A 912,298-nucleotide genomic window follows, 5' to 3' on the forward strand; every position below is an offset into this window, starting at 1 on the left:
TCCCCTTCGTCCCCGTCCGTCCCGCCGTCGTCGGCGTAGCCCAGTTTGAAGAGGGCCAGGGAGGGCGCGTAGCGGCCGCCGGGACAGCGCTCGTCCAGGTGGTGCAGGAGGTCGTAGGCCCAGTCCCGGCCGAGCCGCGCGTGCCATTCGGAGGGGCCCAGCGGGTAGTTGACGCCGAGCCGCATCGCGGTGTCGATGTCCTCGGCGGAGGCCACCCCGCGCGCCACGGCGTCGGCGGTGAGGTCGATCAGCATGGCCACGGTGCGGGCGACGATCATGCCGGGGACGTCGCCGATGACGGAGACCTCCTTGCCGAGCCTCTGGAAGAGGCCGACGGCCTCGGCGAGGGTGCGCTCGCTGGTGTCCTCGCTGACCGAGAGGGCGATCCGGGTGGCCTCGCGGTAGTCCAGCGCGAGGTCGAAGTAGACGACGTCGGTGAACTCGACGGCCGTCTTGCCGTCGGCGAGCACCAGCTGGCCCTCGCCGGGCAGCTGGATGTACGGGCCTCCGTGCGCGGTGGAGGTCACCGCGATCCCGGCCTCCTCGATCAGCTCCGCCAGCGCGGCGGCCGGGCCGAGGTCACCGACGACGGTCACCTTCTCCGGCGCCTCCTGCGGCCCGGCGGTGCTGGGGGCGGGCGGCTGCGCGCCCTCGCCGTACGGGTACCAGCCGTGCCCGGACTTGCGGCCGAGGCGGCCCGACTGGACGAGCCGGCGCTGGGCGAGCGAGGGGGTGAACTTGGGGCTGCGGAAGAAGGACTCCCAGACCGAGCGGGTGACGGCCTCGTTGACGTCCTGGCCGATCAGGTCGGTCAGCGCGAACGGGCCCATCCTGAATCCGCCGCTCTCGCGCAGGACGGCGTCGATGGTCGCGGGGTCGGCGCCCTGCTCCTCGTACACGGCGAAGGCCTCGGCGTAGAAGGGCCGGGCGATCCGGTTGACGATGAAGCCGGGGGTGTCGGCGCAGCGGACCGGGGTCTTCCCCCAGCCCAGCACGGTGCGGTACGCGCGCTCGGCGGCCGCCGGGTCGGTGGCGGAGCCGCTCACCACCTCCACGAGGGGGAGGAGCGGGGCCGGGTTGAAGAAGTGCAGGCCGAGGAAGCGGCCGGGGTGCGCGAGGCCGGCGGCGAGCTCGGTGACGGAGAGGGAAGAGGTGTTGGTGGCCAGCAGGGCGTCCGGCGAAACCACCTCTTCGAGGGCCGCGAAGAGGGCCCGCTTGACGGTGACGTCCTCGACGACGGCTTCGATGACGAGGGCGGCGTCGGCGAGACCGGCCAGGCCGTCGGCAGCCCGGATCCGGCCCGCGGCGTCCTCGGCCTCGGCCCGGTCGAGGCGGCCCTTGGCGGCCATCCGCTCGACCCGGTCGCGGACGAGGGAGGCGCCGGTGGCGGCGAGGGCGCCGTCGATGTCGTGGATCAGCACGTGGTGACCCGCGAGGAGGGCCACCTGGGCGATGCCCTGGCCCATGGTGCCGGCGCCGACGACCGCCACAGTGCGGGACCGCTCGATTGCTGTCATGTCCTGATCCTCCCGCACCGGGTTGTCCACAGGTCCTGCCGGGCCCTCTTGTCCCGACCGATCGTTCGGTTACTCTAACTCCAGTCTGCTCTTCTTCACCCGCCCCTGCCTGATCTCACGCTGAGAACCAGCCTGATCCTGCCCGGCTCAACGAGGAGTTGGTCCCTGATGGCCGCCGAGCTCACCCTCTCCCAGCTCACCGAGAAGCACCGGCCCACCCTGGACCAGGCGCTGGCTGCCATCCGCAGCCGCGCCTACTGGTCCCCGCACCCCGAGCACCCCAAGGCCTACGGGGAGACCGCCCCGGCCGACGGGCTCGCCGCCTTCGAGGCCGTCCGCGGCACCCGCTTCGACCTCGGCCAGCCCGGCACCGACGGCTGGACCGGCGGCGAGGTCTCCCCGTACGGCCCGGAGCTCGGCGTGGAATACCCGCACGCCGACGTGGACGTGCTGCTGCCCGCGATGAGGGCCGGCATCCCCGCCTGGCGGGACGCCGGCCCCGAGACCCGCGCCCTGGTCTCCATCGAGATCCTGGCCCGCATCTCGGCCCGCACCCACGAGTTCGCGCACGCGGTGATGCACACCAGCGGCCAGGCCTTCATGATGGCCTTCCAGGCGGGCGGCCCCCACGCGCAGGACCGCGGCCTGGAGGCCGTCGCCTACGCGTACGAGGAGCAGACCCGGGTCCCCGGCCAGGCGGACTGGTCCAAGCCGCAGGGCAAGCGGGACCCGCTGGAGCTCGGCAAGACCTTCACGGCGGTGCCCCGCGGCATCGCCCTGGTGATCGGCTGCAACACCTTCCCTACCTGGAACGGCTACCCCGGCCTGTTCGCCTCCCTCGCCACGGGCAACGCCGTCCTGGTCAAGCCGCACCCGCGCGCCGTCCTCCCGCTGGCCCTGACCGTCAAGGTGGCCCGCGAGGTGCTGGCCGAGGCCGGCTTCGACCCGAACCTGGTGGCGCTGGCCGTCGAGCGGCCGGGCGAGGGCATCGCCAAGACCCTCGCGGTCCGGCCCGAGATCAAGCTGATCGACTACACCGGCTCGACGGAGTTCGGCGACTGGCTGGAGGCCAACGCCCGCCAGGCGCAGGTCTACACGGAGAAGGCGGGCGTCAACACGGTCGTGGTCGACTCGACCTCCGACTACAAGGGCATGCTGTCCAACCTGGCCTTCTCGCTCTCCCTCTACAGCGGCCAGATGTGCACCACCCCGCAGAACCTGCTGATCCCCCGCGAGGGCATCGAGACGGACGCCGGCCACAAGTCGTACGACGAGGTCGTCGCCGACCTCGCCGCCTCGGTCGGCGGCCTGCTGGGCGACGACGCCCGGGCGAACGCGCTGCTGGGCGCCCTGGTCAACCCGGACGTCAAGGCCCGCCTGGAGGCGGCGGCCGGTCTGGGCGAGGTCGCGCTGGCCTCCCGCGAGGTGGCCAACCCCGAGTTCCCGGACGCGGTCGTGCGCACCCCGGTGATCGTGAAGCTGGACGCCGGCAAGCCGGACCCGGAGGCGGCGTACCTGTCGGAGTGCTTCGGCCCGGTCTCCTTCGCGGTCGCCGTGGACTCCACGGCCGACGCCCTCGAGCTGCTGCGCCGCACGGTGCGGGAGAAGGGCGCGATGACGGTGGGCGCGTACACCACCTCCGCGGACACCGAGCGGGCGATCGAGGAGGTCTGCCTGGAGGAGTCGGCGCAGCTGTCGCTGAACCTGACCGGCGGGGTCTACGTCAACCAGACCGCGGCCTTCTCCGACTTCCACGGCTCGGGCGGCAACCCGGCGGCGAACGCCGCGCTGTGCGACGGGGCGTTCGTCTCGAACCGCTTCCGCGTGGTGGAGGTCCGCCGCCAGGCCTGATCCGCGCAGCCCCGGGCGCCCCGGCCCGGGTGGACGTCCTCCTACTCGCCCCTGAAGGTGCGGGAGGAGCGGTCCACCTGGGCCGCTCTGGGCGCCCTGCTGTCACTGCGCCCGGGGCCCGCCCCAGTGGAAGAGGGTCATGGCGACGCTGGTGGCGAGGTTGTAGCTGGAGACCTGGGGCCGCATCGGCAGTGAGACCAGGTGGTCGGCGCGGGCCCGCAGCTCGGGGGAGATCCCGTGCCGCTCGGAGCCGAAGGCCAGCAGGGCGTCGTCGGGCAGGACCAGGCCGCGGATGTCCTTCCCCTCCGGGTCGAGCGCGTACACGGGCCCGGGCGGGAGCTCTTCCAGCTCCAGCCGGTCCACGGTGGTCGCGTAGTGCAGCCCGGCCCCGGCGCGGACCACGTTGGGGTGCCAGGGGTCGAGGTCGCCGCGGGTCACCACGCCGGTGGCCCCGAAGCCGGCGGCGAGGCGGACGACGGCGCCCACGTTGCCGAGGTTGCGGGGGTTGTCGAGCAGCACGACGGGCGAGGGGCGGGGCGTCCGCGCGAGGGCGGCCCGCCCGGCCTGCCGGTCGGGCCGTACGGCGAGGGCCGCGACCCCGGTGGGGTGCACGCGGGGCAGCAGCCCCTTGAGCGCCCCCTGCCGCACGAGCCGTGCCACCGCGTCCTCCACGTCGGGCGCGAGCTCGGCGGCCAGGGCCCGCACCTCCTCGGGCTCCTCGGCCACGACGGCCACCACCTCGGCCCCGAACCGCAGCGCGTGCTTGAGGGCATGGAACCCGTCCAGCAACACGACGTCGTCCCGCCCGGCGTTCTCGGCCCACTCCCGCACCACACTCATGCCCCCGACCCTAAGGCCGGCCGCTACCCAGCCCCCCCGGCCCTACCCAGCCTCGCCGGCGTTTGAGGCGCTGGGGGCACCCCCAGCGGTAGCTGGGGGAGGGTCTGGGGGCGGAGCCCCCAGGAGGGGGGTCCGGGGCTCAGCCGCGGGAAACGGAGAAAGGGCGGGGCGGGGAGAGGCTCCGCGCAGCGGCAGCGCCACCCGCAGCGCAGCCACCCGCGCCCCCACCCACACCAGCAACCCGGTCGGCAGGAACACCGCGTCGGCGGCGATCATCGCCAGCGAGAAGAACGGCAGCCCCAGCAGTACCGCGATCCCGGCGTGCTCCAGCATCATCCCCGCCAGCAGCACGTTCTTGACCCGCCGGTTGAACAGCGTGAACGGAAACGCGACCTGCACCGCCACCGTCCCGTAGGTCAGCAGCATCACCACGACCCCGCTCCCCGCCAGCACCCCCGACAGCCCCGGCCAGGGGCTGAAGTAGTCCAGCCGCAACGGGTAGTACAGCGCGGTCCCGTCCTGCCACCGCGAGCCCTGGATCTTGTACCAGCCCGCCGTCGCGTAGATCAGGCACACCTCCGCCATGATCACCAGCATCCCGGCGTTGTGCAGCAGGTTCGCGAGCACGTCCAGCGCGGCCCGCCGCTCCCCCTCCGGCTCGTACCGCTCGACCAGCCACCACAGCGCCGACCCCACCCACAGCGCAGCGAACACGGCCGTCCACCCGCCGCTCAGCCGCCCGCTCACCGCCCCGTAGGCCAGGACCGCGCCCAGCACCCCCCAGAGCACCGGCCCGGCCGCCCCCGCCGCGGCGCTGCCCCGCAGCCGGGCCCGCCGCGCGTCCAGCGACCAGACCCGCGCGCAGCGGGTCAGCACCAGGTACACCGCCATCAGGTGGACGACGTTGTCCCCGCCGTCTCCCATGAACACGCTGCGGTTCTGCAGCGACAGCACCCCGACCATGAACAGCACCGACATGGCCCGCGTCCGCCAGCCCAGCGCCAGCAGCGCGCTCGCGGCCACGGCGAGGCCGTAGACGAGCTCGAACCACCACCCCGACGCCGACCACAGCAGCACCGTGAAGGCGTGGTTCCCGGCGACCAGCCGCTCCGCCAGCTGCCAGCTCCACGGCCCGTCGGGCCCGTACAGCTCGTGCCGGTGCGGGAACTCCCGCAGCAGGAAGAACAGCCAGGTCCCGGCGAAGCCGATCCGCACGACGGCGCTCTGGTGCGGACCGAGCGCCTTCCCGCTGACCTTCGCGACCGCCTCCGCGACCGGCTTCGCGACCGGCTTCGCGACTGCCCGCCTCAGACGGTCCACCACGGCAGCTCCCGGTAGTACGTCTGGGTGTCGGTCTTCTCCGCGCTCCAGGCCGGCGCCGCCACGGCCCGCGTCGCCGAGCGCAGCTGGACCCGTACGAGCCGCTCGCCGTCGGCCAGCCCGGCCCCCAGCCGGGCGCCGGCGATGCGCTTCAGGTACGCCTCGGACAGCTCGCCGCGCTCGGCGTCGGTCGCCTTGTTCTCGTCGTCGTGGGAGCCGGTGAAGAAGTCCCAGGCCCGGCGGAGCTCGTTCTGCCGGGTGTGGCTCGGCAGCGGGCTGTGCCGGATCGCGGCCGTGTCCTCGGCGGACAGGTCGCGCCAGCCGGTGGTGACCAGGGCGCCGTTCCCGTCGCGGAGCTGCGCGCGGGCCTCCACGGCGATGTTCTGCTGGAGGGGGTTGGGGGCGAACAGCTTCCAGTTCTGTTCGAACTCCGGGTACACCCAGCCGTCGACCAGGCCGGCGTGCCGTTTGGTGAGCGTGTTGGACGGTGCGACGTGCAGGAACACCAGTCCCAGGTGCAGGCAGGCGGCGACGGCCAGGGCCGCCAGGACCAGCGCGGCGAGGATCCGGTACGGGAGGGACAGGCCGGCGATCCCGGGCGCCCGGGGAGGCGGGGAACCGGGCTCGTCCTCGCGCTCGCGCTCGTTCGCGTCCATCCCGCCCCGATCATCCGGCGTCCACAGGGTTTGCCCACAGAGGTTGACACCCTACGGGCCGCCGTCTCACCATTGAAGAGGATGAACCGAACGATCGGTCGGTCGGGCGGACGGACGGACTCGGACGCAGATTCGGACAGGGAGCCGTGATGGTCGCAGTGACTCCGGAGACGGGGACGTCGGGCGGGGTGGACGGAGGGTCCGCCGGCCTGGGCGCGCAGCTGAGGGCGGACTTCGACGCCGCCGTCGCGGCGGAGGAGCGCGTGGAGCCGCGCGACTGGATGCCCGAGGAGTACCGCGCCTCCCTGGTCCGCCAGATGGCGCAGCACGCCCACTCCGAGATCATCGGCATGCAGCCCGAGGCCAACTGGATCACGCGCGCGCCCTCCCTGCGCCGCAAGGCGATCCTGATGGCCAAGGTGCAGGACGAGGCGGGGCACGGGCTGTACCTCTACAGCGCCGCCGAAACCCTCGGCACCAGCCGCGACGAGCTGCTCGACAAGCTCCACTCCGGCAAGCAGAAGTACTCCTCGATCTTCAACTACCCGACCCTGACCTGGGCGGACGTCGGCGCCATCGGCTGGCTCGTGGACGGTGCGGCGATCACCAACCAGGTGCCGATCTGCCGCTGCTCCTACGGCCCCTACGCCCGCGCGATGGTCCGGATCTGCAAGGAGGAGTCCTTCCACCAGCGCCAGGGGTACGAGCTGCTCCTCGCCCTCTCCCGGGGCACCGAGGCCCAGCACGCCATGGCCCAGGACGCGGTGAACCGCTGGTGGTGGCCCTCCCTGATGATGTTCGGCCCGCCGGACGACGAGTCGGTCCACAGCGCGCAGGCGATGGCCTGGCGCATCAAGCGGCACTCCAACGACGAGCTGCGCCAGCGCTTCGTCGACATCGCCGTCCCGCAGGCCGAGTCCCTGGGCCTGACCCTGCCCGACCCGGACATCAAGTGGAACGAGGAGCGCGGGCACTACGACTTCGGCGCCATCGACTGGGCGGAGTTCTGGGACGTGCTCAAGGGCAACGGCCCCTGCAACGAACAGCGCATCAGCCAGCGCCGCAGGGCCCACGAAGAAGGCGCCTGGGTCCGCGAAGCGGCCACGGCGTACGCGCAGAAGCACAACGGCACCGGACGAGAGGTACAGGCATGACGCAGAACTGGCCCCTGTGGGAGGTGTTCGTGCGCTCGCGCCGCGGCCTCTCGCACACGCACGCGGGCAGCCTGCACGCCCCCGACGCGGAAATGGCCCTGCGCAACGCACGCGACCTCTACACGCGGCGGAACGAGGGCGTCTCCATCTGGGTCGTCCCCTCGGCGCAGATCACGGCCTCCTCGCCGGACGAGCGGGACCCGTTCTTCGCCCCGTCCGCCGACAAGCCCTACCGGCACCCCACCTTCTACGAGATCCCCGAGGGGGTGCGCCACCTGTGAGCGCCGACACCGCCGTCCCGCCCGCGGCCACGGCCGCCGTCCTCGCCCTCGCGGACGACGCGCTGATCCTCTCCCACCGCCTCGGCGAATGGGCGGGCCACGCCCCGGTCCTGGAGGAGGAGGTCGCCCTCGCGAACATCGCGCTCGACCTGCTCGGCCAGGCCCGTGTCCTGCTGTCCATGGCGGGCGACGAGGACGAGCTGGCCTTCCTGCGCGAGGAGCGCGCCTTCCGCAACGTCCAGCTGGTCGAGCAGCCCAACGGGGACTTCGCCCACACCATCGCCCGCCAGCTGTACTTCTCCCTCTACCAGCACGAGCTGTACGCGGAACTGGCCGCCGGCGACGGCCCGTTCGCCCCGCTGGCCGCCAAGGCGGTCAAGGAGACGGCCTACCACCGCGACCACGCCGAGCAGTGGACGCTGCGGCTCGGTGACGGCACCGAGGAGAGCCGCCGGCGGATGCGCGCGGCTCTGGACGGGCTGTGGAAGTACACCGGGGAGATGTTCCGGCCGGTTGACGGCCTGGACGTGGACGCGGCCGCCCTGGAGGCCCGCTGGCTGGCCGCGCTGGGCGGCGTACTGGAGCAGGCCGGCCTGGACCTGCCCGAGGGCCCGCGGACGGGCGCCTGGGCCGCCGGAGCCGGCCGCGAGGGCCTGCACACCGAGCCGTTCGGGCGGCTCCTGGCGGAGATGCAGCACCTGCACCGCAGCCACCCCGGGGCGTCGTGGTGACCGCCGCGGCCGGGACCACCCGTCTGGAGGCGGAGCTGGCCGAGCTGGCCGGCACCGTCCCCGACCCGGAGCTGCCCGTGCTGACCCTCGCCGAGCTGGGCGTCCTGCGCGGCGTGCGGATGCATGACGACGGACACGCCGAGGTGCTCCTGACCCCCACGTACACGGGCTGTCCCGCCATCGAGGCCATGTCCGCCGACATCGAGCGGCTCCTGACCGGCCACGGCATACCCGACGTGCGGGTCACCACGGTGCTGTCCCCCGCCTGGTCCACCGACGACATCAGCGCCGAAGGCCGCCGCAAGCTCGCCGAGTTCGGCATCGCCCCGCCCCGCCCGCACGCCGCGGGCGGACCGGTCCCGCTCACCCTGTCGGTGCGCTGCCCGAACTGCGGCTCGACCGACACCGAGCTGCTCAGCCGTTTCTCCTCCACCGCCTGCAAGGCGCTGCGCCGGTGCGTCGCCTGCCGCGAACCGTTCGACCACTTCAAGGAGCTGTAGATGGCCGCACCCCGCCACGGCGCGTTCCACCCCCTGACGGTGGCGGCGGTCGACCGGCTCACCGACGACTCGGTGGCGCTGACCCTGTCGGTGCCCGAAGCGCTGCGCGCCGAGTACCGGCACGCCCCCGGCCAGCACCTCACGCTCCGCCGCAGGCCCGCCGAGGGCGCGGAGGTCCGCCGGACCTACTCCATCTGCTCCCCCGCCCCGGCCGCCGACGGCCCGGGCCCGGCCGAGCTCCGGGTCGGGGTGCGGCTGGTGGAGGGCGGCGAGTTCTCCACCTTCGCCCACAAGGAGATCGCCGCCGGGGACGTGCTGGACGTGATGGTCCCGGCCGGCCGGTTCGTGCTGGACCCCGCGGCGGCCCCGGCGTCGCCGCACTACGCGGCGATCGTCGGCGGCAGCGGCATCACCCCGGTGCTGTCGATCGCGGCCACGCTGCTGGCGGCCCGCCCCGACGCCCGGTTCTGCCTGGTGCGCAGCGACCGTACGGCGGCCTCCACGATGTTCCTGGAGGAGGTCGCCGACCTCAAGGACCGTCATCCCGACCGTTTCCAGCTGGTGACCGTCCTCTCCCGCGAGGAGCAGGAGGCCGGCCTGCCGTCCGGGCGGCTCGACGAGGCCCGTCTGACGGCCCTGCTGCCCGCACTGCTGCCGGTCGGGGAGGTCACGGGCTGGTTCCTGTGCGGCCCGTACGGGCTGGTGACCGGTGCGGAGCGGGCCCTGGCCGCCCTCGGCGTCGCCCACACCCGGGTGCACGAGGAGATCTTCCACGTCGAGGACACCGCCCCGCAGGACCCCGTGCGGTCCTCGGCTCCGGTCGCGGCCCACGGCCGGGTCACGGCCCGCCTCGACGGCCGCTCGGGCACCTGGGCCGTGCAGGACGGGGAGTCCCTGCTGGACGCCGTGCTGCGGGGCCGCGCGGACGCCCCGTACGCCTGCAAGGGCGGGGTCTGCGGCACCTGCCGGGCGTTCGTGGTCTCGGGCGAGGTGCGGATGGACCGCAACTTCGCGCTGGAGGAGGAGGAGACGGAGGCCGGATTCGTGCTGGCCTGCCAGTCCCACCCCGTGACGGAGGAAGTGGAGATCGACTTCGACCGCTGAGCCCCGCCGGGAGTCCCCCGCGGGCTGGGTTTTTCCCGCCGCCTGCTCTATCTTGACGGCCCGTCAGATCCAGCAGCTGGATCGGAGCCGGTGCACGCGGGAGGACAGGCAGTGGACTTCACCTTCACCGAGGAACAGCAGGCGGCCGTCGAGGCGGCGAAGGCCGTGTTCGCCGACGTCGCCCCCGACGGCGTGCCCAGCCCCGCGCTCACGCCGGGAGCCGTCGCGGAGGAGTTCGACCGGCCCCTGTGGGCCACCCTCGCCGGCTCCGACCTGCTGAGCCTCGTCCTCGCCGAGGAGCACGGCGGGGCCGGCCTCGACACCATCGCGCTGTGCCTGGTGCTGCGCGAGGCGGCCCGGGTACTGGCCCGGGTCCCGCTGCTGGAGCACTGCGCCACCGCCATGGCCGTCCAGGCCCACGGAAGCCCCGAGCTGACCGCCGCCGTGCTGCCCGGCGCCGGGCGCGGCACGCTCGTCCTCACCGTGGCCGCACAGGGCCGCACCGGCCACGACCCCGCCGAACTCGCCGTCGCCGCGCACCGCGAGGGCACGGCCTGGACCCTGGACGGGGTACAGACGGCCGTCCCCTGGGCGCACAGCAGCGACTGGATCGCCGTACCCGCGCACGCCGGCGACGGCGAGGCCGTCCTCGCGCTGCTCCCGCGCACCGCCGGAGGACTCACCCTCGCCGACCAGTACTCCACCAGCGGGGAGAAGTTCGCCGAACTCACCCTGGACCGGGTCCGGGTGCCCGCCACCCACGTGATCGACGCCCCCGGCGCCTGGGAGCGGCTGCGCCAGGTCCTGGCCACCGGCACCTGCGCCCTCGCGCTCGGCCTCGGCGAGGCCGTCCTGGCCATGACCAGCGGCTACACCAGCAAGCGGGAGCAGTTCGGCTTCCCCGTGGCCACCTTCCAGGCCGTCGCGGTCCAGGCCGCCGACCGCTACATCGACCTGCGCGCCATGGAGGTCACCCTCTGGCAGGCGGCCTGGCGCCTCGACGCCGCGACCGGCACGGCGGGCGGCCCGCTGCCCGCCTCCGGGGACGTGGCCGTCGCCAAGATCTGGGCCTCCGAGGGCGTGCGCCGGGTCGTGCAGACCGCCCAGCACCTGCACGGCGGCTTCGGCGCCGACACGGACTACCCGCTGCACCGCTACCACGCCTGGGCCAAGCAGCTGGAACTCCAGCTCGGCCCGGCCGCCGCCCACGAGGAGGCCCTGGGCGACCTGCTGGCCGCCCACCCCCTCGGCTGAGACCGGCCGGGACCGCCGGCCGGGACCGCCGGCCGGGACCACCGGCCGGGACCGCTAGAGGACGAAGGCCGGGTTCCCGTTGTCCGTCACCATCGGGCGCCCGGCGCCCTCCCAGGCCTGCATCCCGCCGGTCACGTTGACGGCGTCGATGCCCTGGCCCACCAGGTACTGGGTGACCTGGGCGCTGCGCCCGCCCACCCGGCACATCACGTACGCGGTGCGGCCGTCCGCGACCGCCTCCGTCACCTCACCGAAGCGCGCGACGAAGTCGCTCATCGGGACGTGCAGTGCGCCCTCGACATGACCGGCCGCCCATTCGTCGCTCTCGCGGACGTCCAGAACGAGGCCTTCGGCGGGTACCGCCGCGGCCTCCACCGAGGGGAGCGGTCCGAAGTTCATGACAGTCGCCTTCTCTCTTCGCGGGTCTGGCCTGCCAACCTATCCGACCCGGGCACCCCGGCTCACGGGGTCGCCAGAGCCGCCAGTTCGGCCTCGCGCTCGGAGACCTCGGCCAGCAGCTGCTCGGCGATCTCCTCCAGCAGCCGGTCCGGGTCGTCGGGTGCCATCCGCAGCATCGCGCCGATCGCGCTGTCCTCCAGCTCCTTGGCCACCATCGACAGCAGCTCCTTGCGCTGCGACAGCCACTCCAGCCGGGCGTAGAGCTCCTCGCTCTCGCTCGGCGCCGCGGCCTGCGGCACCGGACCGGCGTCCCACTCCTCGGCCAGCTCGCGCAGCAGCTGCTCCTCACCGCGCCCGTAGGCGGCGTTGACCCGCGCGATGAACGCGTCGCGCCGCGTCCGCTCGGCCTCGTCCTGGGCGAGGTCCGGGTGGGCCCGGCGGACCAGCTCCCGGTAGAGCCGGCGAACCTCCTCCGAGGGCCGCACCCGCTCCGGCGGGCGCACCGGCCGCTCGGTGAGCATGGCGGCCGCATCGTCGGAGATCCCCTCCGAGCCCAGCCAGTCGTGGAACAGCTCGTCCACCCCGGGCATCGGCATGACCAGCGAACGGGCCTCCCGGGCCCGGCGCAGGTCCTCGGCATCACCGCTGCGGGCGGCCTTCGCCTCCGCGATCAGCGCGTCCAGCTCGTCGAGCCGCGCGTACATCGGTCCGAGCTTCTGGTGGTGCAGCCGGGAGAAGTTCTCGACCTCCACCCGGAAGGTCTCCACCGCGATCTCGAACTCGATCAGTGCCTGCTCGGCGGCCCGCACGGCACGCTCCAGGCGCGCCTCGGGCCGCTCGGCGCCAACGACGCCGGGCTCTTCGGGGGCGGTCTGTCCGCTCTGCTCGCTCACCCGGCCAGCCTACGGCCCGGCCGGGGACGGTCCCACGTGGATGTTTCACGTGAAACCGTCCCGTGCCCGGCGGGACCCTCCCCCGCGGGCCCCTCAGACCCCGAACTCGGCCGCGATCCGGCCCGAGCGCACCGCCGCCACCAGGTCCGCGTGATCGGCCTCGCTGCGGTCGGCGTAGGCCACGGCGAAGGCCGCCACCGCCTCGTCCAGCTCCTCGTTCTTGCCGCAGTAGCCGGCCAGCAGCCGCGGATCGGCGCTGTGGGCGTGCGCCCGGGCCAGCAGGGCGCCGGTCATCCGGCCGTAGTCGTCGATCTGCTCGGGGGTCAGCGCCGCCGGGTCCACGCTGCCCTTGCGGTTGCGGAACTGGCGGACCTGGTACGGGCGCCCCTCGACGGTGGTCCAGCCCAGCAGGATGTCGGAGACCACCTGCATCCGCTTCTGCCCGGCCACCACCCGGCGGCCCTCGTGCTCCTCCGCCGGGGAGTGGAAGCCCAGCGCGGGCAGGTGCGGCAGCAGCACGGAGGGGCGGGCCTCCTTGACCTGGAGCACCAGCGGCTCGCCCCGGTGGTCCAGCAGCAGCACCACGTACGAGCGGGTGCCCACGCTGCCGGTGCCGACGACGCGGAAGGCCACGTCGTGGATCGAGTAGCGGGCCAGGAGCGGCAGCCGGTCCCCCGAGAGGGTGGTCAGGTACGGGCCCAGTGAGGCGGCCACGGCGGCGGCCTCCGAGTCGCCGACCCGGCGCAGCACGGGCAGCGCGTCCACGAAACGGCGGCCGCCGTCCTCACCGGCCTCGGTGGACTTGGCGGCGAACCGGGCCGAGGTGTTGTTGCGGGCCTTCTGCGAGACCCGCTCCAGGGTGCCCAGCAGGTCGCGGGCGTCGGTGTGGGAGACGAGCTCCTCGTCGGCGATGGCGTTCCACGCGTCGAGCGCGGGCAGCTTGGCCAGCAGCCGCAGGGTGCGCCGGTAGGCGCCCACGGCGTCCTGCGCCGCCGCCCGGCAGGTGTCCTCGTCGGCTCCCGCCACGCGCCCGGCCAGCACCAGCGAGGTCGCGAGGCGCTTCACGTCCCACTCCCACGGGCCGAAGACGGTCTCGTCGAAGTCGTTCAGGTCGATCACGAGCCGGCCGCGCGCGTCCCCGTAGAGGCCGAAGTTGGCCGCGTGCGCGTCGCCGCAGATCTGCGCGCCCACCCCGGTCACCGGACCGCCGGACAGGTCGTGCGCCATCAGCCCGGCGGATCCGCGCAGGAAGGCGAAGGGATTGGCGGCCATCCGGCCGACGCGTATCGGGGTCAGCTCGGCGACCCGGCCGACGTTGGACTCCTCCACGGCGCGCACGGCGTCCGGGCGGTCGGCGGGCATGTCGAAGGAGGCGTGGGCGGCGCGCGGTACGCGCAGCCGCAGCGCCCTGCCGGCCTCCTTGGGGGAGCCCGTCACGGCCCTCGGCGCGAAGCCCGGGACGCGCGGGATCCGCCCGCCGGCCCGTGCCGCGCCGGCGGCCGCCGCCGCGTCCACCGCGTACTGTCCCGATGCCGTCACCATCTGCGCAGCCCCCGCACCTCGTCGCGCCCACCGGCGGCTTCTCCGCCGGTCAGATCGGGCCGACCGTACCCCAAGTCCCGTGCACGGCACCGCCACAGGGCCGCCACAGCCCTGCTACAAACCCGCGTCCCGGGCCAGCAGCGCCGCCTGCACCCGGTTCTCGCACTCCAGCTTCGCGAGGATCCGGCTCACGTACGTCTTCACCGTCGCCTCGCTCATGTGGAGCCGGCGGCCGGCGTCCGCGTTGGACAGCCCCTCGCCGAGCAGCGCGAGCACCCCGCGCTCCCGCTCGCTCAGCGCGTCCACCCGGCGCCGGGCCTCCTCGCCTCGGCCCGGGGCCCGCCCGGTGGCCAGCTGGTCCACCACGTGCCGGGTCGCGGCGGGGGACAGGTAGGCGTCCCCGGCGGCGGCCGCCCGGACGGCGCCGATCAGCTCGGCGGGCGCCGAGTCCTTCAGCAGGAAGCCCGCGCTGCCCTGGCCCAGCGCGCGCAGGACGTTCTCCTTCTCCCCGAAGGTGGTCAGGATCAGCGCCCGCGCCCCCGGCACCGCCCGGCCCAGCTCGCCCAGCGCGGTCAGCCCGTCCATCACCGGCATCTGGATGTCCAGCAGCACCACGTCCGGGGCGTGGGAGCGGGCCAGTTCGACCGCCTCCCGGCCGTTGGCCCCCTCCGCGACGACCTCGATGTCCGGCGCCGAGGTCAGGATCATCCTGATCCCGGCCCGGATCAGCGGCTCGTCGTCAGCGATCACCACTCGGATCACCTTGGCTGTCACCCGCGCTCCTACTGCTCGACCTCGTACACCTGCTTCTCGACGAGCTTGCCGTCCCGGAAACAGAACCGGAAAACCGTGTCGGTCGTCATCCTGGAGTCCTCCGTGGACAGCAGGGCGAAACAGTCCGCCCCTGCCGGCCTCGGCGGGCCCTTGCGCTCCAACCCCGACGTCAGGACGCTGTCCCCGTCCGGCAGCCGTTCCCGGACCTCCTGCTCGGACTCTCCCACGTGCACGGCGTCGTAGTCGCTCCGGCTGATCATCGCCTTGTTCACGGAGCCCAGCAGCAGGACCATCCCGGCGCCCAGCACGATGGCCAGCAGCACCAGCGCGGCGACGGCGATCCCGCAGCCCGTCGCGACGCCCCCGGCCCGGCTGCGGACGGGCACCAGCTCGCGGTCCAGCGCCGCCCAGTCCATCGGCGGGGCCGCCGGGTGCACCGCGAAGGCCCGCGCCTGCGACCGCTGCCCGAAGTCGTCGGCGACCTCGTCCTCGACGAGCCCGGCCGGCTCCGTCCCGTACGGGAGCACGCCCGCCACCCGGAACCCGCCGTCCTCGGTGGCGCCCGCGTGCACCATGCCGCCGACCAGGCGGGCCCGCTCGCGCAGCCCCGTCAGCCCCTGTCCGCCGGAGACCACCTCGCCGGAACCCCGGTCGGCCGCCGCCCCGTTGGCGATCTCCACCACCAGCGAATCGTCCTCGTAGCGCAGTTCCACGACGATCGCCGACCCCGGCGCGTGCTTGTAGGCGTTGGTCAGCGCCTCCTGCACGATCCGGTACGCCGCGTGGTCGCAGGCCGCCACCAGCGGCCGGGGCCGCCCCGTCGTGGCGAGCCGTACGTCGGTCCCGGCGGCCCGGGCCGCCTCCACGATGCCCGCGATCCCGGCGACCCCCCGCGCGGCCGGCTGCGCTTCCTCCACGGGGGCCGGTGCCTCCACCCCGTCGCGCAGGATCCCCACGACCTCCCGCAGCTCGTGCATCGCCGCCACCGAGGCCTGCCGCAGCACCCCGACCGCCTCGCGCTGGCGGTCGGTGAGCGAGGGGTCGACCTCCAGCGCCCCGGTGTGCACCGAGATCAGCGCCAGCTGGTGGCCCAGGCTGTCGTGCATGTCCTGGGCGATCCGCTGCCGTTCCCGCAGCCGGGCCTGCCCGGCGACCATGGTCCGCTCCCGCACCAGCCGGTCGTTGCGCTCCTGGAGGGCGCTCAGCAGGGTCCGGCGCTGGTGCCAGTACCGGCTGGCCAGACCGGGCATGACGGTGGCGGCCAGGAACAGCAGGGTGGTGAACACGACCGTCAGCAGGGGCCGCATCTGCGCCCACTGGTCGACCAGCGTGAGGCCGACCGACGCGAGGAAGGCCAGTACGAACGCGCCGAGCGCCCGGCCGAATCCGACGATCCGCCGTCCCGCGGACCAGCCCAGCACGACCGTCACGAGGAACACGGCCGGCAGGAACGCGCTCGCGGCAGCGCCCAGCACCAGCGTGGCCGCCGGCAGCCGCCTGCGCAGCAGCACCAGCGCCACCACGGCCACGACCCCGAGGCCCGTTTTCAGGCCGGAGGTGTGGCTCAGTTCGTCGATGCCGAGCCCCAGCAGGGCCAGCACCCCGGCGATCGTCAGGTCCCCCGCCAGCATGCGCGGGGACCAGGGCTCCGGCCCCTTCAGCCAGTCCCGGCCCGCCCGTACCCTCGCCTCGGCATCCACGCGACCGACCCTAGACAGCGGCGCACCCCGGCACCCGCTCTCTTTCGTCTCGCCCCCCGCGACGAAAGTCGGACGGCCGACCCCGCGACCGTCCCGACGGACAGTCCCGGGAACCATCCCGGCAACCTCCCGGGAACAGCAGGAAGCCCCGATCCGGATTCCGGATCGGGGCTTCCCCGATGTGGGCGAGGGGGGATTTGAACCCCCACGTCCCGAAGGACACTGGCACCTGAAGCCAGCGCGTCTGCCGTTCCGCCACTCGCCCGAGTGGCCCTCCAGTGGATCTTGCCTTTCGGCCCGTTCCCCTGGCGACGTCGAAACAGTAGCACGTCAGACGGGGTGGATTGAAATCGCTTTCCCGTCACCCCTGGTGGACCTCCCGACGGCCCCTCCCGCAGCCCCCTCCGGGTGCGGGACACTGTTCCCGGAGCGCCCCTACGATCCCTTGTGAGGACCAACACTCCTGTGGACAGGAGCGGAGGGGAACCACCTGAATCCGCCACGCGTGGATACGATCAGTAAGCAGTACAGGGCGACAGCGACGGAGGAGGTGCCCGATGGGAGTCCTGAAGCGGTTCGAGCAGCGTCTCGAAGGTCTGGTGAACGGCACCTTCGCCAAGGTGTTCAAGTCCGAGGTCCAGCCGGTGGAGATCGCCGGCGCCCTCCAGCGGGAGTGCGACAACAACGCCACCATCTGGAACCGCGAGCGGACCGTCGTACCCAATGACTTCATCGTGGAGCTGAGCACCGGCGACTACGAGCGCCTGAGCCCCTACTCCGGGCAGCTCGGCGACGAGCTCGCCGGCCTCGTCCGCGACTACGCCAAGCAGCAGCGCTACAGCTTCATGGGCCCCATCAAGGTCCACCTGGAGAAGGCGGAGGACCTGGACACGGGCCTCTACCGGGTCCGCAGCCGCACCCTGGCCTCCAGCGCCTCCCAGGACCCCTCCCAGGCCCCGCAGGGCCAGCAGGGCGGCTACGGCTACCCGCCGGCCGGCGTCCCTCCCATGCCCCCGGGTCCGCCCGCGGGCGCACCCGGCGGCCGCCCCGGCGGCCCCCCCACGTCTTCCGGCGCCCCGGGCACCATGCGCCGCTGGATCGAGATCAACGGCACCCGCCACCAGATCTCGCGTCCCACGCTCGTACTCGGCCGCAGCACCGAGGCCGATGTGCGGATCGACGACCCCGGCGTATCCCGCCGGCACTGTGAGATCCGGACCGGAACACCCCCGACGATCCAGGATCTCGGGTCCACCAACGGCATCGTGGTGGACGGGCAGCACACCACCCGCGCTACGCTCCGCGACGGCTCGCGGATCGTCGTGGGCAGCACCACCATCATTTACCGGCAAGCCGAAGGGTGAAGCGGGGGCAATGTCAGAGCTGACCCTGACGGTCATGCGGTTGGGTTTCCTGGCCGTTCTGTGGCTGTTCGTCATCGTGGCCGTTCAGGTCATCCGCAGCGACCTCTTCGGTACGCGCGTCACGCAGCGCGGCTCGCGCCGCGGCGGCGGGGCCGCGGCGGCGCCGCAGCAGACGGGACGGCAGGCCGCCCCGCCCCAGCAGCGCCAGCGCCGGGGAGCGCCGACCAAGCTCGTCGTCTCCGAGGGGACCCTCACGGGCACCACCGTGACCCTCTCCGGCCAGACGATCACGCTGGGCCGCGCCCACGACTCCACGATCGTGCTGGACGACGACTACGCCTCCAGCCGCCATGCCAGGATCTACCCCGACCGTGACGGCCAGTGGATCGTCGAGGATCTCGGGTCCACCAACGGCACGTATCTCGACCGGACCCGTCTCACCACCCCGACGCCCATTCCGCCGGGCGCCCCGATCCGCATCGGCAAGACCGTCATCGAGCTGCGGAAGTAGTACGAGAATGAGCGAGCGGAGCGAGCGAGCCGCAGTGGTCCGTCCCACCGGGGACACGGGCCCGAGCGCGCTCCCGACCGGAGGGTGGGCAGTGTGGCTCGAGACCGGTTGTACCCCGAGGCGTCGACAGGGCAGGTGCGCATGAGTCTGTCCCTGCGTTTCGCCGCCGGATCGCACAAGGGGATGATCCGCGAGGGCAACGAGGACTCCGGCTACGCCGGTCCCCGGCTCCTCGCCGTCGCCGACGGCATGGGCGGCCAGGCCGCCGGCGAGGTCGCCAGCTCCGAGGTCATCTCCTCGCTCGTCCAGCTCGACGACGACATCCCCGGCTCCGACATCCTCACCGCCCTCGGCATCGCCGTGCAGCAGGCCAACGACCAGCTGCGCGTCATGGTCGAGGAGGACGCCCAGCTCGAGGGCATGGGCACCACGCTCACCGCCCTGCTGTGGACCGGCCAGCGGCTCGGCCTCGTCCACGTCGGCGACTCCCGCGCCTACCTGCTCCGCGACGGCGTCCTCACCCAGATCACCCAGGACCACACCTGGGTCCAGCGGCTCGTCGACGAGGGCCGGATCACCGAGGAAGAGGCCACCACCCATCCGCAGCGCTCCCTCCTGATGCGGGCGCTCGGCAGCGGCGACGTCGTGGAGCCCGACCTCTCCATCCGCGAGGTCCGGGCCGGCGACCGCTACCTGATCTGCTCCGACGGCCTGTCCGGCGTGGTCTCCCACCAGACCCTGGAGGAGACCCTCGCCGACTACCACGGCCCGCACGAGACGGTGCAGTCCCTGATCCAGCTCGCCCTGCGCGGCGGCGGACCGGACAACATCACCTGCATCGTCGCGGACGTCCTCGACACCGACAGCGGCGACACCATGGCCGCCCAGCTGAGCGACACCCCGGTGGTCGTCGGCGCGGTCGCCGAGAACCCGCACCAGCACTTCGACGGCAACGCCATGCAGACCCCGGCAGGCCGGGCCTCGGGCCTCGGCCGCCAGACCCCGCCGGCCCCGGGCGCCTTCGGCCCCCCGGGCAGCGGTGACGCCGCCGGCTACGGATACCCCGACCAGAGCCAGGGCGGCGGCGCCCCGTACGGATCCTTCGGCGAACCCGAGGCCTACGACGCCGACGGCCAGTACGACGACTCCTACGACCACCCGCGCAAGCGGCGCAGCAAAGGGCGCAAGTGGACCACCCGCACCCTGATCCTGCTGCTCGTCGCGGGTGTCGTCGGCGGAGGCCTGTACGCTGCGCACCGCTGGACACAGACCCAGTACTACGTGGGCGTCAAGGGTGACCACGTCGCGCTCTACCGCGGCATCAGCCAGAACCTGGCGTGGATCCACCTCTCTCAGGTCGAGACGGATCATCCCGAGATCGAACTGAAGTACCTGCCGTCCTTCAAGCGGAAGCAGGTCGAGGCCAACATCAGCGAAGACAGCCTCGACGGGGCGCGCAAGAAGATCGACGAGCTCGGCACCCAGGTCTCCGCCTGCAAGCAGGAAGAGGCCCGCCGGGCCGCCGAAGCGCAGGGCGGCCAGACGCCCGGACCCACCCTGACTCCCGCGGAGCAGGCTGTCGTCGGCCAGTGCGAGAAGCAGTAGACATACGCGGGCACAGGGGGCCCGCCACACCATGAGCGTTGTCACCAACACGACCACCATCGGCGCCATCGAGGCTCCGAGCCGGCGGAACACCGAGCTCCTGCTGCTCACCTTCGCCGTGGTCATCCCGATCTTCGCCTACGCCAACGTGGGCCTGTCGATCCACGGCAAGCTGCCCCCGGGCATGCTGGTCTACGGGCTCGGCTTCGCCGTGCTCGCCGGCATCGCGCACTTCGTCGTACGCCGCTTCGCCAAGTACGCCGACCCGCTGCTGCTCCCGATCGCGACCCTGCTCAACGGGCTCGGCGTCGTCCTGATCTGGCGCCTCGACCAGTCCGAGCGGCTGCAGAACCTCGCCAAGCGCAGCTTCGGCACCTTCTCGGAGTCGGCGCCGCGCCAGATGATGTACACGGGGCTCGCCATCGCCCTGTTCGCCGTGGTCCTGCTGGTCCTCAAGGACCACCGCGTGCTCCAGCGCTTCACGTACATCTCGATGGCCGGCGCCCTCGTCCTGCTGATCCTGCCCGTCGTCCCGGGTCTGGGCGCGGACGTCTTCGGCGCGAAGATCTGGATCAGCGTCGGCGGCTTCTCCATCCAGCCCGGCGAGTTTGCCAAGATCGTCATCGCGATCTTCTTCGCCGGCTACCTCATGGTGAAGCGCGACGCGCTGGCCCTGGCCAGCCGCCGTTTCATGGGCCTCTACCTGCCGCGCGGCCGTGACCTCGGCCCGATCCTGATGATCTGGGCGATGAGCCTGCTCGTCCTCGTCTTCGAGAACGACCTCGGCACCTCGCTGCTGTTCTTCGGCATGTTCGTGATCATGCTGTACGTGGCCACCGAGCGGACCAGCTGGATCGTCATCGGCCTGCTGATGTCGGTCGGCGGCGCCACGGTCGTCGGCATGACCGCCAGCCACGTCAAGGTCCGCGTCACCGCCTGGCTCGACCCCTTCGCCTGCTACACCACCTCCGGCGCCTGCGAGCAGGTCGGCCAGTCGATCATGAGCTTCGGCTCCGGCGGCGTCCTCGGCACCGGATGGGGCCAGGGCAACTCGGACCTCATCGGCTTCGCCGCCAACTCCGACTTCATCTTCTCGACCGTCGGCGAGGAGCTCGGCCTGACCGGCGTCATGGCCTTCCTCCTGCTCTACGGCCTGATCATCGAGCGGGGCGTGCGCACCGCCCTCGCCGCCCGCGACCCCTTCGGCAAGCTCTTCGCCATCGGGCTGTCCGGCGCCTTCGCCCTCCAGATCTTCGTCGTCGCCGGCGGAGTCATGGGCCTCATCCCCCTCACCGGCATGACCATGCCCTTCCTCGCCAACGGCGGTTCCTCCGTCCTGGCCAACTGGATGCTCATCGCCATCCTCATCCGGATCAGCGACACCGCACGCCGCCCCGCCCCGGCCCCCGCTCCGTCCCCCGACTCCGAGATGACCCAGGTGGTCCGCCCGTCATGAACAAGCCCCTGCGCCGCATCTCGCTGTTCTGCGGGCTCCTCGTCCTCGCCCTGCTGATCCGGACCAACTGGCTGCAGTACGTCCAGGCCGAGGACCTCAGCACCCGCAAGGAGAACCGCCGGGTCCAGATCGCCCAGTACGCCACCGAGCGCGGCAACATCATCGTCGGCGGCCAGCCGATCACCGGGTCCGCGGTCACCGACGGCAGCGACTTCAAGTTCAAGCGGACCTACGTCGACGGGCCGCTGTGGGCGCCGGTCACCGGCTACGCCTCGCAGGCCTTCGGCTCCACCCAGCTGGAGAAGATCGACGACGGCATCCTCACCGGCAACGACGACCGGCTGTTCTTCGACCGGACGATCGGCATGTTCACCGGGGAGAAGAAGCAGGGCGGCAACGTCATCACCACCCTGAACGCCGCCGCCCAGAAGGCCGCCTTCCAGCAGCTCGGCGACAAGAAGGGCGCCGTCGCCGCCATCGACCCGCGCACCGGCGCCATCCTGGCCCTGGCCAGCACCCCCTCGTACGACCCGTCGACCTTCGCGGGCAACTCGAAGAACGACGAGAAGGCCTGGCGGACGCTGAACGACAGCGCCGACAAGAACCTGGTCAACCGCGCCCTGCGCGAGACCTACCCGCCCGGCTCCACCTTCAAGGTGGTCACCACCGCCGCCGCGCTGGAGCACGGGGTGATCAGCGACATCAACGCCCCGACGGACACCCCCGAGCCGTACATCCTGCCCGGCACGAAGACCCCGATGGTCAACCACGCCACCGGCTGCGAGAAGGCGACGCTGAACTACGCCCTCCAGTGGTCCTGCAACTCGGTCTTCGCGCACATCGGTGACAAGGTCGGCCGCGACGGCATGGTCGAGACCGCCCAGAAGTTCGGCTTCAACAGCACCATCGACACCCCGGTCCGCGCCTTCGCGAGCGTCTACGACAAGACGATGGGCAAGGACGGCAACGCGCTGAGCTCCATCGGCCAGTTCAACACGGCGGCCACCCCGCTCCAGATGGCCATGGTCACCGCGGCCATCGCCAACGACGGCAAGCTGATGAAGCCGTACATGGTCGAGCAGCTCACCGCGCCCAACCTCGACACGATCGAGAAGCACGAGCCGCAGGAGATGAGCCGGCCCCTCAGCGCGGCGAACGCGCAGAAGGTCCAGCAGATGATGGTGAACGTCGTCGAGAACGGCACGGGCACCTCGGCCAAGATCAAGAACGTCAAGGTCGGCGGCAAGACCGGTACCGCCCAGCACGGCGAGAAGAACGCCAAGCGCCCCTACGCCTGGTTCATCTCCTACGCGGAGCTGCCCGACGGCTCCTCCCCCGTGGCCGTCGCCGTCGTCATCGAGGACAGCGACGTCAAGGACCGCGAGGACATCACCGGCGGCGGCCTGGCCGCACCGGTCGCGAAGGCCGTCATGGAAGCCGTCCTGAAGAACAAGGGATGAAACCCGCAGACAGGATCCGAGCGCTCGGTACCGGTCCGATATCAGCCTGTGGTCACGAACCGATCACTGACGATCGGCCGGTAGCCTTGCCGCGAACAGCACACCGCCGGACCACACACGGGTGCGGTCGGGACTGACGGAGAGGGCTGGAACGTTATGGAAGAGCCGCGTCGCCTCGGCGGCCGGTACGAGCTGAGCCACGTGCTCGGCCGTGGTGGCATGGCCGAGGTCTACCTCGGGCACGATACCCGGCTCGGCCGTACCGTAGCCGTCAAGACCCTGCGCGCCGACCTCGCCCGTGACCCGTCCTTCCAGGCCCGGTTCCGCCGCGAGGCCCAGTCGGCCGCGTCGCTCAACCACCCGGCCATCGTCGCGGTCTACGACACCGGCGAGGACTACGTCGACAACATCTCCATCCCGTACATCGTGATGGAGTACGTCGACGGCTCCACCCTGCGCGAGCTGCTGCACTCCGGCCGCAAGCTGCTGCCCGAGCGGACCCTGGAGATGTGCATCGGCATCCTCCAGGCGCTGGAGTACTCGCACCGCGCCGGCATCGTGCACCGCGACATCAAGCCCGCGAACGTCATGCTCACCCGGACCGGCCAGGTCAAGGTCATGGACTTCGGCATCGCCCGCGCCATGGGCGACTCCGGGATGACCATGACGCAGACGGCCGCCGTGATCGGCACCGCCCAGTACCTCTCCCCGGAGCAGGCCAAGGGCGAGCAGGTCGACGCGCGCTCCGACCTCTACTCCGCGGGCTGCCTGCTCTACGAGCTGCTGTGCGTGCGGCCCCCGTTCGTCGGCGACTCCCCCGTGGCGGTCGCCTACCAGCACGTGCGGGAAGAGCCCCAGCCGCCGTCGAACTTCGACCCCGAGATCACGCCCGTGATGGACGCCATCGTCCTCAAGGCCCTGGTCAAGGACCCCGACTACCGCTACCAGTCCGCCGACGAGATGCGGGCCGACATCGAGGCCTGCCTGGAGGGCCAGCCCGTCGCCGCGACCGCCACCATGGGCGCCGGCTACGGCTACCCCGACCAGGGCGGCTACGGGCACCAGGGCTACGACCAGCCCACCACCGCCCTGCGCTCCCCGGACGCCGGCCAGACCTCGATGATGCCGCCGATGCCCCCCGGGGGCGACGGCGGATACGGCTACCAGGACCAGGGCGGCTACGACCAGGGCCACGGGCGCCGCCAGCAGAAGAAGAGCCGGGCCTCGACGATCCTGCTCGCCGTCGCCGCCGTGCTCGTCCTGGTCGGCGCGATCCTGATCGGCAAGACCATCTTCACGCCCACGGACAACCGCCCCGCCGTGCCCAAGCTCGTCGGCCAGACCTTCGAGTCGGCACAGAGCAGCGGCAAGAACGTGGGCCTCACCGTGGAGAAGGAGGCCGAGGAGCCCTGCGTGGACCAGCCCAAGGGCAGCGTCTGCTCGCAGAACCCGGCCGACGGCACCAAGGTGGACAAGGGAACGGTCGTCAAGGTCAAGGTCTCCTCGGGCGCCCCCAAGATGGCCGTCCCGGACGTCGCGAGGCTGAAGTTCGAGGACGCCGAAGCCCTCCTGAAGAAGAACTTCCAGGTCGAGCGGAAGCTGGTCGAGTCCGACGGCGCCAACCCCGGCACCGTGACGGACCAGAGCCCCAAGGCGGGTACCCAGGCCGAGAAGGGCTCCGTGATCACCCTCACGGTCGCCAAGGAGGTCGCGAAGGGCGTCGTCCCGAACCTCGTCGGCATGGCCAAGGAGCAGGCGGTCAAGGCGCTCCAGGACGCCAAGCTCAAGCTGGGCAGCACCACCGAGGTGGACCAGCCCGGGGCCGCGCCCAAGACGATCGTGGCCCAGCAGTACGAGCCCGGCAGGGAACTCCCGAAGGACACCCCGGTCAACGTCAGCATCACCAAGGCCGCCGCCGCGACGCCGACGGTCGTTCCCCCGCTGACGGGCCAGACCGTGGCGCAGGCCAAGCAGACGCTCCAGGCGAGCAACCTGGTCTTCGGCTCGATCCTGGCGGGCCCGACCGACGACAACGCGGTGGTCCTGGACTCCAACCCGGCCGTTGGCAGCCCGGTGCCGGGCGGCACGCTGATCAACGTCCGCACCGTGGGCAAGTCCCAGGACGGCGGACAGAGCGGCGGAGGCTTCTTCGGCGGCCTCACCGGCGGACGCAACTAGGGAACCGAACGCAGAACAGGCCCGGCCCCGGAAAGGGGCCGGGCCTGTCGTCCGTCAGCGCAGTTCCGCCGGAGGCGTGCGCCGGGCGTCCACCTTCTCCGTCCGCACCAGCTCGCCCCAGACGATGTAGCGGTACTTCGAGGTGTAGACCGGGGTGCAGGTCGTCAGCGTGATGTAGCGGCCCGGGGCCGTCTTGCCCGACTCCTTCGGGACCGGGTTGATCACGTCCGTGTTGTACTTCGACGTCTGCGTGAGCTCGGCGAAGACCTTGTAGACGTACCAGGTGTCCTTGGTCTCGAAGACGACCGGGTCGCCCTTCTTCACCTTGTCGATGTTGTGGAACTTCGCCCCGTGGCCGTCGCGGTGCGCGGCCAGCGCGAAGTTGCCCTTGTCGTCCCAGGGCAGGGCCGACTTCACCGGGTCGGTGTAGTAGCCGGCCACGCCGTCGTTGAGGACGTCGGGGGAGGTGCCGGGCTTGACCAGCACCTCGCCGTTCTTCATCGACGGCACGTGCAGGAAGCCGATCCCGTCCTGGGTGTCGAGGTCCCCGGGCTGGCCGGACCCGCCCGCGGCGGCGCCGGGCGTCTGCTGCCACTGCCGGCGGACCTGGTCGCCCCCGGCCGAGGCCTGCCGGTCGGCGAGGACGTTGGTCCACCACAGCGAGTACGCCACGAACAGGCCCAGGATCAGCCCGACCGTGATCAGGAGCTCCCCCAGCAGGCTCAGGGCCCCGGCGACCACACTGCGGTCGGCGGGCGGCGGTGCGGAGCGGCGGCGGGCACGAGACACTGCGGATTCGTCCTTACGGGCTGTTCAGCGGCTGTTCAGCGCGGGCGGAGCACCCTGGCTGCGCGGGCGTTCGTCGACCATCCTGCCCCATACGATCATCCGGTAGGTGCTCGTGAACTCCGGGGTGCAGGTCGTCAGCGTGATGTACCGGCCGGGTCCGGTGAACCCGGAACCCTCCGGCACCGGCTTGATCACGGAGACGTTCGCCGGGGAGGTCTGCGGCAGGACCGAGGTCATCTTGTACGTGTAGTACGCGTCCCGGGTCTCGACGACGATCGGGTCCCCCGGCACCAGCTGGTTGACGTACCGGAACGGTTCGCCGTGGGTGTTGCGGTGCCCGGCGAGCGCGAAGTTGCCCTGCTGGTCGGACGGCATGGCCGTCTTCAGCGCGCCCTCGGAGTAGTGGCCGACCATCCCCTTGTCGAGCACCTTCGCCTTGCTGACGCCCTCGGCCACGGGCACCTTCAGGTCGAGCTTGGGGATGTGGAGGATGGCGAAGCCCTGCCCCGGTTCGAAGGCGGCCACGGGCGGCGCGGCGGCCGCCGGGGGGTGCTCCCAGGTCTGGCGCAGGGAGCCGGCGGCCCCGTCGGCCGTCCGCTCGGCCAGCAGGTTCGTGTACCAGAGCTGGTAGGCGACGAAGAGCAGCATCACCACGCCGACGGTGATGAACAGCTCGCCGACGGCCCGGCTGAGCACGACCACCGGCCCGCCGGACCGCGGGCTCGCGCGCCGGCGTCCGCGACCGCCCCGTCTGCGGGCCCGCGCGTGCGAGCGCTTCGCGGCCTCCTGCGCTGCCCTGCGCCGCGCGGCCCGGCCCTCGCTGGGCGCGGACGGCGCGACCGTCGTCACGCGACGGCCTTGCCCACCACCGGGGCCAGGCCCTCCGACCGGGCGACGGCGCCGGCGTCACCGCAGCGCACGAGCCAGTTGGCGAGCATCCGGTGGCCCCACTCGGTGAGCACCGACTCGGGGTGGAACTGGACGCCCTCGACGTCGTGCTCCCGGTGCCGCAGGCCCATGATGATCCCGTCCTCGGTGCGGGCGGTGACCTCCAGCACGTCGGGCAGGTTCTGCGGTTCGGCGGCCAGGGAGTGGTAGCGGGTGGCGGTGAAGGGCGAGGGCAGTCCGGCGAAGACTCCCAGTCCCTCGTGGATCACGGGGGAGGTCTTCCCGTGCAGCAGCTCGGGGGCCCGGTCCACGACACCGCCGTAGGCGACGGCCATGGACTGCATGCCGAGGCAGACGCCGAAGACGGGGACGCCGGTGTCGGCGCAGTGCCGGACCATGTCGACGCAGACCCCGGCCTCCTCGGGCGTGCCGGGGCCGGGGGAGAGGAGGACGCCGTCGAAGCCGTCCTGGGCGTGGGCGAGCTCCACCTGGTCGTTGCGCAGCACCTCGCATTCGGCGCCGAGCTGGTAGAGGTACTGGACCAGATTGAAGACAAAGCTGTCGTAGTTGTCGACAACCAGAATGCGCGCGCTCACGGAGTGGCTCCCGATCCCTCGTCCACCGTCACATCGTTGAAGGGAAGGAGCGGCTCGGCCCACGGGAAGACGTACTGGAACAGCACGAACACCACTGCGAGGACCAGTACGAGACAGATCAGCGCCCGCACCCACGCGTTGCCCGGCAGATGCCGCCAGATCCAGCCGTACATTCCGTCCGTTTCCTTCGTCGTCCACGATTCCCTCACGCACCGCGGGGGCGGTACCGCACCAGACTACGGGCCGGGGGCCCCGGGGCGGGGGTCACCCGGGCAATCCCCCGGGATCGGCGGGCGCCGCGGCGGTGAGCTCCGCCCAGACGATCAGGCGGTGGCTGTGGCCCCACTCGGGGTCGCAGGTGGTGAGGGTGAGGTACTTGCCGGGGCCGGCGAAGGGGGAGCGGCCGGGGACGGGGCCGACCACCGCCGTCTCGGTGGGCAGGACGCGCAGCGGCTCGGCCCGGACGGTGTAGGTGTAGCGGTTCACCGCGTCGCGGACGACCACGGTGTCGCCGGGGCGCAGCTCGTCCAGGTCCTTGAAGGGGTCGCCGTAGGTGCGCCGGTGGCCGGCGACGGCGAAGTTCCCCTCCGCTCCGGGGCGGGCGGTGCCGGTGTAGTGGCCGAGGCCCTTCTTGAGCAGGCCGGTGTCCGTGCCCTCCAGGATCGGCTTGCTCCAGTCCGCGCCGAAGCGGGGCACGTACATCTCGGCGAAGGCCTGCCCGGCGGGGTAGGGCGGCGGCGGGGGTGCGGCGGGGGCCGGGGAGGCGGAGGGGACCGGGGAGGCGGAGGGGACCGGCGGGGGCGCGGGGGCGGGGGCCGCCGCCCAGCGGTCGCGCAGCCGGGCCCGTTCCCCGTCCATGGCCCGGTCCGCCGTGATCCCGGTCCACAGCAGGACGTACACGGTGAAGAGCACGATCAGCGTCCCTGCCGTCAGGCACAGTTCGCTGAACGTCCGTACCAGCAGGCGCAGTACGGCGTCAGGGCGAGGCGGTCTCCAGCGGCTTCGCATAGTGGAGGTCCACTGTGCCGGAGTAGCCGGGAAGTGTCAGCCGCTTGTCCTCGTCCACTTTCCAGCCGAGCCCGTACGCGTTGACGTACAGCTGGTAGTTCTGGATGGCGGGGGAGTTGTTCAGGGCCTTGCGCAACGCGCCCGGGTCGCCGACCGCCGACACCTTGTACGGGGGCGAGTAGACCCGGCCCTGGAGGATCAGGGTGTTGCCGACGCAGCGGACGGCGCTGGTGGCGATCAGCCGCTGGCCCATGACCTCGACGCCCTCGGCGCCGCCGAGCCACAGCGCGTTCACCACTGCCTGGAGGTCCTGCTGGTGGATCACGAGGTCGTTGGGCTGGGGCTCGGGGACGCCCGGGACGCGGGCGGTGGCGTTCGGCGGGGCGTCGTTGAGGGTGACGCTGAGGCCCTTGCCGGTCAGCTCCTCGGTGCCGGAGGCCTTGCGCAGGGCGGCGAGCTTGGCGTCCTCGGCCTTGGTGCTGCCGTTGTCGCGGTCGGCGAGGGCGTCGACCTGGGCGCGCACGGCGGCGGCGCTCTTCTCCAGCTCGGCGTTGTTGGCGCTGCGCTCGTGGATCAGGTCGGAGAGCTTGAGGAGGGAGGCGTCCGTGCGGATGTTCGTACCCTTGGACGTGTTGAAGCTGGTGACGAAGATGAGGCCCGCCAGGGCGAACACGGCGGCCGTGAGCAGCCGCACCGGCCTGGCCCGGCGGCGGGGACCCGCGGAGGAGTCGTCGGAATTGGTCAACGTACCCTTCTCCTTCAACGCCACAGGTCCACTACGCTAACGGACGCCCGGGGCAGGCAAGGTCCCCCAGCGCATCGACAGGAGAGCCCCTCGTGCCGAAGTCACGTATCCGCAAGAAGGACGACTACACGCCGCCGCCGGCGAAACAGCAGGCGCAGCAGATCAGGCTGGGGAGCCGCGGCTGGGTCGCCCCGGTCATGCTGGCCTTCTTCCTGATCGGGCTCGCGTGGATCGTCGTCTTCTACGTGACCGACACCCAGCTGCCAATCGAGGCGCTGGGCAACTGGAACATCGTGGTCGGTTTCGGATTCATCGCCGCCGGCTTCGGCGTCTCCACGCAGTGGAAGTAGTACACGGATAGGCGAGCGGCGCAACCTCTCCCCATGAGTTATCCACAGCGTCATCCACACCTGAGGAAAAGACAGAAGATCTGTGGATAACTCTGTGGAGAGTTGACGCCGGTGTGATCAGGTGAGTGCGGCCGTCCGCACGATGATCACAGCTACCGTGAGCAGCAGGACCGCCACGCAGACCGCCCCCTGGACCACGGTGCGCCTCCTGCCCGTGGCGGGGGCGAGCAGCCCCAGCGCGACCAGCGCGCCCGTCACCAGGCCTCCGATGTGCGCCTGCCAGGACACCGACCAGCCGCCCCCCAGGGGCACGAAGGTCACCAGCAGCATCAGCCCGAGGGTGATCAGCACCGGGCGCATCTCGTAGCGCAGCCGGCGGGCGAGGACCACGGTGGCGCCGAGCAGCCCGCAGATGGCGCCGGACGCCCCGAGCGTCGGGGTGTTCGGAGCCGTCAGCAGGTAGACCAGGGCACTGCCGCCCAGCCCGGACAGCAGGTAGAGGACCAGGTACCGGGCCCGGCCCAGGGCCGCCTCGAGCGGGCCGCCGATCACCCACAGGGCGACCATGTTGCCGAAGATGTGCCACCACTCGACATGCAGGAACACCGAGGTCAGCAGCCGGTGGTACTGCCCGGTGGAGACGCCCTCCACGGGCGCCCCGTAGTACTCCACGTACCGCCCCAGCAGCTCCAGCTGGACGGCCAGGCCGGGGACGGCGTACGCGGCGAGGAACACCGCCGCGTTGATCCCGATCAGGATCTTGGTGACGAGCTGGGGATCGGCGGCGACCAGCCCGCCCGCGACCGTCCGCGGCGCGTTGGCCGCCGGGGCGTGCCCCGTGCCGGACCCTCCGCGGACGCACTCGGGGCACTGGTAGCCGACCGAGGCGCTGGTCATGCACTCCGGGCAGATGGGCCGGTCGCAGCGGGCACAGCTGATCCCCGTGTCGCGGTCCGGGTGGCGGTAGCAGCCCGGCAGACGCTCGGTGTCCATCGGTCCCCTCGGTCAGCGGCGGGGCAGGGAGCGGGTCCCTGCCGGTCCGTACACGTCCAGTCCGTACACAAGCAGTACGGACGGACGGCCGCGTCGGTTCCCGTCAGCGCGTGGCCTCGCGCCGCTCCACGGACACCGACTGGATGATCACGTCGTCCAGCGGGCGCTCGGTGCGCGGGTTGGTCGGGCCGGACGCGATGGCGTCCACGACCTTCTGGCTGGCCTTGTCGGTGACCTCGCCGAAGATGGTGTGCTTGCGGGTCAGCCAGGCGGTGGGCGCGACGGTGATGAAGAACTGCGAGCCGTTGGTGCCCGGGCCGGCGTTGGCCATGGCGAGCAGGTACGGCTTGGTGAAGGCGAGGTCCGGGTGGAACTCGTCGGCGAACTGGTAGCCGGGGCCTCCGGTGCCGTTGCCGAGCGGGTCGCCGCCCTGGATCATGAAGCCGCTGATGACGCGGTGGAAGACGGTGCCGTCGTAGAGCGGGGACGTGGTCTTCTGGCCGTCCGTGGGACGGGTCCACTCGCGGGCGCCCGTGGCGAGCTCCACGAAGTTCCGCACGGTCTTCGGCGCGAAGTTCTCCAGCAGCTCGATCTCGATGTCGCCGTGGTTCGTCTTCAGGGTGGCGTAGAGCTTCTCGGCCACGGGTCTGCCTTCCATAGTCATCACTGTCGGTCCCGATCCTCCCACGGAGGGCAGTGCCCGGCTGAAATTCCGCCACCCGGATGCCCTCTCGCCACGGATGCCCCGTCACGCATGCCGCGCGCCGCGCCGGCAGGCATGATCCGACAAAGGGTGGAAAGGTGAACTGTGTCCGCCACCGAGGAGGAGGATCCCGTGACCCGCAAGGACAGCGTGAGCCTGGCCGCCGAGAACGCCAGGGACGCCATGAGGCACGCGGCGGAAGTGGTGGCACCCTACGCGGGGACCGCCAGGGACGCGGCCGTCCACTACGCCCAGGAGGCGAACGCACGGCTGGCCCCGAAGGTCTCGTCCGCCGCCGTCCAGGCGTCCCAACAGGCCCGCGCCGCCTATGACACCCATCTGCATCCCCGGATGGCGGCGGCCCGCACGCACCTGCCCCCGAACGTGGACCGGGCCGCCACGAAGGCCGTCCACCAGACGCGGCAGGCGTGCCGGCACGCGGTCGACTACACGGCGCCGCGCCTGGAGAGCGCCCTCGCCGCCGCCCACCCGGTCGCGGAGGAGGCTTCGAGCCGCTCGATGGCCGCGCTGGCCGCGCTGCGCGGGCAGGTCTCCGCGAAGGACGTACAGCGGCTGGTGCGGCGCGGCGAACGGCGTGCGAAGTGCGCGCGGCTGCTCAAGGGGGTCGCGCTCGTCGGCGTACTGGCCGGCGGGGCGTTCGCGGCCTGGAAGTGGTGGGACCAGCAGTCGAACCCGGACTGGCTGGTGGAGCCCCCGGCCGCCACCGAGCTGTCGGCGCAGGACACCGCACCGGCGAGCTTCGACGACGAACTGGCGGCGAAGGAGAAGGAGAACGGCACGCACTGAGCGCGGCCGCCCGCACGCGAACCGGAGAAGGGGCCCGGATCCACCAGGATCCGGGCCCCTTCTCCGGTACCGGCCGCCGCCGCCCGCTCAGCTGGGCAGCGTCAGCACCTGCCCCGGGTGGATGAGGTCGGGGTTGGCGCCGATCACGCCGCGGTTCAAGGCGTACAGCTCGCGCCAGCGGGCCTCGTTGCCGAGCTCGCGGCGGGCGATCGCGGAGAGCGAGTCCCCCGGCTTGACGGTGTACGTGCGCTTCTTGGCGGCCGGCGCCGGCTTCGGCGGCACCGGTACGGCCTTGTGCGCGGCCGACAGGTCACTGGGCTCGGCCGGACCGGGGTGCGGCCGGGTCTGCCCGGTTCCGGCCTTCGGCGGCATGGCCGCCGGCTTCGGCGCCGCGGCCGCCCTGGGCGGGGCCGGGGCGGCCATCCGCTCGGCGGCCGCCTTGGTGGCCGCCGCCGCGTCGGTGTACTTCGAGCCCATGTCGGAGTGCGTCGGCGGGACGGCGCCCGCGCCCGCGGCGGCGGCCTGCTGCTCGGTCTGCTCCTGCTGCTTCTTCTTGTCGTGCTTCAGGAAATCGAAGAGTCCCATCTGCGTGCGCCTCCGGCGTGGTGTGGGTGCCCCCTGGGTGCGTACCTCCCTCCACTGTCGTCCACGGGACGCGCCACGGCCCTGCGACGGGGCCATCCGGGGGACGCAAAAGACCCCCTGACCAGCGTTTTCGCAGGTCAGGGGGTCTTTATGAAGTGGAGCCTAGGAGATTCGAACTCCTGACATCTGCCTTGCAAAAGCAGCGCTCTACCAACTGAGCTAAGGCCCCGTGCGTCCGGACGCGGGCCCTCCCCCGGGAGGGAGTGTCCGTTCCGCAGGACAGAGTACCCGGTGCACCCCCTCATCCCGCAAAATGATGGGGACTCCCGCCCCGCGACCACGCTCCGTAAGATGCTCGCGAGGTTCGCACCAGCGAAGGGGAGTAGTAAGAGTGGACGCAGTGCAGCAAGAGGCCACCGCCAGAGCCCGGGAGCTTCAGCGCAGTTGGTACGGGGAGCCCCTCGGCGCCCTGTTCCGGCGGCTCATAGATGACCTCGGCCTGAACCAGGCTCGCCTCGCTGCTGTCCTCGGACTGTCGGCGCCGATGCTGTCCCAGCTGATGAGCGGGCAGCGCGCCAAGATCGGGAACCCCGCCGTCGTCCAGCGGGTGCAGGCCCTCCAGGACCTCGCCGGACAGGTTGCGGACGGCAGCGTCAGCGCGGGCGAGGCCACGGACCGGATGGACGAGATCAAGAACACCCAGGGAGGGTCCGTCCTCAGCAACAGCGGCCAGACCACGACGAGTTCCGGCGCCCCCACCGTCAAGCGGGTCGTCCGCGAGATCCAGTCGCTGCTGCGGTCGGTCTCGGCGGCCGGCGACATCATCGACGCGGCGAACGCCCTCGCCCCCAGCCACCCCGAACTGGCCGAGTTCCTCAGGGTGTACGGCGCCGGGCGCACGGCGGAGGCGGTGGCCCACTACGAGGCCCACCAGAACTGACGCACCGGGGGGCGACGGGGGACGGAACGGGGGGACGGGCACAGCGATGGGTGAGCTCTTCGCCGGCCGGTACGAGCTGGTGGACCCGGTCGGGCAGGGCGGCGCGGGCGCCGTCTGGCGGGCCTGGGACCGGCGCCGGGGCCGCTACGTCGCGGCGAAGGTGCTCCTGCGGACCGACGCCCCCATGCTCCTGAGGTTCGTGCGCGAGCAGGCCCTGCGCATCGACCACCCGCACGTCCTGGCCCCCGTCGGCTGGGCGGCCGACGACGACAAGGTCCTGTTCACGATGGACCTGGTCGGCGGCGACTCCCTGGCCCATCTGGTCGCGGACTACGGGCCGTTGCCGCCCCGCTTCGCGTGCGTCCTGCTCGACCAGCTCCTGTCGGGGCTGGCGGCGGTGCACGCGGAGGGCGTCGTCCACCGCGACGTCAAACCCGCCAACGTCCTGCTGGAGGCCACCGGGAAGGGGCGGCCGCACCTGCGGCTCTCCGACTTCGGGATCTCCTTGCGCAAGGGCGAGCCGAGGCTGACCGAGACGGGGCTCGCGGTCGGCACCCCGGGCTACTTCGCCCCGGAACAACTACGCGGCGCCGAGCCGGACTTCCCCGCCGACCTCTTCGCCGTGGGGCTGGTCGCCCTGTACCTGCTGACGGGCCGGAAGCCCGATTCCCGTGCCCTGCTCGAACGCTTTCCCGCCCACGGCGTCCCCTGGGCCCCGGAAGGCGTCCCGGCGCCCCTGTGGGACGTCATCGCGAACCTCCTGCACCCGAACCCCGGAAACCGGTTCCGGACCGCCACAGGGGCGCGCAAGGCCCTTGCCGAGGCAGCCCGGTTGCTCCCCGCCCCGCCGGCGGACGAGGAACCGGTGGAGATCTTCGACCAACTGGCCCCCCTCCCTCCGGGCTTCACCCCCGAGGGCCCCGTTCCGCCGCCGCCTCCGCAGCCGGGCTTCGGGCCGCCGCACGACCCACGGGCCGTGCCGGCCGCCTCCGTCCGCGACGACCCGCCGCAGGCACCCCCGCCGGACACGACCGGCTTCCACCTGGCACCCCCGGCCCCCCGGCGCCGCATCCCCCCGCCCACCCCGAGGACAACGGCGGCCATCCTCACGACCGCCCTCCTCTGCTTCGCAGCCGGCACCTGGGCCCTGACCCACCTCTAACCCCCACCACCCCAGGGGCGCGGGGACCTGCGCGGCCAGCCACAGACGCCCGGCACCCAACCACCAACGGCACCACCCCAGGGGCGCGGGGAACTGCGCGACCAGCCCCAAACCCCCCGCACCCAACCACCAACCGCACCCCCCCAGGGGCGCGGGGAACTGCGCGCTCACCCCAGACGCCCCGCACCCGAAGCCCCCAACCCGGCGGAGCCCACGGGTCAGCGGCCCGACCGCCGCGCCAGCAGCGCCCAGCCCCCCAGCGCCAGCAACAGCACCGCCCCCGCCCCGAACCCCGCCCCCGCGACGACCCGCATCGCGAAGCGGTGGTCCTCCAGCGCGGCCGCCGCCTCCGGAGCCGTCAGCCCCTCCCGCGCCGCGTCCCGCTCGGCCTCCCCGACCCCGAACCCGGCGTCCGCCAGGCTCTCCCGGTACGCCGGCGCCCCGCCCGCACCGCGGCCACCACCGCCCGACACCTCCACCCGCAGCGTCAACGGCACCGCCGCCGCGTCCTGCGTGAACTCCCCCACCTTCCCGCCCAGCGTGACCGCGACGTAGTACCACCCGGCCACCCGTACGGCCCGTACGGCCGCCGCGTCGGCGAACCGGTTCCCGTACGCCACCGGCGCGGTCCTCGGCAGCGTGACCGCCGCCTGCTTCCCGTCGTACGAGGTGTCCTTGGAGTCCACCGGCCCCCGGTACGGGCTGTACAGCGCGACGGTGAGCCCGTCCGACGCCGAGCCGTACTCCTTCGTCATCCGGGCCTTCGCGATCTCGGCGCCGACCCCGAGCTGCTGCCCCCAGTCGAGCGGCACCCGGTAGAACCGCGTCTGGCCGGGCCGCAGTTCGTCCCGCCACACCCCCGCGCCCAGCGCCCGCGCGTCGTTGAAACCGGTGCCCCCGCCGCGCGGTACGGGGTCGGTGCCCGGCAGCACCGGGGAGGCCGAGGGCCACACGCTCGGCGCGGCCGTCGGGGCGGTGCCGGCGGCCGGGGCCGGCTCCCGCCGCACCTGGAGCTCCACGGGCCACGCGGCCCGCGGGGAGTCCTTCCCGGCGGCGCTGCGGGTCACCTTCGCGTAGTACGTCCCCGCGGCCTGGCACTCCGCGTCCTCCGCGAGCAGCCGCTGCCCCACCGCCCCGAGCGGGACCGCGTCGTAACCGAACGTCGCCCGGCCGGGGTTGCCCGGGCAGGAGCGGCCCCCGGTGGTCATGACCTCCACCTCCAGGCCGTCCCCGTACCCGGCCGCCGTCCCGGCGGGCGGGTGCAGCACCGCGGAGACGTACACGCTGGAGGCCGCGTCCAGGCTGAGCCGGTACACCCGCTCGCCCGGCGCGAGGGCGTCCTCGTACACCGCACCGGTCTCCAGCAGCGGCGCGTCCGCCGTCGAGGGCTTCCCCTCGATGCGCCGCGCCCCCTCGGCCGCGCGGTACTCCGGCAGCGGCTGCGGCTGCGGGGTGGCCCCAGGGGCCGCCCCGGGGGCCGCCAGGGCGCTCCCGGCGGGCCAGAGCGCCGTCCCCAGGGCCCCGAGGAGGAACGCGGCCCGGACAGCACGAAGCCCCGACTGCAGCGGCAGCCGGGGCTTCATGAGATCAAACGTGGGGCTCACACGCCGGAACCGGAAGGCACGGAGTCGGTTGCCTCCGTCCACAGGTCCTGCTCGGCGCGGTCCGCCTGGATCTGGCGGTACACGAGGAGCCCGCCGATGGCGGCCAGTGCGACCAGGAGCAGCTTCTTCACCGCGCGACCTCGTCTTTCGTTGACGTTGGGGACTTCTGGGCGCCAACAATACACACCGACCGATACCGATCGGTTATCTGGGAGCCCCCCGGACGGTCCAACGGCGAAGACCCCCAGCCCTGGGGGCTGGGGGTCTTCGACTCTGTGGGGCTAACAGGATTTGAACCTGTGACCTCATCCTTATCAGGGATGCGCTCTAACCAACTGAGCTATAGCCCCTCCGCGCCTGCGCGCTGACTCCTGAAGATTAGCGCACAGACGCAGTGGAACCCAAATCCGTTCCGACGGGGCTTTCCCGCAGGTCAGTCAGCGGGTCATTCGTCCTCGGCCAGCGTGAGCTCCACGCCGCCCACGAAGCCCGCGGACAGGTTGTAGATGAACGCGCCCAGCGTCGCCAGGGCGGTCATCAGCACGACGTCGATCACCGCGATGACCGAGGTGAAGATCAGCACGCGCGGCAGCGACAGGAACGACTGGAGGTCGAACCCGTTGCCCTCGTTCGAGCCGGTGGCCTCGCTGATCGTGCCGCCGACGGTCGAGAAGATGCCCATGGCGTCCATGACCATCCACAGCACCGCGGCCGCCACGACGGTGCAGACGCCGAGCGCGATCGACAGCAGGAAGCTGACCTTCATCACCGACCACGGGTCGGCCTTGGCCACCCGCAGCCGCGCCTTGCGCGTCCGCGGGGTCGTACGGGTCCCCGGCACGGGCCCCCGCTGCGCACCCGGCTTCTTGGGGGCCGCGTACGCCTGCGGGGGGTGGTAGGGCTGCCCGGCCGCGTCCTTGTCCTTGTCCGCGGCGGGCTTCTGCTTCTGCTTGGACGCGGACTGCGGCTTGGCCTGCGGCTCCGACTGCGGTCCTCGGGTGTCCGTCACGGTTCCCCCCATGCCCTCGGCGGGGGTGTCCCCGCTTTCGGAGTCCGCGGCGGGGCCACGGGCACCGTTCGCTCCAGTCTTGGCCGGTCCGGCGCCCGTGGCTCCACTCACGACTTACTCCTCGTGCTCCCGATCCGGGGACGTTTCGCCCCCGGCGGCCTCGGCGGCCGTTCCCTCGGCTGCCGCGGCCTCGATCCCTGTCTCGATCTCGTCGACCTCGTCAGCTTCCTGACCGGCCTCGGCGTTGCGGGCGATGCCCACCACGGCATCCCGCTTGCCCAGGTTGATCAGCTGGACGCCCATGGTGTCACGGCCCGTCTCCCTGACTTCGTTGACGCGCGTACGGATCACACCGCCGCCGAGCGTGATGGCGAGGATCTCATCCGATTCGTCCACCACCAGCGCGCCGACGAGCGAGCCGCGGTCCTCCACGATCTTGGCGGCCTTGATGCCCAGACCGCCACGGCCCTGGACGCGGTACTCGTCCACCGCGGTCCGCTTGGCGTAGCCGCCGTCGGTCGCGGTGAACACGAACGTACCCGGCCGGACAACGCTCATCGAGAGCAGTTCGTCACCCTCGCGGAAGCTCATGCCCTTCACGCCGGAGGTGGCGCGGCCCATCGGGCGCAGCGCGTCGTCCGTCGCCGTGAAGCGGATGGACTGCGCCTTCTTGCTGATGAGCAGCAGGTCGTCCTCGGCGGACACCAGCTCTGCGCCGATCAGCTCGTCGTCGCCGCCGTCCTCGGTCTCCCGGAGGTTGATGGCGATGACGCCGCCCGAACGCGGGGAGTCGTAGTCCTTGAGCGCCGTCTTCTTCACCAGGCCGGCCTTGGTGGCCAGGATCAGGTAGGGCGCGGCCTCGTAATCGCGGATCGCGAGGATCTGGGCGATCTTCTCGTCCGGCTGGAAGGCCAGCAGGTTCGCCACGTGCTGCCCGCGCGCGTCGCGTCCGGCGTCCGGGAGCTCGTACGCCTTGGACCGGTAGACGCGGCCCTTGTTCGTGAAGAACAGCAGCCAGTGGTGCGTGGTGGAGACGAAGAAGTGGTCGACCAGGTCGTCCTGCTTCAGCTTCGTGCCGCGCACGCCCTTGCCGCCGCGCTTCTGCGAGCGGTAGTCCTCGGTCTTGGTGCGCTTGACGTAGCCGCCGTGCGTGATGGTGACGACGATGTCCTCTTCGGCGATCAGGTCCTCGATGGACATGTCACCGTCGAAGGGCACCAGCTTGGAGCGGCGGTCGTCGCCGTACTTCTCGACGAGCGCGGCCAGTTCCTCGCTGACGATCGAGCGCTGCTTCTCCGGCGAGGCCAGGATCGCGTTGTACTCGTCGATCTTCGCCTGGAGTTCGTCGTGCTCGGCGACGATCTTCTGGCGCTCCAGGGCCGCGAGGCGGCGCAGCTGCATCTCCAGGATGGCGTTGGCCTGGATCTCGTCGATCTCCAGGAGGCCCATCAGGCCTTCGCGCGCGATCTCTACGGTGTTGCTGCGCCGGATGAGGGCGATGACCTCGTCGATGGCGTCCAGCGCCTTGAGCAGGCCGCGCAGGATGTGGGCCCGCTCCTCCGCCTTGCGCAGGCGGAAGCGCGTACGCCGGACGATGACCTCGATCTGGTGCTGCACCCAGTGACGGATGAACGCGTCGATCGACAGGGTGCGCGGCACCCCGTCCACCAGCGCCAGCATGTTCGCGCCGAAGTTCGTCTGCAGGTCGGTGTGCTTGTAGAGGTTGTTCAGCACGACCTTGGCGACGGCGTCGCGCTTGAGCACGATCACCAGGCGCTGGCCGGTCCGGGACGAGGTCTCGTCGCGGACGTCGGCGATGCCGCCGATCTTGCCGTCCTTCACCAGGTCGGCGATCTTCTGCGCCAGGTTGTCGGGGTTGGTCTGGTACGGGAGCTCCGTGACCACCAGGCACTGGCGGTTCTGGATCTCCTCGACCTCGACCACCGCGCGCATCGTGATGGAGCCGCGGCCGGTCCGGTACGCCTCCTCGATGCCCTTGCGGCCGACCACGAGGGCGCCCGACGGGAAGTCAGGGCCCTTGATCCGCTCCAGCAGCGCGTCCAGGAGCTCCTCGTGCGAGGCCTCCGGGTGCTCCAGCGCCCACTGCGCGCCCGCCGCGACCTCGCGCAGGTTGTGCGGCGGGATGTTGGTGGCCATGCCGACCGCGATACCGGCGCTGCCGTTGACCAGCAGGTTCGGGAAGCGCGCCGGCAGGACCGTCGGCTCCTGGTTGCGGCCGTCGTAGTTGTCCGTGAAGTCGACGGTCTCCTCGTCGATGTCCCGGAGCATCTCCATGGCCTGCGGCATCAGCTTGCACTCGGTGTAGCGCATCGCCGCCGCCGGGTCGTTGCCCGGGGAGCCGAAGTTGCCGTTCGAGTCCACCAGCGGCATGCGCATCGACCACGGCTGGGCCAGGCGGACCAGGGCGTCGTAGATGGAGCTGTCACCGTGCGGGTGGTAGGTGCCCATGACGTCGCCGACGACGCGGGCGCACTTGTAGAAGCCCTTCTCGGGCCGGTAGCCGCCGTCGTACATCGCGTACAGCACGCGACGGTGGACGGGCTTGAGGCCGTCCCGTACGTCGGGCAGCGCGCGGGAGACGATGACGGACATCGCGTAGTCGAGGTAGGAGCGCTGCATCTCCGTCTCGAGCCCGACGGGCTCGATGCGCAGCACGGGCTGCTCCTCCGCAGTGTTCTCAGCGTTCTTTGCGGGTTGGGTGGTTTCGTCGGCCATTGCCGGTCAGAAGTCCTTTCGGGCGGTCAGCGGAGGCCGACTCAGATGTCGAGGAAGCGGACGTCCTTGGCGTTGCGCTGGATGAAGGAACGCCGCGCCTCGACGTCCTCACCCATCAGCACCGAGAACAGGTCGTCGGCCTGCGCCGCGTCGTCCAGCGTGACCTGGCCGAGCACGCGGTGGTCCACGTCCATCGTGGTGACGCGCAGCTCCTCGGCGTTCATCTCGCCCAGACCCTTGAAGCGCTGGATCGAGTCTTCCTTGATCCGCTTGCCGTTCTGCTTGCCGAGCTCGACCAGGGCGTCGCGCTCGCGGTCCGAGTACGCGTACTCGAAGTCGTCGCGGCCCCACTTGATCTTGTACAGCGGCGGGCGGGACAGGTAGACGTGCCCGGCCTCGACCAGCGGACGCATGAAGCGGAAGAGGAAGGTCAGCAGCAGGGTGTTGATGTGCTGGCCGTCGACGTCGGCGTCCGCCATCAGGATGATCTTGTGATAGCGGAGCTTCTCGATGTCGAAGTCCTCGTGCACGCCGGTGCCGAAGGCGCTGATCAGCGCCTGGACCTCGGTGTTCTGGAGGATCTTGTCGATGCGCGCCTTCTCGACGTTCAGGATCTTGCCGCGGATGGGCAGGATGGCCTGGTACATCGGGTTGCGGCCGGACTTCGCGGAGCCGCCGGCGGAGTCACCCTCGACGATGAAGATCTCGCACTTGGTCGGGTCGTTCGACTGGCAGTCCGACAGCTTGCCGGGCAGCGAGGCGCTCTCCAGCAGGCCCTTGCGGCGGGTCAGGTCACGGGCCTTGCGGGCCGCGACGCGGGCCGTGGCGGCCTGGATCGCCTTGCGGACGATGTCCGCGGCCTCGACCGGGTTGCGGTCGAACCAGTCGTTGAGGTGCTCGTGGACGACCTTCTGCACGAAGGTCTTGGCCTCCGTGTTGCCCAGCTTGGTCTTGGTCTGGCCCTCGAACTGGGGCTCGCCCAGCTTGACCGAGATGATCGCCGTCAGACCCTCGCGGATGTCCTCGCCGGCGAGGTTGTCGTCCTTCTCGCGGAGCAGCTTCTTGTCCCGCGCGTAGCGGTTGACCAGGCCGGTCAGCGCCGCGCGGAAGCCCTCTTCGTGGGTGCCGCCCTCGTGCGTGTGGATCGTGTTCGCGAAGGAGTAGACGCCCTCGGTGTACTGCGAGTTCCACTGCATCGCGATCTCGACCGAGAGCATGCGCTCCTTGTCCTCGGCCTCGACGTCGATGACGGTGGGGTGGATCAGCTCGCCCTTGCGCGAGTTGAGGTACTTCACGAAGTCGACGATGCCGCCCTCGTAGTAGTACTTCACCGTGCGGGCCTGCGGCTCGGCCGTGTCCGCGTCCGGGTCGTCCGCGCCCGCCGTGGCCTTCGCCGACTCGCGCTCGTCGGTCAGCGTCAGGGTCAGGCCCTTGTTGAGGAAGGCCATCTCCTGGAAGCGCCGCGACAGCGTCTCGAAGGAGTACTCGGTGGTCTCGAAGATGTCGCCGTCGGCCCAGAACGTCACCGACGTACCGGTCTCGTCGGTCTCCTCGTTCTTGGCCAGCGGGGCCGTGGGCACGCCCAGCTTGTAGTCCTGGGTCCAGCGGTACCCGTCCGTCTTCACCTCGACGGCGACCTTGGTCGACAGGGCGTTCACGACGGAGACGCCGACGCCGTGCAGACCGCCGGAGACGGCGTAGCCGCCTCCGCCGAACTTGCCGCCCGCGTGCAGGACGGTCAGGACGACCTCGACGGCCGGCTTCCCCTCGGACGGGACGATGCCGACCGGGATGCCGCGGCCGTTGTCGACCACGCGCACCCCGCCGTCGGCGAGGATCGTCACGTCGATGGTGTCCGCGTGCCCGGCCAGCGCTTCGTCGACCGAGTTGTCGACGACCTCGTAGACGAGGTGGTGCAGACCACGCTCACCCGTCGAGCCGATGTACATACCCGGCCGCTTGCGGACCGCGTCCAGGCCCTCGAGGACCTGGATCGCACTGGCGTCGTAATTCTTCTCGTTGGAGTCGCCGGAATCGGCCACGAAGCGCCCTTTCTGGCACAGCGCAGCCCGTACTCCGGACCAGCAAGTGCGCCGGCGGGAGCGGCCGCGTCGATCTGCGTTGTCTGCGTGATCCCGCGATCGGGCGGGATTGTCTCCAGTCTACCGGTACCACTGACATGAGTGGGGGTTTGCCGGTGCCTGAGTCCGCATGTGCCGCCCTGAACCTCCTCTGTCCGACTCCCCATATCCGGGGAGGGGCTCAAAGAGGCTCACACGGGCGTCCAGCGCTTCGGCCTGTCAACCCGTGGCTACCGTGAGGGACGCCGCATTCGCCACGGGAACCCCAGCCCTGCGCAGACCGTCCGGCACTGGCCGGATGTTTCCGCCCCGCCGGCCCGGCCCGGGCCTCGCCCGCGTCCGGGGCGGGGGCGTCCGCAGCGGTGGCCCGGGGGAGGGTCCGGGCGGAGCCCCGGATGCGGCGCGGCCGGGCCCGCACCCGCAGCGGGGCCCTATCCCCAGGTGTCCCCGGGGCCCGAGCTCCCCGGCGCCCTCAAGGGGCCGTACCGCTTCGGCCGCCCGCCGGGCCCCTGCACCTTGATCAGCCGCACGGTCCCCTGCCCCAGGTCCGCGTTCAGCCGCGCCACCAGCTGCGGCGCGAGCAGCTTCAGCTGGGCGGCCCAGGCGGAGGAATCGCAGCGGACCAGCAGCTCGCGGTCCTCGTACCGTTCCGGTTCGCAGTGCGCGGCGATCTCCGGTCCGACGATGTCGGCCCACCGCTCCATCACCCCGGCGACCGCGATCGGCATCTCCCAGCCGCGTTCGGTGCGCAGCCGGTCCAGGGCCGCCATCAGCGGCATCGGGTCCCGGCCGTCGGCGCGCGCGCCGGAGCGCAGGCCCGGCTGCTGCTGGCGCTTCTTCCCGCCGACCGCGTTGCCACGGGCCCGGGCCTGCTCGCGCGCGGCGGCCAGGGCCTGGCGGGCCAGGTCCACTCCCGAGGGCTCGGGAGCCTTCCGCTTCTGCTGCTCGCCGTCGTTCACAGCCGGGTCACCTCACCGCCGGACACCGCGTAACGCGTCCCCGTCAGCACGTCCGGCACGTCGTCGTCCACCGCCGCCGTCACCAGGACCTGCTCGCCCGGAGCCACCAGTTCCGCGAGCCGCTCGCGGCGGCGGGCGTCGAGCTCCGCGAAGACGTCGTCCAGGATCAGCACCGGTTCGTTCCCCTCCGAGCGCAGCAGCTCGTACGAGGCCAGCCGCAGCGCCAGCGCGTACGACCAGGACTCGCCGTGGCTGGCGTACCCCTTGGCCGGGAGGTCGCCGAGGCGCAGGAGCACGTCGTCGCGGTGCGGCCCGACCAGCGTGACCCCGCGTTCGATCTCCTGCTTGCGCACCTCGGACAGGCCCGCCAGCAGCACCTCGTACAGCGCCTCGCGGGTACGGGCCTCCCCGCCGTCGGCCGCCTCCCCCGTGGAGGCCTTGTAGGCCAGCCCGAGCGGGCCGCCGCCGGGCGCGAGCTGCTCGTAGGCCTTGTCGGCCAGCGGCAGCAGGGTCGCGATCAGGTCCAGCCGGTGGGCCAGCAGCTCGGCGCCCGCGCGGGCGAGGTGCTGGTCCCACACGTCGAGGGTGGACAGGTCCATGGAGCGGCCGCCGTGCCGGCGGGCCATCGCCGCCGACTTCAGCAGGGTGTTGCGCTGCTTGAGCACCCGCTCGTAGTCGGAGCGGACCGCCGCCATGCGCGGGGAGCGGGCGGTGACCAGCTCGTCGAGGAACCGGCGCCGCTCCCCGGGGTCGCCCTTGACCAGGGCCAGGTCCTCGGGGGCGAACAGCACGGTCCGCACGATCCCCAGCACGTCCCGGGGCCTGACCTGCGAGGACCGGTTGATACGGGCCCGGTTGGCGCGGCCCGGGTTGAGCTCCAGCTCGACCAGCTGCCGGCGCTCGCCCTGGGTGACGGCGGCCCGCACGACGGCCCGGTCCGCGCCCATGCGCACGAGCGGGGCGTCCGAGGAGACCCGGTGGCTGCCCAGAGTGGCCAGGTAGCCGATGGCCTCGACCAGGTTGGTCTTGCCCTGGCCGTTGGGGCCCACGAAAGCCGTGACGCCCGGGGCGAGGGGGACCTCGGCCCGGGCGTACGAGCGGAAGTCGGCCAACGAGAGATGCGAGACGTGCATATGGCGCCGACCTCCCCCGGCTTCCTGCTGCTGTGCTCTGTGGTGCTGTGGTGCGGTTACTTCTTCTCGACCGCGTGGCCGCCGAACTGGTTGCGCAGCGCCGCGATCATCTTCATCTGCGGCGAGTCGTCCTGGCGGGACGCGAAACGGGCGAAGAGCGAGGCGGTGATCGCCGGGAGCGGCACCGCGTTGTCGATCGCCGCCTCGACGGTCCAGCGGCCCTCGCCCGAGTCCTGGGCGAAGCCCCTGAGCTGGTCGAGGTGCTCGTCCTCGTCCAGCGCGTTGACGGCCAGGTCCAGCAGCCAGGAGCGGATGACCGTGCCCTGCTGCCAGGACCGGAACACCTCGCGGACGTCGGTGACCGAGTCCACCTTCTCCAGCAGCTCCCAGCCCTCGGCGTAGGCCTGCATCATGGCGTACTCGATGCCGTTGTGGACCATCTTCGCGAAGTGGCCGGCGCCGACCTTGCCCGCGTGCACGGCGCCGAAGTCACCCTCGGGCTTGAGGGCGTCGAAGACCGGCTGGACCGCGGCGACGTGCTTCTCGTCGCCGCCGTACATCAGCGCGTAGCCGTTCTCCAGGCCCCAGACGCCGCCGGAGACGCCGCAGTCGACGAAGCCGATGCCCTTGGCCTCGAGCTCCTTGGCGTGCTTCTCGTCGTCCGTCCAGCGGGAGTTGCCGCCGTCGACCACGATGTCGCCGGGGGAGAGCAGCTCCGCCAGCTCGTCCACGGTGGACTGCGTCGCGGCGCCTGCCGGGACCATCACCCACACCACGCGGGGGGCCTGGAGGCTGTCCACAAGCTCCCGCAGGCTGTGGACATCGGCGAGGTCCGGGTTGCGGTCGTATCCGATGACGGTGTGGCCTGCGCGGCGGATGCGCTCGCGCATGTTGCCGCCCATCTTGCCGAGACCGACGAGACCGAGCTCCATCAGGTGGGTTCCTTAAGCGTTGGGGCCGTCTGTATCGGGGCTCCCCGGGGGCCGGTGGTTTCCGGCCGTTTTCTCCTGGGTCGCCCGCCGGGTCCGAGCCTACGCCGGGGCGTGGCGGGAGGCCGCTCCGCACGGCGCCGGGCCCGGCCCCCGCTGCTGCGGGACCCCGGGCCCGGTGCCGGCGTGCGGGACGGGGGTCAGCCGGAGAGGCGGACCGGCATGATCAGGTACTTGTAGGCCTCGTCCGCCTCGGCGTCGACCGCGGGACGGCCGCTGAGCAGGGCGGGCTTGGTCGAGGTGGTGAAGCTGAGCTGGGCGGCCGGCGAGTCGATCGCGCTCAGGCCGTCGAGCAGGAAGGTCGGGTTGAAGGCGATCGAGATGTCGTCGCCCTCCAGCGTCGCGTCGACGCGCTCCACAGCCTGTGCATCGTCGCTGGACCCGGCCTCCAGGATGAGGACGCCCTGCTCGAAGCTGAGGCGGACCGGGGTGTTGCGCTCGGCGACCAGGGCCACGCGCTTGACCGCCTCCACGAACGGGGCGGTCTCGATCACGGCGACCGAGTTGAACTCCGTCGGGAAGAGCGTGCGGTACTTCGGCAGGTCGCCCTCGAGCAGGCGGGTGGTGGTGCGGCGGCCCGCGCCCTCGAAGCCGATGAGGCCCTCGCCCTGGCCGGAGCTGGAGAGCGCCAGGGTGACGGTGTCACCGCTGGTCAGGGACTTGGCGGTGTCGAGGAGGGTCTTGGCGGGCACCAGGGCCACGGCCGAGGCGTCCGGGTTCTCCGGCTTCCACAGGAACTCGCGGACCGCGAAGCGGTAGCGGTCGGTGGAGGCCAGGGTGACGCGGTCGCCCTCGATCTCGATGCGGACACCGGTCAGCACGGGCAGCGTGTCGTCACGGCCGGCGGCGATGGCCACCTGGGCGGCGGCGGAGGCGAAGACCTCACCGGGGACGGTGCCGGTGGCGGTGGGCATCTGCGGCAGGGCCGGGTACTCCTCCACAGGCAGGGTGTGGAGTGTGAACCGAGAGGAGCCGCAGACCACGGTCGCCCGTACACCGTCTGTGGAAATCTCCACCGGGCGGTTGGGGAGGGCGCGGCAGATGTCGGCGAGGAGCCGGCCGGAGACGAGGACCGTGCCGTCCTCTTCCACGTCCGCCTCGACGGAGACGCGGGCCGAGACCTCGTAGTCGAAGCCGGAGAGGGACAGGGTGCCGTCCTCGGCCTTCAGCAGCAGGCCCGCGAGCACGGGCACCGGCGGCCGGGCCGGGAGGCTGCGTGCGGCCCAGGCCACCGCCTCCGCGAGTACGTCGCGCTCCACCCGGATCTTCACCGGAACCGCCTCCTGCTGTTGCTCGCTCGTCTGCCGGCCTTCGTCGTCGGTCGTCGATGCCTCGACCGATGCCGGGGACCAGTCTGACGTACGGCGCCGACAGTCGTTGCGGCTGGCGGTCAAGTCGGGAGCGAGGCGTCGGGGCGGCCGTCCGACGAGTTGTGCACAGGACCTGCTTGAAAACCGAATCCGCGCTAACTGTCTATGGGGGTAGTAGTAGGGCCTGTGGAAACGGTGGAAAAGCCTGTTCACGCAGGTCAGCCCCGGTTTTTTATCCCCACACCCTGTGGGTGGCACCGGTGGACAACACGGTGTCTCTGTGGAGAAAGCAAAGTTCTGCACAGGTCGTCCCCAGGGGACCCCCACTACTCCACAGGTGTGTCCCCAGTTTTTCCCCAGAAGTCCACAGCCCAAACGTCGACATCCGTGTGACGGCTTTCACTCTTGACGGTGACCGGAGGGGGCCGGTTGCCGAACAGTGGACAGCCGTGTGGAGAACCGTCGGGAACCTGTGCACAGGATGCGCCAACCTGTGAGTCGGCGGTGGACAGAGGCGTGGACGAGCTTGTGGATGATTTTTCTGTCCACAGCCTGTGGATGGTGCTTGCGCACAATTCCACAGCCGTCTGACCTGGGCTGATGAGGCCTCAACCTGCACTCCTGTGGACAGATTGTGGGTGAGGATCACTGTCCTCAGGCTGTGGACGGAAGAAAGTCGGGGAATCTGTGGACAACTGCCGCTCCCGGGGGCGTATTCGAACAGAGCTGGGGCGCACGAACGACGAAGGGCGCCCCCGGTTGGATCCGGAAGCGCCCTCTGGAGGGGGTCGAGAGGCCCCTGACGCGCCGGCCGGGGGCCGTCCTCAGCCGTTCTTGATGCGGTTGGTGAGCTCCGTGACCTGGTTGTAGATGGAGCGGCGTTCCGCCATCAGGGCGCGGATCTTGCGGTCCGCGTGCATGACGGTGGTGTGGTCGCGGCCGCCGAACTGGGCCCCGATCTTCGGCAGGGACAGGTCCGTCAGCTCCCGGCACAGGTACATGGCGATCTGCCGCGCCGTCACCAGGACCCGGCTGCGCGAGGATCCGCACAGGTCGTCCACGGTCAGCCCGAAGTAGTCCGCGGTGGCCGCCATGATGTCGGCGGCGGTGATCTCGGGAGCGCTGTCCTCGCCGCCCGGGATCAGGTTCTTGAGGACGTCCTCGGTCAGGCCCAGGTCCACCGGCTGCCGGTTGAGGCTCGCGAACGCGGTGACCCGGATCAGCGCCCCCTCCAGCTCGCGGATGTTGCGCGAGATCCGCGAGGCGATGAACTCCAGTACCTCCGGCGGGGCATTGAGCTGCTCCTGGACGGCCTTCTTGCGCAGGATCGCGATCCGGGTCTCCAGCTCGGGCGGCTGGACGTCGGTGATCAGGCCCCACTCGAAGCGGTTGCGGAGCCGGTCCTCCAGGGTGACGAGCTGCTTGGGCGGCCGGTCCGAGGAGAGGACGATCTGCTTGTTGGCGTTGTGGAGCGTGTTGAAGGTGTGGAAGAACTCCTCCTGCGTCGACTCCTTGCTCGCCAGGAACTGGATGTCGTCGACGAGGAGGATGTCCATCTCGCGGTAGCGCTTGCGGAACGCGTCGCCCTTGCCGTCGCGGATGGAGTTGATGAACTCGTTGGTGAACTCCTCCGAGCTCACGTACCGCACCCGGGTGCCGGGGTAGAGGCTCCGCGCGTAGTGCCCGATGGCGTGCAGCAGGTGCGTCTTGCCGAGACCCGACTCCCCGTAGATGAAGAGCGGGTTGTACGCCTTCGCCGGTGCCTCGGCCACGGCCACCGCCGCGGCGTGCGCGAAGCGGTTGGAGGCACCGATGACGAAGGTGTCGAAGAGGTACTTGGGGTTCAGCCGTGCGGTCGGCTCCAGCGGTCCCGACGTGGAGCCGCCGGAGGGGGCCGACGGAGGCGGCGCGGGCGTCGGCCGGCCGGGGGCCGGACGTGCGGGGGACGGCTCGTACGAGGGCTGGTCGTAGGACTGCTGCTCGTACTGCTGGGGCTCGTACTTCTGCTGTTCGTAGGAGGACTGCTCGTACTTCGGCTGCTCGTAGCCGCCCTGCTCGTAGCCGCCGGACTCCGGCTGCTGGAGGTAGCCGGGCTGCGGGGAGGCGTAGGGGTCGCGCTCGGGGAAGCGCTGCTGCTGCCAGCCGTAGTCGTCCTGGCCGCCGCGCGGCCAGGCGCCGGGCTCGGGGCGCGGCTGCTGGTACTCCGGATACGCGGGGCGGGCGGTGGGCAGCTGCTCCTCGCCGGGGCCGGCGCCGGGGCGCGGACCGCCGTACGGCTCGTAGGCCTCGCGGGAGGGGGAGGCGGGCGGGGAGGGGGGCGCGGGCTCGCCCGCGGAGTCGTCCACGGTGATGGCGATCCGGATCGGCCGGCCGCACTCGCGGCTGAGGGCGTCACTGATCAGCGGGGCGAGGCGCCCCTCGAGGACCCGCTTGCCCCATTCGTTGGGGACGGCGAGCAGGGCGGTGTCGGCGACGAGGGCCAGTGGCTGGCAGCGTTCCACCCACTGCTTGTCCTTCGGCTCGATCCCCTGCTGACCCTCCCCGAGCAGCTTCTCGAGCACGCGTGGCCACACTGCGGCAAGATCGGCAGGTACGTCAGCCACAGAGCACGCTCTCTCACAGGTCCCTCGTCCCACGAATGTGTGGTTCTTTGGGACGGTCGGGACAAAAAATCAGGGATCAGGCAACGGTAGTCAGGCCGGTGGGTGCGGTTCAAGTCGTTGTCCACAGCCTGTGCACAGTGTGGGGCAGGGACGCTCGGTTTGACCGGATGGCGTAGCCCCGCGTACCGTAGCGAGGTCGAGTTGTCGATGGCTGCTGCCGCCTGCCTACCGATGGGCGAAGATCACTAATTGTGATCATTTAGCGGTGTCCACTCGGGCGAACACGCGAAGTTCCTCGTGGGCGCACGGTGACAGCCAGGCGATGTACCGCCACAACGATTCATTTTCTGGAGCCCCCGAGTGAGCAAGCGCACCTTCCAGCCGAACAACCGCCGTCGTGCCAAGACGCACGGCTTCCGCCTGCGTATGCGTACCCGCGCCGGTCGCGCCATCCTGGCGAACCGCCGCAGCAAGGGCCGCGCCGCCCTCTCCGCGTAACAACGCGCAGGTCGTGACGTCGTGCTGTCTCCCGAAAATCGGCTGAGGCGGCGCGAGGACTTCGCGAGCGCGGTGCGCCGAGGGCGCCGGGCCGGTCGCCCGCTCCTCGTCGTCCACCTACGTACCAGCGGTGCCACGGACCCGCACGAGCCGGGGGAGACTCTTCCCTCGCCGCGTGCGGGTTTCGTCGTCAGCAAGGCCGTCGGCGTCGCGGTCGTCCGGAACCGGGTGAAGCGCCGCCTGCGGCACCTCGTCCGCGACCGGCTGGGCCGGCTTCCCGCCGGTAGCCTGGTGGTGGTGCGGGCCCTGCCCGGAGCGGCTGACGCCGGCGTCGACGAGCTGGCCCGCGACCTGGACGCCGCCCTCGGGCGGCTGCTGGGAGGCGTGGCTCGATGAAGTACCCGCTGCTCGCTTTGATCAAGCTGTACCAGTGGACGATCAGTCCGCTGCTCGGGCCGGTGTGCCGCTATTACCCGTCGTGCTCGCGCTACGGGTTCACGGCCATCGACCGGCATGGTGCGGTGAAGGGGACGGTTCTGACCGCCTGGCGGATCCTGCGGTGCAACCCGTGGTCCCCGGGTGGTGTCGACTACGTCCCACCCCGTAAACGCCCGCGTTGGCACGAGCAGCTGCGCAGTGCGTTGCGTAGATCTCGCAATGCTCAAGGAGCCTGATTAGTGGACACGATTGCCAGTCTGTTCAGCTTTATCACCACACCCGTGTCGTGGGTCATCGTCCAGTTCCACAAGCTGTACGGGGCGATCTTCGGCGCGGACAGTGGATGGGCCTGGGGCCTGTCCATCGTGTCCCTGGTGGTCCTGATCCGTATCTGCCTGATCCCGCTCTTCGTCAAGCAGATCAAGGCCACGCGCGGCATGCAGGCGCTCCAGCCGAAGATGAAGGCGATCCAGGAGCGCTACAAGAACGACAAGCAGCGTCAGTCCGAAGAGATGATGAAGCTGTACAAGGAGACGGGCACCAACCCGCTCTCCTCGTGCCTTCCCATCCTGGCGCAGTCCCCGTTCTTCTTCGCGCTCTACCACGTGCTCGCGGCCATCGCCAACGGCAAGACCATCGGCGTGATCAACCAGTCGCTGCTGGAGAGCGCCCGCCAGGCCCACATCTTCGGCGCCCCGCTGGCCGCCAAGTTCATGGACAGCAGCGAGAAGGTCGCGGGCCTGAACGCCTCGATCACCGACGTGCGCATCGTGACCGCCGTCATGATCGTCCTGATGTCGCTGTCGCAGTTCTACACCCAGCGTCAGCTGATGCAGAAGAACGTCGACCTCTCGGTCAAGACGCCGTTCATGCAGCAGCAGAAGATGCTGATGTACATCTTCCCGCTGATCTTCGCTTTCATGGGCATCAACTTCCCCGTCGGCGTCCTCGTCTACTGGCTGACCACCAACGTGTGGACCATGGGCCAGCAGATGTACGTGATCAACCAGAACCCGACGCCGGGCAGCAAGGCGCAGGACCAGTACCTGACCCGTCTCCTGAAGCACGTCTCCACCCACGGGAACGTCAAGGGCCGGGGCAAGAAGAAGATCGTCGCGGCCATCGTGGCCAAGGGCCCGGACCGCAACGACAACGAGCGTAAGTTCATCACCGCGCTGTCGAAGCAGGGCATGGCCGCCCAGGCCGACGGTTCCGTGATCAGGAGCTCCGAGGCCACCGCTGACGCCGACGCGGCGAGCGGCGGTGTCGCGACGAAGCGGCAGCAGCCCAAGCGGCAGCCGAAGTCGAAGCGCCAGACGCCCCCCAGCAAGCCCTCGAAGAAGTAGAAGGAGTCCCTCCCGTGACGGAAGGCACCACCACCGCCGCCGCTGAGAGTGGCGACACCCTCACCCGCCTCGAGCAGGAGGGCGAGATCGCGGCCGACTACCTTGAGGGTCTGCTGGACATCGCAGACCTGGACGGCGACATCGACATGGACGTCGAGGCCGACCGCGCCTCGGTGTCGATCGTCAGCGACTCGGGCGGCCGCGACCTGCAGAAGCTCGTGGGCCGTGACGGTGAGGTCCTGGAGGCCCTCCAGGAGCTGACCCGCCTCGCGGTGCACCGGGAGACCGGGGACCGCAGCCGGCTGATGCTGGACATCGCGGGCTTCCGGGCGAAGAAGCGCGCGGAGCTGGCGGCCCTGGGCGCCAAGGCCGCCGCGGACGTGAAGGCCTCGGGCGAGCCGCTGAAGCTGGCCCCGATGACCCCGTTCGAGCGCAAGGTCGTCCACGACGCCGTGGCGGCCGCGGGCCTCAAGAGCGAGTCCGAGGGCGAGGAGCCGCAGCGCTTCGTCGTTGTGCTTCCGGCCTGATCCGGAATGCTGTGAGTCGGCCCCGCCTGTGTCGCAGGCGGGGCCGATGTTTGTAAGCCTGGCAGTTGAACGTCCACGGTTTTGGCGTGAGCGGTTCTGTACGGAAGGACGGTCCCCGTGACGGAGGCAGCGGAGCTTCCCCCGGCGCCTGAAGAGGCGCGCGCGGTGTTCGGTGAATTTTTCCCGGAAGCTGTGCGGTATGCGGAGCTGCTCGCGGACGCGGGTGTCAAACGAGGCCTCATCGGCCCTCGTGAGGTACCCCGGTTGTGGGAACGGCACCTGCTGAACTGCGCGGTGCTCTCCGAGGTGGTGCCCGCCGGCGTCACCGTGTGCGACGTGGGATCCGGGGCCGGTCTGCCTGGTATCCCGCTCGCCCTGGTCCGGCGGGACCTGAAGATCACCCTGCTGGAACCGCTGCTTCGCCGCACGACCTTCCTCCAGGAAGCCGTCGAGCTGCTGGGGCTGGACCACGTCACGGTGGTGCGCGGCCGGGCCGAGGAAGTGCTGGGCAAGGTCCAGCCGGTCCACGTGGTCACGGCACGGGCGGTCGCCCCGCTGGACCGGCTGGCGGGCTGGGGCGTGCCGCTGCTGCGTCCCTACGGCGAGATGCTGGCGCTCAAGGGCGACACGGCCGAGGAGGAGCTGATCGCGGCGAAGACCGCGCTCAGCAAGCTCGGTGTGGTGAAGACCTCAGTGCTCCAGGTCGGCGAGGGCGTGGTCGATCCCCTGTCCACGGTGGTCCGGGTGGAGGTCGGGGAGAGCCCCGGCGGGGTGCGCTTCGCGGCCAAGCGGGCCAAGGCCGCCCGGGTGGGGCGGACCCGCCGGCGCCGCTGACGCCCCTGTCGTGGAGGCGATCCGGGGCGGGTTGCGCCCTATAGGTATGGATTTCGGAGTGTCGTAGCGGGCTGAAGACTCCGTCCCGGCATCGTGTTTCACGTGAAACGTCGCTCTCTGCTGCACGGAATCATCAGCCGCGGCCGGGCTGCTGCGGCCCCCCGTCCCCGCCAGGACCGGGGGGTGACGGAGTTGTCCACAACGGTGGATTCATCCACAGGAGCACGGGCCCCGCTGGTTCGCGACCCGGGTGGCATGGCAGGCTCTGTTCATCGCGAGCCCGCTGCCGAGGAGAGTGACACCGTGCGGTCCGACGCCAACCTCGCGGGGCCGATGGCCGATCCGGTCCCCGGTCCCCGCTCTGAACCGCCAGGCGACGTTTCCCTGGGCGCACCCCCGGCAGCCGCCGGCGCGGAGACGCCCTCGCCCCTCGTGGACAACGACGAGGACACCCCGATCGGCCGAGCCGTCCACCAGGCGGTGGAGGCCGTCGGCCGTACCGGTATCCCCCTGCCCCGGCCGGCGGAGACCCGGATCATGGTGGTGGCCAACCAGAAGGGCGGCGTCGGCAAGACCACGACGACCGTGAACCTGGCCGCCTCCCTGGCGCAGCACGGCGCGCGGGTCCTGGTGATCGACCTCGACCCGCAGGGCAACGCCTCCACGGCGCTCGGCATCGACCACCACGCGGACGTGCCCTCCATCTACGACGTGCTCGTCGACAGCCGGCCCCTGCTGGAGGTCGTCCAGCCGGTGGTGGACGTGGAAGGCCTCTTCTGTGCCCCGGCCACCATCGACCTCGCGGGTGCGGAGATCGAGCTGGTCTCCCTGGTGGCCCGCGAGAGCCGGCTCCAGCGCGCGATCCAGGCGTACGAGCAGCCGCTCGACTACATCCTGATCGACTGCCCGCCCTCCCTGGGCCTGCTGACCGTGAACGCCCTCGTGGCGGGCGCGGAGGTGCTGATCCCGATCCAGTGCGAGTACTACGCGCTGGAGGGGCTGGGTCAGCTCCTGCGCAACGTCGAGCTGGTGCGCGCCCACCTGAACCCGACCCTGCACGTGTCCACGATCCTGCTGACGATGTACGACGGCAGGACCCGGCTGGCCTCGCAGGTGGCGGACGAGGTGCGCACCCACTTCGGCAAGGAAGTGCTGCGCACCAGCATCCCGAGGTCGGTGCGCATCTCGGAGGCCCCGAGCTATGGGCAGACGGTCCTCACCTACGACCCGGGTTCCAGCGGGGCCCTCTCCTACATGGAGGCGGCGCGTGAGATCGCGCTCCGGGGAGCCGGAATCCATTACGACGCCCAGAACGTCCACACGGGCGCGGGCATGAACAGCACGCAGAGCATGGCGGAGGGGATCCAGTGAGTGAGCGACGTAGGGGTCTGGGGCGGGGGCTCGGCGCGCTGATCCCGGCCGCTCCCCAGGAGAAGACGCCGGTGATGGGTGCCGGCTCCACGTCCCCGTCGGCGGTGCCGGTACTGACGTCGGAGCGGGGCATCGCAGCGGCGAAGCTCGCCGCGTTGTCGCAGGCCGATGTTTCACGTGAAACATTGCCTCCGGTGGAGACGGTGGCTCCGCAGGCGGGCACTGCTGTGGTGGAGGGGGCGACCTTCGCAGAGCTTCCGCTGGAAGCGATCTCGCCCAACCCGCGCCAGCCGCGCGAGGTGTTCGACGAGGATGCCCTCGCGGAGCTGGTCGCCTCGATCCAGACAGTGGGTCTGCTCCAGCCGGTGGTCGTCCGGGAGGCAGCTGTCCCGGGGCGCTATGAGCTGATCATGGGTGAGCGGCGCTGGCGCGCCTGCCGCGAGGCGGGGCTGGAGTCCATCCCCGCGATCATCCGGGCGACCGACGACGAGAAGCTCCTTCTCGACGCCCTCCTGGAGAACCTGCACCGGGCGCAGCTGAACCCGCTGGAGGAGGCGGCCGCGTACGACCAGCTCCTCCGTGAGTTCAACTGCACCCACGACCAGCTGGCGGACCGGATCGGGCGCTCGCGTCCACAGGTCACGAACACCCTGCGACTGCTGAGGCTGACTCCGGAGGTGCAGAAGAAGGTGGCCGCCGGCGTGCTGCTGGCGGGTCACGCCCGGGCCCTGCTGGGTGTGGAGGACGCCGAGGAGCAGCTCCGTCTGGCCCAGCGGATCGTGGCCGAGGGCCTGTCGGTGCGCTCGGTCGAGGAGATCATCCAGCTGATGGGCTCCGAGCCGTCGAGCACCGCGAAGCCCAAGGGCCCGCGGGCCGGTGGCAGGGTGTCGCCGGCGCTCAGCGAGCTGGCGACGCGTCTGTCGGACCGCTTCGAGACCCGGGTGAAGGTGGATCTGGGCCAGAAGAAGGGCAAGATCACCGTCGAGTTCGCGTCGATGGAGGACCTGGAGCGGATCCTGGGAACCCTGGCGCCGGGCGAGGGCCGGGTACTGGAGCAGGGCCTCTCCGGGGAGTAGTCCTTCCCCTCCTGTTTTCCCCACTGCCCCCTGTTTCTCGAGATGTCCACCCTCGAAGAAGCAGGGGGCAGTGGTTACGATGCCGTTATGGGTCGTCGGCTCGTACCGCTCACGCTGGACAACCTCCAGGACCTGCCCAGGCGTTGCCGGAGCTGTGTGTTCTGGGAGCTCGATCCCGTCACCGGCGAGGCCGCGGTGAAAGCGGGCACCGCGGAGCTGGAGAAGGAAGCCTGGATCTCGGCGGTCCTCCTGGACTGGGGATCCTGTGGCCGCGTGGTCTATGTGGACGAGGTTCCGGTGGGATTCGTCCTCTACGCGCCGCCCGCCTACGTACCGCGCGCCGCTTCCTTCCCGACGAGCCCGGTCTCCCCGGACGCGGTGCAGCTGATCACCGCCTGGATCATGCCGGGCTATCAGGGGCAGGGGCTGGGGCGGGTCATGGTGCAGACGGTCGCCAAAGACCTGCTGCGGCGGGGGTTCAAGGCGATCGAGGCCTTCGGCGACGCCCGCTGGGAGCGGCCCGCCTGTCTGCTGCCGGCCGACCACCTGCTGTCCGTGGGCTTCAAGACCGTACGCCCCCATCCGGCTCACCCGAGGCTGCGGCTGGAGCTGCGCACCACGCTGTCGTGGAAGGAAGACGTGGAACTGGCCCTGGACCGGCTGCTGAGCGGCGCGAGGGCCCGCAAGGAACCGGCGCTGCGTCCGCTGTGACGGGCGCCGGGCGTGCGAAACGGGGCCGCCCCTTGAGGGGGCGGCCCCGTTTCACGTGAAACATCGAGTGCGTCAGGCGGTCTTGACCTCGATGAAGCCGTCCAGGTCACGCAGGATGGCGGCCTTCGGCTTGGCACCCACGATCGTCTTGGCGACCTCGCCGCCCTGGTAGACGTTCAGCGTCGGGATGGACATGACGCCGTACTTGGCAGCCGTGGCGGGGTTCTCGTCGATGTTGAGCTTGACGATCTCGATCTGGTCGCCGTACTCGGCCGCGATCGCCTCCAGCGACGGGGCGATCTGGCGGCACGGACCGCACCAGGCGGCCCAGAAGTCCACGAGCACGGGCTTGTCGCTGCGAAGGACCTCGGAGTCGAAGTCGGCGTCAGTCACGTTCTTGAGGGTGCCGGCCACAGCGGCCTCCTTCTTTCCTGCGGGGTGGGGTGTAGGGGGGTGGAGCGGGATCAGACGGTCGCGGCGGCGGGCTCGGCGTCCGAGAGGGCGGCGAGGAAGCGCTCCGCGTCCAGGGCGGCGGAGCAGCCGGTGCCGGCGGCGGTGATCGCCTGACGGTAGGTGTGGTCCACGACGTCGCCCGCGCCGAAGACACCGGGGAGGTTGGTGCGCGTGGAGGGCGCGTCGACCCTGAGGTAGCCCTCGTCGTCCAGGTCGAGCTGACCGGTGAACAGTTCGGTGCGCGGGTCGTGGCCGACGGCGATGAACAGGCCGGTCACGGGCAGCTCGGAGGTCTCACCGGTCTTGGTGTTGCGCAGCGTCAGGCCGGAAAGCTTCTGCTCGCCGTGGATGCCGGCCACCTCGCTGTCCCAGGCGAAGCTGATCTTCGGGTCGGCGAAGGCGCGGTCCTGCATGGCCTTGGAGGCGCGCAGGGTGTCACGGCGGTGGATGATCGTGACGGACTTGGCGAACCGGGAGAGGAAGGTCGCCTCCTCCATCGCGGTGTCGCCGCCGCCGACGACGGCGATGTCCTGGTCCTTGAAGAAGAACCCGTCACAGGTCGCGCACCAGGAGACGCCGCGTCCGGAGAGGGCGTCCTCGTTGGGCAGGCCGAGTTTGCGGTGCTGGGAGCCGGTGGTGACGATGACGGCCTTGGCGCGGTGGACCGTGCCGGCGGTGTCGGTGACGGTCTTGATCTCACCGGTGAGGTCCACGGAGACGATGTCGTCCGGGACCAGCTCCGCGCCGAAGCGCTCGGCCTGCGCGCGCATGTTGTCCATGAGGTCCGGACCCATGATGCCCTCCCGGAAGCCCGGGAAGTTCTCGACCTCGGTGGTGTTCATCAGCGCGCCGCCGGCGGTGACGGCACCCTCGAAGACCAGCGGGTTGAGCGAAGCGCGTGCGGTGTACAGGGCGGCCGTGTAACCGGCCGGCCCGGAGCCGATGATGATCACGTTTCGTACGTCGCTCACGGGTTCTTTCCTCGTCTCTGCGGACTTCGTGGTGCCTACCGGGGGCCGGTGCGGACTCTCACCCCACCCAACGGATCCTACGGCGCGCGCATTCCCCGGCCGTCCCCCTCTGCCTCCGGAAGCGCCGGGCGTTGATGTCGGAACCCTTCAGTTGCGGGGATACGTGCGGGTGAGAAGGGGCTTTTCGGGGGGCGCCGAGGGATTGTCGGCGCAGCCGGCGGCCACGAGGTAGGCGTCCACCTGGGCGGGGTCCTGTACATGGGGCAGGACGACGAGGTAGACCGCCGTGCCCTGGTAGCGGCCCGGCTCGGCGGCGAGGGGGGTCTCGGTGCGGCCGGTGGCCTGCTGTACACAGGGGGGCACCGAAGGCTGGGCCGGCTCCGGTGACCCCGGCCGCTCGGCGGGCGCCAGCCCGGGAGAGGCGTTCTCCAGCTCCATGGTCCGGTTCGAGTCCCCGGGAGCGGTCTTGGGAGCGTTCGTGGAGGGAGCGGAGGCCAGGAGCCGGTGGACGTTCTGCTGGAGCCCCTGACCGCTGTACTCCCCGGGGGCGGCCGAGCCGGCGGCCCGCACGGTGTTGTTGCTCGTGCTGGTGTCGTGGGCGCCGGTTCCGGACAGGCCGTTGAAGAGGAGGACGCCGAGCACACAGGCGGCTGCCCCGGCCAGGCCGGTCAGGACCGCGATCCGGCGGCGGGCGCGGCGACGGCCGGGTCCCGTTGCGCCGGACGGGTGACCGGAGGGTCGGTCGGCCCCGGTCCGGCCCGGGCTCGTTTCACGTGAAACATCGCCGAGGGCACGCGGCTCGGGAGCGGCGGCCCCGGCCCGGGAAGCGGTGGAATCGAGGAGGGCTTCGGCGGCGAGGGCCGCGTCGATGCGCCCCGCGATGTCGGAGGGCATCCGCGGCGGTCCGGGCAGAGTGCCCAGCAGGGACCGGATCTCCTCCAGGGAGGCGAGGACATCGGCGCACAGGGCGCAGTCGGCGAGGTGGCGTCGTACTTCGGTGGTACGGGAGGGTGAGAGGAGCCCTTCGGTCAGGTCGGAGATCTCCGAGACCTCCGGGTGCCGGATCGTGCCGGCGCTGCCGGTCGTGGGGGTCACGGTCGTCCACCTCCGCCCTTCACAGGGTCTGGGTCTGGTTCTGGCTGCCTGGGGTCTGCCGCAGATGGGACGGGTGCCCCCGGCGTCCGGTTCCTTCCCCGCTCGGTGGCGGTGTTATCCCCGGCATTCGTGCGCAGATGAGTGAGGAGTGGCAGGAGTTTCGCCCGGCCGCGCGCACACCGGCTCTTCACTGTTCCGACGGGGACGTCGAGAACGGCGGCGGCTTCGGCGACGGGATATCCCTGCATGTCGACGAGGACGAGGGCGGCCCGCTGGTCGGCGGGGAGGGTGGCGAGGGCGGCCAGGAGCTGGCGGTGGAGGTCCTGGCGTTCCGCGGGCGCCTCGGCGGACTCGTGGGGCTCCAGGAGCCGCTCCAGACGGTCGGTGTCGTCCAGCGGGGCGGTCCGGCGGGAGGCGGCCTTGCGGGCACGGTCCAGGCAGGCGTTGACGGTGATCCGGTGGAGCCAGGTGGTCACGGCGGAGTCCCCGCGGAAGGTGTGGGCGGCCCGGTAGGCGGAGACCAGGGCGTCCTGAACGGCGTCGGCGGCCTCCTCCCGGTCGCCGAGGGTCCGCAGTGCCACGGCCCACAGCCGGTCGCGGTGCCGCCGCACCAGCTCCCCGAAGGCATCGGGATCCCCCGCGACGTGCAGGGAAAGGAGCTCCTGGTCGCTGTGGTCGCCGGCTCTGGCTTCGTCCAACGGTCGGCCCCTCCCCTGCCGTGCGTCAGCCCTTGAACTTCACGTCCGTGATGCCCTGCTTGTACCCGGCGCCGCTGTAGTTGTCGTAGCCGGCGTACGGCATTTCTGTGATCCACAGGAGCACGTAGCGCGTCTTGACCGGCTTCTGCACGGTCAGCTTGACGCTGTTGTCCTTCGTGCTGACGCCCGCGATCTTCTTCTTCGGATCGACGGTGTCCTTGAGGTCCTTGGGGCTCAGCGCATCGGTGGCGTAGAGAGTCAGGGTGGTGTGGTCGCCCGCGTGCCTCAGCCCTATCGAGACCTCCTTGACCTCCTGCTCGGAGCCGAGGTCGTAGACGATCCCGACACCGGGCTTGATCACGATCTTCGGGCCGTCGGAGAAGCTCTTGGTGCGCCAGTAGCTGGAGGTGTCCCCGTCGTACGTCTTGTCGACGTCAGGCGCGTTCTGCGGGGTGCCGTCGGGCGCGTACTCCTTCGCGTCCTTGATGGCGAGGGGAGCGAGCTCCTTCTTCTCCGGGGCGGGGCCCTGCTGCTGGGGCTGGGTGGTCTCGCTGTTGTTCTGCTTGCTGTGGCCCAGGAGGGCGTCGGCGAGCTGCCAGCTGCCCAGGCCCAGGGCGGCGATCAGAAGGGCGGCGACGCCCCACTTGAGGACGCGGCCCGTCCGGCTCTGGAGCGGGGGCGGCGGGGGGACGGCGATCGGGGCCGTGGGCATGCCGACGGGAGCCGGGCGGCCGTAGCTGCCCTGCTGGTAGGTGGTGTGCTGGTACTCCGGGGGCGCCGTGAAGGCGGGCTCCGGCGGCTTGATGCGGGGCATCGCCGCGACCGCCTTGGCGAGCTCTTCCGGAGTGGTGCAGGCCGGCTCCTGGCGTGAGGCGGTGGCCCCGTCGTTGGCGAGGGCGCGCATGGCGAGCTCGCCGAGACCCCGGTGGACGCCGGCGCGCACCTGGTCGGGGGCGAGGAGGCCGACGCCCTTGGGCAGGCCGCGCAGGCCGTAGGCGTCGTTCTCGTACGGCCAGCGCTGGGTGAGGGCGGCGTACAGCAGCGCGCCGATGGCCTCGGTGTCCGCCCGCTGCGGGGTGTCGCTGGTGATGCCGCGCAGGGCGGCGTTCACGGCGAGGCCGCGGATGCGGTACTGACCCGTGGAGGTCCGCAGTATCGCGCTGGGCGTCAGGCGCAGGTGGGCCAGGCCCTCGCGGTGGGCGGCGGCCATGGCCTGGGAGACCTGGCTCACCAGTTGGTAGGCCTCGTGGGGCTCCAGCGTCCCGGCCGCGAGGACGGCGGTCAGCTCGGTGGCGTCGGGCAGCCACTCGTGGACGACGTAGACGAGGTCGTTCTCCTCGACGGCGTCGAGGACCTGGACGAACCGGGGGTCGCCGAGCAGGGCGGAGGAGCGGGCCGCCGCCAGGACGGTGCGGGCCCGGGGGTGGTCGGCGGGCAGCAGATGGACCCCGACGGCGCGCCGCAGCTTCTCGTCCATCGCGCGCCAGCTGCTGAATCCGTCCAGACGGGTGACGCACTCCTCGAGGCGGTAGCGCCGCGCGAGCTTGTGGCCGCTGTGGAGTTCCGGCGCGGCCGCGGGGGCAGCGCCTCTGCGTTCGCCGTCCTTCTCGGGCATGGGCTCGTCCGCGGCTCGTCCGTTCTGGGTGTCCACCCCGTCGGCCGTGGCCTTGGCCGCATCTGCGGCCAGCGGCTGGTCGCCGCTGTTGTCGGCCACGTCGACGGCAGCTGTGCTACGTTCCGCCACCGTCGTCCCTGCCTCCCCATCCGTTGCGCGCTGTCGGCCAGTCTGCGAAGCCATGCCAATTGTGCCCACAGTCCGCCGCTATGCACGACACACGATGGGGGCCGACGGTTGTGCGCATCAGCGTCCCAGTCGGCCGCGGACCATTCCGACCATGGAGTTGAGCTCTTCGATGCGCATGCGCTTGGCGGCGAGGAGGAAGACGCCGCCCAGGGCGATGCCGCCGGCGACCAGGGCGGCGAGGGAGCCGAGGGCTCCGCTGCCCAGGACGTGCATGACCCCGTAGGCGGCGGCGCCCGCCACCACTGCGGCCGGGACGCACGCGCCGATCAGACGGGTGTAGGTGCGCATGACGTGTGCACCGTCGAGGTCCCCGCCGAGGCGGGACTTGAGCCGGCGCCAGGCCACGCCGACGCCGACCACGTAGCCGAGGCCGTACGCGGCGGCCATGCCCACGACGGCCCAGCGCGCGGGCAGGACGAAGTAGGCCAGGGCGGAGACACCGGCGTTGACCGCGGCGACGATGACGGTGTTGTAGAAGGGGGTCCGGGTGTCCTCGTAGGCGTAGAACCCGCGCAGGACCACGTACTGGACGGAGTACGGGATCAGGCCGAGGCCGAAGGCCATCAGGACATAGCCGATGTTCACGGCGTCCTTGCCGGCGCTGGCGTAGAGCAGGGTGGCCATGGGGACGCCGAGCGCGAGGAAGGCGAAGGCGCAGGGCACGATGGCGACGGCCGAGGTGCGCAGGCCGTAGGAGATGTCGTCGCGGACCGCGGCGGCGTCGCCGTCATGGGCGGAGCGGGAGATCCGGGGCAGGACGGCGGTCATCACGGAGACGGTGATGATGGCCTGCGGCATCTGCCACAGCAGCAGCGCGTAGTTGTAGGCGGTGATACCGGTACCGCCGTGACCCAGCTTCTCCGCGGCCGTGCCGGCAGCGGTGGCGAGCTGGGTGACGACCACGAGGCCGATCTGGTTGGCGAGGACGAAGAAGAACGTCCACTTCGCCAGGCCGGCCGCCTTGCCGAGGCCGTGGCCCTTCCAGTCGAAGCGCAGGCGGGGACTGAAGCCGGCGTCGCGCAGGTAGGGGAGCATGGCGAGGGACTGGACGGCGAGGCCGAGCAGGGTGCCGATGCCGAGGAGGCGGACGCCCTCGGGGGTGATGGTCGCCTCGGAGACGCCGGAGGCGGTGAACCCGCCGAAGGCCCAGATGAAGGCGCCGAAGGTGGCGATGACGACGATGTTGTTGAGGACGGGGGTCCACATCATCGCGCCGAACCGGCCGCGGGCGTTGAGGATCTGACCGAGCACCACGTGGACGCCCATGAAGAACATCGTGGGCAGGCAGTAGTGGGCGAAGGCCACGGCGACGTCGAGGCGCTTGGGGTCGCCCGCGATGGTCGGCGACATCATGCGGATGAACAGCGGGGCGGCGAGGACGCAGATGGTGGTGACCGCGCCGAGGAGGGTGACGACGAGGGTGAGGAGGCGGTTGGCGTAGGCCTCGCCGCCGTCGTCGTCGTTCTTCATGGCACGCACGAGCTGCGGGATGAAGACGGCGTTGAGGGCGCCGCCGCCGACGAGGACGTAGATCATCGTCGGCAGGGTGTTGGCGACCTGGTAGGAGTCGTTGAGGGTGGCGACGCCGATGGCGCCCGCGATGACGAGGGTGCGGGCGAAGCCGGTGATGCGGGAGACGATCGTGCCGGCCGCCATCACGGCGCTGGACTTGAGCAGGCTGGCCGCCTTGCCGGCGGGCTTGCTCGGGGCCGGGGCGGCGACGGGGGCTTCCTCGGCCGGGGCGCCGGGGGCGGCCTGCTGGTCGCGGTAGAGGTGCGTGAAGGCGTCGGGCTCGGGCTGCTCGTCCGAGGCACTGGTGACCAGCGAGTCCACCCCGACGAACTGCGTCGTCGCCGCGTGGTCGCCGTAGGGCAGGTGGCGGGACGGGCCGTCCGGCTCCGGGGGCGGGGTCTGGGCCCATACGCGTGGGTCGGGACCGTGCGAGGGCGCCTGGGGCGCGGCGTAGAGCGGACCGGGCTCCTGGTAGGTGCCCGGCGGCGGCGGGGGGTGCGAGGCCCGGTCGTAGAGGGCCTCGGTCACCGGGTCCTGGGCCGACAGGTCCTGCGACCGGTAGGGGTCGTAGTCGTAGGCGTCCTGGACGTAGGGGTCGTGGTCCGGTGCGGGCGCGGGCGGCGGAACCTGCCCGGGCACCGGAGTGCCGGGGGCAGTGCCCTGGGCGGGCCCAGGCCCGCCGGCGCCCTGCGCGCGGTCACCGTCGTACGGCGCGTTCATCGCAACCCCACCTCATCGTCCCCAGGCCGGCCGGCCACGGCATCGCTCAACGGTCCACTGTCTCACCCGTTCCGGACCCCTCTGTGCTTTGCGGTCCGGTGTCCGTGGTCTCGTCACTCGGCTGCGTGCTCTCCTCGGCGGCGGCGCGGGCGGCGACGCGCTTGCGGCTGGCGTACATCTTGATGCCGGCCAGGACCAGGAGGAGCACACCGCCGGCGATGACGAGCATGACGGTGGGGGTGATCTCGGTGGCCTCGACGGTGAACTTGCGTTCCTTGCCGTACGGCACGCCGTCCTTGGTGAAGAGGCGTGCGGTGACCTGGACCGGACCACTCGCGGTGGCGTTGGCGGTGAACTTTACCGTCTGGCTGTGGCCGCCCTGAACGGTGACTTCCTGTTCCGATTCGCTGAACATCAAGCGGGTCGGGTTGTCGGATTTGACCCTCAGCACCAGGTTGTGCACGTCCTGGACGAGGCTGTTCTGGACGCTGACCGGGATCGTCGCGCTATGTCCGGACAAGGTGGCGTCCGACTTGGGGACGACCTTGACCTTGTCGGTCAGTCCGAGCAGGTAGGACTGCACCTCGTCACGGTAGCGGTCGGCCTCCTCGGGGCGGCCGCGCCAGGAGGTGGACATCTCCCGGTTGGTGGTGTTGCCGAAGGGGATCTCGACGCGGTCCGGGGCCGTGAGGATGACCTTGAAGTGGTCCAGGGTGTTCTGGGTGGTGCGGATCTTCTCGAACGCCGACACCGGGAGCTCCTGCTTGCTCAGGGCTTCCGGGTACTGGCCCGCGCCGGGCACCTGGGTCGCGGCGCCGGGGTCGGGCTTGGCGGCGGCCGCCGCCTCCAGGTCGGAGGGCTGGGTCCAGCGCGCGGCCTGGAGACCCCGCAGGGCGAGGGCCATCGACTCGGCCTGGCTGGCGGAGGGCCGGCGCTGGGGCGCGACCACGTAGCTCCGCGGTTCGTCGCCGCCCTGGAGGTTGAGCGCCAGGCTGTGGGCGAGGAACCGCTGCACGGCGAGCGTGGAGTTCCCGGCGCCGGCCATGTCGCCCTCGAAGGCGGTGGACAGATCGGCATCGGCGACCACGGCGGTGGTGCCCGCGCCGATGGGACGGGCGGCGCTCGGGGTGTAGCCGAGGGCGCCGGTCTCCTGGAGGCTGTCGCTGCGGGTCAGGACGTTGTGGGCGCCGGCCGAGGTGGCGACGTTCACGATCGACGGGTCGATCGCGCCTTCCACGGGCCAGGAGAAGTCGGTGGAGGCGTTGACGTGCAGCACCGTCTCGACGGCCTGCTTCGCCTTGTCGGTGGCGGGCCGCAGCTGGCCCAGGGTGCCGGAGACGTCCTTGCCGTGGTGGGCGAGGGAGGCGATGTCGGGGTCGGCGTACGGGAGGGCGACGACCTTCTTGCCCTGTACGGCGTTCTCCAGGGCGCTCAGCCACTGCTCGGCGACGGCCTTGTTGCGGCCCTGGACGGGCTTTCCGTCCGGGTCGGGGCTGCGGACCCGGTAGCCCTTGGTCATGGCGTCGACGGTGGCGAGGAGGTCGGGGTCGATGACCCAGGTGACCGGCAGGTCCTTGCCGAGCGAGACCATCCGCTCCAGCCGCCCGCCCGGCCGCAGCTCGTCGGCGAGGGAGTCGTCCATGAAGACCGGGGTCTGGACCTCGTCCGAGCCCGTCTCGGCGGTGACGCGGGTCGTGGAGATCAGCGGCCACACATAGGTGAGGGAGGACCGCTTGGCTGCCGGGTCCGGCTGCCAGGGCAGCACGGTCCGCTGGATGCCGAGCACCTGCTCGGACGGGCGGCTGTCGGTCGTCCCGGAGACGGAGACGCCCAGCTGGTAGACGCCGTCGGCACCCAGGTCGAGCTTGTTGACCGGCACCTTGATCGTGAAGGGCTGGCTGACCTTCGAGGGAAGGGAGTCGATCTTCGCGGCGAAGGCCTGGTCGATCTCTCCCGGGTCCACCCCCGGCCGGAACCCCTTGCGGTCCGCCACCTCGTCGATGGCCGACCGGTCACCCACCATGGGGCCGACCCGCAGCCCGACGTGGGCCCCCTTGATCGTCTCGCGGCCGTTGTTGACCACGGTCCCCTGGATGGTCAGCGTGTCGCTCTTGACCGGAGCGCTCGGTGACACCTCGGTCAGCTGGACGTCGACGGAAGACTCGGCGGCCTCGGCCACGGGGGCGGGGGCGTAGACGAGGGCGGCCAGCACCGGTGTTCCGCTCAGCAGGACGACCGCCCGCCGCAGCCATCGGCGCCGGGCAGGGGGGGAGGCCGCCCCCTGGATTTCTGCCGCCTCGGCCACGCGCTCACCAGTCCCTCGAAGTGTCAGTGGTCGTCGGTTCTGCGTCCACGCATGGTAACGAGACGCGCTGTGCGCGAGTGCCGCGCCTTGCTCCACAAGATCCGTTCCGGGTCCGTTCCGGTTCCCGGGCCCGGGGCTCGGCCCGCGCGGTGCTCCGCCAGGAGAAACCGGGCGGCCCCGGCCGGGCGGGCCACGTACCCTTTTCTGTTGTGCCGAACGCCAATGAAGACAACCCCAGTGCCCTGAGTCAGGTGCAGCGCCGCGCGGTCAGTGAACTGCTGCGGGTCGCGCCCGTCGCCGACGAGCTCGGCCGCCGTTTCCAGGAGGCGGGCTTCCGCCTCGCCCTGGTCGGCGGGTCCGTCCGCGACGCGCTGCTCGGGCGTCTCGGCAACGACCTCGACTTCACCACCGACGCGCGTCCCCAGGACGTACTGAAGATCGTGCGGCCGTGGGCCGACTCGGTCTGGGACGTCGGCATCGCCTTCGGCACCGTCGGCGCTCAGAAGCAGGGCTTCCAGATCGAGGTGACGACGTACCGCTCCGAGGCGTACGACCGCACCTCCCGCAAGCCCGAGGTCTCCTACGGCAACTCGATCGAGGAGGACCTGGTCCGCCGCGACTTCACCGTCAACGCCATGGCCCTGGCCCTGCCGGAGCAGGTGTTCGTCGACCCGCACGGCGGCCTGGAGGACCTGGCCGCCGGGGTGCTGCGGACGCCCGGAACCCCGGAGGACTCCTTCTCCGACGACCCGCTGCGGATGCTGCGCGCGGCCCGGTTCGCCGCACAGCTGGACTTCGAGGTCGCCCCCGAGGTCGTGGCGGCGATGAAGGCGATGGCCGACCGGATCGAGATCGTCTCGGCGGAGCGGGTACAGGCCGAGCTGAACAAGCTGCTGCTCTCCGCCCACCCGCGGAAGGGCCTGGCGCTCCTGGTGGACACCGGTCTCGCCGACCGGGTCCTGCCGGAGCTGCCGGCGCTGCGGCTGGAGAGTGACGAGCACCACCGGCACAAGGACGTCTACGACCACTCGCTGATCGTCCTGGAGCAGGCGATCGCGCTGGAGGAGGACGGCCCGGACCTGGTGCTGCGGCTCGCGGCCCTGCTGCACGACATCGGCAAGCCCCGCACGCGCCGCTTCGAGAGTGACGGCCGGGTCTCCTTCCACCACCACGAGGTGGTGGGCGCGAAGATGACCAAGAAGCGCATGGCGGCGCTGAAGTACTCGAACGACATGATCAAGGACGTGTCCCGGCTGGTGGAGCTGCACCTGCGCTTCCACGGTTACGGGGACGGTGAGTGGACCGACTCGGCGGTGCGGCGCTACGTCCGCGACGCGGGCCCGCTCCTGGACCGGCTGCACAAGCTGACCCGCTCCGACTGCACGACCCGAAACAAGCGCAAGGCCAATGCACTGTCCCGCACCTATGACGGGCTGGAGGAGCGGATCGCGCAGCTCCAGGAACAGGAGGAGCTGGACGCGATCCGCCCCGACCTGAACGGCAACGAGATCCAGCAGATCCTGGAGATCGGCCCGGGGCCCGCGGTGGGCAAGGCCTATGCCTTCCTGCTGGACCTGAGGCTGGAGAACGGCCCGATGGGGCACGAGGCGGCGGTGGCGGCCCTCAAGCAGTGGTGGGCCGAGCAGGCTCCCCAGGCCTGACCGGCGTCCGGCGCGGCCCGTGGGCGGCACTGTTTCACGTGAAACCAGTGCCTATGTTTCACGTGAAACATCGACGCGGTCGCGCCGCCGGCGCAGGAACACCGCCGTGCCGGCGTAGATCAGGGCCGTGGCCAGGAGCAGGGCCACGGACCGGCCGTCGGCGGGGAGCATCAGCGAGGACACCGCGGCCGCTCCGACGAAGGCCACGTTGAACAGCACGTCGTAGACGGAGAAGACCCGGCCCCGGTAGTCGTCGTCCACCCGGGACTGCACCACGGTGTCGGTGCAGATCTTGGCCCCCTGCGTGGCGACGCCCAGGGCGAAGGCGGCGACGAGCATCGGCCCGGGGGCGAAGAAGAGGCCGAGGGCCGGTACGAGGAGAGCCGATCCGGCCGCGCAGGCGGTGATCCAGCCCAGCGGGCCGAGCCGGCCGACCAGCCAGGGGGTCACCACGGCGGCCGCGAAGAACCCGGCACCGGAGACCCCGACGGCGACCCCCAGCAAGGCCAGGCCGTCCGCCTCGTTGTCCGACCACGCGTAGCGGCAGAGCATCAGCAGCATCACGGTCAGGGCCCCGTAGGCGAAGCGCATCAGGGTCATGGCGGTGAGGGCCCGGGCCGCCTCCCGTCGGGCGGCCAGGTGCCGCAGGCCCTCGGCCATGCCCCGTACGGTGAGCGCGACCCCTTCGAGGACCGACGGGCGTGTCCGGCCGGGGGGGTGGTCGGGCCCCAGGAGGTCGACGGCCAGCCGTAGCGCCACCAGCCCCGCACACAGGTACAGCCCGGCGCCGACCAGGACGACGAGCGCGTTGGACCCGGAGGCCAGGATCCGGACGAGGAAGGCCAGGCCGCCTCCGGCGACGGCCGCGAGCGTTCCGGCGGTGGGCGAGAGGGCGTTCGCGGTGACCAGTTCGTCGGCTTCGACGACGTGCGGCAGGGCGGCCGCGAGCCCGGCGAGGACGAAGCGGTTGACGGCGGTCACGGACAGGGCGGAGGCGTAGAAGAGCCAGTCGGGGACGTGCGCGACGATCAGTACGGCGGTGACGCAGGCGAGGAGGGCCCGCAGGACGTTGCCGTAGAGGAAGACCTGGCGGCGGCGCCAGCGGTCGAGCAGTACTCCGGCGAAGGGGCCGATCGCGGAGTAGGGCAGCAGGAGAACCGCCATCGCCGAGGCGATGGCGGCGGGAGAGGTCTGCTTCTCCGGGGAGAAGACCACGAAGGTGGCCAGGGCGACCTGGTACGTCCCGTCGGCGGCCTGGCACAGCAGCCGTACGGCGAGCAGGTTGCGGAAGTCCCTCCGGCGCAGGAGTACGCGCAGATCACGTACGACAGGCATGTGGGCAAGGGTCACATACACCGAGGGTCTCCGGACACATAGTCCGGAGACCCTCGGTGGAAGAAGCGTCGAAGAGCAGGTGTCCCGGGGGACCCTGGACCCGACCGGCGCTGCGACTAGCGCTCGACCTCGCCCTTGATGAACTTCTCGACGTTGGCCAGGGCCTCGTCGTCGAAGTACTGGACCGGCGGGGACTTCATGAAGTAGCTGGAGGCCGACAGGATCGGGCCGCCGATGCCGCGGTCCTTGGCGATCTTCGCGGCGCGCAGGGCGTCGATGATGACACCGGCGGAGTTCGGGGAGTCCCACACCTCGAGCTTGTACTCGAGGTTCAGCGGGACGTCGCCGAAGGCGCGGCCCTCGAGGCGGACGTAGGCCCACTTGCGGTCGTCGAGCCACGCCACGTAGTCGGACGGGCCGATGTGGACGTTCTTCTCGCCGAGCTCACGGTCGGGGATCTGCGAGGTGACGGCCTGCGTCTTGGAGATCTTCTTCGACTCGAGGCGGTCGCGCTCGAGCATGTTCTTGAAGTCCATGTTGCCGCCGACGTTGAGCTGCATGGTGCGCTCGAGGCGGACGCCGCGGTCTTCGAAGAGCTTCGCCATCACGCGGTGCGTGATGGTCGCGCCGACCTGGGACTTGATGTCGTCGCCGACGATCGGGACACCGGCCTCGGTGAACTTGTCGGCCCACTCCTTGGTGCCGGCGATGAAGACCGGGAGGGCGTTGACGAACGCGACCTTGGCGTCGATGGCGCACTGGGCGTAGAACTTCGCCGCGTCCTCGGAACCGACGGGGAGGTAGCAGACCAGGACGTCGACCTGGCGGTCCTTGAGGACCTGGACCACGTCGACCGGGGCCTCGGAGGACTCCTCGATGGTCATGCGGTAGTACTTGCCGAGACCGTCGAGGGTGTGGCCGCGCTGGACCGTGACGCCCTTGTTCGGGACGTCGCAGATCTTGATGGTGTTGTTCTCGCTGGCGCCGATGGCGTCCGAGAGGTCCAGGCCGACCTTCTTGGCGTCGACGTCGAACGCGGCGACGAACTCGACGTCACGGACGTGGTAGTCGCCGAACTGGACGTGCATCAGACCCGGGACCTTGGTGGCCGGGTCGGCGTCCTTGTAGTACTCGACGCCCTGCACCAGCGAGGCGGCGCAGTTGCCCACGCCGACGATGGCTACGCGAACCGAACCCATTCCGGTTGCTCCCTGTCTGTTCTCGGAACGAGGCCTGCGAGATGCAGGTCTCACTTTGCTGTTTCGTCGGGCGGACCGGGGCGTCTCTTGTCCCGTCCCGCCCTCTCGCTCTCGATGAGCTCGTTCAGCCAGCGCACTTCACGCTCGACGGATTCCATTCCGTGCCGCTGCAGCTCGAGCGTGTAGTCGTCCAGGCGCTCGCGTGTGCGGGCGAGCGAGGCGCGCATCTTCTCCAGGCGCTCCTCCAGCCGGCTGCGACGGCCCTCCAGAACCCGCATCCGCACTTCTCGTTCGGTCTGGCCGAAGAAGGCGAAGCGGGCGGCGAAGGACTCGTCCTCCCAGGTGTCGGGGCCGGTGTGGGAGAGGAGCTCTTCGAAGTGCTCCTTACCTGCTGCCGTCAACCGGTAGACGATCTTGGCGCGGCGCCCTGCGAGTGAAGCGGCGAGAGCGTCCTCCGGGGCGTTCCCCGGTTCTTCGATCAACCAGCCGTTGGCGACCAGCGTCTTGAGGCAGGGATAGAGAGTCCCGTAGCTGAACGCCCTGAATACCCCCAGTGAGGTGTTGAGCCGCTTGCGCAGCTCGTACCCGTGCATGGGGGATTCGCGAAGCAGGCCGAGGACGGCGAACTCGAGGATGCCTGAGCGCCTGCTCATCCGCCTGCCCCTCTCTGCCTCTGAGTTTATGTCGAGCTGATGTATCGGCTCGATACATCCAGACCATAGATCGACACGCTTCCGGCGACAAGCCAAGACATGGTGACCGGCGTCACATCACCAATTCGTACGACGCAAGTTGCCTGATTTGGGGTGAACTTCGGCACTGATTGGGTTTTGGTCGTGCGTAGGCTGTGCTGCAGGACCACCGGGGGGAACCGGAATCACCTGCCGCTTCCAGGCCACTCGCCTGCCCGAGGAGTAGTCGTTCGATGAGCGAGCACCGCCGCAAACCGCCGCAGCCCCAGGGCGGCGGCCGCGCCGCGTCCCGCCGGGCTGCCCAGCAGCACCCTGGCCGGGGCGCCGGTCCCGGCCGGGGCGTCCCCTCCGCACCGCCCGGCGGACCCTATGCGGACCAGAGCGCCCACGGCGGTCGCGCGGACGCCCGCAGGGCCGCCCAGCGCCCCGCCGCCGGCCGAGGACGCCCAGGTGGGAAGGGGGGTGGCGGCTGCAAGCGGCTCATCGACTACCCCCGTGCCGGGAAGACCGGCTGGAAGCGGTTCGTGCCCTCCTGGAAGCTGGTCTGCGGCAGCATCCTGGGATTCTTCGCCTTCATCATCGCCGGGGCCGGCGTCGGTATCGCCATGGTCGGCACCCCGGACGTGAACAAGGCCGCCAAGGCGCAGAACAACGTCTTCCAGTGGGCCGACGGCTCCCAGATGGTGGCCACCGGCGGGTCCACGAACCGCCAGATCGTCCCGATCGACCAGATCCCGGTCTCCATGCGGAATGCCGTGATCGCCGCCGAGAACGAGTCGTTCGAAACGGACAAAGGCGTCGATCCCATGGGTATTGCCCGGGCCGTGGTGAACATGGCCTCGGGCGGTTCGACCCAGGGTGGCTCCACCATCACCCAGCAGTACGTCAAGAACATGTACCTCGACTCCGAGCAGACGCTCAAGCGCAAGGTCACAGAGCTCTTCATCGCGATCAAGCTGGGTACCACCGAGAGCAAGGACGTCGTCCTCGCCGGCTACCTGAACACCGCCTACTTCGGCCGCGACGCCTACGGCATCCAGGCCGCCGCCCGCGCCTACTTCGGCAAGGACGCCAAGGACCTCAACCCGTCCGAGAGCGCCTTCCTCGCCTCCCTGCTCAAGGGCCCCAACCTCTACAACCCGGACGGCGGCATCGGCTCGGCGGCCACCCCCGAAGCCAACGAGAAGCGCGCCCGGGCGCGCTGGGCCTGGGTGCTCGACCGTGAGGTCGCCGTCCACCGCATGGAGCAGTCCGAGCGGGACAAGTACAAGGAGTTCCCCGCCCGGGTCGACCTCGCCCAGGCGAGCGGCATGTCGGGCCAGACCGGCTACCTGGTCGAGGTGGCCAAGTCGTACGTCATGAAGACGGCCGACATCAGCGCCGAGAAGATGGCCCTCGGCGGCTACACCATCCGCACCACCTTCCAGAAGCCCAAGGTGGACGCCCTGTCCAAGGCGGTCGAGGACACCCGCAACGACTTCCTCGACGAGAAGAAGCGGCCCGAGTACGACACCTTCGTCCAGTTCGGCGCCGCCTCCGTCGACGTGAAGACCGGGGCGATCGTCGCTCTGTACGGCGGGCCCGGCTGGGACCACAAGTACTTCGCCAACAACGCCAACACCTCCGGCGTCCCCGTCGGCTCGACCTGGAAGCCGTACGTGCTGGCCGCGGCCATGGAGTACGGCACGCAGAACTCCAAGGGCGCGGGCATCTCGCCCAACAGCAAGTACAACGCCAACGACCTCACGGTGATCAACGACCGCTCGGGCAAGCCGCTGCTCGGCCCCGACGGCCAGCCGTTCAAGCAGAAGAACGAGAGCGAGTACCCGTACGGCTACGTCACCCTGAACGAGGCGATGGAGAAGTCCATCAACGTCCCGTTCGCCCAGCTGGTCTTCGACGTCGGCCACAGCAAGGTCCGCCAGGTCGCCAAGGCCACCGGCATCCTCGAGGAGTCGATGGACGAGAACAACAACGCCTCGTTCGCCCTCGGCACCTCGACCCCCAGCGCCATCCGCATGGCCGACTCCTACGCCACCTTCGCCGCGTCCGGGACTCATCACGAGCCCTTCTCGGTCCTGGAGGTCACCAAGGACGGCAGCAAGCTGCCCGGCTTCCAGGCCTCCAAGGAGTCGCGGGCCATGGACAACTCCGTCGCGGACAACGTCACCAAGGTCCTGCGCAACGTCGTGGAGAACGGCACCGGCACCAAGGCCAAGAAGCTGGGCCGGCCCGCCGCCGGCAAGACCGGTACCACCGACCAGAACAAGTCGGCCTGGTTCGTCGGCTACACCCCGGAGCTCTCCACCTCGGTCATGCTCTTCCGCAACGACCCGAACTCCAAGGACAAGAAGCTCATGTCCATGAACCACGTGGGCGGTGTCGACTCCATCCACGGTGGTGACATCCCCGCGGTGATCTGGACCGAGTACATGCGCGAGGCCCTCAAGGGCACCCCGGTGAAGGACTTCCCGGAGGCCGAGGACATCGGCGTCGTCGCCGACGCCGCCGGGGCCCCCTCGCCCAGCCCCTCGGTGTCGGTGTCCCCCTCCGTCTCCCCGTCCACGTCCGTGTCGCCCTCGCCGTCCACGTCGGTGTCCCCCTCCCCGTCCGAGGGGGGCAAGCCGTGCAAGCCCAAGCCGTGGAACCTGAACTGCGACCCGCAGACCGCGGCCGGTACGAGTTCCGGAGCGGGCGGCAACACGACCGGCGGGAACACCGACCCGGCCACCACACCCCCCGCGGGCCGTCCGGGACGCCAGGGCGGCACGAGCAACTGGGGCAGCATCATGGGCGCCCAGGGCTGACCCGCCCCACCCGCACCACCGGAGGGCCGTCGCACACCGTGCGGCGGCCCTCCCCCGTGCCCGGGCCGGTACGGCAGGATGAGCCCATGACCCAGGTGCACGAGGACCCGCCGCCCGTACTGCCCACGCAGCAGGACGAGGTCGCCGCCGCCGGCAGCGAGCTCATCGGCGGACCGGTCGGCCGCCACATCCGGCCGGGAGCCCACTGGCTGTCCCCCGTCCGCGTCGTGGTCCTCGTGGCCCTCGGCATGTTCGCGCTCGGCATGGTGCAGAAGCTGCCCTGCTACGACTGGGCCTGGTTCCAGGGAGCGGGCTCGCAGTACACCCACGCCTGCTACTCCGACATCCCGCACCTGTACTCCGCCCGTGGCTTCGCCGACGGGCTCGTGCCCTACCGCGACAAGTTCCCGGACCTGGCCGTCGACCCGAAGTACGGGGGCATGCAGTACCTGGAGTACCCGGTGCTCACCGGCGCCTTCATGGAGGCGGCCTCCTGGCTGACCCCCTCGTCCGGGACGATCCAGCACCGCGAGCAGACGTACTGGATGGTCAACGCGGGCATGCTGATGGCCTGCGCGGCCGTCATCGCCGTCTGCGTCACCCGGACCCACCGCCACCGTCCCTGGGACGCCCTGCTCCTCGCTCTGGCCCCCGCCTTCGCGCTCAACGCGACCATCAACTGGGACCTGCCGGCCGTCGCCCTCACCGCCGCCGCCATGCTGATGTGGTCGCGGGGTCGCCCGCTGCTCAGCGGGGTGCTCATCGGCCTGGCGACCGCGGCCAAGCTCTACCCCGTGCTGCTGCTCGGCGCGCTGTTCGTCCTGTGCTGGCGGGCCGGGAAGTGGCGGGCGTTCGGCGCGGCCCTCGGCGGGGCGGTCGTCTCGTGGCTCGTGGTCAACCTGCCGGTCATGTTCTACGCCTGGGACGGCTGGAAGCGGTTCTACGTGTTCAGCCAGGACCGTCCGATCGACTTCGGCTCGCTCTGGCTGCTGATCTCCCAGCGCAGCGGCAACCCCCTGGAGGGGGCCAACACCTACGCGACCGGGCTGACCCTGCTGCTGTGCCTGGGCATCGGCCTGCTCACGCTGACGGCCCCCCGGCGGCCCCGCTTCGCCCAGCTGGCCTTCCTGGTCGTCGCCGCGTTCATCCTGGCCAACAAGGTCTACTCGCCGCAGTACGTGCTGTGGCTCGTCCCGCTCGCCGCGCTGGCCCGCCCGCGCTGGCGCGACTTCCTGATCTGGCAGGCGGGCGAGGTCGCCTACTTCCTGGGGATCTGGCTCTACCTGGCCTACACGACCAGCGGGGACAAGCACCAGGGACTGCCCCTGGAGGGCTACCAGCTGGCCATCGTCGTCCACCTGCTGGCCACGCTCTACCTGTGCGCGGTCGTCGTGCGGGACATCCTGCTGCCCGAGCGGGACGTCGTACGGCGCGACGGCTCCGACGACCCGTCCGGAGGCGTCCTGGACGGCGCCGAGGACGTGTTCGTACTCGGGGAAAAGGCGAAGGCGCCGCGGTACGCGGCGCCTTCGGAGGGACAGCGGGTCGCCTGGGGCGTGGACCCCAGGGACTGACCTGGCGGCCGGGCCGGCCGGGCCCGCCCGGCGGGTGCGGGTCAGGCGTCCAGCACCCGGTCGAACTGCGTCGTGGTGTGCCGCAGGTGGGCCACCAGCTCGTCGCCCACCTTCGGCTCGGTCGCGTCCGAGGGCACGAACAGGATCGACACCTGCATGTGCGGGGGCTCGGCGAACCAGCGCTGCTTGCCCGCCCAGACGAACGGCGAGAGGTTGCGGTTGACGGTGGCCAGGCCCGCCCGGGCGACGCCCTTGGCGCGCGGCATGACCCCGTGCAGGGCCTTGGGGGCCTCCAGGCCCACCCCGTGCGAGGTGCCGCCGGCCACCACGACCAGCCAGCCGTCGGAGGCGGCCTTCTGCTGGCGGTAGCCGAACCGGTCCCCCTTGGCCACGCGCGTGACGTCCAGGACCGCGCCGCGGTACTGGGTGGCGTCGTGGTCGCCCAGCCACAGCCGGGTACCGATACGGGCCCGGAAGCGGGTCTGCGGGAACTGCTGCTGGAGCCGGGCCAGCTCCTCGGCGCGCAGGTGGCTGACGAACATGGTGTGCAGCGGCAGCCGCGCCGCGCGCAGCCGGTCCATCCAGCCGATGACCTCCTCGACGGCGTCCGAGCCGTCGGGGCGGTCCAGCGGCAGGTGCAGGGCGAAGCCCTCCAGCCGTACGTCCTCGATCGCGGAGTGGAGCAGGCCCAGGTCCTGCTCGGAGATGCCGTGGCGGCGCATCGAGCTCATGCACTCGATGACCACGCGGGCACCGACCAGGCCGCGGACCCCGTCCACGGAGGACACCGAACGGATCACCCGGTCCGGCAGCGGCACCGGCTCCTCACCCCGCCGGAACGGGGTGAGGACGAGCAGGTCGCCGCCGAACCAGTCCTTGATGCTCGCGGCCTCGTACGTCGTGCCGATGGCCAGGATGTCGGCGCCCATCCGGGTCGCCTCCTCGCACAGCCGCTCGTGGCCGAAGCCGTAGCCGTTGCCCTTGCAGACGGGGATCAGACCGGGGAACTGGTCGATGATCGTCTTCTGGTGCGCACGCCAGCGCGCGGTGTCGACGTAGAGCGTGAGCGCCATGCCCGTCCGGAGCCTCTCTCGGATAGCTGCGTGGTGCAGCGGTGCGGTGTGTGTGGAAGGGGCGGGGTGGGGGTCAGCGGCGCGACATGTAGATGTCGAGCGCCTTGTGCAGCACCTTGTTGAGGGGGAAGTCCCACTCGCCGACGTACTCGACGGCCTCGCCGCCGGTGCCGACCTTGAACTGGATCAGGCCGAACAGGTGGTCGTTCTCGTCCAGGGTGTCACTGATGCCGCGCAGGTCGTAGACGCTGGCGCCCAGCGCGTACGAGTCGCGCAGCATGCGCCACTGCATGGCGTTCGAGGGCCGGACCTCCCGCTTGTGGTTGGCGGAGGCGCCGTAGGAGTACCAGACGTGCTGGCCGACCGTCAGCATCGTGGCGGCCGCGAGCGGTTCGCCCTCGTGCTTGGCGATGTACAGCCGCATGCGGTTGGGGTCCTCGGAGTTGAGGGCCGTCCACTGGCGCTGGAAGTAGCTGAGCGGGCGCGGGCGGAACTTGTCGCGCTCGGCCGTGATCTCGTAGAGGTACTGCCAGGTCGGCAGGTCCTCGTAGCCGCCCTGGACGACCTCGACGCCGGCCTTCTCGGCCTTCTTGATGTTGCGGCGCCACAGCTGGTTGAAGCCCTTGAGGACGTCGTCCAGCGAACGGTTCGCCAGCGGCACCTGGAAGACGTAGCGGGGCTGGACGTCGCCGAAGCCGGCGCCGCCGTCCTCGCCCTGCTGCCAGCCCATGCGGCGCAGCTTGTCCGACACCTCGAAGGCGCGGGGCTCGATGTACGAAGCCTCCACGTCGCGCAGGCGCTTGACCTCGGGGTCCTGGATACCGGCCTTGATGGCGGCGGAGTTCCAGCGGCGGATGACGACGGGCGGACCCATCTTCACGGTGAACGCGCCCTGCTGCTTGAGGTGCGCCAGCATCGGCTGGAGCCACTCCTCCAGGTTGGGGGCGTACCAGTTGATGACCGGGCCCTCGGGGAGATACGCCAGGTAGCGCTTCACCTTGGGCAGCTGGCGGTACAGGACGAGCGCGGCACCGACGAGCTGACCGGACTTGTCGAACCATCCGAGGTTCTCCGAGCGCCACTCGTTCTTGACGTCGGCCCATGCCGGGACCTGGCAGTGGCTAGCCGAGGGCAGGCTCTGGAGGTACGCCAGATGCTGCTCTCGGCTGATGGTGCTCAGGGACAGGCTCATGCGGGGTGTCTCCTCGGGCGGCTTCGCTGCTATGGCGCGAAGCCTACTGCGACGGGGGCGCCACCCATCTGGGGGACGGGCCGTAGCCCGGGCCGGTGTCCGGCCGGCGCCCCGCCGAGGAGGTCCCCCGGTCAGCCCACCCAGCCCCCGAAGAGGCCGCCGTGCGCCATGCCCAGGAAGAAGCCGATGCCAGACGCACCAAGGCCGATGATCAGTGCGAAGCGCTCGCGTGTCGTCGCCGAGATGAACTGTCCGTACGCGCCGGTCACGATCCCGATCAGCCCCGTCCAGGAGCTGAGCAGGTGCAGGTTGTGGAAGAACGCAGTGACGAACGCCACGGCGCCGAGGATCAGGGTGACCGCCACCAGGGCGTCCTGGAGCGGGTGGGGCTTGCCGTCGGTCGCGAGCAGGGAGATGGGCGGACGATCCATTGCCTGTGCCATCGAAAGGCACCTCCTGGCTGAAGCAGAGCGGTGCTGCGGCGTCGCCGACGGCCGGGGCCGGGGGCATAGCACCGAGCACACCCGATGCATACAGATTGTGGCCCCCTCCTGCCGGATTTCAACCGGAAGGATTCGAGCAGGTAGTCTGTACGGTCTGCGCGGTGTCTGCTCTCAGTCACCGTGCGGCACGCATCACGACCCTCCTGCCACGGATCGACCGTGGCCGCTGAGTCCAAAGGAGGTGGGTTCCACATGCGTCACTACGAAGTGATGGTCATCCTCGACCCCGATCTCGAGGAGCGCGCTGTCTCCCCGCTGATCGAGAACTTCCTTTCCGTCGTCCGTGAGGGCAACGGAAAGGTCGAGAAGGTCGACACCTGGGGCCGTCGTCGTCTCGCTTACGAGATCAAGAAGAAGCCCGAGGGCATCTACTCGGTCATCGACCTGCAGGCCGAGCCTGCGGTCGTCAAGGAGCTCGACCGCCAGATGAACCTGAACGAGTCGGTTCTCCGGACCAAGGTCCTTCGCCCCGAGACCCACTGAACTCAGGTTCAGCGGTAATCGGGATCGAGTAGCACAGCAGCCCAGCAGCAATCCCCGCCGAGAGGTTCATCCATGGCAGGCGAGACCGTCATCACGGTCGTCGGCAATCTCGTCGACGACCCCGAGCTGCGCTTCACCCCCTCGGGTGCGGCGGTCGCGAAGTTCCGTGTCGCGTCCACCCCCCGCACCTTCGACCGTCAGACCAACGAGTGGAAGGACGGCGAGAGCCTGTTCCTGACCTGCTCGGTGTGGCGGCAGGCGGCCGAGAACGTCGCCGAGTCCCTCCAGCGGGGCATGCGCGTCATCGTGCAGGGCCGGCTGAGGCAGCGGTCGTACGAGGACCGTGAGGGTGTCAAGCGCACGGTCTACGAGCTGGACGTCGAGGAAGTCGGCCCCAGCCTGAAGAACGCCACGGCCAAGGTCGCCAAGACCACGGGCCGCGGTGGCCAGGGTGGATACGGCGGCGGCGGTCAGCAGCAGGGCGGCGGCAGCTGGGGAGCCCCCAGCGGCGGTCCCCAGGGCGGCGGAGCTCCCTCCGACGACCCGTGGGCGTCCAGCGCGCCGGCCGGCGGCCAGCAGCAGCAGGGCGGGGGCAGCTGGGGCGGAAGCTCCGGCGGCTCCGGCGGTGGCTACTCGGACGAGCCTCCCTTCTAGGGCAGCTCGTAACCCCACTTCTTGATCACACAGGAGAGACACAATGGCGAAGCCGCCTGTGCGCAAGCCTAAGAAGAAGGTCTGCGCGTTCTGCAAGGACAAGACCGCGTACGTGGACTACAAGGACACGAACATGCTGCGGAAGTTCATTTCCGACCGCGGCAAGATCCGTGCCCGCCGCGTTACCGGCAACTGCACGCAGCACCAGCGTGACGTCGCCACGGCCGTGAAGAACAGCCGTGAGATGGCGCTGCTGCCCTACACGTCCACCGCGCGCTAAGGAAAGGGTGACCGACTAATGAAGATCATCCTGACCCACGAGGTTTCTGGCCTCGGTGCCGCCGGCGATGTCGTCGACGTCAAGGACGGTTACGCTCGCAACTACCTGGTCCCGCGTGGTTTCGCGATCCGCTGGACCAAGGGTGGCGAGAAGGACGTGGCGCAGATCCGCCGCGCCCGCAAGATCCACGAGATCGCGACCATCGAGCAGGCCAACGAGGTCAAGGCCCAGCTCGAGGGCGTGAAGGTCCGTCTGGCCACCCGCGCGGGTGACGCCGGTCGTCTCTTCGGTTCCGTCACCCCGGCCGACATCGCCACGGCGATCGAGGCTTCCGGTGGCCCGAAGGTCGACAAGCGCCGCGTGGAGCTGGGCTCCCCGATCAAGACCCTCGGTTCGTACCAGGTCTCCGTGCGTCTGCACGCCGAGGTCGCCGCGAACGTGGGCATCGAGGTCGTCGCCGCCTAAGGGCAGCGCATGAAGGGCCGCACCCCTCCGGGGGTGCGGCCCTTCGTCGTTTCCGGGCGGTGCCGGGAAGGCGTTGTTTCACGTGAAACGTCCGGGGGCCCGTCGTGTTTCACGTGAAACACGGAGCCGGGGCCTGGTGCCCCGGCTAACGGGTGGCGCCGGCCACCAGCCACCGGCCCGACCGGGCGCGCAGCTGGAGGGTCGCCATCCGGACCAGCATCATCAGTGCCATGGCCCACCAGAGCGTCGTCAGACCACCGCCGACGACGGGGACGAGCAGGGCGGCCGGGGCGAACACCGCGAGGGTGAGCAGCATGGCCCGGGCGAGGTAGGGGCCGTCCCCAGCGCCCATCAGCACCCCGTCGAGGACGAAGACGACCCCACACACCGGCTGGGCCAGGGCCACGACCAGCAGTGCGGGGAGCAGGGTGTCCTCGACCACGGGGTCTGCGGTGAACAGCGGGATGAAGACCGGGCGGGCCAGGACGACCAGCAGTCCGAGCACCACGCCCGAGCCGACGCCCCAGCGCACCATGCGGCGGCAGACGGCCTGGGCGCCCAGGGTGTCTCCGGCGCCGAGGTAGCGGCCGATGATGGCCTGCCCGGCGATGGCGATGGCGTCCAGGGCGAAGGCGAGCAGGTTCCAGAGGGACAGTGCGATCTGGTGGGCGGCGATGTCGGTGTCCCCCAGCCGGGCGGCCACCGCGGTCGCGATCATCAGGATGGCGCGCAGCGAGAGGGTGCGGACCAGCAGGGGTGCGCCCGCCTGGGCGCAGGCGCGTATGCCGGCCGTGTCGGGCCGCAGTGAGGCGCCGTGCCGGCGGGCGCCCCGGACCACCACCCAGAGGTAGGCGCCTGCCATGGCGCACTGGGCGACGACCGTGCCCCAGGCCGAACCCGCGATGCCCAGCCCGGCCCCGTAGACCAGGGCCACGTTCAGGGCGCCGTTGAGGGCGAAGCCTCCGATGGCCACGTAGAGCGGGGTGCGGGTGTCCTGGAGGCCGCGGATGACCCCGGTGGCCGCCAGCACCACGAGCATGGCCGGGATGCCGAGCGCGGAGATGCGCAGATAGGTGACCGCGTACGGGGCGATGGTGTCCGAGGCGCCGAAGAGGGAGATCAGCGAGGGCGCGGTGGGCAGGACGACGGCGACGACCGCCGCCCCGAGCAGGAGGGCGAGCCAGATGCCGTCCATGCCCTGCCGGATGGCGGCCTGGAGGTCGCCCGAGCCCACCCGGCGGGCGACGGCAGCGGTGGTGGCGTAGGCGAGGAAGACGAACACGCTCACGGCGGTGGTGAGCAGGGCGGCGGCGACGCCGAGGCCGGCCAGCTGCGGGGTGCCGAGGTGACCCACGATGGCGCTGTCGGCCATCAGGAAGAGGGGCTCGGCGACGAGGGCGCCGAAGGCGGGGAGGGCGAGGGCGAGTATCTCCCGGTCGTGCCGTCTCGGGGTGGCCTTCTCGGCTATCGGGGCCTGTGTCATGGGCTCAATCTAATCTTCCACAGGTAATAGATGCAAGGGCCAGGAGATCCTTACCTATGCGCTGACTTGGGTGTTCTTGGCGCGCGGCTGCGGACGATCTTGAGACAGTGGCCAAGAATTTTCCGCGCAGCTGCCAGTGGAGGAGGAAAACGCAGGTCAGTGCCGGTGTGGATATGGGTCAGGTGATTTTGTCCACAGCGTCGTCCCCCGGTCTGTGCACAGCTTCGGGCGACTTACCCACAGCATTGGGTCCGTCGTCCACATGTCATCCACACAGCCTGTGGATAACAAGATTGGCTGACGTCGTCCGCGGCCCTACCGTTGTGCGTTGCCCGCCGCGCCGAGCGCCGATCCGGGTGTCCCAAATGTCAGAGCCGTGTCGTAGAAAGAGTGACACGGCAAGGTCCGCGTTGCGGACGGGAGGAGGCGGCCCGGTGAGTATGCCCGAGCCCATGGACGACCCCTGGGCCGACAGCGGCCCCAGTGACCGTCTGCCCGCCCGTCCGCGCCGGGGCGCGGAGGGCCGCGGCCGCGGTGGGGACGAGGAGCGTGACCGGGGCCGTGAGGGCGGCTCCTGGGACGGCGGGGGCGGCGGCTTCGAGCGCGTCCCGCCGCAGGACCTCGACGCCGAGCAGTCGGTGCTGGGCGGCATGCTGCTGTCCAAGGACGCGATCGCCGACGTGGTCGAGGTCCTCAAGGGCCACGACTTCTACCGCCCGTCGCACGAGACGATCTACCAGGCCATCCTCGACCTGTACGCCAAGGGCGAGCCCGCCGACCCCATCACCGTCGGCGCGGAGCTGACCCGGCGCGGCGAGATCGGCAAGGTCGGCGGGGCCTCGTACCTGCACACCCTGGTGCAGTCCGTACCCACCGCGGCGAACGCCGAGTACTACGCGGAGATCGTCCACGAGCGGGCCGTCCTGCGCCGCCTCGTCGCGGCCGGTACGAAGATCACACAGATGGGGTACGCGGCTGACGGCGATGTGGACGAGATCGTCAACAGCGCCCAGGCCGAGATCTACGCCGTCACCGAGCAGCGGACCTCCGAGGACTACCTGCCCCTCGGCGACATCATGGAGGGCGCCCTCGACGAGATCGAGGCCATCGGGTCGCGCTCCGGCCAGATGTCGGGCGTGCCGACCGGGTTCACCGACCTGGACTCCCTCACCAACGGCCTGCACCCGGGCCAGATGATCGTCATCGCCGCCCGTCCCGCCATGGGCAAGTCGACGCTCGCGCTGGACTTCGCCCGCGCCTGCTCCATCAAGAGCAACCTGCCGAGCGTCATCTTCTCCCTCGAAATGGGCCGCAACGAGATCGCGATGCGCCTGCTCTCGGCGGAGGCCCGGGTGGCGCTGCACCACATGCGTTCCGGCACCATGACCGACGACGACTGGACCCGGCTCGCCCGCCGGATGCCCGACGTCTCTGCGGCCCCGCTCTACATCGACGACTCCCCGAACCTGTCGATGATGGAGATCCGGGCCAAGTGCCGTCGGCTCAAGCAGCGCAACGACCTCTCGCTCGTGGTCATCGACTACCTCCAGCTCATGCAGTCGGGCGGCTCCCGCCGCCCCGAAAGCCGCCAGCAGGAGGTCTCGGACATGTCCCGAAACCTCAAGCTGCTGGCCAAGGAGCTCGAGGTACCGGTGATCGCGCTCTCCCAGCTGAACCGTGGTCCCGAGCAGCGCACCGACAAGAAGCCGATGGTCTCCGACCTGCGTGAGTCCGGCTCCATCGAGCAGGACGCCGACATGGTGATCCTGCTGCACCGCGAGGACGCCTACGAGAAGGAGTCCCCCCGCGCGGGCGAGGCGGACCTCATCGTCGCCAAGCACCGAAACGGCCCCACGGCCACCATCACCGTGGCTTTCCAGGGCCATTATTCGCGGTTCGTGGACATGGCCAACACGTAGCATCCGATCATGGACGCGTTCTCTGAAGACCTGGAACTCCTGCCCTCCACCCGGCGGGCGCTGAACCACCGGCTCGCCGTCGCGCAGAGCGAGGGCCGGGCCCCGTCCGTGGTGGCCGCGGTCGTACGGGGCGGGGACGTGGTCTGGGAGGGATCGCGGACCTCGGTCGAGGGGCACGGACCCGACGGGGACGTCCAGTACCGGGTCGGGTCGATCACGAAGACCTTCACGGCCGTCCTGGTGCTGCGGCTGCGGGACGAGGGCCTGCTGGCGCTCTCGGACCCGCTGGGCAAGCACCTGCCCGGGACGGGCGCCGACGAGGTGACCATCGCCCAGCTGCTGGCCCACACCGGCGGGCTGGCGGCGGAGACGCCCGGCGAATGGTGGGAGCGCACCCCGGGCGCACAGCGGCCCGCGCTCGCCGACGTGCTCGGCGAGGATCCGTTCAAGCACACGCCGGGGACCAGGCACCACTACTCCAACCCGGGTTACACCCTGCTGGGTTCGCTCGTCGAAGCGCTGCGCGGAAAGCCCTGGGAGGACGTACTGCGGGCCGAGGTGCTGGAGCCGCTGGGGCTGCACCGTACGAGTGCGCAGCCGCAGGCCCCGCACGCGGGCGGCTGGGCGGTGCACCCCTGGGCGGACGTGATGCTGCCCGAGCCGGTGGAGGACCTGGGGCTGATGGCTGCGGCCGGCCAGCTGTGGTCCACGACCCGCGACCTGGCGCGGTTCGCGCTCCTGCTGGCACACGGCGACGAGCGGGTGCTGAGCGCGCAGAGCGTACGGGAGATGCGCACCTCGGTGGCGCCCCCGGAGCCCGGCTTCGCCGACCTCGGCTACGGGCTGGGACTCCAGCTGACGGAGCAGCGCGGGCGCCGGCTGGTCGGGCACAGCGGTTCGCTCCCCGGGTTCGTCGCCGGACTCTGGCTGAGCGAGGCGGACGACATGGCGGCCGTGGTGCTGTCGAACTGCACCTCGGGGCTGCCGGCCTCGACGGTGGCCACCGACCTGCTGGCGATCGTGGCGGACGCGGAACCCAGGTTTCCCACGCCCTGGCGGCCCTTCACGGAGGCCGACCGGGTCCCGCTGGACCTTTGCGGCGTCTGGTACTGGGGCACCGCGCCCCACGGGCTGAGGCTGAAGTCGGACGGGTCGCTGGAACTGGGCCCGGTGGGCGTACCGGGCCGGTCGGCGCGGTTCCGCGCCGAGTCCGACGGCACGTGGACGGGACTGACCGGCTACTACGCGGGCGAGACCCTGCGGGCGGTACGACGGGAGGACGGCGCCGTGAGCCACCTCGACCTGGGCTCCTTCGTCTTCACGCGCGAGCCCTACGACCCTCAGGCGCCGGTGCCCGGTGGGGTGGACCCGCAGGGCTGGCGCGGCATCGGCTGACGTCCCCGCCGCGAGGACGGCCCGCCGTCGCACCGGCGGGCCGGGACCGACGCTGCCGGCCGGCAGCGGCCCGGCCCCTGCCTGCCGGTTCAGAGCTGGAGCTTGAACCCCACGTGGGAGGGGGTGAAGCCGAGCCGCTCGTAGAAGCGGTGGGCATCGGTGCGGGTCACGTCCGAGGTGAGCTGCACCAGTTGGCAGTTCTCCTCGCGGGAGCGGTCGACGGCCCACTCGATGAACCGGGTGCCCAGTCCGCTGCCGCGCTCGTCGGCGTGGACGCGGACGCCTTCGATGATCGAGCGGGTGGAGCCCCTGCGGGACAGGCCCGGCACGATCGTCAGCTGGAGGGTGCCCACGACGCGCTCGCCGCGCACGGCGACCACGACGTGCTGATGCGGATCGTCGGCCAGCCGCTTGAGCGCCGTGGCGTACGGGGCCAGGTCCTGCGGGGACTCCCGGGTGGCGCCCAGCGGATCGTCGGCGAGCAGGGCCACGATGGCGGGCAGATCGGCCTCCGTGGCGGGACGGATGGTCAGCCCGGAAGGTTCGGTCATGGTCGGATGTCCTCTGCTCAGCCGGCGGCGACGGTGAGGGGAGCCCAGCGCCGGGTCCAGTCACCGGGCAGGCCGGGGATGTCCCTGGTCATGACCGCGTTGAAGGCGAGGGATTCCAGACCGCGTTCCTTGAGCCAGGCCACCAGCTCCTCGTGACGCACGTCGACATCGGTGCGCAAGGGGCGGTCGGTGCTCGCGGCCAGGGCCGTCACCAGCGCCTGCGCGGTGGCGGTGTCCCGGGCGATCAGGGGGCCGATGACATGGGTCTCCATGTTGGGCCAGATGGCGGCGTAGCCGATGAGCGCGCCGGATCCGTCCTCGGCGACGAGCAGCCGGTCCGTGAAGGCGGGCAGGCGCGTGATCATGTGGGTCCGGTCGGTGCCGAACACCTCCGTGTCCAGCCGGATGATCCGGGTGATGTCCTCGGCGGTGGCCGGACGCACGGGGACGGTGCCGGAACCGGTCCGCTCGGGATCCGGGAGGAAGGCACCGCGGAGCATCTCCGCCCGGCCGGTGGTGTCGAAGCCGAGCTCCTCGTAGAGCGGGCGGCCGTAGGGGGTGGCGTGCAGGGTGAGCGGTACGCCCGCGAGGACGTCGTCGCAGACGTACTGCATGAGGCGGCGACCCAGGCCCTGGCGGGCGAACCTGTCGGCGACGAGGACCATCCCGATGGCGGCGAGGTCCGGTTTGGCCCGGGTGTCCCCGTACGTGGTCACGACGCAGGCCGCGGCCAGGCCCCGTCCGTCGGGCGCATCGACGCCGTACCCGGTGCCGGCGGTGAGGAGCAGCCCCCACTTGTGGTCCTCGCGGGGCCAGCCGCGGTCCTGGGACAGGTCGGCGCAGTGGCGGAGGTCGTCCGGGGTCAGTGCGCGGATCGGCAGATCGGTGAGCAGTGGTGGTGTCACCGGCCCAGAGTGGATCATCCGCTCGTGGGGCGTCCAGGGGATTCCGGGATCCGGCCGGTCGGTGTTTCACGTGAAACATGACGCCGCTAGCCTCGGCGGCTATGACACTGCTACATCTGTTCGATCTCGACGGGACCCTCATGTACGGCTCCGCCGCACCGGTGGAGATCTCCCGTCAGCTCGGTCTGGAGAACGAGATCGCGGAGCTTGAGCGGGCTTTCGGCGCCCGCGAGATCGGCCCGCAGGACTTCGCGCGGGCGGCACGCGAGCTGTGGTCCGATCTGACGCCCCTGCACGTCCGGGCGGCCTTCGACGGGGCTCCGTGGCTGGCCGGTATCAGGGACGTCTGGCGGGAGATCCGGGAACGCGGGGACTACTGCGCCGTGGTCTCCCTGTCCCCGTCGTTCTTCGTCGAGCTGCTGCTGGAGTGGGGCGCGCACGCCACGCACGGCTCGGTCTTCCCCGAGGTGCCCTTCACGCGGCCCGTCGACGTGACGGGGGCCATGACGCCCGAGGGCAAGCTGACGGTCGCGGACCGGCTGTGCGAGCGGTTCGGGGTGACCCGCGCGGACTGCGTGGCGTACGGGGACTCCATGACGGACGCGGTGCTCTTCGCGGCCCTCCCGCGGTCGGTGGCGGTGAACGCGCGGCCGCACCTCGCGGAGCGGGCCACCCATGTCTACGAGGGCCGTGACCTGAGGGAGGCGTACCAGCTCGTGGGGCAGACGCGCCCGGGAGTCGCAGCATCTTAAGGGGATCGTGGGTTCGAAACGCGGTTTTTCCCCATTCCCCCGCAGTGCCCTCGGTCGGCTGGCACGCTATGAAACCCGGAACCACGGATTCGAGGCCGTGGCGTGTGAGACCCGACCGAGATGCTCGAAGCGAGGCACCGCATGGACCTTCCGCCCACCAGATCGGCGAGACCGACGGGCCGGATACCTTCCGGGGGCGGTGCGACCGAGCCCTCCCCGGACGCCGTCCTCATCCGCCGGACCCTTGCCGAGGTCGCTCCCGTCGCCGACAAGGTCACCTCGTACTTCTACGCCCTGGTCTTCACGGGGCATCCCGAGCTGCGGCAGATGTTCCCCGCGGCCATGGACGTCCAGCGGGACCGCCTGCTGAAGGCGCTGCTGACCGCCGCGGAGCACATCGACGACCCGGCGGTGCTCACCCCGTACCTGCGACGGCTCGGCACCGGGCACCGTAAGTACGGCACCTTGGCCGGCCACTATCCGGCCGTCGGGGAGGCGCTGATCGGGGCGCTGGCCCGGTACGCGGAGCTCACTTGGGGCCCGGAGACGGAAGCCGCGTGGGTGCGCGCGTACACCGCCATCTCCCAGACCATGATCGACGCGGCGGCGGAGGACGAGACGCGGGCGCCGGCCTGGTGGCACGCCGAGGTGGTCTCCCACGACCTGCGCACCTCGGACATCGCCGTTCTGACGGTCCGCCCCGACCAGCCGTACCCGTTCCTCGCCGGGCAGTACACCAGCCTGGAGACCCCGTGGTGGCCGCGCGTCTGGCGGCACTACTCCTTCGCCTCGGCGCCGCGCGCCGACGGGCTGCTGTCCTTCCACGTCAAGGCCGTGCCGGCCGGCTGGGTCTCCAACGCCCTGGTGCGCCGCGCCCGCCCGGGCGACGTTCTGCGGCTGGGGCCGCCGGCCGGGTCGATGGTGGTGGACCACAGCACCGACAACGGGATGCTGTGCCTGGGCGGGGGGACCGGCATCGCCCCGATCAAGGCACTGATCGAGGACGTGGCCGGGCACGGCGAACGCAGGCCGGTGGAAGTCTTCTTCGGGGCGCGCAGCGATGACGACCTGTACGACAAGGACACCCTGCTGGGCCTGCAGCGCTCCCATCCCTGGCTGTCGGTACGCCCGGTGATCGGGGAGGGGATGGCGGGCCAGCTGCCGCACGCCGTCGGCGAGAACGGGCCCTGGAGCTCCTACGACGCCTTCATCTCGGGGCCGCCCGCGATGATCCGCAGCGGTGTGGACGCGCTCAAGCGGATCGGGATCCCGGGCGAACGCATCCGCTACGACGCGCTCGAGGAGCTGGCGGGCGTCGCCGGCTGAGACCGGCGCGGGCCCGCCCGCCCCCCGGCCGCTCAGCCCAGGTCGGGGGCGTGCATGGCGCGCACCCCCTCGATGTTGCCGTCGAGGTAGTGGCGCAGCGAGAGCGGGACGAGGTGGACCGCGGCGATGCCGACGCGGCTGAAGGGCACGCGGACGATCTCGTACTCGCCCTGCGGCTCGTCCACTTCGGGGCCGTGCCGCCGTCCGGGGTCCATCGATTCGAGGTGGCAGACGAAGAAGTGCTGCACCTTGACCCCGGTCACTCCCCCCGAGGCGATGTGCTCGACGGTGTCGACGAAGCAGGGCACCACGTCGGTGATCTTGGCGCCGAGTTCCTCGTCGAGTTCTCTGTGGAGGGCGTCCACGACGGTGGCGTCGGAGGGTTCCACACCGCCGCCCGGGGTGAGCCAGTACGGGTCGACGCCGGGCTTGGTGCGCTTGATGAGGATCAGGTCGTCACCGTCGAGCAGGATCGCTCGGGCGGTGCGTTTGACCACGGGACGTTCGGTCATGGGAGAAGAGTGGCCCACGGCCGGGCTTCTGAAACGCGCCATCGTCCGAAACGCGAGGGGCTCACCAGTGCGCGGCGGCGCGCAGCAGGCGGTCATGGGCGCGGGCCAGGTGGGCGAGGGCGAGACTGCCGGTCCGTACGACGAGGAACCAGGTGCGCAGCGGGGGTACGGGGGGTTCCAGCAGGGCGACGACCTGGCCGTGGTCGAGGGCGTCCTGGCACAGGTAGCGGGGCAGGACGGCGAGTCCGGCGCCGGCCCGGACGCACTCCAGCACGGCCCGCAGGTCGGGTGCCACGACGGTGGCGGCGGTGTCCGAGGCGGAGCCGGGTACGGCGTCGAACACGGCGGCCCAGTAGCGGGTGACCAGCGGCAGGCTCTCGTGGACCTCCACGACGGGGATCCCGTCCAGGGCCTGGGGCCCCTTGGCGAGCAGTTCGCCCGGGTCGGCGAGGGCGGCCCAGTAGGGCGCGGCGACCAGCACCTGCTCCTCGTCGCAGAGGGCGCCCGCGGAGAACGGCCCGCCCCGCGGCCGCGCGGTGGTGACGACCAGGTCGTGCTGGCCGGCGGCGAGCCCGGCGAGGTTCTCCTCGGAGTCGGCCGCGAAGACCGTGCGCAGCGTCTGGCCGTGGCCGACGAGGGGCGCGAGGGCGGGGAGCACCCGCAGGGTCAGGAACTCGGGCGGTCCGGCGAGGTGCAGGGTGCGCACGGTTCCGGCGCTCTGCCGCTCGGTCTCGGCGATCCGCAGCAGGGCGTCCAGGTGCGGGGCGGCCTTGTGGGCCAGTTCGTCGCCGATGGCGGTCGGGGTGACGCCGCGGGCGCGGCGGTGGAACAGGGGGCGGCCGAGCTGCCGCTCCAGGGTGCGGATCTGGGAGGTGACCGCGGGCTGGGACAGCCCGAGGAGCGTGGCGGCCCGGGTGAACGAGCCGGCCCGGTGGACGGCGACGAACGTGCGCAGCAGGGCCAGGTCCATGGCGGCCCCTCTCGGTGGGGGCCTTCAACTATAAATATGCCGATAGGTTCCTGTCGTTACCGTGATTGGACTCTGACGCTGAGTCAACTAGCCTTGTCGACGTGGTTCTTGCGGGCAGAGAACCCGGCGCGGTCCGAGCCACCAGGGGGGAGGCTCGGACCGCTTCCCCTGGCCTCAGGACCCGGAACCCGCCTGGTCCAGGGCCCGGAGCACGTCCGCGACCAGGTCCCGGGGGTCCTCGGCGCCGGCGGAGAAGCGGATGAAGCCCTCCGGCACGGCGTCGCCGCCCCAGCGTCCGCGCCGTTCGGCGGTGGAACGCACCCCACCGAAGCTCGTGGCGTCCTCGACCAGGCGCAGGGCGGACATGAAGCGTTCCGCGTGCGCGCGGTCGGGGAGGGTGAAGGAGACCACCGACCCGAAACCGCTCATCTGCCGGGCCGCCGTTTTGTGGGAGGGGTCCGAGGTGAGCCCCGGGTAGCGCAACCCGGTCACCTCGCGACGGCCGGCCAGGGCCTCGGCGACGGAGAGGGCGTTGGCCCACTGGCGTTCGGTCCGCAGCTGGATGGTGGCCAGGGAGCGGTGGGCGAGCCAGGCCTCCATCGGGCCGGGAACGGCGCCGACGATCTTGCGCCAGCGGCGGACGCCGGCGGCGAGCTCGGGGTCGCGGCAGGCGACGTAGCCGAGCAGCAGGTCGCCGTGGCCGGTGAGCCCCTTGGTGCCGCTGGCGACGGAGAAGTCCGCGCCCAGCTCCAGGGGTCGCTGCCCGAGCGGGGTGGCGAGGGTGTTGTCGACGGCGACGAGGGTGCCCGCGCCGTGCGCGGCGTCCACCAGGCGCCGTACGTCGCACACGTCGAGCCCCGGGTTGGAGGGCGTCTCGATCCACAGCAGCCGGGCCCCGTCGAGGGCCGTGAGCTGAGCGTCCCCGCCGGTGGGCGCGGTGCGCACGCGGACCCCGTACGCCTCCAGCTGCTCCCGGACCAGGGGCAGCGCCTGGTAGCCGTCGTCGGGCAGGACGACCGTGTCCCCGGCGCGGGCCTGTGAAAGCAGGACGGCGGAGACCGCGGCCATGCCGGAGGCGAAGACCACCGTGTCCACGTCCTCACCGCCGGGCGCCTCCAGTTCGCCGATCGCGCGTTCCAGCAGGGTCCAGGTGGGGTTGGTGTCGCGGCCGTAGGTGTACGGGCCCGTCACCTCGCCGGGGAGGTGGAAGTGGGCGGCGAAGACGGGGCCGGGCAGTGGGGGCTCGTTCTTGACGGGTTCGGGCAGTCCGGCGCGTACCGCCCGGGTGCCGTCGCCGTACGGGACCGCCACGGCCGCGTCCTCGGCGGGGTGTCCGGTCACGGCTAGTCCTTGTCGGGCAGGGCCAGGTTCAGGGCCCAGGAGACGACGGAGATGATCAGGCCGCCGAGGACGGCGGTCCAGAAGCCGTCGACGTGGAAGCTGAGGTGGACCTGCTTGGCCACCCACGAGGTCAGCAGCAGCATCAGGGCGTTCACCACGAGGGTGAACAGGCCCAGGGTGAGGATGAAGAGCGGGAACGAGAGCAGCTTCACCACGGGCTTGACGATGAGGTTGACCAGGCCGAAGACGAGCGCGACCAGGATCAGCGTCAGCGCCCGGCGCCCGAGGGTGCTTCCGTCGTCGAGGGTGATTCCGGAGAGCAGCCAGATGGCGACGGCCAGGGCCCCCGCGTTGGCGAGCGTCTTGACTACGAAATTCGTCATGTGTCTGATCGTGGCAGAGAACATCCGGGCCGGACATCGGCAGATCAGCGGATCTCGCGGCACCACTGGGCAAGGGCAAGGGGCACAAGGGACATGAAGGCCTTCCGGCTGGACGAGCTCGAAGCGGAACGAGCTGCCAACGACGGCGCCTACCTGCAGTTCCTGCGAGAGCGGAACATGTCGGTCGGGCTCTACTCGCTGGACGCGGGGCAGAGCGACCCGCAGCAGCCGCACCGACAGGACGAGGTGTACTTCGTGGTGAGCGGCCGCGCCTCGATCACGGTCGGGGAGGAGACGACGACGGTGGCGAACGGCAGCGTCGTCTACGTCCCGGCGGGGGTGGCGCACAAGTTCCACCACATCACCGAGCCGCTCAAGGTGTTGGTGGTCTTCTCCCCGCCGGAGGCCTGAGCAGGCCCGGCGCACTGAGGGTCGTCCCCCTGATCCCCCTAGGGGGCGGGTCAGGGGGTTCCGGGGGCTCACGGGCCCCCGTCCCGCCCTTCCGGCTCCTAAGCTCGAGACCAAGGAAGACGCCAGGGAGACCGCCAGGGGCACCGGCGAGGACGAGGAAGAGGTAAGGGCATGGACGGGATCCGAGCGATGTTCGCGGGCACGCCGTGGTGGGTCAAGTGGGTCGCCGTTCCGCTGCTGGCGCTCTTCGTCTTCGGCGGCATCATCACCACGATCATCGGCACGCTGATCGGCTTCGCCTTCAAGGTGCTGCTGTTCGCGGCACTCGTGGGCGGCCTGATCTTCGTGGTCAAGAAGTTCACGGGCGGCGGGGCGAAGAGCTCCTCCAGCGACTGGTAGGCCGTCCCGGGCCCGTACGGGCATTGCGCCAGGTGGGCGAACCTGCCCCGGCAAACCCCTCATCCCGTGGCAATCGGTGGATAGGCTGGCAATCCGTGCCGTTCCTGGGCGCCGGCGGGCCCCCGGGCCCGCCGCCACGCCTGGGGGTGAGCTGTGTCTCCGGTCCACAATGCCGGTGTGCCGACGCTGATCGGCTCGGTACAGAGGGCGCTGCGGCTACTGGAAGCGGCGGCTTCCCATAGCGGGGGAGCCCCGGCGAAACAGCTGGCGCGCGAGGCCGGGCTCCCGCTCCCCACCGCGTACCACCTGCTGCGCACCCTGACGCACGAGGGCTATCTGCGCCGGGAGGGCGGGGTGTTCGTCCTCGGCGACGCGGCTGCCAGGCTGGGGCACGGGGGACTTCAGCAGAAACGTCGCAGCATGATCCTCGACTCGCTCGCGCACTTCCGCGACGTGGTCGGGGCCCCCGTCTACTTCGCGGTCTACCGCGAGGGTGAGATCGAGGTCGTGGGCGTCTCGGACACCCCGGCGAACCCGGCCTGTGAGGAATGGGCCGACTTCCGCGCCACCGCGCACGCGCACGCCATCGGGCAGTGCCTGCTGGGGCAGCTGGACGAGAAGACGCGCAGGGACTACTACGACCGTCACCCGGTCGAGGGCATCACGCCGTACACCGTGCGGGACATGCACGCGCTGGAGGAGCGGATCGGCTCCCTGGAGCGGATGCAGCCGGTGACCGAGCGTCAGGAGTACGCCCTGGGCACGGTGTGCGCGGCCATCCCGATCACGGCCGGCGACACCGCCGCGACCATGGCCATTTCTCTACCTGTTCACCAAGAGTCGCGCTTGCTCTGTGTAGTCGATCGACTACGGAGTGAAGTAGGCGCGCTGTTGAGCACCCTCTCCTTCTCTATCAGTATCTGAAAACTCACTCCTTGTGATCTGCTGGCGCTTCCACCACCCTTGTCAAGAGGGCCCTGGGGGATCATTCCTGGCCACTTCCACTACAGCGGGGTAGGCAATGCGCGAGTCGGTACAGGCAGAGGTCATGATGAGCTTCCTCGTTTCCGAGGAGCTCGCGTTCCGGATCCCGGTGGAACTCCGGTACGACGCCCGGGACCCCTACGCCGTACGCCTGACCTTCCACCTTCCCGGAGACGCCCCCGTGACCTGGGCGTTCGGCCGGGAACTGCTTCTCGACGGGATCAACGGGCCGTGCGGTGACGGCGATGTGCACATCGCCCCCACCGAACCGGGAGAGCTCTCGGACGTCCACATCCGCCTCCAGGTCGGCGGTGACCGGGCCCGGTTCCGGGCCGGCGCCGCTCCGCTCGTCGCGTTCCTCGACCGGACCGACCGGATCGTTCCGCTCGGGCAGGAGCGCAGCCTCGGCGACTTCGAGGAGACCCTGGACGAAGAACTCGGCAGGATCCTCGCCGAGGCGCAGCAGCAGAAGGAGCAGAACGCGGGCTGAGGGCCCCCTGCCTGCCAGGGGCCGTTCCCCGGGCCCTCAGCGCTTGCGCCGCCGGCCCCGGCCCCGGCGGGCCGGTGGCGCTTCCGGCACGGGAGCGGCCGCGTCAGGGCCGGGCCGGTCCGCGGACACCACCAGCGCCGCCAGCGCCGTGGTGACGGGGACGGAGGCCACGAGCCCGATCGAACCCACGAGGGTGCGTACGATCTCCTCCGCCACCAGCTCGCTGTTCGCCACGGTGCCCATGCTGCTGTTCGCGATGGAGAACAGCAGCAACAGGGGCAACGCGGCACCCGCGTAGGCCAGTACGAGGGTGTTGACTACGGACGCGATGTGGTCGCGCCCGATCCGGATGGCCGCCCGGTACAGCGCGCGCGGGCCCATCTTCGGGTCCGCCTGGTGGAGTTCCCAGACGGCCGAGGTCTGGGTGACCGTCACGTCGTCGAGGACGCCCAGCGATCCGATGATCACGCCCGCGAGCAGCAAACCGCTCATGTCGATGTCCGGGTAGAGCCCGTGGATCAGCCCGGTGTTGTCGTCCGTGTTCCCGCTCAGGAACGCCCAGTCGATGAACAGCGAGCCCAGCAGGCCGATCAGCAGCAGGGAGACCAGGGTGCCGAGGACGGCGACCGAGGTGCGCGCCGTCAGGCCGTGGCACATGTAGAGGGCGATCAGCATGATCGCGCTGGCCCCGACGACCGCGACGACCAGAGGGTTGGAGCCCTGGAGGATCGCCGGGAGGATGAACAGGGTCAGCACCCCGAAGCTGACCACGAGCGCGATGAGTGCGAACAGCCCGCGCATCCGGCCGACGACCACCACGGCGACCGCGAAGATGCCCGCGAGCAGGGTCATCGGGAACTTCCGGTTCAGGTCGATCACGGAGTACTGGAGGTCGCGCGGCGCGTCCGGCGCGTAGGCGACCACCACTTCCTGGCCCTTCGCGAGCTGCCGCGGCGCACCGGGCTGGACGATCTCGAAGAAGACGCGGCCCTTCTCCGGTCCGGTGCCCACCTCGACGGTCGCCCTCTTGCACGCACCGCCCGGCGCCGCTTGCGACGCGCCCCCGGGGGCGGCGGCGTTGCCGGAGGGGGGAACCTGCGCGGCGTTCACCGACTTGCAGTCGATGTCGGCGAGCGCGACCACCTTGCCCTGCTGCGTCTGGCGGTCGAAGCCCACTCCGGTCCGCTCGTGGGCGGGGGCGCCCCCGGGCCACAGCACCACGAGGCCGACGAAGACGGCGGCGGCGAAGGGGATCAGTACGGCGGAGATCACCCGGCGCAGGTGCTTGGAGACCGGGGCGGCGGGACCGTGCCCATGGGAATGCCCGTGGCCGTGGGAATGCCCGGGTGGGCTCCCGGCCGGATGCCCGTGGGAGGCGTGCTCGTGACCGGTGTGGCCACGGGGCTCTGTGGGCTCGTTGGGGGGCGGCGGCGAGGTCGTCACCGGCAGATCATCGCAAGAGATGAGGGGGCCCACTGTTCAGCACGCCACAGATGACGCTAGCGTGGGGGCTACTTTGCACAACGCGGGAGCTCGGAGCACCGGGCTGAGAGGGCGCTGATCACCGTACGCGCAGGAGATTGCGTACGGGAGGAGGCTGCGTCGACCGCCGAACCTGTTACCGGGTAATGCCGGCGTAGGGAGATCAGGTCTCATGACCATTCAGGATGCACGCACGCCTGCCGTCGGCGAGAACGCCGACGGCCAGACCGAGCGCCAGCCCGGCTGGCACAAGGGATACCTGCCGGGTTCCCGCCCCGACATCCGGGTGCCGGTCCGCCAGGTCCACCTCACCAACGGCAAGGACGTCACGCTCTACGACACGTCCGGTCCGTACACCGACCCGCAGATCGAGACGGACGTGCGCCGCGGCCTGCCGCCGCTGCGCGAGAACTGGATCATCGGCCGCGGCGACACCGAGGAGTACGCGGGCCGCCCCGTGCGCCCCGAGGACGACGGGATCAAGCACACCTCGCCGCGCGGCGGCCTCAAGAACCTCGACGCGGTCTTCCCCGGCCGCCCGCGCCTGCCGCGCCGCGGCCGCGGGGGCCAGGCCGTCACGCAGCTCGCGTACGCCCGCCGGGGGGAGATCACCCCGGAGATGGAGTACGTCGCGATCCGCGAGAACGTCTCCCCGGAGGTCGTCCGCGAGGAGATCGCCGCGGGCCGCGCGGTGCTCCCGGCCAACGTGAACCACCCGGAGATCGAGCCGATGATCATCGGCAAGCGGTTCCTGGTGAAGGTCAACGCCAACATCGGCAACTCCGCTGTCACCTCCTCCATCGAGGAGGAGGTCGACAAGATGACCTGGGCCACCAAGTGGGGCGCGGACACGGTCATGGACCTCTCGACCGGCCGCAACATCCACACCACGCGCGAGTGGGTCCTGCGCAACTCCCCCGTCCCGATCGGCACCGTGCCGCTCTACCAGGCGCTGGAGAAGGTCGACGGCCGGGCCGAGGACCTGACCTGGGAGATCTACAAGGACACGGTCATCGAGCAGGCCGAGCAGGGCGTCGACTACATGACGGTCCACGCCGGCGTGCTGCTGCCGTACGTGCCGCTGACCGCCCGCCGCAAGACCGGCATCGTCTCGCGCGGCGGCTCGATCATGGCCGCCTGGTGCCTGGCGCACCACAAGGAGAACTTCCTCTACACGAACTTCGAGGAGCTCTGCGAGATCCTCGCGGCGTACGACGTCACGTACTCGCTGGGCGACGGCCTGCGCCCCGGCTCCATCGCGGACGCCAATGACGCCGCACAGTTCGCGGAGCTGAAGACGCTGGGCGAGCTGAACACGATCGCCAAGCGGCACAACGTGCAGACGATGATCGAGGGCCCGGGCCACGTCCCGATGCACAAGATCAAGGAGAACATCGACCTTCAGCAGGAGATCTGCGAGGAGGCGCCGTTCTACACGCTCGGCCCGCTCACCACGGACGTGGCGCCCGCCTACGACCACATCACCTCCGGCATCGGCGCCGCGATGATCGCCTGGTGGGGCACCGCGATGCTCTGCTACGTGACGCCGAAGGAGCACCTGGGCCTGCCCAACCGCGACGACGTGAAGACCGGCGTCATCACGTACAAGATCGCGGCGCATGCGGCGGACCTGGCCAAGGGCCACCCGGGCGCCCAGGAGTGGGACGACGCCCTCTCGGACGCCCGGTTCGAGTTCCGCTGGGAGGACCAGTTCAACCTGGCCCTCGACCCGGACACGGCCCGCGAGTTCCATGACGAGACGCTTCCGGCCGAGCCGGCCAAGACCGCGCACTTCTGCTCCATGTGCGGTCCGAAGTTCTGCTCGATGAAGATCTCGCAGGACATCCGCCGTGAGCACGGCGGTGACCTGAAGGCCGAGGAGATCGAGGCGGGGATGGCGGAGAAGTCCGCCGAATTCGCCGCCTCGGGCAACCGCGTCTACCTGCCTCTGGCGGACTGACCCGGCCGGACGAGCCGTCCCGCGACCTCTTGGGGGAGGCGCGGGACGCATCCGCTGAGTCGCCGGGCCGTGGACTAGGCCGAAGTCGGCGATGTTTCACGTGAAACAGCCGGTTTCACGTGAAACACCGCCCGGCCCAGCTTCTTCCGAGCGAAGTCCAGGTTCCCCACGACGCGTTCGCGGTGCTCGTCGGGCAGCTTCCCCTCGCTCAGCAGGCGCTCGCAGCACTCCAGGGACTCGCGGTACTCGCCGACCCAGTACGCGGCGATGGCGAGTTCGTCGAGGGCGCGCCACTCGTGCCAGGCGTACTCCACGAACAGGATGTCCTTCGGGTAGGGGATCCGGGCGGCCTCCTTGGCGAACATGTAGGCCAGTGGCCATCGCTCCTCCACTCGGCAGAGACCCGCCAGATCTCCGATCGCCTCGGCGCGCGACGGGCGGCTCTCGAAGGCCCGCAGGTAGCGGTCCATCACCTCGGCAGAGGGCCGTCCCAGCCTCGCGGCGGCCCGTGCGGCGTAGACCCGCGCGAGGTAGGTCTCCTCGTAGAAGCCGACCATGGCCGCCCGGCGGTCGTAGGCGGCGAGGGACTTCTCCTGCTCGCCCGCGTCGCGCCAGCTCTGCCCGAGGTAGAACATGTAGCGGGCGTTCTCGGGCTCTTTGACCAGCCCCTGTTCGAGGACCGCCGCGTCGCGCAGGTACTTCTGACGCTGACCTTCCTCGCGGAGCCGGGCACCTCCGCCGATGCTGAGGATGTGGACGCCTTCGAGCGTTCCGAGGCTGTACTCGCCGCCGCAGTCGATGTACTCGTGGAGCACGCCGACATAACGCCAGGGCAGCCGGGTGGAGACGAGTGCCGCCCGGTAGTGGACGATCGGGCCGTCGTGCAGGGCGATCCGGTAGGCGTCGAGGGTCAGCTCCGGCATCCGGAACCCGGGTTCTGCCTCCATCGCGTCGTCGGCGTCGATGAACAGCAGGTAGTCGGCACTGTCGCGGGCGAGCTCGATGGCCTCGGTCCTGCTGCCGTCGAAGCCCTTCCACGGGCGTTCGTAGAGGGTGCCGGGGAGGTCCCCGAAGCAGTCCCGGATGACGTCCTGGGTGCCGTCGGTCGAGCCGGTGTCCACGATCACCCAGGTGTCGATCAGCGGGCGTACCGAATCGAGGCATTTCCGGATGGTGGGGGCCTCGTCCTTGACGATCATGTTCAGACAGACTTTTGGTCTCACGGGTCCCGTCCGCTGGTGTGGGCCGTACGTTCTCGCGGCCGGCCGGGTCGGCTGGATCGTCGGGGACTTTAGGGAGCGGGGGCAGCGTGCCGGGGGGCGGCACGCCGGGAAAGTCTGAGTTGGCCCGATTGGCGGCACGGGGTGAGCCGAGGCGCCGACACGGTCCTCGCCCGGCGGTCGACGCGGACCGCCAGGCCGCCCGTCCGGACCGGACCGCTCCGGACCTCAGTCCGGCCGGTGCTCCGGGCCGCCGAAGTCCGGGCTGGTGAAGTCCGGGCTGGAGTAGCCGGGCCGCGCTCCCGGCGCGCCGTCGGACGGGCTGCTGAAGTCGGGCCGGGTGTATCCCAGCTGGGGGATGCGCCCAGCCCCCGGCGTACGGGGCACCGGGTAGCCCGTCCCGGCGGTGGGGTCGGCCAGCGCGTCGCGCAGGAACGGCATGATGCCCCGTTCCAGCAGCGCGTTGCGCCAGGCCTCCCGGGCCCGCGCGAGATCGTCGGGTATCGGCACGCTCTCCTCCGCGGCCACCTCGGTGGAGCTGTTGCGGAGGGCCGCCACGAGGAGCGAGACCACCGCGAAGACCAGGGCGACCACGGTGAGCCCGCCGAACAGCCAACCCGCCGTCAGCATCGTGCGTGCGAAGGCAGGTTCGGGATCGACGGCCTTCAGGCAGTAGCCCACCAGCAGGAAGATCAGCATGGCGGCGCCCGCCAGGACCGGTGCGAGGACGGCGACCACGGCACTCACGCCCGCGCCCCCGCCGTCGCCCTGGCCGTCGCCGTCCTCGGCGGTGTCCACGTCGGTGTTCGCGCGGCCCGACAGGGCCTCGTCGCGCAGTTCCTCCCGGACCTTCACGTAGTGGGTGTACTCGGCGGCAGCGGCGGCGGTCAGGAGTGCGATGGCGCTCAGGGCCATGGTGCGCAGTTGTTCGGCGTTCAGCCGTTCGCCGAGGGCGGCGAGCTCGGGCCGTTCGTCCGCCGTGCGCAGCGCCTCGTCGAGGAGCCGGTCGAATTCGGGTCGGTCTTCGGTGAGCAGGTGCGGACCGCTGGTCATGTGCATCCCCCGATGCTCCGTACGAGCCGGTTTGCCCGCGTAGAACCGGGCGCCGGCGCAGAACGGAGGAGAGCCTGCTACGGACAGGGCGATGGTAGAGCGCCCCGGCCATGGGGTGACAGGGACTTTCGGGAAATACCCCGCTCGGTGAACACTCAGTCGCGCAGCGGCAGTTGTTGGACCAGCAGTTTGCCCGCCATTGTCACGCCGCCGTCCATCGCGATGGCGAGCCCGTCCGCGTACACGTGCGGTCCGTCGACGGCTTCCGGCCCGTGTGCCTCGTCGCCGTCCTCGGTGCCCACCTCGCCGAGCAGGTACGGGATGGGGCTGTGGCCGTGGACTACGCGGCTGCCGCCGTAGGTGGCCAGCAGCCGGCGCACGGCCTGCGGGCCCGTCTCCTCGTCGCGGAAGGCGAAGCGCTTGGTGAACTTCCGGAACAGGTCCCAGGTGGTGTCGGCGTCGTTGCGGTTGAGAAGTTCGTGGATGGTGTCGTTGACGTCCTCGATGGAGTCGCCGTAGTCCAGGTACGCGGTGGTGTCGGAGTGCAGCAGCAGGTGCCCGTCCGCCAGGGTGGCCGCGTCCAGCCGGGACATCCACTGGAGGTGGACGTCCTCCAGGCGCTCCATGTCGGCGCGCTGGCCGCCGTTGAGCAGCCAGGCGGCCTGGAAGGTGGCGGTGCCGGCGCCGGAGTTCACGGGGGTGTCGCCGAACCGCTTCGCGCCGATGAGCAGCAGCTCATGATTGCCCATCAGGGCCTTGCAGTAGCCCCCGGCCGCGGCGGCCTCGGCGGACAGCCGCATGACGAGGTCGATGACGCCGATGCCGTCGGGGCCGCGGTCGGTGAAGTCGCCGAGGAACCAGATCCGGGCGTTGCCGGCGGACCACTGGCAGTCGGCGTCGATCAGGTTCTGCGCCTGGAGCTCGTGGATGAGCTCGTCGAGGTAGCCGTGCACGTCGCCCACGACGTAGAGGGGGCCGGGGCCGGCGCCCGGGGCCTCCTGCGGGACGTACTGGACCTGGACGGTGTCTCCGGGCCCGCCCGTCGCGCCGCGCCCGATCACGGGCAGGTCGCGCTGGGTGGGGGTGTAGCCGTCGAGGTCGTCCTCGGGGCCGGCGGCCGGGAACTCCGGGTGGGCGGCGTCGCCCGTGCGCTGCTGCGGAACGGCCTCCGGGGTGTAGTACGCGGGGTACTCGCCGTACACGGGCGTCTCCCCGGGCAGGCCGGCGGACACGGCGTACGGCGCGGGTTCGTTGACGGGCACCCGGAAGTCCCGCAGCGTGTCCGTCCGCATCGCGGGTCCCTGACCGGCCCCCTGAGTCATCGACCCCTCCACCACCGTCGCGCTGCCGTACATCTGCGGACCCTGCTCACCTCTGGGGCGGAGGGTCCGTGATGTCGTGCGCCCATCATAGGAATGCGGCTCGCGCTCTGTGACGCACCAGGGGTGGTGAATCCTGGGCGGAACCAAGCCTTCCTGCCGTTTTCACCCGATATAGGGGTTGTTGAAATCATCGGCGGGGCCGCCCGGCCCCGCCGATACGGCGGTCCGGTGGTCAGTCCTGGGACGGCGAGCGCGGGGGGCTGATGGTGGTCCGGGGGGTTCTGCGCTGCGAGGACGTACGGATGATCAGCTCGGTCGGGACGACCTGTTCGACGGGACGTCCGGTGTCGACCCCCTCGATCGCGTCGATCAGCAATTGCACGACGGCGGTACCGATGCGGCGCGGCTTGAGGGAGAGGGTGGTGATGGGCGGCTCGGTGTTCGCGTAGACGGTGGACTCGCTGCAGCAGACCAGGAGCAGGTCCTCGGGGACCCGCAGCCCGTAGCGCCGGGCGGCGGCGAGGAGGTCGGTGCCGTTCGGGTCGAAGAGTCCGTAGACGGCGTCGGGGCGGTCGGGCCGGGCCAGGAGCCGGTCGGCGGCGACGGCTCCGGCGCAGGGGTCGTGGGCGGGATAGGACTCGTACACCGGGTCCTGGCCGACGCGTTCGCACCAGCTGAGGTAGGCGGTCGTGGAGAGCCGGGTGTAGGTGTCCGTGGTGGTGCCGGTCAGCAGCCCGATACGGCGGGCCCCGGCGGCGGCGAGGTGGTCGAGCAGGCCCAGCACGGCGGCCTCGTGGTCGTTGTCGACCCAGGCGGTGACGGGGAGGGACCCGGCGGGCCGGCCGTCGGAGACCACGGGCAGGCCCTGGCGGACGAGCTCGCTGACCACCGGGTCGTGGTCCGAGGGGTCGATGACGACGGTGCCGTCCAGGGCCACGTTGGACCAGACGTCGTGCCGTGAGGTGGCCGGGAGGATGACGAGGGCGTAGCCGCGTGCGAGGGCGGCGGAGGTCGCGGCCCGCGCCATCTCGGCGAAGTAGGCGAATTCGGTGAAGGTGAAAGGTTCATCCCCGTACGTCGTCACGGTGAGGCCGATGAGGCCCGACTTTCCGGTACGGAGGGTGCGGGCGGCGGCGGATGGCCGGTAGCCCAGCCGGTCGGCCACCTCGCGGACGTGGCGGCGGGTGGCGTCCGGCAGCCGCCCCTTGCCATTGAGCGCGTCGGAGACGGTTGTGATGGACACACCCGCCGCGGCGGCCACGTCCCTGATGCCGGCGCGGCCCTGTCGGCCGCCGACCCGCCGGGTGGTCTCGGCCCGGCTCACGTGATGCTTCCCTGCTGCTGTCATGGCGAGCCGATAGTAGGGCTCGGAGGGCAGGGTGGTTCAGGTGCATATGCACGGGTTGACAGGCACGATTCTGCTTGGTTCGCCACCCCCAATGACCTTGGAATTGAAGGTATTTGGCGATGCGAGCCAAGGGTGGGGCCTGTCGGCGGGTACGAGCATGCCAAAACGCGGCGGCCCCGGACCGTTCGCAACTCACCTGCACGAGGGACGCGCGCCACGGCGCGGGCCACCGGCGCACGCATATATGCGCGCGCTCCCCCTGTGTTCCTGGCGCCCGCCATTCTCGGATCGGCGGAATCCTCATAAGGTGAGCAGTATTGAGTCGACGGAGACGTCGACGGGACGGTCGAGGAGGACCTGCGGTGAGCGAGAAGAGCCCGAAGCTGCGCGCCGAGCTGGACGGCATCCCCACCTACAAGCCCGGCAAGCCCGCCGCGGAGGGCGGGGCCGTCGCTTTCAAGCTGTCCTCGAACGAGAACCCCTACCCGCCGCTGCCGGGGGTCCTGGAGACCGCGGTCGCGGCCGCCCACCGTTTCAACCGCTACCCGGACATGGCCTGCACGGGCCTGGTGAACGAGCTGGCGGAACGGTTCGGCGTGCCGGCCGAGCACATCGCCACGGGCACCGGCTCCGTGGGCGTGGCCCAGTCGCTGATCCAGTCGACGGCCGGCCCGGGTGACGAGGTCATGTACGCCTGGCGGTCCTTCGAGGCCTACCCGATCATCACGCAGATCTCGGGTGCGACGTCGGTGCAGGTCCCGCTGACCGACGGGGACGTCCACGACCTGGACGCGATGGCCGCGGCGATCACCGAGCGGACGCGGCTGATCTTCGTTTGCAATCCCAACAACCCGACCGGCACCGCGGTGCGCCGGGCCGAGCTGGAGCGGTTCCTGGACCGCGTGCCCTCCGACGTCCTGGTGGTGCTGGACGAGGCCTACCGGGAGTTCGTCCGCGACACCGACGTGCCGGACGGCATCGAGCTCTACCGCGACCGTCCCAACGTCGCCGTGCTGCGTACGTTCTCCAAGGCCTACGGCCTGGCCGGGCTGCGCGTGGGCTTCGCGGTGGCGCACGAGCCGGTCGCGGCGGCGCTGCGCAAGACGGCCGTGCCCTTCGGCGTCAGCCAGCTGGCCCAGGACGCGGCGGTCGCCTCGCTGCGCGCCGAGGACGAGCTGATGGGGCGCGTCGGGGCGCTCGTGTGCGAGCGCAACCGGGTGCACGAGACGCTGCTGGCCCAGGGCTGGACGGTCCCGGACACGCAGGCCAACTTCGTCTGGATGCGGCTGGGGGAGCGGACCGCCGAGTTCGCGGCGGCCTGCGAGAAGGCCGGTGTGGTGGTCCGGCCCTTCGCGGGCGAGGGCCTTCGGGTCACGATCGGTGAGACCGAGGCGAACGACCTCTTCCTGCACACGGCGGAGGCCTTCTTCAAGGAGCTGTAAGCCCCTGAGGAGCTGTGGTCGTCAGACCAGTTCCACACGGATGGGGTCGCCGTCGCGGACGGTGGCCAGGAGGCGGGGGTCGCCGTCGAACGAGCCGAGCACGTTGCAGGGGCTCGCCAGGCGGCTCTCGCCTCCGCGTGAGATGGGCGTGGGGCCGTAGGGCAGCGCGAGGGCGTCGCCCTCGGTCCAGAAGGCGACGGTGCCGGGCTCCACGACCTGCCGGGCGTCGTGCTCCAGAGCCACGGAGACGCCCGTGTCGAAGTAGACCTCCTCGCCCCAGGTGTTCGCGGAGGCGGAGATGGGGAGGGCTGCGGCCAGCGCCTTGCTGGTCGGGGTCTCGTCGAGGGTCGCCGTGAGCAGGCCCGCGGGCCATGAGATTCGAATCTGCATGGCCACATTCAACAATCTGTTGAATTTCTTGGCTAGGGGTCCGGGGTGGTAAGCCCCCAAAGGGGCCCCCCCCTCGTTTCCGGCCGCAGCACGTAGGACATAATGCTTGTGAATGTGAACGCGTTCACAAGCGTGTCCTGCTTCCTCCCGCTATGGGTGGAACCCGCCAGGCAGACTGCCCGCTGTGACCACGGCGACGACAAGGAGAAGACGACGTGGACCTAGCTTTGGCGCCTGAGACATTGGCGCGCTGGCAGTTCGGCATCACCACCGTCTACCACTTCCTCTTCGTTCCGCTCACGATCTCGCTCGCCGCGCTGACCGCCGGCCTGCAGACCGCCTGGGTGCGGACCGAGAAGGAGAAATACCTCAGGGCCACGAAGTTCTGGGGCAAGCTTTTCTTGATCAATATCGCGATGGGCGTGGTCACCGGCATCGTCCAGGAGTTCCAGTTCGGTATGAACTGGTCGGACTACTCGCGGTTCGTGGGCGACATCTTCGGGGCGCCGCTCGCCTTCGAAGCGCTGATCGCCTTCTTCTTCGAGTCGACCTTCATCGGCCTGTGGATCTTCGGCTGGGACAAGCTGCCGAAGAAGATCCACCTGGCCTGCATCTGGATGGTCTCCCTCGGCACCGTCCTGTCCGCGTACTTCATCCTCGCCGCGAACTCGTGGATGCAGCACCCGGTCGGCTACCGGATGAACGAGGAACGGGGCCGGGCCGAGCTCACCGACTTCTGGCACGTCCTCACCCAGGACACCGCGCTCACCCAGTTCTTCCACACCATCACGGCCGCCTTCCTGGTCGGCGGCGCCTTCATGGTCGGCATCTCCGCCTTCCACCTCGCGCGCAAGAAGCACATCCCCGTGATGCGCAGCTCGCTGCGGGTCGGCCTGGTCGTCATGATCATCGCCGGTATGGGCACCGCCATCAGCGGCGACATGCTCGGCAAGGTGATGTTCAAGCAGCAGCCCATGAAGATGGCCGCCGCCGAGGCCCTGTGGGACGGCGAGGCCCCCGCGCCTTTCTCCGTCTTCGCCTACGGCGACGTCGACAAGGGCCACAACAAGGTGGCCATAGAGATCCCGGGCGTGCTCTCGTTCCTCGCGAACAGCGACTTCGACTCCTTCGTTCCGGGCATCAACGACGTCAACAAGGCCGAACAGGAGAAGTTCGGCCCCGGTGACTACCGGCCCAACATCCCCGTCGCCTACTGGGGCTTCCGCTGGATGATCGGCTTCGGCATGGCCTCCCTCGGCATCGGCGTGCTGGGGCTGTGGCTGACCCGCAAGCGCTTCCTGCTGCCGCCCGGGCTGCGCACCGGAGAGGACGAGGTTCCCCATCTCGTCCTCTTCAAGAAGGCGCTCAGCCCGCGGTTCGCCCAGCTGTACTGGCTCGTCGCGCTCTGGACCATGTGCTTCCCGCTGCTCGCCAACTCCTGGGGCTGGATCTTCACCGAGATGGGCCGTCAGCCGTGGGTGGTCTACGGAGTGCTGCGCACCAGGGACGCCGTCTCGCCGAACGTCTCGCAGGGCGAGGTGCTCACCTCGATGATCGGCTTCACTGCGCTCTACGCCGTCCTCGCCGTGATCGAGGTCAGGCTGCTCGTGAAGTACGTCAAGGCCGGCCCGCCCGAGCTGACGGAGGCCGACCTCAACCCGCCGGCCCGGATCGGCGGGGACGACCAGAACGCCGACCGGCCGATGGCCTTCTCGTACTGAGGCAGGAAGGAGCACACCATGCAGCTTCACGACGTCTGGTTCGTACTCATCGCCGTCCTGTGGACCGGCTACTTCTTCCTGGAGGGCTTCGACTTCGGCATCGGCGTACTCACCAAGCTCCTGGCGCGCGACCGCGCCGAGAAGCGGGTTCTGATCAACACGATCGGCCCCGTCTGGGACGGCAACGAGGTCTGGCTGCTCACCGCGGGCGGTGCCACCTTCGCGGCCTTCCCCGAGTGGTACGCCACGCTCTTCTCCGGCTTCTACCTGCCGCTGCTGCTCATCCTCGTCTGCCTGATCATCCGCGGCGTCGCCTTCGAGTACCGGCACAAGCGGTCCGAGGACAGATGGCAGACCAACTGGGAACACGCCATCTTCTGGGCCTCGCTGATCCCCGCCTTCCTGTGGGGGGTGGCCTTCGCCAACATGGTGCGCGGTGTGAAGATCGACCAGCACATGGAGTACGTCGGAAACCTCTTCGACCTGCTCAACGTGTACTCGCTCCTGGGCGGGCTGGTCACCCTCACGCTGTTCACCTTCCACGGTGCGGTGTTCGCCTCGCTCAAGACCGTCGGTGACATCCGGGACCGCTCGCGCGCACTGGCCACCCGGCTGGGTGTGGTGACGGCCGTACTGGCCCTGGCCTTCCTCATCTGGACCCAGGTCTCGCGCGGCGACGGCCGCAGCCTGATCGCCATGGCCGTCGCCGTGATCGCGCTGGCCGCCGCGCTCGGCTGCAACCTGGCGGGCCGTGAAGGCTGGTCGTTCGCCCTGTCCGGGATCACCATCGCGGCGGCGGTCGCGATGCTCTTCCTGACGCTGTTCCCGAACGTCATGCCGTCCTCGCTGGACGACGCATGGAGCCTCACGGTCACCAACGCCTCGTCCACCCCGTACACCCTGAAGATCATGACCTGGTGCGCCGGTGTGGCGGCCCCGCTGGTGATGCTCTACCAGGGCTGGACGTACTGGGTGTTCCGCAAGCGGATCGGTACGCAGCACATCGCCGACGCGCACTGATCCGCGCGCGTCACCCCGCCCGATCCTGCCGAGGGGATGTTTCACGTGAAACCGATCGACCCGCGCCTGCTCCGGTACGCCCGTTCCACCCGCCTCTTCCTGGGGGCGGTGGTGGCCCTCGGGCTCGCCGGGGCGGGGCTGGTCGTCGGCCAGGCGATGCTGATCGCCGAGATCGTGGTCGGCGCCTTCGAGCGGGGACTCGACGCCGGGGCGCTCCGGACGCCACTGCTGCTGCTCGCGGCGGTGGCGCTCGGGCGCGCCCTGGTCGCCTGGCTCACCGAACTGGCCGCACACCGGGCCGGCGCGGCGGTGAAGTCGGAGCTGCGCGGCCGGCTCCTGGACCGGGCAGCCGATCTGGGGCCCGGCTGGCTCGGCGGCCAGCGGACCGGCTCCCTGGTGTCCCTGGCCACCCGGGGAGTGGACGCGCTCGACGACTACTTCTCCCGCTACCTCCCCCAGCTGGGGCTCGCGGTGGTGGTGCCGGCGGCGGTCCTCGCCCGGATCGTCACCAAGGACTGGGTCTCCGCGGCCATCATCGTCGTCACCCTGCCGCTGATTCCGCTGTTCATGATCCTCATCGGCATGGCCACCCAGAGCCGGATGGACCGCCAGTGGCGGCTCCTGTCCCGGCTGTCGGGGCACTTCCTCGACGTGGTGGCGGGGCTCCCGACGCTCAAGGTCTTCGGCCGGGCCAAGGCGCAGGCCGAATCGATCCGCAGGATCACCGACGACTACCGCCAGGCCACGATGCGCACGCTGCGCATCGCCTTCCTGTCCTCCTTCGCCCTCGAACTGCTCGCCACCCTGTCGGTGGCCCTGGTCGCGGTGACCATCGGCATGCGGCTCGTGCACGGCGAACTCGACCTGTACACGGGCCTCGTCATCCTGATCCTCGCGCCGGAGGCCTATCTGCCCCTGCGTCAGGTCGGCGCCCAGTACCACGCGGCCGCCGAGGGACTGGCCGCGGCCGAGGAGATCTTCACCGTCCTCGAGACCCCGGCCCCCCGGGCCGGCGCCGGCGCTCCGGTTCCGGCCGGCGGGCCGGTCATCCAGCTCGACGCGGTCGAGGTCCGCCACGAGGGGCGCGCCGCCTCCTCCCCCGGTCCGGTGTCCCTCGTCGTCGGGCCGGGCGAGTGCGTGGCGCTCACCGGCCCGAGCGGGGCGGGCAAGTCCACCCTCCTGAACGTGCTGCTCGGGTTCGTCGCACCGACGTCCGGTCGGGTACGGGTCGACGGCACCGACCTGGCCGGGCTCTCCCTCGAACAGTGGCGGGAGCAGATCGCCTGGGTGCCGCAGCGACCGCACCTTTTCGCCGGAACCATCGCCGAGAACGTCCGCCTGGCCCGGTCCGGGGCCGACGACTCCGCGGTGGAAGCGGCGCTGCGTGACGCAGGGGCCTGGGAGTTCGTCTCCGCCCTGCCGCGCGGGACGCAGACCCTGCTCGGCGAGGGCGGCGCCGGCCTGTCCGCCGGACAGCGCCAGCGGCTGGCCCTGGCGCGGGCCTTTCTCGCCGACCGGCCGGTGCTGCTGCTGGACGAGCCGACCGCGGCACTGGACGGGGAGACCGAAGCCGCCGTCGTGGAGGCCGTACGACGTCTCACGGCCGGGCGGACCGTGCTCCTCGTGGTGCACCGCCCGGCACTGCTGGCCGTCGCCGACCGGGTGGTGGCGGTGGGCGAGGGCGCCACGGACGGTACCGCGGAGGGCGCGCTCGCGGTGCCGGCCACCGCGGCCGCCCCGCGCACCCCGGCGGAAGCGTCCGACCCCGGGGAGTGGATCCTCGGGACCGCGCGGGAGCGGACCGGCGGCGGGAACGCGGACTTGGGCGGCGGCGACCCGCTGCGCCGGGTGCGGGCCGTGGCCGCCGCCTGGCAGGGCCGGTTCCGGCTGGGCCTGCTGCTCGGAGCGCTGGCCGTCGGGTGCAGCGTCGGACTGATGGCCGTGTCCGGGTGGCTGATCTCCCGGGCCTCCGAGCAGCCGCCCGTGCTCTACCTGATGGTGGCCGTGACGGCGACCCGCGCCTTCGGGCTCGGGCGGGCCGTCTTCCGCTACGCCGAGCGTCTGGTGTCGCACGACGCCGTCCTGCGGATGCTCGCCGACCTCAGGGTCGCGGTCTACCGGAGGCTGGAGCGGATCGCGCCCGCCGGACTGCGCGAACAGCGGCGCGGGGACCTGCTCTCCCGGCTGGTGGCCGACGCCGACGCACTCCAGGACTACTGGCTGCGCTGGCTGCTGCCGGTGGGCACCGCGGTCCTCGTCGGTACCGGATCGGTGGCGTTCACGGCCTGGCTGCTGCCGGGGGCGGGCATGGTGCTCGCCGTGGGGCTGCTGGTGGCCGGTGTCGGGGTTCCGCTGGTCAGCGGGGCCTGCGCGCGCGGTGCGGAGCGGCGGCTCGCACCCGCCCGGGGCGAGCTCGCCACCCGGGTGGCCGACCTCTTGACGGGTACCGCGGAACTCACCGTCGCCGGCGCCCTCGCCGAGCGGAAGGCCCGGGCGCGGGACGCGGACGGGGCGCTCACCCGGATCGCCTCGCGCGGGGCCGCGGCCGCCGGACTGGGCGGCGGGCTGTCCGCCCTGGTGTGCGGGCTCACCGTGGTGTGTGCCGCGTTCGCCGGTGCGGGCGCCGTGGCGGACGGACGGCTGTCCGGCGTGGCCATGGCGGTGGTGGTACTGACCCCGCTCGCTGCGTTCGAGGCGGTCGCCGGGCTTCCGCTGGCCGTCCAGTACCGGCAGCGGGTGCGGCGCAGCGCCGAGCGGGTGTACGAGGTCATCGACGCGCCCGAGCCCGTCGTCGAACCGGCCGAGCCGCGGGAACTGCCCTCTTCGCCGTTCCCGCTGCGGCTGACGGGGCTCGCCGCCCGCCACGGCGGCCAGGAGCGGGACGCCCTGCACGGCCTGGACCTGACCCTGGAGGCCGGCCGGCGCATCGCGGTCATCGGGCCCTCGGGCTCGGGCAAGACCACGCTGGCCCAGGTCCTGATGCGGTTCCTGGATCCGAGCGACGGCTCGTACACCCTGGGCGGGGCGGACGCGCGCGCCCTCGACGGCGACGGCGTACGCCGCTTCGTGGGGCTGTGCGCCCAGGACGCCCATATCTTCGACAGCTCGGTACGCGAGAACCTGCGCCTCGCCCGCACCGGCGCGAGCGAGGCACACCTGCGGGAGGCGCTCGCCGCGGCCCGGCTGCTGGAATGGGCCGACGGGCTTCCGGACGGGCTCGACACCCTGGTCGGCGAGCACGGGCAGCGGCTCTCGGGCGGCCAGCGCCAGCGCCTCGCCCTGGCCCGGGCCCTGCTCGCGGACTTCCCGGTCCTCGTCCTGGACGAGCCGGCCGAGCACCTGGACCTGGCGACCGCGGACGCCCTGACGGCGGACCTGCTGGCGGCGACCGAAGGCCGGGCCACCGTGCTGATCACCCACCGGCTCGCCGGGCTGGCGGCGGTCGACGAGGTCCTCGTGCTGGACCGGGGAGCGGTCGTGCAGCGAGGGGCGTACGCGGAGCTGGCACAGGTCGAGGGTCCGCTGCGGAACCTACTGGAGCGCGAGCGGCGGGCAGGTGCGATTCCGGCCGACTGTACGAGCTGACTTTCCCTCCTAAACAGGACTAACTAGGCTCAAGAGCATGTCAGTGGAGGAGTCCCAGGAATCGCCGGAGCCCGCCCGGGAAGCACAGGACCCGATGGAGGCCGCCACCCGGGCGACCCGCAGCCTGCAAGGGCTGTCCACCGAGCTGACCGCCCGGGTACCGCAACTGCTCGAGGCCATGCGTTCCGTCGGGACCGGTCTCGAACTGCACTCCACGCTCGACCGCATCTGCGAGACGGCCGCCGAGCTCGCCGACGCCCGCTACGCGGCGATCGGTGTCGTCGACACGGACGGCCCCGGGCTCTCGGACTTCGTGACCTTCGGCCTCGGCCCCGAGCAGGCGAAGCGGATCGGCCGCCGGCCCGACGGCAAGCGGGGCCTGCTGGGCGCGCTGATCTCCCATCCCGACACGGTGCGGCTCGCCGACCTGTCGAAGGATCCCCGCTCGGCGGGCTTTCCCCCGCACCATCCGCCCATGAAGACCTTCCTCGGCGTGCCCATCAGGGTGCAGGGGGAGATCTTCGGCAACCTCTACCTCGCCGAGAAGAACGGCGGCGGCGAGTTCAACGACTACGACGTCCACATGGTCCGCGTGCTGGCCACGGAGGCGGGCATCGCCATCGGCAACGCCCGGCTGTACGAGGCCGCCACCCAGCGGGAGCGGTGGATCGACGGATCGGTGGCCGTCACGACCGCCCTGCTGTCGGGCGGGGACGCGGACGACGCCCTCGCGGTGGTCGCTGAACAGGCCCGCCACCTCGCCGACTCGGCGGCCGGGATCGTGATGCTGCCGGCGGAGGAGGGCGGCATGGAGATCGTCGCCGTCTCCGCCGACAACCCGGCCACCTCGCTCGGTGTGGTGGTCCCGGCCGAGAGCCCGGTGGTCGTCAAACTCCTCCAGGGCGAACCGGTCTTCGTGGAAGACGTCTCCGCGGATCCCCGCATGATCAGCCGGCTCACGAGCCAGTACGGGCCCTGCATGATGCTGCCGCTGCACAGCGGCGGACGGGTGCTGGGGGCGCTCGTCACCCCGCGGGCCCGGGGGCAGAAGCCCTTCACCGAGGCGGAACGGACCCTGGCCACGCAGTTCGCCTCGCAGGCCGCCCTCGCGCTGATGATGGCCGAGGCGCAGCGCGACCGGGAACGGCTCGCGGTCTTCGAGGACCGTGACCGGATCGCCCGTGACCTGCACGACCTCGTCATCCAGCGGCTGTTCGCCACCGGGATGATGCTGGAGGGCGCGCAGCGCCGCTCGATCGTCCCGGAGGTCCGTGACGGTGTGGGCAAGGCCGTGGACGAGCTGGACGTGACGATCCAGGAGATCCGCACCGCGATCTTCGCACTCCAGCAGGGTCCGGCGGAGGCCCCGTCGGGGCTGCGCACCCGCGTCCTGCGGGAGATCAACATGGCCGCCGTCCCCCTGGGCTTCAAGCCCGCGCACCGGTTCATCGGCCCGATCGACGCGGCCGTGGGTGAGCTGGTCGGCAAGAACCTGATCGCGGCCCTGCGCGAGGCCCTGTCGAACGCATTCCGTCATGCTGACGCATCCCGGATCGAGGTGGTGGTCGACTCCACCATCAGCCTGGCCGACGGCCGGCCGGGGGTGCGGCTGGAGGTCGCCGACGACGGGGTGGGGATCCCGGAGGGCGGGCGGCGCAGCGGTCTGCGGAACCTGCGCCGCAGGGCCGAGTCCCTGGGCGGCTCCAGCTGGTACGGCCCCGGTATCGGGGAGGACGCCGGCGGGACCGCCCTGGTGTGGGAGGCCCCGCTCTAGACCCTGTCCGGGCGGGTCAGGCGTGCGCGGCGCGTTCGGCGAGGATGCGCTCGATCACGACGGCCACGCCGTCCTCGTTGTTGGCCACGGTGCGGCCGGAGGCGGCCGCTATCACGTCCGGGTGGGCGTTGCCCATGGCGTAGGAGGTCCCTGCCCAGCGCAGCATCTCGACGTCGTTGGGCATGTCGCCGAAGGCGACGACCTCGGCCGGGGAGATACCGCGCTCGGAGCAGCACAGCTCCAGGGTGCTGGCCTTGGACACGCCGAGCTCGCTGATCTCCAGCAGGGCGGTCGGGCTGGAGCGGGTGATGGCGGCGTAGGCTCCGGCGGCCGACCGGGCCAGGGCGAGGAACTCGTCCGGGGCCAGCTCGGCGTGGTGCGCGAGCAGCTTCAGGACCGGCGCGGCGCTGTCGTCCGTCTCCTCGCGCAGCAGCTTCTCGGCGGTGGCGACCGTGGCCCCCGGGTCCTGGAAGAAGGGCGGGTAGGCCGGCTCGTAGTTGATGCCGGTGGTCGTCTCGACCGCGAAGGAGGCGCCGGGGACGGCCGCGCGCAGGGTCTCGACCACCGTGAGCGCGGTGGTCCGGGGCAGAGCCCGTACCTGGACGAACTCCCGTCCGGCGTGCAGGTCGACCACGGCGGCGCCGTTCGCGCAGATGGCCAGGCCGTGCCCGTGCACGTGATCGCTGACCACGTCCATCCAGCGGGCCGGGCGTCCGGTGACGAAGAAGACCTCGATCCCGGCCTCCTCGGCGGCGGCGAGGGCGGCTACCGTGCGCAGCGAGACGGATTTGTCGTCGCGCAGCAGGGTGCCGTCAAGGTCGGTGGCGATGAGCCGGGGTGCGGGGAAGGGCCCGTCCGGGCGCTGGGGAGCCGAGGTCACGGCTCCATCTTCGCCCATGGGTTCCCACCCGTTCACCAAGATCGGCCAGAGATGTTTCACGTGAAACGTGGCTCACAGCGCGGGAAGGGTTCGCACCGTAGGCTCAGTGACATGAGTCTTCGCCTGAGCACCGTGATCCTGCCGGTCCGTCCGTGGCACGATGGCGGTCGTGACCAGTGGGAGCGGGCCGAGCAGCTCGGGTTCCACACGGCCTACACCTATGACCACCTGACCTGGCGCACCTTCCGCGACGGCCCCTGGTTCGGTGCGGTTCCCACCCTGACCGCGGCGGCGGCCGTCACGACCCGGCTCCGTCTGGGGACGCTGGTCACCTCGCCGAACTTCCGGCACCCGGTGACCCTGGCCAAGGACCTGATGTCCCTGGACGACATCTCCGGCGGGCGGATCACGCTCGGTATCGGCGCGGGCGGCAATGGCTTCGACGCGACCGCGCTGGGGCAGGAGGAATGGAGCCCCCGTGAGCGCGCGGACCGCTTCGCCGAGTTCGTTCCGCTGCTCGACCGGCTGCTGACCGAGAGCGCGGTGACCCACCACGGCACCTTCTACTCCGCCGAGGAAGCCCGCAACATCCCCGGGTGCGTTCAGCGCCCGCGGCTGCCGTTCGCCGTCGCCGCGACCGGCCCGCGGGGTGTGAGGCTCGCCGCTGAGTTCGGCCAGGCCTGGGTGACCGCAGGTGACCCCAAGGTCTTCGAGGGAACGCCCGAGCAGTCCCTGGAGGCCCTGCGCGGACAGGTCGGCAAGCTGGAGAAGGCCCTGGCCGAGGCCGGCCGGGAGCCCGAATCCATCGAGCGGGTCCTGCTGACCGGGTTCACCCCGGAGCGCGGCAGCATGCTGGAGTCCGTGGACGCCTTCGTCGACTTCGCCGGCCGTCACCGCGAGCTGGGCTTCACCGAGCTGGTCGTCCACGCCCCGATCCCCGACTCCGACTTCGCGGCCGACGAGGCCGTCTTCGAGCGGATCGCCACCGAGGCACTCGCGCAGCTGGGCGCCTGACGGCCCGCTGCCTGTCATCCCGCCGGGGTTCCCGCGCCGCTACTGGAAGCGCAGGAACTCCGGCGGTACGGCGTCGGCCAGCCACACTCCGTTGGCGCTGACCCGGAAGACGTGCCCGGCCGCATACATCGCCGCGGCGTCCACCGGGAGCACCACCGGCCGTCCCCTGCGCGCGCCCACGCGGGCGGCCGTCTCACGGTCGGGCGAGAGGTGCACGTGGTGGCGTGCCATCGGGCGCAGCCCTTCGGCGCGGATCGAGTCCAGGGCCGCGGCGACGGTGCCGTGATAGAGGTACGCGGGCGGTTCCGCCTCCGGCAGGTCCAGGTCCACCGCGACGGTGTGGCCCTGGTTGGCCCTGATGCGGGTGCCGTCGATGGTGAACCGCTGTTTGTCGTTCGTGGCGACGACGTGATCCAGCTCGGCACGGCTGACCGGGAAGCGGTGCGCCGCCGCCGCGCGCAGGAGGTCGTCGATCTCCACCCAGCCCTGCGGGTCGAGCGTCAGTCCGATGCGTTCCGGCTGGTGCCGCAGGTGTTTCGAGACGTATTTGGACACCTTCACGGTGCGTCGGTCATCCATGTCCCCAGCTTGATGGCTCGGGCGGGTACCCGGCAGCGATTTTCCGCCCCCGCGTGACGTCCCAAGGCCGGCACTCCCTCTATTAAGTTTCCAAGATACGGAATATATTTTCCGCTAGAAGCTCATTCGGAGGGAGAAACTATGACAAGTAAGGCTTCACTGCTGCGGCGCACGGCTGCCGAGCTCGTCGGCACCGCGGGCCTGCTCGTGGTCGTGATCGGGTCCGGTATCCAGGCCGCGTCCCTCAGTCGCGACACCGGTGTCGCCCTCGTCGCCAATTCGCTGGCCACCGCCATCGGCCTCGGCCTGATCATCACCCTCTTCGGCCCCCTGTCCGGTGCCCACCTCAACCCCGTCGTCACCCTCACCGCCTGGTGGGCCCGCCGCGCCGGCGGCGAGGGGCTCGCCGCGCGGGAGGCCTTCGCCTACGCCGGCGCTCAGACCGCCGGGGCCATCGGCGGTGCCGTCGTGGCCGAGATGATGTTCGGCCGCACCCCGGGGACCTTCTCCACCCAGGTCCGCGACGGCGGTCACCTGCTGATCGGCGAGATCGTCGCGACCGCCGGTCTCGTCCTGGTCATCCAGGGGCTCGGCCGCATCGGCCGCCCGAGGCTCACCCCGGCCGCGGTCGCCGCGTACATCGCCGCAGCCATCTGGTTCACCTCTTCGAGCTCCTTCGCCAACCCGGCCGGCACGATCGGCCGCGCCTTCAGCGACTCCTTCACCGGCATCGCCCCGCAGTCGCTCCCCGGCTTCCTCGCCGCGCAGCTGGCCGGAGGCGTCCTTGGCCTCGCCCTGGCCACGCTCCTGTACGGACGCGAGCGCGGCCGGGTGACGTCGGGTCAGGCGGCCTCCGGGAACACGCCTTCCGGGGAGGCGGACGCCCAGACCCCCCTGGCCGATATGCCCCGCCCCAGTACCGGGTTCGAGACGACCATCTGACACAACACGCCTGTTGCCCACAGGAAAACGGGAGTTGTCCACAGCCGTTTCGGCGGGTTTCAGTGCTATCTGAGCGATTCGCCCTGGGGATCGCCTGTGGACTACCGATCGAGCATTACCGGCCGCCCCGGCTGGCCAGGTCGTTCATCGTCCGGGCCTGGAGCTCCCGTTCCGTCGCGGCCCGGACGAATTCCGCCACGTGCTCCGGACCCACCAGTTCCTGCACCGCCCGCACCGTCGCGGCGGGCAGGGCCACCGGAGCGGGCCCCGCCGGCTGGACCGCTCCGGGAGCGCCGAGGTGCCGCTGGAGGTGCCGGGTCGCGAACAGCCGCATCGCACGTGCCAGTTCGGCGTCGACCGTCTGCTGGGCCAGGGGCCGCAGCCGACGCACCATCGTCGCCGCCTCCGCCGCGTCCGAGTCCGTCGGCGGAACCTGACCGAGGTAGCGGGCGAAGACGTGCTCGGTGGTGAACTCCAGGAAGCGCGAGGCGATGTGCTCGACCTGTCCGCGCAGCTCCCGCAGATGACCGGTGATCGCCGTGAGGGGCACCCCGGCCGCGTACAGCTCGGCCGCGACCGCCAGCTCCTGCGGGGAGGGCACCAGGAACTCGTCCGGACGGCCCGGGATGCGCTCCAGCACCCCGAGCTCACACGCCTCGTCCACCGCCCCGTCGTCCGGCAGCCCGCCGAACCGGGCATGCAGGTCCTCGCGGCTGATCCGGTCGGCCTCCTCGTCCGTCCACGGCCCCTGCACCTCCGCCACCAGGCCGAGTACGCCGCCCAGCCCGCGCCCCGCGTCCCAGGCCTCGAGCAGTTCCTTGATGGAGGCCAGGGTGTAGCCGCGGTCCAGCAGGTCGGCGATCTGGCGCAGCCGCGCCAGGTGCGTGTCCCGGTACACGTTGGACCTGCCCCGCCGCTCCGGCTTCGGCAGCAGACCGCGGTCCTGGTACGCGCGGATGGTGCGCACGGTCGCGCCGCTGTGGTGGGCCAGATCTTCGATCCGGTACTCGGCTGGCGCCTGATCGGACAATCCCGGCTCCCTACGACATGGCGGCTCGGCCGACCGCGCCCGCCGCGGTCCGGGCGGCAGGAGGCGCCGCCAGGTACTCGACCGCCGTGAGCAGCGAGCCCTCCTGCGAGGGATGGTACGACCGCGGGATGGAGCCGGGTATGTCCGTGCCGGGCTCTGCGCGCGGCGGAACCGGACCCCCGCCCCGTGGCCGCGCGCCGGCCGGGCCCCCGCCCGCCCGGTTCACAGCCGGGGCTCCAGCCGGGCGATCCTCCGCAGCGTGTTCGGCATGAACCGGGACATCCACAGGGCGCCCTTGGACTCGGGGGTCACCGGTACCACCGCCCGGTTCTTCACCACCGCCAGCAGGATCGCGTCGGCGACCTTCTCCGGCGGGAAGTTCCGCAGCCCGTACAACCGCGAGGACCGCTCCTGGCGGCGCTTCTCCTCGGCCGCGTCCACCCCCGCGAACCGGGAGGTGGCGGTGATGTTGGTGTTCACGATGCCCGGGCAGATCGCCGAGACCCCGATCGACTTGGAGGCGAGCTCGGCGCGCAGGCACTCGCTCAGCATCAGCACCGCTGCCTTGGAGGTGCTGTACGCGGGCAGGGTCCGGGAGGGGAGGTAGGCGGCGGCGGAGGCCGTGTTGACGATGTGTCCGCCCTGGCCGCGCTCGGCCATCTGCCGCCCGAAGATCCGGCAGCCGTGGATGACCCCCCACAGGTTCACGTCGAGGACCTTCTTCCAGTCCTCCGAGGCGGTGTCCAGGAAGGAACCCGACAGCCCGATGCCGGCGTTGTTGACCAGCACGTCCACGATGCCGTACTCGGCGGCTACCTTCGCCGCGAGCTTCTCCATCGCCTGCTCGTCACTGACGTCGACGCACTCGCCCCAGGCGTCGGCGGCGCCGACGAGCCGGGCCATCTCCGCGGTGCGGGCCGCTCCCTCGCCGTCCCGGTCCACGGCCACGACCCGGGCCCCGGCCTCGGCGAACGCGAAGGCGGTGGCCCGGCCGATACCGCTCGCCGCGCCGGTGACCAGCACCAGCTGTCCCGAGAACCGGTCGGCGTACTTCCCCGGGGCCTTGTGCTCCGGAGCCTTCGCCATGGGCTCCTCCCGGGCGGCGACGAACTCGCCGATCCAGGCCGCCACCTGGTCGGGGCGGGTCCTGGGGATCCAGTGCTTCGCGGGCAGGGTGCGCCGCACGAGGTCCGGGGCCCACCGCTCCAGGTCGTCGTAGAGCCGCTCGGAGAGGAAGGCGTCCCCGGTCGGGGTGATCAGCTGTACCGGTACGTGCGCGTACGCGTCGGCGCGCGGCCGGCGCAGCCTGGGACGGACGTTGTCGCGGTAGAGCCAGGCTCCGTGCGCCGCGTCAGAGGGCAGCGAGGCCGTCGGGTAGGCGCCGCCGGCCGGGACCTCCTCCAGGCGCGCGAGGATCTTCGGCCAGCGCTTGCCCAGCGGGCCGCGCCAGGCGAGCTCCGGCAGCACCGGCGTGTGCAGCATGCCCACGTACCAGGACTTCGAGCCCTGGTTCAGCAATTGCGCGGCCCGGCGCGGGGTGGGCCGTGTCACCCGCCGCTTGATCCAGTGCCCGAAGTGGTCGAGGGAAGGACCCGACATGGAGGTGAAGGAGGCGATCCGGCCCTCGGTCCGGGCCACCGTCGCGAACTCCCAGCCCTGGACGGAACCCCAGTCGTGGCCCACCAGGTGCACGGGCCGGTCCGGGCTGACGGCGTCCGCCACCGCCAGGAAGTCGTCGGTGAGCTTCTCCAGGGTGAAGCCCCCGCGCAGCGGCACGGGAGCCGAAGAGCGGCCGTGCCCGCGCACGTCGTACAGCACCACGTGGAACCGGGCCGCCAGCCGCTCGGCGACCTCCGACCAGACCTCCTTGGTGTCCGGGTAGCCGTGCACCAGCAGCACGGTGGGCCGGTCCGGGTCGCCGAGCTCGACGACGCACAGCTCGATCCCGCCCGTGCTCACCCGGCGCTCGCGCGCTCCCGCCAGTGCCGTACCGCTCATCCCGCTCATGCCGCCTGCTCCTCGGTCCAGCGCCGCACGTGCGGCAGGTCGTCGTCCAGCCAGAACGCGCTCTCCACGGGATCCCGGGAGTCGGTGACCACCAGGATCTCCTCGAACTTCGCACCCGTGCCCCGGAAGCCCAGATGAGGCTCCACCGCCCACAGTCCGGGCTGCGGCGGGTGGTCGGAGAAGTGGTACGGGCTCCACAGCGGGGACCAGCCCTCGCGGTGGCCGTGCAGGGCGTCGGAGGCCAGCCCCTTGAGTGACTGGGTGCCGAACCCGAACGCGGTCGGGGACCAGCGGCGCTCCTTGACCCGGTCTATCTTGTGCGCGATGACCCCGAAGGGATAGGCCCGGTGGCGGTTGGCGTACCCCTGCCGGGTCATCAGCCGTTCGACGTTCTCGTAGATCTCGCGCAGCGGGCGGCGCTCGCGCACCTGCTCCAGGATCAGCGCGCGGTGCGGCCGCAGGTCGGACATCAGCCGGTCCTGCACCGGATTGAGGCCGAGGCTGCCGGAGTAGCCGATGTCGGCCGCGTACCCCCGGTAGACGGGCGCCATGTCGAGGATGAACGGCATCCCCGGCTCCAGCTTCCGGTTGGTCGGGAAGAACTGGAGCGGGATCCTGAAGCCCGCGAAAGCGGTCCGGTCCCCGAACCATGCGAAGGGAAGGTGGAACCAGTCCCGCACCCCGCGCTCGCGCAGCCACTCGCGCTGCATCCGGGCCGCCTCGCGCTCGGTCACTCCGGGGCGGAGCTGGGCCGCCACCGTCTCGGCGCACTCGTAGGCGAGGCGCTGGACCTCCCTGAAGCCGCGCAGCTCGGCGGCGAGCCGCGCGGAGCCCTGTGCGGCGCGTTCCCCGGTGTCCGTGTCCCCAGCCATGCCAGCCGTCCGTCCTGTCAGCCGTACCGCCGAAAGTTGACACTGATGAATGTGACAATGACCGGAGGTGGCGTCAAGGGTCGTGCACGGACCTGTGGACAACCCGCCCCCTCGCCCGGCCGGTGTCAGCCTTCCGTCAGGGTCCGTAGTCCTCAAGGCGGAGACGGGATCCCGCTCCAGGTCTGACGCTCCGCCCGGGCCCCGGCACTAACGTCGAACCCGTGACTGTCATCGCGACCGAAAGCCTGAGCAAGCGGTACCCCCGAGTGACCGCCCTCGACCGGCTCTCCCTGGACATCGGGCCCGGAGTGACCGGGCTCGTGGGTGCCAACGGGGCCGGCAAGTCCACGCTGATCAAGATCCTGCTCGGGCTGTCGCCCGCCACCGAGGGCCGCGCCGCCGTCCTCGGCCTGGACGTCGCCACGCACGGCAGCACGATCCGCGAGCGCGTCGGCTACATGCCCGAGCACGACGCCTTGCCGCCCGACGTCTCGGCCACCGAGTTCGTCGTCCACATGGCACGCATGTCGGGCCTGCCGCCGACGGCCGCCCGCGAGCGGACCGCCGACACACTGCGCCACGTCGGGCTGTACGAGGAGCGCTACCGCCCGATCGGCGGCTACTCCACCGGTATGAAGCAGCGCGTCAAGCTGGCCCAGGCGCTCGTCCACGACCCGCAGCTGGTCCTCCTCGACGAGCCGACCAACGGCCTCGACCCGGTGGGCCGCGACGAGATGCTCGGCCTGATCCGCCGCGTCCACACCGACTTCGGCATCTCCGTCCTGGTCACCTCCCACCTCCTCGGCGAGCTGGAGCGGACCTGCGACCACGTCGTGGTCATCGACGGCGGCAAGCTGCTGCGCTCCAGCTCCACCAGCGACTTCACCCAGACCACGACCACCCTGGCGGTGGAGGTCACCGACTCCGACGCGCACCCGGACGGCACCGCCGCCCTGCGCAAGGCGCTCACCGCGGCGGGCCTGACCCTCCACGCGGGCGAGGAGCAGGGACTGCCCGGAGCCGGCCACGTCCTGCTCGTCGAGGCGACGGGCGAGGACACCTACGACACCATCCGCGACACCGTCGCCGACCTCGGCGTCGGTCTGGTCCGCATGGAACAGCGCCGCCACCGCATCGCGGAGGTCTTCCGCGAGAGCGACCAGTCCGCGCAGCGCAACCACATCCAGCAGTGGGGAGCCGGTACCGATGGCACCTGAGACCTCGACCCAGATCCACAACATCGGCTACCGGTCCTACGACGGCCCCCGGCTCGGCCGCTCCTACGCCCGCACCTCGCTGTTCTCGCAGTCGCTGCGCGGCGCCTACGGGCTCGGTCGCTCGGCCAAGTCCAAGGTCCTGCCGATGATCCTCTTCGCGGTGATGTGCGTACCCGCGCTGATCATCGTCGCGGTGGCCATCGCCGTGCCCGGCTCCACCGACCTGCCGATCAAGTACACGACGTACGCCCTGACCACCCAGGTGGTCATCGGCCTCTACCTCGCCTCCCAGGCGCCCCAGTCGGTCTCGCGGGACCTGCGCTTCAAGACGGTGCCCCTGTACTTCTCGCGGCCCATCGAGCGGGTCGACTACGTCCTGGCCAAGTACGCCGCCATGGCCTCGGCCCTCTTCATCCTCACCGCCACCCCGCTGCTGATCATGTGGATCGGCTCGCTGCTGGCGAAGTTCGACTTCGGTCACCAGACCAAGGGATTCGGGCAGGCACTGGTGTCGGTACTTCTGCTGTCGCTGCTCTTCGCGGGCCTCGGGCTGGTCATGGCCGCGCTCACCCCGCGCCGCGGGTTCGGGGTGGCCGCGGTCATCGCCATGCTGCTCATTCCCTACGGCGCCGTCTCCACCGTGCAGGCGGTCGCCTACGGGACCGGCAACACCGGTCCCATCGAGTGGCTGGGCCTCTTCTCCCCCATCACCCTGATCGACGGCGTGCAGACCGCGTTCCTCGGTGCGACCTCCGCCTTCCCCGGCGGTGAGGGCCCCTCGGCCGGCACCGGCGTCGTCTACCTGCTCGTCATCCTCGGCCTCATCGCCGGCTCCTACGCCGCCCTGATGGCCCGCTACCGGAAGGCCGGGCTGTGACGACCATCGACATCGACCACACCTCCCGCTGGTTCGGGAACGTCGTCGCCGTCAACGACGTGACCATGCGCATCGGACCCGGCGTCACCGGCCTCCTCGGCCCCAACGGCGCCGGCAAGTCCACGCTGATCAACATGATGGGCGGCTTCCTCGCCCCCTCCACCGGCACCGTCACCCTCGACGGCGCCCCGATCTGGCGCAACGAGTCGGTGTACCGGCAGATCGGCGTCGTACCCGAGCGCGAGGCGATGTACGACTTCCTCACCGGCCGGGAGTTCGTCGTCGCCAACGCCGAACTGCACGGGCTGGACGACGCGGCGGCCCAGCGGGCGCTGGCCACCGTCGAGATGGAGTACGCCCAGGACCGGAAGATCGCCACGTACTCCAAGGGCATGCGCCAGCGCGTGAAGATGGCTTCCGCGCTCGTCCACGACCCGTCGGTGCTGCTGCTCGACGAGCCCTTCAACGGCATGGACCCGCGCCAGCGCATGCAGCTGATGGACCTGCTGCGGCGGATGGGCGGCGAGGGCCGCACCGTCCTGTTCTCCTCCCACATCCTGGAGGAGGTCGAGCAGCTGGCCTCCCACATCGAGGTGGTCGTCGCCGGCCGGCACGCCGCGTCGGGTGACTTCCGCAAGATCCGCCGCCTGATGACGGACCGCCCGCACCGCTACCTCGTGCGCTCCTCGGACGACCGGGCCCTCGCCGCGGCCCTGATCGCCGATCCGTCGACCGCCGGCATCGAGGTCGACCTCAAGGAAGGCGCCCTGCGGATCCAGGCCGTCGACTTCGGGCGCTTCACCGAACTGCTGCCCCGGGTCGCCCGCGCGCACGGCATCCGGCTGCTGACCGTCTCGCCCTCGGACGAGTCCCTCGAGTCCGTCTTCTCCTACCTCGTCGCGGCCTGAAAGGAGCTGGCAACCATGTACAACCCGACCGTCGCCCGGCTCACCTACCGGGCCCTCCTCGGCCGCCGTCGCGCAGCGATCCTCTTCGCGCTGCCCGCCCTGCTGCTCGTCATCTCCGTCGCCGTCCGCTTTTTCACCGGGGTGGACGACAAGGTCGCCTCGGAGCTGCTCGGCGGCTTCGCGCTCGCCACGATGGTGCCGCTGATCGGCGTCATCGCCGGGACCGGAGCCATCGGGCCCGAGATCGACGACGGCTCGATCGTCTACCTGCTCTCCAAGCCGGTGAAGCGTCCGACGATCATCATGACCAAGCTGATCGTCGCGATCGCCATCACGATGGCCTTCTCCGCCATCCCCACCCTGATCGCGGGCTTCATCCTCAACGGCAACGGCCAGCAGATCGCCGTCGCCTACACGGTCGCCGCGCTCATCGCCTCGATCGCCTACAGCGCGCTGTTCCTGCTGCTGGGCACCGTCAGCCGGCACGCCGTCGTCTTCGGCCTGGTCTACGCCCTGATCTGGGAGTCCCTCTTCGGCAGCCTGGTCTCCGGCGCGAAGACCCTCAGCGTCCAGCAGTGGGCCCTGTCCCTGGCCGAGAAGGTCGCCGGAGAGGGATACGTGGACTCCAGCGTCGGCCTGCCCACCGCCGTGCTCCTGCTCCTGGCGGTCACCGTCGGCGCCACCGTGTACGCGGGCCAGAAGCTGCGCCGCCTCACCCTGGCCGGCGAGGAGTAGCCCGCCGCACCGGCCCGAAACCGTGCCCCGCCCGGCCCACCGGCCAGGCGGGGCACGGCCGTACGGGGCATCATCGGGGCATGATCGAGCACACCGGACCCGAGCCGTCCAGGCCTCTGCGGGCCTGGATACGCTCCTCGCCCGGCACACACATATGGCTGCTGATCGTGGCCGTGACCAGTGTCGTCGTGGCGATCGCCCCGGACCGGCTCGACCACGTGCTGCTCCACCGCAACAGCAGCAACATCCACCAGCTGGTCAAATACCCTCTGCGGGCCCTGCTGAGCAGTGCCTTCTGGATCGAGAACCCGGCCTCGCTCGCCCTCTACACCCTGCTCTTCGAGCTCTTCCACGCCACCGTCGAACGCTGGCTGGGCACCCTGCGCTGGCTGGTGATCGTCGCGACCGCCCATATCGTCGCCACCCTCGCCAGTCAGAAGGTCCTCCTCATGGCCATCGAGGACAACCGCGCGCCGCACAGCATGACGCACGTCGTGGACATCGGGGTCAGCTACGGGCTCGCGGCCTCGATCGGCGTCCTGACCTACCGTCTCCCGAACCCCTGGAGATGGCTGTACCTGGCCGGAGCCGTGGCCTTCTTCGGGATCCCCCTGCTCACCGGCGGCAGCTTCACCGACCTCGGCCATGCCATCTCGCTGGCCGTCGGGCTGCTGGCCTGGCCGCTGACCCTCCACCCGGAGCCGCACGGGGTCCATGTTTCACGTGAAACATGAGCGCGTGCGCCCGGCCGCGCGGGCGGGGAGAAATTCGCTGGTAAGGGGCGTGCGCCCCCGGCACAGTGGGAGGTGCGGGGAGCAACAAAAAAGGTCCGGGACAGCCACTTCGAGCGCGCCTCACGGCGCGGGCTGTTCCGGACCTTCTTCCATGAACGGGTGTGGCTCAGGCGGCGCCCAGCAGACGTTCCAGCACCACCGCGATGCCGTCCTCCTGGTTGGAGGTGGTCACCTCGTCGGCCACGGCCTTCAGATCGGCGTGGGCGTTGGCCATCGCGACACCGTGCGCGGCCCAGCCGAACATGGGGATGTCGTTGGGCATGTCGCCGAACGCGATCGTCTCGGCGGCCTTCACCTTCAGCCGGCGTGCGGCGAGCGAGAGCCCCGTGGCCTTGCTCAGTCCCAGCGGCAGGATCTCCACTATCCCCGGACCTGCCATCACGATGTCGACCAGGTTGCCGACGGTCTCCCGGGCCACCTTGACCAGCTCGTCCTCGCCCATCCCCGGGTGCTGGATGTACAGCTTGTTGAGCGGAGCGCTCCACACGGCCGCGGTGTCCTCCAGGTAGAGCGCCGGGAGGCCCCCCTGTACCTGGTAGCCGGGCCCGAACAGGACCTCGCCGTCCACCCCGTCCCGGCTGGCGGCCAGCGCCAGCGGACCCACCTCGGCCTCGAGCTTCGACAGGGCCAGACCGGCCAGCTGCCGGTCCAGCGTCACCGAGGTCAGCAGTCGGTGCGCCCCCGCGTCGTAGACCTGAGCGCCCTGCCCGCACACCGCGATCCCCTGGTAACCGAGGTCGTCCAGCACGCCCCGGGTCCAGGGCACGGCCCGGCCGGTGACGATGATGTGCGCCGCGCCCGCCGCGGTGACCGCGGCGAGCGCCTCACGGGTGCGCTCCGAGACGGTGTCGTCGTCACGCAGGAGCGTGCCGTCGAGATCCGTCGCGACCAGCTTGTACGGGAAGGGGGCCGTGCTCACTTGGCGATCGGCTCCAGGACCTCACGGCCGCCCAGGTACGGGCGGAGCACCGGGGGGACCCGCACGGAGCCGTCGGCCTGCTGGTGGTTCTCCAGGATGGCGACGATGGTGCGGGGGACGGCGCACAGGGTGCCGTTGAGCGTGGACAGCGGGGCGGTCTTCTTGTCCTCGCGGTAGCGGATCTGCAGGCGGCGGGCCTGGAAGCCGTCACAGTTCGAGGCGGAGGTCAGCTCGCGGTACTTGCCCTGGGTCGGGATCCAGGCCTCGCAGTCGAACTTGCGGGAGGCGGAGGCCCCCAGGTCGCCGGTGGCGACGTCGATGACCTGGAACGGCAGCTCCAGGCTGGTCAGCCACTGCTTCTCCCACTCCAGGAGCCGCTTGTGCTCGGCCTCGGCGTCCTCGGGCGCGACGTACGAGAACATCTCGACCTTGTCGAACTGGTGGACGCGGAAGATGCCGCGGGTGTCCTTGCCGTACGTACCGGCCTCGCGGCGGAAGCACGGCGAGAAGCCGGCGTACCGCAGGGGCAGCTTGTCGACGTCGATGATCTCGTCCATGTGGTACGCGGCGAGCGGGACCTCGGAGGTGCCGACCAGGTAGTAGTCGTCCTTCTCCAGGTGGTACACGTTCTCCGCGGCCTGGCCGAGGAAGCCGGTGCCCTCCATGGCGCGCGGGCGGACCAGCGCGGGGGTGAGCATCGGGATGAAGCCGGCCTCGGTGGCCTGGGCGATCGCCGCGTTGACGAGGGCCAGCTCCAGCAGGGCGCCGACGCCCGTCAAGTAGTAGAAGCGCGAGCCGGACACCTTGGCGCCGCGCTCGACGTCGATGGCGCCCAGCGCCTCGCCCAGCTCCAGGTGGTCCTTGGGCTCGAAGCCCTCGGCCGCGAAGTCGCGGATCGTGCCGTGCGTCTCGAGGATGGTGAAGTCCTCCTCGCCGCCGACGGGCACGTCCTCGTGGACGATGTTGCCGAGCTTGAGCAGGAGCTGCCTGGCAGCCTCGTCCGCCTCGTTCTGCTCCGCCTCGGCCGCCTTGACGTCGGCCTTGAGCTGCTCGGCCTTGGCCAGCAGCTGGGCGCGCTCCTCAGGAGTGGCCTTGGGGATGAGCTTGCCGAGGGACTTCTGCTCATTGCGCAGTTCGTCGAAGCGCATGCCGGAGGACCTGCGGCGCTCGTCGGCGGAGAGCAGTGCGTCGACGAGGCCGACGTCCTCTCCACGGGCGCGCTGCGAGGCGCGGACACGGTCAGGGTCTTCACGGAGCAGCCGAAGGTCAATCACCCCTCCAGGCTACCGGTCTGGGCTTCCTGGGATCACACCGATATCACGCTGCGTGTCATTATGTCCCGATTGAGGGGAATGCAAATCACTTGCTCCAGTGGCTGGAAGAGGCCCCCCGGGACGACCGATAAAACCGGCCCGATTCCCCGAAAAGGGGCATGGCGGAGGGCGGCGCGCAGGCCCTGATCAGCGCTGAGGGCTCAGCCTTGTCCACAGGAATTCCACCGGGACTCCCCTTATCCACAGGCTGTGTGCCGCATCTGTGGACACGGAATTAGATCAATAGGGGCCCGTGAGGAGCCGTGCCGGTTCAGGGTTCAAACCGCCCTCACACACTCATTCGGGTGGGAATGGCTCGCTCCAAAGAGTTGGTCGGTGATACAGGGGTGACGCCGTTCACCTGCCGCTCCCCAGCGCGAAACCTGCGCCGCCCGACCGATTTGTCGACCTTGTCGTGCCGCTCTGTCGACTTGTCCCCAGGTCTCTCTCTCGCCCTGTGGATAACTCTGTGGAGAAGCGGAAGAGGTGGGGACGGTCTACGCCCGGCCGTCGAGGCAGCGGGCCAGCCAGTCGGAAGCCTCCGTGAAATCGCCATCGGAGGTGCCCGGCCGCGCCGCCCGCACTTCACTCAGAGCGACGCCGGCGCGCGGGTAGGAGCCCAGGAAGCGGACCTGGGGACAGGTCCGGCGCAGCCCCATCAGGGCTTCGCTCACCCGCCGGTCGGAGATGTGCCCCTCGGCGTCCACGGCGAAGCAGTAGTTCCCGATCCCCTCGCCCGTCGGCCGGGACTGGATCAGCATCAGGTTCACGCCCCGCACGGCGAACTCCTGGAGCAGCTCCAGCAGGGCGCCGGGATGGTCGTCGCCCAGCCACAACACCACAGAGGTCTTGTCCGCGCCCGTGGGGGCGGCCGGCCGGGCGGGCCGCCCGACCAGTACGAACCGGGTCTCGGCGTTCTGCGCGTCGTGGATCTCGGTGACCAGCGCTTCCAGCCCGTACGTGGCAGCGGCGAACTCGCCCGCGAAGGCGGCGTCGAACCGGCCCTCCTGGACCAGCCGCGCCCCGTCCGCGTTGGAGGCGGCCGACTCCCACACCGCGTCGGGCAGGTGCGTCCGCAGCCAGTTGCGCACCTGCGGCTGGGCGACCGGGTGCCCCGTGACGGTCTTGATGTCCGACAGCTTGGTCCCGGGCCGCACCAGCAGCGCGAACGCGATGGGCAGCAGCACCTCGCGGTAGATCATCAACGGCTCGCCCGAGGCCAGCTCGTCGAGGGTGGCGGTGACCCCGCCCTCCACCGAGTTCTCGATCGGCACCAGCGCGGCCGCGGCCTCACCGCCCCGCACGGCGTCCAGAGCGGCCGGGACCGACACCATCGGGACGAGCTCCCGGGTGGCGGCTTCCGGCAGGGTGCGGAGGGCCGCTTCGGTGAACGTGCCCTCGGGACCGAGATAGGTGAAGCGCGTGGCCGACATGCGATCAGCCTAATGCCGGGAGGCTCGCCACCGGGGGGCTGTTCACCCTTCGAGCAGCCGCTGCCCGACGTACTCGCCGGCGCGCGGGCCGGGCGGAACGGCGTACAGGCCGCTCGACTCGTGCCGGATGAACTCCGACAGCGCGTCACCCCGGTCGAGCTTGCGCTGGACCGGTACGAACCCGCGCAGCGGATCGGCCTGCCAGCAGATGAAGAGCAGGCCGGCGTCCGGGGTGCCGTCGGGGGCGATCCCGTCGTGGAAGGAGAACGGCCGCCGCAGCATGGCGGCGCCGCCGTTCTGCGCGGGGGCGGAGATCCGCGCATGCGCGTTGGAGGGGATCACCGGCTTGCCGTCGGGGCCGAGCTTGTCCAGGGCCAGGGGCGTGGTCTCGCCGCCGCCGGTCAGGGGCGCGCCGTTGGCCTTCGTCCGGCCGATGACCTGCTCCTGCTGGGCCAGGGACCGCTTGTCCCAGTCGTCCAGCAGCATCCGGATTCTGCGCACGACGGCGTACGAACCCCCCGCCATCCAGGCGTGCTCCGCCGGTCCGGGCCCGGCGGCGGGCACGAAGATCCGCTTGTCGAAGTCGGGGTCCGCGGGCTTCGGGTTCCCGGTGCCGTCGATCTGGCCCATGAGGTTCCGCGCGGTCATCGGGGAGGCGGTGGCGCCGGGGGACCGGTTGAAACCGTTCATCTGCCAGCGCACCCGCGCGGCCTCCCCGGCGTCCCTCTGCACCGCCCGCAGGGCGTGGAAGGCGACGAGCCCGTCATCCGAGCCGATCTGCACCCAGAGGTCGCCGTTGCTGCGCTGGGCGTCGAGCCGGTCCGAGGAGAAGTCGGGCAGCGGATCGAGGGCAGCCGGGCGGCGGGCGGTGAGGCCCGTGCGCTCGAAGAAGGAGTGGCCGAACCCGAACGTGATGGTCAGGGAGGAGGGCCCGGCGTCGAGGGCGATGCCGCTGTCCGACGTCGGGGCGGTCTCTCCCGCCATGAGCCGGCGGGCGGTCTCGGACCAGCGGCGCATCAGCGCGGCGGCCTCCGTACGCCCCGCCCCCGGTGCCAGGTCGAAGGCCAGGACGTGGCCCTTGGCCTGGAGAGGGGTGGTGATGCCCGCCTGGTGATCCCCTTCGAAGGCGACCGCGGTCGCGCCGAGGGAGGAGAGGGCCCCGGCCGCGCCGGGGGCGCCGGCCGGGGAGTCGGTGACCGCCGAGTGCACGAGGGCACCCCCGGTGCCGCCGAGCGCGAGCCCGACGGCGCCCGCGGCGCCGACCGTGCCCAGCAGCCGGCGCCGGGAGATCTCGATGTCGGGGGTACTGGCGGTGCTGCTCTCGGTCACGCTGTTCAGCCGATCTTCACGTTCTTCTGGACGGTCGTCTGGTCGATGTCGGAGGTGCGGACGGTCACGTCGATGCGCCATTCGCCCGCGAGGGGCAGCTGGACCCCGGACGCCGTCCAGTGTCCGGGAGCGTCGCGGTCGGGGGCCACCGGCAGCGGGCCGATCTCCTTGGCCGGGAGGGTGAAGGAGATCTTGACCTCCGGCAGGTCGACGGGCTGGCCGTCGGCGCCGTCCGCCCACAGGTGGAGGGTGTTGGCGCCGACCCGGCCCGGATCGAGCTCCAGCCGGACCGTGCCCTTGCCGTTCTGGCCGCCGGTGTCGTAGGGCAGAGTGATCTTGATGGGCCGGTTGGGAACGGCAGTGGAGGCCGGGCTCCGCCCGGCTTCCTGCTCCACGGCCCGGCCCGGCTCGGTGCTGGTCAGGACGGTGGTGACGGCCAGCAGGACGACGGCCACCGCGGCCTCGGCCAGGACGGAACGGCGCAGCCCCGAGCGGCCCGGGTCGGCGTCGCGGACCTGGTTCTCCAGGGCCTTCTCACGGGCCGCGCGCTGCCGGGCGAGCTGCGCCGCCCGCTTCGGGTCGGTGGGTTCGGCCGGCTCGGCGGCGGCGTCCCCGGCCGTGGTTCCGGTCCCGCCCGCGGTCGCTGTTTCACGTGAAACATCGCCGCCCGCGCCCACCGCGGCCGGCTCCTCGGCCCGGTCCTTGGCCGCCACGTCGGCCAGCCGGGCCGTCCACTTGCGGGAGACAAAGGCGATGCCGACGAGGACGGCCACCAGGGCGACCTTGATCAGCAGCAGTCGGCCGTAGCTGGTGCCGGTCAGCGCCGACCAGCTGCCGAGCTGCCGCCAGGACTGGTAGACGCCGGTGACGGCGAGGACCAGGACGCTGATGAAGGCGACCCGGGAGAAGCGCTGGACGGCCTCCCGCTCGATGTCCGGAGCCTTGTGGAGGGCGACGAGCAGGGCGGTGAGCCCGCCGAGCCAGGTGGCCACGGCCAGCAGGTGCAGGATGTCGGCCGGCATCGCGATGCCGGTCTGGATGCCGGTGGAGGCGTGCTCGGCGAGCGCCCACGTGGCGGCGATGCCCGCGGCCACGACCGTGCCGCCGATACCGAGCCCGAAGGCCAGGTCGCTGCTGTCCTTCGCCTGCTCGGGGCTCTGCTCGCCGGCGTTCTTCTGCCGGCGCGCGTAGGCGCCGAAGAGGACGGCGATGAACAGGGCGGCCGCGCCGAGCAGCAGCAGCCGGGAGATGAAAGACGCCCCGGTCTTGGTCTCCAGGACGGCCTGGAGCCCGTCGAGGTCGAAGGCGTCGGCGAACTTGCCCGACCCGGTGTACGGCGTGCGCAGCACGAGCATCGCCAGCGTGGCGGCGGTGAGGGTGACCCAGCCGCGCACCACCAGCTTCTGCAGCGGGCGTACGCCGGAACCCCGGCGCCAGCACAGCAGGATGAAGGCGGAGCCGCCGACCAGGACGGTGAACCCGGCGTAGGCGGCGTAGCGGGCGATGCCGTACGCGATGCCGACGGGGCCGCCGCCCACCTTCTGGGTGGGCAGGGAGACGGAGGTGGCCGAGGGGGCACCGACGGAGAAGGTGAAGGCGCCGGAGACCGGGTGGCTGTCGGCGGAGACGGCCTGCCAGGCGACCGTGTAGGTGCCGTCGGGCAGTCCCGAGTGCAGGGCGGTCCCGTAGCGGATGACCGATCCGCTGCACATGTTCCGCAGCTCGCCGGTGTCGACGCGCTTGCCCTGGGGGTCCATGACCCGGATCGAGTCGTCACCCATGGCGACCTCCTCCGAGAAGGAGAGGGTCACCTGGGCGGGCGCCGTGGCGACCACCGCCCCGTCCTTGGGGTCGCTCGCGGTGAGTGCGGCGTGCGCCGTGGCCGGGGCGGCCGCGGTGAACAGGGCTGCCAGCAGGGCTGCGAGAACCAGCGCCAGCCGCGGCAGCGATGCCGTGGCGCGGACGCCGAAAGGAGGGGGAGCGGGGGCGGTGGCCGTCATGGCGTGTCAGTTCCTCGGTCCGTCAGTGGGCGGTGGAGTTCTGGGGGTTGTACGTCCGTTCCTTGACGTCCAGCTCGACCTTGACCGGATCGGCCTTCTCGAAACGCAGCTCGACGGTGACCTTGTCACCGACGTTCGGCTTGTTCTTGAGGCCCATGAACATGATGTGGTTGCCGCCGCGCTCCAGGTTCAGCTCGCCGCCCGCGGGCACGTCCATGGACTGCACCTGCTGCATCTTCTGGTCCTTGGTCTCGTGGACCTGCAGATCGTCCGAGAGCGGGCTGGTCACGCCGAGCAGCTTGTCGGCGGTCTTCGAGTCGTTCTTGATGACCATGAAAGCGCCGGCCATCTTGTCGTTGACCGGCTCGGGCATGAACGCCCCGCTGACGGTCATCTTCGGCTTGGCCGACTCCCCTGCCTTCGTTCCGGCGCTCGCGTTCGACGAGGAGTCCGAGCCGGAGGAAGAGGAGGAGCAGCCGGATATGGCGAGCGCGGCCGTCAGGCAGAGGGCGGCGGCGAGGGTGCGGGTGGTGCGGGCGTTCACGGGTTCTGTCCCTTGATGAGCTTCGGAAGGTCCTTGGTGTAGTCCTCGACGGTCGTGCCCTCGCCGTAGAGGACGTAGCCCTCGTCGGTCTTGGGCGAGAACGCGATGACCTGCGCACCGTGCATGGAGACGATGCTGCCGTCGGGTTCCTTCTTGGGGGCCTCGATACCGATGCCGAGGGAGCGGGCGGCGGCCTGGATCTTGCCGAAGTCGCCGGTCAGCCCGGTGAAGGCCGGGTCCTGGGACCTGAGCCACGCGCCGAGGGACTCCGGGGTGTCGCGTTCGGGGTCCGTGGTGACGAAGACGACCTGGAGCTTGTCCTGGTCCTCCTTGGGGAGCGCCTTCTTGGCGACGGCGATGTTGCTCATCGTCAGGGGGCACACGTCGGGGCAGTTGGTGTAGCCGAAGTAGATCAGCGTCGGCCGGCCCTTGGTCTGCTCGCGCAGGTTCCACGGCTTGCCGGTGGTGTCCGTGAGGACGAGGTCCGGCTTGTCGAAGGGGCGGTCGAGTACGGTCGCGGCTCCGGCCTTCTTCTCGCCGGTGATCTGGGTGACCGACGCGCTGTTCTTGGCCGGCTCACTGCCGCAGGCGGTGAGGGTGAGCGCAGCCGCCGCCGCGAGGGCGGCGACCGTCACACGTGTGGTGCGCATATGGAGATGTCCCTGGGATCGGGGATGGTGCGGATCTCTGGAAGGGGGCCCGGGCGGGGCCGGTGCACGGGCCCTGCGCGGGCCCGTGGACGACGGGCCCGCGGGCCTGGTGGATCAGGCGGAGCGGCGGCGCGAGGCGATGCCGAAGGCCACCCCGCCGAGGCCGAGGACGATGCCCGCGATGCCGAGGGCGCGCGCGGTGGTGTCGGAGCCGCTCTTGGCGGCGGCCTCGTCGTGCTTCTCGTCCTTGCCGGCGTCCGTGCCGGCGTTCTTCGCGTCGGCCGGCTTGGCGGCGTCGTGGTCACCGGCCGCGGCGGCGGCGGTCAGCTTCAGGACGGGCGCGGGGTTCTGCGGCTCGGCGGCGCCCTCCTTGGCCTCCTCGATCCAGCGGACGACCTCGTTGTTGTCGTACGTCTGGATGGCCTTGAAGACCATCTTGTCCGCGTTGTCGGGGAGCTTGCCGACGGAGACCGGGAACTGCTGGAACTTGCCGGGCTCGATCTTTCCGCCGGTCCAGGTCACCTTGGTGACCACCTCGTTGACCTGCTTGCCGTGCACGTTCAGGGGCTTGTCGAGCTTGGTCTTCTCGACGGTGGACGTCCAGCCGGGGATGTCCTGCGGCATCACGGACGTCAGCGGCTGGTCGACCGGGAAGTTGACCTCGAGCTGGGTGGTCGAGGCGTTGTCGCGCTCGTTCGGGACCTTGAAGTTGATCGTCGCGTAGCCGCCCTTGGGGGCGTCGCCGGGCTGCACGCTGACGTGCGCGAATGCGGTACCGGACAGGGCGAGGACGGCGCCGGCGGCGAGGGCGGCGGCGAAGGAGACGCGAGAGGTCTTCATGACAGGAACACTCCACAGAGCAGTGGTGAACGGTGGGACCGCGCGCACGGGCGCGCGCGGAGATCACGGCACCGGTGCTCCCGCCGTGTGTCCCGGGGAGTGGAGGTGCCGCGTCAGGCTGCGAGGACGAGCGCAGCCGGCGGTCCGCGCCGGATCACGGTGTGCAGGAGTGCGTCCCGGCCGGTCGTCGCGGCGGGCGCGGAGGCGGTCCGGCGGGCCCGGGGGCCGTGCGCGGGAGCGCCGGGGAGCCCGGCCGTGAGGGCCCGTACGAAGGCCAGCGCGGCGCGCAGCGGGCGCATCGGGCCGGTTTCGGCGGAGAGCCGGGAGAGTTCGACCAGCCGGAACAGGGCGGCGTCGCCCCGGCCCAGCAGCCAGCCCGCGGTGAGCGCGGCCAGCAGGTGGCCGAGCAGCATGGCCGGGCTGAACAGGCCGATCCCGGGAGCCCCGGCCGGGGCCGCGGACACGTGCATGTGGCCCATGTGGCCCGACGCGGCCGCCTGCGCGGCCAGGGCCGCCGGGTCCAGCCCGGCGGTCTCCAGGATGCGCCGGGCGTCGGCCGGGCTCAGCGGTATGGAGTTGCCCCCGCAGACCAGGCGGGCGGCGAGCGCCGCCAGCGAGGTGTCGGGGCCGGCCGGGGTCTGAGCGGCGGCCTCGCCGTGCTGGCCGAGGCCGAACAGGACGTGCAGCCCGAGCTGGCCCACGGCCAGTCCGGCGGCGATGCCGGGCCGCGAACGGCGGCGTCCCGCGAGGGGGACCGTGACCGCGAAGAGGCAGACGAAAGCCAGGGCCAGTGCCCACCACGGCACGGTCGCGCAGGAGGCCACGGCGTGGCCCGCCGCGGACAGCACGACGCAGACCGCGGTGAACACCGCGGCCCGGGTCGTCCGGAGGCCTGCTCCGGCGCGTGTGGTGTGGGTGGCAGACATGGCCGGGCCATCATCGCACTGGCCCCGGGCCCTGCCTACGGCAGGTACTGGAGGGACCCTATGGTTCCGGTGTGCGACCGCAAGCGCGCCCCTCGCCCGGCAGGCTCGCGACCAGCGCCCCGCCGGGGCCTACGCGCCCGATACACGCCGGACGCACATGCCGCATCGGCCGAATGAGGGCTGTGCCGGCCGCCGGGGGCTTACGTCCCACCACGGGCGGCAATAGGTAACCGTATGAGCATCTGGTGGTCTCTCCACTTGCGGCGCGAAGCCGCGAGCGTGCCGCTCGCCCGGCGACTGCTGCTCGGGACCATGGAGACCGCGGGGGTGGACGCGGACATCTCCTACGAGTTGTCGGTCGCGCTGAGCGAGGCCTGCGCGAACGCCGTGGAGCACGGCGGCCGCGGCGGACCGGCGGGCGGCCCGGTCGGCGTCCCCGCCGACGAGGTCCTGGACGGTACCGAGGCGTACCACGTCACCGCCTACCTCGACGGGGACCGCTGCCGCATCGAGGTCGCCGACTCGGGTCCGGGTTTCCCGGCGTCGACGGTGGCCCGCCGCAGACCCTCCCTGGCCGAGCACGGCCGGGGCCTGCACCTGATCGCGGAGCTCGCCGACCACGTCCGGCTGCGCAACCGGCCGGGCCGGGGCGCGGTGGTGAGCTTCGAGCGGATGCTGAAGTGGCGTGAGGACGCGCTGCTGAGGGTGTCCTAGGACATGCCGACGGGCGGGGGAACCGGCACCGGCTCCCCCGCCCGTGGTCATGTCCGGGGCGTCAGCCCTTGAGCCGCGCCATCCACGCCTCGACCTCGACCGAGGTGCGCGGCAGGCCGGCCGACAGGTTCCGGTTGCCGTCCTCGGTGACGAGGATGTCGTCCTCGATCCGGACGCCGATGCCCCGGTACTCCTCGGGCACGGTCAGGTCGTCGGCCTGGAAGTACAGGCCCGGCTCGACGGTCAGGCACATGCCCGGCTCCAGCGTGCCGTCGACGTACGCCTCGGTGCGCGCGGCGGCGCAGTCGTGGACGTCCAGGCCGAGCATGTGGCCGGTGCCGTGCAGGGTCCAGCGGCGCTGCAGCCCGAGTTCCAGGACGCGCTCGACCGGCCCCTCCAGCAGACCCCACTCGACGAGCTTCTCGGCCAGCACGTGCTGGGCGGCGTCGTGGAAGTCGCGGTACTTCGCACCCGGCTTGACGGCGGCGATGCCGGCTTCCTGGGCCTCGTAGACCGCGTCGTAGATCTTGCGCTGGATGTCGGTGTACGTGCCGTTGATCGGCAGCGTGCGCGTGACGTCGGCGGTGTAGAGGGAGTGGGTCTCCACACCGGCGTCGAGCAGCAGCAGGTCGCCGGAGCGCACCGCGCCGTCGTTGCGGACCCAGTGCAGGGTGCAGGCGTGCGCGCCGGCGGCGGCGATGGTGCCGTAACCGACGTCGTTGCCCTCGACACGGGCGCGCAGGAAGAAGGTGCCCTCGATGTAGCGCTCGGACGTGGCCTCGGCCTTGTCGAGGACCTTCACGACGTCCTCGAAGCCGCGGACGGTGGAGTCCACGGCCTTCTGCAGCTCGCCGATCTCGAAGGCGTCCTTCACCGCGCGGGCCTCGGAGAGGTAGACGCGCAGCTCCTCGTCGCGCTCCTTGGTCACCTTGTCGGTGAGGGCGGACTCGATGACGGAGTCGTGGCCGCGGACGGCGCGGACCGGGCCGGTGGCCTCGGTCAGGGCCTCGGGCAGCTCGCGGACGTCCTTGGCCGGGATGCCCAGCAGCTGCTCGGCCTCGGCGAGGGAGTGGCGGCGGCCGACCCAGAGCTCGCCCTGGCCCGACAGCCAGAACTCGCCGTTCTCGCGGTTCGAGCGGGGCAGCAGGTAGACGGTGGCCTCGTGACCGGTCTCGCCGGTGGGCTCCAGGACCAGGACGCCGTTCTCGGTCTGGTCGCCGGTGAGGTACGCGTACTCGGTGGAGGCGCGGAAGGGGTACTCGGTGTCGTTCGAGCGGGTCTTCAGCCGGCCCGCCGGGATCACCAGGCGCTCGCCCGGGAAGCGCGCGGACAGCGCGGCCCGGCGGTCGGCGGTGTGGCCCGCCTGGGCGATGGGCTCGAGACCGTGCAGCTCGGTGTCGGCCCAGCCGGTGCGCATGCTCTCCGCAAGTTCCTCGCTGACGCCCGGGTACAGCCCGTTCTTGCGCTGCTTGTGCTTCTTCTGGGGCTGCTCTTCTTCCGGGGTCTCCGGGGTGAGCTCGTCAGCCACGTCATCTCCTCAGCCGCTACGACACGCACGGGTCCGGGTGCGAACCCCGTTCATCGTATGTGTGAGGAGACGGCGCCCGGCCAGTCCTGTGACAAACAAGTCAAAACGGGCGCCCGTCGTGGTGTCTGGTCCGGTGTCCCGTCCGGTGTCCCGTCCGGTGTCCCGTCCGGTGTCCCGTCCGGTCAGTCGAACCGGGCCGCGAGCAGGACGACGTCCTCGGTGTCCTGGTACGGATCGGACGCGGCCGGGCGCGGCTCCTCCTCGGGGAGCACGGTCCGCAGGATGTGGTCGCAGATGGCCGCCGGGTCCTCCCGGGCGCTGCGCGGGACCCCCGCGGCCGCTGCGTGGAGGCGGGCGTAGGCCCGGTCCATGGGGTCGCCGGTACGCCGCAGCAGCCCGTCCGTGTACAGCAGCACCGTTTCTCCGGCGGCGGGCTCGATCTCCACGCTCGGTGCTTCCCAGCAGGCCAGCATCCCCAGCGGTGCCGAGAGCGAGGTCTCGACGTACTCGGTGCGGCGCTCGCCGATGAGCAGGGGCGGCGTGTGCCCCGCCCCGGCCAGGATGATCTTTCGGGCGGCGGGCTCGCAGTAAGCGAAGAGGGCGGTGGCCGAACGCGCGGGCTCGGTCAGGCGCAGCAGCAGCTCCAGGTCGGACAGGACCGCGACGGGGTCCTCCCCCTCCATGACGGCGTACGCGCGCAGCGAGGCCCGCAGCCGTCCCATCGCGGCGACGGCGCTGGGCCCGGAGCCCGTGACCGAACCGACGGCGAGCCCCATGGCGCCCTCGGGAAGCGGCAGCGCGTCGTACCAGTCGCCGCCGCCGAGGGGGCCGCTGCGGTGCCGGGCGGCGAGCTGGACCCCGGGGATCCGCGGCAGCCGGCTGGGCAGCAGTTCCTCGGAGACGGTGGCCAGCCGGGTGCGGGAGCGGTCCACCTCCAGCATCCGGGCCAGGTGTTCGGCCGCGTGCCGGACGTAGAGACCGACGAGGTCGCGCTGGCGGTCGCTCGGCTCGGCCTGTTCGTCGTAGAGCCAGACCGCCGCGCCGAGCCGGCCGGTGGCGTCGGCGGTCAGCGGCAGCGCGTAGCTGGCGGCGTAGCCGAGGCGGGAGGCGACCTCGCGGTGACGGGGGTCGACGGGGGGTTCGTAGCCCCCGGCGCCGGGCGTGGCAGTCGTGCCGGGCTCGGGGAGGACCTCGGAGCCGCCGTGGGCGTCGGGGAGTCCGTCGAGGATGCGGCCGTACGAGGTGGCGCTGCGCGGCACCGTCTCGATGTGGCCGAGGTCGGCGCGGCCGAGGCCCAGGCCGATGGTGGAGGTGGGGCCGAGCCCGTCGGAGGGTTCCAGGACGACCAGGCCGCGGCGGGCCCCGACGAGGGCGGCCCCGGCACGCAGGAATTCCCGGAGGGAGGAGTCGAGGTCACTGGCCCGGGCGAGGCGCTCGGTCAGCTCGTGGAGGGTGGTGAGGTCGGAGACCATGCCCGCCAGCCGGTCCTGGATGACGCTGCTCGCGGCAGGCGGGGCGGCCTGGGCGGGGGCGGGCCGGGCGGAGGTGGCCGCTGGGGCGGAGAGGGAACCGGACGCGGGTGCGGGCGCCGCAGTGTGCGCCGACGCTGTAACTGCTGGATCGATTCCAGCCACTTTCGGCAGATGCGGGGCGCTCATGGCGTCCGCCTTTCCACCTGGTGCGATTCGCCATATAGCATCGCAAACCCCCAGATCGTGCTGCGCCGCCATCAATGGATCCACATCTACACGCACCCGAGGATCGATGTCCAGCATTGTCCCGGTGGGAATACTGGTGTCCGTGGGACGGCAACTCACTGTCCAGCCGGGGCTAAAACTTGGCTGGAAAAAGCGGGAAGCGGACGGTTTTTGCGATCGACTGGACAGGCGCTCCAGGGGGTCCGGGTACGTAGTCGGTAGTGCCCGGGGCCAGTTGGCGCCCCCGGTACCGCCGGGAACCGCCCGGCCCGAGCCGTCGTCCTTAGCGGCGGCAGCCGGTCTCGACACCGGTGCGGGCCGCTCGGACCGCACGCTCCGGGCCCCTGCCGGACGTTTGACGGACCCGTAAGAAACTGCACGAAGCGTGTGAACCTGCTTCTGGCGGACTAGTGACGCGAAACGTGTACGTGTGGTGAAACACCGCTCACGTGGTGTGATGTGGCCCTCGACGTTCAACGGAAAGGAACGAGCGCTCATGCGCGAGATCCTCGGAAGGCGTCTCCAGCGGCTCCGCGATCGCTTGAAGTTCCCGCGCGCCGCCTCTCGCCCCGCCGCGGAGGCGGGGGCCGGGGCGGCTCCCTCCCTCATCGAAGCCGCGCTGACCTGCGCCGCCGTCCGGCAGTGGCCCGTGCTGCCGGGCGTGGGCCGGGCCGGCGCCGACAGCCGGCGCTGTGCGTGCCCCGATCCCGACTGCGTGGTGCCGGGCGCGCATCCCTTCGATCCCGGCCTGCTCGCCGCCACCACCGACGCGCGGATGGTGGCCTGGTGGTGGGGCAGGCGGCCGGCGGCCCCGGTGCTGCTGGCCACCGGCGGCGCCGCGCCCTGCGCGGTGAGCCTGCCGGCGAAGGCGGCCGCGCGTGCCGTCGTACGGCTGGACGCTCAGGGGATGCGGCTCGGGCCGATCGTCGCCACGCCCACCCGGTGGTCCCTGCTCGTCGCGCCCTACTCGCTGGAACGGCTCGGCGAACTCCTGTACGCCAAGGACCACGTGCCCTCCTCGCTGCGCTTCCACGGAGAGGGCGGCTACCTGCTGCTGCCGCCCTCGCCCGCGTCCGGCGGGGGTCAGGTCCGCTGGGAGCGGGAGCCCGAGCCGCGGCGGGCCGGTTCGGGCGAGCTGTGGCTGCCGGAGGTGGAGGCGGTCGTGGACGCGCTCGTCGAGGCGAGCAGCAGTGCTCCCGGCGGCGGCAGCCGACTGGCGTACTGACCGGTCCCGCTGACCGGTCCCGCTGACTGGTCCCGCTGACCAGTTCCCGAGCCGGCCCGGGTGCGGAGCTTCCTGCGGCCGGCTGATCACTCGTACGGGTGTCAGCACACCGAGTTTCCAAGGGAATTGGGCGCGGGGATCTCCGCGCCCCTTTCCCGCGTCGCTATCTTCGGCGAATGAATCTCCGCCTGATCGGTATCGGCGCCGGTGTGCTGATCATCTTGTCGCTTCCCCTGGCCGGAGCGATCGCCGGGCCGGATTTCGCCGGTCAGGGCGACGGAAAAGGCGGGGGATTGCTCTCCTCGTTCGGCCTTTCCCGCTCCTCCCGTACGGCGGACCGTGCGCGGTCGGCCGCCCGCCCCGCACGGCCGGGTCCGCCCGAGCAGCCGCGCACCGACTCCCGCTGCGGTCCCGAACTCTCCGCGCCGCAGGGCCTGGAGGCGCAGACGTGCGTGCTGGCGAGCGAGGGACGGACCTGGGGCCGGAGTTACTACCGCAACACCAGCGGCCGGGCGCTGGACGCCGTGCTGACCGTGATGGGCCCGGCGGGACGGACGGTGCAGATCCGCTGCGCCGTGGCGGCGGGGGACGAACCGGGGCTGTGCGAGACGCCCCGGGGGGAGTCCGCGGGGGCGCCGGACGCCTACTCGGCTGTAGCGGAGTTTGCAGTTCCGGATGATGAAGGGCGGCTGCTGCTGCGGTCCGGGAGCAACTCGGCGGCCCCGACGGGCGGTTGAGCGCCGCCGAAAGACAGAGGCCCGGTCGCTGGCGACGGGGGATGCACCAGCGACCGGGCTACAAGAACGGTAACAAGAGATCGCCTGTTCGCAAATTCGATCTCTGATATTCAGACATCGATTTGCAGGCGATTAGCGGGAGTTGTGACACCGGTCACCGGTCACCGGACCCGCGCGCGGCCGTGCGCCGCACGCGGGCCGCGCCCCGTGCCGGGCGGGCGTCAGCTCAGCGTCACCTGGCGGTTGGTGAGCCCGCCGCGCGCCCGGCGCTCCTCCGCGGTCAGCGGGGCGTCGGTGGCGAGGGCCGTGGCCAGGCGCTCCGCGAACTCGGCGGCGGGCTTCTCCACGTCATCGGCGGTGACCCCGGTGGGCAGGTCCCAGACGGGAACCATCAGGCCGTGGGCGCGGAAGGAGCCGACGAGCTTGGTGCCCTCGCCGAGGGAGGAGGTGCCCGCCGCGTGCAGCCGCGCCAGGGCGTCGAGCAGCTTCTCCTCCGGGTGCGGCATGACCCAGCGCAGGTGGTTCTTGTCCGGGGTCTCGCACCAGTAGGCCGCGTCCACGCCCGTGAGCTTGACGGTCGGGATGGCGGCCGCGTTGGCGCGCTCCAGGGAGGCGGCGATCTCCGGGGAGGCGTTCTGGGCGCTTTCCGCGTCCGGAATCCAGAATTCGAAGCCGCTGTGCACAACCGGCTCGAAAACGCCGTCCAGGGCGAGGAGATCCTGAAGTCGCGGACCCTCGGCCGGCACGCGCCGGGCCGGAACCGGGTTGCCCGGCTCGGTGGCGATCGCGCGCTCCAGGGTGTCGGCCATGTCGCGGGCCAGGTCCCCGGAGGTCGACTCGTTCTGCAGGCCGAGCAGGACGGAGCCGTCCTCGCGCCGCAGGGCCGGCCAGGCCATGGGCAGCACGGTCACCAGCGTGACGGACGGGACGCCTTCGGGCAGACCGTCCTTGAGCGTCAGCGGGACGGTGGCCGCGGGGACGAGCTCGCGCAGCGCCACCCAGTCGCACTCGCCCGGCAGCCCCTCGAAGGGACGCCGCACGTGCTCGGTGACGGCGTGCGCGGCGGCCGCGCCGTGACAGGCCTTGTAACGGCGCCCGGAACCGCAGGGGCAGGGCTCGCGCGCGCCCACCACCGGGATCTCCCCGTTGTCGAGCTGCGGCTTCGCGGTCTTCGCGGCGGGGCGCTTCTTGGCCATCGTGGGTGTCTCCCGGTTGCGGCGGTACGGCGGTGTCTCTGGGCGCGAGCCTAGCCGTTCGTACCGCCGGAACCGGTGGGGTGCGGCCGGGAGCACGGTCGGCGTGCGCTCCCGGAAGACCGCGTGTGCGGACGGCCGGTGCCGCTGGTCGGTGCCGCCACTCGGTGCCGCCGGTCGGCGTTGCGGGCGCCGACGCCGGACCGTCAGGCGTCGAGATCGTCGAAAGCGGAGGCGAAGCCGATCGCCGGGGGAGCGACGCGCGTAGCGAAATCGTCGTGCCGGGGTCCCCTGGCGACGACCACCCACACCGTGACCTCGCCCGCTGCCCCGTCCCGCACACCCCAGTCCTGGGCCAGCGCACTGATGATGTTCAGCCCGCGGCCCCCGTGCGCGGTGACCGAGGGCGTGGCCGGGATGGGGCGGGTCGGGCCGCCGCCGTCCGTGACCTCGACCGTCAGGCGCCCCGCCTTGTCGACGCGCCACGCGGCGCGGATCTCGCCGTCACCGACGTCCCGGGCACCCAGCGGTCGGCCGTGCCGGCAGGCATTGCTGAGGAGTTCGGAAAGGATCAGTACGGCATCGTCCACGACCGATTCGGACACTCCGCTGATGCGCAGCTGCTCGCGCATCCGGTGCCTCGCCTCGCCCACGCCCGCAGGACCATGGCGAATGTCCATGCACGACGACGTGGGCACTTCCTGTGCCATCACCAACGCCACCCCCGGAACCTCCTTAGCCCCACGCCATGGTCTGGATGCCCCACTGGCCTGGACCGGAAACCGCCGCTGCGCACCCCTCTGACGCATTCATGACCACGAATGCGGAACGGATGCGCCGGGGCACGCCCTGTCACGGCCGGGGCCCCTGTGGCTGGTGCGCAAAAGGGGACGTCAGCGCCCGAGTTGTGACAGAACCTGACGCGGCCTGTTCGTGATGATCGCTTCTACACCCAGATCAGCGCATAGCTGAACATCATCCGGTTCGTTCACGGTCCATACGTGCACGGAGTGGCCCGCGGCCTGGAGCTTGCGGATGAAGCCGGGGTGGTTGCGCACGATCCGCATGGCGGGCCCCGCGATCCGCACGCCCGCGGGCAGGCGGCCGTCGCGCATCCGGGGTGAGACGAACTGCATGAGGTAGACGGTCGGGACCGTCGGGGCGGCCGCGCGCACCCGGTGCAGGGAGCGCGCCGAGAAGCTCATGACCCGGACGGGGTGGGGGCCGTCGGCGGGCGGGGCGTCCAGCCCGAAGCGCTTGAGGAGGAAGAGCAGGCGCTCCTCCACCTGTCCGGCCCAGCGGGTGGGATGTTTCGTCTCGATCGCCAGCTGTACGGGCCGGCCGGCGTCGGCCACCAGCTCCAGCAGCCGCTCCAGGGTGAGCACGGAGGTCCGCTCCGGGTCCGCGTCCCAGTCGGGGGACTCCTCGCGGTCCTTCCAGGAGCCGAAGTCGAGGGCGGCCAGTTCCGCCAGCTCCAGGGCCGAGACGGCGCCCCGGCCGTTGGAGGTGCGGTTGACGCGGCGGTCGTGGACCAGCACCAGATGGCCGTCGGCGGTCAGCCGGATATCGCATTCGAGGGCGTCGGCGCCGTCTTCGATGGCCTTCCGGTAGGCGGCCAGGGTGTGCTCGGGGGCATCCTCCGAGGCGCCGCGGTGGGCGACGACCTGGATGGGGTGCGGCGTTGCGTGGGTCACCTGGTCATGGTGCCACCGAGGAGTACCCGCATGGCGGGGTGACTCCTGGAGGTCCGTCCCATATGTCGGATATAAAGGTAGGCGGCAGACGCACAGGTCCGGCTTACAGTGCTCTGACGGGTCATGGGAAAGGCTTCACCCTGGAACTTCTACGGTGCGTCGAACGTTCAGTCGGACCGATGCCCGGACGGTACCGGGGCGGTATCGCCTGATATTTCCAGCAGCCGTATTGGCCGTGTAAGCCGTGTGTGACGAGGGAGAGAGCGCTGTGAGCACCGAGAACGAGGGCACCGCGGCCCCGACACCCCCCGCGGCCCCGTCCGCACCTCCCGTGCCGGTGGCCGCCTCCACACCCGAACCGGCCGCGCCGGCGGCACCCCAGGACGCCCCGGCTCCGGGCACCGAACACACCCAGCAGCTCCCTCCCGCCCCGGCGGCGCCCCCGGCCTACGGCCACGAGCAGGCCCCGGCCGCCCCGCCGGCGCCCCCCGCTCACCCGGCGGCGGCCCCCGCCACGGCCCCGTACGGCGCGGAGGCCTGGCCCCCGCCGCCGCCGGCCGTTCCCTCGTACGGCGGTGGCGGCCAGGGCGGCGGCGCCTGGGGCGTGCCGCTCACCGCCGACGGCGCCCCGCAGCCCAAGCCGAAGGGCCGGGGCGGTCTGATCGCGGCGGTCCTCGTGGCGGCCCTGCTCGCGGGCGGCTTGGGCGGCGGCATCGGCTACTGGGCGGCCCAGCGCGACCACAGCGGATCCGGTTCGACCACCATCAGCGCGCCCAACATCCCGAAGGACCTCAAGCGGGACGCCGGCTCCGTCGCGGGCCTCGCCGCCGCCGCGCTGCCCAGCGTCGTCACCATCGAGGCCTCGGCCGGGGACGGCGAGGGCGGCACCGGCACCGGGTTCATCTACGACGAGCAGGGCCACATCCTCACCAACAACCACGTGGTGGCCTCCGCCGCCAACGGCGGCAAGCTCTCCGCCACCTTCTCCGACGGGAAGAAGTACGAGGCCGAGGTCGTGGGCCGGGCCCAGGGCTACGACGTGGCCGTCATCAAGCTGAAGAACCCGCCGGCCAACCTCAAGCCGCTGCCGCTCGGCGACTCGGACAAGGTCGCGGTCGGCGACCCGACCATCGCGATCGGCGCCCCCTTCGGCCTGTCCAACACGGTCACCACCGGCATCATCAGCGCGAAGAACCGCCCGGTGGCCTCCGGCGACGGCTCCGGCGGCAAGAACTCCTACATGAGCGCGCTGCAGACGGACGCCTCCATCAACCCCGGCAACTCCGGCGGCCCGCTGATCGACGGCCGCGGCGCGGTCATCGGCATCAACTCCGCGATCCAGTCCGCCGGCAACGGCGGCTTCGGCGGCGGCCAGGCCGGCTCGATCGGCCTCGGCTTCGCCATCCCGATCAACCAGGCCAAGAACGTGGCCAAGTCGCTGATCGAAACGGGCAAGCCGGTCTATCCGGTGATCTCCGTCTCCGTGGACCTCCAGGCCAAGACCGACGGCGCCAAGATCTCCGAGCAGGGCGCCCCGGCCAACGAGCTGGTAGACCCGAACGGTCCGGCCGGCAAGGCGGGCCTCAAGCCCGGCGACATCATCACGGAGTTCGGCGGGAAGCAGGTCGACAGCGGCCCGACCCTGATCAGCCTGATCTGGACGTACAAGCCGGGCGACACCGTGAAGCTGACCTACCTGCGCGGCGGCAAGCCGACCACGGTCGACATCACGCTCGGCTCGCGCGTCGGCGACAAGTAGCCGCGGAGCGCGAGCCGGCGACAGGTAGCCGCGCACCGCGAGCCGGCGCGTGAACGCCGCTCGACGGTGGCTTGACGGGAGGGGCTGTGGCCGGGAATCCGCCTACGGCCCCTCCCAATATCTGCTTATGCTTCGCTGGTGTTCGATTCACGGCACATACGGACATTCCATGAAGTGGTCGCCGCGGGTTCGTACTCGGCCGCCGCTCGGGTCCTGGGCTACACCCAGCCCGCGATCACCCAGCAGATGAAGGCGCTCGAACGAGCCGTCGGGACACCCCTGTTCACCCGGGTGGGCCGGAGGATGAAGCTCACCGAGGCCGGGGAGTCGCTGGCCCGGCACGCCGAGTCCATCCTCGGCAGCCTCTCGGCCGCCGAGGCCCAGCTGAAGGCGTACACGAGGCTGCGCACCGGGCGCGTACGGGTCTGCGGGTTCCCCAGCGCCAACGTCACCCTGGTCCCCGAGGCCCTCAGCGGCCTCGCCAAGGACCATCCCGGAGTCCAGGTCGAGCTTCTGGAAGGGGAGCCCCCGGAATCCCTGCGCAGGCTCCAGCGCGGCGAGTGTGACATCACCCTGGCCTTCACCTATCCCGGGCTGCACGAGGAGATCCCCGAGGAGGTCGCCGAGGTCAGGCTGCTGGAGGACCAGCTGACGGTGCTGCTGCCGACCGGGCACCCGCTCGCCCGGCGCCGGGCGGTGCACCTGGCCGACCTCGCCGAGGAGCAGTGGATCGCCGGCTGCCCGCGCTGCCGGGCGAACCTGCTGCACGAGTGCGCCGAGCTGGGCTTCGTGCCCGACATCAGGTTCGCCACGGACGACAACCTCGTGGTCCAGAGCCTGGTCGCGCAGGGGCTGGGCGTGGCGATGATGCCGGCGCTGGTCCTGCCCTCGCTGTCACTGAGCCGGGTCTGCGGCCGGGTGCTGGAGCCCGCTGCCCGCCGCCACATCGCCGCGTACGTCTACCGCGACCACCTGCGGATCCCGGCGACCGCCGTGGTCCTCGACGAGCTCAAGCGGGTCGCCTCGAACCGCGTCGGCTGCTGACCCCAGCGAGGTGTCCGCAGCCCCGATCCATAAGCAGAGATTGGGATTTCAGGTCATAACTGTCGTTGGACGTGATGAATCGGCCGTCGGACGCTGCTTGTATGACCACCACCACGCCGGCCCGTACGACCACGAGGATGGCCGCCCTCGTCAGTGAGATCCGCACGGTCGTCGACCGGGGGCTGGCCCCGGACCTGACCGCCTACCTCGTCGGCGAGCGCCTCGCCCCGCATCTCGGCGCGTCCGATCTCCTGACCGCGGAACAGCAGGAGGGCGACCCGCAGCACTACCGCCAGCACATCCTGCACGCCGAGGCGGACGGCAGCTTCTCGGTGGTCGCACTGGTCTGGATGCCGGGGCAGGAGACCTGTATCCACGACCACGTGTCGTGGTGCGTGGCCGGGGTGCACCAGGGCGAGGAGAGCGAGCGCCGCTACCGGCTCGCGCCCGGCGCGGACGCGGCCCGTCTGGTGGCCACCGAGGACGTGGTCAACGCCCAGGGCGAGGTCTGCGGCTTCGCCCCGCCCGGGGACATCCACCGGGTGCGCAACTCCTGTACCGGCAAGGCGATATCGATCCACGTCTACGGGGCCGACGTCTCCCGCCTGGGCAGCAGCATCCGCCGCGTCTACACGCTCCCCGTCGACTGATGGCCCTCCTCCACCGCCCCCACAGCGAGGCGGTCCCCGTTGTTTCACGTGAAACACCAACCCCCTGGCCGGGCTTGGGCCTGGCCGCCGCCGGCGCGCTGGTGGCCTGGTGCGTGCACCGGCTGGTCCCCGGCATACCGATGCTGACCGCCTCGGTGGTGCTGGGCATCGCGGTGGCCCACGTCCCCGGCGTACGGACCGTCGTACGCGGACCGGCCCGCCCGGGTCTGTCCCTGGCCGGGCGGCGGCTGATGCGGATCGGCATCGTCCTGCTGGGCCTGGGGCTCGGCCTGGACCAGGTGCTCCGGCTGGGCTGGGCGACGGTGGCCATGGTGACCGCGGTGGTCGCGGCCACCTTCTTCGGCACCATCTGGCTGGGCCGCCGTCTCGGGCTCCCGGGGGACCAGCCCCTGCTGATCGCCACGGGGTACTCCATCTGCGGGGCCTCGGCCATCGGCGCCGTGAGCGAGGTGTCCGGAAGCAACGAGGAGGACGTGGCCTCCTCGGTGGCACTGGTCACTCTCTGCGGAACCCTCGCCATCGCCGTACTCCCCTTGCTCCAGGGTCCCTTGGGGCTCTCCGACCTGTCCTTCGGCCGTTGGGTGGGCGCCAGCGTCCACGACGTCGGCCAGGTGGTGGCGACGGCTCAGACCGCCGGTCCCGGCGCGCTCGGCGAGGCCGTTCTGGTCAAGCTGATGCGGGTGGCCCTGCTGGCCCCGCTGGTGGCGGCCGTGGCCTTCTCCATGCGGGCGCGGCGTCGCGGCGTGCGCACCTCCTCCGGGAAGCGTCCGGCGCCGGTGCCCCTGTTCGTCCTCGGGTTCCTGGCGGCGGCCGGGCTGCGTGCGACGGGCCTGCTGCCCCACACGGCCCTGGACTGGGCGCACACGGCCCAGGAGGCCCTCCTGGCCGCGGCCCTGTTCGGTCTGGGCAGCGCCGTCCACCTGCCGACCCTGGCCCGCACCGGCGGGCGTGCCGCTCTGCTGGGCCTCGGGGCCTGGGTGGTCGTGGCGGGCGTCTCCTACGCCGGGGTGCTGGTGACCACATGACGCCCCGACCCGGGGGGAGTTGGCCATTTCCTGGCCGGAACCGACCGAACGTCCGGACCGCCCCCTGACTTCTCGGGTTCCCCGTGCGAACCTGCCCGCGCAGACCGAACGGCCGAACACTCGAACAGCCGATCCGCACCGACAGCTCTTCACCCCACCCTGCCCGGATCCGTCCGGTCCGGGCACGGCAGAAGGAGTCCTGCGTGAATCGTCATCGCACGGCGCTGTCCGTCCTCCTCGCCGCCGGCGCCCTGCTCACCGGCGCCCTGACGGCGGCCTCCCCCTCGGCGGCCGCGGAGTCGCCCTCCTCGTTCCGGCCCCGGCAGAGCCCCGGCTTCTGGACGGCCGAGCGGATGCGCCAGGCCACCCCGCTCGACGTGACGGCCATCCCGGGCGGGACGCGCACGCTCCCCGCGCCGGCGGCCCCGCCGACCCGGGTGGCCCCGACCTCCCCCACGGCGTTCCCGCAGGCCGGCGGGGCCTGGACGGGCGGCGGAGCGGTCGTGAAGACCTCGGGCCGGGTGTTCTTCACCTTCCAGGGCCGCACGGCCTCCTGCTCGGGCGACTCCATCACCAGCCAGAACGGCAGCACGGTCATCACGGCCGGGCACTGCGTGAAGTACCAGGGAGCCTGGCACACCAACTGGATCTTCGTCCCGGGCTACGACAACGGCAACGCCCCGTACGGCCAGTGGGCGGCCACCAAGACCCTGGCCACCGACCAGTGGGCGGCGAGCGAGGACATGAACATGGACGTCGGCCTCGCCGTCGTCGCCCCGCAGAACGGACGTACGCTCAGCCAGGTCGTCGGGGCGCAGGGCATCCAGTTCAACGGCGGCTACAACAAGAAGATGTACTCCTTCGGCTTCCCGGCGGCCGCGCCGTACGACGGCACCAAGCTCGTCTACTGCAGCGCCAACACGGGCAAGGACTTCCTGCTCACCAAGGACCACAGCATGTCCTGCAACATGACCGGCGGCTCCAGCGGAGGTCCCTGGTTCCAGGACTTCAACGAGTCGACGGGCCTGGGCACGCAGGTGTCGGTGAACAGCTTCGGCTACAACTTCCTGCCGAACACGATGTTCGGCCCGTACTTCGGCCCGGAGGCCAAGGCGGCCTACGACAAGGCGCAGACCTCCTGACACCCGGACACCCAGACCCCGCCACGGACGACTCCCACCCCACCCGCCCCCACATCCCGGTACTCTGTACCGGCCAGGTGGGTTGCCCGAGCGGCCTAAGGGAACGGTCTTGAAAACCGTCGTGGCGCGAGTCACCGTGGGTTCAAATCCCACACCCACCGCACCAGGTCGGCGCAGGCGCCGACGGGAAGGGGCGCCCCTCGTCGAGGGGCGCCCCTTCTGCGTCTCCTCCGGGCTCCCGTGCCGGGTCTTGGTTCTTCCGGGTGGTGTTTGTCGGAAGATCGGCGTGCGGGATGGGTGGCGTGCGGTTGCGGTCGCATCATGACGAATGTATGCAGATCCGCCCATCGGGACATCGGGAATCGAGGCGTTCGTCATGACCCACCGCAGCAGCACCACGTCGATCTGGACCTCCTTCCTGTCCGTGCTCAGGGCGCTCCTGGGTGCTCTCGGCCTGGTGGGCAAGGCGGCCCCGGCGGGTGCCGAGCCGGCCGCGGTGGCCACTCCTTCGGCTCCCTTCGCGCGGCAGACCGTTCCGGTTGCGCGGCGGACGTGGCGGGCGATGATGCGCGGCGGCTCGCGCCCTCCGACGATCAAGCAGCGGATCCGGGCCGAGGCCCACGGCAAGAGCCCGTCGGTGCGCCGCTCCGCGACCGCCGCCACCCTCGCCCCTGACCGGGATGCGGTCGCGCTCGCCGCGTAGCGGGGGCTTGCTCCGGCGGATTCCGGGGGCGCGTGGGGGGCGTGAAGCTTGGTACGGCAGGGCCGCAGGGCCGGGAGACGGTGGGGTTCCCGGACGGTGCGGCCCTTTTCGGCATGTCCGGGTCGAGTCAGTTTGGCGGAACGATTCTCCTGCCCCTTCCGCGCGGCGGGCGACGTCCGGCCATCGCCGGGCCTCCCGACCTTGACATTCCCGGTGAATCTGACGGACAGTCAGTTTCACTCGGTCCGATGTGAAGCCAGGAGGCCAGCGCCGTGCACCTCGCTCCGTCCGAAGGGCAGTCACGGCTACGCGCCGAACTGCGCGAGTACTTCAGGGACCTGCTGCCCGACGGGGTCCCCGACGACCCGGCGGCGCAGCGCATTCTGCTGCGCCGCATCGGCGCCGACGGGCTGCTCGGGGTGGGCTGGCCCGTCGAGTACGGAGGCCAGGGTCGCGGCCCGGAAGAGCAGTTCGTGTTCTTCGACGAGGCCTACCGGGCCGGGGCCCCCGTCTCCATGGTCACCCTCAACACCGTCGGCCCCACCCTGATGAAATACGGCACCCCGGAGCAGAAGGACTACTTCCTGCCCCGCATCCTGCGGGGTGAGACCGTCTTCGCCATCGGCTACTCCGAGCCCGAGGCCGGCACCGATCTCGCCGCGCTGCGCACCCGTGCCGTCCGCGACGAGAACGGTGACTGGGTGATCGACGGACAGAAGATCTTCACCTCCAACGCCCAGAACGCCGACTGGATCTGGCTCGCCTGCCGCACCGACCCGCAGGCCCCCAAGCACAAGGGCATCTCCATCATCCTGGTGCCCACCGACAGCCCCGGCTTCTCCTGGACCCCGATCGACACCGTCGGAGGCCTCACCACCACGGCGACGTACTACGACGGCATCCGGGTCCCCGCCGGCCACCTCGTCGGCCCCGAGAACGGCGGCTGGGGCCTGATCACCAACCAGCTCAACCACGAACGCGTCGCCCTCGCCGCCATCGGCATGCAGGCCGAGGACTTCTACGAGGCCGCCCGCGCCCACGCCCGCACCCCCGACCCCGCCACCGGCGAACGCCCCGCCGACCGGCCCTGGGTCCGGGCGAGGCTCGCCGAGGCCCACGCCCGGCTGGCCGCCGTGCGGCTCCTCAACTGGCGGCTCGTCCAGGACGTGGGCGCGGGGACCCTGGCCCCCGGCGACGCCAGCGGAGTGAAGTTCCTCGGCACCGAGTCCGCCGTCGAGGTGTACCGGATCTGCCAGGAGGTGGTCGGGGAGGAGGCCCTCGTCAGGGGACCGGAGGCCTTCCTCGGCGGCGAACTGGAACGGATGAACCGCGCGGCCCAGATCAACACCTTCGGCGGCGGGGTCAGCGAGGTCCAGCGCGAGATCGTCGCCATGATGCGGCTCGGCATGAAGGGGAGGAAGCGATGACCGCCGACCGGACGACCACCGGGAAGACGACCGCCGCCGACCGGACGACCGCCGCCGGGATGACGGCCGGCGCCGGGGCGACCGCCGCCGCCGCGGAAGCGGAGCTGCTACGGCGGCTCAAGGCCTTCGAGGGCAGGGCCGCCGCCACTGCGGGCCGCGCCAAGGACCCGGTCAACGAGCCCATGATCCGCCACTGGTGCGAGGCCATGGGCGACACCAACCCCGCGTACACCGGGCCCGAGGCCATCGCCCCGCCGACCATGCTCCAGGCCTGGACGATGGGCGGCCTCTCCGGCCACACCGGCCGCGCCACCGCCCACGACGAACTCTTCGCTCTCCTCGACGCCGCGGGCTGCACCTCGGTGGTCGCCACCGACTGCGAACAGGAGTACCTGCGCCCGCTCCGCCCCGGCGACACCATCACCTTCGACGCCGTGATCGAGTCCGTTTCCCCGCGCAAGACGACCAAGCTGGGCACCGGCCACTTCGTCACGACCCGGATGGACGTCCACGCGGGCGGCGAGCTCGCCGGGACGCACCGCTTCCGCATCCTCAAGTACGCCCCGGCCGCCAAGCGGCCCCCCGTGAAGCCCGAGGCGGAGGCGAAGCCACAGCGGCCCCGCCCCGTGGTCAACCGCGACAACCAGGGCTTCTGGGACGGGGTCCTGGAACACAAGCTGCTGATCCAGCGCTGCACCGCCTGCGCGACCCTGCGCTTCCCCTGGCTGCCCGGCTGCAACGCCTGCTCCTCCCCCGACTGGGACACCGTCGAGGCGAGCGGCGCCGGCACCGTCTTCTCGTACGTCGTCATGCACCACCCGCCCTTCCCGGCCTTCGACCCTCCCTACGCGGTCGCCCTGGTCGAGCTGGCCGAAGGGGTACGCGTGATCAGCAACATCACCGGAGTCCCGTACGACAAGGTCCGCATCGGCCTCCCCGTCCACCTGGAGTTCCTCCGCGTCGACGACACCCTCGAACTCCCCGTCTTCCGATCGGAGGCGGGCTGACATGGACTTCCACCCCACCGAGGAACAGGCCGCCGCGGCGGCCCTGGCCGCCCGGATCTTCGGCGACCTCGCCACCCACGAACGCCTCGCCGCGGCCGGCACCGGCAGCGACGCCGAACTGTGGAAGGCCCTGACCACCGCCGGCCTGACCGCCGCCGTGGAGGAGGTCGGCCTCCTCGGCCTGGTCCTCCTCCTGGAGGAGCAGGGCCGCACCACCGCCCAGGTGCCCTACGCCGCCACCTGCGCCTACGGCATCCTGCCCGTGGCCGCGCACGGCAGCCCCGGGCAGCGCGCCCGCCTGCTGCCGGCCCTCGGCTCGGGCGAAGCCGTCGCCACCGGTGCCTTCCCCGCCCGCCGGTCGGTCACCGCCACACCGGACGGCCGCCTCACCGGCACCGTCCCCGCCGTCCCGTGGCTGCGCGACGCCACCCACGTGCTCGTTCCGGACCGCGACCGGGCGCTGTGGCTCGTCCCTACGGACGGGCCCGGCGTCCAGACCCGGCCGGTGGAGACGACCGCCCCCTGGTCCGCGGGCCGCCTCACCCTGACCGGTGCCCCGGCCGAACGGCTCGGCGGCCCGGACGCCCACGACGCGGTGCTGGCCGCCGCCCGCACCGCCTTCGCCGGGCTCCAAGCCGGCGTCTGCGCGGGCTCGCTCGCCCGCGCCGTCGAGTACACCTGCGCCCGCGAGCAGTTCGGACGCCCGCTGTCCACGAACCAGGGCGTCATGCTCCGCGCGGCCGACGCGTACATGGACACCGAAGCCATCCGGGTGACCGCCTACGAGGCGGCCTGGCGGATCGACGAGGGACTCCCGGCGCACGAACACGCCCTCACGGCGGCCTGGTGGGCCTCGGAGGCGGGCAAACGCGTCGTCCACGCGGGCCAGCACCTGCACGGCGGCATGGGCGCCGACCTGGACCACCCCGTCCACCGGCACTTCCTGTGGGGGCGGCAGCTGGACGCCTATCTGGGCTGCGGCAGCGAGCTGCTGTCCGAACTGGGCGCGCTCATATCCGAGGGGGAGACATCGGACGGGGAGAAAGAGGGGGAGGACGCATGAACGTCGGCGACGCACTGCCGCCGCTGGAGATCCCGGTCACCCGCACCCTGATCGTCGCGGGCGCCATCGCCTCCCGCGACTACCAGGACGTGCACCACGACGCGGAACTCGCCCGCGAGAAGGGCTCTCCGGACATCTTCATGAACATCCTGACCACCAACGGCCTAGTCGGCCGCTACATCACCGACCACCTCGGACCGCAGGCCGTCCTGCGCAAGGTGGCCATCCGCCTCGGCGCCCCCAACTACCCGGGCGACACCATGATCCTCACGGGCACCGTCACCGCCCTCGACGGGAACACCGCCGAGATCCGGGTCGTCGGCGCCAACCGCCTCGGCCACCACGTCACCGGCACCGTGACCGTCACCCTGGGGGCCGGGGCATGAGCGTCCGCCTCCGCGACGACCTGGGCGGTCGCGCCGCCATCGCCGGCATCGGCGCGACCGAGTTCTCCAAGGACTCCGGCCGCAGCGAGCTCAAACTCGCCGTCGAGGCGGTGCACGCCGCCCTCGACGACGCCGGGCTGACCCCCGACGACGTCGACGGCATGGTCACCTTCACGATGGACACCAGCCCCGAGATCACCGTCGCCCAGGCCGCCGGCATCGGGGAGCTCTCCTTCTTCTCCCGCATCCACTACGGAGGCGGCGCGGCCTGCGCCACCGTCCAGCAGGCCGCCCTCGCCGTCGCCACCGGCGTCGCCGAGGTGGTCGTCTGCTACCGCGCCTTCAACGAGCGCTCCGGCCGCCGCTTCGGCTCCGGCGTCCAGCAGCGCGAACCCTCGGCCGAAGGCGCCGCCCTCGGCTGGTCCCTGCCCTGGGGGCTGCTGACCCCCGCTTCCTGGGTGGCCATGGCCGCGCAGCGCTACCTCCACACCTACAACCTGACCCCCGAGGCCTTCGGGCACGTCGCGGTCACGGGCCGCAGGTACGCCGCGAACAACCCCGCCGCCTACTTCCACGGCAAGCCCATCACCCTCGCCGACCACGCCGCCTCCCGCTGGATCGTGGAACCGCTGCGGCTGCTGGACTGCTGCCAGGAGACCGACGGCGGCCAGGCCCTCGTCGTCACCACCGCCGAGCGGGCCCGCGACCTGCGCCACAAGCCCGCCGTGATCACCGCTGCCGCCCAGGGCGCCGGCCGCCGCCAGGAAGGGATGACCTCCTTCTACCGCGACGGCCTCACCGGGCTCCCGGAGATGGACGTGGTGGCCCGGCAGCTGTGGCGCACCAGCGGGCTGCGGCCCTCGGACATCGACGTGGGCATCCTCTACGACCACTTCACCCCCTTCGTCCTGATGCAGCTGGAGTCGTTCGGCTTCTGCGGACCCGGCGAGGCCGCCGACTTCACGGCCGCCGCCGCCCTCCCCCTCAACACCCACGGAGGCCAGCTCGGGGAGGCCTACCTGCACGGTATGAACGGCATCGCCGAAGCCGTCCGCCAGGTGCGCGGCACCTCCGTCAACCAGGTCCCGGGGGCCGAGCACGTCCTCGTCACGGCCGGTACCGGCGTGCCGACCTCCGGGCTGGTCCTGGGCGCCGGCGCCTGACTCCGGTCCTGGTCGCGCGCCCCTCCTCCACCTACAGGAGGTGGGGCGCGGCCGGACCGTACAACCTGAGGGGGACCCGGCTTCGGCACCTGCGGGCGATCCCAGGCGCGGACTCCGCTCCTAGCGTGGAGCCATGACCACGCCTGTGTGCACGCTCGCCTCGAACCCGACGCCGTACCCGTCGTTCTCGGCGTACGTCCGGACCCGTGGCACGGCCCTGATGCGCACCGCGCGCTCCCTGACGGCCAACCCGTGCGACGCCGAGGACCTGCTCCAGACCGCCCTCGCCAAGACCTACGTCGCCTGGGACCGCATCGAGGACCACCGGGCCCTGGACGGCTACGTCCGCCGAGCCCTGGTCAACACCCGCACCTCGCAGTGGCGCAAGCGCAAGGTCGACGAGTTCGTCTGCGAGGAGGTCCCCGAGACCGAGGAGCAATCCTGCGCCGACCCCGCCGAGTCACAGGTGCTGCGCGACGCGATGTGGCGGGCGGTGACCCGGCTGCCCGACCGCCAGCGGGCCATGGTCGTCCTGCGCTACTACGAGGACCTGAGCGAGGCGCAGACGGCCGAACTGCTCGGGGTCTCGGTGGGCACGGTCAAGAGCGCCGTCTCGCGGGCCCTGGTCAAGCTCCGCGAGGACCCGGAGCTCACCCCGGTGCGCTGAGAAGGCCGTGGAGGACCCGTTGAGGGGCTGTCGAGGGGGCTGTGTTTCACGTGGAACACAGCCCTGTTTCACGTGAAACATCGGCCAGAGAAGCGCCCCGAACAGTGATCGACCAGCCTGTTTGTACCTCCGGGTAGTGACATGCCGACCGGTACGTGCGCAGAATCGGCAGCATCCGACAGCCGCCGCAGCGCCGCAGCGCTCACCGGGAGGACGCTTTGCTGAGCACCATGCAGGATGTACCGCTGCTGATCTCGCGGATCCTGGCCCACGGGTCGACGATTCACGGAAACTCCCAGGTCACGACCTGGACCGGCGAGGCCGAGCCGCACCGGCGTAGCTTCGCCGAGATCGGCGTCCGCGCCGCGCAGCTCGCGCACGGCCTGCGCGACGGCCTCGGAGTGCAGCAGGACGAACGGGTCGCGACGCTCATGTGGAACAACTCCGAGCACGTCGAGGCGTACTTCGCGATCCCGTCCATGGGCGCGGTCCTGCACACGCTCAACCTGAGGCTGCCCCCCGAGCAGCTGGTCTTCATCGTCAACCACGCGGCGGACCGGGTCGTGCTGGTCAACGGGACCCTGCTGCCGCTGCTGGCGCCGCTGCTGCCGCACCTGCCGACGGTCGAGCACGTCGTGGTCGTGGGCATCGGCGACCGCTCGGCCCTCGAAGGGCTCGACGTCCAGGTCCACGAGTACGAGGAGCTCCTGGAAGGCCGTCCCGCGCACTACGACTGGCCCGAGCTGGACGAGCGCCAGGCCGCGGCCATGTGCTACACCTCCGGCACCACCGGGGAGCCCAAGGGCGTCGTCTACTCCCACCGCTCGGTCTACCTGCACTCCATGCAGGTCAACATGACCGAGTCGATGGGCCTCACCGACCACGACACCAGCCTGATCGTCGTTCCGCAGTTCCACGTGAACGCCTGGGGCCTGCCGCACGCCACCTTCATGACCGGCATCAACATGCTGATGCCGGACCGCTTCCTGCAGCCCGCCCCGCTCGCCGAGATGATCGAGCGGGAGAAGCCCACCCACGCCGCGGCCGTCCCCACCATCTGGCAGGGGCTGCTCGCCGAGGTGACCGCGCACCCGCGCGACCTGAGTTCCATGAAGCAGGTCACCATCGGCGGCGCCGCCTGTCCGCCCTCCCTGATGGAGGCCTACGACAAGCTCGGCGTCCGCCTCTGCCACGCCTGGGGCATGACGGAGACCTCGCCGCTGGGCACCATGGCGCACCCGCCGGCCGGGCTCACGGCCGAGGAGGAGTGGCCGTACCGCGTCACCCAGGGCCGCTTCCCCGCCGGGGTCGAGGCCCGTCTCATCGGGCCCGCCGGCGACGTGCTGCCGTGGGACGGGGAGTCGGCGGGCGAGCTGGAGGTCCGCGGCAACTGGATCGCCGGCGCCTACTACGGCGGCGCGTCCGGCGAACCCCTGCGTCCCGAGGACAAGTTCAGCGCCGACGGCTGGCTGAAGACCGGGGACGTCGGCGTGATCAGTGCCGCCGGCTTCCTGACCCTCACCGACCGGGCCAAGGACGTCATCAAGTCCGGTGGCGAGTGGATCTCCAGCGTCGAGCTGGAGAACGCGCTGATGGCCCACCCGGAGGTCGCCGAGGCGGCCGTCGTCGCCGTCCCCGACGAGAAGTGGGGCGAGCGCCCGCTGGCCACCGTCGTCCTCAAGGAGGGCGCCACGGCCGACTACGAGGGACTGCGCGCGTTCCTCGCCCGGTCGATCGCCAAGTGGCAGCTGCCGGAGCGCTGGACGATCGTCGAGGCGGTGCCGAAGACCAGCGTCGGCAAGTTCGACAAGAAGGTGATCCGCAAGCAGTACGCGGACGGCGACCTCGACGTCACCACCCTCGCGTAGGGCCCGGGGCGGCGGGTCAGCCGCGCGTCAGCCACGGACGCAGCAGCCGGCTGACGGCGGGCATGGCCACGTAGGTCATCAGGGTGCTGAAGACGGCCGCGAAGGCGGCCGTCCGCAGTACGAAGTTCAGGTTCACCAGGTACGGCCCGAGCACCGCGTTGCCCAGCAGCGAGATCGGGAAGATGGCCAGGCCGGAGCTGATCGCCATCTTCCACCGTGGCGGCGCCGGCCGGGTCGTACCCGGCTTCGCGAACCAGGTTTCCATGCCCTGCAGCTCGCGCCGGGCTATCTCGGTGTGGTGGTGGCCCTCGCAGTTGGCGAACCACTCGGCCCGCTCCGGCGACTCCTGCCACCGCGCGAGCGCCTTCTGGTCGCGGAAGCGGTGGACGAGGAACCACGGCGCGCCCTCCGCCGCGGGCCGGAACAGCCCGTAGCCGAGGTGGTCCGGGAACCGGGCGGCGGTCTCCAGGATGCCGCGCGCCCAGCTCTCGAACGCCTCCTCGTAGCCCGGCTCCACCTGACGCGCGATGAGCAGGCTCACCTCTCCGTTGTCGGCGGGGACGCTGTGCTCGGTCGTGTCGGTGATGGCCATCGGACCAGGATGGCTAGTTGGTGCCGATCTTGGCCAGGAGGTCCACGATGCGGCCCTGTACGTCCGGGGTGGTCGACCGTTCGGCGAGGAACAGCACGCTCTCCCCGGAGGCGAGCCGCGGCCGGTCGCCCGGCTGGATCCCGGTGGCCGTGTAGACGACCAGCGGGGTGCGGTTGAGCTGCCCGTTGGCGCGCAGCCAGTCCACGATCCCGGCCCGTCGGCGCCGGACCTGCATGAGGTCCATGACCACCAGATTGGGCCGCATCCGGGTCGCCAGTTCCACGGCGTCGGTGTCCGCGCCCGCCCGCGCGACCTGGAGGCCGCGCCGCTCCAGCGCGGCCGTCAGGGCGGTGGCGACCTCGTCGTGCTCCTCGATCAGCAGCACGCGGGAGGGGTGCTGCTCGCTGTCGCGCGGTGCCAGCGCCTTGAGCAGGACGGCCGGATCGGCACCGTACGCCGCCTCGCGCGTGGCGTGCCCCAGCCCGGCCGTGACCAGGACGGGGACCTCGGCGGCCATCGCGGCCTGGCGCAGGGACTGCAGCGCGGTCCGGGTGATCGGGCCGGTCAGCGGGTCGACGAACAGCGCGGCGGGGAAGGCCGCGATCTGCGCGTCCACCTCCTCGCGGGAGTGCACGATCACCGGGCGGTAGCCGCGGTCGCTGAGCGCCTGCTGCGTCTGGGGGTCCGGTGCGGGCCACACCAGCAGCCGGCGCGGGTTGTCCAGCGGCTCGGGCGGGAGCTCGTCGTCCACCGGAAGCGGCACGGGACGGTTGACCACCTCGACCGCGCCGCCGGGCCCGTCCAGGGGCTCGGGGCCCTCGGCGGCGCCCGCCTCGGGGGCTCCTATGGCGAAGGCCCGCCCCTGGGGCGCGGGTTCGGCGAGCCTGCGGCGCCGGCCGGAACCGGACCCGCCGGGGCCGGCCGTGCCCGGGTCCACGGCGATGCCCTGGCCCAGGGTGCCGAGTGCGCGCACGCTGATCGGCTGGCCGGCCGCCGGGGCGTCCCCGGACTGCCGGGCGCCGGGTACGGCCGCCGCCGGTGCCTCCGCGTCCTCCGGTGCGGTCCGGGCCGCCGGAACGGGCCAGGCGGGGGTCGCGGGCAGCGCACGGCGCCGTCCGGTGGGCAGTGCGGGATCCTCGCCGCCGGCGGCGGCCGGGGGCTGCGGGTCGGGCGACGCGGGCGAGCCGAGCACGCGGCGGGCACGGCGTCCGCCCGGGCCGTCGGGGTCGGTCTCGCCGGAGCCGCCCTGGGGCGCCGGAGCGGCCGGAGTCGGTCCGGCGGGCAGCGCGAAGCCGCCCTCGGGCGCGATGGGCCGGGGCGCGGCGGGGGGCGCGAGACCGGCCGCGGGTACCGGTCCGCCGGGCTGCGCGGGCGCGGCCACCGGCCCCAGCGCACGCCGCCGCCCGGCCGGATGCTCGGTCACCGGTACGGGGGGAACGGCGGGTACCGGCGGCAGCGCCGGCATGGCGGTGCCCTGCGGGGGCACCGGCCGGCCGGCACCCGGACCGGAGTCCGGTCCGTTGTCGCCGTCACGGCCCCGCCGTCGCCCGGTACCCAGCCCGGCCGGGTTCACCGGGGACTGCGCGAGCTCCGCCGGACCCGCACCGGGGGCCTGCGCGTCCTGCCCGGACGGCAGCGCCAGCGCGACTCCGGCACCGCGTGCCCCGGCCTGCCTCGCTTCGCCGGTGCCGTCGTCCAGGAAGGCGTCCACCCCGCGTCGGCCCCGCCGGCCGCCGGAGACCGTCGCCGGGGCGGCCTCGGGCTCCGGTGCGGGCTCGGGCTCGGGCAGCTCCACCGTCCCGGCCCCGGAGCCCAGCGGCAGCTCCAGCACGTACGCCCCGCCCGGAGCACCGGGCACCTCCACCGTCTGCAGGAGCCCGCCGTGCGCGGTGACGACGCCCCGCACGATCGGCTCGTGCACGGGGTGGCCGCCTTCGTAGGGGCCGCGCACCTCGATCCGTACGACCTCGCCGCGCTGCGCCGCGGCCACCACGATCGTGGAGTCACCGTATCCGCTGCCCTGACGGGTCTTGCCGGTGGCGTCCACCCCGGCGACGTCCGCGACCAGGTGCGCCAGCGCGGTCGCGACCCGCTCCGCGTCCACTTCGGCCTCGATGGTCGGGGCGTGGACGGCGAACTGGACGCGGCCGGGGCCGATCAGCTCGACCGCGCCGTCGATGCCCGCCTTGACGACCTCGTTGATCAGGGCGTTCTGCTTCTTGAGCTTCTCGCGGCCGGAATCCAGCCGCTGGTAGCCGAGCACGTTGTCGACCAGGGTGGTCATCCGCGCGTACCCGGCGGCCAGGTGGTGCAGCAGCTGGTTGGCCTCGGGCCACAGCTGACCGCCGTCGTCGGCGGCCAGCGTGGCCAGCTCGCCGCGCAGCTCCTCCAGCGGCCCGCGCAGGGAATCGCCGAGCACGGCCGCCAGCTGGGCGTGGCGGGCGGCCAGCGCGTCGTAGGGACGCCGGTCGGTGAAGGTCATGACCGCGCCGACGAGCACGTCCCCGTCCCGCACGGGTGAAGTGGTCAGGTCGACGGCGACGGCCTGCCCGGCCTTGTTCCACAGCACCTGGCCGCGGACCCGGTGCTTGCGCCCGCTGCGCAGGGTGTCGGCGAGCGGGGACTCGTCGAAGGGGAAGGGGGAGCCGTCGGCGCGCGAGTGCTGGATCAGCCCGTGCAGCTCGCGGTTGCCGAGGTCGGTGGCGCGGTAGCCGAGGATCTGGGCGGCGGCCGGATTCACGAGGACGACGCGGCCGTCGGTGTCCGTTCCCACGACGCCTTCGGCGGCGGCGCGCAGGATCATCTCGGTCTGCCGCTGGGAGCGGGCCAGCTCGGCCTCGGTGTCCACGGCCTCGGTGAGGTCCCGCACGACCAGCATCAGCAGCTCGTCGCCGGTGTAGGGCTGCGGCTCGCGGTAGGCGTCACGGCCGTCGAGGTGGGCGCTGGTGACCTCGACGGGGAACTCGGTGCCGTCGGTGCGGCGCGCGGTCATGCGCTGCGGCTTGGAGCGGCCCGTCAGCTCGTCGCCGGGGCGGCGCATCGAACCGGGGATGAGTTTGGAGTCGAACTCCGGGAAGAGGTCGAGGACGCCGCGGCCGACCAGACCGGTGCCGGGGCTCTCCATGACCTCGAGGGCGATCGAATTCGCGTTGACGACCGTGCCGTTGGCATTGACGAGCAACAGCGCGTCCGGGAGCGCGTCGAGTATTGCTGCGAGGCGAGCAGCGCCTCGGGATGGCCTGCTGCTCACGACGAGCGTCCTCCCTGACCACGACTACCGGCATGTCACGGGAGGAGTCTAAGGGCACCGTCCCGCAGCGAGGGGGCGGATGAACGGGGGAAACCGTGCATCCGCCGCATCCTCCCAGGTCAGGCACCCGCACTCGGAAGCACAGGTTCCAGGTTGTTCCAGCGGGCGATGTCGCAGCCGTTCTCGCGTCCGAACCAGCTGTCCACCTTCTGTCCGTGCCACGTTCCCGTGATGTGCGCGGTGGCCGGTCCGCCGCTCTGGAACGTGCACATCGCGGCCCTCGGCGCGGCGGCGAACGGGTCCTCCCCCTGCCTCGCCAGCGTGTCGAGGCGGGCACAGGCCTCCTCGGCCTTGGGGTGGTCGCCGCCGACGGGCCGGCAGTCGAGGCGGTACCGGCCGTTGAGGCTGCCCGCCTTGGAGATGTCGATCGTGAGCCGGTCGGGGGAAGCCAGCAGCCGTCCCAAGGGCAGCGGCGGCAAGGGTCCGGCGGCCGCGGCGGCCAGCGCGGAGGTGACGGCGAAGGCGGCGAGACGCAGCATGGGGCACTCCAGGTCGTCCGTACGTCGTACGCCTCACCAACGACCCGACCGCCCGGACGTTGCGAAGAGGGGGCTTAAGGCTTTGCCCTGCGGCCCCGGCTCCTTGTACCGTGGGAGCGGATTGGTGACCGGCCCTGCGGCTGTGTCATCATCTGCACGCACCCTCATCGCAGGGGTGTGCTGGAGGCGTCGCCTAGTCCGGTCTATGGCGCCGCACTGCTAATGCGGTTTGGGGCTTACACCCCATCGAGGGTTCAAATCCCTCCGCCTCCGCACCTCACCGAAGCCCCGGTCCGCATGGACCGGGGCTTCGGTGCGTTCAGGGTCTGTGTTCGGGGGTCTGCGTTCGGGGCCTGAAAGGGGCCCCTGGGGTTTGGGATGACCCTGCGCGGGTACCCGGCGAGGCCTCCCGGCTGCCGCCCGCCGTACCCGGACGATCTTCTTCTGGCACGTTTCCGCAGGTCAGAGGGGTTGGGGCCAATGGATTTCGCGTCCCGGCGAGGTCCATGTATTGTTGTTCTCGCAAGGCCAACGGGGCGAAAAACCCCGGGAAGCCCAAGCACTCGTAGCTTAACGGATAGAGCATCTGACTACGGATCAGAAGGTTGCAGGTTCGAATCCTGCCGAGTGCACAGCCGGAGAGGCCCCCAGGAGAAATCCTGGGGGCCTCTTGCGTGTGTCCTGCGTTTGCCCTGGCCGGCGGGAGCAGCACCTCAGGGGGAGGGGATCCCCCGGGAGGGCTCAGGGGTGAATTGGCTCCTGTGGGAGACGTGGGCGACGGATCCGGGCCGATACGGTTTCCACAGATCGTTCGAAGCTTGATCGGGGGGCTCTCATGGGACTGTTCGGGAACGCGCACCGGGTGGATCCGGCGTCGGCGCAGCGGGACTACGCGCGGCTGCTGGGGAACGGGGAGCAGGTGCATGTGGCGTACCTGCTGGTGCGCGACACGATCCTGTTCACCGACCGGCGGCTGGTGTTCGTCGACAAGCAGGGGATGACGGGCAAGAAGGTGGAGTACCACTCCGTCCCGTACCGGAGCATCACTCACTTCTCCGTGGAGACCGCCGGGCACTTCGATCTCGACGCCGAGCTCAAGATATGGATATCCGGCAGCGCGGCGCCGATCGAGAAGACCTTCACCAAGGGGGTCGACATCTACGAGATGCAGGCGGTCCTGACGCAGTTCGTCGCGCGCTAGCCGGAGGTCTTCGGCAGCGGGTGACGGGCCGGGTCCCGGTGGGAGTGGGAAGGCGCATGGGGGAGGAAGACCGATCGGACGGCATCGAGCGGCCGCTGCCCCGGTGACCGGCTCCGTCGCGGGGTGGCAGTGCACCGGGATCCGGTGGAGCGGAGGGCGGCCCGCCATCAGGTGGTACGGGCCCGGAGGCGCGGAGCGCGACAGTCCGCTCTCCTACGGGCAGCGGCTGGCCTTCGTCGCCAGGGGCGAGCGGCAGTGCCTGGGCGTGCGGCGGGCCGGGAAGCGGACCCCGTGCCCGGCCGGCCGGAGCGTGCCGGGGCGGGCCGGGAGCGCCCAGTGCCCCGAGTGCGCCCGGCTGGACCGGTCCTTCTCGGTGGCGGCCGACACCAATGCCGCCGATCCGCGCCCCTACCGCGTCTACCTGGCGTGGTTCGGGCCCGGGATGGTCAAGGTGGGCATCACCGCCGAGGAGCGCGGCCCGGTCCGGCTGCTGGAGCAGGGGGCCGTGACCTGGACCTGGCTGGGGCGCGGACCGCTGATGGCGGCACGCCGGACCGAGGAGCTGCTGCGCGCCGCCCTCGGGGTGCCCGACCGGATCTCCTACGCCCGCAAGCGCGCGGTGCGGGCCGGGCTGCCTGCGGAAGCAGAGCGGGCGCGGGAGGTGGCCGAGCTGCATGCCCGGGCGGCGGCGCTGCAGGGGTGGCCCGAGTCGCTGGAGCGGCTGGGGTGCGCGGTCACCGACCATGCCGGGCCGTTCGGGCTGGCCGGGCTGCCGGTTCCGGCGCGGGTGGTCACGGAGCTGGTGCCCGGTGCGGGGGTCGTGGGGCTGCTGGCGGGGGCCGCGGGGCCGGACCTGCACTTCGCGGACGGGCTCGTGGTCGACACCCGGCTGCTGGCGGGCTGGGAGCTGGCCTCGGCCCCCGCGGACGCGGTGACCGGCGTACCGCTGGCGGCCATCGCCCCGCCGGCGGAGGCGGGCGGACAGGACGGCCTCTTCTGAGGGCGGGTGCCGCGGCTCCGTGCCGCCTGGCGGACCGGGGCCCGGGAGGGGTGGCACGGTCCTGGGGAGCAAGGTCAAAACTTGGATCCCTTTGGGCTGCCGGGCCTGATTCTGGTGGACATGCCAAGGGGTTGGCGCGGAGGGTGGGGACATGAGCATCCAGCCCGTTCCGGCGTTCGAACCGCCTTATGTCATGGCCGTATTCAGCAGTGTCCGCACTTCCGACGACAGCGGATATCCGGAGACCCTGGCCCGGATGGCCGAGCTCGTCCGGGACAACCCCGGGTTCCTCGGCTACGAGTCCGCGCGCACGCCCGGAGGCCTCGGCATCACCGTGTCCTACTTCCGCGACCACGAGTCCCTCGCCGCGTGGCGCACGGAGCTGGAGCACCAGGCGGCCATGAAGCAGGGCCGCGGCCACTGGTACGAGAGCTACACCCTGCACGTCGCGACCGTCGAGCGGAGCCACGGCTTTGCCCGCGACGCCTGAGACCGTCCGGGCCTTCCGCGAGCGGCTGGGCCTGCCCGGACTGGTGGACGTGCACACGCACTTCATGCCGGACCGGGTGATGCGCAAGGTGTGGGACTACTTCGATGCCGCCGGGCCGCTGACCGGTGTGGCGTGGCCCATCACCTACCGCCACGAGGAGGAGCAGCGGGTCGGGCTGCTGCGGGAGTTCGGGGTCCGGGCGTTCACCTCGATGCTCTACCCGCACAAGCCCGGGATGGCCGCCTGGCTCAACGCGTGGGCGGAGGATTTCGCCGCCCGCACCCCCGACTGCCTGCACACCGCGACCTTCTTCCCGGAGGAAGGCGTGGCGGCCTACGCGGGGCAGGCGGTGGAGCGGGGGGCCCGGGTGTTCAAGGCCCACCTCCAGGTCGGCGGCTACGACCCGAACGACGCCCTCCTGGAGCCGGTGTGGGGGCTGCTGGCCGAAGCGCGCGTCCCGGTCGTCGTCCACTGCGGCTCCGGGCCCGCACCGGGCAAGTACACCGGGCCCGGCCCGGTCGCCCGGCTGCTGGCCCGCCACCCGCGGCTGCCGCTGATCGTCGCGCACATGGGGATGCCCGAGTACACCGACTTCCTCGACCTGGCCGACCGCTACCCCGAGGTGCGGCTCGACACGACCATGGCCTTCACCGACTTCTCCGAGCAGTTCAGCGGCTTCCCGCCCGGGGACCTGGGACGCCTCGCCGACCTCGGGGACCGGATCCTGCTGGGCACCGACTTCCCGAACATCCCCTATCCCTACGAGCACCAGCTGGAGGCCCTGGAGCGGCTCGGGCTCGGGGACGACTGGCTGCGCGCGGTCTGCCACGACAACGCCGCCCGGCTGTTCTCCCTTCCCCCGGCGGGCGACTGAGCCGCCGGGGGCGCCGGGAAGCCTTTCTCAGGAGATTCACAGGTTGGGGCAAGAGCGCTCTCAGAGGCGCGGGCCAGCGTGGGGGCATGACAGCGACGACCACCTCCCATGCGTCCACGTCCACGGCCAACCCGACGGCGCTGACGCGCCCGGACGGCGGCCCCTGCCGGGTCCTCGTCGTCGACGACGAGGCCTCGCTCTCCGAGCTGCTGTCCATGGCCCTGCGCTACGAGGGCTGCGAGGTCCGCAGCGCCGGTGACGGAGCGGGCGCCGTGCGCGCGGCGCGGGAGTTCCGGCCCGACGTGGTGGTCCTCGACGTCATGCTCCCCGACATGGACGGGCTGTCCGTGCTCGGCCTGCTCCGCCGGGAGATCCCGCAGGTCCCGGTGCTGTTCCTGACCGCCAAGGACTCCGTCGAGGACCGCATCGCGGGCCTGACGGCCGGCGGCGACGACTACGTCACCAAGCCGTTCAGCCTGGAGGAGGTCGTGGCCCGGCTGCGCGGCCTGGTCCGCCGCTCCGGCGCGGCGCAGGCCGCCCGCGGCGGCTCGGTCCTCTCGGTCGGCGACCTGAGCCTCGACGAGGACAGCCACGAGGTGGTCCGCGGCGGCCAGGAGGTGCACCTGACCGCCACCGAGTTCGAGCTGCTGCGCTACCTGATGCGCAACCCGCGCCGGGTGCTGAGCAAGGCGCAGATCCTGGACCGGGTGTGGTCCTACGACTTCGGCGGCCAGGCCAACGTGGTGGAGCTCTACATCTCCTACCTGCGGCGCAAGCTGGAGGGCGGCACCGGACTGCCCCCGATGATCCACACCCGGCGCGGCGCCGGCTACCTGATCAAGCCGGCCGAGTAGTGGCCCGCCGCCCTTCCCGGCCGCGGCCCGGGCGGCCCGGGCGGCCCGCACCGTCCGGACGGCGCGGGCCGCGCCGCCGCCGGCCGTGGTCGCTGCGGACCCGGCTGGTGGTGTCGGCGGTGGCGCTGATCGCCGTGGTGGGCGCGGCCATCGGGACCGTCACCACCCTCGCCATGCGCTCCCGGCTGATGGGAGAGCTGGACAAGCAGCTGACCAACTCCGTGGAGATGGTCGTCCGGGGGCCGGGCGCCGGCAAGGCGGCCCGCGAGGGCAGCCTCGGCTTCGTCTTCGCCCCCGGCTCTCCCATGGGCGCCGCCGGGGTCCGTCTGGACGTGAAGCGGAAGGTGATCGGCGGGGCCCGGATCGCTCCTGTGGAGGGCCCGGGACTCGATCACCGGGAGGTCCTGACCCAGGCGCAGACGGAGGTGCTGGAGCAGGTCGCACGGACGGCCGGCCCGGCCGGGTCCGGCAGGGTGGACGTGGACCTGCCGGGGCTCGGCGCCTACCGGGCGATGGCCGCGCCCGACGGAGAGCTGGTCCTGGCCTTCCCCCTCAAGGGCGTGGACTCCACCGTGAACACCCTGATCGCCGTGGAGGTCTGCGTCACCCTGGCCGGCCTGATCGCCGCCTCCCTCGCCGGACAGGCGCTGGTCGCGGTCGCCCTGCGCCCGCTGCGCCGGGTCGCCGCCACCGCCACCCGCGTCTCCGAGCTGCCCCTGCACAGCGGCGAACCGGCCCTGCACGAACGGGTCCCCGAGGCTGAGGCGGATCCCCGTACGGAGGTCGGACAGGTCGGTGCGGCCCTCAACCGGATGCTGGGGCACGTCTCCTCGGCACTGACGGCCCGCCAGCAGAGCGAGACACAGGTCCGTCAGTTCGTGGCCGACGCCTCCCACGAGCTGCGCACCCCCCTCGCCTCCATCCGCGGCTACGCCGAACTGACCCGCAGGGGGCGCGAGGAGCCCGGCCCCGACACCCGCCACGCCCTGGCCCGGATCGAGTCCGAAGCCACCCGGATGACCGGGCTGGTCGAGGACCTGCTGCTGCTGGCCCGGCTGGACGCGGGCCGCCCGCTCTCCCGCGAGGACACCGATCTGGCCCCCCTCGTCGTGGACGCCGTCAGTGACGCCCGGGCCGCCGGCCCCGGCCACCACTGGCGTCTGGCCCTGCCCGACGAACCCGCGCCCGTCCTGGCCGACCCGGCCCGGATCCAGCAGGTCCTGGTGAACCTCCTCGCCAACGCCCGCACCCACACTCCGCCGGGTACCACCGTCACGGCCCGTGTTTCACGTGAAACATCCGCCGTCCGGCTGCGGATCGAGGACGACGGTCCCGGGATCCCCGCCGAGCTGATGCCGCACATCTTCGAGCGCTTCGCCCGCGGCGACGCCTCCCGCTCCCGCGCGGCGGGCTCCACCGGCCTGGGCCTGGCCATCGTCCAGGCCGTGGTCACAGCTCACGACGGGCGGGTCGGCGTGGAGAGCGAGCCGGGACGGACCTGCTTCGAGGTTCTGCTCCCCCTCACCGGGGACCCCCGTCCCATGACACCGGCGGACTCACAGAGGGACCACAGGGTCAGCACACCGAGGTGACAGGGCGCCCGGTGAGGGTCGGAGCATGTCAACCGACACCTCTTCCGACGCCCTCCCGGCCCGGGCGCCCCTGGCGCCCGCGCCCGGCGAGCCCGTACTCGACGTGGTGATCCCGGTCTACAACGAGGAAAAGGACCTCGGCCCCTGCGTGCGAAGGCTGCACGCCCACCTCACCCGGACCTTCCCGTACCCCTTCCGCATCACCATCGCCGACAACGCCAGCACCGACCGCACCCCCGCCTTCGCGGCCGAGCTCGCCGCCGCCGTCCCCGGCGTACGCAGCGTCCGGCTGGAGGAGAAGGGCCGCGGCCGTGCCCTGCGCACCGTGTGGAGCCGCTCGGAGGCGCCCGTCCTCGCGTACATGGACGTGGACCTCTCCACCGATCTGAACGCCCTGCTTCCCCTGGTGGCCCCGCTGATCTCCGGCCATTCCGAGCTGGCCATCGGCACCCGGCTCGCCCGTTCCTCAAGGGTCGTGCGGGGAGCGAAACGGGAGTTCGTCTCCCGCGCCTACAACCTGCTGCTGCGCTCCTCCCTCGCCGCCCGGTTCAGCGACGCCCAGTGCGGCTTCAAGGCCATCCGCCGGGAGGTCGCCGAACGGCTGCTGCCGCTGGTCGAGGACTCCGGCTGGTTCTTCGACACCGAGCTGCTGGTCCTGGCCGAACGGGCCGGGCTGCGCATCCACGAGGTGCCGGTGGACTGGGTGGACGATCCCGACTCCACGGTCCACATCGTCAGGACCGCCACCGAGGACCTGAAGGGCGTCTGGCGCGTGGGCCGGGCGCTGGCCCTCGGGGAGCTCCCCCTGGACCGGCTCGCCCGCCCCTTCGGCGACGACCCGCGCGACCGCACCGCCCTGCCCGGGGTGCCGCGCGCACTGGCCCGCCAACTGCTCGGCTTCTGCGCGGTCGGACTGCTGTCCACCCTCTGCTACCTGGCCCTGTACTCCCTCTTCCGGCTCGCCGCCGGACCCCAAGCCGCCAACGCCGCCGCCCTGCTGGTCTCCGCCGTGGCCAACACCGCCGCCAACCGCCGGCTCACCTTCGGGGTCCGGGGCCGCGACCGCGCGCTGCGCCACCAGGCCCAGGGCCTGGTCGTGTTCGCCATCGGCCTGGCCCTGACCAGCGGCTCCCTGGCCGCCCTCGGCGCGGGCACCGACGATGCCGCCCACGGCACCGAACTGGCCGTGCTGGTCACCGCCAACCTCGCCGCCACCGTGCTGCGCTTCCTGCTCTTCCGCGCCTGGGTCTTCCCCGAGCGCCGCACCACTCCCGTTCCCGTGAAGGACGACCACCGATGACCACGGCCCACCCGCCCTTCGGCGCCCCGTTCCCCGAACGGCCCCCCGCCCCCACCTCCGTCCCAGCCCCCGGCCCCGACCGGGCCGCGGACGCCGCCGCGCGCCGGACCGCCACCGGCCGGCCCCGCTGGGAACGGCCCGCCTACGCCGGGCTGCTGCTGGCCACCGCCGTGCTCCTGCTCTGGAACCTGGGCGCGTCCGGCTACGCCAACTCCTTCTACTCCGCCGCCGTGCAGGCGGGCTCCGAGAGCTGGAAGGCCTTCTTCTTCGGCTCCTCCGACGCCGGGAACTCCATCACCGTCGACAAGCCGCCGGCCGCCCTGTGGCCGATGATGCTGTCCGTCCGGGCGTTCGGGCTCGGCTTCTGGCAGATCCTCGTCCCGCAGGCCCTGATGGGCGTCGCGACCACCGCCGTCCTGTACGCCGCCGTGCGCCGCCAGTTCGGCCCTGCGGCAGCGCTGATCGGCGGCGCCGCGTTCGCGCTCACCCCCGTCGCCGCGCTGATGTTCCGCTTCAACAACCCCGACGCGCTGCTGACGCTGCTGCTGACCGTGACGGTGTGCTGCGTGCTGCGCGCCCTGGACGGGGCGCGGACCGGGTGGCTGGTCGCGGCCGGCGCCGCGATCGGCCTGGGCTTCCTGACCAAGACGCTCCAGGCCTTCGTCATCCTGCCGCCGCTGGTCCTGCTGTACGCCGTCTGCGCGCCGGCCCGGCTGCGCAGGAGGCTCGGGCAGCTGCTGCTCGCCGGGGCCGCGATGGTGGTGACCGGCGGCTGGTGGGTGGCCGTCGTGGAGCTGTGGCCCGCCTCCTCCCGCCCGTACATCGGCGGCTCGCAGCACAACTCCTTCCTGGAACTGACCTTCGGCTACAACGGACTGGGCCGGCTGAACGGCGACGAGACCGGCAGCGTGGGCGGCGGGCGGACCGGCGGGGCCGCCGGCGCGTTCGGGACGTACGGGCTGCCCGAGGGCGGGCCGGGCCTGCGCGGCGGGGGCGGCGGCTGGGGGGAGACCGGTGTGGGCCGGCTGTTCTCCGGCACCGTCGGAGGCCAGATCTCCTGGCTGCTGCCGGCGGCGCTGGTGCTGCTGGTGGCGGGGCTGGTGGTGACCTGGCGGGCCGGCCGGGCCACCGACTGCCTCCAGAGCACGGCCCGCGCGGCCTTCCTGGCCTGGGGCGGCTGCCTGCTGATCACCGCCGTGGTGTTCAGCTGGATGCAGGGCATCTTCCACGAGTACTACACGGTCGCGCTGGCTCCGTTCGTGGCCGCGCTGGTGGGCATGGGCGTGGCCGTGCTGTGGGAGGAGCGGGGCGGCAGGGCCGCCGCGCTCACCCTGTCCGGGACCCTCGCCCTGACCGCCGTCTGGTCGTACGTACTGCTCGGCCGCTCCTCCGGCTATCTGCCGTGGCTGCGCTGGACGGTGCTCGTGGCCGGGCTGCTCGCCGCCGCCGCACTGCCGTTCGCCGCCCGGCTGGGCCGCCGGGTACTGCTCGGCGCGGCCGCGCTGGGGCTGGGCGCGGCCCTGGCGGGCCCGTTCGCGTACTGCCTGACCACGATCGGCACCGGTCACACCGGGTCGATCGTGACGGCAGGTCCGGCGGTGGCCGGCGGGCGGGGCGGCCCGGGCGGGATGCGCTTCGGGCCGGGCGGGGAGGGGTTCGGGGGCGGTATGCCGGGCCTGCCCGGGGGCGGGCCGGGCGGCGGAGCGCCGCAGGGAGGCTCGCAGGGAGCGCCGCAGGGAGCACCGCAAGGGGGCCAAGGGGGCGGCGGTACCGCCCAGGGCTTCCCGCGGGGCGCCTGGCCGGGCCCCGGTCAGGCGGGCGGCGCGGCGGCCCGGTCCGGGACCGGGTCTGGGGCCGGGTCCGGGCGGGGCATGCGGGGCGGGGCCGGCGGGCTGCTCGACGGGGCCCGGGTCTCCGCCGGGGCCGAGGCGGCGCTGCGCGCCGACGCGAGCCGGTACACCTGGGCGGCGGCCGCCATCGGCTCGCAGAACGCGGCGAGTTACCAGCTGGCCTCCGGCCGCCCCGTGATGCCGCTCGGCGGTTTCAACGGCAGCGACCCTTCGCCGACGCTGGAGCAGTTCAAGGCCTACGTGAAGGCCGGGAAGATCCACTGGTTCATCGCCCAGGCCGGCCTCGAAGGCGGCGCGGAGTCCCGGGCGGCCGGTCGGCCGGGCGGTCAGGGCGGCCCCGGCGGTCAGGGAGCCCCCGGCAGTCAGGGAGCCCCCGGCGGTCAGGGCGGCCCGGGCGGGTCGGCCAGTACGGCCGTCGAGAGCTGGGTGAAGGCCACGTTCAAGGCCGTCACCATCGACGGAGCCACCTTCTACGACCTGACGGCCCCTTCGACCGGCACGTCCTGAACCGGCCCCGATCCACGCGGCACCCCCTAGCATCAAGAGGGCGGACCGGGCATTCCGGGCTGATCCCCTTGTGATGAGGAGGGCACCTCGATGGTGACCGAGGCTGATCCGGGCGAGGCCAGGACCAGTGTGTGGCTGGCCGTGCGGCCCGCCGCCCCCGTCAGACGCCGTACCGACGCCCCCTCGGGGCTGGACCGGGACCGGATCACCGCCGCCACCGTGCGGCTGCTGGACGCACAAGGGCTCGGCCGCTTCTCCATGCGGAGGCTGGCGGCCGAACTGGGCGTCACCGCGATGTCCCTGTACTGGTACGTGGACACCAAGCACGATCTGCTCGAACTGGCCCTGGACCGGGCCCTGGGCCAGCAGCGCCTCCCGGCCGGCCCGTCCCGGGAGGAGCCCTGGGCGAGCCGGCTGAGGGAACTGGCCTGCGGCTACCGCAGGCTGCTGGCGGAGCACCCGTGGGTGGCTCCGCTCAGCGCGGTCTATCCCAACATCGGCCCGCACGCACGGGCCTTCGACGCCGCCCTGCACCGGCTGCTGGAGGCCGCCGGCCTGGCGGACGCCTGCCGGACCGGTGCCCACCTCGCCGTGTCGCAGTTCCTGAACGGCTGCGCCCTGCACGGCTGCGGGGGCACGGTCCGGCGGGCGCCCGAGGCGGACTTCGCCCTGGCCCTCGACGTCCTCATCGCGGGCATCGAGGCCAAGGCGGCCGTCCGCGGGGCCCGGGCCTGACCGACCGGAGGACCCGGATCCGGCTGGCCGGCCTCAGGCCTGGGACGGGGCCTTGCCGGAGGCCTGGGCCGGGACGCCGGGGGTGTCTTCGGTGCCCGGGGCGTGGGCGGCCGGCTTCGACTTCAGCGCGACCTCCTTGATGAAGACCACCAGCACCAGCCCGAGCAGCGCGCTCGGTGCGGCGTAGAGGAAGACGTCGCCGACGCCGTGCCCGTACGCGGACTCCATGACCTGCCGCAGCGGCGCGGGCAGCTTGTCGAGGTCGGGGATCCCGCCCCCGCCGGCGCCGCCGTGTGCCAGGGCCGCCGCCTTCGGGCCGAGTGCGGCCAGCCCGTCCTTGACGTAGTGGGTGACCCGGTTGGCCATGACCGCGCCCAGGGCCGAGACGCCCATGGCGCCGCCGAGGGAGCGGAAGAAGGTGACGACGGAGCTGGCCGCGCCGAGGTCCTGGGGGGCGACCTGGTTCTGGGTGGCGAGGACCAGGTTCTGCATCATCATGCCGAGGCCGAGGCCGGTCAGCGCCATGAACAGGGCGATGCGCCAGTACGGGGTGTCGTAGCGCAGGGTGCCCAGCAGTCCGAGTCCGGCGGTCAGCAGCACACCGCCGGAGACCAGGAAGGCCTTCCACTTGCCGGTCTTGGTGATGATCTGGCCGGAGACCGTGGAGGAGACGAAGAGGCCGCCGATCATCGGGATGGTCAGGATGCCCGACATGGTGGGGGACTCGCCGCGGGCCAGCTGGAAGTACTGGCTGAAGAAGACCGTGCCGGAGAACATCGCGATGCCGACGAAGAGCGAGGCGGCGGAGGCCAGGCTGATGGTCTTGTTGCGGAAGAGGCGCAGCGGGATGATCGGGTCGCTCGCGCGGGACTCCACGAGGAGGGACAGCAGGCCGAGCACGAGGGCTCCGCCGGTCATCGCCAGGGTGGTCCAGGAGATCCAGTCGTACGAGTCGCCGGCCTGGGTGACCCAGATGAGCAGCAGCGAGACGGCGCCGCTGATCAGGAAGGCGCCCAGCCAGTCGACCTTCACGTCCCGGCGGACGACCGGGAGGTGCAGGGTGCGCTGGAGCACGATCAGGGCGATCACCGCGAAGGGCACGCCGACGTAGAAGCACCAGCGCCAGCCGAGCCACGAGGTGTCGGTGATGACGCCGCCGAGCAGCGGCCCGCCGACGGTGGCGACGGCGAAGACCGCGCCGAGGTAGCCGCTGTAGCGCCCGCGCTCGCGCGGGGAGATCATCGCGGCCATCACGATCTGGGCGAGGGCGGAGAGGCCGCCGACGCCGATGCCCTGGACGACGCGGCAGGCGATGAGCATGCCGGTGTTCTGGGACAGGCCCGCGACCACGGAGCCGAGGACGTAGACCACCAGGGATATCTGGACGAGCAGCTTCTTGCTGAAGAGGTCGGACAGCTTGCCCCACAGCGGGGTGGCGGCCGTCATCGACAGCAGGGCGGCGGTGACGACCCAGGTGTAGGAGGACTGGGTGCCGCCGAGGTCGCTGATGATCTGGGGCAGGGCGTTGGAGACGATCGTGGAGGACAGGATCGCCACGAACATGCCGAGCATGAGCCCGGACAGCGCCTTCATGATCTGGGAGTGGGTCATGGGCGCGCCGTCGGACGTGGTCTCCGACTGGCCGCCTCCCCGCACACCGGAGGGTGTGGTCGTAGCCATGTGTTTCCTTTGCCTAGAAGCTCGATCGGAGTCGGGCCAGCAGGGTGTTGAGTGCGTCGATGTCCTCGGCCGACCAGTCGGCCAGGGCCTTCTCCAGCGCGTCCGTGTAGCGGGCGCCGAGCTCGGTGAGCACGGCACGCCCCTCGTCGGTCAGGCGCAGGATCCGGCAGCGGCCGTCGCCGGGGTCGGTCTCCCGGTCGATCCAGCCGCGCTGTGCCACGTGGGCGACGTGCCGGCTGCTGACGGAGATGTCGACGGCCATGTATTCGGTGAGCCGGCTGAGCCGCATCTCGCCGTGCCGGTCGAGCACGGTGAGGACGGCGGCGGCGCCGGGCGGGCAGTGCGGGGGCAGGATCCGGGCCAGGTCGCGTTTGACCGCCCCGATGCCGGTGAGCTGGCGGGCCAGCTCCTCGTACCGGGTGTTCTGTGCCGTGTGCGTGGCCACCGGACCCGCCCCCCATCTCGTTGCTTAGGGCAACGATAGAAGAGCATGGTTGCTACAGGCAAATGAATTCGGGGTCGGGGGCGGTAAAGGAATCGGAAAACCCGCTAGGGTCCAGCCATGTCCGCACAGCACAACTCACCTGAAGCCGAGGGCTCCTACGACCCCGCCGGCAGCACTCAGATGTTCCGCGCGTTCGTGGCGGAGGGCGAGGAACAGGCGGCCCGCACCCCGGCCGTGCCGGGCTCGCGCCGCCGGCCCAAGGAGCCGGGCGCCCTGTCCGGGGGCCGGATCGCCCTGGTCCTCGCGCTGGTCCTCGCGCTGGGGGCGGCGCTGTGGGTGGTGCTCCACTGAGGCGCCGCGGCCGGGTCAGCTCCAGGTAGCGGTGACCGTGCGGGTCTCCACGTGCATGCCGAGGGGCACCCGCCAGGCGTCCAGGCACACCGTGTAGGTCTGCGTCCTGGAGGTCCGGCCCGCGATGGGGGCGGGCAGGGGCTGGGTCGTGGTGACCGTGGCCCAGTCGATGCCGAGGGCGCCGATGACGTGCGTCGCGAAGGTGACCGTGCCGGAACGGGCCGCGGTGGTACCGGTGTTGGTGAAGGTCACCGTGACGCGCTCGCACCAGCGGTCGGAAGCCGCCGCGCGGGCCGGGGTGCTCAGGGTGAGGGACGCGGGGGTGGCGGGCGGGGGTGCGGTGCCGCCGCCCGGGCCTCCTGAGGTCCCGGAGCCCCCTGAGGTCCCGGAGCCTCCTGTGCCGCCGGATCCGCCCGAGCCTCCTGTGCCGCCCGAGCCTCCAGTGTCGCCCGAGCCGCCTGTGCCGCCCTGCCCCGGTGTCGGGGTGCCGGAGCCGCCCGTGCCGCCCGGGGTGCCGTTGCCGGTGCCCGCGCCCCCGGCGCCGGGGGCGGTCTCTGGGGTGCCCGGGGCCGGCGGGGTGCCGGGGGCGGGGTCGGAGCCGCCCTGGGCGGTGGCCGTCGCTCCGGCTCCGGCGGAGCTCCCGCCGGGCCGGGACCCCGGCGCGCCGGGCGCCGTAGTGGCGGAAGCGCCCGCGGAAGGGGCGGGGCCGGCCGGCCCGGCCGGCTGGTACTCCACCTGCCCCCGCGGCGGTACGTTCTGCCCCGCGCCCCGCTCGGGCCCGGGGGCCGCGGCGCCCACGGCGGCGTAGCCGTCGCGGACCGGGCCGCCGCATCCGGCGAGGGCGGCGGCGGCCGTGCAGCACAGGGCCAGGGCGAGGGTGCGCGCCGCGCGGGATCCCGTTGGCATCGCGCCAGTGTTCCTGACGTGATGTCAAATGTGAACCCCGCGTCGGCGGACGATCGGGGCGCTACTCGCCGATCAGGCCCGTGCGCAGCTGCGCCAGCGTCCGCGTCAGCAGCCGGGAGACGTGCATCTGGGAGATGCCGACCTCCTCGCCGATCTGCGACTGGGTCATGTTCGCGAAGAACCGCAGCATGATGATCTGCCGCTCCCTGGGCGGGAGTTTGGCCAGCAGCGGCTTGAGCGATTCGCGGTACTCGACGCCCTCCAGCGCGCTGTCCTCGTACCCGAGCCGGTCGGCGAGGGAGCCCTCGCCGCCCTCGTCCTCCGGGGAGGGGGAGTCGAGCGAGGAGGCGGTGTAGGCGTTGCCGACGGCGAGCCCGTCGACGACCTCCTCCTCGGTGACGCCGAGGACGGCCGCCAGCTCCGGCACGGTCGGGGACCGGTCGAGGCGCTGGGCGAGTTCGTCGCTGGCCTTGGTCAGCGCGAGGCGCAGTTCCTGGAGCCGGCGCGGGACGCGGACGGACCAGGAAGTGTCCCTAAAGAATCGTTTGATCTCGCCCACGACGGTCGGCATCGCGAACGTCGGGAACTCCACTCCGCGTTCGCAGTCGAACCGGTCGATCGCCTTGATCAGGCCGATGGTGCCGACCTGGACGATGTCTTCCATCGGCTCGTTGCGGCTGCGGAACCGGGCTGCCGCGTAGCGCACCAGCGGCAGGTTCAGCTCGATCAGGGTGTCGCGTACGTACGCCCGTTCGGGGCTGTCCGGGTCCAGGGTGGCGAGTCGCTGGAAGAGGGAGCGGGAGAGGGTGCGGGTGTCGATGGCTTCCGAGCGGTCGGCCACTGCCGGCAGCTCACGCTCGACGAGCGTGAGTACCTTGGAGCTGCCCTGGTCTACGGACATGCCACCCCCTTGAGGTCGCGGACGGTCGCGTATCGGCGCGTCCGTCGGAGGAACGCAGCCTCCACCTGAATACCGGAGGCGGGGCTGCGGCAAACGCGGTTCCAGCAGAATGTCACATGTCGGCAACACGCTGTAGCGCCATGTCGACAAGTATCTCCAGCGACAGACGACCGACCGAGCGGAATGAGCCGGTTCTGTAGGGAATCGCGGGCCGGGCTCCACCCGATCCGGTTAAGCCTCGATCCTGTTTGCGGATCTCAGACGGGCGAAGCTGCGTGCGAGCAGCCGTGAGACGTGCATCTGGGAGACCCCAAGCTCGGCGCTGATCTGCGACTGCGTCAGGTTGTTGTAGTAGCGCAGCAGGAGGATCCGCTGCTCCCGCTCGGGCAGTTGTACGAGCAGGTGGCGGACGAGGTCGCGGTGTTCGACACCGGCCAGCTCGGGGTCCTCGTAGCCGAGCCGGTCGAGCAGCCCGGGCATCCCGTCGCCCTCCTGGGCGGCTTCGAGGGAGGTCGCGTGGTAGCTGCGGCCGGCCTCGATGCAGGAGAGCACCTCGTCCTCGCTGATCCGCAGCCGCTCGGCGATCTCGGGGGTGGTGGGGGTGCGGCCGTGGAGGGTGGTGAGGTCTTCGGTGGCGGCGTTGACCTGCACCCACAGCTCGTGGAGGCGGCGCGGGACGTGCACGGTGCGGACGTTGTCGCGGAAGTATCGTTTGATCTCGCCCACCACGGTCGGCATGGCGAAGGTGGGGAACTGGACGCCGCGCTCGGGGTCGAAGCGGTCGATCGCGTTGATCAGGCCGATGGTGCCGACCTGTACGACGTCCTCCATCGGCTCGTTGCGGCTGCGGAAGCGGGCGGCTGCGTAGCGCACGAGCGGGAGGTTGGCCTCGATCAGGGCCCCGCGCACCCGGTTGTGCTCGCTGGTGCCCGGCACCAGGCCCTTCAGCTGGCCGAAAAGCACCTGTGTCAGGGCCCGGGTGTCCGCACCCCGGCTCTGCGGTCGCGGCGCGGCAGCGGCGGCCTCCTGGGCCTCGGCGGGAAGCTCGTGCGGCTGTTCCTGGCGGAGCTCTTGCTGGGGAGGCACCTGAGGCGCAGTACTGGCCGGCACGGTCACGCCACCCCTTCGGTCAACTCATCCGTCTCATCCGTCAAAAGCGGTCATAGCATCACAAGAGATGTGCACTATGTGCAAGCACCGTATATAGCCGTGTTGAGGGCAAGTTGGGCATTTAGGGGTATTCTTTTTACCGCCGGGCATGTGAAAGTCGAACGCGAAAGGCCCCCCACCGGCGGAGTGAGGGGCCTGGATGTCCGGAAATCGCTTCAGCGTACGGGTTCAGGTCACCAGTTCGGTGATGAACTCGCCGATGCCGGAGGCGGCATCCGATATGCCCTGGAAGCCTATTCCGACCATCTCCGCCGCCCGCTTGGGCTGGGTGATGATCACGAAGAGGACGAACACCGTGAGGGCGCCCGTGATGAGCTTCTTGGTGTCCATGAACGGTGTCGGCCTCCCCAACCGGTACTGCGAAGTCGGGTGAGTCTAACCGGTCGGGTTTGGACACTCACCTGTCCTTTAAGGACCAATGACCCTGCCGTACGGGCCCTTTGTCGCTGGGTGTCCGGTCGCGGGAGGAGCAGGATGGAACACGAGCCCACCGGTTCTGGCAGGAAACCGGTGGGCGAGGGACAGGACCTCACTGCGGGGTCCGGGCCGCGGGCTTCCCCCTGACCGCGGCCCGGGCCGGCAGGTTCCGTCCTCACCGGGGGAAGTGACGTGTCCCCCCGATGTCACTTCCCCCGTACGCGTGGAAGGCCCCGGCTCCGGTCGGGGCCTTCTTCGTGGGCGGGGGAGCGTGCGCTGCGCGGCCGCGCGTGCCGGGGTACGCGGGTGCCCTACTGGATGGCGCCCAGCAGGTCGACCAGCGGCGCGACGGGGGCGATGGCGGGCTCGAGCTGGTCGGGCAGCGTCGTCAGCTGGTTGAGCTGGTTGGCCCCCTCGCTGACCTTCGCCCCGATCTCCTGGACCGAGGCCGGCGTGGCCCCCGCGGGCATGCCCGGGGCGGCCGTCGGCAGGTCCGGGAGGGTCAGCGGGGCGGGCGGCGCGGCGGAGGCGGCAGGTGCGGCGAGGCCCGCGGCGGCCCCCGCGAGGGCGAAGGCGGCGAGGATGCGCTGGGTCTTGGTCATGCCGTGTCCAACGGCCGAGCCGACGCCCGGTCACGGCGGGCACGCACGAGAGCCCCGGTTCGTACGAACCGGGGCTCTCGTTTCCAGAGCGGTGGTGGAGGGATTTGAACCCCCGATGGGTTGCCCCATACTCGCTTTCGAGGCGAGCTCCTTCGGCCACTCGGACACACCACCGAGAGAGATCCTAGCCGATGGTGGGGAGTGCTTCGCAACTTCCTGCCGAGTGGCCCTGCTCACCCGCCACCGCCCGCCCACCACGGTGCTCACCGTTCCCGGAAGAACTCCGTCAGCTGCCGCGCGCACTCCGCTTCCAGTACCCCGCGGATCACCTCCGGCCGGTGGTTGAGCCTGCGGTCCCGTACGAGGTCCCACAGCGACCCCGCCGCGCCCGCCTTCTCGTCCCCCGCCCCGTAGACGACACGGGCCACCCGGGACTGGACGAGCGCGCCCGCGCACATCACGCACGGCTCCAGGGTGACCACCAGGGTGCACCCCGTCAGCCGCCACTCCCCGAGCCGGGCGGCCGCCCGGCGCAGCGCCAGCACCTCGGCGTGCGCCGTGGGATCCGCGACGGCCTCCCGTTCGTTGTGCCCGGTGGAGAGGAGGTCCCCGTCCGGCCCGAGGACGACGGCACCGACCGGTACGTCACCGGCCGGTACCGCCAGGGCCGCCTCCCGCAGGGCCAGGCGCATGGGGTCCCGCCACGGATCCCGTACCGGGTCGGGCCCGGTACCGGAGCCGTGCGGGTCCCGCGTGCCGTACGTGAGGTCGTGCGCGGCGATCACTAGCGGACGGCCTCCAGTACCTCGGTGGCGCCCAGCGCGTCGGCGATCTCCGAGAGCGCGTCCCCGTCCAGGGACATCAGCTCCCTGTGGCCGACGCCGAGGTCGTCCAGCAGCCGGGGGTCGCCGAGCGGACCGGCCGGCACCGGCTCGGAGCCGGAGCCCGCCCGGTCGTCGTCCGCGTCGTCCTCCTCGTCCGTGTAGGAGGCGACGGGCTCGTCCTCCCCGTCCTCGGTGCCGTCCAGGTCCAGTTCGTCGAGATCGTCGTCCTCGTCGACGCCGCCCAGCAGCTCCTTGGTCAGCATCGATCCGTAAGAGCTCCGGTCGGCGGCGGAGGCGTTCGACACGAAGTACCGGGGGTCCTCCTCTCCGTCCACGCGGACGACGCCGAACCAGGCGTCCTCCTGCTCGATGAGGGCGACCACCGTGTCGTCGTCGACAGCGGCGGAACGTGCGAGATCGATCAGATCACTGAGGGACTCGACGTCGTCGAGTTCCAGGTCGCTCGCTTCCCACCCGTCTTCGGTGCGCGCGAGCAGTGCGGCGAAATACACCGTGACTCTCCCACTGGTCATAGGCGTGCCGGTTGGAGGTCCCCCCGGCCGGAGGTTGGGGTGTGAACGGTCCTGACACAAGCTGTTCGCACCCCGCCCAATCGGCATCGTGGCAGAAACAGCGGCTTTGCGAGAGGTCTTCCGCGCGGCGGCCGTGTCGCGGCGCCGGGCGGAGGGCCGGTCAGGGGGCCGGTCGCTGCCGTGGGCATCGTGTCCGTCACCAACGGAACGTACGCATCCGCATCTGCTGGCGCATCCGGGCCGCCCGGGCACGCCGCGGCTGCACGCGGTCGCGCAGCGCCCGGGCCTCCATCAGGTCGCGCAAGAACTGCGCGCGTCGCGCCCTGCGCTGCGCCGCCGTCTCCGGCGGGTCGTCCGCCTCGCTCCCCTTGCCGTCGTTCACGGGCTGCGTCTTGGGCATCGGCACCACCCCAGGCTGGTCCGGTCGTCCTCCTCCGCCGGCGCGAAGCAGACCCCCCGGCTCCCACCTTCCCCCCGTCGGCGCGTTTGATGCCACCCCTTCCTGGATCGGCCCAGGTCAGCGCATGGGCCGGCTGAAGGGTCAGATCACGCCGCGTGGCCGGAGCCGGCCGGTGGGCTCAGGCCGCCCCGTCGTCGTGCAGCGCCGGGACGACGGCCACCGGGCCGTGCGCGTGCTGGAGGACGGCGTGCGCCACCGACCCGATCAGCAGGGACCGCCGCCGCGGATGGTGGCGGCCCACCACGACCAGCGCGGCCGACCGGGACGCCTCCACCAGCCGCCCCGCCGCGTCCCCGGGCACGGCGGCCTGCTCCACCGGCACGTCCGGGTAGCGGGCCCGCAGCGGGGCCAGCCGCTCCGTCTGGGCCCGCAGCATCTCCCGTTCGGCCGGCACCCCGTCGGCGCCGTCGGCGAGGGCCTCGGGCGGGATCACCGCGAACGGGCTGTCGATCACCATCATCGGACCGGGCGGCAGGGCGTACGCCGAGACCACCTGGACGGTGGTCCCCCGGGCGGCGGCTTCCGCGAACGCGAAGGCCAGTACGTCCTCGGGGGTCTCGGCGGCGTGCAGCCCCAATACCACCCGCCCGGCCGAAGCCCCCTCGGCGTCCCGTGCCGCGCGCCCCTCGTGCGGGACCACGACCACCGGGCAGGACGCGGTGGTGGCCACGGCCCGGCTGCTGGAGCCGAGCAGCAGCGCCGCGAAGCCGCCGCGCCCCCGGGAGCCCATGACCAGCATCAGCGGCTCCTGCTCCGCGCTGACGGCCCGCAGCGCCTCCGGCACGGAGCCCTCCAGGGCCTCGTAGCGGACGTCCGCAGGGAGCTCCGGGCCGGACTCCAGCAGGGCGCGGACGCGGTCGCCGACGGGGTCGGCGTACTCCTCGGGCTCGTTCGGGTCGTGCAGGGCCGAGCGGCGGCCCGCGTACAGCTGGGAGACCTCGGGCAGGACGTGGGCGACCATCAGGCCGGTGCCGTGGCGCAGGGCGGCCAGGCGGGCCCATTCCAGGGCGCGCAGGCTGTGGTCGGACCCGTCGACGGCGGCGATCACCGGACCGCCGCCGCCCTGGCTCCCCTGGCCGTTGCTCATCCGTCAAGGGTGCCGGGCGGCGCGGCGGCCCGCATCCGGAAGGCCCGCGGGCGCGCGCGGGACGCGCCGCGCCGCTTCCACCGCGTAGCCTTTTGGCAGCAGGTCGCGAACAGGCGGCCGTTTTTCGCAGGTAGCAGGGTCGCAGGTCGCAGATCGCAGGTCGAAGCCCGGCTGAGTCTTGGAGGATGTTGTGCGTTTGCAGGTCGTCGATCACCCCTTGGTGGCGCACAAACTGACCGCACTGCGCGACAAGCGCACCGACTCCCCCACGTTCCGGCGGCTCGCCGACGAGCTGGTGACGCTCCTCGCCTACGAGGCCACCCGCGACGTGCGCACCGAGCAGTCGGACATCGAGACCCCGGTCGGCCCGACCACCGGCGTCAAGCTGGCGCGTCCGCGCCCGCTGGTCGTGCCGATCCTGCGCGCCGGCCTCGGCATGCTGGACGGCATGGTCCGGCTGCTGCCGACCGCCGAGGTGGGCTTCCTGGGCATGGTCCGCAACGAGGAGACCCTGGAGGCCTCCACGTACGCGACGCGCATGCCCGAGGACCTGTCCGGGCGCCAGGTCTACGTCGTCGACCCGATGCTGGCCACGGGCGGCACGCTGGTCGCCGCGATCCAGGAGCTCATCAAGCGCGGCGCCGACGACGTGACCGCCGTGGTGCTGCTGGCCGCGCCCGAGGGCGTCGAGGTCATGGAGCGCGAGCTCGCGGGCACGCCGGTGACGGTCGTGACGGCCGCCGTGGACGAGCGGCTCAACGAGCACGGCTACATCGTGCCGGGCCTGGGCGACGCGGGCGACCGCATGTACGGCTCCGCCGAGTAGCGGCGCGGTCCGCCGGTCAGCACTTCTTCGAGGAGGGCGCGGGTGCGGGGTTGGCCAGGACGGCCAGCGCCCTGTCCGCGTCCTCCTTCTTGTTGAGCTCCTTGAAGGAGTCGCCCAGGATCAGGTCGATGTCCGCGCCCTCGCGGGTGTCGGTCTGCTGGGTGACCCCGGTGAGCTGGGTGCCGAGGACGGAGTACGCGGCCTTGTCGGTGCGCGGGGAGCCGAGCAGTATCCCGGGCCCGGGGACCTTCTTGTCGAAGTCGGCGGGGGCGTTGCCGACGTGGCCGACGGTGAAGCCGCGCTTCTTCAGCTCGTCGCCGACGGCCTTGGCGAGGCCCGAGCGCGGGGTGGCGTTGTAGATGTTGACGGTGATCTGGCCGGGCTGCGGCAGGACGACCGCGGGGGCACCGGACGCGGCCGGGCCTGGGTTCGCGGCTCCGGCGGGGGTGGCGGAGGCGGCGCCCTTGGTCGGGCAGTCCTTGGCGGCCGCCGCGCTGTGCTTGCCGCCGTCGCCCCGGAACACGTCGATGAGCTGCAGTGCCCCGTAGCCGAGCAGTGCCAGCGCGAGGACCGATCCGAGCAGGGCGAACACGAGCTTCCGGCGTCGCCGCGGCCGGCTCATGCGGGGGTAGGCGGTGCCCGTGACGCGGTACTTTCCGCCCATACCGGGGGGAGTGAGCATGCTCATGGGCGCAGCGTAGTGCCGTACCGGAACGATGCCTACTAAATGATCTGTTGATCGGGTAAGGCAGACCCGAAAGGCGCAACCGGCGCCCCGGCACGTCCTCCGGCCGGCCGCAGGCAGGTCCCCGGTCAGTCCATTTCGAGGACGCGCGCGTGCAGCACCTGGCGCTGCTGGAGGGCCGCGCGCACGGCGCGGTGCAGCCCGTCCTCCAGGTAGAGGTCGCCCTGCCACTTCACGACGTGTGCGAAGAGGTCGCCGTAGAAGGTGGAGTCCTCGGCGAGCAGCGTCTCCAGGTCCAGCTGTCCCTTGGTCGTCACGAGCTGGTCCAGCCGGACCGGGCGCGGGGCGACGTCCGCCCACTGCCGGGTGGTTTCCCTGCCGTGGTCGGGGTACGGCCGTCCGCTACCGATGCGCTTGAAGATCACACGGAAAGCCTACCGGGCCGGTGCCTCCGGGCGCAGCCTCGCTCCAGCGGTGCAAAAGTGGCACACAGGGCTATTCCGGGAGTGACGCATGAGCCAGAGCATCGATCCGCCCGAGCCGGCCGCCACCGCCGGGGGACAAACGGACCCGAACGGTCCGGCCACCGCCATCGCCGCCGGGTACGCCTTCACGGGGCCCGCGCTGGAGCTGGGGGGCCTGCTCTGGGACGGGGTCTGCGAGCCGTCGCGGCAGATCCGCATCCCGCTGTCGATGCTCAACCGGCACGGGCTCGTCGCAGGCGCCACCGGCACCGGCAAGACCAAGACCCTCCAGCTGATCGCCGAGCAGCTCTCCGCCAACGGCGTGCCGGTCTTCCTCGCCGACGTCAAGGGCGACGTCTCGGGGATCTCCGCCCCCGGCGCGCCGGGCACGAGGGCGCAGGAGCGGGCGAAGGACGTCGGCCAGACCTGGGAGCCCACGGGGTACCCCGCCGAGTTCTACTCCCTCGGCGGGATCGGCCCCGGGATCCCGGTCCGGGCGAGCGTGACCGCGTTCGGGCCGGTCCTGATGTCGAAGGTGCTCCAGCTGAACCAGACGCAGGAGCAGTCGCTCGGCCTGATCTTCCACTACGCCGACTCCAAGGGCCTGGAGCTGATCGACCTCAAGGACCTGCGGGCGGTCGTCGCCTTCCTCGTCTCCGACAAGGGAAAACCGGAGCTGAGGGGGATCGGCGGGCTCTCCACCGTCACCGCCGGGGTGATTCTGCGGGCACTCACCGCATTCGAGCAGCAGGGCGCCTCGGAATTCTTCGGCGAACCGGAATTCGACACCAGTGAATTCCTGCGAACGGCTCCGGACGGACGCGGCCTGATTTCCGTACTGGAACTTCCGGCCGTACAGGACAAACCGCAGCTTTTCTCTACATTTCTCATGTGGCTGCTCGCCGACCTGTACGCCGACCTCCCGGAAGTCGGCGATCTGGAGCGCCCCAAGCTGGTCTTCTTCTTCGACGAGGCACACCTCCTCTTCAACGGGGCCTCGAAGGCCTTCCTGGAATCCATCACCCAGACCGTGCGCCTCATCCGCTCCAAGGGCATCGGCGTCTTCTTCGTCACCCAGACCCCCAAGGACGTGCCCTCCGACGTCCTGGCCCAGCTCGGCAACCGCGTCCAGCACGCCCTCCGCGCCTTCACCCCCGACGACGCCAAGGCCCTCAAGGCCACCGTGCGGACCTTCCCCAACTCCCCCTACGACCTGGAGGAGCTGCTGACCTCGCTCGGCACCGGCGAGGCCGTCGTCACGGTGCTCAGCGAGAACGGCGCCCCCACCCCCGTCGCCGCCACCCGGCTGCGCGCCCCGCAGTCGCTGATGGGCCCGGTCGACCCGGCGGCCCTCGACGCCGCCGTCAAGGCCTCGCTCCTGTACTCCCGTTACGCGCAGCCCGTCGACCGGGAGTCCGCCTACGAGAAGATCACCGCCGAACAGGCGGCCGCCGAGGCCGAAGCGGAGGCCGCCGCCGCGGCGGCCGAGGCCGACAAGCAGGCCAAGGCCGCGGAACGGGCCGGGCGCGGCGCCCCGAAGCCGGAACCCTCACTGGCGCAACAGGTCGTCGGCAGCGGCCTGTTCCGCTCGCTGGCCCGCTCGGTCGGCACACAGCTGGGGCGAGAGATCTCCCGTTCCCTCTTCGGCACGGCCCGTCGGCGCCGCTGAGGGCGGCGCCGAGGGCGCGGCTGGGACGCGGTCCCTCCAGGGGGAATCAAGCGAACCGGTTGTCCGCTTTACGGCAGCCGCTGACAGACTCGTGTCCATGCGGACCGAACTGACCGACACCACGTCCAGCAAGATCGACCGGGCCCTGCTGGCGGCCCGGCGGGCCGTGGGCAGCCCCACCATGGGGCTCGTGCTCACCCTCGTCATCGTCACCGACGAGGAGAACGCCTACGACGCCGTACGCGCGGCCTCCGAGGCCTCCCGCGAACACCCCTGCCGCATCATCGCGGTGATCAAGCGGACCCACCGGGGGCCGGAGCGGCGCCGGCGGACCCGGCTGGACGCCGAGTTGCGCGTGGGCTCGGACGCCGGGTCCGGGGAGATCGTCATCCTGCGCCTGCACGGGGACCTCACCACCCAGGCCGGGTCGATCGTGCTGCCGCTGCTGGTGCCGGACGCGCCGGTGGTCGCCTGGTGGCCGGCCGACGCCCCCGCCGACCCGGCCCGCGACGACCTGGGCGCGCTGGCGCAGCGCCGGATCACCGACGCGCAGGCCGCAGGGGACCCGGTCGGCGTGCTGGCCGAGCGCGCGGCCGCCTACGCCCCCGGCGACACCGACCTGGCGTGGACCCGGCTCACGCCGTGGCGCTCGCTGCTGGCCTGCGCCTTCGACCAGAAGACCTCGCCGGTGACCGCGGCGGCGGTGGAAAGCGAGCCCGACAACGCCAGCGCCGAGCTGCTGGCGCGCTGGCTGGAGGACCGCCTCGGCGTGCCGGTGGCCCGGGTGGCCACCGGCGGGCCGGTCATCACCCGGGTCCGGCTGGAGACCGGCGCCGGGGAGGTCGTGGTGGACCGGCCCACCGGCTCGCTGGCCACGCTGGTCCTGCCGGGCTGGCCGGACCGGAAGGTCGCGCTCAAGATCCGCAGCACGGCGGAGCTGATCGCGGAGGAGCTGCGGCGCCTCGACGCCGACGAGGTCTACGCCTCGGCGCTGCGCAGCAGGCGGCCCGCCCAGGCCTCGCTCTCGGCGTAGTGGTTGTCGTACCTGGGCTGGCTGTCGATGATGTCCTGGACGGTGGCCTCGCCCGCGTGCACCCGGCCGAGCAGGCGGTAGTAGTCGAAGCGGGCCATGCCGGGGGTGAACCCGACGAACACCTCGGCGGTGTGGCCGGCGGCGGGGGCGAAGGCGTGCTTCACGCCGGGGGCGATGCTGATGAAGTCCCCCTCGGAGAGGGTGTGGACCTCGTCGCCGACGAGCACGTCGAGCTTGCCGCCGGTGACGTGGAAGAACTCGGTGGCCTTGGTGTGGAAGTGCACCGGGGCACCGGCGGCGCCGGCCTCGAAGGTGGCCGTGTTGCAGGTGAGTTCCGGGGTGTCGGTGAGCAGGGTGATGACGCTGCCGGGGGCGTCGGAGACGCGTTCGGCGGTGGTGGCGCGGGTGAGGTTCTCGGTCATCCGGCCGACGTTACGCGGTCCCGCGCGCGGGCCCTCCGCCGGGCCGGACGGTCCGTCAATTCAGCGTCCCGGCCTGGCGGCTTGCCCCGGCGGGGAGGCTTTCCTCGGGGAGGTTTTCCTCGGGGAGGTTTTCCTCGGGGAGGTTTTCCGCGGGGAGGTTTTCCTCCAGCCCCCTACTCGGCGGCCTTCGCGGCCTTGGCGGCGGCCTTCGCGGCCTGCTTGTACTCGCGGACCTTCGCCAGCGACTCCGGGCCGGTGATGTCCGCCGCCGAGCGGTGGACGTTCGCGGGGCCGTAGCCCCCGGCCGCCTCCCGCCACCCCTTCGGCCGGACCCCGTACCGCTTGCCCAGCAGGGCCAGGAAGATCTGGGCCTTCTGCTCCCCGAACCCCGGCAGCGCCTTCAGCCGTTCCAGCAGCTCCGCGCCCGTCCCCGCGTCCGCCCAGACCGCCTCCGCGTCCCCCGCGTAGTGCTCCACCAGGTACGCGCACAGCTGCTGGATCCGCTTCGCCATCGACCCCGGGTACCGGTGCACCGCCGGCTTCTGCGAGAGCAGCGCGGCGAACGCCTCCGGGTCGTACGCGGCGATGGCGTGGGCGTCGAGATCGTCGGCGCCGAGGCGCTGCGCGATCGTCCAGGGTCCGGAGAACGCCCACTCCATCGGCACCTGCTGGTCCAGCAGCATCCCGGTGAGCGCGGCCAGCGGGCTGCGGGCGAGCAGGGCGTCGGCCTCGGGCTGCTGCGCCAGCCGGATGGTGATGTCGTCCATGCCCCCAGCCTCCCCCGGGACCGCCCCCCACGCCCGTTCGGCGCGCGGTTGTCAGACCCTCGCCCTAGCGTGAGAGGGACCTACGACACAGACGACACAGACGACACAGACGACACAGACGACACGGACCACACGGACCACACAGGAGTCGATCGACCATGGCCGAGTTCCCGGAAGGCACCCCCTGCTGGGTGGACGCGATGTTCACCGACGTGGAGGCCGCCAAGGAGTTCTACGCCGACGTACTGGGCTGGACCTTCGGTGAGGCCAGCAGCGAGTACGGCAACTACACGCAGGCCTACTCCGGTGGCAAGGCGGTCGCGGCCGTCGTCCCGCCGATGCCGGGCGCCGACGCGCCCTCGCAGTGGTGCCTGTACTTCGCCTCGGACGACGCGGCCGCCACCGCCGAGAAGATCAAGGCCGCGGGCGGCACGCTGATGATGGAGCCGATGCAGGTCGGCACGTTCGGCACGATGGCGATCGCCAAGGAGCCCAGCGGCGCGGTGTTCGGCGTCTGGCAGCCGGGCGAGCACAAGGGCTTCGAGAAGCAGGGCGAGGCGGGCTCGTACGCCTGGGCCGAGGTCTACACCCGCGAGCCCGGCAAGGCCGACCCGTTCCTGGAGCGGGTCTTCCCGTACGAGTCCCAGCAGATGGACACCGGCGGGGCCGAGGGCGACGACGCGGCGGCGGCCGGGATGGACTTCAAGATCTTCAGCGTGGGCGGCGCCGACCACCCGGTGCTGGGCCGGATGAAGATGGGCGACGAGTTCCCGCCGCAGGTCCCGTCCTACGTCCAGGTCTACTTCGGCGTCCCGAACTGCGACGTGGCGGTGGAGAAGGCGAAGGCGCGGGGCGGGCGGGTGTACTTCGGCCCGATGGACAGCCCCTTCGGCCGCTTCGCCGCGCTGGGCGACCCGCAGGGCGCGGTGTTCGCCGTGATCGACATGGACACGCGGGTCGGGGAGATGCCGAAGTTCGCCTAGCCGAGGGGCCCGTGCGCCCGTGTCCCCCGGCCGGGGCACGGGCGCACGGGAGTCTCAGCTGACCCCGTAGACCACGTACGCCGGCTGCACCAGCGGTACGGCGGGCCACAGCAGCGGGGCGAGCCGAGGACACGCTGCGTCACCCGTCTGCCGGAACCGGTTCACCGCAGAAAGGATTGACCGCCGTCCTCGTTCCCCCTGCCGGGGGAGGAGGCGCTGTCGGCACGGCGCCGGGCAAGACCTCGCCGGGCCCAGGTGACGGCCCCTATGACGAGGGTGGCGGCGACCGAGCCGAGCAGGTCGGGCAGGGCGGCGAGGAGGAGCTGCCGGAGGGTGTCGGACATGGGACGTCCCCTTCACGGGAGGGCCGGTGGTGTGAGGAGAGCGTCCGCTGTTTGAGCCCCGTCCCCACGCGGGCAGGGACCGCCCGGGACGGTGAGGGGCGGGGCGGTGCCCCGGCCTGGGGCCGGCGGTGGCCGGACCGGATCGTCCCGGGACGGTCGGGGACCGTCGGGGGCTGTGGGGACGGGCTGGGGGAGGCGGGCGCGGGTGCGGGATGGAGACGTGCGGGACGGGGCCGGCCGGGAGCGGTGGCAGGCGTACGGGGACTACCTGCGGGGGCAGGCCGCGCAGGCGGGGATGGGCTCGCGCGACATGGCGGCGGCCCTCGGGAAGGCGGAGGGCGGCACGATGGCCTCCTCCAAGTCGCACATCGACCGGATCTACGGCGCGCAGGCCAGGCCGAAGCCGCCGGTGGAGTTCACCGTGGCCTTCCTGCGGATCACCAGCATCCGGGCCGGGCTCTCGCAGCAGGAGTTCGGGCGGCGGTGCGAGGAGGCCAAGGCCCTGCTCCGGGCGGCCATCGCGACACCGCCCCCCGTCCTCGTCGTCGCTCCGGACGGGGGGAGCCCCGCAGAGCTGCGGCTGGAACGGGACCTCGCGCGGGTGGAGCGGGACCTGGAGCGCGCCCTGAGGGCCGAGGAGCGGCTCAGGTACTCCCTCCGTGACGCGGAGATCCTCCTCTCGACGCTGTTCCAGATCGCCGATGCCCTGCGGGAGATCATCGTCGGGAACGGCGTCCGCGAGCTGCGGGCCCTGCGGAGCGCCGACGCGGAGGGCCTGGCCCGGGTACGGGCGGAGACCCGCGAAGCCCTGGCCCACCGGTCCACCGGCCAGCGGGAGGCCGACCGGGTCTCGGCGCGGATGCGGGTCCTGGAGGGCCTCTGGGACCGGGCCCGCACCGAGATCCAGCGCCTGTCCGCCCATCCCGACGCCGCACACCTGGCCGTCACCCGGTCCGGGCCCGGCGGGGCGGTCCAGCCGCTGGCCCCAGGCGAGTTGTTCACCCGGCCCGCCCTGGACGACATCGCGGCCGCGCTGGCGAAGGCACACCAGGTGAACGAGCGCGGGGAGCAGACCCTTCAGGACATCGACCGCGCCTTCGCCGAGAGCGGGGGCTTCCTGGAGCCGGACGACGAACTTGCGGTACTGGTCGCGCAGACGCGTTTCCCTGATCCGGAGTTGCGTTATCCACCCATTGCACGGATCGCTTCCGGCTGGCGTCACTCCGATGCGGCCCGGGAGGCGGTCCTCCGGCTGACCTACGATCCCGACGCGGGGGTTCGGGCCTCTGTCGCCAACGGTCTCGGTGACGGCTGGCCGGGTGATCCGGGGGTCTACGAGATGCACCGCGAACTCCTCGGTGATTCATCCGTGATGGTCCGCCTGACCACGGCGAAATCGCTCGCCCGGACGTGGCCCGACGACCTGCTCGCCTTCGAGGAACTCCGGTCTCTCCTCGACGACAGACGCCCGCATTTCCGTGAGAGTGCGGTTGCCGCGCTCGCGGAGTTCTGGCCGGGACACCCCGAAGTCCGTGCCGCCCTGCTGCGGTTCGTCGATGAACCGGGAGGTCAGGACGAGGAGGCCGCCAAGTTGCGCGCGTACGCGGTGACCGCGCTGGCGCAGGGCTGGCCGGATGACCCGCGGACCCAGGAGTGCGTGCTGAGGTCGGCCGAGGACCCGGATTTCCGCGTTCGAAGTGCGGTTGCCGGAGCGGTCTGCACCATCTGGCCCGGCACCCCCTCCGGACGGGACGTGGAGGTCCGGCTCGCAGCCGATCAGAGAGACGGCGTGCGTGAGTCCGTGGTCCACGCGCTCGCGGAGGGCTGGCCCGGAGACCTGACGGCGCGGGGGATCGTCATGGACCTGACCGGGCCTCCGGACGGGCCGCTGCAATTCCAGGCCATCCGCGCGCTGGCGCACGGCTGGCCCGGTGACGGGACGGTGCGCGATGCCCTTCTGCTGATGACGCACGACGGGAGGGAGGCGATGCGCGGGGCCGTGGCGTCCGCGCTTGCCGAGGGCTGGCCGGGTGACCCTTCGGCTCGTGAGGAGCTGGTGCGGTTGACCGGCGATCCCCTCGCGCGGCAGGAGGCCGTCGCGGCGCTCGTGAAGGGATGGGCGGGTGACCTCCAGGGGCGTGAAGCGGTCCTGAGGCTGGTCGGTGACCGGGACGCGAACGTTCGGCGGTACACGGCCACAGCTCTCGGCGGCGGCTGGGCCGGCGACTTGACGGCCCGTGATGCCGTTCTGGGGCTGGCCGGTGACCTGGTTCCCTCCGTTCGCGGGTCCGTGGCCTCTGCGGCGGCCGAGGGCTGGCCCGGTGATCCGTCGGCCGGTGAGGTCGTCCGGGGGCTGGCCGGGGACCGGATCCGGGACGTACGGCAGGGCGTGGCCCGTGCGCTCTCGACAGGGTGGGCCGGCGAACCGGCGGCCCGGGAAGCCCTCCTGCGGCTCGCCCGAGATCCGGACGCCACGGTCCGCGGGGCGGCGGCCGCCGCGCTCGGGGAGGGCTGGCCGGGGGATCCGGCGGCCCGGGCGGCGTTGGGGCGGCTGGCTGCCGATGTGGCTCCGGCGGTGCGGCGGGCCGCCTGGGAAGGGTCGGAGAAGTGGGCGGAGGCCACCGCAGGGGGCGGACCCGGGGGTTCGTAGGGTTCGGCGCATGACGAATCGTTTCAGTGATGCCTTCCTGCTCGAGGCCGAGCGGCATGCCGCCTGGGGTGCGGAACAGCTCCAGGTGCTCACCTCCTTCCTCCCCGAGGGCCCGTGGACGGCCGAATTGTCCTCCTGCACCTACCAGCAGGGCGGGCTGGAGCTGCGGGTCGCCGTGCTCGGGACGTACGACATGGACGAGCGGTCCTGGATGTGGGGCTGGGCCAACCCGGGCTGGCAGGGCGCCGAGGTGGTCGCTCTGACGGAGGCCGTCGGGAGCTACGGGCGGGCGCGCGGGATACCCGAGCTGGCCGACGGGCTCGTCGACCTGGCCGGGTTCGACGACCCGCACCGGGCGGCCGAGATGCTCGCCTTCACCGGCATGGGCGTGGCCGGGGCCCCCGGCTACCTGGGGCAGATGGCCGGCCCGGCCACGAGGGTCTACTTCCTGCCCGACGACCCGCGGGTCCCGCGGGCCGGTCTGGAGCCGGTGACCCTGCCGCGGGTCCTGGTCACCGGCGCGGGGCTGATCGGCCACTCGGCCCCGCAGGTCGTCCGGGGGTTCTTCGAGCACCACCGTGTGCCGCACCGGGTGGAGGCCGACCGGATCGTGGCCGAGCTGCCGGACGGGAACACGGCCGAGGTGGGGTTCGACGGCCTCGGGCGGATCTCCGGCGTGGGGGTCGACCGGATCGGCCGGTGACCGGGTGGGCCACCCCGCTGCCGGCTCAGATGCTGCGGGCGGTGATGTCGCCGTAGGTGGTGGTGGCGCGGAGGGTGAGGGCGGCCGCGGAGCCGTCGGTGTTGTTGAGGGCGTTGTGGATGCGGCCGTAGCCGGTGCCGGCGTCGAGAGTGGCGGAGACCCCGCGGGCAGCGCCGATGGTGATGTCGCCGTGCTGGGTGGTGAGGGTGACGGCTCCCTTGGCGGCCTCGGCGATGGTGATGTCGCCCTTCTGGGTGCTGATCTCCGCGGGCCCGTTCAGACGGCCCAGTACGACGTCACCGGCCTGGACGGTCACCCGCGCGGAGGCGGCCTCGTCCAGCTTGACCTGGGCCTGCGCGCCCTCGAAGACGACGGCCCCGAGCCGTCCGACGCCCCGGAGGTCGGCCGCGGCCGCCTTCGCCTCGACGCGGGAGCCGGCGGGCAGCTGGACGGTCACCTCGACGGCGCCGGAGTGGCCGAGGAGCCGGTTCTTCGCGGGGGCGGCCGCGACCCGCAGCACGCCCTCGCGGAAGTCGACCGTGATCTGCTCGGCCGCTTTCACGTCGCGGCTCTTGGCGGGGTTGGCCGGGCGGACCTCGACGGTGGCGTCGGAGCGGTCCGCGGCGATGAGCTGGACGAGTCCGGCCGGGATGTCGAGGACGGCCGAGACGGGGGCGGTGGCGGCGAACTTCTGCATCGTGGTCTCCTGCGCTCGGCGTTTGCTCTTCTGTGTTTCCGACATGAGAAACGCTATGTTGCGTTCAGGGGAGTGGCAACAGCGGGGTTGCATGACTTTGGTGTATGTGCAGGTCAGAGGCGAGAAATCGTTGCAGTGAGCCTGTGGTTTAACGCAACGAATTCCCGTCGCTCGTTGCAATGGAATGGAAGTGAACGCCACGCCCGGGGCGGGGTCAGGGCCCGCAGGACTCCGCGAGGTACGTCGCGGCCAGGGTGCCCGCGCGGGTGAGCCAGTCGTGCAGTACCGCCACTTCCTCCGGGCTGTACGTCGCGAACAGCTGCGCGAGGAGCGCGTAGTACGGCTCGTACACGTCGCGGACGCGCTGCGCGGCCTCGGGTACGGCGACCACGCGCACGCGGCGGCCGTCGGTGGGGTCGGGCTGCCGGGTCACGTACCCGCCGCGCTCCAGCCGGTTGACGATGCCGGTGACGGCGCCGGTGGTGACGTGGGCGCGGGCGGCGAGGTCGCCGGCGGTGACGGGGGTGTCCCCGGCCTCGAGGACGTACGCGAAGCAGACGAGGTCCGTCGGGCTGAGGCCCAGGTTCCGGGCGAACTCCTGCTGGGCCACCATGCTCGTCGCCATCAGGTCGTCCATCGCGCTGATCGCGGCCGGAACCGACGCCTCGGGGCGGGGCGGGCTGCCCTCCATTGAAAATCCCTTAGTACCTAAGATAAATTGCTTACTGGCTAAGACATCATAGGTCGACAGGGGTGGCGTATGAGCGCACACGGATACGACGAGGGCCACACGGTCGCCGGCTGGGCGGGAACCGCCGTCGCCTGCGCCGGGGCCGCGGTGATCGGCCTGGGGGTCTGCGGTTGGACGCCCGGCATATGGATCGGGCTCGCCGTGACGGCGGCGGCCGCCGTGCTCACCTGGGTGCTGCACCTGGCGGGCTGGGGCAAGGGGCCCGGCCCGCGCCCGAAGGAGCACTGGCCCCTGGGTGCCCGCGACCACACCGCGCGCGAGGGGCACGCCGCATGCCTCGGGTGCCGGATGGCCGGCCGGCGGCCCGTCGCCGCCGGGGCCCTCACTCGATGAAGAGGCTCCGGCCGTGGCCGGTGGTGGTCACGCCCGGGTCGATCTGCTGCGTCACCTGGCCGTCGCAGTCCGTGCCGGACCACACCCACGCCGTCTCGTCCGTGAGGTTGGCGACCTTCGGCGGGGCGAAGTCGCCCAGCCGGTAGCAGCCTGACGGGTCCTCGTGCTCCGTCCCGTCGATGATCAGGGCCCCTGCCGCCGCCTGCGCCGCGCCCGCCGGGGTGGCCAGAGCCAGCAGCGCGGCTGCCGCGCACGCTCCCAGGGCCTTACCCGCGCGTCGTGCCGTTCGCCTCATCCGTCCGTCCGCCTCTCGCCCGCGTGACCAGCTGTCGTCGCTGATGGTAGCGAGCGGTGGCGCAGGGTGACGGTCGCTGTGGCGGCTGGGCGGGGCGCGTGTTCAGACGCCGGTCAGCGCCGGGACGTCCAGGGTGCCGAACCAGACGTGGGTCACCGCGCTGACGTAACGGGCGCCGCAGCGGTCGGACGGGACGACCAGCTGGCTGCCCGTGCCGTCCAGCTCCTCGCCGTCGAGGCGGGTGGCCAGGAGGACCGGGCTCCCGCAGAAGTCGTCGTCCAGCTCCGCCCAGGACAGGACCGTGTGGTGGCCGTCGCCGCCGCTGACCGCGAGGAGGTAGCGGCCGCGGTCCTTGCGGCGGCGGACGTCGAAGACCGGGCCGGCGCCGGAGATGACGTCCCGCAGCAGCACGCCCTCGAATACGTGGTGCTGCGGGCCGTTCGTCGCGCAGTCGAAGACGACCTCCGCCCGGTGCCGGGGCCATCGCCGCAGGTCGGCGACGGTCAGGCGGGCCGGGTGGTCGAGGTCGCCGTGCAGCAGGAGTGAGGCCATGGACCAGTCATGCCCCGCTGGAGAGGCAGTGGAACCTCATCTGCGAGGTTGAGAGGGTCCTATGAGCCGCATCTGTGTGATCAATTGGCGTTTCCGCCTTGCAGCTTCTGGTGGATTGCCCGCCACACCACATCACGTGTCACCGGCAACTCGGTGAAGCGGATCCCCGTCGCGTTCCTCAGCGCGTTCGCGAAGGCCGGAGCCACCGGGTTGAAGGGGCTCTCGCTCATGGACTTGGCGCCCAGCGGGCCGATCGCGTCCGAGGTCTCCATGAAGTGGACCTCCGTGCGCGGGACGTCCGCGTACTGCGGGAGCCGGTAGCGGCGGAAGGCGGCCGTGGTGACCTCCCCGCGCTCGTCCACCCGCACCGTCTCGAAGAGCGTGGCGCCCAGGGCCTGGGCCACACCGCCCTCCACCTGCCCCCGGCACTGCATCGGGTTCATGACCTTGCCCGCGTCCGCCGCGTGCACGCTGCGCAGGATCCTCATCTCGCCCGTGTCCGGGTCCACGGCGAGGCGGAACCACTGGGCGTTGAAGGCGACCGAGCGCGGCGAGCCGCCCCAGTGGCCGTCCGCCGCGATCTCCTCCAGCGCGCCCCGCTCCCAGGCGGCCTCGTACAGCTCCTTGAGGGTGACGACACGGCCCGCGCAGTCGAAGGCCTCGGCCTCCAGCCTGCACAGGTGCCGGGCCACGCCGGTGTGGCGGGCGGCGAAGGTCTTCAGGCGCTCCGCCAGCGCGTCGGCCGCCAGCATCACGGCCTTGCCCGCCACCACCGTGCCGGCCGAGCCGAACGCGCCGGTGTCGTGGCGGACCACGTCGGTGTCGGACTGGCGGACGGTGATCCGGTCGACCGTGGTGTTCAGCGCGCCCGCGGTGATCTGCTTGTGGACGGTGGTGGTGCCGTTGCCGAACTCCGCGGTGCCCACCGCAATGTCGTACGTGCCGTCGCGCAGCAGGCTGACCCGGGCGTCGGCGAAGTGGCCGCCGGGAGGACCGGTCGCGATCATGGCGACGGCCGATCCGGTGCCGGTCAGCCAGCCCTCGGGGACGTCCTCGTGGCTGCGGTCCTCGGCCTCGGCCCTGCGCACGACGTCCAGGCACTGCTTCATCCCGTACGAGGCGATGAAGAGGTCCTGCTCGTGGCCGATCGGGGTCACCATGTGGTCGCCCGCGCCGATCACGTTCTTCTCGCGCAGCACCAGCGGGTCCATGCCGAGGCGGAGGGCGAGCTCGTCCATCACCGATTCGAGGGCGAACAGGACCTGGCCCAGGCCGTAGCCGCGGAAGGCGCCCGCCGGCACGGTGTTGGTGTACACCGAGTACGCCTCCACCTCCTTGTTCGGCGCCCGGTACACCGCGAAGGACTCGCCGGCGCTGTGGAACATGACGGCCGGGCCGTGGTTCCCGTAGGCGCCCGTGTTGGCGACGATGCGCATGCGCAGCGCGGTGAGCGTGCCGTCCCTCTTCGCACCGATCCTGATGGTGATCTTGAACGGATGGCGGGTGGTCGCCCCGTAGAACTGCTCGGCCCGGGTGAACTCCAGCTTCACCGGGCGGCGCAGCTTCAGGGCGGCCAGGACCACGATGTCCTCGGTGAGCATCTCCTGCTTGCCGCCGAAGCCGCCGCCCACGCGGCCCGCGACGACGCGGACCTCGTCCTCGTTCAGGCCGAAGAGCGCGCACAGCGCCCGCCGGGCCAGGAAGGGGGCCTGGCTGGAGGTGCGGACGGTGATGCGTTCGCCGTCGCCCTCCTCCTTGGGTTCGAAGTAGGCCACGCAGCCGTGGGTCTCCAGGCTGGCGTGCTGTACGCGCTGGGTCTGGAAGGTCTCCTCGTAGACGACGTCCGCCTCGGCGTACCCCTTCTCCATGTTGCCGATCGTGCCGTGGACCTCGCCGCACACGTTGTTCTCGGCACGGAAGATCCCCGACTCGGGGCCCTTGGGGTGCAGGACCGGCGCGCCGGGCAGCATCGCCTCCTCCGGGTCGACGACGTACGGAAGCTCCTCGTAGGTGACGACCACGCGCCGGCAGCCCTCCTCGGCGGCCTGCTCGCTGTCGGCGACCACGGCAGCCACGCGCTGGCCGACGAAGCGGACCACGTCGTCCAGGACCCGGGTGTCCATCGGGTCCTCGGTGGGGTGTTCGTGGCGGGCGGAGGAGTAGAGGTGAGCGGGGGCGTCGTGGTGGGTGAAGACGGCGTGCACGCCCGGGACCTGGAGGGCGTCGCGGGTGTCGATGCCGACGATGCGGGCGTGCGGGTGCGGGGAGCGCAGCAGCTTCATGTGCAGCATCCCGGGCACCTCGACGTCGAAGGTGTAGCGGGCGGTGCCGGTGACGACCTGGGGGCCGGCCGGGGCGCCGGGGCTGCGGCCGACGGCCTGGCCGGCCTCGGGCTCCTCGATGTGCCTGACCCCGCGGACGGCGTCCTCGATGGCGCGGTAGCCGGTGCAGCGGCAGATGTTGCCCTTGAAGGCGCGCGGGAGGTCGTCGAGCTTGCCGTCGTCGTGGGCGGTGCCCCGCTCGGCCTGGAGGGCGGAGGTGGTCATCAGGAATCCGGCGGTGCAGAAGCCGCACTGGAAGCCCTGGGCCTCCAGGAACTGCTTCTGCGCCGGGTGGAGGTCGCCGCACGGGGAGGCGAGGCCCTCGACGGTGGTGACGGAGCGGCCCTCGGCGCGGACGGCGGGGTAGAGGCAGCTGTGCACCGGCTGCCCGTCGACGTGGACGGTGCAGGCCCCGCAGTCGCCCTGGTCGCAGCCCTTCTTGACGCCGAACCAGCCGCGTTCGCGCAGGTAGGTGCGCAGGCACTGGCCCGCCCGGGGCTCGTCCTCGAAGCGCTGCTCGTTGATCTCGATCTCGTAGCTCATCGGGGTCCCTCCGGAAGGCAGAGTTCACGGCGGATCTGCTCGGCCTGGAGCAGGGCCATGTGCCGCCGCCACTCGGGCAGTCCGTGGATGTCGTCGAACCACTCGCCGGGGCGGACGGCGGTGTCGATCGCCTCGCGGAGTCCGGCCGCGGTGGGCGGCAGGGCGAACCAGAAGCGGAACGGGCGGGTGGTCGCGGCGGTGACGGTGACGGCGAGGGAGCCGTCCTGGGGGTCGCCGGTGCCGATCACCAGGGAGCCGGAGCGGCCGAGTCCGTAGAGGGAGGCCTGGCGGAAGGCCGTACGGGCCTCCAGGGCGCGGGCGGGCAGGCGGACCGAGCGCAGCATCTCGCCGTCGCGCAGGTCCTTGACGCCGGCGCCGCGGATGAACTCGGTGACGGGCATGCGGCGGGTGGCGCCGTCCTGGCCCTGGAGCAGGACGGTGCCGTCGAGGGCGGCGGTCAGGGAGATGACCGGGCCGGCCGGGAGGCCGTTGCAGAGGTTCCCGCCGACGGTGGCCATGTTCCAGATCTTGAAGCTGGCCAGGAAGGCCCGGCAGCACTGCTCGAAGAGCGGGGCGGCGGGGGCGGGCAGGCTGCGGCCGAAGCGGGACAGTTCGGTGATGGTGCAGGTCGCGGCGATGTCGAGGGAGCCGTCGGGCTGCCAGGACAGCGGTGGCCAGCCCATCCGGGACAGGTCGACGAGGCGGCGGATGTGGGGCTGCGGCTCGGAGAAGAGGTAGGTGCCCCCGCCGAGGAAGGCGTCGCCGGGGCGCCAGGGTTCGCGGCGGCGGGCATCGCGCACGGCGACCACCGTGTTGAGGTCCATTTCGCGCCACCAGCCTCTCTGTCGTCCGGGCGTGGACTTCAGTGAAGCAACGGCGAAGGGGGCGAAACGACTGGTCCAGGCCACGGAAACGAACGAGTCCCGAGGGGGTCGCCCTGGGTGATTCACCAAGGGGCACAGACAGGGCTTAGGCGGGCGGTGTCCTTGCATTTACGATGAGGTTCCTCGTATTCACCTGGCGAATGTGGGCCACCCCCACCGCAAGGAGTCCCTGCCATGCACGTCCTCGACCTGCTCCGGTCCGACAATCTCGGCCTCACCCTGCTCTGGGGCGAAGAAGCGCTTCTCGGCCAGGAGGTCAGCGGGGTCACCGCCACCGACCTGGAGGACCCGGGCCGCTTCCTCGGGCCCGGCGAGCTCGTGCTGAGCGGGCTGGTGTGGTGGGCGGACGGCGACCTGGCAAAGGCGGACCGTTTCGTCTCCGCGCTCGCCGACGCCGGGGCCACCGCCCTGCTGGCCGGGGAGGAGACCCACGGGCGGGTTCCCGAGGCCCTTGTGGACGCCTGCCGGGCGTACCGGGTGCCGATCGTGGCCGTCCCGGCGCGGACCAGCTTCCGGGCCGTCACCGAGGCCGTCTACCTCAGGCATTGGGGGGACCTGAGCCGCCGGCCCACCCGGACCTTCGCCCTCCCCGCGAACGTGCGCGCCGAGCTGAGCCGGCTGCTGGAGAACGGAGCCGGGCCCGGCGAACTGCTGGAGCGGGCCTGCGCGCACCTGGGCCGCGTGGACTGCTACCTGCTCACCGCGAGCGGGCGCACCGTGGCCCGTACGCCCGCCGCGCCGGCGATCCCCGCCCAGCGGGAGGCGTCCCCCTCGCGGGGCGGGCTCACGCTGCGGATCGAGGCCGACGGCTCCCCGTACGACGCCTGGCAGCTCCACGTCCCCGACGCGGACGCGGCTCCCCCGCGCGTGCTGCACGAGATCGCCGAGGTGCTGGCCCAGCACCGCGACGGGCCGGCCCACCGCCGGACCGCCGCCGCGCGGGCGGCCGGGCGGGAGCTGGCCGGGCTGCTGGCCGGCGACTGCGAACCGGCCGCGCTGGACGAGGCCCTCACCGCCGCCGGACTCCCCGCGCGCGGGCCGTACCGGGTGCTGGTGGCGACCTCCGGCCCGGCCTTGGCCGAGGCCCTTGAACACCTGGAGGGGCTGCCGTGGGCGCTGGGCGAGGCACCCGGGGGCGAAGCCGTGGCCGTCCTGTACGAGGACCCCCGCGCGCAGACCGACACGGTGGCCGGGCTGCGCGCCCTGTGGCCGCTGCTCCAGGTCTGCGGGGGCCCGGAGGCCGACCTGCGCCTGGGCGCGGGCGCCACCGCGGTCGGCCCGGAGGACCTGCGGGCCTCCCTGACCCAGGCCCGCTTCGCGCTGACGGCCGCCGACGCGGTGGCCCCCGTGCGGGGCGTCGAGCAACTGGAGACCCTGGGCGGGCTGATGGCCGGGGTGCCCGAGGAGGTCCGGGCGGTGTTCGGCGAACGGGTGCTGGGTGCCCTCGGCGACGGGATGCTGCGGGAGACCCTGGAGGTCTTCCTGGCCAACAACTGCTCCTGGGCCCGGACCGCGCAGGCGCTCCACCTGCACGTCAACACCGTGCACTACCGGATGGAACGGGTGCAGGTCCTGACCGGCCGCGACCTGTCCCGCCTGGACCACAAGCTGGACCTGTACGCGGCCCTCCGCTGCCGCTGACCGAAACCCCTACTGCCCGCCGGGCCCACCGGATCCATCGGGGCTCTTGGGCGCGAGGGGCACGTCCACGTACACCTCCGTCGACTTCACCCGGGCGGTGACGCTGACGCCCACCTCGATGCCCAGCTGCTCCACCGACTCCCGGGTCACCACGGAGACGATCCGGTGCGGACCCGACTGGATCTCCACCAGGGCCGCCACGTCGTCCAGCCGTACCGCGGTGACGATCCCCGCGAAGGAGTTCCGTACGGAGGTGACCGCGGCACGCTCGGGCAGCGGGTGCAGTCCGGCGGCGCGTTCCTTGGCGAACGCGGCGAGCACCGGCCCGTCGACGGCCCGCGTGCCGTCGGGCGCGCGCAGTGCGGGCAGCCGCCCGGAGTCGGCCCAGCGGCGGACGGTCTCGGGACTCACGCGCAGCAGACCGGCGGCCTGACCGATGGAGTACGTGGGCACCCGGCCACCCTATCGGCGGGGGCCCGCGCAACGGCCGGGGCGGAGCACTCGGACGGCCCCTTCCAGGTTGTGCGTCATGCGCTCCAGCACGCCGACGGCCGTCCGGTACTCCTTGACGGATATGCCCGCCGTCGACCGCTCCCGGAAGGCCCCGACGCACGCGCCGGCCTCGGCGAGGCGGTCGCGGCCGCTATCGGTGAGGGCGAGCCGCCCCGGCTGCGGGCGCAGGACCCAGCCGCCCGCGAGGACCGCCTCGATGGCGGCGGTCAGGGCCTGGTCGGTGCGGTTGAGCCAGGAGCCGATGGGTTTCATGGCGGGGAGTCAGCTCCCGGTGAAGGCAGAGGCGTTCTCGGCGGCCCACTGCGCGTAGGTGCGGGCGGGCCGGCCGAGGAGGGATGCGGTGGTGTCGGCGATGGCGGCGGGGCCATGGCATGCGGCGGCCCACAGGTCGAGCAGCGAACCGGCCACCCGCGCGGGCATGAAGGCGGACATCTGCCGCTCGGCGGCCTCACGGGATATCTGCTCGACCGGGATCTCCCGGCCGATGGCCGCGGAGAGCACGGCGAGCTGCGCGCGGAAGGTGAGCGACTCCGGGCCCGTGAGGGTGAGGGAGCGGCCCGTGAGGGAGTCGCCGGTCAGGGCCTCGACGGCGATGTCGGCGATGTCCTCGGGGTGGATGGGCGCGATGTGCGCGTCGGGGTAGGCGAGCTGGACCGGCATCGACCGGCCGACGGGGTACGCCCAGGCGAGGGAGTTGCTCGCGAAGGCGTCCGGGCGCAGGAAGGTGCAGGTCAGCGAGGAGGCCGCGAGGGCGCGCTCGACCTTGAGGCTGTGGCCGGCGAGCGGGTCGGTCTCGGCGTCCGGGCCGAGGACCGAGGAGGAGGACAGCAGCACGACATGCTCGACGCCGACGGCCTCGGCGGCCTTGACCAGCTCCTCGATCCCGGAGGGCTCGGGATAGAGGAAGACCTGCCGGACGCCGTCGAGCGCGGCGGCGAAGGTCTCGGGCCGGTCGAGCGCGAGCTCGAAGACCTCGACCCCGTCCGGGACGGTCGGTTCGGCCGGGCGGGCGCTGGCGGCACGGACGCTGTGGCCGGCGGAGTACAGGCGGGCGATGACGCCCTGGCCGACCTTGCCGCGGGCACCGGTGATGAGGGTGGTCATGGAGAAGGCTCCGCTCCGCTCGACGCGATCGTGGGACCGTGATCGTGGACTGGAATCATTGACTGAAGACATATGCATGCTGTCACGCACACGTTTTCATGTCAACACATGTCTGCGGAGGGTCACGTAGATACGATGGGCCCATGAAGAAGCACGAGGGGGAGTCGGCCGTCGAGGCCGCCGTGGCCGATGAACTGCTGAACGCCGTGGGCCCCGCCTTCGGGAAGCTGCGCCGCTCCTCGCTCCTGGAGGTCGAGCACCCGATCTCCGCGAAGGACCTCAGCAGGACCCTCGTCCTCAACGTGGTCCTGGAGATCGCCCAGGACGACACCCGCGAGGTCACCGTCGGCGCCGTCGGCTCGCACCTGGGCGTGGACCCCTCGGTGGCCAGCCGCATGGTGTCCGACTGCATCTCGGCCGGCTACCTGGTCCGCGCCGCCTCCCAGCGCGACGGCCGCCGCACGGTCCTGCACCTCAGTCCCGGCGGCGAGGAGCTGATGGCCCGCTTCCGCCGTCACCAGCGCTCGGCGTACGAGTACGTCACCGCCGACTGGAGCGAGCGCGACCGGCTGGAGCTCGCCCGCCTGATGGTGAAGTACGTCGCCTCCCAGGAGGCCCTGCGCCGCCCGTAGCCCCCGTCCGGCCGCCCGCGCCGCAGCCGTTCACCGGGCGGCGGCGGCCCCCGCCTGCAGGGAGGCGACGTAGCGGGAGGTGAAGAGCATCGGCAGGACGAACCCGGCGGCCTGCACGGCCGTGGCCGCCGTCGAGTGCCCCTGGCCCGCGTGGGCGAGGAGCGCGAGGGCTCCGGCGGTCAGCGCGAAGGCGGCCGTCCAGACGCCGGTGATGACCGTGTTGGCCCGGACGAAGGGCCGCAGCCCCCAGACCTCGCGCGGGGTGGTGCGCTTGGCGATGCCCAGCGTGAAGGGCCGGCGGATCAGCAGCGAGACGGCGGCGACCAGGGCCAGGACGCCCGAGGAAAGGGCCGCCGAGTAGTCGTGCACGCCCGAGTGCGGGTCGGTGAAGGCGATGCCCGCCAGGGCCGCGAAGAAGACCGCCGAGCCGGTCTCGATGATCAGCGCGTCGAACCCGGCCCCCTCGCGCCGCTGCTGGAGGATCATCGCCACCGCGGCCACCAGTGCGGCGAGCGCGCCCCACTGCCACTGGGCGGACGGGATGACCGCGAAGACGATCCACGGAAGGAAGGTGCGTACGTACGACATCGAAGACCCCCGGTTGCTGCTGCTGCCGCTCGCGCGGCCCGCCGCCCTGACGTTCCTGTTCTGACACCCCGAATGTAGACGTTCCAAGACTGACATGTCAATGTTGGAATGTAAGGTGAAGGGTATGAGCCTTCGACACGCCCTCCTCGGACTCCTCTCCGAACGCCCGGCCAGTGGCTACGACCTGCTGAAGCGCTTCGAGACCTCACTGGCCAACGTCTGGCCCGCCACCCAGAGCCAGGTGTACGGCGAACTGGCCAAACTCGCCGCTGCCGGGCTGATCAGCGTCTCGGCGGAGGGCCCGCGCGGCCGCAAGGAGTACACCCTCACCGACGAGGGACTGGCCGAACTGCGCCACTGGCTGACGGAGACCAAGCCGCAGCGCAACACCCGCAGCGACATCCTGCTGAGGGTCTTCTTCCTCGGCGTCCTGCCCCCCGAGCAGGCCGGCGCCTACCTGACCGGCCTGATGGAACTCTCCGACCAGGAGTACGAGGCCCTGCGCGCCCTGGAGCAGTCGATCGACTGGGGCGCGGACAACCTGTCGGTGCACGGCCGGATCGCCCTGGAGTACGGCCTCCGCTTCAACGCGATGCGCCGCGACTGGGCCCGCTGGGCGGCCGCCCAGCTCGGCTAGGGCCGCCGCCCCCGGCTCGGCAGACGGCGAAGAGGGCCGGACCGCCACAGCGGTCCGGCCCTCTTCGCCGGCGCGGGCCCACAAGGGTGGACCGCGTTACGCCGTCACTCCGTCACTTCGCACCCATCGCGTACCGGTACGAGAAGTGGACGATCTCCCAGACCGTCTCCAGCTCCTGCGCCGTCCTCGGCCCGTACACCAGCACCACGGCCTGGACCGGGTGGTGCACGCCCCAGCCCGCGGCGATCACGTCCTCCTCCGCCTCCTTCGGGAGCGTGAGGTGGAGCGAGCCGTCGTGGTGGGGGTGGATGTGGGCCCACTCCCTACCGCGCTGGAAGGCCTCGACCGGGCCCGTGCCGATGCCCTCGGGGATGAAGAGGGACCGGGCGTGCGGGACCGAGACCAGCGTGGGGGCCATGTAGACGTACGGCAGCGCGCGCATCCGTCCCCACAGCTCCTCCTGCAGCATGATCGGGGAGATCTGCGAGCCCTGGCCGTGCGGGGCAGGGCCGAAGACCCGCGGGGCCGCGCCTTCGCGGGGCGTCAGCGTGAGCATGGCGGTGTTCCTTTCCGGCCGGCGACCCGGCCGCAGCGTGCGCTTCCCAAGGGGGCTGCGGCGGGTGAGCGTCAGGCGTTCGCCTTGGTGGCGAGCTGCTCGAGCACCTGGAGGACCGCGGTGGCGACCTCGGCGTCGTCGCCGGGGTGGGTCTCGGCGAAGCGGGTGACGGAACCGGCGACGGAGAGGCGGGCCTCCTCGAGCACGGCCGCGCCGGCGATGCCGGCCGACTTGCGGGTCTCGTCCTGCGCCCACACGCCGCCGTAGCTGCCGAAGGCGGTACCGATGACGGCGACCGGCTTGCCGGTGATCGCGCCGGTGCCGTACGGGCGGGACAGCCAGTCGATCGCGTTCTTCAGCACGGCGGGGATGGTGCCGTTGTACTCGGGCGAGACGAGCAGGAGCGCGTCCGCGCCCGCCACCGCCGCCCGAAGGTCGGCCGCCGCACCGGGCACGGAACCCTCGACGTCGATGTCCTCGTTGTAGAAGGGGATCTCCGCAAGACCCTCGTGGATCTCGACGGAGACGTGGCCGGGCGCGTGCTTGACGGCCGCCTCGGCCAGTTGACGGTTGTGCGAGCCGGCCCGGAGGCTGCCGACGAGGGCGAGGACGCGCACGGTCATGATCGGACTCCTTGGTGAGAGACGCTGCAGGTCGGATCCCGCGGCGAACACCGCGATCCCGGTCCCGACGGTAGGCGCGGGCGCCGGAGTGCTGCCTGAGCACCGCTTGAGGACCAGGTCACGGGGGGTGCCGCGAACCCGGTCCCGACCGTAGGCGGGGGCGTCACCGGGCGGATCAGTAAGGTTTCTGGCAGGGGCTACGTAACTCCGCCGGGAGCGGCGAGGGTTGCGTAGGTGCGCCGGGGGAGGCGCGGGCAGCGAGGGGGGAGCGGCACATGCTCTACGGGCGGCAGGCCGAGGAAGCGGCGCTCGACGCGCTGCTCGAGGCGGCGCGGGAAGGCCGCGGGGGCGCGCTCGTCCTGCGCGGGGAGGCGGGCATCGGCAAGTCCGCCCTGCTGGACCGCATCCCGGCCGGCCCGGGGCACACGCTGCTGCGGGTGGGCGGCTGCGAGGCCGAACGCGACCTCGTCGGCGCCGCCATGCTCCAGCTGCTGTGGCCCGTACAGGACCTGGTCGTCCAGCTGCCCGGCCCACAGGCGCAGGCACTGCGCACCGTACTCGGCGGCTCCGCCGGGCCCGCCGACCGGTACACGACCGGGCTCGCCCTGCTCACCCTGCTCGCCCGCCTCGCCGAGTCCGGCCCGGTGGTCTGCGTGGTCGACGACGCCCAGTGGCTGGACCAGAGCAGCGCGGACGCCCTGCTCTTCGCGGCCCGGAGGATCGCCGCCGAGCCGGTGGCCCTCGTCTTCGCCGCGCGCGACGAGGGCTTCGACGCGCGCGGCCTGCCCGAACTCCACCTCCCCCGGCTGGACCGGCGGGCCGCCTCCGAACTGCTCGACCGCTACCGGCTGTCCGCCCCGCGCCGCGCCCAGGTCCTGGAGAGCGCGGACGGAAACCCCCTGGCCCTGCTGGAATTCGGCCGCGACGGCCGGGGCGCGGGGCCCTGCGGCGGCCGGCGGGTCACCGACCGCGTGCTCGCCTCCTTCCGCGACACCATCGCCGAACTGGACGAGGACGTACGGCTGCTGCTGCTCACCGCCGCCGCGGACAGCAGCCGTGACCTGGCCTCCGTACTGGCCACCGTCGACGCGCTCGGCGGCAGCGGGCCCGAGGCGCTGGAGTCGGCGGAACGGTCGGGACTGCTCCGGGTCGACGTCGCCGGGGCCGCCTTCCGGCACCCGCTGATGCGCGCCGCCGCCTACCAGGGCGCCGCCTCCGTCCACCGCACCCGCGTCCACCGCGAACTCGCCGCCCGCGCGGCCGACGCCGACGTCCGCGCCCACCACCTGGCCCTGGCCGCCCTCGGACCGGACGCCGCCGTGGCCGCCGAGGTCTCCCGGGCGGCCGACCGCGCCCGGGACCGGGCCGCGCCCGCCATCGCCTGCGACCTCTACCAGCGCGCCGCTGCCCTCTCCACCTCCCTGCCGGACCGCGGACGGAGGCTGCGCCGCGCCGCCGCCGCGGCCGTGGCGGCGGGGGACCTGCCCCTGGCCGCCACCCTGGCCGCACAGGCGTGCCCCCTCGCCGGCACCGGACCGGAACGGGCCGCCCTCGCCGAGGTCCGCGCCGCCGTGGAGTTCGAGCGTGGCGACCAGGCCGCCGCGGCACGGATCCTGGTCGCGGGCGCCCCGGAAGCCGGCCCCGGACCGGCGGCGGCGATGCTGCGCACCGCGGCGACGTACGCCTGGTTCTCCGGGGACGCCGACTCGGTACGCGCCTGCGCCCGGCTCCTCCCCGGCGACCACACCGTCCAGGGCATGGCCGGGCTGGTCGACGGCGACCACCGGGCCGGGCTCGCCGCGCTCGCCGCTGCCGCCGCCGAGGGCGGCCCGGGCATGCGCCCCGTCTACGCGGCGGCCCTGCTCGGCGCCGACGACCGGGTGGAGGAACTGGTCACCGCCGAAGTGGCCCGCAGACGCCGGGAAGGCCTGGTGGGCGGGCTCCCCGAGGCGCTGCAGATGCTCGCCCGGCTCCAGGTGATCCAGGGCCGCCACCGCGACGCGGAGGCGTCGGTGGCCGAGGCCCGGGCCGTCGCCGAGGACTGCGGGATGCCCCAGCGCGTCGGCCGGCTGGACGTGGCCCTGGCCCGGATCGCCGCGGTCGAGGGGGACCCGGAGCGGTGCCGGGCGGCGGCGGGCGGGACCGTCGACGGCGGGATAGCGGTGGCCTGCACGCTCAGCCTGCTCGACCTGGGCCTGGGCCGCTACGAGGAGGCACTGGACCGCCTGGAGTCGGCGTGGACCCGCCCGGGCCACTACATGACGGCCCTGGTGTCCGCGACCGGCGACCTGGTCGAGGCCGCCGTCCGGCTCGGCGCCCCCGAACGCGCCCGGCTCCCGTGGCAGCGCCTGGCGTCCTGGGCGCAGGCCGGCGGGCAGCCCTGGGCCCGGGCCCTCGCGCTGCGCTGCGAGGCGCAGCTGACGGGACGTGAAGGGGCCTTCGCCGAGGCCGAGCTCCTCCACGGGCAGGGCGGCCGCCCCTTCGAGGCCGCCCGCACGCTGCTGGCCCATGGGGAGTGGCTGCGCCGCGCCCGCCGCCAGGCGGAAGCGCGGGCCCGCCTGCACTCCGCCCTGGAGGTCTTCGAGCGCCTGCGCGCAGCCCCCTGGGCCGAGCGCACCCGCGCCGAACTCCGCGCCGCGGGGGAATCCGCCGCCCCGGCCGTCCCCACCGCCCGCGCCCTCGCGGACCGCCTCACCCCGCAGGAGCTCCAGGTGGTGCGCCTGGCGGCCGAGGGCCGCAGCAGCCGCGAGGTCGCCGCCCTGCTCTTCCTGAGCCCGCGCACGGTGGAACACCACCTCTACAAGGCCTACCCGAAGCTGGGCATCCGCTCCCGCACGGAACTGGCCCGCCTGGACCTGGACTGACCGTCGCTACCGCGCCTCCACGAGCGTCGCGAAGCCGGCGCAGAGCAGGCGCAGGCTCCGGGTGAACTTCTCGTCCTGGCTCAGGTGCGGCATCGAGGGGCCCATGAGCAGGGGGAACCGCTCGCGCAGTTCGGCGTGGAGCTCGGGGGTGACGGCGGGGGGCGCGGCCGGCTGGTTCTGTTCCTGGAGGACGAAGCCGGTGACGTGGCTGAGCAGGGTGTCGGCGGCGATGCCGCAGTGTCCGGCGGGCAGGCCGGCGTCGAGGAGGGTGCGCAGCAGCCGTTCCATCAGGGAGAGGGCGCCGGTGCTGAGCGTGCCGGGGCTCTCGGCGAGGAGCTGGGCGCCGCCGGGGTGCTCCTTGATGCTCAGGCGCAGGGCGGTGGCCTGTGCCTCGACCTGCTCCTGCCAGGCGGCTGCGGGCGGGAGGCCCGCGAGGGCCTGCGTTCCGGCGTCGTACGCCCGCCGGCAGACCCGGTCGGCCATCAGCGCGAGCAGTTCGTCCTTGCCGCGCACGTGGTAGTAGAGGCTGCCCGCATGGGTGTCGAGGCGGTCGGCGACCTGGCGCATGGACAGGTTCTGGTAGCCGACCTCTGCGAAGACGGCCATGCCCGCGTCGACGATGCGCTCCTTGGTGAGCTTCATGCGTTCCACCGTACAACGTATTCCAACACTGTTGGAATCTCTGCTAGCTTTGCCCCAACAGATTTTCGAACGGTGTTGGAAACGCCGTCGCCAGGGGGAGGAGCCGGAGCATGGAGGCGATCGTCTTCAACGTGACCACGGCCGCGCTGATGGTCATGATGGTCAACTGCGGGCTCGGCGTGGTCGGGCGCGGCACGCTGCGGTCGCGACCGCTGCCCTGGGCGGCCGTCGCCCTGACCGCCGTCGCCGTCGGCGGGGTCGTGCTCCAGCTGCTGTGGTCCGGGGCCATGGACGCGCTGGACGCGGACCCGGCCAAGTCCGGCTGGTGGCGCGAGTTCACCTCGGTGTTCATGCAGAACGGCGGCCTCTTCGGCGGCCTGTGGAACCTCGTCACCCTGGCCGCGGTCGCCGCGCTCGCCCAGTGGTACTGGGGCGGCCCGCTGACCCTCGGCTTCTTCCTCGCCGGCATCGTGCTCCCCGGCCGGATCGACGCCCTGCTCGGCTTCGGCGGCGGCCCGGGCATCGACCCGCGCAACTTCGCCGGCAGCTCGGGCGCCACCTACTTCCTCGGCGCCACCCTCGCCCTCGCCTTCCTCACCCGCACCCGCCTCCCCAAGGAGATCGCCCTGGCGGTGGGCGTCCCCGCCCTCGGCCTCGCGATGTGGCTGACGCAGGAGAACGGCCACGGCCTGGTGGCCGCCTACGGCTTCGCCCTCGCAGCGGCAACCTGGATGATCCGCCGCCACCTCCCCCACCCCACGCCGACCCACACGACCACCTGACCCCCGCCCGCCCCGAACCGGGGAAACGCCAGAGGGCCGGACCGCTCGCGCGGTCCGGCCCTCTCGCCTGCTTTACGTCTGCTTACACCTGCTTACGGCCCTCGGGGCCGTACCACTGAAGCGGCTGGCCGGTCACAGCGGCGATGCTTTCGAAGTCGTGGTCACAGTGCAGGAGGGTGAGCCCCTGCAACTCGGCAGTCGCGGCGACGACGAGGTCCACCGCACCGGCGCTGCGGTGCTTGCCCTGCTTGGTGAGGGCCTCCTGAACCTGCCAGGCGCGGTCGTAAGCCCGGTCGTCGACGGGGACCCAGCCGAAGAGCAGTCGCACGTCCTCGATACCGCGCGCCCGGTCGGCAGCCGACCGGGCGCTGTAGAAGAACTCCAGCTCGGTGATGGGGCACGTGGCGATCAGGCCGGCGGCCGCCGCCTGGTCCCAGCCGTACTGCTCCGCGTCGCCCCGCATGAAGCGGGCGAGGGCGCTGGTGTCGATCAGGTAGAGAGCGGCGTTCAACGTCGGTAGTTCCGCTTGTCCTCGAAGAGGGTCAGATCGAACGCGCCTTCGTCGGCCGCGGCGCGCAGGCGGGTCAGGGCCAGCGCCCGCCGCCTGTTCTCCAGCACCTCGCGCAGGGCTGTGTTGACCGTCTCCTTCTTGGTGCTGGTCCCCAGGGCCTTGGCCACGTCTGCCACCAGCTCGTCATCGAGGTCAATCACTGTCCGACTCATGATGCACCTCCTTGATATCAAGTATGGAACCAAGTGTATCTCGCGCAGTTCATCGATGCCACGGGCGACGGGGGCGACGCGCACGAGGCCCTGACCGCGGACGGTGCCGGGGAAACGCCAGAGGGCCGGACCGCTGATGCGGTCCGGCCCTCTGGGCTGGCGGAGGATACGAGATTCGAACTCGTGAGGGGTTGCCCCCAACACGCTTTCCAAGCGTGCGCCCTAGGCCTCTAGGCGAATCCTCCGCCGCAAACAATACAAGACGTTGAGGGGTGCTCGCGAACACGATCCGGATCGGGGGGCGGGGCGGGGGAGGGCGGTCGGGGCGGGCTCGATTCCGGGGGGTTCCATCCGCTAGGGTGGGTGCCAGCCCCTCACGTGGCGCTATCTCACCCAACTCCCCCAGGGCCGGAAGGCAGCAAGGGTAAGTGGGCTCTGGCGGGTGCGTGGGGGGCGCTTTGCGTTCCGGGGGCGGCGGCGGGCGGCCGTTGTCGGTGGGCCCGGATAACCTCGTAGACGTGTCGTCCCTTGCGCTGTACCGCCGCTATCGCCCCGAGTCGTTCGCCGAGGTCATCGGGCAGGAGCATGTCACTGTCCCGCTGATGCAGGCCCTGCGGAACAACCGGGTCAACCACGCGTACCTGTTCAGCGGGCCGCGCGGGTGTGGAAAGACGACCAGCGCGCGCATCCTGGCCCGCTGCCTCAACTGTGAGCAGGGTCCCACTCCCGACCCCTGCGGCGAGTGCCAGTCCTGCCGTGACCTGGCGAGGAACGGGCCGGGCTCGATCGACGTGATCGAGATCGACGCCGCCTCCCACGGTGGTGTCGACGACGCCCGTGACCTGCGCGAGAAGGCCTTCTTCGGGCCCGCGTCCAGCCGGTACAAGATCTACATCATCGACGAGGCCCACATGGTCACCTCGGCGGGCTTCAACGCCCTGCTGAAGGTGGTCGAGGAGCCGCCGGAGCACCTCAAGTTCATCTTCGCGACGACCGAGCCCGAGAAGGTCATCGGGACGATCCGGTCGCGTACGCACCACTATCCGTTCCGGCTCGTGCCGCCCGGGACGCTGAGGGACTACCTCGGCGAGGTGTGCGGGCGCGAGGGCGCCGAGGTCGAGGACGGGGTGCTGCCGCTCGTCGTGCGGGCCGGCGCCGGGTCCGTGCGTGACTCCATGTCCGTCATGGACCAGCTCCTCGCCGGTGCGGGCGAGGAGGGTGTGACGTATGCCATGGCCACCTCCCTGCTCGGCTACACCGAGGGCTCGCTGCTCGACTCCGTCGTGGACGCCTTCGCCGCCGGGGACGGGGCCGCCGCGTTCGAGGTCGTCGACCGGGTGGTCGAGGGCGGGAACGACCCGCGCCGGTTCGTCGCCGACCTGCTGGAGCGGCTGCGCGACCTGGTGATCCTGGCCGCCGTGCCCGACGCCGGGGAGAAGGGGCTCATCGACGCCCCCGCCGACGTGGTGGAGCGGATGCAGGCGCAGGCTTCGGTCTTCGGCGCCGCCGAGCTCAGCCGCGCCGCCGACCTGGTCAACGCCGGGCTCACGGAGATGCGCGGGGCCACCTCGCCGCGCCTCCAGCTGGAGCTGATCTGCGCCCGGGTGCTGCTCCCGGCCGCCTTCGACGACGAGCGGTCCGTGCAGGCCCGGCTCGACCGGCTGGAGCGCAGCGGTCCGCCCGCCGGTGCCGCCTTCGCCGGCTCGTCCGCCGGGCCGGTGGCCATGGGGTACGTGCCCGGACCCGACGTCCACGGGATGGCCCCGGCCGGGCCGGGGGGCGGGGTGGCCGCCGCGCGTGCCGCTGTACGGGGCCCCGTGGCGGATGCCGGGCCGGTGCAGGCGCCCGCTCCCGCGGCGGTTCCGGCCCCGGCAGCGGTACCGGCGCCCGTGGCCGAGCCGGCGCAGGCTCCCGTTCAGGCCCCGGCTCCGGTTCAGGCCCCGGCTCCTCCCGTTCAGACGCCGCCCGCGCAGGCGCCCGGGGCGTGGCCCGGTGCCGCGCAGCCCGGCAGCGGCGCGCCCGCGCCCGCCGCGCCGCCCGCCGCCTCCGCGCCCGGTGCCTGGCCCGGAGCCGGTGGTGGCGCTCCCGCCGCGGGGGCCTGGCCCACCGCGGCCGCGCCCGGCAGCGGCGCCCCCGCACGGACGCCCGCTCCGGCCCCCGCGCCGGCGCAGGCCGCGCCCGCCGCGGCCGGTTCCGCCGCGCCCTCCGCCGAGATGGCGGCCGGGGCCGGGCAGGTGCAGGCGATGTGGCCGGGCGTGCTGGAGGCCGTCAAGAACCGCCGCCGCTTCACCTGGATCCTGCTCAGCCAGAACGCCCAGGTCACCGGCTTCGACGGGACCACCCTGCAGCTCGCCTTCCCCAACCCCGGAGCCCGCGACAACTTCGCGAGCAGCGGCAGCGAGGACGTCCTGAAGGCGGTGCTCGCCGAGCAGTTCCAGGTGCACTGGAAGATCGACGCCGTCGTGGGCGGAGGGAGCCCCGCTCCCTCGGCACCCTCGTACGGGGCCCCGGCCGGCCCCGCCTACAGCCCGCCCCCGGCGCCCGCCTACAGCCCGCCGCCCTCTCCGGCGTCATCCCCGCAGGCCCCCGCCCCGCAGCAGCAGCCGTCGCAGCCGCCGGCCCCGCAGGCGGCCCCCGCGCCGCAGCCGCCCGTGCAGCACGCGCCGCCGCCGGTGGCCCCCGAGGACGACGTGCCCGAGGCGGACGATCCCGACCTCGTCGACAGCGCCCTGACCGGACACGACCTGATCGTGCGCGAGCTCGGAGCGACCGTTGTGGAGGAATACACGAACGAGTAGGCCCCCGGTATTGGGGTGGCCGCACGAAACCGGCCACGCCGTCCGGGCTACCCTGGGCGGCGTGAAGGTCCTCGTCATCGGCGGCGGCGCCCGCGAACATGCCCTGTGCCGCTCTCTGTCCCTCGACCCCGACGTCTCCGCGCTGTACTGCGCCCCCGGCAACGCCGGCATCGCCGAGGTGGCCGAGCTGCGCCCGGTCGACGCCCTCGACGGCGACGCGGTCGCCGCGCTCGCCACGGAACTCGGCGCCGACCTGGTCGTCGTCGGCCCGGAGGCACCGCTGGTCGCCGGGGTCGGCGACGCCGTCCGCGCGGCCGGCATCCCCGTCTTCGGCCCGTCCGGCGAGGCGGCGCAGCTGGAGGGCTCCAAGGCCTTCGCCAAGGACGTGATGGCCGCCGCAGGCGTCCCGACCGCCCGCAGCTACGTCTGCACCACCGCCGAGGAGGTCGACGCGGCCCTGGACGCCTTCGGCGCCCCGTACGTGGTCAAGGACGACGGCCTCGCCGCAGGCAAGGGCGTCGTCGTCACCGAGGACCGCGAGGCCGCCCGGGCGCACGCCGCCGGCTGCGACCGCGTCGTCATCGAGGAGTACCTCGACGGCCCCGAGGTCTCCCTCTTCGCCATCACCGACGGCGTCACCGTGCTGCCGCTCCAGCCCGCGCAGGACTTCAAGCGCGCGCTCGACGGCGACGAGGGCCCCAACACCGGCGGCATGGGTGCGTACTCCCCGCTCCCGTGGGCCGACCCGAAGCTGGTCGAGGAGGTCCTGGAGACCGTCCTCCAGCCGACCGTGGACGAGCTCCGCCACCGCGGCACCCCCTTCTCCGGCCTGCTCTACGCCGGTCTCGCGCTCACCGGCCGCGGTACCCGGGTGATCGAGTTCAACGCCCGCTTCGGCGACCCCGAGACCCAGGTCGTCCTCGCCCGGCTGCGCACCCCGCTGGCGGGCGTGCTGCTGGGCGCCGCGAACGGCACCCTGGACACCCTGCCGCCGCTGACCTGGAGCGACGAGGCCGCCGTCACGGTGGTCATCGCCTCGCACAACTACCCCGGCACCCCGCGCACCGGGGACCCGATCGAGGGGCTCGCCGAGGTGGCGGCCGAGGACGGCCCCGAGGCGTACGTGCTGCACGCCGGGACCCGCCGGGAGGGCGATTCCGTCGTCAGCGCGGGCGGCCGCGTGCTGTCGGTGACGGCGACCGGCACGGACCTGGCGCAGGCCCGCGAGAGGGCTTATAAGGCCGTCGCACGGATCCGGCTCGACGGTTCCCAGCACCGCACGGACATCGCCGCGAAGGCGGCCGAGGGCCGCTGACCAGCAGGCCCGTGAGTACCGGGGGCCCGGGGCGCGACGGCGCGCACCGGGCCCTCGCGTGCGCCCGCGTGCGCCTGCCTCCAGCGGCGCTCGAGCGCACCCACCTTTGCCCAAAGCCATTCCATCGGGTGATGGTCCCCTTGTCCGCCTGACGGCCGCGTGCGCCCCAACTAGGGTGCGGCGCAAGCATTCCGGCACATGGCCCACCGGCATTGCGATGTCAGTGGCGGGTGTCACAGTGGGGGAGTGAGCAAAGCCGCCGCAGGGCAGAGGGGGTGAGGTCCGGCCGTGTCCGGAACCGGTTCGATCGCAGAAGTGGGCGTGCCGTCCGCGCGCTCCCGGGCCCTCGCCGTGCTGCGGGTCCGCAGCAGGGCGCTGGCCGCCGTGCTGCTGCCCGCCGCCCTCGCGGTGGTGCTGGTTGCCGCCCGGATGACGGGCCGGCTGGCCGGCGACCCCTGGCCGGCCGTCACCCTGGCCGTCTGCGCGGTGGCCGCGCTCGTGCTGCTGGCGGGCGGGATCTTCGGTGCCGTGGTGCTGCGGGCGAGGCCCGCCGTGACGCCCACCGTGCCGCTGCCCGAGGCCGCCGCGCCCGACCTGTACCGGCTCGTACGGGACCTTGCCGACCGGATGGGCGTGCCCGCGCCCTCCGCGATAGCCCTGACCCCTGACTGCGACAGCTGGCTGGAGGACCGCAGCCACGGTGCGCACCGCCGGGCCGGCGCGCGGATATCCGCCGGCACGAGCGGAGCCGACCGCCCCGAGTCGCAGCCCGGCGCGGCGCCCGTGCTGGTCATCGGCTCGCCGTTCCTGTGGTGGATGCGGGTCGCGGAGCTACGGGCCCTTCTGGCGCCGGTCGTCGCCGGTACCGGCCCCTCCGCGCACCCGGACATAGCCGACGCCCGCGGCTTCGTCCGGGGGCTGGACGCGGCGGTGGACGTGGGCGGACGGCCCGGCCTGGGCTGGCTCGTCGCCCGGCCCGCCCGGCTGCTGCTGCGGCTGTGCGGTGCGGACGCCGCCGAGATGGAGCGCGGGGTGGCCGCGGCGGCCTCGGATCGTGCACAGGGTGTGGACCAGGCGATGCGCACCGCCGCCCAGGAGCAGGTCGGCCTCGCCTACGCGGGCTGGGACCGGCTGCTGACCCGGGTCGCGCTGCCCGCCTGGCGGATGGGCCGCTGGCCCGCGCATCTCGACGCGGGGGTCGTCTCCGCCCTGACCGAGCTGTCCCGGCGCGACCGGCTGGCGGACGGTTTCGCCTCGCGCCTCGGGGAGCGCCCCGCGTGCGATCTGCTGGAGCAGCCCGGGCTGATCGACGAGGCGGCCTCGCTGCTGGCGGCCCGGCTGTTCCACGGCGGCCCGGCGGAGGCCGGCCCGGAGTGGTCGCCGGTGGACTGGGCGGCGTACCCGGAGGAGGTCGTCGACCGCAAGTGGCGCGTGGAGGCGGCCCGGCTCCACGCGGCCCTCGACGCCCTCTCCGTCCCCTCGGGAGCCGGGCCGTCCCCCGCGTCGGCGGCGGCGCCGGCCGGAGCCCGGGCCGAGGCGCCCGCGCCCGGCGGCGGGCAGACGACCCGTGCGGCCGGGCAGCCCGCGGCCCCGGCGACAGCCGCGACGACCGCCCGGTCCGAGACCGCGTCCGGAGCCGCCGAGCCCGCGGCCCCCACCGCCGCGCGGGCGGCCGCCCGGGGCACCGCTCAGGCCACCACCCCCCGGCCCACGCCGCCGCCCGGTGCCGAGGGAGCCCCGCCCGCCCCCGAGGCCGTCCACCACGCCTTCGGCGGGCCGACGCTGGAGCGGGTGCTCGGGTACCTCACGGACCCCGCCGGCGACGGGGCCGCCGGGGAGGCCCTGGCCGGGAGGCTCAGCGGGGACCTCGCGCGGGAGGAACGCACCGCCGACGCCGGCCCGGCCGGCCGCGGCCCCGGCAGGGGTGCCGACGCCCTCCCCCTGTTCCCGCTCCAGCCCCCGCGCAGTGGCCGGGACCTGCTCGCCGACCACGTGACGGCCCTGGTGTGCTGCGCGGCCGTGGACTCGGCGGGCGCCGGCCCCGGCCTGGACTGGCTCGACGGCCCGGTCCTGCTGGTCGACGGCGAGCGCCGGGCGGACCTGGCCCCCAAGGTCCTCTCCCTCGTCGAGGACGGAGACCCGGACCCCCTCCGCGACTGGCTCGCGGAGCTGGGCGTCCGCCCGGAAAAGCCCGTCCGGCTCGTCTGAGCCACCTGATTCGGACCCGTAGCACCCCCGCCTCCGACCCCGGCCCGCCCGCTGCCCCCGTACGCCCAGGGCGGCGGTGCCGGCGGCGCCACCCCGAGGGCCACCCCGGCGCCACCCCACCCGCCACGCGCAAGCGGCGTCCCGGGTTCCGATCCCGTCAATTCGCGACGAACGGTGACGGAGTGAGTGCGTTATGTGATGTGCTGGGATCGGTCGCGACGCGGGTGTCCGAAACCCGCCTCGCACCACCGTGTTCGAGAGACGCGTTCGGGGGCGCGAGGGAGGGGAGCGGAATGGGTTCGGACCAGATCCGGCGGTGGGAATCGGGTGCGCTCGCGCACGCGGTGAACGACCCCTTCGGCCAGGGCCCGCTGCCCTGGTTCCGGGGCAGCGAGGTGTACTTCGACGACACCGGCCAGGTCGTCCCCTGGTACGTGGACCCCGCCCTGGCCCCCGGCCAGACCCCCCCGTCCCGTGGCGGCGGCCCCCGGACCGCCGACGACGTGCACCGGCAGATCAAGGGCTTCACCTCCACCGGGGCCGTCGCCCCGGGCGAGGCCATCGACTTCCACATCACCGTCGACCCGCCCCAGCAGTTCCAGGTCGACGTCTACCGCATCGGCCACTACGGCGGCGACGGCGCCTCGAAGATCACCACCAGCCCCCGGCTGTCCGGCATCGTCCAGCCGCCCCCGCTCACCGCCGACCGCACGGTCTCCTGCCACCACTGGTGGCAGTCCTGGCGGCTCCAGGTCCCCTCGTACTGGAGCATCGGCGCGTACGTGGCCGTCCTCACCACCGCCGACGGCTACCGCTCCCACATCCCCTTCACGGTCCGCGACGACCACCCCGCCGACCTCCTGCTCCTGCTCCCGGACATCACCTGGCAGGCCTACAACCTCTACCCCGAGGACGGCCGCACCGGCGCCAGCCTCTACCACGCCTGGGACGAGGAGGGCCGGCTCCTCGGGGAGCAGGACGCGGCCATCACCGTCTCCTTCGACCGCCCCTACGCGGGCGCCGGCCTGCCCCTGCACGTCGGCCACGCCTACGACTTCATCCGCTGGGCCGAGCGCTACGGCTACGACCTCGCCTACGCCGACACCCGCGACCTGCACGCCGGCCGCGTCGACCCCACCCGCTACCGGGGCCTGGTCTTCCCCGGCCACGACGAGTACTGGTCGCTCCCCATGCGCCGCACCGTGGAACGCGCCCGCGACCACGGCACCTCGCTCGTCTTCCTCTCCGCCAACACCATGTACTGGCAGGTCGAACTGGCCCCCTCCCCCTCCGGGGTGCCCGACCGGCTCCTGACCTGCCGAAAACGCCGTGGCCCCGGCCGCCCCAGCCTGTGGCGCGAGGTCGACCGCCCCGAGCAGCAGCTGCTCGGCATCCAGTACGCGGGCCGCGTCCCCGAGCCCGCCCCCCTGATCGTCCGCAACGCCACGCACTGGCTCTGGGACTCCACCGGCGCCGCCGAGAACGACGCCCTCGACGGCCTGGTGGCGGGCGAGGCCGACCGGTACTTCCCGCGCACCCAGCTCCCCGAGCACCAGGACCGGATCCTGCTCGCCCACTCCCCGTACCTTGACGGCGAGGGCACCAAGCGGCACCAGGAGACCTCCCTCTACCGGGCCCCCAGCGGCGCCCTCGTCTTCGCCTCCGGCACCTTCGCCTGGTCACCCGCCCTGGACCGCCCCGGGCACGTGGACGAACGGATCCAGCGGGCCACGGCCAACCTCCTCGACCGGATCTGCAAGCGCGACTGAGGCGGCCGGGGCGCTCCGGGCCGGGAACGGCGCACCCCCCTGCCCCGGGCACGGCATCCCGTGCGGGAGAATGGTCACGCGCCCCGCGCTCGTACAGAACCACAGGGAGACCCCGTGCCCGGATTCGTCGAAAAGCCCGAGCCGGTGCAGGTGCCCGGCCTCGTCCACCTCCACACCGGCAAGGTCCGCGACCTCTACCGCGACGAGGACGGCAACCTCGTCATGGTCGCCAGCGACCGCATCTCCGCCGCCGACTGGGTGCTGCCCACCGAGATCCCGGAGAAGGGCCGCATCCTGACGCAGCTCTCCCTCTGGTGGTTCGAGCAGCTCGTGGACCTGGTCCCGAACCACGTCATCAGCACCGACCTGCCCGCCGGCGCCCCCGCCGACTGGGAGGGCCGCACGCTGGTCTGCAAGAGCCTCGACATGGTGCCCGTCGAGTGCGTGGCCCGCGGCTACCTCACCGGCTCCGGCCTCAAGGAGTACGTCCAGACCCGCACGGTCTGCGGCCTCGCCCTCCCCGAGGGCCTGGTGGACGGCTCCGAGCTGCCCGCCCCGATCTTCACCCCGGCCGCCAAGGCCGAGGTCGGCGACCACGACGAGAACGTCTCCTACGAGGAGGTTGCCCGCACCACCGGCGCCGAGACGGCGGCGCTGCTGCGCCAGACCACCCTCGCCGTGTACGGGCGGGCCCGCGACATCGCCCGCGAGCGCGGCATCATCCTCGCGGACACCAAGTTCGAGTTCGGCTTCGACAAGGACGGCACGCTCGTCGCCGCCGACGAGGTCCTCACCCCGGACTCGTCCCGCTTCTGGCCCGCCGACCAGTGGCAGCCGGGCCGCACGCAGCCCTCGTTCGACAAGCAGTACGTCCGCGACTGGCTGGCCTCCCCGGCCTCCGGCTGGGACTCCAAGGGCGAACTCCCGCCGCCGGTCCTCCCGCAGGGGGTCGTGGCGCAGACCCGCGCCAAGTACGTCGAGGCCTACGAGCGCCTGACCGGCCAGACCTGGAGCTGATACGCCGAAGGCCCCGATCAACCGATCGGGGCCTTCGTTCGCTGAGCGGACAACGCGACTCGAACGCGCGACATCCACCTTGGCAAGGTGGTGCTCTACCAACTGAGCTATGTCCGCCTGTGCGCCGTAGCGCGAGACCTACTATACCCAACCCCGGGACCGGGCGAGACGCACCGCCGTGTGACGGTTCCCGGCGCCCAGCTTCGTGGCCGCCGAGGACAGGTAGTTCCGCACGGTCCCCGGCGACAGGCGGGCCCGCTCCGCGATCTCCGCGACGGGCGCCCCGTCCGCGGCGAGTTCCAGCACCTCGGCCTCGCGGGCCGTCAGCGGGGAGTCACCCGCGCTGATCGCGTCGGCCGCCAACCCCGGGTCCACGTAACGGCCTCCGGCGTGCACGGTACGGATCAGCTCCGCCAGCCGCTGCGCCGAGACCGTCTTCGGGGCGAAGGCCCGCACCCCCGCCGCGAGGGCCCGCTTCAGATGCCCGGGACGGCCGTGACTGGTCACGATCATGACCTTGCAGTCGGGCAGTTCGGCCCGCAGTGCCGTGGCGACGCTCACACCGTCCGCCCCCGGCATCTGGAGGTCCAGCACCGCCACGTCGGGCCGGTGGGCCCGCGCCATGGCCAGCGCCTCCGGCCCGGAGGCCGCCTCGGCGACGACCGCCAGATCGTCCTCCAGACCCAGCAGGGCGGCCAGCGCGCCCCGGATCAGGTGCTCGTCATCCGCCAGCAGTACCCGTACGGGGCTCACGCCCGCACCTCCACTCGTCGTGCGTCCAGGGGTATCTCGGCCCGCAGCCGGAACCGGCCGCCGCCGGCCGGCCCCGCGTGCAGGGTCCCGCCGACGGCCGCGAGCCGCTCCCGCAGCCCCGCGAGCCCGGATCCGGGCGGTCCGGCGGGTGCCTCGGGCACCCCGTCGTTCTCCACCAGCAGGGTCAGGGTGCCCGCGCCCTCCCGGTTCGTCAGCCGGATCAGGCAGCTGCGGGCGTCCCCGTGCCGCAGTACGTTCGTGGTCGCCTCCCGGACCACCCAGCCGAGCGCCGACTGCACTTCGGCCGGCAGTTCCCGCCCGGCCGTCGCGAACTCGACCCGGCAGTCCATCCCGGCCGCGCTGAGTACCCCGCGGGCGCCCTCCAGTTCCACCGCGAGGTCCGCCTCCCGGTAGCCGCGCACGACGTCGCGCACCTCCATCTGCGACTCGCGCGCGATCCGCTGCACCTCGATCATCTGGTCCACGGCCTCGGGGCGTTCGCGCCGGGCCAGCTGCACCGCCAGCTCGCTCTTGAGGGCGATGACCGCCAGGTTGCGGCCCATCACGTCGTGCAGGTCCCGCCCGAACCGCAGCCGCTCCTCCGCGACGGCGAGCCGGGCCTGGAGCTCCCGGGCGTGGTCGAGCTCGTAGACGGTGCGCAGCAGCCAGCCGGAGAACCCGCAGGTGAAGGCGAGGAAGGCAGAGGCCAGCAGGACGCTGACGAAGTACCCGACGACCTCGTTCGACGGCAGGCCCAGCGCGGCGGCGGCCACAGCGGTCCCGGCCGCGGCGGCCGGGGGCACGTACCTCATGTGCCGGACCTTCTGCAGGGTCATCACGAACGATCCGCAGCCGAAGCAGCTCACCCCGACCACCATGCCGGGCGCCGCGGTCGCGTCGAGCCCGGCGAACCGGCGCAGACAGATGAGGAGGAGCACGGCGGCGGAGGTGAGCACCATGGTCACCACCGCGAGCCGCACGGGCCGTTCGCGCCGGCCGCTCACCCCGTCCAGGGCCCTGGAGGAAAGGAACCCGACGAGGACGGAGTGCGCGCAGACCACCAGGAAGGCCGCGGTGGGGACGGCCGGGGAGTGCGGGGAGAGCTTCCCCTGGACCGTGAAGGCCATCGACCCGAACGAGAAGATCTCCACGAGGACGAAGAAGTGGAACGACCAGCGCGTGTACACCTCGACCTTGCCCGCACTGCTGCGGTTCTTCCACCACCCGGTCAGCTTCGACACGACCCGTCCCCCCGGCCCTTCCCTCGTCCAACGGCGCGGTTCCCACCGGAACCACCGCTGGACAGCATGCTCCAAGGCTCCCGGCGGGCCGGGCGGGGGAGCAGTGCGCGTTGTCATCACCCCCGATGACATTTGTCATCGGGGGTGAGCCGTGCCACAAAGGCGCAACGGCACGACACAACGACAGAGGCCCCGATCGAAGATCGGGGCCTCTGTCATCTGAGCGGACGACGCGACTCGAACGCGCGACATCCACCTTGGCAAGGTGGTGCTCTACCAACTGAGCTACGTCCGCATACCCAGCTACGACCCGAGAGCCGTTGGCTGTGTGCCTCACTCTACCTGATCCACGACCGTGGTCGGTAAAGCGATGCAGAGCGGGTGACAGGGATTGCACACTGCGCCTCCCCCCTGGAAGGGGGGTGTTCTGCTACTGAACTACACCCGCACGACTTCGGTTCCCGGCCTTCCGGCCTGGCCCCTCGGCGTGATCCACACATTAGCCGATCGGAGGGGGTGCATGGCAAATCCGGGGTCAGTGGGCGTCGTTGTAGGCCGCGTAGACCGCCTTCGGGATGCGCCCGCGCGGAGGCACGTCGTGCCCGTTGGAGCGGGCCCAGGCCCGGACGACCGCCGGGTCCGGGGCGACGGCCGTGTGCTTGAAGGCCTTGCCCGAGCGGGACTGGCGGCGGCCGGCGGCCACGAAGGGCGCCAGGCTCTTCCGCAGTTTCTTTGCGTTCGCCACATTGAGGTCGATCTCGTAGGACTTACCGTCCAGGGCGAACGTGACCGTTTCCGACGCTTCCCCGCCGTCGAGGTCGTCGGAGATCGTGACTACTACGCGCTGCGCCACGGATATCGGTCCCTTCGTGCGCCTCGCCGCGCGCGCTGACGTGCGGTGATGTCGCCTGTGTGGATGTTTCGGTGGAATACGTCAAACCGTCGGAATCCCGGCTGATTCCTTTGTACCGCGAATCCCATTGAATTGCGAAGCCCAGTTAATTCCCCCCGCGTGTCCCGCCGCAATGCCGGGCGAGTGGTTTTCCGGTGGATTTTGCGAAGCGTTGGTGAAGCCGAAACCGCGGGCCCCTCGCCCCCGTCCGATATCTACCCGCGTAGAAATTTTGGCCGGGTACGCTGAGGGAACCGCCTTGCACCAACCACCTCATCGGGAGTGCCAGTGGCACGCGTCGTAGTCGACGTCATGCTCAAGCCGGAGATCCTCGACCCCCAGGGCCAGGCGGTGCAGCGTGCACTGCCGCGCCTGGGCTTCGAGGGGATCGCCGACGTCCGCCAGGGGAAGCGCTTCGAACTGGAAGTGGAGGGAGAGGTCGACCAGGCCGCCCTCGACCGCATCCACAAGATGGCCGAAACGTTCCTCGCCAACACCGTCATCGAAGACTTCACCGTGAAGGTCGAGGCCTGACGGTGACCACTCGCATCGGTGTCGTCACGTTCCCCGGAACGCTCGACGACCGTGACTCGCTGCGCGCCGTCCGCCTCGCGGGGGCCGAGCCGGTCTCGCTGTGGCACCGCGACAAGGACCTGCACCAGGTCGACGCGGTCGTCCTCGCGGGCGGCTTCTCCTACGGGGACTACCTGCGCGCCGGGGCCATCTCCCGCTTCTCGCCGGTGATGGAGACCATCACCGAGCAGGCCAGGGCCGGCATGCCGGTCCTCGGCATCTGCAACGGCTTCCAGGTCCTCACCGAGGCCCACCTGCTGCCGGGGGCGATGCTCCGCAACAACCACCTCCACTTCATCTGCCGCGACCAGAAGCTGCGCGTGGAGAACGCGCAGACCGCCTGGACCGGCGACTACGAGCAGGGCCAGGAGATCTCGGTCCCGCTCAAGAACATGGACGGCCGGTACGTCGCCGACGAGCGCACGCTCGACGAACTGGAGGCCGAAGGCCGAGTGGCCTTCCGGTACGTGGACATGAACCCGAACGGCTCGCTGCGCGACATCGCCGGGATCACCAACGCCGAGGGCAACGTCGTCGGCCTGATGCCGCACCCCGAGCACGCGGTCGAGCCGCTGATCGGGACCGGCCGCACCGACGGCCTCCCGTTCTTCACGTCGGTCCTGAAGAAGCTGGTCAGCGCATGAGCCTCGACACCGTAAAGAACGCCACCGAGACCCCGGACGCCTCCCAGCCCTGGAAGGAACTCGGCCTCAAGGAGGACGAGTACGCCCGGATCCGCGAGATCCTCGGCCGCCGTCCCACCGGCGCCGAGCTCGCCATGTACTCCGTCATGTGGTCCGAGCACTGCTCGTACAAGAGCAGCAAGGTCCACCTGAAGCAGTTCGGCGAGAAGGCCCCCGAGAACGACGCCATGCTCGTCGGCATCGGCGAGAACGCCGGCGTCGTCGACGTCGGCCAGGGCTACGCGGTCACTTTCAAGGTCGAGTCGCACAACCACCCGTCGTACATCGAGCCCTACCAGGGCGCGGCCACCGGCGTCGGCGGCATCGTCCGCGACATCCTCGCCATGGGCGCCCGCCCGGTCGCCGTCGTGGACCCGCTGCGCTTCGGCGCCGCCGACCACCCCGACACCAAGCGCGTCCTGCCGGGCGTCGTCGCGGGCATCGGCGGCTACGGCAACTGCCTGGGCCTGCCCAACATCGGCGGCGAGGTCGTCTTCGACGCCTGCTACCAGGGCAACCCGCTGGTCAACGCCGGCTGCATCGGCGTGATGAAGCACGAGGACATCCACCTCGCCAAGGCCTCCGGCCCCGGCAACAAGGTCATCCTCTACGGCGCCCGCACGGGCGGCGACGGCATCGGCGGCGTGTCCGTGCTGGCCTCGGAGACCTTCGACGACAGCAAGCCCACCAAGCGCCCCGCGGTCCAGGTCGGCGACCCCTTCCAGGAGAAGCTCCTCATCGAGTGCACCCTGGAGATCTTCAAGGAGAAGCTGGTCGCGGGCATCCAGGACCTCGGCGGCGCCGGGCTCTCCTGCGCCACCTCCGAGCTGGCCTCGGCCGGTTCCGGCGGCATGCGGGTCGAGCTGGACACCGTCCCGCTGCGCGACGCGACGCTCTCGCCCGAGGAGATCCTCATGAGCGAGTCGCAGGAGCGCATGTGCGCGATCGTCGAGCCGCAGCACGTCGCCCGCTTCATGGAGATCTGCGAGAAGTGGGACGTCATCGCCACCGTCATCGGTGAGGTGACCGACGGCGAGCGCCTGGAGATCTTCTGGCACGGCGAGCAGATCGTGGACGTGCCCCCGGGCACCGTCGCCCACGAGGGCCCGGTCTACCACCGCCCCTACGCCCGCCCCGAGTGGCAGGACGCCCTCCAGGCCGACGACGCGGGCCTGCTGCCCCGCCCGCAGACCTCCGAGGAGCTCCGCGCGCAGGTCCTGGCCCTGGTCTCCTCCCCGAACCAGGCCTCCAAGTCCTGGGTCACCGACCAGTACGACCGCTTCGTGCAGGGCAACACCGTCCTGGCGCAGCCCGAGGACGCGGGCATGGTCCGCATCGACGAGGAGTCCAACCTCGGCGTCGCCATGGCCACCGACGGCAACGGCCGCTACGCCAAGCTCGACCCGTACACGGGCGCGCAGCTGGCCCTGGCCGAGGCGTACCGCAACGTCGCCGCGACCGGCGCCAAGCCGCTGGCCATCTCCGACTGCCTGAACTTCGGCTCCCCCGAGGACCCGGGCGTCATGTGGCAGTTCGCCGAGGCCACCCGCGGCCTCGCGGACGGCTGCCTGGAGCTGGGCACTCCGGTGACCGGCGGCAACGTCTCCCTCTACAACCAGACGGGCGACGTCGCGATCCACCCGACGCCGGTCGTGGCGGTCCTCGGCGTCATCGACGACGTCAACCGCCGCACGCCGATGGCGTTCAAGGAGACCGGCCAGCTCCTGTACCTGCTGGGCGACACGGCCGAGGAGTTCGGCGGCTCGGCGTGGTCCCAGGTCGTCCACGACCACCTCGGCGGCCTGCCGCCCAAGGTGGACCTGGGCCGCGAGAAGCTCCTGGCCGACATCCTGATCTCGGCCTCGCGCGACGGCATGATCGACGCCGCGCACGACCTGTCCGACGGCGGCGTGATCCAGGCGCTCACCGAGTCCTGCCTCAAGGGCGGCAACGGTGCGCGGATCGTCGTCCCCGAGGGCCTGGACGCGTTCACCTTCCTGTTCTCCGAGTCCGCGGGCCGCGCCATCGTGTCGGTCCCGCGCAGCGAGGAGCTCCGCTTCACCGACATGTGCGGCGCGCGGGGCCTCCCCGCCACCCGCATCGGCGTGGTGGACGGCGAGGAGATCGAGGTCCAGGGCGAGTTCACCCTCCCCCTGGCGGAACTCCGCGAGGCCCACGAGGCCACGATCCCGGCCCTCCTGGCCTGATCCCGCCCCGGCGCCCGCCGCACCGAGCCCCCGTCCGGCCCGTCCGGACGGGGGCCCGGCCGTTCCCGGGACCGGTTGGCGGCGAGCCCGGCTCGACGAGGTGTTCAGGGCCTACGCCGCCGCGACGGCCGCACGCCGAGGCTGCACGGGGGCTGAGCCTCCCCCAGTAGGGTCGGGGCATGGCGCCCGGGAAGAAGAAGACGCGTACCTACGACCAAGCGAAGATCCGCGCGGCCGTCACCGCCCAGTTCGGGCATGTCGCCGCAGCCGTGCGGGACTTGGGGGCGGCGGAGCTCGCGCGGCCCAGCGGGGTCGGGGAGTGGAGCGTCGGGGACCTCGCCGGGCACATCGCCTGGATCGCGGACTCGCTGGCCGGGGGGCTGGCCCGGCCGCCGGCCGCCATCGCCGAGCTGAGCGCCGTCGAGTGGCCCTTCGCCACCGCCTCCCTCGCCGGGAAGATCTCCGAGGCCGCCCGGGAGACCCTGGCCGGCGCCCCGCTCGCCGAGCTGTTCGAGCGGGCGGGCGCGCGGATGGCCGAGGCCCTGGAGGCGAACCCCGGCAGCCGGGTGATGCACCTGTGGATCGGGGACATGACCCTCGCCGACTTCCTGGTCACCCGGACCGTGGAGCTCGTGGTGCACACCGACGACCTGAACCGGGCCACCGGCCTGGACATCCCCCTGGAGCGGCAGGCCCTGGCCGCCTGCACCCGGCTGCTCGCCGACGCCCTCGCCGTGAAGGCGCCCGGCGGGGCGGTGGAGGTGCGGATCCCGCCCTTCGCCGTGGTCCAGTGCGTCGAGGGCCCCCGGCACACCCGCGGCACCCCGCCCAACGTGGTCGAGACCGACCCGCTGACCTGGCTCCGGCTCGCCACCGGCCGGACCGGCTGGGCCGAGGCCCTGGAGGAGGCCCGGGTCAGCGCCGGCGGCGAGCGGGCCGACCTGTCCGGGCTGCTGCCGCTGATGAGCTGAGGTGGAACCGGAGGCAGCCCGGGCCCGTCCCAGCGGCATGCGCATCCTCAGGCACCCCGCCGGGCCCGCCGCCGCAGGGCTGGTCCTCGTCCTGGCGGCGCTGACCGGCTGCACGGCGGCCCCGCAGGGCGGGAGCGGCATCCCCGTGACCGGCCGGATCACCGCCACGGCCCCGGAACCGGCCGCCGCCGCCCCGCTGACCGTGACCGACTGGACCGTGACCGCCCTGTCCGGCGCCCCGGTCCCCGCCGGAGCGGCCGGCCGGGCCCGGTTCACCCTGGCCCCCGACGGCACCGCCGGCGGCAGCCTCGGCTGCAACCGGTTCAGCGCCCCGGCCGCCGTCACCGGCGACACCGTCACCTTCGGCCCGGTCACCAGTACCCGCATGGCGTGCGAGGGCCCGCCCGGCGAGGTCGAGCGGACGCTCACCGGCCTGTTCGGCGCGGGCCCGCTCGCCTGGAAGATCCACGGGCGCACCCTCACCCTCACCGCGGCCGACGGCCGGACCCTGACCGCCGAGGCGGCCTCGGCCGCCGAGTGAGCGGGCTCAGGCCGGGTACGGGAGCAGCCCCGCGTCCGTCTTCTCCCAGGCCGCCCGCAGCTCCGCCAGGCGGCCCGGTTCCGCGGCGGCCCGGTCGGCCTGCTCGCGCACGTCCCCGGCCAGGTCGAACAGCTGGTCCCGGCCCGACCTGCCGCGGTAGTACTTCCAGTCGCCCCGGCGCAGCGCCCGCTCCCCGCGCACCCGCCAGAACAGGTCGCGCTCGGCGATCCCCTCGCCGCGCAGCAGGTACCCGGCCAGGCTCACCCCGTCCAGCGGGTACGCCGGGTCCGGGCGGGCCCCGGCGACCTCCAGCAGGGTCGCCGTCCAGTCGGGGCTGAACACCGGGACCCGGCTGACCTGGCCGCCGTCGATCCGGGCGGGCCAGCGCAGGATGTTCGGCACCCTGATCCCGCCCTCCTGGAGGGAGGCCTTGTTGCCGGAGAGCGGCCAGTTGTAGGAGAAGCGCTCGCCGCCGTTGTCGCTGGAGAAGACGACCAGGGTGTCCTCCTCCTGGCCCGAGCGCTTCAGCGCGTCCAGCACCCGGCCCACCGAGCGGTCCAGGTCTTCCACCATCTGCCGGTACTTCTCCACCGAGCCGCCGTCCTGGTGCCACAGCGCCCGGGCATCGCCCGCCTTGATCCGCCGGACGATCCCGGCGCTCTCCGCAGTGTCCCCCTCGGCGATCCACGGCCAGTGCGGGGTGGTGAAGTTCAGGTTCAGCAGCCAGGGCTTGCCGTGGTGGTCACGCGAGACGTACTCGCTCGCCCGCTCCGTGATGATCCTCGTGTAGTAGCGCAGGTCCTTGTACTCGGCGTCGCCCTCGTACAGGTCGTACTCGCCGCCCAGGCCCAGCTTGGAGTAGTACTCCAGCGCCCCGCCGAAGTTCCCGAAGAACTCCTCCCAGCCCGACCGGGTGGGGCTGTAGTCCGGCAGGTAGCCGCAGTGCCACTTGCCGATCAGCGCGGTGGCGTACCCGCCGGCGCGCAGCAGCGAGGCGAGGGTGGGGTGCGTGGGCTCCAGTCCGGCCGACTTGTCGGCGATCGGCTCCGCCAGACCGCCCTTCGTACGGGCCGGGTACCGGCCGGTGTACAGGCTGAAGCGGGTCGGGGAGCAGGTGGCGGAGCCGGAGTAGGCGTCCGTGAAGCGGACCCCCTCGCGGGCGAGGCGGTCCAGGTTCGGGGTCTTGATGTGCGGGGACCCGTACGAGGACAGATCGGCCCAGCCGAGGTCGTCGCCCAGGATGAACAGGATGTTCGGGCGCCGCGAGTGGCGGCCCCGCGCGGCGCGGAACGCGCGCTCCCGAGGGGCCGCACCAGGGGCCTCGGCGGCGTGCGCCGGACCGGCGCCCAGGCCCGCGGCGGCGGCCGCCGCGGTCGCTCCGACGGCACCTCCGAAGGCACGGCGGGACAGCTTGCTGTTGGACGAAGACACGAATACTCCAGGACAGGGCTCGGCAGCCCTCGCCCCGGGCGCGCACGGGACGGCGCGCGGCACGGCGGAGCGGGGCACGGCGGAGCGAAATCAGGAAAAGGGAGAAAGAGTTGTGACTACGCGCAGCGGCGACAGATGGCGCTCGCGACACGGACCAGGTCCACGTGTCGGCGCTCTACGAGGGTGACGGCACGGTCACCGAGGGGCTGCATGGGGCGAGAGCCTGTACGAATGCCCTCGTAGATGTCAACAAAAGATCCGAATACCGAGACGGAGGCATCCGGTCACCCTCTGTGCTGTGACATTTCCCGGCCTTCCCCAATTCGGACCAGTGGTCGATCTCGCCTACACTCGGGAACGTGCCTCGTGGTGATGGACGACTCAACCACGACCTGCTCCCCGGCGAGAAGGGCCCCCAGGACGCTTGCGGCGTCTTCGGTGTCTGGGCTCCGGGTGAAGAGGTCGCCAAGCTCACCTACTTCGGACTGTATGCACTGCAGCACCGCGGACAAGAGTCCGCGGGAATCGCTGTGAGCAACGGTTCCCAGATCCTCGTCTTCAAGGACATGGGCCTCGTTTCCCAGGTCTTCGACGAAACCTCCCTCGGTTCGCTCCAGGGTCATATCGCGGTCGGTCACGCCCGCTACTCGACCACCGGAGCGTCCGTCTGGGAGAACGCTCAGCCCACTTTCAGGGCGACCGCCCACGGCTCGATCGCCCTGGGTCACAACGGCAACCTGGTGAACACCGCCGAGCTCGCCGAGATGGTCGCCGACCTCCCCCGTCAGGACGGCCGCGCCACCCAGGTGGCGGCCACCAACGACACCGACCTGGTGACCGCCCTCCTCGCCGGCCAGACCGACGACGACGGCACGCCCCTGACCATCGAGGAGTCGGCCGCCAAGGTCCTCCCCCAGGTCAAGGGCGCCTTCTCGCTGGTGTTCATGGACGAGGGAACCCTCTACACCGCCCGTGACCCGCAGGGCATCCGCCCGCTGGTCCTCGGCCGCCTGGAGCGCGGCTGGGTGGTCGCGAGCGAGACCGCCGCACTCGACATCGTGGGCGCCAGCTTCGTCCGCGAGGTCGAGCCGGGCGAGCTCATCGCGATCGACGAGAACGGCCTGCGCACCTCGCGCTTCGCAGAAGCGAAGCCCAAGGGCTGTGTGTTCGAGTACGTCTACCTGGCGCGCCCGGACACCGACATCGCCGGCCGCAACGTCTACCTCTCGCGCGTCGAGATGGGCCGGCGCCTCGCCAAGGAAGCCCCGGTCGACGCCGACCTGGTGATAGCGACGCCGGAATCCGGCACGCCCGCCGCCGTCGGCTACGCCGAGGCCAGCGGGATCCCGTACGGCTCCGGCCTGGTCAAGAACGCCTACGTCGGCCGGACCTTCATCCAGCCCTCGCAGACGATCCGCCAGCTCGGCATCCGCCTCAAGCTCAACCCGCTCAAGGAAGTCATCCGGGGCAAGCGCCTCGTCGTCGTCGACGACTCGATCGTCCGCGGCAACACCCAGCGCGCCCTCGTGAAGATGCTCCGCGAGGCCGGCGCGGCCGAGGTCCACATCCGGATCTCCTCGCCGCCGGTGAAGTGGCCGTGCTTCTTCGGCATCGACTTCGCCACCCGGGCCGAGCTGATCGCCAACGGCATGACGGTCGACGAGATCGCCACGTCGCTGGGCGCCGACTCGCTCTCGTACATCTCGCTCGACGCGATGATCGAGGCGACCACCATCCAGAAGCCCAACCTCTGCCGCGCCTGCTTCGACGGCGAGTACCCCATGGAGCTGCCCGACCCGCAGCTCCTGGGCAAGCAGCTCCTGGAGAACGAGCTCGCGGGCGGCACCGACGCCGCCGACGCGCTCCGCCGCCCGTAGGCCCGTGGGCCGGCCCTTCCCGGGCCGGCCCGGCTCCACCTGCGCCGAGCCCTGTCTTTGAGGCTTCTCCCGGGGCCCGGCACCACACGCAGCAACGACACGAAAGCTCTCGCCTGTCATGACTGAGAAGACCACCGGGGCCAGCTACGCAGCCGCCGGCGTCGACATCGAAGCGGGCGACCGCGCCGTCGAGCTGATGAAGGAGTGGGTGAAGAAGACGCAGCGCCCCGAGGTCCTGGGCGGCCTCGGCGGCTTCGCCGGCCTCTTCGACGCCTCCGCCCTCAAGCGCTACGAGCGCCCCCTGCTGGCCTCGGCCACGGACGGCGTCGGCACCAAGGTGGACATCGCCCGCCAGATGGGCGTGTACGACACCATCGGCCACGACCTGGTCGCCATGGTCATGGACGACATCGTCGTCTGCGGCGCCGAGCCGCTCTTCATGACGGACTACATCTGCGTCGGCAAGGTCCACCCCGAGCGCGTCGCGGCCATCGTCAAGGGCATCGCCGAGGGCTGCGTCCTCGCCGGCTGCGCCCTGGTCGGCGGCGAGACCGCCGAGCACCCCGGCCTGCTCGGCCCGGACGACTTCGACGTCGCGGGCGCCGGCACCGGCGTGGTCGAGTACGACCGCCTCCTCGGCGCCGATCGCATCCGTACGGGGGACGCCGTCATCGCGATGGCTTCGTCCGGCCTTCACTCGAACGGGTACTCGCTCGTCCGGCACGTCCTCTTCGACCGCGCCGGGATGTCCCTCGACCAGCACGTCGAGGAGTTCGGCCGGACCCTCGGCGAGGAGCTGCTGGAGCCGACCAAGATCTACTCGCTGGACTGCCTGGCCCTCACCCGTACGGCCGAGGTCCACGCGTACTCGCACATCACCGGCGGCGGCCTCGCCGCGAACCTGGCCCGGGTCATCCCCGACCACCTGCACGCCACGGTCGACCGCTCGACCTGGACCCCGGGTGCGGTCTTCGACCTGGTCGGCAAGGCCGGGAACGTGGAGCGGCTGGAGCTGGAGAAGACCCTGAACATGGGCGTCGGCATGATGGCCGTGGTCCCGCAGGAGTCGGTGGACGTGGCCCTGACCGCCCTGGCCGACCGGGGCGTCGAGGCCTGGGTCGCCGGCGAGATCCTCGACCGGGGCGACCACACCGAGGGTGCGACCCTGACCGGCGACTACGCGGTCTGAGCAGCGCGGAAACCCGGTCCGGGGCAAGGCCCTGGACCGGGTTTCGACGTTCTTGAGCTGTCAGCCGGCAGGAGCCGGCCTGTGCAGATGCCCGAAGCAGAGGTGCTGCGCGTCAGGCCCCACGACGGTGCGCCGTCGGACCGGACTCGTCGTCCTCGTCCTCGTCGTCATCGTTGTAGAGATCCGCGTACTTGGCGTACGGGTCGTCGTCGTCCAGATCGTCATCGACTTCGACCGGCGCGCTGATCAGCGGCTCTGTCGGCGATGCGCCCAGCTCATTGGCCAGACGCGTCAGGTCGGTCCCGCCGCTGTTGTACTTCAGCTGGCGGGCGACCTTTGTCTGCTTGGCCTTGGCCCGGCCGCGCCCCATGGCTCGACCCCCTCGGTGACGGGGCTCGACGGCCCCAGAGTCTGACACGCGTTCATGGTTCGGAGCGGGCTCTCCGTGGAGAGACCGTCCGTAGGGGTTTAACGGTACCTGCTTCCGCGGCCATACGGTACGCCGCCCGCATGACGTGCCTCTCCACAGAACCAGCGGGACACCCCGTACTCGCTGGTCAGCTGCGATTTTAACGCTTTCCTGGCCGCCGACCCGCCGAAGCGCAGTGAGTTCCGTCTCGCCGCGCTCCGGCGGGTCCCCGGCCGGGGTCAGGCGGGCGTCTGCCCGGACCCCGGCGGGGCTATGCCTTGCGGGCCGCCGCGCGCGCGGCGAGGGCGTCGGCCATCCGCTGCTCGGCGATCCGGTCGGCCGCGGCGGCCGGCGGGATGCCGTCTTCCTTCGCACGTGCGAATATCGCCAGCGTGGTGTCGAAGATCTTCGAGGCCTTGGCCTTGCACCGGTCGAAGTCGAAGCCGTGCAGCTCGTCGGCGACCTGGATCACGCCGCCCGCGTTGACCACGTAGTCCGGGGCGTAGAGGATCCCGCGGTCCGCGAGGTCCTTCTCCACGCCCGGGTGGGCCAGCTGGTTGTTGGCCGCGCCGCACACGACCGAGGCCGTGAGCACCGGGACGGAGGCGTCGTTCAGGGCGCCGCCGAGCGCGCAGGGGGCGTAGATGTCCATGCCCTCGGTGCGGATCAGCGCCTCGGTGTCGGCGACGGCCGAGACCCTGCCGCCGGGGTGCTTGTCGAGGATCTCGCGCACGGACTCCTCGCGGACGTCCGTGATCACGACCTCGGCCCCGTCCTCCAGGAGGTGCTCCACCAGGTGGCGGCCGACCTTGCCGACGCCCGCGACGCCGACCTTGCGGCCGCGCAGGGTCGGGTCGCCCCACAGGTGCTGGGCGCTGGCGCGCATGCCCTGGAAGACGCCGAACGCGGTGAGCACCGAGGAGTCGCCGGCGCCGCCGTTCTCGGGGGAGCGGCCGGTGGCCCAGCGGGTCTCGCGGGCGACGACGTCCATGTCGGCGACGTACGTGCCGACGTCGCAGGCGGTGACGTAGCGGCCGCCGAGGGACTCCACGAAGCGGCCGTAGGCCAGCAGCAGTTCCTCGCTCTTCAGGACGGCCGGGTCGCCGATGATCACGGCCTTGCCGCCGCCGAGGTCGAGACCGGCGAGGGCGTTCTTGTACGACATGCCGCGCGAGAGGTTCAGCGCGTCCCGGACGGCCTCCTCGTCCGAGGCGTACGCGTGGAAGCGCGTGCCGCCGAGGGCGGGGCCCAGGGCGGTGGAGTGGATGGCGATGACGGCCTTGAGTCCGGTGGCCCGGTCCTGGCACAGCACGACTTGCTCGTGGCCGCCCTGCTCACTGCGGAACAGGGTGTGCAGGACGCCGTCGGTCATTTCGGTCACGGTGGTGACTCCCATGGAAGAGATGCGGCGGAAAGACGCCCGCCCTGCGGGTGGGGGAGGGCGCGCTGGGAGCAGAGTAAGACCTGCGGCGGGCGCTGGTGGCCGTTGTCCGGGGATCGGAACGCCCCGGGGTCCGGCGCGGGTGCCGCCCCGGTCGCCGGACGGCCTTTCCCGTCCGCGAGTTGGAGGTGAACCGGGGCGCCAAAGCGGGGAGGACGAGGGGGTGAGCGAATCCCCCGACCTCCGGCCGCCGTCGGCGCGGCCCGCGCCGATGGTCCCGTACGCGTCCTACCTGAGGATCTACGAGCCCCTGGCCTCCTTTCCGGAGCCCGAGCGCACCCACTGGGCGGCGTATGCCCGGCGCGGCCCCGCGCCGACCGCGCAGGACGAACTGCGGCGGTCCCTGTCCGACTTGGTCCGGGTCCCGGTGGTCGGCGTGCCCGTGCACGAGAGCGGGGACGCCTTCACCGCCGAGCTGGACGGGGTGCTGCTGGTGTGCCCGTGGCGGACGCGGCTGCGCGGGTGGCTGGCCCTGGAGGAGCTGGTGGCGAGCTTCCCGGCGCCGGTGCTGGACGCGGCGCTGCCGGCGTCGGCCCGGCGCAGGGCCGCCGCGGAGTACGAGGCCTGGCGCGAGCGGAACCCCGACGCGCGGCCGTGGATCCGGACCGGGGTGTGGCAGGTGCCGCTGCGCTGGTTCGTGCTGGTGGCGGACGAGGAGCGGGAGTACCTGCCGGGGGAGCGGCTGCGGTACCGGACGCCGATGGTGCAGGCGCGGCGCCGGCTCGCGCGGGGGCTGCGGACGCTGCGCGAGGCGGAGGACCGGGGGCGGCCGGGGTACGGGCCGCTGGCCGAGGGGCTGGCGGAGGTCGGGCGCTGGCTGGAGGAGTTCCACCCGAGGTCGATGGTCGAACTGGACTACGGCGGGCTGCTCCACACCCTCCCGGCTGACGCACTGGCCGAGGACCGGTCGGCCCGCGACCTCGCGGAGGGGATCGCGGCCCTCCGCGCGGGGGACGAGGAGGGTGCGGTGGCGGTGTACGGGGAACTGGCCCGGCGCTGGAGGACGGTGAGGGAGAGACTTTTCGCGAACTAGAGGCAGCCTTGACCCTTTCCGGAGGCGGGGTCTGCGTAGATCATGGACGTACCTGTTCGGAACCCGTTCGGACGCTACACGTATCGCCCGTATCGGTCATGATCGGCCGAATGGCCCACAAGTCGCAGATCAGGGGCTTGATCACGGTATTAGGGTCTTTGTTCCAGGACCTACGTCCCGATCCGGGCCATTGGCTCAAGCGTGACGGACCGCACTATCCACACCCTTGCGCCCATCCCCTATCCTCATGCCAAAATAGGACAAGGAGTCCGGGGAGGGTTCCTTCCGCCCAACTAAGGGCGGAATGCTCGGTATTGCACTCTATGGGGGGTCTGACGACTCCTGATCGCTCTGTGACTGATCGTCACAGTGGGGTGACTGTCCGTTATAGGGCGGTCCATCGGCTTCCGCCGCTGATGAACACCTCGGAGGGCAATTCCATCGGTTTGGCCGTCGAGGCTGGACGGATGGTGTAGTTGTAGTGCCGAGGACAAGCCGTTCGTCCTATAACCGACTCGGCCTGCGTATGTCCATTTCGGGCAACGTGGGCCAAGGTGCAGAATTTAGAGGAAAGAACCGAGATGGTTCGGTTCTCCCGAGGAGGCCGCTCATGACCGCTCGCACCCCTGATGCCGAGCCGCTGCTGACCCCGGCTGAGGTTGCCACCATGTTCCGCGTGGACCCGAAGACGGTTACCCGCTGGGCCAAGGCCGGCAAGCTCACGTCCATCCGCACCCTGGGTGGACACCGCCGTTACCGCGAGGCCGAGGTCCGCGCACTGCTCGCGGGAATTCCGCAGCAGCGCAGCGAGGCCTGAGGTCCCGCAGCACCACCGCTTTAAAGGGTGCGCATCGGATCCCCCAATCCGATGAACCCACACAGCTTCACACGGCAGGGCCTGCCCCAACAGGCACAGTCGTCGATCGCGCTGGACTCCGCCGGGTCCAGCGCGATTTTTTTGTCCCCGGAGGCGCCTGCCCGGGTAGGTGCCATTGCACATATTAAATCGAGCGGGCGTAGGGCTCCGATAAACGCGCGACTCCCGAAAACTCGTGTGGTGACTCCCGTCACACCTGATGGCTCTTGTACATCCGGCAATGCACCCCGTAAAGGGATGTCCCGCGCAGAGCGCCTCATGCGAATGGGGGATTTCTCCCCTCTGGGCGATGTGCACCCCGAGCCGCCGCAGTGGCCCTGGAAGGCCCGTGGGCGCGAGGGGTGGCCTTGGGGGTCCGGGAGGTCGGCCGGGGCCGCCTGAGGCGCCTCCAGCGGCGCTGTGAGCCCCGCGTGATCACGAGGTGGCGGAGCGCGTCCGCATGGCCGGGGGCTGCCGGAACCGACAACGCGTCAGGGCCCGTATCCCTTGCGGGATACGGGCCCTGACGTTTCTGCGATCCTGACGGGACTTGAACCCGCGACCTCCACCTTGACAGGGTGGCGAGCTAACCAACTGCTCCACAGGACCTGGCACGCGGCCGATCACTCGGCTGCGAGACAGAACTGTACAGCAGCCCGGGGGCGGGGTCGAACCAGGCCGCCCCGCGATCACGGAGCGAGGGCGTCCACCGCCTTCACGATGCGCTTGTCCGAGATCGGGTACGCCGTCCCCAGCGCGTGCGCGAAGTAGCTGACCCGCAGCTCCTCGATCATCCAGCGGATCTCGGTGACCGCCTCCGGCACGGGCCGCCCCTTCGGCAGCTGCTCCAGCAGCCACAGGTACTCGTCCCGCATCTCGTGGACCTTCTCCATGCGGGTGGTGTCGCGCTGGGCGCCCGTCGGCATCTGCTGGAGCCGCCGGTCGGCCGCCACCAGGTAGCGCATCAGGTCCGGCAGCCGCTTCAGCCCGGTCAGCGTCACGAAACCGGCCGGCACCAGGGCCGCCAGCTGCGCCTTCACGTCCGCGACGTTCGCCATCAGGGCCAGGCTGTTGGTGGCCTTCAGCCGCCGCTCGCAGGCCTGCCAGGCCGCCAGGACCTGCTGCACCTGCCCCACGGTCCGCACGGTGGTGTCCACCAGGTCGGCCCGCACCGCGTCGAACAGCCGGCGGAAGCCCGCCTCGTCCCAGGCCGGACCGCCGTGGTCGGCGATCAGCTTGTCGGTGGCCGCGGTCGCGCAGTCCTCGAACAGCGCTTGGATGGAGCCGTGCGGATTGCGGGAGAGGGCCAGCTTCTGCTGGTTGGTCAGCTTGTCCGAGGCGAACTTCGCCGGGTTCACCGGGATGTTGAGCAGGATCAGCCGCCGGGTGCCCAGCCACATCGCCTGCTGCTGCTCGGCCTCGGTGTCGAAGAGCCGCACCGCGACGCTCGTCCCTTCGTCCACCAGCGCCGGGTAGGCCTTCACCGGCTGCCCGGCCCGCCGGGTCTCGAAGACCTTCGCCAGGGAGCCGATCGTCCAGTCGGTCAGCCCGGAGCGCTCCACCGACTCCCCGCCCGCCCGTTCGGCGGTGGCGGCCGCGGCCTTGGACAGGGCCTGGCGGGCCTTCGGCTTCAGCTGGAGGCGCAGGGCCTCCAGGTCCTTGGCCTCGGCCAGCTTGCGCCGGCGCTCGTCAACGATCCGGAAGGTGATCTTCAAGTGGTCCGGGATCCGGGAGAGGTCGAAGTCCTCCGCCGAGACCGGCACCCCCACCATCCGCTGGAGCTCGCGCGCCAGCACCACCGGCAGCGGCTCCTGGAGCGACGGCGGCTTCTCCAGGAAGCGGGAGGCGTAGTTCGGCGCGGGCACGTAGTGCCGGCGGATCGGCTTGGGCAGCGAGCGGATCAGCTCGGTGACGACCTCCTCGCGCAGACCCGGGATCTGCCAGTCGAAGCCCTCCTCGGTGACCTGGTTCAGCACCTGGAGCGGGATGTGCACGGTCACACCGTCCGCGTCCGCACCCGGCTCGAACTGGTAGGTCACCCGGAACTTCAGCTGCCCCTGCCGCCAGGAGTCCGGATAGTCGGCCTTGGTGACCCCGGCCGCCTTCTCCGTCAGCAGCATCTCGCGCTCGAAGTCGAGGAGTTCGGGCTCCTCGCGCCGCTTGTGCTTCCACCAGGAGTCGAAGTGCGCCCCCGACACCACGTGCTCGGGGATCCGCTGGTCGTAGAAGTCGAACAGGGTCTCGTCGTCCACGACGATGTCGCGGCGCCGCGCCCGGTTCTCCAGCTCCTCGACCTCGGTCAGCAGCTTGCGGTTGTCGGCGTAGAACTTGTGGTGGGTGCGCCAGTCGCCCTCGACCAGGGCATTGCGGATGAACAGCTCGCGCGAGACCTCGGGATCGATCCGGCCGTAGTTGATCTTCCGCTGGGCGACGATCGGCACCCCGTACAGGGTGACCTTCTCGTACGCCATCACGGCCGCCTGGTCCTTCTCCCAGTGCGGCTCGCTGTACGTGCGCTTGATCAGGTGCTGCGCCAGGGGCTCCACCCACTCGGGCTCCACCTTGGCGTTGACCCGCGCCCACAGCCGGGAGGTCTCCACCAGCTCCGCCGACATCAGGAACTTCGGCTGCTTCTTGAACAGCGCCGACCCCGGGAAGACCGCGAACTTCGCGGACCGCGCGCCCAGGTACTCGTTCTTGTCGGTGTCCTTCAGACCGATGTGCGACAGCAGGCCGGCCAGCAGCGAGATGTGGATGTTCGTCTCTGCGGCGTCGGCCTCGTTGACGTGGATGCCCATCGTCTTCGCGACCGTGCGCAGCTGGGCGTAGATGTCCTGCCACTCCCGGATCCGCAGGAAGTTCAGGTACTCCTGCTTGCACATCCGGCGGAAGGAGGCCGAGCCGCGCTCCTTCTGCTGCTCGCGGACGTAGCGCCACATGTTCAGGAAGGAGAGGAAGTCGCTGGTCTCGTCCTTGAACCGGGCGTGGTTCTGGTCCGCCTGCGTCTGCTTGTCCGACGGGCGCTCGCGCGGGTCCTGGATCGAGAGGGCCGCCGCGATGACCATGACCTCGCGGACGCAGTTGTTCTTGTCCGCCTCGACGACCATGCGGGCCAGGCGCGGGTCCACCGGCAGCTGGGAGAGCTGCCGGCCCATCGGGGTGAGCCGCTTCTTGGGGTCCTTCTCCGCCGGGTCGAGCGCGCCGAGCTCCTGGAGCAGCTGGACGCCGTCGCGGATGTTGCGGTGGTCCGGCGGGTCGATGAAGGGGAACTTCTCGATCTCGCCGAGACCGGCCGCGGTCATCTGGAGGATGACGGAGGCCAGGTTCGTCCGCAGGATCTCGGCGTCCGTGAACTCCGGCCGGGCGTTGAAGTCGTCCTCGGAGTACAGCCGGATGCAGATGCCGTCGCTGGTACGGCCGCAGCGGCCCTTGCGCTGGTTGGCGCTGGCCTGGCTGATCCGCTCGATGGGCAGCCGCTGCACCTTGGTGCGGTGGCTGTAGCGGGAGATGCGGGCCGTGCCCGGGTCGATCACGTACTTGATGCCGGGGACCGTCAGGGAGGTCTCCGCGACGTTGGTCGCCAGGACGATCCGGCGGCCGGTGTGCTGCTGGAACACCCGGTGCTGCTCGGCGTGCGAGAGGCGGGCGTAGAGCGGCAGCACCTCGGTGAAGCGGAGCTTCTTCTTGATCAGGGCGTCGGCGGTGTCGCGGATCTCCCGCTCACCGGAGAGGAAGACCAGGATGTCGCCCGGGCCCTCGCCCTGGAGCTCGTCGACGGCGTCGCAGATCGCGGTGATCTGGTCACGGTCGCTCTCCTCGGACTCCTCCTCCAGCAGCGGCCGGTAGCGCACCTCCACCGGGTACGTACGGCCGCTGACCTCGACGATCGGGGCGTCGCCGAAGTGGCGGGAGAAGCGCTCCGGGTCGATGGTCGCGGAAGTGATCACGACCTTGAGGTCGGGGCGCTTGGGCAGCAGCTGGGCCAGGTAGCCGAGCAGGAAGTCGATGTTGAGGCTGCGCTCGTGGGCCTCGTCGATGATGATCGTGTCGTAGGCGCGCAGCTCGCGGTCCGTCTGGATCTCGGCGAGCAGGATGCCGTCCGTCATCAGCTTCACGAAGGTCGCGTCCGGGTTCACCTGGTCGGTGAAGCGGACCTTCCAGCCGACCGTCTGCCCGATCTCGGACCCCAGCTCCTCGGCGATGCGCTCCGCCACCGTGCGGGCGGCGATCCGGCGGGGCTGGGTGTGCCCGATCATCCCCCGGACGCCGCGCCCCAGCTCCATGCAGATCTTGGGGATCTGCGTGGTCTTCCCGGAGCCGGTCTCGCCCGCGACGATCACGACCTGGTGGTCGCGTATCGCCTCGGCGATCTCGTCCTTCTTCTGGCTGACGGGAAGGTTCTCGGGATACGTGACCTCCGGCATGCGCGAGGCGCGGCCGGCCAGTCGCGCGGCGGCCTTCTCGGCCTCCGCGGCGATCTCGTCGAGCACGGCCTGCCTGGCCTCGGGCTTGCGGATGCGGCGGGCGCCCTCGAGGCGGCGGCCGAGGCGGTGCGCGTCCCGGAGGGAGATCTCTCCGAGGAGCGTCTGCAGGGCGGCGAAGGAAGTAGACATACCTGCTCGAGGATGTCACCTGTGCCCGGCGGGTGGCGAACGCATTTGTGCCCCTCCCCGTACCATTTCGGGACGAGTCCCCCAGTTCGGCGAGTGAGAGGCAGCCCACCCTTGTCCTGCCGTCGCCGCACCCGCCCGCCGGCCGCCGCACTGTTCGCGCTGGTCATGGGCGTCCTGGCCCTGGTCCTGGCCCTGGCCGGGCCGGTACCGGGTACGGCGGACCGCCACCCCGCGCCACAGGCCGTCGGCGCCCGGGCGGGGGCCGCATCCGCCGCGGCCGCCCCGGCCCCGGCCCCGGCCCCGGCCCCGGCCGGGGCCGGACGGGCGGCCGCCCGCCCGGGTGACGGGCCGCGGGCCGTCCTCGCGGGCGCCGAGCCCGGGCGGGGGCCCGCCTGCGCGCCCGGTTCCGGCGGGGCCGGGACCGAACCCGCCCTGCCGGCCCGGGCCGGGCACGAGCACGGGTCCGTCCTCGTGGCACGGGCCGTGCCCGAGGGGGTGCGGCCGTACCGGGCCGCATGCGTACAGGTGCCCGTGCGCGGGCCCGGCCAGCGGGCGCCGGGGCCGGTGGAGCTGAACGTGATGCGGGTGTAGGGGAGCCGGTCCGCCGGTCCCCCGTACGTCCCGCTCTGGAGCACCCGTATGCCCACCTCCCGCACGTCCTCCCGCAAGCCCCTGCTGTACGCCGCCGGGGTCGCCGTCGCCGCTATCACCCTCGGCGTCGTCTCCTGGCAGGCCACCGCGCCCCAGGACAAGGAACACCGCCCGGCCGCCAGCGCCAGCGCCGGCGCCTCCGCGTCCGACACGCCCGACGCCGACACCGGCGCCTTCGACGAGCTGAAGGCGCTCGCCCGCCGCGAAGCCGGCGACAAGCTCGCCGTGGGCCGCACCGACGCGCCCGTCGTCCTGATCGAGTACTCCGACTTCAAGTGCGGCTACTGCGGAAAGTTCGCCCGGGACACCGAGCCCGAACTGGTGAAGAAGTACGTCGCGGACGGCACCCTGCGCATCGAGTGGCGCAACTTCCCGATCTTCGGCGCCGAGTCCGAGGCCGCCGCCAAGGCGGCCTGGGCCGCCGGGCAGCAGGACCGCTTCACCGCCTTCCACGCCGCCGCCTACGCCGAGGGCGCCAAGGCCAAGGGCTTCGGCGAGGACCGGCTGGTCGAGCTGGCCCGCGAGGCCGGCGTCCCCGACCTGGAGCGCTTCAAGGCCGACCTGGCCGGCGAGCAGGCCGCCGCCGCGCTGCGCCGCGACCGGGAGGAGGGCTACCGCATCGGCGTCCGGTCCACCCCCTCCTTCCTCGTCAACGGGCAGCCCCTCGCGGGCGCCCAGCCCCTCGACGCCTTCACCACGGCCATCGCCCGGGCCAAGGCGCAGGCGAAGGCCGGCCAGTGAGCGGCGGCATCGGGTACGCCGCCGCCCTCCTCGGCGGCCTCCTCGCCCTGCTCAGCCCGTGCAGCGCCCTGCTGCTGCCGGCCTTCTTCGCCTACTCCGTCGACTCCCGCTCCCGGCTCCTGGCCCGCACGGGGATCTTCTACGCGGGCCTCGCCACCACCCTCGTCCCGCTCGGGGCGGCCGGCTCGTTCGCGGGCCGGTTCTTCCACTCCCACCGCGACCAGCTCGTCCTGGCCGGCGGCTGGCTGATCATCGCCCTGGGCCTGGCACAGATCCTCGGCCTCGGCTTCGCCCCGAAGCGGCTCTCCGAGCTCTCGGGGCGGATCCGCCCGACCACCGCCCTGTCGGTGTACGCGCTCGGCGCGGTCTACGGGCTGGCCGGCTTCTGCGCGGGCCCGATCCTGGGCAGCGTGCTGACGGTGGCGGCGGTCAGCGGCAGCCCGGTCTACGGCGGCCTGCTGCTGGCGGTCTACGCCCTGGGCATGGCCGTACCGCTGTTCGTGCTGGCCCTGCTCTGGGAGCGCTTCGACCTGGGCCGGCGGCGCTGGCTGCGCGGCCGCGCCCTGCGCGTGGGGCGCCTGGAACTGCACACGACCTCGCTGCTGTCCGGGCTCTTCTTCATCGCCCTGGGCACCCTGTTCCTGGTCTACGACGGGGCGAGCGCGCTGCCGGGGCTGCTGGACGTGGACGACTCGTACGCGGTCGAGGAGAAGGTGGGCGCCGTCGCGGACGCGGTCCCGGACTGGGCGCTGCTCGGGCTGGTCGGCGCCGGGGCGGTGGCCTTCGGGCTGCTGCGCTGGCGGCGGGCGGCCCGTGCGGAAGAGGCGCAGGCGGAGGAAGAGGAGTGAAACGCGGAAGGCCCCGTCCGGAGACGGGGCCTTCCTTTTGTGGCTGGGGCCGGGGTCGAACCGGCGACCTATCGCTTTTCAGGCGATCGCTCGTACCAACTGAGCTACCCAGCCACGAGACTGTTTCCAGCCTCAGCGATCCTGACGGGACTTGAACCCGCGACCTCCACCTTGACAGGGTGGCGAGCTAACCAACTGCTCCACAGGACCTGGTGTGTGCAAGAGCAAGTCTTGCACATGGTGTTGCGTACCCCCAACGGGATTCGAACCCGTGCTACCGCCTTGAAAGGGCGGCGTCCTGGGCCACTAGACGATGAGGGCTAAAGGCCCGCCGGGCACTTTGCAGCGCGTCGGGGACGTGAGAAGCATATGGGATCGGAGGAGGTATCGCCAAAACGGATTCCGCCCGGCAGGGGGAACGGCCTGCGCGGGGGCGACAATGGCCGGGTGCTGGAGATGACGCGCGAGGAGTTCGAGGAGCTCGTCGCAGAGGCCCTGGACCGGATCCCGCCGGAGCTGACGCGGCTGATGGACAACGTGGCGGTCTTCGTCGAGGACGAGCCGCCGGCCGGCGACCCCGACCTGCTCGGCCTGTACGAGGGGACCCCGCTCACCGAGCGCGGCGAGTGGTACGCCGGGGTGCTCCCCGACCGCATCACGATCTACCGCAACCCCACCCTGCGGATGTGCGAGGACCGGGAGAGCGTGGTCGCCGAGACCGAGGTGACGGTGGTCCACGAGATCGCCCACCACTTCGGCATCGACGACGAACGCCTGCACGCGCTGGGGTACGGGTGACCCGGCCCCTGCCGGGGGCCGAGGCGGTCGATCCGGACGTCGACCTCCACGTCCCGGCCCAGCGCGCCGAGCCGCAGGGCCGCGTCATCGCGGCGGTGGCCGTCGGCGGGGCCCTGGGGGCGTGCGCCCGCTACGCGGTGGGGCTGCTGTGGCCGGCCGCGGCCGACGGGTTCCCGTGGGCGACCTTCTGGACCAACGTGGCCGGCTGCGCGCTGATCGGTGTGCTGATGGTGCTGATCAGCGAGGGCGGCCGGCGCTCCCCGCACCCGCTGCTGCGGCCCTTCGCGGGCGCCGGGGTGCTGGGCGGGTTCACCACCTTCTCGACCTACGCGATGGACTTCTCGCGGCTGCTGGACGCGGGCCGGGCCGGGCTCGCGCTGGCGTACGCCGGGCTGACCCTCGTCGGCGCGCTGGGCGCGGTGTGGGCGGCGGCGTCGCTGGCCCGGCTGGCGCTGCGGCGGCGGGGGGCCGGGTGAACTGGCTGCTGGTGGTGGCGGGCGCGGCCGTCGGGGCCCCGCTGCGGTACCTGGGCGACCGGTTCGTGCAGGCGCGGCACGACTCCGTCTTCCCGTGGGGGACCTTCGTGGTCAACGCGGGCGCCTGCCTGGTGCTGGGGGTGCTCGGCGGGGCGCTCCTGGCCGGCGCGGGGTCCTCGCGGACGTCGCTGCTGCTGGGGACGGGGCTGTGCGGGGCGCTGAGCACGTACTCGACGTTCTCGTACGAGACGCTGCGGCTGGCCGAGCGCGGCTGGAAGTTCCTGGCCGCGGCGAACGTGGCGGCGTCGGTGCTCGTCGGCCTGGGCGCCGTGACCCTGGGCTCGCAGGTGGCGCGGCAGCTGTTCGCCTGACCCGGCGGCGGCCCGTCCGGCTCGCCCGCACAAGGGGCGTGTCTCTTACGGGGTAAAGGGAGTTGGGCTCATTGACCCGCTCACCGCGGACCCCGCCCCGCGTTCCGGAGGTGCCCCCGTGCGCCCGTTGCCCGCTTCCCTGTCCACCACCCTCAGACTGGCCGTCTCCGCCCTCGCGGTCGCGGCGACCGCGGGCTGCATGAGCGTCGGCGAGGACGCCGCGAAACCGGGGCCGGCCGCCTCGGTGGGCGGCAAGGGCGCCGGCGGGGCGGGCGCGGCGGCGGGCGCCGGGCACGGCTCCGGGATCCACGGCAACGGGCACGGGGTGAAGGACGGCACGCCGCAGGACGGGAAGTCCGGTGAGCCGGGGAAGGCCTCCGGGGCGACCGGGGCCTCGCCCACCCCCGGCGCGCCCGCGGGCAAGCCGGGCCAGCCCTCGCCGTCGGCCGGTCCCGGGGGCGGGGCCGGCGGGCAGGGGGGCCAGGCGCCGTCCGGCGGCGGTTCGGGGTCGGGGTCCGGGTCCGGTGCGGGTGGTTCCGGGTCGGGGTCCGGTTCGGGGTCGGGCTCCGGTGGGTCCGGGTCCGGATCGGGGTCGGGTGGTGCGGGCGGGGCCGGTGAGGCCGGTGGGGCCGGCGGGTCGGGGTCGGGCGGTTCCGGGGGGTCCACCCCTCCCGGCGGAGGGGAGTCCACGCCCCCTGTGACGCAACCCACTCCGAGCCAGACGCCGCCGGCCTCACCCGGGCCGAGCGTGGCCTGAGAGCAGGGGCGCGGGGGTGTCGCGGGGGGTGTCGCGGGGGGATCGCACCCCGGCGTCGCGTCCCAGGTCGGAGGGGGTTCCGCAGGAACGACTTGCCAGACCCCCGGGAGGGTGCGTATGGTTATAGATCGTTTGATCCCATTGCCCGGCGCCGAATCCGAAGAGCGCCGTGTGGCGCGTACTCTCCCTAGCCGTGGCTGACCGCATTGAGGCGGTCGATTTGCGATTCACGGAGTTTGGGCGCGTGCCGAGACTCCGGAAGGTTTCGCATTTCGCATGTCCATTTCCAGTTCTGACCGTTCCGTCCTGCCCGAGAACGACTCCACCGAGATCGTCGACGCCGTTGAGGCCCTTGTCGTGACCGAGGCCATGGAGGCCGCGGAGGCGAACGAGATCATCGAGGCGCTCGAGGCCGATGTGACGGCCGACGCCGCCGACTCCGACGAGGACGCCGCCGACGCCGAGCCCACGGTCACCTTCGCGGACCTCGGTCTGCCCGAGGGCGTCGTGCGCAAGCTCGCGCAGAACGGCGTCACCACCCCGTTCCCGATCCAGGCCGCGACCATCCCGGACGCCCTGGCCGGCAAGGACATCCTCGGCCGCGGCCGCACCGGCTCCGGCAAGACCCTCTCCTTCGGTCTGCCGACCCTGGCCCGCCTGGCCGACGGCCACACGGAGAAGAAGAAGCCCCGCGCCGTCATCCTCACCCCGACCCGCGAGCTCGCGATGCAGGTCGCGGACGCCCTCCAGCCCTACGGCGACGTCCTCGGCCTGAAGATGAAGGTCGTCTGCGGCGGTACCTCCATGGGCAACCAGATCTACGCCCTGGAGCGCGGTGTCGACGTCCTCGTCGCCACCCCCGGCCGTCTGCGCGACATCATCAACCGCGGCGCCTGCTCCCTGGAGAGCGTCGAGGTCGCCGTCCTCGACGAGGCCGACCAGATGTCCGACCTGGGCTTCCTGCCCGAGGTCACCGAGCTGCTCGACCAGGTCCCGGCCGGCGGCCAGCGCATGCTCTTCTCCGCCACGATGGAGAACGAGATCGGCACCCTGGTCAAGCGCTACCTGTCGAACCCGGTCAGCCACGAGGTCGACAGCGCCCAGGGCAACGTCACGACCATGACCCACCACGTCCTCGTCGTGAAGCCGAAGGACAAGGCCCCGGTCACGGCCGCCATCGCCGCCCGCAAGGGCCGCACCATCATCTTCGTCCGCACCCAGCTGGGCGCCGACCGCATCGCCGAGCAGCTCGTCGAGTCCGGCGTGAAGGCCGACGCGCTGCACGGCGGCATGACGCAGGGCGCCCGTACCCGCGTCCTCGCCGACTTCAAGGACGGCTACGTCAACGCGCTCGTCGCCACCGACGTCGCCGCCCGCGGCATCCACGTCGACGGCATCGACCTGGTCCTCAACGTGGACCCGGCCGGCGACCACAAGGACTACCTGCACCGCTCGGGCCGTACCGCCCGCGCCGGCAAGTCGGGCGTCGTGGTCTCCCTGGCCCTGCCGCACCAGCGCCGCCAGATCTTCCGCCTGATGGAGGACGCGGGCGTCGACGCCTCGCGCCACATCGTCGGCGGGGCCGGCGCCTTCGACCCGGAGGTCGCCGAGATCACCGGTGCGCGCTCGCTCACCGAGGTCCAGGCCGACTCGGCGAACAACGCCGCCAAGCAGGCCGAGCGCGAGGTCGCCGACCTCACCAAGCAGCTGGAGCGCGCGACGCGTCGCGCCGCCGAGCTGCGTGAGGAGGCGGACCGCCTCGTCGCCCGCTCCGCCCGCGAGCGCGGTGAGGACCCGGAGGCCGCCGTCGCCGAGGTCGTCGAGGCCGCCGAGGCCGAGCTGGCCGCCGCCGTGGCCGAGCAGGCCGCGCAGGCCGCCGCCCAGGAGCAGCGCTTCGAGCGCCGCGACGACCGGGGCAACTTCGAGCGCCGCGACAACCGCCGCGACGACCGGGGTGACCGTGGTGGCGACCGCGGCGACCGTGGTGGCGACCGTGGCGGCTTCCGTCGCGATGACCGTCCGTCGGGTGGGTTCCGTCGTGACGACCGTCCGTCGGGTGGCTTCCGCCGTGACGACCGTCCCTCGGGTGGCTTCAACCGTGACGACCGTGGTGGCGACCGTGGCGGCTTCCGTCGCGATGACCGTCCGTCGGGTGGGTTCCGTCGTGACGACCGTCCGTCGGGTGGCTTCCGTCGCGATGACCGTCCCTCGGGTGGCTTCAACCGTGACGACCGTGGTGGCGACCGTGGCGGCTTCCGCCGCGATGACCGTCCGTCGGGTGGGTTCCGTCGCGATGACCGTCCGTCGGGTGGCTTCCGTCGCGATGACCGTCCCTCGGGTGGCTTCAACCGCGATGACCGTGGTGGCGACCGTGGCGGCTTCCGCCGTGACGACCGTCCCTCGGGTGGCTTCAACCGTGACGACCGTGGTGGCGACCGTGGCGGCTTCCGCCGTGACGACCGCCCCTCGGGCGGGTTCCGCCGCGACGACCGTCCGTCCGGCAACGGCTCCTTCGGCGCCCGCCGCGACGACAAGCCCCGCTGGAAGCGCAACGGCTGACGCCTGAGCAACCCCTGACGAGGAATCGGCCCCCACAGCACCCCGGTGCGGTGGGGGCCGAGCCCTTTTCCGGCCGCTTCCGCCCCACCCGCACCCCGTGGCGGGAAACCGCCGGGGCCACACCCGGCGATACCCGATCGGCCAGCAGCCTCTCTGCGGCTATGCTCTGGGGTGAGCACATGGAGGGCCATTAGCTCAATTGGCAGAGCAGCGGACTTTTAATCCGTTGGTTGTCGGTTCGAGTCCGACATGGCCTACAGCTCGCAGGCGGGGGGCACCCCCTCTGACCTGGCGCTGAGCGCCCCTTCTGGTTTCGGCCAGAGGGGGCGCTCAGTCGTTTCCCGGCCCGTGCGTGAGCGATGCGTGAGCGGACGGCACGTCATTCCCGCCACCGCCGCCGTGGGTGAGCGTGGCCGAGACGTGGCGTAGATCACGAAGGGGGACCCAGCCGGGGGCCGGCGTCCACACCATGACCGGGATGGCTTCTCACCAGTGATGCGCCACCGCTCCCTGCGGGCGTCAGGCGACGACCTTGCCTGCCGCTGGATCGCCGTACGCCACGCCGCCGACCACATCCACATCCTCGCCACCACCGTTCGCGAGGACGGCCGCCGCCCCAAGCGCCACGACGGCGCCATTCGCGTCGGCGACGCATGCCGACACATCGAGAAGGCTGCGGACTGCGCCGCCTGAAGAAGGGCGACCGCACAGGGACCCGCGCCCCACCCCGGCCGAGACGCACAAGGCCGAACGCCTCGGCCGGGAGCAGAGCCCGGCGGGAAGGGCACAGCCCGCCAACCGGCCCGCGTCCTGATCACCGGCCTCCAGCACACCAGTCGACGCAGCCCCTGCCCTGTCTTATGCCCACGGTGGGCCGCCGTGTTCGGTCAGGAGCGAATCCCTGGCCTTGTGGGCAGTAGCCGTGTTTAGCTCTTCTCACCGGAAAGGCCGGGGCCAATAAACCCCTCTGATCCGGAAATTATTGGATAGAGAGGTGATTTCACATGCTGAAGTACTCCAAGCCGGCCGCCAAGACGGTCTCGCAGGGCACCATCCTGCGCATCAACACCTGATTCTGTTCAGGTTAGTTGAAGGTGTGCATGCCCCTTGAGGGGCATGCACACCTTACCGGTGTTATCTGACGTCGGGTGTACGTGAATGTGAAGGAATGGATATGTGCGGTCTCGCGGGCATCGCCCGGCTTGATGGGCAGAATCTTGGGCCGGGAACCGATTCCCTGCTGAACGAACTGGCCGACATGATGCACCACCGGGGTCCGGACGACCGCGAGTTGCTGCGCCGTGGGCCCGTTGGTCTGGCTTTCACCCGGCTATCGCTCGTGAATCCCGCGGACGGCAGCCAGCCGTTGGTGAGCGACGACGGAAACCTTGTGCTGATCGCCAATGGCGAGGTCTACAACCACAAGGAACTCGCCGCCTCACTTCCTTCCGACGTCAAGCTCAAGACCGGCTCGGACTGCGAGGTCCTGCTCTACCTCTACCGCCGCCACGGCCTGGATTTCCTCCGTGATGTACGCGGCATGTTCGCCGTCATTTTGTGGGACCGGGCCAAGGGCCAGCTGATCCTCGCCCGCGACCGGTTCGGCATCAAGCCCCTTTACTACCACCGCAACCAGGAGCGGATCGTTCTTTCCTCGGAGATCAAGGGGCTGTTCGCCGACCCGGCAACCCCCCGTCGATTCCTCTGGGAAGAAGCGCTCACCAACCCGACGATGGCCGCCGCACCGCGGTTCACCGCGCCCCGGATGTCCACGTGGTTCGAGGGCGTGGAGAGCGTGCCGGCGGCGACGATCCTCCGCGTCGATCTCCAGGACGGCCGCACGACAGAGCACCGGTACTGGGAACTGCCCGCGGAGCGCGACGACGCGGCCGACGCGGAGTCGCTCGTGGAGCGCTACGGCGAACTGCTCCGGGAGTCCGTCCGGGAATGCGCCACCGCGGACACCGAGCTCGGCCTCTTCCTCTCCGGCGGGATCGACTCGGCGAGCGTCCTCGCGATGGCCCTCTCCGAGGTCGAAGAGGTACACACCTTCACCGCCCTGTCCGGGGGTACGCGCCTCAACGGAGACGCCGAGCACGCCCACTGGCTGGCCCGCGAACTGGGCGTCCACAACCACCAGGTCGTCTTCGCCGCCGACCACGTGCCCACTCCCGAGGAATGGACACGCCTGCTCTGGCTGACCGAGACCCCCATGACCGGTCCGGAAATCTATTACAAGCACGAGCTGCACCGGTTCGCCCGGACCGAGCGCCCGGAGCTGCGGGGCATGCTCCTGGGCTCCGCCAGCGACGAGTTCAACGGCGGATACTCGGACGACGTCGGCGGGAACTGGGACAAGTTCCTGGCCAACTTGAAGGGCATGGACCGGGAAACCCGGCTCGATCAGCAGCCGGAGCTGCGGCCCTGGTCGTCCGGCGGCATGTCGCTGCTCTCGGACGCAATGCTGGGCGACCTCCAAGGGCGGGGGACGACAGACGTCTACCGCGCCTACATCGAGTCCGAGTACCGCAAGGTCCAGCAGTACAACGTATGGCACGAGGACCGGACCGCCGCCGGCAGCGGTATCGAGGCACGCGTTCCGTTCCTCGACCACCGCCTCGTCGAGCTGAGCGCCGGCATCCCGGAGCGCCTGCGTCCGCAGCTCCTGTGGGACAAGCGCATCCTGCGCGACTCGGTGAAGTTCCTCCTCCCTCAGAGGATCGCCGAACGGACCAAGGGCCCGTTCTTCTACGGCCCCGGAACCCACTACGCCTACCGCATGCTCGTGAACCTGATGCGGAGCAACAACCAGGAACTCGTCGAGCGGGCCCTCTCGGCTCCCGGAGCGGACGCCTATCTCGACGCGGACGCCGTCAGACGGCAGCTGGCCCACTTCGGCAGTGGTGACACCGACTCCGCGTCCGTCGAGCTCCTCATGCGCGTGGTCAACATGGGACTGCTCTCGGAGCTGGTAGAACAGCCCCCGATCCTTGAGAAGATGTCCGCCGGCGCTCCGCGGACCGCTCTGCCGAGCGGACAGGACCCGATCGCCGCGACGGAGGAGCTGTTCGCTCCCGCTCGTGAGTACGACCTCGACCAGATCACCGCACTGGCCGAGGAAGCTCTCCTGCTGTCGGACGAACAGGGGAACTGGTACCTGACGGGCCAGGGGCAGATCGAGTTCGTCCTGGAGGACGGGACTGCGATCCTCGCCGTCCTGCGCCTCATGGACGGCCGGTCCACCCTGGCCACGGCCCTCAGCCAAGCCGGTGTGGCCTTCGACGATGTCCGCGCGGAGCTGGACGCCCTCTTCGAGCAGCGCCTCCTCTCCACCACCGGCTGAAGGCGGCCCCGTGTACCTGCGCGCATTCAAGGAGCAGCTGCTGAGCGGGCCCGTCGAGGCCAGGCCACACGACGGGGAGTACATCAGCCGCTTCGAACGCTGGGATGCCTTGGCGAGTGTGCGCAGGAGGCCCCGGCGGGACTTCGAAGGCAAAGACCCCGGGCACTTCTTCTTCCCGCCGGAGCTCTACCCCGTGGTACTGCACCCGATGGTCGCCTCCCGAGGGGAAGGCGTGGTCAGGGGACTGCTGCTGCAACGTCTCTACGACTACCTGGACTTCACGACCGAGCTGGAGAACCTGGCCGTCATACCCGTAGCGACCAAGATCAGTCGTGGCCGCTCGGGGCTGAATTTGCCCGAGCACATGAGGGCAGATGCTCACAAGATAGTCACCGACGAGGCCTGGCACGCCCAGTTCTCCGATGACTTCGCCCGTCAGATCGCCACCTCGACGGGCTCTGCGCGCCTCGGCGCGGAGAATTCCGCCGGACCCTCGTTCGTCACGCGACTCGACGAACTGCGGGACCAGCTGCCCCATGCCCTCAGGGGCGTGGAGAGCCTGCTCTTCGGGATCGTCAGCGAGACACTGATCTCGGGCATCCTCTCGGACATTCCGAGGGACGACCGGCTGCCCTCCGCCGTGCGGGAACTCGTTCGCGATCACGCCGAGGACGAAGGACGCCACCACGTCTACTTCCGCTCGGTACTCAGGCACCTCTGGCCCGCGCTGACGCCTTCGGAACGACGCGACGTGGGCCCCCTCGTACCCGGAGCGATCCACGCGTTCCTCGAACCGGACTACGACCGGGCCGCTTACCACCTCGGCGGCATCGGCCTGAGCCGCGACGAGATCGATCAGGTCATCTCCGAATCCTGGCCGGCTCACCAAGTCCGGCACGACATCTCCGCAGCGGCGTCCCAGCTCACGCGCTACTTCGCCGAGGTGGGCGCGCTGGACGACGTCCGGACGCGGGACTCATTCGCACAGGCAGGGCTGGTCGGCACCGTCCGCGAGTCCGAGCAGACCGGCTGCACGCCGAGGGAGGTCACGGCGTGACCACAGAGACGACCGCCGCACCCAAGGCCGGCGTGGCTCAGGTGTTCTGGAAGTACTGGCTGGCCACGACGGTCAGCGAGGTCGGCTCGGCCATGACCGCGGTGGCCCTGCCGCTCGTAGCGGTGACGGCCCTCGACGCCACCGTTCTGCAGACGACGCTGCTCGCGGCCACGAGCCAGGTGGCATGGCTGATCCTCTCGCTGCCTGCCGGAGTCATCGTCCAGCGTGCCCCGCTACGGCGCCTGCAGGTGACCCTGGACCTGGTGAGACTGGTGGCGATCGGCTCCGTACCGGTGGCCTGGTGGATGGGGCAGCTCACCTATCCCCACGTCCTGCTGGCAGCCTTCGTCAGCGGCCTGGCAACCGTACTCTTCGCCATCGGAAACACCACGTTCCTGCCGGCCATCATCGAGAAGGACGAGCTGAGCTCCCGCAACAGCCTGATGTCGGGAACCCTCGCGGTCACCCAGACCGGCGGACCTTCCCTGAGCGGCCTGCTCATTCAGCTCACCGGGCCCGTCGGTGTCCTGGCCATCGACGCGGTCAGCTATCTGGTTTCCGCCGTCACCCTGCGGACCCTGCCCGAGCGCAAGCCCGCCGCGCAGCCGCAGGCCAGCCCCCTCCAGCTGATCCGTGAGGGCTGGAACTTCGTGGTCCGCCATCCCGTCATGCGGCCGACCATGGTCTATGCCACATTGATGAACTTCGTGAACGCGGCCCTGGTCGCCCTGACACCGCTGTACCTGGTACGCGAAGTGAAGGCATCGGCCATGGTCGTCGGGCTGGTCATCGCCATGGACGGCGTGGGCGCGCTCCTGGGCTCGACCGTCGCGACGAAGGTGTCCCAGCGCGTGGGAACCGCACGGGCCATGATCGTGGCCAGCGCGTTCGGCGGAACACTGGCGCTGGCCATTCCGCTGACGACCTCGATGACGAATGTCTTCTTCTACGGGCTCGGCATGGCCGGCTTCTCCTTCGGCGCCGTCATCGGCAGCATCATGGCCAGGACCCACAGGCAGACGGACTCGCCCCCGGAGCTCCTGTCCCGGGTGATGGCCACGGTCCGCTTCGTCTCGTGGGGTGCGCTGCCGCTGGGCGCCGCGCTGAGCGGCTTGCTCGCGTCGGCCACGGGAGTGAGGACGGCGCTGTGGGTCACCTGCGCGAGTACCCTCGTCGCGCCCTTGTTCCTCCTGCTGTCCTCGGTGGGTCGTCGCCGTAACCTGAGCGATCACCCCCAGGGCTGACGGGCGTCCGGTAGCAGGAATTGGTAGGTAAACCGGTGAAAGGCCATGGAATGCAGACAGCGACAACAGACGGCTGGCTGGCAGCTGTCGAAGCGAGGAACCTGCTGCCCGAAGGGACCCTGGCGGCGTATGTCGTCGGCTCCACCGCCCGCGGCTGGGACAACGCACGAAGCGACTTCGACATCTATGTCGTCCTCGATGCCGATGAATTGCCGACCACGCCGAATTCGATCCCTCTGCCGCTTGACCCACCCTTTATCCGAAGTGAGGTCTTCTTCGAAGCGGGGAAGCGCTGGGAGGTGACCTACTGGCTCGACAGCCAGATCGACCAGATACTCTCCAAGGTCTCCTGGGAAGCCTACGAAGCAGGCACCATCGCCGAGAACACTCTGGTCAAGAAGGAAGAGCAGTCACTGGCCCGGCTGGTCAACTGCCTGCCGCTCCGCGGCCAGGAATGGCTCGATCAGGCCAGGAAGAAGCTCGCGGAGACGGCCTTTCGGTCGTTCACCGTCGTCCGCTCCCTGGTACTGGCCGATGACGCCGTCGAAGACGCTCTGGGACAGATGGACGCGGGCGACCTGTACAGCGCCACGATGTCGGCCCGCATCGCATTCGGTTATTCGATCGACGCGCTCCTCGACGGAGAAGGAGAATACGGAAGCCACCAGCCCAAGTGGCGCCCCAATCGTTTCAAAGCGGCAGCACCGTCGGCGATTTCGTTCGAGGACTACTGGAAGATCGAGACCATGCAAGATTTCGACCCTGCCGACCCCCGACCGTGGATCACAAGAGTCCTCACCATTTGCCAGGACATTGCCATGCGCGTGGAGACCTCATGAGCGAGCAGACCACGCGCGACCTCGACGCCGTACCCCGCAGGGTGCTCGGCACGCGCATCCGCCTGGTCCGAGGCGACTACTGGATCGGCGGGGAGGGCGACGCCCTCCAGCTCACAGGGCCCGCCAACATCATCTTCGCCGCCCTGGACGGCCGGCGCAGCGTCGCGAGCGTGATCCGGCTCGTCGTCACCGAATACGACGTCGACCCGGAGGAGGCCGCCGCGGACGTCTGGGAGTTCCTCGACGACCTGACGGACAGAGGCATAGTCGCGTGGTAGCAACATTTCCCAGCCGGGCCCCGATGCCTTGATCCGGCTGCAGATCGATGACGCGACTCTGTACAGGACCCGCCTGACGATCAGTCCCCTGTGGGAGACGATCGGCAGCTTGGCCATCCTTGCCCGCTATCGCGGAGACGTCCCGAACCCGTACACGAACTGGGCCCGGTCGGTCCGGCCCGGGATGCCGGCCGAGCTCAGCCGGGACCTGGTGGACGCGATGAGACACCGCGACTCCCTGCTCCTCGATCCGGGCTTCGTCCCGGTGCCGAGTCCGTCCCGCAGCAGCATCACGGACGAGTTGGAACACCTCCGGGCCACGCAGCCCCGTAACGACCGAACAGACCGTGTCATCGGCCTGCTCGAGCGGTACTGGGACTGGGCGATCGCTCCTCACTGGGGTTCGATCAGGTCTTCCCTGGAGGAGGAAACCCTCTTCCGGGGACGCACCCTCGTGGTCCAGGGTCCCGAGGCGATGCTCCACGAGCTGGACGGCCGGGTGATGTGGTCGCACCCCACACTGACCGCGCCCTACCATCACGACCTCGATCTCACCGTGACGCAGTCCCAGTTGCTGCTCGTGCCGACGGTCTTCGCCGGCGGCCTCCGTCTCTTCGGCAGACAGGAGGATGCGATGGCGATGGCCTACCAGGCACGCGCCACCGGCTACTTCCACGTGCTTTCCGAGTCGGTCCTGAACCAGGAGTCCGACGACCGGCTGGCGCTTCTCCTGGGCAAAGGCCGGGCCCAGGTGGTCCGTGCCCTGGAATCACCCCAGACCACGACCTCACTGGCCGGCACCCTGGGTCTGGCGAAGAGCACCGTGTCCCAGCACCTCACAGTGCTGATCGACTCCGGGATCGCATGGAAGCAGCGGGTGGGCGGCCGGGTCTTCTACGAACTCGACAACGACGGGCGGGCGTTGCTCGGACGGCTGGGGCAACCGAGTCGGGTGGCCCGGTCGTCCATCCCCGGGTGAGCAAGGACGACACGGCGGTGCGCAAGGACCGCTCCGGGGGTGCGCAAGGACCGGCCCCGGGGGATCAGGAGTTCACCCCAGCGGACGGCGGCGGACCCGAAACGGAATCATCCACCCGATCGGCAAACGACCGTATTCCCTTGTAACCACCGGCTTTGGCCTCATCGGGCCACCGAAGACTGGAATCGCATTCGGCAATCGGACAACCTGTCATTCACCGCATCTCATTCCCCGAGACATCACAGGTTTACGGTTTACAACCCGCCCACTGCGCCTTTAGGTTCACTTGAGAGTCGGCGGGGGGGCCGAGTTCAGAACCATGGATTCACCGGACAGAACTTGTGTCCCTGGTGCGCGCCTTCCCTCCTTCGATAACGGAACGGAACAGCTCACAAGGGTGGTCGAAGTGCGCGCACAGCAAAACCCTGCGGAATCGGGATCCAGGACCGGACGCCTCGTGGCCGTAATAGGTCTGGACGGAGCCGGCAAGTCGTCCCAGGTACGCATGCTCGGCGAATGGCTCCGCTCCCAGGGCGTCCCGGGCCAGGCCCATCAGAGCGTCACCATGGCACCTGTCCGCAAGGCCCTCAACGCCATGGCCGAACAGGAAGGTCTGGCAGACCACTTGGAGCTCATCGGCGGGGAGACCATGCGTCTCGTCTCCGCCTGCTCCCAGCTGGCCCGGGTCGCCGCGTTCGAGCCGATCCTCAAGACGTCCCCCGACATCGTGATCCTCGACCGCTTCGTCTACTGCCAGTACGCCCTGGCCAAGGCGGAAGGGGTTGGTAGCGTAGATTTCCTGCGCAGGCTCCTCGGAAACGCGCCCAAGCCGGATCTCACAATATTCCTGGACGTATCCCCGGCCGAAGCGGTACGCCGGATCAACATACGCGGAATCGACGAAGAGAGCGCGGAGTTCCTCGAATCCTTCCGGTCCGCGTACATCGATCTCCCCGAGTTCACCGAATTCGTCTCGGTTCCGGGTGACGGCGACTTCGAGACGGTGCAGCTCGCGATGAGACAGGCGATCATCGACGCGTTCCCCGAGAACTTCGCGAACGTCGCGGCCGCCTGAGCCTCTGCTCTCGTCGCCGACCCGTCGGCCGGCGGCTGTATTTCCCGCTGACATACGGAATCGGAATCTGACGGACCAGGCTTCGGGCGGCGCCTGAACAGGCGCCCCGAGCCGCTGTGAGCCGTCCTGATACCTGTCACCCGACACCTCACCAAGGCCCGGCACTCCGAGCCGCTTCGAGCCACGCCACGTCGATTACCTCGGCGATGCCGGTGGCCCTCGTCCTCACGCCCGGCCACTAGGGCCATCGCCCGGCGCCAGCCACCCATGGGCCGCCTGATGCGTCGTCGCCAGCCGCCGTGATCGCAACACACCTGGCGCTGAGCGAACCGCGAGGCAGCCGAACCTGCGGGTTCGACTTCAGCAATGCACCCACCAACGAGGGGATCACGTCATCAAAGGCTCCATCGTTCTGGTCAACGACACTGACGAACTCGAAATCGTGCGGTCCATCCCTCAGGAGCGGCAGCACCGACTGACGCAACTGATCGCCGCACTCCGCCTGTTCTCCCGATGGGGGTACGACGAAGGCGAGGGCTTCGCCGGACACTTCGCGTGCCGGGACCCCGAAGTGACGAACGCCTTCTGGGTCAACCCCGTCGGGGTGCACCTGTCGATGATCGACGTCGACGATCTCGTACTGCTCGACTACGAGGGCAACGTGCTGGCCGGCCACCACCCCGTCAACATCGGCGCTCTGGTGCTCCACTCCCGCGTGCACGCCGCCCGGCCGGATGTCGTCGCGTCAGCACATTTCCATTCCCCGTACGGACGCATCTGGGCCAGTACCGGCCGGGTACTCCCGATCATCAGCCAGGACACCTGCGCCTTCTACCAGGACCAGGCGGTGGACCACGAATTCGGCGGTCTTCCCCACAGCTTCGAAGACGCCCAGGCAACCGCCGAGTCGCTCGGCGATATGAACACGCTGATCATGAAGTACCACGGCCTGCTCACCGTCGGAGCCTCGGTGGAGGCAGCCGCCTGGCGCTACATCACCCTGGAGAGGGCTTGCAAGGCGCAGGTGCTGTCCGCGGGACTCGGGCCGCTGGAGCCGATTCCGCACGATGTCGCCCTCAAAACGCAGCGCTACGTGGCCTCCGAGGAAAGCGCGCGCGTGCAGTTCCAGCCCCTCTACGACTACATCGAACACGTCGACGGGGCGTGGACCACTGACGCGTCCCGCATGCCCGTGGTGCCCACCGCCACTCCGGTCTGATCCCCTCCGCCCTCAGACGGCCTGCCGCAAGGCGAACCGGAGGCCTGGTTACGGCAATTCGTGCGGATCAGCCCACCATTTCAGGAGGACCGTTGAAGACTCAGCTCACCCGGCCGGAACTGGACAGCTTGCCGTCCTACCTGCCCAGCCCCATCCCGCTGGACAGCAGTGGGGCTCCGCAGGTGAACAACGCCGCGAGACTCGCGCTCAACGAGCTCCCTTTCGGGCCGCTGCCCGGCGTTCTCGACGCGATCATCGCCGCCGCCGGTGACACCAACCGATATCCCGACATGGCAGCTCTGGCCCTGCGCAAGGCATTGGCCGACCGACACGGACTGACACCGGATCGAATAGTGACCGGCTTCGGGTCGGTCTACCTCCTTGAACTGCTGCTGAAGGCCGTATGCGCACCGGGCCAGGAGTTCGTGTTCTCCCAGCGGTCCTACGAGGCATATCCAGTCGTCGCAGTGGGCGGCAGCCTGCGGCCTGTAGCAGTACCCTGCACCGATGATTTCCGTCAGGATCTCGACGCGATGGCGGCGGCGATAACCGCCGACACCCGAGTGGCCCTCATCTGCAATCCAAACAACCCGACCGGCACTGCCGTCACCCGTGCGGAGCTCACCAAGTTCATCGACTCCGTCCCGGAATCGGTCCTGGTCGTTATGGACGAGGCCTACGGTGAGTTCGTCACGGATCCCGAGGTGCCGGACGGCTTGGTCGAGTACAGCGACCGCCGCAATGTCGTGGTGCTGCGCACCATGTCAAAGGCCTGGGGCCTTGCGGGCCTGCGCCTGGGTTGGCTGGCTGCCGCACCGGAAGTCGCCGAAGCCATGCGCAAGCTCCTCGCCCCCTTTGCCACGAGCACCATCGCCGAAGCCGCCGCACTCGCCGCTTTCGGGCAGGAGGACGAGGTGCGCCGCCGGGTCGACTGCATCACTGCGGAACGTGCCCGCATGTTCCCGGCACTGAAGGAATTCGCACCCCGGACCCCGGAGTCGCACGCCAATTTCTTCTGGCTCCCCATGGAAGATCCCGCAGCCTTCGCGGCACACTGCGCAGCCGCCGGGGTGCTCATCCGCGACTTTCCCGAAGCCGCCCGCGTGACCGTCGGCAACCCCGCAGAAAATGACCGGCTGCTCGCGATAATAGCCACGGCGGACAGACTGCTGGAAGCCGGGTAAGGATCGACCAGTGTTTATTCCTCTTGACGCCGACGGCTATCTGATAAATCTTGCCGACGCCGAGAAAGTGGACCGGCCGTGGCTCCCGCTGATCGAGAGTCTGGTGGATGAGTACCGGGCACGCTATCCAGATCTCGCCAGCATCTACGTGCGGGGATCGGTCGCCACCGGTACGGCCGTATTCGGATATTCGGATCTCGATCTGATAGCCGTGACGTACGAGGAGAGTGCGTTCGACAGGGTCTGGATGGCCGAGGCTGTCGAACGAACGCTCAGCCGGCACTCGGTTTCGGTGGACATCGATCTCGCGACGACGTCCGCGAAAGCGGTTCTGACGGACCGGAAGAGCGGATTCTACATCAAGACGCAATCGGCTCTGATGTACGGCGAAGACTTTGCGCCACGGATCTCCCCTTATCGGATTGACCCCGACGCGTTCAGTCATCTGTTCAATCTCGAACTCGATCTCTCGGCGGTCCGCTACGCGATGGACGGGGCCTCCGAGGCATTGGCGCAAACCCTGGTCCTGCGACTTGTGAAGCGAGTTCTGCGGGCCGGTCTGGAATTGTTTGCCGAACGGCAGCAGGTATATACGCGCGACCCTCGGACATGCTGCGAGCTCTTCGGGCAACAGTATCCTGAAAAGGCTGCTGCCATGTGGAGCGCTCTGGATCTGATGGCCGGTTCCACCGATCCCGGCGAGTGTCTTGAACTCATCGAATCATTGATTCAGTGGCTGGTGGCCGAGCGGGCGCGTATTTACCCACTGGAAGTGCCGAAGATTGCCTTTATTGACGACCTTGGAGTCTGAGGCGTCGCCGGACCTCGGCGGACCGAGCGGGGCGGCCCGGCATGGTCTTTCCGAAACTTTTCATCTGTTGGCTGTCGGGTCGTCCGCGGGGGCGCGCCACGCCGGAGGGACACCCCTTCGGTCCATTGGTGATGGGCCATCGCGCTGACGCTGCTGCGCGCCTCCCGCTGACCGCGGATATGTCGGTCAGATCATGTGAAAGGAGGCCCAATCAGGCGCTTCCGGGCCCATCTCTTCGGTTCCCCAAGGAGCAACACGCATGAGTCCTGAGAAGAGGACCGCATCCCGTCTCGGCCCCCTCCCCCGGCAGGGGAGGTATCTCGCAGGCAGCGCGGTGGCGTCGCTGGCCGTCGTGGTGCTGGGCCTCGCCACCCCGGCGCTGGCGTACGGCACGAGCCCGCTGCCGTCGGCGTCGGCAGCGGTGGCCGGCGGTGACCGGTGCAAGGAGCACGACCGCGACCACGACGATGACGACGGGGACCGCGCCTCCGCCGCGCGTGGGGTCGCGGGCGGCGGCTACGACGACGACTGCAAGCGCGGGCCGCGGGGTCCGAAGGGTCCGAAGGGTCCGAAGGGCGACACCGGTCCGACGGGTCCGACCGGGCCTACGGGGTCCACGGGCGCGACCGGGCCCACGGGTCCCACGGGTCCCACGGGTCCGACCGGTGCCACGGGTGCGACCGGCGCCGGGTGTGGCATCGGCGTCGACTCGATCCTGTCCAACAACACGGAAGAGTTCGCCGTCGTCCTGTTCAACGGTGTCGCGTACGCCGGGCACCGGGACGACCCGCAGACGGGTCCCTACAAGTTCGAGGCCCTCAACAACCCCGCGCAGAACCCCGGGTACCCCGACCCCTCCATCGTCTGCTCCGCCAGCATTTCGTCCCTGGGCCAGGTGACGAACTTCAAGGTGCTGACCTCGACCGGCTTCCTGTACGAGCTCCAGTGCACGTCCAACGGGACGACCCTGAACTGTGGGTCCACCGCCCCCCTGGATCAGCGGCCCTGGAACGTGGTCCCGCCCCAGTTCGTGGCCAGCGGCCCCTTCCTCGCCGGCGGGGCGCCCCCGAGCTCCGGCTTCGGGGGGAGGGAAAAGGGGCTCTCGAAGAGCGAAAAGCGCTCCTGACCCGCTCGCGAGCCCGCTGACCGTGCCCGCACCCGGGATCGTCCGGGTGCGGGCACGAGTTCCTTTTGGGGCTCTGACCTGCGGTGATGTCGTTCAGGAGGGGTCGCGGCGGGTTAATTGGCGGGAGGCGTCCCCCGGATGCCGTAGAGTTGGGTTTACCGACGCGGGGTGGAGCAGCTCGGTAGCTCGCTGGGCTCATAACCCAGAGGTCGCAGGTTCAAATCCTGTCCCCGCTACTAGAAACGAAGGCCCGGATCCCATGGATCCGGGCCTTCGTCGTGTCCGCCGTCACCCGACCGGTCCGGTCCGGTCGCCGGACGGGGCCCGGGCGGCCAGCCTGGAGGGGCGGGGCTTCCGGGCGGCAGGAGAGCGGCGTGGGGCTGGGCCGGCAGGGCAACGGTGGGAGCGCGGACGGTGCCGCCCGGCGGGTGGTGCGGATCCTGCCCTTCGTGCTGATCCTCCTCGGGCTGGTCTTCGACGTCGTGACCCCGCCCAGCTTCACGGGTTCCCCCTTCTTCTCCGCCGCCCCGCTGATCGCGGCCCCGCTGTTCAGCCTCGGGGCGACCGCGCTGACCGGGATCGTCTCCTCGGCGGCGGTCGTGGCCCTGCACTTCTACAACGGCACCAGCTGGAAGGCGGAGGCGCTGACCGAGCTGGTGACCGTGCTGACCGTCTCGGGGCTGGCCCTGCTGATCAACCGGGTGGTGCGGCGCAGCGGCGAACGGCTCGCCTCCGCGCGCGGGATCGCCGAGGCCGCCCAGCGGGCCGTGCTGCCGACCCCGGCCGAACGGATCGGCGGGCTGCACGTCGCCGCCCGGTACGAGGCCGCACAGGCCGACGCCTTCATCGGCGGGGACCTCTACGCCGTGCAGGACACCCCGTACGGGGTGCGGCTCGCGGTGGGCGACGTACGGGGCAAGGGGCTCGGCGCGGTGGAGGCCGTCGCGGTGGTGCTGGGGGCCTTCCGGGAGGCGGCGGAGACGGAACCGACCCTGGAGGGGCTGGCGCAGCGGCTGGAGCGGGCGCTGGCGCGCGAGGGCACCCGGCGCGACGGCCTGGACGCGGTGGAGGGTTTCACCACCTGCGTGCTCGGGGAGGTCCCGGCCGGCGCCGGACTGCTGCGGCTGGTCAACCGCGGGCACCCCGAGCCGCTGCTGCTCTACGCGGACGGGGGCCTGTCCGTGCTGGCCCCGGCCGAGCCCGCGCTGCCGCTGGGCCTGGGCGAGCTGGCCGAGGGCCGGCCCGACACGGCCGGGGAGTGGCCGTTCCCGGCCGGCAGCACCCTGCTCCTGTTCACGGACGGGCTGACCGAGGCGCGGGACCGGACGGGGGCCTTCTACGATCCGGCGGTCCGGCTGCGGGGGCGGGTCTTCCCCGGGCCGGCGGAGGTGCTGAGCGCGCTCAGCAGCGACGTGCGCCGGCACACGGGCGGCGGGACGACCGACGACATGGCCCTGCTGGCGGTGGGGCGGGCGGGCGAGGGGCAGCCGGAGCGGAGGCGGACGGTCCCGGTGGTGCGCCGTGAGGACGGGGAAGGTGACGGTGCGTAGCTCATGAGGGGCCGAGCGCAAGGTAGTTGACGGCCAGTCGTTTGGCTGCTGTGGCTGGAGTGGCGAGGGAGGGGATTCCCTTTCGTGTTGGTCGTGGGCGTATGCGGCTTATGCGGCGGCCAAAGTTGTTCAGGGGGTGGCCGATTGGCGTTAACGATCATTCGCGTCAGCTTGGAATCACTCCCCCGCGTCTATTACCGTTTGATAACGCAGCGCGGTCGTCCAGCCGTCGGCACGACGGCACCCGTGCGCGTTCTCGTCCCTGAGGAGCGTGCCCCCGTGGCCTCCAACTCGCCTGCCCCCGAAGGCACCGAACTCCAGGAGACGCCCGGCGCGGGCGCCTGGGGCGAGTGGAATCCCACGGAGGACTCCGCCCGTCCGCTCCGCGGCAAGCACCGGGTCCTCAAGCCGCGCGGCGGACTCGCCCGTAGCTCGACCGTGCTCGGCGTCGGCGTGATCGCGGCGGTCGGCGCGGGAGGCATCGCCACCGCGCAGGACCGCCCCCAGGTCGCCATATCCGTGCCCTCCCTCCCGGACCTGCTCGGCGGCGGGGACCACGGCGGTGCGGCCGCCGCCCAGGCCGACTCCGTGACCGTTCCCCGGCAGGCCGACGGGCAGCAGGCCGCCCCGGCCCAGGCGCACGGCGACGCGGGCGAGGCGCTGCGCCACCGCATCCTGCAGCAGGCCGAGTCCCAGCAGGACGCCGCCGAGGCCCAGGCCCGGGCGGACGCCGAGCGGGCCGCGCGCGAGAGCGCCGCGCAGGAGGCCCGCAACCAGAAGGAAGCGGTCGACCGGGAGGCCGAGGCGGTCCGCGCGGCCGCCGAGAAGGCCGCCGCGGAGAAGGCGGCCGCGGACCAGGCCGCCACCGGGCAGGCCGAGACCAAGGCGGCGGCGGACACGGGCTCCGGCGGCGGCCCGGCGGTGAAGGCCTCGGGCGGCTGGTCCCTGCCGACCTCCTCCTACACCCTCACCTCGCACTACGGCGACTCCGGCTCCATGTGGTCCTCCGGCCACCACACCGGCCTCGACTTCGCCGCGCCGACCGGGACCCCGGTCAAGGCCGTCGGCGGTGGCACGGTCGTCTCGGCCGGCTGGTCGGGCGCCTACGGCTACCGGATCGTGCTCCGGCTCCAGGACGGCACCGAGGTCTGGTACTGCCACCTGTCCTCGATGGCGGTGACCTCCGGCGCGGTCGGCGCGGGCGACACCATCGGCCGGGTCGGGGCGACCGGCAACGTCACCGGCGCCCACCTGCACCTCGAGGTCCGCAAGGGCGGATCGACGGTCGACCCGCTGACCTGGCTGACCGCCCGGGGCCTCGACGTCTGAGCCCCGCCCCTACTCCGGGTTCGCGGGGCCGGGGCTCAGACCGGGGCCGCGGAGAGTTCCGCGCGCCTCGGGGCCGGTACGGCCACCGGGACCGCCTGCCGCGCATGGCGCGCGTGGGTCGTGGCCGGTGGGCCGGAGCGCGGCGGGAGCAGTTCCTCCAGCACCGCCGCCCGGGCCAGGGCCGGCGCGGCCGTCGCCCGGCGCAGCCAGAGCCGGCGCAGCAGTTCCCGCTCCCGCTCCGTGAAGCCGGGGTCCCCGTCCGGGCCCGCGTGCCGGGCCTGCCGGCGCAGCAGAGCCAGGGCGGCGGCGTCCGCCGCGTAACGGGACACCGCGCGGGCGGCGGGACGGCCCCCGGTGGTGCGGGCCAGGTCCCGCGCCAGGGAGCGGGCCGGCATCGAGGCCAGCGCCGGCACCTCCGCCGGACCGATCCACCCCGCGGCCGCGTACACCGACAGCTCGGCGGCGATGACCCGCAGCCGCTGGCGCCGCATCCGCACCGCCAGCCACAGCAGCAGCCCGAACACCGGGACCATCACGCAGCCGTAGACCCAGTAGAACCCGTACCTCCCCACGTGCGACGAGCCGTTCCACACCGCGTGCGCCGCCATGGCCAGGGCGAGGCCGAGCAGCGGGAGCCCGGTCCGGCGGGCGCGGCGGGTGCTGAACGCGGCCATGCCGAAGCCGAGGCCCGTGAGCACGGTGAACAGCGGGTGCGCGAAGGGGGAGAGCACGACCCGGACGAAGAAGGTCGCCGCCGTCACCGAGTCCAGGGCGCCAGCGCCCTTGGCCAGGTCCTCCTCGAAGGCGTTGCCCAGGTAGAGGACGTTCTCGGTGAAGGCGAAGCCGGTCGCCGTGAACCCGGCGAAGACGAAACCGTCGGCCGCGCCGGCGAACGGCGGTCTTCGGAAGGCGAACACCGCGAACAGGGCCGCTGCCTTCGCGCACTCCTCCACGACCGGAGCCACCGCCACCGAGCCGAGGAGGTCGGCCGCGGAGGGGTCGGCGGCCTCGGCCATCCACTCCGTCGCGAAACTGTTGGCCAGTATCGCGATCAGCGCCGCGGTGCAGGCCCCCCAGCCGAAGCAGAACAGCAGCTGCCGCCAGGGGCCGGGCGCCGCCCGGCCCAGCCACCGGAACGCCGCCATCAGCGGCGGCACCGGCAGCAGGGCCAGGCCGAGGCCTACGAAGAAGCCGGCCGTACCGGTCTGCTCCCGCACGAGTTCGAGGATCGCGGCCCCGGTCGCGCCGAGCAGGACGACGAGCACGCACGCGCGGGCCGTGCCCGACGGGCGTGCGAGCACACGGGAGAGCGCTCGGAGCACATGATGACCCTACAGAGCCGCTCGGACACTCGGAGTGACGTTTATCGGTTCTTGGGTTCTGCGTTGGGTTCTGTGCGAGTGAAGAGGAGGTCGTGTACGACGTGCCCCTTGTCGAGGCCCTGGCCCTCGAACCGGGTGAGCGGGCGGAACTCCGGGCGCGGGGCGTAGCCGCCGTCGGCCTGGGTGTTCTCGAACTCGGGGTGCGCGGTGAGCACTTCGAGCATCTGCTCGGCGTACGGCTCCCAGTCGGTCGCGCAGTGCAGCAGCGCGCCGGGCGCCAGGCGGGTGGCGGCCAGGTCGAGGAACTCCGGCTGGATCAGGCGGCGCTTGTGGTGGCGGGCCTTGGGCCAGGGGTCCGGGAAGTACACGCGCATCCCCGCGAGGGAGGCGGGCGGCAGCATCTCGCGGAGCAGGATGATGGCGTCGCCGTTCGCCACGCGGACGTTCGTCATCCCGCCGCGCTCGGCGAGGGCGAGGAGGTTGCCCTGGCCGGGGGTGTGGACGTCGGCGGCGAGGATGCCGGTGGTGGGGTCGGCGGCGGCCATCTGGGCGGTCGCCTCGCCCATGCCGAAGCCGATCTCCAGGACTACGGGGAGGCCGCCGAAGAGGCGGTCGAGGTCGATGACCTCGCGGCCGTCGATGTCCAGGCCCCAGGTGCCCCAGAGGCGCTTGAGCGCCTCGCCCTGGCCGGTGGTGACCCGGCTGCGGCGCGGCTGGAAGCTGCGGATCCGGCGCTCGTGGTGCGAGCCGGCGGGGTCGGGCGCAGGGCCGTCGGGAAACCGCGGCTCGGTCCGCCACTTGGGCGGCACGTACGCGTCTGCCTCCGGCGGTGCGTCGGGGAGGCTGGGCTGGGGGTTCAGGGACTCAGACACAATGCGGCCGATTCTACGCCGGGCGGCGGCTTCGAGCCGGGCGGCGGCGGGGTGGCCGGGCCCCTCCCAGCGGTAGCCGGGGGAGATCGAGGCGGGACGGTCAGGCCGACTGGAGGACGCGCAGGGCGCGGCCGGCGATTTCGCGGCCGATCGGGAGGGAGGCCGTCGCCGCGGGGGAGGGCGCGTTCAGGACGTGCACCGTGCGGGGGGCCTCGCGGATGAGGAAGTCGTCCACCAGCGTCCCGTCCCGCAGGACGGCCTGCGCCCGGACCCCCGCCGCGGCGGGGGTGAGGTCCGCTTCCGTGACGGCGGGCAGCAGGCGGCGTACGGCCTCGGTGAAGGCCGCCTTCGACAGGGAGCGGTGGATCTCGCCCGCCCCGTACCGCCAGTGCCGCGCGGCCATCCGCCAGGATCCCGGCCAGGCCAGCTCGGCGCCGAGGTCGCGCGGCCGGACGGTGCTCCAGCGGTAGCCCTCGCGGGCCAGCGCCGGTACGGCGTTCGGGCCGACGTGGACCCCGCCGCCGATGCCCCGCGTGAGGTGCACCCCGAGGAAGGGGAACGCCGGGTCGGGGACGGGATAGACCAGCCCGCGCACCAGCGAGGGCCGGGCCAGGTCGTGGTACTCGCCCCGGAAGGGGATGATCCGCATGCCCGGGTCGTCACCGGCCAGCCGGGCGATCCGGTCGCACTGCAGGCCCGCGCAGTTCACCAGCACCCGCGCCCGCACCACCCGCCCCGAGGTGGTGCGCACCGCGACCGCGGACGGGCGGCGTGAGATCAGGTCCACCTCGGCGCCGTAGACGATCTCCGCCCCGGAGGACTCGGCGAGCTGCGCGGCCACCTGGCCGTAGTCCACGATCCCGGTGGTGCCGACGTGGATCGCGGCCAGGCCGCTGACCTCCGGCTCGTACTCCGCTATCTGCGCCGGTCCCAGCTCGCGCACCGGGATGCCGTTCTCCCGGCCGCGCTGGACCAGGGAGTGCAGGCGCGGCAGCTCGGAGCGGTCCGTGGCGACGATCAGCTTGCCGGTCACCTCGTGCGCGATGCCGTGCTCCGCGCAGAACTTCACCATCTCGGCGGCCCCGCGCACCGCGAAGCGCGCCTTGAGGGAGCCGGGGCGGTAGTAGATGCCGCTGTGGATCACCCCGCTGTTGCGGCCCGTCTGGTGCAGGGCGGGCCCGGACTCCTTCTCCAGCACGGTCACGCGGGTCCCGGGCGCCAGGCTCGACAGGGCATGCGCCGTCGACAGGCCGACGATCCCGCCACCGATCACCAGCACATCGCAGTCCACACCGCCGCCCACGCTGACACCTCCCACCCCTGCATCTTGCACCCCGCCACCGACAATAGGGGCTACGCGGGAGTCACCAGCAGCGGCCGGGCACGTTCGCGCAGCTCGGCGACGCGCGGCTCGTCCCCGTACGGCTCCAGGCGGTGCAGCAGGTCCCGCACGTACTCGGTGGTGCGGGCGGAGGAGATGCGGCCCGCGACCTCCACGGCCCGGGTGCCGGCGGCGCAGGCCGCGTCGAGGTTGCCCGACTCCAGCTCGGCGACCGCGCTCACCACCAGGCGCAGGCCGTGCGAGCGCACGTACTCCTCCGTGGGGCGGGACAGGGCCTGCTCGGTGAAGCGGCGGACCTGCCGGGGGAGTTTGAGGTCCCGGTAGCATTCCGCGGCATCCGCCGCGAAACGGTCGTACGAGTAGAAACCCAGCCAGGTCGGGTCGGGATCCCCCTCGCGGGAGCGCTCCAGCCAGCCCTCCGCCGCACGCAGGGCCGAACCGGCCGCCGCCGAGTCCCCCGCCTTCGCGTGCGCCCGGGCCTCCACCAGGCGGAAGAAGCTCATGGTGCGGGCGGTGGCCAGGCCGCGGTTGCGTTCGACGGCCGCCTGGGCCAGGTCCACGCCCTCGTCGGGGAAGTCCCGGTAGGTCGCCTGGAGGGACATCGAGGCCAGCACGTACCCGCCGAGCGGCACGTCGGCGGCCGCGCGGGCCAGGCGCAGCGCCTGGATGTAGTAGCGCTGGGCCGCCTCCTGCTGGCCGGTGTCGAAGGCCATCCACCCGGCCAGCCGGGTCAGCTCCGCGGTCGCCCCGAACAGGGCGCGGCCCACCTCGTCCGTGTAGGAGCCGAGCAGCAGCGGCGCCGCGTCCACCCGCAGGCACTCGGGGACCATCGACGAACGCCAGTCCCCGCCGCCGTACTTGGAGTCCCAGCGGCGCGCGTCCTCGGCGGCCTCGCGCAGCTTGGTCACGTCGCTGTGGCCCACCCGCTGAGGGGAGGCGTCCGGGAGCACCGCCGCGGGGGCGGCGACCGGTGCCGGCGCGGCGGTTTCCGTCCCGGGGCGGACGGGCACAACGCCCTGCGCGGGGGCTTCCGGAGTGCGCCGGGGCGCGGCGACGGAGGCGGCGCGCACCGGAGCCGCCGTACGTACGGCGCCGACACCGCCCGCGGGGACGGGCGGTCCGGGGTCGGAGGCGGGGCCTGGCTCCCGGGCCACCGAGCTGTCCGCGGGCGATATCAGCCACCGAGAGGCCGGCGTCGCGTAGGCGGACACCGAGAAGGAACCGGCGAGCGACTGCCAGATCCCGCCACCGCCGCGCCGCCCCGCGAGGTCGAGCCGGTACAGGTCCGTCGCCGACCGCACGGCCGCGCCGACGTCGCGCGGGAAGGCCAGCCCGACCTCCGGCGCGGGGTCGGCATCGGCCAGGCCGATCTCGTGCAGCGGCACCGGACGGCCCAGCTTCGCGCCGATCGCGGCGGCGATCAGGTGCGGGGCCGCGCCCTGCGGCACCATCCCCTTCGACACCCACCTCGCGACCGAGGTCTTGTCGTACCGGAGCGTCAGACCGCGCTGCGCTCCCAGGTCGTTGACCCGCCGGGCCAGTCCCGCGTTGCTGATGCCCGCCAGGGCGAGGACGGCGCCGAGCTTCTCGTTGGGCTCGCGGAGCTCCCTGGACATGCGCCACCCCTCGTCACACGCGGAACGCAGACGCCGCCGGGGCATAGGCGCCCGGCATTTCGTAAACCCAGCGTAGTTCCCCGCCTCCCAAGCGTTAAGGCCCCGAGTTCCGTATGGCGAGATTGTTGTCCGTGCGCACCGTCCGCCGGGGCCCGCTCCCCGGGGCGTACGCCTCGGATCGTGCTCCGGCCGTGTGGCCGTGCGCCCGGCCGTGCGCTCTGGCCGCACCCGGGGCCCGGCGATTCGATGTGCCGTGCGTGGGTCGGCCCGCCGGGTGGATCCGGCAGGCCGGGGGATGCCGCTGCCTCAATCCCCGCGGGTGGCGGAACGGTCCGGGGGGTGCGATCAGGCCTCCCGGACCGCGCCCCGCGGCCTCCCGCCGCTCCTCGCGCGAGGACGCCTACGGGCACTCAGTACGGCCGAAGAATGGCCGAAACCGACCTATGGGGCGGTGGGAACGGAACGCCAAAAACCGTGTGGCCGAGGCGTGTTCGTTTACCTGTGCGCCCCCGAAGCCGCTCCCGCACGCCCGTCTCGTGGCAGCATGGACCCCGAGCCACCGGGGTCCCGCCGGCCGCGCCCTCAGCGCCGACCACGTCGTCCGTGCCGCCCGTTGCCCCGGTCATGTGCCCACGGGCTGGGGGAGGCGGCGGTGCGCTGGTTGGTCGGGTGGAGCAGTATCGCCGCGAGCTTCGGCACGGCCGGACGCGTCCCGCCGCCGGCCGGCGGGACCTCGTACGACACCCCCTACGGCGAACCCCTGCACGGCGGGATCGCCGACGCCGCCCACGCCGACGATCCCGCAGGCCAGGACGCCGAACGCACCGTCCACCCGGTCGGCGCCCAGCTCCTGTGGGGCGACCCCGACCCCCTGTGGGCCGTCGGCGACTGGCGCCCCGACGAGATCCGCACCGTCACCGCCGACCCGGCCGACCCCTTCACCCGGCTCGCCGTCCTCGGCTGCTGCGGCGCCACCGACGAGGAGCTGCGCCGCGCCCTGTACGCCGCCCGCGGCGGCGCCCTGCGCCACCTCACCGAATGGCCCGGCAGCTACACCGCCGTCGTCCAGGCCGGCCGGCGCATCACCGTCCTCGGCGACCTCGCCGGCGCCCGCCCCGTCTTCTACACCCCCTGGGCGGGCGGCACCGCGTACGCCACCGCCGCCCTGCCCCTCGCCGACCTCATCGGCGCACAGCTCGACATCGGCCACCTCGCCGCCCTGCTCGCCTGCCCCGACAGCCCCGAGGCACTGGGCGACGGCACCCCCTACGCCGGTGTGCGCCGCATCCCGCCCGGGCACACCCTGATCCTGCGCGAGGGCTCCCGCGAGATCACCGGGTACGAGCCGGTGGCCTCCCTCGCCGTGGCCGCCCCGGAAGCCGACCCGGAGGGGGCGGTCGAGGGAGTGCGGGAAGCGTTGACGGCCGCGGTGCGCGCCCGGCTCACAGCCCCCCGGCATGCTCCCGACACCCTCCTGCCCGACCCCGGACCCGTGCCCGGAATGGGCCCCGCCGACCGCCGCGCCGCCCGCGGCGCCCCCGCCCCCGGAGTCGGCGCCGACCTCTCCGGCGGCACCGCCTCCGCCACCCTCGCCCTCCTCGCCGCCGGACTCCCCGGCGCCCCCGGCACCCTGCCCGGCTCCGGCTCCCGCCTCCTCGCCGTCACCTTCAACGACCTCGCCACCCCGCGCGGCCGCGAAGCCGAACTGGAACGCGCCCACGCCCTCGCCGCCGACCCCCGCCTCCACCACGTCGTCGTGGCCGCCGCCGAGGAAGCCCTCCCCTACGCCGACCTCGACGGCCCCCTCACCGACGAACCCGGCCCCTGCCTCGTCAGCGCCGCCCGCGACCGGCGCCGTCTCGCCGCCGGCTCCGCCGACCACTTCACCGGCCACGGCGCCCGCCAGGTCCTCGACGCCCACCCCGCCCGCATGGCCGACCTCCTGCTCGACCGCCGGCGCCGCCACCTGCTGCGCCCCGTCGCCGCCCTCGCCCGCACCGCCCCCGAAGGCCCCCTGCTCGTCCCCTTCTCCGTCTACTCCGCCGCCCGCCGCCTCGCCCGCACGCCGTACCGCACGGGCATCGAAGCGGCCGCGGCCCGGCTGCGCGAGGGCGGCGTCACCACCGCCGCCTCCGGGCCGGTCGACGCCTCCCTGGCCGCCCTCACCTGGTCCCGGCCCGGACCGGCCGCCGGCTGGCTGACCGGGGAGGCACTGGCGGAAGTATCGATCCGCCTGCGCGCCGCCGCCGGACGCCCCCCGCTCTCCCTGCGGCCCGGCGAGGCCCGCGCCCGCGCCCTGCTGGCCCGCCACGCCGCCGACCACCGGGTCTTCGAGCAGGCCGTCGAGGTCCGCAGCCAGCGCCTGCACGCCCCGTTCCTCGACAACCAGGTCGTACGGGCCGCCCGCGCCCTGCCGGAGTCCCTGCGGGTGCAGCCCGGGGCCCGCGCCGAGATCCTGCGCAGCGTGCTGGCCTCCGCCGGGGTACGGGAGCTCCCGCCCGGCTGGGGGGTCTCCGCGCCGGGGCCGAACGAGACCGCCGTACGGCTGGGGCTGCGGGCCGCCCTCACCTCCCTGCTGGCCCTCTTCAACGCACCGCTGCTGGCCGACGCCGGGCTGGTCGAGGCCCGCGTGGTGCGGCAGGCGTTGACCGACGCCGCCGACGGCCGGCCCGTACCGCTCGACGGGCTGGCGGAACTCGTCTCGATGGAACTGTGGCTCCGCCGGCTGATGTCCCGCCGGGGCACCTGCTGGACGGGCACGTCCACCCCCCGCCGCCGAGCGGTCCCACCCCTCCCGACCCCCCTTCCCCGCCTCACCGCAACCCCCCTCCCACCCCTGCCCCTGGGCGGCCCGACGAGCCGCTAGCGGCCCGGGGGGCCGGGGTCCGGGGGCCGGGGGGCCGGGGGGGCGAAGCCCCCCCAGGGGTCCGGGGCGCAGCCCTGGGGAACGGGCGAAGGGCGGGGCGGGGAGAAAACCCCCGCGGCCCAGCGCAGCGACCCGGCAGAATAGCCCGGTGCGGTACCTCATCCTCGGCCCCACCGAGGCGCGTGACGAGACGACCGGCGCCCCCCTCACCCCCGGCGGCGCCCGCCTGCGCGCGCTCCTCACCGCCCTCGCCCTCCGCGCCGGAACCCCGGCCCCCGCCCCCGTCACCGACCTGGTCGACGAGGTCTGGGGCGACGACCCGCCGCAGGACGCCCCCGCCGCCCTCCAGGCCCTCGTCGCCCGCCTGCGCCGCGCCCTCGGCTCCCGCGACAGCATCCGCACCGACCCCGCCGGCGGCTACCGCCTCGCCGCCGACCGCGAGGACGTCGACCTCCACCGCTTCACCCGCCTCGCCGCCCTCGGCGCCGAACAGCTGACCGCCGACCCCGCCACCGCCGCCACCACCCTCCGCGAAGCCCTCGCCCTCTGGCGCGGCCCCGCCCTCACCGACCTCCCCGAGCCCGCCCGCACCGGCCACGCCGCCGCCCCGGAGGCCCGCCGCACCACCGCCCTGCGCGACCGCGTCGAGGCCGACCTCCGCAGCGGCGCCACCGCCCCGGCCGCACTCCTCCCGGAGATCGAGGCACTGATCCGCGAGCACCCGTACGACGAACCGCTGCGCGCCCTCCAACTGCGCGCCCTGGCCGCCGCCGGCCGCCCCGCCGACGCCCTCGCCGCCTACGAACGCACCCGCCGCGACCTCGCCGAAGGCCTCGGCGCCGACCCCGGCCCGCAACTGCGCGCCCTCCACGCCGAACTCCTCCGCCCCCCGCCGCCCCCGCCCGCGCAGCCCCGCGGCAACCTCCGCCCCCGCCTGACCTCCTTCGTCGGCCGCGAACCCGAACTCGCCGCCCTCGCCGACGACCTGGCCCGCGTCCGCCTCGTCACCCTCACCGGCCCCGGCGGCTCCGGCAAGACCCGCCTCGCCGAGCACGCGGCCGCCGCCCAGCCCGAATCCGGCTGGCTCGTCGAACTCGCCCGCCTCGACCACCCCGCCGCCGTCCCCGGCGCCGTCCTCAGCGCCCTCGGCCTGCGCGAGAACAGCCTCGTCGCCCGCGAGAAGACCCCCGCCGACGACGACCCCACCGCCCTCCTCGTAGAGCACTGCGCACACCGCCGCCTGCTCCTCGTCCTGGACAACTGCGAGCACGTCATCGACGCCGCAGCCGCCCTCGCCGAGCAGCTCCTCACCCACTGCCCCGGCGTCCGGATCCTGGCCACCAGCCGCGAACCCCTCGGCGTGCCCGGCGAGTTCCTGCACCCCCTCGAACCCCTCCCGCCCGGCCCCGCCCACCGGCTGTTCGCCGACCGCGCCACCGCCGCCCGCCCCGGCTTCCGCCCCGACGAGGACCCGGCCGCCGTCGCCGAGATATGCGCCCGCCTCGACGGGCTGCCCCTCGCCATCGAACTGGCCGCCGCCCGTCTGCGCCTGCTCACCCCCCGCCAGATCGCCGACCGCCTGGACGACCGCTTCCGCCTCCTGACCGGCGGCGCCCGCACGCTCCTGCCCCGCCAGCAGACCCTGCGTGCCGTGGTCGACTGGTCCTGGGACCTCCTCGACACCGCCGAACGCACCGTCCTCACCCGGATGTCCGCCTTCACGGGCGGCTGCGACCTGGACGCCGCCGAAGCCGTCTGCGGCCACGGCGGCCTCGACGTCCCCTTCACCCTCGGCTCCCTCGTGGACAAATCCCTCGTCACCGCCGTCCCCGACCCCGACGGCATGCGCTACCGCCTGCTGGAGACCATCCGCGAGTACGCCGCCGGACGCCTGGCCGCCTCCGCCGACGAGGCCCGCGCCACCGCCCGCCGCCACGCCGCGTACTACCTGGCCCTCGCCGAACGGGCCGAACCGCTGCTGCGCTCCGCGGAACAGCTCCCCTGGATCAGGCGCGTCGAGACCGAGTTCGACAACCTCCGCTCCGTCCTCCACACCACCACCGGCCGGGACCCGGACCTGGAGACCGCCCAGCGGCTCGTGACCGCCCTCGCCTGGTTCCTGTGGCTGCGCAACTACCGCACCGAGGGCGCCGAATGGGCCGGCCGGGTCCTCGCCGCCACCCCGGACGACGCCCCCGAGGGCTCCCCCGCGTACTGGCGGGCCATGCGCCTGCGGGTCCTCCACATGTTCCTGCTCACCGAGAGCAGGGGCGCCGCGGGCTTCCGCACGCCCGAGTACGCCACCCTCGCCGCCCGCATCAGGGAGGTCTTCCGCCAGGGCTGTCCGGAAACCACCCGCTTCCCCGGCATGCTCTGGCCGGCGACGGCCTTCCTCACCGGCGACGCCGCCGGCTTCCAGCCCGACCTCGCCCGGTCCGTGGAGAACTGCCGCCGCCACGCGGGCGACTGGGAACTCGGCGTCACCCTCCTGATGCGCGCCCACTCCGCCATCGACATGACCGGAGGCCTCGACACCGTCGACGCCGACCTCGCCGAACTCCACGCGATCGCCCGCCGCTGCGGAGACCGCTGGATCCGCGCCCAGGTGGCCAGCGCCGCCGGGGAGGCCGCCCTCTCCCGGGGCCAGTACGACACCGCCCGCACCGAGTACGAGGAGTGCCTGCGCCTCGCCCGCGAGGTCGGCGCCCAGATCGAGGCGCCCTTCGCCCTCGCCCGCATCGCCGAGGCCGCCTACTGCGCCGGGGACTACGACACCGCCGAACGCCTTCTCGCCGAAGCCGACCGCGAAGCCGACCAGCACGGCGGGGTGTACGACGTGAGTTCGTTCGCCCGGCTCCTGTCGGCGATGCTCGCCCTGCGCCGCGGGGACACCGACCTGGCTCGCACCGAGTGCGCCCGCTCCCGCGCCGAGGCGGCACAGATCAACCCGCCCCCGCAGCTCGCCGCCGGGCTGGAGGTCGTCGAAGCCGCCGTCACCGCCCGCGAGCACGGCCCGCAGGCGGGTCTCGCCAGGATCGGGCCCGCCCTCGCCGAGGCGGTGGCCGCCCACTGCGCGGAACGCGTCCTGGCGTGCCTCGCCGAGACGGCGGCCCTGTTCCTGGACGGTGCAGGCCGGCCGGCCGCGAGCGTACGGGTCCTCGCGGCGGCCTCCGCCTGGCGCGGGGACCACCCCCGCTCGGTGCCGGAGGAAACGGTCCTGGACGGGCTCCCGGCCCGCACCCTCGCCGCCCTCGGCGCGGCAGCCCACGCGGAGGCGGAGGCGGAGGGCCGCGGCCTGACCCCGGCCGAGGTCGTCGCCGAGGTGGCCCGGCACATCCCGCTGCTCAGCGGCAGCTGATCACCGCGTCGGCCCAGCTCGCCAGCGTCGGGAGGCTCCCCTGCCCGGCCTGCTCCACCACCAGCCGCAGTGTCGAACGCCCGGCCAGCGGCACCTGGACGGCCGCCGGGGCGTCCCCGTACCCGAGCACGCCCGAACGCCACAGCCGCTGCCCGTCGGCGTAGACGGAGAACCGCACCGTCCCGTCGGTCAGCAGCGACAGCCCGTCCACCCCGGCCCGCGCCGAGAAGGAGGTGCACTGCCTGTTGAGGGTGATCTCCACCGACGACCGGGAGCTGACGGTGATCCCCTGCCCGAACCGCTGTCCCCCGGCCACCAGCGCCCACCGCTGCCACACCCAGCTGCTGCTCCAGGTCTCCAGCTCCGGACCGGTGTGCCGGCCGAGGACCGAGTGCTCCAGCCGGGCCAGCGGGAACGCCTGGGCGGGCAGCGGCGACGGCGTGGGCCTGGGCCGGGACGACGAGGGCGACGGCGAGGGCTTCGGCCGCGGGGACAGGGACGGGGTCACCGGCGCCGGGGCGGACACCGACGGCGACACGGGCCGAGGAGCCGCCACGGACGGCGTCGCCGTACGCGCGGGCGGTACGGGTCCACCCGCCGCCGGGGCCGGATCCCCCGGCGGGCTCGACTCCGGCGGGGTGGCCGCGGGCGCCCTGGGCACCACCGGCGCCACCGCACTGGGCGCCGACTTCGCCTCCGGCTCGGGCTCGTCCCCGGTCAGGGCGAACACCACCCCGGCGGCGGCCGCGACCGCTATACCGGCGGCGATGGCGGCCTTGGCGGGCAGCCCCAGCCCCTCCGAGACCACCGCCCCGCCGGTCCCCCCGGCGGCACCGGCCCCACCGCCGGCCGCACCCGCGGCCCCGGCAGCAGCCCCCGCGGCCGACGACCCGCCCGCCGCGGCGGCGGCAGCACCCGCGCCTCCCGCGGCGACGACCCCGCCGGCCACCACACCGGCCGCCTTCGCGGCGTACCCGGCGGCGAACCACCCGATGACCGCCACCGGCAGCAGCGCGGGGATCCCCGCGTTCACGTCCTTGAGCTCACCGGCGACCAGCCGGCACTTGGCGCACTCCTCCAGGTGCCCCCGCAGCCCGCGCTCCGCCCGCATCCGCAGCCCGCCCCGCGCGTACGCGCCCAGCCGGTCCGCGTAGCGGGCGCAGTCCCCGCCGGCACTGAGCGCGGAGCTCACGTGCGCCTGGAGATAAGCCTGCTTGAGGCCCTCCCGGGCCCGGCTGGCCAGTACCGCCGTCGCGTTGGCGCTCAGCCCGAACAGCGGGGCGATCGCACTCGGCGAGGCCTCCTCGACCGTGGTGTGCCAGAGCACGGCCTGCCACCGCTCCGGCAGGCTCCGGAAGGCCTGCATCGCGAGGGACCGCTCGGCCTCGTGCATCGCCCGGACGTCCGCGCCCAGTTCCAGGGTGTCGTCCCCGGACAGCCCGCCCAGCGCCCCGCCGCTCTCCGCACCGGCGGCCGCCTGCTCCGCGAACACGGCGAAGTCCTCGACCAGATGCTCCCGCCGGGCCGTCTTCGCCCAGGCCGCCGCGACCCGCCGTACGGTGGTCAGCAGATAGGCCCGCACCGACTGGTCCGGGCCCGCACCGCCCCGCACCGCCTGGAGCGTCCGCGCGAACACCTCGGCGGTCAGGTCGTCGGCGGTGTGCCCGTCCCGGCAGCAGGTCCGCGCGTAGCGCCGGACGGCCTCGGCGTGCCGGCGGAACAGCTCCTCGTACGCGCCGTCGTCGCCGCCGCGCATCCGGGCGACCAAGTCCCCGTCGGACGGCGGCAGCTCGCCGCCGCCCGCCCCGGAAGCGGCGTGCCGCCCCCGGCCGGGCTCGCGCTGGGCCGGGACCTGCCGGGCGGGCAGGCTGCCCGCCGACGCCCCGCCACTTGCGTCACTGACGCCACCGGGAGACTCGTCCCGCCCGTCAACGCTCATCGCGGAAGCCCCCGCACGACACACTCAGACCGGTCCACCGATCCAGCGTGTCACACGGCAGGGCCGCCCCGGCCCGCCTTCCGCGCCATCCACCCATCCGGGGACAATCCGGCGAATCACCGAACCGCTCCTCACCCCTTCGAGTGACCGCCCGCACCAGCCGCCCAGTTGACCCCAGGCAGCCGGACCGCCGGGCCCGGCCGGCCCCCACCCCTGCGGGGACCGGCCGGACCGACGACACGAGACGGCACGAGACGGCACGGGACGCCAGGCCACGGCAGAAGACGACACCGCCCGCGCGGACCCGCAGCCGGGCCCTACGCCGTGCGACTCACGCCGTGCGGGACCGCAGCCCCTCCAGCAGGATGTCCAGCAGCCGGGCCGAAGCGGCGGCCTGCTGTGCCGGGTCCGGCAGCGCGGGCGCGGCGGTCGCGATCACCAGCAGCACATCGGCCACCGTGACATCGGTCCGCAGCTCACCGGCCTCCCGCGCCCGGTCCACCAGCCGGCCGACGACCTCCAGCAGCGCACCCGCGCCCGCGTCCTCCGACGGCTCGTCCTCGACCGGGGTCCGCGCGCCCACGACGCGCAGGTCCGGAGCCCCGCCCGCGACGGCCTGCCGCTGGTGCGGAACCCGGGCCGCGCCCTCGTCCTCGGCGTCCTCCTCGGCCGAGCCGACCCGCAGCACCTGCGGGGGCAGCAGCCGGCCCGCGCCCGAGGCCACGGAGGTGCGCAGGAACCGCGACAGCGCCTGCCACGGCTCCTCCTCCTGGCCCAGAGCGGACTTCGCCTGCTCCGTCAGCCGGGCGGTCTCCTCCTCGGCTATGCGCCGGACCAGCACGTCCTTGCTGGGGAACCGCCGGTAGACCGTCCCGACGCCGACCCGGGCGCGCCGCGCCACGTCCTCCATCGGGGCCCCGTAGCCCAGCTCGCCGAAGACCTCGCGCGCGGCACGCAGGACGTGCTCGAGGTTGCGCTGCGCATCGACGCGCAGCGGCGTCGAGCGGCCCGTGCCGTGGGTGGTCGTGCCCGCGATCACACGGCCGCCGCTCTCTGCGGACAGAGCGGTGGCAGAACCATGGAAATCGGAAATATGCATATGTATCCCCCGGTAATCATTTGTCTCCCCCCGGAGACACTCCCCGCCTTCGTGTCGAGGGGGGCCACGGTCATGAGGGCCCTGGTCCTACTCCTCGACGAGATACGAACATAGTTGAGCCAGAGTCAATTCAGAAGAGGCAGCCCCCGACGGAGCACCGCCCGATCGGAGCATTCACCCCCACTTTTCCGCCGCAAGCCCCCGGAATCACCCCCTCCGCATGCTCTGACCTGCGAACTTCTCACCCGACCCGGCCCGCCCGGCCACCCCGGCCCACCCCCACCACTGGTCACACAATTTGTCGGGCCTGTGGACAAACTCCCGGCCACGTTGCGTCATGGGATGGTGAAGGCTGCTAACTCGCGGGGCGACGCCCCCGGTACCCCGCCCCGCACGCGCATCCTCGTCATCGGCGGCGGATACGTCGGCATGTACACCGCCCTGGGCCTCCAGCGGAAGCTCAGATCCGGCGAAGCCGAGGTCACCGTGGTCACCCCCGAGCCGTACATGACGTACCAGCCCTTCCTCCCGGAAGCCGCCGCGGGCGCGATCTCCCCCCGCCACGTCGTCATCCCCCTGCGCCGCGTCCTCGACCGCTGCCGCATCGTCATCGGCCAGGCCCAGCGCATCGACCACGCCAAACGGACGGCGACCGTCACCACCCTCGCCACCCCCGAAGAGGGCACCGGCGACCTCCAGATCGAGTACGACGAACTCGTCCTCGCCCCCGGCTCCGTCTCCCGCACCCTCCCCGTCCCCGGCCTGGCCGACTACGGCATCGGGTTCAAAACCGTGGAAGAGGCCATCGGCCTGCGCAACCACGTCATCGAACAGATGGACATCGCCTCCTCCACCCGCGACCCCGCGATCCGCGACGCCGCCCTCACCTTCGTCTTCGTCGGCGGCGGATTCGCCGGCGTCGAAGCACTCGGCGAACTCGAGGACATGGCCCGCTACGCGGCCCGGTACTACCACAACATCAAGCCCGAGGACATGAAATGGGTGCTGGTCGAGGCCAGCGACCGGATCCTCCCCGAGGTCGGCCCCGAAATGGGCACCTACACCGTCCGCGAACTGCGCCGCCGCAACATCGACGTCCGCCTCGAAACCCGGCTCGAATCCTGCGAGAACCGCGTCGCCGTCCTCAGCGACGGCGCCCGCTTCCCCACCCGCACCGTCGTCTGGACCGCCGGCGTCAAACCTCACCCCGTCCTCGCCGCCAGCGACCTGCCCAGGAACGAACGCGGCCGCCTGCGCTGCACCTCCTTCCTCACCGTCGAAGGAGTCGAACACGCCTGGGCCGCGGGCGACGCCGCCGCCGTCCCCGACATCACCGCCCAGACCCCCGGCAGCGAATGCGCCCCCAACGCCCAGCACGCCGTCCGCCAGGCCAGACAGCTCGCCGACAACATCGTCGCCGCCCTCCGCGACGAGGCCCTCACCGAATACGCCCACAAATACGCCGGCTCCGTCGCCTCCCTCGGCCTCCACAAGGGCGTCGCACACGTCTACGGACGCAAGATCAAGGGCTACCCCGCCTGGCTCATGCACCGCACCTACCACCTCAGCCGCGTCCCCACCTTCAACCGCAAGATGCGTGTACTCGCCGAATGGACCCTCGCCGGACTCTTCACCCGCGAGATCGTCTCCCTCGGATCCCTCGAACACCCCAGGGCAGAATTCGAACTCGCCGCCGGCGGAGGCCCCCGGCACCACCTCCAGCACCCCGCCCCCAACCCCCCGGCCGACAGCGAGGGCTGACGTTGTCAGTGCGGTCCGCCACACTGGACGTGTGACCATAGGTGGGCTCACACCTGCACAGAGTGACGCCCCACGGAGTGACAGCAGCAAGCGACCGACCACACGGGGCACCTCCCGGCACCACCGGGAGGAGACACCGCGACCACTTGCGACACCACGAGGCTTGAACGCAGTGAACTTCACGCGCTGGAGCGCCCGGCTTCCCGGCACGCAGCGCCGCGCCGCCGCCCGGAACGAGCACGCCGCCGCCCAGGCCAAAAGGGGTGAAGGCTCCGTCCCGGCAGCCCGCGGCGCCGCCGCCCACCCCGCCGCGCCCCCCGAGGGCAGCCCCGCCGACGCCACCGTCTCCGGCACCGGCACGGCCCCGCTCCCCGCCGCACCCGCCCTCGACGAGCTCTCCGTCAAGGAGGTCCTCGGCCTCCTCCCCGCCCTCGTCGCCCTCGTCCACGGCCCCGAGCACCGCGTCGCCTACGTCAACGACGCCTACACCGCCGGCTTCGGCCCCCGCACCACCGGCGCCCCCGCACACCTCGCCCTCCCCGAACTCGGCGAGCTCGGCCTGCTCCCCCTCCTCGACCAGGTCCAGCGCAGCGGCAAACCCCGCACCGCCAAGAACCGCCAGGCCCCCGGCGGCGGCAGCTCCTACACCGTCACCTGCACCCCCGTACGGTTCCCCAAGGCCGACACCGACGGCCGGCCCGACCCCCACCACACCGGGATCCTCGTCCACCTCGCCGACGTCACCGACCACGCCGAAGCCGTCGACCGCCTCCGCGCCAGCGAACGCCGCCAGCGCGAAGCCGCCGTCACCCTCCAGCGCTCCCTCCTCCCGCAGGAACTCGAACAGCCCGACGACCTCCGCATCTCCGCCACCTACCAGCCCGGCGGCACCGAAGCCGCCGTCGGCGGCGACTGGTACGACGTCATCACCCTCGGCGCCGGCCGCACCGCCCTCGTCATGGGCGACGTCATGGGCCGCGGGGTGCGCGCCGCCGCCGTCATGGGCCAGCTGCGCACCGCCGTCCGCGCCTACGCCCGCCTCGACCTGCCCCCGCACGAGGTGCTCCAGCTCCTCGACGGACTCGCCGCCGAGATCGACGCCAGCCAGATCGCCACCTGCGTCTACGCCGTCCACGACCCCAACGAAGGCCTCCTCGCCTACGCCTCCGCCGGCCACCTCCCCATCCTCGTCCGCGACGAGGACGGCACCGTCCGCCGCGCCGCCGACCCCACCGGCCCCCCGCTCGGCACCGGCGGCTGGCTCCACACCTCCGGCACCATCGCGCTGGGCCCCGGCTCCACCGCCGTCCTCTACACCGACGGCCTCGTCGAACGCCGCGGCGAGGACATCGACGAAGGCGTCTCCGCCCTCGAACGCGCCCTCGCCGGAGCCCAGGGCACCCCCGCGATCATCTGCGACCGCCTCATGCGCGCCCTCGGCGTCGACGCCGACCACGACGACGACGTCGCCGTCATGGTCCTCCAGCAGCCCGCCCGCACCGGAGCCGACGCCGAGCTCTTCCACAACGCCGCCCTCGAACTCCTCGGCGGCGTCGAGGCCGCCCCCCGCGCCCGCGCCTTCGCCCAGGGCGTCCTCACCTCCTGGCGCTTCCCCGTCGAGCTCCGCGACCTCGGCGTCCTCGCCGCCAGCGAACTCGTCGCGAACTCCCTCCAGCACGGCACCCCGCCCATGCGCCTGCGCCTGCGCCGCACCGACCGCCGCCTGATCGTCGAGGTCACCGACGGCGACGACCACCTCCCGCGCCGCCGCCGCGCCGAACCGGGCGACGAGACCGGCCGCGGCATCTCGATCATCGCCACCATCGCCTCGGCCTGGGGCTCCCGCCGCACCCCCGGCGGCGGCAAGGCCGTCTGGTGCGAGTTCGCCCTCCCCGACACATAGCCCGCGCACACGGCAGAGGCCCCGGTCCACCAGGACCGGGGCCTCTCCCACCACCACGCCTCTTACACGGCCACCCGCTCCGCCGGCTGCGCCGCACCCTTGCCGGCCACCGCCGGACCCTGCGCCACGACCCGGCCGCCCAGCAATGACGGGTTGTCCTGCGCCGGGCTCAGCTGCCGGCCCAGCCGCAGCGCCAGCCCGGCGATCCCCAGCGACACCAGCACGAAGATCCCGATGTAGAGCATCGGAACCCCGGCGCCCAGCGGCACGCCCAGCGGCCCAAGAGCCAGCGCCATCTGCTTGACCAGCGCGAACGCCGAGTTGTACTGACCGACCGAACCCTCCGGAGCCAGGTCCGCCACCAGCGGCGCCAGCGTCGGCGACAGCATCGCCTCACCGATCCCGAAGAGCGCGTACGTGCTCACGAACGCGGCGGCGGCCATCGTCGCGCTGCCGTGCCCCAGCCCCGAGAACCCGGCGATCAGCCACGCCACGGTCCAGATCAGCCCGACCAGCGCGATGACCCGCGAACGCCGCCGCTTCTCGACCAGCTTCAGCACCACGAACTGCGCCACGACGATCGCACCCGTGTTGGCGGCCAGCGCGAACCCCAGCGTGGACGGGGAGATCCCCGCGGCCTCCGTACCGAAGGCCGCCAGACCCGACTCGAACTGTCCGTAGCAGGCGAAGAAGAGCACGAAGCCCAGCAGGCACAGCTGCACCATCGCCTTGTGGCGCAGCAGCCGCGCCCAGCCGCCACCCGCACCCTGGCCCTTCGGCACCGCGTCCTTGATGCCGGGCGCCTGCGGCATCCGCACGGTGGCGATGACCGCGGCCAGCACCAGGAACATCACGGCCTCGATGCCGAACAGCAGGGTGAAGCTCCCCGGCCGGCTCACGTCGACGATCTGGCCGCCGGCCAGCCCGCCGATGCCCAGCCCCAGGTTCTGCATGAAGAACTGCAGCGCGAACGCACGCGTACGGGTCGACGGGGTCGAGCACCACACGATCATCGTGGCCAGCGCCGGCTGCATCACGGCCTGCCCGGCACCCAGCGCCAGGGCCGACAGCAGGATCGGCACCACGCCGGAGGAGAGCCCGAGGGAGAGCGCACCCGCGGACGCGGCCACGGCCGCACCCATGACCACGGGCACCGGACCACGCCGGTCGATGACCCGGCCGGTGAAGGGCAGCGCGACCAGAGCACCCAGGGCGAACGCCACGAACGCACTCGTGGCGGCCATGGAGCCCAGCCCCCGCACCTGCGCCACATAGATGTAGAGGAACGGAACCGTGAAACCGATGCCGAACGCGGTCAGCGCGTTCCCGGCCTGGATCCGCCGCATCGCAGCGCCCATCACCTTGGTCACTTCTCACCTGCCCTGATAGCTAAAGCCTGAAGACTTCATGCCTAAAGTTCGATGCTTAACTCTACACATCGAAGGAGTTAGACGCCAACGGGTTCATGGGATACTTCGGTCCATGGCTGACACCCCCGACGGCGCCACGCCCGTCCACGAGCCGAGCCTCGACGAGCAGATCGCCGTCTACCAGCGCGAGTTCCAGGACCTGGACCCCCAGGTGGAGAAGGTCGTCTCGGCCCTCAGCCGCCTCAACCGCCGCATGAACGTCGCGTACGGCCGCCAGACGGCCGCCCTCGGCATCAGCAACGCGGAGTGGGAGGTCCTCAAGGCCCTGGTCCTCTCGGGCGCCCCGTACCGGATGGGCCCCAGCGAGCTCGCGAAGCAGCTGAGCCTGACGCCGGCGGCCATGACCCACCGGATCGACCGCATGACGGCCGAGGGCCTGGTCACCCGGGAACGGGACGAGTCCAACCGGGTCCGCGTGATCGTGGAGCTGACGGACGAGGGCCGCAGCAAGTGGCTGGACGCGATGCGCGCGGCGACGGTGTTCGAGGAGGACCTCCTCCAGGACCTCTCCACCGCGGAGCGCGGGGTACTGGGGGACATGCTCACCCGGGTCCTGGCCCGCGTGGAGGACCTCCAGTCCCGCACCTGAGCGACCCCCGACGGGCCCCGACCTCCCGGGTTGACACGCCCCCCGGGGATCCGTAAGGTTCTTCGAGTTGCCCCAGCGCTGGAAGGTTCTGAGGTCAACGAATCCGCCGCCTCGTCGCGGCAACCTACTCAGCACGATCTCCCACCGGGAACGAATTCGGCATGTCCGAATTCATTTCCGAAGGCCCGATTATCGGTTGCCGGGAAAATCCGCTAGAGTTCAGGAGTCGGAAGGGCCCAACAGCCCGGAAGACAAACCCCGCTGACTGGGGGTCAGGCCCGAAAGGATCTGATAGAGTCGGAAACGAAGAAAGAACGAAAGCCCGGAGGAAAGCCCGCGAGGGTGAGTACAAAGGAAGCGTCCGTTCCTTGAGAACTCAACAGCGTGCCAAAAATCAACGCCAGAAGTTGATACCCCGTCCACTCCGGTGGATGAGGTTCCTTTGAAAAAGACCTGTCGGGCCTTCGGGCACTGGCAGGCGACAAACACAGCGAGGACGTTGTGGTCAGTCGGTCTTATTCCGACCGTGACTGGCCCGCTCTTTCGTGCGTGTGCACCGGATTACCGGTAAACATTCATGGAGAGTTTGATCCTGGCTCAGGACGAACGCTGGCGGCGTGCTTAACACATGCAAGTCGAACGATGAACCTCCTTCGGGAGGGGATTAGTGGCGAACGGGTGAGTAACACGTGGGCAATCTGCCCTTCACTCTGGGACAAGCCCTGGAAACGGGGTCTAATACCGGATACGACTGCGGGAGGCATCTCCTGTGGTGGAAAGCTCCGGCGGTGAAGGATGAGCCCGCGGCCTATCAGCTTGTTGGTGGGGTAACGGCCCACCAAGGCGACGACGGGTAGCCGGCCTGAGAGGGCGACCGGCCACACTGGGACTGAGACACGGCCCAGACTCCTACGGGAGGCAGCAGTGGGGAATATTGCACAATGGGCGAAAGCCTGATGCAGCGACGCCGCGTGAGGGATGACGGCCTTCGGGTTGTAAACCTCTTTCAGCAGGGAAGAAGCGAAAGTGACGGTACCTGCAGAAGAAGCGCCGGCTAACTACGTGCCAGCAGCCGCGGTAATACGTAGGGCGCAAGCGTTGTCCGGAATTATTGGGCGTAAAGAGCTCGTAGGCGGCTTGTCACGTCGGATGTGAAAGCCCGAGGCTTAACCTCGGGTCTGCATTCGATACGGGCTAGCTAGAGTGTGGTAGGGGAGATCGGAATTCCTGGTGTAGCGGTGAAATGCGCAGATATCAGGAGGAACACCGGTGGCGAAGGCGGATCTCTGGGCCATTACTGACGCTGAGGAGCGAAAGCGTGGGGAGCGAACAGGATTAGATACCCTGGTAGTCCACGCCGTAAACGTTGGGAACTAGGTGTTGGCGACATTCCACGTCGTCGGTGCCGCAGCTAACGCATTAAGTTCCCCGCCTGGGGAGTACGGCCGCAAGGCTAAAACTCAAAGGAATTGACGGGGGCCCGCACAAGCGGCGGAGCATGTGGCTTAATTCGACGCAACGCGAAGAACCTTACCAAGGCTTGACATATACCGGAAAGCATTAGAGATAGTGCCCCCCTTGTGGTCGGTATACAGGTGGTGCATGGCTGTCGTCAGCTCGTGTCGTGAGATGTTGGGTTAAGTCCCGCAACGAGCGCAACCCTTGTCCTGTGTTGCCAGCATGCCCTTCGGGGTGATGGGGACTCACAGGAGACCGCCGGGGTCAACTCGGAGGAAGGTGGGGACGACGTCAAGTCATCATGCCCCTTATGTCTTGGGCTGCACACGTGCTACAATGGCCGGTACAATGAGCTGCGATACCGTGAGGTGGAGCGAATCTCAAAAAGCCGGTCTCAGTTCGGATTGGGGTCTGCAACTCGACCCCATGAAGTCGGAGTCGCTAGTAATCGCAGATCAGCATTGCTGCGGTGAATACGTTCCCGGGCCTTGTACACACCGCCCGTCACGTCACGAAAGTCGGTAACACCCGAAGCCGGTGGCCCAACCCTTGTGGAGGGAGCTGTCGAAGGTGGGACTGGCGATTGGGACGAAGTCGTAACAAGGTAGCCGTACCGGAAGGTGCGGCTGGATCACCTCCTTTCTAAGGAGCACAGTACCGATTGCAGGCAAATGTTCTGCACGGTCAGCTCATGGGTGGAACGTTGATTAGTTGGCACGGTCTTCTGGATGGATCACGAGTACTGCTTCGGCGTGGAAAGTGAGTCACTGAAAGAGATCGTGCTTGGCACGTTGTTGGGTCCTGAAGGCACGGCCGTCTGGTCAGTCTTCAGTGCCGGCCCCGGTAAAGCTCTGTTTCGGCAGGGTGTGACGGGTGGCTGGTCGTTATTTGAGAACTACACAGTGGACGCGAGCATCTGTGGCCAAGTTTTTAAGGGCGCACGGTGGATGCCTTGGCACCAGGAACCGATGAAGGACGTGAGAGGCCGCGATAGGCCCCGGGGAGCTGCCAACTGAGCTTTGATCCGGGGGTGTCCGAATGGGGAAACCCGGCAGTCGTCATGGGCTGTCACCCATGCCTGAACACATAGGGCATGTGGAGGGAACGAGGGGAAGTGAAACATCTCAGTACCCTCAGGAAGAGAAAACAACCGTGATTCCGGGAGTAGTGGCGAGCGAAACCGGATGAGGCCAAACCGTATGCGTGTGATACCCGGCAGGGGTTGCGCATGCGGGGTTGTGGGAATGAGCTTTCACAGTCTGCCGGCTGTGAGGCGAGTCAGAAACCGTATGGATAGGCGAAGGACATGCGAAAGGTCCGGCGTAGAGGGTAAGACCCCCGTAGCTGAAATCTGTACGGCTTGCTTGCTCATCTCCCAAGTAGCACGGGGCCCGAGAAATCCCGTGTGAATCTGGCGGGACCACCCGCTAAGCCTAAATATTCCCTGGTGACCGATAGCGGATAGTACCGTGAGGGAATGGTGAAAAGTACCGCGGGAGCGGAGTGAAATAGTACCTGAAACCGTGTGCCTACAAGCCGTGGGAGCGTCGGGATCTTCGGATCCTCGTGACTGCGTGCCTTTTGAAGAATGAGCCTGCGAGTTAGCGGTGTGTAGCGAGGTTAACCCGTGTGGGGAAGCCGTAGCGAAAGCGAGTCCGAATAGGGCGATTGAGTTGCACGCTCTAGACCCGAAGCGGAGTGATCTAGCCATGGGCAGGTTGAAGCGGAGGTAAGACTTCGTGGAGGACCGAACCCACCAGGGTTGAAAACCTGGGGGATGACCTGTGGTTAGGGGTGAAAGGCCAATCAAACTCCGTGATAGCTGGTTCTCCCCGAAATGCATTTAGGTGCAGCGTCGTGTGTTTCTTGCCGGAGGTAGAGCACTGGATAGGCGATGGGCCCTACCGGGTTACTGACCTTAGCCAAACTCCGAATGCCGGTAAGTGAGAGCACGGCAGTGAGACTGTGGGGGATAAGCTCCATGGTCGAGAGGGAAACAGCCCAGAGCATCGACTAAGGCCCCTAAGCGTACGCTAAGTGGGAAAGGATGTGGAGTCGCAGAGACAACCAGGAGGTTGGCTTAGAAGCAGCCACCCTTGAAAGAGTGCGTAATAGCTCACTGGTCAAGTGATTCCGCGCCGACAATGTAGCGGGGCTCAAGCGTACCGCCGAAGTCGTGTCATTGCAGCAATAGGGCCAACGCCTGCTGTGATGGGTAGGGGAGCGTCGTGTGCCGGGTGAAGCAGCAGCGGAAGCTAGTTGTGGACGGTTCACGAGTGAGAATGCAGGCATGAGTAGCGATACACACGTGAGAAACGTGTGCGCCGATTGACTAAGGGTTCCTGGGTCAAGCTGATCTGCCCAGGGTAAGTCGGGACCTAAGGCGAGGCCGACAGGCGTAGTCGATGGACAACCGGTTGATATTCCGGTACCCGCTTTGAAACGCCCAATATCGAATCCTCTGATGCTAAGGCCGTGAAGCCGTTCCGGACCCTTCGGGGAAAGGAAAGTGGTGGAGCCGCCGGCCCAAGGTGGTAGTAGGTAAGCGATGGGGTGACGCAGGAAGGTAGTCCAGCCCGGGCGGTGGTTGTCCCGGGGTAAGGGTGTAGGCCGAGGGGTAGGCAAATCCGTCCCTCATATAAGGCTGAGACCTGATGCCGAGCCGATTGTGGTGAAGTGGATGATCCTATGCTGTCGAGAAAAGCCTCTAGCGAGTTTCATGGCGGCCCGTACCCTAAACCGACTCAGGTGGTCAGGTAGAGAATACCGAGGCGTTCGGGTGAACTATGGTTAAGGAACTCGGCAAAATGCCCCCGTAACTTCGGGAGAAGGGGGGCCATTCCTGGTGATGAGACTTGCTCTCTGAGCTGGGGGTGGCCGCAGAGACCAGCGAGAAGCGACTGTTTACTAAAAACACAGGTCCGTGCGAAGCCGTAAGGCGATGTATACGGACTGACGCCTGCCCGGTGCTGGAACGTTAAGGGGACCGGTTAGTGACCTTTCGGGGTTGCGAAGCTGAGAACTTAAGCGCCAGTAAACGGCGGTGGTAACTATAACCATCCTAAGGTAGCGAAATTCCTTGTCGGGTAAGTTCCGACCTGCACGAATGGCGTAACGACTTCTCGACTGTCTCAACCATAGGCCCGGTGAAATTGCACTACGAGTAAAGATGCTCGTTTCGCGCAGCAGGACGGAAAGACCCCGGGACCTTTACTACAGTTTGATATTGGTGTTCGGTTCGGCTTGTGTAGGATAGGTGGGAGACTTTGAAGCAGCCACGCCAGTGGTTGTGGAGTCGCCGTTGAAATACCACTCTGGTCGTGCTGGATGTCTAACCTCGGTCCGTGATCCGGATCAGGGACAGTGTCTGATGGGTAGTTTAACTGGGGCGGTTGCCTCCCAAAGGGTAACGGAGGCGCCCAAAGGTTCCCTCAGCCTGGTTGGCAATCAGGTGTTGAGTGTAAGTGCACAAGGGAGCTTGACTGTGAGACCGACGGGTCGAGCAGGGACGAAAGTCGGGACTAGTGATCCGGCGGTGGCTTGTGGAAGCGCCGTCGCTCAACGGATAAAAGGTACCCCGGGGATAACAGGCTGATCTTCCCCAAGAGTCCATATCGACGGGATGGTTTGGCACCTCGATGTCGGCTCGTCGCATCCTGGGGCTGGAGTCGGTCCCAAGGGTTGGGCTGTTCGCCCATTAAAGCGGTACGCGAGCTGGGTTTAGAACGTCGTGAGACAGTTCGGTCCCTATCCGCTGTGCGCGTAGGAATATTGAGAAGGGCTGTCCCTAGTACGAGAGGACCGGGACGGACGAACCTCTGGTGTGCCAGTTGTCCTGCCAAGGGCATGGCTGGTTGGCTACGTTCGGGAGGGATAACCGCTGAAAGCATCTAAGCGGGAAGCCTGCTTCAAGATGAGTATTCCCACCTCCTTGAGAGGGTAAGGCTCCCAGTAGACGACTGGGTTGATAGGCCAGATGTGGAAGCCCGGTAACGGGTGGAGCTGACTGGTACTAATAGGCCGAGGGCTTGTCCTCAGTTGCTCGCGTCCACTGTGTTAGTTCTGAAGTAACGAACTCGCCTTGCCGGCTTGAGTTCAACTTCATAGTGTTTCGGTGGTCATAGCGTTAGGGAAACGCCCGGTTACATTCCGAACCCGGAAGCTAAGCCTTTCAGCGCCGATGGTACTGCAGGGGGGACCCTGTGGGAGAGTAGGACGCCGCCGAACAATCATTGTGGGAAAGCCCCGCACCAGTCATGGTGCGGGGCTTTTCTGCGTTTACGGCCAGAAGACCGGACGGCCGTAATCTGCATGGATGAGCAGTATGAGCAGCGGGGAGGCTGCGGTCAGCCAGAAGTGGCAGCGGAAGGGGAAGCCGAAGGGGAAGGGGGAAGGGACCGGGAGGGCCGCCGGCTACGACATGGCCGGGGTCGGGCTCCTGCTGCTGGCCGCGGCCGCGGGATGGAGCGACATGGTGCTCCTGGTCTTCGGGCACGTGGTGTCCGGGTGGGTGCTGTGCGTCGTCCTGGTCTGTGCAGCCGTGGTCGCCGCCGGTTTGCGCGCCCTGTGGCTGCGTTCCGAGGCCGGCCGGACGGTGGAGCACAGCCGGTCGGCCTTGATGTCCGGTCTGCGGGTAGTCGCTGCGACCGCGGCGGTGCTGAGCTGTGCGGCCGGCGCCCTCGACGAACTCGGCGCGGAGTACTACGTCCTGCACCCCACGGGCCCCGATGGCTGCACCGCCGTCGTCCGGGAGACCTCGTTCCTCGTACTCGGCAGCGGTGACGTCTATGCGATCGGCGCCAGCCACATCGGCTGGCGGCCGTCGGGCTCCTGGATCGCCGACGACGGCCACCGGCCCATCGCCGCGGGAACGTACGAGCTGGGCTGGCACGAGGACGGCGGCGGTTCGCTGACCGTACACGGGACCCCCGGCGACCCCATCGTCTCGGGGGGCCTGGCGACGCTCGACTGCGGGAGCTGACCAGGGGAGCTGACCAGCCGGCCCAGAGATCGTTTGACATGGAGTGCACTCCAAGTCATAGCGTCGGGGCATACGGTTTTCCAGCTCGGGGGAGGCATCGAAATGATCGACGCAGGCATCCGGTACTTGGGTGAACTCGCTGTGTCCGCACAGGGGTTGGGCTGCATGGGGATGAGCCACGGCTACGGGGACTCGGACGACGCGCAGTCGATCGCGACCCTCAACCGGGCCCTCGACCTCGGGGTGACCCTCCTGGACACCGCCGACTTCTACGGCTCCGGGCACAACGAGGAACTGATCGGGCGGGCCGTCGCCGGGCGGCGCGACGAGGCGGTCATCGCGACGAAGTTCGGCTTCGCCAACCGGCTGGGCGAGCCCACCGTGATCCGCGGCGACGCCGCCTACGTGCGCCAGGCGTGCGAGGCCTCGCTGCGACGCCTCGGGGTCGACCACATCGACCTCTACTACCAGCACCGGGTCGACCCGCAGGTGCCGATCGAGGAGACCGTCGGCGCCATGGCCGAGCTGGTCCAGGCCGGCAAGGTCCGCCACCTCGGGCTGTCGGAGGCCGGTGCGGAGACGATCCGCCGGGCCCACGCCGTGCACCCGATCACGGCACTGCAGAGTGAGTGGTCCCTCTGGACCCGGGACCTGGAGGCGGAAGCTGCCCCGGTCTGCCGCGAACTCGGCATCGGCCTCGTCCCGTTCTCCCCGCTCGGCCGGGGCTTCCTCACCGGCCGCTACAACTCGGTCGAGGGCCTGGCGGAGACCGACCTACGGCGCACGCAGCCGAGGTTCGCCGACGGCAACCTCGACCGGAACCTGGCGATCGTCGCGAAGCTCGAGGAACTGGCCGCGGCCAAGGGCATCACCGCGGGCCAGCTCGCCCTGGCCTGGGTGCAGCACCGCGGCGAGGACGTCGTACCGATCCCCGGCACCCGGCGGGAGAAGTACCTCGAGGAGAACATCGCGGCGCTGTCCGTCGAGCTGACGCCCGAAGACCTGGCCGCCATCGAGGCCGCGGCCCCCAGCGAACAGATCGCGGGCGCCCGCTACGACGCGACGAGCCTGACCTTCGTCGACCAGTGAGGGACGGCCCACGAAGCCACCGCTAGGTGGCCCGGCCACCCCGGACCGTGGCGGGCAGGAAGACGGCGTGGGCGGGCGAGGGGACGGGCCGCCGGCACGCTGGGTCCTCGCAGCGGTGTACCGCCCCGGTACGGGCGGCCGACAGCGCGGCGACGTCCTCGTTCCGCCCCGCGGCCCGTGCCATGTCGGCCAGGGCGACGGCGAGGAAGCCGGCCTCGGCGGCGACGTGCGCGGTCGGACGGGTACGGCGGCGCTCCGCGAGCCTTCGGCGTCCCTCGATGTTCAAGGGGGCGTTCGGTGGTGTCACCGGAGCACCTTGGTGCTTCGGCCGGCCGTGATGGCGGTGAGGAGAGGAAACGCGATGAGCAGCGCTACCGCGACCAGGAGCCCGCTTGCCCAGAGCGGCCCGCGGTCTCCGGCTTCCGTGCCGAGGGTGGCCGCAGCGATGACGGGGCCGACGGCGGCACCCACGTTGAGCGCCGCCGTCGCATACGAGCCGGCCATGGTGGGGGCTTCCGCGGCCTCGTAGAGGACCCGTGTGATCAGCGTGCTGCCCAGCGCGAACGACAGTGCGCCCTGCACGAACACGAGGATGAACAGGGCGACCGGCTCGTTGGCCAGCATCGCCAGGGCCGGCCAGCCGATGAGCAGCAACGGACCGCCGACTGCGATGACCGGACCAGGACGCCGGTCGGACAGCCGGCCGGCGACGGCGACGCCCACGGATGAACCGACGCCGAAAAGCACCAGAGCGACAGAGACCCACAACTCGCCCAGCCCGGCTCTGTCGGTCACCACGGGGGCGAGGAAGGTGATGCTTCCGAAGGTTGCCGCGTTCACCAGCGCGCCAAGCACCATCACCAGAATCAACCGCGGCCGTGCGAGCTGAGCGAGCTCCGCTCGCAACGCCGGCCTTCCAGTCGCCTCATCCCCGTCGCCTCCTGCTGGGATTCCCCTCAGGACGCCGAGAGCTGCCGGCAGGCAGAGAGCGGCGACAGCCCAGAAGGTGGCCCGCCAGCCGAGAACCGTGCCGAGCACCGACCCACCGGGGACACCGGCGATCGTGGCCACCGTCGTGCCGGACAGCAGCACGGCCAGCGCGCGTCCCTTCCTGTCGGGCGAGACCAGCGTGGCGGCAGCCGTCAGAGCGACGGCAAGGAACCCTGCGTTCGCGAGCGCGGCGACGACTCGGGTGGCGAGCAGGACGGGGAAGCTTGTGGTGATGGCGCCCAAGGCGTGAGCTGCTGCGAAAGCGAGGACGAACCCGAGGAGGCTGGAGCGCCTGGGCCAGTTACGGGCAAGCGCGGCCACCAAGGGGGCCCCGACGATCATGCCGGTCGCGAAGGCCGAGGTGAGGGCGCCTGCTGTCCCGACCGTGACGTCAAGGTCCGAGGCGATGTCCGGCAAGAGGCCGGCGAGCATGAACTCCGAGGTGCCCATGGCGAAGACCGCCATGGCAAGCAGGTACAGCGGGAGAGGCATCGAGTGGCTCCGAGGTGAGGAGAGGCACGAGAAGGTCATCTCGTCACCGCGGCCAGCCCCAAGCGCACACTCGTTCCACCGCAGAAAGCGGTGTGCCGCAGGGCTACGAACTCAGTGGTTCAGGGGGCTGACGGCGTGACCGAAAGCCCCCACCTCGTCTGACTCAGGACTCGACATGCCCCGCACGCTATCCGACCGACGCCGGTCGAAGGTATGCGCGCTGGCCACCCTGGCTTCGCCATGCTGGTCCTGGAGAAGATCCGCGCGCCACGGCCAGGGCCGGGCAGTAGCCCCCGCAAGAAGCCGGACAGCCTCGCGCCCGACAAGGCCTACAGCAACGGGCCGTGCCGCGAATACCTGCGACGACGCGGTATCCGGCACACGATCCCGGCCATCCCAGAGCCCGCCCGTCACCGTCGCGTCGATCCGCCTGTAGATCAGGCCACGATCAGGCAGACGAGGTGCTGGTCGTCCGCCCGGTCCCCCTGACACGATCGGGGTGTGACCACGTTGTTCCTGATGGTCGGCCTAGGTCCGGCAGCTCGCCGAGGGGCATGGCGCGAGGAGACGATTCCTATGACCGAGGCCGGCCGGTGGCCGTCGTTCGCGGTGGGCCCGTGATCGATCACGGTATTGCGCTGCCTGAGCACCGCCTGCATATCGTGCCCGCGGTCGTGGCGCTGGCCAGTCCGACGTGGCAGCGGGAGGTGTGGCTCGATCCGGATCGGTTCGAGGACCTCGACTACACCGTGCACGTGCTCTTCGACGACTTCTGCGATGCGGACGACCCTCTGCCCTGGCTGGGGCAGTGCCTCCGCAGCGAGGAAGAGGTCGAGCTGATGGCACGGCTCGGTGCTGCCTACGGCGCGGTACAGGAGGCGGTCGGCGCCGCCGCCCGCGACGAGGTCTATCTGGACTCGCCGGGTTGGCCGGGCGTGGTCGCCGCCGCGGCGCGGCTGGCCCAGGTGCTGGTGGCCAATGACCAGGCGGCGTTGAGCGGGTTGCACGCTGCCGGGCATCGCCGGCCGCCCGGCGCCGAGCCCGTCGACGGCGCTTAGGGCCTGTCTGACAATTCCCGCCGGGTCCCGGCCGCACGCCGATCGCACGCACCGAACGACCCGGCCTGATCCGGCGCGAATTGTCAGACAGACCCTAGTGTCCTGAGTCGGTAATTCGTCGGCAGTACGAGGCGAGGGATTCGAGGATCTGGTCGGCAGTCTTGGTCCAGATGAACGGCTTGGGGTCTTCGTTCCATGAGTCGATCCAGGTGCGGATGTCCTTCTCCAGCGCCTGGACCGACTTGTGGACTCCTCGCCGTATCCGCTTGTTCGTCAGCTCGGCGAACCACCGCTCGACCAGGTTCAGCCAGGACGAGCTGGTGGGCGTGAAGTGCATGTGGAACCTGGGATGGGCCAGCAGCCACTTCTTGACCGCCGCGGTCTTGTGGGTCGCGTAGTTGTCGCAGATCAAGTGGACCTGGAGTCCGGCAGGGATCTCCTTGTCGAGCTTGTTCAGGAACTTCCTGAACTCCTCGGCCCGGTGCCGGCGGTGGAGGGACCCGATCACCTTGCCGGTGGCCGCGTCGAAGGCCGCGAACAGCGTGGTGGTGCCAGCGCGGACGTAGTCGTGACTGGCCCGCTCGGGCACCCCGGGCATCATCGGCAGCACCGGCTGGGACCGGTCCAGCGCCTGGATCTGCGACTTCTCGTCCACACACAGCACCAGCGCCCGCTCCGGCGGATCGAGATACAGCCCCACCACGTCATGGACCTTGTCGACGAAGAACGGGTCCGTGGATAGCTTGAACGTCTCGGACCGGTGCGGCTGCAAGCCGAAAGCCCGCCACACCCGGGAAACGGTCGACTGCGACAGCCCGGTCTTCTTCGCCATCGACCGGGTCGACCAGTGCGTGGCGTTCTCCGGCTTCGACTCCAGCGTCCGGGCGATCAGATCGGCGACCTGCTCGTCCATCACCGTGCGGGGCCGGCCCGGACGCGGCTCGTCCGACAACCCGTCGAGACGGTCCGCCAGGAAACGCTTACGCCACTTCGAGACGGTGTCGCGGGACACCCCGACCCGCTCCATCACCGCACGCGTCGACACGGGAAAGCCGTCCTCCCCGACATCGTCACAGGCCAGGATCACACGGGCCCGCATCGCCATGTCCTGCGCGGACTTACGCCGCCGCACCCACCCCTCCAACACTGATCGCTCAGCATCAGTCAAATCCAGCGGCGCAAGCTTCGGTCCCGGGCGCGTCATGCCTCAACTATATGGAAATTTAAGACTCAGGACACTAGAAGACTGATGAAGATGTTGGGTTCTGGCCCCGCCGCGTCAGCGGTGGGGCCAGACTCGTGTTGTGGTTCAAGGGGAGTGGGTCGGGGAGACGGTCGGACCTGATGTGTGGGCGACGTGCCGGGAGTTGATTCCGGCTGGGAGTGTGTTCGCGTTCCTGGCCGAGCACCGTGGCCGGTTGTTCCCCGCGGCGATGTTCGCGGACATGTATCCGTCGGCGAACGGGCGGCCGTCCATGCCGCCGCAGATTCTGGCCGCGGCGATCACATTGCAGGCCCTGCACGGCATGTCGGACTTCGAGACGGTCCAGGAACTGCGGTGTGACCTGCGGTGGAAGGCCGCGTGCGGGCTGGGACTGCATGACACCGCGTTCGACCCGTCGCTTCTGGCGTACTTCCGGCGCCGGCTGGCCCGCTCCACCAGCCCGAACCGGGCCTTCGAGGCCGTGCGGGAGGTCGTGAAGGCCACCGGTGTCCTCAGGGGCAAGCACCGGCGGGCACTGGACTCCACCGTGCTGGACGACGCGGTCGCCACCCAGGACACCGTCACCCAGATCATCGGCGCCATCCGGGTGGTGATCCGGGAAGTCCCCGGCGGCGCCGAGGCTGCCGCCGCGCAGTGCACCGCCCACGACTACACCGACCCGGGCAAACCCCGCATCACCTGGAACGATGCCCAGGCACGAGCCAACCTGGTCGACGCGCTCGTCGGCGACGCGGTCAGACTGCTCGGGCATCTGCCCGAGCAGGAACTGGGCGAGAAGGCAGCGAACGCGGTCGGCATCCTCGCGCTGGTCGCCGGGCAGGACGTGGAACCGGCCGAGGACTCCGACGGCCGTGACGGCCGCTGGCGCATCACCCAAGGGACCGCCCCGGACCGGATGATCTCCACCGTCGACCCCGAGTCCCGGCACATCCACAAGACCCGCTCCCATCAGCAGGACGGATACAAGGCCCACCTCGCCGTCGAGCCGGAGACCGGGTTATACACCGCCGTCGCCCTGCGGCCCGGGGCCGGGCCAGAGCACCACGAGGCAGCCGTCGGCCTTGAACTGCTGGCCGAGGAGGACACCCCGGTGGACGCCTTCGGTGACACCGCCTACTCCACCGGCGACGCCCGCCAGGCCCTCGAAGAGGCCGGACACCGGCTGTTCCTCAAACCCGCCCCGCTGCGGCCGGCCGTCCCAGACGGCTTCACCCTCGACGACTTCGCCATCGACACCTCGGCCGCCACCGTGACCTGCCCCCAAGGCCACACCGTCGGCCTGTCCGAGCCCGGCGGCCGCCACCACCAGCGCAGGGCCGTCTTCGGGAACGTGTGCACCCGATGCCCGCTGCGTGAGCAGTGCACCAAGGCCAAAGCCGGACGCGTCCTGACCATCCGCCCCCACCACGATCTCCAAGCCGCGGCCCGCCGCCAGGCCGCCACCGACCCCGCCTGGCAGGCCGACTACCGCCGCTGGCGGCCACCAGTCGAACGTGCCGTCGCCTGGCTCGTCCACCACGGCAACCGCCGACTCCGCTACCGGGGCACCATCAGCAACAACGCCTGGCTCCACACCCGAGCAGCCGCCCTCAACCTCCGCCGCCTGATCAACCTCGGACTCACTCACACAGGCGGCACCTGGCACCTCGCACCGGCCATCACATAACCAGAGGGGCCGCCCGGCCTACGGCCGGACGGCCCCTCAACAAGATCTTCATCAGTCTTCTAGGGGACGAGGACCACCTTGCCGCGGTTGCGGCGCTGCTCGATGGCTGCGTGGGCGCGCGCCGCCTCCGCGAGGGGGATCTCCTCGTGGACAGTGGTGCGCAGGGTGCCGGCTGCGCGTTGCTCCCAGAGCTCGCGCTGCCAGCGGGCGTACAGGTCGGGTCGGCCGAGGGCGATGGCCCGCATCTGGAAGCCGATCACCGAGGCGCCGCGCACCAGCAGCTCGTACGCCTCCACCGTGCCGCCGCCGGAGCTGAAGGCCACCAGCCGGCCGCCCATGGCCAGGGCGCGCACGGCCGGGCCCAGCAGCTCGCCGCCGACGCCGTCGAGGATGACGTCGTACGGGGCTCCCCAGTCGGCGTCCTCGTACAGCACGACCGCGTCGGCGCCCAGCCCGCGCACGAAGTCGGCCTTGTCGGCGCTGCCGACGGCGGCGACGACCCGTCCCGCCCCTCCGGCCTTGGCGAGCTGGAGGGCGAGGGTGCCCACCGCGCTGGCCGCCGCCGTGATGAGCACCGACTCGCCGGGCTGTACCCGCCCGGCCTCGAACGCCCCGCGCGCCACGAGCCCGCTGCGGACGAGGGCGACCGCGTCCACGGCGGTGGCGTCGTCCGGGACGGTGGTGGCGAGCGCGGCGTTCAGGACGGCGTACTCGGCGTAGGCGTCGGCGAAGCACAGTCCGGTGACGCGGTCGCCGACGGCGAAGCCGGTGACGTCCGCGCCGGTGGAGACGACGGTCCCGGCGACCTCCCCGCCGAACGAGACAGGCCCGCTGCCCTCGCGGACCTTGCGGACGGTGGGCAGCGTGACGCCGATCGCCCCGGTACGGACGAGCAGCTCCCCGGGGGCCGCCTCCGGGCGGTCGACCTCTTCGGCGAACAGGACTTCCGGCCCACCGTTGACCTCGTGGCGGATGCGCAGCACAGGACCTCCCCCGATCCGTTTTCATTGGGTGCCCCAACGATATGGCTAAGGTCGTGGGGAAGTCCAATGATTTCTGGGTAGGGTGGCTGCATGGTCAAGTCCCAGCCCTCACCGCCCCCTTCGTCCTCGGCCCTCGCGCACATCCAGTCCCTGCCCAGTTGGCTCGTTGGCCGCGTCGCGGCGCGCGGGCGGGGCCTGGTCGCCGACGCGATCGCGGCGGAGGGGCTGAAGCTGATGCAGCACGCGGTGCTGGCCGCAACTGCCGAGTACGGTCCCGTCGCACAGGCGGACCTCGGCCGCCGGCTCGCGGTGGACCCGAAGGACATGGTCGGGATCCTCAACCACCTCCAAGAGGCGGGCCTGGTCCTGCGGGCCCCGGACCCGGCCGACCGCCGCAAGAACGCGGTGACGGTGACCCCGGAGGGAGAGGCGGCCCTGGCCCGCTGCGCCACCCTCGCGGAGGAGGCGAACGAGCAGCTCCTGGCGCCGCTGACGGCGGATGAGCAGGGCGTGTTGATGGAGCTGTTGAGGCGTGTCCATGAGGCCCCCACCTCGTTTTGACACCCCTGGGGGCCGGATGTAGAGTCAAGCGGTTGCCTCGAACCGGAGAGGTTCGGCGACACTCACCCCGCAGCGAATCGAATTCCATGTGGGGTGCACTCGACTCTTCATTCGGAACGTCGAAGCCGGGAAATCCGGTGGAAAACTTCTGATAGAGTCGGAACCGCCGGAAAGGGAAAGCGCGAAAGCGCAGAACCTGGAAAGCACCGAGGAAGTCGGGCCCGAAAGAGTCTGATAGAGTCGGAAACGAAGAAAGAACGAAAGCCCGGAGGAAAGCCCGAGAGGGTGAGTACAAAGGAAGCGTCCGTTCCTTGAGAACTCAACAGCGTGCCAAAAATCAACGCCAGAAGTTGATACCCCGTCCACTTCGGTGGATGAGGTTCCTTTGAAAAAGACCTGTCGGGCCTTCGGGCACTGGCAGGCGACAAACACAGCGAGGACGTTGTGGTCAGTCGGTCTTATTCCGACCGTGACTGGCCCGCTCTTTCGTGCGTGTGCACCGGATTACCGGTAAACATTCATGGAGAGTTTGATCCTGGCTCAGGACGAACGCTGGCGGCGTGCTTAACACATGCAAGTCGAACGATGAACCTCCTTCGGGAGGGGATTAGTGGCGAACGGGTGAGTAACACGTGGGCAATCTGCCCTTCACTCTGGGACAAGCCCTGGAAACGGGGTCTAATACCGGATACGACTGCGGGAGGCATCTCCTGCGGTGGAAAGCTCCGGCGGTGAAGGATGAGCCCGCGGCCTATCAGCTTGTTGGTGGGGTAACGGCCCACCAAGGCGACGACGGGTAGCCGGCCTGAGAGGGCGACCGGCCACACTGGGACTGAGACACGGCCCAGACTCCTACGGGAGGCAGCAGTGGGGAATATTGCACAATGGGCGAAAGCCTGATGCAGCGACGCCGCGTGAGGGATGACGGCCTTCGGGTTGTAAACCTCTTTCAGCAGGGAAGAAGCGAAAGTGACGGTACCTGCAGAAGAAGCGCCGGCTAACTACGTGCCAGCAGCCGCGGTAATACGTAGGGCGCAAGCGTTGTCCGGAATTATTGGGCGTAAAGAGCTCGTAGGCGGCTTGTCACGTCGGATGTGAAAGCCCGAGGCTTAACCTCGGGTCTGCATTCGATACGGGCTAGCTAGAGTGTGGTAGGGGAGATCGGAATTCCTGGTGTAGCGGTGAAATGCGCAGATATCAGGAGGAACACCGGTGGCGAAGGCGGATCTCTGGGCCATTACTGACGCTGAGGAGCGAAAGCGTGGGGAGCGAACAGGATTAGATACCCTGGTAGTCCACGCCGTAAACGTTGGGAACTAGGTGTTGGCGACATTCCACGTCGTCGGTGCCGCAGCTAACGCATTAAGTTCCCCGCCTGGGGAGTACGGCCGCAAGGCTAAAACTCAAAGGAATTGACGGGGGCCCGCACAAGCGGCGGAGCATGTGGCTTAATTCGACGCAACGCGAAGAACCTTACCAAGGCTTGACATATACCGGAAAGCATTAGAGATAGTGCCCCCCTTGTGGTCGGTATACAGGTGGTGCATGGCTGTCGTCAGCTCGTGTCGTGAGATGTTGGGTTAAGTCCCGCAACGAGCGCAACCCTTGTCCTGTGTTGCCAGCATGCCCTTCGGGGTGATGGGGACTCACAGGAGACCGCCGGGGTCAACTCGGAGGAAGGTGGGGACGACGTCAAGTCATCATGCCCCTTATGTCTTGGGCTGCACACGTGCTACAATGGCCGGTACAATGAGCTGCGATACCGTGAGGTGGAGCGAATCTCAAAAAGCCGGTCTCAGTTCGGATTGGGGTCTGCAACTCGACCCCATGAAGTCGGAGTCGCTAGTAATCGCAGATCAGCATTGCTGCGGTGAATACGTTCCCGGGCCTTGTACACACCGCCCGTCACGTCACGAAAGTCGGTAACACCCGAAGCCGGTGGCCCAACCCTTGTGGAGGGAGCTGTCGAAGGTGGGACTGGCGATTGGGACGAAGTCGTAACAAGGTAGCCGTACCGGAAGGTGCGGCTGGATCACCTCCTTTCTAAGGAGCACAGTACCGATTGCAGGCAAATGTTCTGCACGGTCAGCTCATGGGTGGAACGTTGATTAGTTGGCACGGTCTTCTGGATGGATCACGAGTACTGCTTCGGCGTGGAAAGTGAGTCACTGAAAGAGATCGTGCTTGGCACGTTGTTGGGTCCTGAAGGCACGGCCGTCTGGTCAGTCTTCAGTGCCGGCCCCGGTAAAGCTCTGTTTCGGCAGGGTGTGACGGGTGGCTGGTCGTTATTTGAGAACTACACAGTGGACGCGAGCATCTGTGGCCAAGTTTTTAAGGGCGCACGGTGGATGCCTTGGCACCAGGAACCGATGAAGGACGTGAGAGGCCGCGATAGGCCCCGGGGAGCTGCCAACTGAGCTTTGATCCGGGGGTGTCCGAATGGGGAAACCCGGCAGTCGTCATGGGCTGTCACCCATGCCTGAACACATAGGGCATGTGGAGGGAACGAGGGGAAGTGAAACATCTCAGTACCCTCAGGAAGAGAAAACAACCGTGATTCCGGGAGTAGTGGCGAGCGAAACCGGATGAGGCCAAACCGTATGCGTGTGATACCCGGCAGGGGTTGCGCATGCGGGGTTGTGGGAATGAGCTTTCACAGTCTGCCGGCTGTGAGGCGAGTCAGAAACCGTATGGATAGGCGAAGGACATGCGAAAGGTCCGGCGTAGAGGGTAAGACCCCCGTAGCTGAAATCTGTACGGCTTGCTTGCTCATCTCCCAAGTAGCACGGGGCCCGAGAAATCCCGTGTGAATCTGGCGGGACCACCCGCTAAGCCTAAATATTCCCTGGTGACCGATAGCGGATAGTACCGTGAGGGAATGGTGAAAAGTACCGCGGGAGCGGAGTGAAATAGTACCTGAAACCGTGTGCCTACAAGCCGTGGGAGCGTCGGGATCTTCGGATCCTCGTGACTGCGTGCCTTTTGAAGAATGAGCCTGCGAGTTAGCGGTGTGTAGCGAGGTTAACCCGTGTGGGGAAGCCGTAGCGAAAGCGAGTCCGAATAGGGCGATTGAGTTGCACGCTCTAGACCCGAAGCGGAGTGATCTAGCCATGGGCAGGTTGAAGCGGAGGTAAGACTTCGTGGAGGACCGAACCCACCAGGGTTGAAAACCTGGGGGATGACCTGTGGTTAGGGGTGAAAGGCCAATCAAACTCCGTGATAGCTGGTTCTCCCCGAAATGCATTTAGGTGCAGCGTCGTGTGTTTCTTGCCGGAGGTAGAGCACTGGATAGGCGATGGGCCCTACCGGGTTACTGACCTTAGCCAAACTCCGAATGCCGGTAAGTGAGAGCACGGCAGTGAGACTGTGGGGGATAAGCTCCATGGTCGAGAGGGAAACAGCCCAGAGCATCGACTAAGGCCCCTAAGCGTACGCTAAGTGGGAAAGGATGTGGAGTCGCAGAGACAACCAGGAGGTTGGCTTAGAAGCAGCCACCCTTGAAAGAGTGCGTAATAGCTCACTGGTCAAGTGATTCCGCGCCGACAATGTAGCGGGGCTCAAGCGTACCGCCGAAGTCGTGTCATTGCAGCAATAGGGCCAACGCCTGCTGTGATGGGTAGGGGAGCGTCGTGTGCCGGGTGAAGCAGCAGCGGAAGCTAGTTGTGGACGGTTCACGAGTGAGAATGCAGGCATGAGTAGCGATACACACGTGAGAAACGTGTGCGCCGATTGACTAAGGGTTCCTGGGTCAAGCTGATCTGCCCAGGGTAAGTCGGGACCTAAGGCGAGGCCGACAGGCGTAGTCGATGGACAACCGGTTGATATTCCGGTACCCGCTTTGAAACGCCCAATATCGAATCCTCTGATGCTAAGGCCGTGAAGCCGTTCCGGACCCTTCGGGGAAAGGAAAGTGGTGGAGCCGCCGGCCCAAGGTGGTAGTAGGTAAGCGATGGGGTGACGCAGGAAGGTAGTCCAGCCCGGGCGGTGGTTGTCCCGGGGTAAGGGTGTAGGCCGAGGGGTAGGCAAATCCGTCCCTCATATAAGGCTGAGACCTGATGCCGAGCCGATTGTGGTGAAGTGGATGATCCTATGCTGTCGAGAAAAGCCTCTAGCGAGTTTCATGGCGGCCCGTACCCTAAACCGACTCAGGTGGTCAGGTAGAGAATACCGAGGCGTTCGGGTGAACTATGGTTAAGGAACTCGGCAAAATGCCCCCGTAACTTCGGGAGAAGGGGGGCCATTCCTGGTGATGAGACTTGCTCTCTGAGCTGGGGGTGGCCGCAGAGACCAGCGAGAAGCGACTGTTTACTAAAAACACAGGTCCGTGCGAAGCCGTAAGGCGATGTATACGGACTGACGCCTGCCCGGTGCTGGAACGTTAAGGGGACCGGTTAGTGACCTTTCGGGGTTGCGAAGCTGAGAACTTAAGCGCCAGTAAACGGCGGTGGTAACTATAACCATCCTAAGGTAGCGAAATTCCTTGTCGGGTAAGTTCCGACCTGCACGAATGGCGTAACGACTTCTCGACTGTCTCAACCATAGGCCCGGTGAAATTGCACTACGAGTAAAGATGCTCGTTTCGCGCAGCAGGACGGAAAGACCCCGGGACCTTTACTACAGTTTGATATTGGTGTTCGGTTCGGCTTGTGTAGGATAGGTGGGAGACTTTGAAGCAGCCACGCCAGTGGTTGTGGAGTCGCCGTTGAAATACCACTCTGGTCGTGCTGGATGTCTAACCTCGGTCCGTGATCCGGATCAGGGACAGTGTCTGATGGGTAGTTTAACTGGGGCGGTTGCCTCCCAAAGGGTAACGGAGGCGCCCAAAGGTTCCCTCAGCCTGGTTGGCAATCAGGTGTTGAGTGTAAGTGCACAAGGGAGCTTGACTGTGAGACCGACGGGTCGAGCAGGGACGAAAGTCGGGACTAGTGATCCGGCGGTGGCTTGTGGAAGCGCCGTCGCTCAACGGATAAAAGGTACCCCGGGGATAACAGGCTGATCTTCCCCAAGAGTCCATATCGACGGGATGGTTTGGCACCTCGATGTCGGCTCGTCGCATCCTGGGGCTGGAGTCGGTCCCAAGGGTTGGGCTGTTCGCCCATTAAAGCGGTACGCGAGCTGGGTTTAGAACGTCGTGAGACAGTTCGGTCCCTATCCGCTGTGCGCGTAGGAATATTGAGAAGGGCTGTCCCTAGTACGAGAGGACCGGGACGGACGAACCTCTGGTGTGCCAGTTGTCCTGCCAAGGGCATGGCTGGTTGGCTACGTTCGGGAGGGATAACCGCTGAAAGCATCTAAGCGGGAAGCCTGCTTCAAGATGAGTATTCCCACCTCCTTGAGAGGGTAAGGCTCCCAGTAGACGACTGGGTTGATAGGCCAGATGTGGAAGCCCGGTAACGGGTGGAGCTGACTGGTACTAATAGGCCGAGGGCTTGTCCTCAGTTGCTCGCGTCCACTGTGTTAGTTCTGAAGTAACGAACTCGCCTTGCCGGCTTGAGTTCAACTTCATAGTGTTTCGGTGGTCATAGCGTTAGGGAAACGCCCGGTTACATTCCGAACCCGGAAGCTAAGCCTTTCAGCGCCGATGGTACTGCAGGGGGGACCCTGTGGGAGAGTAGGACGCCGCCGAACAATCATTGTGGGAAAGCCCCGCACCAGTCATGGTGCGGGGCTTTTCTGCGTTTACGGCCAGAAGGCCGGTCGGGTCGGGATATTGCGTTGACCTGTTGTGAGCGGCGCGTTTGGATGCGTGCATGGAGCAGCAGAAGAAGCAGCAGCAGCACGTGATCCGGGCCGTGCGGGCCGACGAGTGGCAGAAGGTCAAGGACCTGAGGCTGGACGCGCTGCGTGATCCCGCCGCGTCGCTGGCCTTCCTCGAGACCTTCGAGCAGGCCGCCGCCAAGCCCGACGAGCACTGGCAGGACCGGGCGGCCGGGGCGGCGGAGGGCGTCCACGTCGGGCAGTTCATCGCCGAGGCGCCCGACGGGCAGTGGGACGGGTCCGTGTCCGTGTTCATCGAGGCTGCGGGGACCAGCGACTTCCTCGGCCAGGCCGTCGACGTCGACCAGGCGCATGTCGTCGGCGTGTTCGTGCGGCCCGAGCAGCGGGGCAGCGGGCTGACCGACGCACTGTTCGAGGCGGCGCTGGAGTGGGTGTGGGCGCGGGAAGAGCCCGTGCTGGGGCATGTGCGGCTCTTCGTGCACGAGAAGAACGAGCGGGCCGCCGGGTTCTACCGGCGGTTCGGGTTCCGGCCGAGCGGGCTGGTGATCCCGAAGCCGGACGACCCGTCCGCCAAGGAGCACGAATACCTGTTCACGCGCCCCTGATGTCCTTAGGCGACGGGCCACTCCGGCCAGCGGGCGCGGGCCTGTTCGCGGCTGCGGCACAGGGCCAGGAGGGGGAGCTTCTCGTCCATGAGGAGGTCGGGGAGCTGGGGGACGGGGGCGACGGCCGCCACGTCCTCCAGGACCAGCGTCATTGGTGGGTCGAGCCGACCGTCGGATGACCGTGCGGCCATGCGGCGGCCGTGCTCGACCACGTGCGAGGCGAGTGCGGTGAGCAGGGGCATCACACCCGGCCGGGTGCGCGGGTCCTCCAGGGGCTCACCCACTACGTAGAGGGTGCCCCCTTCGGCTGCGAACGATGCCAGGGTGAGGGCGTCCGTTCGGTTCGGGTTGCAGGCCTCGCGGATGTGGACCGAGGTCAGGCAGGACAGGGCGCGGGCCGTCAGGTACTGGGCCTGCTCCCGGCGTTCGGGGTGGGCGATGAGGGCGCTTTCGAGTTCGCCGGCCGCGCCCGGGGCGGCCTGGGGGTGGGTGCGCAGGACGCGGACCGGTTCCTGGGAGCCGTTGCCCTGGGCCCACCGGGCCAGCTGTTTGAACGGGAGGCCGTCGAGGGCGGCTGCCTGGAGCCAGCTGCGGACGAGGGTTTCGGCGGTGTCCGCGACGGCCGCGTCGAGGCGGGCCTGGGGGCGTACGGGGGCCAGCAGGGCGATCGCCCGGGCGGCGGCGGTCTCGCGGTCGGCGCAGCCGTCGGCGGGGTTCCAGTGCAGGCGGGCCGGGGTGTCGCACAGGTGTGAGGGGTCGTAGAGGAGGACCGGGCCGAGCTTGGCGCGGGCGTCCTTGGTGTCCTGCCAGAGGGCGGGGGAGGACGTGACCACCAGGACGGCGCCTTCGGCGGCGGAGACGGCCTGGGCGGCGAGGCGGTGGCGGTCGGCCGGGGGTGCGTAGGCGGCGCGGGGGGCCGGTGGCGGTGCGGTGGGGCGGGCTGCCGGTGCGTAGCCGAAGCCGTAGCGGTAGGCCTCCTGGGCGGGGGCCGCCGCCGGGGCGGTACGGGCCCGGGGCTGCGCGGGGGCCGGTGCGGAGACGGGGGCGTGCGCGGCGGCGGATACCGGGGTGGGTGCCGGCTGGGCCGGCGCGGGGAGTACGGCCGGGGGCGGGGCCTCGTTCCCGTCGTGGTGGCGGGGTGCGTGCGGGGACGGGGCGGGGTGGGTGCCGGGGTCTGCGGGCGTGGCAGAGGGGGCCGGGTTCGGGCCTGGGGCGCCGTTACGGGCGGCGGTGGGGGCCGGCACCGGAGCCGGGTGCGGTGCTTGGTGGGTGCCCTGGCCGGAGGTGGGGTCCCAGGCCGGGGCCGGGCCGTCGGTCGTGCCGGGGGTGGAAGGGCCGGGGTGCGGGCGGGAGGCCGTGCTGGACGGCGAGTCCGTGCGTGGGCCCGGTGCCGGGTGCGAGGCGGGGACGCGTGCCGGGCGGGAGGTCGGATCCGGGCCGTCGTGCGGGGGCGCCGTGGCCGGGGCGCGGCCTGTGGCGGGCGCCGGGTGGGCGCCCGCGTCCGAGGCCTGGGCGGCACCGGGAGCGGAGAGCGAGTCCGTTGCGGGTGCCGGGGCGGCCGGTGCGGGGGTTTTTGCCTTGGCGCGGGCGCGGCGGGCCTTCGTCCGGGTGAACACGCCCAGGGTGAAGATCGTCAGGACCAGCAGGACCAGGAGCTGGCTGATGAACAGGCCCCAGAACAGGCCCCAGCCGGAGAGTGCCGCCGGGTCGGTGTCGGGCCAGGCGGCCGGGATGTCGTGCGGTTGCGCTATCAGGGCGCGGACCGCGCCCGGGGTGCGGGTGAAGGTGACCGTGGACGGCCAGGCGCCCTTGGCGAAGAGGGCCGCCAGGCCGGTGGCCGACCAGACCAGGACGGCGAGGCCGAGGAGGAAGGCCAGGAGGCCGACCAGTGCTCCGTCGGGGATGCCGCCGCCGCGCGGGCGCGGCTCCCTACCTCTGGCGTCGTGCATGTCGGTCAGGCCACCGTGGTCGCGGATCCGGGGCCGCCGCCCCGCTGGCGTTCGATGTACAGGGCGCGTTCCTCCGCTTCGAGTTCCGCGGCCAGCAGGTCCTCGGGGAGCTGCTGGGGCGCGGAGGACTCCGTCATCGCGCGGTCGGTGTAGACGAGGGGGCGTTCGGTCTCGGTGATCAGGTGTTTGACGACCTGCACGTTGCCGTTGACGTCCCAGACGGCGATGCCGGGGGTGAGGGTCGGGATGATCTCCACCGCCCAGCGTGGCAGGCCGAGGACGCGGCCCGTGGCGCGGGCCTCGTCGGCCTTCTGGGCGTAGATGGTGCGGGTCGAGGCCATCTTGAGGATGGCCGCGGCCTCGCGGGCGGCGGCTCCGTCGACGACGTCGGAGAGGTGGTGGACGACGGCGACGAAGGACAGGCCGAGGCGGCGGCCGAACTTCAGCAGGCGCTGGAAGAGCTGGGCCACGAACGGGCTGTTGATGATGTGCCAGGCCTCTTCGACCAGGAAGATCCGTTTTTTCCGGTCGGGGCGGATCCAGGTGTGTTCCAGCCACACGCCGACGATCGCCATGAGGATGGGCATGGCGATGGAGTTGCGGTCGATGTGGGAGAGGTCGAAGACGATCAGGGGGGCGTCGAGGTCGATGCCGACCGTCGTGGGGCCGTCGAACATGCCGCGCAGGTCGCCGTCCACGAGGCGGTCGAGGACGAGCGCGACGTCGAGGCCCCAGGCCCGTACGTCGTCTATGTCGACGTTCATGGCGAGGGCGGACTCGGGTTCGGGGTGGCGCAGCTGCTCGACGATGTCGGTGAGGACGGGCTGGCGGTCGCGGATGGTGTCGACGACGTAGGCGTGCGCGACCTTGAGGGCGAAGCCGGAGCGTTCGTCCAGGCCGTGGCCCATCGCCACCTCGATGATGGTGCGGAGCAGCGCGAGCTGGCCGGTCGTGGTGATCGCCGGGTCGAGGGGGTTGAGGCGGATCCCGTCGTCGTTGGCGGCGATGGGGTCCAGGCGGATGGGGGTTATCCCCAGGGCTTCCGCGATGAGGTTCCATTCGCCGACGCCGTCTTCGCCCTGGGCGTCGAGGACGACGACCTGGCGGTCGCGGAAGCGGAGCTGGCGCAGGACGTAGGTCTTCTCCAGGGCGGACTTGCCGTTGCCGGATTCGCCGAGGACGAGCCAGTGGGGGGCCGGGAGCTGCTGGCCGTAGAGCTGGAAGGGGTCGTAGATGTAGCCCTTGCCGCTGTATACCTCGCGGCCGATGATCACACCGGAGTCGCCGAGGCCGGGGGCGGCGGTGGGCAGGTAGACGGCCTGGGCCTGGCCGGTGGAGGTGCGGACGGGCAGGCGGGTGGTCTCGACCTTGCCGAAGAGGAAGCTGGTGAAGGCGTCCGTCAGCGCGGACATGGGATCTCGCATGGCGGCCATTCCTTCCAGCTAGCGTCGGATGCCGGTGGCGAACGGCAAGGTGTTGACGAAGGCGCGGTGGTGCTCGCGGTCGCACCACTCGAGTTTCAGGTAGGACTTGCCGGCGGAGGCGCGGATGGTGCGCTTGTCGCGGGCGAGGGCTTCGGGGGAACGGGAGGACACCGTGATGTACCCGACGAGGTTGACCCCGGCAGCGCCGCTGGCGAGATCTTCACCCCTCTGGTCGAGCCGGCCGTGGGCGGCGATGTCGCGGGGGTCGACCGTGCGGTTCATCTTGGCGGCGCGGGAGGCGTCGGCCTCGTCGTTGGTCTTCTCCGTCAGCATGCGCTCGATGGCGATCTCGGTGGGTTCGAGGTCCATGGTGACGGCGACGGTGCGGATGACGTCCGGGGTGTGGACGAGGAGGGGGGCCAGGAAGTTCACGCCGACGGGGGTCATCGGCCATTCCTTGATCCACGCGGTGGCGTGGCACCAGGGGGCGCGGGTGGAGGATTCGCGGGTCTTGGCCTGGAGGTAGGTGGGCTCCACGGCGTCGAGCTCGGCGGGCCAGGCGTTGCGCTTGGTCATGGCCTGGATGTGGTCGATCGGGTGGTCCGGATCGTACACGGAGTGCACGAGGGAGGACAGGCGTCCCTGGCCGAGGGGCTGGCGGACGCGGATGTCGGCTTCGGCGAGGCGGGCGCAGATGTCGGTCAGCTCGCGGGCCATGACGATGGCGAGGCCGGCGTCGCGGTCGAGCTTGCGGCCCTTGGTGCTGCCGGCGCGGGCGATGGTGTTGGCCTCGGCGGCGAGCTCGCGGGTGTAGTGCATGCAGGCGACGAGGTAGGCGCGGTGCTGCTCCGAGGAGGTGGAGACCATCGACTGGAGCTGGTCGTAGGAGTCGCGCAGCCAGCCGGGGGCGGCGGCGTTGCCGCGCTGGGCGACGTCCTTGGCGTGGGCGTCGGGGTCGGCGGGGAGGGTGCGGGCGAGCATCTGGAGGCGGGTGACGAAGCCGTCGCCGTTGGCGACGTGCTTGAGGAGGGTGCCGAAGCGGTCGACGAGGGCTTCCTGGTCCTCGCTGTCGCGCAGGCCGACGCCGGGGCCTTCGATCTCGATGGCGGCGGTGACGGTTCTGCGGTCGGCGTGGAGGAGGACGGCGATCTCGTCGGGGCCGAAGGGGGCGGCGAGCCAGTTGATGCGGCCGATGCCGGGGGGCGGGCCGACCTCGACCTCGCGGCCGTCGGCGGCGCGGGTGCCGGCTTCCATGGCGGCTGAGCGGTAGGTGGTGCCGCGGCGCAGGGTGCGCTTGTAGCTGCGGTTGATCTCGAACCACCGGTAGAAGGTGCGGCCCTTGTAGGGGACGTACACGGCGGCGAGGGCGAGCAGCGGGAAGCCGGCGAGGGCGACGATGCGCAGGGTGAGGTCGGGGACGAGCAGTCCGCTCATCATGCCGAGGAACGCGCCGACGATGATCAGGGCGATCTCGCCGGTTTCGCGGTTCTTGCCGACGATCGCGTTCGGCCGGGCCCGGCCGATGAGATACGTGCGGCGGGGCGCGACCGGGTGGAGCTGGTGGGACTGGGTCGTCAACGCCCGTCACCTCCTGTGTTCCTCGTACTCGAGCCAGTGCGGGGCGGGGGTGCGGCGGGCGGGACGCTTCCGCTGCCGGTCCCGCTGCCGGAGCCGCGGCTGCTGTGGGCGGCCATGCCTCCGGAGATCTGGTTGGCGTCGCCGCCGGTGGGGCCGTTGCCGCCGCCGGCGCGGTGGGCGCCGCCGCGGCTGCTGTGGGTCTTGATGCCCTGGGAGACGAGGGAGGCCGGGGAGCTGATGACGGCGGCCGCCTGGGCTCCGTCGGTGGCCTGCTTGCGGTTGCTGCGGGCGGAGGCGATCTCGTCGCCGAAGCCGGGGACGAAGCGGTAGATCATGGCGGAGGCGAAGATCGCCAGGAGGATGATGGCGAGGCCGGAGACGACGGCGGAGAAGGCGCCCGGGCCCTTGTTGCCGGCGAGGGCGCCGGCGAGGCCGAGGACGATGACGATGACCGGCTTCACGAGGATGACGGCGATCATGATGCCGGCCCAGCGGCGGACGTGGCCCCACATGTTGCGGTCGACGAGTCCGGCGTAGACGACGGTGCCGAGGAGGGCGCCGACGTAGAGGAGGGCGGCGCGGATGACGAGCTCGAGCCAGAGGACGCCGGCGGCGAGGACGGTGACGAGGGCGACGACGATGAGCATGATCGGGCCGCCGCCGATGTCGTCGCCCTTCTTGAGGGCGTCGGTGAAGGAGCCGAAGAAGACGTCGCTCTGGCTGCCGGTGGCGGAGGCGATGACGTCGGTGACGCCGTCGGTGGCGGAGACGACGGTGTAGAGGATCAGGGGGGTGAAGGCGGAGGCGAGGACGGTCAGCCAGAGGAAGCCGATGGCCTCGGAGAGGGCGGTGGAGAGGGGGACGCCGCGGATGGCGCGCTTGGCGACGGCCAGGAGCCACAGGACGAGGGTGAGGACGGTGCTGGCGGCGAAGACGACGGCGTACTGCTGGAGGAAGGCGGGGTTGGTGAAGTCGACGTTGGCGGTGCCCTTGACGGCTTCGCTGAGCTTCCCGACGATCCAGGCGGCCGCGTCGGCGCAGCCGCGGGCGAGGGAGGCGAGGGGGTTGAGGGCGTCGGTACCGGGGTCGCCCGGGGAAATACCCGTGCGCGGTGCGCCGCTGGAGGCGGGACCGTTGCCGTTCTCGCAGTAGTCCCGTGCCGGGGCCTTGATGAGTTCGCAGGGGTTGTTGCTGGGCTGCGGGGTGCCCGCGGGGCTGGCACCCGGGGTCGCCCCCGATGGGGTGGGGGTGGGCGACGGGGCGGCCATCGCTCGGGTGGCGAGGAGCAGGAGGCTGGTGTGCACGGCCGCGAACGCGGCCGTGAGGGACATGCCGCGGCGGATGTCAGCGCGCATAGGTGAGCCCTCCGAACTGCGACACGGCTGCGGACATGTCCTCGGCCGACGAGGCCGTTTGGTCACGGCCGACCGGGGCCGGGCCGTCCTTCTGCGTGAAGCTGGAGACCCACCAGTCGCCGTTCACCCACCGGAGTTCGAAGGTGATCGTGTACCAGCCCTCGGAGACCGGGGACTTCGACCCTTCGCCCGCGAGTCCGAAGAGGGACGAGGACCATACGGAGACGGTCGCGGCGTCACCGTCGATCTTCTCCGTCTTCGTTCCGGCGGGGTTCGTGCGGCTGACGAACACCATGTTCTTGGGCGCCTTGCCGCCGGAGTCCAGGCCGATCCGGCCGAGGAAGCCCGGGTCGGTGTACAGCCGGTCGAGCTCTGCCAGGCGTGCGGCCGCGATGTCGGGGGCGTAGAGGGCCTGGACGATCGCCTTCCTGCGGACGGCATCGAACATCCCGTCGGAACCCAGGGCCACCGCGTAGTTCGCGGCTGCGGACTGGGCGCCCTGTTCGTCGTGGGCGAAGCCCTTGGGGATGCCGGCGGACTTGGTGGTGACCGGGGCCGTGCCCGTGGGGGCGGTGGCGTTGGTGGTGGGGGGTTTGTTCGAGGTGGGGGGTTGGGGGGTGTCCTGGGAGCGGTTCGCGAACGCGATGGCGGAGATGAGCAGGACCACGACACCGACCACCGTGATCAGGCCGCGTGAGGCGCGGGGGGTGCGGCGGGGGGTGCCGTAGGGGTCGGAGGGGGAGTCCGGGAGGCGGGTGCGGGTCTGGCCCGTTCCGCCGACGGCGCCCCCGCCGTACTGGTCGTCGTTGCTCATTGCCTGTCGTCCGCCCCCTCCGCGTCGTACGACGGTAGCGCTCGTTTCCGCGCAGGCGCGGTGTGGTGATTCCTCATCAGGGTGCGGCCGGCCGCGGTGGTTCTGCTAGACGGCCATTCCGTAGACGATCGTGAAGAGGGTGCCGAGGGAGCCGATGATGAAGACTCCGGTGAGCCCGGCCACGATCAGGCCCTTGCCCTGTTCCGCGCTGAACGTGTCGCGCAGTGCGGTGGCGCCGATGCGCTGCTTGGCGGCGCCCCAGATGGCGATGCCGAGGCAGAGGAGGATCGCCACGGCCATGATGACCTCGATCATGACCTTCGCTTCGTTGCCGAGACTGCCGAACGGCCCCCAGTTCGGGGCGATTCCGCCGATGATGGTGGTGATGTCGCCCTTTTCGGCTGCCAGGATCATGTAACTCACCGCCCCTGTATGGGTAGTTCCGGTAGCCCGTGCCCGATGGCAGGGGTCACGCACTATCTTCGCTGATGAAACGTCGGCCGTCGTCGACTTGGCCGGTCTCTTTACCCGATGTCCCGGGTATCGGGCCGTGCGTGCGGGTGCGTGGGGGTGCGGGCGCGCACGTGTGTGCGCGTGTGTGCGGTCGTACGCATGGCCTGACCTGGTCACTCTGTGTATCACGGGGGGTGACCTCGGGCAATGACTGGCGGCTCGGGGGGTGGCGCGCCGTGGGTGTGGCACGGTCGTGGCGCCCGGGGGGCGTGCGGGTGCGTGCGGGGCGCACGGGGGGCGGGGCGGGCGCCGGGCGCCGGGCGGGTGTCTGCCGGGCGGGGTCAGCTCCAGTGGGCGGGGCGGGTGAGGTGGTCGGGGATGCGGGTGGCGGCGTCGCCCTGGGCGGCGTTCAGCTGGGGCTGGGTGAGGAAGAGGGTGTCGCGGAGGTCGGCACCGCGGAGGCTGGTGTCGCGGAGATCGGCGCCGATCAGGTCGGCGCCGCGGAGGTCGGCGCGGGTGAGGTCGGCGGCGATCAGGTAAGCGCCGCGCAGGTTGGCGCCGCGGAGGTCGGCTCCGGCGAGGCGGGCGCCCATCAGGTCGGCGCCGCGGTGGTTCTTCTTGCGGCCCGGGGTCTTGGCGCGGGCCAGTTCGCTGGTCTTGAGGAGGAGGGTGTTGATCTCCTGGCGCAGGGCGGGGACGTCGAGGGCGGTGAGGGTGTCCGCGTCCGCCCGGGTGAGGGCTTCGGTCCTGGTGAGGAGCTCGCGCAGGGCGGGGTGGAGCGGGGCGGCCGCCGGGATGCCGAGGGCGGCGGAGAGGTAGAAGAGGAGTTCGTGGAGCTGGCGCATGACCGGGAAGGCGTCGAACATCGCCTGCCGGGTCCCGGGGTGGGTGCGCCAGTCGCGGCCCTCGAAGGTGACCTGGGAGATCTGCTGGCCGGCGCCGAAGCAGTCGAAGACCGTGCAGCCCGGGAAGCCCTGGTCGCGCAGGCCGGTGTGGATGCCGCAGCGGAAGTCCTGCCGGAGGTTCTTGCAGGGGCTGCCGGCGGCCTTGTTCACGGCGAAGTCGGCGGACTTGGCGAAGGGCAGGGCGACGCAGCAGAGCGCGAAGCAGTTCGCGCAGTCGGCCTGGAGGAGGGGGAGCGCGGGAAGGGCGGGGCGAGGAGAGCTGGACACCCGTCCATTGTCGCTTGAGAGGGTCTTGATCCGCGGACGGGGGGAGGTGAGCATCCGTGCATGACAGAAGTGATCGCGGTTGCCGTCATTACGCTGCTGGCCGTCGTGAGTCCGGGGGCGGACTTCGCGATGGTCGTGCGCAACAGTTACCTGTACGGGAGGTCCACCGGGCTGTTCGCGGCCGCGGGGGTCGCGGCCGGGGTGCTGGTGCACGTCTCGTACACCATGCTCGGGGTGGGGCTGCTGATCGCCTCGTCGACGGCCCTGTTCACGGCGATCAAGCTGGCGGGGGCCGCGTACCTGGTGTGGATCGGGATCCGTACCTTCCGGGCGCGGGCCGAGCTCACCGTGGACCTGGAGTCGAAGCCGGAGCTGACGCGGCTGGGGGCGCTGAGGTCGGGGTTCTTGACCAATGTGCTCAATCCGAAGACGACGCTGTTCGTCGTTTCCACGTTCACGCAGGTGGTGGGTCCGGACACGGCGGCGTGGCGGCAGGCCGGGTACGGGCTGTTCATGTCGGGGGCGCACCTGGTGTGGTTCGGGGCGGTGGCGCTGTTCTTCTCCCACTCCGCGCTGCGCGATCGGATGCTCAGGGCGCAGAAGGCGCTGAACCGGGCGATCGGGTCGGTGCTGGTGGGGCTCGGGGTCGGGCTGGGCCTGGCTCGCTGAGGCGGGTGCGGTGAGGGGCTGGTGCCGGGGGTTACCTGTGGGTAGCGTGCGGCGGCATGGGTGCTGAGGACGGGTTCTACGAGCGGATCGGCGAGGGCCGCTTCCGGGCCACCGAAGCGACGCGCGGGCCGTGGGACCCGGGCGCGCAGCACGCGGGGCCGCCCGCCGCGCTGCTCGGGCGGGCGGTGGAGGAGCGGGCGGGGGCGCGCGGGGACATGCGGGTCGCGCGGATCACGTACGAGATCCTGCGGCCGGTGCCGATCGGGGAGCTGGCGGTGGCCACCTCGGTGCTGCGGGCGGGGCGGGGTACGGAGCTGATCGAGGCGGCGCTCACCCCGGCCGGGGCGGACGCGCCGGTGATGCTGGCGCGGGCGCTGCGGATCAGGGTGGCGGGGGAGCCGGTGCCCGCCGTGGCCCAGGGGGCGCAGGTGCCGCCGCCGGGGGAGGCGGGGGTGGCGCCGTTCTTCCCCGTGCCGTGGGAGACGGGGTACCACTCCTCGATGGAGGCCCGGTTCACGGAAGGGGCCTTCACCGAGCCGGGGCCGGGGACCTGCTGGATGCGGATGCGCGTGCCGCTGGTCGCCGGGGAGGCGGTCCGGCCGCTGGACCGGGTGCTGGTCGCCGCGGATTCGGGGAACGGGATCGCGGCGGTGATGGACTTCGGGCGGTTCGTGTTCGTGAACGGGGACCTGACGGTCCATCTGCACCGGCATCCCGTGGGGGAGTGGGTGTGCGTCGAGGCGCGGACGAGTGTGGACGCGGGCGGCATCGGGCTGGCGGACGCCCGGCTGCACGACGAGAAGGGGCCGATCGGGCGGGGGGTGCAGAGCCTGTTCGTGGCGGCGCGGTGAGCGCGGCGGGCGGGTGAGGGGTGGTCTGGCAGGGGTCAACCCCCTTGGCTGCCTGGGGAATCCGTATGGCAGGCTCGTGCGGATGGAGCCGTTGAGAGACACCGACCCCGCGTACATAGGCACGCACGCACTGCTGGCCCGGCTCGGGGCCGGCGGGATGGGGCAGGTGTACCTAGGGCGGTCACCCGGCGGACGCCTGGTGGCCGTCAAGGTCGTGCGTGAGGAGATCACCGGGCACCCCGAGGCGCTGGCCCGTTTCCGGCGGGAGGCGCAGACGGTACGGGCGGTCCGCTCGGCCTACACGGCGAACCTGATTGACGCCTCGTTGGAGTCGGCCCCGTTCTGGCTGGCCACCGAGTACGTTGCGGGACCCACGCTCGGCAACGCGATCGGCGCCCGGGGGGCGTTGCCCCCGCAGACCTGCCGACGGCTGGGCGCGGCACTGGCCGAGGGTCTGGCGAGTGTGCACGCGTACGGGGTCACGCACCGGGACCTGAAGCCGCAGAACGTCATCCTGGGCGCGCAGGGACCCCAGCTGATCGACTTCGGCATCGCACGCGGGGTCGGCGCGACGGAGCTCACCCAGGACGGGCAGGCTCCCGGCACGCCCGGCTACACGGCTCCGGAGGTGCTGCTGAAGGGTGAGACGGGGGCGGCGGCCGATGTGTTCGCGCTCGGCGCGACGCTGGCGTACGCGGCCACGGGGCGTCCGCCGTTCGGCACCGGGGTGGCGTCGACGGTGGGTTACCGGGCGGTGCACGAGCCGGTCGACGTGCTCGGGGTGGAGCCGGGGCTGGCGGCTCTGATCGAGGCCTGCGTGGCCAAGGACCCCGCCGCGCGCCCGAGTCCGGCGGAGGTGATCCGGCTGTGCGGGGTGCGCGACGCGCTGGTGGACGACCCGGTGTACACGGCGCTGGGGGCGCTCGGGGAACCGGTGCCGCTGCACGAGATGCGCACGCAGGGGCCGGGCTACCCGTACGTCCCGACCCAGGCCGGCTCAGCCGCCGCGGGGCCCGTCCGCCCGGCGAGCCGCCGCACGGCTTGGGCGGTCGCGGCTGTGGCCGTGACCGCAGCACTCGCGCTGGCGGCCTGGCAGCTGCTTCCGCTCGACGGTGGCGGTGGACGGGACGAGCAGGCGCGGGGTGGGGGCAGGACGCCCTCGCAGAGCCCGGCGGCTCCCGGGCAGGGGCCGGCGGGGGCCCCGCAGCCTTCGGCGTCCTCTGGCGGCAGCGGCACGGCAACGCCCGTTGCTTCCACGGGCGGAGCCAGGCCCCCGGCACCGTACATCGAGAACAACCAGATCTCGCACTACTTCTGGAAGCCGTCGGCTGATCCGGAGATGGCCGCCCATGGCGTTGGGCAGTGCAACCAGCCCGCCGAGCAGAAGCCGCCGGGCGCGGACTTCCAGACCACCGCCAAAGTCTCGGGGAACTCCACGACCATCGAGATGCGGATCAAGTACGCGGAGATGAAGCCGACCAAGCCCGATCCGTATTACGTGTCGGTGGCTGTCAGGTCCCCGCACGATCTGGACTTGGAGACGGGCAAGCCCTTCAAAATGGACAACAAGAGCGTCGGGTTCACGAGCAAGCCGATCGACATCTACGGCAAGTGGCCCTCGGGCGAGTTCCTGAGCCTCAGGTATCCGGACGACTTCGCGGATCACACGGCGGGCAAGACGTACCCCGCTGTGCCCGCCACCAACGACCCGGGAGACTGGACGCTGGTCTTCTATCACGTCGAGGATGACCCCACGAAGTACACGAGCATCGGCTGCTCGGGCTTCCGAGTGGGGTAGTAAGCCTGGCGACACGGGCGATTCGCACGTTAAGGCGACGGGGATGGGGGAGTGTTGACGGATGCGCAGATTCTGGATGGCGGGCGGAATCGGGATCGGTCTCTGTCTGGGCTTCCTCGTGCTCCTCGTGGTGGGCACCTACTCGGCCGCGGCCGGTCTCGCCGGTGGGGGCGGAGGCCGGCCCCTCGGACTGGTCAAGGGCGCCGTGCCGGAGAAGTACCAGGCCTTGGTGCAGAAGTGGGGCACCCTCTGCCCGGCGCTGACCCCCGCGCTGCTCGCGGCCCAGCTGTACTCCGAGAGCGGCTGGGACCCGAAGGCCGTCAGTCCGGCCGACGCGCGGGGGATCGCGCAGTTCATCCCCGGTACGTGGGCGGGTCACGGCATCGACGGGGACGGTGACGGGGACCGGGACATCTGGGATCCCAACGACGCCATCCCCTCGGCGGCTTCGTACGACTGCGAGCTGGCCAAGGACGTGGCGGGCGTGCCGGGTGACGCCACGTCGAACATGTTCGCGGCCTACAACGCGGGTGCGTACGCGGTCATCAAGTACGACGGAGTGCCTCCCTACAAGGAGACGCAGGGGTACGTGAAGGACATCCGCTCCCTGGCGAAGACCTTCGAACGCCCCGTCGGGCGGGTGTCGCCCTCGCAGCAGGCCGCCGGGGCGGTGTACTTCGCGCAGAAGCAGCTGGGGACGCCGTACTTGTGGGGTGGCGACGGGACGGCCGCGGACAACGGGCGGTTCGACTGTTCCGGGCTGACCAAGGCGGCGTACGAGTCCGTCGGGGTCGAGCTGCCGCGCGTGGCCAACGACCAGTACAACGCCGGGTCGCACCCCTCGCGGAACGAACTGCTCCCCGGTGATCTGGTGTTCTTCTCCGACGATCTGACGAACTCTCGGGAGATCCGGCACGTCGGGCTGTACGTGGGCGGCGGATACATGATCAACGCCCCGTACACCGGAGCCGTCATCCGGTTCGACAAGATCGACACCCCGGACTACTTCGGCGCGACCAGGGTGACGAAGGAGGGGGCGGAGGCGCTTCCGGAGCGGTCGCCGGGCGCTCCGAAGCCCTCGTAGCTCTCCGTGAAGCACAGGCCCTGAGCTGCGACGATGGGTCACTCTTGGATAACGTTGACGTGATCATCCGGTGGAGAGTGGAACCATGCCCGTAGTACGGGCGTTCCATGGTCACGGGGATTGATCGACGGGGGGGTTTGAGAGGGCGCACGCCGCTGTGCGTCCCCACGGGACCTAGGCAAGCAAGGGGCCGCGTCACATGGCTGGACTCACGACCGGTGGGCCGAATGTGGATGTCAGCCTGCTGTACCGGATCAACAGCATCGCCCGGAACGCCCCCGACTGGCTCGACCGGGGCGTCGGCCTCCTCGCCTCCTACGGCCTGCCGCTGGCCATGGTCCTGCTCGTGCTGTGGTGTTGGCGCGGAGCGCGCCGGCAGGACGAGGCGGCCGCCGCCGAGTCGTTCGCCGCGCTGGTGTGGGCCCCGCTGGCCGCCGCGCTCGCGCTCCTGGTGAACGTGCCGCTGCGCGGCTTCGTGGCGCGGCCGCGGCCGTTCGTCGCGCACGAGGGCCTCGAAGTGCTCGGCGGTGTGAACGTCGGGCCGGACGCCGGGTTCTCCTTCGTCAGCGACCACGCCACCCTCGCGATGGCGCTCGGCATCGGGGTGTTCCTCGCCAACCGCCGGCTCGGCCTCGTCGGGATCGGGCTCGCGCTCGCCGAAGGGCTGTGCCGGGTCTACCTCGGCGTGCACTACCCGACCGACGTCATCGGGGGCTTCGCGCTCGGCACCGCCGTCGTCCTCATCCTCGCCCCGCTCGCCATGGCCGGGCTCACCCCGCTGGCACGGGCCCTCGCACGGGCGCCGCGCCTGGGGCGGCTCGTCCGTGCCGAGGAACGGGTGGTGGCCCGGCCGGTGGAACTGGCGCAGCGGCCGGCCGAGAGCGACCTCGCCGCCTGACGCGCGGCGGGGCGCGGTGCGTCCGGATCCGGTCGCGCGGTTCCCCGCCTCCATGTCGGGTGCGGGGCAGGCAGTTCACGGGTTCCAGAGCGCGAGCAGGAGCGCCAGCACCAGGCACACGCCCGCCGCGCCGAAGCACAGGCGGACCGCCGTCGGGCGGGAGCGGGGCGTCACGGCTCGCCGTCCTCGCCGCTGCCGCCCGGGCGCTCCGCTTCCCCGCGGCGGTAGCGGGAGCGCAGCCACAGGCCGGTGACCGTCGCCGCGGCGGTGGTGAGCCCGATGGCCAGCGCCACGTCGGCCGGGCCGTCCGCCGAGCCCACGGGGCGGGCCCAGGCCGCCGCGGCCGGGGTGAACGCGAGCAGCAGGGCCCAGAGGAGGGCCGCGAGGCGGGGTGCGGTTCCTGGCATGCCTCCAGCGCAACCGGTCCCGCCGCCCCCGGCCAGCCGGGAAGGCCGAACGGGCGGCACGCCCGGCCGCGGGGGGTGCCCCGACGCTGCGGGCCCGGGTGGGACGTGGGCCCCGGGGTCAGTCGGCCGAGGTGTGTCTGGTGGCGTCCCTGCGGGCCAGGTCGCGGGAGCGGCGGGCCGGGCCCGTCCAGCCGCAGCTGCATACGGCCAGGCAGAAGGATCCCCGCTCGGCGGTGCTCGTCGTGTGTCCGGAGGGTGGCTGCGCGGCGGCCGCGGGGTGACGCGGGCCGGGCACAGCGGTAAACGGAGCGACCTGGGTCGCCTTGGTGTGCGGGTCCACCTCTCCACGGTACCGGGGGCGGCCCGGTGCCGGTACGGCCCCTGGCCACTTCCGGACCGTTACGGGAAACCCCGGACCTCGTTAACCGGAGCGGGTGGGGGCCTCGGGCAAACAGCGGTCATGCGTTGGGGGTTGGCAGGCGATGGTGGTGCACCAGCACAGGCGGTGGCGGCGGCGCGCGGGCGAGGCGGTGCGCGCGGTCTGTGTGGCCGCCACCGTGGCCGCGCTGGGCGGCTGCGGCGCCGCGAGCGGCACGGTGGCCGGCGGTGGTCCGGCCGACGCCCGTCCCCCGGGCGACCCCGCGGCGGCGGTCCGCGGGGCGGCCGACGCGCTCGCCGCCACCGGGAGCGCGCAGGCCCGTACGGCGATGGAGATGGCCACCGGCGGGACCCGGGTGACCATCCGGGGCGAGGGCGGGGTCGACTTCCGCAAGCGGATGGGCCAGCTGCTGGTGATGCTGCCCGCCGACGTGAAGGGACAGCCCGAGCACCGGCCGATCACCGAGCTGCTCGTCCCCGGCGCGCTCTACATGAAGAACCGGGGCGCGGGAGTCCCCGACGACAAGTGGGTCCGCCTGGACACGGCGGCCCTCCCCGACGGGAACCTCGTCACGGGCGGGGCCACCGACCCGCTGGCCGCCGCCGAGCTGCTGCGCGGCGCGCAAGAGGTGACGTACGTCGGCGAGACCGATGTGGCGGGGACCAAGGTGCGGCACTACCGGGGGACGACGGACATCCGGCGGGCCGCGCAGAGCGCCTCCTCCGGGGTCAAGGAGGCACTGCAGGCCGCGGCGAAAGGGTTCAGCGAGGACAGCGTGCCCTTCGACGCGTATCTGGACGAGCAGGGACGTCTGCGGAAGGTCCGCCACCGTTTCACCTACGTCAAGAATGGCGTGATCGATGTCTCCTCGACGACGCTGCTGTACGGGTTCGGTACCCCGGTGACCGTCGTATTGCCCGCAGAAGGGGACATTTACGCCGGGAAGATCGCCGAGTAGTCGGCCGGAGCGGCCCGGGCGGTACGTCCGGGCCATGGCCCCACTATCCGGAAATGGTCCATCCGTGTCATGCGCGGCACGAGCGTCGGTCCCTACGCTGGGAAGCCGGGTGCCGGACGGGCGATGGCGGCAGAAAGAGGTGACACGCGTGACTCCCGCAGGCGGTACGACGGTGCAGGACCACGTGGCGCTCGCCGAGATCGAGCTCTGCGGGGAGCTGATCATCGCGGCGTCGGCCGCGGCCGAGGATCGGCTCAGTCAGGACCGGATCGACGAGGTGCTGATGGGGATCGGGCCGTAGTCCTTGTCCGCGGCGGTGCTCCGGGACCGTTCTCCGAAGCCGTTCTGCGAAACCGTTCTCCGAAACCGTTCTGCGTGGCCGGAACTAGCTGCGCAGCAGGCGGGCGATGGCCTTCGTGGCCTCCTCCACCTTCGCGTCGATCTCGGTGCCGCCCTTGACCGCGGCGTCCGCCACGCAGTGGCGCAGGTGCTCCTCCAGGAGCTGGAGGGCGAAGGACTGGAGGGCCTTCGTGCTCGCGGACACCTGGGTGAGTATGTCGATGCAGTACACGTCCTCGTCGACGAGCCGCTGGAGGCCCCGGATCTGGCCCTCGATCCGGCGCAGCCGCTTGAGGTGCTCGTCCTTCTGGTGGTGATAGCCGTGGACGGGAACGGCCCCGGAGCCCTCCGCCTCGATGGTCGTCATGAGTCCTCCCGTGGTCCGGAACGAGGGGGTATATACCCCTCATGGGTATAGGTTACTTCGCCCGGGCCGCAGGGGCAGGGATCCGCGGAGCCCACTCTGCCCCCTCTGCCTGATGGAGGACACCCTGGGACGCCGGTTAGCCGTGGCCGGGGGATACGCCTAGCATCAGCCTGACCGAATCCAATGCACCCCGAGGACCCCACGTGCGATTTCGTCTGACCCCCAGGGAGACGAGCTTCTACGACATGTTCGCCGCATCCGCGGACAACATCGTCACGGGCTCGAAGCTCCTGATGGAACTGCTCGGAGCGGATCCCTCCGCCCGGGCCGAGATCGCGGAGCGGATGCGTGCCGCCGAGCACGCCGGGGACGACGCCACCCACGCGATCTTCCACCAGCTGAACTCCTCCTTCATCACGCCGTTCGACCGCGAGGACATCTACAGCCTGGCCTCGTCGCTCGACGACATCATGGACTTCATGGAGGAGGCCGTCGACCTCGTCGTCCTCTACAACGTCGAGGAGCTGCCCAAGGGCGTCGAGCAGCAGATCGAGGTCCTGGCGCGGGCGGCCGAGCTGACCGCCGAGGCCATGCCGCACCTGCGGACCATGGACAACCTGACCGAGTACTGGATCGAGGTCAACCGGCTGGAGAACCAGGCCGACCAGATCCACCGCAAGCTGCTCGCCCAGCTCTTCAACGGCAAGTACGACGCCATCGAGGTGCTGAAGCTCAAGCAGATCGTCGATGTGCTCGAAGAGGCCGCCGACGCGTTCGAGCACGTCGCGAACACGGTGGAGACCATCGCGGTCAAGGAGTCCTGAACCTCGTGGACACCTTCGCTCTGGTCGTGACCATCGGTGTCGCGCTCGGCTTCACGTATACGAACGGTTTCCACGACTCCGCGAACGCCATCGCGACCTCCGTCTCGACGCGGGCCCTGACCCCGCGCGCGGCGCTCGCGATGGCCGCGGTGATGAACCTCGCCGGTGCCTTCCTCGGCAGCGGTGTCGCCCACACGGTCAGCAAGGGCCTGATCGAGACGCCCCAGGGCAACCGGGGCATGTGGATCCTCTTCTCCGCCCTGGTCGGGGCGATCGTCTGGAACCTGATCACCTGGTACTTCGGCCTGCCCTCGTCCTCCTCCCACGCGCTGTTCGGCGGCATGGTGGGCGCGGCGCTGGCCGGCGGGATCGACGTCCTGTGGGACGGGGTGGTCGAGAAGGTCGTCATCCCGATGTTCCTGTCGCCGATCGTCGGCCTGGTCGTCGGGTACCTGGTGATGGTCGCCATCCTGTGGATGTTCCGGCGCGCCAACCCGCACAAGGCCAAGCGCGGCTTCCGCATCGCGCAGACGGTGTCCGCGGCGGGCATGGCCCTCGGCCACGGTCTCCAGGACGCCCAGAAGACCATGGGCATCGTCGTGATGGCCCTGGTCATCGCCGACGTGCAGGGCGCCGACGACCCGATCCCGGTCTGGGTGAAGATCGCGTGCGCGGTGATGCTGTCGCTGGGTACGTACGCGGGCGGCTGGCGCATCATGCGCACCCTCGGCCGCAAGATCATCGAGCTGGACCCGCCGCAGGGCTTCGCGGCGGAGACCACCGGCGCCTCGATCATGTTCGCCACCGCCTTCCTCTTCAAGGCGCCGATCTCCACCACCCACGTGATCACCTCGGCGATCATGGGTGTGGGCGCGACCAAGCGGGTCAACGCGGTCCGCTGGGGCGTGGCGAAGAACATCATCCTCGGCTGGTTCATCACCATGCCGGCGGCGGCCCTGGTCGCCGCGCTCTGCTTCTGGCTCGCCGACCTGGCCTTCGTCGGCTGAGACGGCGGCCCGGCCGCACGCGGTACGGAAACGGGCCGGCTCCCCCCACCCAGGGGGAGCCGGCCCTCTTTCTTTCTTTCCATCCTGCGGTGGCACCGCCATGCAGCACCGCAGGACGACCGCGCGAGCGGCCCCGGCTGTTTAGCCGAAGCGGCCCGAGATGTAGTCCTCGGTCGCCTGGACGGACGGGTTGGAGAAGATCCGGTCCGTGTCGTCGATCTCGACCAGCTTTCCGGGCTGGCCGACGGCGGCGAGGTTGAAGAAGGCGGTGCGGTCGGAGACGCGGGCCGCCTGCTGCATGTTGTGGGTCACGATGACGATCGTGAACCGCTCCTTGAGCTCGCCGATCAGGTCCTCGATGGCGAGGGTGGAGATCGGGTCGAGGGCGGAGCAGGGCTCGTCCATCAGCAGGACCTGCGGCTCGACCGCGATGGCGCGGGCGATGCACAGACGCTGCTGCTGGCCGCCGGAGAGGCCGGAGCCGGGCTTGTTCAGGCGGTCCTTGACCTCGTTCCAGAGGTTGGCGCCCTGGAGCGACCGCTCGACGATGTCCGTGAGCTCGGACTTCTTGTAGCTGCCGTTCAGGCGCAGGCCCGCCGCCACGTTGTCGAAGATCGACATGGTGGGGAAGGGGTTCGGGCGCTGGAAGACCATGCCGACGGTGCGGCGCACCGCGACGGGGTCCACGTTCGAGCCGTACAGGTTCTCGTCGTCCAGCAGCACCTTGCCCTCGACGCGGCCGCCCGGGGTGACCTCGTGCATCCGGTTCAGGGTGCGCAGGAAGGTGGACTTACCGCAGCCGGAGGGGCCGATGAAGGCCGTCACGGAGCGGGGTTCCACGGTCATCGAGATGTCGTCGATGGCCTTGTGGGTGCCGTAGAAGGCGGAGAGGCCGCTGACGTCGATTCGCTTGGCCATGAGGGGTCACTTCGCTTTCATGTAGTCGCGTCAGCGACCGGTCTTCGGGGCCTTCCAGCGGGCGATGCCGCGGGCCACCAGATTCAGGATCATGACGAAGGCGATCAGGACGAGCGCCGCGGCCCAGGCACGGTCGTAGGAGGCTTCACTGCCGACCTTGTACTGCTCCCAGATGTACAGCGGGAGGGAGGACTGGGCACCTTCGAAGGGGTTGCCGTTGATCAGCTGCGATCCGAAGACCAGCAGCATGATCGGCGCGGTCTCGCCGGCGATGCGGGCGACGGCCAGCATGACGCCGGTGGAGATGCCGCCGATGGCCGTGGGCAGGACGACCTTGAGGATCGTGCGCCACTTCGGCACACCGAGGGCCAGGGCCGCCTCGCGCAGCTCGTTCGGGACGAGCTTGAGCATCTCCTCCGTGGAGCGGACGACGACCGGCATCATCAGGATCGACAGGGCCATCGCACCGCCGAAGCCGGAGGGGCCGAAGCCGAGCATCAGGTTCCAGGTCGTCAGGATGAACAGGCCGGCGACGATGGAGGGGATGCCGGTCATGACGTCGACGAAGAAGGTGACGGCGCGGGCGAGCCGGCCCCTGCCGTACTCGACCAGGTAGACGGCGGTCAGCAGGCCGACGGGCGCCGCGATCAGGGTGGCGAGGCCGACCTGCTCCAGGGTGCCGAGCAGGGCGTGGTAGACGCCGCCGCCCTTCTCGAAGCTGGTCACGCCGTTCATGGAGTGGCTGAGGAAGTCCCCGTCGAGGGCCTTCATGCCGCGGCTGATCGTCGTCCACATCAGGGAGAGCAGCGGGACGACCGCGAGGACGAAGCAGACCCAGACGACGGAGGTCGCGACGCGGTCCTTGGCCTGGCGGCGGTTCTCGACGACCGAGCTGGCGGTGTACGTGATCACGACGAACAGCAGGGCGGCGATCAGGCCCCACTGCACCTTGCTGCTCAGGCCGAAGACCAGGCCGATGACGATGCCGAGGGCGGCGGAGGCCGCGGCGATGCCGGCGGGGGCCCAGCGGGGCAGGCCGCCGCGGGTCAGGCCGGCGGGGGCGGCGGACTTGCGGGCCGGAGCGGGCCGGTGGTCCTGGAGTGCGTGGCTCATCAGGCGTTCGCCCCCGAGAAGTCCTTGCGACGGGCGATGATCAGGCGCGCGGCGCCGTTGACCAGCAGGGTGAGCAGGAAGAGGACGAGACCGGAGGCGATCAGCGCGTCACGGCCGAACTCGTTGGCCTCGTCGAACTTCGCGGCGATGTTCTGCGCGAAGGTGCCGCCGCCCGGGTCGAGGATGTGCCCGGAGATCAGGAAGCTCGGGGAGAGGACGGTGGCCACGGCCATGGTCTCGCCGAGCGCACGGCCGAGGCCGAGCATGGAGGCGGAGATGACGCCGGAGCGGCCGAAGGGCAGCACCGACATGCGGATGACCTCCCAGCGGGTCGCGCCGAGGGCCAGGGCGGCCTCCTCGTTCATGCGCGGGACCTGGAGGAAGACCTCGCGGCTGACGCTCGTCACGATCGGCAGGATCATGATCGCGAGGAGGATGCCGACGGTGAACAGCGAGCGGGCGACGCCGACCTGGGTCTTGTCGAAGACGTAGGTCCAGCCGAGGTACTGGTCGAGCCAGAGGTTCAGCCCGTTCAGCTGCGGCACGAGGAAGAGGGCGCCCCAGATGCCGTAGATGATCGACGGCACGGCGGCCAGCAGGTCGACCACGTAGGCGAGGGGCGCGGCCAGCTTGCGCGGCGCGTAGTGCGAGATGAACAGGGCGATGCCGACGGCGATCGGGACCGCGATGGCCATCGCGATGATCGAGCTGACGACGGTGCCGAAGAGCAGGACGGCGATGCCGAAGACGGGGGGCCGGGCGGAGGCGTTCCAGTCGAAGGTGGTGAGGAAGTTCCCCTCGTTCTTCGACAGGGCGATGCTGGCCCGGTAGGTGAGGAAGGCGGCGATCGACGCCATGATCACCAGGAGCAGGATGCCGGAGCCCTTGGAGAGCCCCGAGAAGATCTTGTCACCGGCCCGGCCGGTGGACCTTCCGCTCTTGGGGACAGGCGGAGCCGTGTCTATGTGGGTGCTTGTGCTGGAAGCCATGGTCTTTCCGGTCTGTGTGGGGGGCGAGCCCCCTGGCGGCGGTGCACCGGATTCCCCCGGGGTGGAGGGGGAGGGTCCCCGGGCCGGCCCGCCCGGACGGGGGCGGGCCGGACCTCGGGGGTCAGGATGGAGCTGTGGAGCTGTGGAGCTGTGGAGCTGTGGAGCTGCGGGCTTCGAAGTCCTAGGCGAGGGACTTGATGACCTCGCGGACCTTGGTGTTGATCTCGGCCGGGATCGGGGCGTAGCCGTTCTCGGTGAGGGCCTTCTGGCCGGCGTCCGAGGCGGTGTACTCCAGGAAGGACTTCACGGTGCCGAGCGTCTCGGGCTTGTTGCCCTTGTCGCAGACGACCTCGTAGGTGACCAGGACGATCGGGTACGCGCCCTCGGCCTTGGTGGCGTAGTCGAGCTTGAGGGCCAGGTCCGAGCCGGTGCCGGTGACCTTGGCGGCGGAGATGGCCTTGGAGGCGTTGTCCGGGGTGGCCTTGACGGGGGCGGAGGCGCCGGTGTTCACGTCGACCGTCTTGATGCTCTGCGAGGTGGCGTACGAGAGCTCGAAGTAGCCGATCGCGCCGTCGACGGCCTTGACCTGGGAGGCGACACCGGCGGAGCCGGACGCGGCCTGGCCACCGGGGGCCGGCCACTTCTTGGAGGCCTCGTAGGACCAGGCGTCAGGGGCGGCGGCCTTGAGGTACTTGCCCAGGTTCTCGGTGGTGCCCGAGTCCTCGGAGCGGTGGAAGGCCTGGATGGCGGTGGAGGGGAGGCTGACGCCGGGGTTCAGCTTCTTGATCGCCTCGTCGTCCCACTTCTTGATCTTGTCGTTGAAGATGTTGGCGATCGTGGCGGCGTCGAGGTTCAGCTTGTCCACGCCGGCGACGTTGAAGCCGAGGGCGATGGGGCCGCCGACCATCGGCAGGTTGATGCCCTGGCCGCCGCCGGTGCAGATCTTCTTCGAGTCCTCGACCTGCTCGGGCTTCAGCGCGGAGTCCGAACCGGCGAAACCGACGGTGCCCTGGTTGAACGCGACGATGCCCTCACCGGAGGAGGAGGACTTGTAGTTCACCTCGACGCCGGAGCAGGCGGCCATGTAGTTCTTGACCCACAGGTCGACGGCGTTCTTCTGGGCGGAGGAGCCGGAGGCGAGCAGCTTGCCCTTGGCGCCGTCGCACTTGATGTCGCCCGGGGCGGGGGCCGAGGCCTTGGTGGTGCCGTCGGCGCCGGTCTTCGTGTTGTCGTCCGAGCCGCACGCCGTGAGGACCAGGGCGCCGGACACGACGAGGGCCCCGAGGGCGGAGGCACGAAGCCGGTTCTTGCGCTGAAGCTTCACTGTTCGGGTGTTCCTTCCGGGGGGCCGCCGGCCGCTTTCTGTATCGGGGCGGCGTGCGAAGAGGACTACGTGATGGGTGGGGCGCGGGGCCGCTCTTTCCTGTTCGGCTCGCACCGTGCGCTACCGAAATTAGGCAGAACAGGTGACGGGGTCGACGGGGGTTGGTGAACGGATGGTGAACCGTGGCGGACGGGCGGGTGCGGATGGGGGGGTTTGTACCTGGGATTAAGCGGGCGTTATCCGCCCGTTATGGTGCCGTGACCTTCCCTGAGCGGGGGCGCGGGGGAGGGGAGCGCGGCGGGGAGTGCGGTCGGGCGGGGGTGGCTGGATCTGGCCGGTGGCGGGGGCGGCGGTGGCCCCGGGGGGGCTGGTCTGGGGGCCGGGCGGCCGGGGGCCGGGCGGGGCCGGGCGGGGCGGGGTCCCGGTGGGGCGGGAGCGGCCGGGCGGGCGGGACCTGGGGTGGGACCGGGTTCCGGCGGGGCGGTCTCAGGGATGGGTTGGGGCTTTCCCGTCAGTCTCATCGTCCTTCCGCGTCGGGCCGCCCTGTCAAGGGCGCTCCTTCGTCGCGTCGCTTCGCGATCGCCTGCGGCGACCCTTGACAGGCCGTCCCGCCGCGAAATGCCGAAGACTGCCGGGAAACCCCCAAAAGGACGGGACGGACGTTCATAGGACATACGGCGGACTCAGCGACCAGCCGGGCGGTCGGGGGCCGCCACGCCAAGCGTCCGGGCCGACAGGATTGCCATCCGGGGCCGCGATCCGCGACAGATCGCTACGCGCTCCTCCCGTCTCAGCGTCCGCCGCCTGTCTGGGGTCGTTGCCCGCACCCAAGGGCGACGGAATCGGCATCGGGGTCCGGCAGGCGCGGCAAATCGCTACGCGCTCCTCTCTCCTCGGCGTCCGGCGGCCGTCCGGGGTCGCTGCCCGCAGGAAAGGGCGACAGATTCGTCATCCAGGACTGGTGGGCGCGGCAAATCGCTACGCGCTCCTCGAATTCCGGCGTCCGCGACCCGTCTGGGGCTGATGCCTGCACCCAAGGGCGACGGGATCGGCATCGGGGTCCGGCAGGCGCCCCAGATCGCTACGCGCGCCTCGAATTCCGGCGTCCGACGACCGCCCGGGGCCGTTGCCCGCACGAAATGCCAACTGGGCCGTCATCCGGGGCCGATGGGCGCGGCAGATCGCTACGCGCTCCTCCCGTCCCGGCGTCCGACGGCCGTCGGGGCTGATACCTGCACCAAATGCCAACCAGAGGAACATCCGGAAGCAATAGGCGCGCCAGATCGCTACGCGCTGCCGAGATCTCGGCGTCCGGGCGCCGTCTTGGGCCGGTGGCGGCACCAAATGCCGGACCGCAGGGCATCCCGGCCCAGGACGGCCGTCGGATGCCGAGGAAACAGGAGCGCGTAGCGATCTTGGGCGCCTGGGGTGGCCGGATGGGCCTCTCATCGGCATTTGGTGCAGGCAGCGGCCCCAGACGGGCAGCGGACGCCGGGACGGGAGGAGCGCGTAGCGATCTGGCGCGCCCTGCCAGACCCTGATGCCGATCCCGCCGCCCTTGCGTGCGGGTGTCAGCCCCGGACGACCGGCAGCCGCCGAGATCCGAGGAGCGCGTAGCGATCTGGCGCGCCCTGCCGGACCCCGATGCCGATCCCATCGCCCTTTGCTGCGGGTATCAGCCCAAGACGGCCGCCGGACGCCGAGATCTCGGCAGCGCGTAGCGATCTGGCGCGCCCGGCGGTCCCGGATGCCCTTCCGGTCGGCATTTGGTGCAGGTATCAGCCCAAGGCGGCCGCCGGACGCCGAAATTTGAGGAGCGCGTAGCGATCTGTCGCGCCTCCCCGTCCCGGATGCCGATTCCGTTGGCTTTTCCTGCGGGCAGCGGCCCCAGGCGGGCGGCGGACGCTGAGACGGCAGGAGCGCGTAGCGATCTGTCGCGCCTCCCGGTCCCGGATGCCGATTCTGTCGGCCTTTCCTGCGGGCAGCGGCCCCAGGCGGGCGGCGGACGCTGAGACGGCGGGAGCGCGTAGCGATCTGTCGCGAATTGCGGCCCCGCATGGCAATCCTGTCGGCCCGGATGCCCGGCGAGGCGGCCCCCGACCTACTCGCCTGGTCGCTGATCCCGCGTATGTCCATCGATGGACCGTGCCGTCCTTTTGGGGGTTTCCCGGCAGTCCTTGTCTTTCCGGTCCGGGCCGTTCTGTCAAGGGTCGCCGCAGGCGATCGCGTAGCGACGCGACCGAAGGGAGCGCCCTTGACAGGGCGGCCCGGGCCGGAAGGACAGTGGGACTGACGGGAAAGCCCCAAGGCTTCTCTGAGACCGCCCGGGGCAGACCCTGCCCTCCACCCGTCCCGGCCGGCTTGTCGCTCCCGCCCCGCCGGAGTCCCCTGCCCCCCGCCCACCCGCACCCGGGAGACGAGGGGGGCAGACACCCATCCGCCCCCCGCCCCCACCCCCCCAGGCCTCACGGCCCCGCCGGGACCGCCGCCGGTTCCCACAGGGTGTGGAAGGTCAGGCGGCTGGCTTCCACCGCGTGGCGTTGGTCGGCGTGGAGGACGCCCAGGGCGTAGGCCGTCGCCGGGGCGATGCGGGGGGTGCGGGCGGCCGTTGCCGAGGCGGTGGCCGCCTCCGCGGCGTCGCGGTGCTGGTTCAGGGCCTCGCTCGCCGCCGCCAGGCGCGGGGCTTCCTCCCCCAGGGCCTCACGGGCGTAGCGGTGCACGCGCAGCAGGCGGCGTACCTCGTGCCAGGCGGCGTCCGCGTGCGCCGAGTACGGGGCGGAGGTATCCGTGGCGGAGAGGGCTCCGACCGCCGCCTCCAGGCGGGTGCGGGCCACCGCCGCGAGCGGGGTGAGGACGTCGTCCACCCGGCCGCCCGCCGCCACCGGGTCCAGCGGGACCTCCGAGGCCAGGACCGCCACCGCGTCCGCCACCGCGTGGAACCGGGCCGAGCCCAGCGCCTGGAGGGTCGCCGAGTGGGCCCGGGTACGGGCCAGCGTGAGCTGGCGTTCCAGCAGGGCGCCCGCGCGCGCCGAGCCGACGGTCAGTGCGCCCGCGGCGCTGCCGCGCGGGGCCGGGACCTCCGGGGAGGCCGAGAGCCGTTGCAGTGCCTCCATCAGGCGGGACAGCCGGGCGGCGTACGCGTGCTCGTCCGCCAGGGTGGAGGACAGCCAGACCAGCTCGGCGCGCAGCGGGTCCGCCCAGGCCGGCTGCGTGACGACCCGGAAGGTGCTCAGGGAGGCGGCGATGCGGCGCGCGGCCCCCCGCAGGCCGTGCGCCGCCTCTGCCGCCTCCGCGGCGTCGGGGCCGCCCCCCGCGCCCGCCGCGCCTGCGTCATGCAGGCGCAGCGCGCGCAGGAAAGCGGTGGCCTGGGAACGCAGGTAGACGCCGAGCACGTCACCTGCGGTCGGGTCATGGTTTGGCTGAGCCACGCCGGCGCCTCCGGGCGTCTATGAGCATCTCCTGTACGTGCCGCAGCGGCTGGCCCTCGGCGTCGGTGCTGTGCCGGGTCCATTCGCCGTCCGGGCCCAGGTGCCAGGAGGAGGTGGCGTCGGACATGCCGGTCTCCAGCATCCGGTCCAGTGCCGCGCGGTGGCCGGGGTCGGTGACCCTGACCAGTGCCTCGATGCGGCGGTCGAGGTTGCGGTGCATCATGTCGGCGCTGCCGATCCACACCTCGGGTTCGCCGCCGTTGCCGAAGGCGAAGACCCGGGAGTGTTCCAGGAAGCGGCCGAGGATCGAGCGGACGCGTATGTTCTCCGACAGCCCCGGGACCCCCGGGCGTACGGCGCAGATGCCGCGCACCCAGATGTCGATCGGGACTCCCACCTGGGAGGCCCGGTAGAGGGCGTCGATCAGGGCCTCGTCGACGATCGAGTTCATCTTCAGCCGGACGGACGCCGGGCGGCCGGACCGGTGGTGGTCGGCCTCCTTGTCGATGCGCGCTATGAGCCCGTCGCGCAGGGACTTGGGGGCGGTCAGCAGCCGGCGGTAGGTCTCGCGGCGGGAGTAGCCGGAGAGCCGGTTGAAGAGGTCGGAGAGGTCCGCGCCGACCTGCGGGTCGGCGGTGAGCAGGCCGAGGTCCTCGTACAGGCGGGCGGTCTTGGGGTGGTAGTTGCCCGTGCCGACGTGGCTGTAGCGGCGCAGGGTCTCGCCCTCCTGGCGGACGACGAGCGACAGCTTGCAGTGGGTCTTGAGGCCGACGAGGCCGTAGACCACGTGGCAGCCGGACTCCTCGAGCTTGCGCGCCCACTTGATGTTGGCCTGCTCGTCGAAGCGGGCCTTGATCTCGACGAGGACGAGGACCTGCTTGCCGGACTCGGCGGCGTCGATCAGGGCGTCGACGATGGGGGAGTCGCCGGAGGTGCGGTACAGCGTCTGCTTGATCGCGAGGACGTCGGGGTCGGCCGCGGCCTGCTCCAGGAAGGCCTGTACGGACGTGGAGAAGGAGTCGTACGGGTGGTGGAGCAGGACGTCGCGCTCGCGCAGCGCGGCGAAGATGTCGGGCGCGGAGGCCGATTCCACCTCGGCGAGGTCGCGGTGGGTGCCGGCGACGAACTTGGGGTACTTCAGCTCGGGCCGGTCGAGGGAGGAGATCCCGAAGAGGGCCGTCAGGTCGAGGGGGCCGGGCAGCGGGTACACCTCGGCGGCGGAGACCTTCAGCTCCTGGACGAGGAGGTCCAGGACGCCCGGGTCGATGGACTCCTCGACCTCCAGGCGCACGGGCGGGCCGAAGCGGCGCCGCATGAGTTCCTTCTCCAGGGCCTGGAGGAGGTTCTCGGCGTCGTCCTCCTCGACCTCCAGGTCCTCGTTGCGGGTCACGCGGAACATGTGGTGCGCGAGCACCTCCATGCCGGGGAACAGCTCCTCCAGGTGCGCTGCGATGACGTCCTCCAGCGGGACGTAGCGCTGCGGGGAGGCCTCCAGGAAGCGGCTGAGCAGCGGCGGCACCTTGACCCGGGCGAAGTGCCGGTGCCCGCTGACGGGGTTGCGCACGACGACGGCCAGGTTCAGCGACAGGCCGGAGATGTACGGGAAGGGGTGCGCGGGGTCCACGGCCAGCGGGGTGAGCACCGGGAAGATCTGGTTGCGGAACAGGGTGAAGAGGCGCGCCTGCTCCTTCTCGGTGAGGTCGGGCCACCGGATGAGGTGGATGCCCTCCTCGGCGAGCTGGGGGGCGATGTCGTGCTGGTAGCAGGCGGCGTGCCGGGCCATGAGCTCGCGGGAGCGGGTCCAGATGAGGTCGAGGACCTCGCGGGGCTGGAGGCCGGAGGCCGAGCGGGTGGCGACGCCGGTCGCGATGCGGCGCTTGAGGCCGGCGACGCGGACCATGAAGAACTCGTCGAGGTTGCTGGCGAAGATCGCCAGGAAGTTCGCGCGTTCGAGGAGCGGGGTGGTGGGATCCTCGGCCAGCTCGAGGACGCGTTCGTTGAAGGCCAGCCAGCTGCGTTCACGGTCGAGGAAACGGTCGGCGGGCAGCTGCCCGTCGTCGTCCTTGTCCTCGTAGGCGTCGAGGTCGGCGTCGAGATCGGGGTCGAGGGGGCGGTGGACGGCTATGGAGCCGAGGCGCGACTTCGACGGTGCCTTTTCCTCTCCCTTGGTCCGCGTTTTGGAGGCGGAGGAGGCCGCGGCGGAGGTGTGAGACGGGTGCTGGGCGGGGACCTCGGTGGGGCCTGCGCTGGGCTGGTGGCTCATGACTCCATTCTTCCGCGCACGGGGGAGGACAGGCGCGTCGGAAGTGTCCGCGGTCAGGCGGAGTCGGGGCTGCATGCTGGGAGGCTCGCAAGCGTGTCTGAATGCCCGGTTAATGGCGTATGGCTTCCAGACTCCGCCTGCGGCAGGATTCCCGCCGACCCCCACCCATACGGCCGTGTGGGTGTCCCCCCTGCCCCGGGCCGCGCCCGACCCGCGGCGGCGGGGCACCCTGACCGCCGGGCCGGTCAGCCTGTCCTGATTCAGGCTGCCGGCCGTGGCCTGGGCGGTGAAGTATGCGGGCATGCTGCTTCTTGCTGGTCAGAGTGGTCCTGCCCCCGGTTTGTTCCTCTTGATTTGGGGATTGCTGGCGATCGTCATGGGCGGGGTGTTCGCGAGGAAAAGGGGAGCCGCGGCGATGCGCGAGCTCGTAGCGAGCAGACTGGAGCGCAGTCCGGGGCAGCAGGCCAAGGCACGTACGGCGCCTGAGGGCCTTGTGCGTTTGATCGGCGGGTTCGTGGCCGTATGCGGGCTGGTGACAGTGCCGGTTTCGCTGGTCATGATGGCCCGCGGTTGACCTTCCGCACCCGCTTCCGGGAGCGCCCCAGATGAGCCTTTGGGGGTCGGCGTCGGCACCCCGGTCCGGCAGTAGTCACGAATCACCGAGCCCCGCCCTCCGGGCGCGGATATCAGCGGCTGGCACCCTCAGGCCAGAAGATCCGGGCGGGGACTCCCATGCGCTCGGCGTACGCCACCACGCCCGCCGTGCCTCCGTATCCCCAGGCGGGCTCCCCGTCCCAGACAGCCACCAGCTCGCCGACCAGTCCGACGAGTACCCCACTGCCGGCCATGTGCGCCGGCGCGTCCCAGGCCGACATTCCGGTGCGCTGGACCTCGGCGGCGGCCCGGCTCAGCAGCCGTTCGTACGTCGGCCAGTACTCCCACGGCAGGCCCTCGCGGTACCACCGTTCGCCTCAGTCGAGCTCCGCGAGCGCGTCCACCAGCGTCCGGCCCTCACACGCCCCCCGCCGGAGCAGCAGCCCGCCGACCCTGTGCAGCTCGGCCCAGGCGTGCGGGCGGCCGACCTCCGAGGCGTCGCCGATCACGCCGAGTGCCACGCTCAGGGCGGCTTCGGCCTCCCCCGCGCCCGCATGAGCATGGGCCAGGCAGGCCCCGTGCCAGGCCCGGTCCCGGCGGAACGCCGGGGCGAACCCGGCCAGCCCCGAGGTCAGGTGCCCGACAGCCCCCTCCCAGTCCCTCAGGTGCAGGTCGGCCATCCCCCGCTGAGCCGCGAACCACGACTCCCCGTAGAAGTACAGCCAAGGCGGCGCGTCGACGGCGTCGGCGATGATCCGCTGTGCCTCATCCAGCCGTGCGTACGCCGCACCGCGCTCACCCTCCAGCGCGTATCCCCGTCCGGCCATCTGCACGGCCATGGCCCGCGTGGCCGCACTCGCCCCCGCCGTCGCCGCAGCGGCCTCACCCAGCCGCACACAACGCCGCCCCTCACTCCCCGACCACGCCAGATGCGCCTTCATGCTCATGGTGGTGGCGGCCATATCGCCGTACCCCGACTCAAGCGCCCAGTCATAGGACCGGTCGAACCACCCCAGCGCCACCGGGGCGTTGTCCTGGTCCTGCGTCATCCAGGCCAGGAACTGCGCGTACTCGGCGAGCAGCTTCACCACCCGGTCCGCGAGTCCCCCCCGAGCCTGCCCGTAGAGCCCTGCCACCTCCCTGAACTGGGCGATGACGAGCGGTGCAATGGTCCGCGACCCCACGGTGTCCTCGGCCCGGCGGTGCACGGCCAACAGGGCATCCATCGCATCCACCGAGGCGACATCCAGCCGCAGCCCACCCGCCTTCACCCGGCCCAGCCGCTCACCGTCGGCCTCCGACACCACCCCAGGCAGCACGAGCGAGGGCAACGGCATCCCTTCCTGCCGGACCCCGAGGAGTTCCACGGGCACGCCGAGCCCGTCGACGATCCGCTGCCGCACCTCGACCGAGGTCACCGCACGCCGCCGGTCCTCGATGGCGGAGACATCGGGCTGCGCCAGGCCCACCAGCGCACCAACCCGACTCTGGCTGCTGCGCGTCAACCTCCGCCACGTCTTCAACAGACCGCCCCAGTCCTCGGCCGCCGCAGCCGCCCGCAGTTCGGGGTGCACCCACACGTCCAGCTCGGGCTCCACCCTCGAAATATAGGACGGCCCTATAGGACGCGGCTGAGCCCAACGCCGAGCTGCTCGACCCGCGTCCGGCCGGGAGTTCACCACCGCCGTCGCCAACGTCCAGCCCGCCTATGACCAGCCCAAGACGGCCGCCGGTCGCCGAGACCTGGGCAGCGCGTAGCGATCTGTCGCGCCCGGCGGTCCCGAATGCCCCTCCGGTCGTCATTTGGTGCGGGTATCAGCCCAGGACGGTCGTCGGACGCCAAATTTCGAGGAGCGCGTAGCGATCTGTCGCGCCCCCCGGCCCTGGATGACGATCTCCTCGTCCTTTCCTGCGGGCAGCGGCCACAGGCGGGCGGCGGACGCTGGGACGGCAGGAGCGCGTAGCGATCTGTCGCGGATCGCAGCCCCGATGCACTGTCTCGTCGGCCCGGACGCTTGGCGGGGCGGCCCCCGCCGCCCCCGAAGGGTCCCTGATCCCGCCGGATGCCTCAGGTACGACCGTGCCGTCCTTTTGGGGGTTTCCCGTCAGTCCTTGTCTTTCCGAGGCGGGGCGGGCTGTCAAGGGTCGCCGAAGGCGATCGCGAAGCGACGCGACGAAGGAGCGCCCTTGACTGACCGGCCCGAACCGGAAGGACAGTGGGACTGACGGGAAACCCCCAGCCCTTCTCTGAGACCGGCCCGCCGGGACCCCGATGACCACCGGCCCCGGTCAGCCGCTCACCCCCCGCCCGGCGGCAGACCGCCCCCCACCCCCCGCCCCGCACCCGGGGAGGCGGGTGGGCAAACACCGGCCGGGCCCGACCCCTCGAGGGGGAGATGGCGGCCCCCCGCCGCGAGACCCCTCAGCTCTCCGTGCGGTACATCAGGTCCACCTCGTGCGTCGTGAACCCCAGCCCCTCGTACACCGCCAGTGCCGCCGGGTTGTCGGCGTCGACGTACAGCATCGCCGTCGGCAGTCCCGCCGCCGCCAGGTGGTGGAGGCCGATCGCGGTCAGGGCCTTGCCGAGGCCGCCGCCCTGGGCGCCCGGGCGGACGCCGACCACGTAGACCTCGCCGAGCTGTTCCTCGGCGTGGACCTTCGTCCAGTGGAAGCCGACCAGTTCGCCCTCCCGCTCCGCCAGGAAGAACCCCTTCGGGTCGAACCACGGCTGCGCCATGCGGTCGTCGAGGTCGCGCTGCGTCAGGGAGCCCTGCTCCGGGTGGTGGGCGAAGGCGGCGGCGTTGGCGGCGAGCCAGGCCGCGTCGTCCTGTCCGGGGACGAAGGTGCGGACGGTCACCCCGGCCGGGAGCGTCGGGTCGGGCAGCGGGGCCGAGCCCGGGCCCAGGGGGCGGCGCAGCTGGCGGAGTTCGCGGAACAGGGTCAGGCCGAGCACCTGGGCGAGGTGCCGGGCGGCGGACTTGCCGCCGTGCGCCCACACCCGGATCCGCTTGCCGGAGGCGCCCAGCAGGGCGGTGCCCAGGGCGCGGCCGTGGCCGCGGCCGCGCAGGGCGGGGTGGACGACGAGCTCGGCGGCGGGGGCCTCCACCGGGTCGGTGTCCTCCAGTTGCCCGTACGCGACGAGCCGGCCTTCGGCGGTGGCCAGGAAGTGGCGGATGCCCTCGCGGGGGCCGCCGCGCAGCTGGAGGCGGCCCTGCTCGGAGACGGCGGTGGTGCCGTCGGTGCGGGCCGCTTCGTGGATCAGGTCGAGGACCGCCCCGGCCTGCTCCTCCGTCAGTTCGTCGAGGATCTCGATGTGCCGTCCCGGCTCGACGGCCGTCGCTGCGTCTGCGTCAGTCATGTTCCGAGCCTACGACCGACACCGCCCGACAGCCGCGCGTAACCAGCTCGCAACCCGGACCCCCCTGTTGGCGCTACGCGCGTTGACCATAGGCTGCGGGTCACCTCCCAGTTGTCTCGCTGTCCAAAAAGGGGAACAGATGTCAGCGAAGCCACAACGGCACCGCACGGCGCGCCGGTTGACCTTCGGCGCCCTCGCCCTCACCGCGGGCGCCGGTGCGATGATCGCCGCAGCGCTGCCCGCCGGTGCCGCGAGTGGCGGCGTTCCGGTCGCCAAGGGCCGGACCGTCGACGTACAGATGCTGTCGTTCAACGACTTCCACGGCACGCTGGAGCCCCCGCAGGGTTCCTCGGGCACGGTCGCCGAACTGCAGGCTGACGGCACCACCAAGTCCATACCCGCGGGCGGCGTCGAGTACCTGGCGTCCGGTCTGCGCGAGGCCCGCAAGGGCCACGAGTACTCCGTCACGGCCGCGGCCGGCGACATGATCGGCGGCAGCCCGATGCTGTCCGGTCTCTTCCACGACGAGCCGACCGTCGAGGCCCTGAACAAGCTGAAGCTCGACGTGACGAGCGTGGGCAACCATGAGTTCGACGAGGGCAAGAACGAGCTCCGCCGGATGCAGTACGGCGGCTGCCACCCGGTTGAAGGCTGCTTCGAGTACGGCAAGACCTACACGGGAGCGGAGTTCAAGTACCTCGCCGCGAACGTGACGGACGAGAAGACCAAGCGTCCGCTGATGTCGCCCACCTTCATCTGGAAGAAGGGGGACGTGAAGATCGGCTTCATCGGCGTCACCCTGGAGGGCACCCCGGACGTCGTCACGGCCGACGGCGTTAAGGGCCTGAAGTTCGGCGACGAGGTCGAGACGATCAACAAGTACGCCGCCGAGCTGGACAAGCAGGGCGTGAAGTCGATCGTGGCGCTGATCCACGAGGGCGGTCTGCCGGCGAGCGGCGCGTACAACTACGACTGCAACGTGCCGGGCGCCGGCGCGGGCATCTCGGGTGCGATCGTCGACATCGCGAAGAACGTGAGCCCGAAGGTCGACGCGCTGGTGACGGGCCACACCCACCAGGCGTACTCGTGCAACATCCCGGACCCGGCGGGCAACCCGCGCACGGTCACCTCGGCCGCCTCGTACGGCCGGCTGTTCACGGACACCACGCTGACGTACGACCGCGCGACCAAGGACATCGTCCGTACGCCGGTGCAGTCGCCGAAGCCGGTGAACAAGGTCGTCAGCCGGGACCTGCCGAAGGCCCCGGACATGACCGAGCTGATCGGCCGCTGGAAGAAGCTGGCGGACCCGGTCGCCAACCGTCCGATGGGCTACATCTCCGCCGACATCGCGGGCCGTGGCTCGGAGGCGCCGGAGAAGCCCCTCGGCGACCTGATCGCCGACGCCCAGCTGGACGCGACCTCCGCGGCCGACAGGGGCGGGGCGCAGCTGGCCATCATGAACCCGGGCGGCATCCGTGCCGACCTGGCGTACAAGGCGGCGGGCAACGAGGGCGACGGGGTCGTCACGTACGGCGAGTCGTACACGGTGCAGCCGTTCAACAACCTGCTGAACGTGGTGGACCTGACGGGCGCGCAGCTGATCACCGCGCTCCAGCAGCAGGTCAGCGGCCCGGTCAACGGCCCGAACCCGAAGATCCTGCAGATCTCGAAGGGTCTGACCTACACCCTGGACATGACGAAGTCGGGCGCGGACCGGATCGTCGTGGACTCGGTGAAGCTGAACGGCGCGGCGATCGACCCGGCGAAGACCTACCGGGTCGTGATGAACGAGTTCCTGGCGGGCGGCGGTGACGGGTTCACCGTCCTGAAGGACCACAAGAACAAGCTGGTCGGCGTGCCGGACCTGGAGGCCTTCAACGCCCTCCTGGCGAAGTCGACGGCGGCGACGCCGATCGCCCCGCCGGCGGCGGACCGGATCACGGTCGTCAAGTAACACCTGAGCAAGTAACACCTGAGCGGACGAGAGGGGCGGCGGGCCGAAAGGCCCGCCGCCCCTCTCTCGCATCCGGGCCCGTCTACCCCTCAGGCGGCCTGGGCCAGGTACTTCGCCACGGCCGCGTGGAAGCCCTCCGGGTCGGTGAAGGGCGCGAAGTGGTCCCCTTCGAGGGCGGTGTACGCGGTGCCGGGGCGGCGGGTGACCATCGCGTCGGCGGTGGCCTGGCTGAGGGCCTGGCTGTGGGTGGCGCGGATCAGCAGGGTGGGGCAGGTGATCGCGAGCCAGGTGTCCCAGTGGTCGCCGTTGCAGGCGCGGATGGAGTCGAGCATGTCCTGGCCGTGGAAGGCGAGCCGCCAGCCCTCCCCGCCGGGCAGCGGGCGTACGCCGTCGGCGACGAAGGGCAGGGCGGCCGGTTCGACGGAGGCGAGGAGTTCCTCGCGGGTGGGGGCGGTGTAGGGGAGCGAGCCCAGGAAGTCGAACCAGTTGGGGCCGTCGGGGACGTTGACGTCCACGGTGGCGTCGACGCCGATGAGGAGGCCGATCCGGTCGGGGTGGGCGGCGGCCAGGTGGTAGGCGTTGAGGCCGCCGAGGGAGTAGCCGAGGAGGGCGACCGGCTCGGTGAGGCCGAGGTGGTCGAGGAGGGCGACGGCGTCGGCGACGTAGCCCTCGCGCCGGTAGTGCGGGGCCCGGTCGGAGTCGCCGTGGCCGCGCTGGTCGGGGGCGATGACCCGCCATGCGTCGCCGAGGGCGGCGGCCAGGCCGGTGAAGGCGTAGGCCTCGGACATCCCGCCATGCAGGGCGAGCAGCGGGCGGCCGGTGCCGCCGAAGTCCAGGTACGACAGCGTGCGTCCGTCGATGTCCAGCGTGTGGCGCATGGTTCGGCTCTCCCCGTTCGTGGCTGGGTGTGGTGCTCGGGTACGGCTTCAGCCTGCCAGTGTTTGGGCAAGCGTGCAAGACGTTCGTATAAGGCAACCGCCCAAAATCCTGTCCCGGGCCCCGGCCGTGCCCCGGCTACGATCCCGGCATGGGAAATCGCGAGGACCTGCTGGCCGGCGCGCGCCGCTGCCTGGAGGAGAAGGGCTACCTGCGCACGACCGTGCGCGACATCGCCTCGGCGGCGCAGGTGAGCATGGCCGCGATCGGCTACCACTTCGGCTCCCGCGAGGTGCTCCTCAACCAGGCCCTGTTCGCCGCCATGGAGGAGTGGGCGGCCGGGGCCGGCCGGCTCACCGGGCAGGGGGAGACCGCCGAGGAGCGTTACGCCGACACCTGGGACCGCAAGATCCGCGACTTCGGCGAGATGAGCTGGCTGTGGACCGCCTCCGTCGAGGCCTTTGTCCATGCGCAGTCCTCGCCGGAACTCCTCGCGATCCTCGCGGAGGGCCAGCGCCGCAACCGGCGCATGGTCGCCGCGGCCCTGCGCGGGGTGCCGGAGGACGCGGTCACGGAGGAGGACGTCCGCTCCCTGGGCTCCCTGCACATCGCCCTGCTGAGCGGGGTCATGGTGCAGGTCCTCACCGACCCCGAGGACGCCCCGACGGGCGCGGAACTCGCCCAAGGGCTGCGCACGATGGTCGAGTTGCTCGGAAAACCCGTCCGTACCGACGGGTAGTAAGTGCGCGCCCCGCACGCCATAATCCGGTCCGGCCACGGTGGCCGGAGCACACCGGATCGCGGACCATCGCGGAATTTCGCGGACCATCGCGGACCATCGCGGCTTCAGCGGACTAAGGGGCGGGCATGGCACTGGACCGACGGACCTTCCTGACCGGCGCACTCGCGGCGGGCGCCGCAACGGCCCTCGGCACCACGGCCACGGCGCCCCCCGCGCACGCGGCCACCAGCACCCTCGGCACTACCAGACCCCACGGCACCCTCGGCCCCCTCGGCACCCCCGCCACCCCCGGCACCCTCCGCACCCTCGGCACCCAGGACTGGATGGCCGGCCTCGCCGACTCCACCGCCCTCCAGCGCATGACCATCCCCGGCACCCACGACTCCGGAGCCCGCCAGGGCGGCCTCTACGTCGCCTGCCAGAACACCTCGATCGCAGAGCAGCTCGACTCCGGCATCCGCTTCCTCGACGTCCGCTGCCGGGTGACGGGCGGCTCGTTCGCCATCCACCACGCCGCGTTCTTCCAGAACCTGATGTTCGGCGACGTCCTCGTCGCCTGCGCGGACTTCCTCGCCGCCCACCCCTCCGAGACCGTCCTGATGCGCGTGAAGCAGGAGTACTCCACCGAGAGCGACGCCACCTTCCGCGCCGTCTTCGACGACTACCTCGACCACCGCGGCTGGCGCCCGCTCTTCCGGATCGCCGACAGCCTGCCCACCCTCGGCCAGGCCCGCGGCAGGGTGGTCCTCCTCGCCGACAACGCCGGCCTGCCGGGCCTGCGCTACGGCGACGGCGGGGTCTTCGACATCCAGGACGACTACAACACCGAGCCCTTCGCCAAGCGCGGCCGGATCGAGGACCAGTTCCGCAAGGCCGTCCAGCAGCCCGGCAAGCTCTTCGTGAACTACACCAGCACCGCCGCCTACATGCCCCCGCGCTGGAACTCCGACCGGCTCAACCCGCAGGTCCACGCCTTCGTCGACGGCTCCGAACTGGCCGGCCGGACCGGGCTGGGCATCGTCCCGATGGACTTCCCCAACACCCGCTCCGGCCTGGTCGCCTCACTGATCCGGCACAACTGACGGCCGCGGCCCCGCCTGGGGGTCCACCGCGGGCGGCTCCATCGACGAGGGCGGCGGCGTCGGCGCGCCCGGGATGCGCAGCACCGCCTCCGTGCCACCCGCCCCGTCCACCGCCGCCCGCAGCTCGGCGGTACCGCCCGAGCGGGCGGCCGTACGGGCCACGATGGACAGGCCCAGCCCGCTGCCGGGCAGGGCCCGGGCGGACTCGGAGCGCCAGAACCGCTCGAAGACGTACGGGAGGTCCTCGGCCGGGATGCCCGGCCCGTGGTCGCGCACCGTCAGCTCGCCCGCGTGCAGCACGACCTCGACCGCGCCGCCGGGCGGACTGAACTTCACGGCGTTGTCCAGCAGGTTGACCACCGCCCGCTCCAGCGCGGCCGCCTCGCCCCGCACGTACCAGGGCTCCAGCTCCGCGGCGAACCGCAGCTCGGGCCCGCGCAGCCGGGCCCGGGACAGGGCCGTCCCGGCGATCTCGTGCAGGGCCACCACCCCGAGGGGCGCGTGCGGGGCGGCGTCGGGGCGGGACAGCTCCTGGAGGTCCCCGATGAGCGAGGCCAACTCCCTCATCTGCGCCTTCACCGAGGCCAGCAGCTCCCGGCGGTCCTCGGGCGGGATGGCCCGGCCGGTCTCCTCGCTGCGCGCGAGGAGCTCGATGTTGGTACGCAGCGAGGTGAGCGGGGTCCGCAGCTCGTGCCCGGCGTCCGCGATCAGCTGTGCCTGGCGTTCCTGGGAGGAGGCCAGGGCCGCCGTCATGGAGTTGAAGGACCGCGACAGGCGGGCGATCTCGTCGTCGCCCTCCTCCGGGATGCGGACGGTGAGGTCCTCGGTGCGGGCGATGTGCTCGACCACCCCGGTGAGCTCGTCCACCGGCCGCAGCCCGGTCCGGGCCACCCACAGTCCGGCCGCGCCCGCACCGATCACGCCGACGCCGGAGACCAGGAGCAGGACCCAGGCGAGGGTGGACAGGGGCTGTTCGACGTCGGCGAGGGGTTTGGCGATGGAGACCCCGAAGGACGCGCCGTTGGTGAGGTGCTTGTTGATCGTGTAGACGCGCATCTTCGTGCCGTCGCCGGTCGTCGCGTCGTGCAGGCTCTTGGCGCTCAGGCCCGCGGCGACGGCCTTGTCGGCCGCCGAGACCGGCAGGTCGCTGCGTCCGCTCACCAGGCAGCGGGCGCCGTCTGCGGTGACGATCTGCACGGTCGGGCCGAGCTCCTCGGCGATGTTCGGCGTACCCACGGCCGGGCGGGTCACGCAGCCCTCGCGCAGGGTGCGCACCACCTGCTCGTCGGGCTGGGTGGACAGCAGCGACTGGTTCAGCTGGTTGTTCAGCTGCGCCCGCACCATCACCCACGACACCCCCGCCACCGCCGCGACCGCGACCGCGACCGCGACCGTCACCAGCAGCGCCAGCCGCGAGCGCAGCGGCAGGCTGCGGAACCTGGCGGTGGGACCGGTCATTCGGGCCCGCCCTCACCGGCGCGCAGCACGTACCCGACCCCGCGCACGGTGTGGACCAGGCGCGCCTCGCCGCCCGCCTCGGTCTTGCGGCGCAGGTACATCACGTACACGTCCAGGGAGTTGGAGCTGGGCTCGAAGTCGAAGCCCCAGACCGTCTTGAGGATCTGCTCGCGGGTCAGGACCTGGCGCGGGTGCGCGAGGAACATCTCCAGCAGGGTGAACTCGGTACGCGTCAGCTCCACGGGCCGTTCGCCGCGGACGACCTCACGGGTGGCGAGGTCCATGCGCAGGTCGCCGAAGGTCAGCACGTCCGCGGGCTGCGCCGGGCCGGCCGCGGGGGCGGCGTAGGAGCTGCGGCGCAGCAGGGCGCGGACGCGGGCGAACAGCTCGTCGAGCTCGAAGGGCTTGACGAGGTAGTCGTCGGCGCCCGCGTCGAGGCCGGTGACGCGGTCGCCGACGGTGTCGCGGGCGGTCAGCATGAGGATCGGGGTGACGCTGCCGCCGGCGCGCAGCCGGCGGGCCGCCGTCAGGCCGTCCATGCGGGGCATCTGGATGTCGAGGACGATCAGCTCGGGGGCGTACGAGGCCGCCTGGTCGAGGGCGTCGATGCCGTCGACGGCGGTCCGCACGTCGTATCCCTCGAAGGCGAGGCTGCGGCGCAGGGCCTCGCGCACGGCCGGCTCGTCGTCGACGACGAGGATCCGCTGCGGGTCGCCTTCGGCGGGATTCATTCGTGGCCCCCAGGGGTGGTGGTCTTTCGCGTGGGCGGGACGGGCCCGGCCGGTCCGGCCCGGTCCCGTCCCAGGGTGTCAGAAGGATCAGAGGGAGATGCCGAACCCGTTGCCGTTGCCGGTGCTGCCGTTCGCGTTCCCGTCGGAGCTGCCGCCGGATCCGCTGCCGCCCTTGCGGAGGCCGGCGAGGTCGCCCTTGATGGTGTTCACGGGGATGGCGAAGCCGAGGCCGACGCTGCCGGCGCTGGAGCTGTCGTTGGCCGGGGAGAAGATCGCGGACGGCATTCCGACGATCTCGCCGTTCATGTTGACGAGGGCGCCGCCGGAGTTGCCGGGGTTGAGGGAGGCGTCGGTCTGGATGGCCTTGTAGGAGGTGGTGTCCGACCCGGTGTTGCCGTTGAACTGCCGGCCGTCGTACGAGAACGGCCAGCCGCCGCCCGCGCCGCCGCCCTGGCGGCGCTGCGGCTGCTGCTCCTCGGACTTGGGCACGTTCACCTCGCGGTCGAGCGCGGAGACGATGCCGCTGGTGACGGTGCCGGTGAGGCGGTCGGGGGAGCCGATGGCGACGACCTGGTCGCCGACCTTGAGGTTGTCGGAGTTGCCGAGCTTGGCGGCCTTGAGGCCGCTCGCGCCCTGGAGCTTGATCAGGGCGAGGTCCTTGGCGGGGTCGGTGCCGACCGTCCGGGCGTTGTACTTCTTGCCGTCGCTCATCGTCACCTGGATCTCGGAGGCGCCGCTGACGACGTGGTTGTTGGTGACGATCTCGCCGTCGGCGGTGAGGACGATGCCGGAGCCGGTGCCCTGGCCGGAGCCGGTGCGGGTGTCGATGCGGACGACGGAGGGGCTGACCTGTTCGGCCACGCCGGAGACGGTGCCGTTGCTGGACTGGGAGACGTTGGTGCCGGTGAAGCCGGCTCCGCCGGTCCCGTTCTGCCCGAGGAACTGCTGCACGGCGGCGGCCGTCCCGCCGCCGACCACGGCCGCCGCGAGGGCGACGGCGGCGAGGAGCGCGACGGGGCGCTTGGCGCGGGGTGCCGGGGCGGGGGCGGCGGGGGCCGCGCCGCCCCAGTGGGCCCAGCCGTCGGCGTTGCCGCCGTGGCCGCCGTGGTGGCCGCCGTGGCCGTCGTTGCCGTCCCCGGAGGGAACGGGCTCGCCGGGGACGACCGTCGCCGCCGGTGGCTGGTGGGCTTCGTGCCATCCCGGGGCGGGGGCGGCCGGGGGGTACGCGGGCGGGGGCGGGTAGGACCCGCCGCCCATCGCGTCCTGAGCCAGCCGGTCACGACCGCGCTGCCACTGCTCGCCGAAGGGCGAGTGCGGGGCCGGGCGGTTCTCCTGCGGGTACTCGCCTTCGCGGCGGAAGCTGTCGGTCATGTCTATGACTCTGTCCGCGGATCATGAGAGCTTCCTGAGTCCCGGCTGAGAAGCCCGACAGAACCGTGTATGCCCGATATAAGGCGAGCCCCGGACCCGGCTCCCGGGGCCCCGCCCCAGGAGCCCCGCGGCGGGCTAGCGGCAGCCGCAGCTGCGGCGGATGACCAGGGCCGAGGGGAACTGCTTCAGGCGTTCCCGGCGCGACCCCGCCACCCGCAGGGCGTCGTCCAGGACCAGGTCCACCGCCGCGCGGGCCATCGCCGGGCGGTCGGAGGAGACCGTCGTCAGCGGCGGGTCCGTCAGCGCCGCCTCCTTCACGTCGTCGAAGCCGGCCACCGCCAGCTCCCCGGGCACGTCGATCCGCAGCTCCCGCGCGGCCCGCAGCACACCGATCGCCTGGTCGTCCGTCGCGCAGAAGATCGCCGTCGGCCGGTCCGGCCGGGCCAGGACCTCCAGGGCGACCCGGTACGCGTCGTAGCGGTTGTAGGGGGCCTCGATGACCCGGCCCTCGACCGACCGTCCGGCCTCCAGCATGGCCCGGCGCCAGCCCTCGACGTGGTCGGCGACCGGGTCGCCGACGGACGGGGTGTTCTCGATGCCGCCGATGCAGGCCACGTACTCGTGCCCGTGCTCCAGCAGGTGCCGGGTCGCGAGCTGGGCGCCGCCGATGTCGTCCGTGACGACGGCCACGTCGTCGATGGCCTCGGGACGCTCGTGCAGCAGCACGATCCGTGCGTCCCAGGCCTCGATCTCCGACGCCGCCCGCTCGCTCATGCCCTGGCTGACCAGGATCAGCCCGGACACCCGCATCCCGAGGAACGCCCGCAGGTAGTGGACCTCGCGCTCGTCGCGGTAGTCGGAGTTCCCGACCAGGACCATCTTTCCGCGCTCGGCGGCGGCCTGCTCGACCGCGTGCGCCATCTCCGCGAAGAACGGCTGGCGCGCGTCCGGGACGATCATGCCTATGAGGTCGGTACGCCGCGACGCCATCGCCTGGGCGACCCGGTCCGGGCGGTAGCCCAGGTCCTTGATCGCGGCGAGGACACGCTCGCGCGTGGCCGGGGCGACCGGCCGGGGTCCGTTGTTGATGACGTAGCTCACGACGGCGGTAGACGTACCCGCAAGTCGTGCAACGTCATCCCGCGTCACCTTGGCCACGCGCGGAAGTCTACGCGGGGTGACCTACCTCTGGGCAGGGCGTCCTGGAGAGTGGATGGTCACAGCGCCTCCTCCTAATGGGGGACGGCCGTCGGGGTCTCGGCCGGCGCTTCGGCGGGCGCCTCGGCGGGAGCCTCGGCCGGGGCCTTCTTCCGCTCGGCCTTGGCCGCCGCCTCCGCCGCCGCCCGCTCGACCTTCTCGGGGGTGACGAAGCGGTAGCCGACGTTGCGGACGGTACCGATCAGCGACTCGTGCTCGGGTCCGAGCTTGGCGCGCAGCCGCCGGACGTGGACGTCCACCGTCCGGGTGCCGCCGAAGTAGTCGTAGCCCCAGACCTCCTGGAGGAGCTGGGCGCGGGTGAAGACCCGCCCCGGGTGCTGGGCGAGGTACTTCAGGAGCTCGAACTCCTTGAAGGTCAGGTCCAGGACCCGGCCCTTGAGCTTGGCGGAGTACGTCGCCTCGTCGACCGAAAGGTCGCCGTTGCGGATCTCCATGGGGGAGTCGTCGGAGCCGAGCTGCTGGCGGCCGGTGGCCAGCCGCAGCCGCGCCTCGACCTCGGCCGGGCCGGCGGTGTCGAGGAGTACGTCGTCGATGCCCCAGTCGGCGGTGACGGCGGCGAGGCCGCCCTCCGTGACGACGAGGATCAGCGGGCAGCCGGGTCCGGTGGACCGCAGCAGCTGGCACAGCGACCGCACCTGCGGCAGGTCGCGGCGGCCGTCGACGAGGATCACGTCGGCCCCGGGCGTGTCCACCAGGGCCGGTCCCTCGGCCGGGGCGACCCGGACGTTGTGCAGCAGCAGTCCGAGTGCGGGCAGCACCTCGGCGGACGGCTGCAGGGCGTTGGTCAGCAGCAGGAGAGAGCTCACGCCCGACCACCTGCCCGGGTCGGATGGTCGTGCTCCTGTTTGCTTCGCTGGTCCATCACGTCGGTTCCTCCTCGGTCCCGTCGAGGACGTGCGTGGTACGGCTTCGTACGACTTGCCTGGCATGCCGTCCGGTCCCCGCGCCCTGAGGTCCGGATGGATACCACTGTTCTCGGTCCGTTCAACGTACTGAAAGCACAAAAGGACCCGGGGGCTACGTTGCCCGGATCCTCTACGCCGCCAGAATAGCCCACCCGCCCTTTCGGGGCCGAGGGCCGCCATGCACCGCATTCTGTGGTTCGCGCCACGCCTTCCTCCTGCGTATGCCCTGGTTTCACCGGATCGGTGGAACCCCAGCGGGCCGCCCGGGCGCACGGACGGCGCGCGGAGGCACGCCGGGGTGACGAGCCAGAGGCGTCATCATGGAGGCCGACGGTAGAGATCTGACGGAGTCCGACACGATAGGAGCTGCAGTGGCAACCGGAACCATCCGCTACTGGGCGGCGGCCAAGGCCGCGGCCGGGACGGCGGAGGAGCCGTACTCGGCACGCACACTGGCCGAGGCGCTCGACGCAGTGCGGGAACGCCACCCGGGGGAACTGACCCGGGTCCTGCAGCGCTGCTCCTTCCTCGTGAACGACGATCCCGTGGGCAAGCGCCCGCACGACGGCGTCCTGCTGACCGAGGGGGGCACCGTCGAGGTGCTCCCGCCGTTCGCGGGCGGGTGAGCGCGGCGATGAGCACTCCCGAGGAGGAGCAGCGCCGGCAGCAGCAGGCCGCCGCCGCGCAGCAGGACCCGTACAGCACGCAGACCTGGCAGGCCGACACCTGGGAGACCGGGTACCAGCCGGTGCAGCCGCCGCTCGGCTCGGTGCCGGGGCAGGCGGCCCCGCCGGTTGCTCCGCAGGGACAGCCGGTTGCTCCGCAGGGGCAGCAGGATTGGCAGCAGCAGGCCGGGGGTAGTGGTGCCGGCGGTGGTGTGCCGTGGCACGACGCCTCCGCCGGGGGCGGTGCCGCGTACCCGGGGCAGCAGGCGCAGCCGCAGGCCGCCGCCGTGCCCGAGTCCTGGTTCCGCGATCCGCAGCCGCAGCCCCCGGCGCCCCAGGCGACCGGTGGCGGTGGTGTGCCGTGGCCGGACGCCTCGTCCGGCGGTGGCGCCGGGTATCCGGGGCAGCAGGCGCAGCCGCAGGCCGGGGCCCTGCCCGATGCGTGGTTCCGCGACGCCCGGCCGCAGGCTCAGGCAGCGCCGGACGCCGTGGCCGAGACGGCGTACCTGCCGCCGGTGCGGGAGTCCGAGCCGTCGCAGTCGGCCGGCGGGGGTTCGCCCTGGCCGGGCGCCGCGGACGCCGTGGCCGAGACCGCGTACCTGCCGCCCGTGCGGGAGCCCGCCGACGCGGCCGAGACCGCGTACCTGCCGCCGTACCCGGGTCCCGCGCAGCCGCAGGGGGCCGCAGTGCCCGAGTCGTGGTTCCGCGACCCCCAGCCGCAGCCCCCGGCGGCGGCTGACGCCGCCGCGGAGACGGCGTACCTGCCTCCGGTGCGGGGTGCGCAGCCTCCCGTCGACGTGGCGGCCGCCGAGACCGCGTACTTGCCGCCCGTGCGTGGGCAGCAGCCTCCGGTCGACGTGGCGGCCGCCGAGACCGCCTACCTGCCGCCCGTGCGCGATGCGCAGCCTTCGGTCGACGTGGCGGCTGCGGAGACCGCGTACCTGCCGCCCGTGCGCGATGCGCAGCCTTCGGTCGACGTGGCGGCTGCGGAGACCGCGTACCTGCCGCCCGTGCGCGATGCGCAGCCTTCGGTCGACGTGGCGGCCGCCGAGACCGCGTACCTGCCGCCCGTGCGGGAGCCGCAGGCCGATGCCGCCGCGCAGACCGCCTACCTGCCGCCCGTGCGGGAGGCCGGGCCGCACGTGGCGGGCGGTGGGGCGGAGTGGTCGCCGCCGACGCTCGGCGGGAACACCCTGCGCGCCGTGGACCCGGCCCAGGCCCGGGCCGAGGGGCGGTCGCCGATCATCGACCCCGGGCCGCAGTCGGCCATACTGACCGCCGCCCTGGGGCTGGTGCTGGCCGCCGCGGCGGCGCTGGGCCAGTACGCGCTGCTGGCGCCGCTGGTCGCCCTCCAGGGCCTCACCTCGGCCGGCTGGTTCCGGCTCAACGGCATGTGGCCGGCCCGCCAGGGCATCGCCCTCGCCTTCGCCGGAGCGCTCGTCGCCGACGCCGCGGTGCTCGCGGTGGACGGTACGTACGGTCCCGGCGCGATCATCGGCACCCTCGGGGTGTGGGTGCTGCTCACGCTGGTCCTCCAGCTGCGCAGCCACGCCGACCCCGACGAGCGGATGTACGGGCTGATGGCCTCGGTGGCCTCGGCCGCGCTGGCCATCGCCTGTGCCGGGTTCCTCGCGGCCGACCGGCCCGCGGTGAGCGCCGGGGCGGCCGCCGTGGCCGTCGCCGTGTTCGCCCGGGCCCTGCCGCTGCCGACCGCGCCCTCCGTGGGCGTCTCCCTGGCCGCCGCGGCCGGTGCGGGCATCGCGGTCGGCGGGCTGGTCGGGCTGGGCGCCGGCGGTGCGCTGGTCGGCCTGGTGGCCGGCGTGTGCGCGCTCGTCGGGCTGCGCGTGGCGGCGTACGACTACCCGTCGAAGTTCGTGCACATGACGGCCGGTGTCGCGCTGCCGCTGGCGGTGGCCGCCCCTGCCGTCTACCTGCTCGGCCGGGTCGTGGGCTGAGGCACCGCGCAGGACGCCAGGGACGGGCGGGGCGGGTGAGACGGGCGGGACGGGTGGGCGCCGGGGAGACGGTGCTCACAAGTCCCGCTCACGGCGCTCCGACCACGATCATGGTCCACTAGAACGCACGTACCGATGAGGAGGGGGAGGCACGTGCGTTTCCTGCGTTTCGTGGTGATCGTCGCAGTGGTGTTGGGGGGTCTGTTCGTCGGCGCCGACCGGTGGGCGGTCGACTACGCCGAGAACCGGCTCGCCGAGCGCGTCCAGGCCCGCCAGGGCCTGGCCGGCAGCGCCGAGGTCGACATCCACGGCTTCCCGTTCCTGACCCAGGCCCTCAGCCACGAGCTCGACCAGGTCGACCTCCGGCTGAAGGACGTCGACGCCACCGCCGACGGCCGCAAGACGCGCCTGTCCCAGCTGGACGCCAGCTTCCGCGACGTGAAGCTGAACTCGAACTACACCGGCGGCACCGCCAAGCGGGCCGAGGGCACCGCGCTGATCTCCTACGCGGACCTCACCAAGGCCTCCCAGACGGGCGCGACCCTGACCTACGGCGGCCGGCCCGGCAAGCTGAAGGTCACCGCGTCGGTGGACTTCCTGGGCCGGACGATCACCCGCAGCGTGATCTCCACCGTCGAGCTCGTCGACGGCAAGCAGGGGCCGGGCGGCGGCAAGACGGTCCGGGTCCACGCGGACTCCGTACCGGGCGAGGGCATACCGGGGATCGAGAGCGCGATCCGCAAGCGGACGGACTTCGACCGCCGCATTGACGACGGCCTCCCGGCCGGTCTGAAGCTCTCCGCCCTGACCTCGGACGAGGCCGGCGTCCACCTCACGCTGACCGGCACGGACGTGAGCCTGGCCGGATCGTGAGACAGTGCGGTCCGATCCGCAGAAGGACGGGCCGCACGAGCAGCCCCGGAAGGCCTGAGGGTCGCCTCCCGGGGCTTTCTCATCCCGCCATTCGGACGATCCTGTCTCGCCATATGACACGCCGGTGACAGGGCGGCCGGTTGCTCCCTACGATCCTGGCTATGAAGCATCAGCAGGCGGACCTCACGAAGCGGCGGGCAGTAGACCTGTGTCGCGTCGCCGCCATGCTCTGTCGCTCCAAGTGAGGCGTGAGCCTTCCCGCTCCGCCGGCCGGACCGACGGCCCTTCGTCCCGCGTGACCGCACCGCACTGCCTCCTGCCCCCTGACCGCCTCCCCGCGCAGGGCAGGAGAGCGACAGCCGGCAGCGGCGCACGCACAGCAACGCCAGCCCCACCGCAGCACAGCACAGCCCCGCCGCACACTGCCCCGGAGGAGATCACCATGAGCCGCAGCGACGTCCTCGTAGACGCCGACTGGGTCGAGGCCCACCTGAACGACGCCAACGTCGTGATCGTCGAGGTGGACGAGGACACGTCCGCGTACGACAAGAACCACATCACGAACGCCGTCCGGATCGACTGGAAGAAGGACCTCCAGGACCCGGTCCGCCGTGACTTCGTGGACCAGGAGGGCTTCGAGAAGCTCCTGTCCGCCAAGGGCATCTCCAACGACGACACGGTCGTCCTCTACGGCGGCAACAACAACTGGTTCGCGTCCTACGCCTACTGGTACTTCAAGCTCTACGGCCACCAGGACGTCCGCCTCCTCGACGGAGGCCGCAAGAAGTGGGAGCTCGACTCCCGCGACCTGGTCGACGGCAAGGACGTCCCGAACCGCCCGGCCACCGAGTACAAGGCCAAGCCGCAGGACACCTCCATCCGCGCCTTCCGTGACGACGTCGTGGCCGCGATCGGCTCCCTGAACCTGGTCGACGTCCGCTCGCCCGACGAGTTCTCCGGCAAGCTGCTCGCCCCGGCGCACCTCCCGCAGGAGCAGTCGCAGCGCCCCGGCCACGTGCCGAGCGCCCGCAACATCCCGTGGTCGAAGAACGCCAACGACGACGGCACCTTCAAGTCCGACGAGGAGCTGACCGCCCTCTACGAGGCCGAGCAGGTCGACCTCGCGAAGGACACCATCGCCTACTGCCGCATCGGTGAGCGCTCCGCGCTCACGTGGTTCGTGCTGCACGAGCTCCTGGGCCAGGAGAACGTCAAGAACTACGACGGCTCCTGGACCGAGTACGGCTCGCTGGTCGGCGTGCCGATCGAGCTCGGCGCCAACAAGTAGTCCCCGCGGCGGGGCGGGCACGCGACGCCCGCCCGTCCGCCCCCTCGCAGCAGCAGAACCTCTCCAGGACAGGACAGAGAACATGTGTGGAGCACAGATCGGCGGGCCCGACCTCGCGACGCTCAAGCCCGGTGAGACCGCGATCCAGGGCCAGGTGACCAAGGACGGCGAGCCCGTCAGCGGCTACGTGCGGCTGCTGGACTCGACCGGCGAGTTCACCGCCGAGGTCCCGACCTCCGCGACCGGCCAGTTCCGCTTCTACGCGGCCACCGGCTCGTGGACGCTGCGGGCGCTGGTGCCCGGCGGCCAGGCCGACCGCGCCGTCGTGGTCGCCGAGGCCGGCGGCGTGACGGACGTCGCCATCGCGGTCTGACGCACGACCGCACCGCTGTACCGGCCGAAGGGCCGCACCCCAGGGGGTTGGACGCCACTGGAACGGGGTGCGGCCCTTCGCGCCGTCCGCGCCCTTGTGTTCGCGGGGTCCGGTCCTACGCTGGAGGTATGTACGCCCGGCGTCGGCGCGCCTACTTCCTGCTCATGGGCGGATGCCTGTTCCTCTTCGTCTCCGCCTGGTCCTTCGTACGCCTCTTCTCGGTCCCGGCGGCGGTCGCGCTGTGCGTGGTCGCGATGCTCATCCCGCCGGTCGCGGCGATGATCGCGAACCGGCGCGGGCCGGACGACCGCTGGTGGGACGACCCGTCGGGGGATCCGAAGTCCGACGAATGGTGGGACGAACTGGACGGAAAGCGGCGCCCGCCCGAGGATTGAACGCGTTCGAGATAAAAGCGTAATAAGGATGCGTACAACGTCCTTGAGCCCCATGGTGTCTTGGATGTGCGCGGGCGAACGCTCCCGCGCCTCCAGGTCTGTGGGGGGACCCCTTTGGAACACGAACAGCAGGAATCCGGTGCGCCGGAACTTCCTCCGGCCGATCCGGGAATTCCGGACACGCCGCCTGCGGCTCCGCGCCGCCGTGGCCGCACGACGGCCCTGATCGCCGCCGCCCTCGTCCTCGGCGCCCTCGCCGGCACGGTCACGGGCTACGCGATCCAGTACCACCGCGAGCCCACGCCCCTGCCGCCGCTGGCCCAGCAGAAGCCGGCCACGCCGAAGGCGCAGGCGCCGAACGACGCCACGACGGTCAAGTCGATCAACGCCAACCGCTGGTACAAGACGGACGACGACCTCACGAAGCTGCTGATCGACGCGCCCTCGGGGGCGAAGGTCGAGGCCGACGGCTACGAGACGATCGACGCCTTCTCGACGGGATTCCGCGAGGCGGACCACGCGCTGCGCGGCCACCTGCAGGACGGGATCCGCCGCGTCGCCACGCGGGTGTGGAAGCAGGGCGACGTGGTCGTGGAGGTCCGGCTCGTGCAGTTCCGCGACTTCTCCGGCGCGGACGGCTACCAGCGGGGCCAGGCCGTGTACATGCCCGACAAGGAGTACGCCGGCAACGGCGGGGCCGTCGTCCCCGGCGTGGGCCCGGGGCTCGGGCACGTCTGGGTCGATTCGGAGGCCGAGGAGAAGCCCGGGTACTACCCGGTCCGGTCGGGTCGCGCCCTCGTCCGCCGGGGCGACATCGTCCTGGACCTCCACTACTTCGACACGCACGGCGGCGGGATCGACGAGGGTTCCGTCCTCGACCTGGCCAAGCGACAGCTGGAGCGACTGTGACCGAGCCGCAGACCGAGGCCCGGACCGAGGCCCAGCCCGAGCCGCAGGCCGGTACCGCCGACCCGGCTCCCGAAACCCCCGCCCCCGCCGGGCCCGCACCGGTGGTGAACCGCCGCAAGCGGGCCGCCGTCATCGCCGCGGCAGTGGCCGGGGCAGTCCTCCTCGGCGGCGGGATCTGGGCGGCCTCCGCCCTCGCCGACGCCGACCGGACCGCGCCGACCGCCTACTGGGTCGAGGCCGGCGGCAAGCTGCCCTCGGCCGAGAACGCCCCGCCGGTGCCGGCCAACGACCTCACCGGCAAGCTCCTGCCGGTCCCGTCCGGTTTCGGACCGGGACCCGACCAAGGTGCCGACGGGAACGACTACTTCGCCTCCGGGGAGAAGGCGGTCGAGACCTTCAAGGAGGCCCGCAAAGGGCTGTCCGGCACCGAGCGCAAGAAGCGCGACGACATGCTGGCCGACCTGAGGCTCAAGGGCCTGGCCGCCCGGACCTACGCCGCCGCCGGCGGCAGCATGGTCGTCGAGATCCGCCTCATGCAGGCCGACCCGAAGGCGGTGGGGGCGTTCTCGGAGGTCACCAAGAAGCTCCTGGACCTCACGGGCGACGACCGCGACGCGCCGAAGGTCGACGGCTACCCCGACGCCAAGTGCTCCCTGCTGGCCGTGGGCGAGCAGAACAAGGAGAAGATCGACTCCCTGTACTGCGTGGCCGTCCAGGGCGACGTGCTGGTCAGCCTCCGCGCCTACGGCCCCAAGGAGCAGGGGTTCTCCAAGCTCGAGGCCGCCGGCTTCCTCAAGAACCAGCTGTCCCGCCTGAAGTCCCCCGGGGAGTCCGTGTGACCGAGCAGAACACCGCCACGGACCCGGCGGCGGCGCCCCCGTCGGCCACCACCCCGGCGGAGCCGGCCCCCGAGGCGCCTGCGGCCGCCACCACGCCGGCCCAGGAGGGTCCCGAGCCCGCCGGCCTTCCGACGGCTCCCGAAGGCCCCGCGGTCCCCGAAGACCCCGCGGCTCCCGAGGCTCCCGCGGCCCCGGAGGCCCCCGCGGTCCCCGCGGCTCCCGCAGCTCCCGCGGCCCCTGCGGCCCCGGAGGCCCCCGCGGCCCCGGAGGCCGCCGCGGCTCCCGAGGCCGAGGCCCCCGGAGCCGCCCCCAAGGACCGCCGCAAGCTGCACGCGGCGCTGCGCTGGACCGCCGCCGTCCTCGTCTTCGCCGCCGCCGGCGCGGGGACCGCGTACGGGATCAGCCGGGCCGAGCGGACCGACGTCCCCGGCCTGTCCACGAAGAGCGACGGCCGCTGGACCTACCCGGCCCTGGCCAAGCCGGCCCTGCCGCCCGGCGCGCCGGTGCCGTTCGCCGTGGACAACCTGGACGGCATCCACTACGCCGACCTCACCCAGCTGACCCTGCCCGCCCCCGTCGGCTCCGCCCCGGACCCCGGGCTGAAGCTGGAGAAGGACTCGGCGGTCACCGTCGACACCTTCCTGGAGGAGTACGACGCCTCCGCGCGAGAGAAGATGAAGCAGGGGTTCGCCGACAACGGGCTGCGCCAGATCGTCGCCCGCGGCTGGACCACGCCGGACGGCACCCGCACCCGGGTCTACCTGCTGCGCTTCCACGCCTCCGGGTTCGCGGACACCTTCACGGGCTGCGGGACCGATCTCAACGGGGTCAAGGGCATCGAGCCGGACAGCGTCTGGGAGCAGGCCCTTACCCAGCCCGCCCCCGACCCCAGCGGCATCTCCGTGTTCCGGGAATCCGTCCCCTTCGGCGACGAGCAGACCAGGGTCGGGTGCGTCCAGTCGGGAGACGTCCAGGCGCTGATCCTCCAGAACCGCAAGGGCGGCGCCGGAGCCGTCCCGATGCACCAGGCGGTGATCCTCCAGCGGCAGCTGCTGAGCTGACCCGGCGGCCCACCCCCGAGGGCCCGGTTCGGCCCACCTCACACCGTGCGCCGGTCCCCGGGCCAGTAGGCTTGGGGACCGGCCCGTCCACCCGAACCGAATCCTCCGAGGAGCACCCCGTGCTTGAGGCCTTCTTCACCTCCCTGCTGGTCCTGGTCTGCGTCGGCGTCCTGGCCTTCACCGGCCTGGCCGTCAAGAAGCTCTACCAGGGTCAGCGCTAACAGCGACCGGCCGACCGCCCCGGAACCCCTCCCACAGATCGCCTGAGCAGCCAACCATGATCCAGATCCCGTCCGACCTGAACCCGGGTCTCGTCCCCCTCGCCTTCCTCCTCGGCACCTGGGAAGGCGCCGGCGTGTTCGACTTCCCCGGCGAGGAGAAGTGCAACTTCGGCCAGGAAGTCGTCTTCAGCCACGACGGCCGGGACTTCCTGGAGTACACCTCCCGCTCCTGGGTGCTCGACGCCGAGGGCGAGAAGGTGCGCCCGCTGGAGTCCGAGTCGGGCTACTGGCGCATCGACAAGGACCGCAAGGTCGAGATCGTCATGGTCCGCGACCAGGGCGTGGTCGAGGTCTGGTACGGCGAGCTCGCCGACCAGAAGCCGCAGATCGACCTCGTCACCGACGCCGTGGCCCGCACCGCCGCCTCCGGCCCGTACAGCGGCGGCAAGCGCCTCTACGGGTACGTGAAGAGCGACCTGATGTGGGTCGGCGAGAAGGCGACCCCCGAGGTCGAGCTGCGCCCCTACATGTCCGCGCAGCTGAAGAAGGTCGTCACCCCGGAGGAGATCGCCGACATGGCGCGCAACCTCCCCGAGCTCCCGGAAGACGGCATCGCCTTCTTCCGCTGAGCCCAGCGACCGCGTACGTGTACGAAGGGGCCCACGGCAGGGCCGTGGGCCCCTTCGCGCGCTTACACTGGCCGGGTGGTGACCACCGACTGGAAGAGCGACCTGCGGCAGCGCGGATACCGGCTGACACCGCAGCGCCAGCTCGTGCTGGAAGCGGTCGACGCCCTGGAGCACGCGACCCCCGACGAAATCCTCGTCGAGGTGCGCAAGACGGCCTCCGGCGTCAACATCTCCACCGTCTACCGCACGCTGGAGCTCCTGGAAGAGCTCGGCCTCGTCTCCCACGCCCACCTCGGGCACGGGGCCCCCACCTACCACCTCGCCGACCGGCACCACCACATCCACCTGGTCTGCCGCGACTGCACCGAGGTGATCGAGGCCGACCTCGACATCGCCGCCGACTTCACGGCGAAACTGCGCACCACCTTCGGCTTCGAGACCGACATGAAGCACTTCGCCATCTTCGGCCTCTGCAAGGAGTGCGCCGCCCGGCGCCGCGACGAGAAGCCCTAGACACCACCGGCACCGCCCAGCGCCCCCGGTGCGCCCTGGGGCCGTCCGTACGGGGTCGTAGGCTTGGTGGCATGACCAGCAGCCCCTTGCTCCATCTTCCCGGCGCCGTAGCGGCCGAAGGCCGTGACGAGGGCGTCGCCGCCCACTACGGAGAGCTCTACGGCGAACAGCGCGCCCTCGCCGACGGCCGAGGCTTCGTCGACCTCTCCCACCGCGGTGTCGTCACCGTCACCGGCCAGGACCGGCTCAGCTGGCTGCACCTGCTGATCACCCAGCACGTCACGGACCTCCCGCCCGGGCAGGCCACCGAGGCGCTGATCCTCTCCGCCAACGGGCACATCGAGCACCAGCTCCACATCGTCGACGACGGCGAGACCACCTGGGCGCACGTCGAGCCCGGCACCCAGGAGGCGCTGATCGCCTACCTGGAGTCCATGAAGTTCTTCTACCGGGTCGAAGTCGCCGACCGCACCGCCGACTTCGCCGTCGTCCACCTGCCGGCCGGCTCCATCGCCGAGACCGACAAGGAGCTCGTCGTCCGGGAGACCCCGTACGGCCGGGACGTGTTCCTCCCGCGTGAGCGGCTGGAGGAGTTCGCCGCCGCGCACGGCCCCGCCGCCGGGCTCCTCGCCTACGAGGCCCTGCGCGTCGAGGCCCACCGCCCCCGCCTGGGCCTGGAGACCGACCACCGCACCATCCCGCACGAGATCGGCCTCATCGGCACCGCCGTGCACCTCCAGAAGGGCTGCTACCGCGGCCAGGAGACCGTCGCCCGCGTCCACAACCTGGGGAAGCCGCCGCGCCGCCTGGTCTTCCTGCACCTGGACGGCTCCGAGGTGCTGCTCCCCGCGCACGGGACGCCCGTACGGCTCGCCGCCGACGGGGAGGACGGCCGCCAGCTCGGCTTCGTCACCACCGCCGTGCGCCACCACGAGCTCGGGCCCATCGCCCTCGCGCTGGTCAAGCGGAACGTTCCGGTGGACGCCCCGCTGCTGGCCGGGACCACGCCGGCCGCGCAGGAGGTCGTCGTCGCCCCGTAGGGGCCCGCGCCCCTACACGTCGCCCTACACGTCGATGACGATGGTGAACGGGCCGTGATTCGTCAGCGAGACCCGCATGTCCGCGCCGAACCGGCCCGTCGCCACCGTCGCGCCCAGCGCCCGCAGCTGCGCCACGACCTCGTCCACCAGCGGCTCGGCCACCGGCCCGGGCGCGGCCGCGTTCCAGGTGGGGCGGCGGCCCTTGCGGGCGTCCCCGTACAGCGTGAACTGGGAGATCACCAGCAGCGGCGCGTCCACGTCGCTGCAGGACTTCTCCGCCTCCAGGATCCGCACCGACCACAGCTTGCGGGCCAGCACCGCCGCCTTCTCCGGGGTGTCGTCGTGGGTCACCCCCACCAGCACGCACAGCCCCTCGCCGACGATCTCGCCGACCGTCTCGCCGGCCACGACGACGCTCGCGCCGTCCACCCTCTGCACCACTGCTCGCATACCACCTGTGTACCAGGCGTGCACCCGTCCGGGGCCGATCGGGTGGCGTGAGACTGCGTCCGCACCACGGAGAGTGGCACCATGCCTGCAGGCGGTGCCTCCAGCACCGGTCGAGGGGATGGACGACGAAACGATGAACACCTCTGCTACCTCCGCACCCGCACCCGCAGCACCCGACGACGCGGCCGCCGCCGCGCCCCAGGTGCGGCCGCCCGCACAGCGCACCGGCGACCCCGAGGGGCTGACCACCCCCGCCGGCACCCCCGCCGCCGCGCTCGGGCTGCCGGAGCTGAGAGCCCTGCGCCGCGACGCCCAGCGTGACGAGGCCGACCTCAGCTACGTCCGCAGACTCCTGCAGGGCCGCATCGACATCCTGCGCGCCGAGCTCGCCCGCCGGACGGACCCCGAGGTGCCGGTGGTGGACCGGCTCTCGGAGATCCTCGCCGACGCCCCGTCCAGCCGCAGCGCCTCCGCCCGGCACGTCACGCTCGGCACCCCGCACAACGAGGAGTTCCGGCTGCTGGCGGCCGAGATGCTCTCGGACGTGGAGCTGTCGGACCTGGACGCGCGCACGGACGCCGAACTGCACGAGGCGATGGCCCGGCTGGTCCGCTACGAGCAGCAGGTCTCGCGGCGCCGCCAGCAGCTCCAGCGGACGGCGGACGACTCCAGCGCGGAGATCACCCGGCGCTACCGGGAGGGCGAGGCGCAGGTGGACGACCTGCTGGCGTAGCCGCGGCAGCGGAGGCGGCCGGGCGGAAATTCGGGCGACTCGGCTCGGTGCGGCCGTTAGCGTGACCGGATATGAGTGCTGACATCCGGCCGATCGCCGAATCCGAACTCCCCGAGTGGATGCGGGCCCTGAACACGGGCTTCCTGATGCCGGCCCCGGTTCCCGAGTCCGACGTGGCGCTGCGCAGCAAGCACTGGGACCTCACCCGTACGCAGGGCGCCTTCGACACCGACACCGGCCGCTGCGTGGCCACCTTCCGCTCCTTCGCCCAGGAACTGACCGTCCCCGGCGGGGCGAGCGTGCCCTCCAGTGCCGTCACCAACGTCAGCGTGACGGCCACGCACCGCCGTCAGGGCCTGCTGACCCGGCTGATGGCGGCCGAGCTGACGGCGGCCAAGGAGCGCGGCGACGTCGTCTCCACCCTGATCGCCGCCGAGTACCCGATCTACGGCCGGTACGGGTACGGGCCCGCCACCGGCATCGTCGAATGGGAGATAGACGTCGCCCGCAGCGGCCTCGACCCCAGCGCCGCCGTCCCCGGCGACGGCGGCCGCATCGACCTGATCGACGCCTCCGAGCTCCGCGAGACCGGTCCCCGGATCCACGAGCGGCTGCGGGCGGCCGGGCATGGCACGGTCAGCCGCAGCGCCCGCTGGTGGGACATCGCCTGTGGGATCGAGCCGGCCCAGGGCCGGCCCTACAAGCCCAAGTTCCACGCCCTCTACCGGGACCCGGCGGGCGAGCCGGCCGGTTTCGCGGTGTACTCGGCCGACGAGACCTGGACGGACGAGAAGCGCCCGCTCAACACCCTCCAGGTCAAGGACCTGATCGCCCTGACCCCGGCCGCCGAGCGCGCCCTGTGGCGGTACCTGTGCTCCATCGACTGGGTGCTGAAGGTCCGCACCGCCTACCGCGCCCCCGACGACCTCCTCCCGCTGCTGCTGCCCGACCCGCGTGCGGCCCGGCCGGTGACCTCGGCCGACTTCGTGTGGCTGCGGCTGCTCGATGTCGAACGGGCCCTGGCCGCCCGGACGTACGCCGTGCCCGGGGTCCTGGTCCTGGAGGTGGCGGACGCGGCCGGGCTCGCGGAGGGCCGCTACCGGCTGGACGCGGCGGCCGGCACCTGCGTCCGTACGCAGGACCCGGCCGACCTGGCCCTCGACGTGTCCGTGCTCGGCTCGCTCTACCTCGGCGACGAATCCGCCGCGCGGCTGGCGGCGCTGGGGCGGGTGGCGGAGGAGCGGGCCGGGGCGGTGGCGCTGGCCGACGCGGTGTTCCGCACGGCCCGGCGGCCGTGGTGCCCGGACGTCTTCTGACCCGGGCCGCGGGTCGTCGCCGTTGCCGTACCGGAAGCCGAGGATGGGACACGTGACATCGATCGTCGAGCAGCTGCGCGCCGCGGGCTGCGTCTTCGCGGAGGAGGAGGCCGGGCTGCTGATCGCGGCCGCCTCCGGCGACGACCGCCGGCTGGCGGGCCTGGTGGCCCGGCGGGTGGCGGGGGAGCCGCTGGAGCACGTCGTCGGCTGGGCGGAGTTCTGCGGGTTGCGCGTGGAGGTCGGCGCGGGGGCCTTCGTGCCGCGCCGGCGCAGCGAGTTCCTTGCCGAGGAGGCCGTGGCGCTGGCCCGGCCCGGCGCCGTGGTGCTGGACCTGTGCTGCGGGGTCGGCGCCCTCGGCGCGGCGGTGGCCGCCCAGGTGCCGGGCGGGGTCGAGCTGCACGCCGCCGACATCGACCCGGCGGCGCTGGCGTACGCCCGGCGCAACGTGGCCCCGTACGGGGGAGCGGTCTGGGAGGGCGACCTGTACGGGGCGCTGCCGGCGGAGCTGCGCGGGCGGGTGGACGTCCTGGTGGTCAACGCCCCGTACGTGCCGACGGGGGAGATCGGGCTGATGCCGCCGGAGGCCCGGGTGCACGAGCCGCTGGTCTCCCTCGACGGGGGCGAGGACGGCCTGGACGTCCACCGCAGGATCGCGGCGCAGGCCCTGCGCTGGCTGGCCCCGGGCGGCCACCTGCTGATCGAGACCAGCGCCCGGCAGGCGCCGCTGACGGCGTCCGCGCTGACGGCGGGGGGTCTCGCGGTGCGGGCGGCCACCTCGGAGGAACTGCACGCGACCGTCGTGGTCGGCCGCGCGCCGGCCGGGCAGGGCGCCGGGCAGGGTGGCGGGCAGGGCCGCTAGGAGGCGAGGCGTTCGGCGAGGAAGGCCTCCCAGGAGCGCTCGCCCACTACCGCGCCGTCGAGGGAGAGGTTTTCCCCGGCGCGGTAGGCGCGGCCGGCCTTCCCGGGCATCCGGACGGGCATCATCAGGCGCCGCTTGCCGCGCGCCCGCAGGTAGTCGCGGCTCAGGTCGCCGAGGGTGCGGACGTCGGGCCCGGCGATGTCGGCGACCAGCCCGGCGGGCTTGCCGAGGGCCAGTTCGACGAGCCGGGCCGCGACCTCCCGGGAGTCGACGGGCTGCCAGCGCACCCCGCCGGGGACCGGGACGACGGGCAGCTTGGCGAGCTTTTCGGCGACGGTGAGGGCCAGTTCGTGGAACTGGGCGGCGCGCAGGGTGGTCCAGGGCAGCCCGGACCCGGAGACGGCCCGTTCCGCTTCGAGCTTGGTCCGGAACCAGCCCAGGGGGACGGTGTCGGCGCCGATGACGGAGATCAGGACGAGGTGGCGCACCCCGGCGGCCTTCGCGGCGCGCACGAGGTTGCGGGCGGCGACGTCGTCGCCCTTGGGGCCGCCGGCCAGGTGCAGGACCGTTTCGACGCCGTCGAGGGCGGCGTCGAGGCCCGCGTCCTCGATCAGGTCGCCGCGTACGTAGGTGACGCCGCCGTCGGCGGCGGGGCGGGCGCTGCGGCTGAGGATCCGTACGGGGACACCGGCCGCGCGCAGGAGCGGTACGACGAGGCTGCCGAGGGTTCCGGTGCCGCCGGTGACGAGGAAGGGGCGGGGGGATCCGGTCGTGTCCGTCATCTGGGTCATCTCCGATCGATGGGACGGAAGTTGACGTCCCGGGCTTGAACCCGTTCGGTTTCACGGGGGTGTGCGGTCTACTGCTCTGACCCGCAGTGAGGAAGGAATGTGACAGGTGGACGAGAACTCGTCGTCGAAGAATCCGACGGACGTGACGGGCGTGACGGGCGTGAGCGACCTGACGGACCTGACGGAGCTGACGGCGCGCTTCGAGGAGCACCGCAGTCATCTGAGGGCGGTGTCCTACCGGATGCTCGGCTCGCTGAGCGAGGCCGACGACGCCATCCAGGAGACGTGGCTGCGGCTGGAGCGCACCGATGTGAGCGGGGTCGAGAACCTCGGCGGGTGGCTGACGACCGTGATCTCGCGGATCTGCCTGAACATGCTGCGCTCGCGCGAGCAGCGGCGTGAGGATCCGATGGAGCGGCTGGAGACGCGGATCCCGGATCCGCTGATCCGCTCCGAGCGCCGGATCGACCCGGAGCAGGAGGTGATACTGGCCGACTCGGTGGGGCTGGCGCTGATGGTGGTGATGGAGTCGCTGTCGCCGGCGGAGCGGCTGGCGTTCGTCCTGCACGACATGTTCGCGGTGCCGTTCGAGGAGATCGCCCCGCTGGTCGAGAAGACCTCGGCGGCGACCCGTCAGCTGGCGAGTCGGGCCCGCCGCAAGGTGCAGGGCCAGGCCCCGGCTCCGGACAAGGACCTCGCGCGCCAGCGGGAGGCGGTGGACGCGTTCTTCGCGGCCGCGCGGGACGGGCAGTTCGAGGCGCTGCTGTCGGTGCTCGACCCGGACGTGGTGCTGCGTTCGGACGGCGGGGCCGCAGGTGCGCTCACCGTGGTGCTCACCGGTGCGCGGACGGTGGCGGGCCAGGCGGTCACGTACAGCTCGCTGGTGCCGTTCGTCCGCCCGGCGCTGATCAACGGCGCCGCGGGGGTCGTGGTGGTCCGCAAGGACCGGGCCGTGTCGGTCATGGCCTTCACGGTCGTGGAGGGGCGGATCGTCGCGATCGACGTCCTGTCGGACCCGGAGCGCCTGGGCGCCCTGGACCTGACGGCCCTGGAGGACTGAGGTCCCGCTGTTTCCGGGGCCCGGGCCGCCGCCGGCCCCGGCCCCGGTCTCAGACCAGGGCCAGAACGGCGGCGGCGGGGGCGGCGTAGATCAGCGCCGGCCGGCCGCCCCCCGGGTGGGCGCTTCTGCAAGCAGGGTGCTTGCAATAGTTAGCAAGGTGCGGCAGGATCGGAGCATGGCATCGCTCAACGTCGGGAACCTCGGCGAATACCTCCGCGAGCAGCGGCGGCAGGCCCAGCTGTCGCTGCGGCAGCTCGCCGATGCGGCGGGGGTGTCGAACCCGTACCTGAGCCAGATCGAGCGCGGGCTGCGCAAGCCGAGCGCGGACATCCTCCAGCAGCTGGCCAAGGCGCTGCGGATCTCCGCCGAGACCCTGTATGTGCAGGCCGGGATCCTCGACGAGCGGGACCGGGACGAGGTGGAGACGCGGGCCGTCATCCTCTCCGACCCGTCGATCAACGAGCGGCAGAAGCAGGTGCTGCTCCAGATCTACGACGCGTTCCGCAAGGAGAACGCGGCGGAGGCCGACCAGGCCCCCGGCGCCGATGCCGATGACGATGCCGGAGCCGATGCCGACGCGGCTGCCGGTACCCGTGCCGACGACGGCGCGGTGCCACCCACGAACTGACCGGATCCGGGAGGACCCGCACATGGCCATCGCCGATGACCTGAAGAAGACCCTCACCGACCCCACCCCCCTCTACTTCGCCGCCGGTACCGCCGACCTGGCCCTTCAGCAGGCCAAGAAGGTGCCCGGCCTGATCGAGCAGCTGCGTGCCGAGGCCCCGGCCCGGATCGAGGCCGTGCTCGACACCGATCCCAAGGTCGTGCAGGAGAAGGCCAAGGTGGCCCAGGAGGCCGTCACGGCCCGGGTCGTCGAGGTCTTCGGGGCGATCGACCCGAAGAAGCTGGGCGAGACCGCCCAGGACCTGGCGCTGCGCGGGGTCGGCGTGGCCGCCGAGTACGCCGTCCGGGCCAAGGAGACCTACGACAAGGTCGCCGAGCACGGCGAGCAGGCCGTCCGCGCCTGGCGCGGCGAGGTCGCCGACGAGATCGTGGACATCGCCGAGATCGTCGAGCCGGAGCCCGCGCGGGCGACGCAGGACGCTCCGGCCGAGAGCGCCGGGGCCGAGGCCTCCGCCGAGGCCGGGGACAAGCCCGCCGCGAAGAAGCCCGCGGCGCGCCGCAACGGGACCAGGAAGGCCGCCGCCGAGGCCTCCGAGGAGAGCTGACCCGTCCGGGGTCGAACCGGGCACCCGCGGGGTGTCCGGTTCGTTCTCGTTTCGGAAGGCCGATCGGACGGTAGCGTGGAGTCGGAAGTGCTGGACGCGAGAAGGCGGTCGAGACGATGCTGATGCAGGGGTTCGATGACGGGGTCCTCCCGTTGCTCGGTTACGCCATGCTGGCGCTCGCCGTCGTGGCCTTCGTGCTCGCGCTGCTGGCGCGCGAGGACGCCTACCGGGCGGCGGACAAGCAGACCAAGACCTTCTGGCTGGTCATCCTGGGTGTCACGGTCCTGGTGGACTTCTTCCTCGGGATGCTGTTCCTGCAGATCGCGGGCCTGGTGGCGACCATCGTGTTCTTCGTCGACGTCCGCCCCGCGCTCAAGCAGGTCTCGGGCGGAGGCGACCGGCGCCGCGGCGGCAGCAGCAGCGACGGCCCGTACGGTCCCTACAACGGCGGCCGCTAGCCGCGCGAGAGCAAGACGAGGGCGACGTCGTCGGTGAGCTCGCCGCCGTTGAGGCGCCGGGCCTCGGTGACGGAGGCTTCCAGTAGGTTCTCGCCGGTGAGCCCGTCCTCCAGGTGCCGGTTGATCATGTCGACCATCCCGTCCTGGCCGAGGCGCTCGCGGCCCTCGCCGATTCGGCCCTCGATGAGGCCGTCCGTGTAGAGCATCAGGCTCCAGGTGCCACCCAGGTCCACCTGGCGGCGGGGCCAGCGGGCCCGGGGGAGCAGCCCGAGGGCCGGTCCGCTGTTCTCGTACGGCAGCAGCCGCGCGGCGCGGCCGGGGCGGGAGACCAGCGGGGCCGGGTGGCCGGCCAGGCACAGGCCCGCGCGGCGGCCGTCGGGGGAGATGTCCACCGTGCACAGGGTCGCGAAGATCTCCTCGCAGGGCCGCTCCACCTCCAGGACCTCCTGGAGGGTGGCGAGCAGGTCGTCCCCGCACAGCCCGGCCAGGGTCAGGGCGCGCCAGGCGATGCGCAGCTCCACGCCGAGGGCCGCCTCGTCGGGGCCGTGGCCGCAGACGTCGCCGATCATCGCGTGGACGGTGCCGTCGGGGGTGCGGACCGCGTCGTAGAAGTCGCCGCCGAGGAGGGCCCGGCTGCGGCCGGGGCGGTAGCGGGCGGCGAAGCGGAGGCCGGAGCCGTCGAGGAGGGGGGTGGGGAGCAGTCCGCGTTCGAGGCGGGCGTTCTCCTGGGCCCGAAGTTTCGATTCTGCAAGCTTGTACTGCGCGATGTCGGCCCGCTTTCTCTCCACGGCGTAGCGGATGGCGCGGCTGAGGAGCCGGCCGTCGAGCTCGTCGCGGAAGAGGAAGTCCTGGGCGCCGACCCGCACGGCCTCGGCGGCGCGTTCGGCGTCGGCCTCGGCGGTGAGCACGAGCACGGCGTGGCGGGGTGCGATACGGAGGACCTCGCGCAGGGCGCCGAAGCCGTCCTCGCCGGGGCCGGGCAGGGCCAGGTCGAGCAGCACGCAGTGCACGTCGGGCGTGAGCAGCCGGGCGGCCTCGGTGAGGTTGCGGGCGGTGCGGAGCCGGATGCGCTGGCCGTCGGCGTCGAGGATCTCGGGGACGGTGAGACCGCCCGCGGGGTCGTCCTCGATGACCAGCAGGGTCAGCGAGGCCGCCGCCTGGGGGGCGGGGCCGTTCTCCGGGGCGGGGGTTTCCCTCTGCCGCGGTACAGGTACGGGCATCGTCTCCGGTTCCTTGCCTCCCCCCGGAAGTGCGCTCATGCCGGGACCCTAGCGGGCGGGGGTGGGGAGGGGGAATGCCGGAGCGGGCGAGTGCCCGCGCCATATGCCCCCATCCCGGCGGAAACCCGCCCACCCGGGATGACCAACGTCACGGCATGGGGAACCGGCCCGAGACCCCGGTCACAGGGGCCGGGGCGAGACCCCGGTCACAGGGGGCCGGGCCGCGGATGCCGCTGCGCGGAGCCGCCTTCCCGCCCCGCCCTTCCTCCGTCGCCCTGGGCTGGTTCCAGTTCCGTCGGCGTTCGAGGCGCGGGGTCTGGGGCGGAGACCGGGAGGCCGGGCGGCCCCGCGCCGCGTAGCGGCAGCGGTAGCCCCCGGAGCCGTACCCCCGCCCGGCCAGGGCCTACGCGTCGGGCCGGACCACGGCCTTGATCGGCATCGAGCCCGCGCCGGCCATCGTCACGGTCCGCCCCGGCCGCGGCGCATGCACGATCGCCCCGTCCCCGACGTACATCCCGACATGGCTCGCGTCGTCGAAGTAGATGATCAGGTCCCCGGGCCGCATGTCCTTCAGCGCGACCTTCGGCAGCAGCCGCAGCTGCTCCTGCGAGGTGCGCGGGATCGGGCGGCCCGCCGCCAGCCACGCCTGTGAGGTGAGCCCCGAGCAGTCGTAGGAGGCCGGGCCCTCCGCGCCCCACACGTACGGCTTGCCCATCTGCGCGGTGGCGAACTGCACCGCCCTCTTCCCCGCCTCCGAGGCCAGGCCCTTGACGTCCTTCATCGCGCCCGACGACAGCCAGGCCGTCTGTGCCTGGTACTGGGCGTCCTGCTCCAGCTGGATCAGCCGGGCCTTCTCCTCGGCCGCCAGCTTGTTCTCCAGGCCCTCCGCCGCCTTGATCTTGCCCTCGATCTCCTTCTTGGCGGCTTCCTTCTTGACCCGGTTGTCCTCCATCTTCTGCCAGACGGCGCCCGCGTCCTTGGCGTACCGCTCCAAGTCGGCCTGGGTGCGGGTCAGTTCCGCCAGCAGGTCCGTGGTGGCCTTCTCGCCCTGCCGCAACCGGCCCGCACCGTCGAGGAACTCGGACGGGCTGCCGCTCAACGCGAGCTGCGCGCCCGGCGGCAGGCCGCCCGAGCGGTACTGGGCGCGGGCGGCGGCGCCCGCGCGGTCCTTCAGGGTGGCGATCCGGTCCTGGCCCGCCACCACCAGGTTGGCGATCTGGACGATCCGCTCGGACTGCGCCTTCGTCTCGCTCTCCGCGAGGTTGTAGGCGTCCGTCGCGCTGCCGGCCTGACGGTAGAGGTCCTCTATCTCCTTGCGGACCTGCTCCAGGGTCTTGGCGCCCGGCTCCGGCGCGGGAGCCGAAGGGGCGGAGGGCGCGGACGGGGCGCCGGGCGCGGACGGGGCGGCGAACGCCGGGCTCGTCGCGAGTCCGGGGGCCGTCAGTATCGCCATCGCGCACAGCAGGGTCAGGGCGGACGCCCCTCTCCGGCGTGACGACGCTCGCTTCACGGTCCCCATGGCTCCCCCAGGCGCCCCGAGTCAGAGCCGATGCCACCGGACATCAGATCTGACTATTCGTCAGTAACTTGGCACTGCCTCCGGGATGGTGCCATGAACCGGCGAATTCCAACACCCTCCGGATTCCGCTCCGATCATGACCGGCCACGCACCGTCCACCCCGCACGACTCAACGGGCCGCCCCCACCCCCGGTTCCCCCACGGCGCGAGGTTCACCCCGCCGGGCGCAACGCCTCCCACCGCACCGTCAGTTCCCCCTGCCTCCACCGCACCGGCCCGTCCGCCAGCGGCCAGTCACCGGCCAGCGCCCGCGCCGTCCGGATCCACCGCTGCCGCGCCCCGTACGAGGCGTACGGCGCCGCCGCCGCCCACGCCCGGTCGAAGTCCCGCAGGAACGCGTGCACCGGCTCCCCCGGCACGTTCCGGTGGATCAGCGCCTTCGGCAGCCGCTCCGCCAGGTCCGACGGCCGCTCCAGCGAACCCAGCCGCGTCGCGAACGTCACCGTCCGCGGCCCCTCCGGCCCCAGCGCCACCCACACGTGCCGCCGCCCGATCTCGTCGCAGGTCCCCTCCACCAGCAGCCCCGCCGGAGCCAGCCGCGCGCACAGCCGCTCCCAGACCGCCTCGACCTGCTCCTCCTCGTACTGCCGCAGCACGTTCGCCGCCCGGATCAGCGCAGGCCGCTCCCCGCCGTCCAGCGGCACCTCGAAGCCCCCGTGCCGGAAACTCAGCCCCTCCCGCTCGTACGGCTTCGCCCCCGCCACCCGCGCCGGCTCGATCTCGATCCCCACCACCCGCACCCCCGGCGCCGCCTCCCGCAGCCGCGCCAGCAGCTCCACCGCCGTCCACGGCGCCGCCCCGTACCCCAGGTCCACCGCCACCGGCGCGTCCGCCCGGCGCAGCGCCGGCCCGTGCACGGCGGCGATCCAGCGGTCCATCCGACGCAGCCGGTTCGGGTTCGTCGTCCCGCGCGTCACGGTGCCCACAGGGCGCTTCGGCGGTGGCGGAGTGCTGCGGGAGACCATGCGCCGAGCGTAAGCGGAGCCCCCGGCCCGCAAAAAAATCCGGCGTCCCGAGCAGGAAGTTCCCGCGCCCCGGAATGCGGGGGACGGCCATCCGGGTTGCACTCCTTGCAGAGCGCCGCGCGCGCTCCCGCAGTCATGCCGCCAACAGCTTCAACCGTGCCGCCCCACCGGCACACCGCCCAGCCCGCCGTCCGCGTGATCCGAGCGCCGCGATCCGAGCGAGAGGAACTGCTCCCTTGAGCCAGTACGTGTCCCGCCTCGGCGGCAGCATCAGCGGCCGCATCGCCGCCGCCCGCGGTGCCCGCCAGGACGCGCCCCGCCTGCGCCTCCCCGCCATGGGGCACCACCGCAAGCCCCGCCGCGTGGCCATGCTCAGCGTGCACACCTCACCGCTGCACCAGCCCGGCACCGGCGACGCCGGCGGTATGAACGTCTACATCGTGGAGCTGGCCCGCCGCCTCGCCGCCATCAACATCGAGGTGGAGATCTTCACCCGGGCCACCACCGGCGGCCTGCCCCCGGCCGTCGAGCTCGCCCCCGGCGTCCTCGTGCGCCACGTGGACGCGGGACCGTACGAAGGCCTCGCCAAGGAGGAGCTGCCCGCCCAGCTGTGCGCCTTCACCCACGGCGTCATGCAGGCCTGGGCCGGCCACCGCCCCGGCTACTACGACCTCGTCCACTCCCACTACTGGCTCTCCGGCCACGTCGGCTGGCTCGCCGCCGAACGCTGGGGCGTCCCCCTCGTCCACGCCATGCACACCATGGCCAAGGTCAAGAACGCCGCGCTCGCCGAAGGCGACACCCCCGAGCCGGCCGCCCGCGTCATCGGCGAGACCCAGATCGTCGCCGCCGCCGACCGGCTGATCGCCAACACCGCCGAAGAGGCCGACGAACTCGTACGGCACTACGAGGCCGACCCCGGCAAGGTCGCCGTCGTCCACCCCGGCGTCAACCTCGACCGCTTCACCCCCGGCGACGGCCGCGCCGCCGCCCGCGCCCGCCTCGGCCTGCCGCAGGACGCCGTGATCCCGCTCTTCGCGGGCCGCATCCAGCCGCTGAAGGCCCCCGACATCCTGCTGCGCGCCGTCGCCGAACTCGTCGACCGCGACCCCGCCCTGCGCGGGCGCCTCTTCGTCCCCGTCGTCGGCGGCCCCAGCGGCAGCGGCCTCGCCAAGCCGGAGGGGCTCCAGAAGCTCGCCGCGAGACTCGGCATCACCGACCTCGTGCACTTCCACCCGCCGGTGGCCCAGGACCAGCTCGCCGACTGGTTCCGGGCGGCGTCCGTGCTGGTCATGCCGTCCTACAACGAGTCCTTCGGGCTGGTCGCCATCGAGGCCCAGGCCACGGGCACGCCGGTCCTCGCCGCGGCCGTCGGAGGCCTGCCGGTCGCCGTCGACGACGGCGTCACGGGCATCCTCGTACCCGGCCACGACCCCGTCGACTACGCCCGCGCCCTGCGCCGCTTCGTCGACGACCCCGGCCTCACCCCCCGCATGGGCGCCGCCGCCGCCCGGCACGCCCAGCACTTCGGCTGGGACACCGCCGCCAGCGGCACCGCCGACGTGTACACCGCCGCGATGCATGATCACCGCCGTCGCGTACGCTCCCACCATGGCTGACACCGCCGCGATCATCGAGTCCACGCTGTCGGGTGCCGAGCTGAGCTGGGAGAGCCCGCAGCCCGGCACGTACGTCGTCCAGCTGCCCGGCACCCGCAAGCTGAGCACCACCTGCTCCCTGCGGGTCGGCCGCCACTCGCTGTCGGTGAACGCGTTCGTCATCCGCCACCCCGACGAGAACGAGGCGGGCGTCCACCGCTGGCTCCTGGAGCGCAACCTCAAGCTGTACGGCATGGCGTACGCGGTCGACCCGCTCGGCGACGTCTACCTCACGGCGCGGCTCCCGCTGTCAGTGGTCACCCCGGAGGACCTGGACCGCCTCCTGGGCACGGTCCTGGAGGCGGCGGACGGCGCCTTCAACACCCTCCTGGAGCTGGGCTTCGCGAGCGCGATCCGCCGCGAGTACGAATGGCGCACGGCGCGGGGCGAGTCCACCCGCAACCTGGACGCCTTCAAACACCTGACCCGCCCGACCGACACCCCTTCCTGACGCCCGCCCCGCGCGCGCCGGCGTGTGAGGCGCGGGTCCGGGCGCAGCCCGGGAAACGGGGAAAGGGCGGGGCGGGGAGACGGTTCCGCGCAGCGGCACCTCCGCACCCCCGCACCTCCGCCCCCCCGACCGGCTATGCCTCGGCAGCGGCCGCCACCGTCGCCGCCCCGCCACCGGCGCCCGGCCCGCTGCCCGGCGCCGCGCTGCGTCCCGAAGCCCGACCGGCACCCACCGGCAGCCCCCGCATCAGGGCCCAGTACCCCCCGGCCGCCACCGTCCCCAGGACGCCCGTCGTCGCCCAGAGCCACCCGGCCCCCCACCGGTCGATCACCAGCCCCGACATCAGCGGAGCCACCAGCGAGGCCACCGACCAGGACAGCGTGTACATCCCCTGGTACCGCCCGCGCCCGTGCACCGGCGACAGCTGCACCACCAGCCCCATCTGCGTCGGAGAGTTCACGATCTCCGCCAGCGTCCACACGCACACCGTCAGCGCGTACGCCCACAGCGGCCCCGCGAACGCCGTCATCGCGAACCCGTACCCCGCCAGCAGCGCCGAGACCACCAGCAGCCGCCGCGGGTCGCGGTGCTCGATGAACCGGGTCACCGGCAGCTGGAGCACCACGATCAGCACCCCGTTCACGGCGATGACCATCCCGTAGTCCCCGGGCGAGAACCCGGCCGAACCCATCGCCACCGGCAGGCCCACCGAGCCCTGCGTGAAGATCAGGGAGATCAGGAACGACAGCCCCACGACCCCCATGAACCGGCCGTCCCGCAGCACGTTCCCCAGCCCGACCTCGGGCGCCGCCTGCGCCACGGAGCCACCCGAGCCACCCGAACCCCCCGCGGCCGCCTCCGGCCGCGACTCCGGCAGCTTCACGAACACCAGCACCGCGCACAGCAGCGTCAGCGCCGCCTCGCCCAGGAACCCCGCCAGGTAGCTGTACTCGGCGACCAGCCCCGCAGCCACCGAGCTCACCGCGAAGCCCAGGTTGATGGCCCAGTAGTTCAGCGCGAAGGCCCGTACCCGGTCCTCCGGCCGGACGATGTCGGCCATCATCGCCTGCACCGCAGGCCGGGAGGCGTTCGAGGCCATCCCCACCAGCATCGCCACCGCCGCGATCGCCGCCGGGTGCTCCATGAACCCCAGCAGCGCCACCGTGCCCGCCGTGGACACCTGCGCCACCAGCATCGTCGGCCGCCGCCCCAGCCGGTCGGTCATCACCCCGGCCCCCAGCGAGGACACGACCCCGCCCAGCCCGTGCAGGGCGGCCACCAGTCCCGCGAAGGAGGCGGAGTAGCCCCGCTCCAGGGTCAGGTACAAGGTCATGAACGTGGCGACGAAGGCCCCGAGCCGGTTGACGAGCGTGCTGGCCCACAACCACCAGAACGCGCGTGGCAGACCCGAGACGCTCTCCCGGGCAGCACGGCTCAGACGGGCAACTGACATAAGGATCCCCCCGGGGATGTAAGAGTCACTGATCCGTCCGGCACATTACGAGAGGGGTCCGCCGCCCGCCACTCAATTGACGCCGCGCGTCAATCGACCCCCGCCCGGACCGCGCGCAGGCGCGCCCGGCCGTCCACTAGGCTCGTACGCATGGCCGACGCACCGTACAAGCTGATCCTCCTCCGCCACGGCGAGAGCGAATGGAACGCGAAGAACCTGTTCACCGGCTGGGTGGACGTCAACCTCAACGAGAAGGGCGAGAAGGAGGCGGTCCGCGGCGGTGAGCTGCTCAAGGACGCCGGCCTGCTCCCCGACGTCGTGCACACCTCCCTCCAGAAGCGCGCCATCCGCACCGCGCAGCTGGCCCTGGAGGCCGCCGACCGCCACTGGATCCCCGTCCACCGCTCCTGGCGCCTGAACGAGCGCCACTACGGCGCCCTCCAGGGCAAGGACAAGGCCCAGACCCTCGCCGAGTTCGGCGAGGAGCAGTTCATGCTGTGGCGCCGCTCGTACGACACCCCGCCGCCGGCCCTCGAGGACGGCACCGAGTTCTCCCAGTCCGCGGACCCGCGCTACGCCTCCATCCCGCCGGAGCTGCGCCCGCGCACCGAGTGCCTCAAGGACGTCGTCGTCCGCATGCTCCCGTACTGGTACGACTCGATCGTCCCGGACCTCCTCGACGGCCACACCGTCCTGGTCGCCGCGCACGGCAACTCCCTGCGCGCCCTGGTCAAGCACCTCGACGGCATCTCCGACGCCGACATCGCGGGCCTGAACATCCCGACCGGCATCCCGCTCTCCTACGAGCTCGACGCCGACTTCAAGCCCCTCACCCCGGGCGGCACCTACCTCGACCCGGAGGCCGCCGCGGCCGCCATCGAGGCCGTCAAGAACCAGGGCAAGAAGTAACCCGTTAGCTCAAAGGGCCCCTCACCTGCCGTTTCCCGGCGGGGGAGGGGCTCTTCGCTCTCCTGGGGCCGCCCGTGGGCCGTCAGACGCGCCGGACGTGCCGGCTGCAGTGGATCTGGACCCTCGACGGGCTTGCCGCCGGGGCCGGGTCCGACCTTGTACCAGCGGTCCTGGATGTGCCCGGCCATCAGGCGGCCTCCTCCCGGTCCGTGGGGGAGGTGACCTACGCGCGTACGTCTTGAGGGGTTGTCCACAGGGTCCGCCACCGGCCCCCGCGCCGTGCTGCTCCCGATCGTGAGCACGGGGTGTGCGACGACGGGCAGGGGACCCTGTCCGGACCGCTCATTCTCCGGCGACAACGAGGGTGTGCACGCGGTCAGGGCGGCCGATTGACGTCCAGGACATCCCGGAACCGTCGTATTGGAAAACGGTCCCGTTAGCGCCCACTCTGTATACCGTGTCGTCGGTGACCGCGCACGAGATACTAAAGTCGCCTATGCGTTCCCAGTTGCCAGGGTTACCGCGATATCGGAATAGCCCATTCGCTACAAATGCGGTAGCGATGAGCCCGAAACCTCCTGCAGTGAGCGTATCGGTACCACCACGGGGACTCCCTATGTCGGTCCAGGAGGTTCCGACGCCGTCGTATTGGAATACCGTGTTGCCGTGAGGTTCCGTTCTGTATACGGTATCGGATGAGACTGCGTACGCACCGCCCTTTTCCCCTATGTGTTCCCATTTACCTGGAGTTCCAGTGTAGAGGAATGTGAGACCGTCGATAGAGTTCGGCATCCGTGCCATCAGCCCAAATCGGCCACCAATGAGTTCGAAGGAAGAATCGCCGATCTTGCTCCACAGCGGACTTCCATCGTCTTCGAAGCCATCGAACTGGAGCACTGCGCTTCCGTCGGCGGACCTTTTGTACACCGTGTCGTCGGTGACAGCGTACGACGCACCACTGAGACTCAGGAATTGCCAGTCGAACGGGCTGCCGTTGTAACTGAACTCCTGATCTGCCGTGGCTCCGTCAGCACTCCCGATGACTAGCCCCCACCCGCCTCCAAAAGTACCGGAGACGGTGACCGGGCCTTTGATTTTAGTCCACGAAGTTCCAAATCCATCGTACCGATAGACGGCGTTGATGCGATTTTGACCGTCGACAGTCACCGCATTAACAGTAAGGGCCATGGTTTCCTCCTGTAAGAATGAGCGGGGCTGCCTGACGGCGGCCCCGCAGGCATGGGTACATTCCGGCGGTCGAACCAATGGAGTTCCGCCGCCTCGGGAGGGGCACCTGACCTCCATCCCGCGCTACCAGTGGGCCGCACTCGGAGTGCCCCGGTCACGTCACGGGACCTCGGACCTTGACGACGAATCTGTGCTGTGGCTGACGAGCGGTGTTTCTGGGAGAGAGCGCGACAGGGTGTGCCGTCCTCCCGCGAAGGCGATCCGACCTTGCAGCCGTGCCGTACTCCCTGCGCCGCGCGGGCGCTTTCTGACCTGCTGAAACGCGTGAGACGCACGGGGCCTCCGGAGTCGTGTGCGCCCCACGACAGGGCGGCCCGTAATGCTCTTGTGGCTGCCCTGTCGCTGGTTGAGGAGTGCTGCGGCTAGTGGAACGCCGGCGGATGCAGGGGCGCGGGAGGTCCCGTCCGGGTGCCGAGGGTCCGGCTGGCTAGGCGGTGGCCGCGGCTCTTGGCTACTCGGATTGCGGCGTGTAGGGCGCCCGTGAGGTCGGCGGCCAGGAGGTGGAGTTCCCCCGGGTCTGCCTCCGTGTCGGCGAGTACTTCACGGGCGTGGTCCAGGAGTTCGGTGCCCAGGCCCAGCTGTATCTCCTCCGTGCTGTCGGCCAGGCGGGAGCGGGCCGTCTCGCGGACTTCGGCCAGGGGCGGGCGGAGTTCGGTCAGGTGGGTCGCTATTTCGGAGGGGGCCGACAGGTCGGCCGGCATCAGGTCGCGGGGGATGTAGATGCGGGACAGGCTCTGCGGCGACCAGCCCTCGTGCGTGATGCACAGGAATTCGGTGAGCAAGGTGCCGTCCGCCACCTTGAGGAGCGTGGTCAGGGGGGCGCGGGCCCGGAGGTTCCTGGCATGGACGGTTGATCGGAGGGGCGCGGAGGGCGTGGTCCAGGCCGAGGGTCGGCCGCCGGTGTACGTGGTCCTGCGCCGTGGGTGGCGGACGAAAGTTGAACGAGATCGGTGACCCGGCACGCTCGGCCGCCGATCTGAATGACGTCGCCGCGCCGAACGCTGAGCGAGGTGATTTCGATGGTGATCGCGAGTGCACCAGTAGCGGACCAGCCTCTCACTGCTCTGCCTCCGGCTGGTTGGCTGCCGGGTGACAGGGGCAGTCGCACACTTCGTAGATCACGGGGATGCCGATCGGGGCCTTGGCCGGAGACGAGTGGGCGCACTCGTGGTGTGTGCCGATCGCGCATGAGGCCGACCGGTAGGCGGGGGTTCTCGCGTGCCCTGTCGAGGGGTGCCGGTTAGCAGACGTGGGTGTGCCGCCTCGGCTGGGCGGCGGGTGTGGCCGCACGCCGGGGTCGGCGTCGTGAACCGGATGGCGGAGATCGGCATCACGGTCAGCCATGCCGTCGAGCAGCCCGAGCCGCGGCATGCGAGTGCTGAGGAGGCCTCGCTCCTCGGGGTCCAGAAGGGCGCACTCGTCACCCACATCCGGCGGACGTACTACAGCGACCAGGGCCAGCCCGTGGAAACGGCGGACATCGTGATCCCTTCCGCTCTGTGCGAGGTCGTCTACGAGATCCCCGTCAGTCGGTAGCCCGGTTCGAAGGGCCCACGGGGGCCGGGCCGTGGGGCCGTCCCCGGGCCGTCGCTGGGCCGTGGAAGGGTGATCGGCGGTGGCCGGCGGTGACCATCGCTGACTGCTCGACCGCAGGTCAGGGCATCTTTACCCGGTAAAGCCCCAGCCCGGAGCAACAACCAGGGCAAGAAAGTAGGTCCTGCGATCACGCCTCCCACCCGCGCGTACGGCGCCGGTGGGAGGCGTTTGCGCGTGCCGGGCCGGCTGAGGAGGCCGCGCGGCACCCCGGCCGGATCAGAGGTGGACGGACGCGGAGCCGCATGCGGTGCAGGCCGCCGTGCCGGTCGCCTCGGGTGCGGCCGCGGGCAGGCTCATCCGGGGTGGTCTCGTCGCCTCGACGTGCAGGGACAGGATGTCTTCGAAGCGTTGCTGGCGCCGCAGTTCGCGGGCGTCCAAGTGGTGCAGGCGGCCAACGCCCGACGAGGTCAAGGCGGTGGCACCCGTGCCCAGTACCGAGCAGATCAGTGCGAACCACACGAGGGTGTCTGTCACTGCGGCTCCTCTCCGGTGGAGGTGATCGGGGGGCGCCCTCCGGCCCCCCGGCGATACCTCGTCATAACGCGAAGGCATATGCCGGGTTGCGCTGCGTCAGCCGTTCGGATGGCCGGGGGGAGTTCCCGGTCGGGGGCGCGCGAGCCGGTGTGAGCGCCCGTGGTGCGGCTCAGTGCGCGGCGTACTCCCCCGGCCCGATGATGTGACCGCAGCGGGCGGGGTGGGGGTCACGGGCGCCTGAGCCGATCGAGTCCGAATCGCACCGATCTGGCTCCGCCTCCCCCGCTGCGAGCTGGCAGGATCGCTGCGCCAACCGGGTGCGGACCAGCGTCCTGGCGGGTGGCCGGTGGGCGTAGAACCGATAAAAGACACTGGTCAACACACGTCTGGTTCGCCACCATCACCTGGACGGAGCACACCCTCGCCGGTATCCGGAGCGTTGGGTGGACTATGACAACAGCACAGCACACAGCAACGTTCCCGTGGGGCGCTCAGAGCGACGTGCGCGACGGTCAGAACCGGGCCGCACGGGTGGGGAAGTGGACGTACACGCCCGTCTCGACGGGCTCGGCCCTGGAGAAGGGCGCGACCCTCCAGTGCGAGGGGCTGGAGGTCGACCTCCAGTACTCGTCCTCGGTGTTCGAGGACTTCCTGGACGTGGTGCGCCGGATCCAGAACGAGTTCAACCGCAGGTCCCAGGAGGCCGCGTCGCTCAAGACGCCGGCCGGCGAGTGCTCCGGGCAGATGTTCCGTGAATGAGCAGTACGGACATTACGCCCCGCAGCCGGAGCCCACCGCGTTCTGGCAGGAGCCGGACCTGACGCAGCAGACCGCCTACGGCTACCCGCTCTTCGGGCTGGGCGAGGCGAACGCCCCCTGGGACCCCGCGGAGGAGCTGGCCCATCTCTGCCGGGAGGCCATGGCGCCGAGTCGGGCGGAGCCGCTCGACCAACTCGCCTTCGGCGAGACCGGCGAGACCGGCGAGACGGTCAGCGGAGCCGGCCTCGCCTCCGGCCTGTCCGCCGGCTTCACCCCGCCCCTCGCCCCGGGCCTCTCCTCCGGCCCGGCCGGCGGAGGGTTCTCGCCGGGGGCCGGGCAACGGCCTCGCACGCCGGCCCCGGGCGGGCACCGCCGGGGGAGCCGGGCGAAGACGTCGGTGGTGGCCCTCCTGCGTACCGGCAGCCTCTGCACCGCCGTGCTGGTCGCCGTCATCGCCGCCGTGGTCAGCATGTACAGCGGCCTGGCCGTCTGCGAGGCCCTGCGCCACAGCGCCGGTCCGCGTACCGCGCACGACGTGGCCGGCTGGTGGCCCCTGCTGATCTACGGGCCCTGGATGGTCGCCTCCCTGTCCATCCTCAGGGCCGCCCTGCACCAGCGCCGGGCCGTGCACTCCTGGTCCGTCGTCCTGTTGTTCTCCACCCTGGCCACACTGCTCTGCGTGGCCCAGGCGCCGAGAACCCTCGCCGCGCAGGCGGCGGCCACACTGCCGCCCATCGCCGCGCTGGCCTGCTTCCAGCAACTCGTACGGCAGATCACCCTGACCCGCCCGCCGCGGCAACTCGCACCCCGGCACCGCAACAGCCGGCCCGCCCAGCTCCGGCCGCAGGCCGCGGCGGGCGGCCCGGACGCCGGGCTCCCCGACTACCCGGTGCGGGACTGGAGGGAATCCCTCCGCGCCTCCACCGGCTACCGGATCCGCTACGGATCATGAGCCCGCAGGGGTCCGAGACGGCGGCCCCGCGGGGCGCGGCGTCGCCGGCACGCGACGCGACGAAGTCGGGCGTCGCTGACTCCTCGGACACCTCGGGCCCCCTCCCGGACTCCAACGAACGTGATCACGTGCATCTCAGGAACGAAGATCGAAACCCATAGGTCACGGGCGGCGCACAGTCTCAGCCCTACGGGTCTCCCGCGCTGACCGGCCGCGACCCCGTCCCGGGACCCCTGCCACCACCAGGGGCCCTGACCCGCCGTGTCCGCGGCGCGGCGGCGCGGCGCGGCGCGCTTCATCCACTCCACACAGACCGAGAGGGCGACACCATGGTCCATGAACTCACCCATGCCGAGCGCATCCGGTACAAGCGGCTCCAGGACACCGCCTACCAGGCCGGTGAGGAAGCCGTCGCGAACCTTCAGGCCGCACTCGCGCTCGCCGGTCTGGTCCTTCCCTCGCTGTGCAACGACGGACCCCTGGGCTGCCGGGGTTTCGTCCGGCTCGGGGGGTGCAGCGTCGCCGTCGCCAACCGGCTCGCCGAGGTCATCGCCGCGGGCGCCCGCGCCCTGGAAGCCGGGCAGCCGTGAGCCCCGTGGCCGGGCCGGAGACCTCCGGCAGGTGACCGGTTCGGAGGAGGCCGCATGAACGCGTGGCAGACCGACCCCTACCGGCTCCCCGGCTTGCGGGGCTTACCGCACGAGGAGGAAGCCGACGCCCGGCTTCCCCCGACCCCCCTGTCGGCTCCCCTCCCCGACCCTGCCCTCCGGCCGGCCGTCCCGGAATCCGCCGACCGCCGGCGCCTCGACCTGCACGCGTGCCTGACCGCCGCGGGCATCCCGCCGCGCGCCGGAGACCTGCACGCCATCGAGGTGCTCACCCTGGTGGACGACACCACCTACGCGGCCCTTCGGCGATGGATCACCGGCACCTCCTGACCGAGCCCCGATCCGGCTCCGCGTCCCCGCCGCCCCGTCTCCGACAGTGCGGTATGAATATGCGCATCCATGCTTTGATCGGCCATTACGGGCCCCAAGCGGACGTCCGGTCAATCCGCATTGGGCCGAACAGGTGGTGCTCGCCATGCGGATGCACGGCCTGTTCGGCCGCGTATGCACAATGCGTCTGTCGGTGTCGACCGTGGGGGTGTGCAGCCTGCGCGTGTTCTGGAGCTGGAGGTAGACCGCCCATGGCGGCGAACGGACATCCCACGGTCAGGAGGCGCCGTCTGGGTGCCGAACTCCGGCAGCTCCGCAAGGCCGCGGGTATGACGTCCACACAGGCGGCAGGCCGTCTGCTGGTGTCGCAGTCCAAGATCAGCCTCATCGAGACCGGCCGCCGCCCCATCAATCCGCGGGACGTGCGCGACCTGTGCCGGCTCTACGGGGTCGCCGACCAGGACGTCATCGAGGCACTGATGCGGGCGGCGAGGGAATCGGGCCAGCAGGGCTGGTGGGTCTCCTGCGGCGACGTCCCCTACGGCGTCTACATCGGACTGGAGACGGGGGCCTCCTCCATCCACACCTACGAGCCGCTCGTGATTCCCGGCCTGCTGCAGACCCGGGCCTACGCGGCCGCCCTCATCGTCGAAACGGTCCCCGGCATCACGGACGAACAGGCCGCCATCAGCCTGGAGGTCCGGCTGCGGCGCCAGCACCGGGCGCACCACCCCGCCCGCCCCTTCCGCTTATGGGCGGTCCTGGACGAATCCGCGCTGCACCGCAGGGTCGGCGACCGCGAGATCATGCGCGAACAGCTGGAGCACCTGAACACGCTCGGCGCCCAGCCGCACATCACCGTGCAGATCCTCCCCCACACCACCGGGGCCCACGCCGGGCTCCTGGGGCAGTTCTCCATCCTCGGGTTCCCCGACTCCGATACGGGAGTCGTCTACCTGGAACGCTTCACCAGCGACCTCTACCTGGAGAAGTACGCCGACCGGTACCCGTACCACGTCATGTACGACCACCTCCAGGCGCAAGCGCTCAACCCCGAGGACACACGGCACTTCGTCAACGACCTCATCAAGGGGCTCCAAGCCGTTCCGCCGGCACGGGCGGGAGATCCGCTTCTCGCACCTACGGGCAGCTCCACCGCCGGATCCGCAGTGTGAGGCGGTACGCGAAAGGGCCCCGTCCGGTGTGGTGGACGGGGCCCTTTCACGGCTTCGCGGGCGGGCAGCGGTGGGGCCGTCAGCCCCCGCACTGGCAGGGGGCGCCGGACTGGCAGCCGCAGCCGCAGCCGGACCCGCAGCCGCAGGCCGCGAGCAGGGGCAGGCGCAGGGGCTCCGGACGGGGCGGCTGCTCCTGCTCCGGGGTGATGGGGACGGGGGAATCGGGCATGGATCCTCCTCGCGGGCGGCGTACAGGACGCCGTACGGGACGGCGCAGTGCCTTCGCCTCATTCATGCCCAGCCACAGCGGCGCGTCAACGGCGCATTGGGGCCCCGCAGGGGCGCGGAACGCCCGGGCGCTCAGATGCCCTCCACCTGCGTCGGCTGCTGCAGCTCGTCCGCGTGCTCGCCCGTCACCAGGTACACGACGCGCTTGGCCACCGACACCGCGTGGTCCGCGAACCGCTCGTAGTAGCGGCCCAGCAGGGTCACGTCCACGGCCGTCTCGATGCCGTGCTTCCAGCGGTCGTCCATCAGGTGCTGGAAGAGGGTGCGGTGCAGCTGGTCCATCTCGTCGTCGTCCTGCTCCAGCTGGAGGGCCAGGTCGACGTCCTTCGTGATGATGACCTCGGCCGCCTTCGCCATCAGGCGCTGCGCCAGCTGCCCCATCTCCAGGATCGTCGCGTGCAGGTCGCGCGGCACCGCGCGGTCCGGGAACCGCAGCCGGGCCAGCTTCGCCACGTGCTGCGCCAGGTCGCCGGAGCGCTCCAGGTCGGCGCTCATGCGCAGCGAGGTGACGACGATGCGCAGGTCGGTGGCGACCGGCTGCTGGCGGGCCAGCAGGGCGATGGCGCGGGCCTCCAGGTCGTGCTGAAGGTCGTCGACCTTCTGGTCGGCGGCGATGACGCTCTCGGCGAGCTTCAGGTCGGCGTCCAGCATGGAGGTCGTGGCCCGCCCGATCGCGGAACCGACGAGCCGGGCCATCTCGACCAGGCTCTCTCCGATCGAGTCCAGTTCCTCGTGGTACGCGTCGCGCATGTGTCCTTCTCCTGCCTGCTTGCCTGCTACTCGCTGTCACTGCTGCTACTGCGGTGTGGTCCGTCGGGCCCCACGTTGACACGTTCGGCCGCCAACGCGTCCGACTCCGGCATCACAAATGAATCAACACCATCGCCAGGGTGAACTCTGGGCGACGACTGTTCGAGCTGCCACCCGAACGGCTGTGGAAGTGTCCTGCCCCCTGCTTAACCTGGACACATGGACGTGAACGCGGCGGTCGCCGCAGCTGCGGCGATCGCCGGTCTTTGCACCGGTGTCATCGCCATGCTGGCGTTCCGCTGGAGCGAGCGCGACCAAGCCCGCCCCACGAGGAGCTCCATGCGCCCCGACATCAACGCGGTGCTCCCGCCCGGCGTGGACACGGTGCTCTCCGTACTCCGCTCCTCCGCCGTCGTCCTCGACGAGGGCGACGCGGTGGTCAAGGCCAGCTCGGCGGCTTACGCCCTGGGCCTGGTCCGCGGCGGGAAGCTCGCCGTGGAGCCCATGCTCCACATGGCCCGTGACACCCGCCGTGACGGTGAGATACGCCAGATCGAGCTCGACCTGCCCCGGCGCGGTACCGGACGCGGCGAGGCCCTCGCGGTCTCCGCCCGCGTCGCCCCGCTGGGCTCCCGGCTGGTGCTCCTGCTCGTCGAGGACCTCACCGAGGCCCGCCGCATCGAGGCGGTGCGCCGCGACTTCGTCGCGAACGTCTCGCACGAGCTGAAGACCCCGGTCGGCGCGATCTCCCTGCTCTCCGAGGCGGTGATGGACGCCGCGGACGACCCCGAGGCGGTCAGCCGCTTCGCGGGCCGCATGCAGATCGAGGCCACCCGCCTGATCAACCTCGTACAGGAGCTCATCGACCTCTCCCGGGTGCAGAACGACGACCCGCTGGAGGACGCCGAGCCCGTACGGGTGGACACGCTGGTGGCGGAGGCCATCGACCGCTGCCGGCACACGGCCACCTCCAAGCAGATCACCATGGCCGCCGGCGGCACCGCCGACCTGCGCGTCTGGGGCAACCGCGGTCAGCTGGCCGCCGCCCTCGGCAATCTGGTGGAGAACGCCGTCAACTACAGCCCGGCCCGCACCCGGGTCGGGATCGCCGCCCGCCGCGTGACCGCGCCGGGCGGGGACCTGATCGAGATAGCCGTGACCGACCAGGGCATCGGCATCCCCGAGAAGGACCGCGAACGCATCTTCGAGCGCTTCTACCGGGTGGACCCGGCCCGCTCCCGCGCCACCGGCGGAACCGGACTGGGCCTCGCGATCGTGAAGCACGTGGCGGCCTCGCACGGCGGGGAGGTGTCGGTGTGGAGCTCCGAGGGCCAGGGTTCCACGTTCACCCTGAAGCTCCCCGAGGCGGCCGCACCGGCCCCCGCGCCCGCCCCGGACACCCCCGGCGGGACGGAACCGGCCCCGGCCCCCGGCCCCGCCCAAGCCCTGCCCGACCCAGAACCAGTCGTCCCCTCCCGGAGGTCCTTCCGTGACCCGAGTGCTCGTCGTCGAGGATGAGGAATCCTTCAGCGACGCCCTGTCCTACATGCTCCGCAAGGAAGGCTTCGAGGTCGCGATCGCCGCGACGGGGCCCGACGGGCTCGACGAGTTCGAGCGCAACGGCGCCGACCTCGTCCTCCTGGACCTGATGCTGCCCGGCCTGCCGGGCACGGAGGTCTGCCGGCAGCTGCGCGGCCGTTCCAACGTCCCCGTGATCATGGTGACCGCCAAGGACAGCGAGATCGACAAGGTCGTCGGCCTGGAGATAGGAGCCGACGACTACGTCACGAAGCCCTTCTCCTCCCGCGAGCTGGTCGCCCGCATCCGCGCGGTCCTGCGCCGCCGCGGCGAGCCGGAGGAGGTCACCCCGGCGGCCCTGGAGGCCGGCCCGGTGCGGATGGACGTGGACCGGCACGTGGTCACCGTCGGCGGGGCCAAGGTGGACCTGCCGCTCAAGGAGTTCGACCTGCTGGAGATGCTGCTGCGCAACGCGGGCCGCGTGCTGACCCGTATGCAGCTGATCGACCGGGTGTGGGGCGCGGACTACGTCGGCGACACCAAGACCCTCGACGTCCACGTCAAGCGCCTGCGCGCCAAGATCGAGCCGGACCCGGGCGCCCCGCGCTACCTGGTCACGGTCCGCGGCCTCGGGTACAAGTTCGAGCCGTAGCCCTGCCGGGTGTGAAAGGGGAAGGGGCCCCGGCCGCGATGCGGCTGGGGCCCCTTTCTCTCGCCTGGCGGCGTCGTGCTCCTGCGTCGCCAGGCGTGCGTGCGCTGCGTCAGTGGCCGGCGCCGTGCGACGCGGAGGCCGAGGGGGAGCCCGACGGGCTGCCCGAGGCGGCACCCGAAGGGGTGGTGCTCGGGGAGCCGGAGGGGCTGCCGGACGGGGAGGCGGAGGCCGAGCCGGACGGGGCCGGGGTGGCGCCCGCGGCCGGGGCCTCGGTGGGGCCGTAGCCGGCGTACATGCCGGTGGCCGGGACGACGTAGGCCTCGAGCTTCACGTCACCGGCGGTGCTGAGCTGGAAGGTCATCTCCTGCACGTTGCCGTTCTGGACGGCCTCGCGGCCACCCTCGACGACGGCGGAAGCGTTGCCCTTGCCGCCGATGACCACGGAGCCGCCGGCGGGCACGGTGATCTTGTCGGAGCCCTCGGCGCCCTTCAGGGTCACCTTGGACTTGCCACCCGCCAGGGTGATCGCGTCCAGGGTCTGGGCCTTGGTGCCGGCGTTGAAGAGGGTCGCCGAGACCGAGGCCGGCCCCTTCTTCTCCTTGTCGCCCTTGGTGATCACCAGGGCGTTCTGGACCTTGATGTCGCCCTTGGTGACGGCGGCGTTGTCCGGCTTGATCTGGAGAGTCTGCGCGTCGTTGCCCGCGCCGCACGCGGCAAGCGAGGCGAGCGAGAACACTACGGCGGAAGCGGCGAGGGCGCCGCGTCGAAGGCTGCGGCTCACGGCGGCGGCAACTCCTTGGACGTACGGACGGGACGGTGGGCTCTCGGAGCGGCCGAGGTAAAGCCGCCCTAAGGGTGTGTCAGCGGGCTTAGGTTACCGAGCCGCCACCCCGCCCCCGCACCCGACCCTCCGCAGCGCGCGCACCGCGCCGCACGCGTGCGCGATCTTGCATTCCGCTATCCCGCCGGAGGGTCCCCCGGTGATCGAATTCAGGCATTCCGTCGAACGCCGGCCCGTGATCAATTCGGGATTGGGCCGGAACCCGCTCCGTACGCGTGCCCGCCAGTCGAACGGAGTACTTCGGTTTCCTGTCCCAGAACCCGGCAAAACGGGACGTACGTCACACCCGTGGGCGCGTCCGCCAGGTGTAACGTGGTTGTTTCGCCCGGTCCGCACAGCGCCTCCGACCTGCGAATACCCCCCTCCGGAAGCCTTCCGCAGCACGTTCGTGTCGCTGTTGTCAAGCCCCGAGATGTGCCCTGACCTGCGAAAACGCCATTCATAACAGTCAGTTCTCGTGTTACCCTGGATAGCCACGGAAGGGGTACCTGTCACATGACGTTCAAGGTTGGCGACACCGTGGTCTATCCCCATCACGGGGCCGCGCTGATCGAGGCCATCGAAACTCGCCAGATCAAAGGCGTGGACAAGACCTACTTGGTGCTCAAGGTCGCCCAGGGCGACCTGACGGTTCGTGTGCCTGCGGACAATGCGGAGTTCGTCGGCGTTCGCGACGTAGTCGGCCAGGACGGGCTGGACCGGGTCTTCGAGGTGCTCCGCGCACCGTACGCAGAAGAGCCCACGAACTGGTCCCGTCGCTACAAGGCAAATCTGGAGAAGCTCGCTTCGGGCGATGTCATCAAGGTCGCCGAAGTGGTGCGCGACCTGTGGCGTCGTGAGCGTGAGCGTGGGCTTTCCGCTGGTGAGAAGCGGATGCTCGCGAAGGCGCGTCAGATTCTGGTGAGCGAGCTCGCGCTCGCCGAAAACACGAACGAGGACAAGGCAGAGGCCCTCCTCGACGAGGTTCTCGCGTCCTGACGCTCGAACCGATCACAGTGTGCCGCGGTGCCCGATGACAGGCCCTCTCCTCCACGAGAGGGCCGTTGCCGGGCGCTGCGGCATGTCTGCGTCCGCGCGTGCTTCCTGGTGTGCCGGGTCCGGGCAGCCGGCTCGACCGGTCGTCACGGAAGGGGCGAGGGCGTCGCACCCGGCACCCTTCAGGCCATACCCATGTCGGCCGAAGTCACAAACCTGGCTCGGAGCTACTGATGTCTGACGAATCCCGCCCCCACCGCACCGCCGCGGTGATCCCGGCCGCCGGCCGCGGGGTACGCCTCGGCCCCGGCGCCCCCAAGGCCCTGCGGGCCCTCGGCGGGACACCGATGCTGGTCCACGCCGTCCGCGCCATGGCCCGCTCCCGCGCGGTGTCCCTCGTCGTGGTCGTCGCCCCGCCCGACGGGGCCACCGAGGTGCGCCACCTCCTCGACGAGCACCCGCTGGCCGGGGGCACCGACGTCCTCGTCGTCCCCGGCGGCGACACCCGCCAGGAATCCGTGCGGGCCGGCCTGGACGCCCTCCCGGCCGACATCACCTCCGTCCTCATCCACGACGCCGCCCGCCCGCTGGTCCCCGTCGACACCGTGGACTCCGTGGTCGAGGCCGTCCGCGGCGGCGCCCCCGCCGTCGTGCCCGCCCTGCCGCTCGCCGACACCGTCAAGGAGGTCGAGCCCGGCCGCCCCGGCGAGCCCGAGCCCGTCCTCGGCACCCCCGAGCGCGCCCGGCTGCGCGCCGTCCAGACCCCGCAGGGCTTCGACCTGAAGACCCTCCTGCACGCGCACGAGACCATCGCCGTCGACGGCGAGGGCGCCACCGACGACGCCGGAATGGTGGAGCGCACCGGGGTCACCGTGGTGGTCGTCCCCGGCCACGAGGAGGCCTTCAAGGTCACCCGCCCCCTCGACCTGGTCCTCGCCGAGGCCGTACTCGCCCGCAGGAGGGCCACCGATGCGTACTAGTCCCGCAGGGTCCGAGGAGTCCGCCGGCGCGGCCGCCGGCCCGGCCCCCGCCGCCCCCCTCATGCCGCTCGTCGGCATCGGCACCGACGTGCACGCCTTCGAGGCCGGCCGCGAGCTGTGGTGCGCGGGCCTGCTCTGGGAGGGCGAGGACGGGCTCGCCGGGCACTCCGACGGCGACGTCGCCGCCCACGCCGCCTGCGACGCCCTCTTCTCCGCCGCCGGCGCCGGCGACCTCGGCGCCCACTTCGGCACCTCCCGCCCGGAGTGGTCCGGCGCCGCCGGCGTCACCCTCCTGGCGGAGGCCGCCCGCATCGTCCGCGCCGAGGGCTACGAGATCGGCAACATCGCGATCCAGGTGATCGGCGTACGCCCGAAGATCGGCAAGCGGCGCGAAGAAGCGCAGAAGGCGCTCTCGGCCGCGGCGGGCGCCCCCGTTTCCGTCTCCGGCACCACCACCGACGGACTCGGCCTCACCGGCCGGGCCGAGGGCCTGGCCGCCATCGCCACCGCCCTCGTCTACCGGACGGACCGGGACTGAGTACGGGGTATGCCCACCGGGCGGCCGTTACGGATGTCAGGCCGCCGATGACCGATGTCACCTCTTCGGCAACAAAGCGTCCCCGCGACCTCAAACGGTCGCGGGGCACTGCCGCAGGCGCACTACCCTGGATGCCGTGACTATTCGCCTGTACGACACCAGCGCCCGGCAGATCCGCGACTTCACCCCGCTCGTCCCGGGCTGCGTCTCGATCTACCTCTGCGGTGCCACCGTCCAGGCGGCGCCGCACATCGGGCACATCCGCTCCGGCCTCAACTTCGACATGATGCGCCGCTGGTTCGCCTACCGCGGCTACGACGTGACCTTCGTCCGCAACGTCACGGACATCGACGACAAGATCATCGCCAAGTCGGCCGACCAGGGCCGCCCCTGGTGGTCCATCGGCTACGAGAACGAGCGCGCCTTCAACGACGGCTACACCGCCCTCGGCTGCCTGCCGCCCACCTACGAGCCCCGCGCCACCGGCCACGTGACCGAGATGGTCGAGATGATGCGCGGCCTGATCGAGCGCGGCCACGCGTACGAAGCGGACGGCAACGTCTACTTCGACGTGCGCTCCTTCCCCGGCTACCTGGAGCTGTCGAACCAGGAGCTCGACAACCTCCTCCAGCCCTCCGGCGAGGGCGAGACCGGCAAGCGCGACCCGCGCGACTTCGCCATGTGGAAGGCCGCCAAGCCCGGCGAGCCCTCCTGGGAGACCCCCTGGGGCCGCGGCCGCCCCGGCTGGCACCTGGAGTGCTCCGCCATGGCCCACAAGTACCTCGGCTCGGCCTTCGACGTCCACGGCGGCGGCCTGGACCTGATCTTCCCGCACCACGAGAACGAGATCGCCCAGGCCAAGGCCTTCGGCGACGAGTTCGCCAACTTCTGGGTGCACAACGCCTGGGTCACCATGTCCGGCGAGAAGATGTCCAAGTCCCTCGGCAACTCCGTGCTGGTCTCCGAGATGGTCAAGCAGTGGCGTCCGATCGTCCTGCGCTACTACCTCGGCACCCCGCACTACCGCTCGATGATCGAGTACAGCGAGGAGGCGCTGCGCGAGGCCGAGTCCGCGTTCGCGCGCATCGAGGGCTTCTGCCAGCGCGTGGTCGAGAAGGCGGGCGGGCCCGTCGAGGCCGCCGCCGAGGTGCCGCCGGCCTTCGCCGAGGCGATGGACGACGACCTGGGCGTCCCCCAGGCCCTCGCGATCGTCCACACCACCGTCCGCCAGGGCAACAGCGCGCTCGCCGCCGACGACAAGGACGGGGCCATCGCCCGCCTGTCCGAGGTACGGGCCATGCTCGGCGTGCTCGGCCTGGACCCGCTCGACCCCCAGTGGGCCGGCGAGTCCGACCGCGGCGAGGAACTGCACGGCGCCGTCGACACCCTCGTACGCCTCGTCCTGGACCAGCGCGAGTCCGCCCGGGCCCGCAAGGACTGGGCGACCGCCGACGCCATCCGCGACCAGCTCCAGCAGTCCGGCCTGGTCATCGAGGACAGCCCCACCGGCCCGCGCTGGACGCTCGGCCCGCGCTGACCCGGACCCGATCCGGACCCGGCCGGGTCCGGTCCGCAGCCGGACCGGACCCGCTCGGACCAGCGCCGTTGTGCCGCTCGGCCCTCCGGGCGGCACACTCTTCATACGTACATATCGCAGCACGAACGAAAACAGGTAGAGGTCATGGCCGGTAACAGCCAGCGCAGGAACCGCCGCACGTCCAACAAGAAGGGCGCCACGGTCGGTAGCGGTGGCCAGCGGCGCCGGGGCCTGGAAGGCAAGGGCCCCACGCCCAAGGCCGAGGACCGCAAGGGCCACAAGGCCTTCCGCGTCTCCAACGCCATGGCCCGCCAGGCCGCCAAGCGCCGCCCCGCCCCCCGCCGCGGCGGCCCCAAGGGCACCAGCGAGATGGTCGTCGGCCGCAACCCCGTGTTCGAGGCCCTGCGCGACGGCGTCCCCGCCACCACCCTCTACGTGCAGCAGTTCATCGACAACGACGAGCGCGTCCGCGACGCCCTCAAGCTCGCCGGCGAGCGCGGCAACATCAACCTGATGGAAGCCCCCCGCGCCGAGCTGGACCGCATGACCAACGGGCTCAACCACCAGGGCCTCGTCCTCCAGGTCCCGCCCTACGAGTACGCGCACCCCGAGGACCTCACCGACGCCGCCTACGACAACGGCGAGGACCCCCTCATCGTCGCCCTCGACGGCGTCACCGACCCGCGCAACCTCGGCGCCATCGTCCGCTCCGTCTCCGCCTTCGGCGGCCACGGCGTGGTCATCCCCGAGCGCCGCGCCGCCGGCATGACCGCCGGCGCCTGGAAGACCTCCGCCGGCACCGCCGCCCGCACCCCGGTCTCCCGCGTCACCAACCTGACCCGCGCCCTCCAGGAGTACAAGAAGGCCGGCATCGCCGTCGTCGGCCTCGCCGCCGAGGGCACCCACGAGGTCCAGGACCTCGACGCCCTCGCCGGCCCCGTCGTCATCGTCGTCGGCTCCGAGGGCAAGGGCCTCGGCCGCCTCGTCGGCGAGAACTGCGACTACCTCGTCCGCATCCCCATGCCGGGCGGCGCCGAGTCCCTCAACGCCGGCGTCGCCGCGGGCGTCGTCCTCTACGAGGCCGCCCGCCGCCGCGCCACCCGCGGCCGCGTCTGACCCGTACGGCCCCTGGGCCGCCGTACGGCACGTACGCCGTACGGCGGCCCCCCGGGCCGTCCGTCAGCCGGCCAGGCCCAGCTGATCGTGCGCACGCTGCATGTGTTCCACGGACGGTCCTCCGGATGTCTGCCGACGCAACTCCCGGGATTCTCACGCCAGATGGGGACGCGCGTCCGAACAATGATTCTGCCGTGACCAAGGTGGCTTGATCTTGACGGGCCTCGGACAGATCCCTGCCGTCAAAGCAGTGTCCTAAACACTGATCACTCGGTTAGATGAGTGTGGACACCAGAACGTCAGGGTTCGACGACCAGCCCGCGCTGAGCATGGTCAAGGTGCCGTGCGACCCCGCACAGGTCATCGTCAACCACGCCAGCTTCCGCGTGCGGCTCGCACCGAGCCCGAGCGCGCGTTCCAAGCCCGCGAATGCCCCCGGCCCCGGCCGCGCACCGGTCCTCGCCGTCGGAGCCGTCGCGGCCGCCGGAGCCACCCGCCGCCGCGCCCCCGTCGTCTGGAGCGGCAAGACCGCCCCGGGCGGCGACGCCGCGGCCACCGGCGGACTCCTCCAGGCCGTCCGCGAAGCCGGACGCGCCCACGACGACTACGACGGCGGCGCCACCCAGACCATCCCCCGGGTGGATCTGGCGCGCGACCTCGCCGAGGACACCCTCGCCACCCCCACCGTCATCGGCCAGCGCACCTACGCCGACCCCGACGAGACCCGCCCCCTGGCCGCCGTACCCGACCAACCGCGCCAGGCCTACGAGCCCTACGAGCCGTACGAGCCCTACGACCAACAGCCCCCGTACCCCGGCGGCCCCGCCGCCGACACCCGCCGCCCCGCCGACACCCGCGCCCAGGCCTCCTACTACCCCGGCCGCCGCATGAACCTCGGCGTCGTGCTGCTCCCGCTGCGCGTCTTCCTCGGCTTCATCTCCATCTACGCCGGCATGGGCAAACTCTGCGACCCCGTCTACTTCGACGGCGGCGAACGCGGCTCCATGGTCACCTGGCTGCGCACCCTGCACCCCTGGGCCCTCGCCGAACCCCTGCGCGACTTTGCCCTCGCCCACCCCGTCGGCGCCGGCCTCACCGTCGCCTTCCTCCAGGTGCTCGTCGGCGTCCTCACCGTCTTCGGCCTCTGGCAGCGCTTCGCCGCCTGCATCGGCGCCCTGCTCTCCGCCGCCCTGCTGATGACCGTCAGCTGGAAGACCGTCCCCGCCTACGACGCCCCCGACATCATCTACCTCGCCGCCTGGAGCCCGCTGATCATCGCCGGCGCCCCCGTCTACTCCCTCGACGGACGTCTCGCCGGCGAAGCCTGGCGCACCCTCGGCCCCCGCTCCGAGGTGTGGCAGCTCCGCCGCCGCGTCCTGCGCCGCGGCACCGTCATGGCCACCGTCGTCTGCGGACTCACCCTCCTCATCGGCTCCCTCCTCGGCGGGGCCGTCCGCTCCAGCACCGTCGTCACCGTCCCCGGCCCCGGCCAGGCCCCCAGCAACTACCTCCCCGGCAGCCCCCTGCCCCAGCCCCCCGCCCACCAGCAGTCCGGGCCGGCCAAGCAGCAGCCCTCCAAGCAGCCCTCCCCGTCCGCCTCGGCCTCCGCCTCCGCACCCGCCGCCAAGTCCGGCCGTACCGCGGGCGGGACCCCCACCCGCGACGGCGCCGCCGCCGGCTCCGGCGCCCCCACCGCCACCAAGGGCAGCAGCAGCGGCCAGAGCCCCCGCAGCAGCACCCCCAGGCAGTCCAGCCCGCAGCAGCCCCCCGCCACCTCGGGCAGCCGCAGCGGCGGCGACACCACCGCCAAGAAGCCCGGCCTCGTCGGCGGCCTCCTCGGCTGACCGGAACACACCGACGGCAAGGGCCCGGCGCGCCAACAGCGCGCCGGGCCCTTCCCACTGCGTCACGCCCGGTCAGGCACCGTCGATACGGTCGAGCAACACGCGGGCCTGGACGGTGCGGGGATGCTCCGCGCCGTAGAAGGCCAGACAGTCACGGTGGGCGGCCGCGGCCAGCGGACGGGCCTGGGCACCACGGCCCAGCCCGAACAGGGCAGCGGCCTCGTTCAGCTCGGCCATCCCGGTCTCCGGGGCATTGAGGGCGTGGGCCAGAGCGAACCGCACCTTCACGGTGAACCGGTCCTGCCCGTCATGAACGGCCAGGATGTTCCGCGCCACCGCCTCCACCGCCGGGTAGTCGCCCTTCATGTCGAGCGCCCGGATCTGCGCGGCCAGGGCGTCCATCGCCACGTACGGCATCTCGGCCCGGCTCGCCGCCCGGCAGACGGCCACGCACTCGGACTCGGACTCGTCGTACCGGCCCAGCTCGTTCAGCACCTCGGCACGGCCCAGGCGCAGCTTCAGGGTCACCCGGTGTTCCTCACCGAAGACCTCGCTCACGACCGGCAGCTGCCCGTCGTACAGGGCGAGCGCCTCGTCCGGGCGGCCCTGAGCGCTCGCCGCGAGCGCGGCGATGCTCAGCCCCATCGGCACGACCAGGTCGTCCGGCTTCCGCCCCGTCGCCCCTGCCACCGAGCGCGCCTCCGCCTCGGCCTCGGCATCGCGCCCCGCGGCGAACAGGGCCCTGGCCCGCGCCAGGAGGTCGTCCGCCCGCTGATTGTCCTCGCGCCGGCCGCGCGACCGAAAGAATGCCGTACCCGGAGCATATGAACGCCGCGTACGTCTGTTCGGGAAACGGGACAACTGGTGCGCGGAAAGCCTCAGACGGCGCTCTGAGCCCCCAACTCCCGTGCCGCCTCGGCCAGGTCCTTCGCCGTGTCGATCGCCCGCCAGTAGGCCCCCTGCGGCAGCGGAAACCCCGCCAGCCGCCGCTCCCGTGCCAGACGCGGGAACGTCGTCCGCTCGTGATCCCCCAAATCCGGGAGCAGCGCGGCGAATTCAGGCGCGAACACATACACCCCGGCGTTGACCGGATAGGGCGACAGCGGCGCCTCGACGAAGTCCAGCACCTGCCCGAACTCGTTCGTCTCCACCACCCCCCACGGAAGCCGCGGCCGCGCCAGCGCCAGCGTCGCCACCGCCCCCCGCTCCGCATGGAAGGCCGCCATTTCCCGCAACGGGAACCGCGTCCACACGTCCCCGTTCGTCGCGTACCAGGCCCGGTCCGGATACGGCAGGTGCCGGGCCGCGTACTTCAGCCCGCCGCCGCGCCCCAACGGCTCCTCCTCCACAACCGTCGTCACCCGCAACGGCAGCACCGCCCCCGCCAGCCACTCCTGCAGCACCCCCGCGAGATGCCCGCACGAAACCACCGCATCCGTCACCCCCTCCGCCGCCAGCCACGCCAACTGGTGCCCGATGATCGGCACTCCCGTCCCCGGGATCTCGACCATCGGCTTCGGCCGGTCGTCCGTATACGGCCGCAGCCGCGAACCCTGGCCCCCCGCCAGGACGACGGCCTGGACGGGCGGGGGCGGGAACGCGGCCGCGCGGTCGGTGGATTGTGCAGCTGGGGGAGGGGTGTCGGTCATGGCCGCCAGCGTAGGGACGGCACCCGCCCCGGAGGGGGCGGCACGGCGGGCGTCAGCCCATCGAGGCGACCCCGGACGCGTACGAGGTGTCACACACCGGACGCGAGTAGGACTGCGCCTTCGTCGGCCCGTACGCCTCGACCGCGGCCCGCCCCAGCGCCCGGGCGATGCCCATGCAGTGCTCGGCGAGCGACGGCCGCCCGTTCACCTGCTCCTGCAGGTGGCCGAGCACGACACCCGGGTTCTCCCCCTGCTGCAGCTCGCTCAGCAGCTTGTCACGGAGCACGTCCTGCGCGGCACGCGGCTTCGCGGGCACGGAGACGTCCTCGGCGGAGGCGGTCAGGACCTGGGAGGGCGAATTGTTCGCCCAGGGGACCATGGTGACCGCGAGGGTCCCGGACAGGACCAGGACGACGGGCAGGACCAGGGCGAGGGAACGGCCGATTCGGCGGGCAGTGTGGGTCACGAGGGCGAGAGTAGCGCTCGGTGAGGATTTGGCGACATTTAGTCACCCGGTCGGGGGATGGTTCGACGCGGCTTTTCGATTTAAAGGTTGACGCATGCGGCCGAATGGCCCGGTCTGCCGGGGTTCATGGGAAACGCTACCCACAACTGCCGTGGGAGGAAGGCCCCTTCACGGAACCTCCCTCCCACGGCGCCCTGCCGGCCTCGTCAGTCGGACAGGCGCGCCCCGGTCGACGTCGAGAACACGTGCATCTCGTCGGCCCGCGGCACCACGTGCAGCGAGGAACCCTTCTCGGGCACCTGGCGGCCGCCCACGCGCACCACGATGTCCTGCCCGTCCCGGCTGCCGTACACGTAGCCGTCCGCGCCCAGCTCCTCGACGACGTTCACGGTGATCGTCAGACCGCCGGTCTCACCGACGTCGAAGTGCTCGGGGCGCACGCCCACGGTGACGGTCTTGTCGCCCGCGTCGGCGGCCGCCGACAGTGCCTCGCGCGACACCGGCACCACGCTGTCGCCGAACTTCACCCCGCCGTCGGTGATCGGCACCTCGACCAGGTTCATGGCCGGCGAGCCGATGAAGCCGGCGACGAAGAGGTTCGCGGGCCGGTCGTACATGTTCCGCGGGGTGTCCACCTGCTGCAGCAGGCCGTCCTTGAGCACCGCCACCCGGTCGCCCATGGTCATGGCCTCGACCTGGTCGTGGGTGACGTAGACGGTGGTGATCCCGAGGTCGCGCTGGAGCGCGGCGATCTGCGTACGGGTGGACACGCGCAGCTTGGCGTCGAGGTTCGACAGCGGCTCGTCCATGAGGAACACCTGCGGCTTGCGCACGATGGCCCGCCCCATGGCCACGCGCTGGCGCTGACCGCCGGAGAGCGCCTTGGGCTTGCGGTCGAGGTACTGGGTGAGGTCCAGCATCTTCGCCGCCTCCTCCACCTTGCGGCGGATGGTGGCCTTGTCCTCGCCGGCGATCTTGAGCGCGAAGCCCATGTTGTCGGCGACGGTCATGTGCGGGTAGAGCGCGTAGTTCTGGAACACCATCGCGATGTCCCGGTCCTTGGGCGGCAGGTGCGTGACGTCGCGGTCCCCGATGCGGATGGCACCGCCGTTGACGTCCTCCAGGCCGGCGAGCATGCGCAGCGAGGTGGACTTGCCGCAGCCGGAGGGTCCGACGAGGACGAGGAACTCGCCGTCCTCGATCTCCAGCTCCAGCTGGTCGACGGCGGGCTTGTCGCCGCCGGGGTAGAGGCGGGTCGCCTTGTCGAAGGTGACAGAAGCCATGGTGATGCATCCCTTCTACCGGCAGGAACGTGCCGGACGATCCGAGTGGAAGGTCTAGTCCAATATTCAGGACTCGGCCCGACGCTACCCGGTGGGAGGGGTTCTGTCAGCAATCTGACGGCGCGGATTCCGGCCCGCTCGCGGGCGGCCCCGCCGGTGCCTGGCGGAGCCAACGGATGGCCCGGGGCAGAGCGCCCTGTGTAGAGTGTTGGCGGCCACGCCTCCTTAGCTCAGCTGGCCAGAGCAACGCTCTTGTAAAGCGTAGGTCGTCGGTTCGAATCCGACAGGGGGCTCTGCTCTCGAAGGCCCCGGACCGCCCTGGTCCGGGGCCTTTTCGTGTGCCTCACGAGCGGCCCGAGATGCGGTTGGCCAGGCGGGCCAGGGGGGTTGTCGTGGGGGTGTGGGTCTTCGATTCGTGGCGGTCCGCTTCGCGGTAGGCCGCGTACAGGGCGTGGACGCCCAGCCAGCGGAGGGGTTCCGGTTCCCAGCGGCGGACGCGGTGGTGGACCCAGGGGAGGGTGGTCAGGGGGGTGGACTCGCCCAGGACCAGGTCGCGCAGGGTGCGGGCGGCGAGGTTGGCGGTGGCCACGCCCGAGCCGACGTAGCCACCGGCCCAGCCCAGGCCCGTGCTGGCGTCCAGGGTGACCGTGGCGCACCAGTCGCGGGGGACGCCGAGGACGCCCGACCAGGCGTGGGTGATCTCCGTGCCGGTGAGGATCGGGAAGAAGGTGAAGAGGAGCTCGCGCAGGGCGTCGATGGTGGCCGGCTGGGTGCGGCCGTCGTGGTCCGTGCGGGAGCCGAAGCGGTAGGGGACCCCGCGGCCGCCGATCGCGATGCGGTCGTCGGCGGTGCGCTGGGCGTACATGTAGGCGTGGGCCATGTCGCCGAGGAGCGGGGCGTCCGTCCAGTGGAGCTGGGCCCAGACCGAGGGCGGGAGGGGGGCCGTGACGATCATCGAGGAGTTCATCGGGAGCCAGGTGCGCTTGTGGCCCTTCAGGGAGGCGGTGAAGCCTTCGGTGCAGCGCAGGACGTGGCGGGCGCGGACGGTGCCGTAGGGGGTGACGGCGCGGCGGGGGGCGAGTTCGGTGACGGGGGTGGACTCGTGGATGACGACCCCGAGGCGTTCGCAGGCGGCGGCGAGGCCGCGGAGGAGTTTGAGGGGGTGGATGCGGGCGCCGTGCGGGGTCCAGCTGGAGCCGACGGCGTCGGCGATGTCGATGCGGCTGCGGGTGTCGGTGGCGTCGTAGAGCTCGCGGTCGGTTTCGCCGAAGGAGAGTTCGGCGGTGTGGAAGGCCTTGAGGCGGGTGAGCTGGGCGGGGGTGCGGGCGACTTCGAGGACCCCGCCGCGGTGGATGTCGGCGTCGATGCCTTCCTTGGCCGCGGTGTCGATGACTTCGGTGACGGTGTCGTTCATGGCCTGCTGGAGGCGTTGGGCGGCGTGGTGGCCGTGGAGTGCGGCGTAGCGGTCGCGGCCGGCGATGCCGTTGTAGAGCCAGCCGCCGTTGCGGCCGGAGGCGCCGTAGCCGCAGAACTTCTGTTCGAGGACGGTGACGCGCAGGTCGGGGGCGGCGCGCTTGAGGTAGTAGGCGGTCCACAGGCCGGTGTAGCCGCCTCCGACGATGGCGACGTCGGCGGTGGTGTCGGTGGTGAGGGGGGCGCGGGGTGGCTCGTGGGGTCCGGTGGTCGCGTACCAGAAGGAGATGCCGCCGTTGATCGTCATGGGGGAGTTGGTACAGGGGGCGTCGGAAGGGTGTCCAGGTGCGGGGTGTCGTGGGTTGGGGGCGGGTTGTGGGCTGGGTGTCTGGTGTGGGGAGGGCTGGGGTGGGCGTGGTGGGGGTCAGGGTTCGAGGACGACCTTGCCGGTGGTGGCGCGGGTTTCGAGGTCGTGGTGGGCGCGGGCGGCTTCGGCGAGGGGGTAGCGCTGGAGGGCGGGGCGCAGGCGGCCGGTGGCGGCTTCGGTGAGGGCGCGGGTTTCGAGGACGCGGAGGGGGTCGGGGGCGCCGACGGCCTGGAGCATGGCGGGGCCGAGGACGTGGTGGGTGGTGATGTGGCGGGCGTCGAGGTCGGCCTGTTCGGCGGGGGTGAGGGTGAGGGGGGTGCCGCTGGACCAGCCGTAGACGAGGTGGCGGGCGCCGGGGGCGAGGAGGGTGAGGGCGGTGCGGGCGGTGGTGCCGCCGACGGAGTCGAAGAGGACGGTGGCGCCGTGGGGGTGGTGGGTGCGCAGGGTGTGGGCCCAGTCGGGGGTGGTGTAGTCGAGGGCGAGGTCGGCGCCGTTGGCGGTGGCGCGGGCGGTTTTGGCGGGGCCGCCGGCGAGGGCGATGACGGTGGCGCCGGCGTTCTTGGCGTACTGGACGAGGAGGGTGCCGATGCCTCCGGCTGCGGCGGTGACGAGGGCGGTGGAGTGGGGGCCGAGGCCGGCGAACTGGAGGATGCCGAGGGTGGTGCGGCCGGTGCCGATCATGGCGACGGCTTCGGCGGGGTCGAGGCCGTCGGGTACGGGGTGGAGCCGGGTGGTGTCGGCGACGGCGTGTTCGGCGTAGCCGCCGGGGTTGAAGCCGAGGTGGGCCACGACGGTGCGGCCGAGCCAGTCGGGGTCGGTGCCGGGGCCGAGGGCGTCGACGGTTCCGGCGACTTCGCGGCCGGGGATGGTGGGGAGTTCGGGCAGGGGTGCGGGCGGGCCCTGGATGCCCTGGCGGAGGGAGGTGTCGAGGAGGTGGACGCCGGCGGCGGCGACCTTGATGCGGACCTGGCCGGGGGCGGGGACGGGGCGGGGTGTCGTCTCGTAGGTGAGGTGGTCGGCGGGGCCGAAGGCGTGGAGGCGGATGGCCTTCATGGTGGTGTCGGTCATGGGGTCAGGTTCTGACCTCGAGCGGAGTTGAGGTCAAGGGGGTGGGGGCGGGTCGGGGCGGGCTGTCAGTGCCGTCGGTCACGATGGGGGTATGGCGCGGAACGGGCGGAGTGGCGGGCAGTCGGTGAAGGCGGCGCGGCGGGCGGAGGTGGTGCTGCCGGAGCTGGTGGTGTGGGAGGGCGGTGAGCTGGAGCCGGACGGGGATTACGACGGGCTGGAGTTCGCCGATCTGGATCTGGCGGGGCAGGAGGCGGTGGGGGCGCGGTTCATGGACTGTGCGCTGCGGCGGTGCGGGCTGGACGGGGCCGGGCTGGGCAAGGCGCGGGTCCTGGATTCGGTGCTGGAGGGCGTCCGGGGGGTGGGCGTGGATCTGGCCGGGGCCTCGTTGCGGGATGTGGAGCTGGTGGACGCCCGGCTGGGTGGGGTGCAGTTGCACGGGGCGGTGCTGGAGCGGGTCCTCGTGCAGGGCGGCAAGGTCGAGTACCTGAACCTGCGGCGGGCGCGGCTGCGGGACGTGGTGTTCGAGGGGTGCGTGCTGGTGGAGCCGGACTTCGGGGGTGCGGTGCTGGAGCGGGTGGAGTTCCGGGACTGTGTGGTGCGGGGGGTGGACGTGACGGGGGCGCGGCTGGTGGATGTGGACCTGCGGGGCGCGGTGGAGCTGGGGGTGGCGCGGGGGGTGGAGTCCTTGGCCGGGGCGGTGATCAGTCCGGCGCAGCTGTTCGATCTGGCTCCGGTGCTGGCGGCGCAGCTGGGGGTGCGGGTGGTGGGGTAGGGAGGGCGGCCGGGCCGTCAGATGAGGTCCGTCTTCGGGTTCACGCACCAGTGGTTGGTGCGGAAGATCTGCCCGGCGAACGGGACGTCGGTCTCGGAGACGGGGCCGTCGTCGGTGTCGTGCGACCAGAGGGTGACCGTGCCCGCCACCACGTCGGGGGTGGCGTCGCGCAGTTTCACGTTCCTCCTGGTGCGTCGAGGGAGGGGGTCGTCAGGCGGGGACGCGGGGGAAGCGGGCCTGGAGGCTCCAGATGACCGGGTTGTCGGCGAGGCCCTCGTGCATGTCGACGAGGTCGGCGACGAGGTCGTGGAGGAAGTCGCGGGCCTCGCGGCGCAGGAGGCGGTGGCTGAAGGTCAGCGGCTCCTCTTCCGGGGGCATCCAGTCGGCTTCGATGTCGACCCAGCCGAAGCGGCGTTCGAAGAGCATGCGGTCGCTGGACTCGGTGAAGTCGAGTTCGGCGTACTGGCTGTGGGAGGAGCGGCTGCCGCGGGGGTCCTGGTCGAGTTGTTCGACGATGTCGCAGAGGGCCCAGGCGAAGTCGAGTACGGGCACCCATCCCCAGGCTGTGGACACCTCGGTGTCCTTTTCGGTGTCGGCGAGGTAGACGTCGCCGCAGAAGAGGTCGTGGCGCAGGGTGTGGACGTCCGCCGAGCGGTAGTCGGTCTGCGGGGGGTCGGGGAAGCGCCGGGAGAGGGAGTAGCCGATGTCGAGCACGTAGCCGATGGTGTCACGGGTGGGTGCGGGGTGGGGGGTCGGGCTCGTGCCGGGGGGTGGGGGGTGGTGCGTCGTGGGGGTCAGGACGGCAGGAGGCGTTGTTCCTTGGCCACCGCCACCGCGCCCGCTCGGGTGTCGACGCCGAGCTTGTCGTAGATGCGGCCCAGGTGGGTTTTGACCGTGGCTTCGCTGATGAACAGGGCGCGGGCGATGTCGCGGTTGCCGAGGCCGCGGGCCAGCTGGCCGAGGATGTCGAGTTCCCGGTCGGTGAGGGTGGGGCGGGTGCCGCGCATGTGGGCCATGACGCGGCTGGCGACCGGGGCGGAGAGGGTGGTCCGGCCGGCCGCGGCCGAGTGGATGGCGGCGAAGAGTTCTTCGGGGCGTTCGGCTTTCAGGAGGTAGCCGGTCGCGCCGGCGCCGATGGCGCGGGTGATGTCGGCGTCCGTGTCGTAGGTGGTGAGGACGAGGACGTGCGGGGGGTGGGGGAGGGCGGTGATGCGGCGGGTGGCTTCGACGCCGTCGATGCCCTCGCCCAGCTGGAGGTCCATGAGGACGACGTCGGGGTGGAGCTTGGCGGCCAGGGCGACGGCTTCCTCGCCGCTGCCGGCCTCTCCCAGCACCTCGATGTCGGGCTCGCTGCCGAGCAGGGCGAGCAGGCCGGCGCGGACGACGACGTGGTCGTCGCAGAGGAGGATCGTCGTCATCCTGTGGGCTCCAGGGGGATCGAGGCCGAGAGGACGGTGCCTTCGCCCGGGGTGGATTCGATGGTCAGGGTTCCGCCGAGCTGGCGCACGCGGGCGCGGATGGCGGGGAGGCCGTGGCCGCGGTCTGTGGGGGTGGCGGAGCCGGTGGGGGCGGTGGTGAAGCCGGTGCCGTCGTCGGCGATGTCCAGGACGACCTGGTCGCCGAGGAAGCTGAGGGTGAGGGCGGCGGTGCGGGCGCCGGAGTGTTCGCGGATGTTGGCGAGGGCGCCTTGGGCGATGCGCAGCAGGGCGGATTCGGCGCGGTCGGGGAGGGGCGCGGGGGTGCCCTCGAGGTGGAAGCGGACCTCGATGTCGGGGCCGGCGTCCAGGGCGCGCAGGGCGTCGGCGAGGCCGGTGCCGTTGTCCAGTTCGGGCGGGGCCAGGTCGTGGACGAGGCGGCGGGCTTCGGCGAGGCCGCGGGCGGCGATGCCGGTGGCGGTGCGGACGTGGGCGCGGGCGGTGGCGGGGTCGGTGTCCCAGGTCCGGTCGGCGGCCTGGAGGAGCATCTGCTGGCTGGAGAGGTGCTGGGCGAGGGTGTCGTGGATCTCCATGGACAGGCGCTGGCGTTCGGCGAGGGTGCCTTCGCGGCGTTCGGTGGCGGCGAGTTCCCTGCGGGTGCGGATCAGGTCGTCGATGAGGGCCCGCTGGGCCTGGGCCTGGCGCTCCATGTGGATGAAGACGGCCGTCGCGAGGGCGGCGATGGCGGGTGGGGCGAGGAGGAGGTTGGGGTCGAAGGCGGTGGAGAGCTTGAGCTGGGCCGCGACGACGAAGACGGTGAGGACGGTGACGAGGGCTGCCGCGGCGCGTGGGGGGAGGGTGCGCAGGGCGGTGAAGAAGAGGGGGACGGCGCACCAGGCGAAGCTGGGTGCGAGGACGACGAGGACCACCCAGGTGGCGACGACGAGGCCCAGCCAGAGCCTCCGGCGGTGGAGGGTGGGGGCGGGGGTGGTGCGTTCGGGGGGTGCGGCTGCGGTGCCGCCCACGGCGGGGCCGAGGACGTAGAGGAGGGCCAGGGTGATGCTGAGGGCGATGATCCAGGGGGTGCGGGGTTCGCCGGGGTGGCGGAGGAGGAAGCGGGCCACGGAGGCGCCGAGCAGGAGGAAGAACGCCGCGTGCATGACGGTGGCCAGGGCGCGGGTGTCGGGTTTCCGCGGGGGGTGGCTCACGGCGGGGCTCCTGGGGGGTGGGGGTGCTGTCCATTTTGCCGTTGCCCTGGCCGGGCGGTTACGGGGTCGGCCGTTGCCCTGGCCGGGCGGTTACGGGGTCGGCCTTTGCCCTGGCCGGGCGGGGTGGGGGCGGGGTCGGGGGTGGCCGGGGTCGGTGCCGGGGTGGGGTGTCGTCCGGGGCGGGCTTCGATGTTCGGCGCTCCGAGCCGGATCACTGCTGTGGGTCGGTACAGGGCGCCGAAGTCATCTCGTTTTAGCCCCGGACGACACCCCACCCCGTCCCCGCCCCCGGCCGGGTGCCCCCACGAAACCGGGCGGCCAGCCCCGCCGCATCGGCCGATCGGATGACCCCCGGGTCAGCCGGTGGGGTCGTCGGGGCGAGCCGGTACGGGGACGGGGCGGGGTGGGGGTGGCGGTGATGGTTGGAGGGAGCCAGTCGAGACCACCAGGAGCAGAGATGAACACCCGTACCCGCGTCCTCACCGGTACCGCCCTCGCCGTCGTTCTCGGCGCCGGGACCTTCGGGGCCGTCAGCGCGAGCGCCACCCCTGCCAAGAAGGACGAGGTCAAGAGCGGCAACTTCACCACCTCGACCCACCTGACCGTCGACGCCGCCACCCGTGCCGCGCAGGCCGCGCTGACGGCCGCCGAGAAGGAGAACCAGAAGGTGACGGTCGCGGTGGTGGACCGCAACGGCAACACGATCGTCACCCTGCGCGGTGACGGCGCGGGCCCGCAGTCGTACGAGTCCGCCCAGCGCAAGGCCTACACCGCCGTGTCCTGGAACGCTCCGACCTCGGTGCTGGCCGGCCGGCTCGCGCAGGCCCCGAACCTGAAGGACATCCCCGGCACCCTGTTCCTCGCCGGTGCCGCCCCGGTGCAGGCCGACGGTGCGCCCGTCGCCGGGATCGGCGTGGCCGGTGCGCCGAGCGGTGACCTGGACGAGAAGTTCGCCAAGGCCGGTGTCGAGGCCCTTGGCAAGTAAGCCCACTTAGGATCGGGCGTGTGGAACTCCGCGCGCTCACCCGTCTCGCCGCCCCCGCCCTCGCCGTCCTGATCGCCCTCTGCGCGGGGTGTACGGGGGCGACGGTGCAGGGGCGGCCCGGCGCGTCGGGGCTGCGGGATCCGTACTTCCCCCGGGCGGGCAACGGCGGGTACCAGGTCGAGCACTACGCGCTGGACCTGGCGTACGACCCGGCCGGCGGGGAGCTGCGCGGTACGGCGGTGATCACGGCGCGGGCCGAGCAGGGGCTCAGTTCGTTCAACCTCGATTTCAGCGGGCTGAAGGTCGAGGCCGTGGACGTGCAGGGTGTGGCGGCGCGCTACAACCGAACCGGCAGCGAGTTGACGGTGCGTCCGGCGAAGGACGTGCGCAAGGGCGAGGTGTTCCGGACGAAGGTGGAGTACGGCGGCCGGCCGAAGCCGCTGGTCGATCCGGACGGGTCCAAGGAGGGCTGGATCAGCACCGGGGGCGGTACCGCGGTCGGTGTGGGGGAGCCGGTGGGGTCGATGGGCTGGTTCCCCGGCAACCACCATCCCAGTGACAAGGCCGTGTACGACGTCACGGTGACGGTTCCGGCGGGGTACGAGGCGGTGTCGAACGGGGAGTTGCTTTCCCGGCGGGACGTGGGGGGCGGGCGGACCGCGTTCGCGTGGCGGAGTGCGGAGCCGATGGCGAGCTATCTGGCGACGGTCGCCGTGGGGAAGTTCAAGGTGACCACGGGGCGGACCGCTTCGGGGGTGTCCGTGTACCAGGCCGTGTCGCCGGGGGAGGAAGAGGCGTCCCGTGCGGTGCTGGCGCGGGTGCCGGAGATGGTGGAGTGGGGGAGTGCCACGTTCGGGCCGTATCCGTTCGGGACGGTGGGTTCGATCGTGATGCCCGCGCGGTCGCTGGGGTACGCGCTGGAGACGCAGACCAAGCCGGTCTACCCGGGTGCGCCCGACGAGGAGCTGGTGCTGCACGAGCTGGCGCACCAGTGGTTCGGGGATTCGGTGTCGCCGAGGTCCTGGAAGGACATGTGGCTGAACGAGGGGTTCGCCACGTACGCGGAGTGGTTGTGGGCGGAGTCCCACGGGGGTGTGAGCGCGCAGCGGCGGTTCGAGGCGTTCCTGGCCGGTGACACGTCCGTGGACGGGCATGCCGGTGTCGACTGGGCGGCTTTCCCGCCGGCTTCGCCGCCCGGCGCCGAGCACATTTCCGATGATCCGGTCTATTACCGGGGTGCGATGGTGCTGCACCGGATCCGGCAGGAGGTGGGGGACGAGAAGTTCTTCGACCTGTTGCGGGGGTGGGCCGCCGATCACCGGTACGGGAACGCGAGCACGGCCGATTTCACCGCGTACGCGCAGCGGCGTACGGGGGCGGACTTGAAGAGGGTGTGGGACGTGTGGCTCTACGGGGACGCGCGGCCCAAGGCGTAGCGGTGGCGTCGGCGGGCGCGGACCCTTCCCGGGGACGGTGGGGAAGGGGCCGCGCCGTGCCCGGTCAGACGTTGACGCCGAAGTCCTGGGCGATGCCGGTGAGGCCGGAGGCGTAGCCCTGGCCGACGGCGCGGAACTTCCACTCGGCGCCGTTGCGGTAGAGCTCGCCGAAGACCATGGCGGTCTCGGTGGCGGCGTCCTCGGAGAGGTCGTAGCGGGCGATCTCGGCGCCGCCGGCCTGGTTGACGACGCGGATGTACGCGTTGCGCACCTGGCCGAAGTTCTGGCTGCGGGAGTCGGCGTCGTAGATGGAGACCGGGAAGACGATCTTGTCTACGCCGGCCGGCAGTCCGGCCAGGTTGACCTTGATGGACTCGTCGTCGCCGGAGCCCTCGCCGGTGCGGTTGTCACCGGTGTGGACGATGGTCTGGTCCGGGGTGGACTTGTTGTTGAAGAAGACGAAGTGGCCGTCGGAGACGACCTTGCCCGTGGCGTCGACCGCGATGGCCGAGGCGTCGAGGTCGAAGTCGACACCGGTCGTCGTACGGACGTCCCAGCCGAGGCCGACCGTGACGGCGCTGAGGCCGGGGGCCTCCTTCGAGAGCGAGATGTTGCCGCCCTTGGACAGGCTTACTGCCATGTGACTGGTGTCCTTCCTCGTCATTCCGGGTGCTCGGTCCCGATGTGGGGTCAAGCTACCGCTGCCCTTCATAACGCGGGGAGGGGGCGTGGAGGTTCCAGGGGGTTCCGCGGGGGCGGCCGGGGCGGGAAATGAGGGTGACGGGGGCGGGGCGGGGGCGGATCATAGGGGGCATGCCTGGTCCCTATGTCATCCGCGGTGCGGTCGTGCTCCCCGAGGCGGAGCTCGCCTGGCGGTTCTCGCGTTCCTCCGGGCCGGGCGGACAGCACGTGAACACCTCGGACTCGCGGGTGGAGCTGCTGTTCGACGTGGCCGCGACGACGGCGCTGCCGCAGGTGTGGAAGGAGCGGGCGCTGGAGCGGCTCGCCGGGCGGCTGGTGGACGGGGTGCTGACGGTACGGGCGTCCGAGCACCGGTCGCAGTACCGCAACCGGGAGATGGCGCTGGTGCGGATGGCGGCGGTGCTGGCGGAGGCGACGGCGGCCCCGCCGAAGGTCCGGCGGCCGACGAGGATCCCGCGCGGGATCAACGAGCGGCGGCTGCGGGAGAAGAAGGCGCGCGGGGAGACGAAGCGGGGGCGCAGCGCGCGGGACTGGTAGGTCCCGCGGCCCGTTCCGGCCGGGTGCCGTTCCGCCGGTCTACGGCAGCAGGTGGCGGTAGCGGCCGCGGAAGTAGGTGAGGGGCTGGGCGTCCGGTGACGGGAACGAGGCCGTCAGGACGTGGCCGATGACCAGCGTGTGGTCGCCCGCCGGGACCCGGGACCGCGTACGGCACTCCAGGGTGGCCAGGGCGCCCGAGAGCAGCGGGGCCCCCGAGGCGGCGCCGCGTTCGTAGGGGAGGTCGGCGAAGAGGAGCCGGTCGCTGATCCGGCCCTTCATCGAGAAGCGGCTCGCGACCTGGAGCTGGTTGTCCGCGAGCACGGACACCGCCCACAGGGGCTGCTCCGCCAGCAGGTCGTCCATCCGGGAGCCCTCGCGGACGCTGACCAGGACCAGTGGCGGGTCCAGGGACACCGACATGAAGGCGGTGGCGGTCATGCCGACGTCCTCGCCGCGCGGCCCGTCGGCGGTCAGGGGCGGTTCGTGGGCGGTGATCAGGCACACGCCCGCCGCCAGCCGGGACATGGCGGCGCGGAACTCGTCGTTGCTCACCCCCTCAGGATGGGGGGAGAGGGGCGCGGCGGGGGAGTAGGGCTGGATTGCGGGGGTCGTCTTCGGCACGTACCGCACGCTAGTGCGGCCCCCGTGCGCCGCACATCGGACGCTGGTCCGAGCCGTGTCCCCGCCGTAGGGCCTAGGCCGGGCGTATCGTTTGCGCGTGGGAAGGCGGGGGAAGGTCTCTCGTCCTCAACGTGCCTACGCCACCGCACTATTCATCTCATGTGACTTGAGTCACAGAGGGCAAGATTTGTTGACCCTGTGTACCTGCCGCACAGCTCACTGTGATTCAGTGGACGGGACACCGCAACGAAACGCCGATGACAAACCTGGAGTTGCTGTCGAGGTCTCGGGGAGAGCGAGCAATGGAGACCGAGTCGGAGCCGTACGTCCGTCTTGCGACCCTGCGGCAGCTGCACCAGGCGGTGGCCGAGCTCAACACGGCCCGGAGCCTGGCGGACACTCTGCAGACCGTCGTGGACGGCATCGTGCGCGGCCTCGGCTACGAGCTCGCCTGCGTCAACCTCGTACGCCCCGACGGCGATCTGGTCGTCGCCGCCTTCGCCGGTGACCCCGCCGCCGAAGCCCTGATCACCGGCCGCGTCGGCTCCCGCGCCGCCTGGGAGCGCCGCCTGACCATGGGCGAGGCCTGGGACGGCCTGCGCTTCATCCCGCACACCGAGGGCTGGGTCCTGCTGGAGGACGACGTACCCCAGTGGCACACGGACGGACCCGATCCGCGCTTCGAGGACGAGTGGCACCCCGAGGACCGGCTCTACGCCCCCATGTATGCGACGGGCGGGGAACTCCTCGGTGTCATTTCGGTGGACAGGCCGCGCAACGGCCGCCGCCCCGGCGCCTGGGGCCGCGAGGCGCTCCAGATGTACGCCTTCCAGGCGGCCATTGCGATCAGCAACGCGCGCCTGCGCGCGAACATGCAGCGGGCCCTGGTCCGGCTGGAGCGCGAACAGCAGGCGCTGCGGGCCAGCGAAGAGTCGTTCCGGCAGGCCTTCGAGTACGCCCCGAGCGGCATGGCCATCGCCGAGATGGGCGGCGACCAGCACGGCCGGCTGCTGCGCACCAACGACGCCCTGTGCCGGCTGCTCGGGCGGCCCGCCTCCGTGCTGCGGCGCTACTCCTTCTCCGACCTCGTCCACCCCGAGGACATCGGGACCCTGCTGCGCACCTCCGCCGAGGGCGGCCGGGCCGAGCTGCGGCTGGGGCGGCGCGACGGCACGTACGTGTGGGTGAGCCTGCGCAACTCCGTCGTCGCCGACGCCGCCGACGGGCCCAGGTTCCTCCTGACGCACGTCGAGGACATCGAGGAGCGCAAACGGCACGAGCTCCAGCTCGCGCACCGCGCCAGCCACGACTCCCTCACCGGCCTGCCCAACAGCGCCGAGCTGCGCGCCCGCCTCGGCGCCCGGCTGTGCCGGCGGCCCCAGTCGGTGCGGGCGGGAGCCGTGGAAGCGCTCGACGCGGCCTTCGAGGGCCGGCCGGAGGGCGTCGGCACCGGCGAGCACGGCTACGGCGGCTTCGCCGCGCCCGCCGCGGGACCGGGACCCGGCGCGGAGGGCTTCGACTTCCCCGGCGACTTCCCCGGCGGCTTCCCCGGGCAGCCCGAGGGCCCGTACGACCACCACGTGCACACGGTGGCGCCCGCCTCGGAAACCGACGACGGCACCAAGGGGCTCGCGGTGCTCTTCTGCGACCTCGACGGCTTCAAGTCGATCAACGACCGCTTCGGACATCACACGGGCGACGCCGTCCTGATCGAGGTGGCCCGCCGGCTGACCACGGGAGTCCGGGACGGGGACACGGTCGCCCGCCTCGGCGGGGACGAGTTCGTCGTCCTCGCCGACGGCCTCGGCGCGGCCGACGCGGCCGATCTCGCCGTACGGCTGCGCAACGCGATCATCCCGCCGATCCGGGTGGACGGGCGGGCGGTGCGCGTCGGGGCGAGTTTCGGCATCGGCTGGGCCAGCTGCGGGATGTCGGCGGACGAGGTGCTGCGCTCCGCCGACCAGCGGATGTACATCGAGAAGAGGTCCCGCTCCAAGGCCCACCGCCGGGCCGGGTGATCGGATCGGCCACCCGTGGGCGCACGTGTTCGGGGTAGGCTCCCGTGGGTCGAAAGGAGTGACCTGCGATGACGACGCCCGCGAACAACGGCCCGCACGGTGGGGCGAACCAGCCCGAGGACGACGACCCGTTCGGCTACCTCTACGCGGACGGCCAGGCCGCCGGAGCCACCCCGCCCGGTCAGGGCGGCGGATACGGCTACCCCGGTCCCGCGGTCGGAGGGCAGCCCGGCGTGCAGCCCGGGGTCCCCCGCACCTCGTACAACCAGGTGCGCACGGTCGGCGAGCGGACCTACGGCGGCCAGCGCGGCGCCGTCCCCCAGCAGCAGCCCCCGCAGGCCTACCAGGCCCAGTACCAGGCCCCCGAGGCCCTTCAGGCCGGCGGCTACGGGGTCCCGCAGCAGCCGGCCCCGCAGACCCGCCAGACGGCCCCGGCCGGCGGCCGCGGCCGCGGGGGCGGTGGCTCCAGCCGCAAGGGCGTGCTGATCGCGGCGGTCGCCGTGGTGGCGGCGGTGGCGATCGGCATCGGCGCGGCCCTGGTCTTCGGCAACAAGGACGACGACAAGAACAAGAACCAGGCCTCCTCCCAGTCCCCGGGACCGGCCCAGCCGAAGGGCAACCAGCCCTCGGATGACACGAGCGCCTCACCGCAGCCGTCGAAGACCCCGCTCCCCAAGGGCGAGGCCGCCGGCGCCGGCATGGCCCTCACCGGTGGCGCGACCCTGCAGAACACGGTGCAGGGCGCCAAGAGCTCCGGCGGTCAGTACGTCGGCAACTTCAACCAGGTCGGGGCCGCGCTGACCTGGACGCTGGACGTGCCCACGGCGGGCCAGTACAAGCTGAAGATCAGCTACGCGGTGCCGGGCAAGCCCGCGAGCACGACGCTGACCGTCAACGGCGAGCAGCAGACCCGCCCGATAAACATGAACAACTTCTCCAACGCCAAGCCGGGCGAGTGGGACAAGTGGACCTATACCCACTCCAACGTGGACATGAAGAAGGGCACGAACACCGTCAAGATCTCCTGCGAGACGGGCAACCAGTGCGACATCATCATCGATCAGCTCTGGCTGGAGCCGCTGTAACCGCCGGCTCGCAGCACGGCTCCCGGCCCGCCTCCCGGCGCGGCTCCGCCCGGCTCAGCCCGGCTGGCAGGGCGTGACCTTCACCGACCCCCGTACCTCCGCGTAGGTGCGGGGGTCGAACTCTCCCGCCGTCGGGGCGTGGACGGTCGCCGTCGCCAGCGCCACCGCGCGGGTCAGCCGGTCCGGCCAGGGCAGGTCCTCCGTCAGGGCCGACAGCAGGCCCGCCACCGCCGAGTCGCCCGCTCCCGTCGGGTTGCCGCGCAGGGTGCGGGGCGGGGTGGCCTGCCAGGTGCCCTCGGGGGTGGCGGCCAGCAGGCCCTCGGGGCCCAGGGAGGTGACCACCGCGTGGGCGCCCCGGCGGCGGGCGTCGCGGGTGGCGGGGAGCGGGTCGCGCGAGCCCGTCAGCTCGGCGAGTTCCGCCGCGTTCGGTTTGATGATCTCCGGCCGGGCCGCGACCCCGCGGCGCAGGGCCTCGCCGCTGGTGTCGAGGAGCACGGGGGCGCCGGCCGCGCGGGCCGCCCGTACCAGGACCGCGTAGGCGCCGACCGGCACGCCCGGCGGCAGGCTGCCGCACAGGGCCACCGCGCGGGCCCCGGCGGCGAGTTCGGTGTAGCGGGCGAGGAAGGCCGACCACTCGGCGGCCGAGATCTGCGGGCCCGGCTCGTTGAACTGGGTGGTGTCGCCCGTGCTTTCGTCGACGACCGCCAGGGTGCGGCGGGTGGGGCCGGCGCAGGGGACCAGGGCGTCCACCACGCCGGCGGATCCGGCGAGGAGGTCCCGTACGACCGCGCCCGCCGGGCCGCCCGCGAAGCCCGTCGCCGTCACCTCGTGGCCGAGCGCGGCGAGCACCCGGGCCACGTTCAGGCCCTTGCCGCCCGCGCGTTCGGTGACGGCGGTGACGCGGTGGGAGGTGTGCGGCAGCAGTCGCGGCACCCGGTGGGTGACGTCGAGCGCGGTGTTGAGCGTCACGGTGAGGATCATGGCCAGCCCCGGTCTTGGTGTGTGCCGGGATCATGCCAAATGGAGGGCGGCCAGCCCAGTCCTCCGGGCCGGACGCCCCGCTTTGCCCTGGCCGAAAGGCCGGTTCAGCCCAGCGGGCTGACGATCCATTCGCCCCTCCGCATGACGCCCTTGACGTCGAACTGCGCATTCAGGACCACCAGGTCGGCGTACTTGCCGGGCTCCAGCGAGCCCACCTCGCCGTAGAGGCCCAGCAGCTTCGCCGGGTTGGCGGAGATGGCCTGCACCACGGACTCGACGGGCAGCCGGTCGACCGTCACCGACCGCTTGAAGGCGGTGTCGAGGGTGAGGGTCGAGCCCGCGATGGAGCCGCCCTCCACGAGCCGGGCGACGCCCTCGCGGACCTCCACCTCCAGCGGGCCCAGGTGGTAGGTGCCGTCCCCGAACCCGGCCGCGTCCATCGCGTCGGTGATCAGGGCCACGCGGTCGGCGCCCGCGTGGTGGAAGGCCAGCTCCAGCATCGCCGGGTGCAGGTGGGTGCCGTCGTTGATCAGCTCGACGGTGACCCGCTCGTCCTCCAGCAGCGCCGCGATCGGACCCGGGGCGCGGTGTTCCAGGCCGGGCATCGCGTTGTACAGGTGGGTGGCGACGGTCGCGCCCGCCTCGATGGCCTGGACGGTCTGGTCGTAGGTGGAGTCCGTGTGGCCGATCGCCGCGATCACGCCGTGCTCGGCGAGCAGGCGCACGGAGTCCAGGCCGCCCGGCAGCTCCGTGGCGAGGGTGACCATGCGTGCGGCGCCGTGCGCGGCGTCGATCAGCTTGCGGACCTCCGCCGGGTCGGGGTCGCGCAGCAGGTCCTCCTTGTGCGCGCCCTTGCGGCACGGGTTGATGAACGGGCCCTCGAAGTGGACGCCCGCGATCTCGCCCTGCTGGGTCAGCTCGGCGAGCAGCGCCGCCCGGCGGGCCAGCTCGTCGAGGTCGCCGGTGACGGTGGAGGCGACGAGGGTGGTGGTGCCGTGCTCGCGGTGGGTCCGCACGCCGGTGAGGACCTCCTCGGCGGTGCCGGAGGTGAAGGAGGCGCCGCCGCCGCCGTGGTTGTGCATGTCCACGAAGCCGGGGACGATCCAGTGCCCCGGGAGGTCCACGAGTGCGGCGTCCTCGTGGGCGCTGCCCGCGATCCGGGCGCCCTCGACGATGACGCGGCCGCCCGCCACGATCCCGGTGGGCAGCACCACCCTGGCGCCGGAGAGAACGGTGCTCTGTGCGCGTCCGGACATCAGGCAGGTACCTCCGTGGCGAGTAGGTCCCAGGCGAGGAGCCCTGCGCCCAGGCATCCGGCGGTGTCCCCGAGGGCGGCCGGAACGATCTCGGGCAGCCGCTGGAACGTCACGCGTTCCCCGACGGCCGTCCGCAGTGGTGTGAACAGGGTTTCCCCGGCCTCGGCGAGCCCGCCGCCGATGATCAGCGTGCTCGGGTCCAGCAGCGTGATCGCGGTGACCAGGCCGTCGGCGAGCGCGCCGATCGCGGCCTGCCAGACCTCCCCGGCACGGGGGTCGCCCGACTCCACGGCCTTGGCGCAGTCGGCGGCGTCGGCCCCGGGGTCGCCGGAGGCGGCCGCCCAGGCGCGCGAGACGGCGGAGGCGGAGGCCAGGGTCTCCAGGCAGCCGTGCTGGCCGCAGCCGCAGGCGGGGCCGCCGGGGCGGACCACGATGTGGCCGATCTCCCCGGCGTAGCCGTGGGCGCCGGCCTCGATGCGGCCCGCGATGCCGATGGCTCCGGCGATACCGGTGCCGAGGGGGACGAACAGGAAGCGGTCGGCGCCCCGGCCGGCGCCGATGCGGCCCTCGGCGAGCCCGCCCGTGCGCACGTCGTGGCCCAGGGCCACGGGGATGCCGCCGAGACGTGCGCCGAGCAGGTCGCGCAGGGGTACGTCGCGCCAGCCCAGGTTCGCCGCGTACACGGCCATGCCGCGCTCGGAGTCGACGATGCCCGGCACGGCGACCCCGGCGGCCGAGGCGGGCGCGCCGAAGCGGTCCCGGCCGAGGTCGTGGAGCTCGGCGGCGAAGTCCAGGATCGTCTCGACGACGGCTTCGGCGCCCCGCTCGCGGCCGGTGGCGCGGCGCGCCTCGTGCAGCAGGGTGCCTCCCCCAGCTACCGCTGGGTGGTGCCCCCAGTCGGCGATGAGGGCGGCCTTCATCCCGGTGCCGCCCACATCGAGGGCGATGACGTGTTTCACGGGTTTCACAGAAGACAGTCTCGCGTGCTCGAAGGGGAAAGGTCTAGTCCATTGGGTGGGATTGTTGAGCGGCCATACAAATCCGGAAGGCCTGTTCGGGCCGCGCCCGGAGACGGTTTGGAAACAGTCCGCGCGCGAGGCCTCCGCCGGATGTGGAAGAGCCGCCAAAGTGGTGTAGACCTTACGTGGATCGTACGTACAACCTGGGGTGGATCGAGAACTGTGAAGGGCCGTTACCTGAGGCTGGCCGCGTCCGGCGCCGCACTGTGGCTGACCGGCGTGACACTGACCGGCTGTGGAGCCGTGCCGGGCCTCTCCGGGGACAACGAGGTGACCCTCCGGGTCGTGGCGGCCGACTACGGCGACAATCCGCAGAACTCCTCCGCCGGCTACTGGAAGAACCTCGCCACCGCCTTCGAGAAGGACAACCCCGGCGTCAAGGTCGAGGTCAGCGTCTACTCGTGGTCGGAGGTCGACGCCAAGGTCGCCGCGATGGTCAAGGCCGGCAAGGCCCCCGACATCGCCCAGATCGGCGCCTACGCCGACTACGCCGAGGCCGGCAAGCTCTACACCGCCGACGAACTGCTGTCCGTCAAGACCGAGGCCGACTTCCTGGCCCCGCTCGCCGACGCCGGCAAGGTCCGCCGCGTCCAGTACGGCATGCCCTTCGTCGCCAGCACGCGGCTGCTCTTCTACAACACCAAGCTCTTCGGCGACGCCGGGATCATCCCCAAGGACGGCTCCACCCCCTGGCAGCCCAAGAGCTGGGCGGACGTCGAGGCCGCGGCCAAGAAGCTCAAGGGCACGGGCGTCCCCACCCCCTTCGCCCTGCCGCTGGGCCGCGAGGAGGCCCAGGCCGAGACGATGATGTGGCTGCTCTCGGGCGGTGGCGGCTACACCGACAACGAAGAGGCCTACGCGATCGACTCCGCGGAGAACGTCAAGACCTTCGAGTTCCTCCGCGACCGCATGGTCGGCCAGGGCCTCACCGGCCCCGTCGACCCCGGCAAGCTCGACCGCCAGGCCGCCTTCGACGCCTTCACGCGCGGCGAGGCCGGCATGCTCAACGGCCACCCGACGCTGCTGAAGCAGGCGGCCGGCAAGGGCGTGAAGTTCGGCATGGTCGCCATGCCGACCATCGACGGCACCGACCACTCCACGATGGGCGTCGCGGACTGGGTCATGGCCTTCAAGAACGGCCACAAGAAGGAGGCCGGCAAGTTCCTCGACCAGCTGTACGCGGCGAAGAACGTGACCACCTTCACCAACCAGTACGACCTCCTGCCCGTCACCACCAGCGGCTACCGCGCGATGGAGTCGGCGCCCGGCGGATCGGCCACCCAGCTGCGCACCTTCCTCACCGCCCTGCCGACCTCGCGGCTCTACCCGGTGGGCAAGAAGTCCTGGGCCGGGGTCAGCGAGGACATCAAGCAGAACATCGGCAAGGCGGTCCAGCCGGGCGGCCAGCCGGCGAAGATCCTGGAACGGATCGCGGACTCGGCGCGCAAGGCGGACGGGGAGAAGTAGCCCGACCGCCGGGGCCTGCCCGCCCCCGCGCGGCGCTCCTGGGGCCCCGCCCCCCCCGCCCCCCGTTCTCCCGGCCTCGCCTGGGGGTACCACCCAGCGGCGGCTGGGGGAGGAACGGTGGAAGGGCGGGAGGGGCAGCCCCGTGCAGCGGCACACCCCCCCGCACCGGCCCGGGCGCTGTCGGCGGGGCCCGTTAGTGTGGCCGTATGACAGACGGCGGCCAGGCGGGTGAGACGGGCACGGCGGCGGAGCAGACGGCCGAGGCCCGCCTGACCGACGCCGAGGCGGCCGTGCTCGCGTACGAGGGCCGCAGCTGGCCCGGCCCCGGGGCCAAGGAGCGCGCGATACGCGAGGGGCTGGGGCTCACCCCGGTGCGGTACTACCAGCTGCTCAACGCCCTCATGGACGACCCCCGCGCCCTCGCCCACGCCCCCGGCACCGTCAACCGCCTCCGCCGCATCCGCGAGGCCCAGCGGGCCCGGCGGTAGGGCGGGCCGGACCGGGCCTGGGCCCCTGCCGTTCACTACCGGGTTCCGGCGCGGGATCGGGCGCGGGATCGGGCGCGGGTTCCGGCGCGGGATAGGGCTGGATCGTGGCTGGAGGGTCTGGGCGGGGTCCCGGCCGCCCCGGTAGGGTCGTGGCCATGGGGAGCCATCCGCACCAACCGCCGATGCCCGTGCCCGCCACCGCCGCCGGACGCGAGGGACTCGAAGCCCTCCTCCGTACACCCCGCAGAGCCGTCATCGCCCTCGACTTCGACGGCACCCTCGCCGACATCGTCCCCGACCCCGACCAGGCCCGCGCCCACGCCGACGCCGTGCCGGCGCTCGCCGCACTCGCCCCTCGGGTGGAGGCCGTGGCCGTGGTCACCGGCCGGCCCGCGGGGGTGGCCGTCCGCTACGGAGGCTTCGCCGGGGTGCCCGGGCTGGAGCACCTGGTCGTCCTCGGCCACTACGGCGCCGAACGCTGGGACGCCGTCACCGGCGTCGTGCACGCCCCCGCCGAACACCCCGGCGTGGCGGCGGTACGGGCCGAGCTGCCCGGCTTCCTCGACGCCATCGGGGCGTGGCGGGGGACCTGGATCGAGGAGAAGGGCCAGGCCCTGGCCGTCCACACCCGCCGGGCGGAAGACCCCGAGGCGGCGTTCCAGGCCCTGCGCGAACCCCTCGCGGAGCTCGCGGCCCGCCACGGCCTGATCGTCGAGCCGGGGCGCGCCGTCCTGGAACTGCGCCCGCCGGGGATGGACAAGGGCGTCGCCCTGACCGAGTTCCTTCAGGAGCGGGACGCGGGGCCGGTCCTGTACGCGGGGGACGACCTGGGCGACCTCGCGGCGTACTCGGCGGTCGAGAAGCGCCGGGCGGAAGGCCTCCCGGGCCTCCTGGTGTGCAGCGGCTCGGCGGAAGTCCCGGAACTCGCGGCCCGCGCCGACCTCGTCCTCCCGGGCCCGGCCGCGGTAGCGGCGTTCCTGGCCCAGCTGGCGGGGGCGCTGAGGGGGTAGGCCTCGGGGCCCGGGCCCGCCATCTCCCCCTCGAGGGGCCGGGGCCGGGCGGGTGTTTGCCAACCCGCCTCCCCGGATGCGGGTGAGTGGGTTGGCGGCGGTCTCCCGCCGGGCGGGAGCGAGCCGCTGAACGGTACCGGTGACCGTCGGGGTCCGAGCCGGCCGGTCTCAGAGATGCCTTGGGGCTTTCCCGTCAGTCCCACTGTCCTTCCGGTTCGGGCCGCCCTGTCAAGCGCGCTCCCTTCGGTCGCGTCGCTTCGCGATCGCCTACGGCGACCCTTGACAGGGCGGCCCGCCCCGGAAAGACAAGGACTGCCGGGAAACCCCCAAAAGGACGGCACGGTCGCACCTGAGACATCCGGCTCCCTCAGCGACCAGCCGGGGGGCCGGGGGCCGCCTCGCCAAGCATCCGGGCCGACGAGGCAGTGCCTCGGGGCCTCTCTCCGCGACAGATCGCTACGCGCTCCTCATATCTCAGCGTCCGCGGCCCGTGGGGGGCCCGACGGGGGATGCCTTAGTGTTCGGCCATGTCCATGCCGTCTTCCTCGGATGCCGCGGTTCCCTCGGGGTCCGTGGAGCAGTCTCGTTCGAACAGCACGCAGGCAGAGCCGCACACCCAGAGCGGCCCCGGCGGCCGCCGGACCGGGAGGGTGATCGGGATCGTCGCCGTCTCGGTTGCCGGGCTCCTGCTCGCGGGCTTCGGGGTGCGCCAACTCGCCTCCAGCGGGCTCCCCGACGCCACCCACCGGCTCACGCTGCCCGAGACCGTGGGCGACGGCACCTACGAGCTGTCCAAGGACCTGTCGCAGACCGAGAGAGCCGACGCGCTCGGCCGCGCGCTCTCCGCCGGTTCGCGCACCCCCCAGGCGGTCATCGCCCAGTACGCGAGCGTGTCCTCGGAAGCACCGAGTGTCCTTGCCCTTTCCGGGGCGTACGGGCAGTTCGCCAACCCCGCGAAGATCCGCCAGAGCATGATGGACGGTGGCGCGCGCGCAGCGAACGCCACCGCGACGGTGGTCCAGCCGGAGGACATCACCCCGACCGGCTCCGACACGACCGTGACCTGCCAAGCCGTCAAGATTCTCAGCACGACGGCCGTCTGGACCGTTCAGCCCATGTGCGCATGGGCGGACGGGAACACGGTGGCCCTGGTGACGGTGCTCACCGCGGAAACTCCGGAGCCGACCCCGGAGAACGTCGACCTCGGCCGTCTCGCCGCCCTGACGGTCAAGGTGCGGACGGAGGCCAGGCAACCGATCGGCTGACGACCATTCGGAAGGTGTCGACGGAGGCCGTCGCGGCCGGTCCGTCGAGTTGGCTCGGGTGGTGCGGGCGGAGGGGTTCGTGGCAGGGTCGCGGGCATGCGAATTCTGGTGCTGGGCGGCGGCTGGTTCCTCGGCAGGGCGGTCATCGAGGGTGCGCTCGCCCGGGGTTGGGACGTTACCGCGTTCAATCGAGGCCGCTCCGGTTGCGTGCCGGAAGGCGTCGAGACGGTACGGGGGGACCGGACCAGCGACGCGGACCTGAAGCGTCTGGCTCAGGCGGGCCTGTGGGACGCCGTCATCGACACATCGTCCGGGGAGATGTCTCCACGCACCGTGCTGGCGGCCGCCGAGGCCTTGCGGCCTGCGGTCGGCCGCTGGGTGCACGTCTCCACCGTCTCCGTCTACTGGGGCTGGCCGCACCAGCCGCTGACGGAGGAGTCGGCCCTGCTAGAGGCGCCGGCCGACGCCGATGAGTCGTTCGGGTACACCGGCGCCGACGGATCGCCGACGAAGTACGGCTTCCAGAAGGCCGGGGCGGAGAAGGCCGTCTGCCAGACGTTCGGCGGTGATGTAGTGATCCTGCGGCCCGGCGTCATTCTGGGACCCGGCGAGTACGTGGGCCGGCTGCCGTGGTGGCTGCGGAGGGCCGAGCGGGGCGGAGCGATCCTCGCCGCCGCGCCGTCCTCGCGCCCGATCCAGCCCGTGGACGTGCGCGACGTGGCCGCGTTCGCACTGGACCAGGCCGCCCGGACCGGCGGCGGAGCGTTCAACATCGCTCATTCCGCTCCGATTTCCATCGAGGAATTCCTTGCCCACTGTCTCGCCGTGACCGGCGGCGCGGGGCGCGTCGTCTGGGCCGACCCGGCCGAGCTGGAGCGGCACGGCGTCCGACAGTGGACCGAAATGCCGTTGTGGCGCACAGCGTCCGGCGTCTGGTCCGTGGACGCGTCCCGTGCCGTGGCGGCAGGATTGTCGTGCCGTCCCCTGACCACGACCATCTCCGACACCTGGAACTGGCTGAAGGCCGACGGCCGCCCGGTGGCGCATCCGCGGGCCTCCGAGCACGGCATCGCTGCGGACAAGGAGAGGGAGATCCTGGCCGCCCTCGCCTGCTGACCGTCAGGCTTCGATGGCTGCTACTCCCCGCCCTGGCGCAAGGCGCCCGTAGTCCTCGATCCGCTCGCCGAGCTCCACCGCCAGCTGGGCCGTTCGCCACGACGGCGCGGTAAGCGCTGATCGGAGTGCCGTCACACGGTCGAGGATCCCGGCAGACCTCCGGTCGCCCGGAAGTTCCCACAGTGGTGTCAGGGCTTCTTCAGCCGCCTCCAGCTCCCCACGCACGAGCAGCGCGGCCGCCAGATCGGCCGACGCCTTCGCCTTCACCGTGGTGGACTGCCGAGCGGGAGGCCGCCCGGACACCAGCTCCAGGGCTCGACGCGCCTGCGCCTCGCCCTGCGACCCGTCTCCGATCAGTAGCGCAGTCGTCGCGGCGGACATCACCAGCCGTTCCTCGTCGAACGCGAACTCACCACCAACGCCGTCATGAAGTTCGTCCCGCGCACCGGTGTCCACCGCGACCGCTGCGGCCGTTGCCCGGCCCGCCTCTTCCCGGTTGCCGAGATGCCCGTAGGCGCGTGCCGCGATCGACAGCAACCGCCGACGGCCGACATCGCCGAGACCTCCGAACGCGAGTGCCGACCGTGCGTGCCTCACCGCCTCCGCAGGGCGTCCGGCGAAGTACGCGACGATGGCAAGCGACCCGGTGGCGTACGCGCGCATCGGATCGAACCGCGCGGTCTCGCCGTAGAGAGCCGCCGACCGTGCCAGCCGTGTGGCGTCATCCAGGGCGCCGAGATCGAAAGCGGCAGTCGACAACAGCGCACACGCCTGCCCCGCCAGGATCAGAAGCTCCTGCTGCTGCGCGGGCACCTGAGTGGCACCGCGCTGATATTCCGCGTCACGGCGAAGTCCCTTCGCCGTGCGGAACACATCGAAGGGCGGCAAGGTCGCGTACGCCGTAGCGAGGGCGGCCACGTCATCGCGGAGCTGGTCGATCGTGGTGTCCGATACGGCCTGCGCGGCTGCGGTGCTCGCCTCGTCGGCTGCGTCTCGTGCGGTCATGGCGATTTCACTTTCGATGTCGTACGTGGTGGGGGCGGCCGTCGGCATGGATCGCGGTGGCGCGGCGAACAGGGCGGTGGCCTCCCTTCCGAACATGGCCTCGAGTACCCGACACGCGTCAGGCGACGGCAGGGTCTTCACCCGTCCCGACGTCCATCGTCGGAACTGGGCCTCGGACAAGCTCTGTGCTCGCAGTCCGACCTTCCCGGCGGCCTTCTCATAGGCGGCCGCGAAGTCCCGATACCGCCAGGACTTCTGTGCTACCAGGACCTTCAACAGCGTCCCCGGAATGGGATCCATACGTCCGCTCCCTCATTGCAGGGGCCGCGATGTCCCTTCGATGATTCCGGCCAACTGTCCGCGTGCACAACGGATTCCGGCCAGAAGACAGGCAGGCGACACCTCCGTGACACCCCATTCCCCCGTACGGGCAACAGATGAGGTCCACGGGGGCGTGGCGGTGACACCCGTTGGCGGCCGAACCTTGGCCCCGTCCCGCTGATTCGGCGCCCGAAATCGGAGGCACCCGGATGACTCAAGCCGCACAAGACGACCCCTGGCCAAGGCCAGAGGGAGCTGCCCGATGAGTGAGCAGTACGAATACGTTCCCCACCGCCTCCTCCGCCGCCGTGTCCGCGACATCGCCTCCGGCGTCGAGGGTGTGTTGATGGCCGTGGTCAACGAGAACGTTTCCGACACCGGAGCCGAGTACTGGATGGAGCTGGCATACATCCGTGCCGCGTCCGGCCGGGAGTTCACCACAGCCGTCGCCAACGTCCAGCCCGCCTATGACCAGCCCAAGACGGCCGTCGGTCGCCGACATCCGGGTAGCGCGTAGCGATCTGTCGCGTCCGGCGGTCCCGGTTGCCCCTCCGGTCGTCATTTGGTGCGGGTATCAGCCCAGGGCGGTCGTCGGACGCCGAATTTTGAGGAGCGCGTAGCGATCTGTCGCGCCCCCCGGTCCCGGATGCCGATTCCGTCGGCTTTTGGTGCGGGCAGCGGCCACAGGCGGGCGGCGGACGCTGGGACGGGAGGAGCGCGTAGCGATCTGTCGCGGATCGCGGCCCCGATGCACTGCCTCGTCGGCCCGGATGCTCGGCGAGGCGGCCCCCGGCCCCCCGCCTGGTCGCTGAGGGAGCCGGATGTCTCAGGTACGACCGTGCCGTCCTTTTGGGGGTTTCCCGGCAGTCCTTGTCTTTCCGGGGCGGGTCGTGCTGTCAAGGGTCGCCGAAGGCGATCGCGAAGCGACGCGACGAAGGAGCGCCCTTGACAGGGCGGCCCGGACCGGAAGGACAGTGGGACTGACGGGAAAGCCCCAACCCTTCTCTGAGACCGCCGAGTGAGGTCCCGGCCATCCCCGGTTCCGGCCGGCTGCCCGCTCCCGTCCAGCGGGGCCCCGCCCCCCACCCACCGCCCCGCACCCGGGGAGGCGGGTGGGCAGGCACCGCCCGGCCCCTACCCCTCGAGGGGGAGATAGCGGGCGCGGGGGAGTGCGACGGGCGTCAGCCCCCCAACGCCTCCAGTTGGGTCGTGAACCATGCCGCCGGGGGGAGGGACGTGGCGGCTGCTGCCAGGCGTTTCGTGCGTTCCGTGCGTTCCGCCTCCGGCATCGTCAGGGCCGCGTGCAGGGCTTCGGCCGTCGCCGTGACGTCGTACGGGTTGACCGTCAGGGCGTCCTGGCGGAGTTCCTCGTACGCCCCCGCCCCCGTCGACAGGACCAGGACGCAGCCCGCCTCCGAGACCACCGGGATCTCCTTGGCGACCAGGTTCATGCCGTCCCGCACCGGGTTGATCAGTGCCACGTCCGCCATCCGGTACGCCGCCAGGGAGCGGGCGAAGTCGTCCTGGACGGAGAGCAGCACCGGCTCCCAGTCCTCCGTCCCGAACTCGGCGTTGATCTCCGCCGCCAGGGACGCGACCGCCGCCGTGTAGTTCCGGTAGACCTCCAGGTCCTGGCGGGAGGGGTAGGCGGAGGCCAGGTGGACGACGCGGCCCCGCCACTCGGGGTGGGCGGTCAGCAGCTCCCGGTAGGCGAGGAGCCCGCGCAGGACGTTCTTCGACAGCTCGGTGCGGTCCACCCGGACGATCGTCTTGCGGTCCCCGACCTCCGCGCGCAGCGCGGCCAGCTTGTCGTCGACCTCCGGCCGGTGGGCCAGGGCCCTCAGGTCGTCGCCGTCGACGCCGAGCGGGTACTGGCCGACGCCGGTGAAGCGCATCTCCCCGAACAGGCCCTCCTCCGTCAGCCTGCGGTGGTGCACCCCGCCCTGGTGCCCCTCGCGGGGGACGAAGCCCTCCGCGACGCCGTGCACGTCGTCCATGGTGGCTCCGCTGATGAACGCGGCGGCCCATCCGGCGGTGTGGAAGCCGAGCTGGTCGGCGCCGAGCATGCCCCACACCAGCCGGCTGCGGATGTCGTCCGGGAGCATGTGCAGGACGTCCGGCGAGGCCCACGGGGTGTGCGTGAAGTGCGCGATCCGCAGGTCGGGGCGCAGCTCCCGGAGCGCTCCCGGGACCAGGGCCAGGTGGTAGTCCTGGACGAGGACGCGGGCGCCCTCGGCGGCCTCCTCGGCCAGGGCTTCGGCGAAGGCCTGGTTGTAGGCGGTGTACGAGTCCCAGCGCCGCCGGAACTCCGCGTCGAAGACGGGCTCGCGGGGGACGTCGTAGAGGTGGTGGTGGGTGAACCAGAGCACCGAGTTCGCGATGCCGTTGTACGCGTCGTCGTACACCGCGCGGTCGATGTCCAGCATGCGCACGCCGTGCTCGGAGACCCCCCGCCGGACCGCTTCGCGGTCGGCCTCGGAGAGGGCGGCGCAGATCCACAGGGCCTCCGGCTGCGCCGCGAGGGCCGCGGACAGGCCGGAGACGAGACCGCCCCCGCCGCGCCGGGCGCTGAGGGCGCCGTCGGCGGCGAGGGCGTACGAGAGCGGGCCGCGGTTGGCGGCGACGAGTACCTGAGAAGCCATGCCGCGAACCTAGCCCGGCACCCGCTCGCTCAAACGTCCGGGAAATGACCGGTTCGTCACCTACCGGATGGAGGGCCGCCCGCCCCCCGCCCGGGCCGTCCCGCCTCAGGCCACGCGGCGGACCGCGTACTCCTCGATCTCCCGCATCGGCGGCCGTTCCTCCGTGTCCACGGGGTAGGTGCGCGGAACGAACCCGTCCGGCCCCCTCTCGAACTGGATGAGCTCCGGACGCACGAGGTGCCCGCGCGAGAGCCGCAGCTGCGCGGTGCGGTAGATCGCCGCGGCCATCCGGCCCAGTGCCTGCCCGCTCTGGTGCTTGTGCAGCCGGACCCCGACGTCCACCTGGGCCATCGCGTCCAGTCCGACGGTGTGCAGCGCGTCGACGAGCAGGCCGAGCTCGACGCCGTAGCCGACGGGGAAGGGGAGACGTTCCAGCAGGGAGCGGCGTACGGCGTACTCGCCGCCCAGGGGCTGGACGAAGCCGGCCAGCTGCGGCCAGTGGAGGTTCAGGAGCGGGCGTGCCACCAGCTCGGTCACCCGGCCGCCCTGGCCGGGAGCGTCCCCGAGGGGGCGGTCGTACATCGCCTTGACGAACTGCACCTGCGGGTCGGTGAGCAGCGGGCCGACGATGCCGGAGACGAAGGCGGACGAGAAGTCGCGCAGGTCGGCGTCGACGAAGCAGACGATCTCGCCGGTGGTGGCCAGCAGCGAGCGCCACAGCACCTCGCCCTTGCCGCGCACGGCGGGCAGGCGCGGCAGGATCTCGTCCCGGTGCACCACCCGGGCGCCGGCCTTGGCCGCGATCTCGGCGGTCCGGTCGGCCGACCCGGAGTCGACCACGACCAGCTCGTCCACCAGCGGCACCGGCAGGCCCTCGATCAGGTCGCGCCGGATCACCTCGACGATCTCCCCGACCGTGGCCTCCTCGTCGAGGGCCGGCAGCACCACGCTCACGGTGGTCCCGGCCGCCCGTTTGCGCTCGAGGAGCTGGTCGAGCGGTCGGTCGGCGGCGGACCAGGAGCGGTCGGCCAGCCAGCGCTCCACCTCATCCAGCACTCTCAGCACTCCCTGGCTACTCGGAGGCGGCATCAGACCCGGCGGTTTTCGGCCGAATCGTGATCCATCTCGCGGTTCGGACGGCTGTCTCAACCCACCGCCCCTTCGGTTACAGTCTTGAACAACGCGAAGGTCCACCGCATGCCGGGGCCTCGCGACAAACGCACCGGCGCGCCTGAGAGCGCGTGTGCCGGTGCCATACCGCTCATCCAGAGGGGCAGAGGGACACGGCCCGTTGAAGCCCCGGCAACCCTCCAGTCGGTTCTCGCTCGCGCGGGGCCCCGGCTAGGGAAGGTGCCAATTCCGTCTCATGGCGAAGTGCGCCATGGGGAAGATGAGGAGAAAGGGCCTCGCCATCATGGCTGCACAGACTGCCGCTACCTCTGCCGCTTCCGGCTCCCACTCTGCCGGGTCCGTCGATCTGGGCCCCGCCACCGGTCTTTCCTGTCGTGAGTGCGGCACCCGTTTCGAGCTCGGCCCCATTTTCGCCTGCGTCGAGTGCTTCGGTCCGCTGGAGGTGGCCTACGAGCTGCCCGCCGGTGACCCGGAGGCCCTGCGCGCGGCGATCGAGGCCGGCCCGAACAACATCTGGCGGTACGCGCCGCTGCTGCCCGTCCCCGCGGACGTGGCCTCCAAGCCGAGCCTGAACCCGGGCTTCACCAAGCTCGTGGACGCGCAGAACCTGGCCAAGGAGCTGGGCGTCACCGGCAAGCTCTACGTCAAGGACGACTCCGGCAACCCGACGCACTCCTTCAAGGACCGCGTCGTCGCCATCGCCGTCGAGGCCGCCCGCGCCTTCGGCTACACCACCCTCTCCTGCTCCTCCACGGGCAACCTGGCCGGCGCCGTCGGCGCCGCGGCCGCCCGCGCCGGCTTCCGCTCCTGCGTGTTCATCCCGCACGACCTGGAGCAGGGCAAGGTCGTCATGGCCGGTGTCTACGGTGGCGACCTGGTCGGCATCGAGGGCAACTACGACGACGTGAACCGCTTCTGCTCCGAGCTCATCGGCGACCCGCTGGGCGAGGGCTGGGGCTTCGTCAACGTCAACCTGCGCCCCTACTACGGCGAGGGCTCCAAGACCCTGGCGTACGAGATCTGCGAGCAGCTCGGCTGGCAGCTGCCCGACCAGATCGTCATCCCGATCGCGTCCGGCTCGCAGCTGACGAAGATCGACAAGGGTCTGCAGGAGCTGGTCAAGCTCGGGCTGGTCGAGGACAAGCCGTACAAGATCTTCGGCGCCCAGGCCGAGGGCTGCTCGCCGGTGTCCACGGCCTTCAAGGCCGGCCACGACGTGGTGCGCCCGCAGAAGCCGAACACGATCGCCAAGTCGCTGGCCATCGGCAACCCGGCGGACGGCCCGTACGTGCTCGACATCGCGCGCCGCACCGGCGGCTTCGTCGAGGACGTCAACGACGAGCAGGTCGTCGAGGCGATCCGGATCCTGGCGCAGACCGAGGGCATCTTCGCCGAGACCGCGGGCGGCGTGACCGTCGGCGTGACGAAGAAGCTCATCGAGAACGGGGTCCTCGACCCCTCGCTGACCACCGTGGTCCTCAACACCGGTGACGGCCTCAAGACCCTGGAGGCGGTGTCCGGCAGCGGCCAGACCGCCACCATCCGCCCGAGCCTGGACGCGTTCCGCGCCGCCGGCCTGGCCTGACCCTTCCCTCGCACTACACGGAAAGGCGGTAGCGCCATGAGCGTCAACGTCCGCATCCCCACCATCCTGCGCACCTACACCGGTGGCGCCGCCGAGGTCCCGGCCGAGGGCGCGACCCTGGCCGAGGTGATCGACTCCCTGGAGGCGAACCACCCGGGCATCGCCGCGCGCGTCCTGGACGACCAGGGCAAGCTGCGCCGCTTCGTGAACGTGTACGTCAACGACGACGACGTGCGCTTCGAGGGCGGCCTGCAGACGGCGACGCCGGACGGCGCCGGCGTGTCGATCATCCCGGCCGTCGCGGGCGGCTGCTGAGCCGTCTGACGCCCCACGGAATCAGAATTGCCCCCTCCGCTAAAAGCGGAGGGGGCAATTCTGCTTGATTGGGCGCGGTAGAGTTGGGGAAGTCCCCTCCGTTGTTCTTGCCCGCCGCATATGAGCGGGCCGCGAGAGGGTTGACATTGAGTCAACATGCGCGTGCCTTTTGGGGCATTGGTGCGGCTTGTCTGGCCCGACTTGCCCGGGAATAGGCCAAATTTTCAGTCCATTTCCACGTTTGCGCGTGTCCAGATTTCTCGTCGGAATGACCTGTTGCAGACAGCAGCGGTGCAGATACATTCAGCCCCGGTCGAGGCGTTCCGGCGCAAGTTCTGACCCGGGTCCGCGAAGTGCGGACCTGCGCAAGGGCCAGTAATAGGGGAGTTAGGCATGGCTCAGGGCACCGTCAAGTGGTTCAACGCGGAGAAGGGCTACGGCTTCATCGCGGTCGACGGTGGTGCGGATGTGTTCGTCCACTACAGCGCCATCCAGATGGACGGGTACCGCACCCTTGAAGAGGGTCAGCGGGTCGAGTTCGAGATCTCGCAGGGCCAGAAGGGTCCGCAGGCTGACATGGTCAAGCTCGCGGCCGGCTGAGTCGAAGCGCGATCGGCCACCGACGCACGCACCAACACGTGAGGGGCCCACATCCCGGACGGGATGCGGGCCCCTCACGTATGTGCGGCATGCCGGCGCGGCGCGGCGCGACGCGCGCGCCGGCCCGACGTGCGCCCGGCATGTCTCGAAGCCGCTTGCACTCGTGGGGGCCGAGTGCTAATCATTGGCGTTAGCACTCTCCGGGTGAGAGTGCTACAAGACGAGGACCGGGTCGGTGAGGCCCGCAGGGTCCGGCGGGAAGGAACCGCCGGGCCGGCAGGCCGTCCGTCGCGGGCGCGGGCGCGGTCCGGAGCAATCCACCCTCCCCTGACGTCTGGCGGCGTAGGGGGAACCCCAGTCCTGGAGGACCACTTCAGATGGCCAAGATCATTTCGTTCAACGAGGAGGCCCGGCGCGGTCTCGAGCGTGGCATGAACCAGCTCGCCGACGCCGTCAAGGTCACCCTTGGCCCCAAGGGTCGCAACGTCGTCCTTGAGAAGAAGTGGGGTGCACCCACGATCACCAACGACGGCGTCTCCATCGCCAAGGAGATCGAGCTCGAGGACCCGTACGAGAAGATCGGCGCCGAGCTGGTCAAGGAAGTCGCCAAGAAGACGGACGACGTCGCCGGCGACGGTACGACCACCGCCACCGTCCTCGCCCAGGCGCTCGTCCGCGAGGGTCTGCGCAACGTGGCCGCCGGCGCCAACCCGATGGCCCTCAAGCGTGGTATCGAGAAGGCCGTCGAGGCCGTCTCCGCCGCCCTGCTCGCCCAGGCCAAGGATGTCGAGACCAAGGAGCAGATCGCTTCCACGGCCTCCATCTCCGCCGCCGACACCCAGATCGGCGAGCTCATCGCCGAGGCCATGGACAAGGTCGGCAAGGAAGGCGTCATCACCGTCGAGGAGTCCCAGACCTTCGGTCTGGAGCTGGAGCTCACCGAGGGCATGCGCTTCGACAAGGGCTACATCTCGGCGTACTTCGCCACCGACATGGAGCGTATGGAGGCGTCCCTCGACGACCCGTACATCCTGATCGTCAACTCCAAGATCGGCTCGGTCAAGGACCTGCTGCCGCTCCTGGAGAAGGTCATGCAGTCCGGCAAGCCGCTGCTGATCATCGCCGAGGACGTCGAGGGCGAGGCCCTGTCGACCCTGGTCGTCAACAAGATCCGCGGCACCTTCAAGTCCGTTGCCGTCAAGGCCCCGGGCTTCGGCGACCGCCGCAAGGCCATGCTCGGCGACATCGCCATCCTCACGGGCGGCACGGTCATCTCCGAGGAGGTCGGCCTCAAGCTGGAGAACGCCGGTCTCGACCTGCTCGGCCGCGCCCGCAAGGTCGTCATCACCAAGGACGAGACCACCATCGTCGACGGTGCCGGTGACAGCGACCAGGTCCAGGGCCGCGTCAACCAGATCCGCGCCGAGATCGAGAACTCCGACTCGGACTACGACCGCGAGAAGCTCCAGGAGCGCCTCGCGAAGCTGGCCGGCGGCGTGGCCGTCATCAAGGCCGGTGCCGCGACCGAGGTCGAGCTCAAGGAGCGCAAGCACCGCATCGAGGACGCCGTGCGCAACGCGAAGGCGGCCGTCGAAGAGGGCATCGTCGCCGGCGGTGGCGTGGCCCTGCTCCAGGCCTCCTCGGTCTTCGAGAAGCTGGAGCTCACCGGTGACGAGGCGACCGGCGCCAACGCCGTGAAGCTCGCGCTGGAGGCCCCGCTGAAGCAGATCGCCGTCAACGGTGGTCTCGAGGGCGGCGTCGTCGTGGAGAAGGTGCGCAACCTGGCCGTCGGCCACGGTCTGAACGCCGCCACGGGCGAGTACGTCGACATGATCGCCGAGGGCATCATCGACCCGGCGAAGGTCACGCGCTCCGCGCTGCAGAACGCCGCGTCCATCGCCGCGCTCTTCCTGACCACCGAGGCCGTCATCGCCGACAAGCCGGAGAAGGCCGCCGCCGCTCCGGGCGGCATGCCGGGCGGTGACATGGACTTCTGATCGGCCCCCGGCTGATCGGCTGTTCTCGAACGAGGGCGGCACCCCTTCCTTGCGGAGGGGGTGCCGCCCTCGGGCGTTTCAGTGGGCGTAGTCCTTGAGCTTCTCGGTGTCCAACGTGATCCCCACGGGGGCGGGCAGCGTGACCGTCTTTCCGTGGGCATAGGACACGGACCGCCGGTACATGCCGTCCTCGGGGTCGCTGTGGACGGTGAGCATGTCCTCGTCCCGGTCGATGACCAGGCACACGGGGATGCCCACCTGGGCGTACGCGGCGCGTTTGTCGCGCCGGTCACGCCGGTCGGCGTCGGGGTGGAAGGACGTGACCTCCACGACCATCAGGGTCCCGGCGGGATCCGCCCACTCGCCGTCCTGGGCGGCGTAGTGGTCGTACTTCGAGCGTGACCGTCTCGGGTGCGCGGCGGGTCAGCGTCTCGAAGTCCTTCAGCGACATCTGGGCGTGTGCGGCGGTGCGGGGGGTCATGGCGTCGCCTCCTCGACACCATGGTGCCCGGGTTCGGCGCCGTCGGAGCGGGGGACTGGTCATCGGCGGTTCCCTTCGCGGATACGGGCCGCGTGGGCGCGGACCTCGGCCGGGGTGAGGGTCGGGGTGAAGACGGGCGGGCGGGGGCCTTGCGGGCGGCAGGCGCGGCAGCGGCCTTCGGCGAAGGCGCCGGGCGGGCCGGGCGCGCGGCATTCGGCGCACTCGGCGCGGACCGGGGGTGCGGGGGCCGCTGCCGGGGCCGGGCCGGGTGGTGCGGCGGGGAGTTTGGACTCCAGGCGCTTGCGGACCAGGGCCGCCGGGTGGTGGACCACGGGCGGCAGCCCGGCGGTGAGGGCGAGCCGGATGCGGTCGGGGGTGACGCCCCGGGCCAGCCAGGGCACGAGGAGCGGGGCGAGGGCCGTGCAGTCGGCCTTGGAGAGCGCGAGGGCGGGGGCGGTGCGGCCGAGCGAGGCGAGGATGCCGTACGCGTCTTGCCCGGCGGGGGCGAGGGCCGGTGGCGGGTCGCTCGGCGGGGTCGGGGCCGGGGCCTGGGCCTGTGGCGTCGGCCGGGGTGGGGGTACCCGTGGGGCGGGCGCCGATGGCGGTGGCGGGGCCTGTGTTGTCGGCGGGGACGGGGGCGGGGCCGGGGCCGGGGGTACCTGTGGGGGTGGTGGTGGGGCGGTGGGTGCGGGGGAATCCCTCTGGGTGAACCGGGCCCACCAGGCGCCGTCGCGGGGGGTGCGGGAGAAGAAGGTGCGGGTGACCCACCGGGTGGCCTCGCCGGGCAGCCGCTGGCGTACGCGGTGCAGGTGCCCGGCGGTGGCCAGCCGGTTGAGGGCGGTGCGCAGTGCGCACTGGCCCCACAGGGGCAGGACGGCCGCGAGGGTCTTCACGCTGATGTCGGCGCCGTCCGGCAGGCGGTCGAGGTACCCGGCGACGGCCGCCTCCCGGGCCGGGAGGTGCGCGAAGTCGCGGGCGGTACGGGGCGCTTGCTCCGGTGCGGCGATTTTGCCGTAGCCGGGCTTGGCGAGGGGGTGCGGGGCAGCACTAAGGTGGCTGTCATCCATGGGATCGACCTTTTCTCGATCTCGATGGTCAGGCCCTCGTGTGGTGTTGGCGCACCAGCGGGGGCCGTTTTCGTTTCCAGCCGCAAGGTAGGGCCTGATGGCCCTGTGTGGCAAGCCGGTCACGGATCGTCATCCGGCCTGGTATGGGAGCCGGTTGGGAGGGTGGTGGGTGGTGGTGGGCTCCGCCCACCACCCATTCCACAGACAAAGCGCTCGGACTCTCGCGGCTTGAGCCTCGGGCGTTTCGGCGACCTCAGAAACCGGTGGTGTCGAGGGAAAGGTCGAACGGTTCCGGGATGGGCAAGGCCTCGCCGAAGGCGACGGTCTTGCGGGACCGGTAGCCCTGCGGGGAGGGGTCGGAGAAGCAGGTGATCTCCGAGTCCTGCATGTCGACCACCAGGTAGACGGGGACGATCCGGCCGTACACGTCCAGCTTCTCCTTCCAGTCGGCGTCCCTGGTCGAAACTGACGTGAATTCGCCGACGAGCGAGAGGGCCCCTCCGTCCGCATGGCGGCCTTCCTCGTCGAAGGCCGACTCGTCCGTGACGAACAGGTCGGGCCCGTAGGCGCGCTTGGCCGCCGGAAACCGGAAAAGGAAGGGGGCGATGTCCGCGACGTGCCCCTCAGGGGCATGAGCCTGCAGCTGCTCGCGCAGCGCACGCATGCAACGGTAGTAGCGGAGCCGCGAAAACGGTGACACGACGATCTTCCCCCGGATGAGCTCGGCCTTGAAGCCGTCTGGCGTGTCCATCTCCGCAACGGCGCGCAGGAGCGTCTCGAACGTTGGCAGCGCCGCATGTTCTATCGGTGTGGCCCGCTCGGTCATGATCGTCACCGTCGTCCTCCGCGTGGCGTGCTGCGCACTGGCTGTGATGCTCGTTCCAGGCTAGTGGCGGGCGAGCGGTTCCGCCCGGTCCCCGAGACGGGTCACCGTCGAACGGGTGGCTTTTGGTTCACTGAAGGCATGAGCGAGCTCTTCGTGAAGATCTGCGGGCTGAAGACCCCCGAGGACGTCGACGTGGCCGTCGCCGCCGGGGCCGACGCCGTCGGGTTCGTCCTCGCGCCCGGCAGCCCCCGCACCGTCACCGCGGCGCTCGCGCGCGAGCTCGGAGCTCGGGTGCCGGACCGGGTGCTCACCGTCGGGGTGTTCCGGGGGCAGCCGCTGGAGGAGGTGCGTCGGCTCGCCGAGGAGAGCGGCGTGCGCGGGGTGCAGCTGCACGGCGACGAGCCCGCCGCGTACTACGAGGCGCTGCGCGCGCCCGGCCGGACCCTGCTGCGGGCCACCGCCGAGCACGTCGCGCGGTGCGGTGAGTACGGCGAGGACCTGCTGCTGATCGACGCCCCGGACCCCGGCTCCGGCAAGCCCTGGAACTGGGGGTCCGCGCAGTTCAAGGCCCCGGAGGGGCGCTGGCTGCTGGCCGGCGGGCTCGGCCCGGGCAACGTCCGCGAGGCGGTCCGGGCCACCGGCGCCTGGGGGGTGGACGTCTCCAGCGGGGTCGAGCGGGAGCGCGGAGTGAAGTCCCCCGAACTGATCCGGGCCTTCATCCACGCCGCCACGCAATCATACGATTACTCTGAGTGAGAACACGCGGATGCCGGGCCGTACGGCGGGCAGGACACCCGTATGGAATCGGACACCTCCGGATGGCTGCGCCGTCTGACCCGCCGCCTCGTCCCCTCGGCCGGGGGCGGGGGCCTGCCGGTGTTCACGCCTCGCGGCGCCCCCGTCCTGACCGCGGACTTCACCTCCACCGCCCAATGGGTGGCGGGCCGCTCCTGGGCCTATCCCGACGGCGGCCCGGTCAACCCGGGCGACAACAAGCTCGACCACCTCACCGCCGACCCCGCCTACAGCCGTGGCGGCACCTTCCGCGCCACCCGCCGCCCCGACGGGAACTGGGACACCGGGCTGCTCACCACCGAGGGCAGCGACGAGGGCTTCATGGTCCGCACCGGTGACGTCCTGGAGGCCCGCGTCCGGCTGCCCGCCGAGACGGGGGCCTGGCCCGCGATCTGGACCTGGCGCGACGGCGGCCAGGAGATCGACGTCTTCGAGTACCACCCCGACAACCCGGACCTGCTCGAACTCTCCAACCACGTCCGCGAGGCCCACCGCTACCACCGCGACCCGGCCGTCCGGCCCGGGGCCTGGATCGACCTCAGGGTCGAGTTCGGCAAGCGGTCCGTCGTCTGGTGGGTCAACGGCGCCCGCGTCTTCTCCGACGGGCGGGGCGTGGGCCGCGGGTGGCGCGCGTACCTCATCGTCAACCTGTCGGTCTCCGCCGGCCGGTACCACCCGGCCCCGGACCCGGAGCAGACGGAGATGTCCTACGAGGTCTCGGAGCTGCGCGTCTACCGGCCCTGAGCCCCCGCCGGCTCCCCGGGCGGCGGCCGGTCCGGCGCCCGATAATGGGTCCGTGGACTCGCCGCGGAAGCCCAGGGCGAAGACGGGCCCGGCGTTCTGGCCGTTCGGCGCACGGGCGGCCGTACTCCTGGCCCCCCTGCTGCTGGTCGTGCTGGTGGTGGTCTGGGCCGCCGCCCGCACGGTGCTGGGCCTGGCCTCCGTACCGGCCGGGTGGGTCCTGCTCGGCATCGTCGGCCTGAGCCTGCTGCCCGTCCTGCTGCTGGTCCTGAGCAGCGCCGCGGCGGGCGGCGGGACGGTCGGGCTCGGCGCCGCCAAGACGGCCCTCAGCGCGGCCGCGGCCGCGCGGCGCGGGCTCGTGGTGCCCCGGAACGTGGCCCCGCAGCCGGCCGTTTCCCCGGCCGACGCGGGCGGAGCCGGGGCCGTCGCCTCCCTGCGGAGCCTGCGCGGCGCCGAGGTGGCCGTCGTGGACCTGGAGGACGGCCACGCCTGGTGGCAGCACCGGCTGTTGCTGCTGTGCGCCGCAGCCGCCCGGCTCGGCCGCCCCCCGGTCGTCGTCTTCACCGCCCAGCGCCAGGGCAGGCCGGGCCAGTTCATCGGCTGGGCCCGCCCGTCCGACCTCCTCGAACGCCTCCAGGAGGCCGACCCGGCCCTGCGCAAGGCGTACCTGGAGGCCTCCGGCCAGGCCGCCGGGGTCCGCCTCGCCGAAGCGTCGGGGCCGGCACCGTCGGCGCGGCTGATGAAGGAGCTCGGCCTGGAGGGCATGCGCGGCCTGACCCACCCGCCGCCGCGCGACGCCCTCAACCCCTTCCTGGAGGAACAGCTACTGGCCCGTGCGGTGAGCGGGTTCGACGCCCTGCCCCACGAGCTCGACGTCCCCCAGCTGGAGCAGCTGTTCACCCCGGTCCTGCACACGACGGCCCTGGAGCACAGCGCCGACGACGCGGCCTGGCTGCGGGCGGCCCTGCGCGACGAGGGCGAGTACATCGCCTTCACGGACTCGGGCCGCTACACGGGGATCGTGCCGGGCGCCGCCGTGCCCCGTGCGGCGCTGCTGGCCCTGCTCCCGCCGGACGCGGGGGCGTAGCCGGTCCGTTTGCCGCGGGTCAGAGCGTGGCGAGGAAGGCGGCCCAGGCCGGCGCGCGGAACACCACGTGCGGGCCGTCCGGGACCTTGGAGTCCCGGACGGGGACGACGTCGGTGTGCGCGTCACAGACCTCGACGCAGTCGCCGCCCGTGCCGTCGCTGTGGGTGGACTTCCGCCAGGTGGCCATCTCCAGGCAGTTGCCGCCGTCACCAGCGCTGTAGCTGGACTTGTGCCAGGTGGCCATCTCCAGGCAGTCGCCGCCGTCGCCACCGCTGTAGCTGGACTTGTGCCAGGTCGCCGCTGACAGGTCGTACTCAGGAATGTTGGGCATGTGCGTATTCCTCCGCCGCGGACTCGATCAGGGCCAGTGAGTCGGTTGGTGACAGCGCACTGGCCGTGAGCAGATCGTAGGTCAGAGCATGACGGGCGACTGTGGCCGGATCATCCAACAGCAGCCCTGTTCCGTTGCCTTGAAGGTAGGCGAGAGGTGGAGCGCTCTCAAAGGCCATCAGCTTGACCGGCCCCATGAGGGCGGCGTGGGCGCCCGCGCTGAACGGGATTACCTGGACGATGATCCTCCGCGCCCGAATCAGCGCCGCGATGTGGTGCAGGGCGTCGGCCATCACCTCAGGACCGCCCACGACCCGTCGGAGTACCGCCTCGTCGAGTACGCACCACAACAGGGGCGTTGCTGGGTCGGCGAGGAGCTTGGCGCGCTCCAGTCGGGCCTCGGTCAGCTCGTCGATGACGTGTTCCGGCGCGGTCGGCTGGTAGGCGCGGAAGATCTCCCGTGCGTACGCCTCCCGCTGGAGCAGGCCCGGGATGACCAGGGGCGCGTACTCCCGGATGGCCAGGGCCTCAGCCTCGGCCTCTGCGGCCGCCACGAAGTGGTCGGGGTACTTGGACTTGCCCTGCTTCGCGCAGTTGCGGACGAAGAATCCGCCGGTCCTCAGGATCTCGTCTATCGCGTTGGCGAGTTCGAGCGTGATGCGGCGCGTGCCCGCTTCCATCTGGCCCACGTACGACCCGCTCACGAACAGCTTCTCGCCCAGTCCGGCCTGGCTCATGGCGGCGCGCTCGCGGGCTACGCGGAGTTCGGCGCCGAGGAGGGCGCGGGGTGAGGAGGGGTCGAGGTTCTTTCCTGGCATGACAACTCCCGGTCCAACAGGTGCGGTTGCTGCGGTGGCCCACTTGAAGGCTAGCCGGGGTGCGACCACTCTGTGTAGGGGAGTTGAATACTCAGAGTAGAAAGGTGACATGTCATGGTGCTCACGCCCCAGGAGCGGATGCAGGCGGCCGAAGAGGCTGTGCGGCAGCTGAGGGAGTCCCTGGCGGGGGTCGGGGTCACGTTCCCCTCGCTGGACGTGGACGGGATCTCGGCGGCGGGGACGTACGGGCTGCCCCTCGTGGACCTCGGCCGCTGCAACCTGGACACCGCCCTCCGGCTGGCCGCCGTCCTGCACGGGCGGGCCGGCGCGTGAGCGATCCGGTGGACGCGGCTCAGTTCGCCTTCGAGCTCGGATGGAAGCTGCGCGGCCTGGAGGCGGCCCTCGGCGAGGGCGGCGGCGCGTGGCGGCGCAAGGGGGCGGGGCTTGCCGTGCGGGCGTGGCGTGACGCGGACGCCGGGCTGTGGACGGCCGTCGGGGACGACGGGGAGCGGCGCGAGGCGCGGACCGCCGGGACGGCGGACGAGGCGACCGCCCTCGTGCACGAGGCCTTCGGGCTCACCGCCTGGCGGCCGCAGCCGCCTCCGCCGCCGGGGTGGCACCGGTTCACACTGGTCCACAGGCCTGTGGACGACTGCCCGGCGCCCGACGACCCGCGCTACGCCCGACTGCGGGCGCGGCCCCCCGAGGGGTGCGTGGCCGAGGAGGCCGACGGGTGCTTCGCGCTGCGCTGCGAGCGGCCGGGGGCGCGGCTGCTGGACGCGGTGGCCGCGACCTGCGCGGAGGTGCGGGACGGGTACGGGCTGCTGCTGGCGGACCTCGGCGTGGCGCGGCCGCAGGAGTGGGCGGCGGACGGCACCGACGGCTGGGGCGCGGAGGCCGTGGGACAGCTGCTGCTGATGGCGGCCGAGCGGGGGCCGAAGCTGGGGTACTCGGTGGAGGACCTGGCCGGGTTCCTGCGGGCCGCGGCCGGGGCCGGGGCGGTGAGGGGGCAGGGCTGACGGAGCGGCCGGTGACCGTCCCCGCTCCTAGGGCGGCCGCACGCCGATCGCACGCACCGAACGACCCGGCCTGATCCGGCGCGAATTGTCAGACAGGCCCCTAGCGGACGAAGTCCTTCAGGGACTCGGTGTTGAGGGTGATGCCGACCGGGGCCGGGATCTTGACGGTGGTCCCGTACGGGAAGGAGGCGCTCCGGTGGTACGCGCCGGTGCCGGGATCGCTGTGGACGGTCACCGCGCAGGTGTCGCGGTCGATGAGGAGGTAGACGGGGATGCCGGCGGCCGCGTACCCGTCCCGCTTCTCGTTGCGGTCTCGCCGGTCGGTGTCACCGTCGTGGGAGGTCACCTCCAGCACCATCAGCACGCCGGTCGGATCGGCCCACTCGCCCGTACCGGCGAACGTGCCGACCGGCGCCAGTACGCCGTCGGGCCGGGCCCGGCCCGAGCGGTACTTCTCGACGGCCAGCCCCCGTTCCGGGTACAGGGCCAGTTCCGGGCGCTGCTGCATGCAGTGCCGCAGTACCCACATGACGATCTCGTCGTGGTCGCCGTCAGGCACGGGCTTGACCTCAAGCTTTCCCTGGATGAACTCAAGGGTTACCGTCTCGGGCGCCGTGCGGGCGATCTGTTCGAACTCCTCGACCGTCATCTGCGGGTGCTCGGCGAAGCTGGGGGTCATGGTGTCGCCTCCTCGACACCATGCTGCCCCGTGGGCCCACTTCCGGATCGACTGAATCGTCATACGCGGCTCCGTTCGGGTGCGGATGCCGCACAGGCTAGGGGCATATGCCAGAGCGCAATGGCCCGAAGACGTTCGGTTAGCCCGATGGTGTGAGTGTGCGTGCCCTCCCCGCGACGCACGCCGTCAGCCTCAGAACGTTCCCCCCGCCGAGGCCGTGCCGTCCGCGGCGACGGACCCGGTCCGGGGTGACGCCGGCCCGGGCGGCGACGACGGCCAGGGCGGCGGCGGCCACGGGCAGGGCCCGGGCGGGACGGTTGCGCATGGCCCGAGGCCACCACGCGCGGCCGGGCCGGTGAACGAGGTCCGGGGTGTGGCGGGGGCACGGGGAACGCACCGGCCGTGCGCCCCCGGTGTGGTGGCGGGCCGTACGGGTTGATCATGCCCGGGCCACCGCGTCCGCGCGGCCGGCCCCGCCCGCCGTCGGTGCACGGGAGGCGGGGTCAGGCCAGCGCCGGTTCCTTCGCCTGGGCGGTGGGGGGTGCCTGCGGGCCGGGGTCGGTGTTGAGCTCGTCGAGCATCCGGCGGGTGAAGCCGAAGAAGTACGTCGCCGCGAAGCCGGCCAGGTAGCCGACCACCAGACCGCCCGCGTAGACGGCGAGGGTCGCGCCCGTGCCGGACGTGCCCTTCAGCAGCGGGAACAGGGCCCAGCCCGAGGGGCCGATGGCCGTCGAACCGAAGGCGACGCCCAGCTGGTTGAACAGGCCGATGAACGCCCCGCCGGCCGCGCCGCCGGCGCAGGCCGTGACGAACGGGCGGCCCAGCGGCAGGGAGACCCCGTAGATCAGCGGCTCCCCGACGCCCAGCAGACCGGCCGGGAGCGCGGAGCGGATCGTGGCGCGCAGCGAGGCGTTGCGCGGCAGGCGGGCGTAGACGGCCAGGGCCGCGCCGACCTGCCCGGCGCCCGCCATCGCGAGGATCGGCAGCAGGACGGTGTAGCCGGACTGTTCGATGAGGGTGGTGTGGATGGGGATCAGGGCCTGGTGCAGGCCGAGCATCACCAGGGGCAGGAAGAGGCCGCCCAGCACCAGCCCGGCGAAGGCGCCGCCGGTGGCGAGGAGGCGGTCGGCGAAGGTGCCGATGCCGGCGGAGACCGCGCCCGCGACGAACATCAGGCCGTAGAGGGTGACCAGGCCGGGGACGAGCACCGTGAGGGTGGGGGTGACCAGCACGTCCAGGGCCTGGGGGACCCGGCGGCGGCACCACCGCTCCACGCGGACCGCTAGGAGGGCGGCGGCGAGGGCGCCCAGGACCCCGCCCTGGCCGGGGGAGAGGTGCTGCCCGAAGGCGTCGGTCTTCGCGACGCCGGGGAAGACGATCACCGCCGCGACGGCCCCGCCGAGTACGGGCGTACCGCCGAACTCCTTGGCGGTGTTGTGGCCGACGAACACGGCGATCAGGGCCATGAACCCCGAGCCGATCGCCGCCAGGGCCGGGACCAGGGCCGAGGCCCAGCCGAGGTTGGCGAGGAGCCCGCCGAGGCCCGCGATGATCCCGCAGCCGATGAGGGCGGGGATCAGCGGGACGAAGACGTTCGCGACGCGCCGCAGGAACTGCTTGAAGGGGGTGGCGTTGCGCGCCGTGCGGGCCTCCTTCAGGGCCGCGCCCCGGGCGGCCAGCGCGTCGGCGGTGACCGGCGCCGGCGGTGTGCGCCCTTCGGCGACCAGGGCCTCGAACTCCGAGGTGACCCGGGCGACCGCGCCCGGGCCGAGCACGATCTGGTACGTCTCGTCGTCCTCGACCACGCCCAGCACCCCGGGTACGGCCCTGAGCCCCGGGCCGTCGACGAGGGAGCGGTCGTGCAGGCCGATCCGCAGGCGGGTCATGCAGTGCGCGACGGAGCCGATGTTGTCCGGGCCGCCGACCAGGGGCAGGATCGCGGCGGCGGTGGCGCGGTTCTTGTCAGTGGTCATGGGTGCGTCGCCTTGCTGTGGGGGAGCCGGAGGGTCAGCGGACGGCGGCGAGTGCCTCGCGGAGGTGGCCGTGCGCGGCGGTGAGCAGGCCGGCGGCGGTGGGGGCGTCCACCCCGCCGAGGAGGACGAGGATCGCGTTCTTGACCTCGCCGCCGGTGGCGGTCAGCGCGGCCTCGATCTCCGCGTCGGGTGCGCCGGTGGCCAGGGCGACGATGCGGCGCGAGCGGGCGCGCAGCTTCTCGTTGGTGGCGCGGACGTCGACCATCAGGTTCCCGTACGTCTTGCCGAGGCGGATCATCGTCACCGTCGAGAGCAGGTTCAGGACGAGTTTCTGTGCCGTGCCCGCCTTCAGCCGGGTGGAGCCGGTGAGCAGCTCGGGGCCCACGACGACCTCGATGCCGTGGTCGGCGGCCGCGGCGAGGGCGGAGCCGGCGTTGCAGGACAGCCCGACGGTGAGCGCGCCGCGCGTGCGGGCGAACTCGACGGCGCCGATCGCGTAGGGGGTGCGGCCAGAGGCGGAGACGCCGACGACGGTGTCGTCGGCGGTCAGGGCGAGGGCGGTGAGGTCGTCGGCGGCCAGTTCCCGGGAGTCCTCGGCGCCCTCGACGGCCTTGGTCATGGCGCCGGGGCCGCCCGCGATCAGGCCGACGACCTGCGCCGGGTCGGTGTTGAAGGTGGGCGGGCACTCGCTGGCGTCCAGGACGCCGAGCCGGCCGGCGGTCCCCGCGCCCGCGTAGACGAGCCGGCCGCCGCGGGCCATCCGCTCGGCGATCGCGTCGACGGCGGCGGCGATCGGCTCCAGCTGCGCGGCGACGGCGGCCGGGACGGTGGCGTCCTCGGCGTTCATCAGCCGGGCGATCTCCAGGGTCGGCAGCCGGTCGATCTCGGCCAGCTCGGGGCGGAAGGCCTCGGTGGTGAGGGTGTCGAGCTGGGCACGGAGGTCGGCGTGGGCGGTCTCGGCGTGGGCGGTCATGGGCGGGGCTCCTGCGGGCGGGGCGCGGCGGCCAGGGCGGTCCGGTGGGAGCCATGGTGCACCGGCGGGGACCGGTCGGCGGGGCGCCGGGCCGGGTGCGGGAGGGATCCCCTCCCCTTTTGGGGCGGTGAGGGGTCAAAATGAGCCCATGGACCACGCGACCCCCCTGGAACAGGCGCTGCATGTCGCCCGCGCACTGGTTCTCGCCGACCTCGCCGCCGGTGAGGTCGCCGATGCCGACGTCGTCTCCCTCGTCGAGGACTCGGTCACGCACCGCCGCTGGTGGGTGGAGCAGTGGCCGGAGGGGGTCGCCTACCTTGCCGGACTCGTCGCGCAGGACGTGAAGGACGCCCTGCTGGAGAAGTACGGGCGCTGGCCGCTGTGCCCGGTGTGCGAGCACGGGGAGCCGCACGCGCTGGACGTGGAGCCGGAGCTTGGGCCCGATCCGCACTGGGTGTGCTCGGAGGCCGGTGTGAAGGTGGCGGCGGTGGGCGGTCTCGGCCCCGTCTTCCACCCGGGCCGGTGAGCCGCCGGTGACGGTGTACATCGACCCGCCGGTGTGGCCGGGGCACGGCCGCCTGTGGTCGCACATGGTCAGCGACGTCTCGTTCGAGGAGCTGCACGCCTTCGCGGCGTCGATCGGCTGCCCGCCGCGCGCCTTCGAACGGGACCACTACGACGTGCCGTCGCACCGGTACGCGGACGCGGTGGCGGCGGGGGCGTTGGAGATAGGCAGCAAGGAACTCGTCCGCCGCCTGACGGAGGCGGGCCTGCGGAGGCCCAAGGGGCGGCCGGTGGCGTAGGCGGCCCCCGCTACCGGCCGGCCGGTTCCGTTTCGGCCGGGGCCGGGGCGGCGCCCGAACCGTTGACCACCCGGGTCGCACCGACCCCCGTACGGCGGTCCACGCGCAGGGCCACGAGGGTCAGGGCGATCGCCGTGACCGTCATCGCCGCGCCCGCCCAGGCGGTGGCGGGGTAGCCGTAGCCCGCGTCGATGACCGTGCCGCCGAGCCAGGGGCCGCCGGTGTTGCCGAGGTTGAACGCGGCGGTGGTGGTCGCGCCGGCCAGGGTGGGGGCGGCGCCGGCGACGTTGAACATGCGGGCGTTGAGGGCGGGGGCGGTGAAGAACGCCGAGACGCCGAGGAGGAAGGACAGCGCGACGGCCGCTACCTGGACCGAGGCCAGCAGGGCGAGGGCCGCGAGGAAGGCGGTGGAGGCGGTGATGCCCCAGAGCATCACCGCGAAGAGGCGGCCGTCCGCGATGCGTCCGCCGACGGTGGTGCCGGCCAGCGCGCCGACGCCGAAGAGGGCCAGGACCCACGGCACCCATGCCGAGTCCAGTCCGGCCACCTCCGTGAGCACCGGTGACAGGTAGCTGAAGGCGCAGAACACGCCGCCGGCGGCGAGGGCGGTGACGGCGACGGCGAGCCAGACCTGGCGGTCGGCGTAGATGCTCAGCTCGCGGCGCAGGCGGGGCCTCTCGGCGGGCAGCGGGATCTTCGGGATGAGCGCCAGGATGCCGGCGAGGGCGATGGCGGAGGCGGCGCCGACGGACCAGAACGCGGAACGCCAGCCGAGCTGCTCGCCGAGGAAGGCGCCGGCGGGGACGCCGAGGACGTTGGCGATGGAGAGGCCGCCGATCATGACGGACATGGCGCGGGCGCGCTGGTCCTTGCCGACCATGGCGATGGCGACGGCCGCGCCGACGGCCCAGAACCCGGCGCAGGCGAAGGCCGAGACGATGCGGGAGGCGAAGAGGAACCCGTAGGAGGGGGCCAGTGCGCCCGCGACCTGGCCGAGGCCGAAGAGGCTGATGAGCGTGATGAGGGTGGTGCGGCGCGGGAGGCGAAGGGTGGCGACGGCCAGCAGCGGCGCCCCGACGACCATGCCGATCGCGAAGGCGGATATGAGCAGGCCCGCCTGCGGGATGGAGACGCCCATGTCCTCGGCGATGGGCGGCAGGAGCCCGGACAGCATGAACTCGCTGGTGCCGAGGGCGAAGACGGACAGGCCGAGGACGTATACGGCGACGGGCATGCGGGACGGGGCGTTCGTTGAGGCTGCGGGCATGCTTCTCACGAACCGGAAGGAAGCGGGGCGCATTCCCGGCGGGGTGTGGGGTGTGTCAGGTCACGGGGTCAGGGTGGCGAGTTCGGCGGCGAGGTTGCGGCGGGCGGGGGCCTCCCAGTGGGCGGCGCCGTGCGGGGTGCGGTAGAGGCGGGGCAGGCCGAGGAGCTGGCGCAGGACGGCGGCGCGGCCGGTGCGGAAGGCCTCGTCCGGGACGAAGGCGTACTCGGCGCGGACGGCGGTGGCGTAGGCGGCGTACGCGTCGGGGTCGCCGGCGAGGACGGCGAGGTCGGCGTCGCAGAGGGCCTCGCCGTTGGTGTCGCCGGGGGCCGGGTCGTGGGTGACGGTGAGCCGGACCAGGCGGGCCACTTCGGCGGTGCGGGCGGAGTCGACGCCGAGCTCGGGGAGGGCGCGCTCGGCGAGGGCGGCGCTGCGCTCCTCGTTCTCGGAGCGGTCGGGGCGGTAGACGGCGTCGTGGAACCAGGCGGCGAGCTCGACGGCGGTGGGGTCGGCGGCGTGCCCGGCGAGCACGTCGACGCGCGCGAGGACGTCGGCCAGGTGGGTGGTGGTGTGGTAGCGGCGCTGCGGCTCCGCCCAGGCGGCGAGGAGGCGGTCCGCGTAGGGGGCGGGGTCCTGGTCGGCGCCCGCCGCGGCGGCGGTGGCGGCCCAGCGGCGGCGGAGTGCGTCCGTGTGGGTGTCCGTGTCGGCGCCCGTGTGGGTGTCCATGCGGACATTGTGCGGGTGGCGCGATCGTGCTGGTGGTGGGTGGGCCGGGGACCGTACCCTTGATATTGGACTAGACCTATTTTCCCTATGTTCCGAAGGATGGGATCACATGAGCAACCGTGCGCTCCTGGAGGTGATCGCCCTCGACGCGGAGGACGCGGTCGCCGCCCAGGCGGGTGGGGCGGACCGACTCGAACTGGTCACCGACATGGCCGCCGACGGGCTCACCCCGTCGCGCGAGACCTTCGCGGCGATCCGCTCCTCGGTCGACATCCCGCTGCGCGTGATGCTCCGTCTGACGGACGGGTTCGCGGCGGGTGACGTCGCCGGGCTGGCCAGGGCGGCGCGGGAGTTGCGGGCGGAGGGGGCGGAGGAGTTCGTCCTCGGGTTCCTGCACCCGGACGGCAGCCCCGACCTGGCGGCCGTCGAGGCGGTCCTGGCGGAGATCGACGGCTGCCGCTGGACCTTCCACCGCGCGATCGACCGCGCGGCGGACCGGGACGGGCTGCGCAAGGCGCTGGCCGACCTGCCGGGGCTGGACACGTACCTGACGGCCGGCTCGGCGGCCGGGGTCCCCGAGGGGCTGCCGGTCCTCCTGGCGGAGGCCGCGCGGCGGGGCGAGCCGGGGTACGGGGCGCGGCTGCTGGTGGGCGGCGGGCTGACGCTGGAGCACGTGCCGGTGCTGAGGGAGGCGGGCATCGACGGCTTCCACATCGGCGGCGCGGCCCGTCCCTCCGGGTGGGACCGGCCGGTCTCCGCGGCGGCCGTCGCGCAGTGGCGGGCCGCCCTGGGGTAGCGGCTGCGGGGGGCCCGCTGCGCGGTGCCGCTCCCCGCCCCGCCCTTCCCCGTTCCCCGGACTCCGCCCGGACCCCCCGGTGCGCTGCGCGCCCGCTCCAGCGGCATTGCGCGGCCCCGCCCGGGACAGCGGCATTGCGCGTCCCCGCCCGGGGCCCTTCCCGGCGGTGGCCGGAGGAGTCGAGGCGCGGGGTGAGGGGGCCGGCCCCGGCCCGGCTACGCCAGGGCCGCCGGCAGGGGGGCCGTGTGGAGGGTTGTGAGGGCTGAGACGGCTCGGGTGAGGCAGACGTACAGGCGGCGCAGGCCCGTTCGTTCGTCCGGTTCGCCGTCCACGATTGCCGCCGGCTCGTCCAGGACGACGTAGTCGTACTCCAGGCCCTTCGCGAGCGACGCCGGGACGAGCGTCAGGCGCGACTGGGCCGTCGTCTCCTCGCCCGGCGCCAGGTACGGCATCCCCGCCGCCAGCAGCGCCTCCCCCAGCAGCGGGATCCGTGCGTCGGCCGCGATCAGCCCGACCGACCCCTCGTGGGCGAGGAAGGCGCGGCACGCGGCGATCACGTCACCCGTCAGGTCCTCCGAGGCGGACACCGTCAGCGACCCCGGGGTCTCGCGCACCGACGAGACCTCAGCCAGCCCCGGCGCGATCGACGGCAGCAGCCGCGACGCGTACGCGATCACCTCGCGCGGCACGCGGAAGCCCGCCGTCAGCTCCTCCAGCACCGCCCCCGGCTTCCCCAGGTGCGCCAGCGCCTCGGTCCAACTGCGCGTGGCCCACGGGGTCGTGCCCTGCGCGAGGTCGCCCAGTACCGTCGCCGAGCCCGTCGTGCAGCGCCGCCCCACCGCCCGGTACTGCATCGGGGACAGGTCCTGCGCCTCGTCGAGGACGACGTGCCCGAGCGAGTGCGTCCGCTCCACCAGGTCGGCGGCCTCGTCGACGAGGACCAGGTCGGCCGCCGACCACTTCGCCGACTTCACGCTCCGGAACGGCTTCGGCCACAGCAGCAGTTTCTGCTCCTCGTCCGTGAGGACGCCCTCGGCGTGCTCCGCCAGGAACTCCGGGTCGGACAGGAGGCGCAGGACCAGCTTCGCCGGTTCGACGGCCGGCCAGATCGCCTTGACCGCCGCCTTCACCGCCGCGTTGCGGGCCACCGCGTCCTGCACCCGGTCGTCCGGGGCCTCGCCCGCCTGCTCCATGCGGACGAGGACGGCGTGCGCGATCCGCTGCGGCAGCGCGTCGCGGGCCGCGCCGTAGCGGATGTCACGGTTCTGGAGCTCGGTGACGATCTCCTCCAGCTCGTACGCCGGCACCCGCCAGCGGCGCGAACCGCGGACCACCATCAGCGGTTCGGCGGGCATGGTGACGTGCGCGCGGACCGCGCGGCGCAGTACCTCCGCCATCCGGGCGTCGCCCTTGACCACGGCGGTCTCGGCGGCGTCCGTGCCGCGCACCTCCAGGCCGGGGCGGGCGACGAGGTCGTCCACCGTGGCCTGCTGGACCTCCAGCTCGCCCAGGGCCGGCAGGACCTGCTCGATGTAGTGCAGGAAGGAACGGTTCGGCCCGATGACGAGCGTGCCGGTGCGGGCCAGCCGCTCGCGGTGCGCGTACAGCAGGTACGCGACACGGTGCAGGCCGACGGCCGTCTTCCCGGTGCCGGGGCCGCCCTGGACGCAGACCGAGCCGGACAGGCCGGAGCGGACGATCTCGTCCTGCTCGGGCTGGATCGTCGCGACGATGTCGCGCATCGGGCCGACGCGGGGGCGCTCGATCTCCTGCTGGAGCAGCCTGCTGGTGGTGGCGGCCTCGGCCGGGTCGGAGAGGTGTTCGTCCTCGTAGGCGGTGAGGTCGCCGGCGGTGTAACCGAAGCGGCGGCGCAGGGCGATGTCCTGCGGGTCGGCCTTGGAGGCGCGGTAGAAGGGCTGGGAGACGGGCGCGCGCCAGTCGATGACCATGGGGTCGCCGTCGGCGTCGTGGACGTGGCGGCGGCCGATGTAGAACTGCTCGCCCGCCGCGCCCTCGGCGAGGTCGGCGCCCGGGGCGTGGAGGTAGTCGAGGCGGCCGAAGAACAGCGGGGTGTGCGCGAGGTCGGCGAGGGCCTTGATGCGCTCGTCGATCTGGGCCTGGAGGACGACGGCGTTGACCCAGTTCGCGGTGACGTCGCGGATGTCGAGGGCCTCGACGTCCTCGCGCATCGCGCGCAGGGCGGCCCGGGAGGCGGCCAGGTGGGCCCGCTCGCGGCCGAGGAGGGCGGCGGTGTCGGCGCCGCCGACGGCTTCGGCGGGGGCGGGCGCTGCGGCGTCGGGCGTGGTGTCGGGGGCGTGCGCGGGCACGGAACTGCCTCCAGCGGGACGGGTGCGGAACAGAAACCCACCGGTTTCCGGCCGGTGGGCGGCTCTCCCCGGTACGGCGGCGGGAGGCGGCAAGAGCGGAGATTCTAGTCAGCGGGCGCGGGCGGGAGCGAATGGATTTCGCGAACGGATTTCGTGAATGGATTTACGGCACGGAGGTCCCGCGGTGTCCCGCACCCCCACCCGCCACGTGGTCCTCTTCGCACGCCGCTCCGCCGCCGCGTCCGGGGGCTGAACGCGGGACCCGGGCCGAGGTCACAGCAACCGGTCGACCAGCCCGTCGATGTAGTCGGGGGTGAGCGGCACCATGCCGAACAGGACGCGGATGTACATCGGGGCCAGGATGTGGTCCAGGACGTCGAGCGCGTCGGGTGCGTCCTCGCCGCGGTCGCGGGCGCGATCGAGCATGGCCTGCAGCTGGCGGGTGCGTTCGGCGCGGAGTTCGGCGCCGGCCTGCAGGCCCTGTTGACCGCTGCTCGACAGGGCGACGGCCAGGTGCAGCACCGCCGGACCGTCGGATCCGGTGATCTCGCGCGCCACTTGGGCCGCGTAAGTGCGCAGGTCGCCGGCGAGGCTCCCGGTGTCGGGCATCGGCGACTGCGCGTTGAGGCGGGTGAGCGCCACGTCGGTGAGCAGGGTCTCCAGGTTGCCCCACCGGCGGTAGATGCTGCTGTCGGCCACGCCTGCGCGGGCCGCGACCTCGCCGACGGTGAAGTTGCCGTAGCCGCGCGCGCTGATCAGTTCGGTGACGGCCTGGTGTACCTGCGCTCCGACGCGGGCGCTGCGCCCGCCGGGCCGCCGGGCTCGCTGTTGATCGTCCATGCTCTCACCTTAACGCAGTTACCACTTGCGTTTGTGTGGCGATCTCTCCTACAGTCACCTAACGCAGTCAGGGGCTGCGTTAGAGCGCAATCGACGATCGAGGGGGATCCCATGGCGGCACCGCATGTGACCGTAGGCAGTCGATCGAACCGGGCCGTGCTGCTCACGGTGACCTGCCTGGGCCAGTTCATGGTCCTGCTCGACAACACGATCGTCGGGGCGGCACTGCCCGATATGCAGCACCGGCTGCACACTCAGCTGACCGGACTGCAATGGATCGTCGACGCGTACGTACTGCTGGTCGCCATGCTGCTGCTGTCCGGCGGTGTCTTCGCCGACCGGTTCGGCCGCAAGCGGGTGTACCTGAGCGGCGTGGCGGTGTTCACCGCCGCGTCGCTGGTGTGCAGCCTCGCGCCCTCGCTCGGCTGGCTGGTCGCCGGCCGGGTGCTGCAGGGCATCGGGGCCGCGGCGCTGAGCCCCGCCTCGCTCGCCCTGCTCGCCGCCGCGCATCCCGTGCCGCAGGAACGCGTGAAGGCGATCGGGCTGTGGGCCGGATTCAGCGGAATCGGCCTGGCCGCAGGCCCCGTGGCCGGCGGCGTGCTGACGGACGCCTTCGGCTGGCCCGCCATCTTCCTGGTGAACCTGCCGATCGGCGTGGTCCTTCTGCTGGTCGGTCTGCGCACCCTTGAAGAGGCCCGCAATCCGGGCGCCCCCGCGATCGACGTCCCGGGGACGGTGCTGTCCGTTCTGGGGGTGGGGGTGCTGACCTACGCACTGATCGAGGGTGGTGCCCGCGGCTGGACGTCGCCGGTGATCCTGGGCGGCTTCGCCGCCGCGGTGGTCCTGCTCGCCGCCTTCGTCGCCGTCGAAGCGCGTCGCTCCGCCCCGATGCTGCCGCTGCGGCTGTTCCGGCAGCGCCTGTTCACCGTGTCCAACACCGCCATGGTCGTGGTGGGGTTCGCGCTCATGGGTTCGTCGTTCTTCTTCTCCCAGTTCTTCGTGTACGTCCAGGGCAGCTCGATCCTGCGCGCCGGCCTGCAGACCCTGCCGGTATCCCTCGCCATGGTGATCGTCAGCCCGTACGCGGGCCGGCTCGCCGCCCGGTACGGCTTCCGCATCGTGGTCACCGGCGGCCTGGTCCTGGCCGGCCTGGGACTGCTGGCGCTCGGTACGGTGCACGCCGACACCGGCTACGGGAACGTGTGGTGGCGGCTGGGAGCCGTCGGCGCCGGCTTCGCCCTGACCATGTCCCCACTGACGGGAGCGGCCATCCAAGCGGTCAGCCCGCAGGAGGGCGGCCTCGCCTCAGGCATCAGCAGCACCACCCGGCAGATCGGCGCGGTGCTCGGCGTGGCGGTACTCGGAGCCGTCGTCCGCACCCGGCAGTCCGGCGGCGCCTCCTTCGAGACCGGCCTCAACAGCGCCTTCGTCGCGGCCGGCGCCGTCACACTGGCCACCGCCGTGTTCACCGGGCTGTGGTCGGCGAGGTCCAGGGCCGCGGAAGGCTCCGTGGCGACGGGGCGTTCCACCGAGCCAGAAGCGGTCAGCCCCTCGAACGTGGGATCCGCGCACAGCAGTTGACGACAACAAACGCCGGCACCCCCCAGGGTGACGCCCCAGGTCCACCAGAGAGGAACCGCCTCCACCATGCCGCCCGTTCCCGCCGACCCCACCGTGCTCCACCCGATGCCCGGGCATCCGCGCGTGGTTCTGCTCAAGCCCCTGGTGAAGTCCCCGCTGATCGAGGTCGGTGACTTCTCCTACTACGACGATCCGGACGACCCGACCGCGTTCGAGACGCGCAACGTCCTCTACCACTACGGTCCCGAGCGGCTCGTCATCGGCAAGTACTGCGCGCTGGGCACGGGCACCCGGTTCATCATGAACGGCGCCAACCACCGCATGGACGGCCCCTCCACCTTTCCGTTCCCCACCATGGGGGGCTCCTGGGCGGAGCACTTCGACCTCATCACCGGCCTGCCCGGCCGGGGCGACACGGTCGTCGGCAACGACGTCTGGTTCGGCCACGGCGCCACGGTCATGCCCGGTGTCCGCATCGGCCACGGCGCGATCATCGCCGCCGGAGCCGTGGTCACCGGCGACGTCCCCGACTACGGCATCGTCGGCGGCAACCCGGCCCGGCTCATCCGCACCCGCTACGACGCCGCGGACGTCGTCCGGCTCCTCGCCGTGGCCTGGTGGGACTGGCCCCTGTCGCACATCACCCGGCACGTGCGGACGATCATGTCGGGGACCGTCGCCGACCTGGAGGAGGCCGCCGCGCAGACCGGCCGTCCCTGACGCCGCGCCCCCGTCGACCTGCTCGTGGAACGGGCGTCAGACCTTCGGCAGAGCCACTAGGGGAAGCCATGGGACGTGAGGAGGAGGCCGGGGCCGGTGAGGTTGGCTCTCCAGACCGATGTGCGGGACCGGCGGAAAACGCACCATGGATCCATGAGCACCGCAACCTTCACCCCGATCCAGGGCGGCCGCCCTAGCGGCGCCACCGCCACCGCCTCCCAGCACTCCCCCCACCGCGTCGGCGGCGTCCTGCGCGCCGTGAAGGTCTTCGCGGCGGCCGCCATGAGCGTCGCCGTCCTCGGCGAGTACTCCGAGGACGCGGGCGTCGTACGCCGCTGAGCAGACTGCCGGCCACGCCGACGGCCACCCCGCTGACCTGCGGCCCCGGCGCGTGGCCTGATCCCGGCGGGGGGTCCGCGCTGATCCACTAGGGTCTCGCGCGTGACCCGCAGCCCCGATCCCGACCGCTCGCCGTCGCCCCTCGCCGGCGTGCTGGTCACCGGGGCGCTGCTCGCCCTCGGCGTCCTGGGCGTCGCCCTGCGCGTCCCGGCCGCCGACGCCCTCCTCAGCGGGTTCTCCGCCGCCGACTGGCATCCGCCCGCCGGCTATCCGCCTTTCGCCGCGATCCTGTTCACGCCCGCCGCCTGGCTGCCGGCCGGCGTGCTGAAGGCCGTCCTCGTCCTCGGCAACGGCGGCCTGCTCGCCCTGCTGGTCCTGCTCTCCTGCCGGCTCGCGGGAGCACGGGCCCGGCCGGGCCCCGTCCTGGCCGCCACCATCGCCGGGCTGTGGCTGGAGCCGCTGTTCCAGAGCCCGCTGCCCGGACAGATCAACCTGGCCCTGGCCTGCCTGGCCCTGTGGGACCTGGGTCGGCCGCGCGCCGCCCTCGGCAAGGGCTTCGCGCTGGGCACCGCCGCCGGGATCACCCTGACCCCGGCGGTGTTCGTCCCGTACCTGCTGCTCACCGGGCGGGCCCGGGCCGGCCTGACCGCCCTGGCCGGCCTCGCCGGCACCGCCCTGCTCGGCGCGCTGGTCCTCCCGGAGGCTTCCGCCGACTTCTGGGCCCACCACCCGCCGACGGCCGACGGGGCCCCGCTGCTGCACTGGCGGCACCTGTGGGTGTGGGCCGTTCCGCCGCTCACCGCCCTCGCGGCCGGGACGGCGACCGCCCTGCGGCGCCACCGCCACCGCGCGGCGGCGGCCCGGATCCCCGCCCCGAGGTCACCCCTGGGGCGGGAGGCCGCAGCGGACACCGCCCGGGTCAGTCGCCCGCGAGCAGCTCGTCGGCGTCCATGATCCGGTAGGCGTAGCCCTGCTCCGCCAGGAAGCGCTGGCGGTGGGCGGCGAAGTCCTGGTCGATCGTGTCGCGCGCCACGACCGAGTAGAACCGCGCCTCGTGCCCGTCCGCCTTCGGCCGCAGCACCCGCCCCAGCCGCTGCGCCTCCTCCTGCCGGGACCCGAAGGTGCCCGACACCTGGATGGCGACCGTGGCCTCGGGCAGGTCGATGGAGAAGTTCGCGACCTTCGAGACGACCAGCACGCTGATCTCGCCCTCGCGGAAGGCGTCGAAGAGCTTCTCGCGCTGCGCGTTGGAGGTCTCGCCCTTGATCACGGGCGCGTCCAGGTGCTCGCCGAGCTCGTCCAGCTGGTCGATGTACTGCCCGATCACCAGCGTCTGCTCGCCCCGGTGCTTGCGCACCAGCGCCTCGGTGACCTTCCGCTTCGTCGCGGTCGTCGCACAGAAGCGGTACTTCTCCTCCGTCTCGGCCGTCGCGTACGCCAGCCGCTCCGACTCGGTGAGGTTGACCCGGACCTCGACGCAGTCGGCGGGCGCGATGTAGCCCTGCGCCTCGATCTCCTTCCACGGCGCGTCGAACCGCTTCGGCCCGATCAGCGAGAACACGTCCGACTCCCGGCCGTCCTCGCGCACCAGCGTCGCCGTCAGCCCGAGCCGGCGGCGCGCCTGGAGGTCGGCGGTGAACTTGAAGACGGGCGCCGGCAGCAGGTGCACCTCGTCGTAGAGGATCAGCCCCCAGTCGCGGGAGTCGAACAGCTCCAGGTGCGGATAGACGCCCTTCCGCTTCGTGGTCAGGACCTGGTAGGTGGCGATCGTGACGGGCCGGATCTCCTTGCGCGTCCCCGAGTACTCGCCGATCTCCTCCTCCGTCAGCGAGGTCCGCTTCACCAGCTCGTGCTTCCACTGCCGCGCCGAGACCGTGTTCGTCACCAGGATCAGCGTGGTCGCCTTGGCCTTCGCCATCGCCCCGGCCCCGACCAGGGTCTTGCCCGCGCCGCACGGCAGCACGACCACGCCCGACCCGCCGTGCCAGAACCCCTCGACGGCCTGCGCCTGGTACGGCCGCAGCGCCCAGCCGTTCTCCTCCAGCTCGATCGGGTGCGCCTCGCCGTCCACGTACCCGGCGAGGTCCTCGGCCGGCCAGCCCAGCTTGAGCAGCGTCTGCTTGATCTGCCCGCGCTCCGACGGGTGCACCGCCACCGTGTCGGCGTCGATCCGGGCCCCGACCAGCGGGGTGATCCGCTTCGACCGCAGGATCTCCTCCAGCACCGGCCGGTCCGTGCTGGTCAGCACCAGCCCGTGCACGGGGTGCTTGGACAGCGTGAGCCGGCCGTAGCGGGCCATGGTCTCGGCCACGTCGACGAGCAGCGCGTGCGGGACGGGATAGCGGGAGAACTCGACGAGCGCGTCGACGACCTGCTCGGCGTCGTGCCCGGCGGCCCGCGCGTTCCACAGCCCCAGCGGCGTGATCCGGTACGTGTGGATGTGCTCGGGCGCCCGCTCCAGCTCGGCGAAGGGGGCGATGGCCCGGCGCGCGGCTCCGGCGAGCTCGTGATCGACCTCCAGGAGGAGGGTTTTGTCGCTCTGGACGATGAGAGGCCCGTTCACGCCTGTCCCTTTCCGGCGGGGTGGCGGCCGCCCGGGCGCGGGCGGCCAAACCTCCAGTCTGCCGTATCCGGCCGGGGCCGTGAGCGCCTGGCCGCGCGGGGCGCGGCCCTTCGCCGGGGGGACGGCCGACTACGCGCCCAGGTGGGGCAGCGGCCCCGACGGGTACGGGGTCTCCACCGGGAGCAGGGCGCGGGCCGCGTCGGTGTCGCCGGCGCGGAGCAGGCCGTGGATCTCGCGGACCAGCGGGGTGACGTCGCGGATGGCCACCGTCCACTCGTCGGCGTAGGCCCGCGACGCCGGGCCCGACAGGCCCAGTTGGAGGGACCGGTGGGGCAGCGGGTTCAGGTGCGGGTCGCGCTCGGGGTCCCACTGGACGCGGACCGGGGAGCGGGACAGGGTCTTCTTCCAGGCCGCGCGGTCGGTGTGCACGCGCGGCGCGTAGTGCGACAGGCAGGCCTGCGCCAGGGCGCCGTCGAAGCCCGCACGGCTGATCTCCACGGCCAGCACGGTCTCCTGGCCCTCCTTCGTGGCCCAGCCGCAGCGGTACATCATCCACAGGAACGACGGCTTGATCCACGTCATCCGCTCCCGCTTCCAGGCGGGCGGGAAGCGGCCGTCGCGGGCCGCCGGCAGGCCCAGGGCGGGGGAGTACGCCTGGTACACGGTCACGGTGGAGGCGGTGTGGACGGCGCGGATCTGGCGGACGGGGGTCTGGCTGACGGCGGCCTGGCTGGCGGCGGTCTGGCGGATAGGGGTCTGGCCGGTTTCCTGCATGCGGCCAGGGTGCGGCGCACGCACCCCTTCCCGCCAGGGGTTTTCCCTCCGCGAGCCGTCCTAGACCTGGTCCTCCGCCAGCTCCGCCACCCCCGTGATCCGGTGCAGGGCGTACGTGCGCACCTCGTCCGCCGTGTGGTCGTAGCCGGTGACGAAGCCGCCCTCCACCCGCACCGGGGCGATGACCCGCTGGCTGGCCGCGCCCTCCGCGTTGACGTACCCGATCCACACCGCCGACCCGGTCAGCGCCGCCGCCTGCACCGTCGCCAGGGTCTCCGCCGCGCTGGTGCGCGGCAGCTCGCCCGGCCCCGGGGCGGCCGACGGCCCGGCCGGCTCCTTGCGGACCGCCGTCGCCGCCAGGTCGCCCGCGCGGATCGCCCGTACCGCCGCGCCCAGCAGCGTCGGGTCCGGAACCGGCGGCCCGTCCGGGACCGGCACCGGGGCCGTGCGCTCCGGGGTGCGGTACGCGGCCGCCCGCGCCACCAGCACGTCCCCCGTAAGGGACTCCGCCGCCGGGGCGTAGCCCATCGCCCGCAGCCCGTCGAGCAGCGCGCCCGGCTCCGCCTGCGCCGCCAGCACCGTCGGCGCGAGCCGGCGCAGCCCCAGGCCCGCCGAGCGCTTGTCGGCCAGGATCTCGCCCAGCATGGCGTCGTCGTCGCAGCGCACGTACGAGGAGGCCGCGCCGACCCGCAGGTGCCCGTGCCGCCGCGCCACGTCGTCGATCAGGTACGCCAGCGGCTGCGGTACCGGGGTGCGGCTGTGCTCGGCGAGGAAGGCGTGCAGGTCGGAGGCGGTCTGCCCGGAGTCCAGGGCCCGGCGCACCGAACCCGGAGTGAACCGGTACACCGTCGCCCCGCCCTTGGACTCCACGTCCGCCAGCACCGCCAGCACGTCGCCCAGCGGCCGGCGCAGCGGCCCCGGCGCCACCGCCGTCAGGTCGGCCTGGAGCAGCACGTGGTCCACCGGCTCCGGCAGCAGCGGCGCCAGCTGCGGCGCCGGGTCGCGGCCCTCCAGCAGGGCCCGGCCGAACGCGCTGAGCGCGCCCCGGCCGGTGACGCCCAGTACCTCGGCGTCGTGCAGGGTCCAGTGCGCGAGCCGGGCCCGCAGGCCGCTCGTCCCGCGCTCCGGGCGCTCCCACGCGAGCCGTTCCAGCAGTGCGTCCGGGTCGGGCGAGCCGCCCTCGGGCAGGGCGGCGAGGAGTTCCAGGACCCGGCGGCGCACCTCGGGCGCGGGCGAACGGTCCAGGTCGGGGCCGAGCACCGACAGGGTGCGGCCCTTGGCGTCCTGCTCGCCGACCAGCCCGGGGGTGCGGGTGGCGGCCAGCCAGGCCGAGGCCAGCGCCGACCAGCGTTCGGCGGGCGGCAGGGCGCACCAGTCGTCGAAGGCGGGGGTGGGCGCGTACCGCTCGTCGGCCTCGCCGTCACTGGCCAGCAGCCCGGCCGCGTAGGCGAGTTCGATCCAGAACGCGGCCGCCTGCTCGGTGGTGTCCAGGGTCGACGCCGCCCGCTTCAGGTCGCGCACGGCCAGCCCGCCGGCCCGCAGCACCAGCGGAGAGGTGTGCTCCCAGGACTTCACCAGCTCCTCGACGGTGCCCAGCGCGGCCAGCGCCTGCCCGGCGGCGTTCGCGTCCACAAGCTGTGGACGGTGCTCGCGGTGCGCGCCGACCGGCGGCGCGACCGGCGCCGTCGCCCGGTGCGCGAGCCCGCCCCGCAGGTGCAGCGCCACCTCGCGCGGCAGCACGACCGTCCGCGGCGAGGCCGGCAGCAGCAGCCCCCGGTCCCGCAGCCAGCGCACGGGCGGCGCCGGGTTCGGCGTCACCTCCCCGTACGGCGGCCCCCACACGAGCCGCCCCAGCACCTGGTGCGCCTCCGCCGGGGCCTGGTCCAGCAGCGCCGACATCCGCTCCGGGTCGGTGAACAGCCCGGTCAGGGCCGCCACCGCCGAAACCGGGTCGTGGGTCGGGGGCAGCCCGGCGGCCGCCACGATCTCCTGGACCCGGGTGGGCGACATCCCCGCCGTGGCCTCGGCGACGGTCGGCCCGAGGCCGGTCGGGGAGGGCCGCTGCGGCGAGGGGGCGAGCAGTTCCCGGGCGGTGCGGACCAGGCGCAGCCGGTCGTCGTCGCCCCACACCAGGGCCTGGTCCCGCAGGGTCGCCAGGGCCCGGGGGAGGGCGTCGCGGGCCGCACCGTCCTTGGCGTCCTCGCCGCCGGAACCGGTGAGCAGCTCCTCCAGCACCGGGTACGGGCACGGGTCGGGGGCCACGGCCAGGGCCTCGGCCGTCTGGAGCGCGAACCGGTCGAGGCGGTCCAGCGCCCGCACGACCGAGGCCCGGGTGCCGGCGCGGGTGGCCAGCTGCGTGACGTCGCCGGGGACCGGGTTCAGCAGGTCGGGACGGGCGTGCAGCAGCGCGGCGAGCGCCGCGTCGTCCCGGCCGCGGAGCGCCTCGGCGAGGGAGCGGGGAGGGGTGGGGGTGGCGGCGGTGCCGGTGGTGGCGGTGGCGGTGGCGGCGTCGACGGGCGGAGGTTCCGGCGTGGCGTGGGCGGTGCCCCGCTGCGCGTTCGTCGCGGCGCTTCCCTGCGGACTTCCCTCGGGCACGGTGCTCGCCTCCTGGTCACGTCGGCCGGTCGTCGGCCGGTCCCCATCCGGCCAACGGTATCCGTTGCGCCGACGGCCGCTCCACGCCCGCACGCGCTACCTTCTGGGGCGTGGGGATCGAGAGCGACCATCTGGTCTACGAATACCTGAGCCGCGTCGGGGACTTGGCGCAGCAGCGGCAGCTGTCGTCGGGGGACCGGATGCGGCTCGTGTCGGGGCTGCGCGACGAGATCGACCGGCGGCGGGCCCGCTTCGAGCCGGAGACGCCGGAGGCGGTCCGCGCCGTCCTGGAACGGCTCGGCACGCCGGAGGAGGTCCTGGACGCGGCGGCCCGCCGGACGGCGGCCGCCGCCGATCCCCTCCCCCCTGCCGCCGTCGCACCGGTCTCGGTCCCGCAGCAGCGCGGAAACCGCCGCTGGCCGTCCCCGAAGCGGCCGGACGTCCCTGGGCCTGCTTCCCCTGCCCCTCCTCTCCCCTCCGAGGGGCGGAACGTGCCGCCGCACCTGGCGGGGCTGGACGAGCTCGGCGGTCCGTCCTCCGACCACGGCGAACCCGACTGGTGGCGGCTGCCGGCCGCCGGGCGCGGACCGCAGGTCGAGGGGTTCGCGGGCGGCATCGAGATCCCCGAGCTGCTGGGACGGGCCGAGGACGCCCCCGGGCCCGACGCCGCCCCGCCGGACCCGCCCGATGGCCCCGGCGGCCTGCTGGCCTACCTCCGCCGGCGCCGGAAGCGGGGTGAGGACGCGCAGCCGCCGGCCGCGGAAGGCGCCGACTCCGCCAAGGCGGCCAAGGTGCCGCGCCCGCGCCCGCACGGCTTCCTCCTGCTGGCGGCGACGCTGCTGGCGGCGGGGGCGCTGACGGGGTACTGGCCGCTGCTCGGCGCGGGCGCGCTGGTGGCGTACGTGTCCCGGGTGCTCGGTCCACGGGAGCGCAAGTGGGTGATCCTGGGCGTGCCCGCCGGGGTGTTCACCGCGGCGGTGCTGTGGCTGTGGGGCCGCACCACGGGCCGGTGGGGCGACCCCCTGCCGGAGGCGCAGCTGGGCCCGGTCTTCCAGTCGATGTGGCCCACCCTGGCCCGCACCGCGAGCGCCACCCTGGCGGCCTACCTCACCTGGCGCAGCCGCCGGAGGTAGGGGTGGGCGGGTCGGGGCCCGGCTCAGACCCCGCCCTCCCCCGACCCCGACCCCGACCCCGCCCCGGCCGGTCGTGGCCGTCCCGCGTGGGTCCCGGGTGCCGTCCGTTCCGCCCGGCCCTTCGTTACCCGCCGGCGGGACGGCTACCGCCCCGCAGCCACCAGATGGCGGGCTTGCGCCATTCGCTCACTTTCCCGTGGGGACGGTTTGGCTCAAAAATGGGGCAAGAGCTGACATTCCGCCAAATAACCTTATCTGATAAGCCAACCTCCGCTTACGCTCCCGCAGGCCGCTGGAGTCTCGGCACAATGGCGCTATGACCTCCCACATCCCCCCACAGCTGACGGTCGGATTCGACCTCGACATGACGCTCATCGACTCCCGCCCCGGCATCCGGGCCGCCTGGCAGGCGCTCGCCGCGAGGACCGGGGCGTTCATCGACGCCGACCTGGCCATCACCCGTCTCGGCCCCCCGCTGGAGGAGGAGCTCGCCTACTGGTTCCCCGAGGAGCAGATCCCTGCGATGCGGGACCTCTACCGGGAGATGTACCCCGACCACGCCATCGAGCCGACGCCCGCGATGGTCGGGGCCCGTGAGGCCGTCAAGGCCGTTCAGGCGCTCGGCGGGCGGGCGATCGTGGTCACGGCGAAGAACGAGCCCAACGCCCGCCAGCACCTCGAACACCTCGGGATAGAGGCCGACGCCGTCATCGGCTGGCTCTGGGCCGAGGGCAAGGCCAAGGCGCTGCGCGAGTACGGCGCGCAGGTGTACGTCGGCGACCACATCGGCGACGTGCGCGGCGCCCGGACGGCCGGGGCCCTGTCGGTGGCGGTGGCGACGGGGCCGTGCGCGGCGGAGGAACTGCGCGAGGCGGGTGCCGACGTGGTGCTGGACGACCTCACCGCGCTGCCGCAGTGGCTGGAGGAGTTCGCCCGCACCCTCGCGGCCTGAACCCGGCCGCAGTACGAGGCGTAAGGGGCGTAAGGGGCGTAAGGCGTGTCAGGCGGCCTGGGATGCCCGGGCCGCCCGGCGCTGGGCCGCCGCCGAGCGGAGGACACCGGCGGCGGAGATCGCGAAGCCGACGCCCATGAGCATGCACACCGCCCACGCGTACGACGGGAACGGGTCGGTGCCCAGGAACAGTGGGGCGATCGTCACGAGGGTCGCCACGGCGCCCACGATGAACACGATGCCGCCCGCCTTGACCAGTCCGTCGCCGGGCCGTGCTTCGTCGGGGTGAGGAGTAACAGTCACCCCACCAGGGTAGTTCCCTGGCCGAAGTGATCGAGCGGGAAGGACCGGGGAACGTCTTGCCACCCGTTTCAGGACCATTAGCCTGGAGGAGGCGGGTCGATGGACCCGCTGTACTGCTATCCGGAGCCGTTCACCTCGGCAAACCGGACCCGACGAGCACAAGGACAGAGGACGGACGTGCCTACCGGCAAGGTCAAGTGGTTCAACAGCGAGAAGGGCTTCGGCTTTCTCTCCCGAGACGACGGCGGAGACGTCTTCGTGCACTCGTCGGTGCTCCCCGATGGGGTCGACGCGCTCAAGCCCGGGCAGCGCGTGGAGTTCGGCGTCGTCGCGGGACAGCGCGGTGACCAGGCGCTCTCGGTAGTCGTGCTGGAGCCGACGCCGTCCGTGGCGGCCGCGCAGCGGCGCAAGCCCGACGAGCTCGCCTCAATCGTGCAGGACCTGACGACCCTGCTGGAGAACATCACCCCGATGCTCGAGCGCGGCCGCTACCCCGACAAGGTGCACGGCGCGAAGATCGCCGGCCTGCTGCGTGCGGTGGCCGACCAGCTCGACGTCTGATCATCTGATCGTTCCCACGCGCGCACACCGGTGCCCCGCCGCCTCGCAAGAGCGGCGGGGCACCGGCGCGTGCGGCCCTGCGTGCGGGAGCGCCTACGGGAAGCTCAGCGCGTCCGGCCCGATGGCCGGAACCAGGCCTTCGGCCGCGGCCCTGGTCAGCAGCCCGCGCACGGCCGCGTAGCCCGCGTCGCCCAGGTCGGCCGTGAACTCGTTGACGTACAGCCCGATGTGCTGGTCGGCGACCTTCGGGTCCAGCTCCTGCGCGTGCGCCCGTACGTAGGGCCGGGAGGCCTCGGGGTCCTCCCACGCCATCCGCACCGACGTGCGGGCCGCCTCGGCCAGCGCGCGCAGGGTGTCCGCGCCGAGGGAGCGCTTGGCGATGATCGCGCCGAGCGGGATGGGCAGGCCGGTGGTGGACTCCCAGTGCTCGCCCATGTCGGCCAGACAGTGCAGCCCGTACTCCTGATAGGTGAACCGGGCCTCGTGGATGACCAGCCCGGCGTCGACTCGGCCGTCGCGCACCGCCGGCATGATCTCGTGGAAGGGGAGGACGACGACCTCGCCGACCCCGGCGGGGAGCACGTCCGCCGCCCACAGCCGGAACAGCAGGTAGGCGGTGGAGCGCTCGCTCGGCACCGCGACCGTCTTCCCCGTCAGGTCCAGCCCCGGCTCGCGGGTCAGCACCAGCGGGCCGCAGCCGCGCCCCAGCGCGCCGCCGCAGGGCAGCAGCGCGTACTCCTCCAGCACCCACGGCAGCACCGCGTACGACACCTTCAGCACGTCCAGCTCGCCGCGCTCGGCCATGCCGTTGGTGACGTCGATGTCGGCGAAGGTCACGTCGAGGGCGGGTGCCCCCGGGACGCGGCCGTGCGCCCAGGCGTCGAAGACGAAGGTGTCGTTCGGGCAGGGCGAGTAGGCGATGTCCAGGGTGCTCAGGGGGGTGGGAGGGTGGTCAGCGGTCGCGGTCATGGCGTTCTCCCCAGGTGACGAGTACGGGGCCCAGCGCGCGGAACCCGTCGGCGAGTGCGGCCAGCGCGTCCCCGATCCGCCAGGCGGCCCGGTCGCGCGGCCCGACGGCGTTGGACACGGCGCGGATCTCCAGCACCGGCAGCCCGTGCGCGGCGGCCGCCTCCGCCACCCCGAAGCCCTCCATCGCCTCGGCCCCGGCGAGCGGGTGCCGGGCGGCGAGCTCGGCGGCGCGGGCGGCGCTGCCGGTGACGGTGGAGACGGTGAGGACGGGCGCGAGGAGCGCCCCGGTGGCCTCGGCGGCCCGGGCGGCCAGGTCGGCGGGCGGAAGGTGCACGCTGCGGCCGAAGCCGAGCTCCTGCACCGGGACGAAGCCCTCGGCGGTCTCGGCCCCCAGGTCGGCGGCGACGAGGGCGTCGGCGACCACGAGCGAGCCGAGCGGGGCGGCGGGGGCGAACCCGCCGCCGATGCCGGCGGAGATGACGAGCGAGTAGTCGGCCAGCGCGAGGGCGGTGGCCGTGGCGGCCGCGGCGGAGGCCGGGCCGACACCGCCGACGAGCACGTCGGCGGCGAGGCCGGGCAGGTCCCGGCGGGTGATGAGGTACCCCCCGGGCAGGGTGCGCGGCTCGGGTGTGACCGGGTCCTGATGAGGGGTGAGCCCGGAGGCCGCGGAGTCGGCCTCCGCGGCCACGGCGGTCACGATCAGCGCGCGCACGCTGCTGTGCCTGCCGCTTGCTACTTCTTGAGCTTGAGCTTGAAGGACCAGACGGCGAGGGGCTTGCCGTCCTGGCCGACCTGGACGAAGCTCAGCATCTTCGACTGGGGCGCCTCGCCCTGGCCGCCGGTCGCGAAGACGTCGGCGCCCGCGAAGCTGCGGTAGGTGTTCGCGGAGGGCTCGGTGATCGGCTGGCCGTCGAGGACCGCCTGCCACTTCTTGCCGTCCTCGACGACCTTCGGCTCGACGCCGAGGCGCAGCGTGTCGCCGCGGCCGTACTCGATGGTCTTGGCGTCCTTGCGGCCGGTGAGGCACTCCTGGACCTTGTCCATGGAGAGCTCCTTGCCGTCGGCGCGGCACTCCGACTCGGCGGACACCGACGAGCTGCCGACGGTCACCGTCGCGAGCGGCGTCGGCTTGTCGCAGGCGGACAGGAGGAGGAGGCCGGCGGACACGGCTCCGAGGGCCGCGACGCTGCGGCGGGCCCTACCCGGGAAAAGCGGTGCGGTCATGAGCCGAAGGCTATCTGGCCGCTGGGCTGCGCCGCCGCACGGGGGGTGTACGGCGGCGTGCCCTTGCGCTCCGCGGGGGGTGGGGGGCCTCGCCGGGGCCCGCGGGCCCCGCCCGCCCGGCACCGCCCCCGCGGGGGCGTCAGGCCACGCTGGGGTGCGAGGAGCGTTGGTGGTGGGGGGACGTCAGGTAGCCGCGGAGGGCCACCGCCGCGCCCAGGGCGATCACCGCCGAGGCGACCGTCATCCCGAGCACCCCGTTCAGCGGCAGGGCGATGCCGATGCCGCCCCCCACCACCCACGCCATCTGGAGCAGCGTCTCCGATCGGGCGAAGGCGGACGTGCGGACGGCCTCCGGGACGTCGCGCTGGATCATCGCGTCGAGCGAGAGTTTCGCCAGGGCCTGGCAGAAGCCGGCCGTGCCGGCCAGTACCGCCATGAACGGGCCGCTGAAGACGAGGGCCGACAGGATCGCCACGCCCAGCGTGGCGGAGAGGACCGTGGCCACGATGGCTTCCGGGGCGCGGGCCCGCAGCCACGCCCCCACCGCCGTGCCGCACGCGTTGCCCACGCCCGCCGAGGCGCCCACGATCCCGAGGGACACCGCCGCGCTCTGGCCGCCCAGCGGCTGCTCGCGCAGCAGGAACGCCAGGAAGAAGATCAGGAATCCGGACAGCACCCGCATCGTCGCGTTCGCGAGGAGTCCGCACAGCACCGGGCGGCTCACCGTCCGCAGGCCGGGACGTTTCGAGTGGGCCTCGTGGGTGGAGAGGCGGGCCCGGCGTTCGCCCTTGGCGTCGTCCACCTTGTGCGGCAGCTGGAACGCCGCGAACGTCCCCCACACGAAGACCGCGCAGGCCCCGTACAGCGGCCACGGCGGCCCGAGCGCGTGCAGGCCCGCCCCCACCGGTGCGGCGGCACCCGTCGCGAGGAGGCCGGCGAGGGTGACCCGGGAGTTCGCCTTGACGAGGGAGAACCCCTGCGGCAGGAGGCGTGGGACCACCGCGCTGCGGACGACGCCGTACGCCTTCGACGCCACCAGGACGCCCAGTGCCGCCGGGTACAGCTCCAGCCCGCCCGTCGCCACCGCGCCCGACATCATCACCGCGAGCAGGGCCCGCGTCAGCATCGCGCCCGCCATCGCCGCCCGCCGCCCGTGCGGCAGCCGGTCCAGCAGGGGGCCGATGACGGGGGCCAGCAGGGTGAAGGGGGCCATGGTGATGCCCAGGTACAGGGCCACCCGTCCGCGTGCCTCGTCCGTGGGAACGGAGAAGAAGACGGTGGAGGCGAGCGCGACGGTGATCATGACGTCGCCGGCGCCGTTGATCGCGTGCAGTTCGATCAGCCGGCCGAGTCCGGATTCCCCGGCGCCGTGGGCGTGCGTGACGCGCCGGATCCCGCGTGCCGTACCGGTGAACGGGAGGTGCAGGGCACGCCCGACCGCCCGGCCGGCCCGCTTGGCCGGTCCCGAGCCGTCTGCGGACGACCGTACGGGAGCCACGTGGACATAGTGCCCCAGACCGTCCGCCGGGACCCGCCCCGGCGCGTCCGGGCGGGGCCGGGGCGGGCCGTGGGTGGGGTGCGGGGCGGGGTGCGGGGGTGGTGCGGGGGTCGTCGATGTCCGCGAATCGGACCTCGCATGTGGGCCGAAGCCGTCGGAGGAGGTAGCGTGCGTAGCGCGCCACCGGCGGTTGCTCTTGGCCGCGCGCCTCTTCGCGATCCCGCAGAATGGATCACATGGGGTGCGCCCGAGGCCGATCGGGGCGCGGACGTCGACGCGGCCCTCTGGTCCGCTCCGCCCGCGCTACGTACGGACGAGACCGACGGGTCGTTGTGGACGACAGTACGGACGGCGCACTCGTGAGACGGCGTAGGAGAGAACGAGACCTGTGAGTGCTGCGACGACGCGAAGCCGTACCCCGCGTACCCCGCGTACCCCCGCCCCCGACCGCCTGTGCGTCGAGGCCGTGGAGCTCGCCCGGGAGGCCGCCGAGGAGGCCGCCTACCCCGGTGCGGTGGGCGAGCACGTCTCCGTCGTAGCGGAGGGTGACCGGGTCGTCACCCACTTCTTCGAGTGCAGGGAAGCGGGCTACCGGGGCTGGCGCTGGGCCGTCACCGTCACCCGTGCGTCGCGCGCCAAGAACGTCACTCTGGACGAAACGGTGCTGCTGCCGGGTGACGACGCCCTGCTCGCGCCGGAGTGGGTGCCGTGGAGCGAGCGGCTGCGTCCAGGGGACATGGGTCCGGGTGACCTGCTCCCGACGGACGCGGACGACCTGCGGCTGGAGCCCGGGTACAGCGGCGAGGACGTGCCGCCGCCGAACTCGGTGGTCTCGGAGGAGATGGCCGAGCTGGTGGAGGCGGAGGACGCCGACGTCACCGACCGGGTGGCCGTGCCGGCGCGCGGGTCCATCACCGCCGTTGCGGAAGAGCTGGGGATGCGGCGTGCGCGGGTGCTGTCCCGGTACGGGCTGCACACGGCCGCCGACCGCTGGGACGAGTCCTTCGGGGCGAAGACGCCCATGGCGCAGGCGGCGCCGGCGTCGTGCGTGTCGTGCGGCTTCCTGGTGGCCATCGGGGGGTCGCTGGGGCAGGCCTTCGGGGTGTGCGCGAACGAGTTCGGGCCGGCGGACGGGCGGCTGGTGTCGCTGTCGTACGGGTGCGGGGGCCATTCGGAGGCGGCGGTGATGCCGAAGCCGCCGAGGCCGGCGGAGCCGGTGCTGGATTCGATGGCGATCGACGAGTTCCCGCTGCGGCCGGCTGCCGCCGATGAAGGCTCGGTGCCGGTCACGGACCTGCCGTCCGAGGACCTGGGGCACTCGTAGCCGGAGCGCTGCCGCTGCGGGGTGCCGGTGCCGCTACGGGGCGCCGTCTCCCCGTCCCGCCCTTCCTCCGTTCCCCCGGGGCCTGCGCCCCCGGTCCCCCGCGCCGCGGTGGCGCCGTACGCTCGACGGCATGGACATGATGGGGATGACCGGGCGGGTGACGGGGACGGTCGGGCCGGGGCTCGTGGGGGAGGTCATCGTCCAGATCCGCGGTGGTGCCGAGCACTTCCTCGCATACCCCGCCCCCGGGGAAGGGCGGATCGGCGTCGGATCCGTCGTCACCGTCGTGGAGTACCAGCCCCCGCGCACGGTCTACGTGATGGGCGTGTACGAGGGCTGACGGCCGGCCGCCCTCGTATCAAGATGGCGACAAGAATGATCCGGCCACTTCTCCACCGCCCCCGAACAGGCGCAGACTCACCCCCGTCGGTGCCGAACGGCACCGCGATAAGGGGGCGTTGCCGATGGCTATCGGCGTCGTGGCGGGAGTGGTTCTCGCCGCAATCATTGCCTTGATCGGCCTGTTCAAGCTCATGTGGCGGGTGGCCGAACCGAACGAGGCGCTCGTCATCTCCGGTTCCACGCACAAGACCGAGGGCATCGGCGAGGGCATGGGCTTCCGGATCGTCACCGGCCGCGGCACCCTCGTGCTGCCCGGGGTGCAGGCCGTGCGCAAGCTTTCGCTGGACCTCAACGAGACGCAGCTGAACGTGGACTGCGTGACCCACCAGGGGATCCCGCTGCGGGTCAAGGGGGTCGTGATCTTCAAGATCGGCGACGACTACGTGTCCATCGCCAATGCCGCGCGCCGTTTCCTCGACCAGCAGAAGATGATGCCCGAACGGGTGCACATCGTCTTCGCCGGCCATCTGCGGTCCATCGTCGGCGGCCTGACGGTCGAGGACATGATCCGCGACCGGGAGAAGCTGACCGGGCAGACGCGGGCGGCCTGCGGGACCGAGATGGAGAAGCTCGGGCTGATCGTGGACTCGCTGCAGATCCACGAGATCGAGGACCCGACCGGCTACATCAAGAACCTCGCGATGCCGCACGCCGCCGCCGTCCAGCGCGACGCCCGCATCGCGCAGGCCGAGGCCAACCGGCTGGCGACCGAGGCCGAGCAGACGGCGTTCGCCCGGATGGCCGAGGCCACCCGGGACAGCGAGATCCTCCAGGCCGGCTACCAGGCCGAACGGGACAAGGCCGCGGCCACCGCCCGGCAGGCGGGGCCGCTGTCCGAGGCGGCCGCCCGGCAGGAGGTCGTCGTGCAGGAGACCCGGGTCGCGGAGCTGGAGGCGCACCGGCGCGAGCAGCAGCTCCAGGCCGACGTGCGCAAGCCCGCGGACGCGGCGGCGTACCAGACGAGGACGCTCGCCGAGGCGGAGCGCGACGCCCGGATCTCGGCGGCGCAGGCCAAGGCGAAGGAGACGGAGCTCGCGGCGGCCGCCGAGGCGACCCGGGTCAGGACGGCCGCGGCCGCCGAGGCCCAGGCCACCGAGGCACGAGGGCACGCGGCGGCCACCGCGACACGGGTCAGCGGTGAGGCGGAGGCGGCGTCCACCCAGGCCAAGGGCTTCGCGGAGGCCGAGTCGGCGCGGGCGAACGGTCTCGCGCAGGCGGAGGCGGCCAGGGCCAAGGGTCTGGCGGAGGCCGAGGCGATCAAGGCGCGGGCCGCGGCGCTGGCGGAGAACCAGGAGGCCGTCGTCGCCCAGCAGCTCGCGGAGAACTGGCCGGCCATCGTCCAGGCGGGCGCGGGCGCCTTCGGCAACGTCGAGCACATGGTGCTGCTGAACGGGGCCGAGGGGATGTCGGAGATGTTCGCGAAGGCCCTGACGATGGGCGGTACGGGGCTGGGCGTGGCCCGTCAGCTGCTGGCCTCGATGGGCGCCCAGCAGAAGGGGGAGCAGAAGGGGGAGGGGGGCCGGGAGGCGAAGGCCCCTGCCGCCACCCCCGTGAACGGCACGGGCCCCGGCCGGACGCCGATCCCGATCGACGAGGACCGGGCCTGACCGGCGGCAGGTGCCGGCTGACGGCCGCAAGCCCGTCTTAGGCCGGTGCCGCCCGGCGGCACGTGCGGTGCGCGCAAGGTTCGTCGGCCTTGCGCGCACCGCGTGTGCGGCGCGGTTCTGCCGGGCTGGTCCCGTAGGCCCGGCGGAAGGCGCGGCCGAGGACGGCGGCGCTGCCGAAGCCCCGGCGGGCGGCGAGGGAGTGCGCGGGCCGGTGGGGCCGCCGCGCGGTGCCGCCCTGGGCGCGGGGGGCCGTCAGCCCTTCGGGCGGCGCCTCAGCAGGCGCTTGGCCGCCAGGGTCAGGGCCGTGGCCGCCGCGAGGACCAGGGCGCCCTTCGTGAAGCCGCCGCCCTTCCCGTCCGCCGGGCCCTGCTCCGCGGCCGAGCCGGGAGCGGGGGGACGGCCCGCCGGGCCCGAGGGGGCCGGGGTGGTGGCGGGGGCCACGGGGACGGCCACCACGCGGCTGTTCGCGCCCTCCGCGCCGAACAGCAGCGTCCGGCCGTCCGCGGAGTACGTCACCGACTCCGCCTGGCCCTGCCAGGGCGCGTCCACCCGTTCGCCCTCCCCCTGCGGGCGGCCGTCCTTCCACGGGTACGTCCGCGCCGTGAAGTAGCCCCGCAGCGTCAGCCGGGTGCCGTCCGGGGAGAACGCCCCGTCCGTCACCCACGGCACCTCCGCGATCCGCCGGAAGACGTTGCGTCCGTCCGGCGACAGCTTCTCCGGGCCCTCGTACAGGCCGCCGCCCTGCTCGTTCTTGCTCGCGATGTACACCCGGCCCGTCACCGGATGGACCATCAGCGCCTCGGCGTTGCGCGGCCCGTCCGCGTAGACGGCCGTGAACTGCTCGGCCGTGACCGTCGCGTCGTGCAGCTCCTTCGGTTCCGGGAAGCGGTAGATCCACACGTGGTCCCAGGTCCCGTCGCGGTTGTCGCCGATGTCCCCGACGTAGAGGTTCCCGTCCGGGCCCAGCGAGATGGCCTCGACGTCGCGCGGGGTGCCGATGCCGGAGAGGGTGATGCGGGCCACCGTCCTGCCCGTCGCCGAGTCCACCGCGTACACGTACGGGCCGTCGTCGCTGTCGTTGTGCGTCCAGTACACGCCCGGGTGGATCCGGCTGGCGGCCAGCCCGCTCGACTCCGTGATCCGCGGATCGCCGATCGTGAACCCGGAGGCGGCGGGCGCCGGGCTGCCGGTGGCCGGGGCGGCCCCGGAGGCCGCGGCTGCGCCCGGCAGCAGCAGGCCCAGGGCGAGAGCGGCGGGAACGGCGGTCGTCGGGACGGTCAGCAGGCGCATCCCCCCAGCCTGCCAGCCCCCGCCCCGTCAGGGACCGTGCCCGCTCCCGCCCCCGGCGTGTCCGGCATCACAGGGGTGCGCGCCGCGTGATCCGCGATGATGACCGGATGCGTTTCATGTTCGTCGGCGATTCCATGACCATCGGACGCGCCGGCGACTTCACCTGGCGCTACCGGATGTGGCAGCACCTGCGCGCCACCCTCGGCGACGGCTGCTTCGAGATCGTCGGACCGCGCAGCGCGCTGTACGACGCCGCCGGTGACACCCCGGCCGGCGAGGGCTACGCCGCCCCCGGCTTCCCGGCGGCCGCCCGCCGCCACCTGGCCGGCTGGGGCGAGGGCTGGCAGCACATGGCCCCGCTCATCGGGCCCGCCGTCCGCGAGAGCGGGGCCGACGTGCTGCTCGTCTCCCTCGGCCTGATCGACCTCGGCTTCTACACGAAGGCCGACCAGACCGCCGAGAACGTCCGCGCGTTCATCGCGGCCGCCCGCGAGGCCCGCCCCGGCATCCGGATGGTCCTCCTGCCGGTCATACCCAACGTCCGCGCCGAGGACGACGCCCCCTTCGCCGCCGAGGTCGTCCGCTTCAACGAACTCCTCGCCAAGACCGTCGCCGACCTCACCGACGCCGCTTCGCCGGTGCTGCTGGCCGCGCGCCCGGAGGCGTACGACATCCACCGCGACACCTACGACGGCACCCACCCCAACGCCTCCGGCGAGCACCGTCTGGCCGGGGAGTTCGCGGCCGTCCTCCACCAGGCCTGGGGCATCGGCGGCCCCTACCGCCCGGCCGACGACACGTAACGCGCCGGAGGAACGGGGGTCTTGCCTCGAGCGCACTCCAAGCAGTTGGCTTGGTCCCCATGAAGTACACGCAGCTCGGACGCACCGGCCTCAAGGTCAGCCGACTCGTACTCGGCACGATGAACTTCGGTCCGCAGACCGACGAACCCACCAGTCACGCCATCATGGACGCAGCGCTCGACGCGGGCGTCAACTTCTTCGACACCGCCAACGTCTACGGCTGGGGCGAGAACAAGGGCCGCACCGAGGAGATCATCGGCACCTGGTTCGCCCAGGGCGGCGGCCGCCGCGACAAGACGGTCCTCGCCACGAAGGTCTACGGCTCCATGGCCCCCGAGGGCGAGCCCTGGCCCAACTACGACCGGCTCTCCGCCCTCAACATCCGCCGCGCCGTCGACGCCAGCCTCAAGCGGCTGCAGACCGACCACATCGACGTCTACCAGTTCCACCACGTCGACCGGCAGACCCCCTTCGAGGAGATCTGGCAGGCCGTCGAGGTCCTGGTCCAGCAGGGCAAGATCCTCTACGCGGGCTCCTCCAACTTCCCCGGATGGAAGATCGCCCAGGCCAACGAGACCGCCGCGCGCGGCGGCCGGCTCGGGCTCGTCAGCGAGCAGTGCCTCTACAACCTCGCCGAACGGCGCGCCGAGATGGAGGTCATCCCGGCCGCGCAGGAGTACGGGCTCGGCGTCATCCCGTGGTCCCCGCTGCACGGCGGACTGCTCGGCGGGGCCATCCGCAAGCAGGCCGCCGGAGCGTCCGAGGGGCGCAGCGCCTCCGGCCGTACCGCGGACGCCCTCGCGGACACCGCGGTGCGGGCGCAGGTGCAGGCGTACGAGGACCTGCTCGACAAGCACGGCCTGGAGCCCGGTGAGACGGCGCTGGCCTGGCTGCTGACCCGGCCGGGGGTCACCGGCCCGATCGTCGGCCCGCGCACGCGGGAGCAGCTGGCGTCCGCGCTGCGGGCGGTGGAGCTGGAGCTGTCGCAGGAGGTACTCGCCGGACTGGACGAGATCTTCCCCGGCCCGGGTCCGTCGCCGGAGGCCTTCGCCTGGTAGGCGCCGGTCCCGGCGCGGCGGCCGTGGGGCGGCCGCGGGGCGGTGCTACTGGCCGACCGCGGCCGCCACGGCGACGACGACGAACATCAGCACGAGCACACCGGCCATGACACGGTTTCTGGTCTTGGGATCCACCCGTCGAGACTAACGCGAAGGCGCCCGGCCCCCGTGCCGGGGGCTGCGAGACTTCCGTCATGGTCACAGTCGACGACGTACGGCGGCTGGCGCTCGCGCTGCCGCGCACCGAGGAACACCTGGTCCGCGACCGGGTGAAGTTCCGGATAGGCCGGATCGTCTACCTCGCCCTCTCGCGGGACGAGACCGAGCTCGGCTTCGCCTTCCCCAAGGAGGAGCGGGCCGCGCTCGTCGCCGCCGAGCCGGAGAAGTTCTTCCTGCCGGGCGCCGGCGACATGCGCTACCACTGGGTCGAGGCGCGGATGGCCGCCCTCGGCGTGGCGGAGCTGGAGGAACTGGTCACCGACGCCTGGCGGATGTGCGTGCCGGCCAAGGTGGCCCGCGCGCACCTGGAGGGCGGGGCGGAGGGCGGCCTGCCGCCCGCGCCGGGGCTGGCCCGGCTGCGGGCCGCGGCCGAGGTGTTCGGGGCGTTCCCCGGGGTGGACCGCAGCTGGCTGGCGCTGTGCGCGGACACCGCGCCCGGGCTGGACCTGTCCGGCGCCGCGCACCGGGCGGCCCTGCACCGCTGGCTCAACACCTGGGGCTGCCGGATCCGCTACCCGCGCGAGGGCGAGCCCGACCTGCTCGGGAAGGGGCTGGAGCGGTGGTGGTCCCGGCACGGGGGCCTGCCCGGCGCCCGGCTGGCGGCCCTGTCCGACCGGGAGATCGGGCTGCTGGCCGCCGCGTTCGGGGAGCTGGCCGCGCTGCCCGTCGGGCGCCGGACCCTCGGTCCGACGGCAGCCGCCAAGGCCTTGTTCGCGTTGCGGCCCGAGACGGTGATGCCCTGGGACGCGGCGATCGCCCAGCGTCTGTGGGGTGCCCGGGACGAGGCGGCCTTCGCCCGTCACCTGACGGCCGGCCGGGCCTGGGCGCGGGCCGCGCTCGCGGAGAGCGGCGGGCTGGACGAGGCCGCGCTGGCGGCGGAGCTGGGGCGGCCGGGGCTGCCGCTGGCCAAGCTGCTGGACGAGTACCTGTACGTGACGATCACCCATCAGGGGGCCTGAGGGCGCGCGGCGGTGCCGCTCCCGAGGGCGCTGCCGCTCCTGCGGGGCGGGAGCGGCAGCGGTGGCGGTACTACGGGGTCATGCCTTGCCCTTGAGGTTCCCGACGAGCTGGTTCGTCAGCTTGGTCGCGCCGGCCAGGCCCTTGTCGGTGCCGCTGCTGCTGACGAGGACGGTCACCACCGAGGTGCCGACCCGGGCGGCGACCAGGGTGGTGCCGCCGTCCCAGGCGGCGCTGGTCTCGGTGATGGCCCAGGCGCCGTCGCCGACGCCGGCGAGGGGCTTCTCGGTGACGGTCACCTTGCCGTGGGTCTGCTCGTCCGTGTAGCTGGGGCAGGCCTTGGAGAGCATGCCGAGCGCGCCGAGGACCTTGGTGGAGGTGGTGCCCTGGTAGACGTCGATCTCCTGGGCGTACTCCTCGGAGGTGTTCTTGTTGACGTACGCGTTCTGCGCGAACGAGACACCGGTGATGCCGGTGATGTTCGTCCAGGCGGTCCCGCCGAGCAGGGTGCAGTCGGGGGTGGGCACGTCGGCGGTGACCGGCTTCCGGTAGGCGGGACCGGTGTCGCGGGCGTCCGCGGGGTCGGCGGTGTAGCCGGTGGCGAAGAAGGAGGCGGGCGCGAGGGCGGCCTTGAGCTGCGTACCCGTCAGGAGGCCCTTGTTGGGGCCGTCGGTGGCCGGGGCGCCTGCGGCGGCCTCGGGGGTGGCGGCCGCCTTGGGTGCCGCGGCCTTGGGGGCGGTGCTCGGGGCGGCCTTCGGGGTGGTGGAGCAGGCGGTCAGCGCGAGCGGGAGGACCGCGACGGCGAAGAGGGTGGCGACGGGAGATATGTGACGCACGGTGTGGTTCGACCTCGTTGTTCGGATGCACGGCTGGTTCCGGTCAGCCGTGCCCCCGGCCGTCCCCCCGGCCCGCGCGGGGGAGCGCGGCGCGTCCGGTTCAGCGACAGGACTCGCGCATCACACCGGGTGGGCGGCGGCGGGGCAAGAGCTGACCGGATCCTTTGCTGCCGGATGTGAAAGGTTTTCCCAAAACCGTGCCTGAGCGTCCGATTAGTGCTCATGCGCGGTCAGGGGCCATGCGCCGACGACCTCGTAGCGCGGCTGCTCCCCGGCGACGCCGGAGACCGGCAGGTCACTGCGGACGAGGCTGAGGGTGTCGACCTGCCAGGGCGTGCCCTCGAACCCGGCGAGGGCGTCGAGGCAGGGCCCGAGGTCGGCGCCGTCGTGGCGGGCGCGGGCGAGGGTGAGGTGCGGGGTGTAGCGGCGGTGCTGCTCCATCGGGATCCCGGCCCGCCGGGCGGCGGCGTCGGCCCGCTCGGCGAGCATCCGCAGCGCGTCGAGCCCGCCCGCCGCGCCGATCCACAGGGCGCGGCGGCCGAAGTGTCCGGCGCCGTGGAGGCGGAGCCGGAAGGGGGCGGTGTGGGCTGCCGCCCGGGCGAGGCGGGCGTGCAGTTCGGGGAGGCGGTCGTCCTCGACCTCGCCCATGAAGGCGAGGGTGAAGTGCCAGCCGGCCTCGCCGGTCCAGCGCAGGTCGTCGGTGCGGGGTGCCGCCCGGACCGCTTCGCGCAGCTCGGCGACGGCCCCCGGCTCGGGCAGCACGGCGGCGAACAGCCTCATGTCCCCGACGATAGCCGCGGGGTGGGTGCTACGCCGGGAAGCGGTGGTCCACCCAGCGGAAGGCGGCTTCGACGAGGGCCGCCGCCGCCGCGGCGATCGCGACCGCGATCCACGGCATCGTGACCCCTTCCAGCCTCAGCTGGAAGAAGTGCTGCAGCCAGGGGACGACCAGGACCACCAGGAACGCCGCCCCCATCGCCGCCACCAGCGCCACCCGCCACCACGTGTAGGGCCGGGCGATGATCGCCAGCACCCACAGCGAGGTCAGGAACAGCGTCAGCGTCGCCGCGCTGGTCTGCGAGGTCAGCGCGTCCGGCCCGGAGTAGTGCGCCCGCGCGATCAGGTACGAGGTGAAGGTGGCCGCCGCCGCGACCGCCCCGCCGGGGATGGCGTAGCGCATGACCCGCCGTACGAAGTGCGGCCGGGCCCGTTCCTTGTTCGGGGCCAGGGCCAGGAAGAACGCCGGGACGCCGATGGTGAGGGTGGACAGGAGGGTGAGGTGGCGGGGGAGGAAGGGGTACTCGACCTGGGAGCAGACCACCAGGATCGCCAGCAGCACCGAGTAGACCGTCTTGACCAGGAACAGGGTCGCCACGCGCGTGATGTTGCCGATGACCCGGCGGCCTTCGGCGACCACGGACGGCAGGGTGGAGAAGCTGTTGTTCAGGAGGACGATCTGCGCGACCGCGCGGGTGGCCTCGGAGCCCGAGCCCATGGAGACGCCGATGTCGGCGTCCTTGAGGGCGAGGACGTCGTTGACCCCGTCGCCGGTCATGGCGACGGTGTGGCCGCGGGACTGGAGGGCGCCGACCATGTCCCGCTTCTGCTGCGGGGTGACCCGGCCGAAGACGGCGTTGCCGTCGAGGACCGCGGCCATCTCCTCCCGTTCGGCGGGCAGGTGGCGGGCGTCGACGGTGCCGGCGGCGCCGGGCAGGCCCAGCTTGCCGGCGACCGCGCCGACCGAGACGGCGTTGTCGCCGGAGATGACCTTCGCCTTGACGTCCTGCTCGTCGAAGTAGCGCAGGGTGTCGGCGGCGTCGGGCCGCAGCCGCTGTTCGAGGACGACGAGGGCGGTCGGCCTGACCCCGCTGGCCACGGCCGGGTCGTCGAGCTCGCGGGCCGAGCGGGCCAGCAGCAGGACCCGCAGCCCCTGCTCGTTGAGGCCGTCGATCTCCTCCAGCGCCGGGTCGCCGCTGGGCAGGAGCACGTCGGGGGCGCCGAGCAGCCAGGTGTTGTTCTCGCCGTCGCCCTCGCTGAAGCTGGCTCCGCTGTACTTGCGGGCGGAGGAGAAGGGCAGCGACTCGGTGCAGCGCCACTCGGCGCTGTCGGGGTAGGCATCGATGATGGCCTGGAGGCTGGCGTTGGGGCGCGGGTCGGACTCGCCGAGGGCGCCGAGGACCTTCTTGACGTAGCCGGGCTCCGCGCCGCCGAGCGGGCGCAGCTCGGTGACGTCCATGCCGCCCTCGGTGAGGGTGCCGGTCTTGTCGAGGCACACGACGTCGACGCGGGCGAGGCCCTCGATGGCGGGCAGCTCCTGGACCAGGCACTGCTTGCGGCCGAGCCGGATCACGCCGACGGCGAAGGCGACGGAGGTCAGCAGGACCAGGCCCTCCGGGATCATCGGGACGATGCCGCCGACGGTGCGGGCGATGGCGTCCTTGAGGTTGTCGTCCTTGACGACGAGCTGGCTGATGATCAGGCCGATCGAGGTCGGGACCATCATCCAGGTGACGTACTTGAGGATGGTGGAGATACCGGTGCGCAGCTCGGAGTGGACGAGGGTGAAGCGGGAGGCCTCTTCGGCGAGCTGGGCGGCGTAGGCCTCGCGGCCGACCTTGGTCGCGGTGAAGGCGCCGCCGCCGGCGACCACGAAGGAGCCGGACATGACCTGGTCGCCGGGCTTCTTCAGGACCGGGTCGGCCTCGCCGGTCAGGAGGGACTCGTCGATCTCCAGGCCGTCGGCCTCGCCGACGATCCCGTCGACGACGACCTTGTCGCCGGGGCCGAGCTCGATGACGTCGGACAGGACGATCTCGGAGGTGGAGATCTCGGCGGTGGTGCCGTCGCGGCGCACGCTCGGTTTCGCCTCGCCGATGACGGCGAGCCCGTCGAGGGTCTTCTTGGCGCGCAGTTCCTGGATGATGCCGATGCCGGTGTTGGCGACGATCACGAAGCCGAACAGGCTGTCCTGGAGGGGCGCGACGAACAGCATGATCACCCACAGGACGCCGATGATGGCGTTGAAGCGGGTGAAGACGTTGGCGCGGACGATGTCGGCGGTGGAGCGCGAGGAGCGCAGCGGCACGTCGTTGACGTCGCCGCGCGCGACGCGTTCGGCGACCTCGGCGGTGGTCAGGCCGCCCGGCCTGAAGCGGGGGGCGGGGGGCTTCACCGGGTGGACGGGGTCCAGCTCGGCTCCCGCGTCGATGGCGGCGCCGGGCCGCTCGGGCCCGTCATGGTCGATCCTCGCCGACTGGGTCATGTTTTCGACGGTAAAGGGCGTTCCTCCGCTCCACCCGCCGAGCGGGGGGAAGATCCGACTTCAGGATGACCGGAATCGTCCCCGGGTCGCCCCCGTAGGGGGCCCTCCGGCGCCCGCGCCCGCCGGCGCCGTGCCCGTCGCCCCCGGGCCGGACTACGCCCCGGGGCCCGCCTGGCCGGCCGGTCCGGCCTGCTGCCCGTCCTCGGCCCGGGCCGCCGCCTCCTGCGCCGCGTGCCTCTTGATCGCGGCGTCGCGGCCGCGGACGTACCAGATGCCGATCAGGCCGAGCCCGCCGCCGGCCGCGCAGGTCCACAGCCACCACAACAGCTCGTGGTCGGCGAACCACCCGTAGAAGGGCAGCTGGACGACGAACATGGCGAACCAGAGGATCGTCCCGCCGGTGATGGTGGCGACAACCGGCCCCTCCAGGGGTTCGGGCGCCTCGTGCGTAGGGGTCCACTTCGCCATGCGGACCAGTCTAGGTGGCCGGATTCGGGGTCTACGCGCGCAGATGGACTGGCATCCGTTCATGTGTTCATACTGAAACGGTTTGCCTACGGCCGGATTCCTTCGTAGGAACCGCTAATTCGACCCAGTTTGAGGACCGCATGACCACCTCGGCACCCCCCGCGGCCCCCACCGGCGGCATCGACCGCTTCTTCAAGATCTCGGAACGCGGTTCGACCGTGGCCCGCGAGGTCCGGGGCGGCTTCGCGACCTTCTTCGCGATGGCCTACATCATCGTGCTGAACCCGATCATCCTCGGCAGCGCCAAGGACATGTACGGGCACCAGCTCGACGGCGGCCAGCTGGTCACCGCCACCGTCCTGACGGCCGCCTTCTCCACCCTCCTCATGGGTGTCATCGGCAACGTCCCGATCGCCCTGGCCGCGGGCCTCGGCGTCAACACCGTCGTCGCCCTCCAGCTCGCCCCGCGGATGAGCTGGCCCGACGCCATGGGCATGGTGGTCCTGGCCGGCTTCGTGGTGATGCTGCTGGTCGCCACCGGTCTGCGCGAGCGGGTCATGAACGCCGTCCCGACCGGCCTGCGCAAGGGCATCGCGATCGGCATCGGCCTGTTCATCATGCTGATCGGCCTGGTCGACTCCGGCTTCGTCACCCGCATCCCGGACGCCGCCCACACCACGGTCCCGCTCCAGCTCGGCGGCAACGGCCACCTGCACGGCTGGCCCGTCCTGATCTTCGTCGTCGGCGTGCTGCTCACGATCGCGCTGCTGATCCGCAAGACGCCCGGCGCGATCCTGATCTCCATCGTCGCCATGACCGTCGTCGCGGTCGCGGTGCAGCTGGTCGCCGACCTGCCGGACCTCGCCTGGGGCCTGACCGTCCCGCAGTGGCCGGGCAACCCCGTGGCCGCCCCCGACTTCGGGCTCGTCGGCCAGGTCAGCCTCTTCGGCGGCTTCGGCAAGGTCGGCGTGCTCACCGGCATCCTCTTCGTCTTCACCGTCCTGCTGTCCTGCTTCTTCGACGCGATGGGCACCATCCTCGGCGTCGGCGACGAGGCCAAGCTGACCAAGCCCGACGGCACCTTCCCCGGCATCAACCGGGTCCTGCTGATCGACGGCCTGGCCGTCGCCTCCGGCGGCGCGACCTCGTCCTCCGCCACCACCTGCTTCGTGGAGTCCACCGCGGGCGTCGGCGAGGGCGCCCGTACGGGCCTGGCCAACGTGGTCACCGGTGGCCTGTTCACGGTCTCGCTGTTCCTGACCCCGCTGGCCACGATGGTCCCCTCGCAGGCCGCCACCCCCGCCCTCGTCGCGGTCGGCTTCCTGATCCTGGCCGGCTCGGTCCGGGACATCGACTGGAGCGACTTCACCATCGCCGTCCCGGCCTTCATGGCCATGGTGATGATGCCGTTCACGTACTCGATCACCAACGGCATCGGCATCGGCTTCGTGAGCTTCTGCGTGCTGCGCCTGGCCACGGGCCGGGGTCGCGGGGTCCCGGCCGCGATGTACGCCGTCTCGGCGGTCTTCGTCTTCTACTACGCGATGCCGGCCCTGGGGCTCACGTAAGCCCGTAGAACTTCTCCGTCTCGTCGACGGCGGCCTTGAACCGCTCGTCGAAGTCATCGCGAATGAGCGTCCGGACGACATAGTCCTGGACGCTCATTCCGCGTTTGGCGGCGTGGTGCCTCAGCCGCTCCAGCAGCTCCCCGTCTATGCGCATGCTCAGCACATGTGTCCCCATGCCGAAAGGGTCGGGCCACAGGGCACGCGCGCGCGTCCCTTTCTGCGCCCGACTCACCCGTACGAGTGATCCGGCCGGATCCGTTCTCCGGACCCCTTCCCCGCCCCGTCCGCCACCCCCTGCGTTCGTTAGCCAGAGTAATGAGTTATTCTAAGTACATGCCCGACCTCTCCCATGGCGACGACGCTGCCGCCGTGAACGACCTGCGCTCCGCCGTGATGCGGCTGGGCCGACGCCTGAAGCACCAGCGCGTCGACGAATCGCTGAGCCCGACCGAGATGTCGGTCCTCGGCACCCTCGCCCGCTGCGGCCAGGCCACCCCCGGTGAGCTCGCCCGCAAGGAGCACGTCCAGCCGCCGTCGATGACCCGCATCGTCGCGTTGCTGGAGGCCAAGGGACTGGTCAGGCTGGAACCGCATCCCGACGACCGCCGCCAGAAGGTGGTCAGCCAGACGGAGGTGGCCGAGGCGATGCTCGAAGAGAGCCGCCGCAAGCGCAACGCCTTCCTGGCCGGGCTCGCCGCAGAGCTCACCGAGGACGAATGGGCCAAGCTCCGCGCCGCCGCCCCCGTCCTGGAGAAGCTCGCGCACCTATAGGAACGACGCCAGGAGGCGAACGCTTTTGAGTACCGGAACCGGAGGGAACTCCGCACCCGGCCACCTACCCACCCCCCAGACCCCGAGCGGGACCAGAGGACCGGGCACCCGCTCGCACTCGACGTTCAGCTCGCTGAAGATCCGGAACTACCGGCTCTTCGCCGCAGGCCAGGTCGTGTCGAACACGGGCACCTGGATGCAGCGCATCGCGCAGGACTGGCTGGTCCTCTCCCTGACCGGCTCCGCGTCCGCCGTGGGCGTGACCATCGCCCTGCAGTTCCTGCCGATGCTGCTGTTCGGCCTCTACGGAGGCGTCCTCGCGGACCGGCTGCCCAAGCGGCCGCTGCTGATCGCCACGCAGACCGCGATGGGCCTGACCGGCGTCGCGCTCGCCGCGCTCACCCTGGCCGGACACGTCCAGGTGTGGCACGTCTACCTCGCCGCGTTCCTGCTCGGCCTGGTCACGGTCGTGGACAACCCGGCCCGGCAGACCTTCGTCTCCGAGATGGTCGGCCCCGCGCAGGTCGCCAACGCGGTCAGCCTGAACTCCGCGAACTTCCAGTCCGCGCGGCTGGTCGGCCCGGCGATCGCCGGCGTGCTGATCACCGCCGTCGGCTCCGGCTGGGCCTTCCTGCTGAACGGGCTGTCGTTCGCGGCGCCGATCGCCGCGCTGCTGATGATGCGCACCCGCGAGCTCTACGCGGTCGAGCCGCGGCCGCGCGCCAAGGGACAGCTGCGTGAGGGCCTGCGCTACGTCGCCGGCCGGCCCGAGCTGGTCTGGCCGATCGTCCTGGTCGGCTTCATCGGCACCTTCGGCTTCAACTTCCCGATCTGGCTGTCGGCCTTCGTCGACGACGTCTTCCACGCGGACGCGGGCACGTACGGCCTGTTCAACACCCTGATCGCGGCCGGCTCCCTGGCCGGCGCCCTGCTGGCCGCCCGGCGCGGCAACACCCGGCTGCGGGTGCTGGTGACGGCGGCGGTGCTGTTCTCCGCCCTGCTGCTGGTGACGGCCTCCGCGCCCGGCTTCTGGCTGTTCGCGGTGCTGCTGGTGCCGGTCGGGATGTTCGGGCTGACGGTCAACGTCGTGGCGAACTCCAGTGTCCAGATGGCCACCGACCCCGAGATGCGGGGCCGGGTGATGGCCCTCTACATGATGGTCTTCACCGGTGGCACCCCCGTCGGCGCCCCGCTGGTCGGCTGGATCACCGACGCCTATGGGGCCCGGCTGGGCATGGCCGCGGGCGGGCTGGTCTCCCTGGCGGCCGCGGTGGCCGTGGGCCTGATCCTGCGCCGCGTGGGCAACCTGCGGCTGAGCCTGAACCGCAACGGCCTGACGTTCGTCCCGGCGACCCCGCAGCGCGAGCTCGCCCCGGCGGCGTAGGCCCACTCCGGCCGGCCGGGCGCGTCCGCCCGCCCGGCCGGCGGCGGGGCCTGCGTCAGTCGAACCACCTGTCCCGCGCGAGTTCCGCCGTGCGGGACGGGTCCTCCAGGAGGGCCGCGACCTCGAAGCGCCGGGGCCACTGGCCCGCCGCCCAGGCCAGGCCCGCCGCCACGCCCTCCAGGGTGGCCGCGTGCAGCACGCCGTCCGGGGTCAGGCGCCAGTCCAGCTCCGTGCCGCCCGCCACCAGCTCCTCGTGCTCCACGTACGTCGCCGGGGCCGAGGGGCCCAGCAGTACCCGTACCGAGTCCGGGACCTCGTGCTCCTCGCCCGGCGTGGTCACCTCCGCCGGGACGGTCTCCGACAGCCGCCGCACCTGCAACAGCTCCGCCAGGTCCGCCGCCCGCGACGGGGCGACGGGGAGCAGGGGCAGGCCCGCCGTCAGCGGCAGCAGGTCGGGGGCGTCGCAGACGACCGCCTCGGCCGCGTCCACGACGACCACCTCGCCGTCCACCACCGCCCGCAGCTCGTCCGGGAGCGTCACCTGCTCCGGGTCCAGGTCGGCCAGCGCCCCGTACAGCCCGTGCAGCTGCCGGCCCGACACCTCGCGGTCCGGGTCGGCGAGCCGGCCCAGCAGCTCGGCCGCGCCGCCCGGCTCCTCCAGCAGGGCGCGCACCGTGGTGCGTACGCCCAGGGCGCGCAGCACCTGCTCGTCCTCAAAGCCCGTCGCGTCCGCCGGGGTGTACAGGCCGGCCAGCAGCGGGTCCCCGCCCGCCGCGCGCAGGCCGGCCGGGCGGCGGCCGTCGAGGACCGGGTGGTCGCGCAGCCACCAGGCGGTGTACGGGCGCACCGACTGCGTGGTGCCGTCGGGGAGCAGGACCCGCACCGGCTGGGTGAGGGCGTCGCGCAGCGGGGGCTGCGCGAGCATCGCCAGGGCCTGGGGCCAGCGGTCGTCGTCGACGAGGTCGAGGTCGCGTACGGCGATCAGCTCGGTGGCGACCGGCGGCACGGGGGAGTCGGGGAGCTGGTCGAGGAGGTCCTCGCACCACACGTCGACCGCGTCGAGCAGTCCGGCGTCGTCGGGCTCGGCGTAGTCGCCCTCGCGGGGCTCCAGCTCGTCCGGGTCGAGGACGACGTCGGTGGCGCGGACCAGCTGGAAGGTGGTCAGCACCCCGCAGGCGGCCAGGGTGTCGGCGTCCCAGCGGGCGGCCAGGTCGGGGTCCAGGTACGGGATCTCGTCCTCGCGGACGACGGAGGCGAGGGGGCTGCCGGCGAGGAGGAGTTCCCCGGCCGGGGTCGGTTCGCCGTCCTCGTCGGGCAGGGCCAGCGCGCCCAGCCACGGTTCGTCGCCGGGGGCCAGGCCGGCGTCGCGGACCAGGGTCAGGACGATCTCGGCGAGCTCGTCGGCGTCGGGGGCGTCGGAGTCCTCGTCCCAGATCTCGCCGACGTCGAGCGAGCCGGCCACCGCGGCCCGGATCTGCGGGGTGGTCAGGACGGCTCGGGCGGTGGCGGGCAGGGCGCCCAGCTTCTCCAGCAGGGGGTGCGCGGCGTCCGGGTGGGCCACCTTCAGCCCCAGCCGGGCCAGGTCGGCGGGGGTGTCGGGGCCGGGCAGCAGGATGTGGCGCGGGCCGATCGCGGTGCGGCCGTCGGCGAGCGGTACGGGCAGCCCGGACAGCCGGTCCGGGTCGACCCCGGCGAGGGTGTCGTAGAGGTCGTGCCACCACTGCGGGGTGCGTTCGATGCCGGCGATCCGCTCGATGGCGTCGCCGAGCGGGAGCCGGCCCACGCCCAGGGTGCGCAGCTCGGGCCGCCGCTCCAGCCCGGCGGGCAGCAGCGTGGGGAGCACGTCGGCGAGGACGCGTACGGTGTCGGCTCCGGCGCCCTCGACCACCTCGGCCTCGAAGGGGCGCAGCCGGGTCAGGTCCTCGGAGGGGGCGGCCGGGGCGAGGAAGGCGGTGCGGGGCAGTCGCTGGAGGACGGCGGCGCGCAGGGCGCCGTCGAGTTCGCCCTTGCCGAGCGGGCCGGGGACGAGGTCCACCAGGGCGGGGGTCACCGGATCCCAGGCGGCGAGGAGTTCGGTGTAGGCGTCGGCGGCGCGCTCCACCAGGAAGTCGGTCAGCGGTCCGGGCGCGTGGTGGCGGCGGGAGGTGTCCATCGGCAGGGAGGCGATGAGCAGGGCCGGGATGCCGAGGGGGTCGTCGGTGGGGGTGGGGGCGTGGACGACGGGCGCGGTGCGGGGGCGTTCGGGGGCGCCGTCGGCGTCGACGGGGACGGCCCAGGTGACGCTCCAGGTGGGCCGCAGCCGTTCCTCCACGGGCCGGTCGGCGAGGAGTTCGCGGGTGAGGGGACCGCTCGCCTGGACGGTGCGCCAGCGGTGGGTGCCGGAGGCGGAGTCCTCGATGACGGTGTAGGGGCCGTCGGTGTGCCGGTAGAGGGTGCGGGTGCCGCCGGCGGGGGTGTCGACGACGACCTCGGTCAGCCCGGGGAGGGTGAGCAGGAGGGCGTCGTCGACCCCGTGCAGCAGGCGTTCGGCGAGGTCGGCGGCGGCCGCGTCGCGCAGTGGGAGGACGACGACGGTGTCGTAGCCGTCGGGGGCGGTGCCCTCGGCGGGCAGGGGCAGGCGCAGCAGCGGGACGTGGCCGTCGCGGCGGCGCAGTTCGTCGCCGAGGCCGGGGCTGAAGTGGGCGGCCTCGCGGGCCATTTCGCGGGCCTCGGCGAGGGACCAGCGCACGCCGCCGTGCCGGCCGAGGACGGCGGGCTCGTCGGAGACGGCCAGGACGGCGGCGAAGCCGACGCCGAACCGGCCGACGGTGTGGGCGGAGGAGGCGCCCTCGCGCTTGGCGGAGGCGCGCAGGGTGCTCAGCGACTCCACGCCCGTCGCGTCCAGCGGGGCACCGGTGTTGGCGACGGCCAGCACGCCGTGGCCGTCTTCGCCGGGGACGGCGGGGTGCAGCGTGAGCCGCAGCCGGCCGGGGACGCGGCCGCGGGCGGCCGCGTCGGAGGCGTTCTGCGCCAGTTCGATCGCGAGCCGGTCGCGGTAGCCGCCGAGCGCCAGGTCCTCCTCGGCGTTGGCGTCCTCACGGAACCGCGCGGGTCCGGCGGCCCACGCGTCCAGCACCGTGCGCCGCAGCCGGGCGGTGCTGAAGGGGTCCATGCCGCTCGGGGCCGCCGTCACTCGCACGTTCACGCCGTTGCCTCCACATGCTGTGCTGACTCCACCTGTTGCTGTGAAGGTATCGCGTGGGCGGCCGGGTCTTGCCCGTGAGGTGGGCGAACACGACGGCGCCGCCGGGGCCCGGGCCCGGAACGGGAGGAGCCCCCGGTGCCTTCCGGCACCGGGGGCTCCCCTCGCGTCAGTGGGCGGACACCGCGGTCAGAGGCGCTCGATCACGTAGTCGATGCACACCGTCAGCGCCTGCACGTCCGCCGGGTCGATCGCCGGGAACATCGCGACGCGCAGCTGGTTGCGGCCGAGCTTGCGGTACGGCTCGGTGTCCACGATGCCGTTGGCGCGCAGCACCTTCGCCACCGCCGCCGCGTCGATCTCGTCGTCGAAGTCGATCGTGCCGATGACCGCCGAGCGCTTGTCGGCGTCCTGCACGAACGGGCCGGCGCACTTCGACGCCTCCGCCCAGCCGTACAGGTTGGCCGCGCTGGCCGCCGTACGGGAGGTGGTGAACTCCAGGCCGCCCTGGCCGTTCATCCACTCCAGCTGCTGGTTCAGCAGGAAGAGGGTGGCCAGCGCCGGGGTGTTGTACGTCTGGTTCTTCAGCGAGTTGTCGATCGCCGTCGGCAGCGAGAAGAACTCCGGGATGTGCCGGCCCGACGCGTGCACGCGCGCCGCGCGCTCCAGCGCGGCCGGGGAGAACGCGGCCAGCCACAGGCCGCCGTCCGAGGCGAAGGACTTCTGCGGGGCGAAGTAGTAGACGTCGGTCTCGGTGATGTCCACGGGCAGGCCGCCCGCACCCGAGGTCGCGTCCACCAGCACCAGCGAACCCGCGTCGGCGCCCGCGACGCGCTTGATGGGCGCCGCCACACCCGTCGAGGTCTCGTTGTGCGTGTACGCGTACACGTCGACACCCGCCTCCGCCACCGGCTCGGGGTGCGTGCCCGGCTCGGAGGAGATGACGGACGGCTCGTCCAGCCACGGCGCGAGCTTCGCGGCCTTGGCGAACTTGGACGAGAACTCGCCGAAGGTCAGGTGCTGGGACTTCCGCTCGATCAGGCCGGCGGTCGCGATGTCCCAGAAGGCGGTGGAGCCGCCGTTGCCCAGGATCACCTCGTAGCCCTCGGGGAGGGAGAAGAGGTCCCGGAGGCCCTGGCGCACCGATCCGACCAGGTTCTTGACCGGGGCCTGGCGGTGGGAGGTACCGAGCAGGGAGTTACCGGTGGCGGCGAGGGCGTCCAGCGCCTCGGTCCGCACCTTGGAGGGGCCCGCGCCGAAGCGTCCGTCGGCGGGCTTGATGTCAGCGGGAATCTGGATCTCAGCCACGTGCGGAGCGTATCGGGTCCCGGACCGGCCGTCGGAAGCGCGTCCACCCGGTGAGACACCGGAGGGTGATGTGCGGCTGATGGGTAGATGTGGCCCGTGACGTCTCCTGGGGAACTCGAACGGACATTGCGGGCCGAGCTGCGCGGGGAGGTGGATTTCGGGGCCGCCGCCCGGGCGCTGGTGACGATGGACGCCTCCAACTACCGGCGCGTGCCCGTCGGCGTCGTCGCCCCGCGCGACGCCGAGGACGTGGCGGCGGCGCTGCGGGTGTGCGCCGACGCCGGGGTCCCCGTCGTCCCGCGCGGCGGCGGCACCTCCATCGCCGGCCAGGCCACGGGGGTCGGCGTGGTCCTCGACCTCACCCGGCACATGAACGCCCTGGTGTCCGTGGACCCGGCCGCCCGCACCGCCGTGGTCCAGCCCGGACTCGTCCTCGACCGGCTGAGGGAGGCGGTCCGCCCGTACGGCCTGACCTTCGGCCCCGACCCGTCCACGCACTCCCGCTGCACCCTCGGCGGAATGATCGGCAACAACGCCTGCGGGGCCCACTCCGTGGCCTGGGGGACCACCGCCGACAACGTGGCCGAGCTGGCGGTGACCACGTACGGCGGCGCCCGCCACCGGCTCGCCGACGGCTGGGCGGGCGCCCCGCCGGGCCTGCGGGAACTGGTCGCCGGGAACCTCGCGGCCCTGCGCACGGGCATGGCCGGAGGGTTCTCCCGCCGGATCTCCGGCTACGGCGGCCTCGACGCCCTCCTCCCCGAACGGGGCGTGCGGCTCGCCCGGGCCTTCTGCGGCAGCGAGGGCACCCTCGGGGTGGTCACCGAGGCCGTGGTGCGCCTCGTGGAACTCCCGCCCGCGCCCGCCCTCGCGGTACTCGGCTACCCCGACGAGAGCGCCGCCGCCGACGCCGCGGCCGGGCTCCTGCCCCACGGGCCGCTGACGGTGGAGGGCATGGCGCAGGACCTCGTCCCCGACACCGCCGGGCTGCCCCGGGGCGGGGCCTGGCTGTTCGTGGAGACCCGGGACGAGGGGGCCGCGCGCGGCCTCGTCCGGGCCGCCGACGCCCTGGACGCGGTGGTGGTCGCGGACCCGGCGGCGCAGCGGGCGCTCTGGCGGATCCGCGAGGACGCCGCCGGCACCGCGACGCGCATGCCCGACGGGAGCATGGCCTGGCCCGGCTGGGAGGACTGCGCCGTCCCCCCGGCCCGGCTCGGCGCCTACCTGCGCGCGTTCCGCGCCCTGCTGGCCCGGCACGGGCTGCGGGGGACCCCGTACGGGCACTTCGGCGAGGGCTGCGTGCACGTCCGGATCGACTTCGACCTGGCCTCCGCCGCGGGCGTGGCCCGCTACCGCTCCTTCTCCGGCGAGCTCGCCGACCTGGTCGTCGCCCACGGGGGCTCCCTGTCGGGGGAACACGGCGACGGCCAGGCCCGCGCGGAACTCCTGCCGCGCATGTACCCGCCGGAGGTGATCGACCTCTTCGCGGCCTACAAGGACGTCTGGGACCCGGCGGGCGGCATGAACCCCGGCATCCTCGTCCGCCCCGCCCGCCTGGACGACAACCTCCGCTTCGCCGTCCTGCCCCGGACCCCCTTCGGGAACGAGGTAGCCCGCTGCGTCGGCGTCGCGAAGTGCCGCTCCCAGGAGACGGGCGGCCCGGCGGTGATGTGCCCCTCGTACCGGGCCACGGGGGAGGAACGGCACTCCACGCGCGGCCGGGCACGGCTCCTGCACGAGATGCTGGCGGGGGAGATCGTCCGCGACGGGTGGCGCTCGCCGGAGGTGGCCGAAGCCCTCGACCTCTGCCTGGGCTGCAAGGGCTGCCGCAGCGACTGCCCGGTGGGGGTGGACATGGCCGCGTACAAATCGGAGTTCCTCGACCGGCACTGGCGGGGCCGCCCGCGCCCCGTGTCCCACTACCTCCTGGGCGGCCTGCCCACCTGGCTCCGGCTGATCGCCCGGCTGCGGGCGGCCGGGCCGGTCAACGCGGCGGGGAAGGTGCTCCGGGTACCGGGGCTGGCCCGGGAGCGGAGGCTGCCCGAGGTGGCGGGGGTGCCGTTCACCCGGGAACGGCGGGCGGCCACCGGGGAAGGGCGTGCGGCCACCGGGGAAGGGCGGGCGGCCACCGGGGAAGGGCGGGCGGCCACCGGGGAAGGGCGGGCGGCCGGGGCGGCCGCGGCGCCACCCCGGGTCACCCTGTGGCCGGACACCTTCACGAACCACCTCGCCCCCGCCGCCGCCCGCGCCGCCGTCCGCGTACTGGCGTCCGCCGGCCTCTCCGTCACCGTTCCCGACGGCCCGGTCTGCTGCGCCCTGACCTACGTCTCCACCGGCCGCCTCACCCGCGCCCGCAAGGTCCTGCGCCGCACCCTGGACACCCTCGGCGAGGCCGCCGGCCCCGTCCTCGTCCTGGAACCCAGCTGCGCCGCGGCCCTGCGCACCGACCTCCCGGCCCTCCTCCCCGACGACCCGCGGGCCCACCGCCTCGCGGCGGCGGTCCGCACCTTCGCCGAGACCCTTGAGGAGTACGCCCCCCACTGGGCCCCGCCCCGCCTGGACCGGCCCGTCGCCGGCCAGACCCACTGCCACCAGCACGCCGTCCTCGGCGACGGCGCCGACCGGCGGCTGCGCGAGCGCGCCGGGCTCACCGGGGAGCTCAGCGGCGGCTGCTGCGGCCTCGCGGGCAACTTCGGCTTCGAGCCGGGCCACCACGCCGTCTCCGTCGCCTGCGCGGAGGAACAGCTGCTCCCCTCCCTCCGGTCCGCCGCCCCCGGCACCGCCGTCCTGGCGGACGGCTACTCCTGCCGCACCCAGATCGCCCAGCTCTCCGGCCACCGCGCGCGGCACCTGGCGGAGCTCCTTGCGGAAGCCCTCCCCCCGGACGAGCAGCCAATGTAAGAGAGAACACGGAGGCACGACCCTTACCGACCCCTTAACCTGGATAAATGCCCGCAGCCTCGCCCTCCCCCACGACAACCCCCGCAACCCCAGCGACCCCCGCCACCCGCACCAAGCCGCAGTCCGCCACCCCCGCCAGTCGGCTCAAGGCCGCCCGCGGCGGCCCCGGCGGCCGCTTCGGCCCGGTGGCCCTCGTGGTCGCGGCCGGGGTCTCGGTGCAGTTCGGCGCCGCCCTCGCGGTCATGATCATGCCGAGGGCGGGCGCGGCCGGCGTGGTCACGCTGCGGCTGGCGGCCGCCGCCCTGGTCCTCCTGCTGGTCTGCCGGCCGAAGGTACGGGGCTACACGCGCTCCGACTGGGGCACCGTCCTCGCCTTCGGCGTGGCCATGGCGGGCATGAACGGCCTCTTCTACCAGTCCATCGACCGCATCCCCCTGGGCCCGGCGGTCACCCTGGAGGTCCTGGGCCCGCTGGCCCTCTCGGTCCTGGTCTCCCGCCGCCTGGTGAACCTCCTGTGGGCGGGCCTGGCCCTGGCCGGCGTGGCCCTCCTCTCCACCCACGGCGGCGGCGGCCTCGGCCTCGGCTCCCTCGACCCGCTCGGCGCCGCCTTCGCGGTGGGCGCGGGCGCGATGTGGGCGGCGTACATCGTCTTCAGCGCCCGCACCGGCCGCCGCTTCCCCCAGGCGGACGGCCTGGCCCTGGCGATGGCGGTGGCGGCGGTGATCTCCCTCCCCCTGGGCGTGGCCCAGTCGGGCTCCGCCCTCCTGGCGCCGGCCACCCTGGCCCTGGGCCTCGGCGTGGCGGTGCTCTCGTCGGTGCTCCCCTACACGCTGGAACTCCTGGCCCTGCGCCGCCTCCCGGCGCCGACGTTCGCGATCCTGATGAGCCTGGAGCCGGCCATCGCGGCCACGGCGGGCTTCCTGGTCCTCCACCAGGCCCTCTCCCTGCTGGACGCCCTGGCGATCGCCCTGGTCATCGCGGCGAGCATGGGCGCGGTACGGGCACAGAAGTCCTGAGGTCCGACCCGTAGGCGCAATCCTCACCCCACCGGCAGCTCCACGTACGAAGGCGTCGGCTCCGGGGAGGTGAACGACAGGGTGGCGCGGGGGAGGTTGGCGTCCGCGTAGAGGGGGTCTCGGGGGGTCAGCGCCAGCATGACGCGGTGGCCCGGCGGGAGGTCGTACGCGGTGGGCTGGAGGTCGATGTCCGCGCTGATCAGACTGTCCGGCGGGGCGTCGAGGTCGCTGAACGGGGCATGGGTGATCAGGCGGGCCGAGCCGTCGGGCGCCAGGTCCAGGAGGTACGCGACGAAGGTGGAGCCGGAGTTCGCGGCCCGGTAGGTGACGCGCAGGCGCGGGGTGCCGCGCAGGCGGGTGGTGTCCGGGGCCGGGGCGGCGGTCCACACGGCGGCCGCCGTGCGGTCCATGGCGGCGGCGGCCGGGTAGGAGCTGGGCCGGCCCGCCAGTTCCGCGGACCCGGAGCGGGCGACCGCCTCCGCGACGGCCACCGGGGCCGCGACCCCGCACAGTACGCCCGCCGCCCAGCCGGGGTCGGGCCGGTCGGCCAGTTCGCCGGTGCCGGTGAGGTGCAGGCGGCGGATGTGGCGGGTGGGAACGGGCCAGGTGGGGGAGGGTTCGAGGGCCCGGCTCCACATCACCTCGGACAGGACCTCGCCCTCCCCGTCGATGCCGTTGCCGTCCCCGCGGAGGTGGTGGCCGAACCAGCGCTGGGCGTCCGTCCAGATCCGGTTCGGCAGTCCGGTCAGGCCGGTCGTCTCGGGGCCGCAGTGGTCACCGATGGACAGGTCGATGCGCTTGGGCCCGCCGAGCTCCTGGAACATCCGCAGCACCTGCCCGGCGGGGAAGAGGGTCTCGTGCCAGGCGTGGGCGCAGAAGACCGCCACCTGGCGCCGTCCCAGCTCCTTGAGGTGCGTGAACGGTGAGCGCGGCTCCGCCCACGCCAGGCTCTCGTGGAGGTCCCGGCCCGCGAGGACGTTCTCCAGGGCGCGCTGCGCCGGCCGGCTCAGCCTGGCCCGGGGGGCGGCCGTGAGCAGGGCGTGGACGGCGGCGGTGCGGCGGGTGGAGTGCTCCCGCAGCACCTCGCCGAGGTCGCCCCAGCCGCTGAGCGCCGCCACCGCGTCGACGCGGGCGTCGTGCGCGGCGACGAGCTGGGCGATGCCGGCGCCGTACGAGACGCCGAGGAAGCCGATCCGGGTGACGGGGCCGGGGGCGCGCTCCAGGAGGTGGTCCAGGGCGTGGCGGCCGTCGGTGACGTCGAGGGGTCCGGCGAAGTCGGCGTGGCCCTCGGAGGCGGCGAACCCGCGCGGGCTGTAGGCGAGGACGTCGTAGCCGCCCACCGCGAACCGGGAGGCCTGGACGGCGTACGCGAGCCAGCCGAGGTCCGTCCAGGGGGCGGGCATCACGACCGCCGGCCGGGGCGCGGACCCGGTGTGCCGCCAGAGCGCGGCTTCGAGGAGGTCACCGTCGGCGCCGGTGACCTTGCCCCGGCTGAAGACGGCGACGGCCCGCACGGCCTCGACGTCGGCGGCGCGCGCGGGCGGCAGTCCGGCGCACTCCCCGCTTTCGAGGGCGGCGGCGAAGGCGCCGAGGGCGGTGGCGTCGAGGTCGGGGTAGAGCGAGTGGGCAGCTGGGTGCACGTCGGATCATCCTCGTCGTCGAGCGGCATGGACGTATTCGGATGCGGGGGGGGGGGGGGGGGGGGGCTGCTTCTGCTCCGGCGGCGTGAGCGGGAGCACTCAGTATCGGCGGGGTGCGCGGGGCGTGTTCGGGGGCTTGTGGGCGTACGGCCGGAATCGCGCGTGCGGGTGCGGGGTGCCCGGCGCCCGGGCCTCGGGGAAGGGGGTGGTGGGGTCAAGTCCCCTGTGTTGCCGGCCGGTTGGCGGGTGGCGGGAATCGGACGCGTTCGGATGGAAATCATGCAAGCGTGCTTGATTGTTTCTCGGGGTGCTGCCAGGCTTCCCCTCACGCCGAGAGGGGAGCACGCCGTGCCCGAGCCGTCCGTCGTCGCCGTCTTCGCCGATCTCCGCGAGGAGGGCCGTGAACTCGACTCCCTCGTAGGGGGGTTGGCCGCGTCCGAGTGGGCGCGGCCGACGCCCGCCGAGGGGTGGAGCGTCGCCCATCAGATCGCGCACCTGCACTGGACCGACCGGGCCGCGCTGCTCGCGCTCACCGACGCCGAGGGGTTCGCACGGGAGGTGGAGGTGGCCCTCAAGGCGCCGGAGTCCTTCGTGGACGAGGGGGCGGAGGAAGGGGCGCGGCTGGCGCCCGCCGAGCTGCTGGCGCGGTGGCGGGCCGGGCGGGAGGCGCTGGACCGGGCCCTGGCCGCCGCTTCGCCCGACGCCCGTTTCCCCTGGTACGGGCCCCCGATGAAGGCCGCCTCCATGGCGAGCGCCCGGCTGATGGAGACCTGGGCGCACGGCCAGGACGTCGCCGACGCGCTCGGCGCGCGGCGGGCCCCGACCGCCCGGCTGCGGCACGTCGCGCGGATCGGGGTGCGGGCGCGGGACTACGCGTACGCCGTGCGCGGACTCGCGGTGCCGGAGGGGGAGTTCCGGGTGGAGCTCACCGCCCCGGACGGGGCCGGGGTGTGGGCGTACGGGCCCGAGGACGCCGGGCAGCGGGTCACCGGGCCCGCGCTGGACTTCTGCCTGCTGGTCACCCAGCGCGCCCACCGCGCCGACCTCGCCCTCACCGCCGAGGGCCCCGACGCCGACCGCTGGCTGGACATCGCCCAGGCCTTCGCCGGCCCGGCGGGTCCGGGCCGCGAACCCCGGGGGACGCGGTGACCGCCCGGCGCCCCCTGCGCATCGGCAACGCCTCGGGCTTCTACGGCGACCGGTTCGACGCGGTGCGCGAGATGCTGACGGGTGGCCCGCTGGACGTCCTGACCGGCGACTACCTCGCCGAGCTGACCATGCTGATCCTCGGCCGCGACCGGCTGAAGAACCCGGACCTCGGGTACGCCAGGACCTTCCTGCGGCAGCTGGAGGAGGGGCTCGGGCTCGCGCACGAGCGGGGCGTGAAGATCGTCACCAACGCGGGCGGGCTGAACCCGGCCGGGCTGGCGGAGGCGGTGCGCGCGCTGGCGGACGAGGTGGGGGTGCCGGTACGCGTCGCGCACGTCGAGGGCGACGACCTGATGCGGTCCGGCGCGGGGGCGGGGTCGGGGGCGGGGGCCGGGGCGTTGGAGGGGGCGCTGACCGCCAACGCCTACCTCGGCGGCGCCGGGATCACGGCCTGCCTGCGGGCGGGCGCGGACGTGGTGGTGACCGGCCGGGTCACGGACGCGGCGCTGGTGAGCGGGCCGGCCGCGTGGTGGTTCGACTGGGGGCCGCAGGAGTACGACCGGCTGGCGGGCGCGGTGGTCGCCGGGCACGTCCTGGAATGCGGCACGCAGGCCACCGGCGGCAACTACGCCTTCTTCACCGCGCACGACGTGCACCGGCCCGGCTTCCCGCTGGCGGAGGTCTGCGAGGACGGCTCGGCCGTCGTCACCAAACACCCCGGCACGGGCGGGCTCGTCTCCCCGGGCACGGTCACCGCGCAGCTGCTGTACGAGACCCAGGGCGCCCGGTACCTGGGCCCCGACGTCACGGCCCGCCTGGACACGGTGCGCCTGACCCCGGACGGCGAGGACCGGGTCCGGATCAGCGGGACGGTGGGGGAGCCGCCGCCGGACACCCTGAAGGTGGGGGTCACCCGGGTCGGGGGCTGGCGCAACGAGGTGGTCTTCGTCCTGACGGGCCTGGACGTCGAGGCGAAGGCGGCCCTGGTGCGCGAGCAGCTGGCGGACGCGCTGGCCGGGGTGGCGGGGGTGTCGTGGACCCTGGCCCGTACCGACCACGCGGACGCGGACACGCAGGAGGCGGCGAGCGCCCTGCTGCGGCTGGTGGTCCGCGACCCGTCACCGGACCGGGTGGGGCGGGAGCTGACCGGGGCGGCGATCGAACTGGCCCTGGCGAGCTACCCGGGCTTCCACGTCACCTCCCCGCCGGGGCCGGCCCAGCCGTACGGCGTCTTCACGTCGGCCACGATCCCGGCGTCCGGGGTCCCCCACACGGCGGTCCTGCCGGACGGCACCCGGATACCGGCCGCCGCCGCCCGCGTGGCTCCCCCCACCCCACCCCTCCCCAAAACCCGGGCCCCAGCCCCGGCCCCGTCGGGCCCAGTCGGCGGGGGCGCCGGCGGGGGGTCCGGGGCGCGACCCCCGGATTCGGCGAGGGGCGCGGACTCCCCCACCCCGCCCCTGCCCGGAACCCGGGGCCCGGCCCTGTCGGCCCCGGCCCTGTCGGCCCCGGCCCCGTCGGCCCCGGCCCTGTCGGGCCCGGTCGGCGGGGGCGTCGGGGGGTCCGGGGCGCGGCCCCCGGATTCGGCGAGGGGCGCGGCGGGGGAGAGCCCCGCCGGGCCCGGGCCGCACGGCGGTCCCACCACCCGGGCTCCCCTCGGGGTGCTGGCCGGGGCCCGCTCCGGGGACAAGGGCGGTGACGCCAACATCGGGGTCTGGGTCGAGACCGACGCGGCCTGGGACTGGCTCCGCGACACCCTCACCGTCAAGCTCCTCCAGAGCCTGCTCCCCGAGACCGCGCCCCTCGCCGTCGTCCGCCACGAGCTGCCCAACCTGCGGGCGCTGAACTTCACCGTCGCCGGGATCCTCGGCGACGGGGTCGCCTCCGGCCACCGGTTCGACCCGCAGGCCAAGGCCCTCGGCGAATGGCTCCGCGCCCGCCACGTCGACATCCCGACCCACCTACTGCCCCCGACTCCGGCCGACGGGCCCCGTCCTCCCGCCCCGCCCCGCGCGGCGTGCGTGCCGGATCCCGACCGGTCGGCGGCGCCGGTGTCGTCCGGGCCTGACGTCGGGGCGACGTCCCAGATGCCACCCACCCCGGAGGGGATCCGTCCATGACCCGTCTCGGTACCACCGTCGACCCCCTCGCCCCCGAGTACGCGCAGGCTCGTTCCGCCGCCCTGGAGCGGCTCGGTGCGCTGGACGCCGAGCACGCCAAGGCGCTCGCGGGCGGCGGGGAGAAGTACACCGCCCGGCACCGGGGCCGCGGCAAGCTGCTGCCCCGCGAGCGCGTCGAGCTGCTGCTCGACCCCGATACCCCGTTCCTCGAACTGTCCCCGCTCGCCGCCTGGGGGAGCGACCACCCCGTCGGCGCCTCGATGGTGACCGGCATCGGCACCGTCGAGGGCGTCGAGTGCCTGATCACGGCCAACGACCCCACCGTGCGCGGCGGTGCCAGCAACCCCTGGACCCTGAAGAAGGCCCTGCGGGCCAACGAGATCGCCCTGCAGAACCGGCTCCCCTGCATCAGCCTCGTCGAGTCCGGCGGCGCCGACCTGCCCTCCCAGAAGGAGATCTTCATCCCCGGCGGGGCGGTCTTCCGCGACCTCACCCGCCTCTCCGCCGCCGGGATCCCCACCGTCGCCGTCGTCTTCGGCAACTCCACCGCCGGCGGCGCGTACATCCCCGGGATGTCCGACCACACCGTCATGATCAAGGACCGTTCCAAGGTGTTCCTGGGCGGTCCGCCCCTCGTGAAGATGGCCACCGGCGAGGAGAGCGACGACGAATCCCTCGGCGGAGCCGACATGCACGCCCGCGTCTCCGGCCTCGCCGACCACTACGCCCTCGACGAGTACGACGCCATCCGCCAGGCCCGCCGCATCGTGGCCCGGCTGAACCACCGCAAGCCCCACCCCGAACCGCCGCGCGCCGAGGAGCCGCTGTACGACGCGGAGGAGCTCCTCGGGATCGTCCCGCCGGACCTGAAGACCCCCTTCGACCCCCGCGAGGTCATCGCCCGCATCGTCGACGGTTCCGACTTCGACGAGTTCAAGCCCCTCTACGGCCCCAGCCTCGTCACCGGCTGGGCCACACTCCACGGCTACCCGGTCGGCATCCTCGCCAACGCCCAGGGCGTGCTGTTCAGCGCCGAGTCGCAGAAAGCCGCCCAGTTCATCCAGCTCGCCAACCAGCGCGACATCCCGCTCCTGTTCCTCCACAACACCACCGGCTACATGGTCGGCAAGGAGTACGAGCAGGGCGGCATCGTCAAACACGGCTCGATGATGATCAACGCGGTCTCCAACTCCCGGGTCCCGCACCTGTCCGTCCTCATCGGCGCCAGCTACGGCGCCGGCCACTACGGCATGTGCGGCCGCGCCTACGAGCCCCGGTTCCTCTTCGCCTGGCCCAGCGCCAAGTCCGCCGTCATGGGTCCCCAGCAGCTCGCCGGCGTGCTCTCGATCGTGGCCCGGCAGTCCGCCGCCGCCAAGGGACAGCCCTACGACGAGGAGGCCGACGCCGGGATGCGGGCCTTCGTGGAGGCGCAGATCGAGTCCGAGTCCCTTCCCCTGTTCCTGTCCGGGCGGCTCTACGACGACGGAGTCATCGACCCGCGCGACACCCGTACCGTCCTCGGCCTGTGCCTGTCGGCCGTCCACAACGCCCCCGTCGAGGGCGCCCGTGGCGGCTTCGGCGTCTTCCGGATGTGAGCCCGCCCATGACGAACCCGATCACCTCCCTCCTCGTCGCCAACCGGGGCGAGATCGCCGTACGGATCTTCCGCACGGCCCGCGCCCTGGGCCTGGCCACGGTCGCCGTCCACTCCGACCCCGACGCCGACGCCCTGCACGTCCGCTCCGCCGACACGGCCGTCCGGCTGCCCGGGGCCGCCCCCGCCGACACCTACCTGCGCGCCGACCTGCTGATCGAGGCGGCCCGCGCGGCCGGCGCCGACGCCGTGCACCCCGGGTACGGCTTCCTCTCCGAGAACGCCGACTTCGCCCGGCGGGTCGAAGCCGCCGGCCTGGTCTGGGTCGGCCCGCCGCCCGGGGCCATCGAGGCCATGGCCTCCAAGACCCGGGCCAAGGACCTCATGCGTGCCGCCGGGGTGCCGCTGCTGGAGCCCGTCGACCCGGCCACGGCCACCGCCGCGGACCTGCCGCTGCTGCTGAAGGCCGCCGCGGGCGGCGGCGGGCGCGGGATGCGCGTCGTACGGGACCTCGACTCCCTCAAGGAATCGCTGGACGCGGCCGCCGCCGAGGCCCTGTCCGCGTTCGGCGACGGGGAGGTCTTCGCCGAGCCCTACGTGGAACGCGGCCGGCACGTCGAGGTGCAGGTCCTCGCCGACGCCCACGGCACCGTCTGGGCGCTGGGCACCCGCGACTGCTCCCTCCAGCGCCGCCACCAGAAGGTCATCGAGGAGGCCCCGGCCCCCGCCCTCCCCCAGGACCTCCGGGCCCGCCTCCACGCGGCCGCCGTGGCCGCCGCCCGGGCGGTCTCCTACCAGGGCGCGGGCACCGTCGAATTCCTCGTCGGCGCCGACGGCCGCCCGTACTTCCTGGAGATGAACACCCGACTCCAGGTGGAACACCCCGTCACCGAGGCCGTCTTCGGCCTGGACCTCGTCGCCCTCCAACTGCGCATCGCCGAGGGGGAGCACCTGGCGCCCACTGCGCCCGAGCCCTCCGGCCACGCCGTCGAGGCACGCCTCTACGCGGAGGACCCCGCCCACGACTGGCGCCCGCAGACGGGAGTCCTGCACACCCTCTCCCTCCCGGACCACGTCCGCGTGGACACCGGGTTCACCGACGGGGACACCGTCTCCGTCCACTACGACGCCATGCTCGCCAAGGTCATCGCGCACGCCCCCACCCGCGCCGAAGCCGTCCGCGTCCTCGCCGACGCCCTCGCCCGGGCCCGGATCCACGGCCCGGCCACCAACCGCGAGCTCCTCGTACGCTCCCTGCGCCACCCCGAGTTCACCGCCGCCCGCCTCGACACCGGCTTCTACGACCGCCACCTCGCCACCCTCACCGACGGCGCCCCCGATCCCGCCCTCGCCTGCCTGGCCGCCGCCCTCGCCGAAGCCGCCCCGGACCCCGGCGCCCCGCTCGCCGCCCGCCTCGGAGGCTGGCGCAACCTCCGCTCCCAGCCGCAGACCCGCCGCTACACCGTGTCCGGCACCGAGCACGAGATCCAGTACCAGCCCGTCGAGCACCCCGGCGTACGCGTGCTGGCCGCCACGCCCACCCTCGTCACCCTCGAAGTCGACGGCGTACGGCGCATGTTCCACGTGAAACACAAATCGAACACCGTCTACGTGGACTCCACCCTCGGCTCACACACCCTGACCCGCTTCCCCCGGTTCCCCGATCCCCAGGACCGCGCCGCACCGGGCTCACTGCTCGCGCCCATGCCCGGCACCGTCGTCCGCGTCGCCGCGGGCCTTGCCCCCGGCTCCGCCGTCACCGCCGGGCAGCCACTGCTCTGGCTGGAGGCCATGAAGATGGAGCACCGCATCCTCGCCCCCGCCTCCGGCACGCTCACCGCGCTCCACGCCGCCACCGGCCAACAGGTCGAGTTCGGCGCCCTGCTCGCCGTAGTCCAGGAGGAAACGCCGTCATGAGCCCCGCCACCACCGAAACCGAAGAACACCAGGCCCTGCGCGCCGCCGTCGCCGCCCTCGGCCGGCGCTACGGCCGCGACTACCTCGCCCGCCTCGCCCGCGAGGGCGGCCACCCGGACGAACTGTGGGCCGACGCCGCCAAGCTTGGCTACCTCGGGGTCAACCTGCCCGAGGAGTACGGGGGCGGGGGCGGCGGCATCGCCGAACTCTCCATCGTCCTGGAGGAACTGGGCGCGGCCGGCTGCCCGCTGCTGATGATGGTGGTCTCCCCGGCCATCTGCGGCAGCGTCATCGCCCGCTTCGGCACCGAGGCGCAGAAACGCGCCTGGCTCCCCGGCCTCGCGGACGGCAGCCGCACCATGGCCTTCGGCATCACCGAACCCGACGCGGGCTCCAACTCCCACCGCATCACCACCACCGCCCGGCGCGACGGCGACGCATGGGTCCTCACGGGCCGCAAGGTCTTCATCTCCGGCGTGGACATCGCCGACGCCACCCTGATCGTCGGCCGCACCGAGGACGCCCGCACGGGCCGGCTGAAGCCCTGCCTGTTCATTGTCCCCCGCGAGACCCCCGGCTTCACCCGCTCGGTGATCGACATGGAACTCCAGGCGGCGGAGAAGCAGTTCGAACTGGTCCTGGACGAGGTGCGGCTCCCCGCCGGGGCGCTGGTCGGCGACGAGGACGCGGGGCTGCTCCAGCTGTTCGCGGGGCTCAACCCCGAACGGATCATGACGGCGGCCTTCGCCATCGGGATGGGCCGCTACGCGCTGGGCCGGGCGGTGGACTACGCCCGCACCCGCCAGGTCTGGAAGGAGCCGATCGGCGCCCACCAGGCCGTGGCGCATCCGCTGGCGGCGGCACACATCGAGCTGGAGCTCGCCCGGCTGATGATGCAGAAGGCCGCGCGGCTGTACGACGCGGGCGACGACACGGGGGCCGGGGAGGCGGCGAACATGGCGAAGTACGCGGCGGGGGAGGCGTGCGTGCGGGCGGTGGACCAGGCCGTGCACACGCTCGGGGGGAACGGGCTCACCCGGGAGTACGGGCTGGGGTCCCTGATCACGGCGGCCCGGGTCGCCCGGATCGCTCCGGTCAGCCGGGAGATGATCCTGAACTTCGTCTCCCACCAGACCCTGGGCCTCCCCAAGTCCTACTGACCCCGCCGCGCGACCGCAGACCCCGTCACCCCGACCCCGCACCCGCCCGGCCCCGCCCAGCCTCCGCAACCCCCTCGACCGGGTGAACGGCGCCCCGGGCGAGGCCCCGTCGGCCGGGGCGGGGGCGGATCGGGGAGCGGAGGGGAGGGGTCGTGCCGCGTACCCTCCCCCGAGGGGGCCGGTCGGGAGGATGGCACCCCGTCAACAGACCCCTCCGGAGGAGACATGGCCCCACTCGTGCACGCCGCCCGGGCGACCGGCATCACCACCCTCACCCTCGACTCCCCGGCCAACCGCAACGCGCTCTCCGCACAGCTCGTCGGCGAGCTGCGGGCCGCGCTCGCCGCGGCCGGCGAGGACGCCGACACCCGCGCGGTGCTCCTCACCCACACCGGCAACACCTTCTGCGCCGGCGCCGACCTCAAGTCCCCCTGCGACCCCGCGGACTTCCTCGCCCTGCTGCGCGAGCTCACCACGATGCCCAAGCCGGTCGTCGCCCGCGTCACCGGACACGTCCGCGCCGGCGGCCTCGGCCTCCTCGGCGCCTGCGACATCGCCGCGGCCGGGCCGCAGTCCTCGTACGCCTTCACCGAGACCCACCTCGGCCTGGCCCCGGCCGTGATCTCGATGACCCTGCTGCCCCGCCTCGACCCCCGCGCGGCCTCCCGCTACTTCCTGACCGCCGAACCCTTCGACGCCGCCGAAGCCACCCGCATAGGGCTGCTCACCCTCCACACGGACGGAGACCCCGACACCGCCCTCGCGCCCGTCCTCGACGGGCTGCGCAAGGCCTCCCCGCAGGCCCTCGCGGAGACCAAGGCGATGGTGGCCGCCGGTGTGCGCGAGGCCCTGGACCGGGACGGGGACCGCCTGACGGAACTCTCCGCGCGGCTCTTCGCCTCCGCCGAGGCCCGCGAGGGCATCACCGCCCGCTTCGAGCGCAGGGACCCGTCATGGGTACGCTGACCGACCCCGAAAACGGCGCCACCCGCACCGGCACCGGCGCCACCCGCACCGGCGAGCCCCGCGCCACCCCCACCCGTGGCCTCCCCAAGCAGGCCCGCAGCCGGGTCACCCGGCGGCACCTCCTGGAGGCGGCCGTCTCCTGCCTCGCCGAGCACGGCTGGGCCGGGTCCACCGTCGCCGTCGTCGCCGAGCGGGCCGGGGTGTCGCGCGGTGCGGCCCAGCACCACTTCCCCACCCGGGAAGCCCTCTTCACCGCCGCCGTCGAGTACGTCTCCGAGGAGCGCTCCACCGCCCTGCGGGAGCTGTTCCAGGCCGCCCCGGCCCCCAGGCCGGCGGTGGTGGAGGCGCTGGTCGACCTCTACACCGGGGCCCTGTTCCGGGCCGCGCTCCAGCTCTGGGTGGCCGCTTCCAACGAGGAGCAGCTGCGGCCCCAGGTGACCGAGCTGGAGGCCAGGGTCGGCCGGGAGACCCACCGCATCGCCGTCGAGCTGCTGGGCGCGGACGAGTCGGTGCCCGGCGTGCGGGAGACCGTGCAGGGCTTCCTCGACATGGCACGGGGCCTGGGCCTGGCGAACGTGCTGACCGATGACACGGCCCGCCGGGAGCGGGTCGTCGCCCAGTGGTCGCGGATCATCGACGCCGCGCTGGGGTGACCGGCGCGGCCGAAGGGCGCCGCACCCCGCCCGGCGCGGGGGTGCGGCGCCCGACGCGGCGGACCGGGCTCAGGCCGGGCTCAGGCCGTGGACGCGATGTCCGTGATGGTGGAGTACCCCTCGATGTCGCGCGGGTCGCGCCGGCCCGGGCCGATGTAGCGGGCCGAGGGACGCACCAGGCGGCCCGTGCGCTTCTGCTCCAGGATGTGCGCGGACCAGCCGGCCGTGCGGGCGCAGCTGAACATGGAGGTGAACATGTGCGCCGGGACCTCCGCGAAGTCCAGCATGATCGCGGCCCAGAACTCCACGTTGGTCGCGAGCACCCGGTCGGGGCGGCGGGCGTGCAGTTCCTCCAGCGCCGCCTTCTCCAGTGCGGCGGCCACCTCGTAGCGCGGGGCGTCCAGCTCCTTGGCGGTGCGCCGCAGGACGCGGGCGCGGGGGTCCTCGGCGCGGTAGACGCGGTGGCCGAAGCCCATGAGGCGCTCGCCCTTGTCGAGGGCCTTCTTCACGTACGCCTCGGCGTCGCCGGTGCGCTCGATCTCCTCGATCATGCCGAGGACGCGCGAGGGCGCGCCGCCGTGCAGCGGGCCGGACATGGCGCCGACGGCACCCGACAGGGCGGCGGCGACGTCGGCGCCGGTGGAGGCGATGACGCGCGCGGTGAAGGTGGAGGCGTTCATGCCGTGCTCGGCGGCCGAGGTCCAGTAGGCGTCGACGGCCTTGACGTGCTTGGGGTCGGGCTCGCCGCGCCAGCGGATCATGAACCGTTCGACCACGGACTCGGCCTTGTCGATCTCCCGCTGGGGCACCATCGGCAGGCCCTGGCCGCGGGCGGACTGGGCGACGTACGAGAGGGCCATGACGGCGGCGCGGGCCAGGTCGTCGCGGGCGGTCCGGACGTCGATGTCGAGGAGCGGTTTCAGGCCCCACACGGGAGCGAGCATGGCGAGCGCGGACTGCACGTCGACGCGGATGTCACCGGAGTGGACCGGGATCGGGAAGGGCTCGGCGGCCGGCAGGCCGGGGTTGAAGGCACCGTCGACCAGCAGGCCCCAGACGTTCCCGAAGGAGACGTGACCCACGAGGTCTTCGATGTCCACGCCCCGGTAGCGGAGCGATCCGCCTTCCTTGTCGGGCTCGGCGATCTCCGTCTCGAACGCGACGACCCCTTCGAGTCCGGGTACGAAGTCGGACATGCGGCGGCTCCCTCAGATAGTGCGAACACGCGCGGTTCCCGGCGTGATTCGCGGTCCGGCGCGGTCATCACCGTTGATGCCCGGCACGGCCGATGGTCATCCGTGCGGGGACCCTCGGACCGGCCCCAAGATTTTGTCCGTTCCGCCGGGCCTTCGGGAAGCGTGACATACGGCACACCCGCTGTCGGGTTACTGGGGCAGGATGGCGTCGTGACCGATCAGGACATTGACCCCGCAGCCATGCGCAAGCAGTACCGTTCCGAGATCGTCGAGGAGTCGGGTCTCGCCGAGGACCCCATGACGCAGTTCGCTTGGTGGTTCCAGCAGGCCGCCGACTCGGACCTCTTCGAGCCGAACGCGATGGTCGTCTCGACCGCCACCTCCGACGGCCGGCCCAGCTCCCGCACCGTCCTGCTGAAGCAGTTCGACACGCGGGGCTTTGTGTTCTTCACCAACTACGGCTCCCGCAAGGCGCGCGAGATCGAGGAGAACCCGTACGTCTCGCTGCTCTTCCCCTGGCACCCGATCGCCCGCCAGGTGATCGTGACGGGCCGGGCGGTCCGGGTCGGCCGTGACGAGACGGCCGCCTACTTCCGCTCCCGGCCGCACGGCTCCCAGCTGGGGGCGTGGGCGAGCGAGCAGTCCCGGGTGATCGGCTCGCGCGCGGAGCTGGACCGCCGTTACGCGGAGCTGGCGGAGCGCTACCCGGAGGGCGAGCAGGTACCGGTGCCGCCGGAGTGGGGCGGGCTGCGGGTGAAGCCCGATGCGCTGGAGTTCTGGCAGGGGCACGAGAACCGGATGCACGACCGGCTGCGGTACGTCCTGGACGGGGAGAAGTGGCGGATCGAGCGGCTCTGCCCGTAGGGGCCCCGCAGGCGGGGGTGCAGACAGGGGCGCAGACGCAGGCGACCCGCGGGCTCGGGTTCCTCTCCTGCAGTGAGAGGAGCCGGCCGGACGTGCCGGCGAGCCCGCGGGTCGGGTGACTGCTTGGGATTGGCGCCGGGCGGTCTCCGCCGGGCACCGCACTGGGTGCGCTGCTGACGACGGGCCCTTAGCCCGCAGCCACCTCACGCGTCCGGTTTCCGTACATTTCGGGAACCACCTCCCTTCTCGTGTACGGCAGAGCCTAGGCCCCCTCCCGGGGGGCCTCAACTTATTTACCGGGTTCCCTATCGGACATTCCGGGATGATTCCGAGAAGCGCATGTGGTCTGGGTCACGTTCCAGTTCAATGATCTGACGTGCCGCACACGCGAACACCTGCAGGGGGTGCCAGGTGAGTGCTTCCGGACGTGGTGAGACCACCGACGATCTGCTCGCAGCGCTGCTCGACGGGATGGACGCCGCCCTGTGCGCGTTCGACGCCGACGGCGTGATCACGCACTGGAACCGCGAGGCCGAGCGGATCCTCGGCTGGAGCGCCGCCGAGGCGGTGGGCCGGCGCGGGTTCGCGGGCTGGGCGGTGCGGGCCGCCGACGCGGACGACGTGCAGGACCGGCTGATGGCGGCGCAGGACGCGCCGGGCCGCCAGGTGCACGAGTTCGCCCTGCTCACCAAGGAGGGCGGGCGGATCCTGGTGCGGACCCAGTCCGCCGGGGTGCCGGGCGCCGACGGGAAACCGGCCGGGGTCTACTGCGCCTTCAGCGAGGTCCACGCCCAGATCGACCTGGAGCGCTCCATCGCCCTCAGCGAGGCGCTGATGGAAGACGCCTCCTGGGGGGTCGTCCTGGTGGACGTGGACCTGCGCCCGGCGGTGGTCAACGCGCACGCCGCCCGCGCCTTCGGGGCCGGGCGCACGACGCTGCTCGGGCGGCCGCTCGGTGAGCTGCTGTCCCAGGGCGTCGAGGAGCTGGAGGGGGCGCTCCAGCACGTGCTGGCCGAGGGGGCGCCGCCCGGGCCGGTGGAGCTGTGGGTGACGGTGCGGACCCCGGAGGGGGAGCGGCGGCGCTGCTGGCGGTGCGGGTTCCTGCGGCTGGCCTCGCCGCTCGCGGAGGAGCCCGTGCCGCTGGGCGTGGGGTGGCTGTTCCAGGACGTCACCGAGGCCCGGCAGGCCGAGCTGGACGCGGGGCAGGTGCGGTTCCGGTCCAGCCAGCTGTACCGGGCGGGGCGGGCCGCCGCCGAGTGCGCGGACCCGGCGGAGGCGGCGGCCGTACGGCTGGACTTCGCGCTGGCCGGGTTCGCGGAGCACGCGCTGGTCGACGTGCTCGTGGGGGACGGGCGGCGGCTGGTGCGGGCGGCGGCGTCCCCGTCGGGGCTGGCCCTCGTCCTCCCCGGCCCGGGCGCGATCCCGGTCCGGTACGAGGCCGCCCACCCGGCGCTCCAGGCGCTGGACCGGATCGGCCCGGTCCGCGCCGGCGCGCCGGGGGAGCCGGGCAGCGAGGCGGCGGAGGGGTGGGCCCGGGCCCGCCAGTGGCCCCCGGGGGCGGCACACGCCCTGTGCACGGTCCTGCGCAGCCGGGGCCGCACGCTGGGCGTCCTGACCTTCGTCCGCGGCCCGTCGCGTCCCGCGTTCGGCCGGGCGGACGCGGTGTACGCGGAGGAGGTCGCGGCCCGGGTGGCGTCCGACCTGGACCTGCTCGGCGCCTGAGCCCCGCCCCGTCCCGCGGGGGCGCGGCGGCGTCAGTGCCGGAAGAAGATCCGGTCCCCGTACTCCCGCATCACCCGCCCGTTCCACTCGTGCCCGCCGTCGACGTTCCCCGAGCGCAGCAACGGCGGCTCCACCCCCCGGGCGGCCAGCTCCCCGGCCGCCGCCGCCATCACCGCCTGCATGATCGCGCTCGTCACCACCGTCGACGCGGGGGCGAACGGCGCCTCGATGCCGTCCGCCGTCAGCTCCGCGTCGCCGACCGCGATCTTGCTGTCGAGGACGATGTCGCAGTGGTCCTTCAGGTAGGTCCCCGACACGTGCCGTGACTTCGTCTCCGTCGCGTACGCCACCGACGTCACGCCGATCACCTTCAGCCCCAGCGCCCGCGCGTTCATCGCCATCTCGACCGGCAGTGCATTGCGTCCGGAGAGCGAGATGACGACCAGCACATCCCCGTCGGAGGCCGGGCTGCTGTCCAGGACCGCCCCGGCGAGCCCGTCGACCCGCTCCAGCGCGCTGCCCAGCGTGGCCGGCATGACGTCCACGCCGGCCGTGCCCGGCACCGCGAGGAAGTTCATCAGGGCCAGCCCGCCGGCCCGGTACACCACGTCCTGCGCGGGCAGCGAGGAGTGCCCGGCACCGAAGGCGAACAGCCGGTTCCCCGCGGCCACGGCCTCGGCGATCACGGTCCCGGCCTCGGCGATCCGTGCGCCCTCCTCGTCGCGGACCCGCTCCAGCAGGCCGATGGCGGCGTCGAAGAACTGCCCGGCCAGCTTGCTCTCGCTCATTCGACGAAGGCCCTTCCAGGGTGGGGTGCGGTGGATGCGTCGTCGGTGGTCCGCCGCTCACCGTGCGGTCTGGACCAAGGACGTGTCAATACGGGCGTCAATCCCGGGACCAAAGCCCTGCGCACCGGGTGTCCGGGGCGCCCGAGCCGGCGTCCCGGGGAGATGTCCCGTACCTGCCTTGACGTCAGGCGCGGGACGGTTGTCGGCCCGATGCGTCAGAATTGGGGACAGGGCCAGCGCACGCAATCCGAGGGGCACGAATGTCCGGACTGATCGATACCACGGAGATGTATCTCCGCACCATCCTCGAGCTGGAAGAGGAAGGCGTGGTCCCCATGCGCGCCCGGATCGCCGAGCGGCTGGACCAGAGCGGGCCCACGGTGAGCCAGACGGTCGCGCGCATGGAGCGCGACGGCCTGGTGGCGGTCGCCAGCGACCGGCATCTGGAGCTGACCGACGAGGGCCGCAAGCTCGCGACGCGCGTGATGCGCAAGCACCGCCTCGCGGAGTGCCTGCTCGTCGACGTCATCGGCCTGGAGTGGGAGCAGGTGCACGCCGAGGCCTGCCGCTGGGAGCACGTGATGAGCGAGGCGGTGGAGCGGCGCGTCCTGGAGCTGCTGCGCCACCCCACCGAGTCCCCGTACGGGAACCCGATCCCGGGTCTGGAGGAGCTCGGCGAGAAGGCCGAGGCCGACCCGTTCATCGAGGACGGCATGGTCAGCCTGTCGGACCTGGACCCGGGCAGCGAGGGCAAGACGGTGGTCGTCCGGCGGATCGGCGAGCCGATCCAGACGGACGCCCAGCTGATGTACACGCTGCGGCGCGCGGGCGTGCAGCCCGGCTCCGTGGTGAGCGTGACGGAGTCCCCGGGCGGGGTGCTGGTCGGCAGCGGCGGCGAGGCCGCCGAGCTGGACGCGGACATCGCCTCGCACGTGTTCGTCGCCAAGCGCTGACGCGGGCCGTGGCCGCAGGGCGGCCACGGCGCGCACACCCGGATCAGGTCACATCTGTCGCAGTTCCCTGAAGACGAGTGGTCCCGGCGCCTCGCGGCGCCGGGACCGTCCTCCCCTGGCTGACCTGGAGCCCCGAGCTCTCAAGGTCATCCCCTTCGGACCGTCTTCCCCGAGCGGCCCGCCTCCCTGTTGAAAGGATCTCCATCGGCAGCGGCGGCCAATCCTTGAGCAAGGTCACTCGAAAGAGCGGTGTTGTCGGCGAGACGCCCGTTTTCGAATGCGGGTTCGATAGTCTGGCCGGGAGCGAAGGGGGTGCATCCTCGGTGGTTCAGCGCATCGATGTCACTGCAGCCGACGGCGTCCGACTGGCCGCCTGGGAGTTCCGTGATCCGCCGGCCGAGCCCCGGCAACCGGCGGTCCTGTTACTGCACGGCCTGATGGGCCGGGCCTTCCACTGGGCAGGCACCGCGAGCTGGCTGGGCGAGCACCGCCGCGTGGTGGCCCTGGACCAGCGCGGGCACGGCCAGAGCGAGCACCCGGCGATGAACGGCCCGGGCATCCAGGGCGGTCCGGGCGGCCTGGGCAGACCCGGCGGACCGGCCGGGCCGGGCCGGCAGGGCGGGCCCGGCGGGCGGGGTGGGCTGCGGGGCCTGAGCGGCCCGACCGGCTTCGGCGCCCCGCCGCCCCTCCCCGCCACCCCGCCGCACTCCCTCGGCCGCGAGGCCTTCGTCGCCGACGCCGAGGCGGCCGTCGAGCAGCTCGGCCTCGGCCCGGTCGTCCTCATCGGCCACTCCATGGGCGCCCTCACCGGCTGGCAGCTCGCCGCCCGCCGCCCCGACCTCGTCCAGGCCCTGGTGATCTGCGACATGCGGGCCTCCGCGCTCGGCGAGGCCTCCCAGCAGGAGTGGGAGGAATGGTTCCGCCGCTGGCCGCTCCCCTTCCCCACGCAGGACGCCGCCCGCCGCTGGTTCGGCGAGGACGACCCCCGGGTGGAGCGCCCCGACCCCGGCCGCGGAGCCTTCTTCGCCGAGGTGATGCACCAGGCCCCGGACGGCTGGCGGCCCCTGTTCTCCCGCCGCCAGATGCTGACGGCCCGTGAGACCTGGGTGCACGACGCCCACTGGGAGGAGCTCGCCCAGGTCCGCTGCCCCACCCTCGTCGTCCGCGGCCTGGACGGCGAACTGGGCCGTGCGGAGGCGCAGGAGATGGTCCGCGTCCTCCCGGCCGGCCAGTACGCCGAGATCCCCGACGCCGGTCACTACGTCCACTACGACCAGCCGGCTGCCCTGCGCGCGGCGCTGGAACCGTTCCTGGAAGGGGTCTCCGGCATGGCCTCCAGATGACCCGAGAGGCCCCCCTTCCGGTCCACCTTCGGTTCGCCGCTCACCCGATGGGGTGGATCGCGGCCCTTCATTGAGCTGCGCGCGGCCCGCCGTACGTGCCAGGCCGCGGCGGCCCCAACAGGCTGTGGCCCGTCCCGTGGGAGCCGCCGGGCCACTGCACGCCGGCGGCGAGCAGACGAAGGGTCTCCATGTTCACGTCCCGCTCCAGGTCCGCGTTCCCCCTCACCTCCTCCGCCACCTCCGCCACCTCCGCCGTCTCCATCGCCGCCTCCACGTACCAATCCCCTTCCGGCGGCAGGAGAGCCCGGCGCCGCAACGCCGTCGCGGTCGCCGCCGCCGGTCTGGCGCTCGTCCTGACCCTGCCCGCCACCGCCCTCGGCGCACCGGGCGACCTCGATCCGGCCTTCGACGGAGACGGCAAAGTCGTCACCGACTTCGGGGGCGGCGGCTACGACGAGAGCCGCGGCATGGTGATCCAGGCGGACGGCAAGATCGTCACCGTCGGCACCACCGTCCCCGCGGCCGGCGGCGCCTCCGACTTCGCGCTGGCCCGCTACAACCCCGACGGCAGCCTCGACCCCACCTTCAACGGCGACGGCGACAACGACGGCAAGATCCAGACCGATCTGCGCGGCGGCGACGACGTGGCCGACGCGGTGGCGGTCCAGCCGGACGGAAAGCTCGTCGTGGCCGGTTACAGCGCGGATCCCGACGTCACCGGGTCGTTCACCGTCGCCCGTTTCAACCCCGACGGCAGCCTCGACACGAGCTTCGACGGCGACGGCTTCACCTTCACCGACTTCGGCACCACGGGCCCCCAGGAGGCCTTCGGGATCGCGATCCAGCCCGGCGGCGCCATCGTGGCCGCGGGCGAGAGCGGCACCGACGTCGCCCTGGCCCGCTACAACCCCGCCGACGGCAGCCTGGACACCACCTTCGACGGCGACGGCAAGGTGACCACCGGCTTCGCCGGCGGCTCCGCGAGCGCGTACGACGTGACGCTCCAGTCCGACAACAAGATCGTCATCGCGGGCCGCTCCGGCTACAACTACCCCTCCAACGACTCCGACTTCGCCCTCGCCCGTTACAACCCGGACGGCAGCCTGGACACCGCCTTCGACGGAGACGGCAGGGTCACCACCGGCTTCACCGGCCCCGACGTCGCGAGCGGGGTCAAGGTCCAGCCCGACGGCAAGATCGTCACGGCGGGCCGCGCCGCCTTCGACTTCGCGCTCGCCCGGTACAACCCGGACGGCAGCCTGGACACGGCCTTCGACGGCGACGGCAAGGTCACCACCGACTTCGGCGCCAACACCCTGGACGGAGCCGCCGACCTGGCCCTCCAGCCCGACGGCAAGATCGTCGCCGCCGGCATCAGCCAGGCCGACTTCGGCGTGGCCCGCTACACCACCAACGGCACCCTCGACACCGGATTCGGTACCGGCGGCAAGGTCCACACCGACGTCTCCTCCGGCTACTTCGACACCGCCAACGCCGTGGCCCTGCAGGCCGACGGGAAGATCGTCGTCTCCGGCAACACCGGCGACGACCGGGGCCTCGTCCGCTACCAGGTGACCACTCCGCCGCCCCCGCCCGGCGTGGACCTCGCCGTCACCAAGACCGGCCCCGCCTCCGTCAGCATCGGCGACCAGGCCACGTACACCGTGACGGTGACCAACACGAGCACGACCACCACGGCCACCGGCGTCACCCTGGCCGACACCCTCACCGGCCCCGGATCGCTCGTGTCCGCCACACCCGCCCAGGGCACCTGCACCCTCACCGCCACCACCGCCAACTGCACCGTCGGCACCCTTTCCCCCGGCGCCCGGACCACGGTCACGTTCGTCGCCGAACCCCGCGCCACCGGCACCCTCTCGGACAAGGCCACCGCCTCCGCCACGCAGACCGACCCGGCGACCGCCAACAACACGGCGACGGCCACCAGCACCGTCAACAACGCCCACGGCTGCACGATCATTGGCACCAGCGGCGCCGACACCCTCACCGGCGGCTTCGGCAACGACGTCATCTGCGCCCTCAGCGGCAACGACACCGTCCGGGCCGGCTACGGCAACGACACCGTCTACGCCGGCCCCGGCAACGACAACGTCGACGGCGGCTTCGGCAACGACGTGCTCTTCGGCGGTACCGGCAACGACACCCTGACCGGGTACTACGGCGACGACCGCCTCGACACCGTCGACGGCGTCTTCGGCAACGACTCCGCCGACGGCGGCTTCAACACCGACACCTGCACCACCGACCCGGGCGACACCCGCATCAGCTGCCCCTGACACCCGCGACGCCCTGACACCCGCGACGCCGCTGACATCCGCGACGCCCTGACACCCGCGACGCCCCCCGGCGGCACCGATGCCGCCGGGGGGCGTCGCGTTCGTTCATCCGGAGACGGACAGCACGATCTTCCCGGTCGTCCGCCCGCTGTCACTCAACTCATGCGCCTTCCCGGCCAGTTCCAGCGGTAGCACGGTGTCGATCTCGGGCCGCAGCAGCCCGGCCTGCGCCAGCGAGGCGATCTCGCGCATCCCCGCCTGGTCCGCCTCCACCGCCATGAACGCCGCCCGCACCCCCAGCGGCCGCGCCGCCTCCGCCAGCCGGGCCTCGGCCGGAGAGGCGAGGGAGACCACGATCCCGCCGTGCCGCAGGGCCCGCAGCGAGCGCGGCCCGTACTCCCCGCCGATGGCGTCGAGTACGACGTCCACCGGTTCGACGGCGCTCTCGAAGGCGACCGCGGTGTAGTCGACCACCTCGTCCGCGCCCAGCCCGCGCAGGAACGCGTGCTTGGCGGCCCGGGCGGTGCCGACGACGTACGCGCCGCGCGCCTTGGCGATCTGCACGGCGAGGTGTCCGACCCCGCCCGCGGCCGCGTGGACCAGCACCCGCTGCCCCGGGCGCAGCCCGGCGGTGTCCACCAGGGCCTGCCAGGCGGTGAGCGCGGCCAGCGGCAGTGCGGCGGCCTGTACGTGGCTCAGCGCGGCGGGCTTGCGGACGAGGTGCCGGGCGGGGGAGGTGACGTACTCCGCGTACGTGCCCGCCGGGACGGGGTGGCGTGGCATCCCGAACACCTCGTCGCCGGGGGCCAGGGTGGTGACGCCGAGGCCGACCGCCTCGACCACGCCCGACACGTCCCAGCCGAGCCGGACCACCTCGCCGGCCAGGCCGCCGGTGGCCCGGTGCCAGGAGTCCGTCGGGTTCACCCCGGCCGCGTGCACCCGTACCAGCACCTCGGCCGGCCCGGGCTCGGGCCGCTCCACCTCGGCGACCTCCAGCACCTCGGGCCCGCCGAACCCGTCCTGAACCACTGCGCGCATGTCCTCACCCCGTTGTCCGCGGGGCCCCGGCGGCCCCGTCCGGAACCAAGGTTTTCGCAGGCCGCTCACCGGAACGAGTGGCAAGAATGCCAGCATCTGCAAAGATCTTGCCATGCCGCCGCAGCCCCCTCCCGTCGCCTCCGCCCCTCCCCACCGCGTGGTCGTCCTGGCCCTGGAGGGCGTCTATCCCTTCGAACTGAGCATCCCGGTCCGCATCTTCGGCACCGCCGAGGACGCCACGGGCGCGCCCCTGTACGAGGTGATCACCTGCGGCCTGGACAGTGCCGGCGGCCAGGTGACGACGAGCGCCGACTTCGCCATCGCCGTCTCCCACGGCACCGAGGCCCTCCACACGGCCGACACCCTGGTCATCCCGCCGTTCACCTGCGGCCCGGACGGCCCCGGCGGCGGAGCGTGGCTGCCCGCCGAACTGGCCGACGCCCTCGCCCTGCTCCCGGCGCACGCCCGCATCGTCTCGATCTGCACGGCCTCCTACGTCCTCGCGGCCGCGGGCCTGCTCGACGGGCGCCGCGCCACCACGCACTGGAACGAGGCGGAGCACTTCCAGCGGGCCTTCCCCCGGATCCAGGTCGACGAGAACGTCCTCTTCGTCGACGACGGTCGGATCCTGACGGCCGCCGGGGTGGCCGCGGGAGTGGACCTGTGCCTGCACCTGCTGCGCCGCGACCACGGCAGCGAGGTGGCCAACCGGGTGGCCCGGCTGTGCGTGGTCCCGCCGTGGCGGGAGGGCGGGCAGGCCCAGTACATCGAACGCCCGATGCCGGAGCCGGAGGCGGCGACGACCGCCGCCACCAGGTCCTGGGCCCTGCAACACCTCCACCGGCCCCTACCCCTCAAGGAGTTGGCGGAGCACGCCCGGATGAGCGTACGGACCTTCTGCCGCCGCTTCGTGGAGGAGGTCGGCCTGCCGCCGGGCCAGTGGCTGGCACAGCGGCGCGTCGACCACGCCCGCCGCCTGCTGGAGACGACGGATCTCCCGGTCGACCGCGTGGCGGCCCAGTCGGGCTTCGGCACGCCGTCCGCCTTCCGCCACCACCTGACCACCACCCTCGGCATCTCCCCGACGGCGTACCGCCGGGCCTTCAGATCCGGCACGAGGGAAGCGGCCTGACCCTCGGCCCCTCAGCCGGCGGCTGCCTCACCCCAGCGGTTGAGGATCTCCGTCCCGGTGTCATAGGTCAGCCAGGTGCCGTCGCCGAGGGGCCGCACGTACCCGGCCACGGGGCCGTCGGGGTAGGCGACCCGGCCGCGTATCCCCAGGGTGTGGGCGTCGAGCAGCCAGTGCCCCGCCCGCTCGGCGTCCTCCTCGTCGCCGTCCTCGCCCGCCGCGGCGATGACGGTGCCGGCGTCCACGAATCCGCAGCCGTAGTCCCAGAACCCAGGCTCCTCGTCCTCCGCGCCGGACTCCGGCTCCGCCGTCGCGAGGGTGTCGCCGTCCAGGGCGTGCAGGCGCAGGTCCGAGCCGTAGTGCTCGATGGTGAGGAAGCCGCGGTGGCCGGGGTGGACGTCGGCCAGGATCCGGTCCATGGTCTCGTTCAGGTCCCAGGCGGTCAGCTTCTCGCCGTCCCAACGCGCCCAGTACAGCAGGATGCCGTCCTGGCCCATGCCGATGGACAGGCCCATGTGGATCCCGTCCGGGTGGGAGACGTGGTTCGAGCCGGCCGCCGCGCTGTCCTCCAGCGGCAGCCGGGCCAGTTCCCGCCCGTCGGCGGCGTCCAGGACGACCCAGTACTCCCGCTCCTCGTGCACGACGTGCGCCCAGACGGTCCGCCCGTCGTCCGAGACCCGGCAGGACCCGTGCTCCAGTCCCCGGCACACCTCCTGCTCGTCCCCGCTGTGCGGGTGCCCCAACTCCGGCCCCCAGCAACCGTGCCGGTACTCCCAGAGCACCTCCCCGCCCACCCCGACGGCCCGCACGGCCCGCTGCCCGGAGAACACGGCGAACCCCCCGTCGGGACTCACGGAGTCGACCCCCCGGTCCCACCCCGGCCAAGGCGCCGGAAAGACGGCGACCGGCGCCAACTCCCCGCCCAACAGCTCGTCAAGGTCGTAGACCTCCACCTCCTCCCCGTTCCGCATCAAGGCCCGCCGAGCCCCACCACCCCGCCCCTCGAACCCGAACCCATCAACAAGCCCGCCCCCACCCACCAGCCCGACCGAGCCCCGCAACACCACATTGATCGCCATACCCCGACGCTAACGGCCCCCACTGACACCCCCCGTCCGGGCCGCAGGGTCTCAGCAGATCAGGGTCCGCTCCGAGACGGACACGTACGGGAAGACCTGGACCTCAAGGCTCCCTGTGGTGTCCTCCGTACTGAACTCCACAACGAGCTTGGAGGATTCGGCACTGTCCGCGATACGGAGGACCGTCGCCCCCTCGCGGAAGGTGCTGAAAACCCCCTTTCCGGGAACTGGGCACCAGGAGACCGCCACGGATCGACCGATGACGTCGTAGGAGACTCCCAGCTCGCCGTCGACGACTTCGGAGAAGTCGAGCCTGTACTGGTACTCCCCGACGAGCATCGTCTCGATTCCGAAGGTATTGACGAACTCCTGGCTCTCTGGGGTGACGAAAGGCATGTGAACTCCGGTGTGACCAGTGGGGAGACTCGAGCAAATCGGGCGATTGGCTCTAATTAATCACGTTCCACCATTTCCCTCCCTTGAATATCACCGTGGTGAGCCGTTTGCTTCCGTCCGGCAGCAGTTGCCACATCGCGTCGGCCTCCCGCATGCCCCATCGGCCTGTGATGACGGAGTGTGTTCTGCCGAAAGTGCCCCACTGATCCGTGTAGACGTCTTCGAACCCGTTCTTGGTCGCGTCTTGAAGGTGCTGGCGGACGTATTCGCGAGAGGCTGGAGTGTCTTCGAAACCGATGCTTCGCAACTGTGCCGCGTTCTGCTTGGCTCGTGCCGTGTTGTGTGGATCGGCCTTGATGTCTTTGTCGAAAAGATAGTCGAGCTTTCCGTCGGACACTTCGGGACAACCCTCGGGCGCCAGACCGAGCGGGTCGGACCAGGTGTGGGGGTTGGTGACGTAGGCGCTGGGAATGGGCGCCGGGGCCAGGCCCAATGGGTCCGGGGAGAGGTAGCGGGCTGTTTCGGGGTCGTAGGTGCGGAAGTAGTTGTGGTGGAGGCCGGATTCCGGGTCGTAGTACTGGCCCGGGAAGCGGAGTGGGGTGTAGGCCGTCGCCGTGCGGTTCCAGGTTGTGGTGCCCCACAGGGTGGTGCGGGTGTGCCACGCCGTGGTGCCGTCCTCGGCCACCAGGTGGGTGGGGGTGCCGATCAGGTCGGTGACGATCGAGAAGAAGCGGTCGTCGATCTCCGGCTGGTCGATGCGTTCCGTCTGGGTGACGGGGTGCAGGCCCTGGTGGGTCCAGGTCAGGGTGACCTGGCCGGTGGTCTCCTCGCAGAGGGTCGTGCCGTCCCAGGTGAAGAGGGTTTCCTCCGCGACCTCGCCGGAGGCGGCAAGGCGTTGTTTGGACGTGCGGCGGCCCAGGGGGTCGTAGGTGTAGCGCCAGCGGGTGCCGTCGGGAGTGATGACGGCCGTCAGCCGGTCCTCCGCGTTCCACTCGTAGCGCCAGGTGTCCGGCTTGCGGGAGAGGCGGGTCTTCTGGCGGAGGGTGATGCGGCCCAGTGCGTCGTGTTCGTAGCGGACCGAGCCGGCGTGGGTGATGCGGGTGCCGGTGTAGGCGCGCTCGCCCCGGGCGTCCGTGCCGGGGTGGTGGGCCGGCCAGGAGGCGCTGGTCTGGTTGCCCGCCTCGTCGTACGCGTAGCGCTCCGACCAGTTCGCGGCCTCCACGGCCGTGACGCGGGCCGCCGCGTCCAGGGTGAAGGTGCGGGGGCCGGTGAGGGAGTCGTCGATGCCGGTCAGGTAGCCGTCGGCGCGGTAGCTGTAGCCGCGCCGCTGGAGGGTCCGGCCGTCCTCGCCGATGACGGACTGGGCGGTGCGGCGGCCCGTCACGTCGTACTCGTGGGTGAGGGAGAGGGACCGGCCCAGTGTGCGGGTCAGCTCCTGGCCCGCCGCGTCGCGCTCGAAGGTGAGGGTGCGGCCCGCCGTGGTGAGGGAGGCGCGGCGGCCCGCGGCGTCGTATGTCCAATGGGACGTGGAGCCGGCCGGGGTCGTGCGGGTGGTGCGGCGGCCAAGGGCGTCGTGGCCGTACGTGAGGGTGCGGCCGTTCACCGTCTCCGACAGGAGGCGGCCCGTGGTGGCGTCGCGGAGCCAGGTGGCGGTGGACTCGGGTGAGGTGGCCGCCGCCAGGGCGTCGAAGGCGTCGTACGCGTACGTGGTGACCAGGCCCGCCGCGTTCTTGAGGATCGGCTGGCCGAGTGCGTTGTGGGCGTAGGTGGTCGTCTCACCGAGGGCGTTGGTGCGGCAGGTCAGGCGGCCCGACGCGTCGTACGCGTACGTGAGCGTGCGGGCGTCGAAGTCCGTTTCCGAGGCGAGTCGGCCGGCCGGGTCGTAGGTGTAGTGCCATGTGAGGCCCTGGGGGTTGGTGACACTGGTGAGGCGGAGCTGGGTGTCGTGGGTGAAGGTGTGGCGGGTGCCGTCGGGGCCCGTGCGGGCCGTGAGGAGGTCGAAGTCGCCGTATTCGGAGACCGTGACGCCGCCGATCTCGTCCGTGTGGGTCAGGCAGTTGCCCTCGCCGTCGTAGGTCCAGGACTCCTGCGTGCCGTCGGGGTGCGCACGGCGCAGGAGGCGGCCCTCGACGCTCCAGGTGAGACGGGTGGTGCGGCCCAGGGGGTCGGTGACGCGGACCGGGCGGCCGAACGCGTCGCGCTCGTAGCTGGTCGTGCCGCCCAGGGGGTCGGTGACCGAGAGGGGCAGGCCGGCCGCGTCGCAGCGGACGGTGGTCGTGTGGCCGAGGGCGTCCGTGATCGATGACGGATGGTTGCGGGCGTCGTAGGTGAAGCGGGTGACCGTGCCGTCCGGGGCGGTCGTCGAGGTGCGGTTGCCGGCGGCGTCGTACGTGGTGAGGAAGGTGAGCCCGTCCGGCCGGGTCACCTTCACAGGCAGTCCCAGGGCGTTGTACTCCGCCCGCGTCTCGCGACCGTCCGGCCGGACGACGCCGGTCCGCCGGCCGTCCTCGTCGTAGGTGAAACGGGTCGTGTGCCCGAGGGGGTCCGTGCGGGTCAGGAGGCGGTTGTGGCCGTCGTACGTGAACTGCGTCGTCGCGCCGGTGGGGTCGGTCTCCGCCGTGATCCGGGCCCGGTCGTCGACCAGGAAGCGGGTGGTGTGGCCGAGGGAGTCGGTGAGGGTGGTGCGGCCCGGCTCGTACGCGAACCGGACGTCGAGGTGGCCGTTGGTGCCCGACTGGGCGACGCAGCGGTGCTGCTTGTCGTAGACGTACGTGAAGTGCCGGTCGTTGGTGTCGGTCCAGGAGGTGATCCGGCCGAGGTCGTCGTAGCCGAAACGCAGGGGGCGGCCGGAGGAGTTGGTGACCGAGGTGAGGTGGCCGTCGGTGTAGCCGTACCGGAGGACCTCCGTGCCGTCGCCGAGGGACAGGGAGGTGATCCGGCCCCCGGAGGAGCTCAGGCGCAGCTCGTACCCGCCGCTGTGCGTGAGGGCGGCGGGGGCGCCGGAGTCGTCGTAGGTGAACGTGATCCAGGCGCCGGAGCGGTCCTCGAGCTGGAGGAGGGCGCCGTCGCCGTCGAAGTGGCGGGCCTGGCCGGACTCGGGGTCCGTGACGGTGTAGCCGCCGTCCGCGTCGAGGGTCAGCGGCCAGCGCTGGCCGAGGGCGGGCAGTACCGGGATGCCTGGCTCGGGGTGCGGGTAGGCGAGCAGGCTGCCGTCCTCGCGGACGAGGACCAGGCCTTCGTCGTCGCGCTCCAGCCGCTGGTCGATCGTGGACGCCCACGTGGGGCCGAACCAGTGGCCCGCCCGGTACGAGGACTCGAAGGTCCGGGTGAAGACGAGGGGCAGCGCGCCCGGGAGGACGAGGTCGGTCTGGGGGAGGACCATGCGGCCCGTGGCCATGTCGACCGGGTCCTCGCGGCACACCTTCTCGCCCTCGGAACGGGCCGAGGCTTCCGGCTCCGCCTGCTGGGCGGCCCGGGCTTCTTTGGAGGCGGCCTTGCCGGCGGACTCCTCCGCCACCCGGGCACCGGCGCGTGCGCCCGCCCTCGCCGCTCCGCCGAAGCCCTCCGTGCCGAGGAGTTCGGGCAGGAGGCGGCCGGTTCCTTCGGCGAGGTCCTCGCGGAAGGGTTCGACGACGGCGGCGGCGACGCGGTCCGGGTGGGCGGGGGCGGCGACCAGCCCTGCCAGCGTCATGCTGGCGTTCTGCTGGTACTCCGCGGGGTGGGTGAGGTTGTAGGTGTCGAACGGCGTGATCCCGCGCAGGAAGTTGACCACCCCGGCGGTGCCCTTGACGACCCCTCCGCTGAGGTGGGTCATCTCCGTGTTGCCGATGGCGGCCGCGTCGAGGGCCAGGGCCATGGCCTGCTCGTGGGACGCCGGCTTGGCCGGCGCGTGCTCCAGCGCCGCCGTCAGGGCCTGCCCCGCGTCGGCGGCGGCGTCGTCGCGCTGGCGGCGGGCCTCCGTGAGGAGCTCCTGGGCCCGCTTGGCCTCGGCGGCGCCCGCGTTGTCGGGCTTGGTGGGCACCGGCCCGGGGTTCTTTCCGGCGAGGGCGGTGGCGTTGTAGGTGTCGACGGCCTTGGCGTACGCGTTGGCGGCGTCCTGGTGGACCTTGAGCGCCGTCTTGTGGAGCGCGATCGCCTGCAGGGCCTGCTTCTGCGCCCACTCGACCGTGTCGGCGTACCGGGTCAGCGCGGCACCCGCCTTCTGGCAGGCGTCGGCCGCGTGCAGCCACTGCGCCGGGTGCATGGCGAAGGCCTTACGGAACGCGTCGGCCGCCGCGCCCTTCCAACTGCCGGCGTCCAGTGCCTTCATGCCCTGGCCGACCCGGTCGAAGGCGGCCTGGAAGTCCTTCATGTGCGCCGCGCAGGCGCGGATGTCGGCCGGAGAGCCGTGGACCAGCTCGTCGGCCTGCTCGGTCTGACCCAGCTGCTGTTCCGCGACGGACGCGCCGAGGTGGGAGGCGAGGCTGTCGCCGGCGTCCTCGATGCCGTCGGCCCAGCGGTCCTGGCCGACCTTGTGGAGGATGCCGCCGATTTCGTCGGTGGCCTTGTCTATGCCCTCGCCGGCCTTCTTCTTTGCGGCGGTCCAGGTGTGTTCCAGCTTGTCCAGGCCCTGGTCGGCCAGTGCCCCCCAGTCCGTCACCGGTGTTCACCGCCGCCCGCCTGGCCCTGGTCGCGGGTGAGGTCGACGAGCTTCCCGTGGACGTTGTGGTTGAGGTCGTCCCAGGTCTGCTGCCATGCCTGGTCGGTGTTCTGCGCGGACTCGAGGGCGGATTCCGCGCTGTAGTCGGCGTCGCGGAGGTTCGTGTACGGGTTGGTGGCCAGGATCTGACCCCAGTCCTTGTCCATGACCTCCTGCTCGGACGCGTACGAGCTGCCCCCGAGAACGGCGTTGGCCAGCACCTTGAAACCGCCCTGGACGTACTGGTCCTGCTCGTGCACCAGTCCCGCCGACAGGCCCACGCCCGCCGCGAACCCGTTCGCCTCCTGGACGAGTGAGCGCACGCCCCAGCCCCACCGTTCGCAGAAGGTGTCCAGCTGTGAGGTCAGGCCGTCGTTTCCGGTCTGCAGGCCGGTCAGTTTCAGCTGGGTGAAACCGCCGCCCGTGTTCCCCAGTCCGGCCGGGCCGAGCTCCCGCAGCTCCGCCAGCGTGTCCGTGATGCCCTTGGCGATCTGCGCGAGCGCCGCCTGTGACACGTCGAGGTCGCCCGGCTCGCCGCTCATGCCGCCACCCCGCCGTAGACCGCCGCGGTGTCCGGCACGATGCCGCGGACCGGCGGGAACAGGACGCCGTCCGGGCCCGCCGCGTCCAGCGCGACCCCGCACGCGAAGTCCAGCTCCGGTATCACGTCGTCCAGCAGGCGTGCGCCGAGCACCCGGTGGTACTCCCAGACGCTCTCCGTCTCGCCTCTGGCCTGTGCGAACCGGGCCAGCGCCTCGTCGTCCGAGAACGCGCAGATCCAGTCCACGCCGCCGAATTGCGAAGTCCAGAGCCCGCCCCGCTCGTCGAACGGCACCAGCACGACCCGGCGCTGGAACCCGGCCAGCCGGCCGGGGAACTCGGCGACCCGGTTCCGTTCCGGCTCCTCCGGTACGGTCGCCGGCTCCGCGTCGATCCGCGCGGCCGCCTCGGCGCGATGCCGGCGCCATTCCTCGTCGAAACCCACCGCGAAATCCCCCCAACCCCTCTGAATCGAACGCACTTTTGCACGGAGGGACGACAGAGGCAAACGCCGTCCGCGTGGCAGCACGCGGATCTGGCCACCAGGGGGAGGCCCGTCACCGCCCGCGCCGGGCGCGGGTCCGGGCTGTTTCGAACTCGGGGGCGGTGGTGGGCTCCGCGTGGAACTCCTCCTGGGCGTTGACCTCCGTCAGGTCCGGGACCGGGACCTTGCCCAGGCCGATGGACTCCTGTGAGGTCTCCCCGCAGCGGGAAGGTCGCCTCGGGTTCCACGCCGAAGCCCGCCACGGCACGCCAGGCCGCCTCGACGGACGGGCCCGGTTCGTTGCCGTGGACCGCCTCCACCTGGAGGTCGGTGTTTCCGATGACCTCGAGGAGGTCGTGCTCGCCGGTTTGTACGCCGTGTCCTTCGTCGAAGACGCCGCAGGGGGTGTCGGCCCGCGGGCCGACACCCCCTGCTGGTGCCGGGCGGGGTCAGCCCTTGCTGACCGCCGTCAGGATTTCCGGGAGCTTGCGCGAGACCGTCGGGGCGGCCAGGCGCAGGCCCGTCCAGGCGGCCAGGGTGCCCCAGGCGATGCCCGCCGGGAGGGCGAGCCAGGCCAGGGTGGCGGGGTCGTCGGAGAAGAAGCTGATGTAGACCGCGAGGACGATCACGGGGGCGCTGATCAGCGCCGAGGCGATCATGCCGCCGAAGATGCCCATCCAGGCCAGGCCCGCCTGGCCCGGGACGACGTTCTTGAAGGCGCCCTCCGTCGGGATGGAGTACGGGAAGTGCGCCGAGGCCAGCGCGCCCGTGCACAGCATCGCGCCCAGCAGGCCCAGCCCCAGCCCGAGGGCCGCCGGGAACTGCGCCCAGTCGCCGACCAGCGCGGCCGTGACGACGGTGACGAGGACGGTGTACGGGACGGTGACCAGGGCCAGCGCCCCGGCGCGGGCGCGGAGTTCCACGTACGCGTCGCGCGGCGAGGAGATGGTCTGGGCGACCATCCAGAAGGCGGAGGTGTCCTGCCCGAACTGGTTGTACATCTGGACGCCGAGCATCCCCGCGCCGAAGCAGGCCAGGTAGACGGAACCGCTGCCCTGGACGGCGTTGAAAATGGGGATGATCATGCCGACGGCCAGCGCCGACACCCACGCCGACTTCGTCTTCGGGTCGCGGACCACGTAGCGCAGGGTGCGCTGCATCGCCGCGCCCGTGCGCCCGTCGGGGAGGAAGGACCGGGCACGGCCCGAACCGCGTTCCTTCTCCGGCTTGGCCGCCGCGAGGGTGGAGCCGTCCGGGGTGACCATCAGCCTGGTCAGGCTCCGCTCCCAGAACCGGAGGAGCAGGCCGAGAGCGGCCAGGGTGATCGCGAGCTGGGCGGCGGCCTGCGCGTAGGCGCCCTTGCTCGCCGAGTCGACCATGCCGACCGCCGTCGCCGGCGGCAGCCAGCGCAGGACCGCCTCGACCGGCTCCAGCGCCGAGAGCCCGCCTTGCTGGACCAGGCGCTGGCTGGCGAAGTTGACCAGCTGGGCGCCGACCGCGATCAGCAGGCCGCTGAGGAGGGCCAGGTCACGGCCCTTGCGGCTGGTCAGCAGCCGTACGTTCGCGGTGGCCACGGCCCGGGCCAGGGCCACGCAGCCGAGCAGGAGGAGCGGTGCGCCGAGCACGGCCGCCACGACGCCCGCCGCGCCGTGCGCCACCGCCGCCACCGAGCCGACCGCCAGGCAGAGCGTGAACAGCGGTCCGATGCCGACCAGCGAGGAGGCCAGCAGGGCCCGGACGAGCGGACGCGGGCGCAGCGGCAGCATCACCAGCCGGCTCGGGTCGAGGGTCTCGTCGCCGGCGGGGAAGAACAGCGGCATCACGGTCCAGGCCAGCGCGAGGATCGCGCCGCCGAGGACGACGACGGTGCCGGCGTGGGTGTGGCCGTGCAGCAGCGCCAGGCCCAGGGTGGCGAGGGCGGAGAAGGCCAGGGAGAGCACCAGGCTGGTGATCCAGACGGCCTTGCGCTTCGAGGAACCCTTCAGCCCGTTGCGCATCAGCGAGAGCTTGAGGCGGACGAAGAGGGGGGTGAGGGAGGCCTCGGCCGTGGCGCTCATCGGGCGCCGCCGAGCCAGTCGAGGGAGTCGCCGGCGGCGTGGTCGCGGGCGCCGACGAGTTCGAGGAAGGCGCTCTGCAGGGAGGGCGCGGAGCCCCGTACGTCGGCCAGCGGGCCCGCGGCGCGGATCTGGCCGGCCGCCATGACGGCCACCCAGTCGCAGAGCGATTCGACGAGCTCCATCACGTGGGAGGAGAACACGACGGTGGCACCGGACGCGGTGTAACGTTCCAGCACCCCGCGGATGGTCTGCGCCGACACCGGGTCGACGCCCTCGAACGGCTCGTCCAGGAAGAGGACTTCGGGGTTGTGCAGCAGGGCGGCGGCCAGGCCGATCTTCTTGCGCATGCCCGTCGAGTAGTCGACGACGAGCTTGTGCTGCGAGCCCGCGAGGTCGAGGACGTCCAGCAGCTGCGTGGCCCGCTTGTCGGTCTCCTCGCCCGGCAGTCCGCGCATCCGGCCTATGTAGCCGAGGAGTTCACGGCCCGAGAGCCGCTCGAACATGCGCAGGCCCTCGGGCAGCACCCCGATGCGCTTCTTCACCTCGACCGGGTCGGACCAGACGTCGTGCCCGGCGACCGTCACCCGGCCCATGTCCGGGCGCAGCAGCCCCGTCACCATCGACAGCGTGGTGGTCTTGCCGGCGCCGTTCGGGCCGACGAGGCCGATGAAGCGGCCGGCCGGCAGCTCCAGGTCGATCCCGCCGACGGCCACCTGCTCGCCGAAGCGCTTCCACAGTCCTTCTATCCGTACGGCGGCACCGGCCGACGCGGGTCGCGCGCCGTCCGATCCGCCCGCACCGCTACCGCCTGCCGCATAACCCTGGTCCGGCATGCGCCTGCCTCTCGTTCTCATCCCCGTGGTCGTACTTTTCCCACGATAGGAGGAGGGGAAGAGGGCTCGGCAGTTACGAATGTCATGAAGTCGCGGACGTCGGCGAGGTCGGCTACGCCTGGCGGCGGCCCCGGGCCGCGGCCGCCTCGCTGCCGCACGCGTACGCGAGGGCGTCGATCAGCTCCTCGGTGTCCGGCAGCCAGCGGTTCGCCGGAGTGGGCTTGCGGGCCCACTGCACCGGCCCCTTGCCGCCGTAGCGGGTCGGCGGAGCCGCCACGTACTCGCCCTCGCCGCGCGCGGTCAGGTCGATGGCGTGCGGCAGCCAGCCCAGCTTGCGCACCAGGTCAGGCACCTTCGCCCCGGCGCCCGGCAGCACGAAGAACAGCATGCGGTGGTCCGGGGTGAGGGTGACCGGGCCGAGGGTGCGCTGCATGCGCTCCAGCCGCGCCAGCGCGAGGAAGCCTGCGGAGTCCGGGACGTCCAGGGCGTCGAAGGTGCGGCCCGTCGGCAGCAGGATGGACGCGCCCGGGTGCTTTCCCCAGATCCGCCGCACCCCCACGGCACTGCCCGAGGCCAGCGAGCGCCAGTCCTTCACCGCCGGGTGCGCGCCGGGCGCCGGGCAGTCGGCGACCCCGCAGGAGCACAGCTCCCGGCCGTCGCCGGGCTCCAGCCAGGTACCGGCGAAGACGTCCCAGTGCCGCTCCTCCACGTACCGCACGGCATGGTCGAGCAGCAGCTCGCCGCGCTGCTGGGGGATGGGTGCGGTCGCCGTGACTCCGATGGTGTCTTCCACGCCCAGCACAACTCCCGCGGTCACCGGGGGTTACGGGGATAAACGCCCCGGGCAGCGGTGCATCGATCCTGCACGTGGGGCGCACGGGTGCACGAGCGGGGGCGCGTAGGAGCCCAGCGCGCGGCCGATGGGTAACGACACGTCGCAGAGAGGAAGATTCTCCGCACTTCAGGCGGGAAGTGATCATTCCAACGATCACCCGCGTCTCAGGGGGTTTTCATGGCAGCCAGGCCTCTCGTCGCCCGCCAGCCGAACGAACGGCTGCAGGCGCTCATCCAGGAAGCCGGGTGCTCCAATGCCGGGCTCGCCCGGCGCGTCAACATGTGCGGGGCCGAGCACGGCCTCGATCTCCGCTACGACAAGACCTCCGTGGCCCGCTGGCTGCGCGGCCAGCAGCCGCGCGGCCGGGCACCCGGCATCATCGCCGAGGCGCTGGGGCGCAAACTCGGCCGGACCGTCACCATCGACGAGATCGGCATGGCCAACGGCAAGAACCTCGCCTCCGGGGTCGGCCTGCAGTTCTCCCCGACCGTCGTCGGCGCCATCGAGCAGGTCTGCGAGCTGTGGCGCAGCGACGTCGGGCGCCGCGACTTCCTCTCCGGGTCGAGCGTGGCCGCCTCCGCGCTCGTCGAGCCCAGCCGCGACTGGCTGATCACCGGGGCCGATCCGCAGGTGGCGCGCAACGGCGGCTCGCGCGTCGGGATGTCCGACGTGGAGGCCGTCCGGGCCACCACCCAGGCACTGACCGACCTCGACCACCGCTTCGGCAGCGGGCACGTGCGGCCCGTGGTCGTGCACTACCTCAACTCCGTGGTCTCCGGGCTGATCGGCGGCTCCTACCGGGAGCCGGTGGGGCGGGCGCTGTTCGCGGCGGTGGCCCGGCTCACCGAACTCGCCGGGTACATGGCGGTGGACACGGGCCAGCCGGGCCTCGCCCAGCGCTACTACATCCAGGCGCTCAGGCTCGCCCAGGCGGCGGGCGACCGCGCGTACGGGGGCTACGTGCTGGCCGCGTCGATGAGCCACCTCGCGGCCGAGCTGGGCAACCCGAGAGAGATCGCGCAGCTGGCGCGGGCCGCGCAGGAGGGCACGCGCGGGCAGGTCACCCCGAGAGTGGAGGCGATGTTCTACGCGGCGGAGGCGCGCGGGCACGCACTGCTCGGCGACGGCCGTTCCACGGCGGTGCTGTCGGGCCGGGCGGTCACGGCGCTGGAGCGGGCCGAGCCGGAGTCGGGCGACGACCCGGTGTGGATCCGCCACTTCGACCAGGCCTACCTGGCGGACGAGCTCGCGCACTGCCACCGCGACCTCGGCCAGGCCGACGCGGCGGGCAAACGCGCGGAGGAGGCGCTGCGGGGGCTGCCCGTGACGAAGGCCCGCCGACGGGCCATCGGCCTGCTGCTGCTGGCCGCGGCGCAAGTCCAGCAGCGGGAGGTGGAGCAGGCCTGCCAGACGGCGACGAAGGCCGCCGAACTGCTGGGGACGCTGCGCTCGCGGCGGGGTGCGGAGTACCTGGACGACTTCCGGGCGCGGCTGGAGCCGTACCGGGAGGAACCGGCGGTGCGGGAGTTCGGGGCGAGGCTGGAGGTTCAGGTGGCCTGACGTCGACACGCCGTGACCGGGTAGCGTGACCCGACGGCTGCGCGGATCCTCCACGGAGCGCGGACGTCGGAGAAGGCGAGAAGGAGTCCCGGTGACGGAGAACGGACAAGGGGGCGTCCCCCAGCCCGGGGCGCCGCAGGCCGGGCAGCCGTGGGCGGCGCCGGGGTACGGGTTCCCGCCCGCGCAGGACCCGTACGGCACGCCGCAGCCGCAGGGGCACGAGCAGGCCCCGGGGTACGAGCAGCCCCAGGGGTACGAGCAGCAGGGCGGGTACGAGCAGCAGGGCGGGCCGGTCCAGGCCGCCTACGTCCCGCCGCCGGAGCCCGGCGCCCCGGCGTACGGCTACCCCCAGACCGGCCACGCCCCCGCCCCCGAGGCCCCGGGCGCGCCGGGCTACGGCTACCCACCGGTGGCGGACGCGGCCACGCAGTACCTGCCGCCGGTCGCGGACGCCCCGACGCAGTACGTCCCGCCGGTGCAGGCGGGGCCGGCCGCGCACCTGTCGCACGCCGCCACGCAGTACGTGCCCCAGGTGGGCGCCGCCGCACCCGGCACCCCGCACGTCCGGCCCGCGGGCCCGGGAGCGCCGGGGGCCATGCTGGCGGGGGCCGAGACCCAGGCCGTGCCGGCGGTGCCGGGAACCCCGGCCGGGGGCCCGCCCCCGTACGACCTGCCGCACGCGGGCGGGGGCGGGCCCGCGACCCAGTACGTTCCGCCGGTCCCGGCGGGCGGCGTGGCGGATGCCGCCACCCAGTACCTACCGCCGGTCCCGGCGGGCGGTGTGGCCGCCGCCGCGACGCAGTTCGTTCCCCCCGTCCCGGCGGGTCCGGCGGGTGGCGTGGCGGATGCCGCTACCCAGTACGTTCCGCCCGTCCCGGCGGGTGGCGTGGCGGATGCCGCCACCCAGTACATCCCTCCCGTTCCGGCGGGCGGCGCGGCAGAGGGCGCGCATCAGTACCTCCCGCCGGGGCCGGGGGGTGGTGTCGCCGAGGCGGCGACGCAGTACCTTCCGCCGGTCCCGGCGGGCGGTGTGGCAGACGCTGCGACGCAGTACCTTCCGCCGGTCCCGGCGGACGGTGGGGCGGATGCCGCTACCCAGTACCTTCCGCCGGTTCCGGCCGGCGGTGCGGCCGACGCCGCCACCCAGCTCGTTCCCCCCGTCCCGGCCGGTCCGGGGAGTGGTGCGGGTGAGGACGCCACGCAGTACATCCCGCCCGTCCCCGCCGACCCCGGCAGGGGAAGTGCCGGTGGGGGTGAGGGGTTCGAGGGGCTGTTCCGGGACGGTGGTGGTGAGGGGGCCGTCGACGGGCGTGCGCAGCAGGGGCCGCCCGTCGCCGAGCCGGCGGCTCGGCGGACGCCGCCGCCCGCGGCGCCGCAGCGGCGCCGGCCGCAGCCGCAGCAGCCGCAGCAGTTCCAGGCTCCCGCCCCGCCCCCGGCGGCCCCCGCGCGCCGGGTTCCGCCCGCGGTGATCGCGGCCGCGGTGTTCGGGCTGGTCGTGGCCGGGCTCGGGGTGGGGGCGCTGCTCAGCGACGGCAAGGCGCAGAACAACGACCCCGTGGCGACGTCCCCGGGGTCCGGGGGAGCCGGCGCCGGCGCCGACGCGCCGGGCGGTTCCGCGCCGGTGGACCCGGCGCGCCCGCAGGCCGTCCAGCTGGACAAGCTGCTCGCGGACGCCAACGACAGCCGGACCGCGGTGATCAAGGCCGTGGACGACATCAAGGACTGCAAGAACCTGGGCCAGGCCGCCCAGGACCTGCGGGACGCGGCCCGGCAGCGCGACGAGCTGGTCACCCGTCTCTCGGACCTGAAGATGGACCTGCTGCCGAACCACGCCCGGCTCTCGGCGGCGCTGACCAAGGCCTGGAACGCCTCGGCCGACGCCGACAACAGCTACGCGGACTGGGCGGACGACGCCGGCCACGACAAGGGCGGCTGCAAGGACGGCAAGGCGAAGCAGACCGACGGCGCGGCCGACGGCAACAAGTCCAGTGCCGAGGCCACCAAGGCGAAGGAAACGGCGGCGACCATGTGGAACACGATCGCCGCCAAGTACGGGCTGACCCAGCGCGACAAGACCCAGCTGTAGCGGGCAGCGGCATCAGGCCGAGCGGGGGGCCGACTCCAGTACCGGGGTCATGTCCTGGTCCGCCTCGCCGGGCTGGGCGACGAGCCGGCCCTGCTGGACGACCTGGAAGCTGACCCGGCCGTTCACCAGCCGGGGGAAGCCGGCCACCGCCCGCATGTCCTGGTAGCGCCAGCTCAGCTCCGGGGTGAGGTTGCCGGTGGAGATGCCGGAGGACTCGTTGAGCATCCGGGCCATCTTGCGGGCCGTGATCTCCTCGCCCTCCTTGAACTTCTGGATGACCTGGTTGAAGACCGTGTAGGCGATCCAGGTGGTCTGGGCCCCGCTGTCGTCGGACTCGACGGTGTCGTCGCCGAAGGCCTGGTCGCTGATCACCTTCCGCATCGGCGCCCACAGGGGGTCGGTCGACACCGGGTACCAGCTGGTGACGAGCGCGCCCTCGAAGGGGCTCTCCTTGCCGCCGGTGCGGTCGACCAGGGCCTGGCTGACGCTGCCGAGGACGGAGGAGATCTGCGGGTTGCGGTGGGTGGAGTCGGCGCGGCGGAAGGCGTCGAAGAAGGTCTCGGTCCGCTCGCCGAGCACGGCCGTGACACAGCTCTTGGACGACGAGGGGCTTCCCTTGGCGGCCGTGGAGGCCGACGGGGAGCCGGCCGACGCCGGCCCGGAGGGGCCCGGGGACGGCGTCGTCTTGGACGAGGGCGTTCCCGTGTCCCTCGTGGCGGTGCCACCTCCGCCCGAGCCGCCGCCCGAGCCGCCCGGAGTGGCCTCGGACAGGGCCTCGCGGGCCTGCGGCATCAGGTCCGCGGCGTCCTCGGCCGCCCGGATGTCGGAGGCCTCCGGGCTGTTGTTGGCCCTCAGCCCCGCGTTCAGCAGCACCGGCATGGTGTCCCCGGCGAGGGTGTCGGGGCGGACCAGGGAGACCTGGGCGCAGGCCTTGCCGAGCTGGTGGCCGGCGCCGGCGAGCAGGGCGGGCTGGCCGCCGTTGACCGGGTAGGACAGGGTGCTCTGGAACTCCTCCGCGGAGACCCCGTAGCCGCCGATGAAGGGGATCCCCTCGGCCTCCAGCGGGGCCATGAAGGCGCGCCCGTACTGGCTGTAGGAGCCGACGACGGCCACCGCCTTCTTCGTGATGGCCTCGCGGGCGCAGTCGGCGGCGCCGGTCGCGGTGTTCTTCTCGTTGCAGGTCAGGACGCGCAGCTTGCGGCCCTTGATGCCACCGTTGGCGTTGATCCAGCGTTCGTACGCCTTGGCCATTCCGGGCATGCCGGGCATGTTGGTGGCCTTGGTTCCCATCGGAGCGAACGTCATGACCGTGAGGGTGTCCCCGGAGTTCCCCGGGCTGCCGGGGAGCACCCCGCACGCTGTGGTGAGACACGCACCTGTCGCTGCGGCAAGTAGCAGGCGGGACAAGGCGGTTGCGCGTCGGCATTTGGTCATGTCCCACGACCATTCCGCCACAGGGGTAACTGGATGCCGAGGTGTACACAACATCCGGTGACGCCCGGGTGAACGCCCGGGGGCGGGGTGCGGATAGGTGCGTCAAGATCGCATTTGTGGGGAACGTACGATCGAAAGCGTGACATTCGCCCAAGGTTCGAAGAACTCTTCCCGCCGCGGCGGCCGCTCCTCCACCATGGGCGGCATGCCCCTCAACGACATGCCGTGGTGGCGCTGGCGCAGCAACGTGCGCTCGGCGCTGCACATGCTCTCCGACCCCGCGTTCCAGCAGGAGGTCTGGCTCGCCGGCGCCGAAGGGTACGGGGACGTCACCGACGCCGTGTACCGGCTCGTCGAGGACACCTGGCTCGACAGCTGGTCCGCCGACAAGTACATCGGCACGATCTTCCGCGACGCCCAGGAGGCGGCCCTGGTCGACCTCGCCGTGCTGCGCGTGCTGCGGATCCTGCACCAGGTCGGCCCGGACGCGCCCGTGAGCGCCTACCTGGAGAACCCCGCCTGGCCCGACGCGGTACGGGCGGCCCGCGAGGCGCACGTGCGGATGTCCGCCGCGGACGGGGAGGACCCGGACGAGCGGCCGAGCTCCGTGGAAGTGCTGAGGATCCTCACGCGCACGGTGTGAAAGGCTATGGGGTCATGAGCGACCCGCAGCCCGGGGCCCGGCCCCTGCCCCAGTACGTCCTGACCGTGTCCTGCCCCGACAAGCAGGGCATCGTGCACGCCGTGTCCAGTTACCTGTTCATGACCGGCTGCAACATCGTGGACAGCCAGCAGTTCGGAGACCGGGAGACCGGCCTCTTCTTCATGCGGGTGCACTTCGAGGCCGAGCCGGAGGTCACGCTGGAGAAGCTGCGCGCCAGCTTCGCCGCCATCGGCGACAGCTTCCGGATGGACTGGCAGATCCACCGCTCGGACGAGCGCATGCGGATCGTGCTGATGGTGTCGAAGTTCGGCCACTGCCTGAACGACCTGCTGTTCCGCACGAGCATCGGCGCCCTGCCGGTGGAGATCGCGGCCGTGGTCTCCAACCACACCGACTTCGCCGAGCTGGTCGGCTCCTACGACATCCCCTTCGTGCACATCCCGGTGACGAAGGACACCAAGGCGGCGGCCGAGGCGCAGCTGCTGGAGCTGGTGCGGGCGGAGAAGGTCGAGCTCGTGGTGCTGGCCCGCTACATGCAGGTGCTGTCGGACACCCTGTGCAAGGAGCTCAGCGGGCGGATCATCAACATCCACCACTCCTTCCTCCCGAGCTTCAAGGGCGCGAAGCCGTACCACCAGGCGCACGCGCGCGGTGTGAAGCTGATCGGGGCGACCGCGCACTACGTGACGGCCGACCTCGACGAGGGGCCGATCATCGAGCAGGAGGTCGAACGGGTCGGCCACGAGGTCACGCCGGACCAGCTGGTCGCCGTCGGGCGGGACGTCGAGTGCCAGGCGCTGGCGCGGGCCGTGAAGTGGCACAGCGAGCACCGGGTGCTGCTGAACGGGTCCCGGACGGTCGTCTTCGCGTAGTCCCCGCGTAGTCCCCGCGGGGGTCCGGGGGCGCTGCCCCCCGACCCCCGCCGGCCGGTGTCACGCGTCCGGGTCGACGCCGCAGTACGAGGCGAAGGCCGTCAGGATGGCCTCCTGCGAGATGCGGCCGTCCGGGCCCGCCAGGGCCGTGGCCACCTGGGCGGCCAGGGGCGGGGCCGTGCCCAGGACCCGCAGGACCCGGGTCGCCGCCGCCGGGGTGGCGCCCGTGCCGTCCTCGTCCGCCACCGCGACCACCGCCGCCAGGAACGGGCGGGCGATCTCGGCGAACCGCTCGGGGTTGTCCCGCAGCCGCTTCGCCGCCCCGGTGACGAACTCCTCGCGGGACACGCGCTGGTCCCCGTCCACGTCGGCGATGCCGGCCATGCCCTGCCAGAACGCCTCCGCCCCGGCGAAGACGGCCTGGCCCTTGTCCGAGCGGGCGGTGACACCGAATTCGGCCAGTACCGCGCGGGCGGCCGTACTGAAGTCCTCGCGGTCGATGTAACCCGACCCGTCCTGGTCGAAGGTGGCGAATCGGGAGGCGATCTTGCGCTCGTACTCTGCGCTGTCCATATGCGGCGTTCCGCCTTCACATGTGCGTTGGGGGTGCACTTGAGGTGCAGATCAAGACAGGCAGGAGCGTAAGCCCTCGATGGCCTGCGCGTTAAGCGGAGCGGTCGACGGGGTGGCCGCATCGAACCCGCGCACGGGGAGCGCGCCGGGGCGCGTACGCATGTGCGGCCGCGCCGCGGGAGGCTGCGGCTAGCACGGGGGTCGCGCTCACGGGGGAGGTTCCCCCAAAACAGGCGCGGTCCGGCCGGTGGCGACTACATTTGACGGGTCGACACACGGCTGGAGGCACCATGGCGAAGGACGTTCCACCGCGCTGGGACCGCCGCATGCAGCAGCGTCTCGCCCGCGGTGAGGCCGCCGCGCTCGGGGAGCTCTACGACCGTTTCGCCTCGCTCGTGCACAGCCTCGCCCACCGGGTGCTCGGTGACGAGAAGGCGGCGGACCGCATCACCCGCGAGGTCTTCGGCTACATCTGGGAGAACCCCGACGCCTACGACCCCAAACAGGGCTCCATGCGTTCCTGGGTCGCCCGGATCACCCAGGGCCAGGCCGTCGCCCGGCTGCGCCAGGCCGAACTGGGCCGGGGCTCGCGCGAGGAACTCGAACAGAAGGTGCGCAGCGCCAACGCCGCCGCCCGCGCCGACTACATCGTCACCTCCATGCCCGCACCCCTGCGGGCCGCCCTGGAACTCGCGTACTTCAAGCGCCGCGACTACCGGCAGGCCGCCGCCGACCTGCAGATCAGCGAGGACGAGGCGCGGCGCCGGCTGCGGCTCGGGCTCCAGCTGCTGTCGACCGCCAACGTCCTCCCGAGGGAGGACCCCGCCCCGCCCGGATACGGCCCACGCGGATACGGAACCACCCGATGACCGGACCCACCGATGACACCCCCGACGACGCGTACGAGCCCCCGGCGGGCGGACCGGCGCTGATACCGGGTCCGCGCGCGGCCGGCGACGACCTCCAGGCGCCCGAGGTCCTGCCGCCCGCACCGCCCTCGCACGCCGTACTGAAGTCCCTGCTCGGAGCCTGGGCGCTGGCCGCCTGCTCCGCCGAGGAGACCCAGGCCGTCGAGGACCACCTCACCGAGTGCGCGCCCTGCGCCGAGGAGGCCCTGCGGCTGCGCGACGCGGTCGGGCTGCTGCACCCCGAGGAAAGCCTCGACCTCAAGCCGCTGCTGCGCTCGCGGGTGCTGGAGGACTGCCTGGGCAAGCGCCCGGCCCGGATCCCGGTACCCGTGTGGGCGAACCCGTACGACACCGAGACCGCACGGCTGGACGCCCTGCTGCGGGACTTCGGGGAGTCGGAGTGGGACACCCCGGTGCGGCTGAAATGGTTCGAGGGGGAGCGCAGGCGCAGCCACCGCACCACCGTGGCGGGGGTGATCGGGCACCTGCTGACGGTCGACGGGCTGGTCGCGACCGCGCTGGGACTGGACGATCCGCTCGGCCCGCAGGCACCGCCGGGCGGTCCCACCGGCCGCACCCGGCACTACTGGAACTCGGCCGGCGACCAGTCCACCCGCAAGGTCCGCGAACCCTGGCGGGAGCAGGGGCACACCCTGGTCCGTACGGTCTCCTTCGCGGGCCGGGGCGTGGCCGAACTGTCCGTGGACTACGGGGCCTTCGCGCTGCCGCTCGGCGACGCCTTCCTGGAGCGGGCCTTCGAGTGCTGGGTGCACGCCTGGGACATCGCGGAGGCGGTGGACTACCCGTACGAGCCGCCGTCCGGTCCGCACCTGCACGGCATGATCGACCTCGCGGCCCGGCTGCTGCCCGGCGCCCTGGCCGGACGCCGCCGCTCGGGCCTGGCGGCCCCGGCGCGCGGGCTGGTCGCGGCGGGGGCTCCGGGGCGGACCCTGCACCTGGAGATCGAGGGCGCGGGCGGGGGCGGCTGGGACATCGCCCTGGACTCCCCGGCGGCGAAGCCCTCGCGGGAGCACACGGTGGCGGAGGTCGCGCTGGACGGGCTGGAGTTCTGCCAGCTGGCCGCCGGGCACATCTCCCCGGAGGAGGCCGCGGTCGGCCAGACCGGCGACCGGGAGGCGATCCGCGACGTCCTGTTCGCGGCGGCGTCGCTGAGCCGGCTGTAGCGGAACGCACGTACGCGGCTCCGGGGATCCGGAGCCGCGTACGGTGGCGAAGGGCCGGGGTCAGACGGTCGGCAGGGCGGTGACGAGGGCGGTCGGGACGCTGACGACGTTGGCGAAGTCGGCCTTGCCGGGGCCGAACTCGGCTTCGGTCATGGCGCGCTTCTTGCCGCCGGTGACCAGCCAGACGGTGGGGTCGCCCTGGGCGAGGAGCATCGTGCCGTCGGCCGGTGCGGCCTTGGCGGCGGCCGCGCTGAGCCAGGTGCCGGGGATGACCTCCAGGGGGCGCTTGTCGTAGCCGAGGCCGGTGAAGTCGGCGTAGGTCAGGGCGACGGCCTTGCCGCCGGCCATCACGTAGACGGTGGGGTTGGCGGCGTCCTTGACGACGGTGCCGTTGACCAGCTGCTTGGCGGTCGCGGCGGCGAGCCAGCTGGTCGGGACGCCCATCAGCGAGCGCTGGTCGTATCCGTTGGCGCTCCACTCGGCGGCGGAGATGTGCACGGCGGTGCCGTTGACCATCACGTAGCGGGCCGGGTCGGAGCCCGTCTGGTCCATGACGACCCGGCCGTTCGACACGGTGCGCTGTACCGCGGCCTGGAGCCAGGCGGTCGGGACGCCCATGTCCGGGCGGGTGTTGTAGCCGTCGGCGGTCCAGTCCTGGCCGCCGATCTTCAGGGCGGCACCGTCGATGACCACGTACCGGTCCGCGCCGCCCGCCTGGTCGTGGACGACGGTGCCGGCCGGCGGGGCGCTCGGCAGACCGTTGAACGCCGAGTCCTCGACCAGCACGATCTTGCCGAGGTCGTAGTGGTCGGGAGTGACGTCGGAGCCGGCGACCGGGACACCGGCACCCTTGATCATGACCTTCACGGTCGGGCCGTTCGGGGACTTCACGAGCGTGCCGTCGGCGAGCGAGGCCGGGCTCGGGTAGGTGGGGCCCGACGGGTACGGGTCGGCGTGATCGGCGCCCAGGCCCGCGGCGGGGCCGCAAGACGGCCAGGCGCCCTGGCCCTGGCCGGCCAGGATCTTCTCACCGGTGAGGATCTGCTGCTGCTTGGTGGCGAGGTCGGGGCGGGAGGCGTAGTCGGTGCCGCCGAAGGCGCGCCACGTCGACATCGATATCTGGAGGCCGCCGTAGTAGCCGTTGCCGGTGTTGATCGACCAGTTCCCGCTGGCCTCGCACTGGGCGACCTTGTCCCAGGTCGAGACGGACGCCGCCGAGGCGGTGGTGCCGGCGGCGAGCGGGGCGGCGATGGCGAGGAGGGCGGTGGCGGTGGCGAGGAGTGCGGACTTCTTGCGGGCGGCGGAGCGCATGACGGTGTCCCTCGGGGTGTCTGTGGCTGCGGGGCGGGGCTGCGGGGCGGCGGCCCGGCGGGGGCCGGGCCGCCCGGCCGGTGGGGGCTGGGCGGCCCGGGGTGTTGCTCAGGAGGCGTTGCTCGGGCGGTGGTGCCGAGCCGCCGTCAGGCGGTGGCGAAGGGCCGGGGTCAGACGGTCGGCAGGGCGGCGATGAGGGCGGCCGGGACGCTGACGACGTTGGCGAAGTCGGCCTTGCCGGGGCCGAACTCGGCTTCGGTCATGGCGCGCTTCTTGCCGCCGGTGACCAGCCAGACGGTGGGGTCGCCCTGGGCGAGGAGCATCGTGCCGTCGGCGGGGACCGCCTTGGCGGCGGCGGAGGCCAGCCACTCACCCGGGATGACCTCCAGGGGGCGCTTGTCGTAGCCGAGGCCGGTGAAGTCGGCGTAGGTCAGGGCGACGGCCTTGCCGCCGGCCATCACGTAGACGGTGGGGTTGGCGGCGTCCTTGACGACGGTGCCGTTGACCAGCTGCTTGGCGGTCGCACCGGCCAGCCACTCGCCGGGGACGCCCATCAGCGAGCGCTGGTCGTACCCGTTGGCGCTCCACTCGGCGGCGGAGATGTGCACGGCGGTGCCGTTGACCATCACGTAGCGGGCCGGGTCGGAGCCCGACTGGTTCATGACCACGGTGCCGTTGGCCGGGGCCTTGGCGGCGGCGGCCTTCAGCCACTCGCCGGGGACGCCCATGAGCGTCTGCTCGTTGTACCCGTCGGCGGTCCACTCCGACGCCGAGATGTGCAGGGCGCCGCCCTCGACCATCACGTAGCGGGCCGGGTCCTTGCCCGTCTGGTCCATGACGACCAGGCCGGTGGCGATCTGGCGCTGAGCGGCGGTCTTCAGCCAGGCGGACGGGACGCCCATGTCCGGGCGGGTGTTGTAGCCGGCGGCCGTCCAGTCCTCGCCGCCGATCTTCAGGGCGGCACCGTCGATGACCACGTACCGGTCCACGCCGCCCGCCTGGTCGTGGACGACCGTGCCGGCCGGCGGGGCGCTCGCCAGGGAGCGGAAGGCGGAGTCGTCCACCAGGACGATCTTGCTGAGGTCGTACTTGTCCGGCGTGACGTCGGAGCCCGCCACGGGGACGCCGGCGCCCTTGATCATGACCTTCACGTCGGGCCCGTTCGGCGACTTGACGAGGGTGCCGTCCGCGAGGGAGGACGGGGCCGGGTAGGAGGGCTTGTTCGTGCCGGCCGGGGAGATGTAGCCGCTGATCCGCTGACCCCAGGGGGAGGAGCCGACCTGCCACTCGTCGGTGCTGTGGGTGCTGACGTGGCCCGGGTAGCCGCCCTGGTTGCCGCCGGTGATGGTGACCCAGTTGCCGGAGATGGCGGTGACGAGGGCCACGTGGTCGTCGGAGTAGCTGCCGCCGTGGTTGTAGACGACGGCGTCGCCGACGTGGGGCGTGCTGGAGAGGGTGCCGTACTTGACGCCGTAGTCGTAGAAGCTGTCCGCCATGTCGCTCAGGGTCGACAGGCCGGTGACCCCGTTGCGGGCCCAGACCCAGCCGGCGAAGTCGGCGCACCAGGCGTGGGTTCTCTGGCCGTTGTAGCAGCTGCTGTTCTGCTCCGATCCGCCCACGTAACCGCCGTGGGCGCAGGCGCCGTTGCCCTCCTCGGCGCGGGCCGTCGCGGCGATGCCGTCGGTGAGTGCCGAGGCGCTGGCCGGCGAGGCGAAGATCATGGTGGCGGCTGTCGCGGCGAGGGCCGAGGTGGAGGCGACGCGGACGGCGGTGGCCTTGAGGTTCTTGGGCATGGCTGAGCTCCTGTGGGCGTGAAGAGACGTGTGGTGGCGCCGCGGGATGCCGCGGGGCGGGGCCTGGTCGAGGCCGGAAGGGGTGGGGCTGCGCACCGTGGTGCCGGTGGGACGGCTGCCCTGCAGGAACAGCGGTCGGCGGACCGGGTGGTGGCGGACGGGGTGGTGCGGTGGGTCAGATGGTGAGCTGCGAACTCAGGCGGTAGGCGCGGCCCGCTCCGGTGCCGAGGACGGCCGTGAGGAGGCTGGACGCCTTCCGGTGGGCCTGGTCGTCGTTCTCTGCGCGGACGAAGAGGGCCACGTTCAGGCCCGTGGGCAGCGGGCGCACCCGTACGTGTTCGAGGGCGTGCTGCGGGCCCGCGTGGGCCCAGAGGGCGTCGTGCAGGAGGCTTGCCCCGCTCTCGGTACCCGGTGCCCCGGTGTGGCTGAGGAGGGGCAGTCGGACGAGGAGCATGCCGGTCAGTCCCAGCTGATGACGTCAGCGCAGGGGGTGTGGGCGGCGCAGGTGCGGATGCGGTGGAGCGGAGCGGTTTTCGGCATGGCGGTGCCCCCTGACGGCTGGTGCTGGTGGACCCGGAAGGCGGATGTCCGGGCGTCGGGGGCGAGTCCCGCCCCTGCGGCCCCGGCTTCGGGTTTCGTTCCCGCCGCCGTTCCGGTGAGCACCATCCTGCTGCCCGCGGAAGGTGCGCGGAAGGGGATCGGGCGGGCACCAAGGGGACTGTCACCTTGGTGCCAGGGGGTGGGTGGGCGGTCAGGAATAGCGCTCGCGCAGGCGGTACTTGAGGACCTTGCGCAGGGCGTCGTTGCGGGGCAGGGCGTCGACGAGTTCCAGCTGTTCGGGGAGCTTGTACGGGGACAGGCCCTGCGAGCGGAGGTAGGCGGTGATCTGGGGGAGGGTCAGGGGGGCCGCGCCGGGGGGCTGCTCGACCACGGCGCAGACGCGTTCGCCGCGCTCCTCGTCGGGGAGGCCGATGACGGCCACGTCGCCGATCCCGGGGAGCTGGTGGAGGAGGTCCTCGATCTCCTTCGCCGAGATGTTCTCGCCCTTGCGGATGATGACGTCCTTGCTGCGGCCGGTGAGCACCAGGTGGCCGGAGGGGGTGAGGTGGCCGAGGTCGCCGGTGATCAGGTAGCCGTCGGCGTCGAAGACGTCCGGGGTGTCCTTGGCGTCCTTCTGCCCGAGGTAGCCCCGGCAGACCGCCTCGCCGCGCAGCCGGACCTCGCCGTCGGTGCCGGCGGGCAGGGGGGTGCCGTCGGGGGTGGTGATGCGGATGGACATGCCCTCCGGGGGGCGGCCCTCGGTGGTGGCCAGGTTCTCGGGGGTGTCGTCCGGGGAGCCCATGGTGATCATCGGGACCTCGGTCATGCCGTAGCCGTGGGTGAGCTGGCAGCCCAGCTCGCGCACCACCGCGTGGTAGATCTCCGGCGGCTTGGGGGCGCCGCCGCCCGCGAGCAGGCGCAGGCTCGGGAGGAGGGGCGTGCCGGGGTCCTTGCGCTGCTCGGCGAGGAACATGGAGTAGAAGGCGGTGGAGCCGCCGGCGATGGTGACCCCGTGGCGGCGGTAGCCGTCCAGTGCGTCCGGCATCGCGAACCGCTCGAAGAGGACCGCCGGGAACCCGTAGAGCAGCAGCATCACCGTGTAGTCGGGGCCGGCTATGTGCGCGTACGGGAAGGCCATCGAGCCCACGTCGGAGGGGGTCAGGCGCAGGGCGTGGGCGAGGCAGGAGCCGCCCGCGATCAGGGAGCGGTCGGTGTGCAGGACGCCCTTGGGGTCGGAGGTGGTGCCCGACGTCCAGTAGATCCATCGGACGGACGTCCCGTCGGCGGGCGGCGGGGGCAGCACGGCCGGGTCGCCGTCGGGCAGGTCCGCGTAGGCCTCGAAGACCCCGCGCGCGTCGAGCCGGGCGGCCATGGCGGTGTGGTCGAAGCCGCGCCAGGTGCCGGGGACGGCGAAGAACTCGGCCTCCGAGGAGCGCAGGGCGAAGGCCACCTCGCGGTCGCGGTAGAACGGGATCACGGGTGACTGGACGGCTCCGAGGCGGGCGAGGGCCGCGGACAGCAGGACCGTCTCGATGCGGGTCGGGAGCTGCCAGGCGACGACGGTGCCGGGACGCACGCCCATGCCGTGCAGGCCGGCGGCGACGCGTTCGGCGCGGTCGCGCAGGGCGCCGAAGGTGAGGGTGCGGTCGTCGGCGGGGTCGTCGGCGGCCTCGATGAGGACCGGGGCGTCGGGGGTGAGGGCGGCGCGGCGGGAGATCAGCTCCCAGAGGGTGCGGGAGCGGCCCAGTCCGGTGGCGACGGCCCTCGCGGCGTCGTCGGTCCTCGCGCTGTCCGTCGTCGTCATCGCGGGCCTCTCCCCTGGGCGTGCCGGCCTGCCGCCAGCTGACGGTCAGTCAGATCAAAGGCAGAGCGTAGGCCTCCGGAGCTTGTCGGTCCAGGGGTGGCGGGGCTAGCTTGTTTCTGACGATCCATCAGATTGGGGAGCCCGCATGGCACTGGAACTGCCTCGGATCATCAGCGTCGACGATCACGTGATCGAGCCCGCCCACCTCTTCGACGTGTGGCTGCCCGCGAAGTACCGCGACCGCGGCCCCAAGCCCCTCACCGCCGGCATCGGCGAGCTGGAGTACACCGGCGGCAAGTACGTGATCTCCATGGACCCCGACGGGCCGCCGACCGACTGGTGGATCTACGAGGACCTGAAGTTCCCGTACAAGCGCAACATCGCCGCCGTCGGCTTCGACCGCGACGACATGACCCTGGAGGGCATCACCCGCGAGGAGATGCGCCGCGGCTGCTGGGACCCCAAGGCGCGGCTCCTCGACATGGACCTCAACCACGTCGAGGCCTCCCTCTGCTTCCCCACCTTCCCCCGCTTCTGCGGCCAGACCTTCGCCGAAGCGCACGACAAGGAGGTCGCCCTCGCCTGCGTGCGCGCCTACAACGACTGGATGGTGGAGGAGTGGTGCGGCGACAGCGGTGGCCGGCTGATCCCGCTGTGCATCATCCCGCTGTGGGACATCGACCTGGCCGTCGCCGAGATCCGCCGCAACGCCGCCCGCGGGGTCCGCGCCGTGACCTTCTCCGAGATCCCCACCCACCTCGGGCTGCCGTCCATCCACTCCGGCTACTGGGACCCCTTCTTCGCCGTCTGCCAGGAGACCGGCACGGTCGTGAACATGCACATCGGGTCCTCCTCCCAGATGCCCGCCGCCTCCCCCGACGCCCCGCCCGCCGTCCAGGCCTCGCTCAGCTTCAACAACGCCATGGCCTCGATGATGGACTTCCTCTTCAGCGGGGTCCTGGTGAAGTTCCCGACGCTGAAACTCGCCTACAGCGAGGGCCAGATGGGCTGGATCCCGTACGCCCTGGAGCGCGCGGACGACGTCTGGCAGGAGCACCGCGCCTGGGGCGGGGTCCGCGGCCTGATCCCCGAGCCGCCGTCCACGTACTACTACCGGCAGATCTTCTGCTGCTTCTTCCGCGACAAGCACGGCATCGCCTCGCTGGACGTCGTCGGCCGCGACAACGCCACCTTCGAGACCGACTACCCGCACGTGGACTCGACCTTCCCGCACACCAAGGAGGTCGCCCTCGACCACGTGAAGGGACTGGACGACGAGACGATCCACAAGCTGATGCGCGGCAACGCCATCCGCATGCTCGGACTGGACCTGGTCTGACATGGACCTCTCCCACACCGAGGAGGAGCAGGACTTCCGGGCCCGGCTGCGCGCCTGGCTCGCCAAGGTGCTGCCCGAGCTGCCCGCCAAGCCGTCGCCCGACGACTGGCCCGGCCGGCGCGCCTACGACCTCGGCTGGCAGCGCCGGCTCTACGACGCCGGCTACGCGGGCCTGCACTGGCCCCTCGACGCCGGGGGCCGCGGCGCCACCCCGACCCAGCACCTGATCTTCCTGGAGGAGACCGAGCGCGCCGGCGCCCCGTACGTCGGCGCCAACTTCGTCGGTCTGCTGCACGCCGGCCCCACCATCGCCGCCGAGGGGACCGCCGGGCAGCGGGCCCGCTGGCTGCCGCCGGTGCTGCGCGGGGAGGAGGTGTGGTGCCAGGGGTTCAGCGAGCCGGGCGCCGGCTCCGACCTGGCCGCGCTGCGCACCCGGGCGGTGCGCGACGGGGACGCCTACGTGGTCACCGGCTCCAAGATCTGGACCTCGCACGCCGAGGTCGCCGACTGGTGCGAGCTGCTGGTGCGCACCGACCCGGCCGCGCCCAAGCACAAGGGGATCTCCTGGCTGGCCATGCCGATGGACGCGCCCGGGGTCACGGTACGGCCGCTGCGCACCCTCGCGGGGTCTGCCGAGTTCGCGGAGGTGTTCCTGGACGAGGTCCGGGTGCCGGTCGCCAACCGGGTCGGCGCCGAGAACGACGGCTGGCGGGTCACGATGGTCACCCTGTCCTTCGAGCGCGGCACCGCCTTCGTCGGGGAGGTCGTCGCCTGCCGGCGCACCCTGGGTGCGCTGGCGCGGGCGGCCAGGGCCAACGGCCGCTGGGACGACCCCGTACTGCGGCGCAGGCTGGGCCGGCTGTACGGGGAGTTCGGCGCGCTGTGGCGGCTCACGCAGTGGAACGTCAGCGAGGCGCAGGGCTCGGGCGGGGTCCCCGGCATCGGGGGCAGCGTGTTCAAGCTGGCCTACTCGCACGCGCGGCAGGAGCTGTACGACGCGGCGGCGGAGGTGCTGGGGGCGGGGGCGCTGTCCCTGGAGGAGGAGTGGACGGCGGAGCGGCTGTCGTCGCTGTCCTACACGATCGCGGCGGGGACCTCGCAGATCCAGCGGAACATCGTCGCCGAGCGGATCCTCGGCCTGCCGAAGGGGCGGTGAGGGTCGTGGACTTCCGGCTGACGGAGGACCAGCGGGACCTGCGGGCGGGCGTCCGCGAGCTGCTCGCGGGGCGGTACGGGCGCGAGGCGCTGCGGGAGTCGGTGGCGTCCGGGGCGGCGGTGGACCGGCGGCTGTGGCGGGAGCTGGGCGAGGCGGGGTTCTTCTCCCTGCGGCTGCCGGAGCCCGAGGGCGGGGTCGGGCTGGGCCTGCCGGAGGCGGTGCTGGTCTTCGAGGAGGCCGGGCGGGCGCTGCTGCCGGGGCCGCTGGTGGCGACGCACCTGGCGGCCGGGGTGGTCCCGGGTGCGGCGACGGGCTCGGCGGTCGTGACGGCCTTCGACCTGGGCGGGCCGCTGGTGGCGCACCTGGGGGAGGCGGACGCGGTGCTGGGGGCGGAGGGGATGCCGCCCGGCGAGCCGGTCCGCTCGGTGGACCCGCTGACCCCGCTGTGGCGGTCCTCGGGGGTGCTCCCGCCGAAGCACCGGGAGGCGGGGGCGCTGCTGACGGCGGCGCTCCAGCTGGGCAGTGCGCTGCGGACGGTGGAGCTGGCGGTGCGCTACGCCGGGGAGCGCGAGCAGTTCGGGCAGCCGATCGGGGGCTTCCAGGCGGTCAAGCACCTGTGCGCGCGGATGCTGGTCCGCGCCGAGGTGGCCCGTACGGCGGTGTACGCGGCGGCGGTGACGGGTGACGCCGCCGAGATCGCGGCGGCCAAGCTCCTCGCGGACGAGGCGGCGGTGCGCGGGGCCCGGGACTGCCTCCAGGTGCACGGCGGGATGGGCTTCACGTGGGAGGCGGACGTGCACCTGCACCTGAAACGGGCGTGGGTGCGGGCGGAGCAGTGGCACACGGCGCGGGAGGCGGAGGAACTCCTGGCGGCCCGCCTCGGCACGGAAGCGGAGGCGGAAGCGGGCGCGGACGCCGAGCCCGACGCGGAGTCGGAGGTGGCGGCGATGGGGTAGCAGCCTGTGACGCAGGGGCACGGGAGGGACGGTGCGGGACTCATGTCCGATTACGGAGAGTTGATATCGGTTTGTGTCCTTCGCCCGCCCCGATCCGGCCCGGAGGCGGGGGTGTGCTCCGGTACGCTCCCACGATGCGAGTGGTTGAGCGGCGCGAGCGCCGCACAGTATGCACCACGCCTACTCCTTCGCGCTGGAATATGCCCGAAGCGCTTGTTGTGGTGACTGTACGTCAACCATGCTGCTCGGCAAGGGGACCACACTCGGTGATCCCGTCCTGTCGCGAGGCGAAGTGTCCGCCGGTTCGGATGGTGTGAGCGGTGCAGGTGCTTCAGGTACAGCTGGAGGTAGGACCCGACCCCGCCGAGGTCGGGCGGGCGCGCCGGTGGGCGCGGTCCCGGCTGGCGGGGTCCGGCATAGGGGACGACGAACCGCTCGCCGAGACGCTGATCCTGCTGATCTCCGAGCTGGTCACCAACGCGGTCGTGCACACGGGCTGTCCGGCCGTGCTGCGGATGCTCCTCGGGGGCCCGGGCGTACGGGTGGAGGTCGCCGACGCGAGCGACCGCGCCCCGGCCCGCCGGCAGGCCGCCGGGGACGACACGGGCGGGCGCGGGCTGGAGCTCGTGGACGGGCTCGCGGACCGGTGGGGCTGGCAGCGCGAGGGTGCGGGCAAGCGCATCTGGTGCGAGATCGACCGGGCGGGCGCGGAGCCGGCGCCGGTGCAGCCGGTGCCCCTGAAAAAAGTACTGCTGAAGCGGGAACCGCGCGTGTACCTCTAATGAGGTGTTGACGGTTCGTCACCTGTTGATCACCCTGGTGTTGAGCGATTCGTCGCGAGGGGACGCCAAGGGTCCTGTGCCTTGACGAGTGCGGGTCGTGGGGTGGCGGCTGCCGTGCCGCGCTCGGGGCGTGCATGCCGCACGCCGCCACCCGCAGGTCCTTCGCCCGCGCGCGCGATGCGCCTGCACGCGATGCCCGCGCGCGTCCTACGCGATGGGGAGGCCCCCCCGGGGTCGCTCCGGTGCGATACGGCGGGAACGAAGCCATGGCTGGCCGGAATTCGCGGGCCGGATTGGTAGGAGCGTACATAAAGACGTGGGGCCCGTTGTCTCCTGGGAAGACGGCTGCCTACGGTGGCGGCGCATTCTCCAGCGGGGCGCCGCCGGTGTACCTCCGGCAGTGTTCCGTGACCCTTAATTACGGCCACAAGCCATCCATGGGAGAGGGGGTACGGCGATGAAGATGCTTTTCGCCATCCGTAATGCCGTTTCCGGTCAGAAGAGCCTCAAGAAGAGCGCCTGGTACTTCTGGTACTAGACCGGCAGAGCCGCCCCGGCCGCTCGTCGGCCGGGGCGACACCGACGGCCCATCGGAGCCCCGTATGCCCCTCTCCTCCCTCCCGGCCACGCGGACCACGCTGTTCGCGCCCCGGCTCGCCGCCCTGCTGCGCGAGCACACCGGCAAGGACGCCTTCCGTCTGGAACCCGACACCATGGGCGTCGCCGGCCACGCCCTGGCCGACCGGATCCTCGCCGCCCGCCGGGCCACCGAGACGGAGCGGCCCACCTTCAAACCGCTGCACGGCCGGTCGATCGGCCGCACCGAGGCGGCCTCCGTGATGCGGGTCATCGGGCGGGACGTCAGGGAAGCCCTGGAAGGCCCCGTGCCGAAGGACGTGGACCTCACCGGCCCGTGGCCGCTCACCGGGCACCTTTTCCTGAGGGACCTCATTCTCGGCGGCGATCCGCGCCGGCTGCGCATTCTGATGAGCCGGAACCTCGAGCTGACCCCGAAACTCACCTGGTCGGTGATAGCCGCGGGTGCGGCCTTTCCCTGGCGGAAAAGGCCCGGGGCGATATCGAGCGGAATTGCCGGACTGCTGGCGGAAGCGGACGGCTACCACGACCGGCGCCACGCGATGGGCATCTACCGGAGGGCGGCCGCGCCCGTCTGCTTCACCGTCTCCACCCTCGTCGCGAACGCCCTCTGGCTGGGCTCGCCCTTCGACGGCGACACCTCCAACCGGAACATCCTCCACGAGGCCGCCCGGCTGCTGCCCCCGTCCTGGAACATCCTGCGCTACGCCTCGCCCGAGTACGGGGCCCTCGACGCGCGCATCGGTGCCGGTGACGACGTACTCGTCCTGCCCCTGCTGTCCCACCGCGACCCCGCGCTGTGGGAGGACCCCGACGTGTTCCTGCCCGGACGGTGGGACCACCTCGACCCCGAGACCGCCCCGGGCTACCTGCCCTTCGGGCACTCCTCCGAGCGGTGCTGGGGGCGGCACATGGTCATGCCGCTCGCCGAACTGCTGCTGGACCTGATCCGCGGCGCCGGGCTGGAGGTCGACCCCGCCCAGCGGAAGGCGAAGGTGCCGCTGGTCGGGCTGCTCGGGGTGGAGGACGTACGGGTGGTCAGGGCGGGGGCACGGCATGGCCACTGAGGAGGTGCCCGTCTCCTTCTTCGACGACCCCCACCCCGCCTGCCGGCGCTGGCGGGAGCTGGAGGGCGGGGCGCACCGGGTGCGGATCCTCGGCGAGGCCCCGCTGGAAGGCTGGGTGGTCACCGGGCACGCCGCATGCCGGGCAGCCCTCGCCGACCCCCGGCTGAGCAAGAACGCCGCGACCGAGGCCTTCGACCGCCGCGACGGCTCCGAGGAGGGTCCGGGCCCGGGCCGGGCGCTGACCGCGCACATGCTCAACTCCGACCCGCCCGCCCACACCCGGCTGCGCAGACTGGTCCAGCAGGCCTTCACGGCGCGCCGGGTGGCGGCCCTGCGTCCGGTGATCGAAGGCCACGTGAACCGCCTGCTGGACGCCCTGGAAGTCCCGGCGTCCCGCGCCGGGGCCCCCGTCCCCACCCGCGCCCCCGTCATCGACCTGGTCCGGGACTTCACCGTCCCGCTGCCCCTCGCCGTCGTCTTCGACCTGCTCGGCGCCTCCGAGGGGGCCGGGCACATCCTCAAGGCCTGGGCCGCCACCCTCAACGGCGAGGAGGGCGACGGCGAGGTCTCCGTCACCACCGCCGAGGCCCTGGTGGGCCACATCCGCTCCCTCATCGCCCACAAACGCGCCCACCCCGGCGACGACCTCCTGACCGCCCTGATCGCGGCCCGCGACGCGGGCGACCGGCTCGGCGAGCAGGAGATCACCTCCATGGGCTTCCTCCTGGTGGCGGCCGGCCACCAGACCACCGCCAACCTGATCTCCAACGGCGTCCACGCCCTCCTCACCCACCCCCGCGAACTGGCCGCACTCCGCGCCGACCCCTCGCGCACGGGCGCCTTCATCGAGGAAGTCCTGCGCCACGAAAGCCCGTTCTCCATCGCGACGATGCGCTACGCCACCGAGCCGGTGACCATAGGCGGCACGGTGATACCCGCCGGGGACTTCGTGCAGATCGCCCTGCTGTCCGCCAACCGCGACCCCGCCGCCTTCCCCGACCCGGACCGCTTCGACCCGGACCGCTTCGACCCGTCGCGCCCGGCGACGGGCCATCTGGCCTTCGGCCACGGCATCCACCACTGCCTCGGCGCCCCCCTGGCCCGCCTCCAGGCCGAAATCGCCTTCACCGCCCTCCTCACCCGCTACCCGAACCTGCGCCTGGCCACCCCGGCCGCCCGCCCCCTGTGGTGGCGCAACCCCCGCCACCGGGGCCTGCGGACCCTGCCGGTGCTGCTGGGCTGACTTCAGGGGGCACTTCCGCCAGTACCGGGGTGTCCAACGTCAGGGCCAGGACGGTCGCGAGTGCCTTGGGGGTGGGGGGTGTCCGTTCACCGCCCGTACCGGCTCGCGATGCCCGCCACGACCAGGGCCAGGCCCTCCTCGAAGCCCTCGTCGTAGTTCTGGAAGAGGTCCGCCCCGGCTTCGGCGGCGAGGGGGAACTCGGCCAGCCGGGCGGCGCGTTCGGTGACGTCGAAGCCTGCGCGGCGTTCGCCGGGGAGGGGTTCGACGCCCTGCTCTTCCGTGACGAAGCCGAGGGTGAAGAAGTACGCCGTGGTGGTGGCGCGGACGGCCTGGGGGAGGGAGAAGCCGGCTTCGGTGAGGGCGCGGAGGCTGTCCTCCATCCCGGCCGCGTGCTCGGTGCCGGTGAAGCGGGAGCCGCTGAACACCTTCGCGCCGTCGCGGTAGCGGAGCAGGGCGGCGCGCAGGCCGCGGTTGGCGGTCAGGAGGCGGTCCTGCCAGGAGAGGCCGGGGGAGGGCGGGGCGTCCGCTGCCATCCGGCGGTACATCTCCGTGGCCATCTCGTCCAGGAGTTCCTGCTTGTTCTTGAAGTGCCAGTAGAGGGCCGGCGCCTGGACGTCGAGCTCCTTGGCGATCGCGCGGAGGCTGAGGCCGTCGAGGCCGACCTCGTTGAGGAGCCGGAGGGAGGCCTCGACGGCCTGCTTCTTGTCCAGCTTCGGGGAGTTGCGAGGGGACACGCTTGACAGCTTAACACCGTTAAGGGCAGGCTCGGGGGAGTCGAACTTAACGCCGTTAAGGAAAGTGCGGGTGGGTGTGATGGGCATGGACGTACATCGGGACGTGGACGTGGACGTGGACGTGGACGCGGACGTGGACGTGGACGTGCTGGTCGTCGGGGCCGGTGCCGCAGGGCTCGCGCTCGGGGTCGACCTCGCGCGGCGGGGCGTACGGGCCCTCGTGGTCGAGCGGGACCGGCGGCTGTTCCCCGGCTCGCGCGGCAAGGGGATCCAGCCGCGGACGATGGAGGTCTTCGACGACCTCGGGGTCGGCGCCGCCGTCCGGGCGGCGGGCGGCCCGTACCCGGCCAGGATGATCTGGCGGGACGGCGAGCGGCTCGGCGAGCAGGCGATGTGGGACCCGACGGAGCCGGAGGAGGGCTCGCCGTACCACGAGCCCTGGATGGTGCCGCAGTGGCGCACCCAGGAAGTCCTCTTCACCCGCCTCGGCGAGCTGGGCGGACGGGTCGCCTTCGGCCGGGAGCTGGTCGGGATCACACAGGACGCGGAGGGGGTGACGGCCCGGTTCGCCGACGGCGCCCCCGTGCGGGCCCGGTACGCGGTCGCCGCCGACGGCGGGCGGTCCACGGTGCGGCGGCTGCTCGGGATCGGGATGACTGGCGAGACGGTCGACCCGAACCCGGTCCTGGTGGCCGACGTGCGCATCAGCGGACTCGACCGCGACCACTGGCACGTCTTCCCGCCCGCCGACGGCGAGGGCTTCCTCGCCGTGTGCCCGCTCGCCGGGACGGAGGACTTCCAGGTCACCGCCCAGATGCCGGAGGGCGGCCCGGCGGTCGACCTCTCCCTGGAGGGGCTGCGCGCGGTCGTGGCCGCGCGCTCGCACCTGGATCCGGGCGATGTGACGGAGGTCCGCTGGGCCTCCGACTTCCGGCCGCGGGCGGCGATGGCCGACCGGTTCCGGGAGGGGCGGGTCTTCCTCGTCGGGGACGCCGCGCACGTGCACTCGCCGGCAGGCGGGCAGGGGCTCAACACCAGCGTGCAGGACGCGTACAACCTGGGCTGGAAGCTGGCCGCCGTGTTGAGCGGCGCGGCGCCGGAGGGGCTGCTCGGCACGTACGAGGAGGAGCGGCTGCCCGTCGCCGCCGACATGCTCGGCCTGTCGACCCGGATCCACCGCGGCGAGGCCCGCCGCGGCGCGGCCACGCAGCAGCTCGGCCTCGGCTACCGGGGCTCCTCCCTGGCGGTGGAGACCCGCACGGCCCTGCCCGCCGAAGCCCTGCGGGCCGGTGACCGGGCCCCGGACGGGGTACGGGGCGGCCTCCGCCTCTTCGACGCGTACCGGGGTCCGCACTGGACCCTGCTGCTGGTCGGGGCCCAGGCCCCGGCGGAGCTGCCGGGCGCGCGGACGGTACGGATCCCGTCGTACGGGGCCTACGGCGACGGGGTGTTCCTGATCCGCCCGGACGGCTACGTGGGCTGGGCGGGGGAGCCGGGAGAGCCGGGGAAGGGCCTGGCGGCGTACGCGGCCCGCGTCGGCCTCTAGGGAGTTGTCCGGCGGGATCAGGGCCGGACCGGGACCCGGCGGGCCGGGGGCGTGCCGTCGGCGGGCACGCCAAGGCTGATGACGAGGGCCTCTCCTGTGTCGGCGAACGGTGCGGTGACCGTGCCGGTCCGCCGGTCCGGTCGCCGGCGGTCACGTACAGTGCGGTCGGCAGGGCGCCCAGGTCGTTCGTCACACAACGATCTCGGACGCCCTGTCTGCGTTCCCCCGCACACCATCAGCATGCGGATTGCCTCGACAAGTCCAAGCAACCACGACAGGGCGGCTGAACGATGACGAACCGCGGGCACTCATCCGATCCCCACCCCACACCGTGGTCGGACACCGTCCCGGCCCACCGGGATCTCGTTGCGGCGAAGGCACTCGTCTACGACCCCTGCGGGTTCACCTGCACGCAGCCCACCCCCGAAGCCGAGGGTGCCGCTTACGCCGCCCACGAGTTCACTCTCGACGGCCTCTCCATCCGGTTCCGCGCAGCCAAGACGACCCCCACCAAGGTCGGCCAGTTCGTCACCGTCTGGAAGAGGTCCCCGGCCGGGCCCATCCAGCCCTTCGACGCCGCGGACCCCGTCGACCTCTTTGTCATCAGCACCCGCGAGCATCACCACCTCGGCCAGTTCGTGTTTCCCATGGACGCCCTCCGCCGGCACGGGGTCGTATCAGCGAGCGGCCGCGGCGGGAAGCGGGCCTTCCGCGTCTACCCGCCCTGGGTGACCACCGCCAACCGCCAGGCCGGCAGTGCGCAGGCCTGGCAGCTGGACTACTTCCTGCACCTGCACCAGGACGGTCCTGTCGACCTGGCCCGCGCCAAGGAGCTCTACCGCTGAGCAAGCGGAACGACTCGTCTAGCGGCGCCAGAACAGGTGGTGGGTCACCCCGCTCGGGCTGGGGACCACGTCCATGTGGAAGCGGTCGAGGAGGTCGTCCGGGGTCTCCCACAGGCGCAGGCCGGGGCCGCCGAGTTCCACCGGCGACACCGCCACGTGGAGCGTGTCGACCAGGTCGGCTTCGAGGAACTCGCGGACCGTGGTCACCCCGCCGCCCAGACGGACGTCCTTGCCCTGGGCCGCCTCGCGCGCCCGGGCCAGGGCGGTGGCCGCGTCGGCGTCGATGAAGTGGAACGTGGTGTCGGAGAGGGTGAGGGACGGGCGGGGGTGGTGGGTCATGACGAACACCGGGGTGTGGAAGGGGGGTTCGTCGCCCCACCAGCCCTGCCAGTCCGCGTGGTCCTCCCAGGGGCCCCGGTAGGGGCTGAACTTGTTGCGGCCCATGATCTCGGCGCCGATGTTGTTCTTGAAGTCCCGGGTGAAGTAGTCGTCCAGGCCGCGGCTGCCGCCGGGGTCGGTGCGGGTCGGCCAGCTCGCGGTGGCGCCGGCCCAGGAGAACAGCTCGGCCGGGTTCATGCCGTCGCCGAAGGGCTGTTCCAGGCGCTGGTTGTGGCCTGCGCCGTAGCCGTCGCGGGTGACGTTGAAGTTCTGGACCCGGAGGAGTTGCTGAGTGGGCATGGGGGTTGGGGCCTTTCCGGTCGTGGTGGCAGTGGCAGTGGCAGTGGCAGTGGTGGTCGTGGTGGTGCTGAGGGTGAGACTGCCGGGGCGGGCGGAACTCATCGGTGCGGGCCCGGACCGACGCGCGGACATGCCGCCTTCGGAGTAATGGCGGGGGCGGGGGCCGACTCCCGGCCGTACCGGCGGGTGTCCGAGGTGGTCGGCCTCGCCCCCGGGGGGTGGCGCCTGAGCCGGGATCGGGTCCGGGTGCGCCAGGATGCTGCGCGGGGGGCCGTGCCAGTCCGCCACCCGGAGAGTGAGCGCCCATGACCGCCGACGCCACCACCCCGGCCCGCGCCGCTTCACCCCTGCTCGGTCTCGTCCCGCCCACCCGGCCGACCCACGTCCTCGACGTCGGCGCCAACCCGGTCGACGGGGACCCGCCCTACCGGGCGATGCTGGAGGCGGGCCTGTGCCGGGTGACGGGGTTCGAGCCCCAGCCGGAGGCACTGGCGGAGCTGCTGGCCCGCAAGGGTCCGTACGAGACGTACCTGCCCGACGCCCTCGGCGACGGCGCCGCGCACACCCTCTTCATCGCCGCGGCCTCCGGGATGACCAGCCTCTTCCGCCCCGATCCGCGGCGGCTCGGGCTGTTCAACGGGTTCGAGGAGTGGGGGCGGGTCGTGGCGGAGGTACCGGTGGTGACGCGGCGGCTGGACGACGTCGACGGCGTCGAGCCCTTCGACCTGCTGAAGATCGACGTCCAGGGTGCGGAGCTGATGGTCTTCCAGGGCGGCAGGCGCAAGCTGGCGGAGGCCGTTGCCGTGCACACGGAGGTGTCCTTCGTCCCGCTGTACGAGGGGCAGCCGGTCTTCGGTGACGTGGACCGGGAACTGCGCGGCCAGGGCTTCGTCCCCCACGCCTTCGCCGCCGTCAAGCGGTGGCCGATCGCGCCGGTCGTCTTCGGCGGCGACTTCCGCCTGGCCCGCCACCAGCTGCTGGAGGCCGATGTCGTGTACGTGCGCGACTTCGGGCGCCCGGAGGAGATGACCGACGGCCAGCTGGGGCAGCTGGCGCTGCTCGCCCACCACGTCTACGACTCCACCGACCTGGCCTACCACTGCCTGCGGCAGCTGACCGCGCGCGGCGTGGCCCGCCCCGGCGCGGCGAACGCGTACCTGGCGGCGCTGGGGTAGAGGGGGCGGGGCGGGCCGGGGCCCGCGGCTGGCATCGCCGCCCGCACCTCCACCGGCGCCCCAGTCATCGAACGCCGCGGAAGACCACCTTGATCGTTCTCGCGACGTGCACGAGGCTTGGAGGCGTGGAATCCGACCGGCGTGACCGACACGGCCCAGCCCCTCGCTCCACTGCCCGACGCCTCGCACGCCTGCTCGCAGCACAGTCCGACGGGAGCACCCGCCACCGCTTACCGGCGCGTCGGGGCCCTTCGCCCACTCCACCACCCGCCTCCCAGAACGGATGCTTCATGCGCAAGCTCACCTACTACGTGGCCACCACCCTCGACGGATTCATAGCGGGACCGGACGGCGCGGACCCGACCGGCCCGCAGGGCTTCTGGCCCATCACGGAGGACTACGTACAGCACCTCGTGGCCGAGTACCCGGAGACCCTGCCCGTCCAGGCCCGGCAGGCACTGTCCGTCACGGCGGAGGGAACGCACTTCGACACCGTGCTGGAGGGGCGGCGCAGCTACGAGATCGGCCTGGCGGCCGGCATCACCGACGCCTACCCCCACCTGCGTCACGTGGTGTTCTCCCGGACCATGACCGAAAGCCCGGACCCGGCCGTCGAACTGGTCGCCGACGACCCGGTGGCGACCGTGCGCGAACTCAAGCAGCAGGACGGCAAGGGCATCTGGCTGGTCGGCGGCGCGGAGCTCGCGGGCGCCCTGTACTCCGAGATCGACACGCTGATCCTCAAGGTCGGCCCGCTGACCATCGGCGAGGGAATCCCGCTGTTCTCCCGGAAGGCCGTCTTCGACCCGTGCACCTGGACCCTCGCGGACCACACGGTCCTCAAGAGCGGCGCGGTGTTCCTCACCTACACACGTGCCCCGGGCCGTGAATAGAAAATGGATCTCGAGCGCTGAATGATCGTGTCCGCGGGACGGGGAGACCTCACGGACGAACAGGGGGCGGTGCTTGAGCCGTGATCCCCCTCACGAGTCCGCCTGCGGTCTTGTACCGGTTCCCCCCCCGAGCGGGGGAACCGGGTGGAGGTCGGCCTCGCAGAGCCCGCCGACCTCGGCGGCAGCGCAACGAGTGGCCGTCGGATCGCCGATGGCAAGATCGGGCCATGGGATTGAACATGGTGGTCGGGGTCCTCGCCGGCGCCGAGGACGACAACTACACCGAGATGGTTCACGCTGACTTCGTCGCGATCGGCGAGCTACTGGAGCGTGCGGGAGCGCGACAGTGGACCGAGCCCGACCTCGATGAGGAGCAGGGCGCGGAGTTCGAGGCGTGGGGTTACTCGGGCCTGCACACCCTTCGCCGTCTCGCTGTCCACCTTGCAGCGGACGGGCGCCTGCCCGAGCCGTTGGACGGCAGCCGGCGGGCGACTGACGACCCGCTCCTGGGCAAGGTGTACGAGGCCCTCCCGAGTGGTCCTCCTGGACCGTTCGACCATCTGGTCCATCATTCGGACTGCGAGGGCTACTACGTCCCCGTCGACTTCGCCCAGGTCATCGTGGACAAAAAGGCGCGGGGAGGCTACCTGGGGTCATCGGCGCGTCTGCTGGAGGAAGCCCGTCGACTCGCTGAAGCGCTCGGTCTTCCGGAAGACCTCGATCCGCACTCCGAAGAGGTCTTCGAGGCCGCCGATGCCGAGGAACCGGCCACCGAGGGGTGGCGACGCTACGGCGTCGAGTCCTATGTATGCCTGCAACTCCTCCACGCTGCGAAGCTCTCGATCTCAACCGGAGCGGCTATTGCCTTCACCTGAGAAGGCGTCGTCAAACGAACGAATGACGACAGGCCTGGGAGCTGGTGGAGAAGGTCCCCGTCGAAGGCGGAAGAGAAGCAGCCCTTGCCCGGGCCGGGAATGAGCCGGGCCTACACGTGGGGTGTTGACCGAGAGAAGTCCGGCCGTCTCGTGTTCCGTACGTCCCCCACGAGCTGGCTCGTCGAGCAGACCAGGTCGCGCTGGTACGAGAAGGCCAGTCGTCCCACCACGCTCTCCGCTCACACGCGCATCTGCGTTGCCGAGCTGGTGATGCCGCGGGAGGCGGTCCCGGCCGATTTCCCCAAGGAGGGCTGGCTGCACCGGTGACCGACACGGCCTGATCCGGAGAAAGACCTCCTCCGCGGCCTCATCGATCTGGATCGACGTGGCAGCCGTGACTTCGAGAACGACCACTGGTCACATCGTTGCGGTCAGGAGATGAGGTGGTCGAACTCGCCTGCCTTGACGCCCTCGATGAAGGCGGCGAGTTTGGCGGGGGTGGTGGTGACGATCTGCGTCGGGTCGTCGCTTTCGCGGATCAGGATCTGGCCGTGGTGGGCGGCGGCTTCCAGGCAGTCGCCCGTGTCGGCGGACTTGGAGGACTTCTGCCAGGGGATGCGCGTGTCCATTCGGTGTCTCCTGTCATCCGCATCCGGCGGCGAGGCCTGACAGTTAGCGTGACGGCTGCGGCGGAGGTGGTGTGAGGCCGCCCCGGGGCTGGAGGGGCTGCGGGCGCCGTACGGAGAGCTCGCGGGGCGGGAGCCGGGGCAGTGGATCGCCGGGTTCGAGGAGTTCGCGGAGCTGGTGAGGGGCTGGGCCGAGGTGGTCCGGGAGGCGGGTCGGCGGCGGTGGGGGTGATCGGCCTGCCGATCCGGTCACCCTGCGGCCTGTGAGGGCCGCCCCCGATGTGAGGGGAGCCCACCGGGCGACGCTGGTGGGCTCCCCTCATGGCCGCGTCCCGGGCCTGGCCGAGCGGGCGGTACGGCGGCCCGGGGGGTGGGCCCTACTGGCCTCCGAGATCCGTAGCGCCGCCGCATTCGTGGTAGACGTACTGATCGATGTCGAGAGAGGCGCGGGCCGCGCCGACCCACGCCATCAGGTCGGGACCGAGGAAGATGCCCTTCTGCTGGGGGTCTTCAAGGTCACGGATCTCCTGGACCAGGACCAGCGAGACGGCGGCCTCCCCGGAATCGACCAGCCGGCCCAGGCTGGCGGCAAGGTCCGGCCCCCACCCGAGCACCACGGGCTCCAAGTGCTCCGGCCTGGCCCCCGCCTCCGTCGAAGCGTGCCGGATCCAGGTCGACTGGGACCGCGGCGGCGACTGAGGACGCCGACGGCTTCCGATCGAGGTCGCCTCGTCGGGCTCCATCCCCAGCCTCTCCGAGACCTCCGCCGGCTGGAGGGACTCGCTGACCACCCTGAGATACATCCGGAACCCGCTCACGGCCGGAACCTGTAATTCGTCGGAACGAGGATCTTCCCGTCCTTGCTCATGAGCACGATCCTGCCATCCCCGTCGCGCACGGCGTCGAACCGCGACACGTTGTTCTTCCCGACCCAGTCGGCCTTGAAGCCGTGCGGATCCTCACCGAGCCCCTCAAGAGCCTTCTCGAGTTGCTTCTCCCTGAGCTTGACCAACGATCCGCGGTCGATGGCCGACGCATCCGGGATGTCCCCGGGGATGAAGTCACACGACGCGTTGTGGACCAGCACGGGCGTGCTGCCCGCCAGCACGTAGTAGGTGTGGAGGTCATTGACGGTCAGGTTGTAGGCAGGTTGTAGGCCCTTCCAGCGTGTGACCGTGGCGATCTCGACAGTGCTGCCATCGGCAGTGCGGAGGGTGTCGCCGACGTTGAGGTCGCCTGCATCGGTCCACTGCTTGGATTTCGTCGACCAGAAGGGGTGGTGAGCGGTGGCGGTCAGCGATCCTCGCCCTGCCCCAGGGCCGAGAGTGATGCGGGTGAAGTCCCGGTCGTCGGGAGTGTAGATGGTGGAGTCGACGCGGCGCGGTCCGGTCGCACCTGTCGTGGGATCGGTGGCGAGGACGGCGTCACCGATCTTGATCTGCTGGATGGGGGCAGCCGTGCCGTCACCCCTCAGCACGAGGGTCCCGGCGGGGAAGCTGTTCGTCTTGCACGGGACCTTGCGCCCCCGACGGGCCGCGCGGATGTCCTCGGGGACGAGCTTGCCGCCGTACTTGAGCCACTTCAGCACCACGGTCGCGCCGAGGGCGCGGTCTACGGGACTCAGGTGTTCACCAGTCACCATGTCCTTGCCGGTGAGAGCGTCGATGACCCCCTTGCCGTCGCTGATGCCGGGGAGGAGATCGAGGAGCATCCCCATCCTGCGGTCCTGCTCGTCCTGTGCAGCGGCCTGCTCGGGCGTCTTTGCGGCCCCGATGCTCTCACCCACGTGAGAGAAGTCGAAGTCGAACTTGAGGTCTGGCACGAGGATGCTGTCCGCAGCCTTGTTGAAGTCGGCTACGGAGGTGTTGACCTGCCCCAGGCCCTCGTTCATCTGGCCCACGCCCGCGTTGAGCTGGTCCATACCCCGATTGGCCTGATCCAGCCCCTTGTTGATGCCGTCGATGCTCTCGTTGACGACGACCATGGTGTCGTTCATCTCGTCGAGCGCCTCGTTCATCTGAGCGAGGCCGGCGTTGATCTGATCGACGGCCTTGCCCAACTCCTTGAGATCAGCCCATATGTCCCAGGACGGACCGCCCTTGGGCGGCTCGATGGGCTTCTCCTTCTCCTTCGGGAAATAGTCTCCGGCGATGACGGTGAAGGCGGCGAGGAGTTCGGGAGACAGGTCTCCGGTTACGTCGAGCATCCGCGACACCGCGATCATGTCGGCCCGGATCTTGTCCAGATTCGGCCTGGCTGCCTTGTACGTCGTGGCGACCTGCCGGAATATCTCGCGCCGCCTCTCGGGGTCGGCGTTCTCATGGTTCGCCTCGTCCAGCAGGGGCTTCAGCTGGTCGACGAGCGCTCCGAGCTCCTTCTTCACCCCGGTGAAGGCGGCCCCGTTGTCCTTCATCGCCGGCATGGAAACGTACAGGAAGAGGCCTACGGCCAGGGCAATCTCGGCCGACCGGAGGGCGAAGTCCTTGCGGCACTGCGGTCGCTGAAGCAGCGGCTTCTGCCTGCACTTCGAGTACTGCTCCACCTTGGCGGCGATCTCCAGGAGCGTGGGCTCACGCTCAGGAGGCCCAGCCGCCGCAGCCGTTCCCACGCCCGAGCCGATGGCCAGACATAGGACGGTGAAAAAGGTGACGATCTTCTGCGATAGACGCTGGTTCATGCATTCCTAACAGCGCGCGTCGAGCAGGACGCGCGTTCCCTGGATGGCAGGGCCACCCTCTTGTTACTCGCGCGTAGCGCGTGGTCGCCGGGCAACTTAGTCCGTTACCGAGGGTCGCCGTCGTTCTCGCTTGGCTACTTTCGGCCAAGGACGGGTGCTGTTTCAGGGGATGAGGTGGTCGAACTCGCCTGCCTTGACGCCCTCGATGAAGGCGGCGAGTTTGGCGGGGGTGGTGGTGACGATCTGCGTCGGGTCGTCGCTTTCGCGTAGAACGATGCGGCCGTCCTTGCGGCCGAGCTCGATGCAGTTCTCGCCGTTGGCCCCGGAGAAGGAGGACTTCTGCCAGGCGATGGATTCGTCCATTCCGCCTTCTCCTGTCGTCCGGTTCGGTGGCAGGTGGGTACTGCTAAGCGTGGCGCCGATATGCCTCGTGTGCGAGAGCCTTGTCGGCCACCTGGAAGTCAAGGCGGCGCAGGCCGTGGGATGGGTGCGGGTGAGGGAGAGGTAGTCGACCGGGCGGACGCGTCATTCGGGGCGGAGGCCGTCGCGGAGGACGATGCTGAAGCCGGCGGTTTCGCGGCGGTGGAGGGCGGCGAGGGCCTGGATGCGGCCGCCGCCGTCGGCCCAGGCGAGGGCCCGGTCCACCTCCGTGGGGGAGAGGGCGAAGGGGTGGGCGGTGCGGATCTGGAGCCGGATCAGGCGGATCGCCTCCTCGGGGGTGTCCAGCATGGTGCGGTCGAGGAGTTCGGGGGGACCGTCGTAGGCGTCGTGGTGGCACAGGGCCTCGAACCAGTAGCCGGTCCGGATCGCCACCGTGTGGTCCTGGGGGGTGGGCGTGGCCGTGGTCATGTGCCGGTCTCCTGCCGTCGCGGAGAGTTGCCCCCTCCAGGCTGTGACGAGCAGCGGGGAGGGGGCAACCGGTGACTCTCCCGAACTGGCGCAGAGCAAGGGAGAGTTATGCCGCCACAGGCCGACCCGGGCGGCGTGATGTGACGCTAGCGCGCGCTGCGGACCCGTATCAACTGTTTGACGTCGTACGGGTGATACGGCATATGCCAACCCGTTGTACGGGGCCGCTATGGGGTCCGGCCTCCTGCCCGTGGAGGGCAGGAGGCCGGGGAAGGTGTCGGGCTCAGGCGAGGTCGTCAAACTCGCCTGCGGCGGCTCCGTCGATGAACGCCCTGAGCTTGGCTCGGGAGGTCCGGATGATCACGGCCGGGTTGTCGCTCTCGCGGATAAGGACCTCGCCGTCCTGTATCGCGACCTCCAGGCAGTTGCCCGTATCGGCGGACCTGGAGGACTTGCGCCAGATGATTTCCACTGTTTTCACGCCTTCACAGTTGTTGCGCCATCTCGCGGATGAAATCGCGAGACCGTTCAGGGGTGTACGACCGCTGCTCCGTCCGATCGAGCACCGCCCGATAGTTGGCGAGCCGAGTCTCGGCGTCGAGCAGCACGGAGCCCGTCGGAATGTCGGTCTGGACGGTGTCCAGCTGGGGCACCGGGCCGTACGCATACAGAGTCGGACCCCCAGCGTTGGGGAAGCCTCCGGCTTCGAAGGGGATCACACGGACGGTGACGTTCTCCCGCTCGGACTGGTCAAGTAGGTACTTGAGCTGGTGAGAGGTCACGTGGCGGCCGCCGAAGTTCATTCGCAGGCCGGCTTCGTGGATCAGGAAACTGCAGCTGAGCGTGTCTTTACGGTCGAGTACGTCACGGCGTCGCATGCGGAGTGAAAGGTGGCGTCGCAGGTCCGTCGGCGTCATTGGAGGAACTGCTTCCTCGAACACGGCGCGAGCGTAGTCCTCAGTCTGTAGCAGCCCGGGCATGTGCATGATCTGCACGCTGCGGAGTGCCTGGGCGTGGTGCTCCAGTTCGCACAGGTCGAGCAAGCTGGCCGGGAGTTCGTCGCGGTAGTCGTCCCACCACCCCCGGCCGCGCTCGTCGGCCATGGCTGCGAGGGCTTCCACGTACTCCAGGTCGGGGCAGCCGTAGTGCCTCGCCCAGGTACGCACGCGCTCGCTACTGACGCCGAAGCGGCCGCTTTCGACGTTGCTCATGTTGGTCCGGTCGGTACTCAGTCGGGATGCGGCGTCGGTCATCGAGATGCCGGCGTGTTCCCGGATCTTGCGGAGCTCGCTACCCAGTCGGCGCTGCCGAGCGGTTGGAGCTTTCCTTGGCGGCATCGGCGCCCCCTCCTGTCGGCTCTCATCTTGGCCTCTGGTCGGGATCAGGGTCCACCTGTCGCCTACGTATTACTGACTTCGTAGAAACTGTGTGACGAAGTCGCTACAGTCAGTGCTTGCACCGCGTCGCACGCCAGTAAGACCGAAGTGCAGCCGCTGACACGCGCCTTGGGGCGCGCGTCACCTGGGGGCGGCCGATGCCACGCATGGCGCAGGCAGCGCGAAACTCGTACCGCGTTGGGAGTGAACCACGATGAACACGAGCGCTTTACGGCATGCCGACGAGCCCGCCCCCGGGGTCGGGCTCAGCTATCGGATGGTCGCGCCGAGTCGGGCCGATACCCCTCGCATCGCCCGGGACTGGGTGGTGTCCGTGTTGCGGAGTGCCGGGTATGCCGGGCTGGAGGAGCGGGCGCGGCTCTGTGCGTCCGAGGTGGTGACCAACGCCTACCGGCACACCGATACGGCCGAGATCGCCGTCGAGGTCGCCCTGGCTCGGGACCGGGTGACCGTTTACGTCTCCGACTGCGCCCCCGAGCACTGGCCGCAGGGTGGTGGGCTCGGGGTGTTCGCCACCTGTGGGCGGGGGTTGGCGCTCGTGGCCGCCTGTGCCGATGACTGGGCGGCGGTGGCGCAGGGGGGCTCCGTGAAGGTGGTGTGGTTCAGTCTCGTCCCCGGGTGAGGTTGACGGAGGCATGTGTTCCGTCGCCGCGGCGGGGGCACATCGTCGAACAGGTGGGCGACGGGGGTGGGGTATGAACAGGGCGGATCGGTGGCTGTCGGTCGGTTCGGTGGTGGGTGTGGGGATATGGGTGGTGCTGGGCTGGATCGTGATGGATTCGGACCTGCAGGGCGTCCAGGAGGCGCTCACCAGCTGGGGGATCGCCGGGCTCGCCCTGGTGCCCCTCCTGCTGATGCCGGCCATCGCGTTCTTCGCCGACGAGCCCGGCAACGGTGAGGCCGTCGCCTGGGCCGACGACGACCAGCCCTCCCGGCAGTGCGGAGGAGCCTGCGGGGGCTGCGGGGGCTGACCGGCTACAGCACCGCCACCGGGGCGACCGGTGTGCCCGTGCCGCCCGTGAAGGGTTCCGGCATGGCGGAGAGGAGGAAGGTGTAGCGGCCGGCTTCCGCACAGGCTGTGGACAGTGGTTCGAGGTTCCAGTTCTGGCCCTGGTGCATGCCCATCTCCACGAGGTGCAGCGCGTGCACCGGGAGCCACAGGTTCTCGATCTCCGGCGGGAAGATCTCGAAGGTCAGGGTGTCGTTCGCGACGGCCGCCACGTCGCGGGCGTGGAACCACTCCGGGGTGCGGACGGACAGGCCCGGGGACGGGAAGCCGTAGCCGTGTTTGTCGCCCGCCAGGTAGGCCTGGATCTGGCCCGTGCGGACCAGGACGATGTCGCCCGCGTGGACGCTCACCCCACCGAACTCCTCCGCCTCCGCCAGGTCCTCCGGGGTGACCGCGTGGTCGCCGGGGAGGCGGTCCAGGCCCTTGGCGCGGGCCACGTCCAGGAGGACCCCGCGCGAGACGATCGGCGTGGCCTTGTCGATGCCGCTGAACTGGGCCCGGGTGTGCGCGGTGATCGTGGTCGCCGGGCGGCCGTTGTAGATGCGGCCCGAGTGGGAGACGTGGGTGAGGGCGTCCCAGTGGGTGGCCGCCTGGAGGCCCATCGTCACGGCGTCGTCGCTGCAGGCCACCGTGCCCGGGCCGAAGAGCTCCTGGTTGATCTGGACCATCGTGTGGAGGGGGTTGATCCGGCCCGGGATCATCCCCGCCTGCACCCCGTCCTCCTTGAGGGGCAGGGCCAGCGGGACGCGGCGGCCCGTGCGGATCTCCGACGCCGCCGCCCGTACGACCTCCTCGGTGATCAGGTTCAGGGTGCCGATCTCGTCGTCGGCTCCCCAGCGTCCCCAGTTGTTGACGCGCTTGGCGATCTCGTGGAACTCGGGGGGCAGGGTCATGGCCGCCATCTACTCCTTGAACGAACAGGGGCTTGTGGGAAGGGATCTGACTGGTCATAGAATCTAACGGACCGTCAGAAAAAGCGGGAAGGGGCCGGACGTGGGGAACTTCTTGGCAGGCAAGGCCGTGGCCGTCACCGGCGCCGGCCGGGGCATCGGCCGGGCCGTGGCGCTCGCCGCCGCCGCCGAGGGCGCCAAGGTCGTCGTCAACGACTACGGCGTCGGGATCGAGGGGAACGCGCCCACCAGTGAGGTGGCGGAGGAGGTGGTGAAGGACATCCTCGCGGCCGGGGGCGAGGCCGTCGCCGTCGCCGACGACATCTCCACCATGGCGGGCGGCCAGCGCATCGTCGACACCGCCCTCGCCCAGTACGGGCGCCTCGACGGGGTGGTGTGCGTCGCGGGCATCCTGCGCGAGCGGATGCTCTTCAACATGTCCGAGGAGGAGTGGGACCCCGTCGTCGCCACCCACCTGAAGGGCACCTTCACCGTGTTCCGCGCCGCCTCCGCCGTCATGCGGCGCCAGGGCTCCGGCACCCTCATCGGCTTCACCAGCGGCAACCACGCCGGCTCCGTCGCCCAGGCCAACTACAGCGCCGCCAAGGGCGGGATCATCTCCCTCGTCCGCAGCGCCGCCCTCGGCCTCAACAAGTACGGGGTCACCGCCAACGCCGTCGCCCCCGTCGCCCGCACCCGGATGTCCGCCAACGTGCCCATGGAGCTCAAGGAGATCGGCGAGCCCGAGGACGTCGCCGCGCTCGTGACCTACCTGCTCAGCGACCGCGCCAAGGCCGAGGGCATCACCGGGCAGGTCTACACGATCGCCGGACCGAAGATCGCCGTCTGGGCCCAGCCCCGCGAACTGCGCGCCGGGTATGCCGAAGGGGCCTGGACCCCCGAGAAGATCGCCGACTTCCTCCCCGGCACCGTCGGCACCGACCCGATGCCGATGCTCGCCCAGCTCGAAGCCATGGCCAAGGCGGCCGCCGCCAAGGACCGCCCGAACGCGTAGAAGGGGAGGGTGGGGCGTGGACTTCAGTTTCGGCGCCGAAGCCGAGGAGCTGCGCGGCCGCGCCCGCGCCTGGCTCACCGACCACCTCGTCGGCCCGTACGAGCAGGCCATCGGCCTCGGCGGCCCCGGCAGCGAACACGAGGGCGTCGGGGCCCGGCGCGACTGGGAACGCGAACTCGGCCGAGGCGGCTGGATCGGCACTGGCTGGGACGCCCCGGCCGGCGCCTACGGCCGCCGTCGGCTCTCCCTCACCGAGCAGGTGGTGTGGGCCGAGGAGTACGCCGCGGCGCGCGCCCCCGCCCGGGTCGGCCACATCGGCGAGAACCTTCTCGCCCCCACCCTCCTCGCCTACGGCACCCGGGAGCAGCAGGACCGCTTCCTGCCCGCGATCGCCCGCGGCGAGGAACTGTGGTGCCAGGGCTACAGCGAACCCGACGCCGGCTCCGACCTCGCCGGACTGCGCACCGCCGCCGTCCGGGACCCGGCGGACGGGCGGCTGCGCGTCACCGGCCAGAAGATCTGGACCTCCCTCGCCCGCGAGGCCGACTGGTGCTTCGTCCTCGCCCGCACCGAGGCCGGCTCGCGCCGCCACCACGGCCTGTCCTTCCTCCTCGTGCGGATGGACCAGCCCGGACGGGTCGAGGTCCGGCCGATCCGGCAGATGTCGGGGACGGCCGAGTTCAACGAGGTCTTCTTCGACGGGGCCGTGGCGGAGGAGGTCGTCGGCGGCGAGGGCAACGGCTGGACGGTGGCCATGGGGCTGCTCGCCCTGGAACGCGGGGTCTCCACCCTCGTCCAGCAGATCGGCTTCGCGGCGGAACTGGAACGCGTGGTCAAGGCGTACGCGGCTTCGGGTGCGCCCGACCCGGTGCTGCGCGAACGCCTCGTACGGCAGTGGGCCGAGCTGCGCACCATGCGGTGGAACGCCCTGCGCACCCTCGGGGAGGCCGGGGACGCCGGGGCGCCCAGCGTGGCCAAGCTGCTGTGGGGCGGCTGGCACCGGCGGCTCGGGGAGCTGGCGGTGGCCGTCCGGGGTGCGCGGGCCACGGCCGGGCCGGGGCTCTGGGCGAGCGGGGTCCCGTACGAACTCGGGCTCGACGAGGAGCAGCGCCTGTTCCTGTTCACCCGGGCCGACACGATCTACGGCGGCTCGGACGAGATCCAGCGGAACATCATCGCCGAGCGGGTGCTCGGCCTGCCTAAGGAGCCCAGATGAGGGGCGTCGTGTTCGACGGCAAGCAGGCCCAGGTGGTCGGGGACCTGGAGGTACGGGATCCGGGGCCGGGGGAGGTGCTGGTCGCGATCGCCGCTGCCGGGCTGTGCCACAGCGACCTGTCGGTGATCGACGGGACGATCCCCTTCCCGCCGCCGGTGGTGCTGGGGCACGAGGGGGCGGGGGTGGTCGAGGCGGTGGGGCCGGGTGTGACGCACGTGGCGCCGGGTGACCACGTGTCCCTGTCCACCCTCGCCAACTGCGGGGCCTGCGCGGACTGCGACCGGGGCCGGCCGACGATGTGCCGCAGGGCGATCGGGATGCCCGGCCGGCCGTTCTCGCGGGGCGGGCAGCCGCTGTTCCAGTTCGCGTCGAACTCGGCCTTCGCGGAACGGACCCTGGTCAAGGCCGTACAGGCGGTGAAGATCCCCGAGGACGTCCCGCTGACCTCGGCCGCGCTGATCGGCTGCGGGGTGCTCACCGGGGTGGGGGCGGTGCTGAACCGGGCGAAGGTGGGGCTCGGGGAGACCGTCGTGGTCATCGGGACCGGCGGGATCGGGCTGAACGTGATCCAGGGCGCCCGGATCGCGGGGGCTTCGGTGATCGTCGCGGTGGACGCGAACCCGGCGAAGGAGGCGGTCGCGCGGCAGTTCGGGGCCACGCACTTCGTGGACGCGTCGGCGGCCGGGTCCCTCGCCGACACCTCGGCGGCCGTCCGCGAGATCCTGCCGACGGGCGCCGACCACGCCTTCGAGTGCGTGGGCAGCGTGAAGCTGATCCGGCAGGCGATCGACCTCCTGGACCGGCACGGGCAGGCGGTGCTGCTGGGGGTGCCGGGGTTCAAGGAGGAGGCGTCGTTCCTGGTCTCCTCGATGTACCTGGACAAGACGATCATGGGCTGCCGGTACGGATCCTCACGCCCGCAGCGTGACATCGCGCTCTACGCCGAGCTGTACCGGCGGGGGGAGCTGCTGCTGGACGAGCTGGTGACGGAGGTCTACCCGGTGGAGGACTTCGCGAAGGCGGCGGACGACGCCCACCACGGGCGGGTGGCGCGGGGGGTGCTCACGTTCTGACGGGCGGTGGCGGCCCGGTGGCCCGGCTCGCGTCACGCGCGCCGGGCCACCCACAGGAGGGCGAGGACCGGGGCCGGGACGGCGAGGACGGTCCACAGGCGGCTGAAACCCGCGACCTCGGTCTCCAGAGCCACCGGCAGCAGAGCGAGGACGCCGAGGAGCAGGATGGCGAGCGCGGGCAGGTGGGTGGCGGGCTCGAAGCGGCGGAGCCGCCGCAGGGCAGCCCGGGACAGCTCCGATTTCACAGAGGCGCCCGCGATGATCAACCAGGGGCCGAGGAGAGCGCAGAGGCCTACTGTGAGCAGTGGCGCCGAGCGGCGGAAGACGGAGCGGGTGCCGACGCCGACCTCGGGGTGGGCGGGGGCGAAGTACACGTCCACGGCCGAGCCCGGTGCAGGAGCGTCCTTCGTGTAGACGGCCTTCACGGGGACCTCGCGGGGCCCGTCGTCGTAGGGGACGCGCAGGACCACGTCCGTCTCGTAGTAGCCGTCGCGGTCGTCGGTCGCAGCGGTGTGGTCCGGCTCGCCGGTCAGCCGGACGATCTCGGCCCGGTGGAGGTCGTACCCGGCCCGCTCCAGGCGCTCGGTGCGCTTGCCGTCCTCGCTGGAACCGGTGGCGGCGACGACGAGCGCGGCCGCGGTGGCGAACGGGACGCCGAAGGAGAGCAGGTAGCGCAGCACGCGGCCCTGGCGGCGCGGTGCGGGGGTCGGCGGGGCCTTGGTCAGTGACACCTTCGGCGGTCTGCGGCCGGCCAGGTACGAGGCCACGGCCCAGCAGACGGCGAAGGCGGTGGAGGCGCCGGCGAGGGCGATCTCGACGGTCAGGGGCGGGTACGGGCTCACCCCGGCCAGGCTGCAGACGACCGCGCCCAGGGCGCTCGCCAGCATCAGCCATCCCGTGGTGGTCGTCCACCCGGTGCGCGCGTGTTCGTACGTCCTCTTCATGGCCCCCCGCCCGTTCGAGACCGGCAGGATAACGGGTGGGCGGGCGGGGGGAGTCAGTCGGCCAGGCGACCGAAGCGGCCCTTGTGGAAGAGGAGGGGGGCGCCCTCGCCCTCCGCGCCCATGGCCTCGACGCGGCCGACGACGATGAGGTGGTCCCCGCCGGTGTGGACGGCGTGGATCCGGCAGTCGATCCACGCCGGCACGTCGTCGAGCTGCGGGGAGCCGGTGGCCGGGGCGGGCCGGTGGGAGACGCCGGCGAACTTGTCGGCACCGCTGACGGCGAAGGCGCGGCAGAGCTCGCCCTGTCCGGCGCCGAGGATGTTGACGCAGAACACCCCGGCGCGGGCGATGCGCGGCCAGGTGGTCGACGTACGGGCCACCATGAAGGTGACCAGGGGCGGGTCGAGGGAGAGCGAGGCGAAGGACTGGCAGGCGAAGCCGGCCGGGCCCTCCTCGCCCTCGGCGGGCGGCGCGGTGATGATCGTGACCCCGCTCGCGAAGTTGCCCAGTACGGCACGGAATTCGGCGGGGCTGACGGGCGCGCGCTCGTCCTCGCCGACGGCCCGCAGGTCGGGGCGCGGGAGGGCGTCGACGTGCGCGGGGACGGGCTCCCGGGCCGTGGAGGTGGGGGAGCCGGCTGACCTGAGGTATCGGACGACGGTGGCCGCCATCCCTGCGTGTCCCATCACCCTTCGATTGAACCTGACGGGTCATCAGATGAGAAGGGGCGGGACGGGTCTGGAAGGGTCGGGAAGGGGGTAGCGGGTGGCGGGTGGCGCCGAACGGGTGAATCCGGGCGGGCATGGCGGCCGGTACGCCGCGAGGGGGGTGGGGGGTGGGCATGGTGGCGAGCGACTGCGTGGCGCCTACCTGTGGAGGACCTGATGCTCGGCACCGACTTCCGTACCGGATCGCCCAACTGGCTCGACCTCGGCAGCCCCGACACCGGCGCGGCCGCCGCCTTCTACCGGGCGGTCTTCGGCTGGGACTTCGTCTCCGCCGGGCCCGAGGCGGGCGGCTACGGGTTCTTCCAGCAGGGCGGCAGGACCGTGGCCGCGCTCGGCCCCCTGACGGAGGAGGGGGCGGACTCGGCGTGGACCGTGTACTTCCAGAGCGACGACATCCGGGTCACCGCCGACGCCGTGCAGCGCGCGGGCGGGGAGGTGCGGGTGGCGCCGATGGACGTGATGGGGGAGGGCTGGCTGGCCCAGTTCACCGACCCGCAGGGTGCGCGGTTCGCCTGCTGGCAGCCCGGGAAGACGGGCGGGCTGGAGGTGGCCTCCGCCGAGAACAGCCTGGTGTGGGTGGAGCTGCACGTGCCGGACCCGGAGGCGGCGCTCGGCTTCTACGGCCGGGTGTTCGGGTGGCGGTCGGCGGAGATGGAGACGCCGGGGATGACGTACCGGGTGCTGAGCCTGGCAGACGGCGACCAGCAGCAGACCTCCTTCGGCGGGGTCGCGCCGCAGGGGGAGGGGGCTGGCGGGGCGTCGAACATCCTGCCGCGCTGGGTGCCGTACTTCCACGTGGCGGACGCGGATGCGACCGTGGCGGCGGTCGAGGGGGCCGGGGGTGCGGTGCTGATGCCGCCGGCGAACGTGCCGGACGTCGGGCGGATCGCCTGGGCGGCGGACCCGGCGGGGGCGGTGTTCGCGGTGCTGAGGCCGGATCCGCGGATGTAGGGGGTGGGGGCGGGGGAGCCCGGGCCGTGTCGTGCGGCCCGGGGGTGGGGGCCCGGGGGTGGGGCCCCGGGGTGGGTGGGGCGTTGGCCCTAGCGGCCTCGGTATTTCGGGGTGCGGCGTTCCACGAAGCTGGCCACGCCCTCGTTGGCGTCGGCGGTGGTCATGTTGAGCTCCTGGGCGGTGGCCTCGGCGGCGAGTGCCGTTGCGCGGTCGCTGTCCAGGGAGGCGTTGACCAGCTGCTTCGTGAGCGCGAGGGCGCGGGTGGGGCCCTGGGCGAGGCGCTCGGCCCACTCCCGGGCGGCCGCCTCCAGCTCGTCGGCCGGGACCACCTTGTTGACGAGGCCGAGGCGGGCGGCCTCCGCGGCGGGGACGGCGTCGCCGAAGAACATCAGCTCCTTGGCCTTCTGGGGGCCGAGGAGGCGGGGGAGCAGGTACGCGCCGGCGCCGTCGGGGACGAGGCCGCGGCGGACGAACACCTCGATGAAGCGGGCCGGTTCGGCGGCGATGACGAGGTCGCAGGCGAGGGCGAGGTGGGCGCCGATGCCGGCGGCGGTGCCGTTGACGGCGGCGATGACGGGTTTCTCGCAGTCGAGGACCGCGGTGACGAGGCGCTGGGCCCCCAGGCGGATCATGCGGGCCACGTCGCCGGCGACACGGTCGGTGGCGGCGGCGGATGCGGGGCCGCTGCGGAGGTCGGCGCCGGCGCAGAAGCCCTTGCCGGTGGCGGTGAGGACGACCGCCCGGGTGGCGGTGTCGGCGGAGGCGTCGGCGAGCAGGGCGATGACGCGTTCGCGCTGGTCCCAGGTGAGGGCGTTCATGGCGTCGGGGCGGTTGAGGGTGATCCAGGAGACGCCGCTCTCGAAGCGGTGCCGGATCTCGTCCGAGGGGGTGTCGGGGGTCATGGGTCTCCGTCGGCGGGGTCGGGCGCTGCCCCGGGGGCGGGGCTGCGGGGCGGGGTCGGTGCGGTTGCCCTGGCCGGGCGGTTGCGGGGGCTGGGCGGGGCCGGGGCGTGCGGGGCCGGGGGTGGCCGGGGCGTGCGGGGTCGGGGCGTGCGGGGCTGGGCGGGGTCGGGGCGTGCGGGGTCGGGGGTGGCCGGGGTCGGTGCCGGGGTGGGGTGCCGTCCGGGGCGGGCTTCGATGTTCGGCGCTCCGAGCCGGGTCAGAGATGCCTGGCTCCCCAGGGCGCCGAAGTCATCTCGTTTTAGCCCCGGACGACACCCCACCCCGTCCCCGCCCCCGGCCGGGTGCGTCCGGATCTGCGGCTGCCGCCCTGGTCGGGTGCGTCCGCTGCTGCGGTCGTCGTCGCGCCATCCGGCTGGTTGGGGGCCCTCCCAGCTGGGCGGAGCCCCGGGGGACGGGGCAAGGGTGGGTGGGGGGGACATCGGACCGGGGTGTGCCACCGGCTAGCGGCAGATGGCCAGGGCGTCCAGGGCTACCGCCCCCTGGCCGCGGGGGAGGACCATCAGCGGGTTGATGTCCAGCTCCGACAGCTCGTCGCCCAGTTCGAGGGCCATCCGCTGGACGCGGAGGACCACCTCCACCAGCGCGTCCACGTCCGCCGGCGGAGCCCCCCGTACGCCGTCCAGCAGGGCCGCGCCGCGCAGTTCGCGGAGCATCGTGCGGGCCTGGTCCTCCCCGAAGGGGGGTACGCGGACCGCGGCGTCGTTCAGGACCTCCACCAGGACGCCGCCCAGGCCCACGGTGACGGTGGGGCCGAAGAGGGGGTCCTGGGTGACGCCGACGACCATTTCGACGCCGCGTTCGACCATCTGGCAGACCAGGATCCCGTCCAGCGGGATGTTCTCGTAGCGGGCGATGTCCGTCAGCTCGCGGTAGGCGTCGCGGATCTGGCTCGCCGAGGTGAGGCCGACCTTGACCAGGCCGAGTTCCGTCTTGTGGGCCAGCTGGGGGCCCGAGGCCTTCATGACGACCGGGTAGCCGACCAGGCCCGCCGCGCGGACGGCGGCCGCCGCGCTGGTGACCAGCTGCTCGCGCGGGACGCGGATGCCGTAGGCGCGCAGGAGCTGCTTGGCGGCGTGTTCGCTGAGCTGCTGGCCCGGGCGCATCAGGGCCTGGGCCTTGCGGTAGGAGGGGGAGGGGGTGCGGGGGGCGTCGTCGAAGGGGGAGCGGTAGGAGGCCGTGAAGCGGTGGTGGCCGAGGTAGGCGCGGACGGCGGTGATGCAGTTGCCGAAGGTGCGGAACGTGGCCACGCGGGAGGAGCCGAGGAGGGTGGCGCGGTAGGCCTCCTCGGTGCCGACGGGGGAGCCCCAGATGACGCAGACCAGCTTGTCGGTGGCTTCGGCGGCGTCGGCCAGGTCCTGGGCGAGCTTGTCGCTCATCGGGGGGAAGGGGCCGGTGATGGGGCAGATCAGGACGCCGACCGAGGGGTCCGCGAGGAGGGCGTCGATGATCTTGCGGCCGCGCCAGTCGCCGACGGGGTGGCCGCCGTTGTCGACCGGGTTGGCGACGTTGAGGTACGGGGGGATCCACTGGTGGAGCTCGGCCTGTTTGGCGTCCGAGAGGGTGGGCAGGGTCAGCCCGGCTTCGGTGGCGAGGTCAGAGAAGTGGGCGCCGGTGCCGCCGGAGATGGAGTAGACGACGACCCCCTCGGCCTGCGGGGGCCTGGCCCGGGCGAGGAGGGCGGCGGTGTCCTGGAGTTCGTCGAGGCCGTCGACGCGGATGACCCCGAACTGGCGCATGGCGGCGTCCACGACGGTGTCGGCGCCGGTCAGCTTGCCGGTGTGGGAGGCGGCCATGCGGGCGCCCGTCTCGGTGCGGCCGACCTTCACGGCGACGACGGGGACCCGGTTGCGGGCGGCCCGGTCGGCGGCGAGGAGGAAGGAGCGGCCGTCCTTGAGGCCCTCGACGTAGCAGGCGATGGCCCCGACCTCGGGCCGTTCGGCGAAGTAGGAGATGAAGTCGGCGGTCTCCAGGTCGGCCTCGTTGCCCGTCGGGGCCCAGTGGGAGAGGCGGATGCCCAGTTCCTGGAGGGTGTAGACGGGGCGGCCCTGGTGGCCGGACTGGGTGATCAGGGCGATGGCCGGGCCTTCGAGGTCGTCGCGGAACCTCTCGAAGGCGTTGAGGTTGGTGTTGGGGCCCAGCAGGCGCAGTCCCGAGCGCTGGACGGCGGCGGTCAGCCGGGCCTGGGCGGCGGCGCCGCTCTCGCCGGTCTCGGCGAATCCGGAGGCGAAGGCGACCGCGAACTTGACCTTGGTGTCGGCGAGTTCCTCGATGACCGGGACCGGGTCGGCGACGAGGAGGACCGCGAGGTCGACCTGTTCGGGCAGCTCGGCGACGGAGGCGTGGCAGGGCAGCCCGAAGACGGCGGTCCGGGTGGGGTGCACGGGGTGGACGCGGGCGCCGACGCGGTCGGCCCAGGCGATCAGCTGCCGGGTGATGCCGGTGTTGGGCCGGCCCTCGGTGTCGGAGGCGCCGATGACGGCCACCGACTCCGGCCGGAAGAACCGGTCCAGGTCGGGTACGTCGGAGTGCAGGGGCCGGCCGCTGACGTCCCGTTCGGCCGTGTCCCCGGCGGCCGGTGCCGTCGTGGAGTGGACGGCCGTCCTGGGGGTCTCCCCGCAGGCCTCGACCCGTGCGCGGAAGTCGGTGGTGAGGGTGCCGTGAGTAGATCCAAGCATCGCTTCGCCCGCCCTGCTCGATGAACCTCGATGGAGTCGTCGGTAGCTGACGTCTAGTCAGATTACTGAACTGACGTGCCGTCAGGAACAGGGATGCGCAGGAAAGGTCGTGGAGGTGGTGTGCCCGAACCGTGGCAGAGGTGTTCGGGCGCAGTCCAGACCGGAACCGGCCTAGGTCCTAGCGGGCGAGGGCCCTGGAGATGCGGCGGGCGTCGCGGGCCAGTTCGCGGAACATGCCGCTGACGGGGTTCGTGTAGCCGGTGAAGTACAGGCCGGGGGCCTGGGGGGCGGTGCGGGGGCCGTGGACGCGGGGGCGGCCCCGGTCGTCCAGGACGTCCAGGTGGCCCACCAGGGCTTCGAGGCCCCGCCGGTAGCCCGTCGCGGCGATCACCGTGTCCGGAGTGATCTCCGTGCCGTCGGCGAGGCGTACGCGGTCGCCGTCGAAGGAGGCCACGGCGGCCACGGGCTCCACCCGGCCGGTGCGCACCGCGTCGATCAGGCCCACGTCCTGGACCGGGATCGCCCCCTGCCGGGCCCTGCTGTACAGGTCCGGCGCCGGGCGCGGGAGCCCGTGCGCCGACAGGTCGGGGATCGAGACCTTCGCCACCAGCGCCCCGAGCCGGTCCACGAGCCGCACCGGGAGCCGGCGGACGAGGATCCCCGTGCGCTGCGCGGGCCAGCCCAGCGTGGAGCGGCGCACGATGTGCGGGGCGGTGCGCACCGCCAGCCGCACCCGGGCCGCCCCGCCCTCGGCGAGGTCCACGGCTATCTCGGCGCCGGTGTTGCCGACGCCGACGACCAGCACGTCCCGTCCCGCGTACGGGGAGGGCTCGCGGTAGCCGCAGGCGTGCAGCAGCCGCCCGGTGTAGGTGGCCGCGCCCGGCCAGTCCGGCAGGTGCGGGGTGTGGTTGAAGCCGGTGGCCACGACCACCGCCCCGGCCGCGAGGAGCCGGCCGCCCGAGGCGTGCAGGGTCCAGCCCCGCCCGTCGGCGGCGCGTTCGATCCGGGTGACCTCGACGCCGGTGACCAGCTCCAGCTCGTGGTGCTGGGCGTACTTCTCCAGGTACCGGACCACGTCGGCCCGGGCCACCCAGCGGCCGAAGCGGCGCGGCATCTTCAGGCCCGGCAGGGCCGACAGCCGGCGGGTGGTGTGCAGCCGCAGCCGCTCGTAGTGGCCCCGCCAGGAGGTGGCGACCGCGTCCGACCGCTCCACGACCACCGCGCGCACCCCGCGGGCGCGCAGCGCGGCGGCGACGGCGAGGCCGCCGGGGCCCGCGCCGATCACGTACACGGGGCGGGGCTGGGTGCTGGTCAGGTCCGGTGCGGGCGCGGGCATGAGGAGTGAGCGTATCGACACAGAGGGTTGATGGGTCTCGGTCGAGGAGGGAATCGATTGCGGATCGGTCACGGGGGCGGGCGCCGGTCGCGCCGGGCCCGGCGCGGCTCGGCCGCAGAGAGGGGCGAACCCTGCCAAAGTGGGGCGTCTCGGTAGTGGAGAGGAGTGTGCGATGTGGCAGCCCGACGGGTGGGACGTACGCGTCCGGCTCGGTGTCCTCACCCCTCACGCCGACGTCGGCCCCGAGTCGGAGCTGCGCGCCATGGCCCCGGCCGGTGTCGGCCTACACTTCGCGCGGGTGCCGTTCGGGGCGATGGGGCGCGGCGGTGCGATGGAGGAGACGATCCCGCTGGCGCCCGTACGGGCCTTCGCCGAGCCCCCGCGGCTGGACGAGGCGGCCGGGCTGCTGGCGGACGCGCCGGTGGCGGTGGTCGCGTTCGCCTTCACCAGCTCCTCGTACGTGATCGGGGCGCGCGGGGAGGCGTACATGCTGGCCCGGCTGCGCGAGCGCGCCCACGGCCTGCCGGTGGTGGCCACCTGTGCGGCCGCGGTCGAGGCGCTGCGCGCCCTGGGGGTGGGGCGGATCGCGCTGGTGGACCCGCCGTGGTTCGACGAGACGCTGAACGAGCTCGGCCGCGGCTACTACGAGGAGGCCGGCTTCGAGGTCCCGTACGCAGCCCCCTGCGGACTGCCGGGCGGGCAGGCGCAGGTCACCCCGCAGGCGCTGCACGACTGGGTGGCCGACGAGGTGGGGGACGCGGCCGAGGCGGTCGTGATCGGCGGGAACGGTTTGCGCGCGGTCGGCGTGATCGAGGCCCTGGAGGCCACCCTGGGCCGCCCGGTGCTGACCGCGAACCAGGTCCTGCTGTGGTCCGCCCTGCGCGCGGCGGGTGCGGGGGCGGACGGGGTCGAGGGGTACGGGCGGCTGTTCACGGAGGTCGCCTGAGGCCTTGCGGGATCGGCGCCGATCCGCTGAACTGACGTACCGTCAGATCAAGTGGAGGGGTGGCGGTCCATGCAGACCATCTGGCTCAGCGGGGCCGAATGGCTCGCCGTGCTGCGCATAGGCCTCGGCCTGTGGTGGCTGGAGAGCTGGCGGCACAAGGACAAGAAGGGCTGGTTCGAGCGCGGCACCGGCATAGCCTGGGCCGCCGACGTCGCCGGCAAGCACCGGTGGTCCTTCGTCCAGAGCGGCTTCGCCTCGGTCGTCCAGCCGCGCCCGCGGCTGATGGCGTACCTCGTCGTCTACGCGGAGCTCGCCCTGGGCCTGGGTCTGGTGCTCGGGTTCCTGACCCCCGTCGCCCTGGCCGGCGGGCTGCTGCTGAACCTGCTCTACCTGGTGCTGATGATCCACGACTGGGCTGAGCAGGGGCAGAACGCGATGATGGCGCTGATCTCGGGCGTCGCGTTCTTCGCCATGGCCTGGCAGACCTGGTCCCTCGACGCCGCGATCGGACTGTTCCTGTGAGCGCCGCACGGTACGACCTCCCCGAGGCCGACGAGTTCACCCGCCCCTACTGGGACGCCGCCGCCGGGGGCCGGCTGCTGCTGCGGCGCTGCGCCGACTGCGGGCGCGCCCACCACTACCCGCGCGAGTTCTGCCCCTTCTGCTGGGCGGGCGAGGACCGGGTGGCCTGGGAGGAGGCGAGCGGCCGCGCGACCCTCTACACCTGGTCGGTGATCCACCGCAACGACCTGCCGCCGTTCGGCGAACGCGTCCCGTACACGGCCGCCGTCGTGGACCTGGCGGAGGGACCCCGGATGATGACCGAGGTCGTCGACTGCCCGGAGGGGGAGCTCCGCATCGGCATGCCGCTGCGGGTCACCTTCCGTGAGGCCGCCGACGGGGTGTGGGTCGCGGTGTTCCGTCCCTGAAGCGGCGGTCCGGGCGGGCTCACGGCCAGAGCAGCTCGCGGGCCCAGGCGTCCGGACCGGTGCGGCGGTAGCGCAGGCGGACGTGGCGGCGGGCGGCGTCGCCCTGGAAGAACTCCGCCTCGGACGGCTCCAGTACGTAACGGGTCCACGTCGGCGCCGGGGCGTCGGGCTCCGCGGCCGCCCGCTCCCAGGCCGCCGCCGAGGCCCGCGCCAGCTCCTCCGCGGAGCCCAGCACCTCGCTCTGCCGGCCCGTCAGCGCCGCCGCCAGCGCACCGCGCGAGCGGACCGCCAGGTCCGCCCGGCTCTCCCGCTCCCCGCACGCGCTCACCCGGCCCCGCACGCGGACCTGCCGCCCCACCGCGGGCCAGTAGAAGACCAGCGCCGCCTCCGGCCTCCCGGCCAGCTGGCGCCCCTTGGCGCTGGTGGCGTGCGAGGCGAAGTGCCAGCCCCGCGCATCCGCCTCGTGCAGCATCACGATCCGCACGTCGGGCCGCCCGTCGGCGTCCGCCGTCGCCAGGCTCATCGTGTGCGGCTCCACCTGCCCGGCCCGCGCGGCGTGCACGAACCACTCCCGGAACAGCTCCAGGGGCTCCGCGGGCGCCGAAGCCGGGTCGAAGGAGGGCAGGGCGGTGTCCCAGACGCGCAGGGAGTGCAGGACCTCGTGGAACTCGGAGTCACCCGTCATCCCGCCAGGCTAAGTGGTCAACTCTCGAAATCCTTCGGGGGTTGATCAGGCTGCCAGGGCGACGGAGGATTCTTCTTGTCGGTCGGCGGGTGTGTATCGGTCGAGTCTGGCCAGCAGATCGTCTAGGTCGGAGGTGGTGAACCTCCACTGGAACGGCTGTGCCATGGCGTTGTAGCGGTCTTCGAAGGCTCGGAGCCGGTCCCGGACCTGGGTCAGGTCCGGGAAGTTGTTGGGTGAGACGACCTTGCGCTGGACGATCGAGAAGAAGATCTCGATCTGGTTCGTCCAGGAGGCGTGGACGGGGGTGTGGACCATTACAGCGTTCGGAAACGCCGTGGTCAGACGGTCGATGGCCTTCTTCCCCCGGTGAGAGGAGCCGTTGTCGACGATCCAGAAGACGCGTTTCGCGCTGGCGTAGGGTTCGGTGGTCATGACCTGCTCGACCAGGTTCATGAAGGGCACGATGCCGGTCTTCGATTCGCAGCGGCCGAAGACCTTCGCGCGATGGACGCCGTAGGCGGCCAGGTAGGCCAGTGCGCCGCCGCGGTCGTATTCGTGGTTGACGCGCATCGTTCGGGCTTGCCCTGGTGCCAGGGTCGGGTGGCAGCGGCAGCGCGCTTGAATTGAGGTCTTCTCGTCCGCGGAGATCACATACTCGTCCTCGCCCAGCGGGACGCCGTCGAAGGTGCGGACGTACAGGTCCATCACGCGCGCGGCCTTGGGCCGGAAATCCGGGTCGCGCACGAAGACCCAGGACCGGTACTGCCAGGGCTTGAGCGCGTCGTCCTTGAGCCAGCGCCGCACGGTGGAGGGGGAGATCGAGTCGGCGATGGACCGAGCAACCACCTCACGGGCCAGCTCCGGACACGACCAGCGCGACAGAGGCGCGCCGGTCTCGGCGGGTAGCTGGCAGGCCAGCGCCTTGACCTCGGCAACCTGCAGCGCGGTGAACGAGACCGGCCGGCCGGACCGCTTACGGTCGGCGAGGGCGGGCAGGCCACCGGCTGCGAACCGGCCCCGCCACGTGCGCACTGTGTCCACGTGCATCCGCGTCTGCGCGGCTATCCGGGCGTTGGAGTGCCCCCGGGCCGCCAGCAGCACGATGGTTGCCCGCTGTCGGGCCTGATGCGGGGTCTTGTGACCGTAGGCCATCTTCTTCAGCCGGTGGCGCTCAGAGGCGGTCAGCGCGACGGGCACGGCGGGGGCGAGGGGCACGGGATGAAGTCGGCCGATCCTTCGAGGGCGACGGGAACGGGCCGGTACCACGCTGCACCCGTCCCCGTATCCTGCGACGGCACGCCAACGCCCAAAGCACCACCCCCGAGTAACTTCCGGGGAGAACTACCGCGACCCCGATTCCGTCCTCGACCAGTCCCCGTCGACGCGCGGATGGACGTCGACGCCGTGTCGGCCCTCTGCCGGAAGCACTGAGCCGGGCTCTCGACGGTCGAGTGCGGGAGCGTCAGTGCCGTGTGCAAGGCTGCTGCGCGATACAGACGATCAAGATTCGAGGGGCGCGGAATGAGCACGAAGACCGGCGGAACGTTCGACCTCACATCATTCGAGCCGGAGGTGCTCGACGAAGGCCCGGGTGCCGCGCTTGGCCGAGTGCGGATCACCAAGACCTTCCACGGCGGCCTGGCTGGCACCAGTACGGTGAGCATGCTGTCGGTGGCCGACATCGAGGGCAGTCCCGCTGCCTATGTCGCCATGGAGCGATTCACGGGCGAACTCGACGGCCGCAACGGTTCCTTCGTCCTCCAGCACAGCGCGCCCGGCAGCCATGGTGAGCGGCTCGCGATCCGCGTGGTCCACGGAACGGGCTCCGGTGACCTCGCGGGGATCACGGGTGACTTCGAGATCATCCAGTCCGAGGATGGCAGCCACTCCTACGTCTTGGAGTACACGCTCGGCTGACGCATGCTCGCCGTCTGGGCCATCGGGGTGTCGTTGACACACTCGTCAACGACACCCCTCACTGCACGACCGGTGACTTGGCCCGGCGAGCAGTATCGGCGGGGGCGCTGATCCGGCTGTGGTTATCCAGACTGTCGTCCTTCTGGCTCGCCGTCACCTTTTCTTTGTGAACCCGCCGTCCTCGGGCCCGACCCTGCTGGCGGCCTGCTCAACAGCCGCACCCCACGACCACCCGCGCCGGTCTCGCCACAAGCCCTCTCCTCGCGTCAACCCCCGAAGGACTTCGAGCGTTGACCACTAAGGGCTGCCCCGTGGCCCGCATCCCCCCGCCCCGTCAGGCGATCGGGACGGCCGTGCCCGTCACCTCGATGCCCGCCGCCGGGTCCGCCGGCACGCCCACCGTGATCAGGCTCGGCCGGCCCATGTCCACGCCCTGGTGGACGGTGAGCACCGCCGGCACCTCCACCAGGCCAAGGCTCCTCAGGTACCCGCCCAGGGCGGCGGAGGCCGCACCCGTCGCCGGGTCCTCGACGACCCCGCCCGGCGGGAAGGCGTTGCGGGTGTGGAAGACCGTCGGCGACTCGCGCCGGACCAGGGCGACCGTCGTCCAGTCCCGGCGGGCCATCAGCGCGGCCAGCGCCGCCATGTCGTAGTCCAGGTCCGACAGCCGCTCCCGGCTCCCCGCCGCGATCACCGGATGCCAGGCCCCCGCGTACGCCGCCCGCGGCGGCAGCGCCGGATCCAGGTCGGCCGCCGACCAGCGCAGCGCGGCCAGCAGCTCCGCCAGGTCGGCCTCCGGGATCTCCGCCGTGCGCGGCGCCACGCTCACCAGGGTGGCGACCACCGCCCCGTCCGGCCCCGTCGAGGTGGTCACCGGCACCGGGCCCGCCTGGGTGTGCAGCACCAGCCTGCCCACGCCGTACCGCTGGGCGTGGGCGACGGCGGTGGCGATCGTGGCGTGCCCGCAGAACGGCACCTCGGCCTGCGGGCTGAAGTAGCGGATGTCGAGCTCCCCGTCCTGCCGGGGCACCACGAACGCCGTCTCCGAATAGCCGACGTCCGCCGCCGTGGCGGCCATCGTCGCCTCGTCCATGCCGGTGGCGTCCAGCACCACACCCGCCGGATTCCCGCCGAGAGGGTCGGTGCTGAAGGCCACGTAGCGCAAGAGATCCATGGGCCGAACGTAACCGCGCGCTCGCGCGGGCGTCAAAAACCTTAGCCGGAAAGGGGGTTGACGTGCCGCCGGGTGCCAGGCCGCGCCCCGGTGAGCAGCTGCCCGTCGTGCGGCGCGCGCAGGGGCGCAGGCGCACTTCGCCCGGCGGTTGCTGGCGACTGGTGGCGGAGCAAGACTGGTGATATCGACGCGAAACGACCGCTGCCATGCGATCCGAGATCGCCCTCACATCAAATGATGAAATGTCAAATGATGAATCTTTAACCGTTGGTCCTCTTGGGCAGGAGGTGCCCCATGAGCAGGGCCCGTCCGATCAACTGCATCATCCCTCCGTACATCCTCGAAAAGCTCCTGGAGAGCCCGGACGGTGACGTCCGCCAGGCCGCCCTGGACACCATGCTGACCACCGCCCGTCTGCGGGGTGAACGCACGGTCCGCGCCTCCCTCGCGGGCGCGGCCGCCACCGCCGGTGACGGCCGGCGCACCATCTTCGACTGCGACGAGGGGGTGACCCTGCGCCGCGCCACTCTGGTCAGGACGGAAGACGGACCGGAGTCCGCCGACACTGCGGTGGACCGGGCTTTCGAGGGACTGGGCCTGACGCGCGACTTCTACCGGGAGGTCTTCCAGCGCAATTCGATCGACGACCAGGGCATGCGCCTGGACGGCTACGTCCATTTCGACGTGCAGTTCAACAACGCGTTCTGGGACGGGCAGCAGATGGTCTTCGGCGACGGGGACGGGAAGGAGTTCAGCAACCTCACCGGCTCCCTCGACGTGATCGCCCACGAGCTCACGCACGGCGTCACCGAGACCACTGCCGGACTCGAGTACCACAACCAGTCCGGGGCCCTGAACGAATCCATGTCGGACGTATTCGGTTCACTGGTCAAGCAGTGGTCGCTGAAGCAGAAGGCGGAGGACGCGGACTGGAAGATCGGCGCCGACGTATGGACCCCGGGAATCGCCGGTGACGCCCTGCGATCGCTGAAGGAGCCGGGGCAGGCGTACAACAATCCCCTGTTTGGCAAGGACCCCCAGCCCGACCGCATGAGCAAGTTCATCCATCTGCCCGACACGCCGAGAGGGGACTCCGGCGGGGTGCACTTCAACTCCGGCATCCCGAACAAGGCGTTCTTCCTGGCCGCAGTGGGCATCGGCGGATTCGCGTGGGAGGCCGCCGGACACATCTGGTACGACTCGCTCAGGGCCTCGACCGCCGACGCCGGCTTCCAGGACTTCGCGGACACCACCTTCCAGAAGGCCGGGGACCTCTTCGGTGCCGGCAGCGCCGAGCAGGCGGCCGTGCTGGCGGCCTGGGCGGGGGTGGAGATCCAGATCAGCGGCGTCCCGAAGGGCCGGGTCTTCGCCGTCGACGGGAACGGCCGCGTGGGCCGCGACGACGGCATCGCAGCCCTGTCCCGGCAGCTCGGGGAACTGAACGCCAAGGTGACGGGACTGGCCAAGGACCTGACCGCGCTGAAGGGCAGCCGGTGAAGGTGACGCTGGAGACATTCGGCGGGCTGGCGGCGACGACCCGCCGCCCGCCGGAGGTCCTGGACACGGCCACCCTGCCCGCCTCCGCCGCAGCGGAACTGACCCGCCTGATCGCAGCCGCCGCAGCGGCTCCCGCAGCAGCCGCGGACGACCGCGCGCGGGACGCGATGAGCTACGCGATCACGATGGAGGACGGACCGCGCACGACGACCCTCGAACAGTCGGACGCCACCATGACCCCGGCCTTCACGACCCTGCTCACCTGGCTCAGGGCACGCACGGCCGGCGAACCCCCTCGTCCATGACCCGCACCCCCATGTGCCAGGCCGACGGGGTCCCGGACGCCCGGCGAGGCGGCCCCCCGACCTCCCCGCCTGGCCGCTGAGGGACCCCCGCCCTCACCCCCGCCCCAGCAGCACCGTCCCCGAAGAGCAGAACCAGCCGCCGGTGCCCGACGCCAGGGCTATCTCCGGCAGGCCACCGCCACCACCGGCGCCGCGCTTCGTGACCTGTCGGCCCGGGCCCGCCTCGCCGCGGAGTTGGCGGACGGCTTCCACCAGGAGGAAGAGGCCACGCATGCCCGGGTGGCAGGCCGAGAGGCCGCCGCCGTCGGTGTTGACCGGGAGTTCGCCGTCCCGCAGCAGGCGGCCCTTCTCCACGAAGGCGCCGCCCTCCCCCTTGGCGCAGAAGCCGAGGTCCTCCAGCGTCACCAGGGTCATGTACGTGAAGGCGTCGTAGATCTCGGCGAGGTCCACGTCCGCCGGGGTGAGGCCCGCTCGGGCGAAGGCCTGGCGGCCCGAGACGGCGGCGGGGGAGACCGTGAAGTCCTCCCACTCCGACATCGTGGTGTGCGAGACGGACGTGCCCGTGCCCAGCACCCAGACCGGGGTCTTCGCGCTGTCCGGAACGTACTCCTCCGCCGCCAGGAGCACCGCGCAGCCGCCGTCGGAGCGGATGCAGCAGTGCAGTTTGGTGAAGGGGTCGGCGATCGGGTCGGACGTGAGGACGTCCTCGACGGTGATCGGGTCGCGGAACATCGCGTCCGGGTTGGTGGCGGCGTTCGCCCGGGCCTGGACGGCCACCGAGGCGAGCTGCTCCAGCGTCGTGCCGTACTCGTGCATGTGGCGGCGCGCGGCCATCGCGTACTTGGCTACCAGCGTGTGCCCGTACGGCACCTCGAACTGGAGCGGCCCGCGCGACCCGAACGACAGGTTCGACCTACGCCGCCGGGCCTTGATGTCGGCGCGGGCCGTCGAGCCGTAGACGAGCAGGACGGCGTTGGCGTGGCCGGCGGCGATGGCGTCGGCGGCGTGGGCCGCCATGACCTCCCACGTGGAGCCGCCGACGGACGTCGAGTCGACCCAGGTGGGCCGCAGGCCGAGGTACTCGGCCACCTCCACCGGCGCGAGGACGCCGAGGCCGGCCGAGGCGAAGCCGTCGATGACGGAACGGTCCAGGCCGGAGTCGGCCAGCGCCCGCCGGGCGGCCTGCGCGTGCAGGGCGTACGGGGTCGGGCCGTCCACCCGGCCGCAGTCCGACAGGGCGACGCCGACCACCGCGACCCGGCGGCGGGGTGCGGGAAGGGACGGGGACACGGGCGGTGCGGACAGGGGTCCAGGCATGGGAGGACGGTACATCTGACATGGCGTCAGATGAAACCCCCACCCACCCCCATTCACTCGCACCGACCCCCCCAACCGCTCCCCGGCCCCACCCCCAAAGCCCGCCCCCCGCCCCCTGTGCATCTCGCCCCCGCCGCTCTAACATGACGGCCCGTCAGAAACGGGGAGGAGCCCGACGATGGATGCCGCCTTCACCGCGGAGCAGGACGAGATGCGCCGCACCCTGCGCGAGATCCTGGGCAAACGCTGCGGCCCGGACGAGGTCAAGGCCGCCGTCCGGACCGAAGCCGGATACGACCGCGAGCTGTGGCAGCAGCTCTCCCGGCAGCTCGGCCTGCCCGGCATCGCCATCGCCGAGGAGTACGGCGGCGTCGGCTGCGCTCCCGCCGACCTGGCGCTGGCCTGCGAGGAGACGGGGCGCGTGCTGCTGCCCTCGCCCCTGCTGGCCACCGCCGCGCTGGCCGCCCCGCTGATCGGGGCCCTCGGTGCCGAGACCCAGCGCACCGCCCTGCTGCCCGCGCTCGCGTCCGGGGAGCTGACCGCCGCGCTCGCCGTGCCCGGGCCCGCCCTGGCCACCGCCCTCGCCCTGACCGGCGACAACGCCCCCGGAGACTGGGCGGGCGGCGGCCGCGCGGGCGGGGTGCAGGCGCGCGCCGACGGCGACGGCTGGCGGCTCTACGGGGAGGTCGCCCAGGTCCTCGACGGGCACAGCGCCGGCCTGCTCCTGGTCGCCGCGCACACCGGCGGCTTCGCCCGGGCCCGGACCCTGCTCTTCCTCGTCCGGGGGGACGCGCCCGGCCTCGTGCGAACCCGGCAGGCCACCCTCGACGAGACACGCCCCCAGGGCCGTATCGAACTGCGCGACGTAAAAGCCGAATTGCTGGGCGCGCCGTTCCAGGACGCCCACGACACCGGGACCGGCACCGACCCGCTCCCCGCCCTGGCCGCCGCCGGACTCCTCGTCGCCACCGTCCTCGCCGCCGAGGCCGTCGGCGCGGCGGGCCAGGCGCTGGCCCGCACCGTGGACTACGTGTGCCAGCGCGAGCAGTTCGGCCGCTCCATCGGCTCCTTCCAGGCGGTCAAGCACCGCCTGGCCGACCTCTACGTCCAGGTCCAGGCCGCCCGTTCGGCCGCCTACTACGCCGCCTGGGACCCCGAACAGGGCCCCCTCGCCCTCGCCCAGGCGCTGGAGGCCCTGCGGATCACCGCCGGAGAGGCGATCCAGCTCCACGGGGGCATCGGCTTCACCTGGGAGCACGACGCCCACCTCTACTTCAAGCGGGCGGCTGCCGACGAGCTGCTCTTCGGCCCGGTCCACCGGCTCCGCGGGCACGCCGCGCAGCAGGCCGGCCTCTTCGCCGCACCCGACCGGTCCGCGACGCCCTCCGCAACGCCCTCCGCGACTCCACAGAAGGCGGCCGTCTGATGGCTCCCGGTGCGACCCTCCCCGTCAAGCTCATACAGAAGGTCTCCTCGACCCTCCTCTTCGCCCGGATCGCACCGCACTTCATCCCCGCCATGGACAAGGCGGTGCACCGCCTGACCGGCGGAAAGGTGCTGCTCAGCGCCCGTATGCTGCCCGGGGTGATCCTCACCGCCAAGGGTGCGAAGAGCGGCGAGCCGCGCACCACCCCGCTCGCGTGCATGCCGGAGGACGGCGGCGCCAGCTGGCTGCTGATCGGGTCCAACTTCGGCCGCCCCGGCCACCCGGCCTGGACCGGGAACCTGCTCAAGCACCCGGACGCGGACGTGAACTGGCAGGGGCAGGACATCGCGGTACGGGCCCGCCTGCTGGAAGGGGCCGAACGGGCGGAGGCGTGGCGGGCGGTACTGAAGTTCTGGCCGCCGTACGCGACGTACCAGGCGCGCATCGAGCGCGAGATCAGGCTGTTCCGCCTGGAGCGGCGCTGACCACTGTTCCGCCTGGAGCGGCGCTGACCCCAGGCGTACGGGAGCCTGCGCCGACGGCGGACCCCCGCGAGGGGTCCGCCGTCACCTGGTCGGCTTCTTGCCGGTGATGCCCAGGTGCACGAGCAGCGCCAGGTTGGGCTTGAGTTCGGCCTGCTTGACGCCCCAGGTCTGGAAGCCCTTCTGGTGCGAGGCGACCGCTGCCAGCATCGCCACCAGTGAGCCGGCCATCGCCGCCGGGCTGAGGTCCTTGTCGACCTTGCCCTTGGCCTGGAGCTCCTTCATCGACTCCGTAAGGGAGTTGGTGACGGAGTTCAGGATCTTCATGCGGATCTTGTAGAACCGCTTGTCGCCCTCGGCCGCGCCGAGGTCGACCACGCGAAGGATCGCGTCGTTGCGGCGCCAGAAGTCCAGGAATCCCTCGACCAGTTCCTCGGCGGCTGCCCAGCCCGCCTTTCCGACCCAGTTGCGGCCCTCGACGAGCGCCGTCAACTGGGTTCCCTCCGTGGCCATTTCCTCGGCGATCTCCAGGACGGCGCCCTCGACGTCCGGGAAGTACTGGTAGAAGGTGGCGGGGCTGGTACCGGCCTTGCGCGCGACGTCGATCACCTTGACGTCGCGGTACGGCGAGGAGCTGAGCATCTCGCTGAGGCAGTCGAGCAGCTTCTGCCGCGTCGCCTGGCCGCGCCGGCCGGCGACACGCCCGTCGACGGTGCGTACTTGTCCTGTCATGCCGTCAGCTTACCGAGGGGGCTCCGGCGCGCTATTCGGCCGCCTGCAAATGGGGTTACGGCCCCGCCGACCAGCCCAGGAGCGACTGCGGGACGTCCCGGGGCAGCGGATTTCGGCCGAATTGCGGCGGCGCCACCCGGGCGGTGAGCGGCGAAGGCGCCGACCCGTCCAACCCCGGTACACCCTGCCCTCCAAGCCCGACGCACCCCCCTCCGTATCCCCCCGTATCCCCCGAATAGTCTTATCAACAGGGTGTGGACAACCTTTCGGGCGGACCATGTCCATCAGGGACAGACCCAGTGCAAACCAGTGCAACCCGGCGCAACCGGAAGGAACCTCCCCATGGTCGCATTCGCGGAAGGCTCCCCCTGCTGGGTCGACGCCTCGCTGCCCGACGTCGAGGCGGGCAAGCGCTTCTACGGTGAGCTCTTCGGGTGGACCTTCGGCGACAGCGCGGGCCCCGAGTACGGCGGCTACACCCAGGCCTACAGCCGCGGCCGCAACGTCGCCGCCCTCGCCCCCAAGCCCGACGGCCGCATGCCCACCGTCTGGGGCATCTACCTCCACACCTCCGACGCCTACGCCTGCGCGGCCCGCATCCGCGCAGCCGGCGGCCAGATGGTGATGGACCCCCAGCCCGTCGGCCCCTACGGCACCGCCGCCATGGCCGCCGACCCGGGAGGCGCCGTCTTCGGGCTCTGGCAGCCCGGCACCCACCACGGATTCGAGGCCCAGGGCGAGCCGTACACCTACTGCTGGGGCGAGCTCTACACCCGCGCCCGCGACGCGGTCGACGTGTTCTACGCCACCGTCTTCGGCTACGTTCCCGAGGACCAGTACGACCCCGACGAGCCGGCTGCCGCCCCCGGTGCTCCCGGTGCCCCCGCCGCCGAGTACCGCCTGTGGTCCCCGCCCGGCTCCGCGCCCGGCGCGGCCACCGCCGTCCTGGGCCGCAGCCTGATCACCGACGCCTTCCCGGAGATCATGCCCGCCCACTTCCTGGCCTATTTCGCCGTCCCCGACTGCGATGCGAGCGTGGCCACGGTGCAGCGCCTCGGCGGCCGCGTGACCGCCGATCCGTTCGACACGCCGTACGGCCGGATCGCCGTCGTGGCCGACAATCAAGGGGCCGTCTTCGCCCTCCTGTCGCCGCCGCGCGCGAACGCGGACCCGGAGCCGGGGCCGGACCAGGCGCGGGCCTGACAGAATCAGGATTGCGCGACTCCTGGCCACGGGCCGGGAGTCGGACGCCGCGCGCGGCGGAACGGGTGCCGTCGGGTGCCGTTCCGCAGGTGGTGCCGTACGGGACGCCGGGCGGCCGTCCGCCGTGCCGGTGCGCGCGCCGGCGGACGCGCTGGGAAAGAGCGGGCCCGGGCAGAGGGCCCGTAAGGGGAGGTGTGGAGGCGAGTGGTGGAGCAGCTGACGCAGCACGACCCGAGACGGATCGGCCCCTTCGAGGTGCTGGGACGGCTCGGCGCCGGCGGCATGGGGCTGGTCTATCTCGCGCGGTCGGCGTCCGGTCGGCGGGTCGCGATCAAGACGGTGCGCACCGAGCTCGCCGAGGACCAGCTCTTCCGCGTGCGGTTCACGCGCGAGGTCGAGGCGGCGCGCGCGGTGTCCGGTTTCTACACCGCGGCCGTGGTCGACGCCGATCCGCGCGCGGCCGTGCCGTGGCTGGCGACCGCGTACGTGCCGGCGCCCTCGCTGGAGGAGATCGTCAACGAGTGCGGGCCGATGCCCGTGCAGGCCGTACGGTGGCTCGCGGCCGGCATCGCGGAGGCGCTGCAGTCCATCCACGGGGCGGGCCTGGTCCACCGCGACCTCAAGCCGTCCAACGTGCTGGTCGTCGAGGACGGGCCGCGCGTCATCGACTTCGGCATCGCGAGCGGCGTGTCCAACACGCGGCTGACGATGACGAACGTGGCCGTCGGCACCCCCGCCTACATGTCGCCGGAGCAGGCGAAGGACTCGCGCAGCGTCAAGGGCGCCAGCGACGTGTTCTCGCTCGGCTCCACCCTCGTGTTCGCCGCGACCGGGCACCCGCCGTACCACGGGGCGAACCCGGTGGAGACGGTCTTCATGCTGCTGCGCGAGGGCCCCAACCTCGACGGGCTCCCCGACGAGCTGCGGCCGCTGATCGACTCCTGCATGCAGATGGACGCCACCCAGCGCCCGACCCCCGCCGACCTCCAGGCGCAGCTCGCCCCGCACCTCTTCGACGGCGGCGACGACAGCGGCACCGCCTCGGCGTGGCTGCCGGCCCGGGCCGTCGCGATGATCGAGGCCCGGCGCGCGGGGCACCGTACTCCGGCCCCCGGCGTCCCGGCCCCGGGCGTGCCGTCCCCGGGCGGCCCCTCCCGGGCCCCGCAGGGCGGCTCCGCGGCAGCCCCGGCCTCGGGCCACGCGCCCGCCTCGGGCCACGCGCCCGCCTCCGGGCACGCCCCGGCCCCCGGCCACGCCCCCGCTTCCGGCCACGCGCCCGCCTCAGGGCCCGCCTCCGCCCACGCCCCCGCCCTGCCGGTTTCCGGCCCCGCCACGCACCGCAGGCCCCCGCGCGGCACCGCCGACCCCTTCACCGACCCGCGCACCGGTCAGGCCCTGCCGCCGCGCCCGGACCGCCCGCCGATGGCGCCGGTCTCCTCGCTGCCGGGCGCACCCGTGCAGCTCGGCGGCTCGCCGGTGCCGATCGGGCCCGGCCCGCGCGCGACGGCCTCCGCCCCGGCCGCGCTCGCCGCCGCGGACTCGGCGACCGGCTGGGTGCGCCCGCCGGCCGGGGTCCCGTCCGCTGCCGCGGCCCCGGTGGCCACCCCGTCCGTGCCGGCCCCCGGCCCGTCCCCGGACAGCGGGCGCTGGCGGCCGTGGCGCTTCCGCATGTCGAACGAGGTGTGGGGGACCCCGACCGTCGCGGGCGACCTGCTGTACGTCACCTCCTTCGAGGTGCACGCCCTGGACGTCGGCAGCGGCCGGCGCCAGTTCAAGACGCGGGACGTCGCCTGGTCCATGGCGGTCGCCGACGGCCGCATCCACGCCTCCGACGGGCCCTCCCTGTTCGCCCTCGACGCCAAGGACGGCTCCGAGCGGTGGCGGCTGAACACCGAAGCCTGGGTGTACGCCCTGCGCGCCGAGCGGGGCACCGTCATCACCGCCACGCGCGGCGGCGGCGTCCAGGGCTGGGAGGCCTCCAACGGGCAGAAGCTGTGGGAGCTGAGCGGAGCCCAGACCGACTTCGAGACACCGGAGGCGGCCCCCGTCCTCCACGACGGCACGGTCTACGTCTGGCAGGACGCCCGGCTGCGCGCCCTCGACGCCCGCTCCGGGCTGGAGGCCTGGTCGTACCCGGTCGGGGACGCGGCCTCCTGCGGCAACGTCCCGGTCCGCGTCACCCCGGCCCCCGACGGCAACGTGTACGTGGCCGCCGGCACCCGGGTGCTGTCCGTCGACCGGGCCTCGGGCCGGGTCCGCTGGCACTTCGAGGCGCCCGCCGTCTTCCTGGCCCCGCCCGCGTTCGCGCCGGGTCCGGCGGTCACGGGCGGCGGGGTCTACCTCGCCGACTACCTGGGCACCGTCTACGCCCTGGACGCCGCCACCGGCAAGGACCGCTGGCGCATCGCCACCGAGCCGCGCCCGGCTGCGGACCCGGTGCTGGTGGCGGGCGGCAACGTCCACCTGGGCGCGGGCAGCGCCCTGTACACGCTCGACGCGGTCACCGGCACCCCGAAGTGGCGGTTCGCGGCGGGCGGCGAGATCACCGGCCCTCCGGTGGTCGCGGACGGCCGGGTCCACTTCGGCTCGGCCGACCACTGCCTCTACACCCTGGACGCGGCGGGCGGGCAGCTGCGCTGGAAGCTGGCCACGGGCGGCGAGATCACCGGCGCACCGGTCGCAGAGGCCGGCGTGGTGTACGCGTGCAGCAAGGACCGCTGCGTCTACGCCCTGGACGCCGCCAAGGGCACGGGCACCCGCACGGGAGCCTGAGCCACCCCCGGCCCCCGCCCCGCCGGCGGGGGCCGGGGCCGACCGGGCCCCCTCAGCCCTCCGGGCCCTCGAAGAGGCCCTCCGCGTCCGATACGGCGAAGGCGAGGTCGATCCACCGCCCAAGGGTGTCGAGGTCGCCACACGCGGCGATCCGCTCCCGGACCTCCTGGGTCACCGCGACTCCGCGGTTGTCGAGTACCCGCAGGACCAGCTGCGCACGCTCTTCGACCCGGCCCTGCGCCTCGCCTTCCAGGTAGGTCTCCTCGATGAGCGTTCCCCGGCCGGGGAAGTAGGTACGCGGCATCAGGTCCCTCCAGGTCTCTCGCGCCGGGGTGTTCCCCAGGCCGATCTCCAGCAGTTCGGAGTAGTAGGCGACGGATTCGGGATCGGCGCTCCCCAGGGCCTCCGCCAGTGCTTTCAGTATGGCCGGAGCGCTCCGGCCGCGGCCATGGGTCATGGCCGAGAAGGTCGCGAGCGGGAGGTCCCGCGCCGCGTCCTCCACGTCGGTGATCACGGGGACGTTCCCGGGGCCCAGCACCAGCGGGTGCAGCGTCAGTGCGTTCCAGCCCTGGGCGCCGAGCGGGAAGGGCCCGGCCGCCCAGCGGGCTGTGCCGTCGTCCTGGCAGATGACGAGGAGCAGGGCCGGGCAGGCGTAGTTCGCCTTCAGGTACGACAGGTAGTAAGCCCAGCTGACTGCCTTGTCCGGGTCGCGGCGGCCCTGGGCCTCGATGGCGAGGAGGAAGCCGCCGACACCGTCCTCCGGCTCGATGCGCAGGACGCTGTCCACCCGCCGCTCCAGCGGACGGATCTCGGTGACGTCGGCCGTCAGGACCTCGACGGCGGCCTTGGCGGGAAGCGGCACGCCGAGGATGCGGAACACCGGGGCGAGCAGCTCCGGGCGGTCCTGGAAGATCCGGTGGGATGCCTCGTGGTGCGAAGCGACCATACGGACGATCCAAGGCGCTCTCGACAAGTGCCGCAGGCATATGTATTTGGTTCACCTGAACGAGCTATGGGCGGTCCGGCGGCGTGCTTCGGGGCCCCTCCGGGTCGCGTTCCGCACCGGGAGTGACAGGATGGGACCCATGAGCAACGTCTACTTCGACATCAACATCGACGGCCAGCCGGCCGGCCGCATCGTCTTCAACCTCTTCGACGACGTCGTCCCGAAGACCGCCCAGAACTTCCGCGAGCTCGCCACCGGCCAGCACGGCTTCGGCTACGCGGGTTCCCCGTTCCACCGCGTCATCCCGCAGTTCATGCTCCAGGGTGGTGACTTCACCCGCCAGAACGGCACCGGCGGCAAGAGCATCTTCGGTGAGAAGTTCGCCGACGAGAACTTCAACCTGAAGCACGACCGCCCGTACCTGCTGTCGATGGCGAACGCCGGCCGCAACACCAACGGCTCGCAGTTCTTCATCACCACCGTCGTCACCCCGTGGCTCGACGGCAAGCACGTCGTCTTCGGCGAGGTCGTCGAGGGCCAGGACGTGGTCGACGCCATCGAGAAGCTCGGCTCCCCCTCCGGCGCCACCCGCGCCAAGATCGAGGTCGCGGCCTCCGGCGTCGTCGACGCCTGATCCCCACCCCGCGCAGGTCGGCCCCGCCCCCCTCAGGGGAGCGGGGCCGCCGCCGTTCGGGGCCGCCGGGGCCGGCTGCGTCCGGCCGCTACGGCCGGTCGCCCGGTCCCCACGGCTCGTGCTCCCCGGCCGGCGGGCGGGCCGGGGGGTCGAGGTCCAGGTAGCGGTCGCGGCCGTGGGGCCGGCGGCGGCGTCCGCGCATGACCGCCGCCGCCAGGAGCAGCAGCGCGCCCGCGCCGAAGGCGGAGGCGAGCCCGTCGCCGATGCCCTGCCCGTCGGCGCCGACCGACAGGCCCCCGGCCGCCTGGCCCTGGCGGACCATCCACAGCACCGCCACCCCCAGCACCACCACCCCCGCCAGCGCCATGAGCGGCCGCGAACGCCGCAGGACCGCGAGCAGCACGAGCAGCGCGGCGAAGAGCATCGGCAGCAGCAGCGAGCCCAGCAGCGCGGGCACGTCCGTGGTGACGCCGGAGCCGGAGAACAGCTCCTCGATGCGGTAGTCGCGGCCGGGGCGGCCGTCGTACCAGGCCCGGAACGGGCTCCAGACGGCGGCGACGGCGCCGATCAGACCCATGAGCGAGCCGATTGCGTTGCGGATCATGCCCGGCCCTCCGGGGTAGCGGTCATGATCCCGACGCTAGCCCGGGGCCCTGGGCGGCGCACGCCGGTCGTGGCGTCCGGAGGCGGGGCCGGCGGGCCCGGGGTGCGCGCGTCAGGAGGTGGCGCGGGCGGCTTCGACGCGCCGGCGAAGGGCCTCGTTCATCGTCGTGAAGTTGCGGGCCGTGCCTTCCAGCAGCTTGCCGAGGAAGGGGACCAGCAGTCCCCGGAACCGTTCGCCGTGCTCCAGCCGGGTGGTGCGGCCCGGGCCCTCGGAGAGCCGGAAGAAGTGCTCGCCGTCGAAGAGGCCCCGGACGAGGAGGCGGCCCACCCAGCGGAGCTCGGCCGCGGGCACGCAGACCCGTACGGTCGGGTGGAAGGTGGTGGGCTTCCCGGACTCCGCGTACATGGTCAGCCGCAGCCGCTCGCCGGGCGCGACCTCGCCGCCGGCCTGCCGGATGAAGGGGTTCCACACGCAGTAGCGCGGCAGGTCGGTCAGGACCGCCCAGACCTCTTCCGGGGTCGCGTCGATGGTGATCTCGGTGGTGATGTTGCGTCGCATTTCGCCGTGTTCCTCGTGGTGACGTGGTACTCGCCGAAGGGACGCGGGGTGTGCGGCTGCCGCCGGGTTCGGTGCTGGGATGCAACCACGGATCGGGCGGTCCGAGACCCGGGGAGGGCAGGTCTTCGCTGGTGGCGAAGAGAGCGGAGGGGAGCCTTCCGGGTGTGCGGTGGTGAATGCCGACACGTCGGGCGTCCCCTGCCGGGGTGCGGCCCGGGCCCCCTGGTAGCGTGACGGCGTTTTGTCTCAGGGGGAGGGACGTGAACCATGCTGTCCGGACGGGTACGCAGGGTCAGATTCGGCGCGGTGCTCGTGGCGGTGGTGCTGTCGCTCACCGGGTTCTCCACGGGCGGGGGCCACGGCAAGAGCGACGGCGGCGGGGGCGGCTGCTCCAGCTCCAAGAGCAAGAGCAAGAGCAGGACCACGAAGACGAGCCAGGGCGCCGGGACCCGCACCGACAGCGGCCCGGCCGCTACCGCCTCGCCCACCGCGAGCACCGGGCCCGCCACCGCCTACGTGGTGTCCTGCATCGACGCCGGCACGGCCCGCCCCTCCAGCACCATCGAGGTCACCTCGCGGCTCGACCGCACCGCCACCTTCTCCGTGACCCTGCGGCGCGAGGGCGTCGGCGCGGGCCTCATCGAGACGTCCACGGTCCTGGTCACCCTGGAACCGCGCCGGACCGCCAGGGAGGTCGTCCCCCTGCGGGCCGAGGACCGGGCGGAGGACGTCAAGGACTGCCGGATCACGGGGATCACCACCGCGCCCGCCACCGTGTCCCCGAGCCCCACGCCGACGTCGCCCACGCCCACGCCCACGTCCGCCGCCGCCCGCAAGCCCTGATCAGCGCAGCCGGAACTCCGACCCCGGCCGGCGCCCCGCGAACAGCTCCGCCTGGCGCTCCGGCGGGAGGTTCCCCAGCGCGATCAGGGCCGGGGCCTGGGCGAGGGACTGCTGCAGCGCGGCCTGCTTCGCCGACCACAGTGCCCGCACGGTGCCCTGGACGCCCTCCGTCGGGAACGCGGCCAGGGTCCGCGCCGACCGCAGCGCCGCCGCGAGCAGTTCCGCGGGCTCGGCCAGCTCCGAAACCAGGCCGATCTCGTACGCCCGGCGCGCGGAGAGCCGTTCCGCCGTGCCCATCAGCGACATCCGGGCGACCTCGCCGAAGGGCATCCGCTGCGCCATGTAGACGGCCTCGTAGGCGCTGACCATCCCGTACGAGGTGTGCGGGTCGAAGTAGGTGGCGGTGGTGGCCGACACGATGAACTCCGCCTCGCCCAGCAGGTAGAAGGCCCCGCCGCAGGCCATGCCGTTGACGGCGGCCACCACCGGCTTCCACAGGTCGTTCGCCTTCGGCCCGATGGCGACGAGGGGGTCGTCGGCCGAGTACGGGGAGGCCGGCTGCGGCACCTGCGCCGAGCGGTCGATGCCGGTGCAGAACGCGGCCGTGCCCGCGCCCGTCACCACCACCGCCCGCACCTCCTCGTCGAAGCGGAACTCCCGCCACACCGACGCCAGTTCGGCCGCCGTGTCGAGGTCGACGGCGTTGTGCCGGTGCTCCCGGTCCAGGGTGACGACCGCGACCCCGGCCTCCTTGTCCCGCTCGACCCGCAGCGTCATGACTTCCCCGGGATCCAGCGCGGCACGGTCATCCCGCCCGTCTCGGTGAACACCACCTGCACCTGCGCCCCGATCCGCAGCCGGGACGGGTCCACCGAGTCGAGCGGGGCGTCCGCGGAGGCGACCAGGTTCCCCGCCAGCCGGATGTGCGGGGCGTCCGAGAGCTCGACCAGGATGACGTTGTACGGCGCCTGCGCCGCGTAGGCCGGCAGCAGTGGGGGGTGCGGCAGGACGTAGGACCAGATCCGGCCCCGCCCGCTCATCAGGCGCCACTCCGACTCGAAGGACCCGCAGTGCGGGCAGCAGGGCCGGGGCGGGAAGCGCAGCCGGCCGCAGGAGGCGCAGGCCTGGACGCGGAGCTCGCCGCGGGCGGCGTACTCCCAGAAGGGGGCGCCGTCCTCGTCGGGGACGGGGAGCAGGAGCTGGAGTTCGTCGGCGCCGGGGGCGGTGGTCATCGTGCGGCTCCTAGGGGAGGGGCTCGGGGCGGGCGCGCGGCTCGGGCGCGTGGCTCGGGGGCGCGGCTCGGGCGGCCGGCTCAGGCGCGCAGCAGGATCGCGGACGTGGGGACGCCCTCACCGGCCGTCACCAGGCAGGTCGCGGCGTCCGGCACCTGGGCGGTGGAGGTGCCGCGGAGCTGCTTGACGCCCTCGTTGATCAGGTTGAACCCGTGCACGTAGGCCTCGCTCAGGCCGCCGCCCCCGGTGTTGATGGGGAGCCGGCCGCCGATCTCCAGCGCCCCGCCCTCGGTGAAGGCGGCGCCCTCGCCGCGCCCGCAGAAGCCGTAGCCCTCCAGGGAGAGCGGGATCAGCGGGGTGAAGGCGTCGTAGATCTGGGCGACGTCCACGTCGGCGGGCCCGAAGTCGGCCTGCTTCCACAGGTGCCGGGCGGCGGTCCAGGCGGGCCCGGACAGCGGGTCGTCGTTCCAGTAGTTGACCATCCCGTGGTGCTGGGAGGGCAGGCCCTGGGCGGCGGAGTGCACGTAGACGGGCTTGTGCCGGCAGTCGCGGGCCCGCTCGGCGGAGACGACCACGCAGGCCAGGGCCCCGTCGGTCTCCAGGCAGTTGTCGAAGAGGCAGAGCGGGTCGCTGATCATGCGGGAGGTCATGTACATCTCGCGGGTCAGCGGGCGTTCGTACATCATCGCGGCGGGGTTCTCGTTGGCGCGGTTGCGGCAGGCCATGGCGACGTTGAAGAGGTGGTCGCGGGTGGCGCCGTACTCGTGCATGTAGCGGCGGGCCAGCATGCCGATCTCGTCGGCGGGCCGCAGCAGCCCGAAGGGGCGGGTCCACTGGCCGGGGGTGGGCAGCTGGACGGCGGTGTTCTTCCAGGGGCGCGGGCCGGAGCCGCGCTTGCGGGAGCGCCAGGCGACGCCGACGGTGGCCTGGCCGGTGGCTATGGCGGCGGCGAGGTGGCCGACGGTGGCGCAGGAGCCTCCGCCGCCGTAGCCGACCTTGGAGAAGAAGGTGACGTCGCCGGCACCGATGGCCTTGGCGACCTCGACCTCGTCGGTCTCCTCCATCGTGTAGGAGGCGAAGGCGTCGACCTCGCCGGGGGCGATGCCCGCGTCGGCGAGCGCGGCGAGGATCGCCCGGCAGGCCAGTTCCTTCTCCGAGGCGGGTAGCCGCTTGGCAAAGGGGGTCTGGCCGATGCCGACGATTGCCGTAGCGTCCTTGAGCGTTGCCGCCATCGCCACCTCCGGGGTGCGTCGGTACTGCTGACAGCCGCGAAGGCTACAGCTAATCTGACGGATAGTCAGCTACCGGGATCCGGCGGAGGGGGCGGTTTCGATGGACCGAGGCGGCGACGACGAACACACGGGCACGAACGGCTCCGCACCCCCGGCCGGCGTGACCGCGGCCGGCGTGACCGCGGCTGGTGCGACCGGGGGCGGTGCGACCGGGGGCGGTGTGCCCCCGGCCGACGAGGCCCCGGCCGGTGTGGCCGGTGGCGACGGGCTCGCCCGCGGCGTGCGCCCCGACGGGGAGGGGGGCGCCGGCGAGGCGGCCGCCGGTGGGTTCGCCGGCGGGTTCGCCGGTGGGGGCGCGGGCTCCGGTGGGGGCGGTCCCGCCGATCCGCGCGGCGACCTGCGCTGGGGGACCGTCGCCGCCCTCGTGCGGGACGCCGCCCGCCGCCACGCCCGCCGGGAGGCCGTCGTCGACGGCCGCACCCGCCTCGACTACGCCCAGCTCGGCGAACGCGTCGAACGGGCCGCCGCCGCCTGCATCGCCGCCGGCCTCGAACCCGGCGACCGGGTCGCCGTCTGGGCCCCCAACACCGTCGACTGGATCGTCTCCGCCCTCGGCGCCGTCACCGCCGGCGCGGTCCTCGTCCCCCTCAACACCCGCTTCAAGGGCGCCGAGGCCGCCTACGTCCTCCGGCGCAGCCGCGCCCGCCTGCTGTTCGTCACCGGCACCTTCCTCGGCACCTCCTACGTGGCCTCACTGCGCCGCGCCGCCGCCGAAGGCACCGGCAGCGGGCCGCTGCCCGGCCTGCCCCACCTCGAACAGGTCGTCGTCCTCGCCGACGACGCCCCCGCCGACTTCCGCACCTGGAAGGACTTCCTCGCCGCAGGCGACGACGTGCCGGCCGCCGCCGTCCGCGCCCGCGCCGACGCGATAGCCCCCGACGCCCCCTCCGACATCATCTTCACCTCCGGCACCACCGGCAGCCCCAAGGGCGCCGTCATCACCCACGCCCAGACCCTGCGCTGCTACGCCGTCTGGAGCGAGCTCGCCGGACTGCGCGAGGGCGACCGCTACCTCATCGTGAACCCCTTCTTCCACACCTTCGGCTACAAGGCCGGGATCATCGCCTGCCTGATGCGCGGGGCCACGATGGTCCCCCAGCCCGTCTTCAACGTGGACACCGTCCTCGCCAACATCGCCGCCGAGCGGATCTCCGTCCTCCCCGGCCCGCCCACCCTCCACCAGTCCCTCCTGGACCACCCCCAGCGCGACCACCACGACCTCTCCGCCCTGCGGCTGGTCGTCACCGGGGCCGCCGTCGTCCCCCTCCAGCTCGTCGAACGGCTCCGCGCCGAACTCCGCATCGCCACCGTCCTCACCGCCTACGGCCTCTCCGAGGCGGCCGGCATCGTCACCATGTGCCGCCGCGGCGACCCGGCCGAGGTCATCGCCGCCACCTCCGGCCGCGCCATCCCCGGCACCGAGCTGCGCATCACCGGCCCCGACGGCACCGCCCAGGACCCGGGCACCCCCGGCGAGGTCTGGGTCCGCGGCCACCACGTGATGCGCGGCTACTTCGAGGACCCCGAAGGCACCGCCCGCACCCTCACCCCCGAGGGCTGGCTGCGCACCGGCGACGTCGGCGTCCTCGACGGCGGCGGCAACCTGCGCATCACCGACCGGATCAAGGACATGTTCATCGTCGGCGGCTTCAACGCCTACCCCGCCGAGATCGAGCAACTCCTCGGGCTCCACCCGGACATCGCCGACGTCGCCGTCGTCGGCATCCCCGACCCCCGGCTCGGCGAGGTCGGCAAGGCCTATGCCGTCCGCCGCCCCGGCTCCACCCTCACCGCCGACGACCTGATCGCCTGGTCGCGCCGCGAGATGGCCAACTACAAGGTGCCGCGCGAGGTGGAGTTCGTCCCCGACCTGCCGCGCAACGCGAGCGGCAAGGTACTCAAGACGGAACTCCGCGCCCGCCGCTGACCCCCGGACGGCCACGACGTCCCCGGCCCGCCCCCGGACACCGCCCCGCGCCGGCGTACGTCAAGCGACCGCCCGCAGGCCGGCCGTGCGCGGGGCGGCGGCGCCCGCGTACGCCAGGTCGGCGCGGGCGGCGCACTCGTGGGCCGCCAGGTCGCGGCCCAGCGGGGACAGGGCCGCGGCGAACAGGAGGGCGCCCAGCGGGATCAGGTCCAGGCTGACGGCCATCACCGCCGTGCCCAGCAGCACCGCCACCGGACGCCACACCCCGGTCCGGCGCTGCACGGCCAGCTGCGTCACGAGCCACAGCAGGCCCACGTAGAACAGCATCGGCCCCACCGAGTAGACGACCGGCTCCACACCCGGCCGGCCCTGGACCTCCTCGAACAGCCGGTCCATGCCCGCCCGGTCGGTGGCCTGGAAGCCGACCACCAGGTCGATGCCCGCCTGCGCCACGGCCGCCACCGCCCCCGCCAGCCCGAGCCCGGTCGCCACACCGGCGCCCGCCCGGCCCGCGCGTCCGGCGGGTACCGCCAGGCGCCGCAGCCCGAGGAACACCGCGCCGAACAGCACCAGCCCGGCCGCCAGGAAGACGTGCCCGACGGTCCAGGCGGGACCCGGCCCGTGGCCCGGGTCGGCCAGCCGGACCACTCCGTACACCAGCACGCACAGCGGCGCGAAGACGAAAGCCGCCCGGACGAACCCGGCCCACCGGGGCCCCCACGGCCGCCGGCCCCCGCCGGCCCGTCCCGAAATCCCGTACACAAAAGCTTCGTTGGTCATACCGCGATCCTCCCCGCCCCCCGCGCCGCCCCGGATCCGGCATCACCCCCACCCGAACCCCAACCTCACCCGGACACCACCCCCACCCGGACCCCACCCCACCCCCCACCCCGAGGCGATCCCGACGCGCCCCCGTGTCGTGCGCAGGGTGGATGTCAGCGGGATACGCAGGGTTATGACAGTGGGATCGCAGAGTCCGTGTCAGTAGGCGGCGAGGTCTCCGAGGGCGTGGTGCTGGCCGGCGTCGGTGGGGTCGATGTGTGAGCGGGCGTGCCCATCTCTGATCACAGGCGTGGGTGGGGAGCCGTCGTCAACGGTGGCGCGCAAGCTGCCCTGACGTGCACCGGCCCGGCCCCGAGACCGGGGCCGGGCCGGTGCGCTCCGACGAGAGCTGTGGGTGTCAGCGCAGGGTGAACGGTGCCACGTGTGTCGTGGTGTCAGCTCCGCTGATGGTGAACTGCAGGTTGTAGCTGCCGTCCGCCAGCCCCCGGGTGGGGAGGTTGACGATGTAGCCGCGAAGTTGCGCGTCATACCGGAAAGGGGTCGTGAACGGCACGGTGGTGGGACCGACGATTTGGCTGGGTGTGAGGGTGATGCCAGGGCTGGACAGGTTGGCGCCGTTGACGTCGCAAATCCGGAGCCTGATCGGGACCGTGCTGTTCCCGCCGCGGATCGGCCGGTTCGGGTCGTAGAGCAGGCAGATCCGGTACGCAACGGTGTACGTGACGCTCTTGGTGGCCGGGTTGGCGGCGACGTCCGTGGCGTTCACGGTGAAGGTGTGCGAGCCGAACGTCGAGGTGTCGATCTGGCTGCCGTTCGGGACTGTACCGACGCAGCTCGCCACACCAGAGGTGGCGTCCGCGCACGCGTAGGACGCCGTGACCGACTGGTGGAACAGGTATGTGGCGGCCGTCGGGCGCACGATGTTGATCGTCGGCGCCGCGGTGTCCAGGCGCACCGTGATCGTCTGGGGCGCGGACGTGTTCCCGGCGTTGTCGGTGGCGGTGAAGGTCACCGTCGTCACGCCGTCCACCGTGATCGGCACGGCGGCGCTCGCGCCGGGCACGTCGGTGGATGCGACCGGCTGGGCGCCGCTCGCGCTGTAGGTGATCTTCTGGATGCCGGAGCCGCAGGATCCGTCACTACCACTGATGTCGACCGTCGCCGGGCTGCTGTTGTTCCAGCCGGCGCCGTTCGGCGACGGCGAGACGCTCGCGGAGGCCGTCGGCGGGGACGTGTCCGCGTCGTATGTGAACCTACCGGCGGCGGTGACCGGGCTGGTGCCGTTGGCGTTGGTCACCGTGACGTCCACCGTGCCCCGCGCCTGCGGGGGCACGTCCGCGGTCAATTCCTCGGGTCCGGTCACGTGCGCGAACGGGGCCTCCACCGAGCCGAACCTGACGGTGGCGCCGCTCGTGGGGAATTCCGTACCGCGCACGGTCACGGTGTTCACGCATTGGGCGAGTTCGGGCGCGTGGTTCGGGGTGACGCTCGTGACGGTCGGCGGGGACAGCGTGACACGGTCCATCGCGGTGCCCCAGTCACCGCCGAAGATCCCGGTGTTGGCGATGGCGCCGATCTGCTGGACGGTCCAGACGTCCTTGGGATTGCTGGGGTCCCGGGCGGTGCCGGAGTAGTCGCCCCAGCGCAGGTCGGTGCCGCAGTTGCACGAGTAGGCCTGGGTGCCTGCTGCGTAGAAGTCGCCGAAGGTCCTGGCGGGGAAGTTGCCGCCCGGGACGGCGATTGCCACTCCGGTGGGGAACCTGCTGGGTGAGGAGGCGGTGAATCCGGAGAACAGGTCGTCCTCGTCGTTCAGGGCCACCGAACCGTAGTAGAGGTATCCACCCACGAGGCCGAGGTTGATGTTGGTCGCGAGGGTCTGGGTCGCGCCGGTCGCGACCTGGACGTAGCGGAGGCAGGAGCGGTCCCCGGTGTCGCCGGTGGGAGTGCACTGGACGTTGAAGACGCCCCAAAGGTGGTTGTTCTGCCACGCGACCGAGAGCATCCGGTCGTCGTTCGTCGCGACGGTGGCGTCGCCCCCGGGTGGCTGAGCCGCGCATCCCCTGTCGCCGCCGCACTTCGGCGGCGGGGCCGTGCTTCCGATGGCGATGGTGTTCTCGGTCTGGGTGACTGTGCTGACGCCAGGCACGCCGGTGAACGTGTGCACCACCACGTTGGTGGGGTCACGCGGGTCGTGCTCCATCGCGAGCTGGTCGTTGATCCCCGACAGCGAGGTGGCCGGGACGATCTGGAACCTGCCGGTGTCCTGGCCGAATGTCGTGAAGCTGACCGTGCCTCGGGCCAGCAGGTCGGCCTTGTTGGCGACCACGGTCACCGCGCCCAGGTACGAATCCGGATCCGTCTCGGGTTTTGTGAGGTCGTAGTTGTTCCAGCTCAGTGTGACCTTGTCGTTGCTGTAGCCGAGCTTCGGCTGGTCCTGCCGGATGTTGGAGGTGTTGCTCCCGGCGATGTAAACGCTCCAGTGCCCGCGAGGGTCGGAGCTGTCGCTGACCGCGACGTCGTTTTCGTCGCCGCCAGCCAGGACTCCCTCGTACGCGGCGAAGAAACGACCGGACCCCGCGTCGTAATGCACCCGCGGATCCCCGCCCGTGCCCGCCGCGAAGCCGAAGAAGGCACCCAGGTCGAAGGGCGCACCGACGGCGTTGCCGGCCTTGTCGTAGACCTGGCCCGAGCGGTTCACGAACTGCACGATGTAGGTGGGGCCGACTGCAAGCTGAGTGTCAGACGGAGGGACGGAGTCCACGTTACCGAGCGTGCTGAAGGTCTTCAGCTGCTGGATGACGGCCGTGGACGGCGCCGCCTTCGGGGATGCGCCGGTCTTCGGCGTCAGGGTCGCGGTGGTGACCGGCAGAGTCGGCTGCCTCATCGGTCCCACCGGCGCCGGGCCCTTCGGAGGGGCGAGGTAGGGCTGCCCCTGCGGCTCGGGGAGGCGCTTCGGCCGGGGCAGAGTGCGCACGTCCACGCGCTGCTTCACCTTGACCCTCGACAGCTTCCCCTCACCGTCCGCCCGCGACGGGCTGCCGGCCGTGGGGGGAATGCCGGGACGCGGCTCGGCCGCCGCCCCGCCGGCGGGTGCGGTCACCGTGAGCGTCACAGCAAGTGTGAGGAGCAGGGCGCGCGGCCAGCCGCGTACGGCGCGCATCACACATCGGTTCACTCGGAGAGGTCGTCTCGACGACACAAGATCCCCCCTTCAGCCCTGGCCCAAAGTGCGGTCCCGCCAGCGGATCGGCAGCGGGCGGTCGTTGTCCTGCAGTAGCCGGTGATCACGGGTGTTTGTCTAGCGCAAGAACCACGGTGCCGGTTCCCGCTCGTAGTGCGGCGTGCCGACGCGTCCCCCTCACGGACCATGCCGGGCTGAGCACCGGACAGGCAGGACATCAGCCGCTTCGCGCCACCAGGTCACACTTCGCGCGCTACGGCACAGCACTGACGGAACCCAGCGCCGCACTGACATCTACTCTGCGCACGACACCCCGGCCGGCCCTGCCCCCGCCGGCGGGCGGGTTAGCCTGCACGGGTGAACGTGCACCGAGCAGTCGTCCGATTCCGTCGGTCCGCCCGGGCGCGGGCCTGGGCTGCCGGTGGGGCGGTCGCCGCCCTGGCGGCCGTCGCCGTGACCGCCCTGCTGCCCGGACCGCCCGCCGCACCCGACGACGACTCCCCGGCGGACGGCCCCGGGCACAAACCCGGACTGACCGCCGCCGTCTCGGCCCCCTTCAACGCGTTCACCGAGGGCTACGACTGCTACCGCACCCCCACCCTCACCACCACCAAGGACGGCACCCTCCTGGCCATCGCCGAAGCCCGCACCACCGGCTGCGGCGACATCGGCGACATCGACCTCGTCCTCAAGCGCTCCACCGACGAGGGCCGCACCTGGGGCCCCCTGCAGATCATCCGCGGCGCCGGCGACCCCGGCGCCTACGGCAACCCGGCCCCCGTCGTCGATGCCGCCTCCGGCCGCATCTCCCTCCTCTACGCCTACAGCACCTGGACCACCGACCCCGACGGCAACCGCGTCCGCGGCCCCCGCGAACTGCGCCTGGCCCACAGCACCGACGACGGCGCCGACTGGACCACCGACCCCGAACCGCAGCCCCAGCTCAAGGGCGCCGACTGGTCCTGGGTCTCCGTCGGCCCCGGCCACGGAGTCCAGCTCACCCCCACCCGCGCCGACCAGCCCGGCCGCCTCGTCGTCAGCGCCGACTACCGCACCGAATCCGGCGAATCCGGCGCCCAGCTCCTCTACAGCGACGACGGCGGCCTCAGCTGGAAGCCCGGCGCCCGGTGGGGCGCCCCCGAAGGCCGCCCCGCCCCCAACGAGCCCGCCCTCACCCAGCTCCCCGACGGCCGGATCTACGTCAACGCCCGCTCCACCGCCACCTGCGGCACCGCCGACCACCGCATGTCCGCCGTCATCGACGACGCCTCAGCGCCCGAGTTCCCCGCGCCCGGCTTCGTCCCCGTCGCCGGCCTCCCCGCCCCGCCCGCCTCCGGATCCGTACTCCAGCTCCCCGGCGGCCCGCTGCTGCTGTCGGCCCCCAGCCGCCCCGGCGCCGAATCCGCCGACCGCTGGACCCTCGCCGTCCGCACCTCCCGGGACGAGGGCCGCACCTGGTCCACGGACGGCGCCGTCGTGCTGCGCGAACGCGCCGGCTACTCCGACATGACGGCACTGCCCGGCGGCCGCGTCGGCCTGCTCTACGAGACCGCCAACGGCACCCCGCACGGCTACATCAAGTTCACCGCCTTCGGCCCCCAAGAGCTCCGGGCCGCCGCCGAGGACCTCACCCCCCGCCGCACCACCGACACCACCCCCTACGGCAACCACGCCGTCGTCCACGGCGCCCCGCGCCTCGGCAACCGGCCCGGCGGCGGCAAGGCCATGCGCTTCGACGGCAAGGACGACTTCCTCCGCCTGATCGACTGCCCCGACGAACTGCGCGTCGGCGCGGACGACTTCGCGGTCGCCACCTGGGTCAAGTACAAGACCCGTGGCCAGGACAAGGAGAGCGGCGTCCGCCAGCCCCTCTTCTGGGCCTACGGCCAGGGCCCCGCAGCCCCCCAGATCCGCATCGAGGCCGACCCCGCCACCGGCCGCCTCGAAGGCACCGTCAACTCCGGAACCGGCCCCGTGGCGGTGACCTCCCGCTCCCGCACCGACGACGACACCTGGCACCACGTCGTCCTCCAGCGCAGCGCCGGCCGTCTCGAACTCTCCGTGGACGGCGCCCCACCCGCCACCGCCCCCACCGGCCCCGCGGGCGACCTCCGCCCCACCGGCCCCTTCACCATCCACCTCGGCACCCAGCCCGACTACAAGGCTTTCTACGCCGGAGCCCTGGACGACGTCCGCCTCTACGGCCGCGCCCTGTCCCGCAACGACATGGCCCGCCTCCGCGACGGCAACGACGTCACCGACCAGGAACGCGTCCACCTCCCCTTCGACCGCATCTGGTGACGCCCCTGCTCCTAGGGCTTGCGCGCCAGCAGCAGACGCCACCTCGGGCTGCCGTCCTCGCGGTGGCCGAAGGGGGAGAGCGGGACCGTCTCCACGGTGAAGCCGGCCGCCTGCAGGTCAGTGCGGACCGGGCCGAACGGGAAGGTGCGGTAGTACATGACGAAGGGCGGCCGCCACACCGCGTTGCGGACGCGCATCACCGAGTCGAAGCCGGCCACCATCCACCACAGGGGCGAGGTCACCGGGACCGGGGCGCCGACCGGGAAGGCGAACACCCCGCCGGGGCGCAGGGCACGGTGGACCCCGCCGAAGAGGGCGGGGCGCTCGGCCGGGAGGAAGTGGCCGAAGGCGCCGAAGCTGACGGCGAGGTCGTACGAGTTCCAGAGCCGCTCGGGCAGGGCCAGCGCGTCGGCCCGTACGAGGTCCACGCCCTCGGGGTGGGCCCGGGCGGCCTCCGCCAGCATCCCGGCGCTGAGGTCGACCCCGGTGACCCGGTCCCGGCAGAGGCGGCGCAGCATTCCCAGGCCGGCGCCGGTGCCGCAGCAGAGGTCCAGGCCGGACCCGAAGCCGCCCTCCTGCTGGGCCAGGGCCTCCTCGACGGCGTCGAGCATCCGGTCCGGGGTGCGGAACGGCGTCCGGTCGAACTTGGGCGCGAGCAGGTCGTAGCCCCGCTCGACGGAGGAGAGGGCCTGGACGGCCAGTTCGCGCAGGCTCGGGCCGTGGGTGGTGAACACGGGTTCAGCGTAGTGCCGGACACGCGGGTACGCGGCGGCCGCGGTGGTCCCCCTCCGGCCACCGCGGCCACCGCTCCCCCGTACGTTCCGTACGTTCCCCCGTGCGGGCTCGCCCGGATTCCCCCGAATCCCCCGTGGGCTCGCCCGCCCGTTCCCCCGTACGCCGTGCTCCTTGCCGGTGGCGCATCCCCCCGGGTGCAGCCCCCGTCGTGCATCCCCCGTTGTGCATCCCGCGCGGTGCCGCCCCCCCCGTGATGCGGCCGCGCGGGCGCTTCCCCCGTGGTGCTTCCCCCGTGGTGCTTCCCCCGTGGTTCCCCCGTGGTTCCCCCGTACGTCCTCGGGCGGTCCCCCCGTACGTCCCCCGTACGACCGCCCAAAGTCCCCCGTACGTCTCCCCCGTGGGTCCCCCGTCCCCCTACGTCCGTCCTGCCGTGGTCCCCGGTCCCTTACGGGCGGGGGCCGGACGCGTGGTTGTCCATCGACACGATGTCGAGGTCCGAGGCGTGGTTGTCCAGCGGCTTCTCGCCGGGCTTGGCCACGGCCGGCGGTTCGGCCGGCGGGGCGTCCAACGGGTTGACGTCGGCGCCCGAGGCGTGGTTGTCGAGCGGTCTGATGTCGCCGTCGAGCGGCAGGATGTTCTCGTTCGTCGCCATCGACTCTCTCCTGATCTCGTGTGGTGCCCGGTGGTTGTCGGGCCCGTTCGGCGATTCCCCCGTGGACCGCCGAACGGGTTGTCCTCCATCCGGCCCGGGTGCCCCCCGACGCCCCGGGTCGTTGCACTCATCCTGCCGCGCGGCGATAAACGAACGATGAACGCGGTCGTCCATCGAGCAGGACTCCAGGTCAGACGCTCAGGCGGCCAGTTCGGACGCCAGCAGGGCCTGTACTTCGGCCAGTTCCGCCGAACCGAGTTGCAGGAACACCGCCTCCGCGTCCCGCCAGCAGGCGCGCGCCCGGTCGGGCTGGCCGAGCCGCCGCAGCGCCTTGCCGAGGACCGTCAGGACCGTCGCCCGGCGCCACTCCCCGCCGATGCCGCGCAGCGCGATGGCCTGTTCGGCGTGCTTGGCGGCCAGGGCGGGCCGCTGGGCGGCCAGGTGGGCCTCGGCGAGCCGGAAGTGCGTCACGCCCTCCCACAGCGGCTGCCGGTTGTCGTGGAACAGCGACAGGGCCTCGCCGAGCTGGTCCAGTGCCTCCGCGAGCCGCCCGGCCTGGGTGAGCGCGATGCCCAGGGCGTAGCGGCCGTTGGCCAGGCGCAGGGTCAGGCCCATCCGGTCGTATATGGCGATGCCCTGCTGGGCGAGGTCGATGGCGCTGGACATCCGGCCCAGGACCACGTGGATGCGGGAGAGGTTGCACAGGGCGCTGGCCTCGCCGATGAAGTTGCCGTCGGCCCGGAAGTTCTCGATGGCCTCCAGCAGGAAGCGTTCGCCGTCCTCGTGCCGCTTCTGGTAGAGGGCGATGATCCCGCGGTCGTTGGGCGCCCAGCAGCTGGGCAGCGGGTCGCCGGCCAGGCGGGCCAGCTCCATGGCCTGGCGGGCCTGTTCGTCGGCCTCCGCGAAGCGGCCCACGAAGAGGTGGACCATGGTGAGGGTGGTCCGTGCGCGGCCCTCGGTGCGCGGGTCCTGTGCGGCGCGGGCGGCCTCGCACACGGTCAGCGCCGCCGACTCGTACTGCTTGGAGTTGGCGCCGGACTCGGAGAGGTCCTTGGCCGCCCATAGCAGGTCCACGGCCCGGCGCAGTGCCTGTGGCCGTCCGGCGGACTGGCGTACGCAGGCCAGCAGCGGGTCGGCCTCGGCGAACAGCCAGTCCAGGGCGGCGCGGGGTTCGGTGAGGACGAGGCCGGGGTGGCGGGTCTCGGAGAGGTGGGCGGGCAGCCGGTCGCCGGGCCGCTCCAGGGCGTACACGCGGGAGGCGGTGGCGAGGTAGAAGTCGAGGAGCCGGTCGAGGGCGGCCTCGCGCCCGCCGTCGGGCCGCTCGTCGCGTTCGGCGCACGCACGCGCGTAGAGGCGTACGAGGTCGTGGAAGCGGTAGCGGCCGGGGGCGGCGGATTCCAGCAGGGAGCAGTCGACTAAGGCCTCCAGGAGGTCCTCGGTGTCGTGCTCGGGCAGGTCGAGGGCGGCGGCCGCGGCGGGCAGGGAGATGTCGGGGCCGTCGGCGAGGCCCAGGAGGCGGAAGGCGCGCTGCTGGGCGGGTTCCAGCTGGCCGTAGCCGAGCTCGAAGGTGGCCTTGACGGCGAGGTCGCCGGACTGGAGTTCATCGAGGCGGCGGCGTTCGTCGGCGAGTTTGGCGGCGAGGACGGAGACGGTCCAGGTGCGGCGGGCGGCGAGCCGGGAGGCGGCGATGCGGATGGCCAGCGGCAGGAACCCGCAGGCGCCGACGACGTCGAGGGCGGCCTGGCGTTCGGCGCCGACGCGTTCGGCGCCGACGATGCGGGTGAACAGCTGCAGGGCCTCCTCGGGGCTCATCACGTCGAGGTCGACGAGATGGGCGCCGGCGAGGCCCGACATCCGGACCCGGCTGGTGACGAGGGCCGCGCAGCCCGCGGTGCCCGGCAGGAGCGGGCGGACCTGGGCGGCGTCGCGGGCGTTGTCGAGGAGGACCAGGACGCGGCGGCCGTCGAGGGTGGAGCGGTAGAGGGCGGCCCGGTCGGCGGCGGAGTCGGGTATGGCGCTGTCGGGGGTGCCCAGGGCCCGCAGGAAGGAGCCGAGGACGGCTTCGGGGAGGGCGGGGCGCGGTTCGGTGCCCTGGAGGTCCACGTAGAGCTGGCCGTCGGGGAAGTGCGGGCGGGCGGCGTGCGCGACGTGTACGGCGAGGGTGGTCTTGCCGACGCCGCCGATGCCGGCCAGTGCGGAGACGGCCATGACCTGCCCGTCGCCGCCGGAGAGGATGTCGCCGAGTTCGCTGACGAAGGGGGCCCGTCCGGTGAAGTCGGGCACGGTGGCGGGGAGTTGGGCGGGTCGCACGGGTGCGGGGGCGGCGGCCGGGGCGGGGTCCTCGGTGCGGGCCAGTTCGGCGTCCGCGTTGAGGATGCGCTGCTGGAGGGCGGAGAGCTCGGGCCGCGGGTCCACGCCGAGTTCGTCGGCGAGGAGCCGGCGGGTGTCGGCGTACACGGCAAGGGCCTCGGCCTGGCGGCCGCTGCGGTAGAGGGCGAGCATCAGGAGCTCGCGCAGCCGCTCGCGCAGCGGGTGGGCGGCGGTGAGGGCGGTGAGCTCGGAGACGGCCTCGGCGTGCTGGCCGACCTCCAGGTCGAGGTCGAGGCGGGTCTCCAGCAGCTGGAAGCGCCATTCGGTGAGCCGGGTGCGCTCGGTCTCGGCGTGCGGTCCGGGGACCCCGGCGAGGGGTTCGCCGTCCCACAGGTCCAGGGCGCGGGCCAGCAGCGTACGGGCGAGGGCGCGGTCCCCGGCGGTGCGGGCCTGCTCGGCGTCGGAGGCGAGGCCGCGGGCGATGCCGAGGTCGAGGGACTCCTGGTGGCGCAGCCGGATGGCGTAGCCGCCGGCGTCGCTGACGAGCAGCCCGGGGTCGAGGATCTTGCGGAGCCGGGAGGCGTAGGTGCGGATGGTGGCGAGGGCCTGCTGCGGGGGGTCCTCGCCCCAGATGGCGTCGATCAGCTCGGGCGCGGTGGCGGTGCGGCCGTCGCGCAGGAGCAGTGCGGCGAGGAGGGCGCGCTGCTGGGGGCTGCCGGAGGGCAGGGCCTGGCTGCCGCGCCAGGCCCGGATGGGCCCGAGCACGGCGAAGCGGTTGTCCCCGGCGGCCGGTGCGGCGGCGGCCGCGGCGGCGGTTCCGGTCATCGGGGTGGTTGCGGCGGCTCGGGGCGCTGCGGTCGGCGCGGTGGTTCCGGTGGCTCCGGTGGCTCCGGTCGGGGCGGCCGCTGCGGTCGCTCGGGCCGCTGCGGTTCCGGTCGCCCGGGCCGCTGCGGTTGTTCGGGTGGCTCCTGCGGTTCCTGTGGCACCTACGGCTCCTGCGGTTCCTGTGGCACCTGCGGCTCCGGCTTTTGCCGCGGATCCGGGTGTTCCGGCCGCGCGGGACCCGCCGGGCGCACCGGGGGCCGCGGTCGTGCCGGGCGCGCCGGCCGTGCCGGGACCGTCGGAGACGCGCGGCTGGTGCGGGATGGCCGGTCCGCCGTCCATCTGTCCTCCCCCTGCCTTCCGTCGGTTCAAGGGCAAGTCTGCCTTGTGTTGAACGTACGCGTCAGCCCGCGGCGGAGCCATCCGCTCCTGGCCGGGGAACGACTGGTGCCCGAATAGCTGACGGTTCGTCAGATCGGCGCTACCGTAAGGGGTATGGAGACCTTCCCGAAGATCATCTCGGTGGACGACCACACGGTCGAACCCCCTCACGTCTGGCGGGACCGGCTCCCGTCCAGATATCGCGACACCGGACCACGGATCGTCCGCGCCCCCCTGAAGGAAATGACCTTCCTCGGCGGCAAGTTCGCCCCCGTCATGGGCGCGAAGGGCGACGAGGGCCCCGTGGGCGACTGGTGGGTGTACGAGGATCTGCACCGGCCGCTCACCCGCCTCGACACCGCCGTCGGGTACGACCGTGACGAGATCAAACTGGAAGTCATCACCTACGAGCAGATGCGCCCGGGCTCCTTCTCGGTTCCCGAGCGCCTTGCCGACATGGACGTCAACCACGTCCAGTCCGCCCTCTGCTTCCCCACCTTCCCCCGCTTCTGCGGCCAGACCTTCACCGAGGCCAAGGACCGCGAACTCGGCCTCCTGGGCGTCCGCGCGTACAACGACTGGATGGTGGAGGAGTGGTGCGGGCCCCAGGCCCGGGGGCGCCTCATCCCCCTGACCCTCATCCCGCTGTGGGACGCGCAGCTCGCCGCCGAGGAGGTGCGCCGCAACGCCGCGCGGGGGGTGCGCGCCGTCGCGTTCTCCGAGATACCGCCGCACCTGGGGCTCCCGTCCGTCCACACCGACGCGTGGGACCCCTTCCTCCAGGCCTGCGACGAGACCGGCACGGTCATCGCCATGCACATCGGTTCCTCCTCGCGCATGCCGTCCACCTCCGCCGACGCCCCGCCGGCCGTCGGCTCCACCATCACCTTCGCCAACTGCTGCTTCTCGATGGTCGACTGGCTGATGAGCGGCAAGTTCGAGCGCTTCCCCAACCTGAAGATCATGTACGCCGAGGGCCAGATCGGCTGGATCCCCTACATCCTGGAGCGCGCCAACGTGGTCTGGGAGGAGAACCGCGGCTGGGGCGGGGTCGCCGACAAGGTCCACCGGCCGCCGTCCGAGCTCTTCGCCGAGCACGTCTTCGGCTGCTTCTTCGACGACGCGTTCGGCCTGAAGAACCTCGACTCCATCGGCGTCGGCAACGTCCTCTACGAGACGGACTACCCGCACTCGGACTCCACCTGGCCCAAGTCGCGGGAGGTCGGCGAGGCCCAGATGGGCCACCTGGACCCCGAGGTGGTCGACCGCATCGTGCGCGGCAACGCCATCGACCTGCTGGGGCTCACCCCGGAGGGGCTCTGGGCGGGGGCCTGAGACGGCGGCAGGGGGGTGGGGAGCCCGGCCGCACCGGCTCCCCACCCCGCCTGCGGCTTCGGCGTCCGGCCCCGCCGGGCCCTCGCGCCTGCTCAGACGCCGGCGGTCGGCACGCGTCCGCCCGTCACCACCGGGCGGACGTGCGTCAGCAGCAGTTCCAGGAAGCGGTCCGGGCGGCGCAGTGCCGCGAAGTGGCTCGCGTCCTCGATCAGCGCGAAGGCCTTCACCGGTGCCTCCACCGCGTCGAAGTAGGCCCGGGCGCGGGCCGCCGGGGTGATCACGTCCAGGGCGCCCTGGAAGACGAAGAACGGCACCTCGAAGCGGGTCCCCTCGGCCCAGTCGTCGAAGCCGTGCGTGCCCGCCGTGACGGGCTGCGAGAAGCCCTGTCCCTTGAAGTAGGCGGCGATCCGGCCGGGGGAGTACAGCGGCGAGAGCCACATGGAGCCGAGGATCACCTTCTTCACGGTGTCGAGGGTGAGCGGGTCGCTGCCGGCGCACCGCTTGTCGTACGAGGACCGCTGCGCCGGGGTCCAGCGGCGCGGGTCCGGTCCCATCGCCTCGATCTCCGCCGCGTCCTTCTTCTTCCCGGCCGCCCGCAGCCGCTCCAGCGTGGCGTCGTAGGCGGAGGTGTCCCGCCCGGGCTCCAGGACGTTCTGGTCGGTGCCGACGTACGCCGAGAACAGCTCGGGGTGGCTGCGGGCCAGCCGGAGCCCGAACACGGTGCCGAAGGAGCTCGGCAGCAGCACCACCCGGTCGACGCCGAGGCGCTCCCGGACGTGGTGGACGACCTCCAGCGCGTCCGCGTACAGCCGCTCGAAGGACGGCTCGCCGCCCTGGCCCGAGGGGCCGCCGTGGGCGAAGGTCAGCCCGCTGCCGCGCATGTCCCAGCGGACCAGGGTGAAGTGCTCCTCCCAGGCCCGGGTGCGGGCCCCGTAGGGGGAGTTGGCCGCGCCGGGGCCGCCGTGGAGCTCCAGCAGCACCGGGTTGGCGCGGTCCTCGCCGCGCACCGAGATCCACTGGTCGATCCCGCCGATGCGGACGAAGCCCTGCTCGTCGATGCCGTTCGGCGTGTCGATGCGCATCAGGCGGGCGTTCGCGGACCGGCGCACGGCGCGGTGGGCGAAGAGGCCGGCGACGGGAGCGGCTAGCGCGGCGGCGGTGACGGCGGTGGTGATGATCCCGAGCATTACTGTTTCCCCCAGACGCTGTTTTGCTGACGAGGGGGAGACTACGGCAACGGCGCGGTTTGTAAAGGGGTTTGACGCGTCGGGGCCCGGCCGGCCCCAAGGGCCGCGATCCCGCCATCCCAGCGGCGCGCGAGGGCCGGACCTTGCACCCCGGGCCGTTGCCGGGGCATGCTTCGCCAGGGCAAAGCGGGAGGGATCATGGCGGTGGACAAGCGGTCCGTGGTGACGGCGGTGCTGTGTGCCGTGGCGGCACTGGGCGCCTCGGCGGCGGTCGCCGAACTCGTCCCGCCGCCCGAGGCGACCGCCCCCGTGCACGCCAAGTCGGCCGCCGCGCCCTCCGGCTCACCGAACGCCTCTTCGCGCCCGCAAGCGTCGAAGCCACAGCTGGGCAAGCCCCGCCAGACCCCCGCCGCGCCCAACCAGGCCAAGGCCGCCGCCTTCACCGGGGCCCTGTTCACCGGCAGCCTGGACGGCGACCACTTCTGCACCGCGACGGTGGTCCGCAGCCCCGGCAAGAACATGCTCGTCACCGCCGGGCACTGCCTCCTGGAAGGGCAGCAGTCCCGCGACGGGGGCGCCGTCTTCGCACCCGGGTACACGAACGGCGTCGCTCCGTACGGGGTCTGGAAGATAGAGCAGGTCTTCGAGGACAAGCGCTGGGCCGACGACACGGACGACGACTACGACCTCGCCTTCGCCCGCCTCGCCCCCGACGACAAGGGCCGCAACATCGAGGACCTCACCGGCGGCGCCGCCCTCGACACCAGCGGCCGCGCGGGCGAGGAGGTCACGGTGACGGGCTACCCCGCCGACCGCAAGGTCCCCCGCACCTGCACGGCGGTCTCCGTACGCACCAGCGAGCGCGAGCAGCGCTTCGATTGCGCCGACTTCCCCGGCGGAACCAGCGGCAGCGCCTGGCTCGGCCGCGACGGCAAGATCATCGGCATCCTGACGGGCGGCGACACGGACGACGTCTCCACGAGCACCATCCTCGGCGACTACGCCGCCCAGCTGTACGCAAAGGCCACCGCGCCCCAGCGGTGACGGGTCCGCGGGGCGGGGTAGCCGGGCGGTCCCGGCCGGCCTCCGGGCGGTCCCGGTGGGCCTCCGGGCGGCCCCGGCTGGTCCCGGGGCGTCCCCGTCGGCCCCAGAGCGTCCCGGGCGGTCCCGGCTGGTCCCGGGGCGTCCCGGGTGATGCCGCCAATTCCGGGGCGGTTCCGGCTGGTCCCGGGCCGATCCCCGGGTGACCTCGGCCGCCCCCAGGCATCCCCGGCCGGCCCCGGGCGGCGCACCCGTCCTCCCTCGGGCGGGGGAGGGCGCCTCCCTCCCGGGCGCGATGTCCGGCGGGTGGTTTCCGGCCAGGATCGGGGGCGACCCGACCGCCGCTCCCGGAGGAGACCACCGCCATGCACCGCACGCTCCTGCTGCGCCTCGCCGCACCCCTCGCCCTCGCCGCCGCCCTCACCGCCACGGCCTGCCTCCCGGCCTCGGCGACGGAGGCGCCCCCGGCGGCGGGGACGTCCTCGGTGGCGGAGGCGTACTCGGCCGTCCCCGCCGGCCCGGGCGTGCCCGCCGGACTTGGCGCCCCCGTCGGCCAGGGCGTCCGCGTCGGGCTGGCCGTCCCCGCCGGCTCGGGCGTCCCCGCCGGACCGGCCGCCCCCGCAGTGGGTGGGATCAGCGGGTGGGCGCGGATGGCCTACGGCGACCCCCGCGACGACGTCCAGATCTCCGTCGACGCCCACGGCCTGTTCGCCCCGGCGGGTTCCCCCACCGCCACCACCCGCTCCTGGGGGGTCTTCCGCATCCAGCACTACTCGCCCGCCAAGGACGGTCAGCCCGCGAACTTCAACTGGGGGGACTTCGTCGTCGACTGCCTGAGGGTGGACGGCACGGAGGTGTCCGTGACGGGCCGGATCGTCGACGCCGGCCCGGCGTGGGAGCCGTTCCTGAACCGCAGGCCCCTGCCGGCCCGCATGGGCCTCAGCTTTCACGTCCCCGGCCCGGGCGGCCGGCCCGACGAGGCGCGCGTCGGCCTCACGCCCCCGGCCGAGGAGGGCACCCCGGACATCCCGAAGTGCTCGACCCGGCCCGCCGACTCGGCCCTGGCGGCGGGCGGCTACCGGCTCCGACCCGGGCTCTAGTATGGGAACGTGCATTCGAATCCCGACGCCGGGCCTGCAGCTCCGGGGCCTCCGGCCCCGGGGGAGCGCCCGCCCCTCACTCCCGCCCTCACCGGTGACGAACTCGCCCGCTGGTACTGGACGCTGGCCGAGCTGACCGACCTGGCCCGGCGGCTCGGCGTACCCCGCGGCGGCGGCAAGGCCGCGCTCGGGGAACGGCTGCGGGCCGTGCTCGACGGCAAGCCGCTCCCCACCGCCGCCGCCCGCCGGCCCGCGGCCGTCCGGCAGCTGTCCGCGCCGGTGGACGGGGACTCCGTCATCCCCGAGGGACAGCGCTGCAGCCAGGTGCTGCGGGAGTACTTCCGGCGGGAGATCGGGCCGGGGTTCCACTTCGACGGGTACATGCGCGCCTACATCGCGGAGAACCCGGGCCGCACCCTGGCCGAAGCGGTCGCCCACTGGCACGCCACCCGGGCGGCGGCGGCCGGACCCCAGGAGATCGGCGCCCAGTTCGAGTTCAACCGCTTCCTGCGCGCCTGGCACGCGGACCATCCGGGCGGCACGAGGGACGAGGCCCTGGCGGCCTGGCACACCCACCGCTCCGCCCCGCGGAAACCGCCGGGGTCGGGCGGGTCCGCGGGGGCCATCGGCACCGCCCGTTCCGTCTGAAAATGCGTTGAGCCGTCCCCGCGGTGCGGCCGAGTATCGGGCCATGGGACATCTCGAAGCCTCGCACCTGGAGTACTACCTGCCCGACGGGAGGGTGCTGCTCGGCGACGCCTCGTTCAGAGTGGGCGAGGGGTCGGTGGCCGCGCTGGTCGGCGCCAACGGTGCGGGCAAGACCACGCTGCTGCGGCTGCTCTCGGGGGAGTTGCAGCCGCACGGCGGGACCGTCACCTCCAGCGGCGGCATCGGGGTCATGCACCAGTTCGTCGGCTCGGTGCGTGACGACCGCACGGTCCGCGACCTGCTGGTCTCGGTGTCGCAGCCGCGGATCCGGCAGGCCGCGGCCGCCGTGGACGCGGCCGAGCACCTGATCATGACGGTCGACGACGAGGCCGCGCAGCTGGCCTACGCCCAGGCGCTCAGCGACTGGGCCGAGGCCCGCGGGTACGAGGCCGAGACCGTCTGGGACATGTGCACGATGGCGGCCCTCGGCATGCCGTACGACCGGGCCCAGTTCCGGGAGGTGCGAACGCTGTCCGGCGGCGAGCAGAAACGGCTCGTGCTGGAAGCGCTGCTGCGCGGCCCGGACGAGGTGCTGCTGCTGGACGAGCCGGACAACTACCTCGACGTGCCCGGCAAGCGCTGGCTGGAGGAGCGGCTGCGGGAGACCCGCAAGACGGTGCTGTTCATCTCCCACGACCGGGAACTGCTGGCGCGGGCCGCGCAGCGCATCGTGGCGGTGGAACCCGGTCCCGCCGGCTCCGACGTGTGGGTGCACGGCGCGGGCTTCGGGACCTTCCACGCGGCACGGGAGGAGCGTTTCGCACGCTTCGACGAACTGCGGCGCCGCTGGGACGAGAAGCGGGCGCAGCTGAAACGGCTCGTGCAGGACCTGCGGCAGTACGCCGCCCGCAGCGACGAGATGGCCTCGCGCTACCAGGCGGCCAAGACCCGGCTGCGCAAGTTCGAGGAGATCGGCCCGCCGCCGGAGCCGCCGCGCAAGCAGGAGATCCGGATGCGCCTGCAGGGCGGCCGCACCGGCGTACGGGCCGTGGTCTGCGAGGAGCTGGAGCTGACCGGGCTGATGAAGCCGTTCTCGCTGGAGGTCTTCTACGGGGAGCGCGTCGCGGTCCTCGGCTCGAACGGCTCCGGCAAGTCGCACTTCCTGCGGCTCCTGGCGGGTGAGGACGTCCGGCACACGGGTGCGTGGAAGCTGGGCGCACGGGTGGTGCCGGGCCACTTCGCCCAGACGCACGCCCATCCCGAGCTGGTGGGACGCACCCTGGTGGACATCCTGTGGACCGAGCACGCCAAGGACCGGGGCGGGGCGATGTCGGCGCTGCGGAGGTACGAGCTGGAACGCCAGGGGGACCAGCCCTTCGACAAGCTGTCGGGCGGACAGCAGGCACGCTTCCAGATCCTGCTGCTGGAGCTGGCGGGGACCACCGCGCTGTTCCTCGACGAGCCGACGGACAACCTCGACCTGGAGTCCGCGGAGGCCCTGCAGGAGGGCCTGGAGGCGTACGAGGGCACGGTGCTGGCGGTGACGCACGACCGCTGGTTCGCCCGCTCCTTCGACCGCTACCTGGTGTTCGGCTCGGACGGGGTCGTCCGGGAGACCGCGGAACCGGTGTGGGACGAGCGGCGGGTCGAACGGGTGCGCTGAGGCCGGGCGGTGGAGGGCCGGCCGGCGGGGCTAGGTGACGAGGCCGAAGTGGACCGGTTCGGCGTGGGCGCCGGCGAGGAGGTCCGGCAGGCGCGGGGGCCAGAGGGGCTCGCCGAGGGTGGCGAGGCGCTCCGGTGAGAGCCACTGCCAGTGGATGCCGGGGTCCTCGAGGACGGGCTCCCGGCGGGGGCCGGTGGTGACGTAGATGTGCTCGTGCTGCCGGACGGGGATGCCCTCGTGGGTGAAGTCGTGCTCCCAGGTGCACAGCAGCCGCTGCGGCTCCAGGTCGGTCCACCCGGTCTCCTCGCGCAACTCCCGCCGCACGCACTCCTCGGGGGTCTCGCCGGGATCCATACCGCCGCCCGGCGGCAGCCAGTGGATGCCGACTTCGACGTTGTTCTCCCGGAACAGGAACACCGACCCGCTGGGGGAGAGGACGACAATGCGCGCTGCCTGACGCGGAGTTCTCATCATCGCAGGGTACGGCGGCGGGGCCGGGGGTGGGAGGGGTGGGACGGTGACTGCGGCTGGAGGGCGGTGGCTGCGGCTGGGGGTGGGCGGTGCCCCCTTCACCGGGGTCGGTGGGGTGTCGGGGGCTTCCCGCCAGTCCACTGTCCTTTCGTGCCGGTCCGGCCTGTCAAGGGCGCTCCTTCGTCGCGTCGCTCCGCGATCGCCTGCGGCGACCCTTGACAGACCGGCCCGTCCCGAAATGCCAAAGACTGTCGGAAAGCCCCCGAAGGAACGGCATGGTCCAACCTCAGGATCTGCGACACGGTCCGGAAATGCGACGGCCCGTTCCGCCCGGCAGACCGGCCATCCGGCCCCGCTGCGAAGCCATCCCCCCGGCCGGGCAGACGGCCGCCCCAGATCGCTACGCGCTCCTCCGGTTCCAGCGTCCGCCCGCCGTCAAGGGCTGATCCCCACACCTCATGCCAATGAGGACGTCATCGGGACCGGTGGGCGCCACAGATCGCTACGCGCTCCTCCCGTTTCGGCGTCCGACGGCCGTCCGGGGCCGATACCTGCACCTCATGCCCATCAGGACGTCATCGGGGCCGCCGGACGCCACAGATCGCTACGCGCTTCTCGAAGCTCGGCGGCTGGCCGACTTGGTGGGCTGATATCCGCACAAAGGGAGCAGTGGGGGATGGTGGGGACGTCAGGTGGCGGCAGGATTCCGGTTCTTGCCGGCTGGGGGTGGTCTCGGCCTGATCTTGGCTGTAAAGTTCATCTCGAGCTCGCGGCCGGGAAACCGGTGGTGGGACTGGCGTTGGTGGTCCAAGGAAAGGCACCCCACTTCCTGTGGGGGGATGCAGGTGCAAGGCCTGCCCAGCGCTCGATCAAGGCCCCGGCCTCCTCAGGGAGGTCGGGGCCTTTTGCTTGCGGTCTCAGATGGCGGTGGAGACCGCCGTGTGGCGCCATGCGTCGAGTTCGCGCCGGACCAGGGCGAGCTTCGCCTCGACGCGTTCGACCGCGTCCGTGCCCAGCTGCAGGCGCAGCGGCGGTTCGGCGACCTCGGTGATGTCGACGATGGCCTTGGCGCCCTTCACGGGGTCGCCGGGCTGGCGGCCGTCGTTCGTGGCCAGCGCCTCGCGCACCGGACCCGCGCCGACGGCGTAGTCGGGGATGGTGGCGGGTTCGAACCGGATGCTCGAACTGTTGAGGAAGTCGGTACGGAAGCCGCCCGGTTCGATGATGGTGACGCGGACGCCGAGCGGTGCGAGCTCGCCGTGCAGTGCCTCCGAGATGCCTTCGAGGGCGAACTTCGACGCGCCGTACAGACCCACCGCAGGAGCGGTGGCGAAGCCGCCCACGGAGCCGATGTTCAGGACGTGCCCGGACCGCTGGGACCGGAGCGTGGGCAGCGTCGCCCGCAACGTGTTGAGCACGCCGAACACGTTGACGTCGAACAGGTCCCGCGCAGCCTGGTCGGAGGTCTCCTCGATCGCGCCCACGAGCCCGTAGCCGGCGTTGTTGACCACGACGTCGATCCGCCCGAACTCCGCCAGCCCGGCCTCCACCGCGAGCGCCAACTGCTCCGGTCGGGTCACGTCGGCGCTCACCGCCAGCAGGCCCTCCGGCTTCTCCGGGTACGCCTTGAGCACGGCCGACGCGTCCCTCGCCGTGGCGATCACGCTGTGGCCTCGCTCCAGCGCCTCCCGGGTGATCTCCGCGCCGAGCCCACGCGATGCACCAGTGACGAACCAAACGCTCATGTTCTCCCCCAATTCCGATCGTCCGACTGGCCGACGAGTCGACGGTAGAAGCTAGAGTCGGGTCTAGATCAATAAGCACGTGACCGGAGTCACTATGGACCTGAGCATCGGTGAGGTGGCGAAGCGCAGTGGGCTGAGCGTCCACGCGCTGCGGTTCTACGAGCGGGAGGGCCTGTTCGCCAACCCGGTGCGCCGCCTGTCCAACGGCCGTCGGATCTACCACGAGGAAGACGTGGAGTGGCTGGCGATCTGCACCAAGCTCCGCTCCTCCGGCATGTCGCTGGCCTCGATCCGGGAGTACGTCGAGCTGGCCCGTCAGGGCGCGGGCAACGAACGCGACCGCCTCGATCTGCTGCGCCGGCACGAGGAGCACGTCCAGGAGCAGATCCGGGAGTTGCAAGAAGCCCTGGACGTGGTGCGCTACAAGGTACGGATCTACGAGGAACACCTCGCCCGCGGCGAGGCGGACCAGCTCTGGAACCCCACCCACCACCCCTCGGACCGCACGTCCGTCGGCCGCTGACCTTCGAGCAGCCCGTAGCGTTCTGTCGCCCCTGGCGGCCCCGATGACGTCCTGATGGGCATCGGGTGCGGGTATCGGCCCACCAAGTCGGCCAGCCGCCGAGCTTCGAGGAGCGCGTAGCGATCTGCGGCGCCTGGCGGCCCCCGGATGCCCGTCCCGTCGTCATTCGGTGCGGGTATCAGCCCTGGACGGCCGCCGGACGCAGGGATTCGAGGAGCGCGTAGCGATCTGGGGCGCCCACCGGCCCCGATGACGTCCTGGCTGGCATCGGGTGTGGGGATCAGCCCTGGACGGCGGGCGGACGCTGGAACCGGAGGAGCGCGTAGCGATCTGGGGCGGCCGTCTGCCCGGCCGGGGGGATGGCTTCGCAGCTGGGCCGGATGGCCGGTCTGCCGGGCGGGACGGGTCGTCGCATTGCCGGACCGTGTCGCAGATCTTGAGGTTGGACCATGCCGTTCCTTCGGGGGCTTTCCGACAGTCTTTGGCATTTCGGGACGGGCCGGTCTGTCAAGGGTCGCCGCAGGCGATCGCGGAGCGACGCGACGAAGGAGCGCCCTTGACAGGCCGGACCGGCACGAAAGGACAGTGGACTGGCGGGAAGCCCCCCCCGACACTCCACCGACCCCGCCCGAGGGGGCACCGCCCACCCCCAGCCGGAGCCACCCCGGTGAACCGGAACCCGGGTCGCCGGTAAATGTGATCAGCTGATGTACCGTCGGGGGGATGAGCAAGCACCGTCGAGCCGGATCCGGGTCCGGTCCCGCCTCCAGCCCCCGTGCCCGTGCCCGTGCGTCGGAACGCGCCCGGCGGCGGCGTGGGGCGGCCGGGCGGCCGTCGCGAGCGCTGGTGCTGGTCGCCACCGCCGGGCTGCTGCTCTTCGGGGCCGGATGGGTGCACGCCCTCTACGAACAGCCCGGCGCGCCCGTGCCGCCGGCCCGCTCCGATGCCCGGCCCAAGGCCCACGCCGGGCCCCCCGGACACGCCGCTCGCGGTGGCCGCCGTCCCGACGCCCTCCAGGGGATCCCGGCCGCCGCCCTCAGCGAGACCACCCGGGCCCGTATCCCGGCCGAGGCGCGCCAGCTGGTCCTCGTCACCGGCAAGGCCAAGGACTCCTCGGAGTCCACCGTCGGCCTGTACACCCGCCCCGCCCCCGGCGCGGACTGGGTGCGGGCCGCTCAGTGGCCCGCCCGCAACGGCGCCAAGGGCTGGTCCACCGAGCGCGAGTACGGGGACCTGACCTCCCCGCAGGGCGTCTTCTCCCTCAGCGACGCCGGCGGCCTGCTGTCGGCCCCGCCCGGCACGAAGCTGCCGTACGACCAGGACTCCGGTTTCGTCGCCTCGGGGCCCGGGGTGAACGGCGAGTCGCTACAGGGCTCCTTCGACTACGTCGTGGCGATCGACTACAACCGCCGCCAGGGCGTGTCCCCGCTCGACCCGGTGATGCCGGACGGCAAGGGCCGGGGCGGCAACATCTGGCTCCACGTCGACCACGACGGCCCCTCCCAGGGCTGCGTCGGCCTGCCCAGGGCGGCGATGAAGCAGCTCCTGGAGACCCTGGACCCGGCAGCCCACCCGGTCATCGCGATGGGCCCGTCCGGCTTCTAGGGGAGGGCTTCGGAGCCCCGCGCTCCCGCGCCGCCACCGCCCCCGGGCGAGGCCGCCTCGACCTCGGTCCTGCCCCTGCCCCACACCAGCAGCCCGATGTACACGAGGTCGAACACAGAGCACAGCGCGCCCAGCCCCAGGACGAACCCGGACCCGGACCCGGACCTGGACCCGGATCCGGACCCCTCCATCACCCCGAACAGCACCGTCGGCGCGAGGGTGCCCAGCCACTTGGCGACGGCGATCACCAGCGACTGCCCGCGCGGGCCGCGCCGGGCGGCGTAGAGGCCCAGGAACAGCCCCGACATCAGCAGGTTCTGCAGGAACGCGGCGTAGCGCGAGGCGTCGTGCGCGCCGAAGTGCGCGAGGAACAGCAGCTGCACGGCGAAGCCGGTCGCGAAGACGAGCGCGCTCCACGCCGCGAACACCGGCCGGGTCACGAAGGCCGGCAGCTCGGCGCGCCCGTAGCGCAGGTAGGTGTAGACGATCACCAGGTCGGCGGCGCACCATACCAGGTTGACCACCCCTTGCGGGGACAGCCCGGTACGGACGTCGTTGGCGGCGTAGACGGCCTCCCAGGCGAGGTTGAGCGCGAGGGCGGCGACGGGCATCGCGTACGTGCGGTCCCGGAACCCGACCCGGACGGCCTCGACGTACACGAGCGTCCAGGCCAGCCCGCTGACGAGGGTGAGCATCAGTTCCACGGGCGCACCCTAGGCGATGCGCGGCCGGACGCCACGAGCGCTGCGGCACCCTTCGTCCCTGCCGACCCCTTGCCTGACGATCCGTCAGCTACGACGATGGCCCGGACCCAAGACCACCACCACACAGCGGGGCGGACGGCCATGGCACGCGTGTTTCCGGAAGGCCGGCTGGCGTACGGGATGCAGCTCCCGGTCCAGTCGCAGAGCACCATCTACGCCGAACCCTGGGAGGCCGCCGCCGGTGCGGCCGACCTCGCCGAGGTGGCGCGGGCCGCCGACCGGGCCGGCTTCGGGTACCTGGCCACGTGCGACCACGTGGCCATCCCGCGCCGGCTCGCCGGGCCCATGGGCACCGTCTGGTACGACCCGGTGGCCACCCTGGCCTTCCTGGCCGGCATCACCGAGCGGGTACGGCTGCTGAGCCACGTCGCGATCGTCGGCCTGCGCCACCCCCTGGTCACCGCCAAGCAGTACGCGACCCTCGACCACCTCTCCGGGGGCCGGCTGGTCCTCGGGGTCGGGGCCGGGCACGTGCAGGAGGAGTTCGAGGCGCTCGGGGCGGACTTCGCGGGCCGGGGGCCGGTGCTGGACGAGGTCCTGGACGCGTTGCGGGCCGCGCTCGGTCCGGAGGAGTTCCCCGCGTTCGAGGGGGAACGGTTCTCCTTCCGCGACCTCGGCCAGTTGCCCCGTCCCGCCCAGCAGCGGATCCCCGTCTGGGTCGGCGGGTCCTCCCCGGCCGCCGTCCGGCGGGCCGCGGTGCGCGGTGACGGCTGGCTCCCGCAGGGCGACCCGCGCGACCGGATCCCGGCGCAGGTCGCCCGCATCCGTGAGCTGAGGGAGGCGGCCGGGGTGGAGGGGCCCTTCGAGGTGGGGGCGATCACCGAGCCCCTCTACGTCGGCGAGCCCGGCTGGGACACCGGCAGGCGCACCCTCACCGGCAAGGCGGAGGCGCTGGCGGAGTCCCTGCGGGAGTACCGGGCGCTGGGCGTGGACCAGATCCAGGTCCGCTTCCGCAATCGCGACCGTGCCGAACTCGTCGACCAGATCACCGCCTTCGGGTCCGAGGTGGCCCCGCTGCTCAACGACTAGACCGATCCGACCACTAGACCGATCCGACCGCTAGACCTTCCCGACCGCATGGACAAGGGAGTACCCGTGGGCAAGCTGGACGGGCGCGTCGTCATCATCACCGGTGCGGCGCGCGGGCAGGGCGAGCAGGAAGCGCGGCTCTTCGCCGCCGAGGGGGCGCGGGTGGTGCTCGGCGACGTGCTCGACGAGCAGGGTGCCGCCGTGGCCAAGGAGATCACCGAGGAGTGCGGCGAGGACCGGGCGCGGTACGTCCGGATGGACGTGAGCCGCGAGGAGGATTGGACGGCCGCCGTGGCCGTCGCGAAGGAGGCCTTCGGCCGGGTCGACGGGCTGGTCAACAACGCGGGCATCCTGCGCTTCAACGAGCTGACCGCGACGCCGCTGGAGGAGTTCCAGCAGGTGGTGCAGGTCAACCAGGTCGGCGCGTTCCTCGGGATCAGGACGGTCGCGCCCGAGATCGGGGCGGCGGGCGGCGGGACGATCGTCAACACCTCCTCGTACACCGGCCTGACGGGCATGGCGTACGTGGGCGCGTACGCGGCGACCAAGGCGGCCGTCCTCGGGCTGACGCGGGTGGCGGCGCTGGAGCTGGCGGCGCAGAACATCCGGGTCAACGCGATGTGCCCGGGCGCGGTGGACACGCCCATGGCCAACCCGGGGCTGCTGGATCCGGCCGGGATGACGGACGAGGCCCGGGAGGCGATGGCGGACCTGTACCGGAAGGTGGTGCCACTGGGGCGGGTGGGGCGTCCGGAGGAGATAGCGAAGCTGGCGCTGTTCCTGACGGCCGAGGACTCCTCGTACATCACCGGCCAGCCTTTCGTCATCGACGGGGGATGGATGGCGGGGGTCAGCATCCTCTGAGGCGCGCGAGGGCCGGCGCTGACCCGCCCCGTCGACCAGGAGAGCGAATCCATCGAGTGAATCTGACGAGCCGTCAGTTGCCCCCACCTCGGCTCTTGACGCCCCCACTGCACGGTGGAACAGTCGGACCCATCGAATCTGACGCAACGTCAGAAACCTAAGGACGGTGAACCCCTTGGAATTCGGGCTCTTCGTGCAGGGATACGTGCCTGAGGCGCGGTCCAAGGTCGACCCCGAGGCGGAGCACAAGGCGCTGCTCGAGGAGACCCAGTACGTCATCCAGGCCGACAAGTCCGGCTTCAAGTACGCCTGGGCCTCCGAGCACCACTTCCTGGAGGAGTACTCCCACCTCTCGGCGAACGAGGTCTTCCTCGGCTACCTCGCCGCCGCCACCGAACGGATCCACCTCGGCTCGGGCATCTTCAACCCGCTCGCCCCGGTGAACCACCCGGTGAAGGTGGCCGAGAAGGTCACCATGCTCGACCACCTCTCCAAGGGCCGCTTCGAGTTCGGCACCGGGCGCGGCGCCGGCAGCCACGAGATCCTCGGCTTCCTGCCCGGCATCACGGACATGAACCACACCAAGGAGATCTGGGAGGAGACCATCGGGGAATTCCCCAAGATGTTCCTCCAGGAGGAGTACGAGGGGTTCAAGGGCAAGCACTGGTCGCTGCCGCCGCGCAAGATCTTCCCCAAGCCGTACGGCAAGGCGCACCCGGCCATGTGGTACGCCGCCGGGTCCCCCTCCTCGTACGCGATGGCGGCGAAGAAGGGCCTCGGGGTGCTGGGCTTCAGCGTCCAGAAGGTCTCGGACATGGAGTGGGTGCTGGAGCAGTACAAGACGGCGATCCAGGAGGCGAAGGCGATCGGGGCCTTCGTGAACGACAACGTGATGGTCACCTCCACGGCGATCTGCGCGGAGACGCACGAGAAGGCGGTCGAGATCGCGGTCAACGCGAACATGAACCGCTTCCAGTCGCTGGTGTTCCGCTACCACGACACGTTCCCGCGGCCGGAGGCGATCCCGCAGTGGCCGGAGACGCTGCCGGAGTACAACGCGGAGATCATCGAGCTGCTGATCGCGGAGGAGCTGCTGATCTGCGGTGATCCGGCGGAGGTGCGGGCGCAGTGCAAGCGGTGGGAGCAGGCGGGGGCGGACCAGCTGTCCTTCGGTCTGCCGACCGGGGTGTCGTACGAGGACACGATGACGACGATCAAGCTGATCGGTGAGCACGTCATCCCGCACATCGACACGGACCCGGTCCACCGGACGACACGCTTCCGCCAGTCCGCGTAGCGGGCGCCCGCCCCGCGCAGCGGCCCGCCCGGCCCCGGCGGGCCGCACCGGAACGACCCGCAGCGGCCCGCCCACCCCGGCGGGCCGCACCCGCGCGCCCCGCACGCCCCGCGCACCGCGACACGCACCGCACCCCCCACACCGCCCGGCCAGGGCAACGGCACAGGGATCAGGGATCAGGGATCAGGGATCAGGGATCAGGGACACCAGGACGGGAAGGGAACCCCATGCTCGACCACCTCATCCGCGGAGCGACCGTCGTCGACGGCACCGGCGCCCCCGCCCGGGTCGCAGACGTCGGCATACGCGACGGCCGCATCGCCGTCATCGCCGCGCCCGGCACCGTCGAGGAGGAGGCCCGTACCAGTGAGGACGCCACCGGGCTGGTCCTCACCCCGGGGTTCATCGACCCCCACACCCACTACGACGCCCAGCTCTTCTGGGACCCCTACGCCACCCCCTCCATGAACCACGGCGTCACCACCGTCGCCGGCGGCAACTGCGGGTTCACCCTGGCCCCCCTCAACCCCGCCCGCCCCGAGGACGCCGACTACACCCGCCGCATGATGAGCAAGGTCGAGGGCATGGCGCTCGCCGCCCTCGAAGAAGGGGTCGACTGGTCCTGGTCCACCTTCGGGGAATACCTCGACGCCCTCGAAGGGCGGATCGCCGTCAACGCCGGGTTCATGGTCGGACACTGCGCCCTGCGCCGCCACGTGATGGGGGAGGCCGCCACCGGCGGCGCCGCCCCCACCTCCGCCCAGCTGGACGAGATGCTCGCCCTCCTCCACCAGGCCATGGACGCCGGCGCCTGGGGCCTGTCCACCACCCAGTCCTCCACCCACTCCGACGGCGACGGCGCCCCCGTCGCCTCCCGGCACGCCGGGCCCGCCGAACTGCTCGCGCTCTCCCGGGCCGTCGGCGACCACGAGGGCACCCAGCTCGAGGCCATCGTCGCCGGCTGCCTGGACCAGTTCTCCGACGAGGAGATCGACCTCTTCGTCGAGATGAGCGCCGCCGCCGGCCGCCCCCTCAACTGGAACGTGCTCACCATCGACGCCGCCGTCCCCGAACGGGTCCCGCGCCAGCTGGTCCCCAGCGAGCGCGCCCGCAAGGCCGGCGGCCGGATCGTGGCGCTGACGATGCCGATCCTCACCCCCATGAACATGTCCCTCGGCACCTTCTGCGCCCTCAACCTCATCCCCGGCTGGGGCGAGGTCCTCGGGCTGCCCGTGCCCGAGCGGATCGCGAAGCTCCGCGACCCCGGCGTACGGGCCGAGATGCTGCGCCGCGCCGACAGCAAGGAGGCCGGGGTCTTCCGGCGCCTGGCCGACTTCGGGCGCTACGTCATCGGTGACACGTACAGCGAGGTGAACGAGGGGCTGAGCGGGCGCGTCGTCGGGGACATCGCCGCCGAACGCGGGCAGGACGCCTTCCAGTGCCTGGTCGAGATCTGCGCCAACGACGACCTGCGCACGGTCCTGTGGCCGATGCCCACCGACAACGACCCGGCGACCTGGGCCCTGCGCGCCGAGACCTGGCAGCACGAGGACGTCATGCTCGGCGGCTCCGACGCGGGCGCGCACCTGGACCGGATGTGCGGGGCCCCGTACACGACCCGGTTCCTCGGCGACTGCCTGCGCGGCCGCAGGCTCGTCCCGCTGGAGCAGGCGGTGAAGATGCTGACGGACGACCCGGCGCAGCTGTTCGGGCTGCGCGAGCGCGGCCGGATCGCCGAGGGCTGGCACGCGGACCTGGTCCTCTTCGACCCGGAGCGCATCGAGGCCGGCCCGGCCACCTTGGTCCACGACCTGCCCGGCGACAGCCCGCGGCTGGACTCCCGGGCGATCGGGATCGTGTCGGTGCGGGTCAACGGGGTGGAGACCATCCGCGACGACGAGGTGACCGGCGCGATCCCGGGGATCGTGCTCCGGTCGGGCCGGGACACGAGGACGGTGAGCACCCGATGAGCGGTGGGACGAGGGGTCGGCAGGGGCGGGCCCGGGAGCAGCGGCTGTACCTCGGCGGGGAGTGGGTCGAGCCCGAGGGCGGGTACTACGAGGTGGTCAACCCGGCGGACGAGTCCGTGGTGGGCCTGGCCCCCGAGGCCTCGCGGGCGCAGGTGGAGGCCGCCGCCCGGGCCGCCGCCGAGGCCTTCGGTACGTGGTCCCGTACGCGGCCCGAGGAGCGGGCGGCGATCCTGGACCGGGCCGCGGACGTCATCCAGCGGGAGTTCGAACCGCTGGCGGAGCTGGCCCGGGCGGAGACGGGCGCCCCGACCGGGATCGCGCGCGGGATGCAGGTCGGGGTGGGGGTGTCGCGGTTCCGGCGGTACGCCAGGGGGGCGCTGGAGCCGGTGGAGCGCGGGCTCCCGCCGCAGGTGACCGAGGCGGGGCCGATGGGCGCGGCGAGCGTGCTGGGCGCGCTGGAGGTACGCCAGCCGGTCGGGGTGGTCACCTGCATCACCTCGTACAACAACCCGTGGGCGAACCCGGCCGGCAAGGTGGCCCCGGCGCTGGCCATGGGCAACACAGTGGTGGTCAAGCCGGCCCCGCAGGACCCGCTGTCGGTGTTCCGGATGGCCGAGGCGCTGGCGGAGGCAGGGCTTCCGCCGGGGGTGGTGAACGTGGTCTCGGGGCAGGCGGTGGAGGTCGGCGAGGCGGCGGTGGACTCCCCCTACGTGGACATGGTGTCCTTCACCGGTTCGACGGGGGTGGGGCAGCGCATCGCGGAGGTCTGCGGGCGGTCCATGAAGCGGCAGCTGATGGAGCTGGGCGGCAAGGGCGCGGCGGTGGTCTTCGAGGACGCCGACCTGGACGCGGCGGTCATGGGCATCGGCACCACCTTCTCCTTCTACAGCGGGCAGATCTGCACGGCTCCGACCCGGGTGATCGTGCACCGGTCGGTGTACGCGGAGCTGGTGGAGAAGCTGACGGGGTACCTGGCGTTCATGAAGGTCGGGGATCCGGCGGTGAAGGGGACGGTGGTCGGGCCGGTGATCTCGGCGGCGCACCGGGACCGGGTGGAGTCGTACGTGGAGCTGGGCCGCAAGGAGGGCGCGCGGATCGCGTTCGGCGGGGACCGTCCGGTGGTGGGGGAGGGCGGGGGCAACGGCACGGGCAGGGGCAGGGGCCGGGGCAGGGGCTTTTACGTGGCGCCGACCCTGCTGGTCGACTGCACCAACGACATGCGGGTGGTGCGGGAGGAGATCTTCGGACCGGTGGTCGTGTTCGTCCCCTTCGACGGGGGCGAGGACGAGGCGGTGGCCCTGGCCAACGACAGCGACTACGGGCTGATCAGCTACGTGTGGTCGGCGGACTCGGCGCGGGCCTTCCGGGTGGCGCGGCGGCTGCGGGCGGGCGGGGTCGGGGTGAACACGATCGGGCGGAACATGGAGGCGCCGTTCGGCGGGTTCAAGCGGTCGGGCGTGGGCCGGGACGTGGGCTCGTACGCCCTGCACGCCTACAGCGAGGTCCAGTCGATCGTCTGGGCGGGGTAGGGGGCCGAGGCGGGGAGCCGGGGCGGGGAGCTGTGAGGGGGAGCCGGAGCGGTCGGAAAATTGCCTCGGGAAATTTTCGAAACGGACATTCCAGGCGCTCCTGCGGTTTCCGCATTCCGGAACCCCGCGTCCGGCGCCTGCGAATCGGACGCCGGGGCGTGAATGGATCTTGCAATCCCGCGTCGTAAACTACTCCAAGGTTGAAATTCCAAGGCGATTCATTGCGCCGACATACGGACTTAACCAGTCCAGATGTGGAAATCGCACCCTCTACCGTCCTTTCACATGACACAGCTGGACGAGCGGCCTCGGGTCGGAGACACGGTAAGCGGCGTCGCCGCGGGCGACGGCGAGGTGCGCGGCAAGGGCCTCGGCAAAGGCTCCGTCGGCCTGGTGGGCAGCGCCGTCATCGGCATCTCCACCGTCGCCCCCGTCTACTGCCTGACCTCCACCCTCGGCTCCACCGCCGGGCAGGTCGGCCTCCAGATGCCCGCCGTCTTCCTGGCCGGCTTCCTGCCGATGCTGCTCGTCGCCTTCGCCTACCGCGAACTCAACAAGGACATGCCGGACTGCGGCACCTCGTTCACCTGGACCGTCAAGGCCTTCGGCCCGCGGATCGGCTGGATGTGCGGCTGGGGACTGGTGATCGCCACGATCATCGTCCTGTCCAACCTGGCGGGCGTCGCCACGTCCTACTTCTGGCTGCTGGCCGGCGAGATCACGTCCGATCCGTCGATCGCGGCGCTGGACCACAACAAGTTCGTCCACATCGCCACCTGCCTGACGCTGATCGCCACCGCCACCGCCATCAGCTACCGCGGCATGACCGCCACCAAGGGCGTCCAGTACACCCTCGTCGGCCTCCAGCTGCTGGTCCTGGCCGTCTTCGTGGCCATGGCCTTCCAGAAGGCCTCCGCCGGAACCTTCGACACCGGCGTCCACTTCTCCTGGCAGTGGATGAACCCCTTCGCGGTCGAGTCCATGGGCGCCTTCACCGCCGGACTCTCGCTCTCGATCTTCATGTACTGGGGCTGGGACACCTGCCTCACCGCGAACGAGGAGACCATCGGCTCCGCCAAGACGCCGGGCCGCGCCTCGCTCATCGCGATGGTCGTCCTCGTCGGCTCCTACCTGGCCACCGGAGTCGCCGCCCAGATGGCCGTCGGCTCCGGCGACAAGGGCCTGGGCCTGGGCAACCCCGAGACCTCCGGCAACGTCTTCGCCGCGCTGGCCGGCCCGGTCATGGGCCCGCTCCTCGGCATCCTGCTCTTCGTGGCGGTCCTCGCCTCCGCGGCCGCCTCGCTCCAGACCACCTTCATCCCGGTCGCCCGCACCGTCCTGGCCATGTCCACGTACGAGGCCCTGCCCGCCTCGTACGCCAAGGTCCACCCCCGCTTCAAGACCCCGGGCCGCGCCACCGTCACGGCGGGCGTCGCGACCGGCGCGTTCTACACGGTCATGACCCTGGTCAGCGAGAACGTCCTCACCGACACGATCTTCGCGCTCGGCCTGATGATCTGCTTCTACTACTCCCTGACGGCCTTCGCCTGCGCCTGGTACTTCCGCGGCGACCTGCGCCGCTCCGCCCGCGACCTGTTCTTCAAGGGCGTCTTCCCGGTCCTGGGCGGCCTCCTCCTGGCGGCGGTCTTCGTCAAGACCCTCACCGACGCCTGGGACCCCTCGTACGGCTCCGGCTCCAGCATCCCCGGCCTGGGCGTCGGCAGCGTCTTCGTCATCGGCGTCGGGCTGCTGGCCCTGGGCGTGGTCATCATGCTGATCACGCAGCGCCGCAGCCCGGCCTTCTTCCGCGGCGAGGTCCTGACGAAGTCGACCCCGTCCCTGGTGGTCGAGGACTGACGGGGCGGCCGTGCCGCGGGCTGCGGTGTGCGGCGGAGCTTCACGCGAACGAGGGGGTGGGCGGTGACCCCGGGTGCGGCGGGGTCGTTGGGCCGGGCATGACTGCCATCAAGCGCACCCTGTCCGCCCTGGCCCTCACCGGCGGCGCCGCCCTCGCCCTCACCCCCTCCGCCCACGCCGCCGACGGGCCCACCCTCGGGAACCAGCCCGTAGTCGAGCGGGTGGTCGACATCGCCGGCCACCCGGGCCAGGCGATGAAGGACACCAAGACCGCCCTCGACGTCACCACCGCCGTCGCCGGCAGCGCCACCAAGTCCACCCAGGGCTCCCTCGCCGGCGCCGACACCGGCCTGGCCGGCGGCCTGCCGCAGGCTCCGTCGGTGCGCTGAGGCCCTACTTCGCGCGGGTGACCAGGACCAACGGGATCTCGCGGGCCGTGGCCGCGCGGTAGGCCCCGTACGACGGCATCGCGGCCACCACCACCGGCCACAGCCGCTCCGCCTCCGCCGGACTCGCACGGCGGGCCCGCGCGGGAAAGGTCTCGGCGCCGACCTGGACGGTGACGTCCGGGTCGGCGGCCAGGTTCAGGTACCAGGCCGGGTGGCGGTCGGAGCCCGCATTGGAGGCCGTGAGGACGTACGTGGGGGCGGCGGCTGCGGTGTCGTCCGGGACGTAGGCCAGCGCCGTGCGGCGCAGGACGCCCGATCGGCGGCCGCGGGTCGTCAGGAGCAGGTCCCGGATGCCGGGGCGGGGATGGCCGCCGGTCTCCTCGAAGCGGCGGATGTGGTCGGCCACCCAGGGGTTGGGGCTGTCGGTCGCTGCGGTCGTGGTGGTGGTGGCCGTGGTGGTGGTCGTGGTGGTGGTCGTGGTCGTGTCCGTCGCTGTGTCCGTCACCGCGTCCGTGGCCGTGGTCGCGCTCATGCCCCGGCCACCCCGGCGTGCACCCCGTGGAGGGTGGGAGCGGTCAGTTCGTCCAGTACGGCGGCGGCGAAGTCGGCCGGGGTGACGCGGCTGTCGGCGTCCGCGTCGGCGAGGGTGTAGCCGCCGGTGGGGGCGCCGGTGTGGTCGAAGTCCCCGGCCGGGGAGAGGACCGCCCAGTCCAGCGCTTCCGGCGCGGCCGCGCGCAGGGCCTTGGTGCCGGCCGCGTGGCCCTCGTAGAACGCCCGCCATTCCTGCGGGTACCCCGGTGTGTCCATCAGCAGCGGGCCTGCGGCGGTGGGCAGTACGGAGGCCAGGCCGACGCCGACCAGGCGGCGCACGCCTGCGCGGGGCAGGCTCGTGGCCAGGGCTCGGGCGGCGGCCGGGAAGAAGTCCCCCGGCACGGCCTGAGGGTCGTACACCGCCGCCACCGCCGCGTCGTGACCCGCCGCCAGGCGGGCGACGTCGTCGGGGGAGGCGAGGTCTCCGGCGCTCCGGCCGACGGGTGTGACCTCCAGTCCCCGCGACCGGGCTTCGGCCACGACGGCCCGGCCGACGCGGCCGGTGGCGCCGAAGACGATGAGGGTGGGTGCGCTGCTGTTCTCGGTTGGCATGCGGCGAGCGTAGGAAAGGGGGTGGTTACCGATCGGATACCGGCCTACGGTGGCGATCATGACGCTGCCGCCCCTGGACCCCGAGATGTTCGACCCCGTCTGCCCCTCGACGCTCGTGCCGTTCCGGGTCGGCGACAAGTGGGCCCCGCTGATCCTGCGCTGCCTGGAGGGCGGTCCGCGCCGCTTCTCGGAGCTGAAGGTGCCGCTGCGCGGGATCACCTCGAAGTCCCTGACGCAGTCGCTGCGGGGACTGGAGCGGGACGGGTTCGTGACGCGGGAGGAGAGCGGGGACGGCGGCCCCGAGCGGCGTGTGGAGTACGCCCTCACGCTGCTCGGCCGGGGCCTGCTGGGCCCGCTGGACGCCGCCTGTGCGTGGACGCGGGAGCACTGGGACGAGCTGATCGACGCCCGCGAGGAGGGGCTCGCGGCCGCGGCCGCTCAGCCCCAGGTGCGGGAGCAGAGCACCAGGCGGTAGCCGTCGGGGTCGGCGATGGTGACGCCGTACTCGTCCCAGTACGGGTTGTTGGACGGGACCTGCTCGCCGCCGCACTCGATCAGACGGCGCACGAGCGCGGCGTCGGGATCCTGCCCGAGGTAGACCACGAACAGGTCGTCCACGGTGGGGGACGGCTCGACGGGGTTCTCGGGGTCCCGGGTCAGCTCGAAATGCCACCCGCCGCCGGCCGGTCCGACCATGACGAGGTCGTGCTCCCCGGGAACGTGCCCGGAGGTCCGCCACAGGACGTCGAGCCCGAGCCCGTCGACGTAGAACCGCTCGGCGGCCGCGAGATCGCGGGAGGGTCGGGCGACGCGGACGTGGGTGTGTGCATCGATCATGCCCCCGGAGCTTAGGGGGAGGGACCGGGGGAGGGGCGGGGGCGGGGCGACGGTCTGTCAGGTGGCGGGGCGGCTGCGGCTGGGGGTGGGCGGTGCCCCCTCGGGCGGGGTCGGTGGAGTGTCGGGGGGGGCTTCCCGCCAGTCCACTGTCCTTTCGTGCCGGTCCGGCCTGTCAAGGGCGCTCCTTCGTCGCGTCGCTCCGCGATCGCCTGCGGCGACCCTTGACAGACCGGCCCGTCCCGAAATGCCAAAGACTGTCGGAAAGCCCCCGAAGGAACGGCATGGTCCAACCTCAGGATCTGCGACACGGTCCGGCAATGCGACGACTCGTTCCGCCCGGCAGACCGGCTATCCGGCCCAGCTGCGAAGCCATCCCCCCGGCCGGGCAGACGGCCGCCCCAGATCGCTACGCGCTCCTCCGGTTCCAGCGTCCGCCCGCCGTCCAGGGCTGATCCCCGCACCTCATGCCAATGAGGACGTCATCGGGACCGGTGGGCGCCCCAGATCGCTACGCGCTCCTCGAATCTCTGCGTCCGGCGGCCGTCCAGGGCTGATACCCGCACTCAATGACGACGGGACGGGCATCCGGGGGCCGCGGGACGCCACAGATCGCTACGCGCTCCTCGAAGCTCGGCGGCTGGCCCTCTTGTTGGGCTGATATCTGCATAAAAGGAGCAGGAGGGGGCAAGGGGTGGTTGGATTCCGGTTCTTGGTCGGGGAGATGGTTTCGGGGCTGGATCTCGTGTAAAGTTGATCTCGAGCTCGCGGCCGGGAAACCGGTGGTGGGACTGGCGTTGGTGGTCCAAGGAAAGGCACCCCACTTCCTGTGGGGGGATGCAGGTGCAAGGCCTGCCCAGCGCTCGATCAAGGCCCCGGCCTCCTCAGGGAGGTCGGGGCCTTTGCGTTGGCTACTTCCGTTCGGCCGCGCTGCGTTCCACGCAGAACTCGTTGCCTTCAGGGTCGGCAAGGGTCGCCCAGCCGGTTCCGTCGGGGTTGCGGTGGTCACCGACGAGCTTGGCGCCGAGGGCGACGAGCCGTTCCACTTCCTCGTCCCGCGTGCGGTCCTGCGGCTGGACGTCCAAGTGCACCCGGTTCTTCACGGACTTGGTGTCGGGTACCTGGATGAACAGGAGCGACCCGCCTTCCGTCGAGAGCAATGCCTCCGGGTCGCCCGGGGAATCATCCTCGTGCAGGGTGCCGTTGAGGACCTGCGCCCAGAACTGGCCCAGGGCGTAGGCGTCGTGGCAGTCGATGGTGATGTGCCGGATGAGAGAAGTCATGTACGCACACTAGCCGCCCTCGTGTCCGACGTCATAGCGTTTATCTACAGTCCATTGCAATGCCCTTGGTTAGCTCGTTGCGTTGAAATCTGGACCGTTGCAACGATTTCATGGGTCTGACCTCCATAGATGTAGATCGTGCGCAACGAATGTGTTGTCAGGTCTTCGAATGCAACGTAGCGTTTCTCATGTCAGAAAGCAGCGGGCCGAACGGGGCGCGCGATACCGATGAAGGAGAGCACGATGCAGACGTTCGCCACCGCCACCCCGGTTTCCGCCGTCCTGGACATCCCCGCCGGCCGGGTGCGGCTCATCGCCGCCGACCGGGCCGACGCCACGGTCGAGGTCCTGCCCGCAGACCCCTCGAAGAGCCGCGACGTGAAGGCGGCCGAGCTGATCGAGGTCGCATACGCCGACGGCGTCCTCCGGGTCGTCGCCGCTCCGGCCAAGAACCGGATCACGGGCAACTCCGGCTTCGTGGACGTGACCGTGCAGCTGCCTGCCGGCTCGCACGTCGAGGCCAAGCTCGCCTCCGCCGAGGTGGAGGGCAAGGGCCGCCTGGGTGATGTCGTCCTCGAGGCCGCGCAGGCGCAGGTCGAGCTGGACGAGACCGCCTCCGCCCGCGTCACCGTCCAGGCGGGCGACGTCTCCCTCGGCCGCCTGGGCGGCCCGGCGGAGATCAACACCCAGAAGGGCGAGATCACCATCACCGAAGCCACGTCCGGCGTGGTCACCCTGACCACCCAGCACGGCAACATCACCGTGGGCGCCGCCCGTGACGCCGCCGCCACCCTGGACGCCGGCACCGCCTTCGGCCGCATCGACAACGCCCTCCAGAACGCCGGAGGCACCCCCCTGGCCATCCACGCCACCACCGCCTTCGGTGACATCACCGCCCGCACCATCTGACCAGCCCCAGACGGCCGCCAGCCGCCGAAATCCGAGGAGCGCGTAGCGATCTGCGGCGCCTGGCGGCCCCGATGACGTCCTGATGGGCATCGGGTGCAGGTATCAGCCCAACAAGACGGCCAGCCGCCGGGATTCGAGGAGCGCGTAGCGATCTGGGGCGCCCACCGGTCCCGATGACGTCCTCATTGGCATGAGGTGTGGGGATCAGCCCTGGACGGCGGTCGGACGCTGAAACGGGAGGAGCGCGTAGCGATCTGGGGCGGCCGTCTGCCCGGCCGGGGGGATGGCTTCGCAGCGGGGCCGGATGGCCGGTCTGCCGGGCGGAACGGGTCGTCGCATTGCCGGACCGTGTCGCAGATCTTGAGGTTGGACCATGCCGTTCCTTCGGGGGCTTTCCGAACAGTCTTTGGCATTTCGGGACGGGCCGGTCTGTCAAGGGTCGCCGCAGGCGATCGCGGAGCGACGCGACGAAGGAGCGCCCTTGACAGGCCGGACCGGCACGAAAGGACAGTGGACTGGCGGGAAGCCCCCGACACTCCACCGGTCCCGCCCGAGGGGGCACCGCCCACCCGAAGTCCCGGTCCCCCCGTAAAAGAAGGTGCGGGTGTACGCGGCCCCGGCCTAGCTTGAGGCGGTGAGCAGCGACTATCCATTCGCCGACGGCTACAACCTCGTCTGGGACCTGACCGGCTTCGGTGACGCGGACGAGGAGATAGTCGAGTCCGTTTCGCTGTCCCGGGACCAGTTCCTGAAGATCAGACACCTGTTCGTGCTGGGTGACGATCCCTGGATGGTGGCGGGTGAGTACCGTGTGGCGCCGAGCATCTGGGCGCACGTCCGCCGCGTTGTGCCGGGTGTCCGGTTCCAGCGCGATGCCGAATACTTCCTCGGCGCCCGTCAGGCCCTGCCTGACGGGCGCTTCTGGCGTCCGGCCCCGGGCGTGGCGGCGCCGGGGCCGATCCCGCCGTTCTAGGCGGTCACCCCGCCCAGGAACGCGGTCCAGGTGGAGGGGGCGACCTTCAGCTCAGGACTGGCCGCGAGCTTCGAGTCCCGGATGTGCACGGTGTCGGTGCAGGTGGCGAACTCGACGCAGTCGTCGCCGTCCCCGCTGCTGTAGGTGGACTTGTGCCAGGAGGGACGCTGACGGTGTACCCCGTCGGGTGCTCCAGGCGGCCGCACGGCATGTCGATCCGGATGTCCTCGGCGCGCACCCCGGACCGCGTCAGGTCCTCCAGGTAGGCGCGCAGCTCGTCGCGGTCCAGCGTCGAGAAGCGTGGCTCCCACCGGCCCGGCGCCTGCCGCTCGCGCCGGGCGTTGGCCTCCCGGCGCTCCCGCTCCCTGCGCTTGCGCTGACCCGGCATCCGCTCTTCTCTCCCCGTCGGCCGCTGTCGGTGGCGGCCACTGCCGCCTCCACGACCGCCCCAGTCCAGGGGATTAGCATGCGCGCCGGGGCCGGGTGGACGGGAAGGCGGAGCGGTGGTGGCTGGCTTGTCCGGCAGTGGAGTTGAGGGGCAGCGGCGGCCCGAGGTGCTTGCCGGGCTGCTCAAGGCCGCCCGTGTCGGGCCCGGAGGGCACCGGGCGGCGGCGCACAGGGTGGCCGCCTGGCTGGGCCGTGCCGTCGGGGGCTCCGCGCGGATCGAGGTCCCCGCACGGATCGAGGGCTCCGCGCGGGCCGGGGGCGGGGACGGTGCGCTTCTGCGGGACGTCGCCGCCGGGAGCCCCCGGTCCGCCGTGGTCGCCGAGCCCGGGCGGCACCTGCGGGTGCTGGCCCTCGGGGTCGAGCGGCCGCATCCGGTGCTCGTCGTCACCCGGCCGTCCCCTTACGACGAGGCCGCCGCGGCCCTCGTCGCCCACGCCGCCACCGTCCTGGAGCTGCTGCTGTCGGCCGGTGAGGCGGACGAGCGGCGGCGTCGGCTGGCCGAGGCGGGGGCGGGGGTGCGGCTGTCAGTGCTCCAGCTGCTCATGGGCGGGGAAGTGGTCCTCGCCCAGCGGACGATGGCCGGGCTGCGGCCCGGGCTGCTGGACGCGGAACGCGTGGTGGTGTGCGTACTGGAGGCCTCGGAGGGCGAGCGGGGGGAGGTGGCGCGGGCCTGTGAGGGGCTGCTCGCCGGGCGGGCGCTGGTCGTGCGGTGCCCCGCGGACGACGGGCACGTCATCGTCGTCGCGCCCGTCAGCCCGGGGGGCGCCGCCGGGACCGGGGCGCAGGACGCCCTGCGGGAGTTCGTCACCGGGCGGGACGGGGTTTTCCTGGGGGTCGGTGACCGCCACCCGATCTCCCGGGTCGCCGCGGGCTACGACGACGCCATCCGGAGCCTGGCCGCCGCCCGGCTGATGCCGGGGCGGGTGGCGGGGCACCAGCCCGGGGCGCGGCTGCCGGAGGTACTGGACGCGGGGGCGGCGGCCGGCTGGGCGGCCGGGTTCCTGCGGCCGCTGGCGGCCGTGCCGGCGCAGGACCGGGGGCAGCTGACGGCGACCGTCCGGCTCGGGCTGGAGTTCACCGCCGTGAACGCGGCCAGGCTGCTCGGGATCAGCCGCAACACCGTGCGGGCGCGCATGGACCGGGTGGCCGGGCTTCTCGGCCTCGACCTGGGCGACGTACGGGCCCGGGCGGCGCTGGACCTCGCCCTGAGGCTCGATGACGGCGATCCCGGTACGGCTCGGAGCGGCCGGGCCGGCGGTACCGGCCAGGCCCGCAAGGGCAGCGACGGCGGCCACGCCGCCCAAGCCGCCCAAGCCGCTCACGGCAGCGGTACCGGCCACGCCCGCCCCGCCGCCACCCGGCCCGGACCGGGACCGGGGCCGGGGCCGGGCGGCGGGGAGCTGGGCCGGATGCTCGCGGCTCCGCCCGTCCTGGTCTGGGCGCGGGACCTGCTCGCGCCGCTCCGCGGCGACGAGCGGGACCTGCGGCGGACCCTGCGCGACTGGGTGGGGGAGAACTGCGCGGTCGAGCCCGCCGCCCGGCGCCGGGGCGTGCACCCGCAGACCGTGCGCGAGCACCTGCGCGGGGCGGAGGGGCTGCTGCGGCGGCAGCTCGTCGCGGGCGGCAGCGGGCTCTACGAGGTGGTCCTCGCGCTCACCGTGACGGGAGAGCTGGACGAGGCCCCGTCCCGGGGATCTTCGGGCCGGTCAGCGCCGGGGGACCGTGCACTCGTGACACCTTCGTGCCCCGCGACCGTGCATCCGTGAGATGGCGGCCGGTCCACCGGGGCCCTAGTTTCTCCTTCAGCGGCACCCGAGGTCGGTGCCGCCAACGGGGGGATCGGAACTGCAGGTTCCGATCTATCACGCGGGAGCGTGACGCCGAACCGGGCCCGGAGCCGCTGCTGCGCTCCGGGCCCGGTTCGTCATGCCGGCGGCCGTGACGTGACGGCTACTTCTTCGTCGGCAGCGGCGGGAGCGACGGGAGCTTGCCCGGGTCGCTCTTCTGGAAGGTGTCCTGGCCCGCGCCCTCCCAGGTGACCTTCAGGGTCGTGGCGTCGACCGAGTCGACCTTGCCCTTGGAACGGGTCGCGCCGGGCGGGCACTTCAGGTCGAGGGTGGTGCCGTTGGAGCTGCCCTCGCAGGTCAGGCCGGTGGCGGCCTCGACCACGAGCGCCTTCTGGCCCTTGACCGTGAGCACCACGCTCTTGCCCGGGTTCTGCATCGAGATCCAGCCGCCGTCCAGGGTGCCCGCACCCCCCGCCGCGCCCGTGGCCGTGCCCGCGCCGGCCGTCGGGGCGGCGGTGGGGGTGGAGGCGGCCGGGGCGGAGGGCTTGGCGTCCGGCTTCGAGGAGCCGTCGCTGCCGCAGGCGGTCAGGGTCAGGGCGGCGGCCAGGCCGGCGGCGGCGAAGGCGGCGGTGCGCAGGGTGCGGTGCGGGCTGCTGTGCACGGGAAGGTCCCCCAGGAAAGCGAGTTGATCGATCGACGGAACGCGCCAAAGTACCAGCCGTTCCGGCGGTCCGAGGCACCTGCGGACACGCCCGGCCGGGTCCGGTCGGTTCCGGCCGCCGTGCCCCGGGTCAAGAAGGGGTCCGGGCCGGGCCGGTGGCCCGGAGGCGGGGCGTCAGAGGTACTGGGCGAAATCGTCCAGGGTGCGCAGGACCTCGTCCTCCCGGGCGGAGGGGAGTTGGAGTACGACCTCCTCGATGCCCAGCTCGGCGTAGTGGGCGAGCTTGCCCGGGTTGGGCTGGACGGCGTACGGGACCACCTGGAGGGTCTTGGGGTCGCGTCCGGCGTCCTCCCAGACCCGGCGCAGCACCGGCAGGTTCTCGGTCAGGCCGCCGCCTCCGATGGGGAGCCAGCCGTCTGCGTTGTCGGCGACGGCGGCGAACAGCCTGGGGCCGGCCGCCCCGCCGATGAGGGTGCGCGGGCCGTGCAGCCGCTGTCCGCCGGGGAGTTCGCGCGGGGGCGTGGCGGGCTTGGGGTGGGCGAGGCTGGCCTGGACGGAGCCGAACGGGCCCTCGTAGGCGGTCGGCTCCGGGGACCACAGGGCGCGCATGAGGGCCATGTGCGAGCGGACGCGTTCGCGCCGGGTGGGCCAGTCGACGCCGTGGTCGGCGGCCTCCTCGACGTTCCAGCCGTAGCCGATGCCGAGGGTGAGGCGGCCGCCGCTGAGGTGGTCGAGGGTGGCGGCCTGCTTGGCGAGGCCGATGGGGTCGTGCTGGGCGACGAGGGTGATGCCGGTGCCGAGGTGCAGGCGGCGGGTGACGGCGGCGGCCTGGGCGAGGGCGACGAAGGGGTCGAGGGTGCGGCCGTACTGGTCGGGGAGTTCGCCGCCCATGGGGGCGGAGGTGGTGCGGCTGACCGGGATGTGGGTGTGTTCGGGGAGGTAGAGGCCGGCGAAGCCGCGCTCTTCGAGGGTGGTGGCGAGGCGGGTGGGGGAGACGGTGAGGTCGGTGAGGAAGATGGTGGTGGCGATCCGCATGTGGGCACCTCCGTGTCGTCGGGAGGGCCAAGGTACGGGGTTCCGGGTGCGGTTGTGAGGGGCATGCGGGGCCTGAACGGTCGGGCGGGGCCGCCCTGTGCGGCGGTGTGTTCCGGTGCGCCCGCTCTCCCCCCGGGCTTTGCGCTCCGTTCGGGCCGGGGGGCCGGCCCGGCCCCGTGCGGAACGACTGCCCGGGCCGGGGGAGCGTCAGCCCTGCGGGTAGCGGGCGAGCCAGGCCGGGGTGGTGTGGAGGGTGGGGCCCTGGGTCATTTCCAGGGCGAAGTCGTCGGCGAGTTCCAGGATCGTGGCGCGGCCCTCCAGTTCGGCGAGCCAGGCCGCCGGGAGGGCCGTCTCACCGTGGAGGGCGCCGAGCAGGGCCCCGCACAGGGCGCCGGTGGCGGTGGAGTCGCCGCCGTGGTTGACGGCCAGGCGCAGCCCGTGCGGGACGTCCTCGGCGACGAGGGCGCAGTAGACGGCGATGGCGAGGGTGTCCTCGGCGTCGCGGCCGTCGCCGGGGGAGAGGGAGCCGACGGTGCGGGGGCCGGGTGTGCCGTCGGTGACGGCGGCGACGGCCCGGCGCAGGGCGTCGGTGACGGGCTGGTGGCCGGGGCGGGTGGCGAGGAGGGCGAGGGCGCGCCGGAGGGCGGCGTCGAGGGTCTCGCCGCGCGTCAGGCCGTGGACGATGACGGCGAGGGCCCCGGCGGACAGGTAGGCGGTGGGGTGGCCGTGGCTCTGGACGGCGCACTCGACGGCGAGCTGGAGGACGAGGGAGGGCTCCCAGCCGACGAGGAGCCCGAAGGGCGCCGAGCGCACGGTGGCGGCGGCGTCGCGGGCGGTGGGGTTCTTGAGCTGGTCCAGGGTGGCGAGGGAGTCGTCGGCGAAGCCGGTCATGCAGGCCCGGTCGGGGCCGCGGCGGGCGTAGAGCCATTCCTCGTGGGCGAGCCAGCCGTTGTCCTTGCGGCGCTCGTCGGGTCCCCAGTCGTGCTGGGTGGCGGCCCAGCGGAGGTAGGCGCGGTGGACGTCGGTCGGGGGGTGCCAGGCGCCGGTGTCGCGGCGCACGTGGGCCCGTATCAGGCCGTCCACGGTGAAGAGGGTGAGCTGGGTGGACGCGGTGACGGTGCCGCGGCGGCCGTAGGCGGGGGCGGGTTCGGTGAGGCCGGCCGGGCCGTGGGCCTCGCGGATGCCGTCCAGGGAGAGGCCGGCCACGGGGGCGCCGAGGGCGTCGCCGATGGCGGAGCCGAGGAGGGTGCCGCGCACCCGGCTGCGGAAGTCCTGCTGTTCGGTACGGCCCCACAGGGCGGTGGCCAGGACGACGCCCGCCCCGGGAGGTACGGCCGGGGCGGGTGCCGCCGGGACGTGCGCCCTTGGCGCTCCTGCCGTCCCTGCCGTCCCTGGCGCCCCTGCCGTTCCTGGCATCCCCGCCGGCGATAGGTTCGCCGCCGCCGTCCCCGCCGTCCCCGCCCCCGCCGCCCCTGTCGGCGGTTCGGCCGCTCCCGTGCCCGTCGCCGTGCTTGCGGTCGTGCTCGTCGTCGTGTCCATGCCGTTCCCCCCAGAGTCTGGCGCGCACTGTAGTGGACAGGTTCGGGCGGATTCGGATGGAGTCCGTCAGGTCGGCCCGTAAGTGACCGGAGAACGGCCGGAATGCGAGCGGTCCCAGCCCGCGAGACGATCAGGTGGCACGTTTTGCCACTCGCCTTCGCGGTGGCTGTTTCCAGCCATGCGCCGTTCACACGAGGTTCGCCGGGGGCCCGGAGCCTCGACGCCATGAAGAAGGCTCTCCTCGCCGCGACCGTCACCGTCGCCGCCGCGCTCACCACCTCCCTGGTCGTGGCCCCCGCCGCCTCCGCCTCCGGCTGGGAATGGCCCGGCCGCCACCACGACCGCACCTCCGTCCCCTTCACCGAGGCCACCGTCACCGCCGCCGCGGACGGCTCGTACGAGCTGAAGTGGAACGCCAAGGGCACCCGGCACGTCGAGATCGAGGCGAACGGCAAGGTCGTGGCCAAGGGCGCCGCCCAGGGCCGGGCCACGGTCAAGGGGCTGCCCGCCGCCGACCGCCAGTGGTTCGACTTCAAGGCCGACCACGGCCAGGGCCTGCACCTCGCCGACCGCCAGATCAAGCTGGAGGGCGCGGTCAACTTCCGTGACGTGGGCGGCTACCGCACCACCACCGGCCAGTGGGTCAAGATGGGCGAGGTCTACCGCTCCGACGCCCTGAACAAGCTCACCGGGAACGACAAGGCCAAGCTCCAGCGGCTGCGCGTGAAGACGGTCTTCGACCTGCGCACCCAGGACGAGCGCACCAAGGACGCCGACCAGGTCCCGGCCGGCGCCCGCTACGTGGTCGCCGACGTCTTCGCGGGCTCCGGCTCGTTCCAGACCCTGCCCAAGTCCCCCGACGAGGCCGTCCAGGCCATGATCGGCGCCGAGCGGAGCATGGTCAGCGGCGCGGGCGGCAAGAAGGCCTACACGCAGGTGCTCGACGGGGTCCGTGACGACCGCGCCCACGCCGTCCTCTTCCACTGCACCGCCGGCAAGGACCGCACCGGCTGGGCCGACGCCACGCTGCTGACCGCCCTCGGCGTCCCGCGGGAGACGGTGCTGGCCGACTACCTGGCCAGCAACGACTACCGCAAGGCCGCCAACGACGCGCTCCTCTCCCACCTGCCGGCCGCGCAGGCCGCCGTCTACAAGCCGCTGCTCGACGTCCGCCCCGAGTACCTGAACGCGGGCTTCGACGAGGTCAAGGCCACCTACGGCAGCTTCGACCGGTACCTCAAGGACGGCCTCGGCATCGACTCCCGCGAGCTGCGCGAGCTGAAGCGGGACCTCCTCGTCGGCTGACCCCCGCCAACGGCGCTCAGTCCAGGACCGGCAGCAGCTCCGGCAGGTGCCCGTCCGAGGCCCGGGCCGCGTCCTGGCGCTCCTGCGGCACCTCCCCGTACAGGGTCGTCCGGGGCCGTGCGGGCCGACCCGCCGCCTCCGCGACCGCGACCAGGTCCCGGACCGACTTGTACGAGCCGTACGAGGAGCCCGCCATCCGGGAGATGGTCTCCTCCATCAGCGTCCCGCCCAGGTCGTTCGCCCCCGAGCGGAGCATTTCCGCCGCGCCCTCCGTGCCCAGCTTCACCCAGCTCGTCTGGATGTTCGGGATGTGCGGGTGCAGCAGCAGCCGGGCCATGGCCGTCACCGCCCGGTTGTCGCGGACCGTCGGGCCGGGCCGGGCGATGCCCGCCAGGTAGACGGGCGCGTTGGTGTGGATGAAGGGGAGGGTCACGAACTCCGTGAAGCCCTCCGCGCCGTTGGCCAGCGCCGTCTCCTGGATGCGGGCCAGGGTGCGGAAGTGGCCGAGCCAGTGCCGGGGCTGGTCCACGTGCCCGTACATCATCGTGGACGAGGAGCGGATGCCCAGCGCGTGCGCCGTGGTGATGACCTCGGTCCAGTCCGCCGTCGGCAGCTTGCCCTTGGTGAGCACCCAGCGGACCTCGTCGTCCAGGATCTCCGCCGCCGTGCCCGGGATCGAGTCCAGCCCCGCCTCCTTGGCGGCCGTCAGCCAGTCCCGTAGGGACATCCCGGTGCGGGTGGCGCCGTTGACGACCTCCATCGGGGAGAAGGCGTGCACGTGCATGCCCGGCACCCGCTGCTTCACCGCCCGCGCGATGTCGAAGTACGCCGTCCCCGGCAGGTCCGGGTGGATGCCGCCCTGCATGCACACCTCGACGGCGCCCACCTCCCAGGCCTGCGCGGCCCGGTCGGCGACCTGCTCCAGGGAGAGGGTGTAGGCGTCGGCGTCGGTGCGGCGCTGCGCGAAGGCGCAGAACCGGCAGCCGGTGTAGCAGACGTTGGTGAAGTTGATGTTCCGCGTGACGATGTAGGTGACGTCCTCGCCCACCACCGACCGGCGCAGGTCGTCCGCGATCCGGCACAGCGCGTCCAGCGCGGGGCCGTCCGCGTGCAGCAGGGCCAGGGCCTGGTCGTCGGTGAGCCGCTCCGGATCGTCGGCGGCCTGCGCGAGGGCGGCCCGCACGTCGGTGTCGATCCGCTCGGGGACCATGCCGGGCGCGGCCGCCTCGCGCAGGGCCTCCCAGTCGCCGTATACCTCGTCGAAGTCCTCGCGGCGGTCGCCGGTGCGGCCCTCGGTGTCGACGGCGGTGTGCAGGTCGGTGCGCCCGCTGGCGGTGAAGGCCTCCTCGGGCTCCTGCCAGGGGTGCCCCTCCACGACGGCGTCCGGGCGGGCCAGGCCGGTCTGCGGGTCGGCCAGCGCCCGCACGTGGGGCAGCAGCCGGGGGTCCAGCCAGGGCTCGCCCCGGCGGACGAACTCCGGGTACACGCAGAGCCGTTCGCGCAGCTCGAACCCGGCCGCCGCCGACCGCTCGGCCAGCAGGTCGATCTGGGGCCAGGGCCGCTCGGGGTTGACGTGGTCCGGGGTGAGCGGGGAGACCCCGCCCCAGTCGTCGATGCCCGCGCCGATCAGGCGGGCGTACTCGCCGTCGACCAGGTTGGGCGGGGCCTGGAGGCAGGCGGAGGGGCCCATGATGTGCCGGGCCACGGCGATCGTGGCGACCAGGTCGTCCAGTTCGGCGTCCGGCATCCCGCGCATCGCCGTGTCCGGCTTGGCGCGGAAGTTCTGGATGATCAGCTCCTGGATGCCGTGGTAGGCGCGGGAGATCCGGCGCAGCGCGAACAGGGACTCCGCCCGCTCCTGGTACGTCTCCCCGATGCCGATGAGCAGCCCGGAGGTGAAGGGTACGGAGGAGCGGCCGGCGTCCTCCAGGACGCGCAGGCGGACGGCCGGCTCCTTGTCGGGGGAGCCGTGGTGGGGGCCGCCGGGCTCGGACCACAGCCGGGTGGCGGTGGTCTCCAGCATCATCCCCATGGACGGGGCGACGGGCTTGAGGCGCTGGAAGTCCGCCCAGGACATGACCCCGGGGTTGAGGTGGGGCAGCAGCCCCGTCTCCTCCAGGATGCGTACGGAGATGGCGCGGACGTAGGAGATCGTGTCGTCGTAGCCCTCCGCCTCCAGCCACTCGCGGGCCTCGGGCCAGCGGTCCTCGGGCTTGTCGCCGAGGGTGATGAGGGCTTCCTTGCAGCCGAGGGCGGCGCCCCGGCGTGCGATGTCGAGGACCTCGTCCGGGGACATGAACATCCCGTGTCCCGCGCGGCGCAGCTTGCCGGGGACGGTGGCGAAGGTGCAGTAGTGGCACTTGTCGCGGCACAGGCGGGTGAGGGGGATGAACACGCTCTTCGAGTACGTGATCACGCCCGCGCGGCCGGCGGCCGCCAGGCCCGCGTCGCGGACCCGGGCGGCCGAGGCGGCGAGGTCGTCCAGGGCCTCGCCCCGGGCCTGGAGCAGGACGGCCGCCTCGGTCGCGTCGAGCGCGACGCCGTCACGGGCCCGCCGGAGCGCGCGGCGCATCGCGTTGTCGGTCGGGGCGTCACTCGGAGTGGTCATACGGCGAGCATACGATCAGCGGTTCGGGGGCCGGAGGGGGTCATCGCATCAGCTCACCGGCGTTGACCAGCAGGGACTGGCCGGTTATCGCCCTTGCCCGGTCGGAGGCGAGGAACACGGCGGCGTCCGCGACGTCCCCGTCGGTGGCGAGGTCGGGCAGCGCCATCCGGCTGGTGAGGCGGGCGTGCACCTCGGCCTCGGGGACGTTCTCGGTGTGGGCGGTGAAGGTCACGAAGGCCTGGACGGGCGGCCCCCACATCCAGCCGGGCAGCACGGTGTTGACGCGGATGCGGTGCGGGCCGAGCTCGCGGGCCAGGGAGTACATGGCGGAGGTCAGCGCGCCCTTGGAGGCGGCGTAGGCGGCCTGGCGGACCTCGCTGGGGGCCGCGACGGCGGACTGGGTGCCGATGAGGACGACGGAGCCGCCGCCCCCGGCCTTGAGGGCGGGCAGGCAGGCCCGGGTCATGCGCAGCGTGCCGAGGAGGTTGACGTCGAGGATCTGCTGCCAGGTCCCGAAGTCGGCGTCCTCCAGGCCGCCGAAGTAGGAGTCCCAGGCGGCGACGTGCACGACGGCGTCGATCCGGCCGAAGCGTTCGGCGGCGAGGGAGGCGAGGGCCGCGCACTGCCGCTCGTCGGTGATGTCGGTGGTCAGGTACGCGGTGTGGGTGCCGTCGGGGTCGATCTCGGCGGCGGACTTGGCCAGGTTGGCCTCGGTGCGCGCTCCGAGGACGGCGTTGCCGCCGTCACGGACCACGGCGGCGGCCACCTGGTGGCCGAGCCCGGCCCCCACACCGGAGACGACGACGGTCTTCCCTCGCAGCAGCATGAAGCGCTCCCGTGTGACTCGGCCCGTTGAGCGGACGACGATCCCCAAGGTTTCTGACGGTGCGTCAGGGTAGGGGTGCGGGGCTGCGGTGGGAAGGGGTGCGGGGGCCTGGGCGGGCGCGGGCGGGTGCGAGCCGGTCAGCGCCTCCCGCTGACGTCCAGGTAGATGTTGGCGATGACCCAGGTGAACCACAGCAGCGGGACGATCGCCACGTAGGCGAGCGGCCGGGCGTACACCGGCGGGCCTTCCTCCAAGGGCTGGCGGCCCGGCGCCGGGGTGGGGTCCGGGAGCTTGCCGAACTTGATCGCGGCGAGCAGGTTCCAGATCAGCGTGAACGGCGTGAAGATCACCAGGGACAGGGGGCTCCACCAGCCCTGGCAGAGGGTCTTGGTGGTCAGGGTGCGCACCAGCGACCGGCCGCACGGGCGGCAGAACGGGCCGTTGAGGGTGTGGAAGCGCATCAGGACCAGCACGCCGACATGGGCCCGGACCGAGAAGAGCGCGGCCTGCGGGGCCCCGCAGTTGCGGCAGCCGGGCGCGGGCGCGTGGCCGTACGGGGGCGCGTACGCGGGGTCGTACGGCATGGCGCCCGGGCCGCCCTGCTGGGCGGGGAGGCCGGGGCCGGGCGGCGGCGGGTAGCCGGCGCCCGGGTGCGGCGGCTGGCCCACGGGCGGCTGGCCAGGCTGGCCCATGGGCGGCTGGCCGGCGGGCTGTTGGGCGTACGGGTTCGGCTGCTGGGCGGCGGCACCCGCGTACGGGTTCGGCGGGACCGGGGCGCCGGAGTAGGGGTTCGGCGCGGGCTGGTGCGGCTCGGTGGTCATGGCAGGCCTTCGGGGTCGGCGGCGCGGGCAGGAGAGCGGCGGCGGCCGACGGGCAGGGCGGTGCACGGCCTGGCCACGGCCCGTACCTCCTTCCGGATGCCTTCACGGAAGGAGGAGGCCTCGCACGCCAGTTCTCTCTTCTGGCCTGAAACTACCAGGAGTCGAAGCGCCCCCGGCCACCCCTCGCCCCCGGCGGGTCACTGCTTCGGGTTCGCCGCCACCAGCCGCCCGAAGGCCTCCGGGGTGATCGTCTCCAGGCCCTTGCCCGTCAGCACGTTCACCTCCTTGCCGTTGGCCTCCACCACCGGCGTGCCCTTCTTCCCGCTGCCGTGGAAGGCCTGCGAGACCCGGTCCACCCACGGCATGTACGTCAGCTCCTCGACCGCCTTGTCGAAGCCCGGATTGCGCAGCCCCGGCACCCGGTCGGCGAGGTCCAGCAGGGTGGCCGTCGAGCCGAACTTGTCGTCCGACTCCTTCTGCGGATGGTTCGCGTAGAGCACCTGGAGGTAGTCCATGAACTTCTCCGGGCCCTCGTTGACCGCCGCGCCCAGCGCGTTCAGCGCGCGCTTGGAGCCCTTGCCGCCGAGCGCCCCGTCCAGGAAGGTGGCGAAGTGGTACTCGACGCGGTAGTCCCCGGCGTCCGCCCGCTCCTTGAAGGCCGGCCCGAGGCCCGTCTCCACGCCCGCGCAGAACGGGCAGCGCGGGTCCAGCCAGACCGACACGAGGTCCTTCGCGCCCTCCTTGCCGTACGGGACGACCACCCCGTCCTCGCCGGCCGTGTGCGCGGGCCGCACGAACGGCCTGCCGCCGGCCTCGCTCTCCCCCGGACCGGCGGACCGCGACGCGTAGACGCCCACCCCGGCCGCGATCGCGAGGACGGCGGCCAGCGCACCGCCGACGAGCAGCCGCCCGCGCAGCCGCGCGCGCCGCGCCTGCGCCTCCCGTTCCGCCACGAGCCGTTCGCGGGCCTCGCGCCGCTGGTCCTTCTTGCCACCACTCGCCATGAGACCAGGGTAAATTCCAACAAGCCCTGCCAGGATGGGCCTTTGGGACGTTACGGACAGGGCCGGAAGTCCCGTTCGCACCGGGCCGGAGGGCCGCAGGAGGCGGGCTGGACGTCCTGGGCCACAGGGGGGTGAAGCCGAGACGAATGGTGTGTCATATCTACGGGGGCGACGGCGAGTCGTATCCGAATACCTGATAGACAGAAGAATCACGGCCCGACCGGCCGTGCACCTGACTTCGCCGGCCGCCTTGGGGGGATCGCCGCACCGTGAAGCCGCTTCACCGTCACGTAGTCAACACCTCGCGGAAGGTGTTGTGCACGGCCGCCCTCGCGGCCAGCCTCACCACCGCCGCCGTCGTGACCAACACCCCGGTCGCCGGCGCGGGCGAGGCCGAACCCACCCCGGACAGCCCGCAGGCCGCCGAGCGGGGCGACGCCCGCCTCGACCTCCCGGGCCAGCTCGCCGACCCGGTCGTCCCGCCCGCCGCGGGCGGAGCGGCCACCGAGGGCGCCGCCGGCATCCCCGCGACCGCCCTCGACGCCTACAAGCGCGCCGAAGTCGCCGTCGCCGCCGCCCTCCCCAAGTGCAAGCTGCCCTGGCAGCTGGTCGCGGGCATAGGCCGGGTCGAGTCCGTGCACGCCTCCGGCTACGGGCTCAAGGACGACGGCACCACCGAGCGGCCGATCCGCGGGCCCCGCCTGGACGGCAACGGCTACGAGAAGATCCTCGACACCGACAAGGGCGAGTTCGACGGCGACACCGAGTACGACCGCGCCTTCGGCCCCCTCCAGTTCATCCCCTCCACCTGGGCCACCTGGAAGGCCGACGGCAACGGGGACGGCAAGCGCGACGCCAACAACATCTACGACGCGGCGCTGGGAGCGGGCCTCTACCTCTGCTCGGGCGGCAAGGACCTCTCCCTCCCGGCCGACCTCGACAGGGCGATCCTCAGCTACAACAACTCGCGCGAGTACGTGAACAGCGTGCTCGGCTACATGCGCCAGTACCAGCAGGACGGCACCGCCGGGATCCCGAACCCGCCCGTCGGCACCTACCCGACCCCGCCGACGCCGACCGTCCCCACCCCGCCGCACGTCCCGGCCCCCAACCCGCCGGCGACGAAGCCGACGCCGACGCCCAAGCCGGACCCGAAGCCGACCCCCGACCCGAAGCCCACCCCGAAGCCCGACCCGTCCACGCCGACCCCGGCGCCGGCGACCCTGGCCAAGCTGGAGCAAGTCGGCGACGCCAGGCTGGAGGCGGAGGCAGGCAGCACGTTCGCGGACGGCGTCCGCTTCAAGGCGGTCCTCAGCGACGGCAAGCCCGCCGTCGGCCAGGTCGTGCTCTTCGCGGTCGAGAAGGACACCACCGGCGGCACGGGCTTCGTCTTCGGCGACGAGGCGAGCGTGGTCGTCCGTACCGACGCCCAGGGCATCGCCACCGCCCCGCGCCTGAAGGCCGGCCCGAAGGCGGGCACGTTCACCCTCCGGGCCAGGGCCTACGACTCCAAGGGCCAGTTCACCGTGGCGCTGGACGGCAAGGTCACCGAGAAGCCGGCCGAGAAGCCGCTCGCGCTGACCCGTGCGGACGCCGGCGGGGCGGTCGAGGTCGCGGCCGGCACCCCGGTCAAGGGCCTGCAGTTCCTGGCCGCCCGCGAGGGCAAGCCGGAGGACGGGGTGCAGGTCACCGCCACTCTGGTCACGGGCAAGCCCGGGGCCTGGGTACCGGTCGACCCGAAGTCGGCGACGGGGCCGTTCTTCAAGGGCGCCGCGGACGGCCAGAAGCTGTTCACCCTGGAGCTGCCCAAGACGGGAGCCGACGGGAAGGTCTCCCTGCCGGACCTGCTGACCACGGACGCGCCCGCGGGCACGTACCACCTGCGGCTGACCACGGCGGACGGGGCGGAACTCGTCCTGGACCTCACGGTCACCGCCCCGAAGGCGGAGCCCAAGGCCTGACCGGGCCCGTACGGACCCAGGACACGGCACGACACGGCACGGCCGGCCGCGCAGCGCGCGACCGGCCGTGCCGTGCGTGTACGGGGTGCCGGGGCCCCTATACGGGGGTGTCCTGGACGGCCGTGAAGCCGGTGCCGCAGGCGGCCACCAGGTTCGAGGCGCTGAACGGCGTGTCGGAGGTGGTGCACGTGGCCTGGTGCAGCTCGCCCTCCCGGTCCTGCAGGGTGACGTAGAGGGAGCCGGGGTCGGCCTCGGTCACCGAGGCGGCGGTGTCCGTGACGCACTTGGGCGCGTTGGCGAGGATCCCCAGGTTGATCCACACGCCGGGGTTGCGGCTGTCGTTGAGGAAGGCGTGCCCGTGCCGGTCGGTCGCCACGCGGAAGATCAGACCGGGGGGGAAGTTGGTGTAGTCCGGCGCGGCGGTGGAGAGGTCGCGGGAGGTGGAGCACTTCCTGCGGTGGTCGTCGTCCCGGTCGTCGTCGGAGCGGGCCGGCGTGGCGGTCCCCGTCTGCTTGGCCGGCTTGACCGCCTTGGCGGGATGGGAGGCCTTCTTCTTGTGCTGCGGGTCGTGGTCCATGCCCCCTGCGGCCGCCGACGGCGCCATCAGTGCGCCGAGGAGCACCGCCCCCGACACTGCCGAAATACCCCGTGCGGCCCAAGCGAGCTTCGTCATCCGATTCCTCCGTGAGTGCGAGTTCGATGTCGCGCGACCGAACATCCCCGCCGCCCGCCGGTTGTACGCACACTGTGACGAGCAGTCACTCAGGGGAACCAGAATCTGGCCCCGAACGGCCGCTGTGGGCCTTGGATCCGGAGGAAAAAGGCAGGAGCCCCGCCCCTTCCGTTCGCACGGGAAGGGCAGGGCTCCTTGGGTACTGCGATAATCCGGCCGCGATCCGACCGGCCTGGCGACTAGGCCGGGGTGACGTTCTCCGCCTGGGGACCCTTGGGGCCCTGCGTGACGTCGAAGTTCACCTGCTGGTTCTCCTCGAGGGAGCGGAAGCCGGTGGCGTTGATCGCGGAGTAGTGGACGAAGACATCCGGGCCGCCGCCGTCCTGGGCGATGAAGCCGAAGCCCTTTTCAGCGTTGAACCACTTCACGGTTCCGGTAGCCATGAGCCCTCCTATGGGCCAAAGGGTCGCCCTGCTCCAGAACCTGCTAAGAAGTCTGAAAACTACAAAAGCCTGCGGGTTACATGCTCCGCAGGCCTCGTACTGCAAGGGAAACCAAACTGCAACTTGCGTCGAGCCTAGCACGCACCCTCGGGCCGAGACCAGAGGGAAAGATCACGTCACCCGGACGTTTGAGACCCGCTCGATCGCTGACGGAGAAGCGCCGCTAGTCTCGCGATGTGGACGTCTATCGCAGCCGGCCCAGGGTCGGCCACATCCAGTTCCTGAACTGCCTGCCCCTCTACTGGGGGCTCGCACGCACCGGCACGCTGCTGGACATGGAGCTGACCAAGGACACCCCCGAGAAGCTGAGCGAGCGGCTCGTCCAGGGCGAGCTGGACGTCGGCCCGATCACCCTCGTGGAGTTCCTCCGCAACGCCGACAAGCTCGTCGCCCTCCAGGACATCGCCGTCGGCTGCGACGGCGACGTCATGTCCTGCGTGATCGTCTCGCAGGTCCCGCTGGAGCAGCTGGACGGGGCCCGGGTGGCCCTCGGCTCCACCTCGCGCACCTCCGTGCGCCTGGCCCAGCTGCTGCTCGCCGAGCAGTACGGGGTCCGGCCCGACTACTACACCTGCCCCCCTGACCTGGGGCTGATGATGCAGGAGGCCGAGGCGGCGGTGCTGATCGGCGACGCCGCGCTGCGCGCCTCGCTGCACGACGCGCCCCGGCTGGGGCTGGCCGTGCACGACCTGGGGCGGATGTGGAAGGAGTGGACGGGGCTGCCGTTCGTCTTCGCCGTCTGGGCCGCCCGCAAGGACTACCTGGCCCGCGAACCCGAGATCGTCCGGGAGGTCCACGACGCCTTCCTTGCTTCCCGGGACCTCTCCCTGGAGGAGGTCGTGAAGGTCGCCGAGCAGGCCGCGCGCTGGGAGGCCTTCGATGCCGGACTGCTCCAGCGCTACTTCACCACCCTCGACTTCCGCTTCGGTCCGGAACAACTCGCCGGTGTGCGGGAATTCGCGCGCCGTACGGGCGCGGACACCGGCTACGCGACGGATGTGGCCGTGGAGTTGCTGAAGGCCGGCGGGCCGGAACGCTGATCGCCAATACCCCGGGGACCTTTCCGGGGATCTTCCACTTCCCGGCAGGTAATGTTCCGTTTGCCGGAAATTCGTTCGCCTTTCGCATTTCCGTCGGCCGTGCCGGAAGGCCGCCGGAAGATCGGCGGAAGACCGGCGGAAGAGCGCAGGAAGATCCCCGGAAGAGCACGGAGAACGCCGGGAAGGAATTGGCGGGCGAAGTGCGGGCGGGCGGTTCGCATTCCGCGTGCGGATCGGGCCGCCCCCGGGCCCGCCCCACCCCCTAAGGTGCTGCTGTCCGGGTGACCACCGAACCCGGGGACAGGGGGACTCGATGCATCCGCTCGAAGCCGGTGAGCCGCGGACGATCGGCGCCTACCGGCTGCTCGGCCGGCTCGGCGCGGGCGGCATGGGACGGGTCTACCTGGGGCGCAGCGCGGGCGGCCGGACCGTCGCCGTGAAGGTCGTGCACCCCCACTTCGCGTCCGACGCGGAGTTCCGCGCCCGTTTCCGCCGTGAGGTGGAGGCCGCCCGGCGGGTGGGCGGGGAGTGGACCGCGCCCGTGCTGGACGCCGACCCCGAGGCGGCCGTGCCGTGGGTGGCGACCGGGTACGTGGCGGGGCCCTCGCTGGACCGGGCGGTCGCCGGGCACGGCCCGCTGCCGGAGGGCTCGGTACGGGCCGTGGGCGCGGGGCTGGCCCGGGCCCTGGTGGCGGTGCACGGGCTGGGCCTCGTCCACCGGGACGTGAAGCCCTCGAACGTGATGCTGAGCCTCGACGGGCCCCGGCTGATCGACTTCGGGATCGCCCGGGCCACGGACGGCACCGCCTCGCTGACCTCCACCGGCGTGTCCATCGGTTCGCCGGGCTACATGTCCCCCGAGCAGATCCTCGGCAAGGGGGTCACGGGTGCCTCGGACGTGTTCTCCCTCGGCGCGGTCCTGGCCTTCGCCGCGACCGGCCGGCCCCCGTTCAGCGGGGACAACTCCGCGACGCTGCTCTACAAGGTGGTGCACGAGCCGCCGGAGCTCGACGCGGTCCCGGCCGGGGAGCTGCGCGAGCTGATCGCGTCCTGCCTGGCCAAGGCGGCGTCCGAGCGGCCCTCCCCCGAGGCCCTGGCGGCCGCGCTGGGCGGGGCCCTGGGTGCTCCGGGCTGGCTCCCGGCCCCGCTGGTGGAGGAGGCCAGCCGGGCGGCGGTGGCCCTGCTGGACCTGGACGCGGACGCCTCCGAGGGCGGCGCGGGGGCCGGGGCTCCGGGTGCGGGGGCCGGCGGCGGTGGCGGGTCCTGGGCGGGGTCCGGCGGTGCGTACGGGTCCGGCGGCGCGGCCGGGGCCGGGTTCGGTGCGGGGACCGTCTCCGGGTCCGGGCCGGTGCCGTTCACCGAGGGGTCCTTCGGCGGGCCCGTCGGGGTCGGGTTCGGGACGCCGGACCCCACGTACGGGAACCCGTCCGGGTACGCCGGGGGCGCCGGCCCCTACGGCTCCGGCGCGGGCGGTTCCGGGTTCGGGACCGGTCCCGGCGGCGGGCCCTACGGCTCCGGCTCCGGCGGCGGCCCCTACGGTTCCGGCTCGGGTACCGGTCCCGGCGGCGGGCCCTACGGTTCCGGTCCCGGTTCCGGTGCGGGCGGCGGGGTGTACGGGGCGCCCACCGAGACCGCCGGCGGCGGCCGGGTGCCGCAGCCGCGGACGGCTGCGGACGGCGAGCGGCGCGGGGTCACCCTCAGCGCGGCCGGCCGCCGCTTCAGCTGCACCCTCGTGCTCGGCGCGGCCGCCGTCCTGACGGCCCTGTCGGGCGGGCTGTACGGGATGGGGCTGCTGCCCGGCCAGGGTGCCCGGGACGCGGCGGTGGGCAAGCCCCCGACCGCCGGCCCGGCCCCGGACGCGGCCGCCTCCGCCCCCTCGTCGCCCTCCTCCCCGTCCGCGTCCGGTTCCGCGGCCCCGCCCAAGGGCACCCGTGACGACGTCCCCAAGGAGCTCACCGGCACCTGGAAGGGCACCGTCACCACCAACCTCGGCGCCACCACCGAGTTCGAGATCACGATCCGCTCCGGCAAGGTCGGCGAGGTCGTCGCCCGGGACAAGTCCGTCCTGCCCCTCCTCGGCACCGACTGCAGCGGCGACTGGAAGCTCTCCTCCGCCACCGACCGCTCCCTGGTCCTGGACAGCGCGGGCGGCCCCAACCCGGCCCCGGGCGTCTGCGCCGGCGGCTCCGCCGACGAGCGGTTCACCCTCAACCCCGGCGGCACGCTCCACTACAAGTCGGGCGACCGGGCGGCCGGCAACCCCGAGGGCGACCTCACCCGCAGCCCCTGACCCGGCCCCCGCCCCCTGGCGGAGCCGGTCGGGGGCCCTGGCGTAGGCTGGATCGGTCCGGAACCCTTGACACACCGCCGAAAGGTGACCCACCGGTGACCGACCTGGCCGCACTCCAGTCCGTCCTCGACCGCGCCGCAGCGGGGGGCCGGATCACCAAGGAAGAGGCGCTCGACCTCTACCGGCACGCCCCCCTCCACGCGCTCGGCCAGGCGGCCGACGCGGTGCGCCGCCGCCGCTACGCGGGTACCGAGCACATCGCGACGTACATCATCGAGCGCAACATCAACTACACCAACGTCTGCGTCACGGCCTGCAAGTTCTGCGCCTTCTACGCGGCCCCGAAGGACACGAAGAAGGGCTGGACCCGCGGCCTCGACGACATTCTGCGCCGCTGCGCGGAGACCGTCGAGCTCGGCGGCACGCAGGTGATGTTCCAGGGCGGGCACCACCCGGACTTCGGCGTGGAGTACTACGAGGAGCACTTCTCCGCCATCAAGAAGGCCTTCCCGCAGCTGGTCATCCACTCCCTCGGCGCGTCCGAGGTCGAGCACATGGCCCGCATCTCCGGCGTCTCCGCCGAGGAGGCCATCACGCGCATCCACGCCGCCGGCCTCGACTCCTTCGCGGGCGCCGGCGCCGAACTCCTGCCGGAGCGGCCGCGCAAGGCCATCGCCCCGCTGAAGGAGTCCGGCGAGCGCTGGCTGGAGATCATGGAGATCGCCCACAAGCTGGGCGTGGAGTCCACCTCCACCATGCTGATGGGCACCGGCGAGACCAACGCCGAGCGCATCGAGCACATCGCGATGATCCGTGACACGCAGGACCGCACCGGCGGCTTCCGCGCGTTCATCCCGTACACGTACCAGCCCGAGAACAACCACCTCAAGGGCCGGACCCAGGCGACGGTCTTCGAGTACCTGCGGATGATCGCGATCGCGCGCCTCTTCCTCGACAACGTCGCGCACATCCAGGGCTCCTGGCTGACCGTCGGCAAGGAGGCGGGCCAGCTGGCCCTCCACTACGGCGCCGACGACCTCGGTTCGATCATGCTGGAGGAGAACGTCGTCTCCTCCGCCGGTGCCAAGCACCGCTCGAACCGCCAGGAGATCATCGACCTGATCCGCAAGGCGGGCCGCGTCCCGGCGCAGCGCGCGACGACGTACGAGCACCTCGTGGTGCACGAGGACCCGGCGAACGACCCGGTCGACGACCGCGTGGTCTCGCACATCTCCTCGACCGCCATCGAGGGGGGCACCGCGCACCCCGAGCTGAAGCTCATCTCCACGAACTGACGCGGACCGACCCCGATGCTGACGCTGCACACCGCCGAGCTCCTCGTCACCGGGCCGGGCGCCGCTCCGCTGGAGGCCGGCGCCGTCCTGGTGGAGGGCGACCGCATCGTCCGCACGGGCCCGTACGAGGACCTGGGCGCGGCCGCGCCGCACGCCCGCGTGCGGCGCTGGCCCGGGGTGCTCACCCCGGGGCTGCTGGCGCGCGGGGCGGAGGTGCTGCTGGAGGGGACGTACTACCCCGACGACCCGTACGAGGTCACCGAGCTGGGCGCCGACCCGATCACCGGCGCCGAGGCGCTGGAGGCCCTGAAGCTGACCGAGTCCCGCTGGGGCAACAGCGCCCGGCGCGGCACGCAGAAGCTGCTGGCGCGCGGGGTGGTGGCGGTGGCCGGACGGTTCGCGATCCCGGCGGTGCGCACGGCGGTGGTCCGCTCGGGCCTGGCCGTGGTCCCGCCCGCCCCCTACGAGGGCGCGGCGGCGCTGGACCCGCTCACGGGGCGGGAGAGTGCCGGGCAGGCCTTCCACGGGGTGCTCCAGGACGGGGCGGCGGCCCGGTTCGCGGTGTTCGCGGTGGCGGACGAGGCCGAACTGCTGGAGCGCGGGGCGACCACCTGCGTGGCCACCGTCATCGGCGGCCGGCTGCTGCACCGGCGGCGGTAGGGCCCACGGGCGAGGCCACCGCGCCGACCCGGCGGCGGGCCTGAGAGGATGGGCGCTACGAGCCGGCCGGCCCACGGACCGACCGACCGGCCCGCCGACCGACCGGCGCACCGCCACACCCACCGAGCACCGAGGGGCCACCGCCAGTGACAAGGGCTTCCCTGGACAAGCAGCCGCACGAAGTCGCCTCCATGTTCGACGGCGTCGCGGAGAAGTACGACCTCACCAACGACGTCCTCTCCCTCGGGCAGGCGCGCCTGTGGCGCAAGGAGGCCGCCAAGGCGGTGGCCGCCCGCCCGGGCCAGAAGGTGCTCGACCTGGCCGCCGGCACCGCGACCTCGTCCCTCCCGTACGCCGCGACCGGCGCGTACGTCGTCCCCTGCGACTTCTCCCTCGGCATGCTGCGCGAGGGCAAGAAGCGCAACCCGTGGCTCCCGCTGACGGCGGGCGACGCGACCCGGCTGCCCTTCGCGGACGACGTCTTCGACACCGTGACGATCTCCTTCGGGCTGCGCAACGTCCAGGACACGGACGCCGCGCTGCGCGAGATGTACCGGGTGACCAAGCCCGGCGGGCAGGTCGTCATCAGCGAGTTCTCGCAGCCGACGTGGGCGCCGTTCCGCACGGTCTACACCGAGTACCTGATGCGCGCCCTGCCGCCGGTGGCCCGTGCGGTGTCCTCCAACCCCGACGCGTACGTGTACCTCGCCGAGTCCATCCGCGAGTGGCCGGACCAGCCCGGGCTGGCCGAGCTGCTGCAGAAGGCGGGCTGGGGCCAGGTCGCCTGGCGCAACCTGAGCGGCGGCATCGTGGCCCTGCACCGCGGCGTCAAGGCCCGGTAGCACCCGTCGGTACGTGTGGCACCCGTGGACTACCAGCACATCCTCGAACGGATCGCGGCGGACGTCGCCCCGCTGATCGGCAGCGGCACCCCGGCCGAGTACATCCCGGCACTGGCGGGGGTCGACCCCCGCCGGTTCGGGATGGCGATCGCCGACCTCGACGGGAACGTCTTCGGCACCGGGGACTGGCGGGTCCCCTTCTCCACCCAGTCGATCACCAAGGTCTTCGCCCTGGCCCTCGCCCTCGCGGAGGGCGGCGACAGCCTGTGGGAGCGGGTGGGCCGGGAGCCGTCCGGCAACCCGTTCAACTCCCTGGTGCAGCTGGAGTACGAGAACGGCATCCCGCGGAATCCTTTCATCAACGCGGGCGCGCTCGTCGTCACCGACCGGCTGCAGACCCTGACGGGTGACGCGAGCAGCGAACTCCTGGAGTTCCTGCGGCAGGAGAGCGGGAACCCGGACATCGGCTTCGACGCGGAGGTGGCCGCGTCCGAGCACGAACACGGCGACCGGAACGCGGCCGTGGCGCACTTCATGGCCTCGTACGGCAACATCGACAACCCCGTGCCGGCGCTGCTGGACCACTACTTCTGGCAGTGCTCGATCGCGATGACCTGCGCGGACCTGGCCCTGGCCGGGCGCTTCCTCGCCCGGCACGGCCTGCGCGCGGACGGCTCGCGGCTGCTGACCCGCAGCGAGGCGAAGCAGATCAACGCGGTGATGCTGACCTGCGGGACGTACGACGCGGCGGGGGAGTTCGCCTACCGGGTCGGGCTGCCGGGCAAGAGCGGGGTCGGCGGGGGCATCATCGCGGTCGTCCCCGGCCGGTGCACCCTCGCGGTGTGGAGCCCGGGCCTGGACGCCCAGGGCAACTCGGTCGCCGGCGCGGCGGCCCTGGACCGCTTCACGACGCTGACGGGCCTGAGCGTGTTCTGACCCGAGGGGGCTGGACAGTGCCGCTGTGCGGCACTTCCAGCCCGCGCAGGGGGCACCTCCCAGCGGTAGCCGGGGGAGCTTGAGCGCACGGGCGCGCAGCGCACGTACCGGGGTCCGGGGCGGAGCCCCGGGGAACGGTGGAAGGGTGGGTGGGGGACGGCTCCGCGCGGCGGCACCCCCGGCCCCCGGCAGACGTCAGCCCAGCGCCAGCTCGTGGCAGACGGCCCGTCGACCGGACGGGGTCGTGAACTCCTCACCCGGCGTCATGCCGAGCCGCTCCGCGACCGCCACCGAACGCACGTTGCCGGCGTCGATCACCGCGCACACCCCCTCCACCCCCAGCCCCCGCAACCGCTCCACGGTCGCCAGCGCGGCCGCGTACGCGTACCCCTTCCCCCAGGCGGAGCGCCCCAGCCGCCACCCGATCTCGATCCGCCCCACCGGCCCCCACGCCTTCGCCGCAGGCCACGGCTGCGCGCCCGTGAAGCCGATGACCTCGCCGTCCTCGTCCAGCAGGGTCCACAGGCAGTACCCGAGCTGCGCGTCGTGCATCCGCTGCCGGGCCGTGAACTCCTCGTACGCGGACAGTTCCGCGGGCCCCCCGAGGAACTCCATCACGTCCGCGTCGTCGAAGACGCGGTGCCATGCGTGCGCGTCCTCGTCGATCGGTACGCGGAGCTGGACCGCCGGCAGTGGCGGCCGGGTCGTCGGCGAGGTCGTCATCGGGGCAGCCCTTCGGATCGCGATCACTCTCGCTGCATAGACTGCGTCATGTCCTGTGCCGTTGGGCACCCTTTATCGAGCCTTCGGGAGACCCCGCAGTGACCGAGCCCACCGAGCCCCTCTCCGAACACCGCGCGGACGTGATCGTCGTCGGGGCCGGGCCCGCCGGCTCGACGACCGCCTACTACCTCGCGAAGGCGGGACTCGACGTCCTGCTCCTGGAGAAGACGGCGTTCCCGCGCGAGAAGGTCTGCGGTGACGGCCTGACCCCGCGCGCCACCAAGCAGCTGGTGGCGATGGGCATCGACATCTCCGAAGAGGCCGGCTGGCTGCGCAACAAGGGCCTGCGCATCATCGGCGGCGGGCAGCGGCTCCAGCTGGACTGGCCGGAACTGGCCTCGTACCCGGACTACGGACTCGTCCGCAAGCGCGACGACTTCGACGAGACCCTGGCCCGCCAGGCGCAGAAGGCCGGCGCCCGCCTGTACGAACGCTGCAACGTCGGCGAGCCCGTCCGGGACCCGCGCACCGGGCACATCACCGGCGTGCACGCGAAGCTCGGCGAGGAGAAGACCCCGGTCACCTTCCACGCCCCGCTCGTCGTCGCCGCCGACGGCAACTCCTCCCGGCTCTCCCTGGCGATGGGCCTGCACCGGCGCGAGGACCGCCCGATGGGCGTGGCGGTGCGCACCTACTTCACCTCGCCCCGGCACGACGACGACTACCTGGAGTCCTGGCTGGAGCTGTGGGACCGGCGCGGTCCGCAGGACCGGCTGCTGCCCGGCTACGGCTGGATCTTCGGCATGGGCGACGGCACGTCCAACGTCGGCCTCGGCATCCTCAACTCCTCCTCCGCCTTCAAGGAGCTGGACTGGCGCGAGGTCCTCAAGGCCTGGTGCGCGTCCATGCCGGAGGACTGGGGCTACACCCCCGAAAACATGACGCAGCCGATCCGCGGCGCGGCCCTGCCGATGGCCTTCAACCGGCAGCCGCACTACACCAAGGGCCTGCTGCTGGTCGGCGACGCGGGCGGCCTCGTCAACCCGTTCAACGGCGAGGGCATCGCCTACGCGATGGAGTCCGGCCAGATCGCGGCGGAGGTCATCGTCCAGGCCCACGCCCGCGCCACCCCGGCCCAGCGCGAGCTGGCGCTGCACAGCTACCCGAAGGTGCTGAAGGAGACCTACGGCGGCTACTACACGCTGGGCCGCGCCTTCGTGAAGCTGATCGGCAACCCGACGGTCATGAAGATCGCCGCGCAGCGCGGCCTGACGCACCCGGTGCTGATGCGCTTCACGCTGAAGATGCTGGCGAACCTGACGGACCCGACGGGCGGCGACGCGATGGACCGCATCATCAACGGCCTCTCGAAGGTCGCCCCGAAGGCCTGACCGTGTGACCACGGCCGCCCGGCATGCGCATGCGGCCGGGCGGCCGGGGTACGGCGGCGCCCGCGCGCTCAGACGTTGACGGTCTTCACCTTCGGCGAGCCGGGAAGCTCCTCCGCGGCCTTGCACAGGGCCGGGATGTGCGACCGGTCGGAGGTGACGAGCAGCACCGGAGGGGCGCACAGCGCTGCTGTGGCGACGACGAGGGCGTCCACGAGGCATTCGTGACCGTCGAGGCCGGACACGTCCAGCAGAGTCTTCGCGGCCTCTGTCACCGCGTCGTTGACCGGCTTCACGTCGAACCGGGACAGCAGGAACCGCAGCCGCTTGGCGGCCTCGCCCGTCCGGCGCACTTCCAGGGGCGTCAGAGCGGACAGCGCCACTCGGCGGCCGGTCTGCTGGGCGACCTCGATGCGTGCGCGCATGCCCTCATCGCCGTCGACGTGCTGTGAAAGCCCTTGAGCGTCCAGGACGAGCGTGCCTTCACTCTTGGCCGCGACCTTGAGGCGCTTGCTCACCACTCCTGTTCCGCCTGCCGCCGCGCTTCCGCGGAGACGGGGCCGAACGCCTTGCGGTCGGCTGCGACCACCTCGCGGAGCTTGGCCGCCGCGAGCATTCCTGTCCACTGCGGGGCCGGCTCAGTCCTCCGCGGGCTCCCGCGCCGCCTCCGGGGCCCCGTGGACGGTGCGGACGCAGTGGGTCAGGAGGCTCAGGCCGGCCACGAGGAGGGCGCCGGAGACGGTCCAGCCCAGGCCCAGGGTCAGCGGGCTGCCGGGCTTGTGCCAGGGGCGGGCGGTCGTGAGCAGCCAGCCGCCGACCGCCAGCAGGCCCAGCCCGAGGGCGGCGGGGAGGGCGGTGGCCTCGTCGTCGCCGCGCTGCTCGCACGAGGTTCCGCTCACGGGATCACCAACTCCAGGAATCGCTACGGGCGCACGGGCAGGTGCCTATCTTCGCAGCGGTTCGGCGGGTTCCGCACGGGTCGTCCGCCGGGTGGGATTCCGGGCATGCCGGAGGTCCGGTACTCCGCCCCCCGGGGGCACCTCCCAGCGGTGGCTGGGGGAGGGGGAGTACCGGACCTCGCGGAGACCGGGTGGGTCAGAGGACGCGGACGGCGCCGGTCGGCATGTCGTAGCTCAGCGGGCGCTCGACGATGCCCGTGCTGGGGTTCTGCGCGCCGACGAACTTGCCGCCGCCGACGTAGATGGCGACGTGGTAGGCGCTGCCCTTGGGGCCCCAGTACAGGATGTCGCCCGGCTGGAGGTTGCTCAGCGACACCGAGGTGCCGGCGAGGGACTGGTCCTGGGAGGTGCGGTCCAGGGAGATGCCGGCCTGGCGGTAGGCGGCCTGGACCAGGCCCGAGCAGTCGTACGCGGAGGGGCCGGTGGCGCCCATCACGTAGGCCTTGCCGACCTGGGCGTAGGCGAAGTTGATGATGGCCGCGGCGGAACCGGTGGCGGAGGAGCGTCCCTTGACGGTGGCGCCGCTGCCGTCGTCGGCGGCGGAGGCGTTGGTCAGGGAGGAGCGGCCGGAGCTGCGGTTGGCGCGCTCGGCCTCGGCCTTGCGGTCGGCCTCCTGCTTCGCCTTCTGCTCGGCGGCCTTCTGGGCGTCTTCCTTCGCCTGCTTCGCCTCGGCGGCGGCACCCGTACGGGCGCTCTCCTCCTGGGCGTTCAGCTCGCCGGTGACGGCGGCCTCCACGGCGGCGACGCGGGTGTTCTCGGCGGCCGTGTTGACGGCGTTGGACACCTCGGTGCCGAGGTCCAGGCTGAGGACCGGCATCTCCAGCGTCGTCTCGGCCACGGGCTCGGTAGACGGGGACGCGCTCGCGGTGCCGGCCATGGCCAGGGTGCTGAGGACGCCACCGGCAACTCCGGCGCGGACCGCGAGCTTCGAGGCGCTGCGGCGGGGCTTCCGGTGGCTGGGTATGTGAGCGGTGTGGGACATGGGACAACCGCTATCAGGGGTCCAGGGTCACCTTCAAGAAACGTGGTCTGCGCCACAGTTGCGGGAAAGGCCGGGCAACCGGGCGCGCCGCGCCTCTTATTGACGCCGTAACGGACGTATCGGACACCCCCTCGCAAGGCTGTGATCATGGGGTTTCAGCAATAAGTCCGGATTGATCCACCGCCTACCATCCAGTCGCACAGATGGCCAAGCCTCCTTTTTGAGGGTCATGATCCATGTGTCGCAGGTCACAGTTACCTGCCGCCGTGAGGGCGCTGTGGCCGGCCCGTGATCCGACCGTGAACTCGCCGTGCGGTTCGCGGCGCCGGGGCGGGGTACCAGCCCCCGGCGCGGGGCGCGGGTGCGGGGCTCGTGAACGTTCGTGAACGGATGCACAGCTTCTCCGCGCGGCGCCGCCGTCCACTTCCGTACCGCCGGACCCCCCGGGCGGGGGAGGCGGATTCCTTTATCACCCCGGTCGGCCTGTCGCCAATTTGCCTGTAGCGCCCACTCTTTGATAATGCAAGGCCGCTTCCACCTGCGGCGACGAGGCCGGATGTCACCTTTGGTGATCATGTGGATGCCTTGCGTATGAAGATCACCACTCTTCGGCCTTCATGATCGTTCGTCAGGTGGTGGAGATCACAAACTCGGTGTTGTTACCCGTGTCGCAGATCACAGACCGGCAGGCATAAGATGCGCACCAGTCCGGCTTGTGAACTGCCTCACATGCGATCGCCCCCGCTCCAGCGGCCGCGGTCTCCCGGGGCGGCTCCCCCCGGCCACCGCTGGGAGGGCCCCAACGCCGGCGCAGCGGTCCAACGGTCAAGGACGACTGGAAGGAGCGAGGAGCGTGAATGCCTACGCACCCATCCTCGTGCTCGGCGCCATCGGCGCAGGGTTTGCGATCTTCTCCGTGGTCATGGCCACGCTGATCGGCCCAAAGCGGTACAACCGGGCGAAGCTTGAGGCGTACGAGTGCGGCATCGAGCCCACCCCGACGCCCTCCGGTGGCGGTCGCTTCCCCATCAAGTACTACCTCACGGCGATGCTCTTCATCGTCTTCGACATCGAGATCGTCTTCCTCTACCCCTGGGCCGTCACCTTCGACTCCCTGGGGATCTTCGGGCTCGTCGAGATGCTGCTCTTCGTGCTCACCGTCTTCGTCGCCTACGCATACGTCTGGCGCCGCGGCGGCCTGGAATGGGACTGAGGGGCTGAATTTTCCATGGGACTGGAAGAGAAGCTGCCGAGCGGCTTCCTGCTGACCACCGTCGAACAGGCCGCGGGCTGGGTGCGCAAGGCATCCGTCTTCCCGGCCACCTTCGGCCTCGCCTGCTGCGCCATCGAGATGATGACCACCGGCGCCGGCCGCTACGACCTCGCCCGCTTCGGCATGGAGGTCTTCCGCGGCTCCCCGCGCCAGGCCGACCTGATGATCGTCGCCGGCCGGGTCAGCCAGAAGATGGCGCCGGTGCTGCGGCAGGTGTACGACCAGATGCCCGCCCCCAAGTGGGTCATCTCCATGGGGGTCTGCGCCTCCTCGGGCGGCATGTTCAACAACTACGCGATCGTCCAGGGCGTCGACCACATCGTCCCGGTGGACATCTACCTCCCCGGCTGCCCGCCCCGCCCCGAGATGCTCATCGACGCGATCCTCAAGCTCCACCAGAAGATCCAGGGCTCCAAGCTCGGCGTGAACCGGGAAGAGGCGGCGCGCGAGGCGGAGGAGGCGGCCCTCAAGGCCCTCCCCACCATCGAGATGAAGGGGCTCCTGCGGTGAGCGACGAACCCGCCGTGGAGAACGGCAACGGCAACAACGTCCCCGCCCCCCGGGCCGCCACCCCCGGACCCGAGGTGATCGGGGTCCGCAAGGGCATGTTCGGCGCCACGAACGGCGGCGACACCAGCGGCTACGGCGGCCTCGTCCGCACCGTGGCCCTGCCCGGCGCGAGCTCCCGCCCCTACGGTTCCTACTTCGACGAGGTCGCCGACGAGCTGGAGGGCGCCCTGGAGGAGCAGGACCTGCTCCCGGAGAACGCCATCGAGAAGGTCGTCGTCGACCGCGGCGAGATGACCCTGCACATCGCCCGCGAACACCTGGTGCGGGTGGCCTCCACCCTGCGCGACGACCCGGCCCTGCGCTTCGAGCTGTGCACCGGCGTCAGCGGCGTGCACTTCCCCGACGACAAGGGCCGCGAGCTGCACGCCGTCTACCACCTGCGCTCCCTCACCCACGGCCGGATCGTCCGGCTGGAGGTGTCGGTGCCCGACGGCAACCCGCACCTCCCCTCGCTCGTCGCGGTCTACCCGACCAACGACTGGCACGAGCGCGAGACGTACGACTTCTTCGGCCTGGTCTTCGACGGCCACCCCGCCCTCACGCGGATCATGATGCCGGACGACTGGCAGGGCTTCCCGCAGCGCAAGGACTACCCGCTCGGCGGCATCCCCATCGAGTACAAGGGCGCCCAGATCCCGGCTCCCGACCAGCGGAGGTCGTACAGCTGATGTCCCACACCCCCAACGCCGCCGACCACGCGGCCTCCCGCGAGACCACCGAAGGCACCGTCTACACCGTCACCGGCGGCGACTGGGACGAGATCGTCCAGTCCGCGGCCAAGGCGGACGACGAGCGCATCGTCGTCAACATGGGCCCCCAGCACCCCTCCACCCACGGCGTGCTCCGCCTGATCCTGGAGATCGACGGCGAGACGGTCACCGAGGCCCGCTGCGGCATCGGCTACCTGCACACCGGGATCGAGAAGAACCTCGAATTCCGCAACTGGACGCAGGGCACCACCTTCGTCACGCGCATGGACTACCTGACGCCGTTCTTCAACGAGACGGCGTACTGCCTCGGCGTCGAGAAGCTCCTCGGCATCACCGACCAGATCCCCGACCGGGCCACCGTCATCCGCGTCCTGCTGATGGAGCTCAACCGGCTCTCCTCCCACCTCGTGTGCATCGCCACCGGCGGCATGGAGCTGGGCGCGACCACGATCATGATCTACGGATTCCGGGACCGCGAGCTGATCCTCGACGTCTTCGAGCTGATCACCGGCCTGCGCATGAACCACGCCTTCGTCCGCCCCGGCGGCCTCGCCCAGGACCTGCCCCCCGGCGCGGTCGACCAGCTGCGCGAGTTCGTCAAGACGATGAAGAAGAACCTGCCGGAGTACGACAAGCTCGCCACCGGCAACCCCATCTTCAAGGCCCGCATGCAGGACGTCGGCTACCTCGACCTGGCCGGCTGCATGGCCCTCGGCGCCACAGGACCGATCCTGCGCTCCGCCGGCCTGCCGCACGACCTGCGCAAGACCGACCCCTACTGCGGCTACGACAGCTACGAGTTCGACGTCCCCACCACCGAGAGCTGCGACTCCTACGGGCGGTTCCTGATCCGCCTGGAGGAGATGCGCCAGTCGCTGCGGATCGTCGAGCAGTGCCTGGACCGGCTGGAGCCCGGCCCGGTCATGGTCGCCGACAAGAAGATCGCCTGGCCGGCGCAGCTCGCCATGGGCCCCGACGGCCTCGGCAACTCCCTCGACCACATCAAGAACATCATGGGCACCTCCATGGAGGCCCTCATCCACCACTTCAAGCTGGTGACCGAGGGCTTCCGGGTCCCCGCCGGGCAGGCCTACGCGGCCGTCGAGTCCCCCAAGGGCGAACTCGGCGTCCACGTGGTCTCCGACGGAGGCACCCGCCCCTACCGGGTCCACTTCCGCGACCCGTCCTTCACCAACCTGCAGGCCATGGCGGCGATGTGCGAAGGCGGCCAGGTCGCCGACGTCATCGTCGCCGTCGCCTCCATCGACCCCGTGATGGGAGGCGTCGACCGATGACGGCCGATGCAGTGAACACGGGCATCAGCCTCGGGATGCCGCAGCTCCCCGCCCCCGACTTCCCCGCCGAGGTGCGCGCCCGGCTCGAAGCGGACGCGCAGGAGATCATCACCCGCTACCCCGACAGCCGCTCCGCGCTGCTGCCGCTGCTGCACCTGACGCAGTCCGAGGAGGGCTACGTCTCCCGCACCGGCATCCGGTTCTGCGCCGAGGTCCTCGGCCTGACCACCGCCGAGGTCACCGCGGTCGCCACCTTCTACACGATGTACCGGCGGCGGCCCTCCGGCGACTACCAGGTCGGGGTCTGCACCAACACCCTGTGCGCGGTGATGGGCGGCGACGCCATCTTCGCCGAGCTCCAGGAGCACCTCGGGGTCGGCAACAACGAGACCACCCCCGACGGCAAGGTCACGCTGGAGCACATCGAGTGCAACGCGGCCTGCGACTACGCCCCCGTGGTGATGGTCAACTGGGAGTTCTTCGACAACCAGACCCCCGAGTCCGCCAAGGCCCTCGTCGACGACCTGCGCGCCGGCCGCCCGGTCGAACCGACCCGGGGCGCGCCGCTGTGCACGTACAAGGACACCGCCCGCATCCTGGCGGGCTTCCCCGACGAGCGCGAGGGCGCGGTGGAGGCGAGCGGCGGCGCGGGCCCCGCCTCCCTGATCGGCCTGCGCATCGCCCGCGGCGAGTCCCCGCACGCCCCGGTCGTCCGCCCGCGCGCCGAGACCGGTACCGAGGGAGGGGAGTGATGTCGGTGTCGTCCAAGGAAACTCATGGGGGCACCTCCCAGCCGGAGGCTGGGGGAGGTACGAGCCCGGAGAAGCTGCTCGCACCCGTCCTGTCGGCGTTCTGGGACGAGCCCGAGTCGTGGACGCTGGCGACCTACCGGCGCCACGAGGGCTACGAGGGTCTGCGCAAGGCCCTCGCGATGACCCCCGACGAGGTGATCGCCTACGTCAAGGACTCGGGACTGCGCGGACGCGGCGGCGCCGGCTTCCCCACCGGGATGAAGTGGCAGTTCATCCCGCAGGGCGACGGCAAGCCGCACTACCTCGTCGTGAACGCGGACGAGTCGGAGCCCGGAACCTGCAAGGACATCCCCCTCCTCTTCGCCAACCCGCACTCCCTCATCGAGGGAATGATCATCGCCTGCTACGCGATCCGCTCCGAGCACGCCTTCATCTACCTGCGCGGCGAGACCGTGCCGGTGCTGCGGCGGCTGCACGAAGCCGTGCGCGAGGCGTACGCGGCCGGATACCTCGGCAAGGACATCGACGGCAGCGGACGCAACCTCGACATCACGGTGCACGCGGGCGCGGGCGCGTACATCTGCGGCGAGGAGACGGCACTGCTCGACTCCCTCGAAGGCCGGCGCGGCCAGCCCCGGCTGCGTCCCCCCTTCCCCGCGGTCGAAGGCCTCTACGCCTGCCCCACTGTCGTGAACAACGTCGAGTCCATCGCCTCGGTTCCCGCGATCCTGAGCAAGGGCAAGGACTGGTTCAAGGCGATGGGGACGGAGAAGTCCCCCGGCTTCACCCTCTACTCCCTCTCCGGGCACGTCGCCGGCCCCGGCCAGTACGAGGCCCCCCTCGGCATCACCCTGCGCCAGCTCCTCGACATGAGCGGCGGCATGCGCCCCGGACACCGGCTGAAGTTCTGGACCCCCGGCGGCTCCTCCACCCCCATGTTCACCGACGAGCACCTCGACGTCCCGCTCGACTACGAGGGCGTGGGCGCGGCCGGCTCCATGCTCGGCACCAAGGCCCTCCAGTGCTTCGACGAGACCACCTGCGTGGTGCGCGCCGTCACCCGCTGGACCGAGTTCTACGCCCACGAGTCCTGCGGCAAGTGCACCCCCTGCCGCGAGGGCACGTACTGGCTCGTCCAGCTGCTGCGCGACATCGAGGCCGGCAAGGGCGTCATGTCCGACCTCGACAAGCTGAACGACATCGCCGACAACATCAACGGCAAGTCCTTCTGCGCGCTCGGCGACGGCGCGGCCAGCCCGATCTTCTCCTCCCTGAAGTACTTCCGCGCGGAGTACGAGCAGCACATCACCGGGAAGGGCTGCCCCTTCGACCACCGGAAGTCGACCCTGTGGGCCGACGGCCCGGCAAAGAACTCCGAGGTGAACGCATGACCGTCGCCACCAGTGCCCCCGCCGGCGGCGGCGAGGCCGCCAAGCCGCCGCAGGACGACCTGGTCACGCTGACCATCGACGGCGCCCAGCTGTCCGTGCCCAAGGGGACCCTCGTCATCCGGGCCGCCGAACAGCTCGGCATCGAGATCCCCCGGTTCTGCGACCACCCCCTCCTCGACCCGGCCGGCGCCTGCCGCCAGTGCATCGTCGAGGTCGAGGGCCAGCGCAAGCCGATGGCCTCCTGCACCATCACCTGCACCGACGGCATGGTCGTGCGCACCCAGCTGACCTCCGAGGCCGCTGACAAGGCCCAGCGCGGGGTGATGGAGCTGCTGCTCATCAACCACCCGCTGGACTGCCCCGTCTGCGACAAGGGCGGCGAATGCCCCCTGCAGAACCAGGCGATGTCGCACGGCAACGCCGAATCCCGGTTCGAGGGCCGCAAGCGGACCTACGAGAAGCCCGTCGCGATCTCCACGCAGGTGCTGCTGGACCGCGAGCGGTGCGTGCTGTGCGCGCGCTGCACCCGCTTCTCCAACCAGGTCGCCGGCGACCCGATGATCGAGCTGCTGGAACGCGGCGCGCTCCAGCAGGTCGGCACCGGCGAGGGCGACCCGTTCGAGTCGTACTTCTCCGGCAACACCATCCAGATCTGCCCCGTCGGCGCCCTCACCTCGGCCGCCTACCGGTTCCGCTCCCGCCCGTTCGACCTCGTCTCCTCGCCGAGCGTGTGCGAGCACTGCGCGGGCGGCTGCGCGACCCGGACCGACCACCGGCGCGGGAAGGTAATGCGCCGCCTCGCCGCCGAGGACCCCGAGGTCAACGAGGAGTGGATCTGCGACAAGGGCCGCTTCGCGTTCCGTTACGCGCAGCGCCCGGACCGGCTGACCACCCCGCTGGTGCGCGGGGCCGACGGGGTCCTCGCCCCGGCGAGCTGGCCCGAGGCCCTGGAGGCCGCCGCCAGGGGGCTCACCGCGGCGCGCGGCCGGGCGGGGGTGCTGACCGGCGGCCGGCTGACCGTCGAGGACGCCTACGCGTACGCCAAGTTCGCCCGGGTGGTGCTCGACACCAACGACATCGACTTCCGGGCCCGCGTGCACAGCGCGGAGGAGACCGACTTCCTGGCCGCCTCCGTCGCCGGCACCGGCAAGGACCTCGACGGCACGGGCGTCACCTACGCCTCCCTCGAGGCGGCCCCGGCCGTCCTGCTGGCCGGCATCGAGGCCGAGGAGGAGGCCCCCGGGGTCTTCCTGCGGCTGCGCAAGGCCCACCGCAAGCGGGGCCAGAAGACGTACGCCCTCGCCCCGTTCGCCACCCGGGGCCTGACCAAGGCGGGCGGCACCCTGCTGGCCGCCGCCCCCGGCACCGAACCCGAGTGGCTGGACGCCCTGGCCTCCCGCACCGGGCTGGAGGAGGGCGGCGCCGAAGCGGCCGAGGCGCTCCGCCGGCCCGGGGCCGTCCTCGTCGTCGGGGAGCGGCTCGCGGGGGTGCCCGGCGCGCTGACCGCCGCCGTACGGGCGGCCACCGCGACCGGCGCCCGGCTGGTGTGGATCCCGCGCCGGGCCGGGGAGCGGGCCGCCGTCGAGGCGGGCGCGCTGCCGTCCCTGCTGCCGGGCGGCCGCCCGGCCACCGATCCGCGGGCCCGCGACGAGGTCGCCGCCGCCTGGGGGCTGGAGTCGCTGCCGCACCGCTACGGCCGCGACACCGGCCAGATCGTCGAGGCCGCCGCCACCCGTGAGCTGTCCGCGCTGCTGGTCGCGGGCGTCGAGGTCGCCGACCTGCCGGACCCGCAGCGGGCCCGGACCGCGCTGGAGGAGGCCTTCGTGGTCTCCCTGGAGCTGCGGCCCGGGGAGGTCACCGACCACGCGGACGTGGTCCTGCCGGTCGCCGCCGTCGCCGAGAAGGCGGGCACGTTCATCAACTGGGAGGGCCGGGTCCGCCCCTTCGAGGCGGCCCTCAAGCCCGACCAGATGACCCGCCGCCTCGCTCCGGCCGACGCCCGCGTGCTGCACATGCTGGCCGACGCCGCCGGCCGGCCGATCGCCCTGCCCGACGTGCACGCCGTGCGCCGGGAGCTGGAGCGGCTCGGCCCCTGGGAGGGCGACCTCGCCCCCGAGCGGTCCACCGGTTCGGTGCCGCTGCCCCGGCCCGGCGCGGGCGAGGCCGTACTCGCCGGCCACCGCCTGCTGCTGGACCTGGGCCGGCTCCAGGAGGGCGACGAGGCCCTGGCCGGGACCCGGCACGAGGCCGCGGCCCGCCTCTCGGCCGCCACGGCCGCCGAGACCGGCGTCAAGGACGGCGACCTCCTCGCCGTCACCGGCCCGGCCGGCTCGGTGGAACTCCCGCTGCGGATCACCGGGATGCCCGACCGGGTCGTGTGGCTCCCCCTGAACTCCACCGGCTCCGGCGTCCTCGCCGACACCGGCGCCCTGCCCGGCACCCTCGTCCGCATCGGACCGGCGCCGGCCCCGGCCGCCCCCGCCAAGGAGGTGCGAGCGTGACCAGCCTCGCCCACATCGCGGCGCAGCAGCCGCACGTCCTCGCCGCCGAGGACCTGTCCCTGTTCGGCAGGGACGTCTGGTGGCTCGTCCTGCTGAAGGCGGTGTTCTGCTTCGCCTTCCTGATGGTGACCGTGCTGTTCTCCATCGTCTGGGAGCGCAAGGTCGTCGCCTGGATGCAGCTGCGCATCGGCCCCAACCGGCACGGGCCCTGGGGCATGCTCCAGTCCCTCGCCGACGGCGTGAAGCTGATGCTGAAGGAAGACGTCATCGTCAAGCGGGCCGACAAGGTGGTGTACGTCCTGGCGCCGGTCATCGCGGCGATCCCGGCGTTCATGGCCATCGCGGTGATCCCGTTCGGCCCGTCCGGCAACGAGGTCTCGATCTTCGGGCAGCGCACCACGATGCAGCTGACCGACCTGCCGATCGCGATGCTGTACGTCCTGGCCGTGGCCTCGGTCGGCATCTACGGCATCGTGCTGGCCGGCTGGTCCTCGGGCTCGACCTATCCGCTGCTCGGCGGCCTGCGCTCCTGCGCGCAGATGATCTCGTACGAGATCGCGATGGGCGCGGCCTTCGCCTCGGTCTTCCTCTACTCCGGGTCCATGTCGACCTCGGCGATCGTGGAGGCGCAGGCGGACCGCTGGTACATCGTGCTGCTGCCGGTGTCGTTCATCATCTACGTGATCACGATGGTCGGCGAGACCAACCGCGCCCCCTTCGACATGCCGGAGTCCGAGGGCGACCTGGTCGGCGGCTTCAACACCGAGTACTCCTCCATCAAGTTCGCGCTGTTCATGCTGGCCGAGTACGTCAACATGGTCACCGTCTCGGCGGTCTCGGTCACCCTGTTCCTGGGCGGCTGGCGCGCCCCGGCACCGATCTCCACGTACTGGGAGGGCGCGAACCACGGCTGGTGGCCGATGCTCTGGTTCGTCATCAAGGTGCAGCTGCTGCTGTTCTTCTTCATCTGGCTGCGCGGCACGCTGCCCCGCGTGCGCTACGACCAGCTGATGAAGCTCGGCTGGAAGGTGCTGATCCCGGTCTCCGTGGTCTGGCTGATGCTGGTCGCCACCGTCCGGGCGCTGCGCAACGAGCGCTACGACTTCTCGGAGATCGTGCTCTACGTCGGCGGGGCCGTCGTGGCGATCCTGCTGCTGACCGCCGTCGCCGACCACTTCCGCGACAAGCGGGAGAAGACGGCCGCCGCGCAGGCGGGGCAGGCCGCGGCCGCCGAGCCCTTCGACCCGATGGCGGGCGGCTTCCCCGTACCGCCCAAGCCCGGCCAGCACCTGGCACCCGTACCGCGCAGGCGGTCCCGCGCCGAGCGGGAGCTGATTGTCAGTGGCGGGACGAATACTGACAGTGACCGAGAGGAGGGTTGAGACGTGTCTGACGAGTCGTCCGAAAAGTGGCAGAACCCGGTGGCCGGCTTCGGCGTGACCTTCAAGGCCATGTTCAAGAAGCGCCTCACCGAGCAGTACCCGGAGCAGGAGAAGACCACCGCTCCGCGCTTCCACGGAAGGCACCAGCTCAACCGGCACCCCGACGGTCTGGAGAAGTGCATCGGGTGCGAGCTGTGCGCCTGGGCCTGTCCCGCCGACGCGATCTACGTGGAGGGCGCGGACAACACCGAGGAGGAGCGCTACTCCCCGGGTGAGCGGTACGGGCGGGTCTACCAGATCAACTACGCCCGCTGCATCCTGTGCGGGCTGTGCATCGAGGCCTGCCCGACCCGGGCGCTGACGATGACGAACGAGTTCGAACTGGCCGACTCCAGCCGCGAGTCGCTGATCTACACCAAGGAGCAGCTGCTGGCCGGGCTGACCGAGGGCATGGTCGACACCCCGCACTCGATCTTCCCGGGCATGGACGAGCAGGACTACTACCGGGGGCTGGTGACGGGCGCCGCGCCCGGCACCGAGCGGCAGGTGGCGGTCTCCAAGGGCGAGGTCCCGGCCTCGAACGGCGCCGGGAACGGCGCTCCGGCCGAGGGGGTCGGAGCATGAGTGCCCTCGCGGCCGCCGCCACCACGACCTCCACCGGCGAGGCCCTGCAGTTCTGGGTGCTCGCCGCCGTCGCCGTCATCGGCGCGCTCTGCACCATCCTGATGAAGAAGGCCGTGCACAGCGCCCTGTGCCTGGCCGGGACGATGATCGTCCTCGCGGTGTTCTACCTCGCCAACGGGGCCTACTTCCTGGGCGTGGTCCAGGTCGTCGTCTACACCGGCGCCATCATGATGCTGTTCCTCTTCGTGGTCATGCTCGTCGGCGTCACGGCGGCGGACTCGCTGAAGGAGACCATCAAGGGACAGCGCTGGCTGGCCGTTCTGTGCGGGCTCGGCTTCGGCATCCTGCTGATCGCCGGCCTCGCCAACGCGAAGCTGACCCACTTCAACGGCCTCGGCCGGGTCAACTCCGCGGGCCACGTCGAGGGCCTGGCCCAGCTGATCTTCACCCGCTACATCTTCGCCTTCGAGATCACCGGCGCCCTGCTGATCACGGCGGCCGTCGGCGCCATGGTCCTCACCCACCGCGAGCGCACCGAGCGGGCCGCCACCCAGCGCGAGCTGTCCGAGAAGCGCGTCCGCGAGGGCGTGCAGGTCCCGCCGCTGCCGGCCCCCGGCGTCTACGCCCGGCACAACGCCGTGGACATCGCCGGCCTGCTCCCCGACGGCACCCCGTCCGAGCTGACCGTCAACAAGACGCTGCGTGCCCGCGGCCAGATCCGCGACGTGTCCACCGAGGCCCTGGACGACCTCAAGGCGCTGGAGCAGCGCTCCGCGGAGCGCCTCGGCCGCGACTCCCGAGAGGAGGCCTCGAAGTGAATCCGGTCAACTACCTGTACCTGGCCGCCCTGCTGTTCACCATCGGCGCGGCCGGCGTCCTCATCCGGCGCAACGCCATCGTGCTGTTCATGTGCGTCGAGCTGATGCTCAACGCCTGCAACCTCGCGTTCGTGGCCTTCTCCCGGATGCACGGCAACCTCGACGGCCAGATCATCGCGTTCTTCACGATGGTCGTCGCCGCCGCGGAGGTCGTGGTGGGCCTCGCGATCATCGTGTCGCTGTTCCGTACCCGCCACTCGGCCTCGGTCGACGACGCCAGCCTGATGAAGCTGTAAGGGGCCTTCACCGTGGAGAATCTGATCGCGCTCCTGGTGGGCGCACCCCTGCTCGGGGCGGCGGTGCTGCTGTGCGGCGGCCGGCGCCTCGACAAGGCCGGCCACTGGCTCGGGACCCTGCTCGCCGCGGTCTCCTTCGGCATCGGCGTGGTCCTCTTCGCCGGCATGCTGGGCCGCGGGGCCGAGGACCGCACCCTGCACCAGCACCTGTTCAGCTGGGTGCCGGTGGAGGGCTTCCAGGCGGACCTCGCCTTCCAGCTCGACCAGCTGTCGATGACCTTCGTCCTGCTGATCTCCGGCGTGGGCACGCTCATCCACGTGTACTCGATCGGGTACATGGAGCACGACGAGCGCCGCCGCCGCCGCTTCTTCGGCTACCTCAACCTGTTCGTCGCGGCGATGCTGCTGCTCGTCCTCGCCGACAACTACCTGCTGCTGTACTTCGGCTGGGAGGGCGTCGGCCTCGCCTCGTACCTCCTGATCGGCTTCTGGCAGCACAAGCCCAGCGCGGCCACCGCCGCGAAGAAGGCCTTCCTGGTCAACCGGGTCGGCGACATGGGCCTTTCGATCGCCATCATGATCATGTTCACCACCTTCGGGACCTTCGCCTTCGGCCCGGTCCTCGCGAACGCCGGCAAGACCTCCGAGGGCACGCTGACGGCGATCGGCCTGATGCTGCTCCTGGCGGCCTGCGGCAAGTCGGCCCAGGTGCCGCTGCAGTCCTGGCTCGGTGACGCGATGGAGGGCCCGACCCCGGTCTCGGCCCTCATCCACGCCGCGACGATGGTCACCGCGGGTGTGTACCTGATCGTCCGCTCCGGCGCGATCTTCAACGCGGCGCCCGACGCGCAGCTGGCCGTCACCGTAGTCGGCGCGGTCACGCTGCTGTTCGGTGCGATCGTCGGTTGCGCCAAGGACGACATCAAGAAGGCCCTCGCCGGGTCGACCATGTCGCAGATCGGCTACATGGTCCTCGCCGCGGGCCTGGGCCCCATCGGCTACGTCTTCGCGATCATGCACCTGGTGACGCACGGGTTCTTCAAGGCCGGCCTCTTCCTCGGCGCGGGTTCCGTCATGCACGGGATGAACGACGAGGTGGACATGCGCAAGTACGGCGGCCTGCGCACCTACATGCCGGTCACCTTCGTCACCTTCGGCCTCGGCTACCTCGCCATCATCGGCTTCCCGGGCCTGTCGGGCTTCTTCTCCAAGGACAAGATCATCGAGGCGGCCTTCGCGAAGGGCGGCACCGAGGGCTGGATCCTCGGCGGCGCCGCCCTGCTGGGCGCGGGCATCACCGCCTTCTACATGACCCGGGTCATGCTCCTCACCTTCTTCGGCGAGAAGCGCTGGCAGCCGGCCCCCGACGCGGACGAGGCGCCGAGCGCCGAGCCGGCCGCGGAGCACCAGGCCGGCGGCCGGATGCCCCACCCGCACGAGTCCCCGAAGTCCATGACCATCCCGATGATCGTGCTGGCCTTCGGCTCGGTCTTCGCGGGCGGCTTCTTCGGACTCGGCGACCGCTTCCTGAAGTGGCTGGAGCCGGTCACCGGGCACGAGCACGGCAACCCGCCGGTCGGCGCCCTGACGGTCACCCTCTCCACGATGGCGGTCCTCGTCGTCGGCGTCGCCATCGCCTGGTCGGTGTACGGCCGCCGGCCCGTCCCGGTGACCGCCCCGCGCGGCTCGTTCCTCACCAGGGCGGCCCGCCGGGACCTGTTCCAGGACGACTTCAACCACGTCGTCCTCGTGCGCGGCGGAGAGCACCTGACCCGCTCGCTCGTGTACGTCGACCACAGCCTGGTCGACGGAGTGGTCAACGGGACGGCCGCCTCCGTCGGCGGGCTCTCCGGCCGGCTGCGCAGGCTGCAGAACGGCTACGCCCGCAGCTACGCGGTCTCGATGTTCGGGGGCACGGCGATCCTGATCGCCGCGACCCTGCTGATGAGGGCGGTGTGACATGACTTTCCCGCTTCTGACGGTGACGGCCGCGCTCCCCGCGGTCGGCGCGGTCCTCACCGCCGCCGTCCCGGCCAAACAGCGCACCGCCGCCAAGTGGCTCGCGCTGCTGTTCTCCCTGGCGACGCTGGCGTCGGCCGTGCTCGTCGCGGTCCGCTTCGAGCCCGGCGGCGCCCGCTACCAGCTCACCGAGTCCCACGCCTGGATCGCCGACTTCGGCGTCCGCTACGAACTGGGCGTGGACGGCATCGGGGTGGCGCTCATCGCGCTCACCGCCCTGCTGATCCCCTTCGTGATCGGGGCCGGCTGGAACGACGCCGACCCCCTGGAGACCAACTCGTCGCGCTGGCGCCCCACCCAGGGCTTCTTCGCCCTGATCCTGCTGGTCGAGGCGATGGTGGTGATCTCCTTCGAGGCCACCGACGTCTTCCTCTTCTACATCTTCTTCGAAGCCATGCTCATCCCGATGTACTTCCTCATCGGAGGCTTCGGGGACCGGGCACACGCCGGCAGCGACGAGAACGCCGCCGCCCAGCGCTCGTACGCGGCGGTCAAGTTCCTCCTCTACAACCTGGTCGGCGGCCTCATCATGCTGGCCGCCGTCATCGGGCTGTACGTGGTCGCCGGGAACTTCTCCCTCCAGGAGATCGCCGCCGCCCGCGCCGCGGGCACCCTCGACATGGCGACCAACACCGAGCGGCTGCTCTTCCTCGGCTTCTTCTTCGCCTTCGCCGTGAAGGCCCCGCTGTGGCCGCTGCACACCTGGCTGCCCAACGCCATGGGCGAGGCCACCGCCCCGGTCGCCGTACTGATCACCGCGGTCGTCGACAAGGTCGGCACCTTCGCGATGCTCCGCTTCTGCCTCGGCCTCTTCCCCGAGGCCAGCAAGTGGGCCACCCCCGTGATCCTCGTCCTGGCCCTGGTCAGCATCGTCTACGGCGCACTGCTCGCGGTCGGACAGCGGGACATCAAGCGGCTGGTCGCCTACGCGTCGATCTCGCACTTCGGCTTCATCATCCTGGGCATCTTCGCGATGACCTCCCAGGGCCAGTCGGGCGCGACGCTCTACATGGTCAACCACGGGATCTCCACGGCGGCGCTGATGCTGGTCGCCGGCTTCCTGATCTCGCGGCGCGGCTCGCGGCTCATCGCCGACTACGGCGGTGTCCAGAAGGTGGCCCCGGTCCTCGCCGGCACCTTCCTGATCGGCGGCCTCGCCACCCTGTCCCTGCCGGGCCTCGCCCCCTTCGTGAGCGAGTTCCTGGTCCTGGTCGGCACCTTCGCCCGGTACCCGGTCATCGGCGTCATCGCCACCATCGGCATCGTGCTGGCCGCCCTGTACACCCTGGTCCTCTACCAGCGGACCATGACCGGCCCCGTGAAGGAGGAGGTCCGCACCCTGCCGGACCTGCGCCCGCGGGAGCTCCTGGTGGTCGCCCCGCTCATCGCGCTGCTGATCGGGCTGGGCGTCTACCCGAAGGTGCTGACCGACATCGTCAACCCGTCGGTGCAGCACACGCTGTCGGACGTGAAGAAGACGGACCCCAAGCCCGAGGTGGCCGTGGAAGCCGAGCACATCGACAAGAAGGCGGCGGTCAAGTGAGCGCCACGACCGCTGCCCAGGGCCTGCTGACACTGGCGGCCAACGGACCGGCCGACAGGATCCCGGCCCCGCACATCGAGTACGCCCAGCTCGCGCCCACGCTGATCGTGGTGGGCGCGGCCGTCCTCGGCGTCCTCGTCGAGGCCTTCGTCCCGCGCAGGTCCCGCTACCACGTCCAGGTGTTCCTGGCCGTCGCCTCCCTCGCCGCGGCCTTCGCCGCGGTCGTCGCCCTCGCCGCGGGGGGGTACGGCAACACCAAGGCCCACATCGCGGCCATGGGCGCCATCGCCGTCGACGGCCCGGCACTGTTCCTCCAGGGCACCATCCTGCTCGCCTCGGTCGTGGCCGTGTTCACCTTCGCCGAGCGCCGCCTCGACCCCAGGGCGCACGGCAAGCGCGTCGACTCCTTCGCCGCCCAGGCCGCGTCCGTACCGGGCAGCGACAGCGAGAAGGCCGCCGTCAAGGCCGGGTTCACCACCACCGAGGTGTTCCCGCTGGTCCTGTTCGCCATCTCCGGGATGCTGATCTTCCCGGCGGCCGACGACCTGCTGACCCTGTTCATCGCGCTGGAGGTCTTCTCCCTCCCGCTGTACCTGCTCTGCGCCGTCGCCCGCCGCCAGCGGCTGATGTCGCAGGAGGCGGCCGTCAAGTACTTCCTGCTCGGCGCCTTCTCCTCGGCGTTCCTGCTGTTCGGCATCGCCCTGCTCTACGGCTACGCGGGCTCCGTCTCGTACGCGGTCATCGCGGACGTGGTGGACGGCACGGTCACCACCGTCGACCCGGCGCTGGCCTCCACCATGGGCAACGACGCACTGCTGCTCATCGGCGGCGCGCTGATCCTGATGGGCCTGCTCTTCAAGGTCGGCGCGGTCCCCTTCCACATGTGGACCCCGGACGTCTACCAGGGCGCCCCCACCCCCGTGACCGGCTTCATGGCCGCCGCGACCAAGGTGGCCGCCTTCGGCGCCCTGCTGCGCCTGCTCTACGTGGTCCTGCCCGGGCTGCGCTGGGACTGGCGGCCGGTGATGTGGGGCGTCGCCATCGTGACGATGCTGGCGGGTGCGGTCATCGCCGTGACCCAGACGGACGTCAAGCGGCTGCTGGCGTACTCCTCGATCGCGCACGCCGGGTTCATCCTGGCCGGTGTCATCGCCACCTCGGCGGAGGGCGTCAAGTCCGTCCTCTTCTACCTGGGCGCCTACTCCTTCGTGACGATCGGCGCGTTCGCGGTGGTCACGCTGGTGCGCGACGCGGGCGGCGAGGCCACGCACCTGTCGAAGTGGGCCGGGCTCGGGCGGCGTTCGCCGCTCACCGCGGCCGTCTTCGCGGTGTTCCTGCTGGCCTTCGCCGGCATCCCGCTGACCTCCGGCTTCGCCGGGAAGTTCGCCGTGTTCAAGGCGGCCGCGGAGGGCGGGGCCGGGGCGCTGGTCGTCGTCGGTGTGATCTCGTCGGCGATCGCGGCGTTCTTCTACATCCGGGTGATCGTGCTGATGTTCTTCAGCGAGCCGAAGGCCGACGGGCCGACGGTGGCGGTGCCCTCACCGCTGACGATGACCACCATCGCGGTGGGCGTCGCCGTCACCCTGGTGCTGGGCGTCGCGCCGCAGTACTTCCTCGACCTGGCCGGGCACGCGAGCACCTTCGTGCGCTGACCGGTGGCGTCGCGCGGGCCCGGCTCCCCCTCGGGGGAGCCGGGCCCGCCGCGTTCCGCGCGGTCTAACCGTGGTCGGCGTGCATCGGGTTGGGTGCCGCGTTCCCGGGGCACTTCAGGGCCGTGTTCCAGTTGTGGAAGCGGCCCGCCGGGTTGTCCTTGTACGCCCACATGTGCAGGTCGTAGTGCTTGGGCATGCCCGCCCAGTGACCGGGCATCGGCCCGTCGAAGGGCAGGCCGAACATGGTCGGCCGGTCGTCGGTGGTCTTCAGGTCCTGGTCCCGGTCGGCGGACATCCACTCCACCGTCTGGAGCTTGCGGCGGCCGTTGCGGTCCTTCTCCGTGCTGTAGAGGAGCGCGGTCGGCCTGGCGGGGTCCCGGGAACCCCAGTTGGCCTCCTTGACGTAGTGGTAGCCCATGGCGCCCGCCCCGAAGGGGTTGGTCATGCACTCCTGGCCGTGCGGGACGTATCCGTCCTTGATCGCCTGCCGTTCGTCCACGTACTTGGCGGTCACCGCCATGGCCGTGGCCATGTCGCGCATCGCCTTCGCGTCGTGCGGGTCGGGCGCCGGGCCGTCCACGGCGTGCGCCGGGGGGAGGGCGGCCAGGACGACGGACGCGCCGACGACGGCACAGGCGGACAGGGCCTTGAGGCCACGGGCTACGGGCATGGGAGCTCCTGGTGTTCGGGGTCCCGGAGGGGCTTGCGTTCCACCATCGGGGCGGGGCACGGGCCGTGCACGCGGCGGGCGGCCGAACGGGCGCCGCCGAATGGGGCGGGCTACGGGGAGGTGGCCGCGGGGGAGGGGGCGGCGGCCGGAGCCACGGGGGTGGCGGAGGTTGCGGGGGTTGCGGGGGCGACGGGGCGGGGCCGGGTGGTCCCCGGACGGCAGACGACCTTCGGGTTGAACGGCTCGAACCAGCCGGACGGGTTGTCCTTCCACAGCCACAGGTGCAGCGAGTAGTGCACCTTCTGCCCCTTGTAGCGGGCCGGCAGCGGCCCCTTGAAGGGCTCGCCGAAGAGGGAGGGACGGTCGTCGTCGGTGTCCGTCCGGCCGTCCTTGTCCACGACCATCCATTCGAGGCCCACCAGGTTCCAGTGGCCCTGTCCGTCGCCCTCGTAGAGCAGGGCGGTGGGCTTGGCCGGGTCCACGGAGCCGTCGTAGGCGTGGTTGAAGTGCGGGTAACCCAGCGCGCCCGGACCGCCGTTCGGGTCCACGACGCAGTACTGGTCGGGCACGTAGCCGGCGGCGACACCGGTGCTGTGCTGGTGGTACTTGGCGGTCGCCCGGTAGGCCAGGGCCAGTTGGGCGGAGGGCGTCAGCCGCGGCTGGGGCGCGGCGACCGCGGGCGCGGACGGCGCGGCCGCCAGCGCCGCGGCGGCCGCGAGGGCGAAGGGGGCGATCCTGCCGGTGCGAGAAACCATGCAGGCAGCGTCACCGCCCCGCCCGCGGGCCGCCACTCGGACGGCGCGGGTGGCGTAGGCGGCTCCCTCGCGCCGCGGCCCGGGGCCCTGCCGGGCGGCCGGCGTGTTCGCGTACGCCGCGCCCGGCCGGGCGTCGCAGGGGCGTGGTGTGCGGTGCGCGCCGAGCGGGGCGTGGCGGTGGCGGTTCGGCGAGGGCGCGCCCGGGGGCGGGTGGCGCGGGTGTGCCGCTCCCCGCGGGTGCCCGCGTCCGGGGGTTGTCGGACGCGGGCTGGGGCCGGTGGTCAGGCGGCGCGGGTGGCGTAGGCGCGGACGTCGGCGTCGGGGTCCGTCACCGCTTGGGCCAGGGCCTTGCGGGCCTCCGGGGAGTCGGCGTGGGCCAGGAGGGCCAGCACCGCGGCCTTGCGGACGTCCGCGTCGGGGTCGGTGGCCAGGGCCGCGGCCAGCGCCGGCACGGCCGTCCCCGCGCCGGCCGCCGACAGCGCGGCCGCCGCCCCCGCGCGGACCTGCCAGGCGGGGTCCGACAGCGCCGCCGCGGCGGTGTCGGCGTACGCGGGCGGGCAGCCCGTGGCGGCCAGGGCCCCCAGCGCGGCCCCCCGCACCAGCGGGTCCGGGTCGTCCAGGAGCGGCGCCAGCGCGGCCCGCACCCCGGCCCCTTCCCCGGCGACCGCCGCCAGCCCCTTCGCCACGGCCACCCGCACCTCACGCGCCCCGTCCCCGGCCGCCGCCGCCGCCAGCTCCGCGAGGGCGTCCACCGAGACCAGCGCCCGGACGGCGTGCACCCGCACCTCCGTATCGGCGTCGTCCAGCGCACGCACGTACAGCGCGGCGTCCCCCAGCCGCAGCGCGCGCAGCCCCTCCAGCGCGGCCGCCCGCACCAGCCGGTCGGGCACCGCCAGGGCTTCCCGCAGCCCGGCGTCCAGCTCCGGATCGCCCGGCAGCACCTCCAGCAGCTCCCGCAGCGCCCCCGCCGCCGCGGCCCGGACACCGGGATCCGCGTCCCGCATCCGCTCGGCCAGCGCCGGCCCCGCCCCGGCGGGCACGGTCTCCCCGACGGCGGCGACGGCCGCGCCCCGCACGGCCGGGTCCGGGTCCGTGAGGTAGCCCCGCAGCGCCGCCAGCTCGGGCGCCTCCTCGGCGAGCGCGAGCAGCTCCAGGATCCGCGGCGACCCCGCCCCGCCGGCCGACCCCGTCCCGCCGGCCGTCCCTGCAGCCCCGGGCTCCGCCGAGGACGCCGCCGAGGACTCCGCCCGCGCCCGCGGGGCGGCCTTCGCCGGGCCCGCCGTCGCCACTCCGACCAGCTCCACCTCGCCCAGCGGCCGCGAGGGACCGCCCGGCGGGGTGAACTCCGGGACCGGGACCACGTACGGCTCCACCGGCCGCGCCGTGAACTCCATCGCTCCGGAAGCCGACTTGTGCAGGTCCAGGTGGTACAGCCAGTCCGCGTCCGCCCGCTCCGGATGGTCGAGTCGCTCGTGGTAGAGCCCCCAGCGGGACTCCGTACGCGCCAGCGAGGCCCGTGCCGCCATCTCCGCGCAGTCCCGGATGAACGACACCTCCGCGCAGCGCATCAGCTCGTGCGCCGTCGTCGCCCCCATCCCCGCGATCTCCGCCTCCATCCGGGTGAAGGCCTCCACGGCCAGGGACAGCTTCGCTCCCGTCTTCGGCGGGGCCACGTAGTCGTTCACGAACCGCCGCAGCTTGTACTCCACCTGCGTCTGCGGCGGCCCGTCCGGGTGGCGCAGCGGCCGGTAGACCAGCTCGTGCGCCGCCGCCAGCTGGTCCGCGGGCAGCTCCCCCTCGTACGCCGTGTACTGCGCGGCGTCCTCGCCCGCCAGGTCCCCGAAGACGAATGCGCCGATCATGTAGTTGTGCGGTACGGACGCCAGGTCGCCGGCGGCGTACAGCCGGGGCACGGTGGTGCGGGCGTGGTCGTCCACCCGTACGCCGGACGCCGAGTGCCCGCCGCACAGCCCGATCTCCGAGATGTGCATCTCCACGTCGTGCGTGCGGTAGTCGTGGCCGCGCCCCGCGTGGAAGGTGCCGCGCGTCGGGCGCTCCGTCGTGTGCAGGATCGATTCCAGCGCCTCCACCGACTCCTCGGGGAGGTGGCTGAGCTTGAGGTACACCGGCCCCCGGTCCGAGGCCAGTTCGGCCGCGAACTCGGCCATCATCTGCCCCGACCAGTAGTCGGAGTCCACGAACCGCTCGCCGTGCCGGTTGACCTGGTAGCCGCCGAACGGGTTGGCGACGTACGCGCACGCCGGGCCGTTGTAGTCCTTGATCAACGGGTTGATCTGGAAGCACTCGATCCCGGTCAGCGCCGCGCCCGCGTGGTAGGCCATGGCGTAGCCGTCCCCGGCGTTGGTGGGGTTCTCGTACGTTCCGTACAGGTATCCCGAGGCCGGCAGCCCGAGCCGGCCGCAGGGGCCGGTCGCCAGGACCACCGCCCCCGCCCGGACCGTCACGAAGGCCCCCGTACGGGTGTTGAAGGCCGCCGCCCCGATCGCCCGGCCGTCCTCCGGCGAGGTCAGCACCCGCACCGGCATCACCCGGTTCTCGATGCGGATCCGCTCGCGCATCTCACGGCGGCGCAGCTGCCGGTAGAGCACCTTCTTGACGTCCTTGCCCTCCGGCATGGGCAGAACGTACGAGCCCGAGCGGTGGACCTGGCGCACCGCGTACTCGCCGTGCTCGTCCTTCTCGAACTTCACCCCGTACGACTCCAGCCGCCGCACCATCGCGAAGCCGCGGGTGGCGGTCTGGCGGACGGTGGACTGGTCGACGATGCCGTCGTTGGCGCGGGTGATCTCGGCGACGTAGTCGTCCGGTTCGGCGCGGCCGGGCACGACGGCGTTGTTGACCCCGTCCATGCCCATGGCGAGGGCTCCGGAGTGCCGTACGTGCGCCTTCTCCAGCAGCAGGACGCGGGCCCCGCGCTCGGCGGCGGTCAGCGCGGCCATCGTGCCGGCGGTGCCGCCGCCGATGACGAGGACGTCGCAGGAGAGTTCCTCGGCGTCGCCGATCGCGGGGATGTCCACGGTGTACTGCCTTTCAGGGATCAGGGGTCAGAGGTCAGAGGGAGGAGAGGATGCGCTCGCGCAGCCCGGAGCGGGTGGCGGTGCGGTCGCGCGGGGCCGGCACGGGCAGCACCTCGCCGGTGGCCGGCAGGGCGATCCGGTCGGCCAGGTACAGGGCCTCGTCCACGTCGTGGGTGACGAAGACGACGGTGGCCCCGGTGCCGGCCAGGACCTCCACGAGGAGGTCCTGCATCCCGGCGCGGGTCTGCGCGTCGAGCGCGCCGAAGGGTTCGTCCATCAGGACGGCCCGGGGGCGGGGGGCCAGGGCCCGGGCCAGCTGGACGCGCTGGCGCTGGCCGCCGGAGAGCTGGTGGGGGAGCTTGTGGGCGTGCCCGTCGAGCCCGACCCGCTCCAGCCACTCGGTGGCGGTCCGGCGCCGCTCGGCGCGGGGCACCTTCCGTATCTGGAGGGGCAGTTCGACGTTGCCCCGGACGGTGCGCCAGGGCAGCAGGGCGTCCTCCTGGAACACCAGGGCCCGGTCGGCGCCGGGGCCGCTGACGGGCCGGCCGTCCAAGGTCACCTCGCCCGCGAGCGGGGGCAGCAGGCCGGCGAGGGTCCGCAGCAGGGTCGACTTCCCGCAGCCGGAGGGGCCGACGACGGCCAGCACTTCCCCGGGCTCGACGCCGAGGTCGACCCCGTCGAGGACGGCGGCCCCTGCGGGGTGCCCGAGACGGGCGCCGCGCAGGGCGAGGGCCGCGCCGGTCCCCTCCGGGGTGGTCGGGGTGCTCATGTCTGCGTCCTTCCGCCGGCCGTCGTCGTCCCCTGCGGGGCTGGTCCCCGACCCTCCCCCAGACTCCGTCCGGGGGGACCCCCACTTCCACCGTTCCCCGGGGCTCCGCCCCGGCCCCCGAGACCGGCCGCTGCGCGCCCGGTGCGCTCAATCGCCGCGCGGGCTGGATTTTCGCCGCGCGAAATCCAGCCCGCGGGCGATGCCGCGGGCGACGGATCAGCCGCGCCAGATTCAGCCCCGCCGGCGTTTGAGGCGCGGGGGTCTGGGGGCGGAGCACCCGGTTTCGGGAAGGGGCGGGGTGGGGAATCGGCACCGCGCAGCGGCCCCCCGACCCCGGCCCGCTCACCCGACCCCGCCGCCCCGACTCCCGCCGAGCGGGACCGGCGGGCGCCCTGGGGTGCCGGCCCCCGGGACGGGGCCGCAGCGGGCCGGGGGAGCCACGCGGTGAGGCGGTGGCCCAGCCGTTCGACCCCCGTGGCCGTGAGCCACCCCAGCGCCCCGATCGTCGCCATGCCGACGAAGACACCCGGGTAGTCCACCACCGTGTAGTCCTGCCAGGTCCGGTACCCGACCCCGTACTCCCCGGAGATCATCTCGGCCGAGATCACACAGATCCACGACACCCCGATCCCCACCGACAGCCCCCCGAAGATCCCCGGCAGGGCCCCCGGCAGGACGACGGACAGCAGGATCCGCCACCGCCCCCCGCCCATCGTCAGCACCGCCTCCTCCCACACCGGCGACAGCGCCGCCACCGCGTGCCGGGTCGAGACCAGCACCGGGAAGAAGGCCGCCGCGCAGGTGATGAAGACGATCCCCTGCTCGTTCGAGGGGAACAGCAGGATCGCCACCGGCACCAGCGCGATCGCCGGGATCGGCCGCAGCACCTCCAGCACCGGCCCCACCACGTCCGACACGAGCCGCGACCGCGCGACCGCCGCACCGGTCGCCACGCCCAGGACCGCCGCCAGGACGAACCCCGTCACGATCCGGCGCAGGCTGTCCGCCAGGTCCGTCCAGTACACGCCCGTCCGTGCCCGCCGCACCAGCTCGGCCGCCACCTCCCCGGCCGTCGGGAACTGCTCGAACCGCAGCCACAGGTGCACGTCCAGCGAGGTCAGCGCCTGCCACAGCAGCAGGGCCGCCACCAGCGAGCCCGCGCGCAGCGCCCGCCGCCCGCCGCTCATCCGGCCAGCCCGGTGGCCTCGGCGTAGCTCACGGTCCGCGCCCCGGAGCCCCGGTGCTGTGCGACGTACGCCTGCGCGCCCGCCGCCGTGACGAAGGCCCGCAGCTCGGCGCCCTCCGCGACCCACACGGCCCGGTCGGCGAACCAGAGGGTTCCCGTCACCGCGTCCGGTACGTACGCGGCCCGGACCCCGGCCGCCCCGCGCACCGCCCTGAGCAGCTCGCGCGGGGAGTCGTACGTCGTCGTGCCCTCCTGCCCCTTGGACCACAGCTCCGGCCGCGCGGCGGCCGCCGCCGGGTACGCAGGGCCGCCCTGCACCGCGAGGCGCTCCAGCGGCTCCGGGTCCACGAAGCCGTCCACGTCCACGTCGCCGACCAGCCCGGCGGCCTTCAGCACGGGTACGTCCTGCTTCAGCGCCGCGATCAGCTCGGGGCGCAGCGCCGGGTCGAAGGTGGCGATGCCGTTCGCCCCGTTGTAGAGGTAGACCACCTCCGCGGGCAGGCCGGTCTCCTTGGCCACCGACTCGGCGGCGGGCACCGGCCGGGTGCGCAGGTAGTCGGTGGCCCGGCGCTGGGCGCGCAGGAAGTCGTCCAGCACGCCCGGCCGCTGGGCGGCGAACTTCTCGCGGACGGTGACCCCGTGGAAGGTGGGCAGGTTCAGCTCCGCCCCGTCGTACAGGGCCTTGGCCTTGCCCTCGAAGGCCAGCTGCCCGGGCCAGGCCACGAACTGCGAGAGCGCGTCCGCGCTGCCCGCCTGGAGGGCCGAAGCACCCACGCTGGGCTGCTGGTTGAGCTTCTGGATGCCCTTCTCGGGGTCGATCCCGGCGCGCTGCAGGGCCCGTACGAGGGTGCCGTCGGCGGCGGAGCCCACGCTGGTGGACACCTTCCTGCCGCGCAGGTCGGCAAGGGACTCCAGCTTCGAATCCGGGGCGGTGACGACGGTGTTGAGGCCGCCGCGCAGGTTGTAGCCGGTCACCGACACCAGGCGGGTGGGCTGCTTGAGCTCCTTGCCGCGGGCCGCGTTGATGAGGAGCGGGAAGTCCCCCATCGAGCCGATGTCGATCTTCCCGGCGGTCATCTGGGCGGTGATGGGGGCGCCGGTGGCGTAGTCCTGCCAGTCGACCTTGTACGTGACCCCGTCGCGCTTGCCGCGGGCCGCCAGCTCCTCCTCGAAGTAGCCCAGGGAGCGCAGCAGGGTGCCCGCGGTGACGGTGTTGATGGTCTTGGACTGGTAGCCCACGGTCACGGTGACCGTCTTCGGGCCGCCCGCGGCCCCGGCGGCCTCGCCGCCGCAGGCCGTGGCGAGCGGGGCCAGGAGCAGGACGAGCGCGGGCGCGAGGGCCCGGGTGAGCGGGGCGCGCATGGACTGGGGGCCTTTCACCGGAGCAGGTAGGGCATGTTGACGGTCACCGCGCCCGTGGGGCAGCGGGCGGCGCAGGGGCCGCAGTACCAGCACTCGTCGACGTGCATGTACGCCTTGCCGTCGGCCTCGCGGATCGCGAGGGAGTCGAGGGGGCACATGTCGACGCAGAGGGTGCATCCGTCGATGCACAGGGATTCGTCGATGGTCACGGGCACGTCGGCGCGCTGGGGTACCACGGGCATGGCTGTCTCCGGGAAGGGGCGGGGAGGGGGGAAGTGGCGTCAGAGGGCGCGGCGCAGCAGGCCGCTCATGGTGATCCGGTCGCCGCGGAAGCGGATGAACTCCAGGTCCACGGGCCGCCCGTCGGCGAGGTGGGTGAGCCGCTCCAGCATCAGCACGGCGGCCCCGCGCGGGGCCTGGAGGACGGCGGCGGAGTGCGCGTCGGCGTTGACGGCCTCCACGGTGATCTCGGCGTGGCCGAGCGGCTGGCCGCTGAGCCGTTCCAGCAGCCGGAAGACGTCGTTGTGCTCCAGGTCGCAGTCGGGCAGCCCGGCGCCGATGTCGAGGGGGACGTAGGTGAGGTCGAGGGAGAGCGGCAGGCCGTTCAGCCGGCGCAGCCGCTCGATGTAGAGCACCTCGGAGTGCTCGGGCAGGCCCAGGCGGCGGGCGACGGGGGCGGGGGCGCGGACCGGGGCCGCCGTCCGGACCTCGTTGGTGACCTCGCCGTGCTCGTGCAGGGTCTCGGCCAGGCCCTGGAGCCGGTCCAGGCCGTGCGGGTACTTCTCGCAGACGACGACCGTGCCGACGCCCGGGCGGCGCTCGACGAGGCCTTCGCCGCGGAGCAGGCCGAGGGCCTGGCGGACGGTGTTGCGGCCGGCTCCGTAGTCGGCGGCGAGGACGTCCTCCAGGGGGAGGGTCCCGCCGGGGTAGCCGCCGGACAGGATCTGGTGGCGCAGCAGGTCGGCGAGCTGGCGCGCCTGGTCCGCGCGCAGCCGCCGGCGGCGCGCGGCGGCGACCGGGGCGGTGTGCGGGGAGGTCCGTTCGGCAGGCATGGCAGGGAACGTACCGGCGGTGCGGCGTGCGTGGTGTTGCAGCGGTATTGCGCCACCCACGGATTCGACGGCAGGGCTGTGACCTGCGGTTTCGGCGGGGTGGGGGGAAGATCCGCCACCCCGCCGCTCACCTGGTGGACTAGCGGGCGCCCACGATGCGGCCGGTGACCTCGCCGAGGCCGACCCGGGTGCCGTCGGGGCCGGGGGCCCAGGCGGTGAGGGTGACGGTGTCGCCGTCCTCCAGGAAGGTGCGCTTGCCGTCGGCGAGCTCGATCGCGTCGCGGCCGTTCCAGGTGAGCTCCAGCAGCGAGCCGCGCTGGTCGACCTCCGGGCCGCTGACGGTGCCGGAGCCGAACACGTCACCGGTGCGCAGGGAGGCGCCGTTGACGGTCATGTGGGCCAGCTGCTGGGCGGCGGTCCAGTACATGGAGGCGAACGGCGGCCGGGCCACCTCCTGCCCGTTGATGGACACCGCGATGTTCAGGTCGAAGCCGCCGGGGCGGTCGGTGGCGGAGTCGTCCAGGTAGGGCAGGAGCGGGAAGTCCCGCGCCGGCGGGGTGACCCGGGCCGCGTCCAGGGCCTCCAGGGGGGTCACCCACGCGGAGACGGAGGTCGCGAAGGACTTGCCGAGGAAGGGGCCGAGCGGCACGTACTCCCAGGCCTGGATGTCACGCGCCGACCAGTCGTTGAGGAGGAAGAGCCCGAAGACGTGCTCCTCGAAGTCGCCGAGGGCGACCGGCCGGCCCAGCTCCGAGGAGGTGCCGACGACGAAGCCGACCTCGGCCTCGATGTCCAGCTTGACCGACGGGCCGAAGACGGGCGCCGGGTCGGCGGGCGCCTTGCGCTGCCCGGAGGGGCGGACCACATCGGTGCCGGAGACGACGATCGTTCCCGACCGGCCGTGGTAACCGATGGGCAGGTGCTTCCAGTTGGGGGTGAGCGCGTCGCCGTCCGGCCGGAAGATGCGGCCGACGTTGGTGGCGTGGTGCTCGCTCGCGTAGAAGTCGACGTAGTCGGCGACCTCGTACGGCAGGTGCAGCTCGACCCCGTCCAGCGGCAGCAGGTGCGGCTCGACCGTCTCGCGGTGGCCCGGGTCGGTGACCCAGGCGGTCAGCGCGCGGCGCACGTCGCGCCAGGCGGTGCGGCCGGCGGCCAGCAGCGGGTTGAGCGAACCCTGGGCCAGGAGCCCGGCGTACGGCGAGCCGAGCGCGACGGCCACGGCCCCCGCGTCGAGCACGTACCCGCCGATCCGCACACCGACCCGGCGGCGCCGCGGTTCCTGGGGGGTGGAGAAAACGCCGTAGGGGAGGTTGTGCGGCCCGAACGGGTCGCCCTCGGGGACATCGAGGGGGCTCTGCTGGGGCATGGGGTACTGCCTCGCTTTCGACGCGGTCCGGGGGTGTCCCGGGAGCTGGCTGACACGTTACGTGGCGCATGGGGTCTGTGGGAGGCCAGATTCGGGCCCTATTTGTAGGACTTGTCCAAGGGGGTCCGTATCCTTGGCGCCGTGACTTCCGCCCTCCCCTATGCCTTGATCGCCACCGACCTGGACGGGACTCTGCTGCGCGCCGGTGACACCGTCTCCGCCCGCTCGTGCGCGGCGCTCGCGACGGCGCGCGCCGCCGGCGCCCGCCACATCGTCGTCACCGGCCGCCCGGTGCCCCAGATCCGGCACGTCCTGGACGACCTCGGGTATACGGGGCTCGCGGTGTGCGGGCAGGGCGCCCAGGTGTACGACGCGGCGCGCGGACTGCTGCTGCACTCCGTTTCCATGGACCGGGGGCTGGCCGAGATGGCCCTGGGCAAGATCGAGGCGGAGATCGGCGAGGTGTACACGGCGGTCAACCAGGAGGGCCTGGACGCCGAGATGCTGATAGGGCCGGGCTACCGGATGTGGCACCCCCACCTGCCGACGGTCCGGGTACCGCAGCGGGGGGACCTGTGGTCGGCCCCGATCACGAAGGTCCTGCTCCAGCACCCCCGGCTGGACGACGACGAGCTGACGCGGGTGGCGCGGTCGGTGGTGGGCGACCTGGTGAACGTCACGATGGCGGGCGAGCACACGGTGGAACTCCAGCCGCCGGGCATCGACAAGGCGAGCGGCCTGGCCCGGGCGGCGGAGGCCCTGGGCATCCCGGCGGCCTCGACGATCGCCTTCGGCGACATGCCGAACGACGTCCCGATGTTCGTGTGGGCGGGACACGGCGTGGCGATGGCGAACGCCCACCGAGAGCTGGTGGCCGTGGCGGACGAGGTGACCCTGTCGAACGAGGCGGACGGCATCGCGGTAGTCCTGGAACGCCTGTACGGCTGACCCCGCGGGTGGGGCCCGGGGTGGGCCCTCGGGGGGGCGGGGGCCCGGGGTGGGTCGGGTGGGCCGGGCGGGCGGGGTGGCGGTCTCCCGCCGGGCGGGGGTGGCGGGGCCGAGCGGTACCGGGAAAGCCCCAACCCTTCTCTGAGACCGCTGAGTGTGGTCCCGCCCCTCCCGGGTGCCGGTGCGCTGTCCGGTTCCGCCCAGGTCGGGTCCCGGCGCGAGGCGGGTGGGCAGGCACCGCCCGGCCCCTACCCCTTGAGGGGGCGATGGCGGGCCCGCGCCAAGTCCCTCACCCCGCCGCCCTCGGCAGCCTTCGCTGCCATGTCCGGTGGTACAGGACCTCCTCCGACTCCCGGCACACCACCTCGTTCGACGTGAGGAAGCCGCCCTCGTCGCAGGTGATCTCCGACCGGGTCTCGATCCTGACGTCCCAGGCCAGGTCCGGGCGGTGGAGCCGGATGTGCCAGTCGGAGCGGGTGCGGGCGGAGAGGGGGTCCGACTGCTGGATCTCGTAGACCTCGCGCCCCTCCTCCTCGTACTCCAGCCCGTCCGGGTACACCCGCGTGCCCCCGTAGCGGGGGTCGACCTCCAGGCGCCAGGTTCCGCGTGCGACGTCCCGTACGACCAGGCGTTCCGGGCGGGGCTCGTCCAGGGTGGCGGGGTAGGAGACGCCCAGGGGTTCCGCGTGCTCCGGGGCTTCGAAGGTGATGCCCTCCGGGGACGGCGGGGCCGTGCGGACGGGGAGTTCGAGGGTGCTGCCCGCGGGGTCGAGGGTCCAGCCCGCCTCCGAGCCGGCCCGTGGCCAGATCCACGGCCAGTACGCCGAGGAGAGGGAGAGGCGGATGCGGTGGCCGGGCGGGAAGCGGTGGCCGATGGCGTTCAGGTCGAAGGTGACGTCCTCCCAGGCGCCCGTCGGCCACGGCGCGGCCCGGTCGCGGCCCTGCCGGGCCGACAGGTTCAGCGCACCCCGTGTGACCAGCGTCGACGCCCCGTCCGGGGCGACGTCGCACAGCCGGGCCACGACCTGCCCGTACGGGACGTCCATCCGCAGCCGCAGGGTGACCGAGGGCCGGCCCAGGATCTCCACCGGCTCGGCGGGGACGGGGAACTCGAAGCAGGCCGACTTCGCGTCCTCCTCCCGCTGGTCCGGCGGCAGGTCGGCGTCGTTGCCGAAGGGGAAGAACCGGCCGGCGTCCAGTCCGGTGTGCTGGGGTGAGGCGACGGTCACCGGCGCGCCCTGGAGCCCGTACGAGACGGGCACGACCGACGGTGACGGCCAGGTCTTCTCGCCCACCCAGCGGCCCGGGAGCTCCGCGTACGTGGTCGCCGGGCGGTGCGTGTCGCTGATCCAGGCGCGCAGCAGCGGCTCCTCCATGACGCCGGTGTCGGTGTCCTTCAGCCAGTGGTCCCACCAGCGCAGGGTCTCCTGGAGGAAGCCGATCGCCGGGCCGGGCGGGAGGCCGCGGTCGGGGTACTGGTGCGACCAGGGGCCGATCAGGCCGCGGACCCGGGCGGCGGGCAGGGCGGAGACCAGGCGCAGCACGGTGTCCCGGTAGGGGTCGTGCCAGCCGCCGACCGCGAGGACGGCCGCGCCGATGGCCCCGTAGTCCTCGCAGACGCTGCCGTGGCGCCAGTAGTCGTCGCGGGTCTGGTGGGCGAGCCAGGTGTGGATCAGGGGTTCCAGGCCCTCCAGCCGGTCCAGCCACTGCCCCCGCCAGCCGTCCCCGGCGTACCGGGGGTCCGGGGGGCGGGCGGCGAAGGCGAGCATGGTGGCCGACCAGGCGTGCATGTCGACGGCCAGGACGGAGCCGCCCATGTAGTGCACGTCGTTGTCGAAGCGGTCGTCGGTGGAGCAGACGGTGACGACCGCCTTGAGGGCCTCGGGGGCGAGGGCGGCGATCTGGAGGCTGTTGAAGCCGCCCCAGGAGATCCCGAACATGCCGACGGATCCCGTGCACCACGGCTGGGCCGCCAGCCACCGCACGACCGCGACCCCGTCGGCCAGTTCCCGTGCGTCGTACTCGTCGCCGGGGCGGCCGCCGCTGCAGCCGTGGCCGCGTACGTCGACCCGTACGGAGGCGTAGCCGTGTCCGGCGTACCAGGGGTGGCGCTGCCAGTCGCGGGGGGCGGTCCAGTCGGTGAGCCGGTACGGGAGGTACTCCAGCAGGGCCGGGACGGGATGGTCGGTCACGGGCCGCCAGACGCGGGCGTACAGCTCCACCCCGTCGGGCATCGGGATCCGGACATCCTCGTGGGTGGTCGCGTAGGGGAACTCGGTGCGGATGATCATGGGGGTTCGGTCACGCTCCCTCGGTGGACGCCTTCGGTGGACGCCTTCGGTGGACGCCTTCGGTGGACGGCCTCGGCAGGCGCCCTCAGTGGACGCCCGCGGTGGACACGGTCATCGTGCGGCGCAGCCAGGGTGCCGCCGCGATCACGGCCAGGGCCGCCGCGACGGCGACGGCGCCGTTCACGCCGAAGTAGGCGGGGGTGGAGACGTGGCCGTACAGCTTGACCACCTGGGCCTGGATGCCGTTGGCGAGGGCCAGTGAGAGGAACCAGAGGGCCATCGTCTGGCCGGCGTACGCCGAGGGGGCGAGTCTGGTGGTGGCCGACATGCCGGAGGTCTCCAGCAGGACGTCGTAGGGGCGCAGCCGTCCGCGTTCGGCGGCCGTGACGCGCGGGCTGCGGAACATGAGGGTGAAGTAGAGCACCGGGGCGATCACCGAGACGAGGGTGAGCAGGTCCACGAAGCGCGGCATCGTCAACCAGCCGATGGCCGCCAGAAGGGTGGCGAGCGCGGCGAGGAGGAGACCGCCGGCGGCGATCCGCCGCAGCGCCGTCCGCCGGGCGTCGGGGGCCAGGGCGTAGGGGGCGGCGGCGTCGCGGTCGGGGAGCCGGTGGCGGCCGAGGACGTACTGGGCGAGGCCTGCGGTCATGCCGACGGCGGCGGCGGAGAAGCCCCAGTGCCAGCCCTGGTGCTCGCCGAGCCAGCCGGCGATCAGGGGTCCGGCGAAGGCGCCGGTGGTGATGGCCGTGTAGTAGAGGGCGAACCCGGCGTCGCGCCGCTCGTCGTCCGTCCGGTAGAGCCGGCCGACCATGCTGGCCACGTTGGGCTTGAGCAGTCCGGTGCCGGCGCTGATCAGGCCGAGGCCGGTCCAGGTCCCGTAGGCGGCCGTGACGGAGGCGGCGGTGCCGGGGTCCATGCCCAGGCCGCCGTGGGCCGCCGTGTCCGCGAAGTAGAGGACGAGGGTGGCCTGCATGCCGAGGAAGGAGAACCGCTCCCAGACCTCCAGGCCGGAGAGCGTGGCCAGGCCCCCGGGGTGGCCCAGGAAGCCGTGGCCGTCCCCGGCTGCCGGGGCCGGGGGCGGGGGCGGGGCGGCCTCCGGTTCCTTCGGCTGGTCTATGACGGTCGTCATTCTGGACAAAGCAGATTCTCCGGTTGTTTCGGCTTCCACCGAACATACCGGTGTGGATCGGGCGGTGCGCGCGGCTGCGCGGGAGGCCCGCCGGACGGCTGCCGGGCAGGTGCTCTGCGTGATCGAAAACAGACCCGATACGCTGGCTTGAGTGATGGCAGCGACACATTGACAATCCATGTGATCGTCATCGGATCGTCAGCAGACAGGAGTACCCCTCGTGACCGTCGTCGGGCCGTTCGGACTGAGCGTGCGGGACCAGGCTCTTGAGGCCGATGTCCAGGCCGGACTGGCCGCTGTCGAAGCGGGTCTGCTGGAGGCCACCAAGAGCGAAGTCCCCTTCATCACCGAGGCCGCGCAGCACCTGGTGCGCGCCGGGGGCAAGCGGTTCCGGCCGCTGCTGGTGATGCTCGCGGCGCAGTTCGGTGACCCCTACGCGCCCGGGATCGTGCCCTCCGCGGTGGTCGTGGAGCTCACGCACCTGGCGACGCTCTACCACGACGACGTCATGGACGAGGCGGACGTCCGCCGCGGGGTGGAGAGCGCGAACGCCCGCTGGGGCAACTCGGTGGCGGTCCTGACGGGTGACTTCCTGTTCGCCCGTGCGTCGCACATCCTCGCGGACCTCGGGCCGGAAGCCGTGCGCATCCAGGCGGAGGCCTTCGAACGGCTGGTCACGGGCCAGATCCTGGAGACGGCGGGCCCGCGCGACGGCCGCGACCCGGTCGCGCACTACCTGGACGTCATGGCCGGCAAGACCAGCTCCCTGGTGGCCGTCTCCTGCCGCTTCGGCGCGATGATGTCCGGCGCCGACGAGATGGTCGTCGACATCCTCACCCAGTACGGGGAGCGGCTCGGCCTCGCCTTCCAGCTGGCCGACGACGTCCTCGACATCGCCTCCGACTCGCACGAGTCGGGCAAGACCCCGGGCACCGACCTGCGCGAGGGCATCCCGACGCTGCCCGTGCTGCGGCTGCGGGAGATGGCCGAGCGGGACGGGCGCGAGGAGGACCTGGAGCTCGTCCGCCTGCTGGACGGGGACCTCTCGGACGACGTCCGGCACGCCGAGGTGCTCTCCCGGCTGCGGGTGCACCCCGCGCTGGAGCAGGCCCGCCGGGACACGGTCCAGTACGCGCAGGACGCGCGCGCGATGCTCGCCCCGCTGCCGGACTGCTTCGCGAAGGCGGCCCTGGAGGAGCTGTGCGACGCGGTGGTCCACCGCGCGGGCTGAGCCCGGCACGGGCACACGGACGGCACGGGCCCCTCGCCCCCGCGACCCCTACGGGTCGGGGGACAGGGGCCCTTCCCGTGTCATCCCGTGGTCGTACGCGGAGTTGATCCCGGGGGCTGACGCCCCCCGCCCGCCGTTTTGGTCAGATGGATACATCGAAACCCCACCGGATCGGGTGAGTGCGGCGACAACGGTCGCCGCCCTGGACAAGAGGGCAGGGCTCTGAGATGGCAGCGAACACGAAGACCTCGCGCAAGGCCGCGCGGTACGCCGTACCGGTCGCGGTGGCGGGGGTCGCCGCGGCGACCGCCGCGATGGTCCCGGCCTTCGCCACCGCCGGCGGCCCGGACCTGCCGAAGGTGACGGCGCAGCAGCTGATCGAGAAGGTCGCGGCCTCCGACGTGCAGCAGCTCTCCGGCAGCGCCAGGATCACCACCGACCTGGGCCTGCCCACCCTGGCCACCGGCCTGCTGGGCGGCGCCGGGGTGACGGGCGGCTCCGCCAACCCCGAGGACAAGATCGCCCAGCTGGCGAACGGCACGCACACCCTGCGCGTCGCGGCAGACGGCCCGGACCGCCAGAAGCTGACCTTCCTCGACGGCAAGGACGAGTACACCCTCGTCCACAACGGCAACGACGTGTGGGGCTACGACAGCAAGTCCAACGAGGCCTTCCACGACAAGACCGACCGCCCGGGCCAGGACCACAAGAGCGGCGACCGGCTCGCGGCCTCCCCGCAGCAGATCGCGCAGGACATCATCAAGCAGGCCGGTCCGACCACCGACATCGGCGTGGGCGAGACCGCGCAGATCGCCGGGCGCGACGCCTACCAGCTGGTGCTGAAGCCCAAGCAGAGCGGCTCCACCGTCGGGTCGGTCCAGATCGCGGTCGACGCCAAGAACGGCGTGCCGCTGCGGGTCCAGCTGCTGTCCGCCCAGGGCGGCAAGCCGATCGCCGAAGCGGGCTTCACCCAGGTCGACTTCGGCAAGCCGGCCGCCGACTCCTTCTCCTTCGCCCCGCCCAAGGGCGCCAAGGTCACCGAGGGCTCGCACCCGGGCCTGGCGGGCAAGGACGCCAAGGGTGGCAAGGACGACGAGCGCTTCAAGGCGCTGGAGTCCCTGCCCGGCTTCGGGCAGCTGGCCGGCGGGGAGCACGGCAAGGGCGACGTGAAGGTGTTCGGCGAGGGCTGGGCGACGGTCGCGCGGATCGACTCCGGCGCCGGCAAGAGCCTCAAGGACGTCGAGAACGACAAGAACACCCCCAAGGAGGCCAAGCAGTTCCTGAACTCCCTCGGGGACAAGGTCCACGGGAAGTTCGGCGAGGGCCGCATCCTGTCGACCCGCCTGGTCAACGCGCTGATCACGGACGACGGCAAGGTGTACGTCGGCGCGGTCACCAAGGACCAGCTGGTGAAGACGGCCGACTCCGCCAAGTAGCCGCGGCGGACGGAGGGGTGGCCCGGGACGTGTGTCCCGGGCCACCCTTGTCGCGTTCCCCTCCTGCGTACAGCACGGCCGCTGTACCGTGAGGTCCATGTCAAGACACGTCACCATCCGCCTGGACGAAGAGTTCCACGACCGCCTCAAGGCGCGCGCGGCGGCCTTGGGGACGACGGTCACCGCGCTGATCACCGAGGTCACGGAACGCGAACTCGACGAGGACCGGAAGAACTTCCTGTCCGGGATAGAGGAGTTCGCGGATCACTGGGGCTACTTCCAGGAGCGGTTCGGCCATTGAAGATCACCATGGAGTGGGCCTGGACCGCACTGGCCCACCATCTGCCGTCGGATCCCGCCGTATGGGACCCGTCCGGGGTGGCGGCCGCCGTCGCCCGGCACCAGAACGACCTGGTGCTGGTGCCCGAGCAGCCCGCGCCCGACACCGCGTGGCGGGCCGCGGCGTTCCTGCACACCCTCGCCGTCTGCCCGGCGCTGGAGTCCCCGATGAACGAGTTCTACGCGGCCGCGGCCACCCGCTCGTACCTGCGGGTGGCCGGCGCGAAGCAGCTGCCCTCGCCCGAGGAGCTCGGCGACCTGGTGGAGGACGCGAAACTGGGCCGCGCGGACGTCGCCGCGGTGGCGCAGCAGCTCCGCGCCCTCATCCAGGAACCCGTCAGAAGGTGATCTTCCAGCTGTTGATGTAGCCGGTGTCCTGCGCCGCCACGTCCTTGACCTGGAGCTTCCAGGTCCCGTTGGCCACCTCGGTGGAGGCGTTCACCGTGTAGCTCGCGACCACGTTGGCCGCGGAGTCCGAGCTGGAGGAGTTCTTCAGCCGGTACGCCGTGCCGTCGGGGGCGATCAGGTCGATCACCAGGTCACCGCGGTAGGTGTGGACGATGTTCACGTCGACCTTGGTGGTGGCGGGGGCGTTGCCGGTCACGCCGGAGACCGTGATCGGCGAGGTGGCCGCGGCGCCGGGGGAGTCCGGGATGTTCACGTCCGCGGTGTTCTCGAAGGACTTCCCGGGCGGGACCGGGGTGCCCGCACCGAGGTTCCAGATCGCGTAGGCGATGGCGTCGGAGTTGCGGTCCAGGGCGGTGTCGTCGATGTTCGCCGTGGTGTCGCAGGACGCGTGGTAGCAGGCGTCGAAGGGCTGGCCGACCGTGCCGCCCCACTTCTGGGCCTGCGCGGAGGTCTTGGTGTAGTCGGCGCCGGAGAACAGGCCGCCGACCGGTATGCCCGCGTTCTTGAACGGCGCGTGGTCGGAGCGGCCGTCGCCCTCGGTCTCGATCTCCGTGGGTATGTTCACGCCCGCGAAGTACGTCTTGAAGGTCTGCTCGATGGTCGGGTCGTCGTCGTAGACGAAGTAGCCCGGGTTCGGCGAGCCGATCATGTCGAAGTTCAGGTAGCCGGAGATCTTCGACTTCTCCGTCGCCGGCAGGCTGTTGACGTAGTACTTCGAGCCGACCATGCCCAGCTCCTCGGCACCCCACCAGCCGAAGCGCAGGTGCTTCGTGGGCTGGAGCTGCGCGCGCGAGACGGCCAGCGCCGTCTCCAGCACGGCCGCCGAGCCGGAGCCGTTGTCGTTGACGCCGGGGCCCGCGGTCACCGAGTCCAGGTGGGAGCCGGTCATCAGGACGGAGTTGGGGTCCCCGCCCGGCCAGTCGGCGATCAGGTTGTAGCCGGTGGCGCCGCTGGAGGTGAAGGTCTGGAGGGTGGTGGTGAACCCGGCCGCGTCCAGCTTGGCCTTCACGTAGTCGACCGAGGCCTTGTAGCCGGCCCGGCCGTGGGCGCGGTTGCCGCCGTTGGCGCTCGCGATCGACTGGAACTGCGACAGGTGCGCCTTGACGTTGGCCACCGGGATGTCGGGCGGCGTCGGCGCGGCGGTGACGGCGGCGGGCGCGGCGGCCGTGGGTGCGGCGGCGAACGCGGCGGGGGCGGTGGAGGCGAACAGCCCGGCGACCGCGATCGCGGTCACGGCGGTCAGGCGCCGGGAGACGGACAGGCTCATGTGGGGGCTCCGGGATTCCGTGGGGATGATCCGTTGGGGATGAGACGGAACGTGCGGGAATCGTGCAGGTGAGCGATGGTGCGTCAGTGCGAGCCTGATGTTCAGCGAGAGTATGACTGACCGTCAAGAGCGCAATCCGGTCAGATACGTTCGGAATACGGACGATCCCCGGTACGCGAGTGCGTACCGGGGATCGTGGGGGTGTATGGGGGTGGGGGCGGGTCCTGGGGAGCCGGGGAGGGCGGCTACGCGGGCTCGCGGCTCGGCGCCGGTGCGGAATCCGGGGGCGCGGCCGCGGCCGCCGCTGCCGCTTCGGCCGCCGCTTCGGCCAGCCGGGCCCGCGAGCGGCGGGAGGTCCGCAGCGCGTCCCAGGTCAGCACGACCAGCGCGACCCACACCAGGCCGAAGCCGGCCCAGCGCGCGGGCGGCATCGCCTCGTGGAAGTAGAGGACGCCGAGCGCGAACTGGAACACCGGCGCCAGGTACTGCAGCAGCCCCAGCGTGGACAGCGGCACCCGGATCGCGGCGGCCCCGAAGCAGATCAGCGGGATCGCGGTGACCAGCCCCGTCGAGGCGAGCAGCGCGGAGTGCCCGAGCCCCTGTGAGGCGAAGGTGGAGCGGCCCTCCACCCCCAGCCACAGCAGGTAGCCGAGGGCCGGCAGGAACAGCAGGGCCGTCTCGGCGGTCAGCGACTCCAGACCGCCCATGTCCAGCTTCTTCTTGATCAGCCCGTAGATGGCGAAGGAGCAGGCCAGGGTCAGCGAGATCCACGGCGGCCGCCCGTATCCGACGGCCAGGACCACGACGGCGGCCACGCCCACCCCGACGGCCGCCCACTGCGCCCGGCGCAGCCGTTCCTTCAGCACCAGCACGCCGAGCGCGATGGTGACGAGGGGGTTGATGAAGTAGCCGAGGCTGGCCTCGACGACGTGCCCGTTGTTGACCGACCAGATGTACAGGCCCCAGTTCACGCTGATCACGGACGCGGCCAGCGCGGTCAGCCCCAGCTTGCGGGGCTGGCGGGCCAGCTCGCCGATCCAGCGCCAGCGGCGCAGCGCGAGGAGTGCGACGGCGACCACGGCCAGTGACCAGACCATGCGGTGCGCCAGGATCTCGACCGCCCCGGACGGCATGAGCAGGGGCCAGAACAGGGGGACCAGCCCCCACATCCCGTACGCGCCGAATCCGTAGAGCAAACCCGTGCGCTGCTCGTTGTCCGCCTTCACGGGACCTCCAGTGCGACTTCCGGCCAATTTCACAACCTCACGAAGGTATCGCCGGACGGGGCTGCTGTCATGCCCGTTTGATGGAGATACTCATGACACTGGAGCCGCCCCGGGGTGCTCCTGGGCTCGTGACCCGAGGGGCCGGCCGGCCGGGTACGACGGAGCCCGGACCCCGTGGGACGGGATCCGGGCTCGGTCTTCGCTCGTCGGCCCGCGCCGGCGCCGGCTCTAGGCCGTGTTTTAGAAATGGGCTTGTCGCTCGCCCTGCGCCGTGATGATCGTGGTGTGGGGCGAGGGGATCTTTCTGATGGTCAGTGGGCCGTGCTGGAACCACTGCTGCCGGTCGCGGTGTTGGGGCGGCCGCCGTTGGGCCGGCGGAGGCTGATCGACGGGATTCGGTGGCGGGTGCGGACTGGTGCTCCGTGGAGGGATCTCCCGTCGGAGTACGGGCCGTGGCAGACGGTCTATGGGCTCTTCCGCCGCTGGCAGCGTGACGGCACCTGGCCTGCACTGCTGACCAGGCTGCAAGCCCGCGCGGATGAGGCAGGGCTGATCACGTGGGAGGTCAACGTCGACTCCACGATCTGCCGGGCCCATCAGCACGCCGCGGGTGCCCGCCGCGACGGACAGGCCCAGAAGGAACCGCCCGGCGGGACCCGCGCCGAGCCGGAAGACCACGGACTGGGTCGGTCCCGGGGCGGTTTCACCACGAAGATCCATCTAGCCTGCGAGCAAGGTCAACGGCCGCTGTCGTTGCTGGTCACCGCAGGTCAGCGTGGTGACAGCCCTCAGTTCGCCGCCGTGCTGGAAGGCATCCGGGTTCCCCGCACCGGACCGGGCCGTCCTCGTGTCCGCCCGCTGCGGGTGCGGGGCGACAAGGCGTATTCCTCCCGCGCCAACCGGGCCTACCTGCGAAAACGGGGAATCCGCTGTACCATCCCAGAGCCCGCCGACCAGGTCGCGAACCGCAAGCGGCGGGGGAAGGCCGGCGGGCGGCCTCCGGCCTTCGACCGTGAGGACTACAAGGCTCGGCACGCGGTCGAGTGTGGGATCAATCGGCTCAAGCGCAACCGGGCGGTGGCCACCCGGTTCGACAAGCTCGCGGTCCGCTTCGAGGCAACCGTCCTGATCGCCGCCATCGGTGAATGGCTGTGACTGGCCTGGGCCGTCGGTCCGCATGCCATGCTGACCGCGGCCAGGGCGAACAACGCGAGGGAGAAGCAGCGATGGGGGCCCAGTACTACGGCGCCGACAGCGAGAACGGCGACCGCATCGACGACCCCTCTGAGGACGCGCTGTTCATGATGGTCAGCGACCTCAACGACTCCGACAACACCTTCGTGGTCGTCCAGCCCGACGAGGACGACCCCGTCTGGTTCGCCTCCGTGGCCGTCCTGGACGAAGGCGGCTACGAGTTCGTCCGCCGCGATACCACCCGCAACGAGCACGAGGTCACCACAGCGACCAGCATCAACGACATCGCCCGCGACCTCACCGTCTGAATGGCCGCCCGCGACTTCCCCGGACGGCCAACCAGGCAGGTCGGCGAGTTCTAAAACACGGCCTAGCCGACCACGGTCCAGGTGTCGTTGCCGGCGAGCAGGGTCGCCAGGTCACCCTTGCCGCGCTGGTCGACCGCCGTCTCCAGCTGGTCGGCCATGAGGGTGTCGTAGACGGGCCGGTCGGTGTTGCGGAAGACGCCGATGGGGGTGTGGTGGAGGGTGTCGGGGTCGGCGAGGCGGGAGAGGGCGAAGGCGGTGGTGGGGGTCGCCGCGTGCGCGTCGTGGACCAGGATCTGCGACTCGTTCTCCGGCGTCACGGTGACGACTTCCAGGTCTCCGGTCTGCTGGTTGCGGATGACGCCCTTGGTCTGGCCGGTGCCGAAGCGGATGGGGTGGCCGTGTTCGAGGCGGATGAGGGCTTCTTCGGCCTGGTCGTTGTCCTTGAGGGCGTCGAAGGCGCCGTCGTTGAAGATGTTGCAGTTCTGGTAGATCTCGACGAGGGCGGTTCCGGGGTGGTCGGCTGCCTGGCGCAGGACCTCGGTGAGGTGTTTGCGGTCGGAGTCGATGGTCCGGGCGACGAAGGAGGCTTCGGCGCCCAGGGCGAGGGAGACCGGGTTGAAGGGGGCGTCGAGGGAGCCCATGGGGGTGGATTTGGTGATTTTGCCGAGTTCGGAGGTGGGGGAGTACTGGCCTTTGGTGAGGCCGTAGATCCTGTTGTTGAAGAGGAGGATCTTGAGGTTGACGTTGCGGCGGAGGGCGTGGATGAGGTGGTTGCCGCCGATGGAGAGGGCGTCGCCGTCGCCGGTGACGACCCAGACGGAGAGGTCGCGGCGGGAGGTGGCCAGGCCGGTGGCGATGGCGGGGGCGCGGCCGTGGATGGAGTGCATCCCGTAGGTGTTCATGTAGTACGGGAAGCGGGAGGAGCAGCCGATGCCGGAGACGAAGACGATGTTCTCGCGGGCGAGGCCGAGTTCGGGCATGAAGCCCTGGACGGCGGCGAGGACGGCGTAGTCACCGCAGCCCGGACACCAGCGGACCTCCTGGTCCGACTTGAAGTCCTTCATCGACTGCTTCGCCTCGGCCTTGGGCACCAGCGAAAGCAGGGTCGGGGCGTCGGTCACCTCAGTCATTGATGGCCTCCTTGAGAACCTTCGCGAGCTGCTCCGCCTTGAAGGGCATTCCGTTCACCTGGTTGTACGACTGGGCGTCGACCAAGTACTTCGCCCGGATCAGGGTGGCCAGCTGCCCGAGGTTCATCTCCGGCACCACTACCTTGTCGTAACGCTTCAGGACCTCCCCCAGATTCCTCGGGAAGGGGTTGAGGTGGCGCAGGTGGGCCTGGGCGATCGCGATTCCTCCGGCGCGCAGGCGGCGGACGGCGGCGGTGATGGGGCCGTAGGTGGAGCCCCAGCCCAGGACCAGGGTGCGGGCGCCGTCCGGGTCGTCGACGTCGAGGCCGGGGACCTCGATGCCGTCGATCTTGGCCTGGCGGGTGCGGACCATGAGGTCGTGGTTGGCGGGGTCGTAGGAGATGTTGCCCGTGCCGTCCTGCTTCTCGATCCCGCCGATGCGGTGCTCCAGGCCCGGTGTGCCGGGGACGGCCCAGGGGCGGGCGAGGGTCTGCGGGTCCCGCTTGTAGGGCCAGAAGACGTCCGTGCCGTCCGCGAGCTGGTGGTTGGGGGCGGTCGCGAACTGCACGCCGAGGTCCGGCAGGTCGGCCACGTCCGGGATCCGCCAGGGCTCGGAGCCGTTGGCGAGGTAGCCGTCGGAGAGCAGGAAGACCGGGGTGCGGTAGGTCAGGGCGATGCGCGCGGCCTCCAGGGCGGCGTCGAAGCAGTCCGCCGGGGTGCGCGGGGCGACGACGGGGACGGGGGCCTCGCCGTTGCGGCCGTACATGGCCTGGAGGAGGTCGGCCTGCTCGGTCTTGGTCGGCAGGCCGGTGGAGGGACCGCCGCGCTGGATGTCCACGATCAGCAGGGGCAGCTCCAGGGAGACCGCCAGGCCGATGGTCTCGGACTTCAGGGCCACACCCGGGCCGGAGGTGGTGGTGACGCCCAGGGCCCCGCCGAACGCGGCACCCAGCGCGGCGCCGATGCCGGCGATCTCGTCCTCGGCCTGGAAGGTCCGCACCCCGAAGTTCTTGTGCTTGCTCAGCTCGTGCAGGATGTCCGAGGCCGGGGTGATGGGGTAGGAGCCCAGGTAGAGCGGCAGGTCCGCCTGGCGGGCCGCCGCGATCAGCCCGTAGGACAGGGCCAGGTTCCCCGAGATGTTGCGGTACGTGCCGGTGGGGAAGGCCCTGGTCGCGGGGGCGACCTCGTAGGAGACCGCGAAGTCCTCCGTCGTCTCCCCGAAGTTCCAGCCCGCCCGGAACGCCGCCACGTTCGCCTCGGCGATCTCCGGCTTCTTCGCGAACTTCTGGCGCAGGAAGCTCTCCGTGCCCTCCGTCGGACGGTGGTACATCCACGACAGGAGACCGAGGGCGAACATGTTCTTGCTGCGCTCGGCCTCCTTACGGGTGAGACCGAAATCCTTCAGCGCCTCCACCGTCAGAGTGGTCAGCGGGACCTGGTGGATGTTGTAGGCGTCGAGGGAGCCGTCCTCCAGGGGCGAGGTGTCGTAGCCGACCTTGGCCATCGGGCGCTTGGTGAACTCGTCCGTGTTCACGATGATCTCCGCGCCGCGCGGCACGTCGGCGATGTTCGCCTTCAGCGCGGCCGGATTCATCGCGACCAGCACGTTCGGCGCGTCACCCGGGGTCAGGATGTCGTGGTCCGCGAAGTGCAGCTGGAACGAGGACACCCCGGGCAGGGTCCCGGCAGGGGCACGGATCTCGGCGGGGAAGTTCGGCAGCGTCGAGAGGTCGTTGCCGAAGGACGCCGTCTCCGAGGTGAAACGGTCACCCGTCAGCTGCATACCGTCACCCGAGTCACCCGCGAAACGGATGATCACCCGGTCGACACGGCGGATTTCCTTGCCGGCTCCATCGGTCTGAGGCGCGCCGCGCTGCTCACCGATGGCCCCACCGGCCCCGTCGGCCTGCTCGGCCGGGCTACTGACCTGGCTGGTCACTGAACTGGACCTCCTTCGAGGCGTGGGCGTTCGCTCCCAAGGTCAACCCTACGTCCGCGACGTCATCCGTCCCTGGGTCGCCCGCATTCTGGACCGCCCCTCGCGGGGCGATCTTTCCGACAGACGTCGTGCTCTACTCGAAATATTCCAAATCACCCTGGCCGTCGTGCGGCGGCGGCGCCGCGTGACCCACCTGACAGGCTCTCAGTCGATCAAGACCTGAGGTAGGTCAGAACCGCCAGTACGCGCCGGTGATCCCCGTCACTCGGGGACAGGCCCAGCTTCATGAAGATATTGCTGACGTGCTTCTCCACGGCCCCGTCACTCACCACGAGCTGCTTGGCCACAGCGGAATTCGTCCGTCCCTCCGCCATCAGGCCCAGCACCTCGCGCTCGCGCGGGGTCAGTCCGGCCAGCACGTCCTGCTTGCGGCTGCGGCCCAGCAGCTGCGCCACGACCTCCGGATCCAGGGCCGTACCGCCCTGGGCCACCCGGACGACGGCGTCCAGGAACTCCCGCACATCGGCCACGCGGTCCTTCAGCAGATACCCCACCCCGGTGCTGGAACCGGCCAGGAGTTCGGTGGCGTACTGCTCCTCCACGTACTGCGACAGGACGAGCACGCCGATCCCCGGGTGGTCGCGGCGCAGCTGTACGGCGGCCCGTACGCCTTCGTCGGTGTGCGTCGGCGGCATCCGTACGTCGGCCACCACCACGTCCGGCAGCGCTCCCTCGGCCGCCAGGTCCGCCACCGTCTTGACCAGGGCTTCCGCGTCCCCGACGCCTGCCACGACGTCATGCCCCCGGTCGGTCAGCAGCCGGGTCAGGCCCTCACGGAGCAGCACTGAATCCTCGGCGATGACGACCCGCACCCTGTTTTCCACGTTGTGAAACTCCCGCCCACTCGCATACCCACTCGGCATGCCAAGCATCCCAGCCGAACCTTCGATTCCGGTCCGGCTGGGATCAAGGACGGGACACGCGCCCCGCACGCGGCTACGGGGTGTCCCGCCAGGGGAGCTCGGCCGTCACCACCGTGCCCCGGCCTTCCACGGAGTCCACGACCAGCACGCCGTCCATCGCCTCCAGCCGCTCCGCGAGCCCGGCCGGCAGCACGGTCCCCCCGGAGGGGCCATCCGCGTCGTGGCCGTCGTCCGCGACGCGGATCATCAGCCGCTGCCCCGACCTCCACACGTCCACGCCGGCGCTCCGCGCCCCCGCGCGCCCGCCGGCGTTCCGCAACAGCTCGGACACGGTGAAGTACGCGATCCCCTCGATCGCAGGCGCGGGCCGGGCCGGCAGGTCCACCTGCACCCGGACCGGCACCGCGCACCGCGCCGCCACCGCCGACAGCGCCGCGTCCAGCCCGCGGTCGGTCAGCACCGCGGGGTGGATCCCGCGCGCCAGGTCCCGCAGCTCCTGCAGGGCGGTCTTCACTTCCCCGTGGGCCTCGTCCACCATGCGGGCGGCTGCCCGCGGGTCCTCGGCCAGCTTCTCCTTCGCCAGCCCGAGGTCCATGGCCAGCGCCGCGAGGCGGGCCTGGGCCCCGTCGTGCAGCTCCCGCTCGATGCGGCGCAGGTCGGCCGCCGCGGTGTCGACGACCACCCCGCGGTCGGACTCCAGCTCACTGACCCGGTCGTCGAGCCGGGACCGCCCCAGCAGACCGGTGACCAGTACCCGGTCGACGCTCACCAGGCCCCGGACGACCCAGGGGGTGGCCAGCGTGAAGGCCAGCCCGAGCACGCTCGCGGCGGCGATGGCCGGCGGCGAATCGAGGGAGAAGGTGTAGTCGCCGTTCTGGAACAGCTGGAGCCCCGGCTGGTCGGTGAAGGCCGGGAAGACCCAGAACCACAGCGGGTACAGCAGCATGCTCCACCCGTAGCTCCACAGCGTGAGCGCGAGGCAGAAGGCGAACACCGCCCAGGGGAAGTGGATCACCGAGTACAGCACGTGCCGCCAGGCGCTGCCGCTCTTCAGCAGCGCCCCCACCGCCGCGGGCACGCCGGGCTTCCCCGCCCGCACCGGCGCCGGCTCGCGCACCGGGACCCGCAGCAGCCCCCGCACCCGGGCCCGCTCCACGATCCCGAACCCCCGGCACATGGCGAGCACCCCGGCCAGCACGGGCACCCCGACGAAGGTCACGAGCAGCCCGGCCCCGGTGGCCAGCCCGGCGATCGCGAGCCCGAAGTACACGGTGCTCAGCGGCAGCCCGACCACGAGGTACAGCAGCCCACGCCAGGTCCGCCCCGCCACGGGCGCCAGCACCACATCCCGAAGCTTCCCCATACTCCCGACCCGCCCTTCATCCGTCCGCCAACCCCTCCACCCTCCGCCGCACCCCCGCCCGGGAACCATCCGGCAGGTAGGCCTCCCACCAGGGGGGATAACCCCACCCCGGCGCCGCCCCCGGCAGCCCCGGGCAGCCCCTCAGCCGCGCCCGCGCCACGGCAGCTGGGCCACCACCACCGTCCCCGCCCCCGGGGCGGACTCCACCACGAACCCCCCGTCAACGGCCCGCACCCGCTCCGCGAGCCCCGCCAGCCCGCTCCCCCCGGACATCCGCGCCCCACCCCGCCCGTCATCCGCGACGCGAATCAGCAGCCGAGCCCCCTCGCGCCACACCTCGACCCCCGCACCCCGCGCCTGCGCGTGCTTGCTCACGTTCTGCAGCAGCTCGGACACCACGAAGTACGCGATCCCCTCGATCGCCTCCGCCGGCCGCTCCTCCAGCCGCACCGACACCTTCACCGGCACCAGGCACCGCGCCGCCACCGACGACAGCGCCGCGTCCAGCCCCCGGTCCGTCAGCACCGCCGGATGGATCCCCCGCGCCAGGTCCCGCAGCTCCTGCAAGGCGAGCTTGACCTCCCCGTGCGCCTCGTCGACCATCGCGGCCGCGCCCTCGGGGTCCTCCAGCAGCTTCTCCTTGGCCAGGCCCAGCCCCATCGCCAGCGCCACCAGCCGCGCCTGCGCCCCGTCGTGCAGGTCCCGTTCGATCCGCCGCAGGTCGGCCGCCGCCGTGTCCACGACCACCCCGCGCCCCGACTCCAGCTCGGCGATCCGCCGCTCCAGCTCGTCGGAGGGCGACAGCAGACCCCGTACCATCAGCCGGTCGAGGTTCGCGAGCAGCCGCACGACATACGGCAGCACCGGCCACAGCACGAACAGCCCCACCAGGGCGATACTGAAGGTCAGCACCCCCCACGGCAGCCGGACCAGCTCGAACAGCACGGTCCGCCACGCCACCGGGTCCTTGATCCCCGCCCACAACCAGGGGAAGAACCCGCCGGAGCGGCGCGGCCCCGGCAGCGCACTCGGCTCGTCGACCCGCACACCCAGCAGGGCCCGCGCCCGTACGCGTTCGAGCACCCCCAGCAGCCGGGCCAGATACAGACCGCCCAGCAGCACCGGCAGCCCGATCACCGTCACGGCCAGCCCACCGGCCGTCGCAAGCATGACAACCGTGTAAACGAATCCGGTCAACGCCACCGGCAGATTGGTCAGCAGATAGGCGATCTCCTTCCACGTGACCCCGTCAAAAGCGGGCCGGACGGGAGGAAGGGCGGGGGCATGATCGTTCGCGGTCATGCGGCCAGCCTGCCAATCCCACCCCGGCAATGCCATGGGGTGGCCAGGCGGGAGTAAACGGGGGGTAACCCCACCCCGTGCGGACCAGGGCCTAGACTCCCGTCCGTACCAGATCAACGAGAACGTCGACAGTGGCCGAGGAGCGAGGAACGGACGTGCCCGAACCAACGGTACCGACCGGGGCCGTGACCGCCGCGGACTACTTCCACGGCTATTCGGTCGTCGGCCTGCTCGCCGTCCTCGGCGTGCTCTTCGTCGCCGTGGCCTTCGGCGCGGGCCGCCTGCTGCGGCCCGTGGCCCCGACCCCCGAGAAGCTGCTGACGTACGAATGCGGTGTGGACCCCGTGGGGGAGGGCTGGGCGCACACCCAGGTCCGCTACTACGTCTACGCGTTCCTCTACGTCATCTTCGCCGTCGACTCGATCTTCCTCTTCCCTTGGGCGACGGTGTTCGCCGCCGCCGGCTACGGCGCCACGACCCTGGTGGAGATGTTCGTCTTCCTGGGGTTCCTGGCCGTGGGCCTGCTCTACGCGTACAAGAAGGGCGTCCTCGAATGGACGTGACACCGGCTGCCGTGACACCCGAGCCCGTTCCGCTCCCGGAACCCAGGCGACTGGGGGTCCTCTCCCGTCTGGCTCCCGAGCCGATGAAGGTGGTCCTGAACTGGGGCCGCCGCTACAGCCTGTGGGTCTTCAACTTCGGGCTCGCCTGCTGCGCGATCGAGTTCATCGCCGCGTCCATGGCGCGGCACGACTTCATCCGCCTGGGTGTCATCCCCTTCGCACCGGGCCCGCGCCAGGCCGACCTGATGATCGTCTCGGGCACGGTGACGGACAAGATGGCCCCGGCCGTCAAGCGGCTCTACGAGCAGATGCCCGAACCGAAGTACGTCATCTCCTTCGGCGCCTGCTCCAACTGCGGCGGCCCGTACTGGGACTCGTACTCGGTCACCAAGGGCGTCGACCAGATCATCCCCGTCGACGTCTACGTGCCCGGCTGCCCGCCGCGCCCCGAGGCGCTCCTCCAGGGCATCCTCAAGCTCCAGGAGAAGATCGCCCGGGAGTCGCTGGCCGAGCGGTACGCGGACCGGCCGTCCGTCGCGCAGCTCACCAGCGGCCTGGTCACGCCCCCGCCCGCCCCGGGGGCCGGCGCGTGAACCTCTACGACTCCCTCCCCGACGCTGCCCCGACCGTCTTCGGCGCCGAGGCCGTGGCCTCCGTCGCGTACGACGTCCTCACCGTAGACGTCCCGGCCGGCTCCTGGATCGCCTCGCTGGAGATCGCCCGCGACAAGCTGGGGTGCACCTACTTCGACTGGCTGAGCGCGGTCGACGAGCCGGGCACCGGCTTCCGGATCTGCGCGCACGTCGTCGCCCTGGAGGGCGGACGCGTACGCCGCCTGCTGCTGCGCACGACCGTCCCGCACAGCGCCCCGACCCTGGCCTCGGCGGTCGCGGTCTACGCGGGCGCGGCCTGGCACGAGCGCGAGACGTACGAGATGTTCGGCGTGACCTTCACCGACCACCCGCACCTCGTCCACCTCCTGCTCCCCGAGAACTTCGAGGGCCACCCGCTGCGCAAGGACTTCGTCCTGGCGGCCCGGGTCGCCAAGGCGTGGCCCGGCGCCAAGGAGCCGGGCGAGGCACACGACCCGGACGCGCCCAAGCGCCGCCAGATGCTCCCGCCCGGCGTCCCGGACCCGAACGAGTGGGGCCCCCTCAAGGGCCAGCTCCCCCCGGCCCCGGCCCGCCCGGCCCGCACCCCCCGCACGGCGGGCGCGGCCACCCGCCCCCCGCGCGAGGGCGCCCCGACCCGCCGCCCCCGCCCGGCCACGGAGACCACCCCGGGCTCGGCCCTCCCGGCCGGCGAGCCGGAGGCCCCGACGCCCCCGGCCGCCACCGCCCGCCCTCCCCGCCGCACCCGCTCGGTGTCGGAAGGCTCCGCGAGCCAGACGGCCCCGGCAGCGGACGCCGCCACCCCGGCGTCAGCCGAGCCGGCCACCCCGGGCGCGCCGGCCGCCCCCGGCACCACGCGCCGCACCCGTTCGGCGTCGGAAGGCTCCGCGAGCCAGACGGCCCCGGCGGCGGCCGACGCCGCCCCGGCAGCGGCCGAGCCGGCCACCCCGGGCGCGCCGGCCGCCCCCGGCGCCACGCGCCGCACCCGTTCGGCGTCGGAAGGCTCCGCGAGCCAGACGGCCCCGGCGGCGGCCGACGCCGCCCCGGCAGGGGAAGCGGCCGGCGCACCCGGCGAGTCCGCCGCGCGCCCGGCCCGCCGCAGCCGCTCGGCAGCGGACGGTTCCGCGAGCCAGGCGGCCCCGTCGCCGGACGATTCGGCCGCCGCACCGGGCGACCCGGCCGCCGAGGCCCCGCGCCCCGAGCGGCGTAGCCAGACCGGCCCAGACGCGACGCCCTCGGAGCCCGGCACCCCGGGCCCGGCGCGACGTACCCGTGCCGCAGCGGACGGGTCCGCCGGCCAGGCCGGCCCGGCCCCGGCGACGGACGGCCCGGCCGGCGCCCCGCGCCCCGCGCGGCGCAGCCGGTCCGCCTCGGACGGGTCCGCCAGTCAGACCCCCGCGCCGGAGCCGGAGGCTCCCAGGCGCCCGGCCCCGCGCAGCGCGGACGCGCCCTGGCACAACCCGAAGCCCGCCTTCGACGAGCCGGCGCCCGAGCCCCGCCCGCAGCCCGAAACCGGGCCCGACACCGACACCGACACCGACACCTCCGGAGGCGACGCGTGAACGACGTCCTCGACGTCGCCCTGCGACTGATCGTCGTCTTCGCCGTCTTCCTCGTGCTCCCGCTCGTCATCGGGCAGACCGAGCACAAGGTGATGGCGCACATGCAGGGCCGCCTCGGCCCCATGTACGCCGGCGGCTTCCACGGCTGGGCCCAGCTCGTCGCCGACGGCGTGAAGTTCGCGCAGAAGGAGGACATCGTCCCGGCCAACGCCGACCGGCGGATCTTCCAGCTCGCCCCTGCCGTCGCGCTGCTGCCCTACCTCCTCGTCCTCCTCGCCATCCCCATCGGCCCCGGCGAGGGCGCCGTCGGCCAGGTCATCGACGCCGGCCTCTTCTTCGTCCTCGCCGTCATGGGCGTCGGCGTGCTCGGCAGTCTGATGGGCGGCTGGGCCTCCGCCAACAAGTTCTCCCTCCTCGGCGGCCTGCGCACGGCCGCCCAGCTGCTCGCGTACGAGCTGCCGATGCTGCTCGCCGCCGCCTCCGTGGCCATGGCCGCCGGGACGGTGTCGCTGCCCGGCATCGTGGGCGCCTTCGAGTGGTGGTGGCTGCCCTGGCAGATCATCGGCGCGCTCGTCTTCTTCACCGCCGGCCTCGCCGAGCTCCAGCGGCCCCCGTTCGACATGCCCGTCGCCGACTCCGAGATCATCTTCGGCGCGTACACCGAGTACACCGGCCTGCGCTTCGCGCTGTTCCTGCTCGCCGAGTACGCCGGCATCGTCGTCCTGTGCGCCCTGACCACCGTCCTGTTCCTCGGCGGCTGGCACGGCCCCTTCGGCGGCGACGGCCTCGGCTGGGTGTGGACCCTCCTGAAGACCGCCGTCCTCGCCTTCGTCGTCATCTGGCTCCGCGTGAGCTACCCGCGCCTGCGCGAGGACCAGCTCCAGAAGCTCGCCTGGACCGTACTCATCCCCCTCGCGCTCGCCCAGATCGCGCTCACCGGCATCGTGAAGGTGGCGATCCAGTAATGCCCCCGATCCCCGGATCCGGCCTCGCCAAGGGCCTGGCCGTCACCCTGCGCACGATGACCAAGCGCGCGCACACCGCCCAGTACCCCGAGGTACAGCCCGAGCTCCCGCCCCGCAGCCGCGGGGTCATCGGCCTGTTCGAGGAGAACTGCACGGTCTGCATGCTGTGCGCCCGCGAGTGCCCCGACTGGTGCATCTACATCGACTCCCACAAGGAGACGGTGCCGGCCGCCACCCCCGGCGGCCGCGAGCGCAGCCGCAACGTCCTCGACCGCTTCGCCATCGACTTCTCCCTCTGTATGTACTGCGGCATCTGCATCGAGGTGTGCCCCTTCGACGCCCTCTTCTGGTCGCCGGAGTTCGAGTACGCGGAGACCGACATCCACGACCTCACCCACGAGCGCGACAAGCTGCGCGAGTGGATGTGGACGGTCCCGGCCCCGCCCGCGCTGGACCCCTGCGCCGAGGAGCCGAAGGAGATCGCCGCCGCCCGCAAGGCCGCCGAGAAGGCCGAGGCGGCAGCCGCCGAGGCGGCAGCCGCCGCGGCCGCCGCCGAAGCCACGGCGGACCCGTCCGCCGACGCCACCCCCGACACACCCGACACGCCGGCGGGAGGCACCGCCTGATGTACGCCGCCCACCTCACCGCAGCCGCGGCCAAGGCCGCGGCCGCCGTCACGGCGGCCGCGCCCGGCGGCCCCGCCCCCGCACCCGGCCCCGGCTTCCTCTCGCCGACCGGCGTGGAGATCGCCTTCGTCCTCGTCGGCCTCGCCACCCTCGGCGCGGCCCTCGTCACGGTCACCACCAAGCAGCTCGTGCACGCCGCCCTCTGGCTGGTCGTCGCGCTCGGCGGGATCGCCGTCGAGTACCTGCTGCTGACCGCCGAGTTCATCGCCTGGGTCCAGGTCCTGATCTACCTCGGCTCCGTGGTCGTCCTCCTCCTCTTCGGACTGATGCTCACCAAGGCCCCCATCGGCCGCTCCCCGGACGCCGACTCCGGCAACCGGTGGGTCGCCCTCGGCGTCGCCGGATCCGCCGGCGCCGCCCTCGTCTGGGTGGTCGCGGACGCCTTCCGCACCACCTGGATCGACCTCGACGGCCCCGCCCAGGGCTCCACCAAGGTCTCCGGCGAGATCCTCTTCCAGCACTGGGTGCTGCCCTTCGAGGCCCTCTCCGTCCTCCTCCTCGCGGCCCTGATCGGGGCGATCGTGCTCTCCCGCCGTTCCACCCCGGCCGAGGAGGCCGCCGACGCGGCCGCCGCCGCCGCCCGCACGGACGCCCCGGCCCGCACGGACGCCGGGAAGGGGCAGAGCTGATGCACCTCGCCTACCCCGCCGTCCTCGCGGCCCTCCTCTTCGCCACCGGCCTCTACGGTGTCCTCGCCCGCCGCAACGCCATCCTGGTCCTGATGTCCGTCGAGCTGATGCTCAACGCCGTCAACCTCAACCTGGTGGCCTTCGACGTCTGGCTGCGCGACACCCTGCACGCCGGCCAGGCCCTCACCCTCTTCACCATCGCCATCGCCGCCGCCGAGATCGGCATCGGCCTCGCGATCGTGCTGATGGTGTACCGCAACCGGGGCACCTCGGACGTCGACAAGCTGCGCGACACCGCCGAGGGCCACGAGCCCGGCCAGCCCGAAGACACCACTGCCCGGCCGGAGGTCGCCGCGTGAGCACCACGACCCTCGCGCTCCTCGTCCCCCTCCTCCCCTTCCTGGGAGCGGTGGCAGGACTCCTCCTCGGCCGGACCGCGCCCGGCTTCGTCAGGCCGCTCGCCGTCCTGCCGGCCCTGGCCTCGGCCGTCCTCGCCGTACTCGTCGCCTTCCGCCACGGAGGCGGCAGGGCGATCGACACCGCGACGGAGCTGACCCCGACCGGCTCGGTGCCGGTCGAGCTGTCGCTCCACCTCGACGGCTTCGCCGTCCTGGTCGCCGTTCTGGTCGCCGTGGTCGCCACCTGCGTACAGCTCTACTCGACGGCGTACCTCCGCGAGGACCCGCGCTACCCGTCGTACGCCGCTCTGGTCTCACTGTTCACCTCCGCCATGCTGCTCGTCGTCTACTCCGGCGACCTGATGGTGCTGCTGGTCGGCTGGGAGGTCATGGGCATCTGCTCGTACTTCCTGGTCGGCCACTACTGGGAGACCGAAGCGGCCCGCTCCGCCTCCCTCAAGGCCTTCCTCGTCACCAAGCTCGGTGACGTCCCCTTCCTCATCGGACTGTTCGCGCTCGCCGCCGACGCCGGCTCCTTCCGGATCACCAAGATCCTCGGCACCGTCGCCGCGGGCGGGCTCGACCACCCGACGCTCATCGCGCTGCTCCTGCTCGCCGGCGTCGCCGGGAAGTCCGCGCAGTTCCCGCTGCACACCTGGCTCCCCGACGCCATGGCCGGCCCCACCCCGGTCTCCGCGCTGATCCACGCCGCGACGATGGTCGCCGCCGGCGTGTACTTCATCGCCCGCCTCCTCCCCGTCTTCACCGCCTCCCGCGCCGCCCTGGTGGTCATGGCCGTCATGGCCGCGACCACGATGGTCGGCTCGGCGCTCGCCGCCCTGGCCCAGGACGACATCAAGCGCGTCCTCGCCTACTCCACGGTCGGCCAGCTCGGCTACATGACCGGCGCCCTGGCCGTCGGCGACCGCGGCGCCGCCGTCTTCCACCTCCTGTCCCACGGCGCCTTCAAGGCGCTGCTCTTCCTCGGCGCCGGCGTGATCATCCACGCCGCCGGCACGAACTCCCTCGCCGCCATGTCCCGCATGGACGGCCTGGCCAAGCGCATCCCCGACGCCTTCTGGACGATGACGATCGCGCTGCTCGCGCTCGCCGCCATCCCGCCCTTCGCCGGCTTCTTCTCCAAGGAAGCCGTCCTCGTCGCCGCCGAGCACGCCGCCGGCGGACACTCCGGCCTCGTCCCCGGCGCGGCCGGATGGGTGGTGCTCGTCGCCGGCGTGCTGACCGCGCTGCTCACCGCCGCGTACGCCACCCGGCTGTGGCTGATGGCCTTCCGCGGCCGCGGCGCGGCCGCCCCCGACCACGGCAAGGAGCCCGTCGCCATGACCGGCGTGCTGTGGCTGCTGGCGGTCCCCTCGATCGCCTTCGGCCTCGCCGCCGGCCCCCTCGCCGACTGGTTCGACGGCAAGGCGCTCACCCCGACCGTGACCACCTCGGTCCTCGGCACCGGCGCCGCCCTCATCGGCGTGATCCTGACCTACGCCCTGTGGCAGCGCGCCACCGCCAGGGCCGCCGCGGGCATCCGCAACGGAGGTGCCGTCCCGGCATCCGTCGCGGCGGCCGAGTCCGCCGCCGAGACCCCCGAGGTCGCCGAGGTGAGCCACGAGCACCCCGCCGTACCGGCCGCCCCCGCCGCCGACCCCGGCCGGGCCCTCCTGGGCCCCCTGCACCGGCACGCCGCCGACGGCTTCCACCTCGACGCCGTCTACGACCGGCTCTTCGTCCGCCCCGTGCGCGCGGGCGCGAGCCTGGTGCGCTTCCTCGACCGCGAGGTCGTCGACACCTACGTCCGCGGCGCGGGCGCCGGACCCCGGCTGCTCGGCAGCCTGGTACGCCGGGCCCAGACCGGCAACGTGCAGAGCTACCTGAGCGCCCTGCTCGCCGGCGCCGTGGTCCTGGCGATCGCCACCGCCGTCCTCGCCAACCTCAACGCCGGATCGTGAGCCGAGAGTCAGCCGTGATCGATATCAGCCCGTCCGTGATGCAGTTCCTTCTGGCGTTCATCGTGGCCGCACCGCTCCTCGGCGCCGTCGCGGCCCTCCTGCCGGCCCCGCCGGGACTCAAGGGCAGGAGCCCCGAACAGGCCGTGCTCCGCCACGGCGTCACCGTCACCGGTGTCATCCTCGCCGCGGCCGTCGCCCTCACCCTGGGCTTCGACCACGACGCCCCGTCCCGCTTCCAGGCGACGACGGACATCAGCTGGATCCAGGCGCTGAACATCCGGATCCACCTCGGCATCGACGGCATCTCGCTCCCCCTCCTCCTGATGACCGCGCTGCTGTTCTTCCTCTGCGCGGTGTACAGCTACTTCAAGCTCCCCGAGGGCCCCTCCCCGAAGGCCTTCGTGGCACTGCTGCTCGTCCTCGAGTCCGGCACCCTCGCGACCTTCGCCGTCCTCGACCTGATGCTGTTCTTCCTCGCCTTCGAGATGGTCCTCATCCCGATGTACTTCCTCATCGCCCGCTGGGGCGGTGCTCAGCGGCAGGCGGCCGCCTGGAAGTTCATCCTCTACACCCTCCTCGGATCCGTGGTCATGCTCCTCGGACTGCTGCTGATCGGACTGAACAGCGGCACTTTCGACATGGTGGCACTCGCCTCTGACAACGGCCGCGCACTGACCCACACCACCCAGATCCTGGCCGTCCTGGCCATCGGCACCGGCCTCGCCGTGAAGACCCCGATGTGGCCCCTGCACAGCTGGCTGCCCGACGCCCACACCGCCGCGCCCACCGTCGGCTCCGTGCTCCTCGCGGGCGTCCTGCTGAAGATGGGCACGTACGGGTTCGTGCGGATCCTGCTCCCCGTGACCCCCGACGGCATGCACACCTTCGCCCCCTACCTCGGCGCCCTCGCCGCCGTGGGCATCGTCTACGGGTCGCTCGCCTGCCTCTCCCTCGCCCGCAAGGGCAACAAGGGCGACCTCAAGCGCCTCATCGCGTACTCCTCCGTCGGCCACATGGGCTTCGTCCTGCTCGGCATCGCCTCGATGACCCCCACCGGCGTCAACGGCGCGCTGTTCGCGAACATCGCCCACGGCCTGATCACCGGCCTCCTCTTCTTCCTGGTCGGCGCCCTCAAGGACCGCTACGGCACCGCCGACCTCGACACCCTCGCCGGAGCCACCGGCGCCGCGCTCTACGGCCGCGCCCCCCGCCTCGGCGCGCTCCTGGCCTTCGCCGCCGTCGCCTCCCTCGGCCTGCCCGGGCTGGCCGGGTTCTGGGGCGAGATGCTGGCCCTGTTCGGCGCGTTCGATCCGGCCGCGGGCCTGTCCCGCCCGGCCTTCCTCACCTACATGGCCCTCGGCGCGTTCGGCACCCTGCTCACCGCCGCCTACCTGCTGGTCGTCGTACGGCGCGTCTGCATGGGCGACCCCAAGGCCGGCCCCGAACTCACCCTGGCGGACGTCCAGCGCTACGAGTTCGCGGCCTGGACCCCGCTCGTCGCCCTCACCGTCCTCGCCGGCCTGTGGCCCGCCACCCTCCTCGGCCTGACCGACCCGGCCGTCCAGAAGCTCCTCGCAGGAGGCAACGCATGACGGCCCTGACGGCCCTGGCCGCCGACACCCCCAGCCTGGTCCAGTCCGTCGACTGGCCGGCGATCACGCCCGTGGTCGTGCCCGCCGCCGTCGCACTGCTCGTCCTGGTCGCCGACCTCTTCCTGCCCGAGGCGCGCAAGCCCGTCCTCGGCTGGATCTCCGTCGCCGGCCTGGCCGCCGCGACCGCCGCCCTGCTTCCGCTGCGCGCCGGCGACCGCACCACCTTCTGCCTCACCGCCGACCCCGGCGCGTGCAGCTACACCGCCGACCACTTCGCGCTCGTCGTCCAGTTCCTCGTCCTGGCCGGCGCCCTGGTCACCGCCCTGCTGTCGGTCACCGTCGTCCGCGAGGGCCGGATCCCGGCCGGCGAGTACTGGTTCCTGCTGCTCTCCTCCGCCGCCGGCGCCGCCCTGCTGCCCGCCTCCCGCGACCTCGCCACCCTGATCGTCGCCCTCGAGGTCGCCTCGCTGCCCGCCTTCGCCCTCGTCGGCATGCGCCGCGGCGACCGGCTGTCCTCCGAGGCCGCCCTCAAGTTCTTCCTCTCCTCGGTCACCGCCACCGCCGTCTCCCTGATGGGCGTCAGCCTCGTCTACGCCGCCACCGGCACCCTGCACCTGACGCGGGTCGCCGACCGGCTGGAGGACGTCCCCGGGCAGCTCGACACCCTCGCCATGGCGGGCGTCGCCCTCACCCTCGTCGGCTTCGCCTTCAAGACCGCAGCCGTCCCCTTCCACTTCTGGGTCCCCGACACCTACGTGGGCGCCCCGCTGCCCGTCGCCGGCTACCTGTCGGTCGTCGGCAAGGCCGTCGGCTTCACCGGCCTGATCCTCGTCACGGTGATCGCCTTCCCCGCGTACTCCGACGTCTGGGGCCCCGCCCTGGCCGTGCTCGCCGCGCTCACCATGACGCTCGGCAACGCCGCCGCGCTGCGCCAGTCCGCGGACCGCGCGCACGGCGCCGTACGCCTCCTGGCCTGGTCTTCCGTCGGCCAGGCCGGCTATCTGCTCGTACCGATCGCCGCGGCGGCCTACTCCGAGCGCGAGCAGATCGGCTCCACCGTCGCCTACGCGCTCATGTACGCGGCCGTGAACCTCGGCGCCTTCGCCGTCGCCGCGCTGGTCGCCAGGACCCGGCCGCTGAACCGGATCCGCGACTACCGCGGCCTGTACGCCGAGCGTCCCGCCGCGGCCCTGTCGCTGGCGTTCTTCCTGCTCTGCCTGGCCGGGCTGCCGCCGGGCATCATCGGCCTGTTCGCCAAGGTCACCGTCTTCCGGTCCGCCGTCGACGCCGGACTGGGCTGGCTCGCCGTGGTCATGGCCGTCAACGTCGTCGTCGCCCTGTACTACTACCTGCGCTGGACGGCCCTCCTCTTCCGCACCCCGCAGACCGCGGGGGAGGGACCGGCGGTCCGCACGAAGGCCCCCTGGCCCCTCACGGCGGCCATCGCCCTCACCGCCGCGGCCGCCCTGGTCCTGTCCGGCGCCCCGCAGCTGGTCCTGCGCTTCGCCGCCGGCACCCTCTTCCCGCTGTAGCCCGCACCGCGCTGTAGCCCGCACCGCGCAGTAGCCCGGCCCACCACGGGCCCTCACCCGGACGGAGCAACCCCCACCGCCGCCCCCGGCCCGTGCCACCGGGGCGGCGGCGCCCCGACGCGCCCCGGGAACCACGCGACGCCACCTCGCGTTGACCCCAGAGGGAGGGTCCACTGGACCGAAGACCCTCAGATCCACGACGGGGCTCCCCTGACGCACCACTTGGAGGGCGTACCGTGCACCGCCGGCACAACGGGCTGAAGACCGCCGTACTCCTCGGCGGGATGTCCGCACTCATCATCGTCATCGGCAGCTTCTTCGGGCGGGGCGGCCTGATCGTCGCCGTCCTGGTGGCCCTCGGGACGAATGCGTACGCGTACTGGAACAGCGACAAGCTGGCTCTACGCGCGATGCGCGCCCGGCCCGTCAGCGAGTTCGAGGCACCCCAGCTCTACCGCATGGTCCGCGAGCTCTCCACGTCCGCGCGCCAGCCCATGCCCCGCCTCTACATCTCGCCGACCGAGGCCCCCAACGCCTTCGCCACCGGCCGCAACCCGCGCAACGCCGCCGTCTGCTGCACCGAGGGCATCCTGCGCATCCTCGACGAGCGCGAGCTGCGCGGGGTCATCGGGCACGAGCTGAGCCACGTCTACAACCGGGACATCCTCATCTCGTCGGTCGCCGGAGCCCTGGCCTCCGTGATCATGTTCCTGGTGAACTTCGCCTGGCTGATCCCGGTCGGCCGCTCCAACGACGACGAGGGCCCCGGCATCTTCGGCATGCTGCTGATCATGCTGCTCGGCCCGCTGGCGGCATCGGTGATCCAGCTCGCCATCAGCCGCTCGCGCGAGTACGAGGCGGACGCCTCCGGGGCCCAGCTCACCGGCGACCCCCTCGCCCTGGCCGGCGCCCTGCGCAAGCTCGACGCCGGCACCAAACAGCTTCCGCTGCCCCCCGAGCCCCGGCTGGAGACGGCGAGCCACATGATGATCGCCAACCCCTTCCGCCCGGGCCAGGGGCTCTCCAAGCTGTTCTCGACGCACCCCCCGATGGCCGAGCGCATCGCCCGGCTCGAACAGATGGCAGGCCGCAGCCAGTGAAAACCATCCTGAACGTCATTTGGCTCATACTCAGCGGGATCTGGCTGTTCCTCGGCTACTGCCTGGCCGGCCTGATCCTCTGCGTCACCATCATCGGCATCCCCTTCGGCATCGCGGCCTTCCGCATCGCCGTCTACGCCCTGTGGCCCTTCGGCTACACCACCGTCGAGCGCCGCGACGCGGGCGCCCCGTCCTGCGTCGGCAACGTCCTGTGGCTGGTCCTGGCCGGCTGGTGGCTGGCCCTGGGCCACATCGCCACCGGTCTCGCCCTCTGCGTCACGATCATCGGCATCCCCTTCGGCATCGCCAACTTCAAGATGGTCCCGCTCTCCCTCCTCCCCCTGGGCCGCGAAATCGTCCCCACGGACGCCCCCTTCGCCTCCCGGTGACGGCCGGCGCGCGCTTCGCCCTGCGGGGCGAGGACGAGGACCACGAGGAAGAGCAGCTGTGGGCCCTGTGCGAGGAGGCGGAAAACCTCTTCGCCGACCCGCCGGAGCCGCCCCGGCGCCATTACGAGCTGCAGCCGGAGTACCCGCAGCGGGCCGTCCGGCCGTCCCCAACCTGTGGGCGCCGTTCGACGCCACCGGCCGGGCCCGCTGGCTGGACCCGGCCCTGCACCACTGGCCGGGCCAGGACCGCCCGGCCGGCGGCACCTACCACCTCGACGGGCGGCACGTCACCGACGCCGAAGGCTTCTTCTGCGCCCTCGGCGAGGCCGTCAACGGCCCCGGCGGGTACTTCGGCCGCTGCCTCAACGGCCTTTCGGACGCCCTCACCGGCGGATTCGGGGCGACCGGGCCGTTCACCCTCGTCTGGCACGACCACGAGACGGCCCGCCGCTGCCTGGGCGTACGGCCGCTGACCGCCTACCCGGTGACCTTCCCCGAACTGCTCTCCTTCTTCCGGGAGAAGCACGTCGAGGTCGTGCTGGCCTGAGTTGTCCACAGGCCCGGACGGCTGTCAGTGCTCTGCGTCACCATGAACACATGAACGAGACCGAGCAGTTGCTGGAGCAAGTCACCGACCGAGTACGAGACTCCGTGCGCGAGCACGGAAGGCCGCTCCCCGTACCCCTGGCGGACGGGGAGGCCGACCGGGCCGAGCGCGTGCTGGGCTTCGCCCTGCCGCCCCTGCTCGCCGCGCTCTACACGCGCGTAGGGGACGGCGGATTCGGGCCCGACTACGGGCTGCTGCCGCTGCGTCAGGCCATAGCGGCGTACGAAGGGGGCCGCGCCTCCGACTGGGGCTGGCCGGAGGGCGTCCTGCCGGTGGCCGACCTCGGCTGTGCCATGTACGCGTGCGTGGACTGCCGCTCCGAGACCGCCCGGATACTGCTCTTCGAACCCAACCCCGGGGACCCCGGCCTCGCCTGGTACCACCACGCCCCGAGCCTGGCGCAGTGGCTGCGCGACTGGCTCGACGGCACCGGCTGGTTCCGCGAGGAGTGGGACGAGGACGAGATGGAAGCGGACCTCTGGGCGGAGTTCAGCTCCCGGATCTGAGCCCGCGCCGCACCCCGTAGGCCAGCGCGCCCAGGGTCAGTACCGCCGCGCCCGAGACCGCCGAAGCGGCGGGTAGCGCGCAGGCCAGTGCCACACAGCCGGACAGCCCCACCGCTGCCACGGCACGACCCTTGACAACTGAACCGAGAGTCCATGCGGAGGCGTTCGCGATCGCGTAGTAGGCCAGTACTCCGAAGGAGGAGAAGCCGATCGCGCCCCGCAGATCGGTGGTCGCGGCGAGCACCGCCACCACCGCGCCCACGGCGAGCTCGGCGTGGTGCGGCACCTGATGCCGGGGATGCACGGCGGCCAGCGCGCGCGGCAGATGGCCGTCGCGGGCCATCGCCAGCGTGGTCCGCGACACCCCGAGCACGAGGGCCAGCAGAGAGCCCAGCGCGGCCAGCGCCGCGCCCACCCGGACCACCGGCACCAGTCCGGGCCACCCGGCCGCGCGCACCGCGTCGGCCAGCGGGGCCGAAGACCCCGCCAGAGCGTCGGCACCGAGCACCGACAGCGCCGCCACCGCCACGGCGGCGTACACCAGCAGGGCGATCCCCAGCGCGAGCGGCACCGCGCGCGGGATCGTCCGCTTCGGATCACGCACCTCCTCGCCCAGCGTGGTGATCCGCGCATAGCCCGCGAAGGCGAAGAACAGCAGGCCGGCGCCCTGCAACAACCCCGCGGCCCCACCCCACGCCCCGCCCCCCAGACGCCCGGGGTCCGCCGCGCCGGAACCCAGGCACGCCACCACGACCCCGGCCAGTACCGCCAGCACCGCCGCCACGATCAGCCGGGCGATCCGGGCCGACTTCTGCACCCCGCCGTAGCCCGCGGCGGTCAGCGCCACCACCGCCGCCACGGCCACCTCGTGCTCCCGCCCGGGCCACACGTACGCCCCGGCGGTCAGCGCCATCGCCGCACAGGAGGCCGTCTTGCCGGTCACGAAACCCCAGCCGGCCAGATAACCCCAGAAAGGGCCGAGCCGCTCGCGCCCGTACACGTACGTGCCGCCGGAAGCCGGGTAGCGGGCGGCGAGCCGCGCCGAGGAATGCGCGTTGCAGTAGGCCACGAGCGCCGCCAGGGCCAGGGCGGCCAGGAGTCCGCCGCCCGCCGCGCGGGCCGCCGGGGCGAGGGCGGCGAAGATCCCCGCGCCGACCATCGCGCCGAGCCCGACCACGACGGCGTCCGACACCCCCAGGGTGCGCCTCAGCTGGTTGTCCACGCGCGGAGGGTAACCGCGTTAGATGACGCCCTCGCGTCCGGGAAGCGGCGTCCGCTTGCGCTCCCAGCCCTCCAGCGCCGTCAGACAGGCGTGGTCCAGGTGCCGCAGCCCGCTCAGGTCGAGCCGCACCGGCGCCCCGTGCGGCAGGGCCTCCAGGGAGTCCAGCAGCTTCGGCAGCCGCAGGAAGCTGGCGTTCCCCACGACCCGCACGCAGAGCTCCTCACCCTCCCAGACCTCCTCGACGTGCACGTGGGAGGTCTCCCAGGCGGCCTTGGCCACCGCCAGGCCCAGCCCGACCAGCACCCCCTCGAAGAGGCTGGTGGCCAGGATCGAGCCGGCCGTCACCACCAGCACCACCGCCTCGCCCCGGTGCGTCCGCCACAGCGCGGCCACCGCCCGCGCCGGCAGCAGCTTCCAGCCCGCGTGCAGCAACACCCCGGCGAGCGCCGCGAGCGGCACCACCTCCAGCACCTGCGGCAGGGCCACGGCGAACAGCAGCAGCCAGCCCCCGTGCAGGATCCGGGACGCCCGGGTGCGCGCCCCGGCCTCCACGTTCGCCGAGCTGCGCACGATGACGGCGGTCATCGGCAGGGCCCCGAGCAGCCCGCACACCGCGTTGCCGACCCCCTGGGCGGCCAGCTCGCGGTCGTAGTCGGTGCGCGGCCCCTCGTGCATCCGGTCGACGGCGGCCGCGCTGAAGAGGGTCTCGGCGGAGGCGATCAGTGCGAGCGCCACCACCGTCCCGACCGCCCCCACGGAGCCCAGCGCACCGAAGTCCGACCAGCCCGGCGGCGACACGGCCTCCAGCACCCCCGTCACCCGGACGGTCTCGACGGGCAGCCGCAGCAGCGCGGCCGCGGCGGTGGCGGCCGCGACCCCGACGAGCGCCCCCGGCACCACGCGCAGCCGCGCCGGCACCCGCCGCCACAGCACCAGGACGGCGACGGTCCCCGCCCCCAGCGCCACGGCGGCCCAGTCGGCCCGTGCCCCCAGCTCGTGCATCCCGCCCAGCTTGGCGAGGGTCTGCCCGGGGGCCCGCACCCCGCCGAGGGCGTAGAGCTGCCCGGCGATCAGCACGAGCCCGATCCCGGCCAGCATCCCGTGCACCACGGCCAGGGAGATCGCCCGGAACCACCGCCCGAGCCGCAGCGCGCCCAGACCCAGCTGGACCATGCCGGCGGCCAGCACGAGGACCCCCAGCGCGGGCAGGCCGTAGGTGCCCACGGCCTCGTAGACGAGGACGGTCAGCCCGGCGGCGGGCCCGCTGACCTGGAGTTCGCTGCCCCGGAACCAGCCGGTGACCAGCCCGCCCACGACCCCGGTGACGATCCCCAGCTCGGCGGGGACACCGGAGGCCACGGCGACGCCGACGCAGAGCGGGAGCGCCACGAGGGCGACGACGACGGACGCCCCGAGGTCCGCTCGGAAACTGCCGGCCCCAGGCATGCGGGAACCCCTTCGTGAGGACGGTGACGGTTGTCCCCAGCCTGTGGGGCGCGTCCGCCGGTGCCCAGTCACCACAGGGGGGCCGGACGGGAGCGCGCGCCGCTCACGCCGGGCACGTGCCCCGGGCGCCGAAACGGCGAAGGGCACAACGCGGGCGCCCGCCGGGAAGCCCGGCGATCCGCCCCCGTTGTGCCCCACGGGGTCCGATCAGCGACGTGCGCGCAGGTCAGCGGTAGTTCACGAACTGGATGGCGAAGTCCAGGTCCTTGCCCTTGAGGAGGGCCTGGACGGCCTGGAGGTCATCGCGGCTCTTGGAGCTGACGCGCAGCTCATCGCCCTGGACCTGGGCCTTGACGCCCTTGGGGCCCTCGTCACGGATCATCTTCGCGACCTTCTTGGCGTTCTCCTGGGAGATGCCCTCCTCGATCGAGGCGAAGATCTTGTACTCCTTGCCGGAGAGCTGCGGCTCGCCGGCGTCCAGCGCCTTGAGCGAGATGCCCCGCTTGACCAGCTTGGTCTCGAACACGTCGAGGACGGCCTTGACGCGCTCCTCGGAGTTCGCCTCCATCAGGATCTTCTCGCCGGACCAGGCGATCGAGGCGCCGGTGCCCTTGAAGTCGTAGCGCTGCGAGAGCTCCTTGGCGGCCTGGTTGAGGGCGTTGTCGACCTCCTGCCGCTCGACCTTCGAGACGATGTCGAAACTGGAGTCGGCCATGTGCTGTGGCTCCTTGAAATCGGCTGCGGTGTGCCCCGGAGGGCCGCGGCCCGACATCCCCGGACCGCTCCGCAAAGCCTAGCCACCGCACCCGGGGGAAGTGCTGATCAATCCGGTGGCGAAGCACCCCCGCGCATCAGGTATCGTTTACGTCGTTGCCAGGGAACAACGCCGCAAGGCGGAGGAACCCGGGCGGCATCCCATGGCGGTGTGCCCGAGTGGCCAATGGGAGCGGACTGTAAATCCGTCGGCTTAGCCTACCCAGGTTCGAATCCTGGCGCCGCCACGCGAGTGGAACCCCCGTTCATCTGCGGAAGCGCAGTGGGCGGGGGTTTCTTCGTACAGCCCGGGCCGGGAGCCCCTGATGGCCCCCGCCGGAGCGGAGTTGACGTGCCGTCCGGTCGTCGGTGCTGCGGCCGGCTCAGTTGCCCGCGACGTCCTTCACGGCCACCGGGACCGGCGTCGAGCCCGACAGCAGCTCCAGGGTCAGGCCGGCCGTCGCCGGGGTCTCGATGAGTTCGGCGAGGACCGCGGCCACGTCGTCCCGGGTGACGCTGCCCGGCCCGGTGTGCGCCTCCAGCCGGACCAGCCCCGTGCCGGGGTCGTCGGTCAGCACGCCCGGGCGGACGATCGTCCACTCCAGGCCCAGCCGGGTCCGCAGGTGGTCGTCGGCCTCGCCCTTGGCCCGCAGGTAGGCGTCGAAGACCTCGCTCCCCTCGTGCCGGGCGTCCGCACCCATCGAGGAGACCATCAGGAAGCGGCGCACGCGGGCCCGTTCGGCGGCGTCGGCGAACAGCACCGCCGCCCCCCTGTCCACGGTCTCCTTGCGCGCCGGACCGCTGCCCGGGCCCGCGCCGGCGGCGAAAACCGCCGCGTCCGCGCCCTGCAGGATCCCCGCCACGTGCTCCACGGAGGCCGACTCCAGGTCGCACAGCACCGGTTCCGCGTCGACCTCGCGCAGATCGGCGCCCTGCTCCGGGTCCCGGATGATCCCCGCGACCTCGTACCCGCGCGCGGCGAGCAGGCGCTCCAGCCGCAGCGCGATCCGACCGTGTCCACCCGCGATGACGATGCGCATGTCACGACCGTACGACGACCCGGGCGCCCCCGCCCGCGAACGCCCGGCGAGCCCTCAGGGGCCGGGCTCCATCCGGCCCTGCCGGGGCAGGTCCAGGGCCACCGCGACCGCCGAGTCGCAGTACTCCCGTACGGCACTCGTCCGGGCTACCACCCGGCCCCGGTGGATCACGATCCGGCTGTACGCCAGCGACAGCACCCCGGCGATCCGGTCCCCGCGCACGGCGAGCAGCTCCGCCGGGAAGCCGGCCTCCACCCGGACCTCCGGCAGGGCCATCGCCTCCCGGGCGGCGGCACTGACCGCGTCGTAGGCCTCGGCGGCGCGCAGCCCGCCCTGGGAGGCCAGCAGGTAGGCGGCTTCGAGGGGGTCGCCCCGCCCGACCGGGTTGCCCGCGTCCCGCAGCGCCCCGCTCCCGGCGGCGACCCGGACCCCGGCGGCGCGCAGCAGGCGCACGGGGGCGGTGCGCAGGCCGCGGCGCTCCAGGGCGGCGCAGTCGCCCTGCGGCAGGCAGGTGACCCGGACGCCGGCCGCGGCGAGCTGGTCGGCGGCGCGGGAGGCGGCGTCCAGCGGCAGCCGGGACAGGCCTCCGCAGGGGCCGATGGCCACCCCGGGCCGCAGCCCGCCGGCCATCGCCGCGAGCCGGGCGAGGCGGCCGGGGTCGTCCCCGTCCGTGTGCAGGTCCACGGGGCAGCCGTGCTCGGCGGCCAGCTCCAGGACCGCCTCGACGAAGCCCGTCGGGTCGGGGTCCAGGTCGGGGCAGCCGCCGATCACCGAGGCGCCCATCTTCACGGCGTCGCGCAGCATCGCCAGCCCGTCGGCCCCGGCCATCCCGGTCAGCAGGCGGGGTACGGCCACCGTGGTGAGGTCGGTGAGCCCGCGCAGGGAGCGGCGGGCCTGGAGGGCGGCCTCCATCGGCCCCAGCCCGTGCACGTCCCCGATCCGGATGTGGGAGCGCACGGCGGTGGCCCCGTGCCCGAGCTGGAGCAGCGCCGCCTCGGTGGCCCGGCGCTGCACCTCGTCGCGGGCGTAGGAGACGGGCCCCTCGCCGTCGGCGGTCAGGGCGGTGTCCCCGTGTGCGTGCGGCTCGGCCGGGGCGGGCAGGAGCAGGTAGCCGCGCAGGTCGACCCGGGCCAGGGCGGGGGCCGGGAGGCTGCCCGCGGTCCCGACGGCCTGGATGCGGCCGGCGCTGAGCCGGACGTCGACGGTGCGCCCGTCGGTGAGCCGGGCGCCGGTGAGCAGGAGCCCCGTGGCCTCGGGGGCGGGGCCGCCGGCGGGAGCGCGGCCCGGGGTGCGCCCCGGGCCCTCGGCCGGAGTGCGGCCCGGGCCCGCGGCCGGGCCCCGGGACGGGCCGCCGGAGGCCCGGGACGGACCCCCCGCCGACCCTTTGGGCGGGCCTCCCGCCGGACCCTTGGACGGGCCTGCGCCCGGGTTTCCGGCGGAGCCGCCGGAGGGGCCCCCGGCCGGGTTGCGGGGTGAGGGGGACGGCTGCTGCGGCTGGCTGTCGGACATCGCGCTCCTGCGGTGGCTCGGGCGGTTCCTGTGCCGTGGCCGCAGCCCGCGGCCCAAGATCACGCAGCGTGCTCAGAGCCTAGGGTGCGGGGCTCCCGGGTTCGCGGAAGAGCGCAATAGTCGTACCGGTGTGGTGCCCACGCGCCTCGGCGCCCCCGGACGCGCGCCCCCCGCGCCACATCCGGCCGACGAGCCGGTCGCAGCCCCGCCGGTCGCCCCCCGCCGGAGCCGCGTGGTCTGCGGTGCGGATGTGACCCCCGCCACAAAGGGGCCCGTATGTGCCGGGAGAAGGCTCCGGGAGCGATCAAGAAAGGCGGCCGCGGGTCTTCCGAGCCCAGTCCCCCCAAAGGATTTGGGCGATCGGCGCGCAACCGTGTAATGTCTTCCTCGCTCGCCCCAATAGCTCAGTCGGTAGAGCGTCTCCATGGTAAGGAGAAGGTCTGCGGTTCGATTCCGCATTGGGGCTCTGGTGAGAGAGGTTCCCCGCCCTCGGGCGGGGAACGGATCTCATCAAAGCGGCGTAGCTCAGTCGGTAGAGCAAGCGGCTCATAATCGCTGTGTCACCGGTTCAAGTCCGGTCGCCGCTACCACACCCAGTAGCCGATTGCGGGGTCGGTCTCCCGATCGGCTACTCTTTTATGCGTTCATCCGTCCCATAGTCCGTCAAGGAGCACTCACGTGGCTGCCACCGACGTCCGCCCGAAGATCACGCTGGCCTGCGTGGAGTGCAAGGAGCGGAACTACATCACCAAGAAGAACCGGCGTAACAACCCGGACCGCATGGAGATGAAGAAGCACTGCCCGCGCTGCAACTCGCACACCGCGCACCGCGAGACCCGCTAATCACTGGCGAAGTCTCCGCATAGGCACCTTCACGAGGTCGTCCCCTTCTGGGGGGCGGCCTCGTGTCGTTTCCGTACCGGTTCCTTGATCCGGATCCCCTTCCACAGGAGGTAGTGAGCCATGGCACTCGACCAGGCCTTCGTGGGGCGGACCTACCCGCCCACGCAGCCGTACGAGGTCGGCCGGGAGAAGATCCGCGAATTCGCGGTCGCGGTGGGTGACGAGAATCCCGTCTACACCGACCCCGAAGCCGCCAAGGCGTTCGGTCACCAGGACGTGATCGCCCCGCCGACTTTCGTGTTCGCCATCACCTTCGCCGCCGCGGGCCAGGTCGTCCAGGACCCGCAGCTGGGCCTGGACTACAGCCGCGTCGTGCACGGCGACCAGAAGTTCGCGTACGTGCGCCCCGTGCGCGCGGGTGACCGGCTCACCGTGACCTCGACCATCGAGGCCGTGAAGTCGCTCGCCGGGAACGACATCATCGACATCCGCGGCGAAGTCCACGACGAGTCCGGCGAGCACGTGGTGACCGCGTGGACCAAGCTCGTGTCCCGCGCCCCCGAGGAGGCCTGAGATGACCGCGCAGATCCACTACGCCGACGTCGAGGTCGGCACCGAGCTCCCGGCGGCGTCCTTCCCCGTGACCCGCGCCACGCTCGTGCGCTACGCCGGCGCCTCGGGCGACTTCAACCCGATCCACTGGAACGAGAAGTTCGCCAAGGAGGTCGGGCTGCCGGACGTCATCGCGCACGGCATGTTCACCATGGCCGAGGCGATCCGCGTCGTGACCGACTGGGTCGGCGACCCGGGCGCGGTCGTGGAGTACGGCGTCCGCTTCACCAAGCCGGTCGTGGTCCCGAACGACGACCAGGGTGCGCTGATCGAGGTCACCGCCAAGGTCGCGCAGAAGCTGGACGACAACCGCGTACGGGTCGACCTGACGGCGATGAGCGCAGGGCAGAAGGTCCTGGGCATGTCCCGTGCGGTGGTCCGGCTGGCCTGACCGGCCGCCTGACGACGGGCCGAGGCGCGGGGCCACCCCCCGCGCCCCCGTGCCCTGTGTGCCTCCCCCTCCGGCGCCTCCTCCGTCCTCGCACACAGCCCCTTGACTTAGTTAGTGATTGAGTACTAACTTTCCATGCATGGCAAGGATGAGTGCGGACGAGCGGCGCGAGAGCGTCATCCGCGCCGCGATCCAGGAGTTCGCGCGCGGCGGCTACCACGGGACCTCCACGGAGGCGATCGCCAAGCGCGTCGGGGTGTCGCAGCCCTATCTCTTCCGCCTCTTCCCGGGCAAGAAGGCCATTTTCCTGGCCGCCGCCGGGCGGTGCCTGGAGAGCACCCGCAAGGTCTTCGCCGAGGCCGCCGACGGGCTGCACGGCGAGGAGGCCCGCGCCGCCATGGGCGAGGCCTACGTCCGGCTGATCGCCGAGGACCCGGCGATGCTCCAGATGCAGCTCCAGATGTACGTCACCGTGGCCGCCGCCGAGGCCGCCGGCGACCACGAGCTCGGCGAGCTCGTACGGGCCGGCTGGCTGGAGCTGTGGGACACCGTCGGCATCCCGCTCGGCGACGTCCACCAGACCACCGCCTTCATGGCGCAGGGGATGCTCATCAACACCCTGTCCGCCATGGGGTTCCCCTCCGGCCACCGGATCTGGGACGGCTTCCCGGGCGACGTCGCCAAGGCGGCCGGATCGGTGCGCGCCCCGAGGGGCGGTCGCACGGCGTGAGATGCGGGGCCGAACGCGGCCTCGCATCCGTCTGGCCTCGAAAGTTAGTCAGCAATAACTAACAAACCATCCAGGGGGAAACATGACCCAGCAGAAACTCGGGCCGTCCGCGGTCTGGGCCCTCGTCCTCACCGGCGCCGCCGGCTTCATGGCAGCCCTCGACAACCTCGTCGTCACCACCGCCCTCCCCGCCATCCGCGCCGACCTCGGCGGGAAGCTGGAGGACCTGGAATGGACGGTGAACGCCTACACGCTCACCTTCGCCGTCCTGCTGATGTTCGGCTCCGCCCTCGGCGACCGCTTCGGCCGCCGCCGGCTCTTCACCACCGGCCTCGCCCTCTTCACCGTCGCCTCCGCGGCCGCCGCCCTCTCTCCCGGCATAGGCCAGCTCATCGCCGCCCGCGCCGTCCAGGGCGCCGGTGCGGCGGTCATGATGCCGCTCAGCCTCACCCTCCTCACCGCCGCCGTCCCGGCCGCCCGCCGCGGCCTGGCCCTCGGGATCTACGGAGCCGTCACCGGCCTGGCCGTCGCCAGCGGACCCCTCATCGGCGGCAGCCTCACCGAGCACGTCTCCTGGCAGTGGATCTTCTGGCTGAACGTGCCCATCGGCCTCGCCCTGATCCCCCTCGCCCGCCTGCGCCTCGCCGAGTCCACCGTCCCGGACGCCCGGCTCGACCTCCCCGGCACCCTCCTCATCAGCGGCGGCCTCTTCGGCATCGTCTACGGCCTGGTCAACGCCAACGCCCACGGCTGGACCAGCGCCCCCGTCCTCACCGCGCTCATCGCCGGCAGCGCCCTCGTCGGCGGCTTCGTCCGCCACGGCTTCCGCAACTCCGACCCCGTCCTGCCCATGCGGCTCTTCCGCGACCGCGGCTTCCTCGGGATCAACCTCGCCAGCCTGCTGATGTACCTCGGCATGTTCGGGTCGATCTTCCTGCTCAGCCAGTTCCTCCAGGGCGTCGCCGGCTACTCGCCCACCGGGGCGGGCCTGCGCATGCTCCCCTGGACCGGCATGGGCATCGTCGTCGCCCCGCTCGCCGGGATCCTCTCCGACCGGATCGGCGGCCGCCCCGTCGTCGCCGCCGGCCTGACCCTCCAGGCCCTGGGCCTCGGCTGGTTCGCCCTCGTCCTGAGCCCCGGCGTCTCCTACGCCGCCCAGCTCCCGGCCCTCGTCCTCAGCGGGATCGGCATGTCCCTGTACTTCGCACCGGCCAACCACGTGCTCATGTCCACCGTGGCCGCCGCCGACCAGGGCAAGGCCTCCGGCACCAACAACGCCCTCCGCGAGGTCGGCGGCGCCCTCGGTGTGGCCGTCCTGGCCTCCGTCTTCTCCGCCCACGGCGGCTACCGGACCCCGCAGACCTTCACCGACGGCACCGTCCCCGCCCTGTGGATCGGCGCCGCAGCCGTCGCCCTCGCCGCCGCCCTCGCCCTGCTCCTGCCCCGCGGGACCAAGCGGCCGTCCCCGGCCCCGGCCGCCGCCACCCCGTCCGCCCGCACGCCCGAGGCGACCGCCGCCAGCTGAATCCCAGCCCGCAATGTACTACCCAAACTCCCGCACGGCCCATTACGATGCGTACGACTCAAGAGGCGCTGGCGCCCCTTACTCCCTGCGCGGCCCGATCTGGATCCGAACAAACCGAAGGAGCCCAGCCATGCCCGACATCCCCTGGATCACCCCCACCGCCCCCGCCCCCGACGCCGAGGTCTACGTCATGGCCTCCCGCTTCGAAACCGCCACCCTCGCGGGCGCCTTCAAGTTCTTCCTCAAGGCACCCGGCATCATCGGCCAGATCCGCAAGGCCCCCGGCGCCCACGGCGCCGCCCTCCGCGCCCGCGTCTTCAGCCGGACCTTCCTCACCCTCTCCGCCTGGGAGGACCGCGACGCCCTCTACCGCTTCGCCCGCAGCGAGCCCCACCGCTCCAGCTCCCGCGCCGCCAGCGCGTACATGAAGGAGTCCGCCTTCACCTACTGGACCGCTCCCGCCCGCGAACTCCCCCTCACCTGGGCCGAGGCCGAGCGGCGTCTGGCCGAGCAGAAGCCGGGCCACTGAGTGCCCCGCCGGGATGCGAGGGGGACGGACCGTACTCTTGTCCACGTGCAGGAACTCCACGACGCCCCCCTCGCCCCGCTGACCACCTTCCGCCTCGGCGGCCCCGCGGCCCGGCTGGTCACCGCGACCACCGACGCCGAGGTGGTCGAAACCGTCCGCGCCGCGGACGCGAGCGGCACCCCGCTGCTGGTCATCGGCGGCGGCAGCAACCTCGTCATCGGCGACGAGGGCTTCGACGGCACCGCCCTGCGCATCGCCACCACCGGCTTCACCCTCGACGGCACCACCCTGGAACTCGCCGCCGGCGAGAACTGGAGCGACGCCGTCGCCCGCACCGTCGAAGCCGGCCTCGCGGGCATCGAATGCCTCGCCGGGATCCCCGGCTCCGCCGGCGCCACCCCGATCCAGAACGTCGGGGCGTACGGCCAGGAGGTCTGCGACACCATCACCGAGGTCGTCGCCTACGACCGCACCACCGGCGAGACCGTCACCCTGACCGCCGCCGAATGCGCCTTCCGCTACCGCCACAGCCTCTTCAAGGACCAGCCCGACCGCTACGTCGTGCTGCGCGTGCGCTTCGCCCTCGAGGACGCCGGCGGCCTCTCCGCCCCCGTCAAGTACCCCGAGACGGCCCGCGCCCTCGGCGTCGAGGCCGGCGACCGCGTCCCGGCCGCCGTGGCCCGCGAGACCGTCCTGCGCCTGCGCGCCGGCAAGGGCATGGTCCTCGACCCAGCCGACCACGACACCTGGTCCGCCGGCTCCTTCTTCCACAACCCGATCCTCACCGACGAGGCCTACGCCGCCTTCCTCGCCCGCGTCCAGGACCGCCTCGGCCCCGACACCGCCCCGCCCGCCTACCCGGCCGGCGAGGGCCGTACCAAGACCAGCGCGGCCTGGCTGATCGACAAGGCCGGCTTCACCAAGGGCTACGGCACCGGCCCCGCCCGCATCTCCACCAAGCACACCCTCGCCCTCACCAACCGGGGCCAGGCCACCACCGAGGACCTGCTGGCCCTGGCCCGCGAGGTCGTCGCCGGGGTCCACGCGGCCTTCGGCGTCACCCTCGTCAACGAGCCGGTGACGGTCGGCGTCCGCCTCTGAGATGAACTGCCCCCTGCACGGGGCCGGAACGGACCCCACGCGCCTCGTGGGACGCCAGATCAGCCGGGTCGTCGCCTCCTGGCACATCTGCGAGGGCGAGCGCTCCGAGGCCCCGCTCGACGTATGGCTGATCGACAGCGCCGGCGAGTCCACCCGCATCACCACCGGGTCCGACTGGTGCCTCATCGTCGAGTCCGCCGCGCCCCACGAGCCGTACGACCTGGGGGAGTGGGGCCGCATCGAGGTCGGCGAGGACCTCGGCGAGCACCCGTTCCTGCGCCACGTCGGCCAGACCGTCGAATCGGTCGCCGAGTTCGCCCTGCCCGAGCAGGGCCGCACCCACCTGGAGATCGGCTTCCCCGACGGCCGCCGGGTACGGGCCGACTGTCACGAGGGCGACCTGCGGCTCACCCGCTGAGCCAGTGCTCGATCCCGTCCAGCAGCTTCGCCTTGACCTCCTCCGGCGCCGCCGAACCCCGCACCGACTGGCGGGCCAGCTCGGCGAGCTCCTCGTCCGTGAAGGCGTGGTGGCGGCGCGCGATCTCGTACTGGGCCGCCAGCCGCGAACCGAAGAGCAGCGGGTCGTCCGCGCCCAGGGCCATCGGCACCCCGGCCTCGAAGAGGGTGCGCAGCGGGACGTCCTCGGGCCGCTCGTAGACGCCGAGCGCGACATTGGACGCCGGGCAGACCTCGCAGGTGATCTTCCGGTCCGCGAGCCGCTTCAGCAGCCGCGGGTCCTCGGCGGCCCGGACACCGTGCCCGATGCGGGAGGCGTGCAGGTCGTCGAGGCAGTCGCGGACCGAGGCCGGTCCGGTCAGCTCGCCGCCGTGCGGGGCCGCCAGCAGACCGCCCTCGCGGGCGATGGCGAAGGCCCGGTCGAAGTCGCGGGCCATGCCGCGGCGCTCGTCGTTGGAGAGGCCGAAGCCGACGATCCCCCGGTCGGCGTACCGGACGGCCAGCCGGGCCAGGGTGCGGGCGTCCAGGGGGTGCTTCATCCGGTTGGCGGCGATCAGCACCCGCATGCCCAGGCCCGTCTCCCGGGAGGCGGCGTCGACGGCGTCGAGGATGATCTCCACGGCCGGGATCATGCCGCCGAGCAACGGGGCGTAGGAGGTGGGGTCCACCTGGATCTCCAGCCAGCCGCTGCCGTCCCGGACGTCCTCCTCGGCGGCCTCGCGGACCAGCCGCCGGATGTCCTCCGGCTCCCGCAGGCAGGAGCGGGCGGCGTCGTAGAGCCGCTGGAAGCGGAACCAGCCGCGCTCGTCGGTGGCCCGCAGCTTGGGCGGCTCGCCGGCGGTCAGTGCGTCCGGCAGCCGGACGCCGTACTTGTCGGCCAGCTCCAGCAGGGTCGACGGGCGCATCGAGCCGGTGAAGTGCAGGTGCAGGTGGGCCTTCGGCAGAAGCGTGAGATCGCGTACGTGCTCCATCTGGTGATCCTGCCGCATCGGTCATCCGATTGGCAGGGGATTACCTGAACGGGACATTGCCCGAACATGAATCTGACGCCCGGCGGGGCCCCGGCGGCCCCGGGCGGCCCCCGGCGGGGGCCGGAAACGCCGGAGCGGCGCCGCCCCGGTGGGACGGCGCCGCTCCGCGGGGTGCCTCAGGCCTTGGCCTCGGCCAGGAGGTTCTGGATCCGGGTCACGCCCTCGACCAGGTCCTCGTCGCCCAGGGCGTACGAAAGGCGCAGGTAGCCGGGGGTGCCGAAGGCCTCACCGGGGACGACGGCGACCTCGGCCTCGTCCAGGATCAGCGCGGCGAGCTCGACCGAGGTCTGCGGGCGCTTGCCGCGGATCTCCTTGCCGAGCAGCTCCTTGACCGACGGGTACGCGTAGAACGCGCCCTCGGGGGTCGGGCAGAAGACGCCGTCGATCTCGTTCAGCATCTTGACCATCGTCTGGCGGCGGCGGTCGAAGGCCTTGCGCATCTCCGCGACGGCCTCCAGGTCGCCCGATACGGCGGCCAGCGCGGCGACCTGCGCCACGTTGGAGACGTTGGAGGTGGCGTGCGACTGCAGGTTGGTCGCGGCCTTGATGACGTCCTGCGGGGCGATGACCCAGCCCACGCGCCAGCCCGTCATCGCGTACGTCTTGGCGACGCCGTTGACGACGATGCACTTGTCGCGCAGGGCCGGGACCAGCACGGGCAGCGAGGTGAACTTCGCGTCGCCGTAGACCAGGTGCTCATAGATCTCGTCGGTCAGCACCCACAGGCCGTGCCCGGCGGCCCACTCGCCGATCGCGCGGGCGTCGTCCTCGCTGTACACGGCACCCGTCGGGTTGGACGGGGAGACGAACAGGACGACCTTGGTGCGCTCGGTGCGCGCCGCCTCCAGCTGCTCGACGGAGACCCGGTACCCGGTGGTCTCGTCGGCGACGACCTCGACCGGGACGCCGCCGGCGAGGCGGATCGACTCCGGGTAGGTGGTCCAGTACGGGGCCGGGACGATGACCTCGTCGCCCGGGTCGAGGATCGCCGCGAAGGCCTCGTAGATGGCCTGCTTGCCGCCGTTGGTCACCAGGACCTGCGACGCGTCCACCTCGTAGCCGGAGTCGCGCAGCGTCTTGGCGGCGATGGCCTTCTTGAGCTCGGGCAGACCGCCGGCCGGCGTGTAGCGGTGGAACTTCGGGTCGCGGCAGGCCGCGACCGCCGCCTCGACGATGTAGTCCGGAGTCGGGAAGTCGGGCTCGCCCGCGCCGAAGCCGATCACCGGGCGCCCGGCGGCCTTGAGGGCCTTGGCCTTGGCGTCGACGGCGAGGGTCGCGGACTCGGAAATGGCGCCGATACGGGCGGACACCCGGCGCTCGGAGGAAGGCGTTGCAGAGGTCATGCGGCCAATCGTCCCAGACGCTCCGGAAGCCCCGCACACCGTTTCAGTCACCGGACGGAGCAGGTCCGGATGTTCTCTGTTCGACGTCGGGCCCAGGACCACGTATGCTCTGCTGTCGTTGGTCCTCACCAAACGCCCCGGGGCGTGAGCACTCCGTGCACTCGTCCGGATGCGGTAGGTTGGGGAGCGCAAAGGGTCGTAGCTCAATTGGTAGAGCACTGGTCTCCAAAACCAGCGGTTGGGGGTTCGAGTCCCTCCGGCCCTGCTCCACACTCCTTCTCGGATGTGTGCGCAGGTACGTATTTCGATGCAACGCCGTGCGGCGCAACCGGGCGCGGCTACGGCCACGACCCGGATTCAGGTGAGAGACGTGACGGACGCCCTGGGCTCCATCGACATGCCTGACGCCGACAGCGACACCCGCGAGAAGAAGGCCCGCAAGGGCGGCAAGCGCGGGAAGAAGGGCCCCCTGGGCCGCCTCGCGCTTTTCTACCGCCAGATCGTCGCGGAACTCCGCAAGGTCGTCTGGCCCACGCGAAACCAGCTCACGACGTACACCAGCGTGGTGATTGTCTTCGTCGTCATCATGATCGGTCTGGTGACCGTGATTGACTATGGGTTCCAGCAAGCCATCAAGTTCGTCTTCGGCTGATCCCCGCGGAGGGCGGCGCCTTGATGGGTGCCGCCCCTTTTCGCATGTTCCACCACCTTTTGTATCCAGGAAGAAGCAGCCACCGTGTCTGACCCGAACCTGAACGCGAGCCACGACTCCGTCGAGTCCGTCGAGGACGAGCTCGACATCGTCGAGGCGGCAGACGCTGTGGACCCCGACGAGGCCGAGCTCGCCGACGCCGAGGCCGGCATCGCCGCCGAGGAAGCCGCGCTGCACGTCGAGGACGCTGACGACGAGGCCGAGGCCGACGAGGACTCCGAGGACGAGGGCGTCGAGGACGCCGCTCCGGCCGAGGACGCGGAGGAGGCCGAGGAGGCCGCTCCCGCCGAGCCCGTCGACCCGATCCAGGCCCTGCGCGACGAGCTGCGCCTGCTCCCCGGCGAGTGGTACGTGATCCACACCTACGCGGGCTACGAGAAGCGCGTGAAGGCGAACCTCGAGCAGCGTGCCGTCTCGCTGAACGTCGAGGAGTTCATCTACCAGGCCGAGGTGCCCGAGGAAGAGATCGTCCAGATCAAGAACGGCGAGCGCAAGAACGTCCGGCAGAACAAGCTGCCCGGTTACGTTCTCGTCCGCATGGACCTGACGAACGAGTCCTGGGGCGTCGTCCGCAACACCCCCGGTGTCACCGGCTTCGTCGGCAACGCGTACGACCCGTACCCGCTGACCCTGGACGAGATCGTCAAGATGCTCGCCCCGGAGGCGCAGGAGAAGGCCGCCAAGCAGGCCGCCGAGGAAGCCGGTCTCCCGGCCCCCGCCGTCAAGCGCACCATCGAGGTCCTGGACTTCGAGGTCGGCGACTCGGTCACCGTCACCGACGGCCCGTTCGCGACGCTCCAGGCGACGATCAACGAGATCAACCCGGACTCGAAGAAGGTCAAGGGCCTCGTCGAGATCTTCGGCCGCGAGACCCCGGTCGAGCTGAGCTTCGACCAGATCCAGAAGAACTGATCCAGATCTTCTGAGCGACGCTTCCGAAGCAGGTCAGACCAGCCCGAAAAGGCGGTCTGACCTGCTCGGTTTTTAGCCCCGCACCGATACCCGTTATCGTGGTGCGGTATGCCTCCATCCGGATGACCGGAAGGCGGCTGGAAAACTCTCACTAGGACCCGGAGAGAGCAATGCCTCCCAAGAAGAAGAAGGTCACGGGGCTTATCAAGCTCCAGATCAAGGCCGGTGCGGCCAACCCGGCTCCGCCGGTCGGCCCCGCGCTCGGTCAGCACGGCGTCAACATCATGGAGTTCTGCAAGGCCTACAACGCCGCGACCGAGTCGCAGCGTGGCATGGTCGTGCCGGTGGAGATCACGGTCTACGAGGACCGTTCCTTCACCTTCATCACCAAGACCCCGCCGGCCGCGCGCCTCATCCTGAAGCACGCGGGCATCGAGAAGGGCTCCGGCGAGCCGCACAAGACCAAGGTCGCGAAGCTCACGCGTGACCAGGTCCGCGAGATCGCCACGATCAAGATGCCCGACCTCAACGCGAACGACCTGGACGCCGCCGAGAAGATCATCGCCGGCACCGCCCGTTCCATGGGTGTCACGATCGAGGGCTGATCAGCCCCTCGCAGTTCCCCAGTGGTAGGGCCAAGCGCTGGTCCGTACCACGACTCCATGCCTGAAGCACTTACACAGGAGCAGAAGTGAAGCGCAGCAAGACTCTCCGCGCTGCGGACGCCAAGGTCGACCGGGAGAAGCTCTACGCTCCCCTCGAGGCCGTCCGTCTCGCCAAGGAGACCAGCACCACCAAGTTCGACGCCACCGTCGAGGTTGCCTTCCGCCTGGGTGTCGACCCGCGCAAGGCCGACCAGATGGTCCGCGGCACCGTGAACCTCCCGCACGGCACCGGTAAGACCGCCCGGGTCCTGGTCTTCGCGACCGGTGACCGTGCTGCGGCCGCGGAAGCCGCCGGCGCCGACATCGTCGGCGACGACGAGCTGATCAACGAGATCGCCAAGGGCAACCGCCTCAACGAGTTCGACGCCGTCGTGGCGACCCCGGACCTCATGGGCAAGGTCGGCCGCCTCGGCCGCGTGCTCGGTCCGCGTGGTCTCATGCCGAACCCGAAGACCGGCACCGTCACCATGGACGTCGCCAAGGCTGTCACCGACATCAAGGGTGGCAAGATCGAGTTCCGCGTCGACAAGCACTCGAACCTGCACTTCATCATCGGCAAGGTCTCCTTCTCCGATGAGCAGCTGGTCGAGAACTACGCGGCGGCGCTGGACGAGATCGTCCGTCTGAAGCCGTCCGCCGCCAAGGGCCGCTACATCAAGAAGGCCGCCCTGAGCACCACGATGGGCCCCGGCATCCAGCTGGACTCCAACCGCACCCGGAACCTCCTCGTCGAGGAAGACCCGGCCGCGGTCTGAGCCTGACGGCTCTCGCCTTTCTGGCTGAACCGGCCCCCCGCCTCCCTCACGGGAAGCGGGGGGCCGGTTTCGTTTGCCCTGGGGCGCCCGAAATCCCATGCGACTTTCCCGTCCCTTTACCGTAGGGTCGGACGGTTGATCGATTCGCACCAGGGGTGGGGACTCCATGCTCGTGTACCGCAAGAAGACCGCCATGGCCGCACTGGCCGCCGTACTGCTCGTGGGCGGGGCCACGACCGCCTGCGAGGGCGGCAAGAAGGACGACGGGGGCAAGGCCGCGGCCGCGACCCCCTCCGCCGCCGCGCCGGCGGCCGGCAAGCCGGCCCAGGGAGCCGCGGACGCCGCACCGGCCGCGTACCTGGAGAAGGTGAAGAAGAAGTCCGAGGAGATCACCTCGCTGCGCTACACCATGACCGGCACCGCGCAGGGCAAGCCGGTCAACGCGGACGTCTCTCTGCGCATCAAGCCGTCCGTGGCCATGGCCATGAAGATGACGGCGCCGGGCGAGGACGGTGCGGTGGAGATCCGTCTCGTCGACGGGGTCATGTACATGGGCTCCGAGGGTGCCTGGCTGAAGATCGACGTGAAGAGCGCGAACCCGGAGGCCGCCAAGCAGCTGGACGGCCTCGGCGCCGGGTCGGGCAACGCCGCCGAGAACCCGGGCGACCGCGCCGGTGACCTGCTGGGCGCCAAGGACCTCAAGACCGTCGGCGAGGAGACCATCGACGGCGTGAAGACCCGGCACGTCTCCGGCACGGTCACCATCGAGCAGATGCGGGCCTCCCTCGCCACCCTCACTCCCGAGGCCAAGGAACGCCAGGAGAAGTCCATCCAGAAGCTGGAGGGCGAGGGCATCAAGAGCATGAACATGGACATGTGGATCGACGAGAGCGACCACACCAAGCAGGTCCGCACCCGCGCCGAGGCGGCCAAGGGCCCGATGGACATGACGATGAAGTTCCTGGACTACAACAAGCCGGTCGACATCGCCGCCCCGCCGGCCGACCAGGTCATGGACCTCGGCGCCAAGGGCTCCGGCCAGGGCTGAGTCCCGCCCTCCGGACCGGTCGGGGGGCCGGTCCGGAGGACGATTTGCTCCGGCTCGCATCCTTCGCGTACTCTTCCACAGAAGCCAAAGACCGCTGGTCGTTGCTGTGCCCGACAAGGGTGCGGTGGCCGAAGGATCCGCTACTGCGGACGACCCGCGCAGGTGACTGTGGAATCGTTCCTGGATATTTTTCCGGTTGAGCTACGCCCTGGCGCCTGCGCCGGGGCGTTTTGTATGTCAGCCCCTTCTGAGCGGTCCTCATCACCCGGAAGGAGGCCGACGCTCTATGGCAAGGCCCGACAAGGCTGCCGACGTAGCCGAGCTTGAGGACAAGTTCCGCAGCTCCAGCGCCGTCGTGCTGACCGAGTACCGGGGTCTCACCGTGAAGCAGCTCAAGACGCTGCGTCGTTCGCTCGGTGAGAACGCCCAGTACGCCGTGGTGAAGAACACGCTGACCAAGATTGCGGCTAACAACGCCGGGATCACCTCGCTCGACGACCAGTTCACTGGTCCGACGGGTGCCGCCTTCATCACCGGTGACCCGGTGGAGTCGGCCAAGGGTCTTCGTGACTTCGCCAAGGAGAACCCGAACCTGATCATCAAGGGCGGTGTCCTTGATGGCAAGGCGCTGTCCGCCGATGACATCAAGAAGCTTGCGGACCTCGAGTCCCGCGAGGTTCTGCTCAGCAAGCTGGCCGGCGCGTTCAAGGGCAAGCAGTCCCAGGCTGCCTCGCTCTTCCAGGCGCTGCCGTCGAAGTTCGTCCGCACTGCGGAAGCCCTTCGCGTCAAGCTCGCCGAGCAGGGCGGTGCCGAGTAATTCGGCTCGCGCACTGATCTACGCCGCCTAGTGCGTGGGTCGTAGCGGGCCGTTACGCCCGCCTCTCTATACATCCGGCACCTGCCGAATTAGTGGAAGGATCGCCCATCATGGCGAAGCTCTCTCAGGAAGACCTCCTCGCCCAGTTCGAGGAGATGACCCTCATCGAGCTCTCCGAGTTCGTGAAGGCCTTCGAGGAGAAGTTCGACGTCACCGCCGCCGCGGCCGTCGCCGTCGCCGCCCCGGGTGCCCCGGGCGCCGGTGCCGTGGCCGAGGTCGAGGAGAAGGACGAGTTCGACGTCATCCTCACCGCCGCCGGTGACAAGAAGATCCAGGTCATCAAGGTCGTGCGCGAGCTGACCTCCCTGGGTCTGAAGGAGGCCAAGGACCTCGTCGACGGCACCCCGAAGCCGGTCCTCGAGAAGGCCAACAAGGAAGCCGCTGACAAGGCCGCTGAGGCCCTCAAGGCCGCTGGCGCCTCGGTCGAGGTCAAGTAACACCTCTGAGGCCGCCTGACGGCCTCAACCAAGGGCGATCACCCGTAAGGGTGGTCGCCCTTTGGCGTATTCGCAGTGCCTGACTTGCCCTGGTCTCGTTGGGGAGTAGGGTGATCTTCGTTGCCCCGACGCAGGGTCCGGAGATGATCCGCTCGGAGCACGGGGCCTTGACGAACGGCCAGCGGCGCGCAATTCTCAGACCCGTCGCGAGGTCCCCCGGCTCGATCCGGGATCCGAGGCATGGATCGACTACGAAGAGGGCAGTACTGATACGCGCTCTGTGTACGGGCGCTGCGGCATCGGCTGCGGTGTTGGCTGGACGCGGTGTTGGTTGAGGACGTGGGGAAGGGCCTGTTGCCGGTTTCCGGAAACCTGGTCTGGACATCAGTGAGCCAAGTGGCTACACTGACCCTTTGCGCTGCCTGTTAGCTGCCCCCTGCCCGTCGCCAGGGGCATGCCCACGCTCGAGCACACCGGATTGATACGCCCTGACCTGGTCTTTTAGTCCAGCTGGGGAGGCTCTGTCTTCTGTGTCGGCTGGGACCGGTACGCGCGTAGTGAGTCCGAGCCCTCGGAAGGACCCCCTCTTGGCCGCCTCGCGCAACGCCTCGACCAATACGAACACCGGTGCCAGCACCGCCCCGCTGCGCATCTCCTTTGCAAAGATCAAGGAGCCCCTCGAGGTTCCGAACCTCCTGGCGCTGCAGACCGAGAGCTTTGACTGGCTGCTCGGCAACGCCGCCTGGAAGTCTCGCGTCGAGTCGGCGCTTGAGAGTGGACAGGACGTCCCCACCAAGTCCGGTCTGGAAGAGATCTTCGAGGAGATCTCGCCGATCGAGGACTTCTCCGGGTCGATGTCGCTGACGTTCCGCGACCACCGGTTCGAGCCGGCGAAGAACTCCGTCGACGAGTGCAAGGAGCGCGACTTCACGTACGCGGCGCCGCTCTTCGTCACGGCCGAGTTCACGAACAACGAGACCGGTGAGATCAAGTCTCAGACGGTCTTCATGGGCGACTTCCCGCTCATGACCAACAAGGGCACCTTCGTCATCAACGGCACCGAGCGCGTCGTCGTGTCGCAGCTCGTCCGTTCCCCGGGTGTCTACTTCGACTCCTCCATCGACAAGACGTCCGACAAGGACATCTTCTCCGCCAAGATCATCCCCTCCCGGGGTGCCTGGCTGGAGATGGAGGTCGACAAGCGCGACATGGTCGGCGTCCGCATCGACCGCAAGCGCAAGCAGTCCGTCACCGTCCTCCTCAAGGCCCTCGGCTGGACCACCGAGCAGATCCTCGAGGAGTTCGGCGAGTACGAGTCCATGCGCGCCACCCTGGAGAAGGACCACACCCAGGGCCAGGACGACGCGCTGCTCGACATCTACCGCAAGCTGCGTCCGGGCGAGCCGCCGACCCGCGAGGCCGCTCAGACGCTGCTCGAGAACCTCTACTTCAACCCGAAGCGCTACGACCTCGCGAAGGTCGGCCGCTACAAGGTGAACAAGAAGCTCGGCGCCGACGAGCCGCTCGACGCCGGTGTGCTCACCACCGACGACATCATCGCCACGATCAAGTACCTCGTGAAGCTCCACGCGGGCGAGACCGAGACCGTCGGCGAGTCGGGCCGGGAGATCGTCGTCGAGACCGACGACATCGACCACTTCGGCAACCGTCGTATCCGCAACGTCGGCGAGCTCATCCAGAACCAGGTCCGTACGGGTCTCGCCCGTATGGAGCGCGTCGTGCGCGAGCGCATGACCACCCAGGACGTCGAGGCGATCACGCCGCAGACCCTGATCAACATCCGGCCGGTCGTCGCCTCCATCAAGGAGTTCTTCGGCACCAGCCAGCTGTCGCAGTTCATGGACCAGAACAACCCGCTGTCGGGCCTGACGCACAAGCGTCGTCTCAACGCCCTCGGCCCGGGTGGTCTGTCCCGTGAGCGGGCCGGCTTCGAGGTCCGTGACGTGCACCCGTCGCACTACGGCCGCATGTGCCCGATCGAGACGCCCGAAGGCCCGAACATCGGTCTGATCGGCTCGCTGGCCTCCTACGGCCGCATCAACCCGTTCGGCTTCATCGAGACCCCGTACCGCAAGGTCGTCGAGGGTGTCGTCACCGACGAGGTCGACTACGTCACCGCCGACGAGGAAGACCGCTTCGTCATCGCCCAGGCGAACGCCCGCCTGGACGACGACCTGCGCTTCACCGAGAACCGCGTCCTGGTCCGCAAGCGTGGCGGCGAGGTCGACTACGTCGAGCCGTCCGACGTGGACTACATGGACGTCTCGCCGCGCCAGATGGTGTCCGTCGCGACCGCGATGATCCCCTTCCTCGAGCACGACGACGCCAACCGTGCCCTCATGGGCGCGAACATGATGCGCCAGGCCGTTCCGCTCATCAAGGCGGAGGCCCCGCTCGTCGGCACCGGCATGGAGTACCGCTGTGCGGTCGACGCCGGCGACTCGATCAAGGCGGAGAAGGACGGTGTCGTCCAGGAGGTCTCGGCCGACTACATCACCGTCGCCAACGACGACGGCACGTACACCACGTACCGCGTCGCCAAGTTCTCCCGCTCGAACCAGGGCACCTCGGTCAACCAGAAGGTCATCGTCAACGAGGGCGACCGGATCGTCGAGGCCCAGGTCCTCGCCGACGGCCCGGCCACCGAAGAGGGCGAGATGGCCCTCGGCAAGAACCTGCTCGTCGCGTTCATGCCGTGGGAAGGCCACAACTACGAGGACGCGATCATCCTGTCGCAGCGCCTCGTGCAGGACGACGTCCTCTCCTCGATCCACATCGAGGAGCACGAGGTCGACGCCCGTGACACCAAGCTGGGCCCCGAGGAGATCACCCGGGACATCCCGAACGTCTCCGAGGAGGTCCTCGCCGACCTCGACGAGCGCGGCATCATCCGCATCGGTGCGGACGTCGTCGCCGGCGACATCCTCGTCGGCAAGGTCACGCCCAAGGGTGAGACCGAGCTGACCCCCGAGGAGCGCCTGCTCCGCGCGATCTTCGGTGAGAAGGCCCGCGAGGTGCGTGACACCTCGCTCAAGGTGCCTCACGGTGAGATCGGCAAGGTCATCGGTGTCCGCGTCTTCGACCGCGAGGAGGGCGACGAGCTCCCTCCGGGCGTGAACCAGCTGGTCCGCGTCTACGTGGCCCAGAAGCGCAAGATCACCGACGGTGACAAGCTCGCCGGCCGTCACGGCAACAAGGGTGTTATCTCGAAGATCCTTCCGATCGAGGACATGCCGTTCCTCGAGGACGGAACTCCGGTCGACATCATCCTGAACCCGCTGGGTGTCCCGTCCCGAATGAACCCGGGACAGGTCCTGGAGATCCACCTCGGCTGGCTCGCCAGCCGCGGCTGGGACGTCTCCGGCCTCGCGGACGAGTGGGCGCAGCGCCTCCAGGCGATCGGCGCCGACCAGGTCGCCCCCGGCACCAACGTCGCCACCCCCGTCTTCGACGGTGCGCGCGAGGACGAGCTGGCCGGCCTGCTCCAGCACACCATCCCGAACCGCGACGGCGAGCGCATGGTGCTCCCGACCGGTAAGGCGCGCCTGTTCGACGGCCGCTCCGGCGAGCCGTTCCCGGACCCGATCTCGGTCGGGTACATGTACATCCTCAAGCTGCACCACCTGGTCGACGACAAGCTCCACGCCCGTTCGACCGGTCCGTACTCGATGATCACGCAGCAGCCGCTGGGTGGTAAGGCGCAGTTCGGTGGTCAGCGCTTCGGTGAGATGGAGGTGTGGGCGCTTGAGGCTTACGGCGCCGCGTACGCGCTCCAGGAACTCCTGACGATCAAGTCCGACGACGTGACCGGCCGCGTGAAGGTCTACGAGGCCATCGTCAAGGGCGAGAACATCCCCGAGCCGGGCATTCCCGAGTCCTTCAAGGTGCTCATCAAGGAAATGCAGTCGCTCTGCCTCAACGTGGAGGTGCTGTCCTCGGACGGCATGTCCATCGAGATGCGCGACACCGACGAGGACGTCTTCCGCGCGGCGGAGGAGCTCGGTATCGACCTGTCCCGGCGCGAGCCGAGCAGCGTCGAAGAGGTCTGACGGGCCTGGCCGGGGGATCCCACGAAGATCCCCCGGCCGTCCCCGGGACCGTTCAGACCATGATTGAGACTCGACCCCGAAAGAGGGATTGACGCACAGTGCTCGACGTCAACTTCTTCGACGAGCTGCGGATCGGCCTTGCCACCGCGGACGACATCCGAACCTGGTCGCACGGCGAGGTCAAGAAGCCGGAGACCATCAACTACCGCACCCTCAAGCCCGAGAAGGACGGACTCTTCTGCGAGAAGATCTTCGGCCCCACCCGGGACTGGGAGTGCTACTGCGGCAAGTACAAGCGTGTCCGCTTCAAGGGCATCATCTGTGAGCGCTGTGGCGTCGAGGTCACGCGCGCCAAGGTGCGCCGTGAGCGCATGGGCCACATCGAGCTTGCCGCTCCCGTCACCCACATCTGGTACTTCAAGGGCGTCCCGTCGCGCCTGGGCTACCTGCTGGACCTCGCGCCGAAGGACCTCGAGAAGGTCATCTACTTCGCCGCGTACATGATCACGTTCGTCGACGACGAGCGCCGTCAGCGCGACCTGCCGTCGCTGGAGGCCCACGTCTCCGTCGAGCGCCAGCAGATCGAGAACCGCCGCGACGCCGACCTCGAAGGCCGTGCCAAGAAGCTCGAGAGCGACCTGGCCGAGCTTGAGGCCGAGGGCGCCAAGGCCGACGTGCGCCGCAAGGTGCGCGAGGGTGCCGAGCGCGAGATGAAGCAGCTCCGCGACCGCGCCCAGCGCGAGATCGACCGCCTCGACGAGGTGTGGAACCGCTTCAAGAACCTCAAGGTCCAGGACCTGGAGGGCGACGAGCTCCTCTACCGCGAGCTGCGTGACCGCTTCGGCACGTACTTCGACGGCTCGATGGGTGCCGCGGCGCTGCAGAAGCGCCTGGAGTCCTTCGACCTGGAGGAGGAGGCCGAGCGCCTCCGCGAGATCATCCGTACCGGCAAGGGCCAGAAGAAGACCCGTGCGCTCAAGCGCCTCAAGGTCGTCTCCGCGTTCCTGCAGACCAGCAACAGCCCCAAGGGCATGGTTCTGGACTGCGTGCCGGTGATCCCGCCGGACCTGCGTCCGATGGTGCAGCTCGACGGTGGCCGCTTCGCGACCTCCGACCTCAACGACCTGTACCGCCGCGTCATCAACCGCAACAACCGCCTGAAGCGCCTTCTCGACCTCGGTGCCCCCGAGATCATCGTGAACAACGAGAAGCGCATGCTCCAGGAGGCCGTGGACGCGCTCTTCGACAACGGTCGTCGCGGCCGCCCGGTGACGGGCCCCGGCAACCGCCCGCTGAAGTCCCTCAGCGACATGCTGAAGGGCAAGCAGGGTCGATTCCGTCAGAACCTCCTCGGCAAGCGCGTGGACTACTCCGCGCGTTCCGTGATCGTCGTCGGTCCGCAGCTGAAGCTGCACCAGTGCGGTCTGCCCAAGGCCATGGCGCTGGAGCTCTTCAAGCCGTTCGTGATGAAGCGCCTGGTCGACCTGAACCACGCGCAGAACATCAAGTCGGCGAAGCGCATGGTCGAGCGCGGCCGCACGGTCGTGTACGACGTGCTCGAAGAGGTCATCGCCGAGCACCCGGTCCTGCTGAACCGTGCGCCCACGCTGCACCGTCTCGGCATCCAGGCCTTCGAGCCCCAGCTGGTCGAAGGCAAGGCCATCCAGATCCACCCGCTCGTCTGCACCGCGTTCAACGCGGACTTCGACGGTGACCAGATGGCCGTCCACCTGCCGCTCTCCGCGGAGGCGCAGGCCGAGGCCCGCATCCTGATGCTGTCCTCGAACAACATCCTGAAGCCGGCCGACGGCCGTCCGGTCACGATGCCGACGCAGGACATGGTCCTGGGTCTGTTCTTCCTGACCACCGACGGTGAGCTCCGTGACACCAAGGGCGAGGGCCGCGCGTTCGGCTCCACCGCCGAGGCGATCATGGCGTTCGACGCCGGCGAGCTCGCGCTGCAGTCGTCCGTCGACATCCGCTTCCCGGTGGGCACCATCCCGCCGCGCGGCTGGGTGCCGCCGGTCGCCGAAGAGGGCGAGCAGGAGTTCCAGCCGGGCGACAGCTTCCGTCTGAAGACCACCCTGGGCCGCGCGCTCTTCAACGAGCTGCTGCCCGAGGACTACCCGTTCGTCGACTACTCGGTGGGCAAGAAGCAGCTCTCCGAGATCGTCAACGACCTGGCGGAGCGCTACCCCAAGGTCATCGTCGCGGCGACGCTCGACAACCTGAAGGCGGCCGGCTTCCACTGGGCGACCCGTTCGGGCGTCACCGTGGCCATCTCCGACGTCGTCGTGCCCGAGGCCAAGAAGGCCATCGTCGCGGGCTACGAGGCGATGGACGAGAAGGTCCAGAAGCAGTACGAGCGCGGTCTGATCACCAAGGACGAGCGCACGCAGGAGCTCATCGCGATCTGGACCAAGGCGACCAACGAGGTTGCCGAGGCGATGAACGCGAACTTCCCCAAGACCAACCCCATCTTCATGATGGTTGACTCGGGTGCCCGAGGAAACATGATGCAGATGAGGCAGATCGCCGGTATGCGTGGTCTGGTGTCGAACGCGAAGAACGAGACCATCCCGCGTCCGATCAAGGCCTCGTTCCGTGAGGGCCTGTCCGTGCTGGAGTACTTCATCTCCACCCACGGTGCCCGTAAGGGTCTCGCGGACACCGCCCTGCGTACCGCCGACTCGGGTTACCTCACCCGTCGTCTGGTGGACGTCTCGCAGGACGTCATCATCCGCGAGGAGGACTGCGGCACCGAGCGCGGCCTCAAGCTCAAGATCGGTGTCAAGGACGAGGCGGGTGTCCTCCGCAAGGCGGACGACGTCGAGACCTCCGTGTACGCCCGCATGCTGGCCGAGGACGTCGTCATCGACGGCAAGGTCATCGCGCCGGCGAACGTGGACCTCGGTGACGTGCTCATCGACGCCCTCATCGCGAACGGCGTCGAGGAGGTCAAGACCCGCTCGGTCCTGACCTGTGAGTCCGCCGTCGGCACCTGTGCCTTCTGCTACGGCCGCTCGCTGGCCACCGGCAAGCTGGTCGACATCGGTGAGGCGGTCGGCATCATCGCCGCCCAGTCCATCGGTGAGCCCGGTACCCAGCTGACGATGCGTACCTTCCACACCGGTGGTGTGGCCGGTGACGACATCACGCAGGGTCTGCCGCGTGTCGTCGAGCTCTTCGAGGCCCGTACCCCGAAGGGTGTCGCCCCGATCTCCGAGGCCGCCGGCCGCGTGCGGATCGAGGAGACCGAGAAGACGAAGAAGATCGTCATCACGCCCGACGACGGCAGCGAGGAGACGGCGTTCCCGATCTCCAAGCGCGCCAAGGTCATCGTGCACGAGGGCGACCACGTCGAGGTGGGCCAGAAGCTCACCATGGGTGCCACCAACCCGCACGACGTGCTGCGCATCCTCGGCCAGCGTGCCGTCCAGGTCCACCTGGTCGGCGAAGTCCAGAAGGTCTACAACTCGCAGGGCGTGTCGATCCACGACAAGCACATCGAGATCATCATCCGGCAGATGCTCCGCCGCGTGACGATCATCGAGTCCGGCGACGCGGAGCTCCTCCCGGGCGAGCTCGTCGAGCGCTCCCGCTTCGAGACCGAGAACCGTCGTGTGGTCACCGAGGGCGGTCACCCCGCCTCCGGCCGTCCGCAGCTGATGGGTATCACCAAGGCCTCGCTGGCGACGGAGTCCTGGCTGTCGGCCGCCTCCTTCCAGGAGACGACCCGAGTCCTGACGGACGCGGCGATCAACGCCAAGTCCGACAGCCTCATCGGCCTCAAGGAGAACGTCATCATCGGTAAGCTCATCCCGGCCGGTACGGGCCTGTCCCGCTACCGCAACATCCGGGTCGAGCCGACCGAGGAAGCCAAGGCCGCGATGTACTCGGCCGTCGGCTACGACGACATCGACTACTCCCCCTTTGGCACCGGCTCCGGCCAGGCTGTCCCGCTGGAGGACTACGACTACGGCCCGTACAACGGCTAGCAGCTCGTATGAGGAAGCCCCCCACCGCTCCGAGAGGAGAGGTGGGGGGCTTCTTCGTGTCCGGGGACTTCCCCGTGTCCCGGGGGCGGCCCCGGCTCCCGTCAGACGCGTTCGCGGCGGCGGCGGAGGTGGGTTGCCGTGGTGGCCGAGGTCAGGGTCAGGAGGGCCAGGGCGGCGGCTGCGAGGCCTGGGGTGAGGCCCTTGGGGGTGTAGGTGCAGGAGAGGTGGCGGGTGCCCGGGGTGAGGGGGACCGCCAGGAGGCCGTGGAAGTTCGTCGTGGGGGCCGAGCACTGCCAGCCGGGGATGTCCGTCATCGCGAAGACGGCCGTGCCGGTGGCGGTCGGCGGGAGGGTGGCCTCGATGGAGTGGCCGCCGACGTGGACCTCGGTGGCGCCCGTGGTGGTGAGCCGGCCGACCGCGGTGGCCAGGGCCGCGCGGTCGAGGCAGCCGATGGGGTTCGGGCCGGCCGTGGCGTTCTCGGTGCGGGTTTCGGCCGTCGCCGTGACCGTGCCGGACGCGGGGACCGGGCCCAGGGGGAGGACCCCGGTCATGCGGTCCTCCAGGGGCAGGGAGCGGCCGCCGGTGCGGAGGGTGCCGTAGAGCGCGGGGGAGTACCAGTAGGCCTCGGAGCCCGGCGTGCAGGTGGCCGTGTAGGTCTGGGAGGCGGGGGTGCCGGTGCGGGTGGCGGCGGGGACCTCGTAGACCGTCGCGCCCAGGACCGTCTCCTGGCGGGCGTAGACGCTGGCCGGGGGGTTGGGGGAGGTGTACGGGGCGGGGCGGACCGTGACCAGGGGAGGGGCCGGCTGCTTCGTCGACGTCCAGGTGCCGGGAGCCGTGCCCGGGCGGACCCGGGCGCCGATGGAGAAGATCGCGTCGAGGACCGGGTTGTCGGCGCCGAAGAAGGTGCGGCCGTCGTTCTTGTAGCCGTAGCCCAGGGGCTCCAGGGCCTGGTACGTGGCCTGCGGGAGGTAGCTGCTGTAGTACTGCGGGCCCTCCGCCCGCAGGGCCAGGGCGTCGTTGTACGAGGTCTGCGGCGCGCCCGAATCCGTCCGGTAGGCGGGCCAGCCGTCCACCTCGCGGACCGCCTCGTAGCGGTTCGTGATCGAGCGGCTGGAGGTGGCGGCGGGGGCCGCCCAGCGTTCGCGGGAGCGGCGGGCGTCCGCGTTCGCCGCCGCGACCGTGGACTCGGCGAGGACGACCCCGATCATGAGGACGGCCGCGAGGGGGAGGAGGGCGCGGTGCCGTCCCGAGAGGGACAGGAGCGTCAGGGCCAGGAGGGAGACGGCGCCGCCGGCCAGGACCGCAGGCCAGGTCCAGCCGCCGAAGTCGTTGGTGTGGCGCAGCACGAACGTGGCCACGACCAGCAGGCCGGCCGCCAGGGCGAGGTGCAGCGGGCGCGGGCGGTTGGCCAGGGCCAGCCAGGCCAGGACCACGACCATCCCGCTGAACACGAACGTCTCGCGGTAGGGGTTGCCGTTCGGGACCGCCAGGCCGTGCCACACGTACTGGGTCGGGGGGAACTGGAAGGAGACCAGGACCAGCAGCGTGGCCGCTGCCCAGACCAGGCGGGTACGGCCGGCGATGCGGGTGTTGAGGAGGAAGGCGCCCGCCAGGATCAGGCCCAGCGAGGCCACGTACAGCCGAGGCCGGCCGCCCCACAGGTGGGTGGCCGGGAGCATGCCGGCCAGGAACACGTCGATGCGCACCGGGTCGAAGGCCGCGGCCTTCGTGGGCTGCGAGGCGCCGCTGGACAGGAACGACGGCAGGAGGAGCGGGAGGGTGAGGAGGATGCCGGCCGCGGCGGCGGTGGCCGCGCGCCACAGGGCCCGCAGGCGCTGCGCCCCCGTCATCTCCAGGGTCAGCAGACGGACGCCCAGCAGCACGCAGGCGGCCATCGTGGCCATCATCGCCGTGTAGAAGTTCCCGTACCAGGCGAGTGCGACCAGGAGGGCGGCGCCCGGCCAGCGCCGGCCTTCCAGGCACCATTCGACGGCGATGCCGAGCAGGGGGAGGGCGACCAGGCCCCACAGCCACATCGGGATGTACGAGGCGTCGCTGAGCGCCCACCCGCACAGCCCGTAGCAGGCGCCGAGCACCCCGCGCTGCCACCACGGCCCGGCCTGGAGCCTGCCGAGGTAGACGGTCATCAGCGCGGCGGCCGCGCCCATCGTCACCGGGGTGATCAGGAAGACGGCCAGGTCGACGTGGGCCCGCGGGACGAGGACGGCGAGCCAGGAGAACGGATTGCCGAGGTAGGTGTAGTAGTCGGACAGGAACTGCTGTCCGAAGCCGCCGCGCCAGCTGAAGAGCACGTCGCCGGCGGCCTGCCCGTGGACGAGGTCCCACAGGGCGCGGTGGAAGGGAACGTACTGGTTGGCCTGGTCGTTGATGGCCCGGCCGGTGCCGCCGAAGGGGAAACTGCCGCGGGCCGCCCAGGCCGCGCAGAAGGCGCCCGAGGTGACGAGGAACGCCAGCAGGGGCCCGTACAGGCGGGAGAGGGCGGTGCGCCGCCGAAGCGCGGGGCCGGGGGGCGGGGCTGCGCCCGTCGTCGGCTCCGAGGTGACCGTCCCCAATGTCCTGCTCCTGGCGCTCGTACGTTTTGAACTGACTCGCTGGGATTCGCTGGCAGTGTAGTTCGCCCGCACTACCACGCCCGTGTGACCTCCGCGCGGCCGACCCGGCTCGAAGGGCCCGCGCCCAAGGGGCGCCTGAGCTGCGGGGCCGTGCGGGCGGTGGCGGCGCGGCCTATGTTTTGACCGGAGTGGATGCGGTGGGTACGCTCAGACCTTGTGCCTGGGGTGTGCCTGGGCTCCTGTGCGTGTCCATCAACCGCACGGCGAGCCGCATCGGCCACCGAGATTCATGTGTCTCCGCGCTTGCGCGGGGGTCCGCCGGATCCGACACACCCGACCGCGTGGGTCGGGAAAGTTCCAGGTTAGCTTCACTACACGGCACACAGAAACCGGAGAAGTAGTGCCTACGATCCAGCAGCTGGTCCGGAAGGGCCGGCAGGACAAGGTCGAGAAGACGAAGACCCCCGCGCTCGAGGCTTCGCCTCAGCGTCGTGGTGTCTGCACGCGTGTGTTCACGACCACCCCGAAGAAGCCGAACTCGGCGCTCCGCAAGGTCGCGCGTGTGCGTCTGACCTCCGGCATCGAGGTCACCGCTTACATTCCGGGTGAGGGACACAACCTGCAGGAGCACTCGATCGTGCTCGTGCGTGGTGGCCGTGTGAAGGACCTGCCGGGTGTTCGTTACAAGATCATCCGCGGTGCGCTTGACACCCAGGCTGTCAAGAACCGCAAGCAGGCCCGCAGCCGCTACGGCGCCAAGAAGGAGAAGTAAGAATGCCTCGTAAGGGCCCCGCCCCGAAGCGCCCGGTCATCATCGACCCGGTCTACGCCTCTCCTCTGGTGACCTCGCTCATCAACAAGATCCTCCTGAACGGCAAGCGCTCCACCGCCGAGCGCATCGTTTACGGCGCCATGGAAGGCCTCCGCGAGAAGACCGGCAACGACCCGGTCATCACGCTGAAGCGCGCGCTGGAGAACGTCAAGCCGTCCCTCGAGGTCAAGTCCCGCCGTGTCGGTGGCGCGACCTACCAGGTTCCCGTCGAGGTCAAGCCGGGTCGTCAGTCGACCCTGGCCCTCCGCTGGCTCGTGGGTTACTCCCGCGCCCGCCGCGAGAAGACCATGACCGAGCGCCTGATGAACGAGCTTCTCGACGCCTCGAACGGCCTCGGTGCGGCCGTCAAGAAGCGCGAGGACACGCACAAGATGGCCGAGTCCAACAAGGCCTTCGCGCACTACCGCTGGTAGTCGCAACCCACATCGAGACCGAGAGAAGACTGAAGCCTTATGGCTACCACTTCGCTTGACCTGGCCAAGGTGCGCAACATCGGCATCATGGCCCACATCGACGCGGGCAAGACGACCACCACCGAGCGCATCCTGTTCTACACCGGTGTGTCTTACAAGATCGGTGAGGTCCACGACGGCGCTGCCACGATGGACTGGATGGAGCAGGAGCAGGAGCGCGGCATCACCATCACGTCCGCCGCGACGACCTGCCACTGGCCGCTCGAGGACGTCGACCACACCATCAACATCATCGACACCCCGGGTCACGTGGACTTCACGGTCGAGGTGGAGCGTTCGCTCCGCGTCCTCGACGGTGCCGTCACCGTGTTCGACGGTGTCGCCGGTGTGGAGCCGCAGTCCGAGACCGTTTGGCGTCAGGCGGACCGCTACGGCGTCCCGCGCATCTGCTTCGTCAACAAGCTCGACCGTACCGGCGCCGAGTTCATGCGCTGCGTCGACATGATCAAGGACCGCCTCGGTGCGGTTCCGATCGTCATGCAGCTGCCGATCGGTGCCGAGGCGGACTTCAAGGGCGTCGTCGACCTCGTCCGCATGAAGGCCCTCGTGTGGTCCGCCGAGGCCACCAAGGGTGAGATGTACGACGTCGTCGACATCCCGGCCTCGCACACCGAGCTGGCCGAGGAGTGGCGCGCCACCCTCGTCGAGCAGGTCGCCGAGAACGACGAAGAGATGATGGAGCTCTTCCTCGAGGGCACCGAGCCCACCGAGGAGCAGCTGCACGCGGCCGTGCGTCGCATCATCCTCGGCTCCGGCAAGGGCAAGGGCGAGCCCACGATCACCGCGGTCTTCTGCGGTACGGCGTTCAAGAACAAGGGCGTCCAGCCCCTGCTCGACGCCGTCGTGCGCTACCTCCCGTCGCCGCTCGACATCGAGGCCATCGAGGGCCACGACGTCAAGGACGCCGAGGTCGTCGTCAAGCGCAAGCCGTCGGACGAGGAGCCCCTCGCCGCGCTCGCGTTCAAGATCATGAGCGACCCGCACCTCGGCAAGCTCACCTTCGTCCGGGTTTACTCGGGCCGCCTGGAGGCCGGCACCGCGGTGCTGAACTCCGTCAAGGGCAAGAAGGAGCGCATCGGCAAGATCTACCGCATGCACGCGAACAAGCGTGAGGAGATCGACGCGGTGGGCGCCGGCGACATCGTCGCCGTCATGGGCCTGAAGCAGACCACCACCGGTGAGACGCTGTGCGACGACAAGCAGCCCGTGATCCTGGAGTCCATGGACTTCCCGGCTCCGGTCATCCAGGTCGCCATCGAGCCCAAGTCCAAGGGTGACCAGGAGAAGCTGGGTGTCGCCATCCAGCGTCTCGCGGAGGAGGACCCCTCCTTCCACGTTCACTCGGACGAGGAGACGGGCCAGACCATCCTCGGCGGTATGGGCGAGCTGCACCTCGAGGTGCTGGTCGACCGTATGAAGCGCGAGTTCAAGGTCGAGGCCAACGTCGGCAAGCCGCAGGTCGCGTACCGCGAGACGATCCGCAAGGCCGTCGAGCGTCACGACTACACCCACAAGAAGCAGACCGGTGGTACCGGTCAGTTCGCCAAGGTGCAGATCGCGATCGAGCCGATCACGGACGCCGACGGTCCGGCGTACGAGTTCGTGAACAAGGTCACCGGTGGCCGCGTGCCGAAGGAGTACATCCCTTCGGTCGACGCCGGTGCGCAGGAGGCCATGCAGTTCGGCATCCTGGCCGGCTACGAGATGACGGGCGTCCGCGTCACGCTTCTCGACGGTGGCTACCACGAGGTCGACTCCTCCGAGCTCGCCTTCAAGATCGCCGGTTCGCAGGCCTTCAAGGAGGCCGCGCGCAAGGCTTCTCCCGTGCTCCTCGAGCCGATGATGGCCGTCGAGGTCACCACGCCGGAGGAGTCCATGGGTGACGTCATCGGTGACATCAACTCCCGCCGTGGCCAGATCCAGGCCATGGAGGACCGTCACGGAGCCAAGATCGTCAAGGGCCTCGTGCCGCTTTCGGAGATGTTCGGCTACGTCGGAGACCTCCGCAGCAAGACCTCGGGTCGCGCCAGCTACTCGATGCAGTTCGACTCCTACGCCGAGGTTCCCCGGAACGTCGCTGAGGAGATCATCGCGAAGGCCAAGGGCGAGTAACTCTTCCGAGTACACGCTTTAGGCTTGCCACCGGAGCCTCTGGGGCAACAGGAGCAACCCTCCCGTTGCCCCGGGGGAACCGGCTATCCAGCAAAGATCACCTGGCGCCGACGATCATCAAGGCGTACAGAACCACTCTCAGGAGGACCCCCGTGGCGAAGGCGAAGTTCGAGCGGACTAAGCCGCACGTCAACATCGGCACCATCGGTCACATTGACCACGGTAAGACGACCCTCACGGCCGCCATTACCAAGGTGCTGCACGACAAGTACCCGGACCTGAACGCGGCCTCGGCGTTCGACCAGATCGACAAGGCTCCTGAGGAGCGCCAGCGCGGTATCACCATCTCCATCGCGCACGTCGAGTACCAGACCGAGGCGCGTCACTACGCCCACGTCGACTGCCCGGGTCACGCGGACTACATCAAGAACATGATCACCGGTGCCGCCCAGATGGACGGCGCCATCCTCGTGGTCGCCGCCACCGACGGCCCGATGCCGCAGACCAAGGAGCACGTGCTCCTGGCCCGCCAGGTCGGCGTTCCGTACATCGTCGTCGCCCTCAACAAGGCCGACATGGTGGACGACGAGGAGATCCTGGAGCTCGTCGAGCTCGAGGTCCGTGAGCTGCTCTCCGAGTACGACTTCCCGGGCGACGACCTGCCGGTCGTCCAGGTCTCCGCGCTGAAGGCGCTCGAGGGCGACAAGGAGTGGGGTGACAAGCTCCTCGGCCTGATGGACGCCGTGGACGAGGCCATCCCGACCCCGCCGCGTGACACCGACAAGCCGTTCCTGATGCCCGTCGAGGACGTCTTCACGATCACCGGTCGTGGCACCGTCGTCACCGGCCGCATCGAGCGTGGTGTCCTGAAGGTCAACGAGACCGTCGACATCATCGGCATCAAGCCGGAGAAGACCACCACCACGGTCACCGGCATCGAGATGTTCCGCAAGCTGCTCGACGAGGGCCAGGCCGGTGAGAACGTCGGTCTGCTCCTCCGTGGCATCAAGCGCGAGGACGTCGAGCGCGGTCAGGTCATCATCAAGCCCGGTTCGGTCACGCCGCACACCGAGTTCGAGGCCGCCGCGTACATCCTGTCGAAGGACGAGGGTGGCCGTCACACCCCGTTCTTCAACAACTACCGCCCGCAGTTCTACTTCCGTACCACGGACGTGACCGGCGTCGTGACCCTCCCCGAGGGCACCGAGATGGTCATGCCGGGCGACAACACCGACATGTCCGTCCAGCTGATCCAGCCGGTCGCCATGGAGGAGGGCCTGAAGTTCGCCATCCGTGAGGGTGGTCGTACGGTCGGCGCCGGCCAGGTCACCAAGATCACGAAGTAATTCGTGTTCTGACCTGGTAGCTCGCACCAGCGGGCACCATGTTTGACGGAAGGGCCCCTTCCCCACCGCTCCGGCGGCGGGGGAGGGGCCCTTCCACATAAGTCGGCAATGTTCAGGGGTGGGGAGCATGGAGCAGCAGGACGGCGGGCGGCCGCAGATATCCGACGAGGAGTGGGCCCGCTTCAGCGAGCAGGTCGCGCGGGAGAGCGCCGCCGCGCCGAAGGAGCCCTCGGCGCGGGCCCGGATGGTCACCGAGCGGCTGCGGCGCGAGGAGGAGGAACGGGCGCGGGCGGGGCGCCGCCGGTTCGGCCGGGCGCCGAAGCCGGGGGCGGGGGATCCGCCCGGCTGGCGCACGGGGCCCGCCTGGCAGGAGAGGGAGGGCCGCGGGCGGGGCAAGCGGCGGCTCAAGGCCGCGGCGGCGATCGTCGGCATCGCGGGGCTGGCCCTGGTGGCGCTGCGGCCGGAGCTGGTCATCGACAAGCTGACGGGCAGGGCGGAGGCCCGCCAGGAAGCACGGGACGCGGGTCCGCTGCCTGCGGAGACCGGGCGCCCGACGGCGGCCCCGGGGGCGGTGCCCGCCGACCGCCCGACGCTGAAGGAGCCCTTCCGGGGCTCGCCGGCCGCGCAGTGGGCCGATGGCGCCGCCGGTATCGAGGTCCCGGAGGCGGCGGCCGTGGGCGGGATGGCGAAGGAGCGGGTCGCCGACGCGCTGGCGAAGACCAAGGCCCTGCTGATCGCGTCGAACCTGGACCCCGCCACCCTGCGGGGCGAGCGGCCCCGGGCGGCGCTGGACCTGCTGGACCCTGGTCAGAGCGACGGGCGGCCCCTCATCGAGCGCGGGCTGTCCGCCCCCTCGGTCGACGCGGACCCGCTGTGGCTGTTCAGCCGGTTCGACCCGGCGGAGGTCAGGGTCGTCGGCGACGTGGTCAAGACACGCGGCCGGATGAGCTTCGACAGCGGCCGCGACGGCGAGGTGAAGGTCCACGCCGACTACACCTTCGTCTACCCCGTGGTCCGGGCGAAGCCCGGTTCGGACGAGGTGGCCCGCACGGTGGTGCGGCGGACGCTGACCATGGCCCTCTACGACCCGCTCAAGGTGGTCGCGACCCCGGGCAAGCTCCAGGTAGTGGAGTGGCTGGAGAGCGCGGGCAACGACGACTGTCGGCGGGACGGCACCGGGTTCCTGCACCCGCGGTTCGACAGCGAGCGGGTGGCGGCGGGGACGGGCCCGTCCGGGCCGGTCGTCGACCCGTACGACCGGAGCGGGAACGTGGCCGACATGCCGAAGGAGTGCGCGACGGCCTCCCGGTCCTGACCTGGGATCCCCGCCGCGTGCCGCGGTTTGACGTGATCGCTCGGCGGGGTATTCTCTTCGGCCCGATTGGCCAGGTACGTGTCTCGTATGGCAGACTACTCAAGTTGCTCGGCTGTGTGCCGATGCTGCGCGCCTCCCGCCGGGAGGACCGGAAGCGAGTCCCACAGTACTCGTCGTCCTTAATCTGCCTCTCGGGGCAGCAATGAGGACGGACGTACGGGAATCTTCTGGGAAGTGTCAGCACGGTGTGCGCCAGGCACTCGGTGGGTGTTTCTCCCCCGATGCGCGGTCCAGGACCGCACCCCCTTGGATGAGGGAATTTCCGTATGGGAATTTTTTCGGAGGGAGTGCGACACGCCCGACCGCGTGGGTCGGAGGAGAGGCCGCGGAACCCCGTTCCGCAGCCGGCCGGGAGCCAGAGCGTTTCCATACAGAGACAGGACTACGGAGTAGCCATGGCGGGACAGAAGATCCGCATCCGGCTCAAGGCCTACGACCACGAGGTCATCGACTCCTCGGCGAAGAAGATCGTCGAGACGGTGACCCGCACTGGTGCGTCGGTCGCGGGCCCGGTGCCGCTGCCCACTGAGAAGAACGTGTACTGCGTCATCAAGTCGCCGCACAAGTACAAGGACTCGCGCGAGCACTTCGAGATGCGCACGCACAAGCGCCTGATCGACATCCTCGACCCGACGCCCAAGACCGTTGACTCGCTGATGCGCCTGGACCTTCCGGCCGGCGTTGACATCGAGATCAAGCTCTGAGAGGCGTCGAGAAGATGGCTAAGCAGATCAAGGGCGTCCTGGGCGAGAAGCTCGGCATGACCCAGGTCTGGGACGAGAACAACCGTGTCGTCCCGGTGACCGTCGTCAAGGCCGGGCCCTGCGTCGTTACCCAGGTCCGTACCAATGACACCGACGGCTACGAGTCGGTCCAGATCGCCTTCGGCGAGATCGACCCGCGCAAGGTGAACAAGCCCCTCAAGGGCCACTTCGCCAAGGCCGACGTGACCCCGCGCCGCCACCTGGTGGAGCTCCGCACCTCCGACGCCAGCGAGTACACGCTCGGCCAGGAGATCACCGCTGCCGTGTTCGAGTCCGGCGTCAAGGTTGACGTCACGGGCAACAGCAAGGGCAAGGGCTTCGCCGGTGTCATGAAGCGCCACAACTTCCGGGGCCTCGGCGCCGGTCACGGTGTGCAGCGCAAGCACCGCTCCCCCGGTTCGATCGGTGGCTGCGCCACCCCTGGGCGTGTCTTCAAGGGCATGCGCATGGCCGGTCGCATGGGTAACGAGCGCGTCACCACCCAGAACCTGACCATCCACGCGGTTGACGCGGAGAAGGGTCTGCTCCTCATCAAGGGCGCGGTCCCCGGTCCGAACGGCGGCCTCGTCCTGGTCCGTACCGCGGCCAAGGGGGCTTGAGGTAATGAGCACCATTGACATCCTTTCGCCGGCAGGCGACAAGGCCGGTACCGTCGAGCTCCCCGCGGAGATCTTCGACGCGAAGACCAGCGTTCCGCTGATCCACCAGGTCGTCGTCGCCCAGCTGGCTGCTGCCCGTCAGGGCACGCACAAGACCAAGACCCGTGGCGAAGTCCGTGGTGGTGGCAAGAAGCCGTACCGCCAGAAGGGCACCGGCCGCGCCCGTCAGGGTTCGACCCGCGCTCCGCAGTTCGCCGGCGGTGGCGTCGTCCACGGCCCCGTGCCGCGTGACTACTCGCAGCGCACCCCGAAGAAGATGAAGGCCGCCGCCCTCCGCGGTGCCCTCTCGGACCGCGCGCGTCACTCCCGCATCCACGTCGTCACCGGCGTGGTCGAGGGTGCCGCCTCCACCAAGGCCGCGAAGACGCTGTTCGGCAAGATCTCGGAGCGCAAGAACCTGCTCCTGGTCGCCGAGCGCTCTGACGAGCTGGCGTGGCTGTCCGCCCGCAACCTGCCCCAGGTTCACATCCTGGAGCCGGGCCAGCTGAACACGTACGACGTGATCGTCTCTGACGACGTGGTCTTCACCCAGGCCGCGCTCGAGTCCTTCGTGTCTGGCCCCAAGGCCGATGAGACCGAAGGGAACGAGGCCTGATGTCTGAGGCGACCGTTACCAGCAAGACCTTCACCGACCCGCGCGACCTGCTGATCAAGCCGGTCGTCTCGGAGAAGAGCTACGCGCTGCTGGACGAGAACAAGTACACGTTCATCGTCGCGCCCGGCGCCAACAAGACCCAGATCAAGCAGGCCGTCGAGGCGGTCTTCTCGGTCAAGGTCACCGGGGTCAACACGATCAACCGTCAGGGTAAGCGCAAGCGCACCAAGACCGGTTTCGGCAAGCGCGCCAACACCAAGCGCGCCATCGTGACCCTTGCCGAGGGCAACCGTATCGACATCTTCGGCGGCCAGGCCTCCTAACGGAGGTCTAGTCGTCCGGAATCGGACGAGGACTGAGAAATGGGTATCCGCAAGTACAAGCCGACGACCCCGGGCCGTCGTGGCTCCAGCGTCGCCGACTTTGTCGAGATCACGCGGTCCACGCCGGAGAAGTCGCTGGTCCGCCCCCTGCACAGCAAGGGCGGCCGTAACAACACCGGTCGTGTGACCGTTCGCCACCAGGGCGGTGGCCACAAGCGCGCCTACCGCGTGATCGACTTCCGTCGTCACGACAAGGACGGCGTGCCGGCCAAGGTCGCGCACATCGAGTACGACCCCAACCGCACCGCGCGCATCGCGCTGCTGCACTACGCCGACGGCGAGAAGCGCTACATCATCGCGCCGCGCGGTCTGCAGCAGGGTGACCGGATCGAGAACGGCCCCACGGCCGACATCAAGCCGGGCAACAACCTCGCGCTCCGCAACATCCCGGTCGGTACCACGATCCACGCGATCGAGCTCCGCCCCGGTGGCGGCGCCAAGTTCGCGCGTTCGGCTGGTGCCTCCGTGCAGCTGCTCGCGAAGGAGGGCGTGATGGCCCACCTCCGCATGCCGTCCGGTGAGATCCGTCTCGTCGACGCGCGCTGCCGCGCCACCGTCGGCGAGGTCGGCAACGCCGAGCAGTCGAACATCAACTGGGGCAAGGCCGGCCGCATGCGCTGGAAGGGCGTCCGCCCGACCGTCCGCGGTGTCGCGATGAACCCGGTTGACCACCCGCACGGTGGTGGTGAGGGCAAGACCAGTGGTGGTCGCCACCCGGTCTCCCCGTGGGGTCAGAAGGAGGGTCGTACTCGCTCGCCGAAGAAGGCTTCGAGCAAGTACATCGTCCGCCGCCGCAAGACGAACAAGAAGCGCTAGGAGCGGGTTTAGATGCCGCGCAGTCTCAAGAAGGGGCCCTTCGTCGACGACCACCTCGTAAAGAAGGTGGACGCCCAGAACGAAGCCGGCACCAAGAACGTCATCAAGACCTGGTCCCGTCGCTCGATGATCATCCCCAGCATGCTGGGTCACACGATCGCGGTGCACAACGGCAAGACCCACGTCCCGGTGTTCGTCACCGAGTCGATGGTCGGCCACAAGCTCGGCGAGTTCTCGCCGACTCGCACCTTCCGCGGCCACGTCAAGGACGACCGGAAGTCGAAGCGCCGCTAATCGCGGGGTGGTTACGACTATGACTAACACCGAAGGGACAACCATGGAAGCCAGGGCCCAGGCGCGGTACATCCGCGTCACGCCCATGAAGGCCCGCCGCGTGGTGGACCTCATCCGTGGCATGGATGCCACGGAGGCTCAGGCGGTCCTGCGTTTCGCCCCGCAGGCCGCGAGCGTGCCGGTCGGCAAGGTGCTTGACAGCGCCATCGCCAACGCCGCGCACAACTACAACCACCCGGACGCCTCCACGCTGGTCATCAGCGAGGCGTACGTGGACGAGGGCCCGACCCTGAAGCGGTTCCGTCCGCGTGCCCAGGGCCGTGCCTACCGGATCCGCAAGCGGACCAGCCACATCACCGTGGTCGTCAGCAGCAAGGAAGGTTCCCGGTAATGGGCCAGAAGGTAAACCCGCACGGGTTCCGACTCGGCATCACCACGGACTTCAAGTCCCGCTGGTACGCCGACAAGCTGTACAAGGACTACGTCAAGGAAGACGTCGCCATCCGTCGGATGATGACGTCCGGCATGGAGCGCGCCGGCATCTCGAAGGTTGAGATCGAGCGCACCCGTGACCGCGTGCGTGTGGACATCCACACCGCTCGTCCCGGCATCGTCATCGGCCGCCGCGGCGCCGAGGCCGACCGCATCCGCGGTGACCTCGAGAAGCTCACGGGCAAGCAGGTCCAGCTGAACATCCTCGAGGTCAAGAACCCCGAGCTCGACGCTCAGCTGGTTGCTCAGGCCGTCGCCGAGCAGCTCTCCTCCCGCGTCTCCTTCCGTCGTGCCATGCGCAAGAGCATGCAGGGCACCATGAAGGCCGGCGCCAAGGGCATCAAGATCCAGTGTGGTGGCCGTCTCGGCGGCGCCGAGATGTCCCGCTCCGAGTTCTACCGCGAGGGTCGTGTGCCGCTGCACACGCTGCGCGCGAACGTGGACTACGGCTTCTTCGAGGCCAAGACCACCTTCGGCCGTATCGGCGTGAAGGTCTGGATCTACAAGGGCGACGTCAAGAACATCGCCGAGGTTCGCGCCGAGAACGCTGCGGCCCGTGCGGGTAACCGCCCGGCCCGTGGTGCCGGCGCTGGCGACCGTCCCGCCGGCCGTGGTGGCCGTGGTGGCGAGCGCGGCGGCCGTGGTGGCCGCAAGCCGCAGCAGGCTGCTGGTGCCGAGGCCCCCAAGGCCGACGCCCCCGCCGCCGCTCCGGCCGAGAGCACCGGAACGGAGGCCTGACCGACATGCTGATCCCTCGTAGGGTCAAGCACCGCAAGCAGCACCACCCGAAGCGCAGCGGTATGGCCAAGGGCGGTACTGAGGTCTCGTTCGGCGAGTACGGCATCCAGGCGCTCACCCCCGCCTACGTGACGAACCGCCAGATCGAGGCGGCTCGTATCGCGATGACCCGCCACATCAAGCGTGGCGGCAAGGTCTGGATCAACATCTACCCGGACCGTCCGCTGACGAAGAAGCCCGCCGAGACCCGCATGGGTTCCGGTAAGGGTTCCCCGGAGTGGTGGATCGCGAACGTGCACCCGGGCCGGGTCATGTTCGAGCTGTCCTACCCGAACGAAAAGATTGCGCGTGAGGCTCTGACTCGTGCGGCCCACAAGCTGCCGATGAAGTGCCGCATCGTCAAGCGCGAGGCAGGTGAGTCGTGATGGCGACGGGAACCAAGGCGTCCGAGCTCCGCGAGCTCGGCAACGAGGAGCTCGTTGCCAAGCTGCGCGAGGCCAAGGAGGAGCTGTTCAAGCTCCGTTTCCAGGCGGCCACCGGTCAGCTGGAGAACAACGGCCGGCTCAAGTCCGTCCGTAAGGACATCGCTCGCATCTACACCCTGATGCACGAGCGTGAGCTCGGTATCGAGACGGTGGAGAGCGCCTGATGAGCGAGAAGAACGTGACTGAGAAGACCGAGCGCGGCTTCCGCAAGACCCGTGAGGGTCTGGTCGTCAGCGACAAGATGGACAAGACCGTCGTCGTCGCCGTCGAGGACCGCGTCAAGCACGCGCTGTACGGCAAGGTCATCCGCCGTACGAACAAGCTCAAGGCTCACGACGAGCAGAACGCTGCCGGTGTCGGCGACCGCGTCCTCATCATGGAGACGCGTCCGCTGTCGGCGAGCAAGCGCTGGCGCATCGTCGAGATCCTCGAGAAGGCCAAGTAATTACCTGAGGCCCTGAACAAAAAGTTCAGGGGCCCCTCGGGTCAGTTCCGCCAGGCTCGGCCGGGGCCTCCCTTCGCGGGGGCCCCGGCCGGGAACCGGCAGACAAACAGGAGATAGACGTGATCCAGCAGGAGTCGCGACTGCGTGTCGCCGACAACACTGGTGCCAAGGAGATCCTTTGCATCCGTGTTCTCGGTGGCTCGGGTCGCCGCTACGCGGGCATCGGTGACGTCATCGTCGCCACCGTCAAGGACGCGATCCCCGGTGGCAACGTGAAGAAGGGTGACGTCGTCAAGGCGGTCATCGTTCGCACCGTCAAGGAGCGCCGCCGCCAGGACGGCTCGTACATCCGCTTCGACGAGAACGCCGCCGTCATTCTGAAGAACGACGGCGACCCTCGCGGCACCCGTATCTTCGGCCCCGTGGGCCGTGAGCTGCGCGAGAAGAAGTTCATGAAGATCATCTCGCTCGCGCCGGAGGTGCTGTAAGCATGAAGATCAAGAAGGGCGACCTGGTCCAGGTCATCACCGGTAAGGACAAGGGCAAGCAGGGCAAGGTCATCGCGGCCATGCCCAGCGAGAACCGCGTCCTGGTCGAGGGTGTCAACCGGGTCAAGAAGCACACCAAGGCCGGGCAGAACCAGGCCGGCGGCATCGTGATCACCGAGGCCCCCGTCCACGTTTCCAACGTCCAGCTGGTCGTGGAGAAGGACGGCAAGAAGGTCGTCACCCGCGTCGGTTACCGCTTCGACGACGAGGGCAACAAGATCCGTGTTGCCAAGCGCACGGGTGAGGACATCTGATGGCTACCACTCCGCGTCTGAAGACGAAGTACCGCGAGGAGATCGCGGGCAAGATGCGTGAAGAGTTCTCCTACGAGAACGTCATGCAGATTCCCGGCCTCGTCAAGATCGTCGTGAACATGGGTGTCGGCGACGCCGCCCGTGACTCGAAGCTGATCGACGGCGCCATCCGCGACCTCACCACGATCACCGGTCAGAAGCCGGCCGTCACCAAGGCCCGCAAGTCCATCGCGCAGTTCAAGCTGCGTGAGGGCCAGCCGATCGGTGCGCACGTCACCCTCCGTGGCGACCGCATGTGGGAGTTCCTGGACCGCACCCTGTCGCTCGCGCTGCCGCGCATCCGCGACTTCCGCGGCCTGTCGCCGAAGCAGTTCGACGGCCGTGGCAACTACACCTTCGGTCTCACGGAGCAGGTCATGTTCCACGAGATCGACCAGGACAAGATCGACCGCGTCCGGGGTATGGACATCACCGTGGTGACCACGGCGACCAACGACGCTGAGGGCCGCGCGCTCCTCCGTCACCTCGGCTTCCCGTTCAAGGAGGCGTAAGCGAGATGGCGAAGAAGGCTCTCATCGCGAAGGCTGCCCGCAAGCCCAAGTTCGGTGTGCGTGCGTACACCCGCTGCCAGCGCTGCGGTCGCCCCCACTCCGTGTACCGCAAGTTCGGCCTGTGCCGCGTGTGCCTTCGTGAGATGGCTCACCGTGGCGAGCTGCCGGGCGTGACCAAGAGCTCCTGGTAAATCCCTTCACCCTTTGGGTGTTGAGGTTTCCAGAAGCTCTCGGTAAGCATCTGGGCCGGCGGAGGCCCCTCCCCCATGCCGTAGGCTAGTGGGGTTGGGCGTCCGCCGCCCGTCGACTTACTACGCCGTAGGTCCCCGCGCCGCACCCGTCCCGCCCCTGTGTGGGGAGAGGGATGGCGCATACAGGAAACCCCGGCGAGAGAGGCCGAAGGCCGATTCATGACCATGACTGACCCGATCGCAGACATGCTGACTCGTCTGCGTAACGCAAACTCGGCGTACCACGACCAGGTCGTGATGCCGCACAGCAAGATCAAGTCGCACATCGCGGAAATCCTCAAGCAGGAGGGTTTCATCACCGGCTGGAAGGTCGAGGACGCCGAGGTTGGTAAGAACCTCGTCCTCGAGCTGAAGTTCGGTCCGAACCGCGAGCGCTCGATCGCCGGCATCAAGCGGATCTCGAAGCCGGGTCTGCGCGTGTACGCGAAGTCCACCAACCTGCCGAAGGTCCTCGGCGGCCTGGGCGTGGCGATCATCTCCACGTCCCACGGTCTCCTGACCGGCCAGCAGGCGCAGAAGAAGGGCGTGGGTGGGGAAGTCCTCGCCTACGTCTGGTAGTCGGGAACGGAGGAAAAGCTATGTCTCGTATCGGCAAGCTCCCCATCCCGGTTCCCGCCGGCGTGGACGTCACCATCGATGGCCGCACGGTCACCGTCAAGGGCTCCAAGGGCTCCCTGACGCACACCGTCGCCGCCCCCATCGAGATCGTTAAGGGCGAGGACGGCGTTCTGAACGTCACCCGTCCGAACGACGAGCGTCAGAACAAGGCCCTCCACGGCCTGTCCCGCACGCTGGTGGCCAACATGATCACCGGTGTGACCACGGGATACACCAAGGCGCTCGAGATCAGCGGTGTCGGTTACCGCGTTGCCGCGAAGGGCTCCGACCTGGAGTTCCAGCTCGGCTACAGCCACCCGATCCTGGTGGAGGCGCCCGAGGGCATCTCCTTCAAGGTCGAGTCTCCGACCAAGTTCTCGGTCGAGGGCATCGACAAGCAGAAGGTCGGCGAGGTCGCGGCGAACATCCGCAAGCTGCGGAAGCCCGACCCGTACAAGGCCAAGGGCGTCAAGTACGCCGGCGAGGTCATCCGCCGCAAGGTCGGAAAGGCTGGTAAGTAAAGCCATGGCATACGGTGTGAAGATCGCCAAGGGCGACGCTTACAAGCGCGCTGCGAAGGCGCGCCGCCACATCCGCATCCGCAAGAACATGTCGGGTACGGCGGAGCGTCCGCGCCTCGTCGTGACGCGTTCGAACCGCGGTATCACCGCTCAGGTGATCGACGACCTCAAGGGTCACACCCTGGCGTCGGCGTCCCACCTGGACGCGTCGGTCCGTGGCAGCGAGGGCGACAAGTCCGCGCAGGCCAAGCAGGTCGGCGCCCTGGTCGCCGAGCGCGCCAAGGCCGCTGGTGTCGAGGCCGTCGTGTTCGACCGTGGTGGCAACAGGTACGCCGGGCGCATTGCCGCTCTGGCTGACGCCGCCCGCGAAGCCGGGCTGAAGTTCTAAGCCCCGGTTCCGGGACTAACGGACGTAACAGAGAGAGGTAATCCAATGGCTGGACCCCAGCGCCGCGGCAGCGGTGCCGGTGGCGGCGAGCGGCGGGACCGGAAGGGTCGCGACGGTGGCGCTGCCGCCGAGAAGACCGCTTACGTTGAGCGCGTTGTCGCGATCAACCGCGTCGCCAAGGTTGTCAAGGGTGGTCGTCGCTTCAGCTTCACCGCGCTCGTCGTGGTGGGTGACGGTGACGGCACCGTAGGTGTCGGTTACGGCAAGGCCAAGGAAGTTCCCGCGGCCATCGCCAAGGGCGTCGAGGAAGCCAAGAAGAACTTCTTCAAGGTTCCCCGCATCCAGGGCACCATCCCGCACCCGATCCAGGGCGAGAAGGCGGCCGGCGTTGTCCTGCTGAAGCCTGCTTCCCCCGGTACCGGTGTTATCGCCGGTGGCCCGGTGCGCGCCGTTCTGGAGTGCGCCGGCGTTCACGACATCCTGTCGAAGTCGCTCGGCTCCGACAACGCGATCAACATCGTGCACGCGACCGTGGAGGCCCTCAAGGGCCTGCAGCGTCCCGAGGAGATCGCGGCTCGCCGTGGTCTGCCGCTCGAGGACGTCGCTCCCGCGGCTCTGCTCCGTGCGCGTGCAGGGGCGGGTGTCTGATGGCCCGCCTCAAGATCACGCAGACGAAGTCGTACATCGGCAGCAAGCAGAACCACCGCGACACCCTGCGTTCGCTCGGGCTCAAGCGCCTGAACGACGTGGTCGTCAAGGAGGACCGCCCCGAGTTCCGCGGAATGGTGCACACCGTCCGCCACCTCGTGACGGTTGAGGAGGTTGACTAATCATGGCTGAGAACAGCCCGCTGAAGGCCCACAACCTCCGTCCCGCCCCCGGTGCCAAGACCGCGAAGACCCGTGTGGGTCGCGGTGAGGCGTCGAAGGGTAAGACGGCTGGTCGTGGTACGAAGGGTACGAAGGCCCGCTACCAGGTTCCGCAGCGCTTCGAGGGCGGGCAGATGCCCCTCCACATGCGCCTGCCGAAGCTGAAGGGCTTCAAGAACCCGTTCCGCACCGAGTTCCAGGTTGTCAACCTGGACAAGCTCGGTGCCCTCTACCCCGAGGGTGGAGAGGTCACGGTGGCCGACCTGGTCGCCAAGGGCGCGGTTCGCAAGAACAGCCTCGTCAAGGTCCTGGGCCAGGGCGAGATCTCCGTGGCGCTGACGGTTGCGGTTGACGCCGTCTCCGCCTCCGCCAAGGAGAAGATTGCCGCCGCCGGCGGCACCGTCACCGAGCTCGTCTAAGACGAACTTTGTGACAAATAGCGAGTAAAACCCGACCGGGGATGCCTCACATATGGGGCATCCCCGGTTGGTCGTTCCACGGGGGGCGCAGTCGCCGGTAAGGTGGCCTGCACCTTTGCTTGTACGTATTCGTCGATCCTCAGACCGTCACCTCTGACGCAGTAGCGCGGGGGTCGCAGGAGGCACCGTGCTCACCGCGTTCGCCCGGGCGTTCAAGACGCCCGACCTGCGCAAGAAGCTGCTCTTCACGCTCGGCATCATCGTGCTGTATCGGCTCGGGTCCCACATCCCGGTACCCGGCGTGAGCTACAAGAACGTTCAGATCTGTGTGGACCAGATGGGGAGCAGCAACAGCCTCTTCGGTCTGGTCAACATGTTCAGCGGCGGTGCGCTGCTGCAGATCACGATCTTCGCGCTCGGCATCATGCCGTACATCACCGCGAGCATCATCCTGCAGCTGCTGACCGTGGTCATTCCGAAGCTGGAGAACCTCAAGAAAGAGGGACAGGCCGGCACCTCGAAGATCACTCAGTACACGCGCTATCTGACGGTCGCGCTCGCGATCCTCCAGGGCACCGGCCTGGTCGCCACCGCGCGCACCGGCGCCCTGTTCGGGAGCTGCCCGGTCGCTCGCGAGATCGTCCCGGACCGCTCGATCTTCACCACCATCACCATGGTGGTCACCATGACCGCCGGTACCTGCATCGTCATGTGGCTCGGTGAGCTGATCACCGACCGCGGCATCGGCAACGGCATGTCGATCCTGATGTTCATCTCGATCGCGGCCGGCTTCGTCTCCGCCCTGTGGACGATCAAGCTCCAGGGCAAGATCGCTGGTGGCTGGGTCGAGTTCGCGGTTGTCATCCTGGTCGGCCTCGCGATGGTGGCCCTGGTGGTCTTCGTCGAGCAGGCCCAGCGCAGGATCCCCGTCCAGTACGCGAAGCGCATGATCGGCCGCCGTGCCTACGGGGGCACGTCCACCTACATCCCGCTCAAGGTGAACCAGGCCGGTGTCATCCCGGTCATCTTCGCCTCGTCGCTGCTGTACATCCCGGCCTTGATCGTGCAGTTCAGCGGTTCGACCGCGGGCTGGGCGACCTGGATCCAGAAGCACTTCGTCAAGGGCGACCACCCGTACTACATCGCCGCCTACTTCCTCCTGATCGTCTTCTTCGCGTTCTTCTACGTGGCGATCTCGTTCAACCCCGAGGAAGTTGCCGACAACATGAAGAAGTATGGTGGGTTCATCCCGGGCATCCGCGCCGGCCGGCCTACCGCTGAGTACCTGAGCTACGTACTCAACCGGATCACCTGGCCGGGGTCGCTGTACCTGGGTCTCATCGCTCTAGTGCCGACAATGGCGTTGGCCGGCTTCGGAGCGAACCAGAACTTCCCGTTCGGCGGGACGAGCATCCTGATCATCGTGGGTGTGGGTCTGGAAACCGTGAAGCAGATCGAGAGCCAGCTCCAGCAGCGCAACTACGAAGGGTTCCTCCGCTGATGCGAATCGTCCTCGTCGGACCCCCCGGGGCGGGCAAGGGAACGCAGGCCGCGTTCCTCGCCAAGAACCTGTCGATCCCGCACATCTCCACGGGCGACCTCTTCCGCGCCAACATCAGCCAGGGCACTGAGCTGGGTGTCCGCGCCAAGGCGTTCATGGACCGCGGTGAGCTCGTTCCCGACGAGATCACCATCGGCATGGCCAAGGACCGCATGGAGCAGCCGGACGCCGCGGGCGGTTTCCTGCTCGACGGCTTCCCGCGCAACGTGGCCCAGGCCGAGGCGCTCGACGCGATGCTGTCCGGGGCGGGCATGAAGCTCGACGCCGTCCTCGACCTGGAGGTCGACGGGGCCGAGGTCGTCAAGCGCATCGCCGGCCGGCGGATCTGCCGCCAGGACTCCGCGCACGTGTTCCACGTGATCTACGCGGCTCCGAAGACCGAGGGCGTCTGCGACCAGTGCGGCGGCGAGCTGTACCAGCGCGACGACGACTCCGAGGCCACGGTCCGCAACCGGCTGGACGTCTACCACACGCAGACCGAGCCGATCATCGACTACTACAAGGCCCAGGGTCTGCTGGTGACCATCTCCGCCCTCGGCGAGGTGCACGAGATCACCAAGCGGGCGATGGACGCCCTGAAGAAGTAGTCACTCCTGTACGTGACCGACAGTACGGCCGCGATGTCCTCCGGGCATCGCGGCCGTACTGTTGGGAAGACCCCGTTTTTCGAAGGTGGAAGGCCGTTTCATGGTTCAGCTGAAGACCCCCGAGCAGATCGCGAAGATGCGCGAGGCAGGGCTGGTCGTCGCCGCGATCCACGCGGCGACCCGTGAGGCGGCGGTGCCGGGCGCCACGACGCGGGACCTGGACATGGTGGCCCGCAAGGTCATCGCGGACGCCGGGGCGAAGTCGAACTTCCTCGGCTACGGCGGCTTCCCCGCGACCATCTGCACCTCGGTGAACGAGGTCGTCGTCCACGGCATCCCGGACGACAAGACGGTCCTCAAGGACGGCGACATCATCTCCATCGACGCCGGCGCCATCGTGGACGGCTGGCACGGGGACGCGGCCTACACGGCCTTCGTGGGCACCGGTCACGCTCCGGAGCTGGTCGAGCTGTCCCGGGTGACCGAGGAGTCCATGTGGGCCGGTATCGCGGCCATGAAGACGGGCAACCGCCTCGTGGACATCTCGAAGGCGATCGAGGGCTACATCAAGCGCCAGCCCCGCCCGTCGACCGGCGAGCACAGCCTCGGCAAGTTCGGGATCATCGAGGACTACGGCGGCCACGGCATCGGCACCGAGATGCACATGGACCCCCACCTGCTGAACTACGTCTCGCGCAAGCGGGGCAAGGGCGTCAAGCTGGTCCCCGGCCTCTGCCTGGCGATCGAGCCGATGGTGTCCCTGGGCACCGCCCAGACGGAGGTACTGGCCGACGACTGGACGGTCATCACCACGGACGGCACCTGGTCCTCGCACTGGGAGCACTCCGTCGCCCTCACGGAGGCCGGCCCCATCGTCCTGACCAGCCCGGACTGCGGCAAGGCGAAGCTCGCGGAGTACGGCGTCACCACGGCGCCGGACCCCCTCGGGTAGCCGCCGGTTAATGATCTAGACTCTGGGGCAAACTTTCCGGATTCGTCTTTCTGGGTGCCCTGACGTAGACTGACTCGTCGGCTTGCGTGCATTTACATGTCCGTGGGCCGATCAAGGTAGCCGATTCGAAAGGCGAAGCGTGGCCAAGAAGCAAGGTGCCATCGAGATCGAGGGCACCGTGATCGAGTCCCTCCCGAACGCCATGTTCAAGGTGGAACTCCAGAACGGTCACAAGGTCCTCGCGCACATCAGCGGGAAGATGCGTATGCACTACATCCGCATCCTTCCCGATGACCGGGTCGTTGTGGAGCTGTCTCCTTACGACCTGACGCGTGGCCGGATCGTCTACCGATACAAGTAGATCTTGCCCCCGCACCCCGCTCCGGCGCGGGTGGTGGCACTGACCCGGAGAACCTCACCCACATGAAGGTCAAGCCGAGCGTCAAGAAGATCTGCGACAAGTGCAAGGTGATCCGCCGTCACGGCCGGGTCATGGTCATCTGCGACAACCTGCGCCACAAGCAGCGCCAGGGCTGACGCACGCCGACCGACCTGCCTTACGCAGTTCTTCGCGCGACGTAACAAAACGTACATACGCAGAACCCGCCCAGCCCTGCGAGGGGCCGGCGGTACCTCCGGCGGGGGCCGGGGACCCGGACGTACCACCACCCATCCCGGTGGTCGGCGGTCGGGATCGGTTCTGCGGAAGACCCCCGAACACACAGGAGCCATTGCATGGCACGCGTTTCCGGTGTCGACATCCCGCGCGAAAAGCGCGTGGAGATCGCACTCACCTACGTCTTCGGTATCGGGCGCACCCGGTCCAAGGAGATCCTCGCCGCTACCGGCGTGAACCCGAACACCCGCGTTCGTGACCTGGCCGAAGAGGACCTCGTCAAGATCCGCGAGTACGTGGACGCCAACCTCCGTACCGAGGGTGACCTCCGCCGCGAGATCCAGGGCGACATCCGCCGCAAGATCGAGATCCAGTGCTACCAGGGCATCCGCCACCGTCGTGGCCTGCCGGTGCACGGTCAGCGCACCAGCACGAACGCACGTACCCGCAAGGGCCCGCGTCGCGCGATCGCCGGCAAGAAGAAGCCGGGCAAGAAGTAGTCCTGTTCAGCGGTCTTGCGCTGTAGGACCGACCACCTCCCGTAGGAGTAAGAGATGCCCCCCAAGGGTCGTCAGGGCGCTGCCAAGAAGGTGCGCCGCAAGGAAAAGAAGAACGTCGCTCACGGGCACGCCCACATCAAGAGCACGTTCAACAACACGATCGTCTCGATCACGGACCCGTCCGGCAACGTGATCTCCTGGGCCTCCGCCGGCCACGTCGGCTTCAAGGGCTCGCGCAAGTCCACCCCCTTCGCCGCGCAGATGGCCGCCGAGTCGGCCGCCCGCCGCGCGCAGGAGCACGGCATGCGCAAGGTCGACGTCTTCGTCAAGGGTCCCGGCTCCGGCCGTGAGACCGCGATCCGCTCCCTCCAGGCCACCGGCCTCGAGGTGGGTTCGATCCAGGACGTCACCCCCACCCCGCACAACGGCTGCCGCCCGCCGAAGCGCCGCCGCGTCTGACGCAGCGGACGCACCTGTGCGTTCTTGAGTGTCCGGGCGGTGCGCCCCCTGCGGGGGACGTACCGCCCGTACCCTTGTAAGTCCGCGGCCCCCGGGCCGCACCCGTCGGGCGTCAAATAGTGGGCGTCCACGACTGAAGGAACAGACATGCTTATCGCTCAGCGTCCTTCGCTGACCGAAGAGGTCGTCGACGAGTACCGCTCGCGGTTCGTGATCGAGCCGCTGGAGCCGGGCTTCGGCTACACCCTCGGCAACTCCCTGCGCCGTACTCTCCTGTCCTCCATCCCGGGTGCCGCTGTCACCAGCATCCGCGTGGACGGCGTCCTGCACGAGTTCACCACCGTGCCGGGCGTCAAGGAAGACGTCACGGACATCATCCTCAACATCAAGCAGCTGGTCGTCTCCTCGGAGCACGACGAGCCGGTCGTGATGTACCTGCGCAAGCAGGGTCCCGGCCTGGTCACCGCTGCCGACATCGCGCCCCCGGCCGGTGTCGAGGTGCACAACCCGGACCTGGTCCTCGCCACGCTCAACGGCAAGGGCAAGCTGGAGATGGAGCTGACCGTCGAGCGCGGTCGCGGCTACGTCTCCGCCGTCCAGAACAAGCAGGCGGGCCAGGAGATCGGCCGTATCCCGGTCGACTCGATCTACTCGCCGGTCCTGAAGGTCACCTACAAGGTCGAGGCGACCCGAGTCGAGCAGCGCACCGACTTCGACAAGCTGATCGTCGACGTCGAGACCAAGCAGGCCATGCGCCCGCGCGACGCCATGGCGTCCGCAGGCAAGACCCTGGTCGAGCTGTTCGGTCTGGCCCGCGAGCTCAACATCGACGCCGAGGGCATCGACATGGGCCCGTCCCCGACGGACGCCGCCCTGGCCGCCGACCTGGCGCTGCCGATCGAGGAGCTGGAGCTCACCGTTCGGTCGTACAACTGCCTCAAGCGCGAGGGCATCCACTCCGTGGGTGAGCTCGTCGCCCGCTCCGAGGCCGACCTGCTCGACATCCGCAACTTCGGTGCGAAGTCGATCGACGAGGTCAAGGCGAAGCTCGCCGGCATGGGCCTGGCCCTCAAGGACAGCCCGCCCGGATTCGACCCGACCGCCGCCGCCGACGCCTTCGGCGCCGACGACGACGCGGACGCCGGTTTCGTCGAGACCGAGCAGTACTAAGAGAAAACTTTCCCGGGGCGTCCGCCCCGGGGGAACTGACACCGGTACCTGACACGGCCGGTGCAGATATGAAGGAGTAACACCATGCCGCGTCCCGCTAAGGGTGCCCGTCTGGGCGGCTCCGCCGCGCACGAGAAGCACCTTCTCGCGAACCTCGCGAAGGCGCTCTTCGAGCACGGCCGCATCACCACCACCGAGGCCAAGGCCCGCCGCCTGCGTCCCTACGCCGAGCGTCTGGTCACCAAGGCCAAGAAGGGCGACATCCACAACCGTCGCCTGGTGCTGCAGACGATCACGGACAAGAGCATCGTGCACACGCTGTTCACCGAGATCGCCCCGCGCTACGAGAACCGCCCCGGTGGTTACACGCGCATCACCAAGATCGGCAACCGTCGTGGCGACAACGCCCCGATGGCCGTGATCGAGCTGGTCGAGGCCCTCACGGTCGCCCAGCAGGCCACCGGCGAGGCCGAGGCTGCCACCAAGCGTGCGGTCAAGGAGGCCGAGGCCAAGTCCGAGGCTGCCGAGACCGAGGCTGTCGAGGAGACCAAGGAGGCCTGATCCCGCTTCGGGATCGAGCTTGCTTGATCGGCTCTGAACGGGCCCGCCCCTTCCCGGGGCGGGCCCGTTCTGCATTTCTGTGCGTCTGAGAGGATCTGTCACGTGAGTGACGAGGTGGAGCCCGGGCACGTCCGGGTACGGCTGGACCTGTCCTACGACGGCAAGGACTTCTCCGGCTGGGCGAAGCAGCGCACGCTGCGGACCGTCCAGGGCGAGCTGGAGTCGGCCCTGAAGACCGTGATGCGGCTGCCCGAGCCGGTCGAGCTGACCGTCGCCGGGCGCACCGACGCCGGCGTGCACGCCCGCGGGCAGGTCGCGCAGTTCGACATCGCCGACGAGGTGTGGGCCGAGCACCGCGCCTTGCTGCTGCGCCGCCTCGCCGGCCGGCTGCCGCACGACATCCGGGTGTGGAAGGTCGCCGAGGCCCCCCAGGGGTTCAACGCCCGGTTCTCCGCGATCTGGCGCCGCTACGCGTACCGCGTCGGCGACCACCAGGGCGGGGTCGACCCGCTGCGCCGCGGGCACGTGCTGTGGCACCAGTGGCCGCTGGACGTGGACGCCATGAACGAGGCCTCCCGCGCGCTGCTCGGCGAGCACGACTTCGCCGCCTACTGCAAGAAGCGCGAGGGCGCCACGACCATCCGCACCCTCCAGGAGCTGAGCTGGGTGCGGGGCGAGGACGGGATCGTCACCGCGACCGTCCGGGCCGACGCCTTCTGCCACAACATGGTCCGCTCCCTGGTCGGCGCCCTGCTGCACGTCGGCGACGGCCACCGGCCCGTCGAGTGGCCCGGGCAGGTCCTGGCCGCGGCGGTACGGGATTCCTCCGTGCACGTGGTCAAGCCGCACGGGCTGACCCTGGAGGAGGTCGGCTACCCCGCCGACGAGCTGCTGGCCGCCCGCAGCAAGGAGGCGCGGAACATGCGCACCCTGCCGGGCAAGGGCTGCTGCTAGACGGTTTGGGCCCGGCCCCGCCGGACCTGGAGAATGCCCGGCATGGGACATCTCGAAGCCAGCCATCTGGAGTACTACCTGCCCGACGGACGGGTACTGCTCCCCGACGTCTCCTTCCGCGTGGGGGAGGGGGCGGTGGTGGCCCTCGTGGGGGCCAACGGCGCCGGCAAGACCACCCTGCTGAAGCTGATCTCCGGTGAGCTCCAGCCGCACGGCGGCGGGGTCACGATCAGCGGCGGCCTCGGTGTGATGTCCCAGTTCGTGGGCTCGGTGCGGGACGAGTCGACCGTACGGGACCTGCTGGTCTCGGTGTCCCAGCCGCGGATCCGGGACGCGGCGAAGGCCGTGGACCGGGCCGAGGAGCTGATCCTCACCGTGGACGACGAGGCCGCGCAGATGGCCTACGCCCAGGCGCTCAGCGACTGGGCCGACGTCCAGGGCTACGAGGCGGAGACGCTCTGGGACGTCTGCACGATGGCCGCGCTGGCCATCCCGTACGACCAGGCCCAGTTCCGGCAGGTGCGCACGCTCTCCGGCGGCGAGCAGAAGCGGCTCGTCCTGGAGGCGCTGCTGCGCGGCCCGGACGAGGTGCTGCTGCTGGACGAGCCGGACAACTACCTCGACGTCCCGGGCAAGCGGTGGCTGGAGGAGCAGCTGCGGGCCACCCGCAAGACGGTCCTGTTCGTCTCCCACGACCGGGAGCTGCTGACCCAGGCCGCAGAGAAGATCATCAGCCTGGAGGCGAGCCCGATGGGCTCCGACGTCTGGGTGCACGGCGCGGGCTTCGGCACGTACCACGAGGCACGCAGGGAGCGCTTCGCCCGCTTCGAGGAGCTCAAGCGGCGCTGGGACGAGGAGCACGCCCGGCTGAAGGCCCTGGTGCTGCGGCTGCGCAACCAGGCGGCGAGCAGCCCCGACATGGCCTCCCGCTACCGGGCGATGCAGACCCGCTTCCAGAAGTTCGAGGAGGCCGGCCCGCCGCCGGAGCCGCCGCGCGAGCAGGACATCACGATGCGGCTCAAGGGCGGCCGGACGGGCGTGCGCGCGCTGACCGTGGAGAACCTGGAGCTGACCGGGCTGATGAAGCCGTTCTCGCTGGAGGTCTTCTACGGGGAGCGCGTCGCGGTCCTCGGCTCGAACGGTTCCGGCAAGTCGCACTTCCTGCGGCTGCTGGCGGGTGAGGACGTCAAGCACACGGGTGACTGGAAGCTGGGCGCACGGGTGGTTCCCGGCCATTTCGCGCAGACCCACGCCCACCCGGAACTGTTCGGCCGCACGCTCGTCGACATCCTGTGGACGGAGGCGGCCAAGCCGCTGGGCCAGGCGATGGGGGCGCTGCGCCGCTACGAGCTGGACCGGCAGGCGGAGCAGCCGTTCGAGCGGCTGTCGGGCGGCCAGCAGGCGCGGTTCCAGATCCTGCTGCTGGAGCTGGCGGGGACCACGGCCCTGCTGCTGGACGAGCCCACCGACAACCTCGACCTGGAGTCGGCGGAGGCCCTGCAGGACGGTCTGGAGTCGTACGAGGGCACCGTGCTGTGCGTGACGCACGACCGCTGGTTCGCGCGCACGTTTGACCGTTACTTGGTCTTCGGTTCAGACGGTGTTGTCCGGGAGACTCAGGAGCCCGTCTGGGACGAACGTAGGGTCGAGCGCAAGCGCTAGGGGACGGACCTCCCCCGCGCGGGTCGAGGGGGAGGCGTGGTGGGGTTGCGGCCTAGCATCTGGCTCATGCGCATCTGGCTGACGCGGAGTGGCCGGCCGGTCACGGGGGACCGGCTGGTCGTCTGGCTGCTCCGACCGGCGCCGCGGTCCTGGCGGGCGGTGGCACTGGTGGTGCTGCTGGCCGTCTCGGTGTCGACGAGCCTGCGGGAGAACTGGGGCTCGGACAACGCGTTCGTGGTCAAGGCGGCGGACGCCCTGCTGGCGGGGGTCTCCCCGTACGAGGACCGGCGCTTCCTGTACCCGCCGAGTGCGGTGCTCATGGCGGTGCCGGAGGCGCTGGTGCCCACGGGGGTGCTGCGCTGGCTGCTTCCGGCGGGGATCTCGGGGCTGGTCGGCGTCGGCTGGTGGGCGGCGCTGCGGCTGTTCTCCGTACCGCTGTGCTCGCGGTTCGCGGTCGGCGGGCTGGGGCTGCTGGGGCTGGTGTACAAGCCGTACCTGAACCTGGTGCTGATCGGGAACTGGACGGCGGTCTCCGCGGCCGCCCTGCCGGTGGCGCTGCTGCTGGCGCACCGCAGGTCGTGGGCGGCGGCGGGGCTGGTGGTGGGTCTGGCGATCGCCTGCAAGCCGATGCTGGTGCCGGCCGGGCTGGTCTTCGTGCTGGCCCGGCGGTGGCGGGGGCTGGCGGTGGCGGTGGCGGTGCCGCTGGGGCTGTCGGTGGCGGGGGCGCTGCTGATGCCGAGCCCGACGCTGTTCTTCACCAAGACGCTGCCGTTCCTGTTCCAGGGGCAGGACGCGTACGCGCTGCCCTGGGACGCCTCGCCGATCGCGGTGCTGCCGCGGCTGGGGGTGCCGCAGCCGGTGGCGGTGGCGGTGGCCTTCGCGGGGGCCGGCGCCGGGCTGTGGGGTGCCTGGCGCAGGTGGCGGCGGCCCGGTTCCGCCGAGCCGGACGGGGGAGAGCTGCGGCTGGCGGAAACGGCCTGCATGGTGATGCTCGCCGCATTCCTGGTGTCCCGTCCCTCCTTCGACCACTACCTCCTGGTGGTGCTGCCGCTGCTGCTGGCCTCGGGGGTGCGGCCGGGCTCGATGCCCCGCTCGCCCTGGTTCTGGCTGGCCCTGACCCCTCAGCTGGCGCTGGTTCCGTGGCCGTCGGAGCTGGCCCACAAGCGGCGTGCGTTCAAGGACGCGGCGACCCTGTGCGGGCTCGCGTGTCTGCTGGCGCGTCGTGCCACCCGTTCCGTTCGGGTTATCCTGGAGCCCGTAACAACTGCGGGGTCCCCACCCAGGACCGAACCGGAGTGCGCCGCGACGTCAGCAGCATCGGCATCGCGGACCGCGTTTTGACCCATACGGGTCTGCTTGGGTATCCTGCTGGTTTGTTATGCGTATGGGCTTTCTCATTCTCACGTGAAAGGGCCTTACGCCGGTCCACCGGACCGATGACCAGCGGTTTTCACTCGGGTGCGTCCCCGATGTGAACGAGGGCTGTCGTGATCGTCCGTGGTGACCCTGTCAGGACCCTTCCCGCGGGGCTCGTGCCCTATGGGATGACCCACCACTGAAGAAGCGAAGGCATACGCGTGCGTACGTTCAGCCCCAAGCCCGGCGACATCTCGCGCCAGTGGCTCGTCATCGACGCCCAGGACGTTGTCCTCGGCCGTCTGGCGACCCAGGCCGCTGCCCTCCTGAAGGGCAAGCACAAGCCGACTTACGCCCCCCACATGGACATGGGCGACTTCGTCATCGTCATCAACGCCGACAAGGTTCACCTGTCCGGCAACAAGGCCTCCCAGAAGATGGCCTACCGCCACTCCGGTTTCCCGGGCGGTCTGCGCTCCGTGCGCTACGACGACCTGCTGGCGAACAACCCGGAGAAGGCCGTCGAGAAGGCCGTCAAGGGCATGCTCCCCAAGAACTCCCTGGGCCGTCAGATGCTCTCGAAGCTGAAGGTCTACTCGGGCGACCAGCACCCGCACGCTGCCCAGCAGCCGGTGCCGTTCGAGATCACCCAGGTCGCGCAGTAGTTCCGGCCACCCCCTAAACACAGAGAATTCTGAGGAGCATCGTGGCCGAGACCACCGCCGAGACCCCCGTCGACGAGTTCGAGGGCGTCGAGGAGTACACCACCGAGTCGGACGTCGTCGTCGAGGGCGACTACACCTCCGAGTCCCTTGCCGGTCGCTTCGGTGACCCCCAGCCGGCCGCCGGCCTGGGCCGTCGCAAGAACGCCATCGCCCGCGTCCGGATCGTTCCGGGCACCGGCAAGTGGAAGATCAACGGTCGCACCCTTGAGGACTACTTCCCCAACAAGGTGCACCAGCAGGAAGTCAACGAGCCCTTCAAGCTCCTCGAGCTTGACGGCCGCTACGACGTCATCGCCCGCATCTCGGGTGGCGGCGTCTCCGGTCAGGCCGGCGCCCTGCGCCTCGGCGTGGCCCGCGCGCTGAACGAGGCGGACGTGGACAACAACCGCCCGGCGCTGAAGAAGGCCGGCTTCCTCTCCCGCGACGACCGTGCGGTCGAGCGCAAGAAGGCCGGTCTCAAGAAGGCCCGTAAGGCTCCGCAGTACAGCAAGCGTTAATCTGCGCCTGCTGTTCAGCAACGAAACCGCCCCGGCAGCACTCTCTGTGCTGCCGGGGCGGTTCGTTTACCGCCAAAAACGGCAAACACCTGTCACTAGCGGGCACCAAGCGAAGCGTGAACTCGGGAGGACAACAGTGGGACGACTCTTCGGGACGGACGGTGTGCGAGGCGTCGCCAACGCGGATCTGACGGCTGAGCTCGCGCTCGGCCTCTCCGTGGCGGCCGCACACGTACTGGCCGAGGCGGGCACCTTCGCGGGCCACCGCCCCACGGCGGTGGTCGGCCGCGATCCCCGCGCCTCGGGCGAGTTCCTGGAGGCCGCGGTCGTCGCCGGCCTCGCCAGCGCCGGCGTGGACGTCCTGCGCGTCGGTGTGCTGCCCACCCCGGCGGTGGCGTATCTCACCGGTGCGCTGGGCGCCGACCTCGGCGTGATGCTCTCCGCGAGCCACAACGCCATGCCCGACAACGGCATCAAGTTCTTCGCGCGCGGCGGCCACAAGCTCGCCGACGAGCTGGAGGACAAGATCGAGGCCGTCTACGAGGAGCACCGCACCGGCGCCCCCTGGGCCCGGCCCACCGGCGCCGGCGTCGGCCGGGTCTCGGACTACGACGAGGGCTTCGACAAGTACGTCGCCCACCTGATCGGCGTCCTGCCCAACCGCCTCGACGGCCTGAAGATCGTCCTGGACGAGGCCCACGGCGCGGCCGCCCGCGTCTCTCCCGAGGCCTTCACCCGGGCCGGCGCCGAGATCGTCACCATCGGTGCCGAGCCCGACGGCCTGAACATCAACGACGGCTGCGGCTCCACCCACCTCGACCTGCTCAAGAGCGCCGTCGTCGAGCACGGGGCGGCCCTGGGCATCGCCCACGACGGGGACGCCGACCGCTGCCTCGCGGTGGACGCCGACGGCAACGAGATCGACGGCGACCAGATCCTCGCCGTGCTCGCCCTCGCCATGCGCGAGGCCGGGCAGCTGCGCGGGAACACCGTCGTCGCCACCGTCATGTCGAACCTGGGCTTCAAGCTGGCCATGGAGGCCGAGGGCGTCCAGCTCGTCCAGACCGCCGTCGGCGACCGGTACGTCCTGGAGTCGATGAAGGAGCATGGCTACGCCCTGGGCGGCGAGCAGTCCGGCCACGTGATCATCCTCGACCACGCCACCACCGGCGACGGCACCCTCACCGGCCTCATGCTGGCCGCCCGGGTCGCCGCCACCGGCCGCTCCCTGGCCGACCTCGCCGGGGTCATGACCCGGCTCCCGCAGGTCCTGATCAACGTCAAGGACGTCGACAAGTCCCGCGTCTCCACCTCCGCCGAGCTGGCCAGCGCGGTCACCGAGGCCGAGCGCGAGCTCGGTTCCACCGGACGGGTGCTGCTGCGCCCCTCGGGCACCGAGCCGCTCGTACGGGTGATGGTGGAGGCCGCCGACATCGAGCAGGCCCGCGCGGTCGCCGGGCGGCTCGCCGACGTGGTGAAGTCGGCGCTGGGTTAGGTCTGCGGCCGGACCTGCGTCCGCGACGGCCGCTGCGGGGGTGCCCCGCAGCGGCCGTCGCGGGCTTTCAGAGCTTGCGCAGGCTCAGCTTCGTGACCTTGTGGTCGGGGCCCTTGCGGACGACGAGGGTGGCGCGGCCGCGCGTGGGGGCCACGTTCTCCAGCAGGTTGGGCTTGTTGATGGTCCGCCACATCGTCTTCGCGTAGTCCAGGGCCTCCTCCTCCGAGACCTGGGTGTACTTGCGGAAGTAGGAGAACGGGTTCTGGAACGCGGTCTCGCGCAGCTTCCGGAAGCGGTTGAGGTACCAGCGCTCGATGTCCTCGGGGCGGGCGTCCACGTACACGCTGAAGTCGAAGTAGTCGGCGAGGCCGACCCGGGTCCGGCCGTCCTTGCCGGGGAGGGCCGGCTGGAGGACGTTCAGGCCCTCGACGATGAGGATGTCCGGGCGGCGCACGACGAGCCGCTCGTCCGGGACGATGTCGTAGATCAGGTGCGAGTAGACCGGGGCGGTGACCTCGTCCTTGCCGGCCTTGATGTCGGCGACGAACTTGGTGAGCGCGCGGCGGTCGTAGGACTCGGGGAAGCCCTTGCGGGAGGTCAGGCCGCGGCGCTGGAGCTCCTTCATCGGGTAGAGGAACCCGTCCGTGGTGACCCGTTCGACGCGCGGGTGCTCGGGCCAGCGGGCCAGCAGGGCCTGGAGCAGACGGGCCACCGTGGACTTGCCGACGGCGACCGAGCCGGCCACCCCTATGACGAACGGGGTCCCCTGCTGGGCGCCGTGGCCGTTGCCGCCGGCGTCGCCGAGGAAGGTGTTCAGGGTGCCGCGCAGGTTGCTGGTGGCGCCGACGTAGAGGTTGAGCAGGCGCGAGAGCGGCAGGTAGACGTCCCGGACCTCGTCGAGGTCGATGACGTCTCCGAGGCCGCGCAGCCGCTCGACCTCCTCCGCCGTCAGCGGCAGGGGGGTGCGCTCGCGCAGGGCGCTCCACTCGGCCCGCGTGAGGTCGACGTAGGGCGAGGGCTCGGGCACCCGGCGGGGACCGGGACGCTCCGTTGCGTGCTCCGGAGTACAGCGCGTCGGCGATGTGATCACACCGCCCATTGTCGGGGCTCGGGGCCCCTCGTGGGTGGTGGGGTCGGTCACGTGGCGGTGCCGGGCGGCGGGAAGGCCAGGTGGGGCGGTGGAGCGCGACCGGGTCTCGATCGGAAGCCCGTCCTGTCTCGTGCCGATCACGATTTCCCGGTGTGACCAGGAAGATCCCGCGGATGTGCCCTTAACACCGGTCACGTGATCGAGCAAGTCGTACATTGTTCGTCACCGCGACGTTGACCGGCGTCCTGCGGTGATCTTGCTTCATGGGGGAGAGCTTTCACGTGGGTACCACGTCTGTCCGTCGCGGCGTCCTGGCCGCGTCCGCCGTTTCCTTGTGCCTACTGGCCGCCGCGGACGCGAGCGGGGACGAGAGGCTCGGATGAGACCCGGACGCGTGCGGCGCGCGGCCGCGACAGCCGTCTCGGGGCTGGCGCTGGCCGCGCTGGCCACAGGATGCGGGGCGGGCCGGCCCGCCGTGATCGTGGTGGAGGCGGACGTCCAGGCCGCCGAGCTGCCGGTTTCCGACCAGGCCGCCGGGCCGGCCCGCAAGGGGCAGCACGTCGTTCCCCCGCAGCAGGGCAGGCTCCAGGCGGCCCCGGAGCGCCTGCTGGTCGCCCAGGGGGACCTCCTGGACCACAAGGTGACCCCGGAGGCGCACGACAGCGCCCCGGCGGCGAGCGTGGACCGGCCCGAGTGCCGGGAGCTGGCCCGTGCGGTCTCCGGCTTCCTGCCGGCGGGGCGGACCGGCTGGGCCCGGGCCTCGGTCGTCGCGGTGGCGTCGGCGCTGCCGGACGACGCGCCGGAGGGGCAGAAGCGGGCGGCCGCGCAGGACGCCGCCAGCTCGACGGTGACGGTCGTGACCGTCGGCTCGTACGCCGGGGACGCCGCCCACGGGCACTTCGCCGAGGTGCAGGCGGCCGGGCGGGCCTGTGAGGGCGGGTACGCGGCGACGGTGAACGGGGAGTCCTTCACCGTGACCCGGGTCGTCCCGCACGCCGCGTACGGCGGTGACGAGTCCCTGGCCTACACCGTCGAGGCGGAGCGCGACGGGGAGCCGTACCAGACCGAGCTGATGGTGGTCCGCAAGGGCGCCACCCTCGTGAACTTCCACGCCAGCCGGCTCTCCGGCGAGGCGCAGTTGGCGGCTCCCGCGATCGAGGCACAGGTCAGGAAGCTGGGCTGACGTCCCGCCAGGGCGGGGGGTCGCCCGGGCGGGTCAACCCCGCGCCGGCGGATTCGCCGGGGCGGGGTTTTCGTCCTGTTCGGGTACCCGACAGCGGACCGACTCAGGCGTACCCTGCGCCCTATGTGCGGAATTGTGGGATACGTGGGAGCGCAGTCGGCGCTCGATGTGGTCATCGCCGGACTGAAGCGGCTGGAGTACCGCGGCTACGACTCGGCCGGGGTCGCCGTCCTCGCCGACGGCAAGCTCGTCAGCGCCAAGAAGGCCGGAAAACTCGTCAACCTGGAGAAGGAGCTGGTCGCGCAGCCGCTGCCCGCGGGCTCCACGGGCCTCGGGCACACCCGGTGGGCGACCCACGGCGGGCCCACCGACGTCAACGCCCATCCCCATCTGGACAACTCCGGCCGGGTGGCGGTCGTCCACAACGGGATCATCGAGAACTTCGCCGCTCTCCGCGCCGAACTGGCCGAGCGCGGGCACCGGCTGGAGTCCGAGACGGACACCGAGGTCGTCGCGCACCTGCTGGCCGAGCACTTCGAGGCGGCCCGGGAGGCCGGGCGGGCGGGGGGACCGGCAGGGCCGGGAGGGTTGGGGGGATCGGGGCTCGCGGAGGCGATGCGGCAGGTGTGCCGGCGGCTCGAAGGGGCGTTCACCCTGGTCGCGGTGCACGCCGACGAGCCGGACGTGGTGGTCGGGGCGCGCCGGAACTCCCCGCTGGTGGTGGGCGTTGGGGAAGGTGAGAACTTCCTCGCCTCGGACGTGGCCGCGTTCATCGCCCACACCCGATCCGCGATCGAGCTGGGGCAGAACCAGGTCGTCGAGCTCCGCCGCGACGGGGTCTCGGTGACCGGCTTCGACGGTTCGCCCGCGTCGGTGCGGGCCTACCACGTGGACTGGGACGCCTCGGCGGCCGAGAAGGGGGGTTATGACTACTTCATGCTCAAGGAGATCGCCGAGCAGCCGAAGGCTGTCGCCGACACCCTCCTGGGCAGGATCGACGCGAGCGGCCTGCTGACCCTGGACGAGGTGCGCATCCCCGCCTCGGTGCTCCGCGAGGTCGACAAGGTCGTGATCGTGGCGTGCGGTACGGCGTACCACGCGGGCATGATCGCGAAGCTGGCCATCGAGCACTGGACCCGCATCCCGTGCGAGACCGAGCTGGCCAGCGAGTTCCGCTACCGCGACCCCATCCTGGACCAGCGGACGCTGGTGATCGCGATCTCGCAGTCCGGCGAGACCATGGACACCCTGATGGCGTTGCGCCACGCCCGTGAACAGGGTGCCCGGGTGCTGGCCGTCTGCAATACGAACGGGTCGACCATCCCGCGCGAGTCGGACGCCGTGCTGTACACGCACGCCGGGCCGGAGGTGGCCGTCGCCTCGACCAAGGCGTTCCTGACGCAGCTGGTGGCCTGCTACCTCGTCGCCCTGTACCTCGGCCAGGTGCGCGGGACGAAGTGGGGCGACGAGATCGAGGCGGTGATCCGGGAACTGTCGGACATCGCCGCGGCGGTGGACCGCGTCCTGGAGACGATGGAGCCGGTCCGGGCCCTGGCGCGCTCGCTCGCCGACAAGGACACCGTGCTGTTCCTCGGCCGGCACGTCGGATACCCGGTGGCGCTGGAGGGCGCGCTCAAGCTCAAGGAGCTGGCGTACATGCACGCCGAGGGCTTCGCGGCGGGCGAGCTCAAGCACGGGCCGATCGCGCTGATCGAGGAGGACCTGCCGGTCGTGGTCGTCGTCCCGTCGCCGCGCGGCCGCTCCGTCCTGCACGACAAGATCGTCTCGAACATCCAGGAGATCCGGGCGCGCGGGGCGCGGACCATCGTCATCGCCGAGGAGGGCGACGACGCGGTCGTGCCGTACGCCGACCACCTGATCCGGATTCCGGCCACCCCGACGCTGCTGCAGCCGCTGGTGGCGGCGGTCCCGCTCCAGGTGTTCGCGTGCGAGCTGGCGACCGCGCGCGGCAACGAGGTGGACCAGCCGCGTAACCTCGCGAAGTCGGTGACCGTGGAGTGAGCGAGTAGTTGGGGTTTTTGCCGTGATTGTCGGTGTGGGGATTGACGTGGCCGAGATCGCCCGGTTCGGCGCGGCGCTGGAGCGGACGCCGCAGATGGCGGAGCGGCTCTTCCTCCACTCCGAGTTGACGCTCCCGAGCGGCGAGCGGCGCGGAGTCGCCTCGCTCGCCGCCCGGTTCGCGGCCAAGGAGGCCCTGGCCAAGGCGCTGGGCGCGCCCGGGGGCCTGTTGTGGACCGACGCCGAGGTGTACGTCGAGGACACGGGGCAGCCGCGGCTGCGGGTGTCCGGCACCGTCGAGGCCCGGGCGCGGGCGCTCGGGGTGAAGTCCTGGCACATCTCGCTGAGTCATGACGCCGGGATCGCGTCGGCGGTGGTGATCGCGGAGGGCTGAGGCCCGGCGTGTGCGGCAGGCTGGTGGTATGCGTACTGCTTACAGCGTGGAGACCGTGCGGGCCGCCGAGCGCGAGTTGATGGCCCGTCTGCCGGAGGGCGCCCTGATGGCGCGGGCCGCGGCCGGGCTGGCCGCCGTGTGCGCGGAGCTGCTGGCCGGGGGCCGGGGCCGGGTCTACGGGGCCCGGGTGGTGCTGCTGGTCGGGCCCGGGGACAACGGCGGCGACGCCCTGTACGCGGGCGCCCGGCTGGCCCGGCGCGGGGCGGGGGTGACGGCGGTGGCGATGGACCCCGATCGGATGCACCCGGGCGGGCTGGCCGCGCTGCGCGCCGCGGGGGGACGGGTCGGGGCCGCGGTGCCGGAGCGGGCCGACCTGGTCGTGGACGGGCTGCTCGGGATCGGCGGCCGGGGCGGGCTGCGGCCGGCCGCGGCGGAGCTGGTGCAGCGGATCCCGGCCGGGGTGCCCGTGGTCGCGGTGGACCTGCCGAGCGGGGTGGACGCCGATACCGGGGAGGTGTCCGGGCCGGCGGTGACGGCCGATGTGACGGTGACCTTCGGGGCGTACAAGCCGGGGCTGCTGACCGACCCGGGGGCCTCGCGGGTGGGGGCGGTGCGGCTGGTGGACATCGGGCTGGAGTTCCCGGACTCCGCCGTCGCGATGGAGGCGCTGCAACACGCCGACGTGGCCCGGCTGCTGCCGGTGCCGACGGCGTCGAGCGACAAGTACCGGCGCGGGGTCGTCGGGGTCGTCGCCGGATCGGAGCAGTACCCGGGCGCGGCGGTGCTCGCCGTGGCGGGGGCGCTGCGGGGCGGCGCGGGCGCGGTGCGGTACGTGGGTCCGGCGGCGGAGGCCGTACTGGCGCGGTTCCCCGAGGTGCTGGTCGGGCCGGGGCGGGTGCAGGCCTGGGTGGTCGGGCCGGGGCTGGGCTCGGGGCGTGCGGAGGAGGTCGGGCGGGCCCTGGCGGACGCGGACGTGCCGGTGCTGGTCGACGCGGACGGGCTGCGCGGGCTGGACCCCGCGGCGGTGCGGGCGCGCCGGGCCGCGACCCTGCTGACCCCGCACGCGGGGGAGGCGGCGGCGCTGCTGGGGGTGGCCCGGGAGGCGGTGGAGGCGGGCCGGCTGGGCGCCGTACGGGAGTTGGCGGGGCGGTACGGGGCGGCGGTCCTGCTGAAGGGGTCCACGACGCTGGTCGCCCCCGCTGGGGGCGGGGCCGTGCGGGTGAACCCGACGGGCACGCCGTGGCTGGCCACCGCCGGGAGCGGCGACGTGCTGTCCGGGCTGGCGGGGGCGCTGCTCGCCGGGGGGCTCGGCGGGGTGGACGCGGGGGCCGTGGCGGCGTACCTGCACGGCCTCGCGGGGCGGTTCGCGGCGGGTGGGGCCCCGGTGGTGGCGCAGGAGGTGGCCACCGCGCTACCGCAGGCGTGGCGAAGCGTAACGGCGTAACCCGCCCGGCCGATCCCGCCCCACGTCCGCTGTGAGGGGGTTGCTCCCCGCCCCGCCCTTCCTCCGTTCCCCGAGGCTCCGCCTCGGACTCCCGCGCCTCGAACTCCTCCGGCTGTCGGCGGGAGGTACCCCTAGGCGGGGCTCATCTGGGGGTGGCGAATGGGGCGAATCGTGCTGGATCACCGGGTCGTGCGGGTTCTGAGAGACTGTGGGCGATGAACGAGACACCGATGCGCGTGTACGCCGAGATCGATCTTGATGCCGTACGGGCCAACGTGCGTGCCCTGCGGGCGCGGGCGCCCCGGGCCGAGCTGATGGCCGTCGTCAAGGCGAACGCCTATGGGCACGGGGCCCTCCCGTGTGCCCGGGCGGCCCAGGAGGCCGGGGCCACCTGGCTCGGCACCGCCACCCCCGAGGAGGCGCTGGAGCTGCGCGCCGCCGGGATCCAGGGGCGGATCATGTGCTGGCTGTGGACCCCCGGCGGGCCCTGGCAGGAGGCCGTCGAGGCCGACATCGACGTGTCCGTCAGCGGGATGTGGGCCCTGGAGGAGGTCCGCGCGGCCGCCCGCGCGGCCGGCCGCACCGCCCGTATCCAGCTCAAGGCCGACACCGGCCTCGGCCGCAACGGCTGCCAGCCCGCCGACTGGGCCGAGCTCGTCGGCGCGGCCGTCGCCGCGCAGGCCGAGGGAACCGTCCGGGTCACCGGCGTCTGGTCGCACTTCGCCTGCGCCGACGAGCCCGGCCACCCCTCCATCCGGCTCCAGCTCGACGCCTTCCGCGACATGCTGGCCTACGCCGAGAAGGAGGGCGTCGACCCCGAGGTCCGGCACATCGCCAACTCGCCCGCGACCCTCACCCTCCCCGAGGCCCACTTCGACCTCGTCCGCCCCGGCCTGGCCGTCTACGGCGTCTCGCCCTCCCCCGAGCTCGGCACACCGGCCGAACTCGGCCTGCGGCCCGCCATGACCCTCAAGGCCTCGCTCGCCCTGGTCAAGACCGTCCCCGCCGGGCACGGCGTGAGCTACGGCCACCACTATGTCACCGGCTCCGAGACGCACCTCGCGCTCGTCCCCGCCGGCTACGGCGACGGCCTTCCGCGGGGCGCCTCCGGCCGCGGGCCCGTGCTCGTCGCCGGGAAGATCCGGCAGGCCGCCGGGCGGATCGCCATGGACCAGTTCGTCGTGGACCTCGGAGAGGACCGCGCCGAGGCGGGCGACCAGGTCGTCATCCTCGGCGACGCCGAGCGCGGCGAGCCGACCGCCGAGGACTGGGCTCAAGCGGCGCATACGATCGCGTATGAGATCGTCACCCGTATCGGAGGTCGGGTGCCCCGGGTCTACCTCGGCGGCTGAGGCTGAGTGAGGACGGCGACGTCGTGAGCGGGAACGGGTCGTGAGCGAGAACTGGCGCAAGGCCGGCTGGGCCGGCGCCGCCATCGGTGTCATGGCGGCGGGCGCCGCGGCCGGTGTCGCCGTCGAACGGATCACCGTGGGCCGGGGCATCCGCCGCAAGGCGCGCCTCGCGCTGGACGCCGCCGGGGACTACGGCTCCCTGCGCGGGACCGAGGGCACCTGCCGCGCCGAGGACGGCACCGAGCTCTACTACGAGGTCGACGAGGCGGAGGAGGGGCCCCGGAGCGCCGGCAGGCGCCGGCCGCGCCGCAAGGGCGCCGCCCCGGCCACCGTCGTGTTCTGCCACGGCTACTGCCTCAGCCAGGACTCCTGGCACTTCCAGCGCGCTGCCCTGCGCGGGACCGTCCGCTCCGTCTACTGGGACCAGCGCAGCCACGGCCGCAGCGCCCGCGGCCTCGCCCAGGCCGACGGCGAGCCCGTCACCATCGACCAGCTCGGCCGCGACCTCAAGGCCGTCATCGACGCCGCCGCGCCCGAGGGCCCGCTCGTCCTCGTCGGCCACTCCATGGGCGGCATGACCGTCATGGCCCTCGCCGAGCAGTTCCCCGAGCTGGTGCGCGAGCGCGTGCTCGGGGTGGCCCTGGTCGGGACCTCCAGCGGGCGGCTCGGGGAGGTCACGTACGGGCTGCCGGCCATCGGGCAGGGCGCGGTGCGCCGCCTGCTGCCGGGCGTGCTCAGGGCCCTCGGCTCCCAGGTGGAGCTCGTGGAGAAGGGCCGCCGGGCCACCGCCGACCTCTTCGCCGGGATGATCAAGCTCTACTCCTTCGGCTCCCGCGACGTCGACCCCGGCGTCGCGCGCTTCGCCGAGCGGCTGATCGAGGCCACCCCCATCGACGTGGTCGCCGAGTTCTTCCCGGCCTTCCAGACCCACGACAAGAGCGCCGCCCTCCAGCGGTTCGCCGACGTCCCCGTCACCGTGGTCGCCGGGGACCGGGACATGATCATCCCGGCCGGGCACAGCGTGGCGATCAAGGAGGAGCTTCCGGCCGCCGAACTGGTGGTCCTGGAGGAGACCGGCCACCTGATGATGCTCGAACGCCCCGAGATCGTGACGGGGCTGCTCACCGGCCTGCTGGAGCGCGCCGGAGCCGTCCGCGCACCGACTAACGTTGGGGCGCATGGAAGACGTACAGCGGGAAGCGCCGCGCAGCCCGGCCGCTGAGGCCCTGGCCAAGGCCGCCGCCGAAACCCTGATCACCGTCGACTCGCCCGCCTCCATGCAGGAGCTGGGCCGCAGGATCGCCGGCCTGCTGCGCCCCGGCGACCTGGTCCTGCTGACCGGTGAGCTCGGCGCGGGCAAGACCACCCTGACCCGGGGGCTGGGGGAGGGGCTGGGCGTGCGCGGGGCCGTGACCTCGCCGACCTTCGTGATCGCCCGGGTGCACCCGTCCCTGGGCGACGGGCCGCCGCTGGTGCACGTGGACGCGTACCGGCTGGGCGGCGGGCTGGACGAGATGGAGGACCTGGACCTCGACGTCTCGCTGCCCGAGTCCGTGGTCGTCGTGGAGTGGGGCGACGGCAAGGTGGAGGAGCTTTCCGACGACCGGCTGCACGTGGTCATCGGACGGGCGGTGGGCCACGAGGAGGTCCTGGACGACGTGCGCGAGGTCGCGCTGCGCGGCGTCGGTGCGCGCTGGGCCGAGGCCGGGCCGGAGCTGGCGCGGCTCTCGCCGGCGTAGCCGTTCCGGCCGTTCCGGCCGTTCCGCCGACGAGGTACCGACAACTCGTCGGGAAAACGTTGCGCTGGTGCGGGCTCGCGTGATGACATGGTACCGAGCGCTGGTTAGGCCTACCTAAGTGCGGCGCCCCGGGGTCTCAGGAGGCAGCCATGTCGGCAGCAGGAGCAGAGCGAGCGCCCGTCGTGTCCATGCGGGCCCTGCTCGCGGCGGGCGTGGCCGCCAGCGCCGTGTCCACACCGCCCGCGCGCTCGGAAGCCGGCCCCCCGGACCCCGCGCCCGAGGGCGCGGCGGACACGGAACAGGCCGCCTCCGTGGAACCGGAAGCGGCCTGACGCCTGCGACGGCCCGTACGCGGTACCCACGTACGGGTGAAAAATGTGCTCGGAAGGACCGCTGGGGAAACCCCTGGCGAGCCGGACGGCCCCCGACGGCCTACTGGACGACGATGACCTTCGAGTTGTACAGCGCGAAGGCCCACATGGCATCGCCGTCCGCACGCGACATCCGGATGCCGCCCGTCTTCTTCGCCGGGTCCGGCTGCGGCAGGGCGCCGTCCACCCGGGCGCTGAAGCCGATCCCGATGCCCTCGGTGCTGCTGGCGAAGCGGACGACGTGCTCGATCGGCACCCCGTCCGAGCCGGTGACCGTGCCCGCCCGGGAGTTGACCAGGTAGCTGCCGGGAGCCGGGTGCACCGTGCTCGGCACCACCGTGAAGGTCTTCGGGTCCTTGCCGTCCTCCGTGACCAGCCACACCCGCTTCTGCGACACCGAGTAGACCACCCGCTGCCCGGTGCCCGACTCGGCCGGCAGCTTCGCCGGCTTCGCCGCGTCCTGCTGCTGCGCCGGAGCCTGGTTCTGGGGGTTCGCCGGGGCCTGCGCGGCGGGCTTCACGGGGTGCGCGGGAGCGGTCGCGTGGGCCTGGTAGCCGAGGAACCCGATCGCCGCGATCGCCGTGACGGTGAGCCCGGCCACGATTCCCGAGCTGCTGCTTGCCACCTTGCTCCTACCTCTCCGCGCCCGCGCGTACCGGTTGCTGCCCTGTCGCCGTGCCGCCGCCGCCCCACAGCCGCTGCGGCGCCGCGCCGTACTCCCGGTCGAAAGGTAGCAGCCGGGGCCCGCCGCGACCGGCCGCAAGGCCCGGCCGCCGGGGAGTCGTAGGCTGTTCGCGTGCTCTTGCTCGCCGTAGATACCGCCACGCCCGCCGTCACCGTCGCCCTGCACGACGGGGAGTCCGTCCTGGCCGAGTCCCACCAGGTCGACGCCCGCCGCCACGGGGAGCTCCTGCTGCCCTCCGTGGACCGGGTCCTCGCCGAGGCCGGGGTGAAGCTCGAAGCCCTCACCGGCATCGTCGTCGGCGTCGGCCCCGGCCCCTACACCGGGCTGCGCGTCGGCCTGGTCACCGCCTCCACCTTCGCCTCCGTCCTCGGCATCCCCGTGCACGGCCTGTGCACCCTCGACGGGCTCGCCTACGCCGCGGGCGCCGCCGGGATCGAGGGCCCCTTCATCGTCGCCACCGACGCGCGGCGCAAGGAGGTCTACTGGGCGCGCTACGAGGACCCCCGCACCCGGGTCGGCGAGCCCGCCGTGGACCGCCCGGCCGACATCGCCGAGCAGGTCGCCGGCCTCCCGGCGGTCGGCCAGGGCGCCCGGCTCTACCCGGAGGTCTTCACCGACGCGCGCGACCCCGAGCACCAGTCGGCCGCGGCCCTCGCCGCCCTCGCCGCCGAACGCCTCGCGGCCGGCGCGGCGTTCGAGAACGCCGACGGCGTCCCGCCGGCCCCGCTCTACCTGCGCCGCCCCGACGCCCAGGTGCCGAAGAACTACAAGGTGGTCACCCCGCAGTGACGGCCCCGACCGCAGTGCTCCGCGAGATGCGCTGGTGGGACATCGCACCGGTGCTGGAACTGGAGCACGAGCTCTTCCCCGAGGACGCCTGGTCCGCCGGGATGTTCTGGTCCGAACTCGCCCACGCCCGCGGCCCGCGCGCCAGCCGCCGCTACGTCGTCGCCGAGGACCCGGACAGCGGCCGCCTGGTCGGCTACGCCGGACTGGCGGCCTCCGGCGACCTGGGCGACGTACAGACCATCGCGGCGGCCAAGGACCAGTGGGGCACCGGACTCGGCGCCCGGCTGCTCACCGAGCTGCTGCGCGCCGCGACCGCCTTCGAGTGCGCGGAGGTGCTGCTGGAGGTACGGGTCGACAACACCCGCGCCCAGCGGCTCTACGAGCGCTTCGGCTTCGAGCCGATCGGCTTCCGGCGCGGCTACTACCAGCCGGGGAACGTCGACGCGCTGGTGATGCGCCTGACCGACCCGGCCCGCACGGCTGCCGCCACTTCGACCACAGAGAATCCCGAACACCCTGAGAGCAGTGAGACCCATGGCTGACGAACCGCTCGTCCTCGGCATCGAGACCTCCTGCGACGAGACCGGCGTCGGCATCGTCCGCGGCACCACCCTGCTCGCCGACGCGGTCGCCTCCAGCGTCGACGAGCACGCCCGCTTCGGCGGCGTCGTGCCCGAGGTCGCCTCCCGGGCCCACCTCGAGGCGATGGTCCCGACCATCGAGCGCGCCCTGAAGGAAGCCGGCGTCACCGCCCGCGACCTCGACGGCATCGCCGTCACCGCCGGTCCCGGCCTCGCGGGCGCCCTGCTGGTCGGCGTCTCCGCGGCGAAGGCGTACGCGTACGCGCTCGGCAAGCCGCTGTACGGGGTCAACCACCTCGCCTCCCACATCTGCGTCGACCAGCTCGAACACGGTCCGCTGCCCGAGCCGACCATGGCCCTGCTGGTCTCCGGCGGCCACTCCTCGCTGCTGCTGGCCCCGGACATCACCAGCGACGTGCGCCCGCTGGGCGCGACCATCGACGACGCGGCGGGCGAGGCCTTCGACAAGATCGCCCGCGTGCTCCAGCTGGGCTTCCCCGGCGGGCCGGTCATCGACCGGCTGGCCAAGGAGGGCGACCCCGCGGCCATCAACTTCCCGCGCGGGCTCACCGGTTCGCGCGACCCGGCGTACGACTTCTCCTTCTCCGGCCTCAAGACGGCGGTGGCCCGCTGGATCGAGGCGAAGCGGAACGCGGGCGAGGAGGTGCCGGTGCGTGATGTGGCGGCCTCCTTCCAGGAGGCGGTGGTGGACGTGCTGACGCGCAAGGCGATCCGCGCGTGCAAGGACGAGGGCGTGGACCACCTGATGATCGGCGGTGGCGTGGCGGCCAACTCCCGGCTGCGCTCGCTGGCGCAGGAGCGGTGCGACGCCGCGGGGATCACCCTGCGTGTACCGCGGCCCAAGCTGTGCACCGACAACGGCGCCATGGTCGCCGCGCTGGGTGCGGAGATGGTCAAGCGGAACCGTCCGGCCTCGGACTGGGACCTGTCCGCGGACTCCTCCCTCCCGGTGACGGACCCCCACGTCCCGGGCACGTCCCACGAGCACGGCCACGACCACGACAACGGCCACGGTCATGGCCACGGTGGGCACTCCCACGACCACGTGCACGAGCTCAGCAAGGACAACCTCTACTCGTGAACACCGTCGCGCTGATGTGGGAGGCCCGGGCCGTCGAGGGCCGGGGCAACGAGCTGCTGGAGTGGGCCCGCGCCCAGGTCCTGGCCCGGGAGCCGCTGCGCCGCGAGGTGCTGCGCGCGCAGCAGGACCGGGTGCTCGTGATCACCTGGTGGGAGGCGCCCGAGGGCGGAGCGGCGGCGGAGCTCCCGGAGCTGCCGGAGCCCGCGGCGGACCTGATCACCCGGGCCGTGCACCGCTGGCGGTTCGAATCCGTCGAGGTCACGGAGGGCGGCTGAGCACGGGTCGAGGAGCGCTGCGGTGAAGCTCCAAGGGGCGTCGCTAGGGTCATGCGCATGCCTAGCCGCCGTGACCTGCCGCCCCCGCCGCCGCCCGCGCACCTGCGCGAGTGGCTGGACGAGCGCGTCGTACGGGCCGACCGCGCGCGCTTCCTCGCGGACCTGAGCCGCCGCAGCCTGGGCCTGGGGCGGCTGGCGCTGCTGTGGGTGCTGGCGGCGGTCTTCGCGGTGGGCTGGACCTTCGTGAGCATGGCCGTGATGACCTTCGAGTCCGGCGCCGGGCCGGAGCGCCTCTTCGGCGCCGTGTTCGCCGTGATGGGACTGGCCGTGCTGGTGCCGGCCGGCTACTGCTTCGTACGGGGCGCCCGGCAGGAGCGCCGGGTGCACCAGCTGCTGTGCGCCTGGGCCGTCGCGGACCGCGGCCCCGGCGCGGACACGGGGCTGCGCGCACCGGTCCGGAGCGCGGTGTGGCTGCTGGCCTCCCTGTCCCTGGGCGCCCTCGGCCTCTGGACGGCCTTCACCGCCGCGGCGGGCGCCCGGCCGGGGGCGGACACGGTCGGGGAGGTCGCGTACTCCATGGGCCTCGGGCTGATCCTGTGGATCACCGCCCTCCTGGGCCTGGCCAAGGCCGCCACCCACTACAGCTGGTCCCTCCGCGCCCGCACGGCCGCCCACCCGAAGCGCGCCCAGCGCGCCCAGGCCGCCCCTGCCCGCCCGGCGAAGTCCAGCCTCGCCGGCGCGTGAGGCGCGGCGCCCGCCCACCGGCCCGGCGGTAGCCGGGGGAGGCCGGGGCGCGGGGTCGGGGGCCGGGCCCGCGAACCGCTAGGCCACCGGCGAGCCGATCAGCATCGCCGGCGCCCCGCCCACCCGCGTCAGGAACACCGTCGCCGCGTTCGGCCCCGACGGCTTCACCTTCCGCCGCAGCTCCTCCGGCTCGATCGCCGACCCCCGCTTCTTCACCGTCAGCACCCCCACCTCCCGCTCCCGCAGCAGCGCCTTCAGCTTCTTCAGCCCGAACGGCAGCACGTCCGTGATCTCGTAAGCCGTCGCGTAGGGCGTGGCCCGCAGCTCGTCGGACGTGATGTACGCGATCGTCGGGTCGATCAGCCGCCCGTCCAGCCGCTCCGCCACCTCCGCCACCAGGTGCGCCCGGATCACCGCCCCGTCCGGCTCGTACAGCCAGCGCCCCACCGGGCCCGCCGCGGGATCCGGCAGCGGGTCGGCGGTGCGCAGCCCGACCGGCCCCGGCAGCAGGGTGGCCCGTACCGTCCCGGGGGCGGTGCCGAACCACAGCACGGCCTCCTTCACATCCCCGTGGTCCGAGATCCACTCCGCCTCGGCCTCCGCCGGCACCGCCTCGTGCGGGATCCCCGGCGCGATCTTGATGGCCGCGTACGTGGCCGCCCGCGCCGCCTCCACCGCCCACGACAGCGGCGGCGAGTACGACTCCGGGTCGAAGATCCGCCCGCGCCCGCCGCGCCGCGCCGGGTCGATGAAGACGGCGTCGTACGAGGAGACGTCGACCGTCGTCACGTCCGCCTCCCGGACCTCGATCAGGTCCGCCAGCCCCAGCGCCTCCGCGTTGGCCCGCGCGACCGCCACCGTCAGCGGGTCGAGGTCCACCGCCAGCACCCGGATCCCGCGCCGCGCCAGCGCCAGCGCGTCCCCGCCGATCCCGCAGCACAGGTCCGCGACGCTCCGTACGCCCAGCCCGGCCAGCCGCTCGGCCCGGTACGAGGCCACGGACGCGCGGGTGGCCATCTCCCCGCCGCCGGGGGTGAAGAACATCCGGAACGCGTCCTCGGCCCCGAACTTCGCCACCGCCCGCTGCCTCAGCCGGGCCTGGCCCAGCGCGGCCGACACCAGCCCGGCGGGGTGCTCGCGGCGCAGCCGGGTGGCCACGGCCAGCTCCTGGGCGGGGTCGTAGTCGCGGAGCGAGTCGAGGAGGGCGCGCCCCTCGGGGGTGAGGAGCGCGGCGAAGTCTTCGGGAGTCACGGCTCCATTGTCGGCCAGTCGGTGGAAGGGGGGACCGCGGTCGTGGTGTCGACCGGGGAGCCGCGCCGGGCGGTGCAAGGATCCGCGCTATGCAGCTTGTACGACAAAAGGGAAATCCCTCGCAGTTTGGTCACCGGTCCGCGGCACGCCCGCGCGGCCGGTACGGGGTGGCCGCGGCAGCGCTGCTGGTCGCCGCCCTGGGCACGGGGTGCGGCGCCGCCGACCCGGGGACGCCCGTCAAGGGCAAGCCGGGCCACGCCGCCGCCGAGGCCGGCCCGGGCGCGGCAGGCGCCCTCGCCAACTCCGCCGAGCAGCAGAAGGCCGCCCAGCAGGCGCGCGCCGCCATGGCCAAGAAGTGGGGCCTCGCCAAGACCCCGCTCGCGGCCCCGCCCGGACCCAGGACGAAGCCGGAGATCACCGCGCGGGAGGGCTTCGAGGTCGAGGGGCAGGACGAGCTGCCCCCGGTCTTCACCACCGTCCCGACCGAGGACAAGGTCGTCTTCCTGACGGTCGACGACGGGGCCGAGAAGGACCCCGAGTTCATCCGGATGATGCAGGAGCTGAAGATCCCGTACACGGCGTTCCTCAGCGACTACCTCGTGCGGGACAACTACCCGTACTTCAAGCAGATGCAGGACGCGGGCGTCACCCTGGACAACCACACCCTCAACCACCGCTACCTGCCCGGCCTCAACTACGAGCAGCAGCGCGAGGAGATCTGCGGGCAGCAGGACACCATCCAGAAGCAGTTCGGCAAGCGGCCCCAGCTGTTCCGGCCGCCGTACGGGAACTACAACCAGGACACGCTGCGGGCGGCGAAGTCCTGTGGCATCAAGGCGGTCCCCCTGTGGAACGCGGAGGCCTTCCCGAACCGGATGGACTACCGTGAATGGGACAGGGACCTGCACCCCGGGGACATCATCCTCACGCACTTCCGGGGCCGCGAGGACTGGAAGGGCACGATGCCTGACATGATCCGTCATGTCATGAAGACCGTCACGGACAAGGGGTACGCCGTGGCCCGCCTGGAGGATTACCTGTGAAGTACGCGCGCCGGCTGGTAGCCGGGACGCTGACGGCCGGCGCGCTCGCGCTGTCCCTGTCGGGATGCGGGAACAGCGTGGATCCCATCGAGAGACTGGGCCGCAAGGCCGGGCAGACGCCGGGGGCCCCGTCGGCCTCCCCGTCCGCCCCGGCCTCCGCGGCCGCCTCCGCCCAGGCGGGCACCCCGGGGGACGAGGCGTACCGCAAGTGGGGGCTGACCGCCCCGCTGCAGTACGCCCCGAAGCCCGCGCAGAAGCCCCAACTCCCGAAGCCGGCGGGCCCGGGCAAGCCGGTGGTCGTGGACCGAATACCCGTGGCTCCGAACGACAAGGTCGTCTTCCTGACCTTCGACGACGGCGCGGAGAAGGACCCCGAGTTCCTGAAGATGGCGGCCGACCTCAAGCTGCCGATCGGCATGTTCCTGACGGACAACGTGGCGTCGTCGGACTACGGCTACTTCGAGAAGCTCCGCGACAACGGCTCCGGCAGCACGATAAACAACCACACGCTGACGCACCCCAACATGCGCACGCTGGCGTTCGCGGCGCAGAAGAAGGAGATATGCGGCCAGCAGGAGCGCTTGGAGAAGCGCTTCGGCAAGCGTCCGGTCCTGTTCCGCCCGCCCTTCGGCAACTACAACGACGACACCCTGAAGGCCGCCTCGGAGTGCGGTATCAACACGGTCGTGCTGTGGCGGGCGTCGATGCAGATAAACGACTTCCAGTACGCCGAGGGCTCGGCCCTCAAACCCGGCGACATCATCCTGGCCCACTTCCGCGGCCCGTCGGAACTCAAGGGCGCGACGGAAATCCACATGGCGACGAAGATGCTCCAGCACATACAGGAGCAGGGGTACAAGATCGGCCGCCTGGAGGACTACCTGTAGGGGGGTGGGCGTCGCGGCTGGGGAGCTGGGGCGGGCTCCCGCTGGGCGGGGACTGGGCGGCGGAGCGGGGGTGGGGGTGGTCGGGGTTCCGGCGGGGCGGTCTCAGGGATGGGTTGGGGGTTTCCCGTCAGTCTCATCGTCCTTCCGCGTCGGGCCGCCCTGTCAAGGGCGCTCCTTCGTCGCGTCGCTTCGCGATCGCCTACGGCGACCCTTGACAGACCGTCCCGCCGCGAAATGCCGAAGACTGCCGGGAAACCCCCAAAGGAACGGGACGGACGTTTATGGGACATCCGGCGGAATCAGCGACCAGGCGGGATGGTCGGGGGCCGCCTCGCCGGGCATCCGGGCCGACGAGCCAATGAATGGGGGCCGCGATTCGCGCCAGATCGCTACGCGCTCCTCTCGTCTCAGCGTCCGACGGCCGTCTGGGGCCGCTGCCCGCAGGGAAGGACGACGGATCCGGCATCCGGGGCCGGTGGGCGCGACAAATCGCTACGCGCTCCTCGAATTCCGGCGTCCGCGACCCGTCTGGGGCTGCTACCCGCACCCAAGGGCGACGGGATCGGCATCGGAGCTCGCCAGGCGCGTCAGATCGCTACGCGCTCCTCGGATTCCGGCGTCTGGCGGCCGTCTTGGGCTGCTACCTGCACCAAATGCCGACCGGATGGACATCCGGGGCCGGTGGACGCCCCAGATCGCTACGCGCTCCTCTCGGCTCGGCGTCCGACGGTTCTCTTGGGCTGGTCAGCGCGGGGAGAGGAGGCAGAACTCGTTGCCTTCCGGGTCGGCGAGGATCGTCCAGGAGATGGCGGACTGGTCGATGCCGGGGTCGGTGGCTCCCAGGGCGCGCAGCCGGGCCGCCTCTGCGGCCAGGTCGTCACCGGAGTAGGGGGCGACGTCGAGGTGGACGCGGTTCCACACGCTCTTGGTGTCCGGGGTGCGGATGAATTCCAGGTAGGGGCCGACCCCTTGGGCGGATCGCATGGTCGCCTGGTCGTCGGTGACCTGGTGCACCGTCCAGTCCATCGCTTCGCCCCAGAACCGTGCCATCTCGCGCGGGTCGGTGGAGTCGACCACCACGGCGGCGATCGGCCCGGTGTCGCGGTAGATCTCCCGGGGTTCCAGGACGCAGAACTCGTTGCCCTCCGGATCGGCCATGACCGTCCAGGGGACGTCGCCCTGGCCCACGTCGGCCAGGGTGGCGCCGAGGTCCTTCAGCCGAGCGACCAACTCCGCCTGATGGGCGGCCGAGGTGGTGGCCAGATCAAGGTGCACCCGGTTCTTGACCGTCTTGGGCTCCGGCCGGGCGATGATGTCGACGCACACGGCCACGGGGTCGGGGTAGGCGAACCCCACGGGTTCGAGGTTGGTCACGCCGGGCCCCTCGCTGTCGATACCCCAGCCGAGCGCCTCCGCCCAGAACCGGCCGAGTGCGGTGTCGTCCTGGGCCTTCATGTTGATCTGCACAAGTCGCGTTGCCATGCAGCAGATCCTAGAAGTCGATCTACGGCGCCCACCGGCCCCGGATGCCCATCCGGTCGGCATTTGGTGCAGGTAGCAGCCCAAGACGGCCGCCGGACGCCGGATTTCGAGGAGCGCGTAGCGATCTGACGCGCCTGGCGAGCTCCGATGCCGATCCCGTCGCCCTTGGGTGCGGGTAGCAGCCCCAGACGGGTCGCGGACGCCGGAATTCGAGGAGCGCGTAGCGATTTGTCGCGCCCACCGGCCCCGGATGCCGGATCCGTCGTCCTTCCCTGCGGGCAGCGGCCCCAGGCGGGCGTCGGACGCTGAGACGGGAGGAGCGCGTAGCGATCTGTCGCGAATCGCGGCCCCGATTGCTGCCGATATCGGCCCGGATGCTTGGCGAGGCGGCCCCCGACCATCCCGCCTGGTCGCTGATTCCGCCGGATGTCCCATGAACGTCCGTCCCGTTCCTTTGGGGGTTTCCCGGCAGTCTTCGGCATTTCGCGGCGGGACGGTCTGTCAAGGGTCGCCGTAGGCGATCGCGAAGCGACGCGACGAAGGAGCGCCCTTGACAGGGCGGCCCGACGCGGAAGGACGATGAGACTGACGGGAAAGCCCCAACCCCTCTCTGAGACCGTCCAGCTGGAACCCGGTCATCCCCCGCACCGGTCCGCTATCCGGTTCCGCCCCGCGCGGACCCCGCCGTGAGGCGGGTGGGCAGCCACCGACCCGCCCCCTACCCCTCGAGGGGGAAAAAGCCGGCCCCCGCCCCTACCCCACCACCCCCGCCACCACCGGGGTGATGGTCGTTTCCGCCGGGCCTCGGGCGTCCGCCTCCCTCTGGCGTTCCGCGCTGTCGCTGATGCGGAGGAGGAGGGCGATCATGATCCAGTTGGCCAGCAGTGACGAGCCGCCCTTCGCCAGGAAGGGCAGGGCCTTGCCGGTCAGGGGGATCAGGCCCGTGACGCCGCCCGCGACCACGAAGACCTGGAGCGCCAGCGCCGACGCCAGGCCGATCGCCAGCAGCTTGCCGAACGGGTCACGCGCGGCCAGGGCCATCCGCAGGCCCCGCTGGACGAGCAGGGCGTACAGCAGCAGGACGGCCATGACCCCCGCCAGGCCGAGCTCCTCGCCCACCGTCGTCAGGATGAAGTCGCTGCGCCCCGCGAACTTGATCAGCTCGGGGTGGCCCATTCCCAGGCCGGTGCCCGAGACGCCGCCCGTGCCGAAGCTGAACAGGGCCTGCGCCGACTGGTCGGAGGTGACCCCGGGCGGGCGGTTCTCCCAGTAGTACGACAGCGGGTTGAGCCAGGCCGCCACGCGTGCCTTCACGTGCGGCTCGGTCGAGCCGACCACGAAGGCGCCGCCCGCCGCCAGGACCAGGCCGCACACGATCCAGCTGGTGCGCTCGGTGGCGACGTACAGCATCACCACGAAGACGCCGAAGAAGATCAGCGAGGTCCCCAGGTCGCGTTCGAAGACCAGCACGAGCAGCGAGATGATCCACACCGTGATGATCGGTCCGAGCTGGCGCATCGGCGGCAGCCGCATGCCCAGGAACTTCCGGCCCGCCAGTGCCAGCGAGTCGCGGTGGATGACCAGGTACCCCGCGAAGAAGGTCGCGATCATGATCTTCACGAACTCGCCCGGCTGGAGCGAGAACCCGAACAGGATGATCCAGCGCTTCGCGCCGTACGTGTCCGCGCCGAAGAACGCCGGCGCGATCAGCAGCACCAGCGCCACGGCCATCGTGATGTAGATGAACCGCTGGAGCAGCCGGTGGTCCCGCAGCAGCGCCACCACCAGCAGGCAGGCGGCGACCCCGACCACCGTCCACATCAGCTGGCCGGGAGCGTTCGCGTCCGACCCGTAGCGCTCGATGTACCCCTGGTCGAGCCGGTGGATCAGGACGAGGCCCAGCCCGGTCAGCAGCATCGCGAGCGGGAAGATCAGCGGGTCCGCGTACGCCGCGAACCGGCGGATGCCCAGGTGTCCCACCAGCGAGAGCAGCGACATGCTGATCACGAAGCTGGTGAGGTGCTGCGGCAGCTCGCCGTTCATGGCCAGGCCCGCGCTCACGTGCCCGAAGACGGCGATGCCGACGACGAACACCAGCAGGAGTGCTTCGGTCCGGCGGCGGGCACCCGCCACCGTCAGCGGCCTCAGTCCACGCACGGAACGCCGCCACCGTCGATGGTGTCCTGCCGCGCCTGCGGAGGGGGCGGAGGAGCGGCCGACGGGGATGACGCCGTGGAGGGCGAGGAGGGGGAAAGAGACGCGGCGCCCGGTGCACTCGGGGTCGCAGTGGCGGTCTGGGGACCGATCTGCTCGGCAATGAGGCGCTTTATCTTCATATCATCTATGACGTTGGTGTCCTCCCCATGGTTCCTTGCGAAGCCCGAAGCCCTCGATGGGGAGTGTCGAAAATTGCACTTTTCCGCCAGGAACGCCTGCCTGAGAGCGGGGGCTCAGCGCCTCCGCGACGGGATCCGCAGCTCCAGCAGCGCGCCCCCGCCCGGCGCGCCCAGGGCGCGGACGCCGCCCCCGTGGGCCCGGGCGATCTCGCGGGCGATCGGCAGGCCCAGGCCGGTGCCGCCGCTGGCCCGGCCCCGGTCCGCGTCGAGCCGTACGAAGCGCTCGAAGACCCGGGCCCGGTCCGCCTCCGGGATCCCCGGACCGTCGTCGGCCACCTCCAGCACCGCCCACCCGTCCCGCGCGGCGGCCCGCACCACGACCTGGCCCCGCGCGTACCTCAGGGCGTTGTCCACCAGGTTGCCCAGCGCCCGCTCCAGCCGCGCCGCGTCCCCGTACGCCGGGACCGGCGCCGGTGCCTCCACCCGCAGCGGCACCCGGGGCGCGGGGCGGCGTGCCGCGTCCTCCGCCGCCAGCAGCGCCAGGTCCACCGGCTCGGGCCGCGGCGCGGGTCCGCCGTCGAGGCGGGCCAGGAGCAGCAGGTCGGCGGCGATCCGCTGGAGCCGGTCGGTGTCGGCCAGCGCGGCCTCCACCGACGCCCGGTCGGGCCGCTCCATGGCCAGGGCCACCTCCAGCCGGGAGCGGACGGCGGCCAGCGGGTTGCGCAGTTCGTGCGAGGCGTCGGCGGTGAACTGCCGCTGCCGGGCGTCGGAGCGCTCCAGCCGGTCGAGGGTGTCGTTGACGGTCCGTGCCAGCTGGGCGATCTCGTCGGCGCCGCCCGGGTCGGGGACGCGGCGGTCCAGCTCGCTCGCGGTGACCGCGGCCAGCCCGGAGCGGATCGCGGTGACGGGGCGCAGCGCGTGCCCGGTGGCCCACCAGGCCAGCGCCGCGGCGAAGGCGATCATCGGCGGCGCCCCGGCGAGCAGTGCGACCGCGACGGCGCGGGTGGCGTCGTCCACGTCCCCGAGCACGGTCAGCGCGTACACGGTGTGCGGGGCGGCGGCGTCGTGCGCCCCGGGCGGGCCGGGGGCCTCGACCGCGACGACCACGCGCCGCTGCCCGCCGGGGTGCGCGGGGGGCAGGACGGCCGACCGGGAGTCCTGCCCGGGGCCGGGGCGGAGCCCGTCGAGGCGGGGGATGTCCCGGGGTTCCCCGCCGGCGGCGGTGCTCGCGACGGTCCGGCCCTGTGCGTCGCGTACGAGGACCAGGTCGACCCCGCCCTCCGGCGCGGGCAGCCGGCCGCCGGGCGGGAGGGTGCGGGTGTCGGCCTGGGCGGCGGTCTTCCGTGCGGCGAGCTCGGTGCGGCCGGTGGTGTTGTCGAGGAGGTTGCCGCGCATGAGGGTGTAGAGCCACAGTCCGCCGGTGGCGAGCACGGCGGCCATCGCGACCGCGGCGGCGAGCGCGGTCCGGGCGCGGAGGCTGCTGACCAAGGTCGACCGCCCTCAGCCGCCGTCGGGGGCCATGCGGTAGCCCGTGCCGTGGACGGTGAGGATGGAGCGGCGGCCGAAGGGGGCGTCGATCTTCTTGCGCAGGGAGGAGACGTAGACCTCGACGATGTTCGGGTCGATGCCGTGGGGGGAGTCCCACACCTCGTCGAGGATGTCCTGCTTGGCGACGGCCCTGCCGGGGCGCTCCATCAGGCAGGCGAGCACGCCGAGCTCGCGGGCGGTGAGCTCGATGTCCTGCGCGCCGCGGCGGCAGCGGCGGTCGTGCGGGTCGAGGACCAGGTCCCCGGCGCGGAGCACGGCGGGCGCGGGCCCGGGGCCGGCGGCGCGGCGGGCGAGGGCGCGCAGGCGGGCGCCGAGCACGACGAAGGAGAAGGGCTTGGTGAGGTAGTCGTCGGCCCCGGCGTCGAGACCGTCGGCCTCGTCGTACTCGCCGTCCTTGGCGGTGAGCATCAGGACGGGGGTGGGGTCGCCGTGGGCGCGCATCCGGGTGCAGATCTCGGCGCCGCCGGGGCCGGGCAGCATGAGGTCCAGCAGCACGACGTCGTAGGGGCCGCCGGTGAGGGCCAGCTCCAGCCCGCGGTGCCCGTCGTGGGCGACCTCGACGCGGTGGCCCTCGGCGGACAGGCCCTGCCACAGGGACTCGGCCAGGTTCTCTTCGTCTTCCACGACCAGGATGCGCACGGGGCAAGCCTCACACAGGGCGCGATGGCGGGCCTGCGCCCCGGCCCCCGTGCCGAATGAGCCAAACGGGTCGTCCAGCGGCCGGATCCGGTGGGAGTGGCGGCCTGTGTTGGCACTCCGCTTGACCGAGTGCTAATCGCCGGAATAGTGTCACACCTGGCACTCGCCACCGGTGAGTGCCAACACAGCGACAGGCAGGTCCGGCACCCGCGACGACGGATCGACCTGGTCGCCACCTCAGACAGTTAACCCCGGATCTCCGAAGGGGGAGGTCGGATCGTGACGACCGCCAGCTCCAAGGTTGCCATCAAGCCGCTTGAGGACCGCATCGTGGTCCAGCCGCTCGACGCCGAGCAGACCACGGCCTCCGGCCTGGTCATCCCGGACACCGCGAAGGAGAAGCCCCAGGAGGGCGTCGTCCTCGCGGTCGGCCCGGGCCGCTTCGAGGACGGCCAGCGTCTTCCGCTGGACGTCTCCGTCGGCGACATCGTGCTGTACAGCAAGTACGGCGGCACCGAAGTGAAGTACAGCGGCGAGGAGTACCTCGTCCTCTCGGCCCGCGACGTGCTCGCGATCGTCGAGAAGTAATCACTTCTCACGCATTGCTTTGAACTGCGCCCCTGGTCACCCCGCTGATTGCCGGGCGGCGAGGGGCGCGGTTCGTTAAACCCGAGTTTTCGAGAGGGCTGAACCGCTCCCATGGCGAAGATCCTGAAGTTCGACGAGGACGCCCGTCGCGCCCTCGAGCGCGGCGTCAACAAGCTTGCCGACACGGTGAAGGTGACGATCGGTCCCAAGGGCCGCAACGTCGTCATCGACAAGAAGTTCGGCGCCCCCACCATCACCAACGACGGTGTCACCATCGCCCGCGAGGTCGAGCTGGACGACCCGTACGAGAACCTCGGCGCCCAGCTCGTGAAGGAGGTGGCGACCAAGACCAACGACATCGCGGGTGACGGCACCACCACCGCCACCGTGCTCGCCCAGGCGCTCGTCCGCGAGGGTCTGCGCAACGTCGCCGCCGGCGCCTCCCCGGCCGCCCTGAAGAAGGGCATCGACGCCGCGGTCAAGGCCGTGTCCGAGGAGCTCCTCGCGACCGCCCGCCCGATCGAGGACAAGTCGGACATCGCCGCCGTGGCCGCGCTCTCCGCGCAGGACTCGCAGGTCGGCGAGCTCATCGCCGAGGCGATGGACAAGGTCGGCAAGGACGGTGTCATCACCGTCGAGGAGTCCAACGCCTTCGGCCTGGAGCTGGAGTTCACCGAGGGCATGGCCTTCGACAAGGGCTACCTCTCCCCGTACATGGTCACCGACCAGGAGCGTATGGAGGCCGTCCTCGACGACCCGTACATCCTGATCAACCAGGGCAAGATCTCCTCCATCCAGGACCTCCTGCCGCTGCTGGAGAAGGTCATCCAGGCGGGTGGCTCCAAGCCGCTGCTGATCATCGCCGAGGACGTCGAGGGCGAGGCCCTTTCCACCCTCGTCGTCAACAAGATCCGCGGCACCTTCAACGCGGTCGCCGTCAAGGCCCCGGGCTTCGGCGACCGCCGCAAGGCGATGCTCCAGGACATGGCCACCCTCACCGGTGCCACCGTCATCGCCGAGGAGGTCGGCCTCAAGCTCGACCAGGCCGGTCTGGACGTCCTCGGTTCCGCGCGCCGCGTGACCATCTCCAAGGACGACACGACCATCGTCGACGGTGGCGGCAACGCCGCCGACGTCGCGGGCCGCGTCAACCAGATCAAGGCCGAGATCGAGTCCACGGACTCCGACTGGGACCGCGAGAAGCTGCAGGAGCGCCTGGCGAAGCTCGCCGGCGGCGTCTGCGTCATCAAGGTCGGCGCCGCCACCGAGGTGGAGCTCAAGGAGAAGAAGCACCGTCTCGAGGACGCCATCTCCGCGACCCGCGCCGCGGTCGAGGAGGGCATCGTCTCCGGCGGTGGCTCCGCGCTCGTCCACGCCGTCAAGGTCCTCGAGGGCAACCTCGGCCTGACCGGCGACGAGGGCACGGGTGTGGCGGTCGTCCGCCGCGCCGCCGTCGAGCCGCTGCGCTGGATCGCCGAGAACGCCGGCCTCGAGGGCTACGTCATCACCTCGAAGGTGGCGGAGCTGGAGAAGGGCAACGGCTTCAACGCCGCCACCGGCGAGTACGGCGACCTGGTCAAGGCCGGCGTCATCGACCCGGTCAAGGTCACCCGCTCCGCGCTGGAGAACGCCGCTTCCATCGCCTCCCTGCTGCTCACGACCGAGACCCTGGTCGTCGAGAAGCCGGCGGAGGAAGAGGGCGACGCCGGTCACGGCCACGGTCACGGTCACAGCCACTGAGGCCGTCGCCGCTGAGCGCTAGCTGAACGAGAAGGCCCTGGTCACCGCTGCGACGCGGGGGTGACCAGGGCCTCTTGCGTGCCGGCCTACTCGGGCATCATGCCCATCTGCCGCATCAGGCTCGGGGCGTCGTAGTACCACCAGCCCTCGGCGATCTGGCCGTTGTCGAGACGGAAGGTCGTACATCCCGACATCGTCACTTCCTTGCCGGTCGGGGCGACCCCCATGAACGGGCCCTTCTGGTTGCCCTTCCAGTTCCAGAGGGTCGTGACGCAGTCGCCTTCGGCGATCTGCCGGGTCTGCTCGAAGGAGAAGTCGAAGGCTTCCCTCCACGTGCTGATGGTCTGCCGCATGCCGTCGCGGCCGTCGCTCTGGCCCTCGCTCTCCATGATGTCGTGGTCCTTGTAGTCCGCCGCCAGGCACTCGTCCAGGACGGCGAAGTCGCCCTTGAGGATGCACTCCTCGAACATCCGGTTCACGACGAGCTTGTTGAGGTACTCGTCGCGCACCACGTCGAGGTTCATGAACTTGGGCATTCCCTCGCAGAGCGCGACCATCTCCTGGAACATCCGGTCGGTCTCGGGGAGGTGGGAGTTCTTCATCGCCTCCTCGTACGAGGGGAATTCGACGAGGTCCACGTAGTGGGTCTGGGAGTCGCGGTCCCTGCCGATCATGGTGTGGGTGACCGTGCGCTTCCCGCTGGTCTGTTCCGCGTAGCGGTCGATGAGGGCGTTCATCTCGTCGAACCGCCTGGTCTCGTAATCGATTACCTGTACGAACGTCATCGCGTCGCCTCCCCGGGGTGGATGGGACACGTCCAGTTTAGGGAGATTTCACCCTTTTGCCGCGATTACCGACGGGTCATACGGACACCCCGGGGCCTGCCTCCCGCACCCCGCCGCGTCTACTGCGGCCCGTACTTGCGCCCCGTCCGGGAGGAGACCCCGCCGAGCAGCCCGCGCGGCGTCAGCTTCACCACGCCCATCAGCGCCTTGTACCGCGGGTCCGGGATCGAGACCGTCTTCCCGCGCGCCAGGTCGGCCAGCGCGGCGGCCACCAGCTTGTCGGCGTCGAGCCACAGCCAGCCCGGGATGTTGTCGGTGCCCATCCCGGCCCGCTGGTGGAACTCGGTCCGCACGAAGCCCGGGCACAGCGCCATCAGCCGCACCCCGGACCCCGCCAGGTCCCGGGCCGCGCCCTGGGTGAACTGCACGACCCAGGCCTTGCTGGCGCCGTAGGTGCCGCGCGGGACGAAGGCGGCCACCGAGGCCACGTTCACGACCCCGCCGCGGCCGCGCGAGCGCATCGAGGCCGTGGCCGCCGAGGTCAGCCGCAGCACCGCCTCGATGTGCACCTTCAGCATGGCCAGCTCGTCGGCCATGGAGACCTCCAGGTAGCGGCCCTTGTTGCCGAACCCGGCGTTGTTGACCAGCAGGTCCACCGGGTGCGTACGGTCCCCGAGGCGGGTCTCGACCGCCGCGATGCCCTCCTCCGTGGACAGGTCGGCGGCCAGGACCTCGGCCTCGATGCCGTGCCGGTCGTGCAGCTCGGTGGCCTGCTCGGCCAGCCGCTTCGTGTCCCGGGCCACCAGGACGAGGTTGTGGCCCTGGGCGGCGAGCCGCCGGGCGAAGGCGGCGCCGATGCCCGCCGTGGATCCAGTGATCAACGCAGTCGTCATGTGCGCAAAATAGCCGCCCGGGCCCTGCGCCCCCACCCTGCGGGGCCCGTTCCCAAAGGTCCGGCCGAAGATTGCGGCCGGAGCAAAAGGCGGGCTTATGCTCGAAGGGTGATTGAGGCACGCCACCTGCGGATCCTGCGCGCTGTCGCCGGGACCGGTTCCTTCTCCGCCGCCGCCCGCGAGCTCGGCTGCACCCAGCCCGCCGTCTCCCAGCAGATGAAGGCCCTGGAACAGTCGGCCGGCACCCCGCTGCTGGTCCGTACGGGCCGCGAGATGCGGCTGACCCAGGCGGGGGAAGCGCTCGTGCGGCACGCCGCCGGGATCCTGGCCGGGCTGACCGCCGCCGAGGAGGAGGTCGCCGCCATCGCCGGGCTGCGCGCCGGGCGGGTGCGGCTCGTCTCCTTCCCCAGCGGCAGTTCCACGCTGGTGCCGACCGCGCTCGCGGCGATGCGCGCCGAGCACCCGGGCACCCGCATCTCCCTGGTGGAGGCGGAGCCGCCGCGTTCGGTGGAGATGCTGCGCGAGGGGGACTGCGACCTGGCGCTGGCCTTCCGCTACGGCGGGGCGGCGGCCGTGGCCGAGTGGGAGGACCTCGTGGTCACCCCGCTGCTGACCGACCGGCTCGTCGGGCTGGTGCCCGAGGGGCACCGGCTGGCCGGTGCCGGGCGGGTGCGCATGGCCGAGCTGGCCGACGAGCCGTGGATCGCGGGCTGTCCGCGCTGCCGCCGCCATCTGGTGGAGGTGTGCGAGGGCGCGGGCTTCACCCCGCGCATCGACTTCGCCACCGACGACTACCCGGCCGTGGTCGGACTGGTCGGCGCGGGGCTGGGCGTGGCGGTGCTGCCGGAGCTGGCGGTGGAGTCCGTGCGGGCCAAGGGGGTGAGCGCCCTGGCGGTGGAGCCGGCGGTGGAGCGGGAGGTCGTGGCGCTGACGCTGCCCGACCTGGCCCGCGTGCCGGCGGTGGCGGCGACCCTGGGGGAGCTGGTGCGGGCCGCCGCCCGCTGACGGTCAGTGGGGGGCGATCGGGCCGATCGTGCTGGAGGCGGGGATCAGGCGGTGCCGCGCGCGGCCCATCAGCTCCTCGCGTTCGTCCTCGGTGAGGCCGCCCCACACCCCGTAGGGCTCGCGGACGGCGAGTGCGTGCGCGGCGCATTCCGCGCGCACCGGGCAGCGCATGCAGACCTCTTTAGCCGAGGCCTCGCGCGCACTCCTGGCCGCGCCCCGCTCACCCTCCGGGTGGAAGAAGAGGGAGCTGTCGACCCCTCGGCAGGCTGCCAGCAGCTGCCAGTCCCAGAGGTCGGCGTTCGGTCCGGGGAGGCGGGAGAAATCTGCCATGGGTAGTCCTCTTGGTGCCGGTACTGAGGCGGATACGGTCCATGTCTCCACACCTACTGTCGTAGTAGATGTAAATATGACTCATTGGGAATCTAGCCTCAGGCACATGCAAAACGGAAGGAAAGCCGCCAAATAGGGCATAGCTCCAGATGGAGGGCGCGCGACGGGGTGGCTCCAGCGCTGTGATCGCTTCCTCACGTAGAGTGCCGAAGGTGTCCGTCCGACCCGTAACTCTTTCGAGTGACCATCGTTGAGAGAGCGAGTGCGGTTGAAACGAGAAGTTCCCGGACAGATGTCCGAGGACGTCGACCGCACAGGTGACGATACGTACCAGCCTGGAGGCTCAAGGTGACGCGCATCAGCAGCTGCGGAGGGCGGTCATGACTTCCGTCCTCGTCTGCGACGACTCCCCGCTTGCCCGAGAGGCGCTCCGTCGCGCGGTTGCCACCGTGCCCGGCGTCGAGCGTGTGACGACGGCTGCCAACGGCGAGGAAGTCCTCCGCCGCTGGGGTGCCGACCGGTCCGACCTGATTCTGATGGACGTACGGATGCCCGGCCTCGGCGGTGTCGAGACCGTGCGCCGGCTCCTGTCCGCCGACCCGGGCGCCCGCATCATCATGCTGACGGTCGCCGAGGACCTGGACGGCGTGGCCCTCGCGGTCGCCGCCGGCGCCCGCGGCTACCTGCACAAGGACGCCTCGCGCGCCGAACTGCGGGCCACGGTCACCCAGGCGCTCGCCGACCCGACCTGGCGGCTGGCCCCGCGCCGGCTGCGCTCGGCGGAGATGGGCGCCGCGCCCACCCTCACCGCGCGCGAGATCCAGGTGCTGGAGGGCATGAGCCACGGCCGGTCCAACGCGGAGATCGGGCGCGAGCTCTTCCTCTCCGAGGACACGGTCAAGACGCACGCCCGCAGGCTCTTCAAGAAGCTCGGCGCCTCGGACCGGGCGCACGCCGTGGCGCTCGGCTTCCGCTGGGGTCTCGTCCGCTGACCGCGGGAGGGGCGTCCGGCTGACCGGAGCGGTCCCGTCCGCCGGTGGGCGGGCGGGGCGGCAGGCTCGCCGGGGGAGACGGGGCGGGAAAGTCCCGTCCCGACCGGTGTCCCGCCGGGGATTGACGGGGCACAATCCAGGGGACGTGTCGCTTCGGGCGCGATGCCGCATCCTTGATGGTGTGCCGCATTCTTGGAGAGGTCGAGTCCTCGGGGACGACGATTCGGGCCGAGCGGAGGGGAGGGCGCAGAAGATGGGTTCCGGCGCACCCGCTCATAACGCTTCGACGCACAACACGGACCGCGATGCCACGAACGCTCCGGCGCCAAGGCACCATGGATTGATGCGCGACGACGAGGCCCTGGGGTCATCCCCGGCCACAGGCCCCACCGGCGCCGCCAAAGGCGGCAACGCCGGGCCCGTCAGTGCGCTCGTACGCCGCGCGGTCGACGGTGACGAACAGGCCACGCACGATCTGCTGGCCTTCGTGCACCCCCTCGCCATCCGCTACTGCCGCACCCGGCTGTCGCGGCTCCCGGGTGATGCCCGCCACTTCGTCGAGGACCTGGCGCAGGAGGTGTGCGTCGCCGTCCTGATGGCGCTGCCCCGCTACCGGGACACCGGCCGTCCCTTCGAGGCGTTCGTCTTCGCCATCGCCGCGCACAAGGTCGCCGACCTCCAGCGGGCCGCCATGCGGCACCCCGGGAGCACGGCCGTCCCGTCCGACGAGATGCCGGAGCGGCCGGACGACTCGCTCGGCCCGGAGGAGCGGGCGCTGCTCAGCAGTGACGCCGCCTGGGCCAAGAAGCTGCTGGCCAACCTGCCGGAGAACCAGCGCGAGCTGCTCGTGCTGCGTGTGGCCGTCGGGCTGACCGCCGAGGAGACCGGCCAGATGCTCGGCATGTCCCCGGGCGCGGTGCGGGTCGCGCAGCACCGGGCGCTGAGCCGGCTGCGGGCGCTCGCGGAGCAGTGAGCCCGGTGTTTTCCGTCGTAGGAAGCTACGAATCTTCTGGTTGACCTTGGTCGTGGAATGAGACGCCTCGGTATCCCGTTAGCATGGACATCCGCGCTGAGCAAGACCATTTGGGAAGGTGTCATGACCGACAGCGGTTCGACTGGAGTGCCCGACAAATTCGCCGCGCTCGGACTGACCTACGACGACGTGCTGCTGCTGCCGGGCGCGTCGGACATGGCTCCGGACGAGATCGACACTTCCTCCCTCATCTCGCGCAACGTCCGTGTGAACGTTCCGCTGCTTTCCGCGGCCATGGACAAGGTCACCGAGTCCCGGATGGCCATCGCGATGGCCCGCCAGGGCGGCGTCGGCGTCCTGCACCGCAACCTCTCCATCGCCGACCAGGCCAACCAGGTCGACCTGGTCAAGCGCTCCGAGTCCGGCATGGTCACCGACCCGATCACGGTCCACCCGGACGCGACGCTGCGCGAGGCCGACGAGCTCTGCGCGAAGTTCCGCATCTCCGGCGTCCCGGTCACCGACTCCGCCGGCAAGCTGCTCGGCATCGTCACCAACCGCGACATGGCCTTCGAGTCGGACCGCAGCCGCCAGGTGCGCGAGGTCATGACCCCGATGCCGCTGGTCACGGGCAAGGTCGGCATCTCCGGCGTGGACGCCATGGAGCTGCTGCGCCGCCACAAGATCGAGAAGCTTCCGCTGGTCGACGAGGCGGGCATCCTCAAGGGCCTCATCACGGTCAAGGACTTCGTCAAGGCGGAGAAGTACCCGAACGCCGCCAAGGACAAGGACGGCCGCCTGCTGGTCGGCGCCGCCGTCGGCGTCGCCGGTGACGCCTACGAGCGCGCCCAGGCCCTGATCGAAGCGGGCGCCGACTTCATCGTCGTCGACACCGCCCACGGCCACTCCCGCCTGGTCGGCGACATGGTCGCCAAGATCAAGTCGAACTCCTCCGTCGACGTCATCGGCGGCAACGTCGCCACCCGCGACGGCGCCCAGGCCCTGATCGACTCGGGCGTCGACGGCATCAAGGTCGGCGTCGGCCCCGGCTCCATCTGCACCACCCGCGTCGTCGCCGGCATCGGCGTCCCGCAGGTCACCGCGATCTACGAGGCCTCGCTGGCCGCCAAGGCCGCGGGCGTCCCCGTCATCGGCGACGGCGGCCTCCAGTACTCCGGCGACATCGCCAAGGCCCTGGTCGCGGGCGCCGACACGGTGATGCTCGGCTCGCTGCTCGCGGGCTGCGAGGAGTCCCCGGGCGAGCTGCTGTTCATCAACGGCAAGCAGTTCAAGTCGTACCGCGGCATGGGCTCGCTCGGCGCCATGCAGTCCCGCGGCGACCGCAAGTCCTTCTCCAAGGACCGCTACTTCCAGGAGGGGGTCGGCGGCGACGACAAGCTGATCCCCGAGGGCATCGAGGGCCAGGTGCCCTACCGCGGCCCGCTGTCCGCGGTGGTCCACCAGCTCGTCGGCGGCCTGCGCCAGTCGATGTTCTACGTCGGCGGCCGCACGGTGCCGGAGCTCCAGGACCGCGGCCGGTTCGTCCGGATCACCTCGGCGGGCCTCAAGGAGAGCCACCCGCACGACATCCAGATGACGGTGGAAGCGCCGAACTACAGCCGCCAGGGCTGAACACGATGACCGCCCGGAGGGGCGGGCCCGCCCGGGCCCGCCCCTCCGGCGCGTCCGCGCACGCCCCGCACGCTGCGCGCGTGCGTCCGTACAGCGGTCACCGGAACGCGGGTCCCCGGGGTTCGGGGATACTGGACGGGCAGACCCAGAGGAAAGGCCACCACACGTGACTGAGATCGAGATCGGGCGCGGCAAGCGCGGCCGCCGGGCGTACGCCTTCGACGACATCGCCATCGTCCCCAGCCGGCGTACGCGGGACCCGAAGGAGGTCTCGATCGCCTGGCAGATCGACGCGTACCGCTTCGAGCTCCCCTTCCTGGCCGCCCCCATGGACTCCGTGGTCTCCCCGCAGACCGCCATCCGCATCGGCGAGCTCGGCGGCCTCGGCGTGCTGAACCTCGAGGGCCTGTGGACCCGCTACGAGGACCCGCAGCCGCTGCTCGACGAGATCGCGGAGCTGGACGAGGACGCCGCCACCCGGCGCCTCCAGGAGATCTACGCCGCGCCGATCCAGGCCGACCTGATCCGGCAGCGGATCAAGGAGGTGCGCGACTCGGGTGTCGTCACCGCCGCCGCGCTCTCCCCGCAGCGCACCGCCGAGTTCTCCAAGGCCGTCGTGGACGCGGGCGTCGACATCTTCGTCATCCGCGGCACCACCGTGTCGGCGGAGCACGTCTCGGGCGCGGCCGAGCCGCTGAACCTCAAGCAGTTCATCTACGAGCTCGACGTCCCGGTCATCGTCGGCGGCTGCGCCACCTACACGGCGGCCCTGCACCTGATGCGCACCGGCGCGGCGGGCGTCCTCGTCGGCTTCGGCGGCGGCGCCGCGCACACCACGCGCAACGTCCTCGGCATCCAGGTCCCGATGGCCACGGCCGTCGCGGACGTGGCCGCGGCCCGCCGCGACTACATGGACGAGTCCGGCGGCCGGTACGTGCACGTCATCGCCGACGGCGGGGTGGGCTGGTCGGGTGACATCCCCAAGGCCGTGGCCTGCGGCGCCGACGCCGTGATGATGGGCTCCCCGCTGGCCCGTGCCACGGACGCGCCCGGCCGGGGCAACCACTGGGGCATGGAGGCCGTCCACGAGGACGTGCCGCGCGGCAAGAAGGTCAACCTGGGCACGGTCGGCACCACCGAGGAGATCCTCACCGGCCCGTCGCACACCCCGGACGGCTCGATGAACCTCTTCGGCGCCCTGCGCCGCTCGATGGCCACGACCGGCTACAGCGAGCTCAAGGAGTTCCAGCGCGTCGAGGTCACGGTCGCGGACTCCCAGCACCGCCGCTGACCCGTCTGCCCGTACACACGCCGGAGGGCCGGCACCCCGAGCGGGGTGCCGGCCCTCCGGCGTGTTTCAGCCGAGCCCGCGTTGACGGCGGCGCAGCAGGACGGCCCACGGGATCAGGAACACCGCCGCGAGGATCCAGATGATGACCAGGCCCTCCCACTCGTCGGAGCCCTGGGCATCCGGCTCGGAGACCATGGCGAGGGCGGCGATGGCCGCGAAGGCGCCGGACAGCAGCGCGGGGATGCCGAGCAGCCACAGCACCGCGGTGAGCCAGGCCTCGCGGGGCTGCGGCCCCTTCGGTGCGGCCGCCGCCGCCGGGCGGGGCTGCGGGATGCGGGACGGGTCGCGGGGCGGCATGCGCACCACCACGGCGGGCGGGACGCCGGCGTCCACGGGAGCCAGTTCGGCCGCCGTGATCCCGAACAGGGTCGGCTCGACCGTGATGCTGAAACCGTCGTGGCCCACGAGGTGGCGGCCGCCGTCCGGGTAGACCTGCATCAGGGAGCACTCGGCGTACCGGACGGTCAGCCGGCCGTTCGGGCGGACCACGCTGAGCCCGTCGTGTGCCACGAGCAGGGTGGTGTCGCGGTCCTCCACCGCGGAGTAGCGCCGTCCGGTGACGAAGTCCTCCGACCCGGTGGGGGCCTCGGTGAGCCCGGCCCAGTCCACGCCCCGGCCCGGGACCTGCATGAGGGCGCTCGCCCACACCTCGCGCGCGATCCGCTGGAGGTCGGCGACGGTGACCGCCTCGATCTCGGCGCGGGACTCGGCGTAGCTGAGGGACGGGTGGCGCAGCAGCAGGTTCATCGCCTCGGAGGGGAGCTTGGCCATGGCCGGCTCCGGATGGTCGAACTGGCTGAGCACGGAGGTGCGCACGGCCGCCAGGTCGGCCTGCTCGATGCGGCCGGCGCGGAGTTTGGCGAGGACGTCGACGAAGGCGCCGATCATCGCGTCCTGCTTCTCGGGCAGGGCGTCGGCGTACGCGGTGAGGGTCGCCCAGTCGGTGTCCCGCGGGCTGTAGTCGGCGGCCGCGGTGTAGGAGTAGCCGCCCTTCTGGCGCAGTTCGCGGAAGAGCTCCCTGCCGAGGAGCTCGGCGAACAGGCTGCCCGCGGTCGAGCGGGGGATGACGGAGGTCAGTACGGCCACGCCGTCGGGGCCCCGGAAGTAGGCGGGCGTGGTGGGCAGGGCGGAGGTGGGCTGCGGGGCGGGCCGCCACTGGCCGGTGGGGAGGGTGAGGTCGAGCCCCTCGGGGAGGGTGTCGCTGGTGATCCACAGGACGGCGTTCTCGGCGGTGAACCAGGTGGCGGCCCAGTCGTGGACGTCGGCGGGCGTGAGCCGGTGCAGTCCGGACTCGCCGTAGCTGGTCAGGCCGTAGCCCCGGGAGCCGTAGCGCCACAGGGGCATGTCGTGGGCGGGGCCCTGGGAGCGGTGGGCGGCCTCGGTGCGCAGGATCTCCTTCTCGGTCGCCAGCCGGTGCAGGGGCAGGTTGCGCAGGGCGGCGCAGACGCCGTTGAGGTACTCGGCCACGTCGGCGGGGGTGCCGGTGACGTGGAAGTGGGTGTAGGTGGAGGCGGTCGCGCCGTTGTAGTGCAGGTCGCTCAGGCCGTGGTGGTGCAGGGCGAGGTGCTCGACCAGGTGGGTGACACCGCTGGTGGCGAGGGTCTCGTCGGCGCGGCCGACGCGGAAGAGCAGGCCCGCGGTCACGGGGCCGGAGCCGGGCGCGAGGACGGTCCGGATGCCGTTGACGGTGGTGTGGGTGATGCCGTCTTCGGTGGTGTGGCCGTACGGGGTTTCCGTGGTCATGGTGGTCTTCCTCAGCCCTGGGCCAGGGCGGTCTTGCGGTGACGGGCGAACACGGCCGAGTGGTCCGCGCCGAGGTAGCTCCAGGGGAACTCGGTGGTGCGGTCGCCGAGGGCGCGGAAGTGCGGGGCGGCGTCGGCGTGGCGGCCCGCGGCGCTGTGGGCGGTGGCGAAGGCGCTGTGGGCGCCGACGTAGGTGAAGGAGTCGGTACGGGCGGCCGGGTGCAGGACGGAGCGGGCGGCGGCATGCAGCAGCGCGGTGTGCTGGATGGGCTCGCGCAGATACGTTTCGGCGGCGCGGGTGTTCTGGTCCCGCTGGATCTCCAGGTACCGCTCCATCTGGGCGACGGCGACCAGTGCTCCCTGCGGGCCGCCCTCGGGCGCGGCTTCGGCGCAGGCACGGGCGAAGCCCTCGGCCGCCTCCCAGCTGCCGCCCCACTTCGGGCAGAGCTGCTGGAGCAGCTGGGACTGGCCCGAGTAGTGGTGGGGGTGGTATTCGGCGAGCCGCTCGTAGCGGCGCCGGGCCTCGCCCTGGCCCAGTTCGAGCCCGCGCGCGGTGGTGATGCGCAGGTACCAGGCGAGGGCGTACGCCGGGTACTCGGCGCAGACGTCGATGAGCAGGACCTCGGCGTGCCGCAGGTGCGCGTGGAAGGAGTCGAACTGCTGGCGGCTCACGTGCTCGGCGCGCGCGCCGCTGCGGATCTCCCAGCCGGCCTGGATCAGGTGGTTGGCGTAGAGCGTGCGGAAGAGCGGGTGGCCAGGGTGGCCGGCCGCGGTCTCGCGGAGGAAGTCCCCGCAGCCGGGGGTCTCCGCCACGGTCCAGGAGGCGCTGGCGCGGGCGTCCTCGTCGGGCAGGGCTTCGAAAGCGGCGGCGACGGACTTCGCGTCGCGGAACTGGACTGCCGAGCGCAGGACGGCCAGGTCCCGGATGTACTCGGTGGGTTCGGTGAGCGGCCGGCCGAGCGGCGGCGTGAGAGCAGACACGCCGCGGATCATATGACCGGCGCCGCGGATTCCGACAGTGGGTCCGGGGCGCCGGTTCGGGGGAAAGTTCCTGCTCAGCGCGTTGCGGTCGTCACGCGGCGGTCTTGCGGCCGACCTGGAAGGCGGCGTAGCCGCCGATGGCGAGGAACAGGAACGTCAGCGGGTTCACGCCTTCCTTCCAGCTGTCGATCACGTCGGAGGTCCGGTTCGTCAGGACGTCCACGACGCTCTCGGAGAGCTGGTCGGCGCCGTCGAGGGCGATGCCGAACAGCTGGCCGGCGAGCACGGCGGCCACGGAGACCAGGGTGGCGACGACCGGCAGGACGGCGTTGCGGCCGCCGAGCTTGCCGGCGGCGAAGCCGACCAGGGCGCCGACGCCGACCGCCGCGTAGCTGATCTCGTGGTGGGTGGCCTTGACGATCGCGCCGTAGACACCGGCGGCCGCGAGGCCGGCCACGACGGCGGCGAGGACACCCAGGGCCACGTTGCCGCCGCGGGCCGGCGCCTGGGCGGGGGCCGGGGTGTAGGACGAGGGCGCGGGCGGCTGGAAGTTCTGGCTCATGCGGGAAATCCCCCCCAGGGATTCGGGCGCACGTGTGCCCGGTGGGCATAAGTGCGAGATAAGTGACGCCGCAGGCTAGCAGGGGACTACGGCATTCGACGGAGGGATTTCGGTCGGATGATCGGGTGCGCGGCGGGATGTGATCGGACCGGGACCGGGCCGTGACCTGCGGTGGGGGTGGTCAGAGGCGGTGGGCCGCGCCCGCCGGGCTGGCGCCGCGGGTGTCGAGGAGGAGCTGGGCCTTCACCGCCAGGCCCTGCAGGTCGTACGTGCGGTGGTGCTGGAGCAGGATCGTCAGGTCGGCGTTCGCGGCGGCCTCGTACAGGGAGTCGGCACGCGGGACGGGCTGGTCGCGGACCCGCCAGCCCGCGATGTACGGGTCGTGGTAGCTGATCAGGGCGCCCAGGTCGAGCAGGCGGCTGGCGATCTCGCCGGCGGGTGAGCCCTCCTGGTCGGCGAGGTCGGGCTTGTAGGTGACGCCCAGCAGGAGGACGCGGGCGCCGCGGGCGGATTTGCCGTGCTCGTTCAGCAGGGTGGCGCAGCGCTGGATGACGTATTGCGGCATCCGGTCGTTGATCTCCTGCGCGAGGCCGACCATGCGCAGGGGGTGGCCGGGGGTGCGGGCGGTGTGGGGGAGGTAGTTCGGGTCGAGCGGGACGCCGTGGCCGCCGACGCCGGGGCCGGGCCGGAAGGCCTGGAACCCGTACGGCTTGGTCTCGGCGCAGCGGATCACGTCCCACAGGTCGACGCCGAGGTCGTGGCAGAGGACCGCCATCTCGTTCATGAGGGCGATGTTGACGTGCCGGTAGTTGGTCTCCAGGAGCTGCACGGTCTCGGCCTCGCGCAGGCCGCGGGCCCGGACGACCTTCTCGGTGAGGCGGGCGTAGAAGGCGTGCGCGGACTCGGTGCAGGCGGGGGTGAGGCCGCCGATGACCTTGGGGGTGTTGGCGATGGTGTGGGTGCGGTTGCCGGGGTCGAGGCGGCTGGGGGAGTAGGCCAGGTGGAAGTCGCGTCCGGCGCGCAGGCCGGAGCCCTCTTCGAGGATGGGCCGCAGGTAGTCCTCGGTGACCCCGGGGTGGGCGGCGGACTCCAGGATCACGGTGGTGTGCGGGCGCAGCCGGGCGGCGAGGGTGCGGCCGGCCGCGCCGACGGCGCCGAGGTCGAGCGCGCGGTCGGCGCCGAGCTGGGTGGGGGCGCAGATGACGGCCGTGCGGACCCGGCCGAGTTCGGCGGGGTTGGTGGTGACGCGGAAGCCGGCCGCCGACATACGGCGGATCTCGGCGGCGGTGAGGGGGCTGTCCGTGGCGGGGCCGCTGTCGTAGCCGACGGTCTCGATCCCGGCGGCGACGGCCGCCTGGGCGAGGGGGAGGCCGAGGTGGCCGAGTCCGATGACGGCGAGATCTGCGGGCATGGGGGGCCGTCCCTTCCCTTCCCTGGCATGCATGAGGGGGCGGTGCGCGCAAGTCCTGTGGACGAATGGAGCTGGCGCAATGTCAGACTAGGCGTATATATGACAGATATGTCGCATTCTGGGGGTGTGGCCATCCCTGTGTTGTCCACAGCCGGTGGCTGATGTCGGTGCGGCCGGTCAGAATCGGAAAACGGGAGATGTGAGCGGGATCACCCGCATCGAGCGGGTTCGCCCGCACCAACGGGAGGCAGCCGTGAGGACAGCGACACTGGGGCCCGCGCAGCGCGCGGAAGCCCTCGCCGGGATGGCCGAGCGGGAACTGGACGTGCTGGTCGTCGGCGCGGGGGTGGTCGGCGCCGGCACCGCGCTCGACGCGGTGACCAGGGGCCTGTCGACCGGGCTGGTGGAGGCGCGCGACTGGGCGTCGGGGACGTCGAGCCGGTCCAGCAAGCTCATCCACGGGGGCCTGCGCTATCTGGAGATGCTCGACTTCGCCCTGGTCCGCGAGGCCCTCAAGGAGCGCGGGCTGCTGCTGGAGCGGCTCGCCCCGCACCTGGTGAAGCCGGTGCCGTTCCTGTACCCGCTCCAGCACAAGGTGTGGGAGCGGTTCTACGCGGGCTCGGGCGTCGCCCTGTACGACGCGATGTCGGTCTCCAGCGGGCACGGGCGCGGCCTGCCCACGCACCGGCACCTGTCGCGCAAGCGGGCGCTGCGGATCGCCCCGGCGCTGCGCAAGGACGCCCTGGTGGGGGCCCTGCAGTACTACGACGCCCAGATGGACGACGCCCGCTACGTGACCACGCTGGTCCGGACGGCCGCTGCGTACGGGGCGCACTGCGCCAACGGGGCGAAGGTCGTCGGCTTCCTGCGCGAGGGCGAACGGGTGGTCGGGGCCCGCGTGCGCGACGTGGAGAGCGGCGGCGAATACGAGATCCGCGCCAAGCAGGTGGTGAACGCGACCGGGGTGTGGACGGACGACACCCAGGCGCTGATCGGAGAACGCGGACAGTTCCATGTGCGGGCGTCCAAGGGCATCCACCTCGTGGTCCCGAAGGACCGGATCCACTCCAACACCGGACTGATCCTGCGGACCGAGAAGTCGGTGCTGTTCGTGATCCCCTGGGGGCGGCACTGGATCGTGGGCACCACGGACACGGACTGGGACCTGGACAAGGCGCACCCGGCGGCGTCGAGCGCCGACATCGACTACCTGCTGGAGCACGTGAACTCGGTGCTGGCGGTGCCGCTCACCCGGGACGACGTCCAGGGCGTCTACGCCGGCCTGCGGCCGCTGCTGGCGGGGGAGTCCGACGCGACGAGCAAGCTCTCGCGCGAGCACACCGTGGCCCACCCGGTGCCGGGACTGGTGGTGGTGGCCGGCGGCAAGTACACGACGTACCGGGTGATGGCCAAGGACGCCGTGGACGAGGCGGTGCACGGGCTGGACCAGCGGGTCGCCCAGTGCGTCACGGAGGACGTCCCCCTGGTGGGGGCCGAGGGCTACCGCGCCCTGTGGAACGGCCGGGCCCGCATCGCCGCGCGGACGGGCCTGCATGCGGTGCGGGTGGAGCACCTGCTGAACCGGTACGGGTCGCTGACGGAGGAACTACTCGAGCTGATCGCGGCCGACCCGGCGCTGGGGGAGCCGGTGACCGGGGCGGAGGACTACCTCCGGGCGGAGATCGTCTACGCCGCTTCGCACGAGGGGGCCCGCCACCTGGACGACGTGCTGACCCGGCGGACCCGCATCTCGATCGAGACCTTCGACCGGGGGACCCGCTCGGCGCGCGAATGCGCGGAACTGGTGGCTCCGGTGCTGGGCTGGGACAAGCGGCAGATCGAGAACGAAGTGGAGCACTACGAGAAGAGAGTTCAGGCGGAGCGCGAATCGCAGCGCCAGCCGGACGACCAGACGGCCGACGCGGCCCGGCTGGGGGCGCCCGACATCGTGCCGTTGTAACTCCGCGATCCGGACGGGGGAACCGCTGGCCCCGGGGCTCCCGTCCGATGCGGAGTGAGCAACAATGAGGTTTCTGCCGGGGTGGGTTACCTTGCCCCCGGTGGCTGCCGGGGGCAGCCGGGGCAGGCTGCACGATCGCAGAGGGGACGCATGTCGAAGCCGGAGCACACCGAGTCGCCTGCCGAGGCGCCTGGGGCGAAGCGTGAGGGTGACGGTGCCTCCGGGGGCGGTGGTGCGGTGAAGCCGGCCGCCCAGACCGGATCTGACGTTGCGCAGGCCGACGCCGCACGGGCGGAGGCCGACGGTCCCGCGGCGGAGCCCGCCGCCGCGTCCGTGCCCCGGCCGAGGTCCGAGGCGGGCCGGCCGAAGCAGCCCGAGGCCCCCGAGCCCGGTGCGGAGAAGGCTTCTGACACCCCGCCGGACGAGCAGCCCGCCGCCACGAAGCCCCCGTCCGGCGCCGCGAAGTCCCCGTCCGGCGCCGCGGAGCAGGACGCGAAGCCGGCGCCCGCGGACAAGGCGCCCGCGGACAAGGCGGCTTCGGGGGCCGGGTCCGAGGGTGCGGAGCCCGCCTCCGGGAGCGTTTCCGGCGCTGCGGCAGCCCGGGGTGCCGAGGAGCCCGCCGGGAAGCCGGCGCCCGGCGGCGGGCAGCGCGGCGCCAAGCCCGCGTCCGGAAACCGGGCCACGGCCCCCGCGACGGGGGACGGCACGGCACCGACGCCCGAGGAGGCCCGGCCCGCCGTGGCGGAGGCCGCGCCGCAGGACGCCGGGGCGAAGCCGGCGTCCGCGGGCGGGAAGGGCGGCACGGCCGGGGTGGGCGCCCCCGAGGACGTGGAGCCCGCGGACGAGGAGGGCCCGCAGGACGCCGACGCGGCGGGCGGGGAGCGCAAGGGCAGGCTGCTCGCGGGGCGGTACCGGCTCGGGGCCGTGCTCGGCAGGGGCGGCATGGGAACGGTGTGGCGGGCCGAGGACGAGGTGCTCGGCCGGACCGTCGCCGTCAAGGAACTCCGCTTCGGCGGCGGCGTCGACGAGGACGAGAAGCGCCGCCTCATCACCCGTACCCTCCGCGAGGCCAAGGCCATCGCGCGCATCCGCAACGAGGGCGCCGTCACCGTCTACGACGTCGTCGACGAAGACGCCCGGCCCTGGATCGTCATGGAGCTCATCGAGGGTCCCTCCCTCGCCGAGTTCGTCCGGGAGAACGGCCCGCTGTCCCCGCGCCGCGCCGCCGAGGTCGGCCTCGCCGTGCTCGACGTCCTGCGCGCCGCGCACCGCCAGGGCATCCTGCACCGCGACGTGAAACCGTCCAACGTGCTCATCGCCGCCAGCGGCCGCGTCGTCCTCACCGACTTCGGCATCGCCCAGGTCGAGGGAGACCCCTCCATCACCTCCACCGGCATGCTCGTCGGCGCCCCCTCTTACATCTCCCCCGAGCGCGCCCGCGGCTACAAGCCCGGCCCGCCCGCCGACATGTGGTCCCTCGGCGGGCTGCTGTACGCCGCCGTGGAGGGCGTGCCCCCGTACGACAAGGGCTCGGCGCTCGCCACCCTCACCGCGGTGATGACCGAGGCGGTGGACCCGCCCAAGAACGCCGGTCCGGCCCTGACCGAGGTCATCTACGGCCTGCTGGTCAAGGACCCGGCGATGCGGCTGGACGAGGACCGCGCCCGGTCGATGCTCACCGCCGTGATCAACGCGCCCGAGCCGCTCCCGGCCCCCGAGCCCGTCCCGGTGGAGGAGACCCGCCCGATCTCCCTCACCAAGGCCGATGCGGAGGCCGAGAAGGCCGCCGAGAAGGCGGCGAAGAAGGAGCGGGAGCGGCGCGAGCGCGAGCAGCGCGACCGTGCCCGCGCCGCGCTGAAGGCCACCCGTAAGGCGGCGGCGGCCCAGGCCGCGGCCGCCTCCGCCGCCGAGGCCCCGAAGCGTCCCTCGACGGTGGCCCCGGCCTCCCTCACCGACGTGATGCCGCGCCGCACCATCGCCCTCGCGATAGCCGGCGTGCTCGTGGTCCTGGCGGTCATCGGCTCGCTCATCGCGTACGCGGTCAGCGGTCAGGACGACAAGGACGGCCGCAAGGACGAGGGCCAGGGCGGCAGCCCGGGCCCGGTCGCCTCCGCCGGCCAGTCCCCGGGCAACTCCCCGGCCGCGTCCCAGGCTTCCTCGCCGAGCCCGACCCCGGTCCAGAGCCAGGGCGGCAGCCCGAGCCCGGCCGCGTCCGGCGCGAACCCCGGCACCGACCCCGCCCAGAGCCAGGGGCAGAGCCAGGGCCAGGGCGCCAGCCCGGGCGGCCCCGGGGGCGGGGCGGGCCTGCCCGCCGGGTTCACCACGGTGACGGACCCGCGCTTCCGGTTCGCCATGGCGATGCCCGAGGGCTTCCACCAGACCGGCACGGCCGGCAAGAGCTCGGGCGCGATATACAGCCGCTCCGGCGGCTTCCCCCGTATTCAGGTCGACCACACCGACAGCCCGGGCAGTGACGCCCGGGCCGCCTGGGCCGAGATGGTCCCGGGCGTGGCCGGCAGCAGCAGGAACTACCGGCAGATCCGCCTCGAAACCGTCTCGTACCGCAACTACCCGACCGTCGCGGACCTGGAGTTCGAGCGCGAGGACCAGGGCATGAGGACCCGCGTGCTCGACCGCGGCTTCAGGGCGGACGCCAACAACGGCTACGCCATCATGATCAGCTGCCCGGCCGACCAGTGGGACGGCCCCGAGTGCACGCAGATCCGCAACACCGCCTTCGACACCTTCCAGCAGTTGGGCTGATGGCCCTCGCAAGCCCGGGACGCGGGCGGCCCGGGCCACGTATCGTGTCAGCGGGGGCCAAGGGGAACCCACCGCACTCGGGGGAGGCGAAGTGGAGGACTACGCCGGCCGGATCCTGGCCGACCGCTACCGTCTGCCGTTGCCTCCGTCCGACGAGTACGAACTGCTGGAGACCCGCGCCTTCGACACCCGCAGCGGGCAGGAAGTCCTCGTCCGGCACGTGCCGTTGCCGGAGGTCGTGGACGCCGAACTGCTCGACGGCACCCGTGCGGCGCCGTCCGCCGCCGGGGAACTCCCCGCCGTTCGGCGGGCGATAGCCGCGGCCCAGGCCGCCGCCTCCGTACCGGACCATCCCCGCCTGGACCAGGTCTTCGACGTGTTCGCCGAGGACGGCTCGCTGTGGATAGTGAGCGAACTCGTCCCCGCCAGGCCGCTGGCCGCGCTGATCGCCGACGAGCCGATGAACCCGTACCGGGCGGCGGAGGTGGCCTCGGACGTGCTGACCGCGCTGCGCGTGCTGCACGCGCACGGGTGGACGCACCGCAACATCACGGTCCGGACCGTGCTGATATGCGAGGACGGCCGCGTCGTCCTCACCGGGCTCGCCGCCGGCGCCGCCGAGGACGCCCTGTGCGGCTACGACCCGGTGCCGCCCGGGGAGCTCGGCGACGAGGGCACGGACGCCCCCGCCGCGCCCCGGCAGCCCGTGTACGCCCCGCTGGTGGCGCCCGGGTACGACACGGGGCCGCGCTACTCCGACCACATCCTCCCGGACCGCGAGCCCGAGCCCGAGCCCCCGGCCCCGCCCGCACCCCCCGCCCGGCCCGCGGGGAGCCGTGACGAGGCCGTGGCCGCGGCCCGCGCCGGGACGGTCGCCGCCTACCGGGCCGGCTCGCGCGCGGCCGCCGAGAAGGTGGCGCAGGAGCGCGGGGTACGGGGCCCGGTGGTCGTCCCGCAGCTGCCGCCGACCGGGGCCAACCTGCCGCAGGAGTACGCGTACCCGTACGGCGGCCCGGACACCCCCTGGCACGGAGCCGCCCCCCGCCGCCCGGCGGACCCCGAACGCCAACAGCCCCCCGACCACGACCAGCCCCCGCAGCCGGAGCCGCACCCGCGCCCGGAGCAGGGTTCTTACCCGCAGCTGGAGGCGCATCCGCAGCCGGAGCACAGTTCCTACCGGCAGCCGGAGGCTCATCCCCAGCCGGAGCAGGCCCCCTACCGGCAGGCGAAGCCGCATCCGCAGGGGGAGCTGGGTCCTCACCCGCAGCCGGACCAGCCCCCGGGCCCCGGGCCGCAGTGGCCGGAGCCGCCCCCCGCCCCGCCCCGCCCCACGCTCCCGGCGGCTCTCGCGCTCCCGCAGGGCTACCGCCAGGCCGACCCCCCGGCGCCCGCCGCCCGCCCGGGCGAGGGCCGGCCGCAGCCCGCGGGCGGGGCCCGGGAGGGAAACCCGTCCGACACCACCGAGGCTCTGCCCGTCGTCCCGGGCAGCCGTGCTGCCGAAGCCGCCGCCCCCGTCCCCCCGGCCCCTGGGGCCGGGGGGCGGGGTGGGGGCTGGGGGGCGGGCAGGGGGGTGGCGGTCCTCGGAGTGGGCTGGACGCCGAGCGGGCGCGGCAGACGCGGATGGCCGTCGTCGGGGCCGTCACCGAGCGCTGGGCCCCCGAACAGGCCGGCGCCGTCCACGGCGGCCCCTGGCAGCTGGCCGCCCCCGTCGGCCCCGCCACCGACCTCTGGGCCCTCGGTGCCCTGCTGTACCGGGCCGTCCAGGGACACGCCCCGTACCCCGAAGAGAGCGTCGCGGAGCTCGTGGACATGGTCTGCGCCGAGCCCCCCGCCTTCGCCGAGGAGTGCGGCCCGCTGCGTCCCGTCGTGGAGTCCCTGCTGCGCCAGGACCCCACCGAGCGCCCCGACTTCGAGGAACTGCGCGGCTGGCTGCGCTCGCTGGTCCGCTCCGCCCCGGAGCCCGACGGCGACTTCGTGTTCCCGCTGCCCGAGCCCGACCCCGCCCGCCTGCCCGAGGTGCGCCGCCGCGGGGACCTGCACGGCCGCCACCGCAACCCCGACGCCCCCCGCAAGCCCCGCTCCCTCGGCCGGACCCTGCTGGTCGCCGTCCTGGCGCTGCTCGTGGGCGGGGTGGCGTACGCGATGCTGTTCCTGCCGGGCGCCGGCGACCAGGACGCCGGCCGGGCCCAGCAGCCCACGGCCGTCCAGAGCCCGGCGCCCCCCTCCCCGGCGCCGCCCGGGACGCAGAAGCCCCCGCAGCAGTCGCCGTCCCCGGCCGCCCCGTCCTCCGGCACGCAGCCGCCCGCACAGCCGCCCGCGCAGCAGGCCCCCGAGGGCTACACCCTCCAGCAGGACCCGGCGCACTTCACGATCGCCGTTCCCAACGGCTGGGAGCGCCAGTCCATCAACGAGGCGGGCCAGGTGCGCTACACCCAGGGCCAGTTCACCCTCATCGTGGTCCCGGGCCGCGACCGGGTGGAGGGCGGCTCCCCGGACCCGCTCGGCTACCAGAAGGACAAGGAGGCGGAGCTGGCCCCGTACCGCAATTCCACCTGGGCCTCCGGCGGGGACGTGAAGTCCACCAGGGTGGGCCAGCAGTTGCGCGTGACCGGCCGCTACACCTGGATCGACGCGGCGGGCCGCTCCCTGTTCGCCCGCAACTTCGTGGTCGCGCTCGGCGGCAGCTACCACGTGGTCATGGTCACGGGTCCGGAGGACAACCAGGACAGGGTCACGGACGTCTTCGACAAGGCCACGGCCAGTTACCAGGCCGGAGGCTGACGGCCGATCAGTACGGCGATTGCGTCACAGTGCTGTCTCACGGGCCCCGCCCGGTTCCGGCACCGCCCGCAGGCTCCGTAATCTGGCCCGGAGTGCACAGAGCGGCGGGAATTCGTGGAACAGCAGACAGGCGCGGGCGCGGTGCTCGCGGGCCGTTACCGGCTCGTGGAACCCATCGGCAGCGGGGGCATGGGCAAGGTGTGGCGCGCCCATGACCAGCTGCTGCACAGGACGGTCGCCGTCAAGGAGCTGACGGCGGCCCTGTACGTGGCCCAGGCCGACCGGGAGGTCCTGTACGCCCGGACGCAGAAGGAGGCCCGCGCGGCGGCGCGGATCCAGCATCCCGCGGTCGTCACGGTGCACGACGTCCTGGAGCACGACGACCGGCCGTGGATCGTCATGGAGTACATCGACGGCCCTTCCCTCGCGGAGGCCGCCAAGGCGGCCGGGCGGATCGAGCCCCGTGAGGCGGCGCGGATCGGCCTCCACGTCCTGGGCGCGCTGCGCGCCGCGCACGCGGTCGGCGTGATGCACCGGGACGTGAAGCCGGGCAACGTGCTGCTGGCCAAGGACGGCCGGGTGCTGCTCACCGACTTCGGGATCGCGGCGATCGAGGGGGACTCCTCCATCACCCGGACGGGTGAACTCGTGGGTTCCATCGACTACCTGGCCCCGGAGCGGGTGACGGGCGGCGCCCCCGACCCGTCCTCGGACCTGTGGTCCCTGGGCGCGACCTTGTACACGGCCGTCGAGGCCCGCTCGCCCTTCCGCCGGACCTCGCCGATCTCCAGCCTCCAGGCCGTGGTCAACGACGAGCCGCCGGTCCCGCGCCAGTCCGGTCCCCTCGGCCCGGTCATCACCGCGCTGCTGCGCAAGGACCCGGCCGAGCGCCCCTCGGCGGGCGAGGCCGAGCGGATGCTGATCGAGGCCATGGAAGGCCGGGAGCCCAGGGCCGCGCAGGCGTACGTGCCCACCCGCGTGGTGAGCGCCGAGGAGCGGGCCCCCGCCCGCGCGGACGCCGCCCCGCAGCCGCACCAGCACCAGCAGCCGCACCAGCACCAGCAGCCGCACCAGCAGCCACACCAGCCCCAGTACCCCCACCCCGGTCCCGCGCCCGCCCCGACCGCCACCCTGCCCGAGCCGGCGACGGCGGTCGCCGGGCGGCCGCCCGGCCGGGTCAAGAAGGTCGCGGCGGTCGCCGTGGTCGCGGCGTTGCTCGGCGGCGGCGGGGTCTTCGGCCTGCTGAGGCTGACCGGCGGGGACGACGGCCCCGGCTCGGACAAGAACGCCTCGGTCCCCGACGGGCAGGACGAGGCCGACGCCCCGCCGGCCGGCTACACCGAGGTCACCGACCCGGAGGGCTTCACGCTGTTCGTGCCGAAGGGCTGGAAGCGGCGGCTGAACGGCAACCAGATCGACTACACCCCGGACGAGGGCAAGCACTTCATCCGGATCGCGATGGACCCGACGCCCGACTACCCGAACCCGTACATGCACCTGCTCGACATGGAGAAGCAGCTCAAGGAGCGGACGGACTACAAGCGGCAGGCGCTGAACCAGAACACCTTCCACGACAGCACCCGCGCCGCCCTGTGGGACTTCAGCTGGACGGAGAAGGGGGCCCTCGCCGGGCCCCGGCGGGCGATCGACCAGATGTACATCGCCCCGGACGGCACCGAGTACGGGGTGTACATGTCGGGTCCGGCGGCCGACTGGGAGACCACCCGGACCCAGTTCGACGTGGTCCTGAGCGGCTGGGAGCCGGCGCCGAAGAAGAAGTGAGCGGGGGCGGACCGTTCCGCCCGGCCCCGGCCATCGTGCCAGCGATTACTGGCAGACTTGGCAAAATCCGGTTACCCACGGGTACCCAAAGCCCCCGGGGCGGCATACGCTCACCGCCATGACGGACTCGAAGGCTGCTGCCGCCCCCCTCCGCTCCGCACCCCGGCCCACCAACCCGGTCGCCCCGGCCCCGGCGGGCGCCCGCACCGCCGCCGACGTGGTGACCCCCGCCCTGATCACCCGGCTCACCCGCGGGGTCACCGGCTCCGGCAGCACCGCCAACCACACCCCCTTCACCGGGGCCAAGCTGGCGGACCTCCCCGAGGCCACCCCCGAGGACGTGGCCGAGGCCTTCGCCAAGGCCCGCGCCGCCCAGCCCGCCTGGGCCGCCGTCCCCGTACGGCAGCGCGCCGCCGTCCTGCTCCGCTTCCACGACCTGGTCCTCGCCCGCCAGTCCGAGGTCCTCGACCTCATCCAGCTGGAGACCGGCAAGGCCCGCCTGCACGCCCACGAAGAGGTCCAGGCCGTCGCGGTCGCCGCCCGCCACTACGGCCGCAAGGCCCCCGCCTACCTGCGCCCCAAGGGCCACACCGGCGCCATGCCCACCCTCACCAAGGTCACCGAGCTGCGCCAGCCGCGCGGGGTCGTCGGCCAGATCGCCCCCTGGAACTACCCGCTCGAACTCTCCGTCGGCGACGCCCTGCCCGCCTTCGTCTCCGGCAACGCCGTCGTCATGAAGCCCGACACCGAGACCGCCCTGACCGCCCTGTGGGCCCGCGACCTGCTCATCGAGGCCGGGCTGCCCGCGGAGGTCTTCCAGGTCGTCCTCGGCGAGGGCCCCGTCGTCGGCCCCGAGGTGGTCCGGCACGCCGACTACGTCTCCTTCACCGGCTCCACCCGCACCGGCCGCGAGGTCGCCCAGGGCGCCGCCGCCCGCCTCGTCGGGGTCTCCCTCGAACTCGGCGGCAAGAACCCCATGCTCGTCCTGCACGACGCCGACGTGGAGAAGGCCGCCGCCGGAGCCGTCCGCGCCTGCTTCTCCTCCGCCGGACAGCTGTGCATCTCCATCGAGCGGCTCTACGTGCACGCCTCCATAGCCGACGCCTTCCTGGAGCGCTTCGCCGCCCGCACCAAGGCCATGCGGCTCGGCAACTCCCTCGCCTACGGCGCCGACATGGGCTCCCTCGTCGGCGAACGCCAGCTGGAGAACGTACGGCGGCACGTGGACGAGGCCGTCGCCAAGGGCGCCACCCTCGTCGCCGGCGGCGTGGCCCGCCCCGACATCGGCCCCCTCTTCTACGAGCCCACCATCCTCGACGGCGTCGAGGCCCCCATGGCGGTCTGCGCCGAGGAGACCTTCGGCCCGGTCGTCTCCGTCTACCGGTTCACCGACGAGGACGAGGTCATCGCCCAGGCCAACGCCACCGCCTACGGCCTCAACTCCAGCGTCTGGACCAAGGACGCCCGCCGCGGCCACGCGGTCGCCGCCCGCCTGCGCACCGGCACCGTCAACATCAACGACGGATACGCCCCCGCCTACGGCAGCGCCCAGGCCCCCATGGGCGGCATGAAGGACTCCGGGCTCGGCCGCCGGCACGGCTCCGAAGGCATCCTCAAGTACACCGAGGCCCAGACCGTGGCCCACCAGCGGCTGCTGCCGATGGCGCCCTCGCTGGGCATGGACGACGCGAAGTACGCCGAGTTCATGACCCGCAGCCTCAAGGTCCTCAAGGCACTCCGCTTCCGCTAGACCCCACCACCCCCCCGCAGCAGCACCCCAGGGCACCAGGCACGACCGACCGCCGGGAGGCACCGCGCAGTGTCGTACGACCAGACAGACGACTACGACTACGACGTCATCGTCATCGGATCGGGCTTCGGAGGGTCGGTCTCGGCACTGCGGCTCACCGAGAAGGGCTACCGGGTCGGCGTCCTGGAGGCAGGACGCCGCTTCACCCGCGAGAGCCTGCCCCGCAACAGCTGGGACCTGCGCAACTACCTGTGGGCACCCGCCCTCGGGCTGTACGGGATCCAGCGCATCCACCTGCTCGGCAACGTGATGGTGCTCGCGGGCGCCGGAGTGGGCGGCGGCTCCCTCAACTACGCCAACACCCTCTACGTGCCCCCCGCCGCCTTCTTCGAGGACCGCCAGTGGGCCTCCATCACCGACTGGCACGCCGAACTCGCCCCGTACTACGAGCAGGCCAAGCGGATGCTCGGCGTACGGCTCAACCCGACGATGACCCCCTCCGACGTCCACCTCAAGGCGGCCGCCGAGAAGATGGGCGCCGGCGACACCTTCCACATGGCCCCCGTCGGCGTCTTCTTCGGCGACGGCGGGGACGCCGGGGGACAGCGGAAGGTCCGCCCGGGCCAGGAGGTCCCCGACCCCTACTTCGGCGGCGCCGGGCCCGCCCGCAAGGCCTGCACCGAATGCGGCGAGTGCATGACCGGTTGCCGGCACGGCGCGAAGAACACCCTGAACGAGAACTACCTGCACCTGGCCGAACGGGCCGGCGCCGTCATCCACCCCATGACCACCGTCACCGCCCTCGCCGAGCACCCCGACGGCGGCTACCGCGTCCGCACGGTCCCCACCGACCACCGCCGCTCGGGCCGCGCCAAGGTGCTGCGCGCCCGCTACGTCGTCGTCGCCGCGGGCACGTACGGCACCCAGACGCTGCTGCACACCATGAAGGACCGCGGCGAACTGCCCCGCATCTCCGGCCGGCTCGGCGACCTCACCCGCACCAACTCCGAGGGCCTGGTCGGCGCCCAGACCGACGACCGCCGCTACCGCAGGCGCCACCCCGCCGCGGGCCGGGCGGACTTCACCCGGGGCGTGGCCATCACCTCGTCCGTGCACCCCAACGCCGACACCCACATCGAGCCCGTCCGCTACGGCAAGGGCTCCAACGCCATGGGGTTCCTGACGGTCCTCCAGGTACCCCTCAGCGCGCACCGGGTGCGGGCCTGGTTCGCCCGCACCGCCCGCCACCCCGTGCAGCTGGCGCGGTCCCTGTCGAACCGGCGCTGGTCGGAGCGGACCATCATCGGCCTGGTCATGCAGTCGCTGGACAACTCCCTGACGACCTACCGCAAACCGGGAGGCCTCGGCAAGGGCCTGCTGACGGCCCGCCAGGGCCACGGCGCCCCCAACCCGGTGCAGATCGCCGAGGCCACCGAGGCCGCGACCCTGCTGGCCGAGGAGATCAACGGCTTCCCCGGCAGCAACGTCGGCGAGCTCATGGGCACCCCGCTGACCGCGCACTTCCTCGGCGGCTGCCCGATCGGCGCCACCCCCGAGGAGGGCGTGGTCGACCCGTACCACCGGCTGTACGGGCACCCGGGCATCTCGGTGGTCGACGGAGCGGCGGTCTCCGCCAACCTCGGGGTCAATCCGTCGCTGACCATCACGGCCCAGGCCGAGCGGGCGATGTCGTACTGGCCGAACAACGGGGAGGCGGACCCGCGCCCCGCGCAGGGGGAGGCGTACCGACGTCTCGCGGCGGTGGAACCGGTCCGTCCGGCCGTCCCCGAGGGGGCCTTCGGCGCGCTGCGGCTGCCCTTCCTCGCCGTCCCGGAGATTCCCCCGAGACAACCGGAAGCGAAGGCCTGAGTTCCGCGAACGACCGCGGCGGGTACCGCGCTCCCCCTCCGAGCGCGGTACCCGCCGCAGTACAGGAGTGGACAGGCGGTCGCCGGAAAAGGTTGTACCGGAATGCTTTGGGTGAAGCTGTGGTGTCGGTCACATGGTCGGCGGTGCAACCGAGGCGTACGTCCGGGGGTCACACCGGGCATGAGACAGCGCATCTCCCTGCTGGCCGCGTGCGGCCTGGTGGCCGCGGGACTCGTCACCCTCCCCGCCACCGCCGCGAACGCCGCGGAACCCGTCTTCCGCCTGACCGGGCCGCCCGGCCTCGTCCTCCCGCCCGCCCCCGCGACCGGCTCCCCGACGCCGACGGCCCTGAACTACCGGCTGGAGGCCCCGGCCGGGACCGCCGCCTTCGACGGGGAGTTCACCCTGACCGTCGACCTCTCCAAGCTGGGCGGGGTGGCGACCGTCCAGGAGAGCCCGCGCGCGGCCGTCAAGAAGTGCGTCACCGCCGGCGCCACGCTCGTCTGCAAGCAGCAGGGCCTGCACCCCGGCGTCCCGGCCGGCGTGGACCTGGAGGTCGTCCCCGGGAAGAGCACCGGTGTCGGCGTGGTCAGCGTGACCGGCACGGCTGCCGGTGCCACCGTCACCCCCGCCCTGCCCACCGGCATCAAGGTCGGCGCACCCGACCTGGTCATGGGGGAGATGAGGCTCAAGAAGGAGCTGAAGCCGGGCGAGAGCCAGGACCTGCCGCTGACCTTCAGCAACAACGGCAACGAGCCGGCCAAGGGCGTCGTGCTGGAGCTGGAGGCCAGCCACGGCCTGGAGCTCCCGGAGCGGTACGACAACTGCACCTACCGCACCACCCGCACCGCGACCGACGTCGTCTGCACCATCGAGGGCGACTTCGAGGCCAAGGCCTCCTACGAACTGGCCGGGGACAGCCCGCTGCACCTCAAGGCCGGCGCGAACGCCCTGGGCGAGCGGTTCGGCTACGGCATCTACCCGGCGCCCGTCCCGCAGAAGCCCCAGGCGGACTCCGCCGCGCAGCAGAACGGCACCACCCAGCAGAACGGCGCCGACAAGCCCAAGGCCGGCGACGCGGCGGGCAAGGCCTCGCGCAAGCTGGTCGCCCGCAAGGCGGCGCAGGCCGCGCTCGCCGAGCACGGCCCGGACCTCAACCCGGCCGACAACAAGCGCGAGGCGGTCCTCACCGTCCAGAACACCGCGGACTTCGAGGCCGAGCCCCTGATCGTCAAGGGCGCCGCCGGCACCACCGCCAAGGCCGTCGTGGCCGTCCGCAACAACGGCCCGGCCTGGGTCGCCGGCCAGGGCGGCGCCCCCGCGGCCGTCGTCGACGTCGAGCTCCCGGAGGGCCTGAAGGCCGTCACGGTCCCCGCCGCCTGCCGCGCGGTCGGCGAGGCCGTCTACCGGTGCGCCACCGCGCCCTCCGTGCTGGAGAGCGAGAACGTCGAGTTCCCGTTCGAGCTGAAGATCGAGAAGGCGGTCAAGGACGCCAAGGGCGCCCTCCGCGTCGGCGCGCCCGGCCCGAAGGGCGAGCCGCAGCGGCACTCCTTCGACCCCGTCCTGGCCAACAACCTCGCCGCCTTCACGGCGAACCCGACGTCCACCGGGCCCAGCCCGAGCCCGTCGGGCAGCCCCTCGCCCAGCACCTCCGCGAGCACCTCGGCCTCCCCGAGCCCCTCGGCGAGCGCCGGCGCCACCGCGAACGGCGGCACGGGCGGCGGCGGTCCGCTGGCCTCCACCGGCAGCCAGGCCGGCCTGCTCGGCCTCGGCGCGGCCGCGCTGCTGGCCGTCGGCGGCGCGCTGTTCCTCTCGGCCCGCCGCCGCAAGGGCGGGCACGCGTAGGACCGTCCGAGACGAACGAACGGCCGGCCCGGGGCGTCCCCCGGACCGGCCGTTCTTCTTGCGGTGACCGGGCTGCTGTCCCCTGCCGTCCGGCCACGCGGGGAGAGGGGTCCCACGACGTGCCACCTCAGGCGTCACGTCTCACCGCTCCCGCGGACATCCCCTCAACGAAGCCGCCCGGGGCGGGACACGGTCCGGACGGGTGACGAACACCCGGCCGCGCGGTCAGACGCGGCCCCGGCACAGCTCCAGCAGGGTCATCGCGAGCGCGGTCCCGGGCTTGCCGAGGGCGTCGCTGAAGTGCGACAGGACCTCCATCTCCCGCGAGAGGTGCACCCGGCGCCCGCCCGCGCCGATCCGGGCCTCCTGGATGACGGCCGAGACGGCCATCCGCTCCTGGATCAGCCCGATGATCCGGTCGTCGAGGGCGTCGATGCGCTCCCGGCAGTCGGCGATCAGCTGCTCGGGGGTGGCGGCGGTGGTGAGGGTGCTCATGGGTTTCTCCTGTGGTCGTGGCCCGCAGGAGGGGGAACGCGGAGCGCCCCGGTCCTGTCGGACCGGGGCGCTCTGGGAAGTCAGCGGCTCAAGCGAGCATCACGAGGACCCATGGCGACCGGACCGGCCGGTGCCATAGGTAAAGAGGAAGCTCAGCTGCTTGCGCATGGTGTGGATTATTGCCACACCCCGCGCCCCGGCGCCAAGCGGGCCCGGATGCTGAGACGCCCCGGCCGTGACGTGGGCCTCGGATGGTGCGACAAACCGGCGGCCGGCGCCACCGGTAGAATCGACAAAACAGCCCCCTCTTCCGCCGGAAGGCCGTCCCGTGCCAGAAGCACCCTCCGCCGCCCACGACAGCGCCCCGGACACGGTCCTCGTCGTCGACTTCGGCGCGCAGTACGCCCAGCTCATCGCCCGCCGCGTCCGCGAGGCCCGCGTCTACAGCGAGATCGTGCCCAGCACGATGCCCGTGGCCGAGATGCTCGCCAAGGACCCGAAGGCGATCATCCTCTCCGGCGGTCCGTCCTCCGTCTACGAGGAGGGCGCCCCGCGCCTGGACGACGCCCTTGCCCTGTTCGAGTCCGGCGTGCCCGTCTTCGGCATGTGCTACGGCTTCCAGCTGATGGCGACGACCCTCGGCGGCACCGTCGACAACACCGGCGCCCGCGAGTACGGCCGCACCCCGCTGTCGGTCTCCAAGGCCGGCTCCACCCTCTTCGAGGGCACCCCCGAGCACCAGTCGGTGTGGATGTCCCACGGCGACGCCTGCTCCGCCGCCCCCGAGGGCTTCACCGTCACCGCCTCGACGAACGTCGTCCCGGTCGCGGCCTTCGAGAACGACGAGAAGAAGCTGTACGGCGTGCAGTACCACCCCGAGGTGATGCACTCCACGCACGGCCAGCAGGTCCTGGAGCACTTCCTCTACCGGGGTGCGGGCCTCAAGCCCACCTGGACCACCGGCAACATCGTCGAGGAGCAGATCGCCGCGATCAAGGCGCAGGTCGGCGACAAGCGCGCCATCTGCGGCCTGTCCGGCGGCGTGGACTCCGCGGTCGCCGCGGCCCTCGTCCAGAAGGCCATCGGTTCCCAGCTCACCTGCGTGTACGTCGACCACGGCCTGATGCGCAAGGGCGAGACCGAGCAGGTCGAGAAGGACTTCGTCGCGGCCACCGGCGTCCAGCTGAAGGTCGTCGACGCCCAGGAGCGCTTCCTGAACGCGCTGGCCGGCGTCTCCGACCCGGAGACCAAGCGCAAGATCATCGGCCGCGAGTTCATCCGCGTCTTCGAGCAGGCCCAGCTGGAGATCCTCCAGGAGGACGGCCCGGCGGTGGCCTTCCTCGTCCAGGGCACCCTGTACCCGGACGTCGTGGAGTCCGGCGGCGGCACCGGCACGGCCAACATCAAGTCCCACCACAACGTGGGCGGCCTCCCCGACGACATCGAGTTCGAGCTCGTCGAGCCGCTGCGCCAGCTGTTCAAGGACGAGGTCCGGATGGTCGGCCAGGAGCTCGGCCTGCCCGAGGAGATCGTCCAGCGCCAGCCCTTCCCCGGCCCCGGCCTCGGCATCCGCATCGTCGGCGAGGTCACCAAGGAGCGCCTGGACCTGCTGCGCGAGGCCGACGCCATCGCCCGCCACGAGCTGACCGCCGCCGGCCTGGACCGGGAGATCTGGCAGTGCCCGGTCGTCCTGCTCGCCGACGTCCGCAGCGTGGGCGTCCAGGGTGACGGCCGCACCTACGGCCACCCGATCGTGCTGCGCCCGGTCTCGTCCGAGGACGCCATGACGGCGGACTGGACCCGCATGCCGTACGAGGTGCTGGCCCGGATCTCGACCCGCATCACCAACGAGGTCAAGGACGTCAACCGCGTGGTCCTGGACTGCACGAGCAAGCCCCCGGGCACCATCGAGTGGGAGTAGGCCCCCACGACCGCCACCGCGGTCGCCGTGCCTGACGCGAAGCCGCCGTTCCCCCGGGAGCGGCGGCTTCGCCGTTGCTCTGGTCAGTTGCGGGCCCGGCCGGTACCTTGCGCCGCGAGCGGAAGGAGGGGCCATGCCGGAGCAGCCCGTACCCGTGCCCGTGCCGGTGGACCGGCTGGCGTTCGAGATGCCGCCCGTGCACGCGGACCCGGCCGAGGAGCGCACCCACCGCAAGGAGCGGCTCGCGGGGGCGCTGCGGCTGCTGGGGCGGCTCGGGTACGAGGACGGGGTCGCGGGACACGTCAGCGCCCGGGACCCGGAGTTCGAGGACTGCTACTGGGTCAACCCCTTCGGCCGGGCCTTCGCCGGGCTCGGCCCCGAGGACCTGCTGCTGGTCGACGGGGACGGGCGGGTGGTGCGGGGCGGGCGGCGGGTGAACCAGCTGGCCTTCGCCGTGCACGCGGCCGTGCACCGGGCGCGCCCGGAGGTGGTCGCCGTGGTCCGCACCCAGGGCCCCTACGGCAGGGCGCTGGCCTGCCTGGGCGAGCTGCTGGCTCCCGTCAGCCAGGAGGCCTGCGCCTTCTACGAGGACCACGCGCTCCTCGACGAGTACCTGGGCGCGGAGGACCCGGCGCGGGTCGCGCGGGCGCTGGGCCCGTACAAGGCGCTGATCCTGCGCAACCGGGGGCTGCTGACGGTCGGCGGGTCGGTGGACGCGGCCGTGTGGTGGTTCGTCGCGGCGGAGCGGGCGGCGCAGGTGCAGCTGATCGCGCGGGCCGCCGGGAAGCCGGTGCTCATCGACCACCACGGGGCGGTCGCCACGCGGGAGCGCTTCGGGGGAGACCTGGCCGCCTGGGCGAGCTACCAGCCGCTCTGGCAGACGGTCGCGGACGGCGCCGGACCCGTGGCGTCAACATCATGAACCGTTAATCACCTGCTCTGACATCGTGCGCAATCCGGAGCACTGCCCCAGTGGTGCACAATTCGCTGGCATTGCACCGTAGTTCAGAGAGGCGGCACGCACGTGGCTGTCCAAGAGATGTCCCGGGGTACCCATACCGCCGTCTGCGCCTGCGACGACTGCGCGCGGGAGGGGCACCGGCGCGCGGTCGCCGCGTTCCTGGAGAAGCGCGACGAGTTCGCCGCCGGGCAGGGGGTGCCGCCCGCCGTGGCCCACTCCCTCGGCGCCTCCCGCCAGTGGGTCTCCGACGAACTGGCCCTGTCCGCCCGCACGGTCGCCGAACGGGGGAGAGAGGCCGGGAACTCCTGGCTGTACCTGTTCTCCCGGCGGGCCGTCCTCGCCCTGTGGATCGCCGCCGGGGTGCTGCTGCTGGTGCAGGTCGGCACCGCGCTCGGCACCGGCTGGTCCACCGCCCGCACCGCCGGGCTGCTGGCCGCGCTGGTCCTGGCCGGGCTGCTGACCGTCGCCGCCCGCGCCCAGTCGCTGCGGGGCGGGCTGCTGGCCCCGCTGGTCGGCGAGGACAACCGGCTGTCCACCTCGAAGGCGGTACCGAGCGCCTGGGTGGTGCTGACCGCGTTCGCGGCGCTGCTGCCCGCGCTGCGGCTGGCCGCCTCCTCGCCCGGCCCGGAGCGGGACGCCCTGTACCAGGGGTTCGCGCTGGGGCGGGCGCTGCCCCTGCTGGCGGTGGTCGCGCTGACGTCGGGGGTGGCGGTGCTGGTGCGCCGGGTGGTCTCCGTACGGATCATGGGGCAGCGGCTGCAGAAGCTGCCGGCGGACCGGCCGCGCGGGGTGGACCTGCTGACGGACGACGACGGCCGCGGCAGCTTCCCCGACGCGCAGTACGTCCTCGTCTCCACGGTGGTGCTGGCCTACGCGGCGGTGTCGCTGGCCCGCTTCCCCGACCGGCTGCCGCAGCTGCCGTGGGCGCTGGCCCTGCTGGTGGCCCTGTCGGCGGCGGTGTACCTGGCGGCGAAGTACGCGGAGGGAAGCCGGCCGCTGGTGCTGTCGGTGGTCCGCAGGCGCGAGCCGGGGGACATCGACGCCGCGGTCCGGCCCGGCGACGACATCGAGATCCGGGGCGTGGGGTTCGTGCCGCCGGGGGCGCACACGCCGGAGATGCTGGCCCGGCTGGTGGTGCGGGTCGGCGCGGTCCACGTGCACGTTCCGCTGGTGCCGGTGGCGGGCGGGTTCGTGAACCCCTCGGACACGGTGCTCACGGTGCCGGTGCCCGCGGAGGTGGAGCCGGGCCGGGTCGACGTGCAGGTGGTGACCGCCGCCGGGGTGGAATCCAACCGCTGCATCATCGACGTGGCCGAATGAAGCGGGTAGACATGGCTGCGTGAACCGAACTGACGTCCCTTCCGGTGTGCGGTCCACACCGTGGAGAGAACTCGCCTCCCGCCATGCCCTCCTCCCGCTGCGGATCTTCCTCGGCGTGACCTTCGTCTACGCGGGCCTCGACAAACTGACCACCCCGGGCTTCTTCGCCGCCTCCGGCTCCGGCTCGATCGGCGAGCAGATGCACGGCGTGCGCGACACCGCCGCGATCCCGGCCCTGGTGGACCTCACGCTGAAGGCCCCCGCCGGTTTCGGCTACGCCATCGCCCTCGGGGAGCTCCTGGTAGGCCTGGGCGTGCTCGCCGGGCTGCTGACCCGGATCGCGGCCGCGGGCGGTGCGCTGATCTCACTGAGCCTGTGGCTGACGGTGTCCTGGGCCGTGACCCCTTACTACTTCGGCAACGACCTGGTGTATCTGATGGCGTGGATCCCGCTGGTGCTGGCCGGGGCGCCCTACTGGTCCCTCGACCGGCTGATCCGGTCGCGCCGGTCCCGCCGTACCGCGTAGGTCACCAGCCCCACCAGGGCGGCCAGGGACAGTCCGCCGAAGGCCATCGGAACGACCAGGAACCACGGCAGGTCGGTCTCGCCGGCCGCGTCGAGCAGGTACAGCACGCCCGCCGAGGTCAGCACCAGGCCGGCCAGCAGCCTTCCGGGCTGGAACTCATGACGCCGCACGGGCCACCTCCACCTGTCCCACACCCGCGTCCAGGTGCAGCTCGATCGTCCCGCCGGCCTCGGTGCCCGCGGTGGGGGCCAGGGTCGCCCGCCGGTTCTCGCCGCCGCTCTTGATCCGCACGGAGCGGTCCCCGGGCAGCTGGATGTCGCCCAGGTCGATGGAGACGTCGGCCTTCGCGGTGACCTCCCGGGGGACGATCACCTTCAGCCGGCCCGCCTCGATGGAGGCGCGGACCGGCACGGTCGTGCCCTTCGGCACGTCCAGGCGGCTCAGGTCGAGCGTGGCCAGCCCCGTCCCGGAGGAGTACAGGGGCCGGACGTCGGCCACCGCCGCCGGACGCCAGTCGACGTTGTGCCAGTCGGTGCTCACCTCGCGCGGCAGGGCGGTGGCCGCCGCGAGGAGCCCGGCCGTGACCAGGCCCAGCAGGATCGTGCCGAAGCCGGTGCGGCCCTTGACAGAGCTCACCGCCAGGCCCAGCCCGAAGACGGCCAGCGCACAGGCCAGGCCGACCTGGAGGGCGTGCCCCAGCGGGCTGCCGTGCCAGACGGAGGCGGTGGCGATCCCGCCGGCCAGCAGGGCCAGGACGAAGATCCGGCCGCCGATCCCGCCGCGCCCCTGCCCGTACGCGGGCGTCGGCTCCGGCTTAGCCGGGGCCGCCCCGGGCAGCGTGCCCGGGCGGTCGTCGGCGCCGTCGTCGGGGCCCCACAGGTAGCCGGAGGAGCCGACCGGCCCGGTGGTGCCGTCCTTCACCAGCGGATCGCGCCACCACGACGGGCTGCTCGGCACGGGCGGCGCCTGGGTCTCCGGCGGAGCCGGGCGGTGCGTCCCGGGGGCCTCCGCCTCGGGGGCGGCGGCCCGGCGGTGCCGCCGGGACCAGTACGCGGCCCCGCCGAGCGCCAGGATGACCAGGACGGAGAAGGCGCCCATCACCCCGTTGTCGAGCATCGACAGGAACAGGGCGCAGCCCACCAGGGCGCTGAACACCGCGGCCAGGGTGGACCCTTCGACGCGGCCGGTCAGCAGCTTGCGGCCCTCGCTGTCCTCCTCGCCCTCCAGAGGCAGCAGCAGCCAGGCGAACCCGTAGAAGACCAGGCCGACGCCGCCCGTGACGGCGAGCACGCCGAGCACGATCCGGAACATCACCGGGTCCAGGTCGAAATACCGGCCCAGGCCGCCGCAGACGCCTGCGAGGACCTTGTCGCGCTTGCTGCGGCGCAGCGGCGGCCGGTCGGCTGGGGCCGGTGCCCCGGGTTCTTCCCCCGGGCTCCGTCCGGAGGCGCCCCCGGGCGGGGCGTCGTGTACGTCGGTCATGGCTCCATGGTGACCGCCCGTCCGGCCGCCCGGCACCGGGCCCTACCCTGGCGCAACCCTGATATCCCCCCGACGGAACTGGGGGGATGCCCTGATGCCGCCGTCCGCCCTGCCATGTGACCCTTGGTGACATGCCCGCAGCAGCAGCCGCCCGTACCCCGCACGCCCCCGACCCCGACGACGTCCCGCAGCGCAGGCTCTACCGCAGCGCCGACGGACGGATGCTCGGCGGAGTCGCGCGCGGCCTCGCCGGGCACCTCGGGCTGCCCGTCCTGTGGGTCCGGCTCGCCTTCCTCGCCATGTTCATGTGGGGGGACGGGCTGGGGGTGCTGCTGTACGCCGCCTTCTGGGTCTTCGTCCCGCTCGGCGTCGGCGGCAGCACCGGGCACCACTCCTTCTTCGAGACCCTCGCCGACGGCAGCCGGCGCCTGCGCAAGCCCGACAAGGGGGCGGTGTCCGGGCTGATCGCCCTGGCTGTCGGCGCGGGCATCTTCATCTCCCAGCTCCGCGTCGGCGGCGCCAACGGCCGCTACGTCTGGCCCACCCTGCTCGTCGGGGCCGGCGTCGTCCTCGTCTGGCGGCAGGCCGACAACGCCCGCCGGGCCGGCTGGAACTCCGCCGCGGACCGCCAGAAGAGGCTCCTCCAGGCCGCCCGGGCGCTCGCCGGGGTGGTGCTCGTCGGCGTGGGCCTGACCGTCTTCATCGTCGTACGGGGCTCCGCCGCCCAGCTCGGCAACCTCCTCACCGCCGTCCTCGCCGTCCTCGTCGGCATCGCCCTGCTCGCCGGACCCTGGCTGATCCGGATGACCCAGGACCTCTCCGAGGAGCGTCTGATGCGCATCCGCGCCCAGGAGCGCGCCGAGGTCGCCGCCCACGTCCACGACTCCGTCCTGCACACGCTCACCCTGATCCAGCGCAACGCCGAGGACGTCGGCGAGGTCCGCCGCCTCGCCCGCGCCCAGGAGCGGGAGCTGCGCAACTGGCTGTACAAGCCGGAGGGCACCGGCAAGGACGAGGCCGAGGAGCCGGCCACCCTCGCCGAGGCCGTGAAGAAGGCCGCCGCCGAGGTCGAGGACCACCACGGCGTCCCGATCGAGGTGGTCGTCGTCGGAGACTGCCCACTGGACGAGAAGCTGGGCGCGCAGATGCAGGCCGCGCGCGAGGCGATGGTCAACGCCGCCAAGTACGGTGGCGAGGGCGGGCCCGTCCAGGTGTACGCGGAGGTCGAGGGGCGCACGGTGTTCGTGTCCGTACGGGACCGGGGGCCGGGCTTCGACATCGACGCGGTACCCGGCGACCGCATGGGCGTACGAGAATCGATCATCGGCCGGATGCAGCGCAACGGCGGGACCGCCCGGCTGCGGTCCGCGCCCGACGGCGGCACGGAAGTCGAACTGGAGATGGAGAGGGTGGCGAACGCGGCATGACCGGCATGACCGAGGGCAGCGCTGTGAACGACGGGTCCAGGAGGGTCCGGGTGGTGCTCGTCGACGACCACCGCATGTTCCGCACCGGCGTACAGGCCGAGATCGGGGAGACGTCCCGCACCGGCGTCGAGGTCGTCGGGGAGGCCGCCGACGTGGACCAGGCCGTCACCGTCATCACCGCCACCCGCCCCGAGGTGGTCCTCCTCGACGTGCACCTGCCCGGCGGCGGCGGCGTCGAGGTGCTGCGGCGCTGCGCCCCGCTGATGGCGGCCGCCGAGAACCCGGTGCGCTTCCTGGCCCTGTCGGTGTCGGACGCCGCCGAGGACGTCATCGGGGTCATCCGGGGCGGCGCGCGCGGCTACGTCACCAAGACCATCACCGGCACCGACCTGGTGGACTCCGTCTTCCGGGTCCAGGACGGGGACGCGGTGTTCTCGCCGCGGCTGGCCGGCTTCGTCCTCGACGCCTTCGCCTCCACGGACGCGCCGCCGGTCGACGAGGACCTGGACCGGCTCACCCAGCGGGAGCGCGAGGTGCTGCGGCTGATCGCGCGCGGGTACGCGTACAAGGAGATCGCCAAGCAGCTGTTCATCTCGGTGAAGACGGTCGAGTCGCACGTCTCGGCCGTGCTGAGGAAGCTCCAGCTCTCCAACCGGCACGAGCTGACCCGCTGGGCCACCGCGCGCCGCCTGGTCTGACCTGCGGGTGAACCGCGGGTGACACCCCGGGGCGCGGCCCCGGGGATGATCCGGATGTGATCCACGACGCAGTCGGGGAGGGCAACCGGACGGCATCGCGGCGGCCTCTTGGGTGGCGTGATGAGCCTGACGGGGACCCCTCTCTTCGCGACGGTGATCGGCCTGACGCTGATCGCCGTCGTCCTGCCGCTGACCGTGTGGAGCAAGGTGCGCGGCCCCGCCGCCGCACGCCTGGCGGTCCGCGGGCTGATGGTGGTGTTCGCGCAGGTCACCGCCGTCGCCCTGGTGTTCGTCGCGGTCAACCGGGACATGAACTTCTACGCCTCCTGGGGCGACCTGATGGGCACCGGCAGCTACGTCCAGTCCGCCCCCGACCTCGGCGCCGACGGCATGGGCGGCAAGAAGGCCGAGCAGGTCCGGCAGGAGCCGAAGGTCCGCCAGGACTTCCAGCCCGTCGACGGGCTCGGCGGACGCGTGAGGAAGACCGAGCTCGACGGGAAGATCTCCGGGGTCAAGGGCGACGTCATGGTGTGGCTGCCGCCGCAGTACGACGACCCCGCCTACAAGGACAGGAAGTTCCCGGTCGTCGAGCTGATCCCCGGCATACCGGGCACCGGCAAGTCCTGGTTCCAGGGGCTCAAGGCGCACGAGGTGCTGGAGCCGCTGATGAAGGAGGGCAAGGTCCAGCCGTTCATCCTGGTCTCCCCGCGCGCCATGCTGCTGGGCAACGCCGACACCGGCTGTGCCAACCTCCCCGGCAAGGTCAACGCCGACAGCTGGTTCAGCGTCGACGTCCGCAAGATGGTCACCGACAACTTCCGCGTCTCCGACGACCCCCGCACCTGGGGCGTGGCCGGCTACTCGGCGGGCGCCTACTGCGCGGCCAAGCTGGCCATCCTGCACCCCGACCGGTACGGCGCGGCCGTCTCGCTGTCCGGCTACAACGACCCGGGCCAGGAGCCCACCTCGCTGGTCGCCAAGGACCCCGAGCTGCGCCGCACCCACAACCTCAAGGAACTGCTGAAGGCCCAGCCCGCGCCGCCGGCGGTGGCGCTGTGGATGTCGGGGGCGGAGCAGGACGGCTACCTGTCGGGGATGGACCTCAAGGGGCTCGCCAAGAACCCGACCACCGTGCACGCGGAGAAGGTCACCGGCGGCCACAACCTGGAGTCCTGGTCCAAGCAGCTGCCGCAGACCTTCGGCTGGCTCAGCCAGACCGTCAAGGCGCCGTAACGGGCCCTACGCGGGGCGGGAGGCACCGGCCCAGGGCATCGAGTCGACCGGTGCCAGCCGGACCGTGGAGCCGGGGCGCGGGGCGTGGATGATCTGGCCGCCCCCGACGTACAGGCCGACGTGCGTGACGCCGGAGTAGTAGAACACCAGGTCGCCGGGGGCCAGCTGGTCGCGGGAGACCCGCCGGCCGGCGTTGATCTGGGTGTAGGTGGTGCGGGGCAGGGAGACCCCGGCCGCCCGCCAGGCCGCCTGGGTCAGCCCCGAGCAGTCGAACGAGCCCGGGCCGGTCGCGCCCCAGACGTACGGCCTGCCGATCGCCCCGTACGCGAACGCCACCGCGCGGGCGGCGCGCGAACCGTCGGCGGGGGCGGGGGAGCCGTGCGCTCCGGCGGGGGCCGCCGCCGCTGCTGCGGGTCCGGCGGCGGGGGCGGCCGGGCCGATGCCGTGCCGGGCCTCGTACGCGGCCCGCTCCTGCGCGCCGAGCCGGGCCAGCAGCCGCTGGGCGGTGGCCAGCCGGCCCTCGACGAGGGCCTTCTGCCGGGCGAGCTCGGCCCGCCGGGCGCGGACCTCCTGCAGGCTCCCGTCGGCCTGCGCGCGCAGCCGGCCGACCTCGTCGAGCCCGCGCCGCACGGAGGCCACCTCGGTGGCGGTCCGGTCGCCGGCCCGGGTGAGGAGGGAGGCCCGTTCGAGGTAGTCCTGCGGGTCGGAGGCGAGCGCCAGCTGGAGGGCGGGGCCCAGGCCGCCGCTGCGGTACTGGCCGGCCGCGACCGTGGCGAGCGCGCTGCGGGCGGCGCCGAGCCGGTCCTCCTTGCGGGCGGCCTCGTCCTGCAGGCCGGCCAGCGCCCGCTCGGCCTCGTCGGCCTTGGCCTTCGCCCCGTTGTAGTTCTCCGTCGCCGCCTCGGCCTCCTCGTAGAGCCGGTCGACCTCCGCCTTGACCTGGGCGGGGGTCTGCTGCGGCTCGGCGTGCGAGGTGCCTTCGAAGGCGGTGGCGGTGGCAGCGCCCGCGAGGGCGAGGGTGGCGGCCGTCCGGACGGTGCCGCCGGAGAACGGGCGCTGCCTGGGCTTTCGATGACTGGCCACGGGGGCCTCACGTCCTTCCGTCGGTCCCGCAGGTCTCGGGGGAGGACGCTAAACCTGGAGGTCACGGCCGGATGACGAGTTGATCAGTACTGGCCGCGGCTGATCGCCGATGGCCGGACGGGACCGCTCAGTGCCAGAGGACGGCGATAAAGATATTGGCGACGGTCAGTCCGCCGACCGCACCGAAGAGGCCCTTCTCGACGTGCTCCTCGTCGCGCTTGACGTAGACGAGCGCCAGGATCACGAAGAGGACCGCCAGCTTCACGCCGATCTTGATGTTGTTCAGCGGCGCCCCGTCGCCCATCTCGTGGAAGCCGACGAGCAGCACGCCGGTGACGAGCATGGTCAGTGCGCCGTGGAGCATCGCGGGCACGAAGCGGGCGGTGCCGGCGCCCATCGCCTTCATCTGGGTGAGGAAGCCGCCCAGGAGGGAGGCTATGCCGATGATGTGCAGGCCGACGAAGACGTGGGTGAGGACAGTCATGGCGACGAGCCTACGGGGTGCCTCCCGCCGTCCCGACGGCGGATTTCCCCGGGGCGGGGCCGCCTGTCGGTCCCGCCCCCTAGACTCGGATGGCGATGAGCAGCCTCTTTGACGACAGCTTCCTGGCCGACCTCACCCCTTCCGACGAGGTCCCGCCGCCGCCCGAGGAGCACCACGCCCCCGAGGAGGGCGCGGACGACCTGTTCGGCGGCCGCTTCGACCTGCCCGTGGACCGGGACTCCCACTACCGCGACGGCGCCCCCCGGCCGGTCATCGACCCGGCGGCCCTGCTGGACGGGCTGAACGAGCAGCAGGCCGCCGCCGTGGTGCACGCGGGCTCCCCGCTGCTCATCGTGGCCGGCGCCGGCTCCGGCAAGACCCGCGTGCTGACCCACCGCATCGGACACCTGCTGTCCGCGCGGCACGTCCACCCGGGCCAGATCCTGGCGATCACCTTCACCAACAAGGCCGCGGCCGAGATGAAGGAGCGCGTCGAGAACCTGGTCGGCCCGCGCGCCAACGCCATGTGGGTCTCCACCTTCCACAGCGCGTGCGTGCGCATCCTGCGCCGCGAGTCCAAGCGCCTGGGCTTCACCTCGTCGTTCTCGATCTACGACGCCGCCGACTCCAAGCGCCTCATGGCGCTGGTCTGCCGCGACCTGGACCTGGACCCGAAGAAGTTCCCGCCCAAGTCCTTCAACGCCAAGATCTCGAACCTCAAGAACGAGCTCATCGACGAGGACGCCTTCGCCGCCCAGGCCGCCGACGGTTTCGAGAAGACCCTCGCCCAGGCGTACGCGATGTACCAGGGTCGGCTGCGCGAGGCCAACGCGCTCGACTTCGACGACATCATCATGACCACGGTCCACCTCCTCCAGGCCTTCCCGGACGTGGCCGAGCACTACCGGCGCCGCTTCCGGCACGTCCTGGTCGACGAGTACCAGGACACCAACCACGCCCAGTACACCCTGGTGCGCGAGCTGGTCGGCCCCGGCTACCCGGACCTGCCGCCCGCCGAACTGTGCGTGGTGGGCGACGCCGACCAGTCGATCTACGCCTTCCGCGGCGCGACCATCCGCAACATCCTCCAGTTCGAGGAGGACTACAAGGACGCCACGACGATCCTGCTGGAGCAGAACTACCGCTCCACGCAGACGATCCTCTCCGCCGCCAACGCCGTCATCGAGCGCAACGAGAACCGCCGCGCCAAGAACCTGTGGACCCAGGCCGGCAGCGGTGCCGTCATCACCGGCTACGTCGCCGACACCGAGCACGACGAGGCCCAGTTCGTCGCCGACGAGATCGACCGGCTGACGGACGCGGGCGAGGCCAAGGCCGGCGACGTCGCGATCTTCTACCGGACCAACGCCCAGTCCCGCGTGTTCGAGGAGATCTTCATCCGGGTCGGACTGCCCTACAAGGTCGTCGGCGGCGTCCGCTTCTACGAGCGCAAGGAGGTCCGGGACGTCCTGGCCTACCTGCGCGTCCTGGCCAACCCCGAGGACAACGTCCCGCTGCGCCGCATCCTCAACGTGCCCAAGCGCGGCATCGGCGAGCGCGCCGAGGCGATGATCGACGCCCTCGCCCTCCGCGAGAAGATCACCTTCCCGCAGGCCCTGCGCCGGGTGGACGAGGCCTTCGGCATGGCCGCCCGCTCCACCAACGCCGTCAAGCGGTTCAACACCCTGATGGAGGAGCTGCGCACCATCGTCGACTCCGGCGCCGGCCCGGCCGTGGTGCTGGAGGCGGTCCTGGAGCGTACGGGGTACCTCGCCGAGCTCCAGGCCTCGACCGACCCGCAGGACGAGACCCGGATCGAGAACCTCCAGGAACTGGCTGCCGTCGCCCTCGAATTCGAGCAGGCGAGGGACGAGGACACCCCGGGCACCCTGGCCGAGTTCCTGGAACAGGTCGCGCTCGTCGCCGACTCCGACCAGATCCCGGACGAGGACCCGGACGGCTCGGGCGTCATCACGCTGATGACCCTGCACACCGCCAAGGGCCTGGAGTTCCCGGTGGTCTTCCTGACCGGCATGGAGGACGGGGTCTTCCCGCACATGCGCGCGCTGGGCCAGACCAAGGAGCTGGAGGAGGAGCGCCGCCTCGCCTACGTCGGCATCACCCGCGCCCGCGAGCGGCTGTACCTCACCCGCTCCAGCATGCGCAGCGCCTGGGGCACCCCCTCGTACAACCCGCCCTCGCGGTTCCTCGAGGAGATCCCGGCCGAGTACCTCCAGTGGAAGCGGACCGGCGCCGCGCAGAAGCCGGCCGGGCCGGTGCGCGGATCCGGCTACGGCTCCGGCACGGGGAAGTCCTCGTTCGGGACCTCGCCCGAGGCCTTCCTGTCCTCCTCGCGCTCCCGGTCGGGCGGTGGCCCGTCCGGGTTCGCGACGCGCCGTGCGACGGACAAGCCGGTCATCGCGCTGGCCGTCGGGGACCGGGTGACGCACGACCAGTTCGGGCTGGGCACGGTCATGGACGTCCGGGGCGCCGGCGCGGACGCGCAGGCCACCATCGACTTCGGGGACGACAAGCCCAAGCGCCTGCTGCTGCGCTACGCGCCGGTGCAGAAGCTCTGAGGCGAGCCGGGCCTGCCGGGGCCTGAGGGCCTAGGTCGGGTCCAGGCCGTGGTTGCGCAGCCACGCCAGGGGGTCGATGGCGGAGCCGCCACCGGGCCGTACCTCGAAGTGGAGGTGCGGGCCGGTGGAGTTGCCGGAGTTGCCGGAGTAGGCGATGACGTCGCCGGCCTTGACCTGCCCGGACCGGATCTTGGTGCTGCTGAGGTGGCAGTACCAGGTCTCGGTGCCGTCGGGAGAGGTCAGGATGGCCATGTTCCCGTAGGCGCTGTTCCACTGGGTGCGCATGGTGCCGTCGGTGGCGGCCATGACCGGGGTGCCGTAGGAGACCGGGAAGTCGATGCCGGTGTGCACGGACATCCACATGCCGCCGGCCTGGCCGAACATGGCGCTCAGCCCGTGCTGGGTGACGGGGATGGCGAACTTGGGGCGGGCCGCCTCCTTGGCCGCCGCCTCCTCGGCCCGCTTCTTCTTCTCGTCTTCCTGCCGCTGCTTGAGGTCGATCCGCTCCTGGGTGCGGCTCGCGCGGTCGGCGAAGTCACCGGCGTCGGCGCTCAGGGCGGCCAGCTGGGTGTCGAGCTTGTTGTTCGCCGCGACCGGCTTCACGGAGGCCGGGTCGGGGGCGGCCATCGTCGTGGTGTCCTCGGACGGCTTGTCACCGCCGGTGAGACCGCTGACGGAGGCGGCGGCGATTCCCGCGACGCCCATCACGCAGACCGAGGGCACGGCCACGGTCAGCAGGGCGGAGCGCTTGGCCGGCGTACGGCGCCGGGCGCTGCCGCCCGCCTTGTCCTTGCCGCCGCCCTTGGCGCCGCCGCGGCCGCCGGCCCGGCGCGCCGAACGCGGCTCCGGGGTGGCGGAGGCCAGGGGGACCATCTGCGTGGGCAGGTCGTGGACGGCCTCGTCGGTGAACTGCGGGTCGTCGAACTGCGGGTCGTCGAACTGAGCGTCGTCGCCCTCGGCGGGGAAGGCGGGGCCGAGGGGCTCGAAGACGGAGGTCTCGTCATCGGCGTACGCGTCGGCCGCCGGTTCGGCCTCCTCGACACCGCCGCCGCTGTTCCACGCGGTGGCGTCGTAGGCGCCGGTGTCCTGGCCGTGCCCGTGTCCGTAGCCGGAGAAGTCCCACTGGCCGGTCGGCTCGGAGCCGGGGGTGTCGTACCCGAACGGGGCCGACGGGTAATCGGCGACGGTGGCGGCGGAGTTCGCGGAGTTCCAGGTGCTCGCGTCCCAGGAGCCGGTCGCGTCCTCGGGGACGGTCTGGGCCGGGACGCTGGAGAGGTAGTCCTGCTGCGCGGTCCACGCGGTGCTGTCGTAGGCGCCGGTGTCGGCGGTCGACGGGTACGCGCCGGAGGCGTCGTAGGCGTCGTAGTTCCCGTAACTGCCGGACGGGGCGTAATCCGTGACGTACTGATAGCCCTGGCCCTGCGTTTCGTAGGAAACGTATGCCTGGTCACCAGCGAAAGTGGTGGTGGAAAGGCCGTCGTACCCCAAATCGGGGTACTGGCCCGACGTCGGGCGGTCGTTCACCAACTTCTCTTTCGCCTCGGCAGTGGGGGCCTGGGTGGCCGGGGAACTCAAGGTTCACCGGAGGAGAGCAGTGGCGTGACTGTACCCGGCGGTTACTCGCCTCGACAATCTTCGGCGGGTTTCGAGCTCGGGGGAACCGGGCATTCGGCCGCCTTTCGGTCGCAGGGAGACCGACCCTTGGCCTTGAGTTCGAAATTCGTTCGACTCCGGGTCATCCGGTGTTGTAGGCGAACGCGAGCAGCAGCGCGAACGGCACCGGCACCAGCGCGGCCGACCGCAGCCAGGTCCCGCGGCGTGCCCTGGACGGCAGGACGGCGTCGACGACGAACACCGCGCCGACCAGCAGCACACCCGTGACGACGAGCAGGAACAGCATGGCCGCGGAGTGGTCGAGGGTGTGGAAGTCGCAGTTGCGCAGGTCCGGCCCGGCGAGGTCGGCGGTGCTGTGGCAGTCCATGGGCAGGTACTCCGTCAGCGCCCACCAGGCCAGGTAGAGGGGCACGGTGGCGGGTACGCCGAGGGCCAGGTTCGCCAGCACGGGCGCCAGCACCCCGCGCCGCGCCGCCGTACCCTCCCCGCCCATGCCCCCGCCCGTCCCCCTGCTGCGTCTGCCGCGTCCGCTGCGTCCGCCCCGTCCCGGAATCCTCCGGGGGCTCAGACGACCATGCCCTCCCCTTCGGTTCCGGCCGGCCGGGGTTTCCTCACGGGCCCCTCCGCTCGGCCGGCGCCCCCGGCGTCGCGCACCGGACCGTCGAGGGCCCGCCGGACGGCGGTGATGACGGCGGGATGCACCGGAAGGGCGAGGTGCCCGATCCCGGTGACCTCGATGTTCGTCGCGTCCAGGTCCGGGTGCTCGATCCGGGCCGTGCCGGCCGGGGCCATCAGGGCGTCGAACTCGCTCCAGAAGGCCACGCACCGGGTCCGGCAGCCGGGCGCGGGCGCGCGCAGCTCGGCCATCACCGGGGAGTCCGGGCGCATCTGGCGGACCAGCGGGTGGGCGTCCATGAAGGGGGCGACGCGGGTCCCGCCGTGCGGGGTGCCGAGGGTGACCAGCGTCCGCACCCGGGCGTCACCGCCGAGCCGCTGGACGTAGTACCGCCCGACCAGCCCGCCCAGGCTGTGTCCCACGAGGTCCACCCGGTCCTGACCGCTGCGCTCGCACAGCTCCTCGACGCGCCGGGCGAGGTGGCGGGCGGTGACGCGCAGGTCGAGGGTGAGGGGGGAGTAGTTGTACGTCTCCACGCGCCGCCGGCCGCCCGCCCCGAGGGCGCGGCGCAGCAGGACGAACACCGACCGGTTGTCGGTGAACCCGTGCAGCAGCAGGACGGGCGGCAACTGCCCGGACCCGTCGCGGTGTCGCTTCGCGCGCTCCTCCCGGACTCCACTCGGGTAGAGGAGCATGTGCCCGGCGAGCACCAATGCCTCCAGGACCGCGGCCCGCAGGGCGGCCCCCGAGCGCGGGACGGGCAGCGGTGCGATCGTCAGCCCCATCGACGGCCTCCCCTGACCTCTTGGGTGCGGGGCCGTGCCGGCTGCCGACGTGGCCCCGCCACCGTGCCGTGCGGCTGTCGGCGCGGTGGCGGGGCGACTGGGCGAGGTGAATCAACGGCGTCCCACGTGTGATTTCCCCCTCCCCGTTGACCGTGAAACGGTGCCGTGCGCAATGCTGTACTTAACGTTCGTTCACTCGGGAGGCAGTGCGATGGGTGTGACCGGTCCGATCCGTGTGGTGGTGGCCAAGCCGGGTCTCGACGGCCACGACCGCGGGGCCAAGGTGATCGCGCGGGCGCTGCGGGACGCGGGCATGGAGGTCATCTACACGGGCCTGCACCAGACCCCCGAGCAGATCGTCGACACCGCGATCCAGGAGGACGCCGACGCCATCGGCCTGTCGATCCTCTCGGGCGCGCACAACACGCTGTTCGTGCGGGTGCTGGACCTGCTGAAGGAGCGGGACGCGGAGGACATCAAGGTCTTCGGCGGCGGGATCATCCCGGAGGACGACATCGCCCCGCTGAAGGAGAAGGGCGTGGCGGCGATCTTCACCCCCGGCGCGACGACGACGGAGATCGTCGACTGGGTCAACACCCACGTCCGCCCGGCCTGACCCACCCGGCTCCCGCTGGGAGCCGCCCCCCGGGTGTTTCGCGATCCTCCCCCGGGGGAGACCCCTGGCCCCTGCCCCCCGGGGCGCGCAGCGCCCGGGTGTTTCAGCCCTCGCTGGCGTTCCTCCCCTGGGGGAGACCCCTGGCCCTTGCCCCCCGGGCGGGCAGTGCCCGGGTGTTTTCAGCCTCGCCGGCGTTTGAGGCGCGGGGTCAGGGGCGGAGCCCCTGGGAACGGTGGAAGGGCGGGTAGGGGACCTCGCACCGCGCAGCGGCACCGGCCCGCAGGCGGGGGACGGTCCTCAGCCGGGGTCCGTCACGGCGGCCGGGCCCGTCACGGCCGACGGGGTCTGTCCCGGCGGCGGGGCCCGTTAAGGCCGACGGGGCACGTCACGGCGACGGGGCACGTCAGGACGGCGGGGTCAACTCCGCGAGCATGTCGGCCCGTACCCGCAGCGTCGCCACCAGCCTCTGGAACGCCTCGGCCCAGTACGCGGAGGCCCCGGAGCCCCCCTCCGGGACATCCGCCGCCCCGGCCGTGAGGCCCTCCAGCCGGGCCGCCTCCGCCGGATCGAGGCAGCGCTCCGCCAGCCCCATCACCCCGCTGAAGCTCCACGGATAACCCCCCGCGGCCCGCGCCGCGTCCAGCGCGTCCACCACCGCCCGCCCCAGCGCCCCCGCCCACGGCACGCGGCAGACCCCGAGCAGCTGGAATGCCTCCGACAGCCCGTGCGCCCGCACGAACTCCGCGACCCACTGCGCCCGTTCCCCCTCCGGCAGGGTCTCCAGCAGCTTGGCCCGCTCCGCGAGCGACGCCGTGCCCGGCCCCGCCGCGGGCGGCGCGGATGCCGCGCCCAGCAGCGCCTTCGACCACTGCGCGTCCCCCTGCCGCACCGCCGCCCGGCACCAGGCGGCGTGTATCTCCTCCGCCCAGCCGTCGGCCACCGGCAGCGCCACTATCTCCGCCGGCTCCAGCCCCCCGAACCGCTCCCGCCAGCAGGACAGCGGAGCCGCGTCCACCACCTGGCCGAGCCACCACGCCCGCTCCCCGCGCCCGGCGGGCGGCCGCTTGACCACCCCGTCGCGCAGCATCCCCGCGTCGCACTCCGCCGGCGGCCGCACCGCGTCCGGGCCCACGCAGGCCAGCGCCCGCTCCGCCATCCGCCCGGCCAGCGCCGACTGCGGAAGCGCGGACAGCAGTTCCGCCGCCGTCGCCCGTACGTTGCGGCTGCGGTCGCCCAGCGCCGCCTCCAGGAAGGGCTCGTCGGCCATCGACAGCCCGGCCCGCAGCGAGTCGAGGAACATCAGCCGGTCCTCGGCCCGCTCGGTGGCCCACGTGGAGGCCAGCAGCCGGGTCGCCGCCGCCGCGTCACGGGCCCGTACGGCGCCCAGCAGAGCGACCCGCTCCGCGAACAGGCCCTCCTCCCACAGCCGGGTCACCGCCTCCGCGTCGGCGGGGTCGGGCAGTTCGCCGGCGCCGCCCGCCGCGCCGCGCAGCGCGAACCGCCATTCCGGATTCAGCCGGGCCAGCCAGAGCCCCCGCGCGCCGGCCAGCGCCAGCGCCTGCGCGCGCAGGTCGGTGCGGGCCCGGGCCGCGTCCAGCAGCGCCGGGACCAGCGCCGACGGAGCCCGGTAGCCGTGCCGCCCGGCGGCTGCCAGCCACTGCGGGAGCAGCTCCGTCAGATCCGGGGCGGCCCCCCGCCGCCCGGCGCCGCCGCCGCTCGTACGGCCGGCGAGCAGGTGGGCGAGCCGCCGCCGGGCGGCTTCCGGCGGCGCCGGGCGCGGATCCCGGGGCGCGGGGTCCGGCAGCCGGGCCGCCGGCGCGGGCCGCAGCCCGGCGCGGCGGCGCAGCGTCTGCACGGCCGCCGCGTCGAGCAGCGCCCGCGGGGTGCCGCCCCGCCGCTCGGTCCCCAGCAGCGCGGCGGTGACCAGTGCCTCCCAGTCCCCGTCCGCGTATCCCTCTCCGGTCTCGCCCATCCGGCCCCTCCCTCGTCAGTCCCCGTCAGTGGTCCGTCGTCCAGTGGTCCGTCGTCCAGCCGGTCCGTCGTCTTCGTGCGGCCCGGCTCCGGTCCCGCCCCCTCCGCGGGACCGGAGCCTCGGATGTGCCGCACGAACCCGTTCAGCTGGCGTGGTTGTCGTTCATGAAAGCCCCCCGGCTCCTCGTCCGCGCGTCGGCGCCCCCGCGCCTCCGCGTCCTCCATGTCGGTCTGTCAGACGGCATGGATCCCCCCAGGCCCCCTGCGTTCCAGGTGTGTTCGCGTCCTTCCTCGGATGCTTCAGACCAGCGGCACCGGCTCGGGCGAGCCGGGCTGCCAGGCGGTCAGCGGGGTGAAGCCGCGGTGGCCGCACTCGCCGAACACCGTGACGGGGCCGCCGCCCGAGAGGGCGGCCAGCTGCCACAGCGCGGGCCGCGGACGGCCCCCGCCGCAGGCCACCGGCAGTGCGGACGCCCCCTCCGCGTCCGCGAGCTGCCAGCCCCCCTCGGCCGCCTCGCCCGGTATCGGGATCACCGGGCCGAGGACCACCGGCCAGGACTCCAGCCACGGGTCCTCCCGCAGCGCGGCCCCGTAGGCCTCCAGGGCCTCACCGGTGCCCACCCCTGCCGGAGCCCCGGAGCGGTCCGCCACCGCGGCCGCGGTACGGTCCCCCAGATCCGCCCGGAGCCCCGCCGTCCCGGGCCGGAAGCGGACTTCCGCCTCCAGCACCAGTCCGACGGGCAGGGCCAGCCCCGGCGCCCGCCCGGGCGGTCCGAAGTCCAGCACCAGCGCCGGCCGTCCGCCCTCCAGCCCGCGCAGCCATGTCCGGCGGGTGGTGAGACGGCCGTCCGGGGACACCGAGTCGTACTGGGCGAGCACGAGCCAGCGGTCCCGGACGGTCTCCCCCTCGGCCGAGGACGGCACTCCCACCCGGTTCCGGACGGTCGCGGCCAGCGGCTCCGGCAGTCCGGAGACCCCCAGCCAGGCCCGGTCCAGCAGGTGCAGCAGCGCGAACTCCTCAAGCATCCGGCCGGGCCAGCCGGAGCCGCAACCGGGTATTGTCCCCAACTCCCTTACCCGTGCGGCCAGTCCGGGTGCCTGGGCGTCGACCATCCGGGCGGCGGTCTCCTCCCACGGCGCGTACCCCGCCTGCCCCTGCCCGGCGATCCCGCCGCGCAGCAGGTCCGCCAGCCGCTGCTCCAGCTCCGCGACGCCCGCCCCGACCCGCTCCGCGCGCCGCTCGGCCCGCTTGCGCGCCGCCTCGGCGTCCACCGGGCCGGCCGTCGGGCGGGCGGCCTTCGCCGCACGCTCCGCCAGCCAGGACGCCGCCCAGTCCGGCGCCTCGGCCGGGTCGCCCAGGCCCTGCGCCGACCAGAGCAGCAGCAGTCCCAGCGCGTGCTTGCACGGGAACTTCCGGCTCGGGCAGGAGCACTTGTACGCGGGGCCCGCCAGATCGACGGCCGTCCGGTACGGCGTACTGCCGCTGCCCTTGCACACCCCCCACACCGCACCGGAAGCGGAACCTCCGGTCTGTGACCACGGACCCGCCCCGCCCAGCCTGGCCCCCGCCTTGCGCGACGCGTCGTCAGGAGCCAGAGCCAGTACCTGTTCCGCCGTCCAGCGGACCCCCTGCTCAGTCATGTGAACCACCGTAGAGACCCCCACTGACAATCCCTCTGACCTGCAACGACGCCCCGGCCAGGGGGCGTTGTCAGTGGCGTGGTGCACCGTGGGTACAGCAGTCGGGAGCGGCTGCCGAGCACTGGAGGGGGACCATGAGCACGCACGGGAACGACACCGGTACCGAGGCACTGCGACCGCACGCGGAAGACGCCTTCGCGCACGAACTGAAAGCCCTGGAAGCCGCCGACGACCGGCCCCGCCCGGCCCGCTGGAAGCTCTCCCCCTGGGCCGTGGCCACCTACCTCCAGGGCGGCACGCTCGCGGACGGCACGGTCATCACCCCCAAGTACGTCGGCCCGCGCCGGATCGTCGAGGTCGCCGTCACCACCCTCGCCACCGACCGCGCCCTCCTCCTGCTGGGCGTCCCCGGCACCGCCAAGACCTGGGTCTCGGAACACCTGGCCGCCGCCGTCAGCGGGGACTCCACCCTGCTGGTCCAGGGCACGGCCGGCACCCCCGAGGAAGCCATCCGCTACGGCTGGAACTACGCCCGACTCCTGGCCGACGGACCCAGCCGCGACGCCCTCGTCCCCAGCCCCGTCATGCGGGCCATGGCCCAGGGCATGACCGCCCGCGTCGAGGAGCTCACCCGCATCCCCGCCGACGTCCAGGACACCCTCATCACCGTCCTGTCCGAGAAGACCCTCCCGATACCGGAGCTCGGCCAGGAGGTGCAGGCCGTGCGCGGCTTCAACCTCATCGCCACCGCCAACGACCGCGACCGCGGGGTCAACGAGCTCTCCAGCGCCCTGCGCCGCCGCTTCAACACCGTCGTCCTGCCGCTGCCCGCCACCGCCGACGCCGAGGTCGACATCGTCGCCCGCCGCGTCGGCCAGATGGGCCGCGCCCTGGACCTGCCCGCCGTGCCCGAGGGCCTGGAGGAGATCCGCCGGGTCGTCACCGTCTTCCGCGAGCTGCGCGACGGGATCACCGGCGACGGCCGCACGAAGGTGAAGTCGCCCAGCGGCACCCTCTCCACCGCCGAGGCCATCTCCGTGGTCACCGGCGGCCTCGCCCTCGCGGCGCACTTCGGGGACGGCGTCCTGCGCCCCTCCGACGTGGCCGCGGGCATCCTCGGCGCCGTCGTCCGCGACCCGGCCGCCGACCGGGTCGTCTGGCAGGAGTACCTCGAGGCGGTCGTCCGCGAGCGCGAGGGCTGGAAGGACTTCTACCGTGCCTGCCGGGAGGTGACGGCATGAGGCCGGGCGGCACCGGACCGCTGCTGCTCGGGGTCCGCCACCACGGACCGGGCTCCGCCCGGGCGGTGCGGGCCGCGCTGGACCGGGCGCGGCCGCGGGCCGTGCTGATCGAGGGGCCGCCCGAGGGGGACGCGCTGCTCGCGCTGGCCGCCGAGCCGGGGATGCGTCCGCCGGTCGCCCTGCTCGCGCACGCGGCGGACGATCCGGGCCGGGCCGCGTTCTGGCCGCTGGCCGCCTTCTCCCCGGAGTGGGCCGCCATCCGCTGGGCCCAGGCCGGGCAGGTCCCGGTGCGTTTCATCGACCTCCCCGCCGCCCACACGCTGGCCGTGCCGGAGGAGGAGGGCGCCGACGGGCAGGACGCCGACGGGCGGGGCGGCGCCGGCGCCCTGCCGCTGGACCCGCTCGCCGTGCTCGCGGAGACCGCCGGGTACGAGGACCCGGAGCAGTGGTGGGAGGACGTGGTCGAACACCGGGGCAGCGGGGCGGTACGGGACCCGCTGGCCGCCTTCGGGGCCCTGGAGGAGGCCATGGGCGCCCTGCGCGAGACCTACGGGGACGGCGGCCGTCCCCGCGACCTGGTGCGCGAGGCCCACATGCGGCAGCGGATGCGGGCCGCCCGCCGGGAGTTCGGCGAGGACTACGCCGTGGTGTGCGGCGCCTGGCACGTTCCGGCGCTCCGCGCCAGGACGACGGTCGCGGCCGACCGGGCCCTGCTCGCCGGGCTGCCCCGGACCAAGGTGGAGACCACCTGGGTGCCCTGGACCCACCGCAGGCTCGCCCGGGCCGGCGGATACGGCGCGGGCGTCACCTCGCCCGGCTGGTACGCGCACCTCTTCGCCTCCCGGGACCGGCCCGTCGAGCGGTGGCTGACCAAGGTGGCCGGGCTGCTGCGGGAGGAGGACCTGCAGGTCTCCCCGTCCCATGTCATCGAGGCGGTCCGGCTGGCCGAGACCCTGGCGGCCGTCCGGGGCCGGCCGGTGCCCGGGCTCGGCGAGACGCTGGAGGCGGTGCGGGCGGTGATGTGCGACGGCTCGGACGTACCGCTCGCGCTGGTCGAGGACCGCCTCGTCGTCGGGGACGTGCTCGGGGAGGTCCCGGACGCGGCGCCCGCGGTACCGCTCCAGCGGGACCTCACCCGCCGGCAGCGCTCGCTGCGGCTGAAGGCGGAGGCCCGCGAGCGGGAGCTGGAGCTGGACCTGCGCAAAGACGGCGACGCGGCCAAGTCCCTGCTGCTGCACCGGCTGCGGATGCTCGGGGTGGACTGGGGCGTGCCCGCCCCCTCCCGGGCCGGGACGGGCACCTTCCGGGAGACCTGGCGGCTGCGCTGGGAGCCCGAGCTGTCGGTGCGGGTCGCCGAGGCGGGCGTCTGGGGCACCACCGTCCTCGGCGCGGCCACCGCCAAGGCCGCGGCCGAGGCGGCGGCCGCGGCGGAGCTGGGGGAGGTCACGGCCCTGGCGGAACGGTGCCTGCTGGCCGGGCTGTCGCAGGCGCTGCCCGCCGTGCTGCGGGCACTGGCCGACCTGGCGGCGCTGGACACCGATGTGGCGCGGCTCGCCAAGGCGCTGCCCGCGCTGGCCCGTTCCCTGCGGTACGGGGACGTACGGGGCACGGACTCGGCGGCGCTCGGGACGGTCGCGGCCGGGCTGGCCGAGCGGATCTGCGTGGCCCTCCCCCCGGCCTGCGCGGCCGGGCTCGACGCCGACGGGGCGGCGGAGCTGCGGGGCCACCTGGACGGGGTGCACGGGGCGGTCGCCCTGCTGTCCGACGCGGACGGGGGGCTGCGGGAGCGCTGGTCGGCGGTGCTGCGGCAGCTGGCCGGGCGGGACAGCGTGCCCGGGCTGATACGCGGCCGGGCCGTGCGGCTGCTGCTGGACGAAGGGCGGCTCCCGGCCGCGGAGACGGCCCGGCTGATGGGGCTGGCACTGTCCCCGGCGGCCTCCCCGGCCGACGCGGCGGGCTGGATCGAGGGGTTCGCGGGCGGCTCCGGCGGCGGGACGCTGCTGGTCCACGACGAGCGGCTGCTGGGCCTGGTCGACGCGTGGCTGGTGTCGGTCCCGGAGGGCGCCTTCATCGACGTACTGCCGCTGCTGCGGCGGACGTTCGGGGCGTACGAGCCGGGCGTGAAGCGCACCCTGGGCGAATTGGCCCGCCGCGGTCCGGGCCCGCGGGGCATACCCACCGGCGCCGCCCCGGCCCCCGAGGGCTTCGCCCCCGACCTGGACCCGGCCCGCGCGTCTGCGGCGGCGGAGGTGGCCCGGCTCCTCTTGGGGGCGCCCGACCTTGCCCTGGCCGGGCGGTAGGGGACGGGCCCTGCCCCGGCCGGGCGGCCCGGGGCCGGTTCCCCTACCCCCCCAGACCCTCCCCCCGCGCCTCAGACGCCGGCGGGGCTGGATTCCGGCGCCGCGAATGAGCGCAACGGGGTCCGGGGCGGAGCCCCGGAGAACGGGTGAAGGGCGGGGCGGGGAGACGGCCCCGCCCAGCGGTGCACACGGCAACGAGTGAAAGGGGATCGGCAGATGACGGAGACAGGCACGGAAACCGCCGGAGGCGAGCGGCTGCGGCGGTGGCGGATGGTGCTCGGCGGCGGCGAGGCCGACGGCACCGGGCGGGCGCTGAGCGGGCGGGACGCGGCGATGGACGGGGCGCTGGCGGCGCTCTACGGCGGGGGCGGCGACGGCAAGGGGCCGGGGGAGCGGTCGGCCGGGCTCGGCGCCTCCGCCCCGAGGGTGGCGCGGTGGCTCGGGGACATCCGTACCTACTTCCCCGTCCCGGTGGTGCAGGTCATGCAGCGGGACGCGATCGAGCGGCTGGGCCTGTCCGCCCTGCTGCTGGAGCCGGAGATGCTGGAGGCCGTCGAGCCCGACGTGCACCTGGTCGGGACCCTGCTGTCGCTGAACAAGGCCATGCCCGACACCACGAAGGAGACGGCGCGGGCCGTGGTCCGCAGGGTGGTCGAGCAGCTGGAGAAGCGCCTTGCCGCCCGGACCCGCGCCACCCTCTCGGGGGCGCTCGACCGCTCGGCCCGGACCAGCCGCCCCCGGCACCGGGACATCGACTGGGACCGGACGATCCGCGCGAACCTGAAGAACTACCTCCCCGAGTACCGCACGGTCGTGCCCGAGCGGCTGGTCGGCTACGGGCGGGCCGCGCAGGCCGTGAAGAAGGAGGTGGTGCTCTGCATCGACCAGTCGGGCTCGATGGCGGCTTCGGTCGTCTACGCCTCCGTCTTCGGGGCCGTCCTGGCCTCCATGCGGTCGATCGCCACCCGCCTGGTCGTGTTCGACACGGCGGTGGCCGACCTGACCGACCAGCTCGACGATCCGGTGGACGTCCTCTTCGGCACCCAGCTCGGCGGCGGCACGGACATCAACCGTGCGCTGGCCTACTGCCAGTCCAAGATCACCCGTCCTGCCGACACGGTCGTGGTCCTGATCAGTGATCTCTACGAGGGCGGCATACGCGACGAGATGCTGAAGCGGGTCGCCGCGATGAAGGCGGCCGGCGTGGAGTTCGTGGCCCTGCTCGCGCTGTCCGACGAGGGCGCCCCCGCCTACGACCGGGAGCACGCCGCGGCCCTCGCCGCGCTCGGCGCCCCCGCCTTCGCCTGCACGCCCGACCTGTTCCCGGAGGTGATGGCGGCCGCGCTGGAGAAGCGTCCCCTGCCGGTGCCCTGAGGGGCTGCCGTGAATCGGCGGATCACACGAACATGCAGTTCCGCGGTGAGGCGATCTGTGACAGGTATCACCGCTCAGGTGTGATCTGTGATTTAGGGTCCTACGGCCCTCGGGGATAACCTGCGAGACGGACATGCCGCGTCCACGGTCACCGTGTGCGCCTCCCCAGTGACAGCGCCGTCACGTTGCCCTCCGCGGCACGCCCACGCAGATAGCAGACAAACCGCGAATCACTGCGAATCTTTAAGACAAGGGACGGACGCGCGTGGACCTGTTCGAGTACCAGGCGAGGGACCTCTTCGCCAAGCACGGTGTACCGGTGCTGGCCGGTGAAGTGATCGACACGCCTGAGGCGGCTCGCGAGGCCACCGAGAAGCTGGGCGGCAAGTCGGTCGTCAAGGCCCAGGTGAAGGTCGGCGGCCGCGGCAAGGCCGGCGGCGTCAAGCTCGCCTCCACCCCGGACGAGGCCGTCGCCCGCGCGACGGACATCCTGGGCATGGACATCAAGGGCCACACGGTCCACAAGGTGATGATCGCGGAGACCGCTCCCGAGATCGTCGAGGAGTACTACGTCTCCTACCTGCTCGACCGCACCAACCGCACCTTCCTGGCCATGGCCTCGGTCGCCGGCGGCATGGACATCGAGCAGGTCGCCGCGGAGACCCCGGAGAAGCTCGCGAAGGTCCCGGTCAACGCCAACGAGGGCGTCACGATCGAGAAGGCCCGCGAGATCGTCGCCCTGGCGAAGTTCCCGGCCGAGGTCGCCGAGAAGGTCGCCGAGGTCCTCGTGACCCTGTGGCAGACCTTCATCGCCGAGGACGCGCTCCTCGTCGAGGTCAACCCGCTCGCCAAGGTCGCCTCCGGCGAGGTCATCGCCCTCGACGGCAAGGTCTCCCTGGACGAGAACGCCGAGTTCCGCCAGCCGGGCCACGAGGAGTTCGTGGACCACGCGGCCGCGAACCCGCTCGAGGCCGCCGCCAAGGCGAAGAACCTCAACTACGTCAAGCTCGACGGTGAGGTCGGCATCATCGGCAACGGCGCGGGTCTCGTCATGAGCACCCTCGACGTCGTCGCGTACGCCGGTGAGAACCACGGTGGCGTCAAGCCCGCCAACTTCCTCGACATCGGCGGTGGCGCCTCCGCCGCCGTCATGGCCAACGGCCTCGAGATCATCCTCGGCGACCCGGACGTCAAGTCCGTGTTCGTCAACGTCTTCGGTGGCATCACCGCGTGTGACGAGGTCGCCAACGGCATCGTCCAGGCGCTGCAGCTGCTCGAGGACCGGGGCGAGGCGGTCACCAAGCCGCTGGTCGTCCGCCTCGACGGCAACAACGCCGAGCTGGGTCGCAAGATCCTCTCGGACGCCAACCACCCGCTGGTGCAGCGCGTGGACACCATGGACGGCGCGGCCGACAAGGCCGCCGAGCTCGCGGCTGCGAAGTAAGGGCAGAGGTCACAGACTCACATGGCTATCTTCCTCAACAAGGACAGCAAGGTCATCGTCCAGGGCATGACCGGTGCCACGGGCATGAAGCACACCAAGCTGATGCTGGCTGACGGCACCAACATCGTCGGCGGTACCAACCCGCGCAAGGCCGGCACCACCGTCGACTTCGACGGCACCGAGGTCCCGGTCTTCGGCACGGTCGCCGAGGCGATGGAGAAGGCGGGCGCCAACGTCTCCGTCGTCTTCGTCCCGCCGGCCGGTGCCAAGGGCGCCGTCATCGAGGCCATCGACGCCGAGATCCCGCTGGTCGTCGTCATCACCGAGGGCATCGCGGTGCACGACTCCGCCGCCTTCTGGGCGTACGCGACCGCCAAGGGCAACAAGACCCGCATCATCGGCCCGAACTGCCCGGGTCTGATCACCCCCGGCCAGTCCAACGCCGGCATCATCCCGGGCGACATCACCAAGCCCGGCAAGATCGGTCTCGTGTCCAAGTCCGGCACGCTGACCTACCAGATGATGTACGAGCTGCGCGACATCGGCTTCACCTCCGCCGTCGGCATCGGTGGCGACCCGGTCATCGGCACCACGCACATCGACGCCCTGGAGGCCTTCGAGGCCGACCCGGAGACCGAGCTCATCGTCATGATCGGCGAGATCGGCGGCGACGCCGAGGAGCGTGCGGCGGACTTCATCGCGAAGAACGTCACCAAGCCGGTCGTCGGCTACGTCGCGGGCTTCACCGCCCCCGAGGGCAAGACCATGGGCCACGCCGGCGCCATCGTCTCCGGCTCTTCTGGCACCGCACAGGCCAAGAAGGAGGCCCTTGAGGCCGCCGGCGTCAAGGTCGGCAAGACGCCGACCGAGACGGCCAAGCTCGCGCGCGAGATCCTCGAAGGCGCGAAGTAAGCGGTAGCGGTACGGACGTACGGGCGTGGCCCGCACCCCTCGGGGTGCGGGCCACGCCCTTTTTCACGGCCCGGGCCGCCCGGTCACTCCAGCGTCGGGTGGATCCGGCGGGGGCCGGCGGCGGGATGGTCGCGGAGTTTGTCCTGCAGGACCCGGCTGGTCTCGGTCAGCCTCGGCGGACCGCTGAGCGGCGGGACCCCGGAGACGCTGACGCCGGCCGGGACCGGTGCCACGTAGTGGTCCGGCGCGGTGACGGTGGTGTACCCGGTGGTGGCGGCGATCACCGCCGTCAGCACGAGCGCGGCCCGCGCCCAGCGGCGGGCGCGGTATTCGCTGAGGGTGCGGACGGTGGCCGCCGGCGGCGGCTCCAGCGGTACGGCGGGCCGCACCGCGCCGAGCCATTCGCGCAGCACGGCCGACTGCTCCTGCGGGGGCACGCCGGCCAGCCCGGGGAGCCGGGCGGCGAGGTCGGCGTGGGCGTGGAGCAGCCGGTTGCCGGTGGTGGGGGTGCTGGCCTCGGTCTCGGCGGCCGTGTCGGGCAGGTCGAGGCCGACGCCGTCGTAGAGCAGCACGGTCCGGCGGTGCGCGGGCGGCAGGGCGAGGAGGGCGCCCAGCAGGATGCGGTCGTTGGGGTCGGCCGGGGCCTTGTCGGGGCGGCCGAGGGCCCGGTGGGCGCGGCGCAGCCGCCGCCAGGGGGAGAGCGCGTACTCGTACGCGGCGGCGCGGACCCAGCCGACGGGATCGGGGTCGGTGGCCACCTCGGGCCACTGCGCCCAGGCCTGACGGAACGCCCGCTCCACGGACTCCTGCGCGAGGCTGCGACGGCCCGTCAGCAGGTAGACCTGGCGGACGAGTGCGGGGGCGGAGTAGGCGTAGAGCGAGTCGAACGCCTCGGCGGGCCCCCGCGGCCGCACCACCCGCCCCGCCCTGCCGGGCGCCGGCCGGCCGGGGTCCGCCCCGGGCCCGGTGTCCGCGGGGACTCGGGCGGGCGGCTCGGGGTGCGGGCCGGTGCCGCCGTGCCCGGCGGACGCCGCACCGCCCGTCGCGGGGTCGGGCGGGGCGTCGGCGGCCGGCTGCGGGACGTCCGCAGCGGCGCGTGCCGGCGCGGGTTGCGGCGGGCCGGGGGCGGGCGCGGGCGGCGCCGGTGGGGCGGTGGGCACCGGGGTGACCGCTGCGGGCAGCGGGGGCCCGGGGTGCGGTGCGGGGGTCTCGGCCGCGGCCGGCTCCGGCGCCGTCGGCTCCGCCGAGGCGTCCCGCACCGAGGCGTCCCGCACCGGGGCGGCGGGTTCCGGGGCGTCCCGTACCGGGGCGGTGGCTTCCGGGGCGGTGGGTTCCGGGGTGGTGGGGAAGTGGGGGCGGGTCGTGGGGCGGGGCGGGGTGGAAGGGGGCTTCGGGGCGCGTTTCGCGGCGCGTCCGGGCCGGGTGTTCGGGCCTGCGGAGCGGTTCGCGCCCGCGCGCGCGAGACGGTCCAGCAGGTCTGCGTACGCGGCACGCGTGCGCGCACCCGGCTCCGTGCGGCCCGTTTCCCAAGAGCGGACGGTGCCGGGGCTGACCCCCAGCTCCGTCGCGACCTGTTCGTGCGTCAGTTCGCCCGACTCGCGCAGCCGGCGCCGCTCTTTGGGGGGCGGCAGGCCCCGCTCCGAGCCGGAGCCCGTCTCGACGTCTGGCGTCATGTCACACTCCCCGCGACCTGGCAGCACAGCACTGGGCGATAAAGTACATAAACGTATATTGGGCGACACAACGGACAATCGCCTGTTACCCACCCATAGCGCGTGTCGTTGGCACCATGACGGTGTGACCCAAGTGATCGAACGCGGGGCCCCTTTGCCGGCGGCCCCGCAGGCCCGGGCGCCGCGCCGTTCACCCGCGGCGGCGGCCTGTGTGCTCGGCGGCGCCGTGGCCGCCGGACTGGGGCTCGGCTTCCTGGCCGTGCTCGTGATCGTGCTGTGGATCAGCTCCCCCTATCCCGACAGCGGCCCCGGCGGGGCGCTGCACCTCGCCGCCGGACTGTGGCTGATGGCCCACGGGACCGAACTCGTCCGCTACGACACCCTGTCCGGGGTGCCCGCGCCCGTCGGGGTGACACCGCTGCTGCTGGTGGCGCTGCCCGTGCTGCTGATGCGGCGGGCGGCGCGGCTGGGCAGTGCCTCCGGGGTCGGCGTGGGCGTCGGCGTCGGGGTGGAGGCGGAGTCCGAGGAGGTGCTGCCGGCGAGCGCGGTGTTCTCCGCCGTGCTCTGCGGCTACCTCGGGGTGGGCGCGCTGGCCACGCTGTACGCGGCGGGCGGCCCGATGCCCGCGGACCCGATCAGCGCCGCCTGGCACCTGCCGCTGGTGGCGGTGTTCGCGGCGGGCGCCGGGGTGTGGACGGCGAAGGGGCGGCCGGCCGGGCCGCTGCCGGGCTGGGTCCCGGGAGCCGTGCGCAGGGCGGCGGCCCGGCCGCGGTACGCGCTGGCGCTGCGGTCGGGGGCGGCGGGGGTGCTCGTCCTGCTGGGCGGTGGCACGGTGCTGGTCGGGGCGTCGCTGGTGTGGCACGCGGGGGAGGTGCAGTCCTCGTTCCTGACGCTGACCGGGGTGTGGTCGGGGCGGTTCGCGGTGCTGCTGCTGGCGGTGACCCTGGTGCCGAACGCGGCGGTGTGGGGCGCGGCGTACGGGCTGGGGCCCGGGTTCGCGGTGGGGACGGGGGCGACGGCCACGCCGCTGGGCTTCGAGGGGGCGGCGGCGCTGCCGAGGTTCCCGCTGCTGGCGGCGCTGCCGCCGGAGGGGCCGGGGACGCCGCTGACGTGGGCGGCGGCCGGGGTGCCGGTGGCGGCGGGGCTGGTGGTGGGGTGGCTCGCGGTGCGGCGGGCCCGGGAGGTCTCGTACGGGGAGACCGCGCTGACGGCGGCGCTGGGGGCGGTGGTGTGCGGGCTGGCGATGGCCGGGCTGGCGGCGGCGTCGGCGGGTGCGCTGGGGACGCGGGCGCTGGCGGCGTTCGGGCCGGTGTGGTGGCAGACGGGGGCCGCGGCGGCGGGGTGGGTGCTGGTGCTGGCGGTGCCGGTGGCGGTGGGGGTGCACGGGGTACGGAACCGGCCGGCGGGCGGGGGTGCGGGGGATGCGTGGCACGACTCCGGGGTGCGGGAGCTGAGGTGGGCGGCGCTGAAGGAGGCGGCCCTCCCCCTGGTCCCCCCTGCCCCCGGGACCCCTCCGCCTCCGACCGCCCCTCCGCCTCCGGCTGCCCCTCCGCCTCCGGCTGCCCCTCCGCCTCCGGCTGCCCCTCCGCCTCCGGCTGCCCCGGGGGCTCCGGTTGCTCCGGACGCAGCGGGGGCTCCGGGCGCTCCGGGGCCGGCGGCGGTTCCGGCGGCCACCGGGGTTTCGTCCGGGCCGGGTGCTCCGTCCGCCGCGACGGCTCCAGCCGCCCCGGGCGCTCCGGGTGTTCCGCAGGCTCCCGGGGTTTCGGCGGGGCCGGGCGGAGAGTCGGTCGGCGGTGCCGCGGAGGTTCCGGGCGGTCAGGGCGTGGCGGAGGGCGGGGTGTTGGCGCCGGGGGTGGTGGGGGCGCGGGTGCTCGTGCGGCGGCGTCCGGAGGGCTGAGCGGGGCCGGGGGGCCGCTGCGCGGAGCCGTCTCCCCGCCCCGCCCTTCGCCCGTTCCCCGGGGCTCCGCCCCGGACCCCGCGCCTCAATCGCCGGCGGGGCTGAATGTGGGCCGGGGCGGAGCCCTGGGGAACGGGCGGGGAGGGTGCCCCGCGCAGCGGGGACGCGGACGGTCAGCGCTGGACCTTCAGGACGTTGCCCACCACGTTGTCCGGGAGGAGGGTGTTGCACTGGAGCTCGGCCGTCTGCGTCAGCGCGTCCTCGCGGCAGACGTAGAAGTCCTTGTACGCCAGCTGCAGCCCGTACGAGGTGCCGGCCAGCAGCAGGGCCAGCGTCGCCGAGACGAGCCCGCTGATCGCCGCCGCCCGCTGCGGCCGGGCCGCCGGGCCGAGGGCGGAGAGGCCGCCCGGCCGGGCCGGGGTGCCCTTCGCGGGGTCGGCCGGGGTCGCGGGGCGGCCCCGCAGCGCGCTGATCCCCCAGTACATCGCCAGGGCGCCCAGCAGCAGACCCACCGACGGGATCCCGAAGATCCCGAAGAAGAACCCCCACATGCCCGCGAGCATCGCGTACCGCGCCCGCCGCTGGACCGGGTCCATCGGGTCCCACCGGGCCGGCCCCCCGGGCTCCTGGCCGGGGTTCGGGCCGGACGGGCCCGACGGCCCCGACGGGCCGCCGCCGTCGCGCGGGCGCTGCGGCTGCCGGGGCTGCCACGGCTGGTCGGGCCGGCCCTCCGGGGGCGCCGCGAAGGGGTTGTCGTCGGTGGAGGGGTCGGGCTGACGGCGGTCCGGCATCTAGTGGCTTACTTCCCCTGTGGCGTGGACGGAGTCGTGGACGTCGTGACCCGGCGTGCGCCGGGTCGTGCGGCTTGTACGCCAGACGCTACCGCCCGCCCGTCCCCCCGTCCCTCGGGGGCGGTCCCGTGTGCCGGTATCGTTGCAGGCGGTCGGTGGCTTCGTATGGTTCCCCGTATATCGGTACCCCGAAGTTTCGTATGACCACACAAGACCAACGTCGAAAATCCTGTGAGAAAGGGCCTCCCATGGCCGCCTCCCGCCTGGTCGTGCTGGTTTCCGGCTCCGGCACCAACCTCCAGGCCCTGCTCGACGCCATCGACGCCCACCCCGGCGGAGCCGAGGGTTTCGGTGCCGAGGTCGTCGCCGTCGGGGCCGACCGCGAGAACATCGCCGGTCTGGAACGGGCCGAGAAGGCGGGGATCCCGACCTTCGTGTGCCCGGTCAAGGCATATGGGAGCCGTGAGGAGTGGGACGCCGCCCTCACCGAGCAGACCGACGCGTACGCGCCGGACCTCGTGGTCTCCGCGGGGTTCATGAAGATCGTCGGCAAGAACTTCATCGACCGCTTCGGCGGCCGGTTCATCAACACCCACCCCGCCCTCCTCCCGGCCTTCCCCGGCGCGCACGGGGTACGGGACGCCCTCGCGTACGGGGCGAAGGTCACCGGCTGCACGGTCCACTTCGTGGACAGCGGCGTGGACACCGGCCCGATCATCGCCCAGGGTGTCGTGGAGGTCCTGGACGGGGAGGACGAAGCCGCGCTCCATGAGCGCATCAAGGAAGTCGAGCGTCAGCTGCTCGTCGACGTCGTGGGGCGCCTGGCCCGGCACGGCTACCGCATTGAGGGACGAAAGGTAACAATCCAGTGACCGCCAACGAAACGACGACGGCTGCGACCCAGCGGCCGATCCGCCGTGCGCTCGTCAGTGTCTACGACAAGACGGGACTGGAAGACCTGGCCCGCGGCCTGCACGAGGCGGGCGTCGCGCTCGTCTCGACCGGCTCCACCGCCTCGAAGATCGCCGCGGCCGGTGTGCCCGTCACCAAGGTCGAGGAGCTGACCGGCTTCCCCGAGTGCCTCGACGGCCGGGTCAAGACCCTCCACCCGCGCGTGCACGCCGGCATCCTCGCCGACCTGCGCCTGGAGGACCACCAGCGCCAGCTCGCCGAGCTGGGCGTGGAGCCCTTCGACCTGGTGATCGTCAACCTGTACCCCTTCCGGGAGACCGTCGCCTCCGGCGCCACCCCGGACGAGTGCGTCGAGCAGATCGACATCGGCGGCCCGTCGATGGTCCGCGCCGCCGCCAAGAACCACCCGTCGGTCGCCGTCGTCACCAGCCCGGCCCGTTACGCCGACGTCCTCGCGGCGGCCCAGGGCGGCGGTTTCGACCTCGCGGCCCGCAAGCGGCTCGCGGCCGAGGCCTTCCAGCACACCGCCGCGTACGACGTGGCCGTGGCCTCCTGGTTCGCCGACGACTACGCCGCCGCCGACGACTCCGGCTTCCCCGACTTCCTGGGTGCCACGTACGGGCGGAAGAACGTGCTGCGCTACGGCGAGAACCCGCACCAGGGCGCCGCGCTCTACGTCGACGGCACCGGCGGCCTGGCCGAGGCGGAGCAGCTGCACGGCAAGGAGATGTCGTACAACAACTACACGGACACCGACGCCGCGCGCCGGGCCGCGTACGACCACGCCGACCCCTGCGTCGCGATCATCAAGCACGCCAACCCGTGCGGCATCGCGACCGGTGCCGACGTCGCCGAGGCGCACCGCAAGGCGCACGCCTGCGACCCGCTCTCCGCGTTCGGCGGCGTCATCGCCGTCAACCGCCCGGTGACGGTGGAGCTGGCCGAGCAGGTCGCCGAGATCTTCACCGAGGTCATCGTGGCCCCGGCGTACGAGGACGGCGCCGTCGAGGTGCTCGCCCGCAAGAAGAACATCCGCGTGCTGCGGGCCGAGGGCGCCCCCTCCAACCCCGTCGAGGTCAAGCCGATCGACGGCGGTGCGCTGCTCCAGGTCACCGACCGGCTCCAGGCCGAGGGCGACGACCCGGCGAACTGGACCCTGGCCACCGGCGACGCCCTCTCCGCCGAGGAGCTGGCCGAGCTCGCCTTCGCCTGGAAGGCCTGCCGCGCCGTCAAGTCCAACGCGATCCTGCTGGCCAAGGACGGCGCCTCGGTCGGCGTCGGCATGGGCCAGGTCAACCGGGTCGACTCCGCGAAGCTGGCGGTCGAGCGGGCCGGCGCGGAACGGGCGCAGGGCTCGTACGCGGCCTCGGACGCGTTCTTCCCCTTCCCCGACGGGCTGGAGATCCTGACCGCCGCCGGTGTCAAGGCCGTCGTCCAGCCGGGCGGGTCGGTCCGTGACGAGCTGGTCGTCGAGGCCGCGAAGAAGGCGGGCGTGACCATGTACTTCACCGGTACGCGCCACTTCTTCCACTGAGGCGCGGACACGGATACGGCGAAGGCCGCCACCCGCACCAGCGGGTGGCGGCCTTCGCCGTGAACGGTGTCTGCTGCCTGTCGCTTACTTCTTGACGACGATCGTGCCCGCGGCACGGTCGTGCCAGCCCTGGAGCTTGCCCGAGTTGTCGAAGAAGGGGGAGAGGTAGACCAGGAGCTGGCCGATGCCGCAGAGGAAAGAGCCGACCATCGGGATGATCCAGCGGATGAAGCCGCCGCCGATGCCCGGGACCTGACCCGTGTTCTCCTTGACGACCTTCAGGCCGAGGGCCATCTTGCCGACGGTGGCGCCCACGAACGCGATCATCAGCCATTCGTAGAGCAGGGTGGCGAGACCGAGGATGAGCAGACCGCCGAAGAAGGCCGCGAAGATGCCGCCGGCGGCCTCGCCGGCCTGGGTCGACGCCTCGTGGAGGCAGGTGCTGTACTCCGGGGACGTCGGGTCGATGCCCGTGCAGTCCTTGATGTCGCTGGCCGCGCCGAAGGCGCCCGCGAACACCACGGAGCTCAGGATGAAGTACAGGACACCGATGATCAGGCCGTCGATCACGCGGGCGCCGAAGCGGCGGCCCATCGTGGCGACCTGCACGGTGCCGAGGCCCGCGACGTTGATGTAGCCGTTGTTGGCCTGGAGCGTGCCGGGCGCCTGGGGAGGAACGCCGTACGGCTGCTGCGGCGGCTGCTGCGGGTAGCCGTAGCCGGGCTGGCCCTGCGGCGGGACGCCCTGCGGGGCCTGCTGCGGGTAGCCGTAGCCGGGCTGGCCCTGCGGCGGCTGCTGCTGCCCGTAGGGGTTGTTCGGGTCGCCGAAGCTCATCTGGGTCTTTCCTCCGTGAAGTGCGGGGACGCACGGCACGCTGGAGGACACTTGCTTCTGCGGTACGCCCCCCGGCACTGCCCGCGGCACTCATTGCGATCGTCTTGCTGTCCGTCATCGTGGTGGGACCGCAGTGGCCTTGTCCAGTTGGTTGCAAAGCCGGGCCAGACTTGTTGTGCAAGTGCAATGAAGAGCACGTTCCGGCCTCCGCCCGAGTGGAAGCCGGGCCGCCCCATCCGGAAGGATGCCCTCATGAGCGCCCAGATTCTCGACGGCAAGGCCACCGCGGCCGCGATCAAATCCGAACTGACCGCCCGGGTGGCGGCGCTGAAGGAGCGGGGCGTCACCCCCGGCCTCGGCACCCTGCTCGTCGGCGACGACCCGGGCAGCCGTTGGTACGTCAACGGCAAGCACAAGGACTGCGCGGAGGTCGGCATCACCTCCATCCGCCGCGAACTGCCCGGCACGGCCTCCCAGGAGGAGATCGAGGCGGTCGTGCGCGAGCTGAACGACGACCCGGCGTGCACCGGCTACATCGTCCAACTGCCGCTCCCCAAGGGCATCGACACCAACCGCGTGCTGGAGCTGATGGATCCGGCCAAGGACGCCGACGGGCTGCACCCGACCTCGCTCGGCCGCCTGGTGCTCGGCGTGCAGGGCCCGCTGCCCTGCACCCCGTACGGGATCGTCGAACTCCTGCGCCACCACGGCGTCGAGATCAACGGCGCGCACGTGGTCGTCCTGGGCCGCGGCATCACCGTGGGGCGCTCCATCGGGCTGCTGCTCACCCGCAAGTCCGAGAACGCCACGGTGACCCTGTGCCACACCGGTACCCGCGACCTCGCCGGGCTGCTGCGCCAGGCGGACATCGTCGTGGCGGCGGCGGGCGTCCCGCACCTGGTGAAGCCGGAGGACGTCAAGCCGGGCGCGGCCGTCCTCGACGTCGGCGTCAGCCGCGACGAGAACGGCAAGATCGTCGGGGACGTCCACCCGGGCGTGGCCGAGGTGGCGGGCTGGATCTCCCCGAACCCGGGCGGTGTCGGGCCGATGACCCGGGCGCAGCTGCTGGTGAACGTGGTCGAGGCGGCGGAGCGGGCCGGCAGTGCGGGCTGAGCACGACACGAACGGGACCGGGGAGGCCGGAGGGACCGGCACGGCCGGCCCGGCCGACGGGACCGGCGGGACGGGCCGGCCCGGTGCCCGCGCCGCGGGGGGTACGGACCGGGCCGCCGTCGGCGCGGCGGCCGGTGCCCCCGCCCGGGCGGTGGCGAAGTCCCGGCGGTTCCCTGCCGTCACCCAGGACACCGCCCGCCCCGAGGGCGCCGGCCGCGCCATCCCCGGTGCCGTGTCCACGCCCGCCCGCCAGTGGCCGATGCTCAGCGTCCTCGCCGCCACCGCCGTCGGGCTGCTGACCACGGCGATGGGGCACCCGCGCGTCGGCTGCCTCGTCATCGGCGTCGCCCTGATCGGGGCCGCGGTGCTGCGGCGCGCCCTGCCCTCGGTGGGGATGCTCGCGGTGCGCTCCCGGTTCACCGACATGGTCACGTACGGGGTGCTGGGCGTGGCGATCACGCTGCTGGCGCTGGTGATGGAGCCGAAGCCGGTGCTGCACCTGCCGTTCCTGGAGACCGCGGTCCGCTTCACCGTCCGCTGACGGGACGTCCGCCGCGCCGCCGGGGATCCGTGCGGCGCGGCGCGGCGCGGCGTCCCCGTGCCCTCGAAGGGGCCTGGGGAAGGCGGTTCCCCCGGCTGGAGTACAGGTCGTGGGTGGGCTCGTACCTTCGAACCCTGGGGTCATGTGCCGTGGACCACAGGGTCCGGGGGGTTGGGGACCCCTCGGGTCGGATAGCCTGACGGGCGGATGTCTCTTCACGTCAAGATTCGCAGGACAGGGAAGTGGCGTCCTCCCCAGTACTTGGGAACCAGCACACGGGGCGGGGACGCCCCACCGCCAGCTGTCTAACGGAGAAGGCCATGACCCGCACTCCCGTGAATGTCACCGTGACCGGCGCAGCCGGCCAGATCGGTTACGCCCTGCTCTTCCGCATCGCGTCCGGCCACCTGCTCGGCGCGGACGTGCCGGTCAAGCTCCGCCTCCTGGAGATCCCGCAGGGCATGAAGGCCGCCGAGGGCACCGCCATGGAGCTCGACGACTGCGCCTTCCCGCTGCTCAAGGGCATCGACATCTTCGACGACCCGAACCAGGGCTTCGACGGCGCCAACGTCGCCCTCCTCGTGGGCGCCCGCCCGCGCACCAAGGGCATGGAGCGCGGTGACCTGCTCTCCGCCAACGGCGGCATCTTCAAGCCGCAGGGCGCCGCGATCAACGCGCACGCCGCGGACGACATCAAGGTCCTGGTCGTGGGCAACCCGGCCAACACCAACGCGCTCATCGCGCAGGCCGCCGCCCCGGACGTACCGGCCGAGCGCTTCACCGCGATGACCCGCCTGGACCACAACCGCGCCGTCTCGCAGCTCGCTCAGCGCACGGGTGCCGACCTCACCGAGATCAAGCGCCTCACCATCTGGGGCAACCACTCGGCGACCCAGTACCCGGACATCTTCCACGCGGAGATCGCCGGCAAGAACGCCGCCGAGGTCGTCAACGACGAGCAGTGGCTGGCCGAGACCTTCATCCCGACCGTCGCCAAGCGCGGCGCCGCGATCATCGAGGCCCGTGGCGCGTCCTCGGCCGCCTCCGCCGCCAACGCCGCCATCGACCACGTCCACACGTGGGTCAACGGCACCGCGGCCGGCGACTGGACCTCCATGGGCATCCCCTCGGACGGCTCCTACGGCGTCCCGGAGGGCCTGATCTCCTCCTTCCCCGTCACCTGCAAGGACGGCAAGTACGAGATCGTCCAGGGCCTGGACATCAACGAGTTCTCCCGCAAGCGCATCGACGCTTCCGTGGCGGAGCTCGTCGAGGAGCGCGACGCGGTCCGCGGGCTCGGCCTGATCTGATCCACCCGCGCTGATCAGGCGGTTCACCCCTTCGCCTGATCACCGCGAACACCCTTGCGCCCCGGTCAAACCTGGCCGGGGCGCTTTGGCGTGAATTGGCCTATCGGTTCATGTAGGGGGCAAATAAGGTCGCCCGGTGACCGACCACCTGATTCCCCCTCAGTCCGGCGGCAGCACCCCGGTGGACCCGCGCAACGGCCGCCCACCGGTCCACCCCTCCACAAGCGAGGCCGGCCGCCTCCTGTGCGCGGGGACCTACCTCGACGGCACGTTCCGCGACCGGGTGATCGACGAGCTGTACGTCCACGAGGAGCGGATCGCCGCCCCCTCGTACGGTTTCGACGCCACCCGGGTCCTGGCCCACGCGCTCCGCGCCCGGCGCGTCGAGCTCGCCTGGTCGGCCGGGATCATCGGCGCCTGGCTCGTGGGGATCCCGCTGACCAGCGGGCTGATCTCCCTGCTGCTCGGCCCCTTCCTGCTGCTGGGCTTCGCCAACTGGCTCCGCGACCGGCCGGACCCCTGGATGCGCTTCCTGTCGGTGTTCCCCCGGGTCCTCGGCTGGCTGGTGCTGCTCGGCACCCTCTTCCTGTTCTGGATGGCCTGGACCGACGGCGGTGAGCTGGGCCGGTCCCTGAGGTACGCGTTCGGCGGCTGGATGCAGGAGGGCGGGTCCGGCGGCGGCACCGGATTCGGGGGCTCCGGCGGTGCGGGCGGGTTCGACGACTTCGGCGGCTCGGGCGGGCTCGGCGCCGGCCGCGGTTCGAGCGGCGTCGGCGACTCCTCGCCCCTCTTCCTGTGGCTGACCCTCCTCGTGTTCGCGGGCATCGCCACCCTGATCGCGCTCCGGCGCGTGTACGTCTCCCGCATCATCTCCAGGGAGCTGGACCAGCGCGCCTACGCCGGCCGGACGGGCGATCCCGTCACGCAGAACCCGCGCTTCGGCCGGGTCCGCGACCGGATCCTGGACGAGCAGCACGCCCCGTTGATCATGTACAACACCACCAGCCCTTTCCTGGGGGCGGGCGAGGGGTACCGGGCCTGGCAGCTGTCCGTCGAACTGCGCCCCCGCGAGGACCTGGGGGCCGGCCGCGAGCCGCAGCCCGTCACCAACGCCGAGATCGTGCGGCGCATCGTGCCGCTGCTCCACGCCCTGCGCGTGCCGTCCCTGCACGGCTCGCTCCAGGCACAGGCGGACGTCCGGGACCGGCTGCGCGAGCTGGTCGTCGACGAGTGCGTGTTCCTGCCGGTCGCCGGGCTGCCGCACCGCGACAGGGCCCGCTCGGCGCGCGAGCAGTACCCGGGCCACCGCCAGGGCTCCGTGGAGGAGGGCGGCGAGCTGCGCAGGCACTTCCTGCGCATCCGGGTCGGCGGCTGGGACGAGAACCTCGTCGTCAGCGTGTTCGTACGGGTCCACACGCAGGGCGGCATGATGATGCTGGAGGTGGCCCCGCACGTGCTGCTGCCCGTGCGCACCCTCTTCCAGAACGCCGACGCGGACGCGCGGCGCTACCTGAGCAAGGCCTGGTACGGGAAGGCGATCGAGGCCCTTGCCGAGACGCCCGGTTCCTTCTGGCGCTCCTCCTCCAGCCTCCTGCGGGCCCTCGTGACCTGGTGGCAGGTCGTCACCGGCCGCCACGACGGCCTCCTTCCGGAAGGGCCGCGGCTGTCGGCGCGGGAGATCGGCGCGGACGAGGACGGCTCGCTGTTCCAGCTGATGGACCTCGACCGGTACCTGAAGACCATTCAGGACCGGGTGGTCCACGGGGTCACCGTCGCCCTGCACGAAGCGGGGTGGCACACCGAGGAGTTCGCGCAGCGCGCGGTCCACGTGGCGGAGGGCGCCACCTTCATCCAGTCGGTGAGCAACAGCGCGTTCAGCGTCGGCGGCACCGGCCACCACAACACCGCCGGGAGCGGTACGAGCGGCAAGGGGAGCAGCGGTGGGAAGTAACGGCGACGAGAGCCCGGTCCACATCGGCAACGTGAGCAACGCCGCCTTCAGCATCGGCGGCAGCAACAACACCAACACCGTCCACAACGGCGCCCCGGAGGACCGGCCGCCCAGCCGCGAGGAACTGCTGAGGGCCGTACGCGCACTGCGCGTCGAACTCGTGCAGATGCCGCGCAGCAGCGGGCGCGGGGAGCTGGACGCGGAACTGGAGGACGCGGCCGCCGACCTGGAACAGCCGGGGGAGATCCGGCCCGGGGTGGCCGCGCGGCTGCGCGGAGCGCTGGAACGGTGGGCCCCGCTGGTGGAGACGGTGAGCGCGGCCACGGCACTGGCCGGGCTGCTGGCCTCGCTGGGGGGCTGAGCGGTGTCCTCGCCCGACGACACCTGGTGGAACCCGCGCACGCAGCGCTGGGAACCGGGCCCGGAGCCGGAACGCCCGGGTGCTCCGGACCCCGCGGCCGCTCCGGAGCACCCCGGCCGGCCGGAGTACTCCCGCCCGCCCGTCCCGCCGGCCCCGCCCACGGCCCCGCCGGATCCCGCCCGGCCGGAGCCGGCGGCCGGCCCGGAGCGCCCGGCCGGCCCGGAGCACTCCCGCCCGCCCGTGCCGCCGGCCCCGCCCACGGCCCCGCCGGGCGCCGCCCGGCCGGAGCCGCACGCCCCGGCGCAGCCGCCCGAGCGGCCGCAGCGGGCGGGCGGCGAGGAGGCGGGCGGCCCCGCGCGTCCGGGGTGGCCGGCCGACTACGGACGTCCCGCGCAGCCCGGCGCCCCGGCGGGCTCCGAGGACGTCACCCAGGTCGCCGGGGCCGGGCCCGGCCCCGCCCCCGAGTGGTACGAGCAGCCCGCCCAGCAGGGGTGGAACACCCGCCCCGCCTCCGGGGCGGGCCTCCCGCCGCTGCCGCCGCAGCCCGCCCCCGGGTACCAGACGGCGTGGCCTCCGCTTCCGCCCGTGCCCGAGCCCCCGCACCAGGAGGCCGGGCAGGCCGGGAAGTGGCGGGCCCCGCTGCTGGTCGGGGTGGTCGCGGCCGTCGTCGGCGGAGCCTCCGTCGCGGCGTGGATGCTGCTCGGCGGCAAGGACGACCCCGCCGACGCACGCCCGCCGGCCCCTTCGGCATCCGCCTCCGCCACCCCGGCGCCCGGCACGCCCTCCACGGGCGCCCCGTCAACCGCCGGGCCCACCCCCAGCGGCTCCCCGAGCCCTTCGGCGCCCCCCGGGTTCACGGTGGTGCGCAGCGGGGACGGCTTCTCGGTCGCCGTCCCCGCCGGTTGGGGGCCCAGCCACGACGAACAGGGCAACGGGGCCTTCTACCGGCCGCCGGGCGGCGACCGCAGCGCGCTGCTCCAGATCTTCCGGATCAGCGAGCCCGCCTCCACCGGCTCCTGCGACCTGCTGCGGATGTCCTCCCAGCGGCTCGGCGACAACACCCCCGCCTACCGGCAGGTGTCCGTCGAACCCGTCGCCGTTTCCGACTGCGAGCTGGTGTACGAGTACGACAGCGCGGAGTCCCACGGCCGCCGCCGGGGCATGGAGCGGATCGTCACCACCCCGGACGGCAACCGGTGGGCCCTGCTGGCGGCCGGTCCGGCCGGCGACGCCACGAGGACCCGCGCGAACCTGACGGCGGCCGCGGACTCCTTCCGGCCGGACTGACCGCCCGGCCGGCCGGCGGGAGGGCGGGCGTCAGTGCTTGACCGAAGCCGGGGTGTAGTGCCCGGGGACCATCCGGGTGGTGACGGCGATCCGGTTCCACACGTTGATCATGGTGATGGCCATGATCAGCTGCGCCAGCTCGGCCTCCTCGAAGTGCTTGGCGGCCTTCTCGTACACCTCGTCCGGGACGAAACCGTCCGTCAGCACGGTGACGGCCTCGGTCAGCTCGATCGCCGCCACCTCCTTCTCCGTGTAGAAGTGGCGCGACTCCTCCCAGGCGCTGAGCTGGATGATCCGCTCGACGCTCTCGCCCGCCGCGAGGGCGTCCTTGGTGTGCATGTCCAGGCAGAACGCGCAGTGGTTGATCTGCGAGGCGCGGATCTTGACCAGCTCGACGAGGGCCGGGTCCAGGCCCTTCTTCGAGGCGATCTCCAGGGCGACGGCCGCCTTGTACGCCTCCGGGGCGAGCTTGAACAGCTCCATGCGGGGGGTGTGCTCGGCGGCCAGTTCCGTGGTCTTCGTTTCGTTGCTCATGGGCCCACCGTACGTATCGGACGGCCCGCCTATATGGTCCATATCCATGACGGATTCGTGGGCCACTTACGGCGCCGACCTGCATCTGGACCTCTCCTCGGTGGCGGCGGGGGAACGCGGCCTGCGGGCCGCGCTCACCGAGTCGCTGCGGGAGGCCGCCCGCAGCGGGCGGCTGGCGCCGGGCACCCGGCTGCCCTCCTCCCGCACCTTCGCCGCCGACCTGGGCATCGCCCGCAACACCGTCGCGGAGGCCTACGCCGAGCTCGTCGCCGAGGGCTGGCTGACGGCCCGCCAGGGCTCCGGCACCCGTGTGGCCGAACGGGCCAGGCCCCGCCGCGCCCCGGTCCCGCCCCGGGTGCGCCGGCCCGCGCGCCGCGGTCCCGCGTACAGCCTGGTGCCCGGCTCGCCCGACGTGGGCGCCTTCCCGCGCGCCGCCTGGCTGGCGGCGGGCCGGCGGGCCCTGACCGACGCCCCGAACGAGGCCTTCGGCTACGGCACCGACACGCGCGGCCGGATCGAGCTGCGCGAGGCGCTGGCCGGGTACCTGGCGCGAGCGCGCGGGGTCTACGCAGACCCGGACCGCATCGTGCTGTGCGCCGGCTTCGTCCATGCCGCGCGGCTGCTCGGACAGGTGCTGCGGGGGCGCCGGGTACGGGAGATGGCCGTGGAGGGCTACAGCCTCGACCTGCACCGCAACCTGTTCACGGGCGCCGGGCTGCGCACCCGCCCCCTGTGGGTGGACGAGGCCGGGGCCCGCACCACGGACCTGCCCGGACTCGGCCCCCGTCTCGGCGCGGTCCTGCTGACTCCGGCGCACCAGTTCCCCACCGGGGCGGCCCTGACCCCCGAGCGGCGGGCGGCGGCGGTGGACTGGGCGCGGACCACGGGCGGACTGGTCCTGGAGGACGACTACGACGGGGAGTTCCGCTACGACCGCCAGCCGGTCGGCGCGCTCCAGGGCCTTGACCCCGACCGGGTGGTCTACCTGGGCACCGCCAGCAAGTCCCTCGCCCCGGCGCTGCGGATGGGCTGGATGGTCGTCCCGCCGGACCTGCTGGACGAGGTGATGTCGGCGAAGGGGCCGGCCGAGTGGACGTCGAGCGCGCTGGACCAGCTGACCCTGGCGGAGTTCATCACCTCCGGGGCGTACGACCGGCACGTACGGGCGATGCGGCTGCGCTACCGGCGCCGGCGCGACGAGCTGGTCGCCGCGGTGGGCGGGCAGGTGCCCGTCTCCGGGATCGCGGCGGGACTGCACGCGGTGCTGGACTCTTCCGGCCGGCACGGAGCGCTCGATCGTCCAGGCCGCGGCCTGGCAGGGCCTGGCGGTGGAGGGCCTGGAACGGTACCGGCACCCGGAGACCGAGATGCCGGCGCGGGAGGCGCTGGTGGTCGGCTACGGAACCCCGGTGGACAGCGCCTGGACCCCGACCCTGCAAGCCCTCACGGCCGCGCTCCCGTAGCGGGCCGCCGCCGCGGGACGACCTCGGCCCAGACGGTCTTGCCGACCACCCGCCCGGTGACGCCCCAGGCGTCGGAGAGCTCGTCCACGATCCGCAGCCCGTAGCCGTGGCCGTCCCCGGCGGGGCGGAGGTCGGGCTGGCGTCCCGCGTGCGCGTCGGACACCTCCACCCGCAGCACCCCGTCCAGCCGCCGCAGCCCGAGCTCGAAGTCCCGCCCCGGCACGGAGCCGTGGGTCACGGCGTTGGCCGCCAGCTCCGCGACCACCTGCGCCACCCGGTCGGACTCGTCCCCGCCGAGCGGGAAGTCCCACCGGCACAGTTCGAGCACCGCCAGATGCCGGGCGAGGCGTGCGCCCCGCCGGGTGCTGCTGAACCGCTGGCGCCATTCGTTTCGGTCGTCGGCCATGCCGCCGCTCCTCTCCGTAGTCGTGCAACTACCGGGCAGGTTCAGCGTGGTCCTTCGCAGGGAAGCAATCAACGTGTCAGGGGAGGACAGGAAGTTGGTGGGAGCCCTGTGAACATCAAGGAACTGAACCCGGAGAGTTCGCCGCAGGCCGCCTTCGGTGCCCGCTTGCGCACCTTGCGGGTGACGCGCGGCTGGCGGCAGGACGAGCTGGGCGAGCGCATGGGGTATTCGAGCACCCACGTCTCGGGTGTGGAAACTGGTCGCAAAGTGCCGACTTTGCCGTTCGCGCGTAGTGCGGACAGGGCGCTGGGGACCGGGGACGTGTTCGAGCGCGAGTGGCGGGAGATGCGGCAAGGCAGCCTGCTGGAGGGCTTCCCGGAATTCGTGGGGTACGAGGGGCGGGCGGCGGAGATCCGGCTGTACGAGGTCGGTGTGGTCCCGGGGCTGTTGCAGACACGGGAGTACGCGACGGTGCTCGCCGAATCCGCCGTCAGGCGTGGGGCGATCACGCCGGAACAGGCCGCCGAACGGATCGCCCTGGTGGCGGACCGTCAGGCCTCCCTCGTGCGGCGCTTGGCGCCCCTGATCTTCGTGGTGCTCGACGAGAGCTGCCTGCGCAGGCCCATCGGCGGTCCCGCCGTCATGGACGCGCAGTTGGCGCACCTCGTCGAGTTCGCGGAGCTGCCGAACACCGTGCTCCAGGTGGCACCGTTCGACATGGGGGAGCGGCGACCGTTCGACCTGCCGGTGACCGTACTCACCCAGCCCGATCGCACGCTCATGTCGTATGCCGAGTCCGCCCAACGGGGCTACCTTGAAAGGGAAAGCACTGCGGTTCTGCCGATCTTGACGGCCTATCATCAACTCCAGGCAGAGGCGCTGTCCCAGGCGGCTTCCGTGGCCATGATCAGCACGTTGCGAAAGGGCACCCCGTGACGACCTCGACCGAAACCCCCCGTTGGTTCACGTCCTCGTACAGCAACAACGGCGGCCAGTGCGTGGAAGTCGCCACCAACCTGCCCGGTGTCGTCCCGGTCCGGGACTCCAAGACGCCCGGCGGCCCGGTGCTGAACTTCCGGGCGGCGGCGTTCGCGGCGTTCGTCGCGGGTATCAAGGCCCCATGACGAACTCCCCCGACGCACCGCGCTGGTTCACGTCCTCCCACAGCAGCAACGGCGGCGACTGCGTCGAGGTCGCCACCAACCTCCCCGGCACCGTCCCCGTCCGGGACTCCAAGGCGGGCGACGGCGGACCCGTGCTGACCTTCTCCGCGCCCGCCTTCGCCGCCTTCCTGGGAGCCGTCAGGACTCCCTAGGCTCCCCGAAGCGCGACAGCGCCAACGCTCCGGCCACCGCCACCGCGAAACCCGTCACGGCCAGCCAGGCCAGGCCCTCGCGGGGGCGGTCGCCGAGCCACGCCACGCCCACCGCCGCCGGCCCGACCGTCTCGCCGAGCACCAGCCCGGCCGTCGCCGCCGTCACCGAGCCCCGCTCCAACGCGGAGGTCAGCAGCAGGAAGGCCGCCGCCCCGCCCAGCAGCAACGCGTACAGCGCCGGGTTGCGCAGCTCCCGCAGGGACAGCGTGTCGATGAGGCGGACGGCCACCTCCACCACCCCGAAGCCCGTCCCCGCAGCCAGGCCGAGGACCAGCGCGCGCGAGCCCTCCGGCAGCCGCCCGGACACCGCCCCCACCAGCAGCACCAGCCCCGCCACCCCCAGCAGCCCCAGCTTCAGCGCGAGCGTCCCGGCCCCGTGCCCCTCCTCACCCGACGCCAGGCCCAGCATCAGCAGCCCCGCGCACACCACCGCCACCGCGCCCCACTCCAGCCGCGACAGCCGCACCCCCAGCAGCCGCGCCGCGACCACCGCCGTCACCGCCAGGCTCGCCGCCAGCGCGGCCCCCACCGCGTAGATCGGGACGTTCCGCAGGGCGATGATCTGGAGCACGAAGCCCACCGCGTCCAGCCCCAGCCCCGCCACGTACCGCCACTGCCGCACCGCCCGCAGGAACAGGGCGGCGTCCACCCCCGAGCCCGCCGCCCCCTCCGGCCGGGCCGCCGCCCGGGCCGCCATCGCCTGGAGGACCGAGGCCGTACCGAAACACACCGCCGCGCCCAGCGCGCAAACCATTCCGATCAGCACGAAAGCCGACTCTAGGGCCGCCGCCGTGACAAGGGTGTGACGACGGCCGGATTCCATCCCCGCGTCCGGCCGATCTAAGGTGCTCGCCATGGACACCAGCGACACCACCCGACGACGCATGCGCTCCGGCGCGGTCGCCCTCGGCGGCATGGGCCTGCTCGCCGCCACCCTCGTGGCCTGCGCCAGCGGCGACGAGCCCGACAAGCGCTGCGCGTCCCGCTCCACGCTGGAACACCTCAACATGAAGGACTGCAAGAGCGGCGGCCGCGGCTCGTACTACTACGGCGGCACCGTCAGCAACGGCAAGGTGACCGGCGGCAGCTTCGAGAAGTCGGCCGTCACCCGCGGCGGCATCGGCGGCAGCCACTCCAGCTCCTCCGGCGGCTGAGGCCCTGTGGAGCGCCACACCATCGAACCCCGCCCCGACTGGCAGAAGACCGTCGAGGAGCAGGGCCTGATCTACCCCCTCACCCGCTTCCCCGACGACTCCCTGCGCCCCTACTGGGACGAGAGCGCGTACTACTCCTTCTCCCTCCCCGAGGTGGAGGCGCTGGAGAACGTGGTCGAGGAACTGCACGCCATGTGCCTGGCGGCGGCCGCCCACATCGTGGAGCACGACCGCTTCGCCGACCTCGGCATCACCGACCCGAAGGTCGCGGCGCTCATCGCCGAGTCCTGGCGCAGGCGCGCCGAGCAGCCCTCCCTCTACGGCCGCTTCGACCTGCGCTACGACGGCTCCGGCAGCCCCGCCAAGCTGCTGGAGTACAACGCCGACACCCCCACCTCCCTGGTGGAGGCGGCGAGCCCGCAGTGGTTCTGGATGGAGGAGCGCTTCCCCGGCGCCGACCAGTGGAACTCCCTGCACGAGCGGCTGGTCGACGCCTGGCGCCGGCAGGCCGAACTCCTGCCGCCCGGCCCGCTGCACTTCGCGCACTCCGAGACCGACGAGCTCGGCGAGGACCTGATGACGGTCGCCTACCTCCAGGAGACCGCCGAGCAGGCCGGGATCGAGACCCACGCCCTGTCCGTGGAGACCATCGGCTGGGACGGCCTCTCGAACCGGTTCGTGGACGACCGGCTCCGCTTCATCCGGGCCTGCTTCAAGCTCTACCCGTGGGAGTGGCTGGTCGAGGACGAGTTCGGCCCGCACGTCCTGGGCACCTACGACCACGGCGGCGGCACCGGCACCACCGCCTGGATCGAGCCCCTGTGGAAGATGCTGCTGGCCAACAAGGCGCTGCTGGCGATCCTCTGGGAGCTCTTCCCCGAGCACCCGAACCTGCTGCCCGCCTACCTCGACGGCCCGCGCGAGCTGGCCGGGTCCGGCGGCTACGCCGCCAAGCCCCTGCTGGGCCGGGAGGGCGCCGGGGTCAGCCTGCACGAGCCGGGCGGCGAGCCGTTCGTACCGGCCGAGGGCGAGACGTACGTCTTCCAGGCGCTGGCCCCGCTGCCCGACTTCGACGGGAACCGCGTGGTCCTCGGCGCGTGGGTGGTCGAGGAGGAGGCGGCCGGACTCGGCATCCGCGAGTCCGCGGGCCCGGTCACGGACGAGTACGCCCGCTTCCTGCCCCACGTCATCCTCTGATCCTCCCGGGGGTGCCCGGCAGGGCACCCCCGCCCCTCGTCAGCCGGCGGCGAGGACCGCGCGCAGCTGCTCCAGACCCCAGTCCAGGTCCTCCTTGGAGATCACCAGCGGCGGCGCGATCCGGATCGTCGACCCGTGCGTGTCCTTCACCAGGACCCCGCGCCCCATCAGCTTCTCGGAGACCTCCCGGCCCGTGCCGCGCGCCGGGTCGATGTCGACGCCCGCCCACAGCCCGCGCCCGCGCACGGCGGTCACCGCGCCGCCTCCGGCCAGCAGGTTCAGCTCCCGGTGCAGGTGGTCGCCGAGTTCCGTGGCGCGCTGCTGGTACTCGCCGGTGCGCAGCATCGCGATCACCTCCAGGGCGACGGCGCAGGCGAGCGGGTTCCCGCCGAAGGTGGAGCCGTGCTCCCCGGGCCGGAACACGCCGAGCACGTCGCGGTCGGCGACCACGGCGGACACGGGCACGACACCGCCGCCGAGCGCCTTCCCCAGCACGTACACGTCCGGGACGACGTCCTCGTGCTCGCACGCGAAGGTCCTGCCCGTGCGGCCGAGGCCCGACTGGATCTCGTCCGCCATGAACAGCACGTTCCGCTCGCGCGTCAGCTCCCGTACGCCGGCCAGGTATCCGGGCGGCGGGACCAGGACGCCCGCCTCGCCCTGGATCGGCTCCAGCAGCACGGCGACGGTGTTGGCGGTGACGGCGCGGGAGAGCGCGGTGAGGTCCCCGTACGGGACGATCTCGAAGCCCGGCGTGTAGGGGCCGAAGTGGTCGCGGGCGTCGTGGTCGGTGGAGAAGCTGACGATGGTCGTCGTCCGGCCGTGGAAGTTGTCGGCCGCGACGACGATCTTGGCCTGGCCGTCCGGGACGCCCTTGACCTCGTACCCCCACTTGCGGGCCGTCTTGACCGCCGTCTCCACGGCCTCCGCGCCCGTGTTCATGGGCAGCACCATCTCCTTGCCGCACAGGGCGGCGAGTTCGGTGCAGAACTCGGCGAAGCGGTCGTGGTGGAAGGCCCGGGAGGTGAGGGTGACCCGCTCCAGCTGGGCCTTGGCCGCGTCGATCAGGCGCCGGTTGCCGTGGCCGAAGTTGAGCGCCGAGTACCCGGCGAGCATGTCGAGGTAGCGCCGCCCCTCCACGTCGGTCATCCACGCGCCCTCCGCCGAGGCCACGACGACCGGGAGGGGATGGTAGTTGTGCGCGCTGTGTTCGTCGGCGGAGCGGATGGCATCAGCTGTTCTCGACACGGGGTCTCCGATCGTCCGTCTGCTGGTGACGCGGGTGACATGGGTGGCGTCCTTTGTATCGTCGCTCGGATCGTGGACGCGGAAACCTCCCGGGTGCTTCGCCCGCTAAGGTGTTCGGTACGCACGGCGACTGGCGTACGGGGAACCAACTCCGGGGGAGTCGTGCGCGCACTACCGCACACAGGGCCGCTCGCCTGGGCCTCGCGGGGACGAGACACGACATCGACCCCGGAGGAGCCGCGATGACCGCGCACCGCCAGCCCGCCCTGCTCGCCACCGACCCCGAACTCGCCTCGCTCGTCACCGCCGAGGAAACCCTCCAGGCGCAGACGCTGCGGCTGATCCCCAGCGAGAACTACGTCTCCGCGGCCGTCCTGGAGGCCTCCGGGACGGTCCTGCAGAACAAGTACAGCGAGGGCTACCCGGGCCGCCGCTACTACGAGGGCCAGCAGAACATCGACCGCGTCGAGGCGCTGGCGGTCGAGCGCGCCAAGGGCCTGTTCGGGGTGGAGCACGCCAACGTCCAGCCCTACTCCGGCTCCCCGGCCAACCTGGCCGTCTACCTGGCCTTCGCCCGGCCCGGCGACACGGTGATGGGCATGGCCCTGCCGATGGGCGGCCACCTGACGCACGGCTGGGGCGTCTCGGCGACGGGCTCCTGGTTCCGCGGCGTCCAGTACGGCGTGCGGGCCGAGGACGGCCTGATCGACTACGACGCGGTGCGCGACCTCGCCCTGGCGGAGCGGCCGAAGATCCTGTTCTGCGGGGGCACGGCCCTCCCGCGCACGATCGACTTCGAGGCGTTCGCGTCGATCGCGAAGGAGGCGGGCTCGGTCCTGGTCGCGGACGTGGCCCACATCGCCGGCCTGATCGCGGGCGGCGCCCACCCCTCGCCGGTCCCCTACGCGGACGTGGTCTCCACGACCACCCACAAGACCCTGCGCGGGCCGCGGGGCGCCATGCTGATGTGCAAGGAGGAGCACGCGAAGGCCATCGACAAGGCGGTCTTCCCCGGCCTCCAGGGCGGCCCGCACAACCAGACGACGGCGGGCATCGCGTTGGCCCTGCACGAGGCGGCCCAGCCGGCCTTCACGTCCTACGCCCACGCGGTCGTGGCCAACGCGAAGGCGCTGGCCGCGGCGCTGCTGGAGCGGGGCTTCGACCTGGTCTCGGGCGGTACGGACAACCACCTGATCCTGATGGACCTCACCTCGCGGGGCGTGCCGGGGAAGGTGGCGGCGAAGGCGCTGGACCGGGCCGGGATCGTGGTCAACTACAACACGGTGCCGTTCGACCCGCGCAAGCCGTTCGACCCTTCGGGGATCCGGATCGGTACGCCGTCGCTGACGTCGCGCGGCCTGTCGGCGGACCACATGCCGGCGGTCGCCGACTGGATCTCCCGTGCGGTGGACGCCGCCGCCAAGGCCGACGAGCCGGCCCTCGCGAAGATCCGGTCCGAGGTCGCCGACCTCCTGGCCGCGTTCCCGGCCCCGGGCCTCCCGGTGGCGTAGTTCTCCCCGCCCCGCCCTTTCTCCGTTTCCGCCTCAATCGCCGGCGGGGCTGTAAACAGCCCCGCCGGCGATTGAGGCGCTGGGGGTACCCCCAGCGGTAGCTGGGGGAGGGTCTGGGGGCGAAGCCCCCAGGGGCGCGGGGCCGGAGACGCAGCCGGTACCTGAGAGAATGGCGGCATGGCTTCTGACCGTCCCCGCGCGCTCTCCGGCATCCAGCCCACCTCCGGCTCGTTCCACCTCGGGAACTACCTCGGAGCGATCCGCCAGTACGTCGCCCTCCAGGAGACGCACGACGCGTTCTACATGGTCGTCGACCTGCACGCGATCACCATGCCGCAGGACCCCAAGGACCTCCGCGCGAACACCCGCCTCTCCGCCGCGCAGCTCCTCGCCGCCGGTCTGGACCCCGAGCGCTGCACGCTCTTCATCCAGAGCCACGTCCCGGAGCACGCGCAGCTCGCCTGGGTCATGAACTGCATCACCGGCTTCGGCGAGGCCAGCCGGATGACCCAGTTCAAGGACAAGTCCGCCAAGGGCGGGGTCAACAGCGCCAGCGTCGGCCTGTTCACGTACCCGATCCTCCAGGTCGCCGACATCCTCCTCTACCAGGCGAACGCCGTCCCCGTCGGCGAGGACCAGCGCCAGCACGTGGAGCTGACCCGCGACCTCGCCGAGCGGTTCAACCACCGCTACGGCCAGACCTTCACCCTGCCCGCCGCGCACATCGTCAAGGAGGTCGCGAAGATCTACGACCTCCAGGACCCCTCGATCAAGATGTCTAAGTCCGCGTCCTCCCCCAAGGGCCTGATCAGCCTCCTCGACGAGCCCAAGGCCACCGAGAAGAAGATCAAGAGCGCGGTCACCGACACCGAGGCCGAGATCCGCTTCGACGCCGAGAAGAAGCCCGGCGTCAGCAACCTGCTCACGATCTACTCCACCCTCACGGGCGAGTCGATCCCCGCCCTGGAGGCCGCGTACGAGGGCAAGGGCTACGGCGCGCTGAAGACCGACCTGGCCGGCGTGATGGTCGACTTCGTCACACCCTTCAAGCAGCGCACCCAGGAGTTCCTGGACGACCCGGAGACCCTGGACGCCGTGCTGGCCAAGGGCGCGGAGAAGGCCCGGGCGGTCGCCGCGGAGACCCTGGCGCAGGCCTACGACCGCATCGGGTTCGTCCCCGCCAAGCACTGACGGACCGGAGCCCCTGGCGGCCGAGGGGGTGCTGGCGCCACACTGAGGCGGCAGCACCCGATGCGAGCACATCGACCCGACCACTCGATGTGACCACACACCACACACGCGCGGAGGAGATCACGTGGGGACCGTAACGCTCGGCGTTTCGATCGCGGTCCCGGAGCCGTACGGCAGCCAGCTCCAGCAGCTGCGCGCCGGCTTCGGGGACGCCGCCGCGCACGGCATCCCCACGCACGTGACCCTCGTGCCGCCCACCGAGGTGGAGGCCGGCCGGCTGGCGGCGATCCGCGCGCACCTCGCCGAGGTCGCCCGGTCCTTCCCCTCGTTCGCGATGCGGCTGGAGGGGACGGGAACCTTCCGGCCCCTCTCGCCGGTCGTCTTCGTCCGGCTCGCCGAGGGCGCCGAGGGCTGCACCAGCCTCCAGGGCCGCATCCGCGACCCCGAGGGCCCGCTCGACCGCGAGCTGGCCTTCCCGTACCACCCGCACGTCACGGTCGCCCACGGGATCTCCGAGGAGGCGATGGACCGGGCCTTCGCCGAGCTCGCCGACTACGCCGCCGGCTGGCAGTGCCAGGGCTTCGCCCTCTACGAGCAGGGCTCGGACGGGGTCTGGCGCAAACTGCGCGAGTACCCCTTCGGCACCGCCGCGACGGCCATCCCCGCACAGTCGGGTCCGGCCTCCGCCGACACCGCCATACGGCGGTCCTGACGCGAGGGCCGCGGGCCCCGGAACACGCGCAGGGCGTGGAACCGGAGCCTTCGCAGGACCAGGGCGCGGAACGGTCGGGACGACTGGGGACGAAAAGTCACAAACGACGACCGTAGTGCCCGAAAGCGGCAATCCCGGCTATTTCCGGCAGCTCATTTACGGTGGCCCCCATGGACTGGCTGAAGAAACTCCCGGTGATCGGGCCGATCGTATCCGCCCTCATGCGGACCCACGCCTGGCGTTCCTACGAGCTCCTCGACCGCGTGCACTGGTCCCGGCTCGCCGCGGCGATCACCTTCATCAGCTTCCTCGCACTCTTCCCGCTGATCACCGTCGCGGCCGCCGTCGGCGCCGCGCTGCTCAGCCAGGAGCAGCTGGACCGGCTCCAGAAGAGCCTGGGGGAGCAGGTCCCCGGCATCTCCGACCAGCTCGACCTCCCCGGCCTCGTCGCCAACGCCGGCACGGTCGGCCTCGTCGCCGGCGCGCTCCTGTTGTTCACCGGCATCGGCTGGATCGCCTCGATGCGCGACTGCCTGCGCGCCGTGTGGGAGAAGGACGACGAGGACCAGGGCAACCCCTTCGTCCGCAAGGGCAAGGACGCCCTCGTCCTGCTCGGTCTCGGCGGAGCGGCCCTGGCCTCGGCCGCCGCTTCGATCATCGGGTCCACCGCGGTCGGCAAGTTCGCGGAGCTCCTCGGCATCCCGCGCGAGGGCGCGGGCGGGATGCTGCTGCGGGCCGCCGCCTTCCTCGTCGGCGTCCTCGCGGCCTTCCTGCTCCTGCTCTACCTGCTGAGCCTGCTGCCCGGCGTCGAGCCGCCGCGCGCCCGCCTCCTGCAGGCCGCGCTGATCGGCGCGGCCGGCTTCGAACTGCTGAAACTGCTGCTCAGCGGCTATATGCGCGAGGTCGCCGCCAAGAGCATGTACGGGGCCTTCGGCGTGCCCATCGCCCTCCTCCTGTGGATCAACTTCACGGCGAAGCTGCTCCTGTTCTGCTCCGCCTGGACCGCGGCCCGCGACCCGGAGGAGAAGGAGGCCGAAGGGGCCGCGTCCGGCTCCTAGGAGCCCTGGCCGCGGCGGCCGCGCGGCCAGCGGCGGTTGACCACGAAGGCTCCGCCCGCGACCACGGCCAGCGCTCCGCCCGCGATGGCGAGCGCGGTGCCGAGGCCGCCGCCGCCCGCCGGCGGGCCGTCGGCCACGGGGGTGTTCTCGTGGGACTTCGCGGGGGAGCCGTAGGGCTTGGTGTCCGCGTTCTTCGGCGGCACCAGCGCGCCGACCGGCTTGACCTTGCCGATCGCCGCGAAACCCCAGTCGAAGAGGTCGGCCGTCTCCTCGTAGACCGAGTTGAGCCCGCCGTGGTCCGGGTTCATCACCGTGACCAGCAGCTTCTTGTTCCCGCGCTGGGCCGCGCCGGTGAAGGTGGAGCCGGCCATGGTGGTGTTGCCGTTCTTCACCCCGGCGATGCCCTTGTACGGGCTGACGCCGCCGGCGCCGGTCATCAGCCGGTTGGTGTTCTGGATCTCGAAGTACTCGCGCGGCCGGCCCGCCTCCTGGCGGCCCGGGAACCTGGCCTCGGCGGTGCCGCAGTACTCGCGGAAGTCCTGCTTCTGGAGTCCGGAGCGGGCGATGAGGGTGAGGTCGTAGGCGCTGGAGACCTGTTCCGGGGCGTCGTAGCCGTCGGGCGAGACCACGTGCGTGTCCAGGGCCTGCAGTTCCTCGGCGTGCGCCTGCATGTCCTTGACGGTCTTGTCGACGCCGCCGTTCATGGCCGAAAGCACGTGCACGGCGTCGTTGCCGGAGCGCAGGAACACCCCGAGCCACAGGTCGTGGACGGTGTAGTCGTGGTCCTCCTTGACCCCGACCAGGCTGCTGCCCGGGCCGACGCCGTCCATGTCCTGGTCGGTGACGTGGTGCACCTGGTCCTTGGGCAGGGTGGGCAGCACGGTGTCCGCGAAGAGCATCTTCAGGGTCGACGCCGGGGGCAGCCGCCAGTGGGCGTTGTGGGCCGCGAGGACCTCGCCCGTTTCGGCGTCGGCCACGATCCAGGACCGGCCGCTGAGGTTCGCGGGCAGTGCGGGAGCGCCGGGCAGGAGGTTCACCTGGGTGCCGGGCTGGCCGAGCCGGGGGCCGCCGACCGTGGACATCGAAGGCGGCGGTGCGGGCGCCGCCGGGGCCTGCTTCGGCCGTCCCTTCCCGTCCGCGGGCGGGACCGTCGCCGCATGCGCGGTCGAGGGCGGGACGAGCATCGCCGGAACGAGCAGTGCGGCGGAAAGGACCGTCAGCGCGGTCTTCTTGGCAGACACGCAGGTGAACGTACATCCCGATGAGCTGCCCGGCGCCGTGGACCGGCCAACCGGGGCGAACCGCCCCCGGTACGGCCCACCCCGCCGCGTCCGTCCTGGGGACGAATCCGATACTGGGGACATGAAACTCAGCCGCACCGCGTCCTGGTTCCTCGCAGCGTTCGGAGCTTGGTCCTGGGTGATCTGGTCCACGTTCGTCAAGAACCTCTTCAATGACGCCAGCGGTCTGGCTTTCGATGACGGTCGGCCCACTGCCTACTTCTGGGTCCACCTCCTGCTCGCGGTGACGTCCTTCCTCCTGGGGACGGCCGTCGGAGTGATCGGGTTGCGCAGCGTCCTCGCACTGCGACGCGAATCACGATGACCGTGTTTGTGGTGATTGTCGGGGTCGTCGCGGTCCTCGCGCTGCTGGGGATGGTCCATCGGTGGCTGTGGGTGCGGCTGGTCCGTGACACCACCCGCCCGGGCGGGCCCGCGCGGCGGGCCGGGACGGTCCTGGCGTTCGCGCTGCCGCTGCTGTCGCTGGCCGCCCTGCTCGCGGGCCGCGCCGGAGCCCCGTTCTGGTTCCAGCGGCTGGTGGCCTGGCCGGGCTTCATGTGGCTCGCGGTGCTGCTGTACCTGACGCTGGCGATGCTGGTGGCGGAACCCGTCCGCCGCGTATGGCTCCGCCGGACCGGCCGGAACGCCGCAGCCGGGGCGGGGCCGGACCCCGCCGGGGTGCCCGCCGGCCCGTCCGGCACCCCGGCGGATGCGGCCGGGGCGCCTGCGGCCGCCCCGGTGCGCGAGCCCGCCCCCGCGCACGAACCCGCCCCCCGCCCCGGCCCGGGCTCCGCGGCCCCGGCCGCAGCGGAAGCCGACGCCCCGGAGGCCCCGGCCGGGCGGGGGAGCGGCGCCCCGGCGGAGCCGTCGGCCCCCGCCGGGGTCACCCGCCGGGTGTTCGTCGCGCGGACCGTCGGCGGGGCCGCCGTCGCCGCCGCGGGGCTGACCGTCGGGAACGGGACGTACGGGGTGCTGCGCGGTCCGCGCGTCAAGCGGGTGCAGGTGCCCCTCGCCCGGCTGCCCCGCGCCGCGCACGGGTTCCGGATCGCCGTCGTCAGCGACGTCCACCTCGGCCCCGTCCTGGGCCGCGCACACACCCAGCGCGTCGTCGACACCGTCAACCGCACCCAGCCCGACCTCATCGCCGTCGTCGGCGACCTCGTCGACGGCAACGTCCACGACCTCGGCCCCGCCGCCGAACCCCTGCGCGCACTGCGCTCCCGCCACGGCTCCTTCTTCGTCACCGGCAACCACGAGTACTTCTCCGGCGCCCGGCAGTGGGTCGACCACGTCCGCGAACTCGGCCTGGTCCCGCTGGAGAACGCCCGCCGCGAGCTGCCCCACTTCGACCTCGCCGGGGTCAACGACGTCCAGGGGGAGAAGGAGGGCGAGGGCCCCGACTTCCAGGCCGCGCTCGGCGACCGCGACCGCTCCCGCACCTCCGTCCTCCTCGCCCACCAGCCGGTCGTGATCGACGACGCCGTCCGCCACGGCGTGGACCTCCAGCTCTCCGGCCACACCCACGGCGGCCAGCTCTGGCCCGGCAACTACCTCGCCGAGCTCGCCAACCCGACCGTCGCGGGCCTGGAGCGGTACGGGGACACCCAGCTGTACGTGTCCCGGGGCGCGGGCGCCTGGGGGCCGCCGGTCCGGGTCGGCGCGCCGTCCGACATCACGGTCGTAGAACTCGCCTCATACCACACCTGACGGCCGGCGACCGGGACAAAACGCCCCTTCCCGTGGCTGGATTTCCGTGATTGGCTGGCTGACGTTCGTCCGATAGTCGGATGAGCCGTTCGCATGACGGGGATTCAAGGGGCTGGGGATGGCGATGGGCTCTGTCCGCACGAAGGTCATCGCGGCCGGGCTGGTCCTCGCCGCCGCGGGCGGGGTGGCCGCCTGGCAGCTGCTGCCCATGGGCGGCGAGGGCCACGGCGCCATCCGCGTCGGGACCACCGACGCCGTCTCCGCCCTGGACCCGGCCGGGGCCTACGACGCCGGCTCCTGGGCCCTGTACAGCAACCTCTTCCAGTCGCTGCTGACGATGAAGCCCGGCTCCGACACCCCGGTCCCGGACGCCGCGTCCTCCTGTGCCTTCGTCGGGCAGAAGCTGACCACCTACCGGTGCGAGCTGCGCTCCGACCTCACCTTCGGCAGGGGCCGCCAGGTCACCGCCGAGGACGTGAAGTTCTCCTTCGACCGCATCAAGCAGATCAACTCCGACCAGGGCCCGGCCCCGCTGTTCAACACCCTGGAGTCGGTCAAGGCCGAGGGCCGCAGCGTCATCTTCAACCTGGCCGCCCCCGACGCCACCTTCCCCTTCAAGATCGCGACGGGCGCCGCCTCGATCGTGGACAAGGAGCAGTACCCGGCGAAGGGGCTGCGCGCGGACGGCAAGGCCGACGGCTCGGGCCCGTTCACCCTGACCGGCTACAAGGCCGGTTCGACCGCCCAGCTCAAGCCCAACCCGGCGTACAAGGGGCAGGCCAAGCCCGCCCAGACGGCCGTCACCGTCCGGTACTTCAAGGACTCGGCCCAGCTGGACCAGGCCTGGAAGGACCACCAGATCGAGGTCGCGCACCGCGACATGCCCCCGTCGGTGCTCGCGGGCCTCAACCCGGGTCTGAAGGACACCCGCTACCAGACCTCCGGCGGCACCGAGACCCGTCACATGGTCTTCAACGTCCGCCCCGGCTCCACGGTCCAGAAGCCGGCCGTCCGCCAGGCCATCGCCGCCGCGCTGGACCGGTCCAAGATCGCCGCTGATGTCTACAAGGGCACGGTCACCCCGCTGTACTCCCTGGTCCCGGCCGGGATCGCCGGGCACAGCACGCCGTTCTTCGACACCTACCCCTCGCCCAGCGGCGCGACCGCCCGCAAGCTCCTCACGGACGCGGGCGTCAGCGTGCCGGTCTCCCTCACCCTCGGGGTCAACACGCGCGGCGCGAACCTGGCCGAGGCCGAGGAGATCAAGCGGCAGCTGGAGTCCACCGGGCTGTTCCAGCTGAACGTCAAGCCGGTCGAGGCCTGGGCGGACTTCCAGAAGGCCTACGCGGCGGGCGAGTTCGACGCCTACACCATCGGCTGGATCGCCGACTTCCCGGACGCGGACAACTTCCTCGCCCCGCTGGTCGGCAAGGACTCCAGCATGAACAACGGCTTCTCGGACAAGACCGTCGAGGACCTCATCACCCGGACCCAGTCCTACCAGGACCGCGGTGAGGCCTCCAACGACTTCCACGAGCTCCAGCGGGTGGTCTCCCAGCAGATCCCGCTGCTGCCGATCTGGCAGAAGAAGGACTACGTCCTCTCCCGCGAGGCCGTCACCGGCCTTCAGTACCTCTCCGACGGCACGGGCGTGTGGCGCCTGTGGGAGCTCAACTGGCTGTAGCCGGGCCGAGGGTGTCCCCGTGGGCCACCAGGAGCGTGCGCAGGGCGGCGCCCAGCGCGTCGCACTGCGCGCGGTCCAGCGGGGCGAGCAGGCCCGCGTAGTGCTCCAGGTGGTCCTCCATGACGGAGTCGGCCAGCGCGTGGCCCTTCTCCGTCAGGCGGATCCGCACCGAGCGGCGGTCGGCGCCGTCGCGGACCCGTTCCACCAGGCCCTTGGCCTCCAGGCGGTCGATCCGGTTGGTGATCGCGCCTGAGGTCACCATGGCCGCCGGCAGCAGGGCCCCGGCGGTCAGCGCGTAGGGCGGACCCGACCGGCGCAGGCTGAGCAGTACGTCGAGCTCTCCCACCTCCAGGCCGTGTCCGGCGGTGAAGGCCTTGAGGTACTTGTCGATGATCCGGTTCATGCGCTGGATCCGGGCCAGTACCTCGACGGGCCACAGGGCCTGCGTCAGGTCCGGGCGCTCCCTCTGCCACTGGTCGACGACCCCGGCCACCATGTCTCGTTCTTCTCCGGGCTGCTCCATGCCCCAATAATACCTCAACGTTAAGACACTTGACGTTGAAGGAGTCTCTCTGTTTTTATCTCAACGTTGAGATTGTCAAGGTTGAGACGTGAAGGGGAGTGGGTCATCCATGACGGTCACCGGCACCACCGAGAGCAGCAGGACGACGGGGAGTGCCACGGCGCCGGCCCCGGGCCCCGTCCCGGTCCTCTGGCTCGCCCTGCTCGCCACGCCCATCGCCGCCGGGGCCAACGCGCCCGTGCTGATCCTCCCGGACATGGCCCGCTCCCTCGGCGTGGCCGACGCCACCGCCGCCTGGCTGCTCACCGCCTTCGGCTGGGCCATGGCCGTCGGCACCCCCCTGACCGCCGGGCTCCTGCGCCGCCGCGGCCTGGCGGCGGTGCTCCGGCTGGCCACCGTCCTCGTCCTGGCGGGCACCCTGCTCGTCGCCGTCTCCCCCTGGCTGCCGCTCACCCTCCTCGGCCGCTGCGCCCAGGCCGCCGGCGGCGCGGGATTCGTCGCGGCGGCGGTGAGCCTCGCCGGATCCGCCCGCCGGATGGGCGTGATCAGCGCCGGGTTCGGCATGCTCGGCGCCTCCGGACCCCTCCTCGGCCGGACCCTCGCGGACGGCGCCTCCTGGCGCCTCGCCCTCGCCGTCCAGGCGGTCTCCCTGCTGGCGGTGCCCGTGGTCCTGCGCCGCGCCGGACACGCCGCCCCCGCACCCGCGGGCCGCTTCGACGCCCGCGGCGCCGCCCTGCTGACCGCGTTCGCCACCGCCCTCGTCCTGCTGCCGACCCAGCCGCTCGCCGCCCTGGGCGCCGCCCTCGCCGTCGCCGTCCTGCTCGCCCTGCACGTGCGCCGCCGCCCCGACGGGTTCGTACCCGCCGCGCTGCTGCGCCGGCCCGTCTTCGTGATCTCGGCGCTGCTCGCGCTGGCCCTGTCGGCCTCCTACTTCACCCTGCTCTTCTCGGTGCCCCGGCTGCTCGCCGACCGCGCCGGATGGGACGCCGCCTCCGCCGGGGTCTGGCAGCTGGCCGCCCTGCTCGCCGGCTCCGCCCTGTCCTGGCTGCTCGCCGCCGCCTCCGCCCGGATGGGCCGCGCGGCCGTGCGCGGCGTGCTCGTCGCCGCCGGAGCCGCCGCCGCGCTCACCGGGGTCCTCGCCTCCTCCGGTCCGCTGCTGGTCGTGGCCACCGGGGTCGGCGTCTTCACCGCCAGCGCCGCCAACGCCGTCCTGTCGACGCACGCCGTGGCCTCCGCCCACGACGAGGCCCACCGGCCCAGCGCCATCGGCCTGTTCACCCTCTGCTACCAGCTCGGCGGCGCCTTCGGCCCGGCGGTCGCCACCCTCCTCGTCCTCGGCGCCTGAGCCCGGCGCCGGCCGCTCGGGCGGGAGGCGGCCGGTCCGCCTCCCGCCCGCGGCGGCCGTTTCAGGACCGCGCCGCGGCGTGCAGGGGCGGGACGGTCTCGGCGGGGGAGGGCGGCCCGGGCGGGGTGCCGTCCCCGAAGGGGCGTCCGCCCAGCGCCTCACGGCCGTGCGGTTCCAGCCAGCCCGAGGGGTCGGGGCCGGCGGGGACGATCCCGGTCGGGTTGATGTGCCCGTGGACCACGTAGAAGTGCTGCTTGATGTGGCCGAAGTCGACCGTGTCGCCGAAGCCGGGCGTCTGGAACAGGTCCCGCGCGTACGCCCACAGCACGGGCATCTCGCTCAGCTTCTGCCGGTTGCACTTGAAGTGGCCGTGGTAGACGGCGTCGAAGCGCACCAGCGAGGTGAACAGCCGCACGTCCGCCTCCGTGATCGTCTCGCCGACCAGGTAGCGGGAGTGCTCCAGCCGCTCGGAGAGCCGGTCGAGACGGGCGAAGAGGCGCCCGTACGCCTCCTCGTACGCCTCCTGCGACTTGGCGAACCCGGTGCGGTAGACACCGTCGTTCACGTCCGCGTAGATCTCCTCGCCGATCGCGTCGATCTGAGGCCGCAGCGCGACCGGGTACAGGTCCGGCGCCCCGTCGCGGTGGTACGCCGCCCACTCCAGCGCCAGGTCGAGGGTCAGCTGCGCGTAGTCGTTGGTGACCACCGCACCGCTCGGCACGTCCACGATCGCCGGCACCGTGATGCCCCGGTCGTACTCGGGGTCGCGGGCCAGGAACGCCTCCTGGAGGCGCTCTATGCCCAGCACCGGGTCGCGGCCGCCCGGGTCCAGGTCGAAGGTCCAGCTGCGCTTGTCGTGCGTCGGGCCCGCTATCGCCATGGGCAGGGCCTTCTCCAGGCCCAGGAGCCGCCGGAAGATCACCGTGCGGTGCGCCCAGGGGCAGGCACGGCTCACCACGAGACGGTAGCGGCCGGGCTCCACCGGAAAACCGTCGCGCCCGTCCGCGGTGATCCGGGTGGTGATGTAGCGGCTGTCGCGTGAATACCCCTTGCCGGGGCTTACGTTGCTCATCCCCGGGGCATACCCACCACCCGCGGGGACGAGCGGCCGCTCCACCGCGGCTCCGCCGTCCCTCGTCCCGGCCCCGCCCGCCGGACGTGGACCCGCGGGGCCCTTCCCGCCGCCCCGCTCAGCCCTCCGCGGGATCCGGGTCCGAGGCCCGCTTCCCGCCCCGCGACACCGCGGTCTGGGCCATGCCCGGCAGGAAGTCCGCGAACAGCTCGTGCACTTCCCGCACCAGCGGCCGCAGCACCCGGAAGCGGGCCAGGACGATGCCGCGGGTCGTCAGCTGCGCGCCCCGCTCGGCGAGCCGCCGGGTCTTCTCGCTCTCCGGGGAGCGGTCGAAGACCCAGTACAGGACGAGGCCCATCTGCGAGAGCCACATCAACTCCGGCAGCACGTCGGCCAGCTCGGCCGGCACCTTGGTCTTCGCCCCGGCCAGCACCTCGCGGTGGATGTCGATGGCCGCCTGCCGCGCCGGTTCCGATTCCGGGGAGAACGGGCTGAGCGGACTCTCGGGATCCGCCGCGTTCTTGAAGAACTGGGAGGCGAACTCGTGGTACGGCGCCGCGATGTCCAGCCAGCTCGTCAGCACCCCGGCGAGCCGCTTCTGGAGGTCGGTCTCCTGGTCCAGGATCGGCCGGACCGCCGCCTGGTGGGCGGCGCTGATCCGGTCGTAGAACCCCTGGACCAGGTGTTCCTTCGATTCGTAGTAGTAATACGCGTTGCCGACCGAGACCCCCGCCTCCTTGGCGATGGCCCGCATGGTCGTCTTGTCGAACCCGCGTTCCTGGAACAGGCGGAGCGCGGTTTCGAGGATGAGCGTGCGGGTCTGCTCGCTCTTGGGAGCCTTCTGATCTGTCACGGTGTCCGACCTTATCGGGGAGCCGGGCACTGGTCGTCACAGGCCGGTTCCCCGGGCTCCGCTTCGGACTTGGCACGGACCGCGTGCCGGACGGCGGCGGCCGTGTGCATCGCGGCCTTGGCGAAGGGCCGGCCGGCCGGGGTGGCCAGCCAGCCGGCCCTGGCCCGGTGCTCGGCCAGTGCCCACAGGCACATGATGAAGGCGTCCGTCCCCCGCCACACCTGACCCTGGTCCCCGACCACGGTGATCTCGCGGAGGGTCTGGGCGTGGGCGAGCTGGGGGAACCGCCGCCAGGCCTGGGCGGACGCGGCCGGGACCAGCCGTAGCGGGACCAGCTGGCGCTGCCGGACCAGCCAGTTGCGGATGTGCACGCACACCGGGCAGTCGCGGTCGTAGAGGACGGTCAGGTACCGGACGGGCACCTGCTCCGCCATGGCTCAGGCCCCGGCCGGAGCGGTCCACCCCTGCGGGGCGACGGGCGGCACCGGCGGCAGCTGCGCGGCCTGGCGCTCCATGACCCCGCGGCGGCGCATCCGGTTGAGCACCCACACGTTGCCCAGGTGCATGACGCCGAGCACGAGCAGGACGACGCCGAGCTTCACCGACAGGGCCTCGAAGAGCCCGCGGGCCTCCAGGATCGTGTCGCCCGACCGCAGGTAGAGGGTCACGAAGCCGATGTTCACCAGGTAGAACCCGACGACCAGGAGGTGGTTGACGGCCTCGGCGAGCTTCTCGTTGCCCTGGAGCACGTCGGCGATGAAGATCCGCCCGTTGCGGCTGAGCGTGCGGGCCACCCAGACGGTGAGCCCGATGCTGACGAGCAGGTAGATGACGTACGCGACCACGGTGAGGTCCATTGCCCCAGCCCCTTTGAACGTGTTCAACCTCTGACGTCTCCGACTGTAGACCTTCTTTTGAACACGTTCAAGCCTTCGTGCGGCCGGATCAGCGGAGCTTCAGCGGGTGGTCCGGGGCGAGGTGGGCCGCCAGGGCGATCAGGACCTCCGTGCTCGCGTTCTGCACCGTGCTGCCCTTGCCCTGGGTGGCCACGGTCGCGATCGCCAGCTTCTTGGCCGGCAGGTAGGCCACGGTCGCCGCGTATCCGGCGAAGGAAGGGTTCTGCAGGATCCAGTCACCGTCCACGACCAGCCCCAGGGCGTACGAGACCCCCGGCTGCACCGTTGCCACCGGCGTGAGCTGCGCCTTGTGGGACTCCGGGCTCAGCAGCCTGCCCTCGCCGATCGCCGCGAAGGACTTCGCCATGTCCGCCATCGTGGACGTCATCACCGCCCCCGGCGCGATCGTCCACGACGGGTCCCAGTACGTGGAGTCCTCGAACACCTTGCGCTCGTTGTCGAAGGCGTGCAGGACCGGCGCGGGGATCTCGGCCGTGGACGGGTTCGAGGTCCCGGTCAGCCCCAGCGGCCCGATGATCTCCTCGCGCATCACCTCGGCCAGGGGCCGGCCCCGCACTTTGCCGATGATGTCGCCCAGGATCTGCCAGTTGGCGTGCGAGTAGGCGAAGCCCGAACCCGGTGCCCGCACCAGGGGCTTGTCCACGGAGATCCGGACGAGCTCCTGCGACGTCCAGTGCCGGAACGGGTTCTCGTACAGGGCGGCGAGGAACTTCGGGTCCCGGACGTAGTCGGCGTACCCGGAGGTGGTGGAGGCCAGCATCCGCAGCGTGATCGCGTCCGCGTGCGGCAGGTCGGGGCGCCAGCGGGAGATGCTGTCGTCCAGGGAGACCCGGCCCTCGTCGACGAGCTTGAGCAGCGCGGTCGTCAGGTACGGGATCACGACGGCCCCGTTGCGGAACCGCATGTCGGGGGTGGCGGGGATCCCGGTCATGGACTGCCCGGCGGCGACGGAGGCGACCCGCTCGCCGCCGGTCCACACCTCCGCCATCGAGGCGGTGAGCTTGTACTTCGCCAACGACCCCTGGACCTGCGCCCGCGCGAAGGCGGCGGCGTCCCCCGCCAGGCAGACACCACCGCGGGAGACCTGCCCGGCCGGGCAGTCGGCCTCGTCCCCGGCGGCCGCGGGGGACCCGCAGCCGGACAACAGGGACGCCCCGAGCACCAGCGGGAGCAACAGCGCGGGCTTCACACGACGACGGCGCACGGGTGCCTCCCAGCGGAACGGAGCGCTTCCCCTCCCCTCCTCGCACGCTAGCCCCGCACTCCCGCCCCGGCGCGCCCGAAGCGGCCGGGGGAGTGAGCCCCCGGCCTACTCGGCCTTCGGCCCGGGCGTGGCCGCGCGCAGCACCTCGGCCACGTCGAGGGTGACCTTGGCGCCGATCGACTCGGGGAGGGTGACGAGCTCGCCGGGGGCGTGGACGCGGTGGGTCTCGTAGCCGTCTGCGACCGGTTCGGTGAGGACGTGCACGCGGCTGTGCCGGCAGTCGACGATCACGTAGACGGGGACCTTGGCGTTGCCGTAGGCGATGACCTTGGTCCGCAGGTCGGTCTGGTAGTTGCTGGAGGTGACTTCCAGGACCAGCCGGAAGCCGACGGGGTCGTAGCAGTTGTTCTCGATGTGGTGGTCTTCCAGGTCGGCGTCGACCACGGAGAGGTCCGGGATGGCGTAGTCCTCACGGCCATCCGGCAGCCAGATACCGATGGCCTGGAGCACCTCTGCGTCGTCGCCGTGCAGCCCTGCGTCGAGGAAGGGCAGCATGAGGCCCGTCAAGGCCCTGGCGTGGGCGCGGTCGGCTGGTGGCGACACGAGGATCTGCCCTCCGATGATCTCGACGCGGTGGCCCGGGTACTGCTCCATGAGCCGGTTGGCCAGGTCGAGGAGCGGCCATTCGCTGGGGGGGTGCTCAGCGGGTGCTGCGGACATCACGTGCCTCCCGTGGGCTGCTGTCGAGAGCATCATCGTAGGGCGCCCGCGGGCCCCGGGGCGGGATCCCGCGCACTCACTCGAACGGGCGAGGGCCCCGTCCCCCGGTGTGGAAACACCGGGGGACGGGGCCCTCGTACGACCTGCGGGACCGGGACGGTCAGAAGCGGCGCGTGATCAGCGCGCGCTTGACTTCCTGGATCGCCTTCGTGACCTCGATGCCACGGGGGCACGCGTCGGTGCAGTTGAAGGTCGTGCGGCAGCGCCACACGCCGTCCTTGTCGTTCAGGATCTCCAGCCGCTGCTCGCCGGCCTCGTCACGCGAGTCGAAGATGAAGCGGTGGGCGTTGACGATCGCCGCCGGGCCGAAGTACTGGCCGTCGTTCCAGAACACCGGGCACGAGGACGTGCACGCGGCGCACAGGATGCACTTGGTGGTGTCGTCGAAGCGCTCGCGGTCCTCGGCGGACTGCAGGCGCTCGCGCGTCGGCTCGTTGCCCTTGGTGACCAGGAACGGCATGACGTCCCGGTACGCCTGGAAGAAGGGCTCCATGTCGACCACGAGGTCCTTCATCACCGTGAGGCCCTTGATGGCCTCGACCGTGATGGGCTTCTCCGGGTTGATGTCCTTGATCAGCGTCTTGCAGGCGAGCCTGTTCTTGCCGTTGATCCGCATCGCGTCGGAGCCGCAGATGCCGTGCGCGCACGAGCGACGGAAGGTCAGCGTGCCGTCGAGGTCCCACTTGATCTTGTGGAGACCGTCGAGCACGCGCTCCTTCGGGTCGATCTCGATCTGGAAGTCCTGCCACTCCGCCTCGGCCGAGACCTCGGGGTTGTAGCGGCGGATCCGGAACGTGACCGTGATGTACGGCGAGGCGGCGGCCGCCGCCTCCATCTTGTCCAGGGTCGGGGTGGCCATCAGTACTTACGCTCCATCGGCTGGTAGCGGGTGACGACGACGGGCTTGTAGTCCAGGCGGACGGAGTCCTTGCCGTCGGCGCCGACCTCGCGGTACGCCATGGTGTGGCGCATGAAGTTGACGTCGTCGCGGTTCGGGTAGTCCTCGCGGTAGTGACCGCCGCGGGACTCCTTGCGCGCCAGGGCGGACACGGCCATGACCTCGGCCAGGTCGAGCAGGTTGCCCAGCTCGATGGCCTCCAGCAGGTCCGTGTTGAACCGCTTGCCCTTGTCCTGGACGGACACGTTCTTGTAGCGCTCGCGCAGCTCCGCGATCTTCTCGACCGCGGTCTTGATGGTCTGCTCCGTGCGGAACACCATCACGTTCGCGTCCATCGTCTCCTGGAGCTCCAGGCGCAGGTCGGCGACCCGCTCCGTGCCCGTGGAGTTGCGCAGCTGCTCGACCAGGTCGGCGACCTGCTGCGCCGGGTTCTCCGGCAGCTCGACGTAGTCGTTCTCGGCCGCGTACTTGGCCGCGGCGATGCCGGAGCGCTTGCCGAAGACGTTGATGTCCAGCAGCGAGTTGGTGCCCAGGCGGTTGGCGCCGTGCACCGACACGCAGGCGACCTCGCCAGCCGCGTACAGGCCCGGGACGACGGTGGTGTTGTCCGCCAGGACCTCACCCTCGACGTTGGTCGGGATGCCGCCCATGGCGTAGTGCGCGGTGGGCTGGATCGGGATCGGGTCCGTGTAGGGCTCGATGCCGAGGTAGGTGCGCGCGAACTCCGTGATGTCCGGGAGCTTCGCGTCCAGCTGCTCCGGCGGGAGGTGCGTCAGGTCCAGGTACACGTGGTCACCGGCCGGACCGCAGCCGCGGCCCTCGCGGATCTCGGTGTAGATGGAGCGCGAGACGACGTCACGGGACGCGAGGTCCTTCATGACCGGCGCGTACTTCTCCATGAAGCGCTCGCCGTCCTTGTTGCGGAGGATGCCGCCCTCACCACGGGCGCCCTCCGTCAGCAGGATGCCCATGCGCCAGATGCCCGTCGGGTGGAACTGGAAGAACTCCATGTCCTCCAGCGGCAGGCCGCGGCGGTAGCAGGCCGCCTGGCCGTCACCCGTCAGGGTGTGCGCGTTGGAGGTCACCTTGAAGAACTTGCCGGTGCCGCCGGAGGCGTAGATGACCGACTTGGCCTGGAAGACGTGGATCTCGCCGGTGGCGAGCTCGTACGCGACCACACCCGCGGACTTCTTCACACCGTCGACCTCGACCAGCAGCTGGTCCAGGACGTAGAACTCGTTGAAGAACTCCACGCCCTCCTTGACGCAGTTCTGGTACAGCGTCTGGAGGATCATGTGGCCGGTGCGGTCCGCGGCGTAGCAGGACCGGCGGACCGGCGCCTCGCCGTGGTTGCGGGAGTGACCGCCGAAGCGGCGCTGGTCGATGGTGCCGTCCGGGGTGCGGTTGAACGGCAGGCCCATCTTCTCGAGGTCGAGGACCGCGTCGATGGCCTCCTTCGCCAGGATCTCGGCGGCGTCCTGGTCGACCAGGTAGTCACCGCCCTTGACCGTGTCGAAGGTGTGCCACTCCCAGTTGTCGTCCTCCACGTTGGCCAGCGCGGCGGCCATGCCGCCCTGCGCGGCGCCCGTGTGGGAGCGGGTGGGGTAGAGCTTCGTCAGCACGGCGGTGCGGCTGCGCTTCGTCGCCTCGATGGCGGCGCGCATGCCCGCGCCACCGGCGCCGACGATCACGGTGTCGTACTTGTGGATCTTCATTTTGTTTCGCCTCAGCCCCGTTGCCTAGCGGATGTTCGGGTCGAAGGTGAAGATCACCAGCGTGCCCAGAAGGATGGTGAACACCGTGGCGGTGTAGAGCAGGCCCTTCAGCCACAGCCGCGTGTTGGCGCGCTCCGCGTAGTCGTTGATCACGGTACGCAGGCCGTTGGCGCCGTGCAGCATGGCCAGCCACAGCATCAGCAGGTCCCAGACCTGCCAGAACGGGGAAGCCCAGCGGCCGGCGACGAACGCGAAGCCGACCTTCGAGACGCCGCCGTCCAGCACGAGCTGGATCAGCAGGTGGCCGATCACCAGGACGACCAGCACGATGCCCGAGAGGCGCATGAAGAGCCACGCGGCCATCTCGAAGTTGCCGCGGGTCGAGCGCGGGGTCTTGCCGGTCCGCTTGCGCGGGGCCTCGATGTAGGGCGCCGGGTTGTCGGTGTCGTAGAGGGACACACCCTCGACGGAGCCGATCGCCTGGGCGGAAGAAGTGTCAGAAGACATGCGTGTCACTCCCCGAACAGAACGCGGTAGGCGTGGCCGAGGACCGGGAGGACGGCACCGGCCATCAGCACGATCCAGACGCCCACGACGGTCCAGAGCATCTGCTTCTGGTAGCGGGGGCCCTTGGACCAGAAGTCCACGGCGATCACACGGAGACCGTTGAGCGCGTGGAAGAGGATGGCGGCGACGAGGCCGTACTCCAGCAGCGCGACGATCGGGGTCTTGTAGGTAGACACGACATCGTCGTACGCCTCAGGGGAGACGCGGACGAGTGCGGTGTCGAGGACGTGTACGAACAGGAAGAAGAAAATGAGGACGCCGGTGACTCGATGAGCCACCCAGGACCACATTCCTTCCCGGCCGCGGTACAACGTTCCAGCCGGCACGGAAAACCCTCCGGAAGCGGGGCGGGGGCCAGCCGGCTTCTTTGTCGGTCGGGCCCGGCCGGGTACGGTCCACCGGCCCCGGACATCGTAGCGACGCTTCGTCGGTTCCCTCGCGCGGGGTCCGCTGGTGTGATCAAACAGGCACGGACGGCCTATCCCACAGGGGCGAACAGCCCGAAATCGGCCGTCGACCGGCCGTCACCGGGATCAACGCGGTGCGCGCCCGCGAGCCGGTCGAGCAGGCTCAGCAGCCGGGAGCGGGCCACCATCCGCAGTTCGTCGGCCGCGATCGAGCGTTCCTCGTCGATCTCGTGACCCATCCTCCGGCGGATCGCCGCCAGCAGCTGGCTTATCTGCTCCTCGGGCGGATGGCCGTCCAGGCAGATCACGAAGGCGTGCCCGAAGGTGCGCTCGTACTCCGCCCGGGCCGCGTCCAGCGCCAGCAGCGCCGCGTAAGGTGCCCCGTGCCCCAGCTCCGCCGAGGACTCCCGGGCCAGCGCCTCGGTGAGGTCGCCCTGGGACATGTCGTACGCGGCCTCGTCGGCCGCCGCCAGCAGGGAGGCGGTGTCCGGATAGGGGCGGTGGTCGGCCACCCGCTGGGCCCAGCGGACGCTGCCGCAGCAGTGCAGCAGGGCCGTCCGGGCGTGCTCGGGCGGCAGCGAGTTGAACCGCTCCAGCCCGGTGCCCGGGGTGGAGACCGGGCCGCGGACCTGTGCCGGAAGGGGGCTGGACAGCGGAGTTCTCCTCGGGGCGCGGCGCGGGTGTACCGCCACGCTAGCGATCCCGGAGAGGGGGTGTCGTATGCATAAGGGGATTTCACCCGGAAGTGAGCCGAAAGGATGACACGCGGGCCGGATTGAACCGGCTGAAGAGAGGGGAGGGCGACCGAGGCCGCCACCCCCCACAGGAGAGGCCCCGGTCGCCATCCGTCACGGGCTCGTGCGACAAGCCCGTATCTGTGTCAGCGTCCGGAGTGCGTTTTCTGTCACACCTCGCTCCGCGCAGGCTTCGTCGCTGGTTGTACAACGCGTGGACGAGAGGTACGCGAAAGCCGTAACGTGCGGATTTGCGCCACACGTACAGGACGTCGAACGGGTTGGGGACTTTGCTGGGGGACGACGCGGAGCTGACCGCCGCGGTGCTCGCGGCACAGGACGGCGACGAGAGCGCGTTCCGGACTGTGTACCGCGCCGTGCACCCGCGCCTGCTCGGATACGTACGGACGCTCGTCGGGGACGGCGACGCCGAGGACGTGACCTCCGAGGCCTGGCTGCAGATCGCCCGCGACCTCGCCTCCTTCACGGGAGACGCCGACCGCTTCCGCGGCTGGGCGGCGCGCATCGCCCGCAACCGGGCCCTCGACCACATCCGCATGCGCGGCCGCCGGCCCGCCGTCGGCGGGGACGAGACCGAGCTCACAGGCCGGGCCGCGGACTCCGACACCTACGGCGAGGCCATGGAGGCCCTGTCCACCGGCCGCACCATGGCGCTCATCGCCCGGCTCCCGCAGGACCAGGCCGAGGCCGTCGTCCTGCGGGTGGTCGTCGGCCTCGACGCCAAGAGCGCGGCCGAGACCCTGGGCAAGCGCCCCGGCGCGGTCCGCACGGCCGCCCACCGGGGCCTGAAGAAGCTCGCCGAGCTCCTGAACGCCGACCCCGGAGCCGCGGGTGAGGCCGAGGCCAGGGCGCGGGTCGGCCATAATGCCGGAGACCTGACGCGGGACCGGGACCTCGACGCCGTACCGGCGCAGCGGGCACGGGCGAAGGACCTCGTGGAACAAACCGGTGTGACGCATTCACGTTGGCGGACGCAGAAGGACATGTGATGGCCGACGAGCACAAGGCGTGGCTGGACGGAGCCACGGCGGAAGAGCTGCTGCGCGGACGGGCCGCCGCCCCGGTCGGACCCGGCGCCGACCCGCGCGCCCGGGCCGAGGCCGCCCGGCTGCGCGCCGCCCTCGACGCCCTGACCCCGCGGACCGCGGACCGCGGCGAGCTGCCCGGCGAAGCCGCGGCCCTGGCCGCGTTCCGCGCGGCGCACGCCACCCGCGCCGCCGCCCCGGCCACCGCGGCCCCCGCGGCGGGCCGCTCCGGCGCGCCCGGGGCCGGCGTCCCCGACGAGCCCCTGATCGACCTGGCCCCGATACCCGTCGTACGGATCCCCGCGCAGCGCCGCCACGGCACGCCCGCCCGCTTCGGGCTGGCGGCCGCGCTCGCCGGGGTCGCGGTCGGCGGGATCGCCGCCGTCGCCGGCACCGGCCTGCTGGACCGGGACGCCCGCCTCTCCGCGGGTCCCGCGCCGGCGGTGTCGGTCAGTGCCGACTCGGAGCGCACGCCCGCCGCGGAGACGGCCGGACCCACCTCCCTTCCGCAGCTGCGGCCCACCCCGGAGGGCGGCGGCGGCCTCGCCTCGCTCGGCCCCGGCTTCTCGCTGCCGCCGGACGGCCGGGGCCGCACCCCCCTGGACCCCGGCGGCTCGCTGCCGCCCGGCACGGTGACGACGCCCGCCACGGGGGGCGGCACGACGGGTACGGACGGCGGCACCCGCAACACGCTCACCGACAAGAACGACGGCACCAAGGACGGCGGTGCCGGCGGCAAGGACCGCGACCAGCAGGACACGGACCGCCCCGAGACCCTGTGCCGGGACCACGCCGCGAACAAGCTGGCCGAGGACCGCAAGCAGTACCTCGCCCGGATCGCCGGCGGCCCCGCCAAGATCCCGCGCTTCTGCGCGACCCTGCTGGAGGCGCCCCGCTCGGGCACCCCGCAGGGCGGGAGCACCGACCAGGGCGGCGTCGTCGTCCCCTCGCCGGTCCTCAGCCCGGCCGGCCCGCTGGGCTTCCGCACCCGCTGACGGGGCCCCGCGACCCGGTGCGGAAACGGTTCACCGAAAGTCCGCGCGAAGGGCAGTAACACTTTTCGACCGGCCGGCGCAGTACAGAACGAGCCGACTGGTCATCGGCCGCGCAAGAGCCGGGGTTCCCCCCGTACCCCTGGGCTCTGCGCACCCGGCGCGGGCGGGGCACGTTCCCCCGGCCCTGCCCGCGCCCCTTCCTCTCCCCCGGCCGCGCCCGGTCGGTCGACCGAATGGGCGTCACCAGTAGACGACGACCTTGTCGCCGACCTTCACCTGGTCGAACAGCGCCGACAGCTTCGCCTTGTCCCGGACGTTGACGCAGCCGTGCGAGGCGCCGGCGTAGCCACGGGCCGCGAAGTCGGCCGAGTAGTGCACGGCCTGGCCCTGACTGAAGAACATCGCGTACGGCATCGGCGTGTGGTAGATCGTCGACGTCCAGTCCTTCGCCTTCCACTCCACCTGGAACAGCCCCTCGCGGGTGGGCGTGTTCTCCGAGCCGAAGCGCACGTCCATGGACGAGACCACCTTGCCGTCGATCATCCAGGCGAGGGTGCGGCTCTCCTTGCTGATGCACAGCACCCGGCCCTGCATGCACCGCGGGTCCGGGGCGGCGACCTCGTTGGTGGTCGGCGGGCGCAGCTCCTCCTCGGTGGGCTTCCTGCTGAGGCCCTGGACCTTCTGCCAGGTGGCCTCGTCCACCGCACCGGTGGCACCGAGCCCGTGCTGCGACTGGAAGGTCTTCACGGCGGCGGTCGTCTTCGAGCCGTAGAAGCCGGTGGGCGCCGAGGCCATCAGCTTCAGCTGGCGCAGCCGGGCCTGGAGGTCGCGGACCTGGTCGTTCTCGTCGCCGTTGGCCATGACCGGCTTCACGACGGGTGCCGCCGGCCGGGAGGGCGCGTCGGAGGGCGAGGCGGAGGGGGAAGCGGAGGGGGAAGCGGACTGCGAGGGCGAGGGGGTGCCGGGCTTGTCGTCCTGACCGGACGCGGATGCCGAGGGGGAAGCCACCGGCGCGGAGGGCGCCGCCGGAGCGGACCCGGAATGCTGCGGACCGCAGGCGGCCGCGGCGAAGGCCACGGCGGTGGCGAGGCCGAACGTACGGATGAGGGCTCTCTGTCGGTGCATCGCGGTTCCCCCGAATTCATTGTCGTGTATCTGGGTGATGCCTCACATGGCGTGGACAGTTGCGGACGGTCCCGGGATGTTGCGCCATTGTGACCAGCGGTCGTCGCGGGCACGGTTGTACCAGCCCCGGGCCGGTCGGCTCCACGGACACGGAGGTCCACGGCATGGTCCGTCCCACGGCCCGCACCGAGAGCGGAATCCCCATCGAACCGGTCTACGGGCCGGACGACCTCGCGGGCTGGGACCCGGGGGACAGGCTCGGGGCGCCGGGGGAGTACCCGTACACCCGCGGCATCCACCCCACGATGTACACGGCCCGCCCCTGGACCATGCGCCAGTACGCGGGCTTCGGCACGGCCGCCGAGTCCAACGCCCGCTACCGCCGGCTCATCGAGGGCGGCGGGACCGGCCTGTCCGTGGCCTTCGACCTGCCCACCCAGATGGGCCACGACTCCGACGCCCCCCTGGCCGCCGGGGAGGTCGGCAAGGTCGGCGTCGCCGTCGACTCCGTCGAGGACATGCGGGTGCTCCTGGAGGGCATCCCCCTGGACCGGGTCTCCACCTCGATGACGATCAACGCCCCGGCCGCCCTGCTGCTCCTGATGTACCAGCTGGTCGCGGAGGAACAGGGCATCCCGGGCTCCCGGCTGACCGGCACCGTCCAGAACGATGTCCTGAAGGAGTACATCGCGCGCGGCACGTACATCTTCCCGCCCGGCCCCTCCCTGCGGCTGACCGCCGACACCTTCCGCTACTGCCGCACGGAGATCCCCAGGTGGAACACCATCTCGATCTCCGGCTACCACATGGCGGAGGCGGGGGCCTCGCCCGTGCAGGAGATCGCCTTCACCCTCGCCGACGCGATCGCCTACGTCCGGACCGCGATCGACGCCGGGATGGCCGTCGACGAGTTCGCCCCCCGCCTCTCCTTCTTCTTCGTCGCCCGCACCACCCTCCTGGAGGAGGTGGCCAAGTTCCGTGCGGCCCGCCGGATCTGGGCCCGCGTCATGCGCGAGGAGTTCGGGGCCAGGGACCCCAAGTCGCTGATGCTGCGCTTCCACACCCAGACCGCCGGGGTCCAGCTGACGGCGCAGCAGCCCGAGCTGAACCTCGTCCGGGTGGGGGTGCAGGCCCTGGCCGCCGTCCTCGGCGGGACGCAGTCGCTGCACACCAACTCCTTCGACGAGGCCATCGCCCTGCCCACGGAGAAGGCGGCCCGGCTGGCGCTGCGGACCCAGCAGGTGCTCGCGTACGAGACGGACGTGCCGCACACCGCCGACCCCTTCGCCGGGTCCTACGCCGTGGAGCGGATGACGGACGAGCTGGAGGAGGCGGCCCTGGCCCTGATGCGGCGGGTCGAGGACCTCGGCGGGGCGGTCGCGGCGATCGAGGCGGGCTTCCAGAAGGGGGAGATCGAGGCCAACGCCTACCGGATCGCACGGGAGCAGGAAGCCGGGGCGCGGGTCGTGGTCGGGGTCAACCGCTTCGCGCTGGAGCGGGAGGAGCCGTACGAGCCGCTGCGCGTCGACCCCGCGGTCGAGGCCCGGCAGTGCGCGGCGCTGGCCCGGCTGCGCGCGGGGCGGGACGCGGAGGCGGTGCGCAGCACGCTGGAGGAGCTGCGGGAGGTGGCCGCCGGGACGGAGGGGAACGTGCTGCACCCGATGAAGGAGGCGCTGCGGGCGCGGGCCACGGTGGGCGAGGTGTGCGGGGTGCTGAGGGAGGTCTGGGGGACGTACGAACCCGCCGGTCTCGGTTCGTGAAACCCACTGGCGTGACAGGTGCGTACCTATGGGACACTCCTGCGCATGCTGGGTGTGACAGATCTTCCTACTTATCTCGCCGCGGTGGTGCTGATCGTTCTGCTGCCGGGGCCGAACTCCCTCTACGTCCTGTCCGTCGCCTCGCGCCGCGGCGTGAAGGCGGGCTACAGGGCCGCCTTCGGCGTGTTCACCGGCGACACGGTGCTGATGGTGCTCACGGCCGTCGGCGCGGGCGCGCTGCTCCAGGCGAGCCCGGTGCTGTTCGGCGTGGTCAAGGTGCTCGGGGCCGGCTACCTGGGCTGGCTGGCCGTGGGCATGATGCGGGCCGCGTGGGCCATGTGGCAGGCGCGGCGGACGCGTGACGAGGAGCCCGGGGAAGCGGGGCCGGAGGCGGCGGGGGCGGCCGAGCGGCCGTACCGGCGGGCGCTGCTGGTCAGCCTGCTCAACCCGAAGGCCATCTTGTTCCTGCTGTCGTTCTTCGTGCAGTTCGTCGACCCGGGATACGCCCACCCGGCGCTGTCGTTCCTGCTGCTCGGGACCGTCTCCCAGCTCGTCAGCCTCGCCTACCTGTCCACCCTGATCTTCACCGGCACCCGCCTGTCGGCCGCCTTCCGCCGCCGCAAGCGGCTGTCGGCGGGGGCGACCTCGGCGGCGGGCGTGATCTTCCTCGGCTTCGCCGCCAAGCTCGCCGTCAGCTGACACCGGCCGACCCGGGCGCGGGCCCGCCCGGCTGCCTCAGGAGCCCGAGCCCAGGCGGCCCAGCCGCCTGCGCAACCGGTGCGCCGCCCGCCGCACGGCGCGGTTGCGGGGCAGGAACGCCAGCCGCCGCGGGATCCCGCCGGGCAGTCCCAGCGCGGTCAGCCGGCGGCGGCCGAAGTAGCGCCGGGTGTACGGGTCCAGGTGCCGGGCCAGGTAGGCCTCGGCCGCGGGGCGGCGGTCCGGCAGGATCCGGGGCTGCATCGTGAAGCCCACCGCCGCGACCAGCCCGGGCAGATCGGCGGGGGGATCCTGCGGCGGCCCGTCCAGGTCCGGGACCAGGGCGTCCACCAGGGTCAGGGGGATTCGGTTGCTGTTCTGGTACGGGGTCAGCCGCCCCAGCACGGCCGCGGTCCCGGTGCGCGCCACCGGGATCCCGTACAGCGCCCGGGCCGTCAGCAGCCCGGTCGAGAAACAGCCCACGACCAGCGCCGGCCGCAGCCGCTGGTACAGGATCTCGGCCAGCACCGGCGCGTCCAGCACCCGCAGCCGCACCCCCAGCCGGGCGGCCTCCGCCCGGGCCCGCCGCGCGTACGCGGCCGGGGCGCTCGGGTGCGGTTTGAACACCAGGTCCCGGTGGCCCCACTCGTGGGCGCCGCGCACCATCGCGGCGTGCAGCTCCTCCTCCTCGTCCGGGGACATCAGCTCCAGTGCGGACAGGTACTGGCCCAGCAGCAGCGCGGGCGGCTCCTCCCCGGCGCCGGCACCGGTGCCGGAACCGCCTCCGGCGCCGGTGCCGGGAGCCGGTCCGAGCGGGTCCGCCAGGTCCGCCGGCTCCGCCAGGTCCGCCGGCTCCGCCAGGTCCGCCAGGTCCGCCGGCTCCGCCAGGTCCGCCAGCTCCGCGAAGACCTTCAGCACGGCGGGCGCCGGGACCAGCTCCCCCCGCACCCCGAACTCCGTCAGCAGCAGCGGCTCCAGCCCCGGCACCAGGTCCAGGTGCAGCACCCGCCGCACCCGCATCCCGATCTGCGGGTCGAGCCGGAAGCGGGTGGGCCCGTACGACATGAGCCCGTCGGCGTAGACGTCGATCGCCGCCCCCGGGAACAGCCGGCACAGGCTCTGCGCGGGCGGCACCTGGAGCGATTCCACGACCAGCTCGACCCGGTCCCCGCCCAGCCCCCACAGCTGCCGCAGCTGCCGCTCCCACAGCGGGACGTCCTCCGGGCGCGGCGCCCAGACGCCGGGGTGCTGCGGGGCGACGACCGCGTTCCAGTCGATCACCTCGTCGAAGCGGGTGCGGAGCGCGGCGAACCCCGGCATGGCGTCCAGGCCCGGGGTCGCCTCGGGGGCGGGGGAGTGGTTGCTGGTCAGCAGGATCCGGCGGCCGGCCGGCGGGAGGCAGCCGGCGTCGAGGGCGGCGGCGAGGGTGGCCGCGCCGTAGAGGGTGGAGGCGAGGAAGACCTGCGTCACGTTCACGCCGCGGCCCCGGGGGCCGCGGCGGCGGCGGTCCGGCGGCGCAGCCTGCGCAGCAGCGCGGAACGCTCGGCGTCCATCGAGTCCAGGGCCCGCTCCAGCACCCCGCGGGGCATGCGGGCGAGCGCGTCCGCACCCATCGACCGGAGTTTTTTCGCCACGGCCGGTTCGAACCTTTCGATCGAGCCGATATGGTGCGCGATAATTGCGCAATACGTTCGGACCGCTTTGTGGATCAAGAGTTCGGATTCCCGGTCGGCGGCCGTCTCTGCGATTACCTGGTCGAATGCCCGAATGAAATCGAGCTGGCGCTCGTCACCGATCTGCGTCAACGAGGTGGAAATGCCGCGCCGGTAGAAGACCCCCGGCAGGCCCACCGCCGCGAACGACTCCGCCTCCCGGTGCAGCCGCCAGATCCACGGCCGGTCCTCCGCCGTGCGCAGCCCGTCGGTGAAGTGCAGCAGCCCGCGGTCCAGCAGCCGCCGGTGGTACATCCCGGCCCAGGCGTACGGATAGTCCACCGCGGTGGCCCGCGAGGCCGGCAGGATCCCGGCCCGCGGATCGGCGACCACCGCGTCCGGCCCGTACGGCACCCGCTGCACGACCCGCTCCCGGCCCGTCACCTGCACATGGTCGGTCCGGACGAAATCGCAGTTCAGGGCCTCGATGGCGGCCAGGGTGCGGGCCAGGTGGCCCGGCGCCAGCCAGTCGTCGCCGTCCAGGAAGGCGATGTAGCGCCCGCGCGCCGCGTCCAGCCCGGTGTTGCGGGCGGTCGCCAGCCCGCCGTTGCGCTCCCGTCTGAGCAGCACCGCCCCCGGCAGGGTCGCGGCGGCCCGTTCCAGCAGCTCGGGCGTGCCGTCCGTGGAACGGTCGTCGACGAGCAGGAACTCGAAGTCCTCGCGGGCGTTGAGTCCGAGGCTCCGCAGGGCGTCCGGGGCGTATGTCTGCACGTTGTAGAACGGCACGACCACAGAGAGCTTGAGCACCCGTGAGACCTTAGGGCGCGGCCCGGCATTCACCGTGGCCCCGATGCGTATTCCATGTGAACGACGCGGGGCGGTCGCGTTAACCAGGACGCTTTCGCATTTCGTCGACGGGTTGTTAACCCGCCGTTGTGCGCTCGTTGGGCCGACCACCGGAAATGCGGAATAGCTTCTGCCGGGTGCCAGTGCCAATCAGCAGAAGCCGGGCCGATCAGCGGATCGCCGTACTCGCCGATTCCGATACGCGATGGAAATGGGGCGCCCTCACGGCCCGCCGCCTCGCGCCCTCCGACGCCCCTCCGGGCCACCGGATCACCGGGTACCTCCTGCGCGGCCGCGCCACCCCCACAGCCCGCCAGCTCGGCGAGGCGGGGGTGGGGGCGGACGCCGCGCCGGCGGAGGTGACCTGCGCGGAGTTCCTGGCGGAGCTCGGGCGCGAACGGTACGACGTGGTCGTCCTCGCCCTCGTCGGCGGGGCCGTCCAGGCCGTCCTGCACGGGGCCCGCGCCCTGTGGCCGGAGCCGGCCGCCCGGCCCGTGTTCGTCACCGGGTACGTGGGCGTGGTCTACGAGAAGCTGGCCGACGGGCTGCTGCTGCGGCACGGCGCCGACCTGGTCCTGGCCAACTCCCGCCATGACGCCGAGCGCTTCCGCGCCGTCTACGCGGGGGCGGGCGCCGACCCCGGAGCCGTCACCGAGACCGCCCTGCCGTTCCTGGACGGGGCCCCGTACGAGCCCGCCGGGAACCGCACCCACCGGGTGGTCTTCGCCGTGCAGCCCTCCGTGCCCGAGGCCCGTGCCGACCGCGCCTACCTGCTGGGCCGGGCCGCCGGGCACGCACGGCTGCACCCGGACCGCGAGGTGCTGGTCAAACTCCGCAGCCGGCCGGGGGAGCACACCACCCACCTGGAGGAGCACCCCTACCAGCGCCTGGCCGAACGCCTCCCGGGCGGCCTCCCGCCGAACCTGCGGCTGGTCTACGGCCACATGGGCGAGGTCCTGGACACCACCGACCTGCTGGTCACCGTCTCCTCCACGGCCGCCCTGGAGGCCCTTCACCGGGGCGTCCCGACCGCCGTCCTGACCGACCTCGGCATCCGCGAGTCCCTCGGCAACCAGCACTTCCTCGGCTCGGGCTGCCTGGCCTCCTGGGACCAACTGGACGCGGGCCTGCTCCCCCAGGCAAACCCGACCTGGCTGGCAACCCACGGCGTCCCGCCCCCCCGCCGCCCCCCGTCCGCCGCCCCCACGGCGGCGCACCGGGCCCTGGCGGACCGGGCCCCCGCGGACGCGGGGCCGGTCGACCCCTACGCCGCCGCCCGGGAGCGGGTCGCGCGGCTGCTCGGGGAGGAGCTGCTGCCGCCCGTGGCGCCGTACTACACCCTGGAGACCGCCCCCGGTTACCTGCCCGGGATCCTCGCCCGGCAGCACCTCGCCCCCGACGGGACCCCCCTCCCCGGCGCCCTGCCGCGCGGGGGCCGGGAGTCGGCGGCGCGGCGGTGGGTGCGGGGGCGGCTGCGCGAGGCCGCCCGGGGGGCCTACCGGCACGGGGTGCAGCGCGTGGCCCCCGCGATCCGCCGCCTGGGCGAGCTGTGACCGCCCCCGCCGGCCCCGCCGCAACCCCCGTCCCGGCACCGGCACCGGCTCCGGGTGCCGCGTCCGCCTCCCGCCCCGGCCCCGCGGGCCCCGCTCCGGGGCGCCCGCCGCGGCGGGTCCTTGCGGTGATCCCCGCCCGCGGCGGCTCCCGAGGGGTCCCGGGCAAGAACACCGCGCGCGTCGGCGGGGTCCCGCTGGTCGCCCGGGCCGTGCGCGCCTGCCGGGCCGCGCCCACCGTCACCGACGTGGTCGTCTCCACCGACTCCGATACCGTCGCCGCCGCGGCCCGCGCCGCCGGCGCCCACGTCCTCGCCCGCCCCGCCGCCCTCTCCGGGGACACCGCGAGCAGCGAGTCCGCCGTCCTGCACGCCCTGGACACCTTCGAGGAGCTGCACTCCCTCACGGTGGACGTGGTCCTCCTCGTCCAGTGCACCAGCCCCTTCCTGACCTCCGCCGACGTCGAGTCCGTCGCCGCAGCCGTGGCCCGCGGCGACGCCGACTCCGCCCTGACCGCCGCCCCCTTCCACGGCTTCCTCTGGCGCCGCGGGCCCGACGGCTCCGGGAGCGGGGTCAACCACGTCCCCTCGTACCGGCCGCGCCGCCAGGACCGCCCCGAGGAACTTCTGGAGACCGGCGCCGCCTACGCCATGACCGCGGCCGGCCTGCGCGCCGCCCGGCACCGCTTCTTCGGCAGGGTCCTGCCCGTCCCCGCCGACCCGGCGCGGGTCCTGGAGGTCGACGACCCGCACGACCTCGCCCGCGCCCGCCTCCTCGCCCCCCTCCTCGACCCGGCACCTACACCCCACGCACCCCAGACACCCCAGCGAAGGACGCCCGACGCCATGACCGTCGCCCCCCTCAACACCCGCCTCCGCACCCTCGGCCCGCGCATCGCCGGCCCCGGCCGCCCCGTCTACGTCGTCGGCGAGATCGGCATCAACCACAACGGCGACCTCGGCACCGCCTTCGCCCTGATCGACGCCGCCGCCGAAGCCGGATGCGACGCCGTCAAGTTCCAGAAGCGCACCCCCGAGCTGTGCACCCCCCGCGACCAGTGGGACGTCGAACGCGACACCCCCTGGGGCCGGATGACCTACATCGACTACCGCCACCGCGTCGAGTTCGGCGAGGCCGACTACCTCGCCATCGACGAGCACTGCGCCAAGCGCGGCATCGCCTGGTTCGCCTCCCCCTGGGACACCGAGGCCGTCGCCTTCCTGGAGAAGTTCGACCTCCCCGCCCACAAGGTGGCCTCCGCCTGCCTCACCGACGACGAACTGCTGCGCGCCCTGCGCGCCACGGGCCGCACGGTCGTCCTCTCCACCGGCATGTCCACCCCGAAGCAGATCCGGCACGCCGTCGAGGTCCTCGGCAGCGACAACATCCTGCTCTGCCACGCCACTTCGACCTACCCGGCCAAGGCCGAGGAGCTCAACCTGCGGGTGATCAACACCCTCCAGGAGGAGTACCCGAACGTCCCCGTCGGCTACTCCGGCCACGAGACCGGCCTCCAGACCACCCTGGCCGCCGTCGCCCTCGGCGCCGTCTTCGTCGAGCGGCACATCACCCTCGACCGCGCGATGTGGGGCTCCGACCAGGCTGCCTCCGTCGAGCCCGGCGGCCTCGCCCGCCTCGTGCGCGACATCCGCACCATCGAGACCGCCCTCGGCGACGGCGTCAAGAAGGTCTACGACTCCGAGCTCGCCCCCATGAAGAAGCTCCGCCGCGTCCAGGGCACCCTCCCGGCCCCCGCCCCCGCCCCCGCCGCCTCCTGACCGACCGGCCGTTCCCGACCTTCCCCGCCCCTCCTCCCCCAGAGCGGAGTACGTCGTGCACCCCTCAGCCCCCACCCTCGCCCTCGTGGAGAGCCCGGTCCAGCTCCTCAACGTGCTGGAGTGGGCCCACGCCCGGCGCGGGGACGGCGGCCCCCTGCTGACCGCCGTCCCCCGCCAGCCCGGCCCCGCCGGCGACCGGAGCCGCCCCGGCCCGGGCGAGGCGGCCGGCGAGCTGCGGATCGTCGTCGTACCCCCGACCGACCCCATGTCGCGGGGGCAGCTGCGCCGCGTCGCCGGGCTCGCCCGGGGCGAGGGCCACACCGTGCACTGGCAGGAGGCCCGCGGCGGCTCCGGATCCCCGGTGGGAGCCCTGGCCGCCCTGGCCCCCGCCGTGCGCCGGGCGGAGCGGATCGTCATCGGCGACCCCTTCTCGCGCTTCCTCCAGCTGCTGCTGGTCCCCGCCCGGCCCCGCGAGCTGGTCGTCGTGGACGACGGCACCGCCACCATGGAGTTCGTCGCGCAGCTCGGCCGCGGCGAGCGGCTGCGCCGCTGGCACCGCACCGGCGGCGGGGCCGCGTCCCGGGCGCGGGAGCTCGCCTACGCCCCCGTGTCGGCCGCCGCGCGGCGCCGGCTGACCCCGCGCGACGGGCACGACGTCGAGCTCTTCACCTCGATGCCGCTCCCCCCGCCGCCCGGCGCCCGGCTGCGGGTCAACGACTTCGCCTGGACCCGGGCCCGCTTCGGCCCGCCCCGCCTGACCAAGGGCACCGACCTGGTCGGTACCTCCCTGGTGGAGACCGGGGTGGTGGACCCGTTCCGCTATCTGGACGCCGTACGGGCCCTCGCCCGGGAGCACGGCGTGACCCGCTACTTCGCGCACCGCCGGGAGTCCCCGGAGAAGCTGCGCGCGCTGAGCGAGGCGACCGGGCTGGAGATCGTCCGGCCGGACCTGCCGCTGGAGCTGATCGCCCGGCGGGGCCCGATCGGCCGTACGATCGTCAGCTTTCCGTCCACGGTCGTCCACACGCTGCCGTACGCGCTCACCGGCACCGGCGTGACGGTGGCCGTATGCGGTATCGACCCCGCCTGGCTCACCGCCACCGCCTCGCCCAGGGCCCGCGGCTTCCTCGCCGGCGTCACCGACACCGCCCGTGATGTGCGCAGACTCCCCCTCGGCGCGGCTCCCGCGGCCGGATGAGCGCGCGAGTTTACCCCCGGGCGCATCCGATCATGCGTCCAGAGGCCGCTTTTCTTTCCCCTAACGGCATGAATTTCTGGTGATCTCCAGACAGTTGACCCATCCGTGCGCCTACCCTTAAACGGGTGAACCAGTTGATGTCCCGCGAGTCCCTGCCCGCCCTGCCCGGCAAGCCCGACCGGCCCGAGCTGCCCGGCAAGCTTCCGGATCACCTGCGTGCCGAACTGATCGCCTTCCGTCGCGACTTGCACATGCACCCCGAACTAGGACACCAGGAGTTCCGCACCACGGCGGCGATCAAGGCGCGGCTGGAGAAGGCGGGGCTGCGACCACGGGTGCTGAAGTCCGGCACGGGCCTCATCTGTGACGTCGGCACCTGGGACGGGGGCCGGCCCATGCTGGCCCTGCGCGCGGACATCGACGCCCTGCCCATCCCCGACGCCAAGACGCACGTCCCGTACCGCTCCACCGTCCCGGACCGCGCCCACGCCTGCGGCCACGACGTGCACACCTCCGTCGTCCTCGGCACCGGCCTGGTCCTCGCCGAGCTCGACCGCCAGGGCCTGCTCCCGCGCCCGGTGCGGCTGCTGTTCCAGCCCGCCGAGGAGGTGCTGCCGGGCGGGGCGACCGAGGCGATCGACTCCGGGGTGCTGGAGGGCGTCGGCCAGATCATCGCGGTGCACTGCGACCCGCGCGTGGACGCCGGACGGATCGGGCTGCGCTCCGGCCCGATCACCTCGGCCTGCGACCGGCTGGAGGTCACCCTCACGGGCCCCGGCGGCCACACCGCCCGCCCGCACCTGACCACCGACATGGTCACGGCCGCCGCCCGGGTCGCCGTGGACGTGCCGGCCCTGCTGGCCCGCCGGATGGACGCCCGCTCGGGCATGTCCGTCACCTGGGGCCGGATCGAGGCCGGGCACGCGTGCAACGTGATCCCGATGCACGCCGAGCTCTCCGGCACGATCCGCTGCCTGGACCTGAACGCCTGGTACGAGGCCCCGGACATGATCCACGCGGCCATCGACGAGGTCGCGACGATGCACGGGGCCAAGTTCGAGATCAACCACGTGCGCGGGGTGCCCCCCGTGGTGAACGACCCGGTGGTCACCGAGCTGCTGCGGGAGTCCATGGCGGCCCGGCGCGGCGTCGAATCGGTGGAGGACACCGAGCAGAGCCTCGGCGGCGAGGACTTCTCCTGGTACCTGGAGCACGTCCCCGGCGCCATGGCCCGCCTCGGCGTCCGCAAGCCCGGTGACACCGCCAAGCGGGACCTGCACCGGGGCGACTTCGACGTCGACGAGTCCGCGATCGAGGTCGGCGTGGAGTTCTTCACGGCCGCGGCACTGCTCGACGGGCGCCGTACAAGGCCCTCCACGTAAAAAATCAAGTAAATCTCCGTACAGCATCCGCAGGTCCTCTGTCGATCCTGTCCAGCCCTTGGTACACAAGGGCTGGACGTCCCCGCGGTTACCAATCGGTCACTGTCCGGTTCACGACGATCCGATAACGACTCATGAACGGGCCTTTAACTGACATCTACGCGCGTTACGATCGCCGCGAAACCAGCGCCGGTCGTGGCGCTTCGGTCAGGTTTTGAAGGAGCCTCCCCTTGCGCCGGATCACCAGGATCGCCACCGTGGGCATCGCGTCCGCGGCGCTGGCCCTCTCGGCCACCGCCTGTGGCGGAAAGAAGTCCTCGGACGCCTCGTCCTCGTCCTCCTCGTCCTCGGGCTCGAAGGCCGCCAGCGCCGCCATCGCGTACGACGTCGGTGGCCGTGGCGACCAGTCGTTCAACGACGCCGCCTACGCGGGCCTGGAGAAGGCCGAGAAGGAACTCAAGATCAAGACCGCCGAGGCGGAGCCGACCGAGGGCGAGAGCGAGGCCGACAAGGTCCAGCGCCTCACCGAGCTGGCGCGCAAGGGCAACAACCCGGTCATCGGCGTCGGCTTCTCCTACGCCCCGGCCATCGAGAAGGTCGCGAAAAAGTTCCCGAACACCACGTTCGGCATCATCGACGACACCTCGAAGACCGGCCCGAACATCGCCAACCTGGTCTTCAACGAGGAGCAGGGCTCCTACCTGGCCGGCGTCGCCGCCGCCAAGGCGTCGAAGACCGGCACGGTCGGCTTCATCGGCGGTGTCGAGGTCCCGCTGATCAAGAAGTTCCAGGCGGGCTTCGAGCAGGGCGTCAAGGACACCAACCCGAACGCCAAGGTGCTGTCGGCCTACCTGACCCAGCCGCCGGACTTCTCGGGCTTCGCCAAGCCCGACCTCGGCAAGGCCGCCGCCAAGGGCCAGCTCGACGGTGGCGCCGACGTGATCTACGCCGCCGCCGGCCTCGCGGGCTCGGGCGCCATCGAGGCCGCCTCCACCGCGGGCAAGTGGGCCATCGGTGTCGACTCGGACCAGTACAACCAGCCCGGTCTGGCGAAGTACAAGGACCACATCCTGACCTCGGTCACCAAGGACGTCTCCCTCGCCGTCTTCGACCTGATCAAGTCGGTCAAGGACGGCAAGCCGGAGTCCGGCGAGGTCCGCTACGGCCTGGACAAGAACGGTGTCGCCCTGGCCGACTCCAACCCGCAGTACAAGGCGATGACCGACCTCACCGCCGCGGTGGACAAGGCCAAGGCCGACATCATCGCCAAGAAGATCACCGTCAAGACCGCGCCGTAAGGCCCTTGATCTGACGCGTGAGTCGTGGTCTCCGGGGTCCGGAAGCGGTCAACCCGCTCCCGGACCCCGAGCCACGTCTTCGCCCCCGGTCCGTGCGGACTTGTGGCCAGTTGGCCGCAAGTTTTCACTTCCGACAGTGCTACGCGCGTAGAGGCACCGTGGACGCGATACCGTCCTCCTCCCGCCCCCCGCCCGGCCGATCCCGCCCTGTCCTCCTGCCAACTTGGCTTATTTCCAGCTCCTTCCGCGCCAAGGAGAGTGCGTCATCAACGCGTCCAGCCCCCCTCTCGCCGTAGAACTGCACGGCATCACCAAGCGTTTCCCCGGCGTCGTCGCCAACAAGGACATCGCCATCTCCGTCCGCAAGGGCACGGTCCACGCCCTCATCGGTGAGAACGGGGCCGGCAAGTCGACCCTGATGAAGATCCTCTACGGCATGCAGAAGCCGGACGAGGGCACCATCGCCGTCGACGGGGAGCAGGTCTCCTTCAACAACCCGGGCGAGGCCATCGCCCGCGGCATCGGCATGGTCCACCAGCACTTCATGCTGGCCGACAACCTCACCGTGCTGGAGAACGTCGTCCTCGGCGGCGAGAAGCTCTACGGCATCGGCGGCAAGGCCCGCAAGAAGATCATGGAGATCTCGGACGCCTACGGCCTCGGCGTGCGTCCTGACGCCCTGGTCGAGGACCTCGGTGTCGCCGACCGCCAGCGCGTGGAGATCCTCAAGGTCCTCTACCGCGGCGCCAAGACCCTCATCCTCGACGAGCCCACCGCCGTGCTCGTGCCGCAGGAAGTGGACGCGCTCTTCGACAACCTGCGCGAGCTCAAGGCCGAGGGCCTGACGGTCATCTTCATCTCGCACAAGCTGGGCGAGGTGCTGAAGGTCGCCGACGACATCACCGTCATCCGCCGCGGCACCACGGTCGGCACCGCCGACCCGAAGACGGCCACCACCAAGCAGCTCGCCGAGCTCATGGTCGGCACCGAGCTGCCCTCGCCGGAGACCCGCGAGTCCACGGTGACCACGACCCCGATGCTCACGGTCGAGGGCCTGACGGTCGCCGAGTCCGGCACCGTTACCGCCCCCGAGACCTCCGCGCCCGCCCTGGGCGACTCCGACACCGACCTGCGCGAGGCCCCGGTCGCCGGCCGCCTCCTGCTCGACGGGATCGGCTTCACCATCCACAAGGGCGAGATCCTCGGCATCGCCGGCGTCGAGGGCAACGGCCAGACGGAGCTGATCGAGGCCCTCATGGGCATGATCACCCCCGACGCGGGCGTCATCACCCTCGATGGCGCCGACATCACCAGGATGCCGGTCCGCAAGCGCCGCGAGGGCGGCATCGGCTACATCCCCGAGGACCGCCACCGGCACGGCCTGCTGCTGGAGTCCCCCCTCTGGGAGAACCGCATCCTGGGCCACGTCACCGAGAAGCCCAACTCCAAGGGCGGCATCCTCGACCCGAAGGCCGCCCGCAAGGACACCGAGCGGATCGTGCGCGAGTACGACGTCCGCACCCCCGGCATCGAGGTCACCGCGGCCTCCCTTTCCGGCGGCAACCAGCAGAAGCTGATCGTCGGCCGCGAGATGAGCCACAACCCGAAGTTCCTGATCGCCGCCCACCCCACCCGCGGTGTGGACGTCGGCGCGCAGGCGCAGATCTGGGACGCCATCCGCGAGGCCCGCCACGAGGGCCTGGCCGTGCTCCTGATCTCGGCCGACCTGGACGAGCTGATCGGCCTGTCCGACACCCTCCGGGTCATCTACCGCGGCCGTCTGGTCGCCGACGCCGACCCGGCGACGATCACCCCCGAGGAGCTCGGCACCGCCATGACCGGCGCCGCCAGCGGGCACCTCGAAGCCCATGACGACCACTCCGCCGGGGTCGACGGCGACACCACGGAGGACGAGGCCCGATGAAGAAATTCGACAAGGACCGGCTGCTCCTGGCAGCCGCCGGACCGGTGCTCGCACTGGTCAGCGCCCTGGTGCTGACCATGATCGTGCTGGCCGCCTCGGGCGTGGACCCGATCGACCCGCTGCGGATCATGATCGAGCAGGCGGGTTACGAGGACATCCAGGTCCTGATCATCAACCAGGCCGGCATCTACTTCCTGGCAGCCCTGGCCGTGGCCGTCGGCTTCCGGATGAACCTCTTCAACATCGGCGTGGACGGCCAGTACCGCCTCGCGGCGATGCTCTCCGCCGTGGTCGGCGCGGCGGTCTCGCTGCCCGCCCCGCTGCACATCCTGCTGATCGTGGTCATCGCCATGGCGACCGGCGCCTTCTGGTCCGGTATCGCGGGCATCCTCAAGGCCCGCCGCGGCGTGAGCGAGGTCGTCTCCACGATCATGCTCAACGCCATCGCGACCTCGCTGATCGCCTGGCTGATCCTGCCGAAGAACCTCGGCGTGCAGCCGGCCGGCTCGAACGACCTCACCACCGGTGACATCCCGGAGTCCGGCTGGTTCCCGGCCGTCTCCCTGCCCGGCGGCGACATCTACGGCTTCACCTTCGTCGCCTTCGCGCTCGGCGTCGTCTACTGGTTCGTCCTCAACCGGACCCGCTTCGGCTTCGACCTGCGCGCCTCCGGCGCCAGCGAGTCCGCCGCGCAGGCCTCCGGCGTCGAGCCCAAGAAGATGATCATGACCGCCATGCTCATCTCGGGCGCGGTCGCGGGTCTGACCGGTATGCCGCTGCTGCTCGGCGAGTCGCACACGTACAACCTGTCCTTCCCCCTGGGTGTCGGCTTCACCGGCATCACCGTCGCTCTGCTCGGGCGCAACAACCCGATCGGCATCTTCTTCTCGGCCTTCCTGATCGCCTTCATCGACAAGGCGTCCGCCGGTCTCGACACCGAGGGCTACGCCAAGGAGATCGGCACGATCATGCAGGGCCTGATCGTGATCGCCGTCGTCGTCAGCTACGAGCTCGTCCGCCGCTACGGCATCCGCCGCCAGCAGCAGAAGGTCGGCGAAGAGCTGGCCGCCGGCCATGCCCTCAAGACCGACAACAAGGAGGTCGCGGCGTGAGCACCAGCACCGTTTCCGCGACGAGCGCCGCGCCCAAGAAGGGCGGCGGCCGCCGCAAGCTCACCCTGCCCTGGATCCTGCTGATCATCGCGGCCGGCCTCGCGCTGGTCTCCGTGGTCCGCCTGATCTCCGGGGCCAACGACCTGACCTCCGTCGGCCAGTTCTCCGGCGCCCTCCAGCTCGCCGTGCCGATCGCCCTCGCGGGCCTCGGCGGCCTGTGGGCCGAGCGCGCGGGCGTGGTCAACATCGGCCTCGAAGGCATGATGATCCTCGGCACCTGGTTCGGCGCCTGGGCCGGCTACCAGTGGGGTCCGTGGACCGGTGTCGTCCTCGGCATCGTCGGCGGCGCCCTCGGCGGCCTGCTGCACGCGATCATCACCGTGACGTTCAACGTGAACCACATCGTCTCCGGTGTGGCGATCAACATCCTGGCCGTCGGCTTCACCCAGTACCTGTCGAACTTCACCTTCGACAAGACCCCGGGCGGCTCCTCCAAGCAGTCCCCGCGCATCGACCCGATCACCGAGATCACCGTTCCAGGGCTCTCCGACGGACTGGCGACGCTCCAGGGCAAGCACTGGTTCCTGATCTCCGACGCCGCCGGCGCCCTCGGCGGTCTGGTCACCAACCTCTCGCTGCTGACCGTCGTCGCCGTGCTGCTGGTCCCGCTGACCTGGTGGGTGCTGTGGCGGACCGCGTTCGGTCTGCGCCTGCGCTCCTGCGGTGAGAACCCGGTCGCCGCCGAATCCCTCGGCGTCAACGTCTACAAGTACAAGTACATCGCCGTGATCGTCTCCGGTGCGATGGCCGGCCTCGGCGGCGCGTTCCTCGCGATCGTCTCCACCGGCATCTACCAGGAGGGCCAGACCGGCGGCCGCGGCTACATCGGTCTCGCCGCGATGATCTTCGGCAACTGGATGCCGGGCGGCATGGCCCTCGGCTCGGGCCTCTTCGGCTTCACCTACAGCCTCCGCCTGCGCGGCGGCGCCGAGAACGTGCACGCGATGCTCCTGCTCATCGCGATCCTGCTCGTGCTCGCCGTCGCCTGGCAGCTGTACAAGAAGAAGTACCTCCAGGCCGGCATCGCCGCGCTCTGCGCCGCCGGGCTCTTCGTCTGGTACGCGCTCACCGACCAGGTGCCCAGCCAGTTCGTGGACGCCGCCCCGTACGTCACCACCCTGCTGGTGCTTGCCCTGTCCGCGCAGCGCCTGCGCATGCCCAAGGCGGACGGCATGCCGTACCGCAAGGGCCAGGGCAAGTGACCCCGGCTCCGGCGGTGGACTGGGAAGCCCTGCGGACGGCCGCGCGGTCCGCGATGACCCGCGCCTACGCCCCGTACTCGGGCTTCCCGGTCGGGGTGGCCGCCCTGGTCGACGACGGCCGCGTGGTCACCGGCTGCAACGTCGAGAACGCCAGCTACGGACTCGGCCTGTGCGCCGAGTGCGGCCTGGTCTCCTCCCTCCAGGCCACCGGAGGCGGCCGCCTCACCCACTTCACGTGCGTGGACGGCAAGGGCGAGATCCTCGTCCCGTGCGGCCGCTGCCGCCAGCTGCTCTACGAGTTCGGCGGCCCGGAGCTGCTGGTGGAGACACCGGACGGGATCCTCCCGCTGAGCGCGATGCTGCCGCAGGCCTTCGGGCCCGACCACCTCAGACAGCCGTGACGACGGCCCTCCGCCCAGCCGGGCGGAGGGCCGTCGGCCGTCTTCGAGCCGGGCTCGACCCCCGCCTGGAAATCCTTGAACCTCCCTCCCCTCATCTCTATGCGCGTAGAAGGAAGTCACCTCATGGACGTCATCTCCGTCATCCGGACCAAGCGGGACCGCGGTGAGCTGAGCCCCGAGCAGATCGACTGGGTCATCGACGCCTACACCCGCGGGATCGTCGCCGACGAGCAGATGTCCGCGCTCGCCATGGCCATCCTCCTCAACGGCATGAACCGGGCCGAGATCGCCCGCTGGACCGCCGCGATGATCGCCTCCGGCGAGCGGATGAACTTCGACTCCCTCTCCCGCCCGACCGCCGACAAGCACTCCACCGGCGGCGTCGGCGACAAGATCACCCTCCCGCTCGCCCCGCTCGTCGCCGCCTGCGGCGCGGCCGTCCCGCAGCTGTCGGGCCGCGGCCTCGGCCACACCGGTGGCACCCTCGACAAGCTGGAGTCCATCCCCGGCTGGCGCGCGCTGCTCTCCAACGAGGAGATGCTGAACGTCCTCGACACCACCGGCGCCGTCATCTGCGCGGCCGGCGACGGCCTGGCCCCCGCCGACAAGAAGCTCTACGCCCTGCGCGACGTGACGGGCACCGTCGAGGCCATCCCCCTGATCGCCTCCTCGATCATGTCGAAGAAGATCGCCGAGGGCACCGGCTCCCTCGTCCTGGACGTCAAGGTCGGCTCCGGCGCCTTCATGAAGAACATCGAGGACGCCCGCGAGCTCGCCTCCACGATGGTGGCCCTGGGCACCGACAGCGGCGTCAAGACGATCGCCCTGCTCACCGACATGTCGACCCCGCTCGGCCTCACCGCCGGCAACGCCCTGGAGGTCCGCGAGTCCGTCGAGGTCCTGGCCGGCGGCGGCCCCGCCGACGTGGTCGAGCTGACCATCGCCCTCGCCCAGGAGATGCTCACGGCCGCCGGCATCAAGGACGCCGACCCGGCGAAGGCCCTCGCCGACGGCTCCGCCATGGACGTGTGGCGCCGGATGATCTCCGCCCAGGGCGGCGACCCGGACGCGGCCCTGCCGGTCGCCCGCGAGCAGCACGTGGTCACCGCGTCCGCGTCGGGCGTCCTGACCCGCCTCGACGCGTACGCGGTCGGCGTGGGCGCCTGGCGCCTGGGCGCGGGGCGCGCCCGCAAGGAGGACCCGGTGCAGGCGGGCGCGGGCATCGAGCTGCACGCCAAGCCCGGCGACACCGTCACCGCCGGCCAGCCGCTGATGACCCTGCACACGGACACCCCGGAGAAGTTCGACTACGCCCTGGCCTCGCTGCAGGGCAGCTACGACGTCGCCCCGGCCGGCACGGAGTTCACCGCCACGCCGATCGTCCTGGACCGCATCGCCTGACCTGCGGCTTCCCTTTCGGGTGAACGGGACCGGTGGACCCCTGCCGGTCCCGTTCGGCATGCTGGGATCGGTGCCGAACCGATAGGAGCACACCATGAGCGCACTCGCAGTCGAGCACCAGCCCCCGAGCGGTGACGACTGGGACTCGGTGGTCCGCCTCTGGGAGGGGATGGACGTGCCGAAGGGCTGCAAGGTGGAGATCATCGAGGGGATCGTCACCGTGGCACCACCACCCGTCAACGACCACAACCTGATCGCGGTAGCGGTACAGCGCCGCCTGTACACCGTGATCCCCGAAGACTGGGAGGTCTTCCAGACCCTCAACCTGGCTGTCCCGAGCCGCAGCGGCCTCTACATCCCGGACCTCGTGATCCTGCCGAGGTCAGAGGTCCCGAACGGGGAGAATTTCGTTCCTGCGG

831 protein-coding genes, 23 tRNA genes, 6 rRNA genes, 1 other RNA gene, 6 pseudogenes and 3 riboswitches (2 of these 870 running past the window's edge) are annotated in these 912,298 nt (G+C 72.1%); of the genes and pseudogenes, 502 read left to right on the plus strand and 365 right to left on the minus strand.

Annotated elements, in window-relative coordinates:
* On the minus strand, window positions 1-1,517 hold the 5' portion of the coding sequence (locus BX286_RS18470; RefSeq protein WP_079431828.1) for a 3-hydroxyacyl-CoA dehydrogenase. The gene continues 46 nt to the left of window position 1, outside the view; only the first 1,517 of its 1,563 coding nucleotides appear in the window; the start codon lies at window positions 1,515-1,517; the stop codon falls past the left edge of the window.
* Between the two features lie 168 nt (window positions 1,518-1,685).
* Between BX286_RS18470 and paaN the strand changes: the two genes are divergently transcribed.
* The gene (gene paaN, locus BX286_RS18475; RefSeq protein WP_121015550.1) at window positions 1,686-3,368 is read left to right on the plus strand and encodes a phenylacetic acid degradation protein PaaN; all 1,683 of its coding nucleotides are present in this window, start codon (window positions 1,686-1,688) and stop codon (window positions 3,366-3,368) included.
* Between the two features lie 102 nt (window positions 3,369-3,470).
* Here the strand turns inward: paaN and BX286_RS18480 are convergent, their stop codons facing one another.
* From BX286_RS18480 to BX286_RS18490, 3 genes are read right to left on the minus strand one after another with little or no spacing between them, the layout of a single operon-like run.
* Window positions 3,471-4,208, minus strand: coding sequence for an RNA methyltransferase (locus BX286_RS18480; protein ID WP_079428537.1), 738 nt, complete (start codon window positions 4,206-4,208; stop codon window positions 3,471-3,473).
* Between the two features lie 42 nt (window positions 4,209-4,250).
* Complete coding sequence (locus BX286_RS18485) at window positions 4,251-5,528, minus strand: HTTM domain-containing protein (RefSeq protein ID WP_398898664.1); 1,278 nt, start codon at window positions 5,526-5,528, stop codon at window positions 4,251-4,253.
* Window positions 5,516-6,184 (minus strand): DUF5819 family protein, encoded by a 669-nt coding sequence (locus BX286_RS18490; RefSeq protein ID WP_222842057.1) that lies wholly within the window; start codon window positions 6,182-6,184, stop codon window positions 5,516-5,518. Before BX286_RS18490 ends, BX286_RS18485 begins: the two co-directional genes overlap by 13 nt.
* Window positions 6,185-6,333: 149 nt before the next feature.
* Here BX286_RS18490 and paaA point away from each other — a divergent pair, with 149 nt between their 5' ends.
* From paaA to BX286_RS18520, 6 genes are all read left to right on the plus strand, one after another.
* Complete coding sequence (gene paaA / locus BX286_RS18495; RefSeq protein ID WP_079428541.1) at window positions 6,334-7,338, plus strand: 1,2-phenylacetyl-CoA epoxidase subunit PaaA; 1,005 nt, start codon at window positions 6,334-6,336, stop codon at window positions 7,336-7,338.
* Window positions 7,335-7,619 (plus strand): 1,2-phenylacetyl-CoA epoxidase subunit PaaB, encoded by a 285-nt coding sequence (gene paaB / locus BX286_RS18500; protein WP_079428543.1) that lies wholly within the window; start codon window positions 7,335-7,337, stop codon window positions 7,617-7,619. Before paaA ends, paaB begins: the two co-directional genes overlap by 4 nt.
* A complete protein-coding gene (gene paaC / locus BX286_RS18505) occupies window positions 7,616-8,350 on the plus strand; it encodes a 1,2-phenylacetyl-CoA epoxidase subunit PaaC (RefSeq protein WP_100863334.1) in 735 nt (244 codons plus the stop codon). Before paaB ends, paaC begins: the two co-directional genes overlap by 4 nt.
* A complete protein-coding gene (gene paaD, locus BX286_RS18510) occupies window positions 8,344-8,850 on the plus strand; it encodes a 1,2-phenylacetyl-CoA epoxidase subunit PaaD (RefSeq protein ID WP_079428548.1) in 507 nt (168 codons plus the stop codon). Before paaC ends, paaD begins: the two co-directional genes overlap by 7 nt.
* Window positions 8,851-9,954 carry a 2Fe-2S iron-sulfur cluster-binding protein gene (locus tag BX286_RS18515; RefSeq protein WP_079428550.1) on the plus strand — a complete coding sequence of 368 codons (1,104 nt, stop codon included), beginning with the start codon at window positions 8,851-8,853 and terminating at the stop codon, window positions 9,952-9,954.
* A 111-nt stretch (window positions 9,955-10,065) separates the two neighbouring features.
* Window positions 10,066-11,208, plus strand: coding sequence for an acyl-CoA dehydrogenase family protein (locus tag BX286_RS18520; protein ID WP_079428552.1), 1,143 nt, complete (start codon window positions 10,066-10,068; stop codon window positions 11,206-11,208).
* Window positions 11,209-11,262: 54 nt separating this feature from the next.
* Here the strand turns inward: BX286_RS18520 and BX286_RS18525 are convergent, their stop codons facing one another.
* The 6 genes from BX286_RS18525 to BX286_RS18550 all read right to left on the minus strand — a co-directional run bounded on the left by BX286_RS18525 (window position 11,263) and on the right by BX286_RS18550 (window position 16,781).
* On the minus strand, window positions 11,263-11,607 hold the full coding sequence (locus BX286_RS18525; protein WP_079428554.1) for a rhodanese-like domain-containing protein: 345 nt from the start codon (window positions 11,605-11,607) through the stop codon (window positions 11,263-11,265).
* A 62-nt stretch (window positions 11,608-11,669) separates the two neighbouring features.
* On the minus strand, window positions 11,670-12,500 hold the full coding sequence (locus BX286_RS18530; RefSeq protein WP_079428556.1) for a J domain-containing protein: 831 nt from the start codon (window positions 12,498-12,500) through the stop codon (window positions 11,670-11,672).
* A 93-nt stretch (window positions 12,501-12,593) separates the two neighbouring features.
* Window positions 12,594-14,042 carry a DUF2252 domain-containing protein gene (locus BX286_RS18535; protein ID WP_121015553.1) on the minus strand — a complete coding sequence of 483 codons (1,449 nt, stop codon included), beginning with the start codon at window positions 14,040-14,042 and terminating at the stop codon, window positions 12,594-12,596.
* A gap of 114 nt (window positions 14,043-14,156) precedes the next feature.
* Window positions 14,157-14,816 (minus strand): response regulator transcription factor, encoded by a 660-nt coding sequence (locus BX286_RS18540; protein WP_079428560.1) that lies wholly within the window; start codon window positions 14,814-14,816, stop codon window positions 14,157-14,159.
* An 8-nt stretch (window positions 14,817-14,824) separates the two neighbouring features.
* The gene (locus BX286_RS18545; protein ID WP_260338087.1) at window positions 14,825-16,516 is read right to left on the minus strand and encodes a sensor histidine kinase; all 1,692 of its coding nucleotides are present in this window, start codon (window positions 16,514-16,516) and stop codon (window positions 14,825-14,827) included.
* Window positions 16,517-16,698: 182 nt separating this feature from the next.
* Window positions 16,699-16,781: transfer RNA gene (locus BX286_RS18550), tRNA-Leu, on the minus strand.
* Window positions 16,782-17,073: 292 nt separating this feature from the next.
* Between BX286_RS18550 and BX286_RS18555 the strand changes: the two genes are divergently transcribed.
* The 6 genes from BX286_RS18555 to pknB all read left to right on the plus strand — a co-directional run bounded on the left by BX286_RS18555 (window position 17,074) and on the right by pknB (window position 25,090).
* Window positions 17,074-17,880, plus strand: a complete 807-nt coding sequence (locus tag BX286_RS18555; protein WP_079428564.1) for a DUF3662 and FHA domain-containing protein — start codon at window positions 17,074-17,076, stop codon at window positions 17,878-17,880.
* Window positions 17,881-17,890: 10 nt separating this feature from the next.
* On the plus strand, window positions 17,891-18,391 hold the full coding sequence (locus tag BX286_RS18560) for an FHA domain-containing protein (RefSeq protein ID WP_079428566.1): 501 nt from the start codon (window positions 17,891-17,893) through the stop codon (window positions 18,389-18,391).
* A 141-nt stretch (window positions 18,392-18,532) separates the two neighbouring features.
* Entirely contained in the window at window positions 18,533-19,996 is a 1,464-nt protein-coding gene (locus BX286_RS18565) for a PP2C family serine/threonine-protein phosphatase (RefSeq protein ID WP_237292955.1), read from the plus strand.
* A gap of 31 nt (window positions 19,997-20,027) precedes the next feature.
* Complete coding sequence (locus tag BX286_RS18570) at window positions 20,028-21,452, plus strand: FtsW/RodA/SpoVE family cell cycle protein (RefSeq protein ID WP_100863329.1); 1,425 nt, start codon at window positions 20,028-20,030, stop codon at window positions 21,450-21,452.
* Window positions 21,449-22,912 carry a penicillin-binding protein 2 gene (locus tag BX286_RS18575; RefSeq protein ID WP_121015555.1) on the plus strand — a complete coding sequence of 488 codons (1,464 nt, stop codon included), beginning with the start codon at window positions 21,449-21,451 and terminating at the stop codon, window positions 22,910-22,912. The genes BX286_RS18570 and BX286_RS18575 overlap by 4 nt, the downstream gene beginning before the upstream one ends.
* A gap of 156 nt (window positions 22,913-23,068) precedes the next feature.
* Window positions 23,069-25,090, plus strand: coding sequence for a Stk1 family PASTA domain-containing Ser/Thr kinase (gene pknB, locus BX286_RS18585; protein ID WP_079428572.1), 2,022 nt, complete (start codon window positions 23,069-23,071; stop codon window positions 25,088-25,090).
* Between the two features lie 54 nt (window positions 25,091-25,144).
* Here pknB and BX286_RS18590 read toward each other — a convergent pair whose 3' ends face one another.
* The 6 genes and pseudogenes from BX286_RS18590 to BX286_RS18610 all read right to left on the minus strand — a co-directional run bounded on the left by BX286_RS18590 (window position 25,145) and on the right by BX286_RS18610 (window position 29,116).
* Window positions 25,145-25,879 (minus strand): class E sortase, encoded by a 735-nt coding sequence (locus BX286_RS18590; protein WP_100863328.1) that lies wholly within the window; start codon window positions 25,877-25,879, stop codon window positions 25,145-25,147.
* 24 nt (window positions 25,880-25,903) lie between these two features.
* A pseudogene (locus tag BX286_RS18595) lies at window positions 25,904-26,584 on the minus strand (class E sortase); the annotation flags it as partial.
* Between the two features lie 140 nt (window positions 26,585-26,724).
* Window positions 26,725-27,363: an aminodeoxychorismate/anthranilate synthase component II gene (locus BX286_RS18600; RefSeq protein WP_079428576.1), complete on the minus strand. Its 639-nt coding sequence runs from the start codon at window positions 27,361-27,363 to the stop codon at window positions 26,725-26,727.
* Complete coding sequence (locus BX286_RS36640) at window positions 27,360-27,536, minus strand: hypothetical protein (protein ID WP_045945358.1); 177 nt, start codon at window positions 27,534-27,536, stop codon at window positions 27,360-27,362. Before BX286_RS36640 ends, BX286_RS18600 begins: the two co-directional genes overlap by 4 nt.
* Before the next feature lie 91 nt (window positions 27,537-27,627).
* Window positions 27,628-28,371: a class E sortase gene (locus tag BX286_RS18605; RefSeq protein WP_121015557.1), complete on the minus strand. Its 744-nt coding sequence runs from the start codon at window positions 28,369-28,371 to the stop codon at window positions 27,628-27,630.
* On the minus strand, window positions 28,340-29,116 hold the full coding sequence (locus BX286_RS18610; protein ID WP_079428580.1) for a DUF881 domain-containing protein: 777 nt from the start codon (window positions 29,114-29,116) through the stop codon (window positions 28,340-28,342). The genes BX286_RS18605 and BX286_RS18610 overlap by 32 nt, the downstream gene beginning before the upstream one ends.
* 92 nt (window positions 29,117-29,208) lie before the next feature.
* Here BX286_RS18610 and crgA point away from each other — a divergent pair, with 92 nt between their 5' ends.
* Complete coding sequence (gene crgA, locus BX286_RS18615) at window positions 29,209-29,466, plus strand: cell division protein CrgA (protein WP_079428582.1); 258 nt, start codon at window positions 29,209-29,211, stop codon at window positions 29,464-29,466.
* 117 nt (window positions 29,467-29,583) lie between these two features.
* On the opposite strand, the gene BX286_RS18620 is transcribed toward crgA, so the two are convergent.
* Together BX286_RS18620 and BX286_RS18625 are read right to left on the minus strand one after the other, a co-directional pair.
* Window positions 29,584-30,459 (minus strand): rhomboid family intramembrane serine protease, encoded by an 876-nt coding sequence (locus tag BX286_RS18620; protein ID WP_121015559.1) that lies wholly within the window; start codon window positions 30,457-30,459, stop codon window positions 29,584-29,586.
* Between the two features lie 103 nt (window positions 30,460-30,562).
* Window positions 30,563-31,102 (minus strand): peptidylprolyl isomerase, encoded by a 540-nt coding sequence (locus tag BX286_RS18625; protein WP_100863325.1) that lies wholly within the window; start codon window positions 31,100-31,102, stop codon window positions 30,563-30,565.
* A gap of 192 nt (window positions 31,103-31,294) precedes the next feature.
* Between BX286_RS18625 and BX286_RS18630 the strand changes: the two genes are divergently transcribed.
* On the plus strand, window positions 31,295-31,969 hold the full coding sequence (locus BX286_RS18630; protein WP_159036758.1) for a DUF5324 family protein: 675 nt from the start codon (window positions 31,295-31,297) through the stop codon (window positions 31,967-31,969).
* 87 nt (window positions 31,970-32,056) lie between these two features.
* Here BX286_RS18630 and BX286_RS36645 read toward each other — a convergent pair whose 3' ends face one another.
* On the minus strand, window positions 32,057-32,554 hold the full coding sequence (locus BX286_RS36645; protein ID WP_261993463.1) for a LysM peptidoglycan-binding domain-containing protein: 498 nt from the start codon (window positions 32,552-32,554) through the stop codon (window positions 32,057-32,059).
* A gap of 156 nt (window positions 32,555-32,710) precedes the next feature.
* Window positions 32,711-32,783, minus strand: a tRNA-Ala gene (locus tag BX286_RS18640).
* 162 nt (window positions 32,784-32,945) lie between these two features.
* Between BX286_RS18640 and BX286_RS18645 the strand changes: the two genes are divergently transcribed.
* A complete protein-coding gene (locus BX286_RS18645) occupies window positions 32,946-33,494 on the plus strand; it encodes a transcriptional regulator (RefSeq protein ID WP_042817888.1) in 549 nt (182 codons plus the stop codon).
* Between the two features lie 46 nt (window positions 33,495-33,540).
* The gene (locus BX286_RS18650; protein ID WP_121015561.1) at window positions 33,541-34,656 is read left to right on the plus strand and encodes a serine/threonine-protein kinase; all 1,116 of its coding nucleotides are present in this window, start codon (window positions 33,541-33,543) and stop codon (window positions 34,654-34,656) included.
* Window positions 34,657-34,874: 218 nt separating this feature from the next.
* On the opposite strand, the gene BX286_RS18655 is transcribed toward BX286_RS18650, so the two are convergent.
* The 11 genes from BX286_RS18655 to dnaA form a co-directional block, all read right to left on the minus strand.
* Window positions 34,875-36,239, minus strand: coding sequence for a hypothetical protein (locus BX286_RS18655; RefSeq protein ID WP_261993464.1), 1,365 nt, complete (start codon window positions 36,237-36,239; stop codon window positions 34,875-34,877).
* 17 nt (window positions 36,240-36,256) lie between these two features.
* On the minus strand, window positions 36,257-36,391 hold the full coding sequence (locus tag BX286_RS37015; protein ID WP_208809277.1) for a DLW-39 family protein: 135 nt from the start codon (window positions 36,389-36,391) through the stop codon (window positions 36,257-36,259).
* Between the two features lie 145 nt (window positions 36,392-36,536).
* Window positions 36,537-36,610 (minus strand) — tRNA-Ile (locus BX286_RS18665).
* Between the two features lie 95 nt (window positions 36,611-36,705).
* Window positions 36,706-37,380: a DUF3566 domain-containing protein gene (locus tag BX286_RS18670; RefSeq protein ID WP_100863323.1), complete on the minus strand. Its 675-nt coding sequence runs from the start codon at window positions 37,378-37,380 to the stop codon at window positions 36,706-36,708.
* A 3-nt stretch (window positions 37,381-37,383) separates the two neighbouring features.
* Window positions 37,384-40,005 carry a DNA gyrase subunit A gene (gene gyrA, locus BX286_RS18675; protein ID WP_079428596.1) on the minus strand — a complete coding sequence of 874 codons (2,622 nt, stop codon included), beginning with the start codon at window positions 40,003-40,005 and terminating at the stop codon, window positions 37,384-37,386.
* Window positions 40,006-40,046: 41 nt separating this feature from the next.
* Entirely contained in the window at window positions 40,047-42,068 is a 2,022-nt protein-coding gene (gyrB, locus tag BX286_RS18680) for a DNA topoisomerase (ATP-hydrolyzing) subunit B (RefSeq protein ID WP_079428598.1), read from the minus strand.
* 449 nt (window positions 42,069-42,517) lie between these two features.
* On the minus strand, window positions 42,518-43,045 hold the full coding sequence (locus BX286_RS18685) for a DUF721 domain-containing protein (RefSeq protein ID WP_079428600.1): 528 nt from the start codon (window positions 43,043-43,045) through the stop codon (window positions 42,518-42,520).
* Window positions 43,042-44,178 (minus strand): DNA replication/repair protein RecF, encoded by a 1,137-nt coding sequence (gene recF / locus BX286_RS18690; protein ID WP_079428602.1) that lies wholly within the window; start codon window positions 44,176-44,178, stop codon window positions 43,042-43,044. The genes BX286_RS18685 and recF overlap by 4 nt, the downstream gene beginning before the upstream one ends.
* Window positions 44,179-44,234: 56 nt before the next feature.
* Window positions 44,235-45,110, minus strand: coding sequence for a phosphogluconate dehydrogenase (NAD(+)-dependent, decarboxylating) (gene gnd / locus BX286_RS18695; RefSeq protein WP_079428603.1), 876 nt, complete (start codon window positions 45,108-45,110; stop codon window positions 44,235-44,237).
* Between the two features lie 197 nt (window positions 45,111-45,307).
* Window positions 45,308-46,438 carry a DNA polymerase III subunit beta gene (dnaN, locus tag BX286_RS18700; protein WP_079428605.1) on the minus strand — a complete coding sequence of 377 codons (1,131 nt, stop codon included), beginning with the start codon at window positions 46,436-46,438 and terminating at the stop codon, window positions 45,308-45,310.
* Between the two features lie 863 nt (window positions 46,439-47,301).
* Window positions 47,302-49,113, minus strand: coding sequence for a chromosomal replication initiator protein DnaA (gene dnaA / locus BX286_RS18705; RefSeq protein WP_398898676.1), 1,812 nt, complete (start codon window positions 49,111-49,113; stop codon window positions 47,302-47,304).
* Between the two features lie 327 nt (window positions 49,114-49,440).
* On the opposite strand from dnaA, the gene rpmH reads away from it, so the two are divergent.
* The 9 genes from rpmH (at window position 49,441) to BX286_RS18750 (ending at window position 55,881) form a co-directional block, all read left to right on the plus strand.
* Complete coding sequence (gene rpmH / locus BX286_RS18710; protein WP_018547628.1) at window positions 49,441-49,578, plus strand: 50S ribosomal protein L34; 138 nt, start codon at window positions 49,441-49,443, stop codon at window positions 49,576-49,578.
* 21 nt (window positions 49,579-49,599) lie between these two features.
* Window positions 49,600-49,974 carry a ribonuclease P protein component gene (gene rnpA / locus BX286_RS18715; RefSeq protein WP_079428608.1) on the plus strand — a complete coding sequence of 125 codons (375 nt, stop codon included), beginning with the start codon at window positions 49,600-49,602 and terminating at the stop codon, window positions 49,972-49,974.
* On the plus strand, window positions 49,971-50,252 hold the full coding sequence (yidD, locus tag BX286_RS18720; protein WP_079428610.1) for a membrane protein insertion efficiency factor YidD: 282 nt from the start codon (window positions 49,971-49,973) through the stop codon (window positions 50,250-50,252). The genes rnpA and yidD overlap by 4 nt, the downstream gene beginning before the upstream one ends.
* Window positions 50,253-50,255: 3 nt before the next feature.
* Window positions 50,256-51,362 carry a membrane protein insertase YidC gene (gene yidC, locus BX286_RS18725; RefSeq protein WP_079428612.1) on the plus strand — a complete coding sequence of 369 codons (1,107 nt, stop codon included), beginning with the start codon at window positions 50,256-50,258 and terminating at the stop codon, window positions 51,360-51,362.
* A 14-nt stretch (window positions 51,363-51,376) separates the two neighbouring features.
* Window positions 51,377-51,889, plus strand: a complete 513-nt coding sequence (locus BX286_RS18730; RefSeq protein WP_079428614.1) for a R3H domain-containing nucleic acid-binding protein — start codon at window positions 51,377-51,379, stop codon at window positions 51,887-51,889.
* A gap of 117 nt (window positions 51,890-52,006) precedes the next feature.
* Window positions 52,007-52,723, plus strand: a complete 717-nt coding sequence (rsmG, locus tag BX286_RS18735; protein WP_079428616.1) for a 16S rRNA (guanine(527)-N(7))-methyltransferase RsmG — start codon at window positions 52,007-52,009, stop codon at window positions 52,721-52,723.
* 255 nt (window positions 52,724-52,978) lie between these two features.
* Window positions 52,979-54,094 carry a ParA family protein gene (locus tag BX286_RS18740; protein WP_079428618.1) on the plus strand — a complete coding sequence of 372 codons (1,116 nt, stop codon included), beginning with the start codon at window positions 52,979-52,981 and terminating at the stop codon, window positions 54,092-54,094.
* Window positions 54,091-55,170, plus strand: a complete 1,080-nt coding sequence (locus tag BX286_RS18745; protein WP_079428620.1) for a ParB/RepB/Spo0J family partition protein — start codon at window positions 54,091-54,093, stop codon at window positions 55,168-55,170. Before BX286_RS18740 ends, BX286_RS18745 begins: the two co-directional genes overlap by 4 nt.
* Window positions 55,171-55,257: 87 nt before the next feature.
* The gene (locus BX286_RS18750; protein ID WP_079428622.1) at window positions 55,258-55,881 is read left to right on the plus strand and encodes a GNAT family N-acetyltransferase; all 624 of its coding nucleotides are present in this window, start codon (window positions 55,258-55,260) and stop codon (window positions 55,879-55,881) included.
* A gap of 72 nt (window positions 55,882-55,953) precedes the next feature.
* Here the strand turns inward: BX286_RS18750 and trxA are convergent, their stop codons facing one another.
* The 7 genes from trxA to BX286_RS18785 all read right to left on the minus strand — a co-directional run bounded on the left by trxA (window position 55,954) and on the right by BX286_RS18785 (window position 65,439).
* Window positions 55,954-56,295: a thioredoxin gene (trxA, locus tag BX286_RS18755; protein ID WP_079428624.1), complete on the minus strand. Its 342-nt coding sequence runs from the start codon at window positions 56,293-56,295 to the stop codon at window positions 55,954-55,956.
* A gap of 50 nt (window positions 56,296-56,345) precedes the next feature.
* Complete coding sequence (gene trxB, locus BX286_RS18760) at window positions 56,346-57,305, minus strand: thioredoxin-disulfide reductase (protein ID WP_079428626.1); 960 nt, start codon at window positions 57,303-57,305, stop codon at window positions 56,346-56,348.
* 147 nt (window positions 57,306-57,452) lie between these two features.
* A complete protein-coding gene (locus BX286_RS18765; protein ID WP_100863318.1) occupies window positions 57,453-58,400 on the minus strand; it encodes an anti-sigma factor in 948 nt (315 codons plus the stop codon).
* Window positions 58,397-59,098, minus strand: coding sequence for an RNA polymerase sigma factor SigM (gene sigM / locus BX286_RS18770; protein WP_079428630.1), 702 nt, complete (start codon window positions 59,096-59,098; stop codon window positions 58,397-58,399). The genes BX286_RS18765 and sigM overlap by 4 nt, the downstream gene beginning before the upstream one ends.
* Window positions 59,099-59,123: 25 nt before the next feature.
* On the minus strand, window positions 59,124-60,842 hold the full coding sequence (locus BX286_RS18775) for a protein kinase family protein (RefSeq protein WP_079428632.1): 1,719 nt from the start codon (window positions 60,840-60,842) through the stop codon (window positions 59,124-59,126).
* A gap of 117 nt (window positions 60,843-60,959) precedes the next feature.
* Entirely contained in the window at window positions 60,960-63,134 is a 2,175-nt protein-coding gene (murJ, locus tag BX286_RS18780) for a murein biosynthesis integral membrane protein MurJ (protein WP_079428634.1), read from the minus strand.
* A 46-nt stretch (window positions 63,135-63,180) separates the two neighbouring features.
* Window positions 63,181-65,439: a DUF6049 family protein gene (locus BX286_RS18785; RefSeq protein WP_187344163.1), complete on the minus strand. Its 2,259-nt coding sequence runs from the start codon at window positions 65,437-65,439 to the stop codon at window positions 63,181-63,183.
* 209 nt (window positions 65,440-65,648) lie between these two features.
* Here BX286_RS18785 and BX286_RS18790 point away from each other — a divergent pair, with 209 nt between their 5' ends.
* Window positions 65,649-67,100, plus strand: coding sequence for a CCA tRNA nucleotidyltransferase (locus BX286_RS18790; RefSeq protein WP_079428636.1), 1,452 nt, complete (start codon window positions 65,649-65,651; stop codon window positions 67,098-67,100).
* Window positions 67,101-67,151: 51 nt separating this feature from the next.
* Here BX286_RS18790 and BX286_RS18795 read toward each other — a convergent pair whose 3' ends face one another.
* The 3 genes from BX286_RS18795 to BX286_RS18805 form a co-directional block, all read right to left on the minus strand.
* Complete coding sequence (locus BX286_RS18795; protein ID WP_100863317.1) at window positions 67,152-68,435, minus strand: MFS transporter; 1,284 nt, start codon at window positions 68,433-68,435, stop codon at window positions 67,152-67,154.
* A gap of 116 nt (window positions 68,436-68,551) precedes the next feature.
* Window positions 68,552-69,634, minus strand: a complete 1,083-nt coding sequence (locus BX286_RS18800; protein WP_100863316.1) for an inositol-3-phosphate synthase — start codon at window positions 69,632-69,634, stop codon at window positions 68,552-68,554.
* A 50-nt stretch (window positions 69,635-69,684) separates the two neighbouring features.
* Complete coding sequence (locus tag BX286_RS18805; protein WP_079428642.1) at window positions 69,685-70,287, minus strand: PadR family transcriptional regulator; 603 nt, start codon at window positions 70,285-70,287, stop codon at window positions 69,685-69,687.
* A 272-nt stretch (window positions 70,288-70,559) separates the two neighbouring features.
* On the opposite strand from BX286_RS18805, the gene BX286_RS18810 reads away from it, so the two are divergent.
* On the plus strand, window positions 70,560-73,133 hold the full coding sequence (locus tag BX286_RS18810) for a transglycosylase domain-containing protein (protein ID WP_121015565.1): 2,574 nt from the start codon (window positions 70,560-70,562) through the stop codon (window positions 73,131-73,133).
* Between the two features lie 86 nt (window positions 73,134-73,219).
* A complete protein-coding gene (locus tag BX286_RS18815; protein WP_079428646.1) occupies window positions 73,220-74,707 on the plus strand; it encodes a glycosyltransferase family 87 protein in 1,488 nt (495 codons plus the stop codon).
* A gap of 41 nt (window positions 74,708-74,748) precedes the next feature.
* Here BX286_RS18815 and BX286_RS18820 read toward each other — a convergent pair whose 3' ends face one another.
* The 3 genes from BX286_RS18820 to BX286_RS18830 all read right to left on the minus strand — a co-directional run bounded on the left by BX286_RS18820 (window position 74,749) and on the right by BX286_RS18830 (window position 77,415).
* On the minus strand, window positions 74,749-75,780 hold the full coding sequence (locus tag BX286_RS18820; protein ID WP_121015567.1) for an alanine racemase: 1,032 nt from the start codon (window positions 75,778-75,780) through the stop codon (window positions 74,749-74,751).
* A gap of 73 nt (window positions 75,781-75,853) precedes the next feature.
* A complete protein-coding gene (locus BX286_RS18825) occupies window positions 75,854-76,972 on the minus strand; it encodes a peptidoglycan bridge formation glycyltransferase FemA/FemB family protein (RefSeq protein WP_079428650.1) in 1,119 nt (372 codons plus the stop codon).
* 131 nt (window positions 76,973-77,103) lie between these two features.
* The gene (locus BX286_RS18830) at window positions 77,104-77,415 is read right to left on the minus strand and encodes a hypothetical protein (RefSeq protein ID WP_079428652.1); all 312 of its coding nucleotides are present in this window, start codon (window positions 77,413-77,415) and stop codon (window positions 77,104-77,106) included.
* A gap of 252 nt (window positions 77,416-77,667) precedes the next feature.
* On the opposite strand from BX286_RS18830, the gene rpsF reads away from it, so the two are divergent.
* The 4 genes from rpsF to rplI all read left to right on the plus strand — a co-directional run bounded on the left by rpsF (window position 77,668) and on the right by rplI (window position 79,357).
* Entirely contained in the window at window positions 77,668-77,958 is a 291-nt protein-coding gene (rpsF, locus tag BX286_RS18835; protein WP_004950685.1) for a 30S ribosomal protein S6, read from the plus strand.
* Between the two features lie 72 nt (window positions 77,959-78,030).
* Complete coding sequence (locus BX286_RS18840; RefSeq protein ID WP_079428654.1) at window positions 78,031-78,612, plus strand: single-stranded DNA-binding protein; 582 nt, start codon at window positions 78,031-78,033, stop codon at window positions 78,610-78,612.
* Between the two features lie 43 nt (window positions 78,613-78,655).
* The gene (rpsR, locus tag BX286_RS18845) at window positions 78,656-78,892 is read left to right on the plus strand and encodes a 30S ribosomal protein S18 (protein ID WP_005315025.1); all 237 of its coding nucleotides are present in this window, start codon (window positions 78,656-78,658) and stop codon (window positions 78,890-78,892) included.
* Between the two features lie 18 nt (window positions 78,893-78,910).
* Window positions 78,911-79,357, plus strand: a complete 447-nt coding sequence (gene rplI / locus BX286_RS18850; protein WP_042810204.1) for a 50S ribosomal protein L9 — start codon at window positions 78,911-78,913, stop codon at window positions 79,355-79,357.
* A 145-nt stretch (window positions 79,358-79,502) separates the two neighbouring features.
* Here rplI and BX286_RS18855 read toward each other — a convergent pair whose 3' ends face one another.
* Window positions 79,503-80,840: an MATE family efflux transporter gene (locus BX286_RS18855; protein ID WP_121015570.1), complete on the minus strand. Its 1,338-nt coding sequence runs from the start codon at window positions 80,838-80,840 to the stop codon at window positions 79,503-79,505.
* Window positions 80,841-81,292: 452 nt separating this feature from the next.
* On the opposite strand from BX286_RS18855, the gene dnaB reads away from it, so the two are divergent.
* Window positions 81,293-82,759, plus strand: a complete 1,467-nt coding sequence (dnaB, locus tag BX286_RS18860; RefSeq protein ID WP_079428658.1) for a replicative DNA helicase — start codon at window positions 81,293-81,295, stop codon at window positions 82,757-82,759.
* A 9-nt stretch (window positions 82,760-82,768) separates the two neighbouring features.
* Window positions 82,769-84,154 (plus strand): serine hydrolase, encoded by a 1,386-nt coding sequence (locus BX286_RS18865; protein ID WP_079428660.1) that lies wholly within the window; start codon window positions 82,769-82,771, stop codon window positions 84,152-84,154.
* 89 nt (window positions 84,155-84,243) lie between these two features.
* Here the strand turns inward: BX286_RS18865 and BX286_RS18870 are convergent, their stop codons facing one another.
* Together BX286_RS18870 and BX286_RS18875 are read right to left on the minus strand one after the other, a co-directional pair.
* A complete protein-coding gene (locus BX286_RS18870; protein ID WP_100863313.1) occupies window positions 84,244-84,705 on the minus strand; it encodes a GNAT family N-acetyltransferase in 462 nt (153 codons plus the stop codon).
* Window positions 84,706-84,722: 17 nt separating this feature from the next.
* Window positions 84,723-85,610 (minus strand): GNAT family N-acetyltransferase, encoded by an 888-nt coding sequence (locus BX286_RS18875; RefSeq protein WP_261993465.1) that lies wholly within the window; start codon window positions 85,608-85,610, stop codon window positions 84,723-84,725.
* A 101-nt stretch (window positions 85,611-85,711) separates the two neighbouring features.
* Here BX286_RS18875 and BX286_RS18880 point away from each other — a divergent pair, with 101 nt between their 5' ends.
* The gene (locus BX286_RS18880; protein WP_121015574.1) at window positions 85,712-86,362 is read left to right on the plus strand and encodes an HAD family phosphatase; all 651 of its coding nucleotides are present in this window, start codon (window positions 85,712-85,714) and stop codon (window positions 86,360-86,362) included.
* Window positions 86,363-86,482: 120 nt separating this feature from the next.
* Window positions 86,483-87,688 carry a globin domain-containing protein gene (locus tag BX286_RS18885; RefSeq protein ID WP_121015576.1) on the plus strand — a complete coding sequence of 402 codons (1,206 nt, stop codon included), beginning with the start codon at window positions 86,483-86,485 and terminating at the stop codon, window positions 87,686-87,688.
* 32 nt (window positions 87,689-87,720) lie between these two features.
* Here the strand turns inward: BX286_RS18885 and BX286_RS18890 are convergent, their stop codons facing one another.
* From BX286_RS18890 to BX286_RS18905, 4 genes are all read right to left on the minus strand, one after another.
* The gene (locus BX286_RS18890) at window positions 87,721-88,200 is read right to left on the minus strand and encodes an NUDIX domain-containing protein (RefSeq protein ID WP_079428669.1); all 480 of its coding nucleotides are present in this window, start codon (window positions 88,198-88,200) and stop codon (window positions 87,721-87,723) included.
* A 61-nt stretch (window positions 88,201-88,261) separates the two neighbouring features.
* On the minus strand, window positions 88,262-89,170 hold the full coding sequence (locus tag BX286_RS18895; protein ID WP_079428670.1) for a LysR family transcriptional regulator: 909 nt from the start codon (window positions 89,168-89,170) through the stop codon (window positions 88,262-88,264).
* Between the two features lie 174 nt (window positions 89,171-89,344).
* Window positions 89,345-90,511 (minus strand): cystathionine gamma-lyase, encoded by a 1,167-nt coding sequence (locus BX286_RS18900; RefSeq protein ID WP_260338088.1) that lies wholly within the window; start codon window positions 90,509-90,511, stop codon window positions 89,345-89,347.
* 2 nt (window positions 90,512-90,513) lie between these two features.
* Window positions 90,514-90,894: a phage holin family protein gene (locus BX286_RS18905; RefSeq protein WP_079428674.1), complete on the minus strand. Its 381-nt coding sequence runs from the start codon at window positions 90,892-90,894 to the stop codon at window positions 90,514-90,516.
* Window positions 90,895-90,987: 93 nt separating this feature from the next.
* Between BX286_RS18905 and BX286_RS18910 the strand changes: the two genes are divergently transcribed.
* The 4 genes from BX286_RS18910 (at window position 90,988) to BX286_RS18925 (ending at window position 93,178) form a co-directional block, all read left to right on the plus strand.
* On the plus strand, window positions 90,988-91,305 hold the full coding sequence (locus BX286_RS18910) for a cupin domain-containing protein (protein ID WP_100863310.1): 318 nt from the start codon (window positions 90,988-90,990) through the stop codon (window positions 91,303-91,305).
* Window positions 91,306-91,485: 180 nt separating this feature from the next.
* Window positions 91,486-91,704, plus strand: a complete 219-nt coding sequence (locus tag BX286_RS18915) for a DUF5326 family protein (RefSeq protein ID WP_079431834.1) — start codon at window positions 91,486-91,488, stop codon at window positions 91,702-91,704.
* A gap of 177 nt (window positions 91,705-91,881) precedes the next feature.
* Window positions 91,882-92,628 carry an IclR family transcriptional regulator gene (locus BX286_RS18920; RefSeq protein ID WP_260338089.1) on the plus strand — a complete coding sequence of 249 codons (747 nt, stop codon included), beginning with the start codon at window positions 91,882-91,884 and terminating at the stop codon, window positions 92,626-92,628.
* Window positions 92,629-92,725: 97 nt separating this feature from the next.
* The gene (locus tag BX286_RS18925; RefSeq protein ID WP_079428680.1) at window positions 92,726-93,178 is read left to right on the plus strand and encodes an SsgA family sporulation/cell division regulator; all 453 of its coding nucleotides are present in this window, start codon (window positions 92,726-92,728) and stop codon (window positions 93,176-93,178) included.
* A gap of 36 nt (window positions 93,179-93,214) precedes the next feature.
* On the opposite strand, the gene BX286_RS18930 is transcribed toward BX286_RS18925, so the two are convergent.
* Window positions 93,215-94,654 (minus strand): YibE/F family protein, encoded by a 1,440-nt coding sequence (locus BX286_RS18930; RefSeq protein ID WP_079428682.1) that lies wholly within the window; start codon window positions 94,652-94,654, stop codon window positions 93,215-93,217.
* A gap of 39 nt (window positions 94,655-94,693) precedes the next feature.
* Window positions 94,694-94,838, plus strand: a riboswitch (TPP riboswitch).
* Here BX286_RS18930 and thiC point away from each other — a divergent pair.
* Window positions 94,833-96,620, plus strand: a complete 1,788-nt coding sequence (gene thiC / locus BX286_RS18935) for a phosphomethylpyrimidine synthase ThiC (protein ID WP_079428684.1) — start codon at window positions 94,833-94,835, stop codon at window positions 96,618-96,620. (Overlaps the previous riboswitch by 6 nt.)
* Window positions 96,621-96,694: 74 nt before the next feature.
* Here the strand turns inward: thiC and BX286_RS18940 are convergent, their stop codons facing one another.
* From BX286_RS18940 to BX286_RS18955, 4 genes are all read right to left on the minus strand, one after another.
* A complete protein-coding gene (locus BX286_RS18940; RefSeq protein ID WP_079428686.1) occupies window positions 96,695-97,819 on the minus strand; it encodes a glycosyltransferase in 1,125 nt (374 codons plus the stop codon).
* A gap of 249 nt (window positions 97,820-98,068) precedes the next feature.
* A complete protein-coding gene (locus tag BX286_RS18945) occupies window positions 98,069-98,899 on the minus strand; it encodes a hypothetical protein (protein WP_079428688.1) in 831 nt (276 codons plus the stop codon).
* A 149-nt stretch (window positions 98,900-99,048) separates the two neighbouring features.
* Window positions 99,049-100,230: a metallophosphoesterase gene (locus BX286_RS18950; RefSeq protein WP_121017688.1), complete on the minus strand. Its 1,182-nt coding sequence runs from the start codon at window positions 100,228-100,230 to the stop codon at window positions 99,049-99,051.
* 217 nt (window positions 100,231-100,447) lie between these two features.
* A complete protein-coding gene (locus tag BX286_RS18955) occupies window positions 100,448-101,563 on the minus strand; it encodes a LacI family DNA-binding transcriptional regulator (protein ID WP_079428690.1) in 1,116 nt (371 codons plus the stop codon).
* 362 nt (window positions 101,564-101,925) lie between these two features.
* Here BX286_RS18955 and hisC point away from each other — a divergent pair, with 362 nt between their 5' ends.
* Window positions 101,926-103,005: a histidinol-phosphate transaminase gene (hisC, locus tag BX286_RS18960; RefSeq protein WP_079428692.1), complete on the plus strand. Its 1,080-nt coding sequence runs from the start codon at window positions 101,926-101,928 to the stop codon at window positions 103,003-103,005.
* A 21-nt stretch (window positions 103,006-103,026) separates the two neighbouring features.
* Here hisC and BX286_RS18965 read toward each other — a convergent pair whose 3' ends face one another.
* On the minus strand, window positions 103,027-103,395 hold the full coding sequence (locus tag BX286_RS18965) for a cyclophilin-like fold protein (RefSeq protein ID WP_100863306.1): 369 nt from the start codon (window positions 103,393-103,395) through the stop codon (window positions 103,027-103,029).
* 215 nt (window positions 103,396-103,610) lie between these two features.
* Between BX286_RS18965 and BX286_RS18970 the strand changes: the two genes are divergently transcribed.
* From BX286_RS18970 to BX286_RS18985, 4 genes are read left to right on the plus strand one after another with little or no spacing between them, the layout of a single operon-like run.
* Complete coding sequence (locus tag BX286_RS18970; protein ID WP_100863305.1) at window positions 103,611-105,116, plus strand: cytochrome ubiquinol oxidase subunit I; 1,506 nt, start codon at window positions 103,611-103,613, stop codon at window positions 105,114-105,116.
* Window positions 105,117-105,134: 18 nt separating this feature from the next.
* The gene (cydB, locus tag BX286_RS18975; RefSeq protein ID WP_079428698.1) at window positions 105,135-106,136 is read left to right on the plus strand and encodes a cytochrome d ubiquinol oxidase subunit II; all 1,002 of its coding nucleotides are present in this window, start codon (window positions 105,135-105,137) and stop codon (window positions 106,134-106,136) included.
* 45 nt (window positions 106,137-106,181) lie between these two features.
* A complete protein-coding gene (gene cydD / locus BX286_RS18980; protein WP_121015578.1) occupies window positions 106,182-109,721 on the plus strand; it encodes a thiol reductant ABC exporter subunit CydD in 3,540 nt (1,179 codons plus the stop codon).
* Window positions 109,722-109,758: 37 nt separating this feature from the next.
* Entirely contained in the window at window positions 109,759-111,495 is a 1,737-nt protein-coding gene (locus BX286_RS18985; protein ID WP_121015579.1) for a GAF domain-containing sensor histidine kinase, read from the plus strand.
* A 16-nt stretch (window positions 111,496-111,511) separates the two neighbouring features.
* On the opposite strand, the gene BX286_RS18990 is transcribed toward BX286_RS18985, so the two are convergent.
* Window positions 111,512-112,393: a Cof-type HAD-IIB family hydrolase gene (locus BX286_RS18990; protein WP_185117306.1), complete on the minus strand. Its 882-nt coding sequence runs from the start codon at window positions 112,391-112,393 to the stop codon at window positions 111,512-111,514.
* 93 nt (window positions 112,394-112,486) lie between these two features.
* On the opposite strand from BX286_RS18990, the gene BX286_RS18995 reads away from it, so the two are divergent.
* Window positions 112,487-113,389, plus strand: coding sequence for an LLM class flavin-dependent oxidoreductase (locus tag BX286_RS18995; RefSeq protein WP_079428707.1), 903 nt, complete (start codon window positions 112,487-112,489; stop codon window positions 113,387-113,389).
* Window positions 113,390-113,428: 39 nt separating this feature from the next.
* Here the strand turns inward: BX286_RS18995 and BX286_RS19000 are convergent, their stop codons facing one another.
* Window positions 113,429-113,968, minus strand: a complete 540-nt coding sequence (locus BX286_RS19000; RefSeq protein WP_079428709.1) for an RNA 2'-phosphotransferase — start codon at window positions 113,966-113,968, stop codon at window positions 113,429-113,431.
* Between the two features lie 141 nt (window positions 113,969-114,109).
* On the opposite strand from BX286_RS19000, the gene BX286_RS19005 reads away from it, so the two are divergent.
* Window positions 114,110-114,910, plus strand: coding sequence for an aquaporin (locus tag BX286_RS19005; protein ID WP_121015581.1), 801 nt, complete (start codon window positions 114,110-114,112; stop codon window positions 114,908-114,910).
* Between the two features lie 115 nt (window positions 114,911-115,025).
* Here BX286_RS19005 and BX286_RS19010 read toward each other — a convergent pair whose 3' ends face one another.
* The 3 genes from BX286_RS19010 to BX286_RS19025 form a co-directional block, all read right to left on the minus strand.
* Entirely contained in the window at window positions 115,026-115,940 is a 915-nt protein-coding gene (locus BX286_RS19010; RefSeq protein WP_079428712.1) for a MerR family transcriptional regulator, read from the minus strand.
* Between the two features lie 222 nt (window positions 115,941-116,162).
* The gene (locus tag BX286_RS19020) at window positions 116,163-117,938 is read right to left on the minus strand and encodes an SDR family oxidoreductase (RefSeq protein WP_100864170.1); all 1,776 of its coding nucleotides are present in this window, start codon (window positions 117,936-117,938) and stop codon (window positions 116,163-116,165) included.
* A gap of 5 nt (window positions 117,939-117,943) precedes the next feature.
* A complete protein-coding gene (locus tag BX286_RS19025) occupies window positions 117,944-118,819 on the minus strand; it encodes a M24 family metallopeptidase (protein ID WP_121015583.1) in 876 nt (291 codons plus the stop codon).
* Window positions 118,820-119,040: 221 nt separating this feature from the next.
* Between BX286_RS19025 and BX286_RS19030 the strand changes: the two genes are divergently transcribed.
* From BX286_RS19030 to BX286_RS19050, 5 genes are all read left to right on the plus strand, one after another.
* Window positions 119,041-120,036, plus strand: coding sequence for an ABC transporter ATP-binding protein (locus tag BX286_RS19030; RefSeq protein ID WP_079428718.1), 996 nt, complete (start codon window positions 119,041-119,043; stop codon window positions 120,034-120,036).
* Window positions 120,026-120,913, plus strand: coding sequence for an ABC transporter permease subunit (locus BX286_RS19035; protein WP_079428720.1), 888 nt, complete (start codon window positions 120,026-120,028; stop codon window positions 120,911-120,913). Before BX286_RS19030 ends, BX286_RS19035 begins: the two co-directional genes overlap by 11 nt.
* On the plus strand, window positions 120,910-121,821 hold the full coding sequence (locus BX286_RS19040) for an ABC transporter ATP-binding protein (protein WP_079428722.1): 912 nt from the start codon (window positions 120,910-120,912) through the stop codon (window positions 121,819-121,821). The genes BX286_RS19035 and BX286_RS19040 overlap by 4 nt, the downstream gene beginning before the upstream one ends.
* Before the next feature lie 15 nt (window positions 121,822-121,836).
* Entirely contained in the window at window positions 121,837-122,556 is a 720-nt protein-coding gene (locus BX286_RS19045; protein ID WP_121015585.1) for an ABC transporter permease, read from the plus strand.
* An 80-nt stretch (window positions 122,557-122,636) separates the two neighbouring features.
* Window positions 122,637-123,290, plus strand: coding sequence for a rhomboid-like protein (locus BX286_RS19050; RefSeq protein WP_079428726.1), 654 nt, complete (start codon window positions 122,637-122,639; stop codon window positions 123,288-123,290).
* 166 nt (window positions 123,291-123,456) lie between these two features.
* Here the strand turns inward: BX286_RS19050 and BX286_RS19055 are convergent, their stop codons facing one another.
* The 9 genes from BX286_RS19055 to BX286_RS19095 all read right to left on the minus strand — a co-directional run bounded on the left by BX286_RS19055 (window position 123,457) and on the right by BX286_RS19095 (window position 133,304).
* Window positions 123,457-124,269, minus strand: a complete 813-nt coding sequence (locus tag BX286_RS19055) for an HAD family hydrolase (RefSeq protein WP_079428728.1) — start codon at window positions 124,267-124,269, stop codon at window positions 123,457-123,459.
* On the minus strand, window positions 124,266-125,543 hold the full coding sequence (serS, locus tag BX286_RS19060; protein ID WP_079428730.1) for a serine--tRNA ligase: 1,278 nt from the start codon (window positions 125,541-125,543) through the stop codon (window positions 124,266-124,268). Before serS ends, BX286_RS19055 begins: the two co-directional genes overlap by 4 nt.
* A gap of 536 nt (window positions 125,544-126,079) precedes the next feature.
* Complete coding sequence (pheA, locus tag BX286_RS19065; RefSeq protein ID WP_079428732.1) at window positions 126,080-127,015, minus strand: prephenate dehydratase; 936 nt, start codon at window positions 127,013-127,015, stop codon at window positions 126,080-126,082.
* Between the two features lie 42 nt (window positions 127,016-127,057).
* Complete coding sequence (efeB, locus tag BX286_RS19070) at window positions 127,058-128,425, minus strand: iron uptake transporter deferrochelatase/peroxidase subunit (protein WP_237292971.1); 1,368 nt, start codon at window positions 128,423-128,425, stop codon at window positions 127,058-127,060.
* On the minus strand, window positions 128,350-130,344 hold the full coding sequence (locus BX286_RS19075) for a copper resistance protein CopC (RefSeq protein WP_121015587.1): 1,995 nt from the start codon (window positions 130,342-130,344) through the stop codon (window positions 128,350-128,352). The genes efeB and BX286_RS19075 overlap by 76 nt, the downstream gene beginning before the upstream one ends.
* Window positions 130,345-130,366: 22 nt before the next feature.
* Window positions 130,367-130,888, minus strand: a complete 522-nt coding sequence (locus BX286_RS19080) for a copper chaperone PCu(A)C (RefSeq protein WP_079428738.1) — start codon at window positions 130,886-130,888, stop codon at window positions 130,367-130,369.
* Window positions 130,885-131,538, minus strand: a complete 654-nt coding sequence (locus tag BX286_RS19085; RefSeq protein WP_079428740.1) for an SCO family protein — start codon at window positions 131,536-131,538, stop codon at window positions 130,885-130,887. Before BX286_RS19085 ends, BX286_RS19080 begins: the two co-directional genes overlap by 4 nt.
* A 114-nt stretch (window positions 131,539-131,652) precedes the next feature.
* Window positions 131,653-132,378 carry a YcnI family protein gene (locus BX286_RS19090; RefSeq protein ID WP_079428742.1) on the minus strand — a complete coding sequence of 242 codons (726 nt, stop codon included), beginning with the start codon at window positions 132,376-132,378 and terminating at the stop codon, window positions 131,653-131,655.
* 113 nt (window positions 132,379-132,491) lie between these two features.
* On the minus strand, window positions 132,492-133,304 hold the full coding sequence (locus BX286_RS19095) for a hypothetical protein (protein WP_121015589.1): 813 nt from the start codon (window positions 133,302-133,304) through the stop codon (window positions 132,492-132,494).
* Window positions 133,305-133,538: 234 nt separating this feature from the next.
* Between BX286_RS19095 and BX286_RS19100 the strand changes: the two genes are divergently transcribed.
* Window positions 133,539-134,018, plus strand: a complete 480-nt coding sequence (locus BX286_RS19100; RefSeq protein WP_079428745.1) for an ATP-binding protein — start codon at window positions 133,539-133,541, stop codon at window positions 134,016-134,018.
* A 61-nt stretch (window positions 134,019-134,079) separates the two neighbouring features.
* Here the strand turns inward: BX286_RS19100 and BX286_RS19105 are convergent, their stop codons facing one another.
* Together BX286_RS19105 and BX286_RS19110 are read right to left on the minus strand one after the other, a co-directional pair.
* Entirely contained in the window at window positions 134,080-135,546 is a 1,467-nt protein-coding gene (locus BX286_RS19105) for an aminopeptidase P family protein (RefSeq protein ID WP_100863291.1), read from the minus strand.
* A 182-nt stretch (window positions 135,547-135,728) separates the two neighbouring features.
* Window positions 135,729-137,321: a PP2C family protein-serine/threonine phosphatase gene (locus BX286_RS19110; RefSeq protein WP_100863290.1), complete on the minus strand. Its 1,593-nt coding sequence runs from the start codon at window positions 137,319-137,321 to the stop codon at window positions 135,729-135,731.
* A gap of 418 nt (window positions 137,322-137,739) precedes the next feature.
* Between BX286_RS19110 and BX286_RS19115 the strand changes: the two genes are divergently transcribed.
* Window positions 137,740-138,468: a bifunctional DNA primase/polymerase gene (locus BX286_RS19115; RefSeq protein ID WP_079428751.1), complete on the plus strand. Its 729-nt coding sequence runs from the start codon at window positions 137,740-137,742 to the stop codon at window positions 138,466-138,468.
* A 176-nt stretch (window positions 138,469-138,644) separates the two neighbouring features.
* A complete protein-coding gene (locus tag BX286_RS19120) occupies window positions 138,645-139,205 on the plus strand; it encodes a hypothetical protein (RefSeq protein ID WP_167747594.1) in 561 nt (186 codons plus the stop codon).
* 221 nt (window positions 139,206-139,426) lie between these two features.
* Here the strand turns inward: BX286_RS19120 and BX286_RS19125 are convergent, their stop codons facing one another.
* The 3 genes from BX286_RS19125 to BX286_RS19135 all read right to left on the minus strand — a co-directional run bounded on the left by BX286_RS19125 (window position 139,427) and on the right by BX286_RS19135 (window position 142,092).
* Window positions 139,427-140,401 (minus strand): DUF5926 family protein, encoded by a 975-nt coding sequence (locus BX286_RS19125; protein ID WP_079428756.1) that lies wholly within the window; start codon window positions 140,399-140,401, stop codon window positions 139,427-139,429.
* A gap of 203 nt (window positions 140,402-140,604) precedes the next feature.
* On the minus strand, window positions 140,605-141,207 hold the full coding sequence (locus BX286_RS19130) for an ATP-binding protein (RefSeq protein ID WP_121015591.1): 603 nt from the start codon (window positions 141,205-141,207) through the stop codon (window positions 140,605-140,607).
* An 84-nt stretch (window positions 141,208-141,291) separates the two neighbouring features.
* Window positions 141,292-142,092, minus strand: a complete 801-nt coding sequence (locus BX286_RS19135) for a glycerophosphodiester phosphodiesterase (protein WP_079428760.1) — start codon at window positions 142,090-142,092, stop codon at window positions 141,292-141,294.
* Window positions 142,093-142,360: 268 nt separating this feature from the next.
* Between BX286_RS19135 and BX286_RS19140 the strand changes: the two genes are divergently transcribed.
* The 14 genes from BX286_RS19140 to BX286_RS19210 all read left to right on the plus strand — a co-directional run bounded on the left by BX286_RS19140 (window position 142,361) and on the right by BX286_RS19210 (window position 156,017).
* Complete coding sequence (locus tag BX286_RS19140; RefSeq protein WP_079428762.1) at window positions 142,361-143,851, plus strand: S1C family serine protease; 1,491 nt, start codon at window positions 142,361-142,363, stop codon at window positions 143,849-143,851.
* Between the two features lie 138 nt (window positions 143,852-143,989).
* Window positions 143,990-144,895 carry a LysR family transcriptional regulator gene (locus BX286_RS19145; protein WP_079428764.1) on the plus strand — a complete coding sequence of 302 codons (906 nt, stop codon included), beginning with the start codon at window positions 143,990-143,992 and terminating at the stop codon, window positions 144,893-144,895.
* Between the two features lie 101 nt (window positions 144,896-144,996).
* Complete coding sequence (locus BX286_RS19150; protein ID WP_079428766.1) at window positions 144,997-145,545, plus strand: cysteine dioxygenase family protein; 549 nt, start codon at window positions 144,997-144,999, stop codon at window positions 145,543-145,545.
* Window positions 145,545-146,591 (plus strand): YeiH family protein, encoded by a 1,047-nt coding sequence (locus BX286_RS19155; protein WP_121015593.1) that lies wholly within the window; start codon window positions 145,545-145,547, stop codon window positions 146,589-146,591. The genes BX286_RS19150 and BX286_RS19155 overlap by 1 nt, the downstream gene beginning before the upstream one ends.
* Before the next feature lie 203 nt (window positions 146,592-146,794).
* Window positions 146,795-147,733 (plus strand): serine protease, encoded by a 939-nt coding sequence (locus tag BX286_RS19160; protein WP_079428770.1) that lies wholly within the window; start codon window positions 146,795-146,797, stop codon window positions 147,731-147,733.
* Window positions 147,734-147,809: 76 nt separating this feature from the next.
* Window positions 147,810-147,894, plus strand: a tRNA-Ser gene (locus BX286_RS19165).
* Between the two features lie 215 nt (window positions 147,895-148,109).
* Window positions 148,110-148,436, plus strand: a complete 327-nt coding sequence (locus tag BX286_RS19170) for a DUF6344 domain-containing protein (protein ID WP_121015594.1) — start codon at window positions 148,110-148,112, stop codon at window positions 148,434-148,436.
* A gap of 272 nt (window positions 148,437-148,708) precedes the next feature.
* Window positions 148,709-149,863: an acyl-CoA dehydrogenase family protein gene (locus BX286_RS19175; RefSeq protein ID WP_100863287.1), complete on the plus strand. Its 1,155-nt coding sequence runs from the start codon at window positions 148,709-148,711 to the stop codon at window positions 149,861-149,863.
* A gap of 59 nt (window positions 149,864-149,922) precedes the next feature.
* A complete protein-coding gene (locus BX286_RS19185) occupies window positions 149,923-150,870 on the plus strand; it encodes a bifunctional MaoC family dehydratase N-terminal/OB-fold nucleic acid binding domain-containing protein (RefSeq protein WP_121017689.1) in 948 nt (315 codons plus the stop codon).
* 1 nt (window position 150,871) lies between these two features.
* On the plus strand, window positions 150,872-151,933 hold the full coding sequence (locus tag BX286_RS19190) for an acyl-CoA dehydrogenase family protein (protein ID WP_079428776.1): 1,062 nt from the start codon (window positions 150,872-150,874) through the stop codon (window positions 151,931-151,933).
* Window positions 151,930-152,319 carry a MaoC family dehydratase gene (locus tag BX286_RS19195; protein WP_121015596.1) on the plus strand — a complete coding sequence of 130 codons (390 nt, stop codon included), beginning with the start codon at window positions 151,930-151,932 and terminating at the stop codon, window positions 152,317-152,319. The genes BX286_RS19190 and BX286_RS19195 overlap by 4 nt, the downstream gene beginning before the upstream one ends.
* Window positions 152,316-153,482, plus strand: coding sequence for a lipid-transfer protein (locus BX286_RS19200; protein ID WP_079428780.1), 1,167 nt, complete (start codon window positions 152,316-152,318; stop codon window positions 153,480-153,482). Before BX286_RS19195 ends, BX286_RS19200 begins: the two co-directional genes overlap by 4 nt.
* 133 nt (window positions 153,483-153,615) lie before the next feature.
* The gene (locus BX286_RS19205) at window positions 153,616-154,149 is read left to right on the plus strand and encodes a SigE family RNA polymerase sigma factor (RefSeq protein WP_079428782.1); all 534 of its coding nucleotides are present in this window, start codon (window positions 153,616-153,618) and stop codon (window positions 154,147-154,149) included.
* 218 nt (window positions 154,150-154,367) lie between these two features.
* On the plus strand, window positions 154,368-156,017 hold the full coding sequence (locus BX286_RS19210; protein ID WP_121015598.1) for a long-chain fatty acid--CoA ligase: 1,650 nt from the start codon (window positions 154,368-154,370) through the stop codon (window positions 156,015-156,017).
* 16 nt (window positions 156,018-156,033) lie between these two features.
* Here BX286_RS19210 and BX286_RS19215 read toward each other — a convergent pair whose 3' ends face one another.
* The 3 genes from BX286_RS19215 to BX286_RS19225 all read right to left on the minus strand — a co-directional run bounded on the left by BX286_RS19215 (window position 156,034) and on the right by BX286_RS19225 (window position 160,398).
* Window positions 156,034-156,609 carry an antibiotic biosynthesis monooxygenase gene (locus BX286_RS19215; protein WP_100863284.1) on the minus strand — a complete coding sequence of 192 codons (576 nt, stop codon included), beginning with the start codon at window positions 156,607-156,609 and terminating at the stop codon, window positions 156,034-156,036.
* A 13-nt stretch (window positions 156,610-156,622) separates the two neighbouring features.
* On the minus strand, window positions 156,623-159,859 hold the full coding sequence (locus BX286_RS19220; protein ID WP_121015601.1) for a PAS domain-containing protein: 3,237 nt from the start codon (window positions 159,857-159,859) through the stop codon (window positions 156,623-156,625).
* Window positions 159,860-159,978: 119 nt separating this feature from the next.
* Window positions 159,979-160,398, minus strand: coding sequence for an SSI family serine proteinase inhibitor (locus BX286_RS19225; protein WP_079428790.1), 420 nt, complete (start codon window positions 160,396-160,398; stop codon window positions 159,979-159,981).
* A 182-nt stretch (window positions 160,399-160,580) separates the two neighbouring features.
* On the opposite strand from BX286_RS19225, the gene BX286_RS19230 reads away from it, so the two are divergent.
* The 11 genes from BX286_RS19230 (at window position 160,581) to BX286_RS19280 (ending at window position 170,801) form a co-directional block, all read left to right on the plus strand.
* Window positions 160,581-160,671 (plus strand) — tRNA-Ser (locus BX286_RS19230).
* A 286-nt stretch (window positions 160,672-160,957) separates the two neighbouring features.
* Window positions 160,958-161,030 (plus strand) — tRNA-Arg (locus BX286_RS19235).
* Between the two features lie 203 nt (window positions 161,031-161,233).
* A complete protein-coding gene (locus tag BX286_RS19240; protein ID WP_079428792.1) occupies window positions 161,234-161,599 on the plus strand; it encodes a PH domain-containing protein in 366 nt (121 codons plus the stop codon).
* Window positions 161,600-161,702: 103 nt separating this feature from the next.
* Window positions 161,703-162,599, plus strand: coding sequence for a DUF2797 domain-containing protein (locus BX286_RS19245; RefSeq protein WP_121015603.1), 897 nt, complete (start codon window positions 161,703-161,705; stop codon window positions 162,597-162,599).
* 151 nt (window positions 162,600-162,750) lie between these two features.
* Window positions 162,751-163,089 carry an antibiotic biosynthesis monooxygenase gene (locus BX286_RS19250; RefSeq protein ID WP_079428796.1) on the plus strand — a complete coding sequence of 113 codons (339 nt, stop codon included), beginning with the start codon at window positions 162,751-162,753 and terminating at the stop codon, window positions 163,087-163,089.
* The gene (locus tag BX286_RS19255; RefSeq protein ID WP_121015605.1) at window positions 163,073-163,963 is read left to right on the plus strand and encodes an amidohydrolase family protein; all 891 of its coding nucleotides are present in this window, start codon (window positions 163,073-163,075) and stop codon (window positions 163,961-163,963) included. The genes BX286_RS19250 and BX286_RS19255 overlap by 17 nt, the downstream gene beginning before the upstream one ends.
* An 86-nt stretch (window positions 163,964-164,049) precedes the next feature.
* Window positions 164,050-164,817, plus strand: coding sequence for a response regulator transcription factor (locus BX286_RS19260; protein ID WP_079428800.1), 768 nt, complete (start codon window positions 164,050-164,052; stop codon window positions 164,815-164,817).
* Entirely contained in the window at window positions 164,817-166,409 is a 1,593-nt protein-coding gene (locus BX286_RS19265; RefSeq protein ID WP_121015607.1) for a HAMP domain-containing sensor histidine kinase, read from the plus strand. The genes BX286_RS19260 and BX286_RS19265 overlap by 1 nt, the downstream gene beginning before the upstream one ends.
* 25 nt (window positions 166,410-166,434) lie before the next feature.
* Complete coding sequence (locus tag BX286_RS19270) at window positions 166,435-167,709, plus strand: bifunctional glycosyltransferase family 2/GtrA family protein (RefSeq protein ID WP_121015609.1); 1,275 nt, start codon at window positions 166,435-166,437, stop codon at window positions 167,707-167,709.
* Window positions 167,706-170,066, plus strand: coding sequence for a glycosyltransferase family 39 protein (locus tag BX286_RS19275; protein WP_121015611.1), 2,361 nt, complete (start codon window positions 167,706-167,708; stop codon window positions 170,064-170,066). Before BX286_RS19270 ends, BX286_RS19275 begins: the two co-directional genes overlap by 4 nt.
* A 90-nt stretch (window positions 170,067-170,156) precedes the next feature.
* On the plus strand, window positions 170,157-170,801 hold the full coding sequence (locus BX286_RS19280) for a TetR/AcrR family transcriptional regulator (protein WP_079428806.1): 645 nt from the start codon (window positions 170,157-170,159) through the stop codon (window positions 170,799-170,801).
* Window positions 170,802-170,834: 33 nt separating this feature from the next.
* On the opposite strand, the gene BX286_RS19285 is transcribed toward BX286_RS19280, so the two are convergent.
* Window positions 170,835-172,481, minus strand: a complete 1,647-nt coding sequence (locus BX286_RS19285) for an MDR family MFS transporter (protein ID WP_261993466.1) — start codon at window positions 172,479-172,481, stop codon at window positions 170,835-170,837.
* Window positions 172,482-172,494: 13 nt separating this feature from the next.
* Complete coding sequence (locus tag BX286_RS19290; RefSeq protein WP_079428810.1) at window positions 172,495-172,926, minus strand: MarR family winged helix-turn-helix transcriptional regulator; 432 nt, start codon at window positions 172,924-172,926, stop codon at window positions 172,495-172,497.
* 117 nt (window positions 172,927-173,043) lie between these two features.
* Here BX286_RS19290 and BX286_RS19295 point away from each other — a divergent pair, with 117 nt between their 5' ends.
* The gene (locus BX286_RS19295) at window positions 173,044-173,277 is read left to right on the plus strand and encodes a hypothetical protein (protein ID WP_079428812.1); all 234 of its coding nucleotides are present in this window, start codon (window positions 173,044-173,046) and stop codon (window positions 173,275-173,277) included.
* 15 nt (window positions 173,278-173,292) lie between these two features.
* Here BX286_RS19295 and BX286_RS36650 read toward each other — a convergent pair whose 3' ends face one another.
* The 10 genes from BX286_RS36650 to BX286_RS19345 all read right to left on the minus strand — a co-directional run bounded on the left by BX286_RS36650 (window position 173,293) and on the right by BX286_RS19345 (window position 180,177).
* Window positions 173,293-174,183 (minus strand): hypothetical protein, encoded by an 891-nt coding sequence (locus BX286_RS36650; RefSeq protein ID WP_261993467.1) that lies wholly within the window; start codon window positions 174,181-174,183, stop codon window positions 173,293-173,295.
* 61 nt (window positions 174,184-174,244) lie between these two features.
* The gene (locus BX286_RS19310) at window positions 174,245-175,084 is read right to left on the minus strand and encodes an RNA polymerase sigma factor SigF (protein ID WP_079428814.1); all 840 of its coding nucleotides are present in this window, start codon (window positions 175,082-175,084) and stop codon (window positions 174,245-174,247) included.
* Window positions 175,085-175,315: 231 nt separating this feature from the next.
* Window positions 175,316-176,200 (minus strand): RNA polymerase sigma factor SigF, encoded by an 885-nt coding sequence (locus tag BX286_RS19315; protein ID WP_398898699.1) that lies wholly within the window; start codon window positions 176,198-176,200, stop codon window positions 175,316-175,318.
* 222 nt (window positions 176,201-176,422) lie between these two features.
* Complete coding sequence (locus tag BX286_RS36655) at window positions 176,423-176,584, minus strand: hypothetical protein (protein ID WP_167747595.1); 162 nt, start codon at window positions 176,582-176,584, stop codon at window positions 176,423-176,425.
* A 398-nt stretch (window positions 176,585-176,982) separates the two neighbouring features.
* Complete coding sequence (locus BX286_RS19320) at window positions 176,983-177,273, minus strand: hypothetical protein (protein WP_079428816.1); 291 nt, start codon at window positions 177,271-177,273, stop codon at window positions 176,983-176,985.
* Between the two features lie 89 nt (window positions 177,274-177,362).
* Window positions 177,363-177,447, minus strand: a tRNA-Ser gene (locus BX286_RS19325).
* Between the two features lie 89 nt (window positions 177,448-177,536).
* Window positions 177,537-177,965: a tRNA adenosine(34) deaminase TadA gene (tadA, locus tag BX286_RS19330; protein WP_100864167.1), complete on the minus strand. Its 429-nt coding sequence runs from the start codon at window positions 177,963-177,965 to the stop codon at window positions 177,537-177,539.
* 92 nt (window positions 177,966-178,057) lie between these two features.
* Window positions 178,058-178,609, minus strand: coding sequence for a hypothetical protein (locus BX286_RS19335; RefSeq protein WP_079428818.1), 552 nt, complete (start codon window positions 178,607-178,609; stop codon window positions 178,058-178,060).
* Between the two features lie 217 nt (window positions 178,610-178,826).
* A complete protein-coding gene (locus BX286_RS19340; protein WP_045949278.1) occupies window positions 178,827-179,030 on the minus strand; it encodes a hypothetical protein in 204 nt (67 codons plus the stop codon).
* A gap of 178 nt (window positions 179,031-179,208) precedes the next feature.
* Entirely contained in the window at window positions 179,209-180,177 is a 969-nt protein-coding gene (locus tag BX286_RS19345; RefSeq protein ID WP_167747596.1) for a universal stress protein, read from the minus strand.
* 190 nt (window positions 180,178-180,367) lie between these two features.
* Between BX286_RS19345 and upp the strand changes: the two genes are divergently transcribed.
* Window positions 180,368-181,003, plus strand: a complete 636-nt coding sequence (upp, locus tag BX286_RS19350) for a uracil phosphoribosyltransferase (protein ID WP_079428820.1) — start codon at window positions 180,368-180,370, stop codon at window positions 181,001-181,003.
* Between the two features lie 16 nt (window positions 181,004-181,019).
* On the opposite strand, the gene BX286_RS19355 is transcribed toward upp, so the two are convergent.
* Both BX286_RS19355 and BX286_RS19360 read right to left on the minus strand, forming a co-directional pair.
* Window positions 181,020-181,691: a LytR C-terminal domain-containing protein gene (locus BX286_RS19355; protein ID WP_100863277.1), complete on the minus strand. Its 672-nt coding sequence runs from the start codon at window positions 181,689-181,691 to the stop codon at window positions 181,020-181,022.
* 125 nt (window positions 181,692-181,816) lie between these two features.
* On the minus strand, window positions 181,817-182,113 hold the full coding sequence (locus tag BX286_RS19360) for a type II toxin-antitoxin system VapB family antitoxin (protein WP_008740979.1): 297 nt from the start codon (window positions 182,111-182,113) through the stop codon (window positions 181,817-181,819).
* Between the two features lie 88 nt (window positions 182,114-182,201).
* Between BX286_RS19360 and BX286_RS19365 the strand changes: the two genes are divergently transcribed.
* The gene (locus tag BX286_RS19365) at window positions 182,202-183,821 is read left to right on the plus strand and encodes a helicase HerA-like domain-containing protein (protein ID WP_121015618.1); all 1,620 of its coding nucleotides are present in this window, start codon (window positions 182,202-182,204) and stop codon (window positions 183,819-183,821) included.
* Between the two features lie 97 nt (window positions 183,822-183,918).
* The gene (gene opcA, locus BX286_RS19370) at window positions 183,919-184,854 is read left to right on the plus strand and encodes a glucose-6-phosphate dehydrogenase assembly protein OpcA (RefSeq protein WP_079431842.1); all 936 of its coding nucleotides are present in this window, start codon (window positions 183,919-183,921) and stop codon (window positions 184,852-184,854) included.
* Here opcA and BX286_RS19375 read toward each other — a convergent pair.
* Together BX286_RS19375 and BX286_RS19380 are read right to left on the minus strand one after the other, a co-directional pair.
* Complete coding sequence (locus BX286_RS19375; RefSeq protein WP_121015620.1) at window positions 184,800-185,276, minus strand: cupin domain-containing protein; 477 nt, start codon at window positions 185,274-185,276, stop codon at window positions 184,800-184,802. The two genes, opcA and BX286_RS19375, sit on opposite strands and share 55 nt — an antisense overlap.
* Window positions 185,277-185,449: 173 nt before the next feature.
* Entirely contained in the window at window positions 185,450-186,043 is a 594-nt protein-coding gene (locus tag BX286_RS19380; protein ID WP_079428828.1) for an HhH-GPD-type base excision DNA repair protein, read from the minus strand.
* A 158-nt stretch (window positions 186,044-186,201) separates the two neighbouring features.
* Between BX286_RS19380 and BX286_RS19385 the strand changes: the two genes are divergently transcribed.
* Entirely contained in the window at window positions 186,202-187,026 is an 825-nt protein-coding gene (locus BX286_RS19385; protein ID WP_079428830.1) for a VOC family protein, read from the plus strand.
* Window positions 187,027-187,187: 161 nt separating this feature from the next.
* Here the strand turns inward: BX286_RS19385 and BX286_RS19390 are convergent, their stop codons facing one another.
* Complete coding sequence (locus tag BX286_RS19390; protein ID WP_121015622.1) at window positions 187,188-187,370, minus strand: hypothetical protein; 183 nt, start codon at window positions 187,368-187,370, stop codon at window positions 187,188-187,190.
* A gap of 205 nt (window positions 187,371-187,575) precedes the next feature.
* Between BX286_RS19390 and BX286_RS19395 the strand changes: the two genes are divergently transcribed.
* Together BX286_RS19395 and BX286_RS19400 are read left to right on the plus strand one after the other, a co-directional pair.
* On the plus strand, window positions 187,576-190,020 hold the full coding sequence (locus tag BX286_RS19395) for a HEAT repeat domain-containing protein (RefSeq protein ID WP_148710280.1): 2,445 nt from the start codon (window positions 187,576-187,578) through the stop codon (window positions 190,018-190,020).
* Between the two features lie 10 nt (window positions 190,021-190,030).
* Entirely contained in the window at window positions 190,031-190,723 is a 693-nt protein-coding gene (locus tag BX286_RS19400) for a DUF6882 domain-containing protein (RefSeq protein ID WP_121015626.1), read from the plus strand.
* 25 nt (window positions 190,724-190,748) lie between these two features.
* Here the strand turns inward: BX286_RS19400 and BX286_RS19405 are convergent, their stop codons facing one another.
* Window positions 190,749-191,420, minus strand: coding sequence for a DUF4097 family beta strand repeat-containing protein (locus tag BX286_RS19405; protein WP_121015628.1), 672 nt, complete (start codon window positions 191,418-191,420; stop codon window positions 190,749-190,751).
* Window positions 191,421-191,634: 214 nt separating this feature from the next.
* Window positions 191,635-192,111, minus strand: coding sequence for a MarR family winged helix-turn-helix transcriptional regulator (locus BX286_RS19410; protein WP_079428842.1), 477 nt, complete (start codon window positions 192,109-192,111; stop codon window positions 191,635-191,637).
* Window positions 192,112-192,180: 69 nt separating this feature from the next.
* Here BX286_RS19410 and BX286_RS19415 point away from each other — a divergent pair, with 69 nt between their 5' ends.
* Window positions 192,181-192,504: an HGxxPAAW family protein gene (locus BX286_RS19415; RefSeq protein WP_079428844.1), complete on the plus strand. Its 324-nt coding sequence runs from the start codon at window positions 192,181-192,183 to the stop codon at window positions 192,502-192,504.
* Here BX286_RS19415 and BX286_RS19420 read toward each other — a convergent pair.
* The 4 genes from BX286_RS19420 to BX286_RS19435 all read right to left on the minus strand — a co-directional run bounded on the left by BX286_RS19420 (window position 192,494) and on the right by BX286_RS19435 (window position 197,039).
* Window positions 192,494-192,799, minus strand: coding sequence for a hypothetical protein (locus tag BX286_RS19420; protein WP_079428846.1), 306 nt, complete (start codon window positions 192,797-192,799; stop codon window positions 192,494-192,496). The two genes, BX286_RS19415 and BX286_RS19420, sit on opposite strands and share 11 nt — an antisense overlap.
* A gap of 102 nt (window positions 192,800-192,901) precedes the next feature.
* Window positions 192,902-193,351 (minus strand): molybdopterin-dependent oxidoreductase, encoded by a 450-nt coding sequence (locus BX286_RS19425; protein ID WP_100863269.1) that lies wholly within the window; start codon window positions 193,349-193,351, stop codon window positions 192,902-192,904.
* 80 nt (window positions 193,352-193,431) lie between these two features.
* The gene (locus BX286_RS19430; RefSeq protein WP_121015630.1) at window positions 193,432-196,215 is read right to left on the minus strand and encodes a molybdopterin-dependent oxidoreductase; all 2,784 of its coding nucleotides are present in this window, start codon (window positions 196,213-196,215) and stop codon (window positions 193,432-193,434) included.
* Entirely contained in the window at window positions 196,212-197,039 is an 828-nt protein-coding gene (locus BX286_RS19435; RefSeq protein ID WP_100863267.1) for a xanthine dehydrogenase family protein subunit M, read from the minus strand. Before BX286_RS19435 ends, BX286_RS19430 begins: the two co-directional genes overlap by 4 nt.
* A gap of 234 nt (window positions 197,040-197,273) precedes the next feature.
* Here BX286_RS19435 and BX286_RS19440 point away from each other — a divergent pair, with 234 nt between their 5' ends.
* On the plus strand, window positions 197,274-198,740 hold the full coding sequence (locus BX286_RS19440) for a PucR family transcriptional regulator (protein ID WP_121015632.1): 1,467 nt from the start codon (window positions 197,274-197,276) through the stop codon (window positions 198,738-198,740).
* A gap of 9 nt (window positions 198,741-198,749) precedes the next feature.
* On the opposite strand, the gene BX286_RS19445 is transcribed toward BX286_RS19440, so the two are convergent.
* From BX286_RS19445 to BX286_RS19455, 3 genes are read right to left on the minus strand one after another with little or no spacing between them, the layout of a single operon-like run.
* Complete coding sequence (locus BX286_RS19445; protein WP_079428854.1) at window positions 198,750-199,193, minus strand: molybdopterin-binding protein; 444 nt, start codon at window positions 199,191-199,193, stop codon at window positions 198,750-198,752.
* A 9-nt stretch (window positions 199,194-199,202) separates the two neighbouring features.
* Window positions 199,203-199,505 carry a hypothetical protein gene (locus tag BX286_RS19450; RefSeq protein ID WP_121015634.1) on the minus strand — a complete coding sequence of 101 codons (303 nt, stop codon included), beginning with the start codon at window positions 199,503-199,505 and terminating at the stop codon, window positions 199,203-199,205.
* 9 nt (window positions 199,506-199,514) lie between these two features.
* On the minus strand, window positions 199,515-200,357 hold the full coding sequence (locus BX286_RS19455) for an NAD(P)H-binding protein (protein WP_121015636.1): 843 nt from the start codon (window positions 200,355-200,357) through the stop codon (window positions 199,515-199,517).
* Window positions 200,358-200,500: 143 nt separating this feature from the next.
* Between BX286_RS19455 and BX286_RS19460 the strand changes: the two genes are divergently transcribed.
* On the plus strand, window positions 200,501-200,989 hold the full coding sequence (locus BX286_RS19460; RefSeq protein ID WP_079428860.1) for a MarR family winged helix-turn-helix transcriptional regulator: 489 nt from the start codon (window positions 200,501-200,503) through the stop codon (window positions 200,987-200,989).
* A 30-nt stretch (window positions 200,990-201,019) separates the two neighbouring features.
* On the opposite strand, the gene BX286_RS19465 is transcribed toward BX286_RS19460, so the two are convergent.
* Window positions 201,020-201,577: a hypothetical protein gene (locus tag BX286_RS19465; RefSeq protein WP_079428862.1), complete on the minus strand. Its 558-nt coding sequence runs from the start codon at window positions 201,575-201,577 to the stop codon at window positions 201,020-201,022.
* 124 nt (window positions 201,578-201,701) lie between these two features.
* Between BX286_RS19465 and BX286_RS19470 the strand changes: the two genes are divergently transcribed.
* On the plus strand, window positions 201,702-202,214 hold the full coding sequence (locus tag BX286_RS19470) for a PadR family transcriptional regulator (RefSeq protein WP_079428864.1): 513 nt from the start codon (window positions 201,702-201,704) through the stop codon (window positions 202,212-202,214).
* 112 nt (window positions 202,215-202,326) lie between these two features.
* Here BX286_RS19470 and BX286_RS19475 read toward each other — a convergent pair whose 3' ends face one another.
* Together BX286_RS19475 and BX286_RS19480 are read right to left on the minus strand one after the other, a co-directional pair.
* The gene (locus BX286_RS19475) at window positions 202,327-202,770 is read right to left on the minus strand and encodes a luciferase family protein (RefSeq protein ID WP_079428866.1); all 444 of its coding nucleotides are present in this window, start codon (window positions 202,768-202,770) and stop codon (window positions 202,327-202,329) included.
* Between the two features lie 71 nt (window positions 202,771-202,841).
* A complete protein-coding gene (locus BX286_RS19480; protein ID WP_079428868.1) occupies window positions 202,842-203,393 on the minus strand; it encodes an NAD(P)H-dependent oxidoreductase in 552 nt (183 codons plus the stop codon).
* A 275-nt stretch (window positions 203,394-203,668) separates the two neighbouring features.
* Here BX286_RS19480 and BX286_RS19485 point away from each other — a divergent pair, with 275 nt between their 5' ends.
* Window positions 203,669-206,257, plus strand: coding sequence for an AAA family ATPase (locus BX286_RS19485; RefSeq protein WP_121015638.1), 2,589 nt, complete (start codon window positions 203,669-203,671; stop codon window positions 206,255-206,257).
* A gap of 6 nt (window positions 206,258-206,263) precedes the next feature.
* On the opposite strand, the gene BX286_RS19490 is transcribed toward BX286_RS19485, so the two are convergent.
* Window positions 206,264-206,899: a TetR/AcrR family transcriptional regulator gene (locus BX286_RS19490; RefSeq protein ID WP_121015640.1), complete on the minus strand. Its 636-nt coding sequence runs from the start codon at window positions 206,897-206,899 to the stop codon at window positions 206,264-206,266.
* A gap of 110 nt (window positions 206,900-207,009) precedes the next feature.
* On the opposite strand from BX286_RS19490, the gene BX286_RS19495 reads away from it, so the two are divergent.
* Window positions 207,010-207,681 carry a hypothetical protein gene (locus tag BX286_RS19495; RefSeq protein WP_121015642.1) on the plus strand — a complete coding sequence of 224 codons (672 nt, stop codon included), beginning with the start codon at window positions 207,010-207,012 and terminating at the stop codon, window positions 207,679-207,681.
* An 82-nt stretch (window positions 207,682-207,763) separates the two neighbouring features.
* Here BX286_RS19495 and BX286_RS19500 read toward each other — a convergent pair whose 3' ends face one another.
* The 3 genes from BX286_RS19500 to BX286_RS19510 form a co-directional block, all read right to left on the minus strand.
* Window positions 207,764-208,192, minus strand: coding sequence for a PIN domain nuclease (locus BX286_RS19500; protein ID WP_100863258.1), 429 nt, complete (start codon window positions 208,190-208,192; stop codon window positions 207,764-207,766).
* On the minus strand, window positions 208,189-208,404 hold the full coding sequence (locus BX286_RS19505; protein ID WP_079428878.1) for a type II toxin-antitoxin system VapB family antitoxin: 216 nt from the start codon (window positions 208,402-208,404) through the stop codon (window positions 208,189-208,191). The genes BX286_RS19500 and BX286_RS19505 overlap by 4 nt, the downstream gene beginning before the upstream one ends.
* A 157-nt stretch (window positions 208,405-208,561) precedes the next feature.
* Window positions 208,562-208,649 (minus strand) — tRNA-Ser (locus BX286_RS19510).
* A 120-nt stretch (window positions 208,650-208,769) separates the two neighbouring features.
* Here BX286_RS19510 and ffs point away from each other — a divergent pair.
* From ffs to BX286_RS19540, 6 genes are all read left to right on the plus strand, one after another.
* Window positions 208,770-208,868: signal recognition particle sRNA small type (gene ffs, locus BX286_RS19515), an RNA gene on the plus strand.
* A gap of 54 nt (window positions 208,869-208,922) precedes the next feature.
* Complete coding sequence (locus tag BX286_RS19520; protein ID WP_121015644.1) at window positions 208,923-211,202, plus strand: DNA polymerase III subunit gamma and tau; 2,280 nt, start codon at window positions 208,923-208,925, stop codon at window positions 211,200-211,202.
* A gap of 61 nt (window positions 211,203-211,263) precedes the next feature.
* On the plus strand, window positions 211,264-212,517 hold the full coding sequence (gene purD, locus BX286_RS19525; RefSeq protein WP_079431843.1) for a phosphoribosylamine--glycine ligase: 1,254 nt from the start codon (window positions 211,264-211,266) through the stop codon (window positions 212,515-212,517).
* Window positions 212,518-212,805: 288 nt separating this feature from the next.
* On the plus strand, window positions 212,806-214,725 hold the full coding sequence (locus BX286_RS19530) for a hypothetical protein (RefSeq protein WP_121015646.1): 1,920 nt from the start codon (window positions 212,806-212,808) through the stop codon (window positions 214,723-214,725).
* 293 nt (window positions 214,726-215,018) lie between these two features.
* The gene (locus tag BX286_RS19535) at window positions 215,019-216,494 is read left to right on the plus strand and encodes a N,N-dimethylformamidase beta subunit family domain-containing protein (protein WP_121015648.1); all 1,476 of its coding nucleotides are present in this window, start codon (window positions 215,019-215,021) and stop codon (window positions 216,492-216,494) included.
* 114 nt (window positions 216,495-216,608) lie between these two features.
* Window positions 216,609-217,511 (plus strand): phosphoribosylaminoimidazolesuccinocarboxamide synthase, encoded by a 903-nt coding sequence (locus BX286_RS19540; RefSeq protein WP_079428886.1) that lies wholly within the window; start codon window positions 216,609-216,611, stop codon window positions 217,509-217,511.
* A gap of 44 nt (window positions 217,512-217,555) precedes the next feature.
* Here the strand turns inward: BX286_RS19540 and BX286_RS19545 are convergent.
* The 6 genes from BX286_RS19545 to BX286_RS19570 form a co-directional block, all read right to left on the minus strand.
* Window positions 217,556-217,628, minus strand: a tRNA-Gly gene (locus tag BX286_RS19545).
* Window positions 217,629-217,652: 24 nt separating this feature from the next.
* Entirely contained in the window at window positions 217,653-218,264 is a 612-nt protein-coding gene (locus BX286_RS19550) for a response regulator transcription factor (RefSeq protein ID WP_079428888.1), read from the minus strand.
* The gene (locus tag BX286_RS19555) at window positions 218,261-219,505 is read right to left on the minus strand and encodes a sensor histidine kinase (protein WP_079428890.1); all 1,245 of its coding nucleotides are present in this window, start codon (window positions 219,503-219,505) and stop codon (window positions 218,261-218,263) included. The genes BX286_RS19550 and BX286_RS19555 overlap by 4 nt, the downstream gene beginning before the upstream one ends.
* Before the next feature lie 222 nt (window positions 219,506-219,727).
* Window positions 219,728-219,800 (minus strand) — tRNA-Gly (locus BX286_RS19560).
* An 81-nt stretch (window positions 219,801-219,881) separates the two neighbouring features.
* A tRNA-Gly gene (locus BX286_RS19565) sits at window positions 219,882-219,953 on the minus strand.
* An 87-nt stretch (window positions 219,954-220,040) separates the two neighbouring features.
* Window positions 220,041-220,358, minus strand: a complete 318-nt coding sequence (locus BX286_RS19570; RefSeq protein ID WP_079428892.1) for an Lsr2 family protein — start codon at window positions 220,356-220,358, stop codon at window positions 220,041-220,043.
* Window positions 220,359-220,679: 321 nt separating this feature from the next.
* Here BX286_RS19570 and purS point away from each other — a divergent pair, with 321 nt between their 5' ends.
* The 5 genes from purS to BX286_RS19595 all read left to right on the plus strand — a co-directional run bounded on the left by purS (window position 220,680) and on the right by BX286_RS19595 (window position 225,372).
* A complete protein-coding gene (gene purS, locus BX286_RS19575; protein WP_257790362.1) occupies window positions 220,680-220,931 on the plus strand; it encodes a phosphoribosylformylglycinamidine synthase subunit PurS in 252 nt (83 codons plus the stop codon).
* 2 nt (window positions 220,932-220,933) lie between these two features.
* Entirely contained in the window at window positions 220,934-221,614 is a 681-nt protein-coding gene (gene purQ / locus BX286_RS19580) for a phosphoribosylformylglycinamidine synthase subunit PurQ (protein WP_079428894.1), read from the plus strand.
* A complete protein-coding gene (gene purL / locus BX286_RS19585; RefSeq protein ID WP_079428896.1) occupies window positions 221,611-223,860 on the plus strand; it encodes a phosphoribosylformylglycinamidine synthase subunit PurL in 2,250 nt (749 codons plus the stop codon). Before purQ ends, purL begins: the two co-directional genes overlap by 4 nt.
* Before the next feature lie 179 nt (window positions 223,861-224,039).
* Window positions 224,040-224,831, plus strand: a complete 792-nt coding sequence (locus BX286_RS19590; protein WP_079428898.1) for a maleylpyruvate isomerase family mycothiol-dependent enzyme — start codon at window positions 224,040-224,042, stop codon at window positions 224,829-224,831.
* 1 nt (window position 224,832) lies between these two features.
* Window positions 224,833-225,372, plus strand: a complete 540-nt coding sequence (locus BX286_RS19595) for an META domain-containing protein (protein WP_121015650.1) — start codon at window positions 224,833-224,835, stop codon at window positions 225,370-225,372.
* Window positions 225,373-225,378: 6 nt separating this feature from the next.
* Here the strand turns inward: BX286_RS19595 and BX286_RS19600 are convergent, their stop codons facing one another.
* Together BX286_RS19600 and BX286_RS38035 are read right to left on the minus strand one after the other, a co-directional pair.
* Window positions 225,379-226,803: a sulfatase gene (locus tag BX286_RS19600; protein ID WP_261993468.1), complete on the minus strand. Its 1,425-nt coding sequence runs from the start codon at window positions 226,801-226,803 to the stop codon at window positions 225,379-225,381.
* A 116-nt stretch (window positions 226,804-226,919) separates the two neighbouring features.
* Complete coding sequence (locus BX286_RS38035) at window positions 226,920-227,015, minus strand: putative leader peptide (protein WP_323188240.1); 96 nt, start codon at window positions 227,013-227,015, stop codon at window positions 226,920-226,922.
* Window positions 227,016-227,162: 147 nt separating this feature from the next.
* Between BX286_RS38035 and purF the strand changes: the two genes are divergently transcribed.
* Entirely contained in the window at window positions 227,163-228,680 is a 1,518-nt protein-coding gene (gene purF / locus BX286_RS19605; RefSeq protein ID WP_079428904.1) for an amidophosphoribosyltransferase, read from the plus strand.
* A 118-nt stretch (window positions 228,681-228,798) separates the two neighbouring features.
* Window positions 228,799-229,869 (plus strand): phosphoribosylformylglycinamidine cyclo-ligase, encoded by a 1,071-nt coding sequence (gene purM, locus BX286_RS19610; RefSeq protein WP_079428906.1) that lies wholly within the window; start codon window positions 228,799-228,801, stop codon window positions 229,867-229,869.
* Window positions 229,870-229,981: 112 nt separating this feature from the next.
* Here purM and BX286_RS19615 read toward each other — a convergent pair whose 3' ends face one another.
* On the minus strand, window positions 229,982-230,239 hold the full coding sequence (locus tag BX286_RS19615) for a DUF3073 domain-containing protein (RefSeq protein WP_079428907.1): 258 nt from the start codon (window positions 230,237-230,239) through the stop codon (window positions 229,982-229,984).
* 310 nt (window positions 230,240-230,549) lie between these two features.
* A complete protein-coding gene (locus BX286_RS19620) occupies window positions 230,550-231,659 on the minus strand; it encodes a Glu/Leu/Phe/Val dehydrogenase dimerization domain-containing protein (RefSeq protein ID WP_100863252.1) in 1,110 nt (369 codons plus the stop codon).
* A gap of 271 nt (window positions 231,660-231,930) precedes the next feature.
* On the opposite strand from BX286_RS19620, the gene BX286_RS19625 reads away from it, so the two are divergent.
* Window positions 231,931-232,752, plus strand: coding sequence for a hypothetical protein (locus BX286_RS19625; RefSeq protein WP_121017691.1), 822 nt, complete (start codon window positions 231,931-231,933; stop codon window positions 232,750-232,752).
* Between the two features lie 610 nt (window positions 232,753-233,362).
* Window positions 233,363-233,569, plus strand: a complete 207-nt coding sequence (gene bldC / locus BX286_RS19630; RefSeq protein WP_003949541.1) for a developmental transcriptional regulator BldC — start codon at window positions 233,363-233,365, stop codon at window positions 233,567-233,569.
* Window positions 233,570-234,143: 574 nt separating this feature from the next.
* Here bldC and BX286_RS19635 read toward each other — a convergent pair.
* Together BX286_RS19635 and hrpA are read right to left on the minus strand one after the other, a co-directional pair.
* A tRNA-Asp gene (locus tag BX286_RS19635) sits at window positions 234,144-234,217 on the minus strand.
* Between the two features lie 80 nt (window positions 234,218-234,297).
* Window positions 234,298-238,221 carry an ATP-dependent RNA helicase HrpA gene (gene hrpA / locus BX286_RS19640; protein WP_121015652.1) on the minus strand — a complete coding sequence of 1,308 codons (3,924 nt, stop codon included), beginning with the start codon at window positions 238,219-238,221 and terminating at the stop codon, window positions 234,298-234,300.
* 111 nt (window positions 238,222-238,332) lie between these two features.
* On the opposite strand from hrpA, the gene BX286_RS19645 reads away from it, so the two are divergent.
* From BX286_RS19645 to BX286_RS19655, 3 genes are read left to right on the plus strand one after another with little or no spacing between them, the layout of a single operon-like run.
* Window positions 238,333-238,812, plus strand: coding sequence for a hypothetical protein (locus BX286_RS19645; protein ID WP_121015654.1), 480 nt, complete (start codon window positions 238,333-238,335; stop codon window positions 238,810-238,812).
* Between the two features lie 48 nt (window positions 238,813-238,860).
* Entirely contained in the window at window positions 238,861-239,613 is a 753-nt protein-coding gene (locus BX286_RS19650) for a thioredoxin domain-containing protein (RefSeq protein ID WP_079428910.1), read from the plus strand.
* A complete protein-coding gene (locus BX286_RS19655; protein WP_079428911.1) occupies window positions 239,610-240,461 on the plus strand; it encodes a cytochrome c biogenesis CcdA family protein in 852 nt (283 codons plus the stop codon). The genes BX286_RS19650 and BX286_RS19655 overlap by 4 nt, the downstream gene beginning before the upstream one ends.
* Window positions 240,462-240,501: 40 nt before the next feature.
* On the opposite strand, the gene BX286_RS19660 is transcribed toward BX286_RS19655, so the two are convergent.
* From BX286_RS19660 to BX286_RS19670, 3 genes are all read right to left on the minus strand, one after another.
* Window positions 240,502-240,575, minus strand: a tRNA-Phe gene (locus BX286_RS19660).
* A 22-nt stretch (window positions 240,576-240,597) separates the two neighbouring features.
* Window positions 240,598-240,671: transfer RNA gene (locus BX286_RS19665), tRNA-Asp, on the minus strand.
* 38 nt (window positions 240,672-240,709) lie between these two features.
* A tRNA-Glu gene (locus tag BX286_RS19670) sits at window positions 240,710-240,782 on the minus strand.
* Window positions 240,783-240,908: 126 nt separating this feature from the next.
* Here BX286_RS19670 and BX286_RS19675 point away from each other — a divergent pair.
* The 20 genes and pseudogenes from BX286_RS19675 (at window position 240,909) to BX286_RS19775 (ending at window position 261,456) form a co-directional block, all read left to right on the plus strand.
* Complete coding sequence (locus tag BX286_RS19675; RefSeq protein ID WP_045946535.1) at window positions 240,909-241,259, plus strand: metallopeptidase family protein; 351 nt, start codon at window positions 240,909-240,911, stop codon at window positions 241,257-241,259.
* Window positions 241,256-241,735 carry a CrcB family protein gene (locus BX286_RS19680; RefSeq protein ID WP_121015655.1) on the plus strand — a complete coding sequence of 160 codons (480 nt, stop codon included), beginning with the start codon at window positions 241,256-241,258 and terminating at the stop codon, window positions 241,733-241,735. Before BX286_RS19675 ends, BX286_RS19680 begins: the two co-directional genes overlap by 4 nt.
* A complete protein-coding gene (locus tag BX286_RS19685) occupies window positions 241,732-242,106 on the plus strand; it encodes a CrcB family protein (protein WP_079431845.1) in 375 nt (124 codons plus the stop codon). The genes BX286_RS19680 and BX286_RS19685 overlap by 4 nt, the downstream gene beginning before the upstream one ends.
* A gap of 1,033 nt (window positions 242,107-243,139) precedes the next feature.
* Window positions 243,140-245,422: a DEAD/DEAH box helicase gene (locus tag BX286_RS19695; RefSeq protein ID WP_100863249.1), complete on the plus strand. Its 2,283-nt coding sequence runs from the start codon at window positions 243,140-243,142 to the stop codon at window positions 245,420-245,422.
* Window positions 245,423-245,606: 184 nt separating this feature from the next.
* Window positions 245,607-245,679, plus strand: a tRNA-Lys gene (locus BX286_RS19700).
* A 262-nt stretch (window positions 245,680-245,941) separates the two neighbouring features.
* A pseudogene (locus tag BX286_RS19705) lies at window positions 245,942-246,194 on the plus strand (mobilization protein); the annotation flags it as partial.
* Between the two features lie 402 nt (window positions 246,195-246,596).
* Entirely contained in the window at window positions 246,597-248,765 is a 2,169-nt protein-coding gene (gene asnB / locus BX286_RS19710) for an asparagine synthase (glutamine-hydrolyzing) (protein WP_187344164.1), read from the plus strand.
* A gap of 10 nt (window positions 248,766-248,775) precedes the next feature.
* Window positions 248,776-249,822 (plus strand): diiron oxygenase, encoded by a 1,047-nt coding sequence (locus BX286_RS19715; RefSeq protein WP_187344165.1) that lies wholly within the window; start codon window positions 248,776-248,778, stop codon window positions 249,820-249,822.
* On the plus strand, window positions 249,819-251,066 hold the full coding sequence (locus BX286_RS19720) for an MFS transporter (protein WP_261993469.1): 1,248 nt from the start codon (window positions 249,819-249,821) through the stop codon (window positions 251,064-251,066). Before BX286_RS19715 ends, BX286_RS19720 begins: the two co-directional genes overlap by 4 nt.
* Window positions 251,067-251,116: 50 nt before the next feature.
* Window positions 251,117-251,905: a hypothetical protein gene (locus BX286_RS19725; RefSeq protein ID WP_079428930.1), complete on the plus strand. Its 789-nt coding sequence runs from the start codon at window positions 251,117-251,119 to the stop codon at window positions 251,903-251,905.
* On the plus strand, window positions 251,902-252,183 hold the full coding sequence (locus BX286_RS19730) for a PqqD family protein (protein ID WP_079428931.1): 282 nt from the start codon (window positions 251,902-251,904) through the stop codon (window positions 252,181-252,183). The genes BX286_RS19725 and BX286_RS19730 overlap by 4 nt, the downstream gene beginning before the upstream one ends.
* Before the next feature lie 109 nt (window positions 252,184-252,292).
* On the plus strand, window positions 252,293-253,162 hold the full coding sequence (locus BX286_RS19735; RefSeq protein ID WP_148710281.1) for a helix-turn-helix transcriptional regulator: 870 nt from the start codon (window positions 252,293-252,295) through the stop codon (window positions 253,160-253,162).
* 457 nt (window positions 253,163-253,619) lie between these two features.
* The gene (locus tag BX286_RS19740; protein WP_187344166.1) at window positions 253,620-254,237 is read left to right on the plus strand and encodes a thymidylate kinase; all 618 of its coding nucleotides are present in this window, start codon (window positions 253,620-253,622) and stop codon (window positions 254,235-254,237) included.
* A 439-nt stretch (window positions 254,238-254,676) separates the two neighbouring features.
* On the plus strand, window positions 254,677-255,456 hold the full coding sequence (locus tag BX286_RS19745) for a class II aldolase/adducin family protein (protein ID WP_257790381.1): 780 nt from the start codon (window positions 254,677-254,679) through the stop codon (window positions 255,454-255,456).
* Window positions 255,457-255,548: 92 nt separating this feature from the next.
* A complete protein-coding gene (locus BX286_RS19750) occupies window positions 255,549-256,640 on the plus strand; it encodes a histidinol-phosphate transaminase (protein WP_199848310.1) in 1,092 nt (363 codons plus the stop codon).
* Between the two features lie 10 nt (window positions 256,641-256,650).
* Window positions 256,651-257,451, plus strand: coding sequence for a nucleotidyltransferase domain-containing protein (locus BX286_RS19755; RefSeq protein WP_079428936.1), 801 nt, complete (start codon window positions 256,651-256,653; stop codon window positions 257,449-257,451).
* A 259-nt stretch (window positions 257,452-257,710) separates the two neighbouring features.
* Window positions 257,711-258,577 (plus strand): hypothetical protein, encoded by an 867-nt coding sequence (locus BX286_RS19760; protein ID WP_079428937.1) that lies wholly within the window; start codon window positions 257,711-257,713, stop codon window positions 258,575-258,577.
* Between the two features lie 162 nt (window positions 258,578-258,739).
* Window positions 258,740-258,813 (plus strand) — tRNA-Met (locus BX286_RS19765).
* 138 nt (window positions 258,814-258,951) lie between these two features.
* Window positions 258,952-260,127, plus strand: coding sequence for a PP2C family protein-serine/threonine phosphatase (locus BX286_RS19770; protein ID WP_261993470.1), 1,176 nt, complete (start codon window positions 258,952-258,954; stop codon window positions 260,125-260,127).
* 279 nt (window positions 260,128-260,406) lie between these two features.
* Entirely contained in the window at window positions 260,407-261,456 is a 1,050-nt protein-coding gene (locus tag BX286_RS19775) for a M23 family metallopeptidase (RefSeq protein ID WP_121015671.1), read from the plus strand.
* Between the two features lie 35 nt (window positions 261,457-261,491).
* On the opposite strand, the gene BX286_RS19780 is transcribed toward BX286_RS19775, so the two are convergent.
* The 4 genes from BX286_RS19780 to BX286_RS19795 all read right to left on the minus strand — a co-directional run bounded on the left by BX286_RS19780 (window position 261,492) and on the right by BX286_RS19795 (window position 266,608).
* A complete protein-coding gene (locus BX286_RS19780; protein WP_121015674.1) occupies window positions 261,492-262,778 on the minus strand; it encodes a PrsW family intramembrane metalloprotease in 1,287 nt (428 codons plus the stop codon).
* 41 nt (window positions 262,779-262,819) lie between these two features.
* Window positions 262,820-263,650: a tRNA (guanosine(46)-N7)-methyltransferase TrmB gene (gene trmB / locus BX286_RS19785; protein WP_079428941.1), complete on the minus strand. Its 831-nt coding sequence runs from the start codon at window positions 263,648-263,650 to the stop codon at window positions 262,820-262,822.
* Between the two features lie 100 nt (window positions 263,651-263,750).
* On the minus strand, window positions 263,751-264,983 hold the full coding sequence (gene lhgO / locus BX286_RS19790) for an L-2-hydroxyglutarate oxidase (RefSeq protein ID WP_121015676.1): 1,233 nt from the start codon (window positions 264,981-264,983) through the stop codon (window positions 263,751-263,753).
* Between the two features lie 20 nt (window positions 264,984-265,003).
* Entirely contained in the window at window positions 265,004-266,608 is a 1,605-nt protein-coding gene (locus BX286_RS19795) for a sporulation protein (protein ID WP_100863238.1), read from the minus strand.
* Between the two features lie 652 nt (window positions 266,609-267,260).
* On the opposite strand from BX286_RS19795, the gene BX286_RS19800 reads away from it, so the two are divergent.
* A complete protein-coding gene (locus tag BX286_RS19800) occupies window positions 267,261-269,474 on the plus strand; it encodes an asparagine synthase-related protein (protein WP_261993471.1) in 2,214 nt (737 codons plus the stop codon).
* Window positions 269,475-269,622: 148 nt separating this feature from the next.
* Entirely contained in the window at window positions 269,623-272,832 is a 3,210-nt protein-coding gene (locus tag BX286_RS19805; RefSeq protein ID WP_121015682.1) for a BTAD domain-containing putative transcriptional regulator, read from the plus strand.
* Here the strand turns inward: BX286_RS19805 and BX286_RS19810 are convergent.
* Both BX286_RS19810 and BX286_RS19815 read right to left on the minus strand, forming a co-directional pair.
* Window positions 272,819-274,771 carry a sigma-70 family RNA polymerase sigma factor gene (locus BX286_RS19810; RefSeq protein WP_121015684.1) on the minus strand — a complete coding sequence of 651 codons (1,953 nt, stop codon included), beginning with the start codon at window positions 274,769-274,771 and terminating at the stop codon, window positions 272,819-272,821. The genes BX286_RS19805 and BX286_RS19810 overlap by 14 nt on opposite strands.
* 331 nt (window positions 274,772-275,102) lie before the next feature.
* Window positions 275,103-275,870 carry a TetR/AcrR family transcriptional regulator gene (locus BX286_RS19815; protein ID WP_121015687.1) on the minus strand — a complete coding sequence of 256 codons (768 nt, stop codon included), beginning with the start codon at window positions 275,868-275,870 and terminating at the stop codon, window positions 275,103-275,105.
* 342 nt (window positions 275,871-276,212) lie between these two features.
* Between BX286_RS19815 and BX286_RS19820 the strand changes: the two genes are divergently transcribed.
* Both BX286_RS19820 and BX286_RS19825 read left to right on the plus strand, forming a co-directional pair.
* Window positions 276,213-277,631, plus strand: coding sequence for an NAD(P)/FAD-dependent oxidoreductase (locus BX286_RS19820; RefSeq protein WP_079428948.1), 1,419 nt, complete (start codon window positions 276,213-276,215; stop codon window positions 277,629-277,631).
* A 172-nt stretch (window positions 277,632-277,803) separates the two neighbouring features.
* On the plus strand, window positions 277,804-279,534 hold the full coding sequence (locus BX286_RS19825; RefSeq protein WP_100863234.1) for an ATP-binding SpoIIE family protein phosphatase: 1,731 nt from the start codon (window positions 277,804-277,806) through the stop codon (window positions 279,532-279,534).
* 62 nt (window positions 279,535-279,596) lie between these two features.
* Here BX286_RS19825 and BX286_RS19830 read toward each other — a convergent pair whose 3' ends face one another.
* Window positions 279,597-280,892 (minus strand): MFS transporter, encoded by a 1,296-nt coding sequence (locus BX286_RS19830; protein WP_187344291.1) that lies wholly within the window; start codon window positions 280,890-280,892, stop codon window positions 279,597-279,599.
* 124 nt (window positions 280,893-281,016) lie between these two features.
* On the opposite strand from BX286_RS19830, the gene BX286_RS19835 reads away from it, so the two are divergent.
* From BX286_RS19835 to BX286_RS19865, 6 genes are all read left to right on the plus strand, one after another.
* Window positions 281,017-281,553, plus strand: a complete 537-nt coding sequence (locus BX286_RS19835; RefSeq protein ID WP_079428951.1) for a MarR family winged helix-turn-helix transcriptional regulator — start codon at window positions 281,017-281,019, stop codon at window positions 281,551-281,553.
* Window positions 281,554-282,127: 574 nt separating this feature from the next.
* Window positions 282,128-283,653: ribosomal RNA gene (locus BX286_RS19845) — 16S ribosomal RNA — on the plus strand.
* A 278-nt stretch (window positions 283,654-283,931) separates the two neighbouring features.
* A 23S ribosomal RNA gene (locus BX286_RS19850) occupies window positions 283,932-287,047 on the plus strand.
* 74 nt (window positions 287,048-287,121) lie between these two features.
* Window positions 287,122-287,238: ribosomal RNA gene (rrf, locus tag BX286_RS19855) — 5S ribosomal RNA — on the plus strand.
* Together the 16S, 23S and 5S rRNA genes form the textbook arrangement of a ribosomal RNA operon.
* 88 nt (window positions 287,239-287,326) lie before the next feature.
* A complete protein-coding gene (locus BX286_RS19860; RefSeq protein WP_148710282.1) occupies window positions 287,327-287,992 on the plus strand; it encodes a hypothetical protein in 666 nt (221 codons plus the stop codon).
* Between the two features lie 102 nt (window positions 287,993-288,094).
* Window positions 288,095-289,081, plus strand: coding sequence for an aldo/keto reductase (locus tag BX286_RS19865; protein WP_079428954.1), 987 nt, complete (start codon window positions 288,095-288,097; stop codon window positions 289,079-289,081).
* Window positions 289,082-289,103: 22 nt separating this feature from the next.
* Here the strand turns inward: BX286_RS19865 and BX286_RS38040 are convergent, their stop codons facing one another.
* Together BX286_RS38040 and BX286_RS19875 are read right to left on the minus strand one after the other, a co-directional pair.
* A complete protein-coding gene (locus BX286_RS38040; RefSeq protein WP_121015696.1) occupies window positions 289,104-289,388 on the minus strand; it encodes a hypothetical protein in 285 nt (94 codons plus the stop codon).
* A complete protein-coding gene (locus BX286_RS19875) occupies window positions 289,385-290,563 on the minus strand; it encodes a Cmx/CmrA family chloramphenicol efflux MFS transporter (protein WP_121015699.1) in 1,179 nt (392 codons plus the stop codon). The genes BX286_RS38040 and BX286_RS19875 overlap by 4 nt, the downstream gene beginning before the upstream one ends.
* Before the next feature lie 617 nt (window positions 290,564-291,180).
* Here BX286_RS19875 and BX286_RS19880 point away from each other — a divergent pair.
* Entirely contained in the window at window positions 291,181-291,621 is a 441-nt protein-coding gene (locus BX286_RS19880) for an SCO4402 family protein (RefSeq protein WP_167747598.1), read from the plus strand.
* 94 nt (window positions 291,622-291,715) lie between these two features.
* Here the strand turns inward: BX286_RS19880 and BX286_RS19885 are convergent, their stop codons facing one another.
* On the minus strand, window positions 291,716-292,825 hold the full coding sequence (locus tag BX286_RS19885; RefSeq protein WP_100861852.1) for an IS630 family transposase: 1,110 nt from the start codon (window positions 292,823-292,825) through the stop codon (window positions 291,716-291,718).
* A 142-nt stretch (window positions 292,826-292,967) separates the two neighbouring features.
* Between BX286_RS19885 and BX286_RS19890 the strand changes: the two genes are divergently transcribed.
* On the plus strand, window positions 292,968-294,512 hold the full coding sequence (locus tag BX286_RS19890; protein ID WP_079423731.1) for an IS1182 family transposase: 1,545 nt from the start codon (window positions 292,968-292,970) through the stop codon (window positions 294,510-294,512).
* Window positions 294,513-294,571: 59 nt separating this feature from the next.
* Here BX286_RS19890 and BX286_RS19895 read toward each other — a convergent pair whose 3' ends face one another.
* Window positions 294,572-295,495 carry a zinc-binding dehydrogenase gene (locus BX286_RS19895; RefSeq protein WP_100863228.1) on the minus strand — a complete coding sequence of 308 codons (924 nt, stop codon included), beginning with the start codon at window positions 295,493-295,495 and terminating at the stop codon, window positions 294,572-294,574.
* A gap of 90 nt (window positions 295,496-295,585) precedes the next feature.
* Here BX286_RS19895 and BX286_RS19900 point away from each other — a divergent pair, with 90 nt between their 5' ends.
* The 5 genes from BX286_RS19900 to BX286_RS19925 all read left to right on the plus strand — a co-directional run bounded on the left by BX286_RS19900 (window position 295,586) and on the right by BX286_RS19925 (window position 302,379).
* The gene (locus BX286_RS19900; protein WP_079428957.1) at window positions 295,586-296,056 is read left to right on the plus strand and encodes a MarR family winged helix-turn-helix transcriptional regulator; all 471 of its coding nucleotides are present in this window, start codon (window positions 295,586-295,588) and stop codon (window positions 296,054-296,056) included.
* A gap of 517 nt (window positions 296,057-296,573) precedes the next feature.
* A 16S ribosomal RNA gene (locus BX286_RS19910) occupies window positions 296,574-298,099 on the plus strand.
* A gap of 278 nt (window positions 298,100-298,377) precedes the next feature.
* A 23S ribosomal RNA gene (locus BX286_RS19915) occupies window positions 298,378-301,493 on the plus strand.
* 74 nt (window positions 301,494-301,567) lie between these two features.
* Window positions 301,568-301,684: ribosomal RNA gene (gene rrf, locus BX286_RS19920) — 5S ribosomal RNA — on the plus strand.
* 122 nt (window positions 301,685-301,806) lie between these two features.
* Entirely contained in the window at window positions 301,807-302,379 is a 573-nt protein-coding gene (locus tag BX286_RS19925) for a GNAT family N-acetyltransferase (RefSeq protein WP_079428959.1), read from the plus strand.
* A gap of 5 nt (window positions 302,380-302,384) precedes the next feature.
* Here the strand turns inward: BX286_RS19925 and BX286_RS19930 are convergent, their stop codons facing one another.
* From BX286_RS19930 to BX286_RS19965, 7 genes are all read right to left on the minus strand, one after another.
* Window positions 302,385-304,328: a type VI secretion protein gene (locus BX286_RS19930; protein WP_261993472.1), complete on the minus strand. Its 1,944-nt coding sequence runs from the start codon at window positions 304,326-304,328 to the stop codon at window positions 302,385-302,387.
* 5 nt (window positions 304,329-304,333) lie between these two features.
* Window positions 304,334-305,752: an ATP-binding protein gene (locus BX286_RS19935; RefSeq protein ID WP_079428960.1), complete on the minus strand. Its 1,419-nt coding sequence runs from the start codon at window positions 305,750-305,752 to the stop codon at window positions 304,334-304,336.
* An 18-nt stretch (window positions 305,753-305,770) separates the two neighbouring features.
* Entirely contained in the window at window positions 305,771-307,330 is a 1,560-nt protein-coding gene (locus tag BX286_RS19940) for an SCO6880 family protein (protein WP_121015702.1), read from the minus strand.
* Window positions 307,327-308,685 carry a hypothetical protein gene (locus BX286_RS19945; protein ID WP_261993473.1) on the minus strand — a complete coding sequence of 453 codons (1,359 nt, stop codon included), beginning with the start codon at window positions 308,683-308,685 and terminating at the stop codon, window positions 307,327-307,329. Before BX286_RS19945 ends, BX286_RS19940 begins: the two co-directional genes overlap by 4 nt.
* The gene (locus BX286_RS36660) at window positions 308,675-309,499 is read right to left on the minus strand and encodes a hypothetical protein (protein WP_187344167.1); all 825 of its coding nucleotides are present in this window, start codon (window positions 309,497-309,499) and stop codon (window positions 308,675-308,677) included. Before BX286_RS36660 ends, BX286_RS19945 begins: the two co-directional genes overlap by 11 nt.
* A 105-nt stretch (window positions 309,500-309,604) precedes the next feature.
* Window positions 309,605-309,913 (minus strand): hypothetical protein, encoded by a 309-nt coding sequence (locus BX286_RS19960; RefSeq protein WP_042818271.1) that lies wholly within the window; start codon window positions 309,911-309,913, stop codon window positions 309,605-309,607.
* Between the two features lie 380 nt (window positions 309,914-310,293).
* Complete coding sequence (locus BX286_RS19965) at window positions 310,294-311,124, minus strand: pentapeptide repeat-containing protein (RefSeq protein ID WP_261993474.1); 831 nt, start codon at window positions 311,122-311,124, stop codon at window positions 310,294-310,296.
* 60 nt (window positions 311,125-311,184) lie between these two features.
* Here BX286_RS19965 and BX286_RS19970 point away from each other — a divergent pair, with 60 nt between their 5' ends.
* The 5 genes from BX286_RS19970 (at window position 311,185) to BX286_RS19990 (ending at window position 316,424) form a co-directional block, all read left to right on the plus strand.
* Window positions 311,185-311,793, plus strand: a complete 609-nt coding sequence (locus BX286_RS19970; protein ID WP_079428962.1) for a LysE family transporter — start codon at window positions 311,185-311,187, stop codon at window positions 311,791-311,793.
* Window positions 311,794-311,849: 56 nt separating this feature from the next.
* Entirely contained in the window at window positions 311,850-312,644 is a 795-nt protein-coding gene (locus BX286_RS19975; protein WP_121015711.1) for a thioesterase family protein, read from the plus strand.
* An 82-nt stretch (window positions 312,645-312,726) separates the two neighbouring features.
* Window positions 312,727-314,442 (plus strand): serine/threonine-protein kinase, encoded by a 1,716-nt coding sequence (locus tag BX286_RS19980; protein WP_121015714.1) that lies wholly within the window; start codon window positions 312,727-312,729, stop codon window positions 314,440-314,442.
* Window positions 314,443-314,518: 76 nt separating this feature from the next.
* The gene (locus tag BX286_RS19985; protein ID WP_079431853.1) at window positions 314,519-315,526 is read left to right on the plus strand and encodes a bifunctional lytic transglycosylase/C40 family peptidase; all 1,008 of its coding nucleotides are present in this window, start codon (window positions 314,519-314,521) and stop codon (window positions 315,524-315,526) included.
* Between the two features lie 199 nt (window positions 315,527-315,725).
* Window positions 315,726-316,424, plus strand: coding sequence for a phosphatase PAP2 family protein (locus BX286_RS19990; protein WP_121015717.1), 699 nt, complete (start codon window positions 315,726-315,728; stop codon window positions 316,422-316,424).
* A gap of 170 nt (window positions 316,425-316,594) precedes the next feature.
* On the opposite strand, the gene BX286_RS19995 is transcribed toward BX286_RS19990, so the two are convergent.
* Window positions 316,595-316,831 carry a hypothetical protein gene (locus tag BX286_RS19995; protein WP_121015720.1) on the minus strand — a complete coding sequence of 79 codons (237 nt, stop codon included), beginning with the start codon at window positions 316,829-316,831 and terminating at the stop codon, window positions 316,595-316,597.
* Between the two features lie 482 nt (window positions 316,832-317,313).
* Between BX286_RS19995 and BX286_RS20005 the strand changes: the two genes are divergently transcribed.
* Both BX286_RS20005 and BX286_RS36665 read left to right on the plus strand, forming a co-directional pair.
* Complete coding sequence (locus tag BX286_RS20005; protein ID WP_079428970.1) at window positions 317,314-318,168, plus strand: hypothetical protein; 855 nt, start codon at window positions 317,314-317,316, stop codon at window positions 318,166-318,168.
* 148 nt (window positions 318,169-318,316) lie between these two features.
* Window positions 318,317-318,469: a hypothetical protein gene (locus tag BX286_RS36665; RefSeq protein ID WP_162501091.1), complete on the plus strand. Its 153-nt coding sequence runs from the start codon at window positions 318,317-318,319 to the stop codon at window positions 318,467-318,469.
* Window positions 318,470-318,553: 84 nt separating this feature from the next.
* Here the strand turns inward: BX286_RS36665 and BX286_RS20015 are convergent, their stop codons facing one another.
* Window positions 318,554-318,874, minus strand: coding sequence for a metal-sensitive transcriptional regulator (locus tag BX286_RS20015; protein WP_042818427.1), 321 nt, complete (start codon window positions 318,872-318,874; stop codon window positions 318,554-318,556).
* Between the two features lie 203 nt (window positions 318,875-319,077).
* Here BX286_RS20015 and BX286_RS20020 point away from each other — a divergent pair, with 203 nt between their 5' ends.
* Complete coding sequence (locus tag BX286_RS20020; protein ID WP_042818429.1) at window positions 319,078-319,698, plus strand: DUF47 domain-containing protein; 621 nt, start codon at window positions 319,078-319,080, stop codon at window positions 319,696-319,698.
* Between the two features lie 5 nt (window positions 319,699-319,703).
* A complete protein-coding gene (locus BX286_RS20025) occupies window positions 319,704-320,705 on the plus strand; it encodes an inorganic phosphate transporter (RefSeq protein WP_079428972.1) in 1,002 nt (333 codons plus the stop codon).
* A 141-nt stretch (window positions 320,706-320,846) separates the two neighbouring features.
* Here the strand turns inward: BX286_RS20025 and pstB are convergent, their stop codons facing one another.
* From pstB to BX286_RS20065, 6 genes are all read right to left on the minus strand, one after another.
* On the minus strand, window positions 320,847-321,623 hold the full coding sequence (pstB, locus tag BX286_RS20030) for a phosphate ABC transporter ATP-binding protein PstB (protein WP_079428973.1): 777 nt from the start codon (window positions 321,621-321,623) through the stop codon (window positions 320,847-320,849).
* Window positions 321,624-321,653: 30 nt separating this feature from the next.
* Window positions 321,654-322,736 carry a phosphate ABC transporter permease PstA gene (gene pstA, locus BX286_RS20035; protein WP_079428974.1) on the minus strand — a complete coding sequence of 361 codons (1,083 nt, stop codon included), beginning with the start codon at window positions 322,734-322,736 and terminating at the stop codon, window positions 321,654-321,656.
* The gene (gene pstC, locus BX286_RS20040; protein ID WP_079428975.1) at window positions 322,736-323,725 is read right to left on the minus strand and encodes a phosphate ABC transporter permease subunit PstC; all 990 of its coding nucleotides are present in this window, start codon (window positions 323,723-323,725) and stop codon (window positions 322,736-322,738) included. Before pstC ends, pstA begins: the two co-directional genes overlap by 1 nt.
* 181 nt (window positions 323,726-323,906) lie before the next feature.
* Window positions 323,907-325,049 (minus strand): phosphate ABC transporter substrate-binding protein PstS, encoded by a 1,143-nt coding sequence (gene pstS, locus BX286_RS20045; RefSeq protein WP_079428976.1) that lies wholly within the window; start codon window positions 325,047-325,049, stop codon window positions 323,907-323,909.
* Window positions 325,050-327,514: 2,465 nt separating this feature from the next.
* Entirely contained in the window at window positions 327,515-328,477 is a 963-nt protein-coding gene (locus BX286_RS20060; protein ID WP_121015723.1) for a CHAD domain-containing protein, read from the minus strand.
* A complete protein-coding gene (locus BX286_RS20065) occupies window positions 328,458-330,740 on the minus strand; it encodes an RNA degradosome polyphosphate kinase (RefSeq protein WP_121015726.1) in 2,283 nt (760 codons plus the stop codon). The genes BX286_RS20060 and BX286_RS20065 overlap by 20 nt, the downstream gene beginning before the upstream one ends.
* 274 nt (window positions 330,741-331,014) lie before the next feature.
* Between BX286_RS20065 and BX286_RS20070 the strand changes: the two genes are divergently transcribed.
* Window positions 331,015-331,314 carry a hypothetical protein gene (locus BX286_RS20070; protein WP_079428980.1) on the plus strand — a complete coding sequence of 100 codons (300 nt, stop codon included), beginning with the start codon at window positions 331,015-331,017 and terminating at the stop codon, window positions 331,312-331,314.
* A gap of 112 nt (window positions 331,315-331,426) precedes the next feature.
* On the opposite strand, the gene BX286_RS37885 is transcribed toward BX286_RS20070, so the two are convergent.
* The 3 genes from BX286_RS37885 to mshD form a co-directional block, all read right to left on the minus strand.
* The gene (locus tag BX286_RS37885) at window positions 331,427-331,588 is read right to left on the minus strand and encodes a hypothetical protein (protein ID WP_159402102.1); all 162 of its coding nucleotides are present in this window, start codon (window positions 331,586-331,588) and stop codon (window positions 331,427-331,429) included.
* Between the two features lie 123 nt (window positions 331,589-331,711).
* Complete coding sequence (locus tag BX286_RS20080) at window positions 331,712-332,932, minus strand: XRE family transcriptional regulator (protein WP_187344168.1); 1,221 nt, start codon at window positions 332,930-332,932, stop codon at window positions 331,712-331,714.
* A gap of 824 nt (window positions 332,933-333,756) precedes the next feature.
* Window positions 333,757-334,692 (minus strand): mycothiol synthase, encoded by a 936-nt coding sequence (gene mshD / locus BX286_RS20090; RefSeq protein WP_079428982.1) that lies wholly within the window; start codon window positions 334,690-334,692, stop codon window positions 333,757-333,759.
* A 139-nt stretch (window positions 334,693-334,831) separates the two neighbouring features.
* Here mshD and BX286_RS20095 point away from each other — a divergent pair, with 139 nt between their 5' ends.
* Window positions 334,832-336,649 (plus strand): bifunctional UDP-sugar hydrolase/5'-nucleotidase, encoded by a 1,818-nt coding sequence (locus BX286_RS20095; RefSeq protein ID WP_079428983.1) that lies wholly within the window; start codon window positions 334,832-334,834, stop codon window positions 336,647-336,649.
* Window positions 336,650-336,738: 89 nt separating this feature from the next.
* Here the strand turns inward: BX286_RS20095 and BX286_RS20100 are convergent, their stop codons facing one another.
* Window positions 336,739-337,527 carry an alpha/beta fold hydrolase gene (locus BX286_RS20100; protein ID WP_079428984.1) on the minus strand — a complete coding sequence of 263 codons (789 nt, stop codon included), beginning with the start codon at window positions 337,525-337,527 and terminating at the stop codon, window positions 336,739-336,741.
* 149 nt (window positions 337,528-337,676) lie between these two features.
* On the opposite strand from BX286_RS20100, the gene BX286_RS20105 reads away from it, so the two are divergent.
* Window positions 337,677-338,264 (plus strand): TetR/AcrR family transcriptional regulator, encoded by a 588-nt coding sequence (locus tag BX286_RS20105; protein ID WP_100863219.1) that lies wholly within the window; start codon window positions 337,677-337,679, stop codon window positions 338,262-338,264.
* Between the two features lie 128 nt (window positions 338,265-338,392).
* On the plus strand, window positions 338,393-339,349 hold the full coding sequence (locus BX286_RS20110; protein WP_121015732.1) for a phosphatidylinositol-specific phospholipase C: 957 nt from the start codon (window positions 338,393-338,395) through the stop codon (window positions 339,347-339,349).
* Here the strand turns inward: BX286_RS20110 and BX286_RS20115 are convergent.
* The 5 genes from BX286_RS20115 to BX286_RS20135 form a co-directional block, all read right to left on the minus strand.
* The gene (locus BX286_RS20115) at window positions 339,329-340,807 is read right to left on the minus strand and encodes a cell wall metabolism sensor histidine kinase WalK (RefSeq protein WP_121015735.1); all 1,479 of its coding nucleotides are present in this window, start codon (window positions 340,805-340,807) and stop codon (window positions 339,329-339,331) included. The two genes, BX286_RS20110 and BX286_RS20115, sit on opposite strands and share 21 nt — an antisense overlap.
* Complete coding sequence (locus tag BX286_RS20120) at window positions 340,804-341,538, minus strand: response regulator transcription factor (RefSeq protein WP_121015738.1); 735 nt, start codon at window positions 341,536-341,538, stop codon at window positions 340,804-340,806. The genes BX286_RS20115 and BX286_RS20120 overlap by 4 nt, the downstream gene beginning before the upstream one ends.
* Window positions 341,539-341,625: 87 nt before the next feature.
* Window positions 341,626-342,909, minus strand: a complete 1,284-nt coding sequence (locus BX286_RS20125) for a S1C family serine protease (RefSeq protein WP_121015740.1) — start codon at window positions 342,907-342,909, stop codon at window positions 341,626-341,628.
* A 135-nt stretch (window positions 342,910-343,044) separates the two neighbouring features.
* A complete protein-coding gene (locus BX286_RS20130; RefSeq protein WP_042812372.1) occupies window positions 343,045-344,067 on the minus strand; it encodes a LacI family DNA-binding transcriptional regulator in 1,023 nt (340 codons plus the stop codon).
* A gap of 74 nt (window positions 344,068-344,141) precedes the next feature.
* Complete coding sequence (locus BX286_RS20135; RefSeq protein WP_079428990.1) at window positions 344,142-344,933, minus strand: response regulator transcription factor; 792 nt, start codon at window positions 344,931-344,933, stop codon at window positions 344,142-344,144.
* Between the two features lie 470 nt (window positions 344,934-345,403).
* On the opposite strand from BX286_RS20135, the gene BX286_RS20140 reads away from it, so the two are divergent.
* The 13 genes from BX286_RS20140 (at window position 345,404) to BX286_RS20200 (ending at window position 355,793) form a co-directional block, all read left to right on the plus strand.
* A complete protein-coding gene (locus BX286_RS20140; protein ID WP_079428991.1) occupies window positions 345,404-345,658 on the plus strand; it encodes a MoaD/ThiS family protein in 255 nt (84 codons plus the stop codon).
* 725 nt (window positions 345,659-346,383) lie between these two features.
* Window positions 346,384-347,652 (plus strand): hypothetical protein, encoded by a 1,269-nt coding sequence (locus BX286_RS20145; protein ID WP_121017695.1) that lies wholly within the window; start codon window positions 346,384-346,386, stop codon window positions 347,650-347,652.
* A gap of 153 nt (window positions 347,653-347,805) precedes the next feature.
* Window positions 347,806-348,525 carry a DUF2993 domain-containing protein gene (locus BX286_RS20150; RefSeq protein ID WP_079428992.1) on the plus strand — a complete coding sequence of 240 codons (720 nt, stop codon included), beginning with the start codon at window positions 347,806-347,808 and terminating at the stop codon, window positions 348,523-348,525.
* Between the two features lie 161 nt (window positions 348,526-348,686).
* A complete protein-coding gene (locus BX286_RS38045; RefSeq protein WP_398898896.1) occupies window positions 348,687-348,770 on the plus strand; it encodes a putative leader peptide in 84 nt (27 codons plus the stop codon).
* 197 nt (window positions 348,771-348,967) lie between these two features.
* A complete protein-coding gene (locus tag BX286_RS20155; protein WP_079428993.1) occupies window positions 348,968-349,813 on the plus strand; it encodes a sulfurtransferase in 846 nt (281 codons plus the stop codon).
* Between the two features lie 82 nt (window positions 349,814-349,895).
* Complete coding sequence (locus BX286_RS20160) at window positions 349,896-350,186, plus strand: DUF1416 domain-containing protein (RefSeq protein WP_045950396.1); 291 nt, start codon at window positions 349,896-349,898, stop codon at window positions 350,184-350,186.
* Window positions 350,187-350,314: 128 nt separating this feature from the next.
* Window positions 350,315-350,581 carry a DUF3099 domain-containing protein gene (locus BX286_RS20165; protein WP_079428994.1) on the plus strand — a complete coding sequence of 89 codons (267 nt, stop codon included), beginning with the start codon at window positions 350,315-350,317 and terminating at the stop codon, window positions 350,579-350,581.
* Window positions 350,582-350,695: 114 nt separating this feature from the next.
* A complete protein-coding gene (locus tag BX286_RS20170) occupies window positions 350,696-351,490 on the plus strand; it encodes a hypothetical protein (RefSeq protein ID WP_121015743.1) in 795 nt (264 codons plus the stop codon).
* Window positions 351,487-352,329, plus strand: a complete 843-nt coding sequence (locus BX286_RS20175) for a hypothetical protein (RefSeq protein ID WP_079428996.1) — start codon at window positions 351,487-351,489, stop codon at window positions 352,327-352,329. Before BX286_RS20170 ends, BX286_RS20175 begins: the two co-directional genes overlap by 4 nt.
* On the plus strand, window positions 352,326-353,390 hold the full coding sequence (locus BX286_RS20185; RefSeq protein ID WP_261993475.1) for a hypothetical protein: 1,065 nt from the start codon (window positions 352,326-352,328) through the stop codon (window positions 353,388-353,390). Before BX286_RS20175 ends, BX286_RS20185 begins: the two co-directional genes overlap by 4 nt.
* A gap of 277 nt (window positions 353,391-353,667) precedes the next feature.
* Window positions 353,668-354,240 (plus strand): FABP family protein, encoded by a 573-nt coding sequence (locus BX286_RS20190; RefSeq protein WP_079428997.1) that lies wholly within the window; start codon window positions 353,668-353,670, stop codon window positions 354,238-354,240.
* A 75-nt stretch (window positions 354,241-354,315) separates the two neighbouring features.
* Window positions 354,316-354,753: a Fur family transcriptional regulator gene (locus tag BX286_RS20195; protein WP_079428998.1), complete on the plus strand. Its 438-nt coding sequence runs from the start codon at window positions 354,316-354,318 to the stop codon at window positions 354,751-354,753.
* Window positions 354,754-354,824: 71 nt separating this feature from the next.
* A complete protein-coding gene (locus BX286_RS20200) occupies window positions 354,825-355,793 on the plus strand; it encodes a folate-binding protein YgfZ (protein ID WP_121015746.1) in 969 nt (322 codons plus the stop codon).
* Between the two features lie 24 nt (window positions 355,794-355,817).
* Here the strand turns inward: BX286_RS20200 and dtd are convergent, their stop codons facing one another.
* A complete protein-coding gene (dtd, locus tag BX286_RS20205) occupies window positions 355,818-356,243 on the minus strand; it encodes a D-aminoacyl-tRNA deacylase (RefSeq protein ID WP_042801357.1) in 426 nt (141 codons plus the stop codon).
* A gap of 133 nt (window positions 356,244-356,376) precedes the next feature.
* Between dtd and BX286_RS20210 the strand changes: the two genes are divergently transcribed.
* The 3 genes from BX286_RS20210 (at window position 356,377) to BX286_RS20220 (ending at window position 359,151) form a co-directional block, all read left to right on the plus strand.
* Window positions 356,377-356,976, plus strand: a complete 600-nt coding sequence (locus tag BX286_RS20210) for an AmfC protein (RefSeq protein WP_079431858.1) — start codon at window positions 356,377-356,379, stop codon at window positions 356,974-356,976.
* Window positions 356,977-357,047: 71 nt separating this feature from the next.
* Complete coding sequence (locus tag BX286_RS20215) at window positions 357,048-358,292, plus strand: GNAT family N-acetyltransferase (RefSeq protein ID WP_121015749.1); 1,245 nt, start codon at window positions 357,048-357,050, stop codon at window positions 358,290-358,292.
* Between the two features lie 43 nt (window positions 358,293-358,335).
* Window positions 358,336-359,151, plus strand: coding sequence for a putative protein N(5)-glutamine methyltransferase (locus tag BX286_RS20220; RefSeq protein WP_100863213.1), 816 nt, complete (start codon window positions 358,336-358,338; stop codon window positions 359,149-359,151).
* On the opposite strand, the gene BX286_RS20225 is transcribed toward BX286_RS20220, so the two are convergent.
* Window positions 359,148-359,933 (minus strand): SDR family oxidoreductase, encoded by a 786-nt coding sequence (locus BX286_RS20225; protein WP_121017696.1) that lies wholly within the window; start codon window positions 359,931-359,933, stop codon window positions 359,148-359,150. The genes BX286_RS20220 and BX286_RS20225 overlap by 4 nt on opposite strands.
* 178 nt (window positions 359,934-360,111) lie before the next feature.
* On the opposite strand from BX286_RS20225, the gene BX286_RS20230 reads away from it, so the two are divergent.
* The 4 genes from BX286_RS20230 to BX286_RS20245 all read left to right on the plus strand — a co-directional run bounded on the left by BX286_RS20230 (window position 360,112) and on the right by BX286_RS20245 (window position 362,692).
* Window positions 360,112-361,002: a sigma-70 family RNA polymerase sigma factor gene (locus BX286_RS20230; protein WP_079431860.1), complete on the plus strand. Its 891-nt coding sequence runs from the start codon at window positions 360,112-360,114 to the stop codon at window positions 361,000-361,002.
* A gap of 175 nt (window positions 361,003-361,177) precedes the next feature.
* Window positions 361,178-361,630: a helix-turn-helix domain-containing protein gene (locus BX286_RS20235; protein ID WP_079429008.1), complete on the plus strand. Its 453-nt coding sequence runs from the start codon at window positions 361,178-361,180 to the stop codon at window positions 361,628-361,630.
* Between the two features lie 22 nt (window positions 361,631-361,652).
* Window positions 361,653-362,234, plus strand: coding sequence for a hypothetical protein (locus tag BX286_RS20240; RefSeq protein ID WP_079429009.1), 582 nt, complete (start codon window positions 361,653-361,655; stop codon window positions 362,232-362,234).
* A 116-nt stretch (window positions 362,235-362,350) separates the two neighbouring features.
* Window positions 362,351-362,692, plus strand: a complete 342-nt coding sequence (locus BX286_RS20245; RefSeq protein WP_079429010.1) for a DUF2516 family protein — start codon at window positions 362,351-362,353, stop codon at window positions 362,690-362,692.
* On the opposite strand, the gene BX286_RS20250 is transcribed toward BX286_RS20245, so the two are convergent.
* The 3 genes from BX286_RS20250 to BX286_RS20260 form a co-directional block, all read right to left on the minus strand.
* Window positions 362,689-363,912, minus strand: a complete 1,224-nt coding sequence (locus tag BX286_RS20250; protein ID WP_079429011.1) for a PP2C family protein-serine/threonine phosphatase — start codon at window positions 363,910-363,912, stop codon at window positions 362,689-362,691. The two genes, BX286_RS20245 and BX286_RS20250, sit on opposite strands and share 4 nt — an antisense overlap.
* A gap of 403 nt (window positions 363,913-364,315) precedes the next feature.
* The gene (locus BX286_RS20255; protein WP_100863210.1) at window positions 364,316-365,431 is read right to left on the minus strand and encodes a C40 family peptidase; all 1,116 of its coding nucleotides are present in this window, start codon (window positions 365,429-365,431) and stop codon (window positions 364,316-364,318) included.
* Between the two features lie 212 nt (window positions 365,432-365,643).
* Complete coding sequence (locus BX286_RS20260; protein WP_121015752.1) at window positions 365,644-366,456, minus strand: class I SAM-dependent methyltransferase; 813 nt, start codon at window positions 366,454-366,456, stop codon at window positions 365,644-365,646.
* Window positions 366,457-366,692: 236 nt separating this feature from the next.
* Here BX286_RS20260 and mshA point away from each other — a divergent pair, with 236 nt between their 5' ends.
* Window positions 366,693-368,075 carry a D-inositol-3-phosphate glycosyltransferase gene (gene mshA, locus BX286_RS20265; protein ID WP_079429014.1) on the plus strand — a complete coding sequence of 461 codons (1,383 nt, stop codon included), beginning with the start codon at window positions 366,693-366,695 and terminating at the stop codon, window positions 368,073-368,075.
* Window positions 368,068-368,565 carry a YbjN domain-containing protein gene (locus BX286_RS20270; RefSeq protein WP_079431861.1) on the plus strand — a complete coding sequence of 166 codons (498 nt, stop codon included), beginning with the start codon at window positions 368,068-368,070 and terminating at the stop codon, window positions 368,563-368,565. Before mshA ends, BX286_RS20270 begins: the two co-directional genes overlap by 8 nt.
* A gap of 133 nt (window positions 368,566-368,698) precedes the next feature.
* On the opposite strand, the gene BX286_RS20275 is transcribed toward BX286_RS20270, so the two are convergent.
* Window positions 368,699-370,018: an MFS transporter gene (locus BX286_RS20275; protein WP_079429015.1), complete on the minus strand. Its 1,320-nt coding sequence runs from the start codon at window positions 370,016-370,018 to the stop codon at window positions 368,699-368,701.
* A 150-nt stretch (window positions 370,019-370,168) separates the two neighbouring features.
* Here BX286_RS20275 and BX286_RS20280 point away from each other — a divergent pair, with 150 nt between their 5' ends.
* Entirely contained in the window at window positions 370,169-370,927 is a 759-nt protein-coding gene (locus BX286_RS20280; RefSeq protein ID WP_079429016.1) for a phosphoglyceromutase, read from the plus strand.
* A 342-nt stretch (window positions 370,928-371,269) separates the two neighbouring features.
* Here the strand turns inward: BX286_RS20280 and BX286_RS36115 are convergent, their stop codons facing one another.
* Window positions 371,270-372,115, minus strand: coding sequence for a hypothetical protein (locus BX286_RS36115; RefSeq protein WP_148710284.1), 846 nt, complete (start codon window positions 372,113-372,115; stop codon window positions 371,270-371,272).
* 422 nt (window positions 372,116-372,537) lie between these two features.
* The gene (locus BX286_RS20285) at window positions 372,538-372,972 is read right to left on the minus strand and encodes a hypothetical protein (protein WP_121015755.1); all 435 of its coding nucleotides are present in this window, start codon (window positions 372,970-372,972) and stop codon (window positions 372,538-372,540) included.
* Between the two features lie 487 nt (window positions 372,973-373,459).
* Between BX286_RS20285 and BX286_RS20295 the strand changes: the two are divergent.
* A pseudogene (locus tag BX286_RS20295) lies at window positions 373,460-373,711 on the plus strand (UTRA domain-containing protein); the annotation flags it as partial.
* A gap of 276 nt (window positions 373,712-373,987) precedes the next feature.
* On the opposite strand, the gene BX286_RS20300 reads toward BX286_RS20295, so the two are convergent.
* A complete protein-coding gene (locus tag BX286_RS20300; RefSeq protein ID WP_079429020.1) occupies window positions 373,988-374,245 on the minus strand; it encodes a hypothetical protein in 258 nt (85 codons plus the stop codon).
* Window positions 374,246-374,746: 501 nt separating this feature from the next.
* Between BX286_RS20300 and BX286_RS20305 the strand changes: the two genes are divergently transcribed.
* From BX286_RS20305 to BX286_RS20325, 5 genes are all read left to right on the plus strand, one after another.
* Complete coding sequence (locus BX286_RS20305; RefSeq protein WP_079429021.1) at window positions 374,747-375,004, plus strand: hypothetical protein; 258 nt, start codon at window positions 374,747-374,749, stop codon at window positions 375,002-375,004.
* Window positions 374,997-375,956 carry a DUF2637 domain-containing protein gene (locus tag BX286_RS20310; RefSeq protein ID WP_079429022.1) on the plus strand — a complete coding sequence of 320 codons (960 nt, stop codon included), beginning with the start codon at window positions 374,997-374,999 and terminating at the stop codon, window positions 375,954-375,956. The genes BX286_RS20305 and BX286_RS20310 overlap by 8 nt, the downstream gene beginning before the upstream one ends.
* Window positions 375,957-376,285: 329 nt before the next feature.
* On the plus strand, window positions 376,286-376,546 hold the full coding sequence (locus tag BX286_RS20315) for a hypothetical protein (protein ID WP_121015758.1): 261 nt from the start codon (window positions 376,286-376,288) through the stop codon (window positions 376,544-376,546).
* 54 nt (window positions 376,547-376,600) lie between these two features.
* The gene (locus tag BX286_RS36675) at window positions 376,601-376,894 is read left to right on the plus strand and encodes a hypothetical protein (RefSeq protein ID WP_187344169.1); all 294 of its coding nucleotides are present in this window, start codon (window positions 376,601-376,603) and stop codon (window positions 376,892-376,894) included.
* Between the two features lie 251 nt (window positions 376,895-377,145).
* Window positions 377,146-378,069: a helix-turn-helix transcriptional regulator gene (locus BX286_RS20325; protein WP_121015761.1), complete on the plus strand. Its 924-nt coding sequence runs from the start codon at window positions 377,146-377,148 to the stop codon at window positions 378,067-378,069.
* Between the two features lie 79 nt (window positions 378,070-378,148).
* Here the strand turns inward: BX286_RS20325 and BX286_RS36680 are convergent, their stop codons facing one another.
* A complete protein-coding gene (locus tag BX286_RS36680; RefSeq protein WP_167344738.1) occupies window positions 378,149-378,298 on the minus strand; it encodes a hypothetical protein in 150 nt (49 codons plus the stop codon).
* Window positions 378,299-378,429: 131 nt separating this feature from the next.
* Window positions 378,430-379,107, minus strand: a complete 678-nt coding sequence (phoU, locus tag BX286_RS20330; protein ID WP_079429026.1) for a phosphate signaling complex protein PhoU — start codon at window positions 379,105-379,107, stop codon at window positions 378,430-378,432.
* Between the two features lie 219 nt (window positions 379,108-379,326).
* Between phoU and BX286_RS20335 the strand changes: the two genes are divergently transcribed.
* Both BX286_RS20335 and BX286_RS20340 read left to right on the plus strand, forming a co-directional pair.
* Window positions 379,327-380,625 carry a cell wall metabolism sensor histidine kinase WalK gene (locus BX286_RS20335; RefSeq protein ID WP_261993476.1) on the plus strand — a complete coding sequence of 433 codons (1,299 nt, stop codon included), beginning with the start codon at window positions 379,327-379,329 and terminating at the stop codon, window positions 380,623-380,625.
* On the plus strand, window positions 380,597-381,277 hold the full coding sequence (locus BX286_RS20340; RefSeq protein WP_042813788.1) for a response regulator transcription factor: 681 nt from the start codon (window positions 380,597-380,599) through the stop codon (window positions 381,275-381,277). Before BX286_RS20335 ends, BX286_RS20340 begins: the two co-directional genes overlap by 29 nt.
* 109 nt (window positions 381,278-381,386) lie before the next feature.
* Here BX286_RS20340 and BX286_RS20345 read toward each other — a convergent pair whose 3' ends face one another.
* Window positions 381,387-382,058, minus strand: coding sequence for a DUF461 domain-containing protein (locus BX286_RS20345; protein ID WP_121015764.1), 672 nt, complete (start codon window positions 382,056-382,058; stop codon window positions 381,387-381,389).
* Window positions 382,059-382,613: 555 nt separating this feature from the next.
* Between BX286_RS20345 and BX286_RS20355 the strand changes: the two genes are divergently transcribed.
* From BX286_RS20355 to BX286_RS20380, 6 genes are all read left to right on the plus strand, one after another.
* The gene (locus tag BX286_RS20355; protein ID WP_003953493.1) at window positions 382,614-383,096 is read left to right on the plus strand and encodes a CarD family transcriptional regulator; all 483 of its coding nucleotides are present in this window, start codon (window positions 382,614-382,616) and stop codon (window positions 383,094-383,096) included.
* A gap of 230 nt (window positions 383,097-383,326) precedes the next feature.
* Complete coding sequence (gene ispD / locus BX286_RS20360) at window positions 383,327-384,073, plus strand: 2-C-methyl-D-erythritol 4-phosphate cytidylyltransferase (protein WP_079429029.1); 747 nt, start codon at window positions 383,327-383,329, stop codon at window positions 384,071-384,073.
* A gap of 61 nt (window positions 384,074-384,134) precedes the next feature.
* Window positions 384,135-384,611 carry a 2-C-methyl-D-erythritol 2,4-cyclodiphosphate synthase gene (gene ispF, locus BX286_RS20365; protein WP_079431862.1) on the plus strand — a complete coding sequence of 159 codons (477 nt, stop codon included), beginning with the start codon at window positions 384,135-384,137 and terminating at the stop codon, window positions 384,609-384,611.
* 136 nt (window positions 384,612-384,747) lie between these two features.
* Window positions 384,748-386,148 (plus strand): cysteine--tRNA ligase, encoded by a 1,401-nt coding sequence (cysS, locus tag BX286_RS20370; RefSeq protein ID WP_100863206.1) that lies wholly within the window; start codon window positions 384,748-384,750, stop codon window positions 386,146-386,148.
* Window positions 386,149-386,292: 144 nt separating this feature from the next.
* Window positions 386,293-387,264 carry a 23S rRNA (guanosine(2251)-2'-O)-methyltransferase RlmB gene (gene rlmB / locus BX286_RS20375; RefSeq protein WP_079429031.1) on the plus strand — a complete coding sequence of 324 codons (972 nt, stop codon included), beginning with the start codon at window positions 386,293-386,295 and terminating at the stop codon, window positions 387,262-387,264.
* A gap of 278 nt (window positions 387,265-387,542) precedes the next feature.
* Complete coding sequence (locus BX286_RS20380) at window positions 387,543-389,108, plus strand: DoxX family protein (RefSeq protein ID WP_185117210.1); 1,566 nt, start codon at window positions 387,543-387,545, stop codon at window positions 389,106-389,108.
* Window positions 389,109-389,180: 72 nt separating this feature from the next.
* Here BX286_RS20380 and BX286_RS20385 read toward each other — a convergent pair whose 3' ends face one another.
* The 4 genes from BX286_RS20385 to BX286_RS20400 all read right to left on the minus strand — a co-directional run bounded on the left by BX286_RS20385 (window position 389,181) and on the right by BX286_RS20400 (window position 392,506).
* Complete coding sequence (locus tag BX286_RS20385; protein ID WP_237293003.1) at window positions 389,181-389,798, minus strand: tetratricopeptide repeat protein; 618 nt, start codon at window positions 389,796-389,798, stop codon at window positions 389,181-389,183.
* Between the two features lie 188 nt (window positions 389,799-389,986).
* Window positions 389,987-390,757, minus strand: a complete 771-nt coding sequence (locus BX286_RS20390; protein ID WP_079429033.1) for a nucleotidyltransferase family protein — start codon at window positions 390,755-390,757, stop codon at window positions 389,987-389,989.
* A gap of 52 nt (window positions 390,758-390,809) precedes the next feature.
* Window positions 390,810-391,223: a hypothetical protein gene (locus BX286_RS20395; protein WP_079429034.1), complete on the minus strand. Its 414-nt coding sequence runs from the start codon at window positions 391,221-391,223 to the stop codon at window positions 390,810-390,812.
* Between the two features lie 206 nt (window positions 391,224-391,429).
* Entirely contained in the window at window positions 391,430-392,506 is a 1,077-nt protein-coding gene (locus BX286_RS20400; protein ID WP_079429035.1) for an ABC transporter ATP-binding protein, read from the minus strand.
* Between the two features lie 219 nt (window positions 392,507-392,725).
* On the opposite strand from BX286_RS20400, the gene BX286_RS20405 reads away from it, so the two are divergent.
* A tRNA-Thr gene (locus BX286_RS20405) sits at window positions 392,726-392,799 on the plus strand.
* 50 nt (window positions 392,800-392,849) lie between these two features.
* Here BX286_RS20405 and BX286_RS20410 read toward each other — a convergent pair.
* Both BX286_RS20410 and BX286_RS20415 read right to left on the minus strand, forming a co-directional pair.
* The gene (locus BX286_RS20410) at window positions 392,850-394,226 is read right to left on the minus strand and encodes an FAD-binding oxidoreductase (RefSeq protein ID WP_121015767.1); all 1,377 of its coding nucleotides are present in this window, start codon (window positions 394,224-394,226) and stop codon (window positions 392,850-392,852) included.
* A 117-nt stretch (window positions 394,227-394,343) separates the two neighbouring features.
* Window positions 394,344-395,339, minus strand: coding sequence for a zinc-binding dehydrogenase (locus BX286_RS20415; RefSeq protein WP_079431864.1), 996 nt, complete (start codon window positions 395,337-395,339; stop codon window positions 394,344-394,346).
* 106 nt (window positions 395,340-395,445) lie between these two features.
* Here BX286_RS20415 and BX286_RS20420 point away from each other — a divergent pair, with 106 nt between their 5' ends.
* The gene (locus BX286_RS20420) at window positions 395,446-396,126 is read left to right on the plus strand and encodes a pentapeptide repeat-containing protein (protein WP_121015770.1); all 681 of its coding nucleotides are present in this window, start codon (window positions 395,446-395,448) and stop codon (window positions 396,124-396,126) included.
* Between the two features lie 17 nt (window positions 396,127-396,143).
* On the opposite strand, the gene BX286_RS36685 is transcribed toward BX286_RS20420, so the two are convergent.
* From BX286_RS36685 to BX286_RS20435, 4 genes are all read right to left on the minus strand, one after another.
* Window positions 396,144-396,305 (minus strand): hypothetical protein, encoded by a 162-nt coding sequence (locus BX286_RS36685; protein WP_159036748.1) that lies wholly within the window; start codon window positions 396,303-396,305, stop codon window positions 396,144-396,146.
* A 31-nt stretch (window positions 396,306-396,336) separates the two neighbouring features.
* Complete coding sequence (locus tag BX286_RS20425) at window positions 396,337-396,840, minus strand: hypothetical protein (RefSeq protein ID WP_121015773.1); 504 nt, start codon at window positions 396,838-396,840, stop codon at window positions 396,337-396,339.
* 80 nt (window positions 396,841-396,920) lie between these two features.
* Window positions 396,921-397,544, minus strand: coding sequence for a response regulator transcription factor (locus BX286_RS20430; RefSeq protein ID WP_045950638.1), 624 nt, complete (start codon window positions 397,542-397,544; stop codon window positions 396,921-396,923).
* A complete protein-coding gene (locus BX286_RS20435) occupies window positions 397,541-398,701 on the minus strand; it encodes a sensor histidine kinase (RefSeq protein ID WP_121017699.1) in 1,161 nt (386 codons plus the stop codon). Before BX286_RS20435 ends, BX286_RS20430 begins: the two co-directional genes overlap by 4 nt.
* A 505-nt stretch (window positions 398,702-399,206) precedes the next feature.
* On the opposite strand from BX286_RS20435, the gene BX286_RS20440 reads away from it, so the two are divergent.
* A complete protein-coding gene (locus tag BX286_RS20440) occupies window positions 399,207-399,734 on the plus strand; it encodes a heme-binding protein (protein WP_185117209.1) in 528 nt (175 codons plus the stop codon).
* A gap of 20 nt (window positions 399,735-399,754) precedes the next feature.
* Complete coding sequence (locus tag BX286_RS20445) at window positions 399,755-401,170, plus strand: M1 family metallopeptidase (protein WP_121015776.1); 1,416 nt, start codon at window positions 399,755-399,757, stop codon at window positions 401,168-401,170.
* A 64-nt stretch (window positions 401,171-401,234) separates the two neighbouring features.
* On the opposite strand, the gene BX286_RS20450 is transcribed toward BX286_RS20445, so the two are convergent.
* Window positions 401,235-401,810 (minus strand): TerD family protein, encoded by a 576-nt coding sequence (locus tag BX286_RS20450; RefSeq protein ID WP_079429041.1) that lies wholly within the window; start codon window positions 401,808-401,810, stop codon window positions 401,235-401,237.
* 173 nt (window positions 401,811-401,983) lie between these two features.
* On the opposite strand from BX286_RS20450, the gene arfB reads away from it, so the two are divergent.
* Entirely contained in the window at window positions 401,984-402,409 is a 426-nt protein-coding gene (arfB, locus tag BX286_RS20455) for an alternative ribosome rescue aminoacyl-tRNA hydrolase ArfB (protein WP_079429042.1), read from the plus strand.
* Window positions 402,410-402,448: 39 nt separating this feature from the next.
* On the opposite strand, the gene BX286_RS20460 is transcribed toward arfB, so the two are convergent.
* Window positions 402,449-403,030 carry a flavin reductase family protein gene (locus BX286_RS20460; RefSeq protein WP_079431866.1) on the minus strand — a complete coding sequence of 194 codons (582 nt, stop codon included), beginning with the start codon at window positions 403,028-403,030 and terminating at the stop codon, window positions 402,449-402,451.
* 302 nt (window positions 403,031-403,332) lie between these two features.
* Between BX286_RS20460 and cdgB the strand changes: the two genes are divergently transcribed.
* Both cdgB and BX286_RS20470 read left to right on the plus strand, forming a co-directional pair.
* Window positions 403,333-405,048: a diguanylate cyclase CdgB gene (gene cdgB, locus BX286_RS20465; RefSeq protein ID WP_079429043.1), complete on the plus strand. Its 1,716-nt coding sequence runs from the start codon at window positions 403,333-403,335 to the stop codon at window positions 405,046-405,048.
* Between the two features lie 68 nt (window positions 405,049-405,116).
* Window positions 405,117-406,133, plus strand: coding sequence for a CBM35 domain-containing protein (locus tag BX286_RS20470; RefSeq protein ID WP_079429044.1), 1,017 nt, complete (start codon window positions 405,117-405,119; stop codon window positions 406,131-406,133).
* A gap of 54 nt (window positions 406,134-406,187) precedes the next feature.
* Here BX286_RS20470 and BX286_RS20475 read toward each other — a convergent pair whose 3' ends face one another.
* The 3 genes from BX286_RS20475 to BX286_RS20485 all read right to left on the minus strand — a co-directional run bounded on the left by BX286_RS20475 (window position 406,188) and on the right by BX286_RS20485 (window position 409,329).
* Window positions 406,188-407,114 (minus strand): 1-phosphofructokinase family hexose kinase, encoded by a 927-nt coding sequence (locus tag BX286_RS20475; protein WP_079429045.1) that lies wholly within the window; start codon window positions 407,112-407,114, stop codon window positions 406,188-406,190.
* A gap of 104 nt (window positions 407,115-407,218) precedes the next feature.
* Window positions 407,219-408,370 (minus strand): N-acetylglucosamine-6-phosphate deacetylase, encoded by a 1,152-nt coding sequence (gene nagA, locus BX286_RS20480; RefSeq protein ID WP_079429046.1) that lies wholly within the window; start codon window positions 408,368-408,370, stop codon window positions 407,219-407,221.
* On the minus strand, window positions 408,370-409,329 hold the full coding sequence (locus BX286_RS20485; protein WP_079429047.1) for an ROK family protein: 960 nt from the start codon (window positions 409,327-409,329) through the stop codon (window positions 408,370-408,372). The genes nagA and BX286_RS20485 overlap by 1 nt, the downstream gene beginning before the upstream one ends.
* Before the next feature lie 222 nt (window positions 409,330-409,551).
* On the opposite strand from BX286_RS20485, the gene BX286_RS20490 reads away from it, so the two are divergent.
* From BX286_RS20490 to BX286_RS20510, 5 genes are all read left to right on the plus strand, one after another.
* The gene (locus tag BX286_RS20490) at window positions 409,552-410,856 is read left to right on the plus strand and encodes an extracellular solute-binding protein (protein ID WP_167747599.1); all 1,305 of its coding nucleotides are present in this window, start codon (window positions 409,552-409,554) and stop codon (window positions 410,854-410,856) included.
* 206 nt (window positions 410,857-411,062) lie between these two features.
* On the plus strand, window positions 411,063-411,344 hold the full coding sequence (locus BX286_RS20495) for a DUF3263 domain-containing protein (protein ID WP_121015779.1): 282 nt from the start codon (window positions 411,063-411,065) through the stop codon (window positions 411,342-411,344).
* 155 nt (window positions 411,345-411,499) lie between these two features.
* A complete protein-coding gene (gene otsB / locus BX286_RS20500) occupies window positions 411,500-412,354 on the plus strand; it encodes a trehalose-phosphatase (protein WP_079429050.1) in 855 nt (284 codons plus the stop codon).
* A 572-nt stretch (window positions 412,355-412,926) separates the two neighbouring features.
* Entirely contained in the window at window positions 412,927-413,619 is a 693-nt protein-coding gene (locus BX286_RS20505; protein ID WP_148710285.1) for a hypothetical protein, read from the plus strand.
* Between the two features lie 96 nt (window positions 413,620-413,715).
* Window positions 413,716-414,735 carry an NAD-dependent epimerase/dehydratase family protein gene (locus BX286_RS20510; RefSeq protein WP_187344170.1) on the plus strand — a complete coding sequence of 340 codons (1,020 nt, stop codon included), beginning with the start codon at window positions 413,716-413,718 and terminating at the stop codon, window positions 414,733-414,735.
* A gap of 3 nt (window positions 414,736-414,738) precedes the next feature.
* On the opposite strand, the gene BX286_RS20515 is transcribed toward BX286_RS20510, so the two are convergent.
* Window positions 414,739-416,040, minus strand: coding sequence for a DNA-binding protein (locus BX286_RS20515; protein WP_100863199.1), 1,302 nt, complete (start codon window positions 416,038-416,040; stop codon window positions 414,739-414,741).
* A 283-nt stretch (window positions 416,041-416,323) separates the two neighbouring features.
* Here BX286_RS20515 and BX286_RS20520 point away from each other — a divergent pair, with 283 nt between their 5' ends.
* A complete protein-coding gene (locus BX286_RS20520; protein WP_121015785.1) occupies window positions 416,324-416,578 on the plus strand; it encodes a hypothetical protein in 255 nt (84 codons plus the stop codon).
* A gap of 664 nt (window positions 416,579-417,242) precedes the next feature.
* Here BX286_RS20520 and BX286_RS20525 read toward each other — a convergent pair.
* Together BX286_RS20525 and BX286_RS20530 are read right to left on the minus strand one after the other, a co-directional pair.
* Entirely contained in the window at window positions 417,243-418,703 is a 1,461-nt protein-coding gene (locus tag BX286_RS20525) for a trehalose-6-phosphate synthase (protein WP_079429052.1), read from the minus strand.
* Window positions 418,704-418,808: 105 nt separating this feature from the next.
* Complete coding sequence (locus tag BX286_RS20530; RefSeq protein WP_079429053.1) at window positions 418,809-419,759, minus strand: glucosyl-3-phosphoglycerate synthase; 951 nt, start codon at window positions 419,757-419,759, stop codon at window positions 418,809-418,811.
* A 202-nt stretch (window positions 419,760-419,961) separates the two neighbouring features.
* A riboswitch (SAM riboswitch) is annotated at window positions 419,962-420,100 on the plus strand.
* On the opposite strand from BX286_RS20530, the gene thrC reads away from it, so the two are divergent.
* From thrC to groL (BX286_RS20550), 4 genes are all read left to right on the plus strand, one after another.
* Window positions 420,094-421,419: a threonine synthase gene (thrC, locus tag BX286_RS20535; RefSeq protein ID WP_100863196.1), complete on the plus strand. Its 1,326-nt coding sequence runs from the start codon at window positions 420,094-420,096 to the stop codon at window positions 421,417-421,419. It overlaps the preceding riboswitch by 7 nt.
* Window positions 421,420-421,455: 36 nt before the next feature.
* Window positions 421,456-421,734 (plus strand): ubiquitin-like small modifier protein 1, encoded by a 279-nt coding sequence (locus tag BX286_RS20540; RefSeq protein ID WP_045950714.1) that lies wholly within the window; start codon window positions 421,456-421,458, stop codon window positions 421,732-421,734.
* A 393-nt stretch (window positions 421,735-422,127) separates the two neighbouring features.
* The gene (locus BX286_RS20545; protein WP_008743607.1) at window positions 422,128-422,334 is read left to right on the plus strand and encodes a cold-shock protein; all 207 of its coding nucleotides are present in this window, start codon (window positions 422,128-422,130) and stop codon (window positions 422,332-422,334) included.
* A gap of 377 nt (window positions 422,335-422,711) precedes the next feature.
* Window positions 422,712-424,331, plus strand: a complete 1,620-nt coding sequence (gene groL / locus BX286_RS20550; RefSeq protein WP_045950713.1) for a chaperonin GroEL — start codon at window positions 422,712-422,714, stop codon at window positions 424,329-424,331.
* Between the two features lie 78 nt (window positions 424,332-424,409).
* Here groL (BX286_RS20550) and BX286_RS37485 read toward each other — a convergent pair whose 3' ends face one another.
* From BX286_RS37485 to BX286_RS20565, 3 genes are all read right to left on the minus strand, one after another.
* On the minus strand, window positions 424,410-424,661 hold the full coding sequence (locus BX286_RS37485; RefSeq protein WP_261993477.1) for a Uma2 family endonuclease: 252 nt from the start codon (window positions 424,659-424,661) through the stop codon (window positions 424,410-424,412).
* 210 nt (window positions 424,662-424,871) lie between these two features.
* Window positions 424,872-425,879 (minus strand): hypothetical protein, encoded by a 1,008-nt coding sequence (locus BX286_RS20560; protein ID WP_079429054.1) that lies wholly within the window; start codon window positions 425,877-425,879, stop codon window positions 424,872-424,874.
* A 253-nt stretch (window positions 425,880-426,132) separates the two neighbouring features.
* Window positions 426,133-426,705 (minus strand): Uma2 family endonuclease, encoded by a 573-nt coding sequence (locus tag BX286_RS20565; protein ID WP_121017700.1) that lies wholly within the window; start codon window positions 426,703-426,705, stop codon window positions 426,133-426,135.
* Between the two features lie 138 nt (window positions 426,706-426,843).
* On the opposite strand from BX286_RS20565, the gene BX286_RS20570 reads away from it, so the two are divergent.
* From BX286_RS20570 to BX286_RS20580, 3 genes are read left to right on the plus strand one after another with little or no spacing between them, the layout of a single operon-like run.
* On the plus strand, window positions 426,844-427,461 hold the full coding sequence (locus BX286_RS20570; protein WP_121015788.1) for a phosphoribosylanthranilate isomerase: 618 nt from the start codon (window positions 426,844-426,846) through the stop codon (window positions 427,459-427,461).
* Between the two features lie 42 nt (window positions 427,462-427,503).
* Complete coding sequence (locus tag BX286_RS20575) at window positions 427,504-428,244, plus strand: beta-glucanase (protein ID WP_261993478.1); 741 nt, start codon at window positions 427,504-427,506, stop codon at window positions 428,242-428,244.
* Window positions 428,245-428,296: 52 nt separating this feature from the next.
* On the plus strand, window positions 428,297-429,328 hold the full coding sequence (locus tag BX286_RS20580) for a hypothetical protein (RefSeq protein ID WP_121015791.1): 1,032 nt from the start codon (window positions 428,297-428,299) through the stop codon (window positions 429,326-429,328).
* 19 nt (window positions 429,329-429,347) lie between these two features.
* Here the strand turns inward: BX286_RS20580 and BX286_RS20585 are convergent, their stop codons facing one another.
* Together BX286_RS20585 and BX286_RS20590 are read right to left on the minus strand one after the other, a co-directional pair.
* Entirely contained in the window at window positions 429,348-429,659 is a 312-nt protein-coding gene (locus BX286_RS20585) for a DUF397 domain-containing protein (RefSeq protein ID WP_121015794.1), read from the minus strand.
* Window positions 429,643-430,476 (minus strand): helix-turn-helix transcriptional regulator, encoded by an 834-nt coding sequence (locus tag BX286_RS20590; RefSeq protein ID WP_121015797.1) that lies wholly within the window; start codon window positions 430,474-430,476, stop codon window positions 429,643-429,645. Before BX286_RS20590 ends, BX286_RS20585 begins: the two co-directional genes overlap by 17 nt.
* 114 nt (window positions 430,477-430,590) lie before the next feature.
* On the opposite strand from BX286_RS20590, the gene BX286_RS20595 reads away from it, so the two are divergent.
* Entirely contained in the window at window positions 430,591-430,809 is a 219-nt protein-coding gene (locus BX286_RS20595; RefSeq protein WP_079429060.1) for a hypothetical protein, read from the plus strand.
* Entirely contained in the window at window positions 430,806-431,495 is a 690-nt protein-coding gene (locus BX286_RS20600) for a hypothetical protein (RefSeq protein ID WP_237293006.1), read from the plus strand. Before BX286_RS20595 ends, BX286_RS20600 begins: the two co-directional genes overlap by 4 nt.
* A 100-nt stretch (window positions 431,496-431,595) precedes the next feature.
* Here BX286_RS20600 and BX286_RS20605 read toward each other — a convergent pair whose 3' ends face one another.
* The 3 genes from BX286_RS20605 to murQ all read right to left on the minus strand — a co-directional run bounded on the left by BX286_RS20605 (window position 431,596) and on the right by murQ (window position 435,120).
* Window positions 431,596-432,174 carry a Uma2 family endonuclease gene (locus BX286_RS20605; protein ID WP_079429061.1) on the minus strand — a complete coding sequence of 193 codons (579 nt, stop codon included), beginning with the start codon at window positions 432,172-432,174 and terminating at the stop codon, window positions 431,596-431,598.
* 503 nt (window positions 432,175-432,677) lie between these two features.
* A complete protein-coding gene (locus BX286_RS20610; protein WP_079429062.1) occupies window positions 432,678-434,147 on the minus strand; it encodes a PTS transporter subunit EIIC in 1,470 nt (489 codons plus the stop codon).
* Window positions 434,148-434,181: 34 nt separating this feature from the next.
* On the minus strand, window positions 434,182-435,120 hold the full coding sequence (gene murQ / locus BX286_RS20615) for an N-acetylmuramic acid 6-phosphate etherase (protein WP_079429063.1): 939 nt from the start codon (window positions 435,118-435,120) through the stop codon (window positions 434,182-434,184).
* Window positions 435,121-435,268: 148 nt separating this feature from the next.
* Here murQ and BX286_RS20620 point away from each other — a divergent pair, with 148 nt between their 5' ends.
* Together BX286_RS20620 and BX286_RS20625 are read left to right on the plus strand one after the other, a co-directional pair.
* The gene (locus tag BX286_RS20620; protein ID WP_079429064.1) at window positions 435,269-435,646 is read left to right on the plus strand and encodes a hypothetical protein; all 378 of its coding nucleotides are present in this window, start codon (window positions 435,269-435,271) and stop codon (window positions 435,644-435,646) included.
* Window positions 435,647-435,653: 7 nt separating this feature from the next.
* Window positions 435,654-435,923: a DUF4031 domain-containing protein gene (locus BX286_RS20625; protein ID WP_079429065.1), complete on the plus strand. Its 270-nt coding sequence runs from the start codon at window positions 435,654-435,656 to the stop codon at window positions 435,921-435,923.
* A gap of 10 nt (window positions 435,924-435,933) precedes the next feature.
* Here BX286_RS20625 and BX286_RS20630 read toward each other — a convergent pair whose 3' ends face one another.
* Together BX286_RS20630 and BX286_RS20635 are read right to left on the minus strand one after the other, a co-directional pair.
* A complete protein-coding gene (locus tag BX286_RS20630) occupies window positions 435,934-437,157 on the minus strand; it encodes a Cmx/CmrA family chloramphenicol efflux MFS transporter (RefSeq protein WP_100863192.1) in 1,224 nt (407 codons plus the stop codon).
* A gap of 93 nt (window positions 437,158-437,250) precedes the next feature.
* Window positions 437,251-437,913 carry a hypothetical protein gene (locus tag BX286_RS20635; RefSeq protein WP_121015800.1) on the minus strand — a complete coding sequence of 221 codons (663 nt, stop codon included), beginning with the start codon at window positions 437,911-437,913 and terminating at the stop codon, window positions 437,251-437,253.
* Between the two features lie 109 nt (window positions 437,914-438,022).
* On the opposite strand from BX286_RS20635, the gene BX286_RS20640 reads away from it, so the two are divergent.
* The gene (locus BX286_RS20640) at window positions 438,023-438,709 is read left to right on the plus strand and encodes a copper homeostasis protein CutC (protein ID WP_121015803.1); all 687 of its coding nucleotides are present in this window, start codon (window positions 438,023-438,025) and stop codon (window positions 438,707-438,709) included.
* A 215-nt stretch (window positions 438,710-438,924) separates the two neighbouring features.
* Here the strand turns inward: BX286_RS20640 and BX286_RS20645 are convergent, their stop codons facing one another.
* Window positions 438,925-441,036, minus strand: a complete 2,112-nt coding sequence (locus BX286_RS20645) for a HelD family protein (RefSeq protein ID WP_398898738.1) — start codon at window positions 441,034-441,036, stop codon at window positions 438,925-438,927.
* A gap of 273 nt (window positions 441,037-441,309) precedes the next feature.
* The gene (locus BX286_RS20650) at window positions 441,310-441,876 is read right to left on the minus strand and encodes a TetR/AcrR family transcriptional regulator (RefSeq protein ID WP_079429070.1); all 567 of its coding nucleotides are present in this window, start codon (window positions 441,874-441,876) and stop codon (window positions 441,310-441,312) included.
* Between the two features lie 111 nt (window positions 441,877-441,987).
* Here BX286_RS20650 and BX286_RS20655 point away from each other — a divergent pair, with 111 nt between their 5' ends.
* The 4 genes from BX286_RS20655 to BX286_RS20670 all read left to right on the plus strand — a co-directional run bounded on the left by BX286_RS20655 (window position 441,988) and on the right by BX286_RS20670 (window position 445,470).
* Entirely contained in the window at window positions 441,988-443,457 is a 1,470-nt protein-coding gene (locus BX286_RS20655) for an MFS transporter (RefSeq protein ID WP_079429071.1), read from the plus strand.
* Between the two features lie 66 nt (window positions 443,458-443,523).
* Window positions 443,524-444,177: a CatB-related O-acetyltransferase gene (locus tag BX286_RS20660; protein WP_079429072.1), complete on the plus strand. Its 654-nt coding sequence runs from the start codon at window positions 443,524-443,526 to the stop codon at window positions 444,175-444,177.
* A gap of 153 nt (window positions 444,178-444,330) precedes the next feature.
* Window positions 444,331-444,516: a hypothetical protein gene (locus BX286_RS20665; protein ID WP_079429073.1), complete on the plus strand. Its 186-nt coding sequence runs from the start codon at window positions 444,331-444,333 to the stop codon at window positions 444,514-444,516.
* Between the two features lie 102 nt (window positions 444,517-444,618).
* On the plus strand, window positions 444,619-445,470 hold the full coding sequence (locus tag BX286_RS20670; protein WP_311736916.1) for a glycosyltransferase 87 family protein: 852 nt from the start codon (window positions 444,619-444,621) through the stop codon (window positions 445,468-445,470).
* On the opposite strand, the gene BX286_RS20675 is transcribed toward BX286_RS20670, so the two are convergent.
* The 3 genes from BX286_RS20675 to BX286_RS20685 all read right to left on the minus strand — a co-directional run bounded on the left by BX286_RS20675 (window position 445,436) and on the right by BX286_RS20685 (window position 450,448).
* Window positions 445,436-447,079: a DNA repair helicase XPB gene (locus BX286_RS20675; protein ID WP_079429074.1), complete on the minus strand. Its 1,644-nt coding sequence runs from the start codon at window positions 447,077-447,079 to the stop codon at window positions 445,436-445,438. The genes BX286_RS20670 and BX286_RS20675 overlap by 35 nt on opposite strands.
* 129 nt (window positions 447,080-447,208) lie before the next feature.
* Window positions 447,209-447,853 carry a DUF4291 domain-containing protein gene (locus BX286_RS20680; protein WP_079429075.1) on the minus strand — a complete coding sequence of 215 codons (645 nt, stop codon included), beginning with the start codon at window positions 447,851-447,853 and terminating at the stop codon, window positions 447,209-447,211.
* A 60-nt stretch (window positions 447,854-447,913) separates the two neighbouring features.
* The gene (locus BX286_RS20685; protein ID WP_079429076.1) at window positions 447,914-450,448 is read right to left on the minus strand and encodes a helicase C-terminal domain-containing protein; all 2,535 of its coding nucleotides are present in this window, start codon (window positions 450,446-450,448) and stop codon (window positions 447,914-447,916) included.
* Between the two features lie 110 nt (window positions 450,449-450,558).
* Here BX286_RS20685 and BX286_RS20690 point away from each other — a divergent pair, with 110 nt between their 5' ends.
* Complete coding sequence (locus BX286_RS20690; protein ID WP_079429077.1) at window positions 450,559-451,581, plus strand: hypothetical protein; 1,023 nt, start codon at window positions 450,559-450,561, stop codon at window positions 451,579-451,581.
* 316 nt (window positions 451,582-451,897) lie between these two features.
* Window positions 451,898-452,533 carry an HAD family hydrolase gene (locus tag BX286_RS20695; protein ID WP_079429078.1) on the plus strand — a complete coding sequence of 212 codons (636 nt, stop codon included), beginning with the start codon at window positions 451,898-451,900 and terminating at the stop codon, window positions 452,531-452,533.
* A 48-nt stretch (window positions 452,534-452,581) separates the two neighbouring features.
* On the opposite strand, the gene BX286_RS20700 is transcribed toward BX286_RS20695, so the two are convergent.
* Window positions 452,582-452,836: a hypothetical protein gene (locus tag BX286_RS20700; RefSeq protein WP_079429079.1), complete on the minus strand. Its 255-nt coding sequence runs from the start codon at window positions 452,834-452,836 to the stop codon at window positions 452,582-452,584.
* A gap of 177 nt (window positions 452,837-453,013) precedes the next feature.
* Between BX286_RS20700 and BX286_RS37890 the strand changes: the two genes are divergently transcribed.
* Window positions 453,014-453,397, plus strand: coding sequence for a cold-shock protein (locus BX286_RS37890; RefSeq protein WP_079429080.1), 384 nt, complete (start codon window positions 453,014-453,016; stop codon window positions 453,395-453,397).
* 93 nt (window positions 453,398-453,490) lie between these two features.
* Here the strand turns inward: BX286_RS37890 and BX286_RS20710 are convergent, their stop codons facing one another.
* From BX286_RS20710 to BX286_RS20725, 4 genes are all read right to left on the minus strand, one after another.
* On the minus strand, window positions 453,491-454,366 hold the full coding sequence (locus BX286_RS20710; protein ID WP_079429081.1) for a 1,4-dihydroxy-6-naphthoate synthase: 876 nt from the start codon (window positions 454,364-454,366) through the stop codon (window positions 453,491-453,493).
* The gene (locus BX286_RS20715; protein WP_079429082.1) at window positions 454,350-455,078 is read right to left on the minus strand and encodes a futalosine hydrolase; all 729 of its coding nucleotides are present in this window, start codon (window positions 455,076-455,078) and stop codon (window positions 454,350-454,352) included. The genes BX286_RS20710 and BX286_RS20715 overlap by 17 nt, the downstream gene beginning before the upstream one ends.
* 20 nt (window positions 455,079-455,098) lie before the next feature.
* Window positions 455,099-455,590: a hypothetical protein gene (locus BX286_RS20720; RefSeq protein ID WP_079429083.1), complete on the minus strand. Its 492-nt coding sequence runs from the start codon at window positions 455,588-455,590 to the stop codon at window positions 455,099-455,101.
* Window positions 455,591-455,729: 139 nt separating this feature from the next.
* On the minus strand, window positions 455,730-457,088 hold the full coding sequence (locus BX286_RS20725; protein WP_237293007.1) for an MFS transporter: 1,359 nt from the start codon (window positions 457,086-457,088) through the stop codon (window positions 455,730-455,732).
* A gap of 388 nt (window positions 457,089-457,476) precedes the next feature.
* Here BX286_RS20725 and BX286_RS20735 point away from each other — a divergent pair, with 388 nt between their 5' ends.
* From BX286_RS20735 to BX286_RS20745, 3 genes are all read left to right on the plus strand, one after another.
* Entirely contained in the window at window positions 457,477-458,412 is a 936-nt protein-coding gene (locus BX286_RS20735; RefSeq protein ID WP_079429085.1) for a DUF3027 domain-containing protein, read from the plus strand.
* 136 nt (window positions 458,413-458,548) lie between these two features.
* Window positions 458,549-458,752, plus strand: a complete 204-nt coding sequence (locus BX286_RS20740; protein WP_398898898.1) for a hypothetical protein — start codon at window positions 458,549-458,551, stop codon at window positions 458,750-458,752.
* Window positions 458,753-458,876: 124 nt separating this feature from the next.
* Complete coding sequence (locus BX286_RS20745; protein ID WP_121015806.1) at window positions 458,877-460,421, plus strand: flotillin family protein; 1,545 nt, start codon at window positions 458,877-458,879, stop codon at window positions 460,419-460,421.
* A 252-nt stretch (window positions 460,422-460,673) separates the two neighbouring features.
* Here the strand turns inward: BX286_RS20745 and BX286_RS20750 are convergent, their stop codons facing one another.
* Entirely contained in the window at window positions 460,674-461,711 is a 1,038-nt protein-coding gene (locus tag BX286_RS20750; protein WP_079429088.1) for a hypothetical protein, read from the minus strand.
* Between the two features lie 107 nt (window positions 461,712-461,818).
* Between BX286_RS20750 and BX286_RS20755 the strand changes: the two genes are divergently transcribed.
* The 3 genes from BX286_RS20755 (at window position 461,819) to BX286_RS20765 (ending at window position 464,750) form a co-directional block, all read left to right on the plus strand.
* A complete protein-coding gene (locus BX286_RS20755) occupies window positions 461,819-462,514 on the plus strand; it encodes a GDSL-type esterase/lipase family protein (protein WP_079429090.1) in 696 nt (231 codons plus the stop codon).
* A gap of 59 nt (window positions 462,515-462,573) precedes the next feature.
* Complete coding sequence (locus tag BX286_RS20760; RefSeq protein WP_079429092.1) at window positions 462,574-463,572, plus strand: aldo/keto reductase; 999 nt, start codon at window positions 462,574-462,576, stop codon at window positions 463,570-463,572.
* A gap of 194 nt (window positions 463,573-463,766) precedes the next feature.
* Window positions 463,767-464,750 (plus strand): MmcQ/YjbR family DNA-binding protein, encoded by a 984-nt coding sequence (locus BX286_RS20765; RefSeq protein ID WP_121015809.1) that lies wholly within the window; start codon window positions 463,767-463,769, stop codon window positions 464,748-464,750.
* A 78-nt stretch (window positions 464,751-464,828) separates the two neighbouring features.
* Here BX286_RS20765 and BX286_RS20770 read toward each other — a convergent pair whose 3' ends face one another.
* The 4 genes from BX286_RS20770 to BX286_RS20785 form a co-directional block, all read right to left on the minus strand.
* On the minus strand, window positions 464,829-465,584 hold the full coding sequence (locus BX286_RS20770; RefSeq protein ID WP_079429096.1) for a hypothetical protein: 756 nt from the start codon (window positions 465,582-465,584) through the stop codon (window positions 464,829-464,831).
* A gap of 213 nt (window positions 465,585-465,797) precedes the next feature.
* Complete coding sequence (thpR, locus tag BX286_RS20775) at window positions 465,798-466,364, minus strand: RNA 2',3'-cyclic phosphodiesterase (protein ID WP_079429098.1); 567 nt, start codon at window positions 466,362-466,364, stop codon at window positions 465,798-465,800.
* A gap of 28 nt (window positions 466,365-466,392) precedes the next feature.
* Window positions 466,393-468,846 (minus strand): cation-translocating P-type ATPase, encoded by a 2,454-nt coding sequence (locus tag BX286_RS20780; RefSeq protein WP_100863180.1) that lies wholly within the window; start codon window positions 468,844-468,846, stop codon window positions 466,393-466,395.
* A gap of 153 nt (window positions 468,847-468,999) precedes the next feature.
* The gene (locus BX286_RS20785; protein WP_079429101.1) at window positions 469,000-469,314 is read right to left on the minus strand and encodes a DUF2530 domain-containing protein; all 315 of its coding nucleotides are present in this window, start codon (window positions 469,312-469,314) and stop codon (window positions 469,000-469,002) included.
* Between the two features lie 140 nt (window positions 469,315-469,454).
* On the opposite strand from BX286_RS20785, the gene BX286_RS20790 reads away from it, so the two are divergent.
* Window positions 469,455-470,882: an NCS2 family permease gene (locus BX286_RS20790; protein WP_079429103.1), complete on the plus strand. Its 1,428-nt coding sequence runs from the start codon at window positions 469,455-469,457 to the stop codon at window positions 470,880-470,882.
* Here the strand turns inward: BX286_RS20790 and BX286_RS20795 are convergent.
* Window positions 470,875-471,057: a hypothetical protein gene (locus tag BX286_RS20795; RefSeq protein WP_007265601.1), complete on the minus strand. Its 183-nt coding sequence runs from the start codon at window positions 471,055-471,057 to the stop codon at window positions 470,875-470,877. The two genes, BX286_RS20790 and BX286_RS20795, sit on opposite strands and share 8 nt — an antisense overlap.
* 158 nt (window positions 471,058-471,215) lie before the next feature.
* Between BX286_RS20795 and BX286_RS20800 the strand changes: the two genes are divergently transcribed.
* Together BX286_RS20800 and BX286_RS20805 are read left to right on the plus strand one after the other, a co-directional pair.
* Complete coding sequence (locus BX286_RS20800; protein WP_079429105.1) at window positions 471,216-471,653, plus strand: MarR family winged helix-turn-helix transcriptional regulator; 438 nt, start codon at window positions 471,216-471,218, stop codon at window positions 471,651-471,653.
* A gap of 25 nt (window positions 471,654-471,678) precedes the next feature.
* Window positions 471,679-473,037, plus strand: a complete 1,359-nt coding sequence (locus BX286_RS20805; protein WP_121015813.1) for an MFS transporter — start codon at window positions 471,679-471,681, stop codon at window positions 473,035-473,037.
* Window positions 473,038-473,092: 55 nt separating this feature from the next.
* Here BX286_RS20805 and BX286_RS20810 read toward each other — a convergent pair whose 3' ends face one another.
* Together BX286_RS20810 and serC are read right to left on the minus strand one after the other, a co-directional pair.
* Window positions 473,093-476,188 carry a sacsin N-terminal ATP-binding-like domain-containing protein gene (locus BX286_RS20810; protein WP_121017702.1) on the minus strand — a complete coding sequence of 1,032 codons (3,096 nt, stop codon included), beginning with the start codon at window positions 476,186-476,188 and terminating at the stop codon, window positions 473,093-473,095.
* Window positions 476,189-476,407: 219 nt separating this feature from the next.
* Entirely contained in the window at window positions 476,408-477,526 is a 1,119-nt protein-coding gene (serC, locus tag BX286_RS20815) for a phosphoserine transaminase (protein ID WP_121015816.1), read from the minus strand.
* A gap of 96 nt (window positions 477,527-477,622) precedes the next feature.
* Here serC and BX286_RS20820 point away from each other — a divergent pair, with 96 nt between their 5' ends.
* Both BX286_RS20820 and BX286_RS20825 read left to right on the plus strand, forming a co-directional pair.
* Complete coding sequence (locus BX286_RS20820; RefSeq protein WP_398898747.1) at window positions 477,623-480,427, plus strand: FAD-binding and (Fe-S)-binding domain-containing protein; 2,805 nt, start codon at window positions 477,623-477,625, stop codon at window positions 480,425-480,427.
* Window positions 480,428-480,474: 47 nt separating this feature from the next.
* On the plus strand, window positions 480,475-481,443 hold the full coding sequence (locus BX286_RS20825) for a DMT family transporter (protein WP_079429110.1): 969 nt from the start codon (window positions 480,475-480,477) through the stop codon (window positions 481,441-481,443).
* Between the two features lie 23 nt (window positions 481,444-481,466).
* Here the strand turns inward: BX286_RS20825 and BX286_RS20830 are convergent, their stop codons facing one another.
* Complete coding sequence (locus BX286_RS20830) at window positions 481,467-483,083, minus strand: CocE/NonD family hydrolase (protein WP_121015822.1); 1,617 nt, start codon at window positions 483,081-483,083, stop codon at window positions 481,467-481,469.
* 348 nt (window positions 483,084-483,431) lie between these two features.
* Here BX286_RS20830 and BX286_RS20835 point away from each other — a divergent pair, with 348 nt between their 5' ends.
* The 7 genes from BX286_RS20835 (at window position 483,432) to BX286_RS20870 (ending at window position 492,642) form a co-directional block, all read left to right on the plus strand.
* Window positions 483,432-484,232 (plus strand): TIGR03084 family metal-binding protein, encoded by an 801-nt coding sequence (locus tag BX286_RS20835; RefSeq protein ID WP_121015825.1) that lies wholly within the window; start codon window positions 483,432-483,434, stop codon window positions 484,230-484,232.
* Window positions 484,229-486,352, plus strand: coding sequence for an acyclic terpene utilization AtuA family protein (locus tag BX286_RS36690; protein WP_187344171.1), 2,124 nt, complete (start codon window positions 484,229-484,231; stop codon window positions 486,350-486,352). The genes BX286_RS20835 and BX286_RS36690 overlap by 4 nt, the downstream gene beginning before the upstream one ends.
* A complete protein-coding gene (locus tag BX286_RS20850; RefSeq protein WP_079429113.1) occupies window positions 486,349-487,947 on the plus strand; it encodes an acyl-CoA carboxylase subunit beta in 1,599 nt (532 codons plus the stop codon). The genes BX286_RS36690 and BX286_RS20850 overlap by 4 nt, the downstream gene beginning before the upstream one ends.
* 8 nt (window positions 487,948-487,955) lie before the next feature.
* Window positions 487,956-489,863, plus strand: a complete 1,908-nt coding sequence (locus BX286_RS20855) for a biotin carboxylase N-terminal domain-containing protein (RefSeq protein ID WP_121015828.1) — start codon at window positions 487,956-487,958, stop codon at window positions 489,861-489,863.
* Window positions 489,860-491,023 (plus strand): acyl-CoA dehydrogenase family protein, encoded by a 1,164-nt coding sequence (locus BX286_RS20860; RefSeq protein WP_079429114.1) that lies wholly within the window; start codon window positions 489,860-489,862, stop codon window positions 491,021-491,023. Before BX286_RS20855 ends, BX286_RS20860 begins: the two co-directional genes overlap by 4 nt.
* Before the next feature lie 225 nt (window positions 491,024-491,248).
* On the plus strand, window positions 491,249-491,989 hold the full coding sequence (locus tag BX286_RS20865) for an enoyl-CoA hydratase family protein (protein ID WP_079429115.1): 741 nt from the start codon (window positions 491,249-491,251) through the stop codon (window positions 491,987-491,989).
* The gene (locus tag BX286_RS20870; RefSeq protein ID WP_079429116.1) at window positions 491,977-492,642 is read left to right on the plus strand and encodes a TetR/AcrR family transcriptional regulator; all 666 of its coding nucleotides are present in this window, start codon (window positions 491,977-491,979) and stop codon (window positions 492,640-492,642) included. Before BX286_RS20865 ends, BX286_RS20870 begins: the two co-directional genes overlap by 13 nt.
* An 80-nt stretch (window positions 492,643-492,722) precedes the next feature.
* On the opposite strand, the gene BX286_RS20875 is transcribed toward BX286_RS20870, so the two are convergent.
* Complete coding sequence (locus BX286_RS20875) at window positions 492,723-493,838, minus strand: citrate synthase 2 (RefSeq protein ID WP_079429117.1); 1,116 nt, start codon at window positions 493,836-493,838, stop codon at window positions 492,723-492,725.
* 240 nt (window positions 493,839-494,078) lie between these two features.
* Between BX286_RS20875 and pdxH the strand changes: the two genes are divergently transcribed.
* Both pdxH and BX286_RS20885 read left to right on the plus strand, forming a co-directional pair.
* A complete protein-coding gene (pdxH, locus tag BX286_RS20880) occupies window positions 494,079-494,702 on the plus strand; it encodes a pyridoxamine 5'-phosphate oxidase (protein ID WP_121015831.1) in 624 nt (207 codons plus the stop codon).
* Between the two features lie 411 nt (window positions 494,703-495,113).
* Window positions 495,114-496,424, plus strand: a complete 1,311-nt coding sequence (locus tag BX286_RS20885; RefSeq protein ID WP_079429119.1) for a PAS domain-containing protein — start codon at window positions 495,114-495,116, stop codon at window positions 496,422-496,424.
* Between the two features lie 32 nt (window positions 496,425-496,456).
* On the opposite strand, the gene BX286_RS20890 is transcribed toward BX286_RS20885, so the two are convergent.
* Window positions 496,457-497,212 carry an SIS domain-containing protein gene (locus BX286_RS20890; protein WP_079429121.1) on the minus strand — a complete coding sequence of 252 codons (756 nt, stop codon included), beginning with the start codon at window positions 497,210-497,212 and terminating at the stop codon, window positions 496,457-496,459.
* A gap of 260 nt (window positions 497,213-497,472) precedes the next feature.
* Here BX286_RS20890 and BX286_RS20895 point away from each other — a divergent pair, with 260 nt between their 5' ends.
* From BX286_RS20895 to BX286_RS20905, 3 genes are all read left to right on the plus strand, one after another.
* Window positions 497,473-498,165 (plus strand): metal-dependent transcriptional regulator, encoded by a 693-nt coding sequence (locus tag BX286_RS20895; protein WP_042820656.1) that lies wholly within the window; start codon window positions 497,473-497,475, stop codon window positions 498,163-498,165.
* 323 nt (window positions 498,166-498,488) lie between these two features.
* Window positions 498,489-499,508: an alpha/beta fold hydrolase gene (locus BX286_RS20900; protein WP_185117206.1), complete on the plus strand. Its 1,020-nt coding sequence runs from the start codon at window positions 498,489-498,491 to the stop codon at window positions 499,506-499,508.
* Window positions 499,509-499,696: 188 nt separating this feature from the next.
* Window positions 499,697-501,805: a DUF11 domain-containing protein gene (locus BX286_RS20905; RefSeq protein ID WP_121015834.1), complete on the plus strand. Its 2,109-nt coding sequence runs from the start codon at window positions 499,697-499,699 to the stop codon at window positions 501,803-501,805.
* Between the two features lie 105 nt (window positions 501,806-501,910).
* Here BX286_RS20905 and BX286_RS20910 read toward each other — a convergent pair whose 3' ends face one another.
* On the minus strand, window positions 501,911-502,843 hold the full coding sequence (locus BX286_RS20910) for an NADP-dependent oxidoreductase (RefSeq protein ID WP_079429123.1): 933 nt from the start codon (window positions 502,841-502,843) through the stop codon (window positions 501,911-501,913).
* A 112-nt stretch (window positions 502,844-502,955) separates the two neighbouring features.
* Between BX286_RS20910 and BX286_RS20915 the strand changes: the two genes are divergently transcribed.
* Window positions 502,956-503,975, plus strand: coding sequence for a GlxA family transcriptional regulator (locus tag BX286_RS20915; protein ID WP_121015837.1), 1,020 nt, complete (start codon window positions 502,956-502,958; stop codon window positions 503,973-503,975).
* Window positions 503,976-503,986: 11 nt separating this feature from the next.
* On the opposite strand, the gene BX286_RS20920 is transcribed toward BX286_RS20915, so the two are convergent.
* The 9 genes from BX286_RS20920 to BX286_RS20960 form a co-directional block, all read right to left on the minus strand.
* The gene (locus BX286_RS20920) at window positions 503,987-504,826 is read right to left on the minus strand and encodes a hypothetical protein (protein ID WP_261993479.1); all 840 of its coding nucleotides are present in this window, start codon (window positions 504,824-504,826) and stop codon (window positions 503,987-503,989) included.
* 276 nt (window positions 504,827-505,102) lie between these two features.
* Window positions 505,103-505,447: a hypothetical protein gene (locus tag BX286_RS20925; RefSeq protein WP_079429127.1), complete on the minus strand. Its 345-nt coding sequence runs from the start codon at window positions 505,445-505,447 to the stop codon at window positions 505,103-505,105.
* A 52-nt stretch (window positions 505,448-505,499) separates the two neighbouring features.
* Window positions 505,500-510,086, minus strand: a complete 4,587-nt coding sequence (locus tag BX286_RS20930) for a putative T7SS-secreted protein (RefSeq protein ID WP_261993480.1) — start codon at window positions 510,084-510,086, stop codon at window positions 505,500-505,502.
* A complete protein-coding gene (locus tag BX286_RS20935; protein WP_187344172.1) occupies window positions 510,083-510,667 on the minus strand; it encodes a hypothetical protein in 585 nt (194 codons plus the stop codon). The genes BX286_RS20930 and BX286_RS20935 overlap by 4 nt, the downstream gene beginning before the upstream one ends.
* Entirely contained in the window at window positions 510,664-511,110 is a 447-nt protein-coding gene (locus BX286_RS20940; protein WP_261993481.1) for an SseB family protein, read from the minus strand. The genes BX286_RS20935 and BX286_RS20940 overlap by 4 nt, the downstream gene beginning before the upstream one ends.
* Window positions 511,111-511,222: 112 nt before the next feature.
* A complete protein-coding gene (locus BX286_RS20945) occupies window positions 511,223-511,417 on the minus strand; it encodes a hypothetical protein (protein ID WP_079429131.1) in 195 nt (64 codons plus the stop codon).
* Window positions 511,418-511,598: 181 nt separating this feature from the next.
* The gene (locus BX286_RS20950; RefSeq protein WP_121015843.1) at window positions 511,599-513,206 is read right to left on the minus strand and encodes a transporter; all 1,608 of its coding nucleotides are present in this window, start codon (window positions 513,204-513,206) and stop codon (window positions 511,599-511,601) included.
* A complete protein-coding gene (locus BX286_RS20955) occupies window positions 513,203-514,039 on the minus strand; it encodes an ABC transporter ATP-binding protein (protein ID WP_121015846.1) in 837 nt (278 codons plus the stop codon). Before BX286_RS20955 ends, BX286_RS20950 begins: the two co-directional genes overlap by 4 nt.
* A gap of 112 nt (window positions 514,040-514,151) precedes the next feature.
* On the minus strand, window positions 514,152-514,832 hold the full coding sequence (locus BX286_RS20960; protein WP_079431876.1) for a bifunctional DNA primase/polymerase: 681 nt from the start codon (window positions 514,830-514,832) through the stop codon (window positions 514,152-514,154).
* Window positions 514,833-515,051: 219 nt separating this feature from the next.
* Between BX286_RS20960 and BX286_RS20965 the strand changes: the two genes are divergently transcribed.
* Both BX286_RS20965 and BX286_RS20970 read left to right on the plus strand, forming a co-directional pair.
* The gene (locus BX286_RS20965; RefSeq protein ID WP_079429134.1) at window positions 515,052-516,434 is read left to right on the plus strand and encodes a transcriptional regulator; all 1,383 of its coding nucleotides are present in this window, start codon (window positions 515,052-515,054) and stop codon (window positions 516,432-516,434) included.
* A 91-nt stretch (window positions 516,435-516,525) separates the two neighbouring features.
* Entirely contained in the window at window positions 516,526-518,520 is a 1,995-nt protein-coding gene (locus BX286_RS20970) for a hypothetical protein (protein ID WP_261993482.1), read from the plus strand.
* 12 nt (window positions 518,521-518,532) lie between these two features.
* Here the strand turns inward: BX286_RS20970 and BX286_RS20975 are convergent, their stop codons facing one another.
* A complete protein-coding gene (locus BX286_RS20975; protein ID WP_121015849.1) occupies window positions 518,533-519,954 on the minus strand; it encodes an ABC transporter substrate-binding protein in 1,422 nt (473 codons plus the stop codon).
* Between the two features lie 196 nt (window positions 519,955-520,150).
* Here BX286_RS20975 and BX286_RS20980 point away from each other — a divergent pair, with 196 nt between their 5' ends.
* Both BX286_RS20980 and purU read left to right on the plus strand, forming a co-directional pair.
* Entirely contained in the window at window positions 520,151-520,597 is a 447-nt protein-coding gene (locus BX286_RS20980) for an SCO4402 family protein (RefSeq protein ID WP_121015852.1), read from the plus strand.
* Between the two features lie 14 nt (window positions 520,598-520,611).
* Complete coding sequence (gene purU / locus BX286_RS20985; protein WP_079429138.1) at window positions 520,612-521,490, plus strand: formyltetrahydrofolate deformylase; 879 nt, start codon at window positions 520,612-520,614, stop codon at window positions 521,488-521,490.
* A gap of 60 nt (window positions 521,491-521,550) precedes the next feature.
* On the opposite strand, the gene BX286_RS20990 is transcribed toward purU, so the two are convergent.
* Window positions 521,551-522,063, minus strand: a complete 513-nt coding sequence (locus BX286_RS20990) for an EF-hand domain-containing protein (RefSeq protein ID WP_079429139.1) — start codon at window positions 522,061-522,063, stop codon at window positions 521,551-521,553.
* A 290-nt stretch (window positions 522,064-522,353) separates the two neighbouring features.
* Between BX286_RS20990 and BX286_RS20995 the strand changes: the two genes are divergently transcribed.
* Both BX286_RS20995 and BX286_RS21000 read left to right on the plus strand, forming a co-directional pair.
* Window positions 522,354-522,932 carry a sigma-70 family RNA polymerase sigma factor gene (locus BX286_RS20995; RefSeq protein ID WP_079429140.1) on the plus strand — a complete coding sequence of 193 codons (579 nt, stop codon included), beginning with the start codon at window positions 522,354-522,356 and terminating at the stop codon, window positions 522,930-522,932.
* Entirely contained in the window at window positions 522,929-524,155 is a 1,227-nt protein-coding gene (locus BX286_RS21000; protein ID WP_121015855.1) for a zf-HC2 domain-containing protein, read from the plus strand. The genes BX286_RS20995 and BX286_RS21000 overlap by 4 nt, the downstream gene beginning before the upstream one ends.
* Window positions 524,156-524,215: 60 nt before the next feature.
* Here BX286_RS21000 and BX286_RS37895 read toward each other — a convergent pair whose 3' ends face one another.
* From BX286_RS37895 to BX286_RS21020, 4 genes are all read right to left on the minus strand, one after another.
* The gene (locus tag BX286_RS37895) at window positions 524,216-525,466 is read right to left on the minus strand and encodes a transglycosylase family protein (RefSeq protein ID WP_121015858.1); all 1,251 of its coding nucleotides are present in this window, start codon (window positions 525,464-525,466) and stop codon (window positions 524,216-524,218) included.
* 170 nt (window positions 525,467-525,636) lie between these two features.
* The gene (locus BX286_RS21010) at window positions 525,637-527,259 is read right to left on the minus strand and encodes a CHAP domain-containing protein (protein WP_121015861.1); all 1,623 of its coding nucleotides are present in this window, start codon (window positions 527,257-527,259) and stop codon (window positions 525,637-525,639) included.
* Window positions 527,260-527,434: 175 nt separating this feature from the next.
* Window positions 527,435-527,713, minus strand: a complete 279-nt coding sequence (locus BX286_RS21015; protein ID WP_079429144.1) for a hypothetical protein — start codon at window positions 527,711-527,713, stop codon at window positions 527,435-527,437.
* 297 nt (window positions 527,714-528,010) lie between these two features.
* The gene (locus tag BX286_RS21020) at window positions 528,011-529,603 is read right to left on the minus strand and encodes an AMP-binding protein (RefSeq protein WP_261993483.1); all 1,593 of its coding nucleotides are present in this window, start codon (window positions 529,601-529,603) and stop codon (window positions 528,011-528,013) included.
* 145 nt (window positions 529,604-529,748) lie between these two features.
* Here BX286_RS21020 and BX286_RS21025 point away from each other — a divergent pair, with 145 nt between their 5' ends.
* The 7 genes from BX286_RS21025 (at window position 529,749) to BX286_RS21050 (ending at window position 536,743) form a co-directional block, all read left to right on the plus strand.
* Window positions 529,749-530,942 carry an amidohydrolase family protein gene (locus BX286_RS21025; protein ID WP_079429146.1) on the plus strand — a complete coding sequence of 398 codons (1,194 nt, stop codon included), beginning with the start codon at window positions 529,749-529,751 and terminating at the stop codon, window positions 530,940-530,942.
* A gap of 1 nt (window position 530,943) precedes the next feature.
* Window positions 530,944-532,098 (plus strand): acyl-CoA dehydrogenase family protein, encoded by a 1,155-nt coding sequence (locus BX286_RS21030; protein ID WP_079429147.1) that lies wholly within the window; start codon window positions 530,944-530,946, stop codon window positions 532,096-532,098.
* Window positions 532,099-532,103: 5 nt separating this feature from the next.
* Window positions 532,104-533,054, plus strand: coding sequence for an acyl-CoA dehydrogenase family protein (locus tag BX286_RS21035; RefSeq protein ID WP_121015864.1), 951 nt, complete (start codon window positions 532,104-532,106; stop codon window positions 533,052-533,054).
* 320 nt (window positions 533,055-533,374) lie between these two features.
* Window positions 533,375-533,836 (plus strand): ATP-binding protein, encoded by a 462-nt coding sequence (locus BX286_RS21040; RefSeq protein WP_079429149.1) that lies wholly within the window; start codon window positions 533,375-533,377, stop codon window positions 533,834-533,836.
* A 463-nt stretch (window positions 533,837-534,299) separates the two neighbouring features.
* Entirely contained in the window at window positions 534,300-534,374 is a 75-nt protein-coding gene (locus tag BX286_RS38050; RefSeq protein ID WP_350325497.1) for a tryptorubin family RiPP precursor, read from the plus strand.
* Window positions 534,375-534,438: 64 nt separating this feature from the next.
* Window positions 534,439-535,500, plus strand: coding sequence for a cytochrome P450 (locus BX286_RS21045; protein ID WP_079429150.1), 1,062 nt, complete (start codon window positions 534,439-534,441; stop codon window positions 535,498-535,500).
* On the plus strand, window positions 535,490-536,743 hold the full coding sequence (locus BX286_RS21050) for a cytochrome P450 (RefSeq protein WP_121015867.1): 1,254 nt from the start codon (window positions 535,490-535,492) through the stop codon (window positions 536,741-536,743). Before BX286_RS21045 ends, BX286_RS21050 begins: the two co-directional genes overlap by 11 nt.
* 86 nt (window positions 536,744-536,829) lie before the next feature.
* Here the strand turns inward: BX286_RS21050 and BX286_RS21055 are convergent, their stop codons facing one another.
* On the minus strand, window positions 536,830-537,477 hold the full coding sequence (locus BX286_RS21055; protein ID WP_261993484.1) for a TetR/AcrR family transcriptional regulator C-terminal domain-containing protein: 648 nt from the start codon (window positions 537,475-537,477) through the stop codon (window positions 536,830-536,832).
* An 85-nt stretch (window positions 537,478-537,562) separates the two neighbouring features.
* Between BX286_RS21055 and BX286_RS21060 the strand changes: the two genes are divergently transcribed.
* Entirely contained in the window at window positions 537,563-539,023 is a 1,461-nt protein-coding gene (locus BX286_RS21060) for an FAD-dependent monooxygenase (RefSeq protein ID WP_121017706.1), read from the plus strand.
* Window positions 539,024-539,313: 290 nt separating this feature from the next.
* The gene (locus BX286_RS21070; protein WP_100863156.1) at window positions 539,314-539,868 is read left to right on the plus strand and encodes a MepB family protein; all 555 of its coding nucleotides are present in this window, start codon (window positions 539,314-539,316) and stop codon (window positions 539,866-539,868) included.
* An 18-nt stretch (window positions 539,869-539,886) separates the two neighbouring features.
* Here the strand turns inward: BX286_RS21070 and BX286_RS21075 are convergent, their stop codons facing one another.
* Complete coding sequence (locus BX286_RS21075; protein ID WP_121015870.1) at window positions 539,887-540,546, minus strand: dihydrofolate reductase family protein; 660 nt, start codon at window positions 540,544-540,546, stop codon at window positions 539,887-539,889.
* Between the two features lie 305 nt (window positions 540,547-540,851).
* On the opposite strand from BX286_RS21075, the gene BX286_RS21080 reads away from it, so the two are divergent.
* From BX286_RS21080 to BX286_RS36695, 4 genes are all read left to right on the plus strand, one after another.
* Complete coding sequence (locus BX286_RS21080) at window positions 540,852-541,721, plus strand: FkbM family methyltransferase (RefSeq protein WP_121015873.1); 870 nt, start codon at window positions 540,852-540,854, stop codon at window positions 541,719-541,721.
* Between the two features lie 290 nt (window positions 541,722-542,011).
* A complete protein-coding gene (locus tag BX286_RS21085) occupies window positions 542,012-542,614 on the plus strand; it encodes a dihydrofolate reductase family protein (protein WP_100863153.1) in 603 nt (200 codons plus the stop codon).
* 227 nt (window positions 542,615-542,841) lie between these two features.
* Entirely contained in the window at window positions 542,842-543,489 is a 648-nt protein-coding gene (locus BX286_RS21090) for a hypothetical protein (protein WP_100863152.1), read from the plus strand.
* A gap of 150 nt (window positions 543,490-543,639) precedes the next feature.
* Entirely contained in the window at window positions 543,640-543,816 is a 177-nt protein-coding gene (locus BX286_RS36695; RefSeq protein ID WP_187344173.1) for a hypothetical protein, read from the plus strand.
* Window positions 543,817-543,920: 104 nt separating this feature from the next.
* On the opposite strand, the gene BX286_RS21100 is transcribed toward BX286_RS36695, so the two are convergent.
* The 7 genes from BX286_RS21100 to BX286_RS21130 all read right to left on the minus strand — a co-directional run bounded on the left by BX286_RS21100 (window position 543,921) and on the right by BX286_RS21130 (window position 548,978).
* Window positions 543,921-544,118, minus strand: a complete 198-nt coding sequence (locus BX286_RS21100) for a DUF397 domain-containing protein (protein ID WP_100863150.1) — start codon at window positions 544,116-544,118, stop codon at window positions 543,921-543,923.
* A 374-nt stretch (window positions 544,119-544,492) separates the two neighbouring features.
* Entirely contained in the window at window positions 544,493-544,933 is a 441-nt protein-coding gene (locus tag BX286_RS21105; protein ID WP_261993485.1) for a DUF4279 domain-containing protein, read from the minus strand.
* Window positions 544,930-546,792, minus strand: a complete 1,863-nt coding sequence (locus BX286_RS37495; protein WP_261993486.1) for a polymorphic toxin-type HINT domain-containing protein — start codon at window positions 546,790-546,792, stop codon at window positions 544,930-544,932. The genes BX286_RS21105 and BX286_RS37495 overlap by 4 nt, the downstream gene beginning before the upstream one ends.
* A gap of 162 nt (window positions 546,793-546,954) precedes the next feature.
* Entirely contained in the window at window positions 546,955-547,155 is a 201-nt protein-coding gene (locus BX286_RS21115; RefSeq protein ID WP_079431881.1) for a DUF397 domain-containing protein, read from the minus strand.
* 162 nt (window positions 547,156-547,317) lie between these two features.
* Window positions 547,318-547,641 (minus strand): hypothetical protein, encoded by a 324-nt coding sequence (locus tag BX286_RS21120; protein WP_121015879.1) that lies wholly within the window; start codon window positions 547,639-547,641, stop codon window positions 547,318-547,320.
* Between the two features lie 283 nt (window positions 547,642-547,924).
* Window positions 547,925-548,113, minus strand: coding sequence for a DUF397 domain-containing protein (locus tag BX286_RS21125; protein WP_167747651.1), 189 nt, complete (start codon window positions 548,111-548,113; stop codon window positions 547,925-547,927).
* A gap of 13 nt (window positions 548,114-548,126) precedes the next feature.
* Window positions 548,127-548,978: a Scr1 family TA system antitoxin-like transcriptional regulator gene (locus tag BX286_RS21130; protein ID WP_079429161.1), complete on the minus strand. Its 852-nt coding sequence runs from the start codon at window positions 548,976-548,978 to the stop codon at window positions 548,127-548,129.
* A gap of 253 nt (window positions 548,979-549,231) precedes the next feature.
* Between BX286_RS21130 and BX286_RS21135 the strand changes: the two genes are divergently transcribed.
* The gene (locus BX286_RS21135; protein WP_121015882.1) at window positions 549,232-549,660 is read left to right on the plus strand and encodes an ATP-binding protein; all 429 of its coding nucleotides are present in this window, start codon (window positions 549,232-549,234) and stop codon (window positions 549,658-549,660) included.
* 73 nt (window positions 549,661-549,733) lie between these two features.
* Window positions 549,734-550,009, plus strand: a complete 276-nt coding sequence (locus tag BX286_RS21140; protein WP_148710286.1) for a hypothetical protein — start codon at window positions 549,734-549,736, stop codon at window positions 550,007-550,009.
* A gap of 4 nt (window positions 550,010-550,013) precedes the next feature.
* Here BX286_RS21140 and BX286_RS21145 read toward each other — a convergent pair whose 3' ends face one another.
* The gene (locus tag BX286_RS21145; protein WP_079431882.1) at window positions 550,014-550,940 is read right to left on the minus strand and encodes a cyclase family protein; all 927 of its coding nucleotides are present in this window, start codon (window positions 550,938-550,940) and stop codon (window positions 550,014-550,016) included.
* Between the two features lie 100 nt (window positions 550,941-551,040).
* On the opposite strand from BX286_RS21145, the gene BX286_RS21150 reads away from it, so the two are divergent.
* From BX286_RS21150 to BX286_RS21160, 3 genes are read left to right on the plus strand one after another with little or no spacing between them, the layout of a single operon-like run.
* Entirely contained in the window at window positions 551,041-551,952 is a 912-nt protein-coding gene (locus BX286_RS21150) for an SDR family oxidoreductase (protein WP_121015888.1), read from the plus strand.
* 16 nt (window positions 551,953-551,968) lie between these two features.
* Entirely contained in the window at window positions 551,969-553,168 is a 1,200-nt protein-coding gene (locus tag BX286_RS21155; RefSeq protein ID WP_121015891.1) for an acyl-CoA dehydrogenase family protein, read from the plus strand.
* Window positions 553,165-554,241, plus strand: coding sequence for a Zn-dependent alcohol dehydrogenase (locus tag BX286_RS21160; protein WP_079429166.1), 1,077 nt, complete (start codon window positions 553,165-553,167; stop codon window positions 554,239-554,241). The genes BX286_RS21155 and BX286_RS21160 overlap by 4 nt, the downstream gene beginning before the upstream one ends.
* Window positions 554,242-554,273: 32 nt before the next feature.
* Here the strand turns inward: BX286_RS21160 and BX286_RS21165 are convergent, their stop codons facing one another.
* Window positions 554,274-555,185 (minus strand): DUF3592 domain-containing protein, encoded by a 912-nt coding sequence (locus BX286_RS21165; RefSeq protein ID WP_079429167.1) that lies wholly within the window; start codon window positions 555,183-555,185, stop codon window positions 554,274-554,276.
* 53 nt (window positions 555,186-555,238) lie between these two features.
* The gene (locus BX286_RS21170; protein WP_121015893.1) at window positions 555,239-555,856 is read right to left on the minus strand and encodes a flavin reductase family protein; all 618 of its coding nucleotides are present in this window, start codon (window positions 555,854-555,856) and stop codon (window positions 555,239-555,241) included.
* Between the two features lie 213 nt (window positions 555,857-556,069).
* On the opposite strand from BX286_RS21170, the gene BX286_RS21175 reads away from it, so the two are divergent.
* A complete protein-coding gene (locus tag BX286_RS21175; protein WP_121017709.1) occupies window positions 556,070-556,864 on the plus strand; it encodes a VOC family protein in 795 nt (264 codons plus the stop codon).
* An 89-nt stretch (window positions 556,865-556,953) separates the two neighbouring features.
* On the opposite strand, the gene BX286_RS21180 is transcribed toward BX286_RS21175, so the two are convergent.
* The 3 genes from BX286_RS21180 to BX286_RS21190 all read right to left on the minus strand — a co-directional run bounded on the left by BX286_RS21180 (window position 556,954) and on the right by BX286_RS21190 (window position 561,837).
* Window positions 556,954-557,766 carry an enoyl-CoA hydratase/isomerase family protein gene (locus BX286_RS21180; RefSeq protein ID WP_121015896.1) on the minus strand — a complete coding sequence of 271 codons (813 nt, stop codon included), beginning with the start codon at window positions 557,764-557,766 and terminating at the stop codon, window positions 556,954-556,956.
* Window positions 557,767-558,266: 500 nt separating this feature from the next.
* A complete protein-coding gene (locus BX286_RS21185) occupies window positions 558,267-560,501 on the minus strand; it encodes an acetate--CoA ligase family protein (RefSeq protein WP_100863144.1) in 2,235 nt (744 codons plus the stop codon).
* A 178-nt stretch (window positions 560,502-560,679) separates the two neighbouring features.
* Window positions 560,680-561,837 carry an NAD(P)/FAD-dependent oxidoreductase gene (locus BX286_RS21190; RefSeq protein WP_121015899.1) on the minus strand — a complete coding sequence of 386 codons (1,158 nt, stop codon included), beginning with the start codon at window positions 561,835-561,837 and terminating at the stop codon, window positions 560,680-560,682.
* Window positions 561,838-562,009: 172 nt separating this feature from the next.
* On the opposite strand from BX286_RS21190, the gene BX286_RS21195 reads away from it, so the two are divergent.
* From BX286_RS21195 to BX286_RS21205, 3 genes are all read left to right on the plus strand, one after another.
* On the plus strand, window positions 562,010-562,783 hold the full coding sequence (locus BX286_RS21195) for an aspartate/glutamate racemase family protein (RefSeq protein ID WP_121015902.1): 774 nt from the start codon (window positions 562,010-562,012) through the stop codon (window positions 562,781-562,783).
* A gap of 69 nt (window positions 562,784-562,852) precedes the next feature.
* Complete coding sequence (locus tag BX286_RS21200; protein WP_121015904.1) at window positions 562,853-563,305, plus strand: DoxX family membrane protein; 453 nt, start codon at window positions 562,853-562,855, stop codon at window positions 563,303-563,305.
* Window positions 563,302-563,712, plus strand: a complete 411-nt coding sequence (locus BX286_RS21205) for a Zn-ribbon domain-containing OB-fold protein (protein WP_079429173.1) — start codon at window positions 563,302-563,304, stop codon at window positions 563,710-563,712. Before BX286_RS21200 ends, BX286_RS21205 begins: the two co-directional genes overlap by 4 nt.
* Before the next feature lie 19 nt (window positions 563,713-563,731).
* Here BX286_RS21205 and BX286_RS21210 read toward each other — a convergent pair whose 3' ends face one another.
* Window positions 563,732-564,397: a pyridoxal 5'-phosphate synthase gene (locus BX286_RS21210; protein WP_100863140.1), complete on the minus strand. Its 666-nt coding sequence runs from the start codon at window positions 564,395-564,397 to the stop codon at window positions 563,732-563,734.
* 45 nt (window positions 564,398-564,442) lie between these two features.
* Window positions 564,443-565,594: an IS630 family transposase gene (locus BX286_RS21215; protein ID WP_261993487.1), complete on the minus strand. Its 1,152-nt coding sequence runs from the start codon at window positions 565,592-565,594 to the stop codon at window positions 564,443-564,445.
* A 324-nt stretch (window positions 565,595-565,918) separates the two neighbouring features.
* Between BX286_RS21215 and BX286_RS21220 the strand changes: the two genes are divergently transcribed.
* Window positions 565,919-566,314: a DUF3224 domain-containing protein gene (locus BX286_RS21220; RefSeq protein WP_121015907.1), complete on the plus strand. Its 396-nt coding sequence runs from the start codon at window positions 565,919-565,921 to the stop codon at window positions 566,312-566,314.
* A 334-nt stretch (window positions 566,315-566,648) separates the two neighbouring features.
* On the opposite strand, the gene BX286_RS21225 is transcribed toward BX286_RS21220, so the two are convergent.
* Complete coding sequence (locus tag BX286_RS21225; RefSeq protein ID WP_121015910.1) at window positions 566,649-567,488, minus strand: PhzF family phenazine biosynthesis protein; 840 nt, start codon at window positions 567,486-567,488, stop codon at window positions 566,649-566,651.
* A gap of 294 nt (window positions 567,489-567,782) precedes the next feature.
* On the opposite strand from BX286_RS21225, the gene BX286_RS21230 reads away from it, so the two are divergent.
* Both BX286_RS21230 and BX286_RS21235 read left to right on the plus strand, forming a co-directional pair.
* Window positions 567,783-568,985 (plus strand): M4 family metallopeptidase, encoded by a 1,203-nt coding sequence (locus BX286_RS21230; RefSeq protein WP_079429176.1) that lies wholly within the window; start codon window positions 567,783-567,785, stop codon window positions 568,983-568,985.
* 2 nt (window positions 568,986-568,987) lie between these two features.
* A complete protein-coding gene (locus tag BX286_RS21235) occupies window positions 568,988-569,290 on the plus strand; it encodes a protealysin inhibitor emfourin (RefSeq protein ID WP_261993488.1) in 303 nt (100 codons plus the stop codon).
* 93 nt (window positions 569,291-569,383) lie between these two features.
* Here BX286_RS21235 and BX286_RS21240 read toward each other — a convergent pair whose 3' ends face one another.
* A complete protein-coding gene (locus BX286_RS21240; RefSeq protein WP_121015916.1) occupies window positions 569,384-570,607 on the minus strand; it encodes a thiolase C-terminal domain-containing protein in 1,224 nt (407 codons plus the stop codon).
* 178 nt (window positions 570,608-570,785) lie between these two features.
* On the opposite strand from BX286_RS21240, the gene BX286_RS21245 reads away from it, so the two are divergent.
* Together BX286_RS21245 and BX286_RS21250 are read left to right on the plus strand one after the other, a co-directional pair.
* Window positions 570,786-572,033 carry an acyl-CoA dehydrogenase family protein gene (locus BX286_RS21245; RefSeq protein ID WP_121015987.1) on the plus strand — a complete coding sequence of 416 codons (1,248 nt, stop codon included), beginning with the start codon at window positions 570,786-570,788 and terminating at the stop codon, window positions 572,031-572,033.
* The gene (locus tag BX286_RS21250) at window positions 572,033-572,518 is read left to right on the plus strand and encodes a nitroreductase family deazaflavin-dependent oxidoreductase (protein WP_121015990.1); all 486 of its coding nucleotides are present in this window, start codon (window positions 572,033-572,035) and stop codon (window positions 572,516-572,518) included. The genes BX286_RS21245 and BX286_RS21250 overlap by 1 nt, the downstream gene beginning before the upstream one ends.
* A gap of 81 nt (window positions 572,519-572,599) precedes the next feature.
* Here BX286_RS21250 and BX286_RS21255 read toward each other — a convergent pair whose 3' ends face one another.
* Complete coding sequence (locus BX286_RS21255; RefSeq protein ID WP_121015993.1) at window positions 572,600-573,247, minus strand: TetR family transcriptional regulator; 648 nt, start codon at window positions 573,245-573,247, stop codon at window positions 572,600-572,602.
* A gap of 342 nt (window positions 573,248-573,589) precedes the next feature.
* Between BX286_RS21255 and BX286_RS21260 the strand changes: the two genes are divergently transcribed.
* Complete coding sequence (locus BX286_RS21260; RefSeq protein ID WP_079429182.1) at window positions 573,590-574,450, plus strand: VOC family protein; 861 nt, start codon at window positions 573,590-573,592, stop codon at window positions 574,448-574,450.
* Between the two features lie 204 nt (window positions 574,451-574,654).
* Entirely contained in the window at window positions 574,655-577,222 is a 2,568-nt protein-coding gene (locus BX286_RS21265) for a PQQ-binding-like beta-propeller repeat protein (RefSeq protein WP_185117204.1), read from the plus strand.
* A 52-nt stretch (window positions 577,223-577,274) separates the two neighbouring features.
* Here the strand turns inward: BX286_RS21265 and BX286_RS21270 are convergent, their stop codons facing one another.
* Window positions 577,275-578,168 carry a hypothetical protein gene (locus BX286_RS21270; protein WP_121015996.1) on the minus strand — a complete coding sequence of 298 codons (894 nt, stop codon included), beginning with the start codon at window positions 578,166-578,168 and terminating at the stop codon, window positions 577,275-577,277.
* 139 nt (window positions 578,169-578,307) lie between these two features.
* On the opposite strand from BX286_RS21270, the gene BX286_RS21275 reads away from it, so the two are divergent.
* Entirely contained in the window at window positions 578,308-578,802 is a 495-nt protein-coding gene (locus BX286_RS21275) for a peptidylprolyl isomerase (protein ID WP_079429184.1), read from the plus strand.
* A gap of 88 nt (window positions 578,803-578,890) precedes the next feature.
* Here BX286_RS21275 and BX286_RS21280 read toward each other — a convergent pair whose 3' ends face one another.
* Together BX286_RS21280 and BX286_RS21285 are read right to left on the minus strand one after the other, a co-directional pair.
* A complete protein-coding gene (locus BX286_RS21280) occupies window positions 578,891-579,406 on the minus strand; it encodes a hypothetical protein (RefSeq protein ID WP_237293020.1) in 516 nt (171 codons plus the stop codon).
* A gap of 111 nt (window positions 579,407-579,517) precedes the next feature.
* On the minus strand, window positions 579,518-579,964 hold the full coding sequence (locus BX286_RS21285; RefSeq protein WP_100863134.1) for an SRPBCC domain-containing protein: 447 nt from the start codon (window positions 579,962-579,964) through the stop codon (window positions 579,518-579,520).
* Window positions 579,965-580,231: 267 nt separating this feature from the next.
* Here BX286_RS21285 and BX286_RS21290 point away from each other — a divergent pair, with 267 nt between their 5' ends.
* Window positions 580,232-580,807, plus strand: coding sequence for a hypothetical protein (locus tag BX286_RS21290; RefSeq protein WP_121016000.1), 576 nt, complete (start codon window positions 580,232-580,234; stop codon window positions 580,805-580,807).
* On the opposite strand, the gene BX286_RS21295 is transcribed toward BX286_RS21290, so the two are convergent.
* The 3 genes from BX286_RS21295 to BX286_RS21305 form a co-directional block, all read right to left on the minus strand.
* Window positions 580,808-581,584: an enoyl-CoA hydratase/isomerase family protein gene (locus BX286_RS21295; RefSeq protein WP_121016003.1), complete on the minus strand. Its 777-nt coding sequence runs from the start codon at window positions 581,582-581,584 to the stop codon at window positions 580,808-580,810.
* Window positions 581,581-582,039: a Zn-ribbon domain-containing OB-fold protein gene (locus BX286_RS21300; protein ID WP_121016005.1), complete on the minus strand. Its 459-nt coding sequence runs from the start codon at window positions 582,037-582,039 to the stop codon at window positions 581,581-581,583. Before BX286_RS21300 ends, BX286_RS21295 begins: the two co-directional genes overlap by 4 nt.
* A gap of 80 nt (window positions 582,040-582,119) precedes the next feature.
* A complete protein-coding gene (locus BX286_RS21305) occupies window positions 582,120-583,271 on the minus strand; it encodes a lipid-transfer protein (RefSeq protein ID WP_079429189.1) in 1,152 nt (383 codons plus the stop codon).
* Between the two features lie 100 nt (window positions 583,272-583,371).
* Here BX286_RS21305 and BX286_RS21310 point away from each other — a divergent pair, with 100 nt between their 5' ends.
* Window positions 583,372-585,258, plus strand: a complete 1,887-nt coding sequence (locus BX286_RS21310; protein WP_261993489.1) for a FadD3 family acyl-CoA ligase — start codon at window positions 583,372-583,374, stop codon at window positions 585,256-585,258.
* A 60-nt stretch (window positions 585,259-585,318) separates the two neighbouring features.
* Here BX286_RS21310 and BX286_RS21315 read toward each other — a convergent pair whose 3' ends face one another.
* Window positions 585,319-586,038, minus strand: a complete 720-nt coding sequence (locus BX286_RS21315) for a hypothetical protein (RefSeq protein WP_148710287.1) — start codon at window positions 586,036-586,038, stop codon at window positions 585,319-585,321.
* 400 nt (window positions 586,039-586,438) lie between these two features.
* A complete protein-coding gene (locus BX286_RS21320; protein ID WP_121016011.1) occupies window positions 586,439-589,201 on the minus strand; it encodes an IPT/TIG domain-containing protein in 2,763 nt (920 codons plus the stop codon).
* A gap of 378 nt (window positions 589,202-589,579) precedes the next feature.
* Here BX286_RS21320 and BX286_RS21325 point away from each other — a divergent pair, with 378 nt between their 5' ends.
* Window positions 589,580-591,523: a sialidase family protein gene (locus tag BX286_RS21325; RefSeq protein WP_121016014.1), complete on the plus strand. Its 1,944-nt coding sequence runs from the start codon at window positions 589,580-589,582 to the stop codon at window positions 591,521-591,523.
* Between the two features lie 11 nt (window positions 591,524-591,534).
* Here the strand turns inward: BX286_RS21325 and BX286_RS21330 are convergent, their stop codons facing one another.
* The 3 genes from BX286_RS21330 to BX286_RS21340 all read right to left on the minus strand — a co-directional run bounded on the left by BX286_RS21330 (window position 591,535) and on the right by BX286_RS21340 (window position 596,045).
* On the minus strand, window positions 591,535-592,257 hold the full coding sequence (locus tag BX286_RS21330; RefSeq protein WP_121016016.1) for a class I SAM-dependent methyltransferase: 723 nt from the start codon (window positions 592,255-592,257) through the stop codon (window positions 591,535-591,537).
* A gap of 446 nt (window positions 592,258-592,703) precedes the next feature.
* A complete protein-coding gene (locus tag BX286_RS21335; RefSeq protein WP_079429193.1) occupies window positions 592,704-592,910 on the minus strand; it encodes a hypothetical protein in 207 nt (68 codons plus the stop codon).
* A gap of 198 nt (window positions 592,911-593,108) precedes the next feature.
* Window positions 593,109-596,045: a BTAD domain-containing putative transcriptional regulator gene (locus BX286_RS21340; protein ID WP_079429194.1), complete on the minus strand. Its 2,937-nt coding sequence runs from the start codon at window positions 596,043-596,045 to the stop codon at window positions 593,109-593,111.
* A gap of 492 nt (window positions 596,046-596,537) precedes the next feature.
* Here BX286_RS21340 and BX286_RS21345 point away from each other — a divergent pair, with 492 nt between their 5' ends.
* Window positions 596,538-597,758 carry an amidohydrolase family protein gene (locus BX286_RS21345; RefSeq protein ID WP_079429195.1) on the plus strand — a complete coding sequence of 407 codons (1,221 nt, stop codon included), beginning with the start codon at window positions 596,538-596,540 and terminating at the stop codon, window positions 597,756-597,758.
* A 92-nt stretch (window positions 597,759-597,850) separates the two neighbouring features.
* Here the strand turns inward: BX286_RS21345 and BX286_RS21350 are convergent, their stop codons facing one another.
* Window positions 597,851-598,945 carry an alpha/beta fold hydrolase gene (locus BX286_RS21350; RefSeq protein WP_121016019.1) on the minus strand — a complete coding sequence of 365 codons (1,095 nt, stop codon included), beginning with the start codon at window positions 598,943-598,945 and terminating at the stop codon, window positions 597,851-597,853.
* A gap of 198 nt (window positions 598,946-599,143) precedes the next feature.
* Here BX286_RS21350 and BX286_RS21355 point away from each other — a divergent pair, with 198 nt between their 5' ends.
* From BX286_RS21355 to BX286_RS21370, 4 genes are all read left to right on the plus strand, one after another.
* Window positions 599,144-599,989: a serine protease gene (locus BX286_RS21355; protein WP_261993490.1), complete on the plus strand. Its 846-nt coding sequence runs from the start codon at window positions 599,144-599,146 to the stop codon at window positions 599,987-599,989.
* 362 nt (window positions 599,990-600,351) lie between these two features.
* Window positions 600,352-601,086 carry a hypothetical protein gene (locus BX286_RS21360; RefSeq protein WP_121016025.1) on the plus strand — a complete coding sequence of 245 codons (735 nt, stop codon included), beginning with the start codon at window positions 600,352-600,354 and terminating at the stop codon, window positions 601,084-601,086.
* Window positions 601,087-601,095: 9 nt separating this feature from the next.
* The gene (locus BX286_RS21365; protein WP_121016028.1) at window positions 601,096-601,734 is read left to right on the plus strand and encodes a DUF6434 domain-containing protein; all 639 of its coding nucleotides are present in this window, start codon (window positions 601,096-601,098) and stop codon (window positions 601,732-601,734) included.
* A gap of 43 nt (window positions 601,735-601,777) precedes the next feature.
* The gene (locus BX286_RS21370; protein ID WP_079429200.1) at window positions 601,778-603,397 is read left to right on the plus strand and encodes an ATP-binding cassette domain-containing protein; all 1,620 of its coding nucleotides are present in this window, start codon (window positions 601,778-601,780) and stop codon (window positions 603,395-603,397) included.
* Between the two features lie 30 nt (window positions 603,398-603,427).
* Here BX286_RS21370 and BX286_RS21375 read toward each other — a convergent pair whose 3' ends face one another.
* Complete coding sequence (locus tag BX286_RS21375; protein WP_121017712.1) at window positions 603,428-603,868, minus strand: NUDIX hydrolase; 441 nt, start codon at window positions 603,866-603,868, stop codon at window positions 603,428-603,430.
* A 796-nt stretch (window positions 603,869-604,664) separates the two neighbouring features.
* On the opposite strand from BX286_RS21375, the gene BX286_RS36125 reads away from it, so the two are divergent.
* Window positions 604,665-604,734, plus strand: a tRNA-Gly gene (locus tag BX286_RS36125).
* 51 nt (window positions 604,735-604,785) lie between these two features.
* Here the strand turns inward: BX286_RS36125 and BX286_RS21380 are convergent.
* Entirely contained in the window at window positions 604,786-605,613 is an 828-nt protein-coding gene (locus BX286_RS21380; RefSeq protein WP_079429201.1) for an oxidoreductase, read from the minus strand.
* Between the two features lie 94 nt (window positions 605,614-605,707).
* On the opposite strand from BX286_RS21380, the gene BX286_RS21385 reads away from it, so the two are divergent.
* Both BX286_RS21385 and BX286_RS21390 read left to right on the plus strand, forming a co-directional pair.
* On the plus strand, window positions 605,708-606,136 hold the full coding sequence (locus BX286_RS21385; RefSeq protein ID WP_100863125.1) for a MerR family transcriptional regulator: 429 nt from the start codon (window positions 605,708-605,710) through the stop codon (window positions 606,134-606,136).
* 723 nt (window positions 606,137-606,859) lie between these two features.
* Window positions 606,860-607,741 (plus strand): L,D-transpeptidase family protein, encoded by an 882-nt coding sequence (locus tag BX286_RS21390; protein WP_100863124.1) that lies wholly within the window; start codon window positions 606,860-606,862, stop codon window positions 607,739-607,741.
* Here the strand turns inward: BX286_RS21390 and BX286_RS21395 are convergent.
* Window positions 607,738-608,436: a hypothetical protein gene (locus tag BX286_RS21395; RefSeq protein ID WP_261993638.1), complete on the minus strand. Its 699-nt coding sequence runs from the start codon at window positions 608,434-608,436 to the stop codon at window positions 607,738-607,740. The two genes, BX286_RS21390 and BX286_RS21395, sit on opposite strands and share 4 nt — an antisense overlap.
* Before the next feature lie 150 nt (window positions 608,437-608,586).
* Here BX286_RS21395 and BX286_RS21400 point away from each other — a divergent pair, with 150 nt between their 5' ends.
* From BX286_RS21400 to BX286_RS21430, 7 genes are all read left to right on the plus strand, one after another.
* Complete coding sequence (locus tag BX286_RS21400; RefSeq protein WP_237293024.1) at window positions 608,587-609,534, plus strand: LLM class F420-dependent oxidoreductase; 948 nt, start codon at window positions 608,587-608,589, stop codon at window positions 609,532-609,534.
* A gap of 66 nt (window positions 609,535-609,600) precedes the next feature.
* On the plus strand, window positions 609,601-610,398 hold the full coding sequence (locus BX286_RS21405; RefSeq protein ID WP_121016031.1) for an SDR family NAD(P)-dependent oxidoreductase: 798 nt from the start codon (window positions 609,601-609,603) through the stop codon (window positions 610,396-610,398).
* 175 nt (window positions 610,399-610,573) lie between these two features.
* Window positions 610,574-611,695, plus strand: coding sequence for an LLM class flavin-dependent oxidoreductase (locus tag BX286_RS21410; protein ID WP_079429204.1), 1,122 nt, complete (start codon window positions 610,574-610,576; stop codon window positions 611,693-611,695).
* Between the two features lie 227 nt (window positions 611,696-611,922).
* Window positions 611,923-613,665: an amidohydrolase family protein gene (locus BX286_RS21415; RefSeq protein ID WP_079429205.1), complete on the plus strand. Its 1,743-nt coding sequence runs from the start codon at window positions 611,923-611,925 to the stop codon at window positions 613,663-613,665.
* Complete coding sequence (locus tag BX286_RS21420) at window positions 613,662-615,194, plus strand: aldehyde dehydrogenase family protein (RefSeq protein ID WP_100863121.1); 1,533 nt, start codon at window positions 613,662-613,664, stop codon at window positions 615,192-615,194. The genes BX286_RS21415 and BX286_RS21420 overlap by 4 nt, the downstream gene beginning before the upstream one ends.
* 285 nt (window positions 615,195-615,479) lie before the next feature.
* Window positions 615,480-617,051 (plus strand): APC family permease, encoded by a 1,572-nt coding sequence (locus tag BX286_RS21425; protein ID WP_100863120.1) that lies wholly within the window; start codon window positions 615,480-615,482, stop codon window positions 617,049-617,051.
* Window positions 617,052-617,149: 98 nt separating this feature from the next.
* Window positions 617,150-617,440, plus strand: coding sequence for a hypothetical protein (locus BX286_RS21430; RefSeq protein WP_237293026.1), 291 nt, complete (start codon window positions 617,150-617,152; stop codon window positions 617,438-617,440).
* Between the two features lie 4 nt (window positions 617,441-617,444).
* Here the strand turns inward: BX286_RS21430 and BX286_RS21435 are convergent, their stop codons facing one another.
* Both BX286_RS21435 and BX286_RS21440 read right to left on the minus strand, forming a co-directional pair.
* Entirely contained in the window at window positions 617,445-617,972 is a 528-nt protein-coding gene (locus tag BX286_RS21435; protein WP_121016034.1) for a nitroreductase/quinone reductase family protein, read from the minus strand.
* On the minus strand, window positions 617,969-618,583 hold the full coding sequence (locus BX286_RS21440; protein WP_121016036.1) for an NAD(P)-dependent oxidoreductase: 615 nt from the start codon (window positions 618,581-618,583) through the stop codon (window positions 617,969-617,971). Before BX286_RS21440 ends, BX286_RS21435 begins: the two co-directional genes overlap by 4 nt.
* Before the next feature lie 58 nt (window positions 618,584-618,641).
* On the opposite strand from BX286_RS21440, the gene BX286_RS21445 reads away from it, so the two are divergent.
* Entirely contained in the window at window positions 618,642-619,058 is a 417-nt protein-coding gene (locus BX286_RS21445; RefSeq protein WP_079431890.1) for a helix-turn-helix domain-containing protein, read from the plus strand.
* Here BX286_RS21445 and BX286_RS21450 read toward each other — a convergent pair.
* Complete coding sequence (locus tag BX286_RS21450; protein WP_079429210.1) at window positions 619,022-619,420, minus strand: VOC family protein; 399 nt, start codon at window positions 619,418-619,420, stop codon at window positions 619,022-619,024. The genes BX286_RS21445 and BX286_RS21450 overlap by 37 nt on opposite strands.
* Before the next feature lie 908 nt (window positions 619,421-620,328).
* A complete protein-coding gene (locus BX286_RS21460) occupies window positions 620,329-620,700 on the minus strand; it encodes a VOC family protein (protein WP_079429212.1) in 372 nt (123 codons plus the stop codon).
* Between the two features lie 243 nt (window positions 620,701-620,943).
* Between BX286_RS21460 and BX286_RS21465 the strand changes: the two genes are divergently transcribed.
* Window positions 620,944-621,609 (plus strand): DUF4097 family beta strand repeat-containing protein, encoded by a 666-nt coding sequence (locus tag BX286_RS21465; RefSeq protein WP_100863117.1) that lies wholly within the window; start codon window positions 620,944-620,946, stop codon window positions 621,607-621,609.
* A gap of 634 nt (window positions 621,610-622,243) precedes the next feature.
* Window positions 622,244-622,582 carry a hypothetical protein gene (locus BX286_RS21470; RefSeq protein WP_079429214.1) on the plus strand — a complete coding sequence of 113 codons (339 nt, stop codon included), beginning with the start codon at window positions 622,244-622,246 and terminating at the stop codon, window positions 622,580-622,582.
* Here the strand turns inward: BX286_RS21470 and BX286_RS21475 are convergent.
* Window positions 622,579-622,788 carry a DUF397 domain-containing protein gene (locus BX286_RS21475; protein ID WP_121016037.1) on the minus strand — a complete coding sequence of 70 codons (210 nt, stop codon included), beginning with the start codon at window positions 622,786-622,788 and terminating at the stop codon, window positions 622,579-622,581. The genes BX286_RS21470 and BX286_RS21475 overlap by 4 nt on opposite strands.
* Before the next feature lie 309 nt (window positions 622,789-623,097).
* Between BX286_RS21475 and BX286_RS37500 the strand changes: the two genes are divergently transcribed.
* Window positions 623,098-624,795, plus strand: a complete 1,698-nt coding sequence (locus BX286_RS37500) for a helix-turn-helix domain-containing protein (protein WP_148710288.1) — start codon at window positions 623,098-623,100, stop codon at window positions 624,793-624,795.
* 184 nt (window positions 624,796-624,979) lie between these two features.
* On the opposite strand, the gene BX286_RS21490 is transcribed toward BX286_RS37500, so the two are convergent.
* The 3 genes from BX286_RS21490 to BX286_RS21500 all read right to left on the minus strand — a co-directional run bounded on the left by BX286_RS21490 (window position 624,980) and on the right by BX286_RS21500 (window position 627,928).
* Window positions 624,980-625,477 carry a hypothetical protein gene (locus tag BX286_RS21490; protein ID WP_237293028.1) on the minus strand — a complete coding sequence of 166 codons (498 nt, stop codon included), beginning with the start codon at window positions 625,475-625,477 and terminating at the stop codon, window positions 624,980-624,982.
* A 174-nt stretch (window positions 625,478-625,651) separates the two neighbouring features.
* Window positions 625,652-626,512, minus strand: coding sequence for a TIGR03619 family F420-dependent LLM class oxidoreductase (locus BX286_RS21495; protein ID WP_121016042.1), 861 nt, complete (start codon window positions 626,510-626,512; stop codon window positions 625,652-625,654).
* A gap of 207 nt (window positions 626,513-626,719) precedes the next feature.
* Complete coding sequence (locus BX286_RS21500) at window positions 626,720-627,928, minus strand: ADP-ribosylglycohydrolase family protein (protein WP_121016044.1); 1,209 nt, start codon at window positions 627,926-627,928, stop codon at window positions 626,720-626,722.
* 348 nt (window positions 627,929-628,276) lie between these two features.
* Here BX286_RS21500 and BX286_RS21505 point away from each other — a divergent pair, with 348 nt between their 5' ends.
* Window positions 628,277-629,356: a tyrosine-protein phosphatase gene (locus BX286_RS21505; protein ID WP_121016046.1), complete on the plus strand. Its 1,080-nt coding sequence runs from the start codon at window positions 628,277-628,279 to the stop codon at window positions 629,354-629,356.
* A 16-nt stretch (window positions 629,357-629,372) separates the two neighbouring features.
* Here BX286_RS21505 and BX286_RS21510 read toward each other — a convergent pair whose 3' ends face one another.
* From BX286_RS21510 to BX286_RS21525, 4 genes are all read right to left on the minus strand, one after another.
* A complete protein-coding gene (locus BX286_RS21510) occupies window positions 629,373-631,964 on the minus strand; it encodes a bifunctional FO biosynthesis protein CofGH (protein WP_121016048.1) in 2,592 nt (863 codons plus the stop codon).
* Window positions 631,965-632,004: 40 nt separating this feature from the next.
* Complete coding sequence (locus tag BX286_RS21515) at window positions 632,005-632,790, minus strand: SDR family oxidoreductase (RefSeq protein WP_079429221.1); 786 nt, start codon at window positions 632,788-632,790, stop codon at window positions 632,005-632,007.
* Window positions 632,791-632,927: 137 nt separating this feature from the next.
* Complete coding sequence (locus BX286_RS21520) at window positions 632,928-633,611, minus strand: hypothetical protein (protein ID WP_199848400.1); 684 nt, start codon at window positions 633,609-633,611, stop codon at window positions 632,928-632,930.
* Window positions 633,612-633,808: 197 nt separating this feature from the next.
* Window positions 633,809-634,615 carry a thioredoxin domain-containing protein gene (locus tag BX286_RS21525; protein WP_079429222.1) on the minus strand — a complete coding sequence of 269 codons (807 nt, stop codon included), beginning with the start codon at window positions 634,613-634,615 and terminating at the stop codon, window positions 633,809-633,811.
* A 269-nt stretch (window positions 634,616-634,884) separates the two neighbouring features.
* Here BX286_RS21525 and BX286_RS21530 point away from each other — a divergent pair, with 269 nt between their 5' ends.
* Window positions 634,885-636,576 carry a hypothetical protein gene (locus BX286_RS21530; protein WP_261993491.1) on the plus strand — a complete coding sequence of 564 codons (1,692 nt, stop codon included), beginning with the start codon at window positions 634,885-634,887 and terminating at the stop codon, window positions 636,574-636,576.
* A 97-nt stretch (window positions 636,577-636,673) separates the two neighbouring features.
* Here BX286_RS21530 and BX286_RS21535 read toward each other — a convergent pair whose 3' ends face one another.
* Together BX286_RS21535 and BX286_RS21540 are read right to left on the minus strand one after the other, a co-directional pair.
* Window positions 636,674-637,249: a hypothetical protein gene (locus tag BX286_RS21535; RefSeq protein ID WP_148710289.1), complete on the minus strand. Its 576-nt coding sequence runs from the start codon at window positions 637,247-637,249 to the stop codon at window positions 636,674-636,676.
* A 239-nt stretch (window positions 637,250-637,488) separates the two neighbouring features.
* On the minus strand, window positions 637,489-637,692 hold the full coding sequence (locus BX286_RS21540) for a cold-shock protein (RefSeq protein ID WP_027749613.1): 204 nt from the start codon (window positions 637,690-637,692) through the stop codon (window positions 637,489-637,491).
* Window positions 637,693-637,928: 236 nt separating this feature from the next.
* Here BX286_RS21540 and BX286_RS21545 point away from each other — a divergent pair, with 236 nt between their 5' ends.
* From BX286_RS21545 to BX286_RS21570, 6 genes are all read left to right on the plus strand, one after another.
* On the plus strand, window positions 637,929-638,792 hold the full coding sequence (locus tag BX286_RS21545; protein ID WP_079429224.1) for a menaquinone biosynthetic enzyme MqnA/MqnD family protein: 864 nt from the start codon (window positions 637,929-637,931) through the stop codon (window positions 638,790-638,792).
* Between the two features lie 313 nt (window positions 638,793-639,105).
* A complete protein-coding gene (locus tag BX286_RS21550; protein WP_121016055.1) occupies window positions 639,106-641,082 on the plus strand; it encodes a serine/threonine-protein kinase in 1,977 nt (658 codons plus the stop codon).
* 95 nt (window positions 641,083-641,177) lie between these two features.
* Window positions 641,178-642,377, plus strand: a complete 1,200-nt coding sequence (mqnC, locus tag BX286_RS21555; protein WP_100863108.1) for a cyclic dehypoxanthinyl futalosine synthase — start codon at window positions 641,178-641,180, stop codon at window positions 642,375-642,377.
* A 15-nt stretch (window positions 642,378-642,392) separates the two neighbouring features.
* Entirely contained in the window at window positions 642,393-643,037 is a 645-nt protein-coding gene (locus tag BX286_RS21560) for an imidazolonepropionase-like domain-containing protein (RefSeq protein ID WP_121016058.1), read from the plus strand.
* 146 nt (window positions 643,038-643,183) lie between these two features.
* Entirely contained in the window at window positions 643,184-643,879 is a 696-nt protein-coding gene (locus BX286_RS21565; protein WP_079429228.1) for a demethylmenaquinone methyltransferase, read from the plus strand.
* Window positions 643,880-643,903: 24 nt separating this feature from the next.
* Window positions 643,904-644,815: a glutaminase gene (locus BX286_RS21570; protein WP_079429229.1), complete on the plus strand. Its 912-nt coding sequence runs from the start codon at window positions 643,904-643,906 to the stop codon at window positions 644,813-644,815.
* 195 nt (window positions 644,816-645,010) lie between these two features.
* On the opposite strand, the gene BX286_RS21575 is transcribed toward BX286_RS21570, so the two are convergent.
* The gene (locus BX286_RS21575) at window positions 645,011-645,538 is read right to left on the minus strand and encodes a GNAT family N-acetyltransferase (RefSeq protein ID WP_079429230.1); all 528 of its coding nucleotides are present in this window, start codon (window positions 645,536-645,538) and stop codon (window positions 645,011-645,013) included.
* Window positions 645,539-645,636: 98 nt separating this feature from the next.
* Between BX286_RS21575 and BX286_RS21580 the strand changes: the two genes are divergently transcribed.
* Window positions 645,637-646,929 carry a geranylgeranyl reductase family protein gene (locus BX286_RS21580; protein ID WP_045946772.1) on the plus strand — a complete coding sequence of 431 codons (1,293 nt, stop codon included), beginning with the start codon at window positions 645,637-645,639 and terminating at the stop codon, window positions 646,927-646,929.
* Between the two features lie 68 nt (window positions 646,930-646,997).
* Here the strand turns inward: BX286_RS21580 and BX286_RS21585 are convergent, their stop codons facing one another.
* From BX286_RS21585 to BX286_RS21595, 3 genes are all read right to left on the minus strand, one after another.
* Entirely contained in the window at window positions 646,998-647,444 is a 447-nt protein-coding gene (locus BX286_RS21585; RefSeq protein ID WP_100863106.1) for a hypothetical protein, read from the minus strand.
* 120 nt (window positions 647,445-647,564) lie between these two features.
* A complete protein-coding gene (locus BX286_RS21590; RefSeq protein WP_100863105.1) occupies window positions 647,565-647,825 on the minus strand; it encodes a hypothetical protein in 261 nt (86 codons plus the stop codon).
* A gap of 196 nt (window positions 647,826-648,021) precedes the next feature.
* Window positions 648,022-648,867 carry a C40 family peptidase gene (locus BX286_RS21595; protein WP_079429232.1) on the minus strand — a complete coding sequence of 282 codons (846 nt, stop codon included), beginning with the start codon at window positions 648,865-648,867 and terminating at the stop codon, window positions 648,022-648,024.
* Between the two features lie 853 nt (window positions 648,868-649,720).
* Here BX286_RS21595 and BX286_RS21600 point away from each other — a divergent pair.
* From BX286_RS21600 to nuoN, 14 genes are read left to right on the plus strand one after another with little or no spacing between them, the layout of a single operon-like run.
* Complete coding sequence (locus BX286_RS21600) at window positions 649,721-650,080, plus strand: NADH-quinone oxidoreductase subunit A (RefSeq protein WP_079429233.1); 360 nt, start codon at window positions 649,721-649,723, stop codon at window positions 650,078-650,080.
* Between the two features lie 15 nt (window positions 650,081-650,095).
* Window positions 650,096-650,650 carry an NADH-quinone oxidoreductase subunit B family protein gene (locus tag BX286_RS21605; RefSeq protein WP_079429234.1) on the plus strand — a complete coding sequence of 185 codons (555 nt, stop codon included), beginning with the start codon at window positions 650,096-650,098 and terminating at the stop codon, window positions 650,648-650,650.
* Window positions 650,647-651,378: an NADH-quinone oxidoreductase subunit C gene (locus BX286_RS21610; RefSeq protein ID WP_121016060.1), complete on the plus strand. Its 732-nt coding sequence runs from the start codon at window positions 650,647-650,649 to the stop codon at window positions 651,376-651,378. Before BX286_RS21605 ends, BX286_RS21610 begins: the two co-directional genes overlap by 4 nt.
* Window positions 651,378-652,715, plus strand: a complete 1,338-nt coding sequence (locus tag BX286_RS21615) for an NADH-quinone oxidoreductase subunit D (protein ID WP_079429236.1) — start codon at window positions 651,378-651,380, stop codon at window positions 652,713-652,715. Before BX286_RS21610 ends, BX286_RS21615 begins: the two co-directional genes overlap by 1 nt.
* A complete protein-coding gene (gene nuoE / locus BX286_RS21620; protein ID WP_121016062.1) occupies window positions 652,712-653,467 on the plus strand; it encodes an NADH-quinone oxidoreductase subunit NuoE in 756 nt (251 codons plus the stop codon). Before BX286_RS21615 ends, nuoE begins: the two co-directional genes overlap by 4 nt.
* Complete coding sequence (nuoF, locus tag BX286_RS21625) at window positions 653,467-654,858, plus strand: NADH-quinone oxidoreductase subunit NuoF (RefSeq protein WP_079429238.1); 1,392 nt, start codon at window positions 653,467-653,469, stop codon at window positions 654,856-654,858. Before nuoE ends, nuoF begins: the two co-directional genes overlap by 1 nt.
* Window positions 654,855-657,359, plus strand: a complete 2,505-nt coding sequence (locus BX286_RS21630; protein WP_121016064.1) for an NADH-quinone oxidoreductase subunit G — start codon at window positions 654,855-654,857, stop codon at window positions 657,357-657,359. The genes nuoF and BX286_RS21630 overlap by 4 nt, the downstream gene beginning before the upstream one ends.
* On the plus strand, window positions 657,356-658,741 hold the full coding sequence (nuoH, locus tag BX286_RS21635) for an NADH-quinone oxidoreductase subunit NuoH (RefSeq protein WP_079429240.1): 1,386 nt from the start codon (window positions 657,356-657,358) through the stop codon (window positions 658,739-658,741). The genes BX286_RS21630 and nuoH overlap by 4 nt, the downstream gene beginning before the upstream one ends.
* A 3-nt stretch (window positions 658,742-658,744) precedes the next feature.
* Entirely contained in the window at window positions 658,745-659,365 is a 621-nt protein-coding gene (gene nuoI, locus BX286_RS21640; RefSeq protein ID WP_121016066.1) for an NADH-quinone oxidoreductase subunit NuoI, read from the plus strand.
* Window positions 659,362-660,183, plus strand: coding sequence for an NADH-quinone oxidoreductase subunit J (locus BX286_RS21645; RefSeq protein ID WP_100863103.1), 822 nt, complete (start codon window positions 659,362-659,364; stop codon window positions 660,181-660,183). Before nuoI ends, BX286_RS21645 begins: the two co-directional genes overlap by 4 nt.
* Entirely contained in the window at window positions 660,180-660,479 is a 300-nt protein-coding gene (nuoK, locus tag BX286_RS21650) for an NADH-quinone oxidoreductase subunit NuoK (protein WP_045946785.1), read from the plus strand. The genes BX286_RS21645 and nuoK (BX286_RS21650) overlap by 4 nt, the downstream gene beginning before the upstream one ends.
* Window positions 660,480-660,491: 12 nt before the next feature.
* Window positions 660,492-662,438: an NADH-quinone oxidoreductase subunit L gene (nuoL, locus tag BX286_RS21655; RefSeq protein WP_121016068.1), complete on the plus strand. Its 1,947-nt coding sequence runs from the start codon at window positions 660,492-660,494 to the stop codon at window positions 662,436-662,438.
* A 1-nt stretch (window position 662,439) separates the two neighbouring features.
* Window positions 662,440-664,041 (plus strand): NADH-quinone oxidoreductase subunit M, encoded by a 1,602-nt coding sequence (locus BX286_RS21660; protein WP_121016070.1) that lies wholly within the window; start codon window positions 662,440-662,442, stop codon window positions 664,039-664,041.
* A 23-nt stretch (window positions 664,042-664,064) separates the two neighbouring features.
* The gene (nuoN, locus tag BX286_RS21665; protein ID WP_121017714.1) at window positions 664,065-665,693 is read left to right on the plus strand and encodes an NADH-quinone oxidoreductase subunit NuoN; all 1,629 of its coding nucleotides are present in this window, start codon (window positions 664,065-664,067) and stop codon (window positions 665,691-665,693) included.
* Window positions 665,694-665,757: 64 nt separating this feature from the next.
* Here nuoN and BX286_RS21670 read toward each other — a convergent pair whose 3' ends face one another.
* From BX286_RS21670 to fahA, 9 genes and pseudogenes are all read right to left on the minus strand, one after another.
* Window positions 665,758-666,363, minus strand: a complete 606-nt coding sequence (locus BX286_RS21670) for a hypothetical protein (RefSeq protein ID WP_237293030.1) — start codon at window positions 666,361-666,363, stop codon at window positions 665,758-665,760.
* Between the two features lie 110 nt (window positions 666,364-666,473).
* Window positions 666,474-667,118: a hypothetical protein gene (locus BX286_RS21675; RefSeq protein WP_121016072.1), complete on the minus strand. Its 645-nt coding sequence runs from the start codon at window positions 667,116-667,118 to the stop codon at window positions 666,474-666,476.
* A 281-nt stretch (window positions 667,119-667,399) separates the two neighbouring features.
* Window positions 667,400-670,156, minus strand: a complete 2,757-nt coding sequence (locus BX286_RS21680) for a fumarate reductase/succinate dehydrogenase flavoprotein subunit (RefSeq protein WP_121016074.1) — start codon at window positions 670,154-670,156, stop codon at window positions 667,400-667,402.
* A 34-nt stretch (window positions 670,157-670,190) separates the two neighbouring features.
* Window positions 670,191-670,925: an ABC transporter ATP-binding protein gene (locus tag BX286_RS21685; protein ID WP_121016076.1), complete on the minus strand. Its 735-nt coding sequence runs from the start codon at window positions 670,923-670,925 to the stop codon at window positions 670,191-670,193.
* Window positions 670,926-671,293: 368 nt separating this feature from the next.
* Window positions 671,294-672,112: pseudogene (locus tag BX286_RS21690) on the minus strand (ABC transporter permease); the annotation flags it as partial.
* Window positions 672,109-673,473 (minus strand): ABC transporter substrate-binding protein, encoded by a 1,365-nt coding sequence (locus BX286_RS21695; RefSeq protein ID WP_121016078.1) that lies wholly within the window; start codon window positions 673,471-673,473, stop codon window positions 672,109-672,111. The gene BX286_RS21695 and the pseudogene BX286_RS21690, both read right to left, overlap by 4 nt.
* 14 nt (window positions 673,474-673,487) lie before the next feature.
* Window positions 673,488-673,715 carry a ferredoxin family protein gene (locus tag BX286_RS21700; protein WP_079429248.1) on the minus strand — a complete coding sequence of 76 codons (228 nt, stop codon included), beginning with the start codon at window positions 673,713-673,715 and terminating at the stop codon, window positions 673,488-673,490.
* A gap of 39 nt (window positions 673,716-673,754) precedes the next feature.
* Window positions 673,755-674,525: a GntR family transcriptional regulator gene (locus BX286_RS21705; RefSeq protein WP_079429249.1), complete on the minus strand. Its 771-nt coding sequence runs from the start codon at window positions 674,523-674,525 to the stop codon at window positions 673,755-673,757.
* A gap of 139 nt (window positions 674,526-674,664) precedes the next feature.
* Window positions 674,665-675,891: a fumarylacetoacetase gene (gene fahA, locus BX286_RS21710; protein ID WP_121016080.1), complete on the minus strand. Its 1,227-nt coding sequence runs from the start codon at window positions 675,889-675,891 to the stop codon at window positions 674,665-674,667.
* A gap of 141 nt (window positions 675,892-676,032) precedes the next feature.
* Here fahA and BX286_RS21715 point away from each other — a divergent pair, with 141 nt between their 5' ends.
* Entirely contained in the window at window positions 676,033-676,839 is an 807-nt protein-coding gene (locus tag BX286_RS21715) for an HAD family hydrolase (protein ID WP_079429251.1), read from the plus strand.
* 289 nt (window positions 676,840-677,128) lie between these two features.
* On the opposite strand, the gene BX286_RS21720 is transcribed toward BX286_RS21715, so the two are convergent.
* The gene (locus BX286_RS21720; protein WP_079429253.1) at window positions 677,129-679,129 is read right to left on the minus strand and encodes a CocE/NonD family hydrolase; all 2,001 of its coding nucleotides are present in this window, start codon (window positions 679,127-679,129) and stop codon (window positions 677,129-677,131) included.
* An 85-nt stretch (window positions 679,130-679,214) separates the two neighbouring features.
* Window positions 679,215-680,258: a hypothetical protein gene (locus BX286_RS21725; protein WP_121016082.1), complete on the minus strand. Its 1,044-nt coding sequence runs from the start codon at window positions 680,256-680,258 to the stop codon at window positions 679,215-679,217.
* Window positions 680,259-680,478: 220 nt separating this feature from the next.
* Here BX286_RS21725 and BX286_RS21730 point away from each other — a divergent pair, with 220 nt between their 5' ends.
* The 4 genes from BX286_RS21730 (at window position 680,479) to BX286_RS21745 (ending at window position 683,612) form a co-directional block, all read left to right on the plus strand.
* Window positions 680,479-681,489 carry a polyprenyl synthetase family protein gene (locus tag BX286_RS21730; protein WP_079429254.1) on the plus strand — a complete coding sequence of 337 codons (1,011 nt, stop codon included), beginning with the start codon at window positions 680,479-680,481 and terminating at the stop codon, window positions 681,487-681,489.
* Window positions 681,490-681,716: 227 nt separating this feature from the next.
* Window positions 681,717-682,925 (plus strand): sigma-E factor regulatory protein RseB domain-containing protein, encoded by a 1,209-nt coding sequence (locus BX286_RS21735; protein ID WP_079429255.1) that lies wholly within the window; start codon window positions 681,717-681,719, stop codon window positions 682,923-682,925.
* A 97-nt stretch (window positions 682,926-683,022) separates the two neighbouring features.
* Window positions 683,023-683,226 (plus strand): ribbon-helix-helix domain-containing protein, encoded by a 204-nt coding sequence (locus BX286_RS21740; protein ID WP_237293031.1) that lies wholly within the window; start codon window positions 683,023-683,025, stop codon window positions 683,224-683,226.
* Complete coding sequence (locus BX286_RS21745) at window positions 683,223-683,612, plus strand: hypothetical protein (RefSeq protein ID WP_237293036.1); 390 nt, start codon at window positions 683,223-683,225, stop codon at window positions 683,610-683,612. Before BX286_RS21740 ends, BX286_RS21745 begins: the two co-directional genes overlap by 4 nt.
* Here BX286_RS21745 and BX286_RS21750 read toward each other — a convergent pair.
* Both BX286_RS21750 and rarD read right to left on the minus strand, forming a co-directional pair.
* Entirely contained in the window at window positions 683,602-684,939 is a 1,338-nt protein-coding gene (locus BX286_RS21750; RefSeq protein ID WP_079429257.1) for a M28 family metallopeptidase, read from the minus strand. The genes BX286_RS21745 and BX286_RS21750 overlap by 11 nt on opposite strands.
* Before the next feature lie 245 nt (window positions 684,940-685,184).
* Window positions 685,185-686,165 carry an EamA family transporter RarD gene (gene rarD / locus BX286_RS21755; protein ID WP_121016086.1) on the minus strand — a complete coding sequence of 327 codons (981 nt, stop codon included), beginning with the start codon at window positions 686,163-686,165 and terminating at the stop codon, window positions 685,185-685,187.
* 246 nt (window positions 686,166-686,411) lie between these two features.
* On the opposite strand from rarD, the gene BX286_RS21760 reads away from it, so the two are divergent.
* Together BX286_RS21760 and BX286_RS21765 are read left to right on the plus strand one after the other, a co-directional pair.
* Window positions 686,412-687,320 carry an IS5 family transposase gene (locus tag BX286_RS21760; RefSeq protein WP_398897937.1) on the plus strand — a complete coding sequence of 303 codons (909 nt, stop codon included), beginning with the start codon at window positions 686,412-686,414 and terminating at the stop codon, window positions 687,318-687,320.
* A gap of 71 nt (window positions 687,321-687,391) precedes the next feature.
* Window positions 687,392-687,667 (plus strand): hypothetical protein, encoded by a 276-nt coding sequence (locus BX286_RS21765; protein WP_121014619.1) that lies wholly within the window; start codon window positions 687,392-687,394, stop codon window positions 687,665-687,667.
* 62 nt (window positions 687,668-687,729) lie between these two features.
* On the opposite strand, the gene BX286_RS21770 is transcribed toward BX286_RS21765, so the two are convergent.
* From BX286_RS21770 to BX286_RS21790, 5 genes are all read right to left on the minus strand, one after another.
* Window positions 687,730-688,788 carry a 2-oxoacid:ferredoxin oxidoreductase subunit beta gene (locus tag BX286_RS21770; protein ID WP_121016088.1) on the minus strand — a complete coding sequence of 353 codons (1,059 nt, stop codon included), beginning with the start codon at window positions 688,786-688,788 and terminating at the stop codon, window positions 687,730-687,732.
* 1 nt (window position 688,789) lies between these two features.
* A complete protein-coding gene (locus tag BX286_RS21775) occupies window positions 688,790-690,736 on the minus strand; it encodes a 2-oxoacid:acceptor oxidoreductase subunit alpha (RefSeq protein WP_121016090.1) in 1,947 nt (648 codons plus the stop codon).
* A 212-nt stretch (window positions 690,737-690,948) separates the two neighbouring features.
* The gene (locus tag BX286_RS21780; protein ID WP_079429261.1) at window positions 690,949-691,608 is read right to left on the minus strand and encodes a response regulator transcription factor; all 660 of its coding nucleotides are present in this window, start codon (window positions 691,606-691,608) and stop codon (window positions 690,949-690,951) included.
* 124 nt (window positions 691,609-691,732) lie between these two features.
* Window positions 691,733-693,022 (minus strand): sensor histidine kinase, encoded by a 1,290-nt coding sequence (locus tag BX286_RS21785; protein WP_237293038.1) that lies wholly within the window; start codon window positions 693,020-693,022, stop codon window positions 691,733-691,735.
* 141 nt (window positions 693,023-693,163) lie between these two features.
* Window positions 693,164-694,324, minus strand: coding sequence for a sensor domain-containing protein (locus BX286_RS21790; protein ID WP_079429263.1), 1,161 nt, complete (start codon window positions 694,322-694,324; stop codon window positions 693,164-693,166).
* Between the two features lie 155 nt (window positions 694,325-694,479).
* On the opposite strand from BX286_RS21790, the gene BX286_RS21795 reads away from it, so the two are divergent.
* From BX286_RS21795 to BX286_RS21860, 14 genes are all read left to right on the plus strand, one after another.
* On the plus strand, window positions 694,480-694,887 hold the full coding sequence (locus tag BX286_RS21795; RefSeq protein ID WP_121016092.1) for an NADH-quinone oxidoreductase subunit A: 408 nt from the start codon (window positions 694,480-694,482) through the stop codon (window positions 694,885-694,887).
* Window positions 694,878-695,480 (plus strand): NADH-quinone oxidoreductase subunit B, encoded by a 603-nt coding sequence (locus tag BX286_RS21800; protein WP_079429265.1) that lies wholly within the window; start codon window positions 694,878-694,880, stop codon window positions 695,478-695,480. Before BX286_RS21795 ends, BX286_RS21800 begins: the two co-directional genes overlap by 10 nt.
* On the plus strand, window positions 695,477-697,060 hold the full coding sequence (locus BX286_RS21805; RefSeq protein ID WP_121016094.1) for an NADH-quinone oxidoreductase subunit C: 1,584 nt from the start codon (window positions 695,477-695,479) through the stop codon (window positions 697,058-697,060). Before BX286_RS21800 ends, BX286_RS21805 begins: the two co-directional genes overlap by 4 nt.
* On the plus strand, window positions 697,057-698,025 hold the full coding sequence (locus tag BX286_RS21810; RefSeq protein WP_079429267.1) for a complex I subunit 1 family protein: 969 nt from the start codon (window positions 697,057-697,059) through the stop codon (window positions 698,023-698,025). The genes BX286_RS21805 and BX286_RS21810 overlap by 4 nt, the downstream gene beginning before the upstream one ends.
* Window positions 698,025-698,651, plus strand: coding sequence for an NADH-quinone oxidoreductase subunit I (locus BX286_RS21815; protein ID WP_121016096.1), 627 nt, complete (start codon window positions 698,025-698,027; stop codon window positions 698,649-698,651). Before BX286_RS21810 ends, BX286_RS21815 begins: the two co-directional genes overlap by 1 nt.
* On the plus strand, window positions 698,651-699,340 hold the full coding sequence (locus tag BX286_RS21820; protein WP_260338025.1) for an NADH-quinone oxidoreductase subunit J: 690 nt from the start codon (window positions 698,651-698,653) through the stop codon (window positions 699,338-699,340). The genes BX286_RS21815 and BX286_RS21820 overlap by 1 nt, the downstream gene beginning before the upstream one ends.
* Window positions 699,340-699,699, plus strand: coding sequence for an NADH-quinone oxidoreductase subunit NuoK (gene nuoK / locus BX286_RS21825; RefSeq protein WP_100863086.1), 360 nt, complete (start codon window positions 699,340-699,342; stop codon window positions 699,697-699,699). The genes BX286_RS21820 and nuoK (BX286_RS21825) overlap by 1 nt, the downstream gene beginning before the upstream one ends.
* A complete protein-coding gene (locus BX286_RS21830; protein ID WP_121016098.1) occupies window positions 699,696-701,699 on the plus strand; it encodes an NADH-quinone oxidoreductase subunit L in 2,004 nt (667 codons plus the stop codon). Before nuoK (BX286_RS21825) ends, BX286_RS21830 begins: the two co-directional genes overlap by 4 nt.
* 38 nt (window positions 701,700-701,737) lie before the next feature.
* Window positions 701,738-703,291, plus strand: a complete 1,554-nt coding sequence (locus BX286_RS21835) for a NuoM family protein (RefSeq protein ID WP_100864132.1) — start codon at window positions 701,738-701,740, stop codon at window positions 703,289-703,291.
* The gene (locus BX286_RS21840) at window positions 703,288-704,823 is read left to right on the plus strand and encodes an NADH-quinone oxidoreductase subunit N (RefSeq protein WP_079429271.1); all 1,536 of its coding nucleotides are present in this window, start codon (window positions 703,288-703,290) and stop codon (window positions 704,821-704,823) included. Before BX286_RS21835 ends, BX286_RS21840 begins: the two co-directional genes overlap by 4 nt.
* 236 nt (window positions 704,824-705,059) lie before the next feature.
* Complete coding sequence (gene htpX / locus BX286_RS21845; RefSeq protein ID WP_079429272.1) at window positions 705,060-705,923, plus strand: zinc metalloprotease HtpX; 864 nt, start codon at window positions 705,060-705,062, stop codon at window positions 705,921-705,923.
* Window positions 705,920-706,312 carry a YccF domain-containing protein gene (locus BX286_RS21850; RefSeq protein ID WP_121016100.1) on the plus strand — a complete coding sequence of 131 codons (393 nt, stop codon included), beginning with the start codon at window positions 705,920-705,922 and terminating at the stop codon, window positions 706,310-706,312. Before htpX ends, BX286_RS21850 begins: the two co-directional genes overlap by 4 nt.
* A 58-nt stretch (window positions 706,313-706,370) precedes the next feature.
* Entirely contained in the window at window positions 706,371-706,859 is a 489-nt protein-coding gene (locus BX286_RS37900) for a barstar family protein (RefSeq protein ID WP_121016102.1), read from the plus strand.
* A 50-nt stretch (window positions 706,860-706,909) separates the two neighbouring features.
* Window positions 706,910-707,425 (plus strand): SMI1/KNR4 family protein, encoded by a 516-nt coding sequence (locus BX286_RS21860; RefSeq protein WP_079429275.1) that lies wholly within the window; start codon window positions 706,910-706,912, stop codon window positions 707,423-707,425.
* Here BX286_RS21860 and BX286_RS21865 read toward each other — a convergent pair.
* From BX286_RS21865 to BX286_RS21875, 3 genes are all read right to left on the minus strand, one after another.
* Window positions 707,409-708,647: an APC family permease gene (locus BX286_RS21865; protein WP_100863082.1), complete on the minus strand. Its 1,239-nt coding sequence runs from the start codon at window positions 708,645-708,647 to the stop codon at window positions 707,409-707,411. The genes BX286_RS21860 and BX286_RS21865 overlap by 17 nt on opposite strands.
* Window positions 708,648-708,665: 18 nt before the next feature.
* The gene (locus tag BX286_RS21870; protein WP_079429277.1) at window positions 708,666-710,093 is read right to left on the minus strand and encodes a SulP family inorganic anion transporter; all 1,428 of its coding nucleotides are present in this window, start codon (window positions 710,091-710,093) and stop codon (window positions 708,666-708,668) included.
* Window positions 710,094-710,319: 226 nt separating this feature from the next.
* The gene (locus tag BX286_RS21875; protein WP_079429278.1) at window positions 710,320-710,808 is read right to left on the minus strand and encodes a YajQ family cyclic di-GMP-binding protein; all 489 of its coding nucleotides are present in this window, start codon (window positions 710,806-710,808) and stop codon (window positions 710,320-710,322) included.
* Between the two features lie 204 nt (window positions 710,809-711,012).
* Here BX286_RS21875 and BX286_RS21880 point away from each other — a divergent pair.
* A tRNA-Tyr gene (locus BX286_RS21880) sits at window positions 711,013-711,094 on the plus strand.
* Window positions 711,095-711,229: 135 nt separating this feature from the next.
* Here BX286_RS21880 and BX286_RS21885 read toward each other — a convergent pair.
* Window positions 711,230-711,886, minus strand: a complete 657-nt coding sequence (locus BX286_RS21885) for an SDR family oxidoreductase (RefSeq protein WP_079429279.1) — start codon at window positions 711,884-711,886, stop codon at window positions 711,230-711,232.
* Between the two features lie 54 nt (window positions 711,887-711,940).
* Window positions 711,941-713,395 (minus strand): amidohydrolase family protein, encoded by a 1,455-nt coding sequence (locus tag BX286_RS21890; RefSeq protein ID WP_260338024.1) that lies wholly within the window; start codon window positions 713,393-713,395, stop codon window positions 711,941-711,943.
* 393 nt (window positions 713,396-713,788) lie between these two features.
* On the opposite strand from BX286_RS21890, the gene BX286_RS21895 reads away from it, so the two are divergent.
* The 10 genes from BX286_RS21895 to BX286_RS21940 all read left to right on the plus strand — a co-directional run bounded on the left by BX286_RS21895 (window position 713,789) and on the right by BX286_RS21940 (window position 719,544).
* Window positions 713,789-713,861 (plus strand) — tRNA-Thr (locus BX286_RS21895).
* A gap of 48 nt (window positions 713,862-713,909) precedes the next feature.
* A tRNA-Met gene (locus BX286_RS21900) sits at window positions 713,910-713,985 on the plus strand.
* An 88-nt stretch (window positions 713,986-714,073) separates the two neighbouring features.
* A complete protein-coding gene (rpmG, locus tag BX286_RS21905) occupies window positions 714,074-714,238 on the plus strand; it encodes a 50S ribosomal protein L33 (protein ID WP_007265873.1) in 165 nt (54 codons plus the stop codon).
* A gap of 120 nt (window positions 714,239-714,358) precedes the next feature.
* The gene (locus BX286_RS21910; protein ID WP_079429280.1) at window positions 714,359-714,811 is read left to right on the plus strand and encodes a MaoC family dehydratase N-terminal domain-containing protein; all 453 of its coding nucleotides are present in this window, start codon (window positions 714,359-714,361) and stop codon (window positions 714,809-714,811) included.
* A 1-nt stretch (window position 714,812) separates the two neighbouring features.
* Window positions 714,813-715,241 carry a MaoC family dehydratase gene (locus BX286_RS21915; protein WP_079429281.1) on the plus strand — a complete coding sequence of 143 codons (429 nt, stop codon included), beginning with the start codon at window positions 714,813-714,815 and terminating at the stop codon, window positions 715,239-715,241.
* A 139-nt stretch (window positions 715,242-715,380) separates the two neighbouring features.
* Window positions 715,381-715,971, plus strand: coding sequence for a TetR/AcrR family transcriptional regulator (locus tag BX286_RS21920; protein WP_079429282.1), 591 nt, complete (start codon window positions 715,381-715,383; stop codon window positions 715,969-715,971).
* Between the two features lie 82 nt (window positions 715,972-716,053).
* Entirely contained in the window at window positions 716,054-717,496 is a 1,443-nt protein-coding gene (locus BX286_RS21925; RefSeq protein WP_121016105.1) for an MFS transporter, read from the plus strand.
* 130 nt (window positions 717,497-717,626) lie between these two features.
* The gene (locus BX286_RS21930) at window positions 717,627-718,025 is read left to right on the plus strand and encodes a DUF3291 domain-containing protein (protein WP_100863078.1); all 399 of its coding nucleotides are present in this window, start codon (window positions 717,627-717,629) and stop codon (window positions 718,023-718,025) included.
* Entirely contained in the window at window positions 718,026-719,126 is a 1,101-nt protein-coding gene (locus BX286_RS21935) for a UDP-N-acetylmuramate dehydrogenase (RefSeq protein WP_261340945.1), read from the plus strand.
* A 46-nt stretch (window positions 719,127-719,172) separates the two neighbouring features.
* Window positions 719,173-719,544, plus strand: coding sequence for a hypothetical protein (locus tag BX286_RS21940; RefSeq protein WP_237293042.1), 372 nt, complete (start codon window positions 719,173-719,175; stop codon window positions 719,542-719,544).
* On the opposite strand, the gene BX286_RS21945 is transcribed toward BX286_RS21940, so the two are convergent.
* Window positions 719,534-720,553 (minus strand): adenosine deaminase, encoded by a 1,020-nt coding sequence (locus tag BX286_RS21945; protein WP_121016107.1) that lies wholly within the window; start codon window positions 720,551-720,553, stop codon window positions 719,534-719,536. The genes BX286_RS21940 and BX286_RS21945 overlap by 11 nt on opposite strands.
* Before the next feature lie 176 nt (window positions 720,554-720,729).
* Window positions 720,730-721,956, minus strand: a complete 1,227-nt coding sequence (locus BX286_RS21950) for a pyridoxal phosphate-dependent aminotransferase (protein WP_079429288.1) — start codon at window positions 721,954-721,956, stop codon at window positions 720,730-720,732.
* Between the two features lie 192 nt (window positions 721,957-722,148).
* On the opposite strand from BX286_RS21950, the gene BX286_RS21955 reads away from it, so the two are divergent.
* The 10 genes from BX286_RS21955 to BX286_RS22005 all read left to right on the plus strand — a co-directional run bounded on the left by BX286_RS21955 (window position 722,149) and on the right by BX286_RS22005 (window position 735,430).
* Window positions 722,149-722,221 (plus strand) — tRNA-Trp (locus BX286_RS21955).
* 105 nt (window positions 722,222-722,326) lie between these two features.
* Window positions 722,327-722,608, plus strand: coding sequence for a preprotein translocase subunit SecE (gene secE, locus BX286_RS21960; protein ID WP_079429289.1), 282 nt, complete (start codon window positions 722,327-722,329; stop codon window positions 722,606-722,608).
* A gap of 84 nt (window positions 722,609-722,692) precedes the next feature.
* Window positions 722,693-723,580, plus strand: coding sequence for a transcription termination/antitermination protein NusG (gene nusG, locus BX286_RS21965; RefSeq protein WP_121016109.1), 888 nt, complete (start codon window positions 722,693-722,695; stop codon window positions 723,578-723,580).
* Window positions 723,581-723,750: 170 nt separating this feature from the next.
* Window positions 723,751-724,185, plus strand: a complete 435-nt coding sequence (rplK, locus tag BX286_RS21970; protein WP_079429291.1) for a 50S ribosomal protein L11 — start codon at window positions 723,751-723,753, stop codon at window positions 724,183-724,185.
* An 86-nt stretch (window positions 724,186-724,271) separates the two neighbouring features.
* Entirely contained in the window at window positions 724,272-725,000 is a 729-nt protein-coding gene (gene rplA / locus BX286_RS21975; protein ID WP_042818557.1) for a 50S ribosomal protein L1, read from the plus strand.
* A 166-nt stretch (window positions 725,001-725,166) separates the two neighbouring features.
* Complete coding sequence (locus BX286_RS21980) at window positions 725,167-726,048, plus strand: LppX_LprAFG lipoprotein (protein WP_237293049.1); 882 nt, start codon at window positions 725,167-725,169, stop codon at window positions 726,046-726,048.
* Between the two features lie 286 nt (window positions 726,049-726,334).
* Window positions 726,335-726,865 carry a 50S ribosomal protein L10 gene (rplJ, locus tag BX286_RS21985; RefSeq protein ID WP_045945276.1) on the plus strand — a complete coding sequence of 177 codons (531 nt, stop codon included), beginning with the start codon at window positions 726,335-726,337 and terminating at the stop codon, window positions 726,863-726,865.
* Window positions 726,866-726,975: 110 nt separating this feature from the next.
* Window positions 726,976-727,362, plus strand: coding sequence for a 50S ribosomal protein L7/L12 (gene rplL, locus BX286_RS21990; RefSeq protein ID WP_079429292.1), 387 nt, complete (start codon window positions 726,976-726,978; stop codon window positions 727,360-727,362).
* A gap of 587 nt (window positions 727,363-727,949) precedes the next feature.
* Complete coding sequence (rpoB, locus tag BX286_RS22000) at window positions 727,950-731,432, plus strand: DNA-directed RNA polymerase subunit beta (protein WP_079429293.1); 3,483 nt, start codon at window positions 727,950-727,952, stop codon at window positions 731,430-731,432.
* Between the two features lie 98 nt (window positions 731,433-731,530).
* Window positions 731,531-735,430, plus strand: a complete 3,900-nt coding sequence (locus tag BX286_RS22005) for a DNA-directed RNA polymerase subunit beta' (protein ID WP_045945279.1) — start codon at window positions 731,531-731,533, stop codon at window positions 735,428-735,430.
* 101 nt (window positions 735,431-735,531) lie between these two features.
* On the opposite strand, the gene BX286_RS22010 is transcribed toward BX286_RS22005, so the two are convergent.
* Window positions 735,532-738,003, minus strand: coding sequence for a YfhO family protein (locus BX286_RS22010; RefSeq protein ID WP_261993493.1), 2,472 nt, complete (start codon window positions 738,001-738,003; stop codon window positions 735,532-735,534).
* 400 nt (window positions 738,004-738,403) lie between these two features.
* Here BX286_RS22010 and rpsL point away from each other — a divergent pair, with 400 nt between their 5' ends.
* From rpsL to glmM, 41 genes are all read left to right on the plus strand, one after another.
* A complete protein-coding gene (gene rpsL / locus BX286_RS22015; protein ID WP_007265893.1) occupies window positions 738,404-738,775 on the plus strand; it encodes a 30S ribosomal protein S12 in 372 nt (123 codons plus the stop codon).
* Between the two features lie 2 nt (window positions 738,776-738,777).
* Window positions 738,778-739,248 (plus strand): 30S ribosomal protein S7, encoded by a 471-nt coding sequence (gene rpsG, locus BX286_RS22020; RefSeq protein WP_007265894.1) that lies wholly within the window; start codon window positions 738,778-738,780, stop codon window positions 739,246-739,248.
* A gap of 39 nt (window positions 739,249-739,287) precedes the next feature.
* On the plus strand, window positions 739,288-741,420 hold the full coding sequence (fusA, locus tag BX286_RS22025) for an elongation factor G (RefSeq protein WP_079429295.1): 2,133 nt from the start codon (window positions 739,288-739,290) through the stop codon (window positions 741,418-741,420).
* A gap of 152 nt (window positions 741,421-741,572) precedes the next feature.
* A complete protein-coding gene (gene tuf / locus BX286_RS22030; protein WP_079429296.1) occupies window positions 741,573-742,766 on the plus strand; it encodes an elongation factor Tu in 1,194 nt (397 codons plus the stop codon).
* Between the two features lie 127 nt (window positions 742,767-742,893).
* The gene (locus tag BX286_RS22035; RefSeq protein ID WP_121016113.1) at window positions 742,894-744,081 is read left to right on the plus strand and encodes a hypothetical protein; all 1,188 of its coding nucleotides are present in this window, start codon (window positions 742,894-742,896) and stop codon (window positions 744,079-744,081) included.
* A gap of 455 nt (window positions 744,082-744,536) precedes the next feature.
* Complete coding sequence (gene rpsJ / locus BX286_RS22045) at window positions 744,537-744,845, plus strand: 30S ribosomal protein S10 (protein WP_003948644.1); 309 nt, start codon at window positions 744,537-744,539, stop codon at window positions 744,843-744,845.
* A 14-nt stretch (window positions 744,846-744,859) separates the two neighbouring features.
* Window positions 744,860-745,504, plus strand: coding sequence for a 50S ribosomal protein L3 (gene rplC, locus BX286_RS22050; RefSeq protein WP_042812328.1), 645 nt, complete (start codon window positions 744,860-744,862; stop codon window positions 745,502-745,504).
* Between the two features lie 4 nt (window positions 745,505-745,508).
* A complete protein-coding gene (rplD, locus tag BX286_RS22055) occupies window positions 745,509-746,159 on the plus strand; it encodes a 50S ribosomal protein L4 (protein ID WP_042812330.1) in 651 nt (216 codons plus the stop codon).
* Window positions 746,159-746,482, plus strand: coding sequence for a 50S ribosomal protein L23 (gene rplW / locus BX286_RS22060; protein ID WP_007265901.1), 324 nt, complete (start codon window positions 746,159-746,161; stop codon window positions 746,480-746,482). The genes rplD and rplW overlap by 1 nt, the downstream gene beginning before the upstream one ends.
* 39 nt (window positions 746,483-746,521) lie before the next feature.
* A complete protein-coding gene (rplB, locus tag BX286_RS22065; protein ID WP_007265902.1) occupies window positions 746,522-747,358 on the plus strand; it encodes a 50S ribosomal protein L2 in 837 nt (278 codons plus the stop codon).
* A 12-nt stretch (window positions 747,359-747,370) separates the two neighbouring features.
* Entirely contained in the window at window positions 747,371-747,652 is a 282-nt protein-coding gene (rpsS, locus tag BX286_RS22070; protein WP_007265903.1) for a 30S ribosomal protein S19, read from the plus strand.
* Window positions 747,653-747,695: 43 nt separating this feature from the next.
* On the plus strand, window positions 747,696-748,043 hold the full coding sequence (gene rplV, locus BX286_RS22075) for a 50S ribosomal protein L22 (protein WP_007265904.1): 348 nt from the start codon (window positions 747,696-747,698) through the stop codon (window positions 748,041-748,043).
* Window positions 748,043-748,882 carry a 30S ribosomal protein S3 gene (gene rpsC / locus BX286_RS22080; RefSeq protein WP_007265905.1) on the plus strand — a complete coding sequence of 280 codons (840 nt, stop codon included), beginning with the start codon at window positions 748,043-748,045 and terminating at the stop codon, window positions 748,880-748,882. The genes rplV and rpsC overlap by 1 nt, the downstream gene beginning before the upstream one ends.
* Window positions 748,883-748,887: 5 nt before the next feature.
* Window positions 748,888-749,307 carry a 50S ribosomal protein L16 gene (gene rplP, locus BX286_RS22085; protein ID WP_007265906.1) on the plus strand — a complete coding sequence of 140 codons (420 nt, stop codon included), beginning with the start codon at window positions 748,888-748,890 and terminating at the stop codon, window positions 749,305-749,307.
* Window positions 749,307-749,531 carry a 50S ribosomal protein L29 gene (gene rpmC, locus BX286_RS22090; RefSeq protein ID WP_079429299.1) on the plus strand — a complete coding sequence of 75 codons (225 nt, stop codon included), beginning with the start codon at window positions 749,307-749,309 and terminating at the stop codon, window positions 749,529-749,531. Before rplP ends, rpmC begins: the two co-directional genes overlap by 1 nt.
* Window positions 749,531-749,812, plus strand: coding sequence for a 30S ribosomal protein S17 (gene rpsQ, locus BX286_RS22095; protein WP_079429300.1), 282 nt, complete (start codon window positions 749,531-749,533; stop codon window positions 749,810-749,812). Before rpmC ends, rpsQ begins: the two co-directional genes overlap by 1 nt.
* 119 nt (window positions 749,813-749,931) lie before the next feature.
* The gene (rplN, locus tag BX286_RS22100) at window positions 749,932-750,300 is read left to right on the plus strand and encodes a 50S ribosomal protein L14 (RefSeq protein ID WP_003956455.1); all 369 of its coding nucleotides are present in this window, start codon (window positions 749,932-749,934) and stop codon (window positions 750,298-750,300) included.
* A 2-nt stretch (window positions 750,301-750,302) separates the two neighbouring features.
* Window positions 750,303-750,614, plus strand: coding sequence for a 50S ribosomal protein L24 (gene rplX, locus BX286_RS22105; protein WP_079429301.1), 312 nt, complete (start codon window positions 750,303-750,305; stop codon window positions 750,612-750,614).
* A complete protein-coding gene (gene rplE / locus BX286_RS22110; protein ID WP_042812334.1) occupies window positions 750,614-751,165 on the plus strand; it encodes a 50S ribosomal protein L5 in 552 nt (183 codons plus the stop codon). Before rplX ends, rplE begins: the two co-directional genes overlap by 1 nt.
* 5 nt (window positions 751,166-751,170) lie before the next feature.
* Window positions 751,171-751,356, plus strand: coding sequence for a type Z 30S ribosomal protein S14 (locus tag BX286_RS22115; protein ID WP_003956452.1), 186 nt, complete (start codon window positions 751,171-751,173; stop codon window positions 751,354-751,356).
* 219 nt (window positions 751,357-751,575) lie between these two features.
* A complete protein-coding gene (rpsH, locus tag BX286_RS22125) occupies window positions 751,576-751,974 on the plus strand; it encodes a 30S ribosomal protein S8 (RefSeq protein WP_079429302.1) in 399 nt (132 codons plus the stop codon).
* A 20-nt stretch (window positions 751,975-751,994) separates the two neighbouring features.
* The gene (rplF, locus tag BX286_RS22130; protein WP_042812337.1) at window positions 751,995-752,534 is read left to right on the plus strand and encodes a 50S ribosomal protein L6; all 540 of its coding nucleotides are present in this window, start codon (window positions 751,995-751,997) and stop codon (window positions 752,532-752,534) included.
* A gap of 4 nt (window positions 752,535-752,538) precedes the next feature.
* Window positions 752,539-752,922, plus strand: coding sequence for a 50S ribosomal protein L18 (gene rplR / locus BX286_RS22135; RefSeq protein ID WP_079429303.1), 384 nt, complete (start codon window positions 752,539-752,541; stop codon window positions 752,920-752,922).
* A gap of 45 nt (window positions 752,923-752,967) precedes the next feature.
* Window positions 752,968-753,570: a 30S ribosomal protein S5 gene (gene rpsE / locus BX286_RS22140; RefSeq protein ID WP_007265914.1), complete on the plus strand. Its 603-nt coding sequence runs from the start codon at window positions 752,968-752,970 to the stop codon at window positions 753,568-753,570.
* Window positions 753,570-753,752: a 50S ribosomal protein L30 gene (gene rpmD, locus BX286_RS22145; protein ID WP_005313525.1), complete on the plus strand. Its 183-nt coding sequence runs from the start codon at window positions 753,570-753,572 to the stop codon at window positions 753,750-753,752. The genes rpsE and rpmD overlap by 1 nt, the downstream gene beginning before the upstream one ends.
* Window positions 753,753-753,754: 2 nt before the next feature.
* A complete protein-coding gene (gene rplO / locus BX286_RS22150) occupies window positions 753,755-754,210 on the plus strand; it encodes a 50S ribosomal protein L15 (RefSeq protein ID WP_079429304.1) in 456 nt (151 codons plus the stop codon).
* Window positions 754,211-754,397: 187 nt separating this feature from the next.
* Window positions 754,398-755,711 carry a preprotein translocase subunit SecY gene (secY, locus tag BX286_RS22155; protein ID WP_079429305.1) on the plus strand — a complete coding sequence of 438 codons (1,314 nt, stop codon included), beginning with the start codon at window positions 754,398-754,400 and terminating at the stop codon, window positions 755,709-755,711.
* The gene (locus BX286_RS22160; RefSeq protein WP_079429306.1) at window positions 755,711-756,358 is read left to right on the plus strand and encodes an adenylate kinase; all 648 of its coding nucleotides are present in this window, start codon (window positions 755,711-755,713) and stop codon (window positions 756,356-756,358) included. Before secY ends, BX286_RS22160 begins: the two co-directional genes overlap by 1 nt.
* Window positions 756,359-756,458: 100 nt before the next feature.
* Entirely contained in the window at window positions 756,459-757,310 is an 852-nt protein-coding gene (map, locus tag BX286_RS22165) for a type I methionyl aminopeptidase (RefSeq protein WP_079429307.1), read from the plus strand.
* Window positions 757,311-757,449: 139 nt separating this feature from the next.
* Window positions 757,450-757,671, plus strand: coding sequence for a translation initiation factor IF-1 (infA, locus tag BX286_RS22170; RefSeq protein ID WP_003956442.1), 222 nt, complete (start codon window positions 757,450-757,452; stop codon window positions 757,669-757,671).
* Between the two features lie 62 nt (window positions 757,672-757,733).
* On the plus strand, window positions 757,734-757,847 hold the full coding sequence (gene rpmJ / locus BX286_RS22175; protein WP_003956441.1) for a 50S ribosomal protein L36: 114 nt from the start codon (window positions 757,734-757,736) through the stop codon (window positions 757,845-757,847).
* 198 nt (window positions 757,848-758,045) lie between these two features.
* Window positions 758,046-758,426 carry a 30S ribosomal protein S13 gene (gene rpsM / locus BX286_RS22180; RefSeq protein ID WP_079429308.1) on the plus strand — a complete coding sequence of 127 codons (381 nt, stop codon included), beginning with the start codon at window positions 758,046-758,048 and terminating at the stop codon, window positions 758,424-758,426.
* Window positions 758,427-758,480: 54 nt separating this feature from the next.
* Window positions 758,481-758,885 carry a 30S ribosomal protein S11 gene (rpsK, locus tag BX286_RS22185; RefSeq protein ID WP_003956432.1) on the plus strand — a complete coding sequence of 135 codons (405 nt, stop codon included), beginning with the start codon at window positions 758,481-758,483 and terminating at the stop codon, window positions 758,883-758,885.
* 147 nt (window positions 758,886-759,032) lie between these two features.
* Window positions 759,033-760,055 carry a DNA-directed RNA polymerase subunit alpha gene (locus BX286_RS22190; RefSeq protein WP_045945292.1) on the plus strand — a complete coding sequence of 341 codons (1,023 nt, stop codon included), beginning with the start codon at window positions 759,033-759,035 and terminating at the stop codon, window positions 760,053-760,055.
* 84 nt (window positions 760,056-760,139) lie between these two features.
* A complete protein-coding gene (rplQ, locus tag BX286_RS22195; protein ID WP_042812344.1) occupies window positions 760,140-760,616 on the plus strand; it encodes a 50S ribosomal protein L17 in 477 nt (158 codons plus the stop codon).
* 102 nt (window positions 760,617-760,718) lie between these two features.
* Window positions 760,719-761,570, plus strand: a complete 852-nt coding sequence (gene truA / locus BX286_RS22200) for a tRNA pseudouridine(38-40) synthase TruA (protein WP_079429309.1) — start codon at window positions 760,719-760,721, stop codon at window positions 761,568-761,570.
* A gap of 42 nt (window positions 761,571-761,612) precedes the next feature.
* Entirely contained in the window at window positions 761,613-763,232 is a 1,620-nt protein-coding gene (locus BX286_RS22205) for an ABC-F family ATP-binding cassette domain-containing protein (protein WP_121016115.1), read from the plus strand.
* A gap of 66 nt (window positions 763,233-763,298) precedes the next feature.
* The gene (locus BX286_RS22210) at window positions 763,299-764,573 is read left to right on the plus strand and encodes a glycosyltransferase family 87 protein (protein WP_079429311.1); all 1,275 of its coding nucleotides are present in this window, start codon (window positions 763,299-763,301) and stop codon (window positions 764,571-764,573) included.
* A gap of 236 nt (window positions 764,574-764,809) precedes the next feature.
* Window positions 764,810-765,253, plus strand: a complete 444-nt coding sequence (gene rplM, locus BX286_RS22215) for a 50S ribosomal protein L13 (RefSeq protein ID WP_079429312.1) — start codon at window positions 764,810-764,812, stop codon at window positions 765,251-765,253.
* Window positions 765,254-765,294: 41 nt separating this feature from the next.
* The gene (gene rpsI / locus BX286_RS22220; protein ID WP_045945298.1) at window positions 765,295-765,810 is read left to right on the plus strand and encodes a 30S ribosomal protein S9; all 516 of its coding nucleotides are present in this window, start codon (window positions 765,295-765,297) and stop codon (window positions 765,808-765,810) included.
* A gap of 136 nt (window positions 765,811-765,946) precedes the next feature.
* A complete protein-coding gene (gene glmM / locus BX286_RS22225; RefSeq protein ID WP_100863073.1) occupies window positions 765,947-767,305 on the plus strand; it encodes a phosphoglucosamine mutase in 1,359 nt (452 codons plus the stop codon).
* Between the two features lie 67 nt (window positions 767,306-767,372).
* Here glmM and coaA read toward each other — a convergent pair whose 3' ends face one another.
* Window positions 767,373-768,395 carry a type I pantothenate kinase gene (coaA, locus tag BX286_RS22230; RefSeq protein WP_079431903.1) on the minus strand — a complete coding sequence of 341 codons (1,023 nt, stop codon included), beginning with the start codon at window positions 768,393-768,395 and terminating at the stop codon, window positions 767,373-767,375.
* Between the two features lie 379 nt (window positions 768,396-768,774).
* Between coaA and BX286_RS22235 the strand changes: the two genes are divergently transcribed.
* The 8 genes from BX286_RS22235 (at window position 768,775) to BX286_RS36130 (ending at window position 776,858) form a co-directional block, all read left to right on the plus strand.
* Entirely contained in the window at window positions 768,775-769,578 is an 804-nt protein-coding gene (locus BX286_RS22235; protein ID WP_123995444.1) for a hypothetical protein, read from the plus strand.
* Between the two features lie 123 nt (window positions 769,579-769,701).
* Window positions 769,702-771,600 (plus strand): glutamine--fructose-6-phosphate transaminase (isomerizing), encoded by a 1,899-nt coding sequence (gene glmS / locus BX286_RS22240; RefSeq protein ID WP_121016117.1) that lies wholly within the window; start codon window positions 769,702-769,704, stop codon window positions 771,598-771,600.
* A gap of 22 nt (window positions 771,601-771,622) precedes the next feature.
* On the plus strand, window positions 771,623-771,991 hold the full coding sequence (locus BX286_RS22245; protein ID WP_079429316.1) for a holo-ACP synthase: 369 nt from the start codon (window positions 771,623-771,625) through the stop codon (window positions 771,989-771,991).
* A gap of 28 nt (window positions 771,992-772,019) precedes the next feature.
* A complete protein-coding gene (locus BX286_RS22250; protein WP_121016119.1) occupies window positions 772,020-773,435 on the plus strand; it encodes an NAD(P)H-hydrate dehydratase in 1,416 nt (471 codons plus the stop codon).
* A 215-nt stretch (window positions 773,436-773,650) separates the two neighbouring features.
* A complete protein-coding gene (gene alr, locus BX286_RS22255) occupies window positions 773,651-774,787 on the plus strand; it encodes an alanine racemase (RefSeq protein ID WP_187344174.1) in 1,137 nt (378 codons plus the stop codon).
* A 91-nt stretch (window positions 774,788-774,878) separates the two neighbouring features.
* Window positions 774,879-776,009 (plus strand): alpha/beta fold hydrolase, encoded by a 1,131-nt coding sequence (locus BX286_RS22260; RefSeq protein ID WP_100864131.1) that lies wholly within the window; start codon window positions 774,879-774,881, stop codon window positions 776,007-776,009.
* Entirely contained in the window at window positions 775,966-776,526 is a 561-nt protein-coding gene (gene tsaE / locus BX286_RS22265) for a tRNA (adenosine(37)-N6)-threonylcarbamoyltransferase complex ATPase subunit type 1 TsaE (RefSeq protein WP_100863069.1), read from the plus strand. Before BX286_RS22260 ends, tsaE begins: the two co-directional genes overlap by 44 nt.
* A gap of 149 nt (window positions 776,527-776,675) precedes the next feature.
* A complete protein-coding gene (locus tag BX286_RS36130; RefSeq protein ID WP_123995442.1) occupies window positions 776,676-776,858 on the plus strand; it encodes a hypothetical protein in 183 nt (60 codons plus the stop codon).
* Between the two features lie 100 nt (window positions 776,859-776,958).
* Here BX286_RS36130 and BX286_RS22270 read toward each other — a convergent pair whose 3' ends face one another.
* Window positions 776,959-777,522 (minus strand): hypothetical protein, encoded by a 564-nt coding sequence (locus tag BX286_RS22270; RefSeq protein WP_121016121.1) that lies wholly within the window; start codon window positions 777,520-777,522, stop codon window positions 776,959-776,961.
* 171 nt (window positions 777,523-777,693) lie between these two features.
* Between BX286_RS22270 and tsaB the strand changes: the two genes are divergently transcribed.
* From tsaB to BX286_RS22295, 5 genes are read left to right on the plus strand one after another with little or no spacing between them, the layout of a single operon-like run.
* Window positions 777,694-778,371 carry a tRNA (adenosine(37)-N6)-threonylcarbamoyltransferase complex dimerization subunit type 1 TsaB gene (gene tsaB / locus BX286_RS22275; protein ID WP_121016123.1) on the plus strand — a complete coding sequence of 226 codons (678 nt, stop codon included), beginning with the start codon at window positions 777,694-777,696 and terminating at the stop codon, window positions 778,369-778,371.
* Window positions 778,368-778,913 (plus strand): ribosomal protein S18-alanine N-acetyltransferase, encoded by a 546-nt coding sequence (gene rimI / locus BX286_RS22280; RefSeq protein ID WP_079429322.1) that lies wholly within the window; start codon window positions 778,368-778,370, stop codon window positions 778,911-778,913. Before tsaB ends, rimI begins: the two co-directional genes overlap by 4 nt.
* Window positions 778,906-780,054 carry a tRNA (adenosine(37)-N6)-threonylcarbamoyltransferase complex transferase subunit TsaD gene (gene tsaD, locus BX286_RS22285; protein WP_079429323.1) on the plus strand — a complete coding sequence of 383 codons (1,149 nt, stop codon included), beginning with the start codon at window positions 778,906-778,908 and terminating at the stop codon, window positions 780,052-780,054. The genes rimI and tsaD overlap by 8 nt, the downstream gene beginning before the upstream one ends.
* Window positions 780,051-780,329, plus strand: a complete 279-nt coding sequence (locus tag BX286_RS22290; RefSeq protein ID WP_237293053.1) for a hypothetical protein — start codon at window positions 780,051-780,053, stop codon at window positions 780,327-780,329. Before tsaD ends, BX286_RS22290 begins: the two co-directional genes overlap by 4 nt.
* Before the next feature lie 57 nt (window positions 780,330-780,386).
* Complete coding sequence (locus BX286_RS22295; RefSeq protein WP_185117201.1) at window positions 780,387-781,073, plus strand: hypothetical protein; 687 nt, start codon at window positions 780,387-780,389, stop codon at window positions 781,071-781,073.
* A gap of 78 nt (window positions 781,074-781,151) precedes the next feature.
* Here the strand turns inward: BX286_RS22295 and BX286_RS22300 are convergent, their stop codons facing one another.
* A complete protein-coding gene (locus tag BX286_RS22300) occupies window positions 781,152-782,324 on the minus strand; it encodes a THUMP-like domain-containing protein (protein WP_100863067.1) in 1,173 nt (390 codons plus the stop codon).
* A gap of 89 nt (window positions 782,325-782,413) precedes the next feature.
* On the opposite strand from BX286_RS22300, the gene BX286_RS22305 reads away from it, so the two are divergent.
* A complete protein-coding gene (locus BX286_RS22305; protein ID WP_398898795.1) occupies window positions 782,414-783,367 on the plus strand; it encodes a polysaccharide deacetylase family protein in 954 nt (317 codons plus the stop codon).
* The gene (locus BX286_RS22310) at window positions 783,364-784,254 is read left to right on the plus strand and encodes a polysaccharide deacetylase family protein (protein ID WP_237293056.1); all 891 of its coding nucleotides are present in this window, start codon (window positions 783,364-783,366) and stop codon (window positions 784,252-784,254) included. Before BX286_RS22305 ends, BX286_RS22310 begins: the two co-directional genes overlap by 4 nt.
* Before the next feature lie 744 nt (window positions 784,255-784,998).
* Here BX286_RS22310 and BX286_RS22320 read toward each other — a convergent pair.
* From BX286_RS22320 to BX286_RS22340, 4 genes are all read right to left on the minus strand, one after another.
* Window positions 784,999-785,736: a VOC family protein gene (locus tag BX286_RS22320; protein ID WP_121016127.1), complete on the minus strand. Its 738-nt coding sequence runs from the start codon at window positions 785,734-785,736 to the stop codon at window positions 784,999-785,001.
* A 753-nt stretch (window positions 785,737-786,489) separates the two neighbouring features.
* A complete protein-coding gene (locus BX286_RS22330; RefSeq protein WP_100863065.1) occupies window positions 786,490-787,893 on the minus strand; it encodes an FtsW/RodA/SpoVE family cell cycle protein in 1,404 nt (467 codons plus the stop codon).
* 293 nt (window positions 787,894-788,186) lie between these two features.
* Window positions 788,187-789,560 carry a HAMP domain-containing sensor histidine kinase gene (locus tag BX286_RS22335; protein WP_121016129.1) on the minus strand — a complete coding sequence of 458 codons (1,374 nt, stop codon included), beginning with the start codon at window positions 789,558-789,560 and terminating at the stop codon, window positions 788,187-788,189.
* 12 nt (window positions 789,561-789,572) lie between these two features.
* Window positions 789,573-790,259 (minus strand): response regulator transcription factor, encoded by a 687-nt coding sequence (locus BX286_RS22340; RefSeq protein ID WP_121016131.1) that lies wholly within the window; start codon window positions 790,257-790,259, stop codon window positions 789,573-789,575.
* Between the two features lie 279 nt (window positions 790,260-790,538).
* Between BX286_RS22340 and groES the strand changes: the two genes are divergently transcribed.
* Window positions 790,539-790,847, plus strand: coding sequence for a co-chaperone GroES (gene groES / locus BX286_RS22345; RefSeq protein ID WP_030230757.1), 309 nt, complete (start codon window positions 790,539-790,541; stop codon window positions 790,845-790,847).
* A gap of 111 nt (window positions 790,848-790,958) precedes the next feature.
* Complete coding sequence (groL, locus tag BX286_RS22350; protein WP_079429331.1) at window positions 790,959-792,587, plus strand: chaperonin GroEL; 1,629 nt, start codon at window positions 790,959-790,961, stop codon at window positions 792,585-792,587.
* A gap of 86 nt (window positions 792,588-792,673) precedes the next feature.
* Here groL (BX286_RS22350) and BX286_RS22355 read toward each other — a convergent pair whose 3' ends face one another.
* Together BX286_RS22355 and BX286_RS22360 are read right to left on the minus strand one after the other, a co-directional pair.
* Entirely contained in the window at window positions 792,674-793,372 is a 699-nt protein-coding gene (locus BX286_RS22355) for an ester cyclase (RefSeq protein ID WP_079429332.1), read from the minus strand.
* A gap of 119 nt (window positions 793,373-793,491) precedes the next feature.
* Complete coding sequence (locus BX286_RS22360) at window positions 793,492-794,265, minus strand: SDR family oxidoreductase (RefSeq protein WP_079429333.1); 774 nt, start codon at window positions 794,263-794,265, stop codon at window positions 793,492-793,494.
* A gap of 108 nt (window positions 794,266-794,373) precedes the next feature.
* Between BX286_RS22360 and BX286_RS22365 the strand changes: the two genes are divergently transcribed.
* Window positions 794,374-795,270: a LysR family transcriptional regulator gene (locus BX286_RS22365; RefSeq protein WP_079429334.1), complete on the plus strand. Its 897-nt coding sequence runs from the start codon at window positions 794,374-794,376 to the stop codon at window positions 795,268-795,270.
* Window positions 795,271-795,273: 3 nt separating this feature from the next.
* Here BX286_RS22365 and BX286_RS22370 read toward each other — a convergent pair whose 3' ends face one another.
* Window positions 795,274-795,600: a WhiB family transcriptional regulator gene (locus BX286_RS22370; RefSeq protein WP_079429335.1), complete on the minus strand. Its 327-nt coding sequence runs from the start codon at window positions 795,598-795,600 to the stop codon at window positions 795,274-795,276.
* Window positions 795,601-795,980: 380 nt separating this feature from the next.
* On the opposite strand from BX286_RS22370, the gene BX286_RS22375 reads away from it, so the two are divergent.
* From BX286_RS22375 to BX286_RS22390, 4 genes are all read left to right on the plus strand, one after another.
* Window positions 795,981-796,592: a response regulator transcription factor gene (locus BX286_RS22375; RefSeq protein WP_003948568.1), complete on the plus strand. Its 612-nt coding sequence runs from the start codon at window positions 795,981-795,983 to the stop codon at window positions 796,590-796,592.
* A 343-nt stretch (window positions 796,593-796,935) separates the two neighbouring features.
* A complete protein-coding gene (locus BX286_RS22380) occupies window positions 796,936-797,565 on the plus strand; it encodes a sigma-70 family RNA polymerase sigma factor (RefSeq protein ID WP_079429336.1) in 630 nt (209 codons plus the stop codon).
* Between the two features lie 123 nt (window positions 797,566-797,688).
* Entirely contained in the window at window positions 797,689-799,197 is a 1,509-nt protein-coding gene (gene guaB / locus BX286_RS22385) for an IMP dehydrogenase (RefSeq protein WP_079429337.1), read from the plus strand.
* A gap of 166 nt (window positions 799,198-799,363) precedes the next feature.
* The gene (locus BX286_RS22390) at window positions 799,364-800,488 is read left to right on the plus strand and encodes a GuaB3 family IMP dehydrogenase-related protein (protein WP_079429338.1); all 1,125 of its coding nucleotides are present in this window, start codon (window positions 799,364-799,366) and stop codon (window positions 800,486-800,488) included.
* Window positions 800,489-800,554: 66 nt separating this feature from the next.
* Here BX286_RS22390 and BX286_RS22395 read toward each other — a convergent pair whose 3' ends face one another.
* From BX286_RS22395 to BX286_RS22410, 4 genes are all read right to left on the minus strand, one after another.
* Window positions 800,555-802,291 carry a pitrilysin family protein gene (locus tag BX286_RS22395; RefSeq protein WP_100863063.1) on the minus strand — a complete coding sequence of 579 codons (1,737 nt, stop codon included), beginning with the start codon at window positions 802,289-802,291 and terminating at the stop codon, window positions 800,555-800,557.
* Window positions 802,292-802,302: 11 nt separating this feature from the next.
* Window positions 802,303-803,271 (minus strand): hypothetical protein, encoded by a 969-nt coding sequence (locus BX286_RS22400; protein WP_148710290.1) that lies wholly within the window; start codon window positions 803,269-803,271, stop codon window positions 802,303-802,305.
* 91 nt (window positions 803,272-803,362) lie between these two features.
* Window positions 803,363-803,833 (minus strand): hypothetical protein, encoded by a 471-nt coding sequence (locus BX286_RS22405; RefSeq protein ID WP_079429341.1) that lies wholly within the window; start codon window positions 803,831-803,833, stop codon window positions 803,363-803,365.
* Between the two features lie 181 nt (window positions 803,834-804,014).
* A complete protein-coding gene (locus BX286_RS22410; protein ID WP_079429342.1) occupies window positions 804,015-805,244 on the minus strand; it encodes a nucleotide sugar dehydrogenase in 1,230 nt (409 codons plus the stop codon).
* A 253-nt stretch (window positions 805,245-805,497) separates the two neighbouring features.
* On the opposite strand from BX286_RS22410, the gene BX286_RS22415 reads away from it, so the two are divergent.
* From BX286_RS22415 to BX286_RS22445, 7 genes are all read left to right on the plus strand, one after another.
* Window positions 805,498-807,204 carry a glycerol-3-phosphate dehydrogenase/oxidase gene (locus BX286_RS22415; protein WP_079429343.1) on the plus strand — a complete coding sequence of 569 codons (1,707 nt, stop codon included), beginning with the start codon at window positions 805,498-805,500 and terminating at the stop codon, window positions 807,202-807,204.
* A 150-nt stretch (window positions 807,205-807,354) separates the two neighbouring features.
* Window positions 807,355-809,967: a serine/threonine protein kinase gene (locus BX286_RS22420; RefSeq protein ID WP_121016135.1), complete on the plus strand. Its 2,613-nt coding sequence runs from the start codon at window positions 807,355-807,357 to the stop codon at window positions 809,965-809,967.
* 1,620 nt (window positions 809,968-811,587) lie between these two features.
* Window positions 811,588-812,748, plus strand: a complete 1,161-nt coding sequence (locus BX286_RS37510) for a hypothetical protein (protein ID WP_261993494.1) — start codon at window positions 811,588-811,590, stop codon at window positions 812,746-812,748.
* A 114-nt stretch (window positions 812,749-812,862) separates the two neighbouring features.
* On the plus strand, window positions 812,863-814,530 hold the full coding sequence (locus tag BX286_RS22430) for a serine/threonine-protein kinase (RefSeq protein ID WP_121016137.1): 1,668 nt from the start codon (window positions 812,863-812,865) through the stop codon (window positions 814,528-814,530).
* Window positions 814,531-814,648: 118 nt separating this feature from the next.
* Window positions 814,649-816,280, plus strand: coding sequence for a succinic semialdehyde dehydrogenase (locus BX286_RS22435; RefSeq protein WP_121016139.1), 1,632 nt, complete (start codon window positions 814,649-814,651; stop codon window positions 816,278-816,280).
* Window positions 816,281-816,349: 69 nt separating this feature from the next.
* Window positions 816,350-818,149: a GMC oxidoreductase gene (locus tag BX286_RS22440; RefSeq protein WP_079429346.1), complete on the plus strand. Its 1,800-nt coding sequence runs from the start codon at window positions 816,350-816,352 to the stop codon at window positions 818,147-818,149.
* Window positions 818,150-818,329: 180 nt separating this feature from the next.
* Window positions 818,330-819,994: a hypothetical protein gene (locus BX286_RS22445; protein ID WP_121016141.1), complete on the plus strand. Its 1,665-nt coding sequence runs from the start codon at window positions 818,330-818,332 to the stop codon at window positions 819,992-819,994.
* A 225-nt stretch (window positions 819,995-820,219) separates the two neighbouring features.
* On the opposite strand, the gene BX286_RS22450 is transcribed toward BX286_RS22445, so the two are convergent.
* A complete protein-coding gene (locus tag BX286_RS22450) occupies window positions 820,220-820,489 on the minus strand; it encodes a chorismate mutase (protein WP_079429348.1) in 270 nt (89 codons plus the stop codon).
* A gap of 328 nt (window positions 820,490-820,817) precedes the next feature.
* Here BX286_RS22450 and guaA point away from each other — a divergent pair, with 328 nt between their 5' ends.
* From guaA to BX286_RS22470, 4 genes are all read left to right on the plus strand, one after another.
* Window positions 820,818-822,410: a glutamine-hydrolyzing GMP synthase gene (gene guaA, locus BX286_RS22455; RefSeq protein WP_079429349.1), complete on the plus strand. Its 1,593-nt coding sequence runs from the start codon at window positions 820,818-820,820 to the stop codon at window positions 822,408-822,410.
* A gap of 133 nt (window positions 822,411-822,543) precedes the next feature.
* Window positions 822,544-823,332: a class II aldolase/adducin family protein gene (locus tag BX286_RS22460; RefSeq protein ID WP_100863054.1), complete on the plus strand. Its 789-nt coding sequence runs from the start codon at window positions 822,544-822,546 to the stop codon at window positions 823,330-823,332.
* A 117-nt stretch (window positions 823,333-823,449) separates the two neighbouring features.
* Window positions 823,450-824,691: a hypothetical protein gene (locus BX286_RS22465; protein WP_398898900.1), complete on the plus strand. Its 1,242-nt coding sequence runs from the start codon at window positions 823,450-823,452 to the stop codon at window positions 824,689-824,691.
* Window positions 824,692-824,710: 19 nt separating this feature from the next.
* Window positions 824,711-825,217 carry a DoxX family protein gene (locus BX286_RS22470; protein ID WP_121016143.1) on the plus strand — a complete coding sequence of 169 codons (507 nt, stop codon included), beginning with the start codon at window positions 824,711-824,713 and terminating at the stop codon, window positions 825,215-825,217.
* On the opposite strand, the gene BX286_RS22475 is transcribed toward BX286_RS22470, so the two are convergent.
* A complete protein-coding gene (locus BX286_RS22475; RefSeq protein WP_100863052.1) occupies window positions 825,163-825,387 on the minus strand; it encodes a hypothetical protein in 225 nt (74 codons plus the stop codon). The genes BX286_RS22470 and BX286_RS22475 overlap by 55 nt on opposite strands.
* Entirely contained in the window at window positions 825,374-826,699 is a 1,326-nt protein-coding gene (locus BX286_RS22480) for a PspC domain-containing protein (protein WP_079429354.1), read from the minus strand. Before BX286_RS22480 ends, BX286_RS22475 begins: the two co-directional genes overlap by 14 nt.
* 131 nt (window positions 826,700-826,830) lie before the next feature.
* Between BX286_RS22480 and BX286_RS22485 the strand changes: the two genes are divergently transcribed.
* From BX286_RS22485 to BX286_RS22495, 3 genes are all read left to right on the plus strand, one after another.
* Complete coding sequence (locus tag BX286_RS22485; RefSeq protein WP_079429355.1) at window positions 826,831-828,126, plus strand: ATP-binding protein; 1,296 nt, start codon at window positions 826,831-826,833, stop codon at window positions 828,124-828,126.
* Window positions 828,127-828,131: 5 nt separating this feature from the next.
* Window positions 828,132-828,824, plus strand: coding sequence for a response regulator transcription factor (locus tag BX286_RS22490; RefSeq protein WP_079431909.1), 693 nt, complete (start codon window positions 828,132-828,134; stop codon window positions 828,822-828,824).
* Between the two features lie 120 nt (window positions 828,825-828,944).
* On the plus strand, window positions 828,945-830,057 hold the full coding sequence (locus BX286_RS22495; RefSeq protein ID WP_237293057.1) for an esterase family protein: 1,113 nt from the start codon (window positions 828,945-828,947) through the stop codon (window positions 830,055-830,057).
* 6 nt (window positions 830,058-830,063) lie between these two features.
* On the opposite strand, the gene BX286_RS22500 is transcribed toward BX286_RS22495, so the two are convergent.
* Both BX286_RS22500 and BX286_RS22505 read right to left on the minus strand, forming a co-directional pair.
* On the minus strand, window positions 830,064-831,137 hold the full coding sequence (locus tag BX286_RS22500; RefSeq protein ID WP_121016145.1) for a C40 family peptidase: 1,074 nt from the start codon (window positions 831,135-831,137) through the stop codon (window positions 830,064-830,066).
* A 127-nt stretch (window positions 831,138-831,264) separates the two neighbouring features.
* Window positions 831,265-831,621 (minus strand): hypothetical protein, encoded by a 357-nt coding sequence (locus BX286_RS22505; protein WP_079429358.1) that lies wholly within the window; start codon window positions 831,619-831,621, stop codon window positions 831,265-831,267.
* Window positions 831,622-831,716: 95 nt separating this feature from the next.
* Here BX286_RS22505 and pcrA point away from each other — a divergent pair, with 95 nt between their 5' ends.
* Window positions 831,717-834,200, plus strand: a complete 2,484-nt coding sequence (gene pcrA / locus BX286_RS22510; protein ID WP_079429359.1) for a DNA helicase PcrA — start codon at window positions 831,717-831,719, stop codon at window positions 834,198-834,200.
* Between the two features lie 30 nt (window positions 834,201-834,230).
* Here the strand turns inward: pcrA and BX286_RS22515 are convergent, their stop codons facing one another.
* The 3 genes from BX286_RS22515 to BX286_RS22525 form a co-directional block, all read right to left on the minus strand.
* Complete coding sequence (locus BX286_RS22515; protein ID WP_261993495.1) at window positions 834,231-835,724, minus strand: M23 family metallopeptidase; 1,494 nt, start codon at window positions 835,722-835,724, stop codon at window positions 834,231-834,233.
* 211 nt (window positions 835,725-835,935) lie between these two features.
* Entirely contained in the window at window positions 835,936-836,307 is a 372-nt protein-coding gene (locus tag BX286_RS22520) for a hypothetical protein (protein WP_079429361.1), read from the minus strand.
* A gap of 71 nt (window positions 836,308-836,378) precedes the next feature.
* Window positions 836,379-837,215: a triacylglycerol lipase gene (locus tag BX286_RS22525; protein WP_079429362.1), complete on the minus strand. Its 837-nt coding sequence runs from the start codon at window positions 837,213-837,215 to the stop codon at window positions 836,379-836,381.
* Between the two features lie 211 nt (window positions 837,216-837,426).
* On the opposite strand from BX286_RS22525, the gene BX286_RS22530 reads away from it, so the two are divergent.
* Entirely contained in the window at window positions 837,427-837,831 is a 405-nt protein-coding gene (locus BX286_RS22530; RefSeq protein ID WP_079429363.1) for a cobalamin B12-binding domain-containing protein, read from the plus strand.
* Window positions 837,832-838,234: 403 nt separating this feature from the next.
* On the opposite strand, the gene BX286_RS22535 is transcribed toward BX286_RS22530, so the two are convergent.
* Both BX286_RS22535 and BX286_RS22540 read right to left on the minus strand, forming a co-directional pair.
* Window positions 838,235-839,803 carry a DUF5691 domain-containing protein gene (locus BX286_RS22535; protein WP_100863047.1) on the minus strand — a complete coding sequence of 523 codons (1,569 nt, stop codon included), beginning with the start codon at window positions 839,801-839,803 and terminating at the stop codon, window positions 838,235-838,237.
* Between the two features lie 299 nt (window positions 839,804-840,102).
* Window positions 840,103-841,443, minus strand: coding sequence for an SWIM zinc finger family protein (locus tag BX286_RS22540; RefSeq protein ID WP_100863046.1), 1,341 nt, complete (start codon window positions 841,441-841,443; stop codon window positions 840,103-840,105).
* Window positions 841,444-841,577: 134 nt separating this feature from the next.
* Here BX286_RS22540 and BX286_RS22545 point away from each other — a divergent pair, with 134 nt between their 5' ends.
* The 5 genes from BX286_RS22545 (at window position 841,578) to sucD (ending at window position 848,714) form a co-directional block, all read left to right on the plus strand.
* Window positions 841,578-842,684: an AAA family ATPase gene (locus BX286_RS22545; protein ID WP_079429366.1), complete on the plus strand. Its 1,107-nt coding sequence runs from the start codon at window positions 841,578-841,580 to the stop codon at window positions 842,682-842,684.
* Window positions 842,681-844,984, plus strand: coding sequence for a DUF5682 family protein (locus tag BX286_RS22550; RefSeq protein WP_121016149.1), 2,304 nt, complete (start codon window positions 842,681-842,683; stop codon window positions 844,982-844,984). The genes BX286_RS22545 and BX286_RS22550 overlap by 4 nt, the downstream gene beginning before the upstream one ends.
* A 216-nt stretch (window positions 844,985-845,200) precedes the next feature.
* Window positions 845,201-846,358: a VWA domain-containing protein gene (locus BX286_RS22555; protein WP_079429368.1), complete on the plus strand. Its 1,158-nt coding sequence runs from the start codon at window positions 845,201-845,203 to the stop codon at window positions 846,356-846,358.
* Window positions 846,359-846,623: 265 nt separating this feature from the next.
* Complete coding sequence (sucC, locus tag BX286_RS22560) at window positions 846,624-847,802, plus strand: ADP-forming succinate--CoA ligase subunit beta (protein ID WP_079429369.1); 1,179 nt, start codon at window positions 846,624-846,626, stop codon at window positions 847,800-847,802.
* Window positions 847,803-847,823: 21 nt separating this feature from the next.
* A complete protein-coding gene (sucD, locus tag BX286_RS22565) occupies window positions 847,824-848,714 on the plus strand; it encodes a succinate--CoA ligase subunit alpha (protein ID WP_079429370.1) in 891 nt (296 codons plus the stop codon).
* Window positions 848,715-848,797: 83 nt separating this feature from the next.
* On the opposite strand, the gene BX286_RS22570 is transcribed toward sucD, so the two are convergent.
* Window positions 848,798-850,387 carry a helix-turn-helix domain-containing protein gene (locus BX286_RS22570; protein ID WP_121016151.1) on the minus strand — a complete coding sequence of 530 codons (1,590 nt, stop codon included), beginning with the start codon at window positions 850,385-850,387 and terminating at the stop codon, window positions 848,798-848,800.
* A gap of 124 nt (window positions 850,388-850,511) precedes the next feature.
* Here BX286_RS22570 and BX286_RS22575 point away from each other — a divergent pair, with 124 nt between their 5' ends.
* Complete coding sequence (locus tag BX286_RS22575) at window positions 850,512-852,284, plus strand: DUF6350 family protein (RefSeq protein ID WP_148710291.1); 1,773 nt, start codon at window positions 850,512-850,514, stop codon at window positions 852,282-852,284.
* A 173-nt stretch (window positions 852,285-852,457) separates the two neighbouring features.
* Here BX286_RS22575 and BX286_RS22580 read toward each other — a convergent pair whose 3' ends face one another.
* Window positions 852,458-853,075: a hypothetical protein gene (locus tag BX286_RS22580; protein WP_079429373.1), complete on the minus strand. Its 618-nt coding sequence runs from the start codon at window positions 853,073-853,075 to the stop codon at window positions 852,458-852,460.
* 248 nt (window positions 853,076-853,323) lie between these two features.
* On the opposite strand from BX286_RS22580, the gene purN reads away from it, so the two are divergent.
* Together purN and purH are read left to right on the plus strand one after the other, a co-directional pair.
* Window positions 853,324-853,947, plus strand: coding sequence for a phosphoribosylglycinamide formyltransferase (purN, locus tag BX286_RS22585; RefSeq protein WP_079429374.1), 624 nt, complete (start codon window positions 853,324-853,326; stop codon window positions 853,945-853,947).
* A complete protein-coding gene (gene purH, locus BX286_RS22590; protein WP_079429375.1) occupies window positions 853,944-855,521 on the plus strand; it encodes a bifunctional phosphoribosylaminoimidazolecarboxamide formyltransferase/IMP cyclohydrolase in 1,578 nt (525 codons plus the stop codon). Before purN ends, purH begins: the two co-directional genes overlap by 4 nt.
* 84 nt (window positions 855,522-855,605) lie before the next feature.
* On the opposite strand, the gene BX286_RS22595 is transcribed toward purH, so the two are convergent.
* On the minus strand, window positions 855,606-856,355 hold the full coding sequence (locus BX286_RS22595) for an RDD family protein (RefSeq protein ID WP_079429376.1): 750 nt from the start codon (window positions 856,353-856,355) through the stop codon (window positions 855,606-855,608).
* 252 nt (window positions 856,356-856,607) lie between these two features.
* On the opposite strand from BX286_RS22595, the gene BX286_RS22600 reads away from it, so the two are divergent.
* The 6 genes from BX286_RS22600 to BX286_RS22625 all read left to right on the plus strand — a co-directional run bounded on the left by BX286_RS22600 (window position 856,608) and on the right by BX286_RS22625 (window position 862,918).
* Window positions 856,608-857,468 (plus strand): bifunctional methylenetetrahydrofolate dehydrogenase/methenyltetrahydrofolate cyclohydrolase, encoded by an 861-nt coding sequence (locus BX286_RS22600; RefSeq protein WP_079429377.1) that lies wholly within the window; start codon window positions 856,608-856,610, stop codon window positions 857,466-857,468.
* The gene (locus tag BX286_RS22605; protein ID WP_121016155.1) at window positions 857,458-858,009 is read left to right on the plus strand and encodes a DUF3017 domain-containing protein; all 552 of its coding nucleotides are present in this window, start codon (window positions 857,458-857,460) and stop codon (window positions 858,007-858,009) included. Before BX286_RS22600 ends, BX286_RS22605 begins: the two co-directional genes overlap by 11 nt.
* Before the next feature lie 320 nt (window positions 858,010-858,329).
* A complete protein-coding gene (locus BX286_RS22610) occupies window positions 858,330-859,319 on the plus strand; it encodes a malate dehydrogenase (RefSeq protein ID WP_079429379.1) in 990 nt (329 codons plus the stop codon).
* A gap of 136 nt (window positions 859,320-859,455) precedes the next feature.
* Complete coding sequence (locus tag BX286_RS22615) at window positions 859,456-861,270, plus strand: hypothetical protein (RefSeq protein ID WP_079429380.1); 1,815 nt, start codon at window positions 859,456-859,458, stop codon at window positions 861,268-861,270.
* Window positions 861,260-861,631, plus strand: a complete 372-nt coding sequence (locus BX286_RS22620) for a hypothetical protein (protein ID WP_079429381.1) — start codon at window positions 861,260-861,262, stop codon at window positions 861,629-861,631. The genes BX286_RS22615 and BX286_RS22620 overlap by 11 nt, the downstream gene beginning before the upstream one ends.
* A gap of 3 nt (window positions 861,632-861,634) precedes the next feature.
* A complete protein-coding gene (locus tag BX286_RS22625) occupies window positions 861,635-862,918 on the plus strand; it encodes a hypothetical protein (RefSeq protein WP_121016157.1) in 1,284 nt (427 codons plus the stop codon).
* A gap of 30 nt (window positions 862,919-862,948) precedes the next feature.
* Here the strand turns inward: BX286_RS22625 and BX286_RS22630 are convergent, their stop codons facing one another.
* The gene (locus BX286_RS22630; protein WP_121016159.1) at window positions 862,949-863,452 is read right to left on the minus strand and encodes a carboxymuconolactone decarboxylase family protein; all 504 of its coding nucleotides are present in this window, start codon (window positions 863,450-863,452) and stop codon (window positions 862,949-862,951) included.
* Between the two features lie 46 nt (window positions 863,453-863,498).
* Between BX286_RS22630 and BX286_RS22635 the strand changes: the two are divergent.
* Window positions 863,499-864,915 (plus strand): annotated as a pseudogene (locus BX286_RS22635) (PLP-dependent aminotransferase family protein).
* Here BX286_RS22635 and BX286_RS22640 read toward each other — a convergent pair.
* Entirely contained in the window at window positions 864,896-865,321 is a 426-nt protein-coding gene (locus BX286_RS22640) for an ATP-binding protein (RefSeq protein ID WP_079429385.1), read from the minus strand. The pseudogene BX286_RS22635 and the gene BX286_RS22640 sit on opposite strands and share 20 nt — an antisense overlap.
* Window positions 865,322-865,429: 108 nt before the next feature.
* On the opposite strand from BX286_RS22640, the gene BX286_RS22645 reads away from it, so the two are divergent.
* The 3 genes from BX286_RS22645 to BX286_RS22655 are packed head-to-tail and all read left to right on the plus strand — an operon-like array spanning window position 865,430 to window position 866,636.
* The gene (locus tag BX286_RS22645) at window positions 865,430-866,257 is read left to right on the plus strand and encodes a helix-turn-helix transcriptional regulator (protein WP_121016161.1); all 828 of its coding nucleotides are present in this window, start codon (window positions 865,430-865,432) and stop codon (window positions 866,255-866,257) included.
* Window positions 866,254-866,445, plus strand: a complete 192-nt coding sequence (locus BX286_RS22650; protein ID WP_079429387.1) for a DUF397 domain-containing protein — start codon at window positions 866,254-866,256, stop codon at window positions 866,443-866,445. The genes BX286_RS22645 and BX286_RS22650 overlap by 4 nt, the downstream gene beginning before the upstream one ends.
* Window positions 866,442-866,636, plus strand: coding sequence for a DUF397 domain-containing protein (locus tag BX286_RS22655; RefSeq protein WP_079429388.1), 195 nt, complete (start codon window positions 866,442-866,444; stop codon window positions 866,634-866,636). The genes BX286_RS22650 and BX286_RS22655 overlap by 4 nt, the downstream gene beginning before the upstream one ends.
* On the opposite strand, the gene BX286_RS22660 is transcribed toward BX286_RS22655, so the two are convergent.
* A complete protein-coding gene (locus BX286_RS22660; protein ID WP_079431910.1) occupies window positions 866,623-867,450 on the minus strand; it encodes a hypothetical protein in 828 nt (275 codons plus the stop codon). The two genes, BX286_RS22655 and BX286_RS22660, sit on opposite strands and share 14 nt — an antisense overlap.
* Window positions 867,451-867,550: 100 nt before the next feature.
* Here BX286_RS22660 and BX286_RS22665 point away from each other — a divergent pair, with 100 nt between their 5' ends.
* Entirely contained in the window at window positions 867,551-867,850 is a 300-nt protein-coding gene (locus tag BX286_RS22665; protein WP_121016162.1) for a hypothetical protein, read from the plus strand.
* A 6-nt stretch (window positions 867,851-867,856) separates the two neighbouring features.
* The gene (locus tag BX286_RS22670) at window positions 867,857-869,047 is read left to right on the plus strand and encodes a glutathionylspermidine synthase family protein (RefSeq protein WP_079429390.1); all 1,191 of its coding nucleotides are present in this window, start codon (window positions 867,857-867,859) and stop codon (window positions 869,045-869,047) included.
* A 39-nt stretch (window positions 869,048-869,086) separates the two neighbouring features.
* On the opposite strand, the gene rocD is transcribed toward BX286_RS22670, so the two are convergent.
* On the minus strand, window positions 869,087-870,295 hold the full coding sequence (gene rocD / locus BX286_RS22675) for an ornithine--oxo-acid transaminase (protein WP_079429391.1): 1,209 nt from the start codon (window positions 870,293-870,295) through the stop codon (window positions 869,087-869,089).
* A 116-nt stretch (window positions 870,296-870,411) separates the two neighbouring features.
* Window positions 870,412-870,502: riboswitch (ZMP/ZTP riboswitch) on the plus strand.
* A gap of 35 nt (window positions 870,503-870,537) precedes the next feature.
* On the opposite strand from rocD, the gene glyA reads away from it, so the two are divergent.
* From glyA to BX286_RS22695, 4 genes are all read left to right on the plus strand, one after another.
* Window positions 870,538-871,806 (plus strand): serine hydroxymethyltransferase, encoded by a 1,269-nt coding sequence (glyA, locus tag BX286_RS22680; protein WP_121016164.1) that lies wholly within the window; start codon window positions 870,538-870,540, stop codon window positions 871,804-871,806.
* Window positions 871,807-871,983: 177 nt separating this feature from the next.
* On the plus strand, window positions 871,984-872,997 hold the full coding sequence (trpS, locus tag BX286_RS22685; RefSeq protein ID WP_079429393.1) for a tryptophan--tRNA ligase: 1,014 nt from the start codon (window positions 871,984-871,986) through the stop codon (window positions 872,995-872,997).
* 124 nt (window positions 872,998-873,121) lie between these two features.
* Window positions 873,122-873,709 carry a 2'-5' RNA ligase family protein gene (locus BX286_RS22690; protein WP_079429394.1) on the plus strand — a complete coding sequence of 196 codons (588 nt, stop codon included), beginning with the start codon at window positions 873,122-873,124 and terminating at the stop codon, window positions 873,707-873,709.
* 170 nt (window positions 873,710-873,879) lie between these two features.
* Window positions 873,880-874,767 carry a YihY/virulence factor BrkB family protein gene (locus tag BX286_RS22695; protein ID WP_121016166.1) on the plus strand — a complete coding sequence of 296 codons (888 nt, stop codon included), beginning with the start codon at window positions 873,880-873,882 and terminating at the stop codon, window positions 874,765-874,767.
* Here the strand turns inward: BX286_RS22695 and BX286_RS22700 are convergent.
* Window positions 874,764-876,008 carry a D-alanyl-D-alanine carboxypeptidase family protein gene (locus BX286_RS22700; RefSeq protein WP_237293059.1) on the minus strand — a complete coding sequence of 415 codons (1,245 nt, stop codon included), beginning with the start codon at window positions 876,006-876,008 and terminating at the stop codon, window positions 874,764-874,766. The genes BX286_RS22695 and BX286_RS22700 overlap by 4 nt on opposite strands.
* A 121-nt stretch (window positions 876,009-876,129) precedes the next feature.
* Between BX286_RS22700 and BX286_RS22705 the strand changes: the two genes are divergently transcribed.
* From BX286_RS22705 to BX286_RS22715, 3 genes are all read left to right on the plus strand, one after another.
* Window positions 876,130-876,372 carry an SCO4848 family membrane protein gene (locus BX286_RS22705; RefSeq protein ID WP_079429397.1) on the plus strand — a complete coding sequence of 81 codons (243 nt, stop codon included), beginning with the start codon at window positions 876,130-876,132 and terminating at the stop codon, window positions 876,370-876,372.
* The gene (locus tag BX286_RS22710) at window positions 876,369-877,754 is read left to right on the plus strand and encodes a metallophosphoesterase (protein WP_121016168.1); all 1,386 of its coding nucleotides are present in this window, start codon (window positions 876,369-876,371) and stop codon (window positions 877,752-877,754) included. Before BX286_RS22705 ends, BX286_RS22710 begins: the two co-directional genes overlap by 4 nt.
* 124 nt (window positions 877,755-877,878) lie before the next feature.
* Window positions 877,879-879,438 (plus strand): ABC transporter substrate-binding protein, encoded by a 1,560-nt coding sequence (locus BX286_RS22715; protein WP_079431911.1) that lies wholly within the window; start codon window positions 877,879-877,881, stop codon window positions 879,436-879,438.
* Here the strand turns inward: BX286_RS22715 and BX286_RS22720 are convergent.
* Complete coding sequence (locus BX286_RS22720) at window positions 879,425-879,961, minus strand: MarR family winged helix-turn-helix transcriptional regulator (protein WP_187344175.1); 537 nt, start codon at window positions 879,959-879,961, stop codon at window positions 879,425-879,427. The genes BX286_RS22715 and BX286_RS22720 overlap by 14 nt on opposite strands.
* 109 nt (window positions 879,962-880,070) lie before the next feature.
* On the opposite strand from BX286_RS22720, the gene BX286_RS22725 reads away from it, so the two are divergent.
* Window positions 880,071-881,306, plus strand: a complete 1,236-nt coding sequence (locus tag BX286_RS22725; RefSeq protein WP_187344176.1) for an MFS transporter — start codon at window positions 880,071-880,073, stop codon at window positions 881,304-881,306.
* A gap of 61 nt (window positions 881,307-881,367) precedes the next feature.
* Here BX286_RS22725 and BX286_RS22730 read toward each other — a convergent pair whose 3' ends face one another.
* From BX286_RS22730 to BX286_RS22780, 11 genes are all read right to left on the minus strand, one after another.
* Entirely contained in the window at window positions 881,368-882,378 is a 1,011-nt protein-coding gene (locus BX286_RS22730) for a glutathione S-transferase family protein (protein WP_079429401.1), read from the minus strand.
* Between the two features lie 118 nt (window positions 882,379-882,496).
* Window positions 882,497-883,231 (minus strand): TetR family transcriptional regulator, encoded by a 735-nt coding sequence (locus tag BX286_RS22735; protein ID WP_079429402.1) that lies wholly within the window; start codon window positions 883,229-883,231, stop codon window positions 882,497-882,499.
* Between the two features lie 11 nt (window positions 883,232-883,242).
* A complete protein-coding gene (locus BX286_RS22740) occupies window positions 883,243-883,665 on the minus strand; it encodes a thiol-disulfide oxidoreductase DCC family protein (protein ID WP_079429403.1) in 423 nt (140 codons plus the stop codon).
* A 3-nt stretch (window positions 883,666-883,668) separates the two neighbouring features.
* Window positions 883,669-884,088, minus strand: a complete 420-nt coding sequence (locus BX286_RS22745) for a hypothetical protein (RefSeq protein WP_121016172.1) — start codon at window positions 884,086-884,088, stop codon at window positions 883,669-883,671.
* 88 nt (window positions 884,089-884,176) lie between these two features.
* A complete protein-coding gene (locus BX286_RS22750) occupies window positions 884,177-885,352 on the minus strand; it encodes a serine hydrolase (RefSeq protein WP_148710292.1) in 1,176 nt (391 codons plus the stop codon).
* Between the two features lie 105 nt (window positions 885,353-885,457).
* The gene (locus BX286_RS22755; protein WP_121016176.1) at window positions 885,458-886,072 is read right to left on the minus strand and encodes a Uma2 family endonuclease; all 615 of its coding nucleotides are present in this window, start codon (window positions 886,070-886,072) and stop codon (window positions 885,458-885,460) included.
* Window positions 886,073-886,232: 160 nt separating this feature from the next.
* Window positions 886,233-886,991, minus strand: a complete 759-nt coding sequence (locus tag BX286_RS22760; RefSeq protein ID WP_007266035.1) for a succinate dehydrogenase iron-sulfur subunit — start codon at window positions 886,989-886,991, stop codon at window positions 886,233-886,235.
* Window positions 886,991-888,745: a succinate dehydrogenase flavoprotein subunit gene (gene sdhA, locus BX286_RS22765; protein ID WP_079429407.1), complete on the minus strand. Its 1,755-nt coding sequence runs from the start codon at window positions 888,743-888,745 to the stop codon at window positions 886,991-886,993. The genes BX286_RS22760 and sdhA overlap by 1 nt, the downstream gene beginning before the upstream one ends.
* 24 nt (window positions 888,746-888,769) lie before the next feature.
* The gene (locus BX286_RS22770; protein WP_079429408.1) at window positions 888,770-889,252 is read right to left on the minus strand and encodes a succinate dehydrogenase hydrophobic membrane anchor subunit; all 483 of its coding nucleotides are present in this window, start codon (window positions 889,250-889,252) and stop codon (window positions 888,770-888,772) included.
* Between the two features lie 5 nt (window positions 889,253-889,257).
* Complete coding sequence (gene sdhC / locus BX286_RS22775; RefSeq protein WP_079429409.1) at window positions 889,258-889,638, minus strand: succinate dehydrogenase, cytochrome b556 subunit; 381 nt, start codon at window positions 889,636-889,638, stop codon at window positions 889,258-889,260.
* Window positions 889,639-889,790: 152 nt separating this feature from the next.
* Window positions 889,791-890,411: a 2-oxo-4-hydroxy-4-carboxy-5-ureidoimidazoline decarboxylase gene (locus BX286_RS22780; RefSeq protein ID WP_079429410.1), complete on the minus strand. Its 621-nt coding sequence runs from the start codon at window positions 890,409-890,411 to the stop codon at window positions 889,791-889,793.
* Window positions 890,412-890,743: 332 nt separating this feature from the next.
* Here BX286_RS22780 and BX286_RS22785 point away from each other — a divergent pair, with 332 nt between their 5' ends.
* On the plus strand, window positions 890,744-891,463 hold the full coding sequence (locus BX286_RS22785) for an RNA polymerase sigma factor (protein WP_121016178.1): 720 nt from the start codon (window positions 890,744-890,746) through the stop codon (window positions 891,461-891,463).
* Window positions 891,463-892,494: a hypothetical protein gene (locus BX286_RS22790; RefSeq protein WP_079429412.1), complete on the plus strand. Its 1,032-nt coding sequence runs from the start codon at window positions 891,463-891,465 to the stop codon at window positions 892,492-892,494. The genes BX286_RS22785 and BX286_RS22790 overlap by 1 nt, the downstream gene beginning before the upstream one ends.
* A gap of 240 nt (window positions 892,495-892,734) precedes the next feature.
* On the opposite strand, the gene BX286_RS22795 is transcribed toward BX286_RS22790, so the two are convergent.
* Window positions 892,735-893,619: a L,D-transpeptidase family protein gene (locus BX286_RS22795; protein ID WP_079429413.1), complete on the minus strand. Its 885-nt coding sequence runs from the start codon at window positions 893,617-893,619 to the stop codon at window positions 892,735-892,737.
* 164 nt (window positions 893,620-893,783) lie between these two features.
* Between BX286_RS22795 and BX286_RS22800 the strand changes: the two genes are divergently transcribed.
* Both BX286_RS22800 and leuE read left to right on the plus strand, forming a co-directional pair.
* A complete protein-coding gene (locus tag BX286_RS22800; RefSeq protein WP_079429414.1) occupies window positions 893,784-895,379 on the plus strand; it encodes a methylmalonyl-CoA mutase in 1,596 nt (531 codons plus the stop codon).
* 45 nt (window positions 895,380-895,424) lie between these two features.
* A complete protein-coding gene (gene leuE / locus BX286_RS22805) occupies window positions 895,425-896,078 on the plus strand; it encodes a leucine efflux protein LeuE (protein ID WP_079429415.1) in 654 nt (217 codons plus the stop codon).
* Window positions 896,079-896,114: 36 nt separating this feature from the next.
* On the opposite strand, the gene BX286_RS22810 is transcribed toward leuE, so the two are convergent.
* Both BX286_RS22810 and BX286_RS22815 read right to left on the minus strand, forming a co-directional pair.
* Window positions 896,115-897,551, minus strand: coding sequence for a polysialyltransferase family glycosyltransferase (locus BX286_RS22810; RefSeq protein WP_121016180.1), 1,437 nt, complete (start codon window positions 897,549-897,551; stop codon window positions 896,115-896,117).
* A complete protein-coding gene (locus BX286_RS22815) occupies window positions 897,548-898,534 on the minus strand; it encodes a glycosyltransferase family 2 protein (RefSeq protein ID WP_121016182.1) in 987 nt (328 codons plus the stop codon). The genes BX286_RS22810 and BX286_RS22815 overlap by 4 nt, the downstream gene beginning before the upstream one ends.
* Window positions 898,535-898,689: 155 nt before the next feature.
* Between BX286_RS22815 and BX286_RS22820 the strand changes: the two genes are divergently transcribed.
* The 12 genes and pseudogenes from BX286_RS22820 to BX286_RS22870 all read left to right on the plus strand — a co-directional run.
* Window positions 898,690-900,126: a DUF6716 putative glycosyltransferase gene (locus tag BX286_RS22820; RefSeq protein WP_261993496.1), complete on the plus strand. Its 1,437-nt coding sequence runs from the start codon at window positions 898,690-898,692 to the stop codon at window positions 900,124-900,126.
* A gap of 125 nt (window positions 900,127-900,251) precedes the next feature.
* Window positions 900,252-900,632, plus strand: a pseudogene (locus BX286_RS37515) (cytidylyltransferase domain-containing protein); the annotation flags it as partial.
* A gap of 336 nt (window positions 900,633-900,968) precedes the next feature.
* Complete coding sequence (locus tag BX286_RS37520; RefSeq protein WP_237293344.1) at window positions 900,969-901,901, plus strand: N-acetylneuraminate synthase family protein; 933 nt, start codon at window positions 900,969-900,971, stop codon at window positions 901,899-901,901.
* A 55-nt stretch (window positions 901,902-901,956) separates the two neighbouring features.
* Window positions 901,957-903,099 carry a hypothetical protein gene (locus BX286_RS22830; RefSeq protein WP_079429419.1) on the plus strand — a complete coding sequence of 381 codons (1,143 nt, stop codon included), beginning with the start codon at window positions 901,957-901,959 and terminating at the stop codon, window positions 903,097-903,099.
* A gap of 137 nt (window positions 903,100-903,236) precedes the next feature.
* Window positions 903,237-904,481 carry an amidohydrolase gene (locus BX286_RS22835; RefSeq protein ID WP_079429420.1) on the plus strand — a complete coding sequence of 415 codons (1,245 nt, stop codon included), beginning with the start codon at window positions 903,237-903,239 and terminating at the stop codon, window positions 904,479-904,481.
* A gap of 230 nt (window positions 904,482-904,711) precedes the next feature.
* On the plus strand, window positions 904,712-905,779 hold the full coding sequence (locus BX286_RS22840) for a BMP family protein (protein WP_079429421.1): 1,068 nt from the start codon (window positions 904,712-904,714) through the stop codon (window positions 905,777-905,779).
* Between the two features lie 223 nt (window positions 905,780-906,002).
* A complete protein-coding gene (locus BX286_RS22845) occupies window positions 906,003-907,703 on the plus strand; it encodes an ABC transporter ATP-binding protein (RefSeq protein WP_185117196.1) in 1,701 nt (566 codons plus the stop codon).
* Window positions 907,700-908,815 carry an ABC transporter permease gene (locus tag BX286_RS22850; RefSeq protein ID WP_079429423.1) on the plus strand — a complete coding sequence of 372 codons (1,116 nt, stop codon included), beginning with the start codon at window positions 907,700-907,702 and terminating at the stop codon, window positions 908,813-908,815. Before BX286_RS22845 ends, BX286_RS22850 begins: the two co-directional genes overlap by 4 nt.
* A complete protein-coding gene (locus tag BX286_RS22855; RefSeq protein ID WP_100863026.1) occupies window positions 908,812-910,077 on the plus strand; it encodes an ABC transporter permease in 1,266 nt (421 codons plus the stop codon). The genes BX286_RS22850 and BX286_RS22855 overlap by 4 nt, the downstream gene beginning before the upstream one ends.
* Window positions 910,074-910,478, plus strand: a complete 405-nt coding sequence (locus BX286_RS22860; protein ID WP_121016186.1) for a cytidine deaminase — start codon at window positions 910,074-910,076, stop codon at window positions 910,476-910,478. Before BX286_RS22855 ends, BX286_RS22860 begins: the two co-directional genes overlap by 4 nt.
* Before the next feature lie 123 nt (window positions 910,479-910,601).
* Window positions 910,602-911,879: a thymidine phosphorylase gene (locus BX286_RS22865; protein WP_121016188.1), complete on the plus strand. Its 1,278-nt coding sequence runs from the start codon at window positions 910,602-910,604 to the stop codon at window positions 911,877-911,879.
* A gap of 94 nt (window positions 911,880-911,973) precedes the next feature.
* On the plus strand, window positions 911,974-912,298 hold the 5' portion of the coding sequence (locus BX286_RS22870; RefSeq protein ID WP_100863024.1) for a Uma2 family endonuclease. 266 nt of this gene lie beyond the right edge of the window; the window shows 325 of its 591 coding nt (coding positions 1-325); it begins with the start codon at window positions 911,974-911,976; its stop codon lies off the right edge, out of view.

The organism is Streptomyces sp. 3211.6 (genome assembly GCF_003634815.1).
Classification (GTDB): domain Bacteria; phylum Actinomycetota; class Actinomycetes; order Streptomycetales; family Streptomycetaceae; genus Streptomyces; species Streptomyces katrae_A.

Bases quoted from the DNA above. Each gene is read 5' to 3' on its own strand.
- BX286_RS22520 (WP_079429361.1), bottom strand. From the start codon at position 836,307: ATGGGCGGGGAGGGTACGGCGGCGCGGCGCGGGGTGCTGGCGCCCGTG.
- BX286_RS21085 (WP_100863153.1), top strand. From the start codon at position 542,012: ATGCGCAAGCTCACCTACTACGTGGCCACCACCCTCGACGGATTCATA.
- BX286_RS19810 (WP_121015684.1), bottom strand. From the start codon at position 274,771: ATGAGCGTTGACGGGCGGGACGAGTCTCCCGGTGGCGTCAGTGACGCA.
- BX286_RS20895 (WP_042820656.1), top strand. From the start codon at position 497,473: ATGTCCGGACTGATCGATACCACGGAGATGTATCTCCGCACCATCCTC.
- BX286_RS21250 (WP_121015990.1), top strand. From the start codon at position 572,033: ATGGCTCCCGGTGCGACCCTCCCCGTCAAGCTCATACAGAAGGTCTCC.
- BX286_RS22610 (WP_079429379.1), top strand. From the start codon at position 858,330: ATGACCCGCACTCCCGTGAATGTCACCGTGACCGGCGCAGCCGGCCAG.
- rplO (WP_079429304.1), top strand. From the start codon at position 753,755: ATGGCTGAGAACAGCCCGCTGAAGGCCCACAACCTCCGTCCCGCCCCC.
- BX286_RS22555 (WP_079429368.1), top strand. From the start codon at position 845,201: ATGACGGAGACAGGCACGGAAACCGCCGGAGGCGAGCGGCTGCGGCGG.
- BX286_RS21295 (WP_121016003.1), bottom strand. From the start codon at position 581,584: ATGACGCTGCGGGTCGAGCGGGACAAGGAGGCCGGGGTCGCGGTCGTC.
- BX286_RS19385 (WP_079428830.1), top strand. From the start codon at position 186,202: ATGGCCGAGTTCCCGGAAGGCACCCCCTGCTGGGTGGACGCGATGTTC.
- BX286_RS21605 (WP_079429234.1), top strand. From the start codon at position 650,096: ATGGGACTGGAAGAGAAGCTGCCGAGCGGCTTCCTGCTGACCACCGTC.
- BX286_RS21860 (WP_079429275.1), top strand. From the start codon at position 706,910: ATGAACGAGACCGAGCAGTTGCTGGAGCAAGTCACCGACCGAGTACGA.
- BX286_RS21030 (WP_079429147.1), top strand. From the start codon at position 530,944: ATGGACCTCTCCCACACCGAGGAGGAGCAGGACTTCCGGGCCCGGCTG.
- BX286_RS20825 (WP_079429110.1), top strand. From the start codon at position 480,475: ATGCCCGCAGCCTCGCCCTCCCCCACGACAACCCCCGCAACCCCAGCG.
- BX286_RS22295 (WP_185117201.1), top strand. From the start codon at position 780,387: ATGCCTAGCCGCCGTGACCTGCCGCCCCCGCCGCCGCCCGCGCACCTG.
- BX286_RS18565 (WP_237292955.1), top strand. From the start codon at position 18,533: ATGAGTCTGTCCCTGCGTTTCGCCGCCGGATCGCACAAGGGGATGATC.
- BX286_RS21075 (WP_121015870.1), bottom strand. From the start codon at position 540,546: ATGCCCACTCAGCAACTCCTCCGGGTCCAGAACTTCAACGTCACCCGC.
- BX286_RS20165 (WP_079428994.1), top strand. From the start codon at position 350,315: ATGTACGCCCGGCGTCGGCGCGCCTACTTCCTGCTCATGGGCGGATGC.
- BX286_RS20720 (WP_079429083.1), bottom strand. From the start codon at position 455,590: ATGACCGCACCGCTTTTCCCGGGTAGGGCCCGCCGCAGCGTCGCGGCC.
- BX286_RS21350 (WP_121016019.1), bottom strand. From the start codon at position 598,945: ATGCTCGGGATCATCACCACCGCCGTCACCGCCGCCGCGCTAGCCGCT.
- BX286_RS22580 (WP_079429373.1), bottom strand. From the start codon at position 853,075: ATGCCGGACCGCCGTCAGCCCGACCCCTCCACCGACGACAACCCCTTC.
- BX286_RS19190 (WP_079428776.1), top strand. From the start codon at position 150,872: ATGGACTTCCACCCCACCGAGGAACAGGCCGCCGCGGCGGCCCTGGCC.
- rplV (WP_007265904.1), top strand. From the start codon at position 747,696: ATGGAAGCCAGGGCCCAGGCGCGGTACATCCGCGTCACGCCCATGAAG.
- BX286_RS20800 (WP_079429105.1), top strand. From the start codon at position 471,216: ATGCCCGACCTCTCCCATGGCGACGACGCTGCCGCCGTGAACGACCTG.
- trpS (WP_079429393.1), top strand. From the start codon at position 871,984: ATGGCTTCTGACCGTCCCCGCGCGCTCTCCGGCATCCAGCCCACCTCC.
- BX286_RS22770 (WP_079429408.1), bottom strand. From the start codon at position 889,252: ATGTCTTCTGACACTTCTTCCGCCCAGGCGATCGGCTCCGTCGAGGGT.
- BX286_RS19000 (WP_079428709.1), bottom strand. From the start codon at position 113,968: ATGGATGACCGACGCACCGTGAAGGTGTCCAAATACGTCTCGAAACAC.
- BX286_RS21440 (WP_121016036.1), bottom strand. From the start codon at position 618,583: ATGCCAACCGAGAACAGCAGCGCACCCACCCTCATCGTCTTCGGCGCC.
- pheA (WP_079428732.1), bottom strand. From the start codon at position 127,015: ATGTCGGCCACGCGCTTCACCTATCTCGGTCCCGAGGGCACGTTCACC.
- BX286_RS18910 (WP_100863310.1), top strand. From the start codon at position 90,988: ATGAAGGCCTTCCGGCTGGACGAGCTCGAAGCGGAACGAGCTGCCAAC.
- BX286_RS19960 (WP_042818271.1), bottom strand. From the start codon at position 309,913: ATGATCCTGGCAGCCGAAAAGGGCGACATCACCACCATCATCGGCGGA.
- BX286_RS22370 (WP_079429335.1), bottom strand. From the start codon at position 795,600: ATGGCAGATTTCTCCCGCCTCCCCGGACCGAACGCCGACCTCTGGGAC.
- BX286_RS20695 (WP_079429078.1), top strand. From the start codon at position 451,898: ATGACCTCCCACATCCCCCCACAGCTGACGGTCGGATTCGACCTCGAC.
- BX286_RS21320 (WP_121016011.1), bottom strand. From the start codon at position 589,201: ATGCGCGCCGTACGCGGCTGGCCGCGCGCCCTGCTCCTCACACTTGCT.
- BX286_RS21700 (WP_079429248.1), bottom strand. From the start codon at position 673,715: ATGCCCGTGGTACCCCAGCGCGCCGACGTGCCCGTGACCATCGACGAA.
- BX286_RS19275 (WP_121015611.1), top strand. From the start codon at position 167,706: ATGACCACGGCCCACCCGCCCTTCGGCGCCCCGTTCCCCGAACGGCCC.
- BX286_RS22465 (WP_398898900.1), top strand. From the start codon at position 823,450: ATGTCCCGGGGTACCCATACCGCCGTCTGCGCCTGCGACGACTGCGCG.
- nuoF (WP_079429238.1), top strand. From the start codon at position 653,467: ATGTCGGTGTCGTCCAAGGAAACTCATGGGGGCACCTCCCAGCCGGAG.
- BX286_RS22480 (WP_079429354.1), bottom strand. From the start codon at position 826,699: ATGACCGACGTACACGACGCCCCGCCCGGGGGCGCCTCCGGACGGAGC.
- BX286_RS20585 (WP_121015794.1), bottom strand. From the start codon at position 429,659: ATGCCCAACATTCCTGAGTACGACCTGTCAGCGGCGACCTGGCACAAG.
- rpsJ (WP_003948644.1), top strand. From the start codon at position 744,537: ATGGCGGGACAGAAGATCCGCATCCGGCTCAAGGCCTACGACCACGAG.
- BX286_RS20540 (WP_045950714.1), top strand. From the start codon at position 421,456: ATGAGCGTCAACGTCCGCATCCCCACCATCCTGCGCACCTACACCGGT.
- BX286_RS19390 (WP_121015622.1), bottom strand. From the start codon at position 187,370: ATGTCCGACACCCTCCGGCAGCTCCTCCTCGCCGCCCTGCCCGACCTG.
- BX286_RS21415 (WP_079429205.1), top strand. From the start codon at position 611,923: ATGCTCGACCACCTCATCCGCGGAGCGACCGTCGTCGACGGCACCGGC.
- BX286_RS20620 (WP_079429064.1), top strand. From the start codon at position 435,269: ATGGACCACGCGACCCCCCTGGAACAGGCGCTGCATGTCGCCCGCGCA.
- BX286_RS20710 (WP_079429081.1), bottom strand. From the start codon at position 454,366: ATGACCGCGACCGCTGACCACCCTCCCACCCCCCTGAGCACCCTGGAC.
- BX286_RS19860 (WP_148710282.1), top strand. From the start codon at position 287,327: ATGAGCAGTATGAGCAGCGGGGAGGCTGCGGTCAGCCAGAAGTGGCAG.
- BX286_RS22250 (WP_121016119.1), top strand. From the start codon at position 772,020: ATGCGTACTGCTTACAGCGTGGAGACCGTGCGGGCCGCCGAGCGCGAG.
- BX286_RS21070 (WP_100863156.1), top strand. From the start codon at position 539,314: ATGACGAACCGCGGGCACTCATCCGATCCCCACCCCACACCGTGGTCG.
- BX286_RS21380 (WP_079429201.1), bottom strand. From the start codon at position 605,613: ATGAGCGTTTGGTTCGTCACTGGTGCATCGCGTGGGCTCGGCGCGGAG.
- rpsM (WP_079429308.1), top strand. From the start codon at position 758,046: ATGGCACGCGTTTCCGGTGTCGACATCCCGCGCGAAAAGCGCGTGGAG.
- BX286_RS20525 (WP_079429052.1), bottom strand. From the start codon at position 418,703: ATGGCTTCTCAGGTACTCGTCGCCGCCAACCGCGGCCCGCTCTCGTAC.
- BX286_RS21115 (WP_079431881.1), bottom strand. From the start codon at position 547,155: ATGGACGAATCCATCGCCTGGCAGAAGTCCTCCTTCTCCGGGGCCAAC.
- BX286_RS19975 (WP_121015711.1), top strand. From the start codon at position 311,850: ATGGGTGCTGAGGACGGGTTCTACGAGCGGATCGGCGAGGGCCGCTTC.
- BX286_RS21540 (WP_027749613.1), bottom strand. From the start codon at position 637,692: ATGGCTACCGGAACCGTGAAGTGGTTCAACGCTGAAAAGGGCTTCGGC.
- BX286_RS21550 (WP_121016055.1), top strand. From the start codon at position 639,106: ATGCATCCGCTCGAAGCCGGTGAGCCGCGGACGATCGGCGCCTACCGG.
- rplD (WP_042812330.1), top strand. From the start codon at position 745,509: ATGAGCACCATTGACATCCTTTCGCCGGCAGGCGACAAGGCCGGTACC.
- BX286_RS19795 (WP_100863238.1), bottom strand. From the start codon at position 266,608: ATGTCCAGGGAGCTCCGCGAGCCCAACGAGAAGCTCGGCGCCGTCCTC.
- BX286_RS21820 (WP_260338025.1), top strand. From the start codon at position 698,651: ATGTACGCCGCCCACCTCACCGCAGCCGCGGCCAAGGCCGCGGCCGCC.
- BX286_RS18480 (WP_079428537.1), bottom strand. From the start codon at position 4,208: ATGAGTGTGGTGCGGGAGTGGGCCGAGAACGCCGGGCGGGACGACGTC.
- BX286_RS20590 (WP_121015797.1), bottom strand. From the start codon at position 430,476: ATGCCAGGAAAGAACCTCGACCCCTCCTCACCCCGCGCCCTCCTCGGC.
- BX286_RS20250 (WP_079429011.1), bottom strand. From the start codon at position 363,912: ATGCCCGTACCTGTACCGCGGCAGAGGGAAACCCCCGCCCCGGAGAAC.
- BX286_RS22725 (WP_187344176.1), top strand. From the start codon at position 880,071: ATGACGGTCACCGGCACCACCGAGAGCAGCAGGACGACGGGGAGTGCC.
- BX286_RS21195 (WP_121015902.1), top strand. From the start codon at position 562,010: ATGTGGCAGCCCGACGGGTGGGACGTACGCGTCCGGCTCGGTGTCCTC.
- BX286_RS21300 (WP_121016005.1), bottom strand. From the start codon at position 582,039: ATGACCACCGCCCCCGGCGCCGACGAACTCCAGCTCCTGCTCCCCGTC.
- BX286_RS20875 (WP_079429117.1), bottom strand. From the start codon at position 493,838: ATGTCCGACTTCGTACCCGGACTCGAAGGGGTCGTCGCGTTCGAGACG.
- BX286_RS20565 (WP_121017700.1), bottom strand. From the start codon at position 426,705: ATGACCGAGCGGGCCACACCGATAGAACATGCGGCGCTGCCAACGTTC.
- BX286_RS36640 (WP_045945358.1), bottom strand. From the start codon at position 27,536: ATGTACGGCTGGATCTGGCGGCATCTGCCGGGCAACGCGTGGGTGCGG.
- BX286_RS38035 (WP_323188240.1), bottom strand. From the start codon at position 227,015: ATGCAGCCCCTCGGTGACCGTGCCGTCACCCTCGTAGAGCGCCGACAC.
- BX286_RS21260 (WP_079429182.1), top strand. From the start codon at position 573,590: ATGGTCGCATTCGCGGAAGGCTCCCCCTGCTGGGTCGACGCCTCGCTG.
- BX286_RS20200 (WP_121015746.1), top strand. From the start codon at position 354,825: ATGACCAGCAGCCCCTTGCTCCATCTTCCCGGCGCCGTAGCGGCCGAA.
- BX286_RS22745 (WP_121016172.1), bottom strand. From the start codon at position 884,088: ATGGACCTCACCGTGGTCGCGTACGTCATCTACCTGCTCGTCAGCATC.
- BX286_RS19200 (WP_079428780.1), top strand. From the start codon at position 152,316: ATGAGCGTCCGCCTCCGCGACGACCTGGGCGGTCGCGCCGCCATCGCC.
- BX286_RS20430 (WP_045950638.1), bottom strand. From the start codon at position 397,544: ATGACGACGATCCTCCTCTGCGACGACCACGTCGTCGTCCGCGCCGGC.
- rplE (WP_042812334.1), top strand. From the start codon at position 750,614: ATGGCTACCACTCCGCGTCTGAAGACGAAGTACCGCGAGGAGATCGCG.
- purL (WP_079428896.1), top strand. From the start codon at position 221,611: ATGAGCCTCGACACCGTAAAGAACGCCACCGAGACCCCGGACGCCTCC.
- BX286_RS21050 (WP_121015867.1), top strand. From the start codon at position 535,490: ATGGCCACTGAGGAGGTGCCCGTCTCCTTCTTCGACGACCCCCACCCC.
- BX286_RS21695 (WP_121016078.1), bottom strand. From the start codon at position 673,473: ATGCGCGCCCCGCTCACCCGGGCCCTCGCGCCCGCGCTCGTCCTGCTC.
- BX286_RS18740 (WP_079428618.1), top strand. From the start codon at position 52,979: ATGGCAGGCTCTGTTCATCGCGAGCCCGCTGCCGAGGAGAGTGACACC.
- BX286_RS20570 (WP_121015788.1), top strand. From the start codon at position 426,844: ATGAGCGAGCTCTTCGTGAAGATCTGCGGGCTGAAGACCCCCGAGGAC.
- gyrA (WP_079428596.1), bottom strand. From the start codon at position 40,005: ATGGCCGACGAAACCACCCAACCCGCAAAGAACGCTGAGAACACTGCG.
- BX286_RS20910 (WP_079429123.1), bottom strand. From the start codon at position 502,843: ATGCGCGCAGTGGTTCAGGACGGGTTCGGCGGGCCCGAGGTGCTGGAG.
- BX286_RS18570 (WP_100863329.1), top strand. From the start codon at position 20,028: ATGAGCGTTGTCACCAACACGACCACCATCGGCGCCATCGAGGCTCCG.
- BX286_RS21240 (WP_121015916.1), bottom strand. From the start codon at position 570,607: ATGCCTGGACCCCTGTCCGCACCGCCCGTGTCCCCGTCCCTTCCCGCA.
- BX286_RS22445 (WP_121016141.1), top strand. From the start codon at position 818,330: ATGAGACAGCGCATCTCCCTGCTGGCCGCGTGCGGCCTGGTGGCCGCG.
- BX286_RS20635 (WP_121015800.1), bottom strand. From the start codon at position 437,913: ATGGACACCCACACGGGCGCCGACACGGACACCCACACGGACGCACTC.
- BX286_RS19815 (WP_121015687.1), bottom strand. From the start codon at position 275,870: ATGCATATTTCCGATTTCCATGGTTCTGCCACCGCTCTGTCCGCAGAG.
- BX286_RS19615 (WP_079428907.1), bottom strand. From the start codon at position 230,239: ATGGGGCGCGGCCGGGCCAAGGCCAAGCAGACAAAGGTCGCCCGCCAG.
- hrpA (WP_121015652.1), bottom strand. From the start codon at position 238,221: ATGTCTACTTCCTTCGCCGCCCTGCAGACGCTCCTCGGAGAGATCTCC.
- groL (WP_079429331.1), top strand. From the start codon at position 790,959: ATGGCGAAGATCCTGAAGTTCGACGAGGACGCCCGTCGCGCCCTCGAG.
- BX286_RS21750 (WP_079429257.1), bottom strand. From the start codon at position 684,939: ATGAGCCTGTCCGTCTCCCGGCGCCTGACCGCCGTGACCGCGATCGCG.
- rplB (WP_007265902.1), top strand. From the start codon at position 746,522: ATGGGTATCCGCAAGTACAAGCCGACGACCCCGGGCCGTCGTGGCTCC.
- BX286_RS20660 (WP_079429072.1), top strand. From the start codon at position 443,524: ATGCCGCCCGTTCCCGCCGACCCCACCGTGCTCCACCCGATGCCCGGG.
- BX286_RS22755 (WP_121016176.1), bottom strand. From the start codon at position 886,072: ATGTCCGCAGCACCCGCTGAGCACCCCCCCAGCGAATGGCCGCTCCTC.
- BX286_RS19985 (WP_079431853.1), top strand. From the start codon at position 314,519: ATGGCGGGCGGAATCGGGATCGGTCTCTGTCTGGGCTTCCTCGTGCTC.
- BX286_RS22405 (WP_079429341.1), bottom strand. From the start codon at position 803,833: ATGAGCCAGAACTTCCAGCCGCCCGCGCCCTCGTCCTACACCCCGGCC.
- rplQ (WP_042812344.1), top strand. From the start codon at position 760,140: ATGCCGCGTCCCGCTAAGGGTGCCCGTCTGGGCGGCTCCGCCGCGCAC.
- BX286_RS20515 (WP_100863199.1), bottom strand. From the start codon at position 416,040: ATGGATCCCATTCCGGGGACGCTGTTGAAGGTCCTGGTAGCACAGAAG.
- BX286_RS19970 (WP_079428962.1), top strand. From the start codon at position 311,185: ATGACAGAAGTGATCGCGGTTGCCGTCATTACGCTGCTGGCCGTCGTG.
- BX286_RS21220 (WP_121015907.1), top strand. From the start codon at position 565,919: ATGAGCACGAAGACCGGCGGAACGTTCGACCTCACATCATTCGAGCCG.
- nuoE (WP_121016062.1), top strand. From the start codon at position 652,712: ATGACGGCCGATGCAGTGAACACGGGCATCAGCCTCGGGATGCCGCAG.
- BX286_RS21015 (WP_079429144.1), bottom strand. From the start codon at position 527,713: ATGCTCCTCGTCCGACTGCCCCTCCTCAGCCACACCGGGGCACCGGGT.
- BX286_RS20115 (WP_121015735.1), bottom strand. From the start codon at position 340,807: ATGACCGGTCCCACCGCCAGGTTCCGCAGCCTGCCGCTGCGCTCGCGG.
- BX286_RS18895 (WP_079428670.1), bottom strand. From the start codon at position 89,170: ATGGACCTGGCCCTGCTGCGCACGTTCGTCGCCGTCCACCGGGCCGGC.
- rpsH (WP_079429302.1), top strand. From the start codon at position 751,576: ATGACCATGACTGACCCGATCGCAGACATGCTGACTCGTCTGCGTAAC.
- BX286_RS21080 (WP_121015873.1), top strand. From the start codon at position 540,852: ATGACCGCCGACGCCACCACCCCGGCCCGCGCCGCTTCACCCCTGCTC.
- BX286_RS20925 (WP_079429127.1), bottom strand. From the start codon at position 505,447: ATGCCTTTCGTCACCCCAGAGAGCCAGGAGTTCGTCAATACCTTCGGA.
- ispD (WP_079429029.1), top strand. From the start codon at position 383,327: ATGTCTGACGAATCCCGCCCCCACCGCACCGCCGCGGTGATCCCGGCC.
- BX286_RS20545 (WP_008743607.1), top strand. From the start codon at position 422,128: ATGGCTCAGGGCACCGTCAAGTGGTTCAACGCGGAGAAGGGCTACGGC.
- BX286_RS20640 (WP_121015803.1), top strand. From the start codon at position 438,023: ATGAGCAACCGTGCGCTCCTGGAGGTGATCGCCCTCGACGCGGAGGAC.
- BX286_RS19075 (WP_121015587.1), bottom strand. From the start codon at position 130,344: ATGACGGCCACCGCCCCCGCTCCCCCTCCTTTCGGCGTCCGCGCCACG.
- BX286_RS36675 (WP_187344169.1), top strand. From the start codon at position 376,601: ATGAACGCGTGGCAGACCGACCCCTACCGGCTCCCCGGCTTGCGGGGC.
- BX286_RS37510 (WP_261993494.1), top strand. From the start codon at position 811,588: ATGGCCGTCGTCGGGGCCGTCACCGAGCGCTGGGCCCCCGAACAGGCC.
- BX286_RS19980 (WP_121015714.1), top strand. From the start codon at position 312,727: ATGGAGCCGTTGAGAGACACCGACCCCGCGTACATAGGCACGCACGCA.
- BX286_RS18605 (WP_121015557.1), bottom strand. From the start codon at position 28,371: ATGCGAAGCCGCTGGAGACCGCCTCGCCCTGACGCCGTACTGCGCCTG.
- BX286_RS22210 (WP_079429311.1), top strand. From the start codon at position 763,299: ATGCGCATCTGGCTGACGCGGAGTGGCCGGCCGGTCACGGGGGACCGG.
- BX286_RS21785 (WP_237293038.1), bottom strand. From the start codon at position 693,022: ATGGGGAAGCTTCGGGATGTGGTGCTGGCGCCCGTGGCGGGGCGGACC.
- BX286_RS18555 (WP_079428564.1), top strand. From the start codon at position 17,074: ATGGGAGTCCTGAAGCGGTTCGAGCAGCGTCTCGAAGGTCTGGTGAAC.
- BX286_RS22545 (WP_079429366.1), top strand. From the start codon at position 841,578: ATGAGCACGCACGGGAACGACACCGGTACCGAGGCACTGCGACCGCAC.
- rplC (WP_042812328.1), top strand. From the start codon at position 744,860: ATGGCTAAGCAGATCAAGGGCGTCCTGGGCGAGAAGCTCGGCATGACC.
- BX286_RS19375 (WP_121015620.1), bottom strand. From the start codon at position 185,276: ATGACCGAGAACCTCACCCGCGCCACCACCGCCGAACGCGTCTCCGAC.
- BX286_RS21025 (WP_079429146.1), top strand. From the start codon at position 529,749: ATGGCACTGGAACTGCCTCGGATCATCAGCGTCGACGATCACGTGATC.
- BX286_RS19760 (WP_079428937.1), top strand. From the start codon at position 257,711: ATGAGTCCTGAGAAGAGGACCGCATCCCGTCTCGGCCCCCTCCCCCGG.
- BX286_RS21445 (WP_079431890.1), top strand. From the start codon at position 618,642: ATGACGCTGCCGCCCCTGGACCCCGAGATGTTCGACCCCGTCTGCCCC.
- BX286_RS20065 (WP_121015726.1), bottom strand. From the start codon at position 330,740: ATGAGCCACCAGCCCAGCGCAGGCCCCACCGAGGTCCCCGCCCAGCAC.
- BX286_RS20120 (WP_121015738.1), bottom strand. From the start codon at position 341,538: ATGAATCCCGCCGAAGGCGACCCGCAGCGGATCCTCGTCGTCGACGAC.
- BX286_RS19285 (WP_261993466.1), bottom strand. From the start codon at position 172,481: ATGGCTACGACCACACCCTCCGGTGTGCGGGGAGGCGGCCAGTCGGAG.
- BX286_RS20955 (WP_121015846.1), bottom strand. From the start codon at position 514,039: ATGCCGGACCAGGGTTATGCGGCAGGCGGTAGCGGTGCGGGCGGATCG.
- BX286_RS21575 (WP_079429230.1), bottom strand. From the start codon at position 645,538: ATGACGACCTCGCCGACGACCCGGCCGCCACTGCCGGCGGTCCAGCTC.
- BX286_RS36650 (WP_261993467.1), bottom strand. From the start codon at position 174,183: ATGCCAACGGGATCCCGCGCGGCGCGCACCCTCGCCCTGGCCCTGTGC.
- BX286_RS21885 (WP_079429279.1), bottom strand. From the start codon at position 711,886: ATGCGCATCGTCATCGCGGGTGGACACGGTCGGATCGCGCTGCGGCTG.
- dtd (WP_042801357.1), bottom strand. From the start codon at position 356,243: ATGCGAGCAGTGGTGCAGAGGGTGGACGGCGCGAGCGTCGTCGTGGCC.
- BX286_RS20520 (WP_121015785.1), top strand. From the start codon at position 416,324: ATGAGTGAGCAGTACGAATACGTTCCCCACCGCCTCCTCCGCCGCCGT.
- rplW (WP_007265901.1), top strand. From the start codon at position 746,159: ATGTCTGAGGCGACCGTTACCAGCAAGACCTTCACCGACCCGCGCGAC.
- paaN (WP_121015550.1), top strand. From the start codon at position 1,686: ATGGCCGCCGAGCTCACCCTCTCCCAGCTCACCGAGAAGCACCGGCCC.
- guaB (WP_079429337.1), top strand. From the start codon at position 797,689: ATGACCGACAGCGGTTCGACTGGAGTGCCCGACAAATTCGCCGCGCTC.
- BX286_RS21465 (WP_100863117.1), top strand. From the start codon at position 620,944: ATGCAGACGTTCGCCACCGCCACCCCGGTTTCCGCCGTCCTGGACATC.
- BX286_RS19900 (WP_079428957.1), top strand. From the start codon at position 295,586: ATGGTCAAGTCCCAGCCCTCACCGCCCCCTTCGTCCTCGGCCCTCGCG.
- BX286_RS18890 (WP_079428669.1), bottom strand. From the start codon at position 88,200: ATGACCGAACGTCCCGTGGTCAAACGCACCGCCCGAGCGATCCTGCTC.
- BX286_RS19730 (WP_079428931.1), top strand. From the start codon at position 251,902: ATGAGCGAGCAGACCACGCGCGACCTCGACGCCGTACCCCGCAGGGTG.
- BX286_RS22205 (WP_121016115.1), top strand. From the start codon at position 761,613: ATGGGACATCTCGAAGCCAGCCATCTGGAGTACTACCTGCCCGACGGA.
- BX286_RS19205 (WP_079428782.1), top strand. From the start codon at position 153,616: ATGACCACGCCTGTGTGCACGCTCGCCTCGAACCCGACGCCGTACCCG.
- BX286_RS21890 (WP_260338024.1), bottom strand. From the start codon at position 713,395: ATGTCCGACAGCCAGCCGCAGCAGCCGTCCCCCTCACCCCGCAACCCG.
- BX286_RS21835 (WP_100864132.1), top strand. From the start codon at position 701,738: ATGCAGTTCCTTCTGGCGTTCATCGTGGCCGCACCGCTCCTCGGCGCC.
- BX286_RS19460 (WP_079428860.1), top strand. From the start codon at position 200,501: ATGAAGAAGCACGAGGGGGAGTCGGCCGTCGAGGCCGCCGTGGCCGAT.
- BX286_RS19440 (WP_121015632.1), top strand. From the start codon at position 197,274: ATGCACGTCCTCGACCTGCTCCGGTCCGACAATCTCGGCCTCACCCTG.
- BX286_RS18815 (WP_079428646.1), top strand. From the start codon at position 73,220: ATGACCCAGGTGCACGAGGACCCGCCGCCCGTACTGCCCACGCAGCAG.
- BX286_RS18940 (WP_079428686.1), bottom strand. From the start codon at position 97,819: ATGATCGTCAAGGACGAGGCCCCCACCATCCGGAAATGCCTCGATTCG.
- BX286_RS19240 (WP_079428792.1), top strand. From the start codon at position 161,234: ATGGGACTGTTCGGGAACGCGCACCGGGTGGATCCGGCGTCGGCGCAG.
- BX286_RS21245 (WP_121015987.1), top strand. From the start codon at position 570,786: ATGGATGCCGCCTTCACCGCGGAGCAGGACGAGATGCGCCGCACCCTG.
- BX286_RS22035 (WP_121016113.1), top strand. From the start codon at position 742,894: ATGGAGCAGCAGGACGGCGGGCGGCCGCAGATATCCGACGAGGAGTGG.
- BX286_RS19425 (WP_100863269.1), bottom strand. From the start codon at position 193,351: ATGGCCTCACTCCTGCTGCACGGCGACCTCGACCACCCGGCCCGCCTG.
- BX286_RS20270 (WP_079431861.1), top strand. From the start codon at position 368,068: ATGGCTGACACCGCCGCGATCATCGAGTCCACGCTGTCGGGTGCCGAG.
- BX286_RS21390 (WP_100863124.1), top strand. From the start codon at position 606,860: ATGAGCAAGCACCGTCGAGCCGGATCCGGGTCCGGTCCCGCCTCCAGC.
- BX286_RS20335 (WP_261993476.1), top strand. From the start codon at position 379,327: ATGGACGTGAACGCGGCGGTCGCCGCAGCTGCGGCGATCGCCGGTCTT.
- BX286_RS20870 (WP_079429116.1), top strand. From the start codon at position 491,977: ATGGGTACGCTGACCGACCCCGAAAACGGCGCCACCCGCACCGGCACC.
- BX286_RS21945 (WP_121016107.1), bottom strand. From the start codon at position 720,553: ATGGAGCACGTACGCGATCTCACGCTTCTGCCGAAGGCCCACCTGCAC.
- BX286_RS37520 (WP_237293344.1), top strand. From the start codon at position 900,969: ATGACCGTCGCCCCCCTCAACACCCGCCTCCGCACCCTCGGCCCGCGC.
- BX286_RS21670 (WP_237293030.1), bottom strand. From the start codon at position 666,363: ATGCCCGTAGCCCGTGGCCTCAAGGCCCTGTCCGCCTGTGCCGTCGTC.
- BX286_RS21200 (WP_121015904.1), top strand. From the start codon at position 562,853: ATGCAGACCATCTGGCTCAGCGGGGCCGAATGGCTCGCCGTGCTGCGC.
- BX286_RS22435 (WP_121016139.1), top strand. From the start codon at position 814,649: ATGACGGACTCGAAGGCTGCTGCCGCCCCCCTCCGCTCCGCACCCCGG.
- BX286_RS36130 (WP_123995442.1), top strand. From the start codon at position 776,676: ATGTCGGCAGCAGGAGCAGAGCGAGCGCCCGTCGTGTCCATGCGGGCC.
- BX286_RS19170 (WP_121015594.1), top strand. From the start codon at position 148,110: ATGACCCACCGCAGCAGCACCACGTCGATCTGGACCTCCTTCCTGTCC.
- tsaE (WP_100863069.1), top strand. From the start codon at position 775,966: ATGGAAGACGTACAGCGGGAAGCGCCGCGCAGCCCGGCCGCTGAGGCC.
- BX286_RS37895 (WP_121015858.1), bottom strand. From the start codon at position 525,466: ATGCGCTCCGCCGCCCGCAAGAAGTCCGCACTCCTCGCCACCGCCACC.
- BX286_RS20220 (WP_100863213.1), top strand. From the start codon at position 358,336: ATGGGACACGTGACATCGATCGTCGAGCAGCTGCGCGCCGCGGGCTGC.
- BX286_RS20680 (WP_079429075.1), bottom strand. From the start codon at position 447,853: ATGCAGGAAACCGGCCAGACCCCTATCCGCCAGACCGCCGCCAGCCAG.
- BX286_RS20855 (WP_121015828.1), top strand. From the start codon at position 487,956: ATGACGAACCCGATCACCTCCCTCCTCGTCGCCAACCGGGGCGAGATC.
- BX286_RS19865 (WP_079428954.1), top strand. From the start codon at position 288,095: ATGATCGACGCAGGCATCCGGTACTTGGGTGAACTCGCTGTGTCCGCA.
- groL (WP_045950713.1), top strand. From the start codon at position 422,712: ATGGCCAAGATCATTTCGTTCAACGAGGAGGCCCGGCGCGGTCTCGAG.
- BX286_RS19225 (WP_079428790.1), bottom strand. From the start codon at position 160,398: ATGCTGCGTCTCGCCGCCTTCGCCGTCACCTCCGCGCTGGCCGCCGCG.
- BX286_RS20245 (WP_079429010.1), top strand. From the start codon at position 362,351: ATGCTGATGCAGGGGTTCGATGACGGGGTCCTCCCGTTGCTCGGTTAC.
- BX286_RS20210 (WP_079431858.1), top strand. From the start codon at position 356,377: ATGAACACCTCTGCTACCTCCGCACCCGCACCCGCAGCACCCGACGAC.
- BX286_RS20235 (WP_079429008.1), top strand. From the start codon at position 361,178: ATGGCATCGCTCAACGTCGGGAACCTCGGCGAATACCTCCGCGAGCAG.
- BX286_RS22665 (WP_121016162.1), top strand. From the start codon at position 867,551: ATGGACACCAGCGACACCACCCGACGACGCATGCGCTCCGGCGCGGTC.
- BX286_RS21185 (WP_100863144.1), bottom strand. From the start codon at position 560,501: ATGCTTGGATCTACTCACGGCACCCTCACCACCGACTTCCGCGCACGG.
- efeB (WP_237292971.1), bottom strand. From the start codon at position 128,425: ATGGCGCATCGACGTGACCGTCCGCACCTCCGACATCGACCAGACGAC.
- BX286_RS20225 (WP_121017696.1), bottom strand. From the start codon at position 359,933: ATGACGGACACGACCGGATCCCCCCGCCCCTTCCTCGTCACCGGCGGC.
- BX286_RS21615 (WP_079429236.1), top strand. From the start codon at position 651,378: ATGTCCCACACCCCCAACGCCGCCGACCACGCGGCCTCCCGCGAGACC.
- BX286_RS21170 (WP_121015893.1), bottom strand. From the start codon at position 555,856: ATGGCGGCCACCGTCGTCCGATACCTCAGGTCAGCCGGCTCCCCCACC.
- BX286_RS18965 (WP_100863306.1), bottom strand. From the start codon at position 103,395: ATGCAGATTCGAATCTCATGGCCCGCGGGCCTGCTCACGGCGACCCTC.
- bldC (WP_003949541.1), top strand. From the start codon at position 233,363: ATGACCGCTCGCACCCCTGATGCCGAGCCGCTGCTGACCCCGGCTGAG.
- rplX (WP_079429301.1), top strand. From the start codon at position 750,303: ATGAAGATCAAGAAGGGCGACCTGGTCCAGGTCATCACCGGTAAGGAC.
- BX286_RS20745 (WP_121015806.1), top strand. From the start codon at position 458,877: ATGGCTATCGGCGTCGTGGCGGGAGTGGTTCTCGCCGCAATCATTGCC.
- purU (WP_079429138.1), top strand. From the start codon at position 520,612: ATGAGCGACCCGCAGCCCGGGGCCCGGCCCCTGCCCCAGTACGTCCTG.
- BX286_RS21335 (WP_079429193.1), bottom strand. From the start codon at position 592,910: ATGGCGACGAACGAGAACATCCTGCCGCTCGACGGCGACATCAGACCG.
- BX286_RS21355 (WP_261993490.1), top strand. From the start codon at position 599,144: ATGGCGGTGGACAAGCGGTCCGTGGTGACGGCGGTGCTGTGTGCCGTG.
- nuoK (WP_100863086.1), top strand. From the start codon at position 699,340: ATGCACCTCGCCTACCCCGCCGTCCTCGCGGCCCTCCTCTTCGCCACC.
- BX286_RS18560 (WP_079428566.1), top strand. From the start codon at position 17,891: ATGTCAGAGCTGACCCTGACGGTCATGCGGTTGGGTTTCCTGGCCGTT.
- BX286_RS18995 (WP_079428707.1), top strand. From the start codon at position 112,487: ATGAGTCTTCGCCTGAGCACCGTGATCCTGCCGGTCCGTCCGTGGCAC.
- thiC (WP_079428684.1), top strand. From the start codon at position 94,833: ATGACCATTCAGGATGCACGCACGCCTGCCGTCGGCGAGAACGCCGAC.
- BX286_RS22160 (WP_079429306.1), top strand. From the start codon at position 755,711: ATGCGAATCGTCCTCGTCGGACCCCCCGGGGCGGGCAAGGGAACGCAG.
- BX286_RS21120 (WP_121015879.1), bottom strand. From the start codon at position 547,641: ATGACCACGGCCACGCCCACCCCCCAGGACCACACGGTGGCGATCCGG.
- BX286_RS21020 (WP_261993483.1), bottom strand. From the start codon at position 529,603: ATGACGACGACGGACAGCGCGAGGACCGACGACGCCGCGAGGGCCGTC.
- paaA (WP_079428541.1), top strand. From the start codon at position 6,334: ATGGTCGCAGTGACTCCGGAGACGGGGACGTCGGGCGGGGTGGACGGA.
- BX286_RS22410 (WP_079429342.1), bottom strand. From the start codon at position 805,244: ATGCCCGCAGATCTCGCCGTCATCGGACTCGGCCACCTCGGCCTCCCC.
- BX286_RS20975 (WP_121015849.1), bottom strand. From the start codon at position 519,954: ATGACCAAATGCCGACGCGCAACCGCCTTGTCCCGCCTGCTACTTGCC.
- BX286_RS19125 (WP_079428756.1), bottom strand. From the start codon at position 140,401: ATGGCCAAGAAGCGCCCCGCCGCGAAGACCGCGAAGCCGCAGCTCGAC.
- BX286_RS22795 (WP_079429413.1), bottom strand. From the start codon at position 893,619: ATGCACCGACAGAGAGCCCTCATCCGTACGTTCGGCCTCGCCACCGCC.
- BX286_RS20420 (WP_121015770.1), top strand. From the start codon at position 395,446: ATGGCGCGGAACGGGCGGAGTGGCGGGCAGTCGGTGAAGGCGGCGCGG.
- BX286_RS21190 (WP_121015899.1), bottom strand. From the start codon at position 561,837: ATGCCCGCGCCCGCACCGGACCTGACCAGCACCCAGCCCCGCCCCGTG.
- BX286_RS21135 (WP_121015882.1), top strand. From the start codon at position 549,232: ATGAACACGAGCGCTTTACGGCATGCCGACGAGCCCGCCCCCGGGGTC.
- BX286_RS20850 (WP_079429113.1), top strand. From the start codon at position 486,349: ATGACCCGTCTCGGTACCACCGTCGACCCCCTCGCCCCCGAGTACGCG.
- BX286_RS19270 (WP_121015609.1), top strand. From the start codon at position 166,435: ATGTCAACCGACACCTCTTCCGACGCCCTCCCGGCCCGGGCGCCCCTG.
- BX286_RS20560 (WP_079429054.1), bottom strand. From the start codon at position 425,879: ATGGATGACAGCCACCTTAGTGCTGCCCCGCACCCCCTCGCCAAGCCC.
- BX286_RS22485 (WP_079429355.1), top strand. From the start codon at position 826,831: ATGCCCGCAGCAGCAGCCGCCCGTACCCCGCACGCCCCCGACCCCGAC.
- map (WP_079429307.1), top strand. From the start codon at position 756,459: ATGGTTCAGCTGAAGACCCCCGAGCAGATCGCGAAGATGCGCGAGGCA.
- mshD (WP_079428982.1), bottom strand. From the start codon at position 334,692: ATGACTGACGCAGACGCAGCGACGGCCGTCGAGCCGGGACGGCACATC.
- BX286_RS18905 (WP_079428674.1), bottom strand. From the start codon at position 90,894: ATGACGAATTTCGTAGTCAAGACGCTCGCCAACGCGGGGGCCCTGGCC.
- BX286_RS20810 (WP_121017702.1), bottom strand. From the start codon at position 476,188: ATGGACCCCTTCAGCACCGCCCGGCTGCGGCGCACGGTGCTGGACGCG.
- BX286_RS21840 (WP_079429271.1), top strand. From the start codon at position 703,288: ATGACGGCCCTGACGGCCCTGGCCGCCGACACCCCCAGCCTGGTCCAG.
- BX286_RS22375 (WP_003948568.1), top strand. From the start codon at position 795,981: ATGACTTCCGTCCTCGTCTGCGACGACTCCCCGCTTGCCCGAGAGGCG.
- BX286_RS19250 (WP_079428796.1), top strand. From the start codon at position 162,751: ATGAGCATCCAGCCCGTTCCGGCGTTCGAACCGCCTTATGTCATGGCC.
- BX286_RS19480 (WP_079428868.1), bottom strand. From the start codon at position 203,393: ATGACCGTGCGCGTCCTCGCCCTCGTCGGCAGCCTCCGGGCCGGCTCG.
- BX286_RS21645 (WP_100863103.1), top strand. From the start codon at position 659,362: ATGAGTGCCCTCGCGGCCGCCGCCACCACGACCTCCACCGGCGAGGCC.
- BX286_RS21165 (WP_079429167.1), bottom strand. From the start codon at position 555,185: ATGAAGAGGACGTACGAACACGCGCGCACCGGGTGGACGACCACCACG.
- BX286_RS21675 (WP_121016072.1), bottom strand. From the start codon at position 667,118: ATGGTTTCTCGCACCGGCAGGATCGCCCCCTTCGCCCTCGCGGCCGCC.
- BX286_RS20630 (WP_100863192.1), bottom strand. From the start codon at position 437,157: ATGCCCGTCGCCGTATACGTCCTCGGCCTGTCCGTCTTCGCCCTCGGC.
- BX286_RS20655 (WP_079429071.1), top strand. From the start codon at position 441,988: ATGGCGGCACCGCATGTGACCGTAGGCAGTCGATCGAACCGGGCCGTG.
- BX286_RS21630 (WP_121016064.1), top strand. From the start codon at position 654,855: ATGACCGTCGCCACCAGTGCCCCCGCCGGCGGCGGCGAGGCCGCCAAG.
- BX286_RS19100 (WP_079428745.1), top strand. From the start codon at position 133,539: ATGAGCATCTGGTGGTCTCTCCACTTGCGGCGCGAAGCCGCGAGCGTG.
- BX286_RS19185 (WP_121017689.1), top strand. From the start codon at position 149,923: ATGACGGCCGGCGCCGGGGCGACCGCCGCCGCCGCGGAAGCGGAGCTG.
- BX286_RS20400 (WP_079429035.1), bottom strand. From the start codon at position 392,506: ATGGCTTCTGTCACCTTCGACAAGGCGACCCGCCTCTACCCCGGCGGC.
- BX286_RS19430 (WP_121015630.1), bottom strand. From the start codon at position 196,215: ATGAGCTACGAGATCGAGATCAACGAGCAGCGCTTCGAGGACGAGCCC.
- BX286_RS20015 (WP_042818427.1), bottom strand. From the start codon at position 318,874: ATGACGACCATCGAGGCGGAGGGCTCCGGGGCCGTTCCCGTCCACGGC.
- rpmD (WP_005313525.1), top strand. From the start codon at position 753,570: ATGGCCCGCCTCAAGATCACGCAGACGAAGTCGTACATCGGCAGCAAG.
- recF (WP_079428602.1), bottom strand. From the start codon at position 44,178: ATGCACGTCTCGCATCTCTCGTTGGCCGACTTCCGCTCGTACGCCCGG.
- BX286_RS20740 (WP_398898898.1), top strand. From the start codon at position 458,549: ATGATGGGGATGACCGGGCGGGTGACGGGGACGGTCGGGCCGGGGCTC.
- BX286_RS21980 (WP_237293049.1), top strand. From the start codon at position 725,167: ATGCTCGTGTACCGCAAGAAGACCGCCATGGCCGCACTGGCCGCCGTA.
- BX286_RS20440 (WP_185117209.1), top strand. From the start codon at position 399,207: ATGAACACCCGTACCCGCGTCCTCACCGGTACCGCCCTCGCCGTCGTT.
- BX286_RS21420 (WP_100863121.1), top strand. From the start codon at position 613,662: ATGAGCGGTGGGACGAGGGGTCGGCAGGGGCGGGCCCGGGAGCAGCGG.
- BX286_RS19485 (WP_121015638.1), top strand. From the start codon at position 203,669: ATGCTCTACGGGCGGCAGGCCGAGGAAGCGGCGCTCGACGCGCTGCTC.
- BX286_RS22360 (WP_079429333.1), bottom strand. From the start codon at position 794,265: ATGACGACTGCGTTGATCACTGGATCCACGGCGGGCATCGGCGCCGCC.
- BX286_RS19120 (WP_167747594.1), top strand. From the start codon at position 138,645: ATGAATCTCCGCCTGATCGGTATCGGCGCCGGTGTGCTGATCATCTTG.
- BX286_RS18525 (WP_079428554.1), bottom strand. From the start codon at position 11,607: ATGAACTTCGGACCGCTCCCCTCGGTGGAGGCCGCGGCGGTACCCGCC.
- BX286_RS20765 (WP_121015809.1), top strand. From the start codon at position 463,767: ATGGTCACAGTCGACGACGTACGGCGGCTGGCGCTCGCGCTGCCGCGC.
- asnB (WP_187344164.1), top strand. From the start codon at position 246,597: ATGTGCGGTCTCGCGGGCATCGCCCGGCTTGATGGGCAGAATCTTGGG.
- BX286_RS21435 (WP_121016034.1), bottom strand. From the start codon at position 617,972: ATGAGCGCGACCACGGCCACGGACGCGGTGACGGACACAGCGACGGAC.
- BX286_RS19050 (WP_079428726.1), top strand. From the start codon at position 122,637: ATGATCGAGCACACCGGACCCGAGCCGTCCAGGCCTCTGCGGGCCTGG.
- leuE (WP_079429415.1), top strand. From the start codon at position 895,425: ATGCTGGGTGTGACAGATCTTCCTACTTATCTCGCCGCGGTGGTGCTG.
- BX286_RS21735 (WP_079429255.1), top strand. From the start codon at position 681,717: ATGGCAGCGAACACGAAGACCTCGCGCAAGGCCGCGCGGTACGCCGTA.
- BX286_RS21515 (WP_079429221.1), bottom strand. From the start codon at position 632,790: ATGCTGCTGCGAGGGAAGACCGTCGTCGTCTCCGGTGTGGGGGCCGGG.
- BX286_RS19875 (WP_121015699.1), bottom strand. From the start codon at position 290,563: ATGCCTCTCCCGCTGTACCTGCTTGCCATGGCGGTCTTCGCCATGGGC.
- BX286_RS22505 (WP_079429358.1), bottom strand. From the start codon at position 831,621: ATGACTGTCCTCACCCACGTCTTCGTCGGCCTGCACATCATCGGCATA.
- BX286_RS18750 (WP_079428622.1), top strand. From the start codon at position 55,258: ATGGGTCGTCGGCTCGTACCGCTCACGCTGGACAACCTCCAGGACCTG.
- BX286_RS20255 (WP_100863210.1), bottom strand. From the start codon at position 365,431: ATGGGGACCGTGAAGCGAGCGTCGTCACGCCGGAGAGGGGCGTCCGCC.
- rplF (WP_042812337.1), top strand. From the start codon at position 751,995: ATGTCTCGTATCGGCAAGCTCCCCATCCCGGTTCCCGCCGGCGTGGAC.
- BX286_RS20215 (WP_121015749.1), top strand. From the start codon at position 357,048: ATGAGTGCTGACATCCGGCCGATCGCCGAATCCGAACTCCCCGAGTGG.
- BX286_RS20650 (WP_079429070.1), bottom strand. From the start codon at position 441,876: ATGGACGATCAACAGCGAGCCCGGCGGCCCGGCGGGCGCAGCGCCCGC.
- BX286_RS19320 (WP_079428816.1), bottom strand. From the start codon at position 177,273: ATGACCAAGACCCAGCGCATCCTCGCCGCCTTCGCCCTCGCGGGGGCC.
- rplP (WP_007265906.1), top strand. From the start codon at position 748,888: ATGCTGATCCCTCGTAGGGTCAAGCACCGCAAGCAGCACCACCCGAAG.
- BX286_RS20240 (WP_079429009.1), top strand. From the start codon at position 361,653: ATGGCCATCGCCGATGACCTGAAGAAGACCCTCACCGACCCCACCCCC.
- BX286_RS37885 (WP_159402102.1), bottom strand. From the start codon at position 331,588: ATGGCCGGCAGTGGGGTACTCGTCGGACTGGTCGGCGAGCTGGTGGCT.
- BX286_RS21305 (WP_079429189.1), bottom strand. From the start codon at position 583,271: ATGGCGGCAACGCTCAAGGACGCTACGGCAATCGTCGGCATCGGCCAG.
- BX286_RS21280 (WP_237293020.1), bottom strand. From the start codon at position 579,406: ATGATCCGCAACGCAATCGGCTCGCTCATGGGTCTGATCGGCGCCGTC.
- BX286_RS19475 (WP_079428866.1), bottom strand. From the start codon at position 202,770: ATGCTCACGCTGACGCCCCGCGAAGGCGCGGCCCCGCGGGTCTTCGGC.
- BX286_RS19650 (WP_079428910.1), top strand. From the start codon at position 238,861: ATGCCCACCTCCCGCACGTCCTCCCGCAAGCCCCTGCTGTACGCCGCC.
- thrC (WP_100863196.1), top strand. From the start codon at position 420,094: ATGAGGAGAAAGGGCCTCGCCATCATGGCTGCACAGACTGCCGCTACC.
- BX286_RS18655 (WP_261993464.1), bottom strand. From the start codon at position 36,239: ATGAAGCCCCGGCTGCCGCTGCAGTCGGGGCTTCGTGCTGTCCGGGCC.
- BX286_RS21230 (WP_079429176.1), top strand. From the start codon at position 567,783: ATGAGCAGGGCCCGTCCGATCAACTGCATCATCCCTCCGTACATCCTC.
- BX286_RS19035 (WP_079428720.1), top strand. From the start codon at position 120,026: ATGGCACCTGAGACCTCGACCCAGATCCACAACATCGGCTACCGGTCC.
- BX286_RS19345 (WP_167747596.1), bottom strand. From the start codon at position 180,177: ATGAGCAACGGCCAGGGGAGCCAGGGCGGCGGCGGTCCGGTGATCGCC.
- BX286_RS22630 (WP_121016159.1), bottom strand. From the start codon at position 863,452: ATGAGCAACGAAACGAAGACCACGGAACTGGCCGCCGAGCACACCCCC.
- BX286_RS18795 (WP_100863317.1), bottom strand. From the start codon at position 68,435: ATGCCTGTCGTACGTGATCTGCGCGTACTCCTGCGCCGGAGGGACTTC.
- BX286_RS19400 (WP_121015626.1), top strand. From the start codon at position 190,031: ATGACGAATCGTTTCAGTGATGCCTTCCTGCTCGAGGCCGAGCGGCAT.
- BX286_RS21815 (WP_121016096.1), top strand. From the start codon at position 698,025: ATGCCCCCGATCCCCGGATCCGGCCTCGCCAAGGGCCTGGCCGTCACC.
- BX286_RS18830 (WP_079428652.1), bottom strand. From the start codon at position 77,415: ATGGCACAGGCAATGGATCGTCCGCCCATCTCCCTGCTCGCGACCGAC.
- BX286_RS21705 (WP_079429249.1), bottom strand. From the start codon at position 674,525: ATGCCTGCCGAACGGACCTCCCCGCACACCGCCCCGGTCGCCGCCGCG.
- BX286_RS21660 (WP_121016070.1), top strand. From the start codon at position 662,440: ATGACTTTCCCGCTTCTGACGGTGACGGCCGCGCTCCCCGCGGTCGGC.
- BX286_RS21160 (WP_079429166.1), top strand. From the start codon at position 553,165: ATGAGGGGCGTCGTGTTCGACGGCAAGCAGGCCCAGGTGGTCGGGGAC.
- rpsF (WP_004950685.1), top strand. From the start codon at position 77,668: ATGCGTCACTACGAAGTGATGGTCATCCTCGACCCCGATCTCGAGGAG.
- BX286_RS22720 (WP_187344175.1), bottom strand. From the start codon at position 879,961: ATGGAGCAGCCCGGAGAAGAACGAGACATGGTGGCCGGGGTCGTCGAC.
- BX286_RS21520 (WP_199848400.1), bottom strand. From the start codon at position 633,611: ATGACCACCGAGCCGCACCAGCCCGCGCCGAACCCCTACTCCGGCGCC.
- BX286_RS21800 (WP_079429265.1), top strand. From the start codon at position 694,878: ATGGACGTGACACCGGCTGCCGTGACACCCGAGCCCGTTCCGCTCCCG.
- BX286_RS21525 (WP_079429222.1), bottom strand. From the start codon at position 634,615: ATGGCGAGTGGTGGCAAGAAGGACCAGCGGCGCGAGGCCCGCGAACGG.
- BX286_RS19260 (WP_079428800.1), top strand. From the start codon at position 164,050: ATGACAGCGACGACCACCTCCCATGCGTCCACGTCCACGGCCAACCCG.
- BX286_RS21720 (WP_079429253.1), bottom strand. From the start codon at position 679,129: ATGATCATCCGCACCGAGTTCCCCTACGCGACCACCCACGAGGATGTC.
- BX286_RS21000 (WP_121015855.1), top strand. From the start codon at position 522,929: ATGACCGGACCCACCGATGACACCCCCGACGACGCGTACGAGCCCCCG.
- rpsK (WP_003956432.1), top strand. From the start codon at position 758,481: ATGCCCCCCAAGGGTCGTCAGGGCGCTGCCAAGAAGGTGCGCCGCAAG.
- BX286_RS20415 (WP_079431864.1), bottom strand. From the start codon at position 395,339: ATGAAGGCCATCCGCCTCCACGCCTTCGGCCCCGCCGACCACCTCACC.
- paaB (WP_079428543.1), top strand. From the start codon at position 7,335: ATGACGCAGAACTGGCCCCTGTGGGAGGTGTTCGTGCGCTCGCGCCGC.
- BX286_RS19295 (WP_079428812.1), top strand. From the start codon at position 173,044: ATGTCCGCACAGCACAACTCACCTGAAGCCGAGGGCTCCTACGACCCC.
- BX286_RS22570 (WP_121016151.1), bottom strand. From the start codon at position 850,387: ATGACGCCAGACGTCGAGACGGGCTCCGGCTCGGAGCGGGGCCTGCCG.
- BX286_RS22695 (WP_121016166.1), top strand. From the start codon at position 873,880: ATGGACTGGCTGAAGAAACTCCCGGTGATCGGGCCGATCGTATCCGCC.
- BX286_RS20470 (WP_079429044.1), top strand. From the start codon at position 405,117: ATGACGACGCCCGCGAACAACGGCCCGCACGGTGGGGCGAACCAGCCC.
- BX286_RS21920 (WP_079429282.1), top strand. From the start codon at position 715,381: ATGGCAAGGATGAGTGCGGACGAGCGGCGCGAGAGCGTCATCCGCGCC.
- BX286_RS19090 (WP_079428742.1), bottom strand. From the start codon at position 132,378: ATGAAGACCTCTCGCGTCTCCTTCGCCGCCGCCCTCGCCGCCGGCGCC.
- purN (WP_079429374.1), top strand. From the start codon at position 853,324: ATGGCCGCCTCCCGCCTGGTCGTGCTGGTTTCCGGCTCCGGCACCAAC.
- rpmJ (WP_003956441.1), top strand. From the start codon at position 757,734: ATGAAGGTCAAGCCGAGCGTCAAGAAGATCTGCGACAAGTGCAAGGTG.
- BX286_RS22540 (WP_100863046.1), bottom strand. From the start codon at position 841,443: ATGACTGAGCAGGGGGTCCGCTGGACGGCGGAACAGGTACTGGCTCTG.
- BX286_RS20780 (WP_100863180.1), bottom strand. From the start codon at position 468,846: ATGACCCAGTCGGCGAGGATCGACCATGACGGGCCCGAGCGGCCCGGC.
- BX286_RS21375 (WP_121017712.1), bottom strand. From the start codon at position 603,868: ATGAGAACTCCGCGTCAGGCAGCGCGCATTGTCGTCCTCTCCCCCAGC.
- BX286_RS18885 (WP_121015576.1), top strand. From the start codon at position 86,483: ATGCTCGAAGCGAGGCACCGCATGGACCTTCCGCCCACCAGATCGGCG.
- BX286_RS19495 (WP_121015642.1), top strand. From the start codon at position 207,010: ATGGAGGCGATCGTCTTCAACGTGACCACGGCCGCGCTGATGGTCATG.
- BX286_RS22710 (WP_121016168.1), top strand. From the start codon at position 876,369: ATGACCGTGTTTGTGGTGATTGTCGGGGTCGTCGCGGTCCTCGCGCTG.
- BX286_RS20355 (WP_003953493.1), top strand. From the start codon at position 382,614: ATGACGTTCAAGGTTGGCGACACCGTGGTCTATCCCCATCACGGGGCC.
- BX286_RS19490 (WP_121015640.1), bottom strand. From the start codon at position 206,899: ATGAAGCTCACCAAGGAGCGCATCGTCGACGCGGGCATGGCCGTCTTC.
- BX286_RS20475 (WP_079429045.1), bottom strand. From the start codon at position 407,114: ATGATCCTCACCGTGACGCTCAACACCGCGCTCGACGTCACCCACCGG.
- ispF (WP_079431862.1), top strand. From the start codon at position 384,135: ATGCCGCTCGTCGGCATCGGCACCGACGTGCACGCCTTCGAGGCCGGC.
- BX286_RS19450 (WP_121015634.1), bottom strand. From the start codon at position 199,505: ATGAAACCCATCGGCTCCTGGCTCAACCGCACCGACCAGGCCCTGACC.
- BX286_RS18820 (WP_121015567.1), bottom strand. From the start codon at position 75,780: ATGGCGCTCACGCTCTACGTCGACACCGCGCGCTGGCGTGCGCACCAG.
- BX286_RS22490 (WP_079431909.1), top strand. From the start codon at position 828,132: ATGACCGAGGGCAGCGCTGTGAACGACGGGTCCAGGAGGGTCCGGGTG.
- BX286_RS18810 (WP_121015565.1), top strand. From the start codon at position 70,560: ATGAGCGAGCACCGCCGCAAACCGCCGCAGCCCCAGGGCGGCGGCCGC.
- BX286_RS18865 (WP_079428660.1), top strand. From the start codon at position 82,769: ATGGACGCGTTCTCTGAAGACCTGGAACTCCTGCCCTCCACCCGGCGG.
- BX286_RS19590 (WP_079428898.1), top strand. From the start codon at position 224,040: ATGGCGCCCGGGAAGAAGAAGACGCGTACCTACGACCAAGCGAAGATC.
- BX286_RS21870 (WP_079429277.1), bottom strand. From the start codon at position 710,093: ATGCCTGGGGCCGGCAGTTTCCGAGCGGACCTCGGGGCGTCCGTCGTC.
- BX286_RS20860 (WP_079429114.1), top strand. From the start codon at position 489,860: ATGAGCCCCGCCACCACCGAAACCGAAGAACACCAGGCCCTGCGCGCC.
- BX286_RS22640 (WP_079429385.1), bottom strand. From the start codon at position 865,321: ATGGCCGACGACCGAAACGAATGGCGCCAGCGGTTCAGCAGCACCCGG.
- BX286_RS22835 (WP_079429420.1), top strand. From the start codon at position 903,237: ATGTCCCGCGAGTCCCTGCCCGCCCTGCCCGGCAAGCCCGACCGGCCC.
- BX286_RS22460 (WP_100863054.1), top strand. From the start codon at position 822,544: ATGCCGGAGCAGCCCGTACCCGTGCCCGTGCCGGTGGACCGGCTGGCG.
- BX286_RS20595 (WP_079429060.1), top strand. From the start codon at position 430,591: ATGGTGCTCACGCCCCAGGAGCGGATGCAGGCGGCCGAAGAGGCTGTG.
- BX286_RS21340 (WP_079429194.1), bottom strand. From the start codon at position 596,045: ATGACCGGAACCGCCGCCGCGGCCGCCGCCGCACCGGCCGCCGGGGAC.
- pstC (WP_079428975.1), bottom strand. From the start codon at position 323,725: ATGGCTTCCAGCACAAGCACCCACATAGACACGGCTCCGCCTGTCCCC.
- BX286_RS20890 (WP_079429121.1), bottom strand. From the start codon at position 497,212: ATGAGCGAGAGCAAGCTGGCCGGGCAGTTCTTCGACGCCGCCATCGGC.
- arfB (WP_079429042.1), top strand. From the start codon at position 401,984: ATGCCTGGTCCCTATGTCATCCGCGGTGCGGTCGTGCTCCCCGAGGCG.
- BX286_RS19535 (WP_121015648.1), top strand. From the start codon at position 215,019: ATGGGTTCGGACCAGATCCGGCGGTGGGAATCGGGTGCGCTCGCGCAC.
- rpsQ (WP_079429300.1), top strand. From the start codon at position 749,531: ATGAGCGAGAAGAACGTGACTGAGAAGACCGAGCGCGGCTTCCGCAAG.
- BX286_RS22535 (WP_100863047.1), bottom strand. From the start codon at position 839,803: ATGGGCGAGACCGGAGAGGGATACGCGGACGGGGACTGGGAGGCACTG.
- BX286_RS22550 (WP_121016149.1), top strand. From the start codon at position 842,681: ATGAGGCCGGGCGGCACCGGACCGCTGCTGCTCGGGGTCCGCCACCAC.
- BX286_RS21430 (WP_237293026.1), top strand. From the start codon at position 617,150: ATGACTGCCATCAAGCGCACCCTGTCCGCCCTGGCCCTCACCGGCGGC.
- BX286_RS36660 (WP_187344167.1), bottom strand. From the start codon at position 309,499: ATGAGCAACGACGACCAGTACGGCGGGGGCGCCGTCGGCGGAACGGGC.
- otsB (WP_079429050.1), top strand. From the start codon at position 411,500: ATGGGGAGCCATCCGCACCAACCGCCGATGCCCGTGCCCGCCACCGCC.
- BX286_RS20760 (WP_079429092.1), top strand. From the start codon at position 462,574: ATGAAGTACACGCAGCTCGGACGCACCGGCCTCAAGGTCAGCCGACTC.
- BX286_RS19365 (WP_121015618.1), top strand. From the start codon at position 182,202: ATGAGCCAGAGCATCGATCCGCCCGAGCCGGCCGCCACCGCCGGGGGA.
- BX286_RS36655 (WP_167747595.1), bottom strand. From the start codon at position 176,584: ATGGACACCAAGAAGCTCATCACGGGCGCCCTCACGGTGTTCGTCCTC.
- BX286_RS19945 (WP_261993473.1), bottom strand. From the start codon at position 308,685: ATGCGCGCTGACATCCGCCGCGGCATGTCCCTCACGGCCGCGTTCGCG.
- BX286_RS21760 (WP_398897937.1), top strand. From the start codon at position 686,412: ATGGGCTTGTCGCTCGCCCTGCGCCGTGATGATCGTGGTGTGGGGCGA.
- BX286_RS22800 (WP_079429414.1), top strand. From the start codon at position 893,784: ATGGTCCGTCCCACGGCCCGCACCGAGAGCGGAATCCCCATCGAACCG.
- BX286_RS22320 (WP_121016127.1), bottom strand. From the start codon at position 785,736: ATGGCAACGCGACTTGTGCAGATCAACATGAAGGCCCAGGACGACACC.
- BX286_RS19025 (WP_121015583.1), bottom strand. From the start codon at position 118,819: ATGGCTGGGGACACGGACACCGGGGAACGCGCCGCACAGGGCTCCGCG.
- glmS (WP_121016117.1), top strand. From the start codon at position 769,702: ATGTGCGGAATTGTGGGATACGTGGGAGCGCAGTCGGCGCTCGATGTG.
- pstA (WP_079428974.1), bottom strand. From the start codon at position 322,736: ATGAGCCACGCACTCCAGGACCACCGGCCCGCTCCGGCCCGCAAGTCC.
- pknB (WP_079428572.1), top strand. From the start codon at position 23,069: ATGGAAGAGCCGCGTCGCCTCGGCGGCCGGTACGAGCTGAGCCACGTG.
- BX286_RS21310 (WP_261993489.1), top strand. From the start codon at position 583,372: ATGGACCGAGGCGGCGACGACGAACACACGGGCACGAACGGCTCCGCA.
- BX286_RS20790 (WP_079429103.1), top strand. From the start codon at position 469,455: ATGACCACCTCGGCACCCCCCGCGGCCCCCACCGGCGGCATCGACCGC.
- BX286_RS22660 (WP_079431910.1), bottom strand. From the start codon at position 867,450: ATGGTTTGCGCGCTGGGCGCGGCGGTGTGTTTCGGTACGGCCTCGGTC.
- BX286_RS22355 (WP_079429332.1), bottom strand. From the start codon at position 793,372: ATGACGTTCGTACAGGTAATCGATTACGAGACCAGGCGGTTCGACGAG.
- BX286_RS21450 (WP_079429210.1), bottom strand. From the start codon at position 619,420: ATGATCGATGCACACACCCACGTCCGCGTCGCCCGACCCTCCCGCGAT.
- BX286_RS21140 (WP_148710286.1), top strand. From the start codon at position 549,734: ATGAACAGGGCGGATCGGTGGCTGTCGGTCGGTTCGGTGGTGGGTGTG.
- BX286_RS19470 (WP_079428864.1), top strand. From the start codon at position 201,702: ATGAGCCTTCGACACGCCCTCCTCGGACTCCTCTCCGAACGCCCGGCC.
- BX286_RS21425 (WP_100863120.1), top strand. From the start codon at position 615,480: ATGACACAGCTGGACGAGCGGCCTCGGGTCGGAGACACGGTAAGCGGC.
- BX286_RS20605 (WP_079429061.1), bottom strand. From the start codon at position 432,174: ATGACCCCCAGCTTCGCCGAGCACCCGCAGATGACGGTCGAGGAGTTC.
- BX286_RS18800 (WP_100863316.1), bottom strand. From the start codon at position 69,634: ATGGGTTCGGTTCGCGTAGCCATCGTCGGCGTGGGCAACTGCGCCGCC.
- glyA (WP_121016164.1), top strand. From the start codon at position 870,538: ATGACCGCGCACCGCCAGCCCGCCCTGCTCGCCACCGACCCCGAACTC.
- BX286_RS19885 (WP_100861852.1), bottom strand. From the start codon at position 292,825: ATGACGCGCCCGGGACCGAAGCTTGCGCCGCTGGATTTGACTGATGCT.
- BX286_RS21395 (WP_261993638.1), bottom strand. From the start codon at position 608,436: ATGCTCACCCTCGTCAGCGGGCTGGCCTGGACGCTCGTGTACGTCGAG.
- BX286_RS20110 (WP_121015732.1), top strand. From the start codon at position 338,393: ATGGCACTGGACCGACGGACCTTCCTGACCGGCGCACTCGCGGCGGGC.
- BX286_RS22190 (WP_045945292.1), top strand. From the start codon at position 759,033: ATGCTTATCGCTCAGCGTCCTTCGCTGACCGAAGAGGTCGTCGACGAG.
- BX286_RS18535 (WP_121015553.1), bottom strand. From the start codon at position 14,042: ATGGTGACGGCATCGGGACAGTACGCGGTGGACGCGGCGGCGGCCGCC.
- BX286_RS21210 (WP_100863140.1), bottom strand. From the start codon at position 564,397: ATGACGGGTGACTCCGAGTTCCACGAGGTCCTGCACTCCCTGCGCGTC.
- BX286_RS22395 (WP_100863063.1), bottom strand. From the start codon at position 802,291: ATGACCACGGAAACCCCGTACGGCCACACCACCGAAGACGGCATCACC.
- BX286_RS36680 (WP_167344738.1), bottom strand. From the start codon at position 378,298: ATGCCCGATTCCCCCGTCCCCATCACCCCGGAGCAGGAGCAGCCGCCC.
- BX286_RS20325 (WP_121015761.1), top strand. From the start codon at position 377,146: ATGGCGGCGAACGGACATCCCACGGTCAGGAGGCGCCGTCTGGGTGCC.
- BX286_RS19045 (WP_121015585.1), top strand. From the start codon at position 121,837: ATGTACAACCCGACCGTCGCCCGGCTCACCTACCGGGCCCTCCTCGGC.
- BX286_RS36115 (WP_148710284.1), bottom strand. From the start codon at position 372,115: ATGGCCCTTACTGTTAATGCGGTGACTGTCGACGGTCAAAATCGCATC.
- BX286_RS20950 (WP_121015843.1), bottom strand. From the start codon at position 513,206: ATGAGCGCCACGGCCGAGGCCTCCCTCACCCCCCTCTTCGTCCGCCTC.
- rplJ (WP_045945276.1), top strand. From the start codon at position 726,335: ATGGCAAGGCCCGACAAGGCTGCCGACGTAGCCGAGCTTGAGGACAAG.
- BX286_RS21145 (WP_079431882.1), bottom strand. From the start codon at position 550,940: ATGACCCTGCCCCCCGAGTTCCACGAGATCGCCAAGCGCGTCAACAAC.
- BX286_RS20095 (WP_079428983.1), top strand. From the start codon at position 334,832: ATGTCAGCGAAGCCACAACGGCACCGCACGGCGCGCCGGTTGACCTTC.
- BX286_RS20390 (WP_079429033.1), bottom strand. From the start codon at position 390,757: ATGACCGACACCCCTCCCCCAGCTGCACAATCCACCGACCGCGCGGCC.
- BX286_RS21495 (WP_121016042.1), bottom strand. From the start codon at position 626,512: ATGCGGATCGCCACCACCATCTTCCTCACCGACCTCACCGTCTCCCCC.
- rpsS (WP_007265903.1), top strand. From the start codon at position 747,371: ATGCCGCGCAGTCTCAAGAAGGGGCCCTTCGTCGACGACCACCTCGTA.
- sucD (WP_079429370.1), top strand. From the start codon at position 847,824: ATGGCTATCTTCCTCAACAAGGACAGCAAGGTCATCGTCCAGGGCATG.
- BX286_RS20125 (WP_121015740.1), bottom strand. From the start codon at position 342,909: ATGACCGACAGCTTCCGCCGCGAAGGCGAGTACCCGCAGGAGAACCGC.
- BX286_RS19085 (WP_079428740.1), bottom strand. From the start codon at position 131,538: ATGCGCACCACACGTGTGACGGTCGCCGCCCTCGCGGCGGCGGCTGCG.
- BX286_RS20610 (WP_079429062.1), bottom strand. From the start codon at position 434,147: ATGACCACTGACAAGAACCGCGCCACCGCCGCCGCGATCCTGCCCCTG.
- BX286_RS21175 (WP_121017709.1), top strand. From the start codon at position 556,070: ATGCTCGGCACCGACTTCCGTACCGGATCGCCCAACTGGCTCGACCTC.
- BX286_RS22380 (WP_079429336.1), top strand. From the start codon at position 796,936: ATGCGCGACGACGAGGCCCTGGGGTCATCCCCGGCCACAGGCCCCACC.
- BX286_RS19110 (WP_100863290.1), bottom strand. From the start codon at position 137,321: ATGCTGGACATCGATCCTCGGGTGCGTGTAGATGTGGATCCATTGATG.
- BX286_RS20915 (WP_121015837.1), top strand. From the start codon at position 502,956: ATGCCGCCGCAGCCCCCTCCCGTCGCCTCCGCCCCTCCCCACCGCGTG.
- tadA (WP_100864167.1), bottom strand. From the start codon at position 177,965: ATGCGCCTGGCCCTGCGGGAGGCGGCCCTGGCGGTACCGGCCGGTGAC.
- phoU (WP_079429026.1), bottom strand. From the start codon at position 379,107: ATGCGCGACGCGTACCACGAGGAACTGGACTCGATCGGAGAGAGCCTG.
- BX286_RS19820 (WP_079428948.1), top strand. From the start codon at position 276,213: ATGGTGAAGGCTGCTAACTCGCGGGGCGACGCCCCCGGTACCCCGCCC.
- pstB (WP_079428973.1), bottom strand. From the start codon at position 321,623: ATGGCCAAGCGAATCGACGTCAGCGGCCTCTCCGCCTTCTACGGCACC.
- BX286_RS21925 (WP_121016105.1), top strand. From the start codon at position 716,054: ATGACCCAGCAGAAACTCGGGCCGTCCGCGGTCTGGGCCCTCGTCCTC.
- BX286_RS21740 (WP_237293031.1), top strand. From the start codon at position 683,023: ATGTCAAGACACGTCACCATCCGCCTGGACGAAGAGTTCCACGACCGC.
- BX286_RS20905 (WP_121015834.1), top strand. From the start codon at position 499,697: ATGTTCACGTCCCGCTCCAGGTCCGCGTTCCCCCTCACCTCCTCCGCC.
- alr (WP_187344174.1), top strand. From the start codon at position 773,651: ATGAACGAGACACCGATGCGCGTGTACGCCGAGATCGATCTTGATGCC.
- BX286_RS20380 (WP_185117210.1), top strand. From the start codon at position 387,543: ATGAGTGTGGACACCAGAACGTCAGGGTTCGACGACCAGCCCGCGCTG.
- BX286_RS19505 (WP_079428878.1), bottom strand. From the start codon at position 208,404: ATGAGTCGGACAGTGATTGACCTCGATGACGAGCTGGTGGCAGACGTG.
- BX286_RS22730 (WP_079429401.1), bottom strand. From the start codon at position 882,378: ATGAGCAACGTAAGCCCCGGCAAGGGGTATTCACGCGACAGCCGCTAC.
- BX286_RS21270 (WP_121015996.1), bottom strand. From the start codon at position 578,168: ATGGTCGCTTCGCACCACGAGGCATCCCACCGGATCTTCCAGGACCGC.
- BX286_RS20100 (WP_079428984.1), bottom strand. From the start codon at position 337,527: ATGCGCCACACGCTGGACATCGACGGACGCACGCTGTCGTACCTGGAC.
- BX286_RS18575 (WP_121015555.1), top strand. From the start codon at position 21,449: ATGAACAAGCCCCTGCGCCGCATCTCGCTGTTCTGCGGGCTCCTCGTC.
- BX286_RS21225 (WP_121015910.1), bottom strand. From the start codon at position 567,488: ATGGATCTCTTGCGCTACGTGGCCTTCAGCACCGACCCTCTCGGCGGG.
- BX286_RS37495 (WP_261993486.1), bottom strand. From the start codon at position 546,792: ATGAACCAGCGTCTATCGCAGAAGATCGTCACCTTTTTCACCGTCCTA.
- rpsE (WP_007265914.1), top strand. From the start codon at position 752,968: ATGGCTGGACCCCAGCGCCGCGGCAGCGGTGCCGGTGGCGGCGAGCGG.
- BX286_RS19935 (WP_079428960.1), bottom strand. From the start codon at position 305,752: ATGCGAGATCCCATGTCCGCGCTGACGGACGCCTTCACCAGCTTCCTC.
- BX286_RS20995 (WP_079429140.1), top strand. From the start codon at position 522,354: ATGGCGAAGGACGTTCCACCGCGCTGGGACCGCCGCATGCAGCAGCGT.
- BX286_RS21505 (WP_121016046.1), top strand. From the start codon at position 628,277: ATGAAGAAGGCTCTCCTCGCCGCGACCGTCACCGTCGCCGCCGCGCTC.
- rplI (WP_042810204.1), top strand. From the start codon at position 78,911: ATGAAGATCATCCTGACCCACGAGGTTTCTGGCCTCGGTGCCGCCGGC.
- BX286_RS21100 (WP_100863150.1), bottom strand. From the start codon at position 544,118: ATGGACACGCGCATCCCCTGGCAGAAGTCCTCCAAGTCCGCCGACACG.
- BX286_RS20495 (WP_121015779.1), top strand. From the start codon at position 411,063: ATGACAGACGGCGGCCAGGCGGGTGAGACGGGCACGGCGGCGGAGCAG.
- BX286_RS21045 (WP_079429150.1), top strand. From the start codon at position 534,439: ATGCCCCTCTCCTCCCTCCCGGCCACGCGGACCACGCTGTTCGCGCCC.
- rlmB (WP_079429031.1), top strand. From the start codon at position 386,293: ATGGCCGGTAACAGCCAGCGCAGGAACCGCCGCACGTCCAACAAGAAG.
- BX286_RS21345 (WP_079429195.1), top strand. From the start codon at position 596,538: ATGGAGACCTTCCCGAAGATCATCTCGGTGGACGACCACACGGTCGAA.
- BX286_RS21385 (WP_100863125.1), top strand. From the start codon at position 605,708: ATGGACCTGAGCATCGGTGAGGTGGCGAAGCGCAGTGGGCTGAGCGTC.
- BX286_RS20755 (WP_079429090.1), top strand. From the start codon at position 461,819: ATGCGTTTCATGTTCGTCGGCGATTCCATGACCATCGGACGCGCCGGC.
- BX286_RS18825 (WP_079428650.1), bottom strand. From the start codon at position 76,972: ATGAGCCTGTCCCTGAGCACCATCAGCCGAGAGCAGCATCTGGCGTAC.
- BX286_RS22595 (WP_079429376.1), bottom strand. From the start codon at position 856,355: ATGAGCTTCGGCGACCCGAACAACCCCTACGGGCAGCAGCAGCCGCCG.
- BX286_RS19195 (WP_121015596.1), top strand. From the start codon at position 151,930: ATGAACGTCGGCGACGCACTGCCGCCGCTGGAGATCCCGGTCACCCGC.
- BX286_RS18955 (WP_079428690.1), bottom strand. From the start codon at position 101,563: ATGACAGCAGCAGGGAAGCATCACGTGAGCCGGGCCGAGACCACCCGG.
- BX286_RS22740 (WP_079429403.1), bottom strand. From the start codon at position 883,665: ATGGCGGAGCAGGTGCCCGTCCGGTACCTGACCGTCCTCTACGACCGC.
- BX286_RS20275 (WP_079429015.1), bottom strand. From the start codon at position 370,018: ATGTCAGTTGCCCGTCTGAGCCGTGCTGCCCGGGAGAGCGTCTCGGGT.
- BX286_RS21060 (WP_121017706.1), top strand. From the start codon at position 537,563: ATGGACGTACATCGGGACGTGGACGTGGACGTGGACGTGGACGCGGAC.
- pcrA (WP_079429359.1), top strand. From the start codon at position 831,717: ATGAGCAGCCTCTTTGACGACAGCTTCCTGGCCGACCTCACCCCTTCC.
- BX286_RS19340 (WP_045949278.1), bottom strand. From the start codon at position 179,030: ATGCCCAAGACGCAGCCCGTGAACGACGGCAAGGGGAGCGAGGCGGAC.
- BX286_RS19410 (WP_079428842.1), bottom strand. From the start codon at position 192,111: ATGGAGGGCAGCCCGCCCCGCCCCGAGGCGTCGGTTCCGGCCGCGATC.
- BX286_RS38045 (WP_398898896.1), top strand. From the start codon at position 348,687: ATGAAGCATCAGCAGGCGGACCTCACGAAGCGGCGGGCAGTAGACCTG.
- BX286_RS19455 (WP_121015636.1), bottom strand. From the start codon at position 200,357: ATGACCACCCTCATCACCGGTGCCCGCGGCAAGGTCGGCCAGGGCGTC.
- BX286_RS18650 (WP_121015561.1), top strand. From the start codon at position 33,541: ATGGGTGAGCTCTTCGCCGGCCGGTACGAGCTGGTGGACCCGGTCGGG.
- BX286_RS18515 (WP_079428550.1), top strand. From the start codon at position 8,851: ATGGCCGCACCCCGCCACGGCGCGTTCCACCCCCTGACGGTGGCGGCG.
- BX286_RS19115 (WP_079428751.1), top strand. From the start codon at position 137,740: ATGCGCGAGATCCTCGGAAGGCGTCTCCAGCGGCTCCGCGATCGCTTG.
- BX286_RS19215 (WP_100863284.1), bottom strand. From the start codon at position 156,609: ATGGCCATCACCGACACGACCGAGCACAGCGTCCCCGCCGACAACGGA.
- BX286_RS22715 (WP_079431911.1), top strand. From the start codon at position 877,879: ATGGGCTCTGTCCGCACGAAGGTCATCGCGGCCGGGCTGGTCCTCGCC.
- BX286_RS20575 (WP_261993478.1), top strand. From the start codon at position 427,504: ATGGAATCGGACACCTCCGGATGGCTGCGCCGTCTGACCCGCCGCCTC.
- BX286_RS19415 (WP_079428844.1), top strand. From the start codon at position 192,181: ATGAGCGCACACGGATACGACGAGGGCCACACGGTCGCCGGCTGGGCG.
- BX286_RS22705 (WP_079429397.1), top strand. From the start codon at position 876,130: ATGAAACTCAGCCGCACCGCGTCCTGGTTCCTCGCAGCGTTCGGAGCT.
- BX286_RS21790 (WP_079429263.1), bottom strand. From the start codon at position 694,324: ATGACCGCGAACGATCATGCCCCCGCCCTTCCTCCCGTCCGGCCCGCT.
- BX286_RS19995 (WP_121015720.1), bottom strand. From the start codon at position 316,831: ATGCCAGGAACCGCACCCCGCCTCGCGGCCCTCCTCTGGGCCCTGCTG.
- rpsC (WP_007265905.1), top strand. From the start codon at position 748,043: ATGGGCCAGAAGGTAAACCCGCACGGGTTCCGACTCGGCATCACCACG.
- BX286_RS22525 (WP_079429362.1), bottom strand. From the start codon at position 837,215: ATGGGGCTGACGATCGCACCGCTGCCCGTCCCGCGCTCGGGGGCCGCC.
- BX286_RS21930 (WP_100863078.1), top strand. From the start codon at position 717,627: ATGCCCGACATCCCCTGGATCACCCCCACCGCCCCCGCCCCCGACGCC.
- BX286_RS21500 (WP_121016044.1), bottom strand. From the start codon at position 627,928: ATGCCAGGAACGGCAGGGGCGCCAGGGACGGCAGGGACGGCAGGAGCG.
- BX286_RS22235 (WP_123995444.1), top strand. From the start codon at position 768,775: ATGAGACCCGGACGCGTGCGGCGCGCGGCCGCGACAGCCGTCTCGGGG.
- BX286_RS20965 (WP_079429134.1), top strand. From the start codon at position 515,052: ATGGCAGCCAGGCCTCTCGTCGCCCGCCAGCCGAACGAACGGCTGCAG.
- thpR (WP_079429098.1), bottom strand. From the start codon at position 466,364: ATGAGGCTGTTCGCCGCCGTGCTGCCCGAGCCGGGGGCCGTCGCCGAG.
- BX286_RS19990 (WP_121015717.1), top strand. From the start codon at position 315,726: ATGGCTGGACTCACGACCGGTGGGCCGAATGTGGATGTCAGCCTGCTG.
- rplL (WP_079429292.1), top strand. From the start codon at position 726,976: ATGGCGAAGCTCTCTCAGGAAGACCTCCTCGCCCAGTTCGAGGAGATG.
- BX286_RS21360 (WP_121016025.1), top strand. From the start codon at position 600,352: ATGCACCGCACGCTCCTGCTGCGCCTCGCCGCACCCCTCGCCCTCGCC.
- pdxH (WP_121015831.1), top strand. From the start codon at position 494,079: ATGCGCAAGCAGTACCGTTCCGAGATCGTCGAGGAGTCGGGTCTCGCC.
- BX286_RS21875 (WP_079429278.1), bottom strand. From the start codon at position 710,808: ATGGCCGACTCCAGTTTCGACATCGTCTCGAAGGTCGAGCGGCAGGAG.
- rpmC (WP_079429299.1), top strand. From the start codon at position 749,307: ATGGCGACGGGAACCAAGGCGTCCGAGCTCCGCGAGCTCGGCAACGAG.
- BX286_RS19930 (WP_261993472.1), bottom strand. From the start codon at position 304,328: ATGCACGACGCCAGAGGTAGGGAGCCGCGCCCGCGCGGCGGCGGCATC.
- BX286_RS19725 (WP_079428930.1), top strand. From the start codon at position 251,117: ATGCAGACAGCGACAACAGACGGCTGGCTGGCAGCTGTCGAAGCGAGG.
- BX286_RS21090 (WP_100863152.1), top strand. From the start codon at position 542,842: ATGGGATTGAACATGGTGGTCGGGGTCCTCGCCGGCGCCGAGGACGAC.
- BX286_RS20450 (WP_079429041.1), bottom strand. From the start codon at position 401,810: ATGGCAGTAAGCCTGTCCAAGGGCGGCAACATCTCGCTCTCGAAGGAG.
- BX286_RS20435 (WP_121017699.1), bottom strand. From the start codon at position 398,701: ATGCACGCGGCGTTCTTCCTCCTGCTCGGCGCCTCCGTGGCCCGCTTC.
- BX286_RS21595 (WP_079429232.1), bottom strand. From the start codon at position 648,867: ATGTCCCACACCGCTCACATACCCAGCCACCGGAAGCCCCGCCGCAGC.
- dnaB (WP_079428658.1), top strand. From the start codon at position 81,293: ATGGACGACCCCTGGGCCGACAGCGGCCCCAGTGACCGTCTGCCCGCC.
- BX286_RS22495 (WP_237293057.1), top strand. From the start codon at position 828,945: ATGAGCCTGACGGGGACCCCTCTCTTCGCGACGGTGATCGGCCTGACG.
- BX286_RS36645 (WP_261993463.1), bottom strand. From the start codon at position 32,554: ATGGGACTCTTCGATTTCCTGAAGCACGACAAGAAGAAGCAGCAGGAG.
- BX286_RS18620 (WP_121015559.1), bottom strand. From the start codon at position 30,459: ATGGACACCGAGCGTCTGCCGGGCTGCTACCGCCACCCGGACCGCGAC.
- BX286_RS21180 (WP_121015896.1), bottom strand. From the start codon at position 557,766: ATGACCCCCGACACCCCCTCGGACGAGATCCGGCACCGCTTCGAGAGC.
- BX286_RS21725 (WP_121016082.1), bottom strand. From the start codon at position 680,258: ATGACGACCGTCATAGACCAGCCGAAGGAACCGGAGGCCGCCCCGCCC.
- BX286_RS18870 (WP_100863313.1), bottom strand. From the start codon at position 84,705: ATGACCGAACCTTCCGGGCTGACCATCCGTCCCGCCACGGAGGCCGAT.
- BX286_RS20750 (WP_079429088.1), bottom strand. From the start codon at position 461,711: ATGCGCCTGCTGACCGTCCCGACGACCGCCGTTCCCGCCGCTCTCGCC.
- BX286_RS22450 (WP_079429348.1), bottom strand. From the start codon at position 820,489: ATGAGCACCCTCACCACCGCCGCCACCCCCGAGCAGCTGATCGCCGAC.
- BX286_RS18945 (WP_079428688.1), bottom strand. From the start codon at position 98,899: ATGCACATGACCAGCGGTCCGCACCTGCTCACCGAAGACCGACCCGAA.
- yidD (WP_079428610.1), top strand. From the start codon at position 49,971: ATGAAGTACCCGCTGCTCGCTTTGATCAAGCTGTACCAGTGGACGATC.
- purM (WP_079428906.1), top strand. From the start codon at position 228,799: ATGACTGAGAAGACCACCGGGGCCAGCTACGCAGCCGCCGGCGTCGAC.
- BX286_RS19150 (WP_079428766.1), top strand. From the start codon at position 144,997: ATGACCACCACCACGCCGGCCCGTACGACCACGAGGATGGCCGCCCTC.
- BX286_RS22865 (WP_121016188.1), top strand. From the start codon at position 910,602: ATGGACGTCATCTCCGTCATCCGGACCAAGCGGGACCGCGGTGAGCTG.
- BX286_RS22760 (WP_007266035.1), bottom strand. From the start codon at position 886,991: ATGGCCACCCCGACCCTGGACAAGATGGAGGCGGCGGCCGCCGCCTCG.
- BX286_RS22655 (WP_079429388.1), top strand. From the start codon at position 866,442: ATGACGAACTCCCCCGACGCACCGCGCTGGTTCACGTCCTCCCACAGC.
- BX286_RS21910 (WP_079429280.1), top strand. From the start codon at position 714,359: ATGGCACTCGACCAGGCCTTCGTGGGGCGGACCTACCCGCCCACGCAG.
- BX286_RS20005 (WP_079428970.1), top strand. From the start codon at position 317,314: ATGGTGGTGCACCAGCACAGGCGGTGGCGGCGGCGCGCGGGCGAGGCG.
- BX286_RS21460 (WP_079429212.1), bottom strand. From the start codon at position 620,700: ATGACTTCTCTCATCCGGCACATCACCATCGACTGCCACGACGCCTAC.
- BX286_RS21915 (WP_079429281.1), top strand. From the start codon at position 714,813: ATGACCGCGCAGATCCACTACGCCGACGTCGAGGTCGGCACCGAGCTC.
- rplK (WP_079429291.1), top strand. From the start codon at position 723,751: ATGCCTCCCAAGAAGAAGAAGGTCACGGGGCTTATCAAGCTCCAGATC.
- BX286_RS20155 (WP_079428993.1), top strand. From the start codon at position 348,968: ATGAGCCGCAGCGACGTCCTCGTAGACGCCGACTGGGTCGAGGCCCAC.
- BX286_RS20315 (WP_121015758.1), top strand. From the start codon at position 376,286: ATGGTCCATGAACTCACCCATGCCGAGCGCATCCGGTACAAGCGGCTC.
- BX286_RS18925 (WP_079428680.1), top strand. From the start codon at position 92,726: ATGCGCGAGTCGGTACAGGCAGAGGTCATGATGAGCTTCCTCGTTTCC.
- nagA (WP_079429046.1), bottom strand. From the start codon at position 408,370: ATGTCCGGACGCGCACAGAGCACCGTTCTCTCCGGCGCCAGGGTGGTG.
- BX286_RS22420 (WP_121016135.1), top strand. From the start codon at position 807,355: ATGTCGAAGCCGGAGCACACCGAGTCGCCTGCCGAGGCGCCTGGGGCG.
- BX286_RS21285 (WP_100863134.1), bottom strand. From the start codon at position 579,964: ATGCGACGCAACATCACCACCGAGATCACCATCGACGCGACCCCGGAA.
- BX286_RS20160 (WP_045950396.1), top strand. From the start codon at position 349,896: ATGTGTGGAGCACAGATCGGCGGGCCCGACCTCGCGACGCTCAAGCCC.
- BX286_RS18490 (WP_222842057.1), bottom strand. From the start codon at position 6,184: ATGGACGCGAACGAGCGCGAGCGCGAGGACGAGCCCGGTTCCCCGCCT.
- BX286_RS22850 (WP_079429423.1), top strand. From the start codon at position 907,700: ATGAAGAAATTCGACAAGGACCGGCTGCTCCTGGCAGCCGCCGGACCG.
- murJ (WP_079428634.1), bottom strand. From the start codon at position 63,134: ATGAACGCGCCGTACGACGGTGACCGCGCGCAGGGCGCCGGCGGGCCT.
- BX286_RS21510 (WP_121016048.1), bottom strand. From the start codon at position 631,964: ATGACCACTCCGAGTGACGCCCCGACCGACAACGCGATGCGCCGCGCG.
- BX286_RS20510 (WP_187344170.1), top strand. From the start codon at position 413,716: ATGCGAATTCTGGTGCTGGGCGGCGGCTGGTTCCTCGGCAGGGCGGTC.
- BX286_RS19005 (WP_121015581.1), top strand. From the start codon at position 114,110: ATGACAAGTAAGGCTTCACTGCTGCGGCGCACGGCTGCCGAGCTCGTC.
- BX286_RS22820 (WP_261993496.1), top strand. From the start codon at position 898,690: ATGCGGAATAGCTTCTGCCGGGTGCCAGTGCCAATCAGCAGAAGCCGG.
- BX286_RS18840 (WP_079428654.1), top strand. From the start codon at position 78,031: ATGGCAGGCGAGACCGTCATCACGGTCGTCGGCAATCTCGTCGACGAC.
- BX286_RS21010 (WP_121015861.1), bottom strand. From the start codon at position 527,259: ATGCCCAAGAACCTCAAGGCCACCGCCGTCCGCGTCGCCTCCACCTCG.
- BX286_RS21290 (WP_121016000.1), top strand. From the start codon at position 580,232: ATGCTGTCCGGACGGGTACGCAGGGTCAGATTCGGCGCGGTGCTCGTG.
- BX286_RS21560 (WP_121016058.1), top strand. From the start codon at position 642,393: ATGCTGACGCTGCACACCGCCGAGCTCCTCGTCACCGGGCCGGGCGCC.
- BX286_RS18985 (WP_121015579.1), top strand. From the start codon at position 109,759: ATGTCAGTGGAGGAGTCCCAGGAATCGCCGGAGCCCGCCCGGGAAGCA.
- cydB (WP_079428698.1), top strand. From the start codon at position 105,135: ATGCAGCTTCACGACGTCTGGTTCGTACTCATCGCCGTCCTGTGGACC.
- fusA (WP_079429295.1), top strand. From the start codon at position 739,288: ATGGCTACCACTTCGCTTGACCTGGCCAAGGTGCGCAACATCGGCATC.
- BX286_RS18990 (WP_185117306.1), bottom strand. From the start codon at position 112,393: ATGGGCGAAGATGGAGCCGTGACCTCGGCTCCCCAGCGCCCGGACGGG.
- BX286_RS19435 (WP_100863267.1), bottom strand. From the start codon at position 197,039: ATGGACCTCAACACGGTGGTCGCCGTGCGCGATGCCCGCCGCCGCGAA.
- BX286_RS20935 (WP_187344172.1), bottom strand. From the start codon at position 510,667: ATGAGCGGCGAGCCGGGCGACCTCGACGTGTCACAGGCGGCGCTCGCG.
- murQ (WP_079429063.1), bottom strand. From the start codon at position 435,120: ATGACCGCCCACGCCGAGACCGCCCACGCCGACCTCCGTGCCCAGCTC.
- cdgB (WP_079429043.1), top strand. From the start codon at position 403,333: ATGGAGACCGAGTCGGAGCCGTACGTCCGTCTTGCGACCCTGCGGCAG.
- gnd (WP_079428603.1), bottom strand. From the start codon at position 45,110: ATGGAGCTCGGTCTCGTCGGTCTCGGCAAGATGGGCGGCAACATGCGC.
- tsaD (WP_079429323.1), top strand. From the start codon at position 778,906: ATGGCTGACGAACCGCTCGTCCTCGGCATCGAGACCTCCTGCGACGAG.
- rplR (WP_079429303.1), top strand. From the start codon at position 752,539: ATGGCATACGGTGTGAAGATCGCCAAGGGCGACGCTTACAAGCGCGCT.
- opcA (WP_079431842.1), top strand. From the start codon at position 183,919: ATGCGGACCGAACTGACCGACACCACGTCCAGCAAGATCGACCGGGCC.
- BX286_RS22260 (WP_100864131.1), top strand. From the start codon at position 774,879: ATGGCGGCGGGCGCCGCGGCCGGTGTCGCCGTCGAACGGATCACCGTG.
- fahA (WP_121016080.1), bottom strand. From the start codon at position 675,891: ATGCCCCAGCAGAGCCCCCTCGATGTCCCCGAGGGCGACCCGTTCGGG.
- BX286_RS21255 (WP_121015993.1), bottom strand. From the start codon at position 573,247: ATGACAGGACAAGTACGCACCGTCGACGGGCGTGTCGCCGGCCGGCGC.
- BX286_RS21685 (WP_121016076.1), bottom strand. From the start codon at position 670,925: ATGAGCACCCCGACCACCCCGGAGGGGACCGGCGCGGCCCTCGCCCTG.
- BX286_RS22115 (WP_003956452.1), top strand. From the start codon at position 751,171: ATGGCGAAGAAGGCTCTCATCGCGAAGGCTGCCCGCAAGCCCAAGTTC.
- BX286_RS21535 (WP_148710289.1), bottom strand. From the start codon at position 637,249: ATGACGAAGCTCGCTTGGGCCGCACGGGGTATTTCGGCAGTGTCGGGG.
- BX286_RS20105 (WP_100863219.1), top strand. From the start codon at position 337,677: ATGGGAAATCGCGAGGACCTGCTGGCCGGCGCGCGCCGCTGCCTGGAG.
- BX286_RS19695 (WP_100863249.1), top strand. From the start codon at position 243,140: ATGTCCATTTCCAGTTCTGACCGTTCCGTCCTGCCCGAGAACGACTCC.
- BX286_RS20785 (WP_079429101.1), bottom strand. From the start codon at position 469,314: ATGGCGAAGTGGACCCCTACGCACGAGGCGCCCGAACCCCTGGAGGGG.
- rpsG (WP_007265894.1), top strand. From the start codon at position 738,778: ATGCCTCGTAAGGGCCCCGCCCCGAAGCGCCCGGTCATCATCGACCCG.
- BX286_RS19380 (WP_079428828.1), bottom strand. From the start codon at position 186,043: ATGGACGACATCACCATCCGGCTGGCGCAGCAGCCCGAGGCCGACGCC.
- BX286_RS19835 (WP_079428951.1), top strand. From the start codon at position 281,017: ATGGCTGACACCCCCGACGGCGCCACGCCCGTCCACGAGCCGAGCCTC.
- BX286_RS20865 (WP_079429115.1), top strand. From the start codon at position 491,249: ATGGCCCCACTCGTGCACGCCGCCCGGGCGACCGGCATCACCACCCTC.
- BX286_RS19830 (WP_187344291.1), bottom strand. From the start codon at position 280,892: ATGGGCGCTGCGATGCGGCGGATCCAGGCCGGGAACGCGCTGACCGCG.
- BX286_RS19405 (WP_121015628.1), bottom strand. From the start codon at position 191,420: ATGCAGAAGTTCGCCGCCACCGCCCCCGTCTCGGCCGTCCTCGACATC.
- BX286_RS19310 (WP_079428814.1), bottom strand. From the start codon at position 175,084: ATGTCCGTAGACCAGGGCAGCTCCAAGGTACTCACGCTCGTCGAGCGT.
- BX286_RS20795 (WP_007265601.1), bottom strand. From the start codon at position 471,057: ATGGGGACACATGTGCTGAGCATGCGCATAGACGGGGAGCTGCTGGAG.
- BX286_RS20990 (WP_079429139.1), bottom strand. From the start codon at position 522,063: ATGGACAGCGCAGAGTACGAGCGCAAGATCGCCTCCCGATTCGCCACC.
- BX286_RS19130 (WP_121015591.1), bottom strand. From the start codon at position 141,207: ATGCGTCAGAGGGGTGCGCAGCGGCGGTTTCCGGTCCAGGCCAGTGGG.
- BX286_RS20260 (WP_121015752.1), bottom strand. From the start codon at position 366,456: ATGGTCTCCCGCAGCACTCCGCCACCGCCGAAGCGCCCTGTGGGCACC.
- BX286_RS19020 (WP_100864170.1), bottom strand. From the start codon at position 117,938: ATGAGCGGTACGGCACTGGCGGGAGCGCGCGAGCGCCGGGTGAGCACG.
- BX286_RS20190 (WP_079428997.1), top strand. From the start codon at position 353,668: ATGATCCAGATCCCGTCCGACCTGAACCCGGGTCTCGTCCCCCTCGCC.
- BX286_RS21950 (WP_079429288.1), bottom strand. From the start codon at position 721,956: ATGACCTCTGCAACGCCTTCCTCCGAGCGCCGGGTGTCCGCCCGTATC.
- BX286_RS18805 (WP_079428642.1), bottom strand. From the start codon at position 70,287: ATGAGCAGGCGCTCAGGCATCCTCGAGTTCGCCGTCCTCGGCCTGCTT.
- BX286_RS20280 (WP_079429016.1), top strand. From the start codon at position 370,169: ATGGCCGACGCACCGTACAAGCTGATCCTCCTCCGCCACGGCGAGAGC.
- BX286_RS21315 (WP_148710287.1), bottom strand. From the start codon at position 586,038: ATGACCAACGAAGCTTTTGTGTACGGGATTTCGGGACGGGCCGGCGGG.
- BX286_RS19280 (WP_079428806.1), top strand. From the start codon at position 170,157: ATGGTGACCGAGGCTGATCCGGGCGAGGCCAGGACCAGTGTGTGGCTG.
- rpsR (WP_005315025.1), top strand. From the start codon at position 78,656: ATGGCGAAGCCGCCTGTGCGCAAGCCTAAGAAGAAGGTCTGCGCGTTC.
- BX286_RS18855 (WP_121015570.1), bottom strand. From the start codon at position 80,840: ATGACACAGGCCCCGATAGCCGAGAAGGCCACCCCGAGACGGCACGAC.
- BX286_RS19925 (WP_079428959.1), top strand. From the start codon at position 301,807: ATGGAGCAGCAGAAGAAGCAGCAGCAGCACGTGATCCGGGCCGTGCGG.
- BX286_RS21275 (WP_079429184.1), top strand. From the start codon at position 578,308: ATGAGCAACGTCTACTTCGACATCAACATCGACGGCCAGCCGGCCGGC.
- BX286_RS21400 (WP_237293024.1), top strand. From the start codon at position 608,587: ATGGCACGCGTGTTTCCGGAAGGCCGGCTGGCGTACGGGATGCAGCTC.
- BX286_RS19155 (WP_121015593.1), top strand. From the start codon at position 145,545: ATGGCCCTCCTCCACCGCCCCCACAGCGAGGCGGTCCCCGTTGTTTCA.
- BX286_RS18880 (WP_121015574.1), top strand. From the start codon at position 85,712: ATGACACTGCTACATCTGTTCGATCTCGACGGGACCCTCATGTACGGC.
- BX286_RS22305 (WP_398898795.1), top strand. From the start codon at position 782,414: ATGCAGCTTGTACGACAAAAGGGAAATCCCTCGCAGTTTGGTCACCGG.
- BX286_RS19420 (WP_079428846.1), bottom strand. From the start codon at position 192,799: ATGAGGCGAACGGCACGACGCGCGGGTAAGGCCCTGGGAGCGTGCGCG.
- BX286_RS22530 (WP_079429363.1), top strand. From the start codon at position 837,427: ATGGGTGTGACCGGTCCGATCCGTGTGGTGGTGGCCAAGCCGGGTCTC.
- BX286_RS22600 (WP_079429377.1), top strand. From the start codon at position 856,608: ATGAGCGCCCAGATTCTCGACGGCAAGGCCACCGCGGCCGCGATCAAA.
- BX286_RS22790 (WP_079429412.1), top strand. From the start codon at position 891,463: ATGGCCGACGAGCACAAGGCGTGGCTGGACGGAGCCACGGCGGAAGAG.
- BX286_RS19465 (WP_079428862.1), bottom strand. From the start codon at position 201,577: ATGTCGTACGTACGCACCTTCCTTCCGTGGATCGTCTTCGCGGTCATC.
- BX286_RS20980 (WP_121015852.1), top strand. From the start codon at position 520,151: ATGGGCGGCATGCCCCTCAACGACATGCCGTGGTGGCGCTGGCGCAGC.
- BX286_RS21370 (WP_079429200.1), top strand. From the start codon at position 601,778: ATGGGACATCTCGAAGCCTCGCACCTGGAGTACTACCTGCCCGACGGG.
- BX286_RS21130 (WP_079429161.1), bottom strand. From the start codon at position 548,978: ATGCCGCCAAGGAAAGCTCCAACCGCTCGGCAGCGCCGACTGGGTAGC.
- BX286_RS21765 (WP_121014619.1), top strand. From the start codon at position 687,392: ATGGGGGCCCAGTACTACGGCGCCGACAGCGAGAACGGCGACCGCATC.
- BX286_RS19625 (WP_121017691.1), top strand. From the start codon at position 231,931: ATGGTCCCGTACGCGTCCTACCTGAGGATCTACGAGCCCCTGGCCTCC.
- BX286_RS19355 (WP_100863277.1), bottom strand. From the start codon at position 181,691: ATGAGCATGCTCACTCCCCCCGGTATGGGCGGAAAGTACCGCGTCACG.
- sdhA (WP_079429407.1), bottom strand. From the start codon at position 888,745: ATGAAGATCCACAAGTACGACACCGTGATCGTCGGCGCCGGTGGCGCG.
- BX286_RS19095 (WP_121015589.1), bottom strand. From the start codon at position 133,304: ATGTCTGCCACCCACACCACACGCGCCGGAGCAGGCCTCCGGACGACC.
- BX286_RS20410 (WP_121015767.1), bottom strand. From the start codon at position 394,226: ATGACGATCAACGGCGGCATCTCCTTCTGGTACGCGACCACCGGACCC.
- BX286_RS20665 (WP_079429073.1), top strand. From the start codon at position 444,331: ATGAGCACCGCAACCTTCACCCCGATCCAGGGCGGCCGCCCTAGCGGC.